Annotated in this window: 650 protein-coding genes, 2 tRNA genes, 6 pseudogenes and 1 riboswitch; of the genes and pseudogenes, 292 read left to right on the top strand and 366 right to left on the bottom strand. The window is 68.3% G+C overall.

The genetic code is table 11. From position 1 onward, the window contains the following. Positions 1–180 (bottom strand): annotated as a pseudogene (locus tag HWX31_RS14475) (hypothetical protein); the annotation flags it as partial. Between the two features lie 65 nt (positions 181–245). Further along, positions 246–1,091: an aldo/keto reductase gene (locus HWX31_RS14470; RefSeq protein ID WP_174966185.1), complete on the bottom strand. Its 846-nt coding sequence runs from the start codon at positions 1,089–1,091 to the stop codon at positions 246–248. 179 nt (positions 1,092–1,270) lie between these two features. On the opposite strand from HWX31_RS14470, the gene HWX31_RS14465 reads away from it, so the two are divergent. Continuing rightward, on the top strand, positions 1,271–2,017 hold the full coding sequence (locus HWX31_RS14465) for a GntR family transcriptional regulator (RefSeq protein ID WP_174966186.1): 747 nt from the start codon (positions 1,271–1,273) through the stop codon (positions 2,015–2,017). A gap of 24 nt (positions 2,018–2,041) precedes the next feature. On the opposite strand, the gene HWX31_RS14460 is transcribed toward HWX31_RS14465, so the two are convergent. Continuing rightward, positions 2,042–3,436: a CoA transferase gene (locus HWX31_RS14460; RefSeq protein ID WP_174966187.1), complete on the bottom strand. Its 1,395-nt coding sequence runs from the start codon at positions 3,434–3,436 to the stop codon at positions 2,042–2,044. A gap of 110 nt (positions 3,437–3,546) precedes the next feature. Here HWX31_RS14460 and HWX31_RS14455 point away from each other — a divergent pair, with 110 nt between their 5' ends. After that, entirely contained in the window at positions 3,547–4,776 is a 1,230-nt protein-coding gene (locus HWX31_RS14455; protein WP_175933932.1) for a citrate synthase family protein, read from the top strand. On the opposite strand, the gene HWX31_RS14450 is transcribed toward HWX31_RS14455, so the two are convergent. Next, positions 4,749–5,072, bottom strand: a complete 324-nt coding sequence (locus tag HWX31_RS14450; protein WP_174964490.1) for a DUF2917 domain-containing protein — start codon at positions 5,070–5,072, stop codon at positions 4,749–4,751. The genes HWX31_RS14455 and HWX31_RS14450 overlap by 28 nt on opposite strands. 254 nt (positions 5,073–5,326) lie before the next feature. Here HWX31_RS14450 and mdtD point away from each other — a divergent pair, with 254 nt between their 5' ends. Both mdtD and HWX31_RS14440 read left to right on the top strand, forming a co-directional pair. Next, positions 5,327–6,763 (top strand): multidrug transporter subunit MdtD, encoded by a 1,437-nt coding sequence (mdtD, locus tag HWX31_RS14445; protein ID WP_174964451.1) that lies wholly within the window; start codon positions 5,327–5,329, stop codon positions 6,761–6,763. 183 nt (positions 6,764–6,946) lie between these two features. Continuing rightward, positions 6,947–8,221: an EAL domain-containing protein gene (locus tag HWX31_RS14440; RefSeq protein WP_174964452.1), complete on the top strand. Its 1,275-nt coding sequence runs from the start codon at positions 6,947–6,949 to the stop codon at positions 8,219–8,221. A 37-nt stretch (positions 8,222–8,258) separates the two neighbouring features. Here HWX31_RS14440 and HWX31_RS14435 read toward each other — a convergent pair whose 3' ends face one another. The 3 genes and pseudogenes from HWX31_RS14435 to HWX31_RS14425 all read right to left on the bottom strand — a co-directional run bounded on the left by HWX31_RS14435 (position 8,259) and on the right by HWX31_RS14425 (position 9,765). Then, positions 8,259–8,864 (bottom strand): class I SAM-dependent methyltransferase, encoded by a 606-nt coding sequence (locus HWX31_RS14435; protein WP_174964453.1) that lies wholly within the window; start codon positions 8,862–8,864, stop codon positions 8,259–8,261. A gap of 144 nt (positions 8,865–9,008) precedes the next feature. After that, a pseudogene (locus HWX31_RS14430) lies at positions 9,009–9,245 on the bottom strand (2-dehydropantoate 2-reductase N-terminal domain-containing protein); the annotation flags it as partial. Continuing rightward, positions 9,238–9,765 (bottom strand): Mpo1 family 2-hydroxy fatty acid dioxygenase, encoded by a 528-nt coding sequence (locus tag HWX31_RS14425; protein WP_174964455.1) that lies wholly within the window; start codon positions 9,763–9,765, stop codon positions 9,238–9,240. The gene HWX31_RS14425 and the pseudogene HWX31_RS14430, both read right to left, overlap by 8 nt. Positions 9,766–9,847: 82 nt before the next feature. On the opposite strand from HWX31_RS14425, the gene HWX31_RS14420 reads away from it, so the two are divergent. Beyond that, positions 9,848–10,576 carry a Crp/Fnr family transcriptional regulator gene (locus tag HWX31_RS14420; RefSeq protein ID WP_174964456.1) on the top strand — a complete coding sequence of 243 codons (729 nt, stop codon included), beginning with the start codon at positions 9,848–9,850 and terminating at the stop codon, positions 10,574–10,576. A gap of 24 nt (positions 10,577–10,600) precedes the next feature. Here HWX31_RS14420 and HWX31_RS14415 read toward each other — a convergent pair whose 3' ends face one another. From HWX31_RS14415 to xseA, 4 genes are all read right to left on the bottom strand, one after another. Then, entirely contained in the window at positions 10,601–11,941 is a 1,341-nt protein-coding gene (locus tag HWX31_RS14415) for an MFS transporter (RefSeq protein WP_174964457.1), read from the bottom strand. A gap of 16 nt (positions 11,942–11,957) precedes the next feature. Continuing rightward, positions 11,958–13,268, bottom strand: coding sequence for an MFS transporter (locus HWX31_RS14410; protein ID WP_174964458.1), 1,311 nt, complete (start codon positions 13,266–13,268; stop codon positions 11,958–11,960). A 267-nt stretch (positions 13,269–13,535) separates the two neighbouring features. After that, entirely contained in the window at positions 13,536–14,114 is a 579-nt protein-coding gene (gene sodB / locus HWX31_RS14405; protein ID WP_017333980.1) for a superoxide dismutase [Fe], read from the bottom strand. A gap of 238 nt (positions 14,115–14,352) precedes the next feature. Continuing rightward, positions 14,353–15,735: an exodeoxyribonuclease VII large subunit gene (gene xseA, locus HWX31_RS14400; protein WP_174964459.1), complete on the bottom strand. Its 1,383-nt coding sequence runs from the start codon at positions 15,733–15,735 to the stop codon at positions 14,353–14,355. A gap of 449 nt (positions 15,736–16,184) precedes the next feature. Here xseA and lpxK point away from each other — a divergent pair, with 449 nt between their 5' ends. The 5 genes from lpxK (at position 16,185) to HWX31_RS14375 (ending at position 20,106) form a co-directional block, all read left to right on the top strand. Then, positions 16,185–17,213 carry a tetraacyldisaccharide 4'-kinase gene (lpxK, locus tag HWX31_RS14395; RefSeq protein ID WP_174964460.1) on the top strand — a complete coding sequence of 343 codons (1,029 nt, stop codon included), beginning with the start codon at positions 16,185–16,187 and terminating at the stop codon, positions 17,211–17,213. Continuing rightward, the gene (locus tag HWX31_RS14390; RefSeq protein ID WP_010090898.1) at positions 17,194–17,388 is read left to right on the top strand and encodes a Trm112 family protein; all 195 of its coding nucleotides are present in this window, start codon (positions 17,194–17,196) and stop codon (positions 17,386–17,388) included. The genes lpxK and HWX31_RS14390 overlap by 20 nt, the downstream gene beginning before the upstream one ends. Positions 17,389–17,498: 110 nt before the next feature. Further along, entirely contained in the window at positions 17,499–18,290 is a 792-nt protein-coding gene (gene kdsB, locus HWX31_RS14385; protein ID WP_060308910.1) for a 3-deoxy-manno-octulosonate cytidylyltransferase, read from the top strand. 208 nt (positions 18,291–18,498) lie between these two features. Beyond that, positions 18,499–19,161 (top strand): adenylate kinase, encoded by a 663-nt coding sequence (gene adk, locus HWX31_RS14380; protein WP_174964461.1) that lies wholly within the window; start codon positions 18,499–18,501, stop codon positions 19,159–19,161. A gap of 186 nt (positions 19,162–19,347) precedes the next feature. Next, complete coding sequence (locus tag HWX31_RS14375; RefSeq protein ID WP_059589662.1) at positions 19,348–20,106, top strand: 3-hydroxyacyl-CoA dehydrogenase; 759 nt, start codon at positions 19,348–19,350, stop codon at positions 20,104–20,106. Between the two features lie 81 nt (positions 20,107–20,187). Here HWX31_RS14375 and HWX31_RS14370 read toward each other — a convergent pair whose 3' ends face one another. After that, positions 20,188–21,030, bottom strand: a complete 843-nt coding sequence (locus HWX31_RS14370) for a SirB1 family protein (RefSeq protein ID WP_174964462.1) — start codon at positions 21,028–21,030, stop codon at positions 20,188–20,190. 8 nt (positions 21,031–21,038) lie between these two features. Then, entirely contained in the window at positions 21,039–22,589 is a 1,551-nt protein-coding gene (gene murJ / locus HWX31_RS14365) for a murein biosynthesis integral membrane protein MurJ (RefSeq protein WP_174964463.1), read from the bottom strand. Positions 22,590–22,890: 301 nt separating this feature from the next. Between murJ and rpsT the strand changes: the two genes are divergently transcribed. Next, the gene (rpsT, locus tag HWX31_RS14360; RefSeq protein WP_006398494.1) at positions 22,891–23,163 is read left to right on the top strand and encodes a 30S ribosomal protein S20; all 273 of its coding nucleotides are present in this window, start codon (positions 22,891–22,893) and stop codon (positions 23,161–23,163) included. A 168-nt stretch (positions 23,164–23,331) separates the two neighbouring features. Here the strand turns inward: rpsT and HWX31_RS14355 are convergent, their stop codons facing one another. Then, a complete protein-coding gene (locus HWX31_RS14355; protein WP_059749658.1) occupies positions 23,332–23,652 on the bottom strand; it encodes a DUF3579 domain-containing protein in 321 nt (106 codons plus the stop codon). A gap of 412 nt (positions 23,653–24,064) precedes the next feature. On the opposite strand from HWX31_RS14355, the gene argF reads away from it, so the two are divergent. Continuing rightward, the gene (gene argF, locus HWX31_RS14350; RefSeq protein ID WP_059615985.1) at positions 24,065–24,994 is read left to right on the top strand and encodes an ornithine carbamoyltransferase; all 930 of its coding nucleotides are present in this window, start codon (positions 24,065–24,067) and stop codon (positions 24,992–24,994) included. Positions 24,995–25,114: 120 nt separating this feature from the next. Here the strand turns inward: argF and HWX31_RS14345 are convergent, their stop codons facing one another. The 3 genes from HWX31_RS14345 to murB all read right to left on the bottom strand — a co-directional run bounded on the left by HWX31_RS14345 (position 25,115) and on the right by murB (position 27,760). Beyond that, positions 25,115–26,197 carry an SRPBCC domain-containing protein gene (locus tag HWX31_RS14345; protein WP_174964464.1) on the bottom strand — a complete coding sequence of 361 codons (1,083 nt, stop codon included), beginning with the start codon at positions 26,195–26,197 and terminating at the stop codon, positions 25,115–25,117. Then, positions 26,194–26,577 carry an ArsR/SmtB family transcription factor gene (locus HWX31_RS14340; protein ID WP_059615981.1) on the bottom strand — a complete coding sequence of 128 codons (384 nt, stop codon included), beginning with the start codon at positions 26,575–26,577 and terminating at the stop codon, positions 26,194–26,196. The genes HWX31_RS14345 and HWX31_RS14340 overlap by 4 nt, the downstream gene beginning before the upstream one ends. A 139-nt stretch (positions 26,578–26,716) precedes the next feature. Further along, positions 26,717–27,760: a UDP-N-acetylmuramate dehydrogenase gene (gene murB / locus HWX31_RS14335; protein ID WP_415493063.1), complete on the bottom strand. Its 1,044-nt coding sequence runs from the start codon at positions 27,758–27,760 to the stop codon at positions 26,717–26,719. 152 nt (positions 27,761–27,912) lie between these two features. Here murB and HWX31_RS14330 point away from each other — a divergent pair, with 152 nt between their 5' ends. Next, positions 27,913–28,398 (top strand): YajQ family cyclic di-GMP-binding protein, encoded by a 486-nt coding sequence (locus HWX31_RS14330; protein ID WP_042586154.1) that lies wholly within the window; start codon positions 27,913–27,915, stop codon positions 28,396–28,398. A gap of 70 nt (positions 28,399–28,468) precedes the next feature. Here HWX31_RS14330 and plsY read toward each other — a convergent pair whose 3' ends face one another. Beyond that, on the bottom strand, positions 28,469–29,107 hold the full coding sequence (gene plsY / locus HWX31_RS14325; RefSeq protein WP_174964466.1) for a glycerol-3-phosphate 1-O-acyltransferase PlsY: 639 nt from the start codon (positions 29,105–29,107) through the stop codon (positions 28,469–28,471). A 107-nt stretch (positions 29,108–29,214) separates the two neighbouring features. Beyond that, positions 29,215–29,706: a Cys-tRNA(Pro) deacylase gene (gene ybaK, locus HWX31_RS14320; protein ID WP_059615975.1), complete on the bottom strand. Its 492-nt coding sequence runs from the start codon at positions 29,704–29,706 to the stop codon at positions 29,215–29,217. A 252-nt stretch (positions 29,707–29,958) separates the two neighbouring features. Between ybaK and HWX31_RS14315 the strand changes: the two genes are divergently transcribed. Next, entirely contained in the window at positions 29,959–31,521 is a 1,563-nt protein-coding gene (locus tag HWX31_RS14315) for a class I adenylate-forming enzyme family protein (protein ID WP_174964467.1), read from the top strand. 25 nt (positions 31,522–31,546) lie between these two features. On the opposite strand, the gene xerD is transcribed toward HWX31_RS14315, so the two are convergent. From xerD to queG, 3 genes are all read right to left on the bottom strand, one after another. Further along, positions 31,547–32,494, bottom strand: coding sequence for a site-specific tyrosine recombinase XerD (gene xerD, locus HWX31_RS14310; protein ID WP_174964468.1), 948 nt, complete (start codon positions 32,492–32,494; stop codon positions 31,547–31,549). Next, a complete protein-coding gene (locus tag HWX31_RS14305; RefSeq protein ID WP_174964469.1) occupies positions 32,491–32,961 on the bottom strand; it encodes a methylated-DNA--[protein]-cysteine S-methyltransferase in 471 nt (156 codons plus the stop codon). Before HWX31_RS14305 ends, xerD begins: the two co-directional genes overlap by 4 nt. Before the next feature lie 146 nt (positions 32,962–33,107). After that, entirely contained in the window at positions 33,108–34,343 is a 1,236-nt protein-coding gene (gene queG, locus HWX31_RS14300; protein WP_174964470.1) for a tRNA epoxyqueuosine(34) reductase QueG, read from the bottom strand. Between the two features lie 17 nt (positions 34,344–34,360). Here queG and tsaE point away from each other — a divergent pair, with 17 nt between their 5' ends. Beyond that, a complete protein-coding gene (gene tsaE / locus HWX31_RS14295) occupies positions 34,361–34,915 on the top strand; it encodes a tRNA (adenosine(37)-N6)-threonylcarbamoyltransferase complex ATPase subunit type 1 TsaE (protein ID WP_059965319.1) in 555 nt (184 codons plus the stop codon). Beyond that, a complete protein-coding gene (locus HWX31_RS14290; RefSeq protein WP_174964471.1) occupies positions 34,897–36,435 on the top strand; it encodes an N-acetylmuramoyl-L-alanine amidase in 1,539 nt (512 codons plus the stop codon). The genes tsaE and HWX31_RS14290 overlap by 19 nt, the downstream gene beginning before the upstream one ends. A gap of 69 nt (positions 36,436–36,504) precedes the next feature. Here the strand turns inward: HWX31_RS14290 and HWX31_RS14285 are convergent, their stop codons facing one another. After that, positions 36,505–37,383, bottom strand: a complete 879-nt coding sequence (locus HWX31_RS14285; protein ID WP_174964491.1) for an EamA family transporter — start codon at positions 37,381–37,383, stop codon at positions 36,505–36,507. A gap of 211 nt (positions 37,384–37,594) precedes the next feature. Here HWX31_RS14285 and HWX31_RS14280 point away from each other — a divergent pair, with 211 nt between their 5' ends. Together HWX31_RS14280 and trxA are read left to right on the top strand one after the other, a co-directional pair. Beyond that, the gene (locus HWX31_RS14280) at positions 37,595–38,476 is read left to right on the top strand and encodes a pirin family protein (protein ID WP_174964472.1); all 882 of its coding nucleotides are present in this window, start codon (positions 37,595–37,597) and stop codon (positions 38,474–38,476) included. A 52-nt stretch (positions 38,477–38,528) separates the two neighbouring features. Next, positions 38,529–39,377 carry a thioredoxin gene (trxA, locus tag HWX31_RS14275; protein ID WP_076476184.1) on the top strand — a complete coding sequence of 283 codons (849 nt, stop codon included), beginning with the start codon at positions 38,529–38,531 and terminating at the stop codon, positions 39,375–39,377. A gap of 46 nt (positions 39,378–39,423) precedes the next feature. Here trxA and tcdA read toward each other — a convergent pair whose 3' ends face one another. Then, a complete protein-coding gene (gene tcdA / locus HWX31_RS14270; protein ID WP_174964473.1) occupies positions 39,424–40,281 on the bottom strand; it encodes a tRNA cyclic N6-threonylcarbamoyladenosine(37) synthase TcdA in 858 nt (285 codons plus the stop codon). Between the two features lie 128 nt (positions 40,282–40,409). On the opposite strand from tcdA, the gene pdxH reads away from it, so the two are divergent. The 3 genes from pdxH to HWX31_RS14255 all read left to right on the top strand — a co-directional run bounded on the left by pdxH (position 40,410) and on the right by HWX31_RS14255 (position 43,714). Next, a complete protein-coding gene (pdxH, locus tag HWX31_RS14265) occupies positions 40,410–41,054 on the top strand; it encodes a pyridoxamine 5'-phosphate oxidase (RefSeq protein ID WP_059760008.1) in 645 nt (214 codons plus the stop codon). A 126-nt stretch (positions 41,055–41,180) separates the two neighbouring features. After that, positions 41,181–42,401, top strand: coding sequence for an SAM-dependent methyltransferase (locus tag HWX31_RS14260; RefSeq protein WP_174964474.1), 1,221 nt, complete (start codon positions 41,181–41,183; stop codon positions 42,399–42,401). 23 nt (positions 42,402–42,424) lie between these two features. Continuing rightward, the gene (locus HWX31_RS14255) at positions 42,425–43,714 is read left to right on the top strand and encodes a DUF72 domain-containing protein (protein WP_174964475.1); all 1,290 of its coding nucleotides are present in this window, start codon (positions 42,425–42,427) and stop codon (positions 43,712–43,714) included. Positions 43,715–43,733: 19 nt separating this feature from the next. Here the strand turns inward: HWX31_RS14255 and msrA are convergent, their stop codons facing one another. Continuing rightward, entirely contained in the window at positions 43,734–44,282 is a 549-nt protein-coding gene (gene msrA, locus HWX31_RS14250; RefSeq protein WP_042586169.1) for a peptide-methionine (S)-S-oxide reductase MsrA, read from the bottom strand. 510 nt (positions 44,283–44,792) lie between these two features. Between msrA and HWX31_RS14245 the strand changes: the two genes are divergently transcribed. From HWX31_RS14245 to HWX31_RS14235, 3 genes are all read left to right on the top strand, one after another. Next, on the top strand, positions 44,793–46,199 hold the full coding sequence (locus tag HWX31_RS14245; protein WP_042586170.1) for a selenium-binding protein SBP56-related protein: 1,407 nt from the start codon (positions 44,793–44,795) through the stop codon (positions 46,197–46,199). Further along, a complete protein-coding gene (locus tag HWX31_RS14240) occupies positions 46,196–46,861 on the top strand; it encodes a hypothetical protein (protein WP_059659518.1) in 666 nt (221 codons plus the stop codon). Before HWX31_RS14245 ends, HWX31_RS14240 begins: the two co-directional genes overlap by 4 nt. Before the next feature lie 239 nt (positions 46,862–47,100). After that, positions 47,101–47,610 carry a flavin reductase family protein gene (locus HWX31_RS14235; protein ID WP_174964476.1) on the top strand — a complete coding sequence of 170 codons (510 nt, stop codon included), beginning with the start codon at positions 47,101–47,103 and terminating at the stop codon, positions 47,608–47,610. Here the strand turns inward: HWX31_RS14235 and HWX31_RS14230 are convergent. Beyond that, positions 47,597–48,097 (bottom strand): Lrp/AsnC family transcriptional regulator, encoded by a 501-nt coding sequence (locus HWX31_RS14230; RefSeq protein WP_010090865.1) that lies wholly within the window; start codon positions 48,095–48,097, stop codon positions 47,597–47,599. The genes HWX31_RS14235 and HWX31_RS14230 overlap by 14 nt on opposite strands. A gap of 130 nt (positions 48,098–48,227) precedes the next feature. Between HWX31_RS14230 and kynB the strand changes: the two genes are divergently transcribed. The 3 genes from kynB to kynA all read left to right on the top strand — a co-directional run bounded on the left by kynB (position 48,228) and on the right by kynA (position 51,141). Beyond that, positions 48,228–48,869, top strand: coding sequence for an arylformamidase (gene kynB / locus HWX31_RS14225; protein ID WP_174964477.1), 642 nt, complete (start codon positions 48,228–48,230; stop codon positions 48,867–48,869). A gap of 25 nt (positions 48,870–48,894) precedes the next feature. Then, positions 48,895–50,148 carry a kynureninase gene (gene kynU / locus HWX31_RS14220; protein ID WP_415493074.1) on the top strand — a complete coding sequence of 418 codons (1,254 nt, stop codon included), beginning with the start codon at positions 48,895–48,897 and terminating at the stop codon, positions 50,146–50,148. Between the two features lie 75 nt (positions 50,149–50,223). Continuing rightward, a complete protein-coding gene (gene kynA, locus HWX31_RS14215) occupies positions 50,224–51,141 on the top strand; it encodes a tryptophan 2,3-dioxygenase (protein ID WP_174964493.1) in 918 nt (305 codons plus the stop codon). A gap of 22 nt (positions 51,142–51,163) precedes the next feature. On the opposite strand, the gene HWX31_RS14210 is transcribed toward kynA, so the two are convergent. From HWX31_RS14210 to mdlC, 4 genes are all read right to left on the bottom strand, one after another. Next, the gene (locus HWX31_RS14210) at positions 51,164–52,561 is read right to left on the bottom strand and encodes an MFS transporter (RefSeq protein WP_174964478.1); all 1,398 of its coding nucleotides are present in this window, start codon (positions 52,559–52,561) and stop codon (positions 51,164–51,166) included. A gap of 186 nt (positions 52,562–52,747) precedes the next feature. After that, positions 52,748–53,680 carry a ketopantoate reductase family protein gene (locus HWX31_RS14205; RefSeq protein ID WP_174964479.1) on the bottom strand — a complete coding sequence of 311 codons (933 nt, stop codon included), beginning with the start codon at positions 53,678–53,680 and terminating at the stop codon, positions 52,748–52,750. A 12-nt stretch (positions 53,681–53,692) separates the two neighbouring features. Beyond that, on the bottom strand, positions 53,693–55,144 hold the full coding sequence (locus tag HWX31_RS14200) for an aldehyde dehydrogenase (protein ID WP_174964480.1): 1,452 nt from the start codon (positions 55,142–55,144) through the stop codon (positions 53,693–53,695). Between the two features lie 29 nt (positions 55,145–55,173). Next, on the bottom strand, positions 55,174–56,802 hold the full coding sequence (gene mdlC, locus HWX31_RS14195; RefSeq protein ID WP_174964481.1) for a benzoylformate decarboxylase: 1,629 nt from the start codon (positions 56,800–56,802) through the stop codon (positions 55,174–55,176). Positions 56,803–56,901: 99 nt separating this feature from the next. Here mdlC and HWX31_RS14190 point away from each other — a divergent pair, with 99 nt between their 5' ends. The 4 genes from HWX31_RS14190 to HWX31_RS14175 all read left to right on the top strand — a co-directional run bounded on the left by HWX31_RS14190 (position 56,902) and on the right by HWX31_RS14175 (position 61,984). After that, complete coding sequence (locus tag HWX31_RS14190; protein ID WP_174964482.1) at positions 56,902–57,813, top strand: LysR family transcriptional regulator; 912 nt, start codon at positions 56,902–56,904, stop codon at positions 57,811–57,813. A gap of 133 nt (positions 57,814–57,946) precedes the next feature. Further along, positions 57,947–59,341, top strand: a complete 1,395-nt coding sequence (dalD, locus tag HWX31_RS14185) for a D-arabinitol 4-dehydrogenase (protein ID WP_174964483.1) — start codon at positions 57,947–57,949, stop codon at positions 59,339–59,341. 108 nt (positions 59,342–59,449) lie between these two features. Beyond that, positions 59,450–60,931, top strand: a complete 1,482-nt coding sequence (gene xylB / locus HWX31_RS14180) for a xylulokinase (RefSeq protein ID WP_174964484.1) — start codon at positions 59,450–59,452, stop codon at positions 60,929–60,931. 51 nt (positions 60,932–60,982) lie between these two features. Next, the gene (locus HWX31_RS14175; protein ID WP_174964485.1) at positions 60,983–61,984 is read left to right on the top strand and encodes a sugar-binding transcriptional regulator; all 1,002 of its coding nucleotides are present in this window, start codon (positions 60,983–60,985) and stop codon (positions 61,982–61,984) included. Positions 61,985–62,077: 93 nt separating this feature from the next. Here HWX31_RS14175 and HWX31_RS14170 read toward each other — a convergent pair whose 3' ends face one another. From HWX31_RS14170 to HWX31_RS14145, 6 genes are all read right to left on the bottom strand, one after another. Continuing rightward, positions 62,078–63,187, bottom strand: a complete 1,110-nt coding sequence (locus HWX31_RS14170; protein ID WP_059711239.1) for an ABC transporter ATP-binding protein — start codon at positions 63,185–63,187, stop codon at positions 62,078–62,080. A 57-nt stretch (positions 63,188–63,244) separates the two neighbouring features. Next, positions 63,245–63,940 (bottom strand): HAD family hydrolase, encoded by a 696-nt coding sequence (locus HWX31_RS14165; RefSeq protein ID WP_059731246.1) that lies wholly within the window; start codon positions 63,938–63,940, stop codon positions 63,245–63,247. Further along, positions 63,937–64,800: a carbohydrate ABC transporter permease gene (locus HWX31_RS14160; RefSeq protein WP_059618952.1), complete on the bottom strand. Its 864-nt coding sequence runs from the start codon at positions 64,798–64,800 to the stop codon at positions 63,937–63,939. Before HWX31_RS14160 ends, HWX31_RS14165 begins: the two co-directional genes overlap by 4 nt. Further along, positions 64,797–65,741, bottom strand: a complete 945-nt coding sequence (locus HWX31_RS14155) for a carbohydrate ABC transporter permease (RefSeq protein ID WP_059478941.1) — start codon at positions 65,739–65,741, stop codon at positions 64,797–64,799. Before HWX31_RS14155 ends, HWX31_RS14160 begins: the two co-directional genes overlap by 4 nt. Positions 65,742–65,879: 138 nt before the next feature. Beyond that, entirely contained in the window at positions 65,880–67,199 is a 1,320-nt protein-coding gene (locus HWX31_RS14150) for an ABC transporter substrate-binding protein (RefSeq protein WP_059731248.1), read from the bottom strand. Positions 67,200–67,304: 105 nt separating this feature from the next. Next, positions 67,305–68,081: an L-iditol 2-dehydrogenase gene (locus tag HWX31_RS14145; protein WP_174964486.1), complete on the bottom strand. Its 777-nt coding sequence runs from the start codon at positions 68,079–68,081 to the stop codon at positions 67,305–67,307. Between the two features lie 355 nt (positions 68,082–68,436). On the opposite strand from HWX31_RS14145, the gene HWX31_RS14140 reads away from it, so the two are divergent. The 4 genes from HWX31_RS14140 to HWX31_RS14125 are packed head-to-tail and all read left to right on the top strand — an operon-like array spanning position 68,437 to position 71,539. Next, on the top strand, positions 68,437–68,907 hold the full coding sequence (locus HWX31_RS14140; RefSeq protein ID WP_042586188.1) for a Fur family transcriptional regulator: 471 nt from the start codon (positions 68,437–68,439) through the stop codon (positions 68,905–68,907). Between the two features lie 46 nt (positions 68,908–68,953). Next, positions 68,954–69,871: a metal ABC transporter solute-binding protein, Zn/Mn family gene (locus HWX31_RS14135; protein WP_174964487.1), complete on the top strand. Its 918-nt coding sequence runs from the start codon at positions 68,954–68,956 to the stop codon at positions 69,869–69,871. After that, entirely contained in the window at positions 69,868–70,761 is an 894-nt protein-coding gene (locus HWX31_RS14130) for an ABC transporter ATP-binding protein (protein ID WP_059615911.1), read from the top strand. Before HWX31_RS14135 ends, HWX31_RS14130 begins: the two co-directional genes overlap by 4 nt. Then, on the top strand, positions 70,754–71,539 hold the full coding sequence (locus HWX31_RS14125) for a metal ABC transporter permease (protein WP_059997710.1): 786 nt from the start codon (positions 70,754–70,756) through the stop codon (positions 71,537–71,539). The genes HWX31_RS14130 and HWX31_RS14125 overlap by 8 nt, the downstream gene beginning before the upstream one ends. Before the next feature lie 22 nt (positions 71,540–71,561). On the opposite strand, the gene HWX31_RS14120 is transcribed toward HWX31_RS14125, so the two are convergent. The 4 genes from HWX31_RS14120 to HWX31_RS14105 form a co-directional block, all read right to left on the bottom strand. Next, positions 71,562–71,846, bottom strand: coding sequence for a hypothetical protein (locus HWX31_RS14120; protein ID WP_174964488.1), 285 nt, complete (start codon positions 71,844–71,846; stop codon positions 71,562–71,564). Positions 71,847–71,916: 70 nt separating this feature from the next. Then, positions 71,917–72,765 (bottom strand): S-formylglutathione hydrolase, encoded by an 849-nt coding sequence (fghA, locus tag HWX31_RS14115; protein ID WP_174964489.1) that lies wholly within the window; start codon positions 72,763–72,765, stop codon positions 71,917–71,919. Positions 72,766–72,781: 16 nt separating this feature from the next. Beyond that, a complete protein-coding gene (locus HWX31_RS14110) occupies positions 72,782–73,888 on the bottom strand; it encodes an S-(hydroxymethyl)glutathione dehydrogenase/class III alcohol dehydrogenase (RefSeq protein ID WP_042586193.1) in 1,107 nt (368 codons plus the stop codon). Positions 73,889–74,056: 168 nt separating this feature from the next. Beyond that, positions 74,057–75,505, bottom strand: a complete 1,449-nt coding sequence (locus HWX31_RS14105) for a xylulokinase (RefSeq protein WP_175933931.1) — start codon at positions 75,503–75,505, stop codon at positions 74,057–74,059. A 415-nt stretch (positions 75,506–75,920) separates the two neighbouring features. Here HWX31_RS14105 and HWX31_RS14100 point away from each other — a divergent pair, with 415 nt between their 5' ends. Beyond that, positions 75,921–77,294, top strand: coding sequence for a nucleobase:cation symporter-2 family protein (locus HWX31_RS14100; RefSeq protein WP_174963789.1), 1,374 nt, complete (start codon positions 75,921–75,923; stop codon positions 77,292–77,294). Positions 77,295–77,555: 261 nt separating this feature from the next. Here HWX31_RS14100 and HWX31_RS14095 read toward each other — a convergent pair whose 3' ends face one another. Genes HWX31_RS14095 through HWX31_RS14085 form a run of 3 tightly spaced genes read right to left on the bottom strand, consistent with a single transcriptional unit; the run spans position 77,556 to position 83,596 of the window. After that, entirely contained in the window at positions 77,556–79,094 is a 1,539-nt protein-coding gene (locus HWX31_RS14095; protein ID WP_174963788.1) for an efflux transporter outer membrane subunit, read from the bottom strand. After that, positions 79,094–82,294 carry an efflux RND transporter permease subunit gene (locus HWX31_RS14090; protein WP_174963787.1) on the bottom strand — a complete coding sequence of 1,067 codons (3,201 nt, stop codon included), beginning with the start codon at positions 82,292–82,294 and terminating at the stop codon, positions 79,094–79,096. Before HWX31_RS14090 ends, HWX31_RS14095 begins: the two co-directional genes overlap by 1 nt. Positions 82,295–82,309: 15 nt before the next feature. Next, positions 82,310–83,596 (bottom strand): efflux RND transporter periplasmic adaptor subunit, encoded by a 1,287-nt coding sequence (locus tag HWX31_RS14085; RefSeq protein WP_174963786.1) that lies wholly within the window; start codon positions 83,594–83,596, stop codon positions 82,310–82,312. 401 nt (positions 83,597–83,997) lie between these two features. Between HWX31_RS14085 and HWX31_RS14080 the strand changes: the two genes are divergently transcribed. Further along, the gene (locus tag HWX31_RS14080) at positions 83,998–84,636 is read left to right on the top strand and encodes a TetR family transcriptional regulator (protein WP_059610445.1); all 639 of its coding nucleotides are present in this window, start codon (positions 83,998–84,000) and stop codon (positions 84,634–84,636) included. 34 nt (positions 84,637–84,670) lie between these two features. Here the strand turns inward: HWX31_RS14080 and HWX31_RS14075 are convergent, their stop codons facing one another. Next, positions 84,671–85,324, bottom strand: a complete 654-nt coding sequence (locus tag HWX31_RS14075; RefSeq protein WP_174963785.1) for a cysteine hydrolase family protein — start codon at positions 85,322–85,324, stop codon at positions 84,671–84,673. A 153-nt stretch (positions 85,325–85,477) separates the two neighbouring features. On the opposite strand from HWX31_RS14075, the gene HWX31_RS14070 reads away from it, so the two are divergent. Beyond that, positions 85,478–86,482: a helix-turn-helix domain-containing protein gene (locus HWX31_RS14070; RefSeq protein WP_174963784.1), complete on the top strand. Its 1,005-nt coding sequence runs from the start codon at positions 85,478–85,480 to the stop codon at positions 86,480–86,482. A gap of 52 nt (positions 86,483–86,534) precedes the next feature. Here the strand turns inward: HWX31_RS14070 and HWX31_RS14065 are convergent, their stop codons facing one another. The 6 genes from HWX31_RS14065 to HWX31_RS14040 form a co-directional block, all read right to left on the bottom strand. Beyond that, positions 86,535–87,242 carry an SRPBCC family protein gene (locus HWX31_RS14065; protein WP_059713856.1) on the bottom strand — a complete coding sequence of 236 codons (708 nt, stop codon included), beginning with the start codon at positions 87,240–87,242 and terminating at the stop codon, positions 86,535–86,537. A 27-nt stretch (positions 87,243–87,269) separates the two neighbouring features. Beyond that, positions 87,270–87,629 carry a DUF427 domain-containing protein gene (locus HWX31_RS14060; RefSeq protein ID WP_174963783.1) on the bottom strand — a complete coding sequence of 120 codons (360 nt, stop codon included), beginning with the start codon at positions 87,627–87,629 and terminating at the stop codon, positions 87,270–87,272. Between the two features lie 144 nt (positions 87,630–87,773). Next, positions 87,774–88,211, bottom strand: coding sequence for a carboxypeptidase-like regulatory domain-containing protein (locus HWX31_RS14055; protein WP_174963782.1), 438 nt, complete (start codon positions 88,209–88,211; stop codon positions 87,774–87,776). A gap of 69 nt (positions 88,212–88,280) precedes the next feature. After that, the gene (locus HWX31_RS14050) at positions 88,281–89,765 is read right to left on the bottom strand and encodes a DegQ family serine endoprotease (RefSeq protein WP_174963781.1); all 1,485 of its coding nucleotides are present in this window, start codon (positions 89,763–89,765) and stop codon (positions 88,281–88,283) included. A gap of 140 nt (positions 89,766–89,905) precedes the next feature. Then, the gene (locus HWX31_RS14045; RefSeq protein WP_059610451.1) at positions 89,906–91,252 is read right to left on the bottom strand and encodes an ATP-binding protein; all 1,347 of its coding nucleotides are present in this window, start codon (positions 91,250–91,252) and stop codon (positions 89,906–89,908) included. A 3-nt stretch (positions 91,253–91,255) separates the two neighbouring features. Continuing rightward, positions 91,256–91,918 (bottom strand): response regulator, encoded by a 663-nt coding sequence (locus tag HWX31_RS14040; RefSeq protein WP_047898916.1) that lies wholly within the window; start codon positions 91,916–91,918, stop codon positions 91,256–91,258. 180 nt (positions 91,919–92,098) lie between these two features. On the opposite strand from HWX31_RS14040, the gene dacB reads away from it, so the two are divergent. The 3 genes from dacB to HWX31_RS14025 all read left to right on the top strand — a co-directional run bounded on the left by dacB (position 92,099) and on the right by HWX31_RS14025 (position 96,002). Then, on the top strand, positions 92,099–93,619 hold the full coding sequence (dacB, locus tag HWX31_RS14035) for a D-alanyl-D-alanine carboxypeptidase/D-alanyl-D-alanine endopeptidase (RefSeq protein WP_174963780.1): 1,521 nt from the start codon (positions 92,099–92,101) through the stop codon (positions 93,617–93,619). A gap of 239 nt (positions 93,620–93,858) precedes the next feature. After that, entirely contained in the window at positions 93,859–94,770 is a 912-nt protein-coding gene (locus tag HWX31_RS14030; RefSeq protein WP_174963779.1) for a sterol desaturase family protein, read from the top strand. Positions 94,771–94,865: 95 nt separating this feature from the next. Continuing rightward, entirely contained in the window at positions 94,866–96,002 is a 1,137-nt protein-coding gene (locus HWX31_RS14025) for an SGNH/GDSL hydrolase family protein (RefSeq protein ID WP_174963778.1), read from the top strand. Between the two features lie 104 nt (positions 96,003–96,106). Here the strand turns inward: HWX31_RS14025 and HWX31_RS14020 are convergent, their stop codons facing one another. The 6 genes from HWX31_RS14020 to pyk form a co-directional block, all read right to left on the bottom strand. Next, positions 96,107–97,135 (bottom strand): L-threonylcarbamoyladenylate synthase, encoded by a 1,029-nt coding sequence (locus HWX31_RS14020; RefSeq protein ID WP_174963777.1) that lies wholly within the window; start codon positions 97,133–97,135, stop codon positions 96,107–96,109. An 11-nt stretch (positions 97,136–97,146) separates the two neighbouring features. After that, on the bottom strand, positions 97,147–98,340 hold the full coding sequence (locus HWX31_RS14015) for a 5-(carboxyamino)imidazole ribonucleotide synthase (protein ID WP_174963776.1): 1,194 nt from the start codon (positions 98,338–98,340) through the stop codon (positions 97,147–97,149). A 103-nt stretch (positions 98,341–98,443) separates the two neighbouring features. Then, complete coding sequence (gene purE, locus HWX31_RS14010) at positions 98,444–98,965, bottom strand: 5-(carboxyamino)imidazole ribonucleotide mutase (protein ID WP_006763511.1); 522 nt, start codon at positions 98,963–98,965, stop codon at positions 98,444–98,446. Between the two features lie 22 nt (positions 98,966–98,987). After that, the gene (locus tag HWX31_RS14005) at positions 98,988–99,878 is read right to left on the bottom strand and encodes a phosphoribosylaminoimidazolesuccinocarboxamide synthase (protein ID WP_059610457.1); all 891 of its coding nucleotides are present in this window, start codon (positions 99,876–99,878) and stop codon (positions 98,988–98,990) included. 200 nt (positions 99,879–100,078) lie between these two features. Then, positions 100,079–101,143, bottom strand: coding sequence for a class II fructose-bisphosphate aldolase (gene fba, locus HWX31_RS14000; protein ID WP_174963775.1), 1,065 nt, complete (start codon positions 101,141–101,143; stop codon positions 100,079–100,081). 274 nt (positions 101,144–101,417) lie between these two features. Then, positions 101,418–102,854 carry a pyruvate kinase gene (pyk, locus tag HWX31_RS13995; protein ID WP_174963774.1) on the bottom strand — a complete coding sequence of 479 codons (1,437 nt, stop codon included), beginning with the start codon at positions 102,852–102,854 and terminating at the stop codon, positions 101,418–101,420. Between pyk and HWX31_RS35185 the strand changes: the two genes are divergently transcribed. Then, entirely contained in the window at positions 102,853–102,981 is a 129-nt protein-coding gene (locus HWX31_RS35185; protein ID WP_010090807.1) for a hypothetical protein, read from the top strand. The two genes, pyk and HWX31_RS35185, sit on opposite strands and share 2 nt — an antisense overlap. Before the next feature lie 157 nt (positions 102,982–103,138). Here the strand turns inward: HWX31_RS35185 and HWX31_RS13990 are convergent, their stop codons facing one another. From HWX31_RS13990 to HWX31_RS13980, 3 genes are all read right to left on the bottom strand, one after another. Continuing rightward, positions 103,139–104,335 (bottom strand): phosphoglycerate kinase, encoded by a 1,197-nt coding sequence (locus HWX31_RS13990; RefSeq protein WP_045567249.1) that lies wholly within the window; start codon positions 104,333–104,335, stop codon positions 103,139–103,141. Between the two features lie 237 nt (positions 104,336–104,572). Next, positions 104,573–104,896, bottom strand: coding sequence for an AzlD domain-containing protein (locus tag HWX31_RS13985; RefSeq protein ID WP_174963773.1), 324 nt, complete (start codon positions 104,894–104,896; stop codon positions 104,573–104,575). Further along, the gene (locus tag HWX31_RS13980; protein WP_174963772.1) at positions 104,893–105,648 is read right to left on the bottom strand and encodes an AzlC family ABC transporter permease; all 756 of its coding nucleotides are present in this window, start codon (positions 105,646–105,648) and stop codon (positions 104,893–104,895) included. The genes HWX31_RS13985 and HWX31_RS13980 overlap by 4 nt, the downstream gene beginning before the upstream one ends. 196 nt (positions 105,649–105,844) lie before the next feature. On the opposite strand from HWX31_RS13980, the gene HWX31_RS13975 reads away from it, so the two are divergent. From HWX31_RS13975 to HWX31_RS13950, 6 genes are all read left to right on the top strand, one after another. Continuing rightward, entirely contained in the window at positions 105,845–106,768 is a 924-nt protein-coding gene (locus HWX31_RS13975; protein ID WP_042586214.1) for a branched-chain amino acid transaminase, read from the top strand. 51 nt (positions 106,769–106,819) lie between these two features. Further along, positions 106,820–107,014 carry a zinc-finger domain-containing protein gene (locus HWX31_RS13970; RefSeq protein ID WP_006749970.1) on the top strand — a complete coding sequence of 65 codons (195 nt, stop codon included), beginning with the start codon at positions 106,820–106,822 and terminating at the stop codon, positions 107,012–107,014. Positions 107,015–107,155: 141 nt separating this feature from the next. Continuing rightward, positions 107,156–108,196, top strand: a complete 1,041-nt coding sequence (waaF, locus tag HWX31_RS13965) for a lipopolysaccharide heptosyltransferase II (protein ID WP_059658144.1) — start codon at positions 107,156–107,158, stop codon at positions 108,194–108,196. Positions 108,197–108,310: 114 nt separating this feature from the next. Further along, on the top strand, positions 108,311–108,757 hold the full coding sequence (locus HWX31_RS13960; protein WP_010090801.1) for a nuclear transport factor 2 family protein: 447 nt from the start codon (positions 108,311–108,313) through the stop codon (positions 108,755–108,757). Between the two features lie 26 nt (positions 108,758–108,783). Next, the gene (locus HWX31_RS13955; protein WP_174963771.1) at positions 108,784–109,818 is read left to right on the top strand and encodes a hydrolase; all 1,035 of its coding nucleotides are present in this window, start codon (positions 108,784–108,786) and stop codon (positions 109,816–109,818) included. Beyond that, positions 109,811–110,398, top strand: a complete 588-nt coding sequence (locus HWX31_RS13950; RefSeq protein WP_174963770.1) for a DUF2946 family protein — start codon at positions 109,811–109,813, stop codon at positions 110,396–110,398. The genes HWX31_RS13955 and HWX31_RS13950 overlap by 8 nt, the downstream gene beginning before the upstream one ends. Positions 110,399–110,413: 15 nt before the next feature. Here HWX31_RS13950 and HWX31_RS13945 read toward each other — a convergent pair whose 3' ends face one another. After that, on the bottom strand, positions 110,414–112,108 hold the full coding sequence (locus tag HWX31_RS13945) for a M48 family metalloprotease (protein ID WP_174963769.1): 1,695 nt from the start codon (positions 112,106–112,108) through the stop codon (positions 110,414–110,416). A gap of 224 nt (positions 112,109–112,332) precedes the next feature. On the opposite strand from HWX31_RS13945, the gene moaC reads away from it, so the two are divergent. Then, positions 112,333–112,812, top strand: coding sequence for a cyclic pyranopterin monophosphate synthase MoaC (gene moaC, locus HWX31_RS13940; RefSeq protein ID WP_010090797.1), 480 nt, complete (start codon positions 112,333–112,335; stop codon positions 112,810–112,812). 268 nt (positions 112,813–113,080) lie between these two features. Next, positions 113,081–113,935: a tyrosine-type recombinase/integrase gene (locus HWX31_RS13935; protein WP_244143746.1), complete on the top strand. Its 855-nt coding sequence runs from the start codon at positions 113,081–113,083 to the stop codon at positions 113,933–113,935. A 189-nt stretch (positions 113,936–114,124) separates the two neighbouring features. Here HWX31_RS13935 and HWX31_RS13930 read toward each other — a convergent pair whose 3' ends face one another. Together HWX31_RS13930 and HWX31_RS34760 are read right to left on the bottom strand one after the other, a co-directional pair. Continuing rightward, positions 114,125–114,907 (bottom strand): hypothetical protein, encoded by a 783-nt coding sequence (locus HWX31_RS13930; protein ID WP_174963768.1) that lies wholly within the window; start codon positions 114,905–114,907, stop codon positions 114,125–114,127. Between the two features lie 159 nt (positions 114,908–115,066). Next, positions 115,067–115,249: a hypothetical protein gene (locus HWX31_RS34760; protein WP_208456081.1), complete on the bottom strand. Its 183-nt coding sequence runs from the start codon at positions 115,247–115,249 to the stop codon at positions 115,067–115,069. Positions 115,250–115,992: 743 nt separating this feature from the next. Between HWX31_RS34760 and HWX31_RS13920 the strand changes: the two genes are divergently transcribed. Beyond that, a complete protein-coding gene (locus HWX31_RS13920; protein WP_174963766.1) occupies positions 115,993–117,207 on the top strand; it encodes a hypothetical protein in 1,215 nt (404 codons plus the stop codon). Positions 117,208–117,234: 27 nt separating this feature from the next. Here the strand turns inward: HWX31_RS13920 and HWX31_RS13915 are convergent, their stop codons facing one another. The 9 genes from HWX31_RS13915 to recA all read right to left on the bottom strand — a co-directional run bounded on the left by HWX31_RS13915 (position 117,235) and on the right by recA (position 126,193). Next, entirely contained in the window at positions 117,235–117,582 is a 348-nt protein-coding gene (locus HWX31_RS13915; RefSeq protein WP_059635324.1) for a TonB family protein, read from the bottom strand. A gap of 276 nt (positions 117,583–117,858) precedes the next feature. Continuing rightward, a complete protein-coding gene (locus HWX31_RS13910) occupies positions 117,859–119,652 on the bottom strand; it encodes a PglL family O-oligosaccharyltransferase (RefSeq protein WP_174963765.1) in 1,794 nt (597 codons plus the stop codon). Positions 119,653–119,772: 120 nt separating this feature from the next. After that, on the bottom strand, positions 119,773–120,354 hold the full coding sequence (locus HWX31_RS13905) for a pilin (protein WP_174963764.1): 582 nt from the start codon (positions 120,352–120,354) through the stop codon (positions 119,773–119,775). A 99-nt stretch (positions 120,355–120,453) separates the two neighbouring features. Then, the gene (locus HWX31_RS13900; RefSeq protein WP_174963763.1) at positions 120,454–121,167 is read right to left on the bottom strand and encodes a TerC family protein; all 714 of its coding nucleotides are present in this window, start codon (positions 121,165–121,167) and stop codon (positions 120,454–120,456) included. Between the two features lie 155 nt (positions 121,168–121,322). Beyond that, a complete protein-coding gene (gene sucD / locus HWX31_RS13895; RefSeq protein ID WP_010090788.1) occupies positions 121,323–122,204 on the bottom strand; it encodes a succinate--CoA ligase subunit alpha in 882 nt (293 codons plus the stop codon). A 67-nt stretch (positions 122,205–122,271) separates the two neighbouring features. Continuing rightward, on the bottom strand, positions 122,272–123,438 hold the full coding sequence (gene sucC / locus HWX31_RS13890; protein WP_010090787.1) for an ADP-forming succinate--CoA ligase subunit beta: 1,167 nt from the start codon (positions 123,436–123,438) through the stop codon (positions 122,272–122,274). Positions 123,439–123,506: 68 nt separating this feature from the next. Beyond that, positions 123,507–124,103, bottom strand: coding sequence for a DUF2889 domain-containing protein (locus tag HWX31_RS13885; RefSeq protein ID WP_029226350.1), 597 nt, complete (start codon positions 124,101–124,103; stop codon positions 123,507–123,509). 144 nt (positions 124,104–124,247) lie between these two features. After that, positions 124,248–125,123: a recombination regulator RecX gene (gene recX / locus HWX31_RS13880; RefSeq protein WP_174963762.1), complete on the bottom strand. Its 876-nt coding sequence runs from the start codon at positions 125,121–125,123 to the stop codon at positions 124,248–124,250. Continuing rightward, the gene (recA, locus tag HWX31_RS13875; protein WP_059526678.1) at positions 125,123–126,193 is read right to left on the bottom strand and encodes a recombinase RecA; all 1,071 of its coding nucleotides are present in this window, start codon (positions 126,191–126,193) and stop codon (positions 125,123–125,125) included. Before recA ends, recX begins: the two co-directional genes overlap by 1 nt. A 187-nt stretch (positions 126,194–126,380) precedes the next feature. Here recA and HWX31_RS13870 point away from each other — a divergent pair, with 187 nt between their 5' ends. The 4 genes from HWX31_RS13870 (at position 126,381) to HWX31_RS13855 (ending at position 130,767) form a co-directional block, all read left to right on the top strand. After that, positions 126,381–127,109 (top strand): response regulator transcription factor, encoded by a 729-nt coding sequence (locus tag HWX31_RS13870; RefSeq protein ID WP_059615490.1) that lies wholly within the window; start codon positions 126,381–126,383, stop codon positions 127,107–127,109. Positions 127,110–127,127: 18 nt separating this feature from the next. Further along, positions 127,128–128,684: a sensor histidine kinase gene (locus tag HWX31_RS13865; RefSeq protein WP_174963761.1), complete on the top strand. Its 1,557-nt coding sequence runs from the start codon at positions 127,128–127,130 to the stop codon at positions 128,682–128,684. 225 nt (positions 128,685–128,909) lie between these two features. After that, complete coding sequence (locus HWX31_RS13860) at positions 128,910–130,568, top strand: MFS transporter (protein WP_174963760.1); 1,659 nt, start codon at positions 128,910–128,912, stop codon at positions 130,566–130,568. 122 nt (positions 130,569–130,690) lie between these two features. Beyond that, a tRNA-Met gene (locus HWX31_RS13855) sits at positions 130,691–130,767 on the top strand. A gap of 195 nt (positions 130,768–130,962) precedes the next feature. On the opposite strand, the gene HWX31_RS13850 is transcribed toward HWX31_RS13855, so the two are convergent. Next, on the bottom strand, positions 130,963–132,447 hold the full coding sequence (locus HWX31_RS13850; RefSeq protein ID WP_174963759.1) for a fatty acid desaturase family protein: 1,485 nt from the start codon (positions 132,445–132,447) through the stop codon (positions 130,963–130,965). A gap of 88 nt (positions 132,448–132,535) precedes the next feature. On the opposite strand from HWX31_RS13850, the gene HWX31_RS13845 reads away from it, so the two are divergent. Together HWX31_RS13845 and HWX31_RS13840 are read left to right on the top strand one after the other, a co-directional pair. After that, positions 132,536–133,225 (top strand): hypothetical protein, encoded by a 690-nt coding sequence (locus HWX31_RS13845; protein ID WP_244143745.1) that lies wholly within the window; start codon positions 132,536–132,538, stop codon positions 133,223–133,225. After that, positions 133,218–134,336: a hypothetical protein gene (locus tag HWX31_RS13840; protein ID WP_244143744.1), complete on the top strand. Its 1,119-nt coding sequence runs from the start codon at positions 133,218–133,220 to the stop codon at positions 134,334–134,336. The genes HWX31_RS13845 and HWX31_RS13840 overlap by 8 nt, the downstream gene beginning before the upstream one ends. Here HWX31_RS13840 and HWX31_RS13835 read toward each other — a convergent pair. Both HWX31_RS13835 and HWX31_RS13830 read right to left on the bottom strand, forming a co-directional pair. Then, positions 134,324–135,244: a hypothetical protein gene (locus HWX31_RS13835; protein WP_174963756.1), complete on the bottom strand. Its 921-nt coding sequence runs from the start codon at positions 135,242–135,244 to the stop codon at positions 134,324–134,326. The two genes, HWX31_RS13840 and HWX31_RS13835, sit on opposite strands and share 13 nt — an antisense overlap. After that, entirely contained in the window at positions 135,241–136,224 is a 984-nt protein-coding gene (locus tag HWX31_RS13830) for a metal-dependent hydrolase (RefSeq protein ID WP_244143743.1), read from the bottom strand. The genes HWX31_RS13835 and HWX31_RS13830 overlap by 4 nt, the downstream gene beginning before the upstream one ends. Before the next feature lie 81 nt (positions 136,225–136,305). Between HWX31_RS13830 and HWX31_RS13825 the strand changes: the two genes are divergently transcribed. From HWX31_RS13825 to HWX31_RS13815, 3 genes are read left to right on the top strand one after another with little or no spacing between them, the layout of a single operon-like run. Next, positions 136,306–137,175, top strand: coding sequence for a fatty acid desaturase family protein (locus tag HWX31_RS13825; protein ID WP_244143742.1), 870 nt, complete (start codon positions 136,306–136,308; stop codon positions 137,173–137,175). A 13-nt stretch (positions 137,176–137,188) separates the two neighbouring features. Continuing rightward, the gene (locus HWX31_RS13820) at positions 137,189–138,769 is read left to right on the top strand and encodes a GH3 family acyl-acid amido synthetase (RefSeq protein WP_174963754.1); all 1,581 of its coding nucleotides are present in this window, start codon (positions 137,189–137,191) and stop codon (positions 138,767–138,769) included. Then, positions 138,763–139,884 carry an aromatic ring-hydroxylating oxygenase subunit alpha gene (locus tag HWX31_RS13815; protein ID WP_174963753.1) on the top strand — a complete coding sequence of 374 codons (1,122 nt, stop codon included), beginning with the start codon at positions 138,763–138,765 and terminating at the stop codon, positions 139,882–139,884. The genes HWX31_RS13820 and HWX31_RS13815 overlap by 7 nt, the downstream gene beginning before the upstream one ends. Before the next feature lie 78 nt (positions 139,885–139,962). Here the strand turns inward: HWX31_RS13815 and HWX31_RS13810 are convergent, their stop codons facing one another. The 6 genes from HWX31_RS13810 to HWX31_RS13785 form a co-directional block, all read right to left on the bottom strand. Next, on the bottom strand, positions 139,963–140,223 hold the full coding sequence (locus tag HWX31_RS13810; protein ID WP_174963752.1) for a PAAR domain-containing protein: 261 nt from the start codon (positions 140,221–140,223) through the stop codon (positions 139,963–139,965). 22 nt (positions 140,224–140,245) lie between these two features. After that, positions 140,246–141,865 carry a type VI lipase adapter Tla3 domain-containing protein gene (locus tag HWX31_RS13805; protein ID WP_080400403.1) on the bottom strand — a complete coding sequence of 540 codons (1,620 nt, stop codon included), beginning with the start codon at positions 141,863–141,865 and terminating at the stop codon, positions 140,246–140,248. Between the two features lie 6 nt (positions 141,866–141,871). Further along, positions 141,872–144,055, bottom strand: coding sequence for a T6SS effector phospholipase Tle3 domain-containing protein (locus HWX31_RS13800; protein WP_174963751.1), 2,184 nt, complete (start codon positions 144,053–144,055; stop codon positions 141,872–141,874). 11 nt (positions 144,056–144,066) lie between these two features. After that, on the bottom strand, positions 144,067–146,850 hold the full coding sequence (locus HWX31_RS13795) for a type VI secretion system Vgr family protein (protein WP_174963750.1): 2,784 nt from the start codon (positions 146,848–146,850) through the stop codon (positions 144,067–144,069). A gap of 238 nt (positions 146,851–147,088) precedes the next feature. Next, positions 147,089–148,063 (bottom strand): LysR family transcriptional regulator, encoded by a 975-nt coding sequence (locus HWX31_RS13790; RefSeq protein WP_174963749.1) that lies wholly within the window; start codon positions 148,061–148,063, stop codon positions 147,089–147,091. A gap of 172 nt (positions 148,064–148,235) precedes the next feature. After that, positions 148,236–149,207 carry a GlxA family transcriptional regulator gene (locus tag HWX31_RS13785; RefSeq protein WP_059756433.1) on the bottom strand — a complete coding sequence of 324 codons (972 nt, stop codon included), beginning with the start codon at positions 149,205–149,207 and terminating at the stop codon, positions 148,236–148,238. Between the two features lie 117 nt (positions 149,208–149,324). Between HWX31_RS13785 and HWX31_RS13780 the strand changes: the two genes are divergently transcribed. From HWX31_RS13780 to HWX31_RS13770, 3 genes are all read left to right on the top strand, one after another. Beyond that, entirely contained in the window at positions 149,325–150,008 is a 684-nt protein-coding gene (locus HWX31_RS13780) for a DJ-1/PfpI family protein (RefSeq protein ID WP_174963748.1), read from the top strand. A gap of 17 nt (positions 150,009–150,025) precedes the next feature. After that, positions 150,026–150,337 carry a cupin domain-containing protein gene (locus HWX31_RS13775; RefSeq protein ID WP_174963747.1) on the top strand — a complete coding sequence of 104 codons (312 nt, stop codon included), beginning with the start codon at positions 150,026–150,028 and terminating at the stop codon, positions 150,335–150,337. 90 nt (positions 150,338–150,427) lie between these two features. Beyond that, the gene (locus tag HWX31_RS13770; RefSeq protein ID WP_059526695.1) at positions 150,428–150,703 is read left to right on the top strand and encodes a hypothetical protein; all 276 of its coding nucleotides are present in this window, start codon (positions 150,428–150,430) and stop codon (positions 150,701–150,703) included. Positions 150,704–150,731: 28 nt separating this feature from the next. Here HWX31_RS13770 and HWX31_RS13765 read toward each other — a convergent pair whose 3' ends face one another. The 3 genes from HWX31_RS13765 to HWX31_RS13755 all read right to left on the bottom strand — a co-directional run bounded on the left by HWX31_RS13765 (position 150,732) and on the right by HWX31_RS13755 (position 153,215). After that, positions 150,732–151,016 carry a PAAR domain-containing protein gene (locus tag HWX31_RS13765; protein WP_059612003.1) on the bottom strand — a complete coding sequence of 95 codons (285 nt, stop codon included), beginning with the start codon at positions 151,014–151,016 and terminating at the stop codon, positions 150,732–150,734. A gap of 121 nt (positions 151,017–151,137) precedes the next feature. Beyond that, positions 151,138–151,524 carry an MAPEG family protein gene (locus tag HWX31_RS13760; RefSeq protein WP_174963746.1) on the bottom strand — a complete coding sequence of 129 codons (387 nt, stop codon included), beginning with the start codon at positions 151,522–151,524 and terminating at the stop codon, positions 151,138–151,140. A gap of 380 nt (positions 151,525–151,904) precedes the next feature. Beyond that, the gene (locus HWX31_RS13755) at positions 151,905–153,215 is read right to left on the bottom strand and encodes a dicarboxylate/amino acid:cation symporter (protein ID WP_174963745.1); all 1,311 of its coding nucleotides are present in this window, start codon (positions 153,213–153,215) and stop codon (positions 151,905–151,907) included. 421 nt (positions 153,216–153,636) lie between these two features. On the opposite strand from HWX31_RS13755, the gene HWX31_RS13750 reads away from it, so the two are divergent. Beyond that, positions 153,637–156,723 carry a biosynthetic peptidoglycan transglycosylase gene (locus HWX31_RS13750; protein ID WP_174963744.1) on the top strand — a complete coding sequence of 1,029 codons (3,087 nt, stop codon included), beginning with the start codon at positions 153,637–153,639 and terminating at the stop codon, positions 156,721–156,723. Positions 156,724–156,751: 28 nt separating this feature from the next. Here the strand turns inward: HWX31_RS13750 and HWX31_RS13745 are convergent, their stop codons facing one another. Then, the gene (locus tag HWX31_RS13745) at positions 156,752–157,099 is read right to left on the bottom strand and encodes a GFA family protein (protein ID WP_059612011.1); all 348 of its coding nucleotides are present in this window, start codon (positions 157,097–157,099) and stop codon (positions 156,752–156,754) included. Between the two features lie 144 nt (positions 157,100–157,243). Between HWX31_RS13745 and HWX31_RS13740 the strand changes: the two are divergent. After that, positions 157,244–157,503, top strand: a pseudogene (locus HWX31_RS13740) (DUF1272 domain-containing protein). A 58-nt stretch (positions 157,504–157,561) separates the two neighbouring features. Here HWX31_RS13740 and HWX31_RS13735 read toward each other — a convergent pair. Further along, positions 157,562–158,245 carry a FadR/GntR family transcriptional regulator gene (locus HWX31_RS13735; protein ID WP_174963790.1) on the bottom strand — a complete coding sequence of 228 codons (684 nt, stop codon included), beginning with the start codon at positions 158,243–158,245 and terminating at the stop codon, positions 157,562–157,564. 135 nt (positions 158,246–158,380) lie between these two features. On the opposite strand from HWX31_RS13735, the gene dgoD reads away from it, so the two are divergent. Next, positions 158,381–159,529, top strand: coding sequence for a galactonate dehydratase (gene dgoD / locus HWX31_RS13730; protein WP_174963743.1), 1,149 nt, complete (start codon positions 158,381–158,383; stop codon positions 159,527–159,529). Positions 159,530–159,622: 93 nt separating this feature from the next. Here the strand turns inward: dgoD and HWX31_RS13725 are convergent, their stop codons facing one another. Beyond that, positions 159,623–160,555, bottom strand: a complete 933-nt coding sequence (locus HWX31_RS13725; RefSeq protein ID WP_174965603.1) for a CopD family protein — start codon at positions 160,553–160,555, stop codon at positions 159,623–159,625. A 382-nt stretch (positions 160,556–160,937) separates the two neighbouring features. On the opposite strand from HWX31_RS13725, the gene HWX31_RS13720 reads away from it, so the two are divergent. From HWX31_RS13720 to HWX31_RS13710, 3 genes are all read left to right on the top strand, one after another. Beyond that, positions 160,938–161,702: a c-type cytochrome gene (locus HWX31_RS13720; RefSeq protein ID WP_042586242.1), complete on the top strand. Its 765-nt coding sequence runs from the start codon at positions 160,938–160,940 to the stop codon at positions 161,700–161,702. A gap of 19 nt (positions 161,703–161,721) precedes the next feature. After that, positions 161,722–163,020, top strand: coding sequence for a c-type cytochrome (locus HWX31_RS13715; RefSeq protein WP_059612018.1), 1,299 nt, complete (start codon positions 161,722–161,724; stop codon positions 163,018–163,020). Between the two features lie 135 nt (positions 163,021–163,155). After that, the gene (locus HWX31_RS13710) at positions 163,156–164,613 is read left to right on the top strand and encodes a DEAD/DEAH box helicase (RefSeq protein WP_174965604.1); all 1,458 of its coding nucleotides are present in this window, start codon (positions 163,156–163,158) and stop codon (positions 164,611–164,613) included. On the opposite strand, the gene HWX31_RS13705 is transcribed toward HWX31_RS13710, so the two are convergent. From HWX31_RS13705 to HWX31_RS13695, 3 genes are all read right to left on the bottom strand, one after another. Beyond that, complete coding sequence (locus tag HWX31_RS13705; protein ID WP_174965605.1) at positions 164,610–165,113, bottom strand: hypothetical protein; 504 nt, start codon at positions 165,111–165,113, stop codon at positions 164,610–164,612. The two genes, HWX31_RS13710 and HWX31_RS13705, sit on opposite strands and share 4 nt — an antisense overlap. Before the next feature lie 70 nt (positions 165,114–165,183). Further along, positions 165,184–166,011 carry a ferritin-like domain-containing protein gene (locus HWX31_RS13700; RefSeq protein ID WP_042586245.1) on the bottom strand — a complete coding sequence of 276 codons (828 nt, stop codon included), beginning with the start codon at positions 166,009–166,011 and terminating at the stop codon, positions 165,184–165,186. Between the two features lie 302 nt (positions 166,012–166,313). Beyond that, positions 166,314–167,954 carry a gamma-glutamyltransferase family protein gene (locus tag HWX31_RS13695; RefSeq protein WP_174965606.1) on the bottom strand — a complete coding sequence of 547 codons (1,641 nt, stop codon included), beginning with the start codon at positions 167,952–167,954 and terminating at the stop codon, positions 166,314–166,316. 209 nt (positions 167,955–168,163) lie between these two features. Between HWX31_RS13695 and HWX31_RS13690 the strand changes: the two genes are divergently transcribed. Together HWX31_RS13690 and HWX31_RS13685 are read left to right on the top strand one after the other, a co-directional pair. Then, on the top strand, positions 168,164–168,943 hold the full coding sequence (locus HWX31_RS13690) for a DeoR/GlpR family DNA-binding transcription regulator (RefSeq protein WP_010090759.1): 780 nt from the start codon (positions 168,164–168,166) through the stop codon (positions 168,941–168,943). 304 nt (positions 168,944–169,247) lie between these two features. Next, positions 169,248–169,445, top strand: coding sequence for a phage tail assembly chaperone (locus tag HWX31_RS13685; RefSeq protein WP_059612197.1), 198 nt, complete (start codon positions 169,248–169,250; stop codon positions 169,443–169,445). A gap of 63 nt (positions 169,446–169,508) precedes the next feature. Here HWX31_RS13685 and HWX31_RS13680 read toward each other — a convergent pair whose 3' ends face one another. After that, entirely contained in the window at positions 169,509–169,874 is a 366-nt protein-coding gene (locus tag HWX31_RS13680) for a hypothetical protein (RefSeq protein ID WP_059636521.1), read from the bottom strand. A gap of 161 nt (positions 169,875–170,035) precedes the next feature. Here HWX31_RS13680 and glpD point away from each other — a divergent pair, with 161 nt between their 5' ends. From glpD to HWX31_RS13660, 4 genes are all read left to right on the top strand, one after another. After that, positions 170,036–171,559 (top strand): glycerol-3-phosphate dehydrogenase, encoded by a 1,524-nt coding sequence (gene glpD, locus HWX31_RS13675; RefSeq protein ID WP_174965607.1) that lies wholly within the window; start codon positions 170,036–170,038, stop codon positions 171,557–171,559. A gap of 80 nt (positions 171,560–171,639) precedes the next feature. Then, a complete protein-coding gene (gene glpK / locus HWX31_RS13670; RefSeq protein WP_174965608.1) occupies positions 171,640–173,142 on the top strand; it encodes a glycerol kinase GlpK in 1,503 nt (500 codons plus the stop codon). Between the two features lie 81 nt (positions 173,143–173,223). Further along, positions 173,224–173,940 carry an MIP/aquaporin family protein gene (locus tag HWX31_RS13665; protein WP_174965609.1) on the top strand — a complete coding sequence of 239 codons (717 nt, stop codon included), beginning with the start codon at positions 173,224–173,226 and terminating at the stop codon, positions 173,938–173,940. A 196-nt stretch (positions 173,941–174,136) separates the two neighbouring features. After that, positions 174,137–174,823: an HAD family hydrolase gene (locus HWX31_RS13660; protein ID WP_059615462.1), complete on the top strand. Its 687-nt coding sequence runs from the start codon at positions 174,137–174,139 to the stop codon at positions 174,821–174,823. A 34-nt stretch (positions 174,824–174,857) separates the two neighbouring features. Here the strand turns inward: HWX31_RS13660 and ribB are convergent, their stop codons facing one another. The 3 genes from ribB to HWX31_RS13645 all read right to left on the bottom strand — a co-directional run bounded on the left by ribB (position 174,858) and on the right by HWX31_RS13645 (position 177,987). Next, positions 174,858–175,580, bottom strand: coding sequence for a 3,4-dihydroxy-2-butanone-4-phosphate synthase (gene ribB, locus HWX31_RS13655; RefSeq protein WP_174965610.1), 723 nt, complete (start codon positions 175,578–175,580; stop codon positions 174,858–174,860). 118 nt (positions 175,581–175,698) lie between these two features. Beyond that, positions 175,699–175,849: riboswitch (FMN riboswitch) on the bottom strand. Positions 175,850–175,938: 89 nt separating this feature from the next. Then, entirely contained in the window at positions 175,939–176,628 is a 690-nt protein-coding gene (locus HWX31_RS13650) for a helix-turn-helix domain-containing protein (RefSeq protein ID WP_174965611.1), read from the bottom strand. 183 nt (positions 176,629–176,811) lie between these two features. After that, positions 176,812–177,987 carry an MFS transporter gene (locus tag HWX31_RS13645; protein ID WP_174965612.1) on the bottom strand — a complete coding sequence of 392 codons (1,176 nt, stop codon included), beginning with the start codon at positions 177,985–177,987 and terminating at the stop codon, positions 176,812–176,814. Between the two features lie 146 nt (positions 177,988–178,133). Between HWX31_RS13645 and HWX31_RS13640 the strand changes: the two genes are divergently transcribed. From HWX31_RS13640 to lnt, 8 genes are all read left to right on the top strand, one after another. Continuing rightward, the gene (locus HWX31_RS13640) at positions 178,134–179,066 is read left to right on the top strand and encodes a LysR family transcriptional regulator (RefSeq protein ID WP_174965613.1); all 933 of its coding nucleotides are present in this window, start codon (positions 178,134–178,136) and stop codon (positions 179,064–179,066) included. A gap of 216 nt (positions 179,067–179,282) precedes the next feature. Further along, entirely contained in the window at positions 179,283–180,656 is a 1,374-nt protein-coding gene (miaB, locus tag HWX31_RS13635) for a tRNA (N6-isopentenyl adenosine(37)-C2)-methylthiotransferase MiaB (protein ID WP_059526736.1), read from the top strand. A 32-nt stretch (positions 180,657–180,688) separates the two neighbouring features. Beyond that, on the top strand, positions 180,689–181,735 hold the full coding sequence (locus tag HWX31_RS13630; RefSeq protein ID WP_059612042.1) for a PhoH family protein: 1,047 nt from the start codon (positions 180,689–180,691) through the stop codon (positions 181,733–181,735). Positions 181,736–181,897: 162 nt separating this feature from the next. Beyond that, entirely contained in the window at positions 181,898–182,677 is a 780-nt protein-coding gene (gene ybeY, locus HWX31_RS13625; protein WP_174965614.1) for an rRNA maturation RNase YbeY, read from the top strand. Positions 182,678–182,692: 15 nt separating this feature from the next. Continuing rightward, positions 182,693–183,325, top strand: coding sequence for a gamma-glutamylcyclotransferase (locus tag HWX31_RS13620; protein WP_174965615.1), 633 nt, complete (start codon positions 182,693–182,695; stop codon positions 183,323–183,325). 57 nt (positions 183,326–183,382) lie between these two features. After that, complete coding sequence (locus tag HWX31_RS13615; RefSeq protein ID WP_174965616.1) at positions 183,383–183,532, top strand: hypothetical protein; 150 nt, start codon at positions 183,383–183,385, stop codon at positions 183,530–183,532. 291 nt (positions 183,533–183,823) lie between these two features. Further along, on the top strand, positions 183,824–184,711 hold the full coding sequence (locus tag HWX31_RS13610; RefSeq protein WP_059612048.1) for an HlyC/CorC family transporter: 888 nt from the start codon (positions 183,824–183,826) through the stop codon (positions 184,709–184,711). A gap of 63 nt (positions 184,712–184,774) precedes the next feature. Beyond that, positions 184,775–186,466: an apolipoprotein N-acyltransferase gene (gene lnt, locus HWX31_RS13605; RefSeq protein ID WP_174965617.1), complete on the top strand. Its 1,692-nt coding sequence runs from the start codon at positions 184,775–184,777 to the stop codon at positions 186,464–186,466. A 43-nt stretch (positions 186,467–186,509) separates the two neighbouring features. On the opposite strand, the gene HWX31_RS13600 is transcribed toward lnt, so the two are convergent. After that, positions 186,510–188,132, bottom strand: coding sequence for a tetratricopeptide repeat protein (locus HWX31_RS13600; protein WP_174965618.1), 1,623 nt, complete (start codon positions 188,130–188,132; stop codon positions 186,510–186,512). Positions 188,133–188,441: 309 nt separating this feature from the next. Here HWX31_RS13600 and glyQ point away from each other — a divergent pair, with 309 nt between their 5' ends. From glyQ to HWX31_RS13575, 5 genes are read left to right on the top strand one after another with little or no spacing between them, the layout of a single operon-like run. Further along, positions 188,442–189,446, top strand: a complete 1,005-nt coding sequence (gene glyQ / locus HWX31_RS13595) for a glycine--tRNA ligase subunit alpha (protein WP_080424676.1) — start codon at positions 188,442–188,444, stop codon at positions 189,444–189,446. Positions 189,447–189,468: 22 nt separating this feature from the next. After that, on the top strand, positions 189,469–191,568 hold the full coding sequence (glyS, locus tag HWX31_RS13590; RefSeq protein WP_174965619.1) for a glycine--tRNA ligase subunit beta: 2,100 nt from the start codon (positions 189,469–189,471) through the stop codon (positions 191,566–191,568). A 10-nt stretch (positions 191,569–191,578) separates the two neighbouring features. Continuing rightward, positions 191,579–192,142: a D-glycero-beta-D-manno-heptose 1,7-bisphosphate 7-phosphatase gene (gene gmhB, locus HWX31_RS13585; protein WP_010090739.1), complete on the top strand. Its 564-nt coding sequence runs from the start codon at positions 191,579–191,581 to the stop codon at positions 192,140–192,142. A 43-nt stretch (positions 192,143–192,185) separates the two neighbouring features. Further along, a complete protein-coding gene (locus HWX31_RS13580) occupies positions 192,186–192,950 on the top strand; it encodes a lysophospholipid acyltransferase family protein (RefSeq protein ID WP_174965620.1) in 765 nt (254 codons plus the stop codon). Positions 192,951–192,999: 49 nt separating this feature from the next. After that, the gene (locus HWX31_RS13575; RefSeq protein ID WP_174965621.1) at positions 193,000–193,881 is read left to right on the top strand and encodes a M48 family metallopeptidase; all 882 of its coding nucleotides are present in this window, start codon (positions 193,000–193,002) and stop codon (positions 193,879–193,881) included. 89 nt (positions 193,882–193,970) lie between these two features. Here HWX31_RS13575 and gloA read toward each other — a convergent pair whose 3' ends face one another. Further along, entirely contained in the window at positions 193,971–194,360 is a 390-nt protein-coding gene (gene gloA / locus HWX31_RS13570) for a lactoylglutathione lyase (protein ID WP_174965622.1), read from the bottom strand. 272 nt (positions 194,361–194,632) lie between these two features. Between gloA and HWX31_RS13565 the strand changes: the two genes are divergently transcribed. After that, complete coding sequence (locus HWX31_RS13565; protein ID WP_174965623.1) at positions 194,633–195,562, top strand: DMT family transporter; 930 nt, start codon at positions 194,633–194,635, stop codon at positions 195,560–195,562. A gap of 64 nt (positions 195,563–195,626) precedes the next feature. Here HWX31_RS13565 and rsmA read toward each other — a convergent pair whose 3' ends face one another. From rsmA to HWX31_RS13545, 4 genes are all read right to left on the bottom strand, one after another. Next, positions 195,627–196,454, bottom strand: coding sequence for a 16S rRNA (adenine(1518)-N(6)/adenine(1519)-N(6))-dimethyltransferase RsmA (rsmA, locus tag HWX31_RS13560; RefSeq protein WP_059713912.1), 828 nt, complete (start codon positions 196,452–196,454; stop codon positions 195,627–195,629). 34 nt (positions 196,455–196,488) lie between these two features. Continuing rightward, a complete protein-coding gene (pdxA, locus tag HWX31_RS13555; protein ID WP_045567215.1) occupies positions 196,489–197,493 on the bottom strand; it encodes a 4-hydroxythreonine-4-phosphate dehydrogenase PdxA in 1,005 nt (334 codons plus the stop codon). Positions 197,494–197,504: 11 nt separating this feature from the next. Further along, on the bottom strand, positions 197,505–198,863 hold the full coding sequence (locus tag HWX31_RS13550; RefSeq protein ID WP_174964587.1) for a peptidylprolyl isomerase: 1,359 nt from the start codon (positions 198,861–198,863) through the stop codon (positions 197,505–197,507). A 72-nt stretch (positions 198,864–198,935) separates the two neighbouring features. Beyond that, positions 198,936–201,302 (bottom strand): LPS-assembly protein LptD, encoded by a 2,367-nt coding sequence (locus HWX31_RS13545; protein WP_174964588.1) that lies wholly within the window; start codon positions 201,300–201,302, stop codon positions 198,936–198,938. A gap of 214 nt (positions 201,303–201,516) precedes the next feature. Here HWX31_RS13545 and HWX31_RS13540 point away from each other — a divergent pair, with 214 nt between their 5' ends. Continuing rightward, on the top strand, positions 201,517–202,551 hold the full coding sequence (locus HWX31_RS13540) for an aminoglycoside phosphotransferase family protein (RefSeq protein WP_174964589.1): 1,035 nt from the start codon (positions 201,517–201,519) through the stop codon (positions 202,549–202,551). 2 nt (positions 202,552–202,553) lie between these two features. Next, complete coding sequence (murU, locus tag HWX31_RS13535) at positions 202,554–203,273, top strand: N-acetylmuramate alpha-1-phosphate uridylyltransferase MurU (RefSeq protein WP_174964590.1); 720 nt, start codon at positions 202,554–202,556, stop codon at positions 203,271–203,273. 51 nt (positions 203,274–203,324) lie between these two features. Here the strand turns inward: murU and HWX31_RS13530 are convergent, their stop codons facing one another. Next, positions 203,325–205,196, bottom strand: coding sequence for an ABCB family ABC transporter ATP-binding protein/permease (locus HWX31_RS13530; RefSeq protein WP_174964591.1), 1,872 nt, complete (start codon positions 205,194–205,196; stop codon positions 203,325–203,327). Between the two features lie 174 nt (positions 205,197–205,370). On the opposite strand from HWX31_RS13530, the gene HWX31_RS13525 reads away from it, so the two are divergent. Next, positions 205,371–205,769, top strand: a complete 399-nt coding sequence (locus tag HWX31_RS13525) for an acyl-CoA thioesterase (RefSeq protein WP_059612076.1) — start codon at positions 205,371–205,373, stop codon at positions 205,767–205,769. A gap of 44 nt (positions 205,770–205,813) precedes the next feature. Here HWX31_RS13525 and HWX31_RS13520 read toward each other — a convergent pair whose 3' ends face one another. Next, positions 205,814–206,296: a nitrate reductase associated protein gene (locus HWX31_RS13520; protein ID WP_059636495.1), complete on the bottom strand. Its 483-nt coding sequence runs from the start codon at positions 206,294–206,296 to the stop codon at positions 205,814–205,816. Between the two features lie 122 nt (positions 206,297–206,418). Between HWX31_RS13520 and fdhD the strand changes: the two genes are divergently transcribed. Next, on the top strand, positions 206,419–207,243 hold the full coding sequence (fdhD, locus tag HWX31_RS13515) for a formate dehydrogenase accessory sulfurtransferase FdhD (protein WP_174964592.1): 825 nt from the start codon (positions 206,419–206,421) through the stop codon (positions 207,241–207,243). On the opposite strand, the gene HWX31_RS13510 is transcribed toward fdhD, so the two are convergent. The 30 genes from HWX31_RS13510 to HWX31_RS13365 form a co-directional block, all read right to left on the bottom strand. Then, positions 207,228–208,382 carry a fatty acid desaturase gene (locus HWX31_RS13510; RefSeq protein WP_059713903.1) on the bottom strand — a complete coding sequence of 385 codons (1,155 nt, stop codon included), beginning with the start codon at positions 208,380–208,382 and terminating at the stop codon, positions 207,228–207,230. The genes fdhD and HWX31_RS13510 overlap by 16 nt on opposite strands. An 86-nt stretch (positions 208,383–208,468) precedes the next feature. After that, entirely contained in the window at positions 208,469–208,801 is a 333-nt protein-coding gene (cyoD, locus tag HWX31_RS13505; protein WP_042586271.1) for a cytochrome o ubiquinol oxidase subunit IV, read from the bottom strand. After that, positions 208,802–209,413, bottom strand: coding sequence for a cytochrome o ubiquinol oxidase subunit III (gene cyoC, locus HWX31_RS13500; protein WP_059615425.1), 612 nt, complete (start codon positions 209,411–209,413; stop codon positions 208,802–208,804). Next, entirely contained in the window at positions 209,413–211,419 is a 2,007-nt protein-coding gene (cyoB, locus tag HWX31_RS13495; protein ID WP_174964593.1) for a cytochrome o ubiquinol oxidase subunit I, read from the bottom strand. Before cyoB ends, cyoC begins: the two co-directional genes overlap by 1 nt. A 3-nt stretch (positions 211,420–211,422) precedes the next feature. Continuing rightward, positions 211,423–212,313 carry a ubiquinol oxidase subunit II gene (cyoA, locus tag HWX31_RS13490; protein ID WP_174964594.1) on the bottom strand — a complete coding sequence of 297 codons (891 nt, stop codon included), beginning with the start codon at positions 212,311–212,313 and terminating at the stop codon, positions 211,423–211,425. A gap of 477 nt (positions 212,314–212,790) precedes the next feature. Next, on the bottom strand, positions 212,791–215,427 hold the full coding sequence (locus tag HWX31_RS13485) for an AMP-binding protein (RefSeq protein ID WP_174964595.1): 2,637 nt from the start codon (positions 215,425–215,427) through the stop codon (positions 212,791–212,793). A gap of 68 nt (positions 215,428–215,495) precedes the next feature. Continuing rightward, positions 215,496–216,020, bottom strand: coding sequence for a DUF5680 domain-containing protein (locus HWX31_RS13480; RefSeq protein ID WP_059652653.1), 525 nt, complete (start codon positions 216,018–216,020; stop codon positions 215,496–215,498). 97 nt (positions 216,021–216,117) lie between these two features. Next, a complete protein-coding gene (locus HWX31_RS13475) occupies positions 216,118–217,062 on the bottom strand; it encodes an ATP-grasp domain-containing protein (protein WP_174964596.1) in 945 nt (314 codons plus the stop codon). Positions 217,063–217,367: 305 nt separating this feature from the next. Next, positions 217,368–218,228, bottom strand: coding sequence for an SPL family radical SAM protein (locus tag HWX31_RS13470; RefSeq protein ID WP_059652659.1), 861 nt, complete (start codon positions 218,226–218,228; stop codon positions 217,368–217,370). 9 nt (positions 218,229–218,237) lie between these two features. Then, complete coding sequence (locus HWX31_RS13465; protein ID WP_059737047.1) at positions 218,238–219,554, bottom strand: MATE family efflux transporter; 1,317 nt, start codon at positions 219,552–219,554, stop codon at positions 218,238–218,240. A 114-nt stretch (positions 219,555–219,668) separates the two neighbouring features. Next, a complete protein-coding gene (locus HWX31_RS13460; protein WP_174964597.1) occupies positions 219,669–220,892 on the bottom strand; it encodes a 4Fe-4S binding protein in 1,224 nt (407 codons plus the stop codon). Further along, a complete protein-coding gene (locus HWX31_RS13455) occupies positions 220,889–222,130 on the bottom strand; it encodes a radical SAM/SPASM domain-containing protein (RefSeq protein ID WP_155122893.1) in 1,242 nt (413 codons plus the stop codon). Before HWX31_RS13455 ends, HWX31_RS13460 begins: the two co-directional genes overlap by 4 nt. A 1,391-nt stretch (positions 222,131–223,521) precedes the next feature. Then, positions 223,522–224,286, bottom strand: a complete 765-nt coding sequence (locus HWX31_RS13450; RefSeq protein WP_174964599.1) for an enoyl-CoA hydratase — start codon at positions 224,284–224,286, stop codon at positions 223,522–223,524. A 90-nt stretch (positions 224,287–224,376) separates the two neighbouring features. Then, positions 224,377–225,576 carry an acetyl-CoA C-acyltransferase gene (locus HWX31_RS13445; protein WP_059713901.1) on the bottom strand — a complete coding sequence of 400 codons (1,200 nt, stop codon included), beginning with the start codon at positions 225,574–225,576 and terminating at the stop codon, positions 224,377–224,379. 76 nt (positions 225,577–225,652) lie between these two features. Next, positions 225,653–228,088: a 3-hydroxyacyl-CoA dehydrogenase/enoyl-CoA hydratase family protein gene (locus tag HWX31_RS13440; RefSeq protein WP_174964600.1), complete on the bottom strand. Its 2,436-nt coding sequence runs from the start codon at positions 228,086–228,088 to the stop codon at positions 225,653–225,655. Between the two features lie 114 nt (positions 228,089–228,202). Further along, on the bottom strand, positions 228,203–229,990 hold the full coding sequence (locus HWX31_RS13435) for an acyl-CoA dehydrogenase C-terminal domain-containing protein (RefSeq protein WP_174964601.1): 1,788 nt from the start codon (positions 229,988–229,990) through the stop codon (positions 228,203–228,205). Positions 229,991–230,047: 57 nt separating this feature from the next. Beyond that, the gene (locus tag HWX31_RS13430) at positions 230,048–230,647 is read right to left on the bottom strand and encodes a TetR/AcrR family transcriptional regulator (protein ID WP_010090716.1); all 600 of its coding nucleotides are present in this window, start codon (positions 230,645–230,647) and stop codon (positions 230,048–230,050) included. Positions 230,648–230,844: 197 nt separating this feature from the next. Beyond that, a complete protein-coding gene (gene clsB / locus HWX31_RS13425) occupies positions 230,845–232,134 on the bottom strand; it encodes a cardiolipin synthase ClsB (RefSeq protein WP_174964602.1) in 1,290 nt (429 codons plus the stop codon). Beyond that, positions 232,131–232,643, bottom strand: coding sequence for a dihydroneopterin triphosphate diphosphatase (gene nudB, locus HWX31_RS13420; RefSeq protein WP_174964603.1), 513 nt, complete (start codon positions 232,641–232,643; stop codon positions 232,131–232,133). The genes clsB and nudB overlap by 4 nt, the downstream gene beginning before the upstream one ends. A 156-nt stretch (positions 232,644–232,799) precedes the next feature. Next, entirely contained in the window at positions 232,800–234,602 is a 1,803-nt protein-coding gene (aspS, locus tag HWX31_RS13415; RefSeq protein ID WP_042586281.1) for an aspartate--tRNA ligase, read from the bottom strand. A 60-nt stretch (positions 234,603–234,662) separates the two neighbouring features. Continuing rightward, positions 234,663–235,313: a DUF502 domain-containing protein gene (locus HWX31_RS13410; RefSeq protein ID WP_010090712.1), complete on the bottom strand. Its 651-nt coding sequence runs from the start codon at positions 235,311–235,313 to the stop codon at positions 234,663–234,665. A gap of 61 nt (positions 235,314–235,374) precedes the next feature. Next, positions 235,375–235,701, bottom strand: a complete 327-nt coding sequence (locus HWX31_RS13405) for an FmdB family zinc ribbon protein (protein WP_059612106.1) — start codon at positions 235,699–235,701, stop codon at positions 235,375–235,377. Positions 235,702–235,808: 107 nt separating this feature from the next. Continuing rightward, on the bottom strand, positions 235,809–236,444 hold the full coding sequence (locus HWX31_RS13400) for a methyltransferase domain-containing protein (protein ID WP_174964604.1): 636 nt from the start codon (positions 236,442–236,444) through the stop codon (positions 235,809–235,811). A 21-nt stretch (positions 236,445–236,465) separates the two neighbouring features. Beyond that, positions 236,466–238,043, bottom strand: coding sequence for a ubiquinone biosynthesis regulatory protein kinase UbiB (ubiB, locus tag HWX31_RS13395; protein WP_174964605.1), 1,578 nt, complete (start codon positions 238,041–238,043; stop codon positions 236,466–236,468). Between the two features lie 12 nt (positions 238,044–238,055). After that, positions 238,056–238,682: a ubiquinone biosynthesis accessory factor UbiJ gene (locus HWX31_RS13390; RefSeq protein ID WP_059612112.1), complete on the bottom strand. Its 627-nt coding sequence runs from the start codon at positions 238,680–238,682 to the stop codon at positions 238,056–238,058. 135 nt (positions 238,683–238,817) lie between these two features. Next, a complete protein-coding gene (locus HWX31_RS13385) occupies positions 238,818–239,828 on the bottom strand; it encodes a Tim44 domain-containing protein (protein WP_059615497.1) in 1,011 nt (336 codons plus the stop codon). Positions 239,829–239,869: 41 nt separating this feature from the next. Continuing rightward, positions 239,870–240,601 carry a bifunctional demethylmenaquinone methyltransferase/2-methoxy-6-polyprenyl-1,4-benzoquinol methylase UbiE gene (gene ubiE / locus HWX31_RS13380; protein WP_059612114.1) on the bottom strand — a complete coding sequence of 244 codons (732 nt, stop codon included), beginning with the start codon at positions 240,599–240,601 and terminating at the stop codon, positions 239,870–239,872. Positions 240,602–240,653: 52 nt separating this feature from the next. Continuing rightward, positions 240,654–241,067, bottom strand: coding sequence for a gamma-butyrobetaine hydroxylase family protein (locus HWX31_RS13375; RefSeq protein ID WP_059612116.1), 414 nt, complete (start codon positions 241,065–241,067; stop codon positions 240,654–240,656). Next, on the bottom strand, positions 241,064–241,507 hold the full coding sequence (locus HWX31_RS13370; RefSeq protein WP_059612203.1) for an HIT family protein: 444 nt from the start codon (positions 241,505–241,507) through the stop codon (positions 241,064–241,066). The genes HWX31_RS13375 and HWX31_RS13370 overlap by 4 nt, the downstream gene beginning before the upstream one ends. A gap of 34 nt (positions 241,508–241,541) precedes the next feature. Then, complete coding sequence (locus tag HWX31_RS13365; protein ID WP_059713893.1) at positions 241,542–245,561, bottom strand: DUF3683 domain-containing protein; 4,020 nt, start codon at positions 245,559–245,561, stop codon at positions 241,542–241,544. A gap of 548 nt (positions 245,562–246,109) precedes the next feature. Between HWX31_RS13365 and ilvA the strand changes: the two genes are divergently transcribed. Together ilvA and queF are read left to right on the top strand one after the other, a co-directional pair. Continuing rightward, positions 246,110–247,633, top strand: coding sequence for a threonine ammonia-lyase, biosynthetic (ilvA, locus tag HWX31_RS13360; RefSeq protein ID WP_174964606.1), 1,524 nt, complete (start codon positions 246,110–246,112; stop codon positions 247,631–247,633). Between the two features lie 11 nt (positions 247,634–247,644). Next, positions 247,645–248,469 carry an NADPH-dependent 7-cyano-7-deazaguanine reductase QueF gene (gene queF / locus HWX31_RS13355; protein WP_059612122.1) on the top strand — a complete coding sequence of 275 codons (825 nt, stop codon included), beginning with the start codon at positions 247,645–247,647 and terminating at the stop codon, positions 248,467–248,469. A gap of 379 nt (positions 248,470–248,848) precedes the next feature. Here queF and HWX31_RS13350 read toward each other — a convergent pair whose 3' ends face one another. Further along, complete coding sequence (locus HWX31_RS13350) at positions 248,849–249,139, bottom strand: hypothetical protein (RefSeq protein WP_174964607.1); 291 nt, start codon at positions 249,137–249,139, stop codon at positions 248,849–248,851. A 16-nt stretch (positions 249,140–249,155) separates the two neighbouring features. Then, on the bottom strand, positions 249,156–249,509 hold the full coding sequence (locus HWX31_RS13345; protein WP_059636472.1) for a DUF1493 family protein: 354 nt from the start codon (positions 249,507–249,509) through the stop codon (positions 249,156–249,158). A 216-nt stretch (positions 249,510–249,725) separates the two neighbouring features. Here HWX31_RS13345 and HWX31_RS13340 point away from each other — a divergent pair, with 216 nt between their 5' ends. After that, complete coding sequence (locus HWX31_RS13340) at positions 249,726–249,956, top strand: hypothetical protein (protein WP_133117961.1); 231 nt, start codon at positions 249,726–249,728, stop codon at positions 249,954–249,956. 110 nt (positions 249,957–250,066) lie between these two features. On the opposite strand, the gene HWX31_RS13335 is transcribed toward HWX31_RS13340, so the two are convergent. From HWX31_RS13335 to HWX31_RS13320, 4 genes are all read right to left on the bottom strand, one after another. Then, positions 250,067–250,669 carry a peptidoglycan recognition protein family protein gene (locus tag HWX31_RS13335; protein WP_174964608.1) on the bottom strand — a complete coding sequence of 201 codons (603 nt, stop codon included), beginning with the start codon at positions 250,667–250,669 and terminating at the stop codon, positions 250,067–250,069. A gap of 334 nt (positions 250,670–251,003) precedes the next feature. Further along, complete coding sequence (locus HWX31_RS13330) at positions 251,004–251,390, bottom strand: RidA family protein (RefSeq protein WP_011353171.1); 387 nt, start codon at positions 251,388–251,390, stop codon at positions 251,004–251,006. A gap of 73 nt (positions 251,391–251,463) precedes the next feature. Beyond that, positions 251,464–252,945 (bottom strand): N-acyl-D-amino-acid deacylase family protein, encoded by a 1,482-nt coding sequence (locus HWX31_RS13325; protein WP_059659093.1) that lies wholly within the window; start codon positions 252,943–252,945, stop codon positions 251,464–251,466. Positions 252,946–252,947: 2 nt separating this feature from the next. Beyond that, positions 252,948–253,877, bottom strand: coding sequence for a MurR/RpiR family transcriptional regulator (locus tag HWX31_RS13320; RefSeq protein ID WP_095400578.1), 930 nt, complete (start codon positions 253,875–253,877; stop codon positions 252,948–252,950). 119 nt (positions 253,878–253,996) lie between these two features. Between HWX31_RS13320 and HWX31_RS13315 the strand changes: the two genes are divergently transcribed. Beyond that, positions 253,997–255,277: an amino acid deaminase gene (locus HWX31_RS13315; protein WP_174964609.1), complete on the top strand. Its 1,281-nt coding sequence runs from the start codon at positions 253,997–253,999 to the stop codon at positions 255,275–255,277. A gap of 147 nt (positions 255,278–255,424) precedes the next feature. Further along, positions 255,425–256,006 carry a DJ-1/PfpI family protein gene (locus tag HWX31_RS13310; protein ID WP_174964610.1) on the top strand — a complete coding sequence of 194 codons (582 nt, stop codon included), beginning with the start codon at positions 255,425–255,427 and terminating at the stop codon, positions 256,004–256,006. 57 nt (positions 256,007–256,063) lie between these two features. Here the strand turns inward: HWX31_RS13310 and HWX31_RS13305 are convergent, their stop codons facing one another. Continuing rightward, positions 256,064–256,510, bottom strand: a complete 447-nt coding sequence (locus tag HWX31_RS13305; RefSeq protein ID WP_059730672.1) for a MarR family winged helix-turn-helix transcriptional regulator — start codon at positions 256,508–256,510, stop codon at positions 256,064–256,066. A 36-nt stretch (positions 256,511–256,546) separates the two neighbouring features. Then, positions 256,547–258,142 (bottom strand): MDR family MFS transporter, encoded by a 1,596-nt coding sequence (locus HWX31_RS13300; protein WP_174964611.1) that lies wholly within the window; start codon positions 258,140–258,142, stop codon positions 256,547–256,549. A gap of 105 nt (positions 258,143–258,247) precedes the next feature. On the opposite strand from HWX31_RS13300, the gene HWX31_RS13295 reads away from it, so the two are divergent. Beyond that, on the top strand, positions 258,248–259,102 hold the full coding sequence (locus HWX31_RS13295; protein WP_174964612.1) for an EcsC family protein: 855 nt from the start codon (positions 258,248–258,250) through the stop codon (positions 259,100–259,102). Between the two features lie 148 nt (positions 259,103–259,250). On the opposite strand, the gene HWX31_RS13290 is transcribed toward HWX31_RS13295, so the two are convergent. The 4 genes from HWX31_RS13290 to HWX31_RS13275 all read right to left on the bottom strand — a co-directional run bounded on the left by HWX31_RS13290 (position 259,251) and on the right by HWX31_RS13275 (position 263,436). Then, positions 259,251–259,685: a CHRD domain-containing protein gene (locus HWX31_RS13290; RefSeq protein ID WP_174964613.1), complete on the bottom strand. Its 435-nt coding sequence runs from the start codon at positions 259,683–259,685 to the stop codon at positions 259,251–259,253. Between the two features lie 306 nt (positions 259,686–259,991). Next, positions 259,992–260,765 (bottom strand): class II aldolase/adducin family protein, encoded by a 774-nt coding sequence (locus HWX31_RS13285; protein WP_174964614.1) that lies wholly within the window; start codon positions 260,763–260,765, stop codon positions 259,992–259,994. Between the two features lie 144 nt (positions 260,766–260,909). Further along, the gene (locus HWX31_RS13280) at positions 260,910–262,535 is read right to left on the bottom strand and encodes a phospholipase D family protein (protein ID WP_174964615.1); all 1,626 of its coding nucleotides are present in this window, start codon (positions 262,533–262,535) and stop codon (positions 260,910–260,912) included. A 181-nt stretch (positions 262,536–262,716) separates the two neighbouring features. Further along, entirely contained in the window at positions 262,717–263,436 is a 720-nt protein-coding gene (locus HWX31_RS13275; RefSeq protein WP_174964616.1) for a FadR/GntR family transcriptional regulator, read from the bottom strand. 123 nt (positions 263,437–263,559) lie between these two features. Between HWX31_RS13275 and HWX31_RS13270 the strand changes: the two genes are divergently transcribed. Genes HWX31_RS13270 through HWX31_RS13255 form a run of 4 tightly spaced genes read left to right on the top strand, consistent with a single transcriptional unit; the run spans position 263,560 to position 268,283 of the window. Beyond that, positions 263,560–264,360 carry a (Fe-S)-binding protein gene (locus HWX31_RS13270; protein ID WP_059612153.1) on the top strand — a complete coding sequence of 267 codons (801 nt, stop codon included), beginning with the start codon at positions 263,560–263,562 and terminating at the stop codon, positions 264,358–264,360. Next, entirely contained in the window at positions 264,357–265,088 is a 732-nt protein-coding gene (locus HWX31_RS13265) for a LutC/YkgG family protein (protein WP_175933930.1), read from the top strand. Before HWX31_RS13270 ends, HWX31_RS13265 begins: the two co-directional genes overlap by 4 nt. Continuing rightward, positions 265,085–266,530, top strand: a complete 1,446-nt coding sequence (locus HWX31_RS13260) for a LutB/LldF family L-lactate oxidation iron-sulfur protein (protein ID WP_174966070.1) — start codon at positions 265,085–265,087, stop codon at positions 266,528–266,530. Before HWX31_RS13265 ends, HWX31_RS13260 begins: the two co-directional genes overlap by 4 nt. Before the next feature lie 55 nt (positions 266,531–266,585). After that, entirely contained in the window at positions 266,586–268,283 is a 1,698-nt protein-coding gene (locus tag HWX31_RS13255; RefSeq protein WP_174966069.1) for a lactate permease LctP family transporter, read from the top strand. A gap of 80 nt (positions 268,284–268,363) precedes the next feature. On the opposite strand, the gene loiP is transcribed toward HWX31_RS13255, so the two are convergent. The 8 genes from loiP to HWX31_RS13215 form a co-directional block, all read right to left on the bottom strand. Further along, positions 268,364–269,125, bottom strand: coding sequence for a metalloprotease LoiP (gene loiP / locus HWX31_RS13250; RefSeq protein ID WP_059612160.1), 762 nt, complete (start codon positions 269,123–269,125; stop codon positions 268,364–268,366). A gap of 175 nt (positions 269,126–269,300) precedes the next feature. Next, positions 269,301–270,425, bottom strand: coding sequence for a dihydrolipoamide acetyltransferase family protein (locus HWX31_RS13245; protein WP_174966068.1), 1,125 nt, complete (start codon positions 270,423–270,425; stop codon positions 269,301–269,303). 2 nt (positions 270,426–270,427) lie between these two features. Further along, the gene (locus tag HWX31_RS13240) at positions 270,428–271,408 is read right to left on the bottom strand and encodes an alpha-ketoacid dehydrogenase subunit beta (RefSeq protein ID WP_059615387.1); all 981 of its coding nucleotides are present in this window, start codon (positions 271,406–271,408) and stop codon (positions 270,428–270,430) included. Next, positions 271,401–272,489 carry a pyruvate dehydrogenase (acetyl-transferring) E1 component subunit alpha gene (gene pdhA, locus HWX31_RS13235; protein ID WP_174966067.1) on the bottom strand — a complete coding sequence of 363 codons (1,089 nt, stop codon included), beginning with the start codon at positions 272,487–272,489 and terminating at the stop codon, positions 271,401–271,403. The genes HWX31_RS13240 and pdhA overlap by 8 nt, the downstream gene beginning before the upstream one ends. Positions 272,490–272,869: 380 nt before the next feature. Then, positions 272,870–273,160 carry a GYD domain-containing protein gene (locus HWX31_RS13230; RefSeq protein ID WP_059636448.1) on the bottom strand — a complete coding sequence of 97 codons (291 nt, stop codon included), beginning with the start codon at positions 273,158–273,160 and terminating at the stop codon, positions 272,870–272,872. 147 nt (positions 273,161–273,307) lie between these two features. After that, the gene (locus HWX31_RS13225; RefSeq protein ID WP_059659076.1) at positions 273,308–274,093 is read right to left on the bottom strand and encodes a glycosyltransferase family 2 protein; all 786 of its coding nucleotides are present in this window, start codon (positions 274,091–274,093) and stop codon (positions 273,308–273,310) included. Between the two features lie 89 nt (positions 274,094–274,182). Continuing rightward, positions 274,183–274,899 (bottom strand): 3-oxoacyl-ACP reductase FabG, encoded by a 717-nt coding sequence (gene fabG, locus HWX31_RS13220; protein WP_174966066.1) that lies wholly within the window; start codon positions 274,897–274,899, stop codon positions 274,183–274,185. A 116-nt stretch (positions 274,900–275,015) separates the two neighbouring features. After that, positions 275,016–275,300 (bottom strand): phosphopantetheine-binding protein, encoded by a 285-nt coding sequence (locus HWX31_RS13215; protein WP_174966065.1) that lies wholly within the window; start codon positions 275,298–275,300, stop codon positions 275,016–275,018. 569 nt (positions 275,301–275,869) lie between these two features. Here HWX31_RS13215 and HWX31_RS13210 point away from each other — a divergent pair. The 10 genes from HWX31_RS13210 (at position 275,870) to HWX31_RS13165 (ending at position 286,158) form a co-directional block, all read left to right on the top strand. Next, complete coding sequence (locus HWX31_RS13210) at positions 275,870–276,526, top strand: COG4648 family protein (protein WP_175933929.1); 657 nt, start codon at positions 275,870–275,872, stop codon at positions 276,524–276,526. Positions 276,527–276,575: 49 nt separating this feature from the next. Then, entirely contained in the window at positions 276,576–278,324 is a 1,749-nt protein-coding gene (locus HWX31_RS13205; RefSeq protein ID WP_174966179.1) for an AMP-binding protein, read from the top strand. Continuing rightward, positions 278,321–279,295, top strand: coding sequence for an LpxL/LpxP family acyltransferase (locus tag HWX31_RS13200; protein WP_174966178.1), 975 nt, complete (start codon positions 278,321–278,323; stop codon positions 279,293–279,295). Before HWX31_RS13205 ends, HWX31_RS13200 begins: the two co-directional genes overlap by 4 nt. Before the next feature lie 3 nt (positions 279,296–279,298). Next, on the top strand, positions 279,299–279,907 hold the full coding sequence (locus HWX31_RS13195) for a LolA-related protein (protein WP_059612179.1): 609 nt from the start codon (positions 279,299–279,301) through the stop codon (positions 279,905–279,907). Next, positions 279,907–282,363 carry an MMPL family transporter gene (locus HWX31_RS13190; RefSeq protein WP_175933928.1) on the top strand — a complete coding sequence of 819 codons (2,457 nt, stop codon included), beginning with the start codon at positions 279,907–279,909 and terminating at the stop codon, positions 282,361–282,363. Before HWX31_RS13195 ends, HWX31_RS13190 begins: the two co-directional genes overlap by 1 nt. Beyond that, positions 282,360–283,226, top strand: a complete 867-nt coding sequence (locus tag HWX31_RS13185) for a polysaccharide deacetylase family protein (protein WP_175933927.1) — start codon at positions 282,360–282,362, stop codon at positions 283,224–283,226. Before HWX31_RS13190 ends, HWX31_RS13185 begins: the two co-directional genes overlap by 4 nt. An 80-nt stretch (positions 283,227–283,306) precedes the next feature. Continuing rightward, positions 283,307–284,518, top strand: coding sequence for a beta-ketoacyl-[acyl-carrier-protein] synthase family protein (locus HWX31_RS13180; RefSeq protein WP_175933926.1), 1,212 nt, complete (start codon positions 283,307–283,309; stop codon positions 284,516–284,518). Positions 284,519–284,526: 8 nt separating this feature from the next. After that, positions 284,527–285,345, top strand: coding sequence for a beta-ketoacyl synthase chain length factor (locus HWX31_RS13175; RefSeq protein ID WP_045567175.1), 819 nt, complete (start codon positions 284,527–284,529; stop codon positions 285,343–285,345). Further along, entirely contained in the window at positions 285,342–285,833 is a 492-nt protein-coding gene (locus HWX31_RS13170; protein WP_059615374.1) for a hotdog family protein, read from the top strand. Before HWX31_RS13175 ends, HWX31_RS13170 begins: the two co-directional genes overlap by 4 nt. A 22-nt stretch (positions 285,834–285,855) precedes the next feature. Continuing rightward, positions 285,856–286,158: a hypothetical protein gene (locus HWX31_RS13165; protein ID WP_059534324.1), complete on the top strand. Its 303-nt coding sequence runs from the start codon at positions 285,856–285,858 to the stop codon at positions 286,156–286,158. 48 nt (positions 286,159–286,206) lie between these two features. Here the strand turns inward: HWX31_RS13165 and HWX31_RS13160 are convergent, their stop codons facing one another. The 9 genes from HWX31_RS13160 to HWX31_RS13120 form a co-directional block, all read right to left on the bottom strand. Continuing rightward, positions 286,207–286,401, bottom strand: coding sequence for a hypothetical protein (locus HWX31_RS13160; protein ID WP_059636429.1), 195 nt, complete (start codon positions 286,399–286,401; stop codon positions 286,207–286,209). A 174-nt stretch (positions 286,402–286,575) separates the two neighbouring features. Further along, a complete protein-coding gene (gene phbB / locus HWX31_RS13155; protein WP_059612187.1) occupies positions 286,576–287,319 on the bottom strand; it encodes an acetoacetyl-CoA reductase in 744 nt (247 codons plus the stop codon). Between the two features lie 225 nt (positions 287,320–287,544). Continuing rightward, a complete protein-coding gene (locus HWX31_RS13150; RefSeq protein ID WP_174964378.1) occupies positions 287,545–288,726 on the bottom strand; it encodes an acetyl-CoA C-acetyltransferase in 1,182 nt (393 codons plus the stop codon). Positions 288,727–288,914: 188 nt separating this feature from the next. Continuing rightward, a complete protein-coding gene (gene phaP, locus HWX31_RS13145; RefSeq protein WP_174964379.1) occupies positions 288,915–289,493 on the bottom strand; it encodes a TIGR01841 family phasin in 579 nt (192 codons plus the stop codon). Between the two features lie 536 nt (positions 289,494–290,029). Next, complete coding sequence (locus HWX31_RS13140; RefSeq protein WP_059650535.1) at positions 290,030–290,794, bottom strand: ParA family protein; 765 nt, start codon at positions 290,792–290,794, stop codon at positions 290,030–290,032. Between the two features lie 142 nt (positions 290,795–290,936). Continuing rightward, positions 290,937–291,380 carry a hypothetical protein gene (locus HWX31_RS13135; RefSeq protein WP_174964380.1) on the bottom strand — a complete coding sequence of 148 codons (444 nt, stop codon included), beginning with the start codon at positions 291,378–291,380 and terminating at the stop codon, positions 290,937–290,939. A gap of 503 nt (positions 291,381–291,883) precedes the next feature. After that, entirely contained in the window at positions 291,884–292,492 is a 609-nt protein-coding gene (locus HWX31_RS13130) for a hypothetical protein (protein ID WP_174964381.1), read from the bottom strand. Between the two features lie 29 nt (positions 292,493–292,521). After that, on the bottom strand, positions 292,522–292,833 hold the full coding sequence (locus HWX31_RS13125; RefSeq protein ID WP_174964382.1) for a RebB family R body protein: 312 nt from the start codon (positions 292,831–292,833) through the stop codon (positions 292,522–292,524). Between the two features lie 114 nt (positions 292,834–292,947). Continuing rightward, positions 292,948–293,505, bottom strand: a complete 558-nt coding sequence (locus HWX31_RS13120) for an RNA polymerase sigma factor (protein WP_174964383.1) — start codon at positions 293,503–293,505, stop codon at positions 292,948–292,950. Positions 293,506–293,668: 163 nt separating this feature from the next. On the opposite strand from HWX31_RS13120, the gene HWX31_RS13115 reads away from it, so the two are divergent. Beyond that, positions 293,669–294,475 (top strand): Crp/Fnr family transcriptional regulator, encoded by an 807-nt coding sequence (locus HWX31_RS13115; RefSeq protein ID WP_244143741.1) that lies wholly within the window; start codon positions 293,669–293,671, stop codon positions 294,473–294,475. A gap of 162 nt (positions 294,476–294,637) precedes the next feature. Here HWX31_RS13115 and HWX31_RS13110 read toward each other — a convergent pair whose 3' ends face one another. The 6 genes from HWX31_RS13110 to HWX31_RS13085 all read right to left on the bottom strand — a co-directional run bounded on the left by HWX31_RS13110 (position 294,638) and on the right by HWX31_RS13085 (position 298,954). Then, positions 294,638–294,961, bottom strand: coding sequence for a RebB family R body protein (locus tag HWX31_RS13110; protein ID WP_059612801.1), 324 nt, complete (start codon positions 294,959–294,961; stop codon positions 294,638–294,640). 183 nt (positions 294,962–295,144) lie between these two features. Further along, a complete protein-coding gene (locus HWX31_RS13105) occupies positions 295,145–295,516 on the bottom strand; it encodes a RebB family R body protein (protein ID WP_059613254.1) in 372 nt (123 codons plus the stop codon). 150 nt (positions 295,517–295,666) lie between these two features. Then, a complete protein-coding gene (locus HWX31_RS13100) occupies positions 295,667–295,993 on the bottom strand; it encodes a RebB family R body protein (RefSeq protein ID WP_010096375.1) in 327 nt (108 codons plus the stop codon). A 101-nt stretch (positions 295,994–296,094) separates the two neighbouring features. After that, positions 296,095–296,775, bottom strand: coding sequence for a hypothetical protein (locus tag HWX31_RS13095; protein WP_174964384.1), 681 nt, complete (start codon positions 296,773–296,775; stop codon positions 296,095–296,097). 337 nt (positions 296,776–297,112) lie between these two features. Further along, entirely contained in the window at positions 297,113–297,664 is a 552-nt protein-coding gene (locus HWX31_RS13090) for a single-stranded DNA-binding protein (protein WP_059612808.1), read from the bottom strand. A gap of 102 nt (positions 297,665–297,766) precedes the next feature. Beyond that, positions 297,767–298,954 (bottom strand): MFS transporter, encoded by a 1,188-nt coding sequence (locus tag HWX31_RS13085; RefSeq protein ID WP_174964385.1) that lies wholly within the window; start codon positions 298,952–298,954, stop codon positions 297,767–297,769. A gap of 260 nt (positions 298,955–299,214) precedes the next feature. Between HWX31_RS13085 and uvrA the strand changes: the two genes are divergently transcribed. Together uvrA and HWX31_RS13075 are read left to right on the top strand one after the other, a co-directional pair. After that, complete coding sequence (gene uvrA / locus HWX31_RS13080) at positions 299,215–302,100, top strand: excinuclease ABC subunit UvrA (protein ID WP_174964386.1); 2,886 nt, start codon at positions 299,215–299,217, stop codon at positions 302,098–302,100. Positions 302,101–302,345: 245 nt separating this feature from the next. Continuing rightward, the gene (locus tag HWX31_RS13075) at positions 302,346–303,434 is read left to right on the top strand and encodes an AI-2E family transporter (protein WP_174964387.1); all 1,089 of its coding nucleotides are present in this window, start codon (positions 302,346–302,348) and stop codon (positions 303,432–303,434) included. A gap of 87 nt (positions 303,435–303,521) precedes the next feature. Here HWX31_RS13075 and purU read toward each other — a convergent pair whose 3' ends face one another. From purU to HWX31_RS13050, 5 genes are all read right to left on the bottom strand, one after another. After that, the gene (gene purU, locus HWX31_RS13070) at positions 303,522–304,406 is read right to left on the bottom strand and encodes a formyltetrahydrofolate deformylase (RefSeq protein WP_174964388.1); all 885 of its coding nucleotides are present in this window, start codon (positions 304,404–304,406) and stop codon (positions 303,522–303,524) included. 80 nt (positions 304,407–304,486) lie between these two features. Further along, a complete protein-coding gene (locus tag HWX31_RS13065; protein ID WP_174964389.1) occupies positions 304,487–305,344 on the bottom strand; it encodes an NUDIX hydrolase in 858 nt (285 codons plus the stop codon). 10 nt (positions 305,345–305,354) lie between these two features. Continuing rightward, positions 305,355–305,969, bottom strand: a complete 615-nt coding sequence (locus HWX31_RS13060) for a LysE family translocator (protein ID WP_174964390.1) — start codon at positions 305,967–305,969, stop codon at positions 305,355–305,357. 26 nt (positions 305,970–305,995) lie between these two features. Further along, on the bottom strand, positions 305,996–306,562 hold the full coding sequence (locus HWX31_RS13055) for an adenine phosphoribosyltransferase (protein WP_059612821.1): 567 nt from the start codon (positions 306,560–306,562) through the stop codon (positions 305,996–305,998). Between the two features lie 76 nt (positions 306,563–306,638). Further along, a complete protein-coding gene (locus HWX31_RS13050) occupies positions 306,639–308,645 on the bottom strand; it encodes a monovalent cation:proton antiporter family protein (RefSeq protein ID WP_174964391.1) in 2,007 nt (668 codons plus the stop codon). Positions 308,646–308,771: 126 nt separating this feature from the next. Between HWX31_RS13050 and kdsD the strand changes: the two genes are divergently transcribed. The 11 genes from kdsD (at position 308,772) to HWX31_RS12995 (ending at position 318,006) form a co-directional block, all read left to right on the top strand. Beyond that, positions 308,772–309,755: an arabinose 5-phosphate isomerase KdsD gene (gene kdsD / locus HWX31_RS13045; protein WP_059613267.1), complete on the top strand. Its 984-nt coding sequence runs from the start codon at positions 308,772–308,774 to the stop codon at positions 309,753–309,755. After that, positions 309,755–310,291: a KdsC family phosphatase gene (locus tag HWX31_RS13040; RefSeq protein ID WP_059612827.1), complete on the top strand. Its 537-nt coding sequence runs from the start codon at positions 309,755–309,757 to the stop codon at positions 310,289–310,291. The genes kdsD and HWX31_RS13040 overlap by 1 nt, the downstream gene beginning before the upstream one ends. A gap of 3 nt (positions 310,292–310,294) precedes the next feature. Beyond that, entirely contained in the window at positions 310,295–310,909 is a 615-nt protein-coding gene (gene lptC / locus HWX31_RS13035; protein WP_042586337.1) for an LPS export ABC transporter periplasmic protein LptC, read from the top strand. 20 nt (positions 310,910–310,929) lie between these two features. Continuing rightward, positions 310,930–311,595: a lipopolysaccharide transport periplasmic protein LptA gene (lptA, locus tag HWX31_RS13030; protein ID WP_059612832.1), complete on the top strand. Its 666-nt coding sequence runs from the start codon at positions 310,930–310,932 to the stop codon at positions 311,593–311,595. After that, complete coding sequence (gene lptB, locus HWX31_RS13025) at positions 311,592–312,368, top strand: LPS export ABC transporter ATP-binding protein (protein WP_010090668.1); 777 nt, start codon at positions 311,592–311,594, stop codon at positions 312,366–312,368. The genes lptA and lptB overlap by 4 nt, the downstream gene beginning before the upstream one ends. Before the next feature lie 153 nt (positions 312,369–312,521). Further along, positions 312,522–314,027 (top strand): RNA polymerase factor sigma-54, encoded by a 1,506-nt coding sequence (locus HWX31_RS13020; protein ID WP_174964392.1) that lies wholly within the window; start codon positions 312,522–312,524, stop codon positions 314,025–314,027. Between the two features lie 158 nt (positions 314,028–314,185). Then, complete coding sequence (gene hpf / locus HWX31_RS13015; protein WP_010090666.1) at positions 314,186–314,554, top strand: ribosome hibernation-promoting factor, HPF/YfiA family; 369 nt, start codon at positions 314,186–314,188, stop codon at positions 314,552–314,554. A gap of 190 nt (positions 314,555–314,744) precedes the next feature. Next, positions 314,745–315,257 (top strand): PTS sugar transporter subunit IIA, encoded by a 513-nt coding sequence (locus HWX31_RS13010; RefSeq protein WP_059758585.1) that lies wholly within the window; start codon positions 314,745–314,747, stop codon positions 315,255–315,257. 136 nt (positions 315,258–315,393) lie between these two features. Further along, positions 315,394–316,362, top strand: a complete 969-nt coding sequence (gene hprK / locus HWX31_RS13005) for an HPr(Ser) kinase/phosphatase (RefSeq protein WP_010090664.1) — start codon at positions 315,394–315,396, stop codon at positions 316,360–316,362. A gap of 70 nt (positions 316,363–316,432) precedes the next feature. Further along, on the top strand, positions 316,433–317,341 hold the full coding sequence (gene rapZ, locus HWX31_RS13000; RefSeq protein WP_059661755.1) for an RNase adapter RapZ: 909 nt from the start codon (positions 316,433–316,435) through the stop codon (positions 317,339–317,341). A 26-nt stretch (positions 317,342–317,367) separates the two neighbouring features. Beyond that, positions 317,368–318,006, top strand: coding sequence for an LON peptidase substrate-binding domain-containing protein (locus HWX31_RS12995; RefSeq protein ID WP_042586341.1), 639 nt, complete (start codon positions 317,368–317,370; stop codon positions 318,004–318,006). 16 nt (positions 318,007–318,022) lie between these two features. Here HWX31_RS12995 and mutY read toward each other — a convergent pair whose 3' ends face one another. After that, a complete protein-coding gene (gene mutY / locus HWX31_RS12990; protein ID WP_174964393.1) occupies positions 318,023–319,129 on the bottom strand; it encodes an A/G-specific adenine glycosylase in 1,107 nt (368 codons plus the stop codon). A 25-nt stretch (positions 319,130–319,154) separates the two neighbouring features. After that, positions 319,155–319,985, bottom strand: a complete 831-nt coding sequence (gene mutM / locus HWX31_RS12985; RefSeq protein ID WP_059612844.1) for a bifunctional DNA-formamidopyrimidine glycosylase/DNA-(apurinic or apyrimidinic site) lyase — start codon at positions 319,983–319,985, stop codon at positions 319,155–319,157. 87 nt (positions 319,986–320,072) lie between these two features. On the opposite strand from mutM, the gene HWX31_RS12980 reads away from it, so the two are divergent. The 8 genes from HWX31_RS12980 to hisC all read left to right on the top strand — a co-directional run bounded on the left by HWX31_RS12980 (position 320,073) and on the right by hisC (position 327,188). Further along, a complete protein-coding gene (locus HWX31_RS12980; protein WP_174964394.1) occupies positions 320,073–321,899 on the top strand; it encodes a tetratricopeptide repeat protein in 1,827 nt (608 codons plus the stop codon). Continuing rightward, on the top strand, positions 321,899–322,516 hold the full coding sequence (gene lolB / locus HWX31_RS12975) for a lipoprotein insertase outer membrane protein LolB (RefSeq protein ID WP_174964395.1): 618 nt from the start codon (positions 321,899–321,901) through the stop codon (positions 322,514–322,516). The genes HWX31_RS12980 and lolB overlap by 1 nt, the downstream gene beginning before the upstream one ends. A gap of 31 nt (positions 322,517–322,547) precedes the next feature. Continuing rightward, a complete protein-coding gene (ispE, locus tag HWX31_RS12970) occupies positions 322,548–323,429 on the top strand; it encodes a 4-(cytidine 5'-diphospho)-2-C-methyl-D-erythritol kinase (protein ID WP_059612851.1) in 882 nt (293 codons plus the stop codon). Between the two features lie 52 nt (positions 323,430–323,481). Next, positions 323,482–323,558: transfer RNA gene (locus tag HWX31_RS12965), tRNA-Gln, on the top strand. Positions 323,559–323,603: 45 nt separating this feature from the next. Continuing rightward, complete coding sequence (locus tag HWX31_RS12960) at positions 323,604–324,566, top strand: ribose-phosphate pyrophosphokinase (protein WP_010090655.1); 963 nt, start codon at positions 323,604–323,606, stop codon at positions 324,564–324,566. A gap of 163 nt (positions 324,567–324,729) precedes the next feature. Beyond that, positions 324,730–325,335, top strand: a complete 606-nt coding sequence (locus HWX31_RS12955) for a 50S ribosomal protein L25/general stress protein Ctc (RefSeq protein WP_174964396.1) — start codon at positions 324,730–324,732, stop codon at positions 325,333–325,335. Positions 325,336–325,446: 111 nt separating this feature from the next. Then, positions 325,447–326,049: an aminoacyl-tRNA hydrolase gene (pth, locus tag HWX31_RS12950; protein ID WP_059612853.1), complete on the top strand. Its 603-nt coding sequence runs from the start codon at positions 325,447–325,449 to the stop codon at positions 326,047–326,049. Positions 326,050–326,120: 71 nt separating this feature from the next. After that, positions 326,121–327,188 (top strand): histidinol-phosphate transaminase, encoded by a 1,068-nt coding sequence (gene hisC / locus HWX31_RS12945; RefSeq protein ID WP_174964397.1) that lies wholly within the window; start codon positions 326,121–326,123, stop codon positions 327,186–327,188. Positions 327,189–327,229: 41 nt separating this feature from the next. Here the strand turns inward: hisC and HWX31_RS12940 are convergent, their stop codons facing one another. The 3 genes from HWX31_RS12940 to rsmD form a co-directional block, all read right to left on the bottom strand. Next, entirely contained in the window at positions 327,230–327,499 is a 270-nt protein-coding gene (locus HWX31_RS12940) for a YfhL family 4Fe-4S dicluster ferredoxin (protein WP_010090650.1), read from the bottom strand. 59 nt (positions 327,500–327,558) lie between these two features. Continuing rightward, a complete protein-coding gene (coaD, locus tag HWX31_RS12935; RefSeq protein ID WP_010090649.1) occupies positions 327,559–328,059 on the bottom strand; it encodes a pantetheine-phosphate adenylyltransferase in 501 nt (166 codons plus the stop codon). Positions 328,060–328,169: 110 nt separating this feature from the next. Beyond that, the gene (gene rsmD, locus HWX31_RS12930) at positions 328,170–328,793 is read right to left on the bottom strand and encodes a 16S rRNA (guanine(966)-N(2))-methyltransferase RsmD (RefSeq protein WP_174964398.1); all 624 of its coding nucleotides are present in this window, start codon (positions 328,791–328,793) and stop codon (positions 328,170–328,172) included. A 202-nt stretch (positions 328,794–328,995) separates the two neighbouring features. On the opposite strand from rsmD, the gene ftsY reads away from it, so the two are divergent. Beyond that, positions 328,996–330,168, top strand: coding sequence for a signal recognition particle-docking protein FtsY (ftsY, locus tag HWX31_RS12925; protein WP_174964399.1), 1,173 nt, complete (start codon positions 328,996–328,998; stop codon positions 330,166–330,168). A gap of 75 nt (positions 330,169–330,243) precedes the next feature. On the opposite strand, the gene maiA is transcribed toward ftsY, so the two are convergent. Continuing rightward, complete coding sequence (gene maiA, locus HWX31_RS12920; RefSeq protein ID WP_060000587.1) at positions 330,244–330,888, bottom strand: maleylacetoacetate isomerase; 645 nt, start codon at positions 330,886–330,888, stop codon at positions 330,244–330,246. A 247-nt stretch (positions 330,889–331,135) separates the two neighbouring features. Here maiA and ybiB point away from each other — a divergent pair, with 247 nt between their 5' ends. Both ybiB and leuA read left to right on the top strand, forming a co-directional pair. Continuing rightward, a complete protein-coding gene (gene ybiB, locus HWX31_RS12915; RefSeq protein ID WP_174964400.1) occupies positions 331,136–332,119 on the top strand; it encodes a DNA-binding protein YbiB in 984 nt (327 codons plus the stop codon). Positions 332,120–332,562: 443 nt separating this feature from the next. Next, the gene (gene leuA / locus HWX31_RS12910; RefSeq protein ID WP_174964401.1) at positions 332,563–334,209 is read left to right on the top strand and encodes a 2-isopropylmalate synthase; all 1,647 of its coding nucleotides are present in this window, start codon (positions 332,563–332,565) and stop codon (positions 334,207–334,209) included. Positions 334,210–334,361: 152 nt separating this feature from the next. Here the strand turns inward: leuA and HWX31_RS12905 are convergent, their stop codons facing one another. Together HWX31_RS12905 and HWX31_RS12900 are read right to left on the bottom strand one after the other, a co-directional pair. Beyond that, positions 334,362–334,745, bottom strand: a complete 384-nt coding sequence (locus HWX31_RS12905) for a nuclear transport factor 2 family protein (RefSeq protein WP_010090640.1) — start codon at positions 334,743–334,745, stop codon at positions 334,362–334,364. Positions 334,746–334,790: 45 nt separating this feature from the next. Next, complete coding sequence (locus tag HWX31_RS12900) at positions 334,791–335,357, bottom strand: acyloxyacyl hydrolase (protein ID WP_174964402.1); 567 nt, start codon at positions 335,355–335,357, stop codon at positions 334,791–334,793. A gap of 361 nt (positions 335,358–335,718) precedes the next feature. Here HWX31_RS12900 and rpoH point away from each other — a divergent pair, with 361 nt between their 5' ends. The 6 genes from rpoH to HWX31_RS12870 all read left to right on the top strand — a co-directional run bounded on the left by rpoH (position 335,719) and on the right by HWX31_RS12870 (position 343,203). Continuing rightward, on the top strand, positions 335,719–336,654 hold the full coding sequence (gene rpoH, locus HWX31_RS12895; RefSeq protein ID WP_059612869.1) for an RNA polymerase sigma factor RpoH: 936 nt from the start codon (positions 335,719–335,721) through the stop codon (positions 336,652–336,654). Positions 336,655–336,957: 303 nt separating this feature from the next. Beyond that, a complete protein-coding gene (gene cydP, locus HWX31_RS12890; protein ID WP_174964403.1) occupies positions 336,958–337,230 on the top strand; it encodes a cytochrome oxidase putative small subunit CydP in 273 nt (90 codons plus the stop codon). Further along, complete coding sequence (locus HWX31_RS12885; protein WP_174964404.1) at positions 337,220–338,800, top strand: cytochrome ubiquinol oxidase subunit I; 1,581 nt, start codon at positions 337,220–337,222, stop codon at positions 338,798–338,800. The genes cydP and HWX31_RS12885 overlap by 11 nt, the downstream gene beginning before the upstream one ends. Before the next feature lie 31 nt (positions 338,801–338,831). Beyond that, positions 338,832–339,968 carry a cytochrome d ubiquinol oxidase subunit II gene (gene cydB, locus HWX31_RS12880; protein WP_174964405.1) on the top strand — a complete coding sequence of 379 codons (1,137 nt, stop codon included), beginning with the start codon at positions 338,832–338,834 and terminating at the stop codon, positions 339,966–339,968. A 62-nt stretch (positions 339,969–340,030) separates the two neighbouring features. Then, a complete protein-coding gene (gene cydX / locus HWX31_RS12875) occupies positions 340,031–340,156 on the top strand; it encodes a cytochrome bd-I oxidase subunit CydX (protein WP_174964406.1) in 126 nt (41 codons plus the stop codon). Positions 340,157–340,719: 563 nt separating this feature from the next. Further along, positions 340,720–343,203 (top strand): family 20 glycosylhydrolase, encoded by a 2,484-nt coding sequence (locus HWX31_RS12870; RefSeq protein WP_174964407.1) that lies wholly within the window; start codon positions 340,720–340,722, stop codon positions 343,201–343,203. A gap of 169 nt (positions 343,204–343,372) precedes the next feature. Here the strand turns inward: HWX31_RS12870 and nagE are convergent, their stop codons facing one another. The 11 genes from nagE to HWX31_RS12815 form a co-directional block, all read right to left on the bottom strand. Next, entirely contained in the window at positions 343,373–345,130 is a 1,758-nt protein-coding gene (nagE, locus tag HWX31_RS12865; RefSeq protein ID WP_174964408.1) for an N-acetylglucosamine-specific PTS transporter subunit IIBC, read from the bottom strand. A 106-nt stretch (positions 345,131–345,236) separates the two neighbouring features. Next, positions 345,237–347,822, bottom strand: coding sequence for a phosphoenolpyruvate--protein phosphotransferase (gene ptsP / locus HWX31_RS12860; RefSeq protein WP_174964409.1), 2,586 nt, complete (start codon positions 347,820–347,822; stop codon positions 345,237–345,239). Positions 347,823–347,838: 16 nt separating this feature from the next. Further along, a complete protein-coding gene (locus HWX31_RS12855; protein WP_174964414.1) occupies positions 347,839–348,855 on the bottom strand; it encodes an SIS domain-containing protein in 1,017 nt (338 codons plus the stop codon). Next, positions 348,848–349,951 (bottom strand): N-acetylglucosamine-6-phosphate deacetylase, encoded by a 1,104-nt coding sequence (nagA, locus tag HWX31_RS12850; protein ID WP_045567147.1) that lies wholly within the window; start codon positions 349,949–349,951, stop codon positions 348,848–348,850. The genes HWX31_RS12855 and nagA overlap by 8 nt, the downstream gene beginning before the upstream one ends. Before the next feature lie 98 nt (positions 349,952–350,049). After that, positions 350,050–350,784, bottom strand: a complete 735-nt coding sequence (locus tag HWX31_RS12845) for a GntR family transcriptional regulator (protein WP_059612887.1) — start codon at positions 350,782–350,784, stop codon at positions 350,050–350,052. A 321-nt stretch (positions 350,785–351,105) separates the two neighbouring features. Then, entirely contained in the window at positions 351,106–354,309 is a 3,204-nt protein-coding gene (locus HWX31_RS12840) for an error-prone DNA polymerase (protein ID WP_174964410.1), read from the bottom strand. A gap of 6 nt (positions 354,310–354,315) precedes the next feature. Then, positions 354,316–355,803: a Y-family DNA polymerase gene (locus HWX31_RS12835; protein ID WP_175933925.1), complete on the bottom strand. Its 1,488-nt coding sequence runs from the start codon at positions 355,801–355,803 to the stop codon at positions 354,316–354,318. Further along, positions 355,736–356,443 (bottom strand): translesion DNA synthesis-associated protein ImuA, encoded by a 708-nt coding sequence (gene imuA, locus HWX31_RS12830; RefSeq protein ID WP_175933924.1) that lies wholly within the window; start codon positions 356,441–356,443, stop codon positions 355,736–355,738. The genes HWX31_RS12835 and imuA overlap by 68 nt, the downstream gene beginning before the upstream one ends. Positions 356,444–356,604: 161 nt before the next feature. Continuing rightward, a complete protein-coding gene (locus HWX31_RS12825; RefSeq protein ID WP_174965950.1) occupies positions 356,605–357,399 on the bottom strand; it encodes an ABC transporter ATP-binding protein in 795 nt (264 codons plus the stop codon). 1 nt (position 357,400) lies between these two features. Further along, positions 357,401–358,297 (bottom strand): ABC transporter permease, encoded by an 897-nt coding sequence (locus HWX31_RS12820; protein WP_010090620.1) that lies wholly within the window; start codon positions 358,295–358,297, stop codon positions 357,401–357,403. 141 nt (positions 358,298–358,438) lie between these two features. Next, entirely contained in the window at positions 358,439–359,404 is a 966-nt protein-coding gene (locus HWX31_RS12815) for an ABC transporter substrate-binding protein (protein ID WP_059526436.1), read from the bottom strand. Positions 359,405–359,616: 212 nt separating this feature from the next. On the opposite strand from HWX31_RS12815, the gene HWX31_RS12810 reads away from it, so the two are divergent. Further along, entirely contained in the window at positions 359,617–359,922 is a 306-nt protein-coding gene (locus HWX31_RS12810; protein WP_059612893.1) for a VF_A0006 family four-cysteine protein, read from the top strand. 68 nt (positions 359,923–359,990) lie between these two features. Here the strand turns inward: HWX31_RS12810 and HWX31_RS12805 are convergent, their stop codons facing one another. The 3 genes from HWX31_RS12805 to HWX31_RS12795 all read right to left on the bottom strand — a co-directional run bounded on the left by HWX31_RS12805 (position 359,991) and on the right by HWX31_RS12795 (position 363,139). Then, complete coding sequence (locus HWX31_RS12805) at positions 359,991–360,323, bottom strand: DUF1493 family protein (protein ID WP_174965949.1); 333 nt, start codon at positions 360,321–360,323, stop codon at positions 359,991–359,993. Positions 360,324–360,506: 183 nt separating this feature from the next. Next, positions 360,507–361,322, bottom strand: a complete 816-nt coding sequence (locus tag HWX31_RS12800; RefSeq protein ID WP_174965948.1) for a MetQ/NlpA family ABC transporter substrate-binding protein — start codon at positions 361,320–361,322, stop codon at positions 360,507–360,509. A 191-nt stretch (positions 361,323–361,513) separates the two neighbouring features. Next, the gene (locus HWX31_RS12795) at positions 361,514–363,139 is read right to left on the bottom strand and encodes a methyl-accepting chemotaxis protein (RefSeq protein ID WP_244143740.1); all 1,626 of its coding nucleotides are present in this window, start codon (positions 363,137–363,139) and stop codon (positions 361,514–361,516) included. 191 nt (positions 363,140–363,330) lie between these two features. On the opposite strand from HWX31_RS12795, the gene HWX31_RS12790 reads away from it, so the two are divergent. Continuing rightward, positions 363,331–363,621 (top strand): YciI family protein, encoded by a 291-nt coding sequence (locus HWX31_RS12790; protein WP_059613054.1) that lies wholly within the window; start codon positions 363,331–363,333, stop codon positions 363,619–363,621. Positions 363,622–363,735: 114 nt separating this feature from the next. Here the strand turns inward: HWX31_RS12790 and HWX31_RS12785 are convergent, their stop codons facing one another. The 5 genes from HWX31_RS12785 to HWX31_RS12765 all read right to left on the bottom strand — a co-directional run bounded on the left by HWX31_RS12785 (position 363,736) and on the right by HWX31_RS12765 (position 367,821). Next, the gene (locus HWX31_RS12785; RefSeq protein ID WP_174965946.1) at positions 363,736–364,353 is read right to left on the bottom strand and encodes an SCO family protein; all 618 of its coding nucleotides are present in this window, start codon (positions 364,351–364,353) and stop codon (positions 363,736–363,738) included. Between the two features lie 18 nt (positions 364,354–364,371). Next, positions 364,372–365,274, bottom strand: coding sequence for a heme o synthase (gene cyoE / locus HWX31_RS12780; protein WP_059612900.1), 903 nt, complete (start codon positions 365,272–365,274; stop codon positions 364,372–364,374). A gap of 8 nt (positions 365,275–365,282) precedes the next feature. Then, positions 365,283–366,395, bottom strand: a complete 1,113-nt coding sequence (locus HWX31_RS12775) for a COX15/CtaA family protein (protein WP_174965945.1) — start codon at positions 366,393–366,395, stop codon at positions 365,283–365,285. A 25-nt stretch (positions 366,396–366,420) separates the two neighbouring features. Next, positions 366,421–367,011 carry an SCO family protein gene (locus HWX31_RS12770; protein WP_174965951.1) on the bottom strand — a complete coding sequence of 197 codons (591 nt, stop codon included), beginning with the start codon at positions 367,009–367,011 and terminating at the stop codon, positions 366,421–366,423. Between the two features lie 99 nt (positions 367,012–367,110). Continuing rightward, positions 367,111–367,821: an SURF1 family protein gene (locus HWX31_RS12765; protein WP_244143739.1), complete on the bottom strand. Its 711-nt coding sequence runs from the start codon at positions 367,819–367,821 to the stop codon at positions 367,111–367,113. 84 nt (positions 367,822–367,905) lie between these two features. Between HWX31_RS12765 and HWX31_RS12760 the strand changes: the two genes are divergently transcribed. Continuing rightward, positions 367,906–368,115: a twin transmembrane helix small protein gene (locus HWX31_RS12760; RefSeq protein ID WP_010090607.1), complete on the top strand. Its 210-nt coding sequence runs from the start codon at positions 367,906–367,908 to the stop codon at positions 368,113–368,115. 179 nt (positions 368,116–368,294) lie between these two features. Here HWX31_RS12760 and HWX31_RS12755 read toward each other — a convergent pair whose 3' ends face one another. The 8 genes from HWX31_RS12755 to HWX31_RS12720 form a co-directional block, all read right to left on the bottom strand. After that, the gene (locus tag HWX31_RS12755; RefSeq protein WP_059612909.1) at positions 368,295–369,152 is read right to left on the bottom strand and encodes a cytochrome c oxidase subunit 3; all 858 of its coding nucleotides are present in this window, start codon (positions 369,150–369,152) and stop codon (positions 368,295–368,297) included. Between the two features lie 138 nt (positions 369,153–369,290). Beyond that, complete coding sequence (locus tag HWX31_RS12750; RefSeq protein ID WP_059612911.1) at positions 369,291–369,491, bottom strand: DUF2970 domain-containing protein; 201 nt, start codon at positions 369,489–369,491, stop codon at positions 369,291–369,293. A 16-nt stretch (positions 369,492–369,507) separates the two neighbouring features. Further along, positions 369,508–370,110, bottom strand: coding sequence for a cytochrome c oxidase assembly protein (locus HWX31_RS12745; RefSeq protein ID WP_059612913.1), 603 nt, complete (start codon positions 370,108–370,110; stop codon positions 369,508–369,510). 23 nt (positions 370,111–370,133) lie between these two features. After that, positions 370,134–370,274 (bottom strand): cytochrome oxidase small assembly protein, encoded by a 141-nt coding sequence (locus HWX31_RS12740; RefSeq protein ID WP_042586883.1) that lies wholly within the window; start codon positions 370,272–370,274, stop codon positions 370,134–370,136. Between the two features lie 72 nt (positions 370,275–370,346). After that, the gene (gene ctaD, locus HWX31_RS12735) at positions 370,347–371,954 is read right to left on the bottom strand and encodes a cytochrome c oxidase subunit I (protein WP_059612915.1); all 1,608 of its coding nucleotides are present in this window, start codon (positions 371,952–371,954) and stop codon (positions 370,347–370,349) included. 43 nt (positions 371,955–371,997) lie between these two features. Next, entirely contained in the window at positions 371,998–373,572 is a 1,575-nt protein-coding gene (gene coxB / locus HWX31_RS12730; protein WP_174965943.1) for a cytochrome c oxidase subunit II, read from the bottom strand. Positions 373,573–373,621: 49 nt separating this feature from the next. Next, the gene (locus HWX31_RS12725; protein ID WP_088501136.1) at positions 373,622–374,146 is read right to left on the bottom strand and encodes a DUF2244 domain-containing protein; all 525 of its coding nucleotides are present in this window, start codon (positions 374,144–374,146) and stop codon (positions 373,622–373,624) included. Positions 374,147–374,341: 195 nt separating this feature from the next. After that, positions 374,342–375,307 carry a methyltransferase domain-containing protein gene (locus tag HWX31_RS12720; RefSeq protein WP_174965942.1) on the bottom strand — a complete coding sequence of 322 codons (966 nt, stop codon included), beginning with the start codon at positions 375,305–375,307 and terminating at the stop codon, positions 374,342–374,344. Between the two features lie 80 nt (positions 375,308–375,387). Between HWX31_RS12720 and HWX31_RS12715 the strand changes: the two genes are divergently transcribed. Both HWX31_RS12715 and trmL read left to right on the top strand, forming a co-directional pair. Continuing rightward, positions 375,388–376,149, top strand: a complete 762-nt coding sequence (locus tag HWX31_RS12715) for a phosphoribosyltransferase family protein (RefSeq protein ID WP_175933923.1) — start codon at positions 375,388–375,390, stop codon at positions 376,147–376,149. A 109-nt stretch (positions 376,150–376,258) separates the two neighbouring features. After that, complete coding sequence (gene trmL, locus HWX31_RS12710) at positions 376,259–376,729, top strand: tRNA (uridine(34)/cytosine(34)/5-carboxymethylaminomethyluridine(34)-2'-O)-methyltransferase TrmL (protein WP_059612925.1); 471 nt, start codon at positions 376,259–376,261, stop codon at positions 376,727–376,729. Positions 376,730–376,758: 29 nt separating this feature from the next. On the opposite strand, the gene HWX31_RS12705 is transcribed toward trmL, so the two are convergent. From HWX31_RS12705 to HWX31_RS12685, 5 genes are all read right to left on the bottom strand, one after another. Continuing rightward, complete coding sequence (locus HWX31_RS12705; protein ID WP_174966023.1) at positions 376,759–377,283, bottom strand: O-acetyl-ADP-ribose deacetylase; 525 nt, start codon at positions 377,281–377,283, stop codon at positions 376,759–376,761. 68 nt (positions 377,284–377,351) lie between these two features. Beyond that, the gene (locus HWX31_RS12700) at positions 377,352–378,350 is read right to left on the bottom strand and encodes an NAD(P)H-dependent glycerol-3-phosphate dehydrogenase (RefSeq protein ID WP_174966022.1); all 999 of its coding nucleotides are present in this window, start codon (positions 378,348–378,350) and stop codon (positions 377,352–377,354) included. Between the two features lie 26 nt (positions 378,351–378,376). After that, a complete protein-coding gene (gene secB / locus HWX31_RS12695) occupies positions 378,377–378,859 on the bottom strand; it encodes a protein-export chaperone SecB (protein WP_174966021.1) in 483 nt (160 codons plus the stop codon). A 100-nt stretch (positions 378,860–378,959) separates the two neighbouring features. Beyond that, complete coding sequence (gene grxC, locus HWX31_RS12690) at positions 378,960–379,220, bottom strand: glutaredoxin 3 (protein WP_010090591.1); 261 nt, start codon at positions 379,218–379,220, stop codon at positions 378,960–378,962. Continuing rightward, a complete protein-coding gene (locus HWX31_RS12685) occupies positions 379,217–379,639 on the bottom strand; it encodes a rhodanese-like domain-containing protein (protein ID WP_042586390.1) in 423 nt (140 codons plus the stop codon). Before HWX31_RS12685 ends, grxC begins: the two co-directional genes overlap by 4 nt. Positions 379,640–379,774: 135 nt before the next feature. On the opposite strand from HWX31_RS12685, the gene gpmA reads away from it, so the two are divergent. The 3 genes from gpmA to HWX31_RS12670 all read left to right on the top strand — a co-directional run bounded on the left by gpmA (position 379,775) and on the right by HWX31_RS12670 (position 383,196). Beyond that, the gene (gene gpmA / locus HWX31_RS12680) at positions 379,775–380,521 is read left to right on the top strand and encodes a 2,3-diphosphoglycerate-dependent phosphoglycerate mutase (RefSeq protein ID WP_010090589.1); all 747 of its coding nucleotides are present in this window, start codon (positions 379,775–379,777) and stop codon (positions 380,519–380,521) included. 193 nt (positions 380,522–380,714) lie between these two features. Further along, positions 380,715–382,262 carry a S41 family peptidase gene (locus tag HWX31_RS12675; protein ID WP_174966020.1) on the top strand — a complete coding sequence of 516 codons (1,548 nt, stop codon included), beginning with the start codon at positions 380,715–380,717 and terminating at the stop codon, positions 382,260–382,262. A 181-nt stretch (positions 382,263–382,443) separates the two neighbouring features. Continuing rightward, positions 382,444–383,196, top strand: coding sequence for a HesA/MoeB/ThiF family protein (locus HWX31_RS12670; RefSeq protein ID WP_060246820.1), 753 nt, complete (start codon positions 382,444–382,446; stop codon positions 383,194–383,196). A 45-nt stretch (positions 383,197–383,241) separates the two neighbouring features. Here HWX31_RS12670 and ptsP (HWX31_RS12665) read toward each other — a convergent pair whose 3' ends face one another. The 7 genes from ptsP (HWX31_RS12665) to HWX31_RS12635 form a co-directional block, all read right to left on the bottom strand. Next, positions 383,242–385,011: a phosphoenolpyruvate--protein phosphotransferase gene (gene ptsP, locus HWX31_RS12665; RefSeq protein WP_174966019.1), complete on the bottom strand. Its 1,770-nt coding sequence runs from the start codon at positions 385,009–385,011 to the stop codon at positions 383,242–383,244. A 201-nt stretch (positions 385,012–385,212) separates the two neighbouring features. Then, positions 385,213–385,482: an HPr family phosphocarrier protein gene (locus HWX31_RS12660; RefSeq protein WP_010090585.1), complete on the bottom strand. Its 270-nt coding sequence runs from the start codon at positions 385,480–385,482 to the stop codon at positions 385,213–385,215. Between the two features lie 71 nt (positions 385,483–385,553). Then, a complete protein-coding gene (locus HWX31_RS12655; protein WP_174966018.1) occupies positions 385,554–386,024 on the bottom strand; it encodes a PTS sugar transporter subunit IIA in 471 nt (156 codons plus the stop codon). 230 nt (positions 386,025–386,254) lie between these two features. Continuing rightward, positions 386,255–387,211 carry a glutathione synthase gene (gene gshB / locus HWX31_RS12650; protein ID WP_174966017.1) on the bottom strand — a complete coding sequence of 319 codons (957 nt, stop codon included), beginning with the start codon at positions 387,209–387,211 and terminating at the stop codon, positions 386,255–386,257. 36 nt (positions 387,212–387,247) lie between these two features. Continuing rightward, complete coding sequence (gene gshA, locus HWX31_RS12645) at positions 387,248–388,537, bottom strand: glutamate--cysteine ligase (protein ID WP_059758716.1); 1,290 nt, start codon at positions 388,535–388,537, stop codon at positions 387,248–387,250. Between the two features lie 242 nt (positions 388,538–388,779). Then, entirely contained in the window at positions 388,780–390,300 is a 1,521-nt protein-coding gene (locus HWX31_RS12640; protein WP_175933922.1) for an ammonium transporter, read from the bottom strand. A gap of 32 nt (positions 390,301–390,332) precedes the next feature. Next, the gene (locus HWX31_RS12635) at positions 390,333–390,671 is read right to left on the bottom strand and encodes a P-II family nitrogen regulator (protein WP_006398175.1); all 339 of its coding nucleotides are present in this window, start codon (positions 390,669–390,671) and stop codon (positions 390,333–390,335) included. A 352-nt stretch (positions 390,672–391,023) separates the two neighbouring features. On the opposite strand from HWX31_RS12635, the gene HWX31_RS12630 reads away from it, so the two are divergent. Beyond that, positions 391,024–391,275, top strand: a complete 252-nt coding sequence (locus HWX31_RS12630; RefSeq protein ID WP_006489451.1) for an accessory factor UbiK family protein — start codon at positions 391,024–391,026, stop codon at positions 391,273–391,275. Positions 391,276–391,479: 204 nt separating this feature from the next. After that, a complete protein-coding gene (locus HWX31_RS12625; RefSeq protein WP_175933921.1) occupies positions 391,480–393,027 on the top strand; it encodes a YifB family Mg chelatase-like AAA ATPase in 1,548 nt (515 codons plus the stop codon). Positions 393,028–393,350: 323 nt separating this feature from the next. Here HWX31_RS12625 and HWX31_RS12620 read toward each other — a convergent pair whose 3' ends face one another. Further along, positions 393,351–393,932 (bottom strand): hypothetical protein, encoded by a 582-nt coding sequence (locus HWX31_RS12620; protein WP_174965408.1) that lies wholly within the window; start codon positions 393,930–393,932, stop codon positions 393,351–393,353. 157 nt (positions 393,933–394,089) lie between these two features. Between HWX31_RS12620 and HWX31_RS12615 the strand changes: the two genes are divergently transcribed. Continuing rightward, entirely contained in the window at positions 394,090–394,626 is a 537-nt protein-coding gene (locus HWX31_RS12615; protein ID WP_045567123.1) for a TlpA disulfide reductase family protein, read from the top strand. Positions 394,627–394,745: 119 nt separating this feature from the next. Here HWX31_RS12615 and HWX31_RS12610 read toward each other — a convergent pair whose 3' ends face one another. The 13 genes and pseudogenes from HWX31_RS12610 to HWX31_RS12550 all read right to left on the bottom strand — a co-directional run bounded on the left by HWX31_RS12610 (position 394,746) and on the right by HWX31_RS12550 (position 414,077). Continuing rightward, the gene (locus HWX31_RS12610; protein ID WP_174965433.1) at positions 394,746–396,101 is read right to left on the bottom strand and encodes a sigma-54-dependent transcriptional regulator; all 1,356 of its coding nucleotides are present in this window, start codon (positions 396,099–396,101) and stop codon (positions 394,746–394,748) included. A 77-nt stretch (positions 396,102–396,178) separates the two neighbouring features. Further along, the gene (locus HWX31_RS12605; protein WP_174965409.1) at positions 396,179–398,200 is read right to left on the bottom strand and encodes a sensor histidine kinase; all 2,022 of its coding nucleotides are present in this window, start codon (positions 398,198–398,200) and stop codon (positions 396,179–396,181) included. A 4-nt stretch (positions 398,201–398,204) separates the two neighbouring features. Then, positions 398,205–399,494, bottom strand: coding sequence for a dicarboxylate/amino acid:cation symporter (locus tag HWX31_RS12600; RefSeq protein WP_174965410.1), 1,290 nt, complete (start codon positions 399,492–399,494; stop codon positions 398,205–398,207). A 711-nt stretch (positions 399,495–400,205) separates the two neighbouring features. After that, the gene (locus tag HWX31_RS12595) at positions 400,206–400,421 is read right to left on the bottom strand and encodes a hypothetical protein (protein ID WP_174965411.1); all 216 of its coding nucleotides are present in this window, start codon (positions 400,419–400,421) and stop codon (positions 400,206–400,208) included. Between the two features lie 163 nt (positions 400,422–400,584). Continuing rightward, positions 400,585–401,211 carry a hypothetical protein gene (locus HWX31_RS12590; protein WP_174965412.1) on the bottom strand — a complete coding sequence of 209 codons (627 nt, stop codon included), beginning with the start codon at positions 401,209–401,211 and terminating at the stop codon, positions 400,585–400,587. Further along, positions 401,208–403,877 carry a LysM peptidoglycan-binding domain-containing protein gene (locus HWX31_RS12585; protein ID WP_174965413.1) on the bottom strand — a complete coding sequence of 890 codons (2,670 nt, stop codon included), beginning with the start codon at positions 403,875–403,877 and terminating at the stop codon, positions 401,208–401,210. Before HWX31_RS12585 ends, HWX31_RS12590 begins: the two co-directional genes overlap by 4 nt. A 17-nt stretch (positions 403,878–403,894) precedes the next feature. Next, positions 403,895–405,972, bottom strand: a pseudogene (locus tag HWX31_RS12580) (type VI secretion system Vgr family protein). Between the two features lie 275 nt (positions 405,973–406,247). Then, positions 406,248–407,933 (bottom strand): cation acetate symporter, encoded by a 1,686-nt coding sequence (locus tag HWX31_RS12575; RefSeq protein ID WP_174965414.1) that lies wholly within the window; start codon positions 407,931–407,933, stop codon positions 406,248–406,250. 11 nt (positions 407,934–407,944) lie between these two features. Then, positions 407,945–408,250, bottom strand: a complete 306-nt coding sequence (locus HWX31_RS12570; RefSeq protein ID WP_174965415.1) for a DUF485 domain-containing protein — start codon at positions 408,248–408,250, stop codon at positions 407,945–407,947. Positions 408,251–408,340: 90 nt separating this feature from the next. Next, the gene (locus HWX31_RS12565; protein ID WP_174965434.1) at positions 408,341–409,549 is read right to left on the bottom strand and encodes a CaiB/BaiF CoA transferase family protein; all 1,209 of its coding nucleotides are present in this window, start codon (positions 409,547–409,549) and stop codon (positions 408,341–408,343) included. 22 nt (positions 409,550–409,571) lie between these two features. Further along, positions 409,572–410,702, bottom strand: a complete 1,131-nt coding sequence (locus HWX31_RS12560; protein ID WP_174965416.1) for an acyl-CoA dehydrogenase family protein — start codon at positions 410,700–410,702, stop codon at positions 409,572–409,574. Between the two features lie 9 nt (positions 410,703–410,711). Next, positions 410,712–411,920, bottom strand: a complete 1,209-nt coding sequence (locus HWX31_RS12555; protein ID WP_174965417.1) for an acyl-CoA dehydrogenase family protein — start codon at positions 411,918–411,920, stop codon at positions 410,712–410,714. Between the two features lie 30 nt (positions 411,921–411,950). Beyond that, complete coding sequence (locus HWX31_RS12550; protein WP_174965418.1) at positions 411,951–414,077, bottom strand: 3-hydroxyacyl-CoA dehydrogenase NAD-binding domain-containing protein; 2,127 nt, start codon at positions 414,075–414,077, stop codon at positions 411,951–411,953. Between the two features lie 177 nt (positions 414,078–414,254). On the opposite strand from HWX31_RS12550, the gene HWX31_RS12545 reads away from it, so the two are divergent. Then, positions 414,255–415,217 (top strand): LysR family transcriptional regulator, encoded by a 963-nt coding sequence (locus HWX31_RS12545; RefSeq protein ID WP_059612957.1) that lies wholly within the window; start codon positions 414,255–414,257, stop codon positions 415,215–415,217. 71 nt (positions 415,218–415,288) lie between these two features. Then, positions 415,289–417,169 carry a gamma-glutamyltransferase gene (gene ggt, locus HWX31_RS12540; protein ID WP_174965419.1) on the top strand — a complete coding sequence of 627 codons (1,881 nt, stop codon included), beginning with the start codon at positions 415,289–415,291 and terminating at the stop codon, positions 417,167–417,169. A 57-nt stretch (positions 417,170–417,226) separates the two neighbouring features. On the opposite strand, the gene HWX31_RS12535 is transcribed toward ggt, so the two are convergent. From HWX31_RS12535 to tauA, 3 genes are read right to left on the bottom strand one after another with little or no spacing between them, the layout of a single operon-like run. Continuing rightward, positions 417,227–418,195: an ABC transporter permease subunit gene (locus tag HWX31_RS12535; RefSeq protein WP_174965420.1), complete on the bottom strand. Its 969-nt coding sequence runs from the start codon at positions 418,193–418,195 to the stop codon at positions 417,227–417,229. Beyond that, positions 418,195–419,028: a taurine ABC transporter ATP-binding protein gene (locus HWX31_RS12530; RefSeq protein ID WP_174965421.1), complete on the bottom strand. Its 834-nt coding sequence runs from the start codon at positions 419,026–419,028 to the stop codon at positions 418,195–418,197. The genes HWX31_RS12535 and HWX31_RS12530 overlap by 1 nt, the downstream gene beginning before the upstream one ends. Before the next feature lie 27 nt (positions 419,029–419,055). Continuing rightward, positions 419,056–420,081: a taurine ABC transporter substrate-binding protein gene (tauA, locus tag HWX31_RS12525; protein WP_059613480.1), complete on the bottom strand. Its 1,026-nt coding sequence runs from the start codon at positions 420,079–420,081 to the stop codon at positions 419,056–419,058. A 474-nt stretch (positions 420,082–420,555) separates the two neighbouring features. Here tauA and HWX31_RS12520 point away from each other — a divergent pair, with 474 nt between their 5' ends. After that, positions 420,556–421,176 carry a hypothetical protein gene (locus tag HWX31_RS12520; protein ID WP_174965422.1) on the top strand — a complete coding sequence of 207 codons (621 nt, stop codon included), beginning with the start codon at positions 420,556–420,558 and terminating at the stop codon, positions 421,174–421,176. A 66-nt stretch (positions 421,177–421,242) separates the two neighbouring features. Here the strand turns inward: HWX31_RS12520 and lipA are convergent, their stop codons facing one another. From lipA to HWX31_RS12505, 3 genes are all read right to left on the bottom strand, one after another. Then, positions 421,243–422,235, bottom strand: a complete 993-nt coding sequence (gene lipA / locus HWX31_RS12515) for a lipoyl synthase (protein ID WP_059487003.1) — start codon at positions 422,233–422,235, stop codon at positions 421,243–421,245. After that, complete coding sequence (lipB, locus tag HWX31_RS12510) at positions 422,228–422,974, bottom strand: lipoyl(octanoyl) transferase LipB (protein WP_174965423.1); 747 nt, start codon at positions 422,972–422,974, stop codon at positions 422,228–422,230. Before lipB ends, lipA begins: the two co-directional genes overlap by 8 nt. Before the next feature lie 83 nt (positions 422,975–423,057). Further along, entirely contained in the window at positions 423,058–423,384 is a 327-nt protein-coding gene (locus tag HWX31_RS12505; protein WP_174965424.1) for a DUF2917 domain-containing protein, read from the bottom strand. Positions 423,385–423,486: 102 nt separating this feature from the next. Between HWX31_RS12505 and HWX31_RS12500 the strand changes: the two genes are divergently transcribed. After that, positions 423,487–424,431, top strand: coding sequence for a transcriptional regulator GcvA (locus HWX31_RS12500; protein ID WP_174965425.1), 945 nt, complete (start codon positions 423,487–423,489; stop codon positions 424,429–424,431). A 27-nt stretch (positions 424,432–424,458) separates the two neighbouring features. Here HWX31_RS12500 and HWX31_RS12495 read toward each other — a convergent pair whose 3' ends face one another. From HWX31_RS12495 to HWX31_RS12450, 10 genes are all read right to left on the bottom strand, one after another. Continuing rightward, a complete protein-coding gene (locus tag HWX31_RS12495) occupies positions 424,459–424,767 on the bottom strand; it encodes an HP0495 family protein (protein ID WP_010090550.1) in 309 nt (102 codons plus the stop codon). Then, positions 424,767–425,693: a D-amino acid aminotransferase gene (locus tag HWX31_RS12490; protein WP_059613353.1), complete on the bottom strand. Its 927-nt coding sequence runs from the start codon at positions 425,691–425,693 to the stop codon at positions 424,767–424,769. The genes HWX31_RS12495 and HWX31_RS12490 overlap by 1 nt, the downstream gene beginning before the upstream one ends. A gap of 58 nt (positions 425,694–425,751) precedes the next feature. Further along, the gene (locus HWX31_RS12485; protein WP_174965426.1) at positions 425,752–427,062 is read right to left on the bottom strand and encodes a D-alanyl-D-alanine carboxypeptidase family protein; all 1,311 of its coding nucleotides are present in this window, start codon (positions 427,060–427,062) and stop codon (positions 425,752–425,754) included. A 418-nt stretch (positions 427,063–427,480) separates the two neighbouring features. Further along, the gene (locus HWX31_RS12480; RefSeq protein ID WP_042586412.1) at positions 427,481–428,125 is read right to left on the bottom strand and encodes an alpha/beta hydrolase; all 645 of its coding nucleotides are present in this window, start codon (positions 428,123–428,125) and stop codon (positions 427,481–427,483) included. A gap of 17 nt (positions 428,126–428,142) precedes the next feature. Further along, on the bottom strand, positions 428,143–428,460 hold the full coding sequence (locus HWX31_RS12475; RefSeq protein WP_010090546.1) for a (2Fe-2S) ferredoxin domain-containing protein: 318 nt from the start codon (positions 428,458–428,460) through the stop codon (positions 428,143–428,145). Positions 428,461–428,591: 131 nt separating this feature from the next. Next, positions 428,592–429,755 carry a VanZ family protein gene (locus HWX31_RS12470; protein ID WP_174965427.1) on the bottom strand — a complete coding sequence of 388 codons (1,164 nt, stop codon included), beginning with the start codon at positions 429,753–429,755 and terminating at the stop codon, positions 428,592–428,594. A gap of 16 nt (positions 429,756–429,771) precedes the next feature. Continuing rightward, positions 429,772–430,395 carry an ABC-type transport auxiliary lipoprotein family protein gene (locus tag HWX31_RS12465; RefSeq protein ID WP_174965428.1) on the bottom strand — a complete coding sequence of 208 codons (624 nt, stop codon included), beginning with the start codon at positions 430,393–430,395 and terminating at the stop codon, positions 429,772–429,774. Between the two features lie 35 nt (positions 430,396–430,430). After that, positions 430,431–431,357: an MlaD family protein gene (locus HWX31_RS12460; protein WP_174965429.1), complete on the bottom strand. Its 927-nt coding sequence runs from the start codon at positions 431,355–431,357 to the stop codon at positions 430,431–430,433. A gap of 14 nt (positions 431,358–431,371) precedes the next feature. Further along, on the bottom strand, positions 431,372–432,259 hold the full coding sequence (locus tag HWX31_RS12455; RefSeq protein ID WP_174965430.1) for an ABC transporter ATP-binding protein: 888 nt from the start codon (positions 432,257–432,259) through the stop codon (positions 431,372–431,374). Next, entirely contained in the window at positions 432,256–433,380 is a 1,125-nt protein-coding gene (locus HWX31_RS12450; RefSeq protein WP_174965431.1) for an MlaE family ABC transporter permease, read from the bottom strand. Before HWX31_RS12450 ends, HWX31_RS12455 begins: the two co-directional genes overlap by 4 nt. Positions 433,381–433,688: 308 nt before the next feature. On the opposite strand from HWX31_RS12450, the gene HWX31_RS12445 reads away from it, so the two are divergent. Beyond that, positions 433,689–435,737: a bifunctional 2',3'-cyclic-nucleotide 2'-phosphodiesterase/3'-nucleotidase gene (locus HWX31_RS12445; RefSeq protein ID WP_174965432.1), complete on the top strand. Its 2,049-nt coding sequence runs from the start codon at positions 433,689–433,691 to the stop codon at positions 435,735–435,737. Positions 435,738–435,745: 8 nt separating this feature from the next. Beyond that, positions 435,746–436,591, top strand: a complete 846-nt coding sequence (locus HWX31_RS12440) for a tetratricopeptide repeat protein (RefSeq protein WP_175933920.1) — start codon at positions 435,746–435,748, stop codon at positions 436,589–436,591. A 58-nt stretch (positions 436,592–436,649) separates the two neighbouring features. On the opposite strand, the gene HWX31_RS35380 is transcribed toward HWX31_RS12440, so the two are convergent. The 6 genes from HWX31_RS35380 to HWX31_RS12410 form a co-directional block, all read right to left on the bottom strand. Continuing rightward, complete coding sequence (locus HWX31_RS35380) at positions 436,650–437,564, bottom strand: hypothetical protein (RefSeq protein ID WP_415493099.1); 915 nt, start codon at positions 437,562–437,564, stop codon at positions 436,650–436,652. 157 nt (positions 437,565–437,721) lie between these two features. Further along, on the bottom strand, positions 437,722–437,964 hold the full coding sequence (locus HWX31_RS12430) for a hypothetical protein (protein WP_174966109.1): 243 nt from the start codon (positions 437,962–437,964) through the stop codon (positions 437,722–437,724). Positions 437,965–438,037: 73 nt separating this feature from the next. Continuing rightward, the gene (locus HWX31_RS12425; RefSeq protein WP_174966108.1) at positions 438,038–438,358 is read right to left on the bottom strand and encodes a hypothetical protein; all 321 of its coding nucleotides are present in this window, start codon (positions 438,356–438,358) and stop codon (positions 438,038–438,040) included. Then, positions 438,355–438,972, bottom strand: a complete 618-nt coding sequence (locus tag HWX31_RS12420; protein ID WP_174966107.1) for a type VI secretion system amidase effector protein Tae4 — start codon at positions 438,970–438,972, stop codon at positions 438,355–438,357. The genes HWX31_RS12425 and HWX31_RS12420 overlap by 4 nt, the downstream gene beginning before the upstream one ends. Beyond that, positions 438,972–439,565 carry a PAAR domain-containing protein gene (locus HWX31_RS34955; RefSeq protein ID WP_244143738.1) on the bottom strand — a complete coding sequence of 198 codons (594 nt, stop codon included), beginning with the start codon at positions 439,563–439,565 and terminating at the stop codon, positions 438,972–438,974. The genes HWX31_RS12420 and HWX31_RS34955 overlap by 1 nt, the downstream gene beginning before the upstream one ends. Before the next feature lie 11 nt (positions 439,566–439,576). Beyond that, positions 439,577–439,861, bottom strand: coding sequence for a PAAR domain-containing protein (locus HWX31_RS12410; protein WP_174966106.1), 285 nt, complete (start codon positions 439,859–439,861; stop codon positions 439,577–439,579). Between the two features lie 314 nt (positions 439,862–440,175). Between HWX31_RS12410 and HWX31_RS12405 the strand changes: the two genes are divergently transcribed. The 3 genes from HWX31_RS12405 (at position 440,176) to HWX31_RS12395 (ending at position 442,223) form a co-directional block, all read left to right on the top strand. Beyond that, complete coding sequence (locus tag HWX31_RS12405) at positions 440,176–441,096, top strand: biotin--[acetyl-CoA-carboxylase] ligase (protein WP_174966105.1); 921 nt, start codon at positions 440,176–440,178, stop codon at positions 441,094–441,096. Then, on the top strand, positions 441,093–441,881 hold the full coding sequence (locus tag HWX31_RS12400; RefSeq protein ID WP_174966104.1) for a type III pantothenate kinase: 789 nt from the start codon (positions 441,093–441,095) through the stop codon (positions 441,879–441,881). Before HWX31_RS12405 ends, HWX31_RS12400 begins: the two co-directional genes overlap by 4 nt. A gap of 99 nt (positions 441,882–441,980) precedes the next feature. After that, entirely contained in the window at positions 441,981–442,223 is a 243-nt protein-coding gene (locus tag HWX31_RS12395) for a hypothetical protein (RefSeq protein ID WP_174966111.1), read from the top strand. 22 nt (positions 442,224–442,245) lie between these two features. Here the strand turns inward: HWX31_RS12395 and rfaE2 are convergent, their stop codons facing one another. From rfaE2 to HWX31_RS12370, 5 genes are all read right to left on the bottom strand, one after another. Next, the gene (rfaE2, locus tag HWX31_RS12390; RefSeq protein ID WP_059634560.1) at positions 442,246–442,731 is read right to left on the bottom strand and encodes a D-glycero-beta-D-manno-heptose 1-phosphate adenylyltransferase; all 486 of its coding nucleotides are present in this window, start codon (positions 442,729–442,731) and stop codon (positions 442,246–442,248) included. A 114-nt stretch (positions 442,732–442,845) separates the two neighbouring features. Beyond that, positions 442,846–443,721 carry a ferritin family protein gene (locus HWX31_RS12385; RefSeq protein ID WP_059758816.1) on the bottom strand — a complete coding sequence of 292 codons (876 nt, stop codon included), beginning with the start codon at positions 443,719–443,721 and terminating at the stop codon, positions 442,846–442,848. A gap of 416 nt (positions 443,722–444,137) precedes the next feature. After that, the gene (locus tag HWX31_RS12380) at positions 444,138–445,346 is read right to left on the bottom strand and encodes a patatin-like phospholipase family protein (RefSeq protein WP_174966103.1); all 1,209 of its coding nucleotides are present in this window, start codon (positions 445,344–445,346) and stop codon (positions 444,138–444,140) included. A 31-nt stretch (positions 445,347–445,377) separates the two neighbouring features. Continuing rightward, positions 445,378–446,151: a PhaM family polyhydroxyalkanoate granule multifunctional regulatory protein gene (locus HWX31_RS12375; RefSeq protein ID WP_175933919.1), complete on the bottom strand. Its 774-nt coding sequence runs from the start codon at positions 446,149–446,151 to the stop codon at positions 445,378–445,380. Between the two features lie 67 nt (positions 446,152–446,218). Next, positions 446,219–447,046 carry an enoyl-CoA hydratase/isomerase family protein gene (locus HWX31_RS12370; protein ID WP_174964119.1) on the bottom strand — a complete coding sequence of 276 codons (828 nt, stop codon included), beginning with the start codon at positions 447,044–447,046 and terminating at the stop codon, positions 446,219–446,221. A 296-nt stretch (positions 447,047–447,342) separates the two neighbouring features. Here HWX31_RS12370 and HWX31_RS12365 point away from each other — a divergent pair. Further along, a pseudogene (locus HWX31_RS12365) lies at positions 447,343–447,555 on the top strand (STM2901 family protein); the annotation flags it as partial. 47 nt (positions 447,556–447,602) lie between these two features. Continuing rightward, on the top strand, positions 447,603–447,905 hold the full coding sequence (locus HWX31_RS12360) for a DUF1493 family protein (protein ID WP_244143737.1): 303 nt from the start codon (positions 447,603–447,605) through the stop codon (positions 447,903–447,905). Positions 447,906–447,961: 56 nt separating this feature from the next. Here HWX31_RS12360 and HWX31_RS12355 read toward each other — a convergent pair whose 3' ends face one another. Next, the gene (locus tag HWX31_RS12355; protein WP_174964122.1) at positions 447,962–448,954 is read right to left on the bottom strand and encodes a fumarylacetoacetate hydrolase family protein; all 993 of its coding nucleotides are present in this window, start codon (positions 448,952–448,954) and stop codon (positions 447,962–447,964) included. A gap of 136 nt (positions 448,955–449,090) precedes the next feature. Here HWX31_RS12355 and HWX31_RS12350 point away from each other — a divergent pair, with 136 nt between their 5' ends. The 5 genes from HWX31_RS12350 to metH all read left to right on the top strand — a co-directional run bounded on the left by HWX31_RS12350 (position 449,091) and on the right by metH (position 455,939). Next, entirely contained in the window at positions 449,091–449,966 is an 876-nt protein-coding gene (locus HWX31_RS12350) for an IclR family transcriptional regulator (protein ID WP_174964123.1), read from the top strand. A gap of 136 nt (positions 449,967–450,102) precedes the next feature. Next, on the top strand, positions 450,103–451,362 hold the full coding sequence (locus HWX31_RS12345) for a DUF3108 domain-containing protein (RefSeq protein ID WP_174964124.1): 1,260 nt from the start codon (positions 450,103–450,105) through the stop codon (positions 451,360–451,362). A 285-nt stretch (positions 451,363–451,647) separates the two neighbouring features. Further along, a complete protein-coding gene (locus HWX31_RS12340; RefSeq protein WP_010090525.1) occupies positions 451,648–451,905 on the top strand; it encodes a BTH_I0359 family protein in 258 nt (85 codons plus the stop codon). Positions 451,906–452,094: 189 nt separating this feature from the next. Continuing rightward, the gene (locus HWX31_RS12335) at positions 452,095–453,174 is read left to right on the top strand and encodes a homocysteine S-methyltransferase family protein (protein ID WP_174964125.1); all 1,080 of its coding nucleotides are present in this window, start codon (positions 452,095–452,097) and stop codon (positions 453,172–453,174) included. 47 nt (positions 453,175–453,221) lie between these two features. Beyond that, positions 453,222–455,939, top strand: coding sequence for a methionine synthase (gene metH, locus HWX31_RS12330; protein ID WP_174964126.1), 2,718 nt, complete (start codon positions 453,222–453,224; stop codon positions 455,937–455,939). A gap of 103 nt (positions 455,940–456,042) precedes the next feature. On the opposite strand, the gene HWX31_RS12325 is transcribed toward metH, so the two are convergent. Further along, positions 456,043–456,366: a DUF1840 domain-containing protein gene (locus HWX31_RS12325; protein ID WP_042586434.1), complete on the bottom strand. Its 324-nt coding sequence runs from the start codon at positions 456,364–456,366 to the stop codon at positions 456,043–456,045. Between the two features lie 199 nt (positions 456,367–456,565). On the opposite strand from HWX31_RS12325, the gene argS reads away from it, so the two are divergent. The 6 genes from argS (at position 456,566) to HWX31_RS12295 (ending at position 464,590) form a co-directional block, all read left to right on the top strand. Further along, complete coding sequence (gene argS, locus HWX31_RS12320; RefSeq protein WP_174964127.1) at positions 456,566–458,347, top strand: arginine--tRNA ligase; 1,782 nt, start codon at positions 456,566–456,568, stop codon at positions 458,345–458,347. Between the two features lie 108 nt (positions 458,348–458,455). Next, entirely contained in the window at positions 458,456–459,403 is a 948-nt protein-coding gene (locus HWX31_RS12315; RefSeq protein ID WP_174964128.1) for an SPOR domain-containing protein, read from the top strand. Positions 459,404–459,469: 66 nt separating this feature from the next. Then, the gene (locus tag HWX31_RS12310) at positions 459,470–460,108 is read left to right on the top strand and encodes a thiol:disulfide interchange protein DsbA/DsbL (RefSeq protein WP_059613016.1); all 639 of its coding nucleotides are present in this window, start codon (positions 459,470–459,472) and stop codon (positions 460,106–460,108) included. A gap of 19 nt (positions 460,109–460,127) precedes the next feature. Then, on the top strand, positions 460,128–460,901 hold the full coding sequence (locus HWX31_RS12305) for an SDR family oxidoreductase (RefSeq protein ID WP_059661845.1): 774 nt from the start codon (positions 460,128–460,130) through the stop codon (positions 460,899–460,901). A gap of 262 nt (positions 460,902–461,163) precedes the next feature. Beyond that, positions 461,164–462,750 carry an ABC transporter substrate-binding protein gene (locus HWX31_RS12300; RefSeq protein WP_174964129.1) on the top strand — a complete coding sequence of 529 codons (1,587 nt, stop codon included), beginning with the start codon at positions 461,164–461,166 and terminating at the stop codon, positions 462,748–462,750. A 199-nt stretch (positions 462,751–462,949) separates the two neighbouring features. Further along, positions 462,950–464,590 carry an ABC-F family ATP-binding cassette domain-containing protein gene (locus tag HWX31_RS12295; protein WP_174964130.1) on the top strand — a complete coding sequence of 547 codons (1,641 nt, stop codon included), beginning with the start codon at positions 462,950–462,952 and terminating at the stop codon, positions 464,588–464,590. Between the two features lie 47 nt (positions 464,591–464,637). Here HWX31_RS12295 and HWX31_RS12290 read toward each other — a convergent pair whose 3' ends face one another. From HWX31_RS12290 to HWX31_RS12280, 3 genes are all read right to left on the bottom strand, one after another. After that, positions 464,638–464,883, bottom strand: a complete 246-nt coding sequence (locus HWX31_RS12290; RefSeq protein WP_174964131.1) for a DUF6429 family protein — start codon at positions 464,881–464,883, stop codon at positions 464,638–464,640. A gap of 34 nt (positions 464,884–464,917) precedes the next feature. After that, positions 464,918–466,711 (bottom strand): SWIM zinc finger family protein, encoded by a 1,794-nt coding sequence (locus tag HWX31_RS12285; RefSeq protein WP_174964132.1) that lies wholly within the window; start codon positions 466,709–466,711, stop codon positions 464,918–464,920. Positions 466,712–466,786: 75 nt separating this feature from the next. Continuing rightward, positions 466,787–467,863 carry an MBL fold metallo-hydrolase gene (locus HWX31_RS12280; protein WP_174964133.1) on the bottom strand — a complete coding sequence of 359 codons (1,077 nt, stop codon included), beginning with the start codon at positions 467,861–467,863 and terminating at the stop codon, positions 466,787–466,789. Positions 467,864–468,163: 300 nt separating this feature from the next. On the opposite strand from HWX31_RS12280, the gene aceK reads away from it, so the two are divergent. From aceK to bioB, 10 genes are all read left to right on the top strand, one after another. After that, positions 468,164–469,975 carry a bifunctional isocitrate dehydrogenase kinase/phosphatase gene (aceK, locus tag HWX31_RS12275; RefSeq protein ID WP_174964134.1) on the top strand — a complete coding sequence of 604 codons (1,812 nt, stop codon included), beginning with the start codon at positions 468,164–468,166 and terminating at the stop codon, positions 469,973–469,975. A gap of 80 nt (positions 469,976–470,055) precedes the next feature. Then, a complete protein-coding gene (gene can, locus HWX31_RS12270; RefSeq protein ID WP_174964135.1) occupies positions 470,056–470,823 on the top strand; it encodes a carbonate dehydratase in 768 nt (255 codons plus the stop codon). A 36-nt stretch (positions 470,824–470,859) separates the two neighbouring features. Beyond that, positions 470,860–472,065, top strand: coding sequence for an acetyl-CoA C-acetyltransferase (locus HWX31_RS12265; RefSeq protein WP_174964136.1), 1,206 nt, complete (start codon positions 470,860–470,862; stop codon positions 472,063–472,065). 33 nt (positions 472,066–472,098) lie between these two features. After that, positions 472,099–472,776, top strand: a complete 678-nt coding sequence (locus HWX31_RS12260) for an SDR family oxidoreductase (RefSeq protein WP_174964137.1) — start codon at positions 472,099–472,101, stop codon at positions 472,774–472,776. 36 nt (positions 472,777–472,812) lie between these two features. Then, positions 472,813–473,250, top strand: coding sequence for a YchJ family protein (locus tag HWX31_RS12255; RefSeq protein WP_174964138.1), 438 nt, complete (start codon positions 472,813–472,815; stop codon positions 473,248–473,250). A gap of 106 nt (positions 473,251–473,356) precedes the next feature. Continuing rightward, the gene (locus HWX31_RS12250) at positions 473,357–474,616 is read left to right on the top strand and encodes a dienelactone hydrolase family protein (protein WP_174964139.1); all 1,260 of its coding nucleotides are present in this window, start codon (positions 473,357–473,359) and stop codon (positions 474,614–474,616) included. Positions 474,617–475,029: 413 nt separating this feature from the next. Next, the gene (gene bioA, locus HWX31_RS12245; RefSeq protein ID WP_174964140.1) at positions 475,030–476,376 is read left to right on the top strand and encodes an adenosylmethionine--8-amino-7-oxononanoate transaminase; all 1,347 of its coding nucleotides are present in this window, start codon (positions 475,030–475,032) and stop codon (positions 476,374–476,376) included. Beyond that, positions 476,373–477,590: an 8-amino-7-oxononanoate synthase gene (gene bioF / locus HWX31_RS12240; RefSeq protein ID WP_174964141.1), complete on the top strand. Its 1,218-nt coding sequence runs from the start codon at positions 476,373–476,375 to the stop codon at positions 477,588–477,590. Before bioA ends, bioF begins: the two co-directional genes overlap by 4 nt. Then, positions 477,587–478,306: a dethiobiotin synthase gene (gene bioD / locus HWX31_RS12235; RefSeq protein ID WP_174964142.1), complete on the top strand. Its 720-nt coding sequence runs from the start codon at positions 477,587–477,589 to the stop codon at positions 478,304–478,306. Before bioF ends, bioD begins: the two co-directional genes overlap by 4 nt. A 34-nt stretch (positions 478,307–478,340) precedes the next feature. Next, on the top strand, positions 478,341–479,360 hold the full coding sequence (gene bioB, locus HWX31_RS12230; RefSeq protein WP_059650633.1) for a biotin synthase BioB: 1,020 nt from the start codon (positions 478,341–478,343) through the stop codon (positions 479,358–479,360). Between the two features lie 64 nt (positions 479,361–479,424). Here bioB and HWX31_RS12225 read toward each other — a convergent pair whose 3' ends face one another. After that, positions 479,425–480,153, bottom strand: coding sequence for a copper homeostasis protein CutC (locus HWX31_RS12225; RefSeq protein WP_059613407.1), 729 nt, complete (start codon positions 480,151–480,153; stop codon positions 479,425–479,427). Positions 480,154–480,339: 186 nt separating this feature from the next. Beyond that, positions 480,340–481,623: a sensor domain-containing phosphodiesterase gene (locus HWX31_RS12220; RefSeq protein ID WP_174964143.1), complete on the bottom strand. Its 1,284-nt coding sequence runs from the start codon at positions 481,621–481,623 to the stop codon at positions 480,340–480,342. A gap of 308 nt (positions 481,624–481,931) precedes the next feature. On the opposite strand from HWX31_RS12220, the gene HWX31_RS12215 reads away from it, so the two are divergent. Continuing rightward, complete coding sequence (locus HWX31_RS12215; protein ID WP_174964144.1) at positions 481,932–483,599, top strand: Na+/H+ antiporter; 1,668 nt, start codon at positions 481,932–481,934, stop codon at positions 483,597–483,599. 79 nt (positions 483,600–483,678) lie between these two features. Here HWX31_RS12215 and HWX31_RS12210 read toward each other — a convergent pair whose 3' ends face one another. After that, positions 483,679–487,251 (bottom strand): indolepyruvate ferredoxin oxidoreductase family protein, encoded by a 3,573-nt coding sequence (locus HWX31_RS12210; RefSeq protein WP_174964145.1) that lies wholly within the window; start codon positions 487,249–487,251, stop codon positions 483,679–483,681. 2,067 nt (positions 487,252–489,318) lie between these two features. Here HWX31_RS12210 and HWX31_RS12205 point away from each other — a divergent pair. After that, on the top strand, positions 489,319–489,936 hold the full coding sequence (locus tag HWX31_RS12205; protein WP_174964146.1) for a glutathione S-transferase family protein: 618 nt from the start codon (positions 489,319–489,321) through the stop codon (positions 489,934–489,936). A 12-nt stretch (positions 489,937–489,948) separates the two neighbouring features. On the opposite strand, the gene HWX31_RS12200 is transcribed toward HWX31_RS12205, so the two are convergent. After that, on the bottom strand, positions 489,949–490,926 hold the full coding sequence (locus HWX31_RS12200) for an ion channel (RefSeq protein ID WP_174964147.1): 978 nt from the start codon (positions 490,924–490,926) through the stop codon (positions 489,949–489,951). Positions 490,927–491,118: 192 nt separating this feature from the next. On the opposite strand from HWX31_RS12200, the gene HWX31_RS12195 reads away from it, so the two are divergent. Both HWX31_RS12195 and HWX31_RS12190 read left to right on the top strand, forming a co-directional pair. Then, positions 491,119–492,351: a molybdopterin-dependent oxidoreductase gene (locus tag HWX31_RS12195; protein ID WP_174964148.1), complete on the top strand. Its 1,233-nt coding sequence runs from the start codon at positions 491,119–491,121 to the stop codon at positions 492,349–492,351. A gap of 10 nt (positions 492,352–492,361) precedes the next feature. Further along, positions 492,362–492,721, top strand: coding sequence for a c-type cytochrome (locus HWX31_RS12190; RefSeq protein ID WP_174964149.1), 360 nt, complete (start codon positions 492,362–492,364; stop codon positions 492,719–492,721). Between the two features lie 45 nt (positions 492,722–492,766). On the opposite strand, the gene HWX31_RS12185 is transcribed toward HWX31_RS12190, so the two are convergent. Further along, positions 492,767–493,789 carry a sulfate ABC transporter substrate-binding protein gene (locus HWX31_RS12185; protein WP_059760037.1) on the bottom strand — a complete coding sequence of 341 codons (1,023 nt, stop codon included), beginning with the start codon at positions 493,787–493,789 and terminating at the stop codon, positions 492,767–492,769. Between the two features lie 448 nt (positions 493,790–494,237). On the opposite strand from HWX31_RS12185, the gene dapA reads away from it, so the two are divergent. Beyond that, positions 494,238–495,131 (top strand): 4-hydroxy-tetrahydrodipicolinate synthase, encoded by an 894-nt coding sequence (gene dapA / locus HWX31_RS12175; RefSeq protein WP_174964150.1) that lies wholly within the window; start codon positions 494,238–494,240, stop codon positions 495,129–495,131. A 21-nt stretch (positions 495,132–495,152) separates the two neighbouring features. Here dapA and HWX31_RS12170 read toward each other — a convergent pair whose 3' ends face one another. The 3 genes from HWX31_RS12170 to HWX31_RS12160 all read right to left on the bottom strand — a co-directional run bounded on the left by HWX31_RS12170 (position 495,153) and on the right by HWX31_RS12160 (position 496,878). After that, positions 495,153–495,533, bottom strand: coding sequence for a type II toxin-antitoxin system VapC family toxin (locus HWX31_RS12170; protein WP_174964151.1), 381 nt, complete (start codon positions 495,531–495,533; stop codon positions 495,153–495,155). Then, positions 495,533–495,760: a type II toxin-antitoxin system Phd/YefM family antitoxin gene (locus HWX31_RS12165; RefSeq protein WP_060302729.1), complete on the bottom strand. Its 228-nt coding sequence runs from the start codon at positions 495,758–495,760 to the stop codon at positions 495,533–495,535. The genes HWX31_RS12170 and HWX31_RS12165 overlap by 1 nt, the downstream gene beginning before the upstream one ends. A 95-nt stretch (positions 495,761–495,855) precedes the next feature. Further along, the gene (locus HWX31_RS12160; protein WP_415493100.1) at positions 495,856–496,878 is read right to left on the bottom strand and encodes a LysR substrate-binding domain-containing protein; all 1,023 of its coding nucleotides are present in this window, start codon (positions 496,876–496,878) and stop codon (positions 495,856–495,858) included. 99 nt (positions 496,879–496,977) lie between these two features. Between HWX31_RS12160 and HWX31_RS12155 the strand changes: the two genes are divergently transcribed. Next, complete coding sequence (locus HWX31_RS12155; protein ID WP_174964153.1) at positions 496,978–498,255, top strand: MFS transporter; 1,278 nt, start codon at positions 496,978–496,980, stop codon at positions 498,253–498,255. Here HWX31_RS12155 and HWX31_RS12150 read toward each other — a convergent pair. Then, positions 498,247–498,894, bottom strand: a complete 648-nt coding sequence (locus HWX31_RS12150) for a glutathione S-transferase family protein (RefSeq protein ID WP_174964154.1) — start codon at positions 498,892–498,894, stop codon at positions 498,247–498,249. The two genes, HWX31_RS12155 and HWX31_RS12150, sit on opposite strands and share 9 nt — an antisense overlap. A 114-nt stretch (positions 498,895–499,008) precedes the next feature. On the opposite strand from HWX31_RS12150, the gene HWX31_RS12145 reads away from it, so the two are divergent. The 3 genes from HWX31_RS12145 (at position 499,009) to HWX31_RS12135 (ending at position 502,504) form a co-directional block, all read left to right on the top strand. Beyond that, entirely contained in the window at positions 499,009–499,929 is a 921-nt protein-coding gene (locus tag HWX31_RS12145) for a LysR substrate-binding domain-containing protein (RefSeq protein ID WP_174964155.1), read from the top strand. 136 nt (positions 499,930–500,065) lie between these two features. Next, entirely contained in the window at positions 500,066–500,344 is a 279-nt protein-coding gene (locus HWX31_RS12140; RefSeq protein ID WP_174964156.1) for a hypothetical protein, read from the top strand. Between the two features lie 42 nt (positions 500,345–500,386). Beyond that, the gene (locus HWX31_RS12135) at positions 500,387–502,504 is read left to right on the top strand and encodes a phosphocholine-specific phospholipase C (RefSeq protein ID WP_174964157.1); all 2,118 of its coding nucleotides are present in this window, start codon (positions 500,387–500,389) and stop codon (positions 502,502–502,504) included. A 108-nt stretch (positions 502,505–502,612) separates the two neighbouring features. On the opposite strand, the gene HWX31_RS12130 is transcribed toward HWX31_RS12135, so the two are convergent. After that, on the bottom strand, positions 502,613–503,236 hold the full coding sequence (locus HWX31_RS12130; RefSeq protein WP_174964158.1) for an RBBP9/YdeN family alpha/beta hydrolase: 624 nt from the start codon (positions 503,234–503,236) through the stop codon (positions 502,613–502,615). A 167-nt stretch (positions 503,237–503,403) separates the two neighbouring features. On the opposite strand from HWX31_RS12130, the gene HWX31_RS12125 reads away from it, so the two are divergent. From HWX31_RS12125 to HWX31_RS12105, 5 genes are read left to right on the top strand one after another with little or no spacing between them, the layout of a single operon-like run. Then, positions 503,404–503,841: a VOC family protein gene (locus tag HWX31_RS12125; protein WP_059618271.1), complete on the top strand. Its 438-nt coding sequence runs from the start codon at positions 503,404–503,406 to the stop codon at positions 503,839–503,841. A 4-nt stretch (positions 503,842–503,845) separates the two neighbouring features. After that, entirely contained in the window at positions 503,846–504,787 is a 942-nt protein-coding gene (locus HWX31_RS12120) for a 2-hydroxyacid dehydrogenase (RefSeq protein ID WP_174964159.1), read from the top strand. A 35-nt stretch (positions 504,788–504,822) separates the two neighbouring features. Then, complete coding sequence (locus HWX31_RS12115) at positions 504,823–505,755, top strand: hydroxymethylglutaryl-CoA lyase (RefSeq protein WP_174964160.1); 933 nt, start codon at positions 504,823–504,825, stop codon at positions 505,753–505,755. Positions 505,756–505,789: 34 nt separating this feature from the next. Further along, on the top strand, positions 505,790–506,296 hold the full coding sequence (locus HWX31_RS12110) for a YbaK/EbsC family protein (RefSeq protein ID WP_010090477.1): 507 nt from the start codon (positions 505,790–505,792) through the stop codon (positions 506,294–506,296). Continuing rightward, a complete protein-coding gene (locus HWX31_RS12105; RefSeq protein WP_045567070.1) occupies positions 506,293–506,490 on the top strand; it encodes a DUF1289 domain-containing protein in 198 nt (65 codons plus the stop codon). Before HWX31_RS12110 ends, HWX31_RS12105 begins: the two co-directional genes overlap by 4 nt. Before the next feature lie 213 nt (positions 506,491–506,703). Here HWX31_RS12105 and HWX31_RS12100 read toward each other — a convergent pair whose 3' ends face one another. Then, on the bottom strand, positions 506,704–507,606 hold the full coding sequence (locus HWX31_RS12100; RefSeq protein WP_174964161.1) for a DMT family transporter: 903 nt from the start codon (positions 507,604–507,606) through the stop codon (positions 506,704–506,706). Positions 507,607–507,716: 110 nt separating this feature from the next. Between HWX31_RS12100 and HWX31_RS12095 the strand changes: the two genes are divergently transcribed. Continuing rightward, on the top strand, positions 507,717–508,208 hold the full coding sequence (locus HWX31_RS12095) for an Lrp/AsnC family transcriptional regulator (protein ID WP_059477295.1): 492 nt from the start codon (positions 507,717–507,719) through the stop codon (positions 508,206–508,208). Between the two features lie 34 nt (positions 508,209–508,242). Here the strand turns inward: HWX31_RS12095 and HWX31_RS12090 are convergent, their stop codons facing one another. Beyond that, positions 508,243–509,139 carry an alpha/beta fold hydrolase gene (locus HWX31_RS12090; protein WP_174964162.1) on the bottom strand — a complete coding sequence of 299 codons (897 nt, stop codon included), beginning with the start codon at positions 509,137–509,139 and terminating at the stop codon, positions 508,243–508,245. 266 nt (positions 509,140–509,405) lie between these two features. Here HWX31_RS12090 and HWX31_RS12085 point away from each other — a divergent pair, with 266 nt between their 5' ends. After that, a complete protein-coding gene (locus HWX31_RS12085) occupies positions 509,406–510,365 on the top strand; it encodes an NAD(P)H-dependent flavin oxidoreductase (RefSeq protein WP_174964163.1) in 960 nt (319 codons plus the stop codon). 114 nt (positions 510,366–510,479) lie between these two features. Here HWX31_RS12085 and HWX31_RS12080 read toward each other — a convergent pair whose 3' ends face one another. The 3 genes from HWX31_RS12080 to HWX31_RS12070 form a co-directional block, all read right to left on the bottom strand. Then, on the bottom strand, positions 510,480–511,442 hold the full coding sequence (locus HWX31_RS12080; protein ID WP_059618283.1) for a LysR family transcriptional regulator: 963 nt from the start codon (positions 511,440–511,442) through the stop codon (positions 510,480–510,482). A gap of 170 nt (positions 511,443–511,612) precedes the next feature. After that, on the bottom strand, positions 511,613–512,692 hold the full coding sequence (locus HWX31_RS12075) for a porin (protein WP_174964164.1): 1,080 nt from the start codon (positions 512,690–512,692) through the stop codon (positions 511,613–511,615). 354 nt (positions 512,693–513,046) lie between these two features. Further along, positions 513,047–513,520, bottom strand: coding sequence for a peptide-binding protein (locus HWX31_RS12070; RefSeq protein WP_174964165.1), 474 nt, complete (start codon positions 513,518–513,520; stop codon positions 513,047–513,049). A 366-nt stretch (positions 513,521–513,886) separates the two neighbouring features. Between HWX31_RS12070 and HWX31_RS12065 the strand changes: the two genes are divergently transcribed. The 8 genes from HWX31_RS12065 (at position 513,887) to HWX31_RS12030 (ending at position 521,496) form a co-directional block, all read left to right on the top strand. Continuing rightward, positions 513,887–514,939, top strand: a complete 1,053-nt coding sequence (locus HWX31_RS12065; RefSeq protein ID WP_174964166.1) for a bile acid:sodium symporter family protein — start codon at positions 513,887–513,889, stop codon at positions 514,937–514,939. A 166-nt stretch (positions 514,940–515,105) separates the two neighbouring features. Then, positions 515,106–516,941, top strand: coding sequence for an EAL domain-containing protein (locus HWX31_RS12060; protein WP_174964167.1), 1,836 nt, complete (start codon positions 515,106–515,108; stop codon positions 516,939–516,941). 182 nt (positions 516,942–517,123) lie between these two features. Then, positions 517,124–518,143, top strand: a complete 1,020-nt coding sequence (locus HWX31_RS12055; protein ID WP_059634402.1) for a LacI family DNA-binding transcriptional regulator — start codon at positions 517,124–517,126, stop codon at positions 518,141–518,143. Further along, positions 518,140–519,420, top strand: a complete 1,281-nt coding sequence (locus HWX31_RS12050) for an AGE family epimerase/isomerase (protein WP_174964168.1) — start codon at positions 518,140–518,142, stop codon at positions 519,418–519,420. Before HWX31_RS12055 ends, HWX31_RS12050 begins: the two co-directional genes overlap by 4 nt. Further along, a complete protein-coding gene (locus HWX31_RS12045; protein ID WP_174964169.1) occupies positions 519,417–520,325 on the top strand; it encodes a carbohydrate kinase family protein in 909 nt (302 codons plus the stop codon). Before HWX31_RS12050 ends, HWX31_RS12045 begins: the two co-directional genes overlap by 4 nt. Positions 520,326–520,429: 104 nt before the next feature. After that, positions 520,430–520,939, top strand: coding sequence for a hypothetical protein (locus tag HWX31_RS12040; RefSeq protein WP_244143736.1), 510 nt, complete (start codon positions 520,430–520,432; stop codon positions 520,937–520,939). Then, positions 520,936–521,136 carry a hypothetical protein gene (locus tag HWX31_RS12035; protein WP_174964170.1) on the top strand — a complete coding sequence of 67 codons (201 nt, stop codon included), beginning with the start codon at positions 520,936–520,938 and terminating at the stop codon, positions 521,134–521,136. The genes HWX31_RS12040 and HWX31_RS12035 overlap by 4 nt, the downstream gene beginning before the upstream one ends. A gap of 138 nt (positions 521,137–521,274) precedes the next feature. Continuing rightward, positions 521,275–521,496, top strand: a complete 222-nt coding sequence (locus HWX31_RS12030; protein WP_010090460.1) for a hypothetical protein — start codon at positions 521,275–521,277, stop codon at positions 521,494–521,496. Between the two features lie 13 nt (positions 521,497–521,509). On the opposite strand, the gene HWX31_RS12025 is transcribed toward HWX31_RS12030, so the two are convergent. Next, positions 521,510–521,704, bottom strand: a complete 195-nt coding sequence (locus tag HWX31_RS12025; RefSeq protein WP_010090459.1) for a DUF2905 domain-containing protein — start codon at positions 521,702–521,704, stop codon at positions 521,510–521,512. A gap of 12 nt (positions 521,705–521,716) precedes the next feature. Then, a complete protein-coding gene (locus HWX31_RS12020) occupies positions 521,717–522,913 on the bottom strand; it encodes a class I SAM-dependent methyltransferase (protein ID WP_059710937.1) in 1,197 nt (398 codons plus the stop codon). 13 nt (positions 522,914–522,926) lie between these two features. Here HWX31_RS12020 and HWX31_RS12015 point away from each other — a divergent pair, with 13 nt between their 5' ends. The 9 genes from HWX31_RS12015 to HWX31_RS11975 all read left to right on the top strand — a co-directional run bounded on the left by HWX31_RS12015 (position 522,927) and on the right by HWX31_RS11975 (position 530,049). Next, positions 522,927–523,688, top strand: coding sequence for an SDR family oxidoreductase (locus HWX31_RS12015; RefSeq protein ID WP_175933918.1), 762 nt, complete (start codon positions 522,927–522,929; stop codon positions 523,686–523,688). Positions 523,689–523,743: 55 nt separating this feature from the next. Beyond that, the gene (locus HWX31_RS12010) at positions 523,744–524,148 is read left to right on the top strand and encodes a dihydroneopterin aldolase (protein WP_059613472.1); all 405 of its coding nucleotides are present in this window, start codon (positions 523,744–523,746) and stop codon (positions 524,146–524,148) included. Beyond that, a complete protein-coding gene (gene ttcA / locus HWX31_RS12005) occupies positions 524,145–525,164 on the top strand; it encodes a tRNA 2-thiocytidine(32) synthetase TtcA (protein ID WP_174965830.1) in 1,020 nt (339 codons plus the stop codon). The genes HWX31_RS12010 and ttcA overlap by 4 nt, the downstream gene beginning before the upstream one ends. Before the next feature lie 111 nt (positions 525,165–525,275). Next, positions 525,276–526,637 (top strand): bifunctional UDP-N-acetylglucosamine diphosphorylase/glucosamine-1-phosphate N-acetyltransferase GlmU, encoded by a 1,362-nt coding sequence (gene glmU / locus HWX31_RS12000; RefSeq protein WP_174965829.1) that lies wholly within the window; start codon positions 525,276–525,278, stop codon positions 526,635–526,637. 52 nt (positions 526,638–526,689) lie between these two features. Beyond that, positions 526,690–528,507: a glutamine--fructose-6-phosphate transaminase (isomerizing) gene (gene glmS / locus HWX31_RS11995; RefSeq protein WP_174965828.1), complete on the top strand. Its 1,818-nt coding sequence runs from the start codon at positions 526,690–526,692 to the stop codon at positions 528,505–528,507. 91 nt (positions 528,508–528,598) lie between these two features. Beyond that, positions 528,599–528,964, top strand: coding sequence for a type II toxin-antitoxin system RelE/ParE family toxin (locus HWX31_RS11990; RefSeq protein WP_174965827.1), 366 nt, complete (start codon positions 528,599–528,601; stop codon positions 528,962–528,964). After that, the gene (locus HWX31_RS11985; protein WP_059611651.1) at positions 528,957–529,277 is read left to right on the top strand and encodes a helix-turn-helix domain-containing protein; all 321 of its coding nucleotides are present in this window, start codon (positions 528,957–528,959) and stop codon (positions 529,275–529,277) included. Before HWX31_RS11990 ends, HWX31_RS11985 begins: the two co-directional genes overlap by 8 nt. 98 nt (positions 529,278–529,375) lie before the next feature. Next, on the top strand, positions 529,376–529,831 hold the full coding sequence (locus HWX31_RS11980) for a hypothetical protein (protein ID WP_174965826.1): 456 nt from the start codon (positions 529,376–529,378) through the stop codon (positions 529,829–529,831). Continuing rightward, on the top strand, positions 529,831–530,049 hold the full coding sequence (locus HWX31_RS11975) for a hypothetical protein (RefSeq protein ID WP_059611655.1): 219 nt from the start codon (positions 529,831–529,833) through the stop codon (positions 530,047–530,049). The genes HWX31_RS11980 and HWX31_RS11975 overlap by 1 nt, the downstream gene beginning before the upstream one ends. A gap of 69 nt (positions 530,050–530,118) precedes the next feature. Here the strand turns inward: HWX31_RS11975 and HWX31_RS11970 are convergent, their stop codons facing one another. Further along, a complete protein-coding gene (locus tag HWX31_RS11970) occupies positions 530,119–530,955 on the bottom strand; it encodes an FTR1 family iron permease (RefSeq protein ID WP_174965825.1) in 837 nt (278 codons plus the stop codon). A gap of 12 nt (positions 530,956–530,967) precedes the next feature. Further along, positions 530,968–531,300 carry a cupredoxin domain-containing protein gene (locus HWX31_RS11965; RefSeq protein WP_042586480.1) on the bottom strand — a complete coding sequence of 111 codons (333 nt, stop codon included), beginning with the start codon at positions 531,298–531,300 and terminating at the stop codon, positions 530,968–530,970. A gap of 312 nt (positions 531,301–531,612) precedes the next feature. On the opposite strand from HWX31_RS11965, the gene HWX31_RS11960 reads away from it, so the two are divergent. Continuing rightward, positions 531,613–531,813: a heavy-metal-associated domain-containing protein gene (locus HWX31_RS11960; protein WP_059661896.1), complete on the top strand. Its 201-nt coding sequence runs from the start codon at positions 531,613–531,615 to the stop codon at positions 531,811–531,813. 45 nt (positions 531,814–531,858) lie between these two features. Here the strand turns inward: HWX31_RS11960 and HWX31_RS11955 are convergent, their stop codons facing one another. Together HWX31_RS11955 and HWX31_RS11950 are read right to left on the bottom strand one after the other, a co-directional pair. Next, positions 531,859–533,349 (bottom strand): aldehyde dehydrogenase, encoded by a 1,491-nt coding sequence (locus HWX31_RS11955; RefSeq protein ID WP_174965824.1) that lies wholly within the window; start codon positions 533,347–533,349, stop codon positions 531,859–531,861. A 109-nt stretch (positions 533,350–533,458) separates the two neighbouring features. After that, positions 533,459–534,010 carry a cupin domain-containing protein gene (locus tag HWX31_RS11950; protein WP_042586901.1) on the bottom strand — a complete coding sequence of 184 codons (552 nt, stop codon included), beginning with the start codon at positions 534,008–534,010 and terminating at the stop codon, positions 533,459–533,461. Positions 534,011–534,423: 413 nt separating this feature from the next. Here HWX31_RS11950 and HWX31_RS34950 point away from each other — a divergent pair, with 413 nt between their 5' ends. Further along, positions 534,424–534,651 (top strand): hypothetical protein, encoded by a 228-nt coding sequence (locus HWX31_RS34950; RefSeq protein WP_010095686.1) that lies wholly within the window; start codon positions 534,424–534,426, stop codon positions 534,649–534,651. Here the strand turns inward: HWX31_RS34950 and HWX31_RS11945 are convergent. After that, positions 534,595–534,831 carry a hypothetical protein gene (locus HWX31_RS11945; RefSeq protein WP_174965823.1) on the bottom strand — a complete coding sequence of 79 codons (237 nt, stop codon included), beginning with the start codon at positions 534,829–534,831 and terminating at the stop codon, positions 534,595–534,597. The two genes, HWX31_RS34950 and HWX31_RS11945, sit on opposite strands and share 57 nt — an antisense overlap. A 110-nt stretch (positions 534,832–534,941) precedes the next feature. Between HWX31_RS11945 and HWX31_RS11940 the strand changes: the two genes are divergently transcribed. The 10 genes from HWX31_RS11940 (at position 534,942) to HWX31_RS11895 (ending at position 547,308) form a co-directional block, all read left to right on the top strand. Continuing rightward, positions 534,942–535,727: a gamma-glutamyl-gamma-aminobutyrate hydrolase family protein gene (locus HWX31_RS11940; protein ID WP_174965822.1), complete on the top strand. Its 786-nt coding sequence runs from the start codon at positions 534,942–534,944 to the stop codon at positions 535,725–535,727. 28 nt (positions 535,728–535,755) lie between these two features. Then, positions 535,756–537,093, top strand: a complete 1,338-nt coding sequence (locus HWX31_RS11935; RefSeq protein WP_174965821.1) for a glutamine synthetase family protein — start codon at positions 535,756–535,758, stop codon at positions 537,091–537,093. A 28-nt stretch (positions 537,094–537,121) separates the two neighbouring features. After that, positions 537,122–538,564, top strand: a complete 1,443-nt coding sequence (locus HWX31_RS11930) for an aspartate aminotransferase family protein (RefSeq protein WP_174965820.1) — start codon at positions 537,122–537,124, stop codon at positions 538,562–538,564. A gap of 61 nt (positions 538,565–538,625) precedes the next feature. Then, positions 538,626–539,744, top strand: a complete 1,119-nt coding sequence (locus HWX31_RS11925) for a polyamine ABC transporter substrate-binding protein (protein ID WP_059650710.1) — start codon at positions 538,626–538,628, stop codon at positions 539,742–539,744. 139 nt (positions 539,745–539,883) lie between these two features. Next, the gene (locus tag HWX31_RS11920) at positions 539,884–541,038 is read left to right on the top strand and encodes an ABC transporter ATP-binding protein (protein ID WP_059712437.1); all 1,155 of its coding nucleotides are present in this window, start codon (positions 539,884–539,886) and stop codon (positions 541,036–541,038) included. Continuing rightward, complete coding sequence (locus tag HWX31_RS11915) at positions 541,035–542,021, top strand: ABC transporter permease subunit (RefSeq protein ID WP_174965819.1); 987 nt, start codon at positions 541,035–541,037, stop codon at positions 542,019–542,021. The genes HWX31_RS11920 and HWX31_RS11915 overlap by 4 nt, the downstream gene beginning before the upstream one ends. Further along, complete coding sequence (locus tag HWX31_RS11910; protein ID WP_174965818.1) at positions 542,018–542,851, top strand: ABC transporter permease subunit; 834 nt, start codon at positions 542,018–542,020, stop codon at positions 542,849–542,851. The genes HWX31_RS11915 and HWX31_RS11910 overlap by 4 nt, the downstream gene beginning before the upstream one ends. A gap of 128 nt (positions 542,852–542,979) precedes the next feature. After that, positions 542,980–544,563: a DUF3138 family protein gene (locus HWX31_RS11905; protein WP_174965817.1), complete on the top strand. Its 1,584-nt coding sequence runs from the start codon at positions 542,980–542,982 to the stop codon at positions 544,561–544,563. Between the two features lie 100 nt (positions 544,564–544,663). Next, on the top strand, positions 544,664–545,983 hold the full coding sequence (locus tag HWX31_RS11900) for an NAD(P)/FAD-dependent oxidoreductase (protein WP_174965816.1): 1,320 nt from the start codon (positions 544,664–544,666) through the stop codon (positions 545,981–545,983). Between the two features lie 23 nt (positions 545,984–546,006). Next, a complete protein-coding gene (locus HWX31_RS11895; protein ID WP_174965831.1) occupies positions 546,007–547,308 on the top strand; it encodes an NAD(P)/FAD-dependent oxidoreductase in 1,302 nt (433 codons plus the stop codon). A 69-nt stretch (positions 547,309–547,377) separates the two neighbouring features. Here the strand turns inward: HWX31_RS11895 and HWX31_RS11890 are convergent. The 3 genes and pseudogenes from HWX31_RS11890 to HWX31_RS11880 all read right to left on the bottom strand — a co-directional run. Next, positions 547,378–547,746: pseudogene (locus tag HWX31_RS11890) on the bottom strand (GNA1162 family protein); the annotation flags it as partial. A gap of 131 nt (positions 547,747–547,877) precedes the next feature. Beyond that, on the bottom strand, positions 547,878–549,233 hold the full coding sequence (gor, locus tag HWX31_RS11885) for a glutathione-disulfide reductase (protein ID WP_174965814.1): 1,356 nt from the start codon (positions 549,231–549,233) through the stop codon (positions 547,878–547,880). A gap of 233 nt (positions 549,234–549,466) precedes the next feature. Beyond that, positions 549,467–549,694 (bottom strand): hypothetical protein, encoded by a 228-nt coding sequence (locus tag HWX31_RS11880; RefSeq protein WP_042586494.1) that lies wholly within the window; start codon positions 549,692–549,694, stop codon positions 549,467–549,469. A gap of 448 nt (positions 549,695–550,142) precedes the next feature. Between HWX31_RS11880 and HWX31_RS11875 the strand changes: the two genes are divergently transcribed. Beyond that, a complete protein-coding gene (locus HWX31_RS11875; protein ID WP_175933917.1) occupies positions 550,143–555,017 on the top strand; it encodes an RHS repeat-associated core domain-containing protein in 4,875 nt (1,624 codons plus the stop codon). Between the two features lie 7 nt (positions 555,018–555,024). Next, complete coding sequence (locus tag HWX31_RS11870) at positions 555,025–555,285, top strand: hypothetical protein (RefSeq protein ID WP_080405210.1); 261 nt, start codon at positions 555,025–555,027, stop codon at positions 555,283–555,285. 597 nt (positions 555,286–555,882) lie between these two features. On the opposite strand, the gene HWX31_RS11865 is transcribed toward HWX31_RS11870, so the two are convergent. The 5 genes from HWX31_RS11865 to HWX31_RS11845 all read right to left on the bottom strand — a co-directional run bounded on the left by HWX31_RS11865 (position 555,883) and on the right by HWX31_RS11845 (position 559,820). Continuing rightward, positions 555,883–557,022, bottom strand: coding sequence for a porin (locus tag HWX31_RS11865; protein WP_174966182.1), 1,140 nt, complete (start codon positions 557,020–557,022; stop codon positions 555,883–555,885). A gap of 409 nt (positions 557,023–557,431) precedes the next feature. Continuing rightward, the gene (locus HWX31_RS11860; RefSeq protein WP_174966183.1) at positions 557,432–558,127 is read right to left on the bottom strand and encodes a YoaK family protein; all 696 of its coding nucleotides are present in this window, start codon (positions 558,125–558,127) and stop codon (positions 557,432–557,434) included. A 32-nt stretch (positions 558,128–558,159) separates the two neighbouring features. Then, positions 558,160–558,501: a zinc ribbon domain-containing protein YjdM gene (locus HWX31_RS11855; protein WP_010090443.1), complete on the bottom strand. Its 342-nt coding sequence runs from the start codon at positions 558,499–558,501 to the stop codon at positions 558,160–558,162. Positions 558,502–558,645: 144 nt separating this feature from the next. Beyond that, entirely contained in the window at positions 558,646–559,173 is a 528-nt protein-coding gene (locus tag HWX31_RS11850) for a chromate transporter (RefSeq protein WP_010090442.1), read from the bottom strand. Next, entirely contained in the window at positions 559,170–559,820 is a 651-nt protein-coding gene (locus HWX31_RS11845; protein ID WP_244143735.1) for a chromate transporter, read from the bottom strand. The genes HWX31_RS11850 and HWX31_RS11845 overlap by 4 nt, the downstream gene beginning before the upstream one ends. A 96-nt stretch (positions 559,821–559,916) precedes the next feature. Here HWX31_RS11845 and HWX31_RS11840 point away from each other — a divergent pair, with 96 nt between their 5' ends. The 6 genes from HWX31_RS11840 to HWX31_RS11815 all read left to right on the top strand — a co-directional run bounded on the left by HWX31_RS11840 (position 559,917) and on the right by HWX31_RS11815 (position 566,508). Then, a complete protein-coding gene (locus HWX31_RS11840) occupies positions 559,917–560,801 on the top strand; it encodes a transcriptional regulator GcvA (RefSeq protein ID WP_059712426.1) in 885 nt (294 codons plus the stop codon). A gap of 900 nt (positions 560,802–561,701) precedes the next feature. Continuing rightward, complete coding sequence (locus HWX31_RS11835; RefSeq protein ID WP_174965927.1) at positions 561,702–562,208, top strand: Csu type fimbrial protein; 507 nt, start codon at positions 561,702–561,704, stop codon at positions 562,206–562,208. Positions 562,209–562,327: 119 nt separating this feature from the next. Further along, positions 562,328–563,080: a fimbrial biogenesis chaperone gene (locus HWX31_RS11830; protein ID WP_174965928.1), complete on the top strand. Its 753-nt coding sequence runs from the start codon at positions 562,328–562,330 to the stop codon at positions 563,078–563,080. Positions 563,081–563,105: 25 nt separating this feature from the next. Next, positions 563,106–565,388: a fimbria/pilus outer membrane usher protein gene (locus HWX31_RS11825; protein WP_244143734.1), complete on the top strand. Its 2,283-nt coding sequence runs from the start codon at positions 563,106–563,108 to the stop codon at positions 565,386–565,388. Next, positions 565,385–565,891 carry a Csu type fimbrial protein gene (locus HWX31_RS11820; protein WP_174965929.1) on the top strand — a complete coding sequence of 169 codons (507 nt, stop codon included), beginning with the start codon at positions 565,385–565,387 and terminating at the stop codon, positions 565,889–565,891. Before HWX31_RS11825 ends, HWX31_RS11820 begins: the two co-directional genes overlap by 4 nt. 29 nt (positions 565,892–565,920) lie before the next feature. Then, complete coding sequence (locus HWX31_RS11815; protein ID WP_174965930.1) at positions 565,921–566,508, top strand: hypothetical protein; 588 nt, start codon at positions 565,921–565,923, stop codon at positions 566,506–566,508. 27 nt (positions 566,509–566,535) lie between these two features. Here the strand turns inward: HWX31_RS11815 and HWX31_RS11810 are convergent, their stop codons facing one another. The 13 genes from HWX31_RS11810 to flgB form a co-directional block, all read right to left on the bottom strand. Next, on the bottom strand, positions 566,536–567,843 hold the full coding sequence (locus HWX31_RS11810) for a solute carrier family 23 protein (RefSeq protein WP_174965931.1): 1,308 nt from the start codon (positions 567,841–567,843) through the stop codon (positions 566,536–566,538). Between the two features lie 520 nt (positions 567,844–568,363). Continuing rightward, complete coding sequence (flgL, locus tag HWX31_RS11805) at positions 568,364–569,605, bottom strand: flagellar hook-associated protein FlgL (RefSeq protein ID WP_174965932.1); 1,242 nt, start codon at positions 569,603–569,605, stop codon at positions 568,364–568,366. A gap of 22 nt (positions 569,606–569,627) precedes the next feature. Beyond that, a complete protein-coding gene (flgK, locus tag HWX31_RS11800) occupies positions 569,628–571,613 on the bottom strand; it encodes a flagellar hook-associated protein FlgK (RefSeq protein WP_174965933.1) in 1,986 nt (661 codons plus the stop codon). A gap of 162 nt (positions 571,614–571,775) precedes the next feature. Then, positions 571,776–572,531 (bottom strand): flagellar brake protein, encoded by a 756-nt coding sequence (locus HWX31_RS11795; protein ID WP_124471302.1) that lies wholly within the window; start codon positions 572,529–572,531, stop codon positions 571,776–571,778. Positions 572,532–572,763: 232 nt separating this feature from the next. Further along, the gene (flgJ, locus tag HWX31_RS11790) at positions 572,764–573,756 is read right to left on the bottom strand and encodes a flagellar assembly peptidoglycan hydrolase FlgJ (RefSeq protein ID WP_174965934.1); all 993 of its coding nucleotides are present in this window, start codon (positions 573,754–573,756) and stop codon (positions 572,764–572,766) included. Next, a complete protein-coding gene (locus HWX31_RS11785) occupies positions 573,757–574,956 on the bottom strand; it encodes a flagellar basal body P-ring protein FlgI (protein ID WP_174965935.1) in 1,200 nt (399 codons plus the stop codon). Further along, positions 574,950–575,639: a flagellar basal body L-ring protein FlgH gene (gene flgH, locus HWX31_RS11780; RefSeq protein ID WP_174965936.1), complete on the bottom strand. Its 690-nt coding sequence runs from the start codon at positions 575,637–575,639 to the stop codon at positions 574,950–574,952. The genes HWX31_RS11785 and flgH overlap by 7 nt, the downstream gene beginning before the upstream one ends. A 21-nt stretch (positions 575,640–575,660) precedes the next feature. Beyond that, a complete protein-coding gene (flgG, locus tag HWX31_RS11775; RefSeq protein ID WP_059760151.1) occupies positions 575,661–576,449 on the bottom strand; it encodes a flagellar basal-body rod protein FlgG in 789 nt (262 codons plus the stop codon). A gap of 28 nt (positions 576,450–576,477) precedes the next feature. Beyond that, positions 576,478–577,236, bottom strand: coding sequence for a flagellar basal body rod protein FlgF (locus HWX31_RS11770; RefSeq protein ID WP_174965937.1), 759 nt, complete (start codon positions 577,234–577,236; stop codon positions 576,478–576,480). A 20-nt stretch (positions 577,237–577,256) separates the two neighbouring features. After that, a complete protein-coding gene (gene flgE, locus HWX31_RS11765) occupies positions 577,257–578,495 on the bottom strand; it encodes a flagellar hook protein FlgE (RefSeq protein ID WP_174965938.1) in 1,239 nt (412 codons plus the stop codon). A 27-nt stretch (positions 578,496–578,522) separates the two neighbouring features. Further along, positions 578,523–579,272 (bottom strand): flagellar hook assembly protein FlgD, encoded by a 750-nt coding sequence (locus HWX31_RS11760; RefSeq protein WP_174965939.1) that lies wholly within the window; start codon positions 579,270–579,272, stop codon positions 578,523–578,525. A gap of 40 nt (positions 579,273–579,312) precedes the next feature. Beyond that, the gene (flgC, locus tag HWX31_RS11755) at positions 579,313–579,738 is read right to left on the bottom strand and encodes a flagellar basal body rod protein FlgC (protein WP_010090425.1); all 426 of its coding nucleotides are present in this window, start codon (positions 579,736–579,738) and stop codon (positions 579,313–579,315) included. A 31-nt stretch (positions 579,739–579,769) separates the two neighbouring features. Next, on the bottom strand, positions 579,770–580,258 hold the full coding sequence (gene flgB, locus HWX31_RS11750) for a flagellar basal body rod protein FlgB (RefSeq protein ID WP_059616329.1): 489 nt from the start codon (positions 580,256–580,258) through the stop codon (positions 579,770–579,772). Between the two features lie 204 nt (positions 580,259–580,462). Between flgB and flgA the strand changes: the two genes are divergently transcribed. The 4 genes from flgA (at position 580,463) to HWX31_RS11730 (ending at position 584,273) form a co-directional block, all read left to right on the top strand. Further along, complete coding sequence (gene flgA, locus HWX31_RS11745; RefSeq protein WP_175933916.1) at positions 580,463–581,812, top strand: flagellar basal body P-ring formation chaperone FlgA; 1,350 nt, start codon at positions 580,463–580,465, stop codon at positions 581,810–581,812. Between the two features lie 103 nt (positions 581,813–581,915). Next, on the top strand, positions 581,916–582,254 hold the full coding sequence (flgM, locus tag HWX31_RS11740) for a flagellar biosynthesis anti-sigma factor FlgM (RefSeq protein WP_059611722.1): 339 nt from the start codon (positions 581,916–581,918) through the stop codon (positions 582,252–582,254). 76 nt (positions 582,255–582,330) lie between these two features. Next, the gene (locus tag HWX31_RS11735) at positions 582,331–582,771 is read left to right on the top strand and encodes a flagella synthesis protein FlgN (protein ID WP_059612043.1); all 441 of its coding nucleotides are present in this window, start codon (positions 582,331–582,333) and stop codon (positions 582,769–582,771) included. 155 nt (positions 582,772–582,926) lie between these two features. Beyond that, positions 582,927–584,273 carry an SGNH/GDSL hydrolase family protein gene (locus HWX31_RS11730; RefSeq protein ID WP_175933915.1) on the top strand — a complete coding sequence of 449 codons (1,347 nt, stop codon included), beginning with the start codon at positions 582,927–582,929 and terminating at the stop codon, positions 584,271–584,273. 107 nt (positions 584,274–584,380) lie between these two features. Here the strand turns inward: HWX31_RS11730 and HWX31_RS11725 are convergent, their stop codons facing one another. From HWX31_RS11725 to HWX31_RS11690, 8 genes are all read right to left on the bottom strand, one after another. Beyond that, complete coding sequence (locus HWX31_RS11725) at positions 584,381–586,231, bottom strand: M24 family metallopeptidase (RefSeq protein WP_174964753.1); 1,851 nt, start codon at positions 586,229–586,231, stop codon at positions 584,381–584,383. A gap of 119 nt (positions 586,232–586,350) precedes the next feature. Further along, a complete protein-coding gene (locus HWX31_RS11720; protein WP_063803151.1) occupies positions 586,351–587,169 on the bottom strand; it encodes an ABC transporter ATP-binding protein in 819 nt (272 codons plus the stop codon). A 4-nt stretch (positions 587,170–587,173) separates the two neighbouring features. Then, entirely contained in the window at positions 587,174–588,031 is an 858-nt protein-coding gene (locus HWX31_RS11715) for an ABC transporter ATP-binding protein (protein ID WP_059616534.1), read from the bottom strand. Beyond that, on the bottom strand, positions 588,024–588,917 hold the full coding sequence (locus HWX31_RS11710) for an ABC transporter permease (RefSeq protein WP_174964752.1): 894 nt from the start codon (positions 588,915–588,917) through the stop codon (positions 588,024–588,026). The genes HWX31_RS11715 and HWX31_RS11710 overlap by 8 nt, the downstream gene beginning before the upstream one ends. Then, positions 588,914–589,993: an ABC transporter permease gene (locus HWX31_RS11705; protein ID WP_080402038.1), complete on the bottom strand. Its 1,080-nt coding sequence runs from the start codon at positions 589,991–589,993 to the stop codon at positions 588,914–588,916. Before HWX31_RS11705 ends, HWX31_RS11710 begins: the two co-directional genes overlap by 4 nt. Beyond that, positions 589,990–591,564, bottom strand: a complete 1,575-nt coding sequence (locus tag HWX31_RS11700) for an ABC transporter substrate-binding protein (protein ID WP_174964751.1) — start codon at positions 591,562–591,564, stop codon at positions 589,990–589,992. The genes HWX31_RS11705 and HWX31_RS11700 overlap by 4 nt, the downstream gene beginning before the upstream one ends. Before the next feature lie 32 nt (positions 591,565–591,596). Beyond that, on the bottom strand, positions 591,597–592,046 hold the full coding sequence (locus HWX31_RS11695; RefSeq protein ID WP_063888542.1) for a GAF domain-containing protein: 450 nt from the start codon (positions 592,044–592,046) through the stop codon (positions 591,597–591,599). A 53-nt stretch (positions 592,047–592,099) separates the two neighbouring features. Then, entirely contained in the window at positions 592,100–593,224 is a 1,125-nt protein-coding gene (locus HWX31_RS11690; RefSeq protein ID WP_174964750.1) for a porin, read from the bottom strand. 462 nt (positions 593,225–593,686) lie between these two features. Here HWX31_RS11690 and HWX31_RS11685 point away from each other — a divergent pair, with 462 nt between their 5' ends. After that, on the top strand, positions 593,687–595,006 hold the full coding sequence (locus HWX31_RS11685; protein WP_174964749.1) for a hypothetical protein: 1,320 nt from the start codon (positions 593,687–593,689) through the stop codon (positions 595,004–595,006). Positions 595,007–595,050: 44 nt separating this feature from the next. Here the strand turns inward: HWX31_RS11685 and HWX31_RS11680 are convergent, their stop codons facing one another. The 15 genes from HWX31_RS11680 to HWX31_RS11610 form a co-directional block, all read right to left on the bottom strand. Then, positions 595,051–596,478, bottom strand: coding sequence for a DHA2 family efflux MFS transporter permease subunit (locus tag HWX31_RS11680; protein WP_059616344.1), 1,428 nt, complete (start codon positions 596,476–596,478; stop codon positions 595,051–595,053). A gap of 2 nt (positions 596,479–596,480) precedes the next feature. Beyond that, positions 596,481–597,935 carry an MFS transporter gene (locus tag HWX31_RS11675; RefSeq protein ID WP_174964748.1) on the bottom strand — a complete coding sequence of 485 codons (1,455 nt, stop codon included), beginning with the start codon at positions 597,933–597,935 and terminating at the stop codon, positions 596,481–596,483. Position 597,936: 1 nt separating this feature from the next. Further along, positions 597,937–598,851 (bottom strand): ornithine cyclodeaminase family protein, encoded by a 915-nt coding sequence (locus HWX31_RS11670; protein ID WP_208456079.1) that lies wholly within the window; start codon positions 598,849–598,851, stop codon positions 597,937–597,939. Between the two features lie 58 nt (positions 598,852–598,909). Beyond that, positions 598,910–599,809, bottom strand: a complete 900-nt coding sequence (locus tag HWX31_RS11665) for an isopenicillin N synthase family dioxygenase (RefSeq protein ID WP_174964746.1) — start codon at positions 599,807–599,809, stop codon at positions 598,910–598,912. Continuing rightward, positions 599,806–600,780 carry a fatty acid desaturase family protein gene (locus HWX31_RS11660; protein ID WP_059616349.1) on the bottom strand — a complete coding sequence of 325 codons (975 nt, stop codon included), beginning with the start codon at positions 600,778–600,780 and terminating at the stop codon, positions 599,806–599,808. The genes HWX31_RS11665 and HWX31_RS11660 overlap by 4 nt, the downstream gene beginning before the upstream one ends. Further along, positions 600,780–601,679 carry a hypothetical protein gene (locus tag HWX31_RS11655; protein WP_174964745.1) on the bottom strand — a complete coding sequence of 300 codons (900 nt, stop codon included), beginning with the start codon at positions 601,677–601,679 and terminating at the stop codon, positions 600,780–600,782. Before HWX31_RS11655 ends, HWX31_RS11660 begins: the two co-directional genes overlap by 1 nt. Before the next feature lie 36 nt (positions 601,680–601,715). Further along, positions 601,716–602,942: an aminotransferase class I/II-fold pyridoxal phosphate-dependent enzyme gene (locus HWX31_RS11650; protein WP_174964744.1), complete on the bottom strand. Its 1,227-nt coding sequence runs from the start codon at positions 602,940–602,942 to the stop codon at positions 601,716–601,718. A 31-nt stretch (positions 602,943–602,973) separates the two neighbouring features. Next, the gene (locus tag HWX31_RS11645) at positions 602,974–604,227 is read right to left on the bottom strand and encodes an aminotransferase class I/II-fold pyridoxal phosphate-dependent enzyme (protein WP_174964743.1); all 1,254 of its coding nucleotides are present in this window, start codon (positions 604,225–604,227) and stop codon (positions 602,974–602,976) included. Continuing rightward, positions 604,224–605,141 carry an alpha/beta hydrolase gene (locus tag HWX31_RS11640; RefSeq protein WP_174964742.1) on the bottom strand — a complete coding sequence of 306 codons (918 nt, stop codon included), beginning with the start codon at positions 605,139–605,141 and terminating at the stop codon, positions 604,224–604,226. Before HWX31_RS11640 ends, HWX31_RS11645 begins: the two co-directional genes overlap by 4 nt. Before the next feature lie 50 nt (positions 605,142–605,191). After that, positions 605,192–606,346, bottom strand: a complete 1,155-nt coding sequence (locus tag HWX31_RS11635; RefSeq protein ID WP_059611753.1) for a 2-isopropylmalate synthase — start codon at positions 606,344–606,346, stop codon at positions 605,192–605,194. A gap of 17 nt (positions 606,347–606,363) precedes the next feature. Next, positions 606,364–607,275 (bottom strand): hypothetical protein, encoded by a 912-nt coding sequence (locus tag HWX31_RS11630; protein WP_059661937.1) that lies wholly within the window; start codon positions 607,273–607,275, stop codon positions 606,364–606,366. A 123-nt stretch (positions 607,276–607,398) separates the two neighbouring features. Beyond that, positions 607,399–608,241 carry an HpcH/HpaI aldolase/citrate lyase family protein gene (locus HWX31_RS11625; protein WP_059611757.1) on the bottom strand — a complete coding sequence of 281 codons (843 nt, stop codon included), beginning with the start codon at positions 608,239–608,241 and terminating at the stop codon, positions 607,399–607,401. Between the two features lie 49 nt (positions 608,242–608,290). After that, a complete protein-coding gene (locus tag HWX31_RS11620) occupies positions 608,291–609,259 on the bottom strand; it encodes an isopenicillin N synthase family dioxygenase (protein WP_174964741.1) in 969 nt (322 codons plus the stop codon). 71 nt (positions 609,260–609,330) lie between these two features. Then, entirely contained in the window at positions 609,331–610,545 is a 1,215-nt protein-coding gene (locus HWX31_RS11615; RefSeq protein ID WP_174964740.1) for a M24 family metallopeptidase, read from the bottom strand. 69 nt (positions 610,546–610,614) lie between these two features. After that, entirely contained in the window at positions 610,615–611,121 is a 507-nt protein-coding gene (locus tag HWX31_RS11610) for a MaoC family dehydratase (protein ID WP_059611763.1), read from the bottom strand. 287 nt (positions 611,122–611,408) lie between these two features. Between HWX31_RS11610 and HWX31_RS11605 the strand changes: the two genes are divergently transcribed. Then, entirely contained in the window at positions 611,409–612,248 is an 840-nt protein-coding gene (locus HWX31_RS11605) for a helix-turn-helix domain-containing protein (protein ID WP_174964739.1), read from the top strand. A 244-nt stretch (positions 612,249–612,492) separates the two neighbouring features. Next, positions 612,493–613,542, top strand: a complete 1,050-nt coding sequence (locus tag HWX31_RS11600) for a pyridoxal-phosphate dependent enzyme (protein WP_059611767.1) — start codon at positions 612,493–612,495, stop codon at positions 613,540–613,542. A 55-nt stretch (positions 613,543–613,597) separates the two neighbouring features. On the opposite strand, the gene HWX31_RS11595 is transcribed toward HWX31_RS11600, so the two are convergent. The 4 genes from HWX31_RS11595 to HWX31_RS11580 all read right to left on the bottom strand — a co-directional run bounded on the left by HWX31_RS11595 (position 613,598) and on the right by HWX31_RS11580 (position 618,537). Next, positions 613,598–614,839: a multifunctional CCA addition/repair protein gene (locus tag HWX31_RS11595; protein WP_174964738.1), complete on the bottom strand. Its 1,242-nt coding sequence runs from the start codon at positions 614,837–614,839 to the stop codon at positions 613,598–613,600. A gap of 10 nt (positions 614,840–614,849) precedes the next feature. After that, positions 614,850–615,497 (bottom strand): glutathione S-transferase family protein, encoded by a 648-nt coding sequence (locus HWX31_RS11590; RefSeq protein WP_174964737.1) that lies wholly within the window; start codon positions 615,495–615,497, stop codon positions 614,850–614,852. 36 nt (positions 615,498–615,533) lie between these two features. Then, positions 615,534–616,490: a complex I NDUFA9 subunit family protein gene (locus HWX31_RS11585; protein WP_174964736.1), complete on the bottom strand. Its 957-nt coding sequence runs from the start codon at positions 616,488–616,490 to the stop codon at positions 615,534–615,536. 94 nt (positions 616,491–616,584) lie between these two features. Further along, positions 616,585–618,537 (bottom strand): lytic transglycosylase domain-containing protein, encoded by a 1,953-nt coding sequence (locus HWX31_RS11580; protein ID WP_059650660.1) that lies wholly within the window; start codon positions 618,535–618,537, stop codon positions 616,585–616,587. Positions 618,538–618,545: 8 nt separating this feature from the next. On the opposite strand from HWX31_RS11580, the gene HWX31_RS11575 reads away from it, so the two are divergent. Continuing rightward, positions 618,546–619,154, top strand: a complete 609-nt coding sequence (locus HWX31_RS11575; RefSeq protein ID WP_059611776.1) for a 5-formyltetrahydrofolate cyclo-ligase — start codon at positions 618,546–618,548, stop codon at positions 619,152–619,154. Between the two features lie 88 nt (positions 619,155–619,242). Here the strand turns inward: HWX31_RS11575 and HWX31_RS11570 are convergent, their stop codons facing one another. Next, positions 619,243–619,755 (bottom strand): winged helix DNA-binding protein, encoded by a 513-nt coding sequence (locus tag HWX31_RS11570; protein ID WP_042586520.1) that lies wholly within the window; start codon positions 619,753–619,755, stop codon positions 619,243–619,245. 148 nt (positions 619,756–619,903) lie between these two features. On the opposite strand from HWX31_RS11570, the gene pxpB reads away from it, so the two are divergent. From pxpB to pxpA, 3 genes are all read left to right on the top strand, one after another. After that, positions 619,904–620,560, top strand: a complete 657-nt coding sequence (gene pxpB / locus HWX31_RS11565; protein ID WP_174964735.1) for a 5-oxoprolinase subunit PxpB — start codon at positions 619,904–619,906, stop codon at positions 620,558–620,560. Then, positions 620,557–621,630 carry a 5-oxoprolinase subunit C family protein gene (locus tag HWX31_RS11560; RefSeq protein WP_174964734.1) on the top strand — a complete coding sequence of 358 codons (1,074 nt, stop codon included), beginning with the start codon at positions 620,557–620,559 and terminating at the stop codon, positions 621,628–621,630. The genes pxpB and HWX31_RS11560 overlap by 4 nt, the downstream gene beginning before the upstream one ends. A 65-nt stretch (positions 621,631–621,695) precedes the next feature. Beyond that, on the top strand, positions 621,696–622,460 hold the full coding sequence (gene pxpA / locus HWX31_RS11555; RefSeq protein ID WP_042586523.1) for a 5-oxoprolinase subunit PxpA: 765 nt from the start codon (positions 621,696–621,698) through the stop codon (positions 622,458–622,460). A 547-nt stretch (positions 622,461–623,007) separates the two neighbouring features. On the opposite strand, the gene HWX31_RS11550 is transcribed toward pxpA, so the two are convergent. From HWX31_RS11550 to HWX31_RS11505, 10 genes are all read right to left on the bottom strand, one after another. Further along, positions 623,008–624,156 (bottom strand): TraB/GumN family protein, encoded by a 1,149-nt coding sequence (locus HWX31_RS11550; RefSeq protein WP_174964733.1) that lies wholly within the window; start codon positions 624,154–624,156, stop codon positions 623,008–623,010. Continuing rightward, the gene (locus HWX31_RS11545) at positions 624,149–625,165 is read right to left on the bottom strand and encodes a peptide ABC transporter ATP-binding protein (protein WP_059616375.1); all 1,017 of its coding nucleotides are present in this window, start codon (positions 625,163–625,165) and stop codon (positions 624,149–624,151) included. The genes HWX31_RS11550 and HWX31_RS11545 overlap by 8 nt, the downstream gene beginning before the upstream one ends. Then, complete coding sequence (locus tag HWX31_RS11540; RefSeq protein ID WP_059616377.1) at positions 625,162–626,157, bottom strand: ABC transporter ATP-binding protein; 996 nt, start codon at positions 626,155–626,157, stop codon at positions 625,162–625,164. Before HWX31_RS11540 ends, HWX31_RS11545 begins: the two co-directional genes overlap by 4 nt. A gap of 2 nt (positions 626,158–626,159) precedes the next feature. Beyond that, the gene (locus HWX31_RS11535) at positions 626,160–627,077 is read right to left on the bottom strand and encodes an ABC transporter permease subunit (RefSeq protein WP_174964732.1); all 918 of its coding nucleotides are present in this window, start codon (positions 627,075–627,077) and stop codon (positions 626,160–626,162) included. A gap of 3 nt (positions 627,078–627,080) precedes the next feature. Next, positions 627,081–628,091 carry an ABC transporter permease subunit gene (locus tag HWX31_RS11530; protein ID WP_174964731.1) on the bottom strand — a complete coding sequence of 337 codons (1,011 nt, stop codon included), beginning with the start codon at positions 628,089–628,091 and terminating at the stop codon, positions 627,081–627,083. Positions 628,092–628,203: 112 nt separating this feature from the next. Then, entirely contained in the window at positions 628,204–629,832 is a 1,629-nt protein-coding gene (locus tag HWX31_RS11525; RefSeq protein WP_174964730.1) for an ABC transporter substrate-binding protein, read from the bottom strand. A 256-nt stretch (positions 629,833–630,088) separates the two neighbouring features. Then, a complete protein-coding gene (locus HWX31_RS11520) occupies positions 630,089–631,396 on the bottom strand; it encodes an MFS transporter (protein ID WP_174964729.1) in 1,308 nt (435 codons plus the stop codon). A gap of 209 nt (positions 631,397–631,605) precedes the next feature. After that, on the bottom strand, positions 631,606–631,920 hold the full coding sequence (locus HWX31_RS11515) for a high-potential iron-sulfur protein (RefSeq protein WP_059616382.1): 315 nt from the start codon (positions 631,918–631,920) through the stop codon (positions 631,606–631,608). Positions 631,921–632,380: 460 nt separating this feature from the next. Further along, positions 632,381–633,490: an NAD(P)/FAD-dependent oxidoreductase gene (locus HWX31_RS11510; RefSeq protein ID WP_174964728.1), complete on the bottom strand. Its 1,110-nt coding sequence runs from the start codon at positions 633,488–633,490 to the stop codon at positions 632,381–632,383. A gap of 154 nt (positions 633,491–633,644) precedes the next feature. Continuing rightward, positions 633,645–634,625 carry an AAA family ATPase gene (locus tag HWX31_RS11505; protein ID WP_059611799.1) on the bottom strand — a complete coding sequence of 327 codons (981 nt, stop codon included), beginning with the start codon at positions 634,623–634,625 and terminating at the stop codon, positions 633,645–633,647. 292 nt (positions 634,626–634,917) lie between these two features. Between HWX31_RS11505 and HWX31_RS11500 the strand changes: the two genes are divergently transcribed. The 8 genes from HWX31_RS11500 (at position 634,918) to HWX31_RS11465 (ending at position 642,724) form a co-directional block, all read left to right on the top strand. Beyond that, a complete protein-coding gene (locus HWX31_RS11500) occupies positions 634,918–635,400 on the top strand; it encodes a hypothetical protein (protein ID WP_174964727.1) in 483 nt (160 codons plus the stop codon). A gap of 6 nt (positions 635,401–635,406) precedes the next feature. After that, positions 635,407–636,231 carry an endonuclease/exonuclease/phosphatase family protein gene (locus tag HWX31_RS11495; RefSeq protein ID WP_059611802.1) on the top strand — a complete coding sequence of 275 codons (825 nt, stop codon included), beginning with the start codon at positions 635,407–635,409 and terminating at the stop codon, positions 636,229–636,231. Positions 636,232–636,292: 61 nt separating this feature from the next. Beyond that, on the top strand, positions 636,293–636,940 hold the full coding sequence (locus HWX31_RS11490; protein WP_174964726.1) for a LysE family translocator: 648 nt from the start codon (positions 636,293–636,295) through the stop codon (positions 636,938–636,940). A gap of 214 nt (positions 636,941–637,154) precedes the next feature. Further along, on the top strand, positions 637,155–637,925 hold the full coding sequence (locus HWX31_RS11485) for a ferredoxin--NADP reductase (protein WP_059611806.1): 771 nt from the start codon (positions 637,155–637,157) through the stop codon (positions 637,923–637,925). A 414-nt stretch (positions 637,926–638,339) separates the two neighbouring features. Continuing rightward, the gene (gene rqpS, locus HWX31_RS11480) at positions 638,340–639,158 is read left to right on the top strand and encodes a quorum system sensor histidine kinase RqpS (RefSeq protein WP_174964725.1); all 819 of its coding nucleotides are present in this window, start codon (positions 638,340–638,342) and stop codon (positions 639,156–639,158) included. Between the two features lie 7 nt (positions 639,159–639,165). Then, a complete protein-coding gene (rqpR, locus tag HWX31_RS11475) occupies positions 639,166–639,822 on the top strand; it encodes a response regulator transcription factor RqpR (RefSeq protein WP_059611810.1) in 657 nt (218 codons plus the stop codon). A 159-nt stretch (positions 639,823–639,981) separates the two neighbouring features. Further along, positions 639,982–641,385 (top strand): branched-chain amino acid transporter BcaP, encoded by a 1,404-nt coding sequence (bcaP, locus tag HWX31_RS11470; RefSeq protein ID WP_174964724.1) that lies wholly within the window; start codon positions 639,982–639,984, stop codon positions 641,383–641,385. A 313-nt stretch (positions 641,386–641,698) separates the two neighbouring features. Beyond that, a complete protein-coding gene (locus HWX31_RS11465; RefSeq protein ID WP_174964723.1) occupies positions 641,699–642,724 on the top strand; it encodes an XdhC family protein in 1,026 nt (341 codons plus the stop codon). Between the two features lie 30 nt (positions 642,725–642,754). Here the strand turns inward: HWX31_RS11465 and HWX31_RS11460 are convergent, their stop codons facing one another. The 6 genes from HWX31_RS11460 to fliE all read right to left on the bottom strand — a co-directional run bounded on the left by HWX31_RS11460 (position 642,755) and on the right by fliE (position 646,618). Next, positions 642,755–643,495 carry a PepSY-associated TM helix domain-containing protein gene (locus HWX31_RS11460; RefSeq protein WP_174964722.1) on the bottom strand — a complete coding sequence of 247 codons (741 nt, stop codon included), beginning with the start codon at positions 643,493–643,495 and terminating at the stop codon, positions 642,755–642,757. Positions 643,496–643,666: 171 nt separating this feature from the next. After that, positions 643,667–643,984: an EscU/YscU/HrcU family type III secretion system export apparatus switch protein gene (locus HWX31_RS11455; protein WP_010090390.1), complete on the bottom strand. Its 318-nt coding sequence runs from the start codon at positions 643,982–643,984 to the stop codon at positions 643,667–643,669. Beyond that, positions 643,981–645,315 (bottom strand): flagellar hook-length control protein FliK, encoded by a 1,335-nt coding sequence (gene fliK, locus HWX31_RS11450; RefSeq protein WP_175933914.1) that lies wholly within the window; start codon positions 645,313–645,315, stop codon positions 643,981–643,983. The genes HWX31_RS11455 and fliK overlap by 4 nt, the downstream gene beginning before the upstream one ends. Positions 645,316–645,392: 77 nt before the next feature. Beyond that, positions 645,393–645,731 carry a flagellar protein FliT gene (locus tag HWX31_RS11445; RefSeq protein WP_174966140.1) on the bottom strand — a complete coding sequence of 113 codons (339 nt, stop codon included), beginning with the start codon at positions 645,729–645,731 and terminating at the stop codon, positions 645,393–645,395. Next, the gene (gene fliS / locus HWX31_RS11440; RefSeq protein ID WP_174966139.1) at positions 645,728–646,162 is read right to left on the bottom strand and encodes a flagellar export chaperone FliS; all 435 of its coding nucleotides are present in this window, start codon (positions 646,160–646,162) and stop codon (positions 645,728–645,730) included. Before fliS ends, HWX31_RS11445 begins: the two co-directional genes overlap by 4 nt. 111 nt (positions 646,163–646,273) lie before the next feature. Then, positions 646,274–646,618, bottom strand: a complete 345-nt coding sequence (fliE, locus tag HWX31_RS11435; protein WP_010095102.1) for a flagellar hook-basal body complex protein FliE — start codon at positions 646,616–646,618, stop codon at positions 646,274–646,276. 254 nt (positions 646,619–646,872) lie between these two features. Between fliE and fliF the strand changes: the two genes are divergently transcribed. Genes fliF through HWX31_RS11405 form a run of 6 tightly spaced genes read left to right on the top strand, consistent with a single transcriptional unit; the run spans position 646,873 to position 653,657 of the window. Continuing rightward, positions 646,873–648,645, top strand: coding sequence for a flagellar basal-body MS-ring/collar protein FliF (fliF, locus tag HWX31_RS11430; RefSeq protein ID WP_174966138.1), 1,773 nt, complete (start codon positions 646,873–646,875; stop codon positions 648,643–648,645). Continuing rightward, a complete protein-coding gene (gene fliG / locus HWX31_RS11425; RefSeq protein ID WP_010098410.1) occupies positions 648,635–649,630 on the top strand; it encodes a flagellar motor switch protein FliG in 996 nt (331 codons plus the stop codon). Before fliF ends, fliG begins: the two co-directional genes overlap by 11 nt. Continuing rightward, positions 649,623–650,306 (top strand): flagellar assembly protein FliH, encoded by a 684-nt coding sequence (fliH, locus tag HWX31_RS11420; RefSeq protein ID WP_174966137.1) that lies wholly within the window; start codon positions 649,623–649,625, stop codon positions 650,304–650,306. The genes fliG and fliH overlap by 8 nt, the downstream gene beginning before the upstream one ends. After that, complete coding sequence (fliI, locus tag HWX31_RS11415) at positions 650,300–651,823, top strand: flagellar protein export ATPase FliI (RefSeq protein ID WP_174966136.1); 1,524 nt, start codon at positions 650,300–650,302, stop codon at positions 651,821–651,823. Before fliH ends, fliI begins: the two co-directional genes overlap by 7 nt. A 6-nt stretch (positions 651,824–651,829) precedes the next feature. Next, positions 651,830–652,288 (top strand): flagellar export protein FliJ, encoded by a 459-nt coding sequence (gene fliJ / locus HWX31_RS11410; protein ID WP_060037783.1) that lies wholly within the window; start codon positions 651,830–651,832, stop codon positions 652,286–652,288. 31 nt (positions 652,289–652,319) lie between these two features. Next, entirely contained in the window at positions 652,320–653,657 is a 1,338-nt protein-coding gene (locus HWX31_RS11405) for a flagellar hook-length control protein FliK (RefSeq protein ID WP_175933913.1), read from the top strand. A gap of 17 nt (positions 653,658–653,674) precedes the next feature. On the opposite strand, the gene HWX31_RS11400 is transcribed toward HWX31_RS11405, so the two are convergent. Together HWX31_RS11400 and HWX31_RS11395 are read right to left on the bottom strand one after the other, a co-directional pair. Then, positions 653,675–655,312 carry a GMC family oxidoreductase gene (locus tag HWX31_RS11400; RefSeq protein WP_174964415.1) on the bottom strand — a complete coding sequence of 546 codons (1,638 nt, stop codon included), beginning with the start codon at positions 655,310–655,312 and terminating at the stop codon, positions 653,675–653,677. Positions 655,313–655,605: 293 nt separating this feature from the next. Then, positions 655,606–655,755, bottom strand: a complete 150-nt coding sequence (locus HWX31_RS11395; protein ID WP_175933912.1) for a hypothetical protein — start codon at positions 655,753–655,755, stop codon at positions 655,606–655,608. Positions 655,756–655,995: 240 nt separating this feature from the next. Here HWX31_RS11395 and HWX31_RS11390 point away from each other — a divergent pair, with 240 nt between their 5' ends. Beyond that, positions 655,996–657,414 (top strand): coniferyl aldehyde dehydrogenase, encoded by a 1,419-nt coding sequence (locus tag HWX31_RS11390; protein WP_174964416.1) that lies wholly within the window; start codon positions 655,996–655,998, stop codon positions 657,412–657,414. Positions 657,415–657,445: 31 nt separating this feature from the next. Here the strand turns inward: HWX31_RS11390 and HWX31_RS11385 are convergent, their stop codons facing one another. Together HWX31_RS11385 and HWX31_RS11380 are read right to left on the bottom strand one after the other, a co-directional pair. Next, complete coding sequence (locus tag HWX31_RS11385; RefSeq protein ID WP_174964417.1) at positions 657,446–658,477, bottom strand: serine/threonine protein kinase; 1,032 nt, start codon at positions 658,475–658,477, stop codon at positions 657,446–657,448. Between the two features lie 49 nt (positions 658,478–658,526). Next, positions 658,527–658,739, bottom strand: coding sequence for a hypothetical protein (locus HWX31_RS11380; protein WP_029226305.1), 213 nt, complete (start codon positions 658,737–658,739; stop codon positions 658,527–658,529). Positions 658,740–659,396: 657 nt separating this feature from the next. Here HWX31_RS11380 and HWX31_RS11375 point away from each other — a divergent pair. Continuing rightward, entirely contained in the window at positions 659,397–660,263 is an 867-nt protein-coding gene (locus HWX31_RS11375; protein ID WP_174964418.1) for a DMT family transporter, read from the top strand. Between the two features lie 271 nt (positions 660,264–660,534). Beyond that, entirely contained in the window at positions 660,535–660,720 is a 186-nt protein-coding gene (locus HWX31_RS11370) for a hypothetical protein (RefSeq protein WP_010090370.1), read from the top strand. 90 nt (positions 660,721–660,810) lie between these two features. On the opposite strand, the gene mgrA is transcribed toward HWX31_RS11370, so the two are convergent. Then, positions 660,811–661,854, bottom strand: a complete 1,044-nt coding sequence (gene mgrA / locus HWX31_RS11365; protein WP_174964419.1) for an L-glyceraldehyde 3-phosphate reductase — start codon at positions 661,852–661,854, stop codon at positions 660,811–660,813. 183 nt (positions 661,855–662,037) lie between these two features. Between mgrA and HWX31_RS11360 the strand changes: the two genes are divergently transcribed. Further along, a complete protein-coding gene (locus HWX31_RS11360; protein ID WP_059634526.1) occupies positions 662,038–662,244 on the top strand; it encodes a DUF3185 family protein in 207 nt (68 codons plus the stop codon). Positions 662,245–662,301: 57 nt separating this feature from the next. Here the strand turns inward: HWX31_RS11360 and HWX31_RS11355 are convergent, their stop codons facing one another. Further along, the gene (locus HWX31_RS11355; protein WP_059611844.1) at positions 662,302–663,072 is read right to left on the bottom strand and encodes a phytanoyl-CoA dioxygenase family protein; all 771 of its coding nucleotides are present in this window, start codon (positions 663,070–663,072) and stop codon (positions 662,302–662,304) included. A 357-nt stretch (positions 663,073–663,429) separates the two neighbouring features. Between HWX31_RS11355 and HWX31_RS11350 the strand changes: the two genes are divergently transcribed. Continuing rightward, positions 663,430–663,771 (top strand): hypothetical protein, encoded by a 342-nt coding sequence (locus HWX31_RS11350; protein WP_042586554.1) that lies wholly within the window; start codon positions 663,430–663,432, stop codon positions 663,769–663,771. 110 nt (positions 663,772–663,881) lie between these two features. Here HWX31_RS11350 and metK read toward each other — a convergent pair whose 3' ends face one another. Then, on the bottom strand, positions 663,882–665,069 hold the full coding sequence (metK, locus tag HWX31_RS11345; RefSeq protein ID WP_174964420.1) for a methionine adenosyltransferase: 1,188 nt from the start codon (positions 665,067–665,069) through the stop codon (positions 663,882–663,884). 176 nt (positions 665,070–665,245) lie between these two features. Between metK and lpxL the strand changes: the two genes are divergently transcribed. Then, positions 665,246–666,220 (top strand): lauroyl acyltransferase LpxL, encoded by a 975-nt coding sequence (lpxL, locus tag HWX31_RS11340; RefSeq protein ID WP_279613147.1) that lies wholly within the window; start codon positions 665,246–665,248, stop codon positions 666,218–666,220. Positions 666,221–666,241: 21 nt separating this feature from the next. On the opposite strand, the gene HWX31_RS11335 is transcribed toward lpxL, so the two are convergent. Both HWX31_RS11335 and HWX31_RS11330 read right to left on the bottom strand, forming a co-directional pair. Beyond that, positions 666,242–666,544 carry a HigA family addiction module antitoxin gene (locus tag HWX31_RS11335; RefSeq protein WP_059587760.1) on the bottom strand — a complete coding sequence of 101 codons (303 nt, stop codon included), beginning with the start codon at positions 666,542–666,544 and terminating at the stop codon, positions 666,242–666,244. Between the two features lie 14 nt (positions 666,545–666,558). Continuing rightward, positions 666,559–666,837: a type II toxin-antitoxin system RelE/ParE family toxin gene (locus tag HWX31_RS11330; protein WP_059616417.1), complete on the bottom strand. Its 279-nt coding sequence runs from the start codon at positions 666,835–666,837 to the stop codon at positions 666,559–666,561. Positions 666,838–667,208: 371 nt separating this feature from the next. Between HWX31_RS11330 and dapF the strand changes: the two genes are divergently transcribed. The 10 genes from dapF to HWX31_RS11280 all read left to right on the top strand — a co-directional run bounded on the left by dapF (position 667,209) and on the right by HWX31_RS11280 (position 677,229). Further along, on the top strand, positions 667,209–668,078 hold the full coding sequence (gene dapF, locus HWX31_RS11325; RefSeq protein WP_174964422.1) for a diaminopimelate epimerase: 870 nt from the start codon (positions 667,209–667,211) through the stop codon (positions 668,076–668,078). Between the two features lie 34 nt (positions 668,079–668,112). After that, complete coding sequence (locus tag HWX31_RS11320) at positions 668,113–668,835, top strand: DUF484 family protein (RefSeq protein WP_174964423.1); 723 nt, start codon at positions 668,113–668,115, stop codon at positions 668,833–668,835. 8 nt (positions 668,836–668,843) lie between these two features. Further along, complete coding sequence (xerC, locus tag HWX31_RS11315) at positions 668,844–669,764, top strand: tyrosine recombinase XerC (RefSeq protein ID WP_174964424.1); 921 nt, start codon at positions 668,844–668,846, stop codon at positions 669,762–669,764. Positions 669,765–669,843: 79 nt separating this feature from the next. Further along, on the top strand, positions 669,844–671,052 hold the full coding sequence (locus tag HWX31_RS11310) for a class I SAM-dependent rRNA methyltransferase (RefSeq protein ID WP_174964425.1): 1,209 nt from the start codon (positions 669,844–669,846) through the stop codon (positions 671,050–671,052). A gap of 161 nt (positions 671,053–671,213) precedes the next feature. Next, the gene (locus HWX31_RS11305; RefSeq protein ID WP_481971379.1) at positions 671,214–672,281 is read left to right on the top strand and encodes a CobW family GTP-binding protein; all 1,068 of its coding nucleotides are present in this window, start codon (positions 671,214–671,216) and stop codon (positions 672,279–672,281) included. A gap of 471 nt (positions 672,282–672,752) precedes the next feature. Then, on the top strand, positions 672,753–673,169 hold the full coding sequence (dksA, locus tag HWX31_RS11300; RefSeq protein WP_059611863.1) for an RNA polymerase-binding protein DksA: 417 nt from the start codon (positions 672,753–672,755) through the stop codon (positions 673,167–673,169). A 222-nt stretch (positions 673,170–673,391) separates the two neighbouring features. Next, positions 673,392–673,928, top strand: coding sequence for an ATP-dependent protease subunit HslV (gene hslV / locus HWX31_RS11295; protein ID WP_042586564.1), 537 nt, complete (start codon positions 673,392–673,394; stop codon positions 673,926–673,928). Positions 673,929–673,938: 10 nt separating this feature from the next. Continuing rightward, on the top strand, positions 673,939–675,282 hold the full coding sequence (gene hslU / locus HWX31_RS11290; RefSeq protein ID WP_059611865.1) for an ATP-dependent protease ATPase subunit HslU: 1,344 nt from the start codon (positions 673,939–673,941) through the stop codon (positions 675,280–675,282). Between the two features lie 221 nt (positions 675,283–675,503). Next, positions 675,504–676,700 (top strand): hypothetical protein, encoded by a 1,197-nt coding sequence (locus HWX31_RS35245; RefSeq protein ID WP_174964427.1) that lies wholly within the window; start codon positions 675,504–675,506, stop codon positions 676,698–676,700. Positions 676,701–676,707: 7 nt separating this feature from the next. Further along, positions 676,708–677,229: a hypothetical protein gene (locus HWX31_RS11280; protein ID WP_341829932.1), complete on the top strand. Its 522-nt coding sequence runs from the start codon at positions 676,708–676,710 to the stop codon at positions 677,227–677,229. A 226-nt stretch (positions 677,230–677,455) separates the two neighbouring features. Here HWX31_RS11280 and HWX31_RS11275 read toward each other — a convergent pair whose 3' ends face one another. From HWX31_RS11275 to HWX31_RS11265, 3 genes are all read right to left on the bottom strand, one after another. Beyond that, complete coding sequence (locus HWX31_RS11275) at positions 677,456–677,998, bottom strand: response regulator transcription factor (RefSeq protein WP_059611872.1); 543 nt, start codon at positions 677,996–677,998, stop codon at positions 677,456–677,458. Between the two features lie 34 nt (positions 677,999–678,032). Then, the gene (locus HWX31_RS11270) at positions 678,033–679,403 is read right to left on the bottom strand and encodes an ATP-binding protein (protein WP_174964428.1); all 1,371 of its coding nucleotides are present in this window, start codon (positions 679,401–679,403) and stop codon (positions 678,033–678,035) included. A gap of 88 nt (positions 679,404–679,491) precedes the next feature. Beyond that, on the bottom strand, positions 679,492–679,716 hold the full coding sequence (locus HWX31_RS11265) for a cysteine-rich CWC family protein (protein WP_059611875.1): 225 nt from the start codon (positions 679,714–679,716) through the stop codon (positions 679,492–679,494). Positions 679,717–680,034: 318 nt separating this feature from the next. Here HWX31_RS11265 and argB point away from each other — a divergent pair, with 318 nt between their 5' ends. Genes argB through slmA form a run of 3 tightly spaced genes read left to right on the top strand, consistent with a single transcriptional unit; the run spans position 680,035 to position 682,366 of the window. Beyond that, entirely contained in the window at positions 680,035–680,934 is a 900-nt protein-coding gene (argB, locus tag HWX31_RS11260; protein ID WP_010090348.1) for an acetylglutamate kinase, read from the top strand. Then, complete coding sequence (locus HWX31_RS11255) at positions 680,931–681,722, top strand: pyrimidine 5'-nucleotidase (RefSeq protein WP_174964429.1); 792 nt, start codon at positions 680,931–680,933, stop codon at positions 681,720–681,722. Before argB ends, HWX31_RS11255 begins: the two co-directional genes overlap by 4 nt. Next, a complete protein-coding gene (gene slmA, locus HWX31_RS11250; protein WP_059662031.1) occupies positions 681,689–682,366 on the top strand; it encodes a nucleoid occlusion factor SlmA in 678 nt (225 codons plus the stop codon). The genes HWX31_RS11255 and slmA overlap by 34 nt, the downstream gene beginning before the upstream one ends. A gap of 40 nt (positions 682,367–682,406) precedes the next feature. Here slmA and tssH read toward each other — a convergent pair whose 3' ends face one another. After that, the gene (gene tssH, locus HWX31_RS11245) at positions 682,407–685,079 is read right to left on the bottom strand and encodes a type VI secretion system ATPase TssH (protein ID WP_174964430.1); all 2,673 of its coding nucleotides are present in this window, start codon (positions 685,077–685,079) and stop codon (positions 682,407–682,409) included. A gap of 360 nt (positions 685,080–685,439) precedes the next feature. Here tssH and HWX31_RS11240 point away from each other — a divergent pair, with 360 nt between their 5' ends. The 8 genes from HWX31_RS11240 to HWX31_RS11205 are packed head-to-tail and all read left to right on the top strand — an operon-like array spanning position 685,440 to position 694,323. Next, positions 685,440–686,510: a TagK domain-containing protein gene (locus HWX31_RS11240; protein ID WP_244143732.1), complete on the top strand. Its 1,071-nt coding sequence runs from the start codon at positions 685,440–685,442 to the stop codon at positions 686,508–686,510. Next, a complete protein-coding gene (locus HWX31_RS11235) occupies positions 686,491–687,351 on the top strand; it encodes a type VI secretion system accessory protein TagJ (RefSeq protein ID WP_059616432.1) in 861 nt (286 codons plus the stop codon). The genes HWX31_RS11240 and HWX31_RS11235 overlap by 20 nt, the downstream gene beginning before the upstream one ends. After that, positions 687,335–687,856 carry a type VI secretion system baseplate subunit TssE gene (gene tssE / locus HWX31_RS11230; RefSeq protein WP_059611886.1) on the top strand — a complete coding sequence of 174 codons (522 nt, stop codon included), beginning with the start codon at positions 687,335–687,337 and terminating at the stop codon, positions 687,854–687,856. Before HWX31_RS11235 ends, tssE begins: the two co-directional genes overlap by 17 nt. A gap of 1 nt (position 687,857) precedes the next feature. Continuing rightward, on the top strand, positions 687,858–689,738 hold the full coding sequence (gene tssF / locus HWX31_RS11225) for a type VI secretion system baseplate subunit TssF (protein WP_174964431.1): 1,881 nt from the start codon (positions 687,858–687,860) through the stop codon (positions 689,736–689,738). A 3-nt stretch (positions 689,739–689,741) separates the two neighbouring features. Further along, entirely contained in the window at positions 689,742–690,803 is a 1,062-nt protein-coding gene (gene tssG, locus HWX31_RS11220) for a type VI secretion system baseplate subunit TssG (protein WP_059611889.1), read from the top strand. Then, positions 690,800–691,858 carry a type VI secretion system protein TssA gene (gene tssA / locus HWX31_RS11215; protein ID WP_174964432.1) on the top strand — a complete coding sequence of 353 codons (1,059 nt, stop codon included), beginning with the start codon at positions 690,800–690,802 and terminating at the stop codon, positions 691,856–691,858. The genes tssG and tssA overlap by 4 nt, the downstream gene beginning before the upstream one ends. 50 nt (positions 691,859–691,908) lie before the next feature. Continuing rightward, positions 691,909–692,940: a fimbrial protein gene (locus HWX31_RS11210; RefSeq protein ID WP_174964433.1), complete on the top strand. Its 1,032-nt coding sequence runs from the start codon at positions 691,909–691,911 to the stop codon at positions 692,938–692,940. A 30-nt stretch (positions 692,941–692,970) separates the two neighbouring features. Beyond that, positions 692,971–694,323, top strand: a complete 1,353-nt coding sequence (locus tag HWX31_RS11205) for a GlcNAc-transferase family protein (protein ID WP_174964434.1) — start codon at positions 692,971–692,973, stop codon at positions 694,321–694,323. A 54-nt stretch (positions 694,324–694,377) separates the two neighbouring features. Here HWX31_RS11205 and HWX31_RS11200 read toward each other — a convergent pair whose 3' ends face one another. Together HWX31_RS11200 and HWX31_RS11195 are read right to left on the bottom strand one after the other, a co-directional pair. Further along, positions 694,378–697,830 carry an RHS repeat-associated core domain-containing protein gene (locus HWX31_RS11200; RefSeq protein ID WP_174964435.1) on the bottom strand — a complete coding sequence of 1,151 codons (3,453 nt, stop codon included), beginning with the start codon at positions 697,828–697,830 and terminating at the stop codon, positions 694,378–694,380. Positions 697,831–697,841: 11 nt separating this feature from the next. After that, positions 697,842–698,108 carry a PAAR domain-containing protein gene (locus HWX31_RS11195; RefSeq protein WP_080400576.1) on the bottom strand — a complete coding sequence of 89 codons (267 nt, stop codon included), beginning with the start codon at positions 698,106–698,108 and terminating at the stop codon, positions 697,842–697,844. Positions 698,109–698,309: the final 201 nt, after the last annotated feature.

The following is a 698,309-nucleotide window of genomic DNA, read 5'->3' as shown; positions in this document are numbered from 1 at the left end:
CGGTGCTGGCGGTGCTGGCGGTGCTGGCGGTGCTGGCGGTGCTGGCGGTGCTGGCGGTGCTGGCGGCGTTGGCGGTCATGGCAACGGCGGCCACGGCAACGGTGGCGGCAACGGCAATGGCAACGGCAGTGGCGGCGGCGGCAACGGCGGCGCCAACGGCGTCGGCAATGGCAACGGCGGTCACGGCAACGGCGGGTCGGGCAGCCACGGCCACTGATCCGCGGCGCCGTCCGGCGCCATCGTGGTCAGAGCATTTCGAGCGCGCGCTTGCTGCGCGGTGGACGGAAGTACGCGTCCAGCTGCGCGCGCTCGTCATCGCTCAACACGAGATCGAGCGCGGCGCGGTTGTCGCGCACGTGCTCGATCCGCGCCGCCTTCGGGATCGCGAACACGTCGGGCTGCGCGAGCACCCAGGCCAGCGCGACACGCATCACCGACACGCCGCGCACGCGGGCGATTTCGTCGAGCGGCGAATGTTTCGGCAGACGCGCATGATCGACCGGGCTGTACGCCATCGCCGGAATCCGGCGCGCCGCGAGCCACGGCAGCAGATCGAACTCCGGCCCGCGCCGCACGATGTTATAAAGGATCTGATTGGTCGCGCACGCCGCGCCGCCCGCCTCGTCGACGAGCTCCTGCATGTCGGCCGTATCGAAGTTGCTCACGCCCCAGTGGCGGATCTTGCCGGCGCGGCGTAGCGCGTCGAAGCCCTCGACCGTCTCCTCGAGCGGCACCGAGCCGCGCCAGTGCAGCAGATAGAGATCGATGCGATCGGTGCGCAGGCGCTTGAGGCTCGCTTCGCAAGCGGCCACGACACCCCGGCGGCTCGCATGATGCGGATACGCCTTGCTGACGAGAAACACGTCGTCGCGCAAGCCGTCGAGCGCGTGGCCGACGAGTTCTTCGGTCGCGCCGTCGCCGTACATCTCGGCGGTATCGATCAACGTCATGCCGAGCGCAATGCCCTCGCGCAGCGCGGCAATTTCGTCCGCGCGCCGGGACGCGCGCTCGCCCATCTCCCACGTCCCCTGCCCCAGCTTCGGGATCGCCTCGCCGTCGGGCAGGACGACCGTGGCGATCGTGTCCTTCATCATGCGTTCCTCGCTGCAAATTCGTGGCCGTGCGTGGCCGCGCGCGGTGTCGGTGGTACGGAATGCGACACATCAGTGTAGCCATTCGGCGCGGCGCGCGACTGCCGTGCGACAAAAACCGGCTATAACGGCGCCGCATGATGACTTAGAATGGCCGCAACCTGATCGATACCCATTCCATGAAGTCAACGACGGACGACCGCTGGCAGGACCTGCGCCCCGACCCCGACAACGATACCCCGCTCTATCTGCAGCTCGCCCGCAAGCTCGGCGACGCGATTCACGACAACCGCTGGAGAGCCGGCGAGGCGCTGCCGTCCGAACGCGTGCTGTCGGAAGCGCTCGGCGTGTCGCGCATCACCGCGCGCAAGGCGATCTCGCTGCTCGTCGAACAGGGGCTGATCCGGCGCACGCAAGGCGCGGGCAATTTCATCCAGTTGCGCTACGAGGATCCGCTGTCGCGCCTGTCGAGCTTCAGCGAGATGCTCGAACGGCGCGGCTTCAAGCCGAGTTCGCAGTGGCTCTCACGCGAGATCCAGCCCGCGAGCCGCGACGAAGTGATCCAGCTCGGGCTGTCGCCGGCCGCGTCGGTTACACGATTGAAACGTCTGCGCCTCGCCGACGGCATCGTGATGGCCGTCGAGAACTCGACGTTTCCCGCGACGCTGATCCCCGATCCGCAGGCGATCGGCGATTCGCTGTACAGCTACCTCGAAGCGCGCGGCACGCCGATCGTGCGCGCGCTGCAGCACTTCCGCGCGGTGAACGCGACCGACGAGATCGCTCAGCAGATGAGCATCGCGCCGCACGACGCGCTGCTGCTGATCACGCGGATCGGCTACACGGCCGACCAGCGCGCGATCGAGCTGACCGACACCTACTGCCGCAACGACTACTACGACTTCGTCGTCGAACTGCGCAAATAACCCGCTCCCCCGCGCGAGCGCCCTTTAGTCGATCCAGCGCGCTTCGTCCGCGCCGAGCGGCACGGGCGGCAATGCGAAGAACGGCGGCGTCGCCGACAGCCGTTCCGCCGGACGCACCGCATCGACGACGCCGAACGGCGACGCGATCCGGTCGAGCCGGTCGCGCGCGTCGGCGGGCGTAATCTCGGGCGCGTGCGCGCCGTCCGGCACGAGGCCGAACGACTGCAGCCAGCGGCCGGTCTGCGCGAGCGACAGCCGCACTTGCCAGTTGCCGCCTTCGCGCGCGCGGCGCGCCAGCGCAATCATCGCGCCGAACGCCGCGAGATAGCCGGTCGCATGATCGAGCGCCTGGCACGGCAGGTGACGCGGCGCGTCCGCGTGCGCCGCCTGCCGCTCGCGCCATGCGATCCCGCTCGCGGACTGCACGAGGCTGTCGAAGCCGCGCCGCCGCGACCACGGCCCCGCATGCCCGTACGCGGAAATCGACACGCACACGATGCCCGGCCGCAGCGCCGCCAGCGCGTCCGGCGAAAAGCCGCGCGAGGCGAGCGCGCCGGGACGGTACGCGTCGACGAACACGTCCGCCTGCCGCACGAGCCGCTGCAGCGCGTCGACGCCCGCGGCGTCGCGCAGATCGAGCCACGCGGACCGCTTGCCGCGCCCGTTGTCGATCACGAGCGGCGCGATGTTCGGCAGATGCGGGCCATTGACGAGCAGCACCTGCGCACCATGCGACGCGAGCGTGCGGCCGGCGACCGGGCCCGCGATGATGCGCGTGAGATCGAGCACGCGCACGCCCGCGAGCGGCCGGCTCGCGTCGCCGCCGCCGAGCGCCTGCACCGGCGCGTCGCCGATCCGTTCGATCTCGAACAGCGGCAGCGCCGCGAGCGCGCGCGCCTGCTCGTGCGCCGCCCATTCGTCAGGTGTTCTGATCAGCGCCGCGCACAGGCCCGCGTCCGCGAGTGCGGCGTCGAGCGTCTCGGCGTCCCGCGTGCGGATCGCCGCCGCGACCTCCTCCCGGCGCTCGCCGCAGCCGAGCACGCCGAGTATCCCGCGCAGGTGATGCGGGAAGTTCGCGTGCAGCTGGATCCAGCGCGCATCGCGCGTCTCGTAGAAGCCCGTCACCGGATGGCGCAGCTCGGGCGGCGGACCGTCATCGACGCGCAGGTAGCGTTCGCTGCGAAACGCGACGAGCGCGTCGCGCACCGACACGTCGACGCGCTGCGCGACGCCCGTGCGAAGCCGATGGCACTCGGCGGCCGCCAGCCCGGCCGCCGCGATCGACGCCGCGGCCAGCGTGCCGACATGGAACGCCGACGGCAGCGCCGGATCCTGCCCGTCGATCGCGACGCGCGCGAGCGCGCCGGGCTCGCCGTGCGCGAGCTGCCAGAGATGCGTCAACGCGAGCCTGGGCGTCATGATCGGTCGCCTCGCGGAAAGGGAATGTCGAATCGAGTCTAGAATTCGCCGCAGGCGCGATCAACCTTGATCGCACATCCCGCCATCACGATCGACCAGGAGCGATCCGCGTGACGTCTCTCAGCGCCCCCGAAGCCGCCGACGTACTGGGTGTCAGCGTGAGCACCCTCTATGCGTACGTGAGCCGCGGCCTGCTGCGCTCGCTGCCCGACGGCGGCAGCAAGCGCCGCCGCTACGACGCGGACGAAGTGCGCCTGCTCGCGCGCCGCCGCGCCGATGCCAAGCGCGCGGGCGGCGTCGCCGAACGCTCGCTCGACTGGGGCGTGCCGGTGCTCGAATCGCGCATCACGCAGATCGCCGACGGCCGCCTGTTCTATCGCGGCGCCGACGCGACCGCGCTCGCCGCCGATGCGACGCTCGAAGCCACCGCCGCGCGGCTCTGGGACTGCCCGCCCGCACGGCTTGCCGCAGCACCCGCGACCGACGGCTTCGACACCGCGCAGTGGCAGGACTGGGCGCGCCCGTGGGCGCATCTCGCGCCGCTCGAGCGCACGCTCGTGCTGCTGCCGGCCGCGGCCGCGTCGATCCCCCGCATCCGGGCGCAGGGGCGCGAAGCGCAGCTCGATACCGCCGCGCTGCTGCTGCGCGTCGCGACCGCCGCGCTCGCCGGCATCGCGCCCGGCAACGCGCCGCTGCACCGCCAGTTCGCCGACGCGTGGCAGGTGCGCGGACGCGGCGAGGCCGACCTGCTGCGCCGGGCGCTCGTGCTGTGCGCGGATCACGAACTGAACCCGTCGACGTTCGCGGTGCGCTGCATCGCGTCGACCGGCAGCCACCTGTTCGGCGCGATCGCGGGCGGGCTCGCGGCGCTGGCCGGCCCGCGCCACGGCGGCGAGACGTTCCGGGCCGGCACCCTGCTCGACGAAGCGGCCCGCGCCGCCGACCCGGATCGCTATCTGGCGTTCCGCCTCGCGCACGACGAACGCGCCGCCGGCGGCCGCGCGGCGCTGTCCGGCTTCGGCCATCCGCTCTATCCGGCCGGCGACCCGCGCGCGCAGGCGCTGCTCGGCGCGCTGCAGGCCGCGGTGCCTGACCGCCCCGCGCTGCGCGCGGCGCTCGCGCTCGCCGCGCGCGTCGAAGCGGCAACCGGGCAGCGGCCGACGATCGACTACGCGCTCGCGGCACTCGAACGCACGCTCGCGCTGCCCGACGGCGCCACGTTCACGCTGTTCGCAGCCGGCCGCACGGCCGGCTGGATCGCGCACGCACTCGAACAGTACGCGGACGGCAAGCTGATCCGGCCGCGCGCACGCTACGTCGGCAGCGACGCGCCGGCCTGACGGCGGCGCCCGCGCCACGCGGCCAGGCGCTGCCGCAGCGCCGTGGCAAACGACGCCGCCCGGTCATCCGCGCGGCTCAGCGTGAAGCGCGCCCCACGCGATCCGGCGCTGACCCAGATTTGCGCGCCGGGCCCGAGCGCGAGCCTGTCGCCGGGCCGCAGCCAGTAATCGGCGGGCTCGCCGTCGATCGTCAGCCACACTTCACCCGCCGTGACGCGCAGCACGCTGCGGCGGGCCAGCCGCCACCGCCCGGCAGGCTCGTCGGCATCCAGTTCGTAGAGTCGTAGTTCACGCATGGCCCGCTCCCGGTCGTGGTCGATCGCACCCGTCCAGTATCCGGACAGCGGCAGCACGCTCACAGATACGCCCGCAGACACTTTCGGCTGAACTGTACCGGTCCATCGGGCGACGCACCTCCGCCCGTGCCCGCGGGCCGCTCGGCACACGGGGTCGGAACTGCGCGGCGCAGCGGCTTTCCCTACAATGTCGGCTGTCCTGCGTTCACGCGGCGCCGCCCGCGTGCCCACGTTTCAACATTCGCCCGCCGCCCATGTTTCAACGCCCGCCCGCCGCCGCCCCCGGCGAAAAGAACCTCACCGTGATGCTCTGGCTCGTCGCGACGGGCTTCTTCATGCAGACGCTCGACGCGACGATCGTCAACACTGCGCTGCCGTCGATGGCGGCGAGCCTCGGCGAATCGCCGCTGCGGATGCAGTCGGTCGTGATCGCGTATTCGCTGACGATGGCGGTGATGATCCCGGTGTCCGGCTGGCTCGCCGATACGCTCGGCACGCGGCGGGTGTTCTTCAGCGCGATCCTGGTCTTTTCGCTGGGCTCGCTGCTGTGCGCGAACGCGCACACGCTGCCGCAGCTCGTCGCGTTCCGCATCGTGCAGGGGATCGGCGGCGCGATGCTGCTGCCGGTCGGACGGCTCGCGGTGCTGCGCACGTTCCCGGCCGAGCGCTACCTGCCGGCGCTGTCGTTCGTCGCGATTCCGGGCCTGATCGGCCCGCTGATCGGCCCGACGCTCGGCGGCTGGCTCGTGAAGGTCGCGTCATGGCACTGGATCTTCCTGATCAACGTGCCGGTGGGCGTCGCGGGCTGCATCGCGACCTGGTATTCGATGCCCGACGCACGCAATCCGGCAGTCGGCCGCTTCGACCTGAAGGGCTATCTGCTGCTGACGATCGGCATGGTCGCGATCTCGCTGTCGCTCGACGGGCTCGCCGACCTCGGCATGCAGCATGCGGCCGTGCTCGTGCTGCTGATCCTGAGCCTCGCGTGCTTCGTCGCCTACGGGCTGTACGCGGTGCGCGCACCGCAGCCGATCTTCTCGCTCGAGTTGTTCCGGATCCACACGTTCAGCGTCGGCCTGCTCGGCAACCTGTTCGCGCGGATCGGCAGCGGCGCGATGCCGTACCTGATCCCGCTGCTGCTGCAGGTGAGCCTCGGCTACACCGCGTTCGAGGCGGGCCTGATGATGCTGCCGGTCGCGGCGGCCGGGATGTCCTCGAAGCGCCTCATCACGCGCCTCATCATGAAGCACGGCTACCGCAACGTGCTGCTCGCGAACACGGTCATGGTCGGCGTGATGATGGCGAGCTTCGCGCTGATGCACGATGCGATGCCCGTGTGGCTCAAGGTCGCGCAGCTCGCGCTGTTCGGCGGCTTCAATTCGATGCAGTTCACCGCGATGAACACGCTGACGCTGAAGGATCTCGGCACCGGCGGCGCGAGCAGCGGCAACAGCCTGTTCTCGCTCGTGCAGATGCTGTCGATGAGCCTCGGCGTGACGGTCGCGGGCGCGCTGCTCGCGACCTTCACCGGGATGCTGCGCACCGTGACGCCGAGCAACACGCTGCCCGCGTTCCACGCGACCTTCATCTGCGTCGGCGTGATCACCGCGGGGTCGGCGTGGATCTTCGCGCAGCTCGCGCCGGAGATTCGCGGCTCGGCACGCAAGACCGATCCGTCCGAGCGCGCATGACGCGGGCCGGCGCGCCCCGGTTCGGACGGCGCACCGGCATGCGGCGCACCACAACGGTGCAACCGGCCCGGCCGACGCGCATGCGCGCACCGCGTCAGCGGGCCGCACCGGCCGCGCGATTGCGCACGCTTCTTGCTCGCCTATTCTGTAGGTAAACTGGCAGCCTCCCCGGCCGACATCATGATGAGCATGATCGACATCGATCCCCCCGGCTTTCAGCCGCCCCGCCCCGTCGCCGGCGACGACGGCAACCGGCGCACCGTGCTGTACGGCGGCTACACCGTCTTCAGCGTGTTCCAGCCGGTGTTTTCCGTGTCGCACCGGCGCGCGATCGGCTATCACGCGTCGCTGCGCGCGCACGACGAGGAAAGCCGCCAGGTCGCGTCGCACGAGGTCTTCACGCAGGCCGCGCGGCGCGGCGACCTGCTCGAGCTCGGCCGGCTCGCCGAATCGCTGCACCTCGGCAACTTCCATGCGTTCGACAGCCACGACGAATGGCTCTTCCTGAGCCTGCATCCCGCGGCGCTGATGGACACCGTCTACGGCGACGCGCTGCTCGCGAACCTGAAGGCGCTCGGCCTGCCGCCGCACCGCGTGGTGCTCGAGGTGCCCGAGCAGGCCGGCGGCGAGACGCCGCGCTATGCGGCGATCGTCGACGGCCTGCGCAAGGCCGGCTTTCTGATCGCGCTCGGCGGCTTCGGCGCGAAGCACTCGAACATCGACCGCGTCTGGCACCTGCACCCCGACATCGTCTCGCTCGACCGCGGCATCCTCGCGCAGGCGAGCGAGCATTCGCATCTCGAACGGGTGCTGCCGGGGCTCGTGTCGCTGCTGCACGAATCCGGCCAGCTCGTGCTGATGGGCGGCCTCGCGACCGAGCGCGACGCGCTGATCGCGCTCGAATGCGACGTCGATTTCGTGCAGGGCCAGTACTTCGCGGGCCCGAGCGTCGAGCCGGTGCAGCCGCAGGCCGCGGCGGGCTGCATGGATACGCTGTCGGCCGCGCTGCGCCTGCGCGTGGCGGAACGCGAGCGCTCGCAGGCGATGCGGCTCGCGCCGTACGTCGCCGCGCTCGAGGAAGCCGGCACGAAGCTCGGCGCGGGCGACACGCTCATCGACGCGGCCGCCGCGGTGCTCGGCCTGCCCGAGACCGCGCGCTGCTTCCTGCTCGACGCGTCCGGGCGGCAGATCGGCGACAACGTGCTCGCGCGCGGCAGCGTGTCGCAACGCGCGAAACGTTTCCGTCCGCTGCTGCACTCCGAAGGCGCGAGCTGGGAGCGCCGCCCGTACTTCATCCACGCGATGCGCACGCCGGGCCGCGTGCACCTGACGCCGCCCTATCTGTCGATCAACGAAGCGCACCTGTGCGTGACCGCATCGATCGCCGCGCCCGTCGCCGGCGGAATGCAGGTGCTCTGCGTCGACATCAACTGGGAAGCGGCCGCGCACCGCGACTGACGCCCGGAACGCCGCGCGCGCGTCACGCGAACCTGCGTCAGGCCGCCCCGTCCGTCCTGCGGACGATCAGCCGGTGCACGCGCTTGCCCGACGACGCGCTGACGACTTCATGCTCGTCGATCACCTGCACGCCGCCGCCGAGCGCTGCGCGCATCCGGGCGCCGTCGAGCGCCGTGTACAGGCGCCCGTGCTCGTCGCGCAGCGACCCGCTGCCGGCGACCCGCCAGCTCATGTACAGCGTGCCGCCCGGCGCGAGCAGCTCGACGAGCCGCGTGACGGCGGCCGCCGCCTCGACGTGATCGAGGTGCATCACCACGGTCTCGCACAGCACGTTGCGGAACGCGCCGGACGGCACGCCGGGAAGCGCCGGCAGCGCCGCCTGCTCGAAGCGCAGGCCGGGATGGCGGCGGCGCGCCTCGTCGAGCAGCGCCGCGCTCGCGTCGTAGCCGCGCACGTCGAAGCCGCGGGATTCAAGCCAGGCCGTATCGCGTCCCGCGCCGCAGCCGACGTCCGCCGTCGGTCCCGGCGCGAAATGCTGTTCGAGGAGCGCATACATGTCGTCGGGCGGCCCCTCGTCGAGCCAGAGCTGTGCATAGTCGGCGGCGTAGGTGTCGTACGCGTCGAGTGTCGGGCGATCCACCATGGCGATTGCGCTCCGCAATGACGTCACATGACGCCAATCCCATCTTAGTCATTGCACGGCGTCACATCGGCACGCAATCGTTTGGCGGCACGCGCTCGCTCCGCCAGCGCGGCCCACAGCGCGTCGCCGCGCCAGCGCGGGCCGCTGCGCGTCGGCCGCCGCGGCAATGTCCGTGTCGAACGCGACGTCCCCCGGCGCACACTGCGCGCGATACCCGCGCCGATCCGACAGCGTGAGCCCGTGGTTCCGGATCGCGTCGCCGATCCGCGCGCGGCCGATCAACGTGACGGGCTGCCCTGCCGCCGCGAGCCGGCCGCCGACGTAGCAGCCGGGCGCGCCCGCGCCGACCACGCAGATGCGCGCCATCGGCCGTTCAGACATGCGCGTCGTGCGCGCCGCCGTGCACGGGCCCGGCCCGCTCCTCGACCGCACGTCGCACCTCGCCGCGCAGCCCCGCGAAGAACGCGACCTCGGCGACGACGAACAGCGGCCCGACCATCAGCCCGACGAGATCGTCGACGAACGCGGGCTTGCGCCCTTCGAACCAGTGCCCGACGAACTGCACGATCCAGCCGACGACGAACGCGCCGATCCCGATGCCGAGCCATTGCGCGGTCGGCAGCGCGGCGAGCGTCTGCCCGGCCCACAGGCCGAGCGCGAACAGCACCGTCATCACGGCGCCGAAGCGCAGGTCGACGCGCAGGTAGAACACGACGAACGCGATCGTGAGCAGCAGCGCCGGCGACAGCGCGATGCCCGCCGGCGCGCCGAACGCGGGCCGCGACAGCAGCACCTCGACCGCGAACACGATCACCGGGATGCCGACCAGATGCGTCGCGATGTTGCGTGCGTCGCGGTGATAGGCCGCGTACCGGGAAAGATGGTCTTCAAGGGTCTTCATCGCGTCTCCTCGTCGTTCGATGCGCGCTATGATGCCCGTCACGCCCGAGAACCTCTGTCGGCTACCCGACATCGCGCCGCCCATGCCCGAGTCCTTCGACCCCGAGCCTTTCGACCCCAGGTCTTTCGACGGATACCTGCCGCAACTCGACGCGCACCCGTGGTTCGCCGCGCTGCCGCCGGCACTGCGCGCGGCGTTGCTCGCGCGCGCCGCGCTGCGCCGCCTGCCGGCCGGCCACGCGCTGTTCCGCCGCGGCGACCCGCCGTGCGGGCTGTACGCGGTGCTGAGCGGCTCCCTCACGATAGGCGCGGTCGATCTGCACGGCAAGGAGGCGCTGCTGACGGTCGCCGAGCCGGTCACGTGGTTCGGCGAGATCGCGCTGTTCGACGGCCGGCCGCGCACGCACGACGCGATCGCGCTCGACGACACGCTGCTGCTGCACGTGCCGCAGGCGGCGCTGCTTGCGATCCTCGACGCGACGCCGCAATACTGGCGGCAATTCGCGCTGCTGATGGCGCAGAAGCTGCGGCTCAGCTTCCTGACCGTCGAATCGATGAGCGTGATGCCGGCCGCGCAGCGGCTCGCCGCGCGCCTCTTGATGATCGCCGACGGCTACGGCGGGATCAGCGCCGGCCGCACGCGCATCCGGCTGTCGCAGGAAAAGCTCGCGGCGATGCTGTCGCTGACGCGGCAGACCACGAATCAGTTGCTGAAATCGCTGGAGACGGACGGCGTGGTGCGGCTGCACGTCGGCGAGATCGAACTCGTCGACGTCGACGCGCTGCGGCGCGCAAGCGGGCTGCCGGGCTGAGAAGCCGCCGGCGCGCCGCGCCCGTCACGACCGCCCGGGCGACCCGCGCCACGCGACGCCGTCGCCGCGCGACGCATCCCCACGCCGGCCCGCCCTCATCAACAGCGCCGCGCCGACGCAACCGAACAGCGCGAGCGTCAGCATGCCGGCCTGCGGATGCCCGGCGACGCGCTCCGCGACGCTCTTCAGGTTCGGCGCGACGAAGCCGCCGAGATTGCCGACCGAGTTGATGAACGCGATCCCGCCCGCCGCGGCCGCGCCGCCCAGGTAGCCGGTCGGCAAGGTCCAGAACAGCGGCTGCACCGCGACGAACCCGGTCGCGGCCACGCAGAACGCCACCAGCACGACCGGCAGCGACGTGCCGAGCGCCGACGCGGCGATGCCCGCCGCCGCGAGCGCCAGCATCGCGGCCGCCCACGCACGGTGCCGGCCCGAGCGGTCCGCGCGCCGCGTGACGACGAACGTGCCGGCGATCGCCGCGCACCACGGGATCGCGGTCAGGAAGCCCACCGCCGTGCCGACGTGGCCGCCCGTCAGCCCGGCGATGCGCGTCGGCAGGTAGAACACGACGCCGTACACGCTGACCTGGATCGCGAAATAGATTGCGCTGAAGAACAGCACGCGCGGGTCGCGCAGCGCCGCCGCCACCGACGCCGGGCCGTGCGCGCGCTTGTGCGCGTCCTCGTCGCCGAGCGTCGCCGCGAGCGCCGCGCGCTCGTCGGCCGACAGCCAGCGCGCGTCGGCGGGCCGGTCGGTCAGGTAGAAAAACGCGATCACGCCGACCATCGATGCCGCGAGCCCCTCGACCGCGAACATGCCCTGCCACGGATGCAGGCCGAACGGCATCGGCAGGTCGAGCAGCCAGCCGGACACCGGGCTGCCGAGCACGAGCGCGAGCGGCAGCCCGAAGTAGAACAGGCCCATCGCCTGCGCGCGGATCCGCGCCGGAAACCAGTTCGACAGGAACAGGATGATGCCGGGAAAGAAGCCCGCTTCCGCGATGCCGAGCAGCACGCGCAGCAGGTAGAAGCTCGCCGCGTCGTGCACGAACGCCGTGCACGCGGACACGAGGCCCCAGGTGAGCATGATGCGGCTCATCCACACGCGCGCGCCGAAGCGGTGCATCAGCAGGTTGCTCGGGACTTCGAACAATGCGTAGCCGACGAAGAAGATGCCGGCGCCGAACGCGAACGCCGCGTCGCTCAGGCCGGTGTCGGCTTGCAGCACGCTCTTCGCGAAACCGACGTTCGCGCGATCGACGAACGCGAGCACGTACATCAGCACGAGGAACGGCAGCAGGCGGGCGCGAGCCTTGCGGGTGGCGGCATCCAGTGCCGGCGATGCGTTGACGGTTGGCAGGTTCATCGATGTCGTCTCCCGTTCAGTGTCCTGACGGACCGGCCAGTTCGAAAGCCGCGTCGTCCGCGTTCGCGCGCGCGTCGTCGCGCAGCGGCAGGTCGGGCCGCATGAAGAAGGTCATCACGATGCCGAGCACGAGCAGCGCGATCGAACCCGCGAACGGCAGCGTCCAGCTGCCGGTGCGGTCGACGACGAAGCCGAACACGATCGGCGTGAAGATGCCCGCGATCGCCGAGCCCGCGTTCACGAGGCCGCTCGCGACGCCGACGTGCCGCGGCGTGATGTCCATCGGCACCGCCCAGATCGGCCCGATCGTCATCTCGAGGAAGAAGAACGACAGGCTCATCGACGCGGCCGTCACGGTCAGCGACTTCGCGAACAGCACCGGCGCGAGGAACACGAGCGCGCCGGCGAACGCGACGATGATCACGTTGCGGCGCGCGGCGACGACGTTGCCGGTGCGCTTCAGCACGCGATCGCTGAACACGCCGCCCGCCGTGTTGCCGACGACGCCCGACAGGAACACGCCGGCCGAGAACAGCGCGGATTGCTTCAGATCGAGGCCGCGCCCGTGCATGAAGAAGGTCGGCAGCCACGTGAAGAACAGCCAGCCGGTCCAGCCGTAGCAGAAATAGACGACCATCGTCGGCGCGATGCGGGCGAGCAGCCGCCGCCACGGCGTGCGTGCATGCGCGTGCGAGTCGGCCGCGGCGCGGGCCGGCGGCAGGTCGGCCGCTTCGTCGGCGGACATGTGGCGGTGCCGGCGCGGATCGTCGGCGAAGTACCACGCGTAGACGATCACCCATACCGCGGTGAGCGCGCCCGCCGCGACGAACGACGCGCGCCACGATGCGATCGCGACGACGAACGCGACGAGCGGCGGCGTCACCGCGTTGCCGAGCCGCGAGAATGAATGCGTGAGCCCCTGCACGAAACCGCGCCGGCCGGCGGGGAACCAGTTGGTCAGCGCGCGGGCCTGCGCGGGCAGCGCCGCGCCCTCGCCGATGCCGAGCAGCATGCGCGCGCCGAACAGCGACACGAGGCCGCCGGCGAGCCCGGTGGCGACGGTCGCGACGATCCAGATCGTCGCGCAGGCGATCAGCGTGCGCTTCGCGCCGTAGCGGTCGCTCGCCCAGCCGCCGAGCACCTGGCAGATCGCATACGTGTACGCGAATGCCGCGAACACGAGGCCGACGCCGGTATTGGACAGATGCAGGTCGTCGCGGATCACGCCGGCGGACGCCGACAGGTTCACGCGATCGAGGTACATGATGAACGACATCGCGCACATCAGCGCGAGGACCGACCGACTGACGCGGGGGCGTCGAAACATGGTGTCTCCTCCAGGCGCGGCGCGCGGCCCCGTGGCCGGAGTATCGATGCGCGCCGTCATTCGTGTCACGAATTGCTGGAGAACGAGTGTCGGAGCCGGGCCGTCGAGCGTCTATTGAATTTATGGCATCGACTGATTGCCTCCGGTTATAAGGCCCGGCCGGCTTTCGGCCGCACGGCGGCCGAAAAAGCAAAAAGCCCTCGTCGGGAGGGCTTTTTGCGGGATGCCGCGCGCCCGGTGCGGGGGCGCGGCGAAGGTGTCGGTGACTTACGCGAAGTTCTTCGCGGCGAAGTCCCAGTTCACGATGTTCCAGAACGCTTCGACGAACTTCGGACGCGCGTTGCGGTAGTCGATGTAGTACGCGTGCTCCCACACGTCGATCGTCAGCAGCGCCTTGTCGGCCGTCGTCAGCGGCGTTGCCGCGTTGCTCGTCGACACGATGTCGAGCGAACCGTCCGCCTTCTTCACGAGCCATGCCCAGCCCGAGCCGAACGTGCCGACTGCCGCCTTCGTGAAGGCTTCCTTGAACGCGTCGTACGAGCCCCACTTCGCATTGATCGCGTCGCCCAGCGCGCCCGTCGGAGCGCCGCCGCCGTTCGGCGACAGGCTGTTCCAGAAGAACGTGTGGTTCCAGATTTGCGCGGCGTTGTTGAAGATGCCGCCCGACGACTTCTTCACGATCTCTTCCAGCGACAGGTTTTCGAATTCCGTGCCCGGGATCAGGTTGTTCAGGTTCGTCACATAAGCCTGGTGATGCTTGCCGTAGTGGTACTGGATCGTCTCTTGCGAGATGGTCGGCGCGAGCGCGTCTTCAGCGTACGGGAGCGGCGGGAGCGTATGAGCCATGGCGATTCCTTCGTTGAGTATGTAGGGAGGCTGTGTTGAATGCTGCCGAGCGTCCGATTGTAGGCGAGGACGAATAACCCCGCAAACTCGCGGGCCATTTATCCGCGGTATGCGGAAAAGCGGCGTTCGCGCAGCACATCGATGCAGCGAGCAGGTTGCGTTCCCGACGCCGGACGCGCTCCGGTCGCGCGTCGCGAGGCCCGCGGCGCCCCGCACCCTGCGCCGTATCGACGTCCCGTCAGAACGTATCCGACAGCCGCGGCTGCACGTCGGCGAGCGACACGTCCGCCGAGCCTTCGGCGAGATGCACGGTCAGCCGCCGCTGCGGCTTCAGCGCGCTCGGCGCGCGCACCGCGCGGCCCGTCTGCGCATCGATGAGCGCCGCATAGCCGCGCTCGAGCGTGCGTTGCGGGCTCAGCACCTCGAGCCGCGCCGCACAGGCTGCCACGCGCGCCGTATCGCGTTCGTGGCGGCGCTGCAGCGCGACCGCAAGACGTTGCTCCAGCCCGGCGAGCACGTGGCGCGCCTGCGTCACGTCGGGCCGCGCGCGCTGCCAGCGCAATTGCGCAAGCGCGAAGCGGGCGCGCGCATCGCGCACCGGCCGCGCCGCCGCGGACGCGAGACGCACCGCGAGCTGCCCGATATGCGTGCGCTGCCGCTGCAGCCGTTCGGCCGGGCTGACGAGCCGGCGCGCAAGCCAGTCGAGCTGCTGCGCACGCTGTTCGAGCACGCGGCGCATCCCGCGCGCGAGCGCGCCCTGCCGGTCGCCCACCTCGCGCAGCAGCAGCGCGCGCTGCGGGCTCGCCAGTTCGGCCGCGCCGGTCGGCGTCGGCGCACGCACATCGGCGGCGAAATCGGCGATCGTGAAATCGGTTTCGTGCCCGACGCCGCTGACGACGGGCAGCGCGCTCGCCGCGATGGCACGTGCGAGCGCCTCGTCGTTGAACGACCACAGATCCTCGATCGAGCCGCCGCCGCGGCACACGAGCAGCACGTCGACCTCGCCCCGCGCGTTGGCGGTCTCGACCGCCGCGACGAGCTTCTCGGCCGAACCCGCGCCCTGCACGGGCGCCGGATAGACGATCACCGGCACGTGCGGCGCGCGGCGCGCGAGCGTGGTCAGCACGTCGCGCAGCGCGGCGGCCTGCAGCGACGTGACGATGCCGATCGCGCGCGGATGTGCGGGCAGCGGCCGCTTGCGCTCGGGCGCGAACAGGCCCTCCGCCTCGAGCTGCGCCTTGAGCCGCAGGAACGCCTCGTACAGACGCCCCTGCCCGGTGCGCCGCACGGCCTCGACGTTGAGCTGCACCTCGCCGCGCGGCTCGTACATCGTGACGACCGCGCGCACCTCGATCCGGTCGCCTTCGCGCGGCGTGAACTCCGCGTATTGCGCGCGGCCGCGGAACATCACGCAGCGCATCTGCGCCTGCTGGTCCTTGATCGAGAAATACCAGTGGCCGCTCGCGGCGCGCGTGAAATTCGACACTTCGCCCGCGACCCACAGCAGCGGGAACGAGCGTTCGAGCATCGTCGAAATCGCGCGGTTGAGGGCCGAGACGGGGATCACTTCGTCGCCGCCGCGCGTCGCGCCCGGCGCGGTAAATGAGGAGTCGGAAAGCATGGACGATCGGTTGAATGCTGGCGGCGACACGATAGTCCGACATCCGCCCGGCGTCCAGCAGCACCTCGTGCATTGCACAACGCGAAAAGTGTCCACACCCCGGCAATCGACTGCAAAAAACCCCGCAAAACTCCCCAAAACCCCTGACAATTTGTGGCAACACGTTGATTTTTAAAAAGTTTTAAAGCTTTGGAAATGATTCTCATCCGATTCGAAGCCCACCGGACGGGCATGTGCGGCGATCGCCCGCCGGGTTCTTCACAGAGTTATCCACAGGCTGGCGCGATCCGGCCCCGCCTGCGTCGTGACGGTGCGGCGCTTGCCGGGCCGGCGCGCCGCGCGCTAGAGTGCCGCCTTCCGCAGAACCCGCGGCTTGCGCCGCCATCCGGAGAATTCGCCTTGACGACCCCGTCCCACGCCACGCGGCGCCACACGCCGCGCGCTGACCGATGAGCACGCCCGGCGGCCCGCTCGCCCGGCTCGAGACACGCCTCACGCGCGAATGGCAGCGCCGCGGCGCGCTCGCGTGGGCGCTCACGCCGTTCGCCTGCGTGTTCGGGCTGTGCGCAGCGCTGCGCCGCACGGCCTACGCACAAGGCTGGAAGAAGCCGGTCGACGTCGGCGTGCCGGTCGTCGTGGTCGGCAACGTGACCGTGGGCGGCACCGGCAAGACGCCGACCGTGATCGCGCTCGTCGATGCGCTGCGCGCCGCCGGCTTCACGCCCGGCGTCGTGTCGCGCGGCTACGGCGCGAGCGTACGCACGCCGACCGCGGTGACGCCGGGCTCGCGCGCGAGCGAGGCCGGCGACGAGCCGCTGCTGATCGCCCGCCGCACCGATGCGCCCGTGTGGGTCTGCCCGGATCGCGTCGCGGCCGCGCAGGCGCTGCGCGCCGCGCACCCGGACGTCGACGTGATCGTCAGCGACGACGGCCTGCAGCACTACCGCCTCGCGCGCACGGTCGAGCTCGTCGTGTTCGACCACCGGCTCGGCGGCAACGGCTTCCTGCTGCCGGCCGGGCCGCTGCGCGAGCCGCTGTCGCGGCGACGCGACGCGACCCTCGTCAACGATCCGTACAGCGGCGCGCTGCCGCCGTGGCCCGACACCTACGCGCTCGCGCTCGCGCCCGGCGCCGCATGGCATCTCGACCAGCCGGCGCTGCGCCGCCCGCTGTCGCAGTTTGCCGGCGAGCGCGTGCTCGCGGCGGCCGGCATCGGCGCGCCCGAACGCTTCTTCGCGACGCTGCGCGCGGCCGGCCTCGCGCCGGCGACCCGCGCGCTACCCGACCACTATGCGTTCGCGCACAATCCATTCGACGGCGATCAGGTCGACACGATCCTGATCACCGAGAAGGATGCAGTAAAATTGGGCGCTTCCTGGCGCGACGCTCGAATCTGGGTCGTCCCTGTCGAAGCCGCGCTCGATCCTCGCCTCATTGCCCTCGTTGTGGAGAAACTCCGTGGACGCTCGCCTGCTTGAAATTCTCGTGTGCCCTATCTGCAAAGGCCCGCTCCACTATGACCGCGCCGCGCAGGAGCTGATCTGCAACGCGGACAAGCTCGCCTATCCGATCCGCGACGGCATTCCCGTGATGCTGGTCGACGAGGCGCGCCAGACCGTCGAAGGCACGCCGGTCGATCCGGCCGGCCGTTAAATCCAGCCGCTGAACCCGGCCGCTCGTCCCGGCCCCGGCGCGCGCTGCCGCCCCGTGGGCGCCGCGCACGCGCCGCCCGCCGCTTCCGTCACCCGCTTCCGCTCCGTCCGATGACTCATCCGCAGCCCTTCATCGCCGTCATTCCCGCCCGGCTCGCGTCGACCCGGCTTCCGAACAAGCCGCTCGCCGACCTCGGCGGCAAGCCGATGGTCGTGCGCGTCGCCGAACGGGCGCGCGAAGCGGGCGCACAGCAGGTGCTCGTCGCGTCCGATGCGCAGAGCGTGCTCGACGCCGCGCGCGAGCACGGCTTCGAAGCGGTGCTCACGCGCGCCGACCATCCGTCCGGCACCGACCGCCTCGCCGAAGTCGCGGCCGCGTTCGGGTGGAGCGACGACACGGTCGTCGTCAACGTGCAGGGCGACGAGCCGCTGATCGATCCGGCGCTGGTCCGCGACGTAGCGTCGCACCTGGCCGCGCATCCGGCCTGCGCGATCGCGACCGCCGCGCACCCGATCCACACGGCGGCCGACGTGTTCAACCCGAACATCGTGAAGGTCGCGCTCGACGCACGAAGCGTCGCGCTCTACTTCTCGCGCGCGCCGATCCCGTGGAGCCGCGACGCGTACCAGCCGCACTGGCCCGACGTCGCGGCGATGCCTGCGCCGGCGTTTCCGGTGTACCGGCACATCGGCCTCTACGCGTACCGCGCGCGTTTCCTGCGCACGTATCCGTCGCTCGCGCAGGCGCCGATCGAGCAGGCGGAACAGCTCGAGCAGCTGCGCGCGATGTGGCACGGCGAGCGGATCGCCGTGATGATCACCGCGCACGCGCCCGAAGCCGGCATCGATACGCCGGCCGATCTCGAACGCGTGCAGGCCCTTTTTCGGCCGGATTCAAAATAACCCGTGGCATAATCGGACGGTTGTGCGAGCCGTCCGCGACCTGCGCGTCCTCGCTTGACCCCGCCCGCGGCCCTGCCGGCAGCCGCGCGTCGCCGAGCCGACGCGCCGCGTCAGACCGGTCCCGCCGCGCGCCAGGCAAGCCCCGCGCACGCTGTTGCCGACGCCTTTGAGCCTCGCCATACGAATCTACATACTTGGAGATATCACCATGCGTTTGATCCTGTTGGGCGCGCCCGGCGCGGGAAAGGGCACCCAGGCAAACTTCATCAAGGAAAAATTCGGCATCCCGCAGATCTCGACCGGCGACATGCTGCGCGCGGCCGTGAAGGCCGGCACCCCGCTCGGCATCGAGGCGAAGCGCTTCATGGATGAAGGCAAGCTCGTGACCGACGATCTGATCATCGGCCTCGTGAAGGAGCGCCTGAAGGAAGCGGACTGCGCGAACGGCTATCTGTTCGACGGTTTCCCGCGCACGATCGCGCAGGCCGACGCGATGAAGGAAGCCGGCGTCGCGATCGACTATGTGCTGGAAATCGACGTGCCGTTCTCGGAAATCATCGAGCGCATGAGCGGCCGCCGCACGCACCCGGCGTCGGGCCGCACCTATCACGTCAAGTTCAACCCGCCGAAGGTCGAAGGCCTCGACGACGTCACCGGCGAGCCGCTGATCCAGCGCGACGACGACAAGGAAGAGACCGTCAAGAAGCGTCTCGAAGTGTACGAAGCGCAGACCAAGCCGCTCATCACCTACTACGGCGACTGGGCAGTGCGCGGCGAGGAGAACGGCCTGAAGGCGCCGCAGTACCGGAAGATCTCCGGCCTCGGCACCGTCGACGAGATCCGCGACCGTGCGTTCGACGCGCTGAAGTAAGCACCGCGTCCCGCATCGCGAAGCCGCCTGACCCAGGCGGCTTTTTTTTCGCGCCGGCGTTACCCGCACGATCGTGCGCTTTTCTCCGGCCGACGGCGGCGCCCCGTACAATCGGCCGGATCGATCGTATCCGGCCGCCCGCATGCAGGCGGGCCGGCCAGCGCTTACACCAGCAAGGAGACAGTCATGGAGATTCGCGGGAACGTCTTTCTGATCACGGGCGGCGCATCGGGCCTCGGCGCGGGCACCGCCCGGATGCTCGCGCAGGAAGGCGGCAAGGTCGTGCTCGCCGACCTCAACCAGGACGCGGGCGAGGCGCTCGCGCAGGAGCTGGGCGGCGTGTTCGTCCGGTGCGACGTGTCGCGCGAAGAAGACGCGCAGGCCGCGGTCGACGCCGCGACGCGCGCCGGCACGCTGCGCGGCCTCGTGAACTGCGCGGGCATCGCCCCCGCCGCGAAGACCGTCGGCAAGGACGGCGCGCATCCGCTCGACGTGTTCGCGAAGACGATCAACGTGAACCTCGTCGGCACGTTCAACATGATCCGCCTCGCGGCCGTCGCGATGTCGGCGAACGAGCCGAACGCGCTCGGCGAGCGCGGCGTGATCGTCAGCACCGCATCGGTCGCCGCGTTCGACGGCCAGATCGGCCAGGCCGCGTATGCGGCGTCGAAGGCGGGCGTCGCCGGCATGACGCTGCCGATCGCGCGCGACCTGTCGCGCAACGCGATCCGCGTGATGACGATCGCGCCCGGCCTGTTCGAGACGCCGATGCTGCTCGGCATGCCGAAGGAGGTGCAGGATGCGCTCGGCGCGATGGTGCCGTTCCCGCCGCGGCTCGGCAAGCCGGCCGAATACGCGATGCTGGTCCGGCAGATCGTCGAGAATCCGATGCTCAACGGCGAGGTGATCCGCCTCGACGGCGCGATCCGGATGCAGCCGAAATAACGCGCGGCCCGCGCGCCGGAAAAAAACGCCCGCCGCGCGCAATGCGCATGGCGGGCGTTTCGCATTCGGCGCGGCGCGCGCTCAGTCTTCGTCGCCGCGCTGCATCCGTTGCCGCAGCTCGGTCAGCTGCGACTCGACGACGGTCGCGTCGTCGGCGTCCGGGCGCTCGTCGAGATAATGCTCGAGGTCCTCGAGCGCCGGCCGCAGGTAGTCGAGGCGCGCATACGCGAAGCCGCGGTCGCGCACTTCGTCGGGCTGCCCCGGCAACAGGATCACGAGCCGCTGCTGCACCGCGAGCAGCCGCTGCCAGCGTTCCGTCTGCAGATAGATCGTCTTCAGGTTGCGCAGCATCCGCGCGATGATCTCGCGGCTCGTCGCCGGCTGCAGCAGCGCGCGCAACGCGCTGTCGACCGCGCCCGCCGCGCGCGCGACGTACGGCTCCAGCATCTCGACCATCTCGGCCTCGGACAGCGAATGGCCGTTGGTCGGATCGATGATCAGGTCGCCGTCCGACAGCGTCACGCGCAGCAGGAAGTGGCCCGGGAACGACACGCCCCGCGCCGGCACGCCGAGCTGCTCCGCAAGTTCGAGGTACAGCACCGACAGCGAGATCGGGATGCCGCGCCGCCGCTTCAGCACGATGTTCAGGTGGCTGTTGTCAGGATCATAGTAGTCGTTGTGATTGCACGCGAAGCCCAGTTCTCCGAAGAAGAACGCGTTCAGCGCAACGATGCGGTCCTTCAGGCTCGCGTCGTCGGGCAGCCGCCGGTGCAGGCGCGCCGCGAGCGCGTCGAGCTCGGCGAGCGTGCCCTGCAGGTCGAGGTCGGGGTACGCGTCCTGCGCGAGCGACAGCGCCGCTTCGGTGACGGGCAGGCTTTCGTCCTCCGCCACGAGCGTGCTGAAGTAATCGAGGACGCGGGTCATTGCGGTCGTCACTTGGCGCGCCTTCTGAAGTAAGCGTATTTGAAGCCCATCACCCACAACATACCGAAATATAGTGCAGCGAACAGCACGAGGCACGCGGCCATCAGCGCGATGCGCTCGAGCGGCTGCGCGCGCAGCCCGGTCCAGTCGAAGCTGATCGAGAACCAGTGCATCGTGCCCGCGAGCACGAGCGACGCGCCGGCGAGCTGCGCGAAGAAGCGCAGCCAGCCCGCCGACGGCTGGTAGATGCCGCGCCGCCGCAGGCCGATGAACAGCAGCAGCGAGTTCAGGCACGCGCCGACGCCGATGCTCAGCGTGAGGCCCGCGTGGCCGATCAGCGGCACGAATACGTAGTTCGACAGCTGCGTGACCACCAGCACGCCGACCGCGATCTTCACCGGCGTCTTGATGTCCTGCTTCGCGTAGAAGCCCGGCGCGAGGATCTTGATCAGGATGATGCCGACGAGACCGATCCCGTAGGTCGCGAGCGCGCGTGCGACCATCGTCACGGTGAACGCGTCGAACTTGCCGTAGTTGAACAGCGTCGCGGTGAGCGGCGCCGCGAAGAAGAACAGCGCGAGCGCGCTCGGCGCGGCGAGCAGGAACGTGACGCGCAGCCCCCAGTCGAGCAGCGCCGAATACTCGGTCGCGTCCGCGTCGACGTGCGCCTTCGACAGGCTCGGCAGCAGGATCGTGCCGAGCGCGACGCCGAGCAGCGCGGTCGGGAACTCCATCAGGCGGTCCGCGTAGTTGATCCACGACACCGCGCCCTGCCCGAGCCGCGACGCGATGTTGGTGTTGATGATGAGGGACAGCTGCGCGACCGACACCGCGAAGGTGGCCGGCACCATCTTCGCGAGCACGCGCTTCACGCCGCGATGCCGCAGCGCGCGCAGCGGGTTGAGCGCGACCAGCGGCACCATGTCGATCTTCTTCAGGCCCGGAAGCTGGACCAGGAACTGCAGCACGCCGCCGGCGATGACCGCCCACGCGAGCGCGTAGACCGGCACCTTCAGGTGCGGCGCGACGAACACCGCCGCGACGATGAACGCGACGTTGAGCAGCACCGGCGCGAACGCGGGCAGCGAGAAGCTCTTGTACGTGTTCAGCACGCCGGACGCGAGCGTCGTCAGCGAGATGAACACGATGTACGGGAACATGATGCGCGTCATCGTGACGGCAAGCGGGAACGCCTGCCCGTCGGTGCGCAGCCCGGACGCGACCGCGTACACGACCCACGTTGCGCCGGCGATGCCGGCCACCGACAGCACGGCGAGCGCCCACGCGAGCACGGTGGACATCGCGTCGACGAGCGCCTTCGTCGCATCGTGCCCCTGCTGGTTCTTGAACTCGGCAAGGATCGGCACGAACGCCTGCGAGAACGCGCCTTCCGCGGACAGGCGGCGCAGCAGGTTCGGGATGCGGAACGCGACGTAGAACGCGTCGGTATATTGACTGGCGCCGAACGCACGGGCGATCAGCGTCTCGCGGGCCAGTCCGGTCACGCGCGACAGCAGCGTGAAGCCGCTGACCGTCAGCAGGGCTCGGAATAGATTCATGGGGCGCTTATTATACGGACGTTGCACGACCCGGCGACGGCGCAGGCCGAAAAGGACGTCCGTTGCGCCCCTGCCCCGAGGCAACCGACGCCAAACTTGCCACGCGCTTGATTTTGTTGCTATAATCCGCCGTTTCTGAGCCTGTTGCATGCGCGGCACCTGCCGTTTTCGTGTCTCGGCCTCGGATAAAACCAACGTTTTTTATGCGCCCCTGGGCAATCGCTCTCAGGGGACGGATCGAAAAGCAGCGCTTGGCCGTCAGGCTCCAAGCTCTGGAAACAGGACAGGATAAGGAACCGTCATGGCTAACTCCGCACAAGCACGCAAGCGCGCCCGCCAGGCAGCGAAGGCAAACTCGCACAACTCGGCGCTGCGCTCGAAATTCCGTACCGCGATCAAAGCTGTTCGCAAGGCTGTCGACGCCGGCGACCAGGCAAAGGCTGCCGAGCTGTTCAAGGCTGCCGTGAAGACGATCGACACGATCGCCGACAAGAAGATCGTTCACAAGAACAAGGCCGCTCGCAGCAAGAGCCGCCTCGCCGCAGCCGTCAAGGGCCTGCAGGCAGCAGCGTAAATCTGGTGTGCCCGCCTCGCGCGGGCGCCCTGTTTCCTGCGATCGACGAAAAAGCCCGCATGCGCGGGCTTTTTTGTTTGTGATGACCCATCCTGCGACCCGCCGATGCGCGACGCGCGCGGAGGGACACACGACCGGCCGGGCGCAGCATGCGCCCGCGCGCGGTACTTACTTCTTCTCGTTGTAGTCGGGCAGTTCGCACGCCTCGGTGACGACGAGGTTGTTGTCCTTCGCGAAGTTCAGCACGAAATCGAAGGCCATCGGCTCGACGTCGCGCAGGCGGGAATCGAGAATCACGCATTTCGTGCCGCCCAGCATCGTCGGGCGCACGTACAGCGAATACTTCAGGCGCGCATTCGGACCGCTTGCACCGGGCCCGAAACATGCCATCACGCCGGCGAGGCGCTCCGACCAATCGCTCGGGCGAAACGTTTTCCCATCTTTCGTGATGCCCTGAATGAAGTACTCGGTCGGAGGGGTTTCAGCCATGTTGTTACCCAGGTGACGGCCCGGCGATGCGCAGGCGACGGCCTGGACACGCAAACACGAAGCAGGAAAATGCCGGGATGCCCGCGCCGCCTGCCCGAAGACAGGCCGTCGACACGATCCGCCCGGCACGCCGCACCGGATTTGTGCAGCGCACGGCTTGTGTCCGGCAGAGCGCGGAAATGCTTGCCTGCCGGGCTTGAGAAAACTTTTGGATTATACCGCAGCGCGCCATCGCGCGTCGTTTCGTGCCCCCTCCGCGACGCCCCGACACGGTGAGCAACCATCGCGCCCCGGTTTTCGGCGTGGCTCGTCAAAGCACAGAAAATCCTTTATGCTGCTTCGAAGTTATCCACATCCGACGGCGGCGCCGTCCGGCCCCGGCGGCCGGGTAGAACCCGCCGCATTTCGTTTCATGACCGCCAAGACCATTCGTCACTACCTGCAGTTCAAGGATTTCTCGCTGGAAGACTACGAGTACGTGCTCGAACGCACGGGAATCCTGAAGCGCAAGTTCAAGAACTACGAGACCTATCACCCGCTGCACGACCGCACGCTCGCGATGATCTTCGAGAAGAGCTCGACGCGCACGCGCCTTTCGTTCGAGGCCGGCATCTTCCAGCTCGGCGGCCATGCCGTCTTCATGAGCACCCGCGACACGCAGCTCGGCCGCGGCGAGCCGGTCGAGGATTCCGCGCAGGTGATCTCGCGGATGGTCGACATCATCATGATCCGCACGTTCGAGCAGGAGATCATCCAGCGCTTCGCCGAGAATTCGCGCGTGCCGGTGATCAACGGCCTGACCAACGAATTCCACCCGTGCCAGGTGCTCGCCGACATCTTCACGTACTACGAGCACCGCGGCCCGATCGCCGGCAAGACGGTCGCGTGGGTCGGCGACGCGAACAACATGCTGTACACGTGGATCCAGGCCGCGCAGATCCTCGGCTTCAAGCTGCGCCTGTCGACGCCGCCGGGCTACACGCTCGACATGAAGCTGGTCGCGCCGGAAAGCGCGCCGTTCTACGAAGTCTTCGACGATCCGAACGAAGCGTGCAAGGGCGCCGATCTCGTGACGACCGACGTATGGACGAGCATGGGCTTCGAGGCCGAGAACGAAGCGCGCATGCAGGCATTCGCCGACTGGTGCGTCGACGAGGAAATGATGGGCCACGCGAACCCCGACGCCCTCTTCATGCACTGCCTGCCCGCGCACCGTGGCGAGGAAGTGACGGCCGGCGTGATCGACGGCCCGCAAAGCGTGGTCTGGGACGAGGCGGAGAACCGCCTGCACGTGCAGAAGGCACTGATGGAATTCCTGCTGCTCGGCCAGCTCAAGCACTGACCGCCGCACCGCCCGACGAAGAGAAGCGCCGATCGACGATCGGCGCTTTTTCATTTGCCCGCCGGCTTCGGCACGACGACCGCGCGCACGAACCTGCCGCCCGCGTCGTGCGGCCTTGCTTCAGCCCGTCACGGGCTGCGTGGCGGCGAAGCTCGGCCGCGCCCGCATCGCCGCCTGCGCGCGCTCGATGTTCCGATACTTCTTCAACAGCTCGGCGCCCTCCGGGAACATGCCGACGTAAGCGAGGATCGGCGCGAGGAACAGGTCCGCCATCGAAAGCTCCGTACCAACCAGATAGTCGCGAGCGCCGTAGGCCGCATCGAGCACCTGCAGATGCTTGTCGATGTCGGGCAGCGCCGCGTCGATCACCGCGTGATCGGGCTGGCCGTTCTCGCATTTCGGAAACACGTACTGCAGCACATAGCGGCGCACCATCGCGTCGTACGCATGGCAATTGATCAAGCTGATCCACTGCTCGCCGCGTGCATGCGCGGTCACGCCCCATTGCGGCAGCAGGCTCGGGCCGTCGAACGCTTCGTCGATGTAGCCGAGGATCGCCCGGGTTTCGTAGAACTCGATCGGCCCGTCGCAAAATGCCGGAATGCGGCCGAACGGGTTGTGCGCGAGCACTTCCGGCGAATGCGGCGGCAGCGATTCGAGCGTGTACGCGACGCCCTTCTCCGCGAGCGCCATCCGCACCGTGCGGACATACGGGCTGCGCGGATCGCCGAACACGCGCACCGTTCCCGCGCTGCCTTGCGGGTCCAGCAGGTCGCTGAGCCGGTTGAACACCGACTGCCAGCCGCCCATGTGCGAATCGCGCGTCCGCTCGTCCGGAAAACCGCTGTGACGCATGTGCAGGTGCGTGCCGCCGTCCTGGTCGGTGAACGTGACCTCGATCAGCGTCTTGAGCTCGGGCGGCATCTCGCCCGCCTCCCACGCCCACGTGTAAGCCAGAAAATCGACGCGGTCGACTTTCTGGTATTCGCCACCCGCGACGTGCTGCGAGCCGTCGCGCCCGCCCATCACGATCCGGTACTTGCCGCCGACCCGCGCGTCGGCGCTCGCTTCGACCACGCTCATCCCGCGCGGGCAATGCCAGGCCGCCAGCGCGGTCTCGCTGGTGAACGCGTCGAACACGCGTTCGCGCGGCGCGCGGATGAAGCGGTCCATTTCCAGATGAAACGTCGCTGCTTGACTCATGGCTTCTCCTCCGGGGACGGAGCGGGTGGGCAGGCGTCGACGGCGTCGCGCTGCGCGCTCGACTGCTCGACGAACACCTTCAGACGATCGAGGCTGTCTTCCCAGAACTGACGATAGGTTTCGAGCCAGCCGTGCGCATCGCGCATCCCGTCGGCGCGCAGCCGGCAGATCCGCCAGCGCGCATCGACTTCCCGTTCGATCAGTCCCGCGTCGGACAGCACGCGCAGGTGCTTCGACACCGCCGGCGCGGAGATGTCGAACGGCCGGGCCAGCTCGCTGACGGGCGCCGCGCCCTCGGCCAGCCGCAGCAGGATCGCGCGGCGGGTCGGGTCGGCCAGTGCGGCGAACACCGCGGACAGGGAATCGGATGGGGAACGCATGACCTCATTTAACCTCAAGGTTAAATGAGAGTCAAGGAAAGGACGCGCGGGGTGAACGCGACGACCTCGATGGGAATGGACTGGCGGCGCAACGGTACGACATCCGCACGCCGCCGCTACGCGGGCGTGGCTGCCCGGCTTACAGGCACACCGGCTCCGGCTCCAGCTCGACGCCGAATTTCGCGCGCACGTCGTCCTGGATCGCCCGCGCGAGCGCGAGCACCTCGGCGCCCGTCGCGCCGCCGCGGTTGACGAGCACGAGCGCCTGCCGGTCGTGCACGGCCGCGGCGCCGAGCGCGCGCCCCTTCCAGCCGCTGCGGTCGATCAGCCAGCCGGCCGCGAGCTTCACCTGCCCGTCCGGCTGCGGGTACGACACGATATCGGGCGCCTGCGCGCGCAGCGCGTCGAACTGCGCCGCGCCGATCACCGGATTCTTGAAGAAGCTGCCCGCATTGCCGAGTACGAGCGGATCGGGCAGTTTCGCGCGGCGGATCGCGACCACCGCGTCGAACACGTCGCGCGCCGTCGCCGCGTCCGGCGCAACGCCGCGCGCATCGAGTTCGCGCGACACGTCCGCGTAGCCGAGCCGCGGCGTCCAGCGCTTCGGCAGCCGGAACGTCACCGACACGATCGCGAAGCGCGCGCGGCCTTCCCGCTTGAAGAAGCTGTCGCGATAGCCGAACGCACAGCGCGCGGCGTCGAAGCGCTCGCTGCGGCCGGTCGCGAGCTCGACCGCGACGAGCGAATCGAAATACGTCTTCATCTCGAGCCCGTATGCGCCGATGTTCTGGATCGGCGCGGCGCCCACCGTGCCGGGAATCAGCGCGAGGTTTTCGAGGCCGGCCATGCCCTGCTCGAGCGTCCACGCGACGAATGCGTGCCAGTTCTCGCCGCCGCCCGCCTCGACGACCCACGCGTCGTCGTCCTCGCGCACGACGCGGCGGCCGGCGATCTCGTTCAGCAGCACGAGGCCGTCGAAATCGCGCGTGAACACGACATTGCTGCCGCCGCCGAGCACCAGCCGCGGCAGGTTCGCGACGCGCGCGTCGCGATGCAGCGCCGCGAACTGGGCGGCGTGCGTCACGCGCGCGGCCAGCCGCGCGGTCACGTCGAACCCGAACGTGTTGTGCGCGGCGAGCGGATGGTCGGGAAGCAGCGACAGGGTGGAATCGGCTGGAAGCATCGGCAATCGCGGTCGGACGGCCCGGACTTGCCCGGACGGCAGGCGGCCGGCCTTGGGCAAACGAAGGGGCATCGGTAGAATGGCAAACAGTCCGCAATTATAGCGAGTGCCCGCGCGCAAGCCGGGCCCACGCGTTTTACAGGGAGAATGCCATGCCATCGTTCGACGTCGTCAGCGAAGCGAACATGATCGAAGTGAAGAACGCCATCGAGCAGTCGAACAAGGAAATTTCGACGCGCTTCGATTTCAAGGGCTCCGACGCACGCGTCGAGCAGAAGGAACGCGAGCTGACGCTGTTCGCCGACGACGATTTCAAGCTCGGCCAGGTCAAGGACGTGCTGATCGGCAAGCTGGCCAAGCGCAACGTCGACGTGCGCTTCCTCGACTACGGCAAGGTCGAGAAGATCGGCGGCGACAAGGTCAAGCAGGTCGTGACGGTCAAGAAAGGCGTGACGGGCGATCTCGCGAAGAAGATCGTGCGGCTCGTCAAGGACAGCAAGATCAAGGTGCAGGCGAGCATCCAGGGCGACGCGGTGCGCGTGTCGGGCACGAAGCGCGACGACCTGCAGAGCGTGATCGCGATGCTGCGCAAGGACGTGACCGACACCCCGCTCGACTTCAACAACTTCCGCGACTGACCGGTCTCGTCATGCCGCCTATGCCGCCGGGCCGCGCAATGCGCCCGGCGCGTTCCTCCGGCCGGCCTTCTCAGGCCTTCCCGCCGTCCTGCGCGTTGCCGTTCCCGGCCGCCTTCTTCTTGTCGCCGATCCGGCTTTCCTGCCCCGCCAGCAGCTTCGAGATGTTGCTGCGGTGACGCCACACGAGCAGCACGCTCATCGCGAGCACGGCCCACGCGACCGGGTTGTGGCGCGTGCCGAACAGGAACACGTCGAACACCGGCGCGAACACCGCCGCGACGAGCGCCGCGAGCGACGAGTAGCGGAAGAAGAACGCGATGATGAGCCAGGTCAGCGCGGTCGCGAGCCCGAGCACCGGGTGCACGGCGAGCAGCACGCCGGCCGCGGTCGCGACGCCCTTGCCGCCCTGGAAGCGGAAGAAAACCGGGTACAGGTGGCCGATGAACACGGCGATCGCCACCCACGCGATCGCGACGTCGGGCAGGCCGAAGCGCCGCGCGAGCCAGACGGCGACCCAGCCCTTGAACGCGTCGCCGACGAGCGTCAGGATCGCGGCCTTCTTGTTGCCGCTGCGCAGCACGTTGGTGGCGCCGGGGTTCTTCGAACCGTACGAACGGGGATCGGCCAGGCCCATCGCGGCGCTGACGACGACGGCGAACGACACCGAGCCGATCAGGTAGGCAACGACGGCGGCGAGCAGGATCTGCATGCGGATGACTCTTTTTTCAACGTATCGATGGACGGACGGCCGGGACGGCGGGCCGCAGCGGCGCTCATTCTACCGAAGCGGTGCAAACTGCCGGGAGGGTGAAACCCTCATTCGACGCTCGCGCACTGCACGGGCTTCGCGTCGAGCAGCGTCGTCAGCACGGACGGCGCGACGCTGACCAGATAGCCGCGGCGGCCGCCGTTCAGGTAGATCGCCGGCAATTCGAGGATCGTCGACTCCACGTAGACCGGCATCGCCTTGCGGGTGCCGAACGGCGACGTGCCGCCGACCAGGTAGCCCGAATGGCGGTTCGCGACGTCGGGCTTGCACGGCTCGACGCGCTTCGCGCCGATCTGCCGCGCCAGGTTCTTGGTCGACACCGTGCGGTCGCCGTGCATCAGCACGATCAGCGGCTTCGCGTGCTCGTCTTCCATCACGAGCGTCTTCACCACGACGTGCTCGTCGACGCCGAGCTGGCGCGCGGATTCGCCGGTGCCGCCGTGCTCGACGTAATCGTAGGGATGCTCGCCGAACGCGACGCCGTGGCGGCGCAGCAGCTGGGTCGCGGGCGTTTCGGACACGTGTCTGGATTTGCTCATGGCGGCATTTTAAAGGGGAACGGCGGCCGGGGCGCGCCGCGCTTCTCGTCGGCGGCACCGTCGGCGGTATACTCGCGGCCCGCTTTTCCGTCACCCGGGCGGCAGCGGCGAACTCGACGCGACACCGTCCATCATCATTGCGCGCATCGCGAAGCGCTATTGACCGAATGGCCGATTGTCGCGCGCCGGCCGACATGGCACGATCGTTCGCAACCCTCGCCTGCCACGCCCGCCCCCTCTTCAGGAGACGCCATGATCTCGCCCATCCCCCCGTCCGCGCCGCTCGACGTCGACGCGCTGCTGGCTGCCCTGCCCGGCCGCATCGCCGACGTCCCCGCGCGCTGGGCCGCCCGTGCGCCCGATCGCCCGGCGCTGATCGAGGACGCGCGCCGCCTGTCGTACCGCGAGCTGTCGGAGGCGATCGATGCGGCGGCCGCGCAGCTCGCCGCCTGCGGCGTGCGCGGCGGCGACCGCGTGATGATCGTCGCGGAGAACTGCGTCGCGCAGGTCGTGCTGCTGTTCGCGGCGGCCCGCCTCGACGCGTGGGCGCTCATGTCGAACGCACGGCTGTCGGCCGTCGAGCTCGACGCGATCGCCGCGCACGCGCGCCCGAAGCTGATCGCGTTCGCCGAAGCCGCGTCGCCGGACGCGCGCGCGCATGCCGCGCGGCACCACGCAACACCCGCCCCCGCGCTCGCGATCGACATCGGCGCATGGTCGACCCGCGTCGACGCGGACGCGCCCGGCGAGCCGGTGGCTGCGGACGGCGCGGCGCAATGCGCGGCGCTGATCTACACGACCGGCACCACCGGCACGCCGAAAGGCGTGATGCTGTCGCACCGCAACCTGCTGTACGTCGCGGCGACGTCGAGCGCGCTGCGGCGCGTGTCGCCCGAGGACGTCGTCTATACGGTGCTGCCCGTGTCGCACGTGTACGGCCTCGCGTCGGTGTGCCTCGGCAGCCTGTACGCCGGCGCGACGCTGCGGCTCGCGCCGCGCTTTTCGCCCGAGGCCGTGCGCGTCGCGCTGGCCGACGAAGGGGTCACGATCTTCCAGGGCGTGCCCGCGATGCATGCGAAGCTGCTCGAGCACCTGCACACGCACGGCCATGCATGGCGCGCGCCGCGCCTGCGTTTCGCGTATTCGGGCGGCTCGCCGCTCGACACCGGCCTGAAGGCGCGCGTCGAGCGCGTGTACGGCGTGCCGCTGCACAACGGCTACGGGATGACCGAGAGCAGCCCCACGATCGCGCAGACGCCGCTCGACGCGCCGCGCGCCGACGGCTCGGTCGGCGTGCCGATTCCGGGCGTCGAGATGCGCATCGTCGCGCCGGACGGCCGCGACGTGCCGCAGGGCGAGGTCGGCGAGATCCACGTGCGCGGGCCGAACGTGATGCTCGGCTATTACCGCAATCCGGACGCGACGCGCGCGGCGGTCACGCCGGACGGCTGGCTGAAGACCGGCGATCTCGCGCGGCAGGACGCCGACGGCGCGGTGACGATCGCCGGGCGCAGCAAGGAGCTGATCATCCGCTCGGGCTTCAACGTGTATCCGGTCGAGGTCGAGCAGGTGCTGAACGCGCACCCGGACGTCGTGCAGGCGGCCGTGGTCGGCCGCCCGGTCGAGGGCAACGAGGAAGTGCTCGCGTTCGTCGAGCTCGCACCGGGCGCCGCGGCGACCGAGGCCGCGCTGCACGACTGGTGCGCGGCGCGGCTTGCGCCGTACAAGCGGCCCGCGCACATCCGCGTGCTCGACGCGCTGCCGGCCGCGTCGACCGGCAAGGTGCTGAAGCACAAGCTGCGCGACCTGATCTGATGCAGGCGGCACGCACCGCGCCGCGCTATCCGCGCGGGTGGTGCTGCGCGTGCAGCGTCCTCAGGCGCTCGCGCGCGACGTGCGTGTAGATCTGCGTCGTCGAGATGTCGCTGTGGCCGAGCAGCATCTGCACGACGCGCAGGTCCGCGCCGTGATTCAGCAGGTGCGTCGCGAACGCGTGCCGCAGCGTGTGCGGCGACAGGTGCGCGCGCACGTCCGCCTGCCGCGCATGGCGCTTGATGATGTTCCAGAACTGCTGGCGCGTCATGCCGTCGCCGCGCGCGGTCACGAACAGCGCGTCGGCCGCGCGCGCGCCGAGCAGCGCCGGCCGCGCGTGGCGCAGGTAGCGCTCGATCCAGTCTTGCGCGACTTCGCCGAACGGCACGAGCCGCTCCTTCGAGCCCTTGCCCATCACGCGCACGACACCTTCGTTCAGCCCGACCTCGACGGTCTTCAGCGTCACCAGTTCGCTTACGCGCAACCCGCTCGCATACATCAGCTCGAGCATCGTGCGGTCGCGCAAACCGAGCGGCGTGTCGACATCGGGCGCGCCGAGCAGCGCCTCGACCTGCGCTTCGGACAGCGTCGACGGAAACCGCGCGGCCTGCTTCGCGGACGTGATCCGCAGCGTCGGGTCCGCGCTCGCCCGATGCTCGCGCACGGCCCAGCCGTAATAGCGGCGGAACACCGACAGGCGCCGGTTCGACGACGTCGCCTTGCCGTCGCTGCGCGCGGCGATGTAGCCCGTCACCATCATCTCGTCGGCGACGTCGAGCGACGCGTCGTGCGTCGTCGCGAGCCACTGCGCAAACAGCGCCAGATCGCGACGGTATGCGTCGAGCGTATTGCGCGCGAGGCCGTGCTCGAGCCACAGCGCGTCGCAGAACACGTCGATCGACGCGCGGCTCGCGAGCAGCGCGGGCGACGCGGCCGCGTCGTCGGCGGCCTCCGGGGAAAGCAGCGGTTCGCTCATCGGTACGGCACGCCCTCGTGCGCGAGCAGCCAGCGCTTCACCCGCAGGTAGTAGCCGTCGTCGTCGTGGTTCGCGAAGCCGCCGATGCCGCCCGACGCGACGACGCGATGGCACGGGATCACGAGCGGGAAATAGTTCGCGCCGCACGCCTGGCCGACCGCGCGCGGCGCGCTGCCGATCCGTTTCGCAACCTGTCCGTAAGTGAGCACGACGCCCGGTGGAATCTCGCGGATCGCGTCCCACACACGGTGCTGGAACGCGGTGCCGACGTCGGCGAGCGGCAGGTCGAAGGTCGCCGACGCGCGCTCGAAATAGCGTTCGATCTGCTCGACCGCACGCTTCGCGAGCGGCGTATCCGGATCGACGGATTTCACCGATTCGGGCAGATAGACGATCTCGCGCACCACGCCCGCATCCGTGCGGATGCCGACCTTGCCGAACGGCGCGTCGATTACTGCGTTGAACATTACTGTCTCCGGTCCCATGCTTCGCACGCCCATCCCGTGCCAAGCCGAAAGAAATGCAGGCGGCGGGCCGCCGTTCCCGCCGGTGCCCTTCGCCGGCAAGCGCGGCAGGCGCCTGACAAATATCGAACCGCCACTGTACGCCGCCTTCACGCCGCCCGCAGCGCCCACTCGACGTGCTCGCGCACGAGCGGCGACGGATCGTCGGCACGCGCGCGCAGCGCGGCGACGATCGCGGCGCGCGCGGCCGGCGCGAGCCGCTCCGGCGGTGCGCGCAACGCATTGCCGAGCCCGACCGCGAGATTGCGCAGCCAGCATTCGTGGCCGATGCGCCGGATCGCGCTGCCCTGCATCCGCGCGTCGAATTCTTCTGCACTCCAGCCGAACAGCTCGACGAGCGTCGCGCGGTCGAGCCCGTGACGCACGTCGAAATCGGCGACCGGCGCGGCCTGCGCGAACTTGTTCCACGGGCACACGAGCTGGCAGTCGTCGCAGCCGTACACGCGATTGCCGATCAGCGGCCGCAGCGGCTCGGGGATGCTGCCTTTCAGCTCGATCGTCAGGTACGAGATGCAGCGCCGCGCATCGACGCGGTACGGCGCGACGATCGCACCGGTCGGACACGCGTCGATGCAGCGCGTGCAGCTGCCGCAATGCGCGCCCGGCGTCTCGGGCGCCGCGTCGGGCGCGGTCTGCGCATCGGTCGGCAGCGGAATGTCGACGTAGATCTCGCCGAGGAAGAACAGCGAGCCCGCGTCGCGCTGCAGCAGCAGCGTGTGCTTGCCGCGCCAGCCGACGCCCGCCTTCTGCGCGAGCTCGACCTCGAGCACCGGCGCGGAATCGGTGAACACGCGGTAGCCGAACGCGCCGATCTCGCGCTCGATGCGCTCGGCGAGCGTCTGCAGGCGGTTGCGCAATACCTTGTGATAGTCGCGGCCGCGCGCGTAGATCGACACGACGGCGGCCTGCGGATCGTCGAGCCGGGCCAGCTCGCGCACGCGCCAGTCGCGCGGCGCGGGCGCGCCGGGCGCATCGCCCGGCGCGTCGGCCGCGAGCGTCTGCGCCGGCAGATAGGCGAGCCGGGCCGAGATCACGCGTCGCGTACCGGCCACAAGTTCGGCCGGCCGCGCGCGTTTCATCCCATGTTTCGCCATATAATCCATCTCGCCGTGGCAACCGGCTTCCAGCCAGGCGGCGAGCCCCGCTTCGGCATCCGAGAGATCGGTATCGCTGATGCCGATCGCCCCGAAACCCAATTCGCGCCCCCACGCCCTGATGCGCGCGGCGAGCGCGGTCAACGCCGCATCGTCGAGGACGCACGGCGCCGCGCGCTCGGCCTGAGTCGGGCGCGGATCGGATGCGGCGAGTTCCGGTAATCGGTTCATCGCACTATTTTACGAGAATGCCAGCCACGCATAGCCACCCGCCCCATGTCTCGACGCTGCCCGCCCCGCTCGCGGAGCGCGTGTTCGCGCTCGCCGACGAAGCGGCGACCGAGGCCTTCGGCGCACGCTTCGCGCAGGTGCTCGACGCGACGCGCGCCGAACTGGCCCGCACGCATGCGTTCGACGGCCTGCAGATCCAGCTGGTCGGCGATCTCGGCGCAGGCAAGACGTCCCTCGTGCGCGCGATCCTGCGCGGCCTCGGCCATCGCGGCCGCGTGCGCAGCCCGACCTACACGCTCGTCGAGCCGTACGCGCTCGAACGCGACGATGGGGAACTCGAGGTCTATCACTTCGATCTGTACCGTTTCAACGACCCGGCCGAATGGTCCGACGCCGGCTTTCGCGAGTATTTCAATTCCAGCGCGATTTGCCTCGTCGAATGGCCGCAACAGGCGGGCACGCTGCTCGGCGTGCCCGATCTGGTCTTCTCGCTCGACGTGGACGGCGACGGCCGCGCCCTCACCGTCCGGGCGTACAGCGCTTCAGGAAACGCATGTCTCGAAAGATGTTGATCAAACCGTTCCGCTCGATCGAATCGGCGGCCACCGCGACGCATAACTGGCGGCGCCGCCAGATCCTGTGTGCGGGCGCGTCGACGCTGGTGCTCGGCCTCGCGGTGCCGCGGCTCGCGCACGCGACGTCGGTGCTCGGCGTGCGGGTGTGGCCCGCGCGCGATTACACGCGCGTGACGATCGAATCCGACCAGCCGCTGCAGAATACCCAGCAGCTGCTGCAGGGCCCCGACCGCCTCGTCGTCGACCTGAACGGGCTCGATCTCGACCAGGCGCTGCGCGACCTCGTGTCGAAGATCGCGCCGAACGATCCGCAGATCCACTCGGTGCGCGTCGGCCAGTATCAGCCGCACGTCGTGCGGATGGTGTTCGACCTGAAGGGCTCGGTGAAGCCGCAGGTGTTCACGCTGCCGCCCGTCGGCACCTACAAGTACCGCCTGGTGTTCGACCTGTATCCGGCCGTCGCGCCCGATCCGCTGACCGACCTGATCGCGCAGACGGAGCGCAAGGAACAGCAGTTGAACGAAGCCACGCGCGCGCAGCAGGTGCAGCCGCCGACCGCGCTGAGCGGCCCGACGCAGCCGCCCGCCGCCGGCCACGACAACAGCGATGCGTTCTTCCAGCGCTTCGCGCAGAACACGCCGGGCACGCCCGCGCCGCGCACGCCGCCGGCCGCGACGGGCGGCGCGCCTGCCGCGGGCGCGAAGCCCGCGGTCAAGCCGCCGCCCGTCATCGCGCGCAAGGACGACGAGGACGAAGGCGACGACACCTACAAGTTCATCGCGCCGAAATCCGGCAAGGGCGGCACCGTGCGCCTCCTGACGGTCGCGATCGATCCGGGCCACGGCGGCGAGGACCCGGGCGCGATCGGCGGCGGCGGCACCTACGAGAAGCACATCGCGCTCGACATCGCGAAGAAGCTGCGCGCGAAGATCGACGCGGCGCCGAACATGCGCGCGATGATGACCCGCGACGCCGACTTCTTCGTGCCGCTCAACGTGCGGGTGCAGAAGGCACGCCGCGTCGGCGCGGACCTGTTCGTGTCGATTCACGCGGATGCGTTCACGACGCCGTCCGCGCGCGGCTCGTCGGTGTTCGCGCTGTCGGACCACGGCGCGTCGAGCGCGGCGGCCCGCTGGCTCGCGAACAAGGAAAACGCGTCGGACCTGATCGGCGGGATCAACATCAAGACCCAGGACGCCGCGGTGAGCCGTGCGCTGTTCGACATGTCGACGACCGCGCAGATCCGCGATTCGCTGCGCTACGCCAACTACGTGCTGAAGGAAGTCGGCGGCATCAACAAGCTGCACAAGGGCTCGGTCGAGCAGGCCGGGTTCGCGGTGCTGAAGGCGCCCGACATCCCGTCGATCCTCGTCGAGACCGCGTTCATCAGCAACCCGGACGAGGAGCGCAGGCTCAACGACGACAGCTATCGCGACGAGATGGCCGACGCGATCTTCCGCGGCATCAAGCGCTATTTCGCGGCGAACCCGCCGCTCTCGAAGAACCGGATGGCCTGACGGCCCCTCCCCGCCCTTCCCCCTCGCCGCCGGCCGCACGCGCTGCGTGCCGGCGCGCGCTTCAAGACGTCACGACGCCGCGAGCCGGCGCACCAGCTTCCCGCCGAACACGTTGACCGCGAGGCCGCCCATCACGAGCGCCGCGCCCGTGAGCTGCGCGCGCGTCAGGTGCTCGTCGAGCAGCAGCGCCGCCGACGCGAGGCCGATGACCGGCACCAGCAGCGAGAACTGCGCGACCTGCGCGGCCGGATAGCGCGACAGCAGCCGGCTCCACAATCCGTAGCCGAGCAGCGTCGCGACGAACGCGAGATAGACGACCGCGAAGATCGACGCACCCGTCAGCGCGCCGAGCGCGGCCGCGATCCGCTGCGGCCCTTCGAACCACAGCGACAGCAGGAAGAACGGCACCGGCGGCACGAGGCTCGCCCACACGACGAGCGACACGAGGTTGGCCTGCCCGACCTTCTTCGTCACGATGTTGCCGAACGCCCACATCGCGGCCGAACAGAGCGTGAGCAGGAAGCCGGCCAGCGTCATCGCGCGACCGCCCTGCGCGGCGATCACGACGAGGCCCGTCGCGGCGATCGCGAGGCCGATCAGGTTCTGCACGCGCAGCCGCTCGCCGAGGAACGTCATCGCGAACACCAGCGTGAAGAACGCCTGCGACTGCAGCACGAGCGATGCGAGCCCGGCAGGCATCCCGACGTACATCGCGGTAAACAGGAACACGAACTGGCCGAGCTGGATCGTCGCGCCGTACAGCACGAGCAGCCGCCACGAAATCTGCGGGCGGCGCACGAAGAACACCGCCGGCACCGCCGCGAGCGTGAAGCGCAGCGCGCCGAGCAGCATCGGCGGCATCCCGTTCAGCCCGACCCGGATCACGACGAAGTTCACCCCCCAAGCGAGGATCACGACCAGCGCCAGCAGCAGATCCTTCGGGGTCATCATCCGGGTCTCCTTGATTTGTCGTATGGAAGGCCGCCAGTTTACCGGCGATCGGGAATCGTCCGGAATCCCGTACGCGCGATGTGGATAACGCCCCAACGCCGCGCGGCGAGCAAGAACCGTACCGCGCCGCCCGGCCCGCGACGCGTCACGCGCATGCTGCCGGGCGCCAGTACAATGACCCGCATCCCCGCAGTCGACAGGACCCGCCATGACCGATTCCATCAAAGCCCTGCTGAAGCCGCACGTGCGCGACATCGGCAACCTGCAGGTGCGCCGCACGCTGCCCGCGCTCGCCGCGCGCCTCGTCGGCCCGTTCATCTTCTTCGATCACATGGGACCCGCGACGCTGCCGCCCGGCACGGGCCTCGACGTGCGGCCGCATCCGCACATCGGGCTCGCAACCGTCACCTACCTGTTCGAGGGCGCGATCCTGCACCGCGACAGCCTCGGCTCGCTGCAGGAGATCGTGCCCGGCGACGTCAACTGGATGACCGCGGGACGCGGGATCGTCCATTCCGAGCGCACGCCCGACGCGCTGCGCGAGCGAGGCCACACCGTGCACGGGATCCAGACCTGGGTCGCGCTGCCGCTCGCGCACGAGACCGACGCGCCGTCGTTCGAGCACCACGAGGCCGCGGCGCTGCCGAAGCTGAACGACGACGGCGTGTCGCTGACGGTGATCGCCGGCGACGCGTTCGGGCTGCGCTCGCCCGTCACGACGTTCTTGCGCACGCTGTACGTCGCCGCGGAATTCGCGGACGGCGGCCGCCTCGTGCTCGACGCGTCGCACGAGGAGCGCGCGATCTATCTGGTCGACGGCGACCTCGCGATCGACGGCACGCCGCTCGAGCCCGCGCAGATGGCCGTGCTCGCACCGGGTGCGACCGTCACGCTGACGAGCGGCGCCGGCGCGCGCGCGATGCTGCTCGGCGGCGACCGGCTCGAAGGCGAGCGCTTCATCGACTGGAATTTCGTCGCGAGCAGCCGCGACGCGATCGAGCGCGCGAAGGAGGCCTGGACGCGGCAGGAAATGGGCAAGGTGCCCGGCGAGACCGAATGGATCCCGTTGCCCGAGCGCAAGCCGCGTTGAAAAACGCGCATGCCGCCCCCATCCTGACGACAATCGAACTCAAGAGAACGACATGGACACCACGCTTGCCACTTTCGAAAAAGACGTCATCGAGGCGTCGCTGGACACGCCCGTGCTGGTCGACTTCTGGGCGCCGTGGTGCGGCCCCTGCAAGACGCTCGGCCCGCTGCTGGAAAAGCTCGAAAGCGACTACGAGGGCCGCTGGAAGCTCGTGAAGGTCAACGTCGACGAGAACCAGGAACTCGCCGCGCACTTCCAGACGCGCAGCATTCCGCACGTGATCGCGTTCGCCGACGGGCGCCCGGTCGACCAGTTCGTCGGCGTGCTGCCCGAAGGGCAGCTGCGCGCATTCCTCGACCGGCTGCTGCCGGCGCCCGAGGAAGCCGAGCGCCGCGCCGCGCAGTTCGCGGCTGAGGAAGCGCGCTTCGACGATGCGCGCGCCCACCTCGAAGCCGCGCTCGCGCTGAACCCGGGCTTCGACGACGCGCGGCTCGACCTGATCGAGCTGCTGCTCGCGGGCAACCACGTCGATGCGGCGCGCGCGGAAACCGAGCGGCTGTCGCCGCAGACCGTGCAGAACGGCGATCCGCGCCTGCAGGCGATCCAGACCCGTTTCGACGCACTCGCCGCGACCGCCGACCTCCCGCCCACCGACGCGCTCGAAGCGCGCATCGCCGGGAATCCGGCCGACCTCGACGCGCGTTTCGATCTCGCGCAGAGCCTGATCGCGCGGCGCGCATACGAAGGCGCGCTGGAGCAGCTGCTGGAAATCGTCGTACGCGACCGCGCATACGGCGACGACCTCGGCCGCAAGACGATGATCTCGGTGTTCGAGCTGGCGGGCGACCGCCCGGACCTCGTCGCCGTGTGGCGGCGCAAGCTGAGCATGGCGCTCAACTGACCCGGCGCGGCGGGCGGCAAGCGCGCCCGCCGCCTCCCCCATCCATTCAGGCCGCGACGGCCCGCGCCGCGATCGCCCGCAACGCATGCGCGGCCGCCGCGAAGCCGAAGCTCGCGGTCACGCACACGCTCGAGCCGAAGCCCGCGCAGTTGAGCCCCGCGACGTGCGCGGCCGTGGACGGCTCCGCGCCGTCCTCTAGGTCGCAGGCAGCGGCTTCCGGATAGATCAGCGGCTCGTCCGAATACACGGCGCTGACCTTGAAGCGCGCCTTCGGCCCGCGCGGAAAGCCGTGCTGCTTGCGCAACTGCGCGCGCACCTTCGACAGCAGCGGATCCTGGATCGTCAGCGCGAGATCGTCGATGCGGATGCGGGTCGGGTCGAGCTGCCCGCCCGCGCCGCCGACCGTGACGAGCGGCTGCCCTTTCTCGACGCACCACGCGATCAGCGCGACTTTCGTGCGCACGCTGTCGATCGCGTCGATCACGTAGTCGAAGCCGCCGCCGAGCAGCGCGTCGAAATTGTCAGGCTCGGCGAAATCCTCGATCCGGTGCACGCGGCACGCGGGATCGATCAGCGCGATCCGCTCGGCCATCGCGTCGACCTTCGGCTTGCCGTAATTGCCGTCGAGCGCGTGGATCTGCCGGTTCGTATTGCTTTCGGCGACGTTGTCGAGATCGACGAGCGTCAACGTGCCGACCGCGCTGCGCGCGAGCGCCTCGGCCGTCCACGAGCCGACCCCGCCGATGCCGATCACCGCGACGTGCGCGCGCTCGAACGCGGCGAGCGCGGGCGCGCCGTACAGCCGCGCGATGCCGCCGAAGCGCCGCGCGCGATCCACGTCAAGCTGACTTGACGGGCTCGGGGTAAGATCAGAGGTTATCGGGGCGGCGTCGTGGGATGACATGGCGGCAAGGAAAACGTAAGTCGTGCAACCCCGTATTTTGCCTGAACCGCTCGCCGACACGCGCCCCTGTGCACGCACGTTTTTTCCGCCTTCGCTATACTGGCCCCAGATTGAAGCGTTTGCATAACATGACGACACTCGCCGATCTCCGCATCAATTACTCGCGTGCTTCGCTCGACGAAGCCGACGCCGCCCCGAGCCCCTTCGCCCAGTTCGATCGCTGGTTCAAGGAGGCGCTCGACGCCAAGCTCCCCGAGCCGAACACGATGACGCTCGCCACCGTCGGCGAAAACGGCCGGCCGTCGGCACGGATCGTGCTGATCAAGGGCGTCGACGAACGCGGGTTCGTTTTCTTCACCAATTACGAAAGCCGCAAGGGCCACGATCTCGCCGCGCATCCGTATGCCGCGCTGCTGTTCTACTGGATCGAGCTCGAGCGCCAGGTGCGCGTCGAAGGCCGCATCGAGAAGACCAGCGCCGAGGACAGCGACCGCTATTTCGCGTCGCGCCCGCTCGGCTCGCGCATCGGCGCGTGGGCGTCCGACCAGAGCGCCGTGATCGACAGCCGCGCGACGCTCGAAGCGCGCGAGAAGGCCGTCAGCGAGCGCTACGGCGACGACCCGCCGCGGCCGCCGCACTGGGGCGGCTACCGCCTCGTGCCCGAGTCGCTCGAATTCTGGCAGGGCCGCCCGTCGCGGCTGCACGACCGGCTGCTGTATACGCGCGACGACGCCGCGCCGCACGGCTGGACGATTTCGCGCCTGTCGCCATAAACCGGCGCGGCGCGCACCGCCGATCGCGTTTCGTATTTTTCGTATTGCATGCGGGCGCCCGCCTGGTCGGCGGGCGCCGTCAAGAAACTTGGCTGTATTCGATTCAACGAACAACGGAGATTCCAAATGTTCTGGGAAAAGAAGCTGGCACAGTGGGCGGACGAAGTACGGGCGAAGGCGAACATTCCGGCACGCCTCGTGTTGTGGAACGGCGATCAGCTCGATTTCGGCACGTTCGCCGCGCCGCAGGTCACGCTGAAGGTCAACAGCGCATCGGCGCTGCCGCTCCTGCTCGACCCGAGCCTCGACAACCTCGGCGAGGCGTACGTGAAGGGCAAGATCGACATCGAGGGCAAGCTCTCCGACATCATCAACATCAGCTACTCGCTCGCGCGCAGCACCGTGACGAATGCGAGCAAGCTCGCGCGCGTGAAGCGCTATTTCAATCACACGAAGAACACCGACAAGAAGGCGGTCCAGTATCACTACGACGTGTCGAACGAGTTCTACCGGCTGTGGCTCGACGAGAACATGGTCTACTCGTGCGCGTACTTCGAGAACGGCGACGAGGATCTCGCCACCGCGCAGATCAAGAAGATCGACCACATCCTCACGAAGATCGGGCTGCAGCCGGGCCAGCGCCTGCTCGACATCGGCTGCGGCTGGGGCGCGCTGGTGCTGCGGGCCGCGAGCAAGTTCGGCGCGCAGTGCCTCGGCGTGACGCTGTCGCAGAACCAGTTCGACCTCGCGACCGCGCGCGTGAAGGCCGCGGGGCTGCAGGACAAAATCGAGATCCGCCTGCAGGACTACCGCGAGATCGACGGCCAGTTCGACCGCATCACGAGCGTCGGGATGTTCGAGCACGTCGGCCGCAAGAACCTGCCGCTCTACTTCAAGCGCATTCATGACCTGCTCGCCGACGACGGCATCGCGATGAACCACGGCATCACGTCGACCGACGCGGAAAGCGGCGAGACGGCGCTCGGCGGCGGCGAGTTCATCGACCGCTACGTGTTCCCGGACGGCGAGCTGCCGCACATCAGCCTCGCGCTCGAAGCGGCACAGCGCGGCGGGCTCGAGGCGATTGACGTCGAAAGCCTGCGGCGGCACTATGCGCGCACGCTCGACATCTGGACCGAGAACTTCGAGGCGAAGGCCGACGAAGCCAGGAAGCTCGTCGACGACGAAAAATTCCGCATCTGGCGCGTGTATCTCGCCGGCTGCGCGTATGCGTTCGAGCACGACGACGTGTCGATCTTTCAAATCGTGTGCCGCAAGGCCGGGCAGAGCGCGAAGACGCTGCCGTGGTCGCGGCGCTACATGTACGAACACGCGCTGCCGCGCTAGGCGGCGCTTCACGCACGGCATGCATGGGTGACGGCAGCACGCGGCGCAAGGCGCCGCGGCAACACGACGATTCGGACGGGACGCCCGCCGACGGACAGTTCGACCTGTTCGGCGCGGCGCCCGATGACGCACGCGCCGCTCCCGCCGCGGACGACGCCGCCCGCGCGAACGCCGGCGATGACGTCGATGCGACGCCGGACGACGGCGGCAGCGCGCCGCCGACGCCATCGCCTGCGCCCCGCCGCGCACCCGACGAAGTACCCCGTCCCGCCACCGGCCTGCTGTGGGACGAGCCCGCGCCGCCGCCCGCGCCGAAGAAAGGCAAGCGCCGGCGCGGCGTGCCGCCCGCGCCGATCGCGCCCGACGTGGCGGACGCCGCGGCCGGATTGCCGCCGAACGTGCGGCTCGGCACGTCGTCATGGTATTTCCCCGGCTGGAACGGCATCGTCTACGACGGCGACTTCGCGCAGACCAAGCTGTCGCGCGAAGGGCTCGAAGCGTATGGCGCGCATCCGCTGCTCAGGAGCGTAAGCCTCGACCGGTCGTTCTACGGGCCGCTGTCCGTTGCCGACTACCTGCGCTACGCGCAGCAGGTGCCGGACGACTTCCGCTTCGTCGTCAAGGCGCCCGCATCGGTCACCGACGCGGTCGTGCGCGGCCGGCGCGGCGAGCCGTCCGGACCGAATCCGACCTTCCTCGACGCGACGCTCGCGACGAACGAATTCGTGCGGCCGTGCCTCGACGGTCTCGGCAGGAAGGCCGGCGTGCTGGTGTTCCAGTTCTCGCCGCTGCCGGATCGCCTGCTTGCCGACCCCGCCGCGCTGATCGACCGGCTGAGCGCGTTCTTCGCGGCGCTGCCGCCGCTGCCGCCCGAGCCGGACGGCCCGCGCTACGCGATCGAGATCCGCGATGCGAGCCTGCTCACGCCGCGCTTCATCCGCGCGCTCGCGGCGCTCGGCGTGCGCTACTGCGTCGGCCTGCACGCGCGGATGCCCGACCCGCTGCGGCAGGCGGCCGCGCTCGCGCTGCTCGACGGCGACGCGCCGGGCCCGCTGATCGTGCGCTGGAGCCTGCACGGCGGGTTCAAGTACGAGCAGGCGAAAGCGAAATACGAGCCGTTCGACCGGCTCGTCGACGAGGATCCCCACACGCGCTCGGCGCTCGCCGAGCTGGCGGCGCGCTATGCGCTGGCCGGGCAACCCGTGATCATCACGATCAACAACAAGGCCGAAGGCTCCGCGCCGCTGTCGTGCATCGCGCTCGCGCGCGAGATCGCCGCCGCGTGCGCGCACTTGCGCAGCGAGGCGGCCTAGGTCTTGTGGAAAGGTCTGTTCACGCGCCGCGCGACGACTTCAGCCGGTGCGCGAACTTCTGGCGGAACTTCGCGAGCTTCGGCCCGATCACGACCGCGCAATAGCCCTGGCCGGGATTCTGCGCATAGTAGTTCTGGTGATAGTCCTCGGCCGGCCAGTAATTGCCGTCGAGCGGCACGACCTGCGTGACGATCGGCTGCGCGAACACCTGCTCGCGCTCGAGCTCGCGGATCACGTCGAGCGCGGTATCGCGCTGCGCGTCCGAATGCGTGAACACGGCCGACCGGTATTGCGTGCCGACGTCGTTGCCTTGCCGGTTCAGCTGGGTCGGATCGTGCGTCGCGAAGAAGATCTCGAGGATCTCGCGATAGCCGATGCGCGCCGGGTCGAACGTCACGTTGACGACCTCCGCGTGCCCGGTGTCGCCGTCGCATACGTCGCGGTAGCCCGGATTGCGGGTATGGCCGCCCGCGTAGCCGGACTCGACCGCCGTCACGCCGTCGACGTCGAGAAACACCGCTTCCGTGCACCAGAAGCATCCCCCTCCTAAAGTCGCGGTTTCAAGCATTTCGTTCCCCCCTGAAATCAAATGGCCGTCGAGAACGAGCAGTATCGCATCCGAACCAATCGCGCTGCACGATGACGGAATGCGTAACGCCCGGCCGCCCGCGCATCGCGGCGAACACGTCGCCGCCGATTCTCGACTACACTAGCCCACACCCGGCCGTGAAGACAGATCATCCCTTCCGCCGTGATCGCCCCATGCTCCACCCTGATGCATCATCGTCCGTTGCAGCAGCGTTCCGGATGCTTCAGCGAACACCCCTCGCATCACCGGCTCGATCGAGCCCCGGCCGGACGGCAGCAACGTCGCGCCGCAAGCGGCCAAGCGTCGACGCTTCACCCGATACACGTCATCTGTTTTCGCTTCTGGATGGAAGGCGCCGCCCGTCGTCGCGGCCGCCGGCAGCTCCGTTCGGCCGCGGCGGCAATCCCGTCCGGCCGTTTCGCATGACCACCGCGTCCGACGCCGGCAATCCCGCGCCGGGCGCTTCAATACGATAACGAGGGCACTACCATGACCATGCGGCCTGACCCGACGTTTCACGCGTCGCCGGAACTCGCGATGCGCGCGCCGGCCGAATCCTTCGCGTACACCCTGCTGCTCAGCCCCGACTTTTCGCAGCCCGACGCGCTCGCCGTGATCGACGTGAAGCCCGGCTCGGAAACTTACGGCCAGGTCGTGCATACGGTGACGATGCCGACCACCGGCGACGAATTCCATCACTTCGGCTGGAATGCGTGCTCGTCGGCGCTGTCGCCGCTCACCGGCCACGCGTTTCTGCAGCGCCGCTACCTGATCATTCCGGGCCTGCGCTCGTCGCGCATCTACGTCGTGGACACGCATCCGCACCCGACCCAGGCGCGCATCCACAAGATCATCGAACCCGACGAAGTGTTCAGCAAGACCGGCTACTCGCGGCCGCACACGGTCCATTGCGGCCCCGAGGGGATCTACGTCAGCACGCTGGGCGGCGCCGGCAAGGACGGCATGGACGGACAGCCGGGCATCTTCATCATGGACTGCGAGACCTTCGACGTCGTCGGCCGCTGGGAAATCGACCGGGGCACGCAGGACAAGCATTACGACTTCTGGTGGAACCTGCCGCGCGACTACATGGTGTCGAGCGAATGGGCGCTGCCGCCGCAATTCGAGAACGGCATCGTCCCCGAGGAGCTGCTGGCGAACCGGTACGGGCACCGGCTGCATTTCTGGGACCTGCGCGCGCGGCGCAACGTGCAGACCATCGACCTCGGCGCGCAGCACCAGATGGCGCTGGAAGTGCGGCCCGCGCACGACCCCGCGCGCGAATACGGCTTCCTCGGCGTCGTGATCGACACGACGAACCTCGAAGGCTCGATCTGGACCTGGTGGCGCGAAGACGGCCGGTTCCACATCGAGAAGACCGCGACGATCCCGGCCGAGCCCGCGCCCGCGGACCAGCTGCCGCCGCTGCTGAAACCATTCGGCGCGGTGCCGCCGCTCGTGACCGACATCGACCTGTCGCTCGACGACCGCTTCCTCTACGTGTCCTGCTGGGGCACCGGCGAGATGCGCCAGTACGACGTCACCGACCCGCGCAAGCCGAAGCTCGCGGGATCGGTGCATATCGGCGGCATCGTGCGGCGCACGCCGCATCCGAACGGCAAGACGTTCGCGGGCGGCCCGCAGATGGTCGAGATCAGCCGAGACGGCAAGCGGGTCTACTGGACCAACTCGCTCTATTCGACGTGGGACGACCAGTTTTACCCCGACGGCGTGCCCGGCGCGCAGGTGATGGCGCACGCCGGCCCCGACGGCGGCCTGACGCTCGCCGACGACTACTGGGTGGCGTTCCCGGACGGCTACCGCGCGCACCAGATCCGGCTCGAAGGCGGCGACTGCTCGACCGATTCGTTTTGCTATCCGTCGGTCCGATCTTGAGCGGCCACGTCACGGCCCAGGTCGGTCTCTGGTCCGCGGTGCTGGCAAGCGGCCTCTATCACGGGTTCAATCCCGCGATGGGATGGCCGCTGGCCGTGTCGAACGGACTGATGGCGCGCAGCGGCCGCGCGCTGGTCGCGGCGCTCGGCTATCTCGCGCTCGGGCACGCGCTGTCGGTGTTCGCGATGATGCTGCCGTTCGCGGCGCTCGCCGCGCTCGTCGCGTGGCAGGCGCCGATCCGGATCGGCGCGAGCGTGCTCGTGATCGCCTGCGGGGCCTTCCTGCTGCTGCGGCCGCGCCACCCGCGCGTCCTCGCGCGCATCCCGCCGTCGCGGCTCGGGCTCTGGTCGTTCGCGGTGGCGATCGCGCACGGCGCGGGGCTGATGCTGGTGCCGATCTATCTCGGGCTCTGCGGGATCGACATGGACCCGGGGCATCGGGCGGCGACGGCGCTCGTGAATGCGAACCTCGGGATGGCGCTCGTCGTCGCTACCGCGCATGCCGCCGCGATGCTTGCCGCCGGCGGGCTGCTCGCGTGGCTCGTCTACCGCTACCTCGGGCTGAAATTCGTGTCACGGAGCTGGTTCAACCTCGATGCGTTGTGGGCGTCGAGCCTGATCCTGATCGGCGCGCTGTCGCTCGGGCTCGGTGCGGCGGGCTGAAGCCCGTTCACGCCGATGACGGGCTTGCGCCACCGGCCGCCGCCCGTCGCGCCATCCTTCGCCGGCAAGTTCGTTGCCCCACCATACCGACCGGATGCGCGGGGTGCCGCGTCCCGCCCCGGTCGATTCCGCTAAAATCGCGCCATGCGCCCCATTTCCAGACTGACCACCTTGTCGCCCTTCGCCCGCTTCACCCGCCGCGCGCCGTGCGCGCGCACCCCGTTCCGGATGGCCGCCCGATGAGCCGCGCAACGCCGCCGGATTTCGACGTCGCCGCGTTCCGGCAGGCGCTCGGCCAGTTTGCGACCGGCGTGACCGTGATCACGACGCGCGCGCCGTCCGGGCAGCTGATCGGCATTACCGCGAGCTCGTTCAACTCGGTGTCGCTCGACCCGCCGCTCGTGCTGTGGAGCCTCGCGCACAAGTCGGCGTCGATGCCGGTGTTCCGCGGCAACAGCCACTACGTCGTCAACGTGCTCGCGGCGTCGCAGCTCGAGCTGTGCAAGCGCTTCGCGACCTACAAGGGCGACCGCTTCGAGGGCATCGCGCACGCGGCCGGCAACTCGGGGATGCCGGTGCTCGACGGTGCGATCGCGTGGTTCGAGTGCCACAACCGCAGCCGCTACGACGAAGGCGACCACGTGATCTTCGTCGGCGAGGTCGAGCGCTGCGGCGTGCATCCGGATGCCGCCGCCACCGCGCCGCTCGTGTTCCACGGCGGCGGCTTCCACGGCCTCACACAGCTTTGATCGCCCCGGTGCGCGCCAGCACGACCGGCGCGCCCGCCTCGTCCTTCAGCGTCTGCAGCACGATGTTGGAACGGATGTCCATCACGCCCGGCGCCTTGTACAGCCGGTTCAGCACGAAATCCGAATAGTGCTTGAGGTTGTGCGCGAGCACCCGCAGCAGGTAGTGGCTCTCGCCCGTCACCACGAACGCGCCGACCACCTCGGGCCATTCGCGCAGTTCCTCGGCGAACCGTTCGTGCCACTGCGTCTGCTCGTTGCGCATCGACACCTGCACGAACGCCTCCAGCTCGAAGCCGAGCTTCTCCCGGCTCAGGCAGGCGCGGTAATGCTCGATCACGCCCTGGTCCTCCAGCAGGCGCATGCGCCGCAGGCAGGCCGATGGCGACAATGAAATCCGTTCGGCAAGATCCAGGTTGCTGATTCTGCCTTCCTCCTGCAGGACCGCGAGAATCCGGCAGTCGGTGGCGTCGAGCGTGATTGCGTGCATTTTTGGTCCCCCTTTTCTCTCTGATTCGAATTATCTGCCAATCTGGCGGTTTGTCCATGGCTATTTCGCAAGCACTTTTTGCGAGCGTCCGCCTATCATGCGAAGCATCATTTCGCTGCTTCGCCATGCCATGCACACCCTCTGGGACATCTCGCCGCCGGTCGACCCCGCCACCCCCGTGTGGCCGGGCGACACGCCGGTCACCGTCGAACGCGTCTGGCGGATGGAGGCGGGCTCGCCCGTCAACGTCGCGCGCCTGACGCTGTCGCCGCATACCGGCGCGCACACCGACGCGCCGCTCCACTACGACGCCGACGGCGCGCCGATCGGCGCGGTGCCGCTCGACGCCTACCTCGGCCCGTGCCGCGTGATCCACTGCATCGGCGCATCCCCCGTCGTCACGCCGGCCGACGTCGCGGCCGCGCTCGACGGCGTACCGCCGCGCGTGCTGCTGCGCACCTATGCGCACGCGCCCGTCGCGCAATGGGACCCGGATTTCTGCGCGGTCGCGCCCGACACCATCGACCTGCTCGCCGAACACGGCGTGAAGCTGATCGGCATCGACACGCCGTCGCTCGATCCGCAGGAATCGAAGACGATGGACGCGCATCGCCGCATCCGCGCGCACCGGATGGCGATCCTGGAAGGCATCGTGCTCGACGCCGTGCCGGCCGGCGACTATGAACTGATCGCGCTGCCGCTCAAGCTCGCGACGCTCGACGCGAGCCCCGTGCGCGCCGTGCTGCGCGCGCTGCCCGGCCGCGCCGACTGAACCCTCGACCACTACCCCGACCATCATGATCAAGACCCGTGAAGATGCGCTCGCGCTCGACCGCGACGACCCGCTCGCCCCGCTGCGCGACCAGTTCGCGCTGCCCGACGGCGTGATCTACCTCGACGGCAACTCGCTCGGCGCGCAGCCGCGCGCGTCGGCCGCCCGCGCGCAGCAGGTGATCGGCGCCGAATGGGGCGACGGCCTGATCCGCAGCTGGAACACCGCCGGCTGGTTCGCGCTGCCGCGCCGCCTCGGCGACAAGCTCGCGACGCTGATCGGCGGCGCGCCGGACGAGACCGTCGTCACCGATACGATCTCGATCAACCTGTTCAAGCTGCTGTCCGCGATGCTGCGCTACCAGGCCGAACGCGCGCCCGAGCGCCGCGTGATCGTGTCGGAGCGCTCGAACTTCCCGACCGACCTGTACATCGCGCAGGGGCTGATCGCGCAGCTCGGCGGCGACTACGAACTGCGCCTGATCGACGATCCGGCCGACCTGCCCGACGCGCTCGGCGACGACACCGCGGTCGCGATGATCACGCACGTGAACTATCGCACCGGCTACATGCACGACATGCCGGCCGTCACGCAGCTCGTGCACGACGCGGGCGCGCTGATGCTGTGGGATCTCGCGCATTCGGCGGGCGCGGTGCCGGTCGACCTGAACGGCGCGCGCGCGGACGGCGCGGTCGGCTGCACGTACAAGTACCTGAACGGCGGCCCCGGCTCGCCCGCGTTCGTGTGGGTGCCGAAGCGCCATCACGCGCATTTCTCGCAGCCGCTGTCCGGCTGGTGGGGCCACCGCGCGCCGTTCGCGATGCAGCCCGAGTTCGCGCCCGATCCGGGCATCGCGCGCTTCCTGTGCGGCACGCAGCCGATCGTGTCGATGTCGATGGTCGAATGCGGGCTCGACGTGTTCCTGCAGACCGACATGCACGCGATCCGCCGCAAGTCGCTCGCGCTGACCGACGCGTTCGTCGCGCTCGTCGAGGCGCGCTGCGAGGGTCATTCGCTGAAGCTCGTCACGCCGCGCAGCCACCATCAGCGCGGCTCGCAGGCGAGCTTCGAGCATCCGCACGGCTACGCGGTGATGCAGGCGCTGATCGCGCGCGGCGTGATCGGCGACTACCGCGAGCCGCACGTGCTGCGTTTCGGCTTCACGCCGCTCTACACGCGCTTCGTCGACGTGTGGGACGCCGTCGAGACGCTGCGCGACATCCTCGACACCGGCGCATGGAAAGCGCCCGAGTTCGCCAAGCGCGGCGCGGTGACCTGATCGGCCGCCGCGGAGCCAAACGCCCCCAGCGATACACATTCAAATCTGGAGATGGAAGTCGTGAATTCTGGTCATATGCAACCGCCCGGCGACACCGCGCCGGCGGGCTGCCCGTTCTCGGGCGCACACCCGGCGCACGAAGCGCCGCACGTGCCGGGCGCAGCCGGCGAGCAAGCCGGCTGGCACGACGCGCAGCTCGATTTCTCGAAGTCGATGAGCTACGGCGACTACCTGTCGCTCAACCAGATCCTCGACGCGCAGCATCCGCTGTCGCCGGATCACAACGAGATGCTGTTCATCATCCAGCATCAGACGAGCGAGCTGTGGATGAAGCTCGCGCTGTTCGAGCTGCGCGCGGCGCTCGACGCGGTCCATCGCGACGCGCTGCCGCCCGCGTTCAAGATGCTCGCGCGCGTGTCGCGCATTTTCGAGCAGCTCGTACAGGCGTGGAACGTGCTCGCGACGATGACGCCGTCCGAGTATTCGGCGATGCGGCCGTATCTCGGCCAGTCGTCGGGCTTCCAGTCGTACCAGTACCGCCAGCTCGAATTCATGCTCGGCAACAAGAACCCGCAGATGCTGCAGCCGCATGCGCACCGCCCGGACATCCTCGAGCAGGTGCGCGCGACGCTCGAGGCGCCGTCGTTCTACGACGAGGTCGTGCGCCTGCTCGCGCGGCGCGGCTTCCCCATCGCGCCGTCGCGGCTCGAGCGCGACTGGACCCAGCCGACGCAGCACGACGACACCGTCGAGGCCGCGTGGCTCGAGGTGTACCGGCATCCGCAGCAGCACTGGGAGCTGTACGAGATGGCCGAGGAGCTGGTCGATCTCGAGGACGCGTTCCGCCAGTGGCGCTTCCGCCACGTGACGACCGTCGAGCGCATCATCGGCTTCAAGCAGGGCACGGGCGGCACGAGCGGTGCGCCGTATCTGCGCAAGATGCTCGACGTCGTGCTGTTCCCCGAGCTCTGGCACGTGCGCACGACGCTGTAATCCGCCGCGCGCCCGCGCACCGTCACGACGTCGTGCGGGCCAGCTCGTCGCCGTCACGCGGCAACGCATCCGCGCACGGCAGCCGCGGAATGTGCCGCCGCACGACGAGCAGCGCGACGAACACGACGCTCATCGCGACTGCCAGCATCGTCAGATAGGCAGCCGCACCGCCCGCGGTGATCACCAGCGCGCCCGCGAACGCGCTCAGGATCGCGCCGAGCCGGCCGACCGCAAGCGCGCTCGCGGTGCCGGTCGCGCGCACCGCCGTCGGGAAGATATGCGCACACAGCGCATACATCGTCGACTGCACCGCGTTGACGAACAGCCCGTGCGCGCCGAGCCCGACGATCAGCCAGCCGGTGTGGCGGCTCGCGTCGACCCCCATCAGCCACGCCGCGCTGGCCGCGCCGCCGACGCAGCACAGCGCGAGCGGCCAGCGCGAACCGTAGCGCGCGATCGCGACCGCGCACAGCAGCGCGCCGATCACGCCGCCGAGGTTGTACGCGGTCAGGCCCGAGCCCGCGACCGCGACGGAGAGGCCGCTCGCGGCCAGCATCGTCGGCAGCCAGCTGAATGCCGCATACACGGCCAGCAGGCACATGAAGAACGCGCACCACAGCGCGAGCGTGTCGCGCGCGTGGCCGTTCGTGAACAGCGTGCGAAAACCTCCTCCTCCGCCATGTGCGCGCGCATCGTTCGGATCACTGAACGCGGCGCCCGGCGCGACCGGACGCTGTATGCGCGCGAGCAGCGCGCCGAGTTCGGCCCAGCGCGCCGGATGCCGCACCAGGTAGCGCGGCGACTCCGGCAGCGCGCGCACGAGCACGAAGCCGAGCACGAGCGGCAGCGCACCGCCCGCGAAGAACAGCCCGCGCCAGCCGTAACGCGGCAGCATCTCGTGCGCGAACAGGCCGGCGAGCATCCCGCCGAGCGGCACGCAGACGATCGTCGCCGTCACCATCATCGTGCGGCGCCGCACCGGCGTGTATTCCGCGGTCATCGTCGTCGCGGTGGGCAGTGCGCCGCCGATCCCGAGCCCGGCGACGAAGCGCAGCGCCGCGATCGTCGCGACATCGGGCGCGAGCCCGATCGCGCAAGTCGCCGCGCCGAACAGGAACACGCTGCCGATCACCGCGCCGCGCCGCCCGAAGCGGTCCGCGACGAGCCCCGCGCATGCGCTGCCGATGCCCATCCCGATCAGCCCCGCGGCGACCGCCGGCGCGAACGCGCCGCGCGTGATCCCCCACTCCTTGATCAGCACCGGAATCGCGAAGCCGATCAGCTGGCCGTCGAAGCCGTCGAGCACGATCGCGAGCGCGGCGAGCAGCACCACGCAGCGCTGCATCGTCGTGAACGGCCCGTCGTCGAGCGCGGCGCCGACGTCGAACGGCTGCGGGCGGATGGCGTCGTGCGGGTTCATGCGCGCCTCCGTGCGTCACCGGGCGAACACGTGCAATGCGTGCAATACATGCGCGTGCGATGCGCGGCGGGGCTGCGGCGAACGGTTGCTGTCATGGCGTCTCCTGATGGATGAGGCGACCCGGCGCCGTGGCAACGCCCGGCGCTCTCGTGTCGCGGTGCGGCTCGAGCCCGCCGCGGGCATGCTTCACGCGTGGCGCGCGTCGATCAGGCGCACGAGGCCGAGCAGCGTCTCGGTGTGCGGCACCGCGACGCCGGCCTCGCGCGCCGCCGCGACCACCGCGCCGTTGATCGCGTCGATCTCGGTGCAGCGCCCGGCCAGTACGTCCTGCAGCATCGACGGACGATGGCCGCGATGCGCGTCGATCGCATGGCGCACCTTGTCCGCGATCCGCTCCGGATCGACCGCGATGCCTTTCGCACGGGCCACCGCGGCCGTCTCGGCGACGATCGCGAGCGCGACGCGCGGACCGTCGTCGCATGCGCCGAGCTGGTCGACGGTGCAGCCCGTGACCGCGCACAGCGTATTGAGCGCGGCGTTGAACGCGACCTTCTCCCAGATCGCCGCCCATACGTCGGCGTCGAGCTCGCATGCGAGGCCCGCGCGCGTCAGCGCGGCGGCGGCAGCCGACGCGATCGGCCGCGGCACGCCGTCGGCGGTCATCATCCGGATCGCACCCGCGCCGTGCGAACGCACGTGGCCGGGCCCGACGACGTCGGCCGGCCACGTCGTCACGCCGACGAGGATCCGCTCCGGCGGCACGAACGCGCGCAGCGTCTCGACGTTGCCGAGCCCGTTCTGCAGCGTCAGCAGGGCCGTGCGCGCGGCGAACAGCGCGCGCACGCCGTCGAGCGCGGCGCGCGTGTGCAGCGACTTCGTGAACACGATCAGCAGGTCGAACGGTTCGCCGCGCGCGGGCTGCGCCGCGTCGGGCCGCACCGCGCGCAGCGTCGTGATGCGGCGCTCGCCGCGGTCGTTCTCGATGCGCAGCCCGTCGCGGCGGATCGCGTCGAGATGCGCGTCGTTGACGTCGATCAGCGTGACGTCCTCGCCGGCTTCGGCGAGCAGCCCGCCGAACAGCGAGCCCATCGCGCCCGCGCCCAGAATCGCGATTCTCATCGGCGCACCTCCTCAGAACGGGTAGTGACGCGGCGCCGTCTGCACGGTGATCCAGCGCAGGTCGGTGAATTCGGCGATGCCCGCCTTGCCGCCGAAATGGCCGAAGCCGCTGTCCTTCACGCCGCCGAACGGCATCTGCGCCTCGTCGTGCACGGTCGGGCCGTTCACGTGGCAGATCCCCGACTCGATGCGCGCGGCGACGCGCATCGCGCGCGCGACGTCGCGGCTGAACACGGCCGCGGACAGCCCGAACGCGTTGTCGTTCGCACAGCGGACCGCGGCGTCCTCGCCGTCCACGCGCACGATCCCCTTCACCGGCCCGAACGACTCCTCCGCGTAGATCCGCATCTGCGGCGTCACGCGATCGAGCAGCGTCGCGGGCATCAGCGTGCTGTCGGCCTTGCCGCCGCACAGCAGCACCGCGCCGTGCGCGAGCGCGTCGTCGATCAGCGCGTTGCAGCGCTCGACCGCGTTCATGTCGATCAACGCGCCGAGCACGACCGGGCCGTGGCGCGGGTCGCCGAGCGGCAGCGATGCGGCCTTGCCGGCGAGTTTCGCGACGAACGCGTCGGCGATCCGCTCGTCGACGACGATCCGCTCGGTCGACATGCAGATCTGCCCGGAATTCGCGAACGCGCCGAACGCGGCCGCGGCGACCGCGGCGTCGAGATCGGCATCGTCGAGCACGACGAACGGCGCCTTGCCGCCGAGCTCCAGCACCGCGGGCTTCAGGTGGCGCGCGCAGGTCTCGGCGATGATCCGGCCGACTCGCGTCGAGCCGGTGAAGTTCACGCGGCGCACGGCCGGATGCGCGATCAGCGCGTCGACGATCGCGGCGGCATCGCCGGGCGCGTTCGTCACGAAGTTGACGACGCCCGGCGGCAGCCCGGCCTCCTGCAACGCCTCGACGATCAGCCCGTGCGTGACCGGGCACAGCTCGGCGCCCTTCAGCACGACCGTGTTGCCGCACGCGAGCGGCAGCGCGAGCGCGCGCGTGCCGAGGATCACCGGCGCATTCCACGGCGCGATGCCGAGCACGACGCCGGCCGGCTGGCGCACGCCCATCGCGAGCGAGCCCGGCACGTCGGACGGGATCAGCTCGCCGCCGATCTGCGTCGCGAGCGACGCCGCCTCGACCAGCCCGTTCGCTGCCAGCTCGACGTTGAACCCGGCCCAGAGCGCCGACGCGCCCGTCTCGGCCGCCATCGCGGCGACGAACTGCTCGCGCTTCGCTTCGAGCGCGGCCGCCGCCTTCAGCAGCAACGCGCGGCGCACGCTCGGGCCGAGCGCCGCCCAGCCGGGCAACGCGCGCGCCGCCGCGTCGGCCGCCGCGCGCGCGTCGTCGACGGTGCACGCCGGCGCTGCCGACGCGATGGCGCCGTCGAGCGGATTGCGGCGCATGAAGGTGGCGCCATTGGACGACAGGCGGCGCTCGCCGCCGATCAGCATCGATACGGTCTGCATGGGTGCTCCCGGTTGGACGCGCACGCGCGTCACGCGATCTCGATTTCGACGACGACGGGCGCGCACGCCTGCCGGGTGTCGGCCAACGCCGCGGCCAGCGTGTCGCGCAGGCGCGCCGGGTCGGCAACGCGCACCCCGCGGCAGCCCATGCCTTGCGCGAGCGCGATGAAGTCCAGGTTCGGCAGGTCGGTGCCCTGCACCGGATCGTCCGGGCCGAAGCCGAACACCGGCGCGAAATCCTGCAGCGCCGCATAGCGCAGGTTGTTCAGGATCACGAACGTGATCGGCAGCGCGAGCTGCGCGGCGCTCCACAGCGCCTGGATCGAATACAGGCTCGAGCCGTCGCCGATCAGGCCGATCACGCGCCGGCCCGGCTGCGCGAGCGCGACGCCCACCGCCGCCGGCATCCCGTAGCCGAGGCCGCCGCTGTCCATCGTGTAGAACGTGCCGCTCTGCGTGAACGGCAGGTGCGCCTGCATCACCGGCCGCGCGCTCGGCGCTTCCTCGACGACGATGTCGTGCGCGTCGCGCACGTCGGCGAGCGTCTGCAGCGCGAACGCCGCGGACATGCGCTCGCCCGCGGCGGGCGGCTCGACGCGCAGGCGCGGCGGGCGTGGCGCCGGCATCGGCCGCTCGGGCGAGTTGGGTGGCGCGGGCCGCGCGAGCAGGTCGAGCGCCGCGAGCCGCAGGTTGCCGACAACCGCGTCGCCCTGCGGCGTCCACGCGGCGACGCCCGGATCGTCGACGAGCTGCACCAGCGCCGCGCCCGGCGGCACGTGCGGGCCGAAGCCCTCGATGTGATAGGTGAAGGCCGGCGCGCCGAACGCGAACACGAGGTCGTGACCGTCGAGCCGCGCGACGATCTTCTCGCGGATCGCGGGCAGGAAGCCCGCGAACAGCGGGTGATCCTCGGGAAAGCTGCAGCGCCCGGACATCGGCGCGACGTACACGCGCGCGCGATGCCGCTCGGCAAGCTGCACGGCCTGTTGCCATGCGCCCGCGCGCTCGACCGCCGCGCCGATCACGATCGCGGGCCGCCGGGCGGCGTCGAGCGCGTCGCCGAGCTTCGCGAGCGCGGCCGGATCGGGCCGCACGACGCTGCTGACCTCGCGCGCCGGCAGCAATTGCGCCGGCTGGTCCCAGTCGTCGACCGGAATCGACACGAACACGGGCCCGCGCGGCTCCTGCATCGCGATCCGGTAGGCGCGCGCAATCGCTGCCGGCACGTCCTGCGCGCGCGCCGGCTCGATGCTCCATTTCACGTAGGGCTTCGGCAGCTCGGCCGCCTGCGCGGCGCCGAGGAACGGGTCGAACGGCAGGATCGCGCGCGCCTGCTGGCCCGCGGTGACGATCAGCGGCGTGCGGTTCTTGTACGCGGTGAACAGGTTGCCCATCGCATTGCCGACGCCGGCCGCCGAATGCAGGTTGACGACCGCCGCGTTGCCGCTCGCCTGCGCGTAGCCGTCGGCCATCCCGACCACGACCGCCTCCTGCAGCCCGAGCACGTAGCGGAAATCGGCCGGGAAGTCGCGAAACATCGGCAGCTCGGTCGAGCCCGGGTTGCCGAACACGCGGTCGATGCCGAACTGGCGGAACAGGTCGATCACCGCGTCGCGAACGGTCGTCGGCGCGGCTGGGGTGGATGGATGGCCGGTCATGCGCGGAGGTCTCCTCGTGGGCTTATCGGTTTCCACAGTATCGAAGGCCAAGGCATTCACCGATACTGTATTTTCAGCAAAAAGCCATAACGTTCCGGCATGACTTTCGATCTTCGGCAATTGCGCGCATTCACGACGATCGTCGCGTGCGGCAGCCTCGGGCGCGCGGCCGACGCGCTGCACGTCACGCAACCGGCGCTGAGCCGCATCCTCAAGCGGCTCGAGGAACAGGTCGGCGCGCCGCTGTTCGAGCGCCACTCGAAGGGCGTGCAGCTCACCGCGTTCGGCGACGCGCTGCTGCCGCACGCCACGCTGCTGCAGCACGAGGCCGAGCAGGCGCGCGAGGAGCTCGACGCGATGCGCGGCCTCGCGAAGGGCACGATCAAGGTCGGCGCGGTCGGCAGCATCGCGAGCCTCGTGCTGCCCGTCGCGGTCGGCCGCGTGCTGGACCGCTGGCCGAACCTGCGCGTCGAGATCCTCGAAGGCGTGTGGGACCGGCTCGCCGAAGGGCTGTGCAGGCACGAGATCGATCTCGCGCTCAGCGTGCACGGCCCCGACACCGACGAGATCGTCGCGATTCCCGAATGCCGGTGGGAAGATCACAGCCACATCGTCGCCGCGCCGCACCATCCGCTGTACGCGCTCGGCCGCGCACCGACGCTCGCCGACACGCTGCGCGCGCGCTGGGCGATCCCGCCGCGCGGCACCGCGCCGTTCGAGCACATGCGCGCGACCTTCGATGCGCACGGACTCGGGCTGCCGGACATCGCGGTCGAGACGCGCTCGGTCACGACGCTGAAGAGCCTCGTCGCGCACGCGGGCTTCCTGAGCTGGATGGCCGAACCGATGTATCGCGCCGACCGGCGCGCCGGCACGATCGACACGCTGCCGGTGCGCGAAGTCGTCGCGGTGCGCACGCTCACCGCGTTCCGCCGCCGCCACGGCATCCTGCCCGGCCCCGCCGTCAAGCTGCTCGAACAGCTCGTCGCGCTGACCCGCGAAGCCGCTTAGGGCCCCGCCGCAGCGCACCATCGAAAAGCCGCGAACTCGCCTTGACTTTCGCTCGCCCGAATACGATCATTCGCTCACACAACGAGCAAATGATCCGGCATCGCCATGCTCGGCCGCCGGAAGGAGACAACGGATGAGCGAGTCGTCGCCCGCCCGCGCGCCCGTGCTGCTGCACATCGGCGCCGGATCGTTCCACCGCGCGCACCAGGCGTGGTACCTGCATCGCGTGAACGCGGCCGTGCCGGCCGCCGAGCGCTGGTCGCTGGTCGTCGGCAACGTCCGCGACGACATGCGCGCGACCATGGATGCGCTTGCCGCGCAGCACGGCGCGTACACGCTCGAGACGGTCACGCCGCAAGGCGAGCGCGCGTACGAGACGATCCGCGCGATCGCGCGGGTGCTGCCGTGGTCGATCGATCTCGCCGCGCTGATCGACGCCGGCGCGGACCCCGCGTGCCGGATCGTGTCGTTCACCGTCACCGAAGGCGGCTACTACCTCGACGAGCACAACCGGCTCGACCTCGCGAACCCCGATCTCGCGGCCGACCTGCAGGGCGCGCGCACGACGCTGTACGGCGCGCTCGCCGCGCTGCTCGCCGAGCGGATGAAGCGCAGCGCGGGTCCACTCACGCTGCAGAGCTGCGACAACCTGCGCAGCAACGGCGCGCGCTTTCGCGCGGGGATGCGCGAATTCCTCGAACGGCGCGGCGCGCGCGACCTGCTCGACTGGTTCGACGCGCACGTCGCAACCCCAAGCGCGATGGTCGACCGGATCACGCCGCGCCCGACCGCCGACGTGCGCGAGCGCGTGCGCGCGGCGACCGGCGTCGACGACGCGTGCCCGGTGATGGGCGAATCGTTCATCCAGTGGGTGATCGAGGATCGCTTCGCGGCCGGCCGCCCGCAATGGGAGCGGGCGGGCGCCGAACTCGTCGACGACGTGCATCCGTACGAGGAGGCGAAGATCCGCCTGCTCAACGCGACGCACAGCTGCATCGCCTGGGCCGGCACGCTGGCGGGCCATACGTATATCCACGAAGGCACGCACGACGCGGCGATCCGCCGCTTCGCGCACGACTACGCGACGCAGGACGTGATTCCGTGCCTCACTCCGAGCCCGCTCGATCTCGCGCGCTATCGGGACGTCGTGCTCGAGCGCTTCGGCAACCCGTACGTGCTCGACACCAACCAGCGGGTCGCCGCGGACGGCTTCTCGAAGCTGCCCGGCTTCATCGCGCCGACGCTCGCCGAATGCATCGCGCGCGGCGCGGCGCCGGTCGCGACCGCGGTGCTGCCCGCGCTGTTCCTGCGCTTTCTCGAGCGCTGGGCGCGCGGCGCGCTGCCGTATGCGTACCAGGACGGCGTGATGGACGAACGCGCCGCGCGCGCGATCGTCGCGGCCGACGACCCGGTCGCCGCGCTGTGCGCGCAGCGGCAGCTTTGGGGGTCGCTCGCCGGCAACGCCGCGCTCGTCGACGCGGTGCGCACCGGCCTCGCGCGCGTCGACGCGTGGCTCGCGCAGCGATGAGTGCGCCATGAGTGCGCCGCCTGGCCGCGCGTCGGGTCTGCCGGCATTGGCACGCCCGCGCCCGCACGGCTAAAGTAGCGGCTCCTCCCCTGACGGAACGGATCGCACATGTATCTCGGCATCGACCTCGGCACCTCGGAAGTGAAGGTGCTGCTGCTCGCCCCGGACGGCACGGTCGTCGGCACCGCGGGCGCGCCGTTCACCGTGTCGCGGCCGCGCCCGCGCTGGGCCGAACAGCATCCGGACGACTGGTGGCGCGGCACGCGCGCCGCGCTCGCCGCGTTGCGCGAGCGCCATCCTCACGCGTTCGCACAGGTGCGCGGCATCGGGCTGTCGGGCCAGATGCACGGCGCGGTGCTGCTCGACCGCGCCGATCGCGTGCTGCGCCCCGCGATCCTGTGGAACGACATGCGCAGCGCCGACGAATGCGCGCTGCTCACCGAACGCGCGCCGGACCTGCATGCGCTCACCGGCAATCTCGCGATGCCCGGCTTCACCGCGCCGAAGCTGCTGTGGGTCGCGACGCACGAACCCGACCTGTTCGCGGCGACGGCCTGCGTGCTGATGCCGAAGGACTACCTGCGGTTCATGCTGACGGGCGCGAAGGTGTCCGATCCGTCCGACGCCGCGGGCACGCTGTGGCTCGACGTCGCGCGCCGCGACTGGTCCGACGCGCTGCTCGCCGCATGCGGGATGACGCGCGCGCAGATGCCGCGGATCGTCGAAGGCAACGCGCCGTCGGGCACCCTGCGCGCCGACGTCGCACGCGAGCTCGGGCTGTCGGAAGCGGTCGTGGTCGCGGGCGGCGGCGGCGACAACGCGACGAGCGCGCTCGGCATCGGCGCGATCCACGCGGGCGACGGCTTCGTGTCGCTCGGCACGTCGGGCGTGCTGAGCGTCGTCGGCGACCGCTTCATGCCGAACCCGGCGTCCGCGGTGCACGCGTTCTGCCACGCGATTCCCGACCGCTGGCAGCTGATGAGCGTCGTGCTGTCGGCGGCGAGCTGCCTGCGCTGGGTCTGCAAGCTGACCGGCACCGACGAGCCGACGCTGCTCGCGGAAGTCGAGGCGCTCGACGCCGGCGCGCTCGCCACCGCGCCGCTGTTCCTGCCCTACCTGTCGGGCGAGCGCACGCCGCACAACGATCCGTATGCGCAGGGCGTGTTCTTCGGGATGACCCACGCGACCGAACGCGCGCATCTCGGCTATGCGGTGCTCGAAGGCGTGACGCTCGGCCTCGCCGACGGCTTCGACGCGCTGCATGCGGCCGGCGTCGAGACCGACGCGCTGTCGCTGATCGGCGGCGGCGCGCGCAGCGCGTACTGGGCGCAGCTGATCGCCGATGCGCTGAACGTGCGCACCCGCCAGCACGGCGGCGGCGAGACGGGCGCCGCGCTCGGCGCGGCGCGGCTCGGCTGGCTCGCGGTCGGCGGCGATCCGCACACGGTGCTGGGCAAGCCGCCGGTGCGCGCCGAATACGCGCCCGACGCCGCGCGCCATGCGGCGCTGCGCGAGCGCCTCGCCGCGTTCCGCGCGCTGTACCGGCACGTGCGCCCGCTCTACGAGCCGTCGCGCGCGCGGCTCGCCTGAAGACCGACGCGCGGGCCGGCCGCGGCGGCGAGTGCGGTACAGTGCGTACCCATGCGCCGCCGGTCGGCCCGCCAGGATCCGAATTCAATCGCTATCGTGCCCAAGTCCTCCGAAAAACTCGATCTCGCCACCCGCGCCGCGTGGCTCTACTACGTCGCGGGCGACACGCAGAACGAAATCGCCGAGAAGCTCCAGGTGTCGCGCCCGGTCGCGCAGCGCCTCGTCGCGTTCGCGGTCGAGAAGAACCTGATCCGCGTGCGCGTCGATCACCAGCTCGCCGACTGTCTCGATCTCGGCACGCAACTGTCGAAACGCTACGGCCTGTCGATGTGCGAAGTCGTGCCGGTCGACGACGACGCGCCCGAGGCGATCGACCGCAAGCTCGCGGTCGCCGGCGCGCAGGTGATGGAGCGCTATCTGAACGAGACGCGGCCGATGGTGATCGCGGTCAGCAGCGGCCGCACGCTGAAGGCCGCGGTCGCGCAGATCGCGCAGATCGACCGGCCGCAGCACCGGCTCGTGTCGATGGTCGGCGCGATCGCCGCCGACGGCTCGTCGAACCGCTACGACGTCGCGCAGGACATCTCCGAGAAGACGGGCGGCAAGCACTTCCTGCTGCCCGCGCCGCTGTTCGCGGACAGCGGCGCCGAACGCGCGCAGTGGTGCAATCACCGGCTGTACCGGATCGTCGAGGCGCTGTCGGGCGAAGCCGACGTCGCGCTGGTCGGCATCGGCAACATCGGCACGCACTGCCCGCTTTACGAGGACGGCTTCATCACCGAGCAGGAGCGCGACGAGATGATCGCGCTCGGCGCGGTCGCCGAACTGCTCGGCGTGCCGATCGACGCTCAGGGCCGCCGGATCGCCGCGTCGACGAGCGCGCGCGTGACGAGCGTTTCGCTCGACGCGCCGCCGAAGCGCCCGACGATCGCGTTCGCGGGCGGGCCGAAAAAGCGCGACGCGGTGATCGCCGCGCTGCGCGGCGGCTGGCTGTCGGGGCTCGTCACCGACGAGACGTGTGCGCGGGCGGCGCTGGAAGCCCCGGCGTCCTGACGCCGCGGCGCAGACTCGCGCCGCATCTGCGCCGGCCCGGCCACCCCGCCGGAAAACCGTGGCGATCCAGGCCGCTTCAGCCACATCGGGCCGTCATGCGGCCTTCGCGTGCGGGCTCAGGCGCCGGAACGCGCGCCCTTCGCCGTCGAACAGATGGCAGTGGTCGGCTTCCGCCTGCACGCGCAGCGCCTCGCCGGTGCGATACGTGTCGAGCGGCGGAATCCGCGCGATCAGCCCGTCCGGCGCGAGCGCCGATTCCGCGTACAGGTACGCGGCATCGCCGAGCGATTCGACGGCCATCGTCCGCGCGGCGACGCCGTCGGCCCCTGCCCCGACCTTCAGGTGCTCGGGCCGGATGCCGACCGTCACCGCCGCGCCGCGCTGCAGCCCGGCCGCGTCGACCGACACGCGCTGCGTCTCGCCGCTGTCGAAGCGCACCAGCACGCCGAGCGGATCGACCGCCTCGACCGTGCCGCGCAGGAAATTCATCTTCGGCGAGCCGATGAAGCCCGCGACGAACTGGTTCGCGGGCGCGTGATAGAGCGCGTTCGGCGTGCCGACCTGCTGCACGCTGCCGGCCGACAGCACGACGATCTTGTCCGCGAGCGTCATCGCCTCGACCTGGTCGTGCGTCACGTAGATCATCGTCGTCTTCAGCTCGTCGTGCAGCCGCGCGAATTCCAGCCGCATCTTCACGCGCAGCGCCGCGTCGAGGTTCGACAGCGGCTCGTCGAACAGGAACACCTTGGGCTTGCGCGTGATCGCGCGGCCGATCGCGACGCGCTGCCGCTGGCCGCCCGACAGCTGCTTCGGCTTGCGGTCGAGCAGATGGTCGATGTGCAGGATCTTCGCGGCCTGCTTCACCGCCTGGTCGATCTCGGGCTTCTTCGCACCGGCGAGCTTCAGGCCGAACGCCATGTTGTCGTACAGCGTCATGTGCGGATACAGCGCATACGACTGGAACACCATCGCGATCCCGCGCTTCGCGCTCGGCACGTCGTTGACCTTCGCGCCGTCGATCAGCAGGTCGCCGCTCGAGATGTCCTCGAGCCCCGCGATCATCCGCATCAGCGTGGATTTGCCGCAGCCGCTCGGCCCGACGAACACGACGAACTCGCCGTCGGCGATGTCGAGGTTCACGTTGCGCAGCACTTCGTTGTCTTCGTAGCGCTTCGCGATGTTGCGCAGGAGCACGCTTGCCATGATTTGTCTCCGTTCGAGGTTCGATTCCTGATGCGCCGCCCGCGGGCGGCGCGTTGCTCAATGCGGCAGCACCGCGCCCGTCGCCTGCCAGCGCGCGACGTAGCCGGGCAGCTCGTGCATGTCGTCGAATACGTGGCGCGCGCCGATGCCGCGCAGCGCATCGACCTGCGCGGGCGACGCATGCCCCGCGCCGACGAAGCCGAGCACGGTCATGCCGGCCGCCGCCGCCGCGGTGATGCCGGTCGCGCTGTCCTCGACGACGAGGCATTGCGCGGGCGCGACGCCGAGCGCATGGGCGGCCGCGAGGTACACGTCGGGCGCGGGCTTCGGGCGCGCGACGGCGTCCGCGCAGAACAGCCGCTCGCCGAAGAAGCGCTTGAGGCCCGTGCGCGCGAGCGCGGCCTCGACGTACGCGCGGTAGCTGTTGCTCGCGCACGCGATCGGCAGCGTGAGCGCGTCGAGGGCTGCCGCGATGCCGTCGACGGCCGGCGCGTTCACCGCCGCGGCTTCGACCGCGCGCCGGATCGCGCCGACGTCCGCGTCGCCCAGCGTGCGGCCGAGCGCGTCGCTCGCGCCGGCGAGCACGCGCTCGATCCGCAGCCCGAGCAGCGGCATCACCGCGGGCCGCGCGTCGACGCCGGGCCAGCGCGCTTCGAGCTCGCGCACCAGCATGTCGGCAGCGACCGCTTCACTGTCGATCAGCACGCCGTCGCAATCGCAGATCAGCGCGCCTTCGTTGCGCGTTCCGTTCATTTGACCGCCCCGAACGTGAGCCCGCGCACGAGCTGCTTCTGCGACAGCCAGCCGACGATCAGGATCGGCGCGACCGCGAGCAGGGAAGCTGCGGACAGCTTCGCCCAGAACAGCCCCTCCGGGCTCGAGTACGACGCGATGAACACCGTCAGCGGCGCCGCGTTCGAGCTCGACAGGTTGATGCTCCAGAACGCCTCGTTCCACGACAGGATCACGAGCAGCAGCGCGGTCGACGCGAGCCCCGGCAGCGCCATCGGCAGCAGCAGGTAGACGATCTCCTGCCACGTCGATGCGCCGTCGATGCGCCCCGCCTCGAGGATGTCCTTCGGAATCTCGTTGAAGTAGGTGAAGGTCATCCACACCGCGATCGGCAGGTTGATCAGCGTGTAGACGATCACGAGCCCCGACACGCTGTCGAGCAGGCCCGCGTTCTTCCACAGCAGGTAGATCGGCACCAGCACGCCGACCGACGGCATCATCTTGGTCGACAGCATCCACAGCAGCACCTTCTGCGTGCGGCGATTCGGGAAGAACGCCATCGCGTAGGCGGCCGGCACCGCGAACAGCAGGCAGATCACCGTCACGCCGGCCGAGATCAGCACCGAATTCCACGCGAACGAGAAGTAGTCGCTGCGCGCGAACACCTCGCGGAAGCTGTCGAGCGTCGGGATGAAGAACAGCGTCGACGCGTACGCCTGCTGCTCGGTCTTGAACGCGGTGAGCGCCATCCAGAAGATCGGGAAGAACAGCGCGAGCGCGATCAGCCATGCCAGCAGGCCCGGCGCCGCGCGGCGCGCCCGGCCGAGCGCGGCGGATACGGCGGACGTGCGGCGGCCGGCATCGAAAGTCAGGTCGCTCATTGTTCGTACTCCCCTTTCAGGTTGCGTGCGAGCATCCGCACGAGGAAGAACGACACGACGTTCGCGACCACGACGGCGATGATCCCGCCCGCGGACGCGAGGCCGACGTCGAACTGCTGCAGGCCGAGCGCATAGATCAGGTACGACAGGTTGGTCGTCGCGTTGCCGGGGCCGCCGCCCGTCGTCGTGTAGATCTCCGCGAAGATCGACAGCAGGAAGATCGTCTCCATCATCACGACGACCGCGATCGCGCGCTTCAGGTGCGGCAGCGTGATGTAGAAGAACATCGCGACCGGGCCCGCGCCGTCGATGCGCGCCGCCTCCTTCTGCTCCTGGTCGAGCGACTGGATCGCGGTGAACAGGATCAGGAATGCGAACGGCAGCCACTGCCACGCGACGATGATGATCACCGCGGTCAGCGGATAGTCGGCGAACCAGTCGACCGGCGTCATGCCGAGCGCGCGCATCGCGTTCGCGACGAGCCCGTACACCGGATGCAGGATCATGTTCTTCCAGATCAGCGCGGACACCGTCGGCATCACGAAGAACGGCGCGATCGCGAACAGGCGCGCGACGCCCTGCCCGTAGAACTTGCGGTCGAACAGCACCGCCATCAGCACGCCGCCGGCCACGGTGATCGCGAGCACCGCGCCGATCAGCACGAGCGTGTGCCAGATCGCCGGCAGGAACGCCGGATCGGTCGCGAGGAAACGGTAGTTGTCGAATCCGGCGAAGCCCTTCACGTCCGGATTGAGCAGGTTGTAGCGCGAGAACGAGTACCACACCGTCATCGCGAGCGGGATCGACATCCACAGCACCAGCACCGCGACGGACGGCGACACGAGCCAGCTCGCGCCGCGCCGCGGCCGGTCCGGCGCGGGCGGCCGCGGCGCGGCGTCGAGCGGGTGCGCGTGGGTCAGGGGAAGACGTAAGTGACGCATGATCGGGACCACCTCCGATTGAAACGCGGGCGCGCAGCGCTCGCCCGCCTTGCCGCTTCACGACGGCCGTGCGTGCGCAGACGCACGGCGCACGCCGCATGACTTCTCCGTGTTACTTCTCCGTGTGACTTCTCCGCGTTACTTCTGGTACCCGGCCTGGCGCACCGCGCGGTCGGCCGCGGCCTGTCCGGCCGCGAGCGCCTGGTCGACCGTCAGTTGCCCGGCCACCGCGCCCGCGATGCTCTGCCCGACCACGGTGCCGAACGACTGGAACTCGGGAATGCCGACGTACTGCACGCCCGTGTACGGCACCTTCTGCGCGGACGGATCGTTCGGGTCGGCCGTCTCGATCGCCTTCAGCACGAACTCGGAGAACGGCGCGGCGGCCTTGTATTCGGCGCGCTGATACGTCGACGTGCGCGTGCCCGGCGGCACCGACGCCCACCCTTCGTCCTTCGCGACCAGCTCCACGTACTGCTTCGACGTCGCCCACGCGATGAACTTCTTCGCGGCGTCCTGCTGCTTCGACGTCTTCGGGATCGCGAGCGCCCATGCCCACAGCCAGTGCGAACCCTTCGGCGTCGCCGCGACCGGCGCTGCCGCATAGCCGATCCGGTCCGCGACCTGCGACTGCTGCTTGTTGTACAGAATCCCGGCCGCGACGGTCGCGTCGATCCACATCGCGCACTTGCCGGACGCGGTCAGCGTCAGGTTCTCGTTGAAGCCGTTCGAGCTCGCGCCCGGCGGGCCGTTCTTCTTCAGCAGGTTCACGTAGAAATTGACGGCCTTCTTCCACTCGGGAGAGGTGAGCTGCGCATTCCACTTGTCGTCGAACCAGCGGCCGCCGAACGTGTTCACGACCGTCGACAGGTACGCCATGTTCTCGCCCCAGCCGGCCTTGCCGCGCAGGCAGATGCCGTAGATGCCCTTCGACTTGTCGGTCAGCTTGTCCGCGAACCCGGCGATCTGGTCGTAGGTCGGCTGGTCGGGCATCTTGAGGCCCTTCGCCGCGAACAGGTCCTTGCGGTAGAACGTCATCGAGCTCTCGACGTAGAACGGCAGCGCATAGAGCTGGCCGTTGTACGACAGGCTGTCGCGCGCGGTCTTCACGACGTCGTTCAGGTCGTAGTCGGCCGGCAGGCCGGCCACCGGCGCGAGCCAGCCGCGCTTGCCCCACTGCGGCGTCTCGTAGGTGCCGATCATCACCACGTCGAACTGGCCGCTGCCGGTCGTGATGTCGGTCGTCGCGCGCTGGCGCAGCACGTTTTCCTCGAGGATCACCCAGTTCAGCCTGACGTCGGGATTGGCCTTCTCGAACGCAGGCGCGAGCTTCTTCAGCTCGATCATGTCGGGGTTGTTCAGCGTCGCGATCGTCAGCGTTCCCGCGAGCGCGGCGCCGGCGGCCGTCGCGAGCGCCGCGCCGGCGAGCACGCGGGCGGCAAGCGTCTTTCGTTGCATGGCATGTCTCCAGTGTCTTCTGTGTTGTGTGTTGTCGATGAAACGGCGCGCAACCGGCCGGTCAGGCCGCCGCGCGCGGGTCGGGCCGCGTCAGCTCATCCCGCGTCAGCTCATCCAGTTACCGCCGTCGACGTTCAGCGTCTGCGCGGTGACGTAGTCCGCGTCCGCCGACGCGAGGAACAGCGCGGCGCCCGTCAGGTCGGCGGGCAACCCCATCCGGCCGAGCGGCACCGCCTCGCCGACGAGCCGCTTCTTCTCCCCGAGCGGCCGGTTCTCGTAGCGCGCGAAAAGCGCGTCGACCTGCTCCCACATCGGCGTGTCGACGACGCCCGGCGCGATCCCGTTCACGTTGATCCGGTGCGGTGCGAGCGCGAGCGCGGCCGACTGCGTATAGCTGATCACCGCCGCCTTGGTCGCGCAATAGTGCGATACGAGCGCCTCGCCGCGCCGTCCGGCCTGCGACGACATGTTGACGATCTTGCCGCCGCGCCCCTGCTCGACCATCCGCTGCGCGACGGCCTGCATCAGGAAGAACAGCCCCTTCACGTTGACGGCGAACAGGCGGTCGAACACGTCCCACGATTCGTCGAGGAGCGGGCGCATGTCGAACAGCGCCGCGTTGTTGAACAGGATGTCGATGCCGCCGAACCGCTCGACCGCGGTGGCGACGATGCGCGCGATGTCGTCGCGACGGGTGACGTCCGCGGCCACGGCGACCGCGCGGCCAGGGCTCGCCTCGATGAGCCGCGCGAGCGACCCGCCGGCCGGTTTCACGTCGACGAGCACGCAGCGCGCGCCCTCTTCCAGATAGCGTTGCGCGACCGCTTCGCCGATGCCGCTCGCGGCGCCCGTCAGGATCGCGACCTTGTCCTGCAATCTCACTGGCTGTCTCCGTTTCGTTCTGCTTGTGCGATGGGCCGCGACATGAGCAAACGCTCGCGGCACGAATAATTGCTCTGATTGCGATCAAATGATCGGATACGGAACCGGGGCTGTCAAGGCGGATCGGGCCGTTTTCGATGATGCGGTGCGGCACAACGGCGCCGCGCCGACGGCCTCGGGCGCAGGCGGGACAACGGCGAGCGGGACAGGTTGCGGCGCGGGCGGATGCGCCGCAGGACGGGCGACGGGGCCGGCTTTGGCGCGGGCGGGCAGAAACGGGACGGATGGCCGCATGCGCGGGTTGGCGATACGTTATATCATCGCGATATTCCCGTTCCATTGCCCGCACTGCGCCATGGCTACTTCATCGTCAACGGCGTCCATCGCCGACCGGCTGTCCCGCGCCGACGCGTTCGCCGCCGACCACGGGCTCGCGTGGACGCCGCTGCGCCGGCAGGTCTACGAACGCGTGCTCGCCGCGCAGCGCCCGATCGGCGCATACGACCTGCTCGCCGAGCTCGAGCCGCAGCGCGGCCGGGTGCCGCCCACGACCGTGTATCGCGCGCTGGATTTTCTCGTCGAGCACGGCTTCATCCACCGGATCGAATCGAAGAACGCGTTCTTCGCATGCTGCGAGATCGGCGTGCCGCACGAGGGCCAGTTCCTGATCTGCGAATCGTGCGGCGACACCACCGAGATTCCGGGCGGCGACCTCGCGAAGCAGCTGTCCGCGAGCCCGCCCGCGCACGGTTTCGAGGTCCATCACCAGGTCGTCGAGCTGAGCGGCCTGTGCGGACACTGCAAGACCAAGCCGGCGCAGCGCTGACGCCGAACGCGCGGCCTCGCGCCGCCCCTTCCCGACGAGGAGTTTCATGTCCATTGCCCTGACGCGCGCATCGCTGCCCGCGTTTTCACGCCCCGCCCGCTGGATCGCCGCCGGCCTCGCCGCGCTGTCGCTCGCGGCGCCCGCGCTCGCGCAGGCCGCGGCCGTCAACGTGGTCGCCGCCGAGAATTTCTACGGCGACGTCGCATCGCAGATCGGCGGCCGCCACGTCGCGGTGACGAGCATCCTCAGCAATCCCGACCAGGACCCGCACCTGTTCGAGGCGAGCCCGAAGACCGCGCGCGCGCTGCAGCAGGCGCAGCTCGTGATCTACAACGGCGCCGACTACGATCCGTGGATGGGCAAGCTGCTCGGCGCATCGAAGCAGGCGAAGCGCGCGACGATCGTCGTCGCCGATCTCGTCGGCAAGAAGGCCGGCGACAACCCGCACCTGTGGTACGACCCGGCGACGATGCCGGCCGCCGCGCGCGCGATCGCGGCCGAGCTCGGCCGCGCGGACCCGGCGAACAAGGCCGACTACGACGCGAACCTGCAGAAGTTCGTCGCTTCGCTGAAGCCCGTGAACGACAAGGTCGCCGCGCTGCGCGCGCAGTACAAGGGCGTGCCCGTGACGGCCACCGAGCCCGTGTTCGGCTACATGTCGGACGCGATCGGCCTCGACATGCGCAACCAGCGGTTCCAGCTCGCGGCGATGAACAATACCGAGGCGAGCGCGCAGGACGTTGCAGCGTTCGAGGGCGACCTGCGCAAGAAGCAGGTGCGCGTGCTCATCTACAACAGCCAGGCCGAGGAGCCGATGACGAAGCGCATGCTGAAGATCGCGCGCGACGGCGGCGTGCCGACCGTCAGCGTCACCGAGACGCAGCCGGCCGGCAAGACCTTCCAGCAATGGATGGCCGGCCAGCTCGACGCGCTCGGCAAGGCCCTTTCCACCGCCAAGAAATGACCCTGAACCCTCACGCACTCGAACTCGATCGCGTCACGCTCGAACTGGGCGGACGCACGATCCTGCGCGACGTCAGCTTCTCGATCGAGCCCGGCGAATTCGTCGGCGTGCTCGGGCCGAACGGCGCCGGCAAGACGACGCTGATGCGCGCGGTGCTCGGCCTCGTGCCGGTCGCGGGCGGCGCGCTCCGCGTCGGCGGCGAGCCGGTCGCGCGCGGCAACCCGTCGATCGGCTACATGCCGCAGATCCGGAGCGGCCTCGCGAGCCGCCGGATGCGCGGCTACGATTTCGTCGCGATGGCGGCCGACGGGCACCGCTGGGGCCTGCCGCATGCGAGCGCCGCGACGCGGCGCGACGTCGACCGCGTGCTCGAACTCGTCGGCGGCGGCACGCTCGCGCGCCGGCCGCTGTCGGAACTGTCCGGCGGCGAGCGGCAGCGCCTGCTGCTCGCGCAGTGCCTGCTCGGCAGCCCGAAGCTGCTGCTGCTCGACGAGCCGCTGATCAGCCTCGACCCGAACCACCAGCGCGGCGTCGTCGAGCTCGTGCGCCGCGTGCAGCGCGAGCTCGGCATCACGGTGCTGTTCTCCGCGCACGAACTGAACCCGCTCCTCAATGCGCTCGACCGCGTGCTGTATCTCGGCAACGGCGTCGCGGCGCTCGGCACCGTCGACGAGGTGATCACGAAACCCGTGCTGTCGCGGCTGTACGGGTCGCCGATCGACGTGATGCGTGTGAACGGCAAGATCTTCGTGATGTCCGGCGACGTGGAAGTCGAGAAGCACGACCACGAGCACGAAGGCGACGACGACGGCCATTCGCACGGCGGCCACGGCCATTCCCATCACGGACACGCGCACCCTCACGCGAGCGGGCAATCACACGATGTTTGAATACGATTTCATGATCAACGCCTTCGCGGCGTCGGGGATCGTCGCGGTGCTCGCGGGCATCGTCGGCTACTTCCTGGTGCTGCGCGGGCAGACCTTCGCCGGCCACGCGCTGTCGCACGTCGGCTTCACCGGCGCGACGGGCGCGGTGCTGCTCGGCATCTCGCCGATCTGGGGGATGGTCGGCTTCACGCTCGCGGCCGGCATCGGCATGGGCGCGCTCGGCGAGCGGCTCGCGGGGCGCGACGTCGCGATCGGCGTGATCCTGTCGGGCGCGCTCGGCTTCGGCCTGCTGTTCCTGCATTTCTATACGTCGTTCGCGACGCAGGTGACGGCGCTGCTGTTCGGCAACGTGCTCGCGGTCAGCCACGACACGCTCGCGGTGCTCGCGGGCATCGGCGCGGTGAGCCTCGCCGCGCTCGCACTGATCGCGCGGCCGCTCCTGTTCGCGTCGCTGCAGCCCGAACTCGCCGAAGCGAAGGGCGTGTCGCTGCGCGCGGTGTCGGTGCTGTTCCTCGCGGTGTGCGCGCTCGCGGTCGCCGCGGCGACGCAGATCGTCGGCGTGCTGCTCGTGTTCACGCTGCTGGTCGGCCCGGCCGCCGCCGCGCAGAACGTGTCGACGCGGCTGTCGACGGGCGTCGTGCTCGCCGCGCTGTTCGCGCTGTTCGAGGCGTGGCTGGGTATCGTGCTCGCGTACTACACCGACTGGCCGACGAGCTTCTGGATTACGGCGCTGTCGGCGCTGGTGTATGGGGCGAGCCTGTTGCGCAGGGCAGGATGACGCGCAAGGCCAGCCGCTGACGTCACAGGCTCGCTCTCCATGCGCATACGCCCGTTGCCGCGAGAATCAGGAAGCTGACCCAAGGTCTGCGACCGACGGCCCCGGATCTCGCGAGCAACACGACTTGAGCGGCGGCAACGATCATCAGGAACGCATATGCGACCAGCCTCCGGTCACCTGCTTCGTCCTTGATTGCGCCGATCGCGACGGATGGATCGATTTCATGCATCCACGCGTACGGGTTCCCGGTGATCGCGATGACGACGAGCAAGCCGATGATGCACGCGAAGTGGATGAAACGAATCATGTTGGCGTCTGGCGATGAATGACAGGCCACGTCGTCCGCGCCGGTGCGGAACGACGTGGCGTCCGACAGCTCAGCGCGCGAGCACCCGCGCATGATGCGCGACGTGATCCGCGATGAACGTCGAGATGAAGTAATACCCGTGGTCGTAGCCCGCATGCCGCCGCAGCGTCAGCGGCTGTCCGGCCGCCGCACACGCCGCCTCGAACACGTCGGGATTCAGCTGGTTCGCGAGGAACTGGTCGGCGAGCCCTTGATCGACGAGGATGCCGTCCGTGAACTTCCGCGCGTCCGCGCGCGCGACGAGCTCGCTCGCGTCGTAGTGCTTCCACGCTTCGCGATCCGCGCCCAGATAGCCCGAGAACGCCTTCTCGCCCCACGGGCAGCGCGTCGGCGCGGCGATCGGCGCGAACGCCGACACCGAGCGGTACACGTCCGGATTGCGCAGCGCGAGCACGAGCGCGCCATGCCCGCCCATCGAGTGGCCGAAGATGCCGAGCCGCGCGCCGTCGATCGGCAACTCGGCGTTCACCGTCTCGCGCAGTTCGTCGACGACGTACGAATACATCCGGTAATGCGCCGACCACGGCGCTTCGGTCGCATCGACATAGAAGCCCGCGCCGACGCCGAAGTCCCACGCGTCGGTCTCGCCCGGCGCGCCCGCACCGCGCGGGCTCGTGTCGGGCATCACGAGCGCGAGCCCGTGCTGCGCCGCGTATTGCTGCGCGCCGGCCTTGATCGCGAATGTCTCCTCGGTGCAGGTCAGCCCCGCGAGATAGAACAGCGCCGGCACGCGGCCGTGCGCGGCCTGCGGCGGCAGGTACACCGAGAACTTCATCGGCAGGCCGATCGCCGTCGAGTCATGGCGATAGAAGCGCTGCTCGCCGCCGTGGCACGCGTGTGACGAAACGAGTTCGAGCATCGTCGTGGCCTCGCGATCAGTACAGCACGACCGAGCGGATCGACTCGCCCTTCTTCATCAGGTCGAAACCGTCGTTGATCTTCTCGAGCGGCAGCGTGTGCGTGATCAGGTCGTCGATGTTGATCTTCCCTTCCATGTACCAGTCGACGATCTTCGGCACGTCGGTGCGGCCGCGCGCGCCGCCGAACGCCGAGCCCTTCCACTCGCGGCCCGTCACCAGCTGGAACGGCCGCGTGCTGATTTCCTCGCCGGCTGCCGCAACGCCGATGATGAACGACTGGCCCCAGCCCTTGTGCGTACACTCGAGCGCCTGGCGCATCAGCTTCACGTTGCCCACGCATTCGAACGAGTAGTCCGCGCCGCCGTCGGTGAGCTGCACGATGTGGTCGACCACGTTCTCGACCTCGTTCGGGTTGATGAAGTGCGTCATCCCGAACTTCTTCGCGAGCTCGACGCGCTTCGGGTTGATGTCGACGCCGATGATCTTGTCCGCGCCGACCATCTTCGCGCCCTGGATCACGTTCAGGCCGATCCCGCCGAGGCCGAACACGACCACGTTCGCGCCCGCCTCGACCTTCGCCGAGTACACCACCGCGCCGACGCCCGTCGTCACGCCGCAGCCGATGTAGCAGATCTTGTCGAACGGCGCATCCTCGCGCACCTTCGCGACCGCGATCTCCGGCACCACGATGTAGTTCGAGAACGTCGACGTGCCCATGTAGTGGAACAGCGGCTTGCCGTCGAGCGAGAAGCGCGACGTCGCGTCCGGCATCAGCCCCTTGCCCTGCGTCGCGCGGATCTTCTGGCACAGGTTCGTCTTGCGCGACAGGCAGAACTTGCACTCGCGGCATTCCGGCGTATAGAGCGGAATCACGTGGTCGCCCTTCCTCACCGTGCCGACGCCGGGGCCGACGTCGACCACCACGCCCGCGCCTTCATGGCCGAGGATCGCCGGGAAGAGCCCTTCCGGGTCCGCACCCGACAGCGTGTAGTAGTCGGTGTGGCAGATCCCCGTCGCCTTCACCTCGATCAGCACCTCGCCCGCGCGCGGCCCTTCCAGGTCGACTTCCTCGATCGTCAGCGGCGCACCCGCCTTCCATGCAATCGCGGCTTTCGTCTTCATCGTGTGACTCCTATCGGTAGACGTGGACATGCCGCGCGGCGTCGCGCGGCATGTCGAGTGAAATCGTGCTCCCCATGATGGCCGATCGACGCACGCGCCGCGTGCGGGAAACAGCCGTCGTATTGCCCGTATGCGTCATGGTTGACGCAAAACGACAAGTGCCCGAGTTTAAACGTCCAGCGTGAACCATGCAGCGGTTCGCGCATACAGGTCGACGAAGCGCGCGTGCCGCGTCGCGAGCGCGCGGTCGCCGCACGGCGCCGCCACCGGCGACGCGGCGGGCGCGAGCGCGCGCAACGCGTCCTCGCGCCAGTGGCCGATCGCCACGCCGGCCAGCAGCGCGGCGCCGCGCGTCGCGGCGTTCGGGCAGTCGACCGCGTCGAGCGACGCGCCGAGCGCGTCGGCCAGCAGCTGGCGCCAGCGCGGATCGACCGAGCCGCCGCCGGCCAGGCGCAGCGACGCGACCGCGCAGCCTCCCGCACCTTCCGCACCGTCCACACGAATCGCATCGAGCCCCGCGCGCAGCGCGAACGCGACGCCTTCGAACGCCGCCCTCATCATCGCGCCGCGCGTATCGCCGAGCCCGAGGCCGAGCCAGCCGCCGCGCGCGTCGGGATTCATCCACGGCGAGCGCTCGCCGCTCAGGTACGGCAGGAACGAGAGCCGCTCGGACGCCGGCTGCGCGAACGCGTCGTCGTAGGCGGCCGGCCAGCTCGCGTAGCCGAGCCAGCCGCGCACCGCTTCGAGCGCGAGCCCGACGTTCTGCATCGCCGCCATCGTGTAGTACCCGCCGCCCGCGGCCGCGCGATAGCGATGCAGCCCGCGTCGCACGGCGGGCAGCCGGTCCGCGAGCACGACGATCTGCCCGCCGCTGCCGGTCGTCAGCAGCGCGTCGCCGTCCGCGACGAGGCCGCTGCCCAGCGCCGCGCACGCGGTGTCGGCCGCGCCGGTCGCGAGCGGCACGCCGGCCGGCAAGCCGAGCGCCGCGGCCGCCTGCGCGGCGAGCACGCCGCACGGCGCCGTCGACGCGCGCACCGGCGCAAACAGCGCGCGCGGCAGGCCGAGCGCGTCGAGCCGCGCGGCATCCCACGCGCCGTCGGGCAACGCGAGCGCGGTCGCGCACGCATCGCTCGGATCGGCCGCGACGTCGCCGCCGAGCGCGATGCGCAGCCAGTCCTTCGGCTGCACGGCCCAGCGTGCGGCGCGCAGCGCCGCCGGCTCGCTTGCGGCCATCCAGCGCAGCAGCGGGCCTGCCATCCCCGGCGCGACCGGGTTCGGCGCGTCCGGCCAGTCCGCCGCGGCGGCGAACCGCACGGCGCGCGTATCGGGCCACAGCAGCGCGGGCCGCACCGCGCGGCCGGCCGCATCGATCAGCACGACGCCGTGCATCTGCCCCGAAAAACCGATTGCGGCGACTTGCGCCCGCTCATCGGCGGGCAGCCGCGCGGCGGCGCGAACGAGCGCATCCCACCACGCATCCGGAGCGATTTCCGCCCAGCCGGGCTGCGGCGACGACAGTGCATAAGGTTCGCTCGCGACCGCGCGTTCGACGCCGTCCGGGTCGAGCGTGACGAGTTTCACCGAGCCGGTGCCGAGATCGATTCCGAGCAAGCGCATGACGAAGCGACGAATTGAATGGACAAGCTTCGATGATAGCGGGATCGCAATATGCGCCCCATTTTTTCGCGATCGTGAATGGCCGATGCGATCGAGCTCGCCTTCTGCTTTAAAACGCCCGTTCTCGGGTTAACCCGGTGCGTTTTTTCACACCCTGAAATGACCACTATTCCCGAATTGCGATACACACCATAAAGCACCCCATATTTGACATGGGAGTCCGCATTATTTTGGACGGCTATAAAACCGGGAAACCTCACTCCTGCGGCAGATCCACGATGCGCGACGCCACGCTTCATGCCGAATCGGCATATCGAACCAGCAAAGAACGGAATAGAACCCAGTGCTCTTGTTGCGCATGGCCGTTCCGCATAACTTCGTATCACCCCGAATACAAGATCATGGAGTGAGACAGATGCAATCGAACACGGTCCATCCGTGCGATGAAGTGTTGCCGACCGGCAAGCTCGTAACGCTCGGACTGCAGCACGTTCTCGTCATGTACGCCGGCGCGGTCGCCGTGCCGTTGATCGTCGGCGGCGCGCTCAAGCTGCCGAAAGACCAGATCGCGTTCCTGATCAGCGCCGATCTGTTTTCGTGCGGCATCGCGACGCTGATCCAGACGCTGGGCCTGTGGATCTTCGGCATCCGCCTGCCCGTGATCATGGGATGCACGTTCGCGGCGGTCGGCCCGATGATCGCGATCGGCACGAACCCCGGCCTCGGCATCCTCGACATCTTCGGCTCGACGATCGCGGCCGGCGTCATCGGCATCGTGCTCGCGCCGACGATCGGCAAGCTGCTGCGGTTCTTCCCGCCCGTCGTCGTCGGCACGGTGATCTCGGTGATCGGCCTGTCGCTGATGGAAGTCGGGATCAACTGGGCCGCAGGCGGCGTCGGCAATCCGGAATACGGCAGCCCCGTCTACCTCGGCCTGTCGCTGCTCGTGCTCACGCTGATCCTGCTGATCAACAAGTTCGGCCGCGGCTTCATCGCGAACATCTCGGTGCTGCTCGGCATCGTCGCGGGCTTCGCGATCGCGTTCGCGCTCGGCCGCGTGAACACCGACGGCGTGTCGATCGCGCCGTGGGTCGGCTTCGTGATGCCGTTCCACTTCGGCTGGCCGCACTTCGACCCGCTGTCGATCGCGACGATGGTCACGGTGATGTTCGTCACGTTCATCGAATCGACCGGGATGTTCCTCGCGGTCGGCGACATGGTCGATCGTCCGGTGGACCAGGATCGCCTCGTGCGCGGCCTGCGCGTCGACGGCCTCGGCACGCTGATCGGCGGCATCTTCAACTCGTTCCCGCATACGTCGTTCTCGCAGAACGTCGGCCTGATCGGCGTGACGGGCGTGAAGAGCCGCTTCGTGTGCGCGACGGGCGGCGTGATCCTGGTGCTGCTCGGCCTGTTCCCGAAGATGGCGCAGGTGGTCGCGTCGGTGCCGCCGTTCGTGCTCGGCGGCGCGGGGATCGTGATGTTCGGGATGGTCGCGGCGAACGGCGTGAAGGTGCTGTCGAAGGTCGACTTCGTGGAGAACCACCACAACCTGTTCGTCGTCGCGGTCAGCATCGGCCTCGGCCTCGTGCCGGTCGTGTCGCCGCACTTCTTCTCGAAGCTGCCGGGCGCGCTCGCGCCGATCCTGCACAGCGGCATCCTGCTCGCGTCGGTATCGGCGGTAATCCTGAACATCGTGTTCAACGGCGTGAAGGGCGAGAAGGAAGCGAAGTGCGACATCCGCCGCGCCGGTCATGATTTCGACGGGCGACCGGCCGACCTGCACTGACCGCCCGATCGCGCCGCGATGCGGCGCTGCGTTTGGATCGAAACACGCCACGACATCGTCGTGGCGTGTTTGTTTGCGTCCAGCACGCGCGCCAACTTTGCACGTGCAAAGCCCCCGCCCAAAAAGCAACGCCACGGATTCTCATCCGTGGCGTTGTCATTTGCGGAGCGTTGCGTGCGTATCCTGGTTGCGTCACGCACGCAACGCCCGCCGGCTCGATGCCGGCGGTTGCCCGCCATGCATCGCGACGACCGGCGGCGCTCAGCCCTTCGCCGCAGCGGCCGACGCCGGTGCAGGCGCGGCCGCCTTGCCGTAGTCGACCGGCTGGTCGGCCGGGCGCGGCGTCTCGCCGGCCCGCTCGATCCATCCGCCGCCCAGCGAGCGATACAGGTCGACGAGGTTCGTCCACCGTGCGAGCCGCGCGTTGATCAGCGACTGCTGCGCCGCATACAGGTCGGTCTGCGCGGTCAGCACCGACAGGTAGCTGTCGACGCCGTTCTTGTAGCGCAGGTCCGACAGGTCGTAGCGACGCTGCTGCGCGTGCTCGTTGCGCTGCAGCGCGGCGATCTGCTGGTCGTACGTGCCGCGCGCAGCGAGGCCGTCCGCCACTTCGCGGAACGCCGACTGGATCGCCTTCTCGTAGTTCGCGATCTCGATGCGCTTCTGCACGTTCGCGAGATCGAGATTGGCGAGGTTCGCGCCGCCCTCGAAGATCGGCATCGCGATCTGCGGCGCGAACGACCACGCCGCGGTGCCGGCCTTGAACAGCCCGCCGAGCGTCGGGCTCGCGGTGCCGAACGCGCCCGTCAGCGAGATGCGCGGGAAGAACGCCGCCCGTGCCGCGCCGATGTTCGCATTCGCCGCGAGCAGGTTCTGCTCGGCTTCCATGATGTCCGGACGACGCGTCAGCAGATCCGACGGCAACCCGGCCGGGATGTCGGTCAGGAAATTCTGCGCGTCGAGCGGCATGCCCGCCGGCAGGTCGTCCGGCAGCGGCTCGCCGATCAGCAGCACCAGCGCGTTCACCGCCTGCGCACGCGCACGCGCCTGCGCCTGCTGGTTCGCGAGCGCCGTTTCGACGATCGTCTGCGCCTGGCGCAGGTCGAGCTCCGAGCCGGTGCCGTTGTCGAACTTCAGCTTCGTCAGGTCGTACGACGCCTGCGCGGATTTCAGCGTGTTTTCCGTCACCTTCAGCAGGTCGTCGGTCGACAGCACCGTCAGGTACTGGTCCGCAACCTGCGCGACCAGCGCGATCTCCGACGCCTTGCGGGCCTGCGCGGTCGCGAGGTATTTCGCGAGCGCCTGGTCCTTCAGGCTCTGGATCCGGCCGAACAGGTCGAGCTCCCACGACGCCTGCAGCCCGACGTTGTAGGTCGTCGAGATGTTGCGCCCCGGGATGGCCGTCAGCGCGTTCGGCAGCCGCTGGCGATTGCCGGTGCCCACCGCGTCGAGCTTCGGGAACAGGTCCGCGCGCGTGATCTGGTACTGCGCGCGCGCGGCCGCGATGTTCAGCACCGCGACCCGCAGGTCGCGGTTGTTCTTCAGCGCGATGTCGATCAGCCGCTGCAGGCGCGGATCGACGAAGAACTCGCGCCAGCCGATGTCGGTCGCCGCCTGGCCGTTCGCGCTGCGCGCGCCGGCCGCCGCGGCCGGCTGCGTCGCATAGACGCCGCCGGACGGGAACGCCTGCGAAACGGGCGCATCGGGCCGCTTGTAATGCGGCGCCATCGTGCAGCCCGTGGCGAAGAGCGCGGCGGCCAGTGCGACCGCGCTTGCAGTCAAAGCATGTTTTTGCATCATCACTGCCCCTTCTTCTCGTCGTCGCCGTGGTCGCCCTTCTCCGCCTGGTGCATGTGATCCTGCGCAAGACGCAGCGCCTCGTCGACGTCTTCCTTCTCGCCGCTGAAGATCGCGCGGATCTTCACGAAGAACATCGGGATCATGAAGATCGCGAGGAACGTCGCGGTGATCATCCCGCCGATCACGCCGGTACCGATCGCGTGCTGGCTCGCCGAGCCCGCGCCGTTGCTGATCGCGAGCGGCATCACGCCGAGAATGAACGCGAGCGACGTCATCAGGATCGGACGCAGCCGCAGGCGCGCCGCTTCCAGCGCGGCCTCGATCGGCCCCATCTTCTCCGTTACCTGCAGCTCGCGCGCGAACTCGACGATCAGGATCGCGTTCTTCGCGGACAGGCCCACCGTGGTCAGCAGGCCGACCTGGAAGAACACGTCGTTCTCGAGGCCGCGCAGCGTCGCCGCGAGCAGCGCGCCGATCACGCCGAGCGGCACGACCATGATCACCGAGAACGGAATCGACCAGCTTTCATACAGCGCCGCGAGACACAGGAACACGACGAGGATCGAGATCGCATACAGGATCGGCGCCTGCGAGCCCGACTGGATTTCCTGGTACGACAGCCCCGTCCACGAGTAGCCGACGCCTTCCGGCAGCTTCTTCGCGAGCGCTTCCATCGCCGCCATCGCCTGGCCGGTCGACTTGCCCGGTGCGGCCTGGCCCTGGATTTCCATCGCCGAGATGCCGTTGTAGCGCTCGAGCTTCGGCGAGCCGTAGGTCCAGTGGCCGGTCGCGAACGCGCCGAACGGCACCATCCCGCCCGCGCCGTTGCGCACGTACCAGACGTTCATGTCTTCCGGCGTCATCCGGAACGGCGCGTCGGACTGTACGTACACCTTCTTGATCCGGCCGTCCGTGTCGAGGAAGTTGTTCACGTACTTCGACGCCCACGCGATCGAGAACGTCTGGTCGATCGCATCCGCCGTCACGCCGAGTGCGTTCGCCTTCTCGCGGTCGATGTCCACCTTGTACTGCGGCGTATCGTTCAGGCCGTTCGGACGCACGCCCTGCAGCGTCGGATCCTTCGAAGCCATCATCAGCAGCTGGTTGCGCGCGGCCATCAGCGCGTCGTGGCCGACGCCCGCGTTGTCCGTCAGCTCGAAGTCGAAGCCGGCGGCGGTGCCGAGTTCCGGAATCGACGGCGGGTTGAACGGAATCACCAGCGCGTCCTTGTACTTCGAGTAACGCCCGAACATCCGGCCGATCAGCGCCTGGACCTTCTGGTTCGCGTGCTGACGCTGCGCGTAATCCTTCAGCCTGACGAACACGAGACCCGAGTTCTGGCCGCGGCCCGCGAAGCTGAAGCCGTTGACCGTGAACGCGGACTCGACGATTTCCTTCTCGTCGTTCAGCAGGTAGTCGGAAATGTTCGCGAGCGTCTTCGCGGTGGTTTCCTGCGTCGAGCCGGACGGCGTCTGCACGATCACGAACATCAGGCCCTGGTCCTCATCCGGCAGGAACGACTTCGGCAGGCGCACGAACAGCAGGCCGACCGCGACGATCACGACCAGATAGATGATGAGCCAGCGGCCCGAGCGCTTGATCACGTGGTGCACGCCGACGTGGTACTTGTCGCGGCTCTGGTTGAACGTGCGGTTGAACCAGCCGAAGAAGCCCTTCTTCTCCTCGTGGTGGCCCTGCGGGATCGGCTTGAGGATCGTCGCGCACAGCGCCGGCGTCAGGATCAACGCGACGAGCACCGACAGCACCATCGCCGACACGATCGTCAGCGAGAACTGACGATAGATCGCGCCGACCGAGCCGCCCGAGAACGCCACCGGCACGAACACCGCCGACAGCACGAGCGCGACGCCGACCAGCGCGCCGGTGATCTGGCCCATTGCCTTGCGGGTCGCCTCCTTCGGCGACAACCCCTCCTCCGCCATCACCCGCTCGACGTTCTCCACCACCACGATCGCATCGTCGACCAGGAGGCCGATCGCGAGCACGAGGCCGAACATCGACAGCGTGTTGATCGAGAAGCCCACCATCGACATGATCGCGAACGTGCCGAGCAGCACCACCGGCACCGCGATCGTCGGGATGATCGTCGCCCGCAGGTTCTGCAGGAACAGGTACATCACGAGGAACACCAGCACGATGCCTTCGAGCAGCGTCTTGACCACTTCCTCGATCGACAGCTTCACGAACGGCGTCGTGTCATACGGATACGACACCGACAGGCCGTGCGGGAAGTACTTCGACAGCGTGTCCACCTGCTGGCGCACCGCCTTCGCGGTCGCGAGCGCGTTCGCGTTGGTCGCGAGCTGGATGCCCAGCGCCGCGCTCGGCTTGCCGTTGTACTTGGTGTCGAAGTTGTAGTTTTCCGCGCCGAGCGCGACGTGCCCGACATCCTTCAGGCGAACCTGCGAACCGTCCTGGTTGACCTTCAGCAGGATGTTGCCGAACTCCTCCGGCGTGCGCAGCAGCGTCGCCTCGGTGATCGTCGCCTGCAGCATCGTGCCGGGCTTCGCCGGCGTGCCGCCGAGCTGGCCGCCCGCGACCTGCACGTTCTGCGCGCTGATCGCGTTGGTCACGTCGACCGGCGTGAGGCCGTAGTTGGTCAGGCGGGTCGGATCGAGCCAGATCCGCATCGCGTACTGCGAGCCGAACAGCGTGACGGTGCCGACGCCGTTGAGCCGGCTGATCGGGTCCTTCACGTGCGACGCGACGTAGTTCGCGAGGTCGTAGCGGCTCATGCTGCCGTCTTCGGACGTGAAGGCGAGCACCAGCAGGAAGCTGCTGCTCGACTTCGTCACCGACAGGCCGAGCTGCTGCACGACCTGCGGCAGGATCGGCGTCGCGAGCGACAGCTTGTTCTGCACCTGGACCTGCGCGATGTCGGCGTTGGTGCCCGGCGCGAACGTCAGCGTGATCGTCGCCGTGCCCGAGTCGTCACTCGTCGACGACATGTACAGGAAGTTGTCGAGACCGCTCATCTGCTGCTCGATCACCTGCGTCACCGTGTCTTCCACCGTCTTCGCGGAAGCGCCCGGGTAGTTCGCGGAGATCTGGATCGATGGCGGCGCGATCGTCGGATACTGCGCGATCGGCAGCGTGAAGATCGCCGCGACCCCGGCCAGCATCAGGATGATGGCGATCACCCATGCAAAGATCGGGCGATCGATAAAAAACTTTGCCATGAAACAGGCTCCCTGTTAATGAGCACTCGACGCGGCGGCAGCGCTCGCCGGGGCAGCGCCCGACGCTGCAGCCGACGAGGCGGCCGGCGACGCCGCGGCGGGCGACGAACCCGACGACGGCGCGGCGGCCGGCGCTGCTGCCCCTGCTGCGGCGCCCTGCGCCTGCGCAAGCTGGGCCGCAACGGTCTTCACGGTCGCGCCCGGACGCACCTTGTCGATGCCCTGCACGATCACCCGGTCGCCCGCCTGCAGGCCGCCTTCGACGACCCAGTTCTGCCCCTGCATGCCCGTCGTCGTCAGCGGACGCGGCGCGACCTTGTTGTCCGCGCCCACCACCAGCGCGACCGCCTGCCCCTTCTGGTCATGCGTGACGCCGATCTGCGGCACCAGGAACGCGTTCTCGTTCACGCCTTCCTCGATGCGCGCGCGCACGAACATCCCCGGCAGCAGCACCCGGTTCGGGTTCGGGAAGATCGCGCGGATCGTCACCGAGCCCGTCGCCTGATCCACCGTCACGTCCGAGAACTGCAGCTTGCCCGGCTCCGAGTACGTCTTGCCGTCCTCCAGGATCAGCGACACCTTCGCCGCTCCCGGGCCGCTCGTCTTGATCCGCCCGCTCTGCACGTCCTGGCGCAGCTTCAGCCCGTCGAGGCTCGACTGCGTCAGGTCCACGTACACCGGATCGAGCTGCTGCACCGTCGACATCAGCGTCGCCTGGCTCGCCTGCACGTACGCACCCGGCGTGACCTGCGAGATGCCGACGCGGCCGGTGATCGGCGACACCACGTCCGTATAGCCGAGGTTGATCTGCGCGGTGTCCACCGCCGCCTTGCCGGCGGCGACGTCCGCCGCCGCCTGCCCTTGCGCGGCGACCGCGTTGTCGTAGTCCTGCTTGCTGATCGCGTTCGCGCCCACCAGCACCTTGTAGCGCGCCACCAGTGCGTTCTGCGTCGCGAGGTTCGCCTGCGCCTTCGCGAGCGACGCCTTCGCGCTGTTCAGTTGCGCGAGGTACGGCGCCGGGTCGATCTTGTAGAGGCGCTGGCCGGCCTTGACGTCGGTGCCTTCGGTGAATTCACGGCGCAGCACGATGCCGTCGACCCGCGCGCGCACCTGCGCAACGAGGAACGCGTTGGTGCGGCCCGGCAGTTCGGTGAAGACCGGCACGGTTTCCGGCTGGACGGTGACGACGCCGACTTCCGGCGTTTGCGGCGGCGGTGCCGATTCTTTTTTCCCGCACGCGGCCAGGAAAACGGCGGCCGTCGCGACAGTGATTAAGCGGTATGGAACCCGTTCGACGCGCATGGAGCGACCTCTGTGTGTAACCAATGGAATGAGTGTCGCGCCCGGCCCGGACGCAACACGGATGCGCCTTGCGGCGCGGATCGAACACCTGAATTACTGGACTGCTAGATACAGCAAGCGGCACGGAACCACTGTGCCGACGAAGACGCCCCGAACTGCGGGCTGGTAGTGCTTTGGCGGGAATCAGCAGTGTGGGATATTAACTGATTGCCCCTTTGGCCATTCGATCGTAGGGTGGTATTGTATATACATTCACGAATGTATGTAAAAAGACCCCTCGCCGCCGCGACCGCTGGTATTACGAATCGTTACGAGTCGCTAGGATAGCCCGTTTGCACGGGTACGGCGAGGGATGCGAACCTTATTGTTTCGCCCACCGATCGATCTCCCCAGGCCTGAATATGGTCAGACGCACCAAGGAGGAAGCCCTTGCCACCCGCAACGGCATCCTCGACGCCGCCGAACATGTGTTCTTCGAGAAGGGCGTGTCGCACACGTCGCTCGCGGACATCGCGCATCACGCCGGCGTGACGCGCGGCGCCATCTATTGGCATTTCGCGAACAAGAGCGAGCTGTTCGACGCGATGTTCGATCGCGTCCTGCTGCCGATCGACGAACTGAAGAAGTTGCCGGCCGACGCGCCCGGCAGCAATCCGCTCGACAAGGTCCGCAAGATTCTGATCTGGTGCCTGCTCGGCGTCCAGCGCGACTCGCAGCTGCGCCGGGTGTTCAGCATCCTGTTCATGAAGTGCGAGTACGTGGCGGACCTGGAGCCGCTGCTGCAGCGCAATCGCGCCGGCATGAGCGACGCGCTGCACGCGATCGACGCCGATCTCGCGATGGCCGTGCAACTGAAGTTGCTGCCCGAACGGCTCGACACGTGGCGCGCGACGCTGATGCTGCACACGCTCGTCAGCGGCTTCGTGCGCGACATGCTGATGCTCCCCGACGAGATCGACGCGGAGCAGCACGCGGAAAAGCTCGTCGACGGCTGCTTCGACATGCTGCGCTACAGCCCGGCGATGCTGAAGGACGACTGACGCGCTGCGCGCGCCGGCGCACGCGGCGGCACCGTCAGGCGGCCTGCGCGCGGCGCGCGCGGGCCCGCCGGTTCGACGCGGACACCGACTCGCGCGCCGGCATCGCGCCGCCCGCCAGCCCGGCGATCCATGCGTCGGTCGACATCACCGCCGCGAAGTTCGACTGGAACACCACCGTGTACGCGCGGTGGATCTCCTCGGCGCTTGCCGCGCCGGCCGCGTTCTCGTACGGCACCGCGCCCGTCGCATCCTCCAGATACTCGACGTTCAGCCCCGCATGCGCCGCGTGATATACGGTCGACGCATTGCAGTTGTGCGTCATGTAGCCGGCCACCGCGAGCGTGTCGATGCCGTGCGCGTCGAGCCATGCGGCGAGATCGGTGCCCGCGAACGCGCTCGCGAGCGACTTCTCGATCCGGTGCGCGTACGGCCGCGACGCAACCACCGGATGCAGTTCGACGCCGTCGCTGCCGGGCGCGAAGATCGGCGCGCCGGCCGGCGCGACGTGCTGGACGACGATCACCGGCACGCCGGCCGCGTGCGCGGCATCGATCGCGCGGCCGAGGTTCGCGAGCGACGTGTCGACGGGCGGGTATTCGATCGGCAGGTCGCCCGTCACGTATTCGTTCTGCACGTCGATCACGATGAGGGCGCGGCGGCCGGCGGGCTTCGAAGCGGGCTTCGACATGATGTTCTCCTGGTTCGGACGCGCCGCCCCGCCCCGCAACGGGCGCAGTCGGCAGCGCGATGCGATGCATTGTCGAACCGCGGCGCCGGCCCTGACAGCGGCCCGATTGCCATTCTTCGATAGAATCGGGCCATCCGCATTCCGGAGCCCGCCATGCCCGCCGTCCCCGCCGCCCCCGCCGTCTCTTCTCCCACCGTCGTCGCCGCGATCGCGTTCGACGGCATCAGCCCGTTCCACCTGTCGGTCCCGTCCGTCGTGTTCGGCAAGGAGCGCGACGCGGCCGACACGCCCGCGTTCGACTTCCGCGTGTGCTCGGCGGACCGGGGCCCGCTCGCGACGACCGGCGGCTTCACGATCTCGGCCCCGCTCGGGCTCGATGCGCTGGACGACGCGCAGATCGTCATCGTGCCGAGCTGGCGCGACCCGGACGAGACGCCGCCGGCGGTGCTGCTCGACGCGGTGCGCGCCGCCGCCGAGCGCGGCGCGCTGCTGGTCGGGCTGTGCCTCGGCGCATACGTGCTCGCGGCCGCCGGCCTGCTCGACGATCGCCCGGCGACCACGCACTGGGCGTGGGCGGACGACTTCGCGCGGCGCTTTCCACGTGTGCGGCTCGATCCCGACGTGCTGTACGTCGACGACGGCAACCTGATGACGTCGGCCGGCACCGCCGCGGGGCTCGACTGCTGCCTGCACGTGGTGCGCCGCCGCTTCGGCGCCGACGCTGCGAACCGGATCGCGCGGCGCCTCGTGATTCCGCCGCACCGCCAGGGCGGGCAGGCGCAATACGTGCCGCAGCCCGTCGCCGCGCACCCGCGCGACGCGCGGCTCGCGGGCCTGCTCGACTGGGTGCGCGCGCATCTCGACGCGCCGCACGGCGTCGACTCGCTCGCCGCGCGCGTGCTGATGAGCCGCCGCACGTTCACCCGGCACTTCCGTCAGGCGACCGGCACAACCGTGATCGCGTGGCTGCAGGCCGAACGGCTCGCGCGCGCGCAGCATCTGCTGGAAACCACCGGACAATCGATCGACGCGATCGCGCAGGCGGCCGGCTACGGGTCGAGCGTGTCGCTGCGCCAGCATTTCGCGAGCGCGCTCGGCACGTCGCCGTCGGCCTATCGGCGGGAATTTCGGGGGACGGCGGCGGACGCGCCGAGATGATGGCCGCCGCATGCGCGGCGGCCAGCGGGATGCGGCCTGCGCGGGGTCGCGCTCAGCCGTTGAACCAGCGCGCCGCGTAGAGCAGCAGCGCGACGAACACGATCATCGCCGCCCACGCCCAGACCGGCACCGGAGAGGATGCGCGTTGATGGACCGCGCTGGCCGCCCGGCCGGTCAGCGCGCCGCCGAGGTGCTGCAGCGGCGGACGTTTCGCCGTCCCCGCGAGCGACGCGGGCCGCAGGAACACGTGCTGGCGCCGATGCGCAGTGGTGCGCGCGCGGTTCGGCGCAAGCCCGTGCTTCGCCTGCACCACCGCGCAGAACTCGCTGAAGAAGTCGTCGGCCCATTCGTGCAGCGCGTTCTCGATCTGCCGCGTCGGCAGCTCGGCGAGCGGCCCGGTCGCGGTCGCCCACAGCACGTATTCGACGCGGGTCGCGTTCGCGTCGTCCGACTCCGGCAACAGCACGATTTCGATCTGGCCGCGCAGCGCGCCGATGCCGTCGGCGCGCGCCTTGAAGTTCAGGGTCCGGCGCGGCTGCCCCTCCGCATCGCCCTGCTCGCTCGCGACATGCGCGCGCACGTCGTAGCGCGCCCGCAGCGGGCCGAGCGGCACGGTCAGCGTCAGCGCATACTCGCCGCGCGTCAGCTCGACGAACGATTCACAATGGTCAAAACTCGCGCGCAGCAGCGCGATGTCCTCCAGTGCGTCCCGGACGACCGACGGCGCAAGCGGCACGCGTAATGCGTCGTTCAGTTCCATGATGCCTCCCCGATGAACACTTGCCGCTCAGGACGTCTCGACGAGACTGTCGACCCGCGCGGCATCGAAGGCGACATAGCGCGCAAGCGCCAGCGCCGCCGACTTCGGTTCCTCGTAACTCCATGCGGCGTTTTCGATCACGCCGTCTTCCGTCTGCAAATCGAAATAGGTCGCTTGCCCCTTCAGCCCGCAGACGGTCGTCAGGCGCGACCGCACGAGCCGGCTCATGTTGACGTCGGCGCGTGGCAGGTAGTAGACGTCCCGCAGGCCCGACTCGCGCACGGTCAGCGCGCCGAGCGTATCCGCGTACGTAATCCCCCGATGAATCACGCGCACGCGATGGCGATTCGGCACGATTTCGAGACGAGGGTCGGCTGCAGCGGTCATCGATCTCCTCCTACGGACGGCCCGGCGGGCGGGCCGGGGTGCGCACCAAGAAGCAAAAAAGCCACGGCGCGGGCGCCGTGGCTTTCATTATCGGCGAAAGTCGCACGAATTGTGCGACTGTCGCCATCAACCGGACATTGCAGGCTATTTCGCGGACCAGGTGAACGCCTGCTTCGCGCCGCCCTTCGCGCCCACCGTGACGCTGTGCGTCTCGTCCTTGCCCTGGTACGACGCTTGCACCGTGTAGCGGCCCGGCGGCAGCTTCACGAGCATGTACGGCCCGCGCGCGTCGGTCTTCAGCACTTCGGCGCCCTTCGCGTCGGTGATCCGCACGTGGACGTCGGCCAGGAACTCGCCGCCCGCACCCGTGAAGCGCAGCGCGAGCGGCCACGCGGCTTCGTTGCGCTGGAACGCCGTCGATTCGTCCTGCCCGATGCCGCCGGACACGAAGGTGACGTCGCCCTGTTGACGCGCGGCGGGCAGGCCGTCCGACTGCGCGTATGCGCCGGTGGCGCCGGCCGCGACACCGACGGCCAGCGCCGCGGCGATCGCAAATCGGGACATGCTGCGTGGATGTTGCATGGCACTCTCCTTTGGGTCGGAACGGAGGCCTGTTCGCGCCGCCGGCGGGTGGCCGGCGGCGCGTGCCGGTCAGCTCAGGTCGACCGGCACGAAGATCTGCGCATTGTCGCGCTGGATCAGCAGCGCGAGGCTGTTGCCGGCGCCCTTCACCGCGTCGCGCAGCTGTTCGGGGCTCGTGACCGGCCGGCCGTTCACCGCGAGGATCACGTCGCCCGGCTGGATGCCCGCGCTGGCGGCCGGGCCGCCCGCCTGCTGGACGAGCAGCCCGTGCGACAGCTGCGTCGCGCTGCGCTCCTGCGGCGACAGCGGCCGCACCGCGACGCCGAGCCGGCCCTGTTCGACCGGACCGCCGTCGTTCGACGCGACCTTGGCGTCGGCCATCGAGCCGAGCGTCACGCTGACCGTCTTCTTCGACTTGTCACGCCAGATCTGCAGGTCGGCCTTGGAGCCGGGCTTGAAGCTCGCGATCTGTGACGGCAGCGTCGTCGAGTCGGCCACCGGCATGCCGTTGACCGCCAGGATCACGTCGCCCGGCTGCAGGCCCGCCTTCGCGGCCGGGCCGTTCGGGTCGACCGAGCTGACGAGCGCGCCGTCCGGCTTCGGCAGCCCGAACGAGCTGGCCAGCGTCTGGTTCAGCCCCTGCACCGCGACGCCGAGGCGGCCGCGGCTCACGTGGCCCGTCTTCACGAGCTCGTCCTTCACCTTGATCGCCTCGTTGATCGGGATCGCGAACGACAGGCCCTGGAAGCCGCCCGTCTGCGAATAGATCATCGAGTTGATGCCGATCACTTCGCCCTTCAGGTTGAACAGCGGGCCGCCCGAGTTGCCGGGGTTGACCGGCACGTCGGTCTGGATGAACGGCGTGTAGTTCTCGTCGGGCAGCGCGCGCGACTTCGCGCTGATGATGCCGGAGGTCACCGTGTTGTCGAAGCCGTACGGCGAGCCGATCGCGACCACCCACTGGCCGACCTTGCTCTGCGCCGGATCGCCGATCTTCACGATCGGCAGCCCGCTCGCGTCGATCTTCAGCACCGCGACGTCGGACTGCTTGTCCGCGCCGACGACCTTCGCCTTGTATTCGCGCTTGTCGGTCAGCTTCACGGTGACGACGTTCGCGCCGTCGATCACGTGCGCATTCGTCAGGATATAGCCGTCCGGGCTGACGATGAATCCGGAGCCGAGGCTCGCGCTCGGCTGCTCGTCCGGCTGCGCGTCGCCGCCCATGCCGGGCATCTGGCCGTAGAAGTGCTTGAAGAACTGGTAGAACGGGTCGCTCGGGTCGATCGGCAGCTGCGGCTGCTGCATGCGCCGCGCAGTCTGCTTCACCACGTGCTTCGCGCTGATGTTCACGACCGCCGGGCCGTAGGTCTCGACGAGCCCGGAGAAATCGGGGATGCCGGTCTTCGCGGCCGCTTCGGCCGGCATCAGCGCGGCCGCCTGCGCGGGCGTGATGATCTGCGGCTCGGCACGCCGGGTGCCCGCGACATAGCCGGCGGACAGCGCGGCCGCCACCACGACGGCGACAGCGCCGCGCGCAAGGAATCGGGTGTTCATCGTAGGACCTCCTCTTTTGTTACAGCGCAGCGTAACGACCCTGACTTAAAGGAGGCTTAATCAGCCTTAAACCGGGCTTAAACCACCGCCGGAACGCTCGTGAACAGACTTCTGCGCCGATCCTGCCCAACCCCGCTCCCTTACACTTGCTCGGACTGACGCGACGCCTCGGCCGGCATCTCGGCATTGCGAAACACGACGCTGACGAGCAGGCCGCCCGCCGCCGCGTCGCCGAGCGTCACCGTCGCGCCCTGCTGCGCCGCAACACGCTTGACGATCGCGAGGCCGAGCCCGCTGCCCGACACGTCGGTGCGGGCCCGCGCGGAGCTGTCGCGGTAGAAGCGGTCGAACACGCGCTCGCGCTCGTCGGCCGGGATGCCCGGGCCGCTGTCGCCGATCTGCACGCACGCGCGGCCGGCCGCGTCGCGCATCAGCGACACGTCGATGCGGCCGCCGTCGGGCGTGTACTTGACCGCGTTGTCGAGCAGGTTGCCGAACATCACGCGCAGCGCGGCGACATCGGCGACGACCCGCGCGGGCTGCGACTCCTCGAAGCCGAGGTCGATGCCGCGCCGCTGCGCGAGCGGCGCGTGCGCGGCCGCGCATTCGGCGAGCAGCGCCTGCAGGTCGACCGCCTCGCGCACCGTCCCGCCGTCCGGTTCCGAGCGGGCGAGCGCGAGCAGCTGTTCCGCGAGGCGCGTCGCGCGCGTGACGCCGTCCTGCAGGTCGGCGAGCGCCTCACGGCGCGACGCGTCGTCCTTCGCGCGCCCGACGAGCTGCGCCTGGATCTGCACGGCAGCGAGCGGCGTGCGCAGCTCGTGCGCGGCGTCGGCCACGAACGCCTTCTGCGTGTCGAGCGCCGACGACAGCCGCGCGAGCAGCCCGTTCAGCGCATGCACGAGCGGCTGCACCTCGAGCGGCAGCGGCGCATCGGGCAGCGGATCGAGCGCCTCGGGCCGGCGCGCCTCGACCGCGCGCGTCACGCGGCGCAGCGGCGCGAGCCCGCGCCCGACGATCATCCACACGGCCGCGCCGAGGAACGGCAGCAGCACGATCAGCGGCCACAGCGTGCGCAGCGCGACGTTCGCCGCGAGCCGATTGCGCACCGACACCGGCTGCGCGAGCTGCACGACGTTGTCGCCGACGATCGCGCCGTACACGCGCCATTCGCCGCGGTCGGTGCGCTCGGTCGAGAAGCCGAGCTCGGCGCGCGGCGCGATCGGCGCGCGCGGATGCGAGAAGTACATCAGCACGCCGTTGCGGTTCCAGATCTGGATCACGATGCCTTCGTCGCCGTTGGTGCGCGAGCCGAACACCTGCGAGAACGGCTCGGACGGCAGCGCCGCGGCGATCTCCTGCAGCTGGTAGTCGAACAGCTCGTTCGCCTCCGCGAGCGCCTGCCGGTAGATCAGCCAGCCGGCGAGGCCCACGCCGGCGACGACGATCGCCAGCAGCCAGATCAGCAATTGATGACGGATCGACCTCACGCGTCAGCTTTCCTTCACGACCATGTAGCCGAGCCCGCGCACGTTGCGGATCAGGTCCGAACCGAGCTTCTTGCGCAGCGCGTGGATATAGACCTCGACGGTGTTGCTGCCGATCTCCTCGCCCCAGCCGTACATCTTCTCCTCGAGCTGGCTCTTCGACAGCACCGCGCCGGGCCGCGCGAGCAGCGCCTCGAGCAGCGCGAACTCGCGCGCCGACAGCGCGACGGGCGCGCCGTCGAGCGTCACCTGGTGCGAAGCGGGATCGAGCGTCAGCGCGCCGTGCCGGATCAGCGACTCGCTGCGCCCCGCCTGGCGGCGGATCAGCGCGCGCATCCGCGCGCCCAGCTCGTCGAGATCGAACGGCTTGACCAGGTAGTCGTCGGCGCCCGCGTCGAGCCCCTTCACGCGATCGGCGATCGCGTCGCGCGCGGTGACGATCAGCACCGGCAGCGCCAGCCCGCGCGCGCGCAGCGTGCGCAGCACGTCGATGCCGTCGCGCTTCGGCAGGCCCAGATCGAGCAGCAGCAGGTCGTACGTCTCGCCGCCGAGCGCGGTGAGCGCCGCGTCGCCGTCCTGCACCCAGTCGACCGCGAAGCCGTCCGAGCGTAGCGCCTTGCGCACGCCCTCGGCGATCATCCGGTCGTCTTCGACAAGCAATATCCGCATCTGGGTCGGCATCCGTGGGACGAGTGAATCATGCCGAACATTGTAGCGCCGCGGATTGCGTGCGCGGCATCGTGCGCCGCACCGCGGCGGTTTCATCGGATCCGACCCAACTTGTCTCTACAATGTGCGCTTTGGCGCCGCGCGCGCCTCGCTCACGCACCCGCTTTCCCGTATTCGTCCATGCCGATTTCCGTCCTCGCCGCCCGGTTCGCGCCCCGCGCCCGCCTCTGCCTGCGCGCCGCCGCCGTCCTCGCCGCCTGCGCCACCCTGTCCTTCGCGCCGCCCGCGCAAGCCCGCAAGAAGCCGCACAAGCCGCCCGTCGTGTCCGCCGCCGCGCGCGCGGCCGGCCTGCCGCCGTCCGTGCTGGTCGCGCTGCAGCGCGCGAAGGTGCCCGCGTCGGCAATCAGCGTCGTCGTCGAGCGGGTCGGCGATCCGGAGCCGCTCGTCGCGTGGAACGCGAGCCGCCCGATGCTGCCGGCGTCGACGATGAAGCTCGTCACGACCTTCTCGGGCCTGTCGATCCTCGGCCCCGACTTCCGCTGGCGCACGTCCGCCTATGCCGACGGCACGCTCGACCCGGACGGCACGCTGCAAGGCAACCTGTACATCAAGGGCACCGGCGATCCGAAGCTCGTGCCGGAGGAGCTGATCGACCTCGTCGACAAGATCCGCAAGGCCGGCATCAAGCGCGTGAGCGGCGGCCTCGTGCTCGACAAGACCTATTTCGCAGCGTCGACGCGCGACCTGCCGGCATTCGACGACGACGCGAGCGCGCCGTACAACGTCGGCCCCGACCCGCTGCTGTACGCGTTCAAGGCCGTCTCGTTCACGCTGACGCCGGGCGACGACGGCAAGGTCGCGATCGACGTGCTGCCGCCGCTCGCGAACCTGTCGATCGACAACCAGCTCTACGAAGGCAACGGCTCGTGCGGCGCGGCAGCCGCCTCGGCACGCCCGACGCTGACGGCGGGCGACGGCATGCTGACCGCATCGTTCGCGGGCGACTATCCGCTGCGCTGCGGCGCGCGCACGACCAACCTCGCGATCCTCGACCACTCGACGTTCTTCGCGCGCGGCTTCCTCGCGCTGTGGCAGCAGGACGGCGGCACCATCGCGGGCCCCGTGAGCGAGGGCAAGGTGCCGACGACCGCGCGGCCCGTCGCCGTGCACCACAGCCCGGTGCTCGGCAGCGTCGTCTACGACATCAACAAGTTCAGCAACAACGTGATGGCGCGCAACCTGTTCCTGACGATCGGCGCGCAAAGCGGCAAGCCGCCCGCGACGCCCGAGCAGTCGAGCCGCGTGATCCATGCGTTCCTGCAGAAAAGCGGCATCGCGATGCCGGAGCTCGTGCTCGACAACGGCTCGGGCCTGTCGCGCGACGAGCACGTGAGCGCGCAGTCGCTCGCCGCACTGCTGCAGGCCGCGAACGCGAGCCCGGTCGCGCAGGCGTTCATCGATTCGCTGCCGATCGCCGGCATCGACGGCACGATGAAGAACCGGCTCACGAACGCGGGCGTGCTCGGCAACGCGCACATCAAGACCGGCACGCTGCGCGACGTGCGCGCGATCGCCGGCTACGTCGCGGGCGCGGACGGCCAGGGCTACGTCGTCGTCAGCTTCATCAACGACGAGCACGCGGAAGCCGCGCGCGCCGCGCACGACAGCCTGCTCGAATGGATCTACGCGGGCGCGCGCTGACGGCCGCGCCGGCGGCCGGCGCGCGGCCGCCCGGGCCACCCGCGCCGACAAAACGGGGCCGCACCGCGCAGCCCCGCACGGCGCGGCTTCGGTAGAAACCCTGTCCTCTGAGGGAACCCTCTACGCTCCCCTCTCGCCTAGCGCGACCCGATTGCGTAGGCTGTCGCCTGACCAATATTCACAATCGGGCGACTGCCCGGCCACGAGACTTGCAGGGGAAAGAAGGAGGAGACACGCCCATGCGATTCGACGTCGAATTGCTTCTGCTCGCGCTGGCGCCCGTCTTCCTGCTCTGCATCGGCTGGGAGGCCTGGCACTTCGCCCGCACCCGCCCGCAGGACGCCGTCTACGGCTGGCGGGACACGCTGTGCAACGCCGCGCTCGCGCTGATGCACCAGGGCGCCGACAAGGTCGCATGGCTGTTCGTGATTCCCGTGTACGCGTACTGCTACCAGCATTACCGCCTCTTCACGTGGCAGGACGGCTGGCTGTCGTTCGCCGTGCTGTTCGTCGCGCAGGATCTCCTCTACTACGTGTTCCATCGCGCGAGCCACCGCGTGCGCTGGCTGTGGGCCGCGCACGTGGTGCACCACTCGTCCGAGCGGATGAATTTCTCGACCGCGATGCGCCAGAGCCTGATGTATCCGGTCGCCGGCATGTGGGCGTTCTGGCTGCCGCTCGCGCTGCTCGGCTTCCCGCCGCAGCAGATCGTCGGCATCGTGCTGATCAACCTCGCGTTCCAGTTCTTCGTGCATACGCAGGCGTTCGGCAAGCTCGGCTGGATCGAGTACGTGTTCAACACGCCGTCGATCCATCGCGCGCACCATGCGCGCAACCCGCGCTACATCGACCGCAACTATGCGGGCGTGCTCGTGATCTGGGATCGGCTGTTCGGCAGCTTCGTCGAGGAGACGCCGGCCGACCCGCCCCGATACGGAATCGTCGAGCGGCTCGGCTCGAACAATCCGCTCGTCGCGACGTTCCACGAGTGGGGATCGATGGCCGCCGACGCGTGGCGCGTGCCCGGGTGGCGCGACAAGCTGCGCGCGGTTTTCGGGCCGCCCGAATGGGCGAGCGCTTATCATGCACGGATTGCCGACGCCACCGACGACGATCCGCGCACCGTGCCGCCCGCGGGCGCGAACCGCTAGAGAATAACTTTCAGCCAACGGCCGCCGCGACCCGGACCTGAGCGGGCATGCGGCAGATGCGAAACATCAGGCCATATCTACGAGGAGATCGATCGATGCAACCACAACGAACCGCACCGTCCCGCGCACGGCACCGCCTGCTGCGCACCGCCCAGGTTGCGATCGCAGGCGCCGCATTCGCGCTGCTCGCCGCATGCGGCGGCGGCGACGACAACAACAACAACGCGTCCGCCACGCCGCCGTCCGGCGTGAAGATGCAGATCGTGTCGTTCGGCGACAGCCTGTCCGACGTCGGCACCTATTCGCAGATCCTGCTCGGCTTCGGCGGCGGCCGCTTCACGACCAACCCGGGGCAGGTCTGGACGCAGAACGTCGCGAATTACTACGGCGACACGCTGCAGCCCGCCAACCAGGGCGGCTTCGGCATCCCGCTGCAGGCCACCGGCGGCCTCGGCTATGCGCAGGGCGGCGCGCGCGTCACGCTGCAGCCGGGCATCGGCCACGCGGACGCGAGCGTGCCGAATTCCGACTTCGCTCAGGCGACGACGACGCCGATCGCCGACCAGCTCAAGCAGTACCTGTCGCAGCACGGCAGCTTCAACGCGGGCCAGATCGTGCTGATCAACGGCGGCGCGAACGACATCTTCTATCAGGCGCAGGTCGCGCAGGCGCAAGGCAACACGCCGGCCGCGCAACTCGCGGCCGCGCAGGCGATCGGCCTGGCCGCGCAGCAGCTCGGCGGGCTCGTCCAGCAGATCGTCGCGGCGGGCGGCACGCACGTGTTCGTGTCGAACATCCCGGACATCGGCGGCACGCCGCTCGCGCTGCAAGGCGGCACGCAGGCGACCTTCACGCAGCTGTCGGGGCTGTTCAACCAGACGCTCGCCGGCACGCTGGCCGCGCTGAAGGTCGATCCGACGAAGTACAAGCTGGTCGATGTGTTCACGTGGCAGGACGGCATCGCGGCCAACTATCAGGCGAACGGCTTCGCCGTGTCGAACACCGACACCGCGTGCAACCTGAAGGCGATGGTGGCAGCTGCGACGAAGTTCGGCGCGCCGGTACCGACGGCCTTCGGCTCGTCGCTGTTCTGCTCGCCGCAGACCTACACGACGGCGAACGCGGACCAGACCTACATGTTCGCCGACACGGTCCACCCGACGACGCGCCTGCACGCGCTGTTCGCGCAGTTCGTCGAGCAGCAGATCGCATCGACCGGCGTCGGCAAGTAAGCACGACGCGGCGCGCAACAAAAAACGCCCGACCGGTTCGCGCCGGTCGGGCGTTTTCTTTTCATCTCGTCCGCGAGCGCCGCCGCGGCAACCGCTTCCGGTCCCTACCCCTGCGCTTCGAACGCGGCCGCCGCGCGGCCGAGCCGGTCGTTGACCGCGATCCATTCGACGGTGTCCGGCAGCTTCTCGACGAGGATCCGCGCGACGTCCGCCCGGTCGAGCGCACGCAGCATCCCGTAGAGCGCGTGCGCATACGCCTGCGGATCTTCCGGCGCGGCGATGAAATGCACGTCGGCGGCCTGCGCCCAGCGGCCCGCGCACGATGCGCGCGCGACCAGCGCGACCCGTTCGCCGGCCGCATGCGCGGCGGCGAGCAGCGGCTCCAGTTGATCGAACGGCAGCAGCGCGAGCGGCGTGCGCGGCGCGTAATGCGCCTTCAGCGTGCCGGACGCGCGCGGCGCGGTCGCGTCGCTGCCGTCAGGCAGCCGCGGCGCGCGGCCGAGCACGTCGGCGATCTGCTGCGGGCTCACATGACCCGGGCGCAGCAGCGCCGGGAAGCCGCGCGACAGGTCGAGGATCGTCGATTCGATGCCGACTTCCGACGGCCCGCCGTCGAGCACGTGCACCGTGTCGCCGAACTCGTCGCGCACGTGCTGCGCGGTCGTCGGGCTCACGTGCCCGAAGCGGTTCGCGGACGGCGCCGCCACCCCGCCGTGCCCGCCGCGCCGCGCGCTGAACGCGTCCAGCAGCGCCTGCGCGACCGGGTGCGACGGGCAGCGCAGCCCGACCGAGTCCTGCCCGCCGCTCACGGCGTCCGGAATGCGCGGATGGCGCTTCAGGATCAGCGTCAGCGGGCCGGGCCAGAACGCGCCGATCAGCTTGCGCGCATCGTCGGGCAAGGCTTCGACCCAATAGCCCGGATCGCCGCCCGGCGGCAGGTGCACGATCACCGGATGATTCGCCGGCCGGCCCTTCGCCGCATAGATGCGCGCGACGGCCTCGGGATTGGCCGCGTCGCCGCCGAGCCCGTAGACGGTTTCGGTCGGAAACGCGACGAGCTGGCCCGCATCGAGCAGCGCGGCGGCGGCGTCGATCTGCGCGCGCGTCACGGTCTTCGGAAGATCGCTGGACATCGGCACGGCACTCAGTCGAGCGGCACGCGCAGCAGCTGCGCGCACGCGGTGGCCGCGCCGAGCGCGTCGTCGCGCGTCGCGGCCGTGAAGTTCACGTGGCCCATCTTGCGGCCGACGCGCGCCTCCTCCTTGCCGTACAGGTGCAGATGCGCGGCCGGCATCGCGGCGACCTGGTCCCACGGCGGCGTGACCGACGCGCCCGCGGCGCCGTCCGGGAACCACACGTCGCCGAGAATGTTCAGCATCGCGGCCGGCGAATGCTGGCGCGGGTTGCCGAGCGGCATGCGCGTCATCGCGCGCACCTGCTGCTCGAACTGGCTCGTCGCGCACGCGTCGACCGTGTAGTGGCCGGAATTGTGCGGGCGCGGCGCCATCTCGTTCGCGACGAACGAGCCGTCTTCGAGCACGAAGAATTCGACGCACAGCACGCCGACGTAGCCGAGCGTGTCGGCGATCCGCACCGCGGCCTGCTGCGCCTTCTCGACGAGCGCGGCGTCGGCGGCCGGCGCCGGCACGACCGTCAGCGACAGGATGCCCGCGTGGTGGGTGTTCTGCGCGAGCGGGAACGCGGCCGAGCGGCCGTCGGCGCCGCGCGCGATCAGCGCCGACACCTCGTACTTCAGCGGCAGGCGCTTTTCCAGCACGCACGGCACGCCGCCGAGCGCCGCGTGCGCGTCGCGCACTTCCTGCGCGCTGCTCACCCGCACCTGCCCCTTGCCGTCGTAGCCGAGCCGCGCGGTCTTCAGGATGCCCGGCAGCACCGTGTCGAGCGCCGCATCGTCGAGCGCGGCGAGCGCCGCGGCCGATTCGATCACCACATGCGGCGCGACCGGCACGCCGGACGCCTCGATGAACCGCTTCTCCGCGATCCGGTCCTGCGCGACCGCGACGCAGCGGCCGGCCGGCGCGACGAACGTCGTGCGCGCGAGGAAATCGAGGCTCGCGGCCGGGACGTTCTCGAACTCGGTCGATACCGCGTCGCACAGCGCCGCCAGTTCGCCAAGCGCGGCTTCGTCGTCGTACGCCGCGCGCAGGTGGCGGTCGGCGACCGCGCCGGCGGGGCTCGTCGGATCGGGATCGAGCACGGCGACGCGGTAGCCCATCGCTTGCGCGGCGAAGCAGAACATGCGGCCGAGCTGGCCGCCGCCGACCATGCCAAGCCAGGCGCCGGGCAGGATCGGAGAAGTGGATTGAGAAGTGGTCATGTCAGTGGTCGGTCACGGCGGGCAGCGCGCCCGCCGCAGTGAGGACAATCCGGGTTCGACTGCCGGGTTGCCGGGCAGCCCTGGTCCGGGCGGCCCGTTGCGTTCATTCCAGCGGCGGCAGCACCATCGCGTGCGCGGCCTCGTTCTGGCGCACGCGGAACGCGGCGAGCCGGTTCGCGTAGTCGGCCGACGTGCCGGACAGGATCGACACCGCGAACAGCGCCGCGTTCGCCGCGCCGGCCTCGCCGATCGCGAAGGTCGCGACCGGCACGCCCTTCGGCATCTGCACGATCGAGTGCAGCGAATCGACGCCCTTCAGGTACTTGCTCGCGACCGGAACGCCGAGCACCGGCACCGTCGTCTTCGCGGCGAGCATGCCCGGCAGGTGCGCCGCGCCGCCCGCGCCGGCGATGATCGCGCGCAGGCCGCGCTCGCGCGCCTTCTCCGCATAGTCGAACATCTCGTCGGGCATCCGGTGCGCGGACACGACCTTCGCCTCGTACGGCACGCCGAACTCCTGCAGGATGGCCACCGCATGCTTCATCACGTCCCAGTCGGAACTCGAACCCATCAGCACGCCGACGAGCGGCGCGCTGTGCGTGTGGGCGGTCTGGACTTCACTCATCGCGCGTTCCTTTCGTCGAAGCTCAGGCGAGCGGCTGGCCGGTGATGCGCTCGAGCGCTTCCTGGTACTTCGCGGCCGTCTTCTCGACGACGTCGGCCGGCAGCGCCGGCGCCGGCGCCGTCTTGCCCCACGGCTGCGCCTCGAGCCAGTCGCGCACGAACTGCTTGTCGAACGACGGCGGGTTGGTGCCGACCTGGTACTGGTCGGCCGGCCAGAAGCGCGACGAATCGGCCGTCAGCACTTCGTCCATCAGGTACAGCTTGCCGTGGTTGTCGAGGCCGAATTCGAACTTCGTGTCGGCGATGATGATGCCGCGCGTCGCCGCGTAGTCGGCCGCTTCCTTGTACAGGCGGATCGAGATGTCGCGGATCGTCGCGGCCAGCTCGGTGCCGATGCGGCGCTCGGTTTCCTCGAACGTGATGTTCTCGTCGTGCTCGCCCATCTCGGCCTTCGCGGCCGGCGTGAAGATCGGCTCGGGCAGCTTCTGCGCGTTCTGCAGGCCTTCGGGCAGCTTGACGCCGCACACGGCGCCGCTTTCCTGGTATTCCTTCCAGCCGCTGCCGGCCAGGTAGCCGCGCACGACGGCTTCGATGAGGATCGGCTCGAGGCGCTTGACGACCACGCCGCGGCCCTTGACCTGCTCGACCTCGTCGGCCGCGACGACCGCTTCCGGCGCGTCGCCCGTCAGGTGGTTCGGGACGATGTGCGCGAGCTTGTCGAACCAGAAGTTCGCCATCTGGTTCAGCACGCGGCCCTTGTTCGGAATCGGCTCGCCCATGATCACGTCGAATGCCGACAGGCGGTCGGTCGTGACGATCAGGAGCTTGTCGTTGCCGACCGCGTAGTTGTCGCGGACCTTGCCGCGCCCGAGGAGCGGCAGCGAGCGGAGCGTGGATTCGTAGAGGGTAGACATCGTCTTTTCGCAGATAAGGAGCCAAACACAAAAAGGGAAACGCCGTTCCCCGCGGCTGGCGGGAACGGCGGTCTTGCGATTCGTCGGCGGCCGGCCGGGCGGCAAGGCCCGGGCGGCGCCGGCCGGCCCTTTTTCGGCCGGCGGGACGGTCACGGCCGGCGGACATCCGCCGGCCGGCAGCCCCGGATCGTACTACAGTCTCAGCGCACGACCTGCGCGAGCTCGCCTGCCTTGTACTTCTCGGCGATCTTGTCGAGCGACACCGGCTTGATCTTGCCGGCCTGGCCTTCGCAGCCGAACGCGAGGTAGCGGTCGACGCAGATCTTCTTCGCCGCTTCGCGCGCCGGCTTCAGGTAGTCGCGCGGATCGAACTTGCCCGGGTTCTCGAACAGGTAGCGGCGGACCGCGCCGGTGATCGCGAGACGCAGGTCGGTGTCGATGTTGATCTTGCGCACGCCGTGCTTGATGCCTTCCTGGATTTCCTCGACCGGCACGCCGTAGGTTTCCTTCATGTCGCCGCCGAACTGGCGGATCTCTTCCAGCAGCTCCTGCGGCACCGACGACGAGCCGTGCATCACGAGGTGCGTGTTCGGGATGCGCGCGTGGATTTCCTTGATGCGCTGGATCGACAGGATGTCGCCCGTCGGCTTCTTCGAGAACTTGTACGCGCCGTGCGACGTGCCGATCGCGATCGCGAGCGCGTCGCACTGCGTGAGCTTCACGAAGTCGGCAGCCTGCTCCGGATCGGTCAGCAGCTGCTCGCGGGTCATCGTGCCCTCGGCGCCGTGGCCGTCTTCCTTGTCGCCCTTCATCGTCTCGAGCGAGCCGAGCACGCCGAGTTCCGCCTCGACCGTCACCCCGATCGAATGCGCCATCTCGACGACCTTGCGCGACACGTCGACGTTGTACTCGTACGATGCGACCGTCTTGCCGTCCGCCTCGAGCGAACCGTCCATCATCACGCTGGTGAAGCCGCTGCGGATCGCCGCCATGCAGACCGCCGGCGACTGGCCGTGGTCCTGGTGCATCACGACCGGGATGTGCGGATACGACTCGACCGCCGCTTCGATCAGGTGGCGCAGGAACGGCTCGCCCGCATACTTACGCGCGCCGGCCGATGCCTGCATGATCACGGGTGCGCCCACCTGGTCCGCCGCCGCCATGATCGCCTGCACCTGCTCCAGGTTGTTCACGTTGAAGGCCGGCAGGCCGTAGCCGTGCTCTGCCGCGTGGTCCAGCAATTGACGCATTGATACGAGAGGCATTGTGGAACTCCTTGAATGAAAACCGGTGCGCCCTGAGCGCCGGCGCGGTCTGGCCAGGGGGTGACCCCGGGCGGACGGGCGCGGCTGAGCGTCGAATAGCCGCATTTTATCGCGAAGCGCCTCCGAATCCGACCGGTTGGCGGTCTCCGCTCGCAATTTGTTACCTTCGCACGGCACAATGCGGGCAAAAAATCAGAAAAAAAGCCGCGCGGGGCTTCGGACCCCACGCGGCTTTCGGCAATAAAACGGTGCCCGATCGAATCGGGCTGCCCGGTCAGTAATGCTCGCCGACCCGGACGATCTTCAGCGTGTTGGTGCCCCCCGCCTGCCCCATCGGCTCGCCGACGGTCAGCACGACCATGTCGCCGAGCGCGACGAGCCCGCGCTGGACGATCAGCTCGATCGCCTGCTGGAGCGCGCCGTCGCGGTCGCTGTTGAAGTCGACGTGCAGCGGCGTGACGTTGCGGTACAGCGCCATCGTGCGCTCGCTGCCGACCCGCGGCGTCAGCGCGAAGATCGGCACGTGCGTGTAGTGGCGCGACATCCACAGCGCGGTCGCGCCCGATTCCGTCAGCGCGACGATCGCCTTCGCGCCCAGGTGGTAAGCAGTGAACAGCGCGCCCATCGCGATCGACTGGTCGATCCGCGTGAACGTGCGGTCGAGGAAATCCTTGTCCAGCTCGACGTGCTCGGACTTCTCGGCCTCGACGCAGACGGCCGCCATCGTCTCGATCGTCACGACCGGGAACTTGCCCGCGGCCGTCTCGGCCGACAGCATCACCGCGTCGGTGCCGTCGAGCACCGCGTTCGCGACGTCCGACACCTCGGCGCGGGTCGGCACCGGCGCGTGGATCATCGATTCCATCATCTGCGTCGCGGTGATCACGAGCTTGTTCGACTCGCGCGCCATCCGGATCATGCGCTTCTGCAGCGCCGGCACGGCCGCGTTACCGACCTCGACGGCCAGGTCGCCGCGCGCGACCATGATGCCGTCGGATGCGTCGAGGATGCTCTGCAGCGCCGGAATCGCCTCCGCGCGCTCGATCTTCGCGATCATCTTCGGCTTGATGCCGTACGGCGCGCCGGCGATGTTCGCGAGCTGGCGCGCCATTTCCATGTCGGTCGCGTTCTTCGGGAACGACACCGCGACGAGGTCCGCGCCGAGCGACATCGCGGTGCGGATATCCTCCATGTCCTTCGCGGTCAGCGCAGGCGCCGACAGCCCGCCGCCCTGCCGGTTGATCCCCTTGTTGTTCGACAGGTCGCCGCCCACCTTGACGATCGTGTGGATCTCGTCGCCGAGCACGCGCTCGACGGTCAGCACGATCAGGCCGTCGTTCAGCAGCAGCACGTCGCCCGTCTTCAGGTCGCGCGGCAGCTCCTTGTAGTCGAGGCCGACGCGCTCGTCGTTGCCCAGTTCGCAGCCCGCGTCGAGGATGAACGGCTGGCCCGGCTCGAGCGTCGTCTTGCCGTTCTCGAACTTGCCGACGCGGATCTTCGGCCCCTGGAGGTCCGCCATGATCGCGATCTCGCGGCCGACCTTGCGGGCGGCCTCGCGCACCATCTCGGCGCGCTGGCGGTGATCATCGGCGGTGCCGTGCGAAAAATTGAGCCGCACGACGTCGAGGCCCGCCTGCATCATCTGCAGCAGAATCTCCGGCGAACTGGAAGCCGGGCCGATCGTGGCGACTATCTTGGTGGCGCGCTGCATGAAACTCCTCATCTGGATCAAGGTGGATGCGCTGGGTGAAACGCTGCGAGAGCCGGACGCGGCAGGCCCAGCGGCCGCCGCTCCGGAAGGCGCGCCGGTGCTTGCGCCCGGCGTCGCTTTGTTCTGAATCTCGTGTTGCAGCACGGCTGCGTCGCCGGCAGCCGCCGGTGCGCGCGGGGCGGTGTTCGCCCGCGCGGGCGCGCGTTTGCGCTTGCCCGCGCCGGCCGTCGGCTCCGCCTTCGCGGAGCGCGCGGCCTTCGTCACCCCTGCGCGCGCCGCCACGCTCAGGCCGCCCGCGTTTCGAGCACTTCCACCGCCGGCAGCTTCTTCCCTTCGAGGAACTCGAGGAAGGCGCCGCCGCCCGTCGAGATATAGCTGACCTGGTCGTGGATGCCGTACTTCGCGATGGCCGCGAGCGTGTCGCCGCCGCCCGCGATCGAGAACGCGGACGATTTGGCGATGGCGTCGGCGAGCGTCTTCGTGCCGTTGCCGAACTGGTCGAACTCGAACACGCCGACCGGGCCGTTCCAGACGATCGTGCCGGCCTTCTCGAGCTGGCTCGCGAGCGCCTTGGCGGTCTCGGGCCCGATGTCGAGGATCATGTCGTCCGCTTCGATGTCGGCGACCTTCTTCACCGTTGCGGCGGCGGTCGGCGCGAATTCCTTCGCGGTGACGACGTCGGTCGGGATCGGCACCGACGCGCCGCGCTTGCGCGCCTCGTCGATGATCGCCTTCGCCTCGTCGACGAGGTCGGCTTCCGCGAGCGACTTGCCGATCGACAGGCCGGCCGCGAGCATGAACGTGTTCGCGATGCCGCCGCCGACGATCAGCTGGTCGACCTTCTCCGCGAGCGACTTGAGGATCGTCAGCTTGGTCGACACCTTCGAGCCCGCGACGATCGCCACCAGCGGGCGCGCCGGGTTGCCGAGCGCCTTGCCGAGCGCGTCGAGCTCAGCGGCGAGCAGCGGGCCCGCGCATGCAACCGGCGCGTACTTCGCGATGCCGTGCGTGGTCGCCTCGGCGCGGTGCGCGGTGCCGAACGCGTCGTTCACGTACACGTCGCAGAGCTTCGCCATCTTCTGCGCGAGCTCGTCCGAGTTCTTCTTCTCGCCCTTGTTCACGCGGCAGTTCTCGAGCAGCACGACCTGGCCCGGCGCGACGTTCACGCCGTTCTCGACCCAGTTCGCGACCAGCGGCACGTCGCGGCCGAGCAGCTCGGCGAGTCGCTTCGCGACCGGCGCGAGCGAGTCTTCCGGCTTGAACTCGCCTTCGGTCGGACGGCCGAGGTGGGACGTGACCATCACGGCCGCGCCGGCGTCGAGCGCGGCCTTGATGGCCGGCACCGACGCGCGCACGCGGGTGTCTTCGGTGATGTTGCCGTGGTCGTCCTGCGGGACGTTCAGGTCGGCGCGGATGAACACGCGTTTGCCGGCGAGCTGGCCGGCGGCGATCAGGTCGGTAAGACGCTTGACTTGGCTCATGTTGGACAAATTGAAGTGGTGGATGGGGAAAAGGGGGTCTTACGCAACACGTGCGCGGGCTGCCGCTGGGGGCGCCGGATGCGGCCGTGGCTGGCGGATCCGCATGACGCGCACGGGTAAAAAATCTGGAACGGGCATTCTAGCCGATCCGTTCGGACGGCTGCCCGCATGGCGGCGAATTCCGCCTATTTGGGACAGCGCGGGATGTTGCGATGCAGCAATGCCGATGCACGCGCATCAGGCGATCAGGCGCAGGCCGGTGAACACGAGCATCCCGACGACGATCGTGCCGAGCATGCTGCGCCGCCACAGGTACCAGCCGAAGCCGGCGAGCGCCGCATAGAACTGATGATTGGCGAGTGCGAACGACAGCCCGGCCGGAGTTTCGAGCACGTCGGGCAGCACGACGGCCGCGAGCGCCGCCGCGGGCGCGTAGCGCAGCGCGCGCTGCGCGCGCTCGGGCAGCACGGTGCGCTCGCCGCCGATCAGGAACAGCGCGCGGGTCACGGCCGTGACGAGCGTCATGCCGATGATGACGAGCCAGATCTGCACGGCGTTCATTCGACCTCCTTCTGCTGCACGGTTTCGGTGCGGATGCGGCGCCAGTCGGCCCGCTCGACGAAGAAGTCGGCGGTGCAGCCGGCCGCGAGCGCGGCCAGCACCGCGAGCGGCAGCGCGAGCCGGTACGGCAGGTCGAACGCGGCCAGCGACACGATGCCGGCGACCGCGACGGCGGCCAGCGTCGAGCGGTTCGCGACCGCCGACACCATGATCGGGATCAGCGCGAGCGTGCCCGCGAGCTCGAGCCCCCAGCTCGCGGGAAAGAAGCTCGCGAGCAGGATCCCGGCGATCGACGACACCTGCCACGACAGCCAGCTCGACAGCGCCATCCCCCAGAAATACGCTTCCTTGCCCGGCACATGGCCGGTCGCGAAGCCCTGTTTCTGGAACAGCAGGTAGATCACGTCGCCGTTGAAATAGCCGATCGCGAGGCGCCGCCACAGCGGCAGGTAGGAAAAATGGGGGGCAAGCCCGGCGCTGAAGATCACGAAGCGCGTGTTGACCATCGCAGCGGTGAGCAGCACGGTCCAGAGCGGCAGCTTCGCGAGCAGGAGCGGCAGCACCGCGAGCTGCGACGAGCCCGCGTAGACGAGCAGCGACATCGCGGTCGCCTGCCCGAGCGTCATCACCGACTTGCTCATCGCGATGCCCGTGACGAGCCCCCAGGACAGGATGGCCATCAGCGTGGGCGAATAGTCGCGCGCGCCCTGGATCAGCGCGAAGCGGTCGGTGGCGGACAATCGAGCAAGCATGGGGAAGGCGCCGCGGCGGGCGGTTTGCTGGGGGCGCCGGCGTCTCCTGCCGGCGCGGCCCGTCGTCGTTGGAATCGGTACCGGGCGATTATAGCGTCGCCCCCGTGCCGACCGCCCGGGTTGACGCCAAAAGACGCTAAAATGTGCGCCTTTCCCGCTCAACGCTGCACACAACCGCTTCCGACAGGAGAATCCTATGTCAATGGCCGACCGCGACGGCAAGATCTGGATGGACGGCAAGCTGATCGACTGGCGTGACGCCAAGATCCACGTCCTGACCCATACGCTGCACTACGGCATGGGCGTCTTCGAAGGCGTGCGCGCGTACAAGACGGCCGACGGCAGCACCGCGATCTTCCGCCTGCACGAGCACACGAAGCGCCTGCTGAACTCCGCGAAGATCTTCCAGATGGACGTGCCGTTCGACCAGGAGACCCTCGAAGGCGCGCAGCGCGACGTCGTGCGCGAGAACAAGCTGGAGTCGTGCTACCTGCGCCCGATCATCTGGGTCGGCTCGGAAAAGCTCGGCGTGTCCGCGAAGGGCAACACGATCCACGTCGCGATCGCCGCATGGCCGTGGGGCGCGTACCTCGGCGAGGAAGGCCTCGCGAAGGGCATCCGCGTGAAGACGTCGTCGTTCACCCGCCACCACGTCAACGTGTCGATGGTGCGCGCGAAAGCGTCGGGCTGGTACGTGAACTCGATCCTCGCGAACCAGGAAGCGACCGCCGACGGCTATGACGAGGCGCTGCTGCTCGACGTCGACGGCTACGTGTCGGAAGGCTCGGGCGAGAACTTCTTCCTCGTGAACCGCGGCAAGCTGTTCACGCCGGACCTGTCGTCGTGCCTCGACGGCATCACGCGCGACACGATCATCACGCTCGCGAAGGATGCCGGCATCGAGGTGATCGAGAAGCGCATCACGCGCGACGAGGTCTACACGGCCGACGAGGCGTTCTTCACCGGCACCGCCGCCGAAGTCACGCCGATCCGCGAGCTGGACAACCGCACGATCGGCAGCGGCGCGCGCGGCCCGATCACGGAAAAGCTGCAATCCGCATTTTTCGATATCGTGTCGGGCAAGAACGCGAAGTACGCGCACTGGCTGACGAAGATCTGAGCGCGCGCCGCACGCGAATGCCCCACAAGAAAGTGAACTAGAGAAAGACCCATGAGTGAAATCAAGGAAATGCCGCTGGTCGAGCTGACGGCCAAGGATCTTCCCGCCTACTGCCCGAACCCCGCGATGGCCCGCTGGAGCGCGCACCCGCGCGTCTTCATCGACGTGTCGCACGGCGAGGCGCGCTGCCCGTACTGCGGCACGCGCTACAAGCTGCGCGACGGCGAGGTCGTCAAGGGCCACTGAGCCCGGACGACCGGCCTGCGCGGCCCGGCCGACACGCACGGCGGCGCGACCGGATGACCGGCGCGCCGCCCTTTCCCATTCTGGCAACCCGAACGCGGCGCCCAGGCGCCGTGTTTCATTACGACATCGGAAGTCGACCTGATGCGTCGAGCGCTGGTTATCGCACCGAACTGGATCGGTGACGCATTGATGGCGCAGCCGCTCTTTGCGCTGCTGAAGAAACTCCATCCCCGCATCGCGATCGATGCCGTCGCGCCCACCTGGGTCGCGCCGGTGCTGGAGCGCATGCCGGAGATCCACGATGTCTACGCGACCGATCTCGCGCACGGCAAGCTGCAGATGCTGCGCCGCTGGCAGCTCGCGAGCGACCTGCGCGACAACGGCTACGACGCGGCCTATGTGCTGCCGAACTCGCTGAAGTCCGCGGTGATCCCGTGGCTCGCCAGCATCCCGCTGCGGATCGGCTATACGGGCGAGCACCGCTATGGCCTCTTGAACGTGCGGCACGCGAACCCGAACAAGGCGCACGGCGAGCGGCCGCCGATGACGGGCCACTACGCGGCGCTCGCGTACGCGCCGGGCGCGAAGCTGCCCGAGTCGATGAAAACCCTGCCGCCGCCGCGCCTCGAAGCCGACCTGAATGAAACGGCGCGCGTGTCCGCACGTTTCAATCTCGATACACGGATGCCGCTCGTCGTGTTCTGCCCCGGCGCGGAATACGGTCCGGCCAAGCGCTGGCCGCCCGAGCACTTCGCATCGCTCGCGAAGATCGTCCACCAGTCGTTCCCGTACACGCAGATCATCGCGCTCGGCTCGCAGAAGGACGCCGCGGCCGCGCAGGCGATCGCCGAGCACGCGCCGCACGTGCGCAACCTGTGCGGGCAGACGTCGCTGTCCGAGGCGTGCGCGCTGATCGCCCGCGCGAACGCGGTCGTCACCAACGATTCCGGGCTGATGCACGTCGCCGCGGCGCTGCGCCGGCCGCTCGTCGCGCTGTACGGCTCGACGGATCCGCGTCATACCCCTCCGCTGTCCGAGCTGGCGAAGGTACAATGGCTGCATCTCGAATGCAGTCCCTGCTTCGAGCGCGAGTGCCCGCTCGGCCACCTGAAGTGCCTGCGCGAACTCGGCCCGGAACAGGTATTCGGCGATCTGCGCGGCATGCTCGTCGGGCAACGCTGACCTACACCGGCAGCGTCGCGAGGCGCGCGCCGGGCAATCCGATTCACCGGTGCGCGGCGGCCTCCCGGCCGCCGTGCTGAATACGGCGCGCGATGCGCGCGAGAGAACAACCCGATGCCACGTTTTGCCCGCCTCTTCGAAGCCGCCGCCGATACGCTCAACGCCTACTACCAAGCCATCGCCGATGCCAATCTCGACGCGCTGATGGCCCTGTGGATCGACGAGGATTTCGCCAGCTGCATCTGGGCGGACGGCGCGCATCTGCACGGCCTCGACCAGATCCGCAGCGGGCTCGGCGCCCGGCTGTCCACGCAGCCGGTCACGATCGAGCCGCTCGACATCCGCGTGTACGACAGCCTCGGCACCGTCGTCTACACGATCGCCGAAGCGCATCAGCAGGCCGACCTCACTGCCGAGCCCGACATGGTGTTCGCGACCTACGTGATGATTCACGAGCGCGGCGAATGGCGCATCGCGCACATCCATGCGAGCCCGATTCCCGACCAGGCGGCCGGGCAGTTCGCCGCCAAGATCCGCCACGGGCAAGGCCCGCTGCATTGATGAATTGACCAAGACGCGGGGCGATCATGAGTACGGCTTCTCCGCCCACATCGCTTGACGGGGGCAACACCCCGGATGACGACACACAGCGCTATCGCGCACCACGCTGGCTGCCGAACAGCCATGCGCAAACCATCGTGCCGGCGCTGTTCGCGCGACGACCGGCCGTCGCCTACCGGCGGGAACGATGGGAAACGCCCGATCACGACTTCATCGATCTCGACTGGATCGCCCATCTCGACAGCGCGGCGCCGGCGCCCGACGCGCCGCTGTTCGTGCTGTTCCACGGCCTCGAAGGCAGCTCCGGCTCGCACTACGCGCTCGCGCTGATGGCCGCCGCGCGCGCGAAGGGCTGGCACGGCGTCGTTCCGCACTTTCGCAGCTGCAGCGGCGAGATGAACCGCCGGCCGCGCTTCTACCACCTCGCGGACAGCGCCGAGGTCGACTGGATCCTCAAGCGCCTCGCCGCGCGGCATCGCGGGCCGATCGTCGCCGCCGGCGTGTCGCTCGGCGGCAACGTGCTGCTGCGCTGGCTCGGCGAGCACCGCGGCGACACGTCGATCGTGCGCGCCGCCGCCGCGATCTCGACGCCGCTCGACGTGCATGCGGGCGGCCGTGCGCTGTCGCAGGGCTTCGCGATGCTCTACACGCGCAGCTTCCTGAAGACGCTGAAGCGCAAGGCGCTCGTCAAGCTCGAGCAGTTTCCGGGCCTGTTCGACCGCGAAGCGATGCTGAACGCCGTGACGATGCACGACTTCGACGACGTCGTCACCGCGCCGCTGCACGGCTTCGCCGACGCGAACGACTACTGGACGAAGGCGACCACCCGCCCGCTCCTGCCGGCGATCGACGTGCCGACGCTGATCCTCAACGCCCGCAACGACCCGTTCCTGCCCGCGTCGGCGCTGCCCGGCCCGGCGGACGTGTCGCCCGCCGTCGAGCTCGACCAGCCCGAAGACGGCGGCCACGCGGGTTTCATGACCGGGCCGTTCCCGGGCCGGCTCGACTGGCTGTCGGTGCGCGTGTTCGGCTATTGCGCCAGGTTCGTCGACCATGGATGACATCGTCAGGCAAGCGCTCGCCAAGTGGCCGGACGTGCCGCACTGCACCGGCTGGCTGCTGCTCGACCGGCGCGGCGACTGGCGCCTGCGCGACGACGCCGCGCAGGCGGCCGGCGAGCTCGGCACGCCGCTGCGCCATGCGGCGCTGGTCGCGTTCATCGCCCGCAACTACGAAGCCGACGAGCACGGCCAGTGGTTCTTCCAGAACGGGCCGCAGCGCGTGTACGTCGAGCTCGCGTATACCCCTTGGATCGTGCGGCTCGCCGAACAGGACGGCCGGCTGACGCTCGCCGATCAGGCCGGCCGGCCGTTCGAGCCGCGGGAAGCATGGCTCGACGACGCGGGCGGCGTGCTGTTTCGCGACGCCGGCGCGCCGTCGCGCGTCGCCGCGCTGCACGATCACGATCTCGGGCTGTTCGCCGACCATGCGGATCTCGACGCGACGCCGCCCGTGCTGCGCTGGCGCGACGACCGCGCGCTGCCGCTCGGCGAGATCGCGCGCGCCGACGTGCCGGCGCGCTTCGGCTTCGTCGCAAGTCCCGCCGAACGGGCGCGCACCGCGCCGGCCGACGAGCACTGACGCCGCTGCGACAGGCTAGCTCCTGCCGTTCTTCTCGTCGTCGCGCTCTTCCTTGTAGCGTGCCTCGAATTCGAGCAGGCGCGCGTTGAGCATCGACTGGTCGTAGAACGACACATCCTTTGCATCGCGCGCGTCCTTCAGTTGGCGGATCGCCGCCGGCCACGCGCCGTCGAGCGCGAGCTTCTCCGCCAGCGCGCGGCGCCGCGCAAGCATGTCGCCCTTGCCGTCGCTCGCCTTTGCGAGATAGTCCCACCAGTCCGGCTGCTGCGGATCGGCCTGCGCCTGCGTGCGGGCGAGCGCCTGCGCTTCTCCGAAGCGGCGCGCGGCCAGGAGCGCCTGCAGATGCGCGACGATCGCCGCGTGCGACGCCGGCCAGCGCCGCTGCGCGAGCGCCGCGAGCCGCACCGCGTCGTCGGTGCGCCCTGCGCGGCGCGCGAGGTCCGCAGCGAGCACGTCGAGGCTCGGCGAGCCCGTCGCGGGATCGTCGTCGCGCCGCGCCCGCGCTTCGAACGCGGCGCGCGACGCCGCCAGCGCCTGCCCCGCCGCATCGTACTGGCCGAGCAGCGTGTTCGCGAGCGCGACGCCGTACCAGTTCGCGGCGACGTTCGCCGCGGTATGGTCGTCGATCTCGAGCTGCATCCGGCGCGCCTCGGCCGCGATGTCGGTCGGCGCGCGGTTCTGCAGGATGCGCAGCCGGGCGCGCACGAACCCGTATTCGGCCGACTGGTGCGGCTGGCGGTACGGCGCGCGCCGCGCGCGATCCTCCATGTCGGCGATCCGCTCGCCCGTCAGCGGGTGGGTGCGCGCGTAGGCCGGCACGCCCGCATCGCCCATCGATGCGTGGTCCAGCCGCTCGAAGAAGCCCGGCATCCCGTACGGATCGTAGCCCGCGCCCGCGAGCAGTTGGAAGCCGACGCGGTCCGCCTCGCGCTCCGCCGAGCGCGAAAAGCGCAGCTGGTTGTCGACCGCGTACGCCTGCCCGCCCATCGCGATCGCGCTGCCGAGATCGCCGCTGCGCGCCAGCACGCCGGCCAGCACGCCGAGCAGCATCGTTGCGAGCGCCGTATAGCCGGTCTTCTCGCTCGCGCCGATCATCCGCGCGATATGCCGCTGCAGCACGTGGCCCATCTCGTGGCCGACGACCGACGCGAGCTCGGATTCCGTCTGCGTCGTGATGAAGAGCCCGGTGTTGATGCCGATGAAGCCGCCCGGCATCGAGAATGCATTGATCTGCGCGTCGCGCACCGGGAACAGGTCGAAGTCCGGCGCATAGCCGCCGATGAAGCGCGCGGTCGCCGCGGCCGCGAGGCGCGCCGCCATCGTGTTCAGGTAATCGCGCGTGAGCCAGTCGTCGAGATAGTCGGGGTCGCGCCGCACCTCGCGCATCACCCGTTCGCCGAGCTTGCGCTCGGCCTGCGGCGTCAGCGTGCCGCCGGAGCCGTCGCCGAGATCGGGCAGTTGCAGCGCCCGCAGCGGCGCGCGCAGGCCGGCGGCGGAATTCGACACGCCGGTGGCGCCGGAAAACCGGCTCTCGGCGCCGCCGTAGGTGCCGAATACGTCGGGCGCAATGCCGGACGGCACGGTCGAGATCGACGGGAGACCGGCGCCCGCCGCCTCGAGCGGCAAGGCGCCCGCGCGTTGCGCGAAGCCGTCGGGCGGCAGCGCCAGGGCCGCCGACAGCAACGCGACAAGCAACTGTTTGACACGCATGGCAGGATGATCGCGACGCCGTCCCGCGCGCGGCGCGCGCCTCGCGGCGATTGGTATGAATATCGTGGCCATTGTACCGGCGCCGGCCCGGCTGTTCCGCGCGGATCGTCCGCGGGTTGTGTGCCGGCGGCGCGCGCGCCCGCTGCTATGATAGGCGCCCTTCAAGCTATGCACGGGACCGAACCGGGCGACGAAGCGCCGGATTCGATCGACAGGAGCACGACATGTCTGGACTCACCCATTTCGACGCCGCCGGCCACGCGCACATGGTCGACGTCGGCGGCAAGCAGGAAACGCAGCGTATCGCCGTCGCGCGCGGCACGATCCGGATGCTGCCGGCGACGTTCGAGCTGATCCGCGACGGCAAGGCGAAAAAAGGCGACGTGCTCGGCGTCGCGCGCATCGCGGCGATCCAGGGCGCGAAGCGCACCGCCGACCTGATTCCGCTGTGCCATCCGCTCGCGCTGACTCGCGTCGCGGTCGATTTCGAACTCGACGACGCGCTGCCGGGCGTGCGCTGCGTCGCGCAGGTCGAGACGTTCGGGCGGACCGGCGTCGAGATGGAGGCGCTCACCGCGGTGCAGGTCGGGCTGCTGACCGTGTACGACATGTGCAAGGCCGTCGATCGCGGGATGGTGATTACCGACGTGAGCGTGCGCGAAAAGCGCGGCGGGAAGTCGGGGGACTGGAAGGCGGAGGCGTAACGCCCTGATTTATAAACCCTTCCCGTCGTTCCGTATCCACCGACCCGGCGTCGTCATCGTCTGACGAAATCGCCTCGAATCTGACTGCAGGCCTAAGAAAAATCGATCTTGTCCCACTCCTGTCCCACAGGAGACTGGAATGGCCTCAATTCGCCAACGAGACGGGAAATAGCAAGTACGTGTTCGGCGCACAGGATTCGCCGACGAAGCAAAGATCTTCAGCACTCGCGCAGATGCTGAACGATGGGCGTGATCCGTCGAAACGGAGATGGATCGCGGAAGCTTCGTCAGTCGGAGTGAGGCCGAAGCGAATACGCTCGAAGACATCACCAACTTCTACATCGCCGATGTATGCCCGACGCAACGTAGCGGCGCTGATGCAATCATTCGGCTTCGTGCTACTTGCCGCAACACGCTGGCAAAACTCAGCATGGCAGCACTGACGCCCAAGGCTGACGCAGCCTACAGGGATGAACGACTGAAAAAAGTGAAGCCCACCACGGTAACTCGCGAACTGGCCTTGCTTTCAGCCATCATCAACCATGCCCGTCGCGAACGGGACATCAACATCGCAAATCCCATTGCGCTGATCCGCAAGCCAACCGCCCCACAAAGCAGGGACCGAGTACTGACCGCAGAAGAAGCGGTGCGCCTTCTTGCCGAACTGGTTCCGGTCGACCGCATTAACGTATGGCTGCTTCCGGCAACGATCCTGAGCTTGGAGACGGGCATGCGACGCGGTGAACTGGTCGAACTTCATTGGTCGAACGTCAATCTCGAAGCCCAGACCGCGCATTTGCCGAGGACCAAGAACGGGACAGCACGAACCGTCCCGCTGTCTAAGAAGGCTGTCGCCACATTGGCAGCATTGCCGCAATCCATCGACGGCCGGGTCATTCCTGTCAAAGGACTCACGTTGCATGCAGCGTTGCGAAAAGCTTGCATACGAGCAAAGATCAACAACCTCCACGGGCACGACCTACGACATACCGCCATCACGCGAATGGCCCAGAAACTACCCAATGTCATCGAACTGGCTGCTGTCTCGGGCCAACGCAGTTTGGCGATGTTGAAGCGGTACTACCATCCGTCTGCGACCGACTTGGCGCGAACGCTCGGCTAATTTACTGGCAGCCCCGACGCCTAGCCTGATTTGGCGGTACGTCAAAGCAACGGCGTCGCCCGAAGAAGGACCGGCTTGCGCTGGTTCTCATCTTCACTGAGCGCCCATCGCAGCGTCGAAGGCCATCTCGCGCAAGCGGCCCGAACAAGCTATACAAGCGATGACAGCCCGGCGCCTGACATCGAGCACTCAATATTTCGGAATATCCATAAATCTCCGAAAGCTTTCCTCGTAGCAAGCGGCGATTGCTTCCAAGGTCGCAGATGCGATATGAGGATTCGTTCTTGCCGGACGTGCCGAAGGCCACCACATTCCATTGTCTTTGATATATGCAGCGACAAGGCCCAGATAGTCATCGTCGCAATTGGCTCGAAGCCGGCCGAAACATCGATCAATCAGATCAGCGGGCAATAGATCGGCTGAAGTCTCCCAGGGGTCTTCTACAGTGCCAGCATCCGCGTCGATCACTCGCGTCATGAGAACCTTGCGCCAGCTATCTTCAGGGCTGGCGTCGGACGTTATAAGGTGAGCAACAGCGGCATATGGGAACCCATGAGACAACATGGCCTTGGCTTGAGAAAAACCAAACTCGTTCGGCGATTTCCCTTGCTTGGTGAATTTGGCACGAACAGCCTTCAGTTCAATCACCAACGTTTCGGACACTACCAGTTCGTCGTTCTCGTACGGGATCACCAGTAGATCGATGTCGCCTGGAAAAGACATTGCGGGCAGAATGTTGGCCGAGCGTACAAATCCGCCGACCATCACTCCGCTACCCCGGCCCATTGAATCGAAAAAGCGCGGCACTATCCCGCTGTAGCAAGCGCCGAAGAGACGGCGATTACAGATAAGACGAGCGCCCAAAGCGATTTCGTCGTCTTTTTCAACCAAAGTTTTAGGCAAGACAATGGCCGCTTCCCCATCGCGGATTTGTCGCGGGCGGTGCCGTAAAGGAATTCGTAGGCTATCCATTTGGCTTTTGCGAAGTGCGGTCGATACCAAGCATCTGACCACTTGCCCATCTCGCAAAGACATACAGGACGGCCGCATGATCTGCCTTGTCCGTATGCTCAAGGAAAAGGATTTCGTCTCGTGGTCGCCTAGCGAAGCCAATCTCGAAAAGCCGTTTCATCAGTCCTCCATCTGGAAGAGTGGCGCTGTCGGCTTCAGACCGTACCGGTCCGCGATTGTCGAAGCCCATTGTCGGTGATCGGCACTCGACGGATGGAAGTGAATCTCGGTCTGGAATTTCGGCCACTGACCAGCCTGTCGAACCAAGTAGACCACTTCGGCCTCAATGGTTTCGATGTCCAAGCACGGATCGCTCTCCGGCGGATCACGGTGACACCATATATCCAAGCTGGCCGCCGACAACTCATGCCGCCACGCGTAGCCGTGGTAGCCATTTTCTCCCGACGCACTCCATCCCAGACGCAACCGATTCCGCACCGGTTGCTTAGTAATTCCGACGTAGATCGGTCGCTCATCGACACTAACGATGTACAACTTCGGTAGGCCGGATGTCGCGAGGCCGGAAAACTTATCGGTTCCCAAGGGACACTCGACCGAGAATCGGCTGCTATCAAACGATAGCTTGTATCGACCAACCCATTCTATCTGCACTGGTTCTCTCCCCGACGATTACGAACTTGCCATTGTCAGTCCATCGATTCGACCACTACGGACGTGGCTACTCCACTTCGCAAAACCGACGGGCCAATGGTTCTACGAGATCGTATCCCCGTAACTGTCGCAGCCATCTTGCCGGAATACAATGCAGACCGTACTTGATGCCCGCCAAAGCCACATGCGACCGCACCCGCATCGCCGCACCCGGGCTCCGCGCACTGCTGAATTGCTCGGCGACCGCGCGCTGGCCGCTGCCGAAGGAACGCGCGGCGGGCAGGCTCACATTCGGCTGCCGGATCTTCGGTTCGGAAACGAGTCCTGTGGAAGGCCTGTAAAGCTGTCGCGGGTGCCGCCCGCCCTGTTTCAATCGCATTGCCCTGCCGAGACCACTACGGTGGCCGGTCGGCAGATACCCCTCAGAGTCCCGGATGAAAACAATTCAGAAAATCGCTGCGCTCGCGTTATGCATTGCATCCGCCGGCCCGTCCGTCGCCCATGCCGCAAGCAGTAGTTGTCCCGCCGCCGACGCCGCCGCGCGCGCGGCGCTCGACGCCCGGCATCGGCTACAGCAGATCCCGGGCCAGCAAAGCGGCGACGTCACCGAAGCCTTGTTGCCCGCTCAGCGCGATGCGATCCGCGCGTACAAGCGGGCGCTCGTCGGCGCGATCGACGCGCGGCTCGCGTGCAGCGACGAACGCGTCGAGCCGGCCGCACTGCAACGCACGCTCGCCGCGACGCTCGGCGTGTCGGCGAAACCGGGCGCGTCCGACGGCAATTCGTCGTTCGGGGACAATCCCACGGTCCAGGTGGAACGCGCGGCCACGCCCCGGCCGCTCGTCCTCGTGCGCACCGGCTTCGACGTCAACTGCGGCGACGACAACCTGCTCGCCGGCTATGCATGGGACAACAGCGGGGACAACGGCGGCTGGCGGCGCGTGCTGCGCTGGCAGAGCGACGACTACAAGGACGTCTCCGGCGCGTACGGCCGGGGCTTCGAATTCGCGGCGCTGCCGGGCGGACAGGTGGTGGTCGTGCACGGCACGCCCTGGTGCACGTCGACCTGGACTCACTTCGTCGCCGATGTGATCGTGCCGGCGAACGGCACGGCGCCGCAGCGCGCGGTGTTCCGGATGAGCAAGGACTACTGGTTCGAAGAAGACAACTTCCGGCTGAAGACGCGCCCCGACGGTTTCGAGCTGCGTGCGGCGGTCCGCTCGATCGACTTCGACCTGCTGGTGCGGCCGGGCATCTACCGCTATCGCGTGGACGGCGACGCCGTGCACCGCGTGCAGCCCGCCGCCGCAAACGGCCGGGACTTCGTCGACGAATGGCTGAGCGTCGACGATACGCTCGCGCGCGAATGGAGCGCCCCCGAGTCGGCCGCTGCCGCGTTGAGAGCGCGGCAGGCGCTCAACGAACAACGCAAGGCGCCCGGTGCGTCGTTCGGGTACGGCGCGGTGCGCGGCTGCTCGACCGCGAAGGATCGCTTCCAGGTCGAGATCGCGCTGACCGGCAAGTCAGGGCAACCCGTCGCGAAGCGCTACGGCCTGATCCGCCAGGAAGCCAACGGTTTCACGATGCTCGGATTGCAGGACGCGCCGGAGCCGACGTGCCGCGGCGCAAACCTGATGCCGCGGCACTGATCCGCGCAGGCAGCCGCGGCGCGTACGTCAGCCGCCGCGCCGCGGCTCGAACACGAACGGCTGCGTCAGCGTGAACGGATTCGCCGCAGGCCCCGTCTGCGAGCAGGTCGCACGCGACATCGCTTCGGCCGCCGCGCGGTCCGCGGCGGCATTGCGGCTGCTGGTCGTGATCGTCACGTTTTCCGCCACCCCGGAGGTCGTCATCAGCGCCCGCACCAGCACCGTCGCGGGACGCGTGAGCGGCTTGGCCGTCTCCGGATAGACGGCGCGCGGGATACGGCACGTCAGCTTGCTGTCTTGCTGCGAGGACACCGCGCAGCCGGCGAGCAGCACGGCGACGACGGGCAGCGCAAGGTAGGTCGGGCAGGTAGCCATGTTCGAATTGGAATCTGTTGCGTTGCTTCGGGACGAGCCGGCCGCGCAGCCTGCGTTCCCCGAGGCTGCGATGACCGGATACTGCAGCCGACGATGCCCGACCGGATCGGCGGGCATCGCGACACTTGCGCGCATTGTGCGCGCCCTGCCCGGCCGGCAGGGCGATTTGACAATGCTTGACACGAATCCGCCGCAGACCGCCGGGAATCCGCGCGATCCGCGGCGTAATCGATGCGACGCCGAACGCGCCCGGAGCGAGCGAATCGGCGGGCCGGCTTACTCGGCGTCGTCGTCGTCCGACTCGTCGAGCGCGTCGGCCGGCACTTCCCCGTACTTCGCGACCAAGGCCGCCTTGAAAGCCTTCAGCGACGGCTGTTCGTCACACAGCTTGTACAGCGCCGCGAGCTGCTGCGGCCAGTCCTTCAGTTCCTTCGCGAAAACATGCAGGCGCGCGATCGTATCCAGCGCGTCGGCGTCGCGGCCGTCCAGCGCCTGCAGCACCGCATAGCGGCGCAGCACCGTCTCGCCGGGCAGCAGCGCGATCGCGCGTTCGTGCGCCGCCAGCTTGGCCGGCAACGCGTCGCGTGAAAGCGTGAGCAGCGTCGCCGCGCCGTAGTCGCCCCACGCGCCGAACAGCAGCGACGGCGCGTCGCGATACTGCGCGGCCGGGTCGGTGCCGTAATACAGCACTTCCGCGCGCTGATAGTCGCGCAACACCGGCAGCGCCGCGAGCAGGCCGCCGAACGTCAGCAGCACGAACAGCGCGAACGCCGCGCGGCCCGGCACGATGCGCAGCGGCTTTGCCTCGAGCAGGCCGATCACGAACATCGCCGGCAGCAGGAAGAACATGTACTGCTGCGGATACTCGACCAGCGCGTGCATCAGCAGCACGCCGACCAGCGCGAAACCGAACACGCGCGTGCTCGTCTGCGGCGCGCGCAGCGCGCGCACGAACCACAGCACGAGCATGACGACGAGCACGCCGAGGCCGAGCAGGCCGGATTTCGCGAGCAGGTCGATGAAGATGTCGTGCGAGTTGTTCGCGATCTCGACGCCGCCGAGCGCACGCGCGAGCGCGAACTGGTGCGACGGGAACTCGCCCCAGCCGACGCCGAGCAGCGGATGCTCGCGGAACATCGCAAGGCCGTACTTCCAGAGCGCGAGGCGCGGCGCGATCTGGCCTGCGTCGCGCATCCGTTCGGCCGCCGACACCGCGAGATTCAGGTGATAGTGCAGGTTCGCCCAGCGCACCGCGCCGTTCACCGCGACGAACACGGCGGCGAGCAGCACGGGCATCAGCCACGCCCGCGCACGCACGTTGGCCGGCGTGCCCGGCTTGTCGCGCGATTCGGCCCACGCCATCCAGAAGCCGGCGACCACCATCACCGCGACCTGCAGCCACGGCCCGCGCGACACGGTGAGCGCGAGCCCGCCCGACAGCACGACCGACAGCATCAGCCACGCCCACACGGCGAGCCGGCGCGTCTGCACCAGATACAGGGCGCCTGCGAGCGCGAACGCGATGTAGGTCGCCAGGTGGTTCGCCTGCGCCATGTTGCCGTACGGCCGGCGCTCGGTCGCAATGTTGTACACGACGACGAACGGCGACAGCACCGACTCGAGCCGGAACAACTGCACGACCTGGCAGAACACGGCGAACACGCCGCCGATGAGCAAGGCGCCCGCCATGATCCGCGCCGCCGCTTCCGCGAGCTGCTCGCGCGCGAGCGCGTAGCCCGCCTGCATCGCGACCAGCGCCGCACCGAGGTAGCCGATGGCCAGCCAGTTCATCGACGGCACGCGCAGCGGCATCAGCGCGACCTGCGCGACGAGCACGGCCGCGAAGCCGAGCGGCGCGGCGAACGCGGCCGGCGCCGCAAACGGCGTGGCCGGCCGGCTCGTCCGCACGAGCAGGACCACGGATGCGCCCAGCAGCAGATACAGCGCCAGCGCGGAAAACTCGGAATAGAAGGTCGGAATCGGATACGTGTGATTCGTGATCGCATACGGCACGATCAGGGCGACCGCCAGCGCGACGAGCGGCAACGAGCGGGAAAAGGAAGAGGGCATGAGCAAACCGGATATCAGCAACCGGCGCACTATACAAAACTTTCCCCGCTCTGTGCTGAGCCGTCACGCCGGATGCATGGCCAACTGCATCGATCCGGCGAACACCGCCCTGCCCGTCCGCTACGCGCGGCACTCGGCCGGCGCATACTTCGCCGGCAGCGTCGCGGCTTCGGCCGGCAGCGGCCCCGCCCCCGGCGCGGGCAGCGACGACGCCTGCTTGCCCGCGGCGAAGCACTCCCACGCGATCGCGCCCGCCTGCATCGCGCCTTTCCTGAGCGCCACGCGCGCGGTCGGCGCCTCCGCCTTGTCGGGCGCGGACGGCACCAGTACCAGCGTGTTCGCGTCGCCGGCCGCGACGCGGGCGGTAAAGACGACCGAAATCTGGCCCGTCTCGTCGTCGATCCGGACCGACTCGACGTTGCGGGTCGCGGCCGGCGGGCTGTAGCCGCCGGCGAGGCCCGCGCCGCTCGCCGCGTTGTCGGCTACCGCAAGCCGCGCGGACGACGCGAGCGCAAGCCCCTCGCCGACCCGCGAACGCGCGAGGTAGTCCTGGTAGGCGGGAATCGCATAGGCGGCGACGACGCCGACGATCGCCAGCACGATCATCAGCTCGATCAGCGTGAAACCGGCGAGACGCCGGCGCGCCCGCCGCAGGTCGACGACCAGACGGCGGAACAGGGAAACGGAAAAGGCTTCGAACATGACAGGCTCCGGAAACGAAAAACGCCTGCCGATCAAGGCAGGCGTTTCGATCGTAGCCAGCGGGCCGCGCGGCCGGCAGTCGGCCGGACGGCCAACGCGTCAATGCGAACCGGGCGCGCCCGACGTGCCACGGCGCTTCCTCAGCGCGTAGCCGGCCACGACGACGATCAGCGCGCCGGCGATGCTCGCGCCATGGATCGCCGCCGGCGTGTCGAGCAGCGGCCAGCGGTCGCCGGCCGGGTCGTTCACCATCAGCCCGCCGGCGATCCAGCCGAGCAGCCCCGCGCCGAGCGTGACGATGACCGGAAAACGGTCGAGCATCTTCAGCACCAGCGTGCTGCCCCACACGATGATCGGCACGCTCACGACGAGCCCGAAGATCACGAGCGCGAGCCGGTGCGACGGGTCGGCCCGCTCCGCCGCGCCGGCGATCGCGATCACGTTGTCGAGGCTCATCACCGCGTCGGCGATCACGATCGTCTTCACGGCGGCCCACAGCTTGTCGGCCGGCTTGACGTCGTCGTGCGCGTCGGCGGCAGGCGCCATCAGCTTGATGCCGATCCACAGCAGCAGCACGCCGCCCGCGAACTTCAGGAACGGCACGTCGAGCAGCGCGACCGCGAACGCGATCAGCACGATCCGCAGCAGGATCGCGCCGACGGTGCCCCAGACGACGCCGCGCAGGCGCTGGTTCGCCGGCAGGTTGCGGCACGCGAGCGCGATCACGACCGCGTTGTCGCCGCCGAGCAGGATGTCGATGACGACGATCTGGAACACGGCGCCCCAGTGGAGCGTGGACAGGAATTCGAGCATGGACGGACGCGGGGTGGACAGTCTGCCGGGCGCAGGCGCACGCGGGTTCGCCGCCGGCCGCACGATGCGCGCGCAGCCTTACGGGAATATTTTGCGAGAGTAACAAAAAACGCCGGCTGGGCCGGCGTTTTCTGCAGGACGAACCCAGGCGGAATTTACAGCGCCTTCTTCAGCAGGCGACCCATTTCCGACGGGTTGCGCGTGACGGTGATGCCGCACGCTTCCATGATTTCCAGCTTCGCTTCGGCCGTATCCGCACCGCCCGAGATCAGCGCGCCGGCGTGGCCCATGCGCTTGCCCGGGGGCGCCGTGACGCCCGCGATGAAGCCGACGACCGGCTTCTTCATGTTGTCCTTGATCCACTGAGCGGCGTTGGCTTCGTCCGGACCGCCGATTTCGCCGATCATCACGACCGCATCCGTGTCCGGATCGTCGTTGAACATCTTCATCACGTCGATGTGCTTCAGACCGTTGATCGGGTCGCCGCCGATGCCGACCGCCGACGACTGGCCGAGGCCCAGCGCCGTCAGCTGCGCAACGGCTTCATACGTCAGCGTGCCCGAACGCGACACGACGCCGATGCGGCCCTTGCGGTGGATGTGACCCGGCATGATGCCGATCTTCAGTTCGTCCGGCGTGATCGTGCCCGGGCAGTTCGGCCCGAGCAGCAGCGTCTTGCGGCCTTCGCGGCGCATGCGGTCCTTCACTTCGATCATGTCGCGGACCGGAATGCCTTCCGTGATGCAGATCGCGAGATCCAGGTCGGCTTCGACCGCTTCCCAGATCGCAGCAGCAGCGCCTGCCGGCGGAACATAGATGACCGACACGGTCGCGCCGGTTTCTGCCTTCGCTTCCTTGACGCTTGCGTAGATCGGAATGCCTTCGAAATCTTCGCCGGCCTTCTTCGGGTTCACGCCCGCGACGAATGCTTCGCGGCCGTTTGCATATTCACGGCAGGCGCGCGTGTGGAACTGACCGGTTTTGCCGGTAATGCCCTGCGTGATGACCTTCGTGTCCTTGTTGATCAGAATCGACATGTATTTTGACCTCTGTTCGATTGGCGTCGCGTGTCAGCCGCGCCGCCATGCGTATTCGACGATAGCGTTACTTGCCTTCGGCAGCCGCGACAACCTTCTGCGCGGCTTCTTCCATGCTGTCCGCCGAGATGATCGGCAGGCCCGAATCGGCCAGCATCTTCTTGCCGAGGTCTTCGTTCGTGCCCTTCATGCGCACGACGAGCGGCACGTTCAGGTTCACGGCCTTCGAACCGGCGATCACGCCTTCCGCAATCACGTCGCAGCGCATGATGCCGCCGAAGATGTTCACGAGGATCGCCTTCAGGTCCGGGTTCTTCAGCATCAGCTTGAACGCTTCCGTGACCTTCTCGGTCGTCGCGCCGCCGCCGACGTCCAGGAAGTTCGCCGGCTCGCCGCCGAACAGCTTGATCGTGTCCATCGTCGCCATCGCGAGGCCCGCGCCGTTCACGAGGCAGCCGATGTTGCCGTCGAGCGAGATGTACGCGAGGTCGAACTTCGACGCTTCGATTTCAGCCGGATCTTCTTCGTCCAGGTCGCGGTACGCGACGATTTCCGGGTGGCGGAACAGCGCGTTCGAGTCGAAGTTGAACTTCGCGTCGAGTGCGATGACCTTGCCGTCGCCGGAGACGTTCAGCGGGTTGATTTCAGCCAGCGATGCGTCGGTTTCCCAGAATGCCTTGTACAGGCCTTGCAGGATGGCACGCGCTTGCGGAATCGAAGCAGCCGGCACGCCGATCTTCGCGGCGAGATCGTCGGCCTGGGCGTCGAGCAGGCCGGTCGACGGCTCGACGATGACCTTGTGGATCAGTTCCGGGTGCTTTTCGGCAACTTCTTCGATGTCCATGCCGCCTTCGCTCGAACCCATCAGAACGATCTTTTGCGAGATGCGATCAACGACGAGGCTGACATACAGTTCCTGCTTGATGTCGGCGCCTTCTTCGATCATCAGGCGGTTGACCTTCTGGCCTTCCGGACCGGTCTGGTGCGTGACGAGCTGCATGCCGAGGATCTGGTTCGCGTATTCGCGAACCTGCTCGATCGACTTCGCCACCTTCACGCCGCCGCCCTTGCCACGGCCACCCGCGTGAATCTGAGCCTTGACGACCCAAACCGGGCCGCCGAGCTCTTCCGCCACCTTGACGGCCTCGTCAACCGAGAACGCCGGCTTGCCGCGCGGTACCGCGACTCCGAATTTCCGCAGGATTTCCTTACCCTGGTACTCGTGAATCTTCATGCGTGATTCCCTTCAGTCTGAGAGTTGGATGAAAAGTCGTTCAGGACGCTTCTTCGAATGATTTCCGTTCATTCCTTCGTGCCGCCTTCCGGCCGGCTCGCGCCATACCAGCGCGGGTAGTACTGCCGCACGACCTCGCCGTCGAACCGCAGCGCACGGCAGCGGCCGAGCTGGAACGGTGCGTCGTCGTGCGCGCCGTCGTGATCCGGCGCTTCGCCGCCCTCCTCGCGCACGTTCCACACGTCACCGGCGAACGCCTGGATCGCCGCCGTCGGCAGCACGGCGCACAGTTCGGTGAGGTGGGAGCAGCCCGCGACGCCGGCCAGCAGGCGGTTCGCATTGCGGCGGAAATTGCGGAAGAGATTGAGCCCGACGAGGGCCCGATAGGCGGGAGCGGCGGATTGACAGTGACCGGGATACGGCACCCATTCCGAAGACGCTTCGGCGTCGACGACATTGAGGTCACGATCGATGGTCACGCGCAGCCAGAGTTCGTGGATCGGCAGGCCCTGGGGCCGGATGCCCGACGCAAGCGCGACGTCGCGCGGCTTGTGGTCGGTCAGGCAGGCTTCGATGTCCCACAAGCCGTCGCCGCGCTCGTAGGCTTCCGCTCGGATTGCGCGTCGATGTCGCAACTGACGGGGCACGGGCTCGGATAGCGGCATGCTGGAGGTTGAGGCCGAAGAGGAAAACCGGCGGATTTTACCATATCGGGTATTTGGGACAGGCCGACGTGACGGCGGGTATTCCCGCCTGTCAGGAAGTGGTTGCATTGCAGCAAAATCGCGCACCGCGCGCGACTTCGGCGATCAGTCGTCGCCGAACATGTCATCCCCGCACTTCAGCAACTTCACGATGGTCGCACTCGAGAAGCCGCGCGCCGCCAGGAAGCGCGCCTGCTTCGCGCGCTCGGCGGGCGTTTGCGGCAGCGCACCGAATTTCTTGCGCCAGACCGCCTGCGCGCGTGCCCATTCCGTCTCTCGAAGCTGCGCGCTCACCTCGTCGACGAGGGTGTCGCCGACCGCATGGCGCTTCAGTTCGTTGACGATCCGCGCGGCGCCGACCCGCGACGCGCGGCGATGCACGAGGCTCTCGGCGAAACGCGCGTCGGACAGCCAGCCTTCCTGCTCCAGCGCATCCAGCACCGGCTCGACGGATTCGTCTTCGCCGGCATAAGGCGCGAGCTTGCGCGCCAGTTCGGCGCGGCTGTACTCGCGCCGGGACAGGTAGCCGAGCGCGCGGCCCTTCAACGACCGAACGGGTTTCGAAGACGAAGGCTTGCGCGCCGATGCGCCGCCGTCCGCGTCGGCGGCGGTGCCGGACGACCGGCGCGTGCGACGCGGGTTCTGGCTCGTGCGGGTGTAGACGTCTTCCGTGGCTGCGGCGGACGCAGCGGAGGACGCACTTTCGCGCGGGAAGCCGACGCCGGACACGCGGCGGCGCGCGCGGTCGTGCGCATCGAACGATTCGTCGTGTTCGAACGGATCATCCGGCGCGGTCACTTCAAATGAAACGAGGGCATCGTCGGATGCCCTCGTCGCGGTGCGGTTCGCGGCATGGATGGCTGAAGCGCCCGCGGACCGCCGGCTGGCGCCAGGGGACGCGACGCGCCGGTCGGAATCGCCCGGCGCGCTGCGCGCGTCGTGCTCCTCCGGCCCGCCTGTTCCGCCCCGGCGCCTGACCATCACTCTTCTTCGTCCATCGCCTCGGCTTCGTTGCCTGCGCCATCGGGCATCGCGGCGACGCCGAGCGATTCGCGAATGCGGTTCTCGATCTCGCGAGCGATTTCCGGATTCTCGCGCAGGAATTCACGCGCGTTGTCCTTGCCCTGACCGATCTTCTCGCCGTTGTAGCTGTACCAGGCACCCGCCTTGTCGACGATCTTCGCCTGCACGCCGAGGTCGATGATTTCGCCCTGACGCGAGATGCCCTCGCCGTACAGGATGTCGAAGATCGCTTCGCGGAACGGCGGCGACACCTTGTTCTTCACGACCTTCACGCGGGTTTCGTTGCCGATCACCTCGTCGTTCTTCTTGATCGAGCCGATCCGGCGAATGTCGAGACGCACCGACGAGTAGAACTTCAGCGCGTTGCCGCCCGTCGTGGTTTCCGGGTTGCCGAACATCACGCCGATCTTCATCCGGATCTGGTTGATGAAGATCACGAGGCAGTTCGTGCGCTTGATCGTGCCGGTCAGCTTGCGCAGCGCCTGCGACATCAGACGCGCCTGCAGGCCCGGCAGCGAATCGCCCATCTCGCCTTCGATTTCGGCCTTCGGCACGAGCGCCGCGACCGAGTCGATGACGATCATGTCGATCGAGCCCGAGCGCACCAGCGCATCGGTGATTTCCAGCGCCTGCTCGCCGGTGTCCGGCTGCGAGATCAGCAGTTCCGGCACGTTCACGCCGAGCTTCGCCGCGTACTGGACGTCGAGCGCGTGTTCGGCGTCGATGAACGCCGCGGTGCCGCCGAGCTTCTGCAGCTCCGCGATCACCTGCAGCGTGAGCGTGGTCTTGCCGGACGATTCCGGACCATAGATTTCGACCACCCGGCCGCGCGGCAGGCCGCCGACGCCGAGCGCGATGTCGAGGCCCAGCGAGCCCGTGGACACGACCTGGATGTCCTCGGTGGCTTCACCGTCGCCCATGCGCATGATCGACCCTTTGCCGAACTGCTTCTCGATCTGCGCGAGCGCGGCGGCCAGCGCCTTGCTCTTCTCTGCAGTCAGCCCGGAGCCTTTCTTGCTATCTTCCATGAATCGTCCTTTGCTATGATGAGCAGCGTCTGATTGAGGTGCGCCGGACGAGCCGCTGCGCACGAATGCAGACACTGTATAAAAAAACAGTGTTTTATGCAAGCCCGCAATTGGGCCGCGCAACACACGAACCACTTCGGAGACAGCCGCGCCGGCATGATCGCCCTGCCGGCCACCGGTTACGCACATGCGAATTCTCATCGCCGAAGATGACAGCATACTCGCGGACGGCCTCACCCGGTCACTCCGCCAATCGGGCTATGCCGTCGACCACGTGAAGAACGGCGTCGAGGCCGACACGGCCCTGTCGATGCAGACGTTCGACCTGCTGATCCTCGATCTCGGCCTGCCGAAGCTGTCCGGGCTCGACGTCCTGAAGCGCCTGCGCGCACGCAATTCCAACCTCCCGGTGCTGATCCTGACCGCCGCCGACAGCGTCGACGAGCGCGTGAAGGGCCTCGACCTCGGCGCCGACGACTACATGGCCAAGCCGTTCGCGCTCAACGAGCTCGAGGCGCGCGTGCGCGCGCTGACCCGGCGCGGCGCGGGCGGCGGCCCGACCGTCGTGCGGCACGGCTCGCTCGCGTTCGACCAGGTCGGCCGCATCGCGTACGCGAACGACCGCGTGCTCGACCTGTCCGCGCGCGAGCTCGGCCTGCTCGAAGTGCTGCTGCAGCGGATCGGCCGCCTCGTGTCGAAGGAGCAGCTCGTCGACCATCTGTGCGAATGGGGCGAGGAAGTCAGCAACAACGCGATCGAGGTCTACGTACACCGGCTGCGCAAGAAGATCGAGCCGAGCGGCGTGCGAATCGCCACCGTGCGCGGGCTCGGCTACTGCCTCGAGAAAGTCGCCGCCCCCCCGCCGTCCGACGCGGCGGAGCCCCACCCCGCGTCGGCCGGCACGCCGCTGCGCTGACGGCCGGCCGTCGCCGCGATGGCCACGCCGGCCCGTTCCCCCCACCCGACCGGCGAGCCCGCTTCCGCCGCCGACGCCGCACGCGACGCGCGCTACGAGAACCCGTTCGCACCACCCGACGAAACCGACGCACCCGAAGCCGCGCGGCCGCGCTCGCTGTTCGGCGAGATCCTCGACTGGATGCTCGCGCCGCTCCTGCTGCTGTGGCCGATGAGCATCGCCGTCACGTATCTCGTCGCGAAGACGATCGCGAACGGCCCGTTCGACCGCGCGCTCGAGACCAACGCATACGTGCTCGCGCGGCAGATCCACCCCGTCAACGGCGTCGCCGAGCTGACGCTGCCGCAGGCGACCCGCGACTTCCTGCGCGCGGACAACGTCGACAGCGTCTATTTCCAGGTGCTCGGCACGCGCGGCGAGCTGGTCGCGGGCGAAGCGGACCTGCCGCTGCCGCGCGACGAGGACCGTCCGCCGCCGGGCGTCGTCGCGTTCCGCGACGACCTGCTGCGCGGCAACGACGTCCGCGTCGCGTATACGACGGTCGCGCTGCCGCAGCCGAGCGGCCCGCAGCCGGTGCTCGTGCAGGTCGGCGAGACGCTCGACAAGCGCAACGCACTCGCGAACGACATCATCAAGGGCGTGATCCTGCCGCAATTCGTGATCCTGCCGCTCGCGATCCTGCTCGTCTGGTTCGGGCTGTCGCGCGGGCTCGCGCCGCTCAACGCGCTGCAGGCCCACATCCGCGCGCGGCGTCCGGACGACCTGTCGCCCGTCGAGGCGCAGCGCGCGCCGCCCGAGATCGAGCCTCTCGTTACGTCGTTCAACGACCTGCTCGCGCGCCTCGAGCAGAGCATGGCGCTGCAGAAGCGCTTCATCGCCGACGCCGCGCACCAGATGAAGACGCCGCTCGCCGGGCTGCGCACGCAGGCCGAATTCGCGCTGCGCCATGACGTGTCGGCGGACGTGCAGCGCTCGCTCGAACAGATCGCGACGAGTTCCGAGCAGGCCGCGCGGCTCGTCACGCAGCTGCTCGCGCTCGCGCGTGCCGAGAATCGCGCAAGCGGGCTGATGTTCGAGCCCGTCGAGATCGCCACGCTCGCGCGGCGTGCGGTGCGCGACTGGGTGCAGGCCGCGCTCGCGAAGCGGATGGACCTCGGCTACGAAGGCCCGGACGCCGGCGACGATGGCGCGCCGCTCGACGTCGACGGTAATCCGCTGATGCTGCGCGAGATGCTCGGCAACCTGATCGACAACGCGATCCGCTATACGCCGGAAGGCGGCCGCATCACCGTGCGGGTGCGCGAGGATCGCGCCGCGCGGCTCGTGCACCTGGAAGTCGAGGACACGGGCCCCGGCATCCCCGCCGCCGAACGCGAGCGCGTGCTCGAGCGCTTCTACCGCATCCTCGGCCGCGAAGGCGACGGCAGCGGCCTCGGGCTCGCGATCGTGCGCGAGATCGTCGCGCAGCACGGCGGCACGCTGACGCTCGACGATCACGTCTACCAGGAGACGCCGCGTCTCGCGGGCACGCTCGTGCGCGTGACGCTCCCCTTGCACGACCCGGCCCCGGAATAACCCTGACATGCGCCGCAGCATCCTGCCGCAACGCCGCTGATTGCACGAACTTGCGCGCCGTTTCCCGAGCGAACGACACACGAAGACAGCCGTTCGCCGCGGGTTAACGTGGCATCGTTTTGTGCCTGCGAGTCAGTGCGCCGTAAGTTTGCCTGCCAATAATCGTCGACAGGCTCGCCTTCCAGGGCGACCCAACACCTATATCAAAAGACTTGGAGACGATTCATGGCAACGTTAGGCGGGCAAATTGCGCGCGCGCCGATGACCGGCGAAGAGAAGAAGGTGATCTTCGCATCGTCGCTCGGCACCGTGTTCGAGTGGTACGACTTCTACCTGGCCGGCTCGCTTGCGGCCTTCATCAGCAAGAGCTTCTTCTCCGGCGTCAACCCGACCGCCGCCTTCATCTTCACGCTGCTCGGCTTCGCGGCCGGCTTCGCGGTGCGCCCGTTCGGCGCGATCGTGTTCGGACGGCTCGGCGACCTCGTCGGCCGCAAGCACACGTTCCTCGTGACGATCGTGATCATGGGCATCTCGACGTTCGTGGTCGGCTTCCTGCCCGGCTACTCGTCGATCGGCATCGCCGCGCCGGTGATCTTCATCGCGATGCGGCTGCTGCAGGGCCTCGCGCTCGGCGGCGAGTACGGCGGCGCGGCGACCTACGTCGCGGAGCATGCGCCCTCGCACCGGCGCGGCTTCTACACCGCGTGGATCCAGACGACCGCGACGCTCGGCCTGTTCCTGTCGCTGCTCGTGATCCTCGGCGTGCGCACGATGATCGGCGAGGAAGCGTTCGGCACGTGGGGCTGGCGCGTGCCGTTCGTCGCGTCGATCCTGCTGCTCGCCGTGTCGGTGTGGATCCGGCTGCAGTTGAACGAATCGCCGGTGTTCCTGCGCATCAAGGCCGAGGGCAAGACGTCGAAGGCGCCGCTGACCGAGGCGTTCGGGCAGTGGAAGAACCTGAAGATCGTGATCCTCGCGCTCGTCGGCCTGACGGCCGGCCAGGCCGTCGTGTGGTACACGGGCCAGTTCTACGCGCTGTTCTTCCTCACGCAGACGCTGAAGGTCGACGGCTCGAGCGCGAACATCCTGATCGCGATCGCACTCCTGATCGGCACGCCGTTCTTCGTGTTCTTCGGCTCGCTGTCGGACCGGATCGGCCGCAAGCCGATCATCCTCGCGGGCTGCCTGATCGCGGCGCTGACCTACTTCCCGCTGTTCAAGGCGCTCACGCACTACGCGAACCCGCAGCTCGAGCTCGCGACGATGAAGGCGCCGATCACCGTCGTCGCCGATCCCGCCACCTGCTCGTTCCAGTTCAACCCGGTCGGCACGTCGAAGTTCACGAACTCGTGCGACATCGCGAAGAGCGCACTCGCGAAGGCGGGCCTGAACTACGAGAACGTCGCGGCGGCGGCCGGCACGAACGCGCAGATCAAGGTCGGCGACACCGTGATCGACGCCTACGACGGCAAGGCGGCCGACGCGAAGGCGAAGGGCGCGGCGTTCGACAAGACGCTCGCCGCGACGCTGAAGTCCGCGGGCTATCCGGCGAAGGCCGATCCGTCGCAGCTCAACTGGCCGATGACGATCGTGATCCTGACGATCCTCGTGATCTACGTGACGGCGGTCTACGGGCCGATCGCCGCGATGCTGGTCGAGATGTTCCCGACGCGGATCCGCTATACGTCGATGTCGCTGCCGTATCACATCGGCAACGGCTGGTTCGGCGGCTTCCTGCCGGCAACCGCGTTCGCGATCGTCGCGGCGCAGGGCAACATCTACTCGGGGCTGTGGTATCCGATCGTGATCGCGCTGGCCACGTTCGTGATCGGGCTGCTGTTCGTCAAGGAGACGAAGGATTCGAATATCTATGCGCAGGATTGACGGTCGAGGCGCCTGCTTCGGCCGCTTGCAGCGGGCCGGAGCGCGGCGCCGGCAACTTTTTTCGAGAAATATGAAAAAAGGTGTTGACACACCGGGTGGGCATCAGCATAATTCAAGTCTTCGGCGAATTAGCTCAGTCGGTTAGAGCGACGGAATCATAATCCGCAGGTCCGGGGTTCGAGTCCCTGATTCGCCACCAAACAAAACAAAGGGTTAGCTTCGGCTAACCCTTTGTCGTTTACGGCGTCCAATTGCCAATGGCGGCAAGCCCGAACGGGGCTTGCAGTTGCCAAGCCATGGCCGAACAAATGCAACTCCCCGCACGCGCGCTCGTGACCGGCAAAAAGATCAGCGCGACGCCCCCGCCCCGCAAGCGCTCGTCGCGCAGCCAACACTAACGCCCCCTCTTCCATCCTTGCCCGCCTGGGTCGGACGCACCGGACCAGAGCAGCGCAGGCAACTGCCGCGACGATAGAACCGGCTCGCCGGATGCACGCAGTTCGGGCAGGCGATGCCACGCCACGTTGGGCTCACGATGATGCTGCTGGTGATAGTTGATGTTGTATGGCCAGATGAAGAAGCGTCCCAGCAGCCCGACGCGCCACGAATAGGTCCAATCGTGCCAGCCGGGCGTGATGCCCGGTCCACCGCTGTGTTCGGCGATGCTGCGGATTTTCTGCAGCAGCGCGCCGATCGTGACGAGCGGCGCGAACCAGAGCGCCACGAGCGTCAGCAGATCGCGAACCGTGCACGCATGCACGAGCGGAGCGAGCAGGACGCCCCATGTCGCGACTGCCGCAAGCAGCGGCAGCGTGATGGACGCGCCGCGTCCGTTCGCGCGTCGGTACGCACGCATGTTCTTCACCATGTTGACCACGAGCAGATCGCCAAGCAATTGCCGGATGAGCGGCAACGCATCGAGCGGCTCGAATTTCCACGGCTGCGCGTGATACAGAAAATTCCGTTCGGGGTCCTGTGAAGTACCGACGTGCCGATGGTGCGCGAGATGCAGCGGGCGGTAAAACTCGATGGGCACGAGTCCCGGCACGCCGATCGCGACGTTGATCAGATAGTCGTTCGCGAAACGGCGGCGGCTCAAGTGGTAGTGCGTCGCATCGTGATACAGGATGAACAACGCGTGCTGCCGCGTGGCGACAACGACGGCCGCCAGCAGGTAGACCGCCCAATGGCCTGCCTCGAGCGCGATCCGCAGCATGACGATGATGCAGAGCCATTCGAGCAGCAATGCACCGACCGTACGCAGGTCGACGTCGAGACGGACGAGCACGGCCGTCGCACTGCCCACGCCAATGCCAAGCGCGACGCCCACCAGCATGTCTCCAAGCAGATGCTGGCCGGTCGTCAGGACCGTGAGCGCCAGCACCGCACTCCACGCAGCGTAGTAGCGCGCAGCCCGGGCACGCAGCGCGGCCAGCGCCACCGCGACCGCGACGGGCAGCGCGACATGGCCGCTCGGACTCGCGGCGAGCGGCGTATCGATCCGGTACAGCCATGCGAGCCATCCGGTCGCGACAGGCGGCCGGATCACGGCAGTCGGCCAGAACACGTGGCTGACGAGGCAGAGGCCAGCGGCAAGCGCACCTGCGAAAAACGCAGGCAGCAGCCAATCGCAGCGCCGGCCGAACCAGACGATCGACGGCATGACGAGCGCGTAACTCAGATACAGCGGCACGCTGGCGGGCACGCGCGGAACGAACGCGTCGTAGGGCCCGGGACGCAACAGGTGCACGGGCGCCAGCGGCGCATGCGTGACCCAGAAGTAGAGTGCGCCCGACACGGCGACGTAGATTGCAAGCCAGCGCCACGCGTTGGGGGCAGGCGGTGCGGAAGAGGCGGGAAAAGGAGGCGTGGCGCGCATGAGAAAAAGGGAGCGGCTCGATCGAGTATGATGATAAATCGTTTCAGCTCGCATGAATAACGACGCCATGCCGCTTCAAGCCAGTTCCATGACGCGTGCGCAGCTGCGCGACGTCGACATTGCACAGATGTATGCGCTCTATTCGTCCTGCTACCGAGACACGCAATTCGAGCGCTTCGAACACGACCTCGACGACAAGACACATTGCATCGTCATGCGCGACGACACGGGGCAGATGCGCGGTTTTTCCACGCTGAAGCTTTACGACCAGCAGTGGAACGACTCGGCGCTGCGCGTCCTGTTTTCCGGCGATACGATCGTGGATCCCGCCTGCTGGGGCAGCCAGCAGCTCGCGTTCAGCTGGATCCGGCTCGCCGGCGAACTCAAGCGGCTCTCGCCCGACGTCGCGCTCTACTGGTTTCTCATTTGCAAGGGGCATCGCACGTACCGCTACCTGCGGGCATTCGCGCATGACTTCGCACCACGCTTCGACCGGCCGACCGCGCCAGCGACCCAGGCGCTGCTCGATCACCTTGCCGTCGAGCGCTTCGGGCGCGTGTACGACTCCGCGTCGGGCGTGCTCAACTTCCCGGTGCCGCAAGGCCGCCTCGCCCCCATCCTCGCCGGCGTGCCGGACGCGCATCGGCGACTGCCGGACGTCACCTACTTCCTCGAACGCAATCCTCACTATGCGCGCGGCGACGAGCTCGTCTGCCTGTGCGAACTGACGCCGGAAAACCTCAAGCCGATGGCGCGACGGATCTTCGCCGGTGAATGAGCGGATGACGCGAATCCGGCCGGCAGCGGCGGTCGACAACGAACGGCTCCTCGCGTTTCAAACGCGCTACGCGATGCGCGGCGGGATGCCGCTGCGCTTCGATCGCGCGCCGGATTATTTCGCGCTGCACCGCTGTCATTCGGATGACTATCGAACATGGCTCGCGGAAGACGACGCCGGCCATCTCAAGGGAATGGCGAGCCTGGTCGTCCGCGATGGCTACCTGGCCGGAAACGCGCAGCGTATCGCCTATCTTGGCGACCTGCGCATCGCACCCGATCGCCATCTGACGCGCACATGGACCGGCTATGTACGCGATCGCCTCGCAGAACTGGCCGCGCATGACGGCGTCCATCATGCGTATTGCTGCGTCATCCGCGACAACCGGATGGCGATGCAATCGCTGTTCGGCGCGGGCAAGCCGGCCCGGCTCGGGTTCCGGCATTGGCGCGGCTACAGCAACGTGTCGATCTACGCGCGGCGCATGACCGCCCGACGCACCCGCCCTGTCACGGTAACGAACGCGTCAGCGGACGATACCGAAGCGCTGCGCGAGTTCCTGGACCGCGAATCGCGTTCCCAACCCTTCGGCTGCGTCTTTACCCGGGCCGAATTCGAGCGGCGCCTGAGCGTCTGGCCGGACTTCGGGATCGAGTCCTTCCTGGTGGCGCGCAACGCGAACCGTCGCATCGTGGGCTGCGTCGCGCCGTGGGATGCGGGGTGCATCAAGCGCATCGTACTGGAACGACTGCCGTGGGAACTCGGCGCACTGCGCCACGGCTTCAACGCAGTCGCGCCATTGCTTGGGCGCCCCCGGATCGCCGCACCCGGTCACGCGCTGCGGGACATCTATCTGACTCACCTGCAAGTGAGCGGGCGCGACCCGGACATCGCGCAGGCGCTGCTGAACGCGGTCTGGCAACGGGAGCGGAGCCGCTACGCGCTGATCCAGCTGTGCCTGTACGATCATGATCCGCTCTGGTCCGCGCTGCGCGGCTATCGATATACCGCGCTGCCGATGGACCTGTACACGCTGTCCACACCGGGCACGCCCGCGCTTGACCTAAGCGACGACGAGCGGATGCCCGGCTTCGAGATTTACCTGGTCTGAGCGCCGGCGGCCGTGGCCGGCCGTGTCGCATCAAGGAGCGCGACTAGCGCAAGCCAGAAGCGCCCCGCGTCGAAGCCCGCGCCACCGAGTACCGGCTGGCCATGGTCGAGATGCGGCACGCACACTTGCGGCATGCCGCGAATCGTCTGGTGGTCAAGATAGAACTGTCCGTCGTGCGCACATCCGGGGCGATAGCGATCGAGGCGCGGGTGATGCGCATCGAAGCGGGACTGGCGCTCTACCGACCAGCTCACGACATGCACGCAGTGCAAATCGTCGGGCAGCGCGGACAACAGGTTCGCGATGCCGGAATCACGGCCGCTGCCGATGTCGCGCGAGCCGGCATGCAGCCAGCGCGTGCGCAACAGCTTGCCCGCCGTCCAGCGCAACCATGCGGGATCGATGCGCGCGCCGCGTCGATCGAGCAGACCGTCGACGATCGCGCTCGGGCCGACTGGCGGCTGAACGAGCGCGATGCCGTCGCAGCGGGCACGCAGCCCGGAATCGGCATGCAGCGCCGCCAACGCATCGAGCCCGCCCTTGCTGTGGGCGAGGACGATGAAGCGACTGCCGGCCGGCATGCGTGCACGGAGCGCACGCACGATATGCCGCCCCTGCTCGACGACGCCGCGCGACGAGCGGACCGGCACGCGCAGGACCGGATGCCGCGCGGCATGCAGCGCGCGCGCCGCATGCCGGAAGCACGCCGGAATCCACTCGGAATAAAGTCCGGCAATCAGCACGATGATGGTGTTCGCGCGCGCCGCGGCGCCGGACGCGTGCCAGCAGTCGATGAAGCGCGCCGTCCAGTCGAGTGCCGCGGGCGCGCGTTCGAACGGCGTCGACGGGTAGTGTCGCCGCCAGTCGTCGAAGCCGTACGGCAACCAGGCCGGATGCGACGCAATCATACGGACTCCGTCGCTGCGGCATCGGCGGCAGCGAGCGCTGCGCGGGCCGCGGCAAGCGTTGCCGGGTTGCCGATCCGGCCGGGGTGAAAGCGCGGCGAAAACCACGCCAGCCACGCGGGCAGCACGCGGGTGAACACGCCCGGCGCGCCGAACAGCCACCAGCCCAGCCGCGCCCAGCTCCGCCAGTTACGGGCGTCGCGATCGGCGACGGCGAGAAGGGTGACGAAATACCCCAGATCGACGACGAAACACGCGGTGACGCCGAGCATCGCCGCAGTCCGCATGACGTAGCGCTTGACGGCCCCGCCGCCGCACGCGCGAAACACATCGAAAGCAACCGTCTTGTGTTCGGTTTCCTCGACCGCATGCCACCGCCAGATCGCGGCCATCGACGGGTCGGCGCCGTCGAGGATAGCCGGATCGCGCAACAGCAGATCGGCGAGAATGGCCGTGTAATGCTCGAGACACGCGGTGAATGTCAGGCGCAGCAGCGGCGATGCGACGCGTCGGCATTGTTGCTGCCGTCGCTGCATGATCGCTTCGAGCGCGTCGACGGGCATGCCTTGACGAGCGAGGCGTCGGTTGTACGCGCGGTGTTCGCGGATATGCGTTGCCTCCTGATGCAGGAACGCATCCACCTGGGCGGCGAGCATGCCGTCGGCCGGCAACGCATCGCGGTACTGCCTGACGCTGTCGACGAAAAACTTCTCGCCGAGCGGAAACATGATCGAGAACGCGTCGAAGAAGCGCGTCACGCGACTTTGGCCGCGATACCAGTAGCGCGGAATGTCGTCCGCAAAGCGGAAGTGCGGATCGCGCCGACGGATGTCGGCCTCGTCATCGCGGGGCGCGTGCATTGCGTCGTCGGGCCGTCCGGTGGACATGGTCTGGAGTGGTCGTGGCATTGACGCGTGCGGCAGCCGGCGCGCGTATTGTTCGATGACGGCGATCGAAGGTATGCTCTGCGTCGCTGCCACCATCCATGTCCGAATTGTATGTTCGTTGCCGATGCCTGCGCCACAGATAATCGTTCGCCGCGTTTCGACCGGCTGAATCTGTGCGTGCTCGCATTGCAGAGCGTTGCATGGGCCGGCATCCTGACGTGGCTGTCCCACGGCAGCAGCCCGCTCAGATGGCTGGCGCTCGCGCCGTTCTGCCTGATCATGCAGGGTGTGTTCTCGATGATGCACGAGACGTTCCACGGTTTCGGCCATCGGCGCGGGACGATCAACTACCTGATGATGTGGTGGGCGTCGACGATGTTCGGCGCGGCGGCAACGCTCATCCACGTGAATCATCTCGGTCACCACGTACGCAACCGGACGCTTGCGGAGCGGGTGGATTTCGTCGATCCGGACGCGTCGCTGTGGCGCAAGCGAATCGAATACTACGCGGCGATCGTCGGCGGCATCTGGTTCGCGAGCCTCGTCGGCAGCGTCGTCCTGGCCGTGCTCCCCATCCGCATCCCGTCCGGCTGGGCGAAGTACGGGCGCGACAACACGTATGCGGCTGCGTTCCGGGACTTCGATACGGCCGGGTTCCGGCGAATCCGTTACGAAGTCATCGCGGGCGCGGCCACGTGGGCCGCGCTCGGCATCCTGCTGGACTGGAGGTCGCTCGACATCGCGATTGCCTATCTCGCATTCGCGTTTTCATGGTCGTCGCTGCAGTGGGTCTATCACATGCATACCCCGCTCGACGTGGTCGAAGGCACCTACAACATGCGTGCGCCCACGCTGGTTCGCTGGGCATTCCTCAACTTCAACTACAACCTCACGCATCACCGGCATCCGAGCCTGCGCTGGCAGGAACTGCATGCGCGTTCCGATCCGGGCGAAACGCGGCCGCTGTGGTACGGCTGGCTGCATGTGTTCGAGCCGCCGCGCCGCTTGCCGAGCGATCTGACGCAGCTCGACAAGACCTATTTCTGACAGGGGGACGCACGTGCGTGCACAGGATGCGTGGGCCGCCTTCGCCACTTCCGCCGAGCCGTTCCGCGACGCGTGGCTGGCCGCGCTCGACGCACCGGCCGACACGCAGGCGGCCTATCTCGCGCGCCTGCTTGCCGCGAACCGGAACACGGCGCTCGGCGTCGCGAACGGATTCGCCGACATCGCGGACCCGGCGCAGTTTCGCGAACGCGTGCCCGCGACGACGTATGCCGGCATGCGTCCGTGGATCGATCGTGCGCTCCGCGAATCCGGCCCGATCCTGACCGCCCAGCCGCCGCGCTTCTTCGAACGCACGAGCGGCAGCAGCGAACGGCAGAAGCTGATTCCATACACGCCCGCGTTTCTCGACGAGCTGCAGTCCGCGCTGGTCGTCTGGCTCGCCGATCTGTACCGCGAGGTGCCGGGCGTCGCCGCCGGACGCGCGTACTGGTCGATGTCGCCGCCGATGCAGCCGCGCGAGCGTGCCGCCAACGGCATCATGATCGGCTCGGAGAGCGATCTCGATTACCTGGCGGGCAGTCCGCTCGTCGGCCTGCTGCCGACGCTCGTCGCGCCATCGCTGTCGGGCGACCGTGATGCATGGCGCAACGAGACCCTGCGCGCGCTGATCGCCGCCGACGATCTCGCGTTCATCAGCGTATGGAGTCCGACCTTCCTGACCAGCCTGCTTCGTCCACTGTTCGACGAAACCGAACCGCGGCGCAGCGACACGCTCGCGTTCCTGTTCGACGCACTGCCGTCGGCGCGCGCGGCAGCGCTGCGGCGCGCGCTCGACGACGGCAACTGCGGCCCGCTGTGGCCGCGGCTCGCCGCGCTGAGTTGCTGGATGGATGGCCCGAGCGGGCGCTATGCAGCGCATGCGCGCACCTTGTTCCCGCAGGCCGCGTGGCTCCCGAAAGGCTTGTTCTCGACCGAGGCGGTGGTCAGCCTGCCGTTCGGCAACGATGCCGGCTGCCCGCTCGCGATCCGCAGCCACTATCTGGAGTTCCTGCTCGACGACGGTTCCGTCGTGGGCGTCGAGGGATTGAAGCCGGGCGACACCGCCGAGGTGATCGTGACGACGGGAGGCGGCCTGTATCGCTACCGGCTCGGCGACCGGGTGCGCGTGACGGGATATGCGGGGCGGACGCCACGCGTCGTATTCGTCGGGCGGACCGGCGCGCAGAGCGATCTCGTCGGCGAAAAGCTGGACGAAGCCTGTCTGGCCGCTTCCCTCTCGGAGGCGCTGCGGCCCGGCGACGAGGGGTGCGTGATTCCGTGCGCGGATACCGATCCGCCACATTACATGCTGGTGCTCGCAAGCGATGCGCGAGACGTCGCCGGCGTGCGCGATGCGCTCGAACAGGCCCTCGCACGCGCGTTTCACTACCGGCACGCGCGCGCGCTGGGGCAACTCGGCCCTCTGCGCGCGGCACGCGTACCGGGCGGCGCCGCGCATCTGGCCGATCTGGTTCAGCGCGCGCACGAGCATGCGGGCATCCGGGCCGGCGACGTCAAGCCGCGCGCGCTGATCGGCCGGGTCGCGGTCGCGGACGCGCTGCGCGCATTCATCGAGGACGAGTGGTCATGCTGAACGTATCCATCGCAACGACACGCGATCCTTGCCGCGGGTCGGCGCCCGACGCCGAGGCCGAAGCATTCGGCGCGCTGGCCGAGCATTGGTATGTCGCGTGCACCGAAGCAGAGGTGAAGCGAGACAAGCCATTGGGCACACGCTTGCTCGGCCTTGGCATCGTGCTGTTCCGGGCATCAGACGGCGAGATCGTCGCGCTCGTCGATCAATGCGTGCATCGCGGCACCAGGCTGTCGGCAGGACGGATCGCCGACGACTGCCTCGTGTGCCCGTATCACGGCTGGCATTACGACCGGCACGGCAGCGTTACGCGGATTCCGAGCATCGACGGCGCAAGCGGGCCACCGACGGACGCCGCCTATCCGTATCGCCAGCGCACGCTGCCGGTGCTGACGCGGCACGGGCTCGTCTGGGTCTACCGCGGACGAGGCGACCCGGCCCTGAAGCAGCCGTTCGACATGCCCCACTATGGCGAGCGGCCGTGGCAGTCGTACTACATGGTCAATACGTTCGACGGCGATCTCGGCGCGCTGGTCGAGAATTTCATGGACGTTCCGCATACGGTATTCGTGCACGACCGGATCTTCCGTTCGGCGAGCGGGCGACGGCTACGGGCGACCGTGGCGCTCAAGCGGCAGAGCGTCGAGGTAACTTATCACGACGACGGCGACAAGATCGGCATGCTCGACTGGCTGACCAATCCGGGAAAGGAACCGCTCCGGCATACCGACCATTTCCTTGCACCGAACGTCACGCGTTGCGACTATCACTGGGGCGGCCGCTCGAGCTTCCTGATCATCAGTCAGATCACGCCGCTCGATGCACGCCGCTCGCGCGTCTACACGTACATTGCGTATCGTTTCGCGTTGCCGGTCGCCTTGCTGCGTGCGCTGAAACCGCTGCTGCACCTCTACACGCATTCGGTGATCCAGCAGGATGTGCGGATCATGCGCGCGCACCGTGAGGGGCTCGACAACGCGGCCGGCTTCACGCCATCGAGCGTGCGCGCCGACGTGGTCCACGTTGCGATCGGCCGGTTGCTGGCGGCCGCGCAGCGCGGCGAACCGTTGCCGGACGCGCAATGCGGCACGAAGTCGATGGAATTCATCATCTGAGCGTCGCCGCCCCAAGCCGGGCGACGAATGTCTCGCGGGGCTCCATCGGCACGGCGGATGCGCCGTGCCATTCTTCCATCAACCGCCTGTTTGATTCTGGCTTGCGATCAGGCGCGCTCCGCATGCCAGCAAGTCGCCGTCGCACGCGGCGGCCTGCCCGTCGAAACGTGCATTGCCCGACACCTGCGCGATGAAGGTCAGGCCGTGAATCTCGCAGATTGCGGGATCGTGCAAGCGGGCAATCGCGCGCCCTTCGATCCGAGAGTTCGGCGCACCGGACACCACGCGCCCGCCGTGGCTGTGAACGTCACCTTCGACGATGTATCGCTTTTGACCCATAGCGTCTTGCCCCGGACACGCGCTAGAAATCCCAGCTGAACGTCTGCGGATGCGCCTGCCGCGACGCCGCGTCCGGCGGTGTCAGCATGACGATCGTGCCGTGCAGCGGATCCCGCAGGTTGATCAATGCGCTCGTCTTGCCGTCGCCGTAGCCCATCATCAGCGCCAACGCCGTCTGGACCCAGGTCGAGCTCGTCCCCGTATCGCCCCCGATGCGGCGCTGCATGTCGAACGCGTCCTTGGGATCGTCCAGATCCAGATGCTGCGGATTGTCGTGCAGCGACTGCACCAGCAGCGCGAGATTGCTGGTCGAGGCGCCCGTGTCGTAGAACATCCGCCCCGGCTGCTCCCCTGGCGCGAGCGTGCCGAGCGCCTGTTGCCAGCCGGCGCGAATCTTTTCGATCCGCTCGCCCTTCTTCAGCGCCTCGCCGCGCCCGTTGCTCAGATCCACCCGGACCGGCCGATGCAGATTGGCCAGGACCGGCCACTTGTCGTATTCCTTCAACTGCCACGTCGTCCATGGAATCGGCACCCAAGGATTCGGCTTGAAACCGTCCGGCATCTTCAGCGACGCCGTCTTCCAGAACTCCGGCAGCTTCTCGTGCCAATAGTCCGACGGCATTTCCTCTTCGCCCTTCTTCCAATACGCCTTTTGCAGCGGCCAGAAGTAATTCCACAGCTTGATCACGTCATACTGCGTTTTGGTGTTGTCTATTGCTTCCGGGGCATCGACCACATACGGGCGAATCATGCGATCAACTCGATCCTTGCGCGTCACGAGAAGCGCGACGTAGCTATCCGGAGTCTTCGGCACAAAATTCCCGTTTTTCGTAGCCAAATCCAGATAGTCCGCACCCGGCGTCCCCAAATAGGATCGAGTATTGATCCCATCTTCGACCAGCAACACGACTGCCGGCAAATTCGGCTCCCTGTCGAAAAATGCGAATACTCTGGAAATCACATCATCGCCGTGAGCAGTATGGATCTCATCGAGCCGTATATACAGCGCGTTTCCGATGCCCGCGCCGTTATCTGCGCTACTGATGCGACTTGCCATTCGATCAGCATCCGGATTGCTTCCGTTTCGCGGCGGACCGGCCACTATCACCGGGATTGGCCAATAATCGACCCATCCGCGCAACGTATAGCCAAAAACGTTATTTTCACGCTTGTTTCCCGCAAAACGTCGATCCTTACTCGACCACGGGTATTCCTTGGGATCTTGCAGCAGCAAAGTTCCATTGGTGCCGGCCTCATCCAGCCGCATCAGCAGCGCACGTTGACGAAAGCGATCGACAGTGACGCCAAGGCGTCGAATTTCCAGCGTGAAACGCGGATCCTGTGATGCAGTCCCGGCCGCTGCGGCCGCGTTCGCATCGGCAGCCTGCGAGACGGCCGCAGCGTCCTGACGCGCCGAACCCTTGCGCAACGACGCACCATAGGCAAAACTGACTCCTGCGGCCAGCAATAGCGGCGGCAAAATCAACAGAAACATGCGCCGAAGCATCGCGATATCCCCTCCAAACGAGTTGTCGCCTCTAACGATCAGTTCAAACGCTGCGATCCACAGTAACGACAAAATCGCAAGTGCAAGCAGGAATATTCGCACGGCCGACGGGCGCGTGATGGGTGTCGTAATCATTGCGCATTAATTTGTAAATGTATTCGACTGTGCCTCTTTCACATTTTCATCGCTTCGATCTTTCCGGGTTTCGCTAACCACGCCTACGGGAAAATTCTTGGGCACGACATCATCTGACGGAAAGACTCCGCTTTTGTAGTAGCTGCTATTCGCGGCTACTATTTCAGACGTTACTGCGTCGAGTTTTTCTCCGAGCTTCTGCTCGACAACCGATATTTCGCTGTTCGGCAGTCTCCAATCAGCGATAGTCCGCAGAAGATCCGCCCATGCGGGATTGTCCATCGCGCGCGCCTGGCCGACGGACACATCGAAGGCCGTCGCGCCACGATGGTTTCTGCGACCACTCATGACGGCCGAGTGATACGAACTTTCGGCCTCGTGGGTGTTCATCAGCCGCACTTTGGCTTCGTTGAGCGTTTCCTGCCGATAGACGATGATCTGCCCGGGCGACGGCGGCACGGTCGACATCACGCGGCCTACCTTGCATTGGTCATCCGGTTCCTTGCCGGCGTTCAGCGACGCTTCCACTTCGCCAGGCGCCGGAAGCTTCCCGTCCTCGCTCGTCGGCCAGTCGATGGTTTGCGCAGGCAACTGCTGCAATGCACCTGCGCCGCTGTTGGTGCTCAACGCAATTTCCGCTTCGAGCTGGTCGATGGACTGCTTGCCGGGCGCATGCTGGCCGCGGTTCTTTTTCGATAGCGGCGTCTTCTCCGTTCCGGGCAGCACATTGCCCTCCATCTCGGGATCGAACGGAGGCGTCAACGCCTCGCCATTGATATTGCGCTCGGTTCCGACAGAGATCGTCGCCGACTTGGCCCATGTCGTGAATCCGCCCGGCAGGCCATGTGAGGTTTCGCCTTCTTCGCGCATCGTAAACGGACCAGGCGGCGTACCGACCTGGACCGGCTTGCCCTCACGCAGGCGCCGGGTAAAGACACGCTGCCGAAAGGCCGCCGACAACAGGCTGACCTTTTCCGGCTTGCTGCCCGCCGGCGCGGCGCGCACGTCGATGGCGTCCGGCAAGCCGGAACAGCCCATGCCGTTCACGCCTCGGAGGCCGACGGTCGCATCCTCCGGGCTGAAGTACATATAGACCTTGCCGCGGTTGTCTCGCTCGGCGAACACCACGCTTTCGTTGCCTTGCGGTCCGCCCAGGCGAGTCGCTTGCGTGGGGTCCCAGGTAGGGCCGACGATGCCGAAATTGTCCTGCCCTGGAACGTATTTCAATTGGTCGAGCGCCGGAGTGGCGTGTTTGCCGCTCGCCACATGCCCGGCCAGGTTCGCCAATGTTTTTGCGCGCGCGTAGGCGGTCTGCTGCAGGTCGCCGCGTTGCAGCAGCCGATCCATGAACTCTTCGCTCAGGCTGTAGGGCGAGTCGATCAGGACCAATGTGTCGGCGGGACGATCGGCCGGGCCGCGGCTGTTCGGCACCAATCCATCGACGAGATAGGCCTGGGCGAGCAGCGATATCAGCGTGCCCTGGCTGTGGGCGATGATGTTGACCGTCCCATCCGGATCGATCAGCCGGATCTGCCGGACCAGCGCAGCCAGCCGCCGGGCGGCCAGCACCATGTAATGCCGATTTTCGGCCTCGCGCAGCGGGTGCGTCGGGTCGCCCTGCTTCCAGTCGAGAATTTTCGTCCCCAGCCCGCCCTTGAAATTCGAGTCGAACATGTCCGGGATGTTGTTGGTCGCATTGGCGAAGAAACCGCCGTTGCGCGCCCGGTGCTCGTCGAGGCGGTTGCCGAACCGGTCGACGTACTGGCCGTTGACGGTCTCCTTGTTGGGCTCCTTCGGCAAATCTTCCTTCCCGACGCGCAGCCCCCAATAGAACGGAATCAACGGGCTTTTCGTGTCCTCGCTTTCCTGCCGGCGATAGATCGCGTCGTCCATGTTCTTCATCATGTCGGCAACGGACACCTTGCGCCGATCGTTCGCCATGCGGCCATGCGAGTACTCGGCCCCCTTGAAGTCGGTGCGGCCGAGGCGATCGTTCAACCCTTCGCAAAGGCCGCCTTCGACCGTGCCGAAATCGGTTCCGAGGTCGTTGACGCCATGGATCAGGATCGTCGTGCACGGAAAGCGATTCTGAACGTCGGTATTGACGCTCGCATCCTGCGGCCGATTGGAATTGAGAATCGCCTGACGTTCACCGACAACGCGAGGCGATGAGGTTGGGGTACCGGACATGATCGCTTGCCTCAAACGTCGAAAACCTGGATATGCGCAATATGCATCGCGTCGCTGGACGCCAGCTCCGTCAGACCGTGTGCATCGGAGGTGCCGTTGATGACCTGGCCGTTGCGCAGCGTGATCCTGTACGGGCGATTCGGGACCGGATGCGTGCCGTCATCGCCATCGGTGCCGGGATACCGCAAGCGGAACTTCTGATCGGCGCCGGCACGATTGAAAGCCGGCGGGGCAACGTGATCGGTGTTCGGGCCGACGAAGTCATGTCCGGCCGTATGCGCAGTGAACGCCCCGTCGGAGCCGACCTCGATGCCGCCGCCGACTTTCACGTAGCTCCCGTCTTCCGCGACGAGTCGGATCGACTTGCCGGAAATCAGAACCTCGTCGCCGATCGACATGATCTGTATCCCCTTCTGGGCAGTCGCCGACAGCGTGTCCTGTTGCGCCTGCAACACCATCGGGCCTTCGCCGGCAATCGCATGCACGCCCTCTCCGCGACCGAACACGTGCACCCCCTGTCCGGCCGTCGCGATCACGCGCTGTCCGCTCACCAGCTGCAGGTGTTGCTGGGCGATCTGATCGATATTCTCGCCGGCGTACGTCACGTGGGTCTTCGGCGTGATATTGACGGAGCCGGCCTTCGCGCCGAATGCCATCAGCGCCTGGGCGTCGCCCGTGCCGGCGATCTGGGCAGGGCCGGCACCCGACGCGCCGCCGCCCGGCGTCCATCCCTTGAAGGCAGTGACGACGGCTTGCTGGCCCGTCGCGTCGGTCGCCTTGCCGCCGTGCTGTCCGGCGTAATCGCCCAACTCCTTGAACAGCTCCGCGCACTCGCCGAGCAACTGGACGAGCTCGTCGCGATCGAGCTGGCCACCGCTCGCCTGCGTGCGCGCATAAGTCGTCAGCAGCATGCCCTGTGCGGCACGCAAAGCCGCTGCGGCGTCCGTGCGCAACTCGGCCCCTTCGCCACGATCTCCGCCCTGCCCGTTGTCGCGCGGCTGCGTCAGATAGCCGAGATTCAATTGGGTATGCGCATGCTCCGACGCAAGCTGCGCGCTGATTTGCTGCGGCGTGTCGTCAAGGCGAAGCTGGTTGTAGCGCTGCCCCTTGATTTCCTTCGTCTTGATGCCGGAAAGGTAGCGATTCCCCGGCAGGCTGCCTGTATGCGTGAAACTGGCCGGCATATTCGCGCCGTTCGCGAGGACGCCGATGATGACCAGGCGATCCGGATCCCCGCCGAGACTGCCCAGCAGGACTTCCGTGCCCACCCGGGGCAAAAACGTCTCGCCGAAATTCGGCCCGGCCAGACTCGACGCCACCCGGATCGGCGCGCTGTCGCCCTGGTTATCGTTGGTTCCGGCGCCTTGCGCATGCGCGTGATCCGCAGAATCCTGACCCAGAATCTGCACGAAGACGCAGCCGTTCTCGTCGCAGCTGACTTCCTCTCCCTCGGCCCCAACCACGCGCCCGGTGATCAGCGGCGTCGGCGGGAGATCGGCCTTCGGATCGTAAAGCGGCGTGAGCGGCGTACCGCGCGGCACGCACGAGAACGTGTTTTCGTAGCGGGTATCCTGCCCGGACGGATCGCCTCCGCTCAGCGACGGCGGCTGCTGAAGCATGTGGCTGGCCGCGAACAGCGCCTGCGCGCGCTCGTTCAATCCCTTGGGCAGGTTGTTCCAGACGTCGTGATGCAGCGACGTGATCACGAATTGCTGCTGGTCGGACGGGAGTGTGCTCCAATCGCCGTCGCCGGCGATCGTGATCCATGAGCCGACCGCGAGATCCCGAATGCCGCTCACGCCGTCGTAGCGAACCGCCTGCGCTTCGTGAGCCAGAATGCGGTCTTCCGTCATCCGCTCGTGGTCCGTCCACGAATCGGCCATGTGCGGAACGTCGATCACGATATCCGTCAGCAATTTCGACAGGTCGTTGCCCGCCTCGCCCTGATCGATCCTCGTCGATGCATTCGACTGGTCCACCCGGGCGTACCGGTAGTCCCACGACGGTCGGCCCGATTCACCCGAAATCAGCTGCTGGCGCATCGTCAGCGCCGTGATGGTGTCACGCTGTTCCGTTCCGGCATCGCGCGGATGGATGCGCACCGTGCCCGCCGGGCCCTCGCTCAGCTTCTTCGGGTCATCGCAGAACACCAGCGTGTGCACGGGCGGATCGCCGTCCTTCGCCTCGCCGCTCGTGTGCCCCGAACGCACGAACATCGTGATGCCGTCGCGACGCACGAGCCGGGAGATGAAGCGCGCATCCGATTCGTTGACCTGGCGCACAAAGGACCGGCTCGGATAGCGGGACCTGTCGAGTTGAGACAGGTCGAACTCGAATGCCTGCGCGAGGGCAACGCTGCGCTGCCGCCATTCGTTGAGGATCACCTCGAGCACGTCGACCACGCTGACGTTGCGGAAGATGCGGGAATTGGTGCGCTTGTGCAGCAGGTTCACCGCATCGGTCACCGTGAACTGGTAGACGGTCAGTTCTCCGTCGGTTCGGCCGATCTGGACGGCGCTGACGATTGCGTTGATTGTGTGCAGCTGGCCGCGATCCGTGACGATGCCGACCGAAACCGGTGCGCCGATGAAAAGCTTCGGAGGCAGATCGCCCCGCTGCGAGATGCAGGTCAGATGGCCGGTGATGCCGGTCATCATGCTTTCGTGGATGCTCGCGTGCTGCAACGCGATTTTCGATTCCAGCGCCTGCTGAGCCTTGCCCCAATTCAGCACGACGGGCCGCCGATTCGTATCGATCCCGGACACGAAGTTGCGGAATGACTCTCGGATATTCACGGCGGTCTCTCAGTTTGATTCGTTATGGCCAGCTGAGGATTGGAGCCATGCACAGCTGGCGACTGCGGGCGATTTTATCAAACTGTCATACAAAAATAACGATGTCTCCCACTGGAAGTTAACAATTCTTCAAATTGTTCGAGGGAGAACACCAAGGGCCGTGTGGGCGCCCCCGAACCTGACGCGCGGCGCAAGTTTCGCCGGCGTGTCGCGCGTACTCCCCGGCATGCGCGCGAACCTACGCTGCCACCGACCCGCGACTCACATCGCTCGCACGCGCCTGCAAACTGCTCCGCCAATCCTCCCCGCCCTCCATCGACGGCGTCGACTCGAACAATTCCTGGATCCAGTCGGCGAACACGCGCACCTTCGTGGACAAGTGCCGGTTGTGCGGATAGACGATCGAAATCGGCTTCGGCTTCGGGTTGAAGCCCGGCAGCACCTCCAGCAGCGAACCGTCGAGAAGATGCGGCAGCACCATGAACAGCGTCGGCTGAATCATCCCGAAGCCTTCGAGGCCGCAGGTCACGTAGGCATCCGAATCGTTGACCGTGACGGTCGACTTCAGCCGGATCTCCACCGGCTTGCCGTCGATCACGAACACCCACGGTATCGGCCGCGCGCCGTGGCTCGCGCGGAAATTCACCGCGACGTGCTCGGCGAGATCGGCAATCTCGTGCGGATCGCCGTGACGCTTCAGGTAATCGGGCGATGCGCAGGTCACGCGCTTGAGCATCCCGATCCGCCGCGCAACCATCGACGAATCCTCGAGCGGCCCGACGCGGATCATGCAGTCGATGCCCTCCTCGATCGGGTCGACCGGCCGGTCGGAGAGCCCGAGATCGAGCGTGATGTCCGGATAGCGCTGGCGGAACACCGGCAGCGCGGGAATCACGAGCCGCCTGCCGATCGCGTTCGGCATGTGGACGCGCAGCACGCCGCTCGGCTTGCGGTTGCCGGTCTGGAAGCTCGCGTCGGCTTCCGCGATCTCCGCGATGATCTTCACGCAATGCTCGTAGTACGCGGCGCCTTCCGGCGTCAGCGACAGCCGGCGCGTCGTCCGGTGCAGGAGGCGCACGCCGAGCAGCGCCTCGAGATTCTGGATGATCGTCGTCACCGACGCGCGCGGCATCGTGAGCGTATCCGCCGCGCGCGTGAAGCTGTTCGCATCGACCACGCGGGTGAAGACTTCCATTGCCTGGATACGGTCCATGCTATCCCCCTTCGAATCACCAACAGAACAGGATAGAGCGCGTGGAAGCCCCGACACAAGCCCCGCTCCATTATTCGCGCGCACCGAATAGTCGAGCATTTCGCAGTGGAAAACGACGCGAATTCAACCAGCCGCACGCACCGATTCGATGCACACACGCGGCACGCGGCGCTCAACCGGCAAACCGTTCCCGATATCCCTGCGGCGTGACGCCCAGCACGCGCACGAAGCTGCGCCGCAACGTCTCCTCGGAGCCGAACCCGCAGCGATCGGCAATCCGCTTGACGGGCCACGACGTGTCGCCGAGCAGGCGCTGCGCGGTCTCGATCCGGATCTGCTCGACCGCGCGGGCAGGCGTGCGCCCGGTCTCGGCGCGGTAGTGCCGCACGAAGCTGCGCTCGCTCATCCGCGCGCGCTCGGCGAGCACCGGCACGGACAGGTCCGCGGCAAGGTGCTCCGCGATCCACGCATGCAGTTCGGCGAACCGGTCGCCGGTCTGCTGCATCGACAGCGTCGCGCTGAATTGGGCCTGCCCGCCCGGACGCTTCAGGAACACGACGAGCTCGCGCGCGGCGTCGAGCGCGATCGTGCGCCCGAGATCCTCCTCGACGAGCGCAAGCGCGAGATCGATGCCGGCCGTCACGCCGGCCGAGGTCCACAGCGCGCCCTCGCGAATGAAGATCGGATCCGCTTCGACGCGGATGCGCGGATAGCGCGCCGCGAGCTCGTCGCAGCGCGTCCAGTGGGTAACCGCGCGGCGTCCGTCGAGCAGGCCGGCTTCGGCCAGCAGGAACGCCCCCGTGCAGACCGACGCGACCCGTCGCGACCGCTCGGCCTGCCGCCGGACCCAGCGGATCAGCCGCGCGTCCCGCGACGCCGCGTGCACGCCCTTGCCGCCCGCGACGATCACCGTATCGGGATGCCCGCCGGCCGAACGCAGCGAATCGGCGATCACGACGAGGCCCGACGAGGTCGCGACCGGCCCCGCGTCGGCAGCCACGACGCGCGGCGCATATGGCGCAGCCTGCCCGCGCTCGAGCGCGAGCTCGTTGACGGACGCGAACACCTGCAGCGGCCCGGTCACGTCGAGCAGTTGCGCGCCGGGGAACGCCAGCACGAAGATCGAGCGCGGAACGGTAGGCATGTCGATTGGCGGAAAACGTGGGGGAGATGGCAATTTCGCCAAACACTACCCGCCTAGAATCGATCTGTCCATCACGCGTCGACAACGGCGTTCCGCACAATCCCTCGGGGTATCCACATGACTCTGCATATCGGCTTTCTCGTGTTTCCGGGCGTTCAGCAGCTCGATCTCACCGGCCCGCACGACGTACTCGCGTCGCTGCCGGACGCGGCGGTGCACCTGGTATGGAAGACGCGCGAGCCGGTCGCATCGAGCAGCGGGCTCGCGCTGACGCCGGGCCACACGTTCGCCGACTGTCCGCCGCTCGACGTCATCTGCATTCCGGGCGGCACCGGCATCAACGAGCTGTTGTCCGATCGGGAGACGATCGACTTCGTGCGCGAACGGTCCGCAACCGCCCGCTACGTGACGTCGGTCTGCACCGGCGCGCTGCTGCTCGGCGCGGCCGGACTGCTGCGCGGGCGCCGCGCGACCACGCACTGGGCGTTCCATGCGCTGCTCGAACCGCTCGGCGCGGTGCCGGTCCGCGAGCGCGTAGTGCGCGACGGCAACCTGATCACGGGCGGCGGCGTGACCGCCGGCATCGACTTCGCGCTGACGATCGCCGCCGAACTGGCCGGCGACGAGGAGGCGCAGGCGATTCAGCTGGAGCTCGAATATGCGCCCGCGCCGCCGTTCGACGCAGGCTCGCCCGATACCGCGCCGGCCGGCGTCGTCACACTGGTGCGCGAACGCTCGGCCGCCAACCTCGCCCGACGCCGGCAGGCGATCGAGCAGGCCGTCGCCGCAATGGATCGATGACGGAGCGAATCCCGACCATGAACGTCTTCCGCAGCGCCGCGTTTACCGCGGATCGCGCCTGGGGCGCGCTGGACGTCGCCAACCTGCGCGGCATCACGGTCCGCCTGCACTGGACCGACCAACCCTATCGGTGGCACGTCAACGACGGCGACGAAGTGTTCGCCGTGCTCGACGGGCGCGTCGAGATGCGCTATCGGGAAGCGGGCGTCGAACGTTCGGTGATGCTCGCGACCGGCGACGTACTCCACGCGCCGGCCGGCACCGAGCACGTCGCGCATCCGCTCGGCGAAGCCCGCATTCTCGTCGTCGAAACCGAAGGCAGCATCTAGACGCCCGCGCCGCCGCGGCGCGGTATCCCCCGCATCCGGTCGCAGCGATCTTGGTAGACTGTCGCGCTGTCGAACACACGGGACCCGCACATGAATCTCTACACCAAGGAAGGCAAACCGCTGCAGGTCGGCGGCCAGATCGTATTCAGCCGCACGGGACAGGTCGTCGGACGCATCAGCGGCCGCAGGGTCTTCGGCAAGAACGGCCGCTACGTCGGCACCATCGCCGGCGACCGGCTCGTCTATCGCTCGACCGACAGCGTGGCGGCCGGCACGCCGTTCTCCGCCGCCAATCGGACGGGCATCGCGAAACTGCACCGCGTCGCGTCCGTCGTATGGGGCAGCGAGCCCGATATTCCGGCCTGACGCAACGCGCCTGCGCCGGGGGAGGCGCTCACCCCGAGATCGTCCCTGTTCCCTGCGACGGGACGAGTTTCGGCAACGGCGAACACTGGCACTGGCACAGGTCGTGCTCGAGCGCGACGACCTTGCCCATCAGGGTCATCGCGCGCGCGCCGCCGTCGGACACGATCACGCCTTGCGTCTTGCACGCCGCGCAGAATACCGGCGCGCCGAGATAGGCCAGCGGCCGGCCGTCGAACGACGATTCGGCGATGCCGTCGAGCACGACGCCGCCATGGTCGGTGGTGTCGCCTTTCAGAATGAATTTGCGGCTCATGATGTGGGTTCTTCCCTCGGAGGCGCCGCCCGGCGCTCAGTGTTCGCCCGTCGGTTGCGGGCGTGGCGTGAGGATATCACCGCGGCGCCCCCGAACCGGCACTTGCGCCACGCGCCCTCTCTCACAGGAATAGCCCGATGCAAAGCGCCGCGCCGCAAAGATACGTGCCGAGCGCGCCGACGAACCGCGCGGGATTCGGCTTCGACATCGTCGGCCACGCGAGCAGACCGATCACGAGCAGGCATCGGCAGACGGTCGCGGCGACGATCAGCGACAGGATCGCGCCCGACGGCTGGTGCGCGCCGAAGTAGAGAAACAGCACCGCGAGGAACGGGACGTATTCGGCGGTGTTGCCGTGTGCGCGCACAATCTTGTGCAGCACATTGGTCGGATCCTCCGCGCATCCGGACCCGGTCGTCGCGCGAAACCGCGTGACGGAGACGGCAAGACCCAGCCCGAACAGCAGCAGGCCGAGCACGGCGGTACAGGCAACAGCAATCACGTTCATATGGTCGGGACTCCGGTCGGTACAGGAAGCCGCGCCGGACGGCCACGTCGGACGACGCCGCCCCGGCGGACACGCGGTGATCATGGACGATGCCCGCAACCGCCACGATACCCGTAGCCGGGGCCGCCGCCTATCCGGCGCCTATCCAGCGCCGTGAACCGCTCAGCCGCGCTCGCGCCCGATCCGTGCGGGCGTATTGCCGACGATCCGGCGAAAGCACGTGGTCATATGCGCCTGATCCGCGAAGCCGCGCGCTTGACGCGCCGCTGCATGACGACGCGCAGCGGGGTCTCGCCGGTGGACGCACGAAACGCTCGCATAAAAAAAACGGCCGCCACAACGGGCGGCCGGACGCGCATCACGCGAGCGTCATGTGCACATCACGCGCGCTCGCGCACTTCGTGTGCCTCGAGCGTCGCGCCTGCATCCGCGGCGCCAGTCACGCTGGTCCCGTCGTTCTCGTCGCCGAGCTGCCCTTCCCACTTCGCGATCACGGCTGCGGCGATCGAGTTGCCGACCGCGTTGGTCGCCGAGCGGCCCATGTCGAGGAACGTGTCGACGCCCATGATCAGCAGCAGCCCCGCTTCCGGCAGGTTGAACTGGTTGAGCGTCGCGGCGATCACGACGAGCGACGCGCGCGGCACGCCCGCCATCCCCTTCGACGTCAGCATCAGCAGCAGCAGCATCGTCAGCTGCGTGCCGAGCGGCAGATGGATGCCGTACGCCTGCGTGATGAACAGCACCGCGAACGTGCAGTACATCATCGAGCCGTCGAGGTTGAACGAATAGCCCATCGGCAGCACGAAGCTCGAGATCTTGCGGTTCACGCCGAACCGGTCGAGCGCGTCGAGCAGCTTCGGATACGCGGCTTCCGAGCTGGCGGTCGCGAACGACAGCAGGAACGGCTCGCGAATCAGGCGGATCAGCGAGAACGTGCGCTTGCCGAGGAACACGAGGCCCGCGAGCGTCAGCATGCCCCACAGCAGCGCGAGCGCGAGGTAGAAGCTGCCCATGAACTTCGCGAACGTCAGCAGGATGCCGAGGCCCTGCGTCGTGATCGTCGACGCGAGCGCCGCGAACACGGCGATCGGCGCGAACCACATCACCGCGCCGGTAACTTTCAGCATCACATGCGCGAGATCCTCGATCACGCCGGTCAGGCGCCGGCCCTTCTCGCCGAGCGCGGACAGCGCGGTGCCGAAGAAGATCGAGAACACGACGATCTGCAGGATCTCGTTGTTCGACATCGCTTCACCGATCGACTTCGGCACCAGGTGCGTGACGAAGTCCTTCAGCGTGAACGCGCCGGTCTTCAGGTTGGTGGCCGCGTCGGTGGCCGGCAGCGGCAGGCTCAGATGGCTGCCCGGCTGCAGCAGCGTCGCGGTCACCAGGCCGAACAGCAGCGACACGAACGACGCGATGACGAACCAGCCGAGCGCCTTCACGCCGACCCGGCCGACCGAGCTCGTGTCGCCCATGTGCGCGATGCCGACGGTCAGCGTCGCGAACACGAGCGGCGCGATGATCATCTTGATCAGGCGCAGGAACACGTCGGACAGCAGCGAGACGTAGCCGGCGATCTCCTTGGTGACATTCGGGTCGGGAAACGCGCTGTGGCAGCCGTAACCGACCGCGATCCCGAGGACCATCGCAATCACGATATATGAAGTAATGTTGCGTTTCTTTTGCATAACGAATCCCGATGCCCGGGCAAGCTTTGAGGATGTCTGAAAGGCAGGCGCGCGACGGCGTCCTGGGCGGGTCCGGGCGCCCCGCGGCGCGCATCATAACAGACCCCATCGGGCCCCATTTGGACGCAGGTCGTGCCGGACGAACTGGCGCGCAGGGTAGTCAGCCAATTTCGGCGCACCAACCGTCATGCGTATTTCGAATACGGGCGGCCGAAAACGCGCATTACGGGTACGGAATGTGCGCCGCATGCGCTGCACCGGTGCACCGCGGCGCGTGCAGCCCCATCCGCGTGCACCGCGCCGGCACGCGCGTTGCTTCCGCGCATCTCCGGACAGAACCTTCCTTGGCAGCACGCGGTTGACGACTAAACTAATCCTTAATGGGGTGCGGCCGGAGCCCGCCCCGCAGGGAGACGCCGCTATGAATCGGCCGCTGAATCGAATCCTGCCGCGTGTGACCGGCATCGCGTCGGTCTGGACGTGGATCAAATGGTCGCTGATCGCCGCGATGCTGGTCGCGGTCGCGATCATCGCCCGGCTGGTCATGGTCGAAATCGAGACCTCCCGGCTGCAGGCCCGCTACCTGTCCGAGCTGACCCGCGACGTCGGCTACGCGGTCGAGGCGGGCGCGAGCGACCACGTGCGGTTTCCCGCCAACGGCCCGTACGACGAGCGGCTCGGCTATGCAATGATTCCGGCGTTCCAGCAGCGGCTGCTCGCGCGCGGCTTCGTCGTCAGCAAGCAGGCGCGCGACTCCGAGCGGATGATGGCGCTCGCCGATCGCGGCCTGTTCCTGCCCTATGACGAGAAGGACCAGGCCGGCCTGATGCTGTTCGATTCGACGGGCGCGCCGCTGTTCGCAACCGCGTTCCCGCAGCGCGTCTATCGCGACTTCGACGCGATCCCGCGCGTCGTCGTCGATTCGCTGCTGTTCATCGAGGACCGCTACCTGCTCGATCCGAGCCAGCCGAACCGCAACCCGGCGATCGACTGGGGCCGCTTCGCCCGCGCAATCGCCGACCAGGGCCTGCACGTCGTCAACCGGCACCAGGCGCGGCCGGGCGGCAGCACGCTCGCGACCCAGATCGAGAAGTTCCGCCACTCGCCGGACGGACGCACCGCGACGCCGCCCGAGAAGCTGCGGCAGATCGCGTCCGCGTCGGTGCTCGCGTACCTGAACGGCCCGCAGACGATGCTCGCGCGCCGCACGATCGTGGTCCGATACCTGAATTCGGTGCCGCTCGCGGCACGGCCGCACATCGGCGAAATCACCGGCATCGGCGACGGTCTCGCCGCGTGGTACGGCCGCGACTTCAATGAACTGAACCGCGTCCTCGCCGCGCCGACGACGGCCGAGAACGTCGACCAGCAAGGCGTCGCGTTCCGCGAGGTGCTGTCGCTGATGATCGCGCAGCGCGCGCCGTCGTACTTCCTGAACAGCGGCTACCCGGCGCTGCAGCGGCTGACCGACAGCTACCTGCGGCTGCTCGCCGGCGGCGGCGTGATCTCGCCCACGCTGCGCGACGCCGCGCTCGCCGCGCACATCGAGCGCGCGCAGCCGCCGCAGGCGGCGCGCGTGCAGTCGTTCATCTCGCGCAAGGCCATCATGTCGGCGCGCGCGTCGCTGCTCACCGCGCTCGGCATCAGCGACGTGTACCAGCTCGACCAGTTCGACCTGGAAGCGACGAGCACGCTCGACAACGGCGTGCAGCAGGCGGTCGCCGAGCGGCTCGCGAAGGCGTCGACGCGCGAAGGCGCGCAGGCCGCCGGCCTGTACGGCTACGAGATGCTCGCGCCGAAGGACGACCCGTCGCACCTCACGTACAGCTTCACGCTGTACGAGCGGCGCAACGGCGCGAACGTGCTGCGCGTGCAGACCGACAGCGTGAACGAGCCGTTCGACATCAACCGCGGCGGGCGCATCAACCTCGGCTCGACCGCGAAGCTGCGCACGATCGTCACGTACCTGCAGATCGTCTCCGACCTGCATGCGCGCTACGGAGCGCTGTCGAAGGCCGAGCTCGCGCGCGTGAAGCCCGACCCGATGGACGGCCTGTCGCTGTGGGCGCTCGACTACCTGTCCCGCACGCAGGACCGCTCGCTGCAGGCGATGCTCGACGCGGCCGTCGAGCGCAAGTATTCAGCGAGCCCCGACGTGTTCTATACGGGCGGCGGCGCGCAGGTGTTCAGCAACTTCGAGAAGTCCGACAACCATCGCATCCTGACGCTGCACCAGGCCTTCGCGCACTCGGTCAACCTCGTGTTCGTGCGGCTGATGCGCGACATCGTCCACTACGAGATGATCCAGACGTCCGGGCCGTCGTCGTCGTGGCTCGACGATCCCGAGCAGCGCAAGCATTATCTGCAGCAGTTCGTCGACGGCGAAAGCAAGGTCTACGTGAAGCGCTTCTACACGCGCTACGCGGGCAAGCCCGCGGACGACGCGCTCGCGCTGATGCTGAAGGACGTGCGCAAGTCGCCGCCGAAGATCGCGACCGTGCTGCGCAGCGTCGCGCCGAACGAATCGCTCGCGTGGTTCGATGCGCAGATGCGCGCGCAACTGAAGCGCACGCCGGCGGCGACGCTGTCCGACGACGATCTCGCGGCGCTCTATGCGAAGTACGCGATCGACCGCTTCAACCTGAACGACCGCGGCTACATCGCAAGCGTGCACCCGCTCGCGCTGTGGACGCTCAACTACCTGCGCGCGCATCCGGACGCATCGCTCGGCGACGTCGAGCAGGCGAGCCGCGACGCGCGCTACTACACCTACACGTGGCTGTACAAGACGCGCTATCACGGCACGCAGGACCGGCGAATCCGCCGCATGGTGGAACTGCGCGCGTACGCGGCGATCAGCAAGTCGTGGCGCGCGCTCGGCTATCCGTTCGCGGAAGTCACGCCGTCGTACGCGGCCGCGATCGGTGCATCGGGCGACCAGCCGGACGCGCTCGCGAAGCTGATCGGGCTGATCGCGAACGGCGGCGACAAGGCGCCGACCGAGACGATCACGCGGCTCGACTTCGCGAAGGGCACGCCGTACGAGACGCGCTTCGTGCGGGCGGCCGCGCAGCCGCAGCCGACGCTGTCGCCGGAAGTCGTCGGCGTCGTGCACCAGCTGCTGCGCGACGTCGTGCTCACCGGCACCGGCAGGCGGCTCGCCGACGGGATGACGCTGCCCAACGGCAAGACGCTCGAGGTGTACGGCAAGACCGGCACCGGCGACCAGCGCTTCAACGTCTACGCGCGCGGCGCGCGGCTGATCGAGTCGCGCAAGGTGAACCGCAGCGGCACGTTCGTGTTCGTGCTCGGCGACCGTTTCTTCGGCGTGCTGACGGCGACCGCGCACGAGCCGTACGCGGCGCGCTACGACTTCACGAGCGCGATGGCCGTGCAGTTGCTGAAATCGATGGCGCCGGCGCTCGCGCCGCTGATCGAGCGGCCGGCCGCGGTCGGCCCGCAGGCCGAGGTGGCCGCGCCGGCTGCCGGCGGCGCGACTCCGTCATGATCCGGGAGCGCGCCGCTGCCGCGCGCCGTCAGTGCGAGCGGCCGTCGTAATGCGTGACCGGCAGCGCGTCGATGTCGACGTCGTCGAGGCAGCGCACGTTGATCGCCGCCATCCGGTTTCCCTTCGGATCGGCGCCCTCGCCGAACGGATGAATCCCGCAGCGCTTGCAGAAGCGATGCTGGATCACGTGCTTGTTGAACGTGTAGCTGGCCAGATTCTCTTCCGGCGTCAGCAGGTACAGGCTCGCGCGCGGCACGAACCACATCAGCGCGCCCTTGCGCCGGCAGATCGAGCAATTGCACGCCATCACGCCCGTCAGCTCGCCGTCCACCTCGAATTGCACGTCGCCGCAATGGCAGCTTCCTCGGTAAAGCATGGTCGTCTCCTGTGGTCCGCTCGCTGCGATGCCGCATCGGCGGACGTTGGTCAAACTGCATCGATGCCCTTACAGTAGCCTTCCGCCGGCGCACCCGCAACGTCCGGCGCCCATCCAACACTCACCCTCACCAAGGAGACCGGCATGCTCGAACTGCGCCCCGGCTGCGAATGCTGCGACAAGGACCTGCCGCCCGATTCGAACGACGCACGAATCTGTACTTTTGAGTGCACGCGGGCGGCGAGCCGTTTTGCGCGACCTGCGCCGACGAGGTGCTGAAGGGCCATTGCCCGAACTGCGGCGGCGAACTGGTCGTGCGGCCGCGCCGACCGGCAAGCCTGCTCGCCAAGTACCCGGCATCGACGCAGCGCGTCCTCAAGCCCGGCGGCTGCGCGGCCGCATAGCGGCCGGCCCGGACGCACCGGTCACCGCCCGTTGAGTCCGCGCGTTCGGCTTGCCCGATCAGCTCGACTCGATCCGCGCGCGCGTGATCGCGAGCAGCGTCGCCATCGCCCGGCGCGCGCCTTCCGCGTCGCGCGCAAGGATCGCGTCGCACACGGCCAGATGCTCGGCGAGCGACGCATTGAACACGTCGGCACGGCGCGCATTCAGTTGCAACTGCGCCTCGAGCGTGCGGTCGATCAGCGCGCCGAGCGGCACCAGCAGCTCGTTGCCGCCCGCCTCGAGCACGCTCAGGTGAAACCGCAGGTCGGCGCGCACCCATTCGTCGACGTTGCGCGCGTGGGCCATCGCCCGCGCGGCGGCATCGATCGCTTCGAACGCTTCCGGCGCATACGCGCGCGCGGCAAGCGCCGCCGCATGCGGCTCGACCATCTCGCGCATCTCCTGCAGCTTCAGCCCGAACGAAAGCGGCGGCGCGACGCGCGAATACCAGTCGAGCAGATCGGCATCGAGCAGGTTCCACGCGCGGCGCGGCCGCACCCGCGTACCGACCTTCGGCCGCGATTCGACGAGCCCCTTCGACGTCAGCGTGCGCAGCGCCTCGCGCAGCACCGTGCGGCTCACGCCGAACCGCTCCATCAGCTCCGGCTCCCTCGGCAGCAGCGATTCGGGCGGATGGTCGCCGCGCAGGATCGCCGTCGCAAGCCGGAACGCCGTTTGTCCATGCAGGTCGCGTTGAATGATGATCGCTCTCCCTATACGCGGACAGCCCGCGTCGACGCCGGGCTGTCCACTATCTGCGCAATAATGCTATTAATACTATTTTTTAACGGCCTGCGCTAGGATTACCACAAAGCCTACCGTCAGGAGACATCCGCCATGAAGATCACCCGCCTCGAAACCTTCATCGTGCCGCCGCGCTGGCTGTTTCTCAAGATCGAGACCGACGAGGGCATCGTCGGCTGGGGCGAGCCGGTTGTCGAGGGCCGCGCGCATACCGTCGAGGCGGCCGTGCACGAGCTCGCCGACTATCTGGTCGGCAAGGACCCGCTGCTGATCGAGGATCACTGGCAGGTGATGTACCGCTCCGGCTTCTACCGCGGCGGCCCGATCACGATGAGTGCGATCGCGGGCGTCGACCAGGCGTTGTGGGACATCTTGGGCAAGCATCACGGCGCACCGGTGCACGCGCTGCTCGGCGGCCAGGTGCGCGACCGCATCAAGGTGTATTCGTGGATCGGCGGCGACCGGCCGAGCGACGTCGCGAACAACGCGCGCGCGGTCGTCGAGCGCGGCTTCCGCGCGGTGAAGATGAACGGCTCGGAGGAGCTGCAGATCGTCGACACCTACGACAAGGTCGAACAGGTGATCGCGAACGTCGCGGCGGTGCGCGACGCGGTCGGCCCGCACGTCGGCATCGGCGTCGACTTCCACGGCCGCGTGCACAAGCCGATGGCGAAGGTGCTCGCGAAGGAGCTCGACCCGTACAAGCTGATGTTCATCGAGGAGCCGGTGCTGTCGGAGAACGCCGAGGCGCTGCGCGACATCGTCAGCCAGACCGACACGCCGATCGCGCTCGGCGAGCGGCTCTACTCGCGCTGGGATTTCAAGCACATCCTCGCGGGCGGCTACGTCGACATCATCCAGCCGGATGCGTCGCACGCGGGCGGCATCACCGAATGCCGGAAGATCGCGACGCTCGCCGAGAGCTACGACGTCGCGCTCGCGCTGCATTGCCCGCTCGGCCCGATCGCGCTCGCCGCGTGCCTGCAGCTCGACGCGGTCAGCTACAACGCGTTCATCCAGGAACAGAGCCTCGGCATCCACTACAACCAGGGCAACGACCTGCTCGACTATCTGCGCAACCCCGAGGTGTTCCGCTACGACGACGGCTTCGTCGCGATCCCGCAAGGCCCGGGGCTCGGCATCGACGTCAACGAGGAGAAGGTGCGCGAGATGGCGCAGACCGGCCACCGCTGGCGCAACCCGGTGTGGCGCCACGCGGACGGCAGCGTCGCCGAGTGGTGACGGCGCGCCGCAGCGACGCGCCGCACCCGTTCCCGCCGGCGGCCGGCGCGCGCCGGCCCGGCGGCCCGCCGCTTCGACGCGGCGGCGGCGGCGCTAGCCGAGCGCGGCGAAACCCGGCACGCTCGCGGCCAGCACGGCCGCCGCGATGAACACGCCGATCATCGTCAGCCCTTCGAGATGCAGGATGTTGCGGAACGTGTGCGCATCCTCGGTCGACGCGGTGCGGCGCAGGCGCGGCAGCGCCGAGAAGCGGTTCAGCCCGCCGAGCACCAGCGCGAGCGCGATCAGCAGCAGCTTCAGCAGCAGCACGCGGCCCCACGCGCTGCCGTCGAGCGGCGCGAGCGAGCCGCCGAGCCCGCGCGCCGCGTTGAGCGCGCCGGTGGCGAGCACGAACACGAGTGCGACGATCGACGTCCGCGACAGCCGCTGCGCGATGCGGATCAGTGCGCCGCGCGCGACCGACGAGCCGAGCGCGGGCAGCACCGCGAGCCCGCCCGCGAGCACGAGCCCGCCCCACGCGGCGGTGACGAGCAGGTGCAGCGTCTGCAATGCAACGGCCGCCGAGAACGCACCGGTATCGGCCGCGTGCCCGAGCGACGCCTTGCCGGCGGCGATCACGATCACCGCCAGCCACAACACCGCATACGCGAGCGGCCCTTCCGGCCGCGACAGCGCGACGACGGCAAGCACGACCGCGCCGCCGAACGCGACGCTCCATGCAAAGCCCGCGTGGGTCTGCGCGAGCACCGTCGGAATCGCGCCGAACGCGCCGCCGAGCCCCGCGCCGCTCATCGCCGCCGCCTCGTAGACGAGCCAGCCGAGGTCCGCGAGCAGCAGCGCGGCCGCGGCGGCCATCAGCGAATGTTGCGCGCGCAGCCATGCCGGATGCGACGGCGCGATGACGGGCCGTGCGCCGTCCTTCGCGAGCCAGCCCTTGAGCAGCGCCGAGCCGACTGCCGTCGCGAACGCCGCGTCCATCAGCGCGGCAAGCGCGACCTGGCCGATCCACAAGCTGTCGATCCTCATCGCGCACACCCTCCATGGCGACCGGCGTCCAACGGCAGGCCTGCGGCGCGCCAACAGGACGAGTAATGAAAATCAGGCAACGGCACGGTAGAAAACGTCATCGATGAATCCGGAAACTGTGAAATGACACGATCTGCGGCGGAGGCGGCACCGCGCGACCCGCGAGTGTACGGTCTTCGATAGGCAAAACGCACGCCGGTTCACGACGGCCATTTACGATACGCGTCAAATTGTCGCAAGTCGTAAACAGGCACGAACCGATGACCATTTGTCAAATAGCCGTCATTACCCATCGATGATAGAATGCCGCGTCGCAGCAGCCCGGCTGTCCTGCCGTCATGCCGAGCCGATCGTAGCCCGGTCAGGTCCCCGACGAATAAACATGGAGTCTCGTGTGTCTTCAAGACGCGTCTTCCGTCCGCTGCTCGCCGTTCTGATGATCGGCGGTGCGGGCCTCATGAGCGCTGCCCAAGCGCAGACCAAGCCCACGGAGCAAACCCAGGCCCAGCAGGCGCCGCTCAAGGCACCCGATACGATGGCCGAGCGCGTGCGCGGCTGTACGGCCTGCCATGGCGTCCACGGCCAGGGCACGGACAACGATTACTTCCCGCGTCTTGCCGGCAAGCCGGCCGAGTACTTGTACAACCAGCTCGTCAACTTCCGTGACGGCCGTCGCAAGTACCCGCCGATGAACTATCTGCTGACGTACCTGAACGACGACTACCTGCGCGAGATGGCCGCGCACTTCTCGGCCGAGCGTCCGCCGTACCCGGCGCCGGCGAAGCCGACGCTGCCGGCCGCGACGCTCGCGCGCGGCAAGCAGCTCGTCACGCAAGGCGATCCGTCGCGCAAGCTGCCGGCCTGCGTGGCCTGCCACGGCGCGACGCTGACCGGCATGCAGCCGGCGATCCCGGGTCTCGTCGGCCTGCACGCCGACTACCTGAGCGCGCAGCTCGGCGCATGGCGCTCGGGCAACCGCCACGCGAAGGCGCCCGACTGCATGCACGATATCGCCGCGAAGCTTTCCGACGAAGACGTGACCGCCGTGACCGCATGGCTCGCCGCCCAACCGGCGCCCGCCAACCCCGTGCCGGCCCCGGCCCGCGCGATGAAGACTCCGCTTGCCTGCGGCAGCGAACCGCAATAAGGCTAGGGAGACAGACACAATGAAACGCAAGTCCCTGTTTGCACTCTCGGCTGTCGCGATCGTCGCGGCAGCGGCTCTCGTGCCGGTCCTGTGGCCGGGCAACGACACGCTGCACGGCAACGCTGCCGTCGCGGCCACGCCGGCCGACCAGGCCGCGCTGATCAAGAAGGGCGAATACCTCGCGCGCGTCGGCGACTGTATCGCGTGCCACACCGTGCGCGGCGGCAAGCCGTTCGCGGGCGGCCTGCCGATGGCGACGCCGTTCGGCACGATGTACACGCCGAACATCACGCCGGACGACCAGGCCGGCATCGGCAAGTGGACGTCGGACGACTTCTACCGCGCGATGCACACGGGCCGCTCGAAGGACGGCAGCCTGCTGTACCCGGGCTTCCCGTTCGCGAGCTACACGAAGGTCACGCGCGCGGATTCGGACGCGATCTTCGCGTACCTGCGCTCGGTCGCGCCGGTATCGACGCCGAGCCGTCCGCACGAGCTGAAGTTCCCGTTCAACAACCGCAACCTGCTGATCGGCTGGCGCACGCTGTTCTTCAAGGAAGGCGAATACAAGCCGGATCCGACCAAGTCGGTCGAATGGAACCGCGGCGCGTACCTCGTCGAAGGCCTCGGCCACTGCTCGATGTGCCATACGTCGATCAACATGATGGGCGGCCCGGTGAGCGCGTCGGCCTTCGCGGGCGGCCTGATCCCGCTGCAGAACTGGTACGCGCCGTCGCTGACGAACGACAAGGAACTCGGCCTCGGCGACTGGCACGTGCAGGAGCTGTCCGACCTGCTGCAGGCCGGCGTGTCGCACAAGGGCGCGGTGTTCGGCCCGATGGCGGACGTGGTCCACAACAGCCTGCAGTACATGAGCGACGAAGATACGCGCGCGATGTCGACGTACCTGAAGTCGATCCCGCAGAAGGCTGAAGCGCCGAAGAACATGCAGTACGAGCCGTCGAAGCAGTTCGGCAACGTGCTGCTCGAGCAAGGCAAGAAGATCTACGCGGACAACTGCGCGACCTGCCACGCCGACAACGGCCAGGGCAAGCCGCCGGCCTATCCGCCGCTCGCGCTGAACCATTCGATCACGATGGAATCGGCCGTGAACCCGATCCGCATGGTGCTGAATGGCGGCTATCCGCCGAGCACGTTCAAGAATCCGCGTCCGTACGGGATGCCGCCGTTCGCGCAGTCGCTGTCGAACCAGGAAGTCGCGGCGGTCGTTTCGTACATTCGGATGTCGTGGGGCAACAACGGTTCGCCGATCTCGCCGCAACAGGTGAGCGATCTGCGTTCCGCACCGCTCGACTAAGTATCGGGTGACGCAAACGGGGCGCGGCTGCGGGAAACCGCGGCCGCGCCCTTTTCTTTTTTGTTTTTCTTGCGACGCTATCCCCGCGCTGGCCGCGCGATGCGTCGCCGATCATAAAACTCCAGAGTCGTATCTATGTCTTTTGAATCCCTTGGCCTGGCCGAACCGCTCGTCAAAGCGGTCAACGAGCTCGGCTACACATCACCCACGCCGATCCAGTCGCAGGCGATCCCCGCCGTGCTCGGCGGCGGCGACCTGCTCGCCGGCGCGCAAACCGGCACCGGCAAGACCGCAGGCTTCACGCTGCCGATCCTGCAGCGCCTGCACACCTTCTACGCCGAACACCACAACGCGAAGCACGCGGTGCGCGCGCTGATCCTCACGCCGACGCGCGAACTCGCCGCCCAGGTCGAGGAAAGCGTGCGCGCGTACAGCAAGTACCTGAAGCTGCGCTCGACCGTGATGTTCGGCGGCGTCAGCATCAATCCGCAGATCGACGCGCTCAAGCGCGGCGTCGACATCGTCGTCGCGACACCGGGGCGCCTGCTCGATCACATGCAGCAGAAGACGATCGACCTGTCGCAGCTCGACATCCTCGTGCTCGACGAAGCCGACCGGATGCTCGACATGGGCTTCATCCACGACATCAAGCGCGTGCTCGCGAAGCTGCCGCCGCGCCGCCAGAACCTGCTGTTCTCGGCCACCTTCTCCGACGAGATCAAGGCGCTCGCCGACAGCCTGCTCGACTCGCCGGCGCTGATCGAGGTCGCACGCCGCAACACCACCGCCGAGACCGTCGCGCAGAAGATCCACCCGGTCGACCGCGACCGCAAGCGCGAGCTGCTCACGCACCTGATCCGCCAGCACAACTGGTTCCAGGTGCTGGTGTTCACGCGCACGAAGCACGGCGCGAACCGGCTCGCCGAGCAGCTGACGAAGGACGGCATCAGTGCGATGGCGATCCACGGCAACAAGAGCCAGTCGGCACGCACACGCGCGCTGACGGAATTCAAGAACAGCACGCTGCAGGTGCTCGTCGCGACCGACATCGCCGCGCGCGGCATCGACATCGACCAGCTGCCGCACGTCGTCAACTTCGACCTGCCGAACGTGCCGGAAGACTACGTGCACCGGATCGGCCGCACCGGCCGCGCGGGCGCGACCGGTGAAGCGGTGTCGCTCGTGTGCGTCGACGAGAAGCAATTGCTGCGCGACATCGAGCGGCTGATCAAGCGCGAGATTCCGCAGGAAGTGATCGCGGGCTTCGAGCCGGACCCGAACGCGAAGCCGGAGCCGATCCAGCAGCGCCGCGGGCAGCAACCGCGTGGTGGCGGTGGCGGTGGTGGTGGCGGTGGCGGCAATCGCGCGCCGCGGGCGGGCGGCTCAGGCCAGCAGCCGGCGGCGAAGCGCGACGGCGCGCCGAAGTCGTCGCAGCCCAAGGCGGCGCAGCAGAAAGCCGCGAAGCCGGGCAACGCGGGCGGCAACGGCCCGCGTCCGGCGAGCGGCGGCGGCGGTAGCGGGCGGGCGGCCAACGGCAATGCCGCGCACGCGAACCGCAATCGTTCGTCGCGCAGCGGCCAGCGCGGCCACTAAAGCCGCGCGGCCGCGCGCCGCAGGTGCTCGACCTGGCATTGCCAGCGCTCGAGCACCACGGCGCGCTCCCCCTCCAGTGCAAACGTGACGCCTGTCGCGAGACGCGCATAGCCGACGCGCTGCGCATCGCCGTGCACAATCGTCGCGGCAAACCCCGCGAGCCCGCCGAAGTCGCCTTCGAGCGGCTCGATCTTCAATTGCGCCTGAAAGAACGCGCCGTCGGCCACGAGCGTCAGCGCGGCCGTGCGCCGTTGCGCGAGCGCGCGCGCCGCGCGCGATTGCGGCCACAGCGCGAGCAGCAGCACGCGCGCATCGCGCGCGTAGACCTCGCCGACGCTCAGGAGCGTCGTGCGCAACTGGCCGTCGCCGGTCGCGACGATCAGCGACGCCGCGACGTCGGCCTTGCGCTCGAGCGCCGAGCCGTCGAACAACGACGCGACGGCCGGCGGCCACGCGTCGAACGTCCATTGCTCGAGTGCGCTGCGATGTGAATCGGTCATGATGGAGCGGCCTCGTCGAACGTGAAGGATGCCGCAGCATACCCGCGGCAGGCCGCCCGGCGGGCGGCGATCAGCGGAAGAACACGTGCTGCGTGAGCTTCGTGAGCGGATAGTGGACGCCCGGCTGAATCTTCGCGGGCAGCTCGAGCGGCTTGAGCAGCATCTTCACGCACATGTCCGCCGACAGGTTGCGGCGCACGAGCGCATTGATGCGCGCGACCCGCGCGCGGCTGTATTCGCCGTCGCCGATGCGGTCCGGATAGCGGATCGCGAACACGTGGCGCAGCGCGATCTCCGAATCCTCGTTCTTGATTTCCAGCACGCGGCGCATCAGCGCGCCGAGCACCGCGAGCCGGCCGTTGCCTTCGAGCTGGTTGTACTTCTTGAAATATTTGAAGAAGTGCTTGTAGTGCCGCACTTCGTCCGTGCGGATGTTGTCGGTGATTTCCTTCAGCACGGGCTCGTCCGAGCATTCGTTGATCGCGCGATAGAGCGTGGCCGTGCCCGTCTCGACGACGCAGCGCGCGACCATCTCGAGCGCGCGGGTCTTCTCGAACGCTTCGATCGAGCAGGTCTTCGAGTATTCGTCGAAGAAATTCGCGAACGCGGTATCCCAGTCGAACTCCGGCCAGACGTGCGCGATATAGGCCTTCAGCGCGCGGCCGTGTTGCAATTCTTCGTGCTCCCATGCATTGTTGAGCCACGCCGACACTTCCGGATCGTCGTTGAAGAATTCACTCAGGTTGCTGGTGTAGAGATCCGAACCGCTCTCGATGAACGACGCCGCGCACAGCAGCAGCAGCAAATCCTCGTTCGCCGCGGCGCGCTGACGATCGATCCGCGTAAGGTCGATGTCCTCGATTCGCCACGGCATGACATGCGTCGTTTCAGTCTGCATGGTGTTGCGCTCCCAGTCGCCCCATCCGGCAATCGCCCGCGCTCGCGGCGCGGGCGACAGCCATCCCGGATGCGGCGTATTGCTTGAAGTTATTAGAAGAAATGGGTCCGGCCGACCATTCTTGCATCTTAGCCGTACTTTGATGATCGTGCTTCAGAGCACTGACCATGCCGGCCACGCGCAGTTCCGCGCCGACCGTTGCGGTTCGTCAGAGGAGGTCTTCGAACGCGCGGCGCACAGACGAAACGGGCGGCCTTGCGGCCGCCCGTCGAGGATGCATGCAGGCGTGTGGAAGCGAACCGTCAGAAACCGGCGGCGAGCCCGTCGCGCCGGCTGTCGCTCGCGGCGACGTAGCCGCGCTCGGGATCGTCCCGGTCGAGCCGCCACACGAACTGGCCCGAGCCGAAATCCATGTAGGGATCGTCGACCGACTTGATCGTGTGGCCGCGCGCCGCGAGCGCGCCGACCGTCGCGCGATCCATGCTCGACTCGACGTCGAGCGTGAAGTCGCGGTTGACCTTCCAGCGCGGCGCGTCGCACGCCGCCTGCGGCTGCTGGCCGTAGCCGAGCATCCGCACGATGGTCTGCAGATGGCCCTGCGGCTGCATGTCGCCGCCCATCACGCCGAAGCTCATCACCGCGTCGGTGCGGCCGTCGACCTGTTCGGTCACGAACGCCGGAATGATCGTGTGGAACGGCCGCTTGCCGCCCGCGACGACGTTCGGCGACGCAGGGTCCATCGAGAAGCCGTACCCGCGGTTCTGCAGCGCAATCCCCGTACCCGGCACGACGAGGCCCGAGCCGAAGCCCATGTAGTTGGACTGAATGAAGCTCACCATCATCCCGCGCTCGTCGGCCGCCGACAGATAGATCGTGCCGCCCGACGGCGGCCGGCCGTGGCCGAAGTGCGTCGCGCGCGCCGGGTCGATCCGCTTCGCCCGTTCGGCGAGGTACGCGTCGTCGAGCATCTGCGCGGGCGTGACCTCCATCGCGCGCGGGTCGGCGACGTAGCGGTAGACGTCCGCGAACGCGAGCTTCATCGCCTCGATCTGCAGGTGCTGCGATTCCGGCGAATCGACCGGCCAGTCGGCTAGGCCCGCGTGCTCGGCGATGCCGAGCGCGATCAACGCGGCGATGCCCTGCCCGTTCGGCGGGATCTCGTGAATCGTGTAGCCGCGAAAGCGCTTGCCGATCGGCTCGACCCATTCCGGCCGGTATGCGCGCAGGTCAGCTTCGGTCAGCGCGCCGCCGCCGTCGTGCGCGAACGCGGCGATCCGCTCGGCGAGCGCGCCCTCGTAGAACGCGCGCGCGCCGTCCTTCGCGAGCGTGCGCAGCGTTTGCGCATGGCCGGGCAGGCATACGCGCTCGCCCACTTCCGGCGCGCGGCCGCGCGGCATGAAGGTCTCCGCGAAGCCCGGCAGCCCTTTCAGCTCGGGCACCGCGGCGGCCCACTTGTGCGCGACGACGGGCGGCACCGCGTAGCCGCGCTCGGCGATCTCGATCGCCGGCTCGAGCAGGTCCGCGAACGGCAGCGAACCGAACTTCGCATGCAGCGCCTCCCAGCCCGCGACGACGCCCGGCACGGTGACCGTGTCCCAGCCGCGCGTCGGCTTGCACGCGTGGCCCCGCGCGTCCTCGCCGTGACGCCGGCGGAAATAGTCGACGTTCCATGCGGCCGGCGCGACGCCCGACGCATTCAGCCCGTGCAACCGCCGGCCGTCCCACACGAGCGCGAACGCATCGCCGCCCAGCCCGCACGACACCGGCTCGACCACCGTGATCGCGGCCGCGGCAGCGAGCGCCGCGTCGACCGCGTTGCCGCCCTTCCACAGCATCCGCAGGCCGGCCTGCGCGGCCAGCGGATGCGACGTCGACACGACGTTGCGCGCGAACACCGGGATGCGCGTCGTCGGATACGGGTTGTGCCAGTTGAAGCCGGTCATCGATTCCACCTCGTCGGAAACTGAATGAGCGCGCGAACGCGGACAATCCGCCATTGCAGCGCGATCGGCACGGTCGCGCAAATTCATTTGTCACATGAATCCATGCATTTCGTGCATGAATTATCGGCAGCGCGCCGGCCAAGCGCCCGGCGCGGCGGCCGAACACCCTTACAATACCTGCTCCGTGTTCACGCCTTCGGCATCGAGCCATGACCCGAGACCCTCGCCTCACCCTCAACGCGCGCCAGCAGGAATTGCTCGAATGGGTGCAGCGCGACGGCTTCGTGACCGTCGACGATCTCGCCGCGCACTTCGCGGTGACGCCGCAGACGATCCGCCGCGACGTCAACTGGCTCGCCGACCTGAACCTGCTGCGCCGCTACCACGGCGGCGCGAGCCTGCCGACGAGCTCGGAGAACGTGTCGTACACCGCGCGCCAGCGGATGTTCCACGACGAGAAGCGGCGCATCGCGGCGCTCGCCGCGTCGCACATCCCCGACCAGGCGTCGCTGTTCATCAACCTCGGCACGACGACCGAGGAGGTCGCGCGCGCGCTGAACCGCCATCACGGCCTGCACGTGATCACCAACAACCTGAACGTCGCGTCGATGATGAGCGGCTATCCGGACTGCGAGGTGCTGATCACGGGCGGCATCGTGCGGCCGTGGGACAAGGGGATCGTCGGCGAGCTGGCGATCGACTTCATCCGCCAGTTCAAGGTCGACTACGCGATCATCGGCACGTCGGCGATCGAGACCGACGGTACGCTGCGCGACTTCGACACCCGCGAGGTGCGGGTCGCCGAGGCGATCATGCAGCATGCACGCACCGTCTACCTCGTGGCCGACCATTCGAAGATCGGCCGCCCGGCGCTCGTGCGCCAGGGGCACCTGAGCCAGGTGCATGCGCTCTTCACCGACAAGCCGCTGCCGCCGGACATGGCGGAGACGGTCGCGGCCGCCGGCACCCAGGTGTACGTCGCCGAATGACCGTCGCGATGCTGCGCCGCACCCAGAACTTCAAGTGAAATCAAGAAGTTGGCGGCACAGCAAGACCGCTTGCCGCGCATCCTTCTGTCAATTGGAAAATTAATGGGGCGCGATTTGGCGTTGTCCGCGCGCTCGACTAGACTCCAGTTCCCCGGCCTGTTCGTCCGTCCCGCCTGTGCCAAGGCGCAGGCGATCCGTTGGGCCGGCGAAAGCAGCTTTTCCCCCCAAGCCATACCCCCGCTGGGTATCGCGCACCGGCCGCCGAGTCGTGTGCGCGGGCAGTCCGGATGCCATGGAGAGAACGATGCTGAGTCCGCATGAATTCGCCACGCTACTGCTTGTGAAGGATGCTCCCGATCAGGCCAACATGGATCGCGATGAACTCGACGCGCTGCTCGAGCAGCAGCTCGTCCGGCTCGAAGGGCTCGGTTCGGGACGCAAATACTGCGTGACCGAAACGGGCGACGCGGCGCTGCGATCCATCAAATGCCGTTTTTCCTGACCTGACCGCGGCCGGCTTCCGGCCGCCCCCTCTCCCCTTCTCGCCCAAGCCGGGCGGCGACGCTCAGCCGCCGCGCAGCGTCGGATCGACCGCCGCGCGCCAGCTGACCGCCTTCGCGCGCGCGTCGTTGAAATACGCGACCCAGCCGGCCCGCGCCGACGCGTCCGGCGCCGCATAGCGCGCCGAAAGTTCGTTTACGAACGTGCAGTAGTTCGCTTCCGACAGCCCGCGATACCGCTTCGCGACATACGCATCGTAGATCGCCGAGTAGACCGGCTGCGCATCCGCGCCCCAGTCGCGCGCCGTGCCGCCGCACGCCGTCTGCAACGCCACGAACGACGGCGCCCGCCAGTTGCCTTCCAGCGGCGGCGTGCCCGCGCACCCCGCCAGAAGGACCGCGCATACGCCGGCCCACATCCCAATACGCATGATTCACCTCATGAAACGGTCGATTCCACCAGTATCGTCCGGGATCGCCCGGCGCGCCACCCGCCCCTCTTTTTCGAACTTTACTTTTTCGAATTCGTTCGTTAAATTTCGAATTCGAACATTTCTTGTTCGTCAATTTCCATCAGACGATAAGGACAGCAGTGACCCAACCGAATCGCTACGATCTGCTCGTCGTCGGCGGCGGCATCAACGGCGCGGGCATCGCGCGCGATGCGGCCGGCCGAGGCCTGTCGGTCATGCTCTGCGAGCAGGACGATCTCGCATCGCACACGTCGTCGGCCAGCACGAAGCTGATCCACGGCGGCCTGCGCTATCTCGAGTACAAGGAATTCGGGCTCGTGCGCAAGGCGCTGCAGGAACGCGAGACGCTGCTGCGCGCGGCGCCGCACATCATGTGGCCGCTGCGCTTCGTGATGCCGCACATGCCGAACCTGCGTCCGGCCTGGCTGATCCGCATCGGCCTGTTCCTCTACGATCACCTCGCGAAGCGCGAGCTGCTGCCCGGCTCGCGCGGCATCGACATGCGCCGCCACGCGGCCGGCGCGCCGCTGATCGATTCGATCAAGCGCGGCTTCGTGTACTCCGACGGCTGGGTCGACGACGCGCGCCTCGTCGTGCTGAACGCGCTCGACGCGAAGGAGCGCGGCGCCGAGATCCTCACGCGCACCAAGCTCGTGTCCGCCGAGCGGGTGGGCGACGAATGGGAAGCGCGGCTCCAGCTCGCGGACGGCTCGATCAGCGTCGTGCGCGCCCGCGCGATCGCGAACGCGGCCGGCCCGTGGGTCGGCGACGTGCTGCACGGCGCGCTCGGCCGCGGCGCGCAGCACAGCGTGCGGCTCGTGAAGGGCAGCCACATCATCACGCGCCGCCTGTTCGATCACGATCACGCATACATCTTCCAGAATCCGGACAAGCGGATCATCTTCGCGATTCCGTACGAGCGCGACTTTACGCTGATCGGCACGACCGACGTCGAATATACGAACGATCCGGCCAAGGTCGCGATCGACGGCAACGAGACGCAATACCTGTGCGACTCGATCAACCGCTACTTCAAGCGCAAGATCTCGCCGGCCGACGTGCACTGGACGTATTCGGGCGTGCGCCCGCTGCTCGAGGACGAGAACGCGGCCAACGCGTCGGCCGTCACGCGCGACTACCGGCTCGAGATGGACGACGGCGCGGGCGCGCCGCTGCTGTCGGTGTTCGGCGGCAAGATCACGACGTTCCGCAAGCTCGCCGAAGAAGCCGGCGACCTGCTGTGCCGCGCGCTCGGCCGTGACGCCGCGCCGTGGACCGCCGGCGCGCCGCTGCCGGGCGGCGACATCGCCAACGCGAAGTTCGACGCGTTCGCCGCGCAATTCGCGGCGCGTCATCCGTGGCTGCCCGCCGAGCTCGCGCGCCGCTATGCGCGCGCGTACGGCACGCGCGCGGAACGCGTGGTCGGCAATGCGAAGTCGCTCGCCGGGCTCGGCGCGGCAATCGCGCCGGGCATCCACGAAGCCGAACTGCGCTACCTGCGCGACGTCGAATGGGCGACGCGCGCACAGGACGTACTGTGGCGCCGCTCGAAGCTCGGCCTGCACGTCGCGCCGGGCACGCTCGACGCGGTGACGGCCGCGCTCGACGCGTGGTTCGCCGCCACGCACGCGCAACACGCCTGACCGTTTTCGCCTCACCCAAATCGCGCCGCCTCGTGCGGCGCGAATCACAACTAAGCCAACTACGGATGGAGATGAGAGACATGCAGGAACAGTACATCCTCGCGCTCGACCAGGGCACGACGAGCTCCCGCGCGATGCTGTTCGATCGCCAGGGCAACATCGTGTCGACCGCGCAGAAAGAGTTCGAACAGATCTACCCGCAACCCGGCTGGGTCGAGCACGACCCGCAGGAAATCTGGTCGACGCAGGCGGGCGTCGCGGCCGAGGCCGTGACCCGCACCGGCCTGAACGGCACGTCGATCGCCGCGATCGGCATCACGAACCAGCGCGAGACGACGATCGTCTGGGATCGCGAGACGGGCCAGCCGGTCTACAACGCGATCGTCTGGCAGGACCGCCGCACCGCCGACTTCTGCGACACGCTGAAGGCGCAGGGCCTCGAAGCCAAGGTGCGCGCGAAGACCGGCCTGCCGATCGACGCGTACTTCTCCGCGACCAAGATCCGCTGGATCCTCGACAACGTGCCCGGCGCGCGCGACCGTGCGCAGCAGGGCAAGCTCGCGTTCGGCACCGTCGACAGCTGGCTCGTGTGGAACTTCACGAAGCACGAGCTGCACGTGACCGACGTGACGAACGCGTCGCGCACGCTGCTGTTCAACATCCATGCGCGCCAGTGGGACGACGAGCTGCTCGAGCTGTTCGACATCCCGCGCAGCATGCTGCCGGAAGTGAAGGCGTCGTCCGAGATCTACGGCCACACGAAGACCACCGTGTTCGCGTCGAAGATCCCGCTCGCCGGCATCGCGGGCGACCAGCAGGCGGCCCTGTTCGGCCAGATGTGCACGGCGTCGGGCATGGTGAAGAACACCTACGGCACCGGCTGCTTCCTGATGATGAATACCGGCGACAAGCCGATCGAGTCGAAGAACAACCTCGTCACGACGATCGCGTGGCAGATCGGCGACGACGTGCAGTACGCGCTCGAAGGCAGCATCTTCATCGCGGGCGCGGTCGTGCAGTGGCTGCGCGACGGCATGGGCATCATCAAGAGCGCGGCCGAGATCGAGGCGCTCGCCGAGAGCGTGCCGCACACCGACGGCGTCTACCTCGTACCCGCGTTCGCCGGCCTCGGCGCGCCGCACTGGAACGCCCACGCGCGCGGCTCGCTGTTCGGCGTCACGCGCGGCACGACGTCCGCGCACCTGGCGCGCGCGGCGCTCGATGCGATCGCATACCAGTCGCTCGACGTGCTCGCGGCGATGGAGGCTGATTCGGGCATCAGCGTCGGCGAACTGCGCGTCGACGGCGGCGCGAGCGCGAACAACCTGCTGATGCAGTTCCAGGCGGACCTGCTCGGCGTCGACGCGGTGCGTCCGCAGATCACCGAGACGACCGCGCTCGGCGCGGCCTACCTCGCGGGTCTCGCGATCGGCTACTGGAAGAACCTCGACGAACTGCGCAGCCAGTGGCAGCTCGACCGCCGCTTCTCGCCGTCGATGCCGAAGGAGCAGGTCGAACGGTGCATGGCCGGCTGGCAGCGCGCGGTGCGCGCCGCGAAGGCGTGGGCCGACGACTCGCAGTAACCATTCGTCATCCATAACGCATACAACAATGACCGGCGGACCGCGCAGCGCGCGAGTCCGCCGCGACATACGAGAGACAACATGTCACCCTATTTCGCAGAATTCATCGGCACGGCCATTCTCGTGCTGCTCGGCAACGGCGCGGTCGCGAACGTGCTGCTCGCCAACACCAAGGGCAAGGGCGCGGACCTCATCGTGATCGTGTGGGGCTGGGCGATGGCGGTATTCGTCGCCGTCTACGTGACCGCGTCGTTCAGCGGCGCGCACCTGAACCCGATCGTGACGATCAGCCTCGCGCTCGCGCACAAGTTCGCGTGGTCGAAGGTCGGCGGCTACATCGTCGCGCAGATGCTCGGCGGGATGGCGGGCGCGCTGGTCGTATGGCTCGCGTATCGCCAGCACTTCGCGAAGGAAGCCGATCCCGACCTGAAGCTCGCGGTGTTCTGCACCGCGCCCGCGATCCGCAGCGTCCGCCACAACGTGCTGACCGAAGCGATCTGCACGTTCGTGCTGATCCTCGGCGTGCTGTATCTCGCGTCGCCGCAGGTCGGCCTCGGCGCGCTCGACGCGCTGCCCGTCGGCCTGCTCGTGCTCGGCATCGGCATCTCGCTCGGCGGTCCGACCGGCTATGCGATGAGCCCCGCGCGCGACCTCGCGCCGCGCCTCATGCACGCGCTGCTGCCGATCCCCGGCAAGCGCGACAGCGACTGGCGCTACGCGTGGATTCCGGTGGTCGGCCCGCTGATCGGCGGCTCGCTCGCGGCCGGGCTGTACCTGACGCTGCACGTGCCGCACTGACCGGCGGCCCGCATCGCCGAAGCAACGCAGCCCGCGCGCCGCAACGCCGCGGGCTGTTTCACTGTGGCGCCTGCCGCGACCGGACACCGGCGTCGGCACGGGCCGCCGATCGGCCGGAACCGGCGCGCTGTCGCCCGGCAAAGCACGTATCATGGCGGCTGACAGGCGTCGCCGACGCCCCCGCTTCTTCACCATCATGCTCGATCACCTCATCTGCGACTGCGACGGCGTGCTCGTCGACAGCGAAGTCATCGCCGACCGCGTGCTGCTCGACACGCTGTCCGCCACGTTCCCGCACATCGATTTCGAGGCCGCCGCGAAGACCGCGTTCGGCCAGCAGACGTCGCGCTTTCTCACCGGGCTCGAGACGCGCTACGGCATCACGATGCCCGACAACTTCATCGAGACGATCGAGCACAACATCGAGGCCGGTCTCGCGCAATCGCTCGCGCCGATCACCGGCGTACGCGACGCGCTGCTGAAGGTGAGCCTGCCCGCGGCGGTCGTGTCGAACAGCCGCCTCGTGCGCGTGCGCAGCTCGCTCAAGCGCGCCGCGCTCACCGAGATCTTCGGCGAGCGCGTGTTCAGCGCCGAGCAGGTCGCGCGGCCGAAGCCCTACCCCGACGTCTACCTGCACGCGGCGCACACGCTCGGCGTCGCGCCCGGGCGCTGCATCGTCGTCGAGGACAGCGTGTCGGGCCTGAACGCCGCACGCGCGGCCGGAATGAAGACGATTGCGTTCGTCGGCGCGAGCCACATCCCCGACAACTACGCGGATGCGCTGCGCGCGATGGGCATCACGCGAATCATGCGGAAGATGGACGAGCTGCCGTCGCTCGTCGCCGCCGGCATGCGCGGCGAGTTCGGCGACGTGCAGTCGTAAGCCCGGCGAGGATATCGCCGAGCGGACTTGATCGCTACGCGTCGAGCGCGCACCCCTCGCGCGCTGCCGCAAGCGCCTCGCGGAATTCCACCAGCTCCGCGATCGTCAGCATCGGCAGGCCGTGCTGCTGCGCGAAACGCGCGACGTCGTCGCCGCGCGTCATCGTGCCGTCCGGGTTCATCAGCTCGCACAGCACGCCGGCCGGCTTCAGCCCCGCGAGGATCGCCAGGTCGACCGTGCCCTCGGTGTGGCCGCGGCGCGCGAGCACGCCGCCCGGTTGCGCGCGCAACGGAAACACGTGGCCCGGGCGCACGATGTCGTGCGGCGTCGCGTCGTCGGCGATCGCCGCGCGGATCGTCGTCACGCGGTCGGCCGCCGACACGCCGGTATGCACGCCTTCGCGCGCCTCGATCGACACCGTGAACGCGGTGCCGTTGCGGCTCTCGTTGGTCTGCACCATCGGCGGCAGCGCGAGCGCGCGCACCTTGTCGTCGGTCAGGCACAGGCAGACGATCCCGCTGCATTCGCGGATCAGCAGCGCCATCGTTTCGGGCGTGATCCGCTCGGCCGCGACGATCAGGTCGGCTTCGTTCTCGCGGTCGTGATCGTCCTGCAGCACGACCGCGCGGCCCGCGCGCAATGCGTCGAGCGCGGCGGCGATGCGCGGCGGCACCGGTTCGGAATCGAGCAGCGGGAGATCGGCGAAGGCGTCGGCAGGCGCCGGCGAACGGGACGAAACAGCGGAAGTAAAGGACATGTGAAACGCTCCTCGCAATACGATGTGGGCGAAAAACGTTTCAGGGCATTTGCAAACAGACAGAACGACAACCCGCGTCGCGCGCACGGCGAAGCGGCCCTGACGGACATGACCATCTGCACATCTTCTCTCATCCGGACTGTGACCGTCGGCTCTGGCATTCGACCAGATCTGCTGACCCCGCGCATCACGCGCGGGCGCTCGCGGGCTCGCCGGCTTGACGCCAGCCTACCGCCGGTGGGGAATTCCACCCCGCCCTGAAGACGCACTGATTGCCGGACGAACCGGCGGGCAAAGCATACAACAGCTGCACACGCGGCGCAGCGAACGGCACCTAAAACCTTACTGACGACCCCGTCTAATGTGCGCCGGCCGCACGCGCAGCATCCGGCACGAGCCAGCGCGGCGGCACCTCCGGGCTCACCGTCACGCGAAACGCGCGCGCCTCGCTGTCGCCCGGATTGCGCAGGCTGTGCGGCTGGTCGGCGTCGAACACGATCGCGTCGCCGGTCGCGAGCAGCTGGCGGCGGTCGTGCACGCTCACCTCCAGCGTGCCTTCGCTGACCACCAGGTTGATCGTCGTGCCCGGCGCGCGGCGCACGCCCGCCTCGGTATGCAGCGGCGCGATCCGCAGCTCGTGGAACTCGGCCGCGGCAGGTTCCCCTTCCGGATGCAGCGCGCGCGCCGAGAAGCGCCCGTTCGAGCTGACGACGCGCGACGCGCGGTCGGCCGCGAGATGCTCGAAGCCGTTCACCGCATGGCGGCGCAGGAACGCCGCGACCGACACCTTCAGCGCCGCCGCGATCTTGCACAGCACCTTGATCGACGGCACGCTGCGTGCCGATTCGATCTGCGCGAGCATCGCGCGCGACACACCGGACAGCCGCGCGAGCGCATCGAGCGACAGCTGCCGCTCGGCGCGCAGCCGCGCCAGATTGACGCCGACGACCTGCTCGAGCGCGTCGAGCGACGCCTGCGTCCGGACATCGGCGGCGTCGCCGGACTCCACGGAAGACACATCGCGCACCAGCGCCAGGGGTGAATACATAGGGCTTGCCTCCGGGCCGCGACGCGGCCCTGCGAATGGGATAAGCGGGTGGGAATCGGGTTGCGCATCGATCGAAGCGCGTACCGAGACGCTATCACCCGGCTTCGCACCGGCAAACGAAGTTATCTTCACACCGTTATCAGCATCGCGGAGGAATGCGTATCGGCGTGGCCCGTTCCCACGCTATCGCGCCGCCGCCGCGGCGCCCTGCGCCGGGCCGCGCGCGTCGAGCCGCGCCGCGAGCCACGTGACGACGAGCGCCGCGAAGGTCACCGCGGCCGCGACCCACGGCAGCGCGTCGAGCGCGATGCCGTGGCCGAGCGCAAGGCCGCCGAGCCACGCGCCGCCGGCGTTGCCGACGTTGAACGCGCCGATGTTGAGCGTCGACGCGAGATGCGGCGCGCTCGCCGCCTTCTCGACGACGCGCGCCTGCAGCGGCGGCACCGTCGCGAACGCGGCGATCCCCCACACGAACACGGTGAGCGCGGCCGCGACCGGCAGGTGGCTGGTCTTCGCGAACACGGCCATCACCGCGATCAGCGCGACGAGGATCGCCATCAGCGACGGCATCAGCGCGCGGTCGGCGAGCTTGCCGCCGAGCGTGTTGCCGATCGTGAGGCCGGCGCCGAACAGCACGAGGATCAGCGCGACCGCGCGCGGCGAGTAGCCGGACACGCTTTCGAGGATCGGCGCGATATAGGTGAACACGACGAACACGCCGCCGAAGCCGAGCACGGTCATCAGCAGCGCGAGCCACACCTGCGGCTCCTTGAGCACGCGCACTTCGCGGCCGAGCCCGATCGGGCCGCCGTCGTGGCGGGTCGGCACCAGCGCGGCGATGCCTGCGAGCGACGCGACGCCGAGCGCCGCGACAATCCAGAACGACGCGCGCCAGCCGAGCAGCTGGCCGACGAACGTGCCGAACGGCACGCCGAGCACGTTCGACAGCGTGAGGCCCGTGAACATCAGCGCGATCGCGCTCGCGCGCTTGTCGGCCGGCACGAGCGACGCGGCGACCACCGCGCCGATCCCGAAGAACGAGCCGTGCGCGAACGACGTGACGACGCGCGCGACCATCAGCATCGCGTAGCCGGACGCGGTCGCGCACAGCACGTTGCCTGCGATGAAGATCGCCATCAGCAGCTGCAGCGCGGTCTTGCGCGGCATGCGGCTCGTCAGCACCGCGAGCAGCGGCGCGCCGACCGCGACGCCGAGCGCGTAGCCGGTCACGAGCAGCCCGGCGGACGGCAGCGACACCGCCAGATCGTGCGCGACCTCGGGCAGGAGGCCCATGATGATGAACTCGGTGGTGCCGATGGCGAAGGCGCTGATCGCGAGCGCCAGCAACGGGACGGGCATGGTGTTCTCCGGGAGCGGCAGGCGCGCCGCCGGAACGGTGCCGCGCTGCACAAAATGACGGGATGTGCGCGCATTCTCCCGAATCCGCCGATTTTTGATAATTGGCGTAGCATTTGAATCATTTTCAAAAGTTATCGAAAAATCGGATGGACCGACTGGGCGATATCCGGCTGTTCGTCGAGGCGGCGGAACTGGGCAGCCTGTCCGCCGCCGGGCGCAAGCTGAACCTGACGCCGGCCGCCGCGAGCGCGCGTCTCGCCAAGCTCGAGGCGCAGGTCGCGACCCGCCTGTTCGAGCGCTCGACGCGGCAGCTGCGGCTCACCGACGAGGGCCGCCTGTACCTGAACTGCTGCCGGCAGGCGCTGCAAGCGCTCGACGATGCGGATGCGATGCTGCAGGCGGGCCGCAATGTCGTCGGCGGCAAGGTGCGGCTGTCGTCGACGTCCGATTTCGGCCGCAACCGGCTGCTCGACTGGCTCGACGCATTTACCGCGCAGCATCCGGACGTGACGTTCTCGCTGACCGCGGCCGATTCGTCGTTGAACCTGTGGCAGGACGAGATCGACCTCGCGATCCGCTTCGCCGCGCCGCCCGACAGCGCGCTGGTCGCCCGCCGGCTCGCCGCGAACCGGCGCGTGCTGTGCGCGTCCCCGGCGTTCGTCGCGCGGCACGGCGCGCCGCGCGATCCACACGATCTGGCCCGCTTTCCGTGCATCGTGATCACGCTCGCATCCGGGCCGCTGAACGCGTGGCGCTTCACGCGCGACGGCGAGGTGCAGACCTATACCGTGCCGCTCGCGAACGCGTTCGAGACGAACGACGGCGGCCTCGCCCGCGCGTGGGCGCTGCGCGGCCACGGGATCGTGCAGAAGTCGATCTGGGACGTCGCGGACGACGTGCGCACGGGGCGGCTGCGCGTGCTGCTGCCCGACTGGCGGCAGGAGGACGCGCCGCTGCACGCGATCCATCACAGCAGGCGCTACATGGCGCCGCGCGTGCGCGTGCTGCTCGATTTCCTCGCGGAACGCTTCGCACGCGAGGAGGCGGCGCTCGACGACCTGCTGAATGCGTGCCGCTGAGCGCCCGACGGCCCGCCGCCGGGGTCCGACCCACGGCTGCCGCCGTCGCATGCGCCCGCCCCCCCGCCGGCCGTTCCGCGCGGGATCAAAAGCTATAATAGAAAGCTTTCCCGACGGTCTCTTCCCGGCGGCGGCGCATGCGCCGCGCGGCGGGCGGCCGTCCCGATTCACCCTAGACGACGCCCCCAGGTCAACCACTGCGAACGGCGAATCCCCATGACGAAAAAAGTTTACGTAAAGACCTTCGGCTGCCAGATGAACGAGTACGACTCGGACAAGATGGTGGACGTGCTCAATGCCGCCGAAGGCCTCGAAAAGACCGACACCCCGGAAGACGCGGACATCATCCTGTTCAACACCTGCTCGGTGCGCGAGAAGGCGCAGGAGAAGGTGTTCTCCGACCTCGGCCGCGTGCGCGAGCTGAAGGAGGCGAAGCCGGACCTGCTGATCGGCGTCGGCGGCTGCGTCGCGAGCCAGGAAGGCGCGTCGATCGTGTCGCGCGCGCCGTACGTCGACCTCGTGTTCGGCCCGCAGACATTGCACCGCCTGCCGCAGATGATCGACCAGCGCCGCGCGAGCGGCCGCGCGCAGGTCGACATCACGTTCCCCGAAATCGAGAAGTTCGACCACCTGCCGCCCGCGCGCGTCGAGGGCCCGAGCGCGTTCGTGTCGATCATGGAAGGCTGCTCGAAGTACTGCAGCTACTGCGTCGTGCCGTACACGCGCGGCGATGAAGTGTCGCGCCCGCTCGACGACGTGCTGACCGAGGTCGCGGGTCTCGCCGACCAGGGCGTGCGCGAAGTCACGCTGCTCGGCCAGAACGTGAACGCCTACCGGGGCGCGCTGACGGCCGGCTCGTCCGAGATCGCCGATTTCGCGACGCTGATCGAATACGTCGCCGACATCCCCGGCATCGAGCGCATTCGCTACACGACGTCGCACCCGAAGGAATTCACGCAGCGCCTGATCGACATGTACGCGAAGGTGCCGAAGCTCGTGAACCACCTGCACCTGCCGGTCCAGCACGGCTCCGACCGGATCCTGATGGCGATGAAGCGCGGCTACACGGTGCTCGAGTACAAGTCGGTGATCCGCAAGCTGCGCGCGATCCGCCCGGACCTGTCGCTGTCGACCGACCTGATCGTCGGCTTCCCCGGCGAGACCGAGGCCGATTTCGACAAGATGATGGCGCTCGTGCACGAGATGAGCTACGACACGAGCTTCTCGTTCATCTACAGCCCGCGCCCCGGCACGCCAGCCGCGAACTTGCACGACGACACGCCGCGCGAGGTCAAGCTCAAACGCCTGCAACATGTGCAGGCGACGATCGAGGAGAACGTCGCACGCATCAGCCAGTCGATGGTCGGGAAGGTCGAGCGCATCCTCGTCGAGGGGCCGTCGCGCAAGGACCCGAACGAGCTCGCGGGCCGCACCGAGAACAACCGGGTCGTGAACTTCCCGGCGCCGCTCGCGTCGCACCCGCGCCTGATCGGCCAGATGATCGACGTGAAGATCAATCACGCGTACCCGCACTCGCTGCGCGGCGAACTCGTGCTCGCGCACGACGACGCGAGCACGGCCACGCACTGACGTTCCACAGGACACAGGAGCCCGACGCCACTTTGAAGCCCACCCAAGCACTGGAATTCACCGCGCCGCGCGACGACAACGCGCGCCTCGCGAATCTCTGCGGCCCGCTCGACGAGAACCTGCGGCAGATCGAACAGGCGCTCGACGTCACGCTGCAGCGGCGCGGCCACCGGATCACGATCCGCGGGCGCGGCGCCAAGCTCGCGCTCACCGCGCTCGAAAACTTCTACAACCGCGCGCGCGATCCGCTGTCGGTCGACGACATCCAGCTCGCGCTCGTCGAGGTGCGTCATACGGGCGGCAACGGCCGCGTCGAAGACACGCTCGACGTGCGCTTCCGCGGCGACCCCGACCATCCGTTCGACGAGCCGGTGATGCGCGTCGACGACGAGGAGCTCGAGGAGCCCGCGCCGAAGCTCTACACGCGCCGCGCCGACCTGCGCGGCCGCACGCCCGCGCAGCGCGAATACCTGAAGCAGATCCTGTCGCACGACATCACGTTCGGCATCGGCCCGGCCGGCACCGGCAAGACCTATCTCGCGGTCGCATGCGCGGTCGACGCGCTCGAGCGCGACCAGGTCAAGCGCATCGTGCTGACGCGCCCGGCCGTCGAGGCCGGCGAGCGGCTCGGCTTCCTGCCGGGCGACCTCGCGCAGAAGGTCGATCCGTACCTGCGGCCGCTGTACGACGCGCTGTACGACCTGCTCGGCTTCGACAAGACCGCGAAGATGTTCGAGCGCCAGATGATCGAGATCGCGCCGCTCGCGTACATGCGCGGCCGCACGCTGAACCACGCGTTCATCATCCTCGACGAGGCGCAGAACACGACGCCCGAGCAGATGAAGATGTTCCTCACGCGGATCGGCTTCGGCTCGAAGGCGGTCGTCACCGGCGACACGAGCCAGGTCGACCTGCCGCGCGCGCAGAAAAGCGGCCTGATCGAGGCGCAGCAGGTGCTCGGCGGCGTGCGCGGCATCGCGCTCACGCGCTTCACGAGCGCCGACGTGGTCCGGCATCCGCTCGTCGCGCGCATCGTCGAGGCGTACGACGAGTTCCACGCGCAGCACAAGGACGACTGACGGACGACTGACGCGCCCGCCCGTCACACGCCCGGCCCGGCCCGCCCCACGGCGCGCCGGGCGTTTTTTCGGCTGCGCGGCGCGCGGTTCCCGCGTCGGCCGAATTCGGGCGGGATTGGCCGTTTGGTGTATCCTCATCGCGTTCCAATTGCCCGACGCGTCATGAAATCGTCCCGCTCCCGCAAGTCCGTCCGCGCCGACCAGGCCACGTCCGAAACGCTCCGTCTTTCGCTGTTCGATGCGAAGGGCAAGGTCAAATCCGTCGACGCGCAGGGGCTGCGAATCGATTTTCCCGACGGCCGCAGCCTGATGTTCGACCTGTCCGGCGCGTCCGGTGAAGCCGCCGTCGCGATCGTCGCGCAGCACGCCGATCCGGCGATGCGCGCGAAGCTCGCGCTCCAGCCCGAGCACTACGACAGCATCACGCTGCACGTCGGCGCCGAACCCGCGCCGCGCGACGTCGGCCTCGATGACGAAGCGATCCGCGATCCCGAGCTCGACCTCGCCGTCCAGTACGGCGACGAGATCACCGGCGACGTGCGCAAGGCGCTGCCCAAACGCAAGCTGATCGCCGAATGGATCGCGCCCGCGCTGTTCGCCGACGCGCAACTCACCGTGCGCTTCGTCGGCGAAGAAGAAGGCCGCTCGCTGAACGACAGCTACCGCCACAAGGACTACCCGACCAACGTGCTGACCTTCGCGTACGACGAAGCGCCGGACGGCACCGTGATCGGAGACCTCGTGCTGTGCTGCCCGGTCGTCGAGAAGGAGGCGCGCGAGCAGGGCAAGCCGCTCGACGCCCACTACGCGCACCTGCTCGTGCACGGCGTGCTGCATGCGCAGGGCTACGACCATGAGACGAGCGACGAGGACGCCGCCGAGATGGAAGCGCTCGAAGTCGACATCCTCGCGAAACTGGGCTTCCCGAACCCGTACCGGTAAGCCGCCCCACCCCCGATGCGCAACGCCGCCACGCTCCCGCCCGCGTACCCGCCGTCGATCGGCGAGGGACGGCTGCTGACGGAAGACGAGCTCGCGGCGTCGCTCGCGCACACGATGCGCGACTGGGACGGCCGGCACGATCTGTGGCTGTTCGGCTATGGGTCGCTGATCTGGAATCCCGGGCTGCCGACCGTCGACGCCGTGCGCGGCAAGGTGCACGGCTATCACCGCGGCCTCTATCTGTGGTCGCGCGTGAACCGCGGCACGCCGGAGCGCCCGGGCCTCGTGCTGGCGCTCGACCGCGGCGGCTCGTGCAGCGGCATCGCGTTCCGGCTCGCCGGCGCGACCGCGCAGCCGCATCTCGAAACGCTGTGGAAACGCGAGATGCCGATGGGCTCGTACCGGCCCGCGTGGCTGCCGTGCTCGCTCGGCAACGGCGAACGCGTGATGGCGCTCGCGTTCGTGATGCGGCGCGACGCACCGACCTACACCGGCAAGCTGCCGGACCGCGTCGTGAAGGAAGTGTTCGACTGCGCGTCCGGGCGCTACGGCACGACGCTCGACTACGTGAGCCGGACCGTCGACGCGCTGCGCGCGAGCGGCATCCCGGATCGCGCGCTGGAAGGACTGCTGGCACGCTGCCGCTGACGCGCCGCACGGCGGCCTTCGCCCTCACCGCCCGTTCACCTTCGAAGGACGCCCGCCATGACCCCGCCCCGCTGGCCGCGCTGCAAAACCGTCGCACTGATCGTCGTCGCGAGCGTCGCGCTGTCCGGCTGCGGCATATTCGGCTGCGGCGGCGCCGCGACGAACGGCGGGGCAGGCGGCGGCTGCTCGGCCGGCATGCGGTTCTGAACCCGGTCGCCAGCCGCCCGGCGGCAAATCGTCGCACTCCACCCGTCACCGAAAAAAACACCCGACCGGCCGGTCTGCCCGGAATTTCGTCCGACGCTGCCCCGCCGCGCCTTTCTGAGATAGGATGGAAACGACAGGACGGCGTGGCGCCGAGCCCGCCTGTCCCCGAGCGGGGCTTGCGCGGCTGCCCGCCCCGGCCGAATGGCCTGGGTGACACGGTCGCGCCTTGCCCGTGGTGTATCCTTGCCATTTCCGTGACAGCGCGCCCCGACGTGAACCGGGCGCACCACCATGAACGATTCGTATCCCAGTCGAAAGTCCAACGACAAACCGCATGAAAAGCGCTCGCTGCTCGAGCGCCTGACCGACTTCATCTCGCCCGAGCCCGAATCCCGCGGCGAGTTGCTCGAAATCCTCCAGGACGCCCACGAACGCAACCTGATCGACGCCGATTCGCTGTCGATGATCGAGGGCGTGTTCCAGGTGTCCGACCTGTGCGCCCGCGACATCATGGTGCCGCGCGCGCAGATGGACGCGATCAACATCGCCGACAAGCCCGAGGATTTCATCCCGTTCGTCCTCGAAAAGGCCCACTCGCGCTACCCCGTCTACGAGGAGAACCGCGACAACGTGATCGGCGTGCTGCTCGCGAAGGATCTGCTGCGCTTCTACGCGGAAGAGGAATTCGACGTGCGCGGAATGCTGCGTCCGGTCGTGTTCATCCCGGAATCGAAGCGCCTGAACGTGCTGCTGCACGACTTCCGGGTCAACCGCAACCACCTCGCGATCGTCGTCGACGAATACGGCGGCGTCGCGGGCCTGATCACGATCGAGGACGTGCTCGAGCAGATCGTCGGCGACATCGAGGACGAATACGATTTCGACGAGGAAGCCGGCAACATCATCGCCGGCCCGGACGGCCGCTACCGCGTGCGCGCGCTGACGGAAATCGAGCAGTTCAACGAGGCGTTCGGCACCGATTTCCCCGACGAGGAAGTCGATACGATCGGCGGCCTGATCACGCACCATTTCGGGCGCGTCCCGCACCGCGGCGAGAAGCTGCAGCTCGGCAACCTCGTGTTCGAGATCCAGCGCGGCGACGCGCGCCAGGTCCACGTGCTGCTGGTGCGCCGCAGTCCGCTCGCGAGCCGCCGCGCCGAGACGTCGCACGAAGACTGACCATCCTGACCGCCGCGCCCCGCGCGGCGTCTCCACCAACCGCTTCGCCCTCCCTCGAATCGCATGGACGATCCGATCCCGTCCCGCCCGGCAGGCGGCCTCCTCGCGCCGGCGCCCGGCCGCACGCTGCCGCGCTGGCACTACCCCGCCGCGCTGCTCGCCGGCGCGGCCAATACGCTGACCTTCGCGCCGACCCCGCACGGCGGCTGGCTGCAGCTCCTGGTATTCGTCTGGTTTTTCGCGCAGCTCACGCGCACCGCGAGCTGGAAGAGCGCGGCGCTGACGGGCGGCGCGTTCGGCTTCGGCAACTTCATCTCCGGCATCTGGTGGCTCTTCATCAGCATGCACGTGTACGGCGAGATGGCCGCGCCGCTCGCCGGCGCCGCGCTGTTGCTGTTCACGCTGTTCCTGTCGCTGTATCCGGCGTTCTCGGCCGGGCTGTGGTCGTTCTGCGCGGGCCACGCGTGGCACCGCCGCGAACCGGACCCGCGGCCGTTCTCGCCGACCTGGCACGGCGCGTTCGCGTTCGCGAGCGCGTGGGCGCTCGGCGAATGGCTGCGCGGCACCGTCTTCACCGGCTTTCCGTGGCTCGCGAGCGGCTATCCGCAGGTCGACGGCCCGTTCGCGGGGTTCGCGGCGATCGTCGGCGTGTACGGGATCGGCTGGCTGCTCGCGCTGTTCGCCGCGCTGGCCGTGCAGGCGCTCGCCGCCGCCCGTCGGCCCCCCGCGCGGCAGGCGGGCAACGGCGGCGACCGGCGCGTGCGCATCGCGGCGCCGGCCGGCGTCGCGCTCGCGCTCGTCTCGGCCGGCGTCGCGCTGTCGCAGGCGACGTGGACCGTGCCCGCGAACGCGCCGCTCACGGTCCGGCTGCTGCAGGGCAACGTGAAGCAGGACATCAAGTTCGAACAGGCGGGCATCGACGCGGCGATCAAGATGTACACGCAAATGATCACCGACCAGCCCGCCGACCTGATCGTCACGCCCGAGACGGCGATCGCGGTGATGATCCAGGAATTGCCCGAGCCGTTCGCGCGCGCGGTGCGCACGTTCAGCGACAGCACGGGCTCCGCGGTGCTGTTCGGCGCGGTCGGCGCGTCGGTCACCGACGACGGGCGCTACGTCGACTACACGAACAGCCTGTACGGCGTGACGCCGAATTCGCGCGACATCTATCACTACGACAAGCACCACCTCGTGCCCTTCGGCGAATTCATCCCGTGGGGCTTCCGCTGGTTCGTCGACCTGATGAAGATGCCGCTCGGCGATTTCGCGCGCGGCGCGCCGGTGCAGAAGCCGTTCCTCGTGCGCAACCAGCCGGTGATGGCCGACATCTGCTACGAGGACATCTTCGGCGAGGAGATCGCCGCCACCATTCGCGACAACCCGCAGCCGCCCGGCGTGCTCGTCAACGTGACGAACCTCGCGTGGTTCGGCGACACGATCGCGCTCGACCAGCACCTGCAGATCGCGCGAATGCGCGCGCTCGAGACCGGCCGGCCGATGCTGCGTGCGACCAACACGGGCATGACGGCCGCGATCGACGCGCGCGGCCGCGTGCTCGGCCAGCTCAAGCCGTTCACGATCGGCTCGCTCGACGTGCGCATCGAAGGCACGAGCGGCTTCACGCCCTATGTGCGGAGCGGCAACGCCGCCGTGCTCGCGGTGTCGTTCGTGCTGCTCGCGTTCGGGTTCACGTTCGGGCCGGGGCTGCGGCGGCGCAACGGCGTGGCTGCCCGCCGCGACGAAGAGGCATGACGCGGCGGGCAGCCACGCCGGCTGTCACGGCAGGTTGCGCGCGTCAGCCACCGGCCAGACGCCGCAAATCCGCTGCAACCTCTTCCATCACCGGCTCCCACTGCCCGAACGCCGGCTGCCGGTACAGCGTCGCGCTCGGATACCACGGGCTGTCGCGCCGCTCGAGCAGCCACGGCCAGTGCGGATTCACGTCGAGCAGCACCCAGGTCGGCGCGCCGAGCGCGCCGGCCAGATGTGCGACCGACGTACACACGGTAATGACGAGATCCAGCGCGCCGATGAATGCGGCCGTGTCGTCGAAGCTCTGCAGCTCGGCAGTGTGATCGGCGATCGGCAGACCGGCCGCGCGCGCGGCGGCGCAGTCGGCCGCCGCGCCCGGCTGCAGCGAATAGAACGCGACGCCGTCGATCCCGCGCAATGCGTCCACGTAGCGCTCGATCCCGACCCTTCGGAACGGATTGCGCTGGTGCCCCGCGCTGCCGGTCCACACGAGCCCCACCTTCGGCCGTGTTTCACCCGCGAGGCGCGCGCGCCACGCATCGCGTGCGCGCGCGTCGGCCCGCAGGTACGGCACCGACGCCGCCAGCGTCGCGTCGCCCGTGCCGAGCATCAGCGGCAGGCTGATCAGCGGCACCTCGTAGTCGAACGGCGGCAGCGCGTCGACGCCGCCGCCCGCGCCGAACACGTCCGCATGCGCGCCGAGGCTGCGCTGCATCAGCGCGCCCATCTGCGGAAACGTGTTCCATGCCAGCCGCCCGCCTTCGCGATGCACGCGCTCGGCAAGCGGCGCGATGAAACGGCAGAACTGCAGCACGTCGCCCATCCCCTGCTCGCCCCACACGAGCAGCGTCTTGCCGGCGAGCGGCTCGCCCCGCCAGCGTGGCCCGGGCAGCGCCGGCAGGCGGCCGCGCAATTCGCCGGAGCCGTCCCAGCGCGCTTCGTGCTCGCGCCAGCCCGCCGCGTAATCGCCGCGCACGAGATGGACGATCGCGAGATTGAAGCGGTGCGACGCGTCGCCCGGCGCGAGCTCGCACGCGCGCGCGGCATGGCGCTCGGCGTCGTCCCAGCGCTGCGCTTCCTTCATCGCCATCGCGACGTTGTTCATCGCGAGCGCGTTGTCCGGCGCGAGCACGACGAGCCGCTCCGCGCACGCGAGCGCCCCCGTCAGGTCCTGCGCGGCGAGACGCACGGTGACGAGGTTGATCCAGGCCTGCACGTCGTGCGGATCGAAAGTCACCGCCTCCTCGAGCAGCGCGGCCTCCTCCGCGCGATCGCCGCCCGACAGCCGCAGCGCGATCGCGAGGTTGTTGCGCAGCGACGGCAGGTCGGGCTCGGTCGCGAGTGCCGCGCGGTAAGGCGCGACCGCCTCGGCGTGGCGGCCGGCCATCTGCAGCGCGTAGCCGAGATTGAAGCGGGCGGCCGCATTCGGATGCAGACGCGCGCCCAGGTCGGCCAGCGCGATCGCGTCCGCCGTGCGCTGCCGCGCGACGAGCGCCGCGGTGAGGCTCGCGAGCGAAGCCGGGTCGGCCCCGTGCAGGTGGGCGGCAGCGGCAAGCCAGAGATCGTGCGCGGCGCGGTCGCCGCGCGCCTGCGCGTCGGCGGCCCGCCCGAGCAGCGCGGTGAACGGCGGCAGCAGCGGAATGAGGAAATCGGTCGAGTCGTCCATGCGATCGGATACGGTGAGCTGCGCGGCCGCCCTTCGGCCGCGCGACGCGGAATACGCGCATCTTAACGTCCGCGCGCGGCGCCGGGACGCCAGCCGACGCACCCGCGCGATCCGGCCGACGCGACGCGCGCCGGGCCGCCGTCCGGGCCTCGGCGCCCCCCTCGTCGCCGTTCCGGCCGCATCGCCTCGCCGATCCGGTAAAATTGCGCGTTTCAGCACACTAACAAGCCGCGCCGCCGCGCGAGCCGCCCCCGGGTTCCCGCCCGGGACGCCGCCCGCAACGGAGCGCCAGCGCCACGAAGGCTCTTCATGCTTACGTTTCAGCAAATCATCCTGACCCTGCAGTCCTACTGGGACAAGCAGGGTTGCGCTCTGCTCCAGCCCATCGACATGGAAGTCGGCGCGGGCACGTCGCATGTCCACACGTTCCTGCGCGCGGTCGGCCCCGAGCCGTGGCGCGCCGCGTACGTGCAGCCGTCGCGCCGCCCGAAGGACGGCCGCTACGGCGAGAACCCGAACCGCCTGCAGCACTACTACCAGTACCAGGTCGTGCTCAAGCCGGCGCCGGAAAACATCCTCGACCTGTACCTCGGCTCGCTCGAAGCGCTCGGCTTCGACCTGAAGCAGAACGACGTGCGCTTCGTCGAGGACGACTGGGAGAACCCGACGCTCGGCGCGTGGGGCCTCGGCTGGGAAGTGTGGCTGAACGGGATGGAAGTCACGCAGTTCACGTATTTCCAGGAAGTCGGCGGCCTCGAATGCAAGCCGGTGCTCGGCGAGATCACGTACGGCCTCGAGCGCCTCGCGATGTACCTGCAGAAGGTCGAGAACGTGTACGACCTCGTATGGACCGAATGGGAAGAGCAAGGCCCGAACGGCCCCGAACTGCGCCGCCTGTCGTACGGCGACGTCTACCACCAGAACGAGGTCGAGCAGTCGACCTACAACTTCGAGCACGCGAACGTCGACCTGCTGTTCACCTTCTTCAACAGCTACGAAGCGGAAGCGAAGAAGATGATCGACGCGCAGCTCGCGCTGCCCGCGTACGAACTCGTGCTGAAGGCCGGCCACACGTTCAACCTGCTCGATGCGCGCGGCGCGATCTCGGTGACCGAGCGCGCGGCGTACATCGGCCGCATCCGCGCACTGTCGCGCCTCGTCGCGCAGGCCTACTACGACTCGCGCGAGAAGCTCGGCTTCCCGATGCTCGGCAACCCGCCGGGCGTGCCGGGCCTCACCACCGACGCCCAGGAAGCCGCGCAGCCGGCATGGGTGCCGCCGCTCAAGGTCGAACGCAAGATCGATCAGGACTGACGAGACGAGATTTCTTCACATCATGACGCACAATCATCCCGCCCCCCTGCTCGTCGAACTGCTGACCGAAGAGCTGCCGCCGAAGGCCCTCGCGCGCCTCGGCGATGCATTCGCCGAAGGTCTCGCGCAACGCCTCTCGGCGCGCGACCTCGTCGAAGGCGAACTCGTGTTCGAACGCTACGCCACGCCGCGCCGCCTCGCCGTCGTCGTGCAGAACGTGCGCGCCGTCGCGCCTGAAAAACAGGTCCGCGAAAAGGTCCTGCCCGTGTCGGTCGCACTCGACGCCGAAGGCAAGCCGACGGCCCCGCTCGCGAAGAAGCTCGCGGCGCTCGGCCACCCGAACCTGTCGATCGCCGATCTCGAACGCGCGCAGGACGGCAAGGCCGAAGCGTTCTTCGTCAACTATTCGGCTGCCGGCGCGACGCTCGCCGACGGCCTGCAGGCCGCGCTCGACGAAACGCTCGCGAAGCTGCCGATCCCGAAGTTCATGACCTACCAGCGCCCGGACGGCACCGACGTGAAGTTCGTGCGCCCGGTGCATCGGCTGACGGTGCTGCACGACGATCGCATCGTGCCCGTCACCGCGTTCGGCATCGATGCCGGCGACACCACGCTCGGCCACCGCTTCCTGTCCGACGGCCTCGTCGCGATCCAGCATGCGCACGCCTACGCCGACACGCTGCGCGACAAGGGCCGCGTGATCGCGCACTTTGCCGATCGCCGCGAAACGATCCGCACGCAGCTGAACGAACACGCGAACGGCGACACGGTCGTGATGCCCGAAGCGCTGCTCGACGAAGTCACGTCGCTGGTCGAATGGCCGGTCGTCTATCCGTGCCGCTTCGAGGACGAATTCCTGCAGGTGCCGCAGGAATGCCTGATCCTTACGATGCAGACCAACCAGAAGTATTTCGCGCTGACCGACATCGCCGGCAAGCTGCGCTCGCGCTTCCTGATCGTGTCGAACATCGAGACGAAGACGCCGGGCGAGATCATCGAAGGCAACGAGCGCGTCGTGCGCCCGCGCCTCGCCGACGCGAAGTTCTTCTTCGAGCAGGACAAGAAGAAGACGCTCGCCGACCGCGTGCCGCTGCTCGCGAACGTCGTCTATCACAACAAGCTCGGCACGACGCTCGCGCGCGTCGAGCGCCTCGAGGCGCTGGCCGGCGAAATCGCGCCGGCGATCGGCGCCGACGCGGCGCATGCGAAGCGCGCCGCGCGACTGGCGAAGGCCGACCTGCTGACCGACATGGTCGGCGAGTTCCCCGAGCTGCAGGGCACGATGGGCACGTACTACGCCCGCCACGACGGCGAGCCGGACGACGTCGCTGTCGCGTGCACCGAGCACTACCAGCCGCGCTTCTCCGGCGACGCGCTGCCGACGACGCCCGTGTCGACCGCGGTCGCGCTCGCCGACAAGCTCGAGACGATCGTCGGCATCTGGGGCATCGGCCTCGCGCCGACCGGCGAGAAGGATCCGTTCGCGCTGCGCCGCCACGCGCTCGGCGTGCTGCGCTTGCTGCTCGAGAAGCAGCTGCCGCTCGATCTCGTGTCGCTGCTGCGCCTCGCGCATGCGCGCTTCGCGACCGTGCCGGACGTCGCCGAATCGACCGATGCGATCCTCGCGTTCTTCATGGACCGCCTGCGCGGCCTGCTGCGCGAGCGCGGCTACACGGCGGGCGAAGTCGACGCGGTGCTGAGCCTGAACCCGACCCGCCTCGACGACATCGTCGCGCGCCTCGACGCGGTGCGCGAATTCACGCGCCTCGCGGAAGCCGAAGCGCTGGCCGCCGCGAACAAGCGGATCTCGAACATCCTGAAGAAGTCGGAAAGCGGCGCGAACGGCGCGGTGCAGCCGACGCTGTTCGTCGAAGCGGCCGAGAAGGCGCTGCACGAGCAGCTCGCGGCCGTGACGCCGCGCGTGCAGTCGCAGCTCGAGGCGCGTGCGTACACGGGCGCGCTGTCGGCGCTCGCCGCGCTGCGCGCGCCGGTCGACGCGTTCTTCGACGGCGTGATGGTCAACGCCGACGATCCCGCGCTGCGTGCGAACCGCCTCGCGCTGCTGTCCGCGCTGCACCAGCAGATGAACTGCGTCGCAGACATCTCGAAGCTTGCCGCATAAGGGCTGCACGATGCCGACCAGTCCCACCAGGAAGCTCGTCGTCCTCGACCGGGACGGCGTGATCAACGTCGATTCGGATGCGTTCGTCAAGACGCCCGACGAGTGGATCCCGCTGCCCGGCAGCCTCGAGGCGATCGCGCGGCTCAACCACGCGGGGTATCGCGTGGTCGTCGCGACCAACCAGTCCGGCATCGGCCGCGGCCTGTTCGACATGGCGACGCTCAACGCGATGCATCTGAAGATGCATCGCGCGGCGGCGGCGGTCGGCGCGCGCATCGACGCGGTGTTCTTCTGCCCGCACACGGCGGAAGACCACTGCGACTGCCGCAAGCCGAAGCCCGGCATGATGCAGATGATCGCCGACCGTTTCGAGATCGATCCGGACCATACGCCGGTGGTCGGCGATTCGCTGCGCGACCTGCAGGCCGGCGTCGCGCTCGGCTTCCAGCCGCATCTCGTGCTGACCGGCAAGGGCAAGAAGACGCTTGCCGCGGGCAACCTGCCGCCCGGCACGAAGGTCCACGACGACCTGCGCGCATTCGCGCTCGATTTCCTTTCAGACGAACACGAGTGATGCGGCCGCCGCGCGCATCCTCCCTTACGCCAGACACACGCCGATGCGCTTTGTCCGCTCCCTGCTGCTGCTGATCTACTTCATCCTGTACACGGTGCCGTACGCGACCGCGTGCTTCATCGCGTTCCCGTTCCTGCGCCCCGACGCGCGCTACTGGATGGCGGCCGGCTGGTGCAAGTCCACACTGTGGGTCGTGCGCTGGCTGAACGGCATCCGCTACCGGATCGAAGGGATGGAGAACCTGCCCGACGGCGCGGCCGTGCTGCTGTCGAAGCACCAGTCCGCATGGGAAACGCTCGCGTTTCCGGCGCTGATGCCGAAGCCGCTCTGCTACGTGTTCAAGCGCGAGCTGCTGTACGTGCCGTTCTTCGGCTGGGCGCTCGGCATGCTGCACATGGTTCACATCAACCGCAAGGAAGGCAAGAACGCGTTCGGCTCGGTGATCAGCCAGGGCAAGAAGCGGCTCGCGGAAGGCGCGTGGGTGATCATGTTCCCCGAAGGCACGCGCACGCCGGTCGGCAAGCAGGGCAAGTACAAGACGGGCGGCGCGCGCTTCGCGATCGAGACCGGCGCGCCGGTCGTGCCGATCGCGCACAACGCGGGCAATGTGTGGCCGCGCAATTCGTTCACGAAATTCCCGGGCGTCGTCACGGTGTCGATCGGCAAGCCGATCGAATCGGCCGGCCTCACGCCCGACGTATTGAACTCGCAGGTCGAAGCGTGGATCGAAGCGGAAATGCGCCGCATCGACCCGGACGCCTACCGCGCGCCGGGCAGTGCCGAAAAGCGCAATGCCGCGCAAGTCTGATTCACCCGGGCCGGATCCGTTGTTGCGTACTACAAGACGAAGCGAATTGATGAAGAAGCGTCCGCGGCCACGACCCGCCGTCGTGGCCCTCGATCATCGCCAGCTGGATCTGCCGCTCTTCGACGGGCCGGCCGCCGCGCCGTCCGCGCCCGCCGCGCAGCAGACGCCGCCCGAAGCGCCGCCCGCAGCGGCGCCCGATCCCGCACCCGACCGTTCGCGCGTGCGCACGTTCGCGCTCGACAGCCGCACGCTCGAATACCGGCTGAAGCGCTCCGCGCGCCGCACGATCGGCTTCACGATCGACGGCAGCGGGCTGACGATCACCGCGCCGCGCTGGGTCACGCTTGCGGATATCGAAGCGGCGATCACCGAAAAGCAGCGCTGGATCTTCGCGAAACTCGCGGAATGGAAGACGCGCACCGAGCAACGCGCGCTGCCGCAGATCGACTGGCGCGATGGCGCGCAGCTTCCGTATCTGGGCAAATCGGTGACGGTCGCGCTCGCGTCCGATGCCGGCGCGGTCGCGTTCGACGGCGATGCGCTGCGGTTGCCGCTGCCCGCGCACGCCGATGCGCAGCAGATCAAGGACCGCGTGCAGGGCTGGCTGCAGGGCGAGGCGAAGCGGATCTTCGGCGAACGGCTCGCGTTCTACGCGGACAAGCTCGGCGTCACGTATTCGATGTATGCGCTGTCGTCGGCCGCGACGCGCTGGGGCAGCTGCTCGAGCGACGGCAAGATTCGCCTGAACTGGCGGCTGATCCATTTTCCGATGTCGATCATCGACTACGTCGTCGCGCACGAGCTGTCGCATCTGCGCGAGATGAACCACAGCCCGCGCTTCTGGCAGACCGTCGAGTCGATCTTCCCGGAATTCCGCGAAGCGCGGCACACGCTCAAGCATCATCCGCCGGAGCTGCTGCCGTCGCTGTAAAAAAACGAACGGGCGGTGCGGAAATCCCCGCACCGCCCGTTTTGCATCGCGACGCGCATGGCGCGCGCCGCGAGCCGCTCATCCGGCGCTCAGTGCGCCTTCTTCTGGATGAACTCGATCTTGTAGCCGTCCGGATCCTCGACGAACGCGATCACGGTCGTGCCGTGCTTCATCGGGCCCGCTTCGCGCGTGACCTTGCCGCCTTGCGCCTTGATCTGCTCGCAGGCCTTGTACGCATCGTCGACTTCCAGCGCCAGGTGGCCGAAACCCGTGCCGAGGTCGTAGGACGGGGTATCCCAGTTGTGGGTCAGCTCGATCACCGTGCCCTTGCTTTCCTCTTCGTAGCCGACGAACGCGAGCGTGAACTTGCCTTCCGGATAATCGTGGCGGCGCAGCAGCTTCATGCCGAGCAATTCGGTATAGAACTTGATCGAGCGGTCGAGATCGCCGACTCGCAGCATCGTGTGCAGTAAACGCATTTCTTGTACTCCGTGGGGACTTGCCTGAACGGCAGACTCTACCAGAGTCGGGGGGATTTCGTTGGGGGCGCCTAGCTGGGAGCGCCTAGCTGGGGGCGCCTAGCCGGACGCCCGCGGCAGCACACGCCACACCGATCGGGTAACATCGTCGCAGCTCGCCCCACGCACCGCCTGTCCACCTTAGCCAACCACCAGACCGCCGTGCACCGCCACCGATTCGAGCGCGCCGTACGCGCCAGCCGTCCGCCCTCCCGTTCCGGCGAGGCCCGCCGATGAGCACGCTCGCCGCCGCCCCCGCGCGCCGCGCGCCCGACACGCGCGCAGTCGGCCTGATGCTGCTGCTGTGCGCGATCTGGGGTTTCCAGCAGGTCGCGATCAAGAGCACCAACGCCGCGATCCCGCCGATGTTCCAGGCCGGCCTGCGCTCGCTGATCGCCGCGCTGCTGCTGTTGGGCTGGGCGCGTGCACGCGGCACGCCGCTGTTTCGCGCGGACCGCACGTTCGTCCCCGGGCTCGCGGCCGGCGCGCTGTTCGCCGGCGAATTCATCTGCGTGTTCTTCGGCCTGACGCTGACGAGCGCGTCGCACATGGCGATCTTCCTGTACACGGCGCCGTGCTTCACCGCGCTCGGCCTGCACCTGTTTACGCCGGGCGAGCGCCTGCAGCGCACCCAGTGGCTCGGCGTCGGCCTGGCGTTCGCCGGCATCGCGCTCGCGTTCGCCGACGGCTTCCTGAAACCGCTCGCACCCGGCGCATCGGTGCTCGCCGGGCTTGCCGGCGACGCGCTCGGGATTCTCGGCGGCGCGATGTGGGCGGCGACGACGGTCGTCGTGCGCTCGACGTCGCTCGCGCATGCGAGCGCGAGCAAGACGCTGTTCTACCAGCTCACGGTGTCGGCCGCGATGCTGCTCGCGCTGGCCGCGCTGCTCGGCCAGGCCACGTTCGCGCACGTCACGCCCGTCGCGGTCGCGAGCCTCGCGTACCAGTCGGTGATCGTCGCGTTCGTCAGCTATCTGTCCTGGTTCTGGCTGCTGACGCGCTACATCGCGTCGCGGCTGTCGGTGTTCACGTTCCTGTCGCCGCTGTTCGGCGTTGCGTTCGGGGTGCTGTTGCTCGGCGAATCGGTCGGCTGGCGCTTCATGTCGGCCGCCGCGCTCGTGCTGGCCGGCATCGGCCTCGTCAACGCGCCCGCGCGCAATTGAAAAAGGCTGCCGTCCAGACAGCCTCGAAGATCGGCGCGCGTGTCCGGCGTCAGCGCCGCCCGCGTCACCCGGCCTTGCGCGCCGCCGCAAGCGCCTGCGCAACGCCGACGTACTCGGCCACGCTCACATCTTCGGCGCGGCGCGCGAGATCGAAGCCGAGCGCGTCGAAATCGACCGTCTCGCGATAGTCGCCGAGCGTGTTGCGCAGCATCTTGCGGCGCTGCGAGAACGCCGCCGTCACGACCTCGCCGAGCAGCACCGGATCGACGTCCGGCAGTTCGTGCGGCTCGTACGGAATCATCCGCACGATCGCCGAATCCACCTTCGGCGGCGGCTGAAACGACTCCGGCGGCACGTCCATCATCTTGTCCATCACGTAGCGGTACTGCAGCATCACGGACAGGCGCGAAAACGCCTTCGTGCCCGGCTCGGCGACCATCCGCTCGACGACCTCGTTCTGCAGCATGAAATGCTGGTCGACGACCACGTCGGCGAACGTCATCAGGTGGAACAGCAGCGGGCTGGAAATGTTGTACGGCAGATTGCCGACGATGCGCAGCGACGGCTTGTCGCCGGCCGCCGCGAGCGAGCGGAAGTCGAACGCGAGCGCGTCGCCCGCATGCAGTTCGAGCAGCGGGCCGAAGCGCTGCGTCAGCCGGGCGATCAGGTCGCGGTCGAGCTCGACCGCATGCAGCGGCGACTCGGGCGTCGCGAGGCGCGCGATCAGCGGCTCGGTCAGCGCGCCGAGGCCCGGGCCGATCTCGACCATCCGCTGGCCGCGCGCCGGACCGATCGTCGCGACGATCGAGTCGATCACGCCGTGATCGACGAGGAAGTTCTGCCCGAAGCGCTTGCGCGCGAAATGGCCCTGGTGCTGTCTGCTGTTCGACATCGACTATAAAAAACGAAAAACGCGAGGAATGAGGTCAGGCTGCGTCAGGCCGGGCTGCGCGGCGGTGACGCGCCATCGTGACGGCGGTATCGAGCGCGGCGATCATGCTGCCCGGATCGGCACGGCCGGTGCCGGCGAGGTCGAGCGCCGTGCCGTGATCGACCGACGTGCGGACGATCGGCAGGCCGAGCGTGACGTTGATCCCCTCGCCGAACGTCGCGTACTTGAGCACCGGCAGGCCCTGGTCGTGAAACATCGCGAGCACGCAGTCCGCATCGGCGAGGTAGCGCGGCTGGAACAGCGTGTCGGCCGGATACGGGCCGCGCGCGTCGATGCCCTGCGCCTTCACGCGCGCGAGCGCGGGCTCGATCACGTCGATCTCTTCGCGGCCGAGATAGCCGTTCTCGCCCGCGTGCGGGTTGAGCCCCGTGACGAGGATGCGCGGCGCGGCGAGACCGAAGTCGCGCCGCAGGTCGTGGTCGACGATCGTCAGCGTCTCGACCAGCCCGTCGATCGTCAGCGCGGCGGACACGTCCTTCAACGGCAGGTGCGTCGTCGCGAGCGCGACGCGCAGCGGCTTGTCGCCCGTGCCCGCCAGCATCATCACGACGCGCGGCGTGCCGGTGCGCTCCGCCAGGTATTCGGTGTGGCCGGTGAACGGAACGCCGGCATCGTTGATCGTGCTTTTCTGCAGCGGCGCGGTGACGATCGCGTCGTATTCGCGCGCGAGCGCGCCGTCGATCGCCGCGTCGAGCAGCGCAAGCACGTAGCGGCCGTTGGCCGCATCCAGCTCGCCCGCGCGCGCGGGCGCGGCGAGCGGGCGGTGCGCGACGGCAACCTGCCCCGCCGCGACGAGCGCCGCCCAGTCCACGCCGACCGCCGCGGCGCGCGCGGCGACCAGCGCCGCGTCGCCGAGCACCGTGAAGCGCGCGTCGGGCCAGCGCTCGCCGGCGTCGCGCAGCGCCTGCGCGGTCAGCTCCGGACCGACGCCCGCGGGCTCGCCGGTCGTGATCGCGATATGCAGCGCGGGCGTCGTCATCGGCGGCTCGCTCAGTTCGCCGCGCCGAAGTCGCCGAGCTTGAACTGCACGTACGACGAATCGCGCAGCTCGCGCAGCCAGTCGGCATACGCCTGTTCGGCCTTGCGCTGGCCGATCGCCTGGCGCGCGATGTCCATCTGCTGCTGCACCGAGCCTTCCGATTCGCGGCGTTCGAGCACCTCGATCAGGTGGTAGCCGTACTCGGTGCGCACCGGGATGCTGACCTGGCCGTCCTGCAGGTTGTTCATCGCGCGCTCGAACTCGGGCACCGTCTCGCCCGGGCTGATCCAGCCCAGGTCGCCGCCCTGCGACGCCGAGCCGTCCTGCGAATAGGTGCGCGCGAACTTCGCGAAATCGCCGCCGGCCTCGACCTGCTTGCGGATGTCGATCAGTTGCTGGCGCGCCTGGCCTTCGGACTTGCCTTCGCCGACGCGCAGCAGGATATGGCGCACGTGCGTCTGCACGATCTTCGGCGCGGCGGCCGACGCGCCCTGGCTCTGGCGGCGGTCGACGAGACGCACGATCTCGAAGCCGTCCGGCACGCGGATCAGCGCCGGGTTGACCTGGCCCGGGCGCAGCTGCGACGCGGCCGCGACGACGTCGGCCGGCAGCGAGCCGGGGGACTTGAAGCCGAGGTCGCCGCCCTTCTTCGCGTCGTTCGCTTCCGAATTGTTCTTCGCGAGGCGCTCGAAATCCGCGCCCGACTGCGCCTGCTTCAGCAGCGCGTCGGCCTTCTTCTGCGCGGCCTCGATGTCGGCCTGCGGCGCACTGGTCGGCGCTTTCACGAAGATGTGCTGGAAGCGCAGGTCCTGCTGCTGCGACGCGCTCGGCCCGCGCTGGCTCGCGATGTAGCTCGCGACCTCGGCGTCCGACACGGTGATCTTGCTGTCGACCTCGCGCTCGCGCAGCTTCGACAGCATCAGCTCGGTGCGCGCGTCGCCCGTGAAGACGCTCCACGGCACGCCTTGCGCCTCGATTCGCGCACGATACTGGTCGAGCGTCATGCCGTTCGCCTGCGCGAGTCGCTGCAGCGTCGACTGCACGGCTGCGTCGTCGATCCGGATCCCGTCGTCCTTGGCCTTCTGCACCTGGATGCGTTCGAGCACCATCTGGTTCAGCACCTGCGCGCGCATCTGGTCGAGCGGCGGCACCGGCGCGTTCTGCTGCTTCAGGCGGCGCGAGATCAGGCCGACGCGCTGGTCGAGCTCACGGCCCGTGATCACGTCGTTGTTGACGACCGCGACGACTTCGTCGGTGAGCTGTGCGCCATGCGAGCCGAGCGCCTGCGCCGCAGCCGGCGCGGCGACGAGCAGCGCGGCGGACGCGGCGAGGCTGGAGACGACTGCCGCGAAGCGAAGGGTTTTCTTCATTGCCACTGATACTCCATTGAAATCGTGCTGGTCCGGCGCCGGCGCCTTCGGCCGCTTGCGGGCGCCCCGGCGTTAGTCGTAATTGCTGAAGCGGGACAGCGGCGGCGGCGCGGGCGGCAGCGGCGTATAGCCCTGCACCCCGGCGCGGAACGCGCTCACGAGGCCGTTGTCGATGGTCGACAGCCCCTTGAGCGTGAGCTGCGCCATGATCCGCGACGACGTATTCCGCTGCTGCAACGACGAATCCACGCCGTTCGTGAACCGCTGGATACCGACCCCGAGCGCCCAGCAATCCGCGTCGTATTGTAAGCCGACCACGCTGTCGATCATCCGCTTGCCGGCGAAGTCGTAGTTGAAGCGGCCGACCGCGTACAGGCGACGGGTCAGCGGCCACTGCCCGGACACCAGGAACTGGTTGATCGGCCGGCCGTCCAGCGTCGCGGTCGCCCGCGTGTAGCGGTAGCCGACGTTGATCACCTTGCGCACCTCGGGGCTGTACGCGAAACCGATGCTCGACTTCGTGAGCTGGTTGTTGTTCTGGTTGTACTGGAACGCCGTTTCCGACGCGAAGCCGGCGCCCAGCTTGATCGCGGCGCCCGCGATCAGGTCCGAGTGCCGCGCCTGCGCGGCCGCCTGCGTCGGGGTGAGCGTCACGCGCTGGTCGGCGAAATAGTACTGCTGCGCGACCACGAAGCGCGCGCGCTCGTCGCCGGTGCGCGGATCGATGAAGCGCGACGTCAGCCCGGCCGTCAGGCGGTTCGCGTCGGCAACCCGGTCGTTGCCGACGAACGTGTTCGGCTGGTAGATCTCGGCGAGGCCGAAGTCCGATTCCGCGGTGTCGAACAGCGGCGCGCTCGACTGGTTGCGGTACGGCGTGTACACGTAGTAGAGGCGCGGCTCCAGCGTCTGGATGAAATCCTGGCCGAACAGGCGCACCGAGCGGTCGAAGATCAGGCCCGTGTCGAAGCTCACGGTCGGGATCGATTCGGTGAAGCGCTTCGGATTGTTCGGCGTGCTCGTCGACAGGTAGCCCAGGTCGTACGACGCGAAGTGGTACTGGACCTTCGGCACCGCGAAATAGCCCGGGCCGTAGACCCCGTACGCGATGTACGGGTTGAAGACGATCCGGTCGCCCTGGGTCGCGTCGGCCGTCGTGATGCGAAAGCGCGAATAGTCGGCTTCCGCGCCGAAGTCGAAGCCGCCGACGTTGTACTTCGCGTACTTCACGTTCAACTGCGGCTCGCGGCTGTACGGCGAAATCGACGGCGGCAGCGTCTGCCAGTGCTGGTAGCGCGCGAGCACCGACCACGGGCCGTTGTTGTACGTCAGGCCGGCCTCCTGCTGGTACAGCATCTGCGTGCCGTTGACGAACTGGTTCGAGCCCGACCCGAGGTTTTCGGGATACTGGTTGTCCGAGACCTTGTTGTAGTAGACGTAGCCGCCGAAGCCGCTGCCGAAGTTCTGCTGGTGCTGCCAGAAGATCGCGTAGCGGTTGCGGTGCGCGAGCCGGTCGTCCGGCAGGAACTCGCCGGTGAACACGCCCGAATAGCTCGTCGACAGATAGCGGAACGTCGCCTGCGTCTGCACCCCGCGCTTCGCGAGAATCCGCGGCGTGAGCGTCAGGTCGCGGTTCGGCGCGATGTTGAAGTAGTACGGCAGCGACAGCTCGAACCCGTTGTCCGAGCTCGACGTGAACGTCGGCGGCAGCAGGCCGCTGCGCCGGTCGCCCGACAGCGGGAACGTCATCCACGGGCTCGCGAAGATCGGCACGCCCTGGAAGAACAGCACGCTGTTGCGGGCCGTGCCCTCGTCGGCGCCGGTGTCGAAGTCGAACCGGCTGCCCTTGATGTACCACGCGGGATGCGCCGCGCACTGGCACGCGGTGTAGGTGCCGTTGACGAACACCGAGCGCTCGGCGTCGAGCATGTCGACGCGCTCCGCGCTGCCCGACCCGCCCGTCGCGTTGAAGTGGTACTTCGGCGCGGTCATGAAGCCCTGGTTCGACTCGACCTTCACGTGCGCCTCGGGGCCGGCGAACGACGTGCCGCCGTTGACCACCTTGACCTGGCCGTACGCATCGGCCATGTCGGTATCCTGATCGTAGTGGAGCGCGTCGGCCTTCACGGCCGCATTGCCGCGGCGCAGCTCGGCCGAGCCTTTCGCGGCGAGGTCCTGGTCGGCCGTGCCGCTCGTGTGGTCGGCGATCACGAAGGTGGCAGGCTTCGCCCCTTCCTTCAACGGATGATCCTCGAGCTGGGGCGCGAGACGCAGATCCCACGGCGAATCGAGCGGCTGCGGCTGCGCGGCCGCGCCCGTCAGCTGCGCGTGCGACACCGCCGGCACGAGGCCCGGCACGGCCAGGAGCGCGAGCGCGAGCCGCCGTTTGCGCGGCGCCCCGTCACCGGGGGAAACAATCGGGAATAGCGGTTTGGGCGGCATCTATCGTTTGGCGAATCGCCCCTCGTCAACCCGTACGGCCGCGCATCGCGGCCCGCGCAATCGAACCGTGACTGCGGCTGAGCGCAAACCAGGGGAGGCGATCGGGCGAACGGCGCGACAGGCAGCAGGCCTGCACGGCGGATGCTGACGCGGGGCGCGTCAAAAAAGTCGTGGGGTATTATATGGCAAGACGTTCCCCCCTCCTCCGAGTTTCATGACGCCCCCATCCGACGATTCCCGCCTCGACGCGCTCACCGCCTGGCTGCACCCGCTCGCCGCGCGCCACGCCCTCGATCTCGCCACCCTCGCGCCCGCATCCACGGACGCGGGCTTTCGCCGCTACTTCCGCGTCGCGTCGTCCGCGAGCCCCGGCGGCTCGCTGATCGCCGTCGACGCGCCGCCGCCCGAGAAGTGCCGCGAGTTCGTCCAGGTCGCGCAGATGCTCGCCGCCGCGGGCGTTCACGCGCCGCAGGTGCTCGAGCACGATTTCGACGACGGCTTCATGCTCGTGACGGACCTCGGCCGGACGTCGTACCTCTCGGTGCTCGACCCGGCCGCGCCGCTCGCCGCGCGGCCGCTGATGCGCGCCGCGCTCGACGCGCTGATCCGCTTCCAGCTGAGCTCCGCGCCCGGCGTGCTGCCGGCGTTCGACGACGCGTTCCTGCGCCGCGAAATGGAACTGATGCCCGAGTGGTACGTCGGCCGGCACCTCGACAAGACGGTCACCGACGCGATGCGCGGCACGCTCGAGCGCACCTTCGCGCTGCTGATCGCGAGCGCCCGCGCGCAGCCGCAGGGTTTCATGCTGCGCGATTTCATGCCGCGCAACCTGATGGTCTGCGAGCCGAATCCCGGCGTGCTCGACTTCCAGGACGCGGTCGTTGGGCCGCTGACCTACGACGTCGTGTCGCTGCTGCGCGACGCGTTCATCAGCTGGGACGAGGAATTCGAGCTCGACTGCTTCGCGTATTACTGGGAGAAGGCGAAGAAGGCCGGCCTGCCGGTCGATCCGGACTTCGGCGAGTTCTACCGCCAGCTCGAATGGATCGGCCTGCAGCGGCACATCAAGATCCTCGGCCTGTTCGCGCGCCTCAACTATCGCGACGGCAAGCCGCAGTACCTCGCCGACCTGCCGCGCTTCCTGGCATACGCGCGCAAGGTCGCGCTGCGCTACCGCCCGCTCGCACCGTTCGCGAAGCTGCTCGACGAGCTCGAAGGCGCCACCCCCGACGTCGGCTATACGTTCTGAAGATGAGCCCATCCCTCACCACGGCGATGATCTTCGCCGCCGGGCGCGGCGAACGGATGCGCCCGCTCACCGACACCTGCCCGAAACCGCTGCTCGAGGCGGGCGGCAAGCCGCTGATCGTCTGGCAGATCGAGCGGCTCGCGCAGGCGGGCATCGAATCGATCGTGATCAATCACGCGTGGCTCGGCGCGCAGATCGAAGCCGCGCTCGGCGACGGTTCGCGCTGGGGCGTGCGGCTCGCGTACTCGGCCGAGAGCGACGCGCTCGAAACCGCTGGCGGCATCGCGCAGGCGCTGCCGCTGCTCGAACGTGACGCCCGGCCGACGGTGTTCGTCGCGGTCAGCGGCGACGTGTTCTGCGAATTCGACTACCGCACGCTCACCGTGCGCGCGGCGCAGATGGCCGCGCTCGACACGCCCGCGATGCATCTGGTGATGGTGCCGAACCCGCCGTTTCATCCGGCGGGCGATTTCGCGCTCGACACCGACGGCCGGCTGTCGCTCGACGGCGCCCGGCGTTTCACGTTCGGCAACATCGGCCTGTACGACACGCGGATGTTCGCCGACCTCGCGCCCGGCACGCGGCGCGCGCTGACGCCGTACTACCGCGCGGCGATCGAGGCCGGCCGCGCGAGCGGCGAGCTGTACGAAGGGATCTGGGAAAACGTCGGCACGCCCGCGCAGCTCGGCGCGCTCGACATGCGGCTGCGCGGCGCGCGCTGACCGCGAACGGGCCGGGCGGGGCCATTGCGCCGCCCATGCCGCCCGAGCCGCTCAGACCTCCTCGGCCTCCTCCCCGCCCGCCGCCGCGCGCTGCTGCTGCAGCGCCCACATCTGCGCATACAGCCCGTCCGCGCGCACCAGCTCGTCGTGCGTGCCGCGCTCGACGATCCGCCCGTGATCCATCACGAGGATCTGCTGCGCGTGCACGACCGTCGACAGCCGGTGCGCGATCACGAGCGTCGTGCGATGCCGCGCGATCTGCTCGAGCTCGTGCTGGATCGCGCGCTCCGAACGCGAGTCGAGCGCCGACGTCGCCTCGTCGAACAGCAGGATCGGCGGGCTCTTCAGCAGCGTGCGCGCGATCGCGACGCGCTGCTTCTCGCCGCCCGACAGCTTGAGCCCGCGCTCGCCGACCGGCGTGTCATAGCCCTTCGGCAGGCTTTCGACGAAGTCGTGGATGTGCGCGGCGCGCGCGGCCGCGATCACCTCGTCGCGGGTCGCGGTCGGCCGGCCGTACGCGATGTTGTAGTAGATCGAATCGTTGAACAGCACGGTGTCCTGCGGCACGATGCCGATCGACGCGCGCAGCGAATCCTGCGTGACGTCGCGGATGTCCTGCCCGTCGATGCGGATCGCGCCGCCCGCCTGCCGGTCGAGATCGTAGAAGCGGAACAGCAGGCGCGACAGCGTCGACTTGCCCGAGCCGCTGTGGCCGACCACCGCGGTCGTCGTGCCGGCGTCGATCGTAAACGTCACGTCGTGCAGGATCGGCCGCGCCGGCTCGTACGCGAAGCTCACGTGCTCGAAGCGCACCTGCGCGCCGGCCACCGCGAGCGGCGCCGCATCGGGCGCGTCCGCAACCTCCTTCGCCGCGGCCAGCAGCCCGAACATCCGGTCCATGTCGGTGAGGCTCTGCTTCAGCTCGCGGTAGACGACCCCGAGGAAGTTCAGCGGAATGTACAGCTGCAGCATGAACGTGTTGATCAGCACGAGATCGCCGAGCGTCAGCTTGCCGGCGAGCACGCCCTGCGTCGCGCGCCACAGGATGAACACGAGCCCGGTGCCGATGATCGCCTGCTGGCCGAAGTTGAGCAGCGACAGCGAGTTCTGCGAACGGATCGCGGCCTTGCGGTAGCGCTTCAGGTTCTCGTCGTAGCGCTGCGCTTCCCATGCCTCGTTGCCGAAATACTTGACCGTCTCGTAGTTGATCAGCGAATCGATCGCGCGAGAATTCGCGCGCGAGTCGAGCTCGTTCATCGTGCGGCGGAAATGCGTGCGCCAGTTGGTGACCTTCACGGTGAACACGATGTACGCGACCAGCGCGGCGAACGTCACGTACGCGTAGTACGCGTCGTACTTGACGACGAGGAAGCCGAGCACGAGGCCGACCTCGACGAGCGTCGGCAGGATGCTGTACAGCGAATACGAAATGAGCTGCTGGATGCCGCGCGTGCCGCGTTCGATGTCGCGCGACATGCCGCCCGTCTGGCGTTCGAGGTGAAACCGCAGCGACAGCCCGTGCAGATGCCGGAACACCTGCAGCGCGAGCCGCCGCACCGCGCTTTCGGTCACTTTCGAGAACAGGATTTCGCGCAGCTCGGTGAACAGCGACGTCGACAGCCGCACGAGCGCATACGCGACGACGAGCAGCCCGACGCCGCCCGCGAGCACGATCCCGGCCGACTGTTCGGCGCGGCCGAGCGCGGTCAGCTGCTGCACCGCGGCGAGATGGTCGACGATGCGTTTCATCACGACCGGCACGCCGAGGTTCGCGACCTTCGCGCCGATCAGGCAGCCGAGCGCGAGCGCGACGCGCCACTTGTAGGTCGTCAGGTACGGCAGCAGCGAACGGATGGTCTGCCAGTCGTTGCGGGGCCCGGTGTGAAGCGGCGCGGGCTCGCCGGAAGCGGGAAATCGGCGCATGGGGGACGGGGAGCTCGGCAGTGCGGGCCGTGCTCGTCGGCCGCCGGCTCGCCCGCTTTCTCGTACAATTTGCGAACGTTGTATTGTCGCAGAAGCCGGTTCGCGCCGCTGTCGGCGGTCTCGCCGGCCGCGCGCGCGGGCCGGTGCGTTTTATTACAGGATGAAAGCATCGCCATGACCGACTCCCCGCTCGCCCTCCCGCAACACCAGCCCGCGTTGCGCGTCGTCCCGCAGCCGTCCGACGCCAATGTCCACGGCGACGTGTTCGGCGGCTGGATCATGTCGCAGGTCGACATCGCCGGCTCGATCCCCGCGAGCCAGCGCGCGAACGGCCGGGTCGCGACCGTCGCGGTCAATTCGTTCGTGTTCAAGCAGCCGGTGTTCGTCGGCGACCTGCTGAGCTTCTATGCGACCGTCACGCGCACCGGCAACACGTCGGTCACGGTCGACGTCGTGGTCTATGCGCAGCGCATGCGCCTCGCGGGCGAAATCGTGAAGGTGACCGAAGCGACGCTCACCTACGTCGCGACCGGCCCGGACCGCAAGCCGCGACCGCTGCCGCCGCTCGAATGAGCGTGCCGCGCGCCGGCGCGGCATGACACGCCTCGGTCGCCGCGTCAGTGCGCGGTCGTCAGCCCGAACTCCCGCATCGCCGGCAGAAAATCGTGGTTCAGCTTCGGCTTGCGGGACAGCTTCACCAGCACGTAGCGCTGGAACGGCGCGAGCCGCTGCCATTGCACGACGTCCGGCGCCGGCAGTCCCGCCAGCGCGCTCTGCTGCACCAGCGCGTCCGGCACCCGCTCGGTGCCGCGCCAGGCCGGCTGCTCGTCCGGCTGGAACCAGCTCGGCTCGAGATCGGCGTGCGTGCGCAGCATCTCGAACAGCGCGTGGTCGAAATTGGGCTCGATCGCGGTATCGTCGTCCGCCGGAAAGCGGGCGAGCAGCTTGCGGTCCTCGAGCGGCAGCAATTGCCACTGCTCGAGCGAGATCCGCAAGCCGAAGCGGTCGAGATTGAAGCGCACGATCATCGGGATGTACGTGAAATTTTCCGATGAATCGCGTTCGAAATTGAAAAGCAACGGTACGTCGCTAAGTCCCATGGCATTACCCGAAGTGGCGGATGCCGGCGCGGCCGGCCTGCCTGAGGTATTTTAGAACCTCTGCGCACGAACGGCGGACGCGATCGTCCGGCCCCGCGCCAGTCAACCGAACGGGAGTCTCAGTGAATCCGACCGAATCCGCCGAGCCACGCGGCGCGATCGAGCTGTCCGTGCGCCGCACGCGCGGCGGCGCCGCCGAAACGGCGCTCGACCACGTCGGCCAGGAGTGGCCGGTCGCGCTCGTCTTCAACGGCATTTCGCACGCGGTGATGATGTGCACGCCGCGCGACCTCGAGGCGTTCGCGGTCGGCTTCGCGATTTCGGAAGGGATCGTCGCGCGCGGCAGCGACATCAAGGACATCGAGGTGATCCTGCACGCCGATGCACCGCTGCCGCACGCCGAAGTTCACCTGGAAGTCGTGCAGCAGGCGTTCGCCGCGCTGAAGGACAAGCGCCGCGCGCTCGCCGGGCGCACCGGCTGCGGCGTCTGCGGGATCGAGAGCATCGACCTGCTCGACCTGGCGCCGGAACGCGTGCCCGATACCGGCTTTCTCGCGCGCCTCGCGCCCGATGCGCTCGCGCGCGCCGCCGGCGAACTGCCGGCCCATCAGGCGCTGACGCGGCTGACAGGCGGCCTGCACGCGGCCGCGTGGTGCGACGCAACAGGCGCGATCCGGATGGCGTTCGAGGATGTCGGCCGCCACAACGCGCTCGACAAGCTGATCGGCTCGCTGGTGCTCGCGCGCACCGACGCGACCGACGGCTTCGTGTTCCTGTCGAGCCGCGCGAGCTACGAGCTGGTGCGCAAGGCGGCGCGTGTCGGCATTCCGATGGTCGCGACGATCTCCGCGCCGTCGTCGCTCGCGATCGCGATTGCGCGGCAGGCCGGCTTGCGGCTCGTCAGCTTCTGCCGCGAGACCGGCTACGTGGATTACGACACGGCGTGAGGGCGCGCGCCGGCCGCCGCGTCCGCCGGCTCCGGCACGGCGGCCGGCGGCAGCGGCTCCTGCGCCGGCTCGCTCGTCAGGTTGCCGACGTAGTCGGTCCAGAGCTTGCGGTCGGTGTCGTAGAGCTTGCAGCGGCGGGCCGTGTCGAAATACCAGCGCCAGCTGAAGCGCTGCACGACGATGCGCCCGGGCAGCATGTCCTCCAGCTTCGCCTGCGCCGGCTTGAGCCGGTACAGCGGCACGCTCATGTCGACGTGGTGGGCCGTGTGCTCCATGATGTGGTGCAGCAGGCCGCCGATGCCGAACGGGAACGTCAGGTGCAGCGTGGTCGACACGAACGGCGCGGCGTTCGACCATTCGGCCCGGTTCGCATGCCACGCGATGCGCGGATCGGTATGGTGAACGTAGACGACGAACCCGATCATCGAGCACCAGAACAGGAACGGCACGAGCACGCCGGTCGCGAGCAGCAGCGCGACGGGCTGCTGCGTCGCCAGCGCGACCCACACGACGGCGGCGATCCACACGGCCGCGAAGCCGGTCACCAGCAGGCAGTCGCGGCTGAACACGGGCCGCGACGCGCCGATATAGCGCTTGGTCGGGAAATACATCCGCAGCCACCAGATCTCGACGAAATAGTAGAGCCCCGGCGCCCAGCCGCTTCGATAGATGCGGTCCAGCAGCCGGCGCGTCGGCGACAGCGCCGCGTATTCGGCCGGCGTATGCGGCGCCCACACGAAATCGAAGCCCTTCAGGTTCGTGTAGCCGTGGTGCACGACGTTGTGGCCGACTTCCCACAGGCTGTACGGCGTCAGCGACGGCAGGAACGCGATGCGGCCGAGCCAGCGGTTCAGCCGGCGGTTGGGCGTCAGGCTCTGGTGGCACGCATCGTGCCCGATGATGAAAAGCCGCCCGGTGATGAAGCCGGCCGCCATCCCGCAGACGACCTTGCCGACGATCGACGGGATCAGGAGCGCGCCCGCGAACGCCGCGAACAGCAGCAGGTAGTCGAGCACGAGCAGGATGATCGGGCGCACGATCTCGCGCGCGGCGAACGGCACGAGCCACGAGCGGATGACCTTGCGATGCGGCATCGGCGCGTCGGCGCGAACGGGAGTCTGGGAATCGTTATTGACCATGATGCAGAAAGGCGCGCAGACCGCGCGCCCCCGAAAGAAAACCAGCCGTGCAAGGACACGGCGCGAATGCGTGAACGGAATGCCGGTTACCGCGACATCATGTTCATGCTGACGTTGTGCATCACCCACAGCGTCCCGACGATGAGGATCAGCGCGGTGAGCACCGTGTAGCTGAACGCCATCACGTTCCAGCGCTGGCTCGACGACGTGTTCATGTGCAGGAAGCACACGAGGTGCACGAGGATCTGCGCGAACGCGAGCACCGCGAGCGCGATGATCGCCGCCTTCGGCGCCAGCACGCCGCCCATCACGAGGCCGAACGACGCGGCCGTGAGCAGCACCGACAGGACGAAACCGACGATGTAGCCGCCGGCCGTGCCGTGCGCTTCATCGTGGTGAATGAGTTCCGAATGGGCCATTTAGATCACGCTCGCGAGATAGACGAAGGAGAACACGCAGATCCAGACGATGTCGAGGAAGTGCCAGAAGAGGCTCAGGCAGGTGAGGCGCCGGAAGTCGCGTTCCGTCATGCCGGGGCCGCGCGCGATCTGCACGACGAGCACGACCATCCACAACAGGCCGACGGCCACGTGCAGCCCGTGCGTGCCGACCAGCGCGAAGAATGCCGACAGGAACGCGCTGCGCTGCGGCCCCGCGCCTTCCGCGATCAGGTGCGAGAACTCGCGCAGCTCCATCGCGAGGAACGCGACGCCCAGCACGAACGTCACCGCGAGCCAGACGAACACCGCGCCGCGCCGGCGGCGCTGCGCGCCGAGCATCGCGAAGCCGTACGTGATGCTGGAGAGCAGCAGCGCGGCGGTCTCGAGCGCGACGCCCGGGATGTCGAACAGGTCCTTCGCGGTCGGGCCGCCCGCAAACTGGTTGCCGAGCACCGCGAAGGTCGCGAACAGCGATGCGAAGATCACGCAGTCGGTCATCAGGTACAGCCAGAAGCCGAACACCGAATGCGACGGCGGATGATGATGCGCCGCCGGATGACGGGCGCCGCCCGTGAGAGTTTGATACGACATCAGTTCGCCTCCAGTTCGGCTTCCGGCGACGGCGCACGCATCCGCACGCCCGCGCGTTGTTCCTCGATCTTGCGGACGGTATCCGCCGGAATGTAATAGCCTTCGTTGTCCTGCGCGCTGTACAGCACCACCGTCGCGACGATGCCGACGAGCGACGCGATCGCGAGCCACCAGATGTGCCAGACGAGCGCGAAGCCGAGCAGCAGGCTGAAGACCCCGACGAACAGGCCGGCGCTCGTATTGGACGGCATGTGGATGTCCTGGTACGTGACGTTCTTGCCGAGCCCGAGACCCTTCGCCTTGCGATACGCGAGCTCGTCGAGTTCGTGCACGTCCGGAATCACCGCGAAGTTGTAGACGGCCGGCGGCGACGACGTCGCCCACTCGAGCGTGCGGCCGTTCCACGGGTCGCCGGTCACGTCGCGATACTGCGCTTGCGCGCGGTTGCGCCAGCCGACCCACACCGATGCGACCTGGAACACCACGCCGAGCGCGATCAGCACCACGCCGCACGCGGCGGCGATCAGCCACGGCTGCCACGCCGGGTTGTCGTAGTGGTTCAGGCGGCGCGTCATGCCCATGAAGCCGAGCACGTAAAGCGGCATGAACGCGACGTAGAAGCCGGTGAGCCAGCACCAGAACGCGCGCTTGCCTTGCTTCTCGTCGAGCTTGAAGCCGAACACCTTCGGGAACCAGAAATGGACGCCCGCGAAATAGCCGAACACGACGCCGCCGATGATCGTGTTATGGAAGTGCGCGATCAGGAACAGGCTGTTGTGCAGCACGAAGTCCGCGCCGGGAATCGCCAGCATCACGCCGGTCATCCCGCCGATCGTGAACGTGACCATGAAGCCGATCGTCCACAGCACCGGCACCGTGAACTCGACGCGGCCGCGGTACATCGTGAACAGCCAGTTGAAGATCTTCACGCCGGTCGGGATCGCGATGATCATCGTCATGATCCCGAAGAACGCGTTGACGTCGGCGCCCGAGCCCATCGTGAAGAAGTGATGCAGCCACACGAGGAACGCCAGCACCATGATCGCGCACGACGCGTACACCATCGTCTTGTAGCCGAACAGCGGCTTCTTCGCGAACGTCGCGATGACTTCCGAATAGATGCCGAACGCGGGCAGCACGAGGATGTACACCTCCGGATGGCCCCACGCCCAGATCAGGTTCAGGTACAGCATCGCGTTGCCGCCGGCATCGTTCGTGAAGAAGTGCATGTCGAGGTAGCGATCGAGGCCGAGCAGCGCGAGCGCAACCGTCAGGATCGGGAACGTCGCCATGATCAGCACGTTCGAGCACAGCGCGGTCCACGTGAACACCGGCATCTTCATCAGCGTCATGCCCGGCGCGCGCATCTTGATGATCGTCACGAAGAAGTTGATCGACGTGATCAGCGTGCCGACGCCGGAGATCTGCAGCGCCCACAGGTAGTAGTCGACGCCGACGCCCGGGCTGAACTGCAGCTCGGAGAGCGGCGGATACGCGAGCCAGCCCACCTGCGCGAATTCGCCGATCACGAGCGAGACGTTCATCAGGATCGCGGCGACCGCCGTCATCCAGAAGGAGAGCGAGTTCAGGAACGGGAACGCGACGTCGCGCGCGCCGATCTGCAGCGGCACGATCAGGTTGAAGAACGCGACCAGCAGCGCCATCGCCATGAAGAAGATCATGATCACGCCGTGCGCGGTGAAGATCTGGTCATAGTGATGCGGCGGCAGGTAGCCGGGGCCGTTGTACGAGAGCGCGAGCTGCAGGCGCATCATGACCGCGTCCGCGAAGCCGCGCAGCAGCATCAGCACCGCGACGACCAGGTACATCACGCCGATCTTCTTGTGATCGACCGACGTCAGCCATTCGCTCCATAGCCATTTCCACCGGCCGGTGACCGTCAGCGCGACGACGATGCCCAGCACGACGAGCCCCATGAAGGCGCTCGCCCCCATGATGATGGGCTGGTCGAACGGGATCGCCGAAAGAGTCAGTTTGCCGAACATGCGTTACCCCTTCGTCGTACAGGCGGCGTCCTTCAGATCGAGGACGTGGCCGTTGTTGTATTTCGCGATGATGTTGTGAAACAGCTTCGGATCGACCGACGAGAAGTAGCGCACCGGCGCCTTCTCGCTCGGCTGCGCGACCGTGCCGTACACGGTCATGTCGAGGCGGTCGGACGACGCCTTCACCTTCTGCACCCACGCGTCGAACTGCTCGCGCGGCTCGGCGAGCGTGCGGAACTTCATGTCGGAGAAGCCGCGGCCGCTGTAGTTGGAGGACACGCCCGCGTAGTTGCCCGCCTGGTCGGCGATCAGGTGCAGGCGCGTCTGCATGCCGGCCATCGCGTAGACCTGGGTGCCGAGCTGCGGGATGAAGAACGAGTTCATCACCGAATCCGACGTGATGCGGAAATTCACCGGCGTGCCGACCGGAATCGCGAGCTGATTCACCGACGCGATGCCGAGCTCCGGATAGATGAACAGCCACTTCCAGTCGAGCGCGACGACTTCGACGTCGATCGGCTTGACCGACGACTGGAGCGGCTTGTACGGGTCGAGCTCATGCGTGGTCTTCCACGTGAGGATGCCGAGATAGAGGATGATCAGCGTCGGCACGGTCCAGATCACGACCTCGATCGCCGTCGAATGCGACCAGTTCGGCGCATAGGTCGCGCTGCGGTTCGACGCGCGGTAGCGCCACGCGAAGAACAGCGTGAGCAGGATCACCGGCACGACGACGATCAGCATCGCCCACGTGGCCGTCGCGATCAGCGATTTCTCCGCGACGCCCACCGCGCCCTTGGGATCGAGCACGTGAAGGTCGCTGCATCCGGCCAGTCCCGCGAGTATCGCGATGACGGGGGCCGCCCGCGCACCGCCGGTGATTCGTCTGATCATGGTTCGTTTGCCTGAGTGTCGTTGAGAAGGACTGCCGGGCCGCGCGCCGCCAATGCGCGACGCGTGCCGACCACGGCAGCCTGCCGCGCGAACTGTACGGAAAATTGCCGCACTGCATCTTGACGGTGGACAAACTTCGCCTGCTTCCGCCATATCCTCCCCGAACCGGACCGGACGCCCACCCTTGCGATTGCCGGCAGGGGCTGATGGAGAAAGGAGAAGGGCGTTCGGCGCGCGTCCCGGGGAAATCGGGCGGACAGCCGAGAAACGGTGGACATCTCGGCGATGCACCGCAACATGGGCGATGGCGGCATTCGGCGGCGCGCCGGCTTCGGGCGGCGGCGCCATGTGGCGCGGGCGGCACGCGACGCGATCATCACCGCGCGGCGTCGGGCGGATGCGGGGAACGGCGGCGCGCCCCGCCACCTCGCGGCGGGGCGCGCTCAGGCCGGCGTGTCGAACCGCGCGTCAGTCGCGTCAGGCAGCCGGTCCGGCGGTGGAAATCGCGATGTTCGCACCGTGCGCGCTCCGGGTGGCCCGGACGATCAATGCGGCGTTTTCATGGACGTTGTCGCGGTCGAGCATCGCCAGATGATGGCCACGACCGTCCAGCTCGCTCACCGTGCCGGTCGAGAGACGGCGCCATATCCCCGCGGCATCCCGATCGACTTCGCTCGCGCTCGACGCGCTCAGCAACAGGATGTCGGCGTTGATCGGCCGATCATGCACGACGCCGTCGAGATAATTGCGGTAACGGACGATTTTCCGTTCGGCGACCCGGCGCACGTCGACGATACCCGCCGACGACGCGGCCAGTTCCGACAGGAAGCCGATGTCGAACAGGTAGTCCGCAAACGATCCCGCGTACTGCTCCAGTTCGTCCTCGCCGCGACGAATGACATGCGCGCGCGGCGCGGTATCCATCAGCACCAGGCATTGAACTTCGACGCCCATCGATTCCAGGCGTTGCGTCACTTCGTAGGCCAGGTTTCCGCCTGCGGAATAGCCGAGCAGCGTAACGGGCTGCCGGGAAGTCGCTCGCGCGATTCGCGCGGCGTAATCCGCCGGCGGATCGTCGCTCGGGATGAAATCGAAGGATGTGACCGCGTAATCGGGCAGCGCCGCCTCGAGTCCCTTGAAGATAAGCCCCCAACCAGACAAGGGCGGAAAGGCAAAGAGACGTGGGCGCGCGTCGTCGCCGGCATCCGCCGCCGCGGCATCGGCCGCCGCGGCATCGGCGTACTCGCGCCGGGCCAGGCTCACTGCAGCCATGATCGCCGACAGCGAGTCGCATTGCGCCAGCGTCACCGCTGGCACCGCGCAATGCGCGGCGTGCTCGAGAAAGTGACCCAACGCAATCGCCGCCAGCGAATCGACATGCAGGAACGAATCGGGGTCAACGTCGCCGCCGCATACGCCAATGTCATGCAGGAATTCCGCCACGCGTGCGACCAGATCGTCTCCGGACCTGCCCGGGCGTGTGGATCGAAGCCCGGTCAGCGAATCGAGCAGGCGGGCCTTGTCGACCTTTCCGTTCACCGTCGTCGGCATCGACCGAACCGGGACGAATTGCCGCGGGATGAGCGCCGGGGGCAGGCGCTCGGCGAGATGACGGCCGAGTTCGTGCGCATCGGGCGGCGCATCCCCGGCCGGCACGTAAAACGCCACCAGCCGTCGCGACAACTGCGTGTCCCCGACCGGCAGCACCTTGGTTCGCAGTATGCCGGCGACGCCGTTCAGCAACGCTTCGATCTCGGCAGGATTCACCAGCACGCCGCGGATCTTCACCTGATCGTCCTTGCGTCCGGACAGCGTCAGCACGCCTGCCTCGTCGACAAATCCGAGATCTCCGGTGAAATAGACGCCGTCCGCAGAGCCGGGAATATCGACGAAACGCGCCATCTGGTCCGCGGTTGCGCCGAGATATCCCGACGAGCGATAAGGGGTCTGGATGACGACTTCCCCTACCTGCATGGGCATGCACGGCTTCAAGTCGTCGCCCAATACGTGAAACCTGACCTCGTCCAGCGGGCGGCCGACAGGAACCGGATTGCGATGCGCGTGGCGGTCTACGCGATGAAAGAACTTCGCCAGCGTGGTTTCGGTAGGACCGTACAGATTCACCAGACCGACGTTCGGCGCCGTGGCGTGCAGCAGCGCCGCCACTTCGGCCGGCATCGGCTCGCCGGCGGAAAATACATGCCGCAACGCGCTCAGTGGCTCGCCCACGCCGCGCGCCTGCAGCCACGCCTGCAGCCGGGTGGGCGTCACGTGCAGGCAGGTGATCGCCCGCTCCGCGCAGGTGGTCAGCGGATTGCTCATGTCGTTCGGCGCGACGTGCAGGCATCCCCCCGCGGTCAGGACGAGAAAAATGTCGCGCAACACGACGTCGAAGGTCGTATTGGTCGTCACGAGACAGTGGTCGGACGGTCCGATCCGGAACGCGTCGCGTTGCCACGCGAGGAAATGGGACAGGCCGGCGTGATTGCCGAGGATGGCCTTCGGCGTGCCGGTGGAACCCGAACTGCAGAAGATATAGGCGTCGGGCACGGTCAGCGGCGCGTTCACGACGGCGTCGACGTCGCCGGTCGACGCGCGCGATACGAACGCGCCTGCGTCGCATGCGTCGATGACCGGCACCCCATATTCCTGCGCCGCTACGCCTCCGGTCGCGAACAGGTGGCGCGTGCCGGTTTGCGCGATCAGCGCCCGGTTTCGCAGCGACGGCGCCGCGGCGTCGATCGGAAACGCGATGGCGCCCGCCAGCCACGTCCCGAGCATCGCCGAGACGAACGGGATCGATACCGGACCGGACAGTGCCACCACATCGCCCGGATTCACCCCATTGCGCTCCAGCAGACGGCGCTGCGCGATCGCAAGCGCGACAAGCTCGCCATAGCTGCACGTCCCCTGGTCTTCGCGTATCGCGACGGCATCGGCATGCAACGCCGCGATTTCCGCGATGCGCGCGGTCAGACGCGGTCTGGTTCGCACCGGGTGCCCGCGCAAACCGCGGAACCACGACGAATTTCGAATCTCGGCAAGCAGCGGTGAATCGGCCTGTGACACGGCATTCCTTTCAATGGAGATCGCGGGTTGAATGGCGCGACGCATGTCGCACGCGGAACCGGACGGATGGCACGCACCGAGGCAACCGCGCGCCGGCGCGTCCGTTGTCGTCGTCAAGGTTGGGCTGCGTCGAGATCGTGCAGCAAACGCATGCCCGGATTGCGCTTTCCGAAGATCAGCCCGCCCACGTAGCGTCGGTAGCAGACGAATACGCCGTCCATCTGAACGGTTTCGCGCCCGTGAAATGCGCTGATATCGCCTTCAGTATGGTTGGCATAGGTCAGCGCGCCTCGTTGATGATTCTCCGGACCGCGAGTCGGAAAGGCCAACGGCGGATTTCTCAGCGCTTCCCGAAGAAACGCGAACAGCTCGTGCTTGATATCGACATACTCCTGGTACACCCCGCCGCGATAGGTCATCCCCCAGACCGGCACCTCGTCATACCAGACCGTTTCCATGCCGACATCGACGATCTCGCCGAAGTACTGATCCTCGTATCGGAACGAACCGCATTCGAACTGATAGTTTTTCGATGCAGGACTCTTGGACGGCATGCGACGCGCGTCGGCGGCAAACGTGTGTCGCTTCGCCTCCACCAGGAACGAACAGAGCGCACGCATCGACAGCTCGTCAATCATTGTGTTTCTCCTGACCATGGCAATCCGCCGCGAACGTTGCATTCAGCGTTCGCTCGCGCACGATTCGATAACGAAACTGACCGGCATGCTTGCCGGGTCATCCCTGCAGCGCAACGGCGAATTGCTCCGCAGACGGCACCTGCAGCACCTCATGGCCGATTCGATTGACAAGATGCGTGCGGCTGAAGCCGTCGATCGGCGCGTGATCCGGCTCGATCGATTTCTGCAGCACCCGCGCGCCCGGCACGTCGGCCGCAGGCTGGCCTGCAAACGCGAAGCGAACGCCGTAGCAGGACGGCTGATGGCCGTCTGCGCGGGCCGCGGCAAGGTCGCTTCCGAGCTTGACCGCGATCATCGCTTTCTCGAGATTCACGCCGAATGCAAGATTGACCAGCGTCGAAATACGATCTCCGGCCACGCGGCAGCCCGCTTCGATGACTGCCATCGTGCCGTCGGGCGAAACCTTGAACTCGATGTGCACGATCGAATTCCGTACACGCGCCGCATCGAGCAGGCGCCGGGCCGCATCCTCGACCTGCGCTCGCAACGCGCCCTCCAGCAGCGCGGGCCCTGACAGATGCCCGATCTCGTCGAAATTGGGCAGCGGGGACAGGAACTTGCGGGTGATGAACAGGTGTTCGATGCGCGCGTCCTGGACCACGACTTCCGCGCTGTATTCGTCTCCGTGGAAATACGCCTCGAGCAGGCACTCGCCTGCGAAGCTCATGCCGGTCGACAGCGCGACCCTGTCGGCAAAGATCGCGGCTGCGTTGCGTTCAATCTCGTCGGCGCTGTGGTTGAGCGTGACGTACCAGGAGCCGGCCATGTCGGCCGGTTTGCTCACGACCGGATAGCGATCGATATCGACGATCAGTTCGCGCAGTTCGGCGATGCTGCTTGCGGCGCCATACAGCCTCGGTTGCGGGACGCCGTGCTGCGAGAATGCATGCCGCATCCTGGCCTTGTTGCGAAGCACGGAGGGATCGCCATCCATCGAGCAGCGCAATCCGAGCGCGCGCGCGACGCTGTCGGCGGCCGCCACCGAGAATTCGCCGCCGGCGACCACCGCGTCGATGTGCCCGAAGCTCGCGAGCGCCTCGATCAGCGCCGTCGCGTCATTGTCGATTCGTTCGACGCAAATGGTACGGTAACGATCGAGCTGCCAGGTGTCGTACGGAATATTCGACACGCCGGGTATCGCGAAGCATGCTTCGACGCCGAGTTCCGCCGCCGCTTGCGCGTAACGCGCGCAGGCGTCGAAGGTCAGGGGAGCAATGATCAGGACGCTCTTCATGAAATCTCTCAGGTAGTGAATATCGTTGTATTGACGGCCCGCACACGCGCCCGCTAGCTTGAATGCACGATGGCCCTGCCGAGCCGAAGCCGAATGCCGTGCCGCTCGAGCAAGGACAGGACCCTGGCTTCCAGCGCCGCACGGGCTTGCACGGCGTTCTCGCGCCGGAGCGATGCCGCACGCGCCGGCGCCTGCTCCGCCATCTCGCGTTCGATGCGTTGGGCGATGTAGCGGCTCGGATTGAGATGTTCGACGTAGGCTTCGCGCACGCCGGTTCGTGCAATGCGCTCGACCAGCCGCTCGAGCTTGTCGGGCGACTCCGCGTAGTACGGCAACAACGGGCCGATGAACGCGTAGGTTTCGACGTTGGCGGCATTGAGCGCACTCAGCGTCTCGAGACGGGCACTGGCCGCCGGCGCGAATGCCTCCAGCTCGCGGCCCAGACGATCTTCGTCGGTCGTGATGGTCACGCCGACCTCGCAGGCAGGCAGGCGCTGCAGCAAATCGATATCGCGCAACACGAGAGGCGATTTCGTCAGGATGCTGACCCTGCCCGGATAGGGCTCACGCGCCAGCAGCTCGACGATTCCGCGCGTCAGGCGGTACTTCTTCTCGACACCCTGGTAGGGGTCGGTCACGGAACTCAGGAAAATCGTCGGCCGACCGTCCTTCGCGCGCACGCGGCGCAGTTCCTTTTCGAACAGTTCGACCGCGTTCGTTTTTGCGTAGACGTATTTTCCCCAGTCGGCGATCGACTCGCCGACAAAACGTCCCATGAAGCTTGCGTAGCAGTACGCACAAGAGAACTGGCAACCGACATAGGGGTTGACGACGAGGTCCGTGTCCGGAAGACCGGATTTGACCAGCACGGACTTTGCGGTGATTTCCTCGATCTTGATGTGGGCGGATGTCATGGCGCGGGTTCAGGAGGTTGCGGCCTGCGGGCGTCCCGAATCCTGGACGACGCGACGTTGATATTCGAAGATGCCTGCCGCCGCGACGATCGCCGCCGCCGCGAGTGCCCACCAGAACACAAGTGCGGTCTGCGATGCGCCCGACCACCGGTTGGCGATCGCGCCGCCCGCGAGTCCGATGCCCCACAGCGCAATGCCGAGGATCACGGTCGGCACGAGCGTGCGCCGATACGCGCGCAGCACGCCGCTGCAAACGGTGAATATCGCATCGAACAGGTGATAGACGCCGACCACGACGATCAGTCGGGCCGCGTAATCCGCCACCGACGCATCGCTGGTATAGAGACGCGCGATCAGGTCGCCGCCCGACACCAGCACGAGCCCGATGACGAAGCTGATCGACAGGGTCAGCGTGACGGCGGTCTGGCCGACGCGACCGGCTGCTTCGCCATCATGCCGCCCGAGCGACTGCCCCACCATCGCGCTCGCGACGTTCGCGAGCGACATCGGGACGAGGTAGCACAGGTACGACACGCTCGCGGCCACACCATGCGCCGCGGCCTGAATCTGCCCGCCTCGGGCAACGAGGAGACCGATCAGCGTGAGCACGCTGTAGTCGAAGAAAAAGCTTGCGCCGATCGGCAGCCCTTGTCGCATCAGCGTCGAGAGCGTGGCGGCGCGGGGCCGCGAGAAGCGCGTGAGCGCCTCGCGCCCGCCATGCACGGTGTCCGTCAGCACCGTGCCGAACCCGACCGCCAGCAGCACCCACGTCACGACGGCCGTCGAAATCGCGCAGCCGACGACGCCGAGACCGGCATGGCCCAGCCCCCCCTGGACCAGAACGAACGACAGCGGAATCTTCACGATCAGCCCGGCGACGCTGGCCATCAGAATCTTCCGCGTCTTCAGGAGCGCCGACGCGTATCCGCTCACGACGCGAAACAGCAGCGTTGGAGGCACCGAGACCGCGAGCCACAGGAGGAACAGCCTGATCTCCGCTGTCGCCTGCCCTCGCTGCCCCGCCAGCGACAGAAAGAGGTCCGGGAACACCAGCAGCAGGCAGATCGGCAGCGACAGCGCGAGCGCAAGCCAGATGCCCTGCCGCACCGTCTCCGCCACTTCTTGCCGGTTGCCGGCGCCATGCGCGGACGAGATCGCCGGAATCAGCGCGATCAGAATGCCGGTAAAGCCGATCTGAATCGTATTGAAGATATTCCAGCTCACGCCGAACACCGCCATCGCGTGTTCGCCGTTCAGATGGCCGATCAGCATCAGGTCGACGATGCCGTAGGCGCTGCTCGCCAACTGCGCGATCAGGAGCGGCAAGCTCTGCGTCAGCAGAGGCCGCAGTACTTCATTGCGGGAAGGAACCATCCGGAAATCACTCGCATTCATGTTGGGACGCACCAGCTGGACGCTGGCTCGCGATCGCTCGCCGGGTCATGCCTGCTCCAGCACGAGCGCCTTGGTCGGGCAGACGGAAACGCACAGCGAACAGCCGTCGCAGTGGTCGGCGAAGTTGTATGGCACGCTCTTGAACGAATCGCATACGGTCAGGCTTTCGCACTTGTCGCAGTGGATGCAACGGTCCTCGATCAGACGCGCGCGCACGTCGACGAACGGACGTGGACGAACGCGCACCGGCCGATCGATTGCCGCCGCATCGACACTGAGATCGACAAGCTCCTGAAGTGTCGCGTACCCTTCGTCGTCGAGAAATGCGACGAGCGATTCGTTCAGCTTCCGTAGCGCATCGAAGCCGCGCAGCATCGGCAGCGTGGTCAGATGAACGCTTCGGGCGCCGAGCATCAGGCATCGCACGACGTCGTCCCGTCTCCACACACCGCCGCCCGCGCACAGCGGCACGTGCGTGTGCGCCCGCAGCTTTTGCAACATGCCGAGCGTGAAGGGCAGCAACGGCTCGCCGGTCAGAACGCCGTGCGAACGGCCGGTCGTTTCGTTGAACAGCACGCCGTCGAACAGCGGCCGGCCGCGATCGTGGATGTCGATGTACGGATAGACGTTCAACGAATCGATGAAGATGAGCCCGGCCAGGTTCGGCATCCGGCAGATCGCGCTGACGAGATCGTCATCCATGCCCAGATTCAGCTTCGGAATCACGGGCACGGGGACGCCCGTGCTCAACTCGCGAATGAAGGACACCACTTCGCCGATCCTGACGTCGCTCAGTTTCTTCAGGTTGATGTAGAAGAAATCCAGTTGCACCGCATCCGCACCCGCCCCCACTGCGCCGTCGACCAGCCGGCGCCACGCGGCGAAATCGCCGTCGTCGACGCCCGGCTGAAATACCGACGCGATGACCGGGATACCGCATGCCGCTTTCGCCTGCTCGATGAGGCGCGTCCCCCGCTCGAACGACAGGATTTCCTTCAGGTAGGTCGACTTGAGATACGTGCTGTTGCCGCGGAGCGCGTAATACCGGCGCCGGTCCTCCAGTTCGAAAGGCGTTTCGGCATGCCCGCCGATCGATTTGGTGATGACCGCCCCCGCGCCCGCACGTTCGGCTGCGACGATATCGCCGACGGACGTCGTCGACGGCCCTGAGCCGACGATGAGTGGCGACGCGAGCGGAATGGATGCGAACGACGTCGCCAGCCGCGGCGGCGAACCCGGTACGGTTCGGGACGAAGCCGCGGCATTCATGACTCGGCCCCTCCCTGAACCGCCTTGATCGGGATGATGCGTTCACTTGCCGCACGCCCCGCCGGCGAAAGCTTGTCGGTGTAAAGCGGATCGGAGCTGTCGAAAATCCGTTCGAATGGATCGCTCTTGTCGGAATGCTGGTATGCAAAGATCTTGCAATGGCCGAAGTTTGCGTCGAGATTGCGCCGGTACCGCTCCGCAAGATTGGTCGACAGCAGTTCCTGAAGCGTGTTCTGAGCAAGGTTGCCGAGGACCCATTCGCGGCCCAGCGGTTGTCCGTCGAGGCCGTACGCCCACGGCGACGACAGCAACGTACCGTCGGGCATGATGCCGAACGATTCGTGCACGAGATCGCAGGGATTGCGTTCAGCGTCGTAGCTGCCCGGGAGGAGATGCTTCATTGCGCACTGCAGCTTCACGACCGGACCGCCAAGACGCGCCTCCATCCGCTTCAGCACGTCGATCGCGCGCAGATACTGGTCGCGCGTCGGCACCTTGCTGCGCGCGACGACGCCGCGCCCGACCGGAAACAGCCGCATCAGCAGCAGCTTGCTGACGCCTTCGTCGTGCAGCACCTGATAGAGCCGCTGCAAGTGCTCGTCCGCCAGGATATCGGTCGTCAGCGGCAATTCGGCGCGCGTCTTGCATCCCGCCGCGATGAAATCCCGGGCACGCTTCAGATTGCCTAGCGCATATCCGTCCGGGCGATTCGCGACATCTGCGAGCGACTCGGCGTCGAACGTGAAGTTGTATTCACTGATATGCGGACTGATGAGTGCAGTCGGCACCTTGGCGCTACCGGCTCCGGTCACGGTCAGCGTGACGTTGTCGCGTCCCAGTTTTTCCGCCGCGTATCGCAACAGTTCCAGGTTTTCCGGGAGCGTCAGCGCATCGCCGCCGGATATGTCGATTCTGGCATCGAAATCACGCAGGTTGTCGATCAACAGCTTCTTGCCGGCGAGATCCAGTTCCTGGCCACGCCCGGACCGTATCGCGGCGGCCTGCGCATAGATGTTCGGATATCGGGAATCCAGCGGAAACACTTCCGAAACACCGAGACCACGCGAGTGCATGTGCAGCTCGCTCCCGCGCTTCTGCACGTGAACCGCGTCGACGCAGCAGATTTCACAATCCCACGGACAAACGAGCGTGGTGTTGTATATCAGGTCCACTTTCTTTTTCACCGGTTCGGCAGTCGCCGTCCCTTCGGCCAGAATTTCACCTCGGAGTTCTCTCATATTCTTCTCTATTTAATTGAAAAACGAACCACCCCATTCGCGCCCGAGCGAAAATGGCCAACCCCGCACCCGCCAGGCACGCTTCCGCATCCCGCGCTCAAAAACAAGGCGAGATTACCGAATATGCAAATCGCTTACATAGGAATGCAAATTACATAAGACAGCACAAAGCAAGATAGCCATAGCCATCTAAGCAGCACTTCAATTCATTGAAGGACTTCACGCAAATTCGATTTGCGTCGTCCATTTCAGACGCAACAGCAACCATCGCCACGCCGGAACAGACAATTCACTTCAACCCGCGGCAATTCTCCAATTGCAGCAGCATCTTTCTGATTTGAATATTGCGCGCCAATCCTGAATGCCCGCAGCCCGCAATCGCTGGGGCGCATCGATGACAGAACGACCTGCTCGTCACACGATCTTGCCGAAACGCGCATTCGCACCATGGCATTCACGCACCAGCAGCATGGCGATGCGGCCGCCCCAGTCGCGAGCCCCCTCGCATCGACAAGTACTCCGTCCCGCTCACGGCAGGAAAGGCCACTCTTTACCGTGTGACGCACCCGTGCGCAGAACCCTCGGAATCGGCATATTGGATTTTCGCTTCAGTCATAAGGTGCGATGCCATGATATTCCTTTTTTAATTATCAATATCACAAATCAATCACAAAGCCCAACATACAGCTTACACCGACACTTCCAACACAATCCGACAATTAACGACTCGCGATTGAGTCATGCACCCGCGCATTCATCGAAGTTCGTCGACACACGAGTCCCACCCGCACCAAATAACCCGAAAGGAAAATGAAATAAATCAGCACGCCGATCCGACCTTACCCAACATGAGAAACGCCAATCGACTTTTTCCTGTTCGATTAAGAATCTGCATCAAAATTAACAAGTCTAATTTTTCCTGTCAAACTTTTTTTGATGAGCCGAAACGCGTGCATTTCGATTTTGAGAAAGGGAGGCGTGCCGGAACGGAAGAGCGTGTCGAGTGACAGTTGGCGATACACGCGATGTGCTTGCGATGGCCATCATCGAAGACTGGACGACGGTGCAGAAAGCAGACAGTGTCCGGGTCGGTCGCAGTCCGACCTGACGGCCGGATCAAGGGCTGTACCTACGTGACAGCGAAGCGAGACCGGAATGCATTGACGCGCGCGGGGATCGGGAGCCGTGCCGCGGTCAGCTCACGCGTACACGCGCGTCGCCCCCGATCTTGATCGTCGCGATACCGATCCTCGCCTGAATGCGCGGCTTCGCCGCGACCACGTCCGGAATTGCGCCGCCGTCTCGACACCCGTGCGATCGGCCGGCAATCAGCATGCGGGAACGTCGAGCGCGCGACGCATTTCCGGGGTCCTACTTACGTCGATCGTTCGTCACTGAATGGAACGGAAGTCCGGCTTGCGCTTCTCGAAGAACGCGGCCATCGCCTCGCGGGCTTCCGGCCCGCGCAGCATCGCGCCGAATTGCTGCCCCTCTTCCGCCATCCGCTCGGCGATCGACTCGCCGGTGTTCTTCAGCAATGCCTTCGTCACGCGCAGCGACGCGGCCGGCAGCGCGACGAGCTTCGCCGCCTGCTTCGCCGCGAACGCGTCGAGCTCGGCCGCCGGCAGCACGCGGTTGACGATGCCGATCCGGTGCGCGTCGAGCGCGTCGAACGGCTCGCCGAGCAGCAGCTTCTCGGCTGCGACCTGATGCCCCGCGAGACGCGGCAGCAGCAGGCTCGACGCGGCCTCCGGGCACAGCCCGAGCTGCACGAACGGCAGCGAGAACGACGCCGTGTCGGCAGCATAGACGAGGTCGCAATGCAGCAGCATCGTCACGCCGACGCCGACCGCGATGCCCGGCACCGCGGCAACGATCGGTTTCGACGCGCTGCTGATGCGCGCGAGAAACTGGAACACCGGCGCGCTGTCGTCCTTCGGCGGCGCCTTCATGAAATCCTCGAGATCGTTGCCCGCGCTGAAGATGCCGTCGCTGCCGCGCAGCAGGATCGCGCGAACCTCCTTGTCCTCCTGCGCTTCGCCGAGCGCGTCGGCCATCGTCTGGTACATCGCGGCCGTCAGCGCGTTCTTCTTCGCCGGCCGTGCAATGGTGATCGTCATCACGCCGTCGGCGCGTTCCACCTGGATGTCCGTCACAAGCGTCTCCTTGGCTGTATCCATTCCGAATGAAAAAAACGGTGCGCGAGCTCGTGGCCCGCGCACCGTCGTACTGCTGGTTCGCCTCGCTTACAGGCGTTCGATGATGCCCGCGGCGCCCATGCCGGTGCCGACACACATCGTCACCATGCCGTACTTCAGGTTGCGGCGGCGCAGGCCGTGCACGACGGTCGCGGCGCGGATCGCACCGGTTGCGCCGAGCGGGTGGCCGAGCGCGATCGCGCCGCCCACCGGGTTGACCTTCGACGGGTCGAGGCCGAGGTCGCGGATCACCGCCAGCGATTGCGCGGCGAACGCTTCGTTCAGCTCGATCCAGTCGAGATCGTCCTGCTTCAGGCCCGCGGCCTTCAGCGCGGCCGGAATCGCTTCCTTCGGGCCGATGCCCATGATTTCCGGCGGCACGCCGCGCACCGCGAAGCTCACGAAGCGCGCGAGCGGCGTCAGGTTGAACTGCTTGAGCACCTTCTCCGACACGACGAGCAGCGCGCCCGCGCCGTCCGACGTCTGCGAGCTGTTGCCGGCCGTGACCGAGCCCTTGTTCGCGAACACCGTGCGCAGCTTCGCGAGGCCTTCGAGCGACGTGTCCGCGCGCGGGCCTTCGTCGAGCGCGATCTCGCGCGTCTTCACGTCGATCGCGCCGGTCGCGAGGTTCGGGAAGCGTTCGGTGATCGTGTACGGCGCGATCTCGTCGCCGAATTCGCCGGCCTGCTGCGCGGCGAGCGCCTTGCGGTGCGATTCGACCGAGAACGCGTCCTGGTCGTCGCGGCTCACCTTCCACTGCTCGGCGACGCGCTCGGCGGTCAGGCCCATCCCGTACGCGATGCCGAAGTCCTCGCTGCGATCGAAGATATGCGGCGACATCGACGGCTTGTTGCCCATCATCGGCACCATGCTCATCGATTCGCAGCCGCCCGCGAACAGCGCGTCCGATTCGCCGACGCGGATGCGGTCCGCCGCCATCGCCAGCGCGGTGATGCCCGATGCGCAGAAGCGGTTGACCGTCACGCCGCCGACCGTCTGCGGCAGGCCCGCGAGCAGCGCGCCCATCCGCGCGACGTTCAGGCCCTGCTCGGCTTCCGGAATCGCGCAGCCGATGATCGCGTCCTCGATCAGCTTCGTGTCGAAGCCGGGCACCTGCGCGACCGCCGACTTGATCGCGTGAACCAGCAGCTCGTCGGGACGCGTGTTCTTGAAGACACCGCGCGGGGCCTTGCCGATCGGCGTGCGGCTCGCGGCGACGATGTATGCGTCTTGCAATTGTTTGCTCATTTCAGACTCCTTGCCTTGGCGTGTCGACCAGAGTTGGCGCTTCAGCACTTGCTCTGGTCCCATGCATCGCATTCGCTCAGTTACGCACCGGCTTGCCGGTCTGCAACATGCCCATGATCCGTTCCTGCGTCTTCTGCGTGCCGAGCAGCTCGACGAACGCGCGGCGCTCGAGCGCCAGCAGCCATTCCTCGTCGACGAGGCTGCCCGCCTCGACGTCGCCGCCGCACACCGCTTCCGCGATGCGGCTCGCGATCAGGAAGTCGTGGTCGCTGATGAAGCGGCCGTCGCGCATGTTGACGAGCGATGCCTTGATCGTCGCGATCGCCGAGCGGCCCGCGACCGGCACGTCCTTCGCCTTCAGCGGCGCGCGGTAGCCGGTGTCGGCGAGCGCGCGCGCTTCCTTCTTCGCGGTGTCGAGCAGCTCGAACACGTTGAACACGATCGTGTCGGACGGCTTCACGTAGCCCATCGCACGTGCGTCGTGCGCAGAGGCCGACACCTTCGCCATTGCCGCGTTCTCGAACGACTTCGTGACGAACTTCAGGATCTCGGTGGTCGCGTTCGCGGCGGTAGCCGCGTCCGCCGCGCGCAGCGCCGCTTCCTTCAGGCCGCCGCCGGCCGGCACCAGGCCGACGCCCACTTCGACGAGGCCGATGTAGCTCTCGACGTGCACGACGCGCTTCGCGCTGTGCAGCATCAGCTCGCACCCGCCGCCGAGCGCGATGCCCGACACGGCCGCGACGACCGGCACGTTCGCGTACTTCACGCGCATCATCCCGTCCTGGAACTTCTTCACGAACGGCTCGATGCCCGCAGCTCCCCCCATCATGAACGCCGGCATCGCCTCTTCGAGGTTCGCGCCCGCCGAGAACGGGCCGCCCGGCGCACCGAGCTTCAGCGACGTCGGCTGCCAGATCACGACGCCCTTGTAGTCCTTCTCCGCGAGCTCGATCGCCTGCACGAGGCCGTCGATCACGCTCGGGCCGATCGTGTTCATCTTCGACTTGAACGACACGATCACGACATCGTCCTCGCCCGCGCGGTCATCGACCCACGCGCGCACCGAGTCGGTCTCGAACAGCGTCTTGCCGTAGGTCTTCGGGTCGGCGCCCGCTTCGCCCAGCAGCGGCGCGCGGAACACCTGCTTGTTGTAGACGGCGAGGTCCGAGCGCGGCACGAAGCGCTTCGACGCCGGCGCCCACGAGCCTTCGGCCGTGTGCACGCCGCCATTCTCGGCGACCGGGCCTTCGAGCACCCAGGCCGGCAGCGGTGCGTTCGCGAGCGCCTTGCCCGCGGCGATGTCTTCCTGCACCCACTCGGCGACCTGCTTCCAGCCGGCGGCCTGCCAGCCTTCGAACGGGCCTTCGTTCCAGCCGAAGCCCCAGCGGATCGCGAGATCGACGTCGCGCGCGTTGTCGGCGATCGACTCCAGATGCACGCCGATGTAGTGGAACACGTCGCGGAAGATCGACCACAGGAACTGCGCGTGCGGATGGTCCGTCTCGCGCAGCAGCTTCAGGCGTTCGGCCGGCGGACGCTTCAGGATGCGCGCGACGGTCTCGTCGGCCTTCGCGCCCGAATCGACGTAGGCGCCCGTCTTCGCGTCGAGCACCTTGATCGCCTTGCCTTCCTTCTTGTAGAAGCCGCCGCCCGTCTTCTGGCCGAGCGCGCCCTGCTTCACCAGCTCGGCGAGCACGGCAGGCGTCTGGTAGACCGGGAAGAACGGATCGTCGGCGAGGTTGTCCTGCATCGTCTTGATCACGTGCGCCATCGTGTCGAGGCCGACTACGTCCGCGGTGCGGAACGTCGCCGACTTCGCGCGGCCGAGGCGGCTGCCGGTCAGGTCGTCGACTTCGTCGAAGCGCAGGCCGAACTTCGCGGCCTCGGTGATCACCGCGAGGATCGAGAAGATGCCGACGCGGTTCGCGATGAAGTTCGGCGTGTCCTTCGCGCGCACGACGCCCTTGCCGACGACGCTCGTCAGGAACGTCTCGAGCTGGTCGAGGATTTCCGGGCGCGTATGCGCGGTCGGGATCAGCTCGACGAGGTGCATGTAGCGCGGCGGGTTGAAGAAGTGCACGCCGCAGAAGCGCGCCTTCAGCTCGTCGGAGAAGCCGTCCGACAGCGTCGTGATCGACAGGCCCGACGTGTTGGTCGCGAAGATCGCGTTCGGTGCGAGGTGCGGCGCGACCTTTTTGTACAGGTCGTGCTTCCAGTCCATCCGCTCGGCGATCGCCTCGATCACGACGTCGCACTCGGCGAGCTTCGCGATGTCGTCCTCGTAGTTCGCGGCTTCGAGGTATTTCGCGTCGTCCTTCACGCCGAACGGCGCGGGCGACAGCTTCTTCAGGTTCTCGATCGCCTTCAGCGCGATCGCATTCTTCGGGCCTTCCTTGGCCGGCAGGTCGAACAGCAGCACCGGCACGCGTGCGTTGACGAGATGCGCGGCGATCTGCGCGCCCATCACGCCGGCGCCCAGCACGGCCACCTTGCGAATGATGAAATTGCTCACGGGATGTCTCCGGATAGTGTCGCGTAGCGCGGGATGGTGAGGGCTACGCAGCGTAGTGAGGTTCTGCAAACGCATCGTCCGGGCGGAGCGCGGCGCGCCCCGCCCGATGCCGCATCAGAACAGCGACTCGTCGACTTCCATCATCGTCTTCGAGCCGGCGCGCGCGGCGCGGATCGTCGCGGCCGTTTCCGGCAGCAGGCGCGCGAAATAGAAGCGCGCCGTCGCGAGTTTCGACTTGTAGAACGGATCGCCCGACGCTTCGTTGTCGAGCGCGAGGCGCGCCATGCGGGCCCAGAAGTACGAGAACACGAGGTGGCCGACGGTGCGCAGGTACGGCACGGCCGCAGCGCCGACTTCGTCCGGGTTCTGCATCGCCTTCATGCCGATTTCCATCGTCAGCTTCTGCACCTTCTCGCCGATGTCCGCGAGCGGGTTGACGAACTCGCCCATCTCCGGCTTCACGCCTTCCGCCTCGACGAAATCCGACACGAGCTTGCCGAACTTCTTCAGCTTCGCGCCCATGTCGCCGAGCACCTTGCGGCCCAGCAGGTCGAGCGACTGGATCGAGTTCGTGCCTTCGTAGATCATGTTGATCCGCGCGTCGCGCACGTACTGCTCCATGCCCCACTCGGAGATGAAGCCGTGGCCGCCGTAGATCTGCATCGCATGGTTCGTGCACTCGAACGCGTTGTCGGTCAGGAACGCCTTGATGATCGGCGTGAGCAGCGCGACGAGATCGGCCGCTTCCTTGCGCACTGCTTCATCGCCGTGCGACAGCTCCTTGTCGATCTGCAGCGCCGACCAGTACGTGAACGCGCGTGCGCCTTCCGCGTAGGCCTTCTGCGTGAGCAGCATGCGACGCACGTCCGGATGAACGATGATCGGGTCGGCCGGCTTGTCCGGCGCCTTCGGGCCCGTCAGCGAGCGCATCTGCAGGCGCTCCTTCGCATACGTCAGCGAGTTCTGGTAAGCGACTTCCGTGAGGCCGAGGCCCTGCATGCCGACGCCGAGACGCGCGGCATTCATCATCACGAACATCGCGTTGAGGCCCTTGTTCGGCTCGCCGACCATCCAGCCCTTCGCGTTGTCGAGGTTCATCACGCAGGTCGAATTGCCGTGGATCCCCATCTTGTGCTCGATCGAGCCGCACTTGACGCCGTTGCGCTCGCCCGGCTCGCCCGCCGCATCGGGGATGAACTTCGGCACGATGAACAGCGAGATCCCCTTCGTGCCTTGCGGCGCGTCCGGCAGGCGCGCGAGCACGAGGTGGACGATGTTCTTCGACATGTCGTGCTCGCCGCTCGAGATGAAGATCTTCGTGCCGCTGATCGAGTACGAGCCGTCGCCGTTCGGTTCGGCCTTGGTGCGCAGGATGCCGAGATCGGTGCCGCAGTGCGGCTCGGTCAGGCACATCGTGCCCGTCCATTCGCCCGATACGAGCTTCGGCAGATACTGCTTCTGGAGTTCCGGCGCGCCGTGCGCATGCAGGCATTCGTAGGCGCCGTGCGACAGGCCCGGATACATCGTCCATGCCTGGTTCGCCGAGTTCAGCATTTCGTAGAGCGCGTTGTTCACGAACGCGGGCAGCCCCTGGCCGCCGTAGTCGGGATCGCAGCCGAGCGCCGGCCAGCCGGCCTCGACGTATTGCTGGTAGGCCTCCTTGAAGCCGGTCGGGGTCTTCACGACGCCGTCACCGACGTACGTGCAGCCTTCGCGGTCGCCGACCTGGTTCAGCGGGAACAGCACCTCGGAGCAGAACTTGCCCGCCTCTTCGAGGACCTGGTTGATCGTGTCGGCATCGAGGTCCGCATGCTTGGGCATTTGCTTGACTTCGGCTTCGACGTTCAGAAGCTCGTGCAACACGAATTGCATGTCGCGCAGCGGCGCGGCGTACTGTCCCATGACTCTCTCCAAAGTAGGGCAATCGGCTCGAGCTTCTGGCGGGCGGATCACGCGCCGCTAACGGCTCTCGCTCTGATACGAAACAATCGTCTTTTCCAGCGCGGCCCACGTGAGGCGCACCGCATCCGGCGAATGCAGGAAGCGTGCGTCGTGATGCAGGCCGAGCGTGAAGCTGTACAGCTCGAAGAGCATCAGGTCCGGATCGCCGTCCGGGCGCAGATGCCCCTCCTCCTTCGCCTGCGAAATGGCGCGCAGCAGCGCGGCACGCCACGCCGTCACGCTCGCGACCAGCTGCTCGCGCACGGGGCTGTCCGGCCGGTCGTCGTACTCGACGGCTCCGCTGATGTAGATGCACCCGGTCGTCACCTCCTGGATGCGCTTCTCGATCCAGCGCGCCAGCATCGCCCGCAGACGCGGCAGACCGCGCGGCTCGCGCAGGCTCGGAAAGAACACCTCGTTCTCGAAACGATGGTGATACTCGCGCACGACTTCCACCTGCAAATCCTCGCGCGATCCGAAGTGCGCGAACACGCCGCTCTTGCTCATCTGCATGCGCTCGGCCAGCAGGCCGATCGTCAACCCCTCCAGCCCGTCACGGCTGGCGAGGTCCAATGCAGCTTCGAGTATCGCGGCACGCGTCTGTTCGCCTTTTCGCATAGCTATTTCTGTAACCGTTCGGGGGTTCAAATAAAATCGAACGGCCGTACTATTATTGAGTGCGACCGCCCGCGAAACAAGGAAATTATTAGAAACCGGTGTCTAACCGAGTCGCTATTTTGCGCGATTCGGGCCGCGTTGGAAGCGGTTTCCCGCACGGGCGTGCAGAAATGATTTAAGCGGGTGCTTAGTCGTAGTCAGTCGTAGTCGCCGACCGTCAGCACCTTCATCGCGGCGCGGTAGATCGTGTAGGCCAGCCAGTTCAGCACGCGCTCGCCGAGCGGGCGCCGCGCATAGCGCGCCGGGTCGATCTCGCGGCCGTCGGCGAACGCCGCGGCGATCGCGTCGCGCAGCTCGTTCGTGACCGTATCGTGCCGCACCAGCACGACGTTGGCCTCATTGTTCAGCATCAGGCTCAGCGCGTCCAGATTCGACGAGCCGACCGTCGCCCAATTGTCGTCGATCACGGCCACCTTGCCATGCAGCATCGTCTTGTCATATTCGGCAACGCGCACGCCGGCGCGCAGCAGCGCGTGGTAGAGGAACGGCACCGCGGTGTCGAGCGCCGCGAACTCGTTGCGGCCGAGCAGGACCCGCACGTCGACGCCGCGCCGCGCGGCGCCCGTCAGCGCACGGCGCAGCTTGCGGCCCGGCATGAAGTACGGATTCGCGAGCAGGATCCGCTGCCGGGCCTGGCCGATCGCGGCGAGGTACGCCTTCTCGATCGTGCGGCGGTTCACGACGTTGTCGCGCGCGACGAACGCGACGCTCGGCTCGGTCACGATCCTGAGCGCCCCGGCCTTGATCCAGCGGTGGCTGCGTATCCAGCGGCGGAACATGTCCGGGAACGCGTCGCCGCCGGCGAGCCCCGCCGCGTATTGCGCATACGGCTTGTGGCCGAAGCGGATGCGGTGCCATTGCAGCTCGAACGCGGCGCGCACGTCGGACACGACGGGCCCCGTCATCTCGACGCTGAAATCCCAGCGCGGATGCGGGAGCGTCGAGCCGTTCTGCACGTAATCGTCGACGATGTTGATGCCGCCGCAATACGCATACGCGTGATCGACGACCGCAAGCTTGCGGTGCGTGCGCGAGAAGCCGAAGCGGCCGAACAGGTAGCGGTTGTACACGCAGTGCTCGATGCCCGCCCCGGCCCACGCGTCGAACAGCGGCAGGCGCGCCGTGCCGATGCCGTCCGTGATCACGCGCACGCGCACGCCGCGCCGCACGGCGCGCAGCAGCGCGTCCGACACCAGCCGCCCCGCCGCGTCGTCGCAGAAAATGTAGGTTTCGAGCAGCACCTGCTCGCGTGCGGCGTCGATCCGCTCGATCAGCGCGCCGAAGAAGGCCTCGCCCCCCTGGCACAGCCGCACGGCATTGCCCGACGTGAAGGCGAGCCGCGATGCGGAGCCCCGCTCCTGCAGAAACATCTGCCGCAGTTGCGCGAATCGCTTGCGGGCCTCCGGAAGGCCGCCCGTCCCGTTCATGCGGATTCGGGGGTCCGGCCGTCCGGGGTCCGGCCTTCCGGGGTCCGGGCCGCGCGCGCGGGCAATTGCAGGATCGCGTCGGCGTTCGACGGCGAGAAGCAGCGCGCAGCCGCCTCGCGATACGGCAGCCACGCATGGTCGACGTGCTCGCGCGGCGACAGCGTCACGTCGACGCGATGCGGCACGCACAGGCCGAACCAGTGCTCGGTGTTGCGCGTGACGCCGGGGGCATAGCGGTGCAGGTACTGCGGATAGATCGTGTATTCGATCCGGTGATGCCAGTCGACGAGCGCGCTGGCCGGCACCTCCGGCGTGCCGACCACGATGCCGGTTTCCTCGGCCACTTCGCGCGCGGCGGTGACGGCGAGCGGCTCGTCGAGCGCATCCTTCGACCCGGTGACCGATTGCCAGAAATCGGGCTGGTCGGCGCGCTTGATCACCAGTACGTCGAGGTCGGGCGTGTAGATCACGACGAGAACGGATTCGGGAATTTTCGGCGGCTTCGTCATGTTCGTTTCATACGGCGCGAGGCCGCGCGCCGGTTGGGCCGGGCTGCGCGGCGGGTGCTGCGACTGTACCGCAAAAAACGAAAAAGGCGCACCGTTGCGCCTTTTTCGTCGTGCGGCGCGCGTGTCGCCACGCGCGCGTTCAGGGTCGAGCGTGCATTACGCCTTCGGCTGCTCCGGCTGACGCAGGCGGATGTGCAGCTCGCGCAGCTGGCGCTCGTCGACCGGGCTCGGCGCCTGCGTGAGCAGACACTGCGCGCGCTGGGTCTTCGGGAACGCGATCACGTCGCGGATCGAATCGGCGCCGGCCATCATCGTGACGATGCGGTCGAGACCGAACGCGATGCCGCCGTGCGGCGGCGCGCCGTACTGGAGCGCGTCCAGCAGGAAGCCGAACTTCAGTTGCGCCTCTTCCGCGCCGATCTTCAGCGCGCGGAACACCTTGCTCTGCACTTCCTCGCGGTGGATACGCACCGAGCCGCCGCCGATTTCCCAGCCGTTCAGCACCATGTCGTATGCCTTCGCGAGGCAGCGGCCCGGGTCGGTCTCGAGGTACTCGAGGTGCTCGTCCTTCGGGCTCGTGAACGGATGGTGCGCGGCGACGTAGCGCGCGTCTTCGTCGTCGTATTCGAACATCGGGAAGTCGACGACCCACAGCGGCTTCCAGCCCGCCTCGACGAGGCCGTTCGCCTTGCCGAATTCCGAGTGGCCGATCTTCAGGCGCAGCGCGCCGAGGCTGTCGTTGACGACCTTCGCGCGGTCGGCCGCGAAGAAGATGATGTCGCCGTCTTCGGCGCCGGTGCGCTCGAGGATCGCCGCGATCGACGCGTCGTGCAGGTTCTTGACGATCGGGCTCTGCAGGCCGTCGCGGCCCTTCGCCTTCTCGTTGACCTTGATCCACGCGAGGCCCTTCGCGCCGTAGATGCGCACGAATTCCGTGTAGCCGTCGATGTCGCCGCGCGACAGCTCGCCGCCCTTCGGCACGCGCAGCGCCGCGACACGGCCGTCCTTCGCGTTGGCCGGCGTGCTGAACACCTTGAACTCGACGTCCTTCATCGCGTCGGTCAGCTCGGTGAACTCGAGCTTCACGCGCAGGTCAGGCTTGTCCGAACCGAAGCGCGCCATCGCTTCCGAGTACGGCATCACCGGGAACGTCGCATCCAGCTCGACGTCGATCGTCGTCTTGAAGATGTGACGGATCATGTTCTCGAACAGGTCGCGGATTTCCTGCTCGCCGAGGAACGACGTCTCGCAGTCGATCTGCGTGAATTCCGGCTGACGGTCGGCGCGCAGGTCCTCGTCGCGGAAGCACTTGGTGATCTGGTAGTAGCGGTCGAAGTTCGCGACCATCAGCAGCTGCTTGAACAGCTGCGGCGACTGCGGCAGCGCGAAGAACTGGCCCGCGTTCACGCGCGACGGCACGAGGTAGTCGCGCGCGCCTTCCGGCGTGCTCTTCGTCAGCATCGGCGTCTCGATGTCGATGAAGCCCTGCTCGTCGAGGTACTTGCGCGCCTCGATCGCGACGCGGTAGCGCAGGCGCAGGTTGTGCTGCATCTGCGGACGGCGCAGGTCGAGCACGCGATGCGTGAGGCGCGTCGTTTCCGACAGGTTGTCGTCGTCGAGCTGGAACGGCGGCGTGACCGACGCGTTCAGCACGGTCAGCTCGTGGCACAGGACTTCGATCTTGCCGCTCTTCAGGCCCGCGTTGACCGTGCCTTCCGGACGGTTGCGCACGAGGCCCTTCACCTGGACGCAGAACTCGTTGCGCACGCCTTCGGCGGTCGCGAACATCTCCGCGCGGTCCGGATCGCAGACCACCTGCACGAGGCCTTCACGATCGCGCAGGTCGATGAAGATCACACCGCCGTGATCGCGGCGGCGCTGCACCCAGCCGCACAGCGACACGGTTTGGCCCAGCAGGTGTTCGGTCACGAGACCGCAGTATTCAGTTCGCATCGACATGATGTTTGCTTTCGTTCGGTTTGATCAACGGGCGCCGCAACGCGCGGCCCGGGCAATGATTTACAGCGGCGGCTCGACGGGACGGCGGGCGGGCGCCGGTGCCGGCGCTGGGGGCGCCACCACGCCCATCGAGACGATGTACTTCAGCGCGGCATCGACCGACATGTCGAGTTCGATGACTTCGCTCTTCGGCAGCATCAGGAAGAAGCCCGACGTCGGGTTCGGCGTCGTCGGGATGTACACGCTCACGTACTCTTCCGTCAGATGATTGAGCACGTCGCCGCCGGGCGTGCCGGTCAGAAATGCGATCGTATACGACCCGCGGCGCGGATATTCGATCAGGAGCGCCTTGCGGAACGCATTGCCGCTGCTCGACAGCAGCGTGTCCGACACCTGCTTGACGCTCGTGTAGATCGGCCCGACGACCGGAATGTGGCGCACGACCGCATTCCACCACGTGACGAGCTTCTGGCCGATGAAGTTCTGCGTCGCGAGCCCGACGATGAAGATGAACGCGAGCGTCAGCACCGCGCCGATCCCCGGCACGCGGAAACCGAACATCCGCTCCGGCTGCCACGATTCCGGCAGCAGCAGCAGCGTCTGGTCCATCGTGCCGATGATGAGGCCGAGCACCCACAGCGTGATCGCGAGCGGGACGAGGACCAGCAGGCCGGTCAGAAACACCGATTTCAGGGTCGTCTTTTTCATCATCTGCCGTCAAATAGTCGCACCGGCGGCGCGGAATGGGCGCGGCCCGGCGGGGCCGCGACAGTCAACTGCCGGCCGCAGGCGTCGCAGCCGGCGCGGGCGCCGGCGCGGCGCTCGCCGCACCGTCCGAGCCGGACGCGGGCGCGGCGGCTGCCGGCGCCGCATCGCCCGAAGCGGACGACGCTGCCGGCGCGCTCGTGCCGCCCGAGCCGCCGCGGAAATCGGTGACGTACCAGCCCGAGCCCTTCAGCTGAAAGCCCGCAGCGGTCAACTGCTTGCGAAACGCATCCTTCCCGCATTCGGGGCACTGCGACAGCGGCGCGTCGCTCATCTTCTGGAGCACGTCCTTCGCGAAACCGCACGCTTCGCATCGATAGGCGTAGATCGGCATGGTATTTTTTCCCGCAGAAACTGGAAACGGCTTGCAAAACCTTGAATTATAGCCGAAACCCCGGCGCACCCCGGCAACGGCCGGACGCGCCCGGGTAAGCACCGGCTTCAGCGGCGGCGCCACGTGAGCCAGCGCTCGCGCCCTTCGAACACGGGCAGCGAATCGGCGACCGGCAGATCCTCGACCAGTTCGAAGTGCGGGCCGAGCAGCGCGTCGAGTTCCGCCCGGTCGATGCCGAACGGCGGCCCCTTCGGCGTGGCGCCGACAAAGAAGTAGCCGGCCAGCAGCCCGCCGGCCGGCAGCAGCGCGGCCATTTGCGCCGCGTAGCCGGCGCGCCGGTCGCGCGGCAGCGCGCACAGGAATGCGCGCTCATAGACCCATTGCACGTCGAACGGCGGCGCATACGCAAAGAAGTCCGCCTGCTCGACGACGTCCGCGTGCGCGCCGAGCTGCGCCTTCGCGGCGGCAACCGCCTGCTCGGCGAAATCGATTGCCCTGACGGGCCACCCGGCCTGCGCGAGCCATCCCGCTTCCTGCGCGCTGCCGCAGCCGGGAATCAGCACGGCGCACGGCGCGTGGCGGCTCGCAAACGCGCGAAAACCGTCGGGCACGCCGCCGAATTCCCACGGCGTCATGCCGCGCGCGAAGCGCTCGTCCCAGAACGACGCGTCACCCGGGTCGCGCGTCGAGAAATCCGCGGCGCGCGGCGCGGCGGGCGGGGTTTCGCGGGTCGGTTCGGACATCGGATGGCCTCCAGGCGGGTATCAGGCGCTGTACACGAGCGCGAGCAGCACCCGCGCGACGAGCGCGCCGACGCCTACGGCCAGCCCGAAGATCAGCAGCGCCTGCAGCAGCCGGTTGGTGCGCTTCTGCTCGACCAGGATCTGCCGCATCAGGTCCTCGCTCGCGGCGCGCGGCGCGTCGTGGCGCGCGGCGATCGCATGGTGGATCAGGCGCGGCAGTTGCGGCAGCGTCTTGCTCCATTGCGGCGCCTCGACCTTGAAGCGCTCGTACCAGCCGCGCAGGCCGATCTGCTCGGTCATCCAGCGCTCGAGGTACGGCTTCGCGGTCTTCCACAGGTCGAGCTCGGGATCGAGCGAGCGGCCGAGCCCCTCGACGTTCAGCATCGTCTTCTGCAGCAGCACGAGCTGCGGCTGGATCTCGACGTTGAAGCGGCGCGACGTCGAGAACAGGCGCATCAGCACCTGGCCGAGCGAGATGTCCTTCAGCGCGCGGTCGAAATACGGCTCGCACACCGCGCGGATCGCGCTTTCGAGCTCCTCGACCCGCGTGTCCGGCGGCACCCAGCCCGATTCGAGGTGAAGCGTCGCGACGCGGTGGTAGTCGCGCTTGAAGAACGCGAGGAAGTTCTGCGCGAGGTAGTTCTTGTCGAAATCGGACAGCGCGCCGACGATCCCGAAGTCGAGCGCGACATAGCGGCCGAAGGTCTTCGGATCGAGGCTCACCTGGATGTTGCCGGGGTGCATGTCCGCGTGGAAGAAGCCGTCGCGGAACACCTGCGTGAAGAAGATCTCGACGCCCTCGCGCGCGAGCTTCTTGATGTCGACGCCCGCCGTGCGCAGCGTCTCGACCTGGCTGATCGGCACGCCGGACATGCGCTCCATCACGAGCACGGTCGACGTCGAGAAATCCCAGAACATTTCCGGCACGAGCAGCAGGTCGAGGCCCGCGAAGTTGCGGCGCAGCTGGCTGCCGTTCGCCGCCTCGCGCATCAGGTCCAGCTCGTCGTGCAGGTACTTGTCGAATTCGGCGACGACCTCGCGCGGCTTCAGGCGTCGGCCGTCGGCCCACATGCGCTCGGTCCACGTCGCGATGTCGCGCATCAGCGCGAGGTCGGAATCGATGACGGGCAGCATGTTCGGGCGCAGCACCTTCACCGCGACCGCCTTGCCCGCGTGCACGCCCTGCTTGAGCTTCGCGAAGTGCACCTGCGCGATCGACGCGCTCGCGACCGGCTCGCGCTCGAATTCGTCGAACAGCTCGTCGACCGGCGCGCCGAGCGCCTTCTCGATGAGCCCGATCGCGACCGACGAATCGAACGGCGGCACCTGATCCTGCAGCTTGGCAAGCTCGTTCGCGAAATCGACCGACAGCAGGTCGCGGCGCGTCGACAGCACCTGGCCGAATTTCACGAAGATCGGGCCGAGGCTTTCGAGCGCGCGGCGCAGCCGCACCGCCGGCGGATCGGAATAGCGGCGGCCGATCGTCGTGATCCGCAGCAGCAGCTTCACGCGCCGGTCGTCGATCCGGGACAGCATCACCTCGTCGAGGCCGAAGCGGATGACGGTGTAGAGAATTTTGATGAAACGGAAAATGCGCATGCCCGGCGGCCCTCAGTGCGCGCCGCGCGGGCTGCCGCCCGTGCGCGCGCCGATTTTTTGTTCGAGTCGCTCGACCCGCTTCTCGACCCGGGCGAGCGCGTCCCGCGCGCGCGCCAGTTCGGCGTCGAGGTCCGCGAGCGACGCACGCCGGACGACTTGCGGTTTCTCGTCGAGCCAATATTCGACGACAGAATCGAGCACATTGCGGCCGGTGCGGCGCGCGCGCGCGCCGGCGTCGCGCACGACCGTCGCGATCCGGTGCGCCGCCGCGTCGCCGACCAGCTTCGCGAGATCTTCTTCCGGTTCCCAGCGCAGATGCTCGGCCAGCTTCGCGATCTGCGTCGCGAACTCCGCGTCGCCCTCGATCTTCACGTGCTTCATCACGGCCGCCTGCCCGCCCTGCAGGAACGCGGCCACGGTGTCGCCGGCCAGCGCGATCGACACGTCGACGTGCTGCGCGTCCTGCGCATCGACCGCGGACAGGTAGCCGTCGGGCTGCACCAGCAGCGTGAGCGTGACGGGCGGCACGTCGAAGCGGGCGGTCTTGCCCGCGTAGGGAATCAGGCGGTCACGCGCCCAGGATTCGCGCGCGAGCAGGTGATTGACAGCAGCAGCAAAAGGCTTGGCGGCAAAGGTCATCGGGCTGGGAAAGAAAAACCCGCGCGGACCGGACGTCCACGCGGGTTTCTATTGTAACGTCGGATCGGGCAAGACCCGTGTCCGACCGCAAGCCTGAGCGGCAAGCGGTCGCAGCGGCGGGCCGCCCGCCGGCGCTCAGTGCGTGTTGAGCTGCTGGATGCCCGCGAGCAACCAGCCCTGGCTACCCGACTTCGCCAGGTTCCACACTTCGTCGAACGGCGCGGCCGGCGCGTTCGCCGCCTCGCGGATCAGGCCGTGGAAGCGCACGCTCGCCGACTGCTCGATGCCGCGATCCTCGATCGCGACCAGCTCGGCGTCGAGCTGCACGACGTCGGTCTGGTTCGCTTCGTTGCCGCGCGAATCGAGGTCGATCTTGATCTCGGCGAACATCTCGGGCGTCGTGAACTCGCGGATGTCGGCCAGGTTGCCCTGGTCCCACGCGGCCTGCAGGCGCACGAAGTAGACCTTCGCGCTGCGCAGGAACGCTTCGGTGTCGAAGCCGGCCGGAACCTGCAGCGGCGCCGCTGCGGCGCCCGCAGCCGCAGCCGCACCAGCTGCGCCACCACCGCCGAACACGCCCTGCGCTTCGTTCGCGTAGCTGCTGCCGTTGCCGGCCTGGAACGACGGACCTTGCGAATAGTTGCCCGATGCCGACGCCGAGCCGCCGACCGAGTACGCCGGCTCATTCGAACGGCGGCGATTCATGAACTTGCGGATCAGCCAGATGCCGATCGCCGCGAGCAGCGCGATCACGATCAGGTTCGACATCATGCTGGCGAATGCGCCGCCGAGGCCGAAGTGCGACAGCAGCGCCGCGATGCCGAGACCGGCCGCGAGGCCGGCGATCGGCCCGAGCCAGCGCGAGCGGTTGGGCGCAGCCGGCGTAGGTGCGGCCGGGTTCGCGCGCTGCGCCTGCGACGGCGCGGCCTGCTGCATCGGCTGCTGGGCGGGCGGCGTCGCCTGGCGCTGCGTGACGGTGGAGTTCTGGCGGCCGATGCTGCGCCCGCCGCCCATGCGCCTGGCTTCGGCGTCGAGCGATGCGAACGTGCCGGCCGTGAGCAGGCCGACCATCAGCAGCGTGCCGACCCGTCGAGCCCACGGCTTCGACGGCTTGCTACGGTTGAACAACGAACGCGATTGGGACATCAGCATCTCCAGATGTAAGGCAAACGTATGGAAAGAACCCCTTAATACTTGGTTCCAAGGTGTAAAGCTACCACGCCACCTGACAAATTGTAATATTTGACGGCATCGAGGCCCGCTTGCTCCATCATCGTCTTCAGCGTGTCCTGATCGGGATGCATCCGGATAGATTCAGCAAGATACCGGTAACTGTCGGCATCTTTCGCGAACTTGTCGCCAAGCCACGGTAATACTTTGAAAGAATACAGGTCGTACGCCTTTTTGAGCGGCTCCCAGACTTTCGAGAATTCGAGCACCATCACGCGGCCGCCCGGCTTCGCGACGCGGCGCATCTCGGCGAGCGCGGCATCCTTGTGCGTCATGTTGCGCAGCCCGAACGCGACCGTGACCACGTCGAAGTAGTTGTCCGGAAAGGGAATCTTCTCGGCGTCGCACAGGAGCGACGGCGTCACGACACCCTTGTCGAGCAGCCGGTCGCGACCGACCCGCAGCATCGATTCGTTGATGTCCGTGTGCCAGACCTCGCCGGTCGGCCCGGCGGCCTTCGCGAACGCCTTGGTCAGGTCGCCCGTGCCGGCCGCGATGTCGAGCACCTTGTAGCCCGGGCGGACGTTCGCCTGCGCGATCGTGAATGCCTTCCAGGCACGGTGCATGCCGGCCGACATCAGGTCGTTCATCAGATCGTAGTTGCTCGCGACCGAATGGAACACGCCCGCCACTTTCTTCGCTTTATCGTTTTCCTCGACGCTTTCGAAGCCGAAGTGGGTTTTGCTCATCGCGTTGATCCTCAGTAAATGGCAAGACGGCGCCGAGTGCCGGCGCCGTCGCTCAGTGGCAGTGGCCGTGCGGCGTGCCCGCCGCCTGCATCGGGGCGTCGCGATCGACGCCCGCCGCCTTCAGTTTGTCGAAATAGTCGCGCCAGAGCGCATCCTGCTGCGTCGCCAGCTGGTACAGCAAGTCCCACGAATAGATGCCGGTCGAATGACCGTCGGAGAAGGTCGGCTGCAGCGCGTAGTTGCCGACGCCCTCGAGCGCGGTGATCGTCACTTCGCGCTTGCCGGTCTGCAGGGTTTCCTGGCCTGGCCCGTGGCCGCGCACCTCCGCCGACGGCGAATAGACGCGCATCAGCTCGAACGGGATCCGGTAGTTCTCGCCGGTGGAATACTGCAATTCGAGCACGCGCGACACCGCGTGCACGACGACGCCCGACGGAATCGGGGTCGTGGAAGTCAAACCGCTCATGGCTGCCTCGAATCGGTCATTCGTTGAATCTCTTCACGCACCGCATTGTGCAACAGCGTGGCCTGCGCGGCGCGCGAGCGCAGCAGCGCCTCCGACACGCTGCGCTGCCGCGGCGCCCAGACGGGCTGCGGGAAATGCGCGTCGTTCGAGAAGCGCGGGATCACGTGCCAGTGCACGTGCGGCACCATGTTGCCGAGGCTCGCGAGGTTCACCTTGTTCGGCTGCATCACGCGCCGCACCGCGCGCTCGACCGCGCAGACGACGTCCATCACGCGGGCGCGGTCGGCATCGCCGAGATCGGAGAACTCGGCGACGTGCGCGCCCCAGATCACCCGGCAGAAGCCCGGGTAGTCATGCTCGCCCGTTGCAAGGACGACGCGCAGCATGTCGTCCTGCCAGAGCACCTCGCCGCCGTCTTCACGGCAAAACACGCATTTCATCGTCGCCCCCAGTCGTGCGGTCGTCATGCCCGCATTAGACCAGCACGCGCTCGATCCCGCCATGGTTTGCGCGTGCGACGTAGTCGGCCATCCAGTTCTCGCCGAGCACCTGGCGCGCGATCTCGACGACGATGTAGTCGGCCTCGATGTTCGCGTCCTCGTTGTAGCGCGACAGGCCCTGCAGGCACGACGGGCAGCTCGTCAGGATCTTCACGTCCGCGCCGCCATTCGCGGCCGGGGCCGGCGCGTCGCCGGCCACGACCGGAATGCTGCGCAGCTTTGCCGCACCCTTGCGGATCTCCTCTTCCTTGCGGAAGCGGACCTGCGTCGACACGTCCGGGCGCGTGACCGCGAGCGTGCCCGACTCGCCGCAGCAGCGCTCGTTCTTCTCGATCTTGTAGCCGTCCTTGTCCGAGCCCATCAACTCGTTGACGAGCTTGACCGGGTCCATCGTCTTGATCGGCGTGTGGCACGGGTCGTGATACATGTAGCGCGTGCCCTTCACGCCGTCGAGCTTCATCCCCTTCTCGAGCAGGAACTCGTGGATGTCGATGATCCGGCAGCCCGGGAAGATCTTGTCGAATTCATACCCCGCGAGCTGGTCGTAGCAGGTGCCGCACGACACGACCACCGTCTTGATGTCGAGGTAGTTCAGCGTGTTCGCGACCCGGTGGAACAGCACGCGGTTGTCGGTGACGATCTTCTCGGCCTTGTCGTACTGGCCCGAACCGCGCTGCGGATAGCCGCAGCACAGGTAGCCCGGCGGCAGCACCGTCTGCACGCCCGCTTCCCACAGCATCGCCTGCGTCGCGAGCCCGACCTGCGAGAACAGGCGCTCGGAGCCGCAGCCCGGGAAGTAGAACACCGCTTCCGAATCGACGGTCGTCGATTTCGGGTTGCGGATGATCGGCACGATCTTGTTGTCCTCGATGTCGAGCAGCGCGCGCGCCGTCTTCTTCGGCAGGTTGCCCGGCATCTTCTTGTTGACGAAGTGGATCACCTGCTCGACGACGGGCGGCTTGCCGGTCGTCGCGGGCGGGTGCTGCGTCTGCTTCGTCACGACCTTCTTCAGCATGTCGTTCGCGAAGCGCTGCACCTTGTAGCCGGCGCCCATCATCACGCTGCGCGCGACGTTGATCGTCTGCGGGTTGGTCGCGTTCAGGAAGAACATGCCCGCCGCATTGCCGGCGTTGAATTTCTTCTTGCCCATCTTGCGCAACAGGTTGCGCATGTTCATCGTCACGTCGCCGAAGTCGATCTTCACCGGGCACGGCGTCGCGCACTTGTGGCACACCGTGCAGTGGTCGGCCACGTCGTTGAACTCGTCCCAGTGCTTGATCGACACGCCGCGGCGGGTCTGCTCCTCGTACAGGAACGCCTCGACCAGCAGCGACGTCGCGAGGATCTTGTTGCGCGGGCTGTACAGCAGGTTCGCGCGCGGCACGTGGGTCGCGCACACCGGCTTGCACTTGCCGCAGCGCAGGCAGTCCTTCACCGAATCGGCGATCGCGCCGATGTCGGACTGCTGCATGATCAGCGACTCGTAGCCCATCAGCCCGAAGCTCGGCGTGTACGCGTTGCGAAGATCGGCGCCGTCGAGCAGCTTGCCCTTGTTGAAGCGGCCGTTCGGGTCGACGCGCTGCTTGTACGCGCGGAATTCGGCGATCTCGTCGTCGGTCAGGAACTCGAGCTTCGTGATGCCGATCCCGTGCTCGCCGGAGATCACGCCGTCGAGCGAGCGCGCGAGCGTCATGATGCGCGCGACCGCCGCGTGGGCGTCCTGCAGCATCTCGTAGTTGTCGGAGTTGACCGGCAGGTTCGTGTGGACGTTGCCGTCGCCCGCGTGCATGTGCAGCGCGACGAACACGCGGCCGCGCAGCACCTGCTTGTGGATCGCCTGCGCTTCATCGAGGATCGGCTTGAACGCGCCGCCGTTGAAGATCGCGCGCAGCTCCGCGCGGATCTCCTGCTTCCACGAGATCCGCACCGTGCGGTCCTGCGTGATGTGGAACACGTTCACGCCCGGCTGCTGGTCGACGCGGTCCGCGAACTTCTCCGCGAGCGCCTCGTAGCCGAGCCCGACGAGGTAGTGCTGCGCCTCGCGCAGCGGCTGGTCGAGCCGGTCGCGCACGAACTCCCAGCGCGCACGCACGCGCTTGAGCAGTTCCAGCGCCTGCTGCACGCGGTCTTCCAGCAGCTCGGCGCTCGGAATCTCGTTCGCGTCGTCGGTCTTGCCGAGCGGCAGGTTGCCGCTCGTGAAGAACGCCTCCAGCGCGTCGACGAGCTGCAGCTTGTTCTTCAGCGACAGCTCGATGTTGATGCGCTCGATGCCGTCGGTGTACTCGCCCATCCGGTTCAGCGGGATGACGACGTCCTCGTTGATCTTGAACGCGTTGGTGTGCTTCGCGATCGCGGCGGTGCGGCTGCGGTCGAGCCAGAAGCGCTTGCGCGCCTCCGCGCTGACCGCGACGAAGCCTTCGCCGCTCTTGCCGTTGGCCATCCGCACGACCTCGGACGTCGCGTGCGCGACCGCATCGGCGTCGTCGCCGACGATGTCGCCGATCAGCACCATCTTCGGGAACGCGTTGCGCTTGCTCTTCGTCGCATAGCCGACCGCGCGCAGGTAGCGCTCGTCGAGGTGCTCGAGGCCGGCGAGAATCGCGCCGCCCTGCTTCGACGTCTCGAACAGGTAGTCCTTGATCTCGACGATGCTCGGGATCGCCTCGCGCGCCTGGCCGAAGAATTCGAGGCAGACGGTGCGCGTGTGCGCGGGCATCTTGTGCAGCACCCAGCGCGCGGACGTGATCAGGCCGTCGCAGCCTTCCTTCTGCACGCCCGGCAGGCCGGCGAGGAACTTGTCGGTGACGTCCTTGCCGAGCCCCTCCTTGCGGAACCGGCGGCCCTCGATCTCGAGCATCTCGCTCTTGAGCAGCTTCTCGCCCGGCGCATACGCGCCGTCGAACCACTTCAGCTCGAAACGCGCGACCGGGATGTCGTGGATCTTGCCCTGGTTGTGCTCGTGGCGCGTGACTTCGAGCCAGTTGCCGTCCGGGTCGACCATCCGCCACCAGGCCAGGTTGTCGAGCGCGGTGCCCCACAGCACGGCCTTCTTGCCGCCCGCGTTCATCGCGACGTTGCCGCCGATGCAGGACGCGTCGAGCGAGGTCGGATCGACCGCGAACACGTAGCCGGCCGCCTCGGCCGCTTCCGTCACGCGGCGCGTGACGACGCCCGCGCCGGAGAAGATCGTCGGCACCTTGTGCGCGACGCCCGGCAGCTCGGTCAGCTCGACCGCGCCGAGCTGCTCCAGTTTTTCGGTGTTGATCACCGCCGAGAACGGCGTGAGCGGCACCGCGCCGCCCGTGTAGCCGGTGCCGCCGCCGCGCGGGATCACCGTCAGGCCGAGCTCGAAGCAGGCCTTGATCAGGCCCGCGATTTCCGCTTCGGTGTCCGGGGTCAGCACGACGAACGGGTATTCGACGCGCCAGTCGGTCGCATCGGTCACGTGCGACACGCGCGACAGCCCGTCGAAGCGGATGTTGTCCTTCTGCGTGCAGCGGCCGAGCGCCTTGGTCGCGCGGCGGCGCAGCTCGGCCATCTTGTCGAATTCGTCCGCGAATTCGTCGACCGCGCGCTGCGCGGCGGCCTCGAGCATCCCGACGCGCACCGCGCGCTCGCGGCCCGCGTCGTCCTGGTGTTCGGTCAGGTCGGCGTGGCGGCGCTTCTCGATCTCGCCGAGACGGTGATTCAGCGCCTCGATCAGCAGCGCGCGGCGCTTCGGGTTGTCGAGCAGGTCGTCCTGCAGGTACGGGTTGCGGCGCACGACCCAGATGTCGCCGAGCACTTCGTACAGCATCCGCGCCGAGCGGCCGGTGCGGCGCTCGGCACGCAGCTCGTCGAGCACGGCCCAGGCTTCCTCGCCCAGCAGGCGGATCACGATCTCGCGATCGGAGAACGAGGTGTAGTTGTACGGGATCTCGCGCAGACGAGGTGCGGGGTCGGCGGCGACGGCGGAGGCCGCGCCATGCGGATCGAATACTTGTGGTGCGTTCATGTTCGGACGACTCGGAGGGCCGAAACACCGGGCAACGGGCGTCGGCAAGCGCGTGGGCGCAATCTTGGGGAAATCTGTTCTATTGCCAGGCGTGCGGCGGCTTTGCACGGGACCGAAGCGCGCGCTGTCGCGCAACTTCCGGTCGACACCTGGCGGCACTCGGAGCCATCAGCACGATCGCGCGCGGCGCGCATGCCGTTCCGCCGCGGGGCTGGCTGCGCGCGGCGACGGCTTCAAAAGGGCGATCCGAGGGTGCCTCTGCATCTTCCGATCCTTGATTCAAAACGGAATTCTAACCCATGATCGAGCCTCGCGTGAGACCTCGGACCGGCCGTGGGGATATCGGCGGAAGGCCCGCCGGCCGTGGCCCGAAGCGGTTTCGGGCCGCCATTCGCCGGCCGGCCGGTCGGTAACCGGCCGGTTAAGCCCGCCGGATCGTCGTCGCACCGCCGGAAACGGTCGCGACGCACATGCAATCCGTATGAAAACAGACCCCAGGCGCTATCATTGACCTTTTACGTCTGCATCCGCACTGCACGCGAGCGCCCATGGCATCCCACGATTATCTGAAGAAAATCCTCACCGCGCGCGTCTACGACGTCGCGATCGAGACAGAGCTCGAACCGGCCCGCAACCTGTCGGCCCGGCTGCGCAACCCCGTCTACCTGAAGCGCGAGGACAACCAGCCGGTGTTCTCGTTCAAGCTGCGGGGCGCGTACAACAAGATGGCGCACATTCCGGCCGACGCGCTCGCGCGCGGCGTGATCACCGCGTCGGCCGGCAACCACGCGCAGGGCGTCGCGTTCTCGGCGGCCCGGATGGGCATCAAGGCCGTGATCGTCGTGCCGGTCACGACGCCGCAGGTGAAGGTCGACGCGGTGCGCGCGCACGGCGGCCCGTCGGTCGAGGTGATCCAGGCGGGCGAATCGTACAGCGACGCGTACAAGCATGCGCTGACGGTGCAGGAAGAACGCGGCCTCACGTTCGTCCACCCGTTCGACGATCCGTACGTGATCGCGGGCCAGGGCACCGTCGCGATGGAAATCCTGCGCCAGCACCAGGGCCCGATCCACGCGATCTTCGTGCCGATCGGCGGCGGCGGGCTCGCCGCGGGCATCGTCGCGTACGTGAAGGCCGTGCGCCCGGAGATCAAGGTGATCGGCGTGCAGACCGAGGATTCGTGCGCGATGGCGCAGTCGATCGACGCCGGCCGCCGCATCGAGCTTGCCGAGGTCGGCCTGTTCGCGGACGGCACCGCGGTGAAGCTCGTCGGCGAGGAAACCTTCCGGCTCTGCAGCGAACACCTCGACGGCGTCCTGACGGTCAACACCGACGCGCTGTGCGCGGCGATCAAGGATGTGTTCCAGGACACCCGCAGCGTGCTCGAACCCTCCGGCGCGCTGGCGGTCGCGGGCGCGAAGCTCTACGCGGAACGCGAAGGCATCGAAAACCAGACGCTGGTCGCGATCACGTCCGGCGCGAACATGAACTTCGACCGGATGCGCTTCGTCGCCGAGCGCGCCGAGGTCGGCGAGGCGCGCGAAGCGGTGTTCGCGGTGACGATCCCCGAGGAGCGCGGCAGCTTCAAGCGCTTCTGCTCGCTCGTCGGCGAGCGCAACGTCACCGAGTTCAACTACCGGATCGCCGATGCGCAGGCCGCGCATATCTTCGTCGGCGTGCAGATCAAGCGCCGCGGCGAATCCGCGGAGATCGCCGCGAACTTCGACTCGCACGGCTTCCAGACCGTCGACCTGACGCACGACGAGCTGTCGAAGGAGCACATCCGCTACATGGTCGGCGGCCACTCGCCGCTCGCGCTCGACGAGCGGCTGTTCCGCTTCGAATTCCCGGAGCGCCCGGGCGCACTGATGAAGTTCCTGTCGTCGATGGCGCCCGACTGGAACATCAGCCTGTTCCACTACCGCAACCAGGGCGCGGACTACAGCTCGATCCTCGTCGGCCTGCAGGTGCCGCCCGCCGACCACGCGGAGTTCGAACGCTTCCTCGCGACGCTCGGCTATCCGTACGTCGAGGAAAGCGGCAATCCGGCCTATCGCCTGTTCCTGTCCTGAGCGAGCCCATCATGAATCCCGAACACTCCCCGCTCGGCAAGGCAACCGTCTACGCGAACCAGTACGACGCGTCGCTGCTGTTCCCGATCCCGCGCGCCGGCGCGCGCGAGCAGATCGGCATCACGTCGGCGCTGCCGTTCTTCGGCACCGACATCTGGAACGCATACGAGCTGTCGTGGCTCAACGCGCGCGGCAAGCCGCAGGTCGCGGTCGCGACGTTCTACGTGCCGGCCGAATCGCCGAACATCGTCGAATCGAAGTCGTTCAAGCTGTATCTCGGCTCGTTCGCGCAGACGAAATTCGATTCGATCGACGCGGTGCGCGACGCGCTGAAGCGCGACGTATCGGCCGCGTGCGGCGCGAGCGTCGCCGTGCAGCTCGTGTCGCCGCACGACTTCGGCAAGCTCGAGATGGACGAGCTCGACGGGCTGTCGCTCGACCGGCTCGATCTCGACACCGACATCTACGAGCCCGATCCGTCGCTGCTCACCGCCGCGCACGACGAGGCGCCGGTCGAGGAAACGCTCGTGTCCGATCTGCTGAGGTCCAACTGCCCGGTCACCGGCCAGCCGGACTGGGGCAGCGTGCAGATTCATTACGTCGGGCCGCAGATCGACCATGCGGGCCTGCTGCGCTACATCATCTCGTTCCGCAATCACACGGGCTTTCACGAGCAGTGCGTCGAGCGGATCTTCCTCGACATCCTGCATGCGTGCAAACCGGTGAAGCTCGCGGTGTATGCGCGTTATACGCGGCGCGGCGGGCTCGATATCAACCCGTTCCGCACGAACTACAACCAGCCGATGCCGGATAACGCGCGGACGGCGCGGCAGTAAATGAAGTGAAGCCGGCGGGCATTTCACGGCCCGCCAATGCAGACTACTTGCGGAAAAGGCGTCTTCGCGGACGCCAATCGATGCCGTGGCCGTCCAGTATGCGTCTGAGTCGGCGGACTTCGCTCCCGAGCGCCACGAGCATCACGGCCGTCACAACGGGCATCACCCACTCACCCGCATACCGGAAGGTCGCCCACGCAATACCCGCGAAGACGACGCCACAAATCAGAAGCGCGACGCGATCTGCGATCCGACTCATGCTGCTGCCTGTTGCGCGAGGCTCATCACGCGGTAGTGGTGCCGAGCTGTTCCCAGGGCAAACACTTCCGGGTGCGAAGCCGGATGCCGCGTCAGCGCGCCGACCTCGCGGCACTGGCGGTCACGCGCGGCGCTCATGCACCGGTGCCGACGGCAGACCGCCGAAGGTACGCGCGAAGTTGTTCTCGATATAGGCCAGCAGGCGCGTCAGCGTGTCCTGGTCCTCGTAGAGGTCGGCAAGCGCGTCCTCATCCAGCGAATCAGGATCGATACGCCCGATCTGATCGAGCCGCAGGCGGATGATCTCCATCAACACGGCCCATTCGCCCATCAGCAATGGCAGGGCCATGTCGCCGTGGTCATTTCGCTGATCGTTTATTACGTTCATGTCGCCGCCATCGGTTGCACACATCCGCAGTCTCGCCCCTTCACGACAGCTCGGCCAATCGCCGGGCGTCCCATTTCCTTTCGACGGCGGCGCGGTACAGCATTGCAAGCGTGATCGATTCCCGCTCGAGGCCGTGCGGCTTTCGAAGAACCCAACGCTGGAACAGCGAATAGAGCAGTCCCTCGCCTTCCATCAGAAAATATCTGTGGAAATCGAAGTCGCCGGTATCGACGGCAAAACGTTCGAAAAAGAGACCCATGAAATCGTTGGCTTCGTCGCCGGTTTGGCCAAGATCCTCCCAAAGCCTCGTGGCGGCGGATAGCGGCGCGGATTTTCCGAGCCCCGCCTCTGATCTGACGGAGGCTTCGATCTCGTCCCAACGCACGTTTTCCATCAGAACACCTTGTCCTCTGGCTCGCGTCGAAATCGACGAGCCGGCAAATAATGTTCCGCGTGCCCCGGATGTCGATCCTTGAGCGGCCTAAGATCGATCAGCAAACTCGTATTGAGCAGCATCCCTCTAATTCGGCGCGAACACGTTGGCTCGGCACTTCGGACAATACAGGTAGCGTGTTCGGCCATCGGGCATGGAAACGAGACCGCGCCTTGCTTGGTCTATCCTCCATTTCGCCACACCACCATTCGCAAGATAGGCTTTGCCTTCGGCATAGCAATTTGCAGCGTCCAACTCATGGCTGTATTCCCGTTCGGTGACGCGGTTCGCGCGCTTAAAAAACGCGCTGACATCCGCCTGTCGAAGAACGAACGCGCGACACGTATCCGCCGTTTCGTACCCGCTGATATCAGCCGACCACGCACCGTTTTTGGTGATCTTGATTGACTCCGGCGCGACAGTGAGTCCTGTCTTGCTGGGCGACAAGCGATCGGATAGCGTGCCCGCAACCGCGCTGTGGTTTAGCAGGAGTGCCAAGGTCAAAGCTGCGATCCGAGTCACCATTGCACCCTCGCTGCCTCTGTATCGTTCTTTCGTGATACCGTTGGGTGGCGAAAGACCTCTGCCATCGGGACGTTCAGTGTTATCGAAAGTTCATGAATGAGCCATCGAAGCGAGTCATTCTGAGCTTCTGGCGCCGCGACGTAGGTTCGTCGCTCTGGAACGGGTTCGTCGAGCGGTAGAGCTTCACCGACTAATTCCACGCCAATGCTATCTGTATTGGAAGGGTAACGATCCGGGACCGCCTTGCGCATCTCCCGCCGGTTTTCGCCACGCGGGTCAAAACGGCGAAGTTGCTCCAGTTCGACTGGCGTGCAACGCATTTCCGCAACACAGCGCGCCTTGACACGGCCGACATGCCAAGTCTGCTTCTTCAAAGATGCCGTCTGATAAATCGCTCCATCCTTTTCGATCAAAAAATGCGCTCCATTAGCAGACGCATTTTTATAGCTACTGAATGCAGAGGCCGCAGTTGAACCACCAGTTTGATGAACAATAATCCCACTGACCATCTGCATCGCACCGCGCTCTATCTGAGTTTTTCTGACCTGCCTCACGCGCGAACTAACGACCATCCCACTGGAGTCAATCGAGAGCATTCAATACCCCAGTTTAATTGCGATCTTCCATCAAATCACCTTGCCCTCGGGTTTGGCAAGGCGGTTGTACTTGGCGATCGTGCCGTGCACCTGCGCCGATCGCTGCCACCTTCCGCTAGACGGATGTGTCACGTTGAGCCCCGTCGAAAAAACTTTGTCACAAAAAGCGAAATTCCGGCGCCGCTCTATGCCGCCTCAACCGAGTTGCGTTTGAGCGCCCCCCCTCTATCCCCTCGCCGATCGCCCTTGCCCACGCATCGACTCCGTCATAACGCAACAAGGCCGGCGCACGCCAATGCGCCGGCCTTGTTGCACAGCTTTTACCCGCGCCGCCTTACTTCGCCGGCGCCTTGTACGCAATACAATCGACCTCGACCTTGCAGTCGATCACCATGCTCGACTGCACGCACGCGCGCGCCGGCGGATGCTCGCCGAAGTACGAGATGAACACCTTGTTGAACGACGCGAAATCGCGCGCATCGTCGAGCCACACGCCGCAGCGCACGACGTGCTCGAGGCCGTAGCCGGCTTCCTTCAGGATCGCGATCACGTTCTCGATCGTCTGCTTCGACTGCGTGACGATCCCGCCTTCGACCACTTCGCCGTTGACCATCGGCGTCTGGCCCGACACGTACAGCCAGCCGTCGGCCTCGACCGCACGCGCGAACGGCATCACCTGCCCGCCCGTCCCCTTCGCTTCGCCTACGCCATATCGCTTCATCGTTTCACTCCTGTTCTTGGTTACGGATGCGCGCGCCCAACGCGGCGCGCACGGAAATTGCCCCTGTCAGCTGTCAGAACACTGCATCGGCGCTCGCCTGCGCACGCACGCCGCGCGCAACGAAGCCGCCCGCGCGTTCGCCGGTCGGCTGGCCGTCGCGGTAGGTCAGCACGCCGTTGACCCACACCGCGTCGATGCCGTGCGCGGGCTGCTGCGGCTTGTCGAAGGTCGCCGCATCGATCACGCGCGCAGGATCGAACAGCACGAGATCCGCGTGAAAACCCACCCGCACCTCGCCGCGCCCCGCGAGCCCGAAGCGGCGCGCGGACAGCGACGTCATCTTGCGGATCGCCTCCTCGAGCGGCAGCAGGCCGGTGTCGCGCGCGTAATGCCCGAGCACGCGCGGGAACGCGCCCCACAGCCGCGGATGCGGCAGCGGATCGTTCGGCAGGCCGTCCGAGCCGACCATCGTCGCCGGATGCGACAGGATCCGCCGCACGTCGTCCTCGGACATGTTGTGGTACACGGCGCCCGCCGGCCGGATCCGCTGCGCGGCCTCCTGCTCGGTCACGCCCCAGTCGGCCGCGATCGCCTTCAGCAGCTTGCCCGCCACTTCCGGATGCGGCTCCGACCACGTGATCGTGATGTCGATGTCGCCCGTCACCTGCTTCAGGTCGAGCGTCGACGAGCTGCGGCTGTACGGATAGCAATCGCAGCCGACCGGCTGGTAGCGGCGCGCGCCTTCGAGCGACGCGAGCACCTCGGTGCTGCGGCCCCAGTTCGACGGGCCCGCGCATTTCAGGTGCGAGATCACGACCGGCACCTGTGCGTGACGGCCGACGCGATACGCCTCGTCCATCGCGTCGAGGATCGCGTCGAACTCGGTGCGCATGTGCGTCGTATACAGCGCGCCCGCGTTCGCGAGCGGCTCGGCGAGCGCCATCACCTCCTCGGGCGGCGCCGCGAACGCGGAGCCGTACGCGAGCCCCGACGACAGCCCGAGCGCGCCGTGCGCGAGCGCCTCCTCGAGCTGCGCGCGCATGCCGGCGATTTCCGCATCGGTGGCCGCGCGGTCGAGGCGGTCCATCTGGTTGTTGCGCAGCGCGGTGTGGCCGACGAGCGCGGCGACGTTGACGGCCGGCCGCGCGTCGTTCACCGCCGCGACGTAGTCGGCGAAGGTCGGGTACCGGAACGCGCCGCGCTCGCCGAGCAGGTTCATCGGGTCGGGCGGATCGCCCGCGAGCGTCACCGGCGACGCGCTGATCCCGCAGTTGCCGACGATCACGGTCGTCACGCCCTGCGTGATCTTCGGCAGCATCTGCGGCGAGCGGATCACATGCGTGTCGTCGTGCGTGTGCACGTCGACGAAGCCCGGCGCAAGCGCGCGGCCGTTCGCTTCGACGACCTCCTCGGCCAGCCAGTTCGACAGGTTGCCGATCGCGACGATCGCGCCGTTGCGGATCGCGACGTCGCGCTCGACGGGCGGCGCGCCGGTGCCGTCGTACAGCTGCGCGCCGACGATCAGCGTATCGGCGGCTTCGGGATGCGAATGCATGGTCAGTCTCCTAGCGGTTGGCGGTCTCCGCCGCCGCGGTGCGCATCGAGCGCATGCTTGACGCGGCGCAGCGATTCGCGGCACGCGTCGCCGAGCCGCAGCGCGACCTCGGTGACGAGCACGTCGATGGCCATCATCATCGCGTAGCGCGACGTCGACGGCTTGTAGATGAAATCGGTTTCGAACGCGACGACCGGAATCAGGTGGTCGGCAAGCTGCGCGAGCGGCGACGCGGGCGCGGTCACCGCGATCAGCGGCGCGCCGTAGCGCTTCGCGAGCGCGCAGCTTTCCAGCAGCTCCGGCACGCGCCCGCTCACCGACAGCGCGACCACGACGGAATCGCGCGACGCCGTCGCCGCGACCATCCGCTGCAGCACGCTGTCCTGGTAGCTCGCGACCGGCCGGCCGAAGCGCACGAGACGGAAGCGCAGCTCGTCGGCGAGCGCGGTCGAGCCGCCGCCCTGCCCGTACACGTAGACCATCTTCGCGCCGGCGAGCAGGTCGGCGGCCGCGTCGAACGACGTCTGGCGCAGCAGCTGGTGGTTGTGCGCGAGCGCGACCTGGATCTCGTCGTAGACGACCGACGCGGGATTCGCGTCATCCTCGCCCGCGCCGTCGGACGGCGCGAGAAAGCGCTGGCCGACCGCCGCCGCCTGCGCGACGAGCAGCTTCAGCTCGCGCACGTCGCGGCAGCCGACCGCCTTCGCGAAGCGCGTGACCGTCGCGACGCTCACGTCGGCGTCGCGCGCGAGCGTGCCGATGCTCGCATGCGCGGCGCGCGCGAGATCGGCGAGGATGAACGCGGCCACCTTTCGCTCGGCGTCGCGCAGCTCGGGCGCGCATTCGGCGATCCGGGCGACGATGTCGACGGTCGGCTGGGCGGCAGCGCCGGCAGCCGGCGGGACGGAAGACGAAGTGGCGGACGAATTCATCTGCGGGAATGGGTGCGGCGCACCATGTTACTAAATAACATTACCGCGCCGATGCTACTTTCTGTACCATCGGCATGTCAACTTCAGTGCAATGCATATCAATGATGGAGCGGGATGAGATGAAAGTTACAAACTATCAGGATGCGACGATCGATCCCTTCGGCAAGGGTCTCGGCAATCTGCCGAGCGCGAGCGTGCCGCTCGGCGACGCGGGCCGCCTCGAGTGGAACCTGCTCGCGGAGGACGTCAGCCTGCCGGCCGCAGTGCTGTACGAGGACCGCATCGAGCACAACCTGAATTGGATGCAGGCGTTCGTCGAGGAATACGGCGTCAAGTTCGCGCCGCACGGCAAGACGACGATGGCGCCGCAGCTGTTCCGCCGCCAGCTCGACGCCGGCGCGTGGGGCATCACGCTCGCGACCGCGCACCAGACGCAGGCCGCGTATCACGGCGGCGTGCGGCGCGTGCTGCTCGCGAACCAGCTGGTCGGCCGCCAGAACATGACGATCATCGCGGGCCTGCTGTCGGATCCCGACTTCGAGTTCTTCTGCTGCGTCGATTCCGCCGACGGCGTCGACCAGCTCGGCCGCTTCTTCGGCGACGCGAAGAAGTCGCTCAACGTGCTGCTCGAGCTCGGCGTGCCGGGCGGGCGCACCGGCGTGCGCGACGCCGCGCAGCGCGACGCGGTGCTCGCGGCGCTCGCCCGCTATCCGGACACGCTGAAGCTGGCCGGGATCGAACTCTACGAAGGCGTGCTGAAGGAGGAAGGCGAGATCCGCGCGTTCCTGCAGGGCGCGGTCGCGCTGACGCGCGAGCTCGCCGCCGCCGGCCGCTTCGCGCGCACGCCGGCGATCCTGTCCGGCGCGGGTTCGGCGTGGTACGACGTGGTCGCGGAGGAGTTCGCGAAGGCGTCCGGCGCGGGCTTCGCGGAAGTCGTGCTGCGCCCGGGCTGCTACCTGACGCACGACGTCGGCATCTACAAGAAGGCGCAGACCGACGTGTTCGCGCGCAACCCGACCGCACGCAAGATGGGCGAAGGGCTGCTGCCCGCGCTGCAGCTGTGGGCGTACGTGCAGTCGGTGCCGGAGCCGAACCGCGCGATCGTCGCGCTCGGCAAGCGCGACTCGGCGTTCGACGCGGGCCTGCCCGAGCCGGCCCGGCATTTCCGCCCGGGCCGCGACAGCGCGCCGCGCGACGTCGCCGCGAGCGAAGGCTGGGCGATCACCGGCCTGATGGACCAGCACGCGTATCTGCAGATCCCGCCCGGCGCGGACGTGAAGGTCGGCGACATGATCGCGTTCGACATCTCGCACCCGTGCCTGACGTTCGACAAGTGGCGCCAGCTGCTCGTGCTCGATCCGCAGTTCCGCGTGACGGAAGTGGTCGAAACGTTCTTCTGACCTTCCTTCCGACGTGATCCGGCCGCCCCGTCGCGCGACGGGGCGGCCTTGCGTCATACCGGTTTCAGGCCGCCGGAGTACACTGCGCTTTCGTTCCGGGGCGCGCTCGCGCCCCGCTCACCCTTGCATGGGACCCGGGAGAAAGCCATGGCCGCGAAGAAGATCCTGTTGCTCACCGGCGATTTCGCCGAAGACTACGAAACGATGGTGCCGTTCCAGGCACTGCAGGCCGTCGGCCACCACGTCGACGCGGTTTGCCCGGGCAAGCGCGCGGGCGACAGGATCAAGACCGCGATCCACGACTTCGAGGGCGACCAGACCTACACGGAAAAGCCCGGCCACCAGTTCGCGCTGAACGCGTCGTTCGACGACGTCGACGCCGCGCGCTACGACGCGCTCGCGATCGCGGGCGGCCGCGCGCCGGAATACCTGCGGCTCGATCCGAAGGTGATCGCACTCGTGCGCGCGTTCGCGGCAGCCGGCAAACCGATCGCCGCGATCTGCCATGCGGCGCAGCTGCTCGCCGCCGCCGACGTGATCCGCGGCAAGCGCATCTCGGCCTACCCGGCCTGCGCGCCCGAAGTGAAGCTCGCGGGCGGCGAATATGCGGACATCCCGGTCGATGCGGCGGTCACCGACGCGCCGTTCGTCACCGCGCCCGCGTGGCCCGCGCATCCGGCGTGGCTCGCGCAATTCCTCGCGCTGCTCGGCACGCGCATCGAGCTGTAACACGGCACGCCGGCGCGGCCGCTAGCCGCGCGCCGCCGGCCTCAAGCCCCTGCCCGCTCAGCCCGCCGTCGGCGGCGTGCCGACTTCGGCGATCCGCTCCTCGAGCATCGCCAGCGCGCCGGACAGCGAGTTCAGCACGTCGTCCGGCAGCCGCGCGACCGTCTTGTCGAGGAACGCGCGGCGGCGCGGCAGGCTCGCCTCGAACGCCGCACGCCCGTCGGCGGTCAGTTTCACGTTCGTCACGCGGTTGTCGCGCTCGTCGGATTCGCGCTCGATCCAGCCGAGCGCGTCGAGCGCCTTCAGCTGGCGCGTGAGCGCGCCGGGGTCGATCCGCAGAATCTCGACGAGCCGCTTCTGCGACGACTCCCCATCCAGCGAGTGCAGCGCGACCATGATGCGCCAGCGCGGCATCGGCTGGCCGACGTGCGCCTCGAACGCGGTCAAGAACGCGCGATAGGTCCGTCCGAATTGCTGCAAGATCGCGACGCGGTCCTGTTCTTCCATGCGTTCAGTTCGGTTCGTTCAATCGGTTGATCGGAGTCAATCGGCCGCGACGTGCGGTTCGATCTTGCGCCGCAGCGTGACGGGCGGCACGCGGCGGCACTGCCACACCGCATACACGGCCACCGCCGCCGCTACCGCGACGCCCACGTGAATCGCGCTGACGAGCGATTCGCGGGCGGCCTCCAGCAGCAGCGCGCCATTATGCCCGGCGCGCGTCAACTCGCCGACGAGGCCGGCCTGCGCCGCGCGGTCGATCAGGATCTGCGGGTCGGCGAGCTGCGCGTGCCATTGCAGCGCGTGGTCGGCGCCGAGCGCGTCGCGCACGCCGCCCGCATACATCTGGCTGACGAGCGTGCCCGTCAGCGCGGTGCCGGCCATCCCGCCGACCATCCGCAGCGACTGCAGCAGCGCGGTGGCGATGCCGAGGTGCTCGCGTCCGGCGGTCTGCTGCGCGAACACGGTCAGGTTCGGCAGCACGAAGCCGAGGCCGACGCCGCCCGCGACCATCAGCGCCATCAGCAGCCAGCGGGGCGTCGCATGCGTCGACACGGCGACGCCCGCGCACGTGATCGCGAACAGCGCGAAGCCGACGTGCAGCATCGCGTTCGGGTTGCGGATGCGGGTGACGACGCGGCCGTTCATGATGCTGCCGATCGTGATGAACACGACGAGCGGCGTGATGACGAGCCCCGCTTCCTTCGGCGACATGCCGAACCCGCCCTGGAACAGCAGCGGCGCGTAGAACAGCAGCGAGAACATCGAGAAGCCGGCGAGGATCGCGAGCACGAACAGCGCGGACAGCGCGCGGTTGCCGAACATGTCGAACGGCAAAATCGGCTGCGCGCAGCGCTTCTCCCAGCGCCACAACCCGATGCCGGCTGCGAGCGCGACGCCGAGCAGCAGCGTCGGCCAGCCGGCGACGCCGTGCTTCGGCAGCCATTCGACGAACAGCTGCAGCGCGCCGAGCGCCAGCGCGATCAGGAGCGCGCCCGGCCAGTCGAGCCGCATCTTCCGGTCGTGCTCGACGTGCCGCAGGTGCGGCAGGTAGCGCCACACGAACAGCAGCGACAGCAGGCCGACCGGCAGGTTCACGTAGAACACCGCACGCCAGCCCAGCGACTGGGTCAGCACGCCGCCGAGCGACGGCCCGATCGCGTTCGCGATGCCGAACGCGGAACTCATCATCACCTGCCAGCGCAGCCGCACGACGGAATCGGGGAACAGGTCGGGAATGCACGCGAACGCGGTGCCGACCAGCATCCCGCCGCCGATGCCCTGCAGGCCGCGCGCGAGCACCAGGTAGAGCATGTCGTTGGCCATCCCGCACAGCACCGACGCGCCCGTGAACACGACGATCGACACGATCACGAACGGCTTGCGCCCGTAGTAGTCGCCGAGCCGCCCGAAGATCGGCACGGTGATCACCGAGCTGAGCAGGTACGACGTCGCGACCCACGCATACAGGTCGAATCCCTTCAGTTCGGCGACGATGGTCGGCAGCGCGGTGCCGACGACGGTCTGGTCGAGCGCGACGAGCATCGTCACGAACGAGATGCCGATCATCGCGAGCAGCGATTCGCGGAACGGCAGCACTTGCCCGCTCGAATGGTGGGCGGCGGTGTGGACGGCCATTTTTGTCGACGCAACTTTTGACGAGTCAAAGAATCTCAAAATTCTATCATTGGTGCGATAACCTAGCTGGCGGCCGCATTCCGGCCCGGGTTGCGAAGGAGAAAGATGAAACCGATTTCAAGCGAAGTCGCGACGACGCTGTCGGCAGACGATCGGGACGCGCTGCGGCGCGCGAAGCAGGTGCTGGAAAGCCCGTCGCTGACGATGAAGCTGACGGGCCTGCTCGGCGCGCCGATCGAGAAGATGATCGGCAGGCTGCCGGATTTCGCGACCGGCAAGATCAACGACGCGACCCAGCTCGCGCTGCGCAAGTGCCTGAACCTCGCGCTGCGCACGCTCGGCAAGCCGCCGGCACCCGACGCCGACGCGCCCGACGTGCACGACAGGCCGAGCAACCTGCTGCACAAGCTCGCGGTCGCGACGACGGGCGCCGCCGGCGGCGCGTTCGGCTTCGTCGCGCTGCCGGTCGAGCTGCCGGTCACGACGACGCTGATCTTCCGCTCGGTCTGCGACATCGCGCGCAGCGAAGGCGAGGACCTGTCGTCGGTGGACGCGCAGCTGCAGTGCCTCGCCGTGCTCGGAATGGGCGGCAACCCGGACAAGAAGGAAGAAGACGCCGATCTCGGCTACTTCGTGCTGCGCGGCGCGCTCGCGCAGGCGATCTCGAAGGCGTCGTCGGACATCACGTCGAAGGGCATCGGCGCACACGGTTCGGCCGCGCTGTTCAGGCTCGTACAGACCATCGCGTCGCGCTTCTCGGTGCAGGTGACCGAGCAGATGGCGGCGAAGTCGATCCCGGCGATCGGCGCGGTGCTCGGCGCGACCGTCAACACGCTGTTCATCGATCACTTCCAGCAGATGGCTCACGGCCACTTCACCGTGCGCCGGCTCGAGCGCAAGTACGGCGCCGCGGCCGTCGAGGCCGCCTACCAGGCGATCGACGCGTCGCCCACGCGCTGAGCCGCCCGTTCGAGCGCGACGCCGGCGCCTTCGCATTGCCGGCGGCGCGGCGCGGCGACCGCATCCGCAACTCGGTGAAGCGCGGACCACGCGCGGGATCGAGCACGGCGTGTCGCTCAAAGAGTGGCGCTATATCAAACGCCGCCGCTCAGCCGGCCGGCAGCACCTGCCCGCGGATCTCGCCGGACGGATGCTCCTTCGTATGGATGTTGAAGTACCACTTGCCGGCCATCAGCTCGATCACCTGCGCATCGTTCAGTTCCTTCGAACCCCTGATCGGGCTCGCCAGGCCGTCTTTCGGAATCGGCACCTGCACGCCGGCGTTCTGCCCGACGGACGCCGGCCCGTGGAAATGCGCGGCGGCGGCCGGGCCGGTCAGGTCCTTGTAGGTGATCGTCCATTGCAACGTGTGGGTAGCCGTGTCGTAAGTCGCGTCGACGTTGCCCGAACCGTGGCTGGTGGTAGGCGGCACCTCGCTCGACGGCTGAAGGTTGGCAGCCAGGCGAACCGTTTCAGCAGCGGCGCTGCCGGCAGCCAGCACGCCCGCGAGTAACGCCACCTGGAGGAAACGCAGCTTCGGCATGGAATCTCCTTGTCCGACGGTGTGCGCCATCCGGACGGATGACGTCCCGCCCATGTTAGTCGATCGGCGCCGCTCCGTGAGTGCATCGGCCAGCCTGACGCATCCTGAAACAGACCTTTCCAGCCGGACGCCTGAATCCGCGCGCAGCGTTTCGCTACACTTCGTTTCACAGTTGCTTGTTTCCTTCGTCCGAAGGAGTCTGCGAGTATTTGCGCGGCCACCCGGCCGCGTTTTTTTTGCCTGCTCGACGGACATGGGGACACGGCATCGCCCTGCGTCGCTGCCGGACGTCGCACGGCCGGCGCGTCAGCCGCGATACCCCGGATCGATGCGATCGACGAGGCGCTGCAGCGCGTCGAACGCATCCTGCCCCGCGCCGTGCTTCGGGTCGAAGTTCAGCGAGTCGCGCACGCACGCCTCGAGCACCGGCGGCGCGATCGGCAGCGGGTCGCCGATCGCGTGCGTCGCGACCTGCACTTCGCACGCGCGATTGAGCAGCCACATCAGCGAGAACGCCTCGGCAAGCGTGCGCCCGATCGTGACCGGCCCGTGGTTCCTCAGCAGCAGCACGGGCCGCCCACCGGCGCTCGCGACGATGCGCCGGCCTTCGTCGAGGTGCACCGTGATGCCTTCGAAGTCGTGATACGCCACCTTGCCGTACAGCTGCGCCGCGTAGAAGTTCGAGAACGACAGGCCGCCGCGCGAACTGCACACGGCCATCGCGGGCGTCGTGTGCACGTGCATCACGCAATGCGCGTCCGGCAGCGCGGCATGGATCGCGCCGTGGAACGTGAAGCCCGCCGGATTGACCGGCCAGTCGGAATGACCGATCACGTTGCCGTCGATGTCGACCTTGACGAGATTCGACGCGCACACCTCGCGGTAATGCAGGCCGAACGGATTGAGCAGGAAATGCCCTTCGGCGTCCGGCACGCGCAGCGAGATGTGGTTGTAGATCAGCTCGGTCCAGCCGAGCTGATCGAAGATGCGGTACGCGGCCGCAAGCTGCACGCGCGCCTGCCATTCGGCGTCGGAACAGCGGGCGGGACGGGTAAACGGCTGGTTCGGCACGTGATGCATGCGAGTCCTCCTGTTGGGCAGGCACGTACCAGGCCGCACGCGATGTGCGGCGATTCCGGCAGCACCTTCGCGACGCCATGATCGTTGCGCATGCAACCATATCACCTTTCCGCGCGCACCGGAACGGCAGCCGCGGGCCGGCCCTTATAGCTGGTCGTCGACCGGCAGCAGCATGAACACGCCGGTCAGCACGTTGCGCAGCAGCCCCGCATACGGATCGACATGATAGGTGCGCAGCACGCCGTCGTCGGTGCCGGTCCATATCAGCACGGACGCGCCGGGCCCCGACAGCGCCGCGAGCTGCACGCGATAGCTTTCGTCAGGCTGCGTCGCCCGCGCGAAGATCGTCGCGACCTGCTGCGCGAGCGCCGGGCTGTGGATCACGAGCGCCAGCTCGGTATTGAGGTGCGCGGAACGCCGATCGAGGTTCATCGAGCCGATCACGAGGATCTCGCGGTCGATCACGTAGGCCTTCGCGTGCAGGCTCGCGCGCGAGCGCGAGCCGAACAGCCGCGGCCGCGGCCGCCCGGGCCGCGCCTTGTATTCGTAGAGCTCGACGCCGTGCTGCAGCAGCGGCACGCGGTACGGGGCGTAGCCGGCCTGCACGGCCACCGCGTCGGTCGCGGCGAGCGAGTTCGTCAGGATCGCGACGCGCACGCCGCGCGCGGTGGTGTCGCCGAGGATCTTCACGCCCTCGTCATGTGGCACGAAATACGGCGAGAACGCGAGGAATTCGTGCTGCGCGGCGCGGATCAGCTCGGCGAGACGCCGCATCGGCGGGCTCACGTAGTCGTCGGTGGGCCGCACAACCTTGTCGGGCGCGTCGGCCTTGAACTCGGCCGGCGCCCAGACGAGGCCGAGTTCGCCGCGCGCGATCTGCTGCGCGAGCGGCGTCGCGTTCAGCGGCTTCGCGTTGTACGGCTCCGCGTTCTCGCGCCAGTGCGCGCGCAACTCGTCGCGCATCGCGTCGAGTTCCTTCTGATCGAACGTCTGATGATTCAGCACCCGCAGCGGATAGCTGCTGGCGCTCGCCCAGTACGCATCGAAGCTCGCGGAGATGTCGCGCGTCACCGGGCCGGCCGCGAGCACGTCGAGATCGCGGAACTGCAGCGTCGGGCTCGCGCTGAAATATTCGTCGCCGAGATTGCGGCCGCCGACGATCGCGACCTGGTTGTCGGCGATCATCGCCTTGTTGTGCATCCGGCGCGTGAAGCGGTCGATCCGTGTGAAGAAAATCGTCGTGCGCTGCATCACGCCCCACTGCGACGCGCCGAACGGATTGAACACGCGGATCTCGATGTTCGGGTGCGTGTTCAGCGCGGCCATCACGCGGTCGATGTCGTGAAAGTTCAGGTCGTCGACCAGCATCCGCACCCGCACGCCGCGATCGGCCGCGTACAGCGCGGCGCCGAGCAGCAACTTGCCGGTCGTGTCCTCGGTGGCGATGTAGTACTGCATGTCGAGCGTCCGGGTCGCCGCGCGGACGAGCGCGATGCGCATCTGCAGCGCGGCGGCGCCGTCCGCGAGCAGGCGGAAACCCGATTCGCCCGGACGCGCGCCCCCGGGCGCGGCGAGCGCGTCGCGCAGCGGCGTCGCGGCATCGGCGGGCAACGCGTGGGACACCGTGCGCTCGAGCGTGGTGGCGGGCGGATGCGTCGCGCACGCGGCGACGAGCGACAGCAACGTGCAGACGGCCAGCGCGCGGGCCGAGCGACAGGTGGCGCGCCACGCGCGGGCGGCCGGCGCGCGCCGGATGACGAACATGAGCACAGGGCCTTCTCGACTGGCGGATCAACCATTCCGCACACGCTGCGGCGCGCGGCTGACAAACGATTCTAAGTGGCGCCGGATGACGCGGTCAATCGCGCGCGCCCGGCGCACGGACGCTTGAATGAGCGGGGCCGCAGCCGTCGGCGCGTGTGCGCCACCGGGCGACGTGGTCCAACCAATCTCAGAGCGCGTCGCCGCGCCGCTCGAAGTGACTGCGCACGTAGTCGATGTGCGTCTGCATCGCGGTGCGCGCCTCCTCGGGCCGCTGCGCGCAGATCGCGTCGCAGACGACCCGGTGCTGTCGCAGCAGCTGCTCCGCCGCGCCCGCGTCCTGCTCGCTCATCCCGGTCGCGTTGACCGTGATGTGCTCGCGCAGCATGCCGATCACGCTCGTATGCAGGTGCAGGAACATCGTGTTGTGCGACGCGAGCGCGATCGCCTCGTGCAGCTTCGAGTCGGTCGCGGCCTCGACCGCGCGGTCGTCGTTCGCGTGCGCGGCTTCGAGCTCGCGCATCAGCGCGCGGATCCGGCGGCGGTCGCCCGCGTCGGCGCGCAGCGCGGCGAAATACGCGGTCGCGCCCTCGAGCACGCGGCGGAACTCGAGGATGTCGTCGCGCAGCGCCGGATGGTCGGCGACGAGCTGCCCCCACGGCGACGCGATGCCGGCGCGCAGCTGGTCCGTCACGTACACGCCCGCGCCGCGCCGGCTCTGCAGCAGACCGCGCGCGACGAGCCGCTGGATCGCCTCGCGGATCGTGTTGCGCGCGACGCCGTACTGCTCCGCGAGCACCCGCTCCGCCGGCAGCCGGGCGCCGGCCGGCCACGTGCCGTCGAGCAATGCCGTCTCGATCTTGCGCATCACCACTTCGGTCCGGCCACGGGCCGCCATGCCTGCTGCCATCGTCGGGTCTCCAGAATGCTGGGCGATGCGACTGGCCCAACCAATTTGAACCAACGCGCCGTCGCGGGAATTATGCAGCGAAAGCCGGCCCGCGTGCCGGGCCGCCGTCCCATGGAGCGAGACATGAACGAAAGGCACTACCCCCCGGCCGCGCCCGCGGACGTCTATCTGTTCGCGACCTGCCTGGTCGACCTGTTCGTCCCCGACGCGGGGCTCGACGCGGTGCGGCTGCTGGAGCGCGAAGGCCTGACCGTCCACTATCCGCGGGGCCAGAGCTGCTGCGGGCAGCCCGCGTACAGCAGCGGCAATCCCGACGACGCGCGCCGCGTCGCCGCCGCGCAGCTCGACCTGTTCGCCGAGCCGTGGCCCGTGATCGTCCCGTCCGGCTCGTGCGCGGGCATGATGCGGCACCATTGGCCGGCGCTGTTCGCCGACGACCCCGTGAACGGCGCGAAGGCCCGCGCGATCGCCGAACGCGTGTACGAACTCGCCGAATTCATCGTTCATGTGCTCGGCGTGCGGCTCGACGCGCTCGCCCCTGCCGCTGCGCCGGACGAGCGCGTGGTCCTGCATACGTCGTGCGCGGCGCGGCGCGAAATGGGCACGCGTGCGCATGGCGTCGCGCTCGTCGACGCGCTGCCCGGCGTGACCCGCATCGAACACGAACGCGAATCCGAATGCTGCGGCTTCGGCGGCACGTTCTCGCTGAAGCATCCCGACATCTCCGGCGCGATGGTGCGCGACAAGGTCGCGGCGGCGTGCGCAACCGGCTGCGACCGGCTCGTGTCCGCCGACTGCGGCTGCCTGCTGAACATCGGCCACGCGGCGGCGAAGGCCGGCGCGCCGCTGCCGGTCGAGCACCTCGCGAGCTTCCTGTGGCGCCGCACCGCCGGCGCGGCGTCGCTGCGCGGAGACGATCGGTGAGCGCGCGCGAAGCCATCCTCGCGCGGCTGCGCACGGCAGCGCCCGCCGCTACATCCGCCGCCGCTGACGCTACCCGCCTCGACGCCCGCATCGACCGCCACTACGCGGGCCGGCGCGCCGCCGCCCCGGCCGATCCGCACGCGCTCGCGCAAGCGCTGCAGGCCGCGCTCGCCGCGTCGCACGCCGACGTCTGGTGCGCGAACGCGGCCGCGTGGCCCGCGCAGCTCGCCGCGCGCCTCGCCGCGGCCGGCGTGCGCCGCCTGCTGCTCGACCCGGCCCGCGCCGAATCGGCGGCGCTGGCCCGCGCGCTGCCCGACACCGTCGCGGCCGTGCCGTTCGACCGGCCGATCGACGCATGGAAAGCCGAGCTGTTCGACACGATCGACGCGGGCTTCACGGTCGCGCGCTCGGGCATCGCGGCGACCGGCACGCTCGTGCTCGCGCCCGACGCCGGCACGCCGCGCACCGTGTCGCTGGTGCCGCCGCTGCACGTCGCGCTCGTCCATGCGCGCACGCTGCACGCGGACCTCCATGCGGCCGTGCATGCCGAACGCTGGCAGGCGGGCATGCCGACCAATCTCGTGCTGGTGTCGGGACCGTCGAAGACCTCCGACATCCAGCAGACGCTCGCGTACGGCGCGCACGGCCCACGCCGCCTGTGGGTCGTGATCGTCACCGAGCCGGCCGGCGCCGCGAACCCGCGTGAGCGCCAAGGAGCTGCGCGATGAGCGACCACCCGATGCAGTTCGTCGCCCCGGGCGACTTCAAGGCCCGCGCGCGCCAGGCGCTCGACGATCCGAAGCTGCGCCGCAGCTTTCGCGGCGCGATGGATTTCCTGCAGGGCAAACGTGCGACGCAATTCCCCGACGACGCCGAGCTGCAGCAGCTGCGCGATCTCGGCGAAGCGATCCGGCAGCATGCGCTCGCGCAGCTGCCGGCGCTGCTCGAACGGCTCGAGGCGAAGCTCACCGAGGCCGGCGTGCGCGTGCACTGGGCCGAGACGGCCGACGAAGCGAACGCGATCGTGCTCGGCATCGTGCAGGCGAAACAGGCGCGCCGCGTGATCAAGGGCAAGTCGATGGCGAGCGAGGAAATCGAGCTGAACCATTACCTCGCCGAGCGCGGCGTCGACTGCATCGAATCCGACATGGGCGAGTACATCGTCCAGCTCGCCGGCGAGAAGCCGTCGCACATCGTGATGCCCGCGATCCACAAGACGCGCGGCGACATCGCCGAACTGTTCGAGGCGCACATTCCGGACGCGCATTACACGGAAGACGTCGACGAGCTGATCCAGACCGGCCGCCGCGCGCTGCGCCAGGCGTTCGTCGATGCGGACGTCGGCCTGTCGGGCGTGAACTTCGCGGCGGCCGACACGGGCACGCTGTGGCTCGTCGAGAACGAGGGCAACGGCCGCCTGTCGACCACGGTGCCCGACACGCACATCGCGATCATGGGGATCGAGAAGGTCGTCGCGAAGCTCGAGCACATCGTGCCGCTGTCGAGCCTGCTCACGCGCTCGGCGACCGGCCAGGCGATCACGACCTACTTCAACCTGATCACCGGCGCGCGCCGCGACGGCGAACGCGACGGCCCGCGCGAGCTGCACCTCGTGCTGCTCGACAACGGCCGCACGCAGGCGTACGCGGACGAACAGCTGCGCGCGACGCTGCAATGCATCCGCTGCGGCGCGTGCATGAACCACTGCCCCGTCTATACGCGGATCGGCGGCCATGCGTACGGCACGACCTATCCGGGGCCGATCGGCAAGATCATCTCGCCGCACCTGCTCGGCCTCGACGCGACCGCCGACCTGCCGACCGCGTCGACGCTGTGCGGCGCGTGCGGCGAGGTGTGCCCGGTGCGGATTCCGATCCCGCAGCTGCTGGTGCGGCTGCGCACCGAGGCGAACCGCAAGCCCGACGAGCCGGTCGCGCATCCGCTGCGCGGCCAGGGCGCGAACTACAGCCGCGCGGAAGACCTCGTGTGGCGCTTCTGGTCCGGCGCGTTCGCGCATCCGCGCGCGTACCGCGCGTTCCGCTGGGCGGCGACGCGCCTGCGCACGCTCGCGCCCGCGCAGCAGATGGGCTGGACGCAGCACCGCACGCCGCTCGAACCGGCGCCGCGCAGCCTGTCCGACCTGCTGCGCGCGCGCGGCCAGCCCGAATAGCCCCGCTTTTTGAGCCGTACCGATAGACCTATAGAGACATATGGAGGAGACAACCATGCAGGCCTGGCAACAGATCTATACCCCGCTCGGCAGCCTCGGGCTGTCGGCGTTCGTCGCCGCGATCCCGATCATCTTCTTTTTCGTCGCGCTCGCCGGCTTGCGGCTGAAGGGGCACGTCGCGGCCGCGATCACGCTGCTGCTGTCGCTCGGCGTCGCGATCCTCGCGTACCGGATGCCGGCGCCGCAGGCGCTCGCGGCAGCCGGCTTCGGCTTCGCGTACGGCCTCTGGCCGATCGCGTGGATCATCGTCGCCGCGGTGTTCCTGTACAGGATCGTCGTCAAGACCGGCCAGTTCGACGTCATCCGCGCGTCGGTGCTGTCGATCACCGACGACCAGCGGCTGCAGATGCTGCTGATCGGCTTCTCGTTCGGCGCGTTCCTAGAAGGCGCGGCCGGCTTCGGCGCGCCGGTCGCGATCACCGCCGCGCTGCTCGTCGGCCTCGGCTTCCGCCCGCTGCACGCGGCCGGGCTGTGCCTGATCGCGAACACCGCGCCGGTCGCGTTCGGCGCGATGGGCATCCCGATCATCGTCGCGGGGCAGGTCACCGGCATCGACGCGTTCCACATCGGCGCGATGGCCGGCCGCCAGCTGCCGCTGCTGTCGCTCGCGGTGCCGTTCTGGCTCGTGTTCATGATGGACGGGCTGCGCGGCGTGCGCCAGACGTGGCCGGCCGCGCTCGTCGCCGGCGGCAGCTTCGCGATCACGCAGTACTTCACGTCGAATCACCTCGGGCCCGAGCTGCCGGACATCACGTCGTCGCTCGTCAGCCTCGTCGCGCTCGCCGCGTTCCTGAAGGTGTGGCAGCCGAGCAGCGCCCGTCAGACGGCCGGCGGCGTGGTCGCGTCGGGCGGCGGCGCAGCGGCGCTCGGCGGCTTCGGCGGCTTCGGTTCGTCGACGAGCCGCGAGCCGTCGCCGTACACGTTCGCGCAGACGCTGCGCGCATGGTCGCCGTTCCTGATCCTGACGGGCGTCGTCACCGTGTGGAGCCTCACGCCGTTCAAGGCGCTGTTCGCCCCGCACGGCGCGCTCGCCGCGACCGTGCTGAAGTTCAAGGTGCCGGCGCTCGACCAGCTCGTCGTCAAGACCGCGCCGATCGTCGCGACGCCGAAGGCGCTCGACGCGGTGCTGAAGATCGACCTCGTGTCGGCCGTCGGCAGCGCGATCCTCGTGACCGCGCTGATCTCGATCGTGCTGTTGCGGATGAAGCCGCGCGACGCGCTCGTCACGTTCGGCGAGACGCTGAAGGAGCTCGCGCGCCCGATGCTGTCGATCGGCTTCGTGCTCGCGTTCGCATTCGTCGCGAACTATTCGGGGATGTCGTCGACGCTCGCGCTGCTGCTCGCCGGCACCGGCGCCGCGTTCCCGTTCTTTTCGCCGTTCCTCGGCTGGCTCGGCGTGTTCCTGACCGGCTCGGACACGTCGTCGAATGCCCTCTTCTGCTCGCTGCAGCAGGCAACCGCGCACCAGCTCGGCCTGCCGGACACGCTCGCCGTCGCCGCGAACACGACGGGCGGCGTGACCGCGAAGATGATCTCGCCGCAGTCGATCGCGGTCGCGTGCGCGGCGACGGGCCTCGTCGGCAAGGAAGCGGAGCTGTTCCGCTTCACGGTCCGGCACAGCCTGCTGTTCGCGGTGATCGTCGGGCTGATCACGCTCGTGCAGGCGTACGTGCTGCCGGGCATGGTGCCGTAACCTGAAAAAACAAAACCCCGCGCTCCGGAGAACGCGGGGTTCGTCTGCAGACTGAAGCGCCGGCCTTGCCGGCGCTTCGATCAGCTGCCCTTCGTGATGCGATCCTGGATGTGCTGCGCGCGGCTCGCCGACGACGGGTGCGAATCCATCATCGAGCTCTTGCCGCCGTCCAGCTTCGCGAGCTTCTGGAACGACGTGACCAGACCCTTCTGGTTCATGCCCTTCTGCTTGAGCAGGTCGAACGAGTAGTCGTCGGCCGCGCTTTCCTGCGATTGCGAGAACTGCGCGTTGATGAACTTCTCGGTGATGTCGCCGAGCTGCGAGTTGGTCAGCGCCGCCACGCCCGGCGACGCCGCGCCGGCCGCGCTGCGCGCCGCGCTCACCGCGTAGGCGGTCTGCATCGCCTTCTTCGAGTGGCCGAGCGCGACGTGGCCCATTTCGTGGCCGATCACGCCGCGCAGCTCGTCGTCGTTCATCATGTCCATCAGGCCGCTATACACGCGCACGCAGCCGTTGCCCATCGCCCACGCGTTGACGTCCTTGGTCATGTAGACCTTGTAGTTGATCTTCTGGCCGTTCAGCGTCATGTCGCCGAAGCCCGCCATCACCTTCGTCAGGCGCTTCGCGTACGCGCTGCCCGGCGCGGCGATCTTCGACTGGGCGTCGCTCGACTTGCACGAGTCGTTCGACAGCGCGGCGATGTCGGCGTCCGACAGCGTCGCCGCCTTGAGCATGTTCGAGCCGGCCGACGCGAGGCCGTTCGCGTCGAGACCCTGCATGCCGCCGCACGCGCTCAGCAGGAACGCCACGCCACAAGCTGCAACCGCTTTCTTCAACTGCATGTGTACCCCCGGTGGTTGTATTTCGAAGCGGCGATTTTGCATAAAACGGCAGAAAATTACCAGTTGTTTACATCACGTGACAGGTCGATTACTCGTACGAAACGAAGCAATCGGCGCGTAGCGGCCGCTATTGCGCTGCAAAAATGTTGAAAAAGGTTGCGCCGCGCGCGCGGATCTAATCCGCCGCCTGCAGGTCGGCGATCGCCGCCGCGAGAAAGCGCGCCGCCTCGCCGCCCGTGACGACCCGATGGTCGAACGTCAGGCTGAGCGGCAGGAGCCGGTGCACGGCGGCCGCGCCGCCGATCGCCACCACGGCGTCGTGGATGCGGCCCGCGCCGAGGATCGCGACCGTCGGCGGCACCACGACGGGCGCCGCGTACTTGCCGGCGATCATCCCGAAGTTCGACAGCGTGATCGTATTGCCGCGCAGCTCCTCCGGCGGAATCCTGCGCGCGCGGATGTCGTCGCGCATCCGGTCGAGGCCGGCCCGCAGGTCGGCCGCGTCGCGCTGCGCGACGTCGCGCAGCACCGGCACGAACAGGCCGTCGGGCAGGTCGACCGCGATGCCGACGTCGATCTTCGCGAGCACGTGCCGCCGCCCGGTATGCCCCTCGTACCACGCGTTGAGCCCCGGCTCGGCGCGGCAGCCCGCGACCAGCGCGCGGATCAGCCGGATCGTCACGTCGGTGCGCGGCGCCCATGCGTGGATGTCGGCGTCGTCGATCACCGTCGCCGCGGCCACCTCGCTCTGTGCGCGCGCCATGTTCTGCGCCATCGCGCGCCGCACGCCGCGCAGCACTTCCGCCGGCCCGACCTCGGCGAGCACCTTCGCGACCCGCTGCACGTCCGCCGCGGTGATCACGCCGTCCGCGCCCGACGGCGTGACCATCGCGAGATCGACGTCGAGCTTGCGCGCGAGCGCGCGCACCGCGGGCATCGCCTTGAGCGCGCCCGCGCCGCCGATCGCACCACCGATCCCGCCGCCGAGCGCCGCCGGCGCGTCGTGCACGACCTGCGCGCCCACCTCGACCTTGCCGACCACGGTGCCGGCATCCGCGTCGTCGCCCGCGCCTTCGAACGCGACGAGCGGCGCGCCGAGATGCACGAGGTCGCCCGCCCGCCCGAACAGCTTCGCGATGCGGCCCGCCTGCGGGGACGGGATGTCGACGATCGCCTTCGCGGTCTCGACCGACAGCAGCGGCTGGTCGGTCGCGACCGTGTCGCCCGCCTTCACGCGCCATTCGACGATTTCCGCTTCCTGCAGCCCTTCGCCGAGGTCCGGCAGCTTGAAGATCTTCATGATCAGGACGCCTCCAGCGTCTTGCGCGCGGCGTCGACGATCCGCTCGACGCTCGGCAGATATTGGCCTTCGAGCCGGAACAGCGGCACGACGACGTCGTAGCCCGTCACGCGCTGCACCGGCGCGAGCAGCGAATACAGCCCGCGCTCGGCGATGACCGCGGCGATCTCCGCGCCGAGCCCCGCGGTGCGCGGCGCCTCGTGGACGATCACGCAGCGGCCCGTCTTCGCGACCGACGCGAGGATCGTGTCGACGTCGAGCGGCTTGAGCGTCGCGACGTCGATCACCTCGGCCATCACGCCGTCCTGCGCGAGCCGGTCGGCGGCCGCCTGCACTTCCTGCAGTGCCGCGCCCCAGCTCACCAGCGTGACGTCGGCGCCGTCGCGCAGCGTGAAGCAGGTGTCGAGCGGCAGCGCCTCGCCGTCGTCCTCGACCGGCTGCCGGAACAGCCGGTACAGGCGCGTCGGCTCGAGGAAGATCACCGGGTCCGGATCGCGGATCGCGGCGAGCAGCAGCCCGTATGCGCGTGCCGGTGACGACGGCATCACGACGCGCAGCCCGGGGATATGCGCGAACAGCGCCTCGGGGCTTTCGGAGTGATGCTCGGGCGCGTGGATGCCGCCGCCGCACGGCGAGCGGAGCACGAGCGGGCACGACAGCCGGCCGCGCGTGCGATGCCGCAGCCGCGCCGCGTGATTGAGGATGTGATCGATGGCCGGGTAGATGAACCCGGTGAACTGGATCTCGGCGACGGGCCGCAGCCCCATCGCCGCCATGCCGATCGCAGCGCCCGCGATTCCCGATTCCGCGAGCGGCGTGTCGATCACGCGCTCGGCGCCGAAGCGCGACTGCAGGTCGGCGGTCGCACGGAACACGCCGCCGTTCACGCCGATGTCCTCGCCGAGCAGCACCACCGCCGGATCGTTCGCGAGTTCGTACGCAAGCGCGCGATTGACCGCTTCCACCAGGTTCAGGTCAGCCATGATGGTTCCCCGCGGCCGGCGCGAACGCGAGCGCCGTGTCGAGCTGTTCGCGCAGCGCGCGCGGCAGCGTCGCGTACAGATGGTCGAACATCGCGGACGTGTCGGGCGGCGCGACCGCCAGGTATTCCTGCACGGCCGCGTCGACCTGCGCGTAGCAGGCCTTGCCGAGCTCGGTGTCCCGCGCCTTGTCCCATGCGTTCATCCGCGTCAGGTACGTGCGCAGCCGGATCAGCGGCTCGTGCTCCCATTGCTTCGCGACGGTGTCGGCGTCGCGGTAGCGCGTCGCGTCGTCGGCGGTCGTGTGATCGCCGAGCCGGTAGCTGAGCGCCTCGACGAGCGTCGGGCCGCCGCCGCGGCGCGCCTTGTCGAGCGCCTCCGACACGACCTGCCGCACCGCGATCACGTCGTTGCCGTCGACCTGCCGGCCCTCGATGCCGGCCGCGATCGCCTTCTGCGCGAGCGTCTGCGCGGCGGTCTGGCGGGTGCGCGGCACCGAGATCGCCCACTGGTTGTCGTTGATGACGAGCACGAGCGGCGCCTGCCATGCGCCGGCCATGTTCATCGCTTCGTAGAAGTCGCCCTTCGACGTGCCGCCGTCGCCGAAGATCGTCACCGCGACGCGCGGCTCGCGGCGCAGCATGAACGCATAGGCCGCGCCCGCCGCATGGCACACCTGGGTGCCGATCGGCACGCAGTTCGGGAAATCGTGGCGCGCCGCGCCGAAATCGCTGCCGCGCTCGTCGCCGCCCCAGTACAGCAGGCTTTCCGCCATCGTGACGCCGCGCAGCAATTGCGCCGCATGGTCGCGATACGACGGGAACAGCACGTCGTCGGTCTGCATCGCGCTCGCGACGCCGACGCCGATCGCCTCCTGCCCGACCGACGACGCGAACGTGCCGAGCTTGCCGGTGCGCTGCAGCGCGACGGCCTTCGCATCGAACGCGCGCGTCAGCACCATCGCGCGATAGAGCGGCAGCAGCGCCGCGGGGTCCTGCGCGAACTCGGGCAACGGCTGCACCGGCTCGCCGTCGGGCCCCAGATACTGCGTGTAGTCGACATGAAAGCGCGCGACCGTGCTCATGACTCGCCTCCGTGCGGGTGCGAAGCCAGGCGTGCGTCGATGCGGCGCGGCTCGGTGAAGTGATGCCGCCGAGGCGCGCGCGTCCGGCTCGGCGACGGATCGCGTCGCCGGCGGAAAACGCGCCGCCGTTGCGGGGATACGCACATCGCACGCATGCGGGCTGCGCCCCCTTCCGGCCCTTTGACCGTCCTTCAACCTTAGTCAGTTATCGGGTGAAAGCAAGTCGGAACTGTACGCACGCAACGCGTGACGCGGTGCGGCATCGCAGGCGTCACATTGCGTGACGGAGGAGGCAAAAAGAAAGCGCGCACGACGTGAAGCCGACTGCCGCGTGCCCCGATCGGCTCGACCGGCATGCGCGCACGATGGCCGCGTCGGCACTACATCTTCGCGATGATTTCACCGACCTCGGTGCTCGTGAACGCGCGCAGCGTCTGCGTGCGGACGTTGCCCGCCGAGCCGAGCGCGAAGCCGAATGCGGTGAGGCTCTGCTCGTCCGGCGCGTCGACGATCGTGACGATGTCGAATGCGCCGAGCGTCCAGTACACCTCCTTCATGTTGCAGCCGAACGTCCGGGCCATTTCCGCGACCTGCCCCGCACGCTGCCGCGTGCTCTTGATCGTGCGGATGCCCTGATCGGTGAAGTTTGCGAGAACCACGTAAGTCGCCATGACGATTCCCCTTACGATTGGACCGTGTCGGGATTGCCTGCGCGCGAGCGGTTCCGCCCACGATGTTGCGACTGCGCCGGCGGGCGGCGCCGCGTCGCGCGTAACTGGATTCTAGGCAGCGGGATCGGGGACGAAGGACGATCTGGATCAACCGCGGTGCGGTTGCAGACGCCGCACGAGCCGGCGCGCGACCAGCAGCGGCAGCCGCAGCACGAAGCCCGCGATCAGCCGCAGGTGCATCCACGTGAGCAGCACGTTGTCGCGCCCGTAATGGAAGTGCGACACGCCGCCCTCGTTCTCGCGGAAATAGCGCACGGGCGCGTCGATGCGGATCGGGCGCACGCCGGCCCAGCACAGCCGCACCGCGGCTTCGGGATCGAAATCGAAGCCGCGCATCCACATCTGCCGGTGCATGATCGCCGCGAGCGGCGCGACCGGATACACGCGAAAGCCGTACAGCGAATCGCCGATGCCGGCCCACAGCGTCTCGACGTCGGCCCACACGTTCGACAGCCGCCGCCCCTGCACGCGCAATGGCGGCGCGTCGGCGTCGAACTTCGGCATCCCGAGCACCATCGCGTCGGGCGCGGCCTGCGACGCGGCCATGAACGCGGGAATCAGGTGGGCCGGATGCTGGCCGTCGGAGTCCATCGTCAGCACGTGCGTGAAGCCGCGCGCGGCGGCCGCGTCGAGCCCGGCGAGCACCGCCGCGCCCTTGCCGCGGTTCTCCGGCAGCACGATCACGTGCAGCCCCGGGTCGCGCTCGGCCAGCGCCTGCAGGCGCTCGGCGCTGCCGTCGGTGCTGCCGTCCACGACGACCCACACCGGATTCCACAGCGCGCGGGCGCTGCGCACGGTCGCATCGACCCGGATGCCCGGGTTGTAGCTCGGAATCAGCACGAGATGGGTGGACGAAGCGCGCGGCGAGGACATGGGCACGGCCAAGGTCGAAGACGGGGATCCTGACGGAATTTTATGACCTGCCGACGACCCGCGGCATCGGGTTTCCACGTCGGGCATCGTCATGCGAGACCACCGTTGACCGACAGCACCTGCCCCGTCACGTAGGCGGCCGCATCGGACACGAGATACGCAACCATGCCCGCGACTTCGTCGGGCCGGCCCGCGCGCTGCGCGGGCACGAGCTGCCTGATGCGCTCGGCGGGAAACGCTTGGTCGGCCATCGGCGACGCGATGATGCCGGGCGCGACCGCGTTCACGGTGATGCCGCGCGACGCGAGCTCGAGCGACAGCGATCGGGTCGCGCCGATCAGCCCGGCCTTCGCGGCCGCGTAGTTGACCTGCCCGCGATTGCCGGTCACGCCCGCGACCGACGCGATGTTGACGATCCGCCCCCAGCGCGTGCGGATCATCGGCAGCAGCAGCGGCTGCGTGACGTTGAAGAAGCCGTTGAGCGTCACGTCGATCACGCTGCGCCATTGCTGCCGCGACATGCCGGCCATCGGCGCGTCGGCGTGGATGCCCGCGTTGTTGACGAGGATCTGCACCGGCGCGTCGTCGGCGAGCCGCGCGAGCGCGGCGTCGACCGCATCGGCGTCGGTCACGTCGAACGCGATCGGATGCGCGGCGCCGCCGGCCGCGACGATCCGCTGCGCGACCGCTTCCGCCTGCGCGAGATGGCGGTTCGCGTGCACCCAGACTTCGTGGCCGGCCAGCGCCAGCGCTTCGCAGATCGCCTGCCCGAGCGCGCCGCTGCCGCCCGTCACGAGCGCGCGCATCGACCGTCTCCTTCCATGTGCGTTCCACTCCGATCGACGCGGCGGCCGCGAAGCGCATGCTCCGCACCGGGCCGCGTGCCGTTGTCACCGATTTCGCGCCGAGGCGGCGCGCGCCGTCATTTCGCGCGATGCGCGGCGACGTAGGCGGCGAGTGCGCCAAGCGTCGCGAAGATCCTTTCGTTATCCGGATTGTCCGAGCGCAGCTCGAAGCCGTACTTCTTCGAGATCAGCAGCGCGATTTCCAGGATGTCGATGGAGTCGAGCCCGAATCCTTCCCCATACAGCGGCGTGTCGGCGGTCACTGCGTCGAGCGACACGTCTTCGAGATTCAGTTCGCCGATGATCAGCGCGGCGAGCTCTTGTTCCAGTGCGTTCATCATGCTTGCAAACGGGCAGCGCACGGCAGCGGGAGCGCACCGAATCGGCCGTCTCGCGCACGCGTCGCCGCGTGCGTCCGTCCATACCTCCGGCGTCCGCCGTCCACCCCGCCCGTGTTTTTGGGGATCGTTTGGTAAAAGTTACGCGGATTCTAGTCGACGGGTATCGGGGCGTATACGGTGAAAGGGTTACAGACGTGCGGACGCGCGCCGCCCGCATTTCGGGACGCGAACCCACGGGATGCTTGAGCCGCTTTGGATGGAAATGGATCGGCCGCGCGGCGGGCTGCGCGCGGCGCCATACATTCGGTTACAAAAGCCCCACGCGCATGCCCGAAAGATGCGCGGCAGGCACCCTAAAATGTGCATGCCACGAGAGGTGGCCGGGCTTCGGCTCCGGCCGCCATTCATATGATGATTAATGGCCCGACGACCGCGTCGCGCCCCCGACGTCCACCGATGCATCCAGCCATGCCGCGCCCGCCCGTTCGCCGCGCTTTCGCGCCTCCCGCCATCCGCTACCGCACTGCCGCCGCTCGTGCCGCTCGCGTCACACAGGCCGGCGGCGCGCGCCATGCGCCCGGAGCCGCGCAATGAGCACGCCGGAGCGCATCGCGCGCGGCGCGCTCGCCGTCGGCGCGGTGGTCGCCTACCAGGCCGGCGCGCATTACGCGGCCGCGACGCCGGGCGCGCACGGCTTCGGACTCACGATGGCGCTCGTGCCGCCGCTGCTGCTCGCGCTCGGCGCGGCGCTGCGCTCGCCGCGGCGCGCGTGGCTCGTGCCGGCATGGGCGCTCGCCGCCGCGGCGCTGTGGGCCGCGCGCGAACCGCTCGCGCGGCATTTCGGCTGGGGCCTGTATCTGGAGCACGCGAGCTTCAACCTCGCGATGGCGCTGCTGTTCGGCCGCACCCTGGCGGCCGGGCAGACGCCGCTCTGCACGCGCTTCGCGGCGATGGTCCACGGCGCGCTCACGCCGGCCGTCGCGCGCTACACGCGGCAGATCACGATCGCGTGGACGCTGTTCTTCGTCGCGATCGCCGCCGTGTCGACGCTGCTGTTCGCGACCGCGCCGATCGTCGCGTGGTCGACGTTCGCGAACTACCTGTCGCTACCGCTCGTCGCCGTGATGTTCGCCGCCGAGCATGCGTGCCGGCGCTTCGCGCTGCCGCACGAGCCGCGCTCGCGCATGCTCGACGCGGTGCGCGCGTACCGGCAGGCAACCGGGGCCCGCGCAAGCCATGCACGCTGAATTCACGGCCGGCGCCGCGTGGCGGCCGCGCTTTCTTTTCCGCTGATTTATGCCGACTTATCCGCTGGTTTTTCATTCGTCCCCGGAGCAGACGGTCGCTTGGCGCGACGATACGCGCGTGACCGTGCGCACGTTCCTGGCCGACGTCGCGCGCGTGGCCGCCGCGTTGCCCGCGGGCGGTCACGTGTTCAACGTGTGCCGCGATCGCTACCGCTTCGCCGTCGGCCTGTGCGCGGCGCTCGTCGCCGGCAAGGTCAGCCTGCTGCCGTCCACGCAGACGCCGGAAACGGTCCGCCAACTCGCGTCGTTCGCGCCCGATGCGTTCTGCCTGCACGATGCGCCCGGCTGCGCGATCGACCTGCCGCGCTTCGCGTATCCCGACGCCGCGCCGGCGGACGGTGTGGCCGACTCGGGCGATGCGCCGTTCGTCGTCCCGCAGATCGACGCGTCGCGGCTCATGGCCTATGTGTTCACGTCCGGCTCGACCGGCGCGCCGGTGCCGCACCGCAAGACCTGGGGCAGCCTGGTCGGCTGCCTGCGCGCATCGGCCGAGCGCCTCGGGCTGCTCGACGGCCGCCCGTACACGCTGGTCGGCACCGTGCCCGCGCAGCACATGTACGGCTTCGAAGCGACGGTGCTGCTCGCGCTGGTCGGCGGACTCGCGTTCAGCAACCGCGTGCCGTTCTACCCGCTCGACATCCGCGCGGCGCTCGACGCGGTGCCGCAGCCGCGCGTGCTCGTCGCGTCGCCGATCCACCTGCGCGCGCTGCTGGCGTCCGCGCACGCGCTGCCGCGCGCCGCGCTCGTGCTGTCGGCGACCGCGCCGCTCGCGGCATCGCTCGCGCGCGAAGCCGAGGCCGCGCTCGACGCGCCGCTCGTCGAGATCTACGGCAGCACCGAGACCGGCCAGATCGCGACGCGCCGCACCGCGCGGGATGCGGCCTGGCAACTGTTTCCGGGCATCCGCGTCGATGCGCGCGACAGCGCGGACGACGACGGCGAGCCGACCATGTGGGTTTCCGGCGCGCACGTCGACGCGCCCGTGCCGATGGGCGACGCGATCGAACTGCTCGGCGAAGGCCGCTTCCTGCTGCACGGCCGCAAGGCCGACCTCGTCAACATCGCCGGCAAGCGCACGTCGCTCGCATACCTGAATCATCAGCTCAACGCGATCCCCGGCGTCGTCGACGGCGTGTTCGTCATGCCCGACGATGCGACGCGCGCCGGCCGCGCCGCAGGCGTCGAACCCGTCACGCGCCTCGTCGCGCTCGTCGTCGCGCCGACGCTGGCGGCCGCCGACCTGCAACGCGCGCTGCGCGAGCGGATCGATCCCGCGTTCATGCCGCGCCCGCTCGTGTTCGTCGATGCGCTGCCGCGCAACGACACCGGCAAGCTGCCGCGCGACGTGCTCGCGGCGCTGGTCGCCCGGCATACGCGCGCCGCCGTGCCGTCCACGCCCGGCCGCGACGCCGACGCGGCGAACGCGCTCGCCTTCACGATCCCCGCCGACCATCCGGCGCTGCCCGGCCACTTCCCCGGTCACCCGATCGTGCCGGGCGTCGTGCTGCTCGATCACGCGATCACCGCGATCGGCGCGGCGCTGAACCGCCCGCTGCACACGTGGCGGCTCGGCTCCGCGAAATTCCTGAGCCCGGCCGCGCCCGGCGAGCCGCTCGACCTCGCGTTCGACGCGACGGCGAGCGGCGCGATCCGCTTCACCGTGCGCGCCGGACGCCGCGACGTCGCGACCGGCGTGCTGTCCGCGCCGCCGGCCGCGCGGGAGGCGACGCCAGCATGAAGCGCACCGCATGGGCCCGGCGCCGGGAGCGCAGCAATACGCCGCTGCTGCGCGCGATGACGTGGATCTCGCTGCGCTTCGGGCGGCGCGCCGCGCGCGTCGTGCTGCATCTGGTCGCGGCCTGGTTCGTGCTGTTCTCGCCGAGCGCGTGCGCGGCGTCGCGCGGCTACCTGCGCCGCGCGCTCGGCCGACCGGTGCGCTGGCGCGACGTGTACCGGCACGTGTTCACGTTCGCGTCGACGATCCACGACCGCGTGTACCTGATGAACGAGCGCTTCGACCTGTTCGACGTGCGCCTGCACGGCGAGGCGCACGTGCGCGCCGTGCTCGCGGGCGGACGCGGCGCGTTCCTGATCGGCGCGCACCTCGGCAGCTTCGAGGTCGTGCGCGCGCTCGGCCGCACCCAGCCGGGCCTGCGCGTCGCCGTCACGATGTACGAAGAAAACGCGCGCAAGATCAACGCGACGCTCGCCGCCGTGAACCCCGCCGCGAAGCCGGACGTGATTCCCCTCGGGCAGGTCGATTCGATGCTGAAGGTGCGCGAGCGCCTCGACGCGAACTGCATGGTCGGCATGCTCGCCGACCGCACGCTGCGCGACGACGCCGCCGCGTCGACCCGGCGGCTCGACCTGCTCGGCGCGCCGGCCGCGTTCCCGCTCGGGCCGCTGTACATGGCCGCGATGCTCGGGCGTCCGGTGATCTTCATGACCGGCCTCTATCGCGACGGCAACCGCTACGACGTCCACTTCGAGCCGCTCGCCGATTTCTCCGGCGTGCGCCGCGACGCGCGCGCGGCCGCCGTCGACGCGGCGCTCGCGCGCTACGTCGCACTGCTCGACAAATACTGCCGCGCCGCGCCGTACAACTGGTTCAACTTCTTCGACTTCTGGCAGGACGGCAACGCCCCCGCCGCGCGTCGCGACGACGCGCCGGTGCGCGCCGCCGGCCTGCCCGCCACCAGGGATTCCTGACGCATGGCCGCCTTCCGCCGTTTTCCGTTCACCGTCGCCGCAGCCGCGCTCGCTGCCGCCGTCGCGCTGGCCGCGCCCGCGCGCGCGGCGGACGCCGGCGCGCCGTGGAGCCTCGACCGGCTGATGTCGACGCTCGCGCAGCACAAGTCCGGCCGCGCGACGTTCACCGAGACGAAAAACCTGTCGATCGCCGCGCAGCCGGTCGAGTCGTCAGGCGAACTCGTGTTCGTCGCGCCCGATCATCTCGAGAAGCACACGCTGAGCCCGAAGCCCGAACACCTCGTCGTCGACGGCGGCATGCTGACCGTCGAGCGCAACAACCGCAAATACACGCTCGCGCTCGACCGCTATCCGGAGCTCGGCGCGTTCATCGACAGCATTCGCGCGACGCTCTCCGGCAACCGCTTCGCGCTCGAGCGGGTGTACAAGGTCGCGCTGTCCGGGCGCGGCGACGACTGGACGCTGACGCTCACGCCGCTCGACGCGCGGATGCTGAAGGTCGTCAGCACGATCACGCTCGACGGCACGCGCGACGTATTGCGCAGCGTCGCGATCCGGCAGGCCGACGGCGACCATTCGCTGATGCTGCTGCAACCCGTTCCGGCGAACTGATGGACGACCGCACCCGGCCTTCGCCCGTCGCCCGCGGCCTGCGCGTGCTGCGGCAGCGCGCGGTGCTCGCGTGGCTGCTGGGCCTGCTCGCCTGCGGGTTCGCGATCAGCCGCGCGAGCTTCACGGCGGACCTGTCAGCGTTCCTGCCGCGCTCGCCGAGCGCCGGGCAGCGCGTGCTCGTCGACCAGCTGCGCGACGGACTCGTGTCGCGACTGATCCTCGTCGCGATCGACGGCGACACCGCCGCCGCGCGCGCGGTGCTGTCGCGGCGCATGGCCGCGGCGCTGCGCGACGATCCGCAGTTCGCGGCGGTCAACAACGGCGAGCCGGTCAACGACGCGCGCGACCAGCAGTTCATCGTCGAGCATCGCTACCTGCTGAGCCCGGCCGTGACGCCGCAGCGCTTCACCGCCGAGGGCCTGCACCAGGCGCTCGGCGACAGCCTCGACCTGCTGGGCTCGTCGGCCGGCCTCTTCGCGAAGGCGCTGCTGCCGCGCGACCCGACCGGCGAAGTCGCCGCGCTCGTCGGCCAGCTCGACAGCGGCGCGCTGCCGGCGTCGCGCAACGGCGTGTGGGCGTCGCGCGACGGCACGCGCGCGGTGCTCGTCGTGCAGACGGCCGCCGCCGGCTCCGACACCGATGCGCAGGCGCGCGCGATCGATGCCGTGCGCCGCGCGTTCGACGCGGCGCGGCAGGCGACGCCGGGCGCGGCGTCCTGCACGCTCGCGATGACCGGGCCCGGCGTGTTCTCGGTCGACACGCGCGACACGATCCGGCGCGACGTCGAGCGCCTGTCGACGCTGAGCCTGCTGCTGATCGTCGCGCTGCTGCTGACGCTGTACCGCTCGCCGCGCACGCTCGCGCTCGGGCTGCTGCCGGTGCTGTCGGGCATCGCGGCCGGGCTCGCGGCGGTCAGCGTCGCGTTCGGCACGGTCCACGGGCTGACGCTCGGCTTCGGCACCACGCTGATCGGCGAGGCGGTCGACTACTCGATCTACCTGTTCGTGCAGTCGGCGCAGGCCGGCCCGCGCGACGCAACCCGCCCGGCCGACGCGACGCGCGCGTGGCTCGCCGCGTACTGGCCGACGATCCGGCTCGGCGTGCTGACGTCCGTCTGCGGCTTCGCGTCGATGCTGTTCTCCGGCTTCCCGGGCCTCGTGCAGCTCGGGCTGTATTCGATCGCGGGCCTGACGGCCGCCGCGCTCGTCACGCGCTTCGTGCTGCCGCCGCTGCGCGGCGACCATGTCGCGATCCGCGACGTGTCGCGCGTCGGCGCGGCGCTCGCACGCGCGGCCGCCGCCGCGCCGCGCCTGCGCTGGCCGCTGGCCGCGCTGGTGCTCGCCGCGTGCGCGGCGCTCGCGCTGCATCGCGACGGCCTGTGGAGCCGCGAGCTCGCCGCGCTGAGCCCGGTGCCCGCGCGCGCGCAGGCGCTCGACGCGCGCCTGCGCGCCGACGTCGGCGCGCCCGACGTCCGCTATCTGGTGGTGATTCCGGCGGCCAATGCTCAGGCCGCGCTCGAAGGCGCGGAGCGCGTCGCCGCGCAACTGCAGCCGCTCGTCGACCGCGGCGTGCTCGCCGGCTTCGAGAACCCCGCCCGCTACCTGCCGAGCGACGCCGCGCAACGCGCGCGGCAGGCGAGCCTGCCGGACGCCGGCACGCTCGCCGCGCGGCTGCGCGCTGCCGTCGCGCACCAGCCGATCACGGTCAGGCCGGACCTGTTCGCGCCGTTCGTCGCCGACGTCGACGCCGCGCGCCACGCGCCGCGCCTGACGCGCGCGGACTTGCGCGGCACGTCGATGGCGCTCGCGGTCGATGCGCTGCTGACCGAGCGCGCGGGCCGCTGGAGCGCGATGCTGCCGCTGCGCGCGCCGGACGCCGCACGCGCGACGCAAGCCGAGCCAAGCCTCGACGCGGCGCCGATCCGCGCGGCCGTCTCGCGCGCCGGCGTGCCCGGCGCGCTGTTCGTCGACATGAAGGCCGAGGCCGACCGCCTGTACGTGAACTACGTGCGCGAGGACATCCGCCTGTCGCTCGCGGGCTTCGCGGCGATCGCGGTGCTGCTGCTGATCGCCCTGCGCTCGCCGCGGCGCGTCGTGCGCGCGCTCGCGCCGCTCGTCGCGGCGGTGCTGGTCGTGGCCGCGGGCTTCGCGGCCGCCGGCGTGCCGCTGACGATCCTGCACCTGATCGGAATGCTGCTGATCGTCGCGGTCGGCTCGAACTACGCGCTGTTCTTCTGCAAGCGCGGCGACGCGCAACCCGTCACGCCCCACACGCTCGTGTCGCTGCTGGTCGCCAATCTCGCGACGGTCGCCGGCTTCGGGCTGCTCGCGCTGTCACACGTGCCGCTGCTCGAAACCTTCGGCCTGACCGTCGGCCCCGGCGCGATGCTCGCGCTCGCGTTCGCCGCGATCCTGGCGCCGCAGGCCGCCGCACCGCTGCAGGGAGAACGCACATGAACGCACCGTCATCCGCACCGCGTCCCGGCGACGCGCGCCGCTGGTCGCCGACGCCGCTCGTCGCGGGCGCGGCCGCGCTGCATGCGGGCGCGGCGATGGCCGTCGTCGCGCAGCCGGCGAGCTGGCCATGGGCGGCCGGCGGCGTGATCGCGTCGCACCTCGCGCTGACGGCGGCGGGCCTGTGGCCGAAAAGCGCGCTGCTCGGCCCGAACTGGACGCGCCTGCCGGACAGCGCCGGCCGCCGGATCGCGCTGACGATCGACGACGGCCCCGACCCGGACGTCACGCCGCGCGTGCTCGACCTGCTCGACCGCTACGACGCGCAGGCGACGTTCTTCTGCATCGGCGACCTCGCGCGCCGCCATCCGCGCTGGATCGAGGCGATCGTCGCGCGCGGCCATGCGGTCGAGAATCACAGCCAGCGGCACCGGCACACGTTCTCGCTGTCGGGCCCGCGCGCGCTGCGGCGCGAGATCGAGGCCGCGCAGCGCACGCTGACCGAGCTCACCGGCACATGCCCGCTGTTCTTCCGCGCGCCCGCGGGCCTGCGCAACCCGTTCCTCGAACCGGTGCTGTGCGAACTCGGCCTGCAGCTCGCGAGCTGGACGCGGCGCGGCTTCGACACGCGCGAGCGGGATGCCGGCGTGGTCGCGCGCCGCCTGCTGCACGGGCTCGCGCCGCGCGACATCCTGCTCGTCCACGACGGCCATGCGGCGCGCGACGCGCGCGGCGAGCCGGTCGTGCTCGACGTGCTGCCGGCCGTGCTGCGCGCGGCCGCCGACGCGCAATTGCGCTGGACGACGCTGCGCGCCGCGCTCGCGCCGGAACTGCCGGCGGCGGCCGGCCCGACGGCGCCCGTTTGATAAAATTGAATGGCTACCGGCGCGCCGCGCGGCGTCAACGCGCACCGCGGCGCCCGAACCGGCAACCGGATTCGACCCTCGTGAACCCTCTCCTGCTTTCGCATTTCACGGCCACCAGCTGCATCGGGCGCGGGCTCGACGCGACCGTCGCCGCGCTGCGCGGCGCGCGCGGCGGACTCACGCGATGCGACTTCGAGCGCGCGGACCTCGACACCTGGATCGGCGCGGTGGACGGCGTCGACGCGCAGCCGCTGCGCGCCGACCTGAGCGACTTCGAGTGCCGCAACAACCGCCTCGCGCAGCTCGGCCTGACGCAGGACGGTTTCGCCGAACGCGTCGCGGCCGCCGTGTCGCGCTACGGCGCCGAACGTGTCGGCGTATTCGTCGGCACCAGCACGGCCGGCATCCTCGAGACCGAGCACGCTTACCGGCGCCGCGACCCGCAAAGCGGCGCGCTGCCGGCCGGCTTCCACTACGCGCAGACCCACAACCCGTATTCGCCCGCCGCGTTCGTGCGCGCGTACTTCGCGCTGCGCGGCCCGGCGCTGGCGGTGTCGTCCGCGTGCTCGTCCGGCGCGAAGGTGTTCGGCTCCGCGCGCCGCATGCTCGCCGCGGGCCTGATCGATGCGGCGGTCGTCGGCGGCGTCGATTCGCTGTGCCTCACGACGCTGTACGGCTTCAATTCGCTCGAACTGCTGTCGCGCCGGCCGTGCCGGCCGTTCGACGTCGCACGCGACGGGATCTCGATCGGCGAGGCCGCGGCGTTCGCGCTCGTCGAGCGCGTGCCCGCGTCGCCCGACGCGCTCGACGATGGCGCGGTGCTGCTGCTCGGCGTCGGCGAGTCGAGCGACGCGCATCACATGTCGTCGCCGCATCCGGACGGGCTCGGCGCGCGCGCCGCGATCGAGCAGGCGCTGGCGTCGGCCGGCCTCGGCGCGGCCGACATCGACTACATCAACCTGCACGGCACCGCGACGCCGAGCAACGACGCCGCCGAAGGCCGCGCGATCGGCGCGCTGTTCGCGCAGACGCCGTGCAGCTCGACCAAGGGCGCGACCGGCCACACGCTCGGCGCGGCCGGCGCGCTCGAGGCGATCGTCGCCGCCGTCGCGCTGCGCGGCCAGTTCGTGCCGGCCGGCGTCAACACGACGCAACCCGACCCGGCGCTCGCCGCCGACTACGTGCTCGCGAGCCGCGACGCGCGCGTGCGCGCCGTGCTCAGCAATGCGTTCGGCTTCGGCGGCACGAACTGCAGCCTGATCCTCGGCCGCGCCGACTACGCGCGCCGCTGACCACCGACATGACACTCAGCGCCTACATCGAGAGCATCGGCCTCATCGGGCCGGGATTGAACGACTGGCCGCACGCGGCCGACGTGCTCGCCGGCCGCGCGGCCTATGCGGGCGCGCGCACCGTGCTGCCGCCGCCGGCCGGCCTGCCGAGCGCCGAGCGGCGGCGCACCGGCCCCGTCGTGCGGGCCGCGCTCGCGGTCGGCCGCGAAGCGGTCGCCGCCAGCGGACGCGACGCCGCGACGCTCGCGACCGTGTTCAGCGCGTCCGGCGGCGACAGCCAGAACTGCCACGCGATCTGCGAGACGCTCGCGGGCGACGACCGGCTGCTGTCGCCGACGCGCTTCCACAACTCCGTGCACAACGCGCCGGCCGGCTACTGGAGCATCGCGACGGGCGCGACGGCCGCGTCGAACGTGCTGTGCGCGCATGACGGCAGCTTCGCCGCCGGGCTGCTCGAAAGCGTCTGCCAGGTCGCGGTCGATCGCGTGCCGTGCCTGCTGATCGCATACGACACCGACTATCCGGAGCCGCTGCGCGCGGTGCGGCCGATCGTCGATGCGTTCGGCGTCGCGCTCGTGCTCGCGCCCGAGGCCGGCGCGGCCACGCTCGCGCGCATCGACGTGCAGCTCACCGACGCGAGCGCGACGACGCTCGCGTCGCCCGCGCTCGAAGCGTTGCGCGTCGGCAATCCCGCCGCGCGCGCGTTGCCGCTGCTCGACGCGCTCGCCGCGCCGCGCGCCGCGCGCGTCGTGCTCGACTATCTGGCGGATCGGCGCGTGCAGGTCGACGTCGCGCTGCCGGACGCATTCGCGGAGCCTGCGCGATGACGACCGCCGGCACGATGCGCGACCGCGCGTGGATCGCCGCGCACATTCCGCACGACGGCGCGATGTGCCTGCTCGATTCGGTGGACTTCTGGGACGATGCACGAATCCGCTGCACGGCGACGAGCCACCGCGATCCGCGCAACCCGCTGCGCGCGCACGGCCGGCTCGCGTCGGTCTGCGGGATCGAATACGCGGCGCAGGCGATGGCCGTGCACGGCGCGCTCGTCGGCGCGCCGCGCGAGCGGCCGCGCGCCGGCTTTCTGGCGAGCGTGCGCGGCGTCGACGCGTTCGTCGAGCGCCTCGACACGTGCGACGCGCCGCTGACCGTCGAGGCCGAACGTGTCGGCGGCGACGACGTCACGGTGCTGTACGGCTTCACGCTTCGCTGCGGCGAGCGCGTGCTGCTGAGCGGCCGCGCCGCGGTGATGCTCGATGCGTCCGCGGCCGGCGCGCTTCGCCCGCCTGGCGGCGGCGCGGAGATTCGATGACAACGTTGGGAGGAATCTGGTGGTGAAAGGTCGTCAGTTCATTTTTGCCGCACTCGTGTTCGCGACGGTTTGCCCGGCCGCGCACGCTGACCTGTCCGAAGTGAAGCAGGACATCAAGCGCGACTCGAAGGAAGCCGCGCACAAGACCGGCGAGGCCGCGCGCAGCTTCGGCCATGCGACCGCGAGCGCCGCGAAGGCGGTCGGCCACGGCGTCGCGCATGCGTCGCGCGAGGGTTGGGACGCGACCAAGCACGCATCGCGCGAAGGCTGGGACGCGACCAAGCGCACGACGAAGCGGGTGTTCCACAAGGACGGCAGCGACTGAACGCAGTCCGCGGCGGCGCAGCGCACGGCTGCGCCGCCACGGGTCCGCTCAACCCGCCCGGCGCTTCGCCCTGATGCCGCGCAAGGCCGCCTCGCCGTATGCCGCACGCCAGCAGTCGCGATGATCGAAATCGCGCAGCAAGCGCGCGCGGCGCCGCTCGAGCCAGTAGTGAACGATCGCCGCCGTCAGCGCGACGGCGAGTGCTGCCCCGCCGATCGCGAGCCCCATCGAGGTGTCACCCATGCCTGCTCCGGAATGTGAAGCCGCGGCGGCGCGGCGGGCGATGGCGAGCGGGGCGGGCAGAACGAGCAGAGGCCCGCGTCCGTCGTCGTCATCGCGCACGCGCGCTGCCCCGGCGCTGGATAGCGCTGGAGCACGTCCCGGGCGCGCGAGGCGCGCAGCCCGGGCCGCCGCGCGTCAATGCATGTGCTGCCCGCCGTTGATCGCGATGTTGGAGCCGGTCACGAAGCCCGCCTCGTCGGAGCACAGGTACGCGACGAGCGCCGCGACCTCCTCCGGCTTGCCGAGCCGGCCGGCCGGAATCTGCGGCAGGATCTTGCTGTCGAGGACGTCCTGCGGAATCGCCGTCACCATCTTCGTCGCCAGATAGCCGGGCGACACGGTGTTCACCGTCACGCCCTTGCGCGCGACTTCCAGCGCGAGCGATTTCGTGAAGCCGTGCATGCCGGCCTTCGCGGCCGCGTAGTTGGTCTGGCCGACCGAACCCTTCGAGCCGTTGACCGACGAGATGTTGACGATCCGCCCCCAGCCGCGCTCGACCATCCCTTCGCACACCGGCTTGGTCATGTTGAACACGGAATCGAGGTTGGTGCGGATCACCGCGTCCCAGTTGACCTTGTCGAGCTTGCGGAACGTCATGTCGCGCGTGATGCCCGCGTTGTTCACCAGCACGTCGATCGGCCCGACGTCCTGCACGATCTTCGCCACACATTGCTGGCACGAGTCGTGATCGGCCACGTCCACCGGATACGCGTGGAATTCGCGGCCCGCGGCGTGCATCTCGGTCAACCAGCGGTCGACGCCATTGTTGTTCGGCGAATACGTGACGACGACCCGGTAGCCCGCGTCGTGCAACCGGATGCTGATTGCTTCGCCGAGACCACCCATTCCACCTGTCACAACTGCAATTCGCTTAGTCATCCTATAGAGTACCGACAAAAAGAGTAATCGATGATGTGGCGGCCCATTGGCGCCGCCTGGGCACCGCTTGCCGCCCACACCGCTTCGATGCGCCGCGCGCATCGTCGAATCGCGCGTTTTTGTTCTGTACTGCTTGTCCGGCGCGCAAGCCGTCACGGGCCGCCGTCGTGGCGCAGGCCTGCACCGCGACGGCGCCCAATCTCACAAACCGCTGTCAGAAACCGCTCAGCCGCGCTCGAGCGCGAGCGCAACCCCCATCCCGCCGCCGATGCACAGCGACGCCAGCCCGCGCTTCGCGTCGCGCTTGACCATCTCGTGCAGCAGCGTCACCAGGATCCGGCAGCCCGATGCCCCGATCGGATGACCGATCGCGATCGCCCCGCCGTTCACGTTCACCTTCGACGTGTCCCAGCCCATCTGCTTGTGCACCGCCAGCGCCTGCGCCGCGAACGCCTCGTTGATCTCCATCAGGTCCAGGTCGCCCGGCGTCCAGCCCGCCCGCTCCAGGCACCGCCGCGACGCCGGCACCGGACCCATCCCCATCACGCTCGGGTCCACCCCCGCGTTCGCGTACGCCTTGATCCGCGCCAGCGGCGTCAGACCCAGCGCCGCCGCCTTCTGCGCCGACATCACCAGCACCGCCGCCGCGCCGTCGTTGATCCCCGACGCGTTCGCCGCCGTCACCGTGCCGTCCTTCGCGAACGCCGGCTTCAGCCCCGCCAGCGCGTCCGCCGTCACGCCGTGACGCACGAACTCGTCCGTCGTGAACTGCAGCGGCTCGCCCTTCCTCTGCGGGATCGCCACCGGCACGATCTCGTCGTCGAAGCGCCCCGCCTTCTGCGCCGCTTCCGCCTTGTTCTGCGACAGCGCCGCGAAGGCGTCCTGCTCCTCGCGCGTGATCCCGTACTCCTTCGCGACGTTCTCCGCCGTGATCCCCATGTGGTACTGGTTGTACACGTCCCACAGCCCGTCGACGATCATCGTGTCGACCAGCTTCGCGTCGCCCATCCGGAACCCGTCGCGCGAGCCCGGCAGCACGTGCGGCGCCGCGCTCATGTTCTCCTGCCCGCCCGCGACCACGATCTCCGCGTCGCCCGCCGCGATCGCGTTCGCCGCCAGCATCACCGCCTTCAGGCCCGAGCCGCATACCTTGTTGATCGTCATCCCCGGCACCGCGCTCGGCAGCCCGGCCTTGATCAGCGACTGCCGCGCCGGGTTCTGGCCCGAGCCGGCCGCCAGCACCTGGCCCATGATCACTTCGCTCACCTGCTCCGGCTTCACGCCGGCGCGCTCCAGCACCGCGCGGATCACCGTCGCGCCCAGCTCCGGCGCCGCGATCTTCGCGAGCGTGCCGCCGAATTTGCCGACCGCGGTCCGCGCGGCCGATACGATCACTACGTCCGTCATGTTCGATTCCTGCATCAGAGTCACATTGCTGTTGTGCCGCCGGCCGGCGCCGGTCCGGCATCGGTTGCCGCACGACCGCTACGCGGCACGGCGGCTCGCGAACATCGCGGCCGAACATCGCGTGGCACACGCAGCGTCCGGCGGCGGGTCGCGTCGATCGATGCGTCGCGCGAACGCGCGACGCGCGCTCAGGCCGCCGTTTCGCGCGCGCCCGCGTCCTTGCGTGCGGCGCCCGCCGCCGGCTTGCCGTTGCGCGCGGACGCGCCGACGGCGTCGAGGCCGCTCTGCGCCGCCTCGATCACCTGGCCCGTCGCCGCGCGCACCGATTCCGCCGCCGCGGTGGCCGCGGACAGCGCCGAGTTGAAGGCGGCGACCACCGGAGCCGTACCGGCCGGCGCGTGCTTCGTCAGCTCGCCGATCACGTCCTTCAGGCGCTTGTCGTTCTGCTCGTACTGCGCTTGCGCGACCTTCGCCCACTCGGCCTGGGTCGCCGTCGCGATGTCGAGCAGATGGCGGCCGTACGACGCCGCCTTGGTGACCGACTGCTGCGACGCGCCCAGCTGGTGCGTGATGAATTCGGCGGGGCTGGTGCCGCTGAAGGCGCCCTTCAGGCTGTCTTCGTATTCCGTCAGCGCCGTCTTGGTCGCCTGCAGGTTGAGGTCGACCACGGCCTCGAAACCGCGCAGTGCCGGATGGGCGACAGCGAACCAGGCAGCGACGCCGGCTTGGTAATCGGCAACAAGTTTTTCGGGGGCGAAAAAGGACATCGGAACGCTCCTGTTTACAATTCGAGAGTTTGTAAAGGAAATACGGATGCCGAACATTTCGTTCGGTTTCTTATTTATCGCACATCATACATTGTTTGCGCGACGTTTAGAGTGTCCATTCTAGTTGCATTAATTGTCAATTGATTGGCATCAATAGTCGGTATAAACCCTAATTCGTAAACGGCCACGCCAATCGGGTCTGGCGGCAATTTATTTCAGGGACATTTCGCAAACGCCCGTCTGAAAACGATTTTCACATTTTGACTACTTTTTGACCGGATCGGCAGGAAAGTTTTACGCACCTATTATTATGACGAATGAAAAATTAGTGCGCGCTCATAGACGAATCATTTATGGATGAATCACGCTCACTGAAAACGTTTTTGCTGATTTTCATCAAAATCGTTTTCACGATTATTTTCCAAAAACTGGAATAAGGCCGGGCGCAGGCCGGCAACGAGACAGGGCGAGAGCGGGCGCCGCGCATGCATGCGCGGACGTGGGATGGCGGTGATTCGGGCAGCGCGGCGGCGGCGTCAGCCGGCCAATTCTTGATGCAGTGCGCGGAATTCCTGCGCGAGCTTGTGCCCCGGTTCGAGATGAATGACGGGGGTCGCACGCTGGTGCGATTCGCGGATCTTCACCGACGACGACAGCCGCGACGCGAGCACGGGCAGCCCTTCGCCGACGAGTTCGTCGACGAGCTGCTGCGGCAGGCTCGCACGCGGCTGGAACTGGTTGATCACGATCCCTTCGACCTCGAGCCCCGCGTTGTGGTCCTGCTGGATCTCCTTCACGTTCTCGAGCAGCGTGTACAGCGCGCGGCGCGAGAAGTCGTCGCAGTCGAACGGGATCAGGCAGCGCTCGACCGCGATCAGCGCGGACCGCGTGTAGAAATTGAGCGCGGGCGGCGTGTCGATGTAGACCGCGTCGTACGCGTCGAGCTCGTTCAGCGCGTCGCGCAGCTTGTAGATCTTGTAGCGGGATTCGAGCTTGCCGTGCAGCGCATCGAGATCCGGATGCGCGGGCATCACGTCGAGGTTCTCGAACGGGGTCGGATGAATGTACGACGCGGCGTCGACCGGCCGGAAGTTGAACGTCAGCGCGGTTTCGAAGAAGTCGGCGACGGTCGGCGCGGTGCCGGCGGCGCGCTCGCCGAGCAGGTACTGGGTCGAGTTCGCCTGCGCGTCCAGGTCGATCACCAGCGTGCGCAGCCCTTCGTTCGCGCTGATCGCGGCGAGATTACAGACGATCGTCGACTTGCCTACGCCGCCCTTCTGGTTGAACACGACACGCCGCATGGTCCCCCCTCGATCGAAGCGCCAAAGGGTGCAGCATAGCCGAAGATTCGTGGCGGCGTCGTGACGCGTCATAAATACACCGGCCGCGACGAAGCGCGGCCGGTGCTGGAAAAACGGTGCGCGATCGTCACGCACGTCGGGCTTACACGTCGACCCATGCGCCGCTCTGCCGATACTGGATGCCTCCGTTGTGCACCCTCGCCTGCAGATTGCCGTCGGGCAACTGCACCCAGTCGAGGATATTCAGCTGCTGCATCAGCGCGACGAAAAAGTTTCTCACCTGGGCCGACGCATTGTTCTGCCAGATGTCGATCCGCCCGAGACACGCGCGCAAGTTGCCGTTCGCCGGCATGATCGCGCCGATCTGTCCTGCGACGTTCGACGCCGGATCGTAGACGGGCGTGCCGTCGGCGCTGACGATCGACAGGTGGATCGCGCGCACCGAAAGCGGCTGGCCCGGTGTTTCCTCGACCAGCGCGATGCAGCTCGTCATCGCGCCGAAATCGATCTCGGGTGCGTCTCCCCAGACGCGCTCACCCACCGGCAGCGGCGCGGGACCTTGTACGTGCTGAAGGATGTAAGGCATGTTTTCCTCGCGTGAGTTGAATGGACTTCGGAATTGAATGAATCGACGGCGCCGTCGATTGAGTGTTGTCGCCGGCCGAGTCAACGTCAATCGACCCGATTTCACGGGTGTCATTTCCCGGAACGTTCGTCATCCGGAATGTCTATTCGCTCGTGCGAGGCAGTACGGATCGTTCGGCGCCGCGCGGCAATAGGCATCGGCATCTCGAGCGCCGCATGCGCGTCATCGGACGGCGGTGCGCGGCCGGCTTCCGCCGCGGCAGGCCATGCGCTGCGTCACCCGGCAGTGTGCATGCCTTCGCCCACTGGTTCGCATCGCCGACCCCAAGCGCCTGTCGGGTTCGAAGGCCGGGCTCGCGTTCAGCGCCGCCCGACGCCTGGACTTCGATCGCTGCAGATCCCTCGCCATGCGGGCCGGCGTGCCGTCGCAGCTTGCGCCAATTCGAATCAGGCAGTTCATCGACGGCCTCCTCGTCCCCGACCAGGGCGTTGAACACGGAACGCCTACCCGCCCTTCTTGTCCAGCAGCGCCTGATACTTCTGCAGGCTTTCGTCGATCTTGTCGAGCGCGATGCTCGCCGCCTCGCCTTCGATCGCTTCGGCCGCGCCCGCCACCATCGCCGCGGTCGCGACGAACAGGTCCGTCAACAGCAGCCCCATCGCGTCCATCGCCATCCCTTTGATGTCCTCATCGACGGTCTTCTGCGCCAGATCCTTCATCAGCACGCTCTTGCCGGCGATCGCCAGCGACGTGGACGCCTCGAAGTAGTTCGCCGCCGCCTGCGCCACCAGGCCGCCGGCCTGCGTGATCATCATGTTCGGGCCGACGGCGATCTGGGTCGTCGCGTAGGATGCCGCCTCCGCATTGATCGCCTGCACCGACTGCATCGACGCATGGCCGGGCCACTCCGGCTCGCGGATCTGGTTCGGCGCCTTCAGCGAATCGGTGAGCCGTCGCAGCCGACTGACCGGCCACGATCGCGCGCCCGCCTTCGACGCGCCGGCGCGCGGATCGGCCGCTGCCGGCGCCGCCGATTCGGCTCCGTGTTGCGCGACGTCGCGCTTGGCCGCCGCGTCGTCGTCCTGCCCGCCCAGGTTGCCTTTCTTATTCATGGTTCAGAGTCCTGAAAATCTGCGCAGCACTACTTCGGAAAAACGGGCGGCAGCACACCGTGCTGCGGGCCCGCACCCGGTGCGGCGCCCGGCGTGCCACCCTGCGAGCTATTGGGCGACGCCTCGACGGCCAGAATCATCGCCACCGCCTTGGACACGACCGCGTTCGAAATCTGGTTCAACGCCGCCTGCTGCTGCGTCATGTTCTGCGCCGATATGCCGACGGCCTGGCTGAACATCTGGTAGAGCGTGCCCAGCGCCTGAGCGGGCGATCCCGCGACGACGTTGACGTTGGACTGCGTCACGGCGTCGGTGATCTGTTCATTGACTTTGTCTGCCACGAGGCCTCCTTGGATCTCGGGTCCCGCATACGATGGAAGAAACGCGCAGGCCGCAATGGCGTCGACGCCGCATCTGCCGTTACGGACGCTGCGAGCCTGCGTTTGTGAACGCGCTCAGGCCAGCTCCTCGCGCAACTTCTTGCGCAGCAGTTCCACGCGCTTTCTCGCCAGCGCTTCGTTGATGCCGAGCGTGGCGGCGATGTGCAGGTACGGCCGGTCTTCCTCGAACTTCAGCGCGAACAGCGTCTGCTGCTGCGGCGGGAGCAGGGACAGCGCATGCTCGAGGCGCAGCAGCTGCTGTCTGAGCAGGAGCTGCTGCTCGACCGACGGCGTATGGCCCGCCAGCTCGACGACGTGATCGTCATCCCAGTCCGCATCGAATTCGAGCACGCAGTTTTCGCGGCGACGCCGCCGCACGCAATCGAGAAACGCGTGGTTCAGCGCCAGGAACAGAAAGCCGGCGAGGTTCTGCACCCGGTCGGGCGAGCGCTGCAGGTAGATATGGACCTTCAGCGCCGTATCGGAAAGCAGCTCGTCGGCGCGATGAACATCGCCCTTGCACAGGAGGCGCGCGCGGCGACGCAATTTGCCCTCCATTTCCCGCCAGGTGCTGTCGAGCTGTTGCGTCAATGAGGCATCGGCTGGGGTCTCGCGCTGGTTTGAGGTTTTCATCCCGTGCCTTCCTTTTTAATGGAAAACACAGAATCGATTCGAAGCCGCGGATAACGCTGTTACCCGCGTAACAACGAATTTAAGCGGCTCGATTTAATGAATATTCTTGATTATTATGAACGGAAATTCTTAATCTCCACCCCGGCCGGACCGCCGCTTTCCAATGTGCGCCGGGAGCGACCGCCCGGGACATGACCGATTATTACGTCATCTTGATTATTTCGTTTTCACGCTGCTCACAAGGCAACGTTTTCCGCTAGGTGGCTGCACTGACAAACAACCGCGCACGGGAAACATGTCTGCCTTCGCCAACATTCAAGCGCTGCGCAATATACCGATACTCACGGAGCTCCCCGAAAGCCTTCTCGCGCATATCGAGCGGCACCTGATGCCCTGGCCCGAGCACGGCAACCGCCTGCTGTTCTTCAAGGGAGACCCGGAGGATTTCGTCGCATTCGTGCATCGCGGCCGCGTCTACAAGACGCTGCACGAACCCGGCGGCCGCGAGATCATCCTGGGCCATTCGCTGCCGGGCGAACTCATCGGCGAAAGCACGCTGCTGCACGCTCAGCGGCGCAGCTTTACCGCCCAGCTCAGTCCGGACTGCCGCATTTCGCTGCTGCATCGGCAGCATTTCGCACCGTTGCTGGCGAACGCCGATTTCATGGACCGCATCTACGAGCAGTTGTGCCGGCACATCCATCAGCTGAGCGATTTCGTCGAGTCGGCGTGCCTGTACCGGCTGGAGGCAAGGCTCGCGCGCCATCTGCTGAACCGCATGCAGGGCGGCGATCAGGAGGTGCCGTTACCGGAGAATCAGAGCATCCTCGCGGCCATGCTCAATGTCAGCCGCCCGCGGCTGAACAGCAGCCTGCAGAAATTGCAGCGCGAAGGCGTGATCCGGCTGCACGGGCAACGCGTGACGATCGAAAAGCCGGAGCTGCTGCGGGGCATCGTCGACGCGAACTGACGTGCCGGCACGAACGATGGCGATCCGGCGCAAGGCCGCATCGCCAGGAGACGCCGCTTCGGCGCGGCGGAACGCGTCGAACCCGCATTCCGCAGCCGGATATGCGCGCCGGGCGAAGCCCCCTTCGATCCCCCTTGCTTCACACCCGGCGCGCAGCGGAGGTCATCCTCGCCAGTGCCTGAGCGCATTCATGAGTTGCGCGATCGCGGCCAGCTGCGACGTAAAGGAGGGGTTCGCCGCCTGCGCCGCAGCGGCGATCGCGGCCGGCGAGGTGCTATAGAGCTGCATGATGCCGACGGTCGTCGCGGCCTGGTTGGATGCGGCCTGGTTCGCCTGCATCTGCACCGCGTTGTGAAGCAGGATCGACGTCGCATGGCTGTTCGACTGCAACAGCGTGCCCAACGCCATGGCGGGCGCCTCGCCGACCACCTTCGTGTTGACCTGCGTGACGGCATCGGTGATCGCAGGGGAAACCTGTTCCGGCATGTCGTTACTCCTGGTTTGCCTGCGGCCGGCGACGAGGCCCTGCGCAAGCATCGGTGGATCGGATGGCGGCGCGCGCCGGCCGGGGACGTCGTGGCGGCGCGCTCGGCTGCCTTTGCATGGATCGGTGCGGCGTCATGCGTCGACGGCGGCCGGGATGACCAGGCCGCCGCCGACGTCGGCGCGTCAGGATTGCGCCCTCTTCCCGATCGTCTCCGCGATCGCAATCACGTCGGCCAGCACGGCAATCACGCCGTTCGACCCGATTTCCGTGGCGGCGGCGCCGGCGCTCGCCGGCCCGAGCGTATAGAGCTGCATCGTGCCCACATTCGTCGAGGTCGGCAGTTGCACCGCGGATTGCGACTGCTGCTGCACGGCGTTCTCGAACAGGATGCTGAGCGAATGGCTCTGGGCCTGATAGAGCGAGCCCATCGCCATCGCCGGCGCTTCGGCGACCACCTTCACGTTGGCTTGCGTGACGGCATCGGTAATCGCGGGGTTGACGATGCAGGTCTTGCAATTGCAGGGATCCAGATCGGGGATTTCGGGTCCTGGCATGGTTGTTTCTCCTGGTTGGCTGACAGCCGCAACGGAGTCTCGGCGCAGCTCGGTTGATCAGTTATCCGGAACGATGAACGGCATGACATCGGCGATGGCGACGGCTCACGCCACTGAGCCGCCGCTCAACCCCGGCGTCGCGCTAACGCCTTAAATCACCTTCGCGATCGCGATCACGTCGGCCAGCACGGAAAGAATCCCGTTCGCCCCGATTTCCGTGGCGGCGGCGCCCGCGCTTTCCGGCCCGATGGTGTACAGCTGCATCGTGCCCACGTTCGTCGAGGTCTGCGACTGGATCGCCGCCTGCGACTGCTGCTGCACTGCGTTCTCGAACAGGATGCTCAGCGAATGGCTCTGGGCTTGATAAAGCGAGCCCATCGCCATCGCCGGCGCTTCGGCGACGACCTTGACGTTGGCCTGCGTGACGGCATCGGTAATCGCAGGATTGACGTGGCAGACATGGCAGTGTTCGGACATCTCTTGCTCCTTGGTTCACGTGACGGTTACGAGGTCGCACGTCGAAGGCTCGCTGACCTGGTGCTGGTCCGCTTGGCCTGCTTGGCCGCTTGGCCCGCGTGCTACTTCAAGGACGCTTGGTCGGAGGTATCGTGAACGGGCGGCGACGCGATATCCGGCGATGCCGCCGGGACCGCGGCGGGTGCGGGTATGTCCGGCTCCTTCACGCATGCGTCGAGGTTCTGCAGCCATTCGTGGATGGCCTGCACGCGTTCGGCGAGCGGATCGACGTAATGCCGAAAGCACGCATCGATTTCCTGCTTGATGAGGCCGGTCAGCTGCTCGCCGATCAGCATCAGCGCCTGGCGCGTACTGTCCTGGATATCGGTCGCGCCCGACTGCGGATTCGCGGCGGGCGGCCCGTCCGCCGGCTCGCGTGTGTCGAGCATGCCGGAAACCTTTCTCTGCTCCGTTGCCAGCACGCCGAGCGTCGCCTCGTTCTGCGCGTCGATCGACTGCAGGATGCCGCGCATCTTCTCGTAGGCTTTCTGCTGATTGAGCTGCAGGAAGTGCTTGATCTGCTCCCGCGCTTCCTGGCGGGTTTTCAGCGGCGCAAGCGGCGGGTTCGAAGCGGGCGACTGGCGCGCAGGCTGCGAGCCCGGACCGGCAGCCGTCGCCTGCCGGTCAGCCGCCCGGCGCGACAGCCGCTCCAGCAGCGCCTTCTCTTCCCCCGGCGCCAAAGCCCGTCCCAATTGTTTCTCGGCGAACTGCCGCAGCAGAGGATCGAGCGCGTCGTTACTCATGGCTCGCTCCTCCTCGATGTGCGCCGGCGGCGACGGCCGGCAGCGATGCGGGCGGATTGCGGAGTTTGACGCGACGTAACGCTGAAGCCGCTTCGCAGACGCGATTCGGTGCATCTCGCATGGTGTTCTCCCGGTATGGATACGCGACAAGTCTTGTCGGAAATTTCGGCAGGACTGTTGCAGGGACGAACGTGGCGAAGGGGATGTGAAGCCGGGTGGAATCCTGAATCCCGGACAAGAAAGCAAGTCGGCGACCCAGGATGGGTCAAGACCAAACAAAAAGCCCGTAACCGCGAGGGTTACGGGCTTTTTGCTTATGCGAAGCAGAAGCTGATCGTCAGAACGGAATATCGTCGTCCATCTCGTCGAACCCGCCGCCGGCCGGCGCGCTCGGACGGCTTTGCGCGCCGCCGCCGCTACCGCCACGCGCCGCGCCGCCGGCACGACCGCCGCCGCCGCCACGCTCCATCTGCTCGCCACGGCCGCCACCACCACCGCCGTAGCCGCCGCCGTAACCGCCTTCGTCACCACCGCCACCGCCGCCGCCCGAACCACCGCGGCCGCCGAGCATCTGCATCTGGTCGGCGACGATTTCGGTCGAGTAACGATCCTGGCCGTCCTGGCCTTGCCACTTGCGGGTACGGATGCGGCCTTCGATATACACCGACGAACCCTTCTTCAGGTATTCGCTGACGATTTCCGCGAGGCGGCCGAAGAACGCGACGCGATGCCACTCGGTCATTTCCTTGAACTCGCCGCTCGCCTTGTCCTTGTAGCGGTCGGTCGTCGCGAGACGGATGTTCGCAACCGCGTCGCCGCTCGGCAGGTAACGGACTTCAGGATCGGCGCCGAGATTGCCGACGAGGATGACCTTGTTGACGGATGCCATGTGTTTCTCCAATAGATTCGATGCCGGGCCGCTCGCGGATCACGTCGAGCCGGCCCGCCGGGCTGCCCGGCAAGCCCCGCCGATGCGAGCCCGGATAAGGGGTCAGGCCTTGCGCGGCGGCGCCTTCATGCTGGCCGCGATTATAAGCCACGCGGCCACGAGGCCCGAGCACGCGTAGAACACCGTGTTCGCGCCGCCATGCTTGAGCAGCCACCCGCCCACGACGCCGCCGAGCGCGAGCCCGATCGATTGCGTCGTGTTGTACACGCCCGTGGCCGCACCCTTGCGCGAGCCCGGCGCGAGCTTCGAGACCAGCGACGGCTGCGACGCTTCCAGGATGTTGAATCCGAGGAAATAGACGAACAGCACCGCGGCCACAATCAGGATGGTATGCGGCGTGCTGCCCAGCAGCAATTGGCCGATCAGGATAGCGAGGATGCCGCCGAGCAGCACGGGTTTCATCTTGCCCTGCTTTTCCGCGACGATGATCGCCGGCACCATCATCACGAAAGCGAGCCCCATCACCGGCAGGTAGACCTTCCAGTGCGACGCGACCGGCAGCCCGCCGTCGACGAGCAGGCGCGGCACGACGAGGAACAGCGCGGTCTGCGTGGCATGCAGCACGAGCACGCCGAAATTGAGGCGCAGCAGTTCGGCGTTGTGCAGCACTTCGGAGAACGGCGCGGGCACGTGCACGGGCTTCGCCGCATTCGGCACGACCCACAGCACGACGCCGATCGCGAGGATCGACAGCACGCCGACGAGCGCGAACAGCCCGTTCATCCCGACCCAGTGGAACACGATCGGCGCGCCGACGATCGCGACCGCGAACGACACGCCGATCGAGCCGCCGACCATCGCCATCGCCTTGGTGCGGTTCTGCTCGGACGTCAGGTCCGCGATGAACGCGAGCACCGCGGACGACACCGCGCCCATCCCCTGGATCACGCGGCCGACGATGATCCACGTGATGTCGTGCGCGAACGCGGCGACGAAGCTGCCGATCGCGAAGATCAGGAGGCCGGTCGCGATCACCGGCTTGCGCCCGAACTTGTCGGACGCCCAGCCGTAGAAGATGTAGAGCAGCGACTGCGTGACGCCGTAGGCCCCGAGCGCGATGCCGACGAGCAGCACGTTGTCGCCGCCCGGGATGGTTTTCGCGTAGACCGAGAACACCGGCATGATCATGAACAGGCCGAGCATGCGCAGCGCGAAGATCGCGGCGAGCGACGTGGTCGCGCGCAATTCGGGCGCAGTCATGCGGGAAGACGTGGCGGACGGATTGGACATCGGGAGTGAATTCGAATGATCGGAATGTCCGCCCGGCAGCGGGCGGCGGAAGATCACGGCCGTCGGCCCGGGCGGGCGGCCGGGTGCGACGCGAGCCATCGGCAGGCCGCTCCGGCACGCTCAAGGCCGTGCGGCGGGCAGCCGTCCCGGCGCGGGCGTCGGCCTTGCTGACAGCTGCTGCAAAGGTCGGGAACCCCGAACGACGGTCTCGAAAAGCCGTTATAGTAGCAGGTTTGGTCCCCCTCCTTTTCGCCAGGTTCATGGAACAGATTCGTATCCGTGGGGCGCGCACCCACAACCTGAAAAACGTCAATCTCGACCTGCCGCGCCACAAGCTGATCGTGATTACCGGGCTGTCCGGGTCGGGCAAGTCGTCGCTCGCGTTCGATACCCTTTATGCGGAAGGGCAGCGCCGCTACGTCGAAAGCCTGTCCGCGTACGCGCGCCAGTTCCTGCAGCTGATGGAGAAACCGGACGTCGACCTGATCGAGGGCCTGTCGCCCGCGATCTCGATCGAGCAGAAGGCGACGTCGCACAACCCGCGTTCGACCGTCGGCACGGTCACCGAAATCCACGACTACCTGCGACTTTTGTACGCACGGGTCGGCACGCCGTATTGCCCGGACCACGAGATCCCGCTGGAAGCGCAAAGCGTGTCGCAGATGGTCGACGCGGCGCTCGCGCTGCCCGAGGACACCAAGCTGATGATCCTCGCGCCCGTCGTCGCGAACCGCAAGGGCGAGCACGCCGAGCTGTTCGAGGACATGCAGGCGCAGGGCTTCGTGCGCTTTCGCGTGCGCTCGGGCGGCGGCACCGCGAACGAAGGCGTCGCGAAGATCTACGAGGTCGACTCGCTGCCGAAGCTCAAGAAGAACGACAAGCACACGATCGACGTCGTCGTCGATCGTCTCAAGGTGCGCCCGGACATGAAGCAGCGCCTCGCCGAGTCGTTCGAGACGGCGCTGCGCCTCGCGGACGGCCGCGCGATCGCGCTCGAGATGGATACCGACCGCGAACACCTGTTCAGCTCGAAGTTCGCGTGCCCGATCTGCTCGTACTCGCTGCAGGAGCTCGAGCCGCGCCTGTTCTCGTTCAACAACCCGATGGGCGCGTGCCCGGAATGCGACGGCCTCGGCCAGATCACGTTCTTCGATCCGAAGCGGGTCGTCGCGCACCCGTCGCTGTCGCTCGCCGCGGGCGCGGTGAAGGGCTGGGACCGGCGCAACCAGTTCTACTTCCAGATGCTGCAGAGCCTCGCGGCGTTCTACGAATTCGACATCGACGCCGCGTTCGAGGACCTCCCCGAGAAGATCAGGAAGGTGCTGCTGTACGGCTCCGGCAAGCAGACGATCCCGTTCTCGTACATCAACGAGCGCGGCCGCACGACGATCCGCGAGCACGTGTTCGAGGGGATCATCCCGAACCTGGAGCGCCGCTACCGCGAGACCGATTCGGTCGCGGTGCGCGAGGAGCTGTCGAAGTACCAGAACAACCAGCCGTGCCCGTCGTGCGACGGCACCCGCCTGCGCCGCGAGGCGCGCTACGTGCGGGTCGGCGCGGGCGACTACGCGCGCGCGATCTACGAAGTCAGCGGCTGGCCGCTGCGCGACGCGCTCGGCTACTTCGACGGCCTGACGCTCGAAGGCGCGAAGGGAGAAATCGCCGAAAAGGTGATCAAGGAAATCGTCGCGCGGCTGACCTTCCTGAACAACGTCGGCCTCGACTACCTGTCGCTCGAGCGCAGCGCGGAAACGCTGTCGGGCGGCGAGGCGCAGCGCATCCGGCTCGCGTCGCAGATCGGCTCGGGCCTCACCGGCGTGATGTACGTGCTCGACGAGCCGTCGATCGGCCTGCACCAGCGCGACAACGATCGGCTGATCGCGACGCTCAAGCACCTGCGCGACCTCGGCAACTCGGTGATCGTCGTCGAGCACGACGAGGACATGATCCGCACCGCCGACTACGTGGTCGACATGGGCCCCGGCGCGGGCGAGCACGGCGGCGTGGTGGTCGCCGAAGGCACGCCGAAGCAGGTGCAGGCGAACGCGGCATCGCTGACCGGCCAGTACCTCGTCGGCAAGCGCACGATCGAGTATCCGGACGAGCGGATCGCGCCCGAGCCGGACCGGATGCTGCGCATCGTCGACGCGTACGGCAACAACCTGAAGCACGTCGACCTCGCGCTGCCGGTCGGCCTGCTGACCTGCATCACCGGCGTGTCCGGCTCCGGCAAGTCGACGCTGATCAACGACACGCTGTATCACGCGGTCGCGCGCCACCTGTACGGCTCGTCGGCCGAGCCGGCGCCGCACGAGGCAATCGAGGGTCTCGAGCATTTCGACAAGGTGATCAACGTCGACCAGTCGCCGATCGGCCGCACGCCGCGCTCGAACCCGGCCACGTATACGGGCCTGTTCACGCCGATCCGCGAGCTGTTCTCCGGCGTGCCGACCTCGAAGGAGCGCGGCTACGATCCGGGCCGCTTCTCGTTCAACGTGAAGGGCGGCCGCTGCGAGTCGTGCCAGGGCGACGGCGTGCTGAAGGTCGAGATGCACTTCCTGCCGGACGTCTACGTGCCGTGCGACGTCTGCCACGGCAAGCGCTACAACCGCGAGACGCTCGAAGTCCTGTACAAGGGCAAGAACATCAGCGAAGTGCTCGACATGACGGTCGAGCACGCGTACGAGTTCTTCAACGCGGTGCCCGTCGTCGCGCGCAAGCTGAAGACGCTGCTCGACGTCGGCCTCGGCTACATCCGCCTCGGCCAGTCGGCGACGACGCTGTCGGGCGGCGAGGCGCAGCGCGTGAAGCTGTCGCTCGAGCTCTCCAAGCGCGACACGGGCCGCACGCTGTACATCCTCGACGAGCCGACCACCGGCCTGCACTTCCACGACATCGCGCTGCTGCTCGAAGTGATCCACCGGCTGCGCGACCAGGGCAATACGGTCGTGATCATCGAGCACAACCTCGACGTGATCAAGACGGCCGACTGGGTGATCGACCTCGGCCCGGAAGGCGGCGCGGGCGGCGGCCAGATCATCGCGCAGGGCACGCCCGAGCAGGTCGCGAAGACGAAGGCGAGCTTCACCGGCAAGTACCTCGCGCCGCTGCTCCGGCGCACCAGCCGCAAAGTCGCGGCGGGCTGATCCCGTCGCGCCGCGCGCGGCCGGAAGGCCGCGTGCGGCCCCTCCCCGGCTGCCGTTCGGCGGCCCGTCGGCGTTTTCCCTTTTTGCGCCCGCACCACGCACCAAATGGCCCGGTGGCGGCTCATAATGGCGGCTATACTTTACGGTCGTAAGGTTCGCCATCCGCACCAATCCGGTGCAGCGAAGGGCGAACGCCGCCCGGCCGGACCTCGCATGGCCGGGCGCACGAAAGACACCAGGAAATCATGACGGAGAAGCAACACGAGTCGCCGCGCGACGCGCAGAACAAGGAGCCGCACCTGCGCAGCGTCCGGCTGACGAGCGACTTCAGCCTGCCGAAACTGTCGGCGATCGAGATCGGCAGCTACCTGCTGGCGCTCCTCTCGATGTGGCTCGTCCTCGAGCTGAAGCTGCTCGGCGGCATGCTGGCCGGCCTGCTCGTCTACCAGCTCATCCACACGATCGCGCCCGTGATCGAACGGCACACGACGAGCATGCGGGCGCGCTGGGTCGCCGTCGTGCTGCTGTCCGTCGCGATCGTCGGCGCACTAACGGGCCTCACGATCGGCATCATCGAGCACTTCGAGCACGCGGTGCCGAACCTGCAGGGCCTGCTCGGCCAGCTGATGCAGATCGTCGACCAGACCCGCGCGCGCACGCCGGCCTGGATCGCGAACCTGCTGCCCGTCGACGTCGAGCAGATGAAGACGAAGGCGGCCGTGCTGATGCACGCGCACATGGACCAGCTCCAGCAGAGCGGCAAGAGCGTCGCGCGCGGCTTCGGCCACGTGCTGTTCGGGATGATCATCGGCGCGATGATCGCGATCGGCGTCGAGCACGGCAAGGTGCGCAGGCCGCTGTCGACCGCGCTCGTCACGCGCGTGTCGCGCTTCGCCGACGCGTTCCGCCGGATCGTGTTCGCGCAGATCAAGATCTCGGCGATCAACGCGTTCTTCACGAGCCTGTACCTGCTCGTCGCGCTGCCGATCTTCCACGAGCGGCTGCCGCTGTCGAAGACGCTCGTGCTCGTCACGTTCATCGTCGGTTTGCTGCCGGTGATCGGCAACCTGATCTCGAACACGCTGATCGTCGCGGTGTCGCTGTCGGTGAGCATGGGCACCGCGATCGCGTCGCTCGCGTTCCTCGTGATCATCCACAAGCTCGAGTACTTCCTGAACGCGAAGATCATCGGCGGCCAGATCGAGTCGCGCGCGTGGGAGCTGCTGCTCGCGATGCTCGTGATGGAAGCCGCGTTCGGGCTGCCGGGCGTGATCGCCGCGCCGATCTTCTATGCGTATTTGAAGCGCGAATTGCACACGCTTCGGCTGATCTGATTCGCACGGCCGGAATCGTCCGCAAGAAAAAACGCCGCGCCCTTTGCAGGGCGCGGCGTTTCGTTTTCTACCCGGGCGAACGGCGGCTCAGCGGAACACGACCGTCTTCGTCCCGTTCAGCACGATCCGGTGCTCGACGTGCCACTTCACCGCGCGCGCGAGCGTCACGCACTCGACGTCGCGGCCGATCGCGGTCAGCTGGTCCGGCGTCATGCTGTGATCGACGCGCTCCACTTCCTGCTCGATGATCGGGCCTTCGTCCAGATCGGTCGTCACGTAGTGCGCGGTCGCGCCGATCAGCTTCACGCCGCGGTCGAACGCCTGGTAGTACGGCTTCGCGCCCTTGAAGCTCGGCAGGAACGAATGGTGGATGTTGATCGCGCGCCCGGCGAGCCGCTCGCACATGTCCTGCGACAGGATCTGCATGTAGCGCGCCAGCACGACGAGGTCGGCCCGGTGCTCGTCGATCACTTCCAGCACGCGCGCTTCCTGCGCCGCCTTCGCGGCGTCGGACGAGCCGCCGACGAGCGGGAAGTGATGGAACGGGATGTCGTAGCTCGCCGCGAGCTGGTAGAAGTCCTTGTGGTTCGACACGATCGCCGGGATCTCGATCGGCAGCTGGCCCGTGCGATAGCGGAACAGCAGGTCGTTCAGGCAATGGCCGATCTTCGACACCATGATCACGACGCGCGGCTTCACCGCCGCGTCGTGCATCTCCCAGCGCATCGCGAACTGCTCGGCGAGCGGCGCGAACTGCGCGCGCAGCGTGTCGAGCGCCGCCGCGACGTCCGCGCCGCTGCCGTTCTGGTCGAAGTGCACGCGCATGAAGAATTCGCCGGTGCGGCTGTCGCCGAACTGCGCCGAGTCGATGATGTTGCTGCCGCGCTCGAACAGGAAGCCCGAGACCGCGTGGACGATGCCGTGCCGGTCGGGGCACGACAGTTTCAGGATAAAGCTGTGATCGGCCGACATGACCGTACTCCCTTCGTTTCCGTATTCGTGAAAATGCTGGCGCGCGCAGCGGGCGCGCGCAACCGGCGTCGCGCGTCGCGTCAGGCCGCCGGCGCGAACAGCGCGTCGATACCCGTCGCGCCTTCCGGCGCGAGCCAGCGGTGGCGCAGCAGCGTGTCGAGCATCGCGAGGCTCGCATCGAGCGTCGCCCGGCCGTCCCGCAGCCACCCGATCACCTCGGGCACGCCGGCCAGCAGGTGCTCGGCGACTTCGCCGTCCTGGTTGTGCGGCGCGAAGTCGCGCGGCAGCGGCAGGTCGTAGACGAACAGCAGTTCGGACTGCGTGCCTTCCGGCAGCGAGCAGAGCACCTGCACCGCGCGGCCCGCGATCGCGCGCGCCGCCAGTTCGGGCGGAATGCCGGCTTCCTCCCAGCACTCCTTGGCCAGCGTCTCGTGAACGCTTAAGCCCCAGCCGATGCCGCCCGCGACGACGTTGTCGAGCATGCCGGGATCGGTCGCCTTGGTCGCGCTGCGGCGGCCGAGCCACATCTGCGGCGCAGCCGGCGCCCCCGGCCGAGCCGCATATTCTACGATGCCGTTCAAATGCACCGCATAAGTCTGCGTGCCGAAGAACCGCGACGCGGCCCGCTCGATGTACGCGAGCGGCGGATCGTCGAAGCGGTTGCGGATCGCGTAGATCTCGTCGCGCCAGCCGGGAATCGCGCCTTCGGCCGCGAGCGCGCCGATCGCGCTCGCGAGCGCCATGCTGCGCGCGTCGACCGTGTCGTAGCGGTCGGACAGCGTGACGCGGCCGTCCGTCAGGTCGAACACGTCGGGCCAGCGGGCGAGCCGCGCTGCGTCGGAACGCCGCACCCAGCCCACGGCCAGGCCGGCGATCACGAAACGCAGGTGCGCGGCCGGGTCGAAGCGGCGCGCGGCCGCGATGCACGGAAACGTCATGCGGCCCCCTTCAGTCCTTCAGCGCGACGCGGATGCCGATCGCGATGAACGTCGCGCCGGCGATCCGGTCGAGCCACACGCCCGCCTTCGGCCGGCGCTTCAGCCACGTGCCGATCACGCCGGCGCACACGCCGAACAGCGAGAAGATCGCGGCCGTCTGCAGCATGAACAGCGCGCCGAGCTCGAACATCTGCAGCGTCACGCTCTGCGCGCCGTGCGCATCGACGAACTGCGGCAGGAACACGACGAAGAACAGCGTCACCTTCGGGTTCATCAGGTTGCCGATCACGCTCTGGCGGAAGATCGACCACAGCGGCTGCGGCGCGCGCTCGTGCGCGGTCGCGAGGCCCTGGCTGCGCAGCGCCTTGATGCCGATCCAGATCAGGTACGCGGCGCCCGCGAGCTTCAGGATCTGGAACGCGACCGGCGACGAACGCAGCACCGCCGCGACGCCGAGCGCGGCGAGCGTCGTGTGGAACGTCACGCCGGCGGCAAAGCCGAGCGCCGCGACGAGGCCGGCCGCGCGGCCCTGCGAGATGCCGCGCGCGAGCACCTGAAGGTTGTCCGGGCCGGGCGCGAACGTGATCGCGATCGACGTGGCGAGAAACAGCATGAAGTTCGGCATCGTGACCTCGCTGCGTAAGCCGGCGCTCAGTGGCCGGAGAATTCGGTGACGGTATAGACGGGCAGACCCGCGTTGCGCAGCAGCGCCGAGCCGCCGAGATCCGGCAGGTCGATGATCGCCGCGCCCTCGACGACGACCGCGCCGAGCCGCTGCAGCAGGTTGCGCCCCGCCATCATCGTGCCGCCGGTCGCGATCAGGTCGTCCATGATGATCACGCGATCGCCGGGCCGGCACGCATCCTCGTGGATCTCGACGGTCGCGCTGCCGTATTCGAGATCGTACGATTCGCGCTGGGTCTTGTACGGCAGCTTGCCGACCTTGCGGATCGGCACGAAGCCGACGCTCAGCTCATACGCGACGATCGGCGCGATGATGAAGCCGCGCGCGTCGAGGCCCGCCACGTAGTCGAGCTTCGCGTCGACATAGCGCTCGACGAACAGGTCGACCAGCACGCGCAGCGCCTTCGGGCTTTGCAGCAGCGTCGTGATGTCGCGGAACTGCACGCCCGGCTGCGGCCAGTCGGGCACCGTGCGGATCTGGCTGTGAATGAAGGCGGCCGGATCGACCGGCGCCCCCGACGACGAATGCGGCATGAAACTCTCCGAAAAAAACGGTGCGCGACGTTTCGGGCACCGTTCAGAAAATACGGGTCAGGTTATGGATCGCCGCTCACGCGGCCGTGGCCGGCGGCTCGCGCCGATGGCGCGACAGGCGCTCTTCGGCAAGCGCCAGCGCTTCGGGCAGCCCGCGCAGCACGACGATGTCGCTCGCGCGCAGCTTGGTCTGCGGATCCGGCTCGACGCCGCGAATCCCGTGCCGGCGGATCGCCGTCACCTCGATCCCGAGCACGAACAGCCCGAGCTCTTCCAGCGAGCGCCCGACCGCGTCCGCGCGCGCGTCGACCGGCACCGATTGTAGCCGCACCTGCTCGTGGTCGTCGTCGTCCGCGTCGTCGGCGCCGCGGAAGTAGCCGCGCAGCAGGCTGTAGCGCTCGTCGCGCATCTCCTCGACGCGCCGCACGACCTTGCGCATCGGCACGCCGACCAGCACCAGCGTATGCGACGCGAGCATCAGGCTGCCCTCGACGATTTCCGGGATCACCTCGGTCGCACCGGCGGCGAGCAGCTTCTCCAGGTCGGCGTCGTCGACGGTGCGCACGATCGCCGGCAGCGTCGGCTCGAGCTCGTGCACGTGGTGCAGCACGCGCAGCGCCGACGGCGTGTTCGCATAGGTGATCGCGACCGCCGCCGCGCGGTGGATGCCGGCCGCGAGCAGCGACTCGCGGCGCGCCGCGTCGCCGAACACGACCGACTCGCCCGCGGCCGCGGCCGCGCTCACGCGATCGGGGTCGAGGTCGAGCGCGACGTACGGAATCCCTTCCTGCTCGAGCATCCGCGCAAGGTTCTGGCCCGCGCGGCCGTAGCCGCAGATGATCACGTGGCCGCGCTGCTTGAGGCTCTGCGTCGCGATCCGGGTCATCTGCAGCGACTGCTGCATCCATTCGGTCGACGACAGCCGCATCACGATCCGGTCGGCGTTCTGGATCAGGAACGGCGCGGCGAGCATCGACAGCAGCATCGACGCGAGAATCGCCTGCAGCAGCGTCGCATCGACGAGGTGCTTGTCGAGAATCAGGTTCAGCAGCACGAAGCCGAATTCGCCGGCCTGCGCGAGGCCGATGCCGGTGCGCATCGCGACGCCCGGCGTCGCGCCGAACAGCCGTGCGAGCCCCGTGATCATCGTGCCCTTGAACAGGATCTGCCCGACGAAGAAGCCGAACACGAGGAGCGGATGCTCCCAGATCACGCGCGGGTCGAGCAGCATCCCGGTCGTCACGAAGAACAGGCCGAGCAGCACGTCGCGGAACGGCTTGATGTCCTCCTCGACCTGATGGCGGAACGGCGTCTCGGCAATCAGCATCCCCGCGATGAACGCGCCGAGCGCGAGCGACAGCCCGAACTTGTCGGTGAAGAACGCGGCGCCCAGCGTGACGAGCAGCAGGTTCAGCACGAACAGCTCCTGCGAGCGGCGCCGCGCGACGACGTTGAGCCAGCGGGTCATGAAGCGCTGCCCGACGATCAGCAGCAGCGCGAGCGCGATCACGATCTTCACGGCCGCGAACCCGAGCGTGAGCACCAGGTCCTTCGACGACTCGGCGCCGAACGCGGCGATCACGATCAGGAGCGGCACGACGGCCAGGTCCTGGAACAGCAGCACGCCGAAGATGTTGCGGCCGTGCTCGGTCTCGATCTCGAGGCGCTCGGCGAGCATCTTCGACACGATCGCCGTCGACGACATCGCGAGCGCGCCGCCGAGCGCGATGCAGCCCTGCCACGTGATGTGCATCCAGCGCTCGAACAGCGCGCCGAGCACGAGCGCGAGCACGAGCGTCGCGACCACCTGCAGCAGCCCGAGGCCGAACACGAGCCGCTGCATCGCCCGCAGCTTCGCGAGCGAGAACTCGAGGCCGATCGAGAACATCAGGAACACCACGCCGAATTCCGCGAGATGCTCGGCCCGCTCGAGGTCCGCCGCGACGCCGAACGCGTGCGGGCCGACCAGGATGCCGACGGTCAGGTAGCCGAGCATCGGCGGCAGGTTCAGCGAACGGAATACGACGACGCCCACCACCGAAGCCAGCAGCAGCAGAAGCGTCATTTCGAGGGGGGAAATCACAGGCGAAGCGTCCTCGGTCGTCGGGGCCACGGCAAAGCAGGCGCGGCATGGTGGCGGGAGACAGGCGACATCGGACGAGTCCGAACGGCCGGCGCGGCGAACAAACGCCTTTGCTATACTCCGCGCATGATAGCGAAAATCAATGATGATCGGGCGCTCGCGCTCGCCCGCGACGTGCTCGACATCGAGGCGGACGCCGTGCGCGCGCTGAGCGACCAGCTCGACGGCGACTTCGTCAAGGCCGTCGCGCTGCTGCTCGGCTGCGGCGGCCGCGTGGTGGTCTCCGGAATCGGCAAATCGGGGCACATCGCCCGCAAGATCGCGGCCACGCTGGCCAGCACCGGCACGCCCGCGTTCTTCGTCCATCCGGCCGAGGCCAGCCACGGCGACCTCGGGATGGTCACGGCCGACGACGTGTTCATCGGCATCTCGTACTCCGGCGAGTCGGAAGAGCTCGTCGCGATCCTGCCGCTCGTGAAGCGGATCGGCGCGAAGCTGATCGCGATCACGGGCCGCGCCGAATCCAGCCTCGGCCAGCTCGCCGACGTCAACCTGAACGCCGCGGTCGCGAAGGAAGCGTGCCCGCTCAACCTCGCGCCCACCGCGAGCACGACCGCCGCGCTCGCGCTCGGCGACGCGCTCGCGGTCGCGGTGCTCGACGCGCGGGGCTTCGGCTCCGAGGATTTCGCGCGCTCGCACCCGGGCGGCGCGCTCGGCCGGCGCCTGCTCACCTACGTGCGCGACGTGATGCGCACCGGCGACGAGATTCCGTCCGTCGGGCTCGACGCGACGCTGTCCGACGCGCTGTTCCAGATCACCGCGAAGCGGCTCGGGATGACGGCCGTGGTCGGCGCCGACGGCAAGGTCGCCGGGATCTTCACGGACGGCGACCTGCGCCGCGTGCTCGAGCGCGACGGCGATTTCCGCCGGCTGCCGATCGTCGACGTGATGACGCGCCAGCCGCGCACGATCGGGCCGGATCACCTCGCGGTCGAGGCGGTGGAACTGATGGAGCGCCACCGGATCAACCAGATGCTGGTGGTCGATGCCGACGGTGCGCTGATCGGCGCGCTGAACATGCACGACCTGTTCTCGAAGAAGGTGATCTGATGACCGCTGCGCTGACCGCAGCCGAGCGCGCGAGCCGTGTGAAGCTGATGATTTTCGACGTCGACGGCGTGCTGACCGACGGCGGCCTGCTGTTTACGGCCGCCGGCGACGCGATGAAGTCGTTCAATTCGCTCGACGGGCACGGCGTGAAGCTGCTCGGCGAGGCCGGCATCGCGACCGCGATCATCACGGGCCGCAAGTCCGAGATCGTCGCCGCGCGCGCGAAGGAAATGAAGATCGCGCACCTGTTCCAGGGCGCCGAGAACAAGCTTGCCGTGTTCGCCGAGCTGGCCGCGTCGCTCGGCATCGCGCCGGACGCATGCGGCTACATGGGCGACGACTGGCCCGACCTGCCGGTGATGCTGCGCTGCGGCTTCGCGACCGCGCCGGCCAACGCGCACCCCGAGGTGATCGCCCGTGCGCACTGGGTCGCCGAGGCCCGCGGCGGCCAAGGCGCGGTGCGCGAGGTCTGCGACACGATCCTGCGCGCGCAGCGCCGCTACGACGCGCTGCTCGCGCAAGCCTGCGGGGCCTGACGGATGAATCCTCAATTCCGCTGGACCCAGCTGCTGCCGCTCGCCGCGGTCGCGGCGCTCGCGGGCATCACCTGGTGGCTGCTGCAGGCGACGCTGCCGCCGCCCGGCGAAGGCCCCGCGCAGCAGAAGCAGCACACGCCCGATTATTTCGCCGACAACTTCTCGGTGACCGAGCTCGACCAGTCGGGCACGACCCAGTACCGGCTGACCGCGGCGAAGCTGATCCACTACGAGGACACCGAGTCGAGCGACCTGACCACCCCGGCGATGCGTGCGTTCCAGCCCGGCAAGCCGGTCGTGACGACCACCGCGAAGCGCGGCACCGTCAACGGCGACGTGTCGATCGTCGACCTGTATGACGACGCGCGCATCCTGCGCGCCGCGGGCGGCGGCGATCCGCAGATGCAGGCGGATTCCCAGCATTTCCGGATCTTCGTCAATGATGATGTGATCCAGACCGAAAAGCCGGTTAAACTTCAGCGCGGCCTGTCGCTCGTCAACGCGACCGACGGCATGAAGTACAACAACGTCACCCGGGTCATCGAGCTTTACGGCAACGTGCGCGGCACGATTGCCGCGTCGGACGCTTCCGGCGGCTCGAAAGGTCAACCCAAGTAACTCATCCCACGCGTGACTGCATGAACGAATCGTTCCCGTGTCAGATTTACGGCGGCGCCCGGCGCGTCGCCCGCGCCGCGCTCGCCGCGACGCTCGTGGCGCTCCCGCTGGCCGGGCTGGCGCCGCTCGCCCATGCCGAAAAGGCCGATCAGGGCAAGCCGATCAACGTCGAAGCGGACAACCTGACCTACGACGACCTGAAGCAGGTCACCATCGCGACCGGCAACGTCGTGATCACGAAGGGCACGATCATCATCAAGGGTGATCGCGTCGAAGTGCGGCAGGATCCGGAAGGCTATCAGTACGCAACGTCGTACGGCAGCGGCAAGAAGCACGCGTCGTTCCGCCAGAAGCGCGAAGGGCTCGACGAGTACATCGACGGCGACTCGGAACGCATCGACTACGACGGCAAGCAGGACCTGACGACGCTCACGACCGCCGCGACCGTGCGCCGCCTGCAGGGCACGTCGACGATCGCCGACACCGTGCACGGCAGCGTGATCACCTACGACGGCCAGCGCGACTTCTACACGGCGCGCGGCGGCAAGGACGTCGCGGCGCCGGGCAACCCGAACGGCCGCGTGCGCGCGATGCTGTCGCCGCGCAACGGCGGCCCCGCCCCGCTGAACGGCGCGCCGGCCAAGCTGGCGCCGTCGACCACGATCCAGGGGGCGCCGGCCCAATGAACGCGTTACCGAACCGCCAGCCGGCCGGCACCAGCAGCTCGCTCGTCGTGCGCAACCTGAAGAAGCGCTACGGCTCGCGCACGGTGGTCAAGGATGTGTCGCTCGACGTGAAGAGCGGCGAAGTCGTCGGCCTGCTCGGCCCGAACGGCGCCGGCAAGACCACGTCGTTCTACATGATCGTCGGGCTCGTGCCGCTCGACGCGGGCGAAATCTCGCTGAACGGCAGCTCGATCAGCCTGCTGCCGATCCACAAGCGCGCGTCGCTGGGGCTGTCGTACCTGCCGCAGGAAGCGTCGGTGTTCCGCAAGCTGACCGTCGAGGAAAACATCCGCGCGGTGCTCGAGCTGCAGCACGACGACGGCGGCAAGCGCCTGTCGAAGGACGCGATCGCGTCGCGCACCGAGGCGCTGCTCGACGAGCTGCAGATCGGCCACCTGCGCGAGAATCCGGCGCTGTCGCTGTCCGGCGGCGAACGCCGCCGTGTCGAGATCGCGCGCGCGCTCGCGACCAACCCGAGCTTCATCCTGCTCGACGAGCCGTTCGCGGGCGTCGACCCGATCGCGGTGCTCGAAATCCAGAAGATCGTCAAGTTCCTGAAGCAGCGCAACATCGGCGTGCTGATCACGGACCACAACGTCCGCGAAACGCTCGGCATCTGCGACCACGCGTACATCATCAGCGACGGTACCGTGCTCGCCGCCGGCGCGCCGAGCGAAATCATCGAGAACGAAAGCGTGCGCCGCGTCTATCTCGGCGAACATTTCCGCATGTAACCCGTCGTCGAGGACGCGCCCCGCCCGGTCACGCCGCGCGGGGCGGCGCCCTGTTTACAGTCCCGTTCGCGGCCGGACGGGCGCCGCGCGTAATCGCGGATGGCTCAAGGCGCCTGGGTCGTGGCAAACTCCCGGTATGACTCCCTCCTTGCCATGAAAGCCAGCCTTCAACTCCGCCTGTCGCAACACCTGGCGCTGACGCCGCAACTGCAGCAGTCGATCCGGCTCCTGCAGCTGTCGACGCTCGAACTGCAGCAGGAAGTGGCGATGGCGGTCGCCCAGAATCCGCTGCTCGAAAGCGACGACGAATGGATCGCGAGCCCGCTGCGCGTTGCCGCGGACGGTTCGCTGATCGCGCAGACGCCGCCCGCGTCGAACTCCGAGCCGATGGCGGCCACGAACGGCGCCGGCCAGACCGGCGAGCGCACCGAACGCGACGAGCCGGCCGCGGCCGACGACTACGACGGCTACGCCTCCGGCGACAGCGACGGCCCGCAATGGAACCTCGACGAATTCGGCCGCGCGAGCGGCGCGTCGGATGACGACGACCTGCCGCCGCTGCAGGTCCAGGAAGCGGCGACGTCGCTGCGCGACCACCTGTCCGCGCAGCTGCGCGTCACGCAGGCCGGGCCGCGCGACCGCGCGCTCGTGATGTTCCTGATCGAATCGCTCGACGACGACGGCTACCTGACCGCCACGCTCGACGAGGTGCTCGCCGACCTGCCGCCCGAACTCGAAGTCGATTGCGACGAACTGAACGCAGCGCTCGCGCTGCTGCACAGCTTCGACCCGGCCGGGGTCGGGGCCCGCTCGGCGTCCGAGTGCCTGAAGCTGCAATTGTTGCGGCTCGATCCGTCCCCGACGCGCACGCTCGCGCTCGAGATCGTGTCGCAATATCTCGAACTGCTCGCCGCGCGCGACTTCACGCGGTTGCGCAAGCACCTGAAGGCGAACGACGACGCGCTGCGCGACGCGCACGCGCTGATCCGCTCGCTGGAGCCGTTCCCGGGCGCCGCGTACGGCAAGGCCGAAGCGGACTACGTCGTGCCCGACATCATCGTGAAGAAGGTCGGCCAGGGCTGGCAGGCGGAGCTGAATCCCGAAGTCGTGCCGCGCCTGCGGATCAACAATCTCTACGCGAACATCCTGCGCAACAGCCGCGGCGATCCGTCCGCGGGTTCGCTCAAGCAGCAGCTGCAGGAAGCGCGCTGGCTGATCAAGAATATCCAGCAGCGGTTCGACACGATCCTGCGAGTTGCGCAGGCTATTGTCGAACGTCAGAAGAATTTCTTTGCGCACGGCGAAATCGCCATGCGCCCCTTGGTTTTGCGGGAAATAGCTGATACGCTGGGCCTACACGAGTCGACTGTCAGCCGTGTGACAACCGGGAAGTACATGCTGACCCCGTTCGGGACGCTTGAATTTAAGTACTTCTTCGGATCTCACGTCTCGACCGACACCGGTGGCGCCGCATCGTCGACCGCCATCCGTGCCCTGATCAAGCAACTGATAGGAGCCGAAGACACCAAATCGCCTCTTTCGGACAGCCGAATTGCCGAACTGCTGGCAGAACAAGGCTTCGTGGTCGCGCGCCGCACGGTTGCCAAGTATCGCGAAGCCCTCAAGATCCCGGCAGTGAATCTGCGCAAGTCTCTTTAAGCCTGCTGCCTGCCCGGCGGCAGGCGTGTTCCGGCCACCGCGCATACGGGGAACAGGCCGGGCGACCTGTCCGCCAACTGCCGCACCGTGCGGCACGGGCATGTCGACCGGAGCGCCGCCTCGATGCGGCCGCGTGGTCACTCGCTTGGAGAAGCACTATGAACCTGAAGATCAGTGGACATCATCTCGAAGTCACGCCTGCAATTCGCGAATACGTGATCACCAAGCTGGACCGGGTGCTACGGCATAGCGATCAGGTGATCGATGGCACTGTGATCCTCTCGGTCGACAACCACAAGGAAAAGGACAAGCAGCAACGCGCGGAAATCAATCTGCATCTGAAGGGCAAGGACATCTTCGTCGAAAGCGCAAACGGCAACCTGTACGCGGCAATCGACCTGCTGATCGACAAGCTGGACCGCCAGGTCGTGAAGCACATGGAGCGCCTGCAAACGCACGCGCACGATCCGATCAAGCTTCAGCCGGCGGTCGAGCAGTTCGAGCAGATCGAAGTGCCGCCGCAATAACCTGCCATAGCCGCATCGCCACGCCGCCCGGTTCGCCGGGCGGTTTTTTTTGTGTCCCGCGCAGCGCCTTGCGCATCCGCGCCACGCTCGCGCCCGTGTTCTATAATGCTTCGGTTATTGCCGGGGGGCGTTGGGTACGGTCGCCGTGCCTTGCAGGTCTCCATCGCCTAACGCCTTGATATTGCCAAACATGGAAAATCAGTCTGCCGCCGCGAGGAGACCCCAGGCCGCCCTATCGCCTGCCAACATGAATCGCCTAGCCAAAATCCTGCCCCTAGAGAACGTCGTCATCGACCTCTCCGTCACCAGCAAGAAACGCGTCTTCGAACAAGCCGGGCTGATGTTCGAGAATCAGAACGGCATCGCCCGCAGCACCGTCACGGACAACCTGTTCGCGCGCGAGCGCCTCGGCTCGACCGGGCTCGGCGAAGGCGTCGCGATTCCGCACGGGCGCATCAAGGGCCTCAAGCATCCGCTCGCCGCGTTCGTGCGGCTCGCCGATCCGATTCCGTTCGAGGCGCCCGACGGCCAGCCCGTTTCGCTCCTGATCTTCCTGCTCGTTCCCGAGCAAGCCACCCAGCAGCATCTCGAGATCCTGTCGGAAATCGCGCAGCTGCTGTCCGACCGCGATGCGCGCGAGCGTCTGCACAACGAACCGGATCGCGCGGAGTTGCACAGCCTGCTCACTCAGTGGCAACCTTGAGTTGATCCGGGCGGTACATTTTCCCGAACCAGGCGGCACGCGCCGCCGTCCCGGGCCGCCCGGCGCCGGCCCGGCGTGGCGACGACCGTCGCTGCGCGCACCGGCTCATTGACCGGCTCACTGGAGTGACGGACTCATGGATACGTCCAGCATCAACGCCCAGAGCATCTTCGACGACAACGCCGCCACGCTGAAGCTCAGCTGGCTGACGGGGCATGAAGGCTGGGAACGCGGCTTTTCCGCGGATACCGTCGCCAATGCGACGTCGAGCGCCGACCTCGTCGGCCACCTGAACCTGATCCACCCGAACCGGATCCAGGTGCTCGGCGAAGCCGAGATCGACTACTACCAGCGGCAGACCGACGAAGACCGCTCGCGCCACATGGCCGAACTGATCGCCCTCGAACCGCCGTTCCTCGTCGTCGCCGGCGGCGCCGCGGCGCCGCCCGAACTGGTGCTGCGCTGCACGCGCTCATCGACGCCGCTGTTCACGACGCCGATGTCCGCCGCCGCGGTGATCGACAGCCTGCGCCTCTACATGTCGCGCATCCTCGCGCCGCGCGCCACGCTGCACGGCGTGTTCCTCGACATCCTCGGGATGGGCGTGCTGCTGACGGGCGACTCGGGCCTCGGCAAGAGCGAACTCGGCCTTGAGCTGATCAGCCGCGGCCACGGCCTCGTCGCCGACGACGCGGTCGATTTCGTGCGCCTCGGCCCCGATTTCGTCGAAGGGCGCTGCCCGCCGCTGCTGCAGAACCTGCTCGAAGTGCGCGGCCTCGGCCTGCTCGACATCAAGACGATCTTCGGCGAGACCGCCGTACGGCGGAAAATGAAGCTGAAGCTGATCGTGCAGCTGGTGCGGCGCCCCGACGGCGAGTTCCAGCGCCTGCCGCTCGAAAGCCAGACGGTCGACGTGCTCGGCCTGCCGATCAGCAAGGTCACGATCCAGGTCGCGGCCGGCCGCAACCTCGCGGTGCTGGTCGAGGCGGCGGTCCGCAACACGATCCTGCAGTTGCGCGGCATCGACACGCTGCGCGATTTCATGGATCGGCAACGACTCGCGATGCAGGATCCCGATAGCCAGTTCCCCGGCAAGCTCGTTTAACCGGTGCAGGCGCACGGCGCGGGCGCGTCGTGCCGGTGCTATGATGAAACGTCAGGATTTTCTGCTTCCCATGCGCATAGTTCTCATCACCGGCATTTCCGGCTCCGGCAAGTCCGTCGCGCTGAACGCGCTGGAGGACGCGGGCTTCTACTGCGTCGACAACCTGCCGCCGCACGTGCTGCCCGAGCTGGCCCGCTACCTGGCCGAGGAAGGCCAGCGGCAGCTCGCCGTCGCGATCGACGCGCGCTCGAGCGCGTCGCTCGACGAAATGCCCGGCCTGATCCGCGCGCTGTCGCGCGAGCACGACGTGCGCGTGCTGTTCCTCAACGCGAGCACCCAGGCGCTGATCCAGCGCTTTTCCGAGACGCGCCGCCGCCATCCGCTGTCCGGCTCGCCGTCGCACGACGCCGACGTCGGCCTGCTGTCGTCGCTCGAGGAGGCGATCGAGCGCGAGCGCGACCTGGTCGCGCCGCTCGCCGAATTCGGCCATCAGATCGACACCAGCAACCTGCGCGCGAATGCGCTGCGCAGCTGGGTCAAGCGGTTCATCGAGCAGAAGGACCACGACCTGATGCTGACGTTCGAATCGTTCGGCTTCAAGCGTGGCGTGCCGCTCGACGCGGACCTGATGTTCGACGTGCGCGCGCTGCCGAATCCGTACTACGACCATGAGCTGCGCCCGCTCACCGGGCTCGACCAGCCGGTCATCGCGTTTCTCGACGCACTGCCGATCGTCCACCAGATGATCGACGACATCCATGCGTTTCTCATCAAATGGCTGCCGCACTTCCGCGAAGACAATCGCAGCTACCTGACCGTCGCCATCGGCTGCACGGGCGGGCAGCATCGCTCGGTCTTCATCGCGGAAACGCTCGCCACGCGCCTCGCGGCCGAGGCGAACGTGATCGTGCGGCATCGTGACGCACCGGTGGATGTCGGCGCGTCGTCGCGGCTCGTGACTGCGGTCGCAAGACCCTAGCGACGCCGCTTCCCCGTCAGCGCGCCATGTCCTCTCTCTCCACCACCCTGCTCGACCTGCCGCTGTTTCCGCTGCATACCGTGCTGTTTCCCGGAGGGCTGCTGCCGCTCAAGGTGTTCGAGGCGCGCTATCTCGACATGTCGCGCGCCTGTCTGCGCGACAACGCGCCGTTCGGCGTCTGCCTGCTGAAAAGCGGCCCGGAAGTCGCGCAGGAAGGCGCGGTGTCGGTGCCGGAAACGATCGGCTGCATGGCGCGCATCGTCGAATGCGACACCGGCGAATTCGGGATGCTGTTTCTGCAGGCGATCGGCACGCAGCGCTTCGAACTGCTGTCGTACCGCGTTGAGGCGAACGGGCTGCTCGTCGGCATCGCGGAGCCGCTGCCCGACGACATTCCCCTCGAAGGCGAGCAGGCGCTCGCGCAGTTCGGCGCGTGCGCGGAGGTGCTGGAGCGCATCATCGATGCGCTGAAGCAGAAGAACGAGCCGGACAAGCTGCCGTTCTGCGAGCCGTTCCGGCTCGACGATCCGAGTTGGGTGTCGAACCGCCTGGCCGAACTGCTGCCGCTCGATCTGCGCGCGCGGCAGAAGCTGATGGAGTTTCCCGACGTCGGCGCGCGCATCGACGCCGTGCATCATGTGCTGAACCGGCACGGCTGGCTCTGAGCGCCCGCCGCGCGAGTTACAGCAGCGGCCCGCTCAACGCATCGAGCAGCTTGCGCACCGGCGCGGGCACGCCGTACGCGTCGAGTCCGCTCAGCGGCACCCATGCGGTTTGCGCGTCCTGTGCGACGACGTCACCGCCGCCGCCCTCGCCCATTTCGCTCAGCCGCGGCTCGATTTCGAGCTTGAAATGCGTAAACGTGTGCGTGAGCGGCGCGAGCGGAACCGGCCCGCCGCCGCCCAGACCGCGCGCGCGGTCGGCGAGCGCGGCGTCGCCGTCGGCTTCCGGCAGGCTCCACAATCCGCCCCAGATGCCCGCCGGCGGCCGCCGCTCGAGCAGCACCGCGTCGCCGTCGCGCAGCACGAGCATCCAGGTCTTGCGCGTCGGCACCTTCTTCTTCGGGCGCGCGGCCGGCAATTCGCGCTGCCGGCCGGTGGACTGCGCGACGCAATCGCCGGCAAACGGGCAGCGCGCGCAATCCGGCTTGCCGCGCCCGCACAGCGTCGCGCCGAGATCCATCAGGCCCTGCGTATACGCGCTCACGTCAGCTGCATTCGCGGCATCGGGCAGCAGCGATTCGGCCAGCGCCCACATGTCGTTCTCGACGCGCTTCTCGCCGGGGAAGCCTTCGACGCCGAACACCCGCGCGAGCACGCGCTTCACGTTGCCGTCGAGAATCGTCGCGTGCGCGCCGAACGCGAACGACGCGATCGCCGCCGCGGTCGAGCGGCCGATGCCGGGCAGCTCGGCGAGCGCGTCCGGCGTCGCCGGGAACGCGCCGCCGTGCTCGGCGGCCACCACCTGCGCGCAGCGGTGCAGGTTGCGCGCGCGCGAGTAGTAGCCGAGGCCCGCCCATAGCGCCATCACGTCGTCGGCCGGCGCGGCGGCGAGCGCGGCGACGTCCGGAAAGCGCTCGAGAAAGCGCAGGTAGTACGGCACGACGGTCGACACCTGGGTCTGCTGCAGCATGATTTCCGACAGCCAGATGCGATAGGGATCGCGTGTGTTCTGCCACGGCAGGTCGTGGCGGCCGTGCGCGCGCTGCCACGCGATCAGGCGCGTGGCGAACGTGCGGTGCAGCGGCGTAACGGGAAACGGAGCGGGAGCGGTACGGGGCGGCTTCAAGATGACGAGAAAATGGACAAAGGTTTCAACGCTGGCACGTCGGACAGAAATAGGTCGACCGCTGGCCCTGCACGATCTGCCGGACCGGCGTGCCGCACACACGGCAAGGCAGGCCCGCGCGATCGTAGACGAAACAGTCGAGCTGGAAGTAGCCGCTCTCGCCGTTGCTGCCGACGAAATCGCGCAACGTGCTGCCGCCGCGCTCGATCGCGTCGGCGAGCGTCGCGCGCACGGCATCGGCCAGCCGCTCGTAACGCGGCAGCGACACCTTCCCGGCGGCGGTGGTCGGCCGGATCCCGGCGCGGAACAGGCTCTCCGATGCATAGATGTTGCCGACGCCGACGACGATGTCGCCCGCGAGCAGCGCCTGCTTCACCGACACCGAGCGCCCGCGCGTGCGCGCATGCAGCAGCGCGCCGCTGAAGGCCGGCGAGAACGGTTCGACGCCGAGGCTCGCGAGCAGCGGGTGCGCGTGCACGTCGCCCGCCTCGCGCGGATGCCACAGCACGGCGCCGAAGCGGCGCGGATCGCGGTAGCGCAGCACGAATTCGTCGAAGATCCAGTCGATGTGGTCGTGCTTCGCGGCGGCGGGCGGCGCGCCGGCGGTCGGCAGCACGCGCAGCGTGCCCGTCATGCCGAGATGCACGATGAACCAGCCGGCGTCGACCTCGAACAGCAGGTACTTGCCGCGCCGCTCGACGCCGAGCACCTCGCGCGCGCGCAACTGCTCGGCGAGCCCGGCCGGCACCGGCCAGCGCAGCATCGCGGTACGGACGTCGACGCGCTCGACGCGCCGCCCCGCGACAAAGGGTTCGATACCCCGGCGCGTCACTTCGACTTCTGGCAACTCTGGCATGTTCTGCGGGTCTCAAACTGATGGTCGTGATTGTGCGTGTATTGTAGCGAGCGCGTTACAATCGACCGAAACATCGAACGGATTTCCATGACCCTGCCCTTGAAGCTGCTTCAGAAGCGCCCCGCCGCCGACGCGCGCGGCTTGCGTGCCTTCCCGGTCCGCCGCGTGCTTGGTGCCGCGCTGATCGCCGCATGGACCTTCGCCGCCATTCCGGCCCACGCGCAGATGCCTGCGCCGGACGACGACGAGCCGCAGGGCGCGTTCGACCATGTGTTGCCGGACGAGAAAAAGAATCTCCCGAGCGTGCCGCTGACGAGCCAGATCGTCTATCAGGTGCTTGCCGCCGAAGTGGCGCTCCAGCGTAACCAGCCCGCTCCGGCGTTCCAGACGTATCTCGCGCTCGCGCGCGACACGCGCGACCCGCGCATGGCGCAGCGCGCGACCGAAATCGCGCTCGCCGCGCAGAGCCCGGCCGATGCGCTGTCCGCCGCGAACCTGTGGCGCCAGTACGCGCCGGATTCGAACCGCGCGTCGCAGGTCGACGCCGCGCTGCTGGTGCTCGCCGGCAAGCCGGCCGACGCGCAGCCGATGCTCGCGCGCGAACTCGCGCGCGCGACCGGCGACACGCGCGGCCCCGCGATCCTCGCGCTGCAGGCGCTGCTCGCGCGCGGCGCCGACCGCGTCGGCGGCCTCGCGGTGCTGCGGGACATGCTGAAGAACGACATGAACCGCCCGGAGGCGCAACTCGCGATCGCCCGCCAGCAGCTCGCCGTCGACGACAAGGACGGCGCCGCGCAATCGCTGAAGCAGGCGCTGCAGATCCGGCCGGACTACCTGCCCGCGGCGCTGATGCTGTCGCAGATGGGCCCCGCGGAGCGCGCGGCCGGCATCGCATCGTTCGAGAAATATGTTCAGCAGAATCCGAAGTCGCGCGACGCGCGGCTCGCGCTGTCGCAGCTGTATCTCGCGGACGAACGCCTCGACGACGCGCAGAAGCAGTTCGAGACGATGCGCAAGCTCGACTCGAAAGATCCGACGCCGCTGATGGCGCTCGCGCTGATCAAGATTCAGCAGAAGAAGCTCGACGATGCGACGGCCTACCTGAAGCAGTACGTGCAGCTCGGCGCGAAGCAGCCGAACGCCGACGTCGGCCAGGGCTACATCTACCTCGCGCAGATCGCGATCGACCAGGGCAACGACGCGACCGCGTCGCAATGGCTCGACAAGGTCGACCAGACGAGCCAGCACTACCTGCCCGCGCAGATCACGCGCGCGCAGCTGCTGCAGAAACAGGGCAAGACCGACGAGGCGCGCAAGGTGCTCGACAACCTCCCGGTCAACGATCCGCGCGACGCCGCCGTGATCGCGCGCACCGATGCGTCGATCCTGTTCACCGCGAAGCGCTACGGCGAAGCGGAGACGCGCCTGTCGCGGGCCGTCGACGATTTCCCGGACGATCCGGACCTGCGCTACGACTATGCGATGGCGGCCGAGAAGACCGGCCACTACACGACCATGGAACAGCAGCTGCGCGAACTGATCCGCACGCAGCCCGACAACCCGCAGGCGTACAACGCGCTCGGCTATTCGCTCGCCGACCGCAACCAGCGCCTGCCGGAAGCCAGCAAGCTGATCGAGAAGGCCAACGCGCTCGCGCCGAACGACGCGTACATCATGGACAGCCTCGGCTGGGTGAAATTCCGGATGGGCGACACCGCCGGCGCGACGAAGGTCCTGCGCCGCGCATACGACCTGCAGCCGAACGCCGAAATCGGCGCGCATCTCGGCGAGGTACTGTGGAAGAGCGGCGCGCAGGATGAAGCGCGCACCGCGTGGCGCGCGGCGCAGAAGCTCGAGCCGGACAACGACACGCTCGTGCAGACGCTCAAGCGCCTCCAGGTCAACGGCCTCTGATGCGAATGGCCCGGATGTTTTCCCTGTCCTCACGTGCGGCACGCGGCATCGCCGCGGCCGTCGCGGCACTTGCGCTCGCCGGTTGCGCGAGCACGCCGCCGTCGGCGAGCGCGCCCGGCGGCGTGCTGCAGACCGCCGCGACGCACGCGTATCACGGCCGCTTCGCGGTGCAGTACAACGACCGCCTCGGCAGGCAGCAGAACGTGTACGGCAACTTCGACTGGCAGGAGTACGGCGACGACGTGTCGCTCGAATTGCGCAGCCCGCTCGGCCAGACGCTCGCGGTCGTGAAGTCGTCGCCGCGCACCGCGTCGCTCGAATTGCCGAACCGCCGGCCGCAGTTCGCGACGGACGTCGATCAGCTGATGCAGAACACGCTCGGCTTTTCGCTGCCGCTCGCCGGGCTGCGCTACTGGCTGCAGCCGACGCCCGCGCCGGCGTCGCCGGCCGCGACCGTGCGCGACGCCGAAGACGGCGCGCGCATCAAGCAGATCCGCCAGGACGGCTGGACGATCGATTACCTCTCGTACGCGGATGCGCCGGCCACCGGCGTCAAGCGCGTGAACATCGTGCGCGCGACGCCGCCGCTCGACATCAAGCTCGTGCTCGACCAGTGAGCACGCGCGCCTAGCCTGACACGACACCAGCATGACCGACTCGACCCGCTCGCTGCGCAATTGCCTTGCGCCCGCGAAACTCAACCTGTTCCTGCACATCACCGGCCGCCGCCCGAACGGTTATCACGACCTGCAGAGCGTGTTCCAGCTGTTGAACTGGGGCGACACGCTGCACTTCACGCTGCGCGACGACGGCAAGGTTGCGCGCGCGACCGACGTGCCGGGCGTGCCCGAGGAAAGCGATCTCGTCGTGCGCGCCGCCAACCTGCTGAAGGCGCACACGGGCGCGACGGCCGGCGTCGACATCGAGATCGACAAACGCCTGCCGATGGGCGCGGGCCTCGGCGGCGGCAGCTCCGACGCGGCAACCACGCTGCTCGCGCTGAACCGTCTGTGGCAGCTGAATCTGCCGCGCGCGGAATTGCAATCGCTCGCGGTAAAACTCGGTGCGGACGTGCCGTTTTTTATTTTTGGAAAAAATGCGTTCGCAGAGGGTATCGGAGAAGAATTAGCTGAGGTACAATTGCCGACTCGCTGGTTCCTGGTTGTGACGCCAAGCGTTCATGTCCCGACCGCTGAAATTTTTTCAGATGAGTTGTTGACAAGAGATTCAAAGCCAGTCACAATTACAGACTTTCTTGCACGACAAAGCAGCGACGCAGGATGGCCAGATAGTTTCGGTCGGAATGATATGCAGCAAGTTGTGACAAGTAAGTACGCGGAAGTTGCGCAGGTGGTCAAATGGTTGTATGATGTGACCCCCGCGAGGATGACCGGCTCCGGAGCAAGCGTGTTTGCAGTGTTTCGCAGCAAGCACGAGGCAGAAGCGGTGAAAGCCAAACTGCCCGCCGGATGGAACGGCGCAGTTGCCGAAAGCCTGAACGAGCATCCGCTCTTCGCTTTCGCGTCATGAAGTTTTACTTTGTCGGATGACCTACAGTCCGGCGGAGTTATCAGTTGAGTGTAGGGGAGTCGCCAAGTTGGTCAAGGCACCGGATTTTGATTCCGGCATGCGAGGGTTCGAGTCCTTCCTCCCCTGCCAAAAATTTTCCCGCATTTCCCGCCAAAAGCCCGAAGCAGGTGCACGATGAGCAGCCACAGCCATGACGGCCTGATGGTCTTTACTGGTAACGCGAATCCCGCGCTTGCTCAGGAAGTCGTCAATATTCTTGGTATTCCCCTCGGCAAGGCAATGGTCAGCCGTTTCTCCGACGGCGAGATCCAGGTCGAGATCCAGGAAAACGTGCGCGGCAAGGACGTCTTCGTCCTGCAATCCACGTGCGCGCCGACCAACGACAACCTGATGGAACTGATGATCATGGTCGATGCGCTCAAGCGCGCATCCGCCGGCCGGATCACCGCAGCCATCCCCTACTTCGGCTACGCCCGCCAGGATCGCCGCCCGCGTTCGGCGCGCGTCGCAATCTCGGCGAAGATCGTCGCGAACATGCTGGAAATCGCCGGCGTCGAGCGGATCATCACGATGGATCTGCACGCCGACCAGATTCAGGGCTTCTTCGACATTCCGGTCGACAACATCTACGCGACGCCGATCCTGCTGGGTGACCTGCGCAAGCAGAATTACTCGGATCTGCTCGTCGTGTCGCCGGACGTCGGCGGCGTGGTCCGTGCCCGTGCGCTCGCGAAGCAGCTCAACTGCGATCTCGCGATCATCGACAAGCGTCGCCCGAAAGCGAACGTCGCCGAAGTGATGAACATCATCGGTGAAGTCGAAGGCCGCACCTGCGTGATCATGGACGACATGGTCGATACCGCCGGCACGCTCTGCAAGGCCGCGCAAGTGCTGAAGGATCGCGGCGCGAAGCAGGTGTTCGCCTATGCGACGCACCCGGTGCTGTCGGGTGGCGCCGCCGAGCGCATCGCCGCGTCGGCGCTCGACGAACTGGTCGTCACCGACACGATCCCGCTGTCCGCGGAATCGCTGGCCTGCTCGAAGATCCGCTCGCTGACGAGCGCGAGCCTCCTGGCCGAGACGTTCTCGCGGATCCGCCGCGGCGATTCGGTGATGTCGCTGTTCGCGGAATCCTGATCGGGATACCGACAAGCAAAAAGCATGCGCGAAAAGCGAAGCGGCAACGCTTCGCTTTTTGCACAATCGGCCGGGACGTACGAAACCCCGGCCGTTTCATCAGGGGCCGCCGTCTTGACGGCCCGTCTTACTGCCTGGTCGCGGGCAGCACATGGAGAATCACATGAAAGTCGTCGCTTTCGAGCGCCAACAGCAAGGTACGGGTGCGAGCCGCCGCCTGCGCAACGCTGGTAAGACCACGGGTATCGTCTACGGTGGCGAAGCCGCCCCGCAAATGATCGAACTCGATCACAACGCCCTGTGGCACGCGCTGAAGAAGGAAGCCTTCCACTCGTCGATCCTCGACCTCGAAGTGGCCGGCGCATCGCAGCAAGTCCTGCTGCGTGACGTTCAGTACCACCCGTTCAAGCAACTCGTGCTGCACGTGGACTTCCAGCGCGTCGACGCGAAGAAGAAGCTGCACACGAAGGCGCCGCTGCACTTCCTGAACGCTGAAGTCAGCCCGGCCGTGAAGCTGTCGAGCGCGATCATCTCGCACGTCGCGACGGAAATCGAAATCGAGTGCCTGCCGGCCGACCTGCCGGAATTCCTCGAAATCGACCTGTCGAAGATCGAAGCGGGCCAGTCGCTGCACGCGAAGGACATCACGCTGCCGAAGGGCGTCGCACTGACCGCCCACGTCGACGCTGAAAACCCGGTCGTCGCGTCGGCAGCACTGCCGGCTGGCGCCGTGTCGGACGCGGCCGAAGGCGAAACGCCGGCTGCCTAAGCGCCCTTTCGATCCGTTTTCCGAAACGGTCGACGCAACCCGCCGCGGCTTGCCCCCGGCGGGTTTTTCTTTTTTTGCGCCCAGGCGGCTCGCCGCCGCCATCGAAACGTCATGATCAAACTGATCGTCGGCCTCGGCAATCCCGGGGCGGAATACACCGCGACGCGCCACAACGCCGGCTTCTGGCTGATCGACCAGCTGGCCCGCGAAGCGGGCGCCACGCTGCGCGACGAGCGCCGCTTCCACGGCTTCTACGCGAAGGCCCGCCTGCACGGCGAGGAAGTACATCTGCTCGAGCCGCAGACGTACATGAACCGCTCCGGCCAGTCGGTCGTCGCGCTCGCGCAATTCTTCAAGATCCTGCCCGACCAGATCCTCGTCGCGCACGACGAGCTCGACCTGCCGCCCGGCACCGTCAAGCTGAAGCGCGGCGGCGGCAGCGGCGGCCACAACGGCCTCAAGGACATTTCCGCGCACCTGTCGACGCAGCAATACTGGCGACTGCGGATCGGCATCGGCCATCCGCGCGACCTGATCCCCGAAAGCGCGCGCGCCGGCGCGAAGCCGGACGTCGCGAATTTCGTGCTGAAGCCGCCGCGCCGCGAGGAGCAGGACGTGATCGACGCATCGATCGAACGCGCGCTCGCCGTGATGCCGATGGTCGTCAAGGGCGAGCTCGACCGCGCGACGATGCTGCTGCATCGCAACGGCTGAGCGCAGCCGCCGCACGCACCGCATGCCGCGCATGAGGTAATCTCGTCGTTTTACCCGTCAGGAGTCGTGCGGTGAGCCGTTACTGGAGCGAAGTCGTTCAGCAACTCGTGCCCTACGTGCCGGGCGAACAGCCCGCGCTCGCGCATCCGGTCAAGCTGAACACCAACGAGAATCCCTATCCGCCGTCGCCGCGCGTCGTCGCGGCGATCACGCACGAGCTCGGCGAGACCGGCGACACGCTGCGCCGCTACCCCGATCCGCTCGCGCGCCGGCTGCGCGAGACGGTCGCCGCCCATCACCGCATCGCGCCGGACCAGGTGTTCGTCGGCAACGGCTCCGACGAAGTGCTCGCGCACACGTTCCAGGCGCTGCTCAAGCACGAGCGGCCGCTGCGCTTCCCCGACATCACGTACAGCTTCTATCCGACCTATGCGCGGCTGTACGGCGTGCCCTACACGGCGCTGCCGCTCGCCGACGATTTCTCGATCCGCGTCGACGACTACCTCGACGACACGGGCTGCGTGCTGTTTCCGAACCCGAACGCGCCGACGGGCCGCGCGCTGCCGCTCGCGGACATCGAGCGGATCGCCGCCGCGAATCCGTCGTCGGCGGTCGTCATCGACGAGGCGTATGTGGATTTCGGCGCGCAGTCGGCAATCTCGCTGATCGACCGCTATCCGAACCTGCTGGTCGTCCATACGACGTCGAAGGCCCGCTCGCTCGCGGGGATGCGGGTCGGCTTCGCATTCGGTGATGCCGGCCTGATCGACGCGCTCAACCGTGTGAAGGACAGCTTCAACTCGTACCCGCTCGACCGCCTCGCGCAGGTCGCGGCGCGCGCCGCCTATGAGGACGACGCATACTTCGACGCGACGTGCCGGCGCGTGATCGACAGCCGCACGCGGCTCACGCAGGCGCTGGAAGCACTGGGATTCGACGTCGTGCCGTCGGCCGCGAATTTCGTGTTCGCGCGCCATCCGGCGCACGACGCGGCCACGCTGGCGACACGGCTCAAGGAGCGGGAGATTTTCGTGCGGCACTTCAAGCTGCCGCGGATCGACCAGCATCTGCGCATCACCGTCGGCACCGATGCCGAGTGCGACGCGCTCATCGCGGCGCTGCGCGACCTGCTGGGCTGAAAACGGCGCGGGCGGCACGCGCCGCCCGGCCCTTCATTGCGTCACTGCTGCGCGTCGTCGCCCTTCGCGGCGATCAACGCGTGGTACTTCTCCATCAACTGCGCGTGCGTTTCCGCATGCTGCGGATCGCGCGGGATGCATTCGACCGGACACACCTGCTGGCACTGCGGCTCGTCGAAATGGCCGACGCACTCGGTGCACTTGCCGGGGTCGATCACGTAGATTTCCGGGCCCATCGAAATCGCGCCGTTCGGGCACTCAGGCTCGCACACGTCGCAATTGATGCACTCGTCGGTAATCATCAAAGCCATACTGATCTCACTTGCTCAGGCCGGCGGCCGGCTTCGGGGAGAAATCGGCCGGCGCCGCATCACGCGGCCGGACCCTGGCCCATTGCGGCCACTTTTTCCGTCAACCACTTCTCGACCGACGGGAACACGAACTTGCTGACATCTCCGCCCAACTGGGCGATTTCGCGCACGATCGTCCCAGAAATGAACTGGTACTGGTCGGACGGCGTCATGAACATCGTCTCGACGTCCGGCAGCAGATAGCGGTTCATCCCCGCCATCTGGAACTCGTATTCGAAATCGGACACCGCGCGCAGGCCGCGCACGATCACCCGCGCGTTGTTGGTGCGGACGAAATCCTTCAGCAGGCCGGTGAAGCCCATCACCTTCACGTTCGGGTAATGGCCGAGCACCTCGTTCGCAATCTCCAGACGTTCCTCCAGCGAGAAGAACGGCTTTTTCGCGCGGCTGTCGGCGACGCCGACGACCAGCGTATCAAAAATGCTCGACGCGCGCCGCACGAGATCTTCGTGGCCACGCGTCAGCGGATCGAACGTACCCGGATACACGGCGACTACCATGTCGCTCCTCCTGTCATCACGCAAATGGGGGTGCAGCCGTGCGACGCGCACGCCACTGCCGAGCTGGGCAAACGTCGCCTGTTGCACGTCGCCTCGTTTTGGAACGCGCATTATTCATCATTTTCGCGTCGCAGCAAATGATAGTGGACCGCGCCGGCCTTGCCATGCTTCACGATCTCCCAGCCGGCGAGTGCGTCGTGCTCGGCCGGATCGAGTTCCGCGCCCGTCTCGACGTACAGCGCGCCGCCCGGCGCAACCAGCGGTGCGGTGAGCGCGATCGCGCGCGCGAGCACGGCTGCGTCGCCGAACGGCGGATCGAGGAACACGACGTCGAACGCGCCCGGCGCGAGGCCGGCTGCGAGCCGCAGCGCATCGGCCTCCGCGACCTCGACCGTGCGCGCGCCGAGCTTGTCCCGGATCGCGCGCAGCTGCTGTGCCGCGCGCGGATGGCGCTCGACCATCACGACGCTCGCCGCGCCGCGCGATGCGGCCTCGAAGCCGAGCGCGCCGGTGCCGGCGAACAGGTCGAGGCAGCGCTGCCCGTCGAGGTCCTGGCCGAGCCAGTTGAACAGCGTCTCGCGGACGCGGTCGGGCGTCGGGCGCAGGCCGTCGAGATCCAGCACCGCGAGCGGCGTGCGTTTCCAGTCGCCGCCGATGATGCGGATCGTGTGCGGCTTGCCGCGGCTGGTGGGGGCCGCGGGGCGGCCGGAGGATGAACGGGATGAACGGGACATGCGGGAGGAATATCGAACGGAGGACCGGGCGCGAACGGGGCGCGCCGCCAAACAGGCGCACGTTACCACAGCGGCGTCGCGCGCTGGCGCGAGCGCCGCGCTGCGCCTGATAAAATGCGAGGTTTCGGCTGTCGCGCGCGGCAGCCCGCACGCAGTCCACGCCTTCCGCGGCGACGGACCGCCCTCTTCCCGACGCCAGACCATGTTCAGTTTCTTCAAACGATTCAAGAAAACGCAGGAGCCGACGCCCGCGGAAGCGCCGTCGGCCGCCGAGCCGCAGGCGGACGCGCAGTCCGTCGATGCACCCGCGCCGCAGCCGGTGCCGGCCCCGCGCGAATCCGCGCCCCCGACCGGCGGCGCGGCGCCGCAACCGGCCGCGCCCGCCGTCGTGATGACGGTCACCCCGGCCGACGGCGGCCGCGGCGAGGTCGTCGAGACGGTCGAGATCGTCCCGCCGCCCGCCGTGGAGCCCAATGCGAAGAAATCGTGGCTCGCGCGCCTGAAGTCCGGGCTCGCGAAGACCAGTTCGAGCATCACCGGCGTGTTCGTCAGCACGAAGATCGACGAGGACCTGTACGAGGAACTCGAGACCGCGCTGCTGATGTCCGACGCGGGTGTCGACGCGACCGAATACCTGCTCGACGCGCTGCGCGAGAAAGTGCGCACGGGCCGGCTCACCGATCCGCAGCAGGTCAAGGCCGCGCTGCACGACCTGCTCGTCGACCTGCTGAAGCCGCTCGAGAAATCACTGATGCTCGGCCGCGCGCAGCCGCTCGTGATGATGATCGCGGGCGTCAACGGCGCCGGCAAGACGACCAGCATCGGCAAGCTCGCGAAGCACCTGCAGAGCTTCGACCAGTCGGTGCTGCTGGCCGCGGGCGACACGTTCCGCGCGGCCGCCCGCGAACAGTTGACGATCTGGGGCGAGCGCAACAACGTGACGGTCGTGCAGCAGGAAAGCGGCGATCCGGCCGCGGTGATCTTCGATGCGGTCAGCGCCGCGCGCGCGCGCAACATCGACGTGATGATGGCCGACACCGCCGGCCGCCTGCCGACGCAGCTGCACCTGATGGAAGAGCTGAAGAAGGTGAAGCGCGTGATCTCGAAGGCGCACGACGGCGCGCCGCACGAAGTGCTGCTCGTGATCGACGCGAACACGGGCCAGAACGCGCTCACGCAGGTGAAGGCGTTCGACGACGCGCTCGGCCTGACCGGCCTCATCGTCACGAAGCTCGACGGCACCGCGAAGGGCGGCATCCTCGCCGCGATCGCGCGGCAGCGCCCGGTGCCCGTCTACTTCATCGGCATCGGCGAGAAGGTCGAGGACCTGCAGCCGTTCAGCGCAGTGGAATTCGCGGACGCGCTGCTCGGCTGAGCGCCGCGCATCCTGCCGCACACAGGGCGCCCGCGGGCGCCCTTTTTCATGCGGTCTGCTCGCGCTTACCCGGCCTCACTCGGCGTCGGGCTGCGCGCCGGGCGCGGCTGCCTTGAACGCATCGAGTGTCATTGCATAGTCGTAGATCCGCTGGATCGTCGGGAAGCGCGACGTGTCGATCGCGAAGCGGTTCGCGTTGAACACCTGCGGCACGACGCAGATGTCGGCGAGCGTCGGCGTGTCGCCGAAGCACAGCCTGCCGGTGCGCGGATCGTTCGCGAGGCGCGCTTCCAGCGTCGCGAACCCCGCCTCGATCCAGTGGCGGTACCAGTCGTTCTTCGCCTCTTCCGGCACCTGGAGCATGTGCTTCAGGTACTTCAGCACGCGCAGGTTGTTGAGCGGGTGGATCTCGCATGCGATCTGCAGCGCGATCGACCGCACGTACGCGCGGTCGAGCGGCGCTTTCGGCAGCAGCGGCGGCTCGGGGTGAGTCTCGTCCAGGTACTCGACGATCGCGAGCGACTGCTGCAGCGCCGCGTCGCCGTCGACGAGCGTCGGCACCAGCGAATCCGGGCTCAGCGCACGATATTCGTCCTTCAATTGCTGGCCGCCGTCGCGCAGCAGGTGCACCGGCACGTAGTCGAACGGCAGCTGCTTCAGGTGCAGCGCGATCCGCACGCGATACGACGCGGAACTGCGGAAATAGCTGTAAAGCTTCATCGGATGTCTCTCGTTGTCATGATCGGCCGGTGAACGCGCAGGCCGGAAGCCGGCGTGCGCGGCATGGGCAGCACGCGTCGGGCCGGCCGCCGGGGGCCGAGGCCGACACGCACGCGTCGCCGGATGCATCAGTGTAGCGCGCGGCGCGGCGCCCCCGCGCGCTTGCCGGATCCGCGCACATGCGATACTGGGAAGGTTCCTCACCTCAGATGCGCGGCCCCGACGCCGGCCGCCCCACCCCGCTTCGATGACCGCTTCCCTCGATCCCGCCGCCCGCCCCGCCGAGCCGTTCCCCAGCGCCCGCTTCATCAAGGAAATCGGGCGCGGTCCGCATGGCGCGCGCGCGCTGTCCGCCGAAGACACCTTCGAGCTGTATCGGGCGATGCTCGACGCGCGCGTGTCGGACCTCGAACTCGGCGCGATCCTGATCGCGTATCGACTGAAGGGCGAGACCGCCGACGAGCTGGCCGCGATGCTGGCCGCCGCGCACGCGTCGTTCGAGCCCGTGCACGTGCGCGACGGCGCGTTCCGCCCGGTGTCGATCCCGAGCTACAACGGCGCGCGCAAGCAGCCGAACCTCGTGCCGCTGCTCGCGCTCCTGCTCGCGCGCGAAGGCGTGCCGGTGCTCGTGCACGGCGTCACGCACGACCCGGGCCGCGTGACGAGCGCCGAGATCTTCGATGCGCTGTCGATCGCGCCGTCGGCGTCGCACGACGGAATCGAGGACATGCTCGCCGAGCGCCGCGTCGCGTTCGCGCCGATCGACACGCTCGCGCCGCAGCTCGCGCGCCTGCTGGCGATGCGCGGCGTGCTCGGCGTGCGCAACTCGACGCATACGCTCGTGAAGATCCTGCAGCCGTTCGCGCCCGCCGGCCTGCGGCTCGTCAACTACACGCATCCGCCGTACCGCGACAGTCTCGCGCAGTTGTTCCGCGACCATCCGGACGCGGCGCTGGGCGGTGCGCTGCTCGCGCGCGGCACCGAAGGCGAGGCGGTCGCCGACACGCGGCGCCAGGTGCAGGTCGACTGGCTGCATGACGGCATCTGCGACACGCTGATCGAAGCGGAGCGCTCGTCGGCCGACGCGCCGCCCGTCGCGCTGCCGGAATCGCGCGACGCGGCCACGACCGCGGCCTGGACGGACGCCGTGCTGCGCGGCGAGATGCCGGTGCCGGAGACGGTCGCCCGGCAGGTTGACACGATCGTGCAGATCGCGCGCATCGGCGCGTAAGTCCGTGCCTGCGCCTCGGCGCGTGCCTTCGTGCCGGGCGCGTGGCGCCACCGCCGGCCGCGAATCCGCCCGTTCCGTAACGCGCCGTGGAACGGCCCATTTGACAGGCGCAGGCGACTTCGCATAGAGTTGCCCTCATGCGTTCCTTTCCGAACACCCTCCGAATTACCTCCGGCAGCCTAGCGCGGCCGCTATCGCTACGACTAGCCTAAGGCTGTCGTAGCGCCGTGTGCTGTCCGCACGGTCCCTCCCAGCAGTTCCTCGCAGTACCCCTCTCGCAGTTTTTACAACCGAAGTCGTCAGCTTTCGTCCGTCTATCCGTCGGCCGATTCGCGAAGATCATCCGCATCCGCAGCGCGTTCCGGCGCCACGGTGCGAGGCAGCGTCAACCGACGCTCATGCCGCCCGTCTTCGCTCGCGACTTGAGACCCGAGGTCCCGAAGATGAAGCGCAACCCGCAAGAAAAGTACCGACCGTTCGAACCCGTCCGCATCAACGGCCGCAAGTGGCCGACCCGCACGATCGAGCGCGCGCCGGTCTGGATGAGCACCGATCTGCGCGACGGCAACCAGTCGCTGATCGAGCCGATGAGCATCGAGCAGAAGCTCGAATTCTTCGAGATGCTCGTCGCGATCGGCTTCAAGGAGATCGAAGTCGGTTTTCCGTCGGCGTCGCAAACCGACTTCGATTTCGTGCGCAGGCTGATCGACGAGAAGCGCATTCCCGACGACGTGACGATCGAAGTGCTCGTGCAATCGCGCGAAGACCTGATCGCCCGCACGTTCGACGCGCTCGAAGGCACGCCGCGCGCGATCGTGCACCTGTACAACGCGATCTGCCCGTCGTTCCGCCGCATCGTGTTCGGGATGTCGAAGGACGACGTGAAGGCGCTCGCGGTCGACGGCACGCGGCTCATCAAGGCATACGCGGCGGCGCGCCCGGACACGCACTGGACGTTCCAGTATTCGCCGGAAACCTTCAGCATGACCGAGCTGTCGTTCGCGCGCGAAGTGTGCGACGCAGTCGCGCAGACCTGGAGGCCGACCCGCGACCACAAGATGATCGTCAACCTGCCTGCGACCGTCGAAGCCGCGACGCCGAACGTGTTCGCGGACCAGATCGAATGGATGGACCGCAACCTCGGCTATCGCGACAGCATCGTGCTGTCCGTGCATCCGCACAACGACCGCGGCACCGCCGTCGCCGCCGCCGAGCTCGCGCTGCTCGCGGGCGCCGACCGCATCGAAGGCTGCCTGTTCGGCAACGGCGAGCGCACCGGCAACGTCGATCTCGTCACGCTCGCGCTGAACCTCTACACGCAGGGCATCGATCCGGGCCTCGACTTCTCCGACATCGACGCGGTGCGCCGCGTCGTCGAGCGCTGCAACCAGATTCCCGTGCATCCGCGCCACCCGTATGCGGGCGACCTCGTGTTCACCGCATTCTCCGGCTCGCACCAGGATGCGATCCGCAAGGGCTTCGCGCAGCAGCAGCCCGACGCGATCTGGGAGGTGCCGTACCTGCCGATCGATCCGGCCGATCTCGGCCGCAGCTACGATGCGGTGATTCGCGTGAACAGCCAGTCCGGCAAGGGCGGCGCGACGTTCCTGCTCGAACGCGGAATGGGCTTCACGCCGCCGCGCCGCGTGCAGATCGAGTTCAGCCACGCGGTGCAGACGCTCGCCGACGCATCCGGCGAGGAAGTGACGGGTGACGCAATCTGCGCGCTGTTCGCACGCGAATTCTTCGACACCGAGGGCCCGGCCGCGCGCAGCGGCGGCAGCGCACGCTGGCGGAACCGCGACGTCGCGGGCGCCAGCGCGGCCGGCGCAACGCCCGAGGAGGCGGCGCGGCGCGCGACGGCAGCCTTCGCGGCCGCGGCCGGCGTCACGATCGACGTCGCGTCGTGCGAACACGCGCGCACGGTCGACGGACGAATCGCGGTATCGGTCGGCTGCCGGGTCGGCGACGCGCCGCCGCGGCACGGCGTCGGCGTGCACGCCGATGCGGCGAGCGCCGCGCTCGACGCGGTCGTCAGCGCGATCAACCGCTCGGCGTGGCACTGCGCCGACCGCCGTGCGGCGGCATAAGGGTTTGAATCGCGGTTTGAATCAGGGTTTGAAGTAGGCCAGCGAGCGGTGCGAGACCGCCCGCGCAGCGTGCGATCCGCGCTGCGCGGGCCGGCAGGAAGCGGCCCAGAAGGACGCTTCGGACGGGACACGAAAAGGAGCGCGACGCGCGTTCATGTCTCGGTCGCGCACCGCGTCGCCTGCCACGCGAGCAGGCGCCAGCGCCCCTGCTCCTGCGTCTGTACGGCGGTGTACGCAATCGGAAACACGAGGCCGCCGTTGTTCGTTTCCATCTCGATCAGCGCGCGCCCGGTGACGAGGCAGGTATCGTCGCCCACGGGCAGCACGTCCTGCGACTGGATTTCGATCTGGCGATAGCGGCGGCGGCCGGCGGCGATGGCGTCGATGAACTGCTGCTTGGTTTCCCGTTTGCCGTTGGTGTGCACGTAGAACACCTTGTCCGACAGCAGCGCGTCGAGCACTTCGCCGTCGGCATCCACCATCGCCCGGAACCGATCGCGCTCGAGCGCGCGGATCGCATCGACCACCTTCGCCATCGCCTGACTCCTCGGCAACGCGCACGCCGTGCGCGGGCGTGCGGATCAGAAGTTGTACTGCAGATAGAACTGGTGGAAATTTATACCAGGATTCGGCTCTTTGATACCCGCGTTAGACACATGTTGAAAGCGGTAGCCGACCTGGTACTGTTGCCGCTGCCCGAACTGCACGCCGACGCCCGCCACGTCGGCGAACTGGAACGCGGTCGACATCGACAGATCGTGCGAAATCGTCGGATGAGACAGCAGGCGGATGCCGGCGCCGGCTTCGACGTACGGGCGGACCGCGCCCGCGCTCTTGATGAAGCGGAGCATCGGCGTCGCGCCGAACTCCCAGAGGCTCGTGTGGACGTTGCCGTTCGTATGCCAGTAGCTGACGTTGCCCTCCATCACGAACGCGAAGTGCCAGCCGCCGATTTCCCACCAGGTCCAGCCCGGGTCCCAGACCACGCCGAGGTTACCCTTGTCGATGCTGTGGCGATCGGAAAACCCGCCGCCCGCCTGAATCCCCCAGCGATCCGCCAGCGCTGCCCCTGAACCGCCCAGCAGCGACGCCGCCAGGACCGCATGCAACGCAAGCCGGCTCCGCCGCCGACCGTTCTTATTGTTCATCTGACACTCCAACTTTGTGGGTTGAACGGAGCCAGCCGCCAGGCGACTGAGCTCGAGCGAACAGAATGGTATGGTAAAGGACTTTTCGGATCGGCATCACGAAACGAAATGGTTTGCTGCCGAAACTACAAAAATCGGAATCGTCTACTGATTCTCATGAAAAACAACAGGTTACGGAACTTGCGGGCGTTCGAGCTGTCACGCCTAACACTATCGACATCGTCAAATCGATAGAAAAATGGGAACTCCAAAGCCCGCACCCCCTCTAAGGAATTAGCACTCAGTTTGCGGGAGTGCTAAGATTGACCGCGGAATCATCCGAGACCGGGGTTCATCCCTGATTCCAAAGGAGTTTTCTTAAGTGAGCAACGCACTGACCCTTCCGAACACCCTGAGCCCGGCGTCTGCTAAGGCCGAATCGGCAGGCTCGCTGGCGCTCGCAACCCATTCGATGTTGCCGGGCCAGCTGGGCAATATCGACGCCTATATCCAGGCAGTCAATCGTATTCCGCTGCTGACGGCCGAGGAAGAGCGCCAGTACGCCACCGAGTTCCGCGAGCAGAGCAACCTCGACGCGGCGCGCCGCCTCGTGCTGTCGCACCTGCGGCTCGTCGTGTCGATCGCGCGCAACTACCTCGGCTACGGCCTGCCGCACGGCGACCTGATCCAGGAAGGCAACATCGGCCTGATGAAGGCCGTGAAGCGCTTCGATCCGGCGCAGAACGTGCGCCTCGTGTCCTATGCGATCCACTGGATCAAGGCCGAGATCCACGAATACATCCTGCGCAACTGGCGCATGGTGAAGGTCGCGACGACGAAGGCGCAGCGCAAGCTGTTCTTCAACCTGCGCAGCCACAAAAAGGGCATGCAGGCGATGACGCCCGAGGAAATCGACGGCCTCGCGCAGGAGCTCAACGTCAAGCGCGAGGAAGTCACCGAGATGGAAACCCGCCTGTCGGGCGGCGACATCGCGCTCGAAGGGCAGGTCGAGGACGGCGAGGAAAGCTACGCGCCGATCGCGTACCTCGCCGATTCGCACAACGAGCCGACCGCCGTGCTCGCCGCGCGTCAGCGCGACATGCTGCAGACGGACGGCATCGCGCAGGCGCTCGACGCGCTCGACGCGCGCAGCCGCCGCATCATCGAGGCGCGCTGGCTGCACGTCGACGACGACGGCTCGGGCGGCTCGACGCTGCACGATCTCGCCGCCGAGTTCGGCGTGTCGGCGGAGCGCATTCGCCAGATCGAAGCGAGCGCGATGAAAAAAATGCGCACGGCACTCGCCGCCTACGCGTAACGCCCGCTGAATTAAAACGCTTGATAGAAAACCGCTGCCCGCCCGGCAGCGGTTTTTTTTCGCCCATAAATTGACCAATTCAATCGGGTATTCACCCAAACGCCGGCTGTTCCGCCGATGCTTGATCTAGCTCAAGTTTCGACCATCCCTTCGCGACGGTCCGCCGCAGCGCGGCACTCGGCACGTCGCGAGTGTCCTCTTAAAATTGATGCGTCAGGCGCAACAGGATTAAAAACTGCTTAACGGCCGTCATCAATCCGACGTAGAGTCGCCCCAATACCTGCTTAAAACCGATTCAGGATAATGGCCTTGATCTCGATCGATAAAAAGCCCGCGCCCGCGACCGGCGCGACCGGCTGGCGCGGTCGCCTCGCCGCGTGGGCCCGCGGCCCGACGCTTGCCCGCGACATCACCATCGTGCTGCTCGTCAAGCTGGCACTGCTGATGGCGCTCAAATACGCATTCTTCAATCACCCGCAGGCCAAGCACATGTCGTTGCCGCCTGCCGCCGTCGCCGAGAAGCTGCTCTCGGTGCCGGCCCCCGCCTCTACCGAGGGAGACCACCATGATAAGTAGCGAAGTCGTCGATCTGTCGCGTCTGCAGTTCGGCATCACAGCGCTCTACCACTTCCTGTTCGTACCGCTGACCCTCGGCCTGTCCTGGCTGCTCGTCGTCATGGAAGCCGTCTACGTGATGACCGGCAAGCAGGTCTACAAGGACATGACCCAGTTCTGGGGCAAGCTGTTCGGCATCAATTTCGCAATGGGCGTGACGACCGGCATCACGCTCGAATTCCAGTTCGGCACGAACTGGTCGTACTACTCGCACTACGTCGGCGACATCTTCGGCGTGCCGCTCGCGGTCGAAGGCCTGATGGCGTTCTTCCTCGAATCGACGTTCGTCGGCCTGTTCTTCTTCGGCTGGAACCGCCTGTCGAAGGTCAAGCACCTGATGGTCACGTTCCTCGTCGCGCTCGGCTCGAACCTGTCCGCGCTGTGGATCCTCGTCGCGAACGGCTGGATGAACAACCCGGTCGGCGCCGAGTTCAACTACCAGACGATGCGCATGGAAATGACGAACCTGTTCGACGTGGTGTTCAACCCGGTCGCGCAGGTGAAGTTCGTGCACACCGTGTCGGCCGGCTACGTGTCGGCGGCGATGTTCGTGCTCGGCGTGTCGTCGTGGTATCTGCTGAAGAAGCGCGACACCGATTTCGCGCTGCGCTCGTTCGCGGTCGCGGCCGGCTTCGGCCTCGCGTCGACGCTCTGCGTGATCGTGCTCGGCGACGAATCCGGCTATACGACCGGCGAAGTGCAGAAGATGAAGCTCGCCGCGATCGAATCCGAATGGGAGACCGCACCGGCGCCGGCGGCGTTCACGCTGATCGGGCTGCCGAACCAGCAGGAAGAACGCACCGACTACGCGATCAAGATCCCGTATGCGCTCGGCCTGATCGCGACGCGCTCGATCGACGAGCCGGTGATCGGCCTGCGTGAGCTCGCCAAGCGCAGCGAAGAGCACATCCAGAGCGGGATGATCGCTTACGGCGCGCTGCAGAAGATCAAGGAAGGCGACACCAGCGCCGCGACCCGCGAGCAGTTCGACAAGCACAAGGAATATCTCGGCTACGGGCTGATGCTCAAGCAGTTCACGCCGAAGGTCATCGACGCGACGCCGGAGCAGATCAAGGCCGCCGCGAAGAAGACCATCCCGCCTGTCGCGCCGGTGTTCTTCTCGTTCCGGATCATGGTGTTCCTCGGCTTCCTGTTCCTTGCGACGTTCGTCGCCGCGTTCTGGTTCTGCGCGCGCCGCGAGCTGCTGCAGGACAACCGCCGCTGGTTCCTGCGCTATGCGGTGTGGGCGATCCCGCTGCCGTGGATCGCGATCGAATTCGGCTGGATCGTCGCCGAACTGGGCCGCCAGCCGTGGACGATCGCGGGCATCCTGCCGACGCACCTGTCCGCGTCGAGCCTGACGCCGACCGACCTGTACCTGAGCCTGGCCGGCTTCATCCTGTTCTACACGGCGCTCTTCATCATCGAGATCACGCTGATGTTCAAGTACGCGCGCCTCGGCCCGTCTTCGCTGCATACCGGCCGCTACCACCACGAGCTGGCGGCCGCCAGCGAGCGCGCCCCGGCCTGAGCCCGGCCCAGATACCGAACAAGGAATCGCTATGGACTACGCAACTCTCAAGCTGATCTGGTGGCTGCTCGTCGGCGTGCTGCTGATCGGCTTCGCCGTCACCGACGGCTTCGACATGGGCGCGACCGCGCTGCTGCCGTTCCTCGGCAAGACCGACGAGGAGCGCCGCATCATCGTCAACACGGTCGGCGCGACCTGGGAAGGCAACCAGGTGTGGCTCATCACCGCCGGCGGCGCGATGTTCGCCGCTTGGCCGCTCGTCTATGCGGCATCGTTCTCCGGCTTCTACTTCGCGATGCTGCTCGTGCTGTTCGCGCTGTTCTTCCGGCCGGTCGGCTTCGACTACCGCAGCAAGCGGCCGGACCCGCGCTGGCGCGCGGGCTGGGACTGGGGCCTGTTCGCCGGCGGCTTCGTGCCGGCGCTGGTGTTCGGCGTCGCGTTCGGCAACCTGCTGCAGGGCGTGCCGTTCCAGTTCGACACCGACCTGCGCGTCAGCTACCACGGCAGCTTCTGGGCGCTCCTGAACCCGTTCGCGCTGCTCTGCGGCCTCGTCAGCCTGACGATGCTGGTCGCGCACGGCGCCGCGTTCATCAAGATGAAGACGGACGGCGTGATCGCGCGCCGCGCGTCGGTCGCGCTGCGCGTGTCGGCGTTCCTCGCCGTCGTGCTGTTCGTGCTCGCGGGCGTGCTGATCGCGTCGTATGTCGGCGGCTATCACATCACGCACGCGGCGCCGACCGATACGGTCGCTAACCCGCTGCTGAAGGACGTCGCCGCAGGCTCGGGCCTGTGGCTCGCGAACTACGGCGAGTATCCGTGGATGGTCGCGGCGCCGGTCGTCGGCATCGCCGGCGGCGTGCTCGCGCTGCTGCTCGCGGGCTCGCGCCTCGAGAAGACCGCGTTCTTCTGCACGGGCCTGATGATCGTCGGCGTGATCCTGACCGCGGGCTTCTCGATGTTCCCGTTCATCATGCCGTCGTCGCTCGACCCGAAGAGCAGCCTGACCGTATGGGACTCGACGTCGAGCCACATGACGCTGCAGGTGATGCTGTTCGCCGTGATCGTGTTCCTGCCGCTCGTCCTGCTCTACACGGGCTGGGTCTACCGCGTGATGCGCGGCAAGGTCACGCGCGAGGCGCTCGAGGAAAACAAGCACTCGATGTATTGAATGTATTGAACCCGGCGGGGCGCGCACGCGCCCCCGCCCCACGTTTCGCAAGGAGTCGGATCATGTGGTACTTCAGCTGGATTCTCGGTATCGGCGTCGCGCTCGCGTTCGGCATCGTCAACGCGATGTGGCTCGAAGCGCAGCCGAAGCGCTTCGCGCAGGCCGGCGCGAAAGCCGACCGGACCTGACGCCGCGGCGGCGGCCGCCGCGCACGCCCGGACGACATGCGCCGGGCGCGCCGGACGGATCGCCGTGCCGCTGCAGCCAACCTCGCCATGTGCGAGGTTTTTTTTCGCCTGCGGCCCGCCGCCTCGCATCGCCCTCATCTCAAAATTCAATGCCATTCTGGAACCAAATTAATACCACTTGAATACCATTCAAAGGTTTCATATGATCTTTCACGCGGCCGTCCACAGGCCGCGTCCACTTGGGTGGAGGAGACATGAAAGATCACCGCTTGGGCTCCCGCGGCGCCACGCCGAACCGTGAGCGTCCGGGGACCGGCCGCGCCGCCGCGCCCATCGACATGCGCCGCTCATGAACGCGCACGGCCGGCGCGCGTGCCGCGAACCTGATCCGTAGCGCTCGGCACCGCGCGCCTTATGCGCGCCTTATGCACGCCTTGTGCACTTCCTCGTGCCCCCTCGCTCGCGTGCGGCCCCCAGCCTTCCCCGCAGCCTCCTTGAAAGACCCGATCGCAGCGACGTAATCCCACGGCGTCGTATCGCCGAACTTTTTTTGAGGAATCCCCATGAATCGAATCCTGCATTCCCTGTGCGCCGGCGTGCTGATCGCGGCGGCGCTGTCGCCGGCCGCGTCGCCCGCGCAGGCGCCCGCGCGCGCGGCCCCCGGCGCGAGCGCGAACGCCGCCCCGCCGACGCCCGCCGGGCTCGCGATGCTGCTGTCGAACGGCCTCGCGTTGCGCGTCGCCGTCGACAACAATCACGCGGCGTCGGCCGGCGTGCCCTGCGCCGATCTCGGCGCGGACTGGGCGAGCTGCGCGACGGGCCGCCTGATCCTGCAGAACCGCGGCCACCAGCCGATCGCCGACGGCGGCTGGCGGCTCTACCTGCACAGCATCCGCCGCCTGCTGCGGGTCGACCGGCCGGGCTTCGCGCTGCGCCGCCTGACGGGCGACCTGTACGAACTGACGCCGCAGCCGGGTTCGCTCCGGCTCGCGCCGGGCGAGCGCATCGAGCTGCCGGTCGTCGCCGAATACTGGCTGCGCCGCTACAGCGACGTGATTCCGCGGCCCTACGTGGTGGTCGACGGCGCACCGCCCGCGGTGCTGCGCTACAACGACACCGACGACGAGCTGCGCTACGTCGAATCGCTGCCCGCCGACGCGCAGAACAATTCCCCCGGCAACGCGCCGCCCGTCGCCGCGCGGCCGGACGCCGGCCGCGCGCTGCCGAGCGTGAAGCGGCAGCGCGTGCTGGGCGGCACGCTCGAGCTGCGCGGCGTCGACCTGGCGCTGCCGGAGCTCCCGTCCGCGCAAGTGGCGGCGTTGCGCGAGCGCGCGGGCACGCTCGGGCTCGACGGCGCACGCGTGCCGGTGTGGGGCGTCGTCGCACCGCGCCGGCTGCCGGCCGATATCGCGACGCCCGGCGGCTACCGGCTCGCGATCGGGCCGCGCGGCGCGTTCATCGAGGCCTACGATCGCGCCGGCCTCTACTACGGCGTGCAGACCCTGTTCTCGCTCGCGCCGGCCGGCGGCGGCACGCTTCCCGCGATGCTCGTCGAGGACGCGCCGCGCTTCGTCCATCGCGGCATGCACGTCGACCTCGCGCGCAACTTCAAGCATCCGGCGACGCTGCGCCGCCTGATCGACCAGATGAGTGCGTACAAGCTCAACCGGCTGCACCTGCACCTGTCCGACGACGAGGGCTGGCGCATCGAGATTCCCGGCCTGCCGGAGCTGACCGACGTCGGCGCTCGCCGCTGCCACGATCCGTCCGAAACGCGCTGCCTGCTGCCGCAGCTCGGCTCGGGGCCCAACGATCAGTCGGGCGGCGGCTACCTGACGCGCGCCGATTACGTGGCGCTGCTGCGCTATGCGGCCGACCGCTTCGTCGAGGTGATTCCCGAGATCGACATGCCCGCGCACTCGCGCGCGGCCGTCGTGTCGATGGAGGCGCGCTATCGCCGCCTGCACGCGGCGGGCCGCGAGCAGGACGCGAACGCGTACCGGCTGCTCGATCCGCAGGACACGTCGAACCTGCTGACGGTGCAGTTCTACGACCGGCGCAGCGACCTGAACCCGTGCGTGCCGGGCGCGCTCAACTTCGCGTCGAAGGTGATCCGCGAAATCGCGTCGATGCACGCGGACGCGCAAGTGCCGCTGCGCACCTGGCACTACGGCGGCGACGAGGCGAAGAACATCCTGCTCGGCGCGGGCTTCCAGCCGCTCAACGGCGCCGATCCGGGCAAGGGCCGCGTCGATCTCGCCGCGCAGGACAAGCCGTGGGCGCGCTCGCCGGCGTGCACCGCGCTGCTGCAACGCGGCGAAGTGAAGTCGATCGACGAGCTGCCGACCCGCTTCGCGAAGCAGGTCAGCGCGGTCGTGAACGCGAACGGGATCGGCACGATGGCCGCGTGGCAGGACGGCATCAAGCACGCGAACGGTCCGCAGGACTTCAGCACGCGCAACGTGATGGTGTCGCTGTGGGACACGATCTTCTGGGGCGCGTCGGACAGTGCGCGCGACCTGAGCGCGAAGGGATACCAGACGGTGCTCGCGCTGCCCGACTACCTGTATTTCGACTTCCCGTACACGCTCAATCCGCGCGAGCGCGGCTATTACTGGGGCTCGCATGCGACCGACGAGTACAAGGTGTTCTCGCTCGCGCCGGAGAACCTGCCGCAGAACGCCGAGGTGATGGGCGACCGCGACGGCAATCCGTTCGAGGTGACGAGCGCCGGACCCGCGCCGCGCCTCGAAGGGATCCAGGGGCAAGCGTGGGGTGAAGTGATGCGCAACGACCGGCTGCTCGAATACATGGTGTATCCGCGGCTGCTCGCGCTCGCCGAGCGCGCATGGCACAAGGCCGACTGGGAGCTGCCGTACGCGGCGGGCGTGCGCTACAAGCTCGGCGACACGCATCACGTCGACACGGCCGCGCTGCAGCGCGACTGGGCGGGCTTCGCGACGCTGCTCCGGCAGCGCGAACTGCCGAAGCTCGAACGCGCGGGGATCGCCTACCGGAAGCCGACGTTCACGCTGACGAACGAGTGAGCGGCGGCCGGGGGCGCGCTTCGCGTGCGCCCCCGGTACGCTGACGCCCGCAATCGCACCCAACCCGCCCCAAACAAAAACGGCTTGCGATCATCGCAAGCCGTTTTTTGCTTCCCGGCCGGCGCGAACCCGTCACCGGGATTCACGCCGGCGCCGGTCGCCGGTCACACTACGCGGGCTGGGCCGCCGCGCTCCCGCCCGCCGAAGGCAGGCGCGCCGCCAGCAGCTGCGCGTAGCGCGAAGCCGACGCACCGCAGACGATGTGGAACGTATCGGCCCCGACCCACGCGACGTCAAGCGACGCGAGCCGCTCGCGATCGACCGCCGACGGATCGACCACCGCGACGCGCAGCCGCGTGGTCGCCACCGCGTCGAGCGACGCGACGTTGGTCGCGCCGCCGAACACCGCGAGCCAGCGCGCCGGATCGGGATCGAGCGGCCCCGCCGCGCCGTCTGCCGGCGCGGCCGGTGCCACGGCGGCGCCGGTCGATGCGCTCGCCGTCGCACCGCCGCCGATCGCCGCGCGCATTTCGTCGGCGATGATGTCCGCCTCGGGCCCGATGATCACCTGCACGCTGTTGCCGCCGCGCTTGAGCACGCCGCGCGCACCGATCGCCTTCAGGTCCGGCTCCGACACCTTGTCCGGATCGGCGACGGTCAGCCGCAGGCGCGTCGTGCACGCGTCGACGACCGTCAGGTTGCCCGCGCCGCCGAGCGCGGCGACGTAGCGCTGCGCGCGCGGCGCCGCGGCGCTCGCGGCCGGCGCGACGTAGCCGCCCGACTGGTACGACTCGGCCGCACCTTCGGCCGTCGCCGGCTCGCGGCCCGGCGTCGCCATGTCGAACTTGCGGATGAAGAAGCGGAACAGCCCGTAGTACGCGACGCCGTACGCGATGCCGAGCGGAATCGCGACCCAGCCCTTCGTCGACAGCCCGTAGTTCAGCACGTAGTCGATCCCGCCCGCCGAGAACGTGAAGCCGAGCTTCACGCCGAGAATCTGGCAGATCGCGAGCGACAGCCCCGTGAGCACCGCGTGGATCACGTACAGCACCGGCGCGAGGAACATGAAGCTGAATTCGATCGGCTCGGTCACGCCGGTCAGGAACGACGTGAGCGCCATCGAGAACAGCAGGCCGCCGACCACCGCGCGGCGCTCCTTCGGCGCCTCGTGCAGCATCGCGAGGCACGCGGCCGGCAGGCCGAACATCATGATCGGGAAGAAGCCGGCCATGAAGGTGCCCGCGCTCGGGTCGCCCGCGAAGAAGCGGTGCAGGTCGCCGTGCACGAGCTCGCCGCCGGCCGGCGGCGTGAAGTTGCCGAACACGAACCACGCGAGCGAGTTGATGATGTGGTGCAGGCCCGTGACGAGCAGCAGCCGGTTCAGGAAGCCGAACACGAACGCGCCGATCGCGCCCGCGGTGGTCAGCCACTGGCCGGCCGCGTCGATCGCGTGCTGGACCGGCTGCCACACGTAGCCGAACACGATGCCGAGCACCACGCATACCAGCCCGGTGATGATCGGCACGAAGCGCTTGCCGCCGAAGAACGCGAGGTAGTCGGGCAGCTTGATGTCCTTGTAGCGGTTGTACAGCAGGCCGGCCGCGACGCCCGCGATGATCCCGGACAGCACGCCCATGTTCAGCTTGGGATCGATGTCCTTCATGATCGCGGTTTCGATCAGATAGCCGATCGCGCCCGCGAGCGCCGCGACGCCGTTGTTGTCCTTCGCGAAGCCGACCGCCACGCCGATCGCGAACAAGAGCGGCAGGTTGTCGAAGATCGCGCCGCCCGCGTCGGCGATCATCTTGATGTTGAACACGTCCGGCTGGCCGAGCCGCAGCAGGATGCCGGCGACCGGCAGCACCGCGATCGGCAGCATCAGCGCCCTTCCCAGGCTCTGTATCTTCAGAAACGGATTCCCGTCCATTCAGTCCTCCAATCCTTGTCTCTTCGTTGACCTTCTTCGTTGACCTGATTGCTTTCGTAGTGAATTTGCGTTGCTGCTGAAACCGCACGCGAGTCCCCGCCGACGCTCAGTCGAGCGGCCAGATCTCGCGGCTTGCTGCCCTTACCGCCTGTGCCGAGTCGAGCGCGAGCAGATCCTGCGCGCGCTGGCGGCACAGCGGGTAATCGAGGCGGCGCACGCGCGCCTTGATGCCCGGCACCGACACCGGATCGACCGACAGCTCGGTCACGCCGAGGCCGACGAGGATCGGCACCGCGAGCGGATCGCCGCCGAGCGCGCCGCACACGCCGACCCACTTGCCGTGCTTCTGCGCGCCGCGCACCGCGATGTCGATCAGGCGCAGCACGGCCGGATGCAGGCCGTCCGCCTGCGCGGCCAGATCGGCCTGGCAGCGGTCCATCGCGAGCGTGTACTGGGTGAGGTCGTTGGTGCCGATCGACAGGAAGTCCGCATGCTGCGCGAGCTGGTCGGCCAGCAACGCCGCCGACGGCACCTCGATCATCACGCCGACCTCGATCGGCTCGGCGCGGCCCATCGCGCGCGCGAACGCGTCGATGCGCTGTTTCAGCCGCACGAGCTCGCCCGCGTCGGTCACCATCGGCAGCAGGATGCGCACCGCGCCGAACGGCTTCACCGCGAGCAGGCCCTGCAGCTGGTCGTCGAGCAGATCGGGGCGCACCTGCGCGAGGCGAATGCCGCGCAGGCCGAGCGCCGGGTTCGGCTCGGGCGGCAGCGTCAGGTAGTCGACTTCCTTGTCCGCGCCGACGTCGAGCGTGCGGATGATCGCGGTGCGGCCCTGCAGCGCGTCGACGATCGACTGGTAGCTCTGCTGGTGCTCGACGGCCGTCGGCGCCGACTGGCGATGGATGAACATCAGCTCGGTGCGCAGCAGGCCGACCGCGTCCGCGCCGTTGTCGACGGCCGTGTTCGCGTCGTCGAGCGTCGCGATGTTCGCGGCGACCTCGATCGCGCGGCCGTCGGCGGTCGCGGCGGCTTCGCCCGCGGTCTGGCGGTTCGCTTCGCGCACGCCGGCGAGACGCTGGCGCTCGTGCCGCGCACGCTCGACGTCGAGCGCGGTCGGCGCGTGTTCTAGACGGCCCGCGCTCGCATCGACGACGACCTGCGTGCCGTCCGGAATCGCGTACAGCGCGTCGCCGACCGCGACGAGCGCCGGAATGCCGAGCTGGCGCGCGATGATCGCCGCGTGCGACGTCGCGCCGCCGCGCGCCATCACGAGCGCGGTCACGCGTTCGCGATCGAGCGACGACAGGTCGGACGGCGTGAATTCCTCGGCCGCGAGCACGGCCTCGTCGGGCAGCGCGCACGCCGCGCCGTTCGTGTGGCCGAGTGCGCGCAGCACGCGCTTCTCGATGTCGCGCAGGTCGGCCGCGCGCTCGGCGAGCAGCGCGTCGTCGAGCTTCGACAGCGTGTCGATCTGCGCGCGGATCGTCGCGCGCCACGCGAAGCCCGCGCTCTTGCCGAGGCTGATCAGGTCGCGCGCCGCGTCGATCAGCGTCGGGTCTTCGAGCAGCACGCGATGCACCGCGAAGATCCCCGCCTCGCCGACCGCGCCGCGCGCCGATGCGCTGCGCACGGTGACGTCGAGCTCGGCGTCGACGGCCTTCAGCGCCTGGTCGAGCTGGCGGCTTTCCGATGCGGGCGTGCCGCTCGCCTGCTCGGGCGGCGTGAGGTCCGCATCGTCGAGGCGCACCAGCGTACCGACCGCGATGCCGGGCGCCGCGCACACGCCCGCGAGCGTGTGCGGGTCGAGCGGCGCTGCCCCGACGTTGCGCACGGCCGCCTGCGGCGCGGGCGACAGCGTGCGCGCCGGCTTCTCCTCGGCTTCGCCATGCACCTCGCGCAGCAGCTCGTGCGCGACCGCGTCGACCGCCTGCTGCGCCTGCGCGCCACGGCCGACCAGCTCGATCGCCGCCTGTTCGCCGGCGCCGAGGCCGAGCAGCCCGACCACGCTCTGGATCGGCGCCTTGCGGCCTTCGAAATGCACGTCGACGTGCGCGTCGAGCCCGCGTGCCGCCTCGCGCGCCCGCGCGGCCGGCCGCGCGTGCAGGCCGCCCGGCTGCGTCAGTTGAATCGTGCGGCGCGCTTCGTTCATCGCCGCGGCGCCCGCCTCGGCCGCCTGCACCGCTGCTTCGCCCTTGCCGCGCAGCGTGAGGAGCGGCGTCTCGCCCGCCGTCGCGAACCCGTGCGCGCGGTCGATCACGTCGAATGCATCGGAATTCGCGATCGCGATCACCGACACGAGCGAATGCGCGCTGCGCGCGACCGCGTCCTGGTCGAACTCGATCAGCAGGTCGCCCGCCTCGACACGCGTGCCGGCCTCGACGCGCGCGGTAAAGCCCTGCCCGTTCAGCTCGACGGTGTCGATGCCGATGTGCAGCAGCACTTCCGCGCCCTGCGGCGTCGTGATCGTCACCGCGTGTCCGGTGCGCGCGAGATGCGACACGATGCCGGCGCACGGCGCGACGAGCTTGCCGGCGAGCGGGTCGATGCCGATGCCGTCGCCGAACATCCCGCCGGAGAACACCGGATCGGGCACGTCGGCCAGCGGAACGATCGGCCCCGTCAACGGGGCAAGCAGAACGATCTGATCGTGGGTGGGGCTCTTCAACTGGGACTCCTCGGCGCGTCTCATCGGCGTTCTCGGCTCATCAATGCGTTTCGGTGACTTTGTTCAGGTGGCGCGGCGTATCGGGATTGCGGCCGCGCGCGACGGCGAGATCCGCCGCCATCACGTAGAACGACAGAATGGCGGCGATCGGGTCGAGCGCCGCATGGGCGGACTGCGCAAGCGGCAGCACCGTGCCCGACAGGCCGGGCGTGCCGGCCGGCGCGGCGAGCAGCACCGCGGCGCCGCGCGCGCGCATGTCGGCCGCGAGCTGCAGCAGGCCCGCCTGCTCCGGCCCCGGCGGCGCGAACACGAGCAGCGGGTAGTCGCGGTCGATCAGCTCCATCGGGCCGTGACGCACCTCGGCGCTCGAGAACGCCTCGGCCTGGATGCCGGAGGTTTCCTTCAGCTTCAGCGCGGCTTCCTGCGCGATCGCGAGGCCGAGGCCGCGGCCGATCACGATCATCCGCTCGACGTCGGCCAGCGCGGCGACGGCCGGCGACCAGTCGAGCGCGCCCGCCTGCGCGAGCACGTCGGGCAGGCCGCGCAGCGCGGCGACGAGCGCCGCGTCGCGCTGCCAGAACGCGACGATCTGCGCGGACAGCGACAGCATCGCGATGTAGCTCTTGGTGGCCGCGACCGACAGTTCCGGGCCGGCCAGCAGCGGCAGCTGGTGCTCGCAGGCGTCGGCGAGCGGCGACGGCAGCACGTTGACCGCCGCGACGGTGCGCGCGCCGGCTTCGCGCAGCGCGGCCATCGTGTTGACGAGATCGGGGCTCTGGCCCGACTGGGAGAACGCGATCGCAAGCTGGTCCTGCACCTTCAGCGGCGCCTGCTGCAGCGTCGCGACCGACATCGGCAGCGACGCGACCGGCACGCCGAGGCGGCTCATCGTCAGGCTCGCGAAATAGCTCGCGGCGTGATCCGAGCTGCCGCGCGCGACCGTCAGCGCGACGGCCGGCGGATGATCCAGCAGCTGGCCGGCGAGCGCTTCGATGCGCGCGGTGTCGGCGAGCTGCGCGGCGACGACCCGGGCGGACTCGCGCGCTTCGTTAAGCATATTCGACAATCGATTCTCCTTCGACGTAGGTCGCGGTGAGGTTCAGGTCGCGATCGAACACGGCGACGTCGGCCCACGCGCCGCGCACGAGGCGGCCGCGATCGGCGATGCCGAGATAGTCGGCCGCGTAGCGCGACATCCGGTTCGACACGTCGGCGATCGGCAGGCCGAGCGACACGAGATTGCGCAGCGCCTGGTCCATCGTCAGCGTGCTGCCGGCGAGCGTGCCGTCGGCGAGCCGCACGCCGCCGAGGCACTTCGTCACGTGCTGGCTGCCGAGCCGGTATTCGCCGTCGGGCATGCCGGTGGCCGACGTGCTGTCGGTCACGACGTACAGGCGCGGGATCGCGCGCAGCGCCGCGCGGATCGCGCCCGGATGCACGTGCAGCAGGTCGGGGATGATCTCCGCGTATTCGGCGTGCGCGAGCGCCGCGCCGACGAGGCCCGGGTTGCGGTGGTGCAGCGGCGACATCGCGTTGAACAGGTGCGTGAAGCCGCACGCGCCGTGCTTGAGCGCGGCGACCGCGTCGTCGTAGGTCGCGAGCGAGTGGCCGAGCTGCACGCGCACGCCGCGCGCGGCCATCTCGCCGATGATCTCGATGTGGCCGGCGATTTCCGGCGCGAGCGTGACGACGCGGATCGGCGCGATCGACAGGTACTTCAGCACTTCGTCGAGCACGGCCGACACGGCCGCGTCCGGCTGCGCGCCGAGCTTGCCGGGGTTGATGTACGGCCCTTCGAGGTGCACGCCGAGCACGCGCGCGCCGCCCGGCGTGCGGGTGCGCGCGACGCTGCCGAGGTTGCCGACGACCTTCATCAGCTCGTCGCGCGGCGCGGTCATCGTCGTCGCGAGCAGGCTCGTCGTGCCGTACTGCGCGTGCGTGCGGGCGATCGTCTCGATCGCGTCGCCGCCTTCCATCACGTCGGCGCCGCCGCCGCCGTGCACGTGCAGGTCGATGAAGCCGGGCAGGATGTACGGCGCGTCGTTCTTCGCGGGATCGGCAGGGGCGCCGTCGAGCGTCGTGATGCGCCCGTTCTCGCAATCGAGCGCGCCGTGAATCCAGCCGTCGGGGGTGAGGATGTTTCCAGTCAGCATGACATTCTCTTGATGATCTGGTGACGCGGCGAGCCGCGTCGCGATGTGCAAAATCCGCAGGGTGCGCCGGTCGTCGCGCGCCGGTGTAGTCTCCCGCGTCAGCGTTTCAGTTCGGCGACGAAGTCGTAGTAATCGTCGCGGCAATACGATTCGGTCATTTCGATCGCGCGCTCGTCGGCGCCGTAGCCGATGCGCGTGATCACGAGGAGCGCCGCGCCCGGCGCCACCGCCATCCATTTCGCGATGTCGCGCGTCGCGTTCACCGCGCGAAAGTGCTGCAGCGCGCGCACCACGACCTGGCCGCGCGCTTCGAGGTGCTCGTACAGCGACGCGCCGAGCGCGTGCGGATCGGGCACCACCGCGGCCGGCAGCGTCGAGTGCTCGACCGCCATCACGATGCCGTCCGCGCGGCGCAGCCGCTCGAGCCGCGCGACCAGCGCGCCGGGCGCGAGGCCGAGATGGGTGATCTCGTCGCGGCTCGCGGCGCGCAGCTTGCGCGACAGCCACACCGAATCCGGCGTGAAGCCGCGCTGGCGCATCTTCGCGGTGAAGCCGACCAGACGCGACAGCGGATCGGTGACGCGCGGCGTGATGAAGGTGCCCGCGCCGCGCGCCCGCGTGACCAGGCCCTGCTCGACCAGCAGCGCCAGCGCGCGCCGCGCGGTGATCCGCGACACGCCGACCGACGCCGACAGCACCCGCTCCGACGGCAGCGCCTCGCCGGCCTGCCATGCGCCGTCGTGGATCGCGCTCGCCAGATTGCGCGCGAGCTGCAGATAGAGCGGCGTATCGCGGTGAGGATCGGGCGCCAGTTCGGAACAGCCGGTTTCCATGAGCCTCCGGGGAGTCGGACGACGGACGCGGGCCGTCGGAAAGTGAAGGCATTATATAACCACAATAATACCAGTCAACGAACTGGTATTAGTATCGTCGAAATCGCCGAAAGCCTTGCCCCGCAAGCGTTTTAGCTGCAGCAAAGCCTTTGTTTACAACGTGATGCGAGATAGGGATTTACCCGAGGCGGTATGCAAGGGGACCGTTTCGCGATGCCTCCGGACGGGAGAATCGCGACTGAAATGAGACCGGAATAGAACCAGTTCCGCGCACTGGTATGCATCGTGCAGCGAGCCGGCCGCGGCGGGGGCGGCGGATGCTCAGTGGAACTCGCGGCTCGACGTGCGCAGTCCGCCGAGCAGCGGCGTCAGGTCCTCGAAATGCTGCGCGACGAGGTGCCGCACATCGCTCACGACCTGCCAGACGCCCGACGCCGCGAGCAGCCGCGAATCGAGCGTCTCGCGGCGCTGCCGCGCGAGCAGCTCGGGCCGGACGATCAGGTTCACGCAGCCCGTTTCGTCCTCGAGCGTCATGAACATCACGCCTTTCGCGGTGCCCGGCATCTGGCGGGCGGTCACCAGCCCGCAGGCGCGCGCGAGCCGGCCGTCGGGGCGGTCGTGCAGCTCGGCCGCGGACGACAGCCGCCGCTCGCGCAGCGCGGGCCGCAGCAGTGCGACGGGATGGCGGTTCAGCGTGAGGCCGGTGGTGTGGTAATCGGCGAGAACGTCGTCGGCCTCCGACGGCGCGCCGAGCGCGGGCATCTCCGGCTCGTCGATCGGCGCGACCGCGAGCAGGTCGCGCTCCGGCGCCGCGGCGACGGCCTGCCACAGCGCATCGCGGCGATGCCCCGCGAGCGTCGCGAGCGCGTTCGCGGCGGCGAGCGCTTCAAGATCGCGGCGTTCGAGTTGCGCGCGGCGCGCGAGTGCGTCGACGGTTTCGAACGGACCGGCCGCGCGCGCGGCTTCGATCCGGCGCGCGGCGGCTTCGCCGAGGCCGCGCACGAGCGACAGGCCGAGCCGCACGGCCGGCTGTCCGTGTGGACGCGGCTGGCCCGGCAGCGCTTCGAGCGACGCATCCCAGCCGCTCTTCGTCGCGTCGATCGGCAGGACCTGCACGCCGTGCCGCTTCGCGTCCTGCACGAGCTGCGACGGCGGATAGAATCCCATCGGCTGGCTGTTCAGCAATGCGGCGAGAAAGATCGCCGGCTCGTGGCACTTGAGCCAGCTGCTCGCGTAGGCCAGCTTGGCGAAGCTCGCCGCATGGCTCTCGGGGAAACCGTAATCGCCGAAGCCCTTGATCTGCTCGAAGATCTGTTCGGCGAATTCGGGCGGATAGTCGCGCTCGCGCATGCCGTCCACGATCTTGCGGTGATACTTCTCGAGATTGCCCTTGCGCTTCCATGCGGCCATCGCGCGCCGCAACTCGTCGGCTTCGCCGGGCGTGAAGCCCGCCGCGATCATCGCGACCTGCATCACCTGCTCCTGGAAGATCGGCACCCCCTGCGTGCGTTCGAGCGCAGGCTTCAGATCCTCCTTCGGGTAACTGACCTTCTCGAGCCCCTGCCGCCGCTTCAGGTAGGGATGCACCGCGCCGCCCTGGATCGGCCCCGGCCGCACGATCGCGACCTCGATCACCAGATCGTAGTAAGTGCGCGGCCGCAAACGCGGCAGCATCGACATCTGCGCGCGCGATTCGATCTGGAACACGCCGACCGTGTCGGCGCGGCAGATCATGTCGTAGGTTGCTTCGTCATCCTGCGGAATGTGCTTCAGCGTGAACGGCTCGCCGTCCGGCTCCGGCGGTCCGCGCCACGCGGTGCGCAGGTCGAACGCGCGGTGCAGCGCCGACAGCATGCCGAGCGCCAGCACGTCGACCTTCATCAGCCCGAGCGCTTCGAGGTCGTCCTTGTCCCACTGGATCACGCGCCGGCCGTCCATCGCCGCGTTCTCGACGGGCACGAGCCGCGTGAGCTTGCCGCGGCTGATCACGAAGCCGCCCGAGTGCTGCGACAGATGGCGCGGAAAATTGAGCAGCCGCGCGGCGAGTTCGGCCCACGCCTGGATGAGCGGCGTCCGGGGATCGAGCCCGGTCGTCGCGAATTGCTGAAGCAGGTCGCGGCTGCCGTCGAACCAGCGGTACCCTTTCGCGACGCGGTCGATCAGCATCGGATCGACGCCGAGCGCCTTGCCGGTTTCGCGCAGCACGCCGCGCGGACGATACGTCGACACGGCGGCCGCGAGCGCGGCGCGATCGTGTCCGTATTTTTCGTAGATGTGCTGAATCACTTCTTCCCGGCGCTGATGCTCGAAGTCCACGTCGATGTCGGGCGGCTCCCCGCGCTCCGCGCTGATGAAGCGCTCGAACAGCATCGTGCTCTGCTCGGGATTCACCTCGGTGATGCCGAGGCAGTAACAGACCACCGAGTTCGCCGCCGAGCCGCGCCCCTGGCACAGGATGTCCCGGCTGCGCGCGTATTTGACGATGTCGTAGACGGTCAGGAAGAACGGTTCGTAGCTCAGCCTCGCGATCAGGTCGAGCTCGTGGCGAATCTGCTTCTCCACTTTCTCCGGCACACCCTGCGGATAACGCTCGGCCGCCCCCGCCCTGGTTTCCTGCTCCAGATAGCTCGTCGGCGTGTGCCCTTTCGGCACGATCTCGTCGGGATACTCGTAGCGCAGCGAGTCGAGTTCGAAATGACACGCATCGAGCATCGCGCACGTCTGCTCGATCTCGTCCGGCGAAAACAGCTTCGCGATCCGGTTCCGCGCGCGCAGATGCTGCTCCGCGTTCGGCGCGAGCGCATAGCCGCATTCCGAGACCGGCATCCCGACGCGGATCGCCGTCATCACGTCCTGCAGCGGCTTGCATGAACGCTTGTGCATCGTCACGTCGCCGAGCGCGACGACGCGCACGCCGCGCCGCTCGCCCGCCTCCCGAATCTCGTCGCGCTGCGCGCCGTCCAGCGCGCGCTGCAGCTGCACGAGCCCGAGCCGCGCCCGCCCGCCGAAGGTCGCGCGAAACCATGCGACCTGCGCATCGAGCACGTTCGCGCGAACCGGATATGCGGGCACGAGGATCGCGAAGCAGTCGGGCATCCCGCGCAAGTGCGCGAATTTCGCGGGAGGCGCCGACAACATCCGCGGCGTCAGCCGATACGTACCCTTCGGTGCTTCCATCCGCCGCCACGAGATCAGCTCGGACAGGTTGCCGTAGCCTTCGCGGTTCTGCGCGAGCAGCACGAGCCCGAACGCGCCGGGGCCCGGATCGTGGCCGGGCGGAACATCGTCCGGCGTCACCTCGAAGTACGCGCCGACGACCAGCGGCAACCCTTTCGCCTTTGCCGCGACATGCATCCGCGGCGCGCCCGCGAGCGAGCATTCGTCGGTGATCGCGATCCCGCGATAGCCGAGCTCGACCGCGCGCTCGACCAGCTCCTCCGCATGCGACGCACCATGCAGGAACGAGAAGTTCGAGCGGCAGAACAGCTCCGCGTAATCGGGCAACCCGCTGAATTCCGCCACCATCGCCGCTCACCCGAACAGGCCGTGCAGGAACCAGTGCGGGTCCGCCTGACTGCTCGTCCGCTCCTTGAATACCCAGTAGCACGCCCCCTCTTCGTCCTGCGCGACGTAGTAATCGCGCTCGGCCAGCTGACCGTCGAACCACCCCGCCTCGATCCGCTCGGGCGACGACATCATCCTGAGCGGCGTATGGAACACCGGCCGGTTCTCGCGCATCAGCAGCGGCTGCGGCTCGGCCAGCAGCCACACGGGACGCGGCGGCGCGGCCGGCAGGCCGGCGCACGGCTTGCCGGCCTGCGCGTCGAGCGGCAGCCAGCGGTTCGCGGCCTCGGGCCGGTAATCGGCGACGGGCGCCGCGCGCAGCACGTTCTCCGCGCCGAGCCGCGCGACCAGCAGCTCGATGAGCCGCGCACGCGTCTCGCGCGTGCCGCCCGGCTCGGGAAACAGATCATCGGCCGGCGGCGCGACCGACTCGACGCGCGTGGCCGTCAGGCGCACCGCGATCACCGCGGCGGGTAGCTCGACACGGGCGAGCCGCTCGCCGAGCAGCCGCATGAAGTGCGCGTCGTCGCGCGCTGGCTCCGCGAATGCGAGCTCGAGCGACGTCGGCGGCACCGCCTGGCGGCCGCGCTCGTGCTCGAGGCCGAACGTCATCGCGGCCAGCGACAGCTGCCGCGCGGCCAGCCAGCCGCACAACTGCACGACGAGCCGCCGTGCGGCGAACAGCACGGCTTCCGCATATTCGACGCGCTCCGGCAATTCGAGCCGCACGTCGAACACGGGCGGCACCGGCATCCACGCAAGCGGCTCGACCGCATCGCCGTATGCGCGGTCGAGCGCGGCCAGCAGCGCGGGACCGCAGCGGCGCTGCAGCCCCGCGCGCGGCAGGCCGCGCAGATCGGCCAGCGTGCGGCAGCCGAGGCCGTCGAACCAGTCCGCATACGGACGCGCGTCGGGCAGCAGCACGCACGGCAGCGCGTCGAGCGCGCGGACGAGCGACGCATGGCCGGCCACCCGGCGCCGGCTGCGCGAGCGGGCCGACGCGCGCGCGAGCAGCCACGCGCCGCGCCCGGTCGGCGCGGCGGACAGGCGCGCCGCATAGCCGAGCGCCGCGAGCGTCGCGCGCACCTGGCGGCACAGCGACGGCAGGCCGCCGAACAGGCGCAGGCTCGGGCCGACGTCGACGACGAGCGTCGCTTCGTCGTCGAGCGCGACGCACGGCGAGAAACGCAGCAGCGCGAGCGCGACCGCGCGCAGCGCATCGGCCTCGCGCGGAAGATCGCGCTCGACGAGCTGCGTGTGCGGCGCGAGCGTCAGCACGCCGCCGCGCTTCATGCCCGCGCGCACGCCCTGCCGGTGCGCGGCCGCGTCGGCGATCAGCACGACGCCCTGCTCGAGCACCGCACAGCCGGCCTCGCCGGCCTCGCCGTCAGACGGCGGCGGGGCGCACACGTCGAGCGGCAGGCGCGGCAGATGGATGCCGAGCAAGACGCGCATAGCGGCTCTCCACGATGGGCGACGGCAGGTCGAGCACGAGCGGCTCGCCGCGCGCGGGCCCGCGACGCTTGACGATGTCGAGCGACACGCCGCCCGGCACGGGATGCAGCGCGACGCGCAGCACGGCGGGCGACGGCTGCCGCGCGGCCTGCAGCGCGCGCAGCATCACGAACAGCGTGTCGCCCGTGCGCGCGGCCGCGAGATGCAGGCGCCGCAGCGCCTCGGGCCGCGCATCCTGCCAGAGCAGCAATGCGCCGCAGCAGCCGGTCTTGAGCGCCTGCTCGGCGGCCCACAGCGCGTCCGCACGGCTGCCGGCGCGCAGCCACAGCAGCGCGTCGGCCGGCACGCCGAGACCGGCGAGCGCGCTCGCATGCGGCGACTGCGGCGGCGCGACGAGCGCGAGCGGCCGCCGGGCGCTGACGGTGTGCGCGAGCGCGGGCGCGAGCAGCCGCATCTCGCCGCAGCCCGGCTGCGCGGCCAGCAGTTCGACGAGCCCGCCGACCGGCCAGCCGCCGCCCGGCAGTTCGGCGGACAGCGATGCGAAACCCGTGTCGATCGTGCGCGGACCGCCGCGCGCGAGCTGCGAGCCGCGCCAGAGCGACGGATGAAGGGATTCAGGAGAAATGGAGGATGCGAGCATGACGCCACCCACAACTGTATGGATATACAGTATATGGCAATGCGCTCGCGTCGCACAGTGCCGGTGCGAAACCGGTTTTTCGTCAGATAAAAGACGGGAAAGCCAGGAGACAAGCCGGGCCGGGCATCACGAGGCGGCGCGCCCGGCCCACGCGCTACGCGTCAGCCAAGCAGCAATGCATCGTCGTCGAGCTGCTCGTGCCGCACCTTCTCGAACATCTGCAGCAGGTCCGGCACGTCGAGCCCGCGGCGCGCGTCGCCCGACACGTCGAGCACGACCTGCCCCTGGTGCAGCATCACCGTGCGGTCGCCGTAGTCGAGCGCCTGCCGCATGCTGTGCGTGACCATCATCGTCGTCAGCCGGCTCTCGGCGACGATGCGCGCGGTCAGCTCCAGCACGAACGCGGCCGTCTTCGGGTCGAGCGCGGCCGTATGCTCGTCGAGCAGCAGGATCCGCGACGGCCGCAGCGACGCCATCAAGAGGCTCACGGCCTGCCGCTGGCCGCCCGACAGCAGCCCGATCCGGTCGGTCAGCCGGTTCTCGAGGCCGAGGTTGAGCAGCCGCAGCTTGTCGCGGAACAGCTCGCGCGACGGCCGGTCGAGCGCGGCCTTGAAGCCGCGCCGCGCGCCGCGCGCCATCGCGAGCGCCATGTTCTCCTCGATCGTCAGCGCCTCGCAGGTGCCGGCCATCGGGTCCTGGAACACGCGCGCGACGAGGTGCGCGCGGTCCCACGCGGGCTGGCGCGTGACGTCCGCGCCGTCGATCGTGATGCGGCCCGCATCGACCGTCTGGTCGCCGCTGATCGCGTTGAGGAAGGTCGACTTGCCCGCGCCGTTCGAGCCGATCACCGCGACGAACTGGCCGTCCGGAATGTCGAGCGACAGCCCGCGCAGCGCACGCGTCTCGATCGGCGTGCCGGGATTGAACGTGAGTTTCAGGTCTTGTGCGGACAGCATGTCATGCCCCTCCGTTCTTGCGCGCGAACAGCTTCTTGCGCGTCGCCGGCAGCACCAGCGCGATCGTGACGAGCGCGGCCGTCACGAGGTTCAGGTCCTGCGCCTTCAGGCCGATGAATTCGCTGTTCAGCGCGAGTGCGATGAAGAAGCGGTAGACGATCGCGCCGAGCACGACCGCGAGCGTCGTCAGCACCAGCCGGCGCGCGGGCAGCAGCGTCTCGCCGATGATCACCGCGGCCAGCCCGATCACGATCGTGCCGATCCCCATCGAGATGTCCGCGCCGCCCTGCGTCTGCGCGAACAGGGCCCCCGCGAGCGCGACGAGCGCGTTCGACAGCGCCATCCCGGCGAGCGTCGCGCGGCCGGTGGCGATGCCCTGCGCGCGCGCCATCCGCGGGTTCGCGCCAGTCGCGCGCATCGCGAGGCCGAGCTGCGACGAGAAGAACCAGTCGAGGCCGAGCTTCGCGACCACGACGACGATCGCGAGCAGCGCCGGGCGCAGCACGTAGTCGGGCAGCCAGGCCGGCTGCAGCACGGTGAACAGCGTCGGCTCGGTGATGAGCGGCACGTTCGGCCGGCCCATGATCCGCAGGTTCACCGAATAGAGCGCGATCATCATCAGGATGCTCGCGAGCAGATCCATGATCTTCAGGCGCACGTTGAGCCAGCCGGTGACGAAGCCGGCCGCGGCGCCCGCGACGATCGCGAAGCCGGTCGCCGCGAACGGGTCGAAGCCGGCCGAGATCAGCGTCGCGGCCACGGCGCCGCCGAGCGGGAAGCTGCCGTCGACGGTCAGGTCGGGAAAGTTGAGGATGCGGAACGAGATCAGCACCCCGAGCGCGACGAGGCTGAAGATCAGGCCGATCTCCAGTGCGCCCAGAAACGAGAACAGAGACATGGTGGGGAAATCCTGTTGCTTCCCGGCCGGACGGATGCGGCCGGGCGAAACGGAGGGACGGCCCCGGTAAGGGCCGTCCCTCCAGCGGTTTCGTGCAGGCCCGGTCGGGGCCTTCGAGCCCGGCGCTCGGCCGGCCGCGGCTTACTTGATGACCGTCTTCGCGTCCTTGACGAGATCCTGCGACAGCGTCACGCCCTGCTTCGCGGCCGCGCCCGTGTTCACGAACAGCTCGAGGTTGCTGCTCGTCTCCGACGCGATCGCGCCCGGCTTCTCGCCCTTCAGGATGCGCGCGACGACCTTGCCGGTCTGCCGGCCGAGATCGCCGTAGTTGATGCCGAGCGCCGCGATGCCGCCGCGCTTCACGCTGTCGGTGTCGCCCGCGACGAGCGGGATCTTCGCTTCGTTCGCGACCTTCACGAGCGCTTCGTACGCGGACACGACGTTGTTGTCGGTGTTCGTGTAGATCACGTCGACCTTGCCGATCAGGCTCTTCGCGGCCGGGCCGATGTCGACGGTGCGCGGCGCGGCCGCTTCCTTGAGCGTCATCCCCTGCTTCGCGAGGATCTCCTTGAGCTCCTTCACGACGACGACCGAATTCGCTTCGCCCGGGTTGTAGACCATGCCGACCGTCTTCGCCTTCGGCACCACGCGCTTGATCAGCGCGACCTGGCGGTCGAGCGGCAGCTTGTCGGACACGCCCGTCACGTTGGTGCCCGCCGGGCCCCAGCCCTTCACGAGCTGTGCGGCGACCGGGTCGGTCACGCCCGAGTAGACGACCGGCACGCTCTTCGTCGACGCGACGACCGCCTGCGCGGCCGGTGTCGCGATCGCGACGATCACGTCGGGCTGGTCGCCGACGAACTTGCGCGCGATCTGCGCGGCGGTGCCCGTGTTGCCCTGCGCGCTCTGGTATTCCCACTTGAGCTTGTCGTCGCCGTAGCCTTCGGCCTTCAGTTCCGCGCGCACGCCATCGCGAATCGCGTCGAGCGCCGGGTGATCGACGATCGACAGCACCTTGACGGTCTGCGCCTGCGCGGCGCCGGCGAGCGCCAGCGCGGCGACGCCGGCCGTGATCGAACGGATCGCGAAAGTCTTGAAACGCTTCATGAATGTGTCTCCCCGTATTCTCGGTTCTGGTTGAGGGTGTCTCCGCTGCGGCCGGCGCACCTGCACGGTGCGCGGCGGCGAACGCGAGCATACCATTTCCGCAGACCACTTCCTGACCGCCTGCTTACGCGCGCCGGGGCCGCATGACCCGCCGGATGAACCGGCACGGATGCACTATGCTGGTTGCAGCCATCCAGACGACGGGAGCCAACATGTCGTGGACTGTCCGCTCGATCACGAGCGTCGTCGCACTCGCGATGCCGGCCGCCGCATTCGCGCTGACCGACGGCTACGCGCAATACGACGAATGCGTGCTGCAGTCGCTGCGCGAGAGCTGGAACCCCGCGGCGGCGCGCCTGATCCGGCAGTCCTGCGACGCGCTCTATCTGAACAACGCGATGCTGTTGCCGCGCGAAAGGCGCTATTACGAATGCATACTGCAGTCGCTGCCCGGCGTCCGGGACAACGTCGCGATCCGGGAGATCCTGACGATCTGCTCGCGGCGCGGTGAGATGTGAGCCGGCCTCGCCAATGAAAAGGGTCCGAGCAAGGCGGCCGTCAGGTCGTGGACAAACCCGGTGAGCAGTCAGCCGTAGAGCCAGCGACCCGCTTTTGCCGATGCGATCAGCATTCGAACGTTCAGATCCGAAACACGATGGACCACTTTTTTCTTGAACGGGTTGATCAAGTCAAGGAATGAAAAATCGTCTTCCGGGTAATATTTTTTTATATCGAATTGACTCACGTCGACATTAAATTCAGCGGAATACTCCCGCATCATCTCTTCGACCTCGGCAGCATCGAAATCCAGGTCGGTATCCAGATCGGTATTTTCAGTTATGTCCGCAGCCCTTGATAAAACCGAAAATCCGGATTTTTTTCTTACATATTCAATCACCCTGCTCTCAATATCCACCATACCCCCTTGCGACTCTATTGCAGTGACTCATCATCTTGCAGACGATAATAAAAATATCGCTTGAAATTATTGTTATTTGACTCATCGGGAAGAACCTGGCGCGGGCGGCAACAGAACACCATCCACCGCACACAAAAAAAAGGCCTGCACGCGTGCAGGCCTGTTTCGGTCAACGGAACGCGTTCAGAACGACGCGACCATCGAGCCCTTGAACTGCTTCTTGATGAATTCCCGCACTTCCGTCGACTGGTACGCCTTGACCAGCTTCTTCACCCACGGCTGGTCCTTGTCCCTCGCGCGCACCGCGATCAGGTTCGCGTACGGGCTCGTCAGCGATTCGAGCGCGATCGCGTCCTTGGTCGGCTGCAGGTTCGCGGCGATCGCGTAGTTCGTGTTGATCACGGCCGCGTCGACGTCCGACAGCACGCGCGGCAGTTGCGCCGCGTCCAGCTCGGAGATCTTCAGCTTCTTCGGGTTGTCGGCGATGTCGAGCACCGTCGCGTTGTTGCCGCCCGTGCCCGCGCCGGCCTTCAGCTTGATCACGCCCTGCGCCTGCAGCAGCAGCAGCGCACGGTTCTCGTTCGACGGATCGTTCGGCACCGCGAGCTTCGCGCCTTGCGGCAGGTCCTTCAGCGCCTTGACCTTCTTCGAGTAGACGCCGATCGGCGAGATGTAGGTCAGGCCCGCGCTGACGAGCTTGTAGCCGCGCTGCTTCACCTGGCTGTCGAGGTAGGGCTGGTGCTGGAAGCTGTTCGCGTCGAGGTCGCCCGCGTCGAGCGCCGCGTTCGGCTGCACGTAGTCGTTGAACTCGATGACCTTCACGTTCAGGCCTTCCTTCTCCTTCGCGACCTTCTGCACGACCTGCCACACTTCCGCGTCCGGACCGGCCACCGTGCCGACCTTGATCACCTTGTCCTCGGCGTGCGCACCCGCCGACATCGTGAGCGCGGCGCCGGTTGCCAGCACGGAAAACACTTTCAGGAGACTGCGACGCTTCATCTGTTTCTCGCTTTCTTGCTAACTATAAAAGGGGGCGATGCGGGTATGTCCCGACTCGCGGGAAAGGGGCAAATGGTGTCACAGGATCGGCGGGAAGTGAAATACATCCCGCTCATATGGGTATGCGCTACGCGGGGGGCGGCAGCGCAGGCCGTTAGTTGCATCGGCCTGCGCTGCCCGCCGGTCCCGCGTCACGCGGGCGTCGCTTCGACCGCCTTCTCTTCGCGGAACACCGGCGCGGCCGCCGGCCGGGCGCGCGCCGCGCCGCCGTCGCGCACCCGGAACGCGCCCACCGCGTCGCGCAGCCGCGCCGCCTGCTCCTGCAGCGACGCGGCGGCCGCGGACGCTTCCTCGACGAGCGCCGCGTTCTGCTGCGTCACCTGGTCCATCTGCGTGACCGCGCGGCCGACCTGCGTGATGCCGCTCGCCTGCTCCTCGGACGCCGCCGCGATCTCGCCCATGATGTCCGTCACGCGCGCGACCGCCTGCAGGATCTCGCCCATCGTCGTGCCGGCCTGGCCGACCAGCGTCGAGCCGTTGCGCACCCGGTCGACCGAATCGACGATCAGCGCGCGAATCTCCTTCGCGGCCGTCGCGCTGCGCTGCGCCAGCGAGCGCACCTCGCCCGCGACCACTGCGAAGCCGCGGCCCTGCTCGCCCGCGCGTGCCGCCTCGACCGCCGCGTTCAGCGCGAGGATGTTGGTCTGGAACGCGATGCCCTCGATCACGCCGATGATGTCGGCGATCTTGCGCGAACTGTCGTCGATCTCGCCCATTGTGCCGATCACGCGGTTCACGACGTCGTGCCCGGCGCGCGCGATGTCCGACGCGTTGTTCGCGAGCCCGCTCGCCTGCCGCGCGTTGTCGGCGTTCTGCTTCACGGTCGCGGTCAGCTGCTCCATGCTCGCCGCCGTCTCCTCCAGCGACGCCGCCTGCTCCTCGGTGCGCTGCGACAGGTCGTCGTTGCCGGACGCGATCTGGCGGCTCGCCGACGCGATCGATTCGGCCGACTGGCGGATGCCGCCGATCGTCGCCTGCAGCCGATCCTGCATCGCATGCATCGCCGCCATCATGCTCGTGCGGTCGCCCTCGCGCACCAGCACCGGCTGCGTCAGGTCGCCCCCCGCGATGCGCGCCGCAAGCGCCGCGGCTTCGTCCGGCTCGCCGCCGAGGCTGCCGCGCACGTTGCGGATGATCACGATCATCGCCGCGGTGATCACGAGGCCGATCACGAGCACCACGGCGAGGTGGCCGAGCAGCGTCTCGTAGTAGACGGTATCGATGTCCTTCACGTACACGCCGCTCGAGATGTTCCAGTCCCACGGCGCGAAGCGCGTGACGTAGCTGATCTTCGGCACCGCGGTCTCGCTGTGCGGCAGGCGCCCGCGATATTCGGCGAAACCGCTGCCGGTGGCCTTCGCGGCGTTCAGGATCGTCACGAACAGCGGCTTGCCGTCCGGGTCCTTGTAGTCGCCGACCTCGGTGCCGACCAGTTTCGGCAGCGTCGGGTGCATCAGCACGACCGGCTTCGAATCCATCACGAACACGTAGCCCGACTCGCCGTAGCGCATCGCGGCGAGGCTCGCGAGCGCATCTCGCTTCGCGTCGGCCTCGGGCAGCGTGCCGGCCTGCGCGAGCGCGTGGTACGACTTCGCGATGCCGGCCGCCGCCTCGACGAGGTTGGCCATGCCCTCCTTGCGCTCCGCGAGCATCGTCGCGCGCGTCTCGAACGCGCTCCATGCGCCGACGCCCAGCAGGCCGATCCATACCAGCGCCAGTGCGAGCCACAGCTTGCGGTTCAAACTCATTCTGCTCATCGTGCGTGCCTTGTTATCGATGTCGATGGATGACGCAACGTGCGCGCGAACGGCCCGTCGCGCGCAATCGATTGCACACGTAATGACGGCAGCGACGCTTACAACTTGAATGCAACGCGACATGCAACGCGGCCTGTGCTACAAGATCGCCTGGCCGGCGCACCGCGTCCCGGCACATTCCGAGGCAACTCATGTACGTCATCGACATTCACTACACCGCGCCGCTCGATCGCATCGACGACGCGCTCGAGCGCCATCGCGCGTATCTGCAGCCGCTGCTGGACAAGGGGATTTTCATCGCGGCGGGGCCGAAAGTGCCGCGCGAAGGCGGCATGATCCTCGCGGCGCGCATCGATCGCGACGAACTGGAAGCGATCCTGCAGACCGATCCGTTCGTCACCGAAGGCCTCGCGAACTACCGCGTGACCGAATTCCGGATGACGCGCGCGGCGCCGGGCGTCGTCCTGCCGGCACTGCCATGACTTGACGTGACATGATGCGCCGGCGCCTGCCGGGCGGCGGCCTGCGCAGGCGAAACGGAGAACGGACGGAAAAAGAGAAGACGCGGGACGGCGCGCGCCGCCCCGCGCTGCGGCTCAGCCGAGCAGCAGTTTCAGGTCGTGCAGCCACGGGCCGGGGCCCTGGCCGTCACGCACGAACAGGCGCAGCTTGCCGTTCGTGTCGAACACGTAGCTCGCGGCGGTGTGATCCATCGTGTAGCTGCCGGGCGCCTTGCCCGGCACTTTCGCGTAATACACGCGGAAATCCTTCGTCACCTTCTTCAGCTGCGCTTCGTCCGCCGGCCGCAGGCCGATGAACGACGGATCGAACGCCGGCACGTACTGGCCGAGCAGCGCGGCCGTGTCGCGCTCCGGATCGACGGTGACGAACAGCACCTGCACGCGCTTCGCGGCGTCCGGCCCGAGCTGCTTGAGCGCTTCGGACAGCTCGGCCATCGTCGTCGGGCAGACGTCCGGGCAATGCGTATAGCCGAAGAACATCACGACGGCACGGCCCTTGAAGTCGCCGAGCGTGCGCATCTTGCCGGCCGTATCCGGCAGCGCGAAATCGCTGCCGAACTGCGTGTTGCCGGTGATGTCGAGATTCTGGAATTTCGGCGCGTTGTCGCACGCCGCGAGCAGCATCGCCGCCGCGAATGCACAGCCGAGCATCCAGCCTTGGCGCGCGCGGCGCCCGAACCATGAACGAAGCATCGTATTCAAACCGTGCCGTTACACGCCGAGCAGCGGGCGTGCATAGTGGTCGACGAGCAGCGCCGCGAACAGCAGCGACAGGTAGACGATCGAGTAGCGGAAGGCCTTGCGGGCCAGCTCGTCCGAGTACTCGCGGTGGATCTTCCACGCATACGCGAGGAACACCGCGCCGAGCAGCACCGCGCTCGCCAGGTAGACGGCCCCGCTCATCCCCGAGATGAACGGCATCATCGTGACCGCGAACAGGATCACCGTGTAGAGCAGGATGTGCAGCCGCGTGAACTTCTCGCCGTGCGTGACGGGCAGCATCGGCAGACCCGCGTTCTCGTAGTCCTTGCGGCGGTACAGCGCGAGCACCCAGAAATGCGGCGGGGTCCACACGAAGATGATCAGCACGAGGATCCACGCGTCGCCGGGCACCGCGCCCGTCACCGCGGCCCAGCCGAGCGCCGGCGGCATCGCGCCCGACGCGCCGCCGATCACGATGTTCTGCGGCGTCATCGGCTTGAGCAGCAGCGTGTAGATCACCGCGTAGCCGACGAAGGTCGCGATCGTCAGCCACATCGTCAGCGGGTTCGTGAACGTGTAGAGCGTCCATGCGCCGAGGCTGCCGAGCACGCCCGAGAACAGCAGGATCTGCGCGGTCGTGATCTCGCCGCGCGCGGACGGACGCCACGCGGTGCGGCGCATCATCGCGTCGATCTTCTGCTCGACGAGGCAATTGATCGCGAACGCCGCGCCCGCCAGCAGCCAGATGCCGATGGTGCCGCCGACCAGCACCCGCCACGGCACCATGCCCGGCGTCGCGAGGAACATGCCGATCACCGCGCAGAACACCGCGAGCTGCGTGACACGCGGCTTCGTCAGCGCCATGTACTGGGAAAACCGGCTACCGGGCGATCGGGAAAGGGTGCTTTGCATGGGGACGGTCACGCCGGGGCGGCGTCGCGCGCAGGCAGCGCGACACGGCCGGGGCGGCTTGAAAGGATGCGAAAGTTTAACATGACGACGAGCAGCAGCAGGATCGCGGCCCCCCCGTTATGGACCACCGCGACCGGCAAAGGCCACTGCAATACGATATTCGTCAAACCCGTCACGAACTGCAGCACGACCACCAGCAGCACGCCGTTCGCGGGCCGCCGCAGCGATTCGAAGCGGCGCATCTTCAGCGCGAACGCGACCAGGTACGCGACGACGACGAACGCGAACGTGCGGTGCGTCCAGTGGATCGCGACGAGCGCGTCCTGCGTGATCGCCTCGCCGTCCTTCGTCATCCCGAGCGCGCGCCACAGATGGAAGCCGTGCTCGAAATCCATCGGCGGAATCCACTGGCCGTTGCAGGTCGGGAAGTCGGTGCACGCGAGCACCGCGTAGTTGGTGCTGACCCAGCCGCCGAGCGCGATCTGCACGACCAGCAGCACGAGCGCCGCGAGCGCGGCCGTGCGATAGCGGCCGGCCTCCGGATCGTGCGACGGCAACGGCGTCTGCCGCGCCGCGAGCCAGCCGAGCGTGCCGAGCAGCGTCAGGCCGAGCAGCAGGTGGATCGTGACGATCACCGGCTGCAGCTTCATCGTCACCGTCCACGCGCCGAACGCGCCCTGCACGAGGATCAGCAGCAGCAGGCTCGTCGGCCACCACGGCGACACGTGCAACGGCCGGCGGCGCAGCCGCGCGGCCCACGCGATCACCGTCTGCGCGATGATCAGCACGCCGATCGCCATCGCGAAATAGCGGTGGATCATCTCGATCCACGCCTTCGTCATGCTGACCGGGCCGCTCGGCATCGCCTGGTGCGCGGCCGTGATCGCCGCATGCGCGATGAACGGCGACGACGTGCCGTAGCAGCCCGGCCAGTCCGGACAGCCGAGGCCCGAATCGGTCAGCCGCGTGAAGCCGCCGAACATCACGAGATCGAGGGTCAGGAACGTGGTGATCCACACCAGCTTGCGGAACTTGTCGTCGTCCGCCTTCACCCACACGTACGACAGCGGCAGCAGCGCGATGCAGAAGCCGATCAGGCCGAGTTGCAGTAGATACGACATCGGATTGTTGCCTCGTAGTCTCGCGTCAGCCGATGCTCGACCACTTCAGCAGCTTCGTGACGTCGGTCTTGATCTTGCTGGGGTTCGGGTCCTTCGGGAAGCGCATCATCAGGTTGCCGTTCGGGTCGACCAGGTACAGGTGGTCGGTGTCCTGCGTGCCGGCGTCGGCCGGCAGCCACCGGGCGACCGCGGCCGGATCGGCGACGAGCCTGCGCGTGTCCGGGTACGCGGCGGCGACCTTGTCCGGAACCGCGCCCGCATCGCTGCGCAGCCACACCATCGTGATCCGGTGCCGTTCGCCCGCTTGCGTCACGCGCACCTGGCGCATGAAGTAGAGCTTCTCCGCGCACGCGTCATTGCATGCGCTGCGGTCGGTCATCACGAACAGCCACACGCCGCGCAGCGACGCGAGCGGCATCGTCTTGCCGGTCTCGTCGGTCACCGTCAGGTCCGGCGGAATCGGCCGCTGCGGCTCGATCAGCGTTCCGTAGTTGGTCGAGCCGCCCTGCGGCTTGATCACGTAATAGGTGAAGTACGACGCGATCACCGGCGCCGCGCAGACGAGCCCGAGCAGCACGAGCGTCCAGCGGCCGCGCTTTCTGGCGGCCGGCGACATGGGCGTCGCGCCCGGGCCCTGACGGGAAGATTGGATGGACAAATCAGACCTCTCGAAACGTACCCGCGGCGTCGCCGCCGCGCACGGGCATCGCGCCGCTCATGCGCCGGACGGCTTCTTCGCCGCGCGCCGCGCCGCGTACAAGCCGAAACCGAGCGCGGCCGCCGCCATGCCCCACCACTGAAACATGTAACCGTAATTGCGCTCGACGCCGGTCGTCGGCGCCGGCCAGTCGCGCACCAGCTTGTCGCCGTCGTCGCTCGTCTGCTGGATCACGAACGGCTGCAGCGGCAGGCCGGTTTCCTTCGCGAACGCGGCGACGTCCAGGTTCTGCCGAATCTTCTGGTGCGGCGCCGAGCCGCCTTCGCCGAGCTCGAACGCGCGCGTCGCGTCGGCGCGCGCGATGCCCTCGAGCTCGACGTCACCCGCCGGCGTCGCGAACGGCTCGATCGCGGTGCGCTCGGCGATGTTGCGCGGCAGCCAGCCGCGATTGACGAGCACGTAGCCGCCGCCCGTGAGTTTAAACGGCATCACGACGTAGAAGCCCGGCTGGTCGTTATACGGCCGATTATCGAGAAACACCGCGTGCTCCGGCATGAAGCGCCCGGTCGCGCGCACCCGATGGAACTCGATCGACGCGAGCGGAATCGGCTGCGCGCCGACCTCGACTGGCGCCGCGTGCTCGTAGCGCACGACGCTCGCCTGCAGCGCCTCCTTCTGGTGCGCGCGCTCGCGCTGCCAGAAACCGAGCCGGATCGTGACCGCGACCACCATCAGCACGAGCAGCGCGGGAAGCCAGCGGATCTTCATCGTGCCGCCTCGCCGCGGTCGTCGCGAAAGCGAAGTGCGATAATTATCCTCTTCCTTTCGAATTGCCGTCGTCCGGTTCGCTCCATGCACATCCTCGTCCCTATCGCCTTCGTCCTCATCATTGCCAGCATGGTCTCGGCACTCTATTTCATGATGCACGACCGCGGCCACACGAAGCGCATGGTCTGGTCGCTCGCCACCCGCGTCGGCCTGTCGATCTCGCTGTTCCTGTTCATCCTGTTCGCGAACTGGATGGGCTGGATCCATTCGACCGGCATTCCGATCGGGCGCTGACGCGGTTGCCGCCGCGGCCGATGCGGCATTTCGCCACATGGCCGGGCCACCAAGCAAAAGCGCCGCCTGACAAAGTCGCGGCGGCGCCTCGGTGATGCCGGCTGCCGGGTAGCGCGCTCGCGCCGCCCGGCCGCCTCAATACGAACGGCCCGCGCATCGCTGCGCGGGCCGTCTTTCATTTACAGCCAGTAGACGACGACGTACAGGCCGAGCCAGACGACGTCGACGAAGTGCCAGTACCACGCGGCGCCTTCGAACGCGAAGTGATGTTCCGGCTTGAAGTGGCCGCGGATCATCCGCACCAGCACCACCGCGAGCATCGTGCCGCCGAGGAACACGTGGAAGCCGTGGAAGCCCGTCAGCAGGAAGAACGTCGAACCGTAGATGCCCGAGCCGAGCGTCAGGTTCAGTTCGTTGTATGCGTGGAAATATTCGAAGCCCTGCGTGAACAGGAAGCAGACGCCGAGCACGAGGGTCGCGGCCAGCCACGCGATCGCCTTGCGGCGGTGATCGTCACGCAGCGCGTGGTGCGAGATCGTCAGCGTCGCGCCCGACGACAGCAGCAGCGCGGTGTTCAGCGTCGGGATCGGCCACGGGCCCATCGTCTTGAAGTGACCGGCGAGCGCGGCCGGGCCTTCGTTCGGCCACACGGCGGAGAAATCCGGCCAGATCAGCTTGTAGTCGAGGCTGCCGAGCTGATGCAGCGCAATTTCACGCGCATAGAACAGCGCACCGAAGAACGCGCCGAAGAACATCACTTCGGAGAAGATGAACCAGCTCATGCTCCAGCGGTACGACACGTCGACCCGCTTGCCGTACATCCCGCCTTCGGACTCGGCAATCGCATCGCCGAACCAGTGGTACAGCGTGAAGAGGAACCACAGCAGGCCGAGCAGCGCGGTATACGGCGCCCAGTCGTGGCCGTTGAGCCACAGTGCGAACGATCCGAGCATGACCAGCAGGCCGACGGCCGCGCTGATCGGATGCTGCGACGGATGCGGCACGAAATAGTACGGGGTCTGGTTTTGACCGCTCATGCTTGATTCTCCACTTCAGTCCAATTTGTGTCCCGGAAACCACTCCGGCTTTATTTCTCGCGCGGCGCGACGACCGCCGCTCTTTCCTTCGCGGCCCGCCCGGGGCGCGCCGCTTGCATTCCGTTGCTGCCGCGGGCCTCAGCCCACGACGGCGCGCACGATCAGGATCAGTACGCCGATGAACATGCCGGCCGCGATCAGCGCGACGATCAGCACGTGCAGCGGATTCAGTTGCGTCGCGTCGGCTTCCAGGTCGCGCCGCTTGCGCACGCCGAAGAACGACCACAGCACCGCCTTCAACGCCTGGCCGAACGAACCGCTACGCTTGACCTCAGTCATCGCCCCGCCTCCATCATCATGCGCCCGGCTTCGTCGAGCCGGACTGCTTCGCCGCACCGGCTGCCGCCTGGGCCGGCGTATTCAGTTCGAAGAACGTGTACGACAGCGTGATCGTCTTCACGTCCTTCGGCAATTTCGGATCGATCACGAACACCACCGGCATCTTGCGCGACTCGTTCGCGGCCAGCGTCTGCTGCGTGAAGCAAAAGCACTCGATCTTCTTGAAGAACTCCGTCGCCTGCTTCGGCGCGTAGCTCGGGATCGCCTGCGCGACGACCGGACGGTTCTGGCCGTTCGTCACGTCGTACACGATCGTCGTCAACTCGCCCGGATGCACGTCGAGACTGTTGTGCTCCGGCTTGAAACCCAGCGGGCCGCGCGCGTTCGCGTCGAACTCGACCGACACGGTGCGGCTCTTGTCGACCTGCGTGTTCTTCGCCTCGCGCTCGCTGACGTCGCGCTGCACGAGGTTGTTGATGCCGGTGATCTGGCAGATCGCGCGATACATCGGCACCAGCGCGAAACCGAAGCCGAACATCAGCCCGGCCACGACGAAGAGCTTCACCAGCATCGAACGGTTGAACCCGCGGTCCGTGTTCTCCGCTTCCGGCTTCGACATACGACAACGTCCTCGCTACTGCGTCAGTGAGTGGACAGCCACCACTGCTTGATCACGACACCCACAAAAAAGACGGCGGCGATCGCAAGCAGAATCAGGCCGAGCCGCTTGTTGCCCGCGCGGATCTGCTCGGGCGTGCGTCTTTGTTGTGGATTCCGGTTCATCTGAAACCTGCTGTAGAACGTTCCGCCTCGCCTGCCTGCGGCGGCAGGCAAAGGCGGAACGTCCGGTGAAACTTACTCGACGGTCGGCGGGTGCTCGAACGTGTGGAAAGGAGCCGGGCTCGGCACCGTCCACTCGAGGCCCGTCGCGCCGTCCCACGGCTTGTCGGACGCCTTCTCCAGCTCGCCGCCGCCACGGTAGGCCGGCAGCACGACCGCGAACAGGAAGTACACCTGCGCGAGACCGAAGCCGAACGCGCCGATCGTCGCGACCTGGTTGAAGTCCGTGAACTGCGCCGGGTAGTCCGCATAGCGGCGCGGCATGCCCGCGAGACCGACGAAGTGCATCGGGAAGAACGTCAGGTTGAAGAAGATCATCGACGCCCAGAAGTGGATCTTGCCGCGCGTCTCGTTGTACATCCAGCCCGTCCACTTCGGCGACCAGTAGTACCAGCCCGCGAACAGCGCGAACAGGGAACCCGCCACCAGCACGTAGTGGAAGTGCGCGACCACGAAGTAGGTGCCGTGGTACTGGATGTCGAGCGGCGCCATCGCCAGCATCAGGCCCGTCAGGCCGCCGAACGTGAACACGAACAGGAAGCCGATCGCGAACAGCATCGGGGTTTCGAAGGTCATCGAGCCGCGCCACATCGTCGCGAGCCAGTTGAACACCTTCACGCCCGTCGGCACCGCGATCAGCATCGTCGCGTACATGAAGAACAGCTGGCCCGTCACCGGCATGCCGGTCGCGAACATGTGGTGCGCCCAGACCATGAACGACAGGATCGCGATCGAAGCCGTCGCGTACACCATCGAGCTGTAGCCGAACAGCGTCTTGCGCGCGAACGCCGGGATCACCTGCGACACGATCCCGAACGCCGGCAGAATCATGATGTACACCTCGGGGTGGCCGAAGAACCAGAAGATGTGCTGGTACATCACCGGGTCGCCGCCGCCTGCCGCGTTGAAGAACGACGTGCCGAAGTGGCGGTCGAACAGCACCATCGTGATCGCGCCTGCGAGCACCGGCATCACCGCGATCAGCAGGTATGCGGTGATCAGCCACGTCCACGCGAACATCGGCATCTTCATCAGCGTCATGCCCGGCGCGCGCATGTTCAGGATCGTCACGACGATGTTGATGCCGCCCATGATCGACGACGCGCCCATGATGTGCACCGCGAAGATCGCGAAGTCCATGCCCGGACCCATCTGCGTCGACAGCGGCGCATACAGCGTCCAGCCCGCGGCCGTCGCGCCGCCCGGCGCGAAGAACGAGCCGACCAGCAGCACGGCTGCGACCGGCAGCAGCCAGAAGCTGAAGTTGTTCATCCGCGCGAACGCCATGTCGGATGCGCCGATCTGCAGCGGAATCATCCAGTTCGCGAAGCCGACGAACGCCGGCATGATCGCGCCGAACACCATGATCAGGCCGTGCATCGTCGTGAGCTCGTTGAAGAACTCCGGACGCATGATCTGCAGGCCGGGCTCGAACAGCTCGACGCGGATCGCGAGCGCCATCACGCCGCCCGACAGGAACATGATGAACGAGAACAGCAGGTACAGCGTACCGATGTCCTTGTGGTTGGTGGCGAACAGCCAGCGCCGCCAGCCGTGCGGGGTTTCGTGCGCGTGGTCGTCGTGCGCGTGGCCCGCGGCTACGTCGTGCCCGATGCTAGACATGAGAATCTCCTAATGCGAATACGTCGACAAACACAGCGACACGTCAGGCCGCCGGGCCGATCTCGACACGCCGGGCTTCCTTCGCGTCAGCCCCGCCCGTGATCGTTTCCGGCTTCTTCAGAATGATGTGGTCTTCCGCCACGCCCGCCGCCTTCAGCGCGTCGCGCACGGCTTGCGCGCGGCGCTTGGCCAGTTCGGCGTTCGCGTCGGCCGAGCCCGACTTGTCGGTGAAACCCGACAGCGCGAGCTTCGCGTCCGGATGCGCCTTCGCATAGTCCGCCGCCGCCGCGATCGCCGACTGTGCGTCGGCCGGCAGCGTGCCCTTGCCCGTTTCGAAATAGATCGTCGACAGCGCGGCCGCCGGCGCGGCTGCGCCCGAGGCCGCCTGCTCCGGCGCGGAAGCCGCTTGCGCCGGCGCTGCGCCCGCGGCGTCTTCCGGCAGCTTGCCGTTACGCGCGTCCGCCACCTGCTTCGGTTGCAGCAGGTCGTTCTTGTGGTTGCCCCACGAGTTGCGCTCGTAGGTGATGACCGACGCGATGTCGAGATCCGACAGCGACGCCCACGACGGCATCGCGCCCTTGCCCTTCAGCACCTGCTCGAGGTGGCCGGCAATCGGGCCGTTGGAGATCTTGCCGCCGTCGATCGCCGGGAACGCGCCGACGCCCTTGCCGTTCGGCTGGTGGCAGGCCGCGCAGTTCGCCTTGTAGACTTCCTCGCCGTGCGACACCAGCTCGGCCATCGTGTAAACCTTGTTCGGGTCGACTGCCGCGCCGGCCAGCTTGGCCTTCTGCGCGCTGACCCACTTCGCGTAGTCTTCGTCCGACAGCACTTCGACCACGACCGGCATGTACGCGTGCTCCTTGCCGCACAGTTCGGTACAGAAGCCGCGGAAGGTGCCGACCTTGTCGGCCTTGAACCACGTGTCGCGCACGAAGCCCGGGATCGCATCCTGCTTCACGCCGAACGCGGGCACGTACCACGAGTGGACGACGTCGTTCGCGGTCGTGATGATGCGGACCTTCTTGTTGACCGGCACGACGAGCGGGTTGTCGACTTCCTGCAGGTAGGTGTCGGTGATCGGCTTCTTGCCCATCACCGCGTCGCGCGGGGTCGACAGCGTCGACAGGAAGCTGATGCCCTCGCCCGGGCCCTTCACGTAGTCGTAGCCCCACTTCCACTGGTAGCCGGTGACCTTGACCGTGAGATCGGCGTTCGTCGTGTCCTTCATCGCGACGACGGCCTTGGTGGCCGGCAGCGCCATCAGCACGACGATGATGAACGGCACGATCGTCCAGATGATTTCGACGGTCGTGCTTTCATGGAAATTGGCGGCCTTGTGGCCCTTGGATTTGCGGTGCGCGAAGATCGAATAGAACATCACGCCGAACACGCCGACGAAGATCACCGTACAGAGGATCAGCATCATCGTGTGGAGGTCGTAGAGCTCCTCGGCGATCTTCGTGACAGGCGGCTGAAAGTTGATCTCGTTGACGCGGGGACCGCCCGGGCTGTCACCGACCGCCAGAGCGGCACCGGCAAAGAGCAGTCCGCTGCATGCCAGCACGCCCGTGAGGGCTCGCTTGATTGTTTTCATAGCATCCTTACCCAAAATTTCCATTCAAACCCTCCCCCGTCGCCAGCCGCCTGCGCTGCGCCGGCCACCCTGCTCAGCCGCAGCGCCTGAGCGCCGCGCGCAGTTCGTCGGCGAACTGTGCGCGCCTGTACTGCGCGAGATGCTGCCCGATCACGACGGTCTGCCCGCGCGATACCAGCCGAATCGGATCGCGTGGCGTCGCGCCCGGCTCGACCCGCACCCAGCGCGGGTTGAATTCGATCTGCGTGAGCTGCTCCGCATTCATCCGCTCGATCACGAGCCGGTGCGGAAACAGCCTGATGCGCTCGTAATCGACCGCATGCCGCGCGTAGATCGCAAACGCGACGCCTACCGCCAGCAGCTCGACTCCGGTGAAAGGCATGACGAGCCACGCCCCCTGCCACATCAGCATTGCCGCGATCGCCAGCGAAAAGCCTGCGAGCGACGCGTAAAACAGCACGAACTGGCGCGGCGACATCGAACAGTTGCGCTTCATGAGCCAGTCCTCGAGGACCGGCTCCGCATCCGCCGCATCAGTCGAAACACACGCTGCTTCCATCGCCGCCTCACGCGAATGGCATGCGATGCATGCCTGCATCGGGCTCGCCACCCCGTATTGCGGGGACCCCGGGGCGACAAGCTGACGCATTATAGGCGGGTTCAATGGCATCCACAAGCAAACGCCTATCGCCTCGCGAGCCAAGCGCGACAAGCTTCCCGGCCGTTTTCGGGGCAATTTTGACCCGGCCTTGCGCTGCTAATTTCAGACATAACAAAACCCCTCTTTACCGCTTTACCGATTCTTCGGACGCCCCTTTCCGATGTCCTCGATGCGGACGATGCCGTGCCCTTCCGCGGTCGTGCGCGGCACGGCCTTCCACGCGTGGCCGTAGATCACCTCGAAGGTCAGCGGGATCGTGCCGTCCGCGCGCCGGCGCGCGTCGAGCGCGTCGCCGAGCGCCTGCCGGAAGCGCCGCGTCGCACGCTGCGGCGCCGCGCGCTCGAACGGATAGGCGCCCCAGCGGCGCACGTCGGCCAGCAGCGAATCGGGGGACTTGTAGGTGACGGTCAGCACTTCCTGGTCCATCACGGGAATCTCGAAGCCGCTCTCGACGAGCATGTCGCCGAGGTCGTGCATATCGACGAAATCGATGACGCGGGGCGCGGCGCTCGCCATGCCGAGCGCGGCCTCGGCCTCGCCGCAGGCCGCGCGCAGCTCGCGCAGCGTGTCGGGGCCGAGCGTGCTGAACATCAGCAGGCCGTTGACGCGCAGCACGCGCTGCCACTCGGGCAGCACCGTGTCGGGGCGGGAATGCCAGTGCAGCGCGAGATTCGACCAGATCAGGTCGAATGCGCCGGCCGCGAACGGCAGCGCCGAGAAGTCCGCCTGCGCGACGCGCGGGCCGCGCTGGCCGAGCGCCTTGCCGAGCGAGGCGGGCAGCCAGCGGCGCCAGCTCGTCTGCTCGACCTCGCGCTGCCCCGCCCGCGCGAGCATCGCGCCGGACAGGTCGACGCCGAACACCGGCGCCTCGGGAAAGCGCGTGCGCAGCGCCGGCAGGTCGTCGCCCGCGCCGCAGCCCGCGTCGAGCACGGCGGCGGGGCTCACCTTGATGTATTCGAGACGCTCGCACATCCGGTGTGCAATCTCGCGCGGCAGGAACGCAACCGCGTCGAACGTGGCCGCGCGGCGGTCGAAGATCCGACGCAGGCGCCTCGCGTCATAGGCCGGACGGCCGGAGAGGGTCAAAGGTGGGGACATGTCGGGCAAACTGGCGAAGAGCCCGAAGTATACTCGCTCGCCCCGGAAGCTTCATTGAGGCCATATTGAGGAGCCTGCCGATGATTCGCCGTTCGTTTCCGGAGTCGATCCGCGTCGTTATGTCGCAGGCTTTCGCGCAGATCGCGGCAATCGCGCTGCCAAACCGCTGCGCACTGTGCGGCAATATGTCACACACAGTGATCTGCGCCGGATGCGACGCCGCGTACTGGAACGAAGCGCGCCTGCGCTGCGCGATCTGCGCGGTGCCGCTCGCCCCGGGGCACGCGCGGCGCGCGGCCGGCTACCGGTGCGACGCGTGCCGCGCCACGCCGCCGCCGTTCGATGCGACACTCGCGCTCGCCGATTACCGGGCGCCGCTCGACGGCCTCGCGCGCGGACTGAAATTCCACGCGCGGCTCGCGCTCGGCGCGGAATTCGCCGGCCGGCTTGCCCGGCTGCTCGCCGACACGCGCGGCGCGGACGGCGGCTTCGACGTGCTCGCGCCGGTGCCGCTTGCCCATGCTCGGCTCGCCGCGCGCGGCTACAACCAGGCGTGGGCGATCGCGCGGCCGCTCGCGCGCCGGCTCGGCGTGCCGGCCGACGCGACGCTGCTCGCGCGCGTGGTGGAAACGGCGCCGCAGTCGCGGCTCGACCGGCGCGCGCGGCGCGACAACGTCGCATCGGCCTTCGCGGTCGCGCGCGACGTCGTGGGTCGCCATGTCGCGCTCGTCGACGACGTGATGACGTCGGGCGCGACGCTGGCCGCCGCGGCGCGCGCGCTGAAGGCGGCGGGCGCCGCGCGCGTGACGAATCTGGTTGCGCTGCGCACCGCCAGGGATTAATTAGTGAGAAGCCGGCCGCCCGCTCGCGGCCGCGATCGTGACAAACCGGCCGGTCCGGCCGCCGCCCCGCAGCAGGGGCGCGCCGGAAACCGCCATCCGAAACCGAAACATGTTCAACGTCGTCCTCGTCGCACCCGAAATTCCGCCGAACACCGGCAACGTGATCCGCCTGTGCGCGAATACCGGCGCGCGGCTGCACCTGATCGAGCCGCTCGGCTTTCCGCTCGACGACGCCAAGATGCGCCGCGCGGGCCTCGACTATCACGAATACGCGGAAATGCGCGTGCATCCGGACTGGGATGCGTTCGTCGCGGCCGAGACGCCCGATCCCGCGCGGATGTTCGCGTTCACGACACGCGGCTCGGGCCGCTTTCACGACCACGCGTTCCAGCCGGGCGACTGGTTCGTGTTCGGCTCGGAAACGCGCGGCCTGCCCGCCCCGCTGCTCGAGCGGTTCGCGAACGAGCAGCGCGTGCGCCTGCCGATGCGGCCGGGCAACCGCAGCCTGAACCTGTCGAACACGGTCGCGGTGGTCGTGTTCGAGGCGTGGCGCCAGGCCGGCTTCGAAGGCGGCGCCTGAGCGTCGGCCGTCGTTCCTGCGAACTTGCGTCAGTCACGCGCGAGCCGCGCGCGATACAGCTCGTATATGTCGGGAGAAAAGCACGCGAACACCACGCGTGCGAGGTTCGGCGCCTGCGGCAGCATGTCGACGACCGTATCGACGGCGATGTCGACTGCCTGCGCGGCCGGATAACGATAAACCCCGCAGCTGATCGCCGGAAACGCGATCGACGTGCACGCGACCTCTTCGGCGAGCTCGATCACGCGGCGGTAGCACGACGCGAGCATCTCGGCCTCGTTCTGCGTGCCGCCGTGCCATACCGGGCCGACCGCATGAATCACGTATCTGGCCGGCAGCCCGTGGCCGCGCGTAAGCTTCGCGTCGCCGGTCTGGCAGCCGCCGAGCGTGCGGCATTCGGCAAGCAGGCGCGGGCCGGCCGCGCGATGGATCGCGCCGTCGACGCCGCCCCCGCCGAGCAGCGAGCTGTTCGCCGCGTTGACGATCGCATCGACCGCGAGCGTCGTGATGTCGACGACCTGCGCGTCGAGCGTGGTGGAACCGATCTGCAGCATGACGGCCTCCTCGAATGCCGGAGATGGTTCAAGCGTAATCCGCTTTGCGCGGCGATGCGACCGCCGCGCTACTCCGCGCGCGCGTCCCGCCGCAACAGGCCGCTGACCGCGTCGCGCGGCGCGACGCCGTCGAACAGCACGCCGCACACGGCTTCGGTGATCGGCATTTCGATCGCGTGCTCGCGCGCGATCGCGAGCACCGCCTGCGCGCAGCGCACGCCTTCGGCGACGTGGCCGAGCGCGGCGAGGATGTCGTTCAGCGAGCGGCCGGTGGCCAGTTGCATGCCGACCGTGCGGTTGCGCGACAGGTCGCCCGTCGCGGTGAGGATCAGGTCGCCGAGGCCCGTGAGGCCGGTGAAGGTTTCCGCACGGCCGCCGAGCGCGACGCCGAGCCGCGACATTTCCGCGAGGCCGCGCGTGATCAGCGCGGCGCGCGCGTTCAGGCCGAGGCCGAGGCCGTCGGCGATGCCGGTCGCGATCGCCAGCACGTTCTTCACCGCGCCGCCGACCTCGACGCCGACCACGTCGTCGCCGGTATAGATCCGCATCGCGCCGTGATGGAACGCCGCGAGCGTGCGCTCGCGGCACGCGGCCGACGCACTCGCGATCGTCAGCGCGACCGGCAGGCCCTGGCCGACCTCGCGCGCGAAGCTCGGGCCCGACAGCACGCCGTTGCTGCGCTGTTCGGGCAGCTCGGCGGCGATCACCTGATGCGGCAGCAGATGCGTGTCCGCCTCGAAGCCCTTGCAGACCCAGATCACGTGCGCGGGCACGCAGCCCGCGTCGCGCATCGCGCGGCACAGCGCGCGCAGGCCGGCGACGGGCGCGCCGATCACGCACAGCGCGTCGTCCGCGGCGCCGTGCGCGAGCGCCGCGGCGAAATCCGCGTCGTAGCGCAGCGCATCGGGCAGCGCGATGCCGTCGAGATAGCGGGAATTCTCGTGCCGGGCCTGCAGCCCGGCGATGAGCGCGGCGTCGCGCGCCCACAGAAGCGTGTCGTGCCGCGCGGCCAGATGGCCCGCGAGCGCGGTGCCCCAGGCACCGGCGCCGAGAACGGCTACTTTCATACCCAGCACCGGTCCTTGCTCGTCCCTCAGTTCAGCGTCGAGCCGTTCGGCGCGCCGGCAGCACCAGCCTGTTGCTGCTGGAGCTGCGCGAGACGCTGCTCGTACAGCGCCTGGAAGTTGATCTCGGCGAGGTGGATCGGCGGGAAGCCCGCGCGCGTGATCGCGTCGGCGATGTTCGAGCGCAGGTACGGGAACAGGATCGTCGGGCAGGCGATGCCGACGAGCGGGTCGAGCTGTTCCTCAGGAATGTTGCGAATGTCAAAAATTCCGGCCTGCTTCGCCTCGATCAGGAACGCGACCTTGTCCTTCACCTTCGCGGTCACGGTGCCCGACACGACGACTTCGAACACGCTTTCGGCGAGACGCTCGGCCTTCACGTCGACTTCGACCTCAACCGACGGCATGTCCTGCTCGAGGAAGATCGCCGGCGAATTCGGCTGCTCGAGCGACATATCCTTCAGGTAGACGCGCTGGATGTTGAAGAACGGTTGGTTTTCGACGTCGGACATGTTGTTTCCCTCAATGTGGTGACGGGGCGGCCGGCCTGTGCCGGCCGCCCCGGTTGATCCTGTGCGCGTGGCCGCGCGACCGGCGGCCATTCTGCCCTAATCAGGCGGCTTGCAGAAGCGGCACGAGGCCGCCGGCGCGGTCGAGCGTCGACAGGTCGTCGTAGCCGCCGACGTGCGTGTCGCCGATGTAGATCTGCGGCACCGTGCGGCGGCCGGTGCGCGACATCATTTCCTCGCGGCGCGCCGGATCCTTGTCGATCAGCACCTTCTCGATCTGCTCGACGCCGCGCAGCTTCAGGAGCCGCTCGGCCTGGATGCAATACGGGCACACCTGGGTGCTGTACATGACCACTTTGTTCACTTCGCCACTCCTTGTTTGACGACCGGCATCCCGGCCTGCTGCCACGCGGCGACGCCGCCCTCGAGCACGTGCACCTCGGCATAGCCCGCCGCCTCGACCGCGCGCGCCGCCTTCTGCGATTGCTGGCCGTTCTGGCACACGAGCAGCACCGGGGTGCTCTTGTTCTTCGCGACCTGCGCGATCTTCGCTCCGATCTCGCCGGCTTCGACCTGGCGCGCCGACGGCAGGTGGCCGGAGGCGAACTCGGACGCCGGACGCACGTCGATCACGACCGCGTTGCGGCGATTGATGAGCTGGGTCGCCTCCGCGGCCGACAGGCCGCCGCGGCCGCGGCGCAGCGCGGGATACGCAAGCAGGCCGCCGGACACCAGCAGGATCGCGACGAGGGCCAGGTTCGTGTAATCGGTAAAGAAACTCACGGAATTCCGCCGGAAAGAGAGAAATCGGAAAAGGACAATCCGGGCATTATAAAATAACCGTCTTGCGCGATGGCGGGCCCGTCCCGGGCGCCGTGCGGCGCGCACCGCTTCCTTCACTACCGACCGCAAGCATCTATGTACAAGCTCGTCCTCATCCGCCACGGCGAATCGACGTGGAACAAGGAAAACCGCTTCACCGGCTGGGTCGACGTCGACCTGACCGAGCAAGGCTGCAACGAGGCCTACCAGGCCGGAGAACTGCTCAAGGAAGCCGGCTACACGTTCGACATCGCGTACACGTCCGTGCTCAAGCGCGCGATCCGCACGCTGTGGCACGTGCAGGACCGCATGGACCTGATGTACCTGCCCGTCGTGCACTCGTGGCGCCTCAACGAGCGCCACTACGGCGCGCTGTCGGGCCTGAACAAGGCGGAAACGGCCGCGAAGTTCGGCGACGAGCAGGTGCTGGTCTGGCGCCGCAGCTACGACACGCCGCCGCCCGCGCTGGAGCCGACCGACGAGCGCGCGCCGTACGCGGACCCGCGCTATGCACGCGTGCCGCGCGAGCAGCTGCCGCTCACCGAATGCCTGAAGGACACGGTCGCGCGCGTGCTGCCGCTGTGGAACGAATCGATCGCGCCGGCGATCAAGGGCGGCAAGCAGGTGCTGATCGCCGCGCACGGCAACTCGCTGCGCGCGCTGATCAAGTATCTCGACGGCATCTCGGACAGCGACATCGTCGGCCTGAACATCCCGAACGGCGTGCCGCTCGTCTATGAACTCGACGAAAACCTGAAACCGCTCAAGAGCTACTACCTCGGCGACCAGGACGCGATCGCGAAAGCGCAGGCCGCCGTCGCGAAGCAGGGCAAGGCGGGCTGATCCCGCCCCGCCGCGCCGGCCCCACGCCGGCGCGGCGGGCGCTTGCGCGAACCCCGAGCGCTTGCGCGAACCTCTTCGCCCGGGCACGGTCGAACCGGTTTCGGTCCTTTCCACTGCCCCGCCGGACGAACAGTTATACTTGTCCGCTCGATCTCCGCTACCGCCACGCGCTTCCCGACCGCACCAGATCTCTATGCGTATGAAATTGAAGAACATCGGCCTGATTGCCGCGGGCCTTGCCACGGGCGTGTTCGCCACACTGCAAATCTCGGCGTCGGCCGAACAGACCGTCACGGCGCCGCTTCCGCTCGACCAGTTGCGCCTGTTCGCCGAGGTGTTCGGCCAGATCAAGCGCGAGTACGTCGAGCCGGTCGACGACAAGAAGCTGCTGACGGCGGCGATCAAGGGCATGGTGTCGAGCCTCGACCCGCACTCGTCGTTCCTCGACAAGACCGACTACGAGGAACTGCAGGAGCAGACGAAGGGCCGCTTCGCGGGTCTCGGCATCGAGATCTCGCAGGAAGACGGCCTCGTCAAGGTGATCTCCCCGATCGAGGACACCCCGGCGTTTCGCGCCGGCATCCGTCCGGGCGACCTGATCACCCGCATCAACGACAAGCCGGTGCGCGGCATGACGCTCGACAAGGCGGTCAAGCAGATGCGCGGCGAGCCGGGCACCAAGGTCACGCTGACGATCTTCCGCAAGAGCGATGACCGCACGTTCCCGATCACGGTCACGCGTGCGGTGATCCGCGTGCAGAGCGTGAAGCTGAAGATGCTCGACCCGGGCTACGCGTACATCCGCATCACGAGCTTCCAGGAGCGCACGACGCCCGATCTGGCAGCAAGGCTGCAGGACATCGCGCGCCAGCAGCCGAACGTGAAGGGCCTGATCCTCGATCTGCGCAACAACGGCGGCGGCCTGCTGCAGAGCGCGGTCGGCGTCGCGGGCGCATTCCTGCCGCCGGATTCCGTCGTCGTGTCGACCAACGGCCAGATCCCCGATTCGAAGCAGGTCTACCGCGATACCTACGACAATTACCGCCTGCCGTCGTTCGACGGCGATCCGCTGAAGAACCTGCCGCCGGTCTTCAAGACCGTGCCGATCGTCGTGCTGACGAATGCGTATTCGGCTTCCGCGTCGGAAATCGTCGCGGGCGCGCTGCAGGATTCGAAGCGCGCGACCATCATGGGCAAGACGACGTTCGGCAAGGGCTCGGTGCAGACGGTCCGTCCGATGACGGCCGACACCGCGCTGCGCCTGACGACCGCCTACTACTACACGCCGAGCGGCCGCTCGATCCAGAACAAGGGCATCACGCCGGACGTACCGGTCGACCAGTACGCGGACGGCGATCCGGACGACGTGCTCGTGACGCGCGAGGTCGATTACACGAACCACCTCGCGAACACGCAGGACCCGAACGAGAAGAAGGAGCAGGAAGAGCGCGAGCAGCGCCGGATGGACCAGCTCCGCATTCTCGAGGAGCAGAACGACAAGAAGACGCCGGAGCAGCGCCAGAAGGACCGCGATCGCAAGCCGATCGAGTTCGGCAGCACGGAAGACTTCATGATGCAGCAGGCGCTCGCGAAGCTCGAAGGCAAGCCGGTGCTGGCATCGAAGTCGCTGCTCGCCGAGAGCACGCAGGCCCCGGCCGGCAAGGCGGCTGCGAAGCCGGCGCCGAAGGCGTCCGCCGCCAAGCCGGCGTCCGCGCCGAAGCCCGCGTCGGCGCCGCAGTAAGCGCCGGCCGGCACCCGACGGGCCATCGCGGCAACCCCGCGATGGCCCGTTTCGTTTGGGCGCGCCGGCGCGCACAGATCGATGCCGCCCAGGCCGGCACAGCACGTTCGCCTGCCCGCCGCCCGTGCGGGCAGGCCCTAGAATAAGCAGGTCCGCCCCGCTCCGCGCCCACCCTCCGCTCATGAACGACGATCAACTTCTCCGCTACTCCCGCCACATCCTCGTCGACGAAATCGGCATCGAGGCGCAGCAGCGCTTTCTCGACGCGCACGCGATCGTCGTCGGCGCGGGCGGGCTCGGCTCGCCCGCCGCGATGTACCTCGCGGCGTCCGGCGTCGGCACGATCACGCTCGTCGACGCGGACACGGTCGATCTCACGAACCTGCAGCGGCAGATCCTGCACGTGACCGCATCGGTCGGCCGCAGGAAGGTGGAATCGGGGCGCGACACGCTCGCGCAGCTGAATCCCGACGTGACCGTGCACGCGGTCGCCGAGCGCGTCGACGGCGCGTGGCTCGACGCGCACGTGCCGCAGGCGAGCGTCGTGCTCGACTGCACCGACAATTTCGCGACCCGCCATGCGATCAACCGCGCGTGCGTCGCGCACCGCGTGCCGCTCGTGTCGGGCGCGGCGCTGCGCTTCGACGGCCAGATCAGCACGTTCGACTTCCGGCGCGCCGACGCGCCCTGCTACGCGTGCGTGTTTCCGGAGGACCAGCCGTTCGAGGAAGTCGCGTGCGCGACGATGGGCGTGTTTGCGCCGACGGTCGGCATCATCGGCGCGATGCAGGCCGCCGAGGCGCTGCGCGTGATCGGCGGCATCGGCGCGACGCTGAACGGCCGGCTGATGATGCTCGATGCGCTGCGGATGGAATGGACGACGATGAAGATCGCGCGCCAGGCGGACTGCCCGGTGTGCAGCGGGCGGCACTGACGCGCGGCCCACGCCCCGCGTGCGGGAACGTGGGCGTCAGACCGGCTAGGCGGCGTCCGCGTGCGGCTCGGCGGTCGACAGGCGCTGCAGCGCCGACTGCACTTCCTCGGGCTCGAACGCCGCGAGCACGTCGGCCGTCGGCTTTTCGAGCGCCTTCAGGTGCGCGCGCAGGATCTCCTGCTTGACGACGAGCAACTGGCTCGTTTGCATCGAGAACTCGGTGAGGCCCATGCCGAGCAAGAGGCGCGTCAGCGCCGGATCGCCCGCCATCTCCCCGCACACCGACACCGGCACCCCGGCGCACTTCGCTTCGCGCAGCGTGTACGCGATCAGGTGCAGCACCGCCGGATGCAGCGGGTCGTACAGATGCGCGACCGCGTTGTCCGCGCGATCGATCGCGAGCGTGTACTGGATCAGGTCGTTGGTGCCGATCGACAGGAAATCGAAACGCTTCAGGAACAGCGGCAACGCAATCGCCGCAGCCGGAATCTCGATCATCGCGCCGATCCGCACGTTCGGATCGTAGGCAAGCCCCGCGTCGTCGAGCTGGCGCTTCGCCTCGCGGATCAGGTCGAGCGTCTGGTCGATCTCCTGCGCGTGCGCGAGCATCGGGATCAGTATCTTCACCTGCCCGAACGCGGACGCGCGCAGGATCGCGCGCAGCTGCGTGAGGAACATCTGCGGCTCGGACAGGCTCCAGCGGATCGCGCGCAGGCCGAGCGCCGGGTTCGGCGCGGTCTCGTAGCCTTCGTCGAGCGCTTCGAGCGGCTTGTCGGCGCCGACGTCGATCGTGCGGATCGTCACCGGCATGCCCTTCATCCATTCGACCGCGCGCTTGTACGCGGCGAACTGCTCCTCTTCCTCCGGCATCGCCTTCTGGTGCATGAACAGGAATTCGGAGCGGAACAGCCCGACGCCGACCGCGCCCGCCTCGACCGCCGCTTTCGCGTCGTCGGGCATTTCGATGTTCGCGTACAGGTCGATCTTGGTGCCGCATAACGTTTGCGTCGGCGAGAACTTGAGACGCTGCAGCTTGCGTTGCTCGAGCGCCTTTTCGGACTGGCGGTACGAATATTCCTCGAGGACGATCGGCGCCGGGTCGACGATCACGATGCCCTGGTCGCCGTCGACGATGATCAGGTCGTCCTGGCGGATCAGCGTGCTCGCGTGCTGCACGCCGACCGCGGCCGGAATGCCGAGGCTGCGCGCGACGATCGCCGTATGCGACGTGCGCCCGCCGAGATCGGTGACGAACGCCTGGAACGACTGGCTCTTGAACTGCATCATGTCGGCCGGCGCGATGTCGTGCGCGACGACGATCATCTCTTCGGTGCCGGATTTCGCGGCGCCGTCGAGCGCCTGCGACGCGGACGGCGCGCCCGCGAGCGCCTTCAGCACGCGCTCGACCACCTGCTCGATGTCGGCCTTGCGTTCGCGCAGGTATTCATCCTCGATGTCGTCGAAATGGCGCGTGAGCAGGTCGAGCTGCTCGGTCAGCGCCCATTCGACGTTGTAGCGGCGCGCGCGGATCAGGTCGATGGTTTCCTGCACGAGCATCGCGTCGCTCAGGATCATCGCGTGCACGTCGATGAACGCGCCGACTTCCGTCGGGGTATCGTCGGTCAGGTCCGCACGAAGCGCTTCGAGCTCGCAATGCACGGCCGCGAGCGCCGCGCGGAAGCGCTCGACCTCGGCGTCGATCTGATTCGCCTCGATCAGGTAATGGGCGACGTCGAGCGCCGCCGGCGCGATCAGATACGCACGACCGATCGCGATACCACGTGAGACGGGAATGCCATGCAGCGTGAACGACACGCGCACCTCCTCTTTACATGAACAGCCGCGGCGCACCGCTGCGATGCGCTTATGACCCCGATAGCGATTATAAATTCCGCGCGCGGCCGCTGGCTGCATGCAGCGCAGCATTGCGCGGATCACATCAATCGTGCCTGCGAAAAAAATGCCGCGATAGACGCGGCATTCTCACTGGAAACGGCAACGATTCTGTGCTGCGGGTCACTGCCCTTCGCCGAACTTGTCGGCGATCAGCTTGAGCAGCGCGTCCATCGCTTCATTCTCGTCCGGCCCTTCGGTCTCGATCGTCACCGTGCTGCCGATGCCCGCCGCGAGCATCATCACGCCCATGATGCTTTTCGCGTTGATCTTGCGCCCGTTGCGCGACATCCAGACTTCGGACTGGAAATTGCCGGCCAGTTGCGTGAGCTTGGCCGATGCGCGCGCATGCAGCCCCAATTTATTGACGATGGTGGTTTCTTGTTGAAGCATGGTTCTCGGTCGGTCGAGGTCGCCGGCGGCCAGCGCTGGCGAACGGGTCTAAAACGGGGAACGCAGTCCGGTCACGTCGACCGGTTGCGCGGGCACGGCTCCGGCGGAATCGGCGCGCATGCGCCGCAGCCGACTTCGGACGGCGGCGGCGGCGTGCCCGCCGCGACTTCGTGGACGCCTTTCGCGCCGCCGGACAGCGCCTTGTCGACGAGCTTGTCGAGCGGCAGCATGCGGTAGCAGACCGCGCGCACCAGCATCGGCAGGTTGGCGCCCGCCAGCACCCGCACGTCCGCGACCTTCGCGAGCTGGCCGGCGATGTTCGCAGGCGTCGCGCCGTACATGTCGGTCAGCACGATTGCGCCGTTTTCTTCCTTGAGCCGCGCGAGCTCCGCGTGCGCGAACGCCATCACCTGGACGGGATCGCTGTCCGCCTGCACGTCGATGCAGCCGATGCGCGCGGGCACGCCGCCGTAGATGTGCGCGATGCAGTCCCGCAGCGCGGTCGCGAGCGGGGCGTGCGCGATGATCAGAATCCCTGCCATGTCAGCACCCGCCTGTCCGCCCCGAGCCGGGCAACGAGCAACGCGATCGAGAGGGTCGGTTCATGTTCAAGCCTTGCAACGGTTCGGCCCGGCCGCCGGGCCTACGGCGCGTCGAATCGCAGCGCCGGGCGAGCGGGCATTGTAGCAGGCCGGTCGGCCTGTCCGGCCGAGCCATTCCGGCGGCGGGGGGGCCTGCGCGGCCGCCGCCGGCGTTGCGTGAACCGCGCGGCTTACGCGGCCGCACGCTCCAGCGCGTCGACGAACATCGCGGCGACGTCGAAGCCCGTCTGCTCCATGATCTCGCGAAAGCACGTGGGGCTCGTCACGTTCACCTCGGTCAGCCAGTCGCCGATCGCGTCGAGCCCGACCAGCAGCAGGCCGCGTGCGGCCAGCACCGGACCGAGCGTTTCGGCGATCTCGCGATCGCGCGCGGTGAGCGGCTGCGCGACGCCGACGCCGCCCGCCGCGAGATTGCCGCGCACCTCGCTGCCCTGCGGAATCCGCGCGAGCGAATACGGCACGGGCTCGCCCGCGATCAGCAGGATGCGCTTGTCCCCCGCCTTGATCTCGGGGATGAACTTCTGGATCATCAGTGAACGCGTGCCGTCGTGGCCGAGCATCTCGATGATCGAGCCGAGATTCATCCCGTCCGCCTTCACGCGGAACACCCCCATCCCGCCCATGCCGTCGAGCGGCTTCACGATCACGTCGCCGTGCTCGGCATGGAATGCACGCAGCCGCGCGGCATCGCGGGTGACGAGCGTCGGCGCGACGAACTGCGGGAATTCGCCGATCGCGAGCTTCTCCGAATGGTCGCGGATCGCCTGCGGCTTGTTGAACACGCGCGCGCCGGCGCGCTCGGCCAGCTCGAGCATCCAAGTGGCCGTCACGTACTCCATGTCGAACGGCGGATCCTTGCGCATCAGCACCGCGTCGAACGACGTCAGCAGGCGCGACTCGTGCGCGGCCGCCTCGTGCCACGGATGACGGTGCAGGTCGGCCGCGTCGCCGACGATCGTCACGCGCCGCACGTCCGCCTCGACGCCCGACCCCGTCCACGCGAGCTGGTGCGGCTCGCACGCGTAGATCGCATGCCCGCGCCGCGCGGCCTCCGCCATCATCGCGTAGGTCGAATCCTTGTAGATCTTGAAGCGCTCGAGCGGGTCGGCGATAAAGAGAATGTCCATGCGGGTCCTGTCTTTGCGGTGCCGGCAGCGCGGCCGTTACACCTGAATGGCTTCCGGATCGGTCTTTTCCAGTTCGATCGACGACGCGATCAGCGACAGCCGCGCGACGACGCCGTACATGTAGAACCGGTTCGGCGGCGCGGCGCCCGGCTTGGCGCCGGCATCCGGCAGCGCGGTGTGCTCGAAGCCGAGCGGCACGTAGTGCATGCCCGGCGCGTTCAGGTTCTGGTCGCGCTCGCGGCCGCCGTGCGTGCGGTAGAAGCCGCCGACCACGTAGCGGTCGATCATGTAGACGACCGGCTCCGCGACCTCGTCGCCGATCCGCTCGAACGTGTACACGCCTTCCTGCACGATCACGTCGCGCACCGCGACCCCGGCCTTCGACTCGGCCATCTGCGCGCGCTCGGCCTTCGACATCCGGCCGATCTCGGCCGCGTCGTGCACGGTCATCACGCCGCGCCCGGCGGTGCCGGCATCGGCCTTCACGACGACGTACGGCTTCTCGCTGATGCCGTACTCGCGATACTTGCGCGCGATCTTCTTCAGCACGCCGTCGATCGCGTCGGCGAGCGCCTGATCGCCTTCATGCCCCTGCCAGTCGACGCCCTCGACGTGCGCGAAATACGGATTCACCATCCACGGATCGACGCCGACCATCTTCGCGAACTTCTTCGCGACGTCGTCGTAGCACGAGAAGTGCGTCGACTTGCGGCGCACCGCCCAGGCCGCGTGCAGCGGCGGCAGCAGGTACTGCTCGTGCAGGTTTTCCAGCACGGGCGGGACGCCGGCCGACAGGTCGTTGTTCAGCAGGATCGAGCACGGGTCGAAATTCTTCAGGCCGAGCCGGCGCGGCGTGCGCTCGAGCGGCTCCAGCACGATCTTCTGGCCGTCGGCGAGCGTGATCGGCGTGATGTCGGTGATGCTCGGGTCGAGCGAGCCGAAGCGCACGTTCAGGCCGGCCTGGCGCATGATCGTCGCGAGCCGTGCGACGTTTTCCAGATAGAACGCGTTGCGGGTCGGCAGCTCGGGAATCACGAGCAGGTTCTTCGCGTCCGGGCAGATCTTCTCGATCGCGGCCATCGCCGCCTGCACGGCGAGCGGCAGCACTTCGGACGGGAGGTTGTTGAAGCCGCCGGGAAACAGGTTGGCGTCGACGGGCGCCAGCTTGAAGCCGGCGTTGCGCAGGTCGACCGAACAGTAGAACGGCGGCGTGTGCTCCTGCCATTCGAGCCTGAACCAGCGTTCGATCGCAGGCGTGGCGTCGAGGATCTTCTGCTCGAGTTCAAGCAGCGGACCGTTTAACGCCGTAACGAGGTGGGGAACCATGAATCACTCGCGAGCGGGAGAATGAAGATTGTAGAGCAATTGCATTGCCCATTTGGGGATTGTTCCCGGGATCGCAAGGATTTGGAGGAAGTTTCTGGCTATTGACCCGATAGCGCGCAGGGTTATCCGCTGCCGGGCTCCGTTGCAGGAGAAAAAAAACCCGCCGGGAAGGCGGGCCGAAGTCGCTGCGCTCATTCGTTGCGGGGGCGGCGTCGCGGCCACCCGCCGCACATCGTTCCGGCTTATTCGACGTGCTCGCCGTGGAGAATCACGTCGAGGCCTTCGCGCTCTTCCTCTTCCGACACGCGCAGGCCGATCGTCAGGTCGATCAGCTTCAGCAGGATGAAGCTCAGCACGCCGCTGTAGACCAGCGTGATCAGCACGCCCTTCGCCTGCAGCAGCAGGCTGCCGTCGGCGCCGCCGATGTCCTTGACCGCGAACACGCCCGTCAGCAGCGCGCCGAGAATCCCGCCCACGCCGTGCACGCCGAACGCGTCGAGCGAATCGTCGTAGCCGAGCTTCGACTTGAGCCACGTCGCCGACCAGAAGCAGATCACGCCCGCCGCAATGCCGATCACCAGTGCGCCCGCCACGCCGACGAAGCCGGACGCCGGCGTGATCGCCACGAGACCCGCGACCGCGCCCGACACGATGCCGAGCACCGACGGCTTGCCCTTCGCGACCCACTCGGCGAACATCCAGCCGAGCGCCGCGCAGGCCGTCGCGACTTGCGTCGTCAGCATCGCGAAGCCGGCACGGCCGTCGGCGGCCACCGCCGAGCCCGCGTTGAAGCCGAACCAGCCGACCCACAGCATCGACGCGCCGATCATCGTCAGCACCAGGTTGTGCGGCGCCATCGATTCACGGCCGTAGCCGACGCGCTTGCCGAGCACGAGGCACGACATCAGGCCCGCGATGCCGGCGTTGATGTGCACCACCGTACCGCCCGCGAAGTCGAGCACGCCATCGGCCGACAGCCAGCCGGTCGGCTCCCACACCATGTGCGCGATCGGCACATAGACGATCAGCGACCAGAGCGCCATGAACACGAGCATCGCCGAGAACTTCATGCGGTCGGCGAACGCGCCGCAGATCAGCGCCGGCGTGATGATCGCGAACGTCATCTGGTAGACGAAGTAGACCGTTTCCGGAATCGTCGTCGCCAGATGGCTGACGGTCAGCGTCGTCGCCTTGTCGCCCTTGATGTAGTTCATCCCGTGCAGGAACACGCGCGACAGGCCGCCGATGAAGCCGTTGCCCGGCGTGAACGCGAGGCTGTAGCCGACCACCGTCCACAGCACCGTGATCAGCGCGGTGATCGCGAAGCTCTGCATCACGGTCGCGAGCACGTTCTTCTTGCGGACCATGCCCGCGTAGAACAGCGCGAGGCCCGGGACCGTCATGAACAGCACGAGCGCGGTGGACGTCAGCATCCACGCGGTGTCGCCCGCGCTGATCTTCGACGAATCGACCGAGAACGGCGCGGTCGGCGCGGCGGGCGCGGCCGGGGCCGACGCGGCCGCGGCGGCCGATGCTTCGGCGCCCGAAGCCGGCGCGGCGGCGATGGCCGAAGCGGCCGGGGCGGCAGCCTCCGACGCAGCCGGCGCCGAAGCGGCCGGGGCAGCGGCAGCAGCCGAAGCGTCGGCCGGAGCCGAGGCAGCCGGCGCGGAAGCGGCCGACGCCGCGTCGTCCGCGAGCGCGGGGCCAACGCCGGCCGCGATCAGCGAGCCGGCCATCAGCAGGGTCATCAGAAGTTTGCGCATCTTGGTTTTCCTCTTGTCGCTCGTCTTGTCTGTTACAGCGCGTCCGCGCCTGTCTCCCCGGTGCGGATCCGGATCACCTGCTCGATCGGCGTGACGAAGATCTTGCCGTCGCCGATCTTGCCGGTGCGTGCGGCCCGCTCGATCGCTTCCACCGCCTGGTCGACGAGATCGTCGGACACGGCCGCCTCGATCTTCATCTTCGGCAGGAAATCGACCACGTATTCGGCGCCCCGGTACAGTTCGGTGTGCCCTTTCTGGCGGCCGAACCCTTTCACCTCCGTCACCGTGATGCCGGAGACGCCGAGGGCGGAGAGCGCCTCGCGCGTCTCATCGAGCTTGAACGGCTTGATGATTGCGGTAATGAGTTTCATGAAGTCCTCTCGCTGGGTTGTCCCGTCGAATTGGTTGGATGTGTGCCGGACTCTCTACAGCAACTCGCATGCCATGTGCGTCCGGGTGACGCATTGCACCGCGCGGCGACGGTCGCATCCCGCGCGAAAAGACGTCGAACCCCGGCCGAACGGCCAACGGGGGCCGGGTTTGCTGGCGCCGGGCGGCGATCGTTGCTAGAGTGCACGCACGTCCCGGGATGCAGGGACTTTCACCCATGCGGGCGCCATGCCCGGAAATCGCGCGCAACGCGCACCAATTCCGGTCATGCGTGCTTCACGGGCACGTATGCAACTGAAGATGCACATTTTTTGTGCAATGAAGGGGAATCACATGAAACAACCCAGCGACGTTTTCAACGATCTGCAGTCGCGCGTCAGCGACCTGCTGAAAAACTCGCCGGCCAAGGATGTCGAGCGCAACGTGAAGGCCATGCTGTCGCAAGGCTTCTCGAAGCTCGATCTCGTCACCCGCGAGGAGTTCGACACGCAGGCGCAGGTGCTCGCCCGCACCCGCGTGCGTCTCGAGGAACTGGAAAAGCGCGTCGCGGAACTCGAGCAGAAGCTCGCCGCTCCGCAGGCGTAATTTTGCAGGCCTGATTTCGCAGGCGTAATTTCGCGGGCATGACCGACAGGCCGCGTGCCGCGGCCTGCTCGTCAGCCTTGCCCTGATATGTAGTACTCACGTCGTTCTTTGTTCCGCGCCACGCCGGCAAGCGCGCACCGATCCCTCCCTTTCCCGCGGCAGGCGGCCCGAACCGCTGCCCGACCGCTCAACAGGAGTCTCGCCATGTCGCTTGCCGTGGTGCGCAGCCGCGCCCCGGCGGCCGGCCGCGCGCCGGACGTCACCGTCGAAGTCCATCTCGCCAACGGCCTGCCGTCGTTCTCGATCGTCGGCCTGCCCGATCTCGAAGTCCGCGAAAGCCGCGAGCGCGTGCGCGCCGCGCTGCAGAACTGCGGATTCGAATTTCCGGTCCGCCGCATCACCGTCAATCTCGCGCCCGCCGACCTGCCGAAGGAATCGGGCCGCTTCGACCTGCCGATCGCGCTCGGCATCCTCGCCGCGAACGGCCAGATTCCGGCCGACGCGCTGGTCGGCCGCGAATTCGCCGGCGAACTGTCGCTGACCGGCGCGCTGCGGCCGATGCGCGGCGCGTTCGCGATGGCGTGCGGCGTCGCGCGCGACCGGCATGCCGAAAGCGGCGCGCCGTCCCGCGACCCGGAGCTGTACCTGCCGCTCGACAGCGCCGCCGAAGCCGCGCTCGTGCCGGGCGTGACCGTATTCGGCGCGCCCGATCTCCCCGCGCTGTGCGCGCACCTGGCCGATGCGCCCGACGGGCGGCTCGCCCCCGTCGCCGCGCCGCGGCTCGACGCCCGGCCGGCGTCGGCCGCGCCCGACCTCGCCGACGTGATCGGCCAGCGCGGCGCGCGGCGGGCGCTCGAAGTCGCCGCCGCGGGCGGGCATCACATGCTGATGGTCGGGCCGCCCGGAGCGGGCAAGTCGATGCTGGCCGCCCGGCTGCCGGGGCTGCTGCCGCCGCTGACCGACGACGAGGCGCTCATGTCGGCCGCGCTGCTGTCGGCGAGCCGCGTCGGCTTCTCGCCTGCGCAGTGGCGGCAGCGGCCGTTTCGCACGCCGCATCATTCGTCGAGCGCCGCCGCGCTCGTCGGCGGCCGCAATCCGCCGCAGCCGGGCGAGATCACGCTCGCGCACCTCGGCGTACTGTTCCTCGACGAGCTGCCGGAGTTCGACCGGCACGTGCTGGAAATGCTGCGCGAGCCGCTCGAAGCAGGCCGCATCACGATTTCCCGCGTCGCGATGCAGGCGGATTTCCCCGCCGCGTGCCAGTTGATCGCCGCGATGAACCCATGCCCGTGCGGCTGGCACGGCGACCCGTCCGGCCGCTGCCGCTGCTCGCCGGACGTCGCCGCGCGCTACCTGCGCAAGCTGTCCGGGCCGCTGCTCGACCGCATCGACATCCAGATCGACCTGCCCGCGCTCACGCCGGCCGAGCTTTCCGCGCGGGCGTCGGCTCCCGGCGAGCCGAGCGCCGCGGTTGCCGCGCGGGTCGCGCAGGCACGCGCGCTGCAGCTCGACCGCCAGGGCAAGACCAATCACATGCTGACCGGCCGCGAAACCGACGAGCTATGCCGGCCGACCGACGAAGGCGAGCGCCTGCTGCGCGAGGCCGGCGAGCGGTTCGGCTGGTCCGCGCGGGCGTATTACCGGGTGCTGAAGGTCGCGCGGACGATCGCCGATCTCGCCGGCGACCCGCTGCCGACCGCAGCACAGATCGCCGAGGCGATCCGCTACCGGCGCGCGCTGAGCGCGCTCTGAGGACAAAATTTGGCTGTCAAGACTTGACTTATGCACAATTCCACGCATCCGGGCCCGGATTGCGTCGCGACGGGCAATATTCGATGCGTGAATCGCATGCCATTGTTTTGATTGACTTTTATTAAACGGCAAGCCGCTGCGCAAGCAGGCCGGAAGCCCGGCCCGCGCGGGCGGGCGACAGATTCGGTCAACTTTTCAACAAAGTTATCCACACGCGCTGTGGATAGCCGAAAAAGCCCAGCAAAATCCGGCGATTAGCGGCGAATGCTGCGAAGGAACTTTCAGTTGGCGAAGACGCTCTGAGGCGCCCTCGCCCGCCGTGTTCAGTCGAGTTTCAACGAGCCGAAGAACTGGTCGAGCTGTTCCGGCGCAAGCGGCGCGTCGGCGATCACGACCGCCTGGTACGCATGCCTGCCGCGCGCGACGAGCCGCGCCACGATCGTCTTGCGGGCGCGCTCCGGCCCGGCCGCAGCTCCAGCGACGCGCAGCTCGAGCCCGTTCACCGCGCCGCCCGCCGCGAGCGGCACCGGCACCGCGGCCGTCTGCGGCGCACCGTCCAGGTTGCGGGACAGGCCCGCGCGCAGGTAGTCGAGCACCGCGCGCCGGGTGTCGTCGCGGTCGTCGGGCAGCATCACCGTGCCGACCGCGAACACCGCGCCGCCGACGTGCGCGGCCTGCATCCGCATCTTCATCGGCGTGCCGCCGATCGCGACCGCGTGTTCCTCGACGGTCGGCTTCGCGGGCAGGTCGATCGTGTAGCCGGCGTCGCTGTGCAGCGTGCGCCAGTCGAAAGACGGCGAGCACGCGGCCAGCGCGGCGCTCGCGCAGACGACTGCGGCGAACTGCCGCAGCGGACGGAAACGAAGAAAAAGGGGACGCAGCGAATCGGCAAGTTCCTTCGGCATGACGCGGATCGAAGCAGGCAAAGCGTGCATTATGCGTCGAACGGCCATCCGCGGATGCGCGGCGGCCTCCGGTGCGCGCGCCGCATTCGCGCTAAAATGACTGCCGAATTTCGACCGCGCTGTCCTGCGCCGTCGACCGACTCCGAGAGCCCCGCAGATGAACTCCACGCCTCCCACCCAGGGCCGCCGCGCCAGCCCGATGCGCTACGTCGCGGCCGTCGTCGTCGTGGCCGCGATCGCCGTGGCCGGCTTTTTCGCGTTCAACGGCAAGTCCAGCGCGCCGGACGCCACCTTCACGCTGCTGTCGGGCCAGAAGATCTCGACCGCGTCCGACCTGAAGGGCAAGGTCTACCTCGTCAACTTCTGGGCGACGAGCTGCGCGACCTGCATGCAGGAAATGCCGCAGATGGTCGAGACCTACAACCGCTTCAAGGGACAGGGCCTGGAATTCGTCGCGGTCGCGATGAACTACGATCCGCCGATGTACGTCGCGAACTACGCGCAGACGCGCCAGCTGCCGTTCAAGGTCGCGCTCGACGACGGCAGCGCCGCGAAGCAGTTCGGCAACGTGCAGCTGACGCCGACGACCTTCGTCGTCGACAAGGACGGCAAGATCCTGAAGCGCTATGTCGGCGCGCCGCAGTTCGCGGAACTCGACGCGCTGCTCAAGAAGGCGCTCGGCAACGCCGCCTGAGCGCCCGCCCACCCGCCCGATACCGGCCGACAGGCGCGCAATGCGCGCGTCGCCCCGCAAGCAAGGCCACAACACGGACCGCATGACCGGACAGCACCGGTTCCGCGGTCCGTTTCGTTTCAGCGGTCTGCATCGCCTTTCGCCGACAGCCCGTAGCGCTTCATCTTCTCGTAGAGCGTCGCCTTGCCGACATGCAGCCGGTCGGCGGTCGCCGCGACCGCGCCGCCCGTCTGGTTCAGCGCCTCGGCGATCACCGCGCGCTCGAATTCCTCGATCCGCTCCTTCAGCGTCTGCTCGTTCGCGTCGTCGCCGCCCGCCGCGCCCGCGTCCTGCGGCATGTCCGCGACGCCGAGCACGAACCGGTCGGCCGCGTTGCGCAGCTCGCGCACGTTGCCGGGCCAGTCGCGCTGCATCAGGCTCGCGCGCTGCCGGTCGGTGAGCACCGGCGCCGGGCGGTCGTAGCGCACGGCCGCATCGAGCATGAAGTGCTCGAACAGCGGCACGATGTCCTCGCGGCGCTCGGCGAGCGGCGGCAGCGCGATCGTCACGACGTTGAGCCGGTACAGCAGGTCGCGCCGGAACGTGCCGGCCGCGACCAGCTCGCTCATGTCGCCCTTCGCGGCCGCGACGACCCGGCAGTTCACGCGGATCGGCTGGTTCGAGCCGAGCCGCTCGAGCACGCCGTCCTGCAGCACGCGCAACAGCTTCACCTGCAGCGCGAGCGGCATGCTTTCGATCTCGTCGAGGAACAGCGTGCCGCCGGACGCGTATTCGAGCTTGCCGACCCGGCGCTTCGCCGCGCCCGTGAACGCGCCGGGCTCGTAGCCGAACATCTCCGATTCGAACATCGGCTCGGGCAGCGCGCCGCAGTTCACCGCGATGAACGGCTTGTCGCGGCGCGGCGACAGCTCGTGCAGGCTGCGCGCGATCAGCTCCTTGCCGGCGCCGGTGTCGCCGTTGATGAGGACCGACGCATCGGTCGGCGCGACGTTCGCGATCAGCTTGCGCACCTGCTCGATCGCCGGGCTGCGGCCGATGATGCGCGGCGCGACGACGCTCTGCCCGGCCAGCTCGCGGCGCAGCGCGTGGTTCTCGAGCACCAGCTCGCGCCGCTCCAGCGCACGCCGCACGGTCTCGATCAGCCGCTCGGCGGCGAACGGCTTCTCGATGAAGTCGTACGCGCCGTCGCGCATCGCCTGCACCGCCATCGAGATGTCGCCGTGGCCGGTGACGAGGATCACCGGCACGTCGGGCACGCGCTCGCGGCATTGCGCGAGCAGGTCGAGCCCGCTCGCGCCGGGCAGGCGGATGTCGCTGACGATCACGCCGGCGGCGTCGGCGACGATCGCCTTCTCGGCGGCCTCGGCCGACTCGAAGCCGGTCACGTCGAAACCTGCGAGCTGGAGGCTCTGCACGCTCGCGCGGCGCACGAGCGCGTCGTCTTCGATATAGATCACTTGCAGCCGGTTGGCCATCGTACTCACTTGCTCCTGATGGGCGGGCGCGGGTCGGTTCACGCCGATTGCCGGTCGATTCGGCGCGCGGGGGGCAGCTAGCGCGCGCCCGTCCGCTCGGACACGGAGTCCGGATGATGCGTGCGGGCCCGCCGCAACGTCAAGACGAACAGCGCGCCGCCGCCCGGCGCGTTGCGGGCGGTCAGCGAGCCGCCCGCGTCGCTCGCGATCGACGACGAGATCGCGAGCCCGAGGCCGAGCCCGCGCCCCATTTCCTTGGTCGTGAAGAACGGCTCGAACAGGCGCGGCAGCAGGTCGGGGGCAATGCCCGGGCCGTTGTCGCGCACCTGGATCGCGAGCGTCGCGGCCGACGCCTCGATCGTCACGTCGATCCGGGGGGCGGCCAGCCGTGGGGCGGCCCCCGCCGCGACCGCGTCGAGCGCGTTGCCGAGCAGGTTGATCAGCACCTGTTCGAGACGCAGGTCCTCGCAGCGCGCGACGAGTTCCGGATGGTCGTTCGCGAGATCGAGCGGCGCGTCCCGCGCGGGCGACGCCGCGTCATCCCGCAACGTCAGCACCAGCTCGACGCCGCGCAGCCGTTCGCCGAGCAGCGCGAGCACGCTGCGCAGCGCGCGCACGACGAGCGCCTGCTCGTTGCGCGGCCGCGCGCGGCCGACGAACAGCTTCAGCTGGTTGGTGATCTTGCCCATCCGCTCGGTGAGCGCGGCGATCGCCTCGAGGTTCTCGCGCGCGGCCGCCTGCTCGCCGCGGTCGAGCAGTACGCGCGTGTTGTCGGAAAAGCTGCGCAGCGCGGCGAGCGGCTGGTTCAGCTCGTGCGTGATGCCCGCCGCCATCTGGCCGAGCGCGGCGAGCTTGCTCGCCTGGATCAGCTCGTCGTGCGCGGCGCGCAGGTCCTGTTCGGCGCGAATCCGCTCGCCGACCTCCTTCTGCAGCTGCGCGTTCGCTTCCGACAGGTCGGCCGTGCGCTCCTCGACGCGCCGGTTCAGCTCCGCATACGCCTGCTGCAGCAGCTCGCGGCCGCGGATCATCTCGCGCACGCGCGCGCGGCGCATCCGCCAGTAGAACGCGAGCAGCGCGACCGATACGAAGCCGAAGCCGGTGACGATCGTCGCGTTGCGCGCGTCGGCGTCGACCGGCGCGATCGGCGCGAGCGTGACGAGCAGCCAGTCCGGCTCGCCGATGCGGCGCTGCGTCGCGAGATAGCGCGGCGCGCGGCGGCCCGGCCCGAGCCGCACGATCTGCGCATCGGGATCGAGCACTTGCTCGACCCTGAGCGGCAACGGCGTGACCGGCTGCTGCGCGTACTGGCGGGTCTCGAAAATCGACGCGGCGACGGGCCCCGCCAGCGGCTTGAGCGTGTGGTATTTCCACGCGGGCACCGACGACAGGAACACGACGCCGTGATCGTCCGCGACGACGAGCGGCTCGGACGCGTCGGCGCCCTGGAACCATTCGAGGTTGAGCTTCACGACGACGACGCCGACGATCCGGCCGTCGCGCCACACGGGCTGCGAGATGTAGTAGCCGGGGTCGCGCGAGATCGTGCCGATGCCGAAGAAGCGGCCGACCCGGCCGTTCATCGCGTCGATGAAATACGGGCGGAAACGGTATTCGATCCCGATGAAGCTGTCGGGCGCGCGCCAGTTGCTGGCGGCGACGCACAGGCCGTCCGCGCCGACGAGATAGGTGACGGTCGCGTGCGCGTGCTGGTTGAGGTCTTCGAGGTAGCGGTTCGCGCGCGCGGCGTAGTCGGCGCGCTTCGGCTCGGCGAGCAGCTCCTGCACGTACGGGTGGCTGCCGAGCAGGTACGGCAGCGATTCGTAGCGATCGAGGGTGCTCTTCAGCGCATTGGTCGTGCGGTCGACGCGCACCGCGGCATTGCGCTGCAGTTCGCCGACCCCGCGCTGCCAGGTCACGGTCCACGTCAGCGCGCACGCCGCGGCGAGCACGGCGGCGAGCGCGACGAGGACGAGCAGGCGGCGCTTCACGGTGACGGCTTCCTGGCGATGCGGATCGTCTATTGTGTCATAGCCGTCCGCCTCCGCCCTGCCGCCCGCTCGCGGCGCGCCGCCCGCGGGCAGCGCCGCCTGCTCCTTCATGGCGTCAGACGCCGGCCGTCTCGGTGGCGGCGACTTCGCCGCCGCCCTTCAGCGCCTGGCGCAGCTTGTTGCGGTCGAGCTCCTTCTCCCACGCGGACACGACGACCGTCGCGACGCCGTTGCCGACGATGTTGGTCAGCGCGCGGCACTCGCTCATGAAGCGGTCGATGCCGAGGATCAGCACCATGCCCGACAGCGGAATGGTCGGCACGACGGCGAGCGTCGCGGCCAGCGTGATGAAGCCCGCGCCGGTGACGCCGCTCGCGCCCTTCGAGGTCAGCATCGCGACCGCGAGCAGCGTGAACTGCTGCATCCACGTGAGCTCGATGTTGGTCGCCTGCGCGATGAACAGCACGGCCATCGTCATGTAGATGTTGGTGCCGTCGAGGTTGAACGAATAGCCGGTCGGCACGACGAGGCCGACGACCGAGCGCGAGCAGCCGGCCTTCTCGAGCTTTTCCATCAGCTGCGGCAGCGCGGCTTCCGACGAGCTCGTGCCGAGCACGATCAGCAGCTCTTCCTTGATGTAGCCGACGAAGCGGATGATCGAGAAGCCGGTGATGCGCGCGATCGTGCCGAGCACGACGAGCACGAACACGACCGACGTCAGGTAGAACGTGCCGATCAGCTTGAGCAGCGGCACCAGCGAGCCGACGCCGTACTTGCCGATCGTGAACGCCATCGCGCCGAACGCACCGATCGGCGCGAGCTTCGTGACGATGTGCACGATGCCGAACAGCACGCGCGTGATCCCGTCGATGAAGTCGGTGACGACCTTGCCGCGCTCGCCGAGGTGCGCGAGCACGCTGCCGAACAGCAGCGCGATCAGCAGGATCTGCAGGATCTCGCCCTGCGCGAACGCGTCGACCATCGTGTTCGGGATGATGTGCATCAGGAAGTCGACCGTCGACTGCCCGTGCGCCTTCGCCGCGTACGACGCGACTTCCTTGCCGTTCAGCGTGGCCGGATCGATGTTGAAGCCGACGCCCGGGCGCAGGATGTGCGTCGCCGCGAGGCCGAGCACCAGCGCGAAGGTCGACACGACCTCGAAGTACAGCAGCGCCTTGCCGCCGACGCGCCCGACCTTCTTCATGTCCTCCATGCCGGCGATGCCGGTCACGACCGTACAGAAGATGATCGGCCCGATCACCATCTTGATCAGCTTGATGAAGCCGTCGCCGAGCGGTTTCATCTCGGTGGCGAGCGACGGGTAGTAGTGGCCGAGGATCACGCCGACGACGATGGCGAAGATCACCTGCACATAGAGCACTTTGTAGAACGGTTTCTTCTTCACGATGATTCCTGATGAAGGGTAGATGAGCCGGGAAGCGGCGTCACGCGCGCGGGCGAATGGCCAGGGGAAGTCATGCGCCCGCGCGGCTGCCGTGCCGCAACAAGCGATGCCTCAGGACATCCGGAGGGGGAGGAGGAAGGCGTCGGTCATCGGTTGTCTCCTTGCTTGCTGTAGTAGTTCGGCCGAGGGTGGCCGTGCCTTTTATATTGCAAGGTCGATGCCAGCCGCACGAAAGCATTCAAGCCGTTGTTTTCGTTGAACTTCCCACAATGCGGCAGGCAAGTAAATCCGGGTTTCCGGAAATCCGGAATAAATCCGTCCGGCGATCCGGACGGATTCATCGTTTCATCAGATGAATCAATGCCGCACGGCCTGCCCGGCCAGCACACCGGTCTGCGCGTAGAACTCCTGCCGCGCGAACGCGGCGCGCTCGCGGCGCGACTCCCCTTGCGAGAGACTTACTTACCCACGACCGAGCAACCTCTGGCGTCCCAAACCAGCCTGCCAAGATGATCGTTTCCCACACGCGCTATCCACATAGGTCCCAGGGAGGCACCGCATCCACGCGCATCCCGCGTGGTGAATAGAAAGTCCTGTGTCCGTCGACTCACCACCAGTCTTGCCCTGATTTAAGACACCAAAGAGTCGAGACAGGTTGAGCGCTTCGTGGCCTTCGAACTGCTGGTTACCCATGAGGAGCCTGGCCGGCACTTAAGGGGACTTGCGATAGACCCCGGTAAAGCTGACGTTGTTTCCCCCACAGTTGCTGTTGTCCACCACTACCAGCAGATCGCCGAGCAGGCGCGCAGTGACCTTGCCGCTGTATTCGTTTCCGTATGTGCCCGAGTTTTCGCTAACCTCTAAACGATTGCCCTCCGGGGCATTGCGGGCCGTGACGCTTCCGAGGTTGGGACCACTGGGACGCATCTGAGGATCCGGACTGGCGCTAGGCTAATAGGCGTCACCGTTCATGGTCAGGGTGCCATCGCCGTTGGGGATCAGGTTAAGAACGGGGTCAGGCTAACTTCCTGATCGGCCATCACGGCGGAAGAAAATCTGACTGACCCCGTTCTTGTCCGTTCTTCGTCAACTATCGCGTGGTGTCGGGCCTCCGCCGAGGAACCAGCTTGATCCCCTGGATAAAGTTCACAAGTGATGTCATCGCTCTCCCATGCAAAAGAGCAGCAGACAGAGAAGTGCTTCCACACAAGACCACTTGTTGGTTGGTCACGCAGAAGCCCACGCTGCTTTGCGACGGTGTTTCTTCTGAAATCGCCATCAACACATACCCCTGCGTGGTCCCGTTCTTTACATTCTGGATAACCAGCTTGGGATCCTTCTGTTGGACAGCCCTCTTCGATAACGACCAAGTGCCTTCCTGCGAAGATTTAACGATATTTTCGTTAGTCCCCATAGCACTATCCAGATCTTCGTTATTGTCACTTTCGCAGCCGAGCATAAGCGATACAGTGACAATCGGCCAAATATCGGATAGCTGAGTCACATACGTTGCATATTCATCCCTAGCGTAGTGAAGGTGATACTCCATCGTGTCTGGTTCATTGTCGACGGCAAAACTACAGCGCCCTACGCTATGGATCTCACTTTGCCCATGAGAGCCGGACGGCAATATCTGCGAACCCTTCGACAACGTTCCAGTCGAGTAGGCTGGTACAGATACGCTCATGGCGGCAATTGCCGCAAGAAGCATCTTCATGAGTGCCTCCTCCGAAAGGCCTGCGGATACAGTTCGTTTGTGCCATCCGACTGTGGAAACTGAACACCATTCGCCAGTACCACTAGTGCATTCGCATAGGAAGTGCACCGATCTACGTATCCGTTATATGTTCTACCCGGGATGTCGACAAATCTAGGATAGTTGATGGAGGCCCCTACTTTACGGAAGCTCTCATTGAAGTAGTACACCTTTTCTCCAGCATTGGTTCGCACAACCCCTCTCTGCAAAGGGAGCGTTTCATCGGCATATCGTGATGCCCCCATCCAAGACCAATACGCCCCAGCACTCTGGGTCGCGTCGTCAGGATTCGTTGCGACTGCATCGCGCAACGCGATCACGTTTTCCGGCATTCGGATATTGGCGTCGGTCAAGTGCGCGTTGTCGCGCGTTCTCTGTACTTCACCGACCGCCGATCGCAGGCGTAATTTAAGCCCATCATCAATCTGCCGGCCTCTGAACGCCCAATATTCAATGTAATTTTCAGGCCAAGTGAGTTGCAGGAATCCTCTGCCGTCCCAAGGAGAATACCGCTCCGATCGATTCATCTCATGTGGCTTCTGCAACCACCAAGTTTCTTGAGTTGCGTTTGCATAAAATGCAGCTATTCTTTCGGGAGTATCTACCGCATATTTTCTATGCATCAGATTCAAGCAGATGCGATATGTTGCGATATTCATCTCAGCACTAAGTCCGCTTTGGCGGTTGCGAACCGTCATACTGGGAGGTTCGAAAAAGTAGGAAGCACCCTGTTGCCGAATGATATCCATCGGCAGTAGCTGACGCATCTCACTGTCGCTCAGCCAACTACATTTGCAGAATGACAGAATGAACCTCATCGGATGAAAGTGATAATGCTCTTTCTCCAGTGCCAGCCCTTTCTCCACCGCATCCTCCCAAAACGCCAAGGCCTGATGATGGCGCTTGAGCCTTTCATACGGTGCGTTCTCCAGACACATCGGAAACACGATGTTGGCGACAGGGTTCTCTCCTTCGACGCCTTGCAGCCAACTCCAGCGCTTGTCGAAGTCGTCGCGCGCCCACTCGGTGGGCATCTTGACCACGCAGTAGCTCAAGCGATCGCGCATTTCGCCGGTCTGCGCCTTGGCGTAGGCCCGTATCAGTCGGTTGCGGTATTGAGTCACGGCATCGATGACGGTGGCGGCGCCGTGCGCTACCTCGGCCAGTGGGCTGGGTAGACCGGGAGCCGCGTGAGGCGTGGGTGGCATCGGCTCGATCAGGTCGAGCAGCTGCTTCGAGTCGCACCGGCTGTTGCCATCGGTGTCGTCGTCGATAAAGGTCCAACCTTGCCAATGAGGAAAATCGGCGTCGCTGTAGACCTTGACACCCGCGCAGTTGAGATCAGCGAAGGCGGCCGTGTTTGCGTCGATGGCGATCTTGCGGAAATGCGGTAGGCGTCCCTCATGCAGGTCCGTGGCGGCCGGCACGTCAGGCCCGAGGATACGACCGAAGCGCAGCATCTCGTAGCCGGCGCTGGGGCATCCAGGGTAAGTGTCAGTCGCGGTCTTGTAGAGGTTGTATGCGCCCTCAGCTTCTTTGAAGCTACCCCGCCGCTCGCCGCTGACGTCGCTCGTGATCAGCGTGATGTCGCCGCGCAATTCGTTCAGTGTGACGATGACCGTTTCTTGGGTGCGGCTGACGGGCAGTACCGTCCACTGCGCCCACACCTCGGCGGTCAGGCCATCGGGCGGCGTCGCGGCCGCTGCCCCGTAGACCGCGGGTATGCGGATGGTGCGCTGCGCGTCGGTCGGCAGGGCAGGCGCCTTCTTGCCGCGTTGTGGAGCTGATGCCATCGCTGCTTGGTAGGCGCCGGTTACCCTCGGCCACCAATCGCCGGCGTCCGTGGTCTTCTTGCCGTTGAGCGCAAGGATGCGCTCCGGCGTGGTGTGGAAGCGCTGCGCGACGCTCTCGAGCGTATCGTTGGCGGCGCCTGCAGTGGAACTAAAGGCACGCACAACATATTTCCTGGTTTCCGTACGTGGGTTGACCGCGTACAGGGGGGCGCCGGCGGGCAGCACGATGTGCATGTCGCCCCAGACGCAATTGCGCCGCCCTTCGTCGTCCTTCAGCTTGCCTTCGCTGCGCCCCATCAGCTTTGCCACGTTCGCTTCGTCTGCGACGATTTCGAAGTGGATGCGGTTAGGCTTGCCGTAGATGTCGCCGGCCTGGCCGATGGGGTCCTTGCGATACACCTTGTTGCCCGGCTTCCACGCCTCCTGCGTGCCTGTTTTGTTCGCCACGGTGCTCAGGTGCTGATAAATCGAGTAGAAAACTACCTCGACGCCCTCGCCGATTTCGGTCTGATGCTTGAGGATGACGACACCGTTGCTGGTCCAGCCGGCGTAGTAGTACAGGGGGTTGGCATCGCGTTCTGCCCCGCTTGGCGTTTGCGTCGGCTTGGGTGCGCTGGCGCGAGCGAACACGACTTCGCCATCGGCGATGGCACGTACCGGCTCTGGATTCGCGTCGCCGGGCGCGACCAGATGCACACCGCCGTGCCAGCCGAACTGGTGGCTGACGGGGAAGGCACCTTTGCCGCTCTTTTCCCCCAGACCGAATGTCCCGTCGTTCCGGTCGTCGTCGGTCCGCGGTTGAGGCACGCGCAAGAAAGGAAAGCTGATGAGCATGGGTGGGTTCCTGGGGGTTACTCGGAGAGCGGCAAGTCGGTCGGATCGGTGGGCGCGCCAGGCAGCGGGTTGCCGTCGATGCCGAAGCGATTGCCACGACCGGCCCCGCCGCCCGCCAGTGGGCCCTTGAACCGAATCACCACGGCGTCGAGAGTGATGCCGCTATCGTCCAGCGTGATCGTGCCGCCCGGGCCGCGCAGGCGAAATACTTCGCCGGCTTGCAGCTCGACGACCTTGGTGCGTTGCCGAATGGCCTGTCCCGCCTCCAACTCGGCACGCCCCTGCACGCGCTGTTCCAGATGCCCGCCAATATCGACCGTGTGGTTGGCCGCCGTCGTATCGCGACGATGGTTGCCGACTTCCTCGGTGCGGTCTTTGGCCGTGTGGATCGTGTGGTTGCGGCCGATGCTCAGGAAGTCGTCCTGCCCGATGTCGTGGCGCCGATCCTGACCGATGGTGACCTGCTCGTCGTGGCCCACGGTCTCTTTGCGGTCGTTGCCGATGGCGAGGGTTTCGTCGTGCTCGACCTGCTCGCTGCGATCGTTTCCGACAAAGGTGGTCTCGTCGTGGTTGACGTGGATGTTCTGATCTTTCTGCGCATGGACGTAGATTTCCTCCTGATCCGCCTCGTCCTCGAAGCGCAGTTCGTTGTGGCCCTCACCTTTGTGCGTCTGGCTTTTGATCGTCATCCGCGTCTTGTGCCGCGGCAGCTCGTACGGCGGCAACTGCAGGCGGTTGTAAACCCGCCCGATGACGATCGGCTGGTCCGGATCGCCATCCAGGTTGCTCACGATCACTTCCTGCCCGATGCGCGGGATCGCCATATGCCCCCACGTCGCACCGGCCCAGTTCTGCGCGACGCGAATCCAGCACGAGCTGTGCTCGTCGTGCTTGCCCTCGCGATCCCATGGGAACTGCACCTTTACCCGGCCGTATTCGTCGGTGTAGATCTCTTCGCCTTCGGGGCCGACCACGGTCGCCGGCTGCGGGCCGTCGATGCGTGGGCGCGGCAGCGGCTCGGCGCGCCACTCCGCGTCGTCGGGCACCAGCACCGCTTCGTAGCGGTAGTGCGTGCCTTGCTGCGCGTCGGCGCTCTCCTCCGCCTGGCTGGTGTATTGCTTGCCGTGATGGACGATGCTGACCGGACGCCAGCCGCGATTCATGTCCTCGCGCGGGTGACCGGTGAGGTCGAACGCGATGCCCGGCTGCAGGCGCGCATCGTCGCCGTTCACCAGCGCAATGCGCGCATCGCGACGGTGGCCACGCAGGCGGTCCTGTGTAAAAGCCTTGCCGCTGGCTTCATGCTTGTAGCGGCCCGGGTAGTCGTAGCGCGCGTAGCCGCGGCCTTGGTGATCGAGGTCCGTGCCCTCGCGCGGGTATTCGTGCGGAAAGCGTGGGCTCTTGAAGGTGTAGTCGCGCTGCACCTGGCGTGCAGTGCGTACGTTCTCGGTGTAGGCGAACGTGCGCAGACTCGGCTCGGGCTGATCGCCGCCGGGCGTGGGGTTGTACCGCACCGGCTCGCCCTGCTGGCGACCGAAGATGAACAGGCGATCGCAGTGAATCAGGCGGTGGCCGTCGGCCTTGTGCGGAAGGCATAGAAGAAGCCCTCCTCGCGCAGGATGCGCTCGATGAAATCGTAGTCGGTGTCACCCGCCTGCACGCAGTATTCGCGCGCCAAGTGCTCGGCGGTGATGCGCTGTTCGTAGTCCAGCGTCTGATTGTGTGCCTTGAGCATGGCCGTCGCGATCTCGGGCACGCTCAGGGTCTGGAAGATGCGCCAGTCGGAGGACAGCTTTAGGCGCGCGAGGCGCGGCTCAACCACGGCGGAATAGCGGGTCCTTCGAAACCCCGTCTCGCCTTGGGCGAGCGATGAAATGGCGCCGTGCACGTAGCGCACCGGCAGCCCGCCCTGCCAGATGGTGAGCAGGCCATTGCGGTCGAGCACCTGGCCGAAGTCGATGGCAGGGTTGGCGCTGGTCAGTTCCACCTGCAACAGGAAGGTCTCGGACAAGCCTTCGTGCAGGGTGAACTCGACGACCTCGAACGACTCGTCGCCGGCGGTGAAGGTAAAGCGCAGATCGGATTGGATAGCCATGGTTAAGCTGTTCGCTGAACGCCCAGCAGCAACGATTGACTATTGCAAGACCCACGTCTATTGGACGAATTCGAAAGTAGAGGTTCTTCGGGACTCGGCTCTCCGGATTTGTGAGTGGCCTTCGTCCTATTCGCGACCAGACCAGACATGATTCGGCCAACCTCTGTCGCAAGTACCGTCTGTCCCGACCATTACCGCACGCTCCGCCCCAAAAACGGAATCCCGAAAGACCACAATCTTCCGGGATTCCGTCACCATCAACTGCCAAAGACGAATCAATGCCGCACGGCCTGCCCGGCCAGCACACCGGTCTGCGCGTAGAACTCCTGCCGCGCGAACGCGTCGCGCTCGCGGCGCGCGCGCTCGCCGCGGTCGGCCAGCGAGCCGGCGATGATGCCGACGAACGCGAGCGGCACCGACACGAGCGCCGGGTTGTCGAGGAACACCGGCGCGTGCGCATGGTGCAGCACGTCGACCCACACCGATTTCGACAGCAGCGTGAGCACGACCGCCGACGCGAGCCCGAGGCTGCCGCCGATCACCGCCCCGCGGGTCGTCATCCCGCGCCAGAAGATCGACATCGCGAGCACCGGGAAATTCGCGCTCGCCGCGACCGCCGCGACGAGGCCGACCATGAACGCGACGTTGACGTGCTCGAACAGGATCGACAGCCCGATCGCGACGGCGGAGAGCGCGATCGTCGCCGCGCGCGAGATGCGCATCTCCAGGCGCTCGTCGGGCTTGCCGCGCGCCCACATCTGCGCATACAGGTCGTGCGAGATCGTCGTTGCACCGGCGAGCGTGAGGCCCGCGACCACCGCGAGGATCGTCGCGAACGTGACGGCCGCGATGAAGCCGTAGAACCAGTTGCCGCCGACGGCCTGCGCGAGCTTCACCGCGACCATGTTCGAGCCGCCGAGCAGGTCGTGCGTCAGGTTGAACGTGCCGTTCGCGCCGAGCCGGAAGAACTCCGGATGCTGCGCGAGCAGCACGATCGCCGAGAAGCCGATCACGAACGTCAGCAGGTAGAAGTAGCCGATGAAGCCGGTCGCGTACAGCACCGACTTGCGCGCCTCCTTCGCGTTCGGCACCGTGAAGAAGCGCATCAGGATGTGCGGGAAGCCGGCCGTGCCGAACATCAGCGCGATGCCGAGCGACAGCGCGTTGGCCGGATCGCGGATCAGCTTGCCCGGCCCCATGATGCCGAGCGCGCCCGGATGCACGGCCACCGCGCGGCGGAACATCGCGTCGACGCTGAAGCCGAATTCGCCGAGCGCGAGCAACGCGAGCAGCGTCGCGCCGCACAGCAGCAGCACGGCCTTGATCACCTGGACCCAGGTGGTCGCGGTCATCCCGCCGAAGAACACGTAGACCACCATCAGCACGCCGACGATCAGCTCGGCCGTGCCGTACGACAGCCCGAACAGCAGCTGGATCAGCTTGCCCGCGCCGACCATCTGCACGACGAGGTACAGCACGACGATCGTCAGCGCGTTCGCGGACGTCAGCAGCCGGATCGGCCGCTGCGCGAAGCGGTACGCGACGACGTCGACGAACGTGAACTTGCCGAGGTTGCGCAGCGGCTCGGCGATCAGGAACATCACGAACGGCCAGCCGACGAGGAAGCCGATCGAGTAGATGAGCCCGTCGAAGCCGAACATGAACACCATTCCGGAAAGCCCGAGGAACGACGCGGCCGACATGTAGTCGCCGGCGATCGCGAGGCCGTTCTGCAGGCCGGTGATGCCGCCGCCGGCCGTGTAGAAGTCGCGCGCCGAGCGTGTACGGCGCGCGGCCCAGCGGGTGAGCGCGAGCGTCGCGAACACGAACGCGAAGAACATGCCGATCGCGACGGGGTTCAGCTCGACCTTGTCGGGCATCGGCCCGGCGACGGACACTGCGTGCGCGGCGGCGGGAACGAATACGGAAAGCGCGCCAAGCGCGAATGAGGAACGACGCATCATGGCCTCCGTCACGAACGCTGGAGAATCGCGTCGACCGCGCGGTCGAACGAGCGGTTCGCGCGCAGCACGTAGCACGCGGTCAGGCCGATCGCGACCAGGATGATCGCGACGCCGGCGGCAATGCCGACGGTCGTCGTCGCGCCCCGGTAGAGCGGCGTCGCGAGCACGCGCGGCGCAAGCGCGACGAGCAGGATGAAGCCGTAGTAGGTCGCGATCATCAGCGCCGTCAGCACGAAGCTGAAGCGGCGCCGCGCGCGCACGAGCTGCTGGTAGTCACGGCGCGCCGTGACCTGTTCGATGACGGATGTCTCCATGGTGTCTCCTGCTCGCTCGATTGGCGAGGTTGTCGTGTAATCGATCGGCGCGCGGTCCAGCCCGCCCGCGCCGTGGCGGCACAAATCGATTCAGACCACGCGCTGCGCGCGCAGCTTTGCGACGTCGTCTGCCGACAGCCCGAGCCAGCCGCCGAGCACGTCGTCCGTATCGGCGCCGAGCACGGGCGGCGCGCCGCGCACCGGCAGCCGCGCGCCGTCGAAGCGGTACGGCGGCGCGAGCACGTCGACGCCGCCCGCGACCGGATGCGGCTGCCGCGTGACGAGCCCCGCGCCGCGCGCGCGTTCGGACGTCAGCGCCTCGTGCAGGCCGAGCACATCGCCGCACGGGATGCCCGCATCGGCGAGCGCCGCGAGCAGCGTCGCGCGCGGCCGGCGCGCGAGCTCGCGACGGATCTCCGGCAGCAATGCCGCGCGATTCTCCGAACGGCCGAGGTTGGTCTGGTAGCGCGCATCCGCGCCGAGATCGGGCCGCTCGATCGCGCCGCAAAAACGCGCGAACTGCGCGTTGTTGCCGACCGTGATCACGAGCGGGCCGTCGGCCGCGTCGAACACGCCGTACGGCACGATCGACGGATGCTCGTTGCCGTAGCGCGGCGGGTCCTGTTCCATCAGCAGCGCGTCGAGCCCGTAGTACGCGGTGATCATCAGCCCGCAGTCGAACAGCGCCATCTCGATGCGCCGCCCGCGCCCCGTCGCGTGCCGTTCGTAAAGCGCGGCGAGGATCGCCTGCGCCGAATACATTCCCGTGAACAGGTCGACCGCCGCGACGCCGAACTTCAGCGGCGGCTGGTTTGCCTCGCCGTTCAGCGCCATCAGCCCCGCCTCGCCCTGCACGACGAGGTCGTAGCCGGGGCGGCCCGCTTCCGGGCCCGAGCGGTCGTAGCCGGAAATCGCGCAGTGCACGAGGCGCGGGTTCAGCGCGGCCAGCGCGTCGTAGCCGAGGCCGAGCTTCTCCGCGCCGCCGAGCTTGAAGTTGTGGATCAGCACGTCGGCCTGCGCGGCGAGTTCGCGCGCGACGCGCCGCCCTTCGTCCGTCTGCAGGTCCAGGCAGATCGACCGCTTGCTGCGGTTCACGCTGTTGAAATAAGTCGTCTCGGTGCGGCCGATCCGCAAGCCCCAGTCGCGCGTGTCGTCGCCGCGCGCCGGGTGCTCGACCTTGATCACTTCCGCGCCGAAATCGGCGAGCACCATCGCGCACCACGGGCCGGCCAGCACGCGCGAGAAATCGAGCACCTTGACGCCGGCGAGCGGCAACGCGCGGGGCGTGTCGTGGTCCATCATCGTCTCCTCCGTCGTCCGCTTATTGTTTCGATAGCGCGATGTAACGCGCGAGATGGTGATCCTCGTCGCCGAGCTGGTGATCGATCATCACGAGGCGCTTCGCGTAGTGCGACAGCGGCAGCTCCCACGTCATGCCGATCCCGCCGTGCAGCTGGATGCTCTCCTCCGCGACCAGCGTGCCGATCCGGCCGACGCTGACCTTGGCCGCAGAGAGCGCGCGTTCGCGCACGGCACGCGGCGCGTCGAGCTGCGCGGCCGCGTTGATCACCGCCGAGCGCGCCTGCTCGACTTCGAGCAGCAGGTCGGCCATCCGGTGCTGCAGCGCCTGGAAGCTGCCGATCGGCAGCCCGAACTGCTTGCGCGTGCGCAGGTATTCCAGCGTGTGCTCCTTCGCGACGTCCATCGCGCCGAGCGCTTCGGCGGACAGCGCGAGCAGCCCGTAGCCGAGCACGCGTTCGAGCAGCGCCGCCCCTTGATGCGGATCGCCGAGTGCGGCGTCGGCCGGCAGCGCGACGCGGTCGAAGCGCACTTCCGCCGCGCGGCCGCCGTCGATCTTCCGGTAATCGCGCAATGACACGCCCGGCGCATCGGCCGGCACGACGAACAGGCCGATGCCGTCCTCATCGTCGTCGTTGCCGGCCGTGCGCGCGCTGACGACGAAGAACGCCGCCTGCGCGGCCTGGTCGACGACGCCCTTCGCGCCCATCAGCACCCAGCCGTCGCCGTGCCGTTGCGCACGCGTGCGCACCGTGGTCAGTTCGTAATGCGAGCCCGGCTCGTCGTGCGCAAACGCGGCGCTCGCGCGGCCGTCGATCAGCGCGCCGAGCTTCGCGCGCTGCGCGTCGCCGCCGGCCAGCGCGAGTGCGCGGCCCGCGAGCAGCGTGCCGAGGAACGGCTCGACGACGAGCCCGCGCCCGAGGCATTCGAACACGACCGCAATGTCGAAGCCCGCGCCGCCGAAGCCGCCGTCGGCTTCGGCAAACAGCGCGCCGACCGCGCCGAGCTCGGCGAAGCGTTCCCACATCGTCCGGTCGAAGCCTGCCGCCGATTGCGCGATGCGGTCGCGCACCGGGAACGCGTACTGCTCGCCGATGAAGCGGTTCAGCGTGTCCGCCAGCATCCGGCGGTCTTCGGTATGTCGAAAGTCCATGAGCGTTCCTTACAAGCCGAGCATCGTCTTCGCGATGATGTTCTTCTGGATCTCGTTCGAGCCGCCGAAGATCGACAGCTTGCGGTTGTTGAAGTACTGCAGCGCGGCGCTCGCGGCCTCTTCCGGCCCGACCGGCTCGCCGTCGTAATCCGCGTCGAGCGCCTCATCCACGAACGGCTGCGCGTACGGCCCCATCGCGCGCCGCATCAGCGCGGTGATCTCCTGGCGGATCTGCGTGCCGCGGATCTTCAGCATCGAGCTTTCCGCGCCCGGCGCGCCGCCGCCCGCGACCGCGGCCAGCACGCGCAGGTTGGTCGTCTTCATGTTGTCGAGCTCGATCTCGACGCGCGCGACGCGCGCCGCGAAGAACGGATCGTCGGCGAGCGGCCGGCCGTTCTTCTTCACCTTCGCGGCGACCGCGCGCAGCCGGTCGAGCGCGGCCGTCGAGAAGCCGACGCCCGCGATGTTGGTACGCTCGTAGGTCAGCAGGTACTTCGCATAGGTCCAGCCGCGGTTCTCCTCGCCGACGAGGTTCTCGGCCGGCACGCGCACGTCGGTGAAGAACACCTCGTTCACCTCGTGCTCGCCGTCGAGCGTGATGATCGGGCGCACCTCGACGCCGGGCATGTTCATGTCGATCAGCAGGAAGCTGATGCCTTCCTGCTTGCGCACGTCGGTCGCGGTGCGCACGAGGCAGAAGATCATGTTCGCGTAGTGGCCGAGCGTGGTCCACGTCTTCTGGCCGTTGACGATGTAGTGCTCGCCCTGCGCATCGACGCCCCGCACCGCGCTCGTCTTCACCGCCGCGAGGTCCGAGCCCGCGCCCGGCTCCGAGTAGCCCTGGCACCACCAGTCCGACCCGTCGAGAATGCGCGGCAGCCAGTAGCGCTGCTGCGCGTCGCTGCCATACTTGATCAGCACCGGGCCGAGCATGTTCACGCCGAACGGCACGATGCGCGGCGCACCCGCGAGCGCGCACTCGTGGTCGAACAGGAACTTCTGGGCGACGCTCCAGCCGGGGCCGCCGTACTCGCGCGGCCAGTGGCTCGCGAGCCAGCCGCGCGCATGGAGAATCGCGTGCCATTCGCGCATGTCGTCGCGCGTCACGTGCAGCCCGCCTTTCACCTTGCGGGAAATGCGCTCGGGCAGCCGTTCTTGCAGGAAGCGCTGCACGTCGGCGCGGAACGCTTCTTCTTCGGGAGTGAAATTGAGATCCATCGGGTATCCGTAATGAATTCGTGGCGACGTTCAGTCGGGGCGGTTCAGGCTGGCGAAGTCCGCGCCGCGCGCGACGAGTTCGACGATGAGCGGCGACGGCTTCCAGAACAGCGGATCCTCCTTCGCGAACGCGCGGATGTCGGCGAGCACGTTCGCGAGGCCGACCGTGTCCGCGTAGTGCATCGGGCCGCCGCGATGACGCGGGAAGCCGTAGCCGTGCAGGAACACCGCGTCGACGTCGAGCGGGCGCAGCGCGATCCGCTCGTGCACGACGTTCGCGCCTTCGTTGATCATCGCGGCGAGATAGCGGCGCAGGATTTCGTCGTCGGTGAACGCGCGCGGCGTGACGCCCTTGTTCGCGCGCTCGTCGGCGACGATCGCCTCCACTTCCGGATCGGGCGTGCCGGTGCGCGCGCCGTCCGGATACAGGTAGTAGCCGCGCCCGGTCTTCTGGCCGAACCAGCCGCGCTCGCACAGCCGGTCGGAAATCCCGACATAGCGGGCGCGCGGATCGCGGGTCGCCGCGCGGCGCTTGCGGGTCGCCCAGCCGATGTCGCCGCCCGCGAGGTCGACGACCTGGAACGGCCCCATCGGGAAGCCGAACGCGCGCACCGCGCGATCGATCTGGTACGGCGATGCGCCGTCTTCCATCAGGTAGTCGGCCGCGGTGCGGTAGACGGCGAGGATGCGGTTGCCGATGAAGCCGTCGCACACGCCCGCGCGCACCGGCGTCTTCTTCAGTTTCTTCGCAAGCTCGAACGCGGTCGCGACGACGTCGGGGCTCACGCGCGCCGGCACGACGATCTCGAGCAGCTTCATCACGTTGGCCGGCGAGAAGAAGTGCAGGCCGATCACGTCGGACGGACGGTCGATGCTCGCGGCGATCCGGTCGATGTCGAGATACGACGTGTTGGTCGCGAGCACCGCGCCCGGCTTGCACGCGCGCGCGAGCTCGGCGAACACGGCCTCCTTGACCGCGATGTCCTCGAATACGGCCTCGATCACGACGTCGGCCTGCGCGAGCGCGTCGTACGACGTGCTGCCCTTGAAGCGCGCCATCCGCGCCGCGTGCGCGGCGGGCGTCATCCGGCCTTTCGCGACGAGGCCGTCGTACACCTTCTCGACGTGCGCGCGGCCGCGCGCGAGCGATGCGTCGTCGCGCTCGATCATCGTCACCGGCAGCCCCGCGTCGAGCGCCGCGACCGCGATGCCCGCGCCCATCGTGCCGCCGCCGACCACGCCGATCCGCTCGACCGGCCGCGCGCTCGCGCGGCGCGCCTCGGGCGCCTTCGCCGCCTCGCGCTCCGCGAAGAACGCGTGCACGAGGCCCGCGCGCTGCGGGCTGTCGACGCACTGCAGGAACAGGCTGCGCTCGAGCCTCATTCCCATGTCGAACGACAGCGTGAGCGCAGCCTCGACCGCGTCGACGATCTTCGCGGGCGAGAACAGCCCGCGCGACTTCTTCGCGAGCTCGGCGCGCGCCGCGTCGATCGCGGCTTGGGCGGCCGCGCGGTCCGCGAGCCCCTGCGCGTCGCGCGTACGCCGCACGCTCGCGCCGAGCGACAGCAGCTCCTGCACGTACGCGAGCCCTTCGGCGAGCGTGTCGTCGCTGTGCGCGAGGCGATCGACGAGGCCGAGCGCGAGCGCCTCTTCCGCGCCCGCATGGCGGCCGGACAGCATCAGGTCGAGCGCGGCCTTCGCACCGATCAGCCGCGGCGCGCGCTGCGTGCCGCCCGCGCCCGGCAGCAGGCCGAGCGTCACTTCGGGCAGCCCGAGCTTCGCGCCCGGCACCGCGAGCCGGTAATGCGCGGCGAGCGCGACTTCGAGGCCGCCGCCGAGCGTCGCGCCATGCAGCGCGACCACGACCGGCTTCGCGCTCGACTCGATCCGCTCGCACACGTCGGGCAGCGACGGCGGCACCGGCGGCTTGCCGAATTCGCGGATGTCCGCGCCCGCGATGAAGTTGCGCCCGGCGCCGACGATCAGCACCACGTGGATCGCGGCGTCGCGCTGCGCGGCGTCGAGCGCGTCGGCAAGGCCGCGCCGGACGTCGGCGGACAGCGCATTGACGGGCGGATGGTCGATCGTGACGACGAGCACCTTGTCGCGCCGCTCGTGCGTGACGGTGCCGGTATCGGGAGAGGTGGATGCGTTCATCGTGTCTCGGGCCCCATGCAAATCGGTAGAAGTCTCCGGCGAGCCGCCGGGTATGACACGATTCTCGATTGATCGAGATTCATTGACAATTCCAGCGCGCCTTAACAAGCTGTCAAATCCGGCTTGACACTGAATGCTTGCGAATCATTAAAAGGGATCGATGAGGAGACTTTCGGCATGGACCTGAACGCGCTGACGCTGCTCGTCGAGATCCTCGACGCCGGCAATCTCAGCAAGGCTGCGCAGCGGCTGAAGATGAGCCGCGCGAACGTCAGCTACCGGCTGAACCAGCTCGAGCGCTCGATCGGCCAGCAGCTCGTGCGGCGCACGACGCGCCGCATCGAGCCGACCGAGATCGGCCTGAAGCTCTACGAGCACGGCCGGCGCATCCGCAACGAGCTGCTCGCCGCGCAGGAGTCGGTGACGACGCTCGGCCAGGACCTGCAGGGCCGTGTGCGGCTGTCGGTGCCGAGCGGCTACGGGCAGCTCGTGATGTCGGAATGGCTGCTCGCGTTCAAGCGGTTGCATCCGGGCATCGTGCTCGACGTCGTGTTCGAGAACCGCGTCGAGGACCTCGTGCGCGACGAGGTCGACATCGCGATCCGCGTGATGTCCGAGCCGCCGCAGAACCTCGTCGCGCGCGACATGGGCGCGGTGCGCTACGTCGCATGTGCGTCGCCCGGGTTCGCGGCCGCGCACGGGATGCCGGCGAGCCTCGACGCGCTGGCGGACGCGCCCGTGATCACCGCGACGGTGATGGGCCGGCAGCTGCGCATCGCCGCGTATCTCGGCGACGAGCGCCACGAGGTGCTGCTCGAGCCGACGCTGATCTCCGAGAACTTCCTGTTCCTGCGGCAGGCGATCCTCGCGGGGCTCGGCGTCGGCATCGTGCCGGACTACGTCGTGCACGACGACGTGCGGCGCGGCGCGGTCGTCACGTCGCTCGACGCGTACCGGCTCAGCATCTTCGGCACGCACATGTACATGCTCTACATGCCGAACCGGCACCACACGCGCGCGACCGCGACGTTCATAGAGTTCGTCCTCGAACAGGCCGGCAAGACCGGCCGGGGCGGGCCCGACGCGCTGCGTCAGGGTTTCCTGTCGGATGACAGCCCGCGCGCGACGCGGCGACAATAGCGCGCCGGAGCCTGTCGCTCCCTGTCGTTCCCTGTTGCGCCGTTTCAGCATTCACTCCTGCCGAGGGTTCAATGTCCGACCGGATTCGTCCGCGCCCGCGCTCCTGGGCGATGCTTGCCGCCGCCGCTGCGTTCGTCGCGCTCAACGCCGCCTGCACGTCCCCCGCGCCGCCCGCCGGCGCCGCCGCCAGTTCAACCGTACCCGTTGCCGCGTCCGGCGTCGCCACGCCCGCCGCACACGCGCCCGAACTGTCGTCGGGCTGGGCCGACAAGCCGGGCTGGACCGCGCAGCGCTACATGATCGCGGCCGCGAATCCGCTCGCGGCGCAGGCCGGCTACACGATGCTGAAGGCGGGCGGCACCGCGATCGACGCGGCGATCGCGACGCAGATGGTGCTCGCGCTCGTCGAGCCGCAATCGTCGGGCATCGGCGGCGGCGCGTTCATGCTGTATTTCGACGGCAAGGCGGCGCAGGCGTACGACGGCCGCGAGACCGCGCCGGCCGCCGCGACGGACCGCCTGTTCTACGGCCCGACCGGCCAGCCGATGAGCTTCTACGAAGGCGTCGTCGGCGGGCGCTCGGTCGGCACGCCGGGCGTGCTGCGGATGCTCGAGGCCGCGCATCGCGCGCACGGCAGACTGCCGTGGCGGCGGCTGTTCCAGCCGGCGATCGCGCTTGCGCAGCACGGCTTCACGATCAGCCCGCGCCTCGCGACGCTGATCGCGAACGACCGCTACCTGATGAAGGACCCGGCCGCGCGCGCGTATTTCTACAACCCGGACGGCACGCCGAAGACGGCCGGTACGGTCCTGAAGAACCCGGCGCTCGCGGTCGTGCTGCGCCAGATCGCCGATCACGGCGCGAACGCGTTCTACACCGGCGCGATCGCGCGCGACATCGTCGCCAAGGTCAGGAAGCATCCGGCCAACCCGGGCCTGCTGTCGCTGCAGGACCTCGCGCGCTACAAGGCGAAGGTGCGCGAGCCGCTGTGCACCGATTACCATCGCTCGGTCGTCTGCGGGATGCCGCCGCCGTCGTCGGGCGGCCTCGCGATCGCGCAGATGCTCGGCATCCTCGAGGCGATGCCCGACTGGCAGCGGATCGGCGCGCAAAAGCCGGTGCGCAACGACGTCGGCTTCGAGCCGACACCGTTCGCCGCGCACCTGTTCAGCGAGGCCGGGCGCCTCGCGTATGCGGACCGCGCGCGCTACGTCGCCGATCCGGACTTCGTGCCGCTGCCGGGCGGCAGCTGGGCGAGCCTCACCGACAAGGCCTATCTCGCGCAACGCGCGCGGCTGGTCGGCGACGGCAGCATGGGCACCGCGCAGGCCGGCACGCCGCAGGGCGCGACGCTCGCGCTGGCCGACGACCGCAGCCCCGAGCTGCCGTCGACCTCCGACCTCGCGATCGTCGACCGCTACGGACATGCACTGTCGATGACGACGAGCGTCGAGGATGCGTTCGGCTCGCGCCTGATGGTGCGCGGCTTCATGCTGAACAACCAGCTCACCGATTTCTCGTTCGTGTCGACCGAGAACGGCCGGCCGGTCGCGAACCGCGTGCAGGCCGGCAAGCGGCCGCGCTCGTCGATGTCGCCGGAGCTCGTGTTCGACCGGAAGACGAAGCAGGTCACGCTGATCGTCGGCTCCGCGGGCGGGCCGGCGATCATCAACCACGTCGCGAAGGCGCTGGTCGGCGTGCTCGACTGGGGGATGACGATGCAGCAGGCGATCGCGCTGCCGAACTTCGGGTCGATGAACGGGCCGACGCAGCTCGAGCGCGGCCGCGTGTCGGACACGCTCGTCGACGCGTTGAAGGGCCGCGGCCACACCGTGCAGGTCGTCGAGATGAACTCGGGCCTGCAGGGCATCCAGCGGCTGAACGTGCAGGGGCAGACGGTCTGGTTCGGCGGTGCGGACCCGCGGCGCGAAGGGGTCGTGCTGGGGGATTGAGCGGCGGACGCCGAGCGGTGCGCGCATGCCGCCCGCTCGCGGCGCCGAGCGCCCCGCTTACCCCCGACCCTTCCACGGCACGACCCGCCGCTCGACCCAGCGCATCCCGAGGTCGAACAGCCACGCGATCGCGCCGATGATGAGAATCCCCATCACGACGATGTCCGTGCGCAGGAAGCTCGACGCGTTCAGCACCATCTGCCCGAGCCCGGCCGTCGCGGCGACCATCTCGGCCGCGACGAGCGTCGTCCAGCCGAAGCCGATCGCGATCCGCAGCCCGGTGAGGATTTCCGGCAGCGCGGCCGGCAGCACCACGTGCCGCACGATCTGCGCGAAGCTGCCGCCGAGCGAATACGCGGCGTTGATCTGCTCGACCGTCGCGGCGCGCACACCCGCGCGCGCCGCCATCGCGACCGGTGCGAAGCATGCGAGGAAGATCACGACGAGCTTGGCCGTCTCGTCGATCCCGAACCAGATCACGACGAGCGGCAGGTACGCGAGCGGCGGCAGCGGCCGGTAGAACTCCAGCAGCGGATCGAGCACGCCGCGCGCGACGCGGCTCACGCCCATCAGGATTCCCGCGGGAACGCCGAGCGCGGTTGCCAGCACGAACGCGCCGAACACGCGCGCGGCGCTCCACAGCAGATGCTCGGACAGCGGCAGCCCGCCCTGGATGCGGCCGTGCCACGCGTCGACGAACGCCGCCCACACCGCTTCCGGCGCGGGCAGGAACAGCGGCGGCAGCCATTGCCGGTGCGTCGCGACCCACCACAGCACCGCGAGCGCCGCGACCGTCGCGGCGCTCAGCGCGCCCGTCTTCCCCTGCCCCGGCAGCCGGTAGCGGCGCGATGCGCGCGCGGGCCGCGCAATGCGGACGCGCGGCGGCGCGGTGCGCTCATCCTGCTCGAAGCCGGCGGCCGCGCGATCGGCCGCCCACGAATCCTGTGTGCTCATGCTGTCCTGCCTGTGCAAAGTGCCGTTCCGACCGCGCCCGCTGGACGCGCCCTGCCGCGCCAGTTCGCGCATCACGCGGCTTCCCCGACCGCTTCTCCAACCGCTTCTCCAACCGCTTCTCCGCCCGCTTCGTCGCGATGCAGATACGCGATCAGCCGCTCCCGCCACGCGATGAAATCGGGCGACGACTTCACCGCGCGCGCGTCGCGCGATTCGACGTAGCGGCGCGCGAACGGCAGGTCGAAGGTCTCGGCGATCCGGCCCGGGCCGGGCGTCATCACGACGAGCCGCGTCGCGAGAAACAGCGCCTCCTCGACGTCGTGCGTGATGAAGAACACCGTCTTGCCGGTGCGCGCCCACACGTCGAGCACGAGCGCCTGCATCGTGCCGCGCGTCATCGCGTCGAGCGCGCCCATCGGCTCGTCCATCAGCAGCACGCGCGGATCGCTCGCGAGCGCGCGCGCGATGCCGACGCGCTGCTGCATCCCGCCCGACAGCTCGTAGACGCGCGCGTGCGCATGGCGCTCGAGCCCGACGAGCGCGAGCATCTCCCGTGCGCGCGCCGCGCGTTCGGCCTTCGGGACGCGCGCAAAGCGCAGCCCGAGCGCGACGTTGTCGAGCACGTCGAGCCACGGCAGCAGCGCGTATTTCTGGAACACCACGCCGCGGTCCGCGCCGGGGCCCGCCACGGGCACGCCGTCGACCCGCACGTCGCCGGTCGTCGGCGCGACGAAGCCGGCCATGCAGTTCAGCAACGTCGTCTTGCCGCAGCCCGACGCGCCGAGCGCGACGACGAATTCACCGGCGTCGATGCGCAGGTCGACCTGCGCGAGCGCCTGCGTCGTCGGACGCCCGCGCTCGCCCGGATAGGCAACCGATACCTGACGGACTTCGAGCGTGCTCATGTGTGGCTCCGCGATGCGTCGCCGCGCTCAGCGCGCGGCCTTCTGCACGAACTGCGGATCGACGCCGACCGAGTAGTCGGCGAGCACCGTCTGGATCGTGCCCTGCGCTTTCAGGAACGCGGCCGTCGCCGCGAGCGACTTCGCGGCGCCCGCTTGCGCGCCGCCGCCGAGCCACGTCGGCGACGCCTGCTCGGCGGGCGTCGGGAATGCATAGAGCGCGAGACTTGCCGGCACGTCCTGCGCGTTCGCGCCGGACACCTTCGCGACGGCCGCGACCTGCGGCGTGCCGACCTTCCATGCGGCGGCGTGCGCGCGGTAATCGGCGTCGGCGGCCGCGAGCACCTTGACGAAGCGCGTGACGAACTCGGGGTGCTCGCGCGCGAACTTGCGGCTCACGACGAAGCCGTCGAAGGTGGCCTTGCCGCTCTGCTTGGCGACCTGGCCCGACGTCGTCAGCACCGTGCCGGACTGCTTGACCTTCGCGAGCACGGGATCCCAGATGTAGGTCGCGTCGATGTCGCCGCGCGTCCAGGCCGCCGCGACTTCGGGCGGGCGCAGGTTGACGATCTTCACGTCGTTCGGGTTGACGCCCGCGGCCTGCAGCGCGACGAGCGTGTGGAAGTGCGACGTCGACACGAACGGCACGCCGATCTTCCTGCCCTTGAGCGCAGCGACGCTCGTCACGCCCGAGCCGTTGCGCGCGACGAGCGCTTCCGCGTCGTTGATGTTGTCGAGTATCCAGAACAGCGAGATGTCGAGCCCCTGCGACAGGCCGGCCGCGATCGGGCTCGAGCCGGCTTCGCCGAGCTGCACCGAGCCGGACGCGAGCGCGCGGATCACGTCCGCGCCGCTGTCAAGCTTGCGGAACGTGACCTTGTAGCCGGTCGCCTTTTCGACCTCGCCGCTCGCCTGTGCGTAGCGCCACGGCACCACCATGTCCTGGTACGCAATCACGACCTCGCGCGATTCGGCGTGCGCCGCGCCGGGCGCGGCAAAGGCGGCGAGCGCGGTCAGCGTGACGGCGGCGCGGCGGATGAGGCTGAAACGGGGCATGCGGCTCTCCTTCGGCATTCTGGCGATTCAACGAGAGAGCCGACTATAGGAGGTTTGCGCGCGGCGGAAGCGAACTTATCCTGCGAAGCTATCGACGACGTTTCGGCTTTGCTTTCCACGCTGGATTGGATCGCGCGTCCGGTGGGGTGGCGATTGTCGTGCGCCAGCCGCCTCAGGCGGAACCGCACGTGTCAACGATGAATCGGTCCATCCGGCGCTCCGGGCACGCGCCCGTTGCGGCTCCGGGAGCCCGCTTCGCCAGGACGCAGCCTGGCCCGGCAACGCCACGATTCATTTCCGCAACGTTCACCCGGCCACGTCGCTACCGGACGCTTGACCGACAGGCCAAGAGCCGCCTATTCGCTGGCCTGGCCCGATATATGCGGCGCCCCGGAAGCCCGCGCCGTCTCGCGTTCGATCGGCGCCCGGGCAAACCAATCAGCCTGCAGAAGAACGAAACCGGAGGCGTGTCTCGTGATAAGTCCTGGTTCGGCCCGTCTGCACGCCAAGATCGAACATGCGTTGGGTCGGCTGGTTGCAGCGGCCTTTGCCATCGTGCTTCTGGCTTCACCACTCCGCGCAGATGCACAGGCTGGCCGGCCTCCCTTCAGCCGGGTCTCCGCAACCGCGTATGGTACGGTGCTCGACGCGTGCGGCGTGACTCAGACCGCCGTCACCATCTCGACCTTCGGGACGACGGACCTCGAAAATGCCCCCAATGCTGCAGCTTCGGTCGTCGTCTATCGTTTTGATCGCTGCAAACGCTCGCCCGTCTTCGCTTACGGCACTTCCCAGCGATGTGACCTTTCGGTCGGGGCGGCCGACGGTAGCCGATGGCCGAAATCGGTGACGGTCTCGGGACAGATACCGCTGAGCGTATTCACTTCGAGTGGCCATAGCAGGGATACCGCGAGGTTCGAGTTGACCCTGCAATGGATCAACGCGCCGTCGGGGTCCGGCGACGAGAATCATAGCGGCGCTGCTGGCGAGGGCCTGTATGACCACAGTGTCGACACAACCGGTGAAATGACGCTGCCTGCTTTGGGGCTGCGGTCGTTTCCGTTGCCGAATGGCCAAATGAAGTTTGAAAGATGAAAAGCCCGCAGCGTGCGGGCTTTTCCAGGCTCGTCCGGCGACGAAGCGGCAACGAAGCGACGACGCTCAGACCACCCCTGCCCCATGCGCCTGAAGATCGGCGTGATAGCTCGAACGCACCATCGCACCGACGGCCGCGTGCGTGAAGCCCATCTTGTACGCCTCTTCCTCGTACATCTTGAACGTGTCCGGATGCACGTACGCGCGCACCGGCAGGTGGTGTTCCGACGGCTGCAGGTACTGGCCGATCGTCAGCATGTCGACGTCGTGCGCGCGCAGGTCGCGCATCACCTGCAGGATTTCCTCTTCCGTCTCGCCGAGGCCGACCATCAGGCCCGACTTCGTCGCGACGTCCGGATGCAGCGCCTTGAAGTCCTTCAGGAGCTTCAGCGAGTGCGCGTAGTCCGAGCCGGGGCGCGCTTCCTTGTACAGGCGCGGCACCGTTTCGAGGTTGTGGTTCATCACGTCCGGCGGCGCGGCGTTCAGGATCGAGATCGCGCGGTCGAGGCGGCCGCGGAAGTCCGGCGTCAGGATCTCGATGCGCGTTTCCGGCGACTGCTCGCGCACTTCGCGGATGCACTCGACGAAGTGGGCAGCGCCGCCGTCGCGCAGGTCGTCGCGGTCGACGCTCGTGATCACCACGTACTTGAGCTTCAGCGCGGCGATCGTGCGCGCGAGGTTCTTCGGCTCGTCGGCGTCGAGCGGATCGGGACGGCCGTGGCCGACGTCGCAGAACGGGCAGCGGCGCGTGCACTTGTCGCCCATGATCATGAACGTCGCGGTGCCCTTGCCGAAGCACTCGCCGATGTTCGGGCAGCTCGCTTCCTCGCACACCGTATGCAGGTTGTGCTCGCGCAGGATCGTCTTGATCTCGTTGAAGCGCGAGCTGCCGGTGGCCGCCTTCACGCGGATCCACTCGGGCTTCTTCAGCCGCTCGATCGGAATGACCTTGATCGGGATGCGCGCCGTCTTCGCCTGCGCCTTCTGCTTGGCGGTCGGATCGTAGGCCGGGGTCGCGGCCGAATCGGCCGGTGCGGGAGAAGCGGTAACGTCAGTCATTCGATTGTTCCAGTGCCTGCGGCTTGTCGGCGGCCGCGGATGCGCCGTCGAGGTTGGCGATCAGACGGCGCACCAGCGTATGGGCGACGTCGTTCCAGTCGGCGGCAACCTCGAGGCTCGCCATGTCGACGGTTTCCAGTCCGGCATAGCCGCACGGATTGATCGCGAGAAACGGGCGCAGATCCATCTTCACGTTCAGGCTCAACCCGTGATAGCTGCAGCCGTTGCGGATCTTCAGGCCGAGGGCCGCGATCTTCGCGCCCTCGTGAGTGCCCGACGCCACGTAGATGCCCGGCGCGCCCGCCTTGCGGACCGAAGCGAGATTATACGCCGCGAGGGTTTCGATCACGGCCTCCTCGATCCGGGATACCAGCGTGCGGACCATCAGCTTGCGCCGGCGCAAGTCCAGCAGCAGGTACATGACGATCTGGCCGGGGCCGTGATAGGTGATCTGCCCGCCGCGGTCGACCCGCACCAGCGGGACGCCGCTGTCGGCGACCAGCAAGTGGGCCGGATCGCCCGCCTGCCCGAGCGTGTAGACGGGCGGATGCTCGACCACCCAGATTTCGTCGCCGGTGTCCGCGGTGCGCGCATCGGTGAACGCGCGCATCGCGTCGAAGCTCGCGTCGTACGGCTCGACGCCGCGCCAGCGTACCGTCACCGGCGGTGCCGGAAGGGCTGCGGGCGAATCGGGTGCGGCGACAGGCGTGGACACAGTGGAAACCGGCGAGACGGACATGGGCGGTAGTTTACCGAAAACCCAAGCGTCTCGCCGGCTATCGAAAGGGACGGATCGACGGCATCCGTCTGATCAGAACGGCATCAGACGGTGCGCCACCCGCTCAGGAACAGCGCCGCGACGCGCTCGCGCAACCGGGCGAGCCCCGTCAGCGCGACTTCCTTCGGCGGCCGCGACACCGAGAACGCGACGCACGCACTCTGCGCCCCCTCGGCGCTCAGCCACAGGCGCTCGCCGCGGCGCAACCGCAGCGTTTCGCCGTCCGCGAGGAAGTAATCGTCGACGTCGTTGCTGCGCGTCGCCCACACCGGCCCGCACTGGACCGTCAGCCGCGTGCTGCGCCGCACCCGCATCGGAACGGTTTCGCCAGGGGGAATCTCGAACGTGATGCTTGAAGAAATTTCTTGCATGATGCGCTCCGCCAAAAAGTGCTTCGATGGCTACAATCGTAGTCATCCCAAGGCGTCCGACCAAACGACCAATTTTCACGTCGATGTGAGGAAATTTAGCAAATGGACCTGCGCCAGCTCCCCGCGCTGAACGCGATTCGCGCGTTCGAGGCCGCCGCCCGCCACGAAAACTTCTCGCGCGCCGCCGACGAGCTGTTCGTCACGCACGGGGCGGTCAGCCACCAGGTGCGCGCGCTCGAGGAGGAGCTCGGCGTGCAGCTCTTCACGCGCAACGGCAAGCGCCTGTGCCTGACCAACGCCGGCATCCGCTACGCGCAGCATGTCCGCACCGCGCTGATGATGCTCGTCGAGGCGACCCGCGAAGTCCGCGCGAGCGACCGCGACCGGCGGCTGGTGATCTCGATGCTGTCGTCGTTCGCGGCGCGCTTCGTGACGCCGCGCATCGGCTCGTTCATCGAGCAGCATCCGGAAATCGACGTCGAGCTGCAGTCGACCAACGCCCTCACCGATTTCGCGCGCGACGACGTCGACATCGCGATCCGCTTCGGGTTCGGCACCTATCCGGGGCTGTACGTGGAGCCGCTGCTCGAGGAAGCGTTCTTCCCGGCCTGCGCGCCGACGCTGAACGGCGGCGTGCTGCCGAAGACGCCCGCGGATCTGGCCCGCTACAACCTGCTGCGCTCGGACGACGAGCTGTGGCGGCCGTGGTTCGACGCGGCGGGCCTCGATACGCTGACGGAGCCGAAGCGCGGAATCCTGTACCAGGATTCGTCGAACCTGCTGCAGGCCGCGATGGACGGCCAGGGCATCGCGCTCGTGCGGCGCTCGCTCGCGGTGCACGAGCTGCGGCAGGGGCGCCTCGTGCGCTTGTTCGACATCGACGGGCCGAGCCCGTGGAATTATTTCTTCGTGTGCCCGCCGCCGCTGCTGGGTACGCCGCGCGTGCAGGCGTTCAGGACGTGGATATTGCAGGAAGTCGCCGAATTCAAGCTGCTGTGCGACGAACTGGACGCGCGCCGCGCGGCGGAGAAATCCGCCGCCGCGTGAGCGCGCAAGGAAGGAAGCCGGAAGGGATCAGAGCACGACCTTGACCATCGGATGGCCGGTCAGCGCACGGTAGATGTTGTCGAGCTGCTCCTGGCTCGTCGCGCGCACGGTGATCGTGAGGCCCGTGTAGTTGCCGCCGCTCGACGCACGCTCCTCGATCTTCTCGAGGTCGATTTCGTTGTCGTGGACGCTCACGACCTTGAAGATCGTGTCCTTGAACTCCGGGTGCGCCTTACCCATGATCTTGATCGGGAAATCGCACGGGAACTCCAGCAGCGATTCCTTCCGGGTATCGATCGCGCCGGTCAGCTCGACGGTTTTGGACGGTTCGCTCATCACTTTCTCCGGGTTAGGTCAAACTGTTCAAACTCGCGCGCTTTCGCGCGCTGGTACGCGTCGTACAACGCCGCGAATACCGGGCCGGGCTTGCCGCCCTGCACCGGCAAATCGTCGAGCGTCGTGACGGGCAGCACTTCCTTCGTCGCCGACGTAATCATGATCTCGTCGGCCGCGCGCAGCTCCACTTCGCTGATTTCGCGCGCGACGAACGGAATCCTGCATTCCTCGGCCAGCTCCTCGAGCAGCGCGTAGCGGATCCCCTCGAGGATCTTGTTGCTGCGCGGCGGCGCAAGCAGCTCGCCGTTCTTCACGATCCACACGTTCGACGACGAGCCTTCGGTCAGCTTGCCGTCGCGCAGCTGCAGCGTCTCGAACGCGTCGTGCTCGACCGCATGCTGCGCCATCAGCACGTTGCCGAGCAGCGAGGTCGACTTGATGTCGCAATGCAGCCAGCGCCGATCCTCGGCGGTCACGCAGCGCACGCCGGCCGCGCGCTCCTGCTCGGACGGCACGCGCAGCGGGCTCGTCATCACGAACACGGTCGGCGCGACGTTCGCCGGGAACGCGTGGCCGCGCTTCGCGACGCCGCGCGTCACCTGGATATAGACGAGCGCATCGCCGGCGCCGAGGCCGTCGGCGTTCGCCGCGACGACGCGCTCGATCAGCGCGCGCCAGAGCGCATCATCGTGCGGGTTGGCGATGCCGATCTTCTTCAGGCTGCGCTCGAGCCGCGCGAGATGCTGCGCGATCCGGAACGGCACGTGCGCGCCGTCGTGCGCGTAGACCGGGACGACCTCATACACACCGTCGCCGAAGATGAACCCGCGGTCGAGCACCGGGATGCGGGCTTGCGACAGCGGCACCATCTCTTCCTGCGAGGAAACGCTCAGGTAGACGATCGGTTCGAATTCGGCTTGGCTCATGGCTATGTCAGATGGGGATGAAGTCGTCGAAACAAAGGCCCGGTCTGCCGGCTTGCGCTTACTTCTTGGCGAACATCAGCAGGATCGAGTCCCAGATACGACCGAAGATACCCGCTTCCGGCACCGCCTGCAGCGCGACGACCGGGAACTGCGACAGCGTCTTGCCGTCGGCGACGATCTTCACGGTGCCGACCGGCTGGCCGTCCGCGAGCGGCGCGATCAGCGGCGCGTTCACCTCGACCTCGGTCTTCACCTTGTCGCCGAGGCCGCGCGGCACCGTCACCCACTGGTCGCCCTTCACGCCGACCTGCACGTTGTTGCTCTTGCCCTTGTAGAGGCGCGGCGTCGAGATCGCCTGGCCGCCCTTGAACAGGCGCACCGCATCGAACGCGCTGTAGCCGTAGTTCAGCATCTTCATGCTGTCCTGCGTGCGGTCGCTTTCCTTGGTCTCGCCCATCATCACCGACACGAGGCGGCGCGGCGCATCCGCCGAGCCCGGCATCTGCCGCTTCGCCGACGAGATCAGGCAGAAGCCCGCTGCCTGCGTGTGGCCCGTCTTCAGGCCGTCGACCGTCGGGTCGAGCCACAGCAGGCGGTTGCGGTTGCCCTGGCGGATGTTGTTGTACTTGAACTCCTTCTCCGAGAAGATGCTGTAGTACTGCGGAAAATCGCGGATCAGGTGCGCGGACAGCGTCGCGAGATCGCCGGCCGTCGTGTAGTGGTTCGGGTCGGGCATGCCGTTCACGTCGGCGAAGTGCGTGCCCTTCATGCCGAGGCGCTTGACCTCGTCGTTCATCATGTTGACGAACTGCGCCTCGCTGCCGCCGACCAGCTCGGCGAGCGCGATCGCCGCGTCGTTGCCCGACTGGATGATCATCCCGTAGACGAGGTCGTGCACCGACACCGGCTTGTCCGCCTCGATGAACATCCGCGACTCGTCGGTGCCGACGCGGCGCACCGCCGCGCTCGGCGTGACGATCTGCTCCATCGAGATCTTCTTCTTGTCGAGCGCCTCGAACACGAGGTACGCGGTCATCAGCTTCGTCAGCGACGCCGGCTCGACGCGCTCGTCCGCGTTGCCCGACGCGAGCACGGTGTTGCTCGTCGCGTCGACGAGCACCCACGAACGCGCGTTCACGCCCGGCGGCGGCACCGCGCCCGGCATGTAGGTCGCGGGCGCGCCGGTCGCCTCGGGCGCGGCCGGCGCGGCATGCGCTGCCTTGGCCTTGGCGGCGGGCTTCGCCTCGGCGGCGACGATCGTCGACGCGAGCGCGACGGGCAGCATCACGCCGAGCGCGACGTTGCGCGCGGCAGTGCTGAAGGCGATGGAAGAAGCGAGGGACTTGAGGCCTTGGGAGGACAAACGCATGATCGATTCAGGCTGATGGCAGAAAGTACGGGCGCGAAACACGCACGGTTGAATGGCAAGGCGGCGGGCGTTTCGGCCTGCACCTGAAACGTCAGGCGATGCGAAACGCGCCGGTTGGACTCGTGCGGACGCGTTCGGTTCGCGGCCGGCGCAACGCGTGCGCGACGGGCAGCGAATCGAGCGCCGCATGGGCCCGGCCGGGCCGCGGGCGACGCGAAATCCGGCCATTATACGTGGCCGCGACGGGCATTTTCGTGAATGCGGCGCCGCGCAGGCACGGATCGGCGACGCGAGGATAGCGCGACGCGAATGTGCAGGACCACTATCGAAGGAAGACGAAAGATGCGCGCAGGCGGCATGCAAGCGCGCCGAAAAAAAGGGGCGAAACGCGCCGCGCCGCCCGGCGGCGCAACGCGCTCTAGCGCCACGCGTCGATCACGACGCGCTTGAGCACATGCAGCTTGCGATGAAAGAAATGCTCGGCGCCGGGAATCACGACGACCGGCAATTCCTGCGGCCGCGCCCAGTCGTACACCGACGCGATCGGCACCGTGTCGTCGGTCTCGCCGTGGATCACGAGCGTGTTCTCCGGCACGTCGGCAACCTGCCAGCGGCTCGCGGCCGTGCCGACGAACACGATCCGCTCGATCGCGTCGCCCGCGTCGCGCAAACGCTTCGCGACGTGCGACAGCACGAAGGTGCCGAACGAGAAGCCGGCCAGCACGAGCGGCAGGTCCGCATACGCGGGCTGCGCGCGCATGTGCGCGAGCACCGCGAGCAGGTCGTCGGCCTCGCCGAGGCCGTTGTCGTGCACGCCTTCGGTCGCGCCGACGCCGCGGAAGTTCGACCGGTAGACGACGTAGTTGAGCTGCACGAGCGTGCGCGCCAGGGTTTGCGCGACCTTGTTGTCCATCGTGCCGCCGAACAGCGGGTGCGGATGCGCGACGAGCGCGATGCCGCGCGGCGCGGCGCTCCCTTCGCGCACCGCGTCGGGCAGGTCGACGGCGATCTCGATCTGGCCGACGGGGCCGGCGATCAGCGATTTCTGCGTATGGGCGTTCATGCTTTCGACCGCCCCGCTCAGATCTTCAGGCGATCGACGACCTTGCCGTCGCGCAGGTGCGATTCGACGATCTCGTCGATGTCGGCGCGGTCGACATACGTGTACCACGTGCCTTCCGGATAGACGACCATCACGGGCCCCTCCTCGCAGCGGTCGAGGCAGCCGGCCTTGTTGATGCGGACCTTGCCCGGCCCGGCGAGGCCGAGCTCCTTCACGCGCTTTTTCGCGTATTCCTGCATGGCCTGCGCGTCGCACTGCGCGCAGCTCGGACGTTCGGCGCCGGGCTCGCGCTGGTTCAGGCAGAAGAAGACGTGGTGCTGGTAGTAGGAATCCATGATGGTGACGGCGAGCGGCCCGGCGACGAGGCCGGGTCGGAAGTGGCGGGTGAATGGTGCGGACGATTATAGCGAGCGGCGCGCGCGGCTGCCCGCGGCCCTGTCCACCTCGCTGCCCGCCCCGCTGCCCGTCACCGGCGCGACCGTCCGGGCTGGGCGGCCGGCAGCCACGCGCGCTCGACGCGCAGCCCGAGCCAGATCAGCGCCGCGTAGGGCCAGATCCATGCGAGCCAGCGCGCGATGCTGTTGAAGTGCACGTAGCGCCCCTGCCGCCAGCCGGACAGCGTGAAGTCGAAGAACGGGTTGACGGGCAGCAGGTTGACGAGCGCGACGCCCGCGACGAGCGCGGCGGCGGCGAGCGTGGCCCGCCACGCGTCGGGCACGTACAGCGCGGCGAGCGCCGCCGCGAAGCCGAGCTCGATGCCGAGCCGCGCGCCGGGCGTCGCCCATACGACGACGAGCCCGGTGGCCGACTGCATGAACGTCGCGGCGGACTTCAGCACGAGCGCCGCGGCGACGAGCACGATCAGGAGCCGCACGCGCGGCGCGCGCGGCCGCATTGCAAGCGACGCGATCGCGAGCGCGGGGAACAGCATCAGCCCGCCGAGCACGGCCTCCCATCCGGAATCGGACAGCCAGCCGTCGACCCGCTCGGGCCATGCCGACACGTGCCACGCGGCCGGCAGCCACGCGAGCAGCGCGTCCTGCATCGACGCGTCGGCGCGCTCCCATAGCGAGGCCGGCCAGTCGCCGATGCCGAACAGGAACGGGGAAGGAAACAGGATCGCGAACGGCCAGAGCGCGGCCAGCAGCAGCGGCGTCGCGCCGTCCGGCTGGAACCACGCGAAGCGCAGCCGCCTGAGCGCGCCGCGATCGAGCAGCGCGCCGGTCGCGGGCGCCATCAGCGCCGCGCCCAGCAGCGCGCCGAGCGCGTTGGCGGCGAGATCGAGATTCGACGCGACGCGCGTCGGCAGGTAGGTCTGCAGCGCCTCCATCGCCCCGGACAGCAGCGCGCCGAGCACGCCGGCGATCAGCGTCGCGCCGACCCCGCGCCAGCGCGGATGCAGCGCGAGCACCGCGAGGGCGCCGAACGGCAGGTAGCCGAGCACGTTCGTCACCACGTCGAACGCGGTCACGTAGCGCTGCATCGGCGCGAACAGGTAGTCGAACGGGCCGATGCCGAGCGAGGTCCAGCCGTCGAACGGATACAGCGACGCGTAGACGATGAGCGCCGTGTACGCGGCGAGCGCCTGCCGCGCCAGCGTCGATGCGCGGGGCGAGCCGGGCACGCTCATCGCGGGCGCCCGCGCATTACGGCGTGCCCGCGTAGGCCTGCATGCCGACCCAGGCGGCGATCTGCGCGACGAGATCGTCGCTCGCCGTCGCGAGCGCGCGCGCGCCGCCGGCGGCGTCCGGCGTGCTCGACGGCGCACGCGCGACGAACGTGCGCTGGCCGAGCACCTTGCCGTCCTGCGTGAGCGTCGCGCGCGCGGTGACGGCGCCGTGGCTTTGCGATTCGCCGTCGAACACCTGCTCGAACTCGCTCAGGTCGATCCGCAGCGTCGGCGCGCGCACGCCGTCGGCGCCCTCGAGCACCGCGCCGCGCGACGACAGCGCGCCGCGCAGCCGCTGCGTGAGCAGTTGCGCGGGCGGCGCGGTCCAGCGGCTGTCGCGGTAGACGGCCATGCGCTGCGCATCCGCATAGGCGAGCCGGTAGACGAACTTGTCCGAATCGAGCGCGTCGGGCGCCGCGACGTCGAGCACCTTCAGCGCGGGGCCGTGGCCGGCGGTCACGACCGGCGCGGCCGGGCCGAGGTCGTAGCGGACGTTCGACAGCGCCGCTCTTTCGCCGGCGCAGCCGGCCGCGAGCGCGAGCGTCAGCACGGCGAGCGCGGCGGCGGCCGGGCGCAGCGCGCGGGCAAGGGTTCGGGGCATGGCGTGTTCCTGCATGAGATTTCCGGATTCGATGATCAGTGGGCCGTCGCGCCCGGCCAGACGAAGCCCGCCTCGCCCGGCCCGGGAGCCGCGCCCGGCGCGCCGAACAGCAGGCTGCGCGGATTGCGGCCGAGCTCGCCCGCGACGTCCTTCAACTGGCGCGACGCGTCGCCGACGCTCGCCGCCAGCGCATTGAAGCGCGGCAGCGTGTCGTACTGCACGCGCGCATTCAGCTCGTTCAGCGCGTCGCCGATATGCTCGGCGGCCGTGCCGGCCTTGTTCAGGTTCGCGACGAGCGGGCCGTTCGGCTGCAGCAGCGTGTTCGCCGACGCCATCGCGCGGTTCACCTCGTGCATCGTGTCGGGCAGCGCCGCGACCGCCGGGCCGAGCTGCTTCGACAGTACCGTCGCGCCGTCCGCCGCGTGCTGCAGGCTTTCCGCCGTCGCGCGCAGCTGCTCGCGCATCTCGGGCGACATCAGCTCGTTCGCGCTCTTCGCCGCCAGTTCGAGCTGCCGCAGCAGCACGTCGCCGCGCTGCTGGATCTGGTCGAACAGGCTCGGGTGCATCGGGATCTGCGCGACCGCCTTCGCCGACGACGGCAGCGGCGACAGGTCGGTGCCCGTGTCGTCGAGCTGCACGAACGCGATGCCCGTCACGCCCTGGAAGCCGAGGCTGCCGAACGTCGACTGCGTGATCGGCGCGTCCTTGTCGACCATGATGCGGATGCGGATCTGCCCCGGGTGCGAGCGGTCGAAGCCGATCGACTGCACCTTGCCGACGTCGAGGCCGCGAAAGCGCACCGCCGCGTCCGGAAACAGCCCGGTGACGTTGGTGCGCGCGATCAGGTCGTACGGAATGCGCACGGCGCGATCGACGTTGAACCAGAACACGGCGCCCGCGATCGCGAGCGTCAGCGCGATCGTGAACAGGCCGGCCCAGAACGCATGAGATTTGTTTTCCATTCGCGGGTTCCTTGCTACAACTCGACGCTCGCCGGCGCCGGTTCGAGGGCTGCCGGCGGCAGCTTCGCGCGCCGCTCGGGCGGCAGCGCCTGCAGCGCGCGCCGGCCGCGCAGCCCCAGAAAATATTCGTGGATGAACGGATGGTCGACGCTCGCGGCCTCCTCGACCGGCGCGGCGACCAGCACCTTGCGGTCGGCGAGCACCGCGACGCGCGTCGACAGCGCGACCATCGTGTCGAGATCGTGCGTCACCATCACGACGGTCAGCCCGAGCGTGCGGTGCAGCGTCGCGATCAGCTCGACGAATTCTTCCGACGCCTGCGGGTCGAGCCCCGCCGTCGGCTCGTCGAGGAACAGCAGCTCCGGCTCGAGCGCGATCGCGCGCGCGATGCCGACCCGCTTCACCATCCCGCCCGACAGCGCGGCCGGCATCTTCGACGCATGCTTGCACGGCAGCCCGACCATCTCGAGCTTGAGCATCACGATGTCGTGCAGCAGGTCGGCCGGCACGCGGCCGAGCTCGCGCAGCGGCTGCGCGACGTTGTCGAACACCGTCATCGACGAGAACAGCGCGCCCTGCTGGAACAGCATCCCGGAACGGGTGCGCATCGCCCGCGCGGTGGCCGCGTCGATCTTCGACGTGTCCTCGCCGAACACCTTGATCGTGCCCGACGTCGGCCGCTCGAGGCCGAGGATCTGCCGCACCAGCGTCGTCTTGCCCGAGCCCGAGCCGCCGACGATCGACACGATCTCGCCGCGCCGCACGTCGAAATCGAGCTTCTGGTGGATGATGTTGCGCCCGTAGCGCTTCGTCAGGTTGCGCACCTCGATCACGAGATCGTCGCGCTGCGCGGCGCCGGCGGGCGCCGCATCATCGGTTGTCGGCAGGTTCAGCATGTTCATCCGAGCCCCACGTTCTGAAACAGCATCGCGAACACCGCGTCGGCGAGGATCACGACCGTGATCGACGTGACGACCGACGTCGTCGTGCCTTCGCCGAGGCTCTGCGAGTTCGCCTTGATCCGGAAGCCGAAATGGCACGCGACGAGCGCGATCAGCATGCCGAACACGACACCCTTGCCGAGCCCGATGTACAGGTTCGCGATCGGCACCACGCCCGGCAGCGAGCGCACGAAGAAGCTGAAGTCGATGCCGAGCGCGAGCTTCGCGGCGAGCGCGCCGCCCGTGAGCGCGATGACGTTGGTCCACATCACGAGCAGCGGCATCGCGACGCCGAGCGCGAGCACCCGCGGCAGGACCAGCCGCAGCCCGTGCGGGATGCCCATCACGCGCATCGCGTCGAGCTCCTCCGTCACGCGCATCACGCCGATCTGCGCGGTGATCGCCGAGCCCGAGCGGCCCGCGACGAGGATCGCCGACAGCACCGGCCCGAGCTCGCGGATCACCGACAGCCCCAGGATGTTCACGATATACCGGTTCGCGCCGAACATCTGCAGCTGCTGCGCGGACAGGTAGCTCAGCACGATGCCGATCAGGAACGCGACGAGCGCGGTGATCGGCAGCGCCTGCGCGCCCGCGCTGTAGACGTTCGCCGACGTCTCCGTCCACGGCATCGTCTTCGGCCGGCGCAGCACCGACAGCGCATCGAGCACCACGCGGCCGAACATCGCGATGCCGCCCTGCAGATGCTCGGCGAACGTGAAGAGCGCGCGGCCGAGGCGCGTGACGGGATCGATGCGCTCGATGCGCTCGGGCGCCTCGCGCTGGCGGTCGAGCCGCTCGATGCGCTCGAAGATCGTGCGCTGGGTTGCGGTGAGCGCGATGCCGTCCGGCAGCTTGCGGCCCCAGACCCGCCACAGCGCCTGGCCGCCGACGTGGTCGATCCGCTCGATGCCGGACAGGTCCCAGTCGCGCACGCGGCCTTTCGCAAGCCCCGCGACGCGGCGCGCGACGACGCCGCGGTTGCGCGCCAGCGCGAGCGCGGTCCACTGTCCGTACAGGCGCACGGTCGGGCCCTGGCCGCCGGCATCGACCGACAGGCCGGGAGGAGTGTCGAAATCCAAGGCGGCTTGTTTGCAAATGAATGACACCGGCCATTGTAACGAACCGTCCGCTCCCGCGACGCGAGGATTTCCGCCGGGGTGGGCGGCTTGCCTGCCGGGGGCCGCCCGCCCAGGACGCCCGCAGCTGGCCGCCCGCAGCTAGCCGCCCGCAGCTGGCCGCCCGCCCCTTTCCGCCAGCCGTTGCGGCCCTTTCATTCCACCGTCACGTTTCCTTTCGATACTCTCACGCTTCGCACGACCGGCCGTCGGCGCGCTACGCGCCGCTTTCCGTGCGACCCACGACAACAGAACACCAAACAGGACAACCGATGCGATTCACCTCGCTTCTCCGCCATCGCGCGCCGGCAGCCGCCGCGCTCGCGAGCCTCGCCTTTCTCGCCGCGTGCAACGGCGACGACGTGACCGCCCCGCCGTCGTCGCAGGCGCCCGCCGGCACCAAGGCGACCCTCGCGCTGCTCGAGACGACCGACCTGCACACGAACGTGCTCTCGTATGACTATTTCAAGCTTGCCGCGGACAACTCGCTCGGCTTCGAGCGCGTGTCGACGCTGATCGCGCAGGCCCGCGCGCAGTATCCGAACACGCTCCTGCTCGACAACGGCGACACGATCCAGGGCACCGCGCTCGCCGACTACCAGGCGCTCGTGAACCCGGTCGGCTGCGACCAGACGCTCGCGATCTACAAGGTGATGAACGCGGCGAAGTTCGACGGCGGCGGGATCGGCAACCATGAATTCAACTACGGGCTGCCGTACCTGTCGCAGGTGACCGGCAACACGTTCGACGTCGACGGCATGCCCGCGCAGCAGAAGAAGTGCGCGGGCCCGGCGTTCCCGCAGGTGCTCGCGAACGTGATCAGCGCGAAGACCAATGCCCCCCTCTTCACGCCGTACACGATCCTGACCCGCACGATCACCGCGGCCACGCCGGACGGCAAGACGGTCAGCGCGCCGGTGAAGGTCGGCATCATCGGCTTCACGCCGCCCGCGATCATGAACTGGGACAAGCGCTGGCTCGACGGCAAGGTCTACACGACCGGCCTGAAGGAAGCGGCCGAGAAGTACGTTCCGGAGATGCGCGCGAAGGGCGCGGACCTCGTCGTCGCGATCTCGCACGGCGGGCTCGACAACTCGGCGTACTCGCCGACGATGGAAAACGGCAGCTGGTGGCTGTCGACCGTGCCGGGCATCGACGCGATGCTGATCGGCCACTCGCACCAGGTGTTCCCGGATGCGAACAGCACGGTGCCGCAGTTCAACCTGCCCGGCGTCGACAAGGTCAAGGGCACCGTCAACGGCGTGCCGACCGTGATGGCGAACTTCTGGGGCAAGCACCTCGGCGTGATCAAGCTCGGCCTCGCGTTCGACGGCAAGACGTGGAGCGTCGACAAGTCGCTCACGACCGTCGAGGCGCGCCCGATCCAGAACGCGGACAAGAGCTATGTCGCCGCCGACCCGTCGGTGGCCGCCGCGATCGCCGCCGAGCACCAGGCGACGATCAACTACGTGAAGACGCCGATCGGCTCGACCGACTACCGGATGACCTCGTATTTCGCCGACGTCGGCGATCCGGGCGCGATCCAGATCGTCAACGAGGCGCAGGCCGACTACGTCGCGCGCTACGTGCAGGCGAACCTGCCGCAGTACGCGTCGCTGCCGGTGCTGTCGGTGAGCGCGCCGTTCAAGAGCGGCTTCGGCGGCGGCAACGACTTCACCGACGTCGCGCCGGGCGCGCTCGCGATCAACAACGCGGCCGACCTGTACCTGTACCCGAACACCGTCTACGCGGTGAAGGTGAGCGGCGCGGACGTGAAGAACTGGCTCGAGACCGCCGCGAAGCGCTTCAACCGGATCGATCCGACGCAGGCGACCGTGCAGAAGCTCGTCAGCAGCTTCCCCGGCTACAACTTCGACATGTTCACGTCCGCCGATCTGTCGTACGAGATCGACGTCACGCAGCCGGTCGGCAGCCGGATCAAAAACCTCACGTACAAGGGCGCGCCGATCGATCCGAACGGGCAGTTCATCGTCGCGACCAACAACTACCGCGCGAGCGGCGGCGGCAACTTCCCCGGCCTCGACGGCAGCAAGACGATCTTCGCTTCGCCGGACGCGAACCGCGACGTGCTGATCGCGTTCATCAAGAAGCGCGGCGCGATCACGCGCGCGGCGGACGGCGCGCAGCGCAGCTGGCGCTTCACGAAGCTCGCGAGCTCGGTCGCGCACGTGCAGTTCGCGTCCGCGCCGAACCGCCTCGCCGACGCGGCGGCGGCCGGCCTGACCGGCATCACGCAGGTCGCGGCCGACGACGGCTCGGGCAAGAACCTCGCCACCTACGAGATCGACCTGACGCAATGAGGCACGCAATGCAACCGATCCGAACCATGCGGCCCGCCGAGGCGGGCTTCGCGCCCGCCGCGCGGCGCCTGCTGCGCGTGAAGCTGCCGCCCGCCGTGCTGCTGGCGGCGGTGGCGGCAATCGCCGCCGCCGTCGTCGCGGCGAGCGGCTGGCGCGGCGCCGGGCCCGCGCCGAGCGCCGCGCAGCTCGAGGAATGGCAGGCGATGGTCACGCAGGCCGGCGAGCCGCACGCGCTCGCGCGGCTGCGCGACCTCGCGCGCGCCGGGTCCGCCGACGCGCAGGCGGCGCTTGGCGGCGCGCTCGTCGACGCGCGCGAGCCCGGCTTGCGCGACGAAGGGCGCGGCTGGCTCGAAACCGCCGCGCAAGCGAACGGCGCGACGGACGCGCCGGCTGCGCGCCGCGCGCAGCTCGCGCTCGGCAAGGCGCTGCTGCTCGGCAGCGGCGGGCTGCCGAAGGACTATGCGCGCGCCCGGACGCTGCTGGCCGCCGCCGCCGCGCACGGCGACCCGGCCGCCGCGTACTACCTCGGGCTGATCTACCGCAGCGGCTACGGCATCGCCGCCGATCCCGCGCAGGCGGCACGCTGGTTCGACGTGGCGTCGCGCGCGGACATCCCGGCCGCCGACTTCATGCTCGCGAACGCGTATCGCGACGGCAGCGGCGTGCCGCACGACGACGCGCGCGCGCTTGCGCTGTACCGGCGCGCGGCCGAGCACGAACTGCCGGAAGCGGTGCAGACGCTCGCGATGGCGTATCGCAACGGCGAACTGGGCCTCACGCCGGATGCGAAGGAATTCCACGCGCAGTGGATCGAGACCGCGCACGCGCTGAAGCATCCGGTCGTTGCGCCCTGACGGCCCCTCTGCCGCCTGGCCGGCACGTCGGCCGGCCAGGCGCGGCCGCGTTATCCCGTCAGGCGGCGCCGCCCTGCGCGGGCCGTTCCAGACGCATGTACGCGTCGGACACGATCAGCCCGAAGACGATGTGATCGAGCGCGCTCACCCAGCCACGCGCGTCGGCGAACCACGGGAACACTTGCGTCATGCCGTAGTAATTGACGACGTACAGCAGCACGCCGAATACGGCCCCCGCCACGCTGACCATCCCGACGCTCGAATCCAGGCTGAAACACGCGATGATCACGGCCAGGATCAGCGCAAATACGATCGACAGCGCGAAGTGCACGCCCAGTGCCGCCAGCAGGGTTCCGACTTCGACCGTGGTCGACGGCGCGAGCGCGTCGTCGCCGAAGTAGATGGCCGCGATCATGCGCAGCGGCGCCCACGCGTCGTGTCCGATGATTGCCGCCGCGACGACCTGGATGACGAGGAAGACCGCGCCGGCCACGCACCCGCCGATCACGGCGGCACGCCACACCGGAATGCGGCGCGCGTAATGGTGCGAATGCATGTGGAGTTGCATGGCCATCTCCTTGAAAACGGTCCGCCGCTGCGTCAATGCCGGTGCGTATGCGACGTACCCGAACGCACTGCCCACCATGCGGACGCGAGCGACTCCGACAGCCGGCGACAGGCCCGCGTCATCGGCGGCCCGACGGCGTCGGAGATCCGGGTCGTGTTGCTGTGGAAGCGCTCGAACAGGCTGGACAGGCTCGAACACGAATGAAGCTTGCGCATTGCCTTTCACTCGATGCGGCAACGACGAGAACCATTTGGCACTCGCCGCGCATGCCGCCAAAGCGGATATATCGAACGTAGTCTCGCCGGTCGGGAAGATCAAGATGACGACAGGCACCGGCGCGTCGCTGCGCCGGGTTCTGCAGACGAAAACGATGGGGCTGTAGTAATGCAGGATGCCGAACTGCAAGCGCCTGCGTGACCGTGCGAGCAGTGTCGTGGAAAAAATGGCCGCGCCTGATGCGCGGCCCTCGCTAAACTGGCAAGTCCAAGCGCTGCGGGAATCGCGGCAAGCCTCCCCGTCTTTTCGACCTAATACAAGGCAGCCGCAAAGGCGGCATGAATTGTCATGCTTTCCGCTCTTTTCTTACCCGGCTTCGTTCCCATACATACCCGCGCCAGCCGCCGATTCCCGAGCCCACAGCCACGGACATAAACCAACCGGCAAAAAACAGGTTCGCGGCTTGCGGGTTCGTATCGAACAGACTTCCTTGCCCGTGAAGAATCAAAACACCGAACAGATATAAGCCGCCCCAACAAGCAAGTGTGACTATGACCGAACCAGCAATTGCACCGATGGCGGTTCTCAACAATTTCGGCCCATCGAAGAAAAGGCTAGGTGTTGCGAGCAGAACGGCCTCGACGGCTCTTGATGAACATGTTTCATATCAGCCTGAAAGCGAGCATGACAAACCAATGCGCCGTGACAAGCACACCCGCCACCATGGCCCATTGTGTCCAGCGGCGCCGTTTCCCGGCAAAGAACACTGCTACAACACCAAATACGACCGACGGTCCTAAAATAGCGGCAAGAAATATCAGCCCATCCCCAAAACCAACCGCGCATGCTCCAATCTCCTTGCAACCGTTTGGAACACAAAGTTGCGGGAAACGCCGACAGATTTCGGCATCAGCAGCGGACCACCACCATAGACTGACAAGCCCAAGCGCCGCAAAAATTGCAGCAAATCCGATCCGCTTCATCGAACTTCCCAAAACAGGATGTGCTTCGAGTTTCTCAAGTCTGACCAACCGAATGCACGCCCGGCCCTGAACGAATGTCGTCCGAGCAAGCGACCAGTTGTCGCGAATATATTAAATGGACTGCTTATAGTTAGCCGACTTCCATTCCACAGGTCGATGTGCCCTCCGCTGGAATTTTCCATCGTTTCTCCCTCGCGTGCCCAGTAGCCATCAAACATAACGATGCCTGTGCGGCCCTTGACCCTCGGCTCCCAGTCCGGCCCAGTGACGTTTTCCGCCCTCCCCAGGCCCGCAAAAGGCTGCAACCTCAGCCATGCCCCAAGCTCGTTGGCGCGCGTGGCGGTTGCCTTTCCGTTCAGCAGGATTCGCCCGATGCTCGACTGACCACCAAGCGGCTTGACCAGTTTCGATGAAAACGACTTCATTTCAATGCCGACGCGATGAAAGGCGACGCTCATGCGAATGGCGCATTGATTGCTATAAGCCGGATTGTCATACGGATTGCCGGACGGGTATGCATCCCATAGTTCCTTGAATGTTACCGCCCGCAATTGCACAACCTTGACGGAATCGGGCGTCGTGTTCGTACTTACCGTTGTCGGGCTGTTTGGCATCACGTCCAGTCCTTGTGTACAAGAGCGTCTTCGCCCCAATAGACCGTGTAACTGTCAGCGATCTCGGAACGGATCCGCGGCAACTGGCCATTACTATTGACATGCCCTGCGAAGGTCCGTCCGTCGCTCAGTTCGATCAGATATGGATAATTCTGCGGTAGTGCGGTGCGTATACTGGCGCGCACCTGTTCGTCATACGTAGCTGAAGCAGCCGTCTGCACTGCCATCGCAACCTCGGTCCCCGTGGTGCTTGCGGCCGAGGCGCTGCTTCCTCCCGCCAGCGTCGCCGCTTCCTGCAACGTGACGATCATTTTCATGCCGCGCTCGGCATGGAAAACGGGTGGCGGATTGCATCCACAGACATTGATATCGCCGCTCAACGCCCACGGCTTGCCATTTGGGCCTGTTCCGGACAGGCGCGGCCCCTTTGGCGCGATGAACCCTTCCTGTTTGCAGGCCGTGCAGTAGGTTCTCATGTAGAGCGTCGCAATATGCACGCGCGGCGGCGGATTAGAACAAGTGACATGTTCCAATCCTTCTGTAATCGTGGCGCTGCCGCCTCGGTCGCCTCTGGCAAGAAAATAGCGGATCATGTGGCCTCGCCTCAGTGTGTCGCTGCAGAATGCGTCACAACCGTGAATGAGTCGGCGGAGATGAGACCTTCCCGCTCCGGACTGTCCGTAACGGGGTCGCCGTTGCTCAAGCGACTGCCCACGAGTGCAAAACGCGCCTCGCTGCCGTCCTCGTAGTTCACGATATCGCCGACGCGGGCAACGGCAAGCCCGATGACGATCAACTTGCTGTTGGCCTTGGTCACACGACCGCCGCGTGCCGTAAGTGAGTCGACGGTGGAGAAATGATGGGGCGGGACCTTCTGCTCGTTACTCATCTGGATATCCCTTCTCGACAAATGGCTGAGGATTGCTCCGCACAAAATTTGCGCGAACGAGAAAGGAGAATCAATCTGACAAATTCGAAATCCTTACTAACAAGATTCGTTTAAGTCTGTTTGCGCAATACAAGATGAGCCAACGCAATCGCCATCCAACTTGGCAAGGCGTTGGCACTCATGCTTGTGCTTGATCAGATCAAGCGCTGCACGACCAGAACGAGAAATACATGTCGCAGCCCCGCGCACGCCGCGTCCCCGCTGCTTCCATACTTCCCGGCGCGATCTCGCCCCCTGTCGCTACAATAGCCACCATGAACGCCCCCACCTCCTCCGACACGCCCGACTCCGGCGACGCGCACATCGCGCGCAGCCGGCTCGACGCGCACCTGGACGCCGCGCCGCGCGCGTGGCCGCTCGACATCGTCGCCGCGACCGGCTCGACCAATGCCGACCTTGCCGCCCGCCTGAAGGCGCTGCCGCGCACCGCGAACGCGCTGCCCGCGCCGCTCGTGCGGGTCGCGTTCGAGCAGACGGCCGGCCGCGGCCGGCAAGGCCGCCCGTGGTTCGCGCAGCCGGGCAACGCGCTGCTCTGCTCGGTCGGCTGCATCGTGCCGCGCCCGGTCGACGCGCTCGGCGGATTGAGCCTCGCGATCGGCGTCGCGCTCGCCGAAGGGCTCGCCGCACTGCCGCTCGACGCGCGCTGCGGCGTCGCGCTCAAGTGGCCGAACGACCTGCTGCTGACCGCCGCCGACGCCGGTTCGACACACATCGTCGGCAAGCTCGCCGGAATCCTGATCGAAACGGTGTGGACGACGCCCGACGCAACGGCCGTCGTGATCGGCTTCGGCGTCAACGTGCGCGGCGCGGAAGCCGTCGCCGCGCAGGTCGACGCACAGCGCGCACGCGAAGCGTCGACCGCGGGCGCGCTGCCGCCCGCGGCGCTGTCGTCCGCGTGGGCGGAGGCGAACCTCACCGATACGCTCGCCGCGTCGCTGAACGCGCTCACGCCCGCGCTCGCGCAGTTCGCGGCCGACGGGCTCGCGCCGTTCGTGCCGCGCTGGCACGCGCGGCACGCGTACGCGGGCCGCGAAGTGGTGCTGATCGAGCAAGGCGCGGAACGCGCGCGCGGCATCGCGACCGGCATCGACGCGGCAGGCCAGCTGCTGCTCGACACGCCCGCCGGCGTGCAGGCGATCGCGGCCGGCGACGTGTCGCTGCGCGAGGCGCGATGAGCGCGCCGCACCTGCTGATCGACGCCGGCAACAGCCGGATCAAGTGGGCGCTCGCCGACGCGCGGCGCGAGCTGGTCGAGACGGGCACGTTCGGCCACGCCCGCGACGGCGGCGCCGATCCGGACTGGTCGCACATGTCGCGCCCGCGCGGCGCGTGGATCTCGAACGTCGCCGGCGCGGAAGTGGCGGCACGGCTCGACACGCTGCTCGACGCGCGCTGGCCGGGCCTGCCGCGCACGACGATCCGCGCATGTGCCGCGCAGTGCGGCGTGACGAACGGCTATGCGACGCCCGACCAGCTCGGCAGCGACCGCTGGGCCGGCCTGATCGGCGCGCATGCGGCGTTTCCCGGCGAAGCGCTGCTGATCGCGACGTTCGGCACCGCGACGACGCTCGAGGCGTTGCGCGCGGACGGGCGCTTCACGGGCGGACTGATCGCGCCGGGGTGGGCGCTGATGATGCGTTCGCTCGGCACGCACACCGCGCAGTTGCCGACGCTCACCACCGACATCGCGAGCGGCCTGCTTGCAGGTGCTCAGGCGGAGCCGTTCCAGCTCGACACGCCGCGCTCGCTGTCGGCGGGCTGCCTGTATGCGCAGGCCGGGCTGATCGAGCGTGCATGGCGCGACCTGAACGCCGCCTGGCAAGCGCCGGTGCGGCTCGTGCTGGCGGGCGGCGCGGCCGACGACGTCGCGCGCGCGCTGACGGTGCCGCATACGCGCCACGATGCGCTGATCCTGTCCGGACTGGCGCTGATTGCGGCGGAAACGGTTGCGAATGGTTGAAACGGCACGCACGCGCGTTTCCATACGCGGGTGGGCCGGGCGAACCGAATGACCAGCCCCGCGGCTGGCCTGACTGAATGACGAAAAGGGGTGTCGACGATGCTGCGCTGGCTGATCGCTGTTCTCTTTCTCGCCAACATGCTCGCGCTCGTGGTGGCGCGCGGAGTGTTCGGGCCGCTGCCGGCGGCCGGACCGCGCGAACCGGGGATACTGTCGCGGCAGGTGCACCCCGACGCGCTGCGCGTCACACCACTCGCGCACGCTGCCGATCAGGCGCTCACGGGCGGCCCGATCGCGGCATCGGCGGCACCGGCGGAGCCGCTCGCGGCATCCGCGCCCTGACGCCGCGCGCGGCGGCGCGGATTTACGGCTGCTGCGCGCGCACCTTCTTCAGCAGCGCGGTGGTCGAGCGCTCGTGCTCGAACGGAATCGCCAGCGCCCGACCGCCCCAGCCGCGCACCAGCGCGGATTCCGGCAGCACGTCCATGTCGTAGTCGCCGCCCTTGACGAGGATGTCCGGATGCACGGCCTCGATCAGCGACACCGGCGTCTGCTCCTCGAACTTCACGACCCAGTCGACGCTTTCGAGCGACGCGAGCAGCGCCATCCGGTCGTCCTCGTGGTTGATCGGGCGGTCGTCGCCCTTGCCGAGCATGCGCACCGACGCGTCGCTGTTGACGCCGACGATCAGGCACGCACCGAGCGCTTTCGCGTCGGCGAGATAGGTGACGTGGCCGCGATGCAGGATGTCGAACACGCCGTTCGTGAACACGACGGGCGACGGCAGCGACGCGCGCAGGGCGACGAGCGCGTCGCGGGTGATCAGCTTACGTTCGAAGGTAGCGGGCATGATGGGTGACTGGCGGAAGCGAACGGCGTGCGCGGCGCGCATGCCCAAGAAAAAGCCCGCCGAGCCGGGCGGGCTTCATGTCGCGCGCGCCCTCGCCGGGCGCGCATCTCGTCGTCAGGCCGGCTGGGCAGCCGACTGGCCGCCTTCGGCCTGCAGGCGGCCGGTGACTTCCTTGCGATACCGGTTGAGCTCCTGCGCGGTCGCGAACGTGCGCTCGAACAGGATCGACAGGTTGTGCAGGATACGCTCGACGACCTTCTTCTCCCACTCGCCGTCGAAGCGGATCTGCTCGTCGAGCCAGCGCTCGAGCCACTCCGGATCGGGCAGGCGCGACTGCACGGTGTCGCGCGGGAACAGCGCCTGGTTCACGTGCAGGTTGGTCGGGTGCAGCGGCTTCTCGGTGCGGCGCGCCGACGCCATCAGCACACCGATCTTCGCGAACGCCGCGCGCGCGACGTCGCCGCAGTTGTTCAGCGCCTTCTTCATGTAGCGCAGGTACGCGCCGCCATGACGCGCTTCGTCGCGCGAGATCGTTTCGTAGATCTGCTTGATGACCGGCTCGGTGTGCCAGTCGGCCGCGCAGCGGTACCAGTGGTTCAGGCGGATCTCGCCGCAGAAGTGCAGCATCAGCGTTTCGAGCGGCGGCGCCGGATCGAACTCGAAGCGCACCGCGTGCAGCTCCTCTTCGGTCGGCACCATCTCCGGCTTGAAGCGGCGCAGATATTCCATCAGCACGAGCGAGTGCTTCTGCTCTTCGAAGAACCACACGCTCATGAACGCGGAAAAGTCGCTGTCGTGCTGGTTGTCGCGCAGGAACATTTCCGTCGCGGGCAGCGCCGACCATTCGGTGATCGCGTTCATCTTGATCGTCTTCGCCTGCTCGTCGGTGAGCAGCGAAGCGTCGAACTTGTCCCACGGAATGTCCTTCTCCATGTCCCAGCGGACGGCTTCGAGCGACCTGTAAAGTTCCGGATAAAGCATGGTGTTCATGATGGTCCCACCCCTGTTCTGCGCAATGCGACTTCTCTTAAACGTGACCGTTGCAGCAATGCGCGCGCGGACGCGCTTTTTGCAACCAAGACTGTAATTTTACGCGTGAAACCAGCCCCCGGGCCGCGTGTTCCGCGTCCGGCAGCCGCGCGGCCGCGTAAGCCGCTCGCTTGGGGCAAGCCGCGCGCCGCGCTCCGCTCGAACGGAACCGACCGCGCGTGCCTGAGTGGGGGCCGGCGCTGGCCGGCTTCGCTGGCGAGCCCGTCGCGGCCCCTTGCGGGCGCCGGTCCGGCGAGCTGCTCGATTTGATGTATTCGGCGGCGGCCATGATAGCACGCACGCATGACGGTTCCGAGACACGCTTCCGGTCGCTTCCCGACAGCCGCCATGCGGCAAAGCGTCGCAGCCGATCCGCGTCAGACCCGTATTTCCCCCGCCGCCTGCCCGTCGGCCGGCGACGCGCTCGCGCCGTCCGCATGCGCGATCCAGCCGGCGAGCGTGTCGTGCTGCGCGCAGCCGTCGCGATAGCCGAGCTCGATCAGCTCGCGCGCGAACGCCTCCTCGAACAGCAGGTAGCTCGCGAACGACGCGCCCGCCGGCTGGCTGCCGCCGACCGCGCCGAGCAGTCCGCGCACGGTGACCGGCAACTGCTTCAGGTGTTTCGCGGCGATCAGCTCGATGCGCTCGGACGGCGCGATCGCCAGCACGTCGACGTGCCGCCAGCCGCTGTCCACTTCGATCTGGTGCGGCAGGTGCGCGATCATCTGGTTGATGTGATCGATCCGTTCGATGTCCGAGCCGATCGAGTCGAGAAACACGCTCGCCAGAACCTGCTGGCCGATCTGCGCGAGCGACGGATAGCCGCGCACGAAGCCGCCGCCGTTCACCGGGATCTCCGGCCGCGGATCGGCCGCTCCGACGACCACGATCCGGTCCGCGCCGAAGTGGATCGCCGGCGACAGCGGCGCGATCTGGCGGATCGAGCCGTCGCCGAAATACTCGATCTGGCCGTCGAGCACGAGCGGCACGGCCGGGAATACGAACGGAATCGCCGACGACGCGAGCAGGTGCGACGCCGACAGGTCGACGAGCCGCGCGGTGCGCTGCGCGCGCCGCCACGCCTGGATCGGTTCGGCGGCCTGGTAGAACGTCAGATGGCGGCCGCTCGAATAGCTGAGCGCGGTCACCGCGAGCGCGTGCAGCGTGCGCGCCTCGAGCATCTGCTCGATCCGGTGGAAGCTCAGCTCGCGCTGCAGCAGATGCGCGAGCGGCGCGTTGTCCAGCAGGCCCCGCGGCGAACGGCGGGCCGCCCAGCCGAAGCTCATCGCCGCGAGCCAGCGCGCGCCCGCGGCGGCGATGCCGAGCCAGTCGGTGCGGTACACGTAGTCGGCGCGCAGGTGCTCCCAGAATTCGAGCAGGCGGCGCACGCCGTGCGAGAAATCGTCGGCGTGGCTCGCGATCGACGTCGCGTTGATCGCGCCGGCCGACGACCCGCACACGACGCCGAACGGCAGCGTGCGCCGTTGCGGATCGGCCGCGAGCGCGATCTCGGCCAGCGCCTTCAGCACGCCGACCTGATACGCGGCGCGCGCGCCGCCTCCCATCAGTACGAGCGCGAGCCGCATCGCCGGGCCTGCTACATGAGCCGCCGCGCCGTCACGTCGAGCGCTTCGGCGGACGGCTCGCGGGCGTCGACGCGGCCGCCGCGCGCGCCGCGGCTGAACCGGACGATCCGGACGACCCGGCCGGCTTCGCGCGCTTCGCGGCGGGCTTGCGCGGCGCCGCCTGCGGCGGCTCGGCCGGCTCGGACCGCGCCGCGGCCGATGCCGCCGGCTCAGCCGGTGCGTCCGGCGCGGCCGGTTGTGCGCCCGGCTGCGTCATCGCGAGGCTCGCGAGCTGGTTGAACTGCGTCTGCAGCAGGTTCCACCAGCCGGCCGGATCGAAGGCCGCGTTCTGCGCGGCGCTCTCGCCCTCGGGCGGCGCGTCCGCTTGCGCGCCTTCCGGCGCGGCCTGCTGCGTGTCGCCGAGCGGCGTCGCGGCCGCCTTCGCCGCCGCGACGGCCGCATCCTCGGCGGCCGACATCGAGGTTTGCGCGAACGCGCCGAACGCGCGCAGCGTCGCGAGCGTCGCGCGCTGCACTTCCATCGCCTGGATCGCGGACTGCAGCATCCCGAGATTCAGCTTCAGCCATTGCTCGACCGCGCGCAGGTCGGTGATGCGCTTGTCGAGCTCCTCGACGCTGGCGAGCGGCGCCATCATGTCGGACATGCCCGACAGCGACGGCGGCAGCCCGTGCGTCGCGCCGGGGAACGCGCCCATGCCGCCGAACGGCGTCATGCGGATCATTTCCCACATGCGTTCGAGCATGTCTGCGGGCTGGAAGCCGGCGAAGCCGGAGAAAGGATTGGAGCCGGTGGTATCGATCGTCATGCGGGCATCCTGGTTGACTGGGGGAGCGGCCGGATCACCCGACCGCCTGGATCGATCATAGCGCGCGTCAGAACGGCGCGCCGCCGGGGAAGTCGGGCGCTCGCCGTTCGCGCAGCGAGCGGATCCCCTCCTGCACGTCGGGCCCCGAAAATCCCATGAATTCGAGCGCGAGCGACGCATCGAAGGTCGGCCCGGCCGAGCGCAGCCAATTGTTGAGCGCGTACTTGGTCCAGCGGATCGCCGTCTGCGAGCCGTGCGCGAGCTTCTCCGCGACCTCGTACGCCTTCGGCAGCAAATCGGGCTCGTCGACCGCGAGCGACACGAGGCCGATCCGCTCGGCCTCCTCGCCGCTCACCGGCTCGCACAGCAGCAGGTAGTACTTCGCCTTCGCCATCCCGCACAGGAGCGGCCACACGATCGCCGCGTGGTCGCCCGCCGCGACGCCGAGCCGCGTATGGCCGTCGATGATGCGCGCGCTCTTCGACGCGATCGAGATGTCGGCGAGCAGCCCGGCGACGAGCCCCGCGCCGACGGCCGGGCCGTGCATCGCGGACACGATCGGCTTGCTGCAGTTGATCACGTTGTAGACGAGGTCGCGCGCTTCGCGCCAGACCCGCGCGCGCACGTCGAAATCGTTCGCCATCTGCTCGACGAGCGCGAGGTCGCCGCCCGCCGAGAAACCCTTGCCTTCGCCGCGGATCACCGCGACGCGCGTGTCGGGATCGCGATCGACGTCGCGCCAGATGTCGGCCAGCTCGCGGTGCATGCGCTCGTCGGCGGTCGCGAGGCCGCTCTTGTTCGCGCCCTCGCCGCTCATCACGATGTCGAGCACGCCGTGCTGGCGGCGCGTCACCTTCAGTGCTTCGTAACCGCCGTACCCGGCGAAATCGGCCATGCGCTGCTCCTTGCACTCAGGATGGAAACCCGCCCAGTGTAACCACTCGGACGCGACGGGGAATCGGGCGTTACCCAGTGGGACGGACCGCCACGGCATGCGAAGAACGAGCGACGGCGGAATGCCGCTGGTCGGTTTTTCTTTCGGTCCCGTCTTGACGGGGGGTCATGTCGACACGATCGCATGAGCACGAACATGTTTAACAACCGTCGCTAAACCCTTGACACTCAATCACATTGAATCACGATGGGTAATCACTCGACAACTACCCTTCGAAAACCAATGAAACAAACCTACCATTACGGATCACATCGCGAACTGCGCTCACCAATGCCAGCGTTAAACAAATGAAATTTTTCTTTGTTCGCAATATCGGTACATTCGTTGGTCGCGCCATTCCCGTCGTCGGCTGGGCTGTCGCGGCGCACGACGTTTATGCAATCGCAACCAATTCGGTTGTCCGCTTCAATCGTCTCGTCAATCGAGAAGACCGCCTGTTCACCCGATGAATACGACGCACGCTCGACTCGAGGCCTTTATCAGGCACGCGACAGGCATGAGCGCGAACCGGCCGCTCAAGCCGACCGACCGCCTCGAAAGCGACCTGGACATCACCGGAAACGATGCCGACGATTTCATGGGCGCATTTTTCGACCAATTTTCGGTCGAGCCGGGAGACTTTCGTTTCGACCGGTATTTCTCGGGCGAAGGATTCAATCCTTTTGTGATCGCACTGCTGCTGTTCTCGAAGAAAGCGCGGCAGCGATACGAGAAGGAACCGTTGACGGTCGCCATGCTGGAGCACGCGATCGAACTCGGCATATGGGATTCGCGCAAACTCGCCGGGCGAGATCCATGATCGGCGCAGGGCGCGGCGACGGGCGCTCATGCACGACACCGCCGCGCCTGTCACCGTCACGCGACGCCATCAAGCGGCGCGACCGACTGCTCGATCGCGCCGAAGATCGACTTGCCCGCGTCGTCGAACATCTCGATCTTCACGGTGTCGCCGTAGCGCATGAACTGCGTTTGCGGCGCGCCGTGCTCGATCGTTTCGAGGCAGCGCTTCTCGGCGATGCAGCAATAGCCGCGCTTCGAATCCTTGTTCGACACCGTGCCCGAGCCGACGATCGAGCCCGCGCGCAGGTTGCGCGTCTTCGCCGCGTGCGCGATCAGCTGGCCGAAATGGAACACCATGTCGGTGCCCGCGTCGGGCTGGCCGACCTTCCTGCCGTTCCAGTGGACGATCATCGGCCGGTGCACGCGGCCTTCGCGCCAATGCTCGCCGAGCTCGTCCGGGGTGACCGCGACCGGCGCGAACGCGGTTGCCGGCTTGCTCTGGAAGAAGCCGAAGCCCTTCGCGAGCTCGGCCGGGATCAGGTTGCGCAGCGACACGTCGTTGACGAGCGTGACGAGCCGCACCGCCTTCAGCGCGTCGTCGGGCGACGCGCTCATCGGCACGTCGCCGGTGATCACCGCGACTTCCGCCTCGAAGTCGATGCCCCATTCCTCGGACGGGCAGACGACGTCGTCGCGCGCCCCGAGGAAATCGTCGCTGCCGCCCTGGTACATCAGCGGATCGGTCCAGAATTCCGGCGGCATCTCGGCGCCGCGCGCGCGGCGCACGAGCTCGACGTGGTTCACGTACGCGGAGCCGTCGGCCCACTGGAACGCGCGCGGCAGCGGCGCCATGCAGTTCGCCGGATCGAACGGGAACGCGTGCCGCGCGCGGCCGTGGTTCAGCGCGTCGTACAGGTCGCGCAGCTGCGGCGCGTAGAACGCCCAGTCGTCGAGCACGCGCTGCAGCGTCGGCGCGATCGCGTCGGCAATCGCCGCGGTATGCAGGTCGCGCGACACCACGATCAGCTGGCCGTCGCGCGTGCCGTCCTTCAGCGAAGCAAGTTTCATAAGGGGAATCTGCCGTTGTAGTGACGATGGAAGGAATCTATTTTACGATGGTGAATCCGTGCGGCGCACCGCGCTTGCGAGCGCCGCGATCGATTCGAACCTTCCCTCCAGATCGCGCGCCGCGCGCCGTTGCCCCATGCCCGCCAGCCAGCTCCCAGACGACGATCTCGCCGACTCCGACACCGCCGACGAAGCCGCCGGCGACGGCGGCGACAACGGCGAGAAGGTCCGTTCCGGCATCCAGTCGATCGAGGTCGGCTTCCGCCTGCTCGACGTGCTGACGAGCGAGCCGCGCGCGATGATGCTGCGCGATCTCGCGCAGCGCGCGGGCATGAGCCCGGCGAAGGCGCACCGCTACCTCGTGAGCTTCTCGCGGCTCGGCGTCGTGTCGCAGGACCCCGTCTCCGGCCGCTACGAGCTCGGCGGCTTCGCGCTGCAGATGGGCCTCGCGCGGCTCGCGCGGGTCGACGGCGTGAAGCTCGCGCGGATCGCGCTGACCGAATTGCGCGACCGGCTCGACCAGACGGTCGGCATCGCGGTATGGGGCAACCAGGGCCCGACGATCGTGCACTGGATGGAATCGAGCCATCCGGCGAAGGCGTCGCTGAAGCTCGGCGACGTGATGCCGCTGCTCGGCTCCGCGACGGGCCTGCTGTTCGCCGCGTACCTGCCGCGCGGCAAGACCGCCTCGATGATCGAGCGCGAGCTCGCCGACACGCGCCGCTCGCCGCATCACGGCGGGCCGCGCACGCTCGCCGAGGTCGACGCGGTGCTCGCGGACGTGCGCGCGCATCAGGCCGCGCGCGTCGAAGGGATGCTGCTGCCGACGATCCACGCGTTCTGCATGCCGGTGTTCGACGCGGTCGGCGAGCTCGCGCTCGCGATCCTCGCGCTCGGCCACGAAGGCACGTTCGACATCGCGTGGGGCGGCGAGATCGACACCGCGCTGCGCGCCTGCGCACAGAAACTGTCGTACGAACTCGGCTATAGTCCGGACGCGCGCGACGCCTGACGCGTGGCGCGCGACGCGCCGCATGAACGCACGGCGCGCCCGGCGGTCCGATTCCTGACGCAACCTGCCGGCCGGCCAACCTGCCAACCGGCGCGCCGACGCCGCGCAACCGCCCCGAACCCTTCGCTGCCCGACGATGCCGCCCTCCGACACCCGCCCCCGCTACGCTCCGCCTCGCCGCTGGCTGCGCGCGGGCGTCGCGCTCGTCGTGGTGCTCGTGCTGCATGCGCTCGCCGCGCTGTGGTTCACGCGTCATCGCGAACCGTTCACGCCGCCGGCGCCGACCGAGGTGCCGGTGCAGATCGAGCTGCTGAAGCCGCGGCCGATCGAGCGGCAGCCGGCGCAACCCGCGCCGAAGCCGGTTGCAAGGCCGTCCGCGCCTGAGCGGGCCGCGCCGAAGCCCGCGAAGCCGGCGGCCGCACCCTCGCGGCCGGCGCCGCAGGAGCCGGTGCTGACGTCGACGCAGACCGCCGCGGAAGGCGTACCGCCGGCCGCGGCCGCATCCGCCGGCGGCACCGCCTCGGGCGCCTCGGCTGCGGCGGCCGGCGTCGCAAGCGGCGTCGCGACGGCCGGCCCCGCGTCGAGCGGCGTGAAATTCGCCGCGCCGCCGTCCGGCGACCTGCAATACGATGCGTTCTTCAACGGCATGCAGAACTCGACGGGGACGATCCACTGGCGCACCGACGGACAAACGTATGAGCTGTCGGTGACGATGCCGGTGCCGTTCATCGGCCCGTTCAGATACCGGAGCCAGGGCCGCGTCGATGCATACGGGATCGCGCCCGACCGGTACGTCGAGCAGCGCGGCAAGCGCCCGGAGAACATCTCGATCTTCAACCGGGAGATCCGGCAGGTCGTGTTCACGCGCACGCCGGACAACGCGCCGCTGCCCGACGGCACGCAGGACCGCTTCAGCATGCTGATGCAGCTGTCGGGCCTCGTGCGCGGCAATCCCGACGCCTACCGGCGGGGCGTCACGCAGCAGTTCTTCGTGATCGACAACAACAGCGGCGAGACCTGGCCGATCACGGTGATCGGCGACGAGCCGGTGCAGACCGCCGCCGGCTTCATCGAGACGCGGCACTTCATGCGCCTGCCGCGCCGCGCCGGCGACACGCGGCGCATCGACATGTGGCTCGCGCCGTCGCTCGGCTGGCTGCCCGCGCGGCTCGTGCAGACGGAACCGAACGGCGCGCAGATCGAGCTGCTGTGGCACGGCCCGCTCGCCGCGCCCGGTGTGCCCGGTGTGCCCGGTGTGCCCGGTGTGCCCGCCGAAGCGCCGCCGGACGCCGGCGGCACGCCGGCCGCAACCTCCGGCGAGACCGCAACGGGCATGCCCGTTGCGCCGCCTCCGGCGCCCGCCTCGGCCGCGTCGTCGCCACCCGCGACGCCGTGACGCAGCGCGCCGCGCCCGCGAATCGGCAAATTCGACCGATGGTTGCCCGCCATAAAGATCGGCCGTCACGCGCCGTAATATCAGTCATGCCGCACATGACACTCTTTAACAACTATTTCGGTACACCGACCCACAATAGGAAACGTTTCTGAGATATCGGCTTCTAACCGATACACCCCATGCAGAGGGAACGGGGTGTGCAGCGCAAGCCCCTTGAAACCGGCGAGGTCTACCCCACCTAGGGGAACAACAAGGCCAGAAGCCACTGCGAAGAGGAGTGCCGCCATGCAAATGATCTACAACAGCCCCAACTACTGCGTCGTCGAGTTCCCGCCGCAGGTCGGCCATCACGCGATGAATTCGGGTGGCTACGAAATCGTCGACAAGAACGCACAGCGCGAGATCTTCATCGACGGCGAACTCGCCGCCCGGTTTCGCGAGCACGTGAAGCAGCTGATCGAGGACGAGCCGTCGCTCGACGAAGTCGACGAATTCCTCGGACAGTTCGACAGCCTGATGACGCAGCCGGTCGTCCTGCACTGACGACACCCCACCCCGGCGCCCGATACTGGCTGACGCCGCCGGGTTCGCCGCAAGCACTCCGATCCCGCCCCCGCCCGGTCCGCCGCGCGGGGGCTTTCATTTGGCGCCGCGCCACGCCGGGCGGCGCACGGCCGCAGCGGCTACAATGGCGCTTTTCCCGCCTCTTTCCCAATTCGCCGGTCATCCGCCATGTCTGCGACTTCATCCGCCGTTCGCTCCGCCCCGTTAGCCGCGCCCGACGCCCCGTACACGCGCGGCGCCCAGCTGCCCGCGCTGCTCAAGCAGCGCATCCTGATCCTCGACGGCGCGATGGGCACGATGATCCAGCGCTACAAGCTCGACGAGGCCGCGTATCGCGGCGAGCGCTTCAAGGACTTCCCGCGCGACATCAAGGGCAACAACGAGCTGCTGTCGCTCACGCAGCCGCAGATCATCCGCGAGATTCACGACCAGTACTTCGCGGCCGGCGCGGACATCGTCGAAACCAACACGTTCGGCGCGACGACGGTCGCGCAGGCCGACTACGGGATGGAAGACCTCGTCGTCGAGATGAACGTCGAATCGGCGAAGCTCGCGCGCGAATCGGCCGCGAAATACGCGACGCCGGACAAACCGCGCTTCGTCGCGGGCGCGATCGGGCCGACGCCGAAGACGGCGAGCATCTCGCCGGACGTCAACGATCCGGGCGCGCGCAACGTCACGTTCGACGAGCTGCGCGACGCGTACTATGCGCAGGCGAAGGCGCTGCTCGACGGCGGCGTCGACCTGTTCCTCGTCGAGACGATCTTCGACACGCTGAACGCGAAGGCCGCGCTGTTCGCGCTCGACCAGCTGTTCGAGGACACCGGCGAGCGCCTGCCGGTCATGATCTCGGGCACCGTCACCGACGCGTCGGGCCGCATCCTGTCCGGCCAGACGGTCGAGGCGTTCTGGAACTCGCTGCGCCACGCGAAGCCGCTCACGTTCGGCCTGAACTGCGCACTGGGCGCGGCGCTGATGCGCCCGTACATCGCCGAGCTCGCGAAGCTGTGCGACACCTACGTGTCGTGCTACCCGAACGCCGGCCTGCCGAACCCGATGAGCGACACCGGCTTCGACGAGACGCCCGACGTCACGTCGGGCCTGCTGAAGGAATTCGCGCAGGCCGGGCTCGTGAACCTCGCGGGCGGCTGCTGCGGCACGACGCCCGAGCACATCGCGGCGATCGCGAAGGCGCTCGCCGAAGTGAAGCCGCGCCGCTGGCCGGCCCAGTACAGCGACGCCGCCTGACCCGACCGATTCCACGCCCGTCTTACACCATACGAATTCGCACCGCCATGACCGATCACATGATGCGCCTTGCCGGCCTCGAGCCGTTCAACGTCACGTCCGGGACGCTCTTCATCAACGTCGGCGAACGCACCAACGTCACCGGCTCGAAGGCGTTCGCGCGGATGATCCTCAACGGCCAGTTCGACGAGGCGCTCGCCGTCGCGCGCCAGCAGGTCGAGAACGGCGCGCAGGTGATCGACATCAACATGGACGAGGCGATGCTCGACTCGAAGGCGGCGATGGTGCGCTTCCTGAACCTGATCGCGTCGGAGCCGGACATCGCGCGCGTGCCGATCATGATCGACTCGTCGAAGTGGGACGTGATCGAGGCGGGCCTCAAGTGCGTGCAGGGCAAGGCGATCGTCAACTCGATCTCGCTGAAGGAAGGCGAGGACGCATTCCGCCATCACGCGAAGCTGATCCGCCGCTATGGCGCCGCGGCCGTCGTGATGGCGTTCGACGAGCAGGGCCAGGCCGACACGTTCGCGCGCAAGACCGAGATCTGCAAGCGCTCGTATGACTTTCTCGTGAACGAAGTCGGCTTCCCGCCGGAAGACATCATCTTCGACCCGAACATCTTCGCGGTCGCGACCGGCATCGAGGAGCACAACAACTACGCGGTCGACTTCATCGAGGCGACCCGCTGGATCAAGCAGAACCTGCCGTACGCGAAGGTGAGCGGCGGCGTATCGAACGTGTCGTTCTCGTTCCGCGGCAACGACCCGGTGCGCGAGGCGATCCACACCGTGTTCCTGTACCACGCGATCCAGGCGGGGATGGACATGGGCATCGTCAACGCGGGCCAGCTCGGCGTGTATGCGGAGCTCGACGCGGAGCTGCGCGAGCACGTCGAGGACGTGATCCTGAACCGCCGCGCGGATTCGACCGACCGCCTGCTCGAAATCGCCGACAAGTTCAAGGCGGGCGGCGCGAAGAAGGAAGAGAACCTCGAGTGGCGCAACCAGCCGGTCGAGAAGCGGCTCTCGCATGCGCTCGTGCACGGCATCACGACCTTCATCGTCGAGGATACCGAAGAAGTGCGCGCGAAGATCGACGCGGCGGGCGGTCGCCCGATCAACGTGATCGAAGGCCCGCTGATGGACGGGATGAACATCGTCGGCGACCTGTTCGGCCAGGGCAAGATGTTCCTGCCGCAGGTCGTGAAGTCGGCGCGCGTGATGAAGCAGGCCGTCGCGCACCTGATCCCGTTCATCGAGGAAGAGAAGCGTCTGCTCGCGGAAGCGGGCGGCGACGTGCGCGCGAAGGGCAAGATCGTGATCGCGACCGTGAAGGGCGACGTGCACGACATCGGCAAGAACATCGTGTCGGTCGTGCTCCAGTGCAACAACTTCGAAGTGGTCAACATGGGCGTGATGGTCCCGTGCAACGAGATCCTCGCGAAGGCGAAGGTCGAGGGCGCGGACATCATCGGGCTGTCGGGCCTCATCACGCCGAGCCTCGAGGAAATGGCGTACGTCGCGGCCGAGATGCAGCGCGACGACTACTTCCGCGTGAAGAAGATTCCGCTCTTGATCGGCGGCGCGACGACCTCGCGCGTGCACACGGCCGTGAAGATCGCGCCGAACTACGAAGGCCCGGTGGTCTACGTGCCGGACGCGTCGCGCTCGGTGTCGGTCGCGTCGAGCCTGTTGTCCGACGAAGGCGCGGCGAAGTATCTCGACGAGCTGAAGTCCGACTACGAACGGATTCGCGACCAGCACGCGAACCGCAAGGCGCAGCCGATGGTCACGCTCGCCGAAGCGCGCGCGAACAAGACCAAGGTCGACTGGGCGAGCTACCAGCCGGTCAAGCCGAAGTTCATCGGCCGCCGCGTGTTCAAGAACTACGACCTGAACGAGCTCGCGAACTACATCGACTGGGGCCCGTTCTTCCAGACCTGGGATCTCGCGGGCCCGTACCCGGCGATCCTGAACGACGAGATCGTCGGCGAATCGGCTCGGCGCGTGTTCTCCGACGCGAAGTCGATGCTCGCGCGGCTGATCCAGGGCCGCTGGCTGACCGCGAGCGGCGTGATCTCGCTGCTGCCGGCGAACACGGTCAACGACGACGACATCGAGATCTACACCGACGAGTCGCGCAGCGAGGTGCTGCTCACGTGGCGCAACCTGCGCCAGCAGAGCGTGCGTCCGGTGGTCGACGGCGTGATGCGGCCGAACCGCTCGCTCGCCGACTTCATCGCGCCGAAGGAATCGGGCGTCGCCGACTACATCGGGATGTTCGCGGTGACGGCCGGCCTCGGCGTCGACGTGAAGGAAAAGCAGTTCGAAGCCGACCACGACGACTACAGCGCGATCATGCTGAAGGCGCTCGCGGACCGCTTCGCGGAAGCGTTCGCCGAGGCGATGCACGCGCGCGTGCGCCGCGAGCTGTGGGGCTATGCGGGCGGCGAGACGCTCGACAACGACGCGCTGATCGCGGAAAAGTACACGGGCATCCGCCCGGCGCCCGGCTATCCGGCGTGCCCCGACCACCTCGTGAAGCGCGACATGTTCGAAGCGCTTCATGCGGACGAGATCGGCATGAGCGTCACCGAATCGCTGGCGATGCTGCCGGCGGCGAGCGTGTCGGGCTTCTACCTCGCGCACCCGGACAGCACGTATTTCTCGGTCGGGAAAATCGGGCAGGACCAGCTCGAGGACTACGCGCAGCGCATGGCGCTGTCGCTCGACGACGCGCGCCGCGCGCTCGCGCCGCAGCTCTGATCCGCATCGGCGGGCGGCGCGCGCAGCCCTTTCATCGGATGAATGGCCAGCAAAAAGCCCGCTCTGGAGCGGGCTTTTTGTCGTTGCCGGCGGCCGGCGGAGGTCAGAAACCCCAGTGCACGTCGGCCTGGCCGGCCTTCGCTTCGCGCAGCATCGACAGGAACGGCGCGACGCGCTGCGCGAGGCTCGGCGGCACTTCGTGGTGCGCGTGGTCGTCCTCGTCCTCGTGGAAATGGCCCGCATGCTCGGCGCGCTCCTGCTTCGCCTGCGTGACGGCGTCTTCCAGCTTCGCGATCGCGTGGTCCAGCTCGTCGTGCGTAATCACGCCGCGCTCGCCGAGCTGCTTGCCGACGAGACCGAGCACGTAGACGGCGAAATCCTTCAGCACGTCGAGATCCTGTGCCGCCTTGCTTTTGAACGTAATCATGACTATTCCCTTTTCATCTTGTTGTGCCCGCCGCGCCCGGCTGGGGCCGCCGGCGGGCCGGCGTCCGGCCTCGAGCACGCGTGGCGCCTGAGCGGCATATTAGCACCTGTTAAAATTCTGCGATCCCTGAAACGCGCGCTTAAAAGAGCGCGCCGGCCCGCCGGCTTCCCGGCTGCCACCAACGAAGCCTTCTACCAGCATGCTGCCAGCCCAAAAACAGACCCTCGAAGCCCTGCTCGCGGATAGCGTCAAGCAGGTCGCACACGCCCTGAAAGGCGCCGACGCTGCGTTCGTCGCGCCCGCCATCACGCTCGAGCGCCCGAAGGTTGCCGCGCATGGCGACGTCGCGTGCAACGTCGCGATGCAGCTCGCGAAGCCGCTGGGCGCGAACCCGCGCCAGCTCGCCGAGCAGATCGTCGCGGCCCTCACCGCGCAGTCCGGCGCGCAAGGCCTCGTCGAGGCCGCCGAAATCGCCGGCCCCGGCTTCATCAACCTGCGCCTGACGGCGGCGGCCAAGCAGGCCGTGATCGCCGCGGTGCTCGCGGAAGGCCGCGGGTTCGGCCTGTCCACGCGCGAACACGGCAAGCAAGTGCTGCTGGAATTCGTGTCGGCGAACCCGACCGGCCCGCTGCACGTCGGCCACGGCCGCCAGGCGGCGCTCGGCGACGCGCTCGCGAACGTGATCGCGAGCCAGGGCTACGCGGTGCACCGCGAGTTCTACTACAACGACGCCGGCGTGCAGATCGGCAACCTCGCGATCTCGACCCAGGCGCGCGCGCGCGGCCTGAAGCCGGGCGACGCGGGCTGGCCGGAAGCCGCGTACAACGGCGAGTACATCGCCGACATCGCGCGCGACTACCTGAACGGCGAGACGGTCGCCGCGAAGGACGGCGAGCCGGTCAAGGGCGCGGGCGACGTCGAGGATCTCGAAGCGATCCGCAAGTTCGCGGTCGCGTACCTGCGCCACGAGCAGGACATGGACCTGCAGGCGTTCGGCGTGAAGTTCGACCAGTACTACCTCGAATCGTCGCTGTACAAGGAAGGCCGCGTCGAGCAGACGGTCGACGCGCTGATCAAGGCCGGCGTGACCTACGAGCAGGACGGCGCGCTGTGGCTGCGCACGACCGACAACGGCGACGACAAGGATCGCGTGATGCGCAAGACGGACGGCACCTACACGTACTTCGTGCCGGACGTCGCGTACCACGTGACCAAGTGGGAGCGCGGCTTCACGAAGGTGATCAACATCCAGGGCTCGGACCACCACGGCACGATCGCGCGCGTGCGCGCCGGCCTGCAGGGGCTGCACATCGGCATCCCGAAGGGCTACCCCGACTACGTGCTGCACAAGATGGTCACCGTGATGCGCGACGGCCAGGAAGTGAAGATCTCGAAGCGCGCGGGCAGCTACGTGACGGTGCGCGACCTGATCGAATGGTCGGGCGGCGCGGTGCCGGGCCAGGAGGCGGCGCCGGACCTGATCGACGAGGCGACGATCACGCGCGGCCGCGACGCGGTGCGCTTCTTCCTGATCTCCCGCAAGGCCGACACCGAATTCGTGTTCGACATCGACCTCGCGCTGAAACAGAACGACGAGAACCCGGTCTACTACGTCCAGTACGCGCACGCGCGGATCTGCTCGGTGCTCAACGAATGGAAGTCGCGCTACAACGGCGAGCTCGCGCAGCTGCCGGGCGCCGACCTGTCGCAGCTCACGAGCACGCAGGCCGCGTCGCTGATGCAGAAGCTCGCCGAGTATCCGGACATGCTCTCGCACGCCGCGAACGAGCTGGCGCCGCACGCCGTCGCGTTCTACCTGCGCGACCTCGCTGGTGAATTCCACTCGTTCTACAATGCGGAGCGCGTGCTGGTCGACGACGAAGCGCCGCGCACCGCGCGCGCCGCGCTCCTCGCCGCGACCCGGCAGGTGCTCGAGAACGGCCTGGCGATGCTCGGCGTCTCCGCGCCCGCCAAGATGTAAGTTGCCCGAGCGGGCAGACAGGCCGCGGCTGCGCCCGCTGCAGGAGCGCCTGCCGCGGGAGCGCCCGCCGCGGCCTTTTCACGATTCTTTTTGCAGGTGACTCAAGCAATGGCACAACCACGCCGCACGTCGAAGCAATCGAAACAAGCCGGAGGAACATTTCTGGGCATCGTGCTGGGCCTGATCGTCGGCCTCGCGATCGCCGTGGTGGTGGCGCTCTACATCACGCGCTCGCCGTCGCCGTTCGTGTCGAAGGTCGCGCCGCCGCCGGCCGACACCGGCGCGAGCCAGCCGCAGCAGTTCGACCCGAACCGCGCGCTGCAGGGCAAGACGCCCGGCCAGCCGGTGCCGCAGGCCGCGCAGCCGGCGCCGCCGAACACCGCGCCCGGCCAGGCCGCGAACCAGACGCAGGGCGGCGGCCTGCTGCCCGAGCCGCAGATCGTCGAAGTGCCGCCGTCGAACGGCGGGGCGAACGGTTCCAGCGGGTCGAACGCTTCGAATGGCGCGAACGCGTCGAATGGCTCGAACGGGTCGCATGCGTCGAACGGTTCGAACAACGCGGCGAATAACTCGGCAAACAACGGCGTCGCCGTCCCGCCGAAGGCGGCCGACAATACGCCGCCGAAGAAGCCGCAACAACAGCAGCAGCAACAACAGCAGGCGGGCGAAGACGACCTCGCACGGCTCGCCGCGCAGAAGCAGGCGCAGCTGCAAGCGGCGCAGAAGGCGCAGCAGCAGGCCGCCAAGCCGACGTCGTCGACGACGGTCGCGAACAACGCCGGCAATGGCGCGAAGGCGCCGAGCGCGGCCGACGCGAACACCGGCTACTTCCTGCAGGTCGGCGCGTACAAGACGGAATCGGACGCCGAGCAGCAGCGCGCGCGCCTCGGTTTCCAGGGCTTCGAGTCGAAAGTGTCGAAGCGCGATGTCAGCGGCGTCACGTATTTCCGCGTGCGCGTGGGCCCGTTCTCGAAATTCGAGGATATGAACTCGGCACGCCAGCGCCTGTCCGATGCAGGAGTCGACACGGCGGTGATCCGTTTCACGAAGCAGTAAGCGCGGCCGCACCGCCGCCCCTGTCACGTTTCGCTTCCCGAGCAACTGATCCGACATACACACAACATGAAAAAACTGCTGAGCACGCTTCTCCTGTCCCTGAGCCTCGCGGCCGGCTTCGCCCAGGCCGCACCGTCCGCGCCCGTCGCCGGCAAGGATTACGAGGTGATGAAGGCGCCGCAGCCGGTGTCCGCGCCGGCCGGCAAGGTCGAGGTGATCGAATTCTTCTGGTACGGCTGCCCGCACTGCTACGAGTTCGAGCCGACGGTCGAGGCCTGGGTGAAGAAACAGGGCGACAAGATCGACTTCAAGCGCATCCCGGTCGCATTCCGCGACGATTTCGTCCCGCACTCGAAGCTGTTCTACACGGTGTCCGCGCTCGGCATCTCCGAGAAGGTCACGCCGGCGATCTTCAACGCGATCCACAAGCAGAAGAACTACCTGCTGACGCCGCAGGCGCAGGCCGACTTCCTGGCGTCGCAGGGCGTCGACAAGAAGAAGTTCATGGACGCGTACAACTCGTTCAGCGTGCAGGGCCAGGTGAAACAGTCGGCCGAGCTGCTGAAGAGCTACAACATCGACGGCGTGCCGACGATCGTCGTGCAGGGCAAGTACAAGACGGGCCCGGCCTACACGAACAGCCTCGAAGGCACCGCGCAGGTCCTCGACTATCTCGTGAAGCAGGTCCAGGACAAGAAGCTCTGATCCCCGTCCCGGCGCCGGCATGACAACTCCGCTGAAGGTCTTCATCACCGGCGCGTCGAGCGGCCTCGGCCTCGCGCTGGCCGACGAATACGCGCGCCGGGGCGCGACGCTCGCGCTCGTCGCGCGCCGCACCGACGCGCTCGAAGCGTTCGCGCGGCGCTTTCCCGCGCTGTCCATCTCCGTCTATTCCGCCGACGTGCGCGACCCCGACGCGCTCGCGGGCGCCGCGGCGGCGTTCATCGCCGCGCACGGCTGCCCGGACGTCGTGATCGCGAACGCGGGCATCAGCCAGGGCGCGGTGACGGGCCAGGGCGACCTGGCCGCGTTCCGCGACGTGATGGACATCAACTACTTCGGGATGGTCGCGACCTTCGAGCCGTTCGTCGGCCCGATGACGGCCGCGCGGCGCGGCACGCTGGTCGGCGTCGCGAGCGTCGCCGGCGTGCGCGGGCTGCCGGGCTCCGGCGCGTACAGCGCGTCGAAGTCGGCCGCGATCAAGTATCTCGAGTCGCTGCGCGTCGAGCTGCGCCCCGCGGGCGTCGGCGTCGTGACGATCGCGCCCGGCTACATCCGCACGCCGATGACCGCGCACAATCCGTACCGGATGCCGTTCCTGATGGACGCCGACCGCTTCGCCGCGCGCGCGGCCGAAACGATCGCGCAGCAGCGCGCGTTCCGCGTGATTCCGTGGCAGATGGGCGTCGTCGCGAAGGTGCTGCACGTGATGCCGCGCTGGCTGTACGACCGCCTGTTCGAAAAGGCCCCGCGCAAGCCGAAGGCAAGCGCGCACTGAGCCCCCCGGGTCCGGCCGCACGGCCGGACCGCTTTCGAGCGCCGCCGCCCTCACCTCCCCCCGACCGCCGGCCGTCAGGCGCGCAAACAGCCGTTCCGTCGTCATCGCAGCCGTTTTTCGCTCAACGCGCCGCGTTCCGTCGCCTTTTTCCACGCACGGCGCGCTTTGACGGTATGCTATCCGCCGGCCGCGTCGCCTCTAGGCGGCGCATTCGCATCCCGTCATCAATCAAGCAAAAAGCACACGCCACGTGGGAGAACCTATGCACGTCAAGCTGTTCGCCGCGGTCGCCCTGGCCGCGGCTCCCGTCCTCGTCGCCGCCAAGCCGCTCACCGTCTGCACGGAATCGAGCCCGGACGGCTTCGACGTCGTGCAGTACAACTCGCTCGTCACGACCAACGCGTCGGCCGACGTGATCTTCAACACGCTGGTGTCGTACGACGAAGCGGCGAAGAAGGTCGTGCCCGCGCTCGCGGACAAGTGGGACGCGAGCGCCGACGGCCTCACCTACACGTTCCACCTGCGTTCGAACGTCGCGTTCCAGACCACCGACTATTTCAAGCCGACCCGCCCGCTCGGCGCGGACGACGTCGTCTTCACGTTCAGCCGGATGCTCGACGACGGCAATCCGTGGCACAAGGTGGCCGGCGCGAGCGGCTTCCCGCATGCGCAGTCGATGGGCCTCATCAAGCTCGTGAAATCGGTGTCGAAGGTCGACGACAGCACCGTGAAGTTCGTGCTGAACGAGCCGAACGCGACGTTCGTGCCGATCCTGACGATGGGCTTCGCGTCGATCTACTCGGCCGAATACGCGGACCAGCTGCTGAAGGCGGGCAAGCAGGCGGACCTGAACGCGAAGCCGGTCGGCACCGGCCCGTTCGTGCTGAAGAGCTACACGAAGGACGCGCTGATCCGCTACGACGTGAACCCGACCTACTGGGGCGCGAAGCCGAAGGTCGACCGGCTGATCTACGCGATCACGCCCGACGCGTCGGTGCGCCTGCAGAAGGTGAAGGCCGGCGAATGCCAGATCGCGCTGTCGCCGAAGCCGCAGGACGTGCTCGCCGCGAAGGGCGAAAGCGCGCTGAAGGTCGTGCAGACGCCCGCGTTCATGACCGCGTTCGTCGCGCTGAACACGCAGAAGAAGCCGCTCGACAACGACAAGGTGCGCCAGGCCCTGAATCTCGCGTTCGACCGCGCGAGCTACCTGAAGGTCGTGTTCGACAACACCGCGACGCCCGCGAACAATCCGTATCCGCCGAACACGTGGAGCTACGCGAAGGACGTCGCGCCGTATGCGTACGATCCGGCGAAGGCGAAGCAGCTGCTCGCCGCGGCGGGCTTCCCGAACGGCTTCTCGACGACGATCTGGGTGCGCCCGACGGGCAGCGTGCTGAACCCGAACCCGAAGGCCGGCGCGGAACTGCTGCAGGCCGACCTCGCGAAGATCGGCGTGAAGGCCGAAGTCAAGGTGATCGAATGGGGCGAGCTGATCAAGCAGGCGAAGCTCGGCCAGCATGACCTGCTGTTCATGGGCTGGGCCGGCGACAACGGCGATCCGGACAACTACCTGACGCCGCAGTTCAGCTGCAACGCGGTGAAGTCCGGCATCAACTTCGCGCGCTACTGCGATCCGCAGCTCGACAAGCTGATCGCCGACGGCAAGGAAACGGCCGACCAGGGCAAGCGCGCGAAGCTGTACGAAGCCGCGCAGAGGCTGATCCACGACCAGGCGCTGTGGATTCCGCTCGGCTATCCGACGGCCGCGGCGCTCACGCGCGCGAACGTCAGCGGCTATCGCGTGAGTCCGTTCGGACGACAGAACTTCGCGACGGTGTCGGTGCAGTAACGCTGCCCCCGACCGTGGCGCGCAAGCGACGGGTGTGACCGCCCGCCGCTTGCGGGCCACGCGCCGCGCTTGCTACACTCCGCGCATCTTTTCTCTCGCCGGACTCCAGCCAAAGTGAACAACTAAGCCTTCCCAAAATGTCTTCGCCGCCGCGTCACGCACGCCGCGCGAACGGTTTCATGCATTTTCGGAGGAGCTTATGGCTCGGGTCACGTCCAACGCGGCGCTCGTCGCGCTTCATCACGTTTCTTTCCGCTTCGACAACGGCGTCACGCTGTTCGATTCGCTCGACCTCACGCTCGATCGCACGCCGACCGGCATCGTCGGCCGCAACGGCATCGGCAAGAGCCTGCTTGCGCAGCTGATCGCGGGGCAGCGCGCGCCGAGCGCCGGCACGATCGATCGCCACGCGCCGGTTGCCTACGTCGCGCAGCAGCGCATCGACGCATCGCCCGATCCGCGCACCGTTGCGCAAGCCACCGGGCTGCACGCGCCCCTCGCGGCGCTCGCGCGGCTCGCGAGCGGCAGCGCCGAACCGCACGATTTCGATGTAATCGGCGAGCGCTGGGACCTGGCCGACCGCCTGCGCGCCGAGCTCGATGCGGCCGGCCTGCACAGCGTGCAGCCCGCGACGCCGGTGCACTCGCTGAGCGGCGGCCAGCTCGCGCGCGTCGCGCTGATCGGCGCGCTGCTGTCGGGCGCCGGCCTGCTCGTGCTCGACGAGCCGACCAACCATCTCGACGCGCCGGGCCGCGCTTGGCTGCGCGCGGCGCTCGACGGCTGGCGCGGCGGCCTCGTGGTCGTCAGCCACGACCGCGCGCTGCTCGCCGACGTGCAGCGCATCGTCGAGCTATCGCCGCATGGCCTGCGCGTGTACGGCGGCAACTATGCGTTCTACCGGGCGCAGCGCGATGCGGAGCAGGATGCCGCGCAGGCCGCGCTCGATCACGCGCGCACCGAGCGCGGGCGCGTCAGGCGCCGGCTCGAACAGGAGCACGACACGATCCAGCGCCACGCGGCCGGCTCGCTGCGCGATGCGAAGACGGCCAACCTGTCGTCGATGGCGAAACAGAGCCGCAAGGGGGCGGCGCGGAGCATCATGGGGCAGGTCCGGCGCCATCAGCACGAAACCAAGACGACGCTCGACGAGCGCGTGCAGCAGGCAGCCGCGCGCGTCGATGCCGACGCGCCGGTACTCGTGTCGCTGCCGGGCACCGAGGTCAGCGCGCGCCGCCAGCTGTTCACGCTCGACCGCACGCAACCGCCGTGGCGCACGGCGGGCGATGCGGGCGCGATCACGTGGTCGGCGAGCGGGCCCGTGCGCATTGCGCTCACCGGCCCGAACGGCTGCGGGAAGTCGACGCTGCTGCGGATGCTCGCGGGTGAACTTTCACCGCACTCGGGCGCATGCACGACGCACGTGAGCGCCGCGTATCTCGACCAGCGGCTCGCGCTGCTCGACCCGGACCGCTCGATCGTCGAGCAGCTCGGCCTGCTCGACACGCCGCTCGCCGAAGGCGAGCTGCGCAGCCGTCTCGCGCTGCTGCAGCTCGATGCGGCGCGCGCGACGCAGCCGACGCGGCAACTGAGCGGCGGCGAGCGGCTGAAGGCCGCGCTCGCGTGCGCGTTGTGGCGCGGCACGCCCGCGCAGCTGTTGCTGCTCGACGAGCCGACCAATCACCTCGATCTCGAATCGGTGCGGGCGGTGGAAGCGGCGCTCGCGGATTTCCCGGGCGCGCTGGTCGCCGCGTCGCACGACGCGGCGTTTCTCGCGGCGCTCGCGCCGACGCACACGATGCGATGGAGTCGCGACGGGTGGCGCTACGAGCCTGTCGCGTGATGAAGGATCCGCGTGCGGATGCGGTGTCTATCGCAAGCCGCGCGCCGTCACGACTGAGCCGCGCCGTCGGAACTCGCGAAAAGCCGCTTGAAAAGGCGCTCCGCTTCCCGCACGCCTTCGTCGCTCAGGACGACCGACTTCGCCTTGTTGACGGGATCGCCGATCAGGTCGCGTTCATGCAGGCGATTCAGCGCGTCCCAGTCGAAACTCTTCCAGGCGCGGTTGTGGTCGTGCAGCGTCAGGTAGAGGAGTGCCAGGACTGCGTCATCGATTGCGGCAAGGTTGACGTTCATCGCATGTCCCATCCCGATGTGTCGCTGCATCCCGTCACCCGGCTGACGTGCCGAGCGTCGCGAGCAGTTTGATGAAGTTGCGCTTCGCGCGATACGTCTTGCGTATCGCGTCGAGCTCCGCATCGAATTCCGTTTGCTGCCGATGCGCCGCCCGCAGCGCGCCGATTGCGCGCACGACGTCGAACGCGTCGTCGTAGCGCGCACTGCCCCCGCCGCGCTCGAGCGCAACCGGCAGCAGCCGATGATAGAGCGCGATCGCATCGTCGGGATGCGTCTTCGCGCGCGCGGCCGCCATCGCCGGCCAGACGTCGGTCGCAACCGGCCCGCCGCGGAACGCGTCCCAGGCCGCTTCGACATCCTTCTCGGCAAGCAGCAGCTTGACGAGTTCGGTGCGCGGCGACGGCTGCCAGCCCCACTTCGCCTTCGCGCTCTCCTCCGAGGTTTCCCGTTGTCGCGCCAGCGTCCGCAAATGCGCGATCGCGCGTTCGCGCACGGCATCGCGTCGCGCGGTCTTCGCCGCAACCTTCATCAGCGCGGCGCATTCGTCGGCGGTCGGATGGCTCTCGAAGCGCTGCCACGCAAGCGCGTCGGCCCGGTCGAAATCGCGCCGGCGCAGGTATTCGACGATGCAGAAGCCAAGCAGGTCCGCATTGCGCCGATCGCGCGCTTCTCTCATTCCGCGCTCCGCCCACGCCAGACCTTCGTCGAAACGATCGTGGGCCGCGCACAATTTCGCGATCTGCAGAAACCGGTGTGGGCCGGACAGATCCTTCGACCAGATGCGGATCAACGCGTCGACATCGCCGTCGTGCTTCGCCAGCGATGCCATCGCGTGCTCGAGATTCACGCGCGCGGAATCGTACGAACGCCGGTCGTCGCGACCGGCCGCGAGCGGCGGCAGCGCAGCCCAGCCTTGCTCGACGAGCGCCCGATACCGATCGATCCCTTCGCTGCCGAGCGCGGCCTCATAATCCGGCAGCACATCGCGGAACGTCTCCCACGGCCCGTCGGCCTGCAGGCGAAACAGGCGCTCCGCGAGCTTCACCGGGTCCGGCCGGGTGCGGCGGCACGCATCGCGATGCAGGCGGGCCAGTTCGCTGATCCCGGGCCACACGCTGCCGCCCGAGTCGTCGATCTGCTCGAGGCTCGCTTCCGCGTCTGCTATCGCGAGCTCGGCAAGCTCGACCACCTCGGCGGCATGAGGGCCCGCCAGCTGCCGACGCAGCATGTCGGCCAATTCGAAGAGGTTCTCCCCATAGGTGTGCGCCTCGTCCCAACCGAGCGGCCGCGCCACGCGCGCCAACTGACGGACGGCAGCCCGCAGGCTCGCAACGTCGCCCGCATTCGCGGCGCGCGCCTCGAACAGCAGCCTGTCGCGCAACGACCGGTCGCGCTCGGCCGCGTCAAGCAGCCAGTTCCGCAACGCGTCCTCGTCGAGCGCCGCCAGATAGTCGCGAATCAGCTCCGCATGGGTCTTGCGCTTGCGTCGCGGACGCGCCGGCTCGGGCTTCTCGTCGTGAAAAACCTCCTCGCCGCTGTTTTCGAGCCACGACAACGCGACGGCCACCGCATGCTTGCAAAACGCGCCGTCGTCGCCTACCGGGCAATTGCATTCATAGTCCAGTGCGCCGTCGTCGCCCACCGCGAATTCGACGTGATAGCGATACGTGCCGCGCACGGTGGCCGACAGCGCGCCGTCGTGCTCGGTCAGCCGCGAGACCGCGCCGTCATGGTAATAGGCCTTGCCGCGCGCGAAGGACTTCGGGTCGGCCAGCGCGCGGATCTCCGCGAGCGTGATGACGTCGGCGAGGGAGACATTGCCTGGCATGGGTTGCGACGAGTATTCAGATCAACGTTGAAAATTGCACGAAAGCGCCGGGTGAGCCTGCGCCGGCACGCATGCTCAATGCCGCTCAAAGCGGATCACGCCATCGGCTCCCTCGCTGCGCGTCAACTCCCCCGCGTGCCACAGCAAGTTCAAATGCGCGAGCGCCTCGCCGAGCGCGAACGTCATCTGGTGGATGTCGAGCTCGCGGCGACGGAACATGATCGGCACGATATCGGCCGCGCTCGCCGGCTTTTCTGCGCACGCCGCGCGCACTTCGTCGAGCCGCGCGTCGTGGTGCGCGCGCAGCTGCGCGATGCGGGTGCGCACGCCGCGGAACGGTTTGCCGTGCGACGGCAGCACGAGCGTGTCGGCGGCCATCGTCTCGTAGCGGCCGAGCGATTCGAGGTACAGCGCGAGCGGGTTCGCTTCCGGCTCGAGGTCGAACACCGACACGTTCGTCGAGATGCGCGGCAGCACCATGTCGCCGGAAATCAGCAGCCCGTCGGCCTCGCTGTAGAGCGCGCAATGTTCAGGCGAATGGCCGTAGCCCGTCACGACGCGCCACGTGCGGCCGCCGATCGTCACCGGATTGCCTTCGCGCAGGCGGCGATAGCGCGGCGGCACCGACGGCACGAGGTCCGAGTAGTAGCCGCGGCGGTTGCGCAGCTTGTCGAGCGAGCCCGGATCGGTGAGGCCGTGGCGCGCGAAGTGATCGGCCGCCGCCGCGCCGCCCGCGTTCGAGCCGTTGCCGGCCGCCATCAGGCAGCCGAACATGTATTCGCCGAGCGTCATCCACAGGCGCACCTTCCAGCGCGAGCGCTCGCCGCCCTCGCAGAGCCAGTGCGCGAGCCCGAAGTGGTCCGGATGGCAGTGCGTGACGATCACGCGCAGCACCGGCAGGCCGTCGAGATGAACGTCGAAGATCCGTTCCCAGTGCTCACGAATCGCGTCCGACGCGATCCCGCAGTCGACGATCGTCCAGCCGGCCTGCCCGTCGATCTCGTCGCGCAGCAGCCAGAGATTGATGTGGTCGAGCGAGAACGGCAGCGGCATGCGCAGCCAGCGCACGCCGGGCGCGACCTCGAACGTGTCGCCCGCGGCGGGCAGCGTATCGGCGAAGGGGTAGTCGAGTTGGTGTTCCAGTGCGTTCATCGGTGGGGCGTCTCGTCGTTGTGCATGCGGGGCCGGCGTGCGGCCGTGCGGGCCGCCTTGGGCGTTCCGCCGATTCTATCGCCGTCTCGCGGCGGGCGTCGTCCGAGCCGCCCGCGCGTCAAAAAAAGTTCGCGTCAGATTCGGTTCCGTACCTGTATCTTTATGCGAAGAAGCCCCGAACGTCGCACAACGCCGGGCAACGCCCCCGATGACGCGCCGCCCGGCCCGCCGCCGGATGCGCTGAATCCGGCGCCCGGACGCTAAAATACCGAGTGCTTACCGCCCATGAGCCTGCACGCAATGAATCACTTCCCCAAACTGCTGTCGTCGCAGATCGGCTTCGACGTCGCGCAGACCATGCTCGAGAACTTCGACCGCCACTACCGGATCTTCCGCGACGCGGCCGTCGACGCGAAGACCCTGTTCGAGCGCGCGGACTGGCACGGGCTGCAGCGGCTCGCGCGCGAGCGCATCACGTCGTACGACGATCGCGTGCAGGAATGCGTCGAGGTGCTGGAAGACGAATACGACGCGGAAAACATCGACGACGAGGTCTGGCAGCAGATCAAGCTGCATTACATCGGCCTCCTGACGTCCCACCGCCAGCCCGAGTGCGCGGAAACGTTCTTCAACTCGGTGTGCTGCAAGATCCTGCACCGCTCGTACTTCAGCAACGATTTCATCTTCGTGCGCCCGGCGATCTCGACGGAATACCTCGAGAACGACGAGCCGGCCGCGAAGCCGACCTACCGCGCGTACTACCCGGGCACCGACGGCCTCGAGGTCACGCTCGAGCGCATCGTCACGAATTTCCAGCTCGAGCCGCCGTTCGAGGATCTCGAGCGCGACATCGCGTGCGTGATGCAGGCGATCCACGACGAGTTCGGCCGCTTCGACGAAGCGCAGAATTTCCAGATCCACGTGCTGTCGTCGCTGTTCTTCCGCAACAAGACCGCGTACGTGATCGGCCGCATCATCAACGGCGACCGCGTGCTGCCGTTCGGGGTGCCGATCCGCCACACGCGCCCGGGCCTGCTCGCGCTCGACGCGGTGCTGCTGCGCCGCGACCAGCTGCAGATCATCTTCAGCTTCTCGCACTCGTACTTCCTCGTCGACATGGTCGTGCCGTCCGCGTACGTCGACTTCCTGTGCTCGATCATGCCGGGCAAGCCGAAGGCAGAGATCTACACGTCGGTCGGCCTGCAGAAGCAGGGCAAGAACCTGTTCTACCGCGACCTGCTGCATCACCTGTCGCATTCGAGCGACCGCTTCATCATCGCGCCCGGGATCAAGGGCCTCGTGATGCTCGTGTTCACGCTGCCGTCGTTCCCGTACGTGTTCAAGATCATCCGGGACCGCTTCCCGCCGCCGAAGGAAACGACGCGCGCGCAGATCATGGAGAAGTACCAGCTCGTCAAGCGCCACGACCGGCTCGGGCGGATGGCCGACACGCTCGAATATTCGAGCGTCGCGCTGCCGCTCGCGCGGCTCGACCACGCGCTCGTGCGCGAGCTCGAGAAGGAAGTGCCGTCGCTGCTCGAATACGAGGGCGACAACCTCGTGATCAAGCACCTGTACATCGAGCGCCGGATGGTCCCGCTCAACCTGTACCTGCAGAACGGCACCGACGCGGAAGTCGAGCACGGCGTGCGGGAGTACGGCAACGCGGTGAAGGAGCTGATGAAGGCGAACATCTTCCCCGGCGACATGCTGTACAAGAACTTCGGCGTCACGCGCCACGGCCGCGTCGTGTTCTACGACTACGACGAGATCGAGTACCTGACCGACTGCAACGTGCGCCACGTGCCGCCGCCGCGCCACGAGGAGGACGAGCTGTCCGGCGAGCCGTGGTACTCGGTCGGCCCGCACGACATCTTTCCCGAAACCTACGGGCCGTTCCTGCTCGGCGATCCGCGCGTGCGCGACGTATTCTTGAAATACCACGCCGATTTCTTCGAGCCGGCGCTGTGGCAGGCGAGCAAGGACCGGCTGCTGCAGGGCGAACTGCCCGATTTCCATCCCTATGACGCGTCGCTGCGCTTTTGCGTGCGCTATCCCGATCGCTTCGACGAAACGGACGACGACGAGGGCGGCGCGCAGCGCGCCGCCTGAAACGCCGCAAAGCGCCCCGAAACCGGCCCCAAAAACGCACTGATACCGACCCGTTTTTCCGCACCCGGAATCCCGAACTGATGAATACCAACGCCCACCCGCTCTCACACCTGTTCGACAACAACGACGCATGGGTCAAGCGCAAGCTCGCCGACGATCCGCAATACTTCTCGCGTCTCGCCGACCAGCAGGCGCCGGAATACCTGTGGATCGGCTGCTCGGATTCGCGCGTGCCGGCGAACCAGATCATCGGCCTGCCGCCGGGCGAAGTGTTCGTGCACCGTAATATCGCGAACGTCGTCGTGCACACCGACCTCAACTGCCTGTCGGTGATCCAGTTCGCGGTCGACCTCCTGCGCGTGAAGCACATCATGGTGGTCGGCCACTACGGCTGCTCGGGCGTGAACGCGGCGCTGCACAACCGTCGCGTCGGCCTCGCGGACAACTGGCTGCACCACGTGCAGGACGTGCGCGAGCGGCACGCGGCGCTGCTCGACGAATGGCCGGTCGGCGAAGCGCGCTACCGCCGCCTGATCGAGCTGAACGCGATCGAGCAGGTGGTCAACGTATGCCGCACGACGATCGTCAACGACGCGTGGGCGCGCGGCCAGCAGCTCACCGTGCACGCGCTCGTGTACGGCGTGCACGACGGCCGCATGCGCGACCTCGGGATGGCCGTGTCGAACGCCGACGCGCTCGACGGCACCTATCGGCGCGCGGTGGCCGCGCTGGGCGCGCGCGGCGACCACGCACGCGGCAACGACGTGGTCGCGGCCGATGCGGCGCAGCTCACCGAAGTCGCGCAGTCCGTCGCGGATGCGTTGAAGCCTTGCACGGGAACGGAGTAAGGGCCCGGGGCTCACCCCGTTCAACGGGAGACGAACATGTCAGCTATCGATCACGACGATCCGATCGTCATCGCATCCGCGGCGCGCACGCCGATCGGCGGATTCCAGGGCGACTTCGCGTCGCTCGCCGCGCCGCAGCTCGGCAGCGCCGCGATCGGCGCGGCGCTCGCGCGCGCCGGCCTCGACCCGGAGCGGATCGACGAAGTGCTGATGGGCTGCGTGCTGCCCGCAGGCCAGGGCCAGGCGCCCGCGCGCCAGGCGTCGCTCGGCGCGGGCCTGCCGCTCGCGACCGGCTGCACGACGATCAACAAGATGTGCGGCTCGGGCATGCGCGCGGCGATGTTCGCGCACGACATGCTTGCGGCCGGCTCGGCCGACGTGATCGTCGCGGGCGGCATGGAAAGCATGACCAACGCGCCGTACCTGCTGCCGAAGGCGCGCGGCGGGCTGCGCATGGGGCACGGCCAGGTGCTCGACCACATGTTCCTCGACGGCCTCGAGGACGCGTACGACAAAGGGCGCCTGATGGGCACGTTCGCCGACGAATGCGCGGCCGAGTACGCGTTTTCGCGCGACGCGCAGGACGCGTTCGCGATCGAGTCGCTCGCGCGCGCGAAGCGCGCGAACGAGGACGGCTCGTTCGACTGGGAAATCGCGCCCGTGACGGTGGCCGGCAAGAAGGGCGGGAATGACGACAGGGTCGTGTCGCGCGACGAGCAGCCGTTCAAGGCCGATCCGTCGAAGATCCCGCTGCTGAAGCCCGCGTTCGGCAAGACCGGCACCGTCACCGCCGCGAACGCGTCGTCGATCTCCGACGGCGCGGCCGCGCTCGTGATGATGCGCGCGTCCACCGCCGCGCGGCTCGGCGTCGCGCCGCTCGCGCGCGTGGTCGGCCACGCGACGTTCGCGCAGGCGCCGGCGAAGTTCACGACCGCGCCGGTCGGCGCGATCCGCCGCCTGTTCGAGCGCAACGGCTGGCGCGCGGCAGACGTCGACCTGTACGAGATCAACGAGGCGTTCGCGGTCGTCGCGATGGCGGCGATGAAGGAGCACGACCTCGCGCACGACCGCGTCAACGTGAACGGCGGCGCCTGCGCGCTTGGCCACCCGATCGGCGCATCCGGCGCGCGCATCCTCGTCACGCTCATCGGCGCGCTGCGCGCGCGCCGCGGCAGGCGCGGCGTCGCGAGCCTGTGCATCGGCGGCGGCGAGGCGACCGCGATGGGCATCGAACTCCTCTGACCAAACGGCACCCACTGCCAAGGAGCGGCGTACATGAAAACCGCATTGATCATCGGCGCATCGCGCGGCCTCGGCCGCGAATTCGTCCGGCAATACCGGCGCGACGGCTGGAACGTGATCGCCACCGCGCGCGACGACGCGTCGCTGGCCGCGCTGCGCGAGCTCGGCGCACACGCGCATGCGCTCGACATCGCGCAACCGGAGCAGATCGCCGCGCTCGGCTGGAAGCTCGACGGCGAGCGGCTCGACGTGGCCGTCGTCGTGTCGGGTGTCTACGGGCCGCGCACCGAAGGGGTCGAGACGATCGCCGCCGAGGATTTCGACGCGGTGATGCACACCAACGTGCGCGGCCCGATGCAGCTGCTGCCGATCCTGCTGCCGCTCGTCGAGGACACGCGCGGCGTGCTCGCCGTCGTGTCGAGCCGGATGGGCAGCATCGCCGACGCGACCGGCACGACCGGCTGGCTCTACCGCGTGAGCAAGGCCGCGCTCAACGACGTGCTGCGCATCGCGTCGCTGCAGACGCGCCACGCGGCGTGCGTGTCGCTGCATCCGGGCTGGGTGCGCACCGACATGGGCGGCGCGGAAGCGGCGCTCGATCCGGAGACGAGCGTGACCGGCATGCGGCGCGTGATCGCCGAGGCCGCCGCCGACGTCGCACTCGCGAACGGCCGCTTCTTCCAGTACGACGGCGTCGAGCTGGCCTGGTAACCGATCACAACCTCACGTCGTTAATTCCCGTTACGCATGATTCTGTCCCGACCCGACGCGTGCCCGTGCGGCGGCGCGTCCCCGCTTCCCGCCGGCCGCGCGCCGGCACCCCGCTACGCCGCGTGCTGCGGCCGCTTCATCGACGGCGGCGAGGCCGCGCCGACCGCGCTCGAATTGATGCGTTCGCGGTACAGCGCGTACGTGCTCGGCGCGACCGACTACCTGCGCGCAACGTGGGCCGCCCGCACCTGCCCCGCCGATCTGGATGCCGACCCCGCTGCGCCGGACGCGCCGCGCTGGCTCGGCCTCGCGGTCAAACGCCACGCGCCGCTCGACGAACGGCACGCGGAGGTCGAGTTCGTGGCCCGCTACAAGGTCGGCGGGCGCGCGTACCGGCTCCATGAGACGAGCCGCTTCGAGCGCGACGAGCAGGGTTTCTGGCGCTACGTTGACGGCGATGTAAGCGAGCGCTGACAAATACTTGCTGTGTCAGACGCCGGGTAATTCCTGCATTGCACAACCCAAAATTGTCAGGCTACGATGAGCCTCGGTTTGGTCAGTCGCACGGCAGGGCTTACGAATGGCGTTCAGCAAGGTACTGGTGGGATGGATGGCAGCCTGCGCGCTGTCGGCCGCGCTGGCCGACACGCTGCCGAACGCCGGCGCCTCGAGCGGGCCGCTCGCCCGCGCCGAACGCTTCGACTACGGCGATTCGGGCCTGCCCCAGGTCGCCGCCGACCTGAACGAACGGATCATCCGCATCCCGGCCGACGCGTCCGGCGCCGTCACGCTCGAAGCCACGCTGTTCAAGCCGGACGGCCCCGGCCCGTTCCCGCTCGTCGTGTTCAACCACGGCAAGAATCCCGGCGACCTCCATCAGCAGCCGCGCAGCCGCCCGATCGCGTTCGCGCGCGAATTCGTGCGCCGCGGCTATGCGGTGATCGCGCCGAACCGTCAGGGCTTCGCCGGCTCCGGCGGCACCTATCAGCAGGAAGGCTGCAACGTCGCGAAGAACGGGCTCGCGCAGGCGGCCGACGTCGACGCGACGATCCGCTACATGTCGCGCGAGCCGTACGTCGATGCGTCGCACATCGTCGTCGCCGGCACGTCGCACGGCGGGCTCGCATCGATCGCCTACGGCACCGAAGCGGCGGCCGGCGTGCGCGGCATCATCAATTTCTCCGGCGGGCTGCGCCAGGACCTGTGCGACGGCTGGCAGCGCAATCTCGTCAGCGCGTTCGACCAGTACGGCGCGCATACCGCGGTGCAGTCGCTGTGGCTCTACGGCGACAACGACTCCGTGTGGACGCCCGCGCTCGTCGCGCAGATGCACGACGCGTACGCGTCGCACGGCACCCGCGCGCAGTTCGTCGATTTCGGCCGCTACAAGGACGACGCGCACCGGCTGATCGTCGACCGCGACGGCGTGCCGGTCTGGTGGCCTGCCGTCAACGCGTTCCTGGCCAAGCTGAACCTGCCGACCGCGGTGCGCTACGCGGTGGCGAACCCGCACGAGCCGAAGGCGTCGGGCTATGCGTCGATCGACGCGGTCGACGCGGTGCCGTTCATCGACGCGGCCGGCCGCGACGGCTATCGCCGCTTCCTGAACCAGCATCCGAGCCGCGCGTTCGCGGTGTCGGCCGAAGGCGCGTGGTCGTGGGCCGAGGGCGGCGACGATCCGATGGCCCTCGCGCTCGACAACTGCGCGAAGCAAGGCGCGGGCGCGTGCCGACTGTATGCGGTGAATGATCGCGTCGTGTGGAACGCAAATACGTCGCAGACCGCGGACAACGCCGAGCGCGACGACGCGCAAGCCGCGCGCTCGCTCGCGGCGCGCTGACCGCGCGTTCGCCCGACCCACCCCATCCCCTGTTTCGTTGCCCGTTGGCTTGCGTGTCGACGCTGTCGCGCACCGGCCCGCGCGCCTTCGCTCCCCGTTTTCCTGCGTATTGCGGACCGACGGATCATGATTTTTTTCTACTGGGGGGCGTCACTCGGACGTCGTCATCTGCACGCATTTCGGGGCTTCTGGGCCGTACCGTTCCGAGCCGCCCCGATCTGCGCCGAACTCCCGCCAGTCAAGGCTTTGCGGCGTTTGTAACCGGTAGTGCAAGGCGCCGCGGAACACGCTAATCTCAGCGCGTTTTTCGTGTTTTGCATGCCGCCCTGACGGCTTGCATGGCCGTCATCCGCTACCGGCCGCAACGCGTCCCGCACGACGCCGCGCGCCGCCTGTTTCTCACCGGAGCCGTTTTGAGTACGCAAGCGACCGACGACTGGGTCGCGCGCAGCCTGCGCGCGGTCTGGCACCCCTGCACCCAGATGAAGCACCACGAGCGGCTGCCGCTCATTCCCGTCGCGCGCGGCGCGGGCCTGTGGCTGTACGACCGCGACGGCCGCCGCTATTTCGACGCGATCAGCTCGTGGTGGGTCAACCTGTTCGGCCATGCGAACCCGGACATCAACGCCGCGCTGAAGGACCAGCTCGACACGCTCGAGCACGCGATGCTCGCGGGCTGCACGCACGAACCCGCGATCGAGCTCGCCGAGCGGCTTTCCGCGCTCACGCAGCACACGCTCGGCCATGCGTTCTTCGCGTCGGACGGCGCATCCGCGGTCGAGATCGCGCTGAAGATGAGCTTCCACGCGTGGCGCAATCGCGGCCACGCCGGCAAGCAGGAATTCGTCTGCGTCGCGAACAGCTATCACGGCGAGACGATCGGCGCGCTCGCCGTCACCGACGTCGCGCTGTTCAAGGATGCGTACGATCCGCTGATCCGCCACGCGCACGTCGTCGCGTCGCCCGACGCGCGGCTCGCGCAGCCGGGCGAGACGGCCGCCGACGTCGCGGGCCGCGCGCTCGCCGACGTGCGGCGCCTGTTCGTCGAGCGCGACGGCAGGATCGCCGCGCTGATCGTCGAGCCGCTCGTGCAGTGCGCGGCCGGCATGGCGATGCACGATCCGTCGTACGTGCGCGGGCTGCGCGCGCTGTGCGACGAATTCGGCGTGCACCTGATCGCCGACGAGATCGCGGTCGGCTGCGGGCGCACCGGCACCTTCTTCGCATGCGAGCAGGCCGGCGTGTGGCCCGATTTCCTGTGCCTGTCGAAAGGCATCAGCGGCGGCTACCTGCCGCTGTCGCTGGTGCTGTCGCGCGACGAGATCTTCGCGGCGTTCTACCACGACGACACGACGCGCGGCTTCCTGCACTCGCATTCGTACACCGGCAATCCGCTCGCGTGCCGCGCAGCGCTCGCGACGCTCGACCTGTTCGCGCGCGACGACGTGCTCGCGCGCAACGCACGCAATTCCGCCGCGCTGCGCGACGCGCTCGCGCCGCTCGCCGCGCATCCACAAGTACGCCACCTGCGCGAGCGCGGCACGCTGTTCGCGTTCGACGTCGCGCTCGACGGCGATGCGGCGCGCGGCTTCTCGCGGCGCTTCTTCGAGCGCGCGCTCGAACGCGAGCTGCTGCTGCGCCCGATCGGCACGACCGTCTACCTGATGCCGCCGTACGTGGTGAGCGACGACGACATCGCGTGGCTCGCGCAGCGCACGCGCGACACGCTCGACGCCACCCTCGCGGAGATCACTCGATGACCCTGCTCGACACCCTGCAGCGCGGCCTCGCCGAACTCGACGCACAAGGCCTGCGCCGCGTGCGCCGCACCGCGGACACCGCGTGCGACGCGCACATGAGCGTCGACGGCCGCACGATCATCGGTTTCGCGAGCAACGACTACCTCGGCCTCGCCGCGCATCCGGCGCTCGTCGCCGCATTCGGCGAAGGCGCGCAGCGCTACGGCTCCGGCAGCGGCGGCTCGCACCTGCTCGGCGGCCACTCGCGCGCGCACGCGCGGCTCGAGGACGAGCTGGCCGGCTTTTCCGGCGGTTTCTCCGATGCACCGCGCGCGCTGTACTTCAGCACCGGCTACATGGCGAACCTCGCCGCGATGACCGCGCTGTCGGGCAAGGACGCAACGATCTTCTCCGACGCGCTGAACCATGCGTCGCTGATCGACGGGATGCGCCTGTCGCGCGCGCACGTGCAGGTCTACCCGCACGCGGACACGGCCGCGCTCGCCGCGCTGCTCGAAGCGTCCGATGCGCAGACCAAGCTGATCGTCAGCGACACCGTGTTCAGCATGGACGGCGACCTCGCGCCGCTGCCCGAGCTCGTCGCGCTGGCGGAACGGCACGGCGCGTGGCTCGTCGTCGACGACGCGCACGGCTTCGGCGTGCTCGGCCCGCAAGGGCGCGGCGCGCTCGCGGCCGCGGCCCTGCGCTCGCCGAACCTCGTCTACGTCGGCACGCTCGGCAAGGCGGCCGGCGTCGCGGGCGCGTTCGTCATCGCGCACGAGACGGTGATCGAATGGATGATCCAGCGCGCGCGCAGCTACATCTTCACGACGGCCGCGCCGCCCGCGGTCGCGCATGCGGTGTCGGCGAGCCTGAAGGTGATCGCCGGCGACGAAGGCGACGCGCGGCGCGCGCATCTCGCCGCGCTGATCGAGCGCACCCGCACGCTGCTGCGCAGCACGCGCTGGCAGCCGGTCGATTCGCACACGGCCGTGCAGCCGCTCGTGATCGGCAGCAACGACGCAACCCTCACCGCGATGCGCGCGCTCGACGCGCACGGCCTGTGGGTGCCCGCGATCCGGCCGCCGACCGTGCCGGCCGGCACGTCGCGGCTGCGCATCTCGCTGTCGGCCGCGCATTCGTTCGACGATCTCGCGCGGCTCGAAGCGGCGCTGATCGCCGCCAGCGACGAGGCGGCGGCCGCCGTCGAAGCGAACCGGCGGGAAGCCGCATGAGCGCGCCGCTGTCGCTGTTCGTCACCGGCACCGACACCGAGATCGGCAAGACCTTCGTGTCCGCCGCGCTGCTGCACGGCTTCGCACGGATGGGCCTGCGCGCGGCCGCGCTGAAACCGGTCGCGGCCGGCGCGTACGAGCAGGACGGCGTGTGGCGCAACGAGGACGCCGACCAGCTCGACGCGGCCGCGAACGTCGTACTGCCGCCCGAGCTGCGCACGCCGTTCCTGCTGAAGGCGCCGGCAGCCCCCCACCTCGCCGCCGCGCAGGAAGGCGTGACGCTCGACCTCGACACGATCGTCGCGTGCCATCGCGAAGCGCTGACGCGCGCGGACGTCGTCGTGGTCGAGGGCGCCGGCGGTTTCCGCGTGCCGCTCACCGGCACGCGCGACATGGCCGACCTCGCGGTCGCGCTCGGCGTGCCGGTCGTGCTCGTCGTCGGCGTGCGGCTCGGCTGCATCAGCCACGCGCTGTTGACCGCCGACGCGATTCGCCAGCGCGGGCTCACGCTCGCCGGCTGGGTCGCGAACCACGTCGATCCGGCGATGTCGTTCCAGGACGAGAACGTCGCGACGCTGCGCGACTGGCTCGCCCGCGAGCACGGCGCGCCGCTGATCGGCCGCATTCCGCACCTGGCGCCGGCCGCCCCCGAATCCGCCGCGGCGACGCTCGACGTCGCCGCGCTCATCGACACGCTGCGCGCCGCGCAGCATTGAATCACTCCATTTCCCCGCACTCAGGAACAACGATATGACCCAAGCCCAGACTGCCGCAGTGCAACCCGACGCAATCCCGGTGGCCGCTCCGGCCGCGCAGCGCTGGCGCGTCGCCGACGTCGTCGCGCTGTTCGAGCTGCCGTTCAACGACCTGATGTTCCGCGCGCAGCAGGTGCACCGCGAGCACTTCGACGCGAACGCGGTGCAGCTGTCGACGCTGCTGTCGATCAAGACGGGCGGCTGCGAGGAGGATTGCGGCTACTGCTCGCAGTCGTCGCATCACGACACGGGCCTGAAGGCCGAGAAGCTGATGGACGTCGACGCGGTGCTCGACGCGGCGCGCGCCGCGAAGGCGAACGGCGCGAGCCGCTTCTGCATGGGCGCCGCGTGGCGCAACCCGAAGGAACGTCACATGCCGGCGCTGACCGAGATGGTGCGCGGCGTGAAGGAGATGGGGCTCGAGACCTGCATGACGCTCGGCATGCTCGAGGACGAGCAGGCGAAGGAGCTCGCCGACGCGGGCCTCGACTACTACAACCACAACCTCGACACGTCGCCGGAGTTCTACGGCCAGATCATCTCGACGCGCACCTACCAGGATCGCCTCGACACGCTCGACCGCGTGCGCGACGCGGGCATCAACGTGTGCTGCGGCGGCATCATCGGGATGGGCGAGTCGCGCCGCGAGCGTGCGGGCCTGATCACGCAGCTCGCGAACCTGAACCCGTATCCGGATTCGGTGCCGATCAACAACCTGGTCGCGATCGAGGGCACGCCGCTCGAAGGCACCGCGGCGCTCGACCCGTTCGAGTTCGTCCGCACGATCGCGGTCGCGCGGATCACGATGCCGAAGGCCGTGGTGCGGCTGTCGGCCGGCCGCGAGCAGCTCGACGACGGGCTGCAGGCGATGTGCTTCCTCGCGGGCGCGAACTCGATGTTCTACGGCGACCAGCTGCTGACCACCAGCAACCCGCAGACCCAGCGCGATCGCGCGCTGTTCGAGCGCCTCGGGATTCGCGCGAGCCAGGCGGACGCGCTCGGCACGGACGCTTAATGGACGCATAAGCGGCGAGCGCCGCGCAATGCGGAAGCCGGGGCATGCCCCGGCTTTTTTTCGTTCAGCGCGCGGCTTTCTCGCTCCCGTCCAGCACCGCGCGCACCTTCGCGACGAGCCGCTCGTCGACGGGCGCGAGCACCTCGCCGCGCGGGCGCACGCCCGAGCCGAAATGCACCGCGCGCACGCCGGTCGTTCTGACGAAGTCGCCGACCGCGTCGGCGGTCAGCCCCGAGCCGGCCAGCACCGTGCACGACGTGCCCTCGGCGCGCCGCACCATCCGCGCGATCGTCGCGGCCGCGTCGAGCACCGACGGATGGCCGCCCGAGGTCAGCACCGACGTGACGGCCGGCACGCGCAGCAGCGCGTCGAATGCGGCGTTGAGGTCGCGCGCGACGTCGAACGCGCGATGGAACGTGAGCGCGCGGCCGTCGGCGGCGCCGGCGATGCGCGCGAGCGCGCCGAGATCGATGTCGCCGCGCGCGTCGAGCGCGCCGAACACGACGCCGTTCGCACCGGCCGCCACCGCCGCGCGCACGTCGCGCTCGATCACCCGGAGATCGTCGGCGTCGTAGACGAACGACCGGCTGTGCGGCCGCACGATCACGTTGACGGGAATCGGCACCGCGGCGACGACGGCCTCGATCAGGCCGACGCTCGGCGTCAGCCCGCCCTCGCCGATCGCGGTGACGAGTTCGAGACGGTCGGCGCCCGCGCGGGCGGCGACCTTCGCATCGCCGACGGTCGTGGCGATCACTTCGAGCAGGACGGAAGAGGCAGCGGTTCGGATCATCGGCGGCTCGCGAATCGGTATGACGATTCGTGCATCCTAGCCGAGCGGCGCGACCGCCGCCAGTTCACCGGGCATGCCGCTCGGCAGCGCGTGCGCGGGCGGCCGCCAGGCAAACTGCCGTCGGAACGGGACGCGCGTGACACCGGGACGACGCGTCACGGAACGGCCCGCGCGGAGCGCAACGCCCTACCCTGCGACGGCCCCGTCATCCCCCCAGTCGAGATCCCCGCACAGCACGCGCAGCGCGTCGCCCACGCGGATCGCGACCGACAGCGTCACGCACGGCTGCGCCTCGTTGATCGACAGGTACGGCCGCGTCACCTGCACGCGGCCCGGCTCGGCAATCGCCGTGCGAAAGTACGGCCGGCGCAGCCAGTTCGCGCCCTGCGCGTCCGCGAGCGGCAGAAAGCGCGTCTCGCGGGTTGCGCGATCGGCGCGCAGCACGACGTTGCGGCCCGCCTGCCGGCCTTGCGCGTCGAGCAGGAAGCAGCGCGCCGCGCCGTCGAGCGCGAGGAAATTCCAGCACACCTCGTCGAGCGGCTCGCCGGCCGCCAGGCGCTCGGCCGCGCGCTCGAACGCGCGCAGGTACGGCGCGAGCCGCTGCGCCTCGCGCCGCTCGCGTGCGTCGGTCTGCAGGCGAAAGCGCTCGGTCAGCTCGCCGATGCACGCGGTCGCGGCCGCGCTGTCGGGCAACCCCGGCGCCGGCCGGCCGAAGAAATAGCCCTGCACGAAATCGGCCTCGCACGACAGCGCGATCTGCGCTTCGTGCTCGGTCTCGATCCCTTCGACCAGCACCAGCTTGCCGGCCTCGTGCAGCAGCGTGACGAGACCGTGCAGGATCGCGGTGAGCCCGGTGCGGTGCGCCGCGTGCGACAGCATGATGCGGTCGAGCTTCACGATGTCCGGATTCAGCTGCCAGATCCGCTCGAGGTTCGAATGGCCCGCGCCGAAATCGTCGAGCGCGAGCAGGAAGCCCTGCGCGCGGAATTCCCGCATCGCGTCGGCAAGCCGCTCGAGGTCGTCCGCGCGCTGCTCGAGCACTTCGAGCACGATGCGGCGCGGCGGCATCCCGAGGCGCTTCAGGTTCGCGAGCAGCGCCGCGGCCTGGAACGGATCGGTCAGCACGCCCGGATGCACGTTCAGGAACAGCCATTCGCGCTCCGCGCCGAGCAGCGCGAAGTTCTCGAGATGCAGCGCCTGCGCGAGCCGGTCGAGCTGCAGCAGCTCGCCGTGACGCGCCGCGTCGCCGAACACGTCGAGCGGCGACACCGGCCGGTCGAGCGTGTCGTGCGCGCGCAGCAGCGCTTCATAGCCCACCGCCCGCTGGTGCGACAGGCTGAAAATCGGCTGGAACACGCTCGTGAGCGTCAGGTCGTGATGCTGCGTCGCAAGACGCTCGAAGCCGGACGTCACCTCCCGCTCGAAGCGGTACGGCGACGCGGCCGGACGCTCCTGTTGCACGATCGTCATACCCCCTTCCTCCTGATGCTGGCGAACGCGGCGGCGGGCGAACTGGACGGCGCGTGAGATGTCCTGCGAGTTGTCATGAATGATGGGCCCTCGGATTGCCGGTTGTTGTCGCTTGTCGGCAAGCATCAAGCAAGCTTCGTGCGCACGCCGTGCCGGCCCGCCGCGCATGCCCGCGCGAGCGGCGCACCGCCGTGGCGCATGCGGGACGCACCATTTCGGTGCGCACGCACCGGCGCACTCGAACGCAGCCGTCCGGGCGGCACGCTACACTCCGTACGACCGTTTCATACCCCGCTTTCGACGTATCGATGGAAATTGTCTTCACCGTCCTGGTCCTGCTGCTCACCGTCGCACTGTCCGGTGCGCTCACGCGCATGCTGCCGTTGCGGCTGCCATTGCCGCTGATGCAGATCGCGTTCGGCGCGATCCTCGCGTGGCCGAAATTCAACCTGCACGTCACGTTCGACCCCGAAATCTTCATGCTGCTGTTCATTCCGCCGCTGCTGTTCGCGGACGGCTGGCGGATTCCGAAACGCGAGCTGTACCTGCAGCGCCGCGCGATCCTGATGCTCGCGTTCGGGCTCGTGTTCATGACGGTACTCGCAGTGGGCTACTTCGCGCATTGGCTGATTCCCGAGTTGCCGCTGCCGATCGCGTTCGCGCTTGCCGCGGTGCTGTCGCCGACCGACGCGGTCGCGCTGTCGGGCATCGCGGGCAAGGGCCGGATCCCGCCGCAGCTGATGCACATCCTCGAGGGCGAGGCGCTGATGAACGACGCGTCGGGCCTCGTCGCGCTGAAGTTCGCGGTCGCCGCCGCGCTGACCGGCATGTTCTCGCTGCGCGACGCGTCGGTCACGTTCGTAATCGTCGCGGCCGGCGGGCTCGCGACGGGCGCGGCCGTGTCGTGGACCTTCAGCGCGCTGTCGACGCGCTTCCTGAACGCCGAGCAGGAAGGCGACCCGGCGCCCGGGATCGTGATGACGCTGCTCGTGCCGTTCGCCGCGTACCTGATCGCCGAGCACCTCGACCTGTCGGGCGTGCTGGCGGCCGTCGCGGCCGGGATGATGATGAACTACACGAGCTTCTCCCGCAAAAGCACGGTCGCGTCGCGCGTGCGCGCGGAAAGCACGTGGGCGATGATCGAGTTCGTGTTCAACGGCATGGTGTTCATCATGCTCGGCCTGCAGCTGCCGCACATCATCGGCCGCGCGCTCGTCGACGCGCATCACACGAGCGACGCGCTCGTCGGCCGGATGATCCTCAACGTGCTCGCGATGATGCTCGCGCTCTACGCGATCCGCTTCATGTGGGTCTGGCTGCTGCGCTGGATCGCGAGCCGCCGCGCGGCGCGCCAGGGCCTCACCGGCACGATGGCCGGGCTGCGCACGATCGCGGTGATGACGGTCGGCGGCGTGCGCGGCGCGGTGACGCTCGCCGGCGTGCTGTCGATTCCGGTCGCGCTCGCCGACGGCACGCCGCTGCCCGGCCGCGACACCGCGATCTTCGTCGCGTCGGCGGTGATCCTCGGTTCGCTGGTCTTTGCCGTGATCGGGCTGCCGCTGCTGCTGCGCGGCGTGCGCTCGACGCGCAACCCGCTCGCCGAGGAAGAGCGCGCCGCGCGCTCGGCCGCCGCGCAGGCGGCGATCCGCGCGATCGACTCCGCGCACGGCGCGATCGCGGTCGATCTCGACGAATCGGGCTCCGCGCGCTGCGCGGACGTCGCCGCGCGGGTGATGGACCTGTATCGGCGGCGCCTGGCCGCGCTGTCGGACGGCGGCCCCGCGCCGCGCGCCGAAGCCAAGCAAGCCGAGACGATGGAGCTGCAGATGAAGATCGCGGCCGTGCGCGCGGAGCGCTCGATGCTGTACCGGATGCGCGGCGAGCACCGGATTTCGGACGAAACGCTCGCGAAACTGCTACGCGAAATCGACCTGTCGGAGACGGCGCTGTCGACGCGGAAGAAAGGGCTGATCTGATCGAATCGCGGGGCCGCCCCAAGCAAAACGGCGACGCCGCAGCGTCGCCGTTTTGCCGTCCGCCGTACCGCGCGCCGCGTTACTTCGCGACGACGACCGGAATCCCCTTCAGCGTTCCCGCGCCCTTCACTTCGTCGAGCGCATGCCGCACGTGCGCGCTCGTCGCCGCGTCGATGCCGAGCTGCAGCGCAAGCTCGCGCTCCGCGCGCTTCACGCCGGCGAGATTGCGCAGCTTCACGTGGCCGAAGCCGCGCACGCGGGCGTGCAGGTCGGCCAGCTGCGCGACCTGCGCCGCGTTGTCCGCGGTCATCGCCGCGAGCGCGCGGGTCAGCGTCGTCTCGTAGTCGTCGGCGAGCGCGCGCTCCATCTTCCGCTCGACGGTGCGGCCGAACGGATCGAGCCACGTGCCGCGCAGGCTGCGCACGCGCGCGAGCACGCCGAGCACCGGCCACATCCACTGGCCGAACACGCGCTTCTTCGGCAGGCTGCCGTCGCTGCCCGCCTTCGCGACCGTCGGCGGCGCCAGGTTGAACTTCACGCGATAGTCCTGCCCCGGCACGCCTTCGAACTGCGCTTCGAGCGCCGTGCGGAACGCGCCGTCCGCGTACAGCCGTGCGACTTCGTATTCGTCCTTCACCGCGAGCAGGCGGTAGAACGTCGTCGCGACCGCGCGCGTGAGCGCATCGTCGTCCTTGGCACGCGCGGCATTCACGAGCGCGCGATAGCGCTCGACGTAGCGCGCGCCGCCGTACGCGTCGAGACGCGCTTCGCGATCCGCGATCAGCTCGGCAAGCGTCTCGGGCGCGGCGGGCGCCGCCACCGCATGCCGCGCGTTCCACAGCGCGTCGAGCCCGGCCGGGTCCCCCGCCGCCATCCGGCCGACCGCGAACGCGAGCTTGTTCATCGGCACCGCGACATTGTTCAGCTCGATCGCGCGCATCATCGCCGCGAGCGACACCGGCACGAGGCCGAGCTGCCACGCGTAGCCGAGCATCAGGATGTTCGCGCCGATCGAATCGCCGAGGAATTTCGCGGCGAGCGCCTGCGCGTCGCAGCTCGACAGGAAGCCGTCGCCGGCCGCGTGGCGCATCTTCTCGAGCAGCGCGTCCGCGTGCAGGTTCGCGTCCGGGTTCTGCACGAACGACGCGTTCGGAATCCGGTGCGTGTTGACGACGATCCGCGAACGCCCGTGACGCACCGTCTGCAGCGCATCCGCGCTCGCGCCGACGACCATGTCGCAGGCAAGCAGCACGTCGGCCTGCTGCGTGTCGATGCGCACCTGGTTCAGCCACCGGTCGCTCGACGCGATCCGCACGAACGACAGCACCGAGCCGCCCTTCTGCGCGAAGCCCATGAAGTCGAGCACCGACGCGCTCTTGCCTTCGAGGTGCGCGGCCATGCTGACCAGCGCGCCGACCGTCACGACGCCCGTGCCGCCGACGCCCGTCACGAGCATGTCGTACGGCGCCGCGTCGAGATGCGTCGCCGGCACCGGCAGCGCATCGACGCGCGCGGCGAGCGCCGCCTCGTCAAACGCCGCGCCCGCGGCCTTCTTCAGCGCCGCGCCTTCGACCGTCACGAAGCTCGGGCAGAAGCCGTTCACGCACGAGAAATCCTTGTTGCACGACGACTGGTCGATGCGGCGCTTGCGGCCGAGCGGCGTCTCGAGCGGCTCGACCGACAGGCAGTTCGACTGCACGCCGCAGTCGCCGCAGCCTTCGCACACCGCGTCGTTGATGAACAGGCGCTTGTCCGGGTCGGGGAATTCGCCCTTCTTGCGGCGGCGGCGCTTCTCGGCCGCGCAGGTCTGGTCGTAGATGAGCACGGTGACGCCCGGCGTCTCGCGCAGCTCGCGCTGCACCGCGTCGAGCTCGCTGCGGTGGTGGAACGTCGTGCCCTTCGGGAACAGCCCGTGATGGCCGTCGTACTTCTCGGGCTCGTCCGACACGACGACGAAGCGCGACACGCCTTCCGCCTCGACCTGCCGCGCGATCTGCGGCACCGAGATGCTGCCGTCGACCGGCTGGCCGCCCGTCATCGCGACCGCGTCGTTGTAGAGGATCTTGTACGTGATGTTCGCCTTCGCGGCGACCGCCTGGCGAATCGCGAGAATCCCCGAGTGGAAGTAGGTGCCGTCGCCGAGGTTCTGGAACACGTGCTTCGTGTTGGTGAACATCGCGTGCGCGGCCCAGTCGACGCCCTCGCCGCCCATCTGGATCAGCCCGGTCGTGTCGCGGTCCATCCACGACGCCATGAAGTGGCAGCCGATGCCGGCCTGCGCGATCGAGCCTTCCGGCACCTTCGTCGACGTGTTGTGCGGGCAGCCCGAGCAGAAGTACGGCGTGCGCTTCACCGCGTCCGCCTCGTTCGACAGGATCTGCGGCGCGACCAGATCGACGACGCGCTCGCGGCGGTCGAGCGCCGGCTTGTGGCGCGCGAGCCAGCTGGCGAACACCGGCAGGATCCGCGACGGGCGCAGCTCGCCGAGCTCGGACAGCAGGCACGCGCCTTCGGCGTCGTGCTTGCCGAGCACGCGCGGGCGCGCGCCGTCCGCGCGGTTGTACAGGTAGTCCTTGATCTGCTGCTCGATCACCGGCCCCTTCTCTTCGATGACGAGCACTTCGGCGAGGCCGTCGATGAAGGTCTCGATGCGCGTCATCTCGAGCGGGTACGACAGGCCGACCTTGTAGATGCGCACGCCGGCCGCGTCGAGATCGGCGACGGTCAGGTCGAGGCGGCGCAGCGCTTCCATCAGGTCGAGGTGCGCCTTGCCGCAGGTGACGATGCCGACGTTCGCCTGCGCGCTCGGCGCGATCCACTTGTCGATGCTGTTCGCGCGCGCGAAATGGCGCACCGCGTCGAGCTTCGCGGCGAGACGCGCCTCGATCGTCAGGCTCGGCAGGTCGGGCCAGCGGTTGTGCAGGCCGCTCGGCGGCGGCGTGAAGCCTTGCGGCGCGGGCCAGTGCGTCTGCAGTGCGTCGAGGTCGACGGTCGAGCCCGATTCGACCGTTTCCGAGATCGCCTTGAAGCCGACCCACGCGCCCGAGTAGCGCGACAGCGCCCAGCCGTACAGCCCGAATTCGAGCATGTCGGCGATGTTCGACGGATTCACGACCGGCATGTGCCACGCGATCATCGCGAAGTCGCTCTGATGCGGCATCGACGACGACACGCAGCCGTGATCGTCGCCCGCGACGACCAGCACGCCGCCGTGCGGCGACGAGCCGTACGCGTTGCCGTGCTTCAGCGCGTCGCCCGCGCGATCGACGCCCGGGCCCTTGCCGTACCACATCGCATAGACGCCGTCGACGGTGCGCTCCGGATCGGCCTCGACGCGCTGCGTGCCGAGCACCGCGGTACCGCCGAGCTCCTCGTTGATCGCGGGCAGGAAGCGCACGCCGCCGCCGTCGAGCAGTTTCTTCGCCTTCCAGAGCTGCTGGTCGACCATGCCGAGCGGCGAGCCGCGGTAGCCGCTGACGAAGCCGGCCGTGTTCAGCCCCTGCGCGGCGTCGGCCGCGCGCTGCATCAGCAGCAGGCGCACCAGCGCCTGCGTGCCGGTCAGGAAGATCCGGCCGCGCGTCGCGGTCAGGTTGTCGGTCAGACGGTAGTCGGATAGGGCGGGCGTGCCGTCGATGGGCAAGCGGGCGGTCATGGGGACGTCTCCTGATTTATGCAGATTTCTGCTGTTCTTGGCGGCCGCGGCGGCGCGTCGGGCGACGCTGTGCCGGCGGCAGCGGAATGGCTCTATTTTTTCGCGCGGAAAGAAGAATGTTTTTTCTCATCTTGCTCGGATGGCCGTCTGACGAGAAAAACTACGCAGCATTTATGCGGGATTTGAGAGAGTTTTCGCGTGCGGGGGATGCGTGGCGGATCGGGTGGGGCTGTGGCGCGGGCGTGCCTGGTCGTGGAAGCAGCGTGTTGTCGGGATAGCCGCTCGCGGGATGGCGGCCGGCGCTCGCGCGCCGCGCGACGGGGGCCGGCCGGGTGGAGGCGCGCGTCCTCACCGTTGGATTGCACAGCGTTTCGATTTGCACTGGGAGGCGGATATCCACAACGGAAATGCGGCTCGACGTGCCTGAGCAGGGGTTCACGCTCACCTTTGAAATGCACAGGGATTCGAGTTGTTTCGGCGATCCGCGCAACGCATTTGATCGGGTGCTTATGCTCACCTGTAGAATCCACAGCCTTTCGAGTTGCGTCGGGGGGCGGATATCCATATCCGGGCTGGCGACGCGTTCGATCGGGGCTCATCCCTCACCGTTAGAATTCACAGCCTTGCGAGTCGACTTGGAGGCCGGATATCCACATCGGAACTGGCGAAGTGTTCGACCGAGAACTCACTCTCACCGTTAAAATCCACAGCCTTGCGAGTGGTTCCGGATGCCGGATATCCACATCGGAGCTGGCGAAACGTTCGACCGAGGACTCACCCTCACCGTTAGAATTCACAGCCTTGCGAGTCGTCTCGGGGCCGGATATCCACATCGGAGCTGGCGAAACGTTCGACCGAGGGATCAGCCTCACCGTTAGAATTCACAGCCTTGCGAGTCGCCTCGGGGCCGGATATCCACATCGGAGCTGGCGAAACGTTCGATCGAGGGATCACCCTCACCATTGAAATCCACAGCGTTTCGAGTGGTTCCGGAGGCCGGATATCCACATCGGAGCTGGCGAAGTGTTCGATCGAGGACTCACCCTCACCGTTAGAATTCACAGCCTTGCGAGTCGCCTCGGGGCCGGATATCCACACCGGAGCTGGCGAAACGTTCGATCGAGGGATCAGCCTCACCGTTAGAATTCACAGCCTTGCGAGTCGCCTCGGGGACCGGATATCCACACCGGAGTTGGCGAAACGTTCGACCGAGGGATCACTCTCACCATTGAAATCCACAGCGTTTCGAGTCGCCTCAAAGGTCGGATATCCACATCGGCGCTGGCGATGCGTTTGATCGAGGGGTCACTCTCACCGTTAAAATCCACAGCCTTGCGAGTGGCCTCGGAGACCGGATATCCACATCTCAGCCGGCGACGCGTTCGATCGTGGGCTCACCCTCACCGTTAAAATCCACAGCGTTTCGAGTTACCTCGGGTGTTGGTTATCCACATCGATTCTGGCGACGCGTTCGATCAGGCTCTCACGCTCACCTTTGAAATGCACAGGGCTTCGAGTTATTTCGGACTGGGGATATCCACAATGCGCGGCGGCGTGACGAGCTGCGTCCGCTCGGTCGGCTCGGCGCGTTCATCTGCGCGAGACGGTCTAGCGCCGCCCGCACGGCCCGGCGCATATTCGCCCACGGGCAACACCTTCACCTTGCGGATACACAGCATTTTGAGTGGCTCCGTGGGGCGGTTGTCCACATCCGTCCTGAACGCACAACGTCGCACAAACTCACGCTCCTGTCCTGCCCGTTGGCCTCATCAAGCGCGCGCCGCTCATACAAGTACAAGTGCCGCCGCTCCGTTTCAGCGCGTCGTTCGCGCTTGCGGGTCGTCGACCACCTCCCGACAAGCTGCCGGAATACACAAAATTATTAACTAGTTATCCAATAACTAGTTATCCACATTTCCCTTGGTCTACCATGCACCATCGACGGCTCTCGATGTTCGTGTCTACCGCCGCCCCCTAGCCGGGCGTCCCTAGTCGGCCACCCCTGTCCGAACTTCCCCTGCTCGGGTACGCTTGACCGTCAACCGACAACGACATTCGGAGCACGCGATGAAGCTCTACTACTGGCCGAAGACCCGGGCGTTCCGGGCGCTGTGGATGCTCGAGGAAATCGGCGTCGTCTACGAGCTCGTGCCGATCGACTTGCGCTCGCACGAGCAGGGCAGCGACGCGTTCATCCAGGTCAATCCGATGGCCAAGCTGCCCGCGCTCGACGACGGCACTGCGCCGCCGTTCGCCGAATCGGGCGCCGTGCTGCTCTATCTCGCCGACCGCTGCCCGGGCGCCGGGCTCGGCATCGCGCCCGACGATCCGCTACGCGGCCGCTTCCTGCAGTGGCTGTTCTTCACGCCGACCTGCCTCGAACCGGCGATGGCGGAAAAATTCACCGGCGCGTCGGGCAACCCGGTCGCGTTCGGCTGGGGCAACATGGCGCGTGTGCAGCGCGCGCTCGCGCAGACGCTGGCGCAAAGCCCATGGCTCGTCGGTGAGCACTTCACCGCGGCCGACCTGCTGCTCGCGAGCACGCTGAAGATCGCGTTCGACGCGCACCTGCTGCCGCACGAAGGCGTGCTCGGCGATTACGTCGCGCGCGCGGAAGACCGCGACGGCTTCCGCCGCGCGGTCGCGATCGAACAACGCGAAGCGGCGCGGCTGCTGCATCCCTGACGCGAACGGGCGCTACGTCGACGACGCGGCCGGGCCGGGCGCGCGTGCTTCGCGGGACACGACGGTCGCGCCGGGCGTGCCGCCGTCCGCGTCCGTGTCCGCGTCGATCGGCACGATTTCGTGGAAATGCGTGTAGTCGATGTGCGTGATGCCGCCTTCCTCATGCATCAGGTCGACGTAGCGATGAAACCAGCGGATCTCGTCGTGCTCCCATGAGTGGCGGGCCTGCATCACCTGCGAGGTCGTCTCGTCCGAGCCCTCGATCGTGATCAGCAGCGACGCGTCGCGGGCCGCGAGCGACTCGGCCGACTCGCCGAACAGCGGGCTCGACTCGTCGATCACGTGCATCAGGTTCCAGCCGAGCAGGAAGATCGGGTGCTCGCTGCGCACGAGCGGCAGGTCGTGGATCTTGCGCAGCGTATAGCCCTCGTGCGAGTCTTCGACGCGCATCAGCCGCAGCTTCGCGCGCGCCTCGGCGATCACGTTCTGGCGTGCGTTCGCAACCCGCACCATCACCGTCATCCGGCCGTTCAGCGGCCGCACGATCGCGTAGCGTGCGAACAGGATCTTCGCGCGCGGCCGCGAGAAACGGGCGAACACGAGCCCGGTGGCCAGCGCGATCCCCGACATCCCGACGAAAATTTCGAGCGTCGCGACGACGTGCGCGTAGACGGTCTGCGGATGCATGTCGCCGTAGCCGACGGTCGCGAGCGTCTCGACGCTGAAGAAGAACGCGCCGCCGAAGCCGGCCGGCGACTGGTTCGCGATCGGCGTGCTGCCGAGCATGTACAGCGTCGCGAAGCCGCTGTTGATGAGCAGGAACAGCACCGCGAGCGACAGGAAGAACACGGGCCAGCTCACCGTCAGCGCGCGGTGGTACAGGTCGCGCCAGCCGAGCGGCGGCATCCCGTACGCGATCACGTGGCGGGTGCCCGACCAGATCTTGCGGCCGCGGCCGCGAGGGGGAGAAGCAAAAGGATCGACGTTCATCGCGCGGCGCCGCAGACGGGGAGGCGACGAGCGTAGCACGCGGGCCTTGGAAGCGGAAATGCGCGGCGCAGCCGGGCCGGATATGGCGCCGGATAGCGCCTAATATGAATGCAGCCTCGGCGCGCGTGCGTCCCCCCGGCCGGGTGAACGGTTGCGCTATCCACAGACAGATCGGCTAACCCGGGAGTCGACATGGCCGCCCCACTCGATCCACACCGCCGCCACCTGATCCAGGCCGCCGCCGCGGGCGGCCTGCTGGCCGTCGGCAGCAGCTGGCTGCGCCGCGCACACGCCGCCGACGCGGTCTCGCTACCGTTCGAGAACGGGCTGCGCGAGCTGACGCGCGCCTTTCCGCAAAAGGGCGAGATGCTGCTCGTGCGCACCCGCCCGCCGCTGCTGGAGACGCCGTTCTCCGTGTTCGACGACGGCGTGTTCACGCCGAACGACCGCTTCTTCGTGCGCTGGCACCTGGCCGGCATCCCGACGCGGATCGACGCCGGCGCGTTCCGGCTCGCGGTGCACGGGCTCGTCGAGCGGCCGCTGGCGCTGAGCCTGCGCGAGCTCGCGCGGGACTTTCCGCATGTCGAGGTCGCCGCCGTCAATCAGTGCGCCGGCAATTCGCGCGGCTTCTTCAAGCCGCGCGTGGCCGGCGGCGAATGGGGCAACGGCGCGATGGGCAACGCACGCTGGAGCGGCGTGCGGCTGAAGGACATCCTCGACCGGGCGGGCGTGAAGGCGGGCGCGGTCCAGGTCCGCTTCAACGGCCTCGACACGGGCGTGCTGCCCGCCACGCCGGCCTACGTGAAGGCGCTCGACGTCGATCGCGCGCGCGACGGCGAAGTGATCGTCGCGTTCGCGATGAACGGGCAGCCGCTGCCGCTGCTCAACGGATTCCCGGTGCGTCTCGTCGTGCCCGGCTGGTATTCGACGTACTGGGTGAAGATGCTGCACGACATCGAGGTCATCGACCACCGCGACGACAACTTCTGGATGGCGAAGGCCTACCGGATCCCCGACACCCCGCACGCGAGCATCCAGCCCGGGCAGGCCGGCGTTGCGACCGTACCGATCAGCCGGATGGTGCCGCGCTCGTTCATCACCAACCTCGCCGACGGCAGCGTGATCGCATTGGATCGCGTGCAGACGGTCCGGGGCATCGCGTTCGGCGGCGACACGGGCGTGCGCAAGGTGCTGTTCTCGCCCGACGGCGGCGCGTCCTGGGCGGCGGCGCGGCTCGGGAAGGACTACGGCAAATACAGTTTCCGCCGCTGGGAAGCACAGTTCACGCCGCAGCGCGCCGGACAAGCGGTGCTGCGGGTCAAGGCGGTCAACGCCGACGGCGTCGAGCAGCCCGACGCGCCGAACTGGAACCCGGCCGGCTACATGCGCAACGTGGTCGAAACGACGAACGTGGTCGTCGCGTGAGGAGCCGATCATGACGAAGACTTGTGCCGCGCTCCTGCTCGCCGCGGCGACGTGCGCGACAAGCGTCGCGATGGCGGAAGCGACCGGGCCGGCGCGCGCCGCGGCGGCGCGGAACATCGAGGCTCGCACGGTCGAGGTCCAGATGCCCGGCGATACGCGGAAGTTTCCGCCCGGCCCGGGCGCCGATCTCGCGAACCTGCACTGCCTCGCCTGCCATTCGGTCGGCATGGTGACGCGCCAGCCGCCGCTGTCGTTCGACGAGTGGAAGGCGGAAGTCGTCAAGATGCGCGCGGTGTATGGCGCGCCGCTGCCGCCCGAGGCGATCGACGACCTCGCCCGCTACCTGACCGCGATCAACGGCAAGCCGTGATGCGGCGCGCTCGCGTGGCGCGCCGCGTCAGGCCTCAGGCCGCCGTCATTTCCGGTCGACGATCACCCGGTCGAACGTACCGCCGTCGGCGAAATGCGTCTTCTGCGCGTTCGCCCAGCTGCCGAAGACCTGCTCGACGCTGAACGTCTTCAGCGGCTTGAACTCGGCCGCATGCTTCTTCAGCACGTTCGGATCGCGCGGGCGCAGATGGTGCTGCGCGATGATCTCCTGCGCGTCCGGCGTGTACAGGTAGTCGAGATACGCCTGCGCGACCTTGCGCGTGCCCTTCTTGTCGACCACCTTGTCGACGAGCGCGACCGGCGGCTCCGCGAGGATGCTGGCCGACGGATACACCGCGTCGAACTGCGCGCCCGACGCGCCGGTGTCCATCAGCGCGACCTCGTTCTCGAACGTGACGAGCACGTCGCCGATGCCGCGCTGCGTGAACGTCGTCGTCGCGCCCCGGCCGCCCGAATCGAGCACCGGCACGTTGCGGAAGATCGCCTTCTCGAAGTCGAGCGCCTGCTGGTCGGTCGCGCCCTTCTGCTTCTGGTAGCCCCATGCGGCGAGATACGCATAGCGGCCGTTGCCGGACGTCTTCGGGTTCGCGATGATCACCTGCACGCCCGGCTTCGCGAGATCGCTCCAGTCCTTGATCCCCTTCGGGTTGCCCTTGCGCACGAGGAACACCATCGTCGTCGAGTACGGCGAGCTGGCGTCCGGGAAGCGCGCGCGCCAGTCCTTCGGCAGCAGCTGGCCGCGCTCGGCGAGCAGGTCGATGTCGTTCGGCTGGTTCATCGTCACGACGTCGGCCTGCAGGCCCTGCAGCACCGACAGCGCCTGCGCGCTCGACGCGCCGTGCGACTGCTTGATCGCAACCGTCTCGCCGGTCTTCTGCTTGTAGGCGGCGGCAAAGCCCGCGTTGATGTCCTTGTACAGCTCGCGCGTCACGTCGTACGACACGTTCAGCAGCGACGTGTCCGCATGCGCGGCCGCCGTCGAGACGACGAGCGCCGCTGCGGCGACACCCTTCAGCAGCCGGCTGCCGATTCCGTTCGTGTATCCCATCGTTGAATGCCCCGCTTCCAGTGGTTGATGCGTGCCGGCGCGCGCACGCGCCGTCATCGAAACGTAAGCGGGCATTCTAGCGGCGGGCCGCGCGGCGCCTTCCAATCAGTCGTGGAAAGCAAAGCAGAATTCCGGATAAGCGACCGCGACCGCTCGCGCACGCGCCGGATGTGATGCTAAGATCGCCGCTCAGCCCTTTTCACGGTCCATCCATGTCCGCTGCCCTGCACCCGCATCCGATCCTTGCCGCCGTCGCGGCAGGCGCGCGCGCGGCCGGGCTGAAACTGAAAAAACGACTCCTCGACTGACGGGGACGTCGCGTCCCGTCAGGCGAATGCCGGACGGGATGCCCGCAGGTTGTTTCTTTCTCCTCGCTCGCAAGCCTCGCTCCGGCACCCCGTCGGCGGAACGGTTCACTCCCACTTCCGTTTTCACCATGAGGCTTTGCATGCAAACACGTTTCGAAGGTATCTGGCTGCCGCTGATCACGCCGTTTCACCACGGCGAAGTCGACCATGCGGCGCTCGCGCGGCTCGCGCGCCGCTACGCGGCCGCCGGCGTCGCCGGGTTCGTCGCGGGCGCGACGACGGGCGAAGGCGTGCTGCTCGACGCGCGCGAGCAGGATGCCGTGTTCGCGACGCTGCGCGACGCCGCGCCGGGCCTGCCGATCGTCGTCGGTCTGACCGCGAGCGCGACGCAGTTCGCCGCGGCCCGCGCGCGCGAGCTTGCGGCGCTGGGTCCCGACGGCCTGCTCGTGACGCCGCCCGTCTACGTGCGGCCGACGCAGGACGGCATCCGGCGGCACTTCGAAGCGGTCGTCGAAGCCGCCGACCGGCCGGTGCTCGTCTACAACATTCCGTACCGCACCGGCGTGAACGTCGAGCTGGAGACGCTGCAGGCGCTCGCGCGCGACACCCGCGTCGCGGGCGTCAAGGAGTGCGGCGGCACCATCGAGCGGATGACGCGTCTCGTGCACGAGACGCCGCTCGCGATCCTGTCCGGCGACGACAGCCAGAACTTCGCGGCGCTGTGCGCGGGCGCGCACGGCACGATCGCGAGCAGCGCGCACGTGCTGACCGAGTGGCACGTGCGCATCTTCGGGCTGCTGCGCGACGGACGGCTCGCCGACGCGCGGCGCCTCGCGGTCGCGCTGCAGCCGCTCGTCGCGGCGCTGTTCGCGGAGCCGAATCCGGCGCCCGTGAAGGCGCTGCTGGCCGCGCAGGGCTGGTGCGAGGATGGGTTGAGGCTGCCGTTCGTGCCGGCGAGCGACGCGCTGCGGGCGCGGCTGGTCGAACTGCATGCGGCGCTGGAAGCCTCCACGCCGGCTGTTGCGGCAGCGTAGGATTTCGCTCCCGAAATTGTTTCAAACCGTCAGGATTGGGGGCGAGCCGTACTGCGCGAGGTCGCCGTCGGCGGTGACGAGCAGCAGCGGTTCGCACCACGCCTGCGCGACGAGCAGCCGGTCGAACGGGTCGCGATGATAATGGGGCAGGTTGCGCACGGCCGCGCCGTGCGCGGCCCGAACCGGTAGTTCTTGGTACTTGCTCGTCTTGATCGCATCGACCAGCCCTTCCACGTCGACGTCCAGCTTTCCCTTTCCAGCCTTGATCGCCACTTCCCAGATGCTCGCGCTGCTGATGAACACTTCATCGGCGACGGAGATCAGCCTGCGCGCGCGAATGCTCAGTTTCGGATCATCGGCCAACATCCAGAGAAAGATGTGCGTATCGAACAGCAATCGCATTACTTCCCTTCGAACGCATCAAGCAGGTCGTCGGGAAGCGGCGCATCAAAGTCGTCGGCGATCCATATCTGCCCCTTGAGGAGGCCGTACTGGTGGATGGGCTTGAGAGGCACGAGCCGAACCGAGGGCTTGCCGTCCTGCGAGATCACGACGTCCTCGCCGGCGATCGCGGCATCGACGAGCCGCGACAGATCGAGCGCGGCGTCGTGGAGGTTTGCGTTCTGCATGATGGGCTCCATTGAGTGACCACCATTGTCGCGGGATTCGACAAGTCGCTCCAGTCGGCCGAACGGGCAACCGAAGGCATGCTTGCTGACCAGGATCAGACCGCGAACCCCGCAACCGGCGTTTCCGTCGCCCCGCTCACCGCCTGCGTCATGATCCGCGCGAGCCGATCGACGGTCGGCGTCGCTGACGACGCGCGCCGCAGCAACATCAGCGGCACGCTCGGCAATTCGGGCAGGCCGAGCGGCGCGGCGTCGATCAGCCGCACCGACGCCGGCAGCCCGTAATGCGAGCGCACCGTCAGCCCGAGGCCCGCCGAAGCGGCGGCCCACAGGCCCGCGAGACTCGGCGTCGTGAACGCGACGCGCCACGGCACGCCCGCACGATCGAGCGCGGCCGTCGCCGCGCCGAAGAATCGGCATGGCCGGTCGAACACGACGAGCGGCAGCGGTTCGTCCACCACGCGAACGGACGGCTCGCCCGCGTCACCGTCTCCCGCCGCGCCTGAGCCGGCCGCACCTGAGCCGGCCGCGCCTGAGCCGGCCGCGCCGATCCACCGCATCGGCACGCGCGCGATCTCCTCGCTGTCGATGCCCGTGCGCGCGACGAACGCCGCCGACGCAGGATCGCCCCACACCAGCGCGAGATCGAGCTGGTTCGCGTCGAGCCGTTCGAGCAACTCCGCGTTATGCGCGACGCGCGCCTCGATCCGCACCTTCGGATGCGCGCGCGCGAAACGGCCCAGCACGCCGGGCAGGATCGCTTCGCCGAAATCCTCCTGCAGGCCGATCCGCACCCAGCCGTCGAGACTCACGCCGCGCACCGCGGCGGCAGCCTCGTCGTTCAGCTCGATCATGCGCCGCGCGTAGCGCAGCATCGCGTCGCCGGCATCGGTCAGCGCAAGCCCGCGCCCCGATTTGACGAACAGCGGCGTGCCCGCCTGCTCCTCGAGCTTGCGGATCTGCGCGCTCACCGCCGACGACGAGCGCGCGACCCGGTCGGCCGCCTTCGCGAAGCTGCCGAGATCCATCCCGGCGACGAGACTGCGCAGCGCCGCGATGTCGAAGTTGGGTTGGGTCGCGGCGGATCGCGACGCATCGCTTTCAGACATGCCAATCATCCCGTTTTATCGAACGATTCATCAAAAACTTTCCGATTTTCAGGATGAATGTACGGCGCGAGACTGTGTGCGTCAACAGCCACTTCCCCGTTCTCCGTCATGGATACTTGCGCCACCCTCGCCTCCTCGTCGCCGGCACGCCACGCGCACGGCCCGGCCCATCGCTGGCGCGTGCTCGCGGCCGGCGTCGCCGCCAACATGAGCTTTTCCGCCGCCGCGGCCGGCATCCCGACCACCGCCGTCTGGATGCGCGCCGACTACCGGCTCGACAACGGCGCGCTCGGCGTCGTGCTCGGCGCGCTCGGCCTCGGCGTCGCGCTGTCCGAGCTGCCGTGGGGCATCGCCGCCGACCGCTTCGGCGACCGGCGCATGCTGCTGTCCGGGCTGGTCGCGACCGCCGCGATGCTCGCGCTGATGGCGTTCGCGATCGCGCCGTCCGCGCAGGCGGTGCCGCCGCTGATGCGCGTCGCCGCCGCGATGTTCGCCGTCGGGCTGCTCGGCGGCAGCGTCAACGGCTCGAGCGGCCGCGCGGTGATGCGCTGGTTCGGCGAACGCGAGCGCGGGCTCGCGATGAGCATCCGCCAGACCGCGGTGCCGCTCGGCGGCGGCGTCGGCGCGGCGCTGCTGCCGTCGCTCGCGTCGCACGTCGGCTTCGCCGCCGTGTACGGTGCGCTCGCGCTGCTGTGCGCGGTGTCGGCCGTGCTCACGTGGCGCTGGCTGCACGAACCGCCGGAGCGCATCACGACCGGCGCTGCACACGCCGGCGCGCAGCCCGCGCCGCACGCACGCAGCCCGCTCGCGAGCGGCCCGGTGTGGCGGATCGTGCTCGGCATCGGCCTGCTGTGCGCGCCGCAGTTCGCGGTGCTCACGTTCGCGACCGTGTTCCTGCACGATGTCATCCGGCTCGGGCTCGCCGGCATCAGCACGGCGATGGTCACGCTGCAGGCCGGCGCGATGGCGATGCGCGTGTGGAGCGGACGCCATACGGACCGGCACGGCAACCGGCGCGCGTATCTGCGCGGTTCGGTGCTCGTCGCGGTGGCGTCGTTCGCGCTGCTCGCGGCCGCGACCGCCGCATCCGCACACCTGCCGCCCGCCGCGATCGTCGCGCTGCTGGTGTTCGCGGGCGTCTGCGTGTCCGCGTGGCACGGCGTCGCGTATACCGAGCTCGCGACGCTCGCCGGCGCGAATCAGGCCGGCACCGCGCTCGGGATGGCGAACACCTGCGTGTACCTGGGCCTGTTCGCGACGCCGCTCGCGATCCCGCCGCTGCTCGCGCACGCGTCGTGGAGCGTCGTCTGGCTCGCGACGGCCGCGTGCGCGTTGGCGACTTGGCCGCTGTTTCCGCGGCCCGCCGCCCGGGTCCGCTCACGCTGACCGGAGCCCCTCGGCCGACAGCGCGCGCTGCGCCGCGGGCCGCGCGGCGACACGCTGCGCATGGGCGCTCCACGCCGCGTGCCGGGTCATGTCGAGCCCGATCGCCGCACCCCAGTGATACAGCACGAGCAGGAACGGATCGACGATCGAATGGCCGCCCGGCTCCGCCCACTCGCGCCCGTCGGCCAGGCTCGCCTCGATCGTCGCGTTCGCCGCGTCGATCACGCCGCGCCCATGCGCGCTGATCGCGCCGTGCACCGCAGGGTCGTCGACGAAGCGGCCCGGCCGCCACAGCGCGCCGTAGCCGACGCCATGCACCCAGCCGACGAGCCACGCGAGCCATTCGTGGCAGCGCGCCTCACGCAGCGGATCGTCGAGCGGCAACAGGTGCGCGTCGGGATGACGGCGCGCGAGATACGCGAGGATCGCGGGCGTTTCGGTGAGCACGCGCGGCTCGCCCGGAATCGCGAGCGCGGGCACGCGCGCCTTCGGATTGATCGCGAGATAGCGGTCGCTGTAGTTGTCGCGCTCGCGCACGGAGATGACTTCCGTGTCGAACGGCGCGCCGGTTTCCGCGAGCGCGATGTGCGAGGCGAGCGAACAGGCGCCCGGCGAATAGTAGAGACGATATGCATTCATGTTGACGGTGCCATGCAGGCCGTGTGGAAGATGGCGCCGAGTGTAGGAACGCGGCGGCGGCACCCGCAAACGATGAATTGTCGTGCTCGGGCATTAGTGCTACTAATACCCGCCATGCGACCGATCCATCTTCCACCGCTGCAGACGCTGCGCGCGTTCGAGGCCGCCGTGCGGCTGCAGAGCTTCACGCGCGCCGCCGACGCGCTCGCGCTCACGCAGGGCGCCGTGAGCCAGCACATTCGCGCGCTCGAGGCGCAGCTCGGCTATCCGCTCTTCACGCGCGAACGCAACGGCGCGACGCCGACGCAGGCCGCGCATGCGCTCGCGCTGCAGGTGCGCCAGGGCCTGAGCGTGCTCGAGCGCGCGTTCGAGCCGGCGCTCGCGACGCGCAGCCGGCCGCGCACGCGCGCCGTCACGCTCGAGGTCAGCGTGCTGCCGAGCGTCGCGGAACGCTGGCTCGCGCCGCGCCTGCCGCGCTTCGCGGCCGCGCACCCGCACATCGGCATCGCACTGCATCCGGACGCCGCGCTCGCGCCGCTGCGCAAGCGCGACCGCATCGACGTCGCGCTACGCTACGGGCCCGGCACGTGGCCGGGCGTCGTCGCAGAGAAGCTGATGAACGAGACCGTGTTTCCGGTCGCGAGCCCCGCGTACCGCAACCGCGACGGCATCGCGCCGCGCGCGCCGGCCGACCTCGTGCGCGCGACGCTGCTGCGGCATCCCGCGCAGCCGTGGGAGCCGTGGTTCCAGGCCGCGCGGCTCGACCTCACCGAATCCGCGCGCGCACCCCGCTTCACCGACGCGAACGCGCTGATCGACGCGGTGCTGAAGGGGCGCGGCGTCGCGCTCGCGCGCCGTTCGCTGATCGAGCCCGAGCTGGCGGCGGGTACGCTCGTGCGCGTGTCGGCGGTGCGCATCACCGACGTCTACGCGCACTATGTCGTGTGGCGTCCCGACCATCCGAAGGAGGCGGCGATCCGCACCTGGCTCGACTGGCTGCGCAGCGAAGTGCGCCGCCGCACGCCGCGCCACTGACACACGACCGAAAGCATTTCGTTTCAACATCGAAAGCGTTCCGAAATAACGCGCCGGTCGCAAACGATTCATCGAAACGCCTCATCGATTCGTCATACTCGCCGACGTTCGAGATCAGCCCCGCAGGAGCCATGTGATGCGCCGCTTTGCCACCGTCCTCGCCCTTTGTGCCGCACTGTCCGCCGCCGCATGCAGCGACGACGCATCGCACGGCGCACACCCGGCCGACGGCACGCAGCAGGCCGGCGGGTCCGCCGGCACGGCCAGCGCATTCAACAGCGCCACGCCCGCCGGCAGCGCCGCATCGGGTGCCGCGCCGCTCGCGCCGCCCGTCGTCCACTATCCGCCGGACGACGACGACGGCGCGAAGCCGGCCGCCCCGGCATCGGCCGCCCCCGCATCGACACCAGGCTGATCCGCCGTTTCCGTCCCCGTTCGCAGAGCCGAGGTGAAAAACATGACGTCATCCAGCCGCCGCCGTTTCCTGCATACCGTCGCGCAGTCCGCGGGCGCCGCCGTTGCGCTCAACGCGTTCCCCGAGTCGATCCGCCGCGCGCTCGCGCTTCCCGCCGCGCGCGGCACCGGCACGATCCGCGATGTCGAGCACGTCGTCGTGTTCATGCAGGAGAACCGCTCGTTCGACCATTACTTCGGACACCTGCGCGGCGTGCGCGGCTACAACGACCGGTTCCCGATCCCGCTGCCGAACGGCAAGCCCGTGTGGTACCAGCCGTCGAAGGAGGACCCGGCGAAGCCCGTGCTGCCGTTCCGGCTCGACACGAAGACGACCAGCGCGCAGTGCCTCGGCGCGCTCGACCACTCGTGGGCGAAGACCCACGCGGCGATCGACGGCGGCCGCTACGACCAGTGGCCCGCGAACAAGACCGACATGACGATGGGCTACCACGTGCGCGAGGACATCCCGTTCCACTACGCGCTCGCCGATGCGTTCACCGTCTGCGACCACTATTTCTGCTCGCTGCCCGGCCCGACGCACCCGAACCGCGCGTACCTGATGACGGGCACGATCGACCCGACCGGCAAGTTCGGCGGCCCGCTGCTCGACAACGCCGACTACGTCGACGGCGACCTGCCGCCCGCGTACCAGCTGCTCACGTGGCAGACCTTCCCCGAGCGGCTCGAGGCGCGCGGCGTGTCGTGGCAGGTCTACCAGCAGGGGCTCACGTGGGCCGATCCGGTCAACGGCAACTACGGCACGAACATCCTGCAGAACTTCGCGAACTTCATCCACGCGCAGCCGGGCTCGTCGCTGTACCAGCGCGCGCAGACGGTGCGCACGCTCGACGACCTGAAGTCCGACGTGATCAACGACCGCCTGCCGCAGGTGTCGTGGCTGCTGCCGCCCGCGGTGTTCTCCGAGCATCCGAAATACACGCCTGCCTACGGCGCGAACTACACGTCGCAGATCCTCGACGCGCTCACCGCGAACCCGGACGTGTGGAGCAAGACCGTGCTGTTCATCATGTACGACGAGAACGACGGCTTCTTCGACCACATCGTGCCGCCGCAGCCGCCGACGTCGGCCGCGCAGGGCGCGTCGACCGTCACGACCGACGGCGAGCTGCATACCGTCGTGAACCCGGGGCGCGGCGGCAGCTATACGGCCGACGGCCTGCCATACGGCCTCGGCCCGCGCGTGCCGATGACGGTCGTATCGCCGTGGACCAAGGGCGGCTTCGTGTGCTCGCAGGTGTTCGACCATACGTCGGTGATCCGCTTCATCGGCGAGCGCTTCGGCGTCGACGAGCCGAACATCACGCCGTGGCGCCGCACCGTGTGCGGCGACCTGCGCGCCGCGTTCGATTTCCGCTCGCAGGACGCGACGTTCCCGCCGCTGCCCGACACGAGCCAGTACCGCTCGATCGCCGACCAGCAGTGCACGTCGCAGCCCGCGCCGACCCCGCCGGCGCAACCGGTCCCGATCGATCCGCAGGAACCGGGCGTGCGGCCGGCGCGCGCGCTGCCGTACGAACTGCATGTGAACGCGCGCGTCGACGGCGCGAACCGGCTGCGCATCGAATTCGCGAACCGCGGCGAGCAGGGCGCGCACTTCAACGTGTATGCGACGAACCGCAGCGACGGGCCGTGGCGCTACACGGTCGGCGTGCACCGCACGCTGCACGCGGACTTCGACCTGACGGCGACGAACGGCGCGTATGCGTTCTCGGTGTACGGGCCGAACGGCTTCGTGCGGATCTTCTCGGGCAACGCGTCGGCCGCGGCCGCGCATCGCCGCAATCACGCGCAGCCGGAGGTCAAGGCCGGCTACGACGTCGCGAACGGCAACCTGTACCTGAAGCTGCGCAATCACGGAACGGGCCACGTCACGCTGACGCTGACCGACAACGCGTACGGCGCGCCGGCGCGGCAGGTGACGCTGCACGCGGGCGACGAGCGCGTCGAGCAATGGCTGCTCGCGTCGAGCCACCAGTGGTACGACGTGACGGTGAGCGACGGCGCCAACGGCACGTTTTCGCGCCGCTTCGCGGGCCACGTCGAGAACGGGCGGCCGAGCTATTCGGATCCGGCGGCGGTGAAGCCCGTCACCGCGTAACGCGCGCTCGCGCCGCGCGTAGAACGACGACGCCCTGCCGGGCGGGCCTCGGCCCGCACCGCAGGGCGTTTTTCATGGTGGCGCGCGGCGTCGCGGATGCGCACTGCGTCAGACCGCGTGCGCGATCACCCTGCCGGCGAAGGCGGCATCGAACTCCCCCAGCTGCTCACGAAACCGCAGCGGCGCCGCGCAATGCACGAGCGTATCGATGAAGTACTTCGCGCGCGGCCACGGCCCGAAGCCGGCCGCGGTGTTGATGTGGCCCGCGTCGCCGAGGTTGACGAACGCGCTGCCGAGCCGCTGCGCGAGGGTGCGGGCATCGCCGAGCGACATCCACGGATCGGTCTCGCTGCCGATCACGATCGACGGCACCGCGAGGCGCCGCGCGTCGAACGCGCCGGCGAACGTGAACTTGCGCGGGCTGGCCGGCGCGACCAGCAGCACGCCCGCGACTTCGCCGGCATGCGGCCACTGCGCGAGCGCGTGCGCGGCCGCGAGGCAGCCGAAGCTGTGCGCGGCGAGCACGAACGGGCCGCGCTCGCGTTCGAGCAGCGTGCGCACGGAATGCGCCCAGCCCGCGAGATCCGGCGCGTCCCAGTCCGCCTGCTCGACGCGCAGCGAACGCGGGAACTGCCGTTCGAGCCAGGTCTGCCAGTGAGCGCCTTCGCTGCCGTGCAGGCCGGGAACGGTGACGAGCCGCGGCGGCCAGACCGATTTGCTGCATGCGCCCATGATTGCCCTCGCTGGCTTGAACACGAGGCCCGATTGTGGCGCGCCGCGCGCGGCGGCCGAACCAATATTTTGTGCTTTGCTTTTCGGCGGGCGGGATCGCGCCCCCGCGCGCCGACGCAACCCGCCGCGAAACCGTAGAATGTGAGGTTCCAGAAAGGAGACACCCGATGCCCGCTACGCCCGCCGGCGCGCTGCGCCCGTTCCATCTTGCCTTTCCCGTGTCGAGCCTCGCCGACGCCCGCGCGTTCTACGGCGGCCTGCTCGGCTGCCCGGAAGGCCGCAGCTCGGATCATTGGGTCGATTTCGACTTCTTCGGCCACCAGCTCGTCGCGCATCTCGCGCCGCACGAAACCGGCGCGAGCGCGGTCAATCCGGTCGACGGCGACGACGTGCCGGTGCGCCACTTCGGCGTCGTGCTGGCGATGGACGAATGGCACGCGCTCGCGGACAAGCTGAAGTCCGCGCACACCCGCTTCGTGATCGAGCCGCACATCCGCTTCAAGGGCGAGGTCGGCGAGCAGGCGACGATGTTCTTCCTCGATCCGTGCGGCAACGCGCTCGAATTCAAGGCGTTCGCCGACATCGGCCAGCTGTTCGCGAAGTAACCGCATGAAGATCCTGTTCTATTCGCCGCACCAGGAAGCCGGCGCATGGCGCGACGAGCTCGCGCAGGCGCTGCCGGAAGCCGAGCTGCGCGCGTGGCAGCCGGGCGACACGGCCGCCGCCGACTACGCGCTCGTATGGCGCGCGCCGCGCGAGCTGTTCGCGCCGCGCGACGGCCTGCGCGCGGTCTTCAACCTGGGCGCGGGCGTCGACGCGCTGCTCGCGTTCGAACGCGCGCATCCGGGCACGCTGCCGCGGCACGTGCCGCTCGTGCGGCTCGAGGATTCGGGCATGGCGCAGCAGATGATCGAGTACGTGACGCACGCGGTGCTGCGCTACCTGCGCCGCTTCGACGAATACGACGCACTGCAGCGCGAGCGCCGCTGGCACGCGCTCGAACCGCATCCGCGCGCGACCTTCACGGTCGCCGTGCTCGGCCTCGGCGTGCTCGGCGCGCAGGTCGCGCGAGCGCTCGCCGCGCTCGGCCTGCCGGTGCGCGGCTACAGCCGCAGCCCGAAGCAGCTCGACGGCATCGAAACCTTCGCGGGCGACGGCGCCTTCGACGCGTGCGTCGACGGCGCGAAGGTGCTCGTCAACCTGCTGCCGAGCACGCCGGACACCGACGGCATCCTCGACGCGCGCACGTTCGCGCGTCTCGCACCCGGCGCATACGTGATCAACGTCGCGCGCGGCGCGCATCTGGCCGAAGCCGACCTGCTCGACGCGCTCGCGGGCGGCCGCGTCGCCGCCGCGACGCTCGACGTGTTCCAGCACGAGCCGCTGCCGGACGACCATCCGTTCTGGCGCGCGCCGCGCATCACGATCACGCCGCACAGCTCCGCCGAAACGCTGCGCGCGGAAGCGGTCGAGCAGATCGCCGGCAAGATCCGCGCGTTCGAGCGCGGCGAGCCCGTCAGCGGGATCGTCGACTACGCGCGCGGCTACTGAATCGAATCGCGCATTCCAAAGACAAGGAGACAGTCATGACCTTCCCCACCGCCGTGAAGATCGTCGAAGTCGGCCCGCGTGACGGGCTGCAGAACGAAAAGACCTTCGTGCCCACCGACGTGAAGATCGCGCTGGTCGACCGCCTGTCGCGCGCCGGCTTCCGCAACATCGAGGCCGCGTCGTTCGTGTCGCCGAAATGGGTGCCGCAGATGGCCGACGGCGCCGACGTGATGGCCGGCATCGAACGGCGCGCCGGCACCGTCTACTCGGTGCTCACGCCGAACCTGAAGGGCTTCGAGGGCGCGCTCGCCGCGCGCGCGGACGAGGTCGTGATCTTCGGCGCGGCGAGCGAGGCGTTCTCGCAGCGCAACATCAACTGCAGCATCGCCGAGAGCATCGCGCGCTTCGAGCCGGTCGCGAAGGCCGCGAAGGATGCGGGCCTGCGGCTGCGCGGCAGCGTGTCGTGCGCGCTCGGCTGCCCGTACCAGGGCGACGTGCCGGTCGCGTCGGTCGTCGACGTCGTCGAGCGCTTCGCGGCGCTCGGCTGCGACGAGATCGACCTCGCCGACACGATCGGCGTCGGCACGCCGAACCGCACGCGCGAGGTGCTCGCGGCGGTCACGCGCGTGTTTCCGCGCGAGCGCCTGTCGGGCCACTTCCACGACACCTACGGGCAGGCGCTCGCGAACATCTACGCGGCGCTGTTCGAAGGGATCGAGATCTTCCACGCGTCGGTCGCGGGCCTCGGCGGCTGCCCGTACGCGAAGGGCGCGACCGGCAACGTCGCGACCGAGGACGTGCTGTACCTGATGCAGGGCCTCGGCATCGACACCGGCGTCGATCTCGCGCAGGTCGTCGCCGCCGGCGAATTCATCTCGAACGCGATCGGCCGCGCGAACGTGTCGCGCGCCGGCCGCGCGCTGCTCGCGAAGGCGCAAAGCGCAGCCGACGCGCCGAGCTGCGCCTGACTCCAAGCTTCATGCATTCAACGGATTCGACCACATGACGACCCCCACTTCATTCGACTCCCTCCCCGATTCCGCGCGACGCGTCGCGACGCTGCTGCGCGAGCGCGGCCATGCGAAAGGCATCGTGATGCTGTCCGAAACCGGCAAGACGTCCGCGGAGGCGGCGGCCGGGCTCGGCTGCTCGGTCGCGCAGATCGCGAAGTCGATCCTGTTCCGCCGCCAGTCGGACGGCGCGCCGGTGCTGGTAGTCGCGAGCGGCGCGAACCGCGTCGACGAGCAGAAGGTCGCCGCGCAGGTCGGCGAGGTCGGCCGCGCGGACGCGAAGTTCGTGCGCGACAACACCGGCTATGCGATCGGCGGCGTGTGCCCGATCGGCCATCTGGTCGAGCCCGTCACGCTGATCGACGCCGACCTGCTCGCGCTCGACAGCCTGTGGGCCGCGGCCGGCCATCCGCATGCGGTGTTCAACCTGTCGCCGCAGGAGCTCGTCACGCTGACCGGCGCGCCGGTTGCCGACGTCGCGCTGCGGGAGACCGCATGAGCGACGTGCCGCAAAGCGCCGTCGCATCGCCGTGCACCGGCGTGTGCAAGATCGATCCGCGCACCGAGTGGTGCGCGGGCTGCCTGCGCACCCGCGACGAGATCAAGGGATGGCGCGCGTCGGACGACGACGCGAAGCGCGCGGTGCTCGCGCGGCTCGACGCGCGGCGCGCGCTCGCGGCAAGCGACGCATAAAAAAATGCCGTTCAGCCTGACGGGCGAACGGCACCTCGAATCGGAATCCTGTGAACGTGATCAACGTCACAGCACGCATCATACGAGCGACGCCCGCGGCATCGCATCGGGTGTTTCCCTACAACTTCTTACAGCCCGTTTCATGTGCGCGCGGGGCACGTTTTTCGCGCCGCTGCGGCAAGCCATAGTGGCAAGCCAAATCGCGCGACCGTTTCAGCGCCCCGCCACCGCGCGGCGCGCCGGCACGATGCGCCAGCCGAGATTGACGCCGGCCGCCGCGAGCAGGATCAACAGCGCGCCGAGCACCTGCGTCCACGCGAGCGTCTGCCCGAACGCGACGCGATCGACCGCGATCGCGACGACCGGGTAGACGAACGACAGCGCGCCCGTCATCGCGGTCGGCAGCTTCTGGATCGCGCCGTACAGCAGCACGTACATCACCCCCGTGTGCACGATGCCGAGCACGACGAGGTCGAACCATTGCGACGGCGTCGCGGGCAGCGTGTCGAAGCGGGTGAACGGCGCGAGCATCACGACGCCGAGCCCGACCTGCAGCAGCGCGATCAGGTGCGGCGGCGTGCCCTTCAGGTGCTTGGCGATGATCGACGACACCGCATACAGGAACGCAGCGCCGAGCGCGAGCGCGACGCCTTCGAGATACTCGCCCGGCAACGCGAGCACGGCCGGCTCGACGCGCACCACGCACACGAGGCCGACGAACGCGAGCAGCAGCCACACGAGCGTCGACGTGGTGATCCGTTCGCGGAACACGAGCGCGCCGAGCGCGACGAGCATGAACGGCTGCGTGTTGTAGACGGCGGTCGCCATCGAGATCGACGCGCGCGAATACGCGGCGAACAGCAGCAGCCAGTTCGCGACGATCGCGACGCTGCCGAGCGCGGCGAGACCGAGCATGCGCCACGAGAACAGCGAGCGGCGCAGGAGCCCGAGCGCCGCGCAGACGAGCGCGAGCGTCGCGCCGCCGAACACGCAGCGGAAGAACACGACGTTGGCGAGCGGCTGCCGCGACGACATCACGAGCCAGCCGATCGTGCCGGACATCAGCATCGCGACGACCATTTCGGCGGCGCCGCGGCGAATTTCGTTCGAAGCCATGATGGTTCCGTTGAAGGATCGGATGACTTCGATTCTAGAAACTTGCTTTCGCGATCTCCACGGCTAAACTGAAGTGAATCATCCGATTCACCTTCGAAAGCAAAGCGATCATGACGAAACGCCTTTCCCCTCCATCGGTCGCCGCGCTCGACGCGACCGACCGCGCGATCCTCGCCGCGCTCGCCGACGACGCGCGCATCGCGACCAGCGAGCTGGCGCGGCAGATCGGGCTGTCGGCGCCCGCGACCGCGGACCGCGTGCGGCGCCTCGAGGCGCAGGGCGTGATCGCCGGCTTCACCGTCGAGCTCGACCCGCGCGCGCTCGGCTATACGCTGCAGGCGATCGTCCGCGTGAAGCCGCTGCCCGGCCAGCTGCATCTCGTCGAGGAGCTGCTGCGGCGCATCCCCGAATTCGTCGAATGCGACAAGGTGACCGGCGACGACTGCTTCATCTGCCGGCTCTACCTGCGCTCGATCGAGCAGCTCGACGGCATCCTCGCGAAGGTGACCGAGCGCGCGGAGACGAGCACCGCGATCGTCAAGTCGACGCCGGTGCCGCGCCGGCTGCCGCCGCTTGCGGACGACGACGCGGCGCGGCGGTGACGCGCTCGCGCCGCCGCCCGCGCCGCCATCTTCATCAGGCCGCCGGGTCGCGCGCCTCGAAGAACGCGAGCATCTCGTCGATCAGGTCGACCGGCGCCTCTTCCGGAACGTAGTGCCCGCACGGGAGCGCGCGGCCGCTGACGTCGCGCGCGACGTGCCGCCATTCGTCGAGCGGATCGAAGCAGCGTTCGACGATCCCGTTCTCGCCCCACAGCACGCGCAGCGGGCACGCGACCTTGGTGCCGCGCTCGAGATCCGCACGGTCGTGCTCGAGGTCGATCGTCGCCGACGCGCGGTAGTCCTCGCACATCGCGTGCACCGCGCCCGGCTGCGCGAGCGCCGCGCGATACGCGGCAAGCGCGTCGGGCGCGAACGGCGCGAGGCCCGCCGAGCGGTTGCCCATCACGCGCTCGATGTACGCGTCGGTGTTTGCGCCGATCAGCGTCTCCGGCAACGGCTCGGGCTGGATCAGGAAGAACCAGTGGAAGTACGCGGTCGCGAATGCGCGATCGGTCTTCTCGTACATCGCGAGCGTCGGCGCGATGTCGAGCAGCATCATCCGCTCGACCGCATCGGCATGATCGAGCGCGAGCCGGTGCGCGACGCGCGCGCCGCGATCGTGCGCGCACACGTAGAAGCGCTCGAAGCCGAACTGCCGCATCACCGCGACCTGGTCGGCCGCCATCGCGCGCTTCGAATACGGCGTGTGCTGCGCGTCGCTCGCGGGTTTGCCGGACGCGCCGTAGCCGCGCAGATCGGTCGCGATCACCGTGAAATGATTCGCGAGCGTCGCGGCGACGCGATGCCAGATCATGTGGGTCTGCGGATGGCCGTGCAGCAGCAGAAGCGGCGGCCCCGCGCCTCCTTTGACACCGAAGATGTCGGTGTCCTGCACCGTTACGCGAAACGGAGCGAATGTCTCGAACGACATGGTTTGTTTCTCGTTGGTTTGTTATGGCGGCTATTGTAGGAGCGCGTTCGAAGCCGCACAGCGGCGTGGATACCCGAATCCGTAGAACGAGAGCACTCACTCGATTGCCCGCACACGGCGCCCTTTGTTAAGCTCGCACGCAAACGCACGATCGTTCGTATTAATATGTGCAGCAGACCTGCGCGGCGGCCGCACCGGCTACACTCGAAGCGCCGTTCGCGCTGTCACTGTCACGTACAGCCACGATCAGGATCAGGAGACTCCACATGGCACTGCCCGCCGTTCTTCAGCATCTGACGCTGCCCGTCATCGCGTCGCCGATGTTCATCGTCAGCTACCCCGAACTCGTCCTCGCGCAATGCAAGGCCGGCATCGTCGGCTCGTTCCCGGCGCTCAACGCGCGCCCGGCCGAACTGCTCGACGAATGGCTCACGAAGATCCAGGCCGAGCTCGCCGACCACAAGGCGAAGCATCCGGATGCGGTGATCGGCCCGATCGCGGTCAACCAGATCGTCCACCAGTCGAACGAGCGGCTCGAGCACGACATCCGCGTGTGCGTCGACCACAAGGTGCCGATCTTCATCACGAGCCTGCGCGCACCCGCGCGCGAGATCGTCGACGCGGTGCACAGCTACGGCGGCATCGTGCTGCACGACGTGATCAACCTGCGGCACGCGCAGAAGGCGCTCGAAGCGGGCGTCGACGGGCTGATCCTCGTCGCGGCCGGCGCGGGCGGCCACGCGGGCACGACGTCGCCGTTCGCGCTCGTCGGCGAGGTGCGCAGGATGTTCGACGGCCCGATCGTGCTGTCCGGCGCGATCGCCAACGGCGGCTCGATCCTCGCCGCGCAGGCGATGGGCGCCGACCTCGCGTACATGGGCACGCGCTTCATCGCGACGCAGGAAGCGCACGCGGTCGAGGACTACAAGCACGCGATCCTCAACGCGAAATCCGCCGACATCATCTATACGAACCTCTTCACCGGCGTGCACGGCAACTACATCCGCGAGAGCATCGAGAAAGCGGGGCTCGACCCGGACGCGCTGCCCGAATCCGACAAGACGAAGATGAACTTCGGCGGCGACAAGGCGAAGGCGTGGAAGGACATCTGGGGCGCGGGCCAGGGCGTCGGCCTGATGGACGACCTGCCGAGCGTCGCGACGCTCGTCGAGCGCCTGAAGCGCGAATACGACGACACGAAGGCGCGGCTCGGCATTGCGCGCTGACGCGGCGCGTCACGTCGAATCCGTCGCACAAAACGAAAGCGCGAACGCCTCACGGCGTTCGCGCTTTTTGCTTGCTGCGGGTTTCCTTCGACGAAAGCGCGTCGCTCACATCGCTTAGCCCGCGCGCTTGATCCGCGTGATCGGCAGCACGCGCAGGCGCGCCTCGATCGACGGGCACAGCGATTCGTTCTCGAACCGCGCGGCGAGGAAATCGACGAACGAGCGCACCTTCGCCGACACATGGCGGCGGCTCGCGTACACCGCATAGATCGGCAGCTCGCGCGGCGGCACCGCATCGAGCAGCACCGGCACGAGACGCCCGGCCTCGAGGTCGTCGCCGACCACTTCGGTGCCGAGCAGCGCGATGCCCGCGCCGCCGAGCACAGCCGCGCGCAACCCTTCGAGGTGGTTGACGATCAGGTTGCCGTTGAGATTCACGCGCGACGCGGCGGCCGCGTCGGTCACCATCGCATCGAGCACCGTCGCGTTCGTGTCGCGCCGCAGGTAGTTGTGGTGCGCGAGATCGGCGATCGTCTGCGGCGTGCCGCGCTTCTCCAGATAGTCGGGCGACGCGACAAGCATGATGTGCGCGGTCGCGATCTGCCGCGCGACCAGCGACGACGACTTCAGCCCGCTCGGCGCCGCGCGCACCGCGACATCGTAGCCTTCGTCGATCAGCTCGACGACGCGGTCGGACAGCGTGATCTCGACCGTCACGTCGGTGTAGCGGTCCGCGTAGTCGGTCACCGCCTGCATCACGTGGCGCAGCCCGAACGCGGACAGCGACGTTACGCGCAGCCGGCCCTGCGGCACGACGCTCGCGGCGCCGACCGCCTGCCCGGCTTCGTCGAGTTCGGACAGCGCCTGCACGAGGCGCTCGTAGTATTCGCGCCCCGCTTCGGTGGGCGCAACGCGTCGGGTCGTGCGATGCAGCAGCCGCGCGCCGAGCTGCTGCTCGAGATGCATCACGTGCTTGCTCGCCATCGCCGCCGACATCTGCATGCGCTCCGCCGCGCCGACGAAGCTGCCCACTTCGACGACGTAGCGAAACACATTCATGCTGACGAGGGTATCCATCGAACTAGCTCGCAATCCCAGAGAATCGACAAATTACGAGATAGAGTAGCAAAAGTGAGGAAACAGAAAGGTCAACAAAAGCAAAACGGCGCCGCAATTGGCGGCGCCGTTCAACAAAACGAAACAGGGCACGAATCCGGCGCGGCTTGCGCGGCGGCGTGCCCGCGGGGTCAGAACTTCGCGCGAATGCCGGCGCCGAACGTGTTGCCGTTCGACAGGCTGCTGATGTGGTCGTTCATGTACGCCGCGTAGACGTCGGTGCGCTTCGACAGCGGATAGTCATAGCCGACGGCCCACGTCTGGCGCGTCTGGTTCTGGCCGCCCGCGTCGCGCGAGTAGGCGTAGGACGCCATCGCGGTGCCGGTGCCGAGCGGCACCGTCACGCCGCCCTGCCCGGTGTTCACGTGCCAGCTGCCCGCGACCTGGTCGTTCTTCGTATACATGTACTGGCCGAACAGCTTCACGTACTTCAGGTCGTAGGTCGCGCCGACCTGCGCGATGCCCTGGCTCTTCATGCCTGCGACGCCGGAAAGCGTGCCCAGGTCGCGCGGGGCGTTGTTGAAGTTCACGTACTGGTACACCGCGGTCGCCGCGAACGGCCCGTTCGCGTAGTTGAACTGAGCACTCCATTTCTTCGCGCCGTTGTCGCCCGCCTGGTTGCCGAGCGCGTACATCACGCCGAAGTTCGCGCCGCCGAATGCCGGCGACGTATACGACACCGCGTTGTTCCAGCCCGAATCGCCGACCGCGCCCTGGTCGCTCGGATAGGTCGGGAACGTGCCGAGGCCGAGGAACGTGTGATAGACCATCGGCGAGAACACGTACGAGTCGAAGAACGGGTTGAACAGGATCGTCGACAGGAACAGGTGCGTGGTCAGGCGGCCGGCGGTCACCGTGCCGTACGGCGAGCTGATGCCGACGTACGCGTTGCGCGCGAAGAAGGTGTCGCCGTCGAAGCGGCCGAAATTGCCGTTCTGCGCGCGGAAGAAGCTTTCCAGCGTGAAGATCGCCTTGTAGCCGCCGCCGAGATCCTCGGTGCCGTGCATGCCCCAGTACGACGTCGACATCCCGCCGCCCGACACGTTCCATGCGCGATCGCTGCCCGGGAATTTGGTCGCACCGACCCACTCGTCGACCTGGCCGTACAGCGAGACGCTCGATTGCGCGTGGACGGGCGCGGCGGCAACGCAGGCGGCGGCCGCGACCAGCGCGGCGGACGTGCTCGACGCACGGCGGGCAAATGCTTTCATGAGATCTCCAGGTATTGTCGAAAAGAAACCGGGCGGCGCGAGCGTTGTTATAGGGGCGGCCGCTTGCGTCGTGCTGGGGCGCAGCCATCTTTGCGGATCATTTTTCCGGTCAAAAATGCGTGTGCTTATTGCGGGTATAGCGGCGGCATTAACTTCGCGGCGGCGGTTCGGGCGCGAACGGGGCGCGGCGGCAACGCGCGAGCTCGTCACGCGGCGGCACGGCGGCGCGTCACGCGCGAACCGGGCGCGAAAGATAGCGCAATGCGGCGGGAAAATCAGCGGAAATCGATGCGCGACTGTGGCGAATTCGCATCAGTCGGCGGAGGGACGGAACGCGAGCGCGTTCGGTTTCGCTCAGTTTCGATAAAACGGCGAGAAATACGGCGAATGCGCGGGCTCTTCCTGCGCGCGCGGCGGCGGCAGCGGGCGGCCGCCGCGCTCCTCGTTGTAGCGGGCGACGTCGGCGCGGATCGACCCGGCGCGCAGCGGCATGTTGCCGCCGCCCGGCGGGCGCGGCACCTGGCGTGCGTCGGCGCTGATCGGTCGGTACGGGCTCTGCGCGGCGTAGTGGCCGTACGACGGCGTCGGTCGCAGGCCCCAGCGGGGGCCGGAGCCGTTGACGCCTGCGCCCATCCGCGCCCCGGGGTTGCCGCCCCACTGCGGGGCATGGCGCCACACGGGCGGGCCACCGGACGCGCGCAGGCCGCGATCGCCGCCGCCGAACCCGTGTCCGCCGTGCGGGGGCTGCGCGAGCGCAAGCGGCACCAGCAGCGCGCCGAGCACGCCTGCCGCCCATCGTCCGATCTTCCGTTTCACCCGATCCGTCATTGTTCAGAGCCTGGTTTTGCTTGCCGCGAGTGCCTGTCCAAGGGCGGGCGCAAGCCTTTCAGCAGTAATTTATGAGCGAGGCGAAATCGTGTCGAGCCAAAAAGTGTTAGGTCCGGGGCATCGGTGTAACACCATGTTACTGCTGGGTTTTTCACGTCAGGGACGGATCGCAGCGGCACATTCTTCTGCTGTTTTCGTCACCTTGCGCGACAGGCGGGATCGGCCGCGCGGCATTCACCCGATTCATCAATCGATTCATACAATGAATTTGTGGTTTGAATCGACAACCGGGAAAATACCGGCGTCCGCGCGTGCGGCGTCCGCGCGTGCGCGGCACGCCTTCCTATCGTCCCGATCGAGATTCCGATGGCCCGCCCCCGTTACCTCCCCGACAACTTCACGCTCGCCCTCGTCGGCACCGTCATTCTCGCGAGCCTGCTGCCGTGCCGCGGCCCGGCCGCGCATGCGTTCAACTGGGCGACCAACATCGCGGTCGGCCTGCTGTTCTTCCTGCACGGCGCGAAGCTGTCGCGCGAGGCGATCGTCGCGGGCGCGACGCACTGGCGGCTGCACGCGGTCGTGCTGCTCAGCACCTTCGCGCTGTTCCCGCTGCTCGGCCTCGCGCTGAAGCCGGTGCTGCAGCCGCTCGTCACGCCCGCGCTGTATGCGGGTGTGCTGTTCCTCTGCACGCTGCCGTCGACGGTCCAGTCGTCGATCGCGTTCACGTCGATCGCGAAAGGCAACGTGCCGGCCGCGGTCTGCGCGGCGTCCGCGTCGAGCCTGCTCGGCATCTTCGTCACGCCGGCGCTCGTCGGGCTGATGATCACGACGCAGTCGGCGGCGAGCGCGTCGCCATGGAGCACGGTCGGCAGCATCGTGATGCAACTGCTCGTGCCGTTCGTCGCCGGCCAGCTGCTGCGGCCCGTGATCGGCCGCTGGATCGAGCGCAACCGCGCGGTGCTGCGCTTCGTCGACCAGGGCTCGATCCTGCTCGTCGTCTACGTCGCGTTCAGCGAGGCCGTCGACCAGGGCCTCTGGCACCAGATTCCGCCGCGCGCGCTCGCCGGGCTGCTGGCCGTCAACCTGGTGCTGCTCGCGATCGCGCTGCTGCTGACCGCGTTCGTCAGCAAGCGGCTCGGCTTCAACCGCGCCGACCAGATCACGATCATCTTCTGCGGCTCGAAGAAAAGCCTCGCCGCCGGCGTGCCGATGGCGAAGGTGATCTTCTCCGCGCACGCGGTCGGCGCGATCGTGCTGCCGCTGATGCTGTTCCACCAGATCCAGCTGATGGCCTGCGCGGCGCTCGCGCAGCGCTGGGGCGCACGCAGGCTGGGCGAACCGGGCGACGAGGGCGCCGCGCAGGGCCGGGTCGCGTCCGCGCCGGGCGCGCCGGGTGCACTGAACGCCGGCAAGCGCTGACGCGCCGGCCGCCTTCGCGTCGCTCCCCCCGGCCCGCGCCGCGCAATGCGGCGGCCATCACCCGCGGCGATGCACCACGACGGCGCATCGCGTCACGAAAAATTCATTCAATTCTTCCTGCGCGGCGCCGTTATGCCGGTCGTCCCGACGTTTCGGCCGTCCTGCCATGTTCGCCATCCCCGCCGCTCCCGATGCCGCCCGCACCGCGCGATTGATCGCGGACCGCGCGCTCGCCGCCGTGTTCCAGCCGATCGTCGACCTCGGCTCCGGCACGGTCATCGCCTATGAGGGCCTGATCCGCGGCCCGCACGGCACCGACCTGGAAACGCCCGCCGCGCTGTTCGCGCAGGCGGCGCGCGAAGGCGCGACCATCGCGCTCGAACACGCGGCCGCCATCACCTGCCTCGACGCGTTCGCGGCGCTCGGCTGCGACGGCAAGCTGTTCCTCAACTTCAGCGCGGGCGCGATCCTGGCGCTCGCGCGCGAACGCGAGCACGTGTGCACGCTGCTCGAGCGCGCGCAGATCGCCGCCGAGCGCATCGTGATCGAGCTGACCGAGCAGAACGCGACGGCCGATCTCGCGCAGGTCGCGCCGGCCGTCGCGTTGCTGCGCGACGCGGGCATCCAGTTCGCGCTCGACGACTACGGCACCGCGAACGCGAGCATGAACCTGTGGCTGCGCCTGCATCCCGACGTCGTGAAGATCGACCGCTTCTTCATTCACGACATCGCCCTCGATCCGCTGAAGTTCGAGGCGGTCAGGGCAATGCAGCATTTCGCGCACGCGAGCGGCGCGAAGCTGATCGCCGAAGGCATCGAGCACGAGCGCGACCTGATCGTCGTGCGCGACATGGGAATCTGCTGCGTGCAGGGCTTCCTGCTCGGCCGCCCGCATGCGCAGCCGGAGCGCGTCGTCGCGCCCGCCGCGCGCGACGCGATCCGCGCGCCGCACATCGCGGTGTTTCCGGACGCGTCGCGCGCGGCCCGCCCGAGCGGCACGGTCGCCGCGAAGATGCTCGTCGCCGCGCCCGCGCTGCCGCGCGACGTGACCAGCAACGACGTGCTCGCGCTGTTCAACCGGATGCCCGAGCTGCACGCGGTCGCGCTCGTCGAGCACGAGCGGCCCGTCGCGCTGGTGAACCGCCGCAGCTTCATGGACCGCTTCGCGCTGCCGTACCACCGCGAAGTGTTCGGCAAGAAGCCGTGCCTGCAGTTCGCGAACGACGCGCCGCTGATGATCGAGAACGCGACGACGGTGGAACAGCTCGCGCTGCTGCTCGCCAACAACGACCAGCGCTATCTCGCGGACGGCTTCGTGATCACCGAGCACGGCCGCTATGTCGGCCTCGGCACCGGCGAGAGCCTCGTGCGCGCGGTGACCGAGATGCGCATCGAGGCCGCGCGCTACGCGAACCCGCTGACGTTCCTGCCCGGCAACATCCCGATCAGCGCGCACATCGACCGGCTGCTCGCGCGCGACGCCGGGTTCCACGCGTGCTACGTCGACCTGAACCAGTTCAAGCCGTTCAACGACCAGTACGGCTACTGGCAGGGCGACGAGGTGCTGAAGTACGCCGCGACCGTGCTGGCCGGCATCTGCGATCCGCAGCGGGACTTCCTCGGCCACGTCGGCGGCGACGATTTCCTGGTGCTGTTCCAGAGCGACGACTGGCACGCGCGCGCGACCGCCGCGATCGGCCGCTTCAACGACGGCGCGCAGCGCTTCTACACGCTGGTCGACCAGCGCGCGGGCGGCCTGCACGGGGAGGACCGCCACGGCAACCCGGCGTTCTTCGGTTTCGTGACGATGGCGATCGGCGCGGTCGGCGTGCCGGCGGGCGCGCACCGCGCGATGCGCTACGGCAGCGACGAGATCGCGTCGGTCGCGGCGCTCGCGAAACGGCGCGCGAAGCAGCAGCCCGACGGGCTCGCGGTCGTCGATCTCGACGCAGGCCGCGCGGCGCTGCTCGCGCGCGGCGAACCGCCCGCGACGCCGCGCTGAGCGCCACGCGCGGACACCTTGCCTTTTGCCGCGCCTGTTTAGTATTTTTAGTAAATGCGTCGGCGCAGATTAGTGCTTTAAATTCGTGTATTTACGGGTATTCCCCGGGGATATGGCGCGATTTTAGCGATGTGTTTTACTATACAATCGCCGTCACCCTAAACAAACCGGATTTCCGAACGATGGGCACCACCATTCGCGACGTGGCGCGGGCGGCAGAGGTCTCGATCGGCACCGTGTCCCGCGCGCTGAAGAACCAGCCCGGCCTGTCCGAAGCCACGCGCGCGCGCATCGTCGAGATCGCGCAGCGCCTCGGCTACGATCCCGCGCAACTGCGGCCGCGCATCCGCCGGCTGACGTTCCTGCTGCACCGCCAGCACAACCGCTTTCCCGCCAGCCCGTTCTTCTCGCACGTGCTGCACGGCGTCGAGGACGCGTGCCGCGAGCGCGGCATCGTGCCGACGCTCTTGACCGTCGGCCCGAACGACGACGTGCTGCGCCAGATGCGCCCGCACGCGCCGGACGCGATCGCGGTGGCCGGCTTCATGGAGCCGGAGACGATCGAGGCGCTCGCCGCGATCGGCCGCCCGCTCGTGCTGATCGACCTGTGGGCGCCCGGGCTGCGCTCGGTCAACATCGACAACGCGACCGGCGCGGCGCTCGCGATGCGTCACCTGCTGGCCACCGGCCGCACGCGCATCGCGTTCATCGGCGGCTCGCCCGCGCACTACAGCATCACGCAGCGCGCGATCGGCTACCGGCGCGCGTTCTTCGAGGCCGGGCGGCTGTTCGACCCGGCCTACGAAGTGACGATCGACGCCGGACTCGACCCGGACACCGGCGCCGCGCGCGCGATGCAGCAGCTGCTCGACGCGCCGGGCCCGCGCCCGGACGCGGTGTTCGCGTACAACGACGCGGCCGCGCTCGCCGCGCAGCGCGTATGCATCGCGCGCGGGCTGCGGGTGCCGGACGACATCGCGATCGTCGGCTTCGACGACATCCCCGCCGCCGCGCACGCGAGCCCGCCGCTCACGACGCTCGCCGTCGACAAGGAAGCGCTCGGCCGCCGCGGCGTCGAGCTGCTGCTGGCCGAAGCGCCCGAGCACACCGAGATCTGCCTGCCCGTCGAGCTGATCGTGCGGGCCAGCAGCCGGCCCGCCGCGACGCGGGCGCCCGTCACCGCCACGAGCACCGAACCATGACTACGCCCCCGGTCCAACCCGCCCCGGCGACGCCGGCCGCGCATGCCCATCCGGCCCCGTTCGTCGCGAGCTTCCGCGATCCGTCGTTCCTGCTGTCGCACGTCGAGGACACGCTGCGCTTCTATGCACCGAACGCACTCGACCCGACGGGCGGCTTCTACCACTACTTCCGCGACGACGGCAGCGTGTACAACCGCACGTCGCGGCACCTCGTCAGCAGTTGCCGGTTCGTCTTCAACTACGCGATGGCGTACCGGCATTTCGGCGATCCGCGCCATCTCGACTACACGCGCCACGCGCTGCGCTTCCTGCGCGACGCGCACTGGGACGACGCGCTGCAAGGCTACGACTGGGAGCTCGACTGGCGCGACGGCGCGAAGCGCGCGACGCTCGACGGCACGCGCCACTGCTACGGCCTCGCATTCGTGCTGCTCGCCGCCGCGCACGCGACGATGGCGGGCGTCGACGAGGCGCGGCCGCTGATCGCCGCGACCTACGAGCTCGCCGAGCATCGCTTCTGGGACGCCGCCGCGGGCCTCTACGCGGACGATGCGTCGTCGAACTGGATCGTGTCGAGCTACCGCGGCCAGAACGCGAACATGCACATGACCGAGGCGCTGCTCGCCGCGTACGAGGCGACCGGCCACCTCACCTACCTCGACCGCGCGGAAAAGCTCGCGACGCACGTCACGCGGCGCCAGGCGGCGCTGTCGGGCGGGCTCGTGTGGGAGCACTATCACGCGGACTGGTCGGTCGACTGGGACTACAACAAGGAAGACAGCTCGAACATCTTCCGGCCGTGGGGCTTCCAGCCGGGGCACCAGACCGAGTGGGCGAAGCTCCTGCTGCTCCTCGAGCGGCACCGCCCGCTCGACTGGCTGGCGCCGCGCGCGGCCGAGCTGTTCGACGCGGCGCTCACGCACGCGTGGGACGCCGATCACGGCGGGCTCTGCTACGGCTTCGGCCCCGACTTCACGATCTGCGATCACAACAAGTATTTCTGGGTGCAGGCGGAATCGTTCGCGGCGGCCGCGATGCTCGGCGCGCGCACCGGCGCCGAACGCTACTGGGACTGGTACGACGAGATCTGGCGCTATAGCTGGGCGCATTTCGTCGATCATCGCTACGGCGCGTGGTACCGGATCCTGACCTGCGACAACCGCAAGTACAGCGACGAGAAGAGCCCCGCCGGCAAGACCGACTATCACACGATGGGCGCGTGCTACGACGTGCTCGCGACGCTCGCGCGCGCGACGCGCAGCGAACCGACGCAATGAGCGGCGGCGGCTTTCCGGCGTTCGTGTCCGCCGGCGACATCCTGACCGACATGGTGCGCGCGGGCGACGCGCGCTGGACCTCGGTGCCGGGCGGCGCCGGCTGGAACGTCGCGCGCGCGGTCGCGCGGCTCGGCGTGCCGAGCGCGCTCGCCGGCGCGATCGGCGAGGACTGCTTCTCCGACACGCTGTGGCGCGCGAGCGACGCGGCCGGGCTCGACCTGCGGTTCCTGCAGCGCGTCGCGCGAGCGCCGCTGCTCGCGATCGTCCACGAGACGCGGCCGCCCGCCTATTTCTTCATCGGCGAAGCGAGCGCCGATCTCGCGTTCGACCCGGCGCGGCTGCCGGCCGGCTGGGCCGATCACGTGAAATGGGCGCACTTCGGCTGCATCAGCCTCGTGCGCGAGCCGCTCGCCGGCACGCTGATCGCGCTCGCCGCCGAGTTGCACGCACGCGGCGTGAAGATCAGCTTCGATCCGAATTACCGGAACCTGATGACGGCCGCGTACCGGCCGACGCTCGAGAAGATGGCGGGCCTCGCGGACCTGATCAAGGTGTCCGACGAAGACCTGCGGCACCTGTTCGGCGGCAGCGAGGCCGCTGCGATCGCAGCGCTGCGCACGCTGAATCCGCGCGCGGCGCTGCTGGTGACGCGCGGCGCGGACGCCTCGACGCTGTACGCGGACGGCGACGTGCACGAAGCGCGCCCGCCGCGCGTCGAGGTGGCCGACACGGTCGGCGCGGGCGACGCGTCGATCGGCGGGATGCTGTTCAGCCTGATGGCGGCACCGCAGCGCGCGTGGCCGGAGCACCTCGCGTTCGCGCTCGCCGCGGGCGCCGCCGCGTGCCGCCACACCGGCGCGCACGCGCCGACGCTCGACGAGGTGGTTGCGTTGCTGGAGGGCTGACGCAGAAAGCGGTATATGGCGCGATTCGGGTTTTCAGGCGTCGTCAAAAAATAGCGCGCGCGTGCTTATGCGACACTTTGCCGCCGACGACGAGCAATCGGCCAATGAAAGGATATATTCGGCGTTATTCGCAAACATCCGAATATATTGAGATGAAAGCATGCAAGGAATTTTATCCGGCCTTGAAAGAAAACATGGCATCGTTGGGCCTGCCGGTACCATCGAGCCTGTTTGAATCGCAGCAAATGGCGATCGGAACGCTGACAACGCTTCTGAGCACCTTCAAGTCGCTTGGCGCCGGCGCCACGGTGGGCGAATTGATTGTTGCCACAACTGGCTTGGAAAAACTGCTGGTGCTGTCTTCGATTGGCGCCTCTTATTATATTGGGGCCCTGATTGGCAGCATGATCGTTGCCACCGACGAATCATTGGCTTGCGCGAACAAAACCGTGTCCACAATCTCGAAAATACAACTTTGGGCGGGGCGCAATGGGCTACCAGTTCCGACCGAAATATATTATTTGATTGCGCGCCATCCCGAAATTATGAATCCCTCGATCAATTCGCGCGCTTGCGCAGGTCGGGCCCGCGTATCAGGACGAGCCGCAGCATGAGCCGGCTCCGCGATCGGCTTGAGTTAATCGCAGCAGCGGTTTTTGCATCCGGCGTCGCGTGGGCCATGCTGCACTACGCAGGCCAGTGGTACTTCCCACTGGCGACGGCGATCGCGTTTGCCGCGCTGCTGGCGGAAAACGGTAGGCTGAAGAAACGTCTGCGCGAACTGGAAGCGTCACCGCGTGCCGAGAAGTGACGATCGGGAGATCATTGGCCAGGCATCCCGAATGCCGTCGCGTGGGCCACGCAGCGTCATACACGGCCAGCCGCACGAACCGCTGTACATGTTGCGGCGCGGTGCTACGATGAAGTGTCCTTTTGCGGGAGAGGCATCATGGACACCAACACGTTCACGAAGGGCATCTACACGGCCAAGGCGCATACCCGGCACGCCGGCCACGGCCAGTTCCAGGGCTACGTGATCCTCAGCCGGGACGAAGGGGAAGCCCCCGACAACACGGTGTACGACGTCGGCAGCACGAGCCCGAACGAGGAAGAGGCGTTCAACGAAGCGAAGGCGCTCGCCCATCGCATCCTCGGCGAGATCGAGCTGTGACGCGCGCCGCGCGTCAGACGAGCCGCGCCGCCATCGACACCAGCATCGTGATCACCAGCGTCGACATGAACGGAAACGGGTAGCGCCGCCCGCCGAGCGTCAGCGTCACGTCGCCGGGCAGCCGCCCGACGCCCAGCTTGCCGAGCCACGGCCAGCAGCGCGTGAGGATCATCACCGCGACGAATGACGCCATCAGCCAGCGCAACATCGGCCGTTCCCGTCAGAGCGCGTGCGAGCGGTCGCCGCGCGCGAACGCGTCGAGCGTGCCGTCGAGGCCGCGCGAGAACGCGATCACCTTGAACAGCTCGCCCATCTCCGCTTCCGAGATCAGCTTCTGCACCGCGTTCGCGGCGGGCAGGAACGCATGGACGTCGGACGGATCGATCGCGGCGAGCACATCGGTGATGCCCGCATTGAGCAGGAAGCGCGCCTGCGACGTGTAGCCGAGCAGGTCCGCGCCGGTCGCGACGCCGGCCTCGTAGATCCCCGAGAATTCGACGTGCGCGGTGATGTCCTGCAGGCCCGGATAGAGGAACGGATCATCGTGCGCGCGGTGCCGGTAGTGGCACATCAGCGTGCCCCGGTCGCGCTGAGGATGGTAGTACTCGTGCGCGGGGAAACCGTAGTCGATCAGCAGCACCGCACCGCGCGCGAGCATCGTGCAGACGGTGCGGGTGAACGCGAGCGCCGCCTCGTGCGTCTCGGTCACGTAGCCGTCGCCGGCGTCGGCATCGAGCGCGGCGAGCGCCGGCGGCACGTCGGCCGGCGCTACCGGCCGGTCCTCGAACACGAACGCCTGCCGCGCGTCGAGCGCGACGCCGCGCTCGCGCCACGCGCCGTCCGCCTTCGCGAACAGCCGCACCGGCATCGCGTCGAGCACCTCGTTGCCGACCACGACGCCCTCGAAGCGCTCGGGCAGCGCATCGAGCCAGCGCACCTTCGACGCGAGGCCGGGGGCAGCCGCGGCGATCGTGTCGCGTTGCCGCTCGCGCAACTCGCCGGACAGGTCGACAATCAGGTATTCGTCGAGCTCGGCCGCCAGCGCGTCGAGCGCCGCGAGCAGCCCCGCCGCGAGCTTGCCGGTGCCCGCGCCGAACTCCATCACGCGGCGCGTGCCGCTCGCCGCGAGCGCGTGCGCGACGGGCCGCGCGAGCGTCTGCGCGAACAGCGGCGACAGCTCGGGCGCGGTGACGAAGTCGCTGCCGTCGTCGGCGCGGCGGCCGAACTTGCGGGCGCCGCCGCTGTAATAGCCGAGACCGGGCGCGTACAGCGCGCGCTCCATGAAGCGGTCGAACGGCAGCCAGCCGCCGGCCGCCGCGATCTCGTCGCGCAGTTGCGCGGCGAGGGTTTCGGACTGCGCGAGCGCGTCGGGGCCGGGAGCAGGTAAACTAGCGGGTTCGTGAGCTTTCGGGTTCATCCCGGCATTGTAAATGACCGTTTCAGCCGATACGTCGACCGCGCGCGTGGTGCTCGTCGCGGGCGCCCTGGACAGCGCGGCCGACGCCGCGTCGATCGGCCGCGCGCTCGCCACGGGGTTCGCCCGGCGCGGCTGGGACGTCGCACTGCAGCGCGGCCGCGACGCGCCGCCCGCCGTGGCCGACGCGCTCGTCGCCGAGGTCGGGGCGCTCGGGCGCCGCGCGGCCGTGCTCGATGCCGATCTGGCCCTCGAAGCCGAGGCGGCCGGGCTCGTCGCGGCCTGCGGCGCGGCGCTCGGCCGGCCGGCGTGCGTCGTGTTCCACAGCGCGCCGACCGGCGCCGACGACGCGCACTCGGTGCGCCATGCGTCGCTCGCCGCCGCGCTGGCCCGCAACGTCGCCGCGCCGCTCGCGCTGGCCCGCGCGCTCGAAGCCGCGACGCCCGACGCCGCGCGCGCCGACGAAGCGCTGCGCGCATGCGCGATCCACGTGCTGGACCAGGCGCTGTTCCACCCGGCGCCCCAACAGCTGTCGCACGCGCTGATGCAGGCCGCGCTGAGCCGCGCGACCGCCGCGCTGGCGCTGACGCTCGCGCCGAAGGTGCGCATCGCGGCGCTGGTGCGCGGGCGCGCGCCGCATGCCGACGACATCGCGGCGGCGGCCTGCTACCTGGCGGACGCGCCCGGCATCACCGGCGCGACGCTGACCGTCGACGGCGGCGAGCACCTGGTGCCGCCGGCCGCCGGCCCGAATGAACCGCACGGGCGCGCGCCATGACGGCCGCCGCCCGCGCCGCTTTGCGTGCGCGCACGCCAATTTGACTGGAACGACCATGCATTCCGCCCTCCTGCACCCCCGCCTCGCGGATTGCCGCAGGCTTTACCTGCGCGACTACGAGGTGCACATCAACATCGGGGCATTCGAGCACGAGAAGCGCGGCGAGCAGCGCGTCGTCATCAATGTCGACCTGTTCGTGCCGCTTGCGCTGTCCACCCCCGTCGACGACCGGCTGCATGAAGTCGTCGACTACGACCTGATGAAGCAGAGCGTTGCGCAGTGCGTGGCGCGCGGCCACATCCACCTGCAGGAAACGCTGTGCGACGCGATCGCCGCGCACCTGCTGGCGCACGACGCCGTGCGCGCGGTACGCGTCCGTACCGAGAAACCGGACGCCTATCCGGACTGCGACGCCGTCGGCGTCGAAGTCTTTCGCATCAAGGACGAGGAGCGCGCATGAACGCCCCCCATACCCCCCATTTGAATGAAGCGGCGGCCGATGCCGCCACCGTCGAAAGCGGCGCGGCCGACGCCGGCCGCCCGGCGCTGACGCGCCGCGAGCAGAAGGAAGCGTACGAGAACAACAAGCTGTTCAAGCGCATCGTGCGCCAGGTCGGCCAGGCGATCGGCGACTACAACATGATCGAGCACGGCGACAAGGTGATGGTCTGCCTGTCGGGCGGCAAGGACAGCTACGCGATGCTCGACGTGCTGCTGCGCCTGCGCGAGCGTGCGCCGATCGACTTCGACATCGTCGCCGTCAACCTCGACCAGAAGCAGCCGGGCTTCCCGGAGCACGTGCTGCCCGAGTACCTGACGCGGATCGGCGTGCCGTTCCACATCGAGAACCAGGACACCTACAGCATCGTCAAGCGCCTCGTGCCCGAGGGCAAGACCACCTGCTCGCTGTGCTCGCGGCTGCGCCGCGGGATCCTGTACCGCGTCGCGGGCGAGCTCGGCGCGACCAAGATCGCGCTCGGCCATCACCGCGACGACATCGTGCAGACGCTGCTCCTGAACATGTTCTACGGCGGCAAGCTGAAGGGGATGCCGCCGAAGCTGCAGTCGGACGACGGCAGGAACGTCGTGATCCGCCCGCTCGCGTACGTGAAGGAAACCGACCTCGAGAAGTACGCGGAGCTGCGCGAATTCCCGATCATCCCGTGCAACCTGTGCGGCAGCCAGCCGAACCTGAAGCGCGCGGAAATGAAGGCGCTGATCCGCGAGTGGGACAAGCGCTTCCCGGGCCGCGTCGACAACATGTTCAACGCGCTCGCGAAGGTCGTGCCGTCGCACTTGATGGACACCACGCTGTTCCCGTTCACGTCGCTGCGCGCGACCGGCGAGGCCGATCCGCAGGGCGACATCGCGTTCGACGAGGAACCGTGCTCGACGGGCGACGACGCGGCTGCGCCGGGCGCGGCCCAGCCTTACGCGGCCCGACCGATCTCGATCGTCCAGTTCGACGATCTGTAAGCGCCGCGCAAGGCCCGGCGACGCCCGCCGGGCGGGCCCGCCAGCCCCGCTCGGCAGGTGGGGGCCCATGCTAAAATATCCAGCTTCGAACTCTTCAGACAAGCTGGCGCCATGAATATCGTGATTTTGGCGGCAGGCACCGGCAAGCGCATGCGTTCCGCGCTGCCGAAAGTGCTTCATCCTCTGGCCGGCAGGCCCCTCCTCTCCCACGTCATCGCCACCGCGCGCGCGCTGCAGCCGTCCCGGCTCGTGGTCGTCGTCGGCCACGGCGCGGAGCAGGTGCAGGCAGCCGTCGCCGCGCCCGACGTGCAGTTCGCGGTGCAGGCCGAGCAGCTCGGCACCGGCCACGCGGTGCGCCAGGCGCTGCCGCTGCTCGATCCCGCGCAGCCGACCCTCGTGCTGTACGGCGACGTGCCGCTCACCCGCGTGTCCACGCTCGAGCGCCTCGTCGCCGCCGCGCGCGAAGGCCGCTACGGCATCCTGACCGTCACGCTCGACGATCCGACCGGCTACGGCCGCATCGTGCGCGACCCGGCCGGCTTCGTCACGCGCATCGTCGAGCAGAAGGATGCGTCGCCGGACGAGCAGAAGATCGCCGAGATCAACACCGGCATCGTCGTCACGCCGACCGCGCAGCTCGCGATGTGGCTCGGCGCGCTGAACAACGACAACGCGCAGGGCGAGTACTACCTGACCGACGTCGTCGAGCTGGCGATCGACGCCGGCTTCGAGGTCGTCACCGCGCAGCCGGACGCCGAATGGGAAACGCTCGGCGTGAACAGCAAGGCGCAGCTCGCGGAGCTCGAGCGCGTGCACCAGCGCAACCTCGCCGACGCGCTGCTCGTCGACGGCGTGACGCTCGCCGACCCGGCGCGGCTCGACGTGCGCGGCACGCTGCGCTGCGGCCGCGACGTGTCGATCGACGTCAACTGCGTGTTCGAAGGCAACGTGACGCTCGCCGACGACGTGACGATCGGCGCGAACTGCGTGATCCGCAACGCGTCGATCGGCGCGGGCACGCGCATCGACGCGTTCACGCACATCGACGGCGCCGAGCTCGGCGCGCACACGGTGATCGGCCCGTACGCGCGGCTGCGCCCGGGCGCGCAGCTCGCCGACGAGGCGCACGTCGGCAACTTCGTCGAGGTGAAGAACGCGGTGATCGGCCACGGCTCGAAGGCGAACCACCTCACGTACATCGGCGACGCCGACATCGGCGCGCGCGTGAACATCGGCGCGGGCACGATCACCTGCAACTACGACGGCGCGAACAAGTTCCGCACCGTGATCGAGGACGACGTGTTCGTCGGCTCGGACACGCAGCTGGTCGCGCCGGTGCGCGTCGGGCGCGGCGTGACGATCGCCGCGGGCACGACGATCTGGAAGGACGTGGCCGAAGGCATGCTCGCGTTGAACGAGAAGACGCAGACCGCGAAGAGCGGCTACGTGCGCCCGGTCAAGAAGAAAGGCTGAACACCCCGCGGGCGCCGTCGTTGCGCCCGCTTCGACTTACAGGACTGTTTCCATGTGCGGCATTGTCGGCGCAGTTGCAAAGCGTAATATCGTTCCGGTGCTGACCGAAGGTCTGCGGCGCCTCGAATACCGTGGCTACGATTCGTGCGGCGTCGCCGTGCTCGAACCGGACGCACCGACGCGCGCGCGCAGCGTCACGCGCGTCGCCGACCTCGACGCCCAGGTGCGCGAGTCGCACCTCGAAGGCGTCACGGGCATCGCGCACACGCGCTGGGCCACGCACGGCGCGCCGGTCACGCACAACGCGCACCCGATCTTCTCGTCGAACGCGCTCGCGCTCGTCCACAACGGCATCATCGAGAACTTCGAGCCGCTGCGCGACGCGCTGCGCGCAAAAGGCTACGAATTCGTGTCGCAGACCGACACCGAGGTGATCGCGCACCTCGTGCACAGCCTGTATCGCGGCGACCTGTTCGCCGCGGTGCGCGAGGCCGTGCAGCAGCTGCACGGCGCGTATGCGATCGCGGTGATCCACAAGGACCAGCCGCACACGGTCGTCGGCGCGCGCCAGGGTTCGCCGCTCGTCGTCGGCTACGGCGACGGCGAGAACTTCCTCGCGTCCGACGCGCTCGCGCTGGCGGGCAGCACCGACCACTTCACGTTCCTCGAGGAAGGCGACGTGTGCGAGCTGTCGCTCGACGGCGTGAAGATCGTCGACCGCCACGGCGCGGCGGCGCAGCGCGAAGTGCGCGTCGTCAGCGCGTACGGCGGCGCGGTCGAGCTCGGGCCGTACCGGCACTTCATGCAGAAGGAAATCTTCGAGCAGCCGCGCGCGATCAGCGACACGATCCCGCAGGCCGATGCATTCGACGCGTCGCTGTTCGGCGATGCCGCGGCCGCCGCGTTCGGCGAGATCGACAGCCTGCTGATCCTCGCGTGCGGCACCAGCTACTACTCGGGCCTGACCGCGAAGTACTGGCTCGAATCGATCGCGAACATCCCGACCCAGGTCGAGATCGCGAGCGAATACCGCTACCGCGAATCGGTGCCGAACCCGCGCCAGCTCATCGTCGTGATCTCGCAGTCGGGCGAGACGGCCGATACGCTCGCGGCGCTCAAGCATGCGCAGTCGCTCGGCCATGCGCACACGCTCGCGGTGTGCAACGTCGCGACGAGCGCGATGGTGCGCCTCACCGAGCTGCAGTTCCTCACGCATGCGGGCACCGAGATCGGCGTCGCGTCGACGAAGGCGTTCACGACCCAGCTCGTCGGGCTGTTCGTGCTGGCCGCGACGCTCGGCAAGCTGCGCGGGCATGTGGACGCCGCCCAGGAAGCCGAATACCTGAAGCAGCTGCGCCACCTGCCGGCCGCGCTGAACAGCGTGCTCGCGCTCGAGCCGCAGATCATCGCGTGGTCGGAAGAATTCGCCCGCAAGGAAAACGCGCTGTTCCTCGGCCGCGGGCTGCACTACCCGATCGCGCTCGAGGGGGCGCTTAAGCTGAAGGAAATCTCGTACATCCACGCCGAGGCGTATCCGGCGGGCGAACTGAAGCACGGGCCGCTCGCGCTCGTCACGGAAGCGATGCCGGTCGTCACGGTCGCGCCGAACGACACGCTGCTCGAGAAGCTGAAGTCGAACATGCAGGAAGTGCGCGCGCGCGGCGGCGAGCTGTACGTGTTCGCGGACGCGGACACGCAGATCGTCAACGACGACGGCCTGCACGTGATCCGGATGCCGGAGCACTACGGCCAGTTGTCGCCGATCCTGCACGTCGTGCCGCTGCAGCTGCTCGCGTATCACACGGCCTGCGCGCGCGGCACCGACGTCGACAAGCCGCGCAATCTCGCGAAGTCAGTGACGGTGGAGTAATTCCGGGCGTCGGCCGGAGCGGCCGTTCGGCCAGGTCGATATATATACCACTTAGTGGTATATAATCCTGTGCTGACTCGACCGATCCGACATGCCCGCTTCCGTACGACGTGTCTTCAAGACGAAGTGGTTTCACAAAGCAGCGAAGGCTGCGAGTATCACCGATGCCGAACTTTGCGACGCAGCGAGGCAGCTGACACGCGGTCAGGGCGTCGATCTGGGCGGCAACGTCTGGAAGAAACGGCTGGACAAGAATCGTCAGCGCGGCATCGTGCTGAACAAGGTTGGCCGGTCGTGGATTTTCGTGTTCCTGTTTGCGAAGCGTGATCGGGACAACATCGACGAGCGCGAGTTGCGCGGCTTCAGAAGGCTCGCCGCGGACTTCGGCGGCCGGACGGATGCCGAGATCGCGAAACTGCTCGAACTGAACGAGCTCGTGGAGATTTGCAGTGGCTAAAAGTCGATTCAAGAGCGACGCGTCGGAGGCGATCCACAGCGCCGCGTCGGGTCTGTATCGCGCCAAGCTGATCGACAAGAAGACGATGCGCGAATACGACACGCTGTGCGTCGAGGCCGCCCCACACTTCGCCCCGGACGCCATTGCCCGCATCCGCAAATCGGTCAACGTCAGCCAGAGTGTGTTCGCGCTCTATCTGAATACGACGACGTCGACGATCCGTCAGTGGGAACAGGGCGACAAGAAACCGAGCGGTATCGCCGCCCGAATGCTGCAGATCGTCGAAAAGCACGGACTCGAGGTGTTCTCCTGACCGAATCCCGCCGCGTCCGCGTAACGCCGGGGCGGTTGACCGCTTTTCGCCACGACGCGCATTGCGATGGCGACACGAAAGAACCAAACGGAGAAAGCATGGTGAGACTGATCGGATGCGGCTTGCTGGCGCTGGCGTGTGCGACGCCCGGCATGGCCGCCGACCATTACGTCGAGGTGTGGAATCCGCCCGAGGCGCGCACGGCTGCGCCGCGTCCGCCGGCGGCGCACACGCCCGATGCGCACGCGGCCGCCCCCGCGAAGCATGCCGCCGCCCAGCAGAAGGCGGTAGCGAAGGCGCACAAGCGCCACGTCGCGCCCGCCACGCAGACGCTGAAGACGGGCGCGCATCGCATGCCGGCGCCCGCCACACCCACCGCGCCTGCCGCGCACCCCGTCGCCCAGCCCGAGCCGGGCCGGCTCACGGTGATGCAGCCGGACGCGCAGAATTCGCCGCATGGGCTCGCCTTCACCGACATCCCGCGGCAATACACGCCGGACGGCAACGTGCTGCGCGTCGGCACCCGCAACGGCCCCGCCAAGGTGACACGATAATGGAAGCGGAAACCTACCACGGCTACCAGATCTGGGGCCACGCGATCCTGCAGCAGGACGAGATCATGCAGCCCGATCGCTTCGCGGCAAGCGGCACGATCACGCAGAACAACAAGCTCGTCGAGGCATCGGGCGTGCTCGGCGTGTTCGATACCGAGGACGAGGCGCGCGTCGCGGGGCTCGAATGGGCCCGCGCGTGGATCGACAACCACCGCTGAGCGCAGCCGGTAAACGAACGAAGGGGCGTCCATGACGCCCCTTCGTGCATTCGAACCCGGATCGATCGTTCAGGCAACCGGTCGCGGCGGCCGCATCGCACCGTGCGGCCGGCCGACGAACCGCGCAAGCACGACGATCGTCGCCAGCGTCGCGAGGTACACGACGATCTGGATGCCCGCCGGACGCGCGGTATAGCCGACCAGCGTATGCAGCGCCTTGCCGACGAGGCTCGAATCCTTCAGCAGCCACGACGTATCCCACACCGCGTCGCCCCACGACGGCACGAGGCCGGCCGCCAGCAGGAAGCCGACGCACTGGCTCGCCATCCCGGCCGCAAGCAGCACGATCAGCCCGTTGGTGACGGAGAACAGGCGCTTCAGCGGAATCCGCAGCAGGCCCGCATACATCGCATAGCCGAGCCCCGCGCCGCCGAGCACGCCGAGCAGCCCGCCGGCGATCATCTGCGGCGTCTGCCCCGGATCGCCCGCCGCGATGCCGTACAGGAACAGCACGGCTTCGGAGCCTTCGCGCAGCACCGCGACGCCGACGACGATCGCGAGCCCGGTCAGCGGCCTGCTGCCGTCCGCGACGGCCCGGCCGACCGCGGTCATGTGCAGCGCCATCTCGCGGCCATGCTTGCTCATCCAGATGCTGTGCCACGCGAGCATCAGCGTCGCGACGAACATCACGCCCGCGTTGAACACCTCCTGGCCCATCCCGGACGCCCACTGCGAGATCACGTCGGCGAACGCGGCGATCAGGCCCGCGCCGACCACGCCGCCGACCAGCCCGCTGCCGACCCACCAGCCGCGCCGCGGCACGCCCTTCGTGGCGGCCATCACGATCGAGACCACCAGCGCGGCCTCGAGCACTTCACGAAAGACAATCAGGGCGGTAGACAACATGGCGGTATGCGCTTACTTGACGGTGAGCTTCGTCTTCGACTGAGCTTCGTGGTACTCGTCGTGGAACTCGTAGGTGCCGGCCTTCAGCGGCCCGACCAGGATCTCGACCGACTTGCCGGCGGGAACGACCTTCTCCGCCTTGAAGTCGTCGCTTTCGAATTCGGCGGGCGTCGCGTCGAGGTTCTTCACGACGAACTTCACCTTCTTGCCGGCGGGAATCGTCACGCCTTCGGGCGAGAACTTGTGGTCCTTCAGGGTCAGGTTGACGACGTCGTCGGCCGCGAAGGCGGAAGTGGCCGACGCACCCAGCAGGGCCAGCGCAAAGCCGAAAGCGAAACGATTCATGATCAGGAGTAGAAAGAAATTCAGAAAGAGAATCGATATTAAGATCGATTCGCATTTCCGCATCGATTACCCTTGCTCGCGGAATGGTGATCGCGCTTCATATCGTTCCACAAACCTTTGTATTAAAAAGAATTTTGAGATCGACGCAGCCGCCTCCGAGCGGTCAATCGGGCTAAACACCGACTGACGATCCGGACGAAATTGCAATTTGTCTGATTACACGCTGACGAATGGCTGTCGCATCACGCGCGCTTGACCTTCCCACGGTGGCAAGCTTCATGCTGTGTGGGTTCGTCAACTCTGGAGAGAACCATGGAATTCGAAGTTCAGGACATGACCTGCGGCGGCTGCGCAAACGCGATCAGCCGCGCGGTGACCGCGGCCGATCCCGGCGCGAAGCTCGACATCGACGTCGCCGCGAAGCGCGTGACCGTGCAGTCGACGCAGCCCGCCGAGCGCGTGCAGTCGATCATCGAAGCCGCGGGCTTCCATCCCGCGCTGCGCGCCGCGTAACGCGCACTGCCGGCTCCCGCAGCGCAGCGGAGCCGGCGGCCGGCGTCACCGCAAGCGCACGAGCGTCGACTTCAGCTCCGTGTACTTCTCGAGCGCGTGCAGCGACTTGTCGCGGCCGTTGCCCGACTGCCGGTAGCCGCCGAACGGGAAGTTCATGTCTCCGCCCTCGTCGTAGCAGTTCACCCACACGGTGCCCGCGCGCAGGCGTCGCGACACCTCGTGCGCGGTCGTCAGGTTCGACGTCCACAGCGCCGCGGCGAGGCCATACTCGGAATCGTTGGCGATGCGCACCGCTTCGTCGACGTCGTCGAACGCGATCACCGACAGCACCGGCCCGAAGATTTCCTCGCGCGCGATCTTCGCGTCGGGCTTCACCTCGAACACCGTGGGCTCGACGTAGAAGCCGCCCGTCTCCTGCATCACGCGCACACCGCCCGTCACGAGGCGGCCTTCGTGGCGCCCCGCGTCGATGTAGCCGAGCACGCGCTCGAGCTGGATGCCGTCGACGATCGCGCCCATCGACACCGACGGGTCGAGCGGATTGCCGGGCACGTACGCGCGCGCGGCCGCGACGAGCTTCTCGACGAACACGTCCTTGATGTCGCGATGCACGAGCAGGCGCGAGCCCGCGGTGCACATCTCGCCCATGTTGTAGAAGATCGCGCCGGCCGCGGCCTGCGCCGCGCGATCGAGGTCCGGGCAGTCCGGCAGCACGATGTTCGGCGACTTGCCGCCGAGCTCCAGCCACACGCGCTTCAGGTTCGATTGCGCCGCGTATTGCATGATCAGCTTGCCGACCGCGGTCGAGCCGGTGAACGCGATGCAATCGACGTCGCGATGCAGCGCGAGCAGCTTGCCCGGCTCGCCCGCGCCAGGCACGACGTTGAACACGCCGGCCGGAATGCCGGCCTCGTGCGCGAGCTGTGCGACCTTGATCGCCGTGAGCGGCGACTTCTCCGACGGCTTCAGCACGACGCTGTTGCCGGCGGCGAGCGCGGGGCCGAACTTCCACGCGGCCATCAGGATCGGGAAATTCCACGGCACGACCGCCGCGACGACGCCGACCGGCTCGCGCGTGACGAGCCCGACCAGATGATGATCGGCCGGCACGACTTCGCCGCCGACCTTGTCGATCGCTTCGGCGAACCATTCGACGCAATACGCGGCGCCCGGCACGTCGACCGTCGTCGTGTCGCCGATCGGCTTGCCGGCGTCGAGCGTTTCGAGCAGCGCGAGCTCGTCGAGATGCGCGCGCATCAGCGCGGCCCAACGCAGCAGCACCGCCTTGCGCGCCCGCGGGTTCAGCCCCGCCCACACCTGCGCGTCGAACGCGCGGCGCGCGGCCGCGACGGCCGCGTTCACGTCCGCCTCGCCGCAATCGGCGACCTTCGCGAGCACGCGGCCGTCGATCGGGCTCACGCAGTCGAAGGTCGCGCCGGACTGCGCATCGCGCGACGCGCCGTCGATGAACGCGCGCCCTTCGATCGCGAGCGACGCTGCCTTGTCCTGCCAATCCTTCAAAGTCAACTTGTTCATCAGGATGCCTCAATGGTTGTGACATTCGCCGCGCCCGCGCGGCAGCGCACGTCGCGCGGCCGGCGGTGAATACGGCGAATGCGGCGGTGAAGCGCGGCCGGAAGGCGGGTCAGAAGGTCGGCGGCGAGTTGGCCGAGACGACCTCGCAGACTTGCTCCGCGCTGGGATTGCGAAAACGGTGCGGCAAACGGCTTTCGAAGTAGTAGCCGTCTCCGGGATCGAGCAGCCAGGTCGCGCCGTCGACGGTGAGCTCGAGCCGGCCCGACACGACGACGCCGCCTTCGTGCCCGGCATGCGCGAGCATCTCGGGCCCGGTGTCGGCGTGCGGCTGGTAGACCTCGCGCATGATGCACATGTTGCGGTCCTTCACGCCGGCGCCGACCAGATGAAACGCGAGCGCATCGTTGCCGAGGTTCGGCATCTCGTCGCGGCGCGACACCACGGTGCGCGATTCGACGAGCTCGAACGTGAAGAACTCGGCGAGGCTCATCGGGATGCATTCGAGCAGCTTCTTCAGCGAGCCGACCGACGGGCTCACGCGGCCCTGCTCGATCAGCGAGATCGTGCCGTTGGTCACGCCGGCCCGCTTCGCGAGTTCACGCTGCGACAGGCCATGCTTGTTGCGCACGAAACGCAGGCGCTCGGCGACTTCGGTGGACATCGATTCGGTTTCGGACACGATAAGTGCGAGGAAAGAAGGACGCGACGCGTGGAACGGCCGTTGAATATTCTAATCACTTTATGTCGCGTATTGGCGGGGAAAACCCTGAAAGCCGTCCGAAATAATCAACACTTATCCGCCATTCCATTTACGCATATTTTATTCGCAGTGCTTCGGGTAAGCCCTGATCCGGGACCATAAAAAAACATTTGACGCCGTTTTTGGCTCGTATATGCTGGCTCTCAGGTCAGCGTCATTGAACCGTCACGCGCATCAAAAAGCGTTATTGCAACGCAAAAAATCGATGCTCGCCGATGCTCACGACGCCAGGCCGGCGCCTCGATTATTTAAACGCCTCGCGCGTTCTGGCAATCAGGTGTTCAATACTTTCAACGAACCAGTCGAGTGTAATCGTGAGAGTCCGTGGCCCTCTGGTGAGGTGGGATCGTGGCGATGCGCGAAGTAAGCGCAGCGCGGCATCCACCATCGCCGACGGCAGTTGCGGCTGGCATAGTCCTCGCCTGCTGCATCTGTCCATCTATACCATCCTGTCCCGTCGTTCCGTCCGGCGTCACAACGCCGTCTCAGCACGCGCATTCGTCGCCGTCGATACCGACGAAGTGGCGTCGCTGCTGCCATAGCGCCTCTCTCCCTTTCACGTCGTTCGTTTCGCCCGCATCCCGTCCGCCGTGTCGCATGACCGGTGACGGATGGCGCTCGCGCAGGCATTGCCGCGCAGCGCGCCGCACAACGAAACGAACGTCGGCCTGATCGTCGCGCGCAGCACCCGCCTCACGCTGCGCTCCTTCGTCAGCGGCCATGCGCCCCGCGCACGGCTGCGGGGCCGTGCCGCGCCTGCGATTTGCGCAAGCCATGCTTGCCGCGCCGATCGCCTCGCGTCACGGCCTGCTTAGGTAACCTGATCGACGCCATGGAAAGGAAACCCCTCGTCGGCATCACCGCCGACATGACGCAAATCGGCTCGCATCCGTCGCATACGGTCGGCGACAAGTATGTCGCCGCCGTCGTCGACGGCGCCCAAGCGCTCGCGATGGTGCTGCCCGCGCTCGGCGAGCGCCAGTCGGCCGACGACATCCTCGATGCGGTCGACGGGCTGCTGTTCACCGGCAGCTATTCGAACGTCGAGCCGCATCGCTACGGCGGCGAACCGAGCGCGCCCGGCACGAAGCACGACGCCGCGCGCGACGCGACGACGCTGCCGCTGCTGCGCGCGGCGATCGCGGCCGGCGTGCCCGTGCTCGCGTTGTGCCGCGGCTTCCAGGAGCTGAACGTCGTGTTCGGCGGCACGCTGCATCAGCGCGTGCACGAAGTGCCGGGCCTCGCCGATCACCGCGAGGACGACGACGCGCCGCTCGACACGCAATACGGCCCCGCGCACGCGGTGCGCCTGACGCCGGGCGGCGTGCTGCACGCACTCGCGGACGGCCGCGACGAAGTGCGCGTGAATTCGCTGCACAAGCAGGGCATCGCGCAGCTCGGCGCCGGCCTCGCGATCGAGGCGGTCGCGCCGGACGGCCTGGTCGAGGCCGTGAGCGTCGCAGGAGCTGCCGCGTTCGCGCTCGCCGTGCAATGGCATCCGGAATGGCGGCATGCGCACGACCCGCTGTCGAGCGCGATCTTTCGCGCGTTCGGCGACGCGTGCCGCGCCCGCCGGGACGCCCGCATACGCACCATGGCCGCCGCCGCGCTCGCGTGAGCGCGCCGACCAACCAACGAGAACAATCATGCAAGACATCGACGAATTCCTGAAGAAACACCGGATCACCGAGATCGAGGCGATCATCCCCGACATGGCCGGCATCGCGCGCGGCAAGATCACGCCGCGCAACAAGTTCACGTCCGGCGAATCGATGCGCCTGCCGCAGGCCGTGATGGTGCAGACCGTCACCGGCGAATATCCGGAAGACGGCTCGCTGACCGGCGTGACCGACCCCGACATGGTGTGCGTGCCCGACACGTCGACGATCCGCCTGATCCCGTGGGCGGTCGACCCGACCGCGCAGGTGATCCACGACTGCGTGCACTTCGACGGCTCGCCGGTCGAGATCTCGCCGCGCTACGTGCTGCGCCGCGTGCTCGACCTGTACAAGGCAAAGGGCTGGAAACCGGTGGTCGCGCCCGAGCTCGAGTTCTACCTGGTCGACATGAACAAGGACCCGGACCTGCCGCTGCGCCCGCCGGTCGGCCGCACGGGTCGCCCGGAGACGGGCCGCCAGTCGTACTCGATCGAGGCGGTCAACGAGTTCGACCCGCTGTTCGAGGACATCTACGAGTACTGCGAAGCGCAGAACCTCGACATCGACACGCTGATCCACGAAGTCGGCGCCGCGCAGATGGAGATCAACTTCATGCACGGCGACGCGCTGTCGCTCGCGGACCAGGTGTTCCTGTTCAAGCGCACGGTGCGCGAGGCCGCGCTGCGCCACAACATGTACGCGACCTTCATGGCCAAGCCGATGGAAGACGAGCCCGGTTCGGCGATGCACGTGCACCAGAGCATCGTCGACGAGGAAACGGGCCACAACCTGTTCACGTCGAAGGAGACCGGCGGCGCGACGTCGATGTTCTACAACTTCCTCGCGGGCCTGCAGAAGTACACGCCGGCGCTGATGCCGATCTTCGCGCCGTACATCAACTCGTACCGCCGGCTGTCGCGCTTCATGGCCGCGCCGATCAACGTGCAGTGGGGCTACGACAACCGCACGGTCGGCTTCCGCATTCCGCACTCGGGCCCGGCCGCGCGCCGCATCGAGAACCGCATCCCGGGCGTCGACTGCAACCCGTACCTCGCGCTCGCCGCGACGCTCGCCGCCGGCTATCTCGGGATGACGCAGCGGCTCGAACCGACCGAGCCGCTCGTCAGCGACGGCTACGACCTGCCGTACCAGCTGCCGCGCAACCTCGAGGAAGGGCTGACGCTGATGGCCGCGTGCGAGCCGATCGGCGAGATCCTCGGCCACAAGTTCCTGAAGGCGTACTTCGCGCTGAAGGAAACCGAATACGAAGCGTTCTTCCGCGTGATCAGCTCGTGGGAACGCAAGCATCTGCTGCTGCACGTGTGAGCGTGCACCACCGCACTCCGGAGGAAACATGACCTATCGCAACGAATCGGCCTGGATCCAGCCGGCCGCACCCGCGGCCCGCACCCCGCAGGCCCATACCACGCAGGCCCGCACCACCGCCGAATACCGCGCGCTCGACGCCGCGCACCACATCCACCCGTTCTCCGACATGGGCGCGCTCAACCGCGCGGGCAGCCGCGTGATCGTGAAGGCGGACGGCGTCTACCTGTGGGATTCGGACGGCAACAAGATCATCGACGGGATGGCCGGCCTGTGGTGCGTGAACGTCGGCTACGGTCGCAAGGAGCTCGCCGACGCCGCGTATCACCAGATGCGGGAACTGCCGTTCTACAACACGTTCTTCAAGACCACGCATCCGCCGGTGATCGAACTGTCGGCCATGCTCGCCGAAGTCACGCCGCCGGGCTTCAACCACTTCTTCTACTGCAACAGCGGCTCGGAAGGCAACGACACCGTGCTGCGTCTCGTCCATCAATACTGGCGCGTGCAGGGCCAGCCGCACAAGAAGTACGTGATCTCGCGCAGGAACGGCTACCACGGCTCGACGATCGCGGGCGGCACGCTCGGCGGGATGGGCTACATGCACGAGCAGATGCCGTCGAAGGTCGAGCACATCGTGCACATCGATCAGCCGTACTTCTTCGGCGAGGCACAGGCCGGCGAGACGCCCGAAGCGTTCGGCCTCGCGCGTGCGCAGCAGCTCGAAGCGAAGATCCTCGAGCTCGGCGCGGAGAACGTCGCCGCGTTCATCGGCGAGCCGTTCCAGGGCGCGGGCGGCGTGATCTTCCCGCCGTCGACGTACTGGCCGGAGATCCAGCGGATCTGCCGCAAGTACGACATCCTGCTCGTCGCCGACGAGGTGATCGGCGGCTTCGGGCGCACCGGCGAATGGTTCGCGCACCAGCACTTCGGCTTCGAGCCGGACCTGATCACGATGGCGAAGGGGCTGACGAGCGGCTACGTGCCGATGGGCGCGGTGGGCATCCACGAGCGCGTCGCGCGGCCGATCATCGACAACGGCGAATTCAACCACGGCCTCACCTACTCGGGCCATCCGGTCGCGGCGGCGGTCGCGGTCGCGAACCTGAAGCTGCTGCGCGACGAAGGCATCGTCGCGCGCGTGAAGACCGACACGGGCCCGTACTTCCAGGCGCTGATGCGCGAGACCTTCGCGCGCCATCCGATCGTCGGCGAAGTGCACGGCGCCGGCCTCGTCGCGAGCCTGCAGCTCGCGCGCGATCCGGGCAAGCGCGAGCGCTTCGCGAACGGCGGCGACGTCGGCACGATCTGCCGCGACTTCTGCTTCAACGGCAACCTGATCATGCGCGCGACCGGCGACCGGATGCTGCTGTCGCCGCCGCTCGTGATCTCGCGCCAGGAAATCGATGAACTCGTGTCGAAGGCGAAGAAGGCCGTCGATGCGACCGCCCAGCAGCTGGGCCTTTCGTAACGGCTTTGCCTACGGGCCGCGGCGTGCGCGCCGCGGCTCACCTTACCAGGGGAACTCCACCATGCGTGCTCGCACTCTTCGCCAAGCCTGTTCCGCCGCCGCCCTCGCCGCCGCGGCCGCGTTCACGTCGGTCGCCAGCCCGCCGGCGCAAGCCGCCGACGAACTGAACGTCTACAACTGGTCCGACTACATCGCGCCCGACACGATCCCGAACTTCCAGAAGCAGACCGGCATCCACGTCAAGTACGACAACTACGACAGCGACGACACGCTGCAGGCGAAGCTGCTCGCCGGCAGCTCGGGCTACGACATCGTCGTGCCGACGTCGAACTACATGGCCAAGCAGATCCAGGCCGGCGTCTACCAGAAGCTCGACAAGTCGAAGCTGCCGAACCTCGCGAACCTCGATCCGCTGCTGATGAAGATGATCGCGGACGCCGACCCCGGCAACCAGTACGGCGTGCCGTGGGCGTACGGCACGGACGGCCTCGGCTACAACGTGCAGGCGGTGAAGAAGGCGCTCGGCGAGAACGCGCCGGTCGACAGCTGGGCGCTGGTGTTCGACCCGGCGAACATGTCGAAGCTCAAGAGCTGCGGCGTGTCGTTCCTCGACCAGGCGGTCGACGTGTTCGCCGCGACGCTGCAGTACATGGGCAGGAACCCGAACAGCACGAACCCCGCCGACTACCAGGCGGCGTTCGAGGTCCTGAAGAAAGTCCGCCCGTACATCACCCAGTTCAACTCGTCCGGCTACATCAACGACCTCGCGAACAACGACATCTGCGTCGCGCTCGGCTGGTCGGGCGACGTCGGCATCGCGCACCGCCGCTCGTCGGAAGCGAAGCGTTCGTACGACATCAGGTTCGCGAACCCGAAGGAAGGCGGGCTGCTGTGGTTCGACGTGATGGTGATCCCGAAGGACGCGCCGCATCCGGAAGCCGCTCTTAAGTGGATCAACTACGTGTCCGATCCGAAGGTCAACGCGGCGATCACCAACACGGTGTTCTACCCGACCGCGAACAAGGCCGCGCACCAGTTCGTGACGCCGGCCGTCGCGCAGGACCCGACCGTGTATCCGGCCGAGGACGTGCTGAAGAAGATGACGCTGATGAAGCCGATGCCGGCCGACATCCTGCGTCTCGAGAACCGGCTGTGGGCGCAATTGAAGACCGGCCACTGATCGCCTCGCGCGCCGCGTACTGACCGTCCGCCCGCGCGCCCCGCTCCACCCGGCACGAGCCGTTTTCCGCGAGTCGCGTCCTGCGCCTCGCGCGGGGACGCTCACGCCTGCAATCCGTGACGAACGAATGGTGAACCCCATGCAATCGATCCCCTCTTCCGCGGCTGCGCGCCATGCGCAGCCGGCCACCGCGGCCCGCACGACGCACGACGCGTTCGTGCGCATCGAAAACGTCGTGAAGAAGTTCGGCGACAGCACGGCCGTCGACAACGTGAACCTGACGATCGCGAAAAACGAGCTGTTCGCGCTGCTCGGCAGCTCGGGCTGCGGCAAGTCGACGTTGCTGCGCATGCTCGCCGGGCTCGAAACCGCGACCGCCGGCAAGATCTACGTCGACGGCGAGGATCTCGCGTCGCTGCCGCCGTACCGCCGCCCGGTGAACATGATGTTCCAGTCGTATGCGCTGTTCCCGCACATGACGGTCGAGTCGAACGTCGCGTTCGGCCTGAAGCAGGAAGGCACGCCGAAGCACGAGATCAGGGAACGCGTCGCTGACGCGCTCGCGCTGGTGCAGATGAGCAAGTACGCGAAGCGCAAGCCGCACCAGCTTTCCGGCGGCCAGCAGCAGCGCGTCGCGCTCGCGCGCTCGCTCGTCAAGCGCCCGAAGCTGCTGCTGCTCGACGAGCCGATGTCCGCGCTCGACAAGAAGATCCGCCAGAAGACCCAGCTCGAGCTCGTGAACATCATCGAGAAGGTCGACGTGACCTGCGTGATGGTCACGCACGACCAGGAAGAGGCGATGACGATGGCGAGCCGCCTCGCGGTGATGAGCGAAGGCAAGATCGTGCAGATCGGCTCGCCCGGCGAAGTGTACGAATACCCGAACAGCCGCTTCTCGGCCGAGTTCATCGGCTCGACCAACCTGTTCGAGGGCCGCGTGGTCGAGGACGAGCCCGACCACATCTTCGTCGAGAGCGACGACCTCGAAGCGCGCATGTACGTGAGCCACGGCGTGACGGGCCCGCTCGGGATGCCGGTCGGCATCTCGGTTCGGCCGGAGCGCATCCACGTGTCGCGCGAGAAGCCGCGCTCGCCGCACAACTGGGCGCGCGGCGTCGTCACCGACATCGCGTACATGGGCAGCTACTCGCTGTACCACGTGCGCCTGCCGAGCGGCAAGACCGTCGTGTCGAACCTGTCCAGCTCGCACCTGATGCAAGACGGTGCGCCCGCCTACAACGACGACGTGTTCGTCTCCTGGTCGCCCGCCAGCGGCGTGGTGCTGACGCAATGAGAACCTCCGCCCCCTCCTCCTCCGCGCCGGTGTCGTCCGGCGCCGTGGCCGCGGCAGCGGCCCCCGCGCGCAAGCGCCGCTTCGCCGCGCTGTCGCGCGTCCTGCCGTCCGGCCGCGGCGTCACGATCGGCGTGCCGTTCGTGTGGCTCGCGCTGTTCTTCGCGCTGCCGTTCGTGCTGGTGCTCAAGATCAGCTTCGCCGACCAGGTGATGGGCATCCCGCCGTATACGGCGCTGATGCAGATCCAGGACGGCGTCGTGCACTTCGCGATCCAGCTCGGCCACTACGCGTTCCTGCTGAAGGACGACCTGTACGTCGCGACCTACCTCAGCTCGCTGAAGATGGCCGGCGTGTCGACGCTGTTCTGCCTGCTGATCGGCTATCCGATGGCGTACTACATCGCGCGCTCGGAGCCCGGCACGCGCAACGTGCTGATGATGGCCGTGATGCTGCCGTTCTGGACGTCGTTCCTGATCCGCGTGTACGCATGGATCGGCATCCTGAAGGACGACGGCCTGCTGAACCACGCGCTGATCGCGCTCGGCATCATCCACACGCCGCTGCGGCTCTATCACAGCGACGCGGGCGTCTACATCGGAATGGTCTATTCGTACCTGCCGTTCATGGTGATGCCGCTCTACGCGCACCTCGTGAAGATGGACCTCACGCTGCTCGAAGCCGCGTACGACCTCGGCGCGAAGCCATGGGTCGCGTTCACGCGGATCACGCTGCCGCTGTCGAAGAACGGGATCATCGCCGGCAGCCTGCTGGTGTTCATCCCGGCGGTCGGCGAATACGTGATCCCGGAGCTGCTCGGCGGCGCGGACACGCTGATGATCGGCCGCGTGATGTGGGACGAGTTCTTCAACAACATGGACTGGCCGATGGCGTCCGCGGTGACGGTGGCGATGGTGCTGCTGCTGCTCGTGCCGATGGCGCTGTTCCAGTACTACCAGGTCAAGGAACTGGAGGACGCGAAATGACCAAGCCGAGCAAACCGCTGTCGACGGGCGTCCTCGCATTCGGATTCCTGTTCCTGTACATCCCGATCATCAGCCTCGTCGTGTATTCGTGCAACGAATCGAAGCTCGTCACCGTGTGGTCGGGCTTCTCGCTGAAGTGGTACGCATCGCTGTGGCAGGACGACGAGCTGCTGACGGCCGCGTGGCTGTCGCTGAAGATCGGCCTGCTGACCGCCACCGCGTCGGTCGTGATCGGCACGTGGGCGGGCTTCGTGCTCGCGCGCTTCGGGCGCTTTCGCGGCTTCACGCTGTACACGGGGATGATCAACGCGCCGCTCGTGATTCCCGAGGTGATCCAGGGCATCTCGCTGCTGCTGCTGTTCGTCGCGCTGGAGCAGATGTTCGGCTGGCCGAAGGGGCGCGGGATGGTCACGATCTGGATCGGCCACGTGATGCTGTGCGTGTCGTACGTCGCGATCATCGTGCAGTCGCGCGTGAAGGAGCTGAACAGGTCGCTGGAAGAGGCCGCGCTCGATCTCGGCGCGACGCCGCTGAAGGTGTTCTTCGTGGTCACGCTGCCGCTGATCTCGCAGGCGCTGCTGTCGGGGTGGCTCTTGTCGTTCACGCTGTCGATCGACGACCTCGTGCTGTCGGCGTTCCTGTCGGGCCCCGGCTCGACGACGCTGCCGCTCGTCGTGTTCTCGCGCGTGCGGCTCGGCCTGAATCCGGAGATGAACGCGCTCGCGACGCTGTTCATCACGGCCGTCACGATCGGCGTGATCGCCGTGAACCAGATGATGATCGCGCGCGAACGACGGCGCGCGGCCGACCTGCGGCTCGCGTTTTCCTGACCGCCCCGCTCACCGCTCATCCATCAAAACAATGACGCGGCCCCGTGCGTTCCGAGAGATGCGCCGCACGGGCGCCGCGCTGCGCTCATCGCACTTTTGCCGACATACGACCGCTAGGAGAATCCGTGATGAAGAAGAAACTGATCTGCCTGCTGGTGGCCGGCGCGCTGCCGGGCATCGCGCTGGCTGACTCGACGTCCGCCCAGATCAAGGCGCTGCAGGCGCAGGTTGCCGCGCTGCAGAAGCAGATGAAGGCGATGCAGGCGCAGCTTGCCGTGAAGCCGGGCGGCGCCGCGAGCGCGACCGCTCAGGCCGGCGCGACGTCCGGCGGCAAGCCGGTCGCCGTCGCGGCCGCCGATCCGGCGTCGCCCGACTACGGCCGTGCGCAGGCCATGCTGAGCAACGACGACGTGACCGAGATGAAGCAGCAGATCGCGAACCAGCAGTTGAAGGTCGACTCGCTGACGGACGCGGCGAACACCGGGCCGATCGCCGGCCTGTCGATCACCGGCTACATCGATCCGACCTACGTCTACAACCGCGCGCCGGGCACGTCGTCGTTCCTGTTCGCGAACCACGAGAGCGTGTACAACTACTTCAACAGCACGTTCGGCGACCTGTACCTCGACATCAAGAAGACCTTCGGCGTCGGCCCGATGGCGCCGTCGGCCGAGATCACGCTGATGCCGAACCGCGGCAACGGCATCACGCTGCTCTCGAACTCGCGCGGCAACATCGGCAACAACATCCTGAACACGGCGGTGGTCAACGTGCCGATCAGCGCGTCGACGACGCTCGTCGCCGGCCTGATCCCGAGCTTCGGCGGCTACGAGGTGCAGCAGTCGAACCAGATGCTCACGCTCACGCACAACCTGCTGTACGACTTCTCCGACCCGGGCAGCTACATCGGCGCGGGCGCGAACTACACGAAGGGCAGCTGGGCGTGGAAGTTCTTCGTCGGCAACGAGCAGTACCGCACCGCCGGTTCGGTCACGCAGACCGGCACCAACGCGCTCGGCGATCCGATCACGACCAGCAACAAGGTGCCGACCTTCACCGCGCGCGCGGACTACACGTGGTCGAGCGCGCTCGACCTCGGCGGTTCGTTCAACATCGGCCGCCAGACGCTGGGTAGCGCGATCGATTCGAACGGCAACGTCCACTACGGCCCCGGCGGTGCCGCGCCGAGCGCGTACGGCACGTTCTTCTTCGGCGAGGTCGACGCCACCTATACGCTCGCCGACGTGCAATACAACGCGGAAGTCGACTACGGCCGGCAGCAGCATGCGGCGTTCAACGGCGGCCTCGCGCAGTGGTACGGCCTGTCGCTGCTCGCGCACCGCAAGTTCAACGCGCCGGTGGTCGGCCGCATGGGCGTGACGCTGCGCTACGATGCCCTCGTGAACAGCAAGAACGGCGGCGGCGGTGGCGGCATTGCACTGAACGGCAACGGCATGGATACGAGCAACGGCTTCGGCGTCGATTCGGACTGTCTCGCGACGTCGAAGGCCGGCGGCGGCCTCGGCTTCGAGTGCAAGGGCGCGATCCGCCAGGACGTCGCGCTCGACCTGCTGTTCTATCCGACCCAGCAGATCACCGTGAAGGTCGAATACCGGCACGACTGGGCGAACAACAAGGTGTTCCTGCGCCACGACGGGTCGTACGGCAAGTCCAACGACCTGCTCGCGACGCAGTTCATCTACTCGTTCTGATGCCGGCCGCGCGGCGCGCCGTGCAGCGCGCACGGCGTGCCGCGCAACACTTCACGCAGGATTCCGGCGCATTGCGCGCCGCATGGAGGGAGTCGGTTTCATGAGCCAGTCTTTCACCCGCCGCGCCGACGCGCTCGCGCACGACTCGTACTACGAAGCGAGCGCCGCGCGCCCCGAGGGCGACGACCCGTCGGGCGGCGCTCCGTCGCTCGACGGCACGCTCGACGTCGACGTGTGCGTGATCGGCGCCGGCTTCGCGGGCCTGTCGACGGCACTCGACTGCCGCGCGCGCGGCTTGTCCGTCGCCGTGATCGACGCGCACCGGCCAGGCTGGGGCGCGTCGGGCCGCAACGGCGGGCAGGCGATCGCCGGCTTCGCGAAGGACGAGGCGATCGAGCATCAGCTCGGCGCCGACGGCGCGCGCGCGGCGTGGGCGCTGTCGCTCGACGGCGTCGCGCTGATCGCCGAGCGGATCGCGCGCTACGGGATCGACTGCGACTTCACGCGCGGCTACCTGACCGTCGCGACCCGGCCGCGCCGCATCGGCGGCCTGCGCGCGTGGATGGACTCGGCAACGTCGCGCTGGGGCCATCCGTCGCTCACCTGGCTCGACACCGACGCGATCCGCGCGCGCATCGCATCGACGCGCTATCTCGCAGGCGTCCACGATCCGCTGTCCGGCCACCTGCATCCGCTCAAGTACTGCCTCGGCCTCGCCGACGCCGCGCGCCGCGAAGGCGTCGTGCTGTTCGCGCACACGCCGGCGCTCGACGTCGTGCGCGGCGCGCGGCCCGTCGTACGCACGCCGTCCGGCGAGATCCGCTGCCGCTTCGTCGTGTCGTGCTGCAACGCGGGGCCGGGCGGCGTGCTGCCTGCTGCGACGGCCGCGCGCATCGCGCCGATCGCGTCGTACATCATCGCGACCGAGCCGCTCGGCAAGACACGCGCCGACGCGCTGATCGCGCGGCGCGAAGCGGTGTGCGACAACAACTTCTTGCTCGACTACTTCCGGCTGTCCGCCGACCACCGGATGCTGTTCGGCGGCCGTGCGAGCTCCGCGGGCGCGTCGCCCGCCGCGCTCGCGGGTGCGATCCGGCGGCGCATGGCCTGCGTGTTCCCGCAGCTTGCCGACGTGCGCGTCGACTACGCATGGGGCGGCTTCGTCGACGTCACGCGCAACCGCGCGCCGGACTTCGGCGCGATCGACCCGAACTTCTTCTACGTGCAGGGCTTCAGCGGGCATGGCGTCGCGCTCACCGGCATCGCCGGGCGCGCGGTCGCCGGCGCGATCGCGGGCGACGCGCGCGCGTTCGACCTGTTCGCGCGCCTGCGCCATCGCCGCTTCCCGGGCGGCGACGCGTGGCGGCAGCCCGCGCTCGAACTCGGAATGCTGTATCACCGCGTCCGGGAATTGTTCTGAGCCATTCATTCGTGTTCCTGACCATGCAGAATTTCGCGAACCAACCGCATGCCGCGTCGTACTACGCGGCCACCGCCAACGATGCGACGCATCATCCGCCGCTCGCCGGCGCCGTCGACGCCGACGTGTGCGTGATCGGCGCGGGCCTGACCGGCCTGTCGGCCGCGCTCAATCTCGCCGAGCGCGGCCATTCGGTCGTCGTGCTCGAGGCGTCGCGGGTCGGCTGGGCCGCGAGCGGCCGCAACGGCGGGCAGCTGATCGGCGGCTACGCGTGCGACATCGACACGTTCGCGCGCTACCTGCCGGACGCGGACGTGAAGCGCATCTGGGAGATGGGGCTCGAAACGCTGTCGCTCGTGAAGTCGCGCATCGCGCAGCACGACATCGAGTGCGCGCTGGTGCCCGGCTACCTGACCGCCGCGAACACCGCGCGCGACGCCGATGCGCTCAAGCGCTGGCGCGACGAAGCCGCAACGCGCTTCGGCTACGACCGCCTGCAGTTCGTCGAAGCGGACGAGCTCGGCGGCTACGTGCAGACGTCACGCTACCGCGGCGGCCTGTACGACCCCGACAGCGGCCACCTGCACCCGCTGAACTACACGCTCGGCCTCGCGCGCGCGGCGACCGGGGCCGGCGTGCGCATCCACGAGCAGAGCTGCGTGACGCGCGTGCGCGACATCCCGGCCGGCCATCTCGTCGAGACGGCGCAGGGCCACGTGCGCGCGCGCTTCGTCGTGCTCGCGTGCAACGCGTATCTGGGCGCGCTCGCGCCGGCGCTCGCGAGGAAGATCATGCCGGTCGGCACCTACGTGATCGCGACAGAGCCGCTCGGCGAATCGCGCGCCGCCGCGCTGATGCCGGCGCGCGCGGCGGTCTGCGACAGCCGTTTCGTGCTCGACTATTTCCGGCCAGCGCCGGACACGCGGCTCGTGTGGGGCGGCAAGGTCAGCTACTCGACGCGGCAGCCGCGCCATCTCGCGCAAGCGATGCGCAGCGACATGCTGAAGACGTTCCCGCAGCTCGCGGACGTGAAGGTGGAATACGCGTGGGGCGGCTTCGTCGACATCACGATGAACCGCGCGCCGCACTTCGGGCGGGTCGCGCCGACGCTGTATTTCGCTCAGGGATTCTCGGGGCACGGCGTGAACACGACCGCGCTGGCGGGCAAGCTGATCGCCGAGGCGATCGACGGGCAGGCGAGCCGCTTCGACCTGTTCGGCAAGGTCGCGCATCGCGATTTCCCGGGCGGCGCGCTATTGCGCACGCCGGCGCTGGTGCTCGCGATGAGCTGGTATCGGCTGCTGGATGCGCTCGGCGTGCACTAGACGTGTCCCGACGCCGAAGCGCACACGGCGCGCATGGCGCGCGCCGTGGCTTTCGCGGATGGCAGCCGGTCAGTCGGTGCCGTACTTGCGCGAACGCGGGCCGTACAGCAGGCCGGTCGGCGGGCCGGCCGACAACAGGCGATTGCTGGTCAGCGCGGCCACGTCGTGGGCCTCGTCGGTCAACGAATGCGCGATCTGCTTGACGGCGGCCTGCACGAGCACGCCGACGATCCCGAACCCGCCGACGTTCACGTTGTTGCCGAGATCCTTGCCGCTCGCGCTGCCTTTACCCTGCCACAGCACGTCGCCCGTTTTCAGGTCGACGAGCTTGGCCGACGCGGTCACCACCGTCGTGCTGTCGATGATCTGGTACACCGAGCCGTACTTCGAGACCTTCGAATACAGCGCGGCATCCGCGCCGAAGATTTCGCGCATTCGGAACCTTGCCGTTCGTTATATCGGCAATCGGGTCGCATTCTGCAGGGGCCGTGCGGTCGCGGCCCGCACGGATCCGCATGGATCGATCACCGGCGCGCATCCGGCGGCTGCACGCCGGCACGCACCACCGGTCAGTCCGCCGCCTTCTGCCGCATCGTGACGAATTCCTCGGCCGCGGTCGGGTGGATGCCGATCGTGTCGTCGAACTGCGCCTTCGTCGCGCCCGCGCGGATCGCGATCGCGATGCCCTGGATGATCTCGCCCGCGTCGCGGCCGACCATGTGCGCGCCGACCACGCGCTGGCTGTCGCGCGCGACGACGAGCTTCATCAAGGTGCGCTCGTCGCGCCCGGACAGCGTGTGGCGCAGCGCCTTGAACGACGTGCGGTAGACGTCGACGTCGCCGTGCACGTCCCGCGCGCGCGCCTCGGTGAGGCCGACCGTCGCGACCTCGGGCTGGCTGAACACCGCCGACGGCACCCATTCGTGATCGGCCGCGACGCGCCGCCCGCCGAACAGCGTCAGCGCGAGCAGGCCGCCGTCGCGCGTCGCGACCGGCGTGAGCTGCGGCCGCGACGTCACGTCGCCGATCGCGTGGATCGATGCGACCGACGTCGCGGAATACGCATCGACCGCGATCGCGCCGCGTGCATCGAGCGCGACGCCCGCCTGCTCGAGCCCGAGGCGCTCGACGTTCGGCACGCGGCCGGTCGCATAGAGCACCGCGTCGTACGGCCCGTGGTGCGTGCCGCCGACGCGCACCGCGAGCGTGCCGTCGTCCGCGCGCTCGATTGCGTCCACCTGCGCGCCGGTGTGGATCGTCACGCCCTGCTTCGTCATTTCGTCGGCGAGGAACTGCCGGACGTCGTCGTCGAAGCCGCGCAGGATCTGCGCGCCGCGATAGAACAGGTCGGCGCGGCTGCCGAGCCCGTTGAAGATGCCTGCGAACTCGACCGCGATATAGCCGCCGCCGACCACCGCGACGCGCGCCGGCAGCGTCGCGAGCGACAGCGCCTCGCGCGACGTGATCGCATGCTCGATGCCGGGCAGCGGCGGCAGCGACGGGCGCGAACCCGTCGCGATCGCGATGTGGCGCGCGGTGACGCGGCGCTCGCCGAGCGCGACCGTGTGCGCATCGACGAGCGTCGCGCGCGCCGCGTGCATCTCGACGCCGGACTGCCGCAGCAGGTTCACGTAGATGCCGCTCAGCCGGTTGATCTCGCGATCCTTCGCGGCGATCAGCGCGGGCCAGTCGAGCGTGCCGGCGCCGAAGGTCCAGCCGAAGCCCTGCGCGTCCTCGACTTCATGCGGGTAATGCGACGCGTAGACGAGCAGCTTCTTCGGAATGCAGCCGCGCAGCACGCAGGTGCCGCCGATCTGCTCTTCTTCCGCAATGCCCACGCGCGCGCCGTATTGCGCCGACATCCGCGCCAGCCTGACGCCGCCCGAGCCGGCGCCGATCACGAACAGGTCGTAGTCGAATTCCATCGCATGCCCTCATCGAGTTCGGATGACGGCACGATAGCAAGATTCCGGTTTTCCTGCGGCGCGCGGCGCCCGCGCATAAAAAAACGGCGAGAGACCTTGCCTCTCGCCGATCAATCCGGCTGCCGGGTTCGCCATGCGTCACCGATCGACCGCATGCCCGACCCGCCGGCTGCGCGACGCCGGCTCGCCCGTCCGCGCGGCTTGCGCCGGCGCGGCCGAGCCGGCCGCCATGCTCATGCCTGCGACGTGTCGCCGCCGTCGGTCGCCTGCGTGTCGTCTGCCGCCTGCTCGGGCTTCTCTTCCTTCTTCTCGAGCATGCCTTCGAGCGCTTCCGCGCCCTTGAAGCCCGCGACGGCCGCCGCCGCCTTGGTCAGGAGACCCGCATCCGGATCGACTTTCTCTGCCGCCTCGACGGCCGCCACGGCGCCCGCGATTTCGCCAACGGTGTTCAGGATACCCATCATCATCCCCTTTCAAGGTCAATCGAGAGACGCATCGTCCCACGAAGAAAAACCGGCCGACAGCGTTTGTCATCACCGGATACACAATTTACCGCGCGCGCCGGCAAGCGGCGAGCGATGCATGCAGCTTAGCGGAACGCCTGTGCGCGCACTGTAAAAGACTGTTCCGGAATGCCGACGAACGGCTTACGGATCGTGCGTCGGGCGTCTCGCACAGAATCGGGATAGGAGCGGCCATTCCATTGCGACCCTACATATGGGTCCGCTTCAGTACGCGAATTAAAAAATGCGCTTGTACGATACCAACACCGCAGGTTTTCGATGCGTCACTCGCGTTCGTCCGTGAACATTGTTGCGGACCGTTGCCGTTTGCTGGACGTGCGTTCGGCCATCCGTTATCCATTCAGCTTCCGCAAAAAAATCGAATGCTGAGAGAACAGGACAACCCATGGCCGGCCCCGAAACCCTTCGCACCCCGCAGCGCCAGATTCCCAAAGCCCTCCAGCAGAACGCCGAAGCCCGGCGCGTGATCGTCAGCCCGGTTCCCGCGCCCGCGACCTCGCCGAAAGTGGCCGCCGCCCGCGCCGAATCGGTCAAGCACCATAGCCTCGAGATCTTCATCCAGTGCCTGTACATGCTGCCGGTCGTCGGCAACGCGATGTCGCTCTACGACGTCGGCGTCGACATCTATCGGATCTGCAGCGAGCCGGGCGGCGCGAAGAAGGTCCTCAGCTGGAGCATCCTCGCGATCGACGTGATCGGCGTCGTGCCCGCGGCGGGCAATGCGACCCGGCCGGCCCGCGCGGTCGTCAAGGAGGTGTTGCTCGCGTTCGCGAAGGGCGCGGGCACGGCGGCGCTGGTCGAGCTGTTCTGGGCCACGGCCGGCGGCGACGTGATCGCGTTCATGGCCGATCTGGATACGCACCTGAAGCGATGGAAGAACGACATCGTCAAGGGCGTGCGCGACGCGTCGCAGACGGTGCGGCGCTTCGTGATCAATCCGGTCTCGGCTGCGGAGCAGATGGGCCGCATCCAAAAGAACAGCGGATTCCTGTCCTGGGTGCCGTCGACCGAGGAAGTCGCGCTGCACGGGATCGATCAGCTGCTCAAGCTGTCCGGTCAGCGCGACGCGATCGTCGCGTGGCTCGACGAATTCGACCGCAACACGGGGCCGATGCTCGACGCGGCGTTCGGCGATGTGGCGCAGGCCGGCAGCCTGCTGTTCATGGCCGCGCAGATCACCGCGGAGATCAAGGCGCGGCGCGCGCGCAAGGTGCCGTCGCATGTCGCGCAAGTCGCACCGGGCACGATGCGGGCGCCACACCAGAAGCGCGGCGCGCATCGCGATTCGACGCAGAAGGGTGCGCAGCCGAGCCCGCTGCCGGCGAAGGACGGCTGCGGGTGCCCGCCCACCGCGAGCGCGAAGCCGGTCAATTACGCGATGGGCGACGAGAACCTCGAGCAGACGGACTTCGTGCTCGACGGGATCGTGCCGATCGTGTGGACACGGCGCTACCGGTCGAGCCTCGCGGCGTACGACGCGAGTCCGCTCGGTGCACGCTGGAGCAGCCCGTATCACTTGTCGCTGGAAGAACGGGACGGCGTGCTGACGTTCTTCGATCCCGACAACCGGGCGGTGCCGCTGCCGCCGGTGGGCGTGGGCGAATCGGTCGAGGTGCCGACCGAGCAATTCACCGTCACGCGTCCGGATAATCGGCACATTCAACTGGCCTATCCCGACGGCAGTCGAGAGGATTACGAACGGCATGGCACGCGCTATCGCCTCATGTCACGCCAGGGACGAGATGGTCTTGGCCTGACCTTCTCGTACAACGAAGCCGGCGAACTCGCCACGCTCAGCGACGGTGCGGAGAACGCGATCCGCCTCGAATACGTCGACGGACGCGTCGTGGCAATTTATCGCACCAGCGTGCCGGGCCTCGCCCGGGAAGCGCTCGCCCGCTACACCTACGACGCGGCGGGCGACCTGACCGGTCACGTCGACATGCTGGGATTCCGGCGCACGTACGCGTACCAGCAACACCTGCTCACGCGCTACACGGACTTCAACGGCAACGCCGCGAATCTGGAATGGGACTGGCCGGGCCAGCGCGCAGGCGCGCCCGCGCCGGCCGACGCGCAGTGCGTGCGCACCTGGCTCGGCGACGACGGACCGCACCTCCAGGACGAGACGCATTTCGAGTACCACCGCGAGCACTGGTACACGAAGGTCACCGATGCCGACGGCCACGCGACGATTCACCGCTACGACTATCACAACCGGATCGTGCTGGTCGAATACGCGGATGGTTCGACGGACGCATTCGAATGGGACGCACACCACCGTCTCGTCGGCACCCAAAACGCACTGGGCCACACGCAGCGCTTCGACTACGACGCGCAGGGGCGCCTCACCACCGAGACGGACGCGCTCGGCAACACGACACGCACCGAATACAACGCGGACGGCTTGCCGATCCAGGTCACGGCGCCGGATGGCCGTGTCACGCAGACCGACTACGATTCGCTCGGCCGGCCGGTCACGGCGACGGACGCTACGGGCCGGACCACGCGCTACGCATGGGACGGCAACGGCCGCCTGCTGTCGCTGACCGACCCGAAAGGCGGCGTGAAGCGCTTCCGCCACGACAACGCGGGGCGGCTCGTCGAGTCGATCGACTGTTCCGGCCACGCGACGCGCTACGGCTATGACGAGCGCGGCCACCTGTCGCGCGTCACCGATGCCGAGGGCCACGCGACGCGCTACCGCTGCGACGCGCGGGGGCAAGTCATCGGCGTCACGCATCCGGACGGCGTCGAGGAGCACTTCACGTGGGACGGCGAAGGCAACCTGCGCACCTACCGGGACGGCGCGGGTCAGGTGACGGAATACGCGTTCAACGCCCGTCGGCAGCCGACCTGGCGCAAGGATGCGGCGGGCCGGCAACTGACGTATGCGTACGACCTGCAGTGGCGGCTGACCGCGCTGACCAACGAGAACCGGGAGCAGACCCGGTTCCGCTACGACCCGCTGGGGCAGCTGATCGAACAGACGGACTTCGACGGCAGCACGACCCGCTACCGGTGGGACGAGGCGGGCCGGCTGGCCGGTTCGACCGAAGGCGACGTCAACACGACCTACACGCGCGACCCGCTCGGGCGGCTCACGCGGCGCGAGATCGACGGGCCGGATGGCCGCGGCCGGGTTGCCGAGCACTTCTATTACGACGCGCGGGGCCGGCTGACGACCGCGCAGGGCCATGGCAGCAAGGTCCGGCTCCATTACGACGATGCCGACAACCTGATCGCCGAGGAGCAGACCCACAGCCCGGACACGGGCGTCGCCTACACGGCGGTGACGCGGCACGAATACGACGCGCTCGGCCACCGGATTCGGACGCAGTTGCCGAATACGCGCACGATCGACTGGCTGCGCTACGGCTCGGGCCATGTACATGGGGTGCTGCTGGACGGCCAGCAGCTGGTCGATTTCGAGCGCGACAAGTTGCATCGCGAGATCGCCCGCCGTCACCGCAGCTTCGAGCAGCGGCGCGAATACGACCCGGCCGGGCGGCTGCAGCGGATGATCGTGCGCCGCGATGCGCACGCGCTGCCGACGGACTGGATCGCCGCGCGGCAGTACCGGTACGACGCGGCGGGCCAGCTGACGCGCATCGAGGATCGCACGCGGGGGGCGACGGACTACACGTACGATCCGGTCGGACGGCTGCTGAAGGCGGTGACGCCGGACCTGAAGGAAGTCTTTGCGTTCGATCCGGCCGGTAATCCGATTGATCCGGAGCAGCTTCCGCCGCGCCCGACCGAGGAAACGCTGGACGAGATGACGGCGCGGCATGGCCGGGCTGCCGCGCGAGATGCGGAATGGCGGCACGCGCATCCGGGCCAGGAAGAACCGCGGGCCCACTTCGAGCGACGCCAACAGGAGGCGGCGGAATACTGGAGGCTGATTGAGTGGGAACGCGCGTTGCCGAAGTGCGTGGGCAACGTGCTGAAGGCGCTGAACCGCACGCGCTACGACCATGACGCGCACGGCAACCTGATCCGCAAAACCGAGCCGGGCGGCGTGACGTGGCTGTACGCATACGATGCGGCGAACCGGCTGAAGCGGGCCGATCGCTACGCGAAACCGCCGGCGGCGAACGAGATCGACCGGCTCGAGCGGACGCCGGACGGCACCGCGTTCATCCCGGGCACGGTGCGGCCGGTCTTGCAGGTGAGCTTCGAATACGACGCGTTCGGGCGGCGCACGCTGAAGGAGGCGGGCCGGCCGGACGGCAGCATCGACCGGACGGTGTTCACGTGGGACGGCGACGTGCTGCTGATGGAAGAGCGCTTCCACCTGCCGCCGCGGCAGCCGGGCGAACGTGAGCCGCTGACCTTCCGCCCCGTGCAGATCGTACGCGAGGATCCGGACGACCCGTACGCGCTGCCGGTGGCGCAGCGGATGCATACGCTAAGCGAGCGGCATCAGTGGCAAGGAGCGTCGCTCTATCTGCATGAACCCGGCACGTTCGTGCCGCTGGCGCGGCTGGACGAGACGCTGGTGGAAGCGGCGTTCATAGCGACGGGGACGGATGGCCGGTTCGTGCAGGTGCCGGCGAAGACGCGGCACGCGACGCTGTTTTACCAGAACGATCATCTGGGGACGCCGCAGGAACTGCTGGACGAGTCGGGGAAAGTGGTGTGGTCGGGTCGGCATCGGGCGTGGGGCGCAGAGAAGACCGTCTGGCAGGCACAGCCGGAACGCCATGAAGCGGGGAACCCGATCCGGTTCCAGGGCCAGTACCATGATGACGAGACGGGGCTGCATTACAACCGGCATCGGTACTATGATCCGCAATCAGGACGCTTCGTGTCGAAAGATCCGATCGGATTGGCCGGCGGGATCAATGTCTATCAATACGCTTCGAATCCGATAAGCTGGATTGATCCACTTGGATTGACGAAGAAAAAATGCCCTTGCCCTGACCGTCTTCCTAACGAGGCAATTGTATGTAGAGGCGGTAGTTGTACTGCCGAGAAGTTTCGTCAGGGATCTGGTGTCACTGTCGGTGCAGACGGAAAACTAGATGGAGTTTCGGTAAACAGTGCTACGGGAAGGTCACTAGACGAACTGACTGATGGTATCCCGCATGGGAAGGTCGGTGTTACAACGGTCGGAAATGTTAGGGCGGCAGGCGGCGATGTGGTTGCATCGCCAACTAGAAACAATCCGAATCATGCAACCTTATCGGGAATAACAGCGGAACGCGCAGAGGCACTCATGACGCCGACTGTCCGCAATCCAAATGCAAGAAAGTAGGTGGAATATGAACGATGAAAAACTGAATGAAATCGAGGCTCGCTGTAAGGCGGCTACACCAGGACCGTGGGTATCTTATGTTGAAGGAAGAGACCATGAAAGCGGTTCAAATTTCATCATGACTGGTCCGGAAGGGGATCGCAGTGACGATATCGAACTAAGTGGCGCCACCATCGCGGATCAAGATTTTATTGCGCATGCTAGACAAGATATACCACTGCTGGTTGCTGAGATTAGGAGACTCAAGGAAATGTTGATGCGTAAGTAGAAGCTGCGTTGCTTGCGGTCAAGTCATCATGACGATGAGACGGGGCTGCATTAAACCGGCATCGGTACGCCACCCTTTCAGACTTCATTTCATCGAAACAAGCAGACAGGGGCAGGTTGGCCGGTGAGCGCAGAACACTTGAACTTCGCCAGCAGTTACCTTTCCGAAAGTTCGGCCGGGCACAAAGCGAACGATTCCTTCGGGTTGCGCGCGATGTGCTGTCGGACCCCAGTAACCCGCGAGCTCGACAGTTTATGTGGGCGGTTGTCACAGACATAACCGTCCGCTCGAAGCAATTTCGTCTGAGAGGGAACCGAGCCCAGCTAGCGTCGGCAATTTCGCACTGGAGCGGCAAGAACGATGACGCATAGGTGCCCAGTGACGTATCAGATTGGCGCGGCCACACAGGATCGAACTGGCGAAGTCGGGAAAGGACTGGCGGCGCCTGTGTTGCACTTCGCTTCACTCGCTGTGACCAGCTCATAGCGGGACCTCCTCCCGCAGGAGTGCGCCCATGCCGGGCGCACACAAAAAAAAGAGACCCCCGCAGGGATCTCTTCGTCGCGAGCCGGACGTTGATCCGGCGCAGGCGATTGATCAGAAGATATTGCGCAGGCCGATCGCGATGCCGGTCTGGTTGCTGCGGCCCGGCAGCTCGACGTTGGCCGCGCCGTTCGTCTTGTTGAAGTCGATCGTGCCGTAGATTTCCGTGCGCTTGCTCAGCGCGTACTCGGCAATGCCGACGATCGCGTAGCGGTTGCCGCTCGCGAGCGTGCCGTTCGCGGTCATCGCGTTGCGCATGTGGTCGTAGTAGAACGCGCCCGTCAGCGTCAGCGGCGCGGTGACCTGCCAGCTCACGCCCGCGAACGGACCGTCGTCGATCCGGCCGGTGCCTTGCGCGACCGTAATATTCTGCTGCGCGAGCAAGCCGTCGACGAAGCCCGTGTCGTCCTTCGAGCGCAGGTAGCCCGCGTAGACCTTCACCTTGCTGAACGCGTAGACGACGTTCGCGTGATAGATCGTCTGCTTGCGCGCCGAGTTGTTGCTGTTCTGCTGCGCGCCGGCCGCGATGCTGAGCGGACCCATCACGTACGACAGCGAGAAGCCCCACGCATTGCCCTTGCCGAGCGAGCCGGGGATCTGGCCGGAGAAGCCGGTCGCCGAGTTGTCCGTATAGTTGATGCCGGTCGAGTACATCGCGGTCGCGGTCAGGCCGCTGAACGTGCCCGTGTACTTGATCTGGTTGTCGGCGTACAGCCCGCCGCCGAGCGCAACCGGCAGCCACGCGTTCTCGAAGTAGTTGCCGACCGTCAGCGGATCGTAGGTGTCGGACAGCAGGTCGAACAGCGGCGTCTTCTGGCGGCCGAGGGTCACGGTGCCGTACGGGGTCGCCAAGCCGACATACGCGGCGCGGTTGAACATGCGCCGGACCTGGCCTTTTTCATTGACATCCGAAAACCCGCCGTTCTGCAGGTTCACACCGCTCTCGAGCTTGAACAGCGCCTTCATCCCGCCGCCGAGGTCTTCCGTGCCGTAGATGCCGAAGCGGCTGTTCGTGATCGCGCCGTTCGTCATCGACAGCAGGCCGTCGTTCTTGGCGTTCGCGTTGGTCAGGTAGCGGACGCTGACGTCGGCGACGCCCCACAGCGTGACCGAGCTTTGTGCTGCCGCGTATTGGCTGGCGAAGGCCAGCGCGGCGCCCCCTGCGAGTGCTGCGAGTCTGGTGGTCTGCTTCATGAGCGATCCCTTATTTGTTGGTGTCTCCGTACATTGCCGGCCGCGTTCGCCGCCGGGTGACGATCGCGCGCGCTCTTGGCGCGCGCGACGTGGCGAGAATCATAAGATGAGTCCGAATCGCGAAAGAAATTGAAATGCGTGGTAACGGTTCGATTGTCGTCAGCACACAACGCCCGGCGCGCGGGGCTTGCGCGACGGGCAGGCCATTCCGCAGGAATCCGTCACGATTCGGGCAGGCGGCGGGGAGATCGATGAGAGCGAGCGGGGACGCGATTGATGCGACGCAGCAGACAGGCCGCGAGACGGTGAAGGAGACGGCAAGCCAATGAAGCGGCGACGCGACCGGCGCGGACCGGTTCCACACGGCGCCGGATGCCGCGCCGCAGCACGGCCCGCCCGCGCTGCGCCGTCAGCCGGCCGCGCCTGCGCCCGCGTCGGCGCGCCGCCACGCGCGCCGCACGATTTCGGCGAATGCGCCCGCGAGCAGCAGCACCGCGCCCCACAGCGCGACGTCCGGCGCGAGCCGCGTGACGAGGCCGCCGGCCACGGCGCCCGCGAGAAAGCAGAAGCTGATCGTCGCGAGCAGCGCCGAATCGTGCAGCGCGCCGGCGTCGTAGCGCGGAATCAGCCCGACGAACAGCTTCTGCGCGGCGCGCCGCAGGTTGCCGGTCGTCATCACGGACGTGTACGACAGCTCCTCGAGGTGCGTGAACGACAGCGTCTGCAGCGTCGCGACGAACGAGATGCCGGGAATCAGCCACGCGCTCGACGCGCCGACGAGCCCGCTCGCGGCGATGCCGAGAAACGCGATCTCGACGACCAGGCTCGCGAACGCGGTATGCCGCATCCAGCCGCGCTGCGCGGCGAGCCCGAGCAGGTGCGCGACGAACACCGCGATCACGAAGCCGACGAGCGGCGGCACGTGGTGCAGCGCCGCGGCCCACTCGCCGGCCGACAGGTTGATGCCGAGCAGCGCGACGTTGCCCGTCATCGTGTTCGCGAACACGTGGCCGTGGCCGACGTACGTGTACGCGTCGAGATAGCCGCCGGACAGCGTCAGCAGCGCGGCGACCGTCAGATTGCGGCTGGCGCCGTCGAGATCCATCGATCCCCCGGTGTCGTCGCGCGCAGGAATGCTCAATTCTTCTTCAGATAGCAGGCCTTGAGCATCACGCTCATCCCGTCGACCTTGCAGTCGACCTCGTGATCGCCGTCGACGAGGCGGATGCTCTTCACCTTCGTGCCCATCTTCAGCGTGACCGACGAGCCCTTCAGCTTCAGGTCCTTGATCAGCACGACCGAATCGCCGTCGGCCAGCACGTTTCCGTTCGCGTCGCGAACGACGCGCGCCGCGTCGTCATCGGCCGCCGCCGGTGCGGCGCTCGACCACTCGTGGCCGCAGTCGGGGCAAATGAAGAGTTCGCCGTCGGGGTAGGTGTTTTCCATCGCGCATTGCGGACAGGCGGGAATCGTCGACATGATGCTGGGTCCTGCTGATTGAAAGCCGGCAGTATACCGGCCCGTTGCGGCCCGTTGCACGGCCCCGCCCTGCCGTATCTCGAAGCGCAACCGAATCGCGCCCGCAGGCCGGCCGCCCGTGCGTGGCGGCTGCGCCCGCGACGCTCACTGCCCGAAGCCCGTCAGCCCGATCAGCGCGCCGGCCGCGAGCAGCCACAGCGGATGGATGCGCGTGCGGTAAGCGAGCACCGCGCATGCGGCGGTGATGCCCCACTGCACGGCCGTGTGGTTCGACGCGTCGGCGATCAGCACCGCGCTCGCGACGACGAGCCCCGCCGTGACGGGCACCATCCCCTGCTGCACGTAGCGCCGCCACGGCCGGTTGCGGAAGCGCTCCCACGCGTGCAGCGCGAGCACCGTGACCACCGACGACGGCCCGAACTTCGCGAGCGTCGCGACGAGCAGCCCCGGCCAGCCGGCCACGTGCCAGCCGACGAGCGACACGATCATCATGTTCGGCCCCGGCGCCGCCTGTGCGAGCGCGAACAGCGCGGTGAACTCGGGCGCGCTCATCCAGTGATGCACGTCGACGACCTGCCGCTGCATCTCCGGCAGGATCGTATTGCCGCCGCCGAACGCGAGCAGCGACAGTTGCGAGAAGATGGTCGCGAGCGCGAGCAGCGTGTCGTTCATCGCGCGCCTCCGTCATGCGGGCCGCGCCGCTGCGCGTCGTGCGGCGCGCCGGCGTCGGCGGCCCCCGGCGCCGTGGCCGGTGCGCCGCCGCGCCGTGCGGCGAGCCACACGCTGAGCGGCGTCAGCACCAGCATCGTCGTCAGCAGCGGAATGCGCAGCACCGCGATCGCGACGAACGCCAGCGCCGCGATGCCCGCCGCCGCGCGCGCGTGCCGCAGCGGCTTCGCGACCTTCACCGCCATCGCCGCGAGCAGGCCGGCCGCGGCGGCCGACAACCCGGCGAACAGGTGCCGGACGGCCGGCTCGTTCGCGGTTTTCGCATACAGCACGCCGAGCGCGACGACGACGAGCGTCGGCCCCGCGATCAGCCCGAGTATGCCGGCGAACGCGCCCGGCACGCCGCGAAAGCGCATCCCGACCGCGACCGACAGGTTGATCACGTTGCCGCCCGGCAGGAACTGGCACAGGCCGAGCAGATCGGTGAACTCGTCGGCGGAGAGCCACTTGCGCTCCTCGACGATCGTGCGGCGCGCGAACGGCAGCGCGCCGCCGAACGACATGAGGCCGAGGGACAGGAAGCCGGTGAACAGCTCGGCGACGCCGACGTCGCGCGGCGTGCCGGCGGGCGGCGGGGAAACGGATTGCATGGGAGTCCTCGATAAACGACAGGTCGAGATTACCGCCGCGCGGCGCGCGCGCAAAACGATTTTATCGGCGCTTGCTTGTGATCTAGAATCACAAGCATGGCACGCGATCTCCCGCCCTTTTCCGCGCTTCGGGCCTTTGAAGCCGCGGCGCGACACGAAAGCTTCAGCGCCGCCGGCGACGAGCTGCATGTGACTCACGGTGCCATCAGCCGGCAGATCGCCGGGTTCGAGGCGTGGCTCGGCCGGCCGGTGTTCCATCGCATCGGCAAGCGCGTGAAGCTCACCGACGAAGGCCGCCAGTACCTGGACACCGTGCGCGCCGCGTTCGACAGCATCGCGCTCGCGACCGAGCGGCTGCGGCTCACCGGCGCCGCGCGCGTGCTGCGCATCAACGCGCTGCCGACCTTCGCGATGAAATGGCTGCTGCCGCGCCTGTCGCGCTTCCAGCGCGACGTGCCGAACGTGGAGCTGAAGCTGTCGACGTCGAACGCGCCGCTCGACACGCTCGACGGCTTCGATGTCGCGATCCGCCGCGGCCCGGGCCACTGGCCGAACTGCGCGAGCGGCCGCTTTCTCGACGAAAGCGTGATCCCGGTCTGCAGCCCCGCGCTGGCGAAGCGCCTGCCGATCGCGCGCGCCGACGACCTGGCGCGGCACGTGCTGCTGCATTCGGATACGCGCCCGGAAGGCTGGCGCGACTGGTTCGCGGCCGCCGGCACAACGATGAAGGGCCGCAAGCGGCAGTCGTTCGACCACTTCTACCTGGCGCTGCAGGCGGCGGTCGACGGGCTCGGCGTCGCGCTCGGCCCGCTGCCGCTGATCGACGACGAGCTCGCGAGCGGCCGGCTCGTGATGCCGCTCCCCGGCCCGCGCATCGCCACACGCAGCTACTGGTGGATCACGCCGCGCGAGCATGCCGGCGAGCCGATCGTCGCGCAGTTCTGCGCGTGGCTGGAAGCGCAGGCGAACGCCAACGCATGACGCGTCGCGCACCCGACGCCTGATCGAAACGCAAGTGCTGCGCTGCCGCACGGCCCCGCACGCGTTGCAAGACTGAAACCATTCCGCGCGCGGCGCGTGCGCTTGCCGAGCGAATTCGCGGTCGCACCTCAGACACGCTCCCCCCGCCATTCCTGCCGTTCCGCACCACGCCTGGCGCGCCGCCCGCCGGCCCCGCCGCCGCACGTTTCACGCCTGAAACATCGCCGCGTCCGAAACGTTGCACTGCTGAACACCGCGACCGCCTGGCCCCGCCCCGCGCGGCTATCCGCGCGCTGGCCCGCTGCTTGCTCATGCTGCCGTGCAGACAACGACGACTGCACGGCCGAGCGGCTCGATGCAGGCGACAAACGAACATCAAGCAAGTCGGGGAAATCATGTCGAAGATCATTTCGGCCGTCACACGGCTGCTGTCTCGCATCACTGCTCCTGCTACGCATCGCCTGACGCCGACGGCGCGACTTCGCACCGTCGACGTCCGATGCGCCGACACGGTCCGCACCGTCACCCGACGTCACGACGCCTCGATTCGATAGGCGAATCCCGGGAAGCCCTTGCCGGGCGCATGCGCGCCACGACGACGATCCGCGCCGTTCGCGCGGGCATGGCCGCCGGCGGCCGCTCCGCGCGCAGACGCGCGCGCGGGCGGCGACGGCTGCGAGATGTCGTACGCCGAGCCGCGCCGAGCCAGGCCTCCCGAGCCCCAAGCACCGCGCCGGCCCGGCCGGCGCATACCGACACGAAGGAGGCGCCCACCCAGCAAACGACCCGATCCCGACACAACCAGAAGACCCATCGCGCATCCGGACGATCGAGATCCCGTCCCGAATGACCTCTCGTCGCACCGGCCGCACTTTCAAGCTTTCAAGGGAGAAACCCATCATGAAGCAATCCGTACTGACCAAGGCGGCACTCGCCGCATCGCTCGCTTGCGCGGCCGCCGCCGCATCGGCCGGACAGGCCAGCTCGACGTTCGGCGTGTCCGCCACCGTCAACGCAACCTGCCTGATCGACTCGGCGAGCGCGCTGACCTTCCCCGCCTTCACGCCGGGCACCGGCGACCAGACGGCGCAGTCGGCGATCACGGTCCGCTGCACGAACGGCACGAATTTCAACATCGGCCTGAATGCGGGCACCACGTCGGGCGCCACGGTGGCGAACCGCATCATGACGAGCGGCTCGAATCAGCTCAATTACACGCTGTACCAGGATTCGAGCCGCTCGGTCGTCTGGGGCAACACGCCGCCGACCGACACCGTCAACGGCACGGGCGCAGGCATGGCGATGGCCCAGGCGATCACCAAGACCGTCTACGGCAAGGTGCCGGACCAGCCCAACGCCGTGCCGGGCAGCTACGCCGACACGGTGACGGTCACCGTGACGTTTTAGTGCCGCGCGGGAGGGCCCGCGGCATCCCGCATGCGCGCGCCCTCCCCAACGGCCGCCGCCGCGCCCGTTGCACGCAGCGCTGCGCATGGCGAAGCGAATCTCATACGGATGGATCTGCGATGAAACCGAACATGTGCCAACTCGCGAAGTGGATCGCGGCCGCCGCGCTTGCCGCGGCATGCGTCGACAGTCATGCGACGAACTTCACGGTGTCTCCCGTTCGCGTCGAGCTGTCCGCGGCGCACACGAGCGTCGCGCTCACGGTCAGGAACGAGTCGGCCGACGAACCCGTGATCGTCCAGTTGCGTACCGCCGCGTGGTCGCAGAACGCGGGCGACGACGTCTATGCGTCCACCGGCGACCTGATTGCCGCCCCGCCCATTTTCACGATCCCGCCCGGCGGTTCGCAGGTCGTGCGGGTCGGCCTGCGACACGCGCCCAACGCGGACCAGGAGACCGGCTACCGGCTCTATCTGCGCGAAGTGCCGCCCACGCCGAAGCCGGGGTTCGCCGGCGTGCAGATCGCGCTCGAAATGAGCCTGCCGATCTTCGTGAGGCCGAAGAACGACACCGCCCCCCGCCTGCGCTGGGCAGCGGACCCGCGTCCGAACGGCGCCGGCATGCTCGCGCTGCGCGTGACCAACGAAGGCACGGCGCATGCGCAGGTGGCGAACCTCGAACTGCTCACGCCGGGCAGCGACCGGCCGGTCGCCACGCATGCGGAATTCGCCTACATTCTGCCGGGCCAGTCGCGGCAGCTGGTGTTCAGATCCGGCTCCGGCGCCGCACCGGCCGTTGCTTCCGGATTACGTCTGGTCGGGTACTCCGATGCGGGCAACATCGACTCCACGATCGCGCCGAGCGACCGCTAAGGCGGCGATCCTGATCGCGATCATCATGAGCGCACGGATGACCTTCGCGGACGAACGCCCTGTCGCGACACCAGCGGCACCAGCGGCGGGCGGCGCGGCCGAGCTGCTGTATCAGGTCGACATCAACCGGCAGGGGCTCGACGAAACCGCGCTGCTGATCAAGGCGAGCGACGGCGAATTCTACGTGTCGGCCGACGACCTGAAGCGCTGGCGGCTCAAGTTGCCGGACGTCCGGCCGCTGGCCGGCGCCGACGCGCCGTTCTACCCGCTGAAATCGATCGCGGGGCTCGCCTGCACGGTCGACGAGCAGAACCTGACGATGTCGATCAGCGTGCCTGCCGACGCGTTCGTCGGCGCGTCGTTCGACGAGACCGAGCGGAACCGCCCGCCCGCGGTCGAGCCGGGCATCGGCGGCTTCTTCAATTACGACCTGCTCGCGGAGCAGGCCGCAGGCCGGACGCATGGCGCGGGCCTGTTCGAGCTCGGCTTCTTCAACCGCTTCGGCGTCGGCGTCGGCACGTTCCTCGCGGACGAGTCGGGCCCGACCCGGCGGCTGACGCGCCTCGAAACCACGTGGACGACCGATCGGCCCGGCAAGCTCGCCAGCCTGCGCATCGGCGACGCGATCAGCCGCCCCGGCATGTGGGGCCGCGCGATCCGCTTCGGCGGCATTCAGTACGCGACCAATTTCGCGACGCAGCCCGGGCTCGTCACGATTCCGCTGCAGGGCGTGAGCGGGCAGGCCGTGCTGCCGTCGACCGTCGACGTCTACGTCAACAACGCGCTCACGTCGACGCGCGACGTCGCGCCCGGCCCGTTCGCGATCAACAACGTGCCCGTGGTGACCGGCCAGGGCGACGTGCGGGTCGTGGTGCGCGACGTGATGGGCCGCGAGCAGGTGATCACCCAGTCGTTCTACGCGAGCGCGAATCTCCTCAAGCAAGGCATGCAGGACTTCTCGTACGAGGTCGGCAAGGAGCGGCGGGATTTCGGCCTGGCAAGCAACGACTACGGACGCTGGTTCGCCAGCGCGACGCACCGGATCGGCGTGACCGACCGGTTCACCGGCGAGATCCACGCCGAAGCCGAAGCATCCCGGCAGAACCTCGGCGTCGGCGGCGTGGTGCTGGCCGGGCCGCTCGGCGTCGTCAACGCGTCCGCGGCGGCGAGCCGCAGCGCCGACGGGTCCGGCGCCCTCGCGGCGCTCGGCGTCGAGAGCCAGTCGGGCCTCGTCGACGTCGGCGCGCACGCGCAATGGGCCACGCCGCATTTCGCGCAGATCGGGCTCGATCCGGGCACGCCCGCGCCGAAGCTGCTGACGAGCTTCAACATCGGCGTCGGAATGGGCCGCTTCGGCTCGCTCGGGCTCGCGCACGTGTTCGTCGACGATCGCGGCGGCAACAAGGTTCAGCTGCTGTCGCTCAGCTACAGCGTCCAGCTCGGGCGCTTCGGCTTCGCGAACGTCAGCGTCAGCAAGCCGCTGGGCGGATCGGGCGCGACGACCGTCGGCGTCGCGTGGACGATCCCGATCGACAACCGCACGAGCGCGTCCTTCACGATGACGCACCAGCAGGGCGCCACCGACATGCTGGCGCAAGTGCAGCGCAGCCTGCCGGTCGGCGAAGGATTCGGCTACTCGGTTCAGGCGGGCAACAACGCGCAGGATGCGAGCGCGACGCTGCAGACGCGCACCGGCACCTACAGCGTCGAGGCCGCGTCCTATCGCGGCCGGGCCGGCGTGCGGGCGAACGCGGCGGGCGGCATCGCGTTCGTCGACGGCACCGCGCGCCTGTCGCGCCAGATCACGGACAGCTTCGCGCTCGTCAAGGTGCCGGGCTTCGCCAACGTCGGCATCCTCGCGGACAACCAGCTCGTCGCGCATACCGACGCCAACGGCGTCGCGCTGCTGCCGCGGCTGCGCGCGTACGAAAGCAATCCGATCTCGATCGAGCAGGCCGACCTGCCGTTCGACGCGAAGATCGGCACGCTGAAGCTCGACGCGGTGCCCTACTTCCGCAGCGGCATGGCGCTCGAGTTTCCGGTCTCGCGTTCGCGCGGCGCGGTGCTCACGCTCGATCTCGAGAACGGCGCGCACTTGCCGGCGGGCGCGGTCGTCACGGTCGACGGGCAGAAGGAAGTCTTCCCGGTCGGCCACGACGGCGTCGTCTATCTCACCGGACTGTCGGAGCAGAACCGCCTGCGCGCGACGTGGCGCGGCCAGCAGTGCGACCTGACCGTCCGCTTTCCCGCCGGCGACGATCCGCTGCCGGACCTGGGCACCCATCTTTGCAAGGGAGTCACACCATGAGACATCGCAAGCATGCCGGGCGGCGTGGCCGGCTGACGCGCCTGCGCGCCGCCGCGGCGGCGCTCGCGGCCGGCGCGGCCGTGCTGGCCGCGCTGCCCGTGCTCGCGGGGACGACCTGCACGCTGAATGCGCCGTCGTCGATGGTGTTCGGCACGTACGACACGATCAATGCCGCCACCTCCGCGATCACGGTCTCGGTCAGCTGCAGCGGCAACGGCAACCCCACGCCGACGGTGACGGCGAGCGCGGGCGGCGGCACCTTCGCGAATCGCCTGATGACGAGAACCGGCGGCACGCAGACGCTGGGCTACAACCTGTATCTCGACAGCGCGCACACGTCGATCTGGGGCGACGGCACGAGCGGCACGTCGGTGATTTCGTGGGGCAAGATCAACGGCTCCGGGACCGTCAACGCGACCGTGTACGGGCTGATCCGCGGCGGCCAGAACGTCGTGCCGGGCGGATACGCGGACCCGCACCTCACGATCACCGTCAATTACTAGCACCACGGACTCAGACAACGGGGCACACCATGAACCGAACCGAGACAGCGAGCGCCGCCGCATCGCGGCGCAGCCCATGCGGCCGGACCCGCGCGGCGTCTGTCGCATCGCCGCGGGCCGCTCGCCGCGCGCGAACGCTGCTTGCCGCGACGGCCGCGCTATCGATCGCCCTGCTGGCCGCCGCGCCGGGCCCGGCCGATGCGAAGCAGGCCACCCGGTCGGTGCAGGTCGGCGCGACGGTCCAGCCGTACGCGCGGCTCAAGGCGACCAGTCCGGCCCAGCTCGTGATCGCGAACAAGGACACGAGCATCGGCTACCTGAGCGTGCCGAACGCCAACAACCCCGCCGGGACGACGCTTGCGGTCCAGACCAACGACCGCGCCGGCTACACCGTGCTGGTGCAGGTGGCTGCCGCCAGCCAGTCGCAGTTCAGCTCGATCGAGATCAGCGGAATCGGCAGCAAGGTCGTGCTGCCGGCGACGGGCGGCAAGATCGCCGTGCCGTATACGGCGCTCAACACGACCTTTACGGTGACCTATCGCTTCGTGTTCGCGCCGAAGGCGAAGAACGGAACCTTCGCATGGCCGGTGACGTTTTCGGTGCAGCCCAACCCGTGACGTCCGGCGATCGCCGGGGCCGGCGGCTCACAGCACCGGCCCCGGCTCCTTTTCCTTGCGCAGGATCGCGTAGAGGAGGATCGCGCCGAACGTCGCGGTGCCGATCCCGCCGAGCGCGAAGCCGCCGAACTTCAGCGAGAAGTCGCCCGCGCCGAGCACCAGCGTGACGGCCGCGACGATCAGGTTGCGGTTGTCGGAGAAATCGACCTTGTTGACGACCCAGATGCGCGCGCCCGTCACCGCGATCAGCCCGAACACGACGATCGACACGCCGCCGAGCACCGGGCCCGGAATCGTCTGGATCACCGCGCCGAACTTCGGCGAGAAGCCGAGCCCGATCGCGATCAGCGCGGCCACGACGAACACGAGCGTCGAGTAGATGCGCGTGACGGCCATCACGCCGATGTTCTCCGCGTAGGTGGTCACGCCCGTGCCGCCGACGCTGCCCGACACGATCGTCGCGAGCCCGTCGCCGATGAACGCGCGGCCGACGTAGCGGTCGAGGTTCTGGCCCGTCATCGCGCTCACGGCCTTGATGTGGCCGAGGTTCTCCGCGACGAGGATCACCGCGATCGGCGCGAGCATCAGCATCGCGTGCGGATCGAACACCGGTGCATGGAAGGTCGGGATGCCGAACCACGCGGCATGCGCGACGATCGAGAAGTCGATCGGCTTGCCGAGGCCCATCCCGTTGGTCGCGACCGCGTAGATCGCATAGGCGATCACGAGCCCGACGAGGATCAAGAGGCGCTGCAGCATCCCGCGCGCGAACACCGCGACGCCGCCGACCGACAGCACGGTGACGAGCGCCATCGCCGAATCGAAGGTCGACGCTGACACGCCCTTCACCGCGATCGGCGCGAGATTCAGGCCGATCACCGCGACGATCGCGCCCGTGACGACGGGCGGCATCAGCGCCTCGATCCAGCGCGTGCCGACCGCGGACACGATCGCGCCGAGCGCGACGTACACGACGCCGCACGCGATGATGCCGCCGAGCGCGACCGGGATGTTCGGGTTCGGGCCGCTGCCGCCGTAGCCCGTCACCGCGATCACGAGGCCGATGAACGCGAAGCTCGAGCCGAGGTAGCTCGGCACCCGGCCGCCGACCAGCGCGAAGAACAGCAGCGTGCCGACGCCGGACATGAAGATGCACAGGTTAGGGTCGAAGCCCATCAGGAGCGGCGCGAGCACGGTCGAGCCGAACATCGCGACGACGTGCTGCACGCCCATCGCGATCATCTGCGGCCACGACAGGCGTTCGTCGAGGCCGACGACGCGCGCGGCCGCGCCGGGCGGTTGCACCCGCCAGCGCGGGAAATAGGAATCGGACATCGGGACACGCTCCTGTCTTGTCGGTCGCCGGCTGCGGGGGATGCGCCGGTCTGGAATCTGGCGCGAAGTGTACGGAGCGGGGGTGGTGCTGGCAAGCGGCCGGACGACAGGGCTCGCCCCCCCCATTCGCCACTGCAGAATCTGACTCGTCCCATTCACGGCGGCGGCCAGGTTCCCTAAAGTAGCAGCACTGCCGTGCACCAGGCGCGGCAGTGTCCTGCACTTCTCCGTTGGCCGTTCGCGCTCCCCGCCCGAACGGCCTTTTTTTGGGTCTTTACAGATGAGCGTGAAGGCGGCGCCCAAAAGAAAAGCGGTGCCCGAAGGAATGGACTGGTGGTGCGACCAACCAGACGATTCCAACGACCACCGCTTTCATGGCCGAATGAACCCGGCCTCCCGTTCCAGGAACGGTTTTGGCGTTACCGAACTCACGCAGGCACGCCCTTTCCTGTCCAGCTGACGCGGGACGCCGCGCCGCGCGACGCGAGCGTGCGCTCGCATCGCGTCCGGCGCGGGTGCATTACGGATTGATGTACTGGAACAGCGACAGGTTCTGCATTTGCACGAAAGCCTTCTGCGCGCCGGTCAGCGCGTTCTGCAGCTGCGTGAACTGGCTGATCGTCGACACGATGTTGGTGCTCGTCAGGTCCGCGAGATTGCTGGAAACCTGCAGCGAGTTGGTCTGCGTGACCGCCTGCATCGCCTTGATTTCCTGCTCGCGGCCGCCGACGTCCGCCTGGATCGTCGTGACGTTGCGCATCGTGTTGCTGAGCTTCGTCGCGCCGGCCGTCATCGCGTTCTTGAGCGTCGCCATGGCGACCGGGTTGTTGACGGATGGCGTCTTCAGCGCGGCGACTATCGAATCGAGCGTCGAGAACACGTCGGCGCCGCCGGGGGCCTGCGGCGCGGGCGATACCGTGAATGAATCGTTGTTCGCGGGCGTGCCGGACACCGCGACCGTCATGCCGCCGCCGAGCGAGATCGCCGCGCCGGCCGTATAAGGCTGCGCGGCCGTCGTCGTCGGCGGCACAACCGTGTTGTCGGTCACGGTGTAGGTCAGCGCGCCGGCGGGGCCGCTGAACGCGATCGCGAACTGGTGGTTGTTGGTGGCGGCCGACGGGCTCGTCACGGTGACGGGGCTGATCGTGCCCGTGCCGGTGTTCGACGCGCTCCCGGCCGGCACCGGCTGGCTGCCGAACGTCGGCACCGACATGAACACGGACGCGCCGTTGTCGCCCTGCGACAGGCTGCGGGAATCGGCGATCTGCACGTTGCGCGTGCCCATGTCCCCGACGTAATTCACGCCGCCGCCCGCCTTGTTCGTGAACGGCTGGCTGCCGTTCTTGAACCCGGCGAACAGGTAGTTGCCCGCGCCGTCGTCCGAGTTCGCGATCGTCATCAGCTGATCGCGCGCGCTCTGGATCTGCGTCGCGAGCGCCGAGCGGTCGCTGTCGGACAGCGAGCCGTCGCCCGCGCGCACCAGCGTCGTCTGGATGTTGGTCAACACATCGTTGACGCTCCCCAGCGCGTGGTCCTCGGCCTGCAGCGACGCCAGTGCCGCGTTCTGGTTGCTCGTGTACTGCGACAGCGTTGCCGACGTCATCGACAGCTGCACCGCCTGCGCGGCGCCGACCGGGTTGTCCGCGGGCGTCGTGAGGCTCACGCCGCTCGACAGCTGCTGGTACAGCTGCGCGAGCTGCGCCTGCTGGTCGTTCATCGTGGCGACGTTCAGCTGGAAAAACTGGGCGCTGGAAATTCGCATCGCTTCAATCCTCGAAATCCGGTCAGTTGAACAGGCCAAGCACGGTCTGGAACAGCGTCGACGCCGTCTGGATCACCTTCGCGTTCGCCTGGTAGAGCTGCTGGTACTGCATCAGGTTGGCCGCTTCCTCGTTCTGGTTCACGCCCGACACCTCCTGCTGCGCCTTCGTGATCTGGCCGACGAGCGCGGTCTGCGCGGCGCTCGACGACTTCAGCTGGCTCGCGGTGTTGCCGATCCCGTTCACGTAGTTCGCATACGCGCCGGTCAGCGTCGTCGTGCCGCCGCCGAGCGTCTTCGCGGTCACGAGCTGCGCGAGCGCGAGCGCGTTGCTGCCGTCGCTGGTGCCGCCCGAGTACGGACCGATCTTGAAGGTGTCGCCGGTGCTCGGCGTGCCCGACAGCGTAATCGTCACGCCGTTGATCGCGCCAGGCGCGGCGCCCGACATCGTCATCGTCGCGCCCGTCGCCGGGTTGTACGGCACCGTCGTCGTCGGGCCGGCGATCGGCACCGTGGTCGGCGGCGTGCCCGCGATCGTCACCGTCGTGCCGGCAGGGAAGCCGGACAGCGTGTTGGTCGTCGCGTCGTAAGTCAGCGTCGTGCCGCCGGCCGGAATCTGATAGCCGGCGGTCACCGGGCCTTGCGTGATCTTGCCGGTGCCCGTGTTGGTCCCCGTCGCCGACACGGCGACCGGCGACGACGCCGCGATCGCCGAGCCGTTCGAGGTCGCGAGCGAGAACCCGCCGAGCGCGCCGCGCGTCGGCAGCACCGTGAACGAATCGCCGGCGTTCATCGTGCCGGACGAGAACGAGAAGTTCAGCCCGCCGATCGAGCCCGGCATCGACGTCGACGTGCCGACCACCGAGCCGTTCGCGCGGTCCGTCAGCGTGTACTTGGCACCGTCGTACGACAGCGAGTAGTCGCTCGTCGTCGGCTGCGAGGGGTTCGCGAACGACACGTTGAGCGTCGCGTTGCCCGTGTTCGCCTGGTCCGCGAACACGGTCGGGCTGCCGGTCGAGAACAGGTTGCCGCCGGGATTGCCCGACAGGTCGACGCCGAGCGCGTTCTGCGCATTGACCTGCGCGGCGAAGCTGGTCGCGACCGCGCCGAGCTGCGCCTGCGCGGGGTCGAGCGTCTGGCGGCGGAACGCGAGCAGGCCGCCGAGCGTGCCGCCCGACAGCGACGAATCCGGCAGCGCCTGGTTCGGTCCCGGCGGGTTCGCGCCGGCGAGGCCCTGCGACACGACGGACAGCTCGCTCGGGTCCGACGACGACGTGACGGCCGCGAGCGTATAGCTCTTGTCGGCGACGACGAGCGGCTGGCCGCCGGCCATGAACACGCTGTAGCCCTGGTCGTTGCGCACGACCTGGATGCCCGCGAGGCTCGACAGGTTCGACACCGCCTGGTCGCGCTGGTCCAGCAGCTGGTTCGGCGGCTGCCCCTGGCTGCCCGCCGTCGCGATCTGCTGGTTAAGCTGCGCGATCTGCGTCGTATACGTATTGATCTGCGCGACGGTGGCGGACAGCTGCGTGTTCACGCTCTGGCGCAGCGCGTCGTATTGCGCGCCGGCCGCCTTCAGCTGGTCGGCCAGCACCTGCGCGTTGCTCATCGCGGTCTGCCGCACCGACGTGTCGGCCGCCTTGTTCGCGACGTTCTGCAGCCCGGTGAAGTAGTTGGTGATCGCGGTCGAGATCCCGGCCGTCGGGCTGCCGACGTAGTTGTTCAGCTGCGCGACGAGCGTATTCCAGGTCGACAGCGCGCCGCCCTGGGTCTGCGCATTGTTCAGCTGGTCGCTCAGGTACTGGCTGTACTGGCGCTGGACGGTGACGGTGTTCACGCCCTGCGGCAGGTAGCCGCTGCCGGTGTACTGGCCGCTCGCCTCCGCGTAGACCGGACGCTCGATCGTGTAGCCGGGCGTCGCCGCGTTGGCGAGGTTGTTGCTGGTCGTCGTCAGGCCCCAGATGGCGGAGTTGAGGCCGCTGATACCGAGGTTCATCAGTGTGTTGGACATGCGCGATCCTGAAGGGTCGGCCGCGCTGCGGCCGCCGGGTTGCGTGACTCCCGGTATAACGGCCGCGGATCGAAAAAATTGAGGGGAAAATGCGGGCCGCCGTGCGCAATCGCAGCGGCGGCCGGGGTGCGCCCCGCCGACCGGCGGGCGCGACGAACGACGTCAGGCGCGCGCGAGCTGGCGGCGCTTCATCTCGAGCTGGGTGATCAGGCGCTGCAGCGTGTTCTCGGCGCTGCCCGGCAGCGACATGAAGCGAAAGCCGAGCTGGTAGCGCCGCGTGCCGTTCGGCACCTCGGTCGAGCGCTGCGACACGAGCTGCAGGTCGAGCGACAGCTTGCCGTGCCCGTTCAGCTCGAGCTCGACGTCGGGCAGCACCGTGCCGAGCTCGAGCGCCGCGACGCGCTCGTCGGCCGTGCGCAGCCCGACCCCGCCGAGCGACAGGTTGTGCACCTCGAACAGGAAGCTCTCGCCGTCCGGCAGCTTGCCGCGGCACACGTACGGATCGATGATCGGCGCGTCGACCCGGAAATACTCGCGCCGCTGGATGCAGTACAGCACGTCCGGAAAGTCGGCCTCGAACGCGGGCAGCCCCTCGTAGCGGGTCTCGCGCGGCGCGCCGGTGCCGAACTCGACGCGCACGCCTTCCGGCGAGGCCGAGAACTTGCAGTGCGCCGCGGCGAGGATGCCGCTGTTCTGCTCGGCGAGCGCGCCCCAGTCGAACGTGAAGGTGCGCGCACCGACGTCGACCTCGAGCAGCCGGGTGACGAGCTGGCCGCCCGGGTACTCGACGGTCAGGAAATCGCCGCGGTTCACGAGGTTGCGCAGCTGCACGCCGATTTCCAGCGGATTGCGGCGGGCGTAGTCGGGCCCGGAGTGCCCCGCGTCCTGGCTCGGGTCCATCGACAGTTCGATATTCATGGCTTGCCGGTCTTTCTTGTCATGAGCGCCCGGGAACCGGTGCGCAAAAAACCGGGCCAGATCGTTGGCCCGGTCGCAGGTCTCTCACACTTAGCGGCAGTGCTGCCCGAAAGTTTAGATCGATTTTCCGATTTTTTTCGCGCAAACGTTCAAAACCGCGCGCGGCGGGGCCGGGCGCGGTCCGAAAGGAGCGGGCGACAAGGGGGGGACGACGGCGGCGCCGGCGGCCCGGTCAGCCGATCTGCTGCATGATCGAGATGAGCTTCTTCGCGTAGTTCGGGTCGGTCGCGTAGCCGGCCTTCTGCATCCCGTGCGCGAAGCCCTCGACGCTGCGGCTCGCGCTCAGCACGCCCGCGTAGCGCGGATTGTTCTTCAGCAGGTTCGCGTAGTCGGTCATCGCGTGCTCGTAGGAGTCGTACGCGCGGAACTTCGCGACGACGCGGCGCGGCTCGCCGTTCACGTATTCGGTCGTCAGCGCCGACACCGTGCGGCCGGTCCAGCCCTTGGTCGCCTTGATGCCGAACACGTTGTAGCTCGTCGAGCCGTCGGCCGCGCGGATCTCGCGCTTGCCCCAGCCCGATTCGAGCGCGGCCTGGCCGACGATGAAGCGCGCCGGCACGCCGGTCGTCGCGCTCGCCGCCTGCGCCGGGCCGGCGAGCCGGTCGACGAATGCGTCGGCGTCGGGCGAGCCGCCCGCGCCCTTCACCGGCGGCGTCAGCGCGCTGCCCGCGGAATAGCCGCGCCCGCTCGCCAGCGTGCCGTTGCTGCCGGCCGTGCTCGCGTAGGCGCGCGCCATCGCGTTCATCGCGGCCATGCCGCCTTCGTTGCCGGAGATGCCCGCGCCGGCCATCCCGAGCCCGGCCGCGCCGGCGTCGGTCGAGCCGGCCGCGCCCGCGCCGAGGTTCGCGTTGCGCATCAGCTGCTTCATCAGCGCGTCGGCCACGCCGATCCCGCGCGACGACATGTGCTGCGCGAGCTGCTGGTCGAGCATCGACGTGTACATCTTCGACGTGCTCGAGTCGAACAGCCCGCCGTCGGGCGTCGCGTCGCGCATGCTCTTCAGCATCATCTGCGTGAACATCGCGTCGAACTGGCCCGCGACGAGCTTCGCGCCGGCCTGCGGCGACTGCTTGACCTGCGCGCGCAGCGCGTCGAAGCCCTGCACGTCGAGCGCGAAGCGCTGCGACAGTTCGTTCGCGTTGGAGAAGTTCGCGGAATTCGCCATTTAGATGATCTCCAGGTCTGCGCGCAGCGAGCCGGCCGCCTTCATCGCCTGCAGGATCGACATCAGGTCCGCGGGCGTGGCGCCCAGCGAGTTGAGCGCCTTCACGACGTCGGCGAGGTTCGCGCCCGCCGTCACCATCTTCAGCGAGCCGTTGTCCTGCTTCAGCTGGATCTGCGACTGCTGCGCGGCGACCGTCTGCCCGTTCGAGAACGGCCCCGGCTGCGACACGACCGGCTGCGTGTTGACGACCACCGACAGGTTGCCGTGCGCGACCGCGCAGCTTTGCAGCGTGACCATCTGGTTCATCACGATCGAGCCCGTGCGCGCGTTGAGGATCACCTTCGCGGCGGCCTTGTCCGGGCTCACGTCGAGGTTCTGCAGGCGCGCCATGAACGCGACCTGCTGCGCCGAATCGGCCGGCGCCGCGAGCTGGATCGTGCGGCCGTCGAGCGCGGTCGCGGTGTTCGGCCCGAAGCTGCCGTTGATCGCCGACACGATGCGCTGCGCGGTGCCGTAATCCATGTCGTTGAGCTGCAGCTGCAGCATCCCGTTCATCTGCGCGACCGCGTTCGGCACCGAGCGCTCGACGATCGCGCCGCCGGCGATGCGGCCCGACGCGAGCTGGTTCACCTGCACGCGGCTGCCGTTCGCGCTCGCGCCCGCGCCGCCCACCGCCATGTTGCCCTGCGCGAGCGCGTACACCTGCCCGTCCGCGCCCTTGAGCGGCGTGAGCAGCAGCGTGCCGCCGCGCAGGCTCTTCGCGTTGCCGAGCGACGACACGGTGACGTCGACCGCCTCGCCCGGCCGCGCGAACGGCGGCAGCGTCGCGGTGACCATCACCGCCGCGACGTTCTTCAGCTGCATGTTCGACAGCGACGAGCCGCCGCCGTTGGCCGAGCCGTTGTTGATCGAGATGCCGAGGTTCGCGAGCATGTTCGCGAGCGTCTGCGTCGTGAACGGCGTCTGCATCGTCTGGTCGCCGGTGCCGTCGAGGCCGACGACGAGGCCGTAGCCGATCAGCGGGTTGTCGCGCACGCCCTGGATCTGCGCGAGATCCTTCAGGCGCTCGGCGTGCGCGGCCGCCGGCACGAGCGCCAGCACGCAGCAGGCGGCGAGCGCGCAGCGCGCGGCGGCCAGCCGGTTCGAGCGGGCGAGATGGCGCATCATGCGCGCGAGCAAGGTACGCATCGTCATCACCACGGCGAAATGTTGAGGAAGAAGCGCTGCAGCCAGCCCATCGTCTCGGCTTCGTTGATGTAGCCCTTCGCCGAGTATTCGATCTTCGCGTCGGCGACCTGCGTCGAGAGGACCGAGTTCGCACCGGAGATCGTGTTCGGGTTCACGACGCCCGAGAAGCGCACGAACTCGTTGCCCTGGTTGATCAGCATCTGCTTCTCGCCGCTAACGATCAGGTTGCCGTTCGGCAGCACGTTGGTCACGGTCACCGTGATCGTGCCGTTGAACGTGTTCGCCGCGCTCGCGCCGCCGGTCGCGTTGAACTTGTTGCCGCCCGCCGCCGACAGGTTCGCCTTTGCGAACAGCCCGCCGAGGAAGCCGGCGGTCGGCACGTCGAAGTTGGTGGTGCCCGCGCGGTTGGTGTTCGCGCCGGACGACTTCGTCGCGTTGATGTTCTCGGCGATCACGATCGTCAGGATGTCGCCGACGTTGCGCGGACGCTGATCCTCGAACAGCGGCCGGCCCGCATAGCCCGGGTTGTAGATCGAGCCGGGCGCCTGCATCGACGGCGGAATCGGCGGCTGCGCCGACATCGGCTGCTGGATGATCGGCTCGCGGGGAATCTGCGCGCAGCCCGCGAGCGCCGCCGCCGCGAGCACGCAGGCGGCGCGGGCGGTGACGAACGGGAAGTGACGAACCTGCTTCATTGCGGCGACGAGTGATTCCGGTTAGCTCTTCATTTGCGTGACGTTCTGCAGCATCTGGTCGGAAGTCGTCACGGCCTTGCTGTTGATCTCGTACGCGCGCTGCGTCTGGATCATGTTGACGAGCTCCTGCACGACGTTCACGTTCGACGCTTCGACATAGCCCTGGTTGAGCGAGCCCGCGCCGTTCAGGCCCGGCTGCGACACGTTCGGCGCGCCCGACGACGTGGTCTCGGCGAACAGGTTCTCGCCCTTCGCCTCGAGGCCGGCCGGGTTGATGAAGGTCGCGATCTGGATCGAGCCGATCTGCACCGCGTTGTTCGAGCCCGCCTGCTTGACCGACACCACGCCGTCCTTGCCGATCGTCAGCGCGGTCGCGTTCTGCGGCACGGTGATCGCCGGCAGGACCTGGTAGCCGCTCGCCGTGACGAGCTGGCCCTGCGCGTTGGTCTGGAACGAGCCGTCGCGCGTGTACGCGTTCGTGCCGTCCGGCATCAGCACCTGGAAGAAGCCCGCGCCATCGATCGCGAGATCCTTCGAGTTGCCGGTCTGCTGCAGGCTGCCCTGCGTGTACAGGCGCTCGGTCGCGACCTGCTGCACGCCGGTGCCGAGCTGCAGGCCCGACGGCAGCTCGGTCTGCTGCGTCGAGTTCGCGCCGGGCTGGCGGATCGTCTGGTACAGCAGGTCCTCGAACACCGCGCGCGAACCCTTGTAGCCGTTGGTGCTGACGTTCGCGAGGTTGTTCGAGATCACGTCCATCTGCGCTTGCTGCGCGTTCATGCCGGTAGCGGCGATGTAGAGCGAACGGTTCACTTTGAATTGACTCCTTCGTTGGCTGGCGTCAGCTGAAATTGAGCAGCTGGTTCGCCGACTGCTCGTTCTGGTCGGCGGTCTGGATCATCTTCGACTGCAGCTGGAACGCGCGCGCGTTGTCGATCATCGCGACCATCGCGTTCACCGGGTTGACGTTGCTGCCTTCGAGCGAATTCGGCACGACGACGACGTCCGGGTCGGCGTCCGCCGGGTTGCCGTCGGCGGTGCGGAACAGGCCGTCGTTGCCGCGCGTGATCGTCGCCGGATCGGGATTGACGAGCTTCATCCGGTCGATCATCGCGACCGCGGTCGGCGGGTCGCCCGGCATCAGCGCGGACACCGTGCCGTCCTTGCCGATCGTCACCTCGGCATTCGGCGGCACCGAGATCGGGCCGCCGTTGCCGACCACCGGCAGGTTGCTCGCGTTGACGATCTGACCGTCCTGGTTGACGTGCAGGTTGCCGTCGCGCGTGTACGCCTCGCTGCCGTCGGCCAGCTGCACGGACAGCCAGCCGGCGCCCTGCACCGCGACGTCGAGCGGATTGCCGGTGCGCGAGATCGGCCCCGGCGCGAAGTCCGAGCCGGGCGTCGACGACAGCACGTAGGTGCGCGTCGTCGTCGGGTCGATCGTGCTGCCGTCGCCGAAATTCATCGGCACCGCGCGAAAGGTCGCGAGCTGCGCGCGAAAGCCGGTCGTCGACGCGTTCGCCAGATTGTTCGCGACGATCGCCTGCTGGTCGAGCGCCTGCGACGCGCCCGTCATCGCCGTGTATATCAGTCGGTCCATGGCTGCCGGTTATCCGCGCGTCAGAGGTTGATGACCGCCTGGTCGACGGCCTGCTGCGTCTTGATCGTCTGCGCGTTCGCCTGGTAGTTGCGCTGCGCGGTGATCAGGTTGACGAGCTGGGCCGTCAGGTCGACGTTCGAGTTTTCCAGCGCGCTGCCCTGCAGCACGCCGTGGTTCGTGCTGCCCGGCGCGGAAATCTGCGGCACGCCCGACGCGGAGCTCTCGGCGTACTGGTTGCCGCCGAGGTTCGTGAGGCCGTTCGGGTTGTTGAAGTTCGCGAGCGCGATCAGGCCGAGCGTCTGCGTCTGGCCGTTCGAGTAGTTGCCGGTCAGCTTGCCGTCCGCGCCGATCGTGAAGGTCGTCAGCGTGCCGCTCGCGAAGCCGTCCTGCGCGAGGTTGTTCACGCCGTCCTTGCCGCCGTACTGGGTCGTGCCGGTCAGGTCGAGCGTCAGCGGCTGCGGCGTCGCGGAGCCGCCGGTGGCCGGGATCGTGAACTGGAACTGGCCGGTCGTGCCGGTGACGGGCGCGACCGGCGTCGTGCTCGCGATCTGGCCCGACGTGTTGAACGCCACCGTGCCGAGGTCGGTCGGCGTCTGTCCCTTGACGCCCGAGTAGACTTCCCACTGGCCGGCCGTCGCGCTCTTCACGAAATACATGTCGACCTGCTGCGCGCCGCCGAGCGTGTCGTACACCTGGATCGACGTCGAGTAGTTGTACGACGTGTTGACCGTCGCGGAGAACGGCGTCGTGGTCGGCACCGTGTCCTGCGAGTTCAGGTTGAACTGGCCGGTGATCTTGGTCGTCGCGGTCGGCGCGAGGTTGGCGGTCGGCGCCTGCAGCGGCACGGTCGCCGCGGTGTTGATCACGCCGCCCGCGGTCGCGTTGTAGCCCATCAGGTTGCGGCCCTGCGAGTCGACGATGAAGCCGTTCTTGTCACGCTGGAACGTGCCGTCGCGCGAATACGTGACCACGCCGTTGTTCGACATCTGGAAGAAGCCGTTGCCGTTGATCGCGACGTCGAGCGCGTTGCTCGTCGTGTTGATCGTGCCCTGGCCGAAGCTCTGCTGCACCGACGCAATCCGCGTGCCGATGCCGATCTGGGTGTTGACCGACGTCGCGACCGAGTTCGCGTACATGTCCGCGAACTGCGCGGTGCTCGACTTGAAGCCGACCGTGTTCGCGTTCGCGATGTTGTTGCCGATCACGTCGAGCGCGTTCGACGCACCCGAGAGGCCGCTCAAACCCTGTTGATAACCCATTTCGGTCTCCGTTTCGTGGAAGCTGAATCAGTTGGTGGTGTTGCCGCCGTTCGACGACGCGTTCGGGAAAATCGACGCGACCTGGGTGAGCCCCACCGTCGTGCCGTTCGACAGCACGAGCCCCGCCGTGCCGTCCGCCTGCTTGATCACGCTCTGGACCTGCGCGGCCGTCAGCGAGGTCGCCGTATACGTCTTGCCGTCGCTGCCGACGTACTGCGCGGTGACCGTGTACTTGCCGTCCGGCAGCGTGTTGCCCGCCGCGTCGGTCGGCTTCCAGTTGAACGGCACGGTGCCGGCCGACTGCTTGCCCGCGTTGATCGAGTTGACGACCACGCCCGCGTCGTTCTTCACCGTGATGGTCAGGTTCGACACGTCGTTCGACAGCTGCACGCCGAACGGCGACGCCGCGCCGCCCTTCACCGCGACGCCGTTGCCCGGTGCGAGCACGTTCGAGCCGATCAGCATCGCCGCCTGCGTCTGCTGGCCGGCCGTGAGCTGCGTCGACAGCGACGTCAGCGACGTGTTGAGCTGCGCGATGCCGCTCACCGTGTTGATCTGCGCGAGCTGCGAGGTCATCTGCGAGCTGTCGACCGGGCTGGTCGGATCCTGGTTCTTCAGCTGCGTGACGAGCAGCTTCAGGAACGTCGTCTGCAGGTCGCTCGCCGACGTGGTCGACAAGGTGCCGGTGTTCGACACCTTGTTCGTGTTCATCGTGTCGGTCGGCAGCGTCGACGTGCTCGTGCCGTTGTCGCCGATCGGGGTGGAGGAGGATGCCATTCGGTCGTGCCTTCTGTCGGGTGAGAGGGGAGTCGCGTGCTCAGGTGCCGATCGTCAGCGTCTTCAGCATCAGCTGCTTCGCCGTGTTCAGCGTCTCGACGTTGGCCTGGTACGAGCGCGACGCCGAGATCATGTTCACCATTTCCTGCACCGGATCGACGTTCGGCATCTGCACGTAGCCGTTCGCGTCGGCGGCCGGGTTCGCCGGGTCGTAGGTCGACTTCATCGGCGACGGATCGTCGATCACCTTCGCCACGCGCACGCCGCCGACGCCCTGGCCGGACGCGGTGCGCGCGCGGCCCTGCGGATCGGCCGCGAACACGACCTGCTTCGCCTTGTACGGCTTGCCGTCGGGGCCGGTCGCGCTGTCGGCGTTCGCGATGTTCGACGCGGTGACGTTCAGGCGCTGCGACTGCGCGGACAGCGCCGAGCCGGCAACGCCGAAGATGTTCATCAACGAGGGCATGGAGGCTCCTTATGCTCGATGCGGATTGCGATCACGAGTTCGACGTGATCGCGGCGATCATCGCCTTGATCTGCTGGGTCATCACGGTCATCCCGCTTTCGTAGTGCAGTGCGTTGTTCGCGAACTGCACGCGCTCGACGTCGAGCTCGACCGTGTTGCCGTCGAGCGCCGGCTGCGTCGGCTGGCGGTACTGCGGGCGGCCGTAGTCGTCGGTCGGCCCGCCGGTCGGGATCAGCTTCGCGTTGCCGGCCATGTGGCCGGACGCCGTCGACGCCATCGTCATCCCGCTCGTCACGCCGGCCGGCTGCGCGAGCGGCAATTGCGCCGCGTTGCTCGGCGCGACGCCGCCGTTCACCTGTTTCAGCGAGCGGGCGAGCGTCGACGAGAAATCGACGTCGCGCGCCTGGTAGCCCGGCGTGTCCGCGTTCGCGATGTTCGACGACAGCAGTTCCTGCCGATAGGCGCGCACGTCGAGCGCCTGGCGGCCGAATGCGAATTCGGCATCGAGTCTGTCCAGCATGTGTGCGTCTCTCCGTTTGAAGCGCTGCACCGCTCTTTCGCCGCACGGCGGCCAAAGAGGCTTTTTTCCATGACACGCATGGTAGGCGGCGCCCGCAACCGGCAATCGGGCGAATAACGCGGCAAAGCCCCCCTCTATTCATCGTTTGCGCGGCGGCTCCGCTCCCTAGAATGCCAATCGGATCAACGGATCGAGGACACGACGATGACCGGCAGCGCACTTCGCAGCGACAACGGGCGACGGCCGCACGCGCGGCTGGCGTTCGCGCTCGCCGCCGCGCTGTGGGCGTGCGCCGCGACCGCGCTGGCCGCGGACGACGGGATGATCGTGATCCCCGGTCGCGGCGAGTCGGCCGAGACCGCGCTCGCGAACGCGAATGCGGCCGGCGCCGGGCGCCCGGCCGGGAACCCGAACCCGGGCGGGATGCCGGCGACGAACGCCGCGGAAGCGGCCGGCGCGAACCCGGCGATGAACCCGGCGGCGAATCCTGCAGCGAACCCGGCGGCGAACCCGGCGATGAATCCTGCAGCGAACCCGCCGGCAATCGCGGGCGGCATGCCCGCCGGCACGCCGGCGTACGCGCCGCGCGCCGCGGCGGCCCTGCCCCCGGCCACCGTTCCGGCGGCGCCGGCCGCACGCCCGCAGGCGCCGCTCCCGGCGCCCGCCCCCGCCCGCCTCGCCGCGCCGATGCCGGCCGGCAACCCCAACGCCGCTTACGGCGCAGCGCGTCCGGCTCCGTCGGCCGCCGCCGCAGCCGCCGATCAGGGCCGGATCGCCACGGTCGTCGCGGGCGAGCCCGCCGCCGCGATGCGCCCCGCGCTCGCGCCGCGCCAACCGGCCTGGCGCGCCAACACGGCCGCCGCCGCGCCGGCCGCACGCCCCTTCCCCGCCGCCGGCGCATCCGCCGCGGCCGCCATCGCCACGCCGCCCGGCCAGCAGGACCCCGACACGATCCGGCGCACGGCGCTCGCATTCCTCCAGCAGCAGATCGCCGGCCTGCCCGGCAAGCCGGCGGCGAGCGTCGCGCCCTCCTTTCCGCGCGGGCTCGCCGCGTGCACGACGCTCGAGCCGTTCCTGCCGACCGGCGCGCGCCTGTGGGGCCGCACGACGGTCGGCGTGCGCTGCGCGGGCGAGCGGCCGTGGACCGTCTACCTGCAGGCGAAGGTCACCGTGCAGGCCACCTATTACGCGGCCGCGCGGCAGATCGCGCCGGGCGAGGTGCTCACCGCGGCCGACCTCGTCGCGCGCGACGGCGACCTGACCCTGCTGCCGCTCGCGGTCATCACCGACCCGTCGCAGGCGGTCGGCTCGACCGCGCTCGCGCGCGTCGCCGCGGGGCTGCCGCTGCGGCAGGACATGCTGAAGAGCGCGGCGTCGGTATCGGCCGGCCAGACCGTGCGGGTCGTCGCGGCCGGGCCGGGCTTCACGATCTCGACCGAAGGCAGCGCGCTCGCCAACGCGGCGCCCGGCCAGTCGGTACGGGTGCGGATGGCGGCCGGGCAGATCGTCACGGCGATCGTCAAGGACGCCGGCACGGTGGAGATTCCGCTCTGACGGAACAAGATTCTGATTCTTCGGAGGATTGCGTCGCCCGCGAGGTGCTAAAGTTTGGCCCGGCCATGCCGTTATCTGGGTCAAACCGCACAGGAATGCCATCGTGAAAATCGATTCGACGCCTACCCCGAATACCCGCGCGCCTGCCGCTTCCGGCAACGGCGCAGCCCGCACGCAGGACGACGCGCCCGCCGCGGCCGGCCCGCAAGCGGGCGCCGCAGGCACGGCCGGCGGCGATGCGACCGTCAACCTGTCGGGCCTGTCCGGGCAGTTGCGCACGCTGTCGGCGTCCGGCAACGCGGACATCGACACGGGCCTCGTCCAGTCGATCAAGGACGCGCTGAGCAACGGCACGCTGACGATCGACGCGAGCAAGATTGCCGACGGCGTACTGAATACCGCCCGCGAGCTGCTGAAGCAGCAGCGTCCGCAGGGCGCCTGATCCGGCCCGCAAGGCCGGTCCAACCGGTTTGCCGGCGCGCGGCCCGTCCGCGCGCCGGCCTGAAGAGCGAATGGCGATGAGAGACGAGCTGCTGGCCACGGTCAACGACGAACACGCGACGGTCGAAGCGTTCGCGTCGCTGCTCGCCTATGAGGAAAAGGCGCTGACGACGCCCGAGCCGCTCGAGGCGCTGCCCGGCATCATCGAGAAGAAAACCGAGCTGATCGACCGGCTCGCGCAGCTCGAGCGCACCCGCGACACGCAGCTGTCCGCACTCGGCTTTCCCGGCGGCAAGAAAGGGATGGACCAGGCCGCCGAGCACGACACGCGCCTGTCCGGCAGCTGGCAATTGCTGCAGCAGGCCGCCGATCGCGCGCGCCGCGCGAACGCGAACAACGGCATGCTGATCCGCATCCGGATGGACTACAACGAACGCGCACTCGCGGTGCTGCGCGACGCACCCGCGCGGGTCGGCTTCTACGGCCCCGACGGCCGCGTGTCGGCGCTGGTGCGCTGACCGGCCGGCGGCCCCCGCGCCGCCGGGTTTCACCGTATCTCCACGCAGTTCACCGCTTTACCAGACCGGGCTCGAACCCGGCGCCCACGGTCCCCTCCAATACACGGCAGCGCAGCCGCGCGGCCGTCCAATCACAACAATCAGAAGAGGGCCTCATGCAACATTTCCGCATTCCCCTGTCGCACCGCATCGCCGCCGCCGCGGCGCTGGGCGCCGCGCTGACGCTCGCCCCCGCGCACGCCGCCGGCCCCGCGCCGCTGCCCACGCCGACCGGCGACATGTCGCTGTCGCCGGCCGGCCCCGACGTCGCGCCGCCGGCCGCCTCGACCGCGCCGGGCATGACGCCGCGCACCGCGCGCCGCGGCTCGGACACCTACACCTACCTGCGCTGCTGGTACCGCATCGACGCGGACCCGCTGAAGCCGGCCGCGACCTACGAATGGGCGCGCGACCCCGCCGGCGGCGACTGGTATCGCGTGTCCGGCTACTGGTGGGCGGACGGCATCACGCAGTGGAAGAACATGTTCTACAGCACGGCCACGCAGGACACGCTCGCCGACGTGTGCCGCAAGACGCTCGCCGCGAAGGGCATCAAGTCGGCGCTCACGCAGGCGGTCGCGGCCAACAACGCGCTGTCGTTCAACTACACGGTGTGGACCATCGATTCCGCGCAGCAGGACGCGCGCGTCAACAAGCTGATCGTGTTCGGCGACAGCCTGTCGGACACCCAGAACATGTACAACGCGAGCCAGTGGAAGCTGCCGAACGGCACGAGCTGGCATGCGGGGCGCTTCAGCAACGGCCCGGTGTGGGCCGAATACCTCGCGAACGCGCTGCGGCTGCCGTTCTACAACTGGGCGATCGGCGGCGCGGCGACCGACCAGCACCTCGTCGTGCCGGGCCTCGTGCAGCAGATCGACTCGTGGCGCGAATACATGGAGCGCGCGCCGGACTACCGGCCCGGCAACACGCTGTTCGCGGTGTTCGCGGGCGGCAACGATCTGGTGAACTACGGGCGCTCGCCCGAGCAGGCGGCCAATGCGGTGCGCGACAGCCTCGACCGGCTCGTCGCGGCCGGCGCGACGCGGATCATGCTCGTCACGCTGCCGGACGTGTCGCGCGCGCCGGTGTTCGCGACCCGCACCGACGCCGCGAGCGTCGCCGCGCAGGTGAAGGACTACAACCAGCGCCTCGCCGACGCGGCCGCCGCGCTGCGCGCCCGCTACGGCGCGACGCTGCGGCTCGAGGTGTTCGACGCGTACGCGCTGTTCGACGACCTGCTGAGCCACCCGGCCAAATACGGCTTCGACGACGCGAAGCGCTCGTGCCTCGACATTCCGAAGCCGTCGTCGTTCACCTACATGGCCGCGCAGACGCCGCGCGCGGACTGCCGCGACCCGGCGCGCTTCGTGTTCTGGGACACGCTGCACCCGACCACGCGCACGCACGCGTGGCTCGCCGAGCAGGTCGCGCCGTTCGTGCGCGCACGCTTGCTGAACTGATCGACGCGGGCGGCGGGCCGCGCGTGGCGCCAAGCCGCGCGCGTCCCGCCGCCTTCATCGGCGTCGCCGCCGCCGGGCCGGGCCCGCGGCGGCATCGCCGGCGTCGCTTACAGCAGCGGGCACGCCGTCACCTGCGTGCCGCGCTCGGCGCACAGCCGCTCGTAGTCGCGCAGGTAATCGCGCTCGTCGCCGGTCAGCAGGTCGAGATCGATCAGGTCCCAGTCGTAGCCGACCGCGACGAGATTCTCGAACGTCATCTTGTCCGGCTCCTGCTCGCTCGGATGGATGATCACGATGTTCTCGATCCGCACCCCGCCCTTGCCCGGCACGTAGATGCCCGGCTCGACCGAGATCACCGCATTCGGCACCAGGCCGTACTTCGAACCCGGCGCGAACCGCACCCCGCCTTCGTGCACGTGGATCCCGACGCCGTGCCCGGTGCCGTGGCCGAAATCATGGCCGTGATCGCGGCACACCTGCCGCACGGCCGCATCGACGTCGCCGCCCGACGCGTCTTTCGGGAACGATGTGACGAGCCCCTTGATGCACGCCTTCAGCGCGACCGTGTAGATCTCCCGCTGCCACGGCTGCGCGACCGTGTCCGGGCGGGTCCGGCGCAATACGACGCGCGTGCAGTCCGTCGCGAAGCCGCCTTCGTAGTACGCGCCGCTGTCGAGCAGCACCAGCTCGCCCTCCGTCAGCTCGACCTCCGGGCTCGCCGCCGTGTAGTGCGCGGACGCGCTGTTGGCGCCGTTCGCCGCGATCGTCGTGAACGTCAGCGCCACCGCCGAGCGCGCGCCGTATGCGTCGTTGATCACGCGGGCCAGGTCGTATTCGGAATGCCGCTGCCCCGGCTCGCCCGTCTTCGCCCAGCGCATCGCGTCGGCAATCGCCGCGGAGCTGCGCGCGAACGCGTCGCGGAACTGGCCGAGCACTTCCGGCGTCTTCGCGACCCGCATCGCCTCGACCGGGCTGAAATCGGCATGCGGCGCGTGCGGCCACACGCGGCTCACCGTGTCGACGAGCGCGCAGTTGACCGATTCGAACCCGTAGCACACGTGTTCGGCCACGAACTGCGCGAGGAAGCGTTCGAGCTCGTCGAAGTCGCGCCGGATCACCTGCAGCGCCGGATACGATTCGAGGTCGACCGGGCAACGGTCGCAGCCTTCCGGCAGGAACAGCACGACCTGCGCGCCGATCACGAACAGGAAGCCCAGGTGCGACGACGCATTCGGGATGTGATAGCCGCGGCTGTTCAGCAGATAGCCGAGGTCGTCCGCCAGGCAGGTGACGAACGCCGTCCTGCCTTTTGCCGCACCGGTGTGCGCGGCGAGCCGCTCGCTCAGCGTCGCGAGGTTCTGCGCGACGCTCACGCCGGTCATCGATTCCGGCAGCTCGAAGATCGGCCGCTCGACCACCCAGCCCGGCAGCGCGATCGCCCGGTCGATTTCGCGGCCGACGAGGCTCGTCCAGTCGAATTGCGCCGCCTGCGTGCTGTCGAGCAGCCGGTCGCGCTGCGCGACGCTGATCCGCAGCCCGTCATAGCCGACCCGCTTGAGCCGGCCCGCATGGGCGACGAGCCAGTCGGCCATCGCCGGCCACATCGACACGTTCAGCCCGAGCTTCTCGACGTGCACGCGCGCCGGATTGCACTGCTTTTCGGCCTGCAGGTGATAGCGGCCGTCGACGAACAGCAGGAACTGCGGCACGCCGAGCGCCTGCGCCGCCGCCGTACTGAGGAAGATGCCGGAGCCTGCCGAGCCGTCGAAGCCCGACAGCGCGTAGCGCTGGTTATTGCGACGCGGCAGGTACTCGGTGATGAATTCGTCCTGCGACGTGATCACCACAGCGTCGAGCTGCGCGGCGTCGAGCAGGCGCGACAGGCCTGCGTGTGTCTCGTCAACGGATGCATCGTAGGGGGGAAGGCCGGAGAAACTGTATTTCAGTTGATCGATCATCGGATGCCCACATTGTTCGTTGTTGTCGGAGGGAGCGCGCGCGGCGCGCGAACCCGCGGCCAGCGCGCCCCAAATTACCGCTCGACCAAAGTTACGTCAAGCTTAAATTTATGCCTTACTTAAATCGACGCGAACGGCCGTTCGGGCGGCTTTTCCGGCGGCAGGGCGGGCCGCGGCGCCCCGCCCTGCCGCGCTTGCGGCGCGCCGAACAGCGCGCGCGCCGCCGGATGGCTGCCGCCCGCCGACAGCCCCGCGCGGTCGAGCTGCTCGACGATGCGGCCGCGTTCCATCACCGCCACCCGGTCGCACAGGTGGCTGACCACGCCGATGTCGTGGCTGACGAACAGATAGCCGATGTCGAACTCGCGCTTGAGCGCCGCCAGCAGGTTGAGGATCTCGGCCTGCACGGAAGCGTCGAGCGCGGACGTCGGCTCGTCGAGCAGCACGAGCCGCGGCTCCAGCACCAGTGCGCGGGCGATCGCGACCCGCTGCCGCTGCCCGCCCGACAACTGGTGTGGATAACGGTAGCGAAAGCGCGCGCCCAGCCCCACCAGCTCGAGCACCCGGCCCACCCGTTCGTTGATGCGGTCGAAGCCGTGATGCCGCAACGGCTCGGCCAGCGTCCGGTCGATCGTGTGTTTCGGATGCAGCGAGCCGTACGGATCCTGGAACACCATCTGCACGGCGCGCGCATGGCCGCGGCCCGGCGGCTCGCCGTCCCGGCGCACCGCGCCGTCGACGTCGAGCTCGCCGCGCCACGCGTCCTCGAGCCCGGCGAGCACCCGCAGGATGGTCGACTTGCCGCAGCCGGAGCCGCCGATCAGGCCGAAGGTCTCGCCGCGCGCGACGTCGAACGACACGTCCGCGACGGCGTCGAACGCGCCGCGCCGCGTGTGATACCGCACCGAAAGTCCGGTGCATCTGAGCAGCATGGTCATGAGGTCAGCTCCCGTTGGCGGTAAGAACGTCGCGCGCGCCGTCGAGCCGCGCGCGATCCAGCACCGGCAGCGTCGTGCCGCGCGTCGCCGCGGACGGCAGGCAGTCGAGCAGCCCGCGCGTGTACGGATGGCGCGCGTCGAACAGCCGGTCGCCGCGGCATTCCTCGACGATGCGGCCGCGATACATGATCAGCACCCGGTCGCAGAAGCGCGCGACCATCCGCAGGTCGTGGCTGATCAGCAGCAGCCCCATGCGGCGCGTGTCGATCTCGCGGCTCAGCAGCGCGAGCACCTGGTCGCGCACCTGCACGTCGAGCGCGGAGGTCGGCTCGTCGGCGATCAGCAGCTGCGGCGATGCCGCCAGCATCGCGGCGATCATCACGCGCTGGCCGATGCCGCCCGACAGCTGGTGCGGATACGCGCCGGCCACGCGCTCCGGATCGGCGATGCCGACCTCGGCGAGCAGCGCCAGCACTTTCGCGCGGGCATCGCCCTTGCCGAACGCGCGATGCAGCAGGCCCGCCTCGGCGACCTGATCACCGATCCGGCGCACCGGATTCAGCGAATACTTCGGGTCCTGCAGCACCAGCCCGATGCCGCTGCCGCGCAAGCGCCGCCAGCCGCGCTCGGACAGCCCGAGCAGATCCTGCCCGCCGAATTCGAGCCGCGCGGCACGCACTCGCCCCGGCGCGCGCACCAGCCCCATCAGCGCGCGGGCCGTCATCGACTTGCCCGAGCCGGATTCGCCGACGATGCCGACCCGTTCGCAGCCGATCCGCATCGACAGGTGCTGCACGACGTCGACGTCGCCGTGCAGGGTCGGATAGGTGACCGACAGGTCTTCCACGATGAGTTCACGCATGTTTGGCATCCAGCAGGTCGCGCAGGCCGTCGCCCAGCAGGTTGAAGGCAAGACTCGTGAGCAGGATCGCCGCGCCCGGCGCGGCCGCCACCCACCACTGGTCGAAGATCGTCTGCCGGCCGTTCGCGACCATCGCGCCCCACTCGGACATCGGCGGCTGCGCGCCGAGGCCGAGAAAGCCGAGCCCCGCGGCGGTCAGGATGATGCCGGCCATGTCGAGCGTCACGCGGATGATCGACGACGGCACGCACATCGGCAGCACCTGGCCGAGCAGTACCCGCCAGGTCGGCAGGCCGAGCGCGCGCGCGGCGAGCACGTATTCGCTGCGCCGCACGACGCGCGTTTCGGTGCGCGCGATGCGCGCGTACGCGGGCCACGCGGTCATCGCGATCGCGAGCACCGCGTTCTCGATGCCCGGCCCGAGCAGCGCGACGAAGGCCAGCGCAAGCACGAGGCGCGGAAACGCCATGAACACGTCCGTCACGCGCATCAGCACCGCGTTCACCCAGCCGCCGAAGTAGCCGGCGCAGATGCCCGCGGCCATCCCGAACGGCGCCGACAGCAGCGATACGAGCGCGACGATCGCCAGCGTCGGGCGCGCCCCGTGGACCGTGCGCGCCCACAGGTCGCGCCCGAGCTGGTCGGTGCCCAGCCAGTGCGCGGCGCCGGGCGGCGCGAGCCGCTGCGCGATGTCCTGCGCATTCGGATCGCAGCCCGCGAGCGCGGGCGCGAACGCCGCGCAGGCGAGCAGCGCCAGCACCACCGCGCCGCCGAACAGGATCGCGGGATTGCGGCGCGCACGACACCACGCGCGATAGGCCGCGCCGCAGCGGGCCTGCCAGGTGCTTGCCGGCGCATCGTCCGCCAGCCATGTCATCAGGTTCATTCGGACCTCGGCTCGATCAGATGGGAAATGAAATCGGCGCACGCGTTCAGCGTGACGAACGCCAGGCCGATCAGCAGCGTGCCGCCCAGCACCGCGGGCATGTCCGCCGCGAACAGCGCGTTCGTCATGTAGAGCCCGATGCCCTGCCACGAGAACACGGTCTCGGTGAGCACCGCGCCTTCGAGCAGCATCGCGTACGACAGCGCGATCACCGTCACGAGCGGCGCGGCGATGTTGGGCATCACGTGCCGCCACAGCAGGTGCGCGGTGGGCGCGCCCTTCGCGCGCGCGGTGAGCACGTATTCCTTGCCGATCTCCTCGAGCGTCAGCGCGCGCGTGATGCGCGCGATGTACGCGATCGAGAAGAACGCCAGCAGCGCCACCGGCAGCACGAGGTGCCGCACCGCATTGCCGAACGCCTGCGCGTTCCCCGCGCGCAGCGTGTCGATCAGCATCGCGTTGCTCCACGCGGGCACCGTGTACAGGTACACGTCGTCGAGCCGCCCGGGCCCCGCCACCCATCCGAGCTTCGAATAGAAGACGAGCAGCCCCATCAGCCCGAGCCAGAACACCGGCACCGAGTAGCCGACGAGTGCCACGATCCGGATCGCGTGATCGGCGGCCCGGTTGTGGCGCTGCGCGGCCCACACGCCCGCGGGCACGCCGAGCAGCACGCCGAACAGGATCGACAGCGTGGCGAGTTCGAGCGTCGCGGGGAAGTAGGTCAGCAGGTCGACGAGCACCGGGCGGCCGGTGCTCGTCGACTGCCCGAGATCGCCGTGCAGCGCGTCGCGCACGTAGCGGACGAACTGCACGGCCAGCGGCCGGTCGAGCCCCATCGCATGACGGGCGGCCCGGTACGTCTCGGGCGACGCGTGATCGCCCACCACCTTCAGCACCGGGTCGATCGGCGATGCGCGGCCGATCAGGAACGTGACGAGCAGCAGGCCGAGCGACGTGAGCGCGAGTGCGCCCAGCGCACGGCCGAGGCCGGTCGCAAACCGCCGGGCGGCGGATCGGAGCGATCCGCCGCCCGGCGACGCGCCGGCCAGGGTGGAAGCCGGCGCGCGCGTCATTTCGACACCCCCGCATACTGGATCAGGTCGGGCGTCAGGCCGACCGAGAACCCCTTGACGTTGCCGCGCACCGCCACCTGGCTCAGTTCCTGGAACGTCACGACGATCGGCGCGTTGCGCTGGACCTCGCGCTGGATCGCCAGGTAGTCCGCCGCCCGGCGCACCGGATCGCGCGTCTGCAGCGCGGCCGTGGTGCGCTGGCTCAGCTCGGGCACGAGCCACGCGTTGCGCCACGCGGTCGTGCTCTGCGGATTCGCATCGCCGTTGTCGACGTTGTACGCGAACGACTTCGCATTCGCATGCGGGTCGAAGTAGTCGGCGCCCCAGTACAGCAGCATCGCCTCGTGGGCACGCGCGCGATAGCGCGTGATGACCTGTGCGCCCGTGCCGGGCAGCAGGTTCAGCCTGATCCCGCCTTTCGCGAAGCTGGCCTGCATCGATTGCGCGATGTCGAGAAAGCGCGGCGTGTTGATCACGTCGAGATCGATGCTCAGGTTCCTCACGCCGGCGCGCTCGAGGATCGTGCGCGCCTTCTGCGGATCGAAGCGGTACGGGTTGTCGTTCAGCGCGCCCGCGAAGCCGGTCGGCAGAAACGCCTGATGCACCGTCAGCTGCCCCTTCTGCAGGTGGCCGGCAATGCCGTCGTAGTCGACCAGGTAACGCAGCGCCTGCCAGATCGCGGGATTGCGCAGCTTCGCGTGCTTCAGGTTGAGGCTCACGAAATGCACGATCGCTTGCGGCGAGGTCTGCACCCGCACGCCCGGCTTGCCCTGCAGCGCGGCGATCTGGTCGGGGCCGAGATCGCGCGCGACGTCCGCATCGCCCGATTCGAGCGCAAGCCGTTGCGTCGCCGCTTCGGCCATGTTCTTCATCAGCACCGTGCGGATCGCCGGCGAGCCCGCCGGCGACAGCGGATTCGCGTCGAGGATCACGGCCTCCTTCGGCTTGTACAGCTTCAGCACATAGCTGCCGCTGCCCGCCGAATGCGCCTGCAGCCACGCATTGCCGAGATCGCCCCGGCTGTCGTGCGCGGCCACCGTCGCCTGATCGACGATCGACGCGGGCCGCGACGCCAGCAGGTTCAGCACGAACGCCGCGCCGAACTCGCCCTGCCACGCGACGCTGAGCGTCTGTGCGCCCGTCCTGCGCACCATCTGCGCGAGGTTCGCGCTCGTCCAGCCGAGCTGCGTGAGGATGAACGCCGGAGCCTTGTTCAGCTGCACGACGCGCCTGAACGAGTACACGACGTCCTCGGGCCGCACCGGATTGCCGGACGCGAACTTCGCGCCCGGCTTCAGCACGAAGTCGATCGAACGGCCGTCGCGCCCGACGCTCCAGCTCGCGGCCAGCCCGGGCCGCACGTTGTTCGGGTCGACCGGATCGTACTGCACGAGGTTCTGGTACAGGTTGGCGCCGAGCTCCATGCTCGTCAGCTCGTAGCTTTCGGCGGGGTCGAGGCTCACGATGTCCTCGATGTTCTTGACGACGACGAGCATGTCCTTCGGTGTCGCGGCCATGGCTCCCTGCACGAGCAGCGCAAGGCCGATCAGGAAAGTCAGAATGTGTCTCATGATTTGAATTCTCGAATGTGTGTGGTGTCGCGTCATTTCTCCGCGCCGCCGGCGGCCGAGAGAAATGCTTGAACGGCGCCGTGCGCCAACCGCTCGCAGGTCGGCAGCACCGATTCGGCATAGGCATGGCACCGGTCGAGCAGGTTGATCGTCCCGAGCACGTGTCCGTTGTGTATGACGGGCACGTTGATCGCGCTGCCGAGGCCCATCGCCACGATCTTTTCGTGATCCGCGTAGAACGCGCGAAACTCGTCCGGCTGCCGGGCGAGAAAACTCCGCTGCTCGACCACCACGCGCGTGTACCACGCGTCGCGCAGCATCGGCTTGCGCCCGGTAAGCGGATAAGCACGCTCGTCGTTGCTGTAGATGCGTTCCGCTTCGCCGCCCGAGGCGACGATGCGCATCGCGGTGAACAGTCGGTGTCCGACCGTCCGTTGAAAAGCGTCTTCCACGTGTTTGAACCAATCGTTTGCCGTACTCATGGCCGTCCTGTGTGCTGTGATGCGCGCACGCGGGCGCCGTACGCGGCACCCGGTTAGAAGAAATGGAACATGCCGAGCCGCACGACGGTCTGCTGATTCGACGTGGACGGCGCAAAGCTGTAGCCCACGACCGGATCGACGCCCGCCGACGCCCTCAGGTATTCCCCGCCCAGATAAAGGCTGGTCTGCTTCGACAGCGCGTACCACAGCCCGGCCGTGAACTGATTCCACGCGTGCTGTTCGAACGTGTCGCGCTGGTAGCTGCCGTAGAACGTCCAGGCGGGCGCGATCTCGTACCGCAGCCCGCCCTCGTAGACGTTGAAGGACGATCGCCGGCCGAAGCCCGCGATCGCGTTGTGCGTGACGTCCGCATAGAGCGTCAGCGACTTCGTCGCCGCATAGCTCGCGCCGATGCCCGCGACCTTGCTCGACTCGACGACGAGCGACGGCGCGACGTCGGTGCGCATGCCGGTGGCGGGATCGACGGTGGCGGTGGTCTGCCCGAGGAAGCTCGACAGCCCGGTCGCCGCATACGGGTCGAGCGTCGGCTTGAACAGCGCCGCGTAGGCGACGCCGATCCTGAACGCGCCGCGCGCGTACTGCGCGCCGAACGTGTACGCGCTGCCGTCGTGGACGTTGCCCGGGCGGTTGCTGAACGAGTAGAGGCCACCGAAGCTGAACCCCGAATAGTCGACGCTCATGAACTTCACGGCGTTGTCGAGGCGCTCGCCCGCCAGGCGGTCGTAATCGCCCTGATGCGTGCCGTAGCCGGTGCCGTTCAGGCCGACCGCGAACTGCGTGAGGAAGTCGCAGATCGAATCGTATTGACGGCCGAAGGTGATCGTGCCGTAATCGCTCGACAAGCCGACGAAGGCCTGCCGGCCGAAGGCCAGCCCGCCCTGCCCGAGTTGCCCCGTGCCGAGCCGGTAGCCGCCCTCCAGCGTGAAGATCGCCTTCACGCCGCCGCCCAGGTCTTCGCTGCCCTTCAACCCCCAACGGTTGCCGAACATCACGCCGTCGTCCATCTTCAAGTTGTGCGAACCGCCTTCGTTCGTCACGTAGGTCAAACCGGAATCGATCTCGCCGTAGAGCGTGACCGAGCTCTGGGCCCGCGCCGCCGGCGCGTGACACGCCCATGCCGCCACCGCTGTCGCTACCGCTGCTTTCAACACATTCATGCTCATCTCCAAGCCGTCCTTGCGTTGTGTCTTGCGAATTCCGGAACGGCTCGCCAGCAGCGACATGCACTTGCCCCGCGTGCGCGCTCCGGTGCCTCTGCCAGGGTGTTCGAGCGGCGCGCGTGACAGGCGTCGCGCCGCCCGCAAACCCGCCAACGGGCCTTGCCTGAACGGCGTCGGACGCATGCCCGCGGGCGATCTGCGGGCCAAGTTTTTACCGGACTAAAATTTTAGTCAAGCTAAAATTTTGACGCGGATTCGCAGGGTTTCGCGCACGCCCGGCTCGGGGATGAATCGAACAATAGCCCTTTAAAAAAGGGGTATTTCGCATTCCATGCCGTCGAAATCCGGTGCCGCGAAGACGGACCGAACGGCGCGCCGGGCGCACATCCGCTTGACTTTGATTTTAGTGGAGCTTAAATTTCAGACGGCAGCCCACCCCGCCCATTCTCCGGAGCACTCATGCTTTCGCACACCAACGAAGCATTCATGGAAGCCATCACGGCGAAGCGCCGCACGATCGTTGCGCGCGGCGCGCGCCGCCACGCGCAAGACTGGCTCGATGCGCTCGAAGCACGCCTGTACGTCGCCCTCCCCCAGCCCGTGCTGATCGACCGCACCGATTACGAGCGGCTCGACGCGGCGGCCCGCGCACTGTTGTCCGCGCAACTGAAAATCGCCCGGCACCTGGTGAGCACCCAGTCGCGCGAAGCGCTGCTGCGGCGCTTCCGGGTGCCCGGGCACATGGCGCGCTTCGTCGACTGGGACAAGTTCCAGACGGGCGCGATGACCGTCGCGCGCATGGACATCGTGCCGACGGCCGACGGCTACCAGTTCTGCGAATTCAACGTGCATTCGGCCGTCGGCGGCGCGGAGAGCCACGGCTGCTATCTGCGCTTTTGCCGCGCGCTCGGCCTGCCCGCCGACCCGCAAGCGCGCTCGCCCGACTACCATCTCGCGCAGATGTACACCCGCATCGCGCAGGCGCGCGGCATCGAGCGGATCGTGATCCTCGACTCCGTGCACCATGCGTCGCTCGGCTATCCGCGTCACGACGATCTCGCCGCGCTGCTGCGGCAGATGAACCCCGGCTGCGAAGTCGCGAATCACCGCGAAGACACCTATCCCGAGGCATGGCTTGCCCCCGAGCTGGGCGAGCGCACGCTCGTGCACCGGATGTTCACCCATGACGAAATCACCGACGGCTGCGCGTTCCTCGCGCGGCTTGCCGACAGCGGCGCCGTGATCACGAACACGTTCGAGGCGGAAATGCGGATGAGCAAGCTATGGCTTGCATTGCTGTGGGACGACCGGTACGGCGCGCTGCTCGACGACGCGGAGCGGGAGGCCGTCAGGCGCTACGTGCCGCCGACCCGCGAGCTGACCGAGGACAACCTCGGCGCGCTGCTCGCCGAGCGCGCGCAATGGGTCTTCAAGTTCAACCACTCGTACGGCGGCGACGGCGTGCTGATCGGCGCGTCGACGCCGGCGGACGAACTGGAGCGCGCGATTCGCGAGAAGGGGATCGAGAACTGGATCGCGCAGCGCTTCGTCGAGGCAGAGACGCTCACCATGCCCTACGACGACAGCGAAGCCGTCGCGCCGCACCATCTCGTGCTCGGCCTGTACGTGCACGACGGCCATACCTGCGGCTTCTTCGTGCGCGGCAGCGCGTCGTCGCGCGTGGTCAACCTGTCGAGCGGCGCGGGCAAGATGGCGTGGGGCCTCGTGCTCGACGCGCCGGCGCGCCGGCACTTCATCGATCGGATTCGACAGCTGTAGCGCGGCCGGGCACGTTCGCAAGCCCGTTACGAGCGTGACGGGCCCTATGCGCCGCGTGCGGCCTGCCGCGCGCGGGCGGCCTGCCGGACGTGCAGCGCGGCGAACGCCAGCGCCATCGCCGCGAGAAAGCCCGCCATCACCGCGAAGGTCTGGCCGAACGCCAGCACGAAACCCGCGCGGTCGTCCGCCGCGCCGTGCGCGCCGCCCGATCCGTCGAGATAGGCGGCATGGCGAATCCCGACGAGCGCCGTCAGCAGCGCCACGCCGATCGCGCCGCCGAGGCTGCGGGAGATGTTGAACAGGATCGACGCGGACGGCGCATCGTGCTTGACCGTCGCGGTCGTCGCGAGCACGCCGAGCGGCGTCAGCATCAGCGTGAAGCCGAGCCCGCGCAGCAACTGCGCGACGACCACCGACGCATAGCTGAAATCCGCCGCGGCCAGGCTCCACATCCACGCGCTGATGCAGGACAGCAGCGCGCCCACGACGACCAGCACATGCACGTGCACGCGTTTCAGGATGCGCGGAATGAAGCCGAGGATCGACAACTGCACCGCGCCGCCGTACAGGATCACGAGGCTGATCTGCGCGGGCGTGTAGCGCTGCAGCTCGATCAGGAAATACGGCACGAGAAAGTAGGTGCCGAAGACCGCCGCGCCCGTCGTCACGTTCGCCGCGCACGCGATCCGCAGCTGCCGGTTCGCGAGCAGGCCGAGCGCCACGAGCGGGTGCGCGCTCGCCCGCTCGCGCACCACGAATGCCGCCAGCGCGACGAGCGCCACGCCCGTCAGCACCGCGATGTCGCGCGACGCGAACCAGCCGTAGCGGTTGCCCTCCTCGAGCACGTATTGCAGGCTGCCGAGCCCGATCACGATCAGCACGAGGCCCGGCCAGTCGACCCGGGTCCGCTCGCGGCCGGCGGCGGGCTCGTCGCGCAGCCCGCTCATCATCAGCGCGAGCCCGACGAGCCCGATCGGCAGGTTGAGGTAGAAGATCGACGCCCAGCCGAAGTGCGCGGTCAGGAAGCCGCCCATCACCGGCCCGAGCATCGGCGCGAGCGTCACCATCGCGCCGAACAGCGACATCGCGCGGCCGTGCTCGCCGTCGGGCAGGCGCGTCATGATCAGGCTGTACGCGAGCGGCATCAGCGCGCCGCCCGCGACGCCCTGCAGCAGCCGGCAGCCGACCAGCATCTCGAAGCTCGTCGATTGCGCGCACAGCACCGACGCCGCCATGAACATCACGCTGAACACCTGCGCATAGCGCCGGTAGCCGAGCCGCCGCGACAGCAGCCCGGTCAGCGGCAGCGTGACGATCTCGGCGATCAGGTAGGCCGACGAAATCCACGACGCATCGGCGAGCGGCGCGTGCAGCGCCGCCTGGATGGGGCCGATGGCCGCGTTGGTGATCTGGATGTCCATGATGGTCATCAGGACCGCGACGATGCTGCCGATCACACTGCGCCAAGCCATGCTCAACCCTCTCCGGAATGCACGTTCGCGCGCCGCGCGAACCATGCGATGCAAAAGGCGGCGCCGATCGCCGCCACCACCGCGCCCATCCAGCCGAACGCGTGCGCGAACACCGTCGCGCCGCTGCCCGGCGCCAGCGTGCGCGCCGCCCGTGCCGCGTCGATCCCGGCCGCCGCGAGCGTGACGCCGAGCGAGCCGCCGAGGCTGCGCGACATGTTGTACAGGATCGACGCGCTCGCCGCCTGCGCGGGCTGGGCCACCGTCGTCGCCGCCACGCACAGCGGCGCGAGCAGCAGCGACAGCCCGATGCCGCGCGCGATCTGCGCCGCCGCCACGCCCGCGCCGGTGTAGTGCGCGACGAGCGCGCTCCAGCCGAACGTGCCCGCCGCGAACAGGCCCGCGCCGAGCGCGATCGTGACGAACAGCGGCAGCCGCCTGCCGATCGCCGGCGTGAACCACAGCACGACGAACTGCGTTGCGCCGGTCAGCATGATGACCTGCCCGATCTGCTGCGGCTGCGCGCCGCGTACCGAGATCAGGAAATACGGAATCGCGAAGTAGCTGGCGAAGGTCGCGCCGCAGGCCAGCGCGTTCGCGGCGCACGCCATCACGAACTGCTGGTTGCGCAGCAGGCCGCGATCGACGAGCGCGCGCGTGCTGTGCAGCTCGCTGCCGACGAAGCCGACCAGCATCAGCCCGGCGAGCGCGAGCAGCGCGACGATGAGCGGCGAATCGAGCCAGCCGAGGCCGCGCCCTTCCTGCAGCACGAACTGCAGCGCGCCGAGCGCGACGGCGAGCGTCGCCACGCTGCGCCAGTCGACCGACTGCGCGCTCGCGTCGGCGGCCGGCAGCCGGCGCAGGCCGGCATGCGTCAGCACGAGCGCGAGCGCGCCGATCGGCACGTTGATGTAGAACAGCACCCGCCAGTCGAACAGCGCGGCCAGCGCGCCGCCCACGGCCGGCCCGAGCGTCGGCGCGAGCGCCATCGTCGCGCCGAACACCGCGAACGCGCGCGCATGCTCGTCGCGCGGCAGGCGCTGGATGATGAGCACGTAGGCGAACGGAATCAGCGCGCCGCTCGCGAGCCCTTGCGCGGCGCGCAGCACCGCGAGCCCGGTCATGCCGGTGGCGAACGTGCAGAGGATCGATACGGCGACGAACAGCAGGATGAACAAGCGCGCATACCGTGCGCTGCCGAGCCGGGCCAGCAGCATGCCCGACACCGGCAGCATCGCCGCCTCGCCGAGCAGGTAGGCGGACGACAGCCACGCGCCCGCGCCGAGCGGTGCGTGCACGCCCGCCTGGATCTGCGCCATCGCGGCGTTCATCATCTGAAGGTCCATCACGCTCATCAGGACCGCGACGATCCCCCCCAGCACCGCCAGCCAGCCTTGCCGCGCGAGCGCCGCATTTCGCGGCGCGGCGCCGGGCGCCGCATCGAGTTCGAGATCGGCCATGTCAGCCCACCGCTTTCAGCAGGTAGGCGACCGTCGCCAGATCGAGAAACGCGTGGCCCGTCGAGCTGAACACGGTGGTGCGCCGCCGCAGGTCGGCCACCGGCTGCGCCGCGAGACGGCCGAGATCGAGCGCGTCGCGATGCAGCTCGCCCGCTTCCTCGATCGCGGTCGGCACGTCCTCGACGATCAGCACCGCGTCGCGCAGCAGCGTGTTCGGCAGCTCGCGCGACTCGGTCGTATGCCCGCCCATGCAGTTGATGTGCACGCCCGGCCGCAGGTTCGCGAAGCGGCCGAGCGGCCGGTCCGACGCGGTGGCCGTGCCGATCACGTCCGCGCCGTCGATCGCGTCGTCGACCGAGCGCGCGCGCACGATCGCAACGCGCGGGCCGCACTGCGCCGCCACGTCGCCCGCGAACGCGGCGAGCCGCGCCGGATCGCGCGCGTACAGCCGGATTTCGCGGATCGGGCGCACCGCGCAGACGGCCGCGACCTGCTGGCGCGCCTGCACGCCCGCGCCGATCACGGCGAGCACCTCGGCCCGCTCGGCCGCGCAGTAGCGCGTGACGAGCGCCGAGACCGCCGCGCACTTCAGGTTGGTGACGGCCGCGCCGTCGAACAGCCCGAGCAGCTCGCCGGTGGTCGAGGAAAACGCCGCGACGAGCGCGTGGATGCGCGGCAGCACGTCGTCCGGCGCGCGTTCGAAGATCGTCGCGACCTTGTTGATGTAGAGCCCGTGCCGCGCGCTCACTGCCGGCATCGACAGGCACAGGCCCGCGTCGCCCGCCGGCACGATCTCGCGCGGCGGCACCGTGATGTGCCGGTGCCCGCCGCCGCGCACCAGTTCGTCCAGTTCGTCGATCAGGTCGCCGAGCTTCGCGGCCGCGTACAGCGCATCGTAGGAATAAGGCGGCTTCAAGCATGTCTCCGTCGGAAGGGGGCGGCGCCGCAAGCGCCGCCGCAGGATCAGGCCGCAATCAGACCGTATCGCGGCCGAACAATGCATCCATCTGTTTGTTGCCGAATTCGACGAGCATGTCGTCGTTCGTTAACTTGAAGAAAACAATCGACTGCCTGGGCTGGTCGAGCAGGACCACGCGGTGCTCGGTCGACAGATACTCGCCGTTCGACCAGTGCGACAGCAGGTCGCCGATGTTGACGAGGAAATGATCGACGTCGCCCAGCCCGGGTGAAACCCATTCCCGGCCGCCGATGCGCACCTCGATGCCCTGTGACGTCTGGGTCAGCAGCGAAATCAGGCTGCTGTCGGTATGTGCGCCCATGCCCTGATCGTGCTCGATCGGGCCGGTGAAGGCCGGGTAAAGATGCGAGCGCAACGAATCGGCGGACTGGTCGGTGCGGATCGTGAAGAAATCGCGCGGCAGGCCGAGCGAAATCGTGAAGAGGCGCATCAGCCGGTCCGACAGCGCTTCGCAGGCACGATAGTACGCCTTGAGCGCGCCGCGCAGTTCATTCCCGAGCGCGCCGTCGGGGAACGGCAACGCCTCCCCGTCGTCGAGCACGAGCTTGCCCGCGCTGTACTTCTCCACGTAGTCGGCCGGCTTGCCCTTCACGCCCATGAACGCGAACGCGTTCTCCTCGAGCAGGCCGCTGTAGCCGTAAGGGGTGTATTCGTCGCTGCCGAACGTGAAGCCGGTCGGCAGCCTGCAGCGCAGTTTCTCGGCGAGCGGCAGCTCGAAGAAGCGCTTCGACGCGGCCTGCGCGCCGACGATCACGTCGCGCGGCACGCCGTGCCCGCAGACGGTGAAGAAGCCGACGCTGCGGCAGGCGTCGTCGATCTGCCGGGCGACGTCGCGCTCGCCGGCCGGGTCGCCGTCGAGCGACGGCGTCAGGTCGATCACGGGAATCGCGCTCATAGTGGTCTCCAATGGGTTCGGTCGATATCGTCGAGAATCTCGCGCAGGATGCTCACGCGCCCGGCCGGGGCGGACAGCAGCCCGCCCCGCGCGGCGTTGGCCGCCCGGTACGCGTCGTCCTGCAGCAGGATCTCGTGCACCCGGCGCAGGTTCCAGAACGGCACGCCGGGAAACAGGTGGTGGGTCAAATGCCAGGTCTCGCCGTGCATGCCGAAGAAGCAGCGCTCCCACCAGCACGGAAAGCGGTTGCGGGTGATCTCCAGCTCGGAGCGGTCCTCGCCGAACAGCCGGTAGTGCTCGGTGATCTCGAGAAACCACGCGAGCACGTGCGACACGGTGAGAAACGGCACCAGCCAGAACCACAGATAGCCGAGCGGGCCCGCGAGCCACGACAGCGCGGCCGCGACGACCGCCTGCGCCGCCGCGAGCCGCGCAAGGTCGCCACGCTTGCCGGCCATGTACGCGATGCGGCCCGCCACCAGCTCGCGCACGTTGCCGAGCGCGTTGCCGAGCAGCAGCGTCTTGAAAAAGAAGCCGCTCAGGAACGCGCGGCTGCTCGTCACCGCCAGCAGGCCGCTCTCGCGGAAGCCGACGTAGTCGGGGTCGCGCTGCGGGTCGCCGAGATGACCGTGATGCGCGGGCACGTGGATCGCCCGGTAGTACTCGTCGCTCTGGAACACCGCGAAGCCCGCCGGCCAGCGCGTCAGGAACCGGTTCAGCCAGCGCGCACGCGCGAGCGACAGGTGGACGCCGTCATGCAGCAGCGTGACGAGCGCCCGCTGGCGCGAGCCGATCACGAAAATCGCGGCGGGCGCGAGCCACGGCCAGCGCGCGCCGCCCGCCGCCGCAAGCGCGATCACCGCGTAATCCCCGAGCACCGCGACACCGCCGCGCCAGTTGTTCGACTGGTAAAGCGGCCGGACCTGTTCGCGGATCGACGCGGCAAACCGGTGCTTGCGATATGCCGGCATCAGTTGCCCACCTCGATCACGTGGTGGATCCGGTTGCCCTTCTTGTAATAGTCGAGCGACAGGTTCACCGTGCCGTCGTGGTCGCGGATCTCCGATTGCGCGATGCCGTAGTAGTCGAGCCATTCGGCGTAGTGCTCTTCCGCGTGGTACTGGTACTCGTAATGGCGGATCGGGCGCGCCGACGCCTCGCCGGGCACGATGCGCCGCGGGTCCGTCGCGCCGTGCGCGACGCCGAACTCCACCTCGTTCGACAGCATCACCATCACCATGTCGGTGTCGAGGTTCACCTTCACGCAGAACGAATAGTCGTCGAGCAGCGCCTGGTAGTGCTCCTCGCGAATCGCGACGTTGTAGTTGGCCGGAATGTTGGTCACCATGTCGCGCGGCGCGACGCCGTGGTCGCGGCAGTAGGCGGGCACGTCCGCGATCACCGGGTAGCCGCCCTCGATGTTGCGGTTCGGCCCGTAGACGTTCGCGACGAACGGCGTTGCCGTATCGAAATGGATGCACTTGGTCGTCGAGTATTCGCGGCCGTCCACCTTGCCGTCGTGCGAGAAGTTCCTGTTGTTCTGGTAGCCGTCGACGTCCATGTACGCGAGCGTGAAATCGCGCTTGGTCACGTTGTAGCGCGCGAATTCGACGTGCTGCATCGCCTTGCGGAAGATGTCCTCGTACAGCGCGTAGACGAGATCGCGATGTTCGGCAAGATCGAGCCGGCGGCTCGCGAGCAGCGCGCCCGCGCCGTACACGACGACGAAGCCGTTGTCGCGCTCCATCAGGCGCGCGGCGGCCTCGGTCAGGCCGGGCGACGGCACGAAGCGGCCGTCTTCGAACGTGACGTCGCCGTTGCTGACGTCGATGAGGGATTGGCGAAGCTTGTCGGATTGCAGGCGGGTCATGTCGATATCCTTTGTCGGTAGCGGCCGCGGCGCGGCTCAGTGGAGGTCCAGCGAGGCGACGGCCTCGCACAGGCGCGTCATTTCCGCGTCGTCGATGCCGGCGCGCACCATCACGCGCAAGCCGGCCTGGTCGCGCGGCACGATCGGGAAGAACACCGGCGACACATAGAAGCCCTGCCGGTAGAGCTGCTGGCCGGCCGCGATCACCTTGTCGCCGTGGCCGGCGACGAGCTTGATCGGAAAGCCGTTGCCGCTCTGCTCGGTGGCGACGCGGCGGTCGAATTGCGCGATGTGCGCCTGCAGCCGGCGCTGGCGCACGCCGAGTTCGGGGCTGTCGTGCAGTTCGGCCACCACGAGCGACGCGCCGATCGCGGCGGTGTTCATCGGCTGCGACCACGCGAGCGGGCCGCCGAAGCGTTCGAGCAGCAGCGCCGTGTCCGGCCCCTTCGGGCCGAACATGATCGCCGCGCCGCTCGTGCCGAACGCCTTGTTCAGCGTTGCCACGATGATGGTCCGTTCGTCGAGCTCGCCGAGATTCGAGCGGATGTAGCCCTCGCCCTTGTCGCCCATGATCGACAGCGAATGCGAATCGTCGAAGTACAGGAACAGCCCGTACCTGCGCTGCAGTTCGAGCAGGTCGTGCACGGGCGCGTGGCCGCCCATGCTGTACGTGCCGTCGCACACGTAGGCCACGTTCGGATACTTGCGGCACACGTCCTCGAGCCAGTTCATGTCGTTGTGCGGCGAGGTCAGCACGAGCGTCTCGTCGCCGCACACCGGCTTGTACAGGTTCATCGAGAAATGGCACTGCTTGTCGAACACCATCACCGGCTTCGGGCCGCCGCTCAGGTGCCCGGACGCGACCAGCGGCAGCACGCCCGCGGTGGCCGCGCTCGCCGAGATCGCCGTCACCACTTTCGCGCGGAACAGCGCGGACAGCCGCGCCTCCAGCTCGAGCAGCGCCGGCAGCTGGATCCGGATCCGCGAGATGCAGTGATCCAGCACGCCGTAGCGCTGCAGTGCCGCCGCCGCGCCCTCGGCGACCAACGGATGCGAATCGAGATCCAGGTACGAGCAGCAGCTCAGGTTCAGGAAACGATGGCCGTCGTCCGTCTTCAGATAGCCGTCGCCGTCGAGATTCGCGACGATGCCCGCGAGTCCGGCGTCGCGCGTCGCTTCCCAGAACGCGTTGCCGATGCCGATCGCCTTGTCGTTGTTGCGGTAGCGGTTGCGCGGCGCGCGCAGTTCCTCGATCTGTCCCATGTTTTTCCTCGTCGTGATTGCAGTGGCCCGGTCAGTAGTGCGACGGGGCCTCGTTCAGGTCGTCCAGCAGCGCCGTGAGCACGTCGATGAAGCGCTGCATCGTTTCGGTCGGCAGGTCGCCGCGCAGCATCACCCGGATGCCGGCCCGGTCGCGCGCGACGATCGGGAAGAACACCGCGGAGCAATAGAAGCCGCGCCGGTACAGCTCGTTCGACAGGAACACCGCGCGCTCCTGGGTCCCCACTTCGACGACCTTGATGTTCAGTCCGTTGCCGCGCTGCGGCGTGTCGATGTGCCGGTCGAACAGCGCGATGTTCTCGCGCAGCTGCCGCTGGCGCCGCGCGAGCTCGTCGCTGCGGTGCACCTTCAGGCTGCCGAGGCTCGTGCCGATCGCCGCGGTGCGCAGGCTCTGCGACCAGCCGAGCGGCCCGGACCGGTACAGGAAGTCGAAGTGCCGCGGCGACGGCAGCATCGCGATGCCGCCGGTGCTGCCGAACGCCTTCGCGATCGACGCGACGATGATCGTGCGGTCGTTCAGCTCCGGCAGGCGCGAGCGGATGTAGCCCTCGCCGCGCCCGCCTTCCACCGACAGCGAATGCGAATCGTCGACGTAGAGGAACAGCCCGTAGCGCGCCTGCAGGTCGAGCAGCCGGTCGAGCCGCGCGACGCCGCCGACCGAATAGACGCCGTCGCACACGTAGGCGACCCGCGGGTAGCGCTTGCAGATCGCTTCGAGCTCGTCCATGTCGTTGTGCCCGCAGGTCAGCACGAGCGACTCGTCCGCCACCACGGGCTTCATGAACGCCATCGAGAAGTGCGCGAAGCGGTCGAACACCATCACCATCGGCTCGCCGTCCGTCAGGTGGCCGGACGCGAGGAGCGGCAGGATCGCGGCGGTGAGCGCGCTGCACGTCACGGCGGGCACGACCGGGCCGCCGAACTGCTGCGCGAGCCCGTGTTCGAGCTCCTCCATCAGGCCCAGCCGGATCCGGAATTCGGCCATCGACAGCCCCGTGATGCCTTCGTCGCGCAGCGCGTCGATGCCGCCCTGGATCACGTCGGGGTGACTGTTGAGCCCGAGATACGAGCACGAACTCAGGTTGACGAACTCGCGCTGCGTGTCGAGATCGACGAGCCGGTTCTGCGTGCCGCGCGCGGCCACGCGGATGCCGAGCATGTTGTTGCGGCGCGCGACGTCCCACGCGCTCTCGGCGGCGGGCACCATCTTCTGGTTGTTCCGCCACACGTGCGGGCCGACGATGCCGTCGTGAACGACGTCGCTCATTGCGCACCTCCTTGCGATTCGGTGTGCTGACGGATGAATTCGCCAATACGGGCGATCGCGACGCGTGCCGCGCTCAGCACCGGAAACTGCAGGTGCCAGACATGGTAGAGCGCGGGCCATTCCTCGAACGTGACGTCGAGGCCGCTCGCGCGCGCCTTCGCCGCGAGCCGCTCGGCGTCGCTGAACAGGATCTCGCGCTCGCCCACCTGGATCAGGAACGGCGGGAAGCCGGTCAGGTCGGCGAAGAGCGGCGACGCGGTCGGCGTGCGCGGGTCGATGCCGTTCAGGTAGAGCTTGCGCACCAGGTCGACCGTCTCGCGCTCGACCATCGGATCGATGTGCTTGCGGGTTTCGTAGCTCTCGCCCGTCGCCTCGAGATCGACCCACGGCGACAGGCACACGGTCGCGCCCGGCAGCGCCAGGCCCGCGTCGCGCAGCGCGACGAGCGCGGCGACCACCAGCCCGCCGCCGGCGGAATCGCCGACGAATGCGATCCGGCCGGGTGCGATGCCGTCGGCGAGCAGCAGCCGGTAGGCCGCGCACGCGTCCTCCACCGCGGCCGGATGCGGATGCTCGGGCGCCCGCCGGTAGTCGAGCTGCAGCGTGCGGCAGCGCGCGGCGCGCGCGACTTCCGCCGCAAGCCCGCCATGGCTCCTCAGCGAGCCGAACACGTAGCCGCCGCCGTGCATGAAGATCACCGCGCGCGCCGGATCGGCGAGCGGCGGCGTCAGGAACTGGCCGGCCACGCCCGCCGACGCGATCGGCTCGATGCGGATGTCGTCCGCGATCGGCGGCCCGAGGTCGTCGTAATGCACGCGCGCGGCTTCGACGCCCGGCGGCCACGGCACGCTCAGCAGGTCGTCCAGGACGGCGTCGACTTCGCGCGGGTCGACGAACGATGCGGGTGTAAACATGATGCAGGCCCTCGTAGAAATGAACTCGGAATGGCTCGGCGCGAGGCCGCTCAATGGCCTCGCACGGTGGCGAGCAGGTCTTCGTCGGCGAGCGTCTGCTTGCGGTCGGCGATGTCCTTGAAGCGCGAGAACGCCGTCTCGAGCTCGAGGTCGCTCGCGAACTCGACGCCGAGCGAGTGCATCACCATCCGGAAGCCGTTGCGGCCCGAGTGCTTGCCGAGCACCAGCCGGAAATCGTCCGCGCCGACGTCGGCCGCGGTCATGATCTGGTAGGTCTGCGGGTGCTTCAGCATGCCGTCCTGATGGATGCCGGACTCGTGCGAGAACGCGTTCTTGCCGACGATCGCCTTGTTCGGCTGCACGACGAAGCCGGTGATCTCCGACACGAGGCGCGACGCGGCCGTCAGATGGCGCGTGTCGATGCGCGAATGGACGTGGTAGAAATCGGCGCGGGTGCGCAACGCCATCACGATTTCCTCGAGCGAAGCATTGCCCGCGCGCTCGCCGATGCCGTTTATCGTGCATTCGATCTGCCGTGCGCCCTGCCGCGCGGCCTCCACCGAATTGGCGACCGCCATGCCGAGATCGTCGTGGCAGTGCGCGGAGAACACGGCCTTGTCCGCGTTGGGCACGGTGTTCAGCAGCCGCGCGATGATCTGCCCGTACTCATGCGGCGTCGCATAGCCGACCGTGTCGGGAAAGCTCACGGTGGTCGCGCCCGCGTCGATCACGCCTTGCGCGATGCGCGCGAGGAACTCGGGCTCCGAGCGGCTCGCGTCCTCGCACGAGAACTCGACGTCGGCCGCGTAGCGCCGCGCATGGCGCACCGCGCGCGTCGCATGCTCGAGCACGTTCTCCGGGCTCATCTGCAGCTTGTATTTCATGTGGATCGGCGACGTCGCCAGCACGATGTGGATCCGCGACGACGCCGCGCCGCTCACCGCCTGCGCGGTCAGGTCGATGTCGCGCTCCACCGCGCGGCTCAGGCTGCAGATCGTGCTGTCGCGCACCTGCGCGGCGATGGTGCGGATCGCCTCGAAGTCGCCCGCGCTCGACGCCGCGAAGCCGGCCTCGATCACGTCGACCCGCAGCGTTTCGAGCATCAGCGCGATCTCGACCTTCTGCGCCGTATTGAGGTTGATGCCCGGGCTCTGCTCCCCGTCGCGCAGCGTCGTGTCGAAAATGACGATCTTGTCGGTGCTCATCTTGGTCTCCTCGCGTGTCAGTGAGCCAGGTCGACGATCCGGCCGGCCGGCACGGTCTCGCCGCGGTGATAGCGCGCCACGTTCGACGCCACCGCGGGCGTGGCCGTGACGCTCTGCAGCTGGTAGAAGTCGTACCAGCGCGCGAGGCTCGACGTGTCGGCGAACTGGTATTCGATGTGGCGGATCGGACGCTTGGCCGGACGCCGCGCATCGGTCGGGCTCGGCGTCGTGGCCGCGTGCGCGACGCCGCCGTTGACTTCGTTGAACAGCACGAGCATCACGATGTCGTGCTGCAGGTCCTGGCGCACGACGATCGAGTAGTTGTCGAGGATCGGGTCGACGAATTCCGCCTTGACCGCGACGTTGTAGTTGTTCGGGATGTTCTCGACGAGCTGCGCGGGCGCGATGCCGCGGTCGCGGCAGAACGCGCGGGTGTCGCAGATCACCGGATAGCCGCCGCTGATGTTCTCGTACGGACCGTAGAGATTCGCGATGAACGGCGTTGCCGCGTCGAAGTGCACGCACTTGGTCGTGACGAATTCGCGCGCTTCAGTATGGTCGCCGTTCGGCGTGAAGCTGCGGTTCACGTTGTAGCCGTCGGCGTCCATCGCGGCGATGCGGTCGTAGTCGATCGACGGCATGTCGGGCCGCGCGGCATCGAACGACGCCGACGCGGCGCGAAACAGCGCTTCGTAATAGCGCCGCGCCATTTCGGCGGCCGCCGCGTCGTGCACGCTCAGGCCGTGCTGCGCCAGCATCGCCTGCGCGCCGTAGCAGACGGCGAAGCCGGCGCCGCGGTCGACCAGCTCGACGATGCGCTCGACGAGCCGCCCGTCGGCAGGCGTCAGCACGCCGTCGGCGAGGCGGGTCGGATAAGCGCCGATGTCGATGAAGGCGCGGGTCACATCAGTCGTTTCGTGTGGCTTCATGTTCAGGTACCTGGTTCGGTTGAGTCGAATGCAAGGAACGAGCTTCCCCCCCGGCTCGCCCATGCGATCCGGTTCGTAGTACTGATTGATTAGCGCCTGCCCGATGCCGGGCCAGGGCGCGACCTAGCGCGCGGCCTGGCTCGCGTAGAACGCCAGCATGCGGCGCGCCTTGGTGATGAATGGCGGGGCGATCACTTCGCCGTCGCGAATCGCGAAGCCCGTTTCGGCGGCTTCATACGCGGCGATCGATGCCTGGTACCGGTCGATCAGCTCGTCGCGCACCGAGAACACGCGGTTGATCGGATCGACCTGGCGCGGGTGGATGGCCGCCTTGCCGGTAAAGCCGTAGGCCTTCGCGGCTTCGCACTCCTTCTGGAAGGCGTCCATGTCGACGACGTCGAACGAGTTGGTGTCGATCGCCGGAATCCGGCGGCGCGACGCCGCGATGCACATCCGGGCGCGCGCGTAGTCGATGAACGCGGCATTCGCGTGGTACATCTCGGCCGCGAGATCGGCCTGCCCGAAACACAGGCCGTCGCTGGCCGCCGCGATCGCGTCCGCGCGATCCACCGCCTCGACCGTTTCGATGAACGCATAGATCTTCGGCGGCTTCGGCAGCGTCGCGAACAGCGACCGGTACACCTCGACCTCCTTCGGGTGCGTGATCTTCGTCACCAGCACGTACTCGACGTAGGTCTTGCCGCTCTCGTACAGCGCCTTGATGAACTGGATGTCGGCAATCCCGTCGTAGCTCGTCAGCACGTTCACGCGCATGCCGAACCTGAGGCCCGCCGCCGTCAGGTCGCCGACGTCCTGCTCGGCCAGGTGCCGCCGCGCCTTGTCCTTCGAATGCGCGTGCACGGAATCCTCCAGGTCGATGATGACCCGGCTGGGCGCAACGAACCCCGCTTTCTTGCGCAGGTCGTCGATGCGCAGTGCGGGCGTGTACAGAAAGCTGATGTCCATGTCGAACCTCGTCGTGAAATCGACCCCGGCGTCCGGGATCGCGAAAGCGTTACTGCGGTTGCGGTTCCGCGCCGCGGCCGAACAGCGCGTTCATCTTGTCCAGCGAGAACTGCTTGTAGACCACCGGCGCATAGCGCGCCGCCTCCGTCCGGCAGAACTTCGGGAAGCATTCGATCAGCGCGTCGTCGTTCGCGAGCTTGAAGAACACGATCGACTGGCGGGCGGCCGCCCGCAGCGCAACGCGATGCGGCGTCGACACGTACACGTCGTTCGACCAGCGCGCCATCAGGTCGCCGATGTTGACGATGAAATGATCAAGGCCGCGCATCGAGGGAATCAGCCATTCGCCCGCGCGGGTGCGCACCTCGATGCCCGGCACCGTATGCGTGAGCAGCGTGACGAGCGTGCCGTCGGTGTGCTCGCCCATCCCTTGGTCGTTGGCGAACGCGGCGTCCGCCCGCGGATAGCGCTGCGAGCGCAGCGAATCGTTCGACCGGTCGGTGCGCACGAGAAAGAAGTCGCGCGGCAGGTCGAGCGCGATCGTGAGGAGCGCGGTCAGGCGCTGCGCCACCTGCTCGCACGCGGCGAAATAGCGCTTGAGCGCACGGCGCAGATCCGCCCCTTCGTCGCCCTCGGGAAACGGCAGCGGCGCCGCGTCGTCGAGAATCAGCCGCCCCGTGCTGAATTTCTCGACATAGTCGGCCGGCTTGCCGTCCTGCCCCATGTACGCGAACGCGTTTTCCTCGAGCAGGCCGCTGTAGCCGTACGGCGTGTAGTCGTCGAGCCCCGACGTGATGCCGGTCGGCAGGCGGCTCGAGCGCTTCGCCGCGTCGGGCAGCGCGAAGAAGCGCTGCGACGCGCGATAGGCGTCGTCGAACACGGCGCGGTCGATGCCATGCCCGCACACCGTGAAGAAACCGACGTCGCGGCACGCGCGATCGATCTGCATCGCGACGTCGCGCTCACCGGCGGGCCCCGTCGCGCTCGCGCTCAGGTCGATCAACGGAATGTCCTTCATGCTTTCCTCGCAAAGAAATCGGGTCCATCCTGATACCGGCCGCCGCCCGTCGGGGCGGCGGCGCGCGCGGCTCAACCGAGCGCGAACGGGTCGTCGATGCTCTTCGCCGGCTGCGTGAACCAGCGCGGGCCGTCCGCCGTGATGTACGCGTGATCCTCGTGGCGAATGCCGAATTCGTTCGGCACGCACAGCATCGGCTCGATGCTGAAGCACATCCCTTCGTCGAGCACCGTGCGGTCGCCGCCGACGAGGTACGGCCCTTCGTGGATGTCGAGGCCGATGCCGTGGCCGGTGCGGTGCGGCACGCCCGGCAGCGCATAGCCGGGCCCGTAGCCGGCCGTCGCCAGGTAGTCGCGCACCGCGCGATCGCCCTCTTGCGCCTCGATGCCCGCCCTGACGCGTTCGAACGCCACCGCCTGCGCGCGCTTCTCGTGCGCCCAGACGTCGCGCTGCCGCGCGCTCGCTTCGCCGAACACGTAGGTGCGCGTGATGTCGGAGTGATAGTCGTGAAGCTGGCAGCCGGTGTCGATCAGCACCATGTCGTTGCGCTCGAGCCGCTTCGGCGACTTGACGCCGTGCGGGAACGCGGTGTCCGGGCCGAACAGCACGATGCAGAACGTCGACCCGCGCCGCGCGCCGACCGCGCGATGCGCGGCGTCGATGAAGTCGAGCACCTCGTCGGTGCCGATGCCGTCGCGCAGGATCGCGGCGGCCGCCTGGTGCACGCGCAGCGTCATGTCGTTCGCGCGCTGCATCAGCGCCAGCTCCGCCGCCGACTTGCGCAGCCGGCAGCCGCTCGTGACGGGCGCGGCGCTCTTGATCCGGATGCCCGCGGCGCGCTCGCGGATGCCTTCGTACATGAAGTACGGCGCCGACTCGTCGAAGCCGAGCGTGCCGTTCGCGCAGCCGGCCTGCTCGATGACGCTCGCCAGCAGCCGGTACGGATCGGCATCCTCGTCCCAGCAATGCATGTCGCCGGGAATCTGCAGCATGCCGGTGAACGTGCCGCGCTCGAACGCGGGCACGATGTAGTGCAGCGGCCCCGACGCCGGAATCAGCGCACCCGCCAGCCGCTCGCTGCGGCGCCACGCGACGCCCGTGAAATACAGCAGGTTCGTGCCCGATTCGATATAGATCGCGTCCAGCCCGTGCTGCTTCATCAGCGCCTGCGCGCGCGCGACCCGCGCCGCGTATTCGGCGGGCTGGATCGGCTCGACGCCGCCCGTCATGTCCTTGAGTTTCGCCAGTTCCGCTGCGGCGTTCGATCCGCCGATGCCGATTGCCATGTCTCGTTTCCCTTCTATTTTTTGAGATAAGAAATGCGTGCTTCCGCCCGAGGTTCGCGGCGCGCTGCGCTACGTCAATGCGGCGCGCTGCGGAATCAGGATAGTACGTTTGAACGTGATGACGGCCGCGCCGTCCTGCTTGGTGCCGGTCGTGCGGACCGTCACGATGCCTTGCCCGGCCCTCGACCGGGACAGCCGCTTGTCGAGGATTTCCGTCTCGGCGTACAGCGTGTCGCCGACGAACACGGGCGCGAGCAGCCGCACCTCGTCCCAGCCGAGATTGGCGATGCCTTTCTGGCTGATCGTGTGCACCGTCATGCCGTTGACGATGTTGAACGTGACGAGGCTCGACACCAGCAGCTCGCCGAATTCGGTGCGGTTCGCGAATTCGCTCTCGATGTGCAGCGGATGCTGGTTCATCGCGATCAGCGATTGCCAGACGTTATCGGTTGCCGTGATCGTGCGCCCGGGGCGGTGCTCGATCGTCTCGCCGACGACGAAGTCGTCGTAATGGAACCCCTTGTCCTCGCGATAGCGGTTCGCCGCGATGCGCGTGTATCCAGCGTGTGTGTTCATGCGGTAGGGCCTCGGAAATTATTGTCCAGCTTAAATTTTTGATGCCGCGTGAGAGAATCTAGATCAGGCTCAAATTGAGGTCAAGCTAAAATTTTTATCGGACTGAAATTTATGTCCAATGTAAAACGTGTGCGCGGCACTGGAACCGCCCCGGGGACGCTGCGCGGTACAATGCGCCGACCTCGTCTTGCGAACGGTCGTGCTTCGTGCGATTCGCGGAAAGGAACGTCCAGGCGACTGCACCGCCTCCTCCGCTCGCCTTCCACTCGTTGCCACGAAGGAAATTCATGGATTCAGACATCATGCATATCGGCCTGCGCATTCGTCGCCTGCGCCGGGAATCGAAGAAAACACTGCTGGAAGTCGCCACCGAAGCCAAGCTGTCGATCGGCTTTCTGTCCCAGGTCGAGCGCAATCTCACGGGCATCTCCATTTCGTCGCTCGTCAACGTCGCCAAGGCGCTGAACGTGCCGCTCGGCGTGCTGCTCGACCAGCCGCGCCAGGAGCAGCCCGATTCGCACCAGGGCAGCCGGGAGTCGTATTCGGTCGGCGAGACGTCGCAGCGCTACGAGCGGCTCTCCACCACCTTCGACGGCAGCCTCATCAACGCCCTCAAGGTCCAGATGACGGAAGGCTACTGCTCGGAATGGGTCGCGCACGGCGGCGACGAATTCGTCTACATCCTGTCCGGGCAGATCCGCTATACCGTCGGCAGGAAGGACTACCTGCTGTCGCCCGGCGATTCGATCCACTTCGACGCGCACAAGCAGCACCGCGTCGAGAACGTGGGCGGCGGACCCGCGGAACTGATCGTGGTCGGCACGCTGCCGCTGTTCGACGACAGCCATTCCGAATTCGTGTCCGCGTCGGCCGAATTCACGCCGCCCGACAGCGATGCCAAACCGCCTGCGGGCGAACCGCGCGTGAGCCGCCGCGCGCCCGCGCCAAAGCGCGGTCGTGCCGCGCCCCCGGCGCCGTCAGGCTCGGCGCGGCCCGCCGCGAAGAAAGCCAGGGAAGCCAGGACCGCGGACAAGGCAGCCGCCGCGAAACCTCGCGCGCCCGCCGGCAAGCGCCCGGCGGACACCGCTGTCCCGGCCCGCAAGCGCGCCGCACGCACGAAGAAGTAAGCCCGCAGGCCGGCTGATCCAGCCGGCCCACGCACCCCGCTCCGCTTCCCCTTCTCTTCACCTCGCCATCTCAAAAATTTTCCTTGACTAAAATTTAAGTGCCACTTAATTTTAGTCATACTTAAACCCGTTCCGGACGGACAGACCCGGACCGACGCCGGCCCAACACGGCGCAGCGGGCGTCCTTCGCCGCGCGCAATGCGCGGGCGAAGGAAGACGGAACCTTAATGAGAGGCAAGGTCGTATGTCGAGTCGAAACGCAGCCGCCCTCCCTTGCGCATGGCCAACGCTCGGGGATATTCGCCAGGCCGCCGCGCGGCTGCGCGGCAAGGTGCTGGAAACGCCGGTCTGGCAGTGGCGCACCGGGCCCGCCGTCGCGTCGCTCGCGCCGGCCACCGAAGTCTGGCTCAAGCTCGAGCTGTTCCAGATCACCGGCACGTTCAAGCTGCGCGGCGCGCTCAACTGCATCGAGGCGCTGAGCGCCGCCGAGCGCGCGCGGGGCGTGGTCGCCGCGAGCGCGGGCAATCATGCGGTCGCAGTCGCCTATGCGGCGCGCGTGTCGGGCACGCAGGCGACGCTGCTGATGTCGCGCCATGCAAGCCCGGCCCGCATCGACGCGTGCCGGAGCTTCGGCGCGCACGTGATCCTCACCGAGGACATTCACGAAGCCTTCTCGCAAGCCCGCGAAATCGAGCTGCGCGACGCTCGGGCGATGGTGCCCGCGTTCGACGGCCCGCGCATCGCGGAAGGCACCGGCACGATCGGGCTCGAATTGCTGCGGCAGATCGACGGGCTCGACGCGGTGATCGTGCCCGTCGGCGGCGGCGGCCTGAGCGGCGGCATCGCCGCGGCCGTCAAGCAGCTGGCGCCGCACTGCGCGGTGTACGGCGCGGAGCCGACGGGCGCCGACACGATGCACCGCAGCTTCGCGTCGGGCCGCCCCGAGCGCCTGCTCGCGATGACGTCGATCGCCGACAGCCTCGGCGCACCGCACGCGTCCGCCTATACGTATGCGCTCTGCCGGCGCTATCTCGACGATGTCGTGCAGATCGACGACGCGCAACTGGCCCAGGCGGTCTACTGGCTGTTCCGCGACATGAAGCTCGCGCTGGAGCCGGCGGCCGCGGCCGCGACCGCCGCGTTGTTCGGACCGCTGCGCGAACGGCTCGCGGGCAAGCGCGTGGCACTCATCGTATGCGGCTCGAACCTGACGCCGGACGCGTTCGCACGCTATGCGGCGATGGGGATGCCGGCCGCACGCGCGCCGGAGCCGCGCATCGAGGCGGCCGCGTAACGCGCACGGCGGACACCGCCCGCGCCGCCGCCGCGTCCACCCGCGTCCGCCAACGTCACTCGCCGATGTCGAGCGCGCGCGCGACCGCCTGGATCCGCGCGCGATGCACGGCGTCCTTGATCTTCGCGGTGTCGGCGCCGACGCCGCGCGCGATCGCGCCCGCATCGACGCCGCGCGCCGCCACCAGCGCCACGCGCAGCCGCTCGGCCTGCGGATACGGCTGCGTCTCGAGCCCGAGCCGGCCGCGCGCGTCGGCTTCGCACGCCTGCACCATCTCCGCGAAGCGCGCCGGCTTGCGCAGCGCGTCGGTGCGCTCGAACAGCCGCACCAGCGCCGCCGCGCCCATCTCCATCACGCGATGCATGTTGCCGTGCTCGCGCGCGACGACGAGCGCGAGGTCGCGGCACTCGTTCGGCACCCGCAGCCGGTCGCACAGCGGCTTCAGCAGGTCGACGCTGCGGCCTTCGTGGCCGATGTGGCGCGGCAGCACGTCCTCGGGCGTCGTCGCCTTGCCGAGATCGTGGGTCAGCGCCGCGAAGCGCACCGCGAGCGAATAGCCCTGCTTCGCCGCGTGGTCGACCACCATCATCACGTGCACGCCCGTATCGACTTCCGGGTGGTAGTCGGCGCGCTGCGGCACGCCCCACAGCGCATCGACCTCGGGCAGGATGCGCGCGAGCGCGCCGCATTCGCGCAGCGCCTCGAACATCCGCGACGGCCGCGCCTCCATCAGCCCGCGCGCGAGCTCCTGCCACACGCGCTCCGCGACGAGCGCGTCGACTTCGCCCGCGTCGACCATCCGCCGCATCAGCGCGAGCGTGTCGTCGGCGACGGTGAAGCCGGTGAAGCGCGCGGCGAAGCGCGCGATGCGCAGGATCCGCACCGGGTCCTCGACGAACGCGTCGCTCACGTGCCGGAACACGCGCGCGCGCAGGTCCGCCTGCCCGTCGAACGGATCGATCACGGGCCCGGCCAGCGAGCCGTCCGGGCTCACCTCGCGCGCCATCGCGTTGATCGTCAGGTCGCGCCGCGCGAGATCCTCGTCGAGCGTCACGTCCGGCGCATAGTAGAACTGAAAGCCGTGGTAGCCGGCCGCCGTCTTGCGCTCGGTGCGCGCGAGCGCGTATTCCTCGTGCGTCTGCGGATGCAGGAACACCGGAAAATCCTTGCCGACCGGCTTGAAGCCCTGCGCGACCATCTGCTCCGGCGTCGCGCCGACCACCACGTAGTCGCGGTCCTGCACCGGCACGCCGAGCAGCTCGTCGCGGATCGCGCCGCCTACTGCGTAGATCCTCATGCGCGGACCCTCACGGCGTCGGCTCGTAGTCGGCGATCACGTGCGTCTCGCGGCGCGCACCGTCGATCCACCGCTGCACCGCCGGCAGCGAGCTCACGCGCTCGACGTAGCCGGACGCTTCCGGCGACAGGCCCGGCGCATACGTGTTGAAGCGCATCACGACCGGCGCGTACATCGCGTCGGCGATGCCGAATTCGCCGAACAGGAACGGCCCGCCCGACGCTTCGAGGCATTCGCTCCACAGCGCGTCGATGCGCGCGACGTCGGCGAGCGCGTCGGGTGTCGCGCCGCGGCCCGGCATCGACGCGCGCACGTTCATCCCCATCTGCTCGCGCAGCGCCGCGAAGCCCGCATGCATCTCCGCCGACACGCAGCGCGCATGCACGCGCTCGAGCGGATCGGCCGGCCACATCGGGTGCTGCGGATAGCGCTCGGCGAGCGTCTCGGCGATCGCGAGCGAATCCCAGATCGCGACGCCGTGGTCGTCGATCAGGCACGGCACCTTGCCGGACGGCGAGTGTTCGAGGATGCGCGCCTTCGTGTCGTCGCGGCGCAGCTCGATGACGATTTCGTCGAACGGGATGCCGAAATGCGTGAGCAGCACCCAGGGCCGCATCGACCATGACGAGTAATTCTTGTCTCCAATGACCAGTCTCATGACGGAATTCCAGGAAAACGCAGAGAAAAAGGCGAACTAGCGGCGCGAGCGGAACCAGTCGAAGCGGGACCGCAGCGCCGCGTCGCCGAGATACGCGGGCACGATGCTTTCGAGGCTCACGGGCTGGATGCCGAGCTCCGGCGCGAGCGGGCCGGACAGCACGTTCGGCACCGACATCGACGCGAGGTTGTCGCGCGTGATCACCGGCTCGCCCGGCAGGCATTCGAAGAACGCCGCCTGCAGCCGCGCGATCGCGTCGGGCAGCCGCACGATCGGCGCCTCGCGGCCGGCCAGCGTGCCGCAATAGCGGACCAGCGCCTCGAGCGTATAGACCTTCGGGCCGCCGAGCTCGTAGGTCTTGCCGCGCGCGGCCGCGAGGTCGAGCGTGTTGACGAACGCGCGCGCGACGTCGCCCACGAACACCGGCTGGAACTGCGCGTCGGGCATCGCGAGCGGAATCGCCGGCAGCGTGCGGTGCAGCCGCGCGAACGTGTTGAGGAACGCGTCGCCCGGCCCGAACACGACCGACGGCCGGAAGATCGTCAGCGCGAGCGAATCGGTGGCCGCGACCGCGTGCAGCGCGGCCTCGCCGTCGCCCTTCGAGCGCTGGTACATGCTCGCGCCGTGCGAATTCGCGCCGAGCGCGCTCATGTGCAGCAGGCGCCGCACGCCGGCCTCGATGCACGCGCTCGCGAGCGCGGCCGGCAGCGCGACGTGCGCGCGCTCGAAGCCGGCGCCGTACGGCGTGCCGTGCCCGCCGTGCAGCACGCCGACGAGATTCACGGCCGCGTGCGCGCCGGCGACGAAGCGGGCCAGGCTGCGCTCGTCGAGGCTTTCGAGCTCGACGATCTCGACCGGCAGCATCATCAGGTGGCGCGCATGCTCGCGGCGGCGGGTGCCGAGCCGCACGTGCTTGCCGGCATCGATCAGCGCACTCACGAGCCGGCTGCCGATGAAGCCGGTCCCTCCCAGCAGCGCGATGGTCTGATCCATGTTCGACCCTCCATCAGGCCCGCCCGCGCTCGCGCGGGTGGCGGGCCCCAAAAGCACACTGCCGCGTCTCGCGCGGCAGTGTGCAGGTTGCAGATCAGGGCGAGATCGTGCCTAGCCGCTTCTTCAGCGACTGCGGCTTCCCTTCGAAGAGCGCCGCGTAATACGTCGTGTTCGACAGCACGTTCTTCACGTAGTCGCGCGTCTCGTTGAACGGGATCGTCTCCGCAAAGATCGCGCCTTCGACCGGCTGCGTCAACACCTGCCGCCACTGGCGCGGCCGGCCCGGGCCCGCGTTGTAGCCGGCGGTGGCGAGCACCGGCGAGCTGTCGAAGTTGTTGTAGATGTCCGCCAGATACCAGGTGCCGAGCTGGATGTTCGTGTCGATGTCGTGCATCTGCGCGCGCGAGATCGTGCCGAGCCCGAGCTTCTTCGCGACGAGCTGCGCGGTCGCCGGCATCAGCTGCATCAGCCCGCCCGCGCCGACCGACGAACGCGCGCTCGTGATGAAGCGCGATTCCTGGCGGATCAGCCCGTACGCCCATTCGACGTCGAGCCCGGTCGACTGTGCGTAGCGCTCGACGATGCTGCGGTACGGCGACGGGTAGCGCAGCGTGAAATCGTGCTCGGCCTTCGTGCGGTCGGCCGTGTTCACCGTGCGGTCGAGCAGGTCGACGCGCTTGCCGTACTCGGCGGCCGCGAGCAGCTGCCGGTCGGTCATCCCGCGCAGCGGCCAGTTCCATTCGCGGTTGCCTTCGAGGCGCAGGTTCAGCGCATAGAAGCGCTGCGCGAGCGCGAAGCCCGGCACCTTGGCCATCTCGCCGATCTCGGCGTCGGAAACCGTCGTGCGCGGCGGGATCTTCGTGCGCTGGCCGAGCTCCTCGCCGGCGAGCTGCCCGTAGAAGTTGAACTGCGCGGCGATCTGCTCGAACTCCTGGTTCGCCTGCAGCGTGTCGCCGCTCTGCTTGAGCGCGCGCGCATGCCAGTAGACCCACGCCGGATCGTTGCGCAGCGACGGCGGCATCTGTTCGATCGACCAGCGCACCATCGGCCAGTTGCCGACGAGCAGCGCGCTGCGCGTGCGCCATTCGTACGCGGCGTTCGACAGCGGCGCGTTCGCCGATTTCGCATACCAGACCGACGCGAGCGCCGAGCGCTTTACCGCGCCCTGGTAGCCGACCGCGCCCCACGCGATCGCCTGTTCCTGCTTCGTCAGCGACGACGCAAGCGACGTGAGCAAGCCGGCCGCCTGGTCCGGATCGTTGCGCGCCACGCGGCCGATCGCGATCAGCGCGAGCTGGTGCGACACCGCGTCGGGGCCGACGCCGCGCGCGAGGAACAGCGGCGGCGCGCTCGTCGCCTGGTCGAACGCGACCGGGCGCGGGCCGAGCGCATCGACGATCTTGCCGCCGAGCGTCGTGTAGTTCTGCTCGAACGCGAGGCGCACCTGCTGCCACACGTCGTCGCTCGAGAACTGCTGGTTGACGGTGAGCGCGGTGATCAGGTCGACGCACGCGTCGCCGTAGTTCTTCGGCTCGACGAGCAGCGCGCGCGCCGCGTCGGCGACGTTCTCGCCGCGCGCGGCCCGCGATTCGAGCGCGTAGCACTTGACCTGCGTGTCGTCGTCGAGCACGAAGCGCTTGTACTGCTCATCGAAATTGCGCCAGTCGTGGCGTGCGCCGAGCACGAGCAGGTAATCGTTGCGCATGCGGTCGGCGATCGCCTGGCCGTCGTAGCGCTGCAGGAACGACAGCACGGGCGCGTCCGGCGCGTCGACACGCGCGCGGCCCGTGGCATCGAACAACTGCGGCTTGATCTGGAAATACTCGAGGTACGACGGCGCCGGATAGTTCGGGATCATCGCGGCGAGCTGCGCGGCCTTCGCGGCGTCGTTGCGGCGCGCGGCTTCGCGAAGCTGGATGAAGGTCTGGTCGTCCCCGGCGAGCGTGTCGCCGGACGGTGCGGCGCACGCGGCCGTGCCCGCGACGACCGCGGCGGCCGAAAGCGTCAGCGCGACCGCGCGATATACTCGAAAAAGGCTGTTCGACATCGTTTTGAATGGAGCACGGAGTGAGCGAAAGCATAGCACGCAACCATCTGGCCGAACGGAAGCAGGCGCTGCGCCGGGCGCTGTCCGAGGCCCGCCGCGACGCCGCGTCGCGCCCCGCGGTGAACGACGCGCTCGATGCGCGGCTGCGTGCGTTGCTCGATCGGCTCGCGCCGCGCACGGTCGGGTTCTACTGGCCGCTGCCGGGGGAATTCGACGCGCGCGCGGCGGTGCTCGCGTGGCGCGCGGCGCAGGCCGGCCGGCAGGTGGCGCTGCCGGTGATCCGAGAGCAGCGCGCGCCGCTCGAGTTTCATGCGTGGGACGACGCGACGCCGATGCGCGAAGGGCACCACCGGATTCCGGAGCCGGCGTCCGGCGTGGTCGTGGTGCCCGACCTGCTGCTGATTCCGTGCGTCGGATTCGACACGTGGCTGTACCGGCTCGGGTATGGCGGCGGGTATTACGACCGCACGCTCGCCGCGTGGCCGGGCGGGTCGCTGCCGGTGACGGTCGGCATCGCGTACGAGGCGTGCAAGGTCGACGCGCTGCCGGCCGAGGATCACGATCTCGCGATGCGCTGGGTCGTGACGGACGAGGAAACCTACGTGGCCGACGCGTAAGCGCGCCGAAATATCCCTCAGGACGTCAATAAACCGTCGCAATCGGCAGCCTACACTGCCGGGTCACCGCGGGCGGCCGCGCGCCCGGCTACAGCGACGCCGCCGCCCGCGCGGCCGTGTCGTACAGCCCGGACGCGTGGCGCAGCAGTTGCGCCGCGTCGCCGATCTGCTCGTTGGTGAGGCCGCTGTCCTTGAGCGTCTCGATCAGGCAGTGTTCGCGCACCTCGCGATACTTGAGGCACAGGTCGCGCCCGGCCTCGGTCGCGAAGAAGAAAACTTCCTTGCCGCTTTTCTCGCTCTTGACGTAGCCTCGGGCGATCAGTTTTTTCAGCGCGTAGGTCGCGACGTGCGTATCCTCGATATTGAGCACGAAGCAGATGTCGGCGAGCTTCTTCTGGCGCTCGCGATGGCTGACGTGATGCAGCAGCGACACCTCGACCGCCGTCATGTCCTTCGCGCCCGCGGCCGACATGCACCGCACCATCCAGCGGTTGAACGCGTTGCCTGCCATGATGAGCCCGTATTCGAGCTCGGACAGCTCCGCGCTCGAATCGGAAACCAGGTGTTCGGAAGAGACGATCTTGGTCGGATGACGCTTCATGGGGCAGTCGGCGCACGCAGGATGTCAGGGTGTGCCGAGTGTACGTCAGAAGCCTGCGCGCACCTGCTAGGCAAAAACGCGCACTGCAAGTTATCGATATCTTCTTGACAATGTACGTTAATATTGCCGCCCGAACCGGGCCTGACCGATGACGCATCCACGCATCTATCCGCTCGGCGACGCCGCGCTCGTCTGCGAGGTGCCGCCTCCCGCCACGCTCGATTGCCAGCGGCGCGTCTGGGCCGTTGCCGAGGCCGCGCGCGCGTGGCCGCACGTGATCGACGTCGTGCCGGGCATGAACAACCTGACGATCGTGTTCGACGTGCTTGCCGCGTCCGCCGACACGCTGTCGAACACGCTGCTCGACGCGTGGGAAACCGCCGACGTCGAGCATGCGCCCGGCCGCGAAATCGAGATTCCGGTCGAATACGGCGGCGCGGCCGGCCCCGACCTGCAGGCGGTCGCCGCGCATACGGGCCTGTCGGCCGACGAGGTGGTCGCGCGCCATGCGGGCGCCGAATACGTGGTGTTCTTCCTCGGCTTCCAGCCGGGCTTCGCCTATCTCGGCGGCCTCGACGCCGCACTGCACATGCCGCGCCGCGCGGCGCCGCGCCTCGAGGTGCCGGCCGGGTCGGTCGGCATCGGCGGCGCGCAGACCGGCATCTACCCGGCCACGTCGCCCGGCGGCTGGCAGCTGATCGGCCGCACGGCGCACGTGCTGTTCGATCCGTCCCGGCAGCCGCCGACGCTGCTCCTGCCCGGCGACCGGGTGCGCTTCACCATTGCGGGAGTCCACGCGACATGACCCAGAGCAAAGCGCCGGGCAGCATCGAGGTGTTGCGGGCCGGCCCGCTGTCGACCGTGCAGGATCTCGGCCGCCAGGGCGCGCGCCATCTCGGCGTCGCGCAGGGCGGCGCGCTCGACAGCCTCGCGCTCGAGGTCGGCAACCGGCTCGTCGGCAACCGCCCGGACGCGGCCGCCGTCGAGATCACGATCGGCCCGGCCGCGTTCCGCTTCCCGCGCGCGACGCGCATCGCGGTCACCGGCACCGAATTCGGCGCGATGCTCGACGGCAAGCCCGTCCATTCGTGGTGGAGCCTGCCCGTCGAGGCCGGCCAGACGCTGACGATGCCGGCCGCGAAGCGCGGGATGCGCGGCTATCTGTGCATCGCGGGCGGCATCGACGTGCTGCCGATGCTCGGCTCGCGCAGCACCGATCTCGCGTCGCGCTTCGGCGGCCTCGGCGGCCGCGCGCTGCGCGACGGCGACCGGCTGCCGGTCGGCGTGCCGCCGGCGACCCTCGGCTGCCTCGCGGCGGATGCGCCCGAGTTCGGCGTCAAGGCGCCGGCGTGGTGCGGTTTCGCGCGCGTCGACGAGCCGCCGCGCCGCCACCGGCCCGCCCACGCGCACGCGCCGTGGGCGATGCCGGTGCGTGTGCTGCCCGGCCCCGACTACGCGTCGTTCGGCGCGGAGTCGCAGCAGGCGTTCTGGGATGACGAATGGCTCGTCACGGCCAACAGCAACCGGATGGGCTACCGCCTCGCCGGCGTCGAGCTGACCCGCGAACGGCCGGTGGAACTGCTGTCGCACGCGGTGCTCCCCGGCACGATCCAGGTGCCGCCGAACGGCCAGCCGATCGTGCTGATGCACGACGCGCAGACGACCGGGGGGTATCCTAAGATCGGAACGGTGATTCGCGCGGACCTGTGGAAGCTTGCGCAGGCGCGGCTGAACCTGCCGATCCGCTTCGTGCGCACGACGCCCGACGCGGCGCGCGATGCACTGGCCGCGGAGCGGGCCTACCTGCGGCAGATCGACGTCGCGATCGCGATGCGCGAGGAAGCGCGCCAGCGTGCGCAATCGCGCGCGGCGTGACGATGATGCAGCAACAGGCGGCACATCCAGGCGCCGCGCCACGCATTGGGTGGACGAGGAACATCATGGAAATCGATCTGAACGCCGACCTGGGCGAAGGATACGGATCGGACGAGGCGCTGCTCGACCTCGTTACGTCGGCAAACATCGCGTGCGGCTGGCACGCGGGCGGCGCGAACGCGATGCGCGACTGCGTGCGCTGGGCCGTGCAGAAGGGCGTGTCGATCGGCGCGCACCCGAGCTTTCTCGATCCCGAGAATTTCGGCCGCAAGGAGATGCAGCTGCCGGCGACCGACATCTACGCGGGCGTCCTTTATCAGCTTGGCGCGCTATCTGCGATCGCACAGGCCGAAGGCGGCCGCATCGCGCACGTGAAGCCGCACGGCGCGCTGTACAACCAGGCCGCGCGCGATCCGCTGATCGCCGACGCGGTGGTGTCCGCGATTCACGATTTCGATCCGTCGCTCGCGGTGTTCGGCCTCGCGAACAGCGTGTTCGTCGCGGCCGCGCGGCACGCGGGGCTGGCGGCGATCGAGGAGGTGTTCGCCGATCGCGGCTATCGCGCGGACGGTGCGCTCGTGCCGCGCAGCGAGCCGGGCGCGCTCGTCGACGACGAGGACGAGGTGATCGCCCGCACGCTCGACATGGTGCGCGACCGGCGGGTGCGCGCGGTCAGCGGCGAATGGGTGCCGCTCAATGCGCAGACGGTTTGCCTGCATGGCGACGGGCCGCATGCGCTGGCGTTTGCGCGACGGATACGCGCGGCGCTCGAAAAGGCGGGAATCGACGTCGTGGCCCCGGGCGCGCTGCACGCGGACGAAGGCGCGTGACGCGTGACGTGACGTGACGTGCGCGGTGGCATGGCCGAAGAACACGGCACCGTAGCGGGACCGAAAAGAAAAAAGCGCCCAGGAGGCGCTTTTCTATTGGCCGAACCGCATCGCCGGATGCCGGTTCGCCAACTGAAGCCGTCTGTCGACGGCGACCGGAAAGACCTGCTCCGGATCAAAATACGTCCGCCGCCGCCCGTTGTTGCATCCCCCGGTTGGACGACGAAACGTTGCTTATCCGCAAGTCGGCCCGCATGCGATTGAGATCGGACGATGGTTGGCCCCGCCGTGCATGCAGACACTCCGCGGCCGGCACGCGATACACGTGCCGGCGACGCTCACCCCGCGCTTTTTTTTGCTACCCCGTAGAACTTATCTGTTCTTTTCAATTTTTCAACTTGTGGGATGAAGAATAGAGATTGCCCGAACGAGATGTCAATCGTTTGAAACGCTATTTTCCGACGAATCGAGGGTTTTCCTTAGACGACATGCGGCACGCAAATCGTCGATCAAACGAGGGAGGGATCGGCACGCCGCAGCGGCGCGATCAGTTCGCGTCGACCCGGTAGCCTTGCTGGCGCAACAATTCGAGCACGCCGCGCGGGCCGCCCAGATGCAGCGCACCGATCGCGACGAACAGCGGCCGGTTCGGCGCGGCGATTGCCGTCATCCGTGCAACGAAGCGCCGGTTGCGCTCGTACAGGATCTTGTTGTCCAACGACGCGGACAGCGCCTTCGAACGCGACAGGCGCTCGCTCTTCGCGACCGCCCACGCGGCGAGCGCATCGGCGTCGCCGATCCGCCACAGCCGGTGCAGCGCCTTCACGTCGGCGGCGTTCTGCGCGGGCGTCTGCACCATGTCCTGCGCGAGCATCTCGCGCTGCTCGGCGAGCGTGAGGCCGGTGAACGCGCGCATCTGCTCGGCGAGCGTCTCGAGCCCGACCACCCGGCCGCCCTTCTTCTTCAGGTACACGTTCTGCAATTGCGCCTCGGTGCCGTACTCGGTCTGCAGGCCGGCCGACAGCGAATCGTAGGTCTCGACGACGAGCGCGGCGAGCCACGGCCGCATCTTGCGGATCCCGGCGAGCGCGGCCGAATTGCCGCGCAGCCGGCCCGCGAGCTGCTGCCACAGCGGCTCGGGCAGCAGGCGCGGCAGGCACGCGTAATTGCAGACGCCGTACTTCGACACGTCGTCCTGCGATTCGAGCAGGTCGTCCGGCGACAGCTCGAGCGCGAGCGTCGGCGCGGCGGCGAGCGCCGCGAGGATGCGCGGCCGGAACGGCTGCGCGCCCGGATAGTCGGACGGATCGCCGACGTGCAGCGTGCCGAGCACGTAGATCGTGACCTTGCCCTTGGTCGCGACGTAAAACGGCATCCGTGCCGGCTGCGCACGCACCGCGCCGCTCGCGACCGTGCCGTTCGACGCCGACGGCGGCGGGTGAAAGCCCGGCAGGGTCATGCCGGGCGGCGGCACCTGCGAAGGATGGAGCGGCGCCGTCGCCGACGCGCGAGCCTCGGCCCGCGCGAGTTCGACGGGTACGGCGAGGCCGGCCACCGCGCACGCACCGGCCAGCGCCGCGCCGGTCACGGTGCGCACGCTCCAGCGGCGTGCGTTGCGGTACGCGCGACGCACGCGCGTACCGCCGATGCGCTCACGGCGCGCGGTCGAAGCGCGCGCCGCCAGGCCTTCAGGCATCCTCCTCCCCCACCTCCTCGGCGCGATGGCAGGCGACGCGCCGGCCATCGACGTCGCGCAGCTGCGGCTCCTCGGTCCGGCAACGCGCAACCGCATACGGGCAGCGCTGATGGAACGCGCAGCCCGACGGCGGATTGAGCGGCGACGGCAGCTCGCCCTGCAGCTTGATCTGCACGCGGCGGTCTTCCTCGAAGATCGCCGGCGTCGCCGACATCAGCGCGCGCGTGTACGGATGGCGCGGCCGCGCGTAGATCGTCGCCTTGTCGCCGAGCTCGGCGACGCTGCCGAAGTACATCACCATCACGTCGTCGGCAACGTGCTCGACCACCGCGAGGTTGTGCGAGATGAACACGTAGCTGGTCTTGAACTGCTCCTGCAGGTCCATGAACAGGTTGAGGATCTGCGCCTGGATCGACACGTCGAGCGCGGACACCGGCTCGTCGGCGACGACGATGCGCGGATCGAGGATCATCGCGCGCGCGATCGCGACGCGCTGCCGCTGGCCGCCCGAGAACATGTGCGGATAGCGCTTCGCATGCTCCGGCCGCAGGCCGACCGTGCGCATGATCTGCGCGACGCGCTGCGCGCGCTCGGCGGCCGTCAGGTTCGTGTTGATCTCGAGCGGCTCGGCGAGCGTCTGCTCGACGGTCTTGCGCGGGTTCAGCGACGCGAACGGGTTCTGGAACACCATCTGCACGCGGCGGCGCAGCTCGGCGACCGTCTGGCGGTCCGCACCGGCGACGTCCTTGCCGTCGATCGTCAGGTGTCCGGAGGTCGGCGTCTCGATCATCGTCAGCTGGCGCGCGAGGGTCGACTTGCCGCAGCCGGATTCGCCGACGACCGCGAGCGTGCGGCCGCGCTTCAGCGTGAACGACACGCCGTTGAGCGCCTTCACGGTGCCCTGGCCGAACATGCCGCGCTTCACCTGGTAGTGCTTCGCGAGCTGGTCGGCGACCAGCACCGCATCCTCGTCGTGCGCCGTGCGGCGCGTTTCGTTGACAGCATTCATCGTGCGCCTCCCGTCAGGTCGAGGTTCGTCAGATTGAGCGGCTTGATGCAGCGCGCGCGCATCGCATCGTTGCCCGCCGCCAGCGTGTCGAGCGACGGACGCGCCTTGCGGCAATCGTCGACGACGTACTTGCAGCGCGGCGCGAACAGGCACCCGGACGGGCGATCATCGCGGCCCGGCACCATCCCCGGCAATGCGGCAAGCCGCCGCGCCCCCTTGTTGTGCTCGGGAATCGCCGCGAGCAATGCTTCGGTATACGGATGATGCGGCTGCGCGAAGATGTCCGGCACGCGGTTGGTCTCGATGATCTCGCCCGCGTACATCACCGCGACGCGCTGCGCGACCTCCGACACCACGGCGAGATCGTGCGAGATCAGCACGAGCGCCATCCCGCGCTCCTTCTGCAGCTTCACGAGCAGATCCATGATCTGCGCCTGGATCGTCACGTCGAGCGCGGTGGTCGGCTCGTCGGCGATCAAGAGCTTCGGGTTGCACGCGACGGCCATCGCGATCATCACGCGCTGGTTCATCCCGCCCGACATCTGGTGCGGGAACGAATCGATGCGGCCCTTCGGGTCGGGGATGCCGACCTGGTCGAGCAGCTCGAGCGCGCGGCGGTGGAGCGCGTCGCCGCGCAGCCCTTCGTGCAGCTTCAGCACTTCCTTGATCTGGTAGCCGACCGTGTAGCTCGGGTTCAGGCTCGTCAGCGCGTCCTGGAACACCATCGCGATGTCCTTGCCGATGATCCTGCGCCGCGCCTTCGGCGACGCCTTCAGCAGGTCCACGCCGTTGAACGTCACTTCGTCGGCCGTCACCTTGCCCGGCGCGTCGATCAGGCCCATCAGCGCCATCATCGTCACGCTCTTGCCCGAGCCCGATTCGCCGACGACGCCCACCACCTCGCCCGGCGCGATCGACAGGTTGATCCGGTCGACGGCGGGCAGGCCGTTGAAATTCACCGCGAGATTGCGGATGGTCAGTAGATTGCTCATGTTCAGGCCATCCGTTTCAGTTTGGGATCGAGCGCGTCGCGCAGCCCGTCGCCGAGCAGGTTGATCGCGAGCACCGAGATCAGGATCGACAGGCCCGGCATCGTCACGATCCACCATGCGTTGTCGATGTAGTCGCGCGCGGAGGCCAGCATCGCGCCCCATTCGGCGGTCGGCGGCTGCACGCCGAGGCCGAGGAAGCCGAGCGCGGCCGCGTCGAGGATCGCCGACGAGAAGCCGAGCGTCGCCTGCACGATCAGCGGCGCCGTGCAGTTCGGCAGCACCTGCGAGAACATCAGGCGCAGCGTGCCGGCACCCGCCACGCGCGACGCCGTCACGTACTCCTTCTGCAGCTCGCCGAGCGCCGATGCGCGCGTCAGGCGCACGTACGCGGGCAGCGCGACGATCGCGATCGCGAACATCGTGTTGGTGAGGCCGGGGCCGATGATCGCGACGACCGCGACCGCGAGCAGCAGCGACGGCAGCGCGAGCAGCACGTCCATCACGCGCATCACGGCCGTGTCCGCCCACTTCTGGAAGAACGCGGCGACGAGCCCGAGCACGATGCCCGGGATCAGCGCGAGCACGACCGACACGAAGCCGATCCAGAACGACATCCGCGCGCCGTACATCAGCCGGGACAGGATGTCGCGGCCGGCTTCGTCGGTGCCGAGAACGAACTTCCAGTTGCCGCCGTCGAGCCACGCGGGCGGGATCTTCACGTAGTCGCGGTATTGCTCGACCGGGCTGTGCGGCGCGATGAGCGGCGCGAACAGCGCGATGACGATCAGCGCGAGCACGATGATGCCCGCGCCGACCGCGCCGCGGTTGCGCGAGAAGTTGGCCCAGAATTCGCGCAGCGCGAGCGTGCGGCCGCCGACCGGCACGGATTCGCTCGGCAGGGTGTTTTGCAGGTTGCTCATGATTTACCTCGTGTGGCGGATGCGCGGGTTCAGCACGCCGTACAGCAGGTCGACGACCAGGTTCACGACGATCACGAGGGTCGCGATCAGCAGGATGCCGCCCTGCACGACCGGATAGTCGCGGCGGCCGATCGCGTCGATCAGCCACTTGCCCACGCCGGGCCACGAAAACAGCGTCTCGGTCAGCACCGCGCCGGCGAGCAGCGTGCCGATCTGCAGGCCGATCACGGTCACGACCGGGATCAGCGCATTGCGCAGCGCATGCACGACGACGACGCGCACGGGCGACAGCCCCTTCGCGCGCGCGGTGCGGATGTAGTCCTCGCGCAGCACTTCGAGCATCGACGAACGGGTCATCCGTGCGATCACCGCGAGCGGAATCGTGCCGAGCACGATCGACGGCAGGATCAGGTGGCTGACCGCCGAGCGGAACACGCCTTCGTCCGGCGCGAGCAGCGCGTCGATCAGCATGAAGCCCGTCACGTGCGGAATTTCGTATTCGACCGCGATGCGGCCGGACACGGGCGTCCAGCCCAGGTACGACGAAAACACCATGATGAGGATCAGCCCCCACCAGAAGATCGGCATCGAATAGCCGGTGAGCGCGGTGCCCATCACGCCGTGGTCGACGATCGAGCCGCGCCGCAGCGCCGCGATGACGCCGGCCGGCAGCCCGACCGCGAGCGCGAACACGAGCGCGCACAGCGACAGCTCGACGGTCGCCGGGAAGCGCGCGAAGAACTCGCCCGCGACGCTCGTGTTGGTGATGATCGACGTGCCGAGGTCGCCCGACAGCGCCTGGCCGATGTAGTGGACGTACTGCACGGGCAGCGGCTGGTCGAGCCCGAGGCGCTTCATCGCCTCCGCGTGCATGACGGGATCGACGCCGCGCTCGCCCATCATCACTTCGATGGGGTCGCCCGGTATCAGGTGAATCAGCGCGAACGCGAGGATGGTGATGCCGATGAAGGTCGGGATCACCATGCCCACGCGGCGCAATACGAATCGGAGCATGATGCGTCTCGTATTTTCTTGTGGGAAATGTGCGACCGGCGACGAGGAGCTCGTGGCCCCACGCCGCCGGGTGTTTTCAAGCCGGTTTTCGTGACAGCTTACGCTCGTCGCGTCACTTCACGCTCACGCCGTCGAAGCGTGCATAGCCGAGCGGCTCGATGCGCATGTCGACGATGTTCTTGCGCACCGGCTGGTAGACGGTCGAGTTCGCGATCGGCGAGAACGGCACCTGCTGCGCGAAGACCTGCTGCGCCTGCGTGTAGATCTTCGTGCGCGCATCCTGCCCGTTCGTCGTGCGGCCCTTCTGGACCAGTTCGTCGAACGGCTTGTAGCACCAGCGCGAGAAGTTGTTGCCCTTGATCGCCTCGCAGCCGAGCAGCGTGCCGAGCCAGTTGTCCGGATCGCCGTTGTCGCCGGTCCAGCCGATCAGCATCGTGTCCTGCTCGCCGCCGTGCGCGCGCTTGATGTACTCGCCCCACTCGTACGTGACGATCTTCGCCTTCACGCCGATCTTCGCCCAGTCGGCCTGGATCATCTCGGCCATCAGGCGCGCGTTCGGGTTGTACGCGCGCTGCACCGGCATCGCCCACAGCGTGATCTCGAAGCCGTTCGGGAAGCCCGCCTTCGACAGCAGCGCCTTCGCCTTCGCGGTGTCGTACGTGGGCATCTTCAGGTTCTTGTCATACGACCATTGCGTCGGCGGCACCGGCGCGCTCGCGGCCTGGCCCGCGCCCTGGTACACCGATTCGAGAATCGCCTTCTTGTTGATCGCCATGTCGAGCGCCTGGCGCACCTCGAGCTTGTCCATCGGCTTGTGCTCGACGTTGTACGCGAGGTAGCCGAGGTTGAAGCCCGCCTGCGACGGCATGTCGACGCCCGAGTCCGCCTTCAGCGTCGCGATGTCGGCCGGACGCGGATAGGTCATCACCTGGCACTCGTTGCGCTTGATCTTCTGCACGCGCACGCCCGGGTCGGGCGTGATCGAGAAGATCAGCTTCGCGATCTTCACTTCGCCCTTCTTCCAGTAGTCGGGATTGCCGTCGAAGCGGATCGTCGCGTCCTTCGTATAGCTGCGGAAGATGAACGGGCCCGTGCCGATCGGCTTCTGGTTGATGTCGGCAGCCTTGCCGGCCTTCATCAGCTGGTCCGCGTATTCGGCCGACAGGATCGACGCGAATTCCATCGCCATGTTCTGGATGAACGGCGCGTTCGGTTCCGACAGCGTGAATTTCACCGTGTACGGATCGACCTTCTCGACCTTCGTGATCAGCTTGTCGAGGCCCATGTCGGTGAAGTACGGGAACGATACCGGGTAGGCCTTGCGGAACGGCTGGTTCGCGTCGAGCATGCGCTGGAACGAGAACACGACGTCGTCCGCGTTGAATTCGCGCGTCGGCTTGAAGAAGTCGGTCGTGTGGAACTTGACGCCGTGGCGCAGGTGGAACGTGTAGACCTTGCCGTCGGGCGACACGTCCCACTTCTCGGCGAGGCCGGGCTCGACCCTGGTGCCGCCGCGCTCGAATTCGACGAGGCGGTTGTAGACGGTGAACGTGGACGCCGTGAAATCGACGCCGGTCGTGTATTGCGCGGAATCGAAGCCCGCCGGGCTGCCTTCTGAGCAGTAGACGAGCGTTTTATTCGGGATCTGTGCGAATGCAGAGCCCGCGATGCCGAACGATGCCGCTGCCACGCCTGCCATGGCGGTAACACGCAGGGTGTGCAACAGACGGTTGTATTCCATGTTTCCTCCAGGTCTCCAGATCGGAACCGACCCTTCAGTAGGGGCCGGCGTACGCGGATATTACTTGAGCTAGCGATTGCGCAACAAGCTGGAGAAAAAACTCGTCCTGGTGCGCCGGCGCGAAGATGTGCGGATGTTGCAGGCGCATGACGGCGGCCCGGGGGCGCGCAAGCGGCGGTTCCGTTGATGCGGCGCGTGTTTCCTTCGCCAACTAAACACGTTCTGCGCTGCGGCGGACGGCGCGATGCCCGGCGGCTCAGCGGCGCGCGTCGAGATCCGCGCTGCGCGCCGGCACGAACGCGACCGCGACGATCGACAGCGCGAGCCCCGCCATCACGTACAAGGTCGGCGCGAGCGGCGAGCCGGTGGCCTTGATGAGCCACGTGACGATGAACTGCCCGAAGCCGCCGAACAGCATCACCGCGACGTTGTACGCGATCGACAGCCCGGTCGAGCGCACGTTGGCCGGAAACAGCTCGGCGATCATCGCGCCGAACGGGCCGTAGTAGCCCGCGAGCGTCACCGACAGCACGGCCTGCACGGCGATCAGCCGCGCGATGCTCGGCGCGGCGTCGAGCCACACGAACAGCGGGTACATCAGCGCGAACGTGATCACGAGCGACCACAGCGACAGCCCCTTGCGGCCGATGCGGTCCGACCACGCGCCCGCGAGCGGCGACAGCACGGTGAGCAGCAGGTTGCCGACGATCACCGCGTAGAACGATTGCGCATACGGCAGCTTCAGCTGCTTCACCGCGAAGGTCGGCAGATAGATGATCAGCACGTAGATCGTCACCGTCAGCGCGATCACCGCGCCGAGCCCGCACAGCACTTCGCGCGAATGGCGCGCGAACACCTCGCCGAGCGTCGCGCGCCGCGCGCTCTGCTGCGCATGCAGGAAGGCTTCCGAATCGGCGAGATGGCGGCGGATGTAGAAGCCGATCGGCCCGATCACGAGCCCGATGATGAACGGCACGCGCCAGCCCCACGCGCGCAGCGCGTCCGGCGTCAGGCCGCGCGTGACGGCCGCGCCGACGAGCGCGCCGATCAGGAGCGCCGCCGCCTGGCTCGACATTTGCCAGCTGCCGTAGAAGCCGCGCTTCGAGAACGGCGCGGCCTCGATCAGCAGCGCGGTCGCGCTGCCGAACTCGCCGCCCGCGGAAAAGCCCTGCAGCAGGCGGCCGAGCACGATCAGCAGCGGGCCGCCGATGCCGATCGCCGCGTAGGGCGGCGCGACCGCGAGCAGGAAGATGCCGGCCGTCATCAGCAGGATCACGAGCGACAGCGCGGCCTTGCGGCCGGCGCGGTCCGCGTACAGCCCGAGCACGACGCCGCCGATCGGCCGCATGAAGAACGCGACGCCGAACGTCGCGGTGGCCAGCAGCAGCGACGAATATTCGCTGCTCGTCGGAAAGAACAGCTCGGCGATCACGACCACCATGAAGCTGAACACCGTGAAGTCGTACCACTCGAGCGCATTGCCGATGACCGCCGCCGCCACCGCGCGCCGGTTCAGCGCGCGCTCGGGCCCGACCGTTTTCGTTGAACCCGCAATCGTCGCCATGCGTGTCTCGCCCTCGTGAAATGGTTCGGTGCGGATGTGCGACGCGGGGTGCCGCTGCGACGCGCCGGTTTGCAGCGAGTGTAGAAAGGCGCGGAACCGATTTCAAGCAATAAAAAACGCCCGCCGTCGAACGATGGCGGGCGTGTCGCGGTTCGCGCTGAATTGCGGCACCGCACGATGCGGCGCGGGCAGTGCGGGCAGTTCGGGCGTTATGCCATCTTCGTGAACGCGTTGCACCAGCCCTTGGCCGATACCTGCTTGCCGGGGAACGCGCCGCACGGGCCGGATGCCGAGCCCTTCTTGCCCTGGTACAGCATGCAGGCCGCGCAGTCCTGGCCCGCCGCGTATTTCGGGAATTTCGCCTTGTCGACCTTCGTGGCGTCCATCTTGTAGCCGAGCGCCTGCGCGGTCGGGTCGCTCTCGGACAGCATCGGCAGATCGGCGGCCAGCGCTTCGCGCGACAGCGCCATGGCCGAGACGACGCCGACGCTCGTGATCAGGAAACTCCGACGGGAAGTTTTCATGGGGGACTCGCTCCAATGTTATCGATATGAAAGCTGCTCTAGGGTCTGTTTACATACGGAACGCACATGCGTTGCCACGAGAACGGCCGCTCGCGAGGCGCGCGACGCCGCGAATACTGGACTATCGCCAAGGAGCGCAACACGGCGAGCGGCCGTTCTCGTGGCAACCCCAAATTGAAAAGACCATTCCAGAGGAATGCCCGAAATCGCCCGTATGGCGGCGTCGCTCGTCGCTTGTTTGGCACGGCCAAACGGCGCTCCTCACTTCTTGCCCTACGAGCGATTTCGGGCATTCGCATGTGCGTTCCGTATGTAAACAGACCCTAGCGACAGCCGTTCAACAGCATAACGCTCACGCACATGAATGTGCGGCCCGAAATGCCGGAGATAAGAAATTTCGCAAAGTCGCGCCACGCGGCCGCCACACTGCCGCGACACCGCCGCCATCAGCCGCGCGCAATCACCCGCGCGCCGTCATATCGCCGACCCGCTGCGCGAGCGCGAGCGCCGCGGTCAACCCCGGCGACTCGATGCCGAACAGGTTCACGAGGCCGCGCACGCCATGCTGCGCCACGCCCTGCACGATGAAGTCGGCGGGCGCTTCGCCCGGCCCCGCGAGCTTCGGGCGCACGCCCGCATAGGCCGGCTGCAGCGCATCGTCGGGCAGCGCCGGCCAGTACGCGCGAATCGGTGCGTAGAACGCCTCCGCGCGCGCCGGATCGACGTCGTAGCGCGGCGTGTCGATCCACTCGACGTCCGGCCCGAAGCGCGCCTGCCCGGCGAGGTCCAGCGTCAGGTGGATGCCGAGCCCCGCGCGGTCGGGCATCGGGTAGACCAGGTGCGAGAACGGCGCGCGCCCGGACAGGCTGAAGTAGTTGCCGCGCGCGAGATAGAGCGGCGGCACCCAGCGCGGATCGAGGCCGCGCGTGCGGCGCGCGAGCGCCTGCGCGCCGAGCCCCGCGCTGTTGATCACGCACGCCGCCTCGATCTCGGCCGGCGTGTCGCCGCCGGTGCGCACGACGAAGCGCTCGCCGCGCAGCACGTCGATCGATTCGACCGGGGACTTCAGCGCGCACACGGCGCCGTTGCGTTCGGCGTCGCCGAGCAGCGCGAGCATCAGCTGATGGCTGTCGACGATGCCCGTGCTCGGCGAGAACAGCGCCTCGACGCATTCGAGCGCAGGCTCGAGCGTCTGCGCCTCGCCGCGCGTGAGCGGCATCAGGTCGAGCACGCCGTTCTCCTCGGCGCGCGCGGCGATCGCCTTCAGCTGTTTCACCTGCGCGGCGGAGGTCGCGACGAGCAGCTTGCCGACGCGGCGATGCGGGACGTGATGCGTTTCGCAGAATTCGTACAGCAGGTCGCGGCCGTGCACGCACGACATCGCCTTCAGCGAGCCGCGCGGATAGTAGAGACCTGCGTGAATCACCTCGCTGCTGCGCGCGCTCGCGCCGGTGCCGATCGCGTCGGCCGCCTCGACCACCAGCGTCTCGCGGCCGCGCGCGGCAAGCTCGCGGGCGATCGCGAGCCCGACGACGCCCGCGCCGATCACCACACAGTCCGTCTGCTCCATGGCTTTTCGCGTCGTTATCGCGTCGAGGGAGAGAAGACGATTGTACGTCCCGGCCCACACGCATGCAGGACACATGTGTAGCCGGATGTATCTCGCCGATCCCGCGTCGCCGACAGCGCCTCTCCCTGTTATTCCGAGTGACTCCGATTGATTGTCAGAACCCGATCGGGCGGCGCTTCGTCGCGCCTTCGTCCGCGCGGATGTCGCGCGCCTCGATCGCGTCGCGCCCGTCGAGGCGCGCGGCGCCGAACGCGTGCAGCAGCGCACGCCGCATCGTGCGCGGCGGCGTCGCGGCGAGCACGTCGAGCGCGTCGTCGCCGAGCGCGTCCGGAAAGCGCCGGCCCCATGCGTGCGACGTGCGGATCTCGTCGTAAATCGTCTGCGCGATGCGGCGCGCGCCGGCCGCGTCGGGGGGCTCGATCTCGTACACGTTCATCCGGTTGAGCAGCGGCTCCGGAATCGCCTGCGCATCGTTCGCGGTCGCGACCCAGATCACGTTGCCCGCATCGATCGGCACCTCGGCGAATTCGTCGACGAACGCGCGCGCGGTGTCATGCTCGAGCAACGCATAAAGCGCGCCGAGCGGATCGTATTGCGCGTCGCTGCCCGCCTTGTCGATCTCGTCGACCGCGATCACCGGGTTCGCGTAGCTGCCGTTGACGAGCGCATCGAATACCTTGCCCGGCTTCGCGTTCTTCCACTGCGACGATGCGCCCGACAGGATCCAGCCCGCCGTCAGCGAACTCATCGGCACGTAGTGATACGACGTGCCGAGCAGCTGCGCGAGCGCCTTCGCGAAATACGTCTTGCCGATGCCCGGCGGGCCGAGCAGCAGGATCGGCATCAGTTCGAGCCGGTCGTCGGTTTCGAGGCACAGCGCGACCTGCTTGCGCACGTCGCCGAGCGGCTCCGTGAAATTGGGCAGCGCCTCGCCGAGCGCGTCGAACGACGGCATCCGGTTCGGCTTCACGCAAAAGCGCAGATTGCCGGTCTTGAGCATCCTCTCGTAGGTGGCGCGCAGCGCGTCGCTCGCGCCGTCGTTCAGGTCGCTCAGCGCCGTCTCGACCTGCTCGAGGTCATACACCGTGCTGAAGGACGCCACCGCCAGTTCCTGCTTCACCATCGCCGTCGTCATACCAACCTCGCACCCGCTTGCCTGCGTACCATCAGACCCCTTCGATTTCAGTGTAGCGGCCCAGAATTCCGGTGCAAGCAAGCAGCCGCGCGCGTGTGCTGCTGACAGCCGGCGCACTCGGCAGGTTCACGCGTTTTTTTGCTTGAAAACGCGCAACGCGCACTTACCTTTCAAGCAGGACCACATCGCGCGACACACGCGCCGCGCCACCTTCGGTCGCATCGCGGTCGATGCCGATCGGGCGTAAGATGTGCGTCCGTTTCCCGCTACACCGCGATTCCGGAGAGGCTTCATGCTGAAACACGGCCTGGCCGTCCTGCTGGCGAGCGCCGCGCTCGCCGCCCATGCGCAGAGCCCCGCGCCCGCCGTCGTCGCATGGGAGATCCAGGTGGTGCGCGACGGTCAAACGATCGACACGTTCCAGCAGAAAACCACCGTGGGTCAGACCCGCACCGACACCCATCGTTATCCGTCCGCCGTGCCCGTCGGCTGCGGCGATCAGGCGCGCGTCGTGCCGACCGAGCGCTCGCGCTCCGTCACCGTCGCGCCGCTCGCGGTCGACGCGAACGCGATCTCGCTCGCGCTCGACGTGCAGGAAACGCTCGACGACCCGGGCGCGAAGCCGAGCGATCCGTGCCTGCCGAACTCGCCGCGGCAAATCGTCGCGAGCCATCCGGGGCTGTCGGTCGGCGGCGACAACTGGACCGACTGGACGCTCGTCGAGCAGCATCCGCACCTCGTGTACCGCCTGCGCGCGCACGTCAGCAAGGACTGAGCCGACATGCAAGCGTCAGATGCCCTGTCCGTCCCGTTCGCCGAGCCGCACGCCGCGCCCGACGAACTCACCGCGGTGAGCTGGAACCTGCACAAGGGACGCACGCCGCTCGGCTTCACCGCGTGGAACGCGATGCGCGACTGGATGCAGTCGACGCACGCCGACGTGTATTTCCTGCAGGAAGCGATGGCGCGGCGGTTGCCGCGGCCCGTGCTCGCGCCCGGCTTCGGCGCGCCGATGAACGATGCGTACGACGACGTCTGGCATTGCCAGGCCACCGAGATCGCGCATGCGCTCGACTGGCAGATCGCGCTCGGCCCGAACGTGTTCAAGCCGTCGTGGCGGCACGGCAACGCGATCCTGTCGCCGCATCCGCTCGACCTCGGCGGGCGCTGGGACATCTCCGCGCACCGCTTCGAGCGGCGCGGCCTGCTGGTCGCGCGCGCGACCCTCGCCGGCGCGCGCCCCGTCACGCTGCTGTGCGCGCATCTCGCGCTCACGCGCGCCGCGCGGCTGCGCCAGATGCACTGGATCGCGCACTGGATCATGCGCCACGCGAAGGACGGCCCGCTCGTGCTCGCGGGCGACTTCAACGACTGGCGCAACGATTCGATTCCGCTGTTCGGCGAGATCGGCCTGACCGAGGTCGCGACGCTGCTCGGCGAGTCGGGGCGCACGTTCCCCGCGTTTTCGCCGGCGCTCGCGCTCGACAAGATGTTCGTGCGCGGGATGACGCCGCTCGAATGGAACGCGCCGTCCGGCGAGACCGCATGGCTGTCCGACCACCTGCCGTACATTGCCCGCCTGCGCCTCGATCCGCCGCCAACCTGAGCGGCGCGGCGGCGCCCGCGATACAGTAGCGGCTCGTATCCGTGCCCGAGCCTGCGCCGCCATGAGCTACCTGCCGATCCTGCTGCAAATCGCCGCCGTCTACTTCGTCGCGCTCGTCACGCCGGGCCCGAACATCTTCATGATCTCGCAGCTGTCGATGTCGGGCCGGCGCAGCCTCGGCGCCGTGTCGGCGCTCGGCGTCGGCACCGCGTCGATCACCTGGGCGACGCTCGCGATGCTCGGCCTCGCCGCCGTGCTGCATCAGGTCGAATGGCTGTACGACACGATCCGGATCGGCGGTGCCGCGTACCTCGTCTATTTCGGCTTCAAGCTGCTGCGCGCGAGCGCGCGGCGCGATCCGGCCCCGGACACCGCGTCCGCCGCCCCCGCGTCGCTGCCGCCGCCGGACGCGCGCGCCCACCTGCGCGCCTATCGCAGCGGACTCGTCACGTGCCTGACGAACCCGAAGTCGTGCGCGTTCTGGACCAGCGTGTTCGCGGCGATGCTGCCCGCGCACGTGCCGCTGTGGTTCAACGGCACGGCGCTGCTGACGATCGGCGCGATGTCGGTCGGCTGGTACTGCAGCGTCGCGTACCTGTTCGCGAGCCCCCGCGCGCAGCGCGGCTACCGGCGCGTGCGCCGCCCGCTCGACGCGCTGTGCGGCGCCGCGCTGGTCGGCCTCGGCGCGAAGCTCGCCGCCGATCGATGAAAGCGAATCGAAAGACAACGTTGCGCCAAATCCGCGCATCCGCCGGGGGCAAGCGCGCGATTGGCGCAGTCAAGGTAAAATAAGCAGTTCTTCAAACGTCTGTCATCGAGAAGGCGCGTGTCCGGCGCGCCGGCCGGCCGATCCCCGGATCGGGTCGACGCCCTCGTTTTTCGCCCATTGCACGCGTCTGCTACGCGCGTCCGTTTTCACAGTCATGAGCAAATACGACACCGCCACCGTCCAATCCGTCCACCACTGGACCGATACGCTTTTCAGCTTCACCTGCACCCGTGAGCCGAGCCTGCGCTTCAACAACGGCGAATTCACGATGGTCGGCCTCGAGGTCGACGGCAAGCCGCTCGCGCGCGCCTACAGCATCGTCAGCCCGAACTACGAGGAGCACCTCGAGTTCTTCAGCATCAAGGTCCAGAACGGCCCGCTGACGTCGCGCCTGCAACACCTGAAGGTGGGCGACACGGTGCTGATCGGCAAGAAGCCGACCGGCACGCTCGTCGCCGACAACCTGCTGCCCGGCAAGACGCTGTGGATGCTGTCGACCGGCACGGGCCTCGCGCCGTTCATGTCGATCATCCGCGATCCGGACATCTACGAACGCTTCGACAAGGTCATCCTGACGCACACCTGCCGCCTGAAGGGCGAGCTCGCGTACATGGACTACATCAAGCACGACCTGCCGGGCCACGAGTACCTGGGCGACATCATCAAGGAAAAGCTCGTCTACTACCCGACGGTTACCCGCGAGGAATTCGAGAACGAAGGCCGGATCACCGACCTGATCTCGACCGGCAAGCTGTTCACCGACCTCGACGTCCCGCCGTTCTCGCCGGAACACGACCGCGTGATGCTGTGCGGCAGCACCGCGATGCTGAAGGACACGACCGACCTGCTGAAGCAGGCCGGCCTCGTCGAAGGCAAGAACAGCGCGCCGGGCCACTACGTGATCGAGCGCGCATTCGTCGACTGATCTGCCCCTGAAACTTGCGCACCATCAAAGACCGGAGCTTTCGCTCCGGTTTTTTTTCGCCCGCGCTTGGCGAATTCGTAACAATCGACGACCATCTATCTCAAATAGTTACATTTGGATCCGGCACTTGTGGCGGCTCGCGTGTCAGTGTTTTTCCTACAACAGGTTCGTCCGGATTGTTCACAAAAACCCTTATATGTCCCGCCCGTCATGACTTTTCAAGAATTTTTGAGATATTATGCGCGGCGCGCGGTTGCAATTCGGATGCGCATTGAAGGGTCGGATCTATGTGTTACAAGATGTAAATTTTGTTACCCTGACGGGTGACAAATTCCGTCAGGGAGCCGCACTTTCGGGCTTCCGGCACACGCCGCCGACCGGTGTCTGAATCGCTTTCTGAGAGCAGGGAGAGTCATGGATACGTCGCTTAATGCGCCCGAGAGCGCCCACGCCCCGTTCCCGTCGCAGCAGCCGTCGCCGGCCTGCGCCCCCGCCCCGTTGCCCTGCACGACTGCCGCCGGCCGCGATGCGCTCGCCGCGCGGATCACCGAGCTGTCCGCCGCACTGTTCGCCGCCGACGAAGCGGCGCGCCGCCATCTGGCCGGCGAGCTGCACGACGGGCTCGGCGCCGAACTCACCGCCGCGCGCTTCGCGCTCGCGAACATCGACACCTGGCTGCCCGCCGACGCGCCCGAAGGCTGCCGTCGCGCGCTCGATCTCGCGCAGCGCGCGCTCGACGCCGCGACCGACGCGAACCGCCGGCTGATCGCCGAGCAGGACACGCCGGCGCTCGACGGCGGGCTCGTGCGCGCGCTGTCGGCCTGGATCGACGGCCATGCGGAACACACCGGCCTGCGCACGAGCTTCGTGTGCGCCGCCGACGCGCGCCTGCCGCAGCTCGCCGGCCCGGGCGCGCTCGCGATCTTCCGCGTCGCGCAGGAAGCGCTGTCGAACGTCGCGAAGCATGCGCGCGCGACGTCGGTCGACGTGCGGATCGAAGCGGACGGCACGCACCTGTCGCTGATCGTTGCCGACGACGGAATCGGTTTCGCGCGCGCCCACCGTCACGGCTACGGCCTCGCCGGCATGCGCGCCCGCTGCGAGGCATTCGGCGGCGGCTTCGAACTGGCCTCGCCGGCCGCGGGCCGCGGCGCCCGGCTCGCCGCGCGGTTCGCATGGGACGCGCTGTTCGCGGCGCCGGCAACGGCGCGCCGCGCCTTCCCGATTTCGTGAGGGCGCCATGAGTCTGAACATCCTGCTCGTCGACGACCACGCGATCGTCCGGCAAGGCATCCGGCACCTGCTGATCGACCGCGGCGTGGCCCGCGAAGTCACCGAGGCGGAAACCGGCGGCGAAGCGATGGCGGCCGTCGACAAGCGCGAATTCGACGTGATCCTGCTCGACATCTCGCTGACCGACATGAACGGCATCGAGGTGCTCAAGCGCCTGAAGCGCAAGCTGTCGCGCACGCCGGTGCTGATGTTCTCGATGTATCGCGAAGACCAGTACGCGGTGCGCGCGCTGAAGGCCGGCGCGGCCGGCTACCTGTCGAAGACGGTCAACGCCGCGCAGATGATCTCCGCGATCCAGCAGGTTGCCGCGGGCCGCAAGTATGTGAGCCCGGCGATGGCCGAGGCGCTCGCCGAATACGTGTCGTTCGAGAACGAGCCGCTGCCGCACGAGAAGCTGTCGGACCGCGAATACCAGACGCTGTGCATGCTCGCGTCCGGCAAGCGGCTCACCGACATCGCCCACACGCTGTCGCTGTCGGTGAAGACGGTGAGCGTCTACCGCACGCGGCTGCTCGAGAAGATGCGGCTGTCGAACAACGCGGAACTGACCTTCTACGTGATGAGCAACCGGCTCGTCGACATGGCGCCCGCGTCCGGCGCCTGACGGCCGCGCGCCCTCCTCGTGCAAGCGCTTGTTTTAGCGGGCGATTCCGCCGCGCGATGGTGCGCCGCGGCGGGTCGCCCCGGCCAAATCGGCTAAAATATCGGGTTTTTCACTCACTCAGCGCCCCCGCGTTCGTGCGGGCCGGCGACCTCATCCGCAATGTCTCTCTTCCGCAAGAAAAACGTCGATCGCATGATCGCCGGCGCGCACGCCGCCGGGCTCAAGAAAGCGCTCGGCGCGATCGACCTCACCTTCCTCGGCATCGGCGCGATCATCGGCACCGGCATCTTCGTGCTGACCGGCACCGGCGCCGTGCAGGCCGGCCCCGCGCTGATGCTGTCGTTCGTGATCGCCGCGATCGCGTGCGGGCTCGCCGCGCTGTCGTACGCCGAGTTCGCGTCGACGATTCCGGTCGCCGGCTCGATCTACACGTATTCGTATGCGACGCTCGGCGAGCTCGTCGCATGGATCATCGGCTGGGACCTGATGCTCGAATACGGGCTCGCCGCGTCCGCCGTGTCGGTCGGCTGGTCCGGCTACCTGCAGTCGCTGCTGCAGGGCTTCGGCCTCACGCTGCCGACCGTGCTGAGCGCCGCGCCCGGCGCGGTGCCGGGCGTGGTCACGTGGTTCAACCTGCCGGCGTTCCTCGTGATGATCGTGATCACGACGCTGCTGTCGATCGGCATCCGCGAATCGACCCGCATCAACAACGTGATGGTGTTCATCAAGGTGTCGGTGGTGCTGCTCGTGATCGCGGTCGGCATCTTCCACGTGACCCCGGCGAACTGGCAGCCGTTCATGCCGCACGGCTGGAACGGCGTGTTCGGCGCCGCGGCCGTGATGTTCTTCGCGTTCATCGGCTTCGACGCGGTGTCGTCGGCGGCCGAGGAAGTGAAGAACCCGAAGCGCGACCTGCCGATCGGCATCATCGCATCGCTCGCCGTCTGCGCGTTCCTGTACGTCGCGGTCGCGGCGGTCGCGACGGGCATCGTGCCGTCCGCGCAGTACGCGAGCATCTCGCACCCGATCTCGTACGCGCTGCAGATCGCCGGCGAGAGATGGGTCGCGGGCTTCATCGACCTCGGCGCCGTGCTCGGCATGCTGACCGTGATCCTCGTGATGAGCTACGGCCAGACCCGCATCATCTTCGCGATGTCGCGCGACGGCCTGCTGCCGGCGACGCTGTCGCGCGTGCATCCGCGCTTCGCGACGCCGTTCCTGACGACCTGGCTCGTCGGCCTGTTCTTCGGGCTGATCGCCGCGCTGGTGCCGCTCAACGTGCTCGCCGAGCTGATCAACATCGGCACGCTCGCCGCGTTCTCGATGGTGTCGATCGCGGTGCTGGTGCTGCGCCGCACCCATCCGGACCTGCCGCGCGCGTTCCGCTGCCCCGGCGTGCCGGTCGTGCCGATCCTCGCGGTCGCGTCGTGCCTGTTCCTGATGCTGAACCTCGCGCCCGTCACGTGGGCCGCGTTCGGCGTGTGGCTCGTGATCGGCCTCGCGATCTACTTCGTGTACTCGCGCCGTCATTCGAAGCTCGCGCACGGTCACGACGCGCACTGAACGCCGCCGATGCGCGCGCCCGGCGCGCGCATCGGTGCGACGCCCCGCAGGGCCGGATGCCGGCCCTGTACGCTGCTCCCCTTCCCCGCCGCAATCCGCTGCCGCGCCCATGCGCGCCCCGTAGCGGATCTCCCTCCCGCCGTGTCGTTCCCGCGATCGATTCCTGTCCGATCGTCGCGATGTCTTGCCCATTCCTCCGGATTCGCCCAGTCGAGCGGCATGGCCATCTGCACGCTCACGCGGCGCGGTTCATAATCCCGCCATCGAACGGCGGCCCGCACCGGCGGGACCGTCCAGCAACAGGAAACGGATGATGGAAAGCGTCGATCTCGATGTACTGAAAACCAGCGCGCGCTGGATCGAAGAAGGCCGCCGCGTGCTGCTCGTGACGGTCGTGAAGACGTGGGGCTCGTCGCCGCGCCCCGAAGGCGCGATGCTCGCGGTGCGCGACGACGGGCTCGTCGTCGGCTCGGTGTCGGGCGGCTGCATCGAGGACGACCTGATCGCCCACGTGCATGCGAGCGGCATCGCGCCCGACGCGCGGCCGGAAGCGGTGAAGTACGGCGTGACGGCCGAGGAGGCGCACCGCTTCGGGCTGCCGTGCGGCGGCACGATCCAGCTCGTGCTGGAGCCGCTGACGCGCGACAGCGGCATTGCCGCGCTGTGCGCGCAGGTCGAGGCGGGCCGCCTCGTCACCCGCACGATGACGCTCGCGACGGGCCGCGCATCGCTGTCGCCCGCGCAGGCGACCGACGGCGTCGCGTTCGACGGCGAACGGCTCGTGACGATCCACGGCCCGCGCTACCGGATGCTCGTGATCGGCGCGGGGCAGCTGTCGCGCTACCTGTGCCAGATCGCGGTCGGGCTCGACTACCAGGTGACGGTGTGCGATCCGCGCGACGAATACACGGATGCCTGGGACGTGCCGGGCACGCGCGTCGTGCACACGATGCCCGACGACACGGTGCTCGACATGCAGCTCGACGCACGCTCGGCGGTGATCGCGCTCACGCACGATCCGAAGCTCGACGATCTCGCGCTGATGGAAGCGCTGAAGACGCCCGCGTTCTACGTCGGCGCGCTCGGCTCGCGGCGCAACAACGCGGCGCGCCGCGAGCGGCTGCGCGAATTCGATTTGAGCGACACGGAACTGGCGCGGCTGCACGGGCCGGCCGGCATCTACATCGGCAGCCGGACGCCGCCGGAAATCGCGATCTCGATCCTCGCCGAGGTCACGGCCGCGAAGAACCACGTGTCGCTGCCGACGATCCTGCAGGTCGAAGGCGCGAAGGCCGCGCGCGAGATCGCGGCGCGCGGCGGCGAGGCCTGCGGCATCTGAGCCGGGGCTCCTGCGGCGTCGAACGAGCCCCTAGACGAGCCCCGCGACGAGCGCCGCGGCGACCGAGCCGGCCACCAGCACGACGCCGACCGTGCGGCGCTTGTTCAGTTCGGTCCACAGCAGCACGCCCGTCAGCGACAGCAGGATCAGCGAGCCGGCGATCGTGTCCATCAGCAGCACCCAGCCGAGGTTCATCCCGACGCCGCGATGCAGGTTGTTCAGCGTCGTCAGGAACGAGTTGCCCGTACGCTTCACCGATACGTAGCCGTTGCCGACCCAGTATTCGGCCTGCAGGTTCTGGTGCGGCCCGAACAGGCCGAACTGCCAGTGCTCGGGCTGCATCACGCGCCGGTCGCCCCATGCGACGGGCTGCGCAGGGTCCTTGCGCACCCGGCCCGGGCGGCCGTCGAAGCGCAGCTCGCGCGCCAGCCACTTCGTCATCGCGACGGGCGTCGCGGGCGCCGGGTTCGGCAGCGCGAGCTGCAGCTCCTCGACCTGCGGCTCGCCGGTCGGGATCTTGAGCGGCGGCGCGCGGTGATTGAGCACGATGCCCGTCACGCCGAACAGCAGCCCCAGCACCGCGCCCCACAGGCCGACCCAGCCGTGCACCTTGCGCAGCCACTTGATGAAGGTCGCGCGGCGCGAACGCCGGCGGCGCGCGGCAAGCTCGTCGCCGGTCAGCCGGCGGGCCGCCGCCGGGTGGGGCAGCACGGTGACGCCGGCACGGGGCGTACCCGCCTGGGGCGTATCGATCGTTTCGGGCGCGTTCACGCAGGGAATTCCATTCGTTCAAAACGACGGGCGGCGCGCCGGTAAAGCGCGCCGCCCGCGAGGCATGAAAATGAGAATGGATATCATTACACAAATTGCGACCGGGCTCAATCGGCGAGCCCGCGCAGGCCAGGGCTTCTTCACGCCAATCACGGGCTTGCGCCGGCCGCGTCAGCGCAGCGGCGGCAGCGGAAAGTCCGGCGGCGCGCCGCCCGCTCCGGCGTCGGCGCGCTCGAGCGCGTACAGCCATGCGAGCAGGTCCGCGACCGCCTGGTACAGCTGCGGCGGAATCCGGTCGTCGAGATCGACCTGCATCAGCAGCGACACCATCTCCGGCGCGGTGTGCACGTAGAGCCCCGCATCGCGGGCGCGGGCGACGATCATCTCGGCGACCGCCCCGTAGCCCTTCGCGATCACGCGCGGCGCGGCGTCGCCGCCCTTCGCGTCGTAGACGAGCGCGGCCGCGCGCTTGCGGGACGAGCCGCTCATCGCGCGTCTCCGTCGTCGGCGCCGCCGCCGCGCGCATAGGCAGCCGCGGCCGCCTTCGCGGCGATCGCGTCGAAGCCGTCCGGCGCGCCGTCGACCGCGCGGATCGACAGTCCGCCGAGCTGCAGCCCCGACGCCTCCAGCCGCTGCCGCAGCGCGCCTTCGTGCCGGGCGAGCCGGCCGGCGCCAATCTCGTTCGCGCGCAGCCGCGCGACGAGCTGCTCGCCGTTCAGCACCAGCTCCGCATCGACCGTGCCGAGCGACGGCAGCATGAGCGTGAGCCGCGTGCGCCACGCGATGCCGTCGCCGGCGTCGTCGCCGCGCGCCGCGTGCCCGCCCGAGTCGTCGGGTTCGATCGTCCAGTCGAGCCGCGCGCCCGGCCACGCTTCGCCGATCCAGCGGAACTGGTCGGTCGCGAGCACGTCGAGCTGCTGGCGCACAAGCGGCACGGCGGCCGGATGCACGGTCACCGGCGCCGCGCCCTGCGCGTCGGATGACGCTGCGTCGGCCAGCGCGGCGCGCGCGGGGGTCCAGCGGGAATCGGTGGTTTCGGGGCGCGCGTCGGCGCCGCCGCGCGCCGGCACCGCGTCGGGCCCGAGAAAGTCGTGCGCGGGCGGGCGCGGCGGCGCGCCGGCCGGCGTGCCCTGCCCCGGCGTCTGCTGGGCCGCCGCGCGAGGCGCGGGCGACGGCAGCGGCAAGCGGGCGTCGAGCAGGTCGTCGAGCACGCTGTCGGCCGCCGGCGGATGCGCGTCGGCGGGCGCGAGCAGGCGCGCCTGCGGCTCGCGCGCGAGCGCCGCGAGCGGCCGCTGTCCGGCCAGCCATTGCGCGAGATGGGATTCGTAGAACAGGCCGCTTTCGCTCACGGCCTGCGCGAGCGCGGCGCGCAGCGCCACGATCGGCGGCGCGGCCGACGCATCGCGCACCGCCTGCGCGGACGATGCGGCCTGGCCGGACGTGAGCGCCGCCTGGCGCGCCGCGTCCGGCGGCACGGCCGCGCGCGCGCCGCCCGGCGCCTGCGCCGCCGGATCGGCCAGCAGCACGGTCGGATCGGCGAGCAGCGGCGTCCGGCCGACGACCGCCGGCGTCGCGTCGCCGCCGAAACGGGAGATCGCGTCGAGCACGAGCCCGACGTTGGACAGCGCCGTCTGCGCGGACGGTTGCGGGATCGACGCGGCGGGCGGCACAGGCGTCGCCGGCGCCGCGGAGGCGCCGGTGGCCTGCGCGCCGACCTGCGCCGCCGCGCCGCCGCCGGACGGCGGCGACACGACGCCGGTCAGCAGGCTGTCGAGGCGGCTGGCCAGCAACGCGGCGGCTACGGTGTCGATACCGGTCATGATCGGAACCTGCTCACCTATGCAACATCGATGCGAATTCGGAAACCGGCGGCGCCGGGCGCGCGCAACCCGCGCCGTCAGCCGCGCGCGCGTGCGCGGTACAGGTCGGTCAGCACCTTGGTCGAGCGCTGGGTCTCGAACAGCGCGGACAGCCGCGCGATCTCCGGGCTCGCGAGATCGCGAATCGCGGCGTCGTCGGCCAGAATGCGGCGAATCAGGTCGAGCTTGCGGGCGAGTTCGACCTCGTCGAGCGCGATGCCCTGCCCGGCCTCCTTCAGCCCGTCGACGAGCTGCAGGTATTCCTCCTGCAGCCCCGACAGCGCGTTCCAGTCGGCGCCGCGCGCGGCGTGCAGCATCCGGCCGGACACGGCCGCGATCGCCTCGTAGCGCGCGAAGTACTCGTCCTTCCGGTTCATCTTTGCTGGTCCGCAGCCTGCTGAGCAGTCATCCGAGCAACTTCCGGGCCGATGCCCGTCCACGCTTCCTCGAGCGTCGCGAGCAGCCCGTCGACCTCGACCAGCATGGCATCGCTGCTCTGCGCGTTCGCCTGCAGCAGGCGCTTGCCGATGTAGCTGTACAGTGCGTCGAGGCGCACCGCGATGTCGCCGCCCGCCTCGCGGTTCAGCGACGTCTGCAGGCCGCTCTCGACGATGCTGATCGCCTTGCCGATCGCCTCGCCGCGCGCCGGGATGTTGCCCTGCTGCAGGTGCATGCGCGCGAGCGCGACGGCCTTCCGCGCGCCCTGGTAGAGCATCGCGATCAGGCGATGCGGGGACGCGCCCATCACCCCCGTCTCGACGCCGACGCGCGCATACGCATTGGCTCCAGCGTGTCCTGGGGAAAACATGCGCTTCTCCTTGTTGATGCGTTGGATCTGGATAGCCTGCGCCCGCGACGCGGCTGACTCCCGGAGTTATCGGAAAGGAAGTTAAAAGCTTTAGCGGAACCGAGGACCTTGTCAGACCGGCATCTGCATGACTTCGTTGTACGCGGTCACGAGCTTGTTGCGGACCTGCAGCCCGAACTGGAAGCCGATGTTCGCTTTCTGCATGTCGACCATCACGTCGTTCAGCGAGATGTTCGGCGCGCCGACCTCGAACGCGTGCGCCTCGCCGAGCGCGCGCTGCTGGTCGCCGCTGATCTTGTCGAGCGACGCCTTCATCGCGCTCGCGAAGGTGCCGGCGGTCGCGGCGCCGGAACCGGCGACCGCCGCGCTCGGGCTGGCCGCGCCGCTTGCCGCCTGCGCCGCCATCGCCTGCATCTGTTGCAATACCGAACCGATTCCGCCGACGTTCGCCGTCATGCTGTTTCCCCATCCAGAAAAGAGGGCCCGTTCGGGCCGGACCGGGCGGGCCGTCGGCGCGTATTGCACGCCCGCCATACCGGATCGCGAAAAAGCATAGCAGCGCACCGCCCGGCAAAGCCGCGAAAGTACGGGGGAAACCCGGCTCTTTTCGGGCGATCGGATCGGGGGCGGCGTCACGATAATCGCATCGTGTCATTGTCCGCCCGCTCGCCCGAGCGGCTCAGTCGTCCCGCTCCGGAGAACCTCGACGCATGGATTCGCAGGCCAATTCGCTGATCAATCCCGACGCCCGCACTGGCCTCGCCAGCCCGGCGCCCGGCGCCGCCGCGGCCGCGGCGCTGCCGGGGGCTGGCGGCGCGGGTGTGGACTTCGGGCTCGGCGGCTTCGCGGAACGGATTCCGGGCATCGCGCGGATGCGCGGCAACCCGAAGCTGCCGTTCATCATCGCCGCCGCCTTCGCGGTCGCCGTGATCGTCGCCCTCGTGCTGTGGACCCGCGCGCCCGACTACCGCGTGCTGTACAGCAACCTGTCGGACCGCGACGGCGGTGCGATCATCGCCGCGCTCCAGCAGGCAAACGTTCCATACAAGTTCGCCGACGCCGGCGGCGCGATCCTCGTGCCGGCGAACCAGGTCCACGAAACGCGCCTGAAGCTCGCGGCGCTCGGGCTGCCGAAGGGCGGCTCGGTCGGCTTCGAGCTGATGGACAACCAGAAATTCGGCATCAGCCAGTTCGCCGAGCAGATCAACTACCAGCGCGCGCTCGAAGGCGAGCTGCAGCGCACGATCGAATCGATCAACGCCGTGAAAACGGCGCGCGTGCATCTCGCGATCCCGAAGCCGTCGGTGTTCGTGCGCGACCGCGAGGCGCCGTCGGCGTCCGTGTTCGTCGATCTCTACCCGGGCCGCGTGCTCGACGAAGGCCAGGTGCTGGCGATCACGCGGATGGTGTCGTCGGGCGTGCCCGACATGCCCGCGAAGAACGTCACGATCGTCGACCAGGACGGCAACCTGCTGACGCAGCCGGCGTCGGCAACCGGCCTCGACGCGAGCCAGCTCAAGTACGTGCAGCAGGTCGAGCGCAACACGCAGAAGCGCATCGACGCGATCCTCGCGCCGATCTTCGGCACCGGCAACGCGCGTTCTCAGGTGAGCGCCGACATCGATTTCTCGCGGCTCGAGCAGACCTCGGAAAGCTACGGCCCGAACGGCACGCCGCAGCAGACCGCGATCCGCAGCCAGCAGACCAGCACCGCGACCGAGCTCGCCCAGGGCGGCGCATCGGGCGTGCCGGGCGCGCTGTCGAACACGCCGCCGCAGCCGGCCTCCGCGCCGATCGTCGCGGGCAACGGCCAGAACGGGCCGCAGACGACGCCGGTCAGCGACCGCAAGGATTCGACGACCAACTACGAGCTCGACAAGACGATCCGCCACGTCGAGCAGCCGATGGGCAGCGTGAAGCGCCTGTCGGTCGCGGTCGTCGTCAACTACCAGCCGGTCGCCGATTCGAAGGGCCACGTGACGATGCAGCCGCTGCCGCCCGCGAAGCTCGCGCAGGTCGAGCAGCTCGTGAAGGACGCGATGGGCTACGACGCGAAGCGCGGTGACTCGGTGAACGTCGTCAACAGCACGTTCACGGCCGCCGGCGACCCGTACGCCGACCTGCCGTGGTACCGCCAGCCGGACATCATCGACATGGCGAAGGAAGCCGCGAAGTGGCTCGGCATCGCGGCGGTCGCGGCGGCGCTGTACTTCGCGGTGGTGCGCCCGGCGATGCGCCGCGCGTTCCCGCCGCCCGAGCCGGCCGCGCCCGCGCTGCCGGCGCCGGAAGACGCGGTCGCGCTGGACGGCCTGCCCGCGCCGGAGAAGGCCGCCGCGAACGAAGACGCCGACGCGCTGCTGCTCGGCTTCGAAAACGAGAAGCACCGCTACGAGCGCAACCTCGACTACGCACGCACGATCGCCCGCCAGGATCCGAAGATCGTCGCAACCGTCGTGAAGAGCTGGGTGAACGATGAACGCTGAAGGCTTGACCAAGAGCGCGCTCCTGCTGATGTCGATCGGCGAGGAAGAGGCCGCGCAGGTATTCAAATTCCTCGCGCCGCGCGAGGTGCAGAAGATCGGCGCCGCGATGGCCGCGCTGCGCAACGTCACGCGCGAAGAGGTCGAGCGCGTGCTGAACGAGTTCGCGAAGGAAGCCGAGCAGCACACCGCGCTGTCGCTCGATTCGAACGACTACATCCGCTCGGTGCTGACGAAGGCGCTCGGCGAGGACAAGGCCGGCGTGCTGATCGACCGCATCCTGCAGGGCAGCGACACGAGCGGTATCGAAGGCCTGAAGTGGATGGATTCGAGCGCGGTGGCCGAGCTGATCAAGAACGAGCATCCGCAGATCATCGCGACGATCCTCGTGCATCTCGACCGCGACCAGGCGTCCGAGATCGCGTCGTGCTTCACCGAGCGGCTGCGCAACGACGTGCTGCTGCGGATCGCGACGCTCGACGGCATCCAGCCGGCCGCGCTGCGCGAGCTCGACGACGTGCTGTCGGGCCTCCTGTCCGGCAGCGACAACCTGAAGCGCAGCCCGATGGGCGGCATCGGCACCGCGGCCGAGATCCTGAACTTCATGACGTCGGTGCACGAGGAAGGCGTGCTCGAGAACGTCCGCCAGTACGATCCGGACCTCGCGCAGAAGATCATCGACCAGATGTTCGTGTTCGAGAACCTGCTCGACCTCGAGGACCGCGCGATCCAGCTGGTGCTGAAGGAAGTCGAATCGGAGACGCTGATCATCGCGCTGAAGGGCGCGCCGCCCGCGCTGCGCCAGAAGTTCCTCGCGAACATGTCGCAGCGCGCGGCCGAACTGCTCGCCGAGGATCTCGACGCGCGCGGCCCGGTGCGCGTGTCCGAAGTCGAGACGCAGCAGCGCCGCATCCTGCAGATCGTGCGCAACCTCGCCGAGGGCGGCCAGATCGTGATCGGCGGCAAGGCGGAAGACGCGTATGTCTGATCCGGCGAGCGACCGCGTGGGCAACCTCACCGCTTACCAGCGGTGGGAAATGGCGTCGTTCGACCCGCCGCCGCCCCCGCCGCCGCCCGACACCGCGGCAGCGGCGGCTGCCGCGCTCGCCGAGGAATTGCAGCGCGTGCGCGACGCCGCGCATGCGGAAGGGCTGTCGTCCGGCCACGTCGAGGGCCAGGCGCTCGGCTACCAGGCCGGCTACGAGCAGGGCCACCAGCAGGGTTTCGAGGCCGGCCAGGCCGAGGTGCGCGAGCAGGCCGCGCAGCTTGCGGCGCTCGCCGCGTCGTTCCGGGAGGCGCTGGCCGCCGCCGAGCACGATCTCGCCGCCGACGTCGCGCAGCTCGCGCTGGACATCGCGCAGCAGGTCGTGCGCCAGCACGTGAAGCATGACCCGGCCGCCCTCGTCGCCGCGGTGCGCGACGTGCTCGCGGCCGAGCCGGCGCTGTCGGGCGCGCCGCATCTCGCGGTGCATCCCGCCGACCTGCCGGTCGTCGAGGCGTACCTGCAGGAAGAACTCGACGCGCTCGGCTGGAGCGTGCGCACCGATGCGACGATCGAGCGCGGCGGCTGTCGCGCGCACGCCGCGACGGGCGAAGTCGACGCGACGCTGCCGACCCGCTGGCAGCGCGTCGCCGCCGCGATCGGCAAGGTGAGCGCATGGTGACGCCCACGCCCGAATCGTTCGCGCATGACGGCATGACGCCGCTCGAGCGCGAACTCGCGCTCGCGTCGTTCGGCCCGGACGCCCCGCACGAGGCCGCGCCGGCCCCCGCGGCGGCCGACACCGCGCCGCGCGCGCCGCACAACCCGCACCTCGCGCACTGGCGCACGCACCTGAACGGCCTCGCGGCGCGCAGCCACCGCGCGCTGCCGCTGCGTCCGTGCGGCCGCCTCACCCGCGCGGCGGGCCTCGTGCTCGAAGCGATCGGGCTGCGCCTGTCGGTCGGCGCCGAATGCACGATCGAATTGCCGCCCGGCAGCACGCTGCCGGTGGCGGAGGCGGAAGTCGTCGGCTTCGCCGGCGAGCGCCTGTTCCTGATGCCGACCACCGACGTCGCGGGCGTGCTGCCCGGCGCGCGCGTATGGCCGCTGGAACGCGCGCCGGTCGCCGATCCGCTCGCGGGCGCCAAGCGCCTGCCGGTCGGCTGGGACATGCTCGGGCGCGTCGTCGACGCATCGGGCCGCCCGCTCGACAACCTCGGCCCGCTCACGTCGAAGGTCGACGCGCCGCTCTCCGCGGCGTCGATCAACCCGCTCGATCGCGAGCCGATCCACCATGTGCTCGACGTCGGCGTGCGCGCGATCAACGCGCTGCTCACCGTCGGGCGCGGCCAGCGGATGGGCCTGTTCGCGGGTTCCGGCGTCGGCAAGTCGGTGCTGCTCGGCACGATGGCGCGCTACACGAGCGCCGAGGTGATCGTGATCGGCCTGATCGGTGAACGGGGCCGCGAAGTGAAGGAATTCATCGAGCAGATCCTCGGCGAGGACGGCCTCGCGCGCTCGGTCGTGGTCGCGGCGCCCGCCGACGTGTCGCCGCTGCTGCGGATGCAGGGCGCCGCGTACGCGACGTCGCTCGCCGAATGGTTCCGCGACCAGGGCAAGCACGTGCTGCTGCTGATGGATTCGCTGACCCGCTACGCGATGGCGCAGCGCGAGATCGCGCTCGCGATCGGCGAGCCGCCCGCGACCAAGGGCTATCCGCCGTCGGTGTTCGCGAAGCTGCCCGCGCTCGTCGAGCGCACCGGCAACGGGCCGGAAGGCGGCGGCTCGATCACCGCGTTCTACACGGTGCTGACGGAAGGCGACGACCAGCAGGACCCGATCGCCGATTCGGCGCGCGCGATCCTCGACGGCCACATCGTGCTGTCGCGCGCGCTCGCCGAGGCCGGCCACTATCCGGCGATCGACATCGAGGCGTCGATCAGCCGCGCGATGACCGCGCTGATCGACGAGACGCACCTCGACCACGTGCGCCAGTTCAAGCAGATGCTGTCGCGCTACCAGCGCAACCGCGACCTGATCGCGGTGGGCGCCTATGCGCCCGGCCGCGACGCGCAGCTCGACCGCGCGATCGCGCTTTACCCGCACATCGAAGCGTTCCTGCAGCAGGGCTTTCGCGAATGCGCGCCGTACGACGCGAGCCTGGCCGGTCTCGATGCGCTGTTCACCCACGGAGGCTGACGCTAAATGGCACAAGGCTTTCCCCTGCAGATCCTGCTCGACCGCGCCAACGAGGATCTCGACACGGCGACCCGGCAGCTCGGCGTCGCGCAGCGCGAACGCACCGACGCGGCCAACCAGCTCGACTCGCTGCTGCGCTACCGCGACGAATATCACGCGCGCTTCGCGCAATCCGCGCAACACGGGATGCCCGCCGGCAACTGGCGGAATTTCCAGGCCTTCCTCGACACGCTCGACGCGGCGATCGCCCAGCAGCGCAACGTGCTGGCCGCCGCCGACGCGCGCATCGACGAAGCCCGCCCCCACTGGCAGTTGAAGAAACGCACCGTCGGCTCGTATGAAATCCTGCAGGCGCGCGGCGTCGCGCAGGAAGCGGTCCGCACCGCGAAGCGCGAACAGCGCGAGGCCGACGAGCATGCCGCGAAGATCCTGCGAATGCGGGCCGACGCGGCAAAGTCGACGTAACCGTCCAACGCAATCGAACGAGAGATACGCCATGCCCTCCCTGTCCCTGCTCGGCGCACTGATCGATACGGCCGGCTCCGCCCTCAAGGCCGGCCGCAAGGCGGCCGCCGCGGACGCGTCCGCGCCCGGCAATGCGGCCGACGCCGCCAGTTCGCCGCTGCCGTTCGCGCAGACGCTGCAGCAAAGCGTCGCGTCGCAGCGCACGTCGTCGGCACCGGCCGATGCGTCGTCGCCGACGGCGCCTTCGACGTCATCGAGCGCGCCGTCGACCGTCGCCGGCAACGCGAAGCCGTCCGGCTCGTCCGACGACAAGACCCGCGACGACGCCACCGCGGCCGTCAACCCCGATGCGGCCGCACTCGCCGCCGCGGCCGCCGTGCAGGCGCAATTGCAGGCGCGTCCCGACGGCACGCCTGCCGCGGCCGACGCGCCGTCCGGCGACCCGCTGTCGCGCGCCGGCGACGCGGCATCGGCCGCCCTCGCGGCAGCCGCGAACGCGACGAAGGGCGACGCGCAGCCGGCAGCCGCGACCGACGATCCGGCGACGGGCCGCGACGTGCTGCATGCCGCGCTCGCGAAGCTCACCGGCGACGCGAACGCCGCCGCGACGCCGGCCGCGGGCGCGGCCGCGCAGCCGGCCATGTCGACCGCGGCCGCCGTGCCCTCGACGCCGAAAGTCCCGACGTTCGACAAGACGCTGACCGACGCGAAGGGCGCGCTCACCGCGCAGCAGGCGCAGCCGTCGCCCACGCAGTCGGTCCAGGCCGATGCGGCCAAGCCCGATGCGGCCCATGCGCTCGCGGCGACGCAGGACGCCGCCGCTCCGGCCGGTGCGGCGCTGGCCGCCGCGACGGCCGCCGCGCAAGCGAACGCGCCGGTGGCAGCGGCCGCGAACGGCATCGCCGCCGCGAATGCGCACGTGCTCGCGCCGCACGTCGGCACTGCCGACTGGACGGATGCGTTGAGCCAGAAGGTCGTGTTCCTGTCGAACGCGCACCAGCAGAGCGCCGAGCTGACGCTCAATCCGCCGGATCTCGGGCCGCTGCAGGTCGTGCTGCGGGTCGCGGACAATCACGCGCACGCGCTGTTCGTGTCGCAGCACCCGCAGGTGCGCGAAGCGGTCGAAGCCGCGCTGCCGAAGCTGCGTGACGCGATGGAAGCCGGCGGCCTCGGCCTGGGCAGCGCGACCGTCAGCGACGGCGGCTTCGCCTCGCAGCAGCAGAACCCGCAGCAGTCGTTCGCCGGCGGGCAAGCGGCGCGGCGCGGCGGCGGCGCACCGTCAGGCGACGATGCGACGCTCGACGCCGCGCAACCCGCGGCGACGGTCGCGACCGCAAGCCGCGCCGGCCTCGTCGATACGTTTGCCTGAGCATCCGCGCGCGCCGCTCAGCGGCCGTGCAGCGCCGCCGCAGCCGCGCGCGGCGCGCCCGCCCGGCGCGCGGCGACGATGAAGTCCGCCGCGCGCTCGCCGATCATCACCGACGGCGCATTCGTATTCCCGCCGATCAGCGTCGGCATCACCGACGCATCCACCACCCGCAGCCCCTCGACGCCGCGCACGCGCAACTCCGGATCGACGACCGCGCGCGCGTCCGTGCCCATCCGGCAGGTGCCGACCGGGTGATAGATCGTGTCGGCATGCTGAACGATCGTCGCGCGCAGTTCCGCTTCCGTCTGGTCCGGCCGCGTGTACAGCTCGCGCCCGCCCTGCGACGCGAGCGGCGCCTGCGACAGGATCCGGCGCATCGCCTGCGCGCCGCGCACCAGCAGGTCGAGATCGCGCGCATCGCTGAAGAAGCGCGGATCGATCAGCGGCGCATCGCGCGCGTCGCCGCTCGCGAGCGCCACCGTGCCGCGACTGAACGGCCGCAGCGCGCACACGTGCAGCGAATAGCCGAAGCCCCAGTGCATCTTGCGGTTGTGATCGTCGACGAGCGCCGTGCAGAAATGCAGTTGCAGGTCGGGCCGCTCGAGCGACGGATCGCTCTTGATGAAGCCGCCCGCCTCCGCGACGTTGCTCGTCATCATCCCGGTGCGGCTCGAGAAGTAGCGCGCGAGCGCGGGCGTCATCTTCGCGAGCCCGCGCACGCACACGCCGACCAGTTCCGACGAATTCACGCGCGTATTGATGATGAAGTCGATGTGATCGATCAGGTTCGCGCCGACGTCCGGCGCATCCTGCACGACCGCGATGCCGTGCCGGCGCAGCTGGTCGGCCGGGCCGATGCCCGAGCACATCAGCAGTTGCGGCGAGTTGAACGCACCGGCCGACAGGATCACTTCCGCGCGCGCGCCGAGCGTCTCCACGCGCCCGTTGCGCGCGATCGTGACGCCGACCGCGCGCTTGCCGTCGAAGCCGACGCGCAGCACCGTCGCATCGGTGATCACATGCAGGTTCGGACGGTTGCGGCCGTAGACGTACGCACGCGCGACGCTGCAACGCGAGCCGTCGCGATGCGTGACCTGGTAGAAGCCGACGCCTTCCTGCGTGGCCCCGTTGAAATCGTCGTTGAGCGGATAGCCGGCCGCGTGCGCGGCCTGGATGAATCGTTCGGCGAACGGATTGCGAAAGCGCAGATCGGACACCGTGAGCGGGCCGTCCGCGCCGTGCCATGCGTTCGCGCCGCGCCGGTTGCCTTCCGCGCGCCGGAAATACGGCAGCACGTCCTGCCAGCCCCAGCCCGTCGCGCCGAGCTGCGCCCATTCGTCGTAGTCGAGCGGATGGCCGCGCGTGTAGATCATCGCGTTGATCGCGCTCGAGCCGCCCATCCCGCGCCCGCGCGGCTGGTAGCCGCGACGCCCGCCGAGGCCCGGCTGCGGCACGGTCTCGTAGCCGTAGTTGGTGCCGAGCTTGAACGGCACGAGCGCCGCGATGCCGACCGGCATGTTCACGAGCAGGTTGCGCTCGGTGTGCGCACCCGCTTCGATCAGCGCGATCGTCGCGTCGGGGCATGCGTCGGCAAGCCGGCCCGCGAGGCTCGCGCCGCCGGAACCCGCCCCGACGATGAGGTAGTCGTATTGCATGCACGTCTCCTTCGTGTCACGAATGGCGCCCGGCGCGGCCGCGCGTCCCGGGTCTTGTAGTTCGGGCATTGTAGGAATCGCCGCCGCGCACGCGGCGCGCGGATTCAAGAGCGATTCCTCTAAACGCGCGCGTGAACTAAATTTAAGATGCGTGGATTCGCTTGGCGCGACGCCCCCGGCCGCCAGCAGCCGATCTGTCGCGAAATGGGAGTGACCGTCATGCAGCGACACGTTCTGCAGGCCGTGTGCCGACCAGGTGGTCCGGCCGCACCGCCCCTGCCCGGCATTTCGTTTCAAACGACACCCGGTGCGCGCGCATGCGCCGCGATGTGGACGACGCGCGAGGTTCGAACGACGTGGCTGTCGCCGGCCCGTTTGGAACGCGGATCGTCGGCACCGTCCGACAGGCTGCCGAAGCCGGCGGCGACGGTCTCGCGATGCATCGCGCCGACGTATGCGGCAACGCCGCACGCGGCCGTTCGCGCGCCGGTTTCGCACGCTGCAACGCAGCGCAAACAGGCAGCGCGCGTCGCCGGCAGCAGCATGTCGATGCGCACCGGCCGTCGCGCGGATGCGACGCTCGCAGCAATACCCCCACCCCGATCCGCCACGCCGCGCTCTTCGAGCGGGCGCCAGCGGCCCGACTGCCGGCCGACGCGCCACGCCCCACCGGAGGAGACGACATGAAGAACGACCTGCCCGAATTCGCCGCACTGACGTCGCTGCTGCACGACCAGCGCGCCGCCTACCTGCGCACGCCGTATCCCGACTGGGACACCCGCGCGAAGCATCTGCGCACGCTGCGCACGCTGCTGATCGACCATGCCGACGCGCTCGCCGACGCGATCAGTGCGGACTTCGGCCATCGCGCGAAGCAGGAGGTGCTGCTGTCGGAAATCTGGATGGCGAAGGAAGAGATCGACGAGGCGCTGAAGCACGGCAAGCGCTGGATGAAGCCGATCCGCAAGCCGATGAACAAATGGCTGCGGCCCGCGCGCGCGAAGGTGATTCCGCAGCCGCTCGGCGTGGTCGGCATCGTCGTGCCGTGGAACTACCCGGTGCTGCTCGCGGCGGGCCCGCTGATCTGCGCGCTCGCGGCCGGCAACCGCGCGATCGTCAAGATGTCCGAACTGACGCCGCGCACCTCGGCGCTGTTCGAGCAGCTGATCGCGAAGGCTTTCTCGCGCGACCACGTCGCGGTCGTGAACGGCGATGCGGAAATCGGCGCCGCGTTCAGCGCGCTGCCGTTCGACCACCTGCTGTTCACCGGCTCGACGCAGGTCGGCCGGCACGTGATGCGCGCGGCGGCCGAGAACCTCACGCCCGTCACGCTCGAACTCGGCGGCAAGTCGCCGGCGATCGTCGGGCCGAACGCGCGCTTCGACGCAGCCGTCGACGCGATCGTCGCGGGCAAGACGCTGAACGCCGGCCAGACCTGCATCGCGCCCGACTACGTGCTGCTGCCGCGCGGGATGGAAGCCGCATTCATCGAGCGCGCGCGCACGCGGCTCGCGAAGATGTATCCGGATTTCTCCCGCAACGCCGATTACACGACGATCGTGTCGGACCGCCATTTCGCGCGGCTGCAGCAGCTCGCGAGCGACGCGCAGGCGGCCGGCGCGCAACTGCACCCGCTCGCGGACGCGTCGTCCGATCCGGCATCGCGCCGCTTCGTGCCGTGCGCGCTCACGCACGTGCCGGGCGCGTCGCAGCTGATGCAGGAGGAGATCTTCGGCCCGCTGCTGCCGCTCGTGCCGTACGAACGGCTCGACGAGGCGATCGCCTACGTGAACGCGCGGCCTCGGCCGCTCGCGCTGTACCTGTTCGACGACGACGCCGGCACGGTCGAGCGCGTGATGCGCGAAACGATCTCGGGCGGCGTCTCGGTCAACGAAACGCTGATGCACATCGCGTGCGGCAGCCTGCCGTTCGGCGGCGTCGGTGCAAGCGGGATGGGTGCGTATCACGGCTACGACGGCTTCGTGACGTTCTCGAAGATGAAGCCGGTGCTGACGCAGGCGCGCCTGAACGCGCGCAACCTGCTCGCGCCGCCCTACGGCACGCGCTTCGCCGCGCTGATCAAGCTGATGCTGAGGTTCTGAGCGATGCGGGCCGCGTGCCGGCCCGCGTCCGTCACACGGGCCAGAGCGGCCCTTCCTGCATCGCGCCGATCTGCTCGCGCAGTTCGAGCACGCGTGCTTCCCAGTAACGATGCGTGTTGAACCACGGGAATGCGGCCGGAAACGCCGGATCGTCCCAGCGCCGCGCGAGCCACGCGGCGTAGTGGATCAGGCGCAGCGTGCGCAGCGCCTCGACCAGATGCAGTTCGCGCGGCTCGAATTCGCAGAAGTCCTCGTAGCCGGCGAGCAGGTCGGCCAGCGCGCGCGACGCGCCCGCGCGGTCGCCGGGCAGCAGCAGCCACAGATCCTGGATCGCGGGCGCCATCCGGCTGTCGTCGAAGTCGACGAAGTGCGGCCCCGCGTCGGTCCACAGCACGTTGCTCGGATGGCAGTCGCCGTGCGTGCGCAGCAGGCGGAGCTCGCCCGCGCGCTCGAATGCCGCCTCGACGCCTTCGAGCGCGAGCGTGACCGCCGTCTCGTAGGCCGGCCGCACGTCATCCGGAATGAAATCGTGCGCGAGCAGATAGTCGCGTGGCTCGTAGCCGAACGTTTGGATGTCGAGCGTGGGGCGCGCGACGTACGGTTGGGTCGCGCCGACCGCGTGGATGCGGCCGATGAAGCGGCCGAGCCATTCGAGCGTGTCGGCGCGGTCGAGATCGGGCGCGCGGCCGCCGCGCCGCTCGAAGATCGAGAAGCGGAAGCCGTCGAACGCATGCAGCGTGCGGCCGTCGAACGCGCGCGCCGGCACCGCCGGAATCTCGCGCGCGGCAAGCTCGGCGACGAATGCGTGTTCCTCGAGGATCGCGTCGTCCGACCAGCGCGCCGGGCGATAGAACTTCGCGACGACCGGCGGACCGTCTTCGATGCCGACCTGGTAGACGCGGTTTTCGTAACTGTTGAGGGCGAGCAGGCGCCCGTCGGTGCGCAGGCCGGCCGGCATCAGCACGCTGTCGAGCGCGTCGAGCACGCACTCGGGCGTGAGGCCGGCAAACGGCGGCCCGGCCGGGGCGGAAGGAGCGGGAGTGACTTCGTTCATGCCCCGCATTGTGCCGCCAGCCGGGCCGAAAGACGAGCGTTCGGTGCGGCGTGCCCGCTCAATGGACGGCCGCGCCGGCCGGCAGCACGGATTCGCCGGTGTCGATCAGGTCCTCGAGAAAGAACGGCTCGGTGTTGAGTTCCTTCGACTCTCCCGGCACGCCCGCGTACCAGGTCACCATCGCCATGTCGCCCAGGATGCGCTGGACGATGCCGCGGGCGCCCTTCGGCACCGCGATATGGGTAGTGCAGACAATCGACCCGACATGCATGATGTTTCCCCACTCGTTCTTGAATCTTGATATCCGGCCAACCAGTGCGGCCGGCCAATGCACGACATGCGCCGCCGCTGCGATGGCGGCCGCGCGTATCCCATTGTTCACGGTTTATCGAAGCGCGAAAAGCGGAAGTGGCGGGCAAAGCGCCGCGATTTCGTCGCATGTCTCCAATCAACCACTGCGCCGCCCGCGCGCTTGCACGGGCGACACCCCCATCATACCCTGTCGGGTGTGACCGTCCGGCGATCCTGCCGCCGGCGCGCCTGCCGCCGCTTCCGGGGCGCGCATGACGGGCCGGGCAGCGCGTAACGCCCGCGCTCCGATTGCCACTCAGGTCGCTGTTGCGGTACCTTTGACGTTCATCCGCTGTCCAGCGCATTTCGCCCACGATGCCTTCGCAACCGTCCGCCCTTCCGATTTCACGGCCGCCGCTCCACGCGCGGCCGCGGGCGTGCGCGCATCCGGCCGCGCCTCCTCCCCCTGTCGCACCGCCGCTCGTCGGCGCGGCGCCGCCGCCCCCGGCGGCGTTCGCCGGCTGACCGCCAGCGCCGTTCCGTCCTCCATTCGCCTGCCTGCCGTTCGTGCGTCGTGACGCGCGGCGCGGCGCGCGTGCGCATGGAACGTTCTCATTCGTTCGACAGGTGGATTCACATGGTTTCGTTCAAACGCGCGCTCGCCGCGCATGGGGCGACGTCGCTCTTCGTCCTGCTCTGGAGCAGCGGCGCGATCTTCGCCGAACTCGGTCTGCGGCACGCGTCCGCATTCGTCTTCCTCACCGCGCGCTTCGCGCTCGCGTCGCTCGTGCTGCTCGCGTTGTCCGCCGCGCGCGGACGCTGGCTTCCCGCGCCGGGCGAGCGCCGCATCGCGGTCGTCACCGGAGTGCTGCTGATGGGCGGCTACTCGATCTTCTATCTGCTCGCGCTCGAACGCGGGATCGCGCCCGGCGTGCTCGCGACGATCCTCGGCGTGCAGCCGATCCTCACGCTCGCGTGGGTCGAACGGCGCTGGCAGGCCACCCGCATCGCAGGGCTCGCGCTTGCGCTGGCCGGGCTTGCGCTCGTGGTCTGTCGCGGCGTCGGCGGCGCCGGCGTGCCGGTCGCGGGGATCGCCTGCGCGCTCACCGCGCTCGTCGCGCTGACCGTCGGCGCGCTGCTGCAGAAGCGCGTGCGCTCGGCGCCCGTCGACGTGCTGCCGCTGCAGAACGCGATCGGGCTCGCGCTGTGCGCGGCAATCGTGCCGTTCCGGCCGATCGCATTCGACGCGACCTGGGCGTTCGTCGTGCCGCTCGCGTGGCTCGGCATCGTGATCTCGGTGGTCGCGCAGCTGCTGTTCTATCGGCTGATGCAGCGCGGCGATCTCGTCAACGTGACGAGCCTGTTCTATCTCGTGCCGGTCGTCACCGCGCTGATGGATGCGGTCTGGCTCGGCAATCGCCCCGAGCCCCTCGCGCTGGCCGGAATGGGCGCGATCATTGCGGGGCTCGTGCTCGTGTTCCGTTCGCCTGCGCGTCGCGCGTGACCTGACGGGCCGCCCGCCGGCGACGGCGGGCAGTCCCGCAAAAGCCGAAAGGAAACGGAAAGAAACGCGCAAGACGGCTGTCTGATTCGCGTTCGAACCGGTGTTTTCTTGAGATTTCTGCTGCTTTTTTAATGGTTCGGATAGCGAAAAGCGTGCGGCGTTTCCTATACTCGTACTGACCACCCTTCTCGCAATCGGGTCGGAGCAAAACGAGACTGCCCAAGTATGGGTCCGGAGCACGTGCGGCTCCGGTCGACAAGGAGACACGCATATGACCACCTACTTCACGATTGGTGACTTCATCCTGCTGATCCCGATGGCGCTCGCCGGCGCGCTTTTCCTCGGCGCGGTGCCGTGCGCAACCAACTTCCGTCACAACCTGCTGCGCGTGCTGGGCGCGATGCTCGGCGTCGGCGTCGCGGTGCTGCTGGTCGAAGGGCTGCCTGCGCTGATCTAGCGGCGCTGCGTATGTGCCGTTGCGCCGCGCCGGCGCAACGGACTGTCGATACGATGCGGCGGCTGCGTCGCGCGCCGCATCGCATGCCGGTCAGATCGCCTGATCGGTGGACGGCTTTTCCCACAGATTGATGCCGCCTTCCGTCGCGTAGCGATCGATCTCCGCGAGTTCGTCTGCCGAAAACGCGAGGTTCTTCAGTGCTCCGACGTTTTCCCGCACCTGCTCCGCGCGGCTTGCGCCGATCAGCGCGGACGTCACGCGCCCGTTGCGCAGCACCCACGCGAGCGCCATCTGCGCGAGGCTTTGCCCGCGCCGTTCGGCGATCGCATTCAGCCTGCGCACGTGCTCGAGGTTGTCCGCGCTCAGGTGGTCCTCCTTCAGCGAGCCGCCGCCCGGCCGGTTGACGCGCGCGTCGGCCGGCACGCCGTTCAGGTATTTCGACGTCAGCAGCCCCTGCGCGAGCGGCGTAAACGCGATGCTGCCCGTGCCGACCTCGTCGAGCGTGTCGAGCAGTTCGTGCTCGACCCAGCGGTTCAGCAGGTTGTAGGACGGCTGATGGATCAGCAGCGGCACCTTGTACTGCGCGAGCAGCGCGGCCATCTCACGCGTCTTCGCCGCCGAATACGACGAAATGCCGATGTACAGCGCCTTGCCCTGCTGCACCGCGGTCGCGAGCGCGCCGGCCGTTTCCTCGAGCGGCGTATGCGCGTCGAAGCGGTGCGAATAGAAGATGTCGACGTAGTCGAGCCCCATCCGCGCGAGGCTCTGGTCGAGGCTCGCGAGCACGTACTTGCGCGAGCCGCCGCCGCTGCCGTACGGCCCCGGCCACATGTCCCAGCCGGCCTTCGTCGAGATCAGCAGCTCGTCGCGATACGGCCGGAAATCCTCCTTCAGGAGCCGCCCGAAGTTGGTTTCGGCGCTGCCGTACGGCGGCCCGTAGTTGTTCGCGAGATCGAAGTGGTTGATGCCGAGATCGAACGCGGTGCGCAGAATCTCGCGTTGCGTCGCGATCGGCGTCGCATCGCCGAAGTTGTGCCACAGGCCAAGCGACAGGGCGGGCAGTTTGAGCCCGGATCGGCCGCACGTGCGGTATTGCATGTCGGCATAACGTTCGGAAGCAGCTTCGTAGGCCATGGGTAATCCCGTCAGGACGTCGGAGGGCGGACGCGCGCCGGCACCGCGCGAGGCGCGCCGGCGGCGAAGGAAACGCAGGACGGATATGGTAGCGAACGCGGCCGATGCGCGCACGGCAATGGACGCGGCCGCGACGCTCGCCTACACTGCGGCGTCTCGAATCACCGTTTCAGCGAGGTTTGTATGACCCGGGTCATCTCGGTTGCGCTGCTCGTCGGCGGCGTCGTGCTGCTGTATTTCGGCGGACAGTCGTTCCACTCGATTAACGACGACGTATCGCGCTTCTTCACCGGTTCGCCGGCGACGAAGACGATCCTGCTGATCGCGGGCGGCGCCGTCGCGTCGCTGATCGGCCTGATCGGCCTCGCGATGCCCGGCGGCAAGCGCTGACGCGCGCTGCGCGGCGACGAACCATCCGATGCAGCGGCCGCACGGCCGCTGGTGCGCCTAGAACCGCACTTCCGGCTTCGCCGCCGAACGCGTGCCCGGAATCGGCCGGTTGCTCTCGCCGTGATAGGTGAACACGAGCGAGAACTTGACCTGGTCCGAGCGATTCTGCCCCGCCGAATGCAGCGTGTTGCAGTGGAAGAACACGACGTCGCCGGCGTTGAGCGGCGGACACACGGCCGCGTCGATCAGCTTCCGGTTCTCCGGCAGGTCGCTGCGGAAGAACTTCGCGTCGTCGAACGCCTGCCCGCCGAACTCGGCGGTATGCGAGCCCGGCACCAGCCACAGCGCGCCGTTCTCGTTCGTTTCCGCCCCCAGCGCCAGCCACACCGACACCATGTCCGCGCGTTCGAACGACCAGTAGCGGAAATCGCGGTGCCAGCCGGTGAGGCTGCCGTACGCGGGATGCTTCGTCATCATGCAGTTGTGATGCGCGCGCGACAGCACGGGCTGCTCGCCGAAATACTCCCGCATCCACGCGCCGATTTCCGGCGCGATCGCGCGCTCGGCGAACGCCGGATCGCGCCCGTACGCATCGAGCAGCCGCCGCACCGTGTGGCCGCCCGGCGCATGCTTCGACTCGGGCGCGCCCGGATAGCGCAGGTCGGCCTCGAACTCGATCGGCTGCGCGGCTTCCTGCAACTGTCGCTCGGCGACGCGCTTCAGCGCCGCGCACTGCTCGGCGCTCACGAGCCCGCGGGCGACGACGAAGCCTTGCTCGCGCAGTTCCGCCACCTGCGCGCGAATCGAATCCGACTGCAAAGAAGACATGGGACGCTCGAAATATTTCTTGTGAATGTTTCGATTGTAAAACGGCGCCGGATGACGTGTGCAGCACCATTGTCGTGCGCAGGGAATTGCCGTTCGGCAATTTGATCCAGAGCAAGGGAACTGTGCGCGTCCGCAACGGCCTCACCGTCAGGCGGTATGTAATGCAGGCCTTGCGGCACAAGGGTTATCCGCGACTTTTGCCCGTCATGAATCCCCTGTAGCCTGACCCGGCCTGTCAGTTCTGGCGGGCGCGGCGCGCAGCCGCTTCGGATACGATGCGCTGCGCCATCCGAGGCCGTTACATACCAGTGCGTTCGTCAAGGGCGCCATCCATTCGAGCAAAGCATCACAATCTACATGCCATTCCGTCTGACTTCCCGTCTCAGCCGCGCTGCGAAGCGCGTCGTGCCCTCCGTTCCCCTTCGCCCGCTGCGCCATCACCGCGCGCGTGCGCAGGCGCTCGCCGTGCGCACGCAACAGCCCGCGCGGCTCGACGGCATCCGCGCGTGGTTCCACGCGTTCTTCTCGCTGATGAGTGCGCAGGCGCTCGCGCGCCGCACCGGGCTGCGCTCGCTGCTGCAGAAGCCGTCGTCGCTGCGCGCGCTCGCGCTGCGCCGCGCCGGCGGCCCGCAGCGCCGGGTCAACCGTCCGCGCCGCCTGGCCGCCAGCACCGGCTGGTTCGCGTTCGCGGCACGCTGATCGCAGCGCAGCAAACCGCCGCACGCAAACGTCGCCGCGCCCGCGCGCCGCGACGGCAGCAATAAAAAACCCCGGCATAGCCGGGGTTTTTCGTTTGGGGTGACTGACGCTTACGCGACGCGCACCGCCGGCTCGACGCCGGCCGCTTCCGCGAGCGCGAGCGCCTTGTCGGTCGCTTCCCACGAGAATTCCGGCTCTTCGCGGCCGAAGTGGCCGTAGGCGGCGGTCTTCTCGTAGATCGGGCGCAGCAGGTCGAGCATCTTGATGATGCCCTTCGGACGCAGGTCGAAGTGCTCGCGCACGAGCTTCGTGATCGTCGCATCCGACACGCGGCCCGTGCCGAACGTGTTGACCATCACCGAGGTCGGCTCGGCGACGCCGATCGCGTACGACACCTGGATCAGCGCGCGCGACGCGAGGCCGGCCGCGACGATGTTCTTCGCGACGTAGCGGCCGGCGTAGGCAGCCGAGCGGTCGACCTTCGACGGATCCTTGCCCGAGAACGCACCGCCGCCGTGCGGCGCGGCACCGCCGTACGTGTCGACGATGATCTTGCGGCCGGTCAGGCCGCAGTCGCCCTGCGGGCCGCCGATCACGAACCGGCCGGTCGGGTTCACCAGGAACTTGATGTCGCCCTTGATCAGGTCGGCCGGCAGCGTCGGCTTGATGATTTCCTCGATCACGGCCTCGCGCAGCGCGGGCAGCTCGATATCCGGCGCGTGCTGGGTCGACAGCACGACGGTATCGATCGAATCCGGCTTGCCGTCGACGTAGCGAACCGTCACCTGCGACTTCGCGTCCGGGCGCAGCCACGGCAGGCGGCCGTCACGGCGCAGGCTCGCCTGGCGCTCGACGAGGCGGTGCGACAGGTAGATCGGCAGCGGCATCAGTTCCGGCGTTTCGTCGCACGCGTAACCGAACATCAGGCCCTGGTCGCCCGCGCCCTGGTCGAGGTTGTCGTCATGCGCGCGGTCGACGCCCTGTGCGATGTCCGGCGACTGCTTGTCGTACGCGACGAGCACCGCGCAGCCCTTGTAGTCGATGCCGTAGTCGGTGTTGTCGTAGCCGATGCGCTTGATCGTGTCGCGCGCGATCTGGATGTAATCGATGTTGGCCGTCGTGGTGATTTCACCGGCCAGGACGACAAGACCCGTGTTGCACAGCGTTTCAGCCGCAACGCGCGAGTATTTGTCTTGAGCGAGGATGGCGTCGAGAATCGCGTCCGAGATTTGGTCCGCGACCTTGTCCGGATGGCCTTCGGAGACGGATTCGGAAGTAAAGAGATAATCGTTTGCCACTTTTTGAGGCTCCTTGTGTGGTTACGGTTGGCTTCACGTAGCCATCTTCTAGCAGCCCGAAGTGGCGACGCTTTAGCGGATTACCAGTACCGGGCAGCGCGCTTCGCGCCAGCCGGCTTCGCCCCGCAAGTTGTCAGTTAACTCGGCGAAGCCCGTATTATAGCGGCTTTCCAGAATTGTCACAGAGCGTTGCCCGTGCCGCATGTCCCGCTGTCTTTCAACCCTGTTCTCAATGTGCCGGTTCGCCGGGATCACGGAGGTTTCGCATGCTAGGCCGCCTCGGCACGCATCTCGCCATCGGCTTCCTGAAGCTGCTCGCGCTGCTGCCGTACGGCTTGACCGCGCGGCTCGGCGACGGCCTCGGCTGGCTGCTCTACCAGATTCCCAGCCGGCGAAAGCGCATCGTGCATACAAATCTGACCCTCTGCTTTCCTGAATGGAGCGACGCGCGCCGCGAGGAAGTCGCCGGGCAGCACTTCCGCCACGCGATCCGCAGCTACGTTGAGCGCAGCGTCCAGTGGTTCGGCTCCGCGAAGAAGCTCGAGAAGCTGATCCAGGTCGACAGCGCGATCGACCTCACCGATCCGGACCTGCCGCCGACGCTGTTCCTCGGCCTGCACTTCGTCGGCATCGAGGCCGGCTCGATCTGGCTCAACCGTTCGCTGCAGCGCCGCTGCGGGTCGCTGTACCAGCCGTTCACGAACCCGGTGCTCGAGGAAGCGGCGAAAGCGGCGCGCGGCCGCTTCGATGCCGAGATGGTCGGCCGCGCGGACAGCGCGCGCGTGGTGCTGCGCTGGCTGCGCGACCGCAAGCCGGTGATGCTCGGCGCCGACATGGATTACGGGCTGCGCAATTCGACCTTCGTGCCGTTCTTCGGCGTGCCCGCGTGCACGCTGACGGCGGTCGGCCGGCTCGCGAAGACGGGCCGCGCGCAGTTGGTGCCGTTCATCGGCGAGGTGCTGCCGAACTACCAGGGCTACCGGCTGAAGGTGTTCAAGCCGTGGGACCACTATCCGACCGGCGACGACGATCTCGACGCGCGCCGGATGAACGAATTCCTCGAAGAGCAGATTCCGCTGATGCCCGAGCAGTACTACTGGGTCCACAAGCGCTTCAAGACCCGCCCGCCCGGCGAGCCGGGCCTGTACTGATCCGGCGCGCACGCCCGGCCGTCACGTCCGCGCGTGCGCCCGCACCACCTTCGGCATGCCTTTCGCGCGCGCCTGCCAGAGGTCGTAAGCGGCCTGCTGGGCCAGCCAGAGATCCGCGCGCCCGCCGTTTTCCACGCCGAGCCACCCTTCGATGCGCAGCGCCATTTCCGGCGAAATGCCCGCGTGACCGTTCAGCACGCGGGACAGCGCCGCGCGCGTCACGCCGAGCTGGGCCGCGGCCTCGGTAACGGTCAGGCCGAGCGCCGGGAGTACATCCTCCCGCAGCGCTTCGCCCGGATGCGGCGGATTGAAAATGCGTGTCATGCCTTTGAGCGACCTCAGTGGTAGTCCTGGTAATCGACCAGGACGGCGTCCGGCCCGTCGAACCTGAAGGTCAATCGCCAGTTGCCGTTGACGCTGATCGCGTAGTGGCCGACGAGCGAACCCTCGAGCCGGTGGAACCGCCATCCCGGCAAATTCATGTCCAGCGGCGCGCTCGCCAGGTCGAGCCGGGCAAGCTGCCGCCCCAGCCTGGGCGCATGATCGGGCCGGATGCCCGCCTTGCTCCCGCTGAGGAAAAACGCTTCCAGCCCCTTGTGTTGCCATGACTTGATCATGGACCTCCTACACTCGAGTCGCGATGGCCACCGGCCTCGCCTGTATAGCGTATAGCCTCACTATACGCACCGTCTGCCCGACATGTCAAACGCGCGGGGATCGTTGAATCACTTCCCGCACGCACCAGCACGCCACGCCCAGCCAGCCTAAAACCGGTGTCCCTCCCCGGACAAGACAGCCGATCGGCCATCGCAACGCCCTCCGGCTGCGCCCGCGCCAGCCGCGCCGCACCCCGACCGCACGGGACGGCCATGACGGCTGCATGTATCATTCGCGCTTGAGATCAGCGTGACGCAAACGGCCTTCCGGCACCGCGCCGCGACGAGCCTGCCGCGCTGAGCCCCCTGTTTGCAATGGAATCCCGGGAACCGTGAAGCTCTCATTCACCAAGATGCATGGCGCCGGCAACGACTTCGTCGTGCTCGACGGCTACTCCCGCGCGCTGCCGCCGCTCACCGAAGCGCAAGTGCGCGCGCTCGCCAACCGCCATTTCGGCGTCGGCGCCGATCAGCTGCTGCTGGTCGAGAAGCCGACCGTCGACGGCGCGGACTTCAAGTACCGGATCTTCAACTGCGACGGCGGCGAGGTCGAACACTGCGGCAACGGCGCGCGCTGCTTCGTCAAGTTCGTCCTCGACAGGCGCCTGACCGACAAGCGCAGCGTGCGCGTCGAAGTGATGAAGGGCCTGATCACGTTGACGATGCAGGAGAACGGCGAGGTCGTCGTCGACATGGGCGCGCCCGTGTTCGAGCCGGCGCAGGTGCCCTTCGAAGCGTCCGGCCTTGCGGGTCGCACGGAAGGCCGCGACACGCTCTGGCCGCTCGACGTGGACGGCGCCACGCGCTGGATCTCGACCGTGTCGATGGGCAACCCGCACGCGGTGCAGGTCGTCGACGACGCCGAACGCTATCCGGTGCTCGTCGAAGGCCCGCTGATCGAGCGCCACGCGCGCTTTGCGCAGCGGGTCAACGCCGGCTTCATGCAGATCGTGTCGCGCTCGGAAGTGAAGCTGCGCGTCTACGAGCGCGGCGCGGGCGAGACGCTCGCGTGCGGCACCGGCGCATGCGCGGCGGTCGCGGCCGGCATCCGGCGCGGCCTGCTCGATTCGCCTGTCAGCGTGCACACCCACGGCGGCACGCTGACGATCAGCTGGGACGGCGCGCGCGACGAAGCCGCGCCGCTGATGATGGCGGGCCCCGCGGCGACTGTCTTCGAAGGCGAGATCGACCTGGCTGCCTGACCCATTCACTGTCCTGATTGAACGCTCCCGTCACATGAACGATCGCGAAGTCGCCGACTACCTGCTCGCCAACCCCGAATTCTTCGCGCAGCACGCCGAACTGCTCGCCACGATCCGCCTTGCGAACCCGCACGGCAAGGCGGCGATCTCGCTGCAGGAGCGGCAGATGGAAATGCTGCGCGACAAGAACAAGCATCTCGAGCGCCGGCTCGCGGAGCTCGTGCGCTACGGCCACGAAAACGACAGCCTGTCTGCGAAGTTCAGCCGCTGGACCGCGCGCGTGATCGCCGAGCGCGATCCGTACGCGCTGCCGCGCACGATCGCCGACGGCCTCGCCGACGTGTTCGACGTGCCGCAGACCGCGCTGCGCGTGTGGGACGTCGCCGACACCTACGCGCAGGCCGACTTCGCGCGCCAGGTCGGCGAGGAGGTGCGTCTCTTCACGAACGGGCTCGCGACGCCGTATTGCGGCGCGAACACGGGCTTCGAGGCCGCACAGTGGCTCGCGCCCGCGCTCGCCGCGCCGGCGAACGCGACGGACGGCGGCGACACGGCCCCGGCCGGCGACGGCGCGGCCGCGTCGGTCGCGCTGCTCGCGCTGCGCGCACCGCAGGCCGGCGCCGATGCGCCCGCGTTCGGGCTGCTGGTGCTCGGCTCGCCGGACCCGCGCCGCTTCCACGACGGCATGGCCACCGACTTCCTCGCGCAGATCGCGACGCTCGCGAGCGCCGCGCTGACGCGCCTGCTGCCGCACTGATTCCCGCGATGTCCGACGATCCGATCGCCGCCTACCTGTCGAACCTGAAGCACGTCAGGCAGCTGTCGGATCACACGCTGCGCGCGTACACGCACGAGCTCGGCGAGCTGAAGAAGCTCGCCGCCGGCCGGCCGCTCGAAGCGCTGAGCGCCGTCGACATGCGCGGCGCGGTCGCCCGCGCGCACGCGGCCGGGCTGTCCGCGCGCTCGATCTCGCACCGGCTGTCCGCGTGGCGCGCGTTCTACCGCTGGCTCGCGCAGCGCATCGAGATGCCCGCGAACCCGGTCGCCGCGGTGCGCGCGCCGAAGCGCGCGAAAACGCTGCCGAAGGCGCTGTCGGTCGACGACGCGACGGCGCTGATGAACGCGCCGCTGCCCGGCACGACCGAAGGCCTGCGCGACCACGCGATCCTCGAGCTGTTCTACTCGTCCGGCCTTCGCCTGGCCGAGCTGATCGGGCTCGACGTCAGGTACGCACAGGCGGACGGCTACCGCTCGGCCGGCTGGCTCGATCTCGCCGAGGCCGAGGTGACCGTGCGCGGCAAGGGCAACAAGGAGCGCAAGGTGCCGGTCGGCCGCAAGGCGATCGACGCACTGAACGCGTGGCTCGCGGTGCGCGGCGAGTTCGTGAAGCACGATCCGCATCCGCTGTTCCTGTCGGTGCGCGGCAACCGGATGTCGCCCGGCGTCGTGCGCGAGCGCGTGAAGCGCGCGGCGCTCGCGGCGGGCATTCCGGCGAACGTCCATCCGCACGTGCTGCGCCACTCGTTCGCAACGCACGTGCTGCAGTCGAGCGGCGACCTGCGCGCGGTGCAGGAGCTGCTCGGGCACGCGAGCGTCGCCGCCACGCAGGTCTATACGTCGCTCGACTTCCAGCACCTCGCGAAGATTTACGACAGCGCGCATCCGCGCGCGAAGAAGCGCGACTGACCCACGCTTTCCGTTTTTACCCGCCGCGCCCGACGACCGGACGAAGTCCCCGCGGGGCGCGGCCCAATTCGATCAAGCCATGCTAACCGTCACACTCAAGCCGTCCAAGGACAAATCGCTGCTGCGCCGCCATCCGTGGATCTACGCCAACGCGATCGACCGCGTCGACGGCAAGCCCGCACCCGGCGCGACCGTCATCGTGCGCGCGCACGACGGCCGCTTTCTCGCGCGCGGCGCGTACAGTCCGCATTCGCAGATCCGCGTGCGCGTGTGGAGCTTCGACGAGAACGAGCCGATCGACCACGCGTTCTTCAAGCGGCGCGTGCAGCGCGCAGTCGCGCATCGCAACACGATGGTCTCGGGCACCGGCGCGGTGCGGCTCGTGTTCGGCGAGGCCGACGGGCTGCCGGGGCTGATCGTCGATCACTACGTCGAAGATTCGGGCGCCGCGTCGCCGCGCGGCCAGCTCGTCTGCCAGTTCATGGCGGCCGGCGTCGAAGCCTGGAAGGATGCGATCGTCGCGGCGCTCGTCGGCGCGACCGGCTGCCCGAACGTGTACGAGCGCTCGGACGTGTCGATCCGCGAGAAGGAAGGCCTCGAGCAGACCACCGGCGTGCTCGCCGGCGACCCGCCGCCCGCGACGCTGATCACGAACGAAAACGGCGTGCGCTATCACGTCGACGTGCCGAACGGCCACAAGACCGGCTTCTACGTCGACCAGCGCGACAACCGCGCGCTGGTCACGCAGTATGCGAACGGGCGCGACGTGCTGAACTGCTTCTGCTACACGGGCGGCTTCTCGCTCGCCGCGCTGAAGGGCGGAGCTGCGCGCGTGGTGTCGATCGATTCGTCGGGCGACGCGCTCGCGCTCGCGCAGCAGAACGTCGTCGCGAATGGTTTCGATCCGGCGCGCGCGAGCTGGCTCGACGCCGACGCGTTCAAGACGCTGCGCCGCCTCGTCGACGAAGGCGACCGTTTCGACCTGATCGTGCTCGATCCGCCGAAGTTCGCGCCGACCCGCGACAGCGTCGACCGTGCGGCCCGCGCGTACAAGGACATCAACCTGAGCGGCTTCAAGCTGCTGCGTCCGGGCGGCCTGCTGTTCACCTACTCGTGCTCCGGCGCGATCGACATGGACCTGTTCCAGAAGATCGTCGCCGGCGCGGCCGCCGACGCGAAAGTCGACGCGCGCATCCTGAAGCGCCTCGGCGCGGGCGTCGATCACCCGCTGCTCGCCGCGTTCCCGGAAGGCGAATATCTGAAGGGCCTGCTGTTGCAAATCGTCTGATCGCCCCGATCTTCCCGCGCAGCCGCTCCCGCCGGCCCGGCCGATTGGCCGAAGGGCGGGGGCTTGACAGATATGTTTCAATGAATGGTTGTGCGCCCGGGTTGCCGGGCGCGACGCACATCCTGGTTTTGACCCCGATTCACGAACCACAGGCGACCGACATGGCCACTCCCGTCACCATCCTCACCGGCTTCCTCGGCAGCGGCAAGACGACGCTGCTTAAGCGCATCCTGAACGAACAGCACGGCATGAAGATCGCCGTGATCGAGAACGAGTTCGGCGAAGAGAACATCGACAACGAAATCCTCGTGCAGGATACGAACGAGCAGATCATCCAGATGAGCAACGGCTGCATCTGCTGCACGATCCGCGGCGACCTCGCGCGCGCGCTCGGCGATCTGGCCGCGAAGAAGCGCGACGGCAAGCTCGACTTCGACCGCATCGTGATCGAAACGACCGGCCTCGCGAACCCGGGCCCGGTCGCGCAGACGTTCTTCATCGACAGCGAGATCGCCGACGATTTCCTGCTCGACGCGATCATCACGCTCGTCGACGCGAAGCATGCCGACGCGCAGCTCGACGAGCACGAGGTCGTGCAGCGCCAGGTCGGCTTCGCCGACCGCCTGTTCATCACGAAGTCGGACCTCGTCGACGACGAGACGTTCGCCGAGCTCAAGCACCGACTCGTGCACATGAACCCGCGGGCGGCGATCAAGGTCGTGAACTTCGGCGACGCGGACATCAAGGAAATCTTCGACCTGCGCGGCTTCAACCTGAACGCGAAGCTCGAGATCGATCCGGACTTCCTCGCGGAGGACGCGCACGCGCACCACGGCCATGACCACGATCACGACCACGCGCATTGCGACCACGATCACGGCCATTGCGACCACGACCACGCGCACGGCCATCATCACCACGCGCACCACGACGACAAGATCAAGTCGTTCGTGTACCGCAACGACCGCCCGTTCGATCCGAACAAGCTCGAGGACTTCCTCGGCGGCATCCTGCAGATCTACGGCGAGCGGATGCTGCGCTACAAGGGCGTGCTGTACATGAAGGGCGTCGACCGCAAGGTCGTGTTCCAAGGCGTGCACCAGATGATGGGCAGCGACCTCGCCGCGAAATGGCTGCCGATCGAGAAGAAAACCAACAAGATGGTGTTCATCGGCGTCGATCTGCCGCAGGACCTGATCACCGACGGCCTCGACGCCTGCCTCGCCTGAGCACGCATCCGCTCCGCCGCCGGCCGCCGACCGCTGCCGGCGGCGGCCCGGGAGCCGCTTCCTGCAAGGGTTTTGCCGTCATCGCTTTTTCGCGATTTGCAGGTTATATTTTAGAGATATCGGCGCAGCCGACGGGGATCGACCCGATACGGCGCAGACTTGCGATTCAGTTACAATACGTGCCCGCTGGAGTACGGTAAAAGACAGGCCCGGTTCTTGCAGAAGAGCATTGCCGGGCATCGCAACAGTTCCGCATCCGGCCAGGCCGCGTCCGATGCGATCAGCCGCGCAGCAAACCGGTTCGCCGCGCGCGCAAGTCGGCACCAGGCCCGTCCTGGTATTTGAGAACCGGTTTTTCCAGAGGCTTTCGGCCCCGCAGTCGCCAAACGCAAATGATTGCAAGCGCAGTTGCGGGTAATCCCAAAGTGCAGGCAATATGTTTCGTTTGCCGCACATTGAAGAAGCAAGCAGATGACGAAGAAACTCTTGACCGAAGCCGAAATCCTGAAGATGAGCGACAAGGATTACATGAATGAGGATCAGCTCGCCTTCTTCAAAGCTCGGCTCGAACAATTGCAGGCGGAAATCCTCCACAATGCGGGCCAGACGACCGAGAACCTCCGCGAGACGGTGATCGTGCCCGATCCTGCCGATCGCGCGACGATCGAGGAAGAGCACGCGCTCGAACTGCGCACGCGCGACCGCGAGCGCAAGCTCCTCAAGAAGGTTCAGCAATCACTCGCCCGCATCGACTCCGGCGATTACGGCTGGTGTGAGGAAACCGGCGAACCGATCGGCATTCCGCGCCTGCTCGCGCGGCCGACCGCGACGCTGTCGCTCGAGGCGCAGGAGCGCCGCGAGCTGCGCCAGAAGCTGTTCGGCGACTGAGCAGCCGGCGTTCCGCCCAGACACGCTGCTTCCCGAAAGCGCGCGGCCTCCCGCGCGCTTTTTGTTTTTCCGGCCGGGCGAATTCCCTCCCCCCGCTCTTGATATCCCCGCGCGCGCCCTAAAATGAAACGCATGCGTGCCGGGCCGCTCCCCGGCGCACCGCGATTCACGCGGCGGCGCGACGCGCCGCCGCCTCTTCCCCGTTTTTCTCAAGGAACGCAGATGGAGCAATTTCACGGCACGACCATCGTTTCGGTCCGGCGCGGCAACCAGGTCGCACTCGGCGGCGACGGCCAGGTGACGCTCGGCAACATCGTCATGAAGGGTGGCGCGCGGAAAGTGCGGCGGATCTACAACAACCAGGTGCTGGTCGGCTTTGCGGGCGGCACCGCCGATGCGTTCTCGCTGCTCGACCGCTTCGAGGCGAAGCTCGAGAAGCACCAGGGCAACCTGACCCGCGCGGCCGTCGAGCTCGCGAAGGACTGGCGCACCGACCGGATGCTGCGCCGCCTCGAGGCGATGCTGATCGCGGCCGACGCGAGCACCACGCTCGTCATCACGGGCAACGGCGACGTGCTCGATCCGGAAGGCGGCATCTGCGCGATCGGCTCGGGCGGCGCGTACGCGCAGGCCGCGGCCCGCGCGCTCGTCGAGAACACCGAGCTGTCGCCGCGCGAGATCGTGGAGAAATCGCTCGAGATCGCCGGCGACATGTGCATCTACACGAACCACAACCGCGTCATCGAAACGATCGAGTAAGGAACGAAACATGAGCACCATGACCCCTGCCGAGATCGTCTCGGAACTCGACAAGCACATCATCGGCCAGGACAAGGCGAAGAAGGCGGTGGCCGTCGCGCTGCGCAACCGCTGGCGCCGCCAGCAGGTCGCCGATCCGCTGCGCACGGAAATCACGCCGAAGAACATCCTGATGATCGGGCCGACGGGCGTCGGCAAGACCGAAATCGCGCGGCGCCTGGCCAAGCTCGCCGACGCGCCGTTCATCAAGATCGAAGCGACCAAGTTCACCGAAGTCGGCTACGTCGGCCGCGACGTCGACAGCATCGTGCGCGACCTGATCGATATCTCGGTCAAGCAGACGCGCGAAGCCGAGATGCGCAAGGTGCGCAGCAAGGCGACCGACCAGGCCGAGGACCGCATCCTCGACATCCTGCTGCCGCAGCCGCGCGCGGTCGGGTTCGGCGCGAGCGCCGAGCACGCGAACGACGACAACAACGCGACGCGTCAGACGTTCCGCAAGCGCCTGCGTGAAGGCCAGCTCGACGACAAGGAAATCGAGCTCGACCTCGAGCAGCCGACGATCGGCATGGACATCATGGCGCCGCCCGGGATGGAAGAGATGACCGAGCAGATCCGCTCGATGTTCTCGAACCTCGGTTCCGGCAAGAAGACGCGCCGCAAGGTGAAGATCAGCGAGGCGCTGAAGCTGCTGACCGACGAGGAAGCGGCGAAGATGCTGAACGAAGAGGAAGTGAAGACGAAGGCCGTGCAGAACGTCGAGCAGAACGGCATCGTGTTCCTCGACGAGATCGACAAGATCACGTCGCGCAACAACGAAGGCAGCGGCGGCGAAGTGTCGCGCCAGGGCGTGCAGCGCGACCTGCTGCCGCTCGTCGAAGGCACGACGATCAACACGAAGTACGGGATGGTGAAGACCGATCACATCCTGTTCATCGCGAGCGGCGCGTTCCATCTCGCGAAGCCGAGCGACCTGATTCCGGAGCTGCAGGGCCGCTTCCCGATCCGCGTCGAACTGGAATCGCTGTCGGTGAAGGACTTCGAGGCGATCCTCGTCGCGACCGACGCGAGCCTCGTCAAGCAGTACCAGGCGCTGCTCGCGACCGAGGACGTGCAGCTCGAATTCGCCGAAGACGGCATCCGCCGCCTCGCGGAGATCGCGTACGCGGTCAACGAGAAGACCGAGAACATCGGCGCGCGGCGCCTGTACACGGTGATCGAGAAGCTGCTCGAGGAAGTGTCGTTCGCGGCCGGCAATCACGCCGGCGAATGCGTGACGATCGACGCGAAATATGTCGAGCGCGCGCTCGGCGAGGTGTCGCAGGACGAGGACCTGTCGCGCTACGTGCTGTAAGCGCCACGCGGCATCGAACGGGAAACGGGCGGCTCCGGCGGGGCCGCCCGTTTCTTTTTACGGGTGCGTGCGATGCGCACCCGCTCGAAGCTGCGGATTCTTGATTCAAAAAAGCCGCCCCCGATCTTTCGTACAGGTCCAATTGACCGTCTCCTCTTCGGCCTGCATCGTTTCGGCTATTGCTTGTCGAAGCAGACACAACAACCATATTGAGAGACTGGATGACCGAACCGAGGGACAAGGCGCGCTTCTACCTGAAAGGACAATCTGTACAGCTTATCAATTGTTCCGACCTGGAACCCGAGGACGCCCCGTGGGTCGCGGCTCCCGATCGCGGGTGGCGCCTGATCGGCAATATGGTTCACGCGTCCCTGCGCGGCGCCAGTTTGCACGACGCGACGCTGGAAACGAATCCCAATCAGTTGATCCAATTCATCGACAGCGTACTGGAGCAGCGCGACTGGCGATATACCGCTCCGCTTGGGGTCAGTCGATACTGGGCGGCCGATTTGCAGGAGGCAATTGATCGCGGCAGATGGTTCGTGCTCGATCCAATGCGGTTCGCTTCGATGGTGACGTGGATCGACGATCGAGCCTGGCCTGACGGCGGCTACTGGATGGTCAACCCCGCCGGGTGGGTTGAGCGAAGTGCATCCAGTTTGCACTGGCGGCTGAGCGACGCGTACCGAGCGCGCAGGCTCGTTGCGTCGGATCGGCTTTCTCGACTTCGACACGTCGCGCCGGAGCCGGTGCCACCAGCGATCAAGCAACCGTTCGGCGCGGGCTCGTCGCGAGCCACTGCACCTCTCGACCCGGCGAAGTCAGTCACAGGTGCAGCAGCGGTCGCCAAACCGGTCGACACGGTAAAGACTGGCTTGGGAAGTGACGTCGACCAGTTGGCCGCCAAGTCTCCGAGTTTGCAAAGCGATCTGCGGAAACTCGACGAGGAAGACTGGGAAATCAATTTCGGCCCGTCTGGCGGAGGCTCCTTCGCGGATCGCAGGAGGAAAATCATCACAATCGACGGCGATCTCAAGGATCATCCTGTATCTGCCACACAAACGCTGGCACACGAGGTCGGACACGCAACCTATCCACTCAGGGAGGATTGTTCGTCGAAAGCCGCGTATGTAAATAGCACACTGGACGATGAAGGCGCGGCGACCATCAACAACATCAAGGCCCGGCGCGAAATTCTCGCCAACGGCGGGCAAGACATCGGCATCTCCGGCAACAGCGCCAACCATGCCTCCTACAACAAGGCGTACGACCAATTTCTGCTCGATGGTGACGCCGACGCTGCTCGACGGGCGATCGGGGAGCAATTTGGTGAAGGCGAATTGACCTCAAACACGCGCCAACCCTATGCGGAATATTATGGGAACTGGTATGACGCGAATTGTCCCAGCGCAAAGTAGTTTGCGCATGACCCTCGCCACCTTCGGTTTGGCAATCTGGCTTGCCGGATGTGGTCCAGCCGCCAAACAATACAGACAGGATTCGCACATGACGCAACCGGATTTGACGCTGTGGCAAGCCATCGACACCCTTGCGCAGCAGATCCCGTTCACGAAAGCCAATATCGAAAACCTGCTTTCGACCCAACTCTTCGAGGATGGAAACGGTCCAGCCGGAATAACCCAATATTATAAGAGCGCCCCCATCCCTTTATCGGACGGAGTCGTCATCGAAACCGTGGATCTGCGTATCAAGCGACATGGGGCGCATCCTGGGTTCATGGTGTTATGGCTAAGCGGATCGTGCATCGGCCTCGATAAGGTGCGTGAGCACTATGGCAATGTCAAAATCACGGATACCCCTCGCGGGCATTCACTCGACGAAGTCACTTCGCATACAACCGCCCTCCAGTGGGGCGAACTGTCTTTCAGCTTCAAGGAGCGCAACCCGAAGTGCCTTTCATCTGTGGCATTTGCTCCCAAGAAATGAAGCCAGACGAGTCGGAGGCCCCGCGCGGACGATGTGACGTCTCCCGTTCCATCGCCGGTTCGTGTGGAAAGACGCCGGCCGGACTGATTGGCCAGCGCCCCTCACCAGCACACCACCTAACCTGCACACCGCCTGATTCGCATCGCTGGTCGGCGCAACCGACCGGCGCGGACCAGGCCCCGTCAACACCAGACTCACGCAAGCTTCGCGCGAAGTCCCGCTCACCTCACTGCCGTACCGGCTTCTTCGCGAGCTTGCGCTGCAGCGTGCGACGGTGCATGTTCAGCGCACGGGCCGTCGCCGAGATGTTGTTGTTGTTCTCCGCGAGCACGCGCTGGATGTGCTCCCATTCGAGCCGGTCGACCGACAGCACGACCGGGTGCTCGAGTGCTTCGTCCGCCTGCACTTCGCTCGCGTTGGTCTGCAGCGCGGCCAGGATCGACTCGATGTTCGCCGGCTTCGCGAGATAGTTGTCGGCGCCTTCCTTCACGGCCTGCACCGCCGTCGCGATGCTCGCGTAGCCCGTCAGCACGAGAATCCGCGCGTCCGGCTGCAGGTCGCACAGCGGCGCGATCAGGCTCAGCCCCGAGTCGTCGCCGAGATGCAGGTCGACGGTGATGAACTGGAACTTGCCCGCCGCGGCGAGCTTGAGCGCCGTCTCCTTGTCGTGCGCCTGCTGGACCGCATAGCCGCGGCGCTCGAGGCCGCGCGCAAGCGTGCCCGCAAACACCTCGTTGTCGTCGATCACCAGGAAGTTGTTGTCGCTCATGTGGTTTCTCCGTCTATATGTGGTTGGGGGCGAACTACGCCGCGTGGCGCGTCACCGGCAGGCGCAGCACGGCCCGCGTGCCGCGGCCCGGGGAGGCTCCGGCCGAGCGGCCGCCGGAGCGCCCGGCTCCGTTGGCCGCTTCCGGCGCGTGACCGTCGGATGCGCCGACCGGCAGGCCCGCTACGGCCGCCGCCGCGCGCGGCTTCGCGTCCGACAGCTCGATGTGGCCGCCGAGCCGCGCCGCCGCGCTGAACGCAAGGTACAGGCCGACCCCGTGCCCGCCCTGCGTGCTGTCGACCGGCATCGCGCCGAGCGACTCGCGCAGCGGGGCCGGAATGCCCGGACCATCGTCGCGTACTTCGAATTCGATCTCATCCGACTTGCCGTCGTGCGCGACCTTCGCCGCGAGCGTCACGTGCTGCGGGCTCGCGCGTGCTGCATTGTCGAGCAGGATCGTCAGGATCTGGCCGGCCGCGACGGGGTCGTCGAGCGCGACGCCCGCCGGCCGCGCGCCGAGCAGCTCGAACTGCACGTGCGGATGCCGCAGCCGCCAGTGCTCGACGAACGTGTCGAGCCAGTCGTCGACGGGCTGGCGGCTCGCCGGCGCGCTCGCGCGGCTGCGCAGGCGCGCGAGCGCGGACGTGCAGAGCGTCATCTGCTCGTCGAGCACCTTCAGGTCGGCGTCGTAGCGCGCAAGGCCGGCATCGGTGCGCGCGGCGTCGCGCAGTTCCTCGGTCAGCATCGCGATCGTCGACAGCGGCGTGCCCATCTCGTGCGCGACCGTCGCCGCCTGCACGCCGAGCGCGACCGCCCGCTCGTCGCGCAAGAGCCGCTGCTGCGCCTCGCCGAGCGCCGCGTCGCGCTGGCGCAGCGCGTTCGACATGCGCGCGACGAACCACGCGATCAGTCCCACGCTGACCATGAAGTTCACCCACATCCCGGTTCGGTAGTAGTCGAACAGGTTCGCCGGATTGTCCATGTTGAGCGGCACCGAATCGAAGCCGAGCGCCGCATAGCAGGCGACCGCGAACGCCGCGAGCCAGATCATCAGGTGCCACGGCAGCACGGCCGCCGCGATCGCAAGCGACGGCAGGTACAGCGACACGAACGGGTTGGTCGTGCCGCCGGACAGGAACAACAGCGCCGACAGCGCGCCGAGATCCACCCACAGCTGGCCGAGCAGCTCGAAATTGGTCTCGGGCCGCGCGCGCAGCACCCGCACCCAGGTCAGCGCGTTGAAGACGATTTCGAGCGCGATGACCATCAGCATCGCCGGCAGCGGCAGATGCACGCCGAAATAGGTCTGGACGACGCCGATCGTCGCGAGTTGGCCGATGATCGCGAGGTTTCGCAACCAGAACAGATGGCTGAGGTTGACGCGGCCGGTAGTGGTGATTCGTTGCATTCGCCCAGTTTACCCGTTTAACCGGGGGCGCCCCTAGGAAGGGGCCAGAACGCGAGCCCCGGACATCGCGCGTCCCCGGCCATCTCCGCTACGCCGGCTTTCCCGCCACGCGCCGAGCGATCTCGTCGGCAAGACATTCCGGGCACAGGCAACGCGCGCCGCTGGCCGGCTGCGCGCCGTCGGGCAGCCCGGGCATAGACATGCACCAGCAGTCGAACGGCTGCGTGCGCGCGCCGCAGTCGAAGCTGCGGCTGCAACGCGGGCAGCGCGCGCTTCGCGGGGCGCGGCGGCGATCGGCGGTGGTGTCGGTCATGACGGGGCGGCTGAGAACGGGCGTGGCGGCACCCAACGAAACAAGCATAACGCGGCGGCCGGATTTTGCGGGTCGGCCGAACGGCTAACGTCGAGGGCCGCAAGCGCGGGAAGGGCGTGCGAACGGCGCGCATCGCGCCCTCCCCGGCGCCGCGTCCACCCCCGGCTTTCCCGCGCCGGCCGGGCCGCGCAGCCCGATCGCCCGTTGCGCCGCCCCCTGCCGCCACGCGTCCCCGCCCGCCCAAAATCCCCGATGCTGCGCTGCGCCACTCCTGTACAATTCGCCCTGTTTCAACCGTTCCCAGCCAGAGCCGCCGCCATGTCCGAGCCCATCGACCTCTCGCAGATCGCCCCCACGCTGAAAGCCGAAATCCTCGCGGAGGCGCTGCCGTACATCCGCCGCTACCACGGCAAGACCGTGGTCATCAAATACGGCGGCAACGCGATGACGGAAGAACGGCTCAAGCAAGGCTTCGCGCGCGACGTGATCCTGCTGAAACTGGTCGGCATCAACCCGGTGATCGTCCACGGCGGCGGCCCGCAGATCGACCAGGCGCTGAAGAAGATCGGCAAGCAGGGCACCTTCATCCAGGGCATGCGCGTCACCGACGAGGAGACGATGGAAGTCGTCGAGTGGGTGCTGGGCGGCGAAGTGCAGCAGGACATCGTGATGCTGATCAACCACTTCGGCGGCCACGCGGTCGGCCTGACGGGCAAGGACGGCGGCCTGATCCACGCGCGCAAGCTGCTGATGCCGGACCGCGACAATCCGGGCCAGTACATCGACATCGGCCAGGTCGGTGAAGTCGAGGCGATCAACCCGGCGGTCGTGAAGGCACTGCAGGACGACGCGTTCATTCCGGTGATCTCGCCGATCGGCTTCGGCGAGGATGGCCTCTCGTACAACATCAACGCCGACCTGGTCGCCGGCAAGCTCGCGACGGTGCTCAACGCCGAGAAGCTGCTGATGATGACCAACATCCCGGGCGTGATGGACAAGGACGGCAACCTGCTGACCGACCTGTCGGCGCGCGAGATCGACGCGCTGTTCGAGGACGGCACGATCTCGGGCGGCATGCTGCCGAAGATCTCGTCGGCGCTCGATGCCGCGAAGAGCGGCGTGAAGTCGGTGCACATCGTCGACGGCCGGATCGAGCACTCGGTGCTGCTGGAAATCCTTACCGAGCAGCCGTTCGGCACGATGATCCGCTCGCATTGAGCGCCCGCCGCCAGCCACCTTCCCCCGACCTGCCGGCCGCCCTGCGGCGCCGGCGCATCTCGCGCAGCCGGCCCCGCGCCGGCGCGCCGGTGTGGCTGTTCGATCTCGACAACACCCTTCACCACGCATCGCACGCGATCTTCCCCGAGATCAACCGCGCGATGACGCAATACATCATCGACGCGCTCCAGGTCGGGCGCGCCGAAGCCGACCGCCTGCGCAACGACTACACCGTGCGCTACGGCGCGGCGCTCCTCGGCCTCACCCGCCACCACCGGATCGATCCGCACGACTTCCTGCGCGTCGTCCACACGTTCGCGGACCTGCCCGCGATGCTGCGCGCGGAGCGCGGCCTCGCACGGATCGTCGCCGCGCTGCCCGGCCGCAAGTTCGTGCTGACCAATGCGCCGGAGAACTACGCGCGCGCGGTGCTGCGCGAGCTGCGCATCGAGCGGCTGTTCGAGCGCGTGATCGCGATCGAGCACATGCGCGACCGCCGCGCGTGGCGCGCGAAGCCCGATTACACGATGCTGCGCCGGACGCTGCGCGCCGCGCACGCGCGCCCGGCGGACGCGATCCTCGTCGAGGACACGCGCAGCCACCTGAAGCGCTACAAGCGCCTCGGCATCGGCACCGTATGGATCACCGGCCATCTGCCGGGCCACCTGCCGGGCACCGGCCGCCCGCATTATGTCGACCAGCGGATTCGTTCGTTAAAATCGCTCCGACTGGGCACTCGATCGGGGCGACAGAAATGCAGCCGACTCACCCGCAGGACCAAGCGGTAACGGACGACCAGGCTCCACCCACCCGCACCCGCGCGCGCCCGAAGCCGGGCGAGCGCCGCATGCACATCCTTCAGACGCTCGCGACGATGCTCGAGGCACCGAAGCGCGAGAAAGTCACGACGGCTGCGCTGGCGGCGCGGCTCGACGTGTCGGAGGCCGCGCTGTACCGCCATTTCCCGAGCAAGGCGAAGATGTACGAGGGACTGATCGAGTTCATCGAACAGTCACTGTTCGGCCTAGTCAACCAGATCGTCGAGAAGGAGCCGAACGGCGTGCTGCAGGCCCGCACGATCGCGCTGACGATGCTCAATTTCGCCGCGAAGAATCCCGGCATGACGCGCGTGCTGACGGGCGAGGCGCTCGTCGGCGAGGACGGGCGGCTGACCGAGCGCGTCGACAAATTACTCGAGCGGCTTGAAGCGTCGATCAGGCAATGCCTGCGGCTCGCGCTCCTCAACGCGAACGCGCGCGACGCCCACCCCGCCGCGCGCACGGTGCCACTGCCCGCCGATTACGACCCATCGGTGCGCGCCAGCCTCGTCGTCAGCTACGTGCTCGGCCGCTGGCACCGCTACGCAAACAGCGGCTTCGCGAAAATGCCGGCCGAACACGCGGATGCCCAACTGCGTCTGATCCTGCAGTAGACGACAAGGCCGCGAGCGGACGATCCGCGGCCTCGCCCCGTCAGTCGCCCTCTTGCGCGTAAGACGCCCGGAACGCGAATGCTTCCGCGGGCGCCGCGCCGGCGTCGACCAGATCGAGCTCGATGCGCGCCAGCGTGCGCTTCGACGCAAGCGCGTCGAGCCACTGCGCAGCGAGCCGCGGCAGCACGTGCTGCTCGATGAAGCCGATCAGCAGACGCGCCCCCGTTTCCTGCACGAGGCAGCGTTCGACGATGTAGTCGAGCACGGCCGGCGCATAGCTGAACGCCACGCCGTGCCCGTCGGCCATGCGGGCGGTCACGCGGTCCAGATGCAGACGCACGATTTGCGACAGCGTCGCCTGCGCGAGCGGCCGGTACGGCACCACGCTCACGCGTCCGAGGAACGCAGCCGGGAACGTCTTCAGCAGTGCCGGCCCGAGCGCCGTGCACAGCGCGTCAGCGTCGGGCGCGAGCGTCTCGTCCGAGCACAGGCTCGCGATCAGGTCGGAACCGGCGTTGCTCGTCAGCAGGATCGTCGTGTGGCGGAAGTCGATGTAGCGCCCGTCGCCGTCCTCCATGTAACCCTTGTCGAACACCTGGAAGAACATCTCGTGCACGTCGCCGTGGGCCTTCTCGATCTCGTCGAGCAGGACAACCGAATACGGTCGGCGCCGCACCGCCTCGGTCAGTACGCCGCCCTCGCCGTAACCGACGTAGCCGGGCGGCGCGCCCTTCAGCCCGGACACCGTGTGGGCCTCCTGATACTCGCTCATGTTGATCGTGATCAGGTTCTGCTCGCCGCCGTACAGCGCCTCGGCGAGCGCCAGCGCCGTCTCGGTCTTGCCGACGCCCGACGGGCCGGCCAGCAGGAACACGCCCAGCGGCTTCCTCGGATCCGTCAGTCCTGCGCGCGCGGTCTGCACGCGCTCGCCGATCCGCAGGAGCGCATCCCTCTGCCCGATCACGCGGGCAGAGAGCGTGTCGGGCAGCGTGCGCACCGCCGCGACCTCGTCGGTGACCATCCGGCGCACGGGAATGCCCGTCCAGTCCGACACGATTTCCGCAACGATCGCCTCGTTCACTTCCGGGAAGACGAGCGCCGTGTCGCCCTGCAGTTCCTCGAGCGCGCGCTCGAGCGTTTGCAGCCGGTCGTCCGGCAAGCCGTCACCGGCGGCCTCCCCCGCCGCTTCACGCGCGCTCAGCAACGCCTGCGCGGCGTCGGCCTGCGCCCGCCAGCGCGCCTCCACACCCTCGGCCTCCCGTTCCAGCTCGACGATGCGCGCCTGCGCGCGGGCCAGTGCATCCGCGTCGCCGAGACCGATGCGCCGTTCATGCTCGAGCAGGTCGCATTCGACGCGCACGGCCTGCAAGCGCTGACGCACGTCCTGCAGTTCGCGCGGCGGCGCGTGCTGCGACAGCGCCACGCGCGCGCAGGCGGTGTCGAGCAGGCTGATCGCCTTGTCCGGCAGTTGCCGCGACGGAATATAGCGATGCGACAGCGCGACCGCCGCGCGAATCGCCTCGTCGAGCACGACGACGCCGTGGTGCCGCGAGAAGGTCCGCGTGAGCCCGCGCACCATGTCGATCGCGGCCGCTTCCTGCGGCTCCGGGACCTGCAGCACCTGGAAGCGCCGCGTCAGCGCCGGATCCTTTTCGATGTGCCGCTTGTATTCGGCCCAGGTCGTCGCGCCGATCGTGCGCAGCGTACCGCGCGCCAGCGCCGGCTTCAGCAGGTTCGCTGCATCGCCCGTGCCGGCCTGGCCACCCGCGCCGATCAGCGTGTGGACCTCGTCGACGAAGAGGATGACGGGCACGGTCGATTTCATCGCCGCCTCGAGCACGCCCTTCAGACGTGCCTCGAATTCGCCTTTCATGCTCGCGCCGGCGAGCAGCGCGCCGACGTCGAGACTCAGCAGGCGCACGTCGGCGAGTTTCGGCGGCACCTCGCCGTCGACGATCGCGCGCGCGAGGCCCTCGACCACGGCCGTCTTGCCGACGCCCGCCTCGCCCGTCAGCAGCGGATTGTTCTGACGCCGGCGCAACAGCACGTCGATCATCGTGCGTATCTCGAGCTCGCGGCCGACGACCGGATCGATCTCGCCTGCCCGCGCGCGCGCGGTGAGATCGCTGCAATACTGCTCGAGCGGCGAGCCGCCGGCCGCCGCCGGCGCGAGTGCGCCTGCCGACTCGCCGGGCACTGCGCCACCGAAGTCGGTGCCGTCGTACGGCACATCCGCAGCCTCCGGCGATCCGGCGATCCACGCGGGCAGCATCTCGCCCAGGCAATCGAGCGGGATCTTGCCGAACGCGGGAGAGATCGACAGCAGCACACGGCGCAACTCGGGCGTCGTAACGAGCGCCGCGACGAGCCATGCGCCGCGGACCCGCCGATCGCCGAAATCCAGCGAGGCCAGCACCCATGCCCGCTCGATGGCCGTCTCGATATGGTGCGAGAAGTCGCTGATCGAGCTCGCGCCGGCCGGCAGCGCGGCCAACGCACGCAGCACGTCCTGATCGAGCGTCTCGGCGTCGATGTCGCAGTGCCGGACGATCCGTTGCAGATCGCCGTCCGGGGCCTGCAGCAATTGATGCAGCCAATGCGCCAGCTCGACGTACGGGTTGCCGCGCAACTTGCAGAAAGTCGTGGCGGACTCGACGCTTCGGAACAGCGAATGGCCGAGTTTGCCGAACAGGGCTTGCCTCGAAATTGTCATGACCTCGATCCGGAAATAGGTGACGTCGCATGCGAAGACGACGCGGATACGTTCTTGCTCCCGTCCGTCGTCACAAATGCAAACGACAAAAGCGATGACATTAATCCCGGCATAACCTACAACTCAATCGGACAAGTATTATTTTTTCGCCAAAGAGATAGGTTGATTATTAGACATCGTCAGCCCGACCAACTTCCCACGGCACTCCACCGCCATCTGCCTCGCATATTTAGAACAATTCCCATATATCTCAAAATTAGCACGCGATAAGATGTCCATTAACCTGCCGGTCAGGATTTTAAATTTATCGAGATAATCGATTTATCGATAGCTGTCTCTTATCTCGAATTAGCTCGACGCATGCTGCCGCGCCAAAGCCCTTCCGTCTTTTACTGGTCAACCGTTATGTCGAAAACAAGCGAGAACGCGTCTCGTGCTCCCGACTGCGCACCGTTCGATAGCGTGCATGCCGACACCTCACCGGTTCCGTTCGCGAAGCTCGTCCGGCGGGGCGGCCGCTCGCCGCGCACCCCGATGCAACACGCGATCGGCCCGGCGCGGTGCGCGTATTCGCCGTCGTCCGGCGATTTCGCTCCGCTGCCTGACGACGCGAACGCGCTCGCCGGCCATGTCGTCTTCACCGTCGACGTCGATGGCGACATCCGGCTGGAAAATCACGGCGAGGCGCTCGCCTGCCGCGTCGGCAGCACTATGGTGCCGCGACACGGCACGTGCGCAGTCCCATTCGGCGCGACGATCACGGTCGGCGTCGACGAACTGACCGTCGGCTTGCCGTCCGCCGCCGTTGCGCTGGACGACACCCCGCCGTCCATCGACCTGACCGCGCTGGGCAACGCGCTACCCCGCAGCGAGCCGGCCGGGTTCACCGACCTTGCCGCGCTGGCATGCGCGGAATCGGATGCCGGCGCGGCGCTCGCCGTGTTCGACGACGAACCTCTCGGCCTCGTCGCGCCGGTATCGCCCAACGCCGACGACGGCGATCCGCTCGAGAAACTGCTCGCCGAATACCGACGGGCGTTGATCCATCGCGAGCGTGACTATGCGCACGAACTGAAGGAGATCGAGCAGCCGCAGATCGCCGCGCCCCTGCCCGACGATCCGTTCCTCGACGCCCCCGGCCGCTATCGGACGGGCTCTCTGTTGAACGATCTGCTGGACAAGCGCCAGCAGATCGATTTCGTGCTCGACGGAATGAATCCGTTCCTCGCCGAGCAGCTTTTCGTCGACGACACGCGGCACGACGTCCTCCTCCTGCTCGCTCCGGCGCATCGGCAGCGGCCGCACTTCGCGTCCGCGGCGCTGCTCGCGCGCCATGAGCATCACCTGATCAGTGTCGATAGCCACTTCCCGATGCTGAACACCATCACCGACACTTCAACGACCGAACGACATGACGACGAACGCCCCTGATCCGGCCACGCAGGCCATCGACCGACCGACGCAGCAGAACCTGGTGCATACCGGGTCATTTGAAGCGCTGAAGGAACGGACCATCGAAACGGTCCGCCGGCGCCCCTCCGACGCGTCGGAGCGCTGGCTGCTGTTCCAGTTGCTGTGCGTCGACGGCGACTGGGAACGCGCGCTCAAGCAGTTGCAGACGTGGGCGACCCTCGAGCCCGAAGGCGCGGCGCGCGCTCAGCTGCATCGCGAGCTGATCGAGAGCGAGATATTCCGCGCCGAAGTATTCGCCGGTACACGCACGCCCGGCTTCATCGACGGCGCCGCGCCCGCATGGATCGACCTGTTGCTGCAGGCGAACGCGCGCCTCGGCGCCGGAGACGTGGCAGGCGCCGACGCGCTGCGCCGGGCGGCGCTCGACGAGGCGCCGGCAAGCCGCGGCGAAAGCCCCGAAATGGACGGCTTCGACTGGCTGACCGACAGCGACACGCGGCTCGGGCCGGTCTGCGAAATGACCGTGGCGGGCGGCTACCGATGGATTCCGTTCGCCCGGATCAAATCGCTGACGCTTACCCCGATCGGCACGCTGACCGATCTCGTCTGGCGGCCTGCCACGCTCATCCTGCGCGACGCCACGGTGCTCAGAGGCTACGTGCCGACCCGCTATCCGGGCTCGGAACACGGCCCCGCCGAGATCCGGCTCGCGCGCGAAACCCGCTGGCAGGACGTCGGCGAAACCAACGTGATCGCGCTCGGACAAAAAACCTGGACGACCGACCGCGGCGACTGGGGCCTGCTGGACGTCGGCAGCTGCCGCTTCACGGACGAAGGCGAAGATGGCACGGCATCCTGACGACCTGCACCGGCCCGCCTACCTGCCGTCCCTGCTCGACCGGCTGCAGGACGACGCGCCGCACGCGCGCCACGAAACGCCCAGCGCGTATGCGCCGAACGGCGAAGGCATGCGCCGCATCATTCAGCGCGATCTCGCGCTGCTGCTCAACTCCACCAACCTCGACGGCGAGCTGGACGCCGCCCGCTACCCGCAGGCTGCCGCGTCCGTCGTCAACTACGGCGTGCCGCCGTTGTCGGGGAGCTACCTGAGCGACCGGAACTGGGAAACGATCGAGAAGCTCGTCAAAACCGCCATCGTCCGTTTCGAGCCGCGCCTGCTGCCGGAGTCGCTCGCGATCCGGCCCGTCGTCGGACGCGAAGCCGCCAGTTACAACAAGCTGATGTTCGAGATTCGCGGGCTGATGCAATGGTCGCCGTACCCACTCGAATTCCTGATCCAGAGCACCTTCGACATCGAAACGAACAAGGTAACGCTCGATCCGGGCGCTCGCATCGGACACTGACATGGATCCAAGATTTCTCGACCACTACAACCGCGAACTGACCTACATGCGGGAGCTGTCCGCGGAATTCGCCGCGCAGCACCCGAAGATCGCCCGCCGGCTCGGCATGCAAGGCATCGAAATTGCCGACCCCTACGTGGAACGGATGATCGAGGCGTTCTGCTTCATGTCGGCTCGTACCCAGCTCAAGCTCGACGCGGAATTCCCACGTTTCACGCAACGCCTGCTCGAGGTCGTGTACCCGAACTACGTCGCGCCGACGCCGTCGATGGCGGTGGCACGGCTGCGCCCGAGCCTGCGCGAAGGCAATTTCAGCAAAGGCTTCACGGTGCCGCGCCACAGCGTGCTGCGTTCGGCGATCCCGCCGGGAGAGCAGACGGCCTGCGAGTTCCGCAGCGGTCATGAAATCACGCTGTGGCCGATCGAGATCGTCGACGCGAAGCTGACCGCCGTGCCGCCCGATCTTCCCGACCTCGAGCGCAGCCTGCTGCCGCACATGCGGCTGCGCGGCGCGCTGCGGTTGCGGCTGCGCACGGTCGGCGAGGTCAAGTTCTCGCAGATCACCGGGCTCGACCGGCTGCCGCTCTATATCGGCGGCGACGAACGGATCGCGTCGCATCTGTTCGAATTGATCCATGCCGGCGGCGTCGCATCGGTCGTGCGCGCGTATGGCGCCGCGCGCAGCGACTGCGCGGTCGTTGCGAAGAACCCGGTCGACTTCGAGGGTCTCCGTCCGGATCAGAGCCTGCTGCCGCTGATGTGGAATACGTTCCACGGACACAACCTGCTGCACGAATACTTCACCTGCAGGCAGCGCTTCTATTTCTTCGCGCTGACGCAGTTGCAGGCCGGCCTGTCGGCGATCGACGGCAAGGAAGCGGAAATCGTGCTGCTGCTGGACCGGCTGCCCGACGAACTGGTGACGCACGTCGATGCGTCGAGCTTCCAGTTGTTCTGCACGCCGATCATCAACCTGTTTCCCAGGCGCACCGACCGGATCGAGATCAACCGTGCGCTGACCGCGTTCCACCTCATCCCGGATCGCAGCCGGCCGCTCGACTACGAGGTATTCTCGGTATCGCGCGTGTTCGGCCAGAAGGCGGAGTCGTCGAACGAAATCGCATTCAACCCGCTGTATCAGACATTGCACAGCGACATCGGCAATTACGGCCGCTACTTCTCCATTCTGCGCGAACCCCGCACGACGTCGGCCAATGCGCGCAAATACGGTACGCGCAGCCAATACGTCGGCACCGAGGTGTTCGTCTCGCTCGTCGACCAGGCCGAAGCGCCGTACGCGGACTCGATCCGCTATCTGTCCGTCGACGCGTGGCTGACCAATCGCGACCTGCCGCGCCTGATTCCCCGTAACGGATTCAACGACCTCACGATGCAGGATTCGGTGCCGATCGAGGGCGTGAGCCTCGTGCATCCGCCGAGCACGCCCCGCGAGCCGTATGCGACGGGCGAAACCGCGTGGCGGCTGATTCGTCAGCTGAGTTTCAACTACATGCCGCTTGCGGAACTCGACCATCGCGACGGCGGCCAGGCACTGCGCAACATGCTGCGGCTCTTCGTCGGCACGAGCGAGCGCGAGCAGTGCACGCAGATCGAGAGCCTGGTCGGCGCGCGCACCGAACCCGTCGTGCGGCGCCTGCCCGGACACGGCCTGCTCGTATATGGGCGAGGCGTCCGCTGCGAACTGACGGTCGACGAGACCGGCTTCTCGGGCGTGAGCCCCTATCTGTTCGGTCTCGTGCTCGAGCAATACCTGTCGCGGCACGTGTCGATCAACGTCTTTACCGAAACGGAGCTTCGCTCGATGCAGCGTGGGCTCGTGACGCGATGGAAGCCGCGCATGGGCGGACGGGGAGCTGTGTAGCCAATGGACATGTTCGATCCCGCGCCGATCAAGGACGGCTCGCCGCTGCACCCCGATTCGCTGCACATGTGGTTCGACGAGCGCACGCCGTGGCAGGCGGGCTTCCTCAGCCTGCTGCGCACGATCAGCGCACGCGACACGACCATGCCGCTTCCCGGCAAGGCCCGCCTGCCCAGGGAAGAGCCGTTCCGCGTCGGCCAGCAGCCGTCGATGGCGTTCGCGCCGCGCGAGGTCGCGGCACTCGACGTGCGGGGCGGCCGGCTCGACGTCCGGCTCTTCGGGCTCGGGCTCTGGGGGCCGCAGGGTCCGCTGCCGCTGCACATGACGGAACTGGCGTACAGCCGTGCGGAAAGCCAGCAGGACCAGACGCTCATCGCGTTCGCCAACCTGTTTCATCACCGTGCGCTCACGCTGTTCTACCGGGCGTGGGCATCGGCGCAGGCGACCGTCTCGCTCGACCGGCCTGAGCACGAGACCTTCTCGTTCTATGTCGGCAGCCTGATGGGCACCGATCCCGCCGAAGCGGCACGCACGCACCCGCCTCCGCATGCACGCTATGCGGCATCGGCACACCTGGTGCGCGAAGCGCGCAATCCGGATGGCCTCGCGTCGACGCTGTCTCATTACTTCGGCGTGCCGGTGGCGGTCGACGAATACGTGCCGCACTGGATTCAGATCGCCGGCCCGGAACGCTGCCTGCTCGGCGCGCCCGCGCCGTCGACCATCATGGGCGAGGGCGCGCTGCTGGGCGACATGATTCCCGATTGCCAGCACAAGTTCCGTCTCGTGATCGGGCCGCTCGATCTCGACCAGTACCTGCGCCTGACGCCCCACGGCGACGACCTGCCCACGCTGGTCGACTGGGTCCGCGCGTTCGTCGGCCTGGAATATGCGTGGGAGATCAAGCTGCTGGTCAAGCCGCGCGCGGCCCCACCCGCGCGCGCCGACAGCTCGCATCGGCTCGGCTACTCGACCTGGCTCGGCGAATCCATGGACGACGAACCCGTCGTCGGAATGGTGTTCGAGCCCGAGCAATACTGCGATCAACTGGAGCATTCCGCATGAACGCCAATACACCCGGCGCGGTGCTGCGCTACGCCGATCTCCTCGAGCCCGTTTCGGCCGAAGCGCCGTGCGGTCCCGATCTCGAATACGATCCGGCCTTCGTGATGCTGCAAGCAGCTGTCATTCCGAGGACGGACGCGCAATACGGCGATTTCGTCGACGCCCCGCAACAGGCGAACTGGGCCGAGGCCGAGCGCGACTGCCGCGCGCTGCTGCTGCGCACGAAGGACATCCGGCTGCTCACGATCCTGATCCGCTGCCGCATCCGTCAAAGCGGCGCCGAAGGTTTGCGCGACGGCATCGCGCTGTTGCAGCAGATGCTCGAGCGCTACGGCGAGACCTTGCATCCGATGCCGGTGTTCGACGGCGAGCGCGATCCGATCGTCTACTCGAACGCGATCGCCGCGCTGGCGGATACCGACGCGGCGCTGGCGGACGCCCGCGATATCCCGCTGCCGAAAACCGCCGGCCTGCAGCTGCAGTTGCGCGACATCGAGAAAGCGTTCGCGGTCCCGCGCGCCAAAGATGCGCTCGCGCCGGAGTCGGCGAGCCGGCTGCTGAGCGAATTGTGGAACCGGCGCGACCCGACGATCGTCGCGCTGGCCGACGCGCAACGCGCCGTCGCCGAGATCGCCACGCGGATGCGCGACGCGTTGCAGGCCGATGCGCCGGATCTCGACGGCATCGTGAAACTGCTGCAGCCTTTCGCGCAAACGGCCCTCGACGCGGGTCGCACACCGGCCGCCTCCAGTTCGTCCGATGCGCCGGCGGAACCGGCATCGGCGCCGGATGCAACCGAAGGCGCGCCCGCCGAAACGGCGATGCGCGAGGCCGGCGCCCCGGCCCGGACGGCGCCCGACACTCGGCCGACGGATCGCTGGAGCGCGCTCGCGACGATTCAGGAGACGCGCCGGTGGTTCGAGCAACACGAGCCGAGCAGCCCCGTCATCGTGCTGCTCCGGCAATCCGAACGCATGGTCGGCAAGCGCTTCTCGGAGCTTGCGGGCGTGATCCCCGCCGAGCTTCTCGCGCAGTGGGACGCCATCGACATCTGAGCGCCGCCGATCCGCCCGACCACGTTTCATTGTCTCCATCACAGGGTCACATGATGAAAAAAAACCGCGCTTTCCTAACCGCTGCCTGCCTGCTTGCCGCGTCGCCGGCCGTGCTGGCGTCGTGTCGGCCCATCACAGATGAAGAATTGATCACTTGGATGGATAAAGACATACCGAGCCAGCAGCTGACGACGTTCAACGTCAGCTTTCCCGCCGGTACAGTCGACGTCGACCCCGATCTGCCGATCGGCAGCAAGATCGTCACCGGCGAATCGGCTACCACGCCTGCTTTGATATTCATCGCCTGCGATCCACCGACCGGGGCGATCATCGTCGACTTCCTGACCCCTCCCACCCTTTCGCCACTCGGCAACAAGATTTACGCGACCAACGTGCCGGGCGTCGGGTTCCAGCTCAATTACGTGCGCGCCAGCGGCAGCACAAGCGCCGTGCCTTATACGAACAACTGGAAGGAACAACCGTCCTACCCCGGCACTCAGCCGGTCAACTATGGCGAGGGCGCGAAATACCGCGTCGATCTGTTCAAGACCAGCAACGACATCCCGAGCTTCTCGACGGCCACCTTCGGCCATCTCGCGCGAACCTACGGCGATGGCAATCCCGGTGTGGCGGTCGCCAACATCTACTCCGGCAACGTGTCGCTCCGAGTGTTGCCGAGTTGCCGCGTAGACAGCAGTACGCTGAACATCGACTTCGGCCAGTTCGGCCCCTATGACGTTTCGCAGACAACAGGCCCGACACGAGCCGTGAACTTCCGGGTGCTCTGCTCGGGTCCGACGCCCCCCGCGTCGATCACCGCCACGCTGAGCGCACCTCGGGACACGGACGATCCCGCACTGATCCAGAACACGGGCGCCCGGCACCTCGCGATCCGCCTGCAGGATAAAACGACCGGCGCGCTGCTGAAGCCCGGCGACGCGAGCAGCGCGCTCGTGCAGAAGCCGAACGGCGCGATGGAATCCGGCTTCGATCTCGAAGCCACCGTGCTGCGGGTCGGCAATCAGCCGCCCACCACGGGCAAGATCGATGCGACCTCGGTCATCACGCTCAGCATCCTCTAACGCCTCCGCGACACCCGAAATATCGACACCATGGAACGCACCATTTTCGTCCAGATCGCCAGCTATCGCGATCCGCAGCTGATCCCGACGCTGCTCGACCTGATCGAGCGGGCCGTCCACCCCGACCGGCTGCGGATCGTCGTGTGCTGGCAGCATGCGCTGGACGAGGCCATCGGCACCTTCTTCGCCCACGGTTTCTCGCGTTGGCACGCGCGCTACGATGGCGAGTTCGCGACGCATACGCTCTCCTATCGAGACGCAACGATCGAGCTGATCGACGTGCCTCACCAGCAGTCCCAAGGCGCCTGCTGGGCGCGCAACCTGATCCAGCAGCAGTACCGGAACGAGCGCTACACGCTGCAACTCGACTCTCACCACTGCTTCGTCGACGCATGGGACGAACAGGCCATCTCGATGCTCGAATCGCTGCGCTCGCGCAGCGCGAAGCCGCTCCTCACCACCTACCTGCCCGCATTCCAGCCCGGCAGGGGACGCGAAACGCTCGAGCATGTCCCGACCGGCCTGTATTTCCAGCGCTTTATGCCGGAAGGCGTGGTAACGATTCGTTCGGGGCTGCTCCACGACTGGCAAGCGTTGGAGGAGCCTGTCCCGAGCGCGTTCTACAGCGCCCACTTCGCTTTTGCCGACGGGCATTTCGCCGTGGACGTCCGGCACGATCCGGACTACTTCTTTCTGGGTGAGGAAATCTCGATCGCCGTTCGCGCGTTCACGCACGGCTACGATCTGTACTTCCCGCATCGCGTGCTCGCCTGGCACGAATACACGCGCGCCAGTCGCGCCAAGATATGGAACGACCACACGCCCGAAGCGCAGGCAAGCGGGCTCGTCACCAAGAATTGGCAGGAGCGCAACGCCCGTTCGTATGAACGGAACCGGGCGCTTCTCGGGGTGGACGGCACATCATGCGAGGGTGTCGATTTCGGCCCCTACGGCCTTGGAACCGAGCGCACGCTCGCACAGTACGAAGCCTACGCCGGCATCAGCTTCGCCCACCGCGGCGTACGCCGGGAAACGCTCGACGGCCAGCCGCCGATGCCTGATGCGCACGCCTGGGAATCCGCGGAAGAATGCAAAGCGATGCTGCTGCGGGCACATGACTTTCGCGTCTGGGCACATCAAAGCCGGTTCACGGATATCCTGCCGCAACTCGATCATTTTCGAATGAGCGCACAAGCGCAGGACGGGGCAATGGTGTACTGCAAAACGCTCGATGCCGCCCAGTTTCAAAAGAACATCAAGAGCGAGTGGTTCGACACGCACCTGTACTTCGCATCCGAATTCGAACGAGTTCCCACCCGTTACAAGATCGAATTGTTCGACCGTGACGGAACACTGCTGCGCGAATTCGACCGATCGATCTAGCGCCGGCGCGAAATTCCGGGGGGCGACCCGCCCCCCTTCAATACTTCGTCCCGTCTATCGGTCCAGCCATGCGAGCCATCCGCCGCAAGACACGACGTCGAGTTCATCGACATCGCCCGTCAACCTCCTCCACGGATCAATCGTGCCGTCTTCGCATGACGCGCCGTCAACGTCCGCCTTCGGCCGCCTCAGCGAAACGGCACGACCGGTCGGATTCGCGACGCTCAATGGATTCGACACGTAGCGATACGGGCTCACGCCCGCGGGTGCGGAACGGTCCGGGCTGAGATAGCGGCCCGTGTCGGGATCATAGTAGCGGCGGCCATTCAGATGAAGCCCGGTCTCGTCGTCCAGATACTGCCCCGCAAACCGCAACGGCTGCCGTACCTGCGTCGCCAGCTGAGTCCACGGCATCACGTGCCCCAACACCTTGTAGCGCCCGCTCCAGACGAGCTTGCCCGACTCGTTGGTCAACGCGACTGCCGTGCCGGCGAGATCGGTCTGGAAGTGGTACACATGCATCGCGTGAAACGTGCCGTCTTCCTTGCGTTGCTGATCGATGCACGCGAGCGGCGCGTAACCGACGACACCGTCCCGTGCCGGCTGATACAGATAAGTCCGAACGCTCTCGTTCGTCGTTTCCTGCACGAGACGCTCGCCTTGCCAGACGAATCGCGTGACCTCGGCGTTACCATCCGGCCACTGTGCCCCTCCCGCTTGCGGCTGCCCAACCGATTTACCGACACGGCGTCCCAGCGCATCGTAGCGGTAACGCACCACACAACGCCGCCCCTGCACGCTCATCAGCCGGCCGTCCGCGTCCCACGTGAACGTCTGTTCGTCCGCCGCGCTGCGCTTGGCGACGACCTGCCCCCAGGCATCGTATTCGTAGCGATATCCTCGATATTCGCGCAGCCGATGGTCGGGATAGGTGGCGAGCTGCCATCCGACCTGCGGCGTATCGAGCAGGTTGCCTGCGGCATCCCACGTGAAGTACTCGATGCCGAGCTCGTCCGATACGGCCCGCAGCAGGCAGCCGCGACGGTCGTAATCGTAATGGGTGCGACCGCCATAGCGATCGTCGACCTGCACGAGATTGTCGGCCGGGCTGTAGCGAAACTCCCGCCAGAATTCAATTTCGCCTGGCAGCATCTCATTGTCGGGCGTCCGGATCACCGTCATTGCAAACCAGCGCTCGAGCCAGGCGTCCGCATAAACGGAACGCAGGTAAAGGTCCCCCTGGGAGCGCAATAGTTGACGCGTCGTGGCATCGTAACGGAAGGCGGCGACACCGCGAATATCGTCGCCGCTGCTCAGCCCCGTGAGCACGACTGCGCCGGCATCGTCACGCTCCGTCTTCACGACGTGTCCGTCCGGCAGCGTCACGGCGACGAGCCGCCCTGCCGCATCGTACGCGTAGTGCATGGCCCCGTGCATGCCGTGCTCCGCCGTCAAATGCCCGGCTGAGTCGTATTCGAAGCGGATGGTGTCGGGCTCCACGCCGATCGCCGCCCCTGCTTCCGTCGGCAGGCAGTTGATCATCCCCAGCAGGCCGTCTCGCACATACGCGTAGCGATAGCGCATATGCTCGGTGTCGCGGCCGACGATGCGTCCAAGCGCATCGCTGGTGAAGGTTTCGATGCGTGTCTGCTCGCCCGACGTCGACGTGATCTGCACCAAATCGCCCGATGCGGCATAGCCGAACGAGCGCGTCACACCGTCCGCATCGACGATCGACGTCAACCGCGCGACCGGATCCCAGGTCAGGCGTTGAATCCCGCCGTTGCCGGCGACGGTGCGAATCCTCCGGCCGTGTGCATCGAATTCGTTCACGGTGGCGTTTCCTTCCTCGTCCACCGCGCGCACCACGCATCCGTACTGGTCGCGATGCCAGTGCCGCGCCTGCCCGTCGCAGCCGATCGACGTGGTCAACTGGCCCGCGGCGTTCCAGATTCGCCGCTCCTGCCTGCCGTCCGGCAGGGTGACGATCAACGGCTGCCCGAGCAAGTCCGGCTCGATACGCGTCACGGCCCCGAGCGGATCGGTGATTTCCACGACGTGCCCGTTGGAATCACGACGACACGTCACCGTGCGACCGGCGGCATCGGTCCGTTTCGACACAAGCCCGCGCCCGTCGCATTCAAGCGTGACGGCGCCACGCTGCTCGTGCGTGTCGGTGCGGACCTGTATGCCGTCCTGTTCCGCATACGTAATCTGCGTGATGCCGTCGGACGGCGACTGAACCTGGGTCGGCCGCAACTCATCGTCCCGACGCCACAGCCACGACCGGCCGTCTTTCAGGCGAATGCTCATCGGCTCACGTGTCGCGAACGCGTAGGTCGTCGATCGCTCGCCGCCCAACGGCGCCTCCTCGTGAGTCGGCCGCCCCAGTTCGTCGTTGACGGCACGCACCTGGCGCTCACCCGGCAACGTCAGCTCGGTCGGCCATCCCGCACCGTCGTACTGGAACGCATACCGCCGTCCGTCGAAATCGACATATGCGAGCACGTTGCCGCGCGCGTCGTACTGCCAGTGCGCCGTATGACCGAACACGTCGGTCGCCTGCGCGCTTCGTTCGGCCAGTTCGTACGTGCAGCGCTCGCGCGCTCCGCGGCATGTCGTGCGTTCGATCACGCGCGACATGCCGCCGATCGTCTGCCACGTGTAGCGCACGGTCTGCCGAAGCGGCCCGGTCTCCTCGACCATGCGACCGTTGTCGTCGTACGCAAAGCCTCGCACCAGGTCGCCGAGCCGGTTGCGCACCTCGGCAAGCCGGCCGCGCTCGTCGTAGGCGTAGCGCACGAGAAAGCCCGTCGGTCCACCATCAACGCATTCGATGCCGGTCAGGCGCGCCCCGTCGCGATCGTAGTGCATCCGCAATTCATGGCCGCAGGTTCCCCTCATGCGCTGCAGGCGACCCGCGTCGTCCCAGATGCAGCCGACCCGGCGGCGCCCCAGATCCTCGACATACTTGAGGCGTGCGACGCCATCTTCGTCGAATTCCCCGAACACGCTGTAATGCGGAACGAGATCGGCGATCACGATCCGGTCGTCCGCCAACCGGGCCACGTGAAGCTGCTCCGACGAGACGACGTACTGGCTGCCGCGTTCAGGCATCGGCAGCGACACGATCCGGCCCTGCCCGTCGACGTAATCGAGCCGGCCGTCGTCCCGGCGCAGCAACGTCGCCTCCCAGCTGGTCCGCCAACCGATCCCGAGTATGCCCTCGACAGACAGCGCACTCGAATAAAACCTCGCCCAGCCGATCGGCAAGCGGCCGGGCAACATGAAATCCACCTCGTTTCGTGGCAGGCAGACCTTGCTGCCCGAGACCATGTCGACCGACTCGCACAGCAGGCCCGACAACGCCCGCACGACCCCGTAGCGGCCGGCCAGATCGCCCGGCTGCTGCCAATGGCGATCGATGCGAGGCGGGGCGTCGAGCGATTCCAGTACCGTGCCCTGCAACCCGGCAAGCACGCCGCCCAATCCTCCAATTCCACTCATTCCAACTCCCGTTACCCGCCGATGAACACGTCGTCCGATCCCGACGCAATCGGGGCGCCGCAAGACGTGCAGCATGCGACGAAAGCCGCCGCCGAACCGTTGATGAATACGGATCCCGAACCGACGACGACCGCTTGGGCCGAGCAGTGAACGCCGCATACCGCGACGCAGCCGACGTAGACGGCCGATATCCCGTTGGTGAAGACGTCACTCGAACCGGTCACGATCGCTCCGCCATGGCCGATCGCGTCGCCGACTCTGGCAGCCGAATTGCTCATGGTGAATTTTCCCCCAGTAGAACCAATGACTTCATTGCTGCCGCGCCCGTACAGGGCGCGGCAGCGCACGACTTAGGGCCATCGAACCGAAAACTCCGACGGCGGCGGCGTTTCGCTCGGCGGCGGCGTTTCGCTCGGCGGCGGCGTTTCGCTCGGCGGCGGCGTCTCGCTCGGCGGCGGCGTCTCGCTCGGCGGCGGCGT

The organism is Burkholderia ubonensis (genome assembly GCF_902833085.1).
Lineage (GTDB): Bacteria > Pseudomonadota > Gammaproteobacteria > Burkholderiales > Burkholderiaceae > Burkholderia > Burkholderia ubonensis.
Note: the sequence above shows the minus strand (reverse complement) of the source record. Positions and strands in the feature narration are given on the sequence as shown.

Excerpts from the sequence above, each read along its gene's own strand:
- fliF (WP_174966138.1), top strand. The coding sequence starts at position 646,873 with ATGGATTCGCAGGCCAATTCGCTGATCAATCCCGACGCCCGCACTGGC.
- HWX31_RS14340 (WP_059615981.1), bottom strand. The coding sequence starts at position 26,577 with ATGCGTTCCCCATCCGATTCCCTGTCCGCGGTGTTCGCCGCACTGGCC.
- HWX31_RS11395 (WP_175933912.1), bottom strand. The coding sequence starts at position 655,755 with ATGCATCGCGAGACCGTCGCCGCCGGCTTCGGCAGCCTGTCGGACGGT.
- HWX31_RS12400 (WP_174966104.1), top strand. The coding sequence starts at position 441,093 with ATGAGCGCGCCGCACCTGCTGATCGACGCCGGCAACAGCCGGATCAAG.
- HWX31_RS12700 (WP_174966022.1), bottom strand. The coding sequence starts at position 378,350 with ATGAAAGTAGCCGTTCTCGGCGCCGGTGCCTGGGGCACCGCGCTCGCG.
- HWX31_RS13660 (WP_059615462.1), top strand. The coding sequence starts at position 174,137 with ATGCTCGATCACCTCATCTGCGACTGCGACGGCGTGCTCGTCGACAGC.
- HWX31_RS14370 (WP_174964462.1), bottom strand. The coding sequence starts at position 21,030 with ATGACCCGCGTCCTCGATTACTTCAGCACGCTCGTGGCGGAGGACGAA.
- HWX31_RS11815 (WP_174965930.1), top strand. The coding sequence starts at position 565,921 with ATGAACCGAACCGAGACAGCGAGCGCCGCCGCATCGCGGCGCAGCCCA.
- HWX31_RS12605 (WP_174965409.1), bottom strand. The coding sequence starts at position 398,200 with ATGAAGGAGCAGGCGGCGCTGCCCGCGGGCGGCGCGCCGCGAGCGGGC.
- HWX31_RS11945 (WP_174965823.1), bottom strand. The coding sequence starts at position 534,831 with ATGGCCGCTGACGAAGGAGCGCAGCGTGAGGCGGGTGCTGCGCGCGAC.
- HWX31_RS13580 (WP_174965620.1), top strand. The coding sequence starts at position 192,186 with ATGCGCTTTGTCCGCTCCCTGCTGCTGCTGATCTACTTCATCCTGTAC.
- HWX31_RS12715 (WP_175933923.1), top strand. The coding sequence starts at position 375,388 with ATGATTCGCCGTTCGTTTCCGGAGTCGATCCGCGTCGTTATGTCGCAG.
- HWX31_RS11350 (WP_042586554.1), top strand. The coding sequence starts at position 663,430 with ATGCCATTCCGTCTGACTTCCCGTCTCAGCCGCGCTGCGAAGCGCGTC.
- HWX31_RS14135 (WP_174964487.1), top strand. The coding sequence starts at position 68,954 with ATGTCCATTGCCCTGACGCGCGCATCGCTGCCCGCGTTTTCACGCCCC.
- HWX31_RS12805 (WP_174965949.1), bottom strand. The coding sequence starts at position 360,323 with ATGGTGGATATTGAGAGCAGGGTGATTGAATATGTAAGAAAAAAATCC.
- HWX31_RS11575 (WP_059611776.1), top strand. The coding sequence starts at position 618,546 with ATGGAGCACGGAGTGAGCGAAAGCATAGCACGCAACCATCTGGCCGAA.
- tssA (WP_174964432.1), top strand. The coding sequence starts at position 690,800 with ATGAACGCCAATACACCCGGCGCGGTGCTGCGCTACGCCGATCTCCTC.
- fliI (WP_174966136.1), top strand. The coding sequence starts at position 650,300 with ATGGTGACGCCCACGCCCGAATCGTTCGCGCATGACGGCATGACGCCG.
- HWX31_RS13950 (WP_174963770.1), top strand. The coding sequence starts at position 109,811 with ATGGATGACATCGTCAGGCAAGCGCTCGCCAAGTGGCCGGACGTGCCG.
- HWX31_RS14415 (WP_174964457.1), bottom strand. The coding sequence starts at position 11,941 with ATGAACCTGCCAACCGTCAACGCATCGCCGGCACTGGATGCCGCCACC.
- cydX (WP_174964406.1), top strand. The coding sequence starts at position 340,031 with ATGTGGTACTTCAGCTGGATTCTCGGTATCGGCGTCGCGCTCGCGTTC.
- sucC (WP_010090787.1), bottom strand. The coding sequence starts at position 123,438 with ATGAAGATTCACGAGTACCAGGGTAAGGAAATCCTGCGGAAATTCGGA.
- HWX31_RS14100 (WP_174963789.1), top strand. The coding sequence starts at position 75,921 with ATGCAATCGAACACGGTCCATCCGTGCGATGAAGTGTTGCCGACCGGC.
- HWX31_RS11730 (WP_175933915.1), top strand. The coding sequence starts at position 582,927 with ATGCAACATTTCCGCATTCCCCTGTCGCACCGCATCGCCGCCGCCGCG.
- HWX31_RS14255 (WP_174964475.1), top strand. The coding sequence starts at position 42,425 with ATGGGTGACGGCAGCACGCGGCGCAAGGCGCCGCGGCAACACGACGAT.
- rsmD (WP_174964398.1), bottom strand. The coding sequence starts at position 328,793 with ATGTCCCGTTCATCCCGTTCATCCTCCGGCCGCCCCGCGGCCCCCACC.
- HWX31_RS11585 (WP_174964736.1), bottom strand. The coding sequence starts at position 616,490 with ATGGATCAGACCATCGCGCTGCTGGGAGGGACCGGCTTCATCGGCAGC.
- HWX31_RS11700 (WP_174964751.1), bottom strand. The coding sequence starts at position 591,564 with ATGAGACACATTCTGACTTTCCTGATCGGCCTTGCGCTGCTCGTGCAG.
- HWX31_RS11380 (WP_029226305.1), bottom strand. The coding sequence starts at position 658,739 with ATGCATGTCGGGTCGATTGTCTGCACTACCCATATCGCGGTGCCGAAG.
- HWX31_RS13815 (WP_174963753.1), top strand. The coding sequence starts at position 138,763 with ATGCTGAACGTATCCATCGCAACGACACGCGATCCTTGCCGCGGGTCG.
- HWX31_RS11370 (WP_010090370.1), top strand. The coding sequence starts at position 660,535 with ATGACCACCTACTTCACGATTGGTGACTTCATCCTGCTGATCCCGATG.
- HWX31_RS12535 (WP_174965420.1), bottom strand. The coding sequence starts at position 418,195 with ATGCGCGAACTGGCGCGGCAGGGCGCGTCCAGCGGGCGCGGTCGGAAC.
- HWX31_RS13405 (WP_059612106.1), bottom strand. The coding sequence starts at position 235,701 with ATGCCGATCTACGCCTATCGATGCGAAGCGTGCGGTTTCGCGAAGGAC.
- HWX31_RS13885 (WP_029226350.1), bottom strand. The coding sequence starts at position 124,103 with ATGCCGCTATCCGAGCCCGTGCCCCGTCAGTTGCGACATCGACGCGCA.
- HWX31_RS11865 (WP_174966182.1), bottom strand. The coding sequence starts at position 557,022 with ATGAAGCAGACCACCAGACTCGCAGCACTCGCAGGGGGCGCCGCGCTG.
- HWX31_RS12165 (WP_060302729.1), bottom strand. The coding sequence starts at position 495,760 with ATGCAGAACGCAAACCTCCACGACGCCGCGCTCGATCTGTCGCGGCTC.
- HWX31_RS13255 (WP_174966069.1), top strand. The coding sequence starts at position 266,586 with ATGCAGGCCTGGCAACAGATCTATACCCCGCTCGGCAGCCTCGGGCTG.
- leuA (WP_174964401.1), top strand. The coding sequence starts at position 332,563 with ATGAAGCGCAACCCGCAAGAAAAGTACCGACCGTTCGAACCCGTCCGC.
- HWX31_RS11445 (WP_174966140.1), bottom strand. The coding sequence starts at position 645,731 with ATGAACCGGAAGGACGAGTACTTCGCGCGCTACGAGGCGATCGCGGCC.
- HWX31_RS12840 (WP_174964410.1), bottom strand. The coding sequence starts at position 354,309 with ATGGTGGCGGAATTCAGCGGGTTGCCCGATTACGCGGAGCTGTTCTGC.
- HWX31_RS13775 (WP_174963747.1), top strand. The coding sequence starts at position 150,026 with ATGAACGTCTTCCGCAGCGCCGCGTTTACCGCGGATCGCGCCTGGGGC.
- HWX31_RS13055 (WP_059612821.1), bottom strand. The coding sequence starts at position 306,562 with ATGCCGCATTCGTCGTCGGGGGCGCCGGTCGATCCGGCCGCCTTCATT.
- phbB (WP_059612187.1), bottom strand. The coding sequence starts at position 287,319 with ATGACTAAGCGAATTGCAGTTGTGACAGGTGGAATGGGTGGTCTCGGC.
- HWX31_RS12360 (WP_244143737.1), top strand. The coding sequence starts at position 447,603 with ATGAGCGCGAACCGGCCGCTCAAGCCGACCGACCGCCTCGAAAGCGAC.
- HWX31_RS14130 (WP_059615911.1), top strand. The coding sequence starts at position 69,868 with ATGACCCTGAACCCTCACGCACTCGAACTCGATCGCGTCACGCTCGAA.
- glmU (WP_174965829.1), top strand. The coding sequence starts at position 525,276 with ATGAATATCGTGATTTTGGCGGCAGGCACCGGCAAGCGCATGCGTTCC.
- HWX31_RS13260 (WP_174966070.1), top strand. The coding sequence starts at position 265,085 with ATGAGCGACCACCCGATGCAGTTCGTCGCCCCGGGCGACTTCAAGGCC.
- HWX31_RS13645 (WP_174965612.1), bottom strand. The coding sequence starts at position 177,987 with ATGCCCGTCCCGTTGCTGGCGCTCGCGATCAGCGCCTTCGCCATCGGC.
- HWX31_RS13945 (WP_174963769.1), bottom strand. The coding sequence starts at position 112,108 with ATGCGTGTCAAACAGTTGCTTGTCGCGTTGCTGTCGGCGGCCCTGGCG.
- rfaE2 (WP_059634560.1), bottom strand. The coding sequence starts at position 442,731 with ATGCCCGCTACCTTCGAACGTAAGCTGATCACCCGCGACGCGCTCGTC.
- HWX31_RS11490 (WP_174964726.1), top strand. The coding sequence starts at position 636,293 with ATGAGCTACCTGCCGATCCTGCTGCAAATCGCCGCCGTCTACTTCGTC.
- HWX31_RS13960 (WP_010090801.1), top strand. The coding sequence starts at position 108,311 with ATGCCACGTTTTGCCCGCCTCTTCGAAGCCGCCGCCGATACGCTCAAC.
- HWX31_RS13745 (WP_059612011.1), bottom strand. The coding sequence starts at position 157,099 with ATGCTTTACCGAGGAAGCTGCCATTGCGGCGACGTGCAATTCGAGGTG.
- hslU (WP_059611865.1), top strand. The coding sequence starts at position 673,939 with ATGAGCACCATGACCCCTGCCGAGATCGTCTCGGAACTCGACAAGCAC.
- HWX31_RS13760 (WP_174963746.1), bottom strand. The coding sequence starts at position 151,524 with ATGAACGTGATTGCTGTTGCCTGTACCGCCGTGCTCGGCCTGCTGCTG.
- HWX31_RS11495 (WP_059611802.1), top strand. The coding sequence starts at position 635,407 with ATGCAAGCGTCAGATGCCCTGTCCGTCCCGTTCGCCGAGCCGCACGCC.
- HWX31_RS13365 (WP_059713893.1), bottom strand. The coding sequence starts at position 245,561 with ATGAACGCACCACAAGTATTCGATCCGCATGGCGCGGCCTCCGCCGTC.
- HWX31_RS13600 (WP_174965618.1), bottom strand. The coding sequence starts at position 188,132 with ATGGACGACTCGACCGATTTCCTCATTCCGCTGCTGCCGCCGTTCACC.
- HWX31_RS12020 (WP_059710937.1), bottom strand. The coding sequence starts at position 522,913 with ATGAACCCGAAAGCTCACGAACCCGCTAGTTTACCTGCTCCCGGCCCC.
- HWX31_RS14280 (WP_174964472.1), top strand. The coding sequence starts at position 37,595 with ATGACCGATTCCATCAAAGCCCTGCTGAAGCCGCACGTGCGCGACATC.
- argB (WP_010090348.1), top strand. The coding sequence starts at position 680,035 with ATGTCCGAGCCCATCGACCTCTCGCAGATCGCCCCCACGCTGAAAGCC.
- HWX31_RS13650 (WP_174965611.1), bottom strand. The coding sequence starts at position 176,628 with ATGTATTCACCCCTGGCGCTGGTGCGCGATGTGTCTTCCGTGGAGTCC.
- HWX31_RS13710 (WP_174965604.1), top strand. The coding sequence starts at position 163,156 with ATGTCTTTTGAATCCCTTGGCCTGGCCGAACCGCTCGTCAAAGCGGTC.
- HWX31_RS13690 (WP_010090759.1), top strand. The coding sequence starts at position 168,164 with ATGACCCGAGACCCTCGCCTCACCCTCAACGCGCGCCAGCAGGAATTG.
- HWX31_RS12310 (WP_059613016.1), top strand. The coding sequence starts at position 459,470 with ATGAAAAAACTGCTGAGCACGCTTCTCCTGTCCCTGAGCCTCGCGGCC.
- recA (WP_059526678.1), bottom strand. The coding sequence starts at position 126,193 with ATGGAAGATAGCAAGAAAGGCTCCGGGCTGACTGCAGAGAAGAGCAAG.
- HWX31_RS11390 (WP_174964416.1), top strand. The coding sequence starts at position 655,996 with ATGAAGAACGACCTGCCCGAATTCGCCGCACTGACGTCGCTGCTGCAC.
- HWX31_RS14120 (WP_174964488.1), bottom strand. The coding sequence starts at position 71,846 with ATGATTCGTTTCATCCACTTCGCGTGCATCATCGGCTTGCTCGTCGTC.
- HWX31_RS13205 (WP_174966179.1), top strand. The coding sequence starts at position 276,576 with ATGCCGACTTATCCGCTGGTTTTTCATTCGTCCCCGGAGCAGACGGTC.
- HWX31_RS13865 (WP_174963761.1), top strand. The coding sequence starts at position 127,128 with ATGGCCACGCCGGCCCGTTCCCCCCACCCGACCGGCGAGCCCGCTTCC.
- HWX31_RS12740 (WP_042586883.1), bottom strand. The coding sequence starts at position 370,274 with ATGAACCGGAATCCACAACAAAGACGCACGCCCGAGCAGATCCGCGCG.
- murU (WP_174964590.1), top strand. The coding sequence starts at position 202,554 with ATGAGCCCATCCCTCACCACGGCGATGATCTTCGCCGCCGGGCGCGGC.
- HWX31_RS12980 (WP_174964394.1), top strand. The coding sequence starts at position 320,073 with ATGACCCTGCCCTTGAAGCTGCTTCAGAAGCGCCCCGCCGCCGACGCG.
- HWX31_RS12995 (WP_042586341.1), top strand. The coding sequence starts at position 317,368 with ATGTCCTCTCTCTCCACCACCCTGCTCGACCTGCCGCTGTTTCCGCTG.
- HWX31_RS14260 (WP_174964474.1), top strand. The coding sequence starts at position 41,181 with ATGTTCTGGGAAAAGAAGCTGGCACAGTGGGCGGACGAAGTACGGGCG.
- HWX31_RS12940 (WP_010090650.1), bottom strand. The coding sequence starts at position 327,499 with ATGGCTTTGATGATTACCGACGAGTGCATCAATTGCGACGTGTGCGAG.
- HWX31_RS12555 (WP_174965417.1), bottom strand. The coding sequence starts at position 411,920 with ATGGATCTCAATTTCACTCCCGAAGAAGAAGCGTTCCGCGCCGACGTG.
- HWX31_RS14190 (WP_174964482.1), top strand. The coding sequence starts at position 56,902 with ATGACTTTCGATCTTCGGCAATTGCGCGCATTCACGACGATCGTCGCG.
- HWX31_RS12815 (WP_059526436.1), bottom strand. The coding sequence starts at position 359,404 with ATGAAGCGTTTCAAGACTTTCGCGATCCGTTCGATCACGGCCGGCGTC.
- HWX31_RS12595 (WP_174965411.1), bottom strand. The coding sequence starts at position 400,421 with ATGCGTCCCAGTGGTCCCAACCTCGGAAGCGTCACGGCCCGCAATGCC.
- HWX31_RS14450 (WP_174964490.1), bottom strand. The coding sequence starts at position 5,072 with ATGCGTGAACTACGACTCTACGAACTGGATGCCGACGAGCCTGCCGGG.
- HWX31_RS12425 (WP_174966108.1), bottom strand. The coding sequence starts at position 438,358 with ATGAAGCGGATCGGATTTGCTGCAATTTTTGCGGCGCTTGGGCTTGTC.
- coaD (WP_010090649.1), bottom strand. The coding sequence starts at position 328,059 with ATGGTAGTCGCCGTGTATCCGGGTACGTTCGATCCGCTGACGCGTGGC.
- HWX31_RS13955 (WP_174963771.1), top strand. The coding sequence starts at position 108,784 with ATGAGTACGGCTTCTCCGCCCACATCGCTTGACGGGGGCAACACCCCG.
- pyk (WP_174963774.1), bottom strand. The coding sequence starts at position 102,854 with ATGCAGCGCGCCACCAAGATAGTCGCCACGATCGGCCCGGCTTCCAGT.
- HWX31_RS11870 (WP_080405210.1), top strand. The coding sequence starts at position 555,025 with ATGAACGATGAAAAACTGAATGAAATCGAGGCTCGCTGTAAGGCGGCT.
- HWX31_RS14205 (WP_174964479.1), bottom strand. The coding sequence starts at position 53,680 with ATGAGAATCGCGATTCTGGGCGCGGGCGCGATGGGCTCGCTGTTCGGC.
- queG (WP_174964470.1), bottom strand. The coding sequence starts at position 34,343 with ATGAACCGATTACCGGAACTCGCCGCATCCGATCCGCGCCCGACTCAG.
- HWX31_RS12885 (WP_174964404.1), top strand. The coding sequence starts at position 337,220 with ATGATAAGTAGCGAAGTCGTCGATCTGTCGCGTCTGCAGTTCGGCATC.
- HWX31_RS13480 (WP_059652653.1), bottom strand. The coding sequence starts at position 216,020 with ATGATTGACGAGCTGTCGATGCGTGCGCTCTGTTCGTTCCTGGTGGAG.
- HWX31_RS11305 (WP_481971379.1), top strand. The coding sequence starts at position 671,214 with ATGGCCACTCCCGTCACCATCCTCACCGGCTTCCTCGGCAGCGGCAAG.
- HWX31_RS12530 (WP_174965421.1), bottom strand. The coding sequence starts at position 419,028 with ATGAGCACGCTCGAAGTCCGTCAGGTATCGGTTGCCTATCCGGGCGAG.
- HWX31_RS12550 (WP_174965418.1), bottom strand. The coding sequence starts at position 414,077 with ATGAACGCATCCACCTCTCCCGATACCGGCACCGTCACGCACGAGCGG.
- HWX31_RS13640 (WP_174965613.1), top strand. The coding sequence starts at position 178,134 with ATGGACCGACTGGGCGATATCCGGCTGTTCGTCGAGGCGGCGGAACTG.
- HWX31_RS11625 (WP_059611757.1), bottom strand. The coding sequence starts at position 608,241 with ATGGACATCAGCTTTCTGTACACGCCCGCACTGCGCATCGACGACCTG.
- HWX31_RS11515 (WP_059616382.1), bottom strand. The coding sequence starts at position 631,920 with ATGAAAACTTCCCGTCGGAGTTTCCTGATCACGAGCGTCGGCGTCGTC.
- HWX31_RS14210 (WP_174964478.1), bottom strand. The coding sequence starts at position 52,561 with ATGAACCCGCACGACGCCATCCGCCCGCAGCCGTTCGACGTCGGCGCC.
- ybiB (WP_174964400.1), top strand. The coding sequence starts at position 331,136 with ATGACCGCTTCCCTCGATCCCGCCGCCCGCCCCGCCGAGCCGTTCCCC.
- HWX31_RS14470 (WP_174966185.1), bottom strand. The coding sequence starts at position 1,091 with ATGAAGGACACGATCGCCACGGTCGTCCTGCCCGACGGCGAGGCGATC.
- waaF (WP_059658144.1), top strand. The coding sequence starts at position 107,156 with ATGCGTCGAGCGCTGGTTATCGCACCGAACTGGATCGGTGACGCATTG.
- HWX31_RS12130 (WP_174964158.1), bottom strand. The coding sequence starts at position 503,236 with ATGGGCGCATGCAGCAAATCGGTCTGGCCGCCGCGGCTCGTCACCGTT.
- HWX31_RS11795 (WP_124471302.1), bottom strand. The coding sequence starts at position 572,531 with ATGAATATCGAACTGTCGATGGACCCGAGCCAGGACGCGGGGCACTCC.
- HWX31_RS12190 (WP_174964149.1), top strand. The coding sequence starts at position 492,362 with ATGACGAAGACTTGTGCCGCGCTCCTGCTCGCCGCGGCGACGTGCGCG.
- HWX31_RS12090 (WP_174964162.1), bottom strand. The coding sequence starts at position 509,139 with ATGTCGTTCGAGACATTCGCTCCGTTTCGCGTAACGGTGCAGGACACC.
- HWX31_RS13765 (WP_059612003.1), bottom strand. The coding sequence starts at position 151,016 with ATGAGCCGCAAATTCATTCTGAAAGGCGACACCACCGACCATGGCGGC.
- flgK (WP_174965933.1), bottom strand. The coding sequence starts at position 571,613 with ATGTCCAACACACTGATGAACCTCGGTATCAGCGGCCTCAACTCCGCC.
- tssF (WP_174964431.1), top strand. The coding sequence starts at position 687,858 with ATGGATCCAAGATTTCTCGACCACTACAACCGCGAACTGACCTACATG.
- HWX31_RS14030 (WP_174963779.1), top strand. The coding sequence starts at position 93,859 with ATGCGATTCGACGTCGAATTGCTTCTGCTCGCGCTGGCGCCCGTCTTC.
- lolB (WP_174964395.1), top strand. The coding sequence starts at position 321,899 with ATGCGAATGGCCCGGATGTTTTCCCTGTCCTCACGTGCGGCACGCGGC.
- HWX31_RS13275 (WP_174964616.1), bottom strand. The coding sequence starts at position 263,436 with ATGGCAGCAGGCATGGCGGCCCGTGGCCGGACCGAAGTGGTGATGCGC.
- HWX31_RS11520 (WP_174964729.1), bottom strand. The coding sequence starts at position 631,396 with ATGGCGACGATTGCGGGTTCAACGAAAACGGTCGGGCCCGAGCGCGCG.
- HWX31_RS13575 (WP_174965621.1), top strand. The coding sequence starts at position 193,000 with ATGAAGAAGCGTCCGCGGCCACGACCCGCCGTCGTGGCCCTCGATCAT.
- HWX31_RS12260 (WP_174964137.1), top strand. The coding sequence starts at position 472,099 with ATGAAAACCGCATTGATCATCGGCGCATCGCGCGGCCTCGGCCGCGAA.
- cyoC (WP_059615425.1), bottom strand. The coding sequence starts at position 209,413 with ATGTCGTATCAAACTCTCACGGGCGGCGCCCGTCATCCGGCGGCGCAT.
- HWX31_RS11965 (WP_042586480.1), bottom strand. The coding sequence starts at position 531,300 with ATGAATCGTTTCGCTTTCGGCTTTGCGCTGGCCCTGCTGGGTGCGTCG.
- HWX31_RS11695 (WP_063888542.1), bottom strand. The coding sequence starts at position 592,046 with ATGAGTACGGCAAACGATTGGTTCAAACACGTGGAAGACGCTTTTCAA.
- HWX31_RS12955 (WP_174964396.1), top strand. The coding sequence starts at position 324,730 with ATGAAAGTCGTCGCTTTCGAGCGCCAACAGCAAGGTACGGGTGCGAGC.
- HWX31_RS13115 (WP_244143741.1), top strand. The coding sequence starts at position 293,669 with ATGTGCGCCGGGAGCGACCGCCCGGGACATGACCGATTATTACGTCAT.
- HWX31_RS11940 (WP_174965822.1), top strand. The coding sequence starts at position 534,942 with ATGGAAAGGAAACCCCTCGTCGGCATCACCGCCGACATGACGCAAATC.
- bcaP (WP_174964724.1), top strand. The coding sequence starts at position 639,982 with ATGTCTCTCTTCCGCAAGAAAAACGTCGATCGCATGATCGCCGGCGCG.
- HWX31_RS12255 (WP_174964138.1), top strand. The coding sequence starts at position 472,813 with ATGATTCTGTCCCGACCCGACGCGTGCCCGTGCGGCGGCGCGTCCCCG.
- murJ (WP_174964463.1), bottom strand. The coding sequence starts at position 22,589 with ATGAATCTATTCCGAGCCCTGCTGACGGTCAGCGGCTTCACGCTGCTG.
- fliJ (WP_060037783.1), top strand. The coding sequence starts at position 651,830 with ATGGCACAAGGCTTTCCCCTGCAGATCCTGCTCGACCGCGCCAACGAG.
- HWX31_RS12075 (WP_174964164.1), bottom strand. The coding sequence starts at position 512,692 with ATGAAAGCATTTGCCCGCCGTGCGTCGAGCACGTCCGCCGCGCTGGTC.
- HWX31_RS12495 (WP_010090550.1), bottom strand. The coding sequence starts at position 424,767 with ATGAGCGAACCGTCCAAAACCGTCGAGCTGACCGGCGCGATCGATACC.
- HWX31_RS11510 (WP_174964728.1), bottom strand. The coding sequence starts at position 633,490 with ATGGAGCAGACGGACTGTGTGGTGATCGGCGCGGGCGTCGTCGGGCTC.
- HWX31_RS12610 (WP_174965433.1), bottom strand. The coding sequence starts at position 396,101 with ATGGCCAACCGGCTGCAAGTGATCTATATCGAAGACGACGCGCTCGTG.
- HWX31_RS12145 (WP_174964155.1), top strand. The coding sequence starts at position 499,009 with ATGCGACCGATCCATCTTCCACCGCTGCAGACGCTGCGCGCGTTCGAG.
- glyS (WP_174965619.1), top strand. The coding sequence starts at position 189,469 with ATGACGCACAATCATCCCGCCCCCCTGCTCGTCGAACTGCTGACCGAA.
- HWX31_RS13900 (WP_174963763.1), bottom strand. The coding sequence starts at position 121,167 with ATGCTCGAATTCCTGTCCACGCTCCACTGGGGCGCCGTGTTCCAGATC.
- HWX31_RS13170 (WP_059615374.1), top strand. The coding sequence starts at position 285,342 with ATGACGACCGCCGGCACGATGCGCGACCGCGCGTGGATCGCCGCGCAC.
- HWX31_RS11375 (WP_174964418.1), top strand. The coding sequence starts at position 659,397 with ATGGTTTCGTTCAAACGCGCGCTCGCCGCGCATGGGGCGACGTCGCTC.
- slmA (WP_059662031.1), top strand. The coding sequence starts at position 681,689 with ATGCAGCCGACTCACCCGCAGGACCAAGCGGTAACGGACGACCAGGCT.
- HWX31_RS11920 (WP_059712437.1), top strand. The coding sequence starts at position 539,884 with ATGCAATCGATCCCCTCTTCCGCGGCTGCGCGCCATGCGCAGCCGGCC.
- HWX31_RS14055 (WP_174963782.1), bottom strand. The coding sequence starts at position 88,211 with ATGCAACATCCACGCAGCATGTCCCGATTTGCGATCGCCGCGGCGCTG.
- HWX31_RS13905 (WP_174963764.1), bottom strand. The coding sequence starts at position 120,354 with ATGTTCGAAGCCTTTTCCGTTTCCCTGTTCCGCCGTCTGGTCGTCGAC.
- HWX31_RS12160 (WP_415493100.1), bottom strand. The coding sequence starts at position 496,878 with ATGATTGGCATGTCTGAAAGCGATGCGTCGCGATCCGCCGCGACCCAA.
- HWX31_RS13315 (WP_174964609.1), top strand. The coding sequence starts at position 253,997 with ATGAAAGTTACAAACTATCAGGATGCGACGATCGATCCCTTCGGCAAG.
- HWX31_RS14375 (WP_059589662.1), top strand. The coding sequence starts at position 19,348 with ATGGAGATTCGCGGGAACGTCTTTCTGATCACGGGCGGCGCATCGGGC.
- HWX31_RS14050 (WP_174963781.1), bottom strand. The coding sequence starts at position 89,765 with ATGAACACCCGATTCCTTGCGCGCGGCGCTGTCGCCGTCGTGGTGGCG.
- HWX31_RS12470 (WP_174965427.1), bottom strand. The coding sequence starts at position 429,755 with ATGAGCGTGCCCGGCTCGCCCCGCGCATCGACGCTGGCGCGGCAGGCG.
- HWX31_RS14065 (WP_059713856.1), bottom strand. The coding sequence starts at position 87,242 with ATGGAACTGAACGACGCATTACGCGTGCCGCTTGCGCCGTCGGTCGTC.
- HWX31_RS12050 (WP_174964168.1), top strand. The coding sequence starts at position 518,140 with ATGACTACGCCCCCGGTCCAACCCGCCCCGGCGACGCCGGCCGCGCAT.
- HWX31_RS13190 (WP_175933928.1), top strand. The coding sequence starts at position 279,907 with ATGGACGACCGCACCCGGCCTTCGCCCGTCGCCCGCGGCCTGCGCGTG.
- HWX31_RS13520 (WP_059636495.1), bottom strand. The coding sequence starts at position 206,296 with ATGGGACTTAGCGACGTACCGTTGCTTTTCAATTTCGAACGCGATTCA.
- HWX31_RS13715 (WP_059612018.1), top strand. The coding sequence starts at position 161,722 with ATGAAACGCAAGTCCCTGTTTGCACTCTCGGCTGTCGCGATCGTCGCG.
- HWX31_RS11455 (WP_010090390.1), bottom strand. The coding sequence starts at position 643,984 with ATGAGCGGCTCGTCCCGCAAGCGCGCGGCCGCGCTCGTCTACGACGCG.
- HWX31_RS12745 (WP_059612913.1), bottom strand. The coding sequence starts at position 370,110 with ATGTCGAAGCCGGAAGCGGAGAACACGGACCGCGGGTTCAACCGTTCG.
- HWX31_RS11955 (WP_174965824.1), bottom strand. The coding sequence starts at position 533,349 with ATGAACAAGTTGACTTTGAAGGATTGGCAGGACAAGGCAGCGTCGCTC.
- HWX31_RS12025 (WP_010090459.1), bottom strand. The coding sequence starts at position 521,704 with ATGTTGCGCTGGCTGATGGCGTCATTCGTCGCGGTGATGATCCTCACG.
- HWX31_RS12340 (WP_010090525.1), top strand. The coding sequence starts at position 451,648 with ATGCAAATGATCTACAACAGCCCCAACTACTGCGTCGTCGAGTTCCCG.
- HWX31_RS13370 (WP_059612203.1), bottom strand. The coding sequence starts at position 241,507 with ATGAAATGCGTGTTTTGCCGTGAAGACGGCGGCGAGGTGCTCTGGCAG.
- HWX31_RS11835 (WP_174965927.1), top strand. The coding sequence starts at position 561,702 with ATGAAGCAATCCGTACTGACCAAGGCGGCACTCGCCGCATCGCTCGCT.
- rsmA (WP_059713912.1), bottom strand. The coding sequence starts at position 196,454 with ATGTCGAACAGCAGACAGCACCAGGGCCATTTCGCGCGCAAGCGCTTC.
- HWX31_RS12030 (WP_010090460.1), top strand. The coding sequence starts at position 521,275 with ATGGACACCAACACGTTCACGAAGGGCATCTACACGGCCAAGGCGCAT.
- HWX31_RS13305 (WP_059730672.1), bottom strand. The coding sequence starts at position 256,510 with ATGGAAGAACAGGACCGCGTCGCGATCTTGCAGCAATTCGGACGGACC.
- HWX31_RS11960 (WP_059661896.1), top strand. The coding sequence starts at position 531,613 with ATGGAATTCGAAGTTCAGGACATGACCTGCGGCGGCTGCGCAAACGCG.
- HWX31_RS11830 (WP_174965928.1), top strand. The coding sequence starts at position 562,328 with ATGAAACCGAACATGTGCCAACTCGCGAAGTGGATCGCGGCCGCCGCG.
- HWX31_RS11535 (WP_174964732.1), bottom strand. The coding sequence starts at position 627,077 with ATGAGCAACCTGCAAAACACCCTGCCGAGCGAATCCGTGCCGGTCGGC.
- HWX31_RS13850 (WP_174963759.1), bottom strand. The coding sequence starts at position 132,447 with ATGCGCGCCACGCCTCCTTTTCCCGCCTCTTCCGCACCGCCTGCCCCC.
- HWX31_RS12570 (WP_174965415.1), bottom strand. The coding sequence starts at position 408,250 with ATGGAGACATCCGTCATCGAACAGGTCACGGCGCGCCGTGACTACCAG.
- lipB (WP_174965423.1), bottom strand. The coding sequence starts at position 422,974 with ATGTCCGTCTCGCCGGTTTCCACTGTGTCCACGCCTGTCGCCGCACCC.
- HWX31_RS13285 (WP_174964614.1), bottom strand. The coding sequence starts at position 260,765 with ATGCATCACGTGCCGAACCAGCCGTTTACCCGTCCCGCCCGCTGTTCC.
- HWX31_RS13245 (WP_174966068.1), bottom strand. The coding sequence starts at position 270,425 with ATGAAGATCTTCAAGCTGCCGGACCTCGGCGAAGGGCTGCAGGAAGCG.
- HWX31_RS11680 (WP_059616344.1), bottom strand. The coding sequence starts at position 596,478 with ATGGCTTGGCGCAGTGTGATCGGCAGCATCGTCGCGGTCCTGATGACC.
- plsY (WP_174964466.1), bottom strand. The coding sequence starts at position 29,107 with ATGCAGATCCTGCTCGCCGCCGTCGTTGCCTACCTGATCGGCTCGGTG.
- HWX31_RS11710 (WP_174964752.1), bottom strand. The coding sequence starts at position 588,917 with ATGAACCTGATGACATGGCTGGCGGACGATGCGCCGGCAAGCACCTGG.
- HWX31_RS14155 (WP_059478941.1), bottom strand. The coding sequence starts at position 65,741 with ATGCGTCACTTACGTCTTCCCCTGACCCACGCGCACCCGCTCGACGCC.
- ispE (WP_059612851.1), top strand. The coding sequence starts at position 322,548 with ATGACCGACTCGACCCGCTCGCTGCGCAATTGCCTTGCGCCCGCGAAA.
- HWX31_RS14435 (WP_174964453.1), bottom strand. The coding sequence starts at position 8,864 with ATGGTGGATCGCCCGACACTCGACGCGTACGACACCTACGCCGCCGAC.
- HWX31_RS12125 (WP_059618271.1), top strand. The coding sequence starts at position 503,404 with ATGCCCGCTACGCCCGCCGGCGCGCTGCGCCCGTTCCATCTTGCCTTT.
- HWX31_RS14165 (WP_059731246.1), bottom strand. The coding sequence starts at position 63,940 with ATGAACGGAACGCGCAACGAAGGCGCGCTGATCTGCGATTGCGACGGC.
- HWX31_RS12225 (WP_059613407.1), bottom strand. The coding sequence starts at position 480,153 with ATGATCCGAACCGCTGCCTCTTCCGTCCTGCTCGAAGTGATCGCCACG.
- HWX31_RS11715 (WP_059616534.1), bottom strand. The coding sequence starts at position 588,031 with ATGCGTGAACTCATCGTGGAAGACCTGTCGGTCACCTATCCGACCCTG.
- HWX31_RS14005 (WP_059610457.1), bottom strand. The coding sequence starts at position 99,878 with ATGTCTACCCTCTACGAATCCACGCTCCGCTCGCTGCCGCTCCTCGGG.
- hpf (WP_010090666.1), top strand. The coding sequence starts at position 314,186 with ATGAACCTGAAGATCAGTGGACATCATCTCGAAGTCACGCCTGCAATT.
- HWX31_RS13510 (WP_059713903.1), bottom strand. The coding sequence starts at position 208,382 with ATGGTCAATAACGATTCCCAGACTCCCGTTCGCGCCGACGCGCCGATG.
- HWX31_RS12475 (WP_010090546.1), bottom strand. The coding sequence starts at position 428,460 with ATGGATTCCTACTACCAGCACCACGTCTTCTTCTGCCTGAACCAGCGC.
- argF (WP_059615985.1), top strand. The coding sequence starts at position 24,065 with ATGACCGCCAAGACCATTCGTCACTACCTGCAGTTCAAGGATTTCTCG.
- HWX31_RS12825 (WP_174965950.1), bottom strand. The coding sequence starts at position 357,399 with ATGCTGTCCGCACAAGACCTGAAACTCACGTTCAATCCCGGCACGCCG.
- HWX31_RS12220 (WP_174964143.1), bottom strand. The coding sequence starts at position 481,623 with ATGACGATCGTGCAACAGGAGCGTCCGGCCGCGTCGCCGTACCGCTTC.
- msrA (WP_042586169.1), bottom strand. The coding sequence starts at position 44,282 with ATGCTTGAAACCGCGACTTTAGGAGGGGGATGCTTCTGGTGCACGGAA.
- HWX31_RS11735 (WP_059612043.1), top strand. The coding sequence starts at position 582,331 with ATGAGAGACGAGCTGCTGGCCACGGTCAACGACGAACACGCGACGGTC.
- ybeY (WP_174965614.1), top strand. The coding sequence starts at position 181,898 with ATGAAATCGTCCCGCTCCCGCAAGTCCGTCCGCGCCGACCAGGCCACG.
- HWX31_RS14330 (WP_042586154.1), top strand. The coding sequence starts at position 27,913 with ATGCCATCGTTCGACGTCGTCAGCGAAGCGAACATGATCGAAGTGAAG.
- ribB (WP_174965610.1), bottom strand. The coding sequence starts at position 175,580 with ATGTCCTTTACTTCCGCTGTTTCGTCCCGTTCGCCGGCGCCTGCCGAC.
- HWX31_RS11570 (WP_042586520.1), bottom strand. The coding sequence starts at position 619,755 with ATGAAGCGTCATCCGACCAAGATCGTCTCTTCCGAACACCTGGTTTCC.
- HWX31_RS35245 (WP_174964427.1), top strand. The coding sequence starts at position 675,504 with ATGACCGAACCGAGGGACAAGGCGCGCTTCTACCTGAAAGGACAATCT.
- tssH (WP_174964430.1), bottom strand. The coding sequence starts at position 685,079 with ATGACAATTTCGAGGCAAGCCCTGTTCGGCAAACTCGGCCATTCGCTG.
- HWX31_RS13530 (WP_174964591.1), bottom strand. The coding sequence starts at position 205,196 with ATGCGCCGATTTCCCGCTTCCGGCGAGCCCGCGCCGCTTCACACCGGG.
- HWX31_RS13135 (WP_174964380.1), bottom strand. The coding sequence starts at position 291,380 with ATGCCTTACATCCTTCAGCACGTACAAGGTCCCGCGCCGCTGCCGGTG.
- tssE (WP_059611886.1), top strand. The coding sequence starts at position 687,335 with ATGGCACGGCATCCTGACGACCTGCACCGGCCCGCCTACCTGCCGTCC.
- xerD (WP_174964468.1), bottom strand. The coding sequence starts at position 32,494 with ATGAGCGAACCGCTGCTTTCCCCGGAGGCCGCCGACGACGCGGCCGCG.
- HWX31_RS14105 (WP_175933931.1), bottom strand. The coding sequence starts at position 75,505 with ATGCGCTTGCTCGGAATCGATCTCGGCACCGGCTCGGTGAAACTCGTC.
- HWX31_RS14085 (WP_174963786.1), bottom strand. The coding sequence starts at position 83,596 with ATGCGCGTCGAACGGGTTCCATACCGCTTAATCACTGTCGCGACGGCC.
- HWX31_RS13095 (WP_174964384.1), bottom strand. The coding sequence starts at position 296,775 with ATGAGTAACGACGCGCTCGATCCTCTGCTGCGGCAGTTCGCCGAGAAA.
- pxpB (WP_174964735.1), top strand. The coding sequence starts at position 619,904 with ATGACGCATCCACGCATCTATCCGCTCGGCGACGCCGCGCTCGTCTGC.
- HWX31_RS12265 (WP_174964136.1), top strand. The coding sequence starts at position 470,860 with ATGTCAGCTATCGATCACGACGATCCGATCGTCATCGCATCCGCGGCG.
- clsB (WP_174964602.1), bottom strand. The coding sequence starts at position 232,134 with ATGAACGGGACGGGCGGCCTTCCGGAGGCCCGCAAGCGATTCGCGCAA.
- flgH (WP_174965936.1), bottom strand. The coding sequence starts at position 575,639 with ATGAAGCAGGTTCGTCACTTCCCGTTCGTCACCGCCCGCGCCGCCTGC.
- HWX31_RS14075 (WP_174963785.1), bottom strand. The coding sequence starts at position 85,324 with ATGTCGAAGCCCGCTTCGAAGCCCGCCGGCCGCCGCGCCCTCATCGTG.
- HWX31_RS11525 (WP_174964730.1), bottom strand. The coding sequence starts at position 629,832 with ATGGAATACAACCGTCTGTTGCACACCCTGCGTGTTACCGCCATGGCA.
- HWX31_RS11850 (WP_010090442.1), bottom strand. The coding sequence starts at position 559,173 with ATGAACGACACGCTGCTCGCGCTCGCGACCATCTTCTCGCAACTGTCG.
- HWX31_RS13435 (WP_174964601.1), bottom strand. The coding sequence starts at position 229,990 with ATGGGACAGTACGCCGCGCCGCTGCGCGACATGCAATTCGTGTTGCAC.
- HWX31_RS13525 (WP_059612076.1), top strand. The coding sequence starts at position 205,371 with ATGACCGACTCCCCGCTCGCCCTCCCGCAACACCAGCCCGCGTTGCGC.
- HWX31_RS12070 (WP_174964165.1), bottom strand. The coding sequence starts at position 513,520 with ATGACGGATCGGGTGAAACGGAAGATCGGACGATGGGCGGCAGGCGTG.
- HWX31_RS12675 (WP_174966020.1), top strand. The coding sequence starts at position 380,715 with ATGCGTATGAAATTGAAGAACATCGGCCTGATTGCCGCGGGCCTTGCC.
- HWX31_RS12705 (WP_174966023.1), bottom strand. The coding sequence starts at position 377,283 with ATGCTGCAGATCGGTTCCACCACGCTCGACGCGCAGGTCGTCGACATC.
- glpK (WP_174965608.1), top strand. The coding sequence starts at position 171,640 with ATGCAGGAACAGTACATCCTCGCGCTCGACCAGGGCACGACGAGCTCC.
- HWX31_RS13400 (WP_174964604.1), bottom strand. The coding sequence starts at position 236,444 with ATGTCCGAACCGACCCGCGAAACCCCGCCCGCCGCGCCGCGCGCCGCG.
- rqpS (WP_174964725.1), top strand. The coding sequence starts at position 638,340 with ATGGATACGTCGCTTAATGCGCCCGAGAGCGCCCACGCCCCGTTCCCG.
- dgoD (WP_174963743.1), top strand. The coding sequence starts at position 158,381 with ATGAAGATCACCCGCCTCGAAACCTTCATCGTGCCGCCGCGCTGGCTG.
- HWX31_RS12900 (WP_174964402.1), bottom strand. The coding sequence starts at position 335,357 with ATGAACAATAAGAACGGTCGGCGGCGGAGCCGGCTTGCGTTGCATGCG.
- HWX31_RS13810 (WP_174963752.1), bottom strand. The coding sequence starts at position 140,223 with ATGGGTCAAAAGCGATACATCGTCGAAGGTGACGTTCACAGCCACGGC.
- HWX31_RS12355 (WP_174964122.1), bottom strand. The coding sequence starts at position 448,954 with ATGAAACTTGCTTCGCTGAAGGACGGCACGCGCGACGGCCAGCTGATC.
- HWX31_RS11980 (WP_174965826.1), top strand. The coding sequence starts at position 529,376 with ATGGTGAGACTGATCGGATGCGGCTTGCTGGCGCTGGCGTGTGCGACG.
- HWX31_RS11195 (WP_080400576.1), bottom strand. The coding sequence starts at position 698,108 with ATGAGCAATTCGGCTGCCAGAGTCGGCGACGCGATCGGCCATGGCGGA.
- fliE (WP_010095102.1), bottom strand. The coding sequence starts at position 646,618 with ATGACGGCGAACGTCGGCGGAATCGGTTCGGTATTGCAACAGATGCAG.
- HWX31_RS12105 (WP_045567070.1), top strand. The coding sequence starts at position 506,293 with ATGAGCGACGTGCCGCAAAGCGCCGTCGCATCGCCGTGCACCGGCGTG.
- rpsT (WP_006398494.1), top strand. The coding sequence starts at position 22,891 with ATGGCTAACTCCGCACAAGCACGCAAGCGCGCCCGCCAGGCAGCGAAG.
- HWX31_RS12115 (WP_174964160.1), top strand. The coding sequence starts at position 504,823 with ATGACCTTCCCCACCGCCGTGAAGATCGTCGAAGTCGGCCCGCGTGAC.
- HWX31_RS12790 (WP_059613054.1), top strand. The coding sequence starts at position 363,331 with ATGTACGTCATCGACATTCACTACACCGCGCCGCTCGATCGCATCGAC.
- HWX31_RS12155 (WP_174964153.1), top strand. The coding sequence starts at position 496,978 with ATGGATACTTGCGCCACCCTCGCCTCCTCGTCGCCGGCACGCCACGCG.
- pth (WP_059612853.1), top strand. The coding sequence starts at position 325,447 with ATGATCAAACTGATCGTCGGCCTCGGCAATCCCGGGGCGGAATACACC.
- HWX31_RS12110 (WP_010090477.1), top strand. The coding sequence starts at position 505,790 with ATGACGACCCCCACTTCATTCGACTCCCTCCCCGATTCCGCGCGACGC.
- flgA (WP_175933916.1), top strand. The coding sequence starts at position 580,463 with ATGACCGGCAGCGCACTTCGCAGCGACAACGGGCGACGGCCGCACGCG.
- cydP (WP_174964403.1), top strand. The coding sequence starts at position 336,958 with ATGGCCTTGATCTCGATCGATAAAAAGCCCGCGCCCGCGACCGGCGCG.
- HWX31_RS12335 (WP_174964125.1), top strand. The coding sequence starts at position 452,095 with ATGTCTGCGACTTCATCCGCCGTTCGCTCCGCCCCGTTAGCCGCGCCC.
- HWX31_RS12465 (WP_174965428.1), bottom strand. The coding sequence starts at position 430,395 with ATGCCCCGAACCCTTGCCCGCGCGCTGCGCCCGGCCGCCGCCGCGCTC.
- HWX31_RS12635 (WP_006398175.1), bottom strand. The coding sequence starts at position 390,671 with ATGAAACTCATTACCGCAATCATCAAGCCGTTCAAGCTCGATGAGACG.
- HWX31_RS12565 (WP_174965434.1), bottom strand. The coding sequence starts at position 409,549 with ATGGACCACGACACGCCCCGCGCGTTGCCGCTCGCCGGCGTCAAGGTG.
- HWX31_RS14235 (WP_174964476.1), top strand. The coding sequence starts at position 47,101 with ATGAGCCGCGCAACGCCGCCGGATTTCGACGTCGCCGCGTTCCGGCAG.
- HWX31_RS11690 (WP_174964750.1), bottom strand. The coding sequence starts at position 593,224 with ATGAATGTGTTGAAAGCAGCGGTAGCGACAGCGGTGGCGGCATGGGCG.
- HWX31_RS11310 (WP_174964425.1), top strand. The coding sequence starts at position 669,844 with ATGCTAACCGTCACACTCAAGCCGTCCAAGGACAAATCGCTGCTGCGC.
- HWX31_RS13705 (WP_174965605.1), bottom strand. The coding sequence starts at position 165,113 with ATGACCGATTCACATCGCAGCGCACTCGAGCAATGGACGTTCGACGCG.
- HWX31_RS11770 (WP_174965937.1), bottom strand. The coding sequence starts at position 577,236 with ATGGACCGACTGATATACACGGCGATGACGGGCGCGTCGCAGGCGCTC.
- HWX31_RS12210 (WP_174964145.1), bottom strand. The coding sequence starts at position 487,251 with ATGACCGCCCGCTTGCCCATCGACGGCACGCCCGCCCTATCCGACTAC.
- HWX31_RS13330 (WP_011353171.1), bottom strand. The coding sequence starts at position 251,390 with ATGAAGCGATATGGCGTAGGCGAAGCGAAGGGGACGGGCGGGCAGGTG.
- HWX31_RS12750 (WP_059612911.1), bottom strand. The coding sequence starts at position 369,491 with ATGACTGAGGTCAAGCGTAGCGGTTCGTTCGGCCAGGCGTTGAAGGCG.
- HWX31_RS12960 (WP_010090655.1), top strand. The coding sequence starts at position 323,604 with ATGAGCAGCCACAGCCATGACGGCCTGATGGTCTTTACTGGTAACGCG.
- HWX31_RS13780 (WP_174963748.1), top strand. The coding sequence starts at position 149,325 with ATGACTCTGCATATCGGCTTTCTCGTGTTTCCGGGCGTTCAGCAGCTC.
- HWX31_RS13975 (WP_042586214.1), top strand. The coding sequence starts at position 105,845 with ATGTCAATGGCCGACCGCGACGGCAAGATCTGGATGGACGGCAAGCTG.
- HWX31_RS13410 (WP_010090712.1), bottom strand. The coding sequence starts at position 235,313 with ATGATGAAAAAGACGACCCTGAAATCGGTGTTTCTGACCGGCCTGCTG.
- HWX31_RS14040 (WP_047898916.1), bottom strand. The coding sequence starts at position 91,918 with ATGCGGATATTGCTTGTCGAAGACGACCGGATGATCGCCGAGGGCGTG.
- imuA (WP_175933924.1), bottom strand. The coding sequence starts at position 356,443 with ATGCTCGCATCCTCCATTTCTCCTGAATCCCTTCATCCGTCGCTCTGG.
- HWX31_RS13545 (WP_174964588.1), bottom strand. The coding sequence starts at position 201,302 with ATGCCGCCCAAACCGCTATTCCCGATTGTTTCCCCCGGTGACGGGGCG.
- HWX31_RS14410 (WP_174964458.1), bottom strand. The coding sequence starts at position 13,268 with ATGTTTCGACGCCCCCGCGTCAGTCGGTCGGTCCTCGCGCTGATGTGC.
- HWX31_RS11240 (WP_244143732.1), top strand. The coding sequence starts at position 685,440 with ATGCTGCCGCGCCAAAGCCCTTCCGTCTTTTACTGGTCAACCGTTATG.
- mutM (WP_059612844.1), bottom strand. The coding sequence starts at position 319,985 with ATGCCAGAGTTGCCAGAAGTCGAAGTGACGCGCCGGGGTATCGAACCC.
- phaP (WP_174964379.1), bottom strand. The coding sequence starts at position 289,493 with ATGTCCTTTTTCGCCCCCGAAAAACTTGTTGCCGATTACCAAGCCGGC.
- HWX31_RS12630 (WP_006489451.1), top strand. The coding sequence starts at position 391,024 with ATGAAACAACCCAGCGACGTTTTCAACGATCTGCAGTCGCGCGTCAGC.
- tauA (WP_059613480.1), bottom strand. The coding sequence starts at position 420,081 with ATGCCCCGTTTCAGCCTCATCCGCCGCGCCGCCGTCACGCTGACCGCG.
- HWX31_RS35185 (WP_010090807.1), top strand. The coding sequence starts at position 102,853 with ATGAAACTCCTCATCTGGATCAAGGTGGATGCGCTGGGTGAAACGCTG.
- HWX31_RS13680 (WP_059636521.1), bottom strand. The coding sequence starts at position 169,874 with ATGCGTATTGGGATGTGGGCCGGCGTATGCGCGGTCCTTCTGGCGGGG.
- HWX31_RS11875 (WP_175933917.1), top strand. The coding sequence starts at position 550,143 with ATGGCCGGCCCCGAAACCCTTCGCACCCCGCAGCGCCAGATTCCCAAA.
- dapA (WP_174964150.1), top strand. The coding sequence starts at position 494,238 with ATGCAAACACGTTTCGAAGGTATCTGGCTGCCGCTGATCACGCCGTTT.
- HWX31_RS13295 (WP_174964612.1), top strand. The coding sequence starts at position 258,248 with ATGAAACCGATTTCAAGCGAAGTCGCGACGACGCTGTCGGCAGACGAT.
- HWX31_RS13540 (WP_174964589.1), top strand. The coding sequence starts at position 201,517 with ATGACGCCCCCATCCGACGATTCCCGCCTCGACGCGCTCACCGCCTGG.
- HWX31_RS11900 (WP_174965816.1), top strand. The coding sequence starts at position 544,664 with ATGAGCCAGTCTTTCACCCGCCGCGCCGACGCGCTCGCGCACGACTCG.
- HWX31_RS11660 (WP_059616349.1), bottom strand. The coding sequence starts at position 600,780 with ATGCCGGCATATCGCAAGCACCGGTTTGCCGCGTCGATCCGCGAACAG.
- HWX31_RS12485 (WP_174965426.1), bottom strand. The coding sequence starts at position 427,062 with ATGCGTTTGTCCTCCCAAGGCCTCAAGTCCCTCGCTTCTTCCATCGCC.
- HWX31_RS13270 (WP_059612153.1), top strand. The coding sequence starts at position 263,560 with ATGAACGAAAGGCACTACCCCCCGGCCGCGCCCGCGGACGTCTATCTG.
- fliH (WP_174966137.1), top strand. The coding sequence starts at position 649,623 with ATGTCTGATCCGGCGAGCGACCGCGTGGGCAACCTCACCGCTTACCAG.
- mdlC (WP_174964481.1), bottom strand. The coding sequence starts at position 56,802 with ATGACCGGCCATCCATCCACCCCAGCCGCGCCGACGACCGTTCGCGAC.
- fliG (WP_010098410.1), top strand. The coding sequence starts at position 648,635 with ATGAACGCTGAAGGCTTGACCAAGAGCGCGCTCCTGCTGATGTCGATC.
- HWX31_RS13300 (WP_174964611.1), bottom strand. The coding sequence starts at position 258,142 with ATGGCCGTCCACACCGCCGCCCACCATTCGAGCGGGCAAGTGCTGCCG.
- cyoD (WP_042586271.1), bottom strand. The coding sequence starts at position 208,801 with ATGGCCCATTCGGAACTCATTCACCACGATGAAGCGCACGGCACGGCC.
- HWX31_RS12045 (WP_174964169.1), top strand. The coding sequence starts at position 519,417 with ATGAGCGGCGGCGGCTTTCCGGCGTTCGTGTCCGCCGGCGACATCCTG.
- flgC (WP_010090425.1), bottom strand. The coding sequence starts at position 579,738 with ATGCCCTCGTTGATGAACATCTTCGGCGTTGCCGGCTCGGCGCTGTCC.
- HWX31_RS11705 (WP_080402038.1), bottom strand. The coding sequence starts at position 589,993 with ATGACGCGCGCGCCGGCTTCCACCCTGGCCGGCGCGTCGCCGGGCGGC.
- HWX31_RS13010 (WP_059758585.1), top strand. The coding sequence starts at position 314,745 with ATGGAAAATCAGTCTGCCGCCGCGAGGAGACCCCAGGCCGCCCTATCG.
- HWX31_RS14285 (WP_174964491.1), bottom strand. The coding sequence starts at position 37,383 with ATGACCCCGAAGGATCTGCTGCTGGCGCTGGTCGTGATCCTCGCTTGG.
- HWX31_RS11630 (WP_059661937.1), bottom strand. The coding sequence starts at position 607,275 with ATGAAGCCACACGAAACGACTGATGTGACCCGCGCCTTCATCGACATC.
- HWX31_RS13750 (WP_174963744.1), top strand. The coding sequence starts at position 153,637 with ATGAATCGGCCGCTGAATCGAATCCTGCCGCGTGTGACCGGCATCGCG.
- HWX31_RS11910 (WP_174965818.1), top strand. The coding sequence starts at position 542,018 with ATGACCAAGCCGAGCAAACCGCTGTCGACGGGCGTCCTCGCATTCGGA.
- HWX31_RS13430 (WP_010090716.1), bottom strand. The coding sequence starts at position 230,647 with ATGCGAAAAGGCGAACAGACGCGTGCCGCGATACTCGAAGCTGCATTG.
- HWX31_RS13935 (WP_244143746.1), top strand. The coding sequence starts at position 113,081 with ATGGATCGCGGAAGCTTCGTCAGTCGGAGTGAGGCCGAAGCGAATACG.
- HWX31_RS12460 (WP_174965429.1), bottom strand. The coding sequence starts at position 431,357 with ATGGAAAACAAATCTCATGCGTTCTGGGCCGGCCTGTTCACGATCGCG.
- HWX31_RS11560 (WP_174964734.1), top strand. The coding sequence starts at position 620,557 with ATGACCCAGAGCAAAGCGCCGGGCAGCATCGAGGTGTTGCGGGCCGGC.
- HWX31_RS12755 (WP_059612909.1), bottom strand. The coding sequence starts at position 369,152 with ATGAGCGGTCAAAACCAGACCCCGTACTATTTCGTGCCGCATCCGTCG.
- HWX31_RS14245 (WP_042586170.1), top strand. The coding sequence starts at position 44,793 with ATGACCATGCGGCCTGACCCGACGTTTCACGCGTCGCCGGAACTCGCG.
- HWX31_RS13210 (WP_175933929.1), top strand. The coding sequence starts at position 275,870 with ATGAGCACGCCGGAGCGCATCGCGCGCGGCGCGCTCGCCGTCGGCGCG.
- dalD (WP_174964483.1), top strand. The coding sequence starts at position 57,947 with ATGAGCGAGTCGTCGCCCGCCCGCGCGCCCGTGCTGCTGCACATCGGC.
- HWX31_RS12280 (WP_174964133.1), bottom strand. The coding sequence starts at position 467,863 with ATGAACGCACTGGAACACCAACTCGACTACCCCTTCGCCGATACGCTG.
- rapZ (WP_059661755.1), top strand. The coding sequence starts at position 316,433 with ATGCGCATAGTTCTCATCACCGGCATTTCCGGCTCCGGCAAGTCCGTC.
- HWX31_RS14200 (WP_174964480.1), bottom strand. The coding sequence starts at position 55,144 with ATGCAGACCGTATCGATGCTGATCGGCGGCGAGCGCCGCCTGTCGTCC.
- loiP (WP_059612160.1), bottom strand. The coding sequence starts at position 269,125 with ATGCAGTTGAAGAAAGCGGTTGCAGCTTGTGGCGTGGCGTTCCTGCTG.
- HWX31_RS13755 (WP_174963745.1), bottom strand. The coding sequence starts at position 153,215 with ATGCAAAAGAAACGCAACATTACTTCATATATCGTGATTGCGATGGTC.
- miaB (WP_059526736.1), top strand. The coding sequence starts at position 179,283 with ATGACGAAAAAAGTTTACGTAAAGACCTTCGGCTGCCAGATGAACGAG.
- HWX31_RS11385 (WP_174964417.1), bottom strand. The coding sequence starts at position 658,477 with ATGCGGGGCATGAACGAAGTCACTCCCGCTCCTTCCGCCCCGGCCGGG.
- HWX31_RS14345 (WP_174964464.1), bottom strand. The coding sequence starts at position 26,197 with ATGAGTCAAGCAGCGACGTTTCATCTGGAAATGGACCGCTTCATCCGC.
- HWX31_RS12350 (WP_174964123.1), top strand. The coding sequence starts at position 449,091 with ATGCCCGCCAGCCAGCTCCCAGACGACGATCTCGCCGACTCCGACACC.
- HWX31_RS13375 (WP_059612116.1), bottom strand. The coding sequence starts at position 241,067 with ATGAGCGGTTTGACTTCCACGACCCCGATTCCGTCGGGCGTCGTCGTG.
- HWX31_RS13240 (WP_059615387.1), bottom strand. The coding sequence starts at position 271,408 with ATGGCTGACCTGAACCTGGTGGAAGCGGTCAATCGCGCGCTTGCGTAC.
- HWX31_RS12785 (WP_174965946.1), bottom strand. The coding sequence starts at position 364,353 with ATGCTTCGTTCATGGTTCGGGCGCCGCGCGCGCCAAGGCTGGATGCTC.
- HWX31_RS13085 (WP_174964385.1), bottom strand. The coding sequence starts at position 298,954 with ATGTCCAATCCGTCCGCCACGTCTTCCCGCATGACTGCGCCCGAATTG.
- pdxH (WP_059760008.1), top strand. The coding sequence starts at position 40,410 with ATGACGACACTCGCCGATCTCCGCATCAATTACTCGCGTGCTTCGCTC.
- HWX31_RS13345 (WP_059636472.1), bottom strand. The coding sequence starts at position 249,509 with ATGGAAAACGTGCGTTGGGACGAGATCGAAGCCTCCGTCAGATCAGAG.
- HWX31_RS14305 (WP_174964469.1), bottom strand. The coding sequence starts at position 32,961 with ATGTTCAACGCAGTAATCGACGCGCCGTTCGGCAAGGTCGGCATCCGC.
- HWX31_RS12195 (WP_174964148.1), top strand. The coding sequence starts at position 491,119 with ATGGCCGCCCCACTCGATCCACACCGCCGCCACCTGATCCAGGCCGCC.
- HWX31_RS14420 (WP_174964456.1), top strand. The coding sequence starts at position 9,848 with ATGCCCGAGTCCTTCGACCCCGAGCCTTTCGACCCCAGGTCTTTCGAC.
- HWX31_RS12500 (WP_174965425.1), top strand. The coding sequence starts at position 423,487 with ATGGACCTGCGCCAGCTCCCCGCGCTGAACGCGATTCGCGCGTTCGAG.
- xerC (WP_174964424.1), top strand. The coding sequence starts at position 668,844 with ATGTCCGACGATCCGATCGCCGCCTACCTGTCGAACCTGAAGCACGTC.
- HWX31_RS12150 (WP_174964154.1), bottom strand. The coding sequence starts at position 498,894 with ATGAATGCATATCGTCTCTACTATTCGCCGGGCGCCTGTTCGCTCGCC.
- cyoB (WP_174964593.1), bottom strand. The coding sequence starts at position 211,419 with ATGTTCGGCAAACTGACTCTTTCGGCGATCCCGTTCGACCAGCCCATC.
- HWX31_RS13290 (WP_174964613.1), bottom strand. The coding sequence starts at position 259,685 with ATGCCGAAGCTGCGTTTCCTCCAGGTGGCGTTACTCGCGGGCGTGCTG.
- HWX31_RS12625 (WP_175933921.1), top strand. The coding sequence starts at position 391,480 with ATGTCGCTTGCCGTGGTGCGCAGCCGCGCCCCGGCGGCCGGCCGCGCG.
- HWX31_RS12305 (WP_059661845.1), top strand. The coding sequence starts at position 460,128 with ATGACAACTCCGCTGAAGGTCTTCATCACCGGCGCGTCGAGCGGCCTC.
- HWX31_RS11760 (WP_174965939.1), bottom strand. The coding sequence starts at position 579,272 with ATGGCATCCTCCTCCACCCCGATCGGCGACAACGGCACGAGCACGTCG.
- can (WP_174964135.1), top strand. The coding sequence starts at position 470,056 with ATGAATACCAACGCCCACCCGCTCTCACACCTGTTCGACAACAACGAC.
- HWX31_RS13110 (WP_059612801.1), bottom strand. The coding sequence starts at position 294,961 with ATGCCGGAACAGGTTTCCCCTGCGATCACCGATGCCGTCACGCAGGTC.
- argS (WP_174964127.1), top strand. The coding sequence starts at position 456,566 with ATGCTGCCAGCCCAAAAACAGACCCTCGAAGCCCTGCTCGCGGATAGC.
- trxA (WP_076476184.1), top strand. The coding sequence starts at position 38,529 with ATGGACACCACGCTTGCCACTTTCGAAAAAGACGTCATCGAGGCGTCG.
- HWX31_RS11200 (WP_174964435.1), bottom strand. The coding sequence starts at position 697,830 with ATGAGTGGAATTGGAGGATTGGGCGGCGTGCTTGCCGGGTTGCAGGGC.
- HWX31_RS11400 (WP_174964415.1), bottom strand. The coding sequence starts at position 655,312 with ATGCAATACGACTACCTCATCGTCGGGGCGGGTTCCGGCGGCGCGAGC.
- HWX31_RS12285 (WP_174964132.1), bottom strand. The coding sequence starts at position 466,711 with ATGCCAGGCAATGTCTCCCTCGCCGACGTCATCACGCTCGCGGAGATC.
- HWX31_RS11465 (WP_174964723.1), top strand. The coding sequence starts at position 641,699 with ATGGAAAGCGTCGATCTCGATGTACTGAAAACCAGCGCGCGCTGGATC.
- nagA (WP_045567147.1), bottom strand. The coding sequence starts at position 349,951 with ATGCTGACTGGAAACATCCTCACCCCCGACGGCTGGATTCACGGCGCG.
- uvrA (WP_174964386.1), top strand. The coding sequence starts at position 299,215 with ATGGAACAGATTCGTATCCGTGGGGCGCGCACCCACAACCTGAAAAAC.
- HWX31_RS11620 (WP_174964741.1), bottom strand. The coding sequence starts at position 609,259 with ATGAAGGACATTCCGTTGATCGACCTGAGCGCGAGCGCGACGGGGCCC.
- HWX31_RS14230 (WP_010090865.1), bottom strand. The coding sequence starts at position 48,097 with ATGCACGCAATCACGCTCGACGCCACCGACTGCCGGATTCTCGCGGTC.
- HWX31_RS12060 (WP_174964167.1), top strand. The coding sequence starts at position 515,106 with ATGTTCGCCATCCCCGCCGCTCCCGATGCCGCCCGCACCGCGCGATTG.
- HWX31_RS13550 (WP_174964587.1), bottom strand. The coding sequence starts at position 198,863 with ATGAAGAAAACCCTTCGCTTCGCGGCAGTCGTCTCCAGCCTCGCCGCG.
- HWX31_RS11645 (WP_174964743.1), bottom strand. The coding sequence starts at position 604,227 with ATGAGCGACGTCGTTCACGACGGCATCGTCGGCCCGCACGTGTGGCGG.
- flgJ (WP_174965934.1), bottom strand. The coding sequence starts at position 573,756 with ATGGCGAATTCCGCGAACTTCTCCAACGCGAACGAACTGTCGCAGCGC.
- cyoE (WP_059612900.1), bottom strand. The coding sequence starts at position 365,274 with ATGCAAAGCACCCTTTCCCGATCGCCCGGTAGCCGGTTTTCCCAGTAC.
- glyQ (WP_080424676.1), top strand. The coding sequence starts at position 188,442 with ATGCTTACGTTTCAGCAAATCATCCTGACCCTGCAGTCCTACTGGGAC.
- HWX31_RS12420 (WP_174966107.1), bottom strand. The coding sequence starts at position 438,972 with ATGCCAAACAGCCCGACAACGGTAAGTACGAACACGACGCCCGATTCC.
- HWX31_RS12440 (WP_175933920.1), top strand. The coding sequence starts at position 435,746 with ATGCAACCGATCCGAACCATGCGGCCCGCCGAGGCGGGCTTCGCGCCC.
- HWX31_RS13455 (WP_155122893.1), bottom strand. The coding sequence starts at position 222,130 with ATGAGAGAACTCCGAGGTGAAATTCTGGCCGAAGGGACGGCGACTGCC.
- moaC (WP_010090797.1), top strand. The coding sequence starts at position 112,333 with ATGTCTGGACTCACCCATTTCGACGCCGCCGGCCACGCGCACATGGTC.
- HWX31_RS11550 (WP_174964733.1), bottom strand. The coding sequence starts at position 624,156 with ATGCCTGAAGGCCTGGCGGCGCGCGCTTCGACCGCGCGCCGTGAGCGC.
- flgE (WP_174965938.1), bottom strand. The coding sequence starts at position 578,495 with ATGGGTTATCAACAGGGTTTGAGCGGCCTCTCGGGTGCGTCGAACGCG.
- HWX31_RS11205 (WP_174964434.1), top strand. The coding sequence starts at position 692,971 with ATGGAACGCACCATTTTCGTCCAGATCGCCAGCTATCGCGATCCGCAG.
- HWX31_RS13665 (WP_174965609.1), top strand. The coding sequence starts at position 173,224 with ATGTCACCCTATTTCGCAGAATTCATCGGCACGGCCATTCTCGTGCTG.
- HWX31_RS11925 (WP_059650710.1), top strand. The coding sequence starts at position 538,626 with ATGCGTGCTCGCACTCTTCGCCAAGCCTGTTCCGCCGCCGCCCTCGCC.
- tcdA (WP_174964473.1), bottom strand. The coding sequence starts at position 40,281 with ATGTCATCCCACGACGCCGCCCCGATAACCTCTGATCTTACCCCGAGC.
- HWX31_RS14315 (WP_174964467.1), top strand. The coding sequence starts at position 29,959 with ATGATCTCGCCCATCCCCCCGTCCGCGCCGCTCGACGTCGACGCGCTG.
- HWX31_RS13310 (WP_174964610.1), top strand. The coding sequence starts at position 255,425 with ATGGCCGCGAAGAAGATCCTGTTGCTCACCGGCGATTTCGCCGAAGAC.
- HWX31_RS11720 (WP_063803151.1), bottom strand. The coding sequence starts at position 587,169 with ATGACCATGCTGCTCAGATGCACCGGACTTTCGGTGCGGTATCACACG.
- HWX31_RS13160 (WP_059636429.1), bottom strand. The coding sequence starts at position 286,401 with ATGGGTGACACCTCGATGGGGCTCGCGATCGGCGGGGCAGCACTCGCC.
- flgL (WP_174965932.1), bottom strand. The coding sequence starts at position 569,605 with ATGCGAATTTCCAGCGCCCAGTTTTTCCAGCTGAACGTCGCCACGATG.
- HWX31_RS12015 (WP_175933918.1), top strand. The coding sequence starts at position 522,927 with ATGACCGTTTCAGCCGATACGTCGACCGCGCGCGTGGTGCTCGTCGCG.
- HWX31_RS14425 (WP_174964455.1), bottom strand. The coding sequence starts at position 9,765 with ATGAAGACCCTTGAAGACCATCTTTCCCGGTACGCGGCCTATCACCGC.
- purE (WP_006763511.1), bottom strand. The coding sequence starts at position 98,965 with ATGAGTGAAGTCCAGACCGCCCACACGCACAGCGCGCCGCTCGTCGGC.
- HWX31_RS12820 (WP_010090620.1), bottom strand. The coding sequence starts at position 358,297 with ATGTCTCTGTTCTCGTTTCTGGGCGCACTGGAGATCGGCCTGATCTTC.
- ybaK (WP_059615975.1), bottom strand. The coding sequence starts at position 29,706 with ATGAGCAAATCCAGACACGTGTCCGAAACGCCCGCGACCCAGCTGCTG.
- HWX31_RS12640 (WP_175933922.1), bottom strand. The coding sequence starts at position 390,300 with ATGCGCAAACTTCTGATGACCCTGCTGATGGCCGGCTCGCTGATCGCG.
- HWX31_RS14080 (WP_059610445.1), top strand. The coding sequence starts at position 83,998 with ATGGTCAGACGCACCAAGGAGGAAGCCCTTGCCACCCGCAACGGCATC.
- HWX31_RS13695 (WP_174965606.1), bottom strand. The coding sequence starts at position 167,954 with ATGACCGGCTTCAACTGGCACAACCCGTATCCGACGACGCGCATCCCG.
- HWX31_RS14020 (WP_174963777.1), bottom strand. The coding sequence starts at position 97,135 with ATGTCCAGCGATCTTCCGAAGACCGTGACGCGCGCGCAGATCGACGCC.
- HWX31_RS13445 (WP_059713901.1), bottom strand. The coding sequence starts at position 225,576 with ATGAGCAAACAATTGCAAGACGCATACATCGTCGCCGCGAGCCGCACG.
- ubiB (WP_174964605.1), bottom strand. The coding sequence starts at position 238,043 with ATGCGCATTTTCCGTTTCATCAAAATTCTCTACACCGTCATCCGCTTC.
- HWX31_RS11810 (WP_174965931.1), bottom strand. The coding sequence starts at position 567,843 with ATGTCCGATTCCTATTTCCCGCGCTGGCGGGTGCAACCGCCCGGCGCG.
- HWX31_RS13100 (WP_010096375.1), bottom strand. The coding sequence starts at position 295,993 with ATGTCCGAACACTGCCATGTCTGCCACGTCAATCCTGCGATTACCGAT.
- HWX31_RS12660 (WP_010090585.1), bottom strand. The coding sequence starts at position 385,482 with ATGCTTCAACAAGAAACCACCATCGTCAATAAATTGGGGCTGCATGCG.
- HWX31_RS13325 (WP_059659093.1), bottom strand. The coding sequence starts at position 252,945 with ATGCATTCGCATCCCGAAGCCGCCGATACGCTGATCGTCGGCGCGCAG.
- fliS (WP_174966139.1), bottom strand. The coding sequence starts at position 646,162 with ATGTTTTCCCCAGGACACGCTGGAGCCAATGCGTATGCGCGCGTCGGC.
- HWX31_RS11600 (WP_059611767.1), top strand. The coding sequence starts at position 612,493 with ATGTCGAGTCGAAACGCAGCCGCCCTCCCTTGCGCATGGCCAACGCTC.
- HWX31_RS12395 (WP_174966111.1), top strand. The coding sequence starts at position 441,981 with ATGCTGCGCTGGCTGATCGCTGTTCTCTTTCTCGCCAACATGCTCGCG.
- mgrA (WP_174964419.1), bottom strand. The coding sequence starts at position 661,854 with ATGGCCTACGAAGCTGCTTCCGAACGTTATGCCGACATGCAATACCGC.
- HWX31_RS12205 (WP_174964146.1), top strand. The coding sequence starts at position 489,319 with ATGAAGCTCTACTACTGGCCGAAGACCCGGGCGTTCCGGGCGCTGTGG.
- HWX31_RS12055 (WP_059634402.1), top strand. The coding sequence starts at position 517,124 with ATGGGCACCACCATTCGCGACGTGGCGCGGGCGGCAGAGGTCTCGATC.
- HWX31_RS11655 (WP_174964745.1), bottom strand. The coding sequence starts at position 601,679 with ATGACCCGCCTGCAATCCGACAAGCTTCGCCAATCCCTCATCGACGTC.
- HWX31_RS13845 (WP_244143745.1), top strand. The coding sequence starts at position 132,536 with ATGACGCGTGCGCAGCTGCGCGACGTCGACATTGCACAGATGTATGCG.
- HWX31_RS12120 (WP_174964159.1), top strand. The coding sequence starts at position 503,846 with ATGAAGATCCTGTTCTATTCGCCGCACCAGGAAGCCGGCGCATGGCGC.
- HWX31_RS11725 (WP_174964753.1), bottom strand. The coding sequence starts at position 586,231 with ATGATCGATCAACTGAAATACAGTTTCTCCGGCCTTCCCCCCTACGAT.
- HWX31_RS11905 (WP_174965817.1), top strand. The coding sequence starts at position 542,980 with ATGAAGAAGAAACTGATCTGCCTGCTGGTGGCCGGCGCGCTGCCGGGC.
- HWX31_RS11580 (WP_059650660.1), bottom strand. The coding sequence starts at position 618,537 with ATGTCGAACAGCCTTTTTCGAGTATATCGCGCGGTCGCGCTGACGCTT.
- HWX31_RS11335 (WP_059587760.1), bottom strand. The coding sequence starts at position 666,544 with ATGACACGCATTTTCAATCCGCCGCATCCGGGCGAAGCGCTGCGGGAG.
- HWX31_RS11880 (WP_042586494.1), bottom strand. The coding sequence starts at position 549,694 with ATGGGTATCCTGAACACCGTTGGCGAAATCGCGGGCGCCGTGGCGGCC.
- HWX31_RS12040 (WP_244143736.1), top strand. The coding sequence starts at position 520,430 with ATGAAAGGATATATTCGGCGTTATTCGCAAACATCCGAATATATTGAG.
- pdxA (WP_045567215.1), bottom strand. The coding sequence starts at position 197,493 with ATGACGACGCCCGCGCTGCATATCGCGATCACGACCGGCGAGCCCGCG.
- HWX31_RS12290 (WP_174964131.1), bottom strand. The coding sequence starts at position 464,883 with ATGAACGTCAACCTTGCCGCAATCGATGACGCAGTCCTGGCACTCCTC.
- HWX31_RS13610 (WP_059612048.1), top strand. The coding sequence starts at position 183,824 with ATGAACGATTCGTATCCCAGTCGAAAGTCCAACGACAAACCGCATGAA.
- HWX31_RS12315 (WP_174964128.1), top strand. The coding sequence starts at position 458,456 with ATGGCACAACCACGCCGCACGTCGAAGCAATCGAAACAAGCCGGAGGA.
- secB (WP_174966021.1), bottom strand. The coding sequence starts at position 378,859 with ATGTCCGACGTCGAAAACCAACCGTTCTTCAACATCCAGCGCGTCTAC.
- HWX31_RS12720 (WP_174965942.1), bottom strand. The coding sequence starts at position 375,307 with ATGTCCCCACCTTTGACCCTCTCCGGCCGTCCGGCCTATGACGCGAGG.
- HWX31_RS12170 (WP_174964151.1), bottom strand. The coding sequence starts at position 495,533 with ATGCGATTGCTGTTCGATACGCACATCTTTCTCTGGATGTTGGCCGAT.
- HWX31_RS13060 (WP_174964390.1), bottom strand. The coding sequence starts at position 305,969 with ATGCCGAACTTCATGCTGTTTCTCGCCACGTCGATCGCGATCACGTTC.
- HWX31_RS12490 (WP_059613353.1), bottom strand. The coding sequence starts at position 425,693 with ATGAGCCAAGCCGAATTCGAACCGATCGTCTACCTGAGCGTTTCCTCG.
- HWX31_RS14440 (WP_174964452.1), top strand. The coding sequence starts at position 6,947 with ATGAGCATGATCGACATCGATCCCCCCGGCTTTCAGCCGCCCCGCCCC.
- HWX31_RS11845 (WP_244143735.1), bottom strand. The coding sequence starts at position 559,820 with ATGCAATCCGTTTCCCCGCCGCCCGCCGGCACGCCGCGCGACGTCGGC.
- HWX31_RS14355 (WP_059749658.1), bottom strand. The coding sequence starts at position 23,652 with ATGGCTGAAACCCCTCCGACCGAGTACTTCATTCAGGGCATCACGAAA.
- HWX31_RS13385 (WP_059615497.1), bottom strand. The coding sequence starts at position 239,828 with ATGTCCCAATCGCGTTCGTTGTTCAACCGTAGCAAGCCGTCGAAGCCG.
- HWX31_RS12295 (WP_174964130.1), top strand. The coding sequence starts at position 462,950 with ATGGCTCGGGTCACGTCCAACGCGGCGCTCGTCGCGCTTCATCACGTT.
- dksA (WP_059611863.1), top strand. The coding sequence starts at position 672,753 with ATGACGAAGAAACTCTTGACCGAAGCCGAAATCCTGAAGATGAGCGAC.
- ctaD (WP_059612915.1), bottom strand. The coding sequence starts at position 371,954 with ATGTCTAGCATCGGGCACGACGTAGCCGCGGGCCACGCGCACGACGAC.
- HWX31_RS11275 (WP_059611872.1), bottom strand. The coding sequence starts at position 677,998 with ATGAGCGACAACAACTTCCTGGTGATCGACGACAACGAGGTGTTTGCG.
- HWX31_RS12345 (WP_174964124.1), top strand. The coding sequence starts at position 450,103 with ATGCCGCCCTCCGACACCCGCCCCCGCTACGCTCCGCCTCGCCGCTGG.
- HWX31_RS12725 (WP_088501136.1), bottom strand. The coding sequence starts at position 374,146 with ATGCAGGCATGCATCGCATGCCATTCGCGTGAGGCGGCGATGGAAGCA.
- flgB (WP_059616329.1), bottom strand. The coding sequence starts at position 580,258 with ATGCTGGACAGACTCGATGCCGAATTCGCATTCGGCCGCCAGGCGCTC.
- pdhA (WP_174966067.1), bottom strand. The coding sequence starts at position 272,489 with ATGAGCACGGTCGCGCGCTTTCATGTCGACTACACGCAGTATCTGGGG.
- HWX31_RS13150 (WP_174964378.1), bottom strand. The coding sequence starts at position 288,726 with ATGACGGACGTAGTGATCGTATCGGCCGCGCGGACCGCGGTCGGCAAA.
- HWX31_RS13175 (WP_045567175.1), top strand. The coding sequence starts at position 284,527 with ATGACACTCAGCGCCTACATCGAGAGCATCGGCCTCATCGGGCCGGGA.
- HWX31_RS12035 (WP_174964170.1), top strand. The coding sequence starts at position 520,936 with ATGAGCCGGCTCCGCGATCGGCTTGAGTTAATCGCAGCAGCGGTTTTT.
- gpmA (WP_010090589.1), top strand. The coding sequence starts at position 379,775 with ATGTACAAGCTCGTCCTCATCCGCCACGGCGAATCGACGTGGAACAAG.
- HWX31_RS13185 (WP_175933927.1), top strand. The coding sequence starts at position 282,360 with ATGAACGCACCGTCATCCGCACCGCGTCCCGGCGACGCGCGCCGCTGG.
- purU (WP_174964388.1), bottom strand. The coding sequence starts at position 304,406 with ATGTCGGCCGATCACAGCTTTATCCTGAAACTGTCGTGCCCCGACCGG.
- HWX31_RS12010 (WP_059613472.1), top strand. The coding sequence starts at position 523,744 with ATGCATTCCGCCCTCCTGCACCCCCGCCTCGCGGATTGCCGCAGGCTT.
- gmhB (WP_010090739.1), top strand. The coding sequence starts at position 191,579 with ATGCCGACCAGTCCCACCAGGAAGCTCGTCGTCCTCGACCGGGACGGC.
- HWX31_RS12905 (WP_010090640.1), bottom strand. The coding sequence starts at position 334,745 with ATGGCGAAGGTGGTCGATGCGATCCGCGCGCTCGAGCGCGATCGGTTC.
- HWX31_RS14025 (WP_174963778.1), top strand. The coding sequence starts at position 94,866 with ATGCAACCACAACGAACCGCACCGTCCCGCGCACGGCACCGCCTGCTG.
- HWX31_RS12445 (WP_174965432.1), top strand. The coding sequence starts at position 433,689 with ATGCGATTCACCTCGCTTCTCCGCCATCGCGCGCCGGCAGCCGCCGCG.
- HWX31_RS12100 (WP_174964161.1), bottom strand. The coding sequence starts at position 507,606 with ATGGCTTCGAACGAAATTCGCCGCGGCGCCGCCGAAATGGTCGTCGCG.
- HWX31_RS13785 (WP_059756433.1), bottom strand. The coding sequence starts at position 149,207 with ATGCCTACCGTTCCGCGCTCGATCTTCGTGCTGGCGTTCCCCGGCGCG.
- HWX31_RS12095 (WP_059477295.1), top strand. The coding sequence starts at position 507,717 with ATGACGAAACGCCTTTCCCCTCCATCGGTCGCCGCGCTCGACGCGACC.
- HWX31_RS11825 (WP_244143734.1), top strand. The coding sequence starts at position 563,106 with ATGAGCGCACGGATGACCTTCGCGGACGAACGCCCTGTCGCGACACCA.
- HWX31_RS13090 (WP_059612808.1), bottom strand. The coding sequence starts at position 297,664 with ATGGCATCCGTCAACAAGGTCATCCTCGTCGGCAATCTCGGCGCCGAT.
- HWX31_RS11545 (WP_059616375.1), bottom strand. The coding sequence starts at position 625,165 with ATGAATGCTGTCAACGAAACGCGCCGCACGGCGCACGACGAGGATGCG.
- HWX31_RS11270 (WP_174964428.1), bottom strand. The coding sequence starts at position 679,403 with ATGCAACGAATCACCACTACCGGCCGCGTCAACCTCAGCCATCTGTTC.
- lptC (WP_042586337.1), top strand. The coding sequence starts at position 310,295 with ATGAATCCTCAATTCCGCTGGACCCAGCTGCTGCCGCTCGCCGCGGTC.
- HWX31_RS12140 (WP_174964156.1), top strand. The coding sequence starts at position 500,066 with ATGCGCCGCTTTGCCACCGTCCTCGCCCTTTGTGCCGCACTGTCCGCC.
- HWX31_RS13615 (WP_174965616.1), top strand. The coding sequence starts at position 183,383 with ATGACCCCGCCCCGCTGGCCGCGCTGCAAAACCGTCGCACTGATCGTC.
- HWX31_RS11685 (WP_174964749.1), top strand. The coding sequence starts at position 593,687 with ATGCTTTCGCACACCAACGAAGCATTCATGGAAGCCATCACGGCGAAG.
- HWX31_RS12560 (WP_174965416.1), bottom strand. The coding sequence starts at position 410,702 with ATGGACTTTCGACATACCGAAGACCGCCGGATGCTGGCGGACACGCTG.
- fliK (WP_175933914.1), bottom strand. The coding sequence starts at position 645,315 with ATGACCGGTATCGACACCGTAGCCGCCGCGTTGCTGGCCAGCCGCCTC.
- cydB (WP_174964405.1), top strand. The coding sequence starts at position 338,832 with ATGGACTACGCAACTCTCAAGCTGATCTGGTGGCTGCTCGTCGGCGTG.
- HWX31_RS13200 (WP_174966178.1), top strand. The coding sequence starts at position 278,321 with ATGAAGCGCACCGCATGGGCCCGGCGCCGGGAGCGCAGCAATACGCCG.
- HWX31_RS13790 (WP_174963749.1), bottom strand. The coding sequence starts at position 148,063 with ATGGACCGTATCCAGGCAATGGAAGTCTTCACCCGCGTGGTCGATGCG.
- adk (WP_174964461.1), top strand. The coding sequence starts at position 18,499 with ATGCGTTTGATCCTGTTGGGCGCGCCCGGCGCGGGAAAGGGCACCCAG.
- ilvA (WP_174964606.1), top strand. The coding sequence starts at position 246,110 with ATGGCATCCCACGATTATCTGAAGAAAATCCTCACCGCGCGCGTCTAC.
- HWX31_RS11235 (WP_059616432.1), top strand. The coding sequence starts at position 686,491 with ATGACGACGAACGCCCCTGATCCGGCCACGCAGGCCATCGACCGACCG.
- HWX31_RS11855 (WP_010090443.1), bottom strand. The coding sequence starts at position 558,501 with ATGTCGACGATTCCCGCCTGTCCGCAATGCGCGATGGAAAACACCTAC.
- HWX31_RS12835 (WP_175933925.1), bottom strand. The coding sequence starts at position 355,803 with ATGCGCGTCTTGCTCGGCATCCATCTGCCGCGCCTGCCGCTCGACGTG.
- HWX31_RS11405 (WP_175933913.1), top strand. The coding sequence starts at position 652,320 with ATGCCCTCCCTGTCCCTGCTCGGCGCACTGATCGATACGGCCGGCTCC.
- HWX31_RS12760 (WP_010090607.1), top strand. The coding sequence starts at position 367,906 with ATGCACATCCTCGTCCCTATCGCCTTCGTCCTCATCATTGCCAGCATG.
- HWX31_RS14465 (WP_174966186.1), top strand. The coding sequence starts at position 1,271 with ATGAAGTCAACGACGGACGACCGCTGGCAGGACCTGCGCCCCGACCCC.
- HWX31_RS13020 (WP_174964392.1), top strand. The coding sequence starts at position 312,522 with ATGAAAGCCAGCCTTCAACTCCGCCTGTCGCAACACCTGGCGCTGACG.
- HWX31_RS12770 (WP_174965951.1), bottom strand. The coding sequence starts at position 367,011 with ATGTCGCCGGCCGCCAGAAAGCGCGGCCGCTGGACGCTCGTGCTGCTC.
- HWX31_RS11330 (WP_059616417.1), bottom strand. The coding sequence starts at position 666,837 with ATGATCAAGTCATGGCAACACAAGGGGCTGGAAGCGTTTTTCCTCAGC.
- pxpA (WP_042586523.1), top strand. The coding sequence starts at position 621,696 with ATGGAAATCGATCTGAACGCCGACCTGGGCGAAGGATACGGATCGGAC.
- HWX31_RS14175 (WP_174964485.1), top strand. The coding sequence starts at position 60,983 with ATGCGCCGCCGGTCGGCCCGCCAGGATCCGAATTCAATCGCTATCGTG.
- murB (WP_415493063.1), bottom strand. The coding sequence starts at position 27,760 with ATGCTTCCAGCCGATTCCACCCTGTCGCTGCTTCCCGACCATCCGCTC.
- aceK (WP_174964134.1), top strand. The coding sequence starts at position 468,164 with ATGAATCACTTCCCCAAACTGCTGTCGTCGCAGATCGGCTTCGACGTC.
- HWX31_RS12185 (WP_059760037.1), bottom strand. The coding sequence starts at position 493,789 with ATGGGATACACGAACGGAATCGGCAGCCGGCTGCTGAAGGGTGTCGCC.
- HWX31_RS13350 (WP_174964607.1), bottom strand. The coding sequence starts at position 249,139 with ATGTGTGCAACCGATGGCGGCGACATGAACGTAATAAACGATCAGCGA.
- HWX31_RS11930 (WP_174965820.1), top strand. The coding sequence starts at position 537,122 with ATGACCTATCGCAACGAATCGGCCTGGATCCAGCCGGCCGCACCCGCG.
- HWX31_RS12065 (WP_174964166.1), top strand. The coding sequence starts at position 513,887 with ATGGCCCGCCCCCGTTACCTCCCCGACAACTTCACGCTCGCCCTCGTC.
- HWX31_RS12480 (WP_042586412.1), bottom strand. The coding sequence starts at position 428,125 with ATGAACGCCCATACGCAGAAATCGCTGATCGCCGGCCCCGTCGGCCAG.
- recX (WP_174963762.1), bottom strand. The coding sequence starts at position 125,123 with ATGGTCAGGCGCCGGGGCGGAACAGGCGGGCCGGAGGAGCACGACGCG.
- HWX31_RS11485 (WP_059611806.1), top strand. The coding sequence starts at position 637,155 with ATGAGCAAATACGACACCGCCACCGTCCAATCCGTCCACCACTGGACC.
- HWX31_RS12200 (WP_174964147.1), bottom strand. The coding sequence starts at position 490,926 with ATGAACGTCGATCCTTTTGCTTCTCCCCCTCGCGGCCGCGGCCGCAAG.
- sucD (WP_010090788.1), bottom strand. The coding sequence starts at position 122,204 with ATGTCGATTCTGATCAACAAGGACACGAAGGTCATCACGCAGGGCATT.
- kdsD (WP_059613267.1), top strand. The coding sequence starts at position 308,772 with ATGATAGCGAAAATCAATGATGATCGGGCGCTCGCGCTCGCCCGCGAC.
- HWX31_RS12405 (WP_174966105.1), top strand. The coding sequence starts at position 440,176 with ATGAACGCCCCCACCTCCTCCGACACGCCCGACTCCGGCGACGCGCAC.
- HWX31_RS12455 (WP_174965430.1), bottom strand. The coding sequence starts at position 432,259 with ATGAACATGCTGAACCTGCCGACAACCGATGATGCGGCGCCCGCCGGC.
- xseA (WP_174964459.1), bottom strand. The coding sequence starts at position 15,735 with ATGCTTTCCGACTCCTCATTTACCGCGCCGGGCGCGACGCGCGGCGGC.
- lpxK (WP_174964460.1), top strand. The coding sequence starts at position 16,185 with ATGAGCACGCCCGGCGGCCCGCTCGCCCGGCTCGAGACACGCCTCACG.
- HWX31_RS11505 (WP_059611799.1), bottom strand. The coding sequence starts at position 634,625 with ATGACGACGGCGATGGTGAAGCAGGAACTGGCGGTGGCGTCCTTCAGC.
- HWX31_RS12250 (WP_174964139.1), top strand. The coding sequence starts at position 473,357 with ATGGCGTTCAGCAAGGTACTGGTGGGATGGATGGCAGCCTGCGCGCTG.
- nagE (WP_174964408.1), bottom strand. The coding sequence starts at position 345,130 with ATGGACGGGAATCCGTTTCTGAAGATACAGAGCCTGGGAAGGGCGCTG.
- HWX31_RS14460 (WP_174966187.1), bottom strand. The coding sequence starts at position 3,436 with ATGACGCCCAGGCTCGCGTTGACGCATCTCTGGCAGCTCGCGCACGGC.
- HWX31_RS12870 (WP_174964407.1), top strand. The coding sequence starts at position 340,720 with ATGAATCGAATCCTGCATTCCCTGTGCGCCGGCGTGCTGATCGCGGCG.
- lnt (WP_174965617.1), top strand. The coding sequence starts at position 184,775 with ATGGACGATCCGATCCCGTCCCGCCCGGCAGGCGGCCTCCTCGCGCCG.
- HWX31_RS11355 (WP_059611844.1), bottom strand. The coding sequence starts at position 663,072 with ATGTCTTCTTTGCAGTCGGATTCGATTCGCGCGCAGGTGGCGGAACTG.
- gor (WP_174965814.1), bottom strand. The coding sequence starts at position 549,233 with ATGGAATTCGACTACGACCTGTTCGTGATCGGCGCCGGCTCGGGCGGC.
- HWX31_RS12575 (WP_174965414.1), bottom strand. The coding sequence starts at position 407,933 with ATGCGTCGTTCCTCATTCGCGCTTGGCGCGCTTTCCGTATTCGTTCCC.
- HWX31_RS12620 (WP_174965408.1), bottom strand. The coding sequence starts at position 393,932 with ATGCCGAAGGAACTTGCCGATTCGCTGCGTCCCCTTTTTCTTCGTTTC.
- mdtD (WP_174964451.1), top strand. The coding sequence starts at position 5,327 with ATGTTTCAACGCCCGCCCGCCGCCGCCCCCGGCGAAAAGAACCTCACC.
- HWX31_RS11975 (WP_059611655.1), top strand. The coding sequence starts at position 529,831 with ATGGAAGCGGAAACCTACCACGGCTACCAGATCTGGGGCCACGCGATC.
- fabG (WP_174966066.1), bottom strand. The coding sequence starts at position 274,899 with ATGCGCGCGCTCGTGACGGGCGGCAGCGGCGCGCTCGGGCAGGCGATC.
- bioD (WP_174964142.1), top strand. The coding sequence starts at position 477,587 with ATGAGCGCGCCGCTGTCGCTGTTCGTCACCGGCACCGACACCGAGATC.
- lptB (WP_010090668.1), top strand. The coding sequence starts at position 311,592 with ATGAACGCGTTACCGAACCGCCAGCCGGCCGGCACCAGCAGCTCGCTC.
- HWX31_RS11820 (WP_174965929.1), top strand. The coding sequence starts at position 565,385 with ATGAGACATCGCAAGCATGCCGGGCGGCGTGGCCGGCTGACGCGCCTG.
- HWX31_RS12370 (WP_174964119.1), bottom strand. The coding sequence starts at position 447,046 with ATGGCCGATTTCGCCGGGTACGGCGGTTACGAAGCACTGAAGGTGACG.
- HWX31_RS11210 (WP_174964433.1), top strand. The coding sequence starts at position 691,909 with ATGATGAAAAAAAACCGCGCTTTCCTAACCGCTGCCTGCCTGCTTGCC.
- HWX31_RS13040 (WP_059612827.1), top strand. The coding sequence starts at position 309,755 with ATGACCGCTGCGCTGACCGCAGCCGAGCGCGCGAGCCGTGTGAAGCTG.
- fghA (WP_174964489.1), bottom strand. The coding sequence starts at position 72,765 with ATGCTCGAACTCGTTTCGTCACACGCGTGCCACGGCGGCGAGCAGCGC.
- HWX31_RS11595 (WP_174964738.1), bottom strand. The coding sequence starts at position 614,839 with ATGAGGATCTACGCAGTAGGCGGCGCGATCCGCGACGAGCTGCTCGGC.
- HWX31_RS13870 (WP_059615490.1), top strand. The coding sequence starts at position 126,381 with ATGCGAATTCTCATCGCCGAAGATGACAGCATACTCGCGGACGGCCTC.
- ttcA (WP_174965830.1), top strand. The coding sequence starts at position 524,145 with ATGAACGCCCCCCATACCCCCCATTTGAATGAAGCGGCGGCCGATGCC.
- kynU (WP_415493074.1), top strand. The coding sequence starts at position 48,895 with ATGATCAAGACCCGTGAAGATGCGCTCGCGCTCGACCGCGACGACCCG.
- kynB (WP_174964477.1), top strand. The coding sequence starts at position 48,228 with ATGCACACCCTCTGGGACATCTCGCCGCCGGTCGACCCCGCCACCCCC.
- HWX31_RS11360 (WP_059634526.1), top strand. The coding sequence starts at position 662,038 with ATGACCCGGGTCATCTCGGTTGCGCTGCTCGTCGGCGGCGTCGTGCTG.
- HWX31_RS14160 (WP_059618952.1), bottom strand. The coding sequence starts at position 64,800 with ATGAGCGACCTGACTTTCGATGCCGGCCGCCGCACGTCCGCCGTATCC.
- HWX31_RS12855 (WP_174964414.1), bottom strand. The coding sequence starts at position 348,855 with ATGCTTAACGAAGCGCGCGAGTCCGCCCGGGTCGTCGCCGCGCAGCTC.
- HWX31_RS11675 (WP_174964748.1), bottom strand. The coding sequence starts at position 597,935 with ATGGCCGATCTCGAACTCGATGCGGCGCCCGGCGCCGCGCCGCGAAAT.
- HWX31_RS13920 (WP_174963766.1), top strand. The coding sequence starts at position 115,993 with ATGAAAACAATTCAGAAAATCGCTGCGCTCGCGTTATGCATTGCATCC.
- HWX31_RS13470 (WP_059652659.1), bottom strand. The coding sequence starts at position 218,228 with ATGACATCCGCCCACATCAAGATCGAGGAAATCACCGCAAAGTCCGTG.
- ftsY (WP_174964399.1), top strand. The coding sequence starts at position 328,996 with ATGTTCAGTTTCTTCAAACGATTCAAGAAAACGCAGGAGCCGACGCCC.
- maiA (WP_060000587.1), bottom strand. The coding sequence starts at position 330,888 with ATGAAGCTTTACAGCTATTTCCGCAGTTCCGCGTCGTATCGCGTGCGG.
- bioB (WP_059650633.1), top strand. The coding sequence starts at position 478,341 with ATGACCCAAGCCCAGACTGCCGCAGTGCAACCCGACGCAATCCCGGTG.
- HWX31_RS13800 (WP_174963751.1), bottom strand. The coding sequence starts at position 144,055 with ATGTCCGGTACCCCAACCTCATCGCCTCGCGTTGTCGGTGAACGTCAG.
- HWX31_RS13980 (WP_174963772.1), bottom strand. The coding sequence starts at position 105,648 with ATGCTTGCTCGATTGTCCGCCACCGACCGCTTCGCGCTGATCCAGGGC.
- HWX31_RS13565 (WP_174965623.1), top strand. The coding sequence starts at position 194,633 with ATGAGCACGCTCGCCGCCGCCCCCGCGCGCCGCGCGCCCGACACGCGC.
- HWX31_RS12795 (WP_244143740.1), bottom strand. The coding sequence starts at position 363,139 with ATGAGCAGAATGAGTTTGAACCGCAAGCTGTGGCTCGCACTGGCGCTG.
- HWX31_RS12775 (WP_174965945.1), bottom strand. The coding sequence starts at position 366,395 with ATGTCGTATCTACTGCAACTCGGCCTGATCGGCTTCTGCATCGCGCTG.
- HWX31_RS12845 (WP_059612887.1), bottom strand. The coding sequence starts at position 350,784 with ATGGAAACCGGCTGTTCCGAACTGGCGCCCGATCCTCACCGCGATACG.
- fba (WP_174963775.1), bottom strand. The coding sequence starts at position 101,143 with ATGCCTCTCGTATCAATGCGTCAATTGCTGGACCACGCGGCAGAGCAC.
- HWX31_RS11895 (WP_174965831.1), top strand. The coding sequence starts at position 546,007 with ATGCAGAATTTCGCGAACCAACCGCATGCCGCGTCGTACTACGCGGCC.
- kdsB (WP_060308910.1), top strand. The coding sequence starts at position 17,499 with ATGACTCATCCGCAGCCCTTCATCGCCGTCATTCCCGCCCGGCTCGCG.
- HWX31_RS12325 (WP_042586434.1), bottom strand. The coding sequence starts at position 456,366 with ATGATTACGTTCAAAAGCAAGGCGGCACAGGATCTCGACGTGCTGAAG.
- HWX31_RS13990 (WP_045567249.1), bottom strand. The coding sequence starts at position 104,335 with ATGAGCCAAGTCAAGCGTCTTACCGACCTGATCGCCGCCGGCCAGCTC.
- HWX31_RS13805 (WP_080400403.1), bottom strand. The coding sequence starts at position 141,865 with ATGATTACGACACCCATCACGCGCCCGTCGGCCGTGCGAATATTCCTG.
- HWX31_RS13195 (WP_059612179.1), top strand. The coding sequence starts at position 279,299 with ATGGCCGCCTTCCGCCGTTTTCCGTTCACCGTCGCCGCAGCCGCGCTC.
- HWX31_RS13910 (WP_174963765.1), bottom strand. The coding sequence starts at position 119,652 with ATGCCCTCTTCCTTTTCCCGCTCGTTGCCGCTCGTCGCGCTGGCGGTC.
- HWX31_RS14060 (WP_174963783.1), bottom strand. The coding sequence starts at position 87,629 with ATGACCGCTGCAGCCGACCCTCGTCTCGAAATCGTGCCGAATCGCCAT.
- HWX31_RS12085 (WP_174964163.1), top strand. The coding sequence starts at position 509,406 with ATGGCACTGCCCGCCGTTCTTCAGCATCTGACGCTGCCCGTCATCGCG.
- HWX31_RS11540 (WP_059616377.1), bottom strand. The coding sequence starts at position 626,157 with ATGAGCAATCTACTGACCATCCGCAATCTCGCGGTGAATTTCAACGGC.
- HWX31_RS11605 (WP_174964739.1), top strand. The coding sequence starts at position 611,409 with ATGGATTCAGACATCATGCATATCGGCCTGCGCATTCGTCGCCTGCGC.
- HWX31_RS13835 (WP_174963756.1), bottom strand. The coding sequence starts at position 135,244 with ATGATTGCGTCGCATCCGGCCTGGTTGCCGTACGGCTTCGACGACTGG.
- HWX31_RS13685 (WP_059612197.1), top strand. The coding sequence starts at position 169,248 with ATGCTGAGTCCGCATGAATTCGCCACGCTACTGCTTGTGAAGGATGCT.
- HWX31_RS13230 (WP_059636448.1), bottom strand. The coding sequence starts at position 273,160 with ATGGCGACTTACGTGGTTCTCGCAAACTTCACCGATCAGGGCATCCGC.
- HWX31_RS13970 (WP_006749970.1), top strand. The coding sequence starts at position 106,820 with ATGAGTGAAATCAAGGAAATGCCGCTGGTCGAGCTGACGGCCAAGGAT.
- HWX31_RS13985 (WP_174963773.1), bottom strand. The coding sequence starts at position 104,896 with ATGAACGCCGTGCAGATCTGGCTCGTCATCATCGGCATGACGCTCGTC.
- HWX31_RS13320 (WP_095400578.1), bottom strand. The coding sequence starts at position 253,877 with ATGAATTCGTCCGCCACTTCGTCTTCCGTCCCGCCGGCTGCCGGCGCT.
- metH (WP_174964126.1), top strand. The coding sequence starts at position 453,222 with ATGACCGATCACATGATGCGCCTTGCCGGCCTCGAGCCGTTCAACGTC.
- hprK (WP_010090664.1), top strand. The coding sequence starts at position 315,394 with ATGGATACGTCCAGCATCAACGCCCAGAGCATCTTCGACGACAACGCC.
- sodB (WP_017333980.1), bottom strand. The coding sequence starts at position 14,114 with ATGGCTCATACGCTCCCGCCGCTCCCGTACGCTGAAGACGCGCTCGCG.
- HWX31_RS11640 (WP_174964742.1), bottom strand. The coding sequence starts at position 605,141 with ATGTTTACACCCGCATCGTTCGTCGACCCGCGCGAAGTCGACGCCGTC.
- glmS (WP_174965828.1), top strand. The coding sequence starts at position 526,690 with ATGTGCGGCATTGTCGGCGCAGTTGCAAAGCGTAATATCGTTCCGGTG.
- HWX31_RS11590 (WP_174964737.1), bottom strand. The coding sequence starts at position 615,497 with ATGAGACTGGTCATTGGAGACAAGAATTACTCGTCATGGTCGATGCGG.
- HWX31_RS11635 (WP_059611753.1), bottom strand. The coding sequence starts at position 606,346 with ATGAGCACCGACAAGATCGTCATTTTCGACACGACGCTGCGCGACGGG.
- aspS (WP_042586281.1), bottom strand. The coding sequence starts at position 234,602 with ATGTCGATGCGAACTGAATACTGCGGTCTCGTGACCGAACACCTGCTG.
- HWX31_RS11935 (WP_174965821.1), top strand. The coding sequence starts at position 535,756 with ATGCAAGACATCGACGAATTCCTGAAGAAACACCGGATCACCGAGATC.
- HWX31_RS11280 (WP_341829932.1), top strand. The coding sequence starts at position 676,708 with ATGACCCTCGCCACCTTCGGTTTGGCAATCTGGCTTGCCGGATGTGGT.
- HWX31_RS11950 (WP_042586901.1), bottom strand. The coding sequence starts at position 534,010 with ATGTCCACCGAAGTCGCCGAGCGCCTGCGTTTCGTGCGCAACAAGCAT.
- HWX31_RS13620 (WP_174965615.1), top strand. The coding sequence starts at position 182,693 with ATGCGCAACGCCGCCACGCTCCCGCCCGCGTACCCGCCGTCGATCGGC.
- HWX31_RS13130 (WP_174964381.1), bottom strand. The coding sequence starts at position 292,492 with ATGAATAAGAAAGGCAACCTGGGCGGGCAGGACGACGACGCGGCGGCC.
- HWX31_RS11615 (WP_174964740.1), bottom strand. The coding sequence starts at position 610,545 with ATGGCAATCGGCATCGGCGGATCGAACGCCGCAGCGGAACTGGCGAAA.
- HWX31_RS13460 (WP_174964597.1), bottom strand. The coding sequence starts at position 220,892 with ATGAATGCCGCGGCTTCGTCCCGAACCGTACCGGGTTCGCCGCCGCGG.
- HWX31_RS14170 (WP_059711239.1), bottom strand. The coding sequence starts at position 63,187 with ATGGCAAGCGTGCTCCTGCGCAACATCGCGAAGCGCTACGAAGACAAC.
- gshB (WP_174966017.1), bottom strand. The coding sequence starts at position 387,211 with ATGGACATTCTCTTTATCGCCGACCCGCTCGAGCGCTTCAAGATCTAC.
- HWX31_RS14095 (WP_174963788.1), bottom strand. The coding sequence starts at position 79,094 with ATGATGCAAAAACATGCTTTGACTGCAAGCGCGGTCGCACTGGCCGCC.
- gloA (WP_174965622.1), bottom strand. The coding sequence starts at position 194,360 with ATGCGTTTACTGCACACGATGCTGCGAGTCGGCGATCTCGACCGCTCG.
- gshA (WP_059758716.1), bottom strand. The coding sequence starts at position 388,537 with ATGGTTCCCCACCTCGTTACGGCGTTAAACGGTCCGCTGCTTGAACTC.
- HWX31_RS13770 (WP_059526695.1), top strand. The coding sequence starts at position 150,428 with ATGAATCTCTACACCAAGGAAGGCAAACCGCTGCAGGTCGGCGGCCAG.
- HWX31_RS11650 (WP_174964744.1), bottom strand. The coding sequence starts at position 602,942 with ATGGGACAGATCGAGGAACTGCGCGCGCCGCGCAACCGCTACCGCAAC.
- HWX31_RS12810 (WP_059612893.1), top strand. The coding sequence starts at position 359,617 with ATGTCGTGGACTGTCCGCTCGATCACGAGCGTCGTCGCACTCGCGATG.
- HWX31_RS12765 (WP_244143739.1), bottom strand. The coding sequence starts at position 367,821 with ATGAAGATCCGCTGGCTTCCCGCGCTGCTCGTGCTGATGGTGGTCGCG.
- queF (WP_059612122.1), top strand. The coding sequence starts at position 247,645 with ATGAATCCCGAACACTCCCCGCTCGGCAAGGCAACCGTCTACGCGAAC.
- HWX31_RS11665 (WP_174964746.1), bottom strand. The coding sequence starts at position 599,809 with ATGAGCGCGATTCCCGTGATCGACCTGACGCCGTCGCTCGACGGCGAC.
- hslV (WP_042586564.1), top strand. The coding sequence starts at position 673,392 with ATGGAGCAATTTCACGGCACGACCATCGTTTCGGTCCGGCGCGGCAAC.
- HWX31_RS12585 (WP_174965413.1), bottom strand. The coding sequence starts at position 403,877 with ATGCTCATCAGCTTTCCTTTCTTGCGCGTGCCTCAACCGCGGACCGAC.
- HWX31_RS12135 (WP_174964157.1), top strand. The coding sequence starts at position 500,387 with ATGACGTCATCCAGCCGCCGCCGTTTCCTGCATACCGTCGCGCAGTCC.
- HWX31_RS13725 (WP_174965603.1), bottom strand. The coding sequence starts at position 160,555 with ATGAGGATCGACAGCTTGTGGATCGGCCAGGTCGCGCTTGCCGCGCTG.
- HWX31_RS14150 (WP_059731248.1), bottom strand. The coding sequence starts at position 67,199 with ATGCAACGAAAGACGCTTGCCGCCCGCGTGCTCGCCGGCGCGGCGCTC.
- HWX31_RS14110 (WP_042586193.1), bottom strand. The coding sequence starts at position 73,888 with ATGAAGACGAAAGCCGCGATTGCATGGAAGGCGGGTGCGCCGCTGACG.
- HWX31_RS11860 (WP_174966183.1), bottom strand. The coding sequence starts at position 558,127 with ATGGATCTCGACGGCGCCAGCCGCAATCTGACGGTCGCCGCGCTGCTG.
- HWX31_RS14015 (WP_174963776.1), bottom strand. The coding sequence starts at position 98,340 with ATGACCACTTCTCAATCCACTTCTCCGATCCTGCCCGGCGCCTGGCTT.
- HWX31_RS12385 (WP_059758816.1), bottom strand. The coding sequence starts at position 443,721 with ATGAACACCATGCTTTATCCGGAACTTTACAGGTCGCTCGAAGCCGTC.
- HWX31_RS12615 (WP_045567123.1), top strand. The coding sequence starts at position 394,090 with ATGAACTCCACGCCTCCCACCCAGGGCCGCCGCGCCAGCCCGATGCGC.
- tsaE (WP_059965319.1), top strand. The coding sequence starts at position 34,361 with ATGCCAGCCACGCATAGCCACCCGCCCCATGTCTCGACGCTGCCCGCC.
- HWX31_RS12080 (WP_059618283.1), bottom strand. The coding sequence starts at position 511,442 with ATGGATACCCTCGTCAGCATGAATGTGTTTCGCTACGTCGTCGAAGTG.
- HWX31_RS12410 (WP_174966106.1), bottom strand. The coding sequence starts at position 439,861 with ATGAGTAACGAGCAGAAGGTCCCGCCCCATCATTTCTCCACCGTCGAC.
- HWX31_RS13105 (WP_059613254.1), bottom strand. The coding sequence starts at position 295,516 with ATGCCAGGACCCGAAATCCCCGATCTGGATCCCTGCAATTGCAAGACC.
- ubiE (WP_059612114.1), bottom strand. The coding sequence starts at position 240,601 with ATGAGCAAAACCCACTTCGGCTTCGAAAGCGTCGAGGAAAACGATAAA.
- HWX31_RS13140 (WP_059650535.1), bottom strand. The coding sequence starts at position 290,794 with ATGCGGCGTGTCGTGTTCAACCAGAAGGGCGGCGTAGGCAAGTCGACG.
- HWX31_RS11840 (WP_059712426.1), top strand. The coding sequence starts at position 559,917 with ATGGCACGCGATCTCCCGCCCTTTTCCGCGCTTCGGGCCTTTGAAGCC.
- HWX31_RS11990 (WP_174965827.1), top strand. The coding sequence starts at position 528,599 with ATGCCCGCTTCCGTACGACGTGTCTTCAAGACGAAGTGGTTTCACAAA.
- HWX31_RS14090 (WP_174963787.1), bottom strand. The coding sequence starts at position 82,294 with ATGGCAAAGTTTTTTATCGATCGCCCGATCTTTGCATGGGTGATCGCC.
- HWX31_RS12505 (WP_174965424.1), bottom strand. The coding sequence starts at position 423,384 with ATGCAAGAAATTTCTTCAAGCATCACGTTCGAGATTCCCCCTGGCGAA.
- HWX31_RS12545 (WP_059612957.1), top strand. The coding sequence starts at position 414,255 with ATGGACCTGAACGCGCTGACGCTGCTCGTCGAGATCCTCGACGCCGGC.
- HWX31_RS11265 (WP_059611875.1), bottom strand. The coding sequence starts at position 679,716 with ATGACCGACACCACCGCCGATCGCCGCCGCGCCCCGCGAAGCGCGCGC.
- HWX31_RS11500 (WP_174964727.1), top strand. The coding sequence starts at position 634,918 with ATGCTGAAACACGGCCTGGCCGTCCTGCTGGCGAGCGCCGCGCTCGCC.
- HWX31_RS11970 (WP_174965825.1), bottom strand. The coding sequence starts at position 530,955 with ATGTTGTCTACCGCCCTGATTGTCTTTCGTGAAGTGCTCGAGGCCGCG.
- lipA (WP_059487003.1), bottom strand. The coding sequence starts at position 422,235 with ATGACTGACGTTACCGCTTCTCCCGCACCGGCCGATTCGGCCGCGACC.
- HWX31_RS12670 (WP_060246820.1), top strand. The coding sequence starts at position 382,444 with ATGAACGACGATCAACTTCTCCGCTACTCCCGCCACATCCTCGTCGAC.
- HWX31_RS13225 (WP_059659076.1), bottom strand. The coding sequence starts at position 274,093 with ATGTCCTCGCCGCGCGCTTCGTCCACCCATCTCGTGCTGATTCCGAGC.
- HWX31_RS12375 (WP_175933919.1), bottom strand. The coding sequence starts at position 446,151 with ATGACGATCGATACCACCGGCTCCAATCCTTTCTCCGGCTTCGCCGGC.
- HWX31_RS12800 (WP_174965948.1), bottom strand. The coding sequence starts at position 361,322 with ATGAAGCGTCGCAGTCTCCTGAAAGTGTTTTCCGTGCTGGCAACCGGC.
- HWX31_RS13485 (WP_174964595.1), bottom strand. The coding sequence starts at position 215,427 with ATGCGTCGCGCCATTCAACCCGCGATCTCCATTGAAAGGAATGCCGTG.
- bioF (WP_174964141.1), top strand. The coding sequence starts at position 476,373 with ATGACCCTGCTCGACACCCTGCAGCGCGGCCTCGCCGAACTCGACGCA.
- lptA (WP_059612832.1), top strand. The coding sequence starts at position 310,930 with ATGAACGAATCGTTCCCGTGTCAGATTTACGGCGGCGCCCGGCGCGTC.
- HWX31_RS13335 (WP_174964608.1), bottom strand. The coding sequence starts at position 250,669 with ATGCTCTCGATTGACTCCAGTGGGATGGTCGTTAGTTCGCGCGTGAGG.
- kynA (WP_174964493.1), top strand. The coding sequence starts at position 50,224 with ATGCAACCGCCCGGCGACACCGCGCCGGCGGGCTGCCCGTTCTCGGGC.
- trmL (WP_059612925.1), top strand. The coding sequence starts at position 376,259 with ATGTTCAACGTCGTCCTCGTCGCACCCGAAATTCCGCCGAACACCGGC.
- xylB (WP_174964484.1), top strand. The coding sequence starts at position 59,450 with ATGTATCTCGGCATCGACCTCGGCACCTCGGAAGTGAAGGTGCTGCTG.
- HWX31_RS12300 (WP_174964129.1), top strand. The coding sequence starts at position 461,164 with ATGCACGTCAAGCTGTTCGCCGCGGTCGCCCTGGCCGCGGCTCCCGTC.
- HWX31_RS13065 (WP_174964389.1), bottom strand. The coding sequence starts at position 305,344 with ATGACGTTTCCGTGCATCGCGGCCGCGCGCCGCTTCGACCCGGCCGCG.
- HWX31_RS13915 (WP_059635324.1), bottom strand. The coding sequence starts at position 117,582 with ATGGCTACCTGCCCGACCTACCTTGCGCTGCCCGTCGTCGCCGTGCTG.
- HWX31_RS12590 (WP_174965412.1), bottom strand. The coding sequence starts at position 401,211 with ATGAAGATGCTTCTTGCGGCAATTGCCGCCATGAGCGTATCTGTACCA.
- HWX31_RS14140 (WP_042586188.1), top strand. The coding sequence starts at position 68,437 with ATGGCTACTTCATCGTCAACGGCGTCCATCGCCGACCGGCTGTCCCGC.
- HWX31_RS13830 (WP_244143743.1), bottom strand. The coding sequence starts at position 136,224 with ATGGTGGCAGCGACGCAGAGCATACCTTCGATCGCCGTCATCGAACAA.
- HWX31_RS12380 (WP_174966103.1), bottom strand. The coding sequence starts at position 445,346 with ATGCGGCTCGCGCTCGTACTGATGGGAGGCGGCGCGCGCGCCGCGTAT.
- rqpR (WP_059611810.1), top strand. The coding sequence starts at position 639,166 with ATGAGTCTGAACATCCTGCTCGTCGACGACCACGCGATCGTCCGGCAA.
- HWX31_RS13860 (WP_174963760.1), top strand. The coding sequence starts at position 128,910 with ATGGCAACGTTAGGCGGGCAAATTGCGCGCGCGCCGATGACCGGCGAA.
- cyoA (WP_174964594.1), bottom strand. The coding sequence starts at position 212,313 with ATGATCAGACGAATCACCGGCGGTGCGCGGGCGGCCCCCGTCATCGCG.
- dacB (WP_174963780.1), top strand. The coding sequence starts at position 92,099 with ATGCCGATTTCCGTCCTCGCCGCCCGGTTCGCGCCCCGCGCCCGCCTC.
- HWX31_RS11320 (WP_174964423.1), top strand. The coding sequence starts at position 668,113 with ATGAACGATCGCGAAGTCGCCGACTACCTGCTCGCCAACCCCGAATTC.
- tssG (WP_059611889.1), top strand. The coding sequence starts at position 689,742 with ATGGACATGTTCGATCCCGCGCCGATCAAGGACGGCTCGCCGCTGCAC.
- HWX31_RS13390 (WP_059612112.1), bottom strand. The coding sequence starts at position 238,682 with ATGACCTTTGCCGCCAAGCCTTTTGCTGCTGCTGTCAATCACCTGCTC.
- HWX31_RS13120 (WP_174964383.1), bottom strand. The coding sequence starts at position 293,505 with ATGAAAACCTCAAACCAGCGCGAGACCCCAGCCGATGCCTCATTGACG.
- HWX31_RS11915 (WP_174965819.1), top strand. The coding sequence starts at position 541,035 with ATGAGAACCTCCGCCCCCTCCTCCTCCGCGCCGGTGTCGTCCGGCGCC.
- HWX31_RS12655 (WP_174966018.1), bottom strand. The coding sequence starts at position 386,024 with ATGGCAGGGATTCTGATCATCGCGCACGCCCCGCTCGCGACCGCGCTG.
- HWX31_RS13075 (WP_174964387.1), top strand. The coding sequence starts at position 302,346 with ATGACGGAGAAGCAACACGAGTCGCCGCGCGACGCGCAGAACAAGGAG.
- HWX31_RS12215 (WP_174964144.1), top strand. The coding sequence starts at position 481,932 with ATGGAAATTGTCTTCACCGTCCTGGTCCTGCTGCTCACCGTCGCACTG.
- coxB (WP_174965943.1), bottom strand. The coding sequence starts at position 373,572 with ATGGAAATTTTGGGTAAGGATGCTATGAAAACAATCAAGCGAGCCCTC.
- HWX31_RS14290 (WP_174964471.1), top strand. The coding sequence starts at position 34,897 with ATGTCTCGAAAGATGTTGATCAAACCGTTCCGCTCGATCGAATCGGCG.
- HWX31_RS13930 (WP_174963768.1), bottom strand. The coding sequence starts at position 114,907 with ATGGATAGCCTACGAATTCCTTTACGGCACCGCCCGCGACAAATCCGC.
- HWX31_RS13700 (WP_042586245.1), bottom strand. The coding sequence starts at position 166,011 with ATGCAGACTGAAACGACGCATGTCATGCCGTGGCGAATCGAGGACATC.
- ggt (WP_174965419.1), top strand. The coding sequence starts at position 415,289 with ATGTCCGACCGGATTCGTCCGCGCCCGCGCTCCTGGGCGATGCTTGCC.
- HWX31_RS14125 (WP_059997710.1), top strand. The coding sequence starts at position 70,754 with ATGTTTGAATACGATTTCATGATCAACGCCTTCGCGGCGTCGGGGATC.
- HWX31_RS11530 (WP_174964731.1), bottom strand. The coding sequence starts at position 628,091 with ATGCTCCGATTCGTATTGCGCCGCGTGGGCATGGTGATCCCGACCTTC.
- HWX31_RS14070 (WP_174963784.1), top strand. The coding sequence starts at position 85,478 with ATGCCCGCCGTCCCCGCCGCCCCCGCCGTCTCTTCTCCCACCGTCGTC.
- ptsP (WP_174964409.1), bottom strand. The coding sequence starts at position 347,822 with ATGAGACGCGCCGAGGAGTCCCAGTTGAAGAGCCCCACCCACGATCAG.
- HWX31_RS11610 (WP_059611763.1), bottom strand. The coding sequence starts at position 611,121 with ATGAACACACACGCTGGATACACGCGCATCGCGGCGAACCGCTATCGC.
- HWX31_RS34955 (WP_244143738.1), bottom strand. The coding sequence starts at position 439,565 with ATGATCCGCTATTTTCTTGCCAGAGGCGACCGAGGCGGCAGCGCCACG.
- HWX31_RS13720 (WP_042586242.1), top strand. The coding sequence starts at position 160,938 with ATGGAGTCTCGTGTGTCTTCAAGACGCGTCTTCCGTCCGCTGCTCGCC.
- nudB (WP_174964603.1), bottom strand. The coding sequence starts at position 232,643 with ATGACGAAGCCGCCGAAAATTCCCGAATCCGTTCTCGTCGTGATCTAC.